The sequence below is a fragment of the Mesorhizobium sp. B263B2A genome, assembly GCF_020165775.1.
Lineage (GTDB): Bacteria > Pseudomonadota > Alphaproteobacteria > Rhizobiales > Rhizobiaceae > Mesorhizobium > Mesorhizobium opportunistum.
The window spans coordinates 1-913,737 of the sequence record NZ_JAIUIU010000001.1 but is presented as its reverse complement, the minus strand read 5'-3'; the positions used below and the strand labels follow the sequence as shown (position 1 = coordinate 913,737).

Below are 913,737 nucleotides of genomic sequence, written 5' to 3'. Positions count from 1 at the left end.
GGACCCTCCGGCCTGCTGCTTGGCCAGCTTCTGGCCGGCATCGGCGTCGATACGGTCATCCTTGAGCGATCCAGCCGTGAGCATGTGCTTGGCCGCGTGCGCGCCGGCGTGCTCGAACAGGGGACGGTCGAACTGCTGGAAGAGGCTGGTGCTGCTTCAAGACTGCATGCCGAAGGCTTGCCGCATTCCGGTATCTCGCTGGCTTTCGACGGACGCCTGCACCGCATCGACCTGTCGGCGCTGACTGGCGGCAAGAATGTCACGGTCTATGGTCAGACCGAAGTGACGCATGATCTGATGGACAAACGCGAGGCGGCCGGGCTCGTCACTGTCTATGAGGCCGCTGACGTCGCGCCGCACGATTTCGATGGCGCCGCACCTTTCGTCACTTATGACAGGGACGGCGTAAGCCATCGCATCGATTGCGACTTCATTGCCGGCTGCGATGGCTATCACGGCGTCAGCCGCAAATCGGTGCCTGAAAGCGCGCTGAAAATCTTCGAGCGGCACTATCCGTTCGGCTGGCTCGGCGTGCTGGCCGAAGTGCCGCCGGCCGATCATGAACTGGTCTATGCCAATCACGAGAGGGGTTTTGCACTGTGTTCGATGCGCTCGACGCACCGCAGCCGCTACTATGTGCAGTGCCCCGAGGGCGATCGCGTCGAGGCATGGTCGGACGACCGCTTCTGGGACGAGTTGCGCCGCCGTTTGCCGGAACGGACGGCGGCGAGCGTCGTTACCGGGCCATCCTTCGAAAAGTCGATCGCGCCGTTGCGCTCCTTCGTTGCCGAGCCGATGCGTTTCGGCCGGCTGTTCCTGGTCGGTGATGCCGCCCACATCGTACCGCCGACCGGCGCCAAGGGCCTCAACCTCGCCGCCAGCGACGTGTGCTATCTCTTTGCCGGCCTGCGCGATTTCTACGCCGGGAAATCAAGCGCAGGAATTGACGCCTATTCGCAAAAGGCGCTGGCGCGGGTCTGGAAGGCGGTGCGCTTTTCCTGGTGGATGACAACCATGCTGCATCGTTTTCCCGACACCGGCGACTTCGGCCAGCGCATCCAGGAGGCCGAGCTCGACTATCTCGTCCACTCGCGGGCGGCGTCGACGGCGCTTGCCGAGAACTATGTCGGGCTGCCCTATTGAAGGCTCTTTCTCCGGCGCAATCCCCGAGGGAAAATGCTGTGCGGTTTTTGCCGGGAAACCGCCCTGCTGCCCGCGCCTCCCATTCCGGTTGCTACCGTCCGAGCAGATTGCGCTCGACAGTCCGCAGATGCGCCAGCATGGCCTGGCTGGCGCTCTCGGGGTCACGGCGCAGCAGCGCATCGAGAACGGTCTGGTGCTCGCTGCAATAGATGCTGCGGCGTTCCTCCGAAAAGGACCGCTTCTTCATTTCGAACCACGGCGCCTGATTGCGCAGGATGCGCATCAGATTGTGGATCTCCTTGAGGAAGTCGTTGCGCGAGCACGCGAAGATGCGGTGGTGAAACTCCGCGTCCCAGTGCTCGAAGGTCGGCATGTCCTGCGATTCCGAAGCGATCTTGTGCGCCTCGCGCACCGCGTTGAGTTCCATGGCGCTGGCATTGGTGGCGGCGAACGCCGCCGCCGCCGGTTCCAGCAATTGTCGGATCTCCATCATGTCGGCGGGGCTGGTGCCTTCCATCCGGCCGACAACCGCCGCCATAGACGCCGGGTTGGTGGTGGTCAGGAACGTACCGCGCCCGACATGCCGCACCACCGTGCCGTCATCCTCGAGGAAGGAGACCGCGCGCCGCACCGTGTTGCGCGCGACGCCGAATTCGCTCGCCAGGTCGCGCTCCGGCGGCATGCGGCCATTCTCGATCCATTCGCCGGAAGAGATCCGTTTCTTCAGCGCCGTGGCGATATCGTTGGCGACGAGCTTTGGCATGTCTGGCAGCTTTTATCTGATCCAATATTGAACCATCGTTAGCAGTTTCCGATGCTGTCGTCCACCGTGGCGCGTCGTCGATATCCCAAAGGAGCCGGCCGCAACAGCCTCATTCCTTTTTGGAATGACCAGTCTAGATTCCGCTTGCGGCCTAAACCAATCGGCGATAGCGTGTAACAAAAGAGCGAAGAATTGGCTCAGTATTGGTTCAGGGAGGATGAGGATGCGGGTCGCGACTTTTTCGATCGCCGGCGAACGTCGCGTGGGTCTTGTCGACCTCGATGCTGAGACCATCGCGCCTTTCGATTTTTCGGTCGACCAGGCCAAATCCGGTATCCTGGCCCTGATCGAGCGCAATGGCGCCGGCATCCCTCGCACCCTGTCGCCGATCCCGTTGGCGCAGGTCGAGATCGAGGCGCCGATCCCGCAGCCGCGCCGCAACATCTTCTGCGTCGGCAAGAATTATCACGAGCATGCGCATGAGTTCGCCCGCAGCGGCTTCGATTCCAGCGCCGGTGCGGGCGCGATCCCGAAACACCCGATCATCTTTTCCAAAGTGCCTGAATCGGTCGTCGCCAACCATGCCAGCGTGCTGATCGATGCCTCCGTCTCGACGGCCATCGACTACGAGGCGGAGCTGGCCGTCATCATCGGCAAGGGCGGCCGCGGCATCTCCAGGGAAGACGCGCTCGACCATGTCTGGGGCTATACCATCGTCAACGACGTCACCGCGCGCGACCTGCAGGGCAAGTACAGCCAGTGGCTGATCGGCAAATCGCAGGACACATTCTGCCCGATGGGGCCATGGGCGGTGACCAGGGACGAGCTCGACCTGGCGACCGCCGGCATCCGTTGTTTCGTCAACGAAGACCTGCGCCAGGATTCCCGGATTTCGCTGCTTATCTTCGACATCCCGACCATCATCGCCACGCTGTCGCAAGGCATCACGCTGAGGCCCGGCGACATCATTGCCACCGGCACGCCGGTCGGTGTCGGCATTGGCTTCGATCCGCCGAAATACCTCAAGGCGGGCGACGTCGTGCGCATCGAGATCGACGGCATCGGCACGCTGGAAAACCGCTTTGCGGAGCATGTGCAATGACGACGGTGACGGTTGGCCAGGTCGTCGCGGAAGTCGTCGGCGAAGGCACTGCCGTGGTGATGATCCATGGTCTCGGCGGCACGTCCAACATGTTCCAGCCGCAGATGGCGGCACTTTCCGGCTATCGCGTCATCCGGCTCGACCTGCCGGGTTCCGGCCGTTCGCCGCGCCCGATCGAGCCGCTGACCATTGAAGGTATGAGCCAGGCGGTGGTCCGCGCCATGGCGGGCATGGGGGTCACATCAGCGCATTTCGTCGGCCATTCGATGGGCACCATCGTTTGCCAGCAGATTGCAGCAGCGCAGCCTTCACTGGTCGCCTCTCTGGCACTGTTCGGCGCCCTGGCGGAACCGACCGAGGCGACCAGGCAAGGGCTCGCCCACCGGGCCCGGTTGGCGCGCTCGGGCGGCATAGCCGAGATCGCCGACCAGATCGTCGCCAATGCCATTTCGGCGCACACCAGGGAAACCTCGCCGGCTGCCGTCGCCTTCGTGCGGGAGTCCATCACCCGCCAAGATCCGGAATCCTATGCCCGCACCTGCGAGGCGCTGGCCAAGGCAACCGCTGTCGATGCGAGAAGGATTTCGGCGCCGACGCTGCTCGTCACCGGCGATGCCGACACTGTCAATCCACCCGGCGTCGGGCAGGCGCTTGCCGACAAGATCAAGGGGGCCATATTCTCCTCGCTTGATCGGTGCGGGCACTGGGCCACGGTGGAAAGCCCGCGCGAAAGCAGCTCGAAGCTCGCCGATTTTTTGAGACGGGTTGATAGGTGAGGATTTCTGATCGGGCGTAGAACTACGCGCTCGGCAAGTTGGGAGGCTTGTTATGGCAGACGACAGCTGGAACGCAAACGGCTCGGGCAGCACGCTCTTCACCAATGTGCGCGTGCTCGACGCGACAGGTGAATATCCCTACACCGGCGAAGTGCTGGTGCAGGGCAACCGTATCAAGCAGATCACCAAGGGCTCATCGCGCTTCGGCGCGCCTTCATCTTCATCCTATGGAGGTGGGGCTACGGTGATCGACGGTATGGGCGCGACGCTGATGCCTGGCATGATCGACGCGCATCTGCATCTGTCCTGGAACAACGCACCTGGCATCGATCCCATCCAGATGATGGAGGTCGAGGAGCACATGCTGGTCACCATGGAGATGGCCAAGCTGGTGCTCGATGCCGGCTTCACCGCCGGCCGGGGTGCGGCCGCCGCCAAGCCGCGCCTCGATGTCGTGGCCAAGAAATTCATCAACCAGGGCCGCTTCCCCGGACCGCGCTATCTCGCGGCGGGTCCGGAGATCACCACGGTCGGCGGCCTCGGCGATTCCGCGCCGTCGCATATTCCGCATGAAGGCCTCAATCTCGGCCTCGTCGTCTCCGGCCCGGAGGAAATCCGCCGCACCGTGCGCCAGCTGATCAAATACGGCGTCGATTCCATCAAGTTGAACCTGTCGGGCGAGAGCATCACTGGCATGGGCGCCGAGGAGACGCCGATGTCGGAGGAAGAGGTTGCCATGGCCGCTTCCGAGGCACGCTGCCGCAACAAGGTGCTGTCGGCGCATGCGCGCTCGTCCGGCTCGGTCAAGCAATGCGTCCGCCACGGCATCCAGAACATCTACCACGCCTCCTTCGCCGACGAGGAAGCGCTCGACATGCTCGAATCGGTCAAGGACAAGCACTTCGTCGCGCCCGGCATCGCCTGGCTGATCAACACCGCGCGCCATGCCGAGCAATGGGGCATCAAGCCCGGCTCGCCGCTGTCGCTCGAATATGAGCGCGAACTCGAAATGTGCGTCGAGACGATGAAGAAGATGCACCGGCGCGGCATCCGCGTCTGCATCGGCGGCGACTACGGCTTTGCCTGGACGCCGCAGGGCACCAACGCCAAGGACATCCAGACCTTCGTCGAAATGCTCGGCTTCTCGCCGATGGAGGCGATCCAGGCCGGCACCAAATATGGCGGTCAGATCATGAACATGGGCGACGAGCTCGGCCTGATCAAGGAAGGCTATCTCGCCGACATCCTGCTGGTCGATGGCGACCCGATCTCGGATGTGCGCATCCTGCAGGACAAGAACCGCATCCTCGCCATCATGAAGGATGGCAAGTTCCACAAGGCGCCGCGCATGAACGAGCAGCGCCGGCGGCTGACTGCATGAGCCTGCTCGACCAGCCAACTTCGTCGTCGCTCTCAAGCGGCAGCGGCGGCATGACGCGCAAGCAGGCCTGGGGCCTCGTCGGCCTGCTTGCCGCGGCGATCGTCGCGTGGCTGGTCTTTGCCGTCTGGCCGGATTGGCTGAATGCGATCCTGATCTCGAAGAAGGCTTTCGTCAGCGCCATCCTCAACGGCATCACGCTGGCCGGTCTCTATTTCCTCGTCGCCAGCGGCTTTACGCTGATCTTCGGCCTGATGCGCAACGTCAATCTCGCGCATGGCTCGCTCTATCTGCTCGGCGCTTACATCGGCTACGAGGTTACCAACCGCACCGGCTACTGGCTGCTCGGCGTGGCCGCCGGTTTTGCCGTGCTGGCCATTGTCGGCGTCGTCATGCAGGTCTTCGTCTTCCGTCGCCTCGAAGGCGACGATCTTCGCCAGACCTTGGTCTCGATCGGCATTTCGATCGTCGCCGCCGATCTGATGCTCGCTGTGTGGGCCGGCGGCACGTACCAGATCACCACGCCGGAATGGCTCGACGGTGCCTTGACCTTGCCCGTCATCACCGCGGTGCGCTCCAACGGCGCCTCGGTCTTCCTCACCTATCCGCTCTACCGCGTCGTCGTGCTGGCCGCGGCGATCGTCATCGGCGTCGGCCTCTGGCTGATGCTGCACAAGACCCGCATCGGCATGATGATCCGCGCCGGCGTCGACGACCGCGCCATGCTGCAGGCATCCGGCGTCAATGTGCATGCGGTGTTCGCCATCGTCTTTGCCGTTGGCGCAGGCCTGGCCGGCTTTGCCGGCGTCGTCGGTGGCTCGGCGCTTTCGGTCGCGCCGGGCGAGGACGTACGTTATCTCCTGGCTTCGCTGGTCGTCGTCATCGTCGGCGGCATGGGTTCGATCACAGGCGCGGCCATCGGCGCGCTGCTCATCGGTCTCGCCGAGCAGATCGGCCTCGTCTACTTCCCGACCTACGGCATCGTGCTGACCTTCGTCATCATGGTGGTGACGCTGGCGGTCAGGCCACAGGGCATCATGGGGAAGGCGCGATGAGCCTGGCCATCGCCACCACCAGCGCAACGCAGCCGAACTGGCTGGAGAAGCTCGGCGCCGGCCACATCATCCTTGGTGTCGCACTGGTGCTCTATCCCCTGGTGGCATCCGATTTCTTCCTGACGCAAATCGGCGGCTATTCGCTGATCTTCGGCATGCTGGGCCTGTCGCTGATGCTGCTCGCCGGCTATGGCGGGATGGTCAGCCTGGCGCAGATCACGGTCGCCGGCATCTCCGCCTACGCCATCGCCATCCTGGGCAACAACAATTCCAGCATACTCGGCCTCGGCTGGCCGTGGTGGCTCGCGGTGCCGTTCGCGGTTCTGGCGGCGGCACTGGCATCGGCGCTGATCGGCTGGATCTCGGTGCGCACCGAGGGCATCTACACCATCATGATCACGCTGGCGATCGCCACCGCGACCTACTATTTCGCGCAGCAGAACTACGCCATCTTCAACGGTCATTCCGGCTATGCCGGTATCCGTGCGCCGGTGTTCTGGGGCATCGGCTGGCGTGACGCGAAACCATTCTACTACCTTTGCCTTGGCCTCGCGGTACTGTCCTATGCGGCGGTGCTCTACGGCTCGCGCTCGACCTTCGGCATGACCTTGCAGGCGATCCGCGACAACCCGCGCCGCATGCGCGCGCTTGGCTATCACGTCACCGCGCACAAGGTCGTCGCTTGGGCTTTGGCGGGCGTCATCGCAGGACTGGCGGGCGTGCTGCTGGTCTGGTTCAACGGCCGCGTCTCGCCCGGCACCATCGGTGTCGACGCGGCGATCGACGTGCTGATCATCGCCGTCATCGGCGGCCTGCGCCATCCGATCGGCCCGTTTCTCGGCGCGCTCGTCGTCGTCCTGATGCAGACCTTCGCCATCGACATCGTCGGCGCCGAGCGTTTCAACACGCTGATCGGCCTGGTGTTCCTGGTGATCGTCTTTGTCTCACCGGATGGAATTCTTGGGTTGTGGGGGAGGATCAAGCCACATCTTGCCCAGGAGTCCTTGCGTCCCGGCCCCTAGCAACCGGGATGGAATGAACCACTGCAAAACGAAATCAACGGGAGGAAAAATCATGAGGATGCATAGACGTACATTGCTCGCCTTGGCGGTGTTCACCGGGCTGACCGCGCCTTCGATGGCGCTGGCTGCCGACGACACCATCAAGATCGGCCTGCTCGCCACCTTCGAGGGACCGTTCACGGTGCTCGGCGAGGACGGCGAGCGCGGCGCCATGACCGCGATTGCGGAGATGAACGGCACCGTCGCCGGCAAGAAGATCGAGATCGTCAAGGGCTCGTCCGATGCTTCTCCCGACAGCGCCGTGCGCGCGGCACGCAAGCTGGTCGAGCAGGACGGCGTCAAGGTTCTGGTCGGCCCGCTCTCGGGCGACGAAGGCATTGCCGTCAAGGATTACGCCAAGACGCAGCCGAACGTGACCTTCATCAACGGCACCTCGGCCGCGCAGGACACGACATTGCGCGATCCGGCCGAGAATTTCTTCCGCTTCTCGACCGATGGCGCGCAGTGGATGGCCGGTCTCGGCACCTATGCCTTCAAGGACAAGGGCTACAAGAAGGTCGCCACCGTCGCCGAGGACTATTCCTTCCCCTACACGCAGGTGTTCGGCTTCATGGCCGAATTCTGCAAGGCCGGTGGCCACGTGCCGTCGAAATCCTGGGTGCCGATCGGCAACAAGGACTTCTCCTCGGTCATCGCCGCCATTCCGGAAGACGTCGATGCGATCTATGTCGCGCTCGGCGGCGCCGATGCGGTCAACTTCCTGACCCAGTACCAGCAGGGCGGCGGCACCGCGCCGCTGATCGGCGGCTCGATCACCGTCGACCAGACGGTGCTGACGTCGAAGGGCAAGTTGAAGGACGTGTTGAAGGGCACGCCGTCGGCCGGCCCGACCGCCGACACCAACGACGCACCGGCATGGAAGACGTTCGTCGAGGCCTACAAGAAGCAGCCGGGCGCGTTTCCCTCGCCCTCGCTCTTCGCCCATGGCTACTATGTCGACATGAAGGCGACGCTGCTTGGTCTCGACCAGGTCGGCGGCGACGTCTCCGACGGCGGCAAGAAGCTGCGCGAGGCGCTGTCGAAACTGTCCTTCGACACGCCGACCGGCAAGGTGTCGCTCGACAAGAACCGTAACGCCATCGCCGACATCTTCCTGACCGAGGTCACCGAAGGCGCCGACGGCAACCTCCTCAACAAGCTGGTCAAGGTCGTGCCGCAGGTCAACCAGACCCTCGGCATTCCCGAAGACGAGTTCATGAAGCTCGGCGCGGTCAACCGCGACAATCCGAGCTGCCCGTAACCGACGCAGAGTGCAGCCGCCAGTGACCGAAAGCTTCGCAGCAAACCGTCTTCAGAGCACCGGCGCCTATGCGCTGGAGCTCGATGGCGTGGCGCGGCACTTCGGGGCGCTGGTGGCGCTCTCGGGCATCACCATGAGGATCGCGGCCGGCGAGCGGCGCGCGGTCCTCGGCTCCAACGGCGCCGGCAAGACGACCCTGTTCAACGCCGTGACCGGCGATTTCCTGCCGACGGCGGGGCGCATCCGCTTCTTCGGCGAGGACATCACCGACCTGCCGCCGCATGAGCGCATCCGGCGCGGCTTGCGCCGCACCTATCAGATCTCGCAATTGTTCAAGGGCCTGTCGGTCCTCGATTCCATCTTTCTCGCTTGCCGCGGCGTCTCGCGTCGGCGATTTTCGCTGCTGCGCCCGGCAACGACTGACGTCAACATGGTGCAGGCGGAATCGATCCTCAACGCCGTCCATCTCGAGGCCCTCCGCGACACGCTGGTGGCGACGCTGAGCCACGGCCAGCAGCGCCAGCTGGAGATCGCGCTGGCGCTCGCCGGTGCGCCGCGTTTCATCCTGTTCGACGAGCCGGCGGCCGGTCTTTCCCCGACCGAACGCCGCGACCTCGTCGCCATCCTCAACGCACTGCCGAAGCATATCGGCTACATCATCATCGAGCATGATCTCGATGTCGCGCTGCGCGTCTCGGAATATGTCTCGATGATGCACAATGGCCGCCTGTTCAAGGAAGGCACGCCGCAGGAAATCGAAGCCGATCCCGAGGTGCAGGAGATCTATCTCGGGGGCAAGCATGGCTGAGCGCCCCGGCTCCTCCGGCAAGCCAACCAGGGCCATCCTCAGGATAGAAGACCTGCAGGTCTTCTACGGCGAGAGCCATGCGCTGCAGGGCGTCTCGCTGACGCTGGAAAGCGGCGTGCTGTCGGTCGTCGGCCGCAACGGCATGGGCAAGTCGACGCTTTGCAACACCATCGCCGGCCTGAAACGGGCCAAGTCCGGCTCGATCCGCGTCGATGGCCGCGAGATCACGTCACTCGAGCCGCACGAAATCCATCGCCTCGGTGTAGGCTATGTGCCGCAAGGCCGCCGCGTCTGGCCGAGCCTGACGGTCGACGAGCATCTGCGTCTCGCCGCTGGCAATCGGCGTGACGCCAGCTGGACCGTCGAGCGAGTCTACCAGACCTTTCCGCGCCTGGCCGAACGCCGCGGCAATGGCGGCTCGCAGCTGTCTGGCGGCGAACAGCAGATGCTGGCGATCTCGCGCGCGCTGCTCAGCGATCCGAAGCTGCTGGTCATGGACGAGCCGACCGAGGGCCTGGCGCCTGTCATCGTCGACCAGGTCGAACGCATGCTCGTCGATCTCGCCGCCGAAGGCGAGATGGCGGTACTGGTGATCGAGCAGAACATCGGCGTGGCGACCGCTGTGTCGAACCAGGTCGCCATCATGGTCAACGGCCGCATCAACAGGCTGATGGACGCCAAGGCGCTTGCGGCGGACCGCGAATTGCAGCAGCGCCTGCTCGGTGTCGGCCGCCATGCCGAGGAAGCACAGGTCACGCCGGCCGAAGCCGCGCAAGCCAAGGAGCAACTGGCGGAAGTCTATCGTGTCGACCGCACCGCCAACGGTTCGACCGAAGCGGTGTCACAGATTGGCGTCTATCGCCCTGTCACCGAACTGCCCAACCGCTGGAACGTGCCGGTCACCGAACTGCGCCAGGCGGCGGTCGACAAGGCAGCACCGCAGGACGATCTGAAGAAGGTCTTCGCCATCCCCTTTGCCGAGCGCATCGGCAGGACGGTGCTGGTCGCCGGCACCTTCGACACCAAGGGCAAGGAATTGCGCTTCGTCGCCGACCGGCTGAAGTCGCTCGGCCTGCCGGTACGCACCGTCGATCTGTCGACCTCGGGAAAACCGACCAGCGCCGATGTGCCGGCCATGCAGGTCGCCGGCATGCATCCAAGAGGATCATCCGCCGTCTTCACCAATGATCGCGGCGGCTCGGTCAGCGCCATGGCGGAAGCCTTCGCGCGCTGGATCGAACGCGAACCGGGCATCGGCGGCGTCATATCGGCCGGCGGCTCGGGCGGCACCACGCTGGCAACCTCCGGCATGCGCGTGCTTCCTGTCGGCATCCCCAAGCTGATGGTCTCGACGGTGGCGGCCGGCGATGTCGCCAAATATGTCGGTGGCGCCGACATCATGATGTTCCATTCGGTCGCCGATGTGCAGGGGCTGAACTCGATCACCGAACAGGTGCTCTCCAATGCCGCGCACGCCATGGCCGGCATGGTCGCGCAATTGCCCAACGCCGAGGCGTGGGAGACAAGACGCAAGCTGGCGCGGCCGGCCGTCGGCATCACCATGTTCGGCGTCACCACACCCCTGGTGCAAGCTGTCACGAAACGACTTGAAGCCGACTATGACTGCCTGGTCTTCCACGCCACCGGCATCGGCGGACGCGCCATGGAAAACCTCGGCGATTCCCGCCTGCTGTCGGCCTTTCTCGATCTCACCACCACGGAAGTGGCCGACATGATCGTCGGCGGCGTCTTCCCGGCGACCGAGGATCGTTTTGGTGCGGCGATCCGCACCGGACTGCCCTATGTCGGCTCGGCCGGCGCACTCGACATGGTCAATTTCGGTCCTCGCGACAGCGTGCCGGAGAAATTCAGCAGCCGCAAATTCGTCATCCATAATCCCAACGTCACGCTGATGCGCACCACGCGCGACGAGAACCGTGCCTTCGGCGAATGGATCGGCGCGCGGCTCAATGCCATGAACGGCCCGGTGCGCTTCCTGCTGCCGGAAGGCGGTGTCTCGATGCTCGACGCGCCCGGCCAGCCCTTTCACGACCCGGAAGCCGACAATGCTTTGTTCGAGGCGATCGAGAAGACCGCGCGCCAGACACCTTTGCGCCATGTCGGACGGGTGCGGGCCAACATCAACGACACGCCTTTCGTCGACGCGGCGGTCGCTGCCTTCCACGCGATCGCGCCGAAGCTGCAGAGGCGGGCATGAAGAATTGGACTTCGCCACCGTGCCGGTGGATGTTTGAAATCGGCCGCCTCGCGCCGGCCGCATCGTCTTGGGGAGGATAGATCATGGACGCGCAGACCTTTGGCGCTTTCCTGTTGTGGCTGATCGTTGCGGCGGTCGTCGTGGTGATCGCCGTCTACATCTTGCGGTGGCTCTATCGCCGCTCGACCAAGGAGACGGCGTTCGTGCGCACCGGCTTCATGGGCGAGAAGGTGGTGGTGAATGGCGGCGCTTTCGTCATCCCGGTGCTGCACGACATCACTCCGGTCAACATGAACGTCCTGCGCATCGAGGTGCGGCGCGAGGATGCTCTTGCGCTGATCACCCGCAACCGCATGCGCGTCGACCTGATCGCCGAGTTCTTCGTGCGCGTCGGCGCCAGCCGCGAACTGGTCGCCGCCGCCGCGCAGACGCTGGGCCGCCGCACGCTGCAGCCAGACAGCCTGCGCGAACTGCTCGAAGGCAAGTTCGCCGGCGCCCTGCGCACGGTCGCCGCCCAGATGACGCTGGAAGAGATGCATGAACTGCGTGGCGACTACGCCGCCAAGGTGCGCCGGCTGGCCGAGGAGTCGCTCGCCGCCAATGGGCTTGAACTGGAAAGCGTCGCCATCGTCGATCTCGACCAGACCAGCCTCGAATATTTCGATCCGTCCAACGCCTTCGACGCCGAAGGCCTGACGCAGCTGACGGAATCGATCGAGACGAGGCGCCGCATGCGCAACGAGATCGAGCAGCGCACGCTGGTCGATATCCGCAACCAGAATCTCGACACCCAGCGCAAGGTGCTGGAGATTGACCGCGACACCGAATATGCCCGCCTCGAACAGGAACGCGAGGTCGAGATCCGCCGCGCCGCGCAGCGGTCTGAACTCGCCATCGAGCGTGCGTTGCGCGACCAGGAATCCGAGCAGGCGCAGCTTTCGTCGCGTGAAGCCGTCGAGAAATCGCGGCTGAACCAGGAGCGCAACATCACCGAGGAGCGCATCAAGAGCGAGGAGGACACGCAGCGCCGCGAGATCGCGCGCCGCCGTTCGCTCGACGAGACCGAGATGAAGATGCGCGAGCTGACCGAGCGCGAGCAGATCGCGCTCGAACTGTCGCTGGAAAAGGCCCGCATCGAGCGCGAGGGCGCGCAAAGCAAGCTCGAGATCGAGCGCAAGAAACTGCTTGAGGTTGCCGAACTGGAACGCCAGATTACGCTGGCCGAAAAGGCACTGGAAGTGACCAAGGCCGAGGCCGAGAAGCGCCGCGCCGAGATCGTCGAGAACCAGGCGACCGAGACGGCGCGCATTGCGCAGGAACGCGTCGTCGACGAGGTCCGCATCGAACGCGAGCGTCATCTGGAGGCGCTGCAGATCGCCAAGCGCCAAGCCTTCGAGGAGGCCGAGATTTCGGCCAGCGAGGAGGTCGAGCGCGCCCGCATCACCACCGAGCGCGGCATCGAGGAAGCGCGGCTGATCAAGGAGCGTGACATCAGGCAGCTCGGCGTCGACCGCGACCAGAAGATCGAGATCGCCGAGATCCAGAAGGCGATCGACATCGCCAAGAAAACGCAGGAACGCTCTTCCGCCATCGCCGCTTCCGAAGCGGTTCGCGCCAAGGCCGTCCAGGCAGAGGAACAGGCCTTCACGGCCCGCGAACGCGAGATCGCCGAGCGCCGCAAGCTGACCGACCTGATCGGCGCGCAACGCGAGGCCGAGCGCGAGGCACTGCGCGTCGTCTCCGCCGCCGATGCCGAGATGAAGGCGGCGAAGAGCTTGGCCGAGGCGCAGAAGATCGCCGCCGTCGCTTCGGCGGAGGCCGAGAAGATCCACGCCCTTGCCGCCGCCCAGCGCTACGAGGTCGATGCCGCTGGCCATCGCCAGCTCAACGAGGCCGAGAACATCCTTTCCGAGGCTGCGCGGGCAGGGCGTCTGCGCGGCAAACTGCTCGACCACATGGAAGGCATCATCCGCGAGAGCGTCAAGCCGATGGAGAAGATCGACGGCATCAAGATCCTGCATGTCGACGGCATCAACGGTGGCGCCGGCGGCAACCGCAACGTCACCGACGAGGTGATCGATTCCGCACTGCGCTACCGGGTGCAGGCGCCGATGATCGACAATCTGATGAAGGAAATCGGCATCGAGGGCGGCTCGCTCGGCCGCATGACCGACGTGCTGCGCGACGCCAAGGACATTTCCAGCCTGACCCGCGACAAGAAGGGCAAGGGCAAGGCCGCCAAGGACGACGATGACGACCGCGATCACTGAGGTGAGGGCGGTGTTTCCTCGCGCTTCATTGGGCCGTGCGAGACGATGCCTTGCGCCTGATTGCCATGCTGCGTCGGTTCGCGATGATTGCCAAGTGGTCCCCCCACTCCGTCGCTGCTTCGCAGCGCCACCTCTCCCCCCTCCGGAGGGAGAGGAAGGGAGCCCGCCGTGGACGGTTCGCACCCTTCCTCTCCCCGGTCGATCGGGGGAGAGGTGTCGAGCAAAGCTCGACGGAGTGGGGGTCGATCTGGCGCGGCGCGAGACAATGCATACGCGGACTGCCATGCCCACCACCGGCCCGCAAGCATGACCAAGGTCTATGTCTCCTCTGTCATTCCCGCACCGACAGCGGAAGTCTGGAAACTCGTCCGCAACTTCAACGCATTGCCAAGCTGGGTGCCGTTCGTTGCCGACAGCCGCATCGAACAGAACGCGCAGCCCGACCAGATCGGCTGCATCAGAAGTTTCACGTTGAAGGACGGCGGGCGCATCCGCGAAAGACTGTTGGCGCTTTCCGACTACGATCTGTCCTGCAGCTACGCGATCCTGGAAAGTCCGATGGCGGTGGAGAACTATGTCGCCACGCTGTCGCTGACGCCGATCACCGACGGCAATTTGACGCTCGCCGAATGGCAGGCGGAGTTCGACTGCGCGCCGGATCGCGAGGCAGCCTTGATGCAGCAGATCGGCAATGGCGTGTTCCAGGCCGGCTTGACCGCGCTGAAGCACCGGTTCGGGCGCTGACGCCGGCCGATGGTCCAGGTCCGCCAGAGCACGATCATCGATGCGCCGGTCGACGAGGTCTGGGCGATCCTGCGCGATTTCAACGGCCATGACCGCTGGCATCCGGCGATCGCCTTCAGCGAAATCGAGGGCGGCGAGCCGGTCGATGCGGTCGGCTCCGTGCGCCACTTCAGGCTGAACGACGGCGGCGAGTTGCGCGAGCAATTGCTGGCGCTGTCCGACAGGGACCGGCGGCTGAGCTATTGCCTGCTCGAAGCGCCGCTGCCGCTGATGGGTTACGTCGCCTCGCTGCGGTTGAAGCCGGTGACCGACGGCAACGCCACCTTCTGGGAATGGAATTCCGAATTCCACCCGCCGGCGCATCGCCGCGACGAACTGGTCAAGCTGGTCACCGAAGGCATCTATCAGGCTGGCTTTACGGCGGTGCGCAATCTTCTGCGAAGCAGAAGCACAGGCTCGCCGGTCGAGACAAGGACGCTTCGGGTCGCGTCGCCACCATCCGTGGAGATGCCGCGTGCCGCCCCAATGCTCGCGCCGGGCCAGACCGCAACGACCCGTGCGATCGTGGTCGAGCGCTATGGCGGCCCGGAAGAATTGCAACTGCGGGAAATCGGCCTGCCACAACCCGCGCCGAACGAGGTGCGGCTCCGCCACACGGTGATCGGCGTCAATTTCATCGATGTCTATTGCCGCACCGGCTTTTTCGACCTGCTGCAGCCGCCTGGCGTGCCGGGCATGGAGGCCGCCGGCATCGTCGAGGCGGTTGGCTCGGTGGTGTCGGGTTTCTCCGCCGGCGACCGCATTGCCTATGCCTGTCCGCCGGTCGGCGCTTACAGTGAGCGGCGCAACATGGCGCCCGAACTGCTGGTTCATCTCTCCGACGATATCCCGGACGAGATCGCCGCCGCCGGCCTGCTCAAGGGCGTCAGCGCCAGTTTCCTGCTGCATGATGTACACGCCGTGCAGCCAGGCGACATCGTCCTCATCCATGCAGCGGCCGGTGGCATCGGCCAGCTGCTGGTGCAATGGGCGCGCCACCTCGGCGCGACTGTCATCGCCACCGTGTCGAGCGATGACAAGGCGCGGATCGTCGAGCGTCTCGGCGCGCACCATGTCATCGTCTACTCCCGTGAGAATTTCACCGAGGCCGTCATGCGACTGACAGGGGGCAAGGGCGCCGATGTCGCCTATGATGCGGTCGGCAATGACACATTCGGCGGCTCGCTCGCGGCCCTTGCCGTGCGCGGCCATCTCGTCAGCTTCGGCCAGGCTTCGGGGCCGGTCGGCAATTGGGATATCGGGCGCTTCGCGTCGAAGTCGCTGACCATTTCGCGGCCCAACTATGCCCACTACACCGACACGCCGGAAAAACTCGCGCCGCACGTCGCCAGGTTTTTCCAGGCGCTTCGGCAAGGCGTGGTCAGGGTCGAGGCGCCGACCCGCTACACCCTTGCCGACGCCGCCGATGCGCACCGCGATCTGGAAGCGCGGCGCACCACGGGTGCGCTAGTCTTGCTGCCGTAATCCCGCAGGTCAGCCGGTCGCGCTGGCGTAGATGTCGAGAACTTCCGTCACGCCAGCGATCAGCAAGTCCCCTGCTTTTGGCGCGACGGATCCATTCGCCACCGCGCTGTCGAGACGGCCAAGATACTGGCTGATGAGGGGAGAGGGGATGTCGCGATCGCCAAGCACCTGCATCAGCGCGCCCACGGCCTGTTGGGCGCCGGGCGCCGGCCAGTAGTAGCGGATACGATCGCTGTAGGAGAAATGCCGTTCGATCCGCTGCTCGGCCTCGGTGCCGTGATAGTAATTCTTCCAGTTGCCCGGCGCCGCCAGCATGACGCGCTCCATCGCCGCCGGCAGGCTTTCCCGCGAGGCGTCGGGAGCGAGAATGTCGGCGATGTGGCTCAGGCCATAGAGCGCCTCGCGCAGCGCGAAGGTCAGCCACGGCCCGACCTTGAGAATGGCGAAGCCGTCATCGACCAACGCGCTCAGTGCCGCCACCGGCTGGTAGTCGGTCGAATGGGCCTCGAAGACGAATTGCGGCAGGTCTCGGAGCGTGCCGGCGAGCGCCCGTGCGCGTTCCGGCTGATAGGCGATCACGTCGGCATTGCCGAATTCGACACCCGGCTGCACGACGACGCCGATCGCCCGCGAAAAAGCCCGGTCGAGGCCGCGCTGGGCGAAAGCATCGCGGTGGATGCGCACCGTCTCGCGTGCCGCCTCCGGTGTCGTCACCGCCAGATGGTCCATTGCCTCAAGAGCGCCACCAGGCACCGGCACCTCCGTGCCGATGACATAGACCGGCTTGGCACCTTTTCGTTCCGTGGCGGCCTCCGCCACCGCGGCCAGGTCGGCCGCACGCGCGGCAATCGTCGCGTCTGGCGGTGCGGCGCCTTCGCCGGCGCAGCCCATGCTGGTGTCCAAATGGATCTTGGTGAAGCCGGCCTCCGCATAGGCGTCGACCATGCGCGACGCTTTCGCCATGGCGTCGGCTGCCGGCAGGTGTTTCCACGGATTGGGACCGAGATGGTCGCCGCCGAGCACCAGCCGGTCCAGCGGGAAGCCGGCCTTTCCGGCGATCGCCTCGACGAAGCGGCGGAAATCCCCGGGTGTCATGCCGGTATAGCCGCCCTCGTGGTTCACCTGGTTGCAGGTGGCCTCGATCAGCACGTCGGCGCCGCGCGCCTTGCCATGGCGCAGCGCCGCCTCGATGACCAGCGGATGAGCAGAGCAGATCGAGGCAATGCCGCAGCGCTCACCGGCCGCGCGACGCGCCGCGATCGTCGCCAGCCTGTCCGTCGCCTGGCTCATGCCGGCGCTCCGGTCTTGGCGGTCTCGATGAAGGCTTCGACGGCGGCAAGTGAGGCGATGCCCTCCATCGGTCCCTTCTTCGTCACCGCCAGCGCGCCGCAGCCATTGGCGATGCTGAGCGCGTTTTCAGGTGTCGCTCCACGCAGCCAGAAGGAGACGAAGGCGGCGGCAAAACAGTCGCCGGCGCCGGTCGGATCGATTTCGTCTACAGCGAAGCCGGGCGACGCGGTGCGACCGGTCTGGTCATAGTGAACGGCACCGTCAGCGCCTTTCTTGACCACCACGGTGGAAATGCCGCGTCCCAGCATCTCGCGCACCGCGCCTTCTTCGTCGGTCGCCTTGGCGAAGATGAACAGTTCCGGCCCGCTCGGCAGGAACACGTCGGTCTTCGAGAGCACGAAGTGCAAGGCATCGCGCATGCCCGGCAGATCGAGCATCTCCTTGCGGATGTTGGGATCGAAGGAGACCGTGCCGCCGCGCGCCTTGACAGCCTCGATCCCGTTGCGCGCCACCTCGATCACCTCGGGCGAGAACAGCGAGGTGCCCATGACGTGAAAATGATCGGCGCCGGCCAGCAACGCGCGCGCCTCGGCGCCGATCTCGATCAGGCCGGCGGCACTTTGTTTGATGTTGTAGACGAAATGCCGGCTGCCATCCGCCTCGTAGGTAACGAAGGCGGTTCCGGTCGCCGCACCTTTATGGACCTTGATGGCCGAGATGTCGGCGCCGTCGGCACGCAGGCGCTCGATGTTCAAATGGCCGAAATCGTCATCGCCGACCGCGGCGATCAGCCCTGCCGGCTGACCGAGCCGCGCCGCCTGGTCGATGAAGATCGCCGGCGCGCCGGATGGAAACGGGCCAACCAACGGGCCGGGGGCAAGGAAGCTCTGGCCGATCCGCTCGGCCATGATCTCGACCAGGATCTCGCCGGCGCAAACCAGTTTCTTCATATCCTCACCATTCGCCGGCGGCGGGTCGCCACTGCCATCCCTATTGCCATGCACGCAAAACCTAGGTTGCCAATTTAAGAGCGTCAATAAATAATTTGACGCGCGCAATGGTTCTGCGTTGTACTGCAAACGCGAAAATTTGACTGAACAAATTCGGTCAAGCAATGCTGCCTCACGGCAACGGCCGCAAGACTGATTCTGGCCAGACCGGAAAAGGACTGGCGAGCAAGGACGAGGGGGCCTGGAATATCGATGGCGGAGAAGACCCACCGCACGATGGATGATTTCGCCAGGGCGTCCGGCGTATCACGGCCGACCCTGTCGAAATATTTCGACGATCCGGCGAGCGTGAAGCCGGCGACGCGGGCGCGCATCGAGGCGGCACTGCGGTCGTCGGACTATCAGCCCAACGTTTTCGCCCGCAACCTCAATCGTAAACGCACCCGCAATGTCGGCATCATCGTGCCGGCGCTCACCGATCCATTCTATGCCGAAATGGTTAGCCGCATCGAACTGCGCTGCCGCGACGAAGGTTTCTGGCCGATCGTCATCTCCTCGCACGGTTCGCCGAAACTGGAGGCGGAATCGGTCAGGACGCTGATGTCGCTGAAGGTCGCCGGCGCCATCGTCGCTCCCCTCGGATCGGTCTCCGAACCCGGCGTCTTCGAGCGGATGAGCAAGGACATCCCGATCGTCTATTTCGACACCTATATCGAGGGCGACACGCCCTTCGTCGGCAACGACAACCACCAGAGCACGTCGACCATCGTCGACTATCTCTGCCGATCCGGCGAACCGCCTGTTTATGTCGACATCCCGCACGTCAATCACAATTCTCGCGAGCGCCTGCAGAGCTATATCGATACCATGCGAGCCACTCGTCTGGAGCCGATCGTGCTCAAGGCGGCGGCCGACTACAGCTGGGATTTCGAGCGCATTGGCCATGAATGGATGGACAAGACGCTCGAGAATGGCGGCCTGCCGGCCCGCACGCTGCTCTGCGCCAATGACCGTCTCGCCTTCGGCGTCATGGCGGCCGCCTTTTCGCGCGGGCTGAAGATAGGTCGCCGACCCGATTGCGACTTCCGTGTCGCCGCCCATGACGACCATCCGCTGAGCCGCTACACCTGTCCGGCGCTGACCACGATGGCGCAGGATTTCGCCACCATGGCCGGCCGCAGCGTCGAGATCCTGCTTGCCCTGCTGGACGAGGCCGATCCGCCCGGACAAGGCCTGGCACGCAACGTCAAGCTCGGAGCGACCCTGGTGATGCGTCAATCGGCCTGATCGGGCATCTGCAACTGCAGCCATGCCGCCGCCTCGCTCACCGCTTGCCGCGCGGCTTTGATGTGGCGGCCCATCGAGACGAAGCCGTGGATCTGGCCCGGCCACTGCCGCAAGAGCAGCGGCACGCCGTGGGCCCGCAGGCGTTCGGCATAGGCCGTGGCTTCGTCGGCAAGGATGTCGTGGCCGGCGACGGCGACAAACGCCGGTGCCGCGCCGGCAAGGCTTGACGCGAGCAGTGGCGAAACCCGCCAGTCAACGATGTCATCGGGCGTTCGCACATAGTGGTCGCGGAACCAGGCCATGGTGGCGGCGGTGAGCCCGAAGCCGTCGCCGAAACGGCGGTAGCTGTCCGCCGTCTGGCGGGCATCGGTGTTGGGGTAGATCAGGATCTGGGCGGCGAGCGGTGGCGCCAGTCCGTCGCGGGCGAGCAGCGCCAGCACGGCCGCGAGGTTGCCGCCGGCGCTGTCGCCGGCCACAGTGATGCGGGCCGGGTCGATGCCAAGCTCCCCGGCATTCTGCTCCATGAAGCGAAGCGCTGCCGCGCAATCCTCGAGCGCTGCGGGAAACTTGTGTTCCGGCGCCAGCCGGTAATCGGGGCAGACCACGATGGCATTGCCCAGATTGGCGAGCCAGCGGCAGATATCGTCGTGCGAATCCAGATTGCCGATGACCCAGCCGCCGCCATGCAGATAAAGCACGGCGCGCGCTGCGGTTAGTGGCGCGCCGATGCCGCGGTGGATGCGGATCGTGACCGGGCCGTTCGGCCCGTCGACCGTCAGCTGCACGGTTGATGCGACTGGCTCGTGCTCGCCCTGCTGCGCCGGGAACGAAGCGTTGTAGGCTACCCGCGCGGCAGTCACGCTGCCATGCTCGAATGGTTCGCCGCCCGCTGCACGGCCGATTTCGAGGGCGCGCAAGGCATCGGGGTCGAGCGTCATCATTATCTCCGTGAAGCATTCCAGGAAAAGTGTGAAACGGTTTTCCGTCCGGATTTGCGTCAAAACAAGGATCATCGTTTCGGTGAGACGGTGATCCGAGTCTAGGCGAGCAGGCTGCTTGCTTCGTCTTCGGTCAGCAGCGCCGGCTGGGCGACATCGCCGGCAATAGCAACCGAGCTTTTCGTTTCGCCCGACAGCAGGACCGCCTCCATGATCTCCAGCACATGCAGCGCCAGATTGCCGGACGCGCGCGGCGTCGCACCAGTCGTGAGCGAGCGCACCAGATCGGCCACACCCAGCATGCGGTAATTGGCGCGGTCGGGCGCGGCGTAGGGCCAGTTGCGGGCGCCGTAGAGCTCGCCTTCGCTGGCGAAATCCCTCCACTCGGCGCCGCGTTCGGACAAGGAGACGGTGCCGCCGAACGTGTCGGGATCGGGCAGGCGCAGCGAACCTTCCGTGCCGTGCAATTCGATTGGGTGGTTGGAATGGCGGAAGACATCCCATGACGCGCCGAAGGTGACGGTGGCGCCCGAGCGGAATTCGAGCAGCGACAGCACGTTGGTCGGCGTGCCGACCTTGAACGTCGTGTTCTTGAACGGTCCTTCGGCTGATATCAGCCGTTCTTCCTGGCCCTTCGTCGCCATGGCCATGACATGCGCGACCGGGCCGAGCAGGTTGACCAGCATCGTCAGGTAATAAGGGCCCATATCGAACACCGGGCCGCCGCCTGGCTGGTAGTAGAACTGCGGGTTGGGGTGCCAGTGCTCCATGCCGCGTCCCATCATGAAGGCGGTGCCGGTAACCGGGCGGCCAATGGCGCCTTCATTCATCAGCCGGCGCGCGCGGCGCCCGGCCGCTCCGAGGAACGTGTCCGGCGCCGAGCCGAGCAGCAGGCCGCGTTTGGCCACCTCCGCCACCAGGCGGCGGCCGTCGCTGGCCGAAGTCGCCAGCGGCTTTTCGGTGAAGACATGTTTCCCCGCTGAGAGCGCCGAAAACGAAATGTCGAAATGTGCGGCGGGAATGGTCAGGTTGAGGACGAGATCGATCTCGGGATCGGCCAGCAGCGCATCGACGCCGAGTGCTCGGATGCCATATTCCTTGGCCCGCAACGCCGCCATGTCGGCCGAAATATCGGCGCAGGCGCGCAACTCGATGCCGCCGAAGAGGGCGGCATTGCGCAAATAGGTCATCGAGATGTTGCCGCATCCGATGACACCGATTCCGAGTTTTTCCCTTGATTTTGCCTGCATTTTAGATCGGTCCTCCCTATTGGCCATGCTCTGCCGGATCCGCTGCGCCGGCAACGCGTCGTGCCGGGAAAGCGCTATACAACGTTTTAAATATTGACGCGCGTAAATTTTTTATAGAACATGCGATAATGCTGGTGCGATATCGGGAGGCAGCCATCTGGGAGGAGAATATGACAGACCTGAAAAAACGGCCGACTGCCGATGCGGATCCCGTGGGCTTGCGCGCACAGATATTCCGTCGCGGCCAGGGACCGCGACAAGGTCAGGCATAGATCACCTTGGCTCCGGTCCTATCAAGCTGGCTGCGTATCGGGTCGGAAAGACCATCGTCGGTGATCACGACATCGACGCTCGACAGCGAAAATGCCTTGGAGGTTCCGCTGACGCCCCATTTGCTCGAATCCGCAAGCAGGACAACGCGCCGGGCCATGCGCACGAGGTTTCGCTTCGTTCGCGCCATGTCTTCGTTCACGTCGACCACATCCAGTGACGAGTCAATCGCATGCGCTCCAACAAGGACCTGATGCGCTACCAGGCCGCCGAGAGCGGTGTCGGCGTCGGTGATCAGCGTGCTCACCGTGTCCGGATAGACCCGGCCGCCGATCATGTGAACGTCGAGCCCGGGCCGATGCATCAGGTGCTGCACGATATTCATCGCCGTGGCCGCGACCACGACATTGCTGAGGGGCGGTAGCAGCATGGCAACCTGCATCAATGTCGAGCCGCCGTCGAAGATGACCGATTGGTTGTCCTCGAACAGGTCCACCGCTGCCCGGGCGATGCGTTTCTTTGCGTCGAGGTTCGTTTGCATCCGCCGGGCGAACGCGGCCGTGGTCGAATCCGTCGTACGGGTCACCGCCCCTCCACGGGTCTTGGTCAGCAGTCCCTTGCGGTCCAGTATCTCGAGGTCGGAGCGCACCGTGACTTCCGACACGCCAAATTCGTCCGACAGGTCCTTGATGCGAACCTGTCCGCTGCGTTGCACCTCACCCAGGATCGATTGGCGTCTCTGCTCCGACAACATTGCCTTGTCCTTGCCTCCATGCGCCAGGCGATCGCGCTGGCCTCGGTTCACTCTACCAAAAATACGCGAATTCGAAAGCTTTCGAAAGATTGCATTTGTCTTTTCTTTCGCAAACACTGGGTCCAGGATTTTGAAAACAATCGATTGGAGAATTTTAGACCCATGAGCCTCGGAACCAAGGTGCGCCTGGCGCGCCTCTTCTCGCATCCATCGGGCAATCTTTTTGGCGGCGCGGTCGACCACTTTGTCGGCTATGGCGACGTGCGCAAAGGAGGTCTTGCCGACCTGCCGGGCGCGCTTGCACGCGTCATGGTGGGCAAACCCGACTACGTCAGCATCCAGCCTGGCACCGCGCGCCATTTGTGGCCGCAATATGCGGGCAAGGCTTGCCTAGTGATCCAGGCCGGCTGCTTCACCCCAGACGATCGCATCAGTGAACTGATTGCAACGCCCGAGGATGCGGTGCGCGCCGGCGCCGATGCGTTGGCCGTGGCCATTCCGGTGCGCGGCGCGACCGAGGGCAAATACATACGCTGGCTGACCGATTCGGTGAATGCTGCGGCCCGCTACGGCATGCCGGTGGTGGCGCATATCTATCCTCGCGATTTTACCGACGGGGCAAAGATCGTCTTCACCCCCGACGAGATCGCCTATGCGGCACGCATCGGCTACGAGTCCGGCGTCGACGTGATCAAGATCGGTTACACGGGCGATTTCGAATCGTTTCGAGAGACCGTTCGGACCTGTCCGGTGCCGGTTGTGATCGCCGGTGGTCCGAAGACCGACACGCTGCTCGGCGCCCTTCAGCAGACGGCGGACGCCATCCGTGCCGGCGCGCGCGGTGCCGTGGTGGGCCGCAATCTCTGGGGGCATGGCGATCCGGAAAAGGCGGCGATCGCCTTTCGGGGCGTCATCCATGACGGCCTTTCGGCGCAAGACGCCCTGGCCAGGGCGGGTGCCTGAACGATGCCCGCCGTCCCTTCAATCCTCGGCTTCGGAGCTATTGCGATCGACGATATCGTCTATGTCGATCAGCCGTTGTCGGCGGGCAAGGGGAAGGTTCTACAAAGTGCCCGGGCTTTCGGGGGAAATGTCGCGACGGCACTTGCCGCCGTCGCGCGGCTTGGCGGCACCGCCGGGTTCGTCGGCTGGCTAAGCAATGCCGCCGACGACGCCGTGTTGTGCGACCTCGTTGCAAGCGGCGTTGAAACCGCGTTCGCGCCGCGCCACCCGCACGCGCGCCCGGTACGCTCGCGGATCACCGTCGGTTCGGATGGGGAGCGGTTCATCGCGTATGACGACGAAGCGATGCTGGGCACCGCGCCGGATTTTCCGGACGAGGTCCTCAGCCGCGCGACCGTCCTGATCGTCGATGGTTACGGGATCGGGTCGCTGGATGTCGTGGCTCGGGCTCGCGATCTCGGCCTTGCGATCCTCGGCGATATCGAATGGAGCCACGGCTCACCCACCGAGAAACTGATCGGGCTCTGCGACCATCTCATTCTTCCGCTCGGCTTTGCGCGGACCGCCACGGGCCGCCGGTCGCCGGCCGAGATACTCGATGCATTGTGGTTGCCGTCGCGATCCGCCGTGGTTCTGACGGATGGCGGCAGGGGTGTCTTTTATCGCGGACGCGAAGAGGCTGGGCTCTGGCACCTGCCGCCGCACCGGGTTGCAGTCGTCGATTCGACCGGTGCCGGCGACTGCTTTCATGGCGCCTATGCCCTTGCATTGACGCGCAGGGCCGACACCGCGGGCCGGGTCGCATTCGCGGCCGCGGCGGCAGCCCTTTCGATAACGGGGCGGGGCGGGCGCGAGGCGCTTCCGACCGGCGACCAGGTCACGGAACTCCTGGCATCGACGAACGCGCCGTCGGCGGTCGAACTGAACTATGCGCGGCTCGATACCGGAACATAGCCGGAGCTATCCAAGGAAATATCTCGCAGGTGAACATAAGCCGAGGAAAATCATAAAAATCAGTGGCTTGGACTTGTGGAGGAGGAATATGGCAGAAGTCGTTCTTGAGAATATCTGCAAGACCTACGGGAACAATTTTCATGCAATCGACCAACTGAACCTGTCGGTCGAGGACGGCGAGTTCTTGATTCTCGTCGGGCCGTCCGGCTGTGGCAAATCCACCGCCTTGCGGATGATCGCGGGGTTGGAGGACGTCACCAGCGGCAGCCTTCGGATCGGCGGAATAGACGTCGTCGACATGCCGCCCAAGGATCGCGACATCGCGATGGTCTTCCAGAGCTACGCCCTCTATCCGCATATGACGGTGTTCGAAAACATCGCCTTTTCGATGCGCCTGGCAGGCAAGCCGAAGGCCGAGCGCAAGAAGCGCGTGGACGAGATCGCCAAAACCCTTCAACTGACGTCTCTGCTGGACAGCAAACCCGCGAATCTTTCAGGCGGACAGCGTCAAAGGGTTGCCATGGGTCGCGCCATGGTGCGCGAGCCGGCAGCCTTTCTCATGGACGAACCTCTTTCCAATCTGGACGCGAAACTGCGTGTCCAGATGCGCGCCGAAATCACCAGTCTGCAAAAGCAGCTCGGCGTAACGACCATATATGTGACCCACGACCAGACCGAAGCCATGACGATGGGTGACAGGGTCGCGGTGTTGAAAGGCGGCGTGCTGCAGCAGGTCGACACACCCAAGGGGCTCTATGAATCGCCGGTGAACGCCTTCGTTGCCGGTTTCATCGGGTCCCCTTCGATGAACCTTTTCGAGGCGACACTGACGGGCGACGAACTGGTGTCCGGCGCCTTTGTCATCCGGCTGCAGGATGCAGCCTTCGTGCGCAGACCGGGCTTGAGGTCGTATGCGGGGCGCAAGGTCGTGTTCGGGATACGACCGGAGGATCTCTACGACAGCAGCCTCGAATCCGGCCGCAAGTATCAGACGATACCGGCAAGGGTGACCTCGATCGAAGAACTCGGATCCGAACATATCGTCCATCTCAACATCGACGCGGTTCGGGTGGACTCCGGCGACCCTGACGCGGTGCAGGATTTCGGCCTGGCGTCGAATGCGGTGGCGAGGTTCGAACCGGTCAGCACAGTCCGCTCCGGTTCGGAAATCAGGTTGGCCCTGGACGACGCCAAGCTCCATTTCTTCGATCCCGAGACGCATCTGGCGATCTGAATATACGCGACGAGACCCGCGGGTGAGGGTGAGGCACCCCGCATAAGGAGACTTCTGAATAACCAGACGATCGGGCGCATTGTGCGGTCGATCCTAAAGAAGGAGGAGAAAATGATGTTTCGTATAAAACCCGCGATGCTGAAAATGGCCGCGGCCGCATGGTTGCTTGGCGCAACCGGCGCCATGGCGGATACGACGCTGGAATTCACCCAATGGTGGGAGCCCGAATTGCCGGCTGGCTCGCTCAGGTCAATCATGGATGAGTTCGAGGCCGCAAACCCCGGCATCAAGGTGACGCTGGTCAGCGGGCCCTACGCGACCACGCGAGACCAGATCTCGGTTGGTGCTGCAACCGGAACGCTCAGCGACGTCGTCGGTCTCGACGGTGCCTGGGTGAACAATCTGAATGCGCAGGGCGCGCTCGCCGACATGAACCCGATGATGGAGGCGAGCAAGTTCGACAAAGCCCAAGTCGCGGACATCATCAAGGTGGACGGCAAGGCGGTGATGTTTCCCGTGGCTTCGTTCGTCTATCCGGTCTTCGTGAACTTGGACCTCGCCGCCAAGGCCGGCGTGACTAAGCTGCCGTCCACCCGCGCGGAGTTTCTCGAAGCCGCCAAGAAGATGACGCACGCCGACCAGAACCAGTATGGCTGGGTGCTGCCCCTGTCGCTGCAAACGCCATCCGGCGTCCAGAACGACATGATGTCGTGGGTTTGGGCTTCGGGTCAGTCGATGATGGCGAACGGCAAGCCGGACCTTGAAGGCAAGCCGGTGGTGGATATGCTCACCTTCGTCAAATCGCTCAACGACGCCGGCACCATCTCGCCCGGCATCGCCACCAAGACCGAGCAGGAAAAGGTCGAGGAGTTCGTCAACGACCGCGTCGGGATGATGATCGACTCGCTCGCGCATGTGAACCTCATCCGGAAGCGCAATCCCAAGCTGAACTTCGACCTCATCCCGGTCCCGGTCGTGGAAAACTATACCGGCAAGCGCGGCCTTCCCTATGCCTCCTGGGGCATCGGCATCTCTGCTGCGTCGAAACATCAGGAAGAGGCCTGGAAACTCGTCCAATATCTGATGAGTGAAAAGGTCAACGCCAAGCTCGTGTCGCTTGCAAACGCCTTCCCGGGCAACATCAACGCCAAGCCCGATTTCGTGACCTCGGACAAGGCTTTCGGCAAGGCTTTTGAAATCTTCAAGACCGGTTATCTCGCCAATGAGTTCACGGGCCTGCCGGTGGCTGAAGACCTGATGACCCAGTTCGACGTACAAGCCCAGAAGATGCTGGCCGGCGAACAGTCTCCCGAACAAGCCGCAGCCGCCGCTCAGAAGGGCTGGATGGCGAAATTCTGATCGGCCTGTTCCCGTTTGCTATCTTCGGGGGGGGGGGGGGGGGGGGGGGGGGGGGGGGCCGGGTGGCCTGACTTCGGGCAGGCCACCCGGCAACAACGGATCGGCAATTTGAGATGGACCTGTTTTCGAAGCTCACCTTCTCTTGAAGGCGTATCCCAAGGTTGGCACATGACCCGGCAAAAGCGATCCCACCACAAGCTGAAACGAGCGGTCGCACCCTACCTCTATCTGTCGCCCTCGCTGCTCATAATCGGGCTTCTGATGCTGCTGCCGATGGTGACGGTGATTGCCTACTCGTTCCAGAACAGCGCGGTGCTGCGTCGTGACCCGTCCTTTGCCGGACTGAAACACTACCAGGCGATCTTCGACGACCCCGTGTTCTGGGCCTCGCTGTGGCACACGCTCTACTTCACATGCATGAGTGTCATTTTCCACATGACCATCGGCATGGTCTTCGCGCTCATGCTGAACAGCGACCGCATCAATCCGACGCTGCGCAATATCCTGCGCGTGCTCTACATACTGCCCTGGCTGTTCACCGCGGTGATCATCGCCGTGATCTGGCGCCTCCTGCTCGAGCCGAACGGTGTCGTGAACAGCATTCTCATGCAACTCGGCATCATCGGCTCCAAGGTCGAATGGTTTTCCTCGCCCGAGACCGCGCTGCACGCCGTCACCTTCGCCAACATCTGGGCGGGCTATCCGCTCTTCATGGTCAGCCTGCTCGCGGGTTTGCAGGGCATTCCCAAGGATTTCTACGAGGCGGCCGATATCGACGGGGCGAAAGCCTACCAGAAGCTCATCTTCATCACCATCCCGCAGCTGATGCCGATCATCATCAGCATCTCGCTGCTCGACTTCATCTGGACCATGCAGGTCTTCCCGTTGATCTGGATAACGACGGGCGGTGGCCCGATCTACTCGACCGAGGTCCTCAGCACCTACACGTACAAGCTGGCGTTTTCGAGCTACAACCTGTCGCAGGCTTCGGCGAGCGCGGTAGTCATCTTGTTGATCTCTCTCGGCCTGACGCTGTTCTATATCCGCTATCAAAAGGCTCGGTAGTCACCATGAGGAAAAGGCATACGCCGAAAGACAGGCTGATCACCGTCGCGCTCCATGTGGCGCTTGCAGCGGGACTCTTTTTCGCGGCATTTCCGATCTACTGGATGCTGAGCAGTTCGTTCAAATCGAATACCGAAATCTTTGCCCTGCCGCCAACCATCCTGCCAAAGGCCTTCACGCTGGAAGCCTATGCTGCCATCCTTGGCGACCCGGTAAAGCTGCGCTTCTTCTTCAACAGCTATTTCGTGGCGGGAGCGGTGACCGTGCTGACGGTGCTGATCGCCTTGCTGGCCGCCTACGGGTTCAGCCGCTTCAACTTCCGAGGCAAGGGCAGCCTGAACACAATCATCATCAGCACGCAGACGATTCCGCCGATCACACTTTTAATCCCCTTCTTCGGGCTTGTCGTCTCATACGGTATTTTTGATACCTACGTCGCGCTGATCCTGACTTACCTGGTGTTTACGCTGCCGTACGCGATCCTGCTGATGACGGGATATCTGAACACCTTGCCCCGCGATCTCGATGAAGCCGTGGCTGTCGATGGCGGCACCAGTTGGACGGCGCTTTGGCGGGTGATCGTCCCGATTTCACTGCCTGGTATCGTGGCGACGTCGGTCTATACCTTCCTGTTGTGCTGGAACGAATTTCTCTTCGCGCTGACGCTGACGAAGTCGACGTCCATGCGCACTGTTCCGATCGGCATCCAGCTGTTGATGGGGCAGCACGCCTTCGAATGGAACCAGATGATGGCGATGAGCGTGCTCGGCTCGCTACCGCTCTTGCTCATCTACCTCGTTGCCCAGAGGTACTTCCTCGCCGGCATGACCGCAGGCTCGGTCAAGTAGGATGCCCCTCCCAAGGAGAAGGAGCGGGCCCTCGCTTATCAGCGCTACATCATCGAACGGCTGACGCAAGGCGCATCAAGGAATATCAAGGAATGAAAGGACGAACGTGAAAGACCTCAAAGTCGGCTGCCAGACCTTCACCTGGGAAATGCTGGGAGACCGGTTCACCGGCGGCCCCGACGATCTGCTGAAGGCGATCGCCGATGGCGGTTATGCCGGCATCGAGATCACCGATACCATGATCGGCCACTATGCCGGCAAGCCGTCGGAGTTCGCCGCCGCGCTGAGGTCGTCCGGGCTGACGCTGGTCTCCTTCGCCTTTGGCTCGGACAGTGGCTTTACACTGAAGGATGAGATCGGCTCCGATCTCGAAGCTGCCAAACGCTGGATCGACTTCGCCGCCGCCTTCCCCGGCGCGCTGGTGTCGATGGGGTCGGCGACCGTCGTGTCCGACGGTCCGCGTGGCGACAAGTTCGCCACCGCCGCCGAAGTCTACAACAAGGCCGGCGAACTGGGACGCAAGGCCGGCGTCCAGGTGGCGGTACATCCGAGCTCGCACCACAACACGCTGCTGTTCGATCGCGCCGACTACGACACGATCTTCGCGCTTCTCGACCCCGATCTGGTCGGCTGGGTGCCCGATACCGGCCACATCCTGCGTGGCCACAAGGACATGGCCGACACGCTGCGCACCTATCGCGACCGCATCCGCTACATCCATTTGAAGGACGTCGACGCCAACGGCACCTGGGCAATGCTCGGCAAGGGCGTCTGCGACACGCCTGTTGTCATCGAGATCGCCAACACGGCGCCGCGCTTCAACGGCTGGCTGGTGCTTGAAGAGGAATCCGACACCGCCGCCGCCGATCCCGCCGGCGCGGTCAAGACCAACCGACAGACAATGCGCGGCTACGGCGCCTGAAGAACGAGACGATGATCAAGAAACAAGACAGACGCCTCAGGGTTGGTGTGCTCGGCTGCGGGCCCATCGCGCAGTTCGCGCATCTGCAATCCTGCGTGAAGGCCGGGAACGCCGACCTTTACGCCATCTGCGACGCGGCCCCCGATCTGCTCGCCCGCATGGGCGCCACCTACGAGCCGCAAAAGATCTACGCCGACTACGACGCCATGCTCGCCGATCCCGAACTGGAAGCGGTGATCGTCGCCACCTCGGACGCCTATCACGTGCCGATGTCGATCAAGGCGCTCGACGCCGGCAAGCATGTTCTCTGCGAAAAGCCGATCGGTACCTCGGTCGAGGAAGGCGAGGCGCTGGCGCAGGCGGTCAGGCGCTCGGGCAAGGTGCTGCAGGTCGGGCACATGAAGCGCTTCGACCCGGCGCTGGAGGCCGCGCGCGACTTCGTCCGCGACGAGATGGGCGAGGTGCTGGCGCTGAAGGCCTGGTACTGCGATTCGACCCATCGCTACACCAACACCGACGCCATTCAGCCGCTGCCGGTCACCAGCAAGCTGGCGAAGAAGCCGGCGGGCAATCCAAAGGCTGATCTCAGGCAATATTTCATGCTGGCGCACGGCTCGCATCTCGTCGATACGGCACGTTTCCTTTGCGGCGAGATCACTGCCGTCCGCGCGCGCCTCAACGAGCGCTTCGGCGCCTATTGCTGGTTCGTCGAAACCGAATTCGCCAGCGGTGCGCTCGGCCATCTCGACCTCACCGTCGCCGTGCGCATGGACTGGCACGAAGGGTTCCAGCTCTATGGCGAGAACGGCTCCGTCATCGCCAAGACATTCAACCCTTGGTACTTCCGGGCCAGCGAGGTCGACATCTTCCATGAGAAGGACGCGACCTCGCGAAAACCGCTTGGCGCCGACGGCCATTTCTTCCGCCGCCAGCTGGAGGGTCTTGCCGACACGGTGCTCAACGGCACACCGATGCGCGGCGCCAATGTCGACGACGGCATTGCCTCGATCCGCGCCATGGTCGCCATTGCCCGCTCGGTGGAAACGGGCGAACGGGTCGAGCTCGCGTCGGTTTCGGGTGCGATCTGATGCATCTCGGCATTTTCGCCAAGACGTTTGCCGGCACCGAGCCGGCCGCCGTGCTAACGGCGGTGCGGCAAGCGGGCTATGAGACGACGCAGTTCAATCTCGCCTGCGCCGGCCTGCCGTCGATGCCCGATGCCGTGCCGGCGGATGCTGTTGCGAACATCCGGGTCGGCGCGCAAACGTCAGGCGTTTCGCTCGCTGCGCTCTCGGGCACCTACAACATGGCGCATCCCGACAAGGCCGTGCGCGACGACGGTCTTCGCCGTCTTGGTGTCGTCATCGAGACGGCGGCGGTCCTCGGCATTCCGCTGGTCACGCTCTGCACCGGCTCGCGCAACGCCGCCGATCAATGGGCCTATCACCCCGACAATGCGACACCGGCCGCCTGGTCCGACATGGCTGTCGAGATGGCGAAGGCGTTGGCGCTGGCCGAGACCGCCGGCGTCGATCTCGGCATCGAGCCCGAGCAGGCCAACATCGTCACCTCGGCCAAGGATGCAACACGGCTGATTGTCGACATGGGATCCAGGCACCTCAAGATCGTGCTCGATCCGGCGAACCTGTTCGAACACGCGAGCCCTGACGAAGCACGTGCCATCGTCGCCGCCGCGATCGATGAGGCGGCGGGCCACATCGCCATGGCGCACGCCAAGGACCGGCATGGTGACGGCCGCTTCGCCACGGCAGGGCAAGGCATCGTCGATTTCCCGGATTTCACCGCGCGTCTGAAGACCGTGGGCTTCGACGGGGCGCTCGTCACTCACGGGCTGTCTGCCGACGAGGCCCCCGGCGTCGCCACCTTCCTGCGCGGGCTGCTTTGATGGGCGCGGCGCCGACGATCATGCTTCGCGATGATGCTGCGCTTCGTGTCTTCGATACGGGGCAGGGCGGGCTTCCCGCTATCTTCCAGCATGGTCTCGGCGGCGATGCCAATCAGGTGGCACAGAATTTTCCTGACCAACCATCATACCGCCGGCTGACCGTCGAATGCCGTGCGCAGGGTGGCTCCGGCGCCGGCAGCAAGCGTCCATTCTCGATAGCGATGTTCGCGGGCGACGTATTGGCTGCCGCCGATGCCGCCGGCCTCGACCGTTTCGTCGCCGGCGGCATCTCGATGGGCGCGGCGATCGCGCTGCAGCTGGCCTCTCGCCACCCCGACCGTGTCGTTGGCTTAGTGCTGGTGCGGCCTGCCTGGGCCTTCGACGCGGCGCCACGGAACATGCGTCCTTACGTCGAAGTTGCGGAACTCATCAACCGGCTTCCATTGACTGAGGCGCGCGACGCCTTCGCAACCTCCGCGACTGCGGCTCGCTTTCGCAGCGAGGCGCCGGATAATCTCGCCTCGCTGCTCGGCTTCTTCGAGCGTGAAAACGCCACCGTCTTCGCCGAGGTGATGCAGGCGATCGCAGCCGACGGGCCCGGCGTCTCGCGGGCTGCCGCTAGCGCGCTTGCCGTCCCGACGCTCGTCATCGGCTGCGGCCTCGATCTCGTCCATTCCTTGGCGACCGCCCGCGAGCTCGCTGAGATCATCCCCAACGCGATCTTCGCCGAAGTGACACCAAAGGCGACCGACAAGGACCGCCATTTCGCTGAGATCCGTGCCGCCATCGGCGGCTTTCTCGACATGAATTTCAACAACCAGGACCCATCATGATCTCGAAACCACTCTCTGGCCCGGCCGCCATCGCCGCATTGCCGCGCGACCGCATGATCGCCGAATTCTCATCGTGGTCCGCCGACCTCGCCAATATCGAGAGCGATCTCAGGCGGATCGAGCCCTATGTCGACCTTCACCACGTCGATGTGGCGGATGGTCATTTCGCGCCATCCTTCCTGTTCTTTCCCGATCTGGTTTCCCGCATCGCCAAGCTGACGGCGAAACCCATCCATGTCCATCTGATGGTCGATGCCGGTATCGTCGAGGCGCAGACACGGCAGTTCATCGAGGCCGGCGCCGACATGATCAGCGTCCACGCCGAAAACGGCGAGGCGGGATTGCGCGCCGTGCGGTTGGCCCGTGAACTCGGTGCCGAAGCCGGCGTCGTGCTCAGGCTGGAGACACCGGTCGAGGCGGTGACGCCATTCGTCTCCGAGGTCGCCTTCGTCACGCTGCTCGGCACCGCTATCGGGGTCAAGGGTCAGGGCCTGTCTGAGAAAGCCTGCGACCGGCTGCGCGCTGCCCGTGCCATCCTGGCAGAGGCCGGCCGTGAGGCGGCCGTGGTTCTTGCCGCCGACGGTGGCATTCGCCACGAGACCGTGCCGCTGTTGCGCGCCGCGGGCGCCGAGACCGTGGTTCTGGGTTCGCTCGCCTTTGGTGACAAGGATCTGGCCGGCCGCATCGGCTGGCTGCATGGGCTGAAGGTTGCCGCATGACCACTGAAGCCGCCCTCGCGATCGATCTTGGCGGCACCGAGCTTCGTGCCGCGCTGGTCGACCGTGACGGCAAGATCCTGGCCTTCTCGGCCGTGCCGACGCAGGCGCAGGCCGGCCCCGACGTGGTGATCGGCCAGATCGAGGCGCTGGCCGCGACCGTTCACGCCGAGGCGCCTGGGCTCGCCATTGTCGGTGTCGGCGTCGGTGCGCCAGGGCCGCTCGATCCGCTGGCCGGCATCGCGGTCGGGCCGCCGACACTCGCCGGCTGGCAGGACGTGCCGCTGGCCGATATCCTCGAGCGCCGGCTCGGCCTGCCGGTGCGGCTCGAGAACGACGCCAACGCGGCAGCGCTCGGCGAATGGCGCTTCGGCGCCGGTCATGGCGCGCGCTCGCTGGTCTTCGTCACCGTTTCGACCGGCATCGGTGGTGGCGTCGTGGTCGACGGCCGCATCCTGCACGGCCGCCGTGGCCTTGCCGCCGAGATCGGCCACATGACCATCACCAATGAGGGCGAACGCTGCGTCTGCGGCGTCGTCGGCTGCTTCGAGGCTATCGCCTCGGGAACTGCGCTTGGCCGCCGCGCCAATGCCGCGACGGCTCCCTGGGACGGCTCGACGCTGCGCCGCCTCTCGGCCAACGCCGAGGTGACGGGCCGCCACGTGGTCGAGGCCGCGCGGCTGCAGGACGACCTCGCTGTGGCCTTGCTCGAGGAGGAGGCGCGCTGGCTCGGCGTCGGCTTCACCAATCTCCTGCATCTCTATTCGCCCGACGTGCTGGTTGTCGGCGGCGGCATCGCCAACGGCCTCGACCTGATGGCGCCCGTCATCGAAGCGACCATCCGGCAGCGTGCCATGCGCGCCTACCGTGACGTGCCGGTTGTCGAGGCCCAGCTCGGGCGCCACGCCGGTCTGGTTGGCGCGGCCAGCCTTGTCCTGTTCGATGATGGCAGCCTGGCGGCGCGCATGCCTGTCGGTCCAAGCACCTATCCGGACATCAGGAGGGACTTCAAGGGCTGAGCTCAAGCTGCGCGGCGCGCTCGCTCCGCATGGCAAAACCGCCTGACGTTGCCAGCGCATGAAAAAATGGCCGGAGGCAGCGATGCCCCCGGCCATTTGCATTGTGATGCACCGTTCGGATTACTCGGCGGGAACGATATCCGCCGGCAGGCTGTCGTCGGCCGTGCCCGCCAGCGCTCTCGCCAGCTTGGCCTCGTCGAGTTCGCCTTCCCAGCGCGCGACCACCAGCGTGGCGACGGCGTTGCCGACGAAGTTGGTCAACGCCCGGCACTCCGACATGAAACGGTCGACGCCAAGGATCAGCGCCATGCCGGCGACCGGCACCGAAGGCACCACCGAAAGCGTCGCGGCCAGCGTGATGAAGCCCGCCCCGGTGATGCCGGCGGCGCCCTTCGAGGAAAGCATCGCCACCAGCAGCAGCAGGATCTGGTCGCCGATCGACAAATGGATGTTCGTCGCCTGGGCGATGAACAGCGCCGCCAGCGTCATGTAGATGTTGGTGCCGTCGAGGTTGAAGGAATAGCCGGTCGGAATGACCAGCCCGACCACCGAGCGCTTGGCGCCGGCCTTTTCCATTTTCTCCATCAGCGAGGGGAGCGCGGCTTCCGAAGAGGAGGTCCCCAGAACCAAAAGCAGCTCTTCCTTGATGTAGCGGATCAAGGACAGGATGGAAAACCCGTTGTAGCGGCAGACGGCACCCAGCACGACGAACACGAACAGCAGCGACGTCGCGTAGAAGGTGCCGACCAGCATGGCGAGATTAATGACCGAGCCGATGCCATATTTGCCGATGGTGAAGGCCATTGCGCCGAACGCGCCGATGGGGGCGGCCTTCATCAGCACGCTGACCAGCTTGAACATCGGCGCCATCAACGCCTGAAGGAAGTTGAGCACCGGCGCGCCGCGGTCGCCAACCAGCGCCAATGCGATGCCGAACAGCACCGAGAAGAACAGCACCTGCAATATGTCGCCATCGGCAAAGGCGCCGACGATCGTGCCGGGAATGATGTTCATCAGGAAGCCGGTGACCGACTGGTCATGCGCCTTGGCGGCATAGGTGTTGACGGTCGAGGCATCGAGCGTCGCCGGATCGATGTTGAAGCCGGCGCCTGGCTGCACGACATTGGCCACGACAAGGCCGATGATCAGCGCCAGCGTCGAGAAGGTGAGGAAATAGAGCATCGCCTTGCCGGCGACGCGCCCGACCTTCTGCAGGTCGCTCATGCCGGCGATGCCGGTCGCCACCGTCAGGAAGATGACCGGGGCGATGATCATCTTGACCAGCTTGATGAAGGCGTCGCCGAGCGGCTTCATACTCTCGCCGATCGACGGATAATAGTGGCCGAGCAGGATGCCGACGGTGATCGCCACCAGAACCTGCACGTAGAGTTGGGCATAGAGGGGCTTGCGCTGCGCGGCAGGCGCGCCCGATTGATCTGCGATGTGCATCGAACTCTCCCTGGCCGGATGGACGGAACCCGCCCTGCGTGACTTCTCCCATCGCGGCGCTCCGGTCGCACGCCGCTGGAGAGAATTTTGCAAGCGCCGTGCCAGATCGCGGAAAGGCCGGAATCCCCGGATTTCGGGCGTTGTTCGCGCCCATTCGGCAAATACCCGTGCGGGTTTCCGCACAGGTGGCGTTTGCCTGGGCGGAATTTCGCATTACACTGGCGGCGAAGACCTGAGGACAAATGGACAAGCCAGCGCCGGAAGCAGGCACCGATAGCGGCAAGGTGGGGACCGTCGGCCGTGACTTGCTGCGCGAGGCGGTGGCCCGGCTACGCGATGGCCGCTGGCTTGTCGTCGTCATTGCCCTTGCGGTTCTGGCCGCCGCGATCGCCATTGCCGGGCGCATCGCCTCCGACCAGGCGGCCGACAATCTGCGCGACACAGCGCTTGCCGCCCTGCCGCTGGCGGCGGGCACGCTGACCGGGGAGATCGAGAAGCAGCGCCTGGTGCCGTTGGTGCTGGCACGTGACGATGCTGTGCGCGGAGCGCTGCGCCGGGCCGGAAAGATGCAGGAAGCGGCGCTCAACGACAAGCTCAAGGCGATCGCCCGCGATGCCTCGGCGTCCGCCATTTATGTCATCGATACGGCCGGCATCGCGATATCGGCCAGCAATGCCGGCGAGCCGGCGAGCTTTGTCGGCATCGACTACAATTTTCGGCACTATTTCCAGGAAGCGATGGCGAAGGGCGCCGCCAGCCAGTATGGCCTTGGCACGGTCAGCGGCAAGCCCGGTCTGTACCTGGCCAGCCGCGTCGACGACGGCGGCAAGCCGCTTGGCGTTGCGGTGCTCAAGGTCGAACTCGACGGCGTCGAAGCCAATTGGCGCTCCAGCGGCTTCCTTGTTTTCGTCACCGACGAACGCGGCGTCGTGCTGGCCACCAGCCAGCCCGAATGGCGCTTTCATGCGCTGGCGCCGCTCTCCACTGACGCCACGGCCGCCGCGCATGAGCAGCTTCAGCTGGCCGATGCGGCCTTCGAACCACTGCCGATACGGCGTGGTGCCGGTGACGGCCTGGCGACGATCGACGGCTCTGGAAAATCGCGCCAGTTCGTCGAAGTGGTGCAGGATCTGCCCGGTGCGGTCCCCGGCTGGCGCCTCTGGCTGCTGACGCCGGCCGATGCCGCCCTCTCGTCCGCCGCCAACACGGCGCGCCTGACGACGCTGCTGGGGCTGTTGCTGACAGGCTTGCTTGTCTACGTGCTCACCCGGCGCCGCCGTACGCGCCGGTTGCGGCAGGAGGCCTTGGCGCGCATGAATGCAGAGCTCGAAAGCCGGGTCAGCACCCGGACGGCCGAGCTGACGCGCTCCAACACGGCACTCGCCGAGGAAATCTCCGAGCGTGAGAGCGCCGAAGCCAAGGTCCGCCGGCTGCGCGACGATCTCGCCCAGGCCAACCGTCTTTCCATCCTCGGCCAGATAGCCGCCGGCGTGGCGCATGAGATCAACCAGCCGGTCGCCGCGATCCGTACCTATGCCGAGAATGCCGGCCGCTTTCTCGAAACCGGCAAAACAGAACCGGCGAGCGGCAATCTGACATTGATCGTCTCGATGACCGAACGCATCGGCGCCATCACCAACACACTGCGCACCTTCGCCCGCCGGCCCGGTGTCGCCGCCTCGCCCTTGCCGGTGCGCGAGGCGATCGACGGCGCGCTGTCGCTTCTGTCGGGCCGTATCCGCGATTCCGGCGTCACCATCGTCAAGCCGCTCGGCAACGCCTCGCCGATGGTCATGGCGAGTCGTATCCGGCTCGAGCAGATCCTGGTCAATTTGTTGCAGAATGCGCTGGACGCAATGAAGGATCGGCCCGATCCCCGCATCGAGATCGAACTCGCCGAGCGGGACGACCGGGTGTTGATTTCGGTGCGCGACAACGGTCCCGGCCTCGGTCCTGAAGCGGCCGGCAATCTGTTCATGCCGTTCCAGACCACCAAGGAGAAGGGGCTTGGGCTGGGGCTGGTGATCTCGCAGGAGATCGCCCAGGAGTTGGGCGGCACGCTGCGGCTCGATCGCGGCAGCGACAGCGGCCCCGGCAATGGCACCGGCGCATCCTTCACCATCGACTTGAGGCGGATCGAATGACGCAGAAACAAGGGTTGGTGGCGCTCGTCGACGACGATGCCGACCTGCTTCACGCCACCACGCAATTGCTCGATCTTGCCGGCTTCACGGTGGTCGCGCTCAAGGCGGCCGAGGCGGCGCTTGCTGTCGTCGACCGGGATTTCGACGGCGTGGTCGTCAGCGACATCCGCATGCCCGGCATGAACGGGCTGCAACTGTTCGATCGCATCAAGGCGATCGATCCCGACATACCGGTGATCCTGGTCACCGGGCATGGCGACGTCGATCTTGCGGTGGCCGCGCTCAAGGACGGTGTCTACGATTTCATCCCGAAGCCCTATGCCGGCGATCGTCTCGTCGAGGCGCTGAGACGAGCCTCGGAGAAGCGGCGGCTGGTGATCGAGAACCGTCGGCTGCGCGAAGCCGCGGCCCAGGCAGCCGACGGCCTGCCGCTGATCGGCGAAGCGCCAGCCATCAGCCGGCTGCGCGAAACCTTGCGCCAGATCGCCGACATGGATGTCGACGTGTTGGTGGAAGGGGAGACCGGAACCGGCAAGGAGGTGGTGGCGGACCTGTTGCACCGGTGGGGCCGGCGGCGCGCAAAACCCTTCGTGGCGCTGAACTGCGGTGCGCTTCCGGAGACCGTCATAGAAAGCGAGCTGTTCGGCCACGAGGCGGGCGCCTTCACCGGCGCGCAGCGGCGGCGCATCGGCCGTATCGAGCATTCCAGCGGCGGCACGCTGTTCCTCGACGAGATCGAATCCATGCCGCCGGCCCTGCAGGTCAAGCTGCTGCGGGTGCTCGAAACGCGCAGCCTCACCCCGCTCGGCTCGAATGATGTCCGGCGCATCGATTTGAGGGTCGTCGCGGCTACCAAGGTCGATCTCGCCCGGCCGGACCAGCGCGGCGATTTTCGCGAGGATCTCTATTTTCGCCTCAACGTGGTGACGCTGCGCATCCCGCCGCTGCGCGAGCGGCGCGGCGACATCCCGATGCTGTTCGGTCATTTCCTCGGCAAGGCCGCCGAACGGTTCGGCCGGCCGGTCGCCAGGGTGAATGCCGCGGTGAGCGATCATCTCCAGTCGCATGCCTGGCCCGGCAATGTCCGCGAACTCGCCCATTTCGCCGATCGCGTCGCGCTCGGTCTAGGCCCGGACGATGAGGCGAGGGCGGCTTCTCCGAGATCGCCGGAGCCGGCGGCCCCGTTGCCCGAACGCGTCGGCCACTACGAGGCGCAGCTCATCCGCGAAGCCCTGCGCGATCATGGCGGTGACGTGCGCGGCGCCATCGACGCGCTCGGCGTGCCGCGCAAGACTTTCTACGACAAGCTCAAGCGCTATGGCATCGCCGCGTCGGACTTCCGCAACGGCGGCGACCCGGATCAACACTCGGTTCGTGCACAGACGTAAATATTGCCCCGCCCTGGTAACGCTTCCTACCCAACGCCGCATTCGGACAGAGCCATGAACACGACACTTGAAACAACGGCCAAGCCCTTGCCGGAAGAACTCGCCTTTCTCGGCGAGCGCCTGGCTGCGTTCAACGACGGCGATGTCGGGGCTTCCGAAAGGAAAGCCCTGGCGGTGTTCGTGCGCGACGAGGACGGCGCGGTCGTCGCCGGCATCTCGGGCTACACGGCCTGGGGCTGGCTTTACGTGCAGTGGCTGTGGGTCGACGAAAGGCTGCGCGGCCAACATATGGCGGGCCAGATGCTGGACGCGGCCGAACAGGAAGCCGTTGCACGCGGCTGCAGGAACGCCTGGATCGATACCTTCAATCCGAACGCCGCCAAGGTTTATCAGCGCCAGGGCTACCAGCCCTTCGGAACGCTGGCCGATTTCCCGGTCGGCCGCAGCCGCATCTTCCTGCAGAAGAAACTGGCTTAACCGGCGAGCTTTCCGCCGCGCATCGGTTGCGGCGCGCCGGTGGTGCTCGGAAAACTGATCGGCAGGCCGCGCAGCACGCGCACCGCCAGGAAGGCGAAACACTCGGCCTCGACGGCGTCGCCGCTCCATCCCAGGCTTTCCGCTTGCACCACCTCGACGCCGGCGCGGCTGGCCAGCATCGCCATCATCGTCGGGTTGTGACGGCCGCCGCCGCTGACCACCAGCCTTTTCGGACGGCTCGGCAAAAGGTCGAGCGCCTTGCCGACGGCCGCCGCAGTGAAGGCGGTGAGCAGGGCTGCGCCGTCCTCGGCGTCCAGCCCGTCCGCCATCGCGGCGCCGAAGTCGAAACGGTCCAGCGATTTTGGATAGGGCTTGGTCAGATAAGGATGCTCCAGCAGCTTGGCGAGCCGGGCCTCGTCGACCTTGCCAGCACGGCCGAGCGCGCCGTCGCGGTCCATTTCGCCGAGCCCCTTCGACTTGATGAAATCGTTGAGCGGCGCGTTGGCGGGGCCGGTGTCGAAGGCGACGACATTGTCGGCGCCGTCCCACCAGGTGATGTTGGCGACGCCGCCGAGGTTGAGCACGGCCACCTCGCCGCTGGCGCCGGCGCTGCGCATCAGCGCGGTGTGATAGGCGGCGGCAAGGGGCGCGCCTTGCCCGCCGGCGCGCATGTCGGCCGAGCGGAAATCATAGGCAACCTTGGTGCCCAGCAAGGCGTGCATGAGTTCGCCGTCGCCCAGCTGCCGGGTCTGGCCGAGCCTTCCGGCCTGGGGCGCGCGATGCAGCACCGTCTGGCCGTGGAAGCCGACGACGCCGATATCGGCCATCGTCATGCCATAGCCTTCGACCAATTCCTTGACAGCCGCCGACTGGGCGCGCGTCAGCGCTTCCTCGGCCTCGCGGAAGATCGCCGGTTCCGGTCCGACAAAATTCCAGGCCCGCGCCGCCGTCAGCGTCTCTTCCAGCAGGGCGCGGATCGAGGCGGGATAGGGCATCAGCCGGTAGGTGCCGAAATCGTCGATGCGCTCGCCATCGGTCTTGATCAGCGCGACGTCGATGTTGCCGTCAAGCACGGTGCCGGTCATCAGGCCGACGGCCCAGATTGGTTCCATGGTCGCTTCCTTAGTCGCTGTTGATGAGATCGCCGACCGCTTGCCGAAGCGCAACGATTCCACTGTCGAAATGACGTGTCGGATGGATCCGGTTGGTGAGCAAGGTCCAGGCCTTGCCCTCGTCGAAATCGATCCACAGTCCCGTGCCGGTGAAGCCGGTATGGCCGATGGTCCCCGGGCTGCACGAGGCGCCGCCGGACCAGCCCTCATAGGGGCGTTCCCAGCCATGCGTGCGGGTGGCTGACAAGGGTGCGCGCATCAACGTGGTCGAAGGTTCGGAAGCGCCGGTCAGCAGCCCTTGCGCGAAATCGAGTATCGACGCCGCCGTTCCAAACAGGCCGGCATGCCCCGCGCCCTGCAGCGCCGAGCAATTGTCGTCGTGCACCTCGCCGGAGAGCATGCGATGACGCCAGGTGCAGTCCTCCGTCGCCGCTGACGCATCGGGTTCCGCGGACCAGGCAAATCCCGGGCCGGGATCCATGTCGCGGATGGTCTTGCCCGACAGCCGCTCGAGCGCGAAGCCGAGCAGGATGAAATTGATGTCCGAATAAACAGGATCACGAGCCCGCCATTCGCGCTGCAGGATGAAGGCGCGCAGCAGCTCCGGATCGCGTCCGTAAGTGTAGATCGGCTCGACCGCCGGAAACGGCGTCTGGTGGCCGAGGCACTGGCGAAACGTCACCTTCCGCTCCCAGGCCGTCGCGTCATACTGGCGAAGATCCGGCAAGATAGAGACCAGCGGCGCATCGAGGTCGATCACGCCGTCTTCCGCCAGCGCCAGGATGCGCGGCGTGGTGAAGATGATTTTGGTGAGTGATGCCAGGTCGAACCATGTTTCGACGGTCATCGGTCGCTGCTTCGGCACGAGCTGCGCGGCGCCGATTGCCCTGGTGATGCGGTGGCCATTTTTGTCGACGATGCCGAGCACGCCGCCGGGGATGCGACCCTCCGCTACTGCCGCTTCCAGTGGTTGGAATGCTCGGTCGAAGAGTAGGGCGAGGGGGCTCAATGCTGGCCTCCTGAAAGGCCGCGATCCGTCACACCCCCCTCTGTCCTGCCGGACATCTCCCCCGCAAGGGGGGAGATTGGCAGCTTTGATGTTGCGCCAACCTTCCAACGTTGAAGATTGGCGAAAGCCCATGCGACATCCAATCTCCCCCCTTGCGGGGGAGATGCCCGGCAGGGCAGAGGGGGGTGCTGTCCCGCCAACCTGAGATATCCGAGGGTCATCACCCTTCCACCCTCGCTCGATGATCCCCGCCAAATTCCTCCCACCGCGCCGGCGCCGGTTCGAACCCCTGCGGGCGCACCAGCGAGGGTACCTGGCGCGTATCGATCTCGAAATGCTCGCGCCGCCGCTCGATGGTCGGAACGGCGGCGATGAGCTTTTTCGTATAGGAATGCCGCGGCTTCGACAGCACCGAGGTCGCGTCGCCGATCTCGACGATCTGGCCGGCATAGATGACGGCGATGCGGTGGGCGATCCGCTCGACGACAGCCATGTCGTGCGAGATGAACAGATAGGCGAGCCCGAACTCGCGCTGCAGGTCGACCAGCAGCTCCAGCACCTTGGCCTGCACCGAAACGTCCAGCGCCGACACCGCTTCGTCGAGAACGACGACGGATGGGTTGAGCATCAGCGCGCGTGCTATGCACAGCCTTTGCCGCTGGCCGCCGGAGAATTCATGCGGATAGCGCCCCAGGCTGTTTTTTGGCAGGCCGACGCGTTCCAGCAGGTTCGCCATCCTGGTTCGGGCTTCGGCATTCGCGCGGCCGCTGGTGGCGATCACCGGCTCGGCCAGGATACTCTCGATGGTCAGCCTTGGGTTGAGCGAAGCGTAGGGGTTCTGGAACACCATCTGCACGGGCTTGGCGCTGTGCTCGGCCGAGGGCATTTGGGCGCGAACTGAGAAGCTGCCACGCGTGGAACGTACCAGCCCAAGGACCGCCTTTGCCGTGGTCGACTTGCCCGAGCCGCTCTCGCCGACAATCGCCAGCGTCTCGCCCGGCATCAGGTCGAAGTCGACGCCGTCGACGGCATGCACCGCGCCGGTGGCGCGGCTGAAGAAATTGCTCTTGAGCGGAAACCGCACGACGAGACCGTCGACCCTCAGGGCCGGTTCTGCGCTTGCATCCTCCTTGCGCCGTCCGTCCGCGCGTGTCGCCCTGCCGTTGGTGAAATGCGGCACGTCCTGCAGCAGATGCTGCGTGTAGGGATGCTGCGGCGTGTCGAGGATCTGGTTCAGCTCGCCCTGTTCGACGGCCTGTCCGTTCTGCATCACCATCACCTTGTCGGCAATGCCGGCAACCAGGCCGATGTCGTGGGTGATGAAGATCATCGACATGCCGGTCTCGCGCTTCAGCTCGGCCAGCAGCGCCATGATCTGCGCCTGCACGGTGACATCGAGCGCGGTCGTCGGCTCGTCGGCAATCAGCAGGCGCGGATTGCAGGCCAGCGCGATGGCGATCATCACCCGCTGCAGCATGCCGCCGGACAGCTGGTTGGGCGTGTATTTCAGCCGCCGTGCCGCATCGGGAATGCGCACCCGGTCGAGCGCGTCCCTGGCCGCGGCCGTGGCTTGCCGGCCGGTCAGGCCGCGGTGCAGGCGAAACGATTCCTCGATCTGCGAACCGATGGTCAGCACCGGATTGAGCGAGGTCATCGGCTCCTGGAAGATCATGCCGATCTCGGCGCCGCGAATGCGGGTCAGCTGCGGCTCGGTGGCGCCCATCAGGTTGAAGAGGCTGCCGCCGGCGCGCTTCAGCGTCATGCTGCCGCCAGTGATGCGGCCGCCGCCGAAATCGATGAGCCGGTTGATCGACAGCGCGGTGACGGATTTACCCGAGCCGCTTTCCCCGACAATGGCCAGCGTCTCGCCATCGGCGAGATCGAAGCTGACGCCGCGCACCACTTCATTGGCTTGCGGGTTGCGGCCGAAGCCGACGCGCAGGTCCGATACCGACAGCAAGAGGCTCATGCCGGCGCCCTCCGCATCTTCGGGTCGAGGATGTCGCGCAGCGCGTCGCCAAGCAGGTTGAAGCCGAGGATGCTGATCATGATGGTCAGGCCGGGGAAGATCATCAGCCAGGGCGCGGTTTCCATCAGGTTGCGGCTGTCGCTCAGCATCAGGCCGAGCGACGCGGCCGGGGGCTGCGTGCCGAGGCCGAGAAAGCTCAAACCGGCTTCCGTCAGCAATGCCCAGGCCAGCGCCAGCGTCACCTGCACGGTCAACGGCGCCACCAGGTTGAGCAAAAGGTGCCGCGTCACAATGTAGAACGAACTGCTGCCGAAGGTGCGCGCGGCGTCGACGAATTCGCGTGCCTTGAGCGACAGAGCAGGGCCGCGCACCACGCGCGTGAAGATCGGCGTGTAGACGATGCCGATGGCAACGACACTGGTCCAGGTGCCCGGCCCGGCAACGGTGACGATGAGCAGCGCCAGCAGGATCGCCGGAAAGGCCAGCAGCACATCCATGATCCGCATCACCACGCCGTCCCAGCGGCGGCCGAGCCAGGCGGCGGCCAGTCCGAGCACCGTACCGGCAAGGGTGGCGAAGGCGACCGAGAAGAAGGCGACCGTGAAGGACTGGCCAATGCCGGCCATCAGCCGGCTGGCCACGTCGCGGCCGAACAGATCGGTGCCCATCCAGTAGGCGGCGCCCGGCGCATGCAGCCGGTCGACGCGGAACTGCGTGATCGGGTTGTGCGGCGTCAGCCCGAGCAGGCCGAGGATAGCGAGCACAAGATAGACGCAGACGATGACGCCGCCGATGCGGCCGCTGCCGTGCCCGAAAATGGCGCGCGCGATGCGCATCATTGCTCTCCCAGCCGGATGCGCGGATCGAGCCCGACATAGGCGAGATCGACCAGGAGATTGACGATCATGAAGTTGAAGGCGATGAACAGCACGGCTCCCTGCACCAGCGCGTAGTCGCGCTGCAGGATCGCGTCGAGCACCATGCGGCCGAGGCCCGGCAGGGCGTAGATCTGCTCGACAATGACGGCGCCGCCTAGCAGGTAGCCGAATTCGATGCCACTTAGCGTCACCACCGGGATCAGCGCGTTGGGCAGCGCATGCCGCCAGATGACGCTGCGCGCCGATGCGCCCTTGCTGCGGGCAGTGCGCACATAGTCGTCGCTCAACACGTCGAGCATGGCCGAACGCGCGATGCGGGTGACCGACGCCGCGAAGGCGAAGCCGAGCGTGATGGCGGGCAGGATCAGCTGGCTGAGATTGCGCAGCGGATCCTGCCAGAGCGGCGCGAATTCGCCCATCGCTGGCAGCACGCCGAAGCCGGCCGATAGCGTATAGATGATCAGCAGGCCAAGCACGAAGCTCGGCGTCGACTGGCCGATCATGGCGACGATGCGCACCCCGAGATCGGACGGCTTTTCACTATGCGTGGCGGCGTAGATGCCCGCCGGCATGCCGGCCGCCAAGGCAATGATCATCGACAGCACGGCCAGTTCGAGTGTCAGCGGAAAGCGCTCGAGGATGACGTCGAGCACCGGCCTGCCATAGGTGACGGAGATGCCGAAATTGCCATGCAGGATGCCGCCTATCCAGCGCCAGTACTGGACGAACCAGGGCTGGTCGATGCCGAAATAGGCGGCGAGCGAATCCCGTTGCGCCGGCGTCAGCAGGCCAGCCTCGGTGCCCAGCATCGCCGTGATCGAATCGCCCGGCACCATCCGGATCGCGACGAAGACCAGGATGGACACGCCAAGCAGGACGAGAGGAAACGTCGCCAGTCGCCGCATCAGATAGTTCACGCGAAGGATACCTCTCGTCTAGAGCATGATGCCGAAAAGTGTGAAGCGGTTTTCGGCATCATGCTCTATCTACTGATCTGGAGGCGGCTACTGCTGGATGGTAACCTTGCTCAGGCTGAACAGTGTGCCCGTCGGGGTCGGCACGAAGCCGGAGACGGTCTTCTGCTGGGCCGTGTAGCTGTAGGACGTGTAGAGCCAGATCCACGGCGACATCTCGGCAAGGTGCTTCTCGAACGCGGCGAAGATCGCCTTGCGTTTGGCCGGATCGGTCTCGGCGCGGCCCTGCTGCATCTGGCTGTCCAGAGTGTCGTCGATGTAGTTCGCCACCTTCTGTAGATTGCCTGCCTTGGTCCAGTAGCGGTTGTACATCGTATAGGGGTCGGCGCGTCCGCCATTGAGCGCGACCGCCATGTCGAAATCGCCCTTCAGCCAGGCGTCGACATAGACGTTGAGCTCCATCATCTTGATGTCGAGCTTGACGCCGATTTCGGCGAGCTGCGACTGGATGACCTGGGCTTCCGCCGCCGCCGTCGGCGGCTCGCCGGTGGCGCCGATCACGGTCGCCGAAAAGCCATCGGCAAAGCCGGCCTCTTCCATCAGCTTCTTGGCCTTCTCGACGTCGCGCTTGTAGCAGAACAACTGGCTTGGATCGGTCGCGAGCGCGGGAATGGTCAGCGGGCCGGAGACCTTGCCTTCGCCGAGCGCGGCGGTGTCCAGCACCTCCTGCCGGTCGATGGCACAGGAGATCGCCTGGCGCACCTTGAGCTCGGTCATCGGCTTGCGCGACGGATTGAGCTGCAGCACGTTATAGGCGAGCACCGGCGCGCGGTTGAGCTGCAGGCTGGCCTCCTTCGGCACCAGCGTGGCGACCAGCGGGTCGTTGAGCAGCGCGAAATCGATCTGCTTGCTGCGCATGGCGGCCAGGATCGCTGCTTCGTCGGGCAGCACACTGATCTCGATGCCGTCGACGCCGGTCGAACCGCCCGCCCAGTCCTTGTTGGCGCTCAAGACTTCCTTGGCGTTGGGGTCCCATTTGTCGAGCTTGAACGGACCGGAGCCGAGCGCCTTGGTGCCGACAGAGCCGGCCTTGATCTCGCTGGCCGGGACGATGGCCGCGTTGACGTCGCTCATCGCCGTCAGGATCGGCGCGTCGGGTTGCGACAGATGGAACACGACGGTCGCCGCGTCGGGCGTGTCGATGCTGGCGATCGACAGGAAATTGGCGCGGGCGGCCGCCCCCGTCTTCTCGTCGAGGATGCGCTCGAACGATGCCTTGACGTCGGCCGAGGTGACGGCCGTGCCGTCCTGGAATTTCGCCTTGGGGTCGAGTTTGAACGTCAGTTCCTTGCCGTCTTGCGAAAACTGCCAGGACGTGGCGATGGCGGGGATGATCTGCAGGCTGGCATCGACCCGCACCAGCGGCTCATAAATCAGTTCCAGCAGCCGCAGCGACGAAAAGGCCGTCTGCTTGTGCGGATCAAGCCCGGTGGCGTCCTGCGACCAGGCCATGTGCAGCGTTGCCGCCTGGGCCGAGGCCGCAGCCACGCCGAGCATCGCCGCAACTGTGATTCCCGACAGCAGGGTTCTCGTGAAATGCCTTGTCATTTTCGTCTCCCATTATGATTTGCCTTGATGCCTTGCAGTTTCTGCCGCCGCTTCCAGACACACATGCTTCGGAGTATCGGCCCAGTCTACGCGGCTTCGCGCCGTCTTGTCTAAAGCGGCTTCATGCCTTCCCGTCGCTGATTGCCTTGCGCAGGAATCCTCCAGCCTTGCCGAGCGCCGTCCGCGCCTCCTCGACGCCCATGCCGGTGATCGTCACCAGGATCGCCAGCTTCACGTCATTGCCGGTCTGGGTGAGCGCCTGCCTGGCCTGCTGCGCCGGGCAGCCGGTCGTCTGCATGACGATCCTGATCGCCCTCGCCACCAGTTTCCTGTTGGACGGGTTGAGGTCGACCATCAGATTCTCATAGCTCTTGCCGATGCGGATCATCGAGGCCGTGGTCAGCATGTTGAGCACCAGCTTCTGCGCAGTTCCGGATTTCAGCCGGGTCGAGCCTGTCAGCACCTCCGGGCCGACGACAGGCGAGATCGCTATGTCGGCGATGCCGGCAATGGTCGATGCCGGATTGCAGGACAGGGCCACCGTGGTTGAGCCCACCTGCCTGGCATAGGTCAGCCCGCCGACGACGTAGGGCGTGCGCCCGCTGACCGCGATCCCGACCACCACATCGTGCGGGGTGAGTCCGATCTCCCGCAAGGCCTTGGCGCCCATTTTCGGGTCATCCTCGGCGCCTTCCAATGATCGCACCAGGGCGTCGAGGCCGCCGGCGATCAGACCGACGACCATGCCTTCGGGCACGCCGAAGGTGGGCGGGCATTCGGAGGCGTCGAGAACGCCAAGGCGCCCGCTGGTGCCGGCGCCCAAATAGATCAGGCGTGCGCCTTTCTGGAAGGCGAGCACGATACAATCGACCGCAGCGGCGATTTCCGGCAGCACCTTTTCGACAGCCGCCGGCACAACCTTGTCCTCGTCATTGATCTTGCGCAGCACGTCGATGGTCGGCAGCAGGTCGATATCGACAGTCCGAGGGTTTCGGCCTTCGGAAACAAGCCGGTCCAGCTCAGACATCAACGCTTGCTCGGTCATCCCGGTGCTTTCAAAAATCGTGCTACTTGACCGGCGTCGAGCATGGCTTCCCGCCCGGTACCCTGCGCACACGGACGCTCGATCCATCCGTCGTCGCCTTGTTCCTCTGTTAACTTTCTAGAATTGGATATTCGTATGGTCAACAGAGATTGGAATAATTTATTCTGCCTGGGTGAGGCGCTATCGTCCGCGGGCGGACCGCCTGGCCAGGATGATCGCGCCGGACACGGCATCGCCGTCGGCGGGCTTCAGCCGGCGCCGGACATCGGGAGCCAGCCATGGTTCGAGCGGGCTGGCGAGGCCGCCCAGCAAGGTCACGCGCGGCGCACCTTTCTCGAACAGCACCCGTACCAGCGTATCGATCTGCTCGGCCGCGCTCTGCACCATGCGCCGCCCTGCCGGGTCGCCCTGGTCGGCATGGCGCATCACCATCGGCGCCAGCACTGCGTAGTCCGTGGCGCTGGCGCGGTCCATCCAGGCGACCGCTTCCATCGGATCGTTTTCGAAACGCTGCATCACCTCCGCCAGCAGCGCCGTCCGCTCGTGCCGGCCGTCATGGGCGCGCAGCGCCAACTGCACGGCTTTCAGGCCAAGATCGGCGCCGCTGCCTTCGTCGGAGATCGGAAATCCATAGCCGCCGACGCGCAGGTCGCGGCCCTCGACGAAGCCGAGACCGATCGAGCCCGTGCCTGCAATGACGATGGCGCCGTCCTGGCCGGAATGCGCGCCGAGGCAGGCGCCGACGCCATCGCTGACGAAATCGATGCTGGCAAACGGATGCGCGATCGCCCGCAATGCCTCCAGCGCGCCCTTGCGGCCGATACCGGCAAGGCCGATGCCGGCGCTGACACGGGCGGTGTCGGCCGGCCCGAAACCGGCCTCCTCGACCGCCGCGTCAAATGCCCTGGCAATGGAGGCCCAGGCAGTATCGATGCCGAGCCGCGTCGTCGCCGGGCCGGACAGGCCCTGTCCCAGCACGGTTCCATCCGCGTCTTCGATGCGGGCCCGGCAGCCGGTGCCGCCACCATCGACGCCGAGGAAATAATCGGAGCGGCCGCTGCTCATGCGCTCAGCCGCTCGATGTCGGCGCCGCAAAGGCGCAGCTTGCGGTCCAGCTGCTCGTAGCCGCGATCGAGGTGATAGACGCGGTTGATGATGGTCTCGCCCTGGGAGACCAGCGCCGCCAGCACCAGCGACACCGAAGCGCGCAGGTCGGTGGCCATCACCTGCGCGCCGTGCAGTGTCTCGCCGCCGCGCACCAGCGCCATGGTTCCCTGCAGCTTGATGTTGGCGCCGAGGCGCATCAGCTCGGGCACATGCATGAAGCGGTTTTCGAAAATGGTCTCGCGCAGCAGCGACGCCCCCTCCGCACAGCACATCAGCGCCATGAACTGCGCCTGCAGGTCGGTCGGAAATCCCGGATAGGGTTCCGTCGCCAGGTCGACCGCCTTGAGCGGCCGCTCGCGCGATACGATCAGCCCGCGATCGCCCGGCCAGACGCTGACGCCGGTGGCCTCCAGCAATTGCACCACCGAAGCCATGTGTTCGAGCCGGGCATGGGTGAGCTCGAGCTGGCCGCCGGTGATCGCCGCGGCAATGGCATAGGTGCCGGCCTCGATCCGGTCCGGGATGATGTCGTGCCGGGCCGCTTGCCAGGAAGTGTCGCCGGCGATCAGGATGCGGTGCGTGCCGGCGCCCTCGACGCGCGCGCCCATGGCGTTGAGGCAAGCGGCGAGATCGGCCACCTCGGGCTCGCGCGCCGCGTTGAGGATCTCGGTTTCGCCCTTGGCCGTGGTTGCCGCCATCATGGCGGTTTCCGTTGCCCCGACCGACGGCGAACTGAGCACGATGCGCGTGCCGGTCAGTCCGTTCGGGGCCGAGGCGACGATCGAACCGTTTTCGATGGCGATCCTGGCGCCCAAGGCTGCTAGCGCCGAAACATGCATATCGACCGGCCGCGCGCCGATGGCGCAGCCGCCCGGCAGCGAAACCCGGGCGTGGCCGAAGCGCGCAAGCAGCGGTGCCAGCACCAGCACCGTCGCCCGCATCTTTCGGACCGTGTCGTAGGATGTCTCCTTCGAAACGGCGGCATTGGTGTCGATCGTCGCGGCATGCGCCGATCGTGTGACTTCGGCGCCGTGAAGCCTCACGACGCCGAGCATGTTCTCGACGTCGGTCACATCGGGCAGGTTGGTCAGTTCGAGCGGGTAGGGGCTGAGCAGGGCGGCCGCGATCTGCGGCAGAGCGGCGTTCTTGGCGCCGGATATGGTGACCGCGCCCTGCAGCCTGTGCCCGCCGACGATCCGCAATCTGTCCATGGCTGAAACCTTGTGCGACGAAAGCCGGGCGTTCAGGTCCGTTCAGAATCCGGATTTCGACCCGATCCAGTTCGAGAATTAATTCTGCGTTCTTGGCTGTCAATCGAAATTGGAATAATTTATTCCTTGGTTCCATAGGCTGCCAGCCACGAGCGATGACAACTGGCTGTCGGTGTGCGGGACCGAAAAGCGCGAGGGAATCCGTGTCCGTTCTGAACAGGATCAATGCGAAGCTCGACGGCATGGCGACCGGCGATCGCGAGATCGGCCGGTACATCGTCGACAATCCCGACCAGATGCTGCGCCTGTCGACGGCGGCCCTTGCGGCCGAGATCGGGCGCAGCCAGTCCAGCGTCGTCAAGTTCAGCCAGAAGCTCGGCTATGCCAGCTACCAGGAGCTCAAACTCGCCGTCAGTGAGGCCAAGGCGCAGGAATGGCAGGTGCCGGCCGGCTTCATCCACGGGCCGATCGAGGTCGGCGACGGCTACCAGGTCATCGTGAAGAAGCTGGTCGGCAGCAAGCTTCTGTCGATGCAGCAGACCGTCGCCGCCAATACAGAGCGTATCATCACCAGGACGCTGGAATTGCTGGACGGCGCGCGCCGCATCCATCTGGCCGGCGTCGGTGCCTCCTCGCTGGTGGCGCGCGATTTCTCCTACAAGCTGATGAAGCTCGGCCGCAATGTGCTGCATGACAGCGACAGCCACATCCAGATGGCCAATGCCGCGACGCTCGGGCCCGGCGACGTGCTGTTCGCGCTCTCCTATTCCGGCGCCAGCATCGAAACCCTGCGCATCGCCGAGCTTGCCTGCAAGCGCGGCACGATGGTGATCGCCGTCACCGGCCTGCACGACAATCCGCTGAGCCGCGTCGCCGACATCCGCCTCTACACCATCGCCGACGAGGAGCGTGCGCGCTCCTCGTCCATTACCGCGCGCGACGCGCAGCTGGCGCTGACCGACCTGTTGTTCATCCTTTTGGTGCAGAGGCAGCCCGACGCCAACGACTATGTCCACAACAGCGAGGCGGCGGTCTCGGTGCTGAAAGCCGAGCGATCCTCCTAGCAATCAACTCACCCTTGGTGCCGCACGCCCTTGGCCAGCAAGTAGACGAGGTACGGCCCGCCGAGCTTGATGGTGGTTGCCGTCTTCGAGCCGGTCATGGTCTTCTTGGCGACGACACCGTCGACCCGCCCGATGGCACCGCCTCCAGCCTCGCCCTCGACCACGACAGGCTCGAGTTGAGTGCTGGTTTGCACGGCCTGCGCGGAGACGGCCATCGGCGGGATCGTCGCGGCCGTGGCGAAACTGGCCGCCAGAAGCGCCTTCATCCGGTAAAGTCTGCTCATCAGGAAATTCCCACTTGCGTCGTTGAGATACTTGATCATTTACCCCAACTCCAACCGCCGGCGTGATGTTGTGCTGCTTTGCCCGTTATGTAGAAAGAGCACAATGTAAAATATACGCTTACTTAACCTCCGCATGCATACTGCGAACTGGGCAGACTTGCTTTCTTGCTCTCCCGCATGAATTGAGAATGCGCATGTCGGTTACGCGTCGTACGCTGCTTATGGCCGGAAGCGGTGGGTTGCTGATCTCGCAGGCTCAGGCGGCCAGCACTCAGGCGCAGAACGCCCCAAAGCCCGTCGCGAGCGGCGATGCGCTGCGTATCGCCATGCCGTCCTTCGCTTCCAATCCGTTCTTCCCGGCTGACGGGCAGGGCGACAATGGCATAGACATGGAACTGGCCCACGGCATCGCCGCGCAGCTTGGCGTGGAGCCGGTGTTCGACCGGTCGGCCGCAACGTTCGACGGCATGGTGAACCTGGTGAGTTCCGGCCAGGCGGACCTGGCGATCGGCAAGCTCAGCCGGACCCTTCTGCGCGGCCGGTCGATCGTCTATTCCCGGCCCTACGCCATGCTTCGCCAGGGGTTGATCGCCAACCGCCTCAACCTGGCACGAATTGCGCAAGGCAAGCCACCCGAGCAGATCGTCCGTGACTTCTCCGGCGATCTCGGCGTTATCGAGGGCTCCTCATTCGCCACCTATGCGCCGGCAACCTTCCCGCACGCACAAATCCGCCGCTTCGCGAGTTGGGATTTGATCATCGATGCGATCCGCAACGGGACGCTCGACATGGCCTATCGCGACGATTTCGAGATCAAGAAGCTGATGGTAGACGACCCGTCGATGACGGTCGTCGCACGCTCGATCACGCTGACGGACAAGGTCGACACCATTGCAGTCGGTGTGCGGCCGGACAATCCGCATCTCGCGGCCTTTGTCGACCTCTATCTCGATCTCGCCCGGGGCCAGCAGGTGCTCAACACCGACGAGATCATCGCCCGCTATCGCCAGGGGAGCAAAGCCTGACATGGCCATCTCCGACGTAGCCGGCTCCGTGCCCTTCGATTGGCGCCTCGCGGCAAGGCGCATATTGCGCTCGCCCGTGACGACGCTCGCGATGATCGGGGCAGGGATACTCTGCGGTCTCTATTATCCGGACTTTGCCCATGCGATCAGCCCGATCGCGCAGCTCTACCTGAATTTCCTCAAGATGGTCGTCCTGCCTTACCTGGTTTCGTCGGTCATCTTCTCCATCACGTCGATGGTCCAGGACCCCAAATCGGTTCGTTACCTGGGCAAGGTGGGTATGGCCGTGCTGGTCGTGTCGTTCCTGGGCGTGCTGGTAAGCGGCACCTTGTCGCTGATCCTCCAACCGGGCCAGATCGAGAACCCGCAGTCGCGCATCGAACTTGGCGAGTTCATCAATTCGCAGGGCAGCGTCTCCACCGATCTCGCCTTCCCGTTCCAGCCGCCATCCAATGAGGGCGCTGACGGCGGGCATTCGATCCTGCTCGATCTGGTGCCGAACAATGTCTTCAACGCGCTGGCCTCGGGCCAGACCATCCAAGTCCTGCTGTTCTGCCTGCTGTTCGGGCTCGCCATGGGAAAGATTCCCCAGCCCACGTCCATGAGTCTTTCTCAGGCGCTCAACGCGGTCTACCGGGCCTGTACGGTCCTCACCAACTGGTTCATCTGGGGATTGCCCTTCGCAACCTTCATCCTGATCGCGGACCAGACCGCGTCGACCGGAACCAAGCCGCTCATGCTGATGGGCGGTTACCTGCTGGTCATGGGGCTTTCCTGCCTCCTATTCGTCGCCGGCGCCTTTGCCATTATCGCCATCCGGTCGCGACGAAGCTACTGGACGACGATCAAGACCTGCCAGCCCCTGCTCATGGTGGCCATCACCACGCGTTCCACCGTCGCTTCGCTTCCCTGGGTCATCAACCTGTTGAGCGAGCGCCTGCGGTTCAGCCTGGTGGTCGTCGAACTGCTGGTGCCGCTGCAGGCGGCATTGCTGCGCACCGGCCCGGCGCTGCTCTACACCTCGGGCACCCTGTTCATCGCCCAGCTCTACGGCCATCCGCTCGGCGTGCCAGACCTCGTGCTCGTCGGCATTGCCTCCGCGCTTCTCGCGCTCACGACCGGCGGCATGGGCAGCCTGCTCATCCTGTCCCAGATGTCCATCGTCTGCGGCTACCTGAAGCTTCCCTTTGAAGCGGCGTTCGCCCTGTTCGTCGCGGTGGATGCGGCCGTGGACACGTTCATGACGCTGGCCAGCGTCTGCACCGTCGCGGCGAGCACGGCAATGATCGCTCCCAGCCACAGGGAGACGACGCAGCCGGTCGAAACCGTCTCGGGAGAGCTCGAAGCCGAGCCCGCCCGATGATCGACGACAGCATCCGTCCCCAGCTCGGCATCATCGGCGGTCTCGGGCCGCTAGCATCGGCCGACTTCTACTTCAAGCTGACCCGAATGACCCAGGCGGTCAGGGACAACGACCATGTGCCTGCCGTTATCCTCAGCGTACCCCAACTGCCCGACAGGACCGAAGCGATCCTCGGCAACCACGACGGACCGCTGGCGGCTCTGAACGCCGCGGTCTCGACGCTCAATGCGCTCGGCGTTAGCTGTATCGCGGTACCATGCAACACCGCCCATCATTGGTACGACCAACTGGCGGCGAATTCGCAAGCGCGGATCCTCCATATTGGCGACGCGGTGGTGGCGGAAACACGCCGTAGCTTGGACCGAGGCCGGGTTGCGATTCTCGCAACGCGGGGCACGCTGGTTTCCGGCTTCTACCAGGACAGGATGTCGGCGGCGGGGTTTGGGCTCTGCCTTCCCGCGAACACCGAGTTTCAGCAGTGCGTCGACAGCGCGATCAGCCTCGTCAAGGCCGGTTCGATCGCGGACGCGGCGATCGAGACCGAGCGCGCGCTCGATATCGCGCAAGCGGCCGGCGCCGATGCTGCCCTTCTCGGCTGCACCGAACTGTCGGTGGTGGCCGCCAGCCTCAACGATGTCAGCGGATTGGTCGTCATCGACAGCAACGCGGCCCTGGCGCGAGCCTGTCTGACACGGTTGGGCTTCGGTGCGCAGGACGCCCGGGGCCTGCCGACCGTATCGCGGCTGCCGGGACATGAACGATCCCTGCGCGCCAGTCCGGTCAGGCTGGCTCAGCCCTATGGATAGATGCCAGCCGATCGATATCGGCCGCGGCGAAATGGTGCTGGAACGTGCGCATAGAAATCGATGCCCGGTTCCGTGAAGGCGGAAATGTCACGGCTTGCCGGCGCTCTTCATCCCTGCGCCGGGCGTCACGCCGACCACCGCCTTGAAGACGTGCGTCAGATGCGCCTGGTCGAAGAAGCCGGTCGCCTCGGCGATGTCGCCGAGCGAGGCGGTCTCACGCGCCATCATCGCCTTGGCCCTGTCGATCCGCGCCTGCATCTGCCAGCGGTGCGGCGGCACGCCCGTTGCCGCCCTGGTTGACCACTGTATCGCAAGTCGCTGCTTGGCAGTCTGCCGGAAGGTCGCCCGGAACGGGTGCCGTAGCGGCCGGTCAGCGGGGCCTAGACGCTTTCGAGATAAGTCTCGATCTCGAAGTCGCTGACATTGAGGGCGAACGTGTTCAGCTCCTGGCGTTTGCAGGCGATGAAGGAGTCGCGCAGGATCGCCGGGAAGATCTCCGCAACATGCGTTCCACTTTCGAACGTCGCGATCGCCGACGCCCAGTCCGGCGGCAGCTTGGCTGGGACAACGCCTTGTCCATCGCTGCCTGTCGGCTCGCCCGGCGACATCTGTCTTTCGATGCCGACCAGTGCCGCGCCCAGTATGGCGGCCAGCACGAGATAGGGATTGGCGTCCGCTCCCGACACGCGATGCTCGATGCGGCGCGCGGCGGTCGGGCCGCCGGGAATGCGGATCGCGACCATGCGGTTCTCGTAACCCCAGGCGACAGCGGTCGGCGCATAGGAGCGCGGGCGAAGCCTGCGGTAGGAGTTGAAGTGCGGTGCGAACACCAGCGTGCTCTCGGCCATTGCCGCGAGCAGCCCACCGACCGCGTGGCGCATGGTTTCCGAACCCTGATCGGTGCCGTCGTCGAACACGTTGCGCCCTTCGGCGTCGACCACGCTGAAATGGACGTGAAAGCCGTTGCCGGCCCGGTCGCCATAGGGTTTTGCCATGAAGCAGGCGGCAAAGCCGTGCTTGCGGGCAATGCCCTTCACCGTGCGCTTGAACAGCACGGCGTCGTCGGCCGCCCGCAGCGCGTCCGCGACATGGTTCAGATTGATCTCGAACTGGCCGACGCCATTTTCGGCGATCGCCGTATCGACGGGGATGCCTTGCGCCCGGCAGGCCTCATAGACGTCGTGGATGAAGGCCTCGAAGTCGTCGATCTCGTCGATCGACAGCGCCGCGTCGGAATCGAGGCGCCGCCCGGTGACCGGCGAGACTGGCCCGACCGGCCGCTGCGATTGCGGATCGACCAGGTAGAACTCAAGTTCCGTTGCCGCGACCGGGGTCAGGCCGAGCGCCTTGTAGCGGTCGAGGATGCGGGCCAGCGCCCGCCGGGGATCGCCGAGATAGGGTGAACCGTTTTCGTCGGCGAGCCAGAGCGGGACGAGCGCCGTCGGATGCGCCGTCCATTCCACCGGCAGAATGCCGCGTCCCGTCCACTGGCAAAGTCCGTCCGCGTCGCCGGTCGAAAAAACCAGCGTGTTGCCCTCGATGTCCTCGCCCCAGATATCCAGCCCGATCAGCGAATAGGGCATGCGCAGCTTGCCCTCCAGCGCCTTGCGCGCCTGCTCGACGGGGATGCGTTTTCCGCGCATGACGCCGTTGAGGTCGCACACCGCCGCCCTCAGGCTCTGTATGTCGTTTCTGCTTTCAAGCCAGCTCAACACGTCCGCAATTGCATCGCTCAATTTCAAACCTCTGGTTTTCGAAGGTGCCCAAGCCCGGCTGGCTGCGCTAATCCCTGGTAAAAATGCTTATGAGTTTTTGGGAAGCATATCCGGCAGATGCCGGATAGTTTTCCTTATTTTATCAACTCATTAGCTGGGATGTCGGGAGGCATTTCAAAACCAATTGCGCGATCTGCGATCGCAACATAGAGGCAAGAAGGTGGAAAGCCAAGGGGCATTCGAGCTGTGGTGTCGGCCCGCAGTTCTTGGGCGGATGCTGGTCCTCCGGCAGGAAGTCTTGACGGATCCCCTTGCGTTGATGGACCGCATGCCTTGCGACTAGCGGAAACATCAATGATTTCGTCATCCACGGGCGGAGCAAGGAGCGAAACGACGCGGCGCAGACCCGAGGATCCATGCCGGGACTCACAAGCGTCACTGCGGTCGAGAATTCTGCTCCGCTGCACCTGTCAGCAACGTCACGGAATGGATCCTATGGTCTGCGCCGCGTCGCTCCTTGCTCCGCCATAGAATGACGAAGTTGGGAGACTTCAGCCAATCTCCAAGGTGAAAAGAACCATAGCCGCCTGTCGGAAGTCCCAATCCTAGCTCCTGGATTCCGGAAATCTGGCTTGCCGCAGGATGTGCGCGGCGCCTTCGTCGATGTCGCGAACGATGGCCGCGCGGGCGCGCGTCGCGTCCTGGGCCTCGATCGCCGCGACCACCTCCTCGTGATAGTCGATGTCGAGGATGGAGGAGAGATCGTCTTCGAAGCCCATGGCGAGGTTCCTCAGGAAGGGGCCAACCTGCATCCAGACGGTCTCGATCAGGAAGATCATCTGCTCGTTGCCGCAATGGCGATAGATCGAGAATTTGAAGTCGTGGTTCTTCCTGAGATAGTCGTCGATATCGCCTTCGCGCGCCGCGAGAGTGAGTTCATTGCAATGGCGTCGGATCGCGCGCAGATTGTTGCCGTTGATGCGTTTGGTCGCAAGTTCGGTCGCCGAGCCTTCGAGGATCGTGCGCACGGCGGTCAATTGCGAGAACCGTTCGGCCGAAATGACGGGCACCTCGACGCTGCCGTTCGGCATCGGGCTCAACGCCCGCAGTGCCTGCAGCCGCATGAAGGCGCTGCGGACCGGCATGTCGCTGGTGCCGAGCTCCTTGGCGAGCTTGCGCGAGGTCAGCCGCTGGCCGGGCGCGAACTGGCCGGACATCAGGGCTCGCACGAGCTCTAGATAGACCTTCTCATGCAAGGGGACGGTGTCGACGGCGGTCAACCCGAATTGTGTTCTGTCGGTCATTGGCGGGGGCGCTACTTCGCTCGTTCTGAAATCTGGCCTGACGACAACAGCCGCGGACGGGGCATGATAGACGCCTCGATCATCGACCGGCAAGCCAACGCGCGATGCTGCGGGCGGGTGAGGTCGCGGTTCTCGGCCGGCAGTGACGCGGTTCCGTGATGCCGCTCGCCGGCGCGAGAACGCTCATCGATCAGGGTTCGCCCGACCCTTTGTCGCCGCCAGATGCGTCAGCAAATTCTTCGTGATCCTGCCGACGTCGTTCATGGCGTCGCCGGCAGGCAATGCGCCGCACCAGGCGACCGAACTCGCGCAGAAAATCAGACCGCCCGAAGGCAGATGGCGCAGCGTCATCTCCGCGCAGCGCCGAGACGCGCGTTCGTCCGCGCCGCCCTCGTACCAGCGCGTCGCGTCGTGGACGAAGCTGTCGGGGAAGCCGGTCGCGCGGGCAATGACTATCGTATCGGGAGAGGTGCCAAGATGCGGGTCGGTGGCGTCGACCTCGTAGCCGGCAGCACCCCCAAGCACGATGCCCTCGTCGCCGAAGGTCTCGCTGGCGACGCCGTCGAACAGCCATGCCGCGGAAGCGTCATGGCTTTCCGGCGTGCGTGTAAAGGGCCGCGCGGCATCGAAACCCATCAGCGAAATGGCGACGCCGGTCAGCGAGAATTCGCCGCGCCCGCTGGCGCGGAGATAGCCGCCCGGCTGGTTGGTGATCGACAGCGATTGTTCGGCGATCGGCCCGTCCCAGGTCCGGGCCGCCTCGAGTGGCGAGCGGCGCAGTTCCATCAGATCGCCGTGGAACGCGACCTTGCCGGCAAAGCCATTGCCGCCGAGATAGGCGATGCTGCCGCCAGCCGCCGCGAACTGGCGCAGCGCATGCTCCATCGCGACCGACATGTATTCGGGATGGCTGCCGGTGATGACCGCCCGGTAGCCGTCAAGGCCAGCAACGCCCCGCTCATGCAGGTCGCGGTCGGTGATGAGATCGAAAGCGATGCCGTTGTTGTGGCAGAAGCGCAGAAAATGCAGGTCGACCGGCAGATTGTGGGGACAGCCGCACAGCGGATAATTGTAATCGTCGCGCAGCGTCGCCTTCGGCTTTTTGTAGGACGAGATCGACACGCCGCTGAGGTCGCTGTGATAGTCGTAGAGCGATTTCAGATTGTTATTGATGGCGAAGCGATGGCCGCGATCTTCGCACATCCATTCGTAGAGATACGCCGGCAGGAATTCATCGGCATAGGCGAGATAGGTGGCGGTCGGCACCAGGAACAGCAGCGGCGCCCGTTGTGCCGATGAGGGTGCCGACGAGGTGATGAAGAAGACGATGCGCTCCGATCCACCGCCATGCCCGACCTCGAAAGCATAAACGCCGGCAGACGCTTCCGCCGGAATCTGCAAATGGTATGAGGCGGGCCACTGCAGTGCGCCCATGTCGTCGTCATGGCAATGCACCGCGTCGTAATGCGACGGCACCAGCCTTGGATCGAAGCTCGATCCGTCCCAGCGGCGCGAGGTCATGCAGAACGCCGGCTGGTTGACCGTTTCCAGCAAGAGGGCGCTATCGCCGCCTGTCGAGGCGATCGGGCCGCTCGGCAGCAGGGTGGGGAAGGTCCAGACAATGCGCCTGGTTTCGCTTTGCAGCGCGATCGACGAGAATTTGGCGTTGAGCGACCTGACGTCGTTTGCCGCGCTGGCGCCGAAGACCATGTCACCGGACGCGGACCAGGGCCGATCGAATCGATGATGCAGGCGAAACGGCGACAGCAGGTCGTCCGAGCTTATCTGTAGTGCCGTCCCGCTGCCATCGAGCGAAATCTCGACCGTCAGCCAGGTGTTTGCCGGCAAGCTCTGCCCGGTTTCGAGCGGCTTGCCGTCAACGCCTGACGTCAGCCGCCCGTCCTGCAACCCTAGGCGCAAGTTTCCGCTTTCGAAGAGCACGCGGACACCGTCATTGCGGGTCAAATACACCTCGAAGGCGACACCGGTGATTTCCGCAGCCTTGGCCAGTTCCGACGCCGCGATCTTCAGGAAGGACCCCTGATCGAAGTCGCGATGCGACGGGGCATTCCCGGTCGGTTCGACATGCCAGTCCATGAACTCGGCTGTGTCGAGCCGCACGATCCGCACATCGCGCGCCGGCCGTGACGACGAGACATGGAGCGCGATAGGCGTCCCGGCCCCCGTGTGCCAGGGTACCGTGTAGCCTGAAACGGCCATGGCGCCATGATCGACGGGACGTTTCATTTCCGCGATCCCGGCCTGTGTACTTCCTCGGAGGGCATACTGGACAAATCGCTCGCATCCCTGCTTTTCGCAAGCAGCTTTTACGACAATGCGGCTTTCATCGCAGGCGGAATTGTTCGCGCTCATGTCGATCATGGAGGGGGCGACCCAGCCACGTTTCCGAGCGCAAGGCGTCCTGAAAAGCCACCGGACCGCGCCCGATCGCCGGGGCCGGACAGGTCGGTCGCGCGAGGTCGGCCCCTTCATCATAAATCTTGAGCTTGCGCGGTCTTGCACCTCTGGCCGCTCTCTGGCTTTTTGGGGTACCCACTTGGGCGGACTGATTCGCGTCGTGCCGCCCGGTTGCATTGCCCCCAAAGGACATGTGCGGGTGGGCCGTGAAGCGCGCGCAATTCATGAAGGAGAAAGCGGCATGGCAGAGTTCACAAAGCCCGAGATCTCCGAGATGAGACCGAAGATCACCGTCATCGGCGTCGGCGGCGGCGGCGGCAACGCCATCAACAACATGATCGCGGAGCAGCTTCAGGGAACCGAGTTCATTGCCGCCAACACCGATGCGCAGGCGTTGACCATGTCGAAGGCGACGCGGCTGATCCAGCTTGGCGCTCACGTCACCGAGGGGCTGGGCGCCGGATCGCTTCCCGAGATCGGCCGTGCCGCGGCCGAGGAGTCGCTCGACGAGATCATGGATCATCTGGCCGGCACGCATATGTGTTTCGTCACCGCCGGTATGGGCGGCGGCACCGGAACCGGCGCTGCGCCGATCATTGCGCAAGCGGCGCGCAAGGCCGGCATCCTGACCGTGGGCGTTGTCACCAAGCCCTTCACCTTCGAGGGCAGGCGCCGCATGCAGATGGCCGAAGAAGGCATCGAGCGGCTGCGCGAGGCCGCCGACACGGTGATCGTGATCCCCAACCAGAACCTGTTCCGGATCGCCGATGCCAAGACCACCTTCGCCGACGCCTTCGTCATTGCAGACCGGGTGCTCTATTCCGGGGTCAGCTGCATCACCGATCTCATCGTCAAGGAAGGCCTGATCAATCTCGACTTCGCCGACGTCAAATCGGTGATGCGCGGCATGGGCCGCGCCATGATGGGAACCGGCGAGGCGTCCGGCGAAAGCCGTGCCATGAAGGCGGCGGAAGCCGCGATCGCCAATCCGCTGCTCGACGAGGTGTCGATGAAGGGCGCCAAGGGCGTCCTGGTCTCGATATCGGGCGGCAGGGACATGACCCTGTTCGAGGTCGACGAGGCCGCCACCCGCATCCGCGAGGAAGTCTACGAGGACGCCGATATCATCGTCGGCGCCATCTTCGACAAGAGCATGGAAGGCCGCTTCCGGGTTTCGGTGGTGGCGACCGGTCTCGACCGCGCACTCGGTGTGGGCGATGCCGATGCCGGCATCGCGCATGACCATTCCATGCCGCCCGCCGCGCGGATCTTGCAGTAAGGCTCTGCTCGATTTCGATGGACCGGACGGCGGCTGCCCGCGGAGTAGAGCGGGCGCCAGTTTGCGTGCAGGGCGTGGCTTCCCCGGCGCGTAGGCGCGTCGGCCAGCAACGCTCGGCCAATCAGGAAGCCTTCTCGCCGATCAGTTCAAACCGCTCGACCTCGCATTGTCGGGCGACCAGCGCCAGGATTTCCGTCGACGGTTCGATCGCATCGGGCTGTTTCCACTCGATATTGAACGAGTACACGAAGCGGTCCCGGCCGGGATCGTGCTCCATCATGGCGAGGCGCGCGCCGTAGCCAAGCGGTCGCACCATCTCCTGAAGGTCGGGCGGGGATCCATCCGCCCAGGAGACCGACAGGATCGCACGGTGGTCGCGCGCAATCCTGAGGTCGACCCATTTCAGCGCCTGAAGCGTAAAAAGGGTCAGCAGGGTCGCAACTCCCGCAAGGCCGAACTGGCCGCCGCCAAACGCCAGTCCGATCATTGTCATGATCCACATCGTGGCGGCGGTGGTGACGCCGGTCACAAGATCGCCGCGGCGAAGGATGGCGCCGCCGCCGATGAAGCCGACGCCCGTCAGGACGCCGAGCGGAAACCGCAGCACATCCATGCGGGCGAAGAAGTCCGCTCCCTTGCCCGTCGTGTCGAGCAGCAGGTTGGCCTGGATCATGGCGATCGCGGCCGCAAGGCCGACAAGGATGGTCGTCCGAAGCCCGGCGGTGTGGCCGCGCGCTTCCCTGTTCAGGCCGATCAGGAAACCGGCGAGCATGGTGAGCAGCAGGCGTGCGGCGAGATCGGGCCAGGTCGGGTGAAGCGGCATATCGCAGCAAAACGGCTCGAACATCGTTGGTTCCTTGTGGGCGGGATGCTTCCCGCCCTCAGTCAACACCTCGCGCACCGGTCACCGGATGGCGAAAGTCAGCACCAATGCCAGCACGACGATACCGACCAGGCCGGCGATGAAGATGATGCGCTGCGTGCGCGTGCGCAGGATGATTTCGCCTTGCCGTGCATTTTTTCCGGAAAAAACCGGTCCTTCCCTGTCACGATCCTTGCTCATGACATGCTCCTTCCTGGCCCCGCGCCTTCTGGCCCGTGCCTTCCTGGCATGCCGCGACACCGGGATGTCGATCTAAAACCTTTTCTCGCTCCCGAAGTTCCGGCGGGACGCCCGGGCAGCTCCGCAAAACCACGCCGCCACGCGATTTGAACGGCGACGCTTGACTCTGGCGAAGCCTTGTGAAAAATTTTGCAGCAACTGATAAAAATATCATAGGGTGGAAATGGTAGGGTTCGGCAACGGTCTCCTGCGCGACGATGAAAGCAGCATGGCGGCGCGCGCCGCCTGGCTTCATTACGCCGGCGGCATGACCCAGTCCGAGGTTGCCAAGCGCCTGGGGCTGACCAGCCTCAAGGCCCATCGCCTCATCACCAAGGCCAACCAGGAAGGGCTGGTGAAGGTCTATATCGACGGCGAAGTTTCGGAATGCGTCGAACTTGAGGACGAACTGTCCCGCCGCTACGGCCTCGACTACTGCGAAGTCGTTCCTGATTTTGACGCCGAGGATCTGCCGCTCAAGGCGCTCGGCATCGCCGGCGCGCAGTTCCTCAAGCGCGAGATCGAACGCGGCGAGCAGGCGCTGATCGGCGTCGGTCATGGCCGTACGCTGGCCGCCTGCGTCGAATATCTGCCGCGCACCTCGACCGACCGGATCCGTTTCGTTTCGTTGCTTGGCGGCCTGACGCGGAAATTCTCGGCCAATCCGCATGATGTCATCCACCGCCTCGCCGAGCGCACCGGCGCCGAAGCCTATGTGATGCCGGTGCCGATGTTCGCCAACACAGCCGAAGATCGGACTGTCCTGCTCGGCCAGAAGGGCATCAGCGAGGTCTTCGACCTCGCCAGATCCGCCGATCTTTTGTTCGCCGGTATCGGCACCGCCGAACGTGAGGCGTCCCTGGTCGCCACCGGCATGATCGAGAAAGGCGAGATGGAGGAGATCCGCCGAAATGGCGGCGTCGGCGAATTGCTTGGCCATTTCTTCGACGGCGCCGGCAATGCGGTGGCGACGACGGTTTCCAACCGGGCGCTGGCTTTGGCGCGTGAGGACATTGCCAGCCGCCGGATCGTCGCCGTCGCCGGCGGCAAGATCAAGGTTCGTGCCATCAAGGCGGTGCTGGAAGGCCGCTATCTCAAGGGCCTGATAACCGACGAGCGGACGGCACGATCGCTCGTGGAAGAGACGCCGGTCGGGTAGCCGGCAACCGTTCAGTTGAAACTACCCTGTGGAGGAGAAAACGAAATGCATGAGAAAGAGAAAGACCTCATTGACGCCTTCCTGCGCGGACAAGTCGACCGTCGCGGACTGATCAAGGGCCTGGGTGCGATGGGCCTTGCCGCCGGCACCGCCGGCACGCTGCTCAATCTGGGGCAGACCCGAGCGCTCGCCGCCGACTTCGACTGGCAGGCGCACAAGGGCAAGACCATCAAGCTCCTGCTCAACAAGCATCCCTATGCCGATGCCATGATCGCCGATCTGGAGAACTTCAAGCAGCTGACCGGCATGAACGTCGTCTATGACGTGTTCCCCGAAGACGTCTATTTCGACAAGGTCACGGCGGCACTGTCGGCAAGCTCGCCCGAATATGATGCCTTCATGACCGGTGCCTACATGACCTGGACCTATGGTCCCGCTGGCTGGATCACCGACCTCAACGAATGGATCAAGGACCCGGCCAAGACCAACCCGAACTATGCCTGGGACGACTTCCTGCCCGGCGTCAGGAATTCCTGTGCCTGGAACGGCAAGCCGGGCGGCGCGCTGGGTTCGGAGGACGCCAAGCAGTGGTGCATTCCGTGGGGCTTCGAGCAGAACAACATCACCTATAACAAGGGAATGTTCGACAAGGCGGGCGTCAAGGTCCCCGGCAACATGGACGAGATGGTGGCCGCCGCGGCCAAGCTCACCAAGGATGTCGGCGGCGGCGTCTACGGCATCGGCGTGCGCGGCTCGCGCTCCTGGGCGACGATCCATCCGGGCTTCCTGTCGGCCTACGCCAACTTCGACCAGAAGGACTTGAATGTATCGGCCGACGGCAAATTGTCGGCCGCCATGAACACCGCGCAATCCAAGGCTTTCCACAAGCAGTGGGTTCAGATGATCCAGGAGAGCGGCCCCAAGGACTGGTCGACCTACACCTGGTATCAGGTCGGAACCGATCTCGGCGCCGGCGCCTCGGCCATGATCTTCGACGCCGACATCCTCGGCTACTTCATGAATGGCGGCGACAACAAGATGGCCGGCAAGCTTGCCTTCGCCTCCTTCAAGGCCAACCCGGATGCCAAGGCGCCGACGCCGAACATCTGGATCTGGTCGCTGTCGATGTCCAACTTCTCGAAGGACAAGGACGCTACCTGGTACTTCATGCAATGGGCCTCGGGGCCGGAGCATGGGCTGTTCGGCGCCACCAAGATGGACTTCGTCAATCCGGTCCGCCAGTCGGTCTGGAAGGACGAGATGTTCCGCGAGAAGCTGAACAAGAGCTATCCGGGCTACGTCGAGATGTTCGACGCCTCGGCGCCGGGCGCCAGCATCAAGTTCACCGCGCAGCCGCTGTTCTTCGACCTCACCACCGAATGGGCGGCAACGCTGCAGAAGATGGTGTCCAAGGAGGTGCCGGTCGACGAGGGCCTCGACAAGCTGGCCGAGAGCATCAACGGCCAGCTCAAGGAGGCCGGTCTCGGTTAAGTCGCAACGAGGACCGGCCTGCTTGGCGGGCCGGCCCTCGTCACACTTTTTCTTGTTTGCGATGCGGTGCCTTGAGCATCGGACCCAAAAGTGGAAACCGGTTTTGGGAAAATCCGATGCTCGAGAAAAAGCGAGCATCGGACCCGAAAGTGGAATCCGGTTTTGGGAAAATCCGATGCTCGAAAAAAGCCCGCCATTTCGCCCGACCGGTCGCCTTGCTCCCTTGGGCGGCCGGCAGGGGCGAAGCGACAGTAACAACGGAGCATCTCGATGACTGCGGTGGTATCGCAAAGGCACAAGCCATCCGGCTTCAGGATCAGCAAAAGGGTGCTGCCCTATGTGCTCAGCCTGCCGGCCTTGCTGGTCTGCATCGGCATCCTGATCCCGTTCTTGACCTCGGTGGTCTACTCGTTCCAGCGCTACCGGCTGAGCCAGCCCTGGGCGCGCCAGTTCAACTGGGGCGACAACTACATCTCCTTCTTCACCGACCCGAAGTTCTGGAACACGCTCAAGGTCTCGCTGCTCTATGCCGGCACCACCGTCGTGCTGGAACTGCTTCTGGGCCTCGCCATCGCCCTGCTGCTGCAGAAGCGCTCGACGCTGAACAATTTCATCTCGATCATGCTCCTGATGCCGCTGATGACGGCGCCCGCGCTTGCCGCGCTGATGTGGAAGCTGATGACCAATCCCGGCTTCGGCGTGCTGAGCTATCTCGCCAGCCTGATCGGCCTGCAGGATTTCCGCTGGGCCTCCTCGCCGTCGACGGCGCTGTTCACCGTCGTGCTCGTCGACATCTGGGTCTACACGCCCTTCATCATGATCCTGCTGCTTGCCGGCCTGCGCAGCCTGCCGACGCAGCCTTTCGAGGCAGCCGCGCTCGATGGCGTGCCGCGGAGCTTCGTCTTCTTCCGCATCACGCTGCCGATGCTGACGCCCTATATCCTGACCGCGACATTGTTCCGGCTGCTCGATTCCATCCAGCAGTTCGACATCATCTATGCCATGACGCAGGGCGGACCGGGCGACACGCTGACCGTCTTCCAGGTCGAGGCCTATCTCAATTTCTTCCAGTCGACCAATGTCGGCCGTTCGGCGGCGCTGATGATCATCCTGTGGGCGATCACCTATTTCCTCTCCAACATCTTCATCAAGAACTGGCTGCGGCTGCGCGAACGCGCCCGTGGGCAGGCATAGGAGGCGGCGATGGAACACACCTCGCTTCTCGAACGCATCCTGCGCGGCGTGGCGCTGACGCTGGTGGTGATCTTCTTCATGTTCCCGATCGTCTGGATCTTCATGATGTCGTTCCAGACCAACGAGACCATCCTGCGCATTCCCCCGCAGCTGATCTTCGAGCCGACGCTCGCCAACTATACCGCGCTGATCACCGGCAAGCTGATGACCGCCGCAGGCACGCTCGACATCGCCTTCATGCGCAATTTGTGGAATTCGGTATTCCTGTCGGTGACATCCGTCGCGGTCTCGCTGCTGCTCGGCGTGCCGGCGGCCTACGCCTTTGCGCGGCACAAATTCCGCGGCTCGGAGGACATCGCCTTCACGCTGCTGTCGTTCAAGTTCGCACCGGCGCTGCTGGTGCTCCTGCCGCTCACCCTCTATTTCCAGAAGCTCGGGCTCGCCAACACCTATATCGGGCTGATCTGGGTCTACCAGCTGATCTGCCTGCCGCTGATCCTGTGGATCGTACGCGGCTATTTCGAGGATATTCCGGCCGACATCGAATATGCCTATCGCATCGGCGGCCATTCCTGGTTCGCCACCTTCCGCAAGATCGCGCTGCCGCTCGCCGGCCCCGGCATCGCCGCTGCCGGCCTGCTCGCCTTCATCTTCGCCTGGAACAATTTCGTCTTCGCGCTGGTGCTGGCCTCGGCCGACAAGCAGCCGGTGACGGTCGGCGCGCTTGCCTTCATTACTTCCTCGGGCATCCAGTACGGCCAGATTTCGGCGGCCATCGTGCTCTCGATCACGCCGACCCTGGCGCTCGCGCTTTATGCGCAGCGCTATCTCGTCGAAGGCCTGTCGCTTGGCGCGGTGAAAGGATAGATATGGCCAGCCTCGAACTGAAAAATGTGGTCAAGCGCTACAAGAGCCAGACCGTCCTCGACAATCTGTCGCTGACGGTTGCCGACGGCGAAACCCTCGTCCTGTTCGGGCCCTCGGGTGCCGGCAAGACGGTGCTGCTGCGGCTGGTTGCCGGCGTCATCGACCCAGACGAGGGCAAGATATTCATCGGCGGCGACGACATGACCGATGTCGATGCGGAATTCCGCGGCGTCGGCATGGCGTTCCAGAATTTCGCCCTGTTTCCGCATATGACCGCCTTCGACAACATCGCCACGCCGCTCGCCGCCAAGCGTTCGTCGCAAGGCGCGATCAAGGCCGGCGTTGAGAGCGTCGCCAAGCTGCTGAAGATCGCCCATGTGCTCTCCCATAAGCCACGCGCGCTCTCCAATGGCCAGAAGCAGCGTACGGCTCTTGCCCGCGCCCTGGTCGGCTCCCCGCCGCTTCTGCTGCTCGACGATCCCTTGCGCAATGTCGATGCCAAGCTGCGTTTCGAGATGCGGCTCGAACTGCCGCGGCTGCTCGCCGATCGCGGTGCCACCGTCGTCTACGTCACCCAGGACTACAAGGAAGCCATGGCGCTCGGCGACCGCATCGCGGTGATGTCGCAAGGCGTCATCAGGCAACTCGGCACGCCCGAGCAGATCTATCGCGAGCCGGCCAATATCGAGATTGCGCGGCTGTTCGGCGATCCCACCATCAACCTGCTCGACGTCAAGCCCGCGCGCGACGCCAAGGGCATCTATGTCGGCCTGTCCAACGTTCAGGTCCATCTGGCCGGCGCCTACGAAACCGCAGTCGGCCGTGACTGCGTGATCGGCCTGCGGCCCGAAGCGCTCGGCTTCGTCGAGGAAAGCGTGCCCGGCGCCATTCCGGTGACGGTCGAGGCTGAGACGCCGCTCAACGAAAAGATCGTCACGCTGGTGCGCACCGTGCGCGGCCGCGAGGTCCTGGTCTCGCGTCCGGCCGGAACGCCGGGCCGCAGCGAAGGCAAGGCCCATATCGCCGTCGACGGCAAGAGCGCCTTGCTGTTCGATCAGGCGAGCGGCGATCGCATCGGCTCCAAGAACGTCCTCAATCTGCGCAGCGGAGAAGCGGCATGAGCCCGAGCGCACTCACCATTTCCGGTGTCGACAAGTTCTATGGTCCGATCGACCGGGGCGTTCATGCCGTCAAGAAGCTGACGATGGAAATCGGCAAGGGCGAGATCGTCGCCCTGCTTGGCTCGTCGGGCTGCGGCAAGACCTCGACGCTGCGCATGATCGCCGGCTTCGAGGAGGTGTCGCGCGGTGCGATCTCGGTCGGTGGCCGGCAGGTGCATACTCTGCCGCCGGTCAGGCGCAACGTGGCGATGGCCTTCGAGGGCTATTCGCTTTATCCGCCGCTGACCGTGCGCGAGAACATGGCCTTCGCGCTCAAGGCGGCGAGGCTGCCGAAGAGCGAGGTCGACGCCAAGGTGGCCAGCATCGCCAAGCTGCTCGAGATCGAGGACATACTGGAGCGCTATCCGAGCTCCATCTCCGGCGGCCAGCAGCAGCGCGCCAGTCTTGGCAGGGCGCTGATCCGCGAGGCCGACCTGCATCTGCTGGACGAGCCGATGGGTCAGCTCGAACCGCAGCTTCGCGCCGTGCTGCGCGGCCGCATCAAGCACTTCATCAAGGAGCGCGGCCTGACCGCGATCCTGGTCACCCACGACCAGACCGAGGCCAATGCGCTTGCCGACCGCATCGCGGTGATGGAGGGCGGCGTGCTGCAGCAGTTCGACACGCCGGACCAGATCAAGGAGCGTCCCGCGAACCTGTTCACCGGCACCTTCGTCGGCGAGCCGCCGATGAACGTCTTCGAGGCCTATGTCGGCGCCACTGCCGGCCGTATCAGCCTGCGGCTGCCGGACGGCCTGTCGCTCGACTACGACAAGGACGCCTTCAGCGCTCCGGTCCGCGATCAACTGCTGGGCCGCGAGCGGGTCGTCATAGGCATCAGGCCCTACGCCGTGCGGCGCTCGAAGGAGGGCGTTCCGGCCAGGGTCTCGGCCAACCAATGGCTCGGCGACCAGACCCATATAGCGGCGGACTTTGCTGGCGGTTCGCTGGTCCTCGTCGAACATGACCGCACGCGCTTGGATCTGGGTGCGCCGATCAACGTCAGCATCGATCCCGGGAACCTGCACGTCTTCGATCAGGCGAGCGGCGAGGCCATTTCGCACGGCATGGAGCTTGCTTGATGCGTGACATACTGATCGGCATCGATGCCGGCACGTCGATCATCAAGTCGATTGCCTTCGACACGGCAGGCCGGCAGATCGCCGCCGCCGCGCTGCCGAACCACTATGAGACATTGCCGGGCGGCGGCGCCGAACAGGATTTGGCGCGAACATGGAGCGATGCCGCCACGACCTTGCGCCAACTCGCCGACAAGGTGCCCGATCTCGCCAGCCGGACCGTGGCGATCGCGGTGACCGGGCAGGGCGACGGCACCTGGCTGATCGACGGCAAGGGCGAGCCGGTGGCGAAGGGCTGGCTCTGGCTCGACGCCCGCGCGGCGGCAATCGTCGAGGAAATCCGCGCGCGGCCGCAGGATCGGCTGCGCTTCGAAAAGACCGGCAGCGGGCTCGCCGCTTGCCAGCAGGGCTCGCAGTTCGTGTTCATGAAGCGCAACATGCCCGAAACGCTCGGCAAGGCGGCAACCGCGTTCCACTGCAAGGACTGGCTCTATTTCAAGCTCACCGGTGAGCGCGCCACCGACCCGTCCGAGGGAACCTTCACCTTCGGCGACTTCCACACCCGCGACTACAGCGACGAGGTGCTCGACGTGCTCGGCGTCGCCGATCTCAGGCATCTGCTGCCGCCGATCGTCGACGGCACAAGGCACAGCACCGGTCTGTCGCAGGCGGCGGCGGACGCCACCGGCATGCTGGCCGGCACGCCGGTGGTGCTCGGCTATGTCGACGTTGTCTGCACCGCGCTCGGCGCCGGCCTGCTCGACCGCGAGCGCAAGCCCGGCTGCTCGATCATCGGCTCCACCGGCATGCACATGCGGCTGGCCGAAACCCCCGACGACGTGCAGCTCAATCAGGCGGCAACTGGCTACACGATGGCGATGCCGGCCCCCGGCGTGTTCGCCCAGATGCAGTCGAACATGGCGGCGACGCTCAACATCGATTGGGTCCTCGGGCTTGCCTCGGGCATCCTCGCCTCGCAAGGCATTTCGCGCAGCAATGGCGAGATGATCGCGCTGGTCGATGCCTGGATCGCCGCCTCGCAGCCCGCCTCGCTGCTCTACCAGCCCTATGTGTCGGAAGCCGGCGAGCGCGGGCCGTTCGTCGATGCCAATGCCAGGGCAGGCTTCGTCGGCATTTCCTCGCGGCACGGCTATGCCGACCTCGTCCGCGCCGTCTTCGAGGGGTTGGCGTTCGCCGCGCGCGACTGCTACGCCGCCATGGGGCCGCTGCCGCGCGAAGTCCGCCTCACCGGCGGCGCCGCCAGAAGCCCGGCGTTGCGCAAGATCCTTGGTGCCGCGCTGGGCGCCGACATCCGCACCAGCGCGCGCGAGGAGGCGGGTGCCGCGGGCGCGGCGATGATCGCCGCTGTCTGCGTCGGCCTCTACCCGTCCATGGACGCGTGCGTCGGCGAATGGGTGACGCCGCTGCTCGGCGATGCCGAGCCGAGCGACCGCAGCCTCGCCGCGATCTACGACAAGATGACCCCATCCTACATGTTGGCGCACCAGGCGTTGCGGCCGGTCTGGCGCGCGATGGCTACAGTGCAGGCAAATTGAGAAGTCGAGTATGCCCAGGAAAATTGCGATCATTGGCGACAACTTCATGCTTCCGGACGTGTTTCGCGCCAAAATCGAGAAGGTCGCGAGTGGCGATCTCGATATCCGCACATTGCAGACGGCCTGGCCCGACGAGCCGATGGAGTTCGGCAATCCGGCGCTCGGCCTCGACAAGGTCAAGGAATATTTCGGCCATCCCGACGAGGTCGTCGATTTCATTGGCGATGCCGAGATCCTCGTCACCCAGCTCGCGCCCCTGTCGGAGGGGATGATGGGCCGCCTGCCGGCGCTCAAACTGGTCGCGGTATCGCGCGGCGGCCCGATCAACATCGACATGGCCGCGGCGAGGGATCACGGCATCACCGTGGTCAACGTGCCCGGCCGCAACGCCACTGCCGTGGCCGAGTTCACCATCGGCGCCATCCTGGCCGAGACGCGGCTGATCAGGGTCGGCCACGAGGCCTTGCGCAAGGGAGAATGGCGCGGCGATCTCTACCGCGCCGACCGCACCGGCCGAGAACTCGGCGAAATGACCGTCGGCGTCGTCGGCTATGGCAATATCGGCACCAAGGTGGTCCGGCTGCTGCGTGCCTTCGGCTGCCACGTCCTGGTCAGCGACCCCTATGTGCAATTGAGCGCGGAGGATCGCAATGCCGGCGTCGAATTGGTTAGGCTCGACGATCTCCTGTCCCGCTCCGACGTGGTCACGCTGCATTCCAGGGTGACCGAGGAGACGCGCGGCCTGATCGGCAAGGACACCATCGCGCGGATGAAGCCCGGCGTGATCTTCGTCAACACCGCGCGCGGGCCGCTGGTCGATTATGACGCACTCTACGAGGCGCTGGTTTCGGGGCAGATCGCCAGCGCCATGCTGGAGACGTTCGCGATCGAACCGGTGCCGTCGGATTGGCCTTTGCTGCAGCTCCCCAACGTGACGCTGACGCCGCATATCGCCGGCGCCTCGGTGCGCACCGTGACCTATGCCGCCGAGCAGGCCGCCGAAGAGGTGCGCCGCTACATCGCCGGCCTTCCTCCTGTCAATCCGTGCTGAGCGTGGCGGTCATGGCGTACCAATCCGGCATCGAGGCCAGAGCGGGATGAGCGGCGGCACCGAAATCGTCGACCTCTTCGTCGTCGGCGGCGGCGTCAATGGCGCCGGCATCGCGCGCGATGCCGCTGGTCGCGGCCTTTCCGTCATCCTGTGCGAAAAGGACGATCTTGCCGAAGGCACCAGCTCGCGCTCGGGCAAGCTCGTCCATGGCGGCCTGCGCTACCTCGAATACTATGAATTCCGCCTGGTGCGCGAGGCGCTGATCGAGCGCGAGGTGCTGCTGGAATCGGCGCCGCACATTATCTGGCCGATGCGCTTCGTGCTGCCGCACAGCCCGGACGATCGGCCGGCCTGGCTGGTGCGGCTCGGCCTGTTCCTCTACGACCATCTCGGCGGCCGCAAGCGGCTGCCGCCGACCCGCACGCTTGATCTGCGCACGGCGCCCGAGGGTGCGCCGATCAACGACAGCTTCAAGCGCGGCTTCGAATATTCCGACTGCTGGGTCGACGATGCCCGCCTCGTCGTCATCAACGCGCTCGACGCCGCCGAACGCGGCGCCAAGGTTTTCACCCGCACCGCCTGCACCGCCGCCCGCCGCGAGAACGGCCTGTGGGTCGTCGAGATGCGGGACGGCGGGACGGGCGCCAGGACGACGGTTCGCGCACGCGCCCTGATCAACGCCGCCGGCCCCTGGGTCAACGACATCGTCAACCGCGTGGCCGGTCAGAACTCGAAGCGCAACGTCAGACTGGTCAAGGGCAGCCATATCGTCGTGCCCAAATTCTGGGAGGGGCGGCACGCCTATCTCGTCCAGAACAGCGACAAGCGCGTGATCTTCATCAATCCCTATCAGAACGATCTCGCCTTGATCGGCACCACCGACATTCCCTACGAGGGACGGCCCGAGGACGTGACGGCGGATGAGAGCGAGATCGATTACCTGATCAGGGTGATCAACCGCTATTTCAAGCGCGGCCTTGCGCGCAGCGATGTCGTCTATTCGTTCTCGGGCGTCAGGCCGCTCTATGACGACAATGCCGACAACCCGAGCGCGGTCACCCGCGACTATATTTTCGAGCTCGATGCGCCCGACGCGCAGGCGCCGCTGCTTTCGGTCTTCGGTGGCAAGATCACCACCTTCCGCAAGCTGGCCGAACATGCGCTGGACAGGATCGCCCCGTTCTTTCCCCGGATGGGCAAGCCCTGGACGGCGAAGGTGCATTTGCCCGGCGGCGACATCGCCAACGCCGATTTCGAACAGTTCCTCGGCGACCTTGGACGTGAGTATCCGTGGATGCCGGCATCGCTGATCAAGCATTACGGGCGGCTTTACGGCACCAGGACCCGTCTTCTGGTCGGCGCCACGGGATCGCTCGCCGGATTGGGGCGATGCTTCGGCAAGGACTTCTTCGAGCGCGAGGCCAACTATCTCTTCGAACAGGAGTGGGCGGCGACTTCAGCCGACATCCTGGAACGGCGCACCAAGCATGGGCTGCATCTGTCTAACGAGGAAAGGGCGGCCTTCGAGCATTGGTGTGCGAACCGGCTGGCGAGGGCAGGCTGATGTCCGTCATCGCCAATGTCCCGCGACAGCGCTGAGAGGATCGCGGCCATGGCCTTCACGCTCTCTCTCAACACCAATCCGCTGGTCAACCGCTTCGCCGAGCCGGACGACCTGATCGACACGATTGCCTACGGCATCGGCATCAGGGACATTCAGCTCACGCATGAATTCGTCAATCCGGGCTGGCCGGCGGCGACGATTGTCAAATTCGTCCGGCTGTTTCGCAACGCGCTCTCCCGCACCGGCGTGCGCGTCACTTCGGGCATGACCGGCCCTTACGGCCGGCTCAACCATTTCGGCCATCCCGACGCGGATGTGCGCCGCTACTATGTCGACTGGTTCAAGACCTTCGCCGACATCTCCGCCGAGCTTGGCGCCAGCGGCATGGGCACGCAGTTCGCCATCTTCACCCATCGCGACTTCGACGACCCGGAGCGCCGCGCGCGGCTGTTCGACACCGCACTGGAATGCTGGCGCGAGGTGGCCGAACATGCCCGCGTGGCCGGGCTGAGCTATTTGTTCTGGGAGCCGATGTCGGTCGGCCGCGAATTCGGCCACACCATCGAGAGCTGCCGGCTGCTGCAAGGCGCGATCGACGCCGCCGGCATGGCCATTCCGCTGCAGATGATGATCGACATCGACCATGGCGACGTCACCTCCAGCAATCCGGCCGACATCGATCCCTATGCCTGGGCAGAAGCCTTTCCCAGGAAGTCGCCGATCATCCACATCAAGCAGTCGTCGATGAACAAGGGCGGCCACTGGCCGTTCACCGCGGCTTACAACAAGGACGGTCGCATCACGCCGGAAAAACTGCTGGAGACGGTGCGGCGTGGCGGCGGCACGGACAATGAGATTTGCCTCGAACTGTCGTTCCGTGAACGCGAGCCGGTCGATCACCAGGTCGTCGCCATGATCCGGGAATCGGTCGACTATTGGGCACCCTTCATCGAGACGGGCAGGTCCGATCTCGTGCCGAAGGCCGGATAGAAAAAACGGGCGGGAGCCGATAGGCGCCCGCCCGTTGAACCGGATCGTCCCGGTCGGATGTACTCAGCCGAATTTCGGATCGAGGCTGCCCGACTTGTAGCGCTTGGCCATTTCCGAGACCGGCAGCGGCTTGATCTTCGGTGCGTTGCCGGCGGTACCGAACTGCTCGAAGCGCTCCTTGCAAAGCTTGCGCATGGCAGCCATGGCCGGCGTCAAATATTTGCGCGGATCGAACTCGCTCGGGTTCTCGGTCAGCACCTTGCGGATGGCGCCGGTCAGCGCCATGCGGTTGTCGGTATCGATATTGATCTTGCGCACGCCGTGCTTGATGCCGCGCTGGATCTCTTCCACCGGCACGCCCCAGGTCGGCTTCATCTGGCCGCCATACTTGTTGATGATCTCCTGCAGGTCCTCCGGCACCGAGGACGAGCCGTGCATGACCAGATGCATGTTCGGCAGGCGGCGATGGATCTCTTCGATGACGTTCATCGCCAGCACCGCGCCATCGGGCTTGCGCGAGAATTTATAGGCGCCGTGGCTGGTGCCCATGGCCACCGCCAGCGCATCGACATGGGTGTCGCGCACGAACTGTTCGGCCTGCACCGGATCGGTCAACAGCTGGTCGTGGCTGATTGCGCCTTCGACGCCGTGGCCGTCTTCCTGCTCGCCGCCGCCGCTCTCGAGCGAGCCGAGCACGCCGATCTCGCCTTCGACGGAGACGCCGCCCCAATGCGCCATGTCGACGACGCGCTTGGTGATGCCGGAATTGTAGGCGTAGTCGGCCGGCGACTTGCCGTCTTCCTTCAGCGACCCGTCCATCATCACCGAGGTGAAGCCGTACTGGATCGCGGTGACGCAGGTGGCTTCGTTGTTGCCATGGTCGAGATGCATGCAGACCGGGATGTCGGGATGGATTTCGACCAGCGCATCGATCAGCTTGGCCAGCACCACGTCATTGGCATAAGCGCGTGCACCGCGGCTTGCCTGCAGGATGACAGGCGATTTGGTCTCTTCCGCCGCCTCCATGATGGCGAGGCCCTGTTCCATGTTGTTCATGTTGAAGGCCGGCACGCCATAGCCATATTCGGCGGCGTGATCGAGCAATTGTCTCAGTGTGATGCGAGCCAACGATTAGTCTCCCGTATCTGGTTTCGAACCTGTGGTTGCGGACTGTCCGCGCATCGTTCAGCCCATCGATGCTTCTGGCCGGATTTCGGCGCGACCGCAACCGCCAGAGATGGTCCCCGCTGCAATTCTTGTTACAGCGCCGTGATGAAAGCTGTGGGTATATCCCAGGAAAATATCTCATTATAACAAAAATCCTGATACTTTTGCGATGATATCTGTTATCTCTTGGGCTCGATCAAGGAGCGCCGTTCGGCGGTCGGCTGCGATGAAGAGCGATACCAGACGGCAAGGCATCATGGATTTCCTGATGGACGCCGGCGCGGCGAGCGTCGATGATCTCGCCTTGCGCTTTGGCATCTCGAAGATGACCGTGCATCGCGACCTCGACGAACTTGAGGAAAGCGGGTTCCTGCGCAAGGTGCGCGGCGGTGCCTCGATCCAGCCGAGCAGCCTCTTCGAAAGCGATTTCCGCTACCGGCAGAAGCAGGCGACCGAGGAAAAGCAGCGCCTGGCGGCAGCCGCGGTCGCCATGATCGAACCCGGCCAGACAGTGATCATCGACGACGGTTCGACCGCGGGCGGCATTGCGCGGCATCTCGCCGATTTGCGGCCGCTGACGGTGATCTCCAACAATCTGGCCGTCATCCAGGAACTGGCCGGCGCCGGAGGCATCAATCTCATCGCGCTCGGCGGCCAGTACAGCAAGAAGTTCCACGGCTTTTTCGGCCTGCTTGCCGAGGCCTCGCTCAAATCGCTGCGCGCCGACGTCGCCTTCCTGTCGTCATCGGCCATTCACGGCGCTTCCGCCTTCCATCAGGACCAGGAGGTGGTGCAATCCAAGCGGCTGATGATGGCGGCCGCCACCCGCAAATATCTGCTGGTCGATCACGGCAAGTTCGACCGCACGGCGCTGCATTTCCTGACGGATCTCAGCGCGTTCGACGCCGTCTTCACCGGACGCGAGCCGGGGTCTGGAATGCGCGAGGCATTGGCGGCCGGCGGCGTTTCGCTGACGGTGATCGACAAGGGACCATGATCCCGAAAGCGGAGCTCTCTTCGGGAGTTCGTGGTCAAACAGAAGGCAAGGAGCGGTAAGCGTGGTTTACTGGGTCGGTACAAGCTGGAAGATGAACAAGACGCTCACCGAGGCGATGGAATTCGCCGCGATCCTGGCCGGGTTCGTCCCTGGTTTCGATGACCGCCTCCAACCCTTCGTCATCCCGCCATTCACCGCAGTGCGCGAGGTCACGCAGGCGCTGTCCTCGACGCGGGTCAAGGTCGGCGCCCAGAACATGCATTGGGCCGATGCCGGCGCCTGGACCGGCGAGATTTCACCCGTGATGCTGACCGATTGCGGGCTCGATTTGGTCGAACTCGGCCACAGCGAACGGCGCGAGCATTTCGGCGAGACCGATCGCACCGTCGGCCTGAAGACGGCGGCGGCCGTGAAGCACGGATTGATACCGCTGATCTGCGTCGGCGAGACGCTGGCCGAGCGCGAAAGCGGCGAGGCCGATGCGGTGCTGGCCAGGCAGGTCGAGGGTGCGCTGCAATTCCTCGAAGAGGAAGTGAAGGGCGCAACAATCCTGTTCGCCTACGAGCCGGTCTGGGCGATCGGCGACAAGGGCATTCCGGCCAGTTCCGACTATGCCGACAAACAGCAGGGACTGATCAAGGCCGTGGCCGGTAGCCTGCTGCCGTCCGTCCCGTCGGTGCTCTATGGCGGCAGCGTCAACCCCGGCAATGCCGCCGAACTGATCGGTCAGCCCAATGTCGACGGTCTCTTCATCGGCCGCTCCGCCTGGCAGGCGCAAGGCTACATCGACATCCTCGGCCGCGCCTCGGCCGCGATCTGAAATCAAACGCATCCAGTCAAGAAAGGACACGATCATGAAAATAGCCATTGGGGCCGACAGCGCCGGCAAGCCGCTGCTCGATGTCATCGCCGCACATCTGGCGACCAAGCCCGGTCTCACCGTCAGCGATCTCAGCCAGGCCGGCTACTACGCCGACCTGTCGCAAAAGCTCGCCCAGACGATCGTCGACGGCGACAACGATCGCGGCATCCTGTTCTGCGGCACTGGCATCGGCGTCTCGATCTCGGCCAACAAGGTGCCGGGCATCCGCGCCGCGCTCACCCACGACACCTATTCAGCCGAACGCGCCGCCAAATCCAACAACGCGCAGATCATCACCATGGGCGCCCGCGTCATCGGCCCGGAACTGGCCAAGGCGATCGTCGACACGTGGCTCGCCTCCGAATTCGATGAGAAGGGGCCGTCTGCCGGCAATGTCCAAGCCATAAACAGGCTCGACGCCACGAAGGCTTAAGCCAGACTCTTGCGTATCGCGCCGATCACGGTGACCGCCGAGGCCGCGCCCGGGTCGATGTGCCCGAGCGAGCGTTCGCCGAGCCGGGCCGAGCGACCCTTGGCCGCGACCATGTCCTTGGTCGCTTCGGCACCAGACTCGGCGGCGGCAAGCGCGGCGGCCAGACTTTCGGACAGCGTCTTGCCGGCAGCATGCGCGGCCACGGCTGCTTCAGCCGCCGGCTGCCAGGCATCGATCATTGTCTTTTCGCCAGGTTCGGCCTTGCCGCGATCCTTGATGCCCTGCGCCATGGCCTGGAACAGGGCGATGAATTCCGCGTCCGTCAGCGTCGCCTTGCCCTTGACGGCGGCAGCCGCACGCATGAAGGCCGTCGCATAGAGCGGGCCTGAGGAAGCGCCGACCGCATTGAGGAAAGACTTCGCCGCGCCGTTGAGCAGCGCGGTCGGCTCGACAGCCGAGAGGTCGAGCGATGCCAGCGCATCGCGTACGGCGCCGAAACCAAGCGCCATGGCGATGCCATGGTCGGCGTCGCCGATGACACCGTCGAGCTGGCAGAGCCGGTCCTTGTCGGCCTCGATCGCCACGGCGATTTCATCGAACATTCTTTTCAGGTCGGCGGCATCGATGGTCACGGATCGCTCCTTCGTCAGCCGGCGCGGAACATGGTGCAGTCACAAGGGTGGTCGAGCATCGTCTGCAGTTCGCCGTCGAGATGCATCAAGGTCACAGATGCGCCGGCCATTTCCAGCGACGTGCAGTAGTTGCCGACCCAGGTCGCGTGGATGGAAACACCGATGTCGTCGAGCCTCTGCTTGACCCGGCGGTTCATGATGTAAAGCTCCATCAGGGGTGTCGAGCCGAGCGAGTTGACCAGCACCGCGACCTTGTCGCCGCGCGAAGGCGACATCTCGGCGAGGATCTTGTCCAGCATCTCGTCGGTGATCTCGTCGGCGGTCCCGAGCTTGCCGCGCGCGATGCCGGGTTCGCCATGGATGCCCATGCCGATCTCCATTTCGTCGGCGCCGATCTCGAAATTCGGCCGCCTTGTCTGCGGCAGCGAGCAGGGCGACAGCGCCACGCCCATGGTGAAGGTGTGGTCATTGGCCTTGCGCGCGATGCGCTCGCATTCATCGAAGGAGAGCATCCGGTCGCATGCGGCGCCGGCTGCCTTAAAGATGAAGAAATTGCCAGCGACGCCGCGGCGTTTGTCCCGCTGGTCGCGCGGTGCCGAAGCGACGTCGTCGGTGGTCAGCACGGTGCGCACCTCGATGTCGTCCATGCCGGCCATCTCGGCCGCCATGTCGAAGTTCATCACGTCGCCGGCATAGTTGCCGTACATGAACAGGACGCCGGCGCCGCCGCTCACCGCCTTGGCGCATTCCAGGATCGGATCGGGTGGTGGCGAGGCAAAGACATTGCCGATGGCCGCCGCGTCCGCCAGTCCCTTGCCGACAAAGCCGAGAAAGGTCGGCTCGTGGCCCGAGCCGCCGCCGATCACCAGCCCGACCTTGCCTGGCCGCGGCCCGTCGCGGGCGACGATCGAGCGCGGGCTGCCATCCGCGCTCCTGAGATGGCGAGGATGCGCGGCGAGGATCCCTTCGAGCATCTCGTCGACGGCGCGGTTGCCGTTATTGATGATCTTCTTGGTCTGCACCGGCATCCTCCCGAATTCGGCATTTCGCAAATACTACCGGGTGTTATCGCGATTTCCACCCGGCTGCGAACATTTCATGCCGCGATCTTTTCCCGAGCCGCCAGGATCTGAACACAGGCATTGGCCGCTTCCTTGCCCTTGACGGTGAAGTGCTCGAAGAAGAAGCGGTGATGCTCGGCGCTGCCGTGATAATTATGTGGCGTGAGCACCGCCGAAAGCACCGGCACGCCGGTCGACAGCTGCACATTCATCATGCCGTCGATGACGGCGCCGGCGACGAACTCATGCCGGTAGATGCCGCCATCGACGACGAACGCCGTGCCCAGGATCGCGGCATAGCGGCCGGTCTGGGCCAGGGTCTTGGCGTGCAATGGGATCTCGTAGGCACCAGGCACGTCGAAGACATCGACCGCAAAGCGTCCGTTGCCAAGCGCGGAAAGCTCTGCCTCGAAGGCCGCGACGCACTGGTCGACGATATCGGCATGCCAGCGCGCGCGAATGACGGCGATGCGAACAGTGTCATAGTCTTTGTGGGAATGCTGATTCATGGGTCCATCCTTCCGTTTCGAACCAGAATCAGGACGCACGATACAAAATCCGGCCCGCCGGGGCGGTCCGTCTTTCGTTCGTTCTCTTTCATCCGGACTATACCGTCGGCTCCGGAATCAGACCGGATCTGCTGACCTTTCCAATTTTATTGGAAAGCGCTCGCGGGCTCGGGTCGAAACCCCTACCGCCGGTGGGGACTTTCACCCCGCCCTGAGAACATTAACGGCTTTGTATGAAAGGGCAGGGCGCGGCTGTCAACCGCGCCAACGCCGCTGGCCCATCAGGTGCTGCTTGAGTGGCGCGTGCGCCATGCCGCCGCCGAGGCGGCAACCAGCATGAGCAAGGCCGCGATCATCGCGCAGGTGGCAAAGCCGAAGCTGGCATAGAGCGGGCCGAAGCCGGTGGTGCCGACAAAGACCGCCAGATAGGTCACCGCGCTATTCAGGCCCATGATCGTGCCGCGCCGCGAGGGATCGAGCGCGGAGAGGCGCATCACCAGGACATTCAGGCCGAAATGATTGGCAAGTCCCCACACCGCGACCATGGCTATGGTTAGCCCGAAACTGTCGCTCGTCGCGGCAATGGCGACGTAGACGATGGCGACAAGCAGATAGGCGAACGGCATGACGCGACGGGCGCCGAGGCGATCGATCACGCCGTCGAGGAGAGCAGCCATGCCGAAACCGATGCCGTAGGCGAGGGCGGCCCAACCGTTGGCGCTCACCGGCTTGCCCAGTCCGCTGTGAAGGTGGTCGCCGAGGTAGCCATAGACACCGTAGAAGGCGGTCATGAAGGCCGCGCAGGCGACGAGAAGCGGCACAATGCCGGGAATGCCGAGTGCGGCCAGCGGTGCTGGCGCCGGGCCGCTCTTCCTGATGTCGCTCAGCGACGTCATGGTGAGGCCGGCCAGTGCAAGCATCGCGAGGAGCGCGACGGCGGCAAAGACGGCGCGCCAATGCACGAGATCGGCAAGCACGGCCGACAGCGAAACGCCGGCCACCATGCTGAGCGTCCATCCGGTGAGCACGACGCCGATCGTCCCGCTTTCACGGCCGGGCGGCGCGATCGCCGCCGAACTGGCGTAGATCGCCGGCATGGCGACGCCGGCGGCGATGCCGGCAACCAGCTGTGCCGCGACCAGCATGATCACCGTTGGCGCCGCCGCGCTCGCGACAAGTGCCAGCGCCAGCAGCAGCAACGCCCCCTGCAGCATCCGGCGTGCGCCGAGCCGGTCGATATAGCGGGCCAGGAACAGGGCGCTTGCCGAGGTGCCCAGGCCAAACGCCGCCGCAGCAGCCATGACGGTCGGGACGCTGGTTGCGAACGACGCGGCCACCGCTGGTGCAATCGGGCCCAGCACCAGCGAGTTCGAGCCGATCACGGCGATGCACCCGGTCAAAAGATAGGCCAGCGCCGGGATCGGCGGCCTGGCGTCGGCTGCGAAGGTCGTGGCTTGATCACTGTTCGACATATCAACATAATGGCCGTATTAAATTCTGTAGCAATCGGGATTATCGATATGGATGAAGAAACAGATGGCATTCGGCGGAACAGGCCAGCACCCCGTGATGTCGACGCGATCGACCGAAAGATATTAGGCGTTCTCGTCGAGGACGCCACGGTCAGCTACGCCGAACTGGGTGACCGTGTCGGCCTTTCGCCGCCCGCCGCCCATGAGCGGGTCAAGCGCCTGCGGCGCAGCGGCGCCATACGCGGCACGGCTGTCATCATCGACCCCAATGCGGTGCGAAAGCCGCTGCTCGCTTTCGTGCATATCGACACCAAGGGCTGGGGCAAGACGCCGGAACTGATGGCGATCTCGCAATATCCGGAAGTCGAGGAGATCCACACCGTCGCGGGCGATACCTGCGTGCTGCTCAAGGTCCGCACCGAGGATCCGAGGGCGCTCGAAGGATTGCTGTCGCGTCTCTATGAAACGCCTGGCGTCACCTCGACACGCAGCTACGTGGTGCTGTCGACCTATCTCGAGCGGCCGGTGCAGCCCGGCGTCACCACGCAATGGCCAACGCCCCAACATATGAGCCGGCCGCTATACTGACCCAGCCGCAAGCCTGTCGCGACCAGGTCACGGGCGTGGTAGAGATAGGGGCTGAAGCAGGTCGGCTCCTTGCGATTGCGCCGCAGAGGGACAATCGCATGCCGGTCTCGCGAGGTTTCAAACCGACGGCGGGGGGATAGCAATGTTGGAAACGGATAAGGCCTTTACCGGTTCGATCCCGGAAAACTACGACCGCTATATGGTGCCGTTGATTTTCGAACCTTTCGCCGCCGATCTGGCACGGCGGGCAGCGTCCCTGTCGCCCGGCGCGGTCTTGGAAATCGCCGCGGGCACCGGGGTTGTCACGCGCGCATTGGCGCCAAAACTGTCCCATGACGCAAGCTATGTCGTGAGCGACCTAAACCAGCCCATGCTCGACTACGCCGCTTCGCGACAAGCTCCCGACAGCCGCATCACATGGCGCCAGGCGGATGCCATGGCGCTGCCGTTCGAGGATGCGGCCTTCGATGTCGTCTGTTGCCAATTCGGCGCGATGTTCTTTCCCAACCGCTCAGCCGCCTACCGCGAAGCGAAGCGGGTGCTGAAGCCCGGCGGACACTTCCTGTTCAACGTCTGGGATCGCATCGAGGAGAACGTGTTTGCCGATGATGTGACGAATGCTCTCGCAAGGATGTTTCCGGACGATCCGCCGCGCTTTCTGGCGCGCACGCCCCATGGCTACCACGACACGGCCCTGATCCGCCGCGACCTGGAAGACGCAGGGTTCTCCCATGTGGTGATCGAGACGAGAGCCGAACAGAGCCGTGCATCCTCGCCGCGCCTGCCGGCCGTTGCCTATTGCAAGGGTACGGTTCTTCGCAGCGAAATCGAGGCCAGGGACGCCGGAAAACTGGAAGCCGCTACCGACTATGCTGCGGCCGCGATCGCGGAAAGGCATGGCAGCGGCGAGGTCGCCGCCAAAATCCAGGCTCACGTGGTCGTGGCGCTGGCTTAGTCTGCCATCGAGCGTGTCCTAGCTTCCCAGCCGGATCGTCTCGAAATAGGCGTCGGTGCCGACCTGGCCGCCCTTCAGCGCGATTTCGAGCCCGTCGATCTCGCCGCCGCCGTGGGCGAGACAGAGCGGCGAGCCGGGCGATTGCGGCAACGGCATGCGCACCGTCAGCGCATCGATGGACAATTGTCCCAGCGCATGGCTCGACGTGTCGCCGCCGGCGATCACCGCGCGCTTGAGTTTCTCTGTTGCCACCAGCCGGCGCAGGATGGTTCCCAGCGCCCGTCCCAGCCTGTTGCGTGCGCCTTCGATATGATCGATCTCGGCGCTGCGATCGGCTTGGGGACCCAGTGCTGTGTAGAGGATCACGCTGCGCCCCGCCGCCAGGCTCGCCTGGCCGCTGGCGACGGCACGCTCGATCGCCTCGCCGGCGCCCTCCGAGACCAACTGCATGGCGTCCATCTGAATGCCGTCAAATCCGTGCGCAAGCGCAAAGCGGATCTGCTTCTCCGTGGTCGGCGACACACTGCCCGAGACCACGGCGAGCCGGTCCACCGGACCGGGCGGCGTGAAGGACGCGTGCCCCGTGGCGATGCCTTTGTCGGCCCATTCGGCAAGCAGGGCATATTCGACGCCCGAGGATCCGACGACGAAACCATGGCCTTGTTCGCACATGCGCCAGACCTGTTCGCCGACGCGCTTCTGCGTCTGGCGGCTCTCGACGTCGAACAGGACGATTGCCCTGTTTTGCAAGGCCTGGTCGACCCGTTGTGGAAGATCGTCGGCCTGCAATGCCGCCAGGTCGACAAGGCCGGAAGCGAGACCGGTCTGGTGAGACAGATGGAGGAGCAGATCGGCCTCGTTCATCGGCGTCACCGGATGCCGGCTCATGACGGGGTGCCGGTCGATGCGGAAATAGTCGCCGCGGAATGCAGCGAAGAGGTTCCCGAACGCTGTATAGCGCTTGAGCTGGGGCGCCCCGACAACCACCGGCACGGCCTTCTGGCCGAAGGCACGCCGGCCGATTTCTATGGCGCGGCCGATGCTGCCGATCGTCGGGCTGGAATCGAAGGTCGAGCAGATCTTGTAGTGGCAAACCGCCGCCTTGAGCCCCCTTAGCCACTCGAAGGCCGGCACCAGGTTTTCGTCCATCCATTGCGGCGTTTCGCTGCGGCTCGTGCCCGCCAGTCCCATGGCGCGGCAATGCGAAAATCGCTCCAGCAAGGGCTGGTCGGGCTGGCGCATGAACAGCACCGTCGGCACGCCGCCGAGTTCGAGTGCCTCCATGACGTCGGTCGAGCCGGTGAGATCGTCGCCATAGTAACTGAGCAGCAGCTTCTGCATGGCCTCGCTCACGCGGCCTTGCCGTCGCCGAACTTCTCGATCGAGCGCGCCAGTTCGACATGGCTGCTTGCGTAGTCCGCCAAGGAAATACCCTCGACGGCGGCCTGCCAGGCCTGCTGGACGGCGCGCACGCCGGCACCCGGGCCGTCCGGATGGCTGACGATGCCGCCGCCGCAGAGATAGAGCAGATCGACCGTGCGCCCGGTGCGCTCGTAGGTCTCGGGCGCCTGTCCGCCCCATTGGCCCGAACCGGCGACCGGCAGAGCGCAATCATCAGGTGAGAACAGCGGCGTCGTCACCGCCTCGAAGGAGGCGATGAAAGATGCGTCCGGCTCCCAGTATTTCGAGGCGATGCCGTTGATCTGGAACTGGTCGACGCCGAGCAGCCGCCAGAACTGCTGCCAGACCTTGAAGTCCATGCCGAGGCCGGGATGGCGGGTCAGGATGTCCCAGCCATTGCGGTGGGCATGCAGCACCAGGCCGGAGCGCTTTCTGAGGTAGGCCATGCCGCCGAAGCCGATGGAGTTGATGTTGATGACCGCGCAATTGCCGCCGGCCTTGAGCACCATATCGTGGTTGCGCATCACCTCGTCCGGGTCGGCATGCGAGATGCCGAAGGCATACATCACCTTCTTGCCGGTCTTCTGCTCGTGATCGAGGATCAGCGGCATGACCGCCTTCACCCGCTCCGCCAGTGGCGAGTAGGCCGGGCTCATCAGCTTCTCATCGTCCTTGATGAAATCGACGCCGGCCGCGATCAGTTCGCCGACCATGGCGGCCGTCTCATGCGGTCGCAGGCCCAGCGCCGGCTTGACGATGGTGCCGATGATCGGACGGCCCTCGACACCGGTCAGCCTGCGGCTGCCGGCAACGCCGAATTGCGGCCCCGGATGGGCGCCCTTGAATTCTTGCGGCAGCTTCATGTCGACGACGCGGATGCCCGACAGGCCCTTGATCGAATAGGTGCCACCGATGGCGATGGTCATCAGCGCCGAGAGGTCGGTGCCGATGGCATCGAACGGAAAGGCGATATCGACGTCGGCGCGCCTGAAAGGCCCGGTGCCGGCCTCGGGAATGGATGGCTGCTCTGCATCGGGCAGGTGCCGGATCGCCAGCACCCGTGCCGCCACGCGCGCCTTCAGCTCTTCGGTCTCGCCGGGCAGCGCAACGAAGGTGCCGGTCGACTGGTCGCTGGCGATCTTGGCCGCCAGGGCTTCTATGCTGCCTGAGGTTTCGATGCGATAGGTGAGGGTGATCATGATGGATTGGCCGGTCGAAAGGGTTCGAAAAAAGTTTCGTTGCGAATGAAATCTGGTATAATGAGTACATAAGTATTGCAAGCAAATATCCCGACTGCCGCGACGGGCGTCGGTTAAGGGCAGGCATTCCGATAGTCCTGCCCGGAATGCTACACAGGAATCGGGGCAAGGGAGTGATTCGCGGCGATGAACCGTTCGGAACCGATCGTCCGGCGCAAGCTTTCCGACGAAGTCTTTGCAAGGCTGAAGCGGCTGATCACCAGCGGCGAATTGCAGCCGGGCGATGACATGCCGTCGGAGCGCGAATTGATGGAGCGCTTCGAGGTCGGCCGGCCTGCGATCCGCGAGGCCATGCAGGCGCTGAGCAATATGGGCCTTGTCGCCATCTCGCATGGCGAGCGGGCCAAGGTGCTGCAGCTGACCGCCAAGTCGATCATCAGACAGGTCGACGGTGCGGCCAAGATCATCCTGTCTTCATCGAAGGACACGCTCGAGCATCTGAAGAGCGCGCGCATCTTCTTCGAGCGCGGCATGGTCAAGGAGGCCGCCGAAAGGGCCACCGCCGAGGATGTGCAGCAGCTCAAGGAAACCGTTGCCGAGCAGCGCGGCGCACGCGGCAATTCGGAAGCCTTCATTTCCGCCGACATGAAATTTCACAGCCGGATCGCGGCGATTTCGGGCAACCCGATCTATGTCGCCGTCAGCGAGGCGATGCTCGGCTGGCTGAAGGAATACCACACCGAGATGCTGATCTGGACCGGCAAGGAAAAGTACACGCTGACCGAGCACGAGGAGATCATCGACCGCATCGAGCACAAGGATGCCGACGGCGCCGAGAAGGCGATGATCAAGCATCTCGAGCGCTCGCGCGCGCTCTATGTGATGAATTCCGAGAAGTAGACTAGCCTAATCGATCCTGGCAATCGCGTAGGGCGACATGACGAGACGGCCCCCGCCAAGCGCGGAAGCATCGACCGGGACATCGTCCGCCGTCAGGTTGGCCAGCCATGCGATGGTCTCGCCCGAGGCGGAACGCCCGGCCAGCGCCAGCACCCGCGTCTCGTCGCTTGTTTTCGCGGCAACGTGCGCGAGCCCAGCCAATCCGCAAAGCGCGGAGATAGCCTGGAAGATCGGCCGCGGCGATCCCTCGGCGGCAGGTTCCCCGGATGCCGCCAGCACGCCGAACGGCCCGGTGAAGCCCGACAGCGTCAGCATCTCCAGTCCGGCCGGCGCGACGCGCGCGGCATAGCCGATCGTCCATGCGGCGGCGAACTGGGCGGCATGACGCGGATCGCGATTGGCCATGGCGATGCGCTGGCCGTCAAAATTGTCCTTGGTCGTGCCGCCATAGGGGTTCTGCCGCATGGCGATGGTCGACGGCCCGATCCGGTAGGGCTTGTCGCCGAAGATCGCCCGCACCGACCGGGTGATGAACGGCAATGCCTCCAGCGACTGCATGACGCTGAGGTCGTCGGCCGCATGCACGATCGGGCAGGTGCAGTGGGTGACGAAATCGAGCAGCCCGGCCGGAACGCGCTTGCGGTTGAGCTCGGTGAAATAGCTGAACATGCCGCCGCCGAGACGAATGTCGGGAAAGGCGCGGCGCGCGGCGGCGTAGACATCCTCGAGCGGCGGGCATTCCGGCCAGGCACTGCCCGGCGGCGTCGACTGCCGGTCGACCGAAGGCGATACCGCGACGGCGTCGAGCCGCAGGCCCGCCTGGCGCACCATGTCGGCGACCGTTGTGAGTTCGGCATCGAGATCGCCGGCGCCGGCGACAACGCATTCCAGCGTTGTTGCCGCAGGGCAAGCGGCGGCAAGCCGGGCATGGGCGCGCAAGGCTTCGAGCCCGTGGCCGCGCGTCGGGTCGAAGTGGAGCAAAAGTTGCTGCGGGCCGAGCTTCGCCAGCATCGGCAGGTTCGCGAGCGCTGCCTCCACTTCCCCGGGATAAATGACCACGCCGATATCGGGCAGCCTTGGTCCGGCTTCGCCAAGCTCGATGCGGACCGGCTCATTGCCCGAAGTTGCGACCGAAGGCTTGGCGTCGCCCGCAATGCGCAGGGTGATGGTCTGGCGCAAGGGTTCGCCGGCCGGCAGCACATAGGGCCAGGGCAGCGCCAACGGCCGCACATAGGTCTTGTAGGAGGCATCGGACCAGTTGCGCTGGTCCTCCATCTCGAATGTGTCGCCTTCCATCCGGCACTCGGCGGTGAGGCCGGGCCGCACCGCATGCGTGATGGCGCGCAAATCCTTGAAAGGCTGCCAGGGGTCGATCAGGTCGGGCAGTGTCGTATCCACCACGCTGCCGTCGGTATGCTCGACGGTCACCGGGCTGCCGGCAAGCCCCGCGATCGGATGCAGGATGCAGAAGCCGCAGCGGTTGGTCTCGAAATCGCTTTCGGGCAGCGCGCTGACGTCGAACACCAGCCGGCCGTCGGCCGCTCCCTTGATGGTGGCGCGGAAGGCGAGCCGGCTTTCGCCCGGTCCGGCGCAACTTGCCGTGTAGCCGACGCAGAAAGCATCGGCGCCCTGGTCGATGGTCAGGTCCGCCAGCACGGGTTCGTAGGTGCCCCAGTCGCGGTCGCGCACGATATAGGCGATGGCGCGCAGCACCTCGGTGCCGCCATGGCGGATGCTGCGCAAATTCCCGTTGACCAAATCGGCGCTGAGCGGGCCGGCGCTGAGCCGGACCGGTCTGGCTTCCGCCGCGCGTGTGCCGCAGAGGAGGAAGCCATCCACGCTCATTTCAGCAGCTCGTCCATCCGCACCGGTTCGCGGCTCGCGGCGCCGGCATAGGCAGCCTCGACCAGCGCGAACGTCTTGAGATTGTCGGCGCCCGAGGTCGCCGGCTCCTTGCCGCCGACAAGGCAGTCGACCCAGTGCCGCTGGATCGCCAGCACGCTTTCCTGGATGTTGTGCCATGGCCGCGATGCCCAGGGCAGTAGCGGCGGCGAAATGTCCTTGACCGTCGTGCCGCTCTTGCCGGTGACGGTGAGTTGGTAAGCCTGCGCCAGCCGGATCGTGCCGTCGCTGCCATCGATCTCGATCAGTGTTTCGGGAAACGGCTCGACGGCGAGCTTTGTCGCGTAGCTGCAATCCACAACCGAGGTGGCACCGCTTTCGTGGTCCATCAGCATCGTGGCGACATCCTCGCCGGCAATGGCGGGATTGATGCGCGCGATGCGGGCAGTGAGGCTCAATACGTCGCCGAGCAGGAAACGGGCGATGTCGAGAATGTGGATACCGAGATCCTCGATGATGAAGCGTTTTCCGGTTGCCAGGTAAGGCTGGCCGGAAAACACGTCATAGGCGGAGCGGAAGGAGATGCGTCCGAAGAAGGGTGTGCCGATCTCGCCGCTGTCGAGCACTGCGCGCACCGCCTGGATCGGCGATTGCCAGCGAAAGTTCTCGTGCACCATCAGCGGCACGCCGGCCGCGGCGCAGGCCGCGACCATCGCCTTGGCGTCGGTGAGCGTCGGCGCGAACGGTTTCTGGCAGATCACCGGAACGCGGTTGGCGGCCGCCATCTCGACCAGCGGCCGGTGGCTGCCGACGGTCGTGGCGATGTCGACGAAGTCGAGTGTCTCGCCTGCAAACATCGCCGCCGCATCGGTGTAGCGCCTGGAGATGCCGAACTGGTCGCCGACGATCCGGAGCCGTTCCGGATCGCGGTCGCAGATGGCGACGATCGATGCGCCCTCGATGTCGCGCCAGGCATGCATCTGGTTGACGGCGAAGAAGCCGCAGCCGATCAGCGCTCCACGCAATTCCGCCATGATCAGCCCGCCTTTGCCATCTGCATCAGCGTGACGCGCTGCTGAAGCCGGCGCTGCGCCTGGTCGACGACCACCGCGACGATGATGACGAGGCCCTTGATCACCATCTGCCAGAAGGAACTCACACCCATCATCACCAGCCCGTCCGACAGGATACCGATGACGAAGGCACCGACGATGGTGCCGCCGATGGTACCGCGGCCGCCCGACATCGAGGTGCCGCCAAGCACCGCCGCGGCGATGGCATTCAATTCGAAGCTTTCGCCGGTCGCCGGATGCGAGGCCATCAGCTCCGACGAGATGATCAGGCCGACGATCGCCGCGCAGAAACCGGAGAACATGTAGACGAACATCTTGACCATGTTGACGCGCACGCCCGAGATCCGCGCCGCGCGTTCGTTGCCGCCGACGGCGAAGATGTGGCGGCCGAGCGGGGTGTATCTGGCGAGATAGGCGGCACCCAGCGCCACCACGATCAGGATCCAGATCGACACCGGCAGGTCGACGAGCCGGCCGGCGCCGAGGAAGCCGAAGCCCGTGGTGCCGAGTTCCGGCTTGCCGACCAGATTGGGGAAGGTGCGGCCGTCCGAGGACAGCAGCGCCAGGCCGCGCGCCACGTAGAGCACGCCGAGCGTGGCGATGAAGGGCGCCACGTTCAATCTGGTGATCAGCAATCCGTTGACGGCGCCGATCAGGATGCCGACCGCCAGCGTGATCAGGGCGATCTCGAAAACGTTGAAATAGATGGTGTAGCCGATCTGCAGGTCAATGCCGTTGAGCACGAGATAGCCGGCCACCATGCCGCACAGGCCGACGATCGAGCCGACCGAAAGGTCGATGCCGCCGGTGATGATGACGAAGGTCATGCCCATCGCCAGGAACGCGTTCAGCGCCACGTGCTTGGCCATCAGGATCAGATTGGCCGCCGACAGGAAGTTCGGCGCCGCGATCGAGAAGAACACCAGCACGGCAATCAGCGCGATGAAGGTCCTGAGTTTCATCAGCGTTAGCAGTGCGGAACCGCTGGCGGCCGACGAATGAGCCGCCCTGGCCGGAATGTCAGTCATCAGCGTTGCTCTCCATGTATGGGGGCAAGATGTGCGGGGACAGGTCCGTGGCCGAGCGCCGACGCGGCGACGATCGCGGCTTCGGTCGCCTCGGCGCGCTCGAACATGCCGGTCAGCTTGCCATTGCTCATCACCGCGATCCGGTCGGAGAGCGCCATCACCTCGTCGAGGTCTGACGTGGCGAAGAGGATGCCGAGCCCATCGCGCGACAGTTTGCGCATGGTGCGAAAGACGTCGGCCTTGGCGCCGACATCGATGCCGCGGCTGGGCTCATCCATCAGAAGCACCTTGGGTCCGGTGAGCAGCGCCTTGCCGATCACCACCTTCTGCTGGTTGCCGCCGGACAGCGACGAAACCTCCTGCGCCGGATCGGCGACCTTGATCGCGAGTTCCCGCACCATCTGCAGCACGGCCTGCCGTTCGGCGGCGCCGCGGATGTGGAACAGGCGCACGAAGCGCGACAGACTTGCCAGCGTCAAATTGCTGGCGACGGAGAGGATCGACACCAGGCCCTCGCGCTGCCGGTCCTCCGGGATCAGCGCCAGACCCCGCCGGATGCGGCGCGTCGTGTCGCGTTCCCGGACCTGTTTTCCGTCGATGAAGATATTGCCGCTGGCATGGCCATGGCGGCCCATGATGCAGTCGAACAACTCGCTGCGCCCGGCGCCCATCAGCCCGTAGATGCCCAGGATCTCGCCGGCGCGCAGCGACAGCGAGACGTGGTCGACCGCCAGCCCGCCGGTGGCGCGCGGCAGGCAGATGTCCTCGGCGCGGAAGATTTCCTCGCCCGGCGCATGGTCGTCGGCCTTGGCGAAATCCTTGGCGTCCGAGCCGATCATCTGCCGCACGATCCACTGCGTGTCGACGTTTCTCATCTCCTCCTGGCCGGTGATGCGGCCGTCGCGCAGCACGGTGATGTAATCGCCGATGCGGATCAGTTCCTCCAGCCGGTGCGAGATATAGACGATCGCCACGCCGCGCGACTTGAGGTCGGCGATCACCTTGAACAGGATCTCGACTTCGGCGGCGCTCAGCGCCGAGGTCGGCTCGTCCATGATCAGGATGCGCGCGTCGAGCGAAACTGCCTTGGCGATCTCGACAAGCTGCTGCTGGCCGATGCGCAGATCCTCGACCAGCATATCCGGCCGTATCCCGGCCTCGAGCCGTTCGAGGAATGTGCCCGCGCGCCGTTCCTGCTCCTTGCGGTCGATCTTGCGAAACCGGTTGGTGATCTCTCGCGTGGCGAAAATGTTCTCGGCGACGGTCATGTTGCCGAACAGGTTCAGTTCCTGGAACACCATGCCGATGCCGCGGTTCACCGCGTCACCGGAGGACGAGAACGAGACTTCGTTGCCGTCGAGCAGGATGCGCCCGGCCGTCGGCTGCTCGACGCCGGCGATGATCTTCATCAATGTCGATTTGCCGGCGCCGTTTTCGCCGACCAGAACATTGACCGCACCCTTGCGCACCTCGAAATTGGCCTGCTTGACCGCGACGGTGCCGGCATAGACCTTCGAGACGTCTTCCAGCTTCAGGATGATTTCGTGACCGGCCGCCGTGCTCATGGCTTGGGTCCGATCTCGGCCTCCGCCGGAGTCACCAAGGGCAGGTCCTGGCCGCTCTCGATCGTATAGGCGCCGAGCACCTTGGCGGTACGGCCTTCCAGCGCCTCGCGCGGCAGCTTGGAAAGCACGGTCTTGTCGGCATGGGCGTTGAACGCCTTGCCGAATTGGGCGAAGTCGATCTGGTTGGTGAAATCGTTGAACTGGACGAAATCGAGGCTGTCGCGCAACGCCGTTCCGCGCATTGCCGGCCCGATCTGGACACGTGCATCCGCCTTGCCGTCGCCGTCGATGTCGATATCCATCGTGCCCGCGCGGGACTGCGTGTTGGCCGCGACGATCTTGCCTTCGACGCGGACCGCGAACGTCCATGGCGAATTCGCCTGCTTCCTGGGGTTGCCGTATTTGGCGCCGGCTGCCGCCTGATCCGTCTTCGCCAGCGCATGGACCTCGGCGAACGGCCCGGCTTTTTGGCTGAGATAAGGGATGACCTTCGAAGTCCAGATGTCGTCGACCATCTTGTCCGGGTTGAAGGCCGACGCGTTGGCGTCGCCTTGCGCCGACGGCGTCGGCAGGATCTTGCAGGCGCCGAGGCCAATGCTGGCGATCAGGGCAAGGATCGGCCAGATCGCCTTGACTGGCCAGGTCGGCTTGTTCAGCATCGCGGTCAAGCATCCCAGTGAAATGAAGGCGAGGGACGAACCTCAGGCTCGCCCCTCGCTGTTTGCGTTGCGCCGGCTCAGTTCTTCAGCGCGAAGGTCTCAAGCTTGGCGGCATTGTCGCCATTGACGAGAACGCAGTCCATCAGCTGCTTTTCCTTCTCGGGCGACTTCTTGTTCTTGATGAGGTCGTTGGCCTGCTCGACCGCCATCTGCGCCTGGGCGTAGGCCGGCTGCAGCACCGTGGCCTTGATGCCGCCGGAGGTGATGGAGTCGCGCACGTCGTTGGAGCCGTCGAAGCCGACGACGATGACATCCTTGCGGTTCGCCGCGGCAAGCGCCGCATAGGCACCCATCGCCATCGTGTCGTTGCCGGAGATGACGCCCTTGATGTCCGGATTGGCCTGCAGGATCGATTCCATCTTGGAATAGGCTTCCGTCTGGCTCCAGTTGGCCGACTGCTGCGCGACCATCTTCAGGTCCGGATAATCGTCGATGACGTCATGATAGCCCTTGGAGCGGATGCCGGCATTGGTGTCGGATTCCTTGCCGACCAGCTCGACGAAATTGCCCTTCTCGCCCATCAGCTTGACGAATTCCTGCGCGCCGAGCTGGGCACCCTGGTAGTTGTTGGAGACGATCTGCGCCACGGCGACGCCGGTGGCATTGATCTCGCGGTCGATTAGGAAGGAAGGAATGCCGGCGTCCTTCGCTTTCTGCACGGCGGCGACGGTGGCATCGGCGCCGGCATTGTCGAGGATGATCGCCTTGGCGCCACGGCCGATCGCTGTGTCGATCAGCTCGGACTGCTTGTTGGCGTCGTCATCATGGACCAGCACCAATGTGTCGTAGCCAAGCTCCTTGGCCTTTGCCTCGGCGCCGACGGCCTCCGCCTTGAAGAACGGATTGTCGTGCGAGGGGGTGATGATGGCGATCAGGTCGGCCGCAAAGGCCGGTGCCGCGGTGCCGAGTGCCAATACGCCGGCGAAAGCCGCAAGCGTCATTCTGCGTGTAAGTTTCATGAAGTCCTCCCGTTGAAAAACCGTGCCTCGATCGATCGAGGCCATCGTCTGCATTTGAATTCGTCTTGGCGATGCAGGCAGCGTGCCGCCCGGGCTCAAAGCCGTTTGCCGGCTGTCGTCCGAACTGCTCTCGCTCCCCGCCGTCCTCCACTCGCACCGGCTTCGAATTTTCAGCGAAGCATGATCGATGCGAGCCCACGAACAGCTAAAGCCAACTGGTATGATGAGTCAACCACTAATTCAGGTGATCTGTATCTAAGCGGTCGCCCTTTTTCCTTCTCCCCTTGTGGGAGAAGGTGGATCGGCGCGTAGCGGCGAGACGGTTGAGGGGTGTTCCAGCGAAGTGAGACGTAGCGTTCCTTGGAGCACCCCTCATCCGACCTCGCTTAGCGAGGCCACCTTCTCCCGCAAGGGGAGAAGGGAAGACAGCGCCCTCTCAGGTGATGCGCTGAATGCTGGCGGCGATCTCCTGCGGTTCGAAGACCCGCTTCCAGTCGTCTCGCATCAGCACCGGCTTGCCGAACTCGATCGCCTTGTTGCAGGCATCGGAGAACACGCCCTTGGTCTCGCCGAAGATGACCGCGCCGAGCACATTCATGTGGCCGAGCAGGAAATCGAGCGCCGCCTGCCGGTCGACACCGCGCGCCACGACCTCGTCGAGGGCTTCCTTCATGACAACGAGCAGCGAGGCGCACACCGTCTCCGAAAGGCCGGGCTCCAGCAGCGCCATCTGTTCGACCGTCACGCGGTGCGAGCGCATCACCGGTGCCCAGATGATCTGGGCGATCTTTTCGCCCTTGGCGTAGTCGGCCTCCGGCCCTTGCATCAGGGCGCTGACGAAATGCTGCTTGGCCTTGACGCCGCCGAAGAAGTCCTTCTTGGCGGCCATGTCGGTTTCGTCGTTGAAGATCGGCGGATGACAGGGATGGGTGACGAAATAGGTAAGATCGGCACGGTCAGGCAGGTGGCCGGCGAAGGGTGCCGCGGCATCGAGCACGATCACCATCGTGCCGGGGGCAAGCTTGCTTTCGATGCCGGTGGCGACCTTGCCGATATGCGTGTCCGGCACCGCCAGGATCACGACCTCGGCACCCTTGAGCGCCTCGTCGACGCTGACCGTGTCGATGCCCAGCCCGGTCTTCAGGCGCTCCTTGCCGGCCTCGCTGATCTCGACATGGCGGATCTTGTAGTCTGAACCGCGAAAATTGGTCGCCAGGCGGTAGCCCATTTTCCCGCCCGCACCGAACAGTGCAATCGTTGTCATCTGGCCCTTGCTCCTTGATCAAACAGGCGACCGTCGCGCGATCGTCATCTCACATACTGGTATGATCACTCTACCACAATTTGGCAAGTGGAATCATTGGTTGCTGTTGGTCACTTCGGCTGAGGTGTGGCCGCGCCTGGTGCTGTCTTTGCAGCCGCCTCGTCCGTGACATTGACGGAAGCGCGCCGCGCCAAGGCCTGTCGGCCAGCCAGCGCCAGCACGAAGATGACGACGATGCCCTGGACGATATCCTGGGCACCGGGAGGCAGCCCGATGATCTGCATGGTGGTGACGATCAGGATCAGCAGGATGCTGGCGAACAGGGTGCCGAGCGCGGTCGCCGAACCGCCGAAGATCAGCGTGCCGCCAAGCACGACAGCAGCGATCGACTGCAGCAGATAGGGCTGGCCCATTTCGAGGAAAGCGCCGCCGATATAGGCGCCGAGCAGCAGTCCATCGAGCGAGGCCAGCACCGACGAGATGATGAAGGCCGCCGCGATCACCCGGCCGTTCTTGATGGCAGCGAGCCGGGCGGCGGTCCGGTTCTGGCCGACCGCCGACAGGACCTGTCCGAACACTGTGTAGCGCAGCACGAAGGAGGCGGCCATCACGCCCAGGATGGCGATGATGGCCATGATCGGGATGCCCGAGATGCGGCCTGTCGCCAGGCTCTTCAGCGCTGGGCTGACGGCAAAGCCGGGGATAGCCTTGTTCGACAAGAGCGTCGCGGTCGCCAGCACATAGCCGGTCGCCAGCGTGGCGATGATGGCCGGAATGCCGAGGCCGACGACGAGCAGCGAATTGAGCAGCCCGACCGCCAGGCCGAGCAGGACGGCGGCGGCAACCCCAATGGCAAGGTTGGCATCCTGGCCCTTGATGGTCAACAGCGCGACGAAGGCGCTGAGCGTGATCACCGAGGCGACGGAAAGGTCGATGTTACCGCGTCCGGTGGTGACGACGAACATCTGGCCGATGCCGACGACCGTCAGGAACGATGCCGACAGAATGATGCCCGACAGGCTGGAGAGGCTGAACCGGTTGGTGACCACCGAGAGCACCAGCCACAGCAGCAGCACCCCGATCGCCGCCCAGATCCAGCGGTTCCTCTGCGCCCAGAAGGTGAAGGCGGACAGCGCGTTCATTGTTCGCTCCGGCGGTCCGCGGTCAGGCCACGCAGCGTCAACAGGGCGATCAGGATCAGCCCTTGCGTCGCCGCGTTGTAATCGCTGCTCACATTGAGCGTGCCGAGCAGCGCGCCGATCAGCGACAGCGTCACCGCGCCGGCGATGGCGCCGACCGGAGAGACGATGCCGCCGAGCAGCGAGCAGCCGCCCATTACCACGGCGGCGACGCTGAGCAGCGTGAAGGAATTGCCGGAATTGATGTCGCTCGCCGTGTTGATCGCCGTCAGCGACAGCCCTGCGGCGGCCGCGAACAACCCGGCGATGAGATAGCGCACCAGCGCGTAGCGCGTCGGCGACCAGCCCGATCGGATCATTGCCGTGGGATTGTTGCCGAAGCCGCGCAGCACCACGCCGAGCGGCAGCCGGTCGATCACCAAGACCACCAGGGCGACTGCGGCGATGAGGATGATGGACGTTGGCAAGAAGTCGAGAGACCAGCCGAACAGCGCCGTCAGCCATTCAGGACTGGCGCCGCCCGGCGTCGGCTGCAGCGCATAGCCCAGCCCCACCCAGATGAAGGAGGCGCCGAGCGTGACGACGATGGCCGGGATCTTGCGCGCCTGGATCAGTCCGCCGAGACCGGCATAGGCGGCGACCGCCGCCAAAAGCGCCAGCGCGCCGAGCCATGGCTGATCGTAGAGCAGCGTGGCGCTGAGCACGCTGACCAGGCCGGCGAAAGCGCCGACGCCGAGATCGATTTCGCTGCCGCCGACGATGAACATCTGTGCTGCCGTCACCAGCACCAGAGACAGCGCCGGCATCAGCAGCAGGTCGAGCCCGAATATCGAGGCAACCGCCGGGTTGGCCGAGATCATCACCGCTAGCACGGCGGCAAGACCGATAAAGGGGGCTGCGTTCACCAGCCTGCGGGCAAGCCCGGCCGCACCGGCACTGCTCTGCGCGGCGTCGGTGCGCTTGTCGGCTTGCTGGACGAAGGATGCCCCGACGATCGCGGCCTCCGTGATCGCCGCGCCGGTCAGTTCCTTGACGATCCGCCCGCCGGCAAAGACCAGCACGCGGTCGCAGGCCAACAGCTCGGCGTCCTCGGTCGTGTGCCAGACGAGGGTCCGTCCACTGCGCGCGATGTCGTTGCAGAGCCGGTAGAAATCCTGCTTGGTGGCGATGTCTACACCGCGTGTCGGATCGTCGAGCAGGATGATCGGCGTATCGGCGACGAGAGCGCGGGCCACCAGCGCCTTCTGCTGGTTGCCGCCGCTCAGCTCCAGTATGTTGGACCCGAAGCGGCTTTCGTCGAGCCGCAGCCGGCCGGCGGCGTCGGCCGCGCTTTCGCGGTTGAGCCGATCCGAGACCAGGCCCAGCGCCGACCGGCGCGCGAGGCTGCCGATGGAAATGTTGCCTAGCACACTCCAAAGCGGAAACACGCCTTCCTTCTGGCGGTCGCCGGCAATGAAGCCGGCTTCACCGGTCCTGGTGACGGCGCCATCCTTTCCAGGCTTGAAGATGGCATGCAGCAGCTCCTTCTGGCCGCTGCCCTCGAGCCCAGCCAGTCCGACGATTTCACCGCGCAAGATCTCGATGTCGCGGCCGAGCTCGGATGTCAGGTCTCCGGACAGGCGCACCAGCGCGCCCCCGCTGCCGACGGCGGCAGCGCCGTGCTGGTGGACCGGGTTGGCGTCGCCGCCCATGAGCTGCACCAGGCGGTCGATCGAAGTGTCCACCACGTCGCCGCGCCAGGCGGTGCGCCCATTGCGCAGCACCACCACCTGTGTGGCGATGTCGATGATTTCCTTCAGCTTGTGGCTGATGAAGATGAAGGCCAGCCCTGCCTTGGCCCGCTCGCGGATGAAAGCCCGCAACTGCTTGGAGCGATCGAGATCGAGCGAGGAGGTCGGTTCATCGAGAACGATGAGCCTGACGCCGGGAGTGGCGGCGGCGCGGGCGATCTCGACCATCTGCCGCTCGGCGATGGAGAGCTGGCCGATTTCGGCATCCACATCGATGCCGTTGCCGGGAAACACCGCATCCAGCGCCGAGCGCGCGCGGGCCCTGTAAAGCGTCCGCCAGCCTGGCCGGCTCGCCGCGTCCGCGGGTGTCTCCAGGAAGAAGTTCTCGGCCACGGAGAGGTTGGCGCACAGCGACAGTTCCTGGTGCACCATGCGGATGCCGCGCCGCTGCGCTTCCGCGGTGTCGTAGCCGGCGAAGCTCAGCGCCTGGCCGGCGAACGAGATCGAGCCCAGCGTCGGCCACATCGTGCCGCAAAGAATGCGCATCAGCGTCGACTTGCCGGCGCCGTTGCCGCCGACGAGGCCGATGATCTCGCCGGCCGAAATGGCGAGGTCGATCTCGGCATTCGCCAGCGTCGGCCCGAAACTCTTGGTGATCTGTGAAAGCGAGACGATTTCCTGCCGGATCGAGGCGGCGGGCGCCATGGCGGCACCCTTCTGATCGGCAACGGCAAGATGGGACATTCGTCCTCCGTTTCTTCACGGCCATGGACCGGGCGACCTTCGGCGCCCGATCCATTGTGCTGGTCGCGTTACTTGCTCAAGAGGTTCTGCTTGACCCAGTCGAGCGAATAGCTGGGGCTGATGATCTGGCCGCCCGGCAGCTTGGCATACTCCTTGAGATTGCTGGCGTCGACGGTCGCCACCGGCATGATCATCATCTTGGGTGCCTTGGCGCCCTTGAGCAGCGACAGTCCGAGCCAGAACGCGGCGCCACCGATGCCGGGCGTGGTGTTCATCGAGACCGTCTGGTAGCCATTCTTGGCATTCTCGTCGGCCCACCATTTGACGAAATCGGTGCCGCCGCCGCCTTCGATGATCGGCATCTTGCCGGCATAGTCGCCGCCGTATTGGACGAAGGCCTGGGCGATGCCGACATCGTCACTGCCGCCTTGGCCGAGCACTGCATCGACATGCGGCAGCGAGGGCAGCACATTGGCGATGGCCGCCTGCGCGACCGAGGCGGTTGCCTGACCATAGACAGTGGCGACGACCTTGATGTCGGGATATTTCGCCAGCACCGACTGCTGGGCGTTGAACATGTCGTTGTCGGGAGCCGAGCCCTTGACGCCGCGCACCTGGATGACGTTGCCCTTGCCGCCGAGCATCTTGAAGACGGCCTCGGCCTGGGTTGCCTTGTAGCCCTTGAAATCGAAGTTGAGCTGGTAGTTGCAGGGCGCCGAAGCGACGGAATCGAAGGACACGACGATGATGCCGGCCTTGCAGGCTTTCTCGATGATGCCGTTGACCGCGGTTTCCGAGGCGGCATCGACCGCAAGCACGTCGACCTTCTTCAGGATCAGTTCGGCGATCTGGCTGTTCTGCTGCGCCACCGAGCCGTCGCCATTCATGACGATGTAGTCGGAAATCTGTCCAGCGGCCTTTGCTTCCTTGGCCGAGGCCTCGAAAGCCTCCACCATCTGGTGCCGCCAGGTATTGCCGTAATAGGCGTTGGTCAGTGCGATCACCGGGGCGTCCGGAGACGCCATTGCCGGCAGTGCGAACACGCTCCCCAGCGCGGTGCTGGCAAGCGCCGCTACGATTGCAAACTTCATGATACTTCCTCCCAAAAACACCGGCCAGCATGGCCGGCTTGCATGCCATTCCGTAACGGCGTCCCACCCTCGGAGAGACACCATACCATCTACATGTTATACCAGCATACCAAATAGGCAAGCCGGTAGCGGGACTCATTTGATTGCGCTGACGAGAGCGAGAGCGGCCTGTCCGGTTCGTCTTTTTCTTGCCTTGGCCAATCAGGCCGGCTCGCTCCGGCAACTCTTTTGGCCGGTCGCTTGGCATATCGGCGCCGGTCAGGGTGGACGTTAGGTCATCATATATGTAATGTCAATCGATCGCTGGGCCTTGCCTCCCGGTGCGACTCGGGATCGATATGCCGGGGGAATGATCGCGGAGGGGATGCATGGAACCGGTCCAGAAGAAAAAGTTGTATGTGGAGGTGCTTGACCGGCTGATGGCGGCGATCTCGACATCCGAATTTCCGCCGGGCTCTCAATTGCCGTCGGAAAAGGAATTGATGACGATGATCGGCGTCGGGCGCCCGTCGATCCGCGAAGCCATGCTGACGCTGCAGCAGATGGGCCTTATCAAGATTTCCCACGGCGAACGTGCCCGCGTCATCAATCCGACGCCCGAGGTGATCGTCGATCAGGTTTCCGCGGCGATGGTCATGATGCTGGCGACGAACTCTCATGGTCTCGAAGAACTCAAGGAAGTCAGGCTCTTGCTGGAAACCGGCCTGGTGCGGATAGCCACGCGGCGCGCCACGGCCAAGAACCTGGAGCGACTTGCCGAGACCCTGCGCCACCTGCGCGATGCGAAGGGCGACCAGGCGCGATTTGTCGCCGCCGACATGGAATTCCACGCCGTGATTGCCGAGATGAGCGGCAATTCCATGATAGCCGCGGTGGCGAAGGGAATGCTCGAATGGCTGTCGCGGTTCAAGCGCGACCTGGTGGCGGTGAAAGGTGCCGAACGCCTGACGGTCGAGGAGCACGAACGCATCTACAAGGCGATCGCCAGCGGGGATCCGGAAGGCGCGAGCGTCGCCATGGCCGAGCATATCGGCCGCGCCAATGAGCTGTATTCGAAACTGACCGGCGGCGGGACTGGCTGAGTATCCGGATCGGTCAAAATTTTTTGAGCACCAAAGCTCATGTGATGACATGATATCTTTTTGGTGCTAACGCTCGCCTCCATGGATGTCCGTCCAGCGCGGACGCGGCATGGGCCGGTCGTATCTCCACAGCCTGCAAGATGGCTGCGGCAGGCGCCGCACATCCGGAGATCGAAGCTACGCAGGGTTTGGCTGAATCGGCGTGCTAGAGGCGCACAAGGCAATTGGGAGGGAAGCGAATGACGATATCCGTGGCGTTGCTTGGAGCGGGAGGCAAGATGGGCTTCCGTGTCGCGCGCAAGCTGATCGAAGCGGGCTACGATGTCCGTGCCGTGGAAGTCGGCGAGGCCGGCCGCAAGCGGCTATCGGAGGCCGGCATCAGCGCCGTCTCGATGGAAGAGGGCGTCCCCGGCGCCAAGGTCGTGGTCATGGCCCTGCCGGACAATATCATCGGCCAGGTCGCACGGCAGATATCGCCGATGCTCGCCAGCGGCGCGATGCTTCTCATTCTCGATGCCGCCGCGCCTTACGCCGGCGACCTGCCGAAGGATCGGCCCGATCTGACCTATTTTGTCGGCCATCCCTGTCATCCGCCCCTGTTCAACGAGGAGACGGAATGGGCTGCCCGCCGCGACTATCACGGCGGCATTGCCAGGCAGTCGATCGTCTGCGCCCTGATGCAGGGCCCCGAGGAGCACTATGCGCTTGGCGAAGAGGTGTGCAAGGCGATGTGGTCGCCGATCATCGACAGCCACCGTGTCACCGTCGAGCAACTGGCAATCCTCGAGCCAGGCCTTTCCGAAATGATCGCCATGCCCTTCGTCGACACCATGGTCGAGGCCGTCGAGGAATGCGAACGCAAATATGGCATTCCCAGAAAGGCCGCGCTCGACTTTCTGATTGGCCACCTCAATGTCGAGATCGCCATGTGGTTCGGCTTCTCTCCAAAGGTGCCGTCCGATGCGGCGCTGCGCCTGATGCGTTTCGCCAAGGGTGTCGTGGTCCGCGATGATTGGCGCGAGGCCTTGTCGCCGGCCAAGGTGAAGGAAGCGTCCGAGCTGATCGTCTACGGCAAGGGAGCCTGAGCGCTGCCTCCGACGCCGCGGATCACCTCGGTATCGACCGCGCTCTTCGATGGCTATTCCATGGAATTGGCCATCGAGGAGATCGCGGCTGCCGGCGCCAGCCATATCGAACCGGCCTTCATTCGCGGCTATGTCGATTTCGATGAAGGCATGTTTACCGACACCAAGGGCTCGAAGCTTCGCCAGACGGCTGGCAGTGCCGGGCTGGGCATCAACGCCGTCTCGGCTCATCTCGACTTGTCGGGACCTGATGCGGTGGATGCGCTGTTGCGGCGCGTCGCCTTTGCCGCCGGTCTCGGCGTATCGTTCCTGATCACCAATGCCGGCCCGATGTCGAACCGGGCGAGCATCCGCCGGACGATCGATGCTGTTCTGCCGGTACTGGAGCAGGCCGGTATCGTCCTGGCGCTCGAGAACCCCGGGCACGGCAAGGACGATTTGCTTGGCAACGCCCGATCCGGGGCGAGCTTCGTCCGCGAAATCGGATCGCGGCATGTCCGCCTGAACCACGACGCCGGAAACGTCTTCACCTACAGCAATGAGGCCACGCAGCCGGCGGAAGATATCGCGACGGCTCTCGAAGCCGTTGGCCATGCCCATTTGAAGGATATCGTCAGCACCGACGCGGGGTGGGCATTCTGTGCCGTCGGCGACGGCTCGGTCGACTACGAGCCGTACTGGGCGATGCTTACCCCGACGCTGCCGGTCAGCATCGAACTGCCCTTGCGCCTGGAGCGCCCGCAACGCCGCGATCCCCAGCGACGAAATGAACCTGTCGACATGGCAATCATTCGTCGCGCCCTGCAGCGCTCGCTGCATTTCGTGAACGCGCTGGAGATCGCGGGGAACAGCGCTTCCTGAACCGGGAAGTTTGGATTCCGCGCTTGCGCTATCCCCGTTCGGGGAACATCGCCTTCAGGCCGTCGCGCGATGCCTTGGCGACACCGCGTTCGGTGATCAGCCCGGTCACCAGTCGTGCCGGCGTCACGTCGAAGGCCGGGTTGGCCGCCGGCGTCGCCTCGGGCGAGATGCGCACCTGCGCGATCTCGCCGGCGGCGTTCTTGCCCCACACCAGCGACACCTCGTCGGACGAGCGCTGCTCGATCGGGATCTCGGCCAGCCCGTCATGCACCGTCCAGTCGATGGTCGGCGAGGGCAGGGCGACATAGAACGGCACGTCATTGTCGGCGGCGGCCAGCGCCTTGAGATATGTGCCGATCTTGTTGCAGACATCGCCATCGGCCGTGGTGCGGTCGGTGCCGACGATGACCATGTCGATTGCGCCGCGTTGCATCAGATGGCCGCCAGCATTGTCGACGATCAGCGTGTGCGGCACGCCGTGGCCGGCCATCTCCCACGCGGTCAACTGGGCGCCCTGGTTGCGCGGCCGCGTCTCGTCGACATAGACGTGAACTGGAATGCCGGCCTCGGTGGCAAGGTAGATCGGCGCGGTGGCGGTGCCATAATCGACGGTGGCCAGCCAGCCGGCATTGCAGTGGGTGAGGATGTTGACCGGCTCGCCCGGCTGTTTGCGCGCGGCGATCGCCTTGATGATGGCAAGTCCGTTCTCGCCGATGGCGCGGTTCAGCCCGACATCCTCGTCGGCGATTTCACCGGCGCGCCGATAGGCGGCAGTGGCACGTTGTTCTGTTGGCAGCGGTTTGAGGAAGCGCCGCATCTCGTCGAGTGCCCAGCGCAAATTGATCGCCGTCGGGCGCGTCTCGTGCAAGGTTTCCCAGACGGCATCGAGCGCTTGGTCGGATGCATCGTCAGCCATCTGCATGGCGACGCCATAGGCAGCGGTGACGCCGATCAGCGGCGCGCCGCGCACCCACATGTCGCGGATGGCGGTGGCGATGCCGGCGACGGTGTCGACTGTCTCGATGCGGAAATCATGCGGCAGCCAGCGCTGGTCGATGATTTCGACCGAACGCCCGTCGTCGCTCAGCCAGATAGTCCGATAGTGGCGACCGCCGACGTTCAAATTCCGTTCTCCTGTTCGATCAGCACGGCCAGCTTGTTGACCTCGTCGATGCTGTGGATCTGCCGCCGGTTGACGGCGATGTGGCGGCCGAATTTCAGTGCCTTCGCCTCACAACTGGCGCGCAGATCTTCATCGGCAATGGTCTCGAAATCGGCATTGTGGGCGAGGCCGAGGATGCGCCGGTGCACCTCGATGCCGGCAAAGCCGAGCAGATCGGTCCAGATCTGGTGCAGCACATGGTCGAGCGCCTGCTCGGCGGCGAGTATGTCGCCCTGATCCTCGAACAGGCTCTTTTGATAAAGCATGCCGGTGCGCTCGGTGCGCCACAGATGCGAGAATTCGGCACGGAACACGGCCCAGGTCTCCGTAGTGACCTCGAGCAGATAGGCGCGCATGGCATCGCGCTTGCCCTTCTGCTCCTGTCCGCGCTGCGAGAAGAACGACATCCAGAAATTGGCGAGCAGCATGCCGACATCGAACGCCATCGGACCGTAGAAGGCGAACTCCGGATCGATCATCCGTGTTTCCTGGTCGGTGACCATGATCGAGCCGGAATGCAGGTCGCCATGCAGCAGCGTCTCGGCATTGGCGGCGAAAATGTGCTTCAGCCGTTGCGCCTCGACCTTGAGGTCGCGGTCGGCGCGCAGTTCGGCGACGAGGGCGTCGAGCTGCGGCGAGGTATGCCGGTTCATCTTGGCGTCGAAATAGGGGTCGGAGAACACCAGGTTCTCGGTGATGTCGCAAAGCTCGACATTGTCGGCGAACAGCGCCAGGTCGGCCTTGCGGTCCTTGGTCGCCATCGACAGGTCGGAGCCGCGAAACAAAGTGCGAGCCATGAACAGGCCGATGTCCCTGGCGATGTTCGGCAATTGCCGGCCGTCGATCAGGGCGCGGCGCAGGATGATGTGCGGCGGTGCCAGATACTCCATGATGATCAGCGCCTGGCCTTCATCGAAATAGTAGATCGCCGGCACAGAGCCAGGCGCGCGCGCCTCTTGTCTCGTCAGCGCGTGGTATTCGAAGAAGGAACGCTTCAAGGGCAGCGGCCAGCTGTCGCCGACCAGGCGGACATAGGGCAGGGCCTGCTTGACGACGGCAGCGCCCGAGGCACCCTCGACGATGAACACCAGGTTGAGATTGCCGTCGCCGACCTCGCGGACCTTCCAGGCGCTGGTCTCGTTGCCGATCCTCGCGCACAGCGCCTCGTTCGTGCCGAGGCGCGTCGCGAGCGTCTCCACCGACAGTGCTTCGAACGGCAATTTCCCGGTCATTCTTCTCCCTCCCGCCTATCTGCTCCGATCATAGGGGAGCCTTAGCGGCTGGGCCAAGCTAGGAAGCTGTCTGGCAATTGTCAATCGTGTTGACAATTGCCGACGTAGACCATAGCGTCACGGTCAGGGAGGAACGCATGGTCGGCAGTGCCGTGTTCCGCGTAGAGGGACTGAGGAAATCCTTTGGCCGCAACGAGGTGCTTGGTGGCGTCTCGCTGGACCTGCATGCCGGTGAAGTGACCGTGCTGATGGGCGCCAACGGCGCCGGTAAATCAACCCTCGTCAAGATCGTCAGCGGTGTCTATGAAAATGGCGGCGGCACCATGACGCTGGCCGGCCAGGATTTCGCGCCGAACACGCCGGCCGAAGCGATCCGCGCCGGCGTCGTCACCGTGCACCAGAACATCAACGACGGCGTGGTCGCCGACCTTGATGTCGCCACCAACCTGACGCTCGACAGGCTGAGCGGCCGGGGCGTACCGACCCTGTTCAATCCGGTCCGCGTCCGCCGCGAGGCCAAGGCGGTTGCCGACCGCATGGGATTGGCCATCGATTTGAAGGCGCGGGTCAACGATCTTTCGCTGGCCGATCGCCAGATGGTGGCGATTGCGCGCGCCCTGGCGCACCAGCCGAAAGTGCTGATCCTCGACGAGCCGACCTCGTCGCTCTCCAGCGCCGAGGCCGACCGGCTGTTCGCGCTGGTCGACAGGCTGCGCGAGCAAGGCGTGGCGATCCTCTATATCTCGCACCGCATGTCGGACATCCGGCGGCTGGCCGACCGCATCGTCTCGATGCGCGATGGCATCGTCTCGGGCGCCTTCGACACCAAGCCGCTCGACTATGAAGGCGCCGTCAACGCCATGCTCGGCCGCAAGATCCGCCTCGACCAGATCGTTGCCAGGAGTTCAGCTAAGCCGGTTCTGACGGTCGAAAATCTTCGCATCGCGCACGGCGCCAGGCCAATCTCGCTGACGCTTGGCGATGGCGAGGTCGTTGCCATCACCGGTCTCGTCGGTGTCGGCAAGACGGCACTTGCCGAAACGCTGTTCGGTGTACGCAAGCTGCTCGCCGGCACCATGACGATGAACGGCAAGCCCTATATGCCGCGCTCGGCTGGCGAAGCGATTGCCGCTGGCGTGTTCCTCGTCGCCAAGGACCGCGCCACCAGCGGCATCGTCGGCGGCTTCAACATCGAGCGCAATATCAGCCTGCCGTTCCTGAAGCGCATGTCGAACTTCAGCGTGCTCAAGCGCCGCCGCGAACGCGCCACCGCGCGCCGGCAGATCGAGGAGCTGGGCATCGTCTGCCGCTCCGAGAAGGACGAGATGTCGGCACTGTCCGGCGGCAACCAGCAGAAGGTGATGGTCGCCCGCTGGATGGCGCAGGAAGCGACGCTGTTTATCCTCGATGAGCCGTTCCAAGGGGTCGACATTTCGGCCAGGCGCGATATCGCCGCCAAGCTGAGAGCCAGCGCCAATGGCCGCGCGACGCTTTTGTTCGTCACCGAAATCGACGAGGCGCTGGAGACTGCCGATCGCATCCTGGTGATGTCGGAGCACGCAATCGTCGGCGAACACCGCAACGCCGATGTCGATCTCGATCGCCTGCTGGCCGAGGTCGCCGGCGGGCCGCTGCACAGCGCGGCATGAATGTGGCGGCGAATGGGAATTGGAATGGAGAGACCATGAGTTCGAGTTGGGTGAAGATGGCCGCCGCGCGGGGAAGCGCTGAATGACGCTTCGCGACTCCGCCATCCGTTACGGATTCATCGTCCTCCTGTTCGGGCTGGTCGCCTATTTCGCGATCGCGGCCGACGGGTTCGTCTCACCGCAAAGTGCCGTCTTCATCTTCCAGTCGGTCGCTATCACTGGCGTGCTGGCGCTCGGCGTCACGGCCACGCTGGTCGTCGGCGGCTTTGATCTCTCGATCGGTTCGGTCGCCACGTCGGCCATGATGGCTGCCGCCTATGTCATGGTGGTGCTGGAGCAGAACGCGGTCGTCGCGGTCGTCGTCTGCCTGCTCATCGGCGCCATTGTCGGCCTGATCAATGGCTGGCTGATCGTCTATATGCGCGTGCCCGATCTGTTGGCGACGCTCGGCATGATGTTCCTGCTCGTCGGCCTGCAGCGCATCCCGACGGAGGGCCGCTCGATCGCCACCGGCATGACCATGCCCGATGGCTCGGTCGCCAACGGCAAATTCTCCGACGCCTTCCTGGCGCTCGGCCGCCACCGCTTCGATTTCTTCATCCCGAACCTCATTCCGGTGTCGGTGGTCGTGCTGCTGGTGCTCGCTGTGCTGATCTGGTTCTTCCTCGAATACACCCGTTTCGGCCGCATGATGTATGCGGTCGGCTCCAACGAGCGCGCCGCCGAACTCGCCGGCGCGCCTGTCAAGGCATACAAGATCTGGGCCTACGTTATTTCAGGAGTTTTTGCCTCGATCGGCGGCATTTTGCTCGCCGCCCGGCTTGGACGCGGCGACATCGCCTCGGGTAATAATCTGCTGCTCGATGCGGTTGCCGCGGCGCTGATCGGCTACGCGGTGCTCGGCGCCGCCAAGCCGAACGCCTTCGGCACTGCCGTGGGCGCGCTGTTCGTCGGCATCTTGCTGCAAGGCCTGACGATGATGAACGCGCCTTATTACACGCAGGATTTCGTCAAGGGCGTGGTTCTGGTCGTCGCCCTTGTCTTCACCTTTGCCCTGTCGGGCAGGGGCAGGGGGTAATTTTCGACCGGGCAGGATTTTGGGTTCAACAAGAGTGGAGGAAAACAAGGTGAACATCACAAGAAGACTTCTGGGGAAAATGGCGCTCGGGCTCGCCGGCGCAACCATGCTGATGCAGGTCCCGGCGCTGGCCGCGGACAAGCCGGCACCGTTCGACAAGCCCGGCGTCAAGATCGCGCTGGTGCGCTACCTCTCGACCGGCGACTTCTTCCAGGCCTATCTTTCGGGCGTCGAGGCACAGTCGAAGGCGCTCGGCATCGACCTGCGCGTCCTCGACAGCCGCCAGGATGCAGCGCTTCAATCGGATATGGTCGACCAGGCCATCGCGCTTGGCGTTCAGGGCATCATCATCCAGCACGGCCTGACGGAATCGATGAAGGACGCCGCGCAGCGTGCGGTTGACGCCGGCATCAAGGTGGTGGCCTTCGACGTCAATGTCGAAAACCCCAAGATCCCGCAGATCGAGCAGTCCGACAAGGATCTGGCGCGCCTGGCACTTGAACAGGCGGTCAAGGACAATGGCGAGAGCTGGAATGCCGGTTACGTCTATGTCGCCGGCATCGCGCCGCTAGACCGCCGCAACGAGACCTGGGTCGACGTCAAGAAGAAATATGCCGGCATAAAGGAAGTCGCGATGTTCGGCACGCTCGACAACCCGATCGCCAACTCCGTCGCCAACCAGGCGCGCTCGGTGCTGTCGGCTCACCCCGACATCAAGGTGATGTTCGCCCCCTATGACGAATTCGCCAAGGGCGTGAAAATCGCCGTCGACGAAGCCGGCCTGAACAAGGGCATCAAGATCTATTCGGCCGACATCTCGACCTCCGACATTGCAGCGATGCGCGAGCCCGACAGCGCCTGGGCGGCGACCGCCGCCACCAACCCGGCCGTCGTCGGCCAGGTTTCGGTGCGCGCGCTGGCGCAGCTGCTCGCCGGTGAGGATCCCGGCCACAACGTCATCGTGCCGCCGACGCTGATCACGCAGAAGGAGCTGGTCGACAAGGACATCAAGAACATGGAAGACCTGTCGGCCAAGCTGCCGCAGTTCGCCCATGCCGATGTCGCGATGCCCGCCTGGATGCCGAACCCCAACGCGAAGTAAGGTTCGTCACTTTACGGCTTGTAGGATGGTACGAGAGTCGCCCGCAGCAGATCGCTGTGGGCGGCATCCCGCAGAATTCACTCGTTGAATAGGTCGGAGTGCGAGCCGGTACGGGCAAGCTGCAATTCGTCGCCGACAACGCGGTAGATCAGGAGCCAGTCCGGTTCGATATGCGCGTCTCGAAAGCCTTTCCAGTCGCCTTTCAGAGGATGATCCTTATATGTCGCCGGCAGTTCATGCCCGGCGATCAGCAGGCCCAGCAGATCGCGCAATTTCCCAAGGTTCTTGCCACGCTTTTCCATACGCTTCACATCCCGGCGAAATTGCCCGGAGTGAATGGCCGCTGGCATGGTTAGATCCCCAGATCCTTGAACAATTCATCAGCCGAGGCGAAGCGCTTGCCCTTGCCTTTCTCCAACTCCGCCATAGCCTTCCGCGTGGTGGCGTTAGGCACTTTCACCGGGAAGGGAAATTCCTTGTCCGCGGCCACGCGCACCAGAAGCAGGCGAATGGCGTCGGAGACCGACAGGCCCATAGCCGCCAAAGCTTCCGTCGCCTGATCCTTGGTCGCGGTGTCGATCCGAGCGCGGACCACTGCATCTGTAGCCATATCGTGTCTCCGTTACCTTGAGCCACAATGTAGCTACAATGTGCAGTTGTTACAAGCCTACCGCATGGCCGCCGCTATGTTGCCGCCGTCGACGGTCGTCACGTCGGCGGTGGTGCGTTCGGCCAGCGCGTGGTGCAGGAAGGCTTGCGCCACGTCCTGCGCCGTCACTTCCTGGCCGAGCAAATTGCCGGACATGTATTCCTTCTCCGACACGCCGCGCGCGCCCGAGCGGCTGGCGATCATGGCATCGGTCAAAAGCCCCGAGCGGATGCGGTCGGCGTTGACGGCGTTCGAGCGGATGCCGTGGGCGCCGTAGTCGAGCGCATACTGCCTGGACAGGAACAACGTCGCTGCCTTCGGCACGCCATAGGCGCCGAACTTCGGGCCCGGATTGACCGCCTGCTTGGAAGTATTGAACAGAAGCACGCCGCCGGTGCCCTGTTCGAGCAGGATGCGCACGGCGTTCTGCGCCACCGACTGGTGGGCGAAGAAGTTCAGCTCGAAGCTTTTGCGCAACAGCGCATCGTCAAGCTCCCCGATCCGGCCTTCCCAGGCGGCGCCCGCATTGGAGACCAGGATGTCGACACCGCCGAACACCGCGACCGCCTTGTCGAAGGCGGCACGGACTTGGCTTGGGTCGGTGATATCGGCGGCCACACCGATCGAATTGTTACCGGCCTTCTTCGCCGCGTCGGCGGCCTTGTCGCCATCGAGATCGACGACGACGGCATGGGCGCCATTGTCGGCGAACAGTTTTGCCGTCGCCGCGCCGATCGCGCCGGCGCCGCCGGTGATCAGCACCACCTGGCCGGTCAGTGGCTTCGGCTTGTTGGAGGCGAGCTTGGCCTGTTCCAGCGACCAGTATTCGAGCGGGAACAGGTCGGCCTTGGACAGCGGATGGAAGCGGCCGACCGCTTCGGCGCCTCGCACCGCCTCGATCCACATCTCGCCGACGTCCGACGCAATCCTGGCATCCTTCAGCGTGCGGCCATGGCCGAACATGCCGAGCCCCGGCACCAGCGTCAGCCGCGGCATCGGGTCGAGCATGGTGCGCTTGACGTCGTCGAGCGCGTCATTGGTCTCGAAATAGGCGCGGTAACCCTTGGCGAAGGCGTCGACATGGCTCTTGATGACGGCCTTGTAGTCGTCGGCCTTGTCGGCATCGGGCGCCGGCACCGCCATCGGCCCGGTCTTGATGCGGATCGACAGATCGGGCGTCGACACGCCGCGTCCCGCATAGTCGGCGATCTCGGCCGAATTGATGAAATCGACGATCGCGTCCGATGTGCGGAAGTCGGAGATCATGCGGTCGAAGCGGCCTTCGCCGCGCGCAAACGCAACAGCGCCGCGCAGCATCGGCGCGATGGAAGCCGGCGTCGCGAGCCTTGCCGGCAGTGCGGCCTTTGCCGCCTTCGGCTTGGCGTGCTTGGCCACATAATCCTCTGCGACATTCACATAGTGGATCATCCGGTCGTAGGCCTGCTTGGCATCGTCGCCGAAGGTGAAGATGCCATGCTTGTCGAGGATCAGGCCCTCGACCGCCGGGTCGGCGTCGAAAACGTCGGCTGCCGCCTTGGCGAGATCGAAGCCGGGCATGATGTAGGGCACGTAGCCCATCTTGCTCCCGAACACCGTCTTCACCAGCGGCTTCGAGTCTTCCTGGTCGACGATGGCCAGGATGGCGGTCGAATGGGTGTGGTCGACGAATTTGTGCGGCAGGAAGGCATGCAGCAGCGTCTCGACCGATGGGTTGGGCGAGGCGGGGTCGATCAGGTTCGCCCGCTGCAGCGCGACCATGTTCTCGTCGGAGAGCTTTTCCAGTGCGCGGGCCTTGAGCAGGGCACCCATCTTGACCGCCGGCAGGCCCTGGGGCTCGATGACCGCCATGTCCCAGCCGCTGCCCTTGACGCACAGCACGTCCCATTCATCGCCGACGAGGTCCGTAGCCGTGGTCTTGCAGGAGGTGTTGCCGCCGCCATGCAGGACCAACTGCGGCACACCGCCCAAAAGCCGCGTCGTGTAGACGCGCAGTGCGAGGTCGCGGCCGACGCCCTTCTTGGCATAGTCGGCAACGAGTTTCTCGGCCGTGTCGTCGTTCCACAAATTCTTCATGTTCGGTTCGTCCAGTTGCTGTCTTTGGATGGTGAAACAGGAATGCCGCGACGCCCTGATGACAATGCGCCGGCGAAGGGTTGCTTTCTCAGGATGCTTTTTGTAGCGCCGCTCCGGCATGATCGAGAAGCCGCTGCGCCATATGAGCGCCGACCACCAGATGCGTGCAAAGCCCCCCGGTGATCGCCGCGAGCAGCGGTTCGAACTTGCTGTCCTCCTGCACCACCATCAGCCGCCTGGCGATGGCGCGCAGCGAGGCAAGTTCGGCCGAGATCACCCGGCGGTTATAGCTGCAGTCGAGCACCTTGCCTCCGGCGTCGATGATCTGTCCGGCAATGACCCCGGCTGCACCTTGGCCGCGCAGCTCCGCCATCTCGCCCGATGTCAGCGCGCCGCATTTGACCAGATGGCTGTCGGCATCGACCGCGCCGACCGAGTAGAGCGCCAGGTCGCAATCCCTGATTCCCGACAGTTGCTCACGGATCACCGGTTCGGCCCGCAGCGCGCGCGCCAGCTCTTCCGTCGACAGCACCAGCGGCGCGTAGAAATTGAGGCCCTTGGCGTTGAGCCGCCGCGCGATTTCCATCGTGCACTGGTCGGGCCGGTAGGAATAAGGCGCGCCGAGATTGCCGCAGAGCTGCACCACGGTGACGTCCTGCAGGTCGGCATAGGACATGATGTCGGCGATCGTGTAGACGGTGCGGCCCCAGGCGACACCGATGCGGTCGCCCTTCTTGACCAGTTCGAGAAAGACGCTCGCCGCCAGCACGGCGATGTCGGTCGAGGGGTCCGGGATATGGCCGTTCTCCGGCGCGATCCACACGGCATCGAGCCCCAGCGCATCCTCGAGCTTGCGCGCCATCACGTCGTCGGTGAACAACTGCGTCGAGGTCGAGATGTTGACGATGCCGGTCTCGCGCGCCTTGCGCAGGTACATGGCCACCGAGGCACGGGAAATGTTAAGCTGGCTCGCAACCTGGTCCTGTCGAAGGCCATGCGCATAGTAGAGCCAGGCGGCCTTATGAATGAGCTGTTCTGCCGGTCGGATTGCCATGCCGTCTCCTCGGCTGACATTATTCACGGCTCTCGACAAAAGTCAAACCAAAGCGAAGGTACAGGATACCTGCTCGGCCCCTGAATCTGGATGATCATTGTGCCAAATGGGCTCTAACGTGGCATCCTTGGTGGTGACGCGGGCCTAGCCTGTGGTTAGAAGTCTTCGATAAAAGGGGAGAACGGGATGGGCAATCCTTACGAACAGGATCTCGACAAGAACGCGGCCAACCATCAGCCATTGACGCCGCTCACCTATCTGGAGCGCGCGGCGAAAACCTATCCCGACCACATCGCCATCATCCATGGCCGCCAGCGCATCAGCTATCGCGATTTCTGGCGCCGCTCGCTGAAGCTCGCCTCGGCGCTGCAGAAGCGCGGCATCGGCAAGGGCGATACCGTCACCGTCATGCTGTCGAATACGCCGCCGATGCTGGAGGCGCATTTCGGCGTGCCGATGACCAAGGCGGTGCTGCATTCGCTGAACACGCGCCTTGATGCCGCTGTGATCGCCTTCCAGCTCGACCATGCCGAGACGAAGGTGCTCATCGTCGACCGCGAATTCTCTGGCGTCGTCAGGCAGGCCTTGGAACTGGCCAAGGTCAAGCCGCTGGTCATCGACTACGACGATCCCGATTATGCCGCCGACGCACCCTATCCGAAGGGCGAACGCATCGGCGCGCTCGACTACGAGGATCTTGTCGCTGGCGGTGATGGGGATTTCGCCTGGTCGATGCCCGATGATGAATGGGATGCCATCTCACTCAATTACACGTCCGGAACGACAGGCAATCCCAAGGGTGTCGTCTATCATCATCGCGGTGCCGCCCTGATGGCCTACACCAACACCATCCATGCCGGCATGGCCAAGCATGCCGTCTATCTCTGGACGCTGCCGATGTTCCACTGCAATGGCTGGTGCTTCCCCTGGACTCTGGCCGTGCAGGCCGGCACCCATGTCTGCCTGCGCTGGGTGCGGCCGAAGCCGATCTACGACGCCATCGCCGATCATGGCGTCACCCATCTCTGCGGCGCGCCGGTGGTCATGTCGGTACTGATCAATGCCCGCGACGAGGACAAGCGCACCTTCGCGCAGACCGTCACCTTCAACACCGCGGCCGCGCCGCCACCCGAAGCCGTGCTGTCGGGCATGGCCGATGCCGGCTTTGCCGTCACCCATCTCTACGGCCTGACCGAGACCTACGGCCCGGCGGTCGTCAATGAATGGCATGGCGAATGGGACGGTCTAGCAAGGGGCGAGCGCAGCGCCAAGAAGGCACGGCAGGGCGTGCGCTATGCAGCACTTGAGGGCCTGACCGTCATGGATCCCGAGACGATGCGGATGACGCCGGCCGACGGCGAAACCATCGGCGAGGTCATGTTCCGCGGCAACATCGTCATGAAGGGCTATTTGAAGAACCGCAAGGCGAGCGACGAAGCCTTCGCCGGCGGCTGGTTCCACTCCGGCGATCTCGGCGTCATGCATCCCGACGGCTATATCCAGCTCAAGGATCGCTCCAAGGACATCATCATCTCGGGCGGCGAGAACATTTCCTCGATCGAGGTCGAGGATGCGCTCTACAAGCATCCATCCGTTGCCTCGTGCGGCGTGGTGGCCAAGGCAGACGACAAATGGGGCGAGGTGCCCATCGCCTATGTCGAACTGAAACCGGGCAAGTCGGCGACAGAGGCCGAGATCATCGAGCATTGCCGAGGGCTGCTTGCCCGCTTCAAGGTGCCGAAGGCGGTGATCTTCGCGGAAATCCCCAAGACCTCGACCGGCAAGATCCAGAAATTCCGACTGCGGGAAATGGCTAAGATCGCCTGACGTCCAGAAGGACCTCCTCCAAAAATTATTTCGGGTGCCCGCATCCTTTGGCCGCCTCGTCGCGTCTGTTGGATGTCACCATCTGTCACTATTTTGTACGTGTACGTCGATTTCGTGTTGACACCTCCTTCTTTTCAATTTACGAGTGACGAAAATTGAAATTCATCACTCGTAAATCAACAGAGAGCCATGTCCGAAGCTGCCAACATCACGGCCGATGCCGCCAGACAGGAGAATGTGACGCGCATTCTCGACTGCGCCGAACGCCTGTTCCGGCACTATGGTTATGGCAAGACCAACGTCGCCGACATTGCTCGCGAACTCGGTATGTCGCCGGCCAACATCTATCGTTTCTTCGCCTCCAAGGTCGAAATCCACCAGGCCGTCTGCGGCCGCATGCTCGGCGCCAGCTACAAGATGGCTTACGAGATATGCCACCTGCCGATCAGCGCCGAGGAACGGCTGCGGCGTTATGTGCACGCACAGTACAAGATGACTATGGAAGTCATGCTCGACGACCAGAAGGTGCACGAGATGGTCATCGTCGCCCTCGAGCGCGACTGGGGTGTCATCGACAAGCACATCGACAGCATCCACGACCTGTTCGCGGAGGTGATCCGCGAGGGCATCGAAGCCGGCGAGTTCGCTAATCAGGATCCGGTGATCGCGTCGCGCTGCTTCGGCGCCGCCACGGTCATCCTGTGCCATCCGCAGATGGTGGCGCAGTGCCTTGCCAAGACCAACCGGGCGATGCCCGACGACCTTATCGATTACGCGATCAAAGCCTTGAAAAAATAGCCGCCGCCCGCCGGGCGCCGGTGTCGACCACTCATCTCCAGTCGGAGTTCCAAGATGTCGTTGTCCAGTTCCATCCTTCGCAAGCTGCCAGTTGCCGGCCTGATCGCCGCCACTCTCGGGCTCGCCGGCTGCTCGCAGGAGAAAGCCGAAGTCAAGGATATCATCCGCCCGGTCAAGGTCGTCGAGATCGCGCAGGCGCATGACACCCGCATGCTCTCCTATTCCGGCTCGGTGCGGGCCCGCACCGAGAGCGCCCTGGCTTTCCGGATCAACGGCAAGATCACTGAGCGTCTCGTCGACATCGGCCAGCATGTGGCGCCGGGCGATGTGCTCGCCCGCATCGATCCTTCCGACTACGACCTTTCGGTCAAGAGCGCGCAGGCCGCGCTCGATGCCGCCGAGCGGCAGGTCGAGACCGTCGACCTCGCCCGCAAGCGTGCCCAACAGCTTTTTACCAAGAACTTCGCGCCGAAGTCGCAGCTCGAACAGGCGACACTGACCTACGATCAAGCGGTCGCCACGCGTGACTCCGCGCGCTCGACGCTTGATCAGGCCAAGAACCAGGTCGGCTATACCGACCTCAAGGCCGACAGGGAGGGCATCGTCACATCGGTCAACGCCGATGTCGGCCAGGTGGTCGGTTCCGGCACGCCTGTCGTTACCGTCGCCGTTGACGGCGAGAAGGAAGTGCTGATTGCGGTGCCGGAAATGGAAATCGCCGAATTCAAGCCGGGCAAACCAGTCAAGGCCGGTTTCTGGTCCGACAATACGCTGGCGCTAGAGGGCAAGGTCCGCGAAGTCGCCGGCAGCGCCGACCCGCAGTCGCGTACCTTTGCCGTCCGCGTCAGCCTGCCCAACGACCCGCGCGTGCTTCTCGGCATGACCGCCAACATCGAGGCGTCGGCGGCCAACGAAAAGCAGCTCGTCTCGATCCCATTGAGCGCGCTGGCGCAGAAGGACAGCCAGTCGATCGTCTGGACCGTCGATCGTGGCGCCGACACCGTGCATGCCCGCTCGATCAAGGTTGCCGAGTTCGCCGCCGATGGCGTGCGTGTGGCGGAGGGACTGAAGCCTGGCGACGTCGTCGTTGCCGCCGGCACGCAGTTCATGACCGAGAACCTGAAGGTGAAACTTGCCGGCGGGGTGGCGCAGCAGTCCGCCTCCGCCGACGGTGATGACGCCAGTCGGCTGCGCTGACGACAAACAGATCGGCCGCGCGTTCCGCGGCCACAGGTTTCCGGGCGGCGTGCGCCCGAAGGTCGAGACGTCTAGGCCGATGTACCCCCGCATCGACCTTCGCGTCCCACCGCGATGAGTGTCTCTCCGCTCGGAAAGCCTCGCCGCCCGGAAGCCATTATCGAACGCAGATGATTTCGTTTTGTGTGCCGCGCTTTCGCGGCACCAGGCGCCAACCAAGCAAAGTGGACCAGCACCGATGACGACCTCCACTGAAGAAAAGCGGCCCTTCAACCTTTCGCGCTGGGCCATCGGCCATCCTTCGATCGCGCGGTTCCTGTTCGGCCTGATCATCATCGCCGGCGGGCTCGGCCTGATGCGCATGGGACAGAAGGAAGATCCCGACTTCACCTTCCGCGTCATGGTCGTGCAGGCGATCTGGCCGGGCTCCTCGATCCAGGAGATGGAAGACCAGGTCGTCAACAAGATCGAGCGTAAGCTGCAGGAGACGCCGCATCTCGACTTCGTCCGCTCCTTCACCCGCGCCGGCAGCGCCATCATCACGGTGCAGATCAAGGGCGACACAAATACCGCCGAGGTGACGGATGCCTTCTATCAGGTGCGCAAGAAGGTCGGCGACATATCAGGCGACCTTCCGCAGGGACTGCTCGGCCCCTATTTCAACGACGAGTTCGGTGACACCTTCATCACGCTGCATTCGATCAGCGGCGACGGGTTCTCCTATCCCGAGCTGAAGAAATTCGCCATCCAGGCGCGGGACATGCTTTTGACGACGCCCGGCGTCGAGAAGGCCGTCATCATCGGCGACCAGCCTGAAAAGCTCTACATCGACGTCTCGTCCAAGGCGCTGGCCGAACGCGGCCTGACGCTGACCGACCTGCAGAACGCGATCAAGGGCCAGAACAATGTCGATCCGGCCGGCTCCATCGACACCGGCGTCAATTCGGTGCGCATCTCGGTCGAAGGCGACGTCACCAAGGCCGCCGACATCCGCGAATTGCGCCTGCGCGCCGGTGGCCAGGTCACCCGGCTCGGCGACATCGCCAGCGTCACCTCGGGGCTCCAGGACCCGTACCAGCGCAAGTACCGCTTCAACGGTCACGACAGCGTGCAGCTTGGCGTCGTCATGGCCAAGGGCTTCAAGGTCACCGATGTCGGCAAGGACGTCGAGGCAACCTACAAGCGCTTCGAGGAAGCGCTGCCCTATGGCGTCTCGGTCGACCAGATTTCCGACCAGCCGGGCGTCGTCACGGATGCCGTCAGCGAGTTCATGCATGCGCTTGGCGAAGCGCTGCTGATCGTGCTTGTCGTCTCGTTCCTGTCGATCGGCTGGCGCTCAGGGCTGGTCATCGCGATTGCCATTCCGCTGGTTCTGGCCGCGACCTTCGCCATCATGTACGAGCTTGGCATCGACCTGCAGCGTATCTCGCTCGGCGCCCTGATCATTGCACTCGGCCTGCTGGTCGACGACGCCATGATCGTCGTCGAGATGATGGAGCGAAAGCTGGAGGAGGGGCTGGTCAAGATCGAGGCGGCGAGCTTCGCCTATTCCTCGACCGCATTCCCGATGCTGACCGGCACGCTGATCACCACCGCCGGCTTCATCCCGGTCGGTTTCGCTGCCTCCACTGCCGGCGAATATGTGCGCACCCTGTTCTATGTCGTCGGCATCGCACTGGTCGTGTCGTGGTTTGTCGCGGTCTATTTCACGCCGTGGCTCGGCTATATGATCCTCAAGCAGCGCCAGCATGCCGGCAGCCATCACGATGCCTTCGACACGCGCTTCTACCGCCGGCTTCGTTCGACCGTCGGCTGGGCGGTACGCCATCGCATCATCGTGCTTGTCATGACGCTGGTGACTTTCGCCACCAGCCTGTGGGCATTCCAGTTCATTCCGCAGAATTTCTTCCCGCAATCGTCGCGGCCGGAAATCCTCGTCGACCTGTGGTTGCCGGAAGGCACCAGCATCAAGGAGGTCGAGACGCAGGCCAAGGCGCTCGAGGCCAAGATGATGGACGACAAGGACAAGCGCTTCATCGCCACCTATATCGGCGAGGGCGCCCCGCGCTTCTTCCTGCCGCTCGACCAGCAGCTCAGCAATCCGAACTTCGCCCAGATGCTGGTGATGGCCAATGACGAGCCGGCGCGCGAGCGGCTGATCGTCAAGCTCCGCACCGTCCTGGCCCAGGACTTCCCCTCGATCCGCGCCAAGGTCGACCGCCTGTTCCTCGGCCCGCCGACCGGCTGGCCGGTGCAGATGCGCGTCATGGGTCCGGATCGACAGGAGGTGCGCCGCATCGCCGACCAGGTGAAGGCGAAATTCCAGGAGAACCCGCTGCTCGGCGCCGTTCATGACGATTGGCTCGAACCCGTGCCGGCCATGAAGCTGGTCATCGACCAGGATCGCGCCCGCGCGCTCGGTGTCACCTCGCAGCGCATCCGCCAGATGCTGCAGGCATCGATGTCCGGCGCGCCGCTCGACGACTTCCGTGACGGCGAGGAGACGGTGTCCATCGTGGCCCGCGAACCGGACGCGAGCCGCAGCCTGCTGTCCTCGGTCGATTCGGTCTACATCCCGACCGACTTCGGTGGCTTCGTGCCGCTGTCGCAGGTGGCCAAGGTGGTGCCGGTGCTGGAGCAAGGCATCGAATGGCGCCGCGACCGCTTGCCGACCATCAGCGTGCGCGCCACGTTGCCCGATGGCGTGCAGTCCAACGACGTCGTCACCAAGATGTACAATGACATGAAGGATCTGCGTGCGGGTCTGGCGCCCGGTTACAAGATCGAAATCCAGGGCGGTGCGGAGGATTCGGCGGAAAGCCAGGCTTCCATCGCCGCCAAGGCGCCGATCATGCTGGCCGTTATCGTCGTGCTGTTGATGATCCAGCTGCAGAACTTCGGCAAGGCGATGCTGGTGCTGGCCACAGGTCCGCTCGGCATCATCGGCGCTGCCGCGGCATTGCTGATCAGTGGCGCGCCGTTCGGCTTCGTCGCCATCCTGGGCGTCATCGCGCTGCTCGGCATCATCATGCGCAACTCGATCATCCTGGTCGACCAGATCGATCAGGACATCGCGAGGGGCATGGAACGCTCGGAGGCGATCATCGGCTCGGCCGTGCGCCGCTTCCGGCCGATCGTGCTGACGGCGATGACTGCGGTGCTGGCGCTGATCCCGATCTCGCGTGGCGTGTTCTGGGGCCCGCTCGCCTACGCCATGATGGGCGGCATCCTTGTTGCCACCGTGCTGACCATCCTGGTGCTGCCCGCGGGCTACGCCCTGTTCTTCGGCCGCGAGCCCAAGAAGCGTGATGTGGATGCCGCCGAAGCAGCCATGACGGAACAGCCGGAGAGGCCGCAACTCGCGCTGGCAGCCGAATAGAGCGGTCACATCGCATCATCCGTCATCGCATTGGCCGATGGCGGATGATCCGGCGTGACGGCTGGTCCGCCGCGCCGATCAAAAATGCTCTCCGGCAAGGGTTTCGCAAAACAGAATTCCTTCCCAGGGCCGTGAAGCGGTCCCATCCTGAGCGACACCGGAGCGGCAGCGCTCCTCATCATCAGGATGTCTTCCCATGGCGGAAAAACGGCAATTGCGGCTCGGCGCCTTCATGCGCCCTGTCAGTCTGCACACCGGCGCCTGGCGCTATCCGGGAGCCTATCCCGACGCCAATTTCAACTTCGCGCATCTGAAGCGCTTCGCGCAGACGCTGGAGGCGGCGAAGTTCGACGCCTTCTTCATGGCCGACCATCTGGCCGTGCTCAACATGCCGATAGAAGCGCTGCGGCGCAGCCACACGGTGACCTCATTCGAACCGTTCACGCTGCTGTCGGCGCTGGCCGCTGTCACCGACCATATCGGTCTGGTGGCCACGGCGTCGACCACCTTCGACGCGCCCTATCACATCGCCCGCCGCTTCGCCTCGCTGGACCACATCAGCGGCGGGCGCGCCGGCTGGAACATCGTCACCACGTCCAACCCCGATGCGGCGCTGAATTTCGGGCTGGACGACCACGTCGAGCATGACGAGCGCTATCACCGGGCACGGGAATTCTACGATGTCGTGACCGGCCTGTGGGACAGTTTTGCCGACGACGCTTTCATCCGCGACGCCGACAGCGGGCTCTATTTCGATCCGGCGCGGCTGCATGTGCTGGATCACAAGGGCGAACATCTTTCGGTGCGGGGGCCGCTCAACATAGCCCGCCCGGCGCAAGGCTGGCCGGTCATCGTGCAGGCCGGCGCGTCGGAAGCGGGGCGGCAGCTGGCCGCCGAGACGGCCGAGGTGATTTTCGCCGCGCATAGTGATCTCCCCACGGGGCAGCGCTTCTTTGCCGATGTCAAAAGCCGGGCGGAAAAACTCGGCCGCTCGCGCGACGACATCAAGATCCTGCCCGGCGCCTTCGTCATCGTTGGCGACAGCGTCGAGGAAGCGCGGGACAAGCGCGCCAAACTTGACAGTCTGGTCTATTACGAGAGCGGCATCGCCTCGCTGTCGATCGCTCTCGGGCATGATGCATCCGGCTTCGATCCCGACGCAGCCCTGCCCGAAATTCCCGAGACCAACGCGAGCAGAAGCGGTCGCGAACGCGTCATCGAGCTGGCACGCACGGAAAACCTGACCGTGCGGCAGCTTGCCCAAAGACTGGGTGGTTATTCCGGCCTTGCCTTCGTCGGCACGCCGCAAACCATTGCCGACGAGATGGAGGAATGGCTGGTCGCCGAGGGGTCGGACGGCTTCAACATCATGTTTCCCTATCTGCCCGCCGGGCTCGACGATTTCGTCGAGAAGGTGGTGCCCGAGTTGCAGCGGCGCGGCATTTTCAGGCGCGAGTATGAGGGATCGACGCTGCGCGAGAATCTCGGTTTGAAGCGGCCGTCCAACCAGTTCTTCGAGGGCACGAAAGCCGCGGTCCGCAGGGCCAGCTGACGTCAGCTGGGGGTCGAAATGAAATGGGCGCGCCGGAGCGCGCCCGTTTCACGTCAAGTCAGCGCGTCAGATGACGAACCACCAGTTGGCGAGAAGCATTACCACCACGCCTGCGACCAGCGTCAAATAGGGCAGCATGCCCGCTTTCCTGACCTTGAGATCGGCCGAACTCATGCCGAGATCGGCCAGCATGTGGTCGGGGAACTTGCCGCCGTCCTGGATGTAGTGGCGGAAGCAGAAAACCGGGATGATCAATGCCGCGGTGATCAGACCGGCCCACAGCGCCATCGGGTTCCACACCTTGGCGCCGGCGCCCATGAAGATCGCGTTGACGTAGGCGAAGATTGCCCCGATCCCCAGCAGCCAACTCGGCGCCTTCCAGGGGCGCGCGATATGGCCGTTGTCGATGCGGTGGATCCAGCCGGCATTGAGGTTGAGGAAGTTGAAGATGATGTAGCCGCAGTTCGACACGGCGAGGATGAAGAAGAAGCTCGTCGCGTCGGCCGAGGCGATCGCCAGCACGATCACGTTGAAGACGAGATCGGTCCACATGGCTCGCGTCGGCGCGCCGTGCTCGTTGACGTGGCTGAGATAGCGCGGCAGCCAGCCATCGACCGAGCCCTGGTAGAGCGTGCGCGAGGAGCCAGCCATCGCCGTCATGATGCACAGCACCAGCGCCAGGATCATCAGCATCACCAACAGGCTGTGGATCAGCGCGCCACCACCGACCATGCCGGCCAGCGCGTCGGCCACGCCGGAGCCGTCGACGATCGGCGTCGCCAGCATGCCGTTCAAGCCCAGCACGCCCTGGAAGGTGAATGGTACCAGGATGAACAGAAGCATGCACAAAAGGCCGGAATAGAAGATGGCCTTGAACGTGTCGGTGCCCGGGTTCTTGAACTCGGAAGTGTAGCAGACGGCGGTCTCGAAACCGTAGGTCGACCAGGCGGCGATGAACATGCCGCCCAGCACCAGCGTCCAGCCGGCGATATTCCACGCGCCGGGCTCGGGCGCGTAGGCGGCCGCCAGCGGCACCAGCGGCGAGAAGTTGGCCCAGTTGATCTGCCCGGTGAAGATCGGCACGACGCCGACGATGAGCATCGGGACGATGACCAGCAGGCCGATATACTTCTGCACATTGGCGGTACCCAGGATGCCGCGATGCTGGATCGAGAAGATGATCAGCATCAGCACCGCGCCGATAAAGAAGGTACCATTGAAGGTAAAGGAGACCGGGCCGAGCGTGTGGCTGTACAGCGTCCAGTTGCGAATTGCGGGCGTCGCGGCGGGGGGCACCGCGGTGACGGCGTCAGCGGGTGCCGTTCCGGCATGCGCTGCGATATAGGCGACGACTTCCGCCGAGGTCTCGGTGAACAGCGGCACCGGCGCCAGCGCGTTGAGGATATAGGCGGCGGCGATCGAGCAGCCGAGCGACAGCACCGGCGACCAGGCGAACCAGTTGCACCATACCGACAGCGGCGCGATGAACTTGGAATAGCGCAGCCAGGCCGTGGCGCCGTAGATCGAGGCGCCGCCCGACTTGTTCGGGAACAGGCCGGCAATCTCGGCATAGGTGAAGGATTGCAGGAAGCCCATGATCATGGACACCGTCCAGATCAGGAAGGCCAGCGTCCCGGTCGTGCCGGCGATGCCGCCGATCGAAAACAGGACCAGCGCCGGAACGCCGCTCGCCACCCAGAAGGCGCCGCGCCAGTCGATATGCCTGAGCAGCTTGCTTTCGGCAGGCTGGTCCAGGACCGTGCTTATGGTGCTCATGTCAGTGACTTCCCCTTTTTGTAAGTGTTCCCCGCCGGCGGTGCCTCGGCTTTGCGAAGCTTGCTCCCCCGGCACAATGTTTGCACGATTCCGGTGTTTCCACTCAGTCGTATTTTTTTCTTAAGAGTGAAGATTGATCCGGCGCGCTTTCACGTCAAGCGTTTTGTGAAGCCATGCACATCACGCTTGCGAAACAGGCCCTTGCCTTCTCCCACAAGGGGGAGAAGGCAAGGGTTGCAATGCTCAGGAGCGTGGTCTGGTCTTCTGCGGATCGTAATGGGCGAAGGCAACGACATGTGCCGGCAGCCTCTTGGCGTGACCGTCGAGCTTGCCGATCTCGACCTCCGTACCAACAGCGGCGTGGGTGACGTCGAGCCGCGCCAGCGCGATGTTCTTGTTCAGCACCGGCGAGCGCATGCCTGACGTGACGACGCCGATCTGGGCGCGTCCGACATGGACGCAGTCGCCATGGCCGACCGCGACATTGCTGTCGATGTCGAGCCCGACCAGTTTGTTCTGCGGGTTTTCCTTGCGCCGGATCAGCGCCTCGCGGCCGATGAAGTCGTCGGTCTTAGTCTTCAGCGGCACGGTAAAGCCGATGCCCGCCTCGAAGGGGTCTGTCTGGTCCGAGAATTCGTAACCGGCGAAGATCAGCCCGGCCTCGATGCGCACCATGTCAAGCGCCTGCAGCCCCATCGGTTTCAGCCCATGCGGCTGGCCGGCTTCCCAGATGGCGTCGAACACTTTCTCGGCGTCGCGCGGATGGCACCAGATCTCGTAGCCGAGTTCGCCGGTGTAGCCGGTGCGCGAGACGACGACCGGAATGCCGTTGCCGCCGCCGATGCGGGCGACAGCGAAGCGGAACCATTCCAGTTCGTCGATCGACGGCTGCAGCGGCGAGGTCCAGATCACCTCACGAAGGATGTCGCGGCTCTTCGGCCCTTGCACGGCGATATTGTGCATCTGGTCTGTCGACGAGCGCACCAGCACGTTGAGGCCGAGTTTTTTCGCCGTCTCGCGCAGCCATTCGCCGGACAGATCATCGCCCCCGACCCAGCGGAAATTGTCCTTGCCGAGCCTGAGCAGCGTGCCGTCGTCGATCATGCCGCCATGCTCGTAGCACATCGCCGAATAGACGACCTGGCCGACGCCGAGTTTCTTGACGTCGCGGGTCAGCGTGTATTGCAGCAGCGCTTCGGAGTCAGGGCCGGTGACCTCGAACTTGCGCAACGGCGACAGGTCCATGATCACCGCGTCCTGGCGGCAGGCCCAGTATTCGGCGATCGGCCCTTCCTTGGCGAAGGAATTGGCCAGCCAATAGCCCCTGTATTCTGAGAAGTCGCGGGTGTGCTTGGCGAAGCTCGAATGAAAGGCGGTCTCGCGGGTCATTTTGGGTTCCGAATCGGGCGTCATGCGTCTGGCGATCGCTCGCGAGAATTTGTGCTGGCCGGAATAGGTCCGCACGTGGATGTCGGTCGGGTCCCAGCCATTGGCCGGCGTCGTATCGTCAGGGCAGGCGGAGGAGACGCAGACGATGTCGGTCAACGCCCTGAGCAGGACATAATCGCCGGGCCGCGACCATGGCTCGTCGGACACCATGACGCCATGCGCGTCGATCGCCGTGTTGAAGAAGAAGTTGATCGCCATCCAGCCCGCGCGGGGATTGACGCCCTTGTCGGCCAGCGCGCGGTTGAAATTCTCGGAGCAGTTGGTGTGGCCGGGGTAGCCGATATCGTCGTAATATTTGGCCGCGCAAGCGAGCGCGAAGGCGTCGTGCCGGCCACAGGTGTCCTGCACCACTTCGACCAGCGGTTCCATGTCCTGGTCGTAGTATTTCGAATGCAGGCCGGGCATCGGATAGCTCGCGCCCATCAGCGTGCGGGTCGTCGTCACGTCGAGCGGATGGTCGAGACCCTTGTCCAGCTTGCGCGCCGAAAAGCACTGGAAGTCGGTGCACTGGCGCCCGTCGACATCGATGATCTGCAGATAGTCGCCGGCCTTGACGAAGTAGGATTCCGCCGTCGCCGAATGGACGCGAAGGTCAAGCACAGGCTCCGCGAGCGGATCGGCAAGCTGTGATCGGGCTGCGGGGCGGATGGTGGCGCGACGCACGATGACGGTGAGAGGTGTTGCCGTGTCGTGGCCATCGACCAGCATCGGCCCCCCGGGCGCGGCAATCAGCAACGCACCATCGCGGGCGACGGCAAAACCTTGCTCCGTACCTGCGGGTGTCGCGCCGCCGAACACGCGCACCGCCTTGGGCTGATCAATCTGCACCTGGCGGCGCTCGAGCCCGCGACGCAGGGAGGCGAGGCTGTCATCGCCCCCGGCCAGCAGTGCCTTGATGCCGGCGGCATTGCTGTTGGATTTTTCACCGAGGATACCAGCATCGGTCGCGCCGGTGCTGTCCCAGGCTAGCAGCTCGCAAGCCTGCCCGCCTTCGACATTGCGCACGCTGATCGTGTCGCCGGCCTCGATGTCGATGAGCACCGCGCCATTGCCCTGGATCGTATAGCGTTCCATGCCCGGCGGCAGAGCGATCTGGCCCGGCCTCAGGATCAGGCTGGGCCTGGGCGGTCCGGCGGCGATGGCGGGGTAGGGCGACTGGCTCATCTCAGCCTTGCGGTTCGAGAAACAAGTTTGCCTGTGTGTGAAATTATTTTAGCGGTAAGAATAGCAGGGGCGTCACGTTTGGCAAGGCGGAGCTGACGTAAAGCTCCCCCTTCTCCCCCTGCGGGAGAAGGTGTCGCCGAAGGCGACGGATGAGGGGTGTTCCAGCGGAGTGAGGCGTTGGCGTTCCCTGCAGCACCCCTCATCCGTCTCGGCGCTATCGCGCCGATCCACCTTCTCCCACAGGGGGAGAAGGAAGAGCCGCTCACAAACGCTGCGCTAGTTCCTCTGAATGCGCGATCGCCACGCCATATTCCGCAGCCGAATCCAGCATCGTGTACCAAAGGCTCTCGGCAAACGTCGCGAACACCAGAACGTTGAACACCGCCAGCCCGTCCGCCCGGTCTGCGCCGCGCCAAAACGTGACACTGGTGTGGTCCATCAAGGTCGCGGCTGCCGCACCAACTGGGAACGCGGTTGGGTGTAAATCGATCGACGAAAGTTTCGCCAGCATCATCCGCGCCTTGTCCCCAGAAATGCTGATCAACACCCGCGCATGCGATTGGTCCGACAGCGAGGCGGAGCCGGAGAATGCCGGCGCCAGCATCTGCGTCGTGTGCTTGCCGCCCTTTGACAGAACGAAGAACTGGTCCGGTCCCGACCAGATCAGCGTGGCGTCCGAGGCCTGGACAACCGTTGGCGCAGTCGGGGCCGCGACGCCAAAATGGGCCTTCGCATCCTTCGCCAGCTCCGCCGCCTTGCCGCGCCGCGCCATCACCTGGACCAAGTCGAAATTGCGGATCTCGGTCAGCGACACGCCGGCTTCGCCCTTCACGCCATACGGCCCGGCAACAAGCGCATGCTCCAGCGGGCTGCGGACCTCCCAGGAAAACTCAACCACGCTGGCGCCCTCCATCTGGATCGTAGAAGACGGGATTGCAGAGCTCGACATCATAGTCCTCGCCACGCAGCGGATCATGTGCGTGGACGATTTCGCCGATGCGTTCGCGGCCGCGTTCGACCAGGCCGAGCCCGATCCACTGGTCCAGTGTTGGCGAGAAGCAGACCGAAGTAACATAGCCCTGGTCGTTGCCGGGGCCCGGTGTCTGCCCATTCGGGATGATATGCGCGCCGGAGCGCAGCCGGCGTGCCTTGTCGGTCGGCTTGATCCCGACCACGACCTGCCGGTCCGGCGCCACCAGCGCCTCGCGGCCGGCCATCACCCTGCCGATGAAATCCTTCTTGGTCGACATCATCTTGCCCAATCCAAGATCGGCCGCGGTCGTCGTGCCGCTCAGCTCCGGTCCGGCGACATGGCCCTTTTCGACACGCATCACGCCAAGCGCTTCGGTGCCATAGGGCGTCACGCCAAACGGCTTTCCGGCCAGCATCAGATTGCGCGCCATGGCATCGCCAAAGCGCGCCGGCACCGAGATCTCGAATGCCATCTCGCCAGAGAACGAAATGCGGAACAGCCGCGCTTTGATGCCGCCGCGCAAGCGCACTTCGCGTGCGCCCATGAACGGAAAACCTTCGTTGGAAAGGTCTTCGGCCGGATCGACGATTTCCTTGAGCAGGTCCCGCGCTTTCGGTCCGGCAATCGAGAATTGCGCCCATTGATCGGACACCGACGTCAACTGGACGTCGAGTTCGGGAAACAGCACCTGTCGGCAGAATTCGAGATGCTGCATCACCAGCCCGGCCTTGGCCGTGGTTGTCGTCAGGAAATAATGATCCTCGGCCAGCCGCGACGTGGTGCCGTCGTCATAGACGATGCCGTCCTCGCGCAGCATCAGCCCGTAGCGCGCCCTGCCGACGGCGAGGTTGGAGAAGGTGTTGATGTAGACGCGGTCGAGGAAGGCGCCGGCATCCGGGCCATGCACGTCGATCTTGCCGAGCGTCGAGACATCACAGAAGCCGACGCCCGAGCGCACTGCCTTGACCTCGCGCGTCACCGATTCCAGCCAGTCCTTCTCGCCGGCGCGAGGGTACCATTGCGCGCGCTTCCAGAGGCCGGTGTCGACGAAGATGGCGCCCTGTTCGGCGGCCCAGTGATGCGACGGCGTCAGCCGCGTCGCATGGAAAGTCTCGTCGCGATGATGACCGGCGAAGGCGCCGATGGCGACGGGCACGTAAGGCGGCCTGTAGATCGTCGTGCCGGTCTCGGGAATGGATCGGCCGCTCACCGCCGCCATGATGGCAAGGCCGGCGACGTTGGAGGTCTTGCCCTGGTCGGTCGCCATGCCGAGCGTCGTGTAGCGCTTCAGGTGCTCGACAGATTCGAACCCTTCGCGCTGGGCGAGTTCGATGTCTGAGGCCGTGACATCGTGCTGCTGGTCGACGAACGCCTTGCCCTTGCCGTTAACGTGCCAGAGCGGTGTCAGCGAGAAAGCCTCGTCGTCGCCGATCGGCGCGGAGCCTGGCTTGCCGCTGCGCCCGGCATCGAACGCGGCCGTTGCGCCAGCGGCGAACCCTTCGGCCAGGCAGGCGCCGAGCCCGAAAGCGCCGGCAGCGGCGCCGGCGGCGACCATGCCGGGAGGCGCGCCGTCGGGTACGAAAGCTGCAATATCGTCCCGCCATTTCGGCCGGCCGCGATGATAGGAGGTCAGCCCGACCGCCGGGTTCCAGCCGCCGGAAACAGCGAGCCCGTCCGCCTCGACCTCGGCGCGCGCGCCGCCGGTCAGCGACACCGCGATTTTCCGCACGCCATCCTTGCCGCCGTCGATGCCGCTGACGGCGCCATGCAGCACCGGGAAGCCGCCCTTGGATGCCAACGAACGGTGGGCCGGAGATACATCGGCCCGCGCGTCGATCACCGCCGCGATCTGCAGTCCGGCGCCGAGAGCCGCCTCGACCGTGCGCCAGCCATCCTCATTGTTGGTGAACAGCGCGATGCGCTTTGCCGGTGCTGCCGCGTAGCGCGTGACATAGGTCCGCATCGCGGAGGCCATCATCACGCCCGGCGTGTCATTGCCGGCAAAGACGATCGGCCGTTCGATGGCGCCTGCGGCGACGACACAGCGCTTGGCCACGATCCGCCACAAGCGCTGGCGCACCTCATGCTGCGGCGGCGAGGGCAGATGATCGTTGACCCGCTCGATCGCGCCATAGGTGCCGCCGTCATAGACGCCGAACAGTGTCGTGCGGGTCATGATGCGGACGTCGGGCATGTCGGCCAATTCCGCCAGCGTCTTCGACAGCCACTCGGCCGCCGGCATGCCATCGATCGTGCCGCCATCCGACAGCAGGCGGCCGCCAGGGACGAAATCCTCTTCGCACAGGATGACGCGGGCACCAGCGCGGCCGGCAGCCAGTGCCGCCGCCAGGCCGGTCGGGCCGGAACCGGCGATCAGCACGTCGCAATGCGCCCAGGCCTTGTCGTAGTGGTCGGGATCGGCAACGCCAGCTGCACGTCCAAGGCCGGCGGCGCGGCGGATCGCTGGCTCGTAGATCGCTTCCCAGAACTTGGCCGGCCACATGAAGGTCTTGTAGTAGAAGCCGGCGACGAAGATCGGCGCGAACAATTGGTTCACCGACATCACATCATGGCGCAGCGACGGCCAGCGGTTCTGGCTGGCGGCCTCGAGCCCTTCATAGAGCTCGGCCGTCGTTGCCTTGGTGTTCGGCTCGCGGCGTGCGCCCGTGCGCAGTTCGACTAGTGCGTTGGGCTCTTCCGAACCTGCGGTCAGGATGCCGCGCGGGCGGTGATATTTGAACGAGCGGCCGACCAGCTTGACGCCATTGGCGACCAGCGCCGAGGCCAGCGTGTCGCCCTGGAAGCCGGAAAAGCTCTTGCCGTCGAAGCGGAAATTCAGCGACTGCGAGCGGTCGATGAGGCCGCCGGATGCGAGGCGATGCGATTGAGAGGTCACGATGTTCAGCCTCTCATCGATTTGATGTCATGGCGAAGGCCAGCGCTGCCCCCCATCGCCCTGCCGGGCACTTCTCCCCGTATAGGGACGGGCAGAAGGGGGCTGGCCGCTATGCCGGCTCCCTTCTTGTAACGCCGGTGATTGGCGAAAGCATTGGCGAGAGCGCCCCTCTCCCCGTCCTTGTACGGGGAGAGGATGCCGGCAAGCAGGTGAGGGGCAGCGCTGAAGTGGCGAGAATAGCTCATTTCCCAACCTGCCTCGCACCAACACCCGCCGCCGCCTCAACCGAAGAAATCTCGTGCGTCAGCGTGTTGCGGCTGATCTTTAGCCAGGCCCGGCAGCCGCCGCCATGATACCAGTGTTCACGGGTGTCACCGGCGATGTTGTCGCGCAGATAGACGTAGTCGAAGACCTCGTCTTCCGAAGCGCCGGCCACTGGGCGCACTGGCTTGGCATCGCCGAGATAAGTAAACTCGCCGAGTTCGCGTTCACCGCAGAAGGGACAGACAATACGCATGTGACCGTCCTCAGTGAAGGTTCGGTTGGGCGCCCTGGCCCTTTTCGTCTATCACGGCACCGGTCCGGAACCGGTCGAGGCGGAACCGTGCCGCCTCCTTGTGGGATTCTTCGCGAGCCAGGAGGTGTGCAAAGACGAAGCCCGAGCCGGGCGTCGCCTTGAAGCCGCCATAGCACCAGCCTGCATTGAGATAGAGCCCGTCCACCGGCGTCTTGTCGATGATCGGCGAACCGTCCATCGACATGTCCATGATGCCGCCCCACTGGCGCAGCAGGCGCACGCGGCCGATCATCGGCATCAGCGCCATGCCGCCCTCGCAGACATCCTCCATGACCGGCAGGTTGCCGCGCTGGGCGTAGGAATTATAGCCATCGATGTCGCCGCCGAAGACCAGCCCGCCCTTGTCCGACTGGCTGACATAGAAATGGCCGGCGCCGAAGGTCATGACACCCGGGATGAGCGGCTTGATCGCCTCGGAGACGAAGGCCTGCAGCACATGGCTTTCGATCGGCAGGCGCAAGCCGGCCATCGCCGCGACGCGCGAGGAGGAACCAGCCACCGCCATGCCGACCTTGCCGGCGCCGATCTTGCCGCGCGAGGTCTCGACGCCGGTCACCTTGCCGTTGGCGTCACGGACAAAGCCCGTCACCTCGCAGTTCTGGATGATATCGACGCCGAGCGCGCTTGCCGCATGGGCATAGCCCCAGACCACGGCATCGTGCCGTGCCGTGCCGCCGCGCCGCTGCAGCAATCCGCCCTGCACGGGAAAACGCGCATTGTCGTAGTTCAGGAACGGGATCATCTTCTTGACCGCGGCGAGGTCGAGCAGTTCGGCATCGATGCCGTTGATGCGCATGGTGTTGCCGCGCCGCGCATAGGCGTCGCGCTGTGCGTCGGAATGGTAGAGGTTGATGACGCCGCGCTGGCTGACCATCGTGTTGTAGTTGAGGTCCTGCTCCATCCGCTCCCACAGCTTCATCGACAATTCGTAGAAGCCGGTATTGCCGGGCAGGCCGTAATTGGAACGGATGATGGTGGTGTTGCGGCCGGCATTGCCGGAGCCGATCCAGCCCTTTTCGAGCACGGCGACATTCCTGATGCCGTATTCGCTGGCGAGGAACCATGCGGTGGCAAGGCCATGGCCGCCCCCACCGATGATCACCACGTCATAGCGGTCCTTCGGCGTGGCATCGCGCCAGGTGCGCTGCCAGTTCTTGTGGCCGGAGAGGGCAGCACGGGCGAGCGAGAAGATCGAGTATTTCATTGCGTCATTCCAAGGCCGCTCGCCCTACGCCGGATTCTTTTTTGACGCATCGGATTTACCCGAAAACCGCTTCACACTTTTCGGTCCGATGCTTCTAGATATCCAGCGTGTGGTCGCGCTCCCATTGCGTGAAGTGCGAAGCATAGGAATTCCATTCCTGATGCTTCAGCTTTAGGTATGCCGACGAAAATTCCTCACCCAGCGCCGCCTTGAGCGATTTGTCGTTGTCGAACTCGCGCAGCGCGTCGAGCAGGTTGAGCGGCAGCTTCGGTGCGTCCGTGACGGTATGGCCGAGCTGGTACATGTCGATGTCGTAGCGCTTGCCCGGATCGGCCTTGGAGCGGATGCCGTCGAGACCGGCGGCGATGATGACGGCTTGCAGCAAATAGGGGTTGGCCGCGCCGTCGGGCAGGCGCAGTTCGAAGCGGCCGGGTCCCGGCACGCGCACCATGTGGGTGCGGTTGTTGCCGGTCCAGGTCACCGTGTTCGGCGCCCAGGTCGCGCCCGAGATGGTGCGCGGCGCGTTGATGCGCTTATAGGAATTGACCGTCGGATTGGTGATCGCGGCAAGCGCCGAGGCGTGCTTCATGATGCCGCCGAGGAAGTTTTTGCCCTTGGCCGACAGGCCGAGTTCCATCGAGTTATCGGCGAACACATTGGTCTTGCCAGTCTCGTCCCACACCGAGATATGGGCATGGCAGCCATTGCCGGTCAGCCCCTGGAAAGGCTTTGGCATGAAGGTCGCGCGCAGGCCGTGCTTTTCCGCGATCGACTTGACCATGAACTTGAAGAAGGAGTGCTTGTCGGCGGTCGCCAGCGCATCGTCGAAGGCCCAATTCATCTCGAACTGGCCGTTGGCATCCTCGTGATCGTTTTGATAGGCGCCCCAGCCGAGCGCCAGCATGTGATCGCAGATCTCGGCGATGACATCGTAGCGCCGCATCACCGCTTGCTGGTCGTAGCAGGGTTTCGAGGCCGTGTCGTATTCGTCGGAAATCGTTTTGCCGTCGGGCGAGATCAGGAAGAACTCGGCCTCGACGCCGGTCTTCACATGCATGCCGTCGCTGGCGGCTTCCGTGATCAATCGCTTCAGTGTGTTGCGCGGCGCCTGGTCGACCTGCTTGTCGTCCATGATGCAGTTGGCGGCGACCCAGGCGACTTCGGGCTTCCACGGCAGCTGGATCACCGAGGCGGGATCGGGAACCGCCAGCATGTCGGGATGCGCCGGCGTCAGGTCGAGCCATGTGGCGAACCCGGCAAAGCCGGCGCCATCCTTCTGCATGTCGGCGATTGCCTGCGCCGGCACCAGCTTGGCGCGCTGCCCACTGAACAGGTCGGTGTAGGAAATCATGAAATATTTGACGTTTTTCGCCCTTGCGAATTCTGCAAGATCAGCTGTCACGGAAGTTCCCCATTTTGTCGATTGTTGGCCCTAGAGCATATGGCCTTCGGCCCTTCGTTGATTAGAAGCCGTTCTTCCCCGGTATCCAGTTGGTGCCGGCCAGCGGCACGCCGGCCATGGCGGCTGCCTCGATCGTCAGCGCAACGAGGTCCTCGGGTTCGAGATTGTGCAGGCTGTTCTTGCCGCAGGCACGGGCGATGGTCTGGGCCTCCAGCGTCATCACCTTGAGGTAGTTCGCCAGCCGGCGGCCGGCGGCGACCGGATCGACCCGCTTCATCAGTTCCGGGTCCTGCGTGGTGATGCCGGCCGGGTCGCGGCCCTCATGCCAGTCGTCATAGGCGCCGGCCGTCGTGCCGAGCTCGTTGTACTCCGCCTCCCAGCGCGGATCATTGTCGCCGAGCGCGACAAGTGCTGCCGTGCCGATCGAGACCGCATCGACGCCCAATGCGAGCGCCTTGGCGACATCGGCGCCGTTGCGGATGCCGCCCGAGACAATCAGCTGCACCTTGCGGTGCATGCCCAGATCCTGCAGCGCCTGCACCGCCGGCCTGATACAGGCAAGCGTCGGCTGGCCGACATTCTCGATAAACACTTCCTGCGTGGCGGCGGTGCCGCCCTGCATGCCGTCGACGACGACGACATCGGCGCCGGCCTTCACCGCAAGCGCTGTGTCGTAATAGGGCCGGGCGCCGCCGACCTTGACGTAGATCGGTTTTTCCCAGTCGGTGATTTCGCGCAATTCCAGGATCTTGATCTCGAGATCGTCGGGGCCGGTCCAGTCGGGGTGACGCGAGGCCGAGCGCTGGTCGATGCCTTTCGGCAGCGTGCGCATCTCGGCGACGCGGTCGGAAATCTTCTGGCCAAGCAGCATGCCGCCACCGCCTGGCTTGGCGCCCTGGCCGACGACGACTTCGATCGCGTCGGCGCGGCGCAGGTCACGCAGGTTCATGCCATAGCGGGACGGCAGATATTGATAGACCAGCTGCTTGGAATGGCCGCGTTCCTCCTCGGTCATGCCGCCGTCGCCTGTGGTGGTCGAGGTGCCGGACAGCGTCGCGCCGCGCCCAAGCGCTTCCTTGGCCGGACCGGAAAGCGAGCCGAAGCTCATGCCGGCGATGGTGATCGGGATTTTCAGCTCGATCGGCTTCTTGGCATGACGCGAACCCAGCACCACGCTGGTGTCGCAGCGTTCGCGATAGCCTTCGAGCGGATAGCGCGAGATCGAGGCGCCCAGGAACAGGAGGTCGTCGAAATGCGGCAGCTTGCGCTTGGCGCCGGCGCCACGGATATCATAGATGCCGGTCGCCGCGGCGCGGCGGATTTCGGAAAGCGTGTAGTCGTCGAAGGTCGCGGATTTGCGCGGCGTCGTCGGCGGGTTGCGATAGGTCATGCTGCCTCAATACGCGTCGGCGTTGTCGATATTGAAATTGTAGAGCGTGCGCGCCGAGCCATAGCGCTTGAACTCAGACGGCTTGACGCCGGTGACGCCGGCGCGGTCGAGCAGCCCCTGCAGCAATTGCAGATGTTCGGGCCGCATCTCCTTGGGGATGCAGTCGGCGCCCAGGCTGCCGACGTTGCCGCGCACGAACAGGCGCGCCTCGTAGATGGAATCGCCCAGCGCGTCGCCGGCATCGCCCAACACCACCAGATTGCCGGATTGTGCCATGAAGGCCGACATATGGCCGATATTGCCGTGCACGACGATGTCGATGCCCTTCATCGAGATGCCGCAGCGCGACGAAGCATTGCCCTCGATGACCAGCAGGCCACCCTTGCCGGTGGCGCCGGCATACTGGCTGGCATCTCCCTTGATGGTGATCGAGCCCGACATCATGTTCTCGCCGACGCCGGGGCCGGCCGAGCCATGCACGGTGATGGCGCTGCCGGAGTTCATACCGCCGCAATAGTAGCCGACGCTGCCGCGCACATCGATGGTGACAGGCTGGTCGACGCCTACGGCGACGGAATGGCTGCCTTTCGGGTTCAACACTTCCCACGCGGTCTCGTTCGAGCCGGGAGCCAGATTGTGCAGCGCCTGGTTGAGCTCGCGCAGTGACATCTGGTCGAGATCGAACACCCGAGAGGCGTGGTCGCTCGCCGCCGTCTTTGAAAGGTTAATTGCCGGCATGAATTCAATGCTCCCAGAAATAGACGGTTGCGGGTTCCGGTTCCCAGACCCTCGCATTGTCTATGCCGGGTAGTTTGGTCAGCGCGCGATATTCCGAACCGAAGGCCACGTACTGGTCGGTCTCGGCCATCACGGCGGGCTTGCAGGCGATCGGATCGCGCACCACGCCAAAGCCGTTCTTGGTGCCGACGACGAAGGTGAAGAAGCCGTCGAGGTCGGAGAGCGTACCCTCCAGCGCCTCGCCCAGGTTCTTGCCATGCGCCATCTGCGATGAGAGATAGGCGGCCGCCACCTCGGTATCGTTCTCGGTCTCGAATTTCATGCCTTCGCGGATCAACTCGCGGCGGACATTGTTGTGGTTGGACAGCGAGCCATTGTGCACCAGGCACTGGTCGGCACCGGTCGAGAACGGGTGCGCGCCCATCGTCGTCACCGCCGATTCCGTCGCCATGCGGGTGTGGCCGATGCCATGCGTGCCGGTCATCTTGCGGACGTCGAAGCGGTCGACGACCGCTTCCGGCAGGCCGACTTCCTTGTAGATCTCGACGACGTCGCCGGCGCCCATGATGCGAATATCTGGACGCAGGGCCTGGATGGCCTCGCGTGCTTGGTCGATCTTGGCGGGCTCGGTCCTGACGACGGCGTGAGTCGATTTCACGGCGATCTTCACCGGCGCGCCGATAGCCTTGGCAAGGTCGGCTTCAAGGCCGCAGAAATCATGTTCCGGCTTGGCTGACTGGATGGTGATCTTGGCCTCGTTGCCTGACGGCGCGCCATAGATTGCAATGCCTGCGCTGTCGGGGCCGCGATCGCTGAGCGATACCAGCATTTCCGACAGCATCGCGCCGAGCTTCGGCTCCAGCGCCTTGTCCTTCAAGAAAAGTCCGACGATTCCGCACATGTCAGCCTCCCGACGTTTGTGGCTCCGAAATGATGTATCGAATGAATGTCTCAAATTCAATCGTATGAAAAAAATTTTCCTCTAGTTACACATGCGGCGCAATGCCGCCTTGCGGGTCATCGCCTCTGTCGCGGGTCTTGTGAACCCAAAGCGCATGGCGGACCCGGGCGAGTTTGTAGGCGTCGAGGATGGACAGCGCGTAGATCAGGACGCCGCCGGCATGGCGGCCGATGAAGCTGGCGTCGGGCGGCGCGATCTTGGCGGTCACCCACGCCAGGATCACCATGAAGAAGAGAAACTGCAGGCCACGCACCGGCACGCCGAGAATGACATGTCCACTTGCCGGCAACAGGATTGCGGCGCCGAGAACAAGGTAGGGATTGGTCGGGGCGGAAATGGTGGTGGAGTCGGTCATGCGGCCTGCCGTTCATGTCTGTTGATGGCGTCGCGAAGCGCCGACATCGACACCAGCAGCCTTTCGATCAGCGCCGGATCGAGTGCCGTGCCGCCAAATTCGGCCTGCCGGAAAACACCGTAACGGGCGCGCTCGGCCTCGGCCAGCAGCCAGACGATGCGAACCCCGTTCGGCGTGATCAGCAATTCCTTGGCGCGTCCTTCGGTGAAGATCTCGATATGGCTGGCGATGAGGCTCTGCGGAAAACGCGCGCCTCTCTTGTCGGTGCGCAGGATTGCCTCGGCTGGAAATCCAGGAGCCTTGGGCAGCGTATGCTCGAGGTGATCGAAATTGGAGAACGTCGTCGGCGAGCCTGGCCGCATCATCATGTCGAAAGTGGCTGGGACCGCGACCTCTTCTGTGAGCGAGACGCTGAGCCAGCGCGCCGGCAGCTTTCTCGTCGCCAGCGTATCGACGATGGTGCGCAGCTGAACGCGCTGGCCGTTCCACGAGCCTTCCCAGGTGATGACGCCGACGGTGCCGTCCGAGACATTGGCCGCGTCGGCAATGACGGCGCGAACGCGGGCCTCTTCGCCGGCGAGCGCCGCCAAATCTCTCTTGCGGCTGCGGCGCGCCAGCCACGCAAGGTGAAGGACGAGAACCAGGACAATTACCCCGGCGAGCAGTGCTGACGTCACCTCGGACATGTTGTCATGCCAGGTCCGCCCGGGATCCGGACGGACCTTCTCCCATCAATAGCCCTGCGGTTTTGGCCACGGCATGGTGAACTGTTCGCCGCGCCGCACGAATTTGTAGCGGTAGAAATGGAACCACAGCGAGATCAGGAAGTAGAAGGCGACCATGGCGATCAGCTGCGAGCCGAAGCCGAGGAAGATGGCGAAGAAGGTCACCACGCACAGGCAGAACAGCACGATCGCCGGCAGCGGATGGAAGGGGTGGGTGTAGCCGCGGCGGATCGAGCCAAGCGGCCACTTCTTGCGGAACATCATGATGTTGATGCTCATGAAAGTGTATTGCAGCACGCCCGACAGGATCGAGAAGGTGATCGCCTGGTTGAGGTCGGCGATGAAGGCGAAGGCCAGCGCGATCGGCAGCAGGAACAGGATCGAACGGTAGGGTGTACGGTATTTCGGATGCACGGCCGAGAACCAGCTCGGCAGATAGCGGTCGCGGCCAAGCGAGAACCACGCGCGCGCCGCATCGTTGATGCAGCCATTGGCGGAGGCGAGTGCTGCAAGCAGCGTGGCGACGAACAACAGGTTTTCCAGCAGCGGGCTGCCGGTCAGCTTGCCCGCGTCCCATAGCGGGTAATAGGTGATGCCGAGATATTCCCAGGGCATCAGCGAGGCGCAGACATACCAGGTCATGGCGGCCGCGATCAGAAGCGTGATCATGCCGGCCATCGTTCCGTAGGGCAGCGAGCGGGCTGGCGAGCGCACTTCCTCGGCGGCCTGCGTCGTGCCTTCGATGCCGAGATAATACCAGATGCCGAACTGGAAGGCGGCGATGACGCCGATCCAGCCATAGGGCAGCGCATTGCCGGGCGTGACCAGCTCGTTGAGCTTCAGCACCGCCCCTTGAGTCCACGGGCTGACCGAGAAGAACAGGATGACGATCGAGATATAGGCGATCGCGGTGATGACGAAATTGACGTTGAGCGTCATCAGCACGCCGCGGTAGTTCAGCCATGCCAGCACCACGATGGTGGCGGCGATGAAGGAATTGTGGGTGAGCCCTTCGACGCCGGCCTTGGCGACGATGGTGTCGCCAAGCAGGATGGCATCGGACACTTCCAGCATCGTATAGGCAAAGACCAGGAACAGCGCGACGTTGAAGGCCATCAGCGGTCCGACGATGTGCTTGGCCTGCGCATACTGGCCGCCGGCGGCGGCGACCGTCGACGTCACCTCGGAATCGATCATGGCGACCGAGGTGTAGAGCAACCCGACCACCCAGCAGACGATCAAGGCTGCCAGCGCGCCGCCCTTGTCGGCGGAGAAGTTCCAGCCGGTGAATTCGCCGACCAGGACGATGCCGACGCCGAGCGCCCAGACATGGGCCGGGCCGAGTACCCTCAGCAGCGATACCCGGTCGCCGTGAATGGTGGTGGTGATGGTATTCTCAACCGCGGCGGTCATCGATCAATCCCCACTCAGATACGGTGTTTTTCGGAGACGGCTTCAAGCTCGCCTTCGCGCGACGAGGTCAGAACGTCCTCGGAGTAGGTCGTATCGACCTTGAACCAGTCGTAAAGCATCCACAGCGCGAGCACGATCGAGATGCCCCAGCATGCGTAAGAGAGTGCCACCCACATGATCGTGCCCCCAATTGCTCGTCGTCGAAACTTTTATTTGTCGTCGAACTTCTCGTTGATGACATCGCGATATTCGCGGTCGGATGCCCGGAACAAGAACACGAAATAGCCGATCAGGACCGCTGCCATGACGATCAGCGTCGGCCAGTCGATGATGTAGTGGAAGCGGTTCTGGATGATGTCGTGCGCGGTCTCCGGCGTATAGCCGAGCTTTTCCCAGATTGAAGCCATGGTCGGATTCTGGCCGAGCGCTTCCCATGTCTTGGCGTCGAGCGCGTCGATGGATTTCGCGGCACCGGCAAGGCCGAGCTTCAGCGGCAGCCACAAGGCCACGAAGATGGCGACCACAACGACGGCGATATCGAAGACTTGCCCGGCCTTGCTCTGCTCCGGCGGCGTGTAGCGCGGCATGTTCTTGATCCTCAGGAGTTGCTGTTGCGGGCCGCGTCGGCGTTCTTGATGTCGAGCCCGTAGATGAATTCCTTGTCTTCCTTGTAGTGTTTGACCATCGCCAGGATGGCGGCCGTGTTGAAGATCAGCACGGCGGCGGCGGCAATCGCGACGACGGCCTTGATGCCGCCGTGCGGAATGTATGGCCATGTCATGAAAAGGACGAAGAGGATCGTCGCCCATAGGCAGATGATCAGTAGCGCGGATCCGCGCAAGTCGGAACGATACAGCGCCTCGATGCGCGGCTGCAGGTCTGACATCGGTTTTCCCCTTTTTCCGGCGAACGGTCTCCAATTCCTCCGCGCGCCGCTCTCTTTCAAGAGAGTGAAATTTTTTTCATAAATTCAGGCCGATTTCCGCAATTGTCAAGACGAATTTACGCAGAGTTAACCGTTTGGTTGGGTCGGTCGATTTTGCCTGACAATGAAATTATTTGCATTCAGGGGATTGCGGCTCTCCCGCGTTTGCGGTCAATATTCAACCCAAAGCTCCGGCCTCCGCGCCAAGGAGCGGGGAACAATGGATTTTTGAACGGAGGACGAGCGGATGACGGCATCCTGGAGATTTTCGACCCTGGCGGATCGCCATCGCGTGCTGGGTTCGAAGCTCGAAGACTGGAGCGGCATGGGGACCGCCTGGACCTACGATAAGGACGCCGACGAGGAATACACCGCCATCCGCACCAAGGCTGGGCTGATGGATGTGTCGGGCCTCAAGAAGGTCCACATCACCGGGCCGCACGCCTCGCATCTCATCGATCTTGCCACCACGCGCGATGTCGAAAAGATCTATCCCGGCAAATCGGCCTATGCCTGCATGCTGAACGAGGCGGGAAAGTTTACCGACGACTGCATCCTCTACCGCACCGGACCGAACGCCTGGATGGTGGTGCACGGCTCGGGCACTGGCCATGAGGAATTGCAGCGCGCCGCGATGGGCAGGGACGTGTCGTTGCGCTTCGACGACAATCTGCATGATTTGTCGCTGCAGGGGCCGGCCGCGGTCGACTATCTCGCCAAGCATGTTCCGGGCATCCGTGATCTCAACTACTTCCATCACATGCAGACGCAGCTGTTCGGCTTTCCGGTGATGATTTCGCGCACCGGCTACACCGGCGAGCGTGGCTACGAGATCTTCTGCCGCGGCCAGGATGCAGGCACGATCTGGGACAGGATCCTCGAGGAGGGCAAGAGCGCCGGCATCATTCCCTGCCGCTTCACCACGCTCGACATGCTGCGGGTGGAAAGTTATCTGCTCTTCTACCCCTACGACAATTCGCAAAAATACCCGTTCGAGAACGAAGGCCCCGGCGACACGTTGTGGGAACTCGGCCTCGACTTCACCGTCAGCCCGGGCAAGACCGGTTTCCGCGGCGCCGAGGAGCACTATCGCCTGAAGGGCAAGCAGCGCTTCAAGATTTATGGCGTGCTGCTCGACGGCAAGGAGCCGGCGGACGAGGGCGCGCCGGTCTATCGCGACGGCAAAAAGGTCGGCGTGGTGACCTGCGCCATGTATTCGCCGCTGGTCGAGAAATCGATGGGCATCGCCCGCCTCGACGTCGACTGCGCCGTCAAGGACACCAGACTCGAGATCCGCAACAAGAGCGGATCGATCAAGGCGACGGCGCAGCCATTGCCGTTCGATGATCCCAAGAAGACCAAGCGCACGGCGAAAGGCTGAGGCACAATCAACAGCGAGGGATTCGAGGCACGAAGACGTAAATGGCAGCCAAAAGCATCATCAGCCGGCCGGTCTACGGAACGCTTTCTCCGCAGCCCGGCAAGCACCATCTTTTCATCGCCGATGCCGAAGGGGCGCTCGCTATTTCAGACATGGCCGCAAGAGCCCCGGCCGGGTTTTTCGACGATGCCGAGATCGTCTTCATCCCCGGTCCCGATGGCAAGCACGTCGCCGCCCTTGAGGCGCTGAAGCCGGCGCAGTTCCACCAGGCGCCGTCCTTCGCCAGCCTGCTGCCGAGGCTCAGGCATACCTTGGCCAACGCGCATATGGGCCTGCGCCTCTACCTCGCCGGCACCGAAGGCCTGATCGGCCAGGCGATGCAGGTGGCGCTGGAAGCCGGAATCGACCACACTTCGATGCAAACAGAACATCGCGGCTCGCTGGCACGGCGCATGCAGTGCGTCCATTGCAAGGGCATCACCGAGAACGTGACGACGCAGCCGGCGACCTGCGCGCATTGCGGCCTGCTGCTTCTGGTGCGCGATCATTATTCCCGGCGCCTCGCCGCCTTCCAGGGCGTCTGCATCAATGCCGAGGATCGCTCGGAAATTCCTCCAATGGAGGAGGCTTTCCCATGAGCACCGGCACCACCAAGCTCGATGTCGTGGTCAGCGATGTCGTCCCGGTCAACGACCTCGTCACCCGTTTCCATTTCCGGCGGCGCGACGGTGAATTGCTGCCGACCTTCTCCGGCGGCGCCCATGTCGTGGTCGAGATGCGCGATGGCGAGCGCACAAGGCTCAATCCCTATTCGTTGATGGGCTCGCCGCTCGACACACGCGAGTACACGATCTCGGTGCGCCGCGACGATGTCGGCCGTGGCGGCTCGCTGTTCATGCACCGCAATGTCAGGCCGGGCCTGGAGATGGTGATCAGCTATCCCGTCAATTTGTTCTCGCTCGACCTCAGGGCGAAGAAACATCTGATGCTGGCCGGCGGCATCGGCATCACGCCGTTCATGGCGCAGACCGCGCAGCTGGCGGGAGAGGGCGGCAATTTCGAACTGCACTACACCTGCCGCACCGCCTCGCTCGGCACCTATGCCGATGTCCTGCGGCAGCGCTACGGTCGCAGGGTCCAGCTCTATCACGACGACCGCGAGGAGCGCATCGATCTCGACCGGCTCTTGTCTTCGCAGCCGCTTGGCACGCATCTCTACGTCTGTGGCCCGGCCGGCATGATAAAGTGGGTGCGCGACCGCGCGGCAAGCCTGGGCTGGCCCTCGGAGACCGTGCATTTCGAGCATTTCGCGGCACCCCAGCCCGGCTTGCCCTTCGATGTGACTCTGGCCGTCAGCGGCAAGGCGATCCGGGTCGGCGAGCAGCAGAGCCTCTTGGAAGCAATCGAGGCGGCCGGCGTCGATCCGCCCTATCTCTGCCGCGGCGGCGTCTGCGGCCAGTGCGAGACCAATGTCATCTCATCCGACGGCAAGTTCATTCACAACGACCACTGGCTGAGCGAGGAAGACCACCGCTCCGGCTGCAAGATCATGCCGTGCGTCTCGCGCTTCGAGGGCCGGTCGCTGGTCTTGGAAAGATAGGAGGCGAAGATGGGCATCACCTTTCGCAAGGAAACGTTCCGCGACGACTTCACCTTCAAGAACAGCCCTGAGCACATCAGGCGGTTCCCATTTCCGTTCCACGAAGACAGCTACATGTACGCCGTCAACATCGAGCCGCATGTCGTGGGTCCGAAGGGCAGCGTGCTGGAGAACCTGATCGACGTCGACGAGCACTATGTCGCCGAGATGCAGGACCGCGCGCTGGTGCTGGCCGAGGATCCGCTGCGCTGCCAGTCGCTGCCGCACATGACGCTGGCCGGCTGGGACCTGCTGGAACTCCTGATGGAGCAGCAGGCGTTGGGCTATCCCGAACATTTCACCCTGACCCGCAACGGCGACCGCTGGCGCTGGATCAACCGGCCGCTCGGCATCGACGACACCTTCACCTTCGGCGACACCTCGACGCTGCCTTACGGGCCGATGGAATACATCACCCGCCAGAGCCAGGGCGATTTCTGCATCCTCGACCAGCGCGACGGCAATCTGTGGATGGATGCCGGCATGGTCACCACCCAGGCCGATTGGTCGCTCGACTTCGACATCGGCATGAATTTCTTCGAGTGGCACGCGCCGGTGCCGCTGGCGCACGAGAAAGGGATTTTCGTCAGGGCGCTGAAGTTTCTCACCAACATCCAGCAGGGCAAGCCGGCAAGGCGGCTGAACTGGACGATGACCATCAATCCGCGCCTCGACACCAGCCCGGAGAACTACCACAAATGGGGTCCGGACCGGGCGACGGTGACGCCGGAGAATGTCGGCGACAAGGTGCATCTGCGGGTTGAGTTGCAAAGCTTCTGGCGCCTGCCACGCTCGAACGGCATCGTCTTCCCGATCCGCTGCTATCTGATCAAGATGGACGAGTTGGTGACACAGCCGAAATGGGCACGCCGCCTGCACCGCGTCATCCGCGAGCTGCCCGATGAACTGGCCAACTACAAGGGCCTGACGCGGTATAGGCCGACGCTGGTGGAGTGGCTGTCAAAGCTGGATGATGGGAGCCCGACGAGCGCGGGGTTTGGCCCGGATTGAATAACTGATGTCGGCGCTGCCCCAAATCAGCCAATCTCCCCCCAAGAGGGGGAGATGCCCGGCAGGGCAGAGGGGGGGCGCCGTAGAGCGCCGGCCCTGCCCAATGTCCCGCTTCCGCGATGCTCACGACGCGTCGCTTAGCCCAGCCACAATCACGACGTGCTGGCAGACATTGTCGATATCGCGAATGACATCGTCGTTCCAGAAGCGCAGGACCGTCCAGCCAAGCGCTTCAAACTTGGCGGTTCTTACAGCGTCCGATTCCGACGTTTCCGCCTGGCCATGCTGGACCCATCAAGCTCGATGATCAGCTTTTTATCCGGGCATGCAAAATCGGCGATATGGCCAGCGATAGGCATCTGGCGCCGAAACCCCAGTCCCATCAGCCTGTGTGCCCTGATCGCGTTCCAAAGCTTGAGTTCGGCATCGGTCATCACCTTGCGCATCCTGCGTGAATTGCGGCGATTGTTGGCGGACACCAGATTATGCGTCATCGCGGTTCGCCCCCCTCTGTCCTGCCGGACATCTCCCCCTCAAGGGGGGAGATCGAATGTCACTTCGGCCTTCGCCAACCGTCAATGCTGCAAAAGAGACCGTCGCGAGCCGCCGATCCTCCCGGGACCATGGGAAGATCGAGCTCCGCTCAACCCGCGCTCTGTGGATAGCAAATAATCGACAGGTACCGCATCGGCAGCTTCGTCAGCTGCTCCGGCCCATGCGGCGCATCGGCGTCGAAGAACAGGCTGTCGCCGGGTTTCATCGGGTAGAGGTTGCTGCCGTGCCGGTACACGACTTCGCCCTCCAGCATGTAGAGGAACTCCATGCCCTCGTGCTGGAAGGTCGGGAACACATCGGAATCCTCGGTCAGCGTGATCAGATAGGGCTCGACGACGACGCCGCTGGTGTTGGAGCCGATATGGCCGAGCAGATTGTACTGGTGGCCGGCGCGGGTGCCGCGGCGCTCGACGTCCAACCCCTGGCCGGCCTTGACGAAGACCGCACTGCGCTCCTCCTCGAAGCGGCGGAAGAAGGCTGTCACCGGAACGCCGAGCGCGCGTGACAGCGCCTGCAAGGTGGTCAGTGACGGCGAGGTGATGCCGTTCTCGATCTTCGACAGCATGCCGAGCGAAATGTCGGTGGCGACCGCCAGATCGGCGACCGTGATGCCAAGCTTCTTGCGGAACGCCCGCACCTCGCGGCCGATCGCCACCTCCAGCACTTTCTCGCGGGTGTCGCGAATGGCATGCGGGTTTTGCGTCAGCGGCGCCCGGATGGTCTTGCCGTCCGCCGAAACCTTGGGCGACGGTTTTGCCTTTACGGGTCCTGGACCGGCCTTGGAATCGGAAATTGTCTTCGCCATCTCGCCCCCCGAACCAGAAGATTCATTTCACTCAAGGTGAACATGTCAGGTGCCGATACAGGAGCGCAACCGCGACGGCAAGCCATCTTATGTCGCACGCGCCAGTCCGGCGATCGCGGCCGCCGCAAGTTTTTCGCCAGGAATCCATTGTGCGCAAATGCAGTTCCCGCAGATGTCTGTTGACAGCACCGAAGCGCCAATTACTGTCCTGTCAGTGAAATTTGTTTCGCTGGGGAAATCAAGAAGAGGAGGCCCGGAATGAACACTCGCGTTGCCGTCATCGGAGCCGGCCCGTCCGGTCTGGCCCAGCTCAGGGCCTTCAAATCGGCTGAAGACAAGGGCGCCGACATTCCCGAGATCGTCTGCTTCGAAAAGCAGTCCGACTGGGGCGGCCTGTGGAACTACACTTGGCGCACCGGCCTCGACGAGCATGGCGATCCGGTGCACGGCTCGATGTACCGCTACCTCTGGTCGAACGGACCGAAGGAGTGCCTGGAGTTCGCCGACTACACTTTCGAGGAGCATTTCGGCCGGCCGATCGGCTCCTATCCGCCGCGCGCCGTGCTCTGGGACTACATCAAGGGCCGCGTCGAGAAGTCGGGCCTGCGCAAATGGGTGCGCTTCAACAGCCCGGTGCGCATGGTGACGTTCTCGGACGAGACCAAGAAATTCACCGTCACCGCGCATGACCGCACCAACGACGTCACCTATTCGGAAGAGTTCGACAATGTCGTCGTCGCCTCCGGGCATTTCTCGGTGCCCAATGTCCCGTATTTCGAAGGCTTCTCCACCTTCAACGGCCGCATCCTGCATAGCCACGATTTCCGCGACGCCATGGAATTCAAGGGCAAGGACATCCTGATCATCGGCCGCTCCTATTCGGCCGAGGACATCGGTTCGCAATGCTACAAATATGGCGCGAAATCGATTACCTCCAGCTACCGCTCCAAGCCGATGGGCTTCAAATGGCCGGAGAATTGGAAAGAAGTGCCGCTCTTACAGAAGGTCGTCGGCAAGACCGCACATTTCAAGGACGGCTCGACCAAGGATGTCGACGCCATCATTCTTTGCACCGGCTACCTGCATTCCTTCCCGTTCCTGACCGACGATCTGAAGCTCAAGACCGCCAACCGCATGTGGCCGCTCGACCTCTATGAAGGCGTCGTCTGGGAGAAGAACCCGCAACTCTCCTACATCGGCATGCAGGACCAGTTCTACACCTTCAACATGTTCGACGCGCAGGCCTGGTTCGCCCGCGACGTCATCATGGGCCGTATCAAGCTGCCGTCGGCCGAGGCGATGGCCGAGCACGGCGCCAAATGGCGGGCGCGAGAGGAGACGCTCGAAGACGCCGAGCAGATGATCTGGTTCCAGGGCGACTACACCAAGGAGCTGATGGACCAGACCGATTATCCGGGCTTCGATGTCGAGGCGGTCAACCAGACCTTCATGGAATGGGAGCACCACAAGGCGGAGAACATCATGGGCTTCCGCGACCACGCCTACCGCTCGCTGATGACCGGCACCATGGCACCGCTGCACCATACGCCTTGGCTGCAGGCGCTGGACGATTCGATGGAGAGCTATCTCGAGGTGAAAGGCGTCGCGGCCGAGTAGTGGCCCCAGGAGGCTTTGGCGTCAGCTTGGCACAATGACCCAGCCGTGGCGGCGCTTGTCGTAGACTGACTTTGTCGGCGCCGGGAAGGACGGATCGGCGAAACAGCCGACGGCCACGGCGACCGCCTCCGGTTTTCGTGACGGATACCAGAACACGGTAGACCCGCACGTTCCGCAGAAATGGAAGCTGATCGGGAAGCCGCTGTCGGAATCGCGTTGGAATGTCTTCGATTGGCCCCGGATCTCGGTCGCCGCGGCGTCGAAGAAGGCCGCGATGCCAAACGGGCTGCCGGTCCGCCGCTGACAGTCGAGGCAATGGCAAAGCGACACCAGGATCGGCTCTTGCGGGCAATGTATCTGCAATTGTCCGCAGGTGCAGCTGGCTACCCTGCTGGTCATTCTCTTCTCTCCTTTTGGCGGTATTGGCGGTTGAGTATTACCCCAGTCTCGCCCGTGCCTTCGCCGTCCAGGCATTGAACAGCCGGTCGGCGACGATGCCGATGAAGGCGATGGCGAGGCCGGCGACGATGCCGCGGCCGGAATCGGCCTTCGACAGCGCGATGAACACCTCCTGGCCGAGGTCGCGGGTGCCGACCATGGCGCAGATGATGATCATCGCCAGCGCCATCAGGATCGTCTGGTTGACGCCGAGCATGATTTCGGGAAGCGCGAGCGGCAATTGCACACGGAAAAACGTCTGGCGCGGCGTGCAGCCCGAAACCTTGGCCGCCTCGATCAGCGCCGGCGGCACTTGCCTGATGCCGTGATTGGTGTAGCGGATGGCCGGCACCACGGCGAAAGCGATCGTGGCGATCATCGCGGTGACGTCGCCGACGCGGAACAGCATCACCACCGGGATGATGAAGCAGAAGGACGGCAGCACCTGCAGCGTGTCGATGACGGGCGTGACGATCTTCTCGAAGCGGTCGCTGCGCGCGGCCATCAGGCCGATCGGAATGCCGATCAGGCAGGCGATGAAGGCCGAGATGCCGCAAAGATAGACCGTTGCCATGGTCTTCTCCCACAGGCCTGTGACCGCGCAGAAAGCGGTCAGCGCTGCGACCAGGGCAGCCAGCCTCAAACCTGAAAGCTGATAGCCGGCAAGGCCGAGCAGCAATACCGCACCCAGCCACGGAAAGCCTTCGCAGAAGGCGCGCACCGGGTTCAGCACATTGAGGATCAGCGCCACGCGAAACGCTTCGATCGTGTCGAAGAAGTTGATGGTGACCCAGTTCACCGCCGCCTTCCACAACGGCGCCGTGGTGAAGGTGATCGCCTTCGGCACCGCCGCGAAGGCCGGCACGAACAGGCCGATCAGCGTGGTGACGGCAAGGATGGCGATGGCCAGGGTCAGATTGGGATAGCGCCGCCAGAAGCTCGGGCCCGCCTGCTGATGGATATTGCCCTTTGCCTGCTTGTGGGCGATGGCCTGGCTCAGCCGGTCGAGCGCGATGGCCAGTGCGACGATCGCGAGGCCGGCTTCCATCGCCTCGCCGACCTTCAGGGCGCGCAACGCCAGGAGCACGTCGTAGCCGAGGCCGCCGGCGCCGATCATCGAGGCGATGATCACCATGTTGAGCGCCAGCATGATCACCTGATTGACGCCGACCATCAGCGTCGGCCGTGCCGAGGGCAACAGCACGCGCCACAGTTTCTGCCGCGCCGTGCAGCCGGCCATCTCGCTGAAATCGTCGATCTCGGACGGCACCCGCGACAGGCCCAGCATCGTCGCCCGCACCATCGGCGGCGTGGCGAAGATAGCGGTGGCGATCATCGCGGACACCGGGCTGTTGCCGAACAGTAGCAGCATCGGGATGAGGTAGGCGAAGGTCGGGATGGTCTGCATCAGGTCCAGGGCAGGGGAGACGATGAGCCTCTCGGCCCATGGCTTGCGCCACGCCCAGATGCCTGCGAACAGCCCGGTCACGATGCAGAACGGCACGGCGATGGAGATCAGCGCCAGCGTCAGCATGGCGCTGGTCCATTGGCCGAACAGCGCGATGTAAAGAAAGCAGCCGCCGACCAGCAGCCCGAGTTTTCTGCCGCCGGCGGCATGCCCGGCGATGAAGGCGGCAGCACACACGCCAATCCAGGACAGCCGCGGCAGCACAGAGACGTCCGCGCCATGGCCGATTTTGAAACTCTTGGCGAGGAGATTGAGCGCGAAGTCGAGCGGCACGCCGAGCACGGCGGTGATCGAGCGGGTCAGCCACGACAGGTTCGACTTGATCCAGCGCATCAGAGCGCTGACCCAGTCGGCGACCGGCACGATGGCGCTGGCCGGGTAATTCACAGCCCAGGGCAGGTTGTCCTGCAGCAGGAACAGCACCAGCACGGCGGCCAGCGCGAGCGCCCAGATCGCCAGCCACCGCTGAACGGGCAGCCTTGCCTCGCTGGCGCTTGCCGTGACGGTCATCCGCCGACCCCGGAACGCTCGATGCCGGCCAGCAGCTCGATCACCGCTTGCGGCGTCACTTCGCCGATCGGTTTGCCGGTGCCGTTGACCACCGCGAACGGCTTGCCGGAGGACACGATGTCGGCCGAGAAGCTGGCGATCTTGGCTTCCGGCGCAACCGTGCCGCCGTGCTCCGATCCATCGCAGGCGCGCATCAGGCCGCGGGCCGAAATCACCTTGGCACGGTCGACGTCGCGCGTGAACTCGGCGACGTAGTCGGTTGCCGGATTGACCACCAGCTCCTCCGGCGTGCCGATCTGGATAACCTCGCCGTCCTTCATGATGGCAATGCGGTCGGCCAGCCGGATGGCTTCATCGAAATCATGGGTGATAAATACGATGGTCTTATGCAGCATGGTCTGCAGCCGCATCAGCTCATCCTGCATCTCGCGGCGGATCAGCGGATCGAGTGCGGAGAACGGCTCGTCGAGGAACCAGATTTCCGGTTTTGTCGCGAGACTCCGGGCGATGCCGACACGCTGCTGCTGGCCGCCGGAAAGCTCGCGCGGATAGAAATGCTCGCGGCCGCGCAGACCGACGAGCTCGATCACCTCTCGGGCCCGCGCCTCGCGCGTCGCCCGATCCTGCCCCTGGATGCTCAAGGGAAAGGCGATGTTGTCGAGCACGTTGAGATGCGGCAGCAGCGCGAAATTCTGGAACACCATGCCCATGCGATGGCGCCTGAGCTCGATGAGGGCCGCGTCGGAAATCTTGAGCAGGTCCTTGCCCTCGAATTCGACCTTGCCATGGGTCGGCTCGACCAGCCTCGACATGCAGCGCACCAGCGTCGACTTGCCGGAGCCGGACAGGCCCATGATGATGAAGATCTCGCCTTGGCGGATCTCGAGATCGACGGCGCGCACCGCGCCGACCAGGCCGGCGGCAGTGACGTCGGCCATGCTGGCTTTGCCGTCGCGCTCGCGGATGAAATTGGCCGCGTTCGCCCCGAACAGTTTCCAGACATTGCGGCAGGCAAGTTTTACCGGGCGGCCATCCGTACCCGGTTGAACCGCCCCCTGTTCAGTCCCGTCCGTCATCCAATCGTCCTTCTGGAACATCGACCATGGAGGCCCGGCCGATCGGACGGCCAGGTCTCCTTCCAGTCGGAACGGTCACTGCGCCCAGGCTTTCCAATCCGCCTCATGGGCGGCGATCCAGGCGGCGGCGACATCTTCCGGCGTCTTGCCGTCGAGGTCGATCTCGCCGCTCATCTTGTTGAGTTCGTCGGTGTCGACCGTGTAGGCCTTGGCCACCTTGTAGGCGACCGGCCATTTGTCCTTCATGCCGGACCAGGAGTATTTCCAGATTTCGCCATGCGGCTTGCCGCAATCATATTTAGCGTCCGGGTTCACGCCCCATTTCGGGTCGTTGTAGCATTCGGGCGTGTATTCGGGGAATTGCACCCACTCGCCCTTGTACTTGGCCGGTGCCCAATGTGGCGAGTATATCCACAGCATGATCGGCGCCTTGCGCTGATAGGCTGAATCGAGTTCGGCGAACATCGCCGCATCGGTGCCGGCATGGATGACGGTGAAGGGCAGCTTCAGTGCTTCGACGCGTTCGTCGTCAAAGCCTTCCCAGGTCACCGGGCCGCCAAGATAACGGCCCTTCGGCGCGGTCTCTGCCGTCGAGAAGGCCTCGGCGCATTTCGGGTCCTTCAGCGCTTCCCAGTTGGGCAGGCCGGGGCATTTCTCCTTCATGTATTCGGGGAACCACCATTCTTCCTTGGCCTTCGGACCGAGCTTGCCGAGCCGTTCGGTCTGGCCGGTCGCATCGGAGGCCTTCATGGCCTCGCCGGCGGTCGTGTCCCAGAACTCCAGGCCGACATCGAGGTCGCCATTGGTGAGGCCGGTGGTCAGGCTGGAGAGGTAGTCGGCGGTCGGATATTCGACGGTGTAGCCGAGCTTTTCGAGAATGCCGCCAAGGATCTTGGCGTTGAGGTTGACGCTGGTCCAGTCGAACAGCGCGATCTTGATCGGGTCGTTGGATTCCGGTGCCGCGGCTTTGGCGGAAGGCGTCAGCAGGCTCAGCGTCGCCAGCGCCACGGCGCCCAGCGATAGTTTCGAAATTCTACTGCGAAGTGACATGCTTGTTCTCCTTCAAGCTGTGACGGTTATCGTTCGTTCCCTTCTTGCGTCTTTTTCTGCCGTTCTGGGTCTTTCCCTGATTGTGTTGGAAAGACCTGTCGTTGCGCAAGGCCGTTGCCGCTCTGACGCGGCCAAAGCCGGCGCAGGCGAGATTGTGCTGAATTGGGGGTGATGAAATATGCCGGGAGGGTCAGCGTCATGGCTGCCGACGGATCGCTGCGGGAGCGATCACCTGCGGATCAATTGCCACTCCTGCGGCGCCCTGCACGGTGCAAGCCATCAAGGTCCCATGATCTCGGCTGTCGGTGCGGCAAGCCCCTTCTTGCCACGGCCGTTTCATAGGATGAAATTATATATACCAACGTTCATCGCGCGCAACGACTAAGGCTTCGCGAGATGCATAAATTCAGACTGCTGGCGAAGACCGGCACCCGACCGCCGGCATTCCTACCAGCAGACGTAGCCGCCATCGACGATCAGGTCGAGGCCGGTGACGAAGCTCGATGCGCGACTGGCCAGGAACACCGTCGGCCCGACCATTTCCTCCGGTGTCGCCATTCGACCTATGGGCGTGTCCCGCTTGAAGATCTTGATCTCTTCAGCGACCTCCGGCCGTTTGTTCATGGGCGTCAGCGTGTAGCCCGGGCTGACGGCATTGACGCGCAGGCCGCGATCAGCCCACTCCATTGCGAGGCTCTTCGACATGTGGATGACGGCGGCTTTCGAGGAATTGTAATGCGCCTGCGTCAGCCCGCGATTGATGATGGTGCCCGACATCGAAGCGATGTTGATGATCGAGCCCTTGCGCCGCGTCAGCATCTTGCGCGCCTCGGCCTGGCAGGACAGGAACACGCCGGCGACATTCACCTCGTGCACCTTCCGCCACGTCTCCAGCGACAGTGTTTCGGCAGGTTCGGAACCGGCAATGCCGGCATTGTTGACCGCAACCGTCAGCGCACCGAGTTCAGCCTCGACACGATCAATCGCCACCGCGAGGTCGCTCTCCGAAGTCACCGTGCCGGTCAATACCAGCGCTCTGCGGCCAAGTGCGGTGATCCGCTGCGCTGTTTCGTCCAGCCCGCCCTTCGACGCGTGGCCGAAACAGGCGACGTCGGCGCCGGCTTCGGCCAGTCCGATCGCGATCGCCTGGCCTATGCCGCTGCCCGCGCCAGTAACCAGTGCGACATCGCCGTCCAGCTTGAAAAGATCCATCTTACCCTCCCTGCTCAGGGAAGGTATGCGTTGTACCATGCTTCGATCAAGCGTCCTGTGGGCCCAAGCGGATTGCCAGTTCGCAAGGCTCAGAAATATCCGTCCGAAGCAGCCGTGGCCTCCTTCGGGATTTCGACGCTGTCGACCAGGATCTTGTCGACCAGTTCGTGGTGGAAGCAGACCAGCCCCTTGATGCGCTCGGCCTCGTGCACCGGCTCCGGATAATACCAGACCATGTTCTCGTGCCGCTTCTTGCCGGTCGTCACGTGATAGTAGTTGGAGAGGCCCTTGTAGGGGCAGCGTGAGATGTAGCGGCTGGGCGCGAACATATCGAGCCGCGTGTCGGAGATCGGCAGGTAGTGGCGCACCGGATGGCCGGTCTCGAACAGGAACACGCCACGGCGTGAATCGGCGACCTGTTCGCCGTCGAGGATGACCTGCACCCGCCGTGAGGAGGGCAGGCAGTCGACGCGGCGGAACGGATCGCGGGCGTGCACGAAGATTTCTTCGTCCTCCTCATACCAATGCGTCATCTTGGGCCAGTAGAAGGACATGTAATCCGACAGCAGCGGCGATCCCTTGACCGGGTCGAGGTAACGCCAGGCGGCATCCTCGACCAGCGTGATGCCGGTGTTGAGCGAATAATGCGTGGCGACACCCTTGAACGGACTCTCGGTCGTCGTCGCGCTCGGCAGCAGGAACTCCTCGCGCACGTCGCTCAGCGGGAAGTAGTAGACCGGCAAATGATCGCTCTCGTAGAGCACCAGCGCCTTGGTCGTGTCGGCGACGATCATCGATCCGACCTGAACACGCAGCCGCTTCTGCATCGGCATGGTGAAGGCGACGTAGCCCGGCTCGAATTCATACTGCACGATCGTATCGAGCAAGGGGAAATGCGGTCCGCGACCGCGCAAATGAGGCTTGCGAATGGTAGTCTCCCGTTTTCTTGTCTTGGCGGCCGCGCGGTTGGACACGGGCGTCAGCCTATGGATACTCGATCGAGCAGCAGCCCGGCGGCGATCGGCGGCAGGCCGCTGACATTCTTGCGCACCGGCACCAGCAGGTCGGGGAAGTAGCTGAAGATCACCGGCGTCTCGTCGATCAGCAGTTTCTGGATGTCGGAAGCGGCCTTGCGCTGTGCGCCGATGTCGAGCGCCTTCAGGTAACTGGTGACCATGCCGTCATAGGCCGGGCTCTTGAAATGCGCCGCGTTCCACGGGCCGTCGCTGACCAGCGGGCTCTTGAGGAACACATTCGGCACGCTGCGATGCGCGTAGTCGGTGATCCCAAGCGGGCTGTCCAGCCAGTCCGACTGGCCGAACACCGCCTTGCCGTAATATTTGTCCTGGTCCTCGATGTTGAGCGCGATGCGGGCGCCGATCTCCTTGGCGAAGTTCTGGAACAGCTGCGCGTAGCCCGGAATGTCGGAATAGCGCAGCGTCGTCAGCGTCATGTCGAAACCGCCAGCGAGACCCGCTGCCTCGATCAGCTGCTTGGCCTTGGCGATGTCCTGGACACGCTGCGGCACAGATTTGTCTGTCGCGGGGAAGGCCGGCGCGAACGGGCTGTCGTTGCCGGTCGCCGCCATGCCGCGGCACAGGCCATCGACCAGCTTGGAACGGTCGATGCTGAGCGCCAGCGCCTGGCGCACGCGCTTGTCGGTGAACGGGCCGGTGTCGCAGCGCATGTGGAGCTGGCGATGCGCGGTCGAGGCGACACGCAGCACGGTGATGTCGGGACTGTTCAGCACGACCTGGCTGACATCGAGCGGCACCGCGTCGAGGATGTCGACCTCGCCGGCCTGAAGCGCCAGGATGCGCGGCTGCACGTCGCCGTAGAATTTGAACTCGAGCCGGTCGGGCAGAGCCTTCTCGCCCCAATAATCGGGGTTGCGCACGAATGTCGCGCCGACCTTCGGCGTGTAGCTCTCCAGCCGGAACGGGCCGGTGCCTTCAAAGGTCTTTTCGTAGTCGCCCTTGTAGCTCGCCGGCAAGATGACGGCGTTGTAATTGTCGATCGACACCGAATAGGGAAAGCTGCCGTTCGGTGCGTCGAGATGGAAAGCGACGGTGTGGTCGTCGACCTTCTGCGTGCCGCCCTTCGACAGCAGGCCCTTGAAAACCGAAAGCGCGTTCGAGGCACCATTGGGATCGGCCAGCCGGTCGAAGGTCGCGACGACGTCGTCGGCCTTGAAGTCCTCGCCATTGTGGAATTTCACGCCCTTGCGCAGCTTGAAGGTCCACACGCTGCCGTCTTCGTTCGGCGACCAGCTTTCCGCCAGCACCGGCTTCAGGGTGAGATCCGGTTGCGTGATGCAGAGAAATTCGGCGGTCTGGAAAACCAGCTGGTAGCTGCCGCTGTCATAGTAGGTGACGGGATCGATGGCGCCGCCGGGCGTGGCCACGCCGGCGCGCACCGTGCCGCCGGGCTTGCCCTCGGCGCGGGCTTTCTGCGTGCCGAGGCCGGCAGCGGCGGCAAGGCTGCCCAGGAACGGCAGGGAAAGGCCGAGAACGCTGCCATGGCGCAGGAAATCGCGCCGGTCGAGCCTGCCTGCCAGCAATTCGTCAACAGCGGAATTTTCGATTGCTGTCAGGTTTTTGCGAGTGGCGTCGATCGTCATGAAATGCTTCGGCATGGCTGCATTCCTCGCTTGCCCTTGGGGGATCGGGCCATTTAGGTCATTGTTGACCGCAGCCGGAAAGCGATATTTTTTGATGGGGTCCATCGAAATTTTCGATGCAGGAGCAAAGCCATGGATACCGAAAACCTGCGCAGTTTTCTGGAGGTTGCCGAACATGGCAGCTTCACCGTCGCCGCCAATCGGCTGAACCTCGCCCAGTCGACCGTCAGCGCGCGGATCAGAGGGCTGGAGGAGCAGTTGGGGCGCCGGCTTTTCGTGCGCGATCGCGATGGTGTCACGCTGACGCCCGCCGGCCGGCAGTTCCTGCCGCATGCTTCCTCGATCACCCGCACCTGGGAGCAATCGCGGCAGGACATCGCCGTTCCCGATGGTTATGAGACATTGCTGCGGCTGACCGCACCCGCCTATCTGTGGGATTTGATCACCTCGCCATGGGTCGAGTGGATGCGCGCCAAGCGGCCGAACGTGGCGCTGCGGCTCGAAGGCAGTTTCCCGGATCTGGCGATCGACCAGCTGGCGGAAGGCCTGCTCGACATCTGCATTCTCTACCTGCCGCGCCCGCATCCCGGCATCGTCTATGAAACGCTTGCCGTCGATCAGGTCGTGCTGGTCCAGCATGCCGCGCAGACGAAGCCGTGGACCGAGAACTACATCCTGATGGACTGGGGGCTCGAGTTCCGCATCGAGCACGACCGCGCCTTTGCCGGCATGGTCAAGCCCGCCATTTCCGCCGGGCTGGTCTTCATCGGGCTGCAGCATGTGCTGTCGCGGCAAGCGGCGGCCTATCTGCCGCTCAGTGCCGTCAGCGGCCATATCGAACGCGGCGAGATGCGGCGCATCGACAACACGCCGGTGTTCCAGCGGCCGATCTATCTTGCCTATCCCTCCAACCCGGTCTCCTCGGATGTCCTGGATGTCGCGTTGACCGGGCTGCGCTCGCTGGCCAGGGACTGGACCAGCGATCAGGGTTTCTCGGAAGGCGACCGCTCCTTCAGCATGGCCGGCCGGATGTGACCGGCCAGGCAATGCGATCACCCGCGCGATGCCTTGCTATGCCGGCTCGGTCACCGGCGCCTTCTGCAGCCTCGCCAGCTCCGCATAGGGAATGTGGCATCGGATGGAATGCCCGAGCTGTGCTTCGGCGAGCGGCGGCTCCTGCTCCTCGCAAATCGGGCCGATCTTGCGCGGGCAGCGCGTGTGGAAGACGCAGCCTGAGGGCGGATTGGTGGCGCTGGGGATTTCGCCGTCGAGGCGAATGCGTGCCGTCTCCGTCTGGTCCAGTCTTGGAACCGCCGACAGCAGCGCCTCGGTATAGGGATGGTGCGGCCCGGAGAACACTTCTTCCGATGGCCCGAGCTCCATGATGCGGCCGAGATAGAGGACCGCGATCTTGTCGGAGAGGTAACGCACCACGCCAAGGTCGTGCGAGATGAAGATGTAGCTGACGTCTTCCTTCGATTGCAGGTCGGCGAGCAGGTTGAGGATGGCGGCCTGCACGGAGACGTCGAGCGCCGAGGTCGGCTCGTCGCACACCACGATGCGTGGATCGCCGGCGAAGGCGCGCGCGATGGCGACGCGCTGCTTCAGGCCGCCCGAAAGCTGGCGCGGCTTGACCGCCAGATGCCGCTCGGTCAGCCGCACCGAACGGATGAGGTCGTTGAGACGGGCCTCCAGCGCCTTGCCGGAGAGGCCAGCCAGCCGCTTCAGCGCCCGGCCGATCAGGTGGCGGATCGAATGCGAGCGGTTGAGTGCCGAATCCGGATTCTGGAAGACGATCTGCATCGCCTTGACCTGGTCGTCGCCGCGGTTCTCCAGCCGTGGTGCCAGCGCCTTGCCCTCGAGCTCGATGGTACCGCCGTCATCGGGTGGCACAAGGCCAAGCAGCAGCCTGGCGAAGGTGGTCTTGCCGCTGCCGGATTCGCCGACCAGCCCGAGCGTTTCGCCCGGGCGAAGATCGAGCGAGACGTCCTTGACGGCGCGCAAGGCATGGCCATGGCTGGCATAGGTCTTGTTCAGCCCCGTGACGCGCAGCACGGGTGCTGCCGCCGGCTTTGGCACGGGCGCCACATCGCTCGGCGTGGCGCGCGGCAGCGATTGCGCCTTGTCGTGATGGAAGCAACGCGACAGCCGCTTGCCTCGCTCGTCGCTCAGATCATAGAGCGGCGGCAATTCGGTGCGGCAGCGGTCGTCCGCGAGCGCGCAGCGGTCGGCGAAGGCGCAGCCCTTGATGTCGGCGCCAATGCCCGGCAGGAAGCCCGGAATGGTGTCGAGCCGGCCCTGGTCCTTGCGTTGGCCGCCGCGCGGCAGGCAGCGCAAGAGCGCCACCGTATAGGGGTGGCGTGGATCGTTGAACACAACATCGGTCGGTCCTTCCTCCACCAGCATGCCGGCATAGAGAACGCCGACACGGTCGCACATGTTGGAGACGACGGCGAGGTTGTGGCTGATGAACAGGATCGACGCCGACAGCTCCTGCCGGAGCTGCGCGATCAGGTCGAGCACCTCGGCCTCGACCGTCGCATCGAGGCCGGTGGTCGGCTCATCGAGGATCAGCATCGAGGGGTCGTTGGCCAGCGCCATGGCGATCGCCACGCGCTGCTGCATGCCGCCGGACAGCTGGTGTGGGTAACGCTGCATGACGCTCGTCGGATCGGAGATGCGCACCCGGTTGAGCATGGCGACGGCGCGATCGGTGGCTGCCTGGCCCGTGATGCCGCCAAGCTCGAAAATCTCGGTCAATTGCCGGCCGACGCGGATCGAGGGGTTCAGCGCCTTGCCGGGATCCTGATAGACCATCGAGACGCTTTCGGCGCGAGCGCGCCGCAGGGCCTCGCCGTCGAGCTTCATCACATTCTGGCCGTCGAGCGAAATCGCGCCGCCTGTGATCGAACCATTCCTTGGCAAATAGCGCACGACGGTGAGCGCCACGGTGGATTTGCCGCAGCCGGATTCGCCGACCAGCCCATAGGCCTCGCCCTGGCCGATGTTGAGGCTGAGATTGCGCAGCACCGCCCGGTTGCGGCCGGCGACCCGGTAGGCGACCGATAGGTCGTGCAGTTCGAGGGCGTTCTCCGCCTTTGTGTATTGGACCGTGGCGGTGTCAGTCATTGAGCGCTCCGTGAACGCCATCGGCGGCCAGGTTGACGCCGATCACCAGCGAGGCGATGGCGAGCGCGTCGAACAGCACCGTCCACCAGAAGCCGCCGCCGATCATGCCGTAATTGCTGGAGATCGACAGCCCCCAGTCCGGCGACGGGGGCTGGATGCCGAAACCCATGAAGGAGAGTGTCGCGACCGCGAAGATGGCATAGCCGAGCCGCACAGTGGTCTCGACCAGGATCGGCGGGATGACGTTGGGCAGGATCTCGACGAACATCGTATGCAGCGCACTCTCGTGCCTGAGTTGGGCTGCGGCGACATAGTCGAGTTCGCGCTCCGCCAGCACCGCCGAGCGCACGGTGCGGGCAATGATCGGTGCGAAGCTGAGGCCAATGACGACGATGACCGTGGTCTTGGAGGTGCCGAGCGCGACGATGGCGAGCAGCGCCACGATGACCACGGGAATAGCCATGAAGGCTTCGAGGATGCGGCTGACGACATCGTCGACGAGCCCACGGAAATAGCCGGTGAGCAGGCCGAGCGCGGTGCCGGCGATCGTCGCCAGCAAGGTCGCCAGCGGAGCGACGGTGAGGATGTCGCGTGAGCCGACGATGACGCGCGAGAAGACATCGCGGCCGATCTGGTCGGTGCCGAACCAGTGTTCGGATGAAGGCGGCGCCAGCGCGTTGATGATGTCGTCGGCAAGCGGATCGTAGGGTGCGAAATGTTCGCCGAACAGCGCGCAGGCGACCCAGAACATGACGATGGCGAAACCGACGAGGAACGTCCGCGAGCGCAGCAGGGAGAAAAAGACCTCCGCCACCGCGCCGCGCCGGCGCGTATCGTCTTGTGCGGGTGAGGTGGTCTGGACGACGCTCATTGATCTGACCCCAGCCGGATGCGTGGATTGAGCACGGAATAGAGGAAGTCGGCGATCAATGTGGCCACCGCATAGACGATGCCGATGGTGAGGATGCCGGATTCCAGCATCGGGAAATCCTTGCCGCGCGCGGCGGTGAAGATCAGCGACCCGATGCCCTGGTAGCGAAACAGCGTCTCGATCACCACCAGGCCGCCGATGAGGTAGCCGGTTTGCGTTGCAATCACGGTGATGGTCGGCAGCAGCGCATTGCGCAGCACATGGCGCCAGATCACCGTGCGCCAGGGTAGGCCCTTGAGCACCGCCGTTCGCGTATAGTCGGAATCGAGCGCCTCGATCATGCCCGAGCGCGCCATGCGGGCGATATAGCCGAACAGCACCAGGAACAGCGGCAGCGAAGGCAGGATCAGATAATAGAGCTGGGTGAAGAAGCCGGCATCCTTCGGCCATGCCGCCGAGATCGGCAGCCAGCGCAGCCAGACGCCGAAGATCAGGATCAGGATGATGCCGGTGACGAACTCCGGCAGCACCGTCACCGAGAGGCCGCCAAGGCTGATGAGCCGGTCGAGCGGCCGGTTGAGGTTGAGCGCTGCAATGACGCCGCCGAAAATGCCGATCGGCACCACCAGCACGAAGGCGACGGCAGCCAGCTTCATCGAATTGCCCAGCGCATCGATGACGAACGGCGCCACTGGCGAGCGGAAGATGTAGGACGTGCCCATGTCGCCCCGGATAAAGTTCCAGATCCAGGTCGCATATTGGGTGAGCAGCGGGCGATCGACGCCAAGCGTGTGATTGAGCGCGTCGACCGCGCGCTGGTCGGCGAACGGCCCCAATATGGCGCGCCCGACATTGCCGGGCAGAACCTGGCCACCCAGGAACACCATGATGCTGAGCAGGAACAGCGTCACCAGCGACAGCGAGACACGCCGGGCAAAGAAGGAGAGAATGGCTATGACTCCTTGTGGAGCCAGCCCCCTTGCAGGAGCTGGCTGTCAGAGGATTGGCTTTCCCTTGCTGGTCAGGCTTTCGATGCCTTGTCGAGGAACAGCTGCGACATGGCGGTCGGCTGCACGCCGGCCACGCCCTTCGCCGTCGCCGTCAGGTAGTCGTAGAAATAGCCGAAGATGACCGGCGTTTCCTCGAGCAGCAGCTTCTGGATCTTGCCGGCGTCGGCCTTCTGCGCCTCCAGATCGAGCGCGGCGATATAGCTGGTCGCCAGCGCGTCGTAGTCCTTGTTCTTGAAATGCGCCGCGTTCCAGGTGCCGTCGCTCTTCAGCGGAGCGGCAAGATAGACATTGGGCACGCCGCGGTGGCCGTAATCGGTGATCCCCATGACCGAATCCAGCCAGTTCGATTTGCCGAACACCGCGTCGCCATAATAGCCGCTCTGGTCGAGGATGTTGAGCTCGAGCTCGATGCCGATCTCCTTGACCCAGTTCTGGATGAGCTGAGCATATTCGGGGATTTCGAGGTAGCGCTCGGTGGTCAGCGTGATCTTGAAGCCCTTGCCGGCACCGGCGGCTTCCATCAGCTGCTTGGCCTGCGCGATGTCCTGCTTGCGCTGCGGCACGCTCGTATCGGTTGACGGATAGACCGATGCGAACGGGCTGTCATTGCCAGCCACGGCGCGACCCTTCATCAGACCCGCGACCAACTTGTCGCGATCCATGCTGAGGGCGATGGCGCGGCGCACGCGGGCATCCTTCAGCGGGCCGTCGTCGCAGCGCAGATGCAGTTGCTGATGAGCCGAAGACTTCAGGCTGATGATGTCGATGCTCGGATCGTTGAGCAGGGCGACGCCGGCGAGCACCGGCATCTGGTTGATGATATCGACCTGGCCGCCTTGCAGCGCCAGGATCATCGGCTGCACGTCGGTGAAGAAGGTGAATTCGGTGCGCTCCGGCAGCGCCTTCTCGCCCCAGTAATTGTCGTTGCGGACAAAGGACGCGCCGACCTTCGGCGTATATTTCTCGACCTTGAATGGGCCGGTGCCGTCGAAGCTCTTCTCGTAATCGCCCTTGTAGTCAGCCGGAATGATGACGGCGTTGTAATTGTCGGACGACAGCATGTAGGGGAAGTTGCCGTTCGGCGCGTCGAGGTGGAATTCCACCGTGTAGTCGTCGACCTTCTTGCTGGCGCCCTTCGACAGGATGCCGGTGAACACCGACAGCGCGTTGGACGAATTGGCCGGATCGGCGAGGCGGTCGATGCTCGCCACCACGTCCTCGGCCTTCATCTCGCCGCCTGAGTGGAATTTTACGCCCTTGCGCAGCTTGAACGTCCACACCGAGCCGTTGTCGTTCGGCTTCCAGCTTTCGGCCAGTGCCGGCTTGAGCACGAGGTCGGGGCCGTCCACGCAGAGGAATTCGGCAACCTGCTGCATGATCAGCAGGCCGCCGGCGTCGGCGATGGTGACCGGGTCGATGGCCGCTGCCGGCACGCTGCTGGCGACGCGGATGGTGGCGCCGGGAGCGCCCTGGGCGCGGGCGAGCGACGGCATGCCACTGAGGCCGGCGGCCGTGGTGATGCCGCCCAGGAGCGGCAGCGACAGGCCGAGCAGGCTGCCATGGCGGATGAAGTCGCGGCGGCTGACGCGGCCGTCGACAAGACCGTCGATCAGGTGATTTTCAAGCGGCGAGCGGTTGCGCCGGATCAGGTCGAGAATGCGGTAGTTCTTGCTCATGGGTTTAACCCTTTCCCCTGTTTCTTATGGCTGAAGAATGCATTTCCAGTTGACGAAATTCCGTGGAGTTCTCCTGTCCAGGTCGTCAATGTTGTCGGTCGACGGAACTGTAGCACGCGGTTTTCCCCGGTCCATCCGATCCTCGCGGCGGGGGGGGCAGATTTTCTTGAGGCAACGCTTCCACCCGTCCGGTCTTGCCGTCACGACACGATCGCGGCGACGAACCGTTGTTCTTGAACACGCCTCCTTTTCGTCCTCATTCTCCTAGTTCAGCGGCAAACGGCGGTATGTCCCGGGCGCAGCCGGGTCGTGATATTTGTTGCAGGGGCCGTTCTCGGTGAAATCGCGATGGCAGGCCGCGAGGTTTTCCCGCGACAAGGTGATGCCGAGACCGGGGCCTTCCGGCACGCGCACGACATTATTCCTCGGCGAAAACGGCCCTTCCTCGGTGATATCGGTCGGCTGCATGCGAAACAGCGACTGGTTCGGCTCCCGGATCCAGCCCAGCGCCGCGCACAGATGCAGGTAGGCGGCGCTGCCGATGCCGCTGTCGCCGCTGTAGCACCAGAAGTCGATGCCGGCGTGCTCGCAGGCGCCGACGAAGCGCAGCATGCGGCCGATGCCGCCATGCACGGTCGGGTTGCCGACGAAGGCGTCAGGCACCTTGAGGTCCATGGCGCGCGCGATGTCGATGTTGTGGGTCGAGAACGGGATCGAGCAATGGCGCCGCAGCTCCCGCATCTCCTCGATCGTCGCCACCGGATCTTCCCAGTTGCGCACGCCGAGATCCTCCAGCGGTCGCGCTAGGCGCCGCGCGGTGCTGAGCGAATAGGCCTGGTTGGAATCGATGCGGATCATCGCGTCGTCGCCAAGCTTCCTGCGGATCAGCTCGACCATTCTCAGCGAGATTTTCGGATCCTGCGTCGAGAATTTGCCTTCGAAGAAGGTCGTTCCATAGGTCTCGTGCAACTCGACGCAATACTCGGCGACTTCCTCCGGCGTCGTTTCGCCTTTCACCTTCGGCCCGTCGCCGCGCAGCGAAAAATAGTCGGTGAACGGGATGTCCTTGCGCACGGCGCCGCCAAGCAACTGGTAGAGCGGCTGGTTCCACGCCTTGCCGCGCAGATCCCAGAACGCCATCTCGATGGCGCCGAACGCCATGATGCGGGTGCGGTCGTTGATCGACTGCACGCCGGTCCAGAAGGGAAGGCAGACATGCTCGGCGCCGGCGATGTCGAAGGCGTCGCGGCCGACCAGGCGTTGGGCCAGGACATCATTGACGATGGCGGCGGCCGCCGGCGTCGGCGCCTCGCCGACGCCGATCAGCCCGTCCTCGGTTTCGACTTCGACGATGGTCTGCGAAAATCCGTCGAGCTCGCCGAACACCCAGCCATAGGGCGCTTCGAGGCGCAGATTGATCGGCGTGGCCTTGACGCTGCGGATCTTCATCTCAGCGGCCGACTTCGAAGAACGGTGCGCCAAGCAGGTCGGGAACGACATCGATGCCGAGGCCCGGTCCGTCCGGAATGCCCATGCGGCTGCCCGTGACCGGCGGCATGTTCGAGGCCGTGCGCACCGTCACCCACTCATGGAAGGCGATAGCGTGCAGCCGGCGCTCTTCCGGCGTCGACAGCGACAGGTGCGCCATGGCGGCGGTGTCGATCTCGGCGCCGCCGGTGTCCTCGACCGTGATCATGAAGCCGAGGTCGACGGCAACGTCGCGGATCAGACGCGTCTTCGTCACGCCGCCGAGCCGCGAGATCTTCAGCGTCAGCCCATCGGCCGCACCCCGGCGATGGATCTCCAGCATTTCCTCGAGCGAGGTGACGGATTCGTCGAGCACCATCGGCTTGTCGAGCATACGGCGCACCGACATGTTCTCGTCGATCGTCGTGCAGGGCTGCTCGAACGTATAGTCGATGGCGCGCGTGGCATCGGCGAACTGGCGCGCCTGGTACGGCGTCCAGCCGGCATTGGCGTCACAGAAGATGATCGTGCCTTTCGGCACCGAGGCGGCGACCGCGGTGACGCGCTCGATGTCGTCATGGACATTGCCGCCGACCTTGACCTGCAGCCGGTGGAAGCCATCCTTGACGATCCGCTTGGCCAGTGCGGCCATGGCGTCGACGCTGCCATGGGTGACGACCTTGTAGAGTTCCGCCGTGTCGCTCTCCTTGCCGCCCAGCAGCGTGACCAGCGGCACGTCGGCGGCGCGCGCGGCGAGATCCCAGCAGGCCATGTCGAGCGCCGACTTGATGTAGGGATGGCCCTTGAACACCGTGTCCATCAGCCGGCCGATGCTGGCCAGCCCGCGCGGGTCGTGGCCGATGAGGTGCGGCGCGATTTCCGGCACGCCCGCGCGCACTCCCATCGGAAACGCGGGCGAGTAAAAATTGCCGAGCGGCGCCATCTCGCCCCAGCCGATCAGTCCGTTGTCAGCGATGATGGCGACAATCACCGCGTCGAAGGCGTCGGCCTCACGTCCCTTGGACATGCGGTAGGGCCCGTCCACGAAGGGCTGCACGACGTGATAGGCTCTGATGGTTTGGATCTGCACGTATCTGTCCGTTGGCTGGGATGTCTGGGTCAGGCGCCCGGGCGCTGTTCGAGGCCGCGCGCGTAAGAGAGCAGCTCTTCGAAGTCGAGGCTGATATGTTCGCGGGCATGACGCTGGGCAGCGCGCATGTCGGTGCCCTTCATCAGTTGCACGTAGGTCTCATGGACGTCTTCGGCCGGCACCGGCTCCTTGCGGGCCTGCTGATGCAGCGCGAAATACATCTGCAACCGGCTGATCAGCCGCTGCCAGGTTTCCAGCAGCACCGAATTGTCGGCCCACTCGTAGATCAGGCCATGCAGTTGCAGCGCCGTTTCGATCTGCCTTGTGGTGTCGAGGTCGCGTGTCGCCTGCTTCACCGCTTCATGGCGGCGGTCGAGCTCGTCGAAGAAACGCTGGTCGCGCTGTGGCCATGTCTGTTCGATCGCGAACTCGTCCAGCACCTTGTTGAGCGAATAGGCGTCGTCGATGTCCTTGGCGGTGACATCGATGACGAAGGTGCCGGCATAGGGAATGCTGGTCAGGATGCCTTCCTGCACCAGCTCGCGCATCGCCTCGCGTAATGGCGCGCGGCTGACCCGCATCTGTTCGGAGATCCTGAGCTCGTTGAGCTTTTGGCCGGGCTCCAACTGCCCGGTCAGGATCGCGCGCCTGAGCAGCGCCACGATTTCGGCGCGGCGCGTGGTGTCGGCGATCGGGCTAAAATCCATCTTCACCATCCGGCCCTCCAGCGAGAACAGAGGCAAGACAATCAGATTGTCGACAATCTAACAAGACGCCATTTTCGGATTTTTCATTTTCGCCATGGCGCAGGCCGATCTAGACGCAGGCCGCCCGATCGCGCTGTCGCCGGTCTCGGTGCGCCTCGGTCACCCCTATTGCGCTTTCATGCCACCGGCCAAGGCCGATCGCGCCGACGGGGCCGCTCTTGTCGGCCTGCTCGTGAAAGCGGCGCCCGCGACCTGAGAAAAGGTCGAGGGCGCCGCGCGGAAACCGGGCCTGCGGGGGTGTCAGGTAGCCGGTTTCTGTGGCAGTGGCGAGATCGGCATTCCAGGTCCGATCTTCTGCAGATTGCCTGTTATCACCTGGTCGCCTTCGGAGACGCCGCTCAGGATGGCCACCAGGTCGCCGCTGGTCGGGCCGAGCGAGACCAGCCGCTGGTCGACCGTGTTGCCCTTGCCGACGACGTAGAGATATTTGCCGAGCTGGCTCGAACCCAGCGCCGTCTGCGGCACCATCAGCGCATCGGGCTGCTGCTTGATGTGCAGCCGCACCCGGACATATTGGCCGGGCATGAGTGTGAACTTGGCGTTGCCGATCGTGGCGCGCGCGGTGATGGTGCCGGTCGAGTGGTCGACCGTGTTGTCGATGAAGGTGAGTTCGCCCTTCTGGCTGGTCTCGGTTTGACCCGGAAGCAGCACCTCGACTTCGACCGGGCCGGCAGCGCGGGCCTGTTCGATCTCGGTCAGGTCCGTCTCGCTCGGATTGAAGGTGACGTAGATCGGGTCGAGCTGCACCAGCGTGTTGAGCACCGTGCCGGCGACGCTGACCAGCGTCCCGACCGAGGCCTGATTGCGGCCTAGCCGCCCGTTGAACGGCGCATGGATTTGCGAGTAGCTCAGGTTGAGTTCCGCCGTGCGCACCGCCGCCTGATTGAGCGCCAGCGACGCTTGTGCCTCGCGCAAGGTACTGGTGCGCTGGTCGAAGCTGTCCTTGGCCAGATAGCCACTCTTGGCAAGTTCGCTACCACGTCCGAGATTGGACCGTGCATAGTCGAGCGTTGCCGTGTCGCGCTGGACCTGGGCTTGCGCCTGGTCGAGAGCGGCCTGGAAGTCGTCGGGCGAGATCTTGTAGAGAAGGTCGCCCTGCCGGACATCGGCGCCGTCTTGCGCTGTCTGTTCCTGCAGGTAGCCAGGCACGCGCGCCTGCAGCGTGATGCTGCGGATCGGTTCGATCCGCGCGGCATAGTCGAGGTAGATCGGGATCGTCTTCTTGACGACGCTTGCCACCGGTACCGGCATGACGAACGCCGCCGGGGCGGGCGCCGCTCCGGCCGTGCCGGCATTGAGGCTCAAATTACCCATGTCGAGCAGGTGAACGCTCGCCACCGAGATCGCGCCCAGCGCGACAGCCGTTCCCAAAGCGATTTTCCATTTACGCATGATCAGTCTCCAATCTTATTCGGCCGCTTCCGCCAGGGGAGGGAAGGCGGTTTCGGCAGTTGGTTCAGAATGTTGTGAGGCCGGCTCGCCGCTTTCGCGGCGTTCGCGCAGCTGTTCGATGACCGCGTAGAAGACCGGCACGAACACCAGCGACAGGATGGTCGCGGCGACCATGCCGCCAAACACGGTGGTGCCGATCGACTGGCGGCTCGACGCACCGGCGCCGGTCGCGAACATCAGCGGCAGCACGCCGAGGATGAAGGCGAAGGCCGTCATCAGGATCGGCCGCAGCCGCAGACGCGCGGCTTCCATCGCCGCCTCGACGATGCTCAAGCCCTCCTCGCGCCGCCGTCTGGCGAACTCGACGATCAGGATGGCATTCTTCGCCGCCAGTCCGATCAGCATGACGAAGCCGATCTGCGAATAGACGTCGATCTGCATGCCGCGCACCGAGAGCGCCGCGAAGGCGCCGAACAAGGCCAGCGGCACCGCCAGCAGCACCATGAACGGCATCGCCCAGCTCTCATACTGCGCCGCCAGGATCAGGAAGACGAAGACGATGGCGAGGCCGAAGACGACCGATGCGATCGATCCTGCCTTGAGTTCCTGGAAGGTGATGCCGGTCCATTCGAAACCGAAATCCCTTGGCAGAGCCGTTGCGGCGGCCCGTTCCATGGCGGCGACCGCCTGGCCCGAGGAGAAGCCCGGTGCGGCACCGCCGTTGATCGAGGCCGATGCATTGTTGTTGTAGTGCGGCACCGTTTCCGGTCCGACGAACGGCACCAACTTGCCCAGCGTCGAGAGCGGCACCATGCCGCCGGAAGCATTGCGCACATAGAGCCGAGAAATGTCGGCGGCACCCGCGCGTGCGTCCTTGTCGGCCTGGATGGTCACCCGGAAGGTGCGGCCAAACAGGTTGAAGTCGTTCACGTAGAGCGAGCCGAGATAGATCTGCAGCGTGTTGAACACGTCAGGCAGGTTGAGGCCGAGCAGCTTCGCCTTGGAGCGGTCGAGGTCGTAGTTGAACTGCGGCGTCGACGTCGAGAACGGCGAGAACAGCTGCTGCGGATTGATTTCCGGCTGCTTGCGCGCCTCGGCGATCACGGCTTGCGTCGCATCGTTGAGGGCTGTGCTGCCACGGCCGGTGAGATCCTCGACGACGAATTCGAAGCCGCCCGTGGTGCCGATACCAGGGATCGAAGGCGGATCGAAGCTCAGCGCGAAGGCCTCCGGAATCTGCATCAGCTTGCCGCGCACGTCGGCGACGAGCTTGGAGGCGCTCTGGTCGGGACCGCGCTCCTCCCAGGGTTTCAGGATGGCGAATTCGACCGCCGAGTTCGACTGCGCAGCACTGGTCAGGAAGTTCAGGCCGCTGATCGAACCGACGATGTCGACGCCGGGCGTCGCCTGCAGGATGTCGCGGGCCTTCTTGGCCACCGCGTCGGTGCGTTCCAGCGAGGCGCCGTCGGGCAGCTGGATGACGACGAAGAAGTAGCCCTGGTCCTCGACCGGAAGGAAGGTCGAGGGCAGTTTCTGCCAGACGAAGTAGGTGGCGACCAGTCCGGCCGCGAACAGGCCGAGCATGACCCAGCGCAGGCGGATGAGGAAGCGCACACCATGGGCGTAGGCATGCGACAGCTTGTCGAAGCCGCTGTTGAACCAGCGGAAGAGCACGAACTGCGTGCCCTGGCGATGACGCAGGAAAGCGGCACTGAGCGCCGGGCTGAGCGTCAGCGAATTGAAGGCGGAGATGCCGACCGAAATCGCCACTGTCAGCGCGAACTGGTTGTAAAGCCGGCCCGAGACGCCGGGGATGAAGGCGACCGGCACGAACACCGCCATCAGGACGGCGGTGGTGGCGATGATCGGGCCGGTGACTTCGGCCATGGCGGCCTTGGTCGCCGCCAGCGGTTTCAGCCCAGCCTCGAGCTGTCGTTCGACATTCTCGACCACCACGATGGCGTCGTCGACGACAAGCCCGATCGCCAGCACCATGCCAAGCAGCGAGAGCATGTTGAGCGAGAAGCCGAGCATCTCCATGACCACCAGCGTCGCCACCAGCGAAACCGGGATGGCGATGGTCGGGATGATGGTCGTGCGCCAGCTCTGAAGGAAGACGAACACCACGGCGACGACCAGCACCAGGGCTTCACCGAGCGTGATCAGCACGTCATGCATCGACGCCGAGACGAACCGCGTCGTGTCGTAGTGCATGGCGTAGGAAACGCCCTTGGGGAAACGGCCGGACAGCTCCTGCATCTTGTCCTTGACGCGCTGCTGCAGATCGAGCGCGTTGGAGCCGGGCATCTGGTAGACGGCGAGCACCACGGTCGGATCCTTGCCGAAGAAGGCCGACGATGAATATTGCAGTGCGCCGAGCTCGATGCGGGCAACGTCGCGCAGCCGCACCAGCGAGCCGGTGCCGGTGTTGGCGCGCACGACGATGTCGCCGAATTCCTTCGGGTCGCTCAGGCGCCCGACGGCGTTGACCTGCATCTCGAAGGCGGTGCCGGCCGGGGCCGGCGACTGGCCGATTTTGCCGGCCGCCACCTGGACGTTCTGTTCGGCGATGGCATTCTGGACGTCGACGGCGGTGATGCCGAGATTGGCGAGCTTGTCCGGGTCGAGCCAGACGCGCATCGAATAGCGCCGCTCGCCGAAGATCTGCACGTCGCCGACGCCTTGCAGCCGCTTCAGCGGATCGACGACCTGCAGATAGGCAAGGTTCGAGAGCGCCACAGGATCGACGGAACTGTCGGGCGAGGTGAGGTTGACGATCAGAACGAAATTCGGGTTCTGCTTCTTGATCGTCACGCCGCCCTGGTTGACGATCGCCGGCAGCGACGAGGCCGCCTGCGAGACGCGGTTCTGGACGTCGACGGCGGCAGTGCTCAAGGAATAGCCGACATCGAAGGTGATGGTGATGGTCGAGGAGCCGTCATTGGAGCTCGTCGACGACATGTAGGTCATGCCTTGCACGCCGTTGATCTGCTGTTCCAGCGGCGTCGTCACCGTATCGGCGACGACCTGCGCGCTGGCGCCGGGATAATGGGCGCTGACCACGACCTGCGGCGGTGTGATGTCGGGGAACTGCGAGACCGGCAGCAGAAAATAACAAATCGTCCCGGCGAGCACCATGATGATGGCGATCGCCGAGGCGAAGATCGGACGATGGATGAAAAAGTTTACCACGACACACATGCCTCGCCGGCTGCTCTTGCCCTGCCGAAGGCACTGGCAAGCCTGGACAATTTTTGGCCGCGCTCGTCGCTGGACGCTTCCAGCGAACGCAGCAGCGGCACCTTGCGACGCTGCCCATTGGCGAGCGAGCGAAGCATTGTCTCGAAGGCGCGGGGATCGACCCCATCTGCTTTCATGACCAGCCGGATCATCGGATCCCGGACGGCCTCATCTATGGTAAGATCGCGGCGCTGTGGCATTGGCCGGCTCCTTGTCTGTCGATTCGCAGCCCATGCTCGCGAACCGTTTTTTCATCTCTTCACCGGCCGAGGCCGCATGATTGGCAGTTTTTCCACCCCTCGATCTGGCAGGACCAGTTCACGGTCTTGTTATTGACGACGGGCGACATAGGTGTTACCAGTAAGTAACATTTGCATAGTTACAGACCGGTAACACCCTAGTCAAGAGGTGGCCGAGGGTTTTTAGGAAACGAAAGGAGATCATGATGACAGACGGCGTCGTGGAGCGCCCTCGTCCCCGGGATCGGATCCTGGAGACGGCGCGTGACATGTTCCACAAGCACGGCATCAAAGGCGTTGGCGTCGACGCCATCACCGAAGCTGCCGGCACGAACAAGATGACGCTTTATCGTCACTTCGAATCCAAGGACGATCTGATCGTCGAATGCCTGCGCGCCAATGCGTCCAAGGCCGGCGCGATGTGGGAAGCCTTCGAGGTCGAATTTCCGGGCGACAAGCTCGCGCAGCTTCACGCCTGGGTTCGCAAGGCGGCCGCCATGCTCAATGCCGATGGTCGCGGCTGCGACATGGCCAATGCCGCGGCCGAGCTGACCGAGCCCGACCATCCGGCCCGACGCGTGATCAAGGAACTCAAGGAAGCCCAGCGCGAACGTCTTGTGGCGCTGTGCCGGGATGCCGGCATCGGTCAGGCAGAACTGCTCGCCGATACGCTGTCGCTGCTGTTCGAGGGCGCGCGTGTCAGCGTGCAGACCGTGGGCGCCGAAGGGCCAAGCGCGCAGTTCGTGCGCATGGCCGAGGGGCTGATTGTTTCTTTCCGGGGCACTGCCGCCAGCTGAAGTGATCGGCCGCGCGTTCCATTCAAATTGTCGTGCGATCTAGGCGATGCCTGGTGCCCTTTGGCGCCGGGCAGCACTGCAATTCCTGCCAACGGAACGAAAAAAGCCCGCTGCCGGGAGGAGGTGGCAGCGGGCTCGATTTCGAATGTGGTGCGGGAGGAGGTGCACCCCACTCAGCGCCGGCATCGCATCTGGGAGGAGTAGATGGCCGACAACGAGAACCTACGAGTTGCCCAATGATTCGGCAACCATAAAAGTTGCATAGCAGGTGTGCAGAATTGCCGCAGCACCCGTCAATCCTCCTACAAATCCGAACAAAGCCGCCTTGCGCAGGCGCGCTAACCTATTGAACCGGAACGTTTTCCCTGAAGATCAGGCGCGGTTCGATGAATTTCCGGGTGAGATAAGGCGCCGATGAGGCAATCGAGCCAAGCAGGCGGATGACCGACTGTTCGGCGATCAGCCTGGCGTTCTGGTCGATGACGACATCGGCGAGGTCATCGACGAGATAGCCGCGTGTTTCCTTGGTCAGATCGTGGCAGATGAACACCGGCTTGCGATTTGGCCTGGCTTCCCGGATGGCTTTCGCGACGCCGGAGCGTCCGGCCCCGACACAATAGATGCCGAGCAGTTCCGGCTCGTTGCGCAGCGCCTTCATCGTCTCGGCATAGCTGACATCGGGCTCGTCATTGATCTCGACAGCGCTGCTGATGGTCAGGTTGGGAAACTCCTCGCCGAGCACGGAACGGAAGCCCATTTCGCGTTCCTCATGGCCGCGATAGGAGCGCGAGCCGACGACCATCGCCAGGCGGCCCTCACGGCCGCCGAGGAAACGTCCCATCAAAAGCGCCGCCGTCCGTCCCGCCACGCGGTTGTCGATACCGACATAGGCCGAGCGGGGAGCGGCCGGAATATCGGACACCAGCGTCACCAGGCGGATGCCGGTGTCGACGATGTCGCGCAGGATGTTGCGGGTTCTTGGATGGTCGATGGCGGTGACACCGACGCCATTGGCCCGCAGCGACAGGCTCTCGACGGCTGTCTGCAGCGCGTTCGGCGATATGCCGGCAAGGTTGTGGATCCGGCACGAAGCGACCAACGGCAGGCGCGACGCATAGTCTTCGATGTATCTTGCCAGATCCTGCATGAAGGCGTTGCTGCCGATCGGCAGGAAGAATTCGAGGTTTGCGGGCTTGGAGGGAAGCGTCACCTGGTCGGCGACCGGCAGATAGCCGAGCTGCTTGGCTGCCTCCATGACGCGCTGCCGGTTGGCGGCGCTGGCGCCCGGCCGATTGTTGAGCACCCTGTCGACCGTTGCCGTCGAGAGCCCGCAGGTCCTGGCGATATCGGAGACGGTGGCCTTCATGCCGCAACCCTATGCGCCGATGCCATGGCGCACCAGACCGATGATGTGGCAGGCGATGTCACGGGGGACGAGATCTGAGTGACAGGTGATCGCCACCCATCACCGCGATGTCCATTCGGCTGCTTCGGCAAGACGGCTTCCGCCCGTCCTCAGTGCGGCGGCTTGCCGTCGGCGACGGCGTCGCGGATTTCCTTGTCCGACATGCCGGTTATGATTCGTTCGACTTCCGCCACGGTTGTCGTCTTCGGGTCGATGTCGTCGGCGACCACCTTGCCCCTGCGCATGACGACGATGCGGTCGACCACCTGGAAGACGTGATGGATGTTGTGCGCAATGAAGATGCAGGAATGGCCGGAATCGCGCGCGCTGCGCACGAAGCTCAGAACACCCTGTGTTTCGGCGACGCCGAGATTGTTGGTCGGCTCGTCGAGGATGATGAGGTCGCTGTCGAAATGCATGGCGCGCGCGATCGCCACCGCCTGGCGCTCGCCGCCGGAGAGCGAGCCGATCGGCGTCGTCGGCGGGATGTTCTTCGAAATGCCGACCTGCTTGAGCAGGTCGCGGGCGACAGTGTTCATCGCCTCCTGGTCCATGCGGTTGAGGAAGCGCGGCGGCTTGATCGGCTCGCGCCCAAGAAACAGATTGCGCGCAATCGACAGCTGCGTGACCAGCGCCGAGTCCTGGTAGATGGTCTCGATGCCGTGGGCGATGGCGTCGCTTGTGCTGCGCAGGGCGACCTTCTTGCCGCGGATGAAGATGTCGCCGCTGGTCAGCGGCACGGCACCCGAGAGCACCTTGATCAGCGTCGACTTGCCGGCACCATTGTCGCCGAGCAGGCCGACGATCTCGCGTTCGTTGACATGGAAGTTGGCGTCCTCGAGCGCCTGCACGCGGCCATAGGACTTGCGGATGTTCTGCATGCGGATCAGTGGCTCGGCCATGGTTCAAGTCCCTGCCTGGTGCCGGCGTTCCAGCCATGAATGAAGCGCCATCATGCCAAGGATGATCGCACCGATGAAGATGTTGTAGGCAAGGCCGGGCACGCCGATCAGCACGATGCCGTTGCGCATCACGCGCAGGATCAGGATGCCGAGTACGGTGCCGATGATGGTGCCGCGCCCGCCGGTCAGCGCCGTGCCGCCGATCACCACCATGGCGATGACTTCGAGCTCGTAACCGGTGCCGCTGTTGGGGTTGGCGGCGGAGGTGCGCAGCGAGGAGATGACGCCGGCAAGCGAGGCCATGACCGATGACAGCACGAACAGGCCGATCTTGACGCGGTTGACGTTGACGCCGCGGGCGCGCGCCGCGTTGGGATTGCCGCCCGCCGCCTGGATCCAGTTTCCGGTTCGGCTTTGCGTCAGCACGTAGCCGAGCGCGATCGCCGCGGCGATAAACCAGAACAGCGACATGTAGATGCGGAACGGCCCGATGAAGAAGTCTCCGACCAGCGCTTCCGCCAGCCAGCTGCCCTCGGCGCTCCAGGTGCGCTGTGGGAAGCCGTCGGTGATGAAAAGGGCGCTGCCGCGCACCACCAGCAACATGCCGAGCGTGACCAGGAAGGACGGGATCTTGAGCTGCGTGACGAACCAGCCGTTGACCAGTCCGATCAAGGCTGCGACCACCAGCGCGACGACGAAGCCCATCTCCAGCGAGGTGACGCCGGCATTGAACAGCGTCCACATCAGCACCGGCGAGAAACCGAACAGGGACCCGACGGAGAGGTCGAATTCACCTGACGTCATCAGTAATGTCATCGCCAGCGCGATCAGGCCGAGCTCGACCGTGAAGGCCAGCGTGTTGGAGATGTTCTGCGGCGACAGGAAGTCGTGATTGAAGCTCCAGAAAACGCCGATTTCGACGACCAGGAGCACGAAGGGACCGAATTCCGGCCGCGCGATCAGGCGTTGGACGAGCGAATGATTTTCCACTGATAACCCGCGACATGATTGGAGAGGCGGAGCGCTGCACCGGAATCCAGCCAGGCTCGGCGAATGGACAGACAGTCGCGACCGCGGGTGCGATCGCGACTGTCTCGGTCTCGGATCTTATTTACCCGACAGGATCTTGTCGTAGACCTCGGCGGTGTCCTTTTCATAGAGCGCGCCGGTGATGACGTTGAAGCCCGGAGGAATGCCTGACGCGGCCATATTGGCGAGCGAGAGCGCGACATAGCTGGTTGCCTGCGGGTCCTGCCACTGGCCGGCATTGACATAGCCGTTCAGCACTTCCTGCGTTGTGTCGAGCGAGTTGCCCCAACCGACGACCGGAATTTCACCGGGCTTGACCCCGACCTGGTCGAATACCCGCTTGATCGAGCCGGTGACCAGATCGCCAAGGCCGATGATCGCCTTCACCTTGCCCTTGTGGGCGGTGAGGTAGTCGACCATGCGGTTGATCACCTCGGCCTGGTCGAGCGTCGCTTCGGTCACTTCATAGGTGATGCCGAGCGGTCCGAAGACGCTCTTGATACCTTCCTCTTCCTGGACGCCATAGGTGGCGCCGGGAATCTCGACTGGCATCCAGACGAAGTCGCCCTTCTTCACCAGGCCCTTGTCGACCAGATACTGCGCCCAATGCTTGCCGAAGGTGACGTTGTCGCCGCCGACATAGGCGTTGAAATTGGCCTTGGGATCGGGCGTGTTGAAGTTGATGATCGGGACGTTGGCCGCGCGGGCCTCTTTGACGATCTCGACAAGGCTGCCCGGATCGGGGCTGGTGGTGACGATGCCGTCGGCCTTGGCGGAGAGGGCGGCGCGAACCGCTTCCTGCTGCGAGGCGACGTCGCCATTGTGGAACGAGGTGTTGACGGTGTTGCCGGTGTCCTTGGCCCACTGCTTGGCGCCGGCCAGGAAGTAGGTCCAGACCGGATCGGCTGGGCCGCCATGTGAAATCCAGTAGAACGTCTTGGCCTGCGCCGCCGCCGGAACGAGCGTCAGCGCGACCAGCAGTCCGTAGAGCACAAGTCTCAGTCTTGTCAGCATTTGATTTCCTCCCGGTTGAAGATGATCCGTCCCTTGTTCCGGCTTCAGCCGGATTGCGTCTTTTGCCAGCGCCGCTCGGATGCCTCAGAGCATTCCCTTTTTCGACGGATGGCAAGCCTCCATCTGCAGATGTAGTTGCCGCCTGACGCGGCGCCATCAGCGGTCCCATCAGATTGCATCAGTTGGGATGATTTTTCCGGGCAGCCGGATGATTGGCGTCGAGGCTCAGCCGAGTGGGTGCCAAACGCGATCGCCGCTGCATGCCACAAGCGATAGCTGCCCTTCAGGACCGAACCGCTTGAAGAAACCGCTAGATCAGGCCGGCCTTGGCGAGGTCGCGCATCAAATGGCTGGCGCCGTAGGTCCAGTGCGGGCAATCGGGCGACAGCCGCACCCGGTTGACCAGCGCGCCGAATTTCTCCGACGAGATGGTGACGATGTCGCCGACCTTGTGGGTAAAACCCTTGCCCTTTTCGCCGCGGTCTTTCGAGGGCACGAACATGGTTCCGAGGTAAAGCGCCAGCCCGTCCGGATACTGGTGGTGCGGGCCCATGGCAGCGGCAACCAGTTCTTCCGGCGAGCGGCTGATCTCGGCCATCGAGCTCGCGCCCTCCAGCGAAAACCCGTCCTCGCCTTCGACCTTCAGGCGCACGACCGCGTTCTTCACGTCGGCGATCGAGAACGTTTCATCGAACAGGCGGATGAAGGGGCCGAGCGACGCGGAGGCGTTGTTGTCCTTGGCCTTGCCGAGCAGCAGCGCCGAACGCCCTTCGACGTCGCGCAGATTGACGTCGTTGCCGATGGTGGCGCCGACGATCCTGCCGCTCGAGGCGGCGATCATGGCGATCTCCGGCTCCGGATTGTTCCAGGTCGATACGGGGTGCAGCCCGACATCGGCGCCGAAGCCGACCGAGGCCATCGGCTGGCATTTGGTGAAGATTTCGGCATCGGGGCCGATGCCGACTTCCAGATATTGCGACCAGGCGCCGCGCGCGATGAGCTTGGCTTTGATCTCCATGGCCTCCGGCGAACCGGGCTTGAGCTTCGAAAGGTCGTGGCCGATCAGCCCGGCAATGTCGGCGCGGATGGCGTCGGCCTTTTCCGCCGAGCCGCGCGCCTGTTCTTCGATCACCCGTTCGAGCAGGCTGACGACAAAGGTCACGCCGGACGCCTTCACCGCCTGCAAGTCGGCGGGAGACAGCAAATACGGCTTGGCCGGGTCGCGCGCGGTCTCGAAACTATTGGCGGCGATGTCGTCGAGCGAGCCGATCGGCTTGCCCTTGGCCGAGCGCACGTGCTTTGCCGGGTCGGCCATTTCGCAGACATCGCGCACGGTCGGCGCCGTGCTTGACGTGATGTCGAAGACGGTGCCGTCACGCACCGTGACCACCATGGGATGCGAGGCATCGCGGCTGCCGGCGCGCCCGACGAACAGGCCTTCGGCCGGCAGATGTGTCAGGTTGGTCATGGCGTTGGGTCCTCCGAATGATCGAAAATGCGCTTGGCCGGATCGGCGCGGCACTTTCACCGGATTCCTCTCAAAGGTCTATCCCGTCATTGGCAATCAAGGGTGCCGCGTTCCCTTGTGAGACTCCACCTTCGCGGCATTCACGCTGCCGTGAAAACTGAAGCGCTTATTCAAGAATGTGAAATGCGCGCGGCCATGAAGGGTGGAAGTATTACCAAAAGCTCTCGCCGACAGGATTTCACTTGACAGTTTCATAAATATGAAAAAGTCTCAGTTAATTTCAAAAACCGAGCAGGTCGATGTCGACCCTTGTTGCAAACCAGATGCCAGAGGCCCGGTCTTCATCGGGCTTCAGCTTCGCCATGCTGTTGCCGGGCGCGGCCGTCACCTTCCTGCTGATCCTGTTTGCGCTTGGCCTCGTGCTTTTCCTCGCCTTCCGCAACAATGACGGCTCGCTGCTGGGCAGCGGTTTCAGCCTCGCCAACTTCGCCACAGTGGTCTCCGATCCGCTCTACTGGATGGTGACGCTGCGCTCGCTGGTGATTGCCGCGCTGGTCACGCTGGCCACGGTCGTCACTGCCTATCCCGTCGCCTACTATCTCGCCTTCCACGCCGGGCGGCGGCGCGGTCTCCTGCTGTTTCTGGTGACGCTGCCGTTCTGGACCAGCTATCTCCTGCGCGTCTTCGCCTGGAAGATCGTGCTCGCCTACAATGGCGTGTTGAACTCGGCGCTGATCGAAAGCGGCATCTGGTCCGAGCCGACGCTGGCCTTTCTCAACACGCCGGCCGCTGTCGTCGTCACGCTGGCCCACGCCTATGCGCCCTTCGCCATCCTGCCGATCTATGTGGCGCTGGACACCATCCCGAAATCCCTGCTCGAGGCTGCTTCCGATCTCGGTGCGCGGCCGTTCACCTCTTTCCGCCGGGTTGTGTTGCCCAATTCGATGCCGGGCGTGCTGGCTGCCGCGCTCGTCGTCTTCGTGCCGACGGTCGGCGACTATGTCACGCCGGCGCTCGTCGGCGGCCCGGCCTCCACGATGATCGGCACGCTGATCCAGGCTGAGTTCGGCAAGGCCAATGACTGGCCGTTTGGGGCAGCGCTCTCCGTAGCCGTCATGCTGGTGATCCTGGCCGTGGTGCTGGTCGCGCGCTTCACCGACCGCAGATTTGGCAGCCGCACATGAGCGCGCGCACGCAAGGTGGCGGCCGCTGGCTTGGCGTCTACGTCGTCGCCTATCTGGTTTTCCTCTATCTGCCGGTGCTGCTGATCCCGCTGTTTTCCATCAACGACTCGATCCAGGCGGCGTTTCCGCTGCAAGGCTTCACCTTGCAATGGTACGCGACTTTGTACGGCAATTCGGCGCTGTCCGGCGCGCTCGTCAACAGCCTCGTCATCGGCATCATTGCTGCCACGGGCGCCACGCTTTGCGGCATCACCGTGTCCTACATGGACCTCTATGGCCGCTCGCCGCTTGCCGCCACCATCAGCGCCATTGCCCGGCTCCCGATCCTGATCCCGGGCGTCATCGTCGGCATATCGCTGCTGATCCTGATCAACCTCATCGGCCTCGGGCCGTCGCGCATCGCCATCGTGCTCGGCCACATACTGGTGGCGCTGCCGACGACCGTGGTGATCATGCGCAGCCGCTTCGCCGCCATCCCGAAAACCATTCGCGAGGCCGCCCTCGACCTCGGCGCGTCCGACTGGATGACGTTCCGGCGGGTGATGCTGCCGCTCAGCCTGCCGGCCATCGTTTCGGCCTTCATGCTGGCCTTCCTGATCTCGTTCGACGAATTCATCGTCGTCTTCTTCCTAGCCGGCACCGAGCCGACGCTGCCGCTCTACATCTGGAGCCAGCTGCGGTTTCCGAAGTCGCTGCCGACGGTCATGGCGCTGGGCACATCGATTCTGGCGGTGTCCTTCGTCATCGCCGGCCTTGCCGAAATCCTGCGCCATCGCGGCCTGTCCGCGACAGCGCCAGGACCCGCGAATCCATCACAACCAAAACAAACCAAGAGAGGAGAACTGCAATGGCATTCGACCTGATATCCGGCGACCTGATATCCGGAAAGACGGCCCGGGCCGGCCTCGCCGCTTTGGCGTTGGCGCTGTCGTCGACCGTCGCTTTCGCCGGCGACAAGCTGCAATATTTCACCTGGTCGGGCTATGAACTGCCTGACTTCAACAAGAGCTTCCTCGCCGCGCACCCCGATGGCGTCGAGGCTTCCATATTCGGTGACGACGATGACGCCTTCACCAAGGTCAAGGCCGGCTTCCGTCCCGATATCGCGCATCCCTGCTATGACAAGGTGGCGCGCTGGAACAAGGAAGGCCTGCTGCAGCCGATCGACACCAAGCGCATCAAGAACTGGGATTCGATCTTCCCGGTGTTCAAGAACCTGCCCGATCTGCAGGCCGGCGACGGCAAGGTCTGGATGGTGCCGTGGGACTGGGGCAACACCTCGATCCTCTACCGCACCGATCTGGTGAAGAACCCGGAAGCGAGCTGGAACCTGCTGTGGGACAAGCAGTATGCCGGCCGCATGGCGACCATCGACGCCGTGCATGACACGCCGATCGTTGCCGCGCTTCTGGCCGGCGTCAATCCGTTCGACATGACGCCGGAGCAAATGGACAAGGTGGCGGCGAAACTGCGCGAGCAGCGTCCGCTGCTCTCCAATTACACAACCGACATGACCTCGGTCGAACAGGCCTTGGCCAGCGGCCAGCTGGTCGCCGCCATGACCTGGAATGCGTCGGCCACCTCGCTGAAGAAACAGGGCGTGCCGGTCGAGTTCATGAAACCGAAGGAAGGCATGCTGACCTGGGCCTGCGGCTTCGTCATGCTCAAGGACGCCAAGAATGTCGACCTCGCCTACGATTTCATCAACAGCCGGCTGGATGCCGAGTCCGGCAAATACCTGATCGAGTCTTATGGCTACGGCAGCTCGCTCTCGACCGCTTTCGCCGGCGTGACGAAGGAGGAGCTGGACAAGCTGCAGCTGCCGTCCGATCCGGAAGTGATGCTGAAAAGCACGATCTTCACCGGGCCGATGAAACAGAATGACGATATGGCCAAGATGTTCGAAAAGGTGAAGGCGGGCGGGTGAGGCTGGTTCTTCCTTCTCCCCTTGTGGGGTGAGCAGCCGTTCGCGTAAGCGAATTCATCGTGCCAGTGGCACGATGAAAGGCCGGCGAACGCTGGGACGCTGCGAAGCAGCGGGGACCCAGCAGGGTGGATCGGCTACCACGCCCGGCCCTTCGCAGGCTCAGGGCGTTCGAAGCTCGAAAAGCCAAGCAATTGGCTTTTCGTTCGCTGCGCGAACCGCTTCTCACCCCACAAGGGGAGAAGGGGGAGCCTAGCGGCGCTGCGCCACGTCGATTGAGAAGACTACGAGGACCCATACATGGACATGCTTGACGACGCCGCGGAAAAACCCAAGGACGATGCAGACGTCCGCGTTGGCCGGCGGGTGCGGGCGCTGCGGCTGGAGCGCGGCCTTTCGCTGGCCGAACTGGCGGCAAAAGCCGGAGTGTCGATCGGTGCGCTGAGCCAGATCGAGCGAGGCATGTCATCGCTGCGTGTCAAGGTGATCTGGCCGCTTGCGGCAGCACTCGACATCGAGCCGTCGGCGCTGATCGCCGACGGCAACGACGCAGTCAATGATCTCTATTGCGTGCGCGCCAACAGCCGCCGCGCGATTCCCGTCAAATCCGAAGGCATCGCCAAGGCGCTGCTGTCGCCGCCAGGCGCGACGCTGACCGGCATGCTGGTGACCGTGGAGGCCAATGGCGGCACGGCGGAAGCCTATGCGCATGCCGGCCATGAATTCGGCTACGTGCTGGCGGGCGAGGTCGAACTGGTGGTGGATTCGACAAAATACGTGCTGAAGGAGGGCGACAGCTTTGCCTTCAAGAGCACGCTCTTGCATGCCTTCCGCAATCCCGGCGCCGAGCAGTGCCAGATCCTCTGGGTCAACACCACGAAACCGTCCGAGGTTCGCGATGGCGCCTGATCGTCTTGTGCGGCTGCAGGCGATCTCGAAGATCTTTCCCGGCGGCATCGTCGGGCTCGACGCCGTCGATCTCGACATCGTCAGCGGCGAGTTCATTACGCTGCTCGGGCCATCGGGATGCGGCAAGACCACCAGCCTGCGCGTCATCGCCGGCTTCGAAAGCCCGTCGAGCGGCAAGGTGCTGCTTGACGGGCGCGACATCACGGCGCTTCGGCCCTTCGACCGGCCGGTCAACACCGTGTTCCAGGACTACGCGCTGTTTCCGCATATGAACGTCGCCGAGAATGTCGGCTTCGGCCTGTCGCTGCGCAAGCTCTCCGGCAGCGAGCAGGCAAAACGCGTCGGCGAAGCCCTGGGCATGGTCGGTCTCGCCGACAAGCTTCGTGCCCGGGTCTTGGAATTGTCGGGCGGCCAGCGCCAGCGCGTGGCACTTGCCCGAGCCATCGTCTGCGAGCCGCGCGTGCTGCTGCTCGACGAGCCGCTGTCGGCGCTCGATGCGCATCTGCGCGAACAGATGCAGGTGGAACTGAAGCGGCTGCAGTCGCGGCTCGGCACCACCTTCGTCATGGTCACCCACGACCAGACCGAGGCGCTGTCGATCTCCGATCGCATCGTCGTCATGAACAAGGGCCGCATCGAGCAGATCGCGCCGCCGGCGACACTCTATGATCGGCCCGCCACGAAGTTCGTGGCGAGCTTCATCGGCACCATGAATCTCCTGCAGTCGCGGTTTATCGGCCGCGACGGCGATCGCCTGCGTTTCACCGCCGGAACACTGGCGCTGGAAGCCATTTCTGAAACCGGCCAGTCACCCGGTGAAGGCGACGTGCGTACCATCGGCGTCCGTCCTGAGGATTTGCTGGCGACGACCGAAGTCTCGCCGGGCACGGCGCCGGCGCGCGTCAACAGCATCGTCTTTCACGGCCGCACGCTGCGCTTGCACGCCGAACTTGGGGAGGGAATGCCCGTGGTGATCGACGCACCGCGCCGGGCCGATGGCTTTCAATTCAACGTAGGCGACGTGGCGCATGTCAGCCTGCGCCGTGGCGCCAGCTGTCCCATGCTGCCAAGCTAATCTTTCTTGAGGTCAAGGGCAGGATTGCGGAGCGCGGGATTTGGATCAATCGACGCTTGACTCGAAAGGAATGTTCCTGTTTTGTTCCAGAACAGAGCAAAACAGGAGCGTTCCTTGCCGGGCGTATGCGTATGTATCTGCAAGGCGAATTCGACTTCGGAATTCCCGAGCCGCCATGGCGGCCAAAACGGCCGGATCGTGCCTTCTTCGGGTTATTCTTACAGCCCCGGTTCCATGCTCCCTTCGCCGATTTGCAGAACCAGCTTTGTCATCGGCATGGAATTGTTGGGAAGCGGTTATCGGTTGAGCGGTTTCACCTGAGCTTGCGGCATGCCGGCGACTACAGACGGCTGCGGTCCAAGGTCGTCTTTGCAGCGTCTCGATCGGGCCGGCATGTCCAAATGCCCGCCTTTGAGGTCACGTTTGGCCATGTCGGCAGTTTTCCGGGTCGCCCGGCGACCCGGGGCAGGTCGCCTCGCCACCCGTTTGTGCTTCTGGCCGATGATGGACCAGTTTTCGAACTCCACAAATTGCTTGGGGTCGAGATGCTGAAGAACGGGCTCAAGGCGCCGGATCATTTCGTTCCGCATCTGACACTCGCCTACGATCAAAAGTTTGTCCCTCGGCAGCCCATCGAACCGATCACGTTCGTTGCCAATGACTTCATCCTTGTTCACAGCCTGCGCGGTCTGACGAAATATCTCTTCCTGGACCGTTGGCCCTTGATGGAGGCATCGTAGTCGGCACCTGATCCGTCCTGACATGAAGTGTCAGCTATCGATCGGCTCGACAGTGGCAGGCGGGCAAGCTGTCCCCTACTTGCATTCATTGCGTCGGAACAGGAGGAACACAAATGACTATCGCGGAAATTGCCAAGGACTTCACCGAACGCCTCAAGCAGGGTGACAATGAGGGTGCTGCCGAAAAGTACAATGCCGACGACATCGCCAGTTACGAAGCCATCGAGGGACCGATGGCCGTCAGCCACGGCAAGGAGGCTCTCAGGCAGAAGAGCCAGTGGTGGCAGGAGAACAACGAAGTGCATGGCGGTTTGGTCGAGGGCCCCTATGTCAACGGCGACCAGTTCGCAGTGCGCTTCAAGTTCGACATAACGCCCAAGGCCACTGGCGAGCGTGTCACCATGGATGAGGTTGGTCTGTACACGGTCAAGAACGGCAAGATCACCGAAGAGCGTTTCTACTATTGACGCCGGAAACGGCTTCCGGGAGCCCGCTCTCTTCGCGGCAGGGTTAAGATAAATATGGCGGCCTGGACGACGCCCTGGCCGCCATGTGCATCCGTCCACACCAGGCGTTCGTCGAGATAGCAGCAATGGCGGTCGTTGACTTCTTTGCCGTCGGGTGACTGCATGCGCCGCGGGACGGATTCGGCGGTCAGCCCCTGGGAAGCACGCTTTGACGATCACCATGTACGGCATCACCAACTGCGACACGATCAAGAAGGCGCGCGTCTGGCTGGAAGGCCATGGTGTGCCTTACCGCTTCCACGACTACCGGGCGGAGGGTCTGGACGCCAGGCGGCTGAACGGCTGGGTCGGCAAGGTCGGCTGGGAAAAGCTGCTCAACAAGGGCAGCACGACGTTTCGCGAACTGCCGGATAAGGACAAGGAATCGCTCGACGAAAAGAAGGCCAAGGCGCTGATGCTGGCCAAGCCAACGATGATCAAGCGGCCGGTGCTTGAGGTGGGCGATCGGATTCTGGTCGGGTTCAAAGCTGATGTTTATGAGCAGGCGGTGAAGTAAGCAGCGAGACGGCAACGCTGCCAATCTCCCCCCTTGCGGGGGAGATGGCCGGCAGGCCAGGGGGGTGTGAAGGATCGCCAGCCCAACGAGTTTCGTTCTTACGAAAACCTATTCAGGTCGCTGCGATTGATTGATAGGCTGGAGGGACAGCACCCCCCTCTGCCCTGCCGGGCATCTCCCCCGCAAGGAGGGAGATCAGATGTCGCCTCGGCTTTCGTCAATCGCCAACGCTGCAAAACGAAGCCTCAACTCGCGCGCAAATACCCCGCCAGCGCCACGGCATTGTTATGCGCCTCATCATGCGCGCCGTAGAGCAGCGTCACCTTACCCTGGCCGAGCAAGCCGCGCAGTTGCGCCACCGCCTCGCCATTGCCGTCCAGCTCGGCACGATACCGCTTCTGAAACTCGGCCCAGCGAGCCGGCTCATGGCCGAACCATTTGCGCAACTCGTCACTCGGCGCGATGTCCTTCAGCCACTGCGTCAGCGCTGCGTCCTTCTTGCTGACGCCGCGCGGCCATACCCGGTCGACGAGAACCCGCTGCCCGTCATCGGAAGCGGGTGGTTCATAGATCCTCTTGACCTCCAGGTCGAAAGCCATCCGACCCTCCGTGCCGTCAGGCCCACTCGCCCTTGCGCATCACCGGCACGCGGGCGCCGTCCTTATGGACGCCATCGATGTCGATCTTGTCCGAACCGATCATCCAGTCGATGTGGATGAAGCTCTTGTTGCCGCCGCGCGCTGCAATCTCGTCCTGGCTGAGCGATGCGCCATCGACGAAGCACTTCGAATAGCACTGGCCGAGCGCGATGTGGCAGGCGGCGTTCTCGTCGAACAGCGTGTTGAAGAACAACAGGCCGCTGGCCGAGATCGGCGATGAATGCGGCACAAGCGCCACTTCGCCGAGGCGCCGCGCGCCTTCGTCGGTGTCGAGCACCTTCTTCAACACGTCCTCGCCCTTCGAGGCCTTGGCCTCGACGATCCGGCCTTCCTCGAAACGCACCGAGATATCGTCGATCAGCGTGCCCTGGTAGGACAGCGGCTTGGTCGACGAGACATGCCCCTCGACGCGCCTGGCATGCGGCGTGGTGAAGACTTCTTCGGTCGGGATGTTGGGATTGCAGGTGACGCCGTTCTTGGCGGTCGAGGCGCCGCCCATCCATTCGTGGCCGTCCGCCAGCCCGACAGTGAGGTCAGTGCCCGGTCCCGTGAAATGCAGCGCGTGAAAATTGTGGCCGTTGAGCCATTCGGTCCGGCCGCGCAGCGCTGCATTGTGCGCCTTCCAGTTGCCGATCGGATCCTCCACGTCTACCCGCGAGGCGGCGAATATGGCGTCGGCGAGCTTGGCCACCGCGACATCGTCGGCGTCGTCCGGAAACACCTGCTTGGCCCAGGCGAGGTCCGGATAGGCAACGATATTCCAGTTGATGTCGAAGCCGGTGATCTTTTCCAGCGCCGGCTGGTAGGCCATCGAGTTTGCTTTGTTGGCGCGCGCCACTTTTGCCGGGTCTTGCGCCGACAACAGCGAGGGATCCTCGCCACGCACGGCCAGCCGCGCCGCATTGTTGGAAAAGGCCTTCGCCATGCCTTCATAGAGCCAGCCGGCAGCGCGGTCGAAACCGGCATCGGCGCCGAAGCGGTAGCGCGCCAGGGTCATCTCGTCGTCGTTGAACATTGGCGTCACCAGTCCGGCGCCGGCCCTGTAGGCATGCTCGACGATGCGCCTGGTCAGCGGCAGGGCCGCGATCGATGAGGTCAGCACCAGATCCTGCCCGGGTTGCAGTTGCAATCCGACCTTGATGGCGACTTCCGCCAGCCTGTCGAGCTTCACCGGGTCGATCGATGCGGAAACGCCGCGCGAATGTGTGGTCATGATCCTGCCTGCCTTGATTGGATATCCGTTCCTACATAGACCGGCGCCACCGTGCTTTCCACCGCGATCGCGCCGGAGTGGCCCGTCTTCACGGATCCGAACTGCGCCATCGTCGCCGCGATCTCCTCCTTGATCCAGGCCTTGAAGTCGCGGACCTTGCGGCTCTCGGTCTTCTCCGCCGAAGTCACCAGCCAGTAGCCGAGCCCGCTCTGGGCGCGGATTCCGAATGGCGCCACCAGCCGCCCGTCGGCCAGCGCATCGGCAGCCAGCAACTGCCAGCCGAGCATCACGCCATGGCCGGCAATGGCCGATTCCAGGCACAGCATCGGATCGGTGAAGCGCGCGCCCTTCTGGAAGGTGACGGGCTGGGCGCCGGCCGCGGTGAACCAGCTTTCCCAGTTGATCATCGCCCGCTCGTCGGTGATGGCGCAGGTCTGGGCAAGGTCCTCGATCGCTCTCAATTTCCGGGCGATGTCAGGTGCGCAGACCGGGAAGACCTCCTGCGCCAAAAGCAGTTCTGCCCGGCCGCCCGGCCATTTGCCGTCGCCGAGCCGGATGGCGATATCGATGTCGGAGTGATCGAGATTGGCCAGCCGTACCGAGGCGTCGATGCGCAGCAGCACGTTGGGATGCCGGTCGAAGTGACGCGATAGCCTGGGCAGCAGCCATTTCGACGCGAAGGCCGGCGCCACCGAAACCACCAATGTGCATTGTGTCGCTTCATCGGCCAGCGCCACCGCCTGGGCCAGCTCGCGAAACCCCGCGCCGAGCCGGGTCGCGAACACAGTGCCGAATTCGGTCAGCACCAGGCCGCTCGTCGTGCGCTCGAATAGCGCCTGGCCGAGCTGCTTTTCGGTGCGGCTTATCTGCTGGCTGACGGCGCTGACGGAAACATTGAGTTCGCTCGCCGCCGCTGCGAGCGATCCGAGACGGGCGACGGTTTCGACGGCGCGAAGGCCGTTGAGGTGGATGCGGTTGAGCACGCTCATTTGAGATTTTCTAAACCGATCTGGCCGAAATCTCAATTGAAAGGCATATCGAAACGGCGGATTTTATCGACGGGAGACAGACCGGCGGAGCCGAAAATGCCAAGGATATTGTCATCGCTGAAGGTCTTGTTCGCCGCGGCCTCGCCGTACGAACCAGGCCGCGAGGGCGACACGCAGAGGTGGCTGACCGATCCGCTTTCGCATCCTGTGCTGAACACCATGTCGGAGCGCGAACTCGGCGATGTGCCGTTCAGGCTGACGGCACGGCGGACCGCGCATGAGACAGCTTCGTTGCGCGCCAGTTTCGGCGGGCGCTGCTGAGCGGAAGCGCCGCACGTTCCGGTTTCAGGACAGGTCGACCACGACGTGGCATTCCGCGGCCGCACTGGCCCAACGAATGGCGGATTGTTTCAGCAATCCCTGCATTTATTGTGCGCTGCAATGACATCAGCCAACTCGACAGCGCTACGCTATGCCTTCGCCGGCATGATCGCCATGGCCGTCGCCATGGGCATCGGCCGTTTCGTCTACACGCCGATCCTGCCCGGCATGATGGAAGAACTGCATCTGTCGCCGGCCAATGCCGGCTGGATCGCCTCGGCCAACTATCTTGGTTATCTCCTCGGCGCGCTTGCCGCGGCGGGCGGTTGGGCGCATGGGCGCGAGCGTCAGCTGATGTTGGTCGGCCTTGGCGCCAGCACCATCCTTGCTGCGGTAATGGGGTTGACCGACGCCATGGCCGCCTTTCTCGCCGTCCGCTTTCTGGCCGGCCTGGCCAGCGCCTTCGTCATGGTCTTCATGGCCAGCATCGTTTTCAGCCATATCGCGGCGGCCGGACGCAGCGACCTGCAGGCGTGGCATTTTGGCGGCGTTGGCTTGGGTATCGCGATCTCGGCGGCGATGATGGCGGTGCTGGTCGCCGAACATGCCGGCTGGGCGGCTGGCTGGTTGTGGTCGGCGGCAATTTCGGCCTGCGGTTTCGTGGTCGTCGCGCTGTTGGCGGACGAAGGCCCGCTCGCCGATGGCGAGGCCGCACGCGAGCCGGCGCTGCCGAAAGACCGATCGCTGATGAAGATCATCGTCGCCTACGGCCTGTTCGGGTTTGGCTATGTGGTGACCGCGACATTCCTGGTCGCCATCGTCCGGCAAGGCGGCGGCAGCCGTGTTTTCGAGGCCATGGTGTGGATGGTCGCTGGCCTTGCCGGCTTTCCCTCGATCTGGTTCTGGCAGAAGATCGCGGCCTGGACCGGGCTTCACGCCGCCTATGCGCTGGCCTGCTTCATTGAAGTGATCGGCGTCATCGCCAGCGTGGCACTTGGCGGATATTCCGGACCGCTGCTTGGCGGTCTGCTGCTCGGTGGCACCTTCATCGCCATCACGGCGTTTGGTCTGCAGGCCGCGCGCCAGCAGGCGCCGAGGGCACCCCGGCGTGTCTTTGCCTTGATGACGGCATCCTTCGGTCTCGGCCAGATCATTGGCCCGATCGCCGCCGGGTTGCTGGCCCAGGCATCGGGTAATTTCTTCCTCGCTTCGATCGTTGCCGCGGCCATGCTGCTGGTCTCCGGCGCCGTCACATGGTCGGCTGCGCCAAAATCGCCATGATTTGTGGTCTTGCTCTGCGCCGGGCATCGGGCAGGCATTTTCTTTCCCCCTAATGTGTGACCTTATGCCCGCTCAAACCCGCTGATTTGCGCATAGATCGAGGAATTCGCCACAGTGTTCGTATCTTTCTTCCCGCAGCCGAAGCTGTTCTTCACTTCGGCTGCCGTCTGGAGCCTTGCGGCGATCCTGTTCTGGTTTTTCGGAGGTGAGCAGCTGGGAGCCGTCATTGGCCTGCCGCCGGCCGCCGCCGACGCGCCGCCGATCATCGGCATCGCCGTACTGGTGTCCAAACCGTTCCTCTGGTTCTATATCTACTTCACGTTTTGCGTGGCCATCTTCTATGCCTTCTGGAGCTGGTATTCGCCGCATCCATGGCAGCGCTGGTCGATCCTGATGACGGCGGTCATCCTGTTCTTCATCTATTTCAACGTGCAGGTCAGCGTCGCCGTCAACGCCTGGTACGGCCCTTTCTTCGACTATGTGCAAGGGCTGATGTCGGGGACCGGAAAATCGACCAACGGAGAATTCTACACCGGATTGGCCGACTTTTCCTGGCTCGCTCTGGTCGGTATGAACGTGCAGGTGGTCAACGCCTTCATCGTCAGCCACTGGATCTTCCGCTGGCGCACGGCGATGAACAACTACTTCATCGAGAACTGGGCCAGGCTGCGCCACATCGAGGGCGCCTCGCAGCGTATCCAGGAAGACACGATGCGCTTCTCTCAGATCATGGAGGATCTTGGCTCCAGCTTCGTCCAGTCGATCATGACCTTGATTGCCTTCCTGCCGGTCATGATCCAGCTGCAGGCCCATATCAGCGAGTTGCCGATCATCGGCGCGATCCCCCAGCCATTGGTGGTTGCAGCACTTGCCTGGTGTCTGTTCGGTACGATCTCGGTGATGATTGCCGGCATGAAGCTTCCGGGGCTGCAGTTCCGCAACCAGCGCGTCGAAGCCGCTTACCGCAAGGAACTGGTCTATGGCGAGGATCATGCGGACAGGGCGCAACCCGCGACCACGTCCGAGCTGTTCGCGAATGTCCGCCACAACTATTTCAGGCTCTATTTCCACTACATCTATTTCAATGTCGTTCGCTACACCTACCTGCAGGCCGACAACATCTTCTCGCTGCTGATCCTGGGTCCGTCGCTGGTCGCGCACAAGATAACGTTCGGTGCCTTGAACCAGATCTCGAACGCATTCGGCAAGGTGACGGGTTCGCTGCAGTTTCTTCTCACTTCGTGGTCGACCATCGTCGAGCTCCAGTCGGTCCACAAACGCCTGCGCGCCTTCGAGGCGACGCTCCTCGGCGAGCCGCTGCCCGATATCGACCAGCGCTATCTGGCAAGGCAGGGTGCCGAGGATCCGGCTTAAGACGATTTCGGTTTGATGTGGAAACGGGTTGGCGGCTCAGCCGCCCCCCCACGCCTGCCTATCGGCGTCGCGTTGCCGCGAAACATAGTCGCGAAAGCTGATGCACTCGACGTCCGCTTTGACGCAGACCTCGCCGGCAAAGCGCTCCAGTGCGTTCCAGTAGGCGCCCTCATTCATCAGCGTGAAGTGGAAACCGAGTTCGAGCGGAATGCGCTTGCCCTGGTATTGTGCATCGAAGGCGGCGCGAAACGCCTGATAGGTCCGGTTGGCGAACTCGTCCGCCTTGCTTGGCCGCTCGAAGCCGCCGGAATGCCTGACATAGAGATTGTAATCCATGGCGATCACCGGCCGTGATTTCGGTCCCTCCGGAATCTGCGGCAGTGAAAAATGCATGATGCCGTTGCTGGCCGTCGGCAGGGCAGGGCCTTGCGAGACGCCGCTGGCGTCGAACTGGTAGCCGGCGGCGGGAAGTGCCTCGTAGAGCGCCTTGCTCGTCGACAGATAGGGCGCGCGGAAACCGGCAACCGCATGCCGCGCGAGCTCGCGCCAACCCGTGGGCTCGGGCGTGATGCCGTTGATCGCATAGGCGTTCTCGAGAATGTGCTCGAACGAGCCGAACTCCTTCAGCCAGTCGGCCTTGCTCCAATCCTTGCCGTCGAAATGGCCGCAGGCGTGGCTGGCGATGTCGTGGCCCTCATGAGCGGCGAGGCCGATCTGTTCCAGCCGCTCGGCCACTTCCTGTTTCGAAGCGGCAAAGCCGATGTTGGATTTGCCCGGTGTCTTGCCCGGCGCGGTGTATTCCTTGCGTGTCTCCGGCGACAGCAGGAAGACGCAGGAGAGAAAATAGGTGAAATGCGCGCCGGTGCGGTGTGCCAGTGCCCGGCTGCGCTTCCACTGCGAGATGTCGCGGGCGCTGTCGAAGGAGACGATGACGACCTGCCTCGGCTTTGCCGGCGTCGGCGGCGCGGGCGGATCGGCCAAAGCGACGCCGGCAGGCGCGAGCAAGGCAAGCGAGAACGCAACAATACGGGACGAGCGATACATAGGGCAGGGGATCCAGGCTTCGGGCGGTCAGCAAGCCGGCTATCGCCTAAATGTGGCGCCGGTGCGATTGGGCTTTTCGCCGGTTTACCCCCAGGGCAAACATCGGTTTGCCCTGGAGCAAACACCCGTTTGCCCAAGCCAAACATCCGATTGCCCTGGGGAATAGGCGATTTTCCGGCCGAACCCCTTCCATGCCGACAAAATTTCGCTAAAACGCGGGCTCATGAACCGCCCCGGCCCGGGGCAGGAATGGTTTTGATTGATGTCCGACGACAGTTTTATCCGTGAAGTCAACGACGAGATGCGCCGCGACCAGGCGCAGAAGCTGTGGGACCGTTTCGGCCCGGCGTTGCTTGTCGCTGCGATCCTCGTGGTGCTCGGCACCGCCGCCTTCGTCGGCTATCGCTACTGGGACGAGACGCGCGCCAACCGCTCCGGCGACGCTTTCTCGCAGGCGCTCAAGCTTGCCAATGACGGCAAGAACGACGAGGCGCTGGCCGCGCTCGATCAATTGGAGAAGGACGGCTACGGCGCCTATCCGCTGCTCGCCCGCATGCGCGCCGCGACCGTCAAGGCAAGCAAGGGCGACGTCGATGCCGCCGTCAAGGACTTCGACGAGGTCGCCGCCGACACCGCCATCCCCCAGGGCATTCGCGATATGGCGCGACTCAGGGCGGCGCTCCTGCTCGTCGACCACGGCTCCTTCGCCGACGTGTCCAGCCGCGTCGAGGCGCTGACCTCGGACACCAACACGCTGCGCCACACGGCGCGCGAGGCGCTCGGCCTTGCCGCCTGGAAGGAAGGCAAGACACAGGACGCTCTGAAGCTGTTCGATCAGATCGCCTCCGATGACGGCGCCCCGCGCAACACCCGCGAGCGGGCAACGCTGATGTCCGAGCTGATCCGTGGTTCGGGCAATGCGTCGTAAATGCATGTCGCCCAAAAGTGTGCAGCGGTTTTGGGACAACGACATGCATCATTGTAGGACCGTATGACCTTCAAAGTCGCCATCATCGGCAGACCTAACGTCGGCAAATCGACCCTTTTCAATCGGCTGGTGGGAAGGAAGCTGGCGCTTGTCGACGACACGCCGGGCGTCACCCGTGACCGTCGCGTCCATGCCGCCAAGCTCTACGACCTGCATTTCGACGTCATCGATACCGCCGGCTTCGAGGACGCGGCTGCCTCGACATTGCCGGGCCGCATGCGCGCGCAGACCGAGATCGCCATCCACGAAGCCGACCTGATCTTCTTCACCATCGATGCCAAATCCGGCCTGTTGCCCGACGACAGGACTTTTGCCGAGATCGTGCGAAAATCCGGCAAGCCGGTCGTGCTGGTCGCCAACAAGGCCGAGGCCAAGGGCGCGCAGGGCGGCATGCTGGAGGCATGGGAGCTCGGGCTGGGCGAGCCGATTCCGGTTTCGGCCGAACACGGCCAGGGCATGCCCGATCTGCGCGATGCGGTGATCGCGGCACTCGGCGAGGCACGCGTCTTCGGCGAGGACGAGGAAGACGACCAGGAGATCGCTACCGGCGAGGTGCTGATCGGCGAGGACATCGCCGATCCGGACGCCGAGCCTGCCTATGACGACACCAAGCCGATGCGCATCGCCGTCGTCGGCCGCCCGAACGCCGGCAAGTCAACGCTGATTAACGCGCTGATCGGCGAGGAGCGGCTTTTGACCGGACCGGAAGCCGGCATCACCCGTGATTCGATCTCGGTCGACTGGGATTGGCGCGGCCGCCGCATCAAGCTGTTCGATACGGCCGGCATGCGCCGCAAGGCCAGGATTCACGAGAAGCTGGAAGTGATGTCGGTGCAGGACGGCTTGCGCGCCATCCGCTTCGCCGAGATCGTCATCATCGTACTCGACGCCACCATTCCCTTCGAGAAGCAGGATCTGCAGATCGCCGACCTGATCATCCGCGAGGGCCGGGCGCCGGTGATCGCCTTCAACAAATGGGACTTGATCGATCATCCGCAGGAACTCCTGGCGGAACTGCGCGAGAAAACCGAACGGCTGTTGCCGCAGGCGCGCGGCATCCAGGCGGTGCCGGTCTCGGCCGAGACCGGTCGCGGCCTCGACAAGCTGATGGATGCGGTACTGAAGACGCACAAGGTGTGGAACAGCCGTGTTTCGACCGGCAAGCTCAACCGTTGGCTTGAAGCCATACTGGCGCATCATCCGCCGCCTGCCGTTGCAGGGCGCCGGCTGAAGGTCAAATATGTCACCCAGGCCAAGACGCGGCCGCCGGGCTTCGTGGTCCAGTGCTCGCGGCCGGATGCGATGCCGCAATCCTATGTCCGTTATCTCTCCAACAGCCTGCGCGAAGCCTTCGACATGCCGGGCGTGCCGATCCGCATCGCGCTGCGCACCTCGGACAATCCGTTCGCCGGCCGGGCCAAGAAACGCGGCTGAGCCTCGTTCAGGTAGGCTGCGCGTTTGCTCATTTTAGCGCTGGCGGTGTGCGGGAACTCGACGCCGGATGGCCATCGCGTCTAAGCAACGGCCCTTAGCCCCTCAGTCCCCCGCACGCCCTTAGGCAGCGCCTGCCGCGCCGCCTCCAGCAGGATGTCGCCGAGGCGAGCCGCCACCGGCTCGGGCTCGGCATCGCTGCGATGCAGCAACAGCGCCATCTTGGGCAGCGACGGCAGCCCGGCGATCTCCGGCGTCATCGCGCTGACGCTGGCCGGCAGGCCGATATCGGTGCGGATCGTCAGCCCCAGCCCCGCGGCGACCGCCGCCCAGATGCCGCCAATGCTCGGGCTGGAGAAGGCCATGCGCCAAGGCAGGCCGGCACGGTCGAGCGTTTCGGTCGCCACCGTGCGCAACAGGCAGGGTGCTTCGAGCGCCACCAGCGGCAGCGGCTCGCCGTCGCGCAGGCTGGTCTCGATGCGCTTTGCCGGACCGATCCAGCGCATTTGAACATCGGCGACGTGCTGGCTGTAAGGCAGCGTCTCACCGCTGTGCCAGGCCAGCGCGATGTCGAGATTGCCGGACATGATCCTCTCGGCGAGCTCGTGGCTGCGTGCGATCCTGGCTTCGATCTTCACTTTGGGGTGGGCGCGGGCGAAGCGGCCGAGCACTTCGGGCAGCACCGCCTCGCCGAAATCCTCCTGCAGGCCGAGCCGCACCCAGCCTTCCAGTTCGACGTCGTGGATAGCCGCAGCCGCTTCGTCATTCAATTCGAGCAGCCGGCGCGCATAGCCGAGCATGGTCTCGCCGGCCTCCGTCAAGGCGAGGCCGCGTCCCGACTTGCGGAAGATCGGCGTCGCCGCCTGCTCTTCCAGTTTCTTCAACTGGGCGCTGACCGCCGAGGTCGAGCGGCCAAGCCGGTCGGCCGCCTTGGCGAAGCTGCCCAGCTCCATGCCGGTGACGAAACTGCGGAGAACGTCGAGGTCGAATGTCACGCGTCGCATGCGATTGTCCCGAATTTTCGAACCGTGTGTCAAAAACTTCCTGATTTTAAGGACTGATCTATGGCGATAGATAGAACCCGTCAAGGCCGGCAGCGCTGGCCGCCACGGGAATAGAACCATGTCCGCCATCGTCGACTGCGCCGATCAACAGCCAGCACAAATCCTGAAAGACAGGGCCGCCGGTCCCGCGGGGAGGGTATTCGGTCCTGGTCATCGCTGGAAGGTTCTCGGCATCGGCGTCGCCGCGAATGCCAGTTTCTCGGCGACCTTCTCCGGCATACCTGCAACAGCCGTCGTGCTTCGCCAGGGCTATCACTTGAGCAATGCGCAACTCGGCGTGGCGCTCGGCCTTCTCGGGCTGGGCGTTGCACTCAGCGAGCTGCCATGGGGCCTGCTCACCGACCGCTGGGGCGATCGCCGCGTGCTTCTGATCGGGCTCGGCGCGACGGCGGCATGGTTGTTCGCCATGGCGATGCTCGTCGTGCCAACCAGGGCTGGCATCCCCGATGTCACGCTCCTGTCGGCGAGCCTGCTCTTCGCGGGACTGCTCGGCGGCAGCGTCAACGGTTCGAGCGGCCGCGCCATCATGGCCTGGTTCCGGGAAAGCGAACGCGGCTTTGCCATGAGCATAAGGCAGACGGCGGTGCCGCTTGGCGGCGGCCTCGGCGCACTTGTGTTGCCGTCGCTTGCGCTTACCTTCGGCTTTGCCGCCGTGTTCGGGCTGCTGGCGGCGGCATCCGCTCTTTCCGCCCTGTTCGCCTGGCGGTGGCTGCACGAGCCGCCGACAACGGATGCGGGCCACATCTCTTCATCGGCTGGGGCCGGACCGGCGCCATTGCGCAACATCGAGGTCTGGCGGATCGCCACCGCCATTGGCCTGCTCTGCTTCCCGCAGGTGGCGGTGCTCACATTCGCCTCGGTGTTCCTGCACGATTTCGCCAGGCTGGGAACGGCAGCGATCAGCGCCAGCCTCGCCGCGGTGCAGACGGGTGCCATGGTCATGCGCGTCTGGAGCGGCCGCTTCACCGACCGCCATGGCAACCGCCGCCAGTTTCTGCGCTCATGCAGTGCGCTCAGCGCACTCGCCTTCGCAATCCTCTGGGTGCTGGTCCTGGCCAGCCCCGCCATGCCGGGCGGCCAATCCTTCCTGATCGCTGCCCTTCCCCTGGTGCTGATTGTCGCGGGCATCTCGGTTTCGGCCTGGCATGGCGTCGCCTACACCGAGCTTGCCACGCTGGCGGGCGCCGGCCATGTCGGAACCGCGCTCAGCCTTGCCAACACATTTGTTTTCGTCGGCTTCTTCCTGGTGCCGGTGGCCATTCCCGGGCTGCTGCATCTCTGGTCTTGGTCCGGCGTCTGGCTGTCGGCCGCCATCTGCGCGCTGATCGCCTGGCCGATCTTCCTGCGGCAAGCCTGAGGAACACCTGCCGCAAAACCGCCCGACTTCGGCGCCACGACCCTGAGGAGACTGGGACAACCCGATCGATCCCGTTAACGTCCCATCAAGGTTAATGCATCATTTTGCTCTCCAGTGGGGTCAGTAGCGTTCCTGGAGAGAGTTCCGTGCATCGACGTCTGTTGAAGCGGCTGGCAGCCGTCGCCGGTGAGAGAAAACGCAGCCTCGTGTCTCCGTTCATCATCGGTCTCGGCATCTGGATCGGCTTCCCGACCCTCGCCGCCTACCAGGACATGACAAGCCTTGTGTCTGGCCTGGAAGCGCCCACCGCGCGCTGGAATTCCTACGTCGAAAAATCCGTCGCCGGCTCGGTTCACGCTGCCGAGATGCCATTCATCGATTCCGACGTCACCGGTTCGATCTCCGGATCTGGTATTCATCTGGCCGGCGTCGGCAACGTGTCGTTTCGCGGCAAGGGCGGCAAGGTCAGCGCCACGCCCGACGAGGATCGCGTCGTGCGCGCCGACAAGAAGGGCCGTATCGTCCAGGTCTCTCCCGTTGCCCCGCCGAAGAACTTCAACGCCGGATCGATCTTCCAGCGGACCTCGTCCTTGATGCGGCCCAGCATGGACAGCGACCTGAAGATGGCCTTCGCCAAGCCGCAGATCAAAGGCAAGGAGATCCAGATCGCCGCAGCGTTCCATGCGCGTGAGGACAAGAAGCCTGATCCCGGCGTGCCGGCCATGCTTGCCGCCCTGGTCAACAATGATCATCCGGATGTGCTGGCGACGGCCTATGCACAATCCGAGCCCGACTATGCCAAGGCCTCACCCTTCGAAGCCCTGCTGCAGGACGAGCAGCCCAACAGCGGCCGCTTCATTCCACCGATGGTCAAGGGTGACCACTCGTGGATCCAGAACCCGCTGCCTGAGAGCGTCTTTTCCAAGCCGGAGCAGAAATGCCTGGCCAACGGCATCTACTTCGAGGCGAGGAGCGAATCCGTGCGCGGCCAGGCTGCCGTCGCCCAGGTCATCCTCAACCGCGTCCGCAACCCGGCCTACCCCAATTCGATCTGCGGCGTCGTCTACCAGAATGACAGCTGGTTCAACCGTTGCCAGTTCTCCTTCGCGTGCGATGGCCGCAAGAAGCGCATCGACGATCCTGTCGCCTACAAGACTGCCCAGGATATCGCCATGGCCGTCACCGCCGGCAAGATATTCATCCCGGAGGTCGGATCGTCGACCCATTACTACGCCCAGTACGTCCATCCGGGCTGGGCGCGCACGATGCAGAAGATGACCAAGATCGGCCTGCATATCTTCTACCGCACCTATAGTGGCGGCTGGAGCTGAGTGGCGTCGGTCGCCGGTCTTTTTCGGGCGGCCGTGCGATCGACCAGGGAGCCATTGCCGGGGGGATTCGCGCAATGCATCCCCATCCTTGCGGCGGGCACGATGTCGCACCTCGCTAATCGATTGATTTTATTGGCTAAAATACATGGCAATGAACTTCCGCCCGTGGCTTGACGGGCGCAAACCCTCTAACTATGTTGCCGGCGACTTTACAAGCGGACGGACGGTGACGGTCTGACCGGGCAGGGGGGTTGCGATGGCCGAGAAAAGCAGGCCAGACGGAACCGGAGAAACCGGCCGCGGCAACCAGCATGAACCCGACATCCGTGACGACGATCTTGAGCGACGTCGGCGTGAACTTGAAGCATCGCTTGCGACAAGGCTGCCGAACCGGCTCGAGGGGAAAGACGACGCGAAAGCGGGCAGTGCGGCCGGATACGGCCAGGCGGTCAAACTCTCCAGTGAATTCATCGCTGGCGTGGTGGTGGGCGCCGGCATCGGCTGGATCATCGACCGTATGGCGGGGACATCGCCGTGGGGTTTGATCGTTTTCCTGCTGCTTGGGTTTGGCGCCGGCGTGCTCAATGTCATGCGTTCCGCGGGCGTTGTGGCAGAATTCGGACAGGGCAACAAATCGCGCCCTGACCACGACGACAGCAAATAGCCGCGCTCGCGCGGCAATGATAATTTGGCCGTACGCGGCATTGACGGGGTTAGAACGTGGCAGCTGACAAGGTCGATCCGATCCACCAGTTCCATATCATCAAGCTGGTTCCGATTAACATCGGCGGCTACGACCTGTCTTTCACGAATTCGGCACTGTTCATGGTCGCGACCGTGGTCGTTGCCGCGGCCTTCCTGCTGCTGACGACGTCGAGCCGCAGCCTGGTTCCCGGCCGGCTGCAGTCGATCTCCGAAATGGCCTATGAGTTCGTCGCCAACATGTTGCGCGACGCCGCCGGCACGCAAGGCATGAAGTTCTTCCCCTTCGTGTTCTCGCTGTTCATGTTCGTTCTGGTCGCCAACCTGCTCGGCCTGTTCCCCTATTTCTTCACCGTCACCAGCCACATCATCGTCACCTTCGGCTTGGCCATCCTGGTTATTGGCACCGTCATCGTCTACGGCTTCATGAAGCATGGCCTTGGCTTCCTGAAGTTGTTCGTGCCGAAAGGTGTGCCTCTCTTGATGATGGTGCTTGTCGTTCCGATCGAGGTGATTTCCTTCGTATCGCGCCCGGTCAGCCTCTCTGTTCGTCTGTTCGCCAACATGCTCGCCGGTCACATCACGCTGAAGGTTTTTTCGGGATTTGTCGTCAGCCTGAGTGCGCTGGGTACGCTTGGCATTGCGGGTTCGATCCTGCCGCTGGCCATGGCGGTGGCATTGACGGCGCTGGAACTGCTCGTGGCGCTCTTGCAGGCTTACGTCTTCGCGGTGCTGACCTGCATGTATCTCAACGACGCCCTGCATCCCTCGCACTAATTAGAGTTTCCGGCCCACCTGTTTCCAACACTGACGCCGGATGGAAATCGCAACGGAATTTCAGATCCAAAGGAGTTGAACAAATGGACGCAGAAGCAGCAAAGTACATCGGCGCCGGCATCGCTTGCCTGGGCATGGGTGGCGCGGGCATTGGCCTGGGCAACATCTTCGGCAGCTACCTCTCGGGCGCGCTGCGCAACCCGTCGGCTGCCGACGGCCAGTTCGGCCGCCTGATCTTCGGCTTCGCCGTCACCGAAGCTCTGGGCATTTTCTCGCTTCTCATCGCGCTTCTGGCCCTGTTCGGCTGAGAGCACTGGGAAGATTGGACAGGCCGGCCGCGCAAGCGGCGGGCCTGATATCTGGGGATAGTCCATGTTCGTGACATCTGCCTTCGCGCAAGAGTCCGCGCCATCAGCCGATACCAGCCACGCTGCGACGGAAGGCGACACGCATTCCGGCACCAGCGTGCCTGCGGAGGCGCACGGCACATTTCCGCCGTTCGATCCTGCGACCTTCCCGTCGCAGCTTCTGTGGCTGGCGATCACTTTTGGGCTGTTCTATCTCTTCCTGAAGCGGGTCGTGGTGCCGCGCGTCGGCGGCATCATCGATGTCCGCAACGACCGCATCAGCCAGGATCTCGACCAGGCCGCCAAGTTGAAGGGCGAGGCCGATGCCGCCGTTGCTGCTTACGAGCAGGAACTGGCGGAAGCCAAGAAGAACGCCAACTCGATCGGCCAGCAGGCCGCCGATGCGGCCAAGGCGGAAGCCGACACCGCGCGCAAGAAGATCGAGGCCGCGCTCGACGAGAAGCTCGGCGAGGCCGAGGCGCGCATTTCTTCCATCAAGGCCAACGCCATGAAGGAAGTCGGCAGCATCGCCGAGGATACCGCTTCGGCGATCGTCGAGGCACTGGTCGGCGGCAAGGCCAGCAAGGCCGAGATCGCGGCCGCGGTCAAATCCGTGGCCCGGTGAGGAGCGCATCATGGACGCCACATCTCTCGCGACGCTCTGGGCAACGATAGCCCTCGTCATCTTCCTGGCCATCGCCGTCTACATCAAGGTGCCCGGCCTGATCGCCAAGGCGCTCGATGCCCGCGCCACGCGCATCAGCAGCGAACTCGACGAGGCACGCAAGCTGCGCGAGGAGGCCCAGCAACTGCTTGGCCAGTATCAGCGCAAGCGCAAGGAAGCCGAGCAGGAGGCAGCCGACATCGTCGCGGCCGCCAAGCGCGAGGCCGATCTGCTCGCCGCCGAGGCGCACAAGAAGACCGAAGACTATGTTACCAGGCGCACCGCGCTGGCCGAGCAGAAGATCGGCCAGGCCGAGCGTGACGCCATCAGCGAAGTCCGCGCCAGCGCCGTCGACATTGCCGTCGAAGCCGCCCGCGCGCTGCTCGCCGCCAAGGTCGACGTCAAGGCCGGGGCCGATCTGTTCAAGGCTTCGCTCGCGGACGTGAAGGCAAAGCTCAACTGAGCTGACAGCGTTGGAAATCAAAAAGCCGCCCGGGCAACCTGGCGGCTTTTTTTGTTGTGCGGACATCGGATGGCGAAGGCGGCGAAGCGCTAATCTCCCTCCTTGAGGGGGAGATGGCCGGCAGGCCAGAGGGGGTCGCCTCACGTAATGCGCCGGCCTGATCTTTCATATGAAGGGGCGTCGCGCCCCGTCGAACCTATCCCCTCTGTCGCCTTCGGCGACATCTCCCCCTCGAGTGGGGAGATTAGGCGCTCAAGCTCAATCCAGGCCGGCCAAACTCTCTTCTTCAACCACCTCGGCGCCGCCAAGCCTGAACGGCGAGAACGACACGCGGTGCAGCCGCGCGACCGGGCCGTGCGCCTCGATCGCCGTGCGGTGCCGGGCCGTGGCGTAACCCATGTGCACCTCGAATCCGTAGCGGTCGTTATGGCTGCCGCAACCGCACATCATGCGGTCACGCATGACCTTGGCGACGATGGAGGCAGCGGCGATCGATTGCGAGCGCTGGTCACCCTTGATCAACGCGCGACCGTCGCATGGCAACCCCGGCGGCACGTCGCGTCCGTCGGCAAGCGCGAGCTTAGGCCGAACCGACAGCCCGACCAGCGCGCGTCGCATCGCCTCAAGGCTCGCCTTGAGGATATTACTGCCGTCGATGCCCTCGGCACTGATCGAGGCCATCGAGACCGCCTGCGCGGAGCCGAGAATGCGCAGGAACAATGCCTCGCGCTGCAAATGGCTGAGCCGTTTGGAATCGTCGAGGCCCTCGGGGATGTTGGCTGGGTCGAGCACCACTGCCGCAGCGACCACCGGCCCGGCCAGCGGGCCACGGCCAGCCTCATCCATCCCCGCCACGGGCCACAGGCCGTCGGCCATCGCCTTCGTCTCGAAGGAGAAATCGGGTTTCTCGACAATTTCGAAGAGAAGCGGAGAATCAGAACGCGCGCGAGCCATGTTGCGGCGAGGTTCGCATCGGTTCCGATTCTCCGCAAGTCCCTCCGGGTCGGGTGGGGCGCCGGACCGGGAGGGCACCGTCTGCTGGCCGGGGCAGGCCGGACGGGATTTCACAAGCGAAAAAGAAAGATCAAAGCAGCATCAGCTGCTCCTGGTCCTTTCCCGCGGCGACGAACTGGTCGGTTCTCAGCGTGCGCCGTTCGGCATTGAGGCCGAGCCGCTTGGCGGTGATCTCGAAGCGCCGGCCGATCTGCCAGGCATAGGGTCCGGCGCCCTTCATGCGCTTGCCCCATTCCGAATCGTAGTCCTTGCCGTCGCGCATCGAGCGGATCAGCGACATTACGTGGCGATAGCGGTCGGGATAGTGGCGCAGCAGCCAGTCCTTGAAGATCGGGCTGACCTCCAGCGGCAGTCGCAGCACGACATAACCCGCCTCGCGCGCGCCGGCAGCGCTCGCCGAATCGAGGATCCGTTCCATCTCCTGGTCGGTCAGGCCGGGGATGATCGGTGCCACCATGACCGAGGCCGGAATGCCGGCATCGGAAAGCTGCCTGATCGCCTCCAGCCGCTTGGTCGGCGTCGATGCGCGCGGCTCCATCGTGCGCGCCAGCATGCGGTCGAGCGTCGTCACCGACAGCGCCACCTTGGCGAGCCCGCGCTCGGCCATGCGCGACAGGATGTCGATGTCGCGCGTCACCAAAGCGGATTTGGTGACGATGCCGACCGGATGGCCGCGCGCCTCCAGCACTTCGAGGATCTCGCGCATGATCCGGTACTGCTTCTCGATCGGCTGGTAGGGATCGGTGTTGGTGCCGATGGCGATGGTGCGTGGCTGGTAGCCGTCCTTCGACAGTTCCTTGTCGAGCAGCCGCGCCGCATCCGGCTTGGCGAACAGCTTGGATTCGAAATCCAGGCCCGGCGACAGGCCCATGAACGAATGCGTCGGCCGCGCGAAGCAATAGACGCAGCCGTGTTCGCAGCCGCGATAGGGGTTGATCGAGCGGTCGAAGGAGATGTCTGGCGATTCGTTGCGGGTGATGATGGTGCGCGGCTTTTCCACCTGCACCTCGGTCTTGAACGGCGGCAGTTCCTCCAGCGAACTCCAGCCATCATCGAAGACATGCCGGGTGACCGGCTCGAACCGGCCGGACGGATTGATGCCCGCTGACCGGCCACGGTTGCGGTCCGGACGGATGCGCATGCCGCTCTGCTCGATCATCGCATTGGCCATCTCGGCTCGTCCTGCCCCGAAGGCTGCAATGTCGGCGCGCATGATCGGCTCCATCTTCGCCCGCTCCCAGGGACTGTCCACGTTGTGTCGAATCGCTCTGCTCATGAAATTATTCCTATTTCCTTGATGAGAACAAAGCAAGAACTTTCTATGGTGCACTGCAAGAACTGGCGTCGCGTCCACCTTTCCGCTATTCGGCTGATGATGCTCAGTGTTCTCATCGAAACCCGCAATGACGAGGAGGCTCTCGCCCGCACGCTCGGCTCGCTGATTGGCGGTGCCGTCGAGGGCGTGGTGCGCGAGGTCGTCGTCTGCGACATCGGCTCCACCGACCAGACGCATCATGTCGCCGAGCATGCCGGCTGCCACTATGTGGCGAGCGGCGGTGTCGCCGCCGGCATCCGGCAGGCCAAGGGCGACTGGCTGTTGCTGCTGGAACCGGGCGCCAGGCTGGTGGAGGGCTGGACCGAAGCGGTCGTCGCCCACACGGCCCGGCAAACCATGGCGGCGCGGTTCTCGCGTGCACGCGGCAGCCGAGTGCCGTTCCTGGCGCGGGTGTTTTCGGGAAACCGTGCCCTGGCCGACGGATTGGTGATCAGCAAGCGGCAGGCAGCGTCCTTGTCGAAGCACGCCGGCAGTGCCGAGGCGCTTGCACGCGGCCTGGCGACAAGGAAACTCGACGCCGAGATCTGGGTAGCGCCGGCGAAGCAGGAATCCCGCAAGTGATTTTGCAGCTGCTGTCTACGTCAGGGGCAGCCATAATCGCCGCGCCCTCAAGCATCAGCTAGCCCTACTGTCGGCCATCCCGCCAAGGAGGTACTGGACGCCTATGGCGAGCAGAGCCCGGTGACACTGACCGGCGAAGCTGGCCTCGGCTTCCACATGGGCACCGTGCCGGCGCGCGCGCCGCGGCTGATGATGGAAGTCGGCTTCGGCGTATCTGCGCCTTCGCGCCGGCGGTTTCACGGCGAACCGGTCATCCGCTGAAAGCGGACAGGATCTCCACAGGCATCCAGCGTGCCTGTCGCCGGGCAATGCGTTCTTGCCTGCTCTCGGCATCATAGTCCATGGCGGCTGGCTCGCGGCTGAACCGCAGCCGGTCGTCCAGGGTACTGACGATGACGATCGCCCTTGCATTCCCGCCATCGGTGGTGACCGCCGCGACATAGACGCCGCAGTCCCGGCAGATCAAGTAGTCGGCGGTGCGCAATCCGAACCGGTATCTGTGCAAACGGGCGTGGTCCTCGACCGAGACGATCAATTGTCCGAGCGGATCGGCAACGGCGCGCGAGCCGTGTTTGATGCAGAACGCGCATTGGCAGGCGCGGACTTCGATTTGCGAGGGGTCGAGGTCGGTTGAAAATCGAAGGCGTATGTTGCCGCAATGGCATCCGCCGGCATGCACAGTCATCGCTTCCGCCTCATCGTCAACGGCAAGGGCCGCCGCTACGAAAGGTACTTCCTCCGGCATCGCGTTTGGAATGGTCTTTCGAAGGCGAGGGCAGCGTTTTGCCCGGCAAACGCGACGTGAAACCGGCGCCTTGCCTCGGCTTTTACAGAGCCGATTTGCCGCGCCGCAGGTGCTCGTCCAGGCGCGGCATGATCTCGACGAAGTTGCAGGGCATATGCCGGTAGTCGAGCTGCGCCTTCAAGATGCCGTCCCATGCGTCCTTGCAGGCGCCGGGCGAACCTGGCAGCACGAAGACGAAAGTGGCATTGACGACGCCGCCGGTCGCCCGGCTCTGGATGGTCGAGGTGCCGATCTTGTCGTAGGAGATGCGGTGGAACACTTCCGAAAAGCCGTCCATGCGCTTTTCGAAGATCGGTTCCAGCGCCTCCGGGGTGACGTCGCGGCCGGTGAAACCGGTGCCGCCGGTGGTGATGACGACGTCGATCGCCGCGTCCTTCGACCAGTCAAGCACCGTGTCGCGGATCTTGTCGCGGTCATCGGTGACGATATCGCGGGCGGCCAGGATGTGGCCGGCCTCGGTGATGCGGTCGGCCAGCGTCTGTCCGGATTTGTCGTCGGCGAGGCTGCGCGTGTCGGAAACGGTCAGCACCGCAATACGCACCGGAATGAAGGAACGGCTTTCGTCAGTTCTGGCCATCTGCGCCCTCCGATGCGATGCTGCGCGTCGCCGCGACGAACCAGTCGGGCTGGCGGCCGCGGATCTCGGCCGCCGCGCGCTTGGCGACATTGCCGGTCTCGAACAGGCCGAAGCACGTCGCGCCCGATCCGGACATGCGTGAAAAACCCGATCCAGCCTTATCGAGCCATGAGAGCGCCCGGCCTATGGCGGGCTGTATCGCCAGCGCCGCCGGTTGGAGATCGTTGCGGGTGAGTTCCAGCCAGTTGCGCAGGCTGTGAAAATCGATGCCGCGCGGCAGCGGCGGCAACGGCTCGTTGTCGCGACGGGAAAGTGCTGCGAAGACATCCGCCGTCGAGACCGGCATGCCCGGGTTGACCAGCACCAGCCCCAGCGCCGAGACATCCGGCGCCATCGACAACTCGTCACCAATGCCGCGCGCGACCAGCGGCCTGGCCGCCAGGCACATCGGCACATCGGCGCCAAGCGAAAGCCCGATCCGCGCTAGCCCGGCGCCATCGATGTCCAGACCCCATGCCTGCACCAGACCGCGCAATACCGCCGCCGCGTCGCTGGATCCGCCGCCGACACCGGAGGCGACAGGCAGGTTCTTTTCAAGCTTGATGGCGACAGGCGGTGCCTTGTGCGGTCCGGCCGCTCTTCGCAGTGCATCGCGTGCCTTCAGCACCAGATTGCCGGCGTCGAGGGGGACCTCCGGCGCATAGCGCCCGGACACGGTGAAATCGTCGCTGTCGGCGAGCGCGACCTCGACCCGGTCGCCAAAACGCGTGAACACCGCCAGGCTTTCGATCAGGTGATAGCCGTCTGCGCGCCTTCCCGTGACATGCAGCGCCAGGTTGATCTTGGCGGGCGCATGCCAGGTACGCGAACCGATGTCGGTGTCCACGGCGTCAGTCGTTTGGGGGATGATGCTCAGTCCTTGGCCAGCCGGTATTCGCCGGTCTTGGGATCCTTGACCAGCGTTCCCATCGCGCCGTTGGCCGCCTGCTTTTCGGTGCGCCGCACCTTGGCCGTCACGCGCTCGGCTTCGCGCACGAATGTGCGGTAGCCGAAATAGGCGGCGACGCCAACGACGGTGAAGAAAATGATCTGCGGCATGTCAAAACTCCTCCCACGCTGGGCCGGCGAAGGCGGCCGGTCGGGTCGGTTAATGCATGTCGCCCAAAAATGTGTTCGGCTTTGGCAAAACGACAGGCACGAGACTTCAAGGCACCTATGCTAGACGGTTTTACGCGGTTTTCAAAGCCCGAACCGAGCCCACAACGCGCGCTCTTCCGCCGCATCGATCACCCCGCTGGCAGCGGCGGCGGCGATATCGGGCGCGGAAAAGCCCTGGCTCGAGCCGAACAGGCCGAAGCGGCCGAGGAAGCCGCGCGGCGCGGTGATCAGCCTGAGCTGGGTCTTCGCCCCGAACCGGGTCTTGAGCACCGTGCGCATGTCGCTGAGCGCGTCGACAAGGCCAAGCTCCAGGCCCTTCTTGCCGGTCCAGAACAGGCCGGTGAACAGGTCCGGATCGTCCTTCAGCTTGGTGCCTCGCCGCTCCTTGACCAGATCGATGAAGGTCTCGTGCACCTCGAGCTGCAGTGCCTTCAGCCGTTCGACGTCCTCCTTCTTCTCCGGCTTGAACGGATCGAGCACCGCCTTGTTCTGTCCGGCGGTGTGGACACGCCGCTCGACGCCGATCTTCTTCATCAGCTCCGGGAAACCGAAGGAGGCCGAGACCACGCCGATGGAACCGACGATCGAGGACGGATCGGCGAAGATTTCGTCACCGGCGACCGCGATCATGTAGCCGCCCGAAGCCGCGACATCCTCGACGAAGACCAGCACCTTTTTGTTCTTTTCGGTCGCCAGGTCGCGGATGCGCTTGAAGATCAGCCGCGACTGCACCGGTGAGCCGCCAGGCGAATTGATCGAGATGGCGACAGCGGGCGCTTCGAAGGAGAACGCCTTCTCGATCAGGCCGGCAGTGGAGGCAAGCGACAGGCTCGGCCGGAACGGACCGCCGCCGGCCATGATGGTGCCGTGCAGCCGGATGACCGGAATGGTGACGACGGTGGAGCGCCAGGATTTCGGCAGCAAGCGGTTGAAAAGACGTTTCACGTGGGTGGGCTCTCCGGTCGATGGGTTGCAGGCATGTAGGGATTCCCCGGCCAACGGCAATGTGGTAGCCAGGTATAGCTCAATCTCCGAACAGCGAGGCGAGACCGTTGGTGATCATTTCGCTGCGCTCGTCAGGACCATTGCCCGATAGCGCGTGAAGCATCAGCGGCGGGCGGATGGCAAGCTTTCCCCGCGCCCCGAGCGTCGCCCGCACGACGATGCGGATCGCCGCCGCGTCGGGGCGAGGATGGACAGCGAGCATCTCGGCATCGCCGAAACGGCCTGATATCGCATCGAGGATGGCACCGAGCTGCTCGGGCCGCGCAATGACCGCGAGCCCCCCGCGCGGCCTGACCACCGCCGCCGCACTTCTGATCCAGCTTTCGAACAGCCCGTCCTCCATGACATGGGCTTCCTTCCTCAGGGGGGCGGGTGTTGCCCGGTCCCGGGGGGCATTGAAGGGCGGGTTCATGATGACGAAGTCGAAATCATTGTCGGCGAGGCCGGACGCCGCCCGTGCCCGGCCCGACATCGTCACATCGGCGACAAGCACCGACGCGCGATCGCTGAGATGCGCATTGCCGGGATGGGCAAGGGTGGCCGCCGCGAAGGCCGCCATTTCCGGCGCGCGCTCGACAAGCACGGCCGCCGCACCCGGACAGCGCGACAGCACGGCGAGGCCCGCAGCTCCCGCTCCAGCGCCGAAATCGGCGAGGCGACCGCTAAAGGAGGATGGTACGGATGCCGCCAGTATCATCGCATCCATGCCGGCGCGATGGCCGCCATGCTTGGGCTGCACGAGCCAGAACCGGCCGCGATGGAAGGCGTCGACCGTATGGGCCGGTGTGTCCGGGCCAAGGGTGTCAAGGGCAGGGGCGGCTGGGGCTGCCGACATTATTTTCCGCGTATCTCGTTGGCGATGCCGGCATCGGTCAGGATGCGCCGCGCCGCGTCGGCCTTTTCGGCGTCGACCATGACGCGCCGTGGCAGGATGCCGAGCGAGCCGTCGAGCACGCTCATATTCTGGTCGGCGACGAAACAGCCGATGCCGGCATCGCGCATCAGCGATTCGACAAAGGAGATGATGACGGCGTCGTTGGTGCGGATCAGCTCTATCATCAGGCGAAACTCTCAGTTTGCGGCGCCGATGTAAACGGCCGCGCGGATTCGATGGCACACTCCCGCTCGGTGTCGGCCCGCCCGATGTAGGTCCGCTTGGTATCGGTTGACAGCTTGTCATCGACGCCGCGCCAATTCGCCACTTGCCGTGGCCGTATCCGCCGCCCTAGAGTCCATCCGGGACTAAGGGTGCCGTCGCACGCGTTATACCAAGACGGGAGTGATTGTCGTGGGTGTCGTTCTCAACATCGAAAATGGGAAGCGGGAACCCGCGTCCATCAAGGATCTCATCGACCTGACGACAGCCGACATGGGGCGCGTCAACGAATTGATCCTGTCCAAGGCCGGCTCCGACGTCGAGATGATCCCGGAGGTCGCCAACCATCTGATTTCGTCCGGCGGCAAGCGGCTGAGGCCGATGCTGACGCTCGCCGCCGCCCAGATGTTCGGCTATTCCGGCGAGGGCCACGTCAAGCTCGCCACCGCGGTCGAGTTCATGCATACGGCGACGCTTCTGCACGACGACGTTGTCGACGAGAGCGGCATGCGCCGCGGCAAGAAGACGGCCCGCATGATCTGGGGCAACCAGGCGAGCGTGCTGGTCGGCGATTTCCTGCTCGGCCAGGCCTTCCGCATGATGGTCGATGTCGGCTCGCTGGAAGCCCTCGACATCCTGTCCAGCGCGGCCTCGATCATCGCCGAGGGCGAGGTCATGCAGCTTGCCGCCGCCAAGAACCTCGAGACCACCGAGGATGAGCATTTCGCGGTCATCAAGGCCAAGACCGCGGCCCTGTTTTCGGCCGCTGCCGAGGTCGGTCCCGTCATCGCCCAGGCGACCCGCAACGACCGTGCGGCCCTGCGCTCCTATGGCATGAATCTCGGTCTTGCCTTCCAGCTGATCGACGATGCGCTCGATTATGGCGGCACCAGCAAGGATCTCGGCAAGAATGTCGGCGACGATTTTCGCGAGGGCAAGGTGACCCTGCCGGTCATCCTCGCCTACCGGCGCGGCAGCAAGGCCGAACGCACCTTCTGGAAGCGCGCCATCGAGGACAATGTCGTCGATGACGCTGGCCTGGAAAAGGCGATCGGCCTGATGACCCGCCACGGCGCCATTGCCGACACGATCGGACGCGCCCGCCATTTCGGCGAGATCGCCCGTGATGCGCTGGCGCCGCTGGAAGAGACGCCGCAGAAGTCGGCGCTGATCGACGTCATCGATTTCTGCATCAGCCGGGTGAATTGAGGGGCTGTCTTTCACGGAATTCCCTCTGGCTCGTGCCGGCGGGGGAGAATCTGTGAAAGCCGTTCCCGCCGTCTCGACAAACCGCCCCGTCGCAAATTATCTATAAAACATGGCAAAGGGCACGGACGACACCATCGCGGTGCGCATCGGCAAGGCGCTGGCGGACCGCATCATCTCCGGCGCGATCGAGCCGGGGGCAAGGCTTCGGCAGGATCATATCGCCGAGGAATTCAACACCAGCCATGTTCCGGTGCGCGAGGCTTTCCGCCGCCTGGAGGCGCAAGGGCTGGCCGTCAGCGAGCCGCGCCGAGGGGTGCGTGTCGCGGCTTTCGATCTCGGCGAAGTCAAGGAAGTCGCCGAAATGCGGGCCGCCCTCGAAGTGCTGGCGCTGCGCCATGCCGCGCCGCATTTGACATCAGCCATTCTCGATCTCGCCGAGGAAGCGACAAAGGCCGGCGACAAATCCCGCGACGTCAGGTCGTGGGAAGAAGCCAACCGCGCCTTTCACCGGCTGATCCTGGCGCCATGCGGCATGCCGCGCCTGCTCGCCACCATCGACGACCTGCATGCCGCCAGCGCCCGCTTCCTGTTCGCGGCATGGCGCTCGGAGTGGGAGACGCGGACCGATCAGGACCACAGGGCGATATTGGCCGCTTTGCGGCAGGGAAACACCGAATCCGCCGCCGCGACGCTCGGGCGGCATGTCCAATGGATTGGCCGCAAACCGGTCAGGACGGCCTCAGGGGCAACGCGCGAAGCCTTTGCCATCGTGGGCTGAAGCACGTCGTCCAACAGGCCCCGGTTTGGTGAACGACATGCATAAAACAAACAGGCCTGAAGCACGCCGCGACACGCTTTTGGCAGCTTTTGCGCAGTCAAGGCTTGCTATCTCCGGGGAAATGTGGATTCGATAATAGATCGAAAACAGAAATTATCTATAATTTGAATCGGTCGAAGGAATTCTCATGACAGACATCGCATTCGCGTCCCGCAAGCCGTCCTTCAGCCCGCTCCGGCTCCAGGATCGCTCGCTCGCCTGGCAAGTCGGAGCCGTCGTGCTCGGCACGCTGTTCCTGGCGATGTCCTCCTACATCGAAGTGCCGATGGTGCCTGTGCCGGTGACCATGCAGACCTTCGCCGTGACGCTTATCGGCGCGCTTTACGGCTGGCGGCTCGGTGCGGTCACCATTGCCGCCTGGCTGGTCGAAGGCGCTGTCGGCTTCCCGGTTCTGTCTGGAGGGGCAGCAGGCGCGTCGTATTTCGTCGGGCCAACGGGTGGTTATCTCTTTGCCTTCCCGGTTGTGGGCGCGCTTGTCGGCTGGCTGGCGCAACGTGGCTGGAACGGCAACAGGGTGGTGCTCGCCTTCGCCGCCATGCTGCTCGGCAACCTTGCCTGTCTGGTGCTCGGAACGGTATGGCTCGCTGTCATGATCGGCGCCGAACAGGCCATCACCTTCGGCTTCCTGCCGTTCATCGTCGGTGGCTTGCTCAAATCGGCGCTCGGTGCCGCGACGCTCACGGCGATTCGCGGCAAGACCAAGCCCGCCAATCCGCGACGATCAGCCAATCCGTGACGATAAGACTGCGCGCCCATCATCTCCTTTGCCTGCTCACCTATGTGGGCAAGGGATACAGCCCCGCCTTCACCGCCAACTATGACGGGATCGCGGAGCGCCTGAGCCGGGGCGAGGACATCCTCCTCGTCTCCGGACCGGACGACATCTGCGCCCCGTTGCTCGACGAGCCCGAGCCGCACTGCCTGCGCGACAGCGCGTCCGCACGCGACCAACTGGCCGCACGGGACGTTGAGGATCTGCTGGCCCGGCCGATCCACGCCGGCGCCCGTCTCGATCTCGACGCTGCCACGCTGGTACGGATGCGGCAGGCGTTTTCAACCGGCCTCGTGCGCAAGGCGTGCGAAGGCTGCGAATGGAGCGCGCTGTGCAGCACCGTTGCGGCCGGCAATTATCGCGATACCCGGCTGCAGCGGTCCGCCGAGACGGAAAACTGTCCTTTCTAGCCATGGTTTGTTAATCGGGTGACCCGATTGTGAATTTCAGGCGGATTGAAGCGCGACCCCAAAAAGGACATGCTTTGCCCGGAAAGATCGAGTCTACGCCGATTCCGCTGATGCGGTGACGGCGCGTGGCTGAAAGGGATACGATGCAGCAAGGACGTGCGCGCTGGCTGACAAGGCTGGCAATTGTGACGGGCATGGCGCTCTCGGCTTTGCCGGCCTATGCCAAGCAATCCACCGAGCCGGTCAAGATCTCGTCATTCTCTGGCGCCTATCTGGCGGCCCGGATCGCCGAAGGCGACAACGACCTCGACAGCGCCATCGCCTACTACAAGCAGGCCCTGGCCTTCAATCCAAGCGACACCGCGCTGCAGCAGAGCCTGATGCTGTCGCTGATCGCGCAAGGGCGCTTCGATGAATCGCTGGTCTATGCCGACAAGCTCAAGGAAGTGCCCGACGTCGAGCGTTTCTCGCGCCTGGCGCTGGCGGTCGATTCCTTCCACAAGAAGGATTTCACCAAGGCGCAGTACTGGCTCAAGCTGTCGCTGGAATCCGATCTTGATCGGCTGATCTCGGGCGTCATGTCCGGCTGGGCCGAACAAGGTGCGGGCCAGCCCGCCGACGCAATGGCCGCGATCGACAAATTGCAGGGGCCGGACTGGTTCGGCCTGTTCAAGTCCTTCCACCGCGCGCTGATCGCCGATGCCTCCAACATGCCCGAGAAGGCGGAGGCGATCTACGCCGCCACGATGCAGGATACGGCCGCCGGCGGCGCGGCTCCCGAAACCTGGATGCGCAACGCACAGGCCTATGCCTCATTCCTGGCCCGCAAGGGCGAGAAGGACAAGGCGATATCGGTGCTCGATCAGGCCGAGGCGTTCTCGCCCGGCAAGCTGGAAATCGTCACCTTGCGCGACAGGATCGCCAAGGGTGACAAGATTGAGCCCTTCGTTTCCGGCCCGTCCGACGGTGCTTCCGAAATCCTGCTCGATCTCGCCACCGCACTCAACCGTGGCGGCGGTGAGCCGTTCGTGCGCCTCTATTTGCAATATGCCCTGGCCCTGCGGCCTGACAGCGACGCGGCTCTCGTGCAGCTCGCCGCCGTCGCCGAACAGTTGAAGGACGGCGAGGGCGCCATCGCGCTCTATCGGCGCATCCCCGATTCTTCGCCGCTAAAGCAGCTTTCGGACCTGCAGCTTGGCCTCAACCTTGCCGATCTCGACCGTCATGACGAGGCGATCACGCATCTCAAGGCTTTCGTCGACGCCCATCCCAACGACATGCGCGCCTATCTGGCACTTGGCGGGGTCTATTCCTCGAAGGAGGATTTCCGCTCGGCCGCCAACATCTACGACAAGGCCGTCGACGCGCTGAAGACGCCGACCTCGGCCAACTGGAACATCTTCTACCAGCGCGGCATCGCCTATGAGCGCCTGAAGGAATGGCCGAAAGCCGAGCCGAACTTCCGCAAGGCGCTGGAATTGCAGCCGGACCAGCCGCAGGTTCTGAACTATCTCGGCTATTCCTGGGTCGACATGAACACCAACCTCAAGGAAGGCCTGGCGATGATCCAGAAGGCCGTCGATCTGAGGCCGAGTGACGGTTACATCGTCGATTCGCTAGGCTGGGCCTATTTCCGCCTCGGCAGGTTCGATGACGCGGTACGCGAAATGGAACGCGCCGTGTCGCTGAAGCCGGAAGACCCGGTTCTCAACGACCATTTGGGCGACGCCTACTGGCGCGTCGGCCGCAAGCTGGAAGCCACCTTCCAGTGGAACCAGGCCCGCGACCTGAAGCCGGACCCGGATGTGCTGGCCACCTTGCAGCAGAAGCTGATGAAGGGCCTGCCGCCGATCGAATCCAACACGGCGCAGGAAACCCCGAAGGTGAAGCCAGAGCCGGTTCCCGCCCCGAAGGGGTGATATCGGCTATCTTGATTGCGAGAGGGCTCCGATTTTGGAGCCCTTTCTCGTTTGCAGCGACGCGTTTTAGAACAGCTTCCGGTAGACGACGAAGCCGGAGCGCTCGCCAACCTTGTCGTAGAGCTTCATCGCCGTGTGGTTGGTCTCATGCGTCAGCCAGTATACCCGACCCGAGCCGGCGGCCTGGGCGCGCTCATAAACGCCTTCGATCAGGGCCCGGCCGATGCCTTTTCCCCGCGAGGCCTCCGTGGTGAAAAGATCCTGCAGATAGCAGTTCGGTGCGATCGCCGTCGTGCTGCGATGGAACAGATAATGCACCAAGCCGAGAAGCTGCCCGTCGCTTTCGGCAACCAGCGCATGGACCGGCTCATAGGCATCGAAGAAGCGCGACCATGTCATCGCTGTGATCTCGCCCGCTAGCGCTGTCTCACCCGCGCGGCCATAGAATGCGTTGTAGCCGTCCCAAAGCGGCAGCCATTGATCGTAGTCCTGTCGCGTGATCGGGCGGAGTATGATGGAACCGGGCATAGCTGGCACCTGTCGTTCATGTAAGGGTCGAACAGATCGCAGCTTCTCGAGGCCGACAATGGGCCAGCACCCGGCAAAGCTTTCAACATCGCGCGGAACGTCGAAGGCTGCCCAGCCTCGATGCGCCTTGCTTGACGCTTCGCCGCCGTGTCTCTAGGACGTGGCGCTAAGCTAGCCTTTGCTGTCGAGGCCACCCGTGACGATTGAAATGCCTGCCCATATGCATCCCAGCCGCTCTTTCCAGGGGCTGATCCTGACCTTGCACAATTACTGGGCGGCCTATGGTTGCGTCATCCTCCAGCCCTATGACATGGAGGTCGGCGCCGGTACGTTTCACCCGGCAACGACGCTGCGCGCGCTCGGCCCCCGGGGCTGGAATGCCGCCTACGTCCAGCCCTCGCGCCGTCCCAAGGATGGCCGCTATGGCGAGAACCCGAACCGGCTGCAGCATTATTACCAATATCAGGTTATCCTGAAGCCGAACCCGCCGAACCTGCAGGAGCTCTACCTCGGCTCGCTCGCCGCGATCGGCGTCGACCCGTTGCTACATGACATCCGCTTCGTCGAGGACGACTGGGAAAGCCCGACCCTGGGTGCCTGGGGGCTTGGCTGGGAATGCTGGTGCGATGGCATGGAGGTCTCGCAGTTCACCTATTTCCAGCAGGTCTGCGGCATCGAATGCGCGCCGGTGGCGGGCGAACTGACCTACGGGCTGGAACGGCTGGCCATGTATGTGCAGGGCGTGGACAACATCTACGACCTCAATTTCAACGGCCGTGAGGGCGCTGAAAAGGTTACCTATGGCGACGTCTTCCTGCAGGCCGAGCAGGAATATTCGCGTTACAATTTCGAATACGCCAACACGGCGATGCTGCTCAGGCATTTCGAGGACGCCGAGGCTGAGTGCAAGGCGTTGCTCGACGCCGGTGCGCCGGCATCGAACGACAATTTGCCGATGCACAGGATGGTCTTCCCCGCCTACGACCAGTGCATCAAGGCCAGCCATGTCTTCAACCTGCTCGACGCACGTGGCGTGATCTCCGTCACCGAGCGGCAGAGCTACATCCTGCGCGTGCGCAATCTGGCGAAGGCCTGCGGCGAGGCGTTTTTGAAGACGCAGGCGGGTGGATTGGCGGCCTAAAGAAAATTCCTGGAACCGCTCTGGTTTCAGACGCCTGTCATCATTTCGATCGGCAACAGGATTCTGGCTGCTGGCGCCAGCCATGGTCCGCAGCGCCTGCCGCACACCTGGCATCGAGAAGGCGCCGTGGGCCTGCGCGGTGAAGCAGGCGCTGAGCGCGAGGATCTGCAGAAGTCTGGATGCCGTTTTCATGGTCGTTCAGCCAATAGTTTCCTGCCTGAGCGTAGGTCGCTTCAGCGCTGCGTTCGGTTCATGGAGATCTTTGACCCAAGGACGAGTGGGGCCGCCTCGTCCCGACAGGACTGCCAAAATTTCCGGAAATCGGCCGAAGTCAGCGATAGCCGTGTTGAAAGGGTGACAGCAGGCAGCCGAGTTGCTATGCCCTTCCACCTCCCCCTTGATGGGTGAGGTCGCCGCGAAGCGGCGGGTGGGGGTGATAGCGCGATTTCTCATGCCGAAGCTCGATCGGTTCAAGCTGCAGTCCGCCCAACGGCTTCGTGCGGCAATGACCGACGAGGAGCGCATCTTGTGGCGGCATCTCTGGCGCATTCCAGTTGAAGGCACTCATTTCCGCAGGCAGGCGTCGGTCGGGATTTACTTCCCCGACTTCATCTCACACCGGCTGAAACTAATCATCGAGGTCGACGACGCTCACCACAGTTTCGACGGCCAACAGCGCCACGACGAACGTCGAACAAAATGGTTCGAGAGCGAGGGTTATCGCGTCGTCCGATTCTGGAACCATGAAATCAAAAACGAACTGGATTCCGTGCTCGATACGATCTATGCGGCGGTGGAAGAACGAAAATCACACCTTGGCCCGCGAGACGCCGAAGGCGCTCGATCCTGAGATGCCGCCACCCCACCCCGGCGCTGACGCGCCGACCCTCCCCATCGAGGGGAGGGTGAGGAGCCACCAATGCCTGACCTGCTTCTAGAACTTCGCTCCGAGGAAATCCCCGCCCAGCCGTGCGCCCGCAGCGCCGGAGGCGCGAGGACGCGCAAACAGGAAAATGGCATGCGGGCGGAGAAACTCTGATGCCGGATCTTTTGCTCGAACTTCGCTCCGAGGAAATCCCTGCCCGCATGCAGCGCAAGGCGGCGGGTGATCTGAAGAAAATGCTGACCGACGGTCTGGTCGAAGCGGGTCTGACCTACGAGGCGGCGCGCGAGTACTGGACGCCGCGGCGGCTGACGCTCGATGTCAGGGGGCTGACCGCGCGCTCGAAGGATATAAGCGAAGAGATCAAGGGTCCGTCCACGACGGCGCCGGAGCAGGCGGTCCAGGGTTTCCTGCGCAAGGCCGGGCTGTCTTCGATCGCCGAGGCGCATGTCCATTCCGACCCGAAGAAGGGCGACTTCTATGTCGCCCACATCTCAAAGCCTGGCCGGGCGGCCGAACAGATCATCGCCGACCTGGTGCCCGGCATCATCCGCAATTTCCCCTGGCCGAAATCGATGCGCTGGGGGCCGGCCTCCGCGAAACCGGGCTCATTGCGCTGGGTGCGGCCGCTGCAATCGATCCTGTGCACCTTCGGACCGGAAACCGAGGAGCCGGTGGTGGTCGATTTCGAGATCGACGGCATCCGCTCCGGCAACGTCACCTACGGGCACCGTTTTCTCGCGCCCGGCGAAATCACCGTGCGTCGCTTCGACGACTATGTGAGCAAGCTGGAGGCGGCAAAGGTCGTACTCGACGCCGATCGCCGCAAGGAGATCATTCTCGCCGATGCCCGCAACCTCGCTTTCGCCAACGGGCTCGACCTGGTCGAGGACGAGGGCTTGCTGGAAGAGGTCTCGGGGCTGGTCGAATGGCCGGTCGTGCTGATGGGCGAGTTCGAGCAGGCTTTCCTCGCCATCCCGGCCGAAGTCATCCGGCTGACCATCCGCGCCAACCAGAAGTGCTTTGTCACACGCCCGCAAGGCGAGGGCGAGGCACTTTCCAACCGCTTCATCCTTACCGCCAACATCGAGGCCACGGATGGCGGCAAGGAGATCGCCCACGGCAACGGCAAGGTGGTGCGCGCGCGCCTCTCCGACGCCCTCTATTTCTGGACGACCGATCAGGGCGATCTGCCTGATCTCGGCCAACTCGAGGCATCGGCGACAAAATTCGGCCTCGATCTCAAGAAGCCGCTCGACCAGCGCATGGCGCGCCTCGATCATCTCGATGTGACGTTCCACGCCAAGCTCGGCACGCAGGGCGAGCGCGTGGAGCGGATCAAGCGATTGGCTGAAGAATTGGCGCCGATCGTCGGCGCCGATGCCACGCTCGCCGCTCGCGCCGCCGTTCTCGCAAAGGCCGATCTCACCACCGAAGTCGTCGGTGAGTTTCCCGAACTCCAGGGCGCCATGGGTCGCAAATATGCGCTGCTCCAGGGCGAACATCCGTCCGTGGCGGCGGCCATCGAGGAACACTACAAGCCGCAGGGCCCGTCCGATTACGTGCCGAGCGATCCGGTGTCGGTCACCGTGGCACTTGCGGACAAGCTGGATACGCTCGTCGGCTTCTGGGCCATCGACGAAAAGCCGACAGGATCGAAGGATCCGTATGCGCTGCGTCGAGCGGCGCTGGGCATGGTCAGGGTCATATTGGAAAACAAGCTCAAGCTTTCGCTCGGCATCGCCATCGCGGCCGCAGTCTCTTCGGCCCTCGCCGTATATGAACAAAAAGGCAAGGGAGCAGAGAGCCGTGGCGTCGTCGCGATGCTCGATTCCAGCATTCGCGACTACAGGGGCACAAGCCAGCTGTTGTCGGAAGCAGGCTTGATTTCCAACTTGTTGAAAGGTGGGCTGGCCAAGGCAAGTTCGGAAACTTTTGGCTCCGCCGATCAGGAGCGGGAGTTCTTTGACGGCCAGCGTCTGATGGAGCTTGAAGCGTCGCTGTCGCCATTGATCGCCGATCTCTTGTCCTTCTTCCACGACCGCCTCAAGGTCTACCTCCGCGACCAGGGCGCACGCCACGATCTGATCGACGCCGTCATTACTCCACACTCCGACGACCTCCTGCAGATCGTGCGCCGGGTCGAAGCGCTGGGTTCCTTCCTGGACACCGAGGACGGCAGAAATCTGCTCGCCGGCACCAAGCGTGCGGCCAACATCCTGGCTGCCGAGGAGAAGAAGAAAACAGCGATCGCGCAAACCGTTGAGCCGGCCTTGTTCCGGCAGGATGCCGAGAAATCGCTGTTTGCGGCGGTGAATCAGGCCGAGAAGCAAGCCGGCGAAGCGATTCAAAACGAAGACTTTTCCGCCGCCATGCTGGCGCTTAGCGCGTTGCGTGAACCGGTTGATTCATTCTTCGAGCATGTTCTCGTGAATGATGAAGATCTGGCCGTGCGCGCCAACCGCCTGGCGCTGCTGGCTCGCATCCGTGCGGCCACCGGTCAGGTAGCGGATTTCGCGAAAATCGCTGGTTGATCGGCCCCGAAAATATCTTCCAACCCGCCGTTCGAGCCGGCTTACAGTCATACGGCGATGATCTCTCCGTGGCAAAAGGGACATGTTCCCCAACCCCACGGAGGCTTCCATGAATTCCGATCACGAAATCGAAGTGACAGAAGAAACCCCGGCCGCCGCCGAGGCGATCGAATCCGCTTCCGAAACCGCCCTCGATCATGCCGCCGCCGCCACGGTCGAGGCCGCCGATCACTCTGACGATGAGGACGGCGACGACGAAGGCGAAGAGGAAGATGAGGACGAAGACGACGCCGATGACAGCGTGAAGGCCAAAGTCGACGACGCTGAGGACGAATCAGAATCCGAAGACGGCGAGTCCGAAGAAGACGACGACGCCAAGGAAGAAGCGGCCTGAGATTTCAGTCCGGTTGTGTCGAGAAGAAAGGGCGGCGCATCAGCGTCGCCCTTGCTGTTCCCGGCAACTGACTTGTCAGTCCTCCAGGATGCTGACGCAGTCAGTCATCCAGGATGCTGACGCGTACGCTGTTTTCGTAGACGTCGACCTGGATCAGCGGCTCGCCATTGACGATAGCCCGCCTGGTTGAGGAACTCATCGCGCCCGGGCGCTCCAGCATGCGCTGCAGATCAGCGCGCTGGTCGTTGGTCCTGAACCAGCCGTCAGCCTCGTCGTCACGGTCGCGGCGATGGAACTTGTGCCAGTTGGCGCGATCCTGCCGCACCATCTGTGCCGCGCCGTCCAGCGCATAGCCATCGCTCGCCTGGTGGTCGCGGTCGGAGATACGCGCGACATAGGACCCCAGCATGTCATCGGCTTGCGCTGCATTGGCGCCGAGCAGCGACGCCAGCAGAAGCCCGGCCATGGTGACGGTTTTGGATTTTCTCATGATCAACCCCTTTGAACGATGAATCCCGCGCCGCTTGACTAAATTCATGCGGCAGCGTCGACCGGCGAAATATGCCAGGACGAATTCGCGCGGCGATGGTGCGCAGGGCGCCGGCGCGCCGTCAAGCTGCCGGTTGACTGGCGGGCGGCCGCTACTTGACCTTGCCTACCCCGGGGGCGGGCATCGATGCGGCTGCAGGCGCGGCGGGTTTCTTTTGCGTGTCCGGCGCGGGCGCGGCCGACGCGGTCGCGCTTGCAGGCGCAGCAGCAGGTGCGGTCGCCGCGGCCGGCGCCGTTGCTTGCACCGGTGCCGAGAAGGCGTCGCCGACGACGCCGCCACGAATGATCATCGGGTTCCGCATGAAACCATGCCGGGCTTCAGGCGCGTTCGGGATCGCGGCCACCTTTTCATAGGTGACATCGGGCTCGCCGAGCGCAACCACGGACACCACGTCGCTCGCCTTGGCGTCGGCTGCCATCATGATGACGGAGGGCGTCGAGGCCGGCGCGCCGGGAAAAACCAGCGAAGAGGCCTGAGCCCCGCATGTCAAAGCCGCCAGGGTGATCCCCAGTACGATACGCACAGACACTGATATCGCTTCCCTTTTGCCCTGGCCGCGATGATAGCGGACTGGAATTGATACCGGCTTTCGCGGAAACATAGCATTTTAGGGATTGATAAATCGCCAAGGCCGTTCTCGGCCCGGCTTGCTCAACAGCCGCCATCGTACTACGCAGCCGGCATCTGCGAGGTGACGAGAGTGGCTGAGATAGTTGGCGCCGGCGAGGCGTTGGAGCGGGCGCTGGCACTGCTCCAGGGCGGCGATGTCGTCGCCATCCCCACGGAAACGGTCTACGGGCTTGCTGGCGACGCCACGAACGGCATCGGCGTGGCGCGCATCTTCGAGGCCAAGGGACGGCCGCGTTTCAATCCGCTGATCGCCCATGTCGCCGACATGGCGATGGCCGAACGCATCGCCCTGTTCGATCCGCTGTCGAAGAAACTGGCGATTGCGTTCTGGCCGGGCCCGCTGACCCTGGTGTTGCCGCAGCGGCCCGGCAACGGCATTCATCCGCTGGTCACCGCCGGGCTCGATACGATCGCCCTGCGCATGCCTAGGGGCTTTGGCGGCGACCTCATCGCCCGTCTCGGCCGGCCGCTTGCCGCACCCAGCGCCAATTCATCCGGCAAGATCAGCGCGACGACGGCGCAAGCGGTGGCGGCCGATCTCGGCGCACGCATCAGGCTGGTGGTCGACGGCGGCGCGACGCCGGTCGGGCTGGAATCGACCATAGTCAAGGCCGAGGCGGGACGATTGCGGCTGCTCCGGCCCGGCGGCATTGCCGCCGAGGACATCGAGGCGGCCGTCGGCATGGAGCTGTTGCGCGGTGGCGGCGCCGGCGTCGAAGCGCCCGGCATGCTTGCCTCGCACTATGCGCCAGGGGCTGCGGTGCGGCTCGATGCCCGCACCGTCGCCGAGGGCGAAGCCCTGCTCGCCTTCGGCAACCTGCGGGCCGCGGGCTGGCAACGCGCCACCGCCTTCCGCAATTTGTCCGAAACGGGCGACCTGCGCGAAGCGGCGACCAATCTCTTCGCCTACATGCAGGATCTCGACCGCAGCGGCGCGCGGACCATCGCCGTCGAGCCGATACCCTTCGATGGGCTGGGCGAAGCCATCAACGATCGGCTTTCACGCGCCGCCGCCCCTCGTGACAACACACAGCCCACGACATAGTTTTCCCACATGACCGAAATTTCACAGACACTCGATCCCGCCCTCATCGATCGCTTCGCGGCGATCGTCGGTGAAAAATATGCGTTGCGCGACGCGCAGGACATCGCGCCTTTCCTCGTCGAACGGCGTGGGCTTTGGCACGGCGCGACGTCACTGGTGCTGCGGCCGGGCAGCGTCGACGAAGTCAGCCGGATCATGCGGCTGGCGACAGAGACGGGAACGCCGGTCGTGCCGCAGAGCGGCAACACCGGGCTTGTCGGCGCCCAGGTGCCGGACAGGTCCGGCCGCGAGATCATCCTGTCGCTGTCGCGGCTGAACCGCATTCGCGAGATCGACCTCCTGTCCAACACGGTGACGGTCGAGGCAGGCGTCATCCTGCAGACGCTGCAGGAAGCAGCCGACGCCGCCGGCCGGCTGTTTCCGTTGTCGCTGGCCGCGCAAGGCTCCTGCCAACTCGGCGGCAATCTCTCGTCCAATGCCGGCGGCACCGGGGTGCTTGCCTACGGCAATGCGCGCGAACTCTGTCTCGGCGTCGAAGTGGTGCTGCCGACCGGCGAGGTGTTCGACGATCTGCGCAAGCTGAAGAAGGACAACACCGGCTACGATTTGAAGGACCTGTTCGTCGGCGCCGAAGGCACGCTCGGTGTCATCACCGCCGCCGTGCTCAAGCTGTTCCCGAAGCCGAAGGGGCGGGAAGTGGCCTTTGCCGGCCTGTCGTCGCCAGAGGCGGCGCTCTCCCTGTTCGGCTTGGCCATGGACCGCGCCGGCGCTTCGCTCACCGCCTTCGAACTGATCGGCAAACGGCCGTACGACTTCACTTTGAAGCATGCGCAAGGCGTGACCCGGCCGCTGGCCGAGGACTGGCCCTGGTATGTGCTGATGCAGGTGTCCTCGGGCCGTTCGGAAGAAGACGGCAAGGCGCTTGTCGAGGAGGTGCTGTCAGCCGCTCTGGAGCAGGGCATCATTGGCGACGCGGTGATCGCGGCAAGCCTCGCCCAGGCCGATGCCTTCTGGAATTTCCGCGAGGTACTGCCCGAGAGCCAGAAGCCCGAAGGAGCCTCGATCAAGCACGACATTTCCGTGCCGATATCGTCGATCCCCGAATTCATCGGCAAAGCCGCCGGTGCTGTCGCTTCAGTCAGCCCCGCCGCGCGGGTCGTCTGTTTCGGCCACATGGGCGACGGCAATTTGCACTACAACATCTCGCGGCCGGAGGGCGCCGACGACGAGGCCTTCCTCGGCCTCTACCACGCCATGAACAAGGCCGTGCACGATGTCGTCCGCTCCTTCCATGGCTCGATCTCGGCCGAGCACGGCATCGGCCAGTTGAAGCGCGACGAACTGATCGCCACCGCGCCGCCGATGGCGATCGATCTGATGCGCCGAGTGAAGGCTGCCTTCGATCCGGCCGGCATCATGAATCCGGGTAAGGTTATCTGATCCTTTCTACATCTTCTGGCTGGTGGCATTCCGATAACCATCCCTGAGATCAGCAAAATTTAACCGACTTTCTTAAGCGCGGCGGTAAGGAGCCAGCGCTAATGTTTCCCCATAACGAGGCCGGGAAAACTGGCCCGGAGAGAACCGGACACCGGCTCTCAGGAGACAGACAGGAAGGCACTCTATGAACACCGGACTTAAGCCAGTCTGGGCGGGACGCAACATGCGCCTCGACCCATTCCGACTGCCCCAGATGGTCAGCTACGCCACGCGCGACGATTATGGCGACGTGACTTTCACCATCGACCATCGCGGCGCCGTGATCCGCCGCCTGCTCGAGATGAGCGGCGTGCCGGCGATCATCGCTCTGCCCGCCAATGCGTTCCGCGGCGTTGCCGCCCGCGCAATGGAGGATCCGGACGGCAATGTCACGGTGACCCTGGAACTCCTGCACAACGACCCCATGCTGTCGGTCCCGCTGCTGGTGGCCGACGATCTTGAAGATGTCGCCGCCGACTGGCGCGCCTGGGCCGACGCCTACCGCCTGCCGATGCTGTTGATCGAATCGGACGGCATCGCCCGCACTTTGGAAGAATCGCTCGGCGCCGCCATCAAGACGCTGCCGCCGCAGGATCGCCGCAAGGGCCGCGTTTCGACCATGCGCCGTCCGCGCTTCCTCGCCCGCCGCAGGGCCGGCGACCTCGGTCTCAGGCTGGTCATCGACGGCCAGGAGATCATTTCAAGGGAGTGAACAAGGCTTTTTCCTTCTCCCCTTGTGGGAGAAGGTGGCCTCACGAAGTGAGGTCGGATGAGGGGTGCTCCAGCTTGGCAATGACGGCGCTCCGTCACGCACCCCTCATCCGTCTCGGCGCTGCGCGCCGATCCACCTTCTCCCACAAGGGGAGAAGGGAAAAAATCCGCTAGACCAGCGGCTTCAGCGCCACCCATAGCGCGCCGCCGATCAAGCCGAGGAAGATCAGCCAGCCGACTTGGTTGTTCGACCGGAACAGCCGCAGGCATTGGTCGGGATTGTCGATGTCCAGAACCGTGATCTGCCGGGCCATATGCGCGCCGGCGGCGATCAATCCGGCCAACGCCACCACCGGGGCTTGCGCCGACGCGAAGGCGATCGCGAAGCAGATCAGCGTGCCGCCATAAAGTCCTGCCAGCCACGCCTTGGTGTTGTCGCCGAACAGCCGTGCCGTCGAGCGAACGCCGACAATGGCGTCGTCTTCCTTGTCCTGATGCGCATAGATCGTGTCGTAGCCTATCACCCACAGGATCGAGCCGATATAAAGCATGATGGCGGGGCCATCGAGATCGCCGAACTCGACCGCCCATCCCATCAGCGCGCCCCAGGAAAAGGCAAGGCCGAGAAACAGTTGCGGCCAGTTGGTAATCCGCTTCATGAATGGATAGACGGCAATGATCGCCAGCGAACAGATGCCGAGCAGAATGGCGAAGCTGTTGAACTGTACGAGCACCGCAAGGCCGGCCAAGGCTTGCAGTACGAGAAACAGCCAGGCCCGCCGGCGCGTCGTCTGGCCCGAGGGCAGCGGACGCGAGCGGGTGCGTTCGACCTGGTTGTCGATGCCCTCGTCGACAAGGTCGTTGTAGGTGCAGCCGGCGCCACGCATGGCGATGGCGCCGATGAGGAACAACACGAGATACAGGGGGGCCGGCAGAAGCGAGAGCAGCGGGTCGCCGGGGCGCGGATAGGCGCTCGCCGCAAGCGCTGCCGACCACCAGCATGGCCACAAAAGCAATTGCCAGCCGATCGGCCTGTCCCATCGTGCAAGCTGCGCATAGGGCCAGATCGAGCGCGGCAGCACGCGGTAGACCCAATGGCCGTTCGGCGCATCGGCGACACGGCCCTGGGCCACTTTCGACTGGATAGGTTCCATGCGCATGGAGTGGCAGCAGCCGTGGAAACCGTCAAGCGGCAAGCAGTCGGTCGGCGACGGTCCACCCGTCAGGCGGTGAAGATGTCGCGTGTGGAGAACCAGGCTTTCGCCACGTCGACGAATGCCAGCACTGCGTTCGAAACCCGCTGATGCGTGTCATAGGTGAGAATGATGCGCTGCATGGGCAGCGGATCCGACAATGGCCTGCAGACGAGAGGCAGCCCGTCATAGCTGCGGTCGCCATGCGGGCGAGTGTAGCTGACCGCGACGCCGAACCCGTTCGCCACCATGCTGCGCTGGAGTTCGAACGAACTCGTCGCCCTGTCGGCCACTGGCGAGAGACCCCGGCCGCGGAACAGATCGAGCATGTGCTGCCAGCTGTGCGGCTGATCCGTCGTGATCAGCGGGTAGGCGGCGAGATCCGCCAGGCTGACTGATGGTTGGTCCGCCAGGGCATGGCCCGCCGGCAACAGCGCGTGCGGGCGAAGTTCGTGCAGCAGGACGCGGGCGAAGTGGGTCGGCAGGCTCAGATCATAGGTGAGACCGAGATCGATGGCGGCGTCGCCGAGTCTCCGCCCCAGCGTCTCGAAGGTCTCGTCGCGAACGACGATTTTCACCGCCGGATGGCGTTCGGAAAAAGCACGGATCAGCGCTGGTGCGAAGAACGGCGCCAGATCCTCGAAACATCCAAGCACCAGTTCTCCGCCGACGGCCGAGTTGTCGGCGCCCAGGCTCATAAGTTCGTCTGTCTCGGCAAGGACCTGTTTTGCCTTGACCGCCACTGTGCGGCCGAAGGAGGTCAGCGAAACGCCACTTCCGCGCTGGCGCACGAACAGTTTCTGCCCGAAATCCTTTTCCACGGCGTCGATCGCGACCGAAATAGAGGGTTGCGAAATGTTCAGCGCTTTGGCCGCGCCTGTGACACTGCCGTGGCGGGCGACGGCGACCAGATAACGCAATTGCGTCAGGGTAGGACTCATAGTTCAGACCTATGTGTCAGATGAGAAGTTATTATTTTACTGAATGAAGGAGGGCTGCGATAGTCGTCTCGATCCTGAAAGGAGGACACCATGGCTTCCCAGACTGCCGCCCGCTCAATCGACACCGGCCTGATCGATGCGGAGACGATTGCCGACTATCAGCGTGACGGCGCGGTTTGCATCCGCGGCGCCTTCAAGGGCTGGGTCGATACGATTGCCGCCGGCATCGAGCGCAACATGGGGAACCGCAGCGCCACCGCGTCTGATATCGCCAATGGCCGCGGCAGTTTCTTCGACGATTATTGCAACTGGGAACGCATCCCCGAATTCGTCGAGGTGGTGCGGGAATCGCCGGCCGCCCAACTGGCGGCGGCGGTCATGCAATCGCGCACCGCGCAATTCTTCCATGACCATGTTCTGGTCAAGGAACCCGGCACGCAGAAGCCGACGCCCTGGCATCAGGACATCCCCTACTATTTCGTCGATGGCCAGCAGACGGTCAGCTTCTGGATACCTATCGACCCGGTGAAGGAGGCGACGCTGCGCCTGATCGCCGGCTCGCACAAATGGGACAAGATGATCCTGCCGGTGCGCTGGCTCGACGACAGCAATTTCTACGCCGGCGAGGGCGACTACCTGCCGGTGCCCGATCCCGACAAGGATCCGTCGATGAAGGTGCTCGAATGGGAGATGGAGCCGGGCGATGCCATCCTGTTCGACTTCCGGACCGCGCATGGCGCGCGCGGCAACCTGACCGCGGCACGGCGCCGGGCACTCTCGCTGCGCTGGGTCGGTGACGATGCCCATTATGTCGAGCGGCCGGGCCGCACCTCGCCGCCCTATCATGGCCATGGCATGCAGCCAGGCCAGAAATTGCGCGAAGACTGGTTTCCGGTCGTTTTCCCTGGCTGAGCGGGCCAGAATATGGGCGTCGGAATTCGGCGCCCATATTCGGCAGGGGATAACGTTCCCGTGCGCAAATCGGATCAAAATACCCTGATGCCTTGACCCGTAGCCCAGAGAGCAATAGCGGGTGCTCCAAGAGACTGTTTCGAAATTCGCTCTGGCGAGTCATATGGTGGTGGTTTCGAGAACCGTAGCGGAGCGGACATTTGGTCCGTGAGCAACGGAAGCGCAGAAAACGCCGCCAGGTGGCCGCCAGAGCAGAATTTCGGCATCAAGAGGTGGCCATGAACGTTCTTCTTCTGGGCTCCGGCGGCCGCGAACATGCGCTGGCCTGGAAGATCGCGGCGTCGCCGCTGCTGACCAAGCTCTATGCGGCCCCCGGCAATCCGGGCATCGGCAGCGAGGCCGAACTCGTTAAGCTTGACATCACCGATCATGCCGCCATCGCCGTCTTCTGTCGGGAGAAAAAAATCGACCTCGTCGTGGTCGGTCCGGAAGGGCCGCTCGTCGCCGGTATCGCGGACGACCTGCGCGCCGAAAACATCCGCGTCTTCGGGCCTTCCAAGGCTGCCGCGCGGCTGGAAGGCTCCAAGGGTTTCACCAAGGATCTCTGCGCCAGGTACAACATCCCGACCGCGGCCTACGGCCGCTTCGGCGATCTGGCCTCCGCGAAAGCCTATGTCGAGAAAACGGGCGCGCCGATCGTCATCAAGGCCGATGGGCTTGCCGCCGGCAAGGGTGTCACCGTCGCCATGACGCTGGACGAGGCACGGGCGGCACTCGATTCCTGCTTCGACGGTTCCTTCGGTGCCGCAGGCGCCGAAGTGGTGATCGAGGAATTCATGACCGGCGAGGAGGCGAGCTTCTTCTGCCTCTGCGACGGTACCACGGCACTGCCCTTCGGCACCGCGCAGGACCACAAGCGCGTCGGTGACGGCGACGTCGGCCCCAATACGGGCGGCATGGGGGCCTATTCGCCGGCGCCGGTGATGACGCCGGAGATGGTCGAGCGCACCATGCGCGAGATCATCCAGCCGACCATGCGCGGCATGGCCGATCTCGGCGCGCCCTTCGCCGGCATCCTCTTCGCCGGGCTAATGATCACGGACAACGGGCCGAAGCTGATCGAATACAACACCCGCTTCGGCGACCCGGAATGCCAGGTGCTGATGATGCGGCTGAAGGACGACCTGCTGGTGCTGCTCAACGCCGCAACCGACGGCCAGCTGGCACACACCTCCGTGCGCTGGCGCGACCAGGCGGCGCTCACCGTGGTGGTGGCCGCGCGGGGCTATCCTGGCACGCCGGAAAAAGGCTCGGTCATCCGCGGCGTCGAGGACGCGGCGGCTGACGGCGTCCAGATCTTCCATGCCGGCACCGCCATCAACGGCGGCGCACTGGTTGCCAATGGCGGCCGCGTGCTCAATGTCACGGCGACCGGCGCGACCGTCGGCGAGGCGCAGGCGCGGGCCTATGCCGCGCTCGACCGCATCGACTGGCCCGACGGATTCTGCCGCCGCGACATCGGCTGGCAGGCCGTGGCGCGCGAGCAGGCGCACTGAAGCTCGGATTGTGGACGGCAGCTACCGCTGGCCGCGATCGCTTTTGGTCGAAGCGGTGCTGACCGGGTCGGCCGCGGCGAAGGCGGCATCGAGTTGCGCGGGTGAACGCTGCTCGGTCCGCTTCCAGGCAACATATTGGACTATGCCGAAGCTCGGCTGTCGCGGCACGGTCTTCACGACAGGCATGCGAAAACCACCACGGAATCTTGACCAGCGCGTACCGAGCACCGCGACCAGTTCCTCGAACGTCGGCGGCGTCGCGACATCGGCATAGATGAGGGTGGTCTTGCCGGCCAACGCTGCTTCGCGCGACAGCGGCACCGGTACGCTGGCGAGATAGTCTGACGGCACGTCGATCAGCCCGCCAAAAGGCCATTGCTGGCGCAGCGTGGCGGCATCTGTCGGCGCGACGTTGACGTCGATATTGTCAGGCGTGCCGGCGACCCTGTAGGGGCAACGGAAATGGCCGCAATTGGCCTGCGCTGAAAATTGCCAGAGTGCATAGCCCTGCCAGTTGCCCATCGGAAAATGCACGTCGATATCAGGCTTGTAGCGCGCGTACCAGAGCGGCAGCCGCGACAAGAGCCGGTACTTGTAGCGGTTGTCGGCGATGAACTGTGCGGTCTTGCCGTTGGTGTAGAGCACCGGGAAACGGCCGATGCGCCTGTGTACCTGGCGCACGAACTCCTCGGCATCGTCGAGCGACATCCATTGCGAGGGATCGTTGCCCTCGATGTCGAGAGCCACGACATCGTCCGGCGCGGGGTCCGCGAAATCGAGGAAATTATTGGCCTGCTCGACCGGATTGCCGGGGCGGGCAAGATGATAGGCGCCCCATTTCAAGCCGAGCGCCTTGGCCACGACCCGGCGCGTCTGAAACAGCTCGCGCGTCACCGCATGGCGCTTCCACAACGCCTTGCAGAGCTTCACCTCGGTGTCGCTGCCAAAGCAGAAATAGGGCGGCGGCATGCCGTCCGACGCCTTGTTGATGAAGGCGACGACGCGTTTGTCGGTGGCAAGTTGCGCCCAGTCGATGGAATTGTATTCGTAGGCATCGACCACCAAAGCGCGGTCGGCATTCTTCCACGGCTCGGAAAAATCCGAGGCCCTTGCCGCCGCCGACAGCGTCATCGTCGCCGCAAGAGCGAGAAGCGCTGTGCGGCGAAGGAGGCGCACCGTCCTTTTCAAAACAGGGAATCCCCGTGGATCAAAGACAGATGCTGGACCGCTATGGTTAAGGAAATGCTTCTCTATGAAGATGCCGGCCAATGCCGGGAAGTCAGCGCCGGCTGAATGGCTGGAATTCAAAAGGATCCGGCGCCGGCGCCTGCTGCAGCGTACCTTCGGCGGTGCGTTTGCGGTGGTGGGCGAGCGAGCATTTCGGCGAGCACAATATGCCGCGATCCGACCAATAGGCGGCGCCGTTTTCCAAGTCGCCGTGATAGTAAGAGAACCCCGCCGCCCGGTAGGGCAGGCCACATTCGATACAACGGTAGGCGTCGGGTCTGGCGAGCATGGGATTGGTTCCAGTCGGCTGGTTCTGGTCTGTCGCCGGTCGAATTGATCCGGCTTCGATCGAATTTAATGCGTGCCGGGACGATTGCAAAATCCGCGTGACAAAATTTGACGTTTACGTAAAAAGGAAAGCGGAAGACCGCCCAAAGGCGGATGGTTTTGCGGCTCCGCGAGCCATAGGGTCCGTTGGCGGAAGGTGAGGAGGAAAGCGGCATGTATCGGGCACCCGTCGAGGATATCGCGTTCACGCTGAAGCACGTGGCCGGCATGAAGGCGGCGCTGGATGCCGGCACGTTCGGCGATCTCGGCGAGGATCTGGTAGACGCCGTTCTCGGCGAGGCAGGCCGTTTCGCCACCGAGGAGGTCGCTCCGCTTTACAAGATCGGCGACGAACACGGTGCGGTGTTGAAGGACGCTTCCGTCATCACCCCGCCCGGCTGGAAGGAACTCTATCGCCGCTGGATCGACGGTGGTTGGAACGCGCTGTCCGGGCCGGAAGCGTATGGCGGCCAGGCGCTGCCGACCATGCTTGGCGTCGCAGCGCTCGAAATGTGGAACTCCGCCGCCATGGCTTTCGGCATCGGCCCGACGCTGACCATGGGCGCGGTCGAAGCGCTCGACAAGCACGCCTCCGAAGACCTCAAGGCGAAATATCTGGAAAAGCTCGTCTCCGGCGAATGGATGGGCACGATGAACCTGACCGAGCCCCAGGCCGGCTCGGACCTCGCCGCCTTGCGCGCCCGCGCGGAGCCGGCCGGTGACGGCACATACCGCATCTTCGGCCAGAAGATCTTCATCACCTATGGCGAGCACGATTTCACCGACAACATCATTCATCTGGTGCTGGCGCGACTGCCGGACGCGCCTGCCGGAACGCGCGGCATCTCGCTGTTCCTGGTGCCGAAATTCCTGGTCGGCGACGACGGCTCGCTTGGCGCGCGCAACGACGTCTTCTGTTCCGGCCTCGAACACAAGCTCGGCATCCATGCCTCGCCGACCTGCACCATGATCTATGGCGACGGCTTCCAGGGCGCCAAGCCGGGTGCCATCGGCTGGCTGATCGGCGAGGAGAACAAGGGCCTCGCCTGCATGTTCACCATGATGAACAATGCGCGGCTTTGCGTCGGCATGCAGGGCGTGGCGGTCGCCGAAGCCGCGACCCAGAAGGCGATCGCCTATGCCAATGAGCGCCGCCAGGGCAAGGCGGCGGATTATGCCGGCGCCGGCATGGCGCCGATCGTCCATCACCCCGACGTGCAGCGCAATCTCCTGACCATGAAGGCGCTGACGCAGACTGCACGAGCGATCAGCTATTCCTGCGCGCACGCCATCGACATGGCGCGTGTATCGTCCGGCGACGAGGCGGCGCATTGGCGCGACCGTGCCAACCTTTTGACACCGCTGGCCAAGGCATTTTCGACCGATGTCGGCGTCGAAGTGGCCTCGCTCGGCCTCCAGGTGCATGGCGGCATGGGTTTCATCGAGGAGACTGGCGCGGCTGCCCTCTATCGCGACGCGCGCATAGCGCCGATCTATGAGGGCACCAACGGCATCCAGGCGATCGATCTGGTTGCCCGCAAGCTGCCGCTCGGCGGCGGCGAGCATGTCCATGGCTTCATCGGCGAACTGGCCGTGGTCGCCAGTGCCGTGCGCACCTCCAACCTGCAGGGGTTCGGCCGCACCGCCGATGCTCTCGACGCGGCACTCGACGACCTGACGCAAGCGACCCGCTTCCTGCAAGAACTGTCAGCGGACGGCCGGTCGGAGCAGGCGCTGGCGGGCGCCACGCCGTATCTCAGGCTGATCTCGTTGGCCGCCGGCGGCGCCTTCCTGGCGCGGGGCGCTCTTGCCGATCAGGGGCGCATCGCGCTTTGCCGCTTCTTCGCCGAAAATCTCCTTGGCGAGGCGCGCGCGCTGAAAGGGCGCGTTATCGACGGTGCCGAAAGTCTCGCCATTGCCGGCAAGGCGCTGATTTCCGCCTGACGTTCACAAGGCCTAGCAAGGAAAAACCGTGACAGACCAGATCCTCGTCGAGCGCCAGGGCGCTATCCAGATCATCCGCATGAACCGCCCGGACAAGAAGAACGCACTGACGCGCGCCATGTATGCCAAGATGTCGCAAACATTGGCCGAAGGCGATGCCGATCCGGCCATCCGCGTCCATGTGTTCCTCGGGGTGCCCGGCGCCTTTTCCTCCGGCAACGACCTTGCCGATTTCATGGCGGTGGCCACCGGCGGCGATGGCGGCACCGAAGTCTGGGATTTCCTGATAGCGCTGGCCAGGGTCGAAAAACCGATCGTCTCCGGTGTCGACGGCATCGCGGTCGGTATCGGCACGACGATCAACCTGCACTGCGACCTGACCTTCGCCACGCCGCGCACCGTGTTCAGGACGCCTTTCGTCGACCTCGGCCTGGTGCCGGAGGCGGGATCGAGCCTCTTGGCGCCGCGCGTGCTGGGACAGCAGGCCGCTTTCGCGTTGCTTGGCCTTGGCGAGGGCTTTTCGGCCGAGCGCGCCAAAGCCACCGGCCTGATCTACGAAATGGTCGAGGAAGGGGCGCTGGAGGCCTCGGTGCTGGCGGCAGCCGGCCAGATCGCGGCCAAGCCGCCGCAGGCGCTGAAGATCGCGCGCGACCTGATGCGCGGCTCGCGCGACGACCTGGTCACCCGGATAGGCGAAGAAAGCGAACATTTTCGCGAGCGGCTGAAATCGGATGAAGCGCGCGCTGCGCTCACGGCGTTCATGACCAGGAAGAAATAGCTCGGTCTTCTACCTCCCCTCGATGGGGAGGTCGGCCCGCAGGGCCGGGTGGGGTGAAGCGCGGACCTAACTCGTTCAGCTTCGTTGCCACCACGCAGCCTGCACCAGAACAGTAAAGACGTCGCCATTCCCAAACTCAGGGATAAAGCCGCGTCTTGTCCCAACCGCCCATGGCGTTGCGGGAAAAGACCACACGGTCATGCAGCCGGAACGGCCTGTCGTGCCAGAACTCGATCGTCTTCGGCACGATGCGGAACCCCGACCAGTGTTTGGGTCGCGGAATCTCGCCGATCGCGTAGCGGGCCGTGTATTCGGCGACAGCTTTTTCCAGCGCGAACCGGCTTTCCAGCGGCCGCGACTGTTTCGAGGCCCAGGCGCCGATACGGCTGCCGCGCGGCCGCGTCGCATAATAGGCGTCGGCTTCGGCCTCGCTGACGATCTCCACCGGACCGCGAATGCGCACCTGGCGGCGCAGCGATTTCCAGTGGAAGCACATCGCCGCCTTCATGCTGCCCAGAATCTCCTGGCCCTTGGCGCTCTCGAAATTCGTGTAGAACACAAAGCCGCCCTCATCGAACCCCTTCAGCAGCACCATCCGCACATCCGGCATGCCTTCGGCATCGACCGTCGCCAGCGCCACGCCGTTGGCGTCATTGATTTCGCTCTTCGTGGCGTCGTCCAGCCATGCGGCAAAGAGGCGAAACGGCTCGCCGGCCTCGGTAAAGTCACCGCTTGTTAACTCAGTGTCACTCATAGTTTTTCTCAAATTGTCACGGATCAGGGGAGGTTGCCGATTGTCGCGTATCGCGCAAGCTTTTGACAGCAGGCAATGGAGCGTTATCGCTTCGGCCAGCGCAAAAGCCGCGATCGTGGTCGTCAGCCTGCCACTGGCCGCCTGTGGAGCGGGTGGCTTCAGCCTGGAAAAGGCGGAGGTCGACCGCTCGATCCTGACCAGCAGCACGTCTGCTTCCACGGCGCCGGTCGATTCGGATCGAAACTCCGACCAGACGACGATCGGCAATGCGGTATCTTCCGCCGACATCGAGCAGCTCGGCGGGCAGGCGGTGCCATGGGCGAATGCCGGGACCGGATCGCGCGGCTCCATTACCGAGCTCGCCGAATTGAAGGACAGCGGCCAGACCTGCCGCCGCTTCAAGGCGTCGCGCGAAAGCTTTGACGGCGTTGCGATGTTCGAGGGTGAATTGTGCCTCGCCAGCGCCGGTGGCTGGCGCATGCAGGGCTTCAAGCCGCTCTAGCTTCCGCCCTCGATTTCCGCCCTTGATATGACGGTCCGGCACTGGAATTTCTTCCTATGCGAGCGCATATAGGAGGCAAGTATGGACTCAACTCATTTCCAGGGCAGGACGCATGCGCGACCCGTATGAGGTGCTGGGCGTTGCAAAGAACGCATCGGCCAAGGACATAAAATCGGCATACCGGAAGCTCGCCAAGAAACATCATCCGGACCAGAATCCGAATGATCCCAAGGCGAAGGATCGTTTTGCCGCGGCCAACCAGGCCTATGAGATCGTCGGCGACGAGAAAAACCGTGCCGCCTTCGATCGCGGCGAGATCGACGCCGACGGCAAGCCGCGCTTCCAGGGTTTCGAGGGCGCGGCCGGTGGCGATCCCTTTGGCGGGTTTCGTCGACAGCAGGGGGCCGGCGGCTCGCGATTCGAATTCCGGTCGGGGCGCCCCGGTGGCGATCCGTTCGACGGCAACAGCGATATTTTCAGCCAGATTTTCGGCGACGCCTTTTCGGGCGCGCGCGGCGCCGGCATGGGCGACCGCCGCCAGCCCGCGACCGCTGCCGATCTGAACGTGACGCTCGACATCACCATCGAGGAAGCGGCGAATGCCGAAAAGGTGACGGCGATGTTCCCGGATGGCCGCAAGGTGGCGGTCAAGCTGCCGGCCTATGTCGAGGACGGCCAGACCATCCGGCTGAAGGGGCAGGGCGAGCAGGGACCGGGCCAGCCCGGCGACGCGCTGGTCAAGATCCATATCCGCAGGCACCCGCGTTACCGGATAGAGGGTCGCGACCTGCACGCCGACCTGCCGGTGTCGCTGGCGGACGCGGCACTGGGCGCCAAGGTGCCGGTCGAGACGCCGACCGGCAGGCTCGCGGTCAACGTTCCTGCCTGGTCGAGCTCGGACAAGGTCCTGCGCCTCAAGGGCAGGGGCCTGCCGGAAAAAGCCGGCGGCCATGGCGATCTCTATGTCCATGTGCGCATCATGCTGCCGGAGAGCGGCGACAGCGCGCTCGAAGCGCTGCTGCGCGGCCAAAAAGGCTGATCGACGGCTTTTGTCCCCCGAACTGTCCGGTTTGAACGCTTGAAGGGGCTTTGTGCCTGTGCGATAGGCACTCCACAAAGCAGAAGATCTTGCGGAGAGCACGCACATGGCGGGTGGACAGGGCCTGATGGCCGGCAAACGCGGCCTTATTCTCGGCGTCGCGAACAACAGGTCGATCGCCTATGGCATCGCCAAGGCGTGCGTCGATCACGGCGCGGAAATCGCGCTGACCTATCAGGGCGAGGCCTTCAAGAAGCGTGTCGAGCCTTTGGCCACGGAACTGGGCGCTTTTGTCGCCGGCCATTGCGACGTCACCGATCCGGCGAGCCTCGACGAGGTTTTCGCCAATGTCGCCAAGCATTGGGGGGGCAAGCTCGATTTCCTCGTCCATGCCATCGCTTTTTCCGACAAGGACGAGCTGACCGGGCGCTATGTCGAGACGACGCGCGACAACTTCCTGCGCACCATGGACATTTCGGTCTATTCCTTCACCACCATCGCCAAGCGCGCCGAGGCGCTGATGACCGATGGCGGGTCGCTTTTGACGCTGACTTACTACGGCGCCGAGAAGGTGATGCCGCACTACAACGTCATGGGCGTTGCCAAGGCCGCGCTCGAAGCCAGCGTGCGCTACCTGGCCGTCGATCTCGGCTCCAAGAAGATCCGCGTCAACGCCATCTCCGCCGGCCCGATCAAGACGCTGGCCGCTTCCGGCATCGGCGACTTCCGCTACATCCTGAAGTGGAACGAATACAATTCGCCGCTGAAGCAGACGGTCACGCAGGAAGAGGTCGGCGATTCCGGCGTCTATTTCCTGTCAGACCTGTCGCGTGGCGTCACCGGCGAAGTGCACCACGTCGATTCCGGCTATCACGTTGTCGGCATGAAGGCGGTCGACGCGCCTGATATTTCGACGGTCAAGGACTAATCCCCTCCGCCCAGGCCCAGGCCCGACCACCGGAAGACCTGATGTACCCGCTGGTTTATATCGTGCGCCACGGCCAGACCGCGTGGAACGCCGAGTTCCGGCTGCAAGGGCAGGCCGATACAGATCTCAATGCCCTTGGCCGCGAACAGGCGACCGGAAACGGACTTCGGCTGGCCGAACTTGTCCATGATTCGGAGAATTTCGATTTCGTCGCCAGTCCGATGAAGCGGACGCGCGAAACGATGGAGCGTATCCGCGCCGCGATGCAACTCGATCCGGATGCCTATCGGACCGATCCCCGCCTCGTCGAAGTCAATTTCGGCGATTGGCAAGGATCCACCTTCGCCGAACTCGAGACCCGATATCCCGGCGCGAGCAGGACGCGCGCTTTGGACAAATGGAACTTTCAGCCGCCGGGCGAAGGCGCCGAGAGTTACCGGATGCTGCTCGAGCGGGTCAAACCCTGGTTCGATGCGCTGAACCGGCAAACCGTCTGCGTGACGCATGGCGGCGTCATGCGCACCTTGTTCCGTTTCGTGCTTGATATGGCCGAGGACGAGGCAGCGAACCTGGAGATACCGCAGGACCGCGTGCTCAAGCTCGAAGGCAAGAGCCTGGAGTGGCTTTAGGTCACCTGAACCCGTTCAAACGCGACGCGCTTAGTTCGTGTCGCTGTCCGGCAGCTGCATATCGGTTACGACGTTTTCGCCATTGGTCACGTCGTAGGCGATGACGATGTCCATGCCCGGCTTCAGCGCGTCGAGATCGGTCTCGGCGTTCAGCTTGTAGGATTTGCCGTCGTCCAGCGTCAGTGTCAGCGCGTCTTTGTCGATCTTCTTGATCAGGCCTTCGGTCTGGCCGGCGAAAGCGGCGGTGGAAAGCAGCAGCGTGGCGGCAACAGCGCCAATCAGGGTACGCATCATCGTCCTCTTTGGTCATTGCGCCGGCACGGTGGCGGCGGATCCTCAACGGCGAATGGAGCAGAGCAGAAACCAACCGAATGTGTCAAAACTAAATCCGCCGGATCACAGTTTGACCCCTGTGGAAAACGCCAATAGAACGCAGGCTTCAACCGGCTCGGCTGCCGATCAGGGCACTTTTCCATGTCTCACAACACGTTCGGCCATCTTTTCCGTGTCACCACCTGGGGTGAAAGCCATGGCGCCGCACTCGGCTGTGTGGTGGACGGCTGTCCGCCCGGCATCCGCTTCACCCGGCTGGAGATCCAGGCCGAACTCGACAAGCGCCGGCCGGGCCAGTCGCGCTTCGTCACCCAGCGCCGCGAACCCGACGAGGTCAAGGTGCTGTCGGGCTTCGTCCTCGACGAGGACGGCCAGACCATGATCACCACCGGCACGCCGGTCTCGATGTTGATCGAAAATGTCGACCAGCGTTCGAAGGACTATGGCGAAATCGCCCGCCAGTACCGGCCGGGTCATGCCGACTACACTTATGACGTCAAATACGGCATACGCGATTACCGTGGCGGCGGCCGCTCCTCGGCCCGCGAGACGGCCGCGCGCGTGGCGGCCGGCGCGCTCGCCCGCAAGGTGGTGCCCGGCATGGTGGTGCGCGGCGCGCTGGTGTCGATGGGCGAAAAGTCCATTGATCGCGCCAACTGGAACTGGAACTTCATCGGCGATGCGGAAAATCCGTTCTTCACGCCCGATCCGGCTTCCGTTCCCGTCTTCACTCAGTATCTCGACGGCATCCGCAAGGCCGGTTCCTCGGTCGGCGCGGTGATCGAGATCGTCGCCGACGGCGTTCCGCCAGGCCTTGGCGCGCCGATCTATGCCAAGCTCGACCAGGACATCGCGTCGGGCCTGATGTCGATCAACGCCGTCAAGGGCGTCGAGATCGGCAACGGCTTCGAGGCCGCCCGCATCACCGGCGAAAAGAATGCCGACGAGATGCGCATGGGCAATGACGGCAAGCCGGTGTTCCTGTCCAACAATGCCGGCGGTATCCTCGGCGGCATCTCGACCGGACAGGCGATCATTGCCCGCTTCGCCGTCAAGCCGACTTCGTCGATCCTGACGCCGCGAAAATCGATCGACAAGGACGGCAACGACGTCGAGGTGATGACCAAGGGCCGCCACGATCCCTGCGTCGGCATCCGCGCCGTGCCGATCGGCGAGGCGATGGTTGCCTGCGCCATCGCCGATCATTATCTGCGCCATCGGGGACAGACGGGGAGGGAGTAGGCAGTAGGGAATAGGCAGTAGGTCTTTTTTTCTTTCCCCTACTGCCCTATTGCCTACTCCCTATTCCCGCGAGCGAAGCGAGCACTCCATGCCTTACGACCAGAAGAAGATCGTCGAAGCCCTGCGTGCCTTCGAACGCGGCGAGATCGTCGTCGTCATGGACGATGACGGGCGCGAGAACGAGGGCGACCTGATCGTCGCCGCCGTTCATTGCACGCCGGAGAAGATGGCCTTCATCGTGCGCAACACCTCCGGCATCGTCTGCACGCCGATGCCACGCGAGGAGGCGAAGCGCCTCAATTTGCAGCCGATGGTCGCCGACAATGATTCGGCCCACACCACCGCCTTCACCGTCAGCGTCGATTTCAAGCACGGCACGACGACAGGCATTTCGGCCGACGACCGCACGCTGACCGTTCGCAACCTTGCCAACGGCAATGTCGGCGCTTCCGATTTCGTCCGCCCCGGCCACATCTTTCCGCTCATCGCGCGCGAGGGCGGCGTGCTGATGCGCTCCGGCCATACCGAAGCAGCGGTCGACCTGTGCAAGCTCGCCGGCCTGCCGCCGATCGGTGTGATCTCGGAACTGGTCAATGACGACGGTACCGTCAAGCGCGGCCCGCAGGTCGCGGCCTTTGCCGAGGAGCATGGCCTCAAGCAAGTGTCGGTCGCCGACCTCATCGCTTATCGGCAACGCAAGGAAACGCTGGTCGAACGCGTGGCATGCTCGGAGATCGATACGCTCGGCGGCAAGGCGCAGGTCTTCACCTACACGCTGCCCTGGGATTCCATGCACCACGTCGCAATCGTCTTCGGCGACATCCGCGATGGGGAAGAGGTGCCTGTGCGGCTGCATTCCGAGGATGTGGTGACCGACGTCTTCGGCACCAGCCACCGGCTGGACACCATCATGAAGGCGATGGGCGAGCGCAAGCGCGGCGTCATCGTCTATCTGCGGGAAGGCTCGGTCGGTGTCGCGCACCAGGAGCGCAAGCGCCCGGCGAGCGGCGAGCGCGAGGATCATGAGGAGGCCCGCCGGCGTGAGAATGAATGGCGCGAGATCGGCCTCGGCGCGCAAATCCTCAAAGATCTCGGCATTTCCTCGATCAATTTGATCGCCTCGCGGGAACGCCACTATGTCGGCCTCGAAGGCTTTGGCATCCATATCGCCAAAACCGAAATCATCTGAACTGCCGGTGATGATAGCGCCCGGTCCGTTCAAACCGGGCGCTTCGTGGATCATTCAGCAGGAACGACCGCCGCTTCGCATCCATCCAGTTCGCAATTCTGGATGGCCAGGCTGCTCTGCCCAAATAGCACCGTGACCAGCGCAATGGTGCCTGATACCACCGAAACCCAGAACCCGTTCTGGGCGCCGAACGCATCCACCACCGCGCCGGCGGCGAACGACCCCAGCGCCATGCCGATGCCGATGCCTGTCATCACCCAGGTGATGCCCTCGGTCAGCATCGCTTCCGGCACATGCCGTTCGATCAGGCCGAACGCCGTGATGAAGGTCGGCGAGATCGCGACGCCGCTGATGAAGACGGTCAGCGCCAGCAGCGGCACGCTGTCGGCGGTGAGCGGCAGCAGCGTGCCGAGCGCGACCAGGGCGACCGCGATGGCAAGTTGGCGCTGCAGCGGCGCCTTGAGGTTGAGCGCGCCGACGACGATGCCCAGCGCGAACGATCCCAGTGCGTAGACACCGATGACGAGGCTCGCGGCACCCGGCTGGCCGAGTTCCTTGGTGATCGCCACCGTGCTCACTTCCGTTGTCGCAAACGTCGCGCCGATGAAGATCAGGGCGAAGGTGATGATCCGCACCGGCCGCAGGCGGATAGCCGAGCCGTTCGAGCCATGGTCCACCGGTCGCACTTTCGGCTCGGTCGACCGCTGCAGGATGAAGGCCATCGATCCGACGGCGAGAAACAAGGTGCTCGCCAGCATGCCGGCCTCGGGGAACAGGCCGGCACTGAGGCCCACCGACAGCGACGCTCCGGCGATATAGACCAGTTCGTCCGCCGCCGATTCGAAGGCGAAGGCGGTGTTCATCTGAGGCCGGCCCCGGAAAATCTCGGTCCAGCGCGCCCGTACCATTGCCGGCATGCTGGGCATGGCTGCCGCCAGCAGCGCGGACACGAACAGCGTCCACATAGGCCAGTCCTGATTGGCCGCTGCAATCAGCATGAGGAAAGCAAGCACGGAGATGATGGTGGTGGGCAGGACAATTGGGGTCTGGCCAAAGCGGTCCACCAGCCTTGATATTTGCGGCGCCAGGAAAGCGTTGGCCAGCGCGAATGTCGCCGAAACGGCGCCCGCCAGCCAGTACTCGCCGTGTGTCTGCGACAGCATCGCCACGATGCCGATCGGAGCCATGGCGATCGGCAAGCGCGCCATGAAGCCGGCAATTGCAAAGCCCTTGGCGCCAGGGGCGCGAAAGATTTCCGAATAGGGGTTCTGCATGATGCTGTTCCTCGACAAAGGACAATTCGACAATTACATACGACGCGTATGAGTGTTAGATAGACCATACGCCGCGTATGTCAATTGGCATACGAGACGTATGTAAATAGGGCCAGCCGGAATGCACAAACCACGCAAGGAGATGATCGCGCAGACGCGCGCCAAGCTGATCGCCGCGGCCCGCCAGGCCTTCGGCACCATCGGCTACGCCGAGGCGTCCATGGATGATTTCACCGCCTCGGCCGGGCTGACGCGCGGCGCTCTCTATCATCACTTCGGAGACAAGAAGGGGTTGCTGGAGGCGGTCATCGCCGAAATCGACGCAGAGATGGCGGCACGGGTGAATGAGGTCGCATCGAGAGCGCCGAACCGCTGGCAACACTTCGTCGACGAGTGCACAACCTATATCGAAATGGCGCTGGAGCCGGAAATCCAGCGTATCATGTTCCGCGACGGTCCGGCCGTGCTGGGCGATCCGGCACAATGGTCGAATGCCAATGCCTGCGTCGGCTCAATGACCGATCATCTTGCCGCGCTGCAGGGGGAGGGGGTGGTCGTCCCGAGCGTCGACCCCGAGACCGCCGCACGGCTGATCAACGGCGCCAGCAGCCAGGCGGCGCAGCGGATCGCCAATTCGAACGATCCCGAAGCGACATCGAGGAAGGTGGTGGCGGCGTTCAAGCAACTGCTCGAAGGCCTGCTCAGGAAACCGGGTTCGCAGCCGAACTGAAATCCCGTCCGCGGTCCGGCGACCCACCCACGATTGACAATCTTCGGGCTGAGCGCATCCTTCCAGCCATCTCTGAGGGGATTCGGGGCATGTGGGATTTCGATATCGGCAGGTCGGTGTCCATCATGATGCGGACCTGGCCCTTCATTGTCTTTCGCATGATCGTCTATTTCGGCATCACGCTGGCCTACATCATGGCGACCGGCACCGGCGCCTCGGTCGGCTATGGCGTCGGCCATATCTCCACAGATCCCGACGGGCCGATGTCCTTTGCCCTATGGGGCAGCGTGGTCGGCTTCGGCATCGTCTCGATCGCCGTCTACTGGATCCGCGAATACATCCTCTATGTCGTCAAGGCCGGCCATATCGCCGTCATGGTCCATCTGATCGACGGTCAGGACGTCCCCGGCGGCCAGGACCAGATCGCCTATGCCAGGCAAGTCGTGACCGAGCGGTTCGCCGAGGCCAACATCCTTTTCGTCGTCGACCAATTGGTCAAGGGCGGCATCCGCGCCATCACCGGCCTGCTTGGCGGCATTGCCGCCTTCCTGCCGATTCCGGGCCTGAGCGGCCTGGTCTCCTTCATCAACACGGTGATCCGCCTATCGCTGACCTATGTCGACGAGATCATCCTCGGCTACAATATCCGCATCAATTCGTCCTCGCCCTTCGAGACAGCGCGCCAAGGCGTGGTGCTCTACGCCCAGAACGGCAAGACCATGGTCAAGAACGCCGTCTGGCTGGCAGTCATCATGTGGGGCGTCTCTTTCGTCATCTTCTTGGCTATGCTGGCTCCTGCCGCCGCAATTCTCTTCATCATGCCGGGGCAACTGGCTGGTTGGGCCTTCGTGCTCGCCATCGTCTTTGCCTGGGCGTTCAAGGCGGCTTTCATCGAGCCCTTCGCCATCGCTTGCCTGATGCAGGTCTATTTCAAGACCATTGAGGGCCAGGTGCCCGATCCCGCCTGGGACGCTCGGCTCTCCGAGGCATCGTCGAAATTCAGGGAACTCAAGGACAAGGCGCTGGCCTCCTTCGGCGGCTCGCGCTGGGATACGGCGGGCGCGACACGCTGATCGGCCGGGCTTGCCGGCGCGGCATTGACGGCGTTGAGGCGTGCCACCGTCGATTTGAGCCGCACCTCGCCCTGACCGCAAAAAGTCTCGCTCATGATCAGTTCGGGCAGCGGCAGGCGTCGGCCCCAGCCATGCGTTTCGAGGTCCGGTTTGGACGCGAATTCGGAGACCCGGCCGACGCAGAGATAGGCGACCGGCGTCACGTGATCGGGAATGGACAATAGGCCCTTCAGCGCTTGCGCCTCGATGATGCTGACCCAGCCGACGCCAACGCCTTCGGCACGCGCGGCCAGCCAGAAATTCTGCACCGCGCAGACCGTGCTGTAGAGGTCCATTTCCGGATTGTGCCAGCGTCCCAGCGGCGAACCCTTCGACCGCTGCCGGTCGCAGGTGATGCAGATGTTGAGCGCGCTTTCGCAGATGCCTTCCAGCTTGAGCTTGCGGTAGAGCGCCTGCCTTTCCTGTTCGATGGCCGGAAGTTCCTGTTCGCGCGCGGCGAGGAACAGGTCGCGCACTTCCGCGCGCCGTGCGGCATCGCGGATGACGATGAAGTTCCACGGCTGCATGAAGCCGACCGACGGCGCGTGGTGGGCGGCAAGCAGCAGCCGCGCCAGCACCTCGTCGTCGAGCGCGTCGGGCAGGAAATGGCTGCGCACGTCACGCCGCGTGAACATGGCGCGGTAGACCGCGTCTCGCGCCATCTGGTCAAATCCGTCGCTACCAGGAGCGGTCATGTGTTCCGGCATCGCTTGTCCCTTGCGATTGCTATCGATGCCAGCCGCCTGACCATGCGGATGACGATGTCTGCCAGGCCGGTCTTCTGGCTTGGGATCAACCCGCGTCCGATGCCTTCCCGTCATCGACAGTGGCATTTACCGGCGCGGTCCCCCTCACAGCGTTGGGCACGCCACGGAATTCAACCGTGTTCCCGATTCTCCCGCTTGCGGCGGGCACCAGGCAGTGCCGGCGACCTTACGCCGAACCGCCCGGGGCGCCAATCCCCGCAGCGACGCCAATGGGCGCAGGCGTGATTTTCCCCAGCGATCGAGCCGCGATGCATGGCCATCGCGGCGCCGGGGCACTAGATAGGGAGCATGGCCACTCGTCTCTACACGCATCCGATCTTCCTCGAACACATCACGCCGCCTGGCCACCCCGAGCGGCCGGACCGCTTGCGCGCCATCGAGCGGGTGCTCGACGACGAGGCCTTCGCCGCACTCGATCGTGTCAAGGCGCCGGAAGGTGACGAGGCCACCATCCTCTACGCGCATCCCGCCGATTTCGTCGCCCGCGTGCGCGCCGCCATCCCTGACCAAGGCATCGCCCGCATCGATGCCGACACCACCGCCAGCCCGAAGAGCTGGCAAGCGGCGATCGCGGCGATCGGCGCCGCCAATGCGGCCGTCGACGATGTCTTTGAGGGCCGCGCCGATAATGTGTTCGTCGCAGCGCGGCCCCCTGGCCACCATGCCGAAAAAACCACGGCCATGGGCTTCTGCCTCTTCAACACGGCGGCCATCGCCGCGCGTTATGCGCAGAAGAAGCATGGCGTCGAACGCGTCGCGGTCGTCGACTGGGACGTGCATCACGGCAACGGCACGCAGGACATTTTCTGGGACGATCCTTCGGTGCTCTATTGCTCCACGCATCAGATGCCGCTCTACCCCGGCACCGGCGCGAAGGACGAGACCGGCGCCGGCAACATCGTCAACGCGCCGCTTGCGCCGCAGACCGGCAGTGAGGTATTTCGCGACGCCTTCCTGTCGCGCGTGCTGCCGGCGCTCGACAATTTCGCGCCGGATTTGATCATCATTTCCGCGGGCTTCGATGCGCACCACCGCGACCCGCTGGCCGAGATCAACCTGACCGAGGACGATTTCGATTGGGCGACCGGCCAGCTGATGCAGCGCGCCGCGCGCCACAGCCGCAACCGGCTCGTCAGCCTGCTCGAGGGCGGCTACGATCTGCAGGGATTGGCATTTTCGGTCGCCGCCCATGTCGGGCGACTGATGAAAGGATGAATGATGGCTGGTGAGACCAACGAAGACGTCAAGGCGATGAGCTTCGAACAGGCACTCGACGCGCTGGAGAAGATCGTCGATGATCTGGAGCGCGGCGACGTACCGCTCGACCAGTCGATCAAGATCTATGAGCGCGGCGAGGCGTTGAAGGTGCATTGCGACCGGCTGCTGAAGGCCGCCGAGGACAAGGTCGAGAAGATCAGGCTGTCGCGCGACGGCAAGCCAGTCGGGACGGAGCCGCTCGACGCGGACTAGAGCAATTCCAGGAAAAGTGTGAGACGGTTTTCCGTCCGGAATTGCGTTAAAACAAAGAGATAGGGTGAACCGCTCTTGGAGCGCGGTCTCACCGGTTTTTGGACACGATCATGACTGAGGATAGAGTTCGTCCCGATTGAAACGGCTCCAGGACAAGAGGAGATACGGAAGCGATGTGCAGAAACATCAAGACCCTGTTCAATTTTGATCCGCCGGCAACCAACGACGAAGTCCGCGACGCGGCACTTCAGTTCGTCCGCAAGCTGAGCGGGACGACGCGGCCCTCGAAGCAGAACCAGCATGCGTTCGACCATGCGGTCGAAGCCATAGCGGCATCGGCGCGCGAGCTTCTCGATTCGCTCGAAACCAACCAGCATCCGCGCAATCGCGAAGAGGTTGCGGCCAAACTGCGGGCAAAGGCGGCGATCCGCTTCGCCTGATGTGGCCAAGGCGGTCCTTGGCCGCTGACAAGGAGAGTTCATGAGCTTCTTCCCAGGGAAAGACCCTGAAGCCGGCGACGCCTTTGCCAGCGACCAGATCGAGCTGATGGTCATCCCGAACGCCAAGGACATTGGCGGCTTTGAAGTACGCCGCGCCTTGCCGACCGCCAAGCGGCGGCTGGTTGGTCCGTTCATCTTCTTCGACCGCATGGGTCCCGCCATCCTGCGCGCCGGCCAGGCGCTCGACGTCCGTCCGCATCCGCATATCGGCCTGTCGACGGTGACCTATCTGTTCGACGGCAAGATCCGGCATCGCGATTCCCTCGGCACCGAAATGGTGATCCAGCCCGGCGACGTGAACCTTATGACCGCCGGCCGCGGCATCGTGCACTCCGAGCGCACGCCGGAAGAACTGCGCGGCGCGCCGATGTCGATCTCTGGCCTGCAGACATGGCTGGCGCTGCCCGACGACAAGGAAGAGGTGGCGCCGGTGTTCGAGAACACCGCTGTCTTGCGGCTTCCCGACATCGACGCCGAAGGTGTCAGCGGCCGCATTGTCATCGGCGACTTCCAGGGACTGCGCTCCCCGGTGCGGACCGACTCCGAGACGCTCTACGCCGATCTCAGGCTAGCGCCGGGCGCCAGCGTGAAAATCCCGGCCGATGCGGAAGAACGCGCCGTCTATACGCTTGAAGGCGAGGTCTCGATTTCAGGCGACGTCTTCCCGGCCGAACGGCTGCTGGTGTTCCGGCCCGGTGACGAGATCATCGTATCGTCCCAAACCGGTGCGCATTTCATGCTGTTCGGCGGCGCCTCGCTCGGTTCTAAGCGGTATATCTGGTGGAATTTCGTTTCGTCGTCCAAGGAGCGCATCGAACAGGCCAAGCAGGAATGGAAGACGGGCCGCTTCGATATCGTTCCAGGAGATGAGGAAGAGTTTATTCCGTTGCCGGAAGGCTGAAGAGGATCGGCGAGGGGCCTGATTGATCCGCGTCGCTGACACGCATTTACTTTCGCCGGCCGGCGGCCTATCCCGCCGTTGAACAGAAAGTCCGAGCACCCGTGAACGCAACGCCGCAGACGCCGCTTCTCGACAAGGTCCGCATTCCGGCGGATCTGCGCGCGCTTGCCGAGAGCGAGCTGCCTCAGCTTGCGTCCGAGCTTCGCCTCGAACTGATCGACGCCGTGTCTCGCACCGGCGGCCACCTGGGTGCCGGCCTCGGCGTGGTCGAACTGACGGTGGCGCTGCACTATGTCTTCGACACGCCGGATGACCGGCTGATCTGGGATGTCGGCCACCAGGCCTATCCGCACAAGATCCTGACCGGCCGCCGCGACCGTATCCGCACACTGCGCCAGGAAGGCGGCCTGTCCGGCTTCACCCGCCGCGCCGAGAGCGAATACGATCCCTTCGGCGCCGCCCACTCCTCGACATCGATATCGGCTGGCCTCGGCATGGCCGCCGCGCGCGACCTCTCCGGCGGCCGCAACAATGTCATCGCCGTCATCGGCGACGGCGCCATGTCGGCCGGCATGGCCTATGAGGCGATGAACAATGCCGGCGCGCTCGATGCCAGGCTCATCGTCATCCTCAACGACAACGACATGTCGATCGCCCCGCCGACCGGCGCCATGAGCGCCTATCTGGCGCGGCTTGCCTCGGGCAAGGCCTATGCCGGCCTGCGCGACTTCGGCAAGAAGCTGACCTCCTACCTTGGCAAGCGCGCCGACCGCGCGATCACACGGGCGGTCGAACATGCGCGCGGCTACGTCACCGGCGGCACGCTGTTCGAGGAGCTCGGCTTCTATCACATCGGCCCGATCGACGGGCACAATCTGGAGCATCTGATCCCGGTCCTGAAGAACGTCCGCGACAATGGCGAAGGCCCGGTGCTGATCCATGTCGTCACCCAGAAGGGCAAGGGCTATGCGCCGGCCGAAGCCGCCGCCGACAAATATCACGGCGTCAACAAGTTCGACGTCATCACCGGCACGCAGGCCAAGGCGCCGGCCAACGCGCCGGCCTACACCAAGGTGTTCGCCGAAAGCCTGATCCAGGAGGCCCGCGAGGACGACCGCATCGTCGCCGTCACCGCCGCCATGCCGGGCGGCACCGGCCTCGACCTGTTCGGCGAGGCGTTCCCGGCCAGGACCTTCGATGTCGGCATTGCCGAGCAGCATGCGGTCACCTTCGCGGCCGGCCTCGCCACCGAAGGCTACAAGCCGTTCGCGGCGATCTATTCGACCTTCCTGCAGCGCGCCTACGACCAGGTCGTCCACGACGTCGCGATCCAGAAATTGCCGGTGCGTTTCCCCATCGACCGCGCCGGCTTCGTCGGCGCCGACGGCGCCACCCATTGCGGCGCTTTCGACACCACCTTCCTGGCAAGCCTGCCGGGTTTCGTCGTGATGGCGGCGGCCGACGAAGCGGAGCTGCGCCACATGGTCCGCACCGCGGCGAGCTATGATGATGGCCCGATCGCCTTCCGCTATCCGCGCGGCAACGGCGTCGGCGTCGATATGCCAGAGCGCGGCTCGGTTCTTGAGATCGGCAAGGGCCGCATTGTCAGGGAAGGCACCAAGGTCGCCCTGCTGTCCTTCGGCACGCGTTTGCAGGATTGCCTGATCGCCGCGGAGGAACTCGGGGCGGCGGGGCTTTCCACCACCGTTGCCGACGCCCGTTTCGCCAAGCCGCTCGACCAGAATCTGATCCGGCGGCTCGCCCGCTCGCACGAGGTTCTGGTGACGGTGGAGGAGGGAGCAGTGGGCGGCTTCGCCAGCCACGTGCTGCAGTTCCTCGCCCATGAAGGATTGCTGGAAAGCGGCCTCAAGGTGCGCCCGCTGGTGCTGCCCGACGCCTTCACCGACCACGCCAAGCCGGAAAAGATGTATGCTGACGCCGGCCTTGACGCCGACGGCATCGTGCGCACCGTGTTCACTGCGCTCGGCCATACAGCCCACGCCCAGCGCGCCTGAATCAAAACCTCAAGCGCTTGAATCGGTTTGCCGGCCTGATTTCATAACCCATTGTTAACACTGTCGTTTGGCGTTTTGCTTACCGTGTCTCCTAGCCGTTTTTCAACGGCGCCCTGCTACATCGGATCCAGGCAGGGAGACAATGGGAATGAAGACGCTTCTGTGTGGCGCGGCTTTTCTGGCCGTCATCGCGGCACCCGCGGCGGCCGAGACAAGCTATGACCGCAATCTCGAAAAGGCGGCGGTGGGCATTGTCGCCGGCAAGATGGGCGATATCAGGGGCGGCTTTTCCTACAGGCAGGTGCCGCAATTGGTGGTCGTGCCGGACCCCGCGCCTGCGCCCCCGGCTGAGCATCCGCGTGAACAAGCTTCAGGGGGGCGGGGCGACGGCCTGTCTCCAGCTGTCGACCGGCAAGTGCCCCGCACCATATTCTAGAACCACATATCGCGTACGCAGCGGCCGTCTCGCGGCAGGTCCTCAAAAGTGTCGAGGCCGTCGAAATGGTCGATCGGCAAGTCGGCGACTGCCTCTGGCGGCGCCAGCCGCACATTGACTGCGATGCGCATTCGCCCGGAGGCACCCGCGCGCAGTCCGCGCCAGGCCAGCACGCAGGCGCAGGTCGGGCAGAACAGGATTTCGAGCGATGGCGTGTTCTTTCCGGCGCGCGTATAGCTGCCCGCCGGTCCCGATACGCGGATACGTTCGTCGACATAGTCATAGGCCCAAAGCACGCCGTAGCGACGGCAAAGCGTGCAGTTGCAGGCCGTGATCGGTCCGGGATCGCCTTCCAGGGTCCAGTGAGTTGCGCCACAGTGGCAAGTTCCTGTCAGCATTCGTTCTCCCCCGGGATGTTTCGACGACAGCTCTCCTCGACCACCATTTTGCCGGACCTGATGCGATGCATGCAAGCCGCGACGTGGCGCGATGCGTTCACCGCACTTCCTTGTCCAATGTCCTTGCCTTCGCTGCCGGCTTTCGCCATGAAGGCCAATGAATTCGCCTCTGCCAGCCAGCGCCCGCCAGCGGCTCGACGACCTGCTCGTCCAGCGCGGGCTGTTTGCCAGCCGTTCGCGTGCCCGTGATGCGGTCGAGCGCGGCACGGTGACGGTCGACGGTGTTGTCGCACGCAAGCCCGGTCAGAACGTTTCGCTGCAATCTCTTGTGACCATCGATGATCCGGCGCAAGGCTATGTGTCGCGCGCGGCGCTGAAGTTGCTCGGCGGGCTTGACCATTTCGGCCTCGACCCCGCTGGAAGCGAGGCGCTGGACGTCGGCGCCTCGACCGGCGGCTTCACCCAGGTGCTGCTCGAGCGCGGCGCATCCCATGTCACGGCGATCGACGTCGGTCACGGCCAGATGCATCCCGATATCGCCGGGGATTCGCGCGTCACGGTCGTCGAGGGGCTGAACGCCCGCGATCTCACCATCGCCGATCTTGCCGGCAGGATTCCGGATTTCATCGTCTCCGATGTCAGCTTCATCTCGCTGAAACTCGCACTGCCCCCGGCACTTGCCATTGCGAAACCCGGTGCCAGGGCGATCTTTTTGGTCAAGCCGCAATTCGAGGCGGGTCGCGAGGCGATCGGTAAGGGCGGCCTGTTGAAAGATCCCTTCGACGCTGCCCGTGTCGCCGGCCTGCTGCAGGATTGGCTCGACGCCGTTCCCGGCTGGCGCTCGCTCGGCCTGCATCTGTCGCCGATCGAAGGCGGCGACGGCAACCGCGAATTCCTGCTCGGTGGGGTCAAGGATCGATGAGCGCGCGCTTCACCATCAAAAAGCTTGGCGCCCAGGGCGACGGCATCGCCGAAACCGAAAGCGGCGATCTGTTCATTCCCTTCACGCTGCCCGGTGAAACCGTCACCGCCGCGCGCGAAAGGGATCGCGCCATGCTGATGGCGGTGCTGGAGGTCTCGCCGCTGCGCATCGATCCCGCCTGCCGCCATTTCACCGAATGCGGCGGTTGCGCCCTTCAGCATTTCGAGGCCGCGGCCTATCGCCAATGGAAACGCGACAAGGTGGTCCACGCCCTGAAGGGCATCGATTGCGACATCGGCGAACTGGTCGCCTGCGCGCCGCACACGCGCCGTCGTGTGGTGCTTGCCGCCCGGCGCACCGAGACAGGCATGCTGCTCGGCTTCAATCGCCATCTGTCGCCGGAAATCATTTCCATATCCGAATGTCCGATTTCGCTGCCCGAGATCGTCGGCGCGCTCGACCGGCTTAAGGCGCTCGCCGACTTGATCTGCGCCACCACGAAATCGTTCCGGATGGCGGTGACCGTGACCGGTTCCGGCCTCGACGTCGCCGCGCATGAATCCGGCAAGCTCGGCGAGAACCAGCGCCGCATCGCCTCCAATTTCGTCATGGCGCAAGGCTTTGCCAGACTGTCCATCGATGACGAGATCATCATCGAACCGCGGAAGCCCGTGGTCATGTTCGGCAGCGTCGCGGTTGCCGTGCCGCCCGGCGCCTTCCTGCAGGCTACCGAGGCAGCCGAACAGACCATGGCCGATATTGTCGGCGCCCATCTGAAGCGTGCCAAGAAGGTCGCCGATCTTTTCGCCGGCTGCGGCAGCTTTGCGCTCAGGCTGGCCGCGAAGTCGGAAGTCCATGCCGTGGAAGGCGATGCGGCGGCCCTTTCTGCGCTCGACCGCGGATCGCGTTTCGCGACCGGTCTGAAGCGGGTGACGGGCGAGCGCCGCGACCTGTTCCGCCGGCCGCTGACATTCAAGGAGCTGAACGCCTTCGACGGCCTCGTGTTCGATCCGCCCCGCGCGGGCGCCGAGGACCAGTCGAAGCAGATCGCCCGCTCGGATGTTGCCTACGTCGCCGCGGTGTCCTGCAACCCGGTGACGCTGGCGCGCGACCTGCGCATCCTCATCGATGGCGGCTACGCCGTGAAAAGCGTGACGCCGATCGACCAGTTCCTGTGGTCGCCGCATGTCGAGGCGGTTGCCTTGCTGGAGAAACCGAGGCGACGCCGGTAGTCCGATGCCGCTGGCTCGCGGAAATTTGTGAAGCCTGTGCTCTTTCGACGAAATTGCGCCCCAAAGCCGCCGCGTTGCGTCTCTCTATTTTCGCCCGGTTCGGGAAACATTGCGACCCCTCCGGCGTTGTCAGGCTGAAGGGACGACGGATAGCGGATTGCGGATTGCAATGCGGACGCTTCAGAAATTCCTTGGTCTCGTCGTCGTTCTCATTTTTTTCGCGGTCACCGCCGCAACCGGGGCGCTGGCGCAAGGTGAAAAGCGGCTGGCCTTCGTCATCGGCAATGGCGCCTACAAGACCGGAGAGCTCGCGACGGCCGCCAATGACGCCGGCCTGATCGCGCAGACATTGCAGGCCGCTGGGTTCGACGTGGTCGGCGCGCGTGACGTGGATCAGGACTCGCTACGCGGCGCGTTCCGGGATTTCATGGGCAAGGTGTCCGCCGCCGGTCCCGACGCCGTCGTTTTCGTTTATCTCGCGGGCCATGGCGTGCAGTTCGAGGGCGAGAACTACTTCCTGCCGGTCGATGCTCAGATCGCCAATCCAAACGATATCCCGCTTCAGGCGATGCGGATTTCCGATATCACCAGGCCGTTGTCCGGGTTGCCGGCCAAGGTCAATATCGTCGTGCTCGACGCGGCGCGGCCAAACCCCTTCCCGAAGTGGAAGGAGCCGCTGGCCGGTGGCCTTGCCTTGGTCGATCCCGATCCGAACATGCTGATCGCCTTCAACGCCGCTCCGGGAACCGTCGCGCCGGAGGGCAAAGGACCCTACGGAGCCTACGCCAAGGCGCTTGCCGAGATGATGCGCGAAGGCGGCCTGTCGCTACGGGACGTGTTCGACCGCACGCGCCTGCGCGTCAGCGAGGTCACGCAAGGCGGGGAACTGCCATGGAGCGCTTCGAAGATCACGGCGCCTTTCGTTTTCTTCGAACGCAGCGCGGATGCTCCTCCGCCCAAGGTTTCGGCCGCGGAGACCCGGGCGGCGCGAACCAGGCCGATCCGCGATTTCGACGCGCATGACGCCTATGTTGCCGCCCTCGAGCGCGACACGATGCGCGGCTACGAGGATTTCCTCGACGCCTATCCGCATGATCCGATGGCCAAGCGCGTGCGCGCCATCATTGCGGCCCGGCGTGAGGCGATCACCTGGCGCGAGACCTGGATGACGGATACGCCTGAAGCCTACTGGTCCTATCTGGAGCGTTACGCGCGCGGTCCGCATGCCTGGGACGCGCGCCGCCGGCTGGAGCATTTCGACGCCGAGTTGGAACCGCCGGAGAACTTCACCGTCATCATCTACGACGTGGCGCCACCACCGCCCGAGGAAATTATCTATGTCGACCGTCCAGTAATCTTTTTCGACGATTTCGATTTCGCGCCGCCACCGCCGATCACGGTGATCTTCCTGCCGCCGCCGCCGCCGGATTTCGTCGTGCTCGAGCCACCGCCGCCGCCGGTCGATGTCTTCGTCCTGCCGACGCCCGTATTCGTGCCGATACCTGTGTTCATCAACCCGCCGCGCCACATCGTGCCGCCACCGAACGACATCATCTTCAACAACATCCACAACACGACCGTCATCAACAACATCAACACGACGATCAAAAACGAAACCATCGATCAGGCCGCGCAGCCAAGCGCTGGTGTTCAGGGTGGCCGCACCACGGGCCGGCAGACGACCGGAGGCGCCGTTGGTGCCCGCGCGGATGCGCTAGCGGCTAGGGTCGCGCTGCCTCCACCGCTGCAGAAGAAGGCGGCCATGTCCCGTCAGACCACCAATCAGCAACTGGGCGGCCAGGAACAGGGCGGCGAAAAACAGGGCGGCGAAAAACAGGGCGGCTTGCCGCCGAAGCCCGGCCAGCGCGTCATCGAGGGCCAGCAGTCCGGCACTGCTACGCAGTCGGAGACCCGGTCCGCGACGGGCAAGCTTTCGCGCGACCATGCCCTGCCTGGAGCGAACGGCAAAAGGCTGCCGCTCGTCAGCGGCAAGCCGGCGCTCGACGGTCGGAACTTGCCTAGTGACCAGAACTTGCCTGGCGACCAGAACCTGCCTGGCGACAAGTCAGGGAAGCGTTTGAGCGGGCGGGGCGCGGCGGGTGGCAACAACCAGCAGGCCACTGGAAACGCCGGCGCCGCCGCTACCGGCCAGGGCAACGAACAGACCAGAGCCGGCAATGCCCAGGGCAAGAATCGCAAGCTCCGCAAGCTGCCGACCGTCAATGGCATGCCGGACGAGAACCAGCCGAGCGCGCGGGAGAAGTTCCGGAAGAACAATCCGAACGCCTTCTCCGATGAGAGCAGCGGCAGGCCGAAGAAGCTGAGGCGCAAGGACCTGTCCGCCGGCCGCTCTGTTTTCGAATCGGGTGATCAGGGCTCGAGCGCAACCAAAAAGGGCAGGAAATTCCGCAAACTGCCGACCGTCAACGGTATGCCGGCCGAGAACCGGCCGCGCGTTGAGGAGCGGTTCAGGAACAACAATCCGGACGTGTTCTCCGAGCGGAACAACGGCAGGCCGAGGAAGCTGATGCGCAGGGATCTGTCTCCCGGCCAGTCCATCGTCGAACCGGGCGATCAAGGTTTGGCCAACAGGAGCGACAGGGGCAGGAAGTTCCGCGGGCTGCAGAACGAAGAAGGGTCCGCCGGTGGCGAGGTCGACGTCCAGCGCAACTTCAAGGTCAACAGGCCGGACGAGAACGCGCAGCGCCGGTTCAGTCCGGAAAGGCCGAACGAGCAGGTGCTGCGGCCGCAAAGACAGGAACCGAGGCCGGAATTCCGAGAGCAGCCGAAACCTCAGATGCAGGAGCAGCGCCTGCCGCAGCCGCAGGAGTCCAAGAAGAAGCTATCTTGCGGGCAAGAGGGCGAGCCGTCCTGCAACCAGTAGGCTGGTCGCAGCGGAAGCATTTCCAGGAAAACGCGCATAGTTCGGCTGCTCGGTCTGAGAGCCTGGCGACACGTCAGGTTTTCGGAGTGCCGCCGCGCTGGTTGATCGACATCCAGATGTTCGGGTTCTGCTGCGACTGGCGTTTCAGGAAATAATAGCCGGTCGCGTTCCAGGGCCGGATTTCATCGGCCAAATTGTCCAGGACGAGATCGCCCCTGTCGGTTTTCACCGTCAGGATAGTGTGGCCTTCATTGTGCAGGTCGCGCACCACCGTCATCAGCAGCGCCTGCCGGGGAAATCCCGCTTCCATGAGAAGCTTGCGCTTGTAGAGGGCGTAGATCTTGCAGTCGCCCTTGCCGTCCACCGGATAATCCCAGTGGTCCATCATCGTGCCCCAGTGTTCGTAGTTGCTGACTGGCTTGATGGCGCGGTTCGCCTTTTGGTTTATCCGCTTGAGGATACGCAGGTTCTGCGCGGTCAGCTTGACGCTCGTGGCCGGCAGGGCGGGCACCTTGCATTCTTTCGGTCTGCGATGGCAGAAATCGACCCAGCCGTAGGGAACGCTGGTGCGTCCTCCAACGGCGGCGGAGCGCAGGTCGATCGCGATCGGCTTCGCCTTCATGGCCGGAACCGACGGCCGCTTGAACAATGTCGACTGCGCCGCGGAGGGGTCGACAGATAGCGATGTCGCACCGATCAACGAAGCAAGGCCCAGAAGGAAGGAAGAGGTCAGGATGCCAGGGGAACGCAGCACTGCCAACACCACCGCAACGAGAAGATTGGCGACGAGTTAATGCGGAAACGCCGGCCAAGGCAATTGAACAATTAATAATTTGCTAACACGATCGTGTTCGGAGGCCGCCAGAGCAATTCCAGGAAAAGTGTGAAACGGTTTTCCGTCCGGAATTGCGCCAAAACAAAGAGTTAGAGCGGTTCGACGTCTCCGTGAAACGGTGAACCGCTCTACGCCTCTTGCACGCCGCCATGCCCTGCAGCCCGAGCAGACTTGACGAGTTTGCGGTCGAAGGTGGCAAATCCCGAGCAATGCGCCGACTTGCCGAGATGCAGTGCATCCGCGAAATCTATCCCCGTCTCGGCCAGATCGAGGGCGGATGAGACGGTCATGGCATCCTCCATCTCGACAGTTGGGAGCCCGCCGAACGCCCGCAGAGCCCGCACGACTTCGGCCTGTCCGAAACCATAGGCACTGCGCAGCACCCATTCGACTTCCAGGATCACCGTGATGGTGACAAAGACCGACTGACCGTCGATCAGCTCTCGGGCGCGCGGCGATTGCTGCGGATGGTCGCTCGTCAGGTAACGAACGATGACATTGGTATCAATCGCGAGCATGGCGTCGCCGCGCCTCGGCAAGCACGCCCGCGTCCATTTCTTCCAGCGTCTTCGGTTTGCCGCTGTGGGGCAGGGAACCAAACACGTCTTCTGGGCGCGTCTCGGCAAAAGCTGGCGCAGGCTTCAAAAGGACACCCTCCGGTGTGTCCTCGACCTGCAGGCGCGTTCCGGCACCCCAATCCCTCCGCTTCCGGATTGCACTGGGCAGGATGACTTGTCCCTTGGTCGAGACAGTCGTTGTGAGTTTTTCGGAAGCGGCCATTGTGGCTCACCTTGTAAGGCAAAGGTAAGATAGATCGCGACCGAGCCGAATTCAAGCCCTGAAAGCCCATCGGGATCGTGAAACGGCGCCCGCCCTCAAACCCGGGTGCCGCCGACCGTCATCTGGTTCATCCTGAGATGCGGCTGGCCGACGCCGACCGGCACGCCTTGTCCGGCCTTGCCGCACATGCCGATGCCATTGTCAAGCTTCATGTCGTTGCCCACCATCGAGACGCGGTGCATGGCGTCGGGCCCGTTGCCGATCAGCATCGCCCCCTTGATCGGCTGCGTTACCTTGCCGTTTTCGATCAGGTAGGCCTCGGTGCAGCCGAACACGAATTTCCCGGACGTGATGTCGACCTGGCCGCCGCCGAACGAGACGGCGTAGATGCCGTTCTTGACCGAGGCGATGATCTCGTCGGGCTCCATGTCGCCCGCGGTCATGTAGGTGTTGGTCATGCGCGGCATCGGCTGGTGCGCGTAGCCTTCGCGCCGGCCGTTGCCGGTTGCCTTCATGCCCATCAGCCGGGCGTTCTGGCGATCCTGCATGTAGCCGACCAGTCTGCCGTCCTCGATCAGCACGTTGCGGGCCGAAGGCGTGCCTTCGTCGTCGACGGTGAGCGAGCCGCGGCGTTCGGGGATCGTGCCGTCATCGACGACGGTGACGCCCTTGGCGGCGACCTGCTGGCCCAACAGGCCGGCGAAGGCCGAGGTCTTCTTGCGGTTGAAGTCGCCTTCAAGGCCATGGCCGACGGCTTCGTGCAGCATGACACCCGGCCAGCCGCTGGAGAGCACGATGTCGAAGGTGCCGGCCGGGGCGGGGATCGCCTCGAGGTTGACCAGCGCTTGCCTCAGCGCCTCTTTTGCAGCGTGTTTCCAGCTGTCCTCGATCAGGAATTCGCCGAACGCCTTGCGCCCGCCCATACCGTAGGAGCCACTCTCCTGGCGGTCGCCATCGCCGACCACGACCGAGACGTTGATGCGGACCAGCGGCCGGATGTCGCGCGCCATCTGGCCGTCGGCGCGCACGATCTCGACATGCTGCCAGGAGGCGGCGAGCGAGGCGGTCACCTGGCGCACGCGCGGATCCTCGGCCCGCAGCCAGGCGTCGATTTCCTGCAGCAGCTTTGCCTTGGCCTCGAAGGAAGGCGAGGGGATCGGGTTCTCCTCGCCATAAAGATGGCGGTTGGTGCGGGCGGGTGCGGCGGCAAGCGTGCCGGAATAGCCGCCCTTGACGGTCGAGACGGCATCCGCCGCACGCAGCAGCGAGGCCTCGGACAGGTCGCTCGAATGGGCATAGCCGCTGGCTTCACCCGCGACCGCGCGCAGGCCAAAGCCCTGGTCGGTGTTGAAATTGGCCGTTTTCAGCCGGCCATTGTCGAACATCAGCGCTTCGCTCTCGCTGTATTCGAGGAACAGTTCGCCGTCATCGGCGCCGTTGATGGTCTCGGCGACGATCTGCTTGATGCGATCGTCTGAAATGTCGAATTGGCCGATCAGGCTGTTCATGGCGCGTCCATTCGTGGGAAGATTGCTGCTTCCCCCCGATGTAGGCGTGAAGCTGCGCCGAGACAATCGGCAATGGAGATCCACGTCGCCGAATGACAGCGTCCGCTCGATGCGGGCGCCGCTTTCTGGTCATGAAAACCGCGTCACACTCACGGTTCTGTGCAAGGGGCCGGGATCAGGGCAGCGCGGCAAAACCGTCGGCGAAACCCTTGAGGTCTACCGGGATGCCGATGCCTTCCTCAGGCGTCTGGAAGACGATGAACGTCGCCGATGTGCCGGTCTTCAGCGTATCGAGCAGCGGCTTTTCGAGGATGACCTCGGCATAGCATCCGTCCTGGAAACAGCGCACGAAATAGGCGCGCCCGATATCCTTGCCGTCGACATTGAGGCCGAGCCCGTTCGGCAAAAGCACGCCAAGCGGCGCCAGCACACGCAGGATCTCGGCCTTGTTGTCGGCGGTGCGCAACACGACGACCGACAGGCCCATTTCCGGACGATCCTCGGCGACGACGTTTTGCATCATCACGCATTGTTCCGAGGTGGCGCCGGCCGGCGTGTCGCAGATGATCGACCAGGCGCCATGCGTCGAGCGAACCGTGCCGCTCGGCTGGGCGGCATTGGCCTGACCGGTGACGAACAGACCGGCCGCCGACAGGGCAGCGACAAGCATGGCCTTGACCGAGGTGCTCGAAAGCGCCGGTCTCGTATGCCCCAGTCTTGAAAGCCAAGAGTTCATGACGGCTCCATTGCGAATCACGGCACTTTAAGCCGCGCCAATGCCAAGTAAAGGACGAGACCGCACGCGAACTGTCCCGAAACAGGCGATGCAGCGCTTTTCCCCGCCAATTTCGCCTGAATTACGACGCTCCCCGCGTCCTGCCGACATGAAGCGGGTGGCCTGCCGAACATACGCGTTTCGTCGTCGCGGCCGCTGCCCCGGAAGAGCCATGCCAGCCTGCGCGCAAAAATGCCGCACGGTTTCGGCCGCTCCTTTCTTGCGGAGGGAAAAAGAGTATGGTTTGAACCAGCTTGAGACTGTCGGGATTCCCGTCCCGGCATTGTTCGTTATTCTCGTTGGCACCGCCGCGAGGAACTGGGAGACGAAGAGGGCGATGAGAAATTTCCTAGCTAGCGCCAGGTTTCCAGCAAGTGCCAGGTTTCTGAGTGCTTATGCCGCTGCCACGATTTTTGCCGGCACATCCGCCCGGGCCGATCAGCCGGTGGAATGGGAGACGACCTTCCAGGCGCCGGCGACCGACATGATGCGGCAGATCGAATGGTTCGGAAACTACACGATGTGGTTCATCGCCCCGATCACCATTCTGGTGCTGCTCCTCCTCGCCTATTGCATCGTGAAATTCCGCGCGAGTGTGAACCCGGTCCCCTCCAAGACCAGCCACAACACGCTGATCGAAGTGGTATGGACCGTCGGCCCGGTCGTGGTCCTGCTTTGCCTCGCCATTCCCTCGTTCCAGCTCCTGACCGCGCAGTACACCCCGCCGGAAGACGCTAAGCTGACCGTCAAGGCCACTGGCAACCAGTGGAACTGGGATTACGAGTACCAGACCGACAACACGCTCTCCTTCAATTCGGCCATCCTCCAGGATGGCGATCGCGCCAAGGCAGGCAAGGAGGATCGCAAGGTCTATCCGCGTCTGCTCGCCGTCGACAACGAACTGGTGGTGCCGGTCAACACGATGACCCGAGTGCTTGTCACCGCGACCGACGTGATCCACTCCTTCGCCATGCCGTCGTTCGGCATCAAGATCGACGCCATTCCGGGACGCACCAATGAGACCTGGTTCAAGGCGGAGAAGGAAGGCCTTTATTATGGCCAGTGCTCGCAGCTTTGCGGCAAGGACCATGCCTTCATGCCGATCGCCATCCGTGTCGTCTCGGATGCGCAGTTCAAGACCTGGCTGGCGGCAGCCAAGACCGATCTGCCCGGCGCCAACAAGACGCTGATGGCCGAGGTCGACGGCCAGAACAAGGTAGCGGCCGCCGGCAATTGATGCCGCGGGTTAGCAAGATTTAGGGAACGGAGCCGAACATGGCAGACGCTGCAGCTCACGACGGGCACGACCACAAGCCTTATCACGGCTGGGTGCGCTGGGTTTATTCGACCAACCACAAGGACATCGGTACGCTCTACCTGATCTTCGCGATCATGGCTGGCATCATCGGCGGCGCGCTGTCGGTTGCGATCCGCATGGAGCTGCAGGAGCCTGGCATCCAGATCTTCAGCGGGCTGGCGCAGATGGTCTACGGCATGAACGGTGACGCCGCGGTCGACGGCGGCAAGAGCATGTACAACGCCTTTGCCACCGCGCACGCGCTGATCATGATCTTCTTCATGGTCATGCCCGCCCTCATCGGCGGTTTCGCCAACTGGATGGTGCCGATCATGATCGGCGCTCCCGACATGGCGTTCCCGCGCATGAACAACATCTCCTTCTGGCTGCTGCCGCCGGCCTTCATCCTGCTGCTCACCTCGATGTTCGTGCCGAGCGCGCCGGGTGCCTATGGCGTCGGCGGCGGCTGGACGCTTTATCCGCCGCTGTCGACCTCGGGCCAGCCGGGGCCGGCCATGGATCTGGCGATCCTGTCGATCCACATCGCCGGTGCCTCGTCGATCCTCGGCGCCATCAACTTCATCACCACCATCTTCAACATGCGCGCTCCCGGCATGACGTTGCACAAGATGCCGCTGTTCGCGTGGTCGGTGCTTGTCACCGCCTTCCTGCTGCTGTTGTCCCTGCCGGTCCTGGCTGGCGGCATCACCATGCTGCTCACCGACCGCAATTTCGGCACGGCTTTCTTCGCGCCGGACAATGGCGGCGATCCGCTGCTGTTCCAGCACCTGTTCTGGTTCTTCGGTCATCCGGAAGTCTACATTCTGATCCTGCCGGGCTTCGGCATCATCAGCCATATCGTCTCGACCTTCTCGAAGAAGCCGGTGTTCGGCTATCTCGGCATGGCGTACGCCATGGTGGCGATCGGCGCCGTCGGCTTCATCGTCTGGGCCCACCATATGTATACGACCGGCCTGTCGCTCGACACGCAGCGCTATTTCGTCTTCGCCACCATGGTCATCGCGGTGCCGACTGGCGTGAAGATCTTCTCCTGGATCGCTACGATGTGGGGCGGTTCGATCTCGTTCAAGACGCCGATGCTGTGGGCGCTGGGCTTCATCTTCCTGTTCACCATCGGTGGCGTCACCGGCGTCCAGCTGGCCAATGCCGGCCTCGATCGCTCGCTGCATGACACCTATTTCGTGATCGCCCACTTCCACTACGTTCTGTCGCTGGGCGCGGTGTTCGCCATCTTCGCCGGCTGGTACTACTGGTTCCCGAAGATGACCGGCTACATGTACTCGCCGGTGATCGCCAACACCCACTTCTGGGTCACGTTCGTCGGCGTCAACCTGATCTTCTTCCCGCAGCATTTCCTCGGCCTCGCCGGCATGCCGCGCCGCACCATCGACTATCCCGATGCGTTTGCCGGCTGGAACTACGTGTCGTCGATCGGGTCCTATATCTCGGCCGTCGGCGTGGTGATTTTCCTCTACGGCGTGTTCGAAGCCTTCCAGAAGAAGCGGATCGCCGGCGCCAATCCGTGGGGCGAGGGTGCAACGACGCTGGAATGGCAGCTGCCTTCGCCGCCGCCTTTCCACCAGTGGGAACAGCTGCCGAAGATCAAGTAAGGCGGCTGCCTGCTCGAATACGAAACCGCCGGCCCGCCGGCGGTTTTGGCCAACGGAATAATGGACTTGAGTACGCATGGCCCTAGTCGACGAAACCAGCATTGACGAAGCCAGCTTCCGCATGTCGGAAGCGACGGCGGGCGATTTCTTCGCCCTGCTGAAGCCGCGCGTCATGTCCCTGGTGGTGTTCACGGCTTTTGTCGGCCTGGTCGCGGCACCTGTGACCATCAACCCGTTGCTGGCGGTGATCGCCATCCTGGCTATTGCCATCGGCGCCGGTGCCTCGGGCGCGCTCAACATGTGGTACGACGCCGACATCGATGCGGTGATGACCAGGACGGCCAGCCGTCCGGTGCCATCCGGCCGCATCCAGCCGCACGAGGCGCTGACCTTTGGGCTGGTGCTGTCGGCGCTGTCGGTGATGACGCTCGGCGTGCTCGCCAACTGGCTGGCGGCGACGCTGCTGGCTTTCACCATCTTCTTCTATGCCGTCGTCTACACGATGTGGCTGAAGCGCTGGACACCGCAGAACATCGTCATCGGTGGCGCGGCCGGTGCGATCCCGCCGGTCATCGGCTGGGCCGCGGTGACCGGGTCGGTCAGCATCGAAAGCATCGTCCTGTTCCTGATCATCTTCCTGTGGACGCCGCCGCATTTCTGGGCCTTGGCGCTGTTCAAGTCCGAGGACTATGAACGCGCCGGCATCCCGATGATGCCGAATGTCGCTGGCCACGCCTCCACCCGCCGTCAGATATTCGCCTATGCGCTGGTGCTTGCGCCGGTTGGTGTGTCGCCGTGGCTGCTCGGCTACACCACGCCGATCTATGGCGTTGCCGCCGCGCTGCTCGGGGCTGGCTTTGTCTGGTATGCGTGGAAGGTGCTCGGCATGGCCGACGACGACCGCGCCATGAAGCCGGCCAAGGCTTTGTTCGCTTATTCGCTTCTCTATCTCTTCGCCATCTTCGCCGCCTATCTGGCCGATAGCGTGGTCGAACGCGCGCTTGCCATGGGTGGGGCATGACCATGATCGAGGAAAAGCTCGAGACGGTCACCTTGACCGAGCGCCAGAAGAAGGCGCGGCGCAGCCGTTCCGTCGCCATTGGCCTGGCGCTGGCGGTGCTGGTCGTCATTTTCTATATCGCGACGATCATCAAGTTCGGCCACAATTTGGGCACGATGTGATGAGCGCCGGGACATCCAGGAAGCCGGCCGGCAGGAACAGCAACCGCATCGTTGCGGCTGTCTGCCTCGCCTTCTTCACCGGCATGATCGGCATGGCCTATGCCGCCGTGCCGCTCTACAAGATGTTCTGCCAGGCGACCGGCTATGGCGGCACGACGCAACGCGTCGAAAAGCAGTATGCCGGCCGTGTGCTCGACCGCGAAATCACCGTCCGCTTCGACGCCAATATCGCGGGCGTGCCATGGGAGTTCCAGCCGGTCCAGCGCTCGATGACGATGAAGATCGGCGAGACGGTGCAGGCGCATTACCAGGCGACCAACAAGTTCGACCGCCCCGTTACTGGCCGCGCCACCTTCAACGTGCAGCCGGAACTGGCTGGCCCGTACTTCAACAAGGTCGAGTGTTTCTGCTTCACCGATACGACGCTGAAGCCCGGCGAGACGCTGGACATGCCGGTCGTCTTCTATGTGGACCCCGACATTGTGAACGTACCGGAACTGAAGGATATGAAGACGATCACTCTGTCCTATACGATGTTCCCGATCGAGAAGAACAAGCCGGTCGCCTCCTCGGAGTCGGCAAAGGGCAGTAGCAAGACAATTTCAAATACCGAAAATCTCGGGGGTTGATATGGCAGACGCGCACGCACAACATCACGACTATCATCTCGTCGATCCGAGCCCGTGGCCCTTCCTGGGATCCGTAGGGGCGCTCGTCACCGCTTTCGGCGGTGTTTGCCTCATGGAATATTTGAAGGGCGGCTCCTTCCCGATCTTCGGCTTCAACATTGCCAATCCGTGGCTGTTCTTCATCGGCATCGCGATCGTCCTCTACACCATGTTTGCCTGGTGGTCGGACACCATCAAGGAAGCGCATGAGGGCCACCACACGCGGGTCGTGTCGCTGCACCTGCGCTACGGCATGATCATGTTCATCGCCTCGGAGGTGATGTTCTTCGTTGCCTGGTTCTGGGCCTATTTCGACGCCAGCCTTTTTGCCGGCGAGGCACAGAACTACGCGCGCCACGCATTTACCGGTGGCGTTTGGCCGCCGAAGGGCATGGAGGTTCTCGATCCCTTCCACCTGCCGCTCTACAACACCGTCATCCTGCTTCTGTCGGGCACCACGGTCACCTGGGCGCACCATTCGCTCATCCATGGCGATCGCAAGGGGCTGATCAACGGCCTGGTGCTGACCGTCGGCCTCGGCATGCTCTTCACCATGGTCCAGGCCTACGAGTACATGCACGCTCCGTTCGGCTTCAAAGATTCCATCTACGGCGCCACCTTCTTCATGGCGACCGGCTTCCATGGCTTCCATGTCATCATCGGCACCATCTTCCTGCTGGTCTGCCTGATCCGTGCGATGAAGGGCGACTTCACCCCCAAGCAGCATTTCGGCTTCGAGGCAGCCGCCTGGTACTGGCACTTCGTCGACGTGGTCTGGCTGTTCCTGTTCGCCTCGATCTATGTCTGGGGATCGGTCGGCGCGGTCATCGAAGGCCACTGACCCAGTCTTTAGCATTTCGATTTCGGGAAGGCGGCCGCGGCGACGCTCCCCCCTTCTTCTTTTCGGCGCCTTCTTGTTTTCGGCGCAATGATCGCCGATCGATTGCCGATGCGGCGGACGGTTTCCTGGGCGATTTGCGCATTCATCCTCCTGGCATTCCCGGCCCCTGCCGCCGAGAAGGTCGATCTGGTGCGTGTCCACAAGGCGGAACGGCGGCTTGAACTGATCGGCGACGGCAAGGTGGTGCGCAGCTACGGCATCGCGCTCGGTGGCGCTCCGGTCGGCCACAAGCACCAGGAGGGCGATCAGCGCACGCCCGAGGGGCGCTATATCCTCGACTGGCGCAACCCGAACAGCATCGCCTACAAGTCGATCCACGTCTCCTATCCCAATGCCGACGATCTGGCGGCGGCGAAGGCGCGCAATGTCGACGCCGGTGGCATGATCATGATCCACGGCCAGCCAAACGGTTTCGGCTGGTGGGGCTGGCTGCTTCAATTGGTCGACTGGACCGACGGCTGCATTGCCGTTACGGACTCGGACATGGACGAAATCTGGGCAAAGGTGGCCGATGGGACACCCATCGAGATCGGGCAATAGGCATGAGTGACGGGCCATCCATGACTGAAGACAAGGCGATCTGGCCTCCCATCGAGCCGATTTCGGCCGGCCTGCATGGCCGCTGCCCGCGCTGCGGCGAGGGGCGGCTGTTTTCCGGCTTCCTCACCGTCGGCAAGCGCTGCGTCAATTGCGGACTCGACTATTCCTTCGCCGATGCCGGCGACGGGCCGGCGGTCTTCGTCATCCTGATCATCGGCTTCATCATTGTCGGCCTGGCGCTCTGGGTCGAAGTGACGCTGAGCCCGCCGCTCTGGCTGCACCTGCTGGTCTGGATTCCGATGGCCCTGGTGCTGTGCCTGACCGCGCTGCGGCTGATCAAGGGCGTGCTGCTGACGCTGCAATACGCCAACAAGGCGGCCGAGGGCCGGCTGGATCGCGGCGAATGAACGAGGCCTCGGTCAAAGGCAGTGGCCGCTCGCGGCCACGATCTCTATTGCTACTCGGCCTTGGCCTTGTGCTGCTGTTGATCCTGCTGGCGCTCGGCACCTGGCAAGTCCAGCGCCTGCACTGGAAGGAAGGCCTTCTGCAGACCATCGACCAGCGCACCCATGCGGCGCCACGGCCGCTTGCCGAGGTGGAAAAGGAATTCGCCTCCACCGGGGATGTCGACTACACGCCGGTCACCGTCAGCGGAACCTTCCTGCACTCGGGCGAGCGGCATTTCTATGCAACCTGGGAAGGCGAGGCCGGCTTCAACGTCTACACGCCGCTGGCGCTGGACGATGGCCGCTTTGTCCTGGTCAATCGCGGCTTCGTCCCCTATGACCTCAAGGATGCCGCCAAGCGCGCCAATGGACAGGTGACTGGCAAGGTCACGATCACCGGGCTTGCCCGCAATCCGCTGCCGGCAAAGCCGTCGATGATGCTTCCCGACAACGACGTGGCGAAAAACATCTTCTATTGGAAGGACCGCGACGTGATGGCGGCGAGCGCCGGCCTGCCGGCGGGGTACACCCTGGTGCCGATCTTCATCGATGCCGACAAGACGCCGAATCCGGGCGGTCTGCCGGTCGGAGGCGTCACCATCATCGACCTTCCGAACAGCCATCTGCAATATGCTGTCACCTGGTATGGGCTTGCCGCGGCATTGGCCGCCGTGCTCGTCCTGCGGCTTCGCCGTCCCGCGAAAGAGGATTGAAGGTGACCGAACCCCTTCTACCAATATCCCCTTTCTACCATTGCCCTTGACAGGGCAGGGGTAGCCACCTCATTTCGGCGCTGACGAACCGGCCAGGATTTAATGCTTCAGACAACCACCAAGCCTCCGCTGACGATCCGGCTCTGCCAGCCGCGCGGCTTTTGCGCCGGCGTCGACCGTGCCATCCAGATCGTCGTGCTGGCGCTGAAGAAATATGGCGCGCCGGTCTATGTCCGCCACGAGATCGTGCACAACCGTTATGTCGTCGAGGGACTGCAAAGCCTTGGCGCAGTCTTTATCGAGGAGCTTTCCGAGATTCCGGCCGAACACCGGCAGTCGCCGGTCGTCTTCTCCGCGCATGGCGTGCCGAAGTCGGTGCCGGCGGATGCCAAGGCGCGCAACCTGTTCTATCTCGACGCCACCTGTCCGCTGGTCTCCAAGGTCCACAAGCAGGCGATGCGCCATCAGCGGCTCGGCCGGCATGTCCTCTTGATCGGGCATGCCGGGCATCCCGAGGTGATCGGCACCATGGGGCAACTGCCGGAGGGTGCCGTGACGCTGGTCGAGACCGAGGTCGATGCCGCCAGGCTTGCGCCCGCCGACCCCAAGGCGCTTGGCTTCGTCACCCAGACCACCCTGTCGGTCGAGGATACTGCCGGTATCATCCGGGCGCTGCAGGAGCGCTTTCCCGACCTGCAGGCGCCGGCGGCGGAATCGATCTGCTATGCCACCACCAACCGCCAGGAAGCGGTCAAGGATACCGCGCCGGGTGCTGACCTCTATTTGATCGTCGGCGCCCCCAATTCCTCCAATTCGCGCCGCCTTGTCGAAGTGGCGGAGCGTGCCGGCGCCACGATGTCGCTTCTCGTGCAGCGCGCCGCCGAGATTCCATGGAATGACATCGGCAACATCTCGACGCTTGGCCTGTCCGCTGGGGCGTCGGCACCGGAGATCATCGTCGACGAAATCATCGACGCGTTCCGCCAGCGCTTCGATGTGACCATCGACCTGGCCATCACGGCCACCGAAACGGAGGATTTCCCGGTCATGCGGGTATTGCGCGATGTCGAATTGACGCCGGCCGACATGGCCTTCGTCAACGGGGCTGCGTAAGATACATGGCTGTCTATACCGATGTTGCGGAAGGCGAACTCGGCGCTTTCCTGAAGCACTACCCGGTCGGCGATCTCCTGTCCTACAAGGGCATCGCGGAAGGCACCGAGAATTCGAACTTCCTGCTGCACACGTCCAGCGGCTCCTACATCCTGACGCTTTACGAAAAGCGCGTCGAGAAGGCGGATCTGCCGTTTTTCCTCGGCCTGATGAGGCATCTCGCCAACAAGGGCGTGTCCTGCCCGCTGCCGGTGACCGCGCATGACGGGAGCGTCATCGGTACGCTGGCCGGCCGGCCTGCGGTCATCATCACCTTCCTCGAAGGGCTTTCGCTGCGGCGTCCGGCGGCAACGCATTGCGCCGAGGTCGGCAAGGCGCTGGCGGCCCTCCATTTGGCCGGTGCCGATTTTTCGATGACCCGCCCCAACGCGCTCGCGATCGACGGTTGGCGCAAGCTGTGGGACGCGTCCCGCGCCCGCGCCGACGAGGTCGAGCCGGGCCTAGCGGCCGAGGTCGACGCCGACTTCGCCGATTTCGAGCGCAACTGGCCGAAGGACCTACCCCAAGGCATCATCCACGCCGATCTGTTCCCGGACAATGTGTTCTTCCTCGGCGAGAAGCTCTCCGGCCTGATCGACTTCTATTTCGCTTGCGACGACCTCTACGCCTACGACGTTGCCACCTGCCTCAACGCCTGGTGCTTCGAGAAGGACTTTTCCTTCAACCTCACCAAGGGCAAGGCACTGCTCGAGGGCTATCAGAGCGTGCGCCCCCTGAGCGACCGGGAAAAGGCGGCGCTGCCGATGCTGGCGCGCGGTTCTGCGCTGCGTTTCATGTTGACCCGGCTCTACGACTGGCTCACCGTTCCCGATGGCGGCCTGGTCATGAAACGCGACCCGACCGAATACATCAGACGGATGCGGTTCCATCGGGCGATCAAATCTGCTTCGGAATATGGGCTGGCATGAGCAAGAACGTTGAAATCTTCACCGACGGCGCCTGTTCGGGCAATCCGGGTCCCGGCGGCTGGGGCGCGATCCTGCGCTTCAACGGCGCCACCAAGGAGCTTTCCGGCGGCGAGGCGGAGACGACCAACAACCGCATGGAGTTGCTGGCGGCCATCTCGGCGCTGAATGCGCTGAAGGAACCCTGCACGGTCGAGCTTCATACCGACAGCAAATATGTCATGGACGGCATTTCCAAATGGATCCATGGCTGGAAGAAGAACGGCTGGAAGACCGCCGACAAGAAGCCGGTCAAGAACGGTGAACTCTGGCAGGCGCTGGACGAGGCCAACCGTCGCCATAAGGTCACCTGGAACTGGGTCAAGGGCCATGACGGCCATGTCGAGAACGAACGCGCCGACGAATTGGCGCGGCAAGGCATGGCGCCGTTCAAGAAAGGCCCGTTCAAACCTGCAGCGCCGGCGAAGCCTTCAGCGCCGGCAAAGCAGCCGGCGGCAACCAAGGCGCGGCGCTCCACCCAGAGTTACTGAACGCCGGGCGATCCGCTCGCGGGCAGGAGCTTTTACCGTGTCGACCTTGGTCTACATCACGCATCCCCAGGTTCAGGTCGATGCCAGTGTTCCGGTGCCGGAATGGAGCCTGTCCGACATCGGGCGAGCGCGAGCCATTGCCATGCTCGATCAGCCATGGGTCGGGCCGATCCGGCGTGTCGTCTCGTCGGCTGAGCGCAAGGCGGTGGAAACCGCCGAGATCCTGGCAAGGCATCTGCGCCTTTCAGTCGAGGTGAGGCAGCCGATGCATGAGAACGACCGGTCGGCGACAGGTTTCCTGCCGCCGCCGGAGTTCGAAGCGGTCGCGGACCAGTTCTTCGCCAACCCACACCGCAGCATTCGCGGATGGGAACGGGCCATCGATGCCCAGCATCGCATCGTGAGCGAGGTCGACGCCGTGCTGGCCACCAGGCAGGCCGGCGATATTGCCGTCGTCGGCCATGGCGGCGTCGGCACGCTCCTGCTGCTGTCTCTCAGCGGACAGTCGATCAGCCGCGAAGCGGACCAGCCACCGGGCGGCGGCAACTATTTCGCTTACGATATCGGCGCGCGCCAAGTCATCCACGGATGGCGGCCGATCGACAGATAGTCTTGACCCGCACCCGTTCAGCCGGCGTAAGCATATGGTCGGCAAGCTCTCTTGGTGGCGTTGGAGTTGCTCAAGGGTGTGGATAGGAGTAATATTTCCTACCATCGAGCAATAGGAAGCAACATGGCAAACGTGGAAAAAATGAGCGTGGCCGTGACCCCGCAACAGGCCGCAGTGATGCGAGAGGCGGTGGAAGGGGGCGAGTATGCCACCGCAAGCGAGATTGTGCGCGAAGCGGTGCGGGATTGGCTGGCCAAGCGCGAACTGCGGCATGACGATATCCGCCGGCTGAGGCAGCTCTGGGATGAAGGCAAAGCAAGCGGGAGACCGGAGCCCGTGGATTTCGACGCGTTGCGAAAGGAAGCTCGGCAAAAGCTGACGGAAGTCCCGCCGAATGGCCGTTAGGCTTGTCTGTCACCCACAGCCAAGGCGGATCTCATCGACATCTACGTGATGATAGGCAGCGAAAACATACGGGCGGCCGACCGCTACTACGATCAGTTGGAAGCGAGGGCCTTACAGCTGGCAGACCAGCCGCGCATGGGTGTCAGGCGACTGGATATCAGGCCTTCCGCACGAATGCTGGTGGAGTCGCCGTTTGTACTGCTCTACGAAACGGTACCGGACACCGACGATGGCCCTGTTGAGTGGGTTGAAATCGTTCGTGTGGTGGATGGGCGGCGGGATCTGAACCGTCTGTTCTAGTTCTCTAGCGGATCAGCAGCGCAGTGCCCCAAAGCCCAATCGCGAACACGATGTGCGACACCAGGTTGAGTGCCCGGATCTGCATCGGGTTGGGCCGCTTCGACGCCGCCCATCCGGCACCCATCCCAGGCGCCAGCAGGAACCAGCCGGCGCCGACGGTGACGATGCCCAGGATGAAAGCCGGCAGGAAGGTCGGCGCCGCAAGCCAGGCGGCTCCTGCCACCACGACCAGGATGATGCCGTAGACGATGCCGACGAAATAATGAAACGCCCAGCCCAGCGCCACTTCATTCGCGTAGGGCGCGGCATCGCCGATATCGTCATGGAAGACCTTGTCGCGCAAGTGCCAGACCCAGCGGCCGACAGGCCCCCAATTCGGCCGCGGCTGGCCGAATGCGGTGTGGAGGAAGAAGGCCCAGATATCCATCAGCACCGTGGCGCCGATGCCGATCGCGACAGCGCGCCAGAAGACGTCAAACATCGTTGGAATCCCCCCAAATTGTCACTTCTGGACTACAAACTCGATCGTCGGGCGAGAGCGGTCGCTGTGGCCTCGCCCGCCCGACGCCATCGTTGAGCTCAGAGCTGTCCGAGAATATGAGCCGCACCGGACTCGTCGACGCCGGGCTTGGTCTCGACATTGATCGCTGTGACCTTGCCGTCGTCGATGATCATCGAAAACCGCCTAGAGCGCAGGCCCATGCCGCCCGCGGAAAGGTCGTTATCGAGGCCGACCGCCTTGGCGAAATCGCCATTGCCGTCGGCAAGGAACAGGATCTTGCCCTCGCCGCCGGTGAAGCGCGCCCAGGCGCCCATGACGTGGACGTCGTTGACCGAGACGACGGCGATGGTGTCGACGCCGCGCGCCAGGATGGCATCGTGGTTCTCGATATAGCCGGGCAGGTGGTTGTTGCTGCAGGTCGGCGTGAAGGCGCCGGGAACGCCGAACAGCACGACCTTCTTGCCGGAGAAAATCTCGGCTGACGTGATCGCCTTGGCGCCGTCGGCGGTCATCGTCTTGAAGGTCGCCTCAGGCAGCTTGTCGCCAACGGAAATGGTCATGAGTTCCTCGCTTGGGAATGGGAAGGATGCGTGCCTGCGTAGCGAACTCGGCGGCTTCCTGCAACTCTAGAGGCAGGACATCACGGGAAAGGCAGAAGCCCTTCGACCGCGCCCGCCGAACTCGTCAGTGTGTAGTGAAGCCCGCCATCGGTTGGTGTCGTCGAAGGGCGGTCGAGGATCGGTACGGTGAAGATCAGCTTGCCGTCCTTTTCGCTGCGCGAAGGGGGGCCGAACATGTAGTCCCGCTCGCCGGCGACGAAGAAATCCGCCGCCTCCGGATCGCCAGGAAAACTCGCCTCGACAACCAGCGTCTCATGATCGCCGGGCAGGACATTGATGCCGAAATCGGACCTTGCCGGTGCAGGCAACGCCGCGAAGCTCGCCTTCACCAGTGCCGCATCCTCGGCATTGTCCGGGTCGGAAGCGGGGTCGACGGTCAGCCGCGTCTGCACGGGGATGCAGATGGTTTCGCAGATGCCGAGAAAGACGTCGGCGTCGATGACGGCCTGATCCTTCATCGCCGACAGCGTGAACACCACCGGCAGCGACACCGGATAATCGTAACCTGCCCATTTGCCATAACCGTCGTCATGACGCTGCGGCGCCGGAAAGGACAGCTTGGCATCCGTGATGTTGGTGCTGGCGGAAACATCGAGTTGCGGCGGCACGCCCGCGTCGCCCGGATCACGCCAGTAGGTCTTCCAGCCCGGCTTGAGCGCAATGTCGAGAACGCCCTGGATGCGGCCGGCATCGTCCGGCTTGCCTGATGTCACCAGCCGCACCTTGCCGCCTTCGCTGCTGTACCAGCCTGACGAAGAGGCTATGGCGGGAACGATGCTTGCCGATGCGATGGCGGCGCCGAGCAACAGGATTTTCAAGCTTTGCATGGCGGTGATTTGATCGTCCGTTCGTGGCGGTGCAATGATTTCATGGCCTTGCCGATATCATATTTGCGTGACCCTTGCGGACAAACTATGCCGGGCTGGCGGCATGGCTTTGGTCGAATCCACTGCTGCGCATCTTTTCGGCGCCGGGGAAACGCGTTACCCTCGCCGTCATGGATTTGTTGCGCCACAAGAAGACAGCCGCTGGACGCGGCTTTCTCGACGATCAGTTCCTGATTGCCATGCCCGGCATGAAGGACGACCGTTTCACGCGCTCGGTCATCTATGTCTGCGCGCACAGCGATGAAGGCGCGATGGGCCTGATCATCAACCAGACCCAGCAGATGCTGTTTCCGGACCTGTTGGTGCAGCTCGGCATCATGAACGAGCAGGAGGCGATCCGCTTGCCCGCGCAGGCGCGCGATTTCGTCGTGCGCAATGGCGGGCCAGTCGATCGCAGCCGGGGTTTCGTTCTGCATTCCGGCGACTACCGGGTGGAATCGTCGCTGTCCGTTTCCGATGACATCTGCCTGACCGCGACCGTCGACATATTGCGCGCCATTTCGTCCGGTCGCGGGCCTCGCCGCGCGCTGATGGCGCTGGGCTATTCCGGCTGGGGCGCCGGCCAGCTGGAAACCGAGATCGCCGAGAATGGCTGGCTGACCTGCCCGGCCAGTCCCGAACTTCTGTTCGACGCCGACATCGAGCGCAAATACGATCGCATCCTCGCCTCGATCGGCATCGATCTCGCCCATCTCAGCCTCGCCGCTGGACACGCCTGACCCATCAGGCCGACCGACGCGCTCCACCTTCGTCATCCTGCACCACGAAGGGACGGCCGCGACGCGTCTGAACCCCATCACGCTTGCGTCAGCGGATATTGCTCCTTCAGCGTCTTCAGCACCTGGTCGCCCGGCATCGGCGCGCCGAACATGAAGCTCTGCACATATTCGCAGCCCATCTGGCGCAGTTCCAGCGCATCGCGTTCGTCCGAAATACCCTCGGCCACCACCGACAGGCCGAGCTCATGCGCCATGTTGACCATGGATTTGAGCAGCACGGCGCGCTTGGGTGTGCTGTCGTCGACAAAACTCTTGTCGATCTTGATGGTGTCGAAGGGGAAACGCGTCAGATAGGCGAGCGAGGAATAGCCGGTGCCGAAATCGTCCAGCGACAGGCCGATGCCGAGCTGCTTCAGCTTCGTCAGCACGTGGGCGGTCTGTTCCGGATTGTCCATCACCAGGGATTCGGTGAGTTCGAGCCGGAAGCAGCGCGGCTTCAGGTTGGCCCGTGCGATGACGGAGCGGACGTCGCTGACCAGATCGCGGCGGATGAGCTGGCGGCTGGAGAGGTTGACCGAGACCGACAGCGGCGCGTCGCCGATCTGCTTTTGCCACCCGGCGAGATCCTCGGCGGCCTGCTGCATGGCGAACAGCCCAAGCTGGACGATCAGCCCACAGCTTTCGGCGACTGGGATGAAATCGGCAGGCGGGATCATGCCGCGGCGCGGATGGTCCCAGCGCAGCAGAGCCTCGAAGCCGGCGACGCTGCCGTCTTCCAACCGTACGATCGGCTGGTAGGCAAGCGTGAATTCGCGCCGCTCGATGGCGCGCCGCAGGTCGGATTCGAACTGCAGCCGGTCGGTACCGACGGTGCGGAAAGCCGGGCGGAACGGCTCGATCCTGTCGCCGCCGAAACGCTTGGCCTGATGCATGGCAAGCTCGGCGTCCTTGACCATGTCCTCGGCCGAGGTTTGCGCCGAGGTCCAGGTGATCAGGCCGATCGAGGCGGTCAGCACGATCTCGCGCTTGGCGAAGGTGATCGGATTGTTGATCGCATGCTTGATGGCATCGGCCACGCCGGCGATGCGGGCAGGGTCCTGTTCGGAAAGCAGCATCAGGGCGAATTGGTCGCCGGCGAAGCGCGACAGTGAATCCTTCGGCTTCAAGAGCCGATGCAGCCGGCGCGCGATGGTGAGCAGGATGGTGTCGCCGGCCGAGATGCCGAGCCCGTCATTGACCTGCTTGAAGCGGTCGATGTCGATGACGAATACGGTCGGCCGGACTTTCTCCTCGGTGCGGGCGATCGAGATGATCGCCTCCAGCCGGTTCATGAACAGTTCGCGGTTCGGCAGGCCGGTCAAATTGTCGTGTACGGCGTCGTGCAGCAGCCGTTCCTCGGATTTCTTCTGCTCTGTGACGTCGACCATGGTGCCGACGCAGCGGATGACCTCGCCGTCCGATCCGATGACCGGGCGGGCGCGCAAGGCAAACCAATGATAATGCCCGTCGGCGCCGCGCAGGCGGAAGTTCTGCGACACCCGTCCGCGGCGGTGCTCCAGCACCACGTCGAGCGTCGTGCGGAACGTGTCGCGGTCGTCGGCATGCAGCACCGGCAGCCAGTTGCGCGCCGCACCCCCCAGGCTGTTGGGGGCCAGGCCGAGCTGGATGCTAACATCGGGTTTGGTGACGACGCGGTCGCGCAGCACGTCCCAGTCCCACACCGTATCGCCCGATCCGGCCACCGCCAGCGCCTGCCGCTCGAGGTCGGAGAACAGCCCTTGGTGCAGTGCACCGCCGGCAAAGGCGTGCTGCATGACGGTGAAGCCGATCAACAGGATGATCAGGATCAAGCCGCCGCCGAGCGCCGGCTGGGCGATGTCGTTGTCGAGCATGCCGGTGATCGCCATCCACGATCCGCATAGCCACAACAGCACCATGACCCAACTGGGCACCAGCATGATGGCGCGGTCGTAGCCGCGTATACCGAGGAAGATGATCAGGCCGAGCCCGGTCAGCGCCGTGGCGGCGAAGGATATCCTGGCGATGCCGGCGGCAACCGCCGGATCGACGATGGCGACACCGGCGATCAGCACAAGCCCGAGGATCCAGACCAGCGCGCCATAGCTGAAATGGCCGTGCCATCGGTTGAGGTTGAGATAGGCGAACAGGAAGACCACGAAGGTCGCCGCGAGCGCCACCTCCGTTCCCGCTCGCCACATCTGCTCGTTGCCGGGCGATATCTCTATGATCTTGTTGAGGAAACCGAAATCGACGCAGATATAGGCGAGCACCGCCCAGGCGAGTGCCGCGGTCGCCGGGAACATCGAGGTTCCCTTGACCACGAAAAGGATGGTCAGGAACAGGGCCAGAAGGCCGGCAATGCCGATGACGATGCCGCGAAACAGCGTGTAGGAATTGACCGAGTCCTTGTAGGATTCCGGATCCCACAGATAGACCTGCGGCAGCTTCGGCGAGGCGAGCTCGGCGATGAAGGTGATCACCGTGCCGGGGTTAAGCGTCACCCGAAACACGTCGGCGTCCGGGCTGGTCTGGCGGTCGAGCGCGAAGCCTTCGCTGGGCGTGATGGCGGCGATGCGGGTCGAGCCGAGGTCGGGCCAGAAGATGCCGGAATTCACCAGCCTGAAATGCGGCGCGACGATCAGCCGGTCGAGCTGCTGGTCGGTGGTGTTGGCGAGTGCGAACACCGCCCAGTCGCCGGTCGAGCGTGCATCGTTGGCCTCGACCTCGATGCGCCGCACGATGCCGTCCGGCCCGGGCGCGGTCGACACCTGGAAATTCTCGCCCTGGTTGCGGTAGATCTCGACGGCGCCCGAAAGGTCGAGAGCGACGTCGTCGCGGGCAATCTTGATCGGCTCGACGGCGAAGGCCGACGAAGCCGCGCACAGCGTCAGGATCGTCGCGATGATAGAGGCGAACAGCGGCCCGTTTCGCAGGAAATTCGTCAAAATCAGTCCTTCGTTCCAGCGCCCGGCGGATCGTCCGCGATCCGGGCGTAGAGGTAGTGGTCCTGCCAGATGCCGTTGATCCTGAGATAGGATCGAAGAAGTCCTTCGCGCCGGAATCCGGCTTTTTCAAGCACGCGGATCGACCGGATATTGTCGGGGATACAGGCCGCTTCGATCCGGTGCAACCTCAGCGTATCGAAGGCGAAGCGGGCCACCAGCTTGACCGCGTCGGTCATCAGGCCACGGCCGCCGAAGCGCTCGCCGATCCAGTAGCCGATATGGCCGCTTTGCGAGACACCGTGGCGAATGTTGCCGAGCGTGATTCCGCCCGCCAGCTTGCCACTCGACTTCTCGAAGATGAAGAAGGCGATCGCTGTTCCTTGTGCATAGTCCTCGCGGTAACGGCTGATGCGCAGCCGCCATGCCGTGCGGTCGAGCTCATCGGGCGTCCAGCGCGGCTCCCACGGTTCCAGGAAGGCGCGGCTTTCGCCGCCCACCGCGGACCACTCGCGATAGTCGTTGGTCAGCGGCACGCGCAACGTCACGCGTTCGCCCTTCAGTGCCGGCAGGTCACGGCGAAAGAAAGGGAGCGCGAACACGACGCTTTGGGGGCTTAGACGGCGAGCCTGCGGGCCGTGGTCTGCGTACCCGGAAGCGAATCGAGGATCGCCTCATATGGTGCCAGCGTACCCACAGGCCCGACAGCGGTAAGCGTCGGCTTGGTCGAGAACATCCGCGACGACAGGTCGGTCAGCCGTTCGATGGTCAGCGCCGACAGGCGCTCCATCAGCTCTTCCTTGGCGATCGGGCGGCCGAACAGAAGCAGTTGCCGCGCGATCTGCGAGGCACGGCTGGCCGGGCTTTCGGCGGACATGATCAGCCCGGCCCGATATTGGGCGCGCGCCCGGTCGAGTTCTTCCTGCAGGATGCTCTCGCCGGCCTTCTGCAGCTCGTCGATGATGACGGGCACGAGCTCCGCGATGTCGCTCTGCCCGGTCGCGGCATGGACGCCGAAGATGCCGGTGTCGGAAAAGCCCCAGTGGAAGGCATAGACCGAATAGCACAGGCCGCGCTTCTCGCGGACTTCCTGGAACAGGCGCGATGACATGCCGCCGCCAAGGATCATCGACAGCACCTGCGAGGCGTAGAAGTCGCGCACATGGTAGGCGCGGCCTTCGAAGCCCAGCACGATCTGCGCGTCCATCAGGTCGCGATCCTCGCGGAAATCGCCGCCGACATATTGCGCGTATTGCGGAATGGTGCTGTCGGCCTTGCTGCGGAAGCCGCCGAGCTGCTTTTCGACCTCGCGCACGAAATTGTCATGCTTGATGTCGCCGGCAGCCACGATCACCATCCGCTCGGCGCCATACTGGCGTTCGATGAAATCGTGCAACTGCTTGGAGGTGAAGGATTTGACGGTCTCCGGCGTGCCCAGGATCGAGCGGCCGATGGTCTGGTGGCGAAAGGCCGTCTCGGTGAAACGATCGAAGACGATATCGTCGGGCGTATCGTGCGCGGCGCCGATCTCCTGCAGGATGACGTGCTGCTCGCGCTCGAGTTCCTGCGGGTCGAATTCGGACTCCTGCAGGATGTCGGACAGGATATCGACGGCCAGCGGCACGTCGTCGGACAGCACCCTCGCATAGTAGGACGTCGTCTCGACACTGGTGGCGGCGTTGATCTCGCCGCCGACGTCCTCGATTTCCGAGGCTATTTCGAAAGCGCTTCGCCGCTTTGTACCCTTGAACGCCATGTGCTCGAGCAGATGGGCCATGCCATGCTCGTCGTCACGCTCGTTGCGCGCACCGGACTTGACCCAGGCACCAAGGGCAACCGATTCGATACTTGGAAGGGTTTCGGTGGCGACTGTCAGGCCGTTCGACAGACGGCTTACCTCAACACCCATATGGCTCTTACTCCCTAACGCGCCGCTCGCGCGCGGCGGCTGACGTAATCTTCCACCATTTTCAGGTCGGATGGAAGTACCGTGTATTTTTCCTCCGCTTTCATCAACCCGCCTAGCCATGCGGGCAGGGCGGGGTGGATACCGCTGGCGGCCTTGACCGCGGCTGGAAACTTTGCCGGATGAGCCGTACCCAGCACCACCATCGGCACGGCACCGGCGGGCCTGCCTGCGGCGACGTGGACCGCTGCCGCCGTATGCGGATCGAGCAGGTAATTGCTCGCTGCAAGCGTAGAGCGGATGGTGGCCGCGACTTCGTCCATATCGGCGCGGCCGGCGTCGAATTCGGATCGCATCCCGGTGATTTCCTGGGTTTCGATGGTGAAAGCACCCGACTGCTTGAGCCCGGCCATGTAACGCCGCACGGTCGAGGCATTGCGGCCGGAGGCCTCGAACAGCAGGCGCTCGAAATTCGACGACACCTGGATGTCCATCGACGGCGAGGTGGTCGCGAAGACGCCCTTTGTGCGGTATTCGCCGGTCTCGAAGGTGCGCGCCAATATGTCGTTGTCGTTGGTGGCGATGACCAGCCTTTCGATCGGCAGGCCCATCTTCTTGGCCGCGTAGCCGGCGAAGATATCGCCGAAATTGCCGGTCGGCACGGTGAAGGATACGGGCCTGTCCGGCGCTCCGAGCGACAAGGCCGAGGAGAAATAATAGACGATCTGGGCCATGATGCGGGCCCAGTTGATCGAGTTGACCCCTGAAAGCGCCACCCGGTCGCGAAAGCCGTGATCGTTGAACATGTCCTTGAGCAGGCCCTGGCAATCGTCGAAATTGCCATCGATGGCAAGCGCGTGAACGTTCTGCGCGGTCGATGTCGTCATCTGCCGCTGCTGCACGGGCGAGACGCGGCCATGCGGGAAGAGGATGAAGATGTCGGTGCGGCTGCGCCCGGCAAAGGCGTCGATGGCCGCCCCGCCGGTATCGCCCGACGTGGCGCCGACGATGGTGGCATGCTGGTCGCGCTCGGCGAGCACATGGTCCATCAGCCGGGCGAGCAACTGCATCGCCACGTCCTTGAAAGCCAGCGTCGGGCCATGGAAGAGTTCGAGGACGAAGGTGTTGGGAGCGATCTGCACCAGCGGGCAGACGGCCTCGTGGCGGAAGGTGGCATAGGCTTCACGCACCAGGCGCTCGAAGACCGGCGCCGGGATTTCGCCGCCAAGGAAGGGCGACAGCACACGGATCGCAAGGTCGGGATAGGCAAGGCCGCGCATGGCGCGGATCTCGGACGGCGAAAACTGCGGCCACTCGCGCGGCACATAGAGCCCGCCATCGCGCGCCAGGCCCGCCAGCACGGCGTCGGAAAATCCAAGCGCGGGCGCTTCCCCACGGGTACTCACATATTGCATGTCACAGATCCATTTGCCGTGTGGCTTTCCGTTCACCACAAGGTGGTTAATTTCTGCGCTGGCTCAGTCGCATTTTTGCCGCGCCGTTGATATACGTCACCAGCTTTGCGAGAGGGAAGTGGGAGTTTCATGGCGTTTCATACATTCAGCGGTCGCTTTGTGGCGGGTCTGGCGCTTACTGGCTTTATGCTCGCCGCCGCCGGTTGCCAATCGGGCGACAACGGTATCCTGAACCTCGGTTTCGGCAAGAAGGACCCGACCGCGCCGCCACCGCCGCAGGACCCCAAGATTCTGGCCAGCCAGTTGAACGCCTATTGTCCGAGAGTGACGGTGCGTGACGGCACGGCCTTCTTCAACACCTATGCCAACGAAGCTCGGAAGCCCAAGCCGAAGCTCAAGAAGACCGGCGACGCCGAGGCCGACGCTGCCGCCCAGGCTGCGGCCGACGCCGCCGCAGCCACTCCGCCGGACGATTCGGCGAGGATCATCTATCAGGCGTCGATCGCCGACGTGACGCGCGATTGCAGCCGTGCCGACGGGCAGCTGACGATGAAGATCGCGGTCGCCGGCAAGATCGTGCCGGGGCCGAAGTTCTCGCCCGGAACCATCACCATGCCGATCCGCACCGCGGTGATGCACGGCACCGACGTGCTCTACTCGCAGATTCACCAATATCAGGTCCAGGTCACCGATCCCTCGGTCGCCACCCAGTTCGTCTTCACCGATTCCAATGTGGTGGTGCCGGCGCCGACCGCCCAGGACTATCAGGCCTATGCCGGTTATGACGAAACCGCGCCCAAGACGACGACGGACAAGCCGAAGAAGACCCACAGGAAGCGGGCGGCAGCGACCAACTGAGCGGCCTTTAGACCCGCATGCATCGGGCTGGACGCTTGTCAGGCGTCCGCCGACCACTCCGACAGCGCGGCGATCACGCTTTTCAGTTCCGCCCAGCGACGGATCACTGTCTCGGCGCCGGCTTCCGTCAACGCATCGGCATGGCCGGGGTAGCTGTGGCTGGCGCCGGTGAAGCCGATCACGCGCATGCCGGCGGCCCTGGCGCCATGGACGCCGTGCACGGAATCCTCGATGACGAAAGTGTTCGCCGGCTTGGCGTTGAGTTTCTCCGCCGCCAACAGGAAGACGTCTGGAGCCGGCTTGGTTTTGCCGGTGGGCGTTTCCAGCGCCGAGAAGATGCGGCCGGCGAAAAACGGCAGCAGGTGCACCTTCTCCAGCATGAATTCTATTCGCTCCGAGCGTGAATTGGAGCAGATGCAGCGTTGCGTCGTGACCGATGCAACCGCCTCGCGCACGCCTTCGATGGCACGCACGTCGCTGCGCAGCTTCCGGTCGACCAGTTCTTCGGCGCGATCGATCAGCGACACCTGGAACGGGATTTTGGACTTCTCCTCGATCCGCATCAAAATGTCCTTGAAGGTCAGGCCGGCATAGGTCTCGGCGATTTCCTCGGCCGAGACCTCGTATCCGGCCAGGGTTATCAGCTCGGCCTCGACCCGCGCGGCGATGATTTCGGAATCGACGAGCACGCCGTCGCAATCGAAGATGACAAGATCTGGCTGGGGCATGAGGATCCGGGACAAGGAGGATGGAGGGATGGCCGCTACGGGCTCAGGCGGCGCGGCATACACCAATGGCACCGCCTTCGCAAACCCGGCAGGTCGTTGCGTCGGCCTTCACCGAATATTTACGCTGATCGGTAACCATAACAGACAGTAAAAACAGTAACGTGTGCCTGGGGTGTAAAAATGTCTGCAGTGCGTCTTCTCGACGAGCTTTCGCTTGCTCCCCAGCAATCCGAATGGCTGGACACGATCCTCAAGGGCGACTGCGTCGCGGCCCTCGACCGCCTGCCCGAGAAGTCGATCGACGTCATCTTCGCCGATCCACCCTACAATCTGCAGCTCGACGGCGACCTGCACCGCCCCGACCAGTCCAAGGTCGACGCGGTCGACGACGACTGGGACCAGTTCGAGAGCTTCGAGGCCTACGACGCCTTCACCCGCGCCTGGCTGCTGGCGGCGCGCCGCGTGCTGAAGCCGAATGGCACGATCTGGGTCATCGGCTCCTATCACAACATCTTTCGGGTCGGCGCCAAGATGCAGGACCTGGGCTTCTGGATCCTCAACGACGTCGTTTGGCGCAAGACCAATCCGATGCCGAATTTTCGCGGGCGCCGCTTCCAGAACGCGCATGAGACCATGATCTGGGCCTCGCGCGACCAGAAGGGCAAGGGCTATACGTTCAATTACGAGGCGCTCAAGGCGTCGAATGACGACATCCAGATGCGTTCCGACTGGCTGTTCCCGATCTGCACCGGTGGCGAGCGGCTGAAGAACGACAATGGCGACAAATTGCATCCGACGCAGAAGCCGGAGGCGCTGCTGGCTCGCATCATGATGGCCTCGACCAAGCCGGGCGACATCGTGCTCGACCCCTTCTTCGGCTCCGGCACGACCGGTGCCGTGGCCAAGCGTCTTGGCCGCCATTTCGTCGGCATCGAGCGCGAGCAGGCCTATATCGATGCCGCCAACGAGCGCATCGACGCCGTGCGGCCGCTGGAAGATGCCGACCTGACAGTGCTGACCGGCAAGCGCGCCGAGCCCCGCGTCGCCTTCGTCAGCCTGATTGACACCGGGCTGATGGTTCCGGGTGCGACGCTCTACGACGCCAAGAAGCGTTGGGCGGCCAAGGTGCGCGCCGACGGCACGGTGGCGATCGGCGACAGTGCCGGCTCGATCCACAAGATCGGAGCCGAAGTGCAGGGGTTGGACGCCTGCAACGGCTGGACCTTCTGGCACTATGAGCGCAGCGGCGGTTTGACCCCGATCGACGAACTTCGCCGCATCGCCAGGCTGGGCATGGAGCGGGCAGGGGGCTGAACCCCTGCCGCCCGTGCAATTTTGCGTTGATTCAAAATCTCAGCGGATTGCCGGAAGCGATTCAGATCACGCCTTGATTCCGAAGCGCTCAAGGTCTGCTTGAAGCGTCCTGGCGTCGGTGAACAGCACCGCTTGCCAGCCCGCCGCCCTGGCGCCGTCGACATTCTTCTGGCTGTCGTCGATGAACAGCGACGCCGACGGTTCGAGGCCGAATGAGGCGACGTGATGATCGTAGATCCTGCGATCGGGCTTGATCAGGCCGATCTCGGCGGACACCGTTATGCCGCGTGGGCGATCGAGGAATGGAAAACGGCCCCGTGCCTCGACGAACGTATCGGCGGCCCAATTGGTCAGCAGCGTCACGTCGTGGCCGGTGTCGATAAGCCTCTCCAGGATGGCGACACTGTCGTCGTAGGCATGCGGTGCCATTTCGTGCCAGTGGCGACGGAAATTGCGGATGTTTTCCGCGTGATCCGGATGTTCCGCGATGGCAAGCGCCTCTGCCTCTTCCCAGGTGCGGCCGCGGTCCTGCTCGATGTTCCAGTCATGCGTGCAGACATTGTCGAAGAACCATTTCCGCTCCGTCTCGTCGGGAATCAGCCGGCTGAACGGAATGTTGGGATCGTAATGGACCAGCACCTTGCCGATGTCGAAAACGATGTGGCGGATTTCAGTCATGGAGCCCCTTTCAATGCGGGCGTGGCTTTTTCGTCGCGCCGGGTATCGCCGCTTCGATTGCCTTTTTCATGACAGTGGGCAGCGCCTCCCCGGAAATTTCATGGGCCAGCGACCAGAAATGCCCCGCTGGCGCGGCACTGTCCACCTCGGCACGAAAGACATCGAGTTCGAGCGCGAAGTGGGTGAAGACATGCGCGATCTGACCGGCATGCCGCCAGTTGGCGGGGAAAGGCGCCGCCGCCTCGGTGATTGCGCCGTCGATCCGCGCGGTCCATGCGGTCGTCGGCACCTCGGTCATGCCGCCGAGCAGGCCCTTGTCCGGCCGCTTGCGCAGAAGAATGGCGCCGTCATCGCGCATGGCCACGAAAGCCGCGCCGCGCCGCCGAGGCTTGTCGGCTTTCGGCAGGCGTACCGGAAAATGCTCGGGGTCGCCTGAAACGACGGCGCTGCAGTCCTCGCGCAGTGGGCACAGCATGCAGCGTGGCCGGCGCGGGGTGCAGATCGTGGCGCCGAGATCCATCATCGCCTGGGCGAAGTCGCCCGGCCTTGTCGCCGGCACCATGCGTTCGACATGGGCGCGGATTTCGCCCTTGGCTTCGCTCAGCGGCGTCGTGATCGAAAACAGCCGGGAGATGACGCGCTCGACATTGCCGTCGACAACGGCGGCGGGGCGGTCGAAGGCGATCGCCGTGATGGCCGCCGACGTATAGGCGCCGATGCCGGGCAGGTCTCGCAAGGCGGCCTCCGTGTCGGGAAACCGGCCGCCGCGGGCGGCGACCAGATCGGCGCAGGCCTTGAGATTGCGGGCGCGGGAATAGTAGCCGAGCCCCGCCCAGGCCTTCATCACGTCCTCGGTCGGTGCCGCGGCCAGCGCCTCGACATCGGGCCACTTCTCGACAAAAGCGCGGAAATAGGATTTCACCGCCTCGACGGTGGTCTGCTGCAGCATGACTTCGGACAGCCAGATGCGGTAGGGGTCTGGCCTCGCGCCGCGCGCGTGCTCGCGCGGGGTCACGCGCCATGGCAATTCGCGGTGGTGCACGTCGTACCAGGCGAGCAGGCGCGACGCGGTATCGTCCGACATCGTCGTGTGGCTCTGGGCCTTGCGGGTCTGGTCTGCTGGTGCCATTGATCTGTATGGGCCTGGCCGGTATCTGCTGGGGTGATGGCTGGAGAACGTACATGGCAGGGAGAACGCCCTACGGCAATCCCGTCCCGGTGAGCGATCTTGCGACCAAAATCCTCGATCCGGTGCTACGCAAGCGGGCCGGCATCTCGATTGGCCTCGTCCAGTCCTGGGAAGAGATCGCGGGCCCGCGCCTCGCCAGCCGCTCGCGGCCTGAAAAGATCCAGTGGCCGCGCCGCCTGCATGAGGACGATCCATTCGAGCCGGCCGTGCTGGTCATCGCCTGCGAAGGCATGGCCGCACTTCATCTGCAGCACGAGACCGGCGAGATCATCAACAGAGTGAATGCCTTTCTTGGCTTCAACGCCATCGGCCGCATCAGGATCGTGCAAAAGCCGGTGACAACGGATAAGGCACGGCCCAAGCCGACCTTCAGGCCCCTGACGGCGGCGGAGCAGACGAAATTGTCCGGCACAGTCGAATTGATCGAGGATGAAGGACTGCGCGCCTCGCTGGAAAGGCTTGGCGCGACCATTCTTGGTGAAAAAAAGTCGAAAACCCCTTGAAGGCAGTCATGGATTTGTCGTCAACATCTCGCATTCGTGATCGCCTTTGTCAGGTTTCGCGATTGGATTGGGGACGGAGATGCCTTAATTCGCGCCAACTCTCGCCTTTTCGTGCCTTTGCATCGCAAAATTCAACCCTTGTCAGGTGATTCGTATGAACCGTCCCTCGTTCGGCAAAAGTCTGTCTCGCAGAAACGTCCTGTCTTCGCTGGCCGCCATTCCGGCGGTCGCCCTGCTCGCCGCCTGCAGTGACTCCGGCGAACAGGCCAAGGCGGCGGATGTGAAGCCTGCTGACCCGGCCACTCCGGCAAAGCCGGCCACGCCGGCGGCGGTCCAGGTGCCGGAAGCGCAGGGAACCGTCGACATGGCGGAACTGTTGAAGCCGGGCGCGCTGCCCGACAAGCAGCTCGGCAAGGACGACGCCAAGGTCACCATCGTCGAATACGCCTCGATGACCTGCCCGCATTGCGCACATTTCGCCGAGACCACCTTCCCGGAACTGAAGACGAAGTACATCGATACCGGCAAGGCCCGCTACATCCTGCGCGAATTTCCGTTCGATCCGAGCGCGGAAGCCGGTTTCATGCTGGCGCGCTGCGCCAAGGATAACTATTTTCCGATGGTCGACGTGCTGTTTCGGCAGCAAGCGAACTGGGTTGGCGTCCAGAACACCAAGGATGCGCTGCTGCAAATCTCGAAGCTTGCCGGTTTTACACAGGAGTCCTTCGAGGCCTGCTTGACGGACCAGAAACTTCTGGACGATGTGAGATCGGTCCAGAAGCGCGGCGCCAATGAATTCAAGGTCGACTCGACACCGACCTTCTTCATCAACGGTAAGACCTACAAAGGGGCGATGTCGATTGAGGAAATATCGGCCATCATCGACCCTCTGCTCTGACATCGGCTCAGCGCTGAAGCGGCAGCGCTCCGGCGCTGCCCGCTCTAGCGTTTTGACGCGGTTTCTTGTCGCAAAACCGCGGAACACTTTCGCGGAACCCGCCTGTGAGGCGCGTGAATGAAGTTTTCGCGCCTCCGCCTTCTCGGCTTCAAGTCGTTCGTCGAGCCCGGCGAGTTCGTCATCGAACGCGGCCTGACGGGCATTGTCGGGCCGAACGGCTGCGGCAAGTCGAACCTGGTCGAGGCGCTGCGCTGGGTGATGGGCGAAAGCTCCTACAAGAACATGCGCGCGTCCGGCATGGACGACGTGATCTTTTCCGGTTCGGGCACCCGGCCCGCGCGCAACACCGCCGAGGTCACGCTTTTCCTCGACAACAGCGACCGTTCCGCGCCCGCCGCCTTCAACGATGCCGACGAATTGCAGGTATCGCGACGCATCGAGCGCGAGGCCGGTTCGCTCTACCGCATCAACGGCAAGGAAGCGCGTGCCAAGGACGTGCAGCTTCTGTTCGCCGACCAGTCGACCGGCGCGCGCTCGCCGTCGATGGTAGGCCAGGGCCGTATCGGCGAACTGATCCAGGCCAAGCCGCAGGCGCGTCGCGCGCTGCTCGAAGAGGCGGCCGGCATTTCCGGCCTGCACACACGCCGCCACGAAGCCGAACTGCGGCTGAAGGCGGCCGAACAAAACCTCGAACGCCTGGACGATGTCGTCGGCGAGCTCGAAAGCCAGATCGAAAGCCTGAAACGCCAGGCGCGCCAAGCATCCCGTTTCAAGAACCTGTCGGCCGACATCCGCAAGGCCGAAGCGACATTGCTGCACCTGCGCTGGACGCTGGCCAAGACACAGGAAGGCGAGGCGCGCTCGGCGCTGGCTGTCGCCACGGCACTGGTCGGCGACCGCGCCGCCGCGCAGATGAACGCGGCCAAGGAGCAGGGCATCGCTGCCCATCGCTTGCCCGACCTGCGCGACGCTGAAGCCGCCGCCGCCGCTGCTTTCCAGCGCCTGTCGATCGCCAGGTCGCAGATCGAGGAAGAGGCGGGCCGCATCCGCGCCCGCCAGGCCGAACTCGAGCGGCGTTTGCAGCAGCTCGACGGCGACATCGCCCGCGAGGAGCGGATGGTGCGCGACAATGCCGACGTTCTCGAGCGCCTGCGCACCGAGGAAGCCACGCTGAATTCCGAGAATGCCGGCGCCGCCGAGCGCGAGGCCACCACCCGCGCGGCATTCGAGCAGGCTGCATCGATGCTTGCCGGCAGCGAAGCCAAACTGGCCACGCTGACCGCCGAACGGGCCGAGGCCGCCGCCTCGCGCCATCAGATCGAACGGACTTTGCGCGAGACCGCCGAGCGCCGCGACCGCTTCGCCCGCCAGCTCGCCGAGGTCGACCGCGAATTGTCGGACATCCTCTCCAAGGTGGCCGGCCTGCCGGATCCGGCCGAAAAGCGCGTGCTGGTCGAACAGGCCATGGCGCTGCTGGAGGAGGCCGAAGCCGCCGTGGCGCAAGCCGAACAGTCGGTCATCGATGCCCGCGCCGCGGAAAGCACCGCCCGGCCGCCGCTTCAGGACGCCAGGGCCGAACTGGCGCGGATCGAGACCGAAGCGCGCACGCTGGCCAAGATCCTGAACGCCGCCAGCGGCGATCTTTTCCCCTCCGTGCTGGAACAGATCAGCGTCGAACGCGGTTTCGAAACGGCGCTGGGCGCCGCCCTTGGCGAAGACCTCGACGTTCCGCTCGACCGCAGCGCACCGGTGCACTGGGGTGAAAGCGCGATCCAGCCCGGCGACGCGCCCCTGCCCGAAGGCATCAAAAACCTTGCCAGCGTGGTTCGCGCCCCGGCGCAGCTTGCCCGCCGCCTGGCGCAGATCGGCATTGTCGAAGCCGCGGACGGCCGCCGGCTGCAGGCACTGCTCGCGCCCGGCCAGAGGCTGGTCAGCCGCGAGGGCGCGCTCTGGCGCTGGGACGGACTTGCCGCCAGCGCCGATGCGCCGACCGCCGCGGCGCAACGCCTGGCGCAGAAGAACCGGCTTGCGGAGCTCGATGCGGAGGCGGTGCAGGCGACGCTCGTCCTGCGTCACGCCGAGGAGAATTTGGCTGAGGCCGAACAGGCGCTTCGCTTGGCCAGTGAGGCCGAGCGCAACACACGCCAGGCCGGACGCGACGCCCAGCATCGGCTGGATGCCGCCCGCAACGCGTTGGCCGAGGCCGAGAAAGCCGGCGGCGAATTGTCGAGCCGGCGCGCGGCACTCGATGAGGCGCGTGCCCGTATCGTCGACAGCCATGAGGAGACGTCGGCTGCCTTCGTCGAGGCCGAGATGCTGCTGCAGGACGCGCCTGATCTCGGCGACCTGCAATTGCAGCTCGAACAGTCCTCGGCCAATGTCGCCCGCGACCGCGCCACCCTTGCCGACGCCCGTGCCGTCCATGAGGGGCTGCGGCGCGAAGCCGAGGCGCGCGCACGCCGGCTCGATGCCATCGGCGCCGAACGCAGCAATTGGCTGGTACGCGCCGAAAATGCCTCGACGCAGATCGCATCGCTCAGCGAGCGCAAGGCCGAGGCCGAGGCGGAGCGCGAGCGGCTGGCCGACGCCCCCGACGAAATCGATGCCAAACGGCGCGCGCTGCTGTCGCAACTCACCGAGGCCGAAACCTTGCGCAAGGCGGCCGCCGACCGCCTGCAGGAAGCGGAAAGCAGGCAGGCCGAATTGGACAAGGCGGCCACCGGCGCCATCCAGTCGCTGGCCGAGGCCCGCGAGACCCGCGTCCGCGCCGAGGAACGGCTGACCGCGGCCGACGAGCGCCGGCTGGAGATCGAGGCGCGCATCCAGGAAACGCTGAACACGCCGCCGCATCTGGTGATCCGCCATACCGGCCTGGAAGCCGACGATCCGATGCCTGAAATGGGCGAGATCGAACGCCAGCTCGACCGGCTGAAGATCGAACGCGAACGGCTCGGCGCCGTCAATTTGCGCGCCGAGGAAGAACAGAAGGAGCTGTCCGACCGACTGGAGGCAATCGTCTCCGAGCGCGAGGACATCATCGAGGCGATCCGCAAGCTCAGGCAAGCGATCCAGAGCCTCAACCGCGAAGGCCGCGAGCGGCTGCTGGCCGCCTTCGATGTCGTCAACAGCCACTTCCAGCGGTTGTTCTCGCATCTGTTCGGTGGCGGGACGGCGGAATTGCAGCTGATCGAATCCGAGGATCCGCTCGAGGCGGGGCTCGAAATCCTGGCCCGCCCGCCTGGCAAGAAGCCGCAGACCATGACACTGCTGTCGGGCGGCGAGCAGGCGCTGACGGCGATGTCGCTGATCTTCGCCGTGTTCCTGACCAACCCTGCGCCGATCTGCGTGCTCGACGAAGTCGACGCGCCGCTCGACGACCACAATGTCGAACGCTTCTGCAACCTCATGGATGAGATGGCCAAAACCACCGAGACGCGGTTCGTCATCATCACCCACAACCCGATCACCATGGCGCGCATGGACCGGCTGTTCGGCGTGACCATGGCCGAGCAGGGCGTCAGCCAGCTCGTTTCGGTCGACCTGCAGGCCGCCGAGGCCATGCGCGAGGCGAGCTGAGCCCGTCTAGAAATAGGTTCTCGGCGCGACAAGGTCGTTTTGCTGGCGAAGGTAGAAGCAATAGAAGCCGAACGCGGCGGCGAACCACATGAATCCCTCGCCCATCGACAGCCGGTTGTTCGAATTGCTAAGGATGCTGATGGCGAAGAAGACCAGCGTCGAGAGGTAGCAAGGCCATACGGCCGGAGCGATCAACCTGGCCCGCACGGCCAGCAGAACCTGCCTGGACGACCAGATGTAGAGAAACGCGAAGAACGCCAGCCCGACCACACCATAGCGCACACCTATTTCCAGATAGCCGTTGTGGAAAACGTTGAAGATCATCGGATGATAGGTTCTGTTCTGCCATTCGGTGAGCCAGCTGGAACTGGCTCCGAAGATCGGGTGGCGTTTCCAGATATCGAGCGCGTCGGCCCACAGCATCAGCCGTTCCTTGGCCGCAAGCGGAACCGTGTTGCTGGCGATGGCGCGGTCGAAGGCTGGCAGTACGCCATGGCTCAAGACGTCCGAAACCAGGCTTCTGACGAAGATCATGGTGTCGCCGGCAGTGGACCAGAAGATGCCTTGCGCGGCGACAACGCCGGCCGCCACTATTCCCAGCACGCCGCCCCCGACCATCAGTTCGCGGCGATGGCCTCTCGCCAGGATCATGACTGCCAACAAGACGAGCACGAGCGCCAGCGCGAGCCAGACACCCTTTGACCGCAGCGCGATGATGTTGACGAGGGCGAACAGCAGTACGGCTGCCGACAGCGCCCAGTACATGCTCCTGGTTGTGGTGCTCAGGTCCGTTCTCTGAGCGGTGTGGGCGATGAACTGCAGCGTGCAGAGGAAGATGAAACCAGCCGCCAACGATGCATGAATGGGATTGTTGAAAAGCCACGGCACTGGCCTGGTGCCATGAAGGATGTCCGAATAGCCTGTATCCGCCGCCAGGAAGACAAGGCTGAGGATCATGAACCACAGGACGAGCCGCTCGGGCCGCCTGACGAACAGCAGAAACGCGAAGCCTGTCGTCGCATAAAACAGCGGAAACAGGTAGATGCCTTCGGCGCCGCCCAATTGGTGGCTGTCGAAATAGACGATCGCCAGCCGGATGAAGACATACAGCGACCAACCCACGCACAGGCCGCCGACCCATCCGATCAGCGGCTTGCTGTAGGTCCACAGATCCACCCTGAGCCAGCGGATCGCGGCGACCACGGCAAGCGCCATCCCCGCAAAGCGGTAGGTGTCGGCCTCGCGCCAGACTGCAGAGGCAAGCGCGAGAATGGCGAATGCCGCAAGGAACTGCAGCAAGGTGCTGCGCGGCACGTCGTCCCTCGCGTAGTCCGGGATTTCCTTCGGCAAGGGCGGCCGCAAAAACACGTGATGCAGGCGGCGCAGCTCGTCCCAGGCTCGTGACATGCCGGCGCTCAGCCGGCTCCACCCGCCAAGCCTTGCGGATTTGTAGCTGCCCGAGGGGCCGGCTATGCCTGATATTGCACTGCTCTTGGCAAAGCCAAGCAGGTTTTGGCGGACCGAATAGACTTTCAGGCCGGTATCCCAAAAGCGTTCGAGCGCGACGTCCCACGGCATTTTCATTACCGCGAGCGCCGACAATAGCCCCTTCGCGCCCTCCCGCGTCACCAGATAGGCGGCGGCCGACCCCTGCGGGCCATGCAGGGCGCGACCGATCTCGTCACCTTGCGTCGTCTTCACGGCGCGCATGAAGAAGCTCATGCGATGGTTAGTCAGCTTGATAACGTCGAAATCCGGCACCGCGGCGATGATGGCCTCGACGCGTCGTATGGTATCTTCGCCGAACAGGACGTCGTCCTCGACTATTAGGCCATGGGCGCTGCCACCGGCTAGGAACGTTTCCAGCGCCTGGATATGGCTGCGGTAACAGGCATATTCGCCGGGCAGGATGTCGCGCCCGCTCAGCTTTTTCGCGGTTGGAAGATCGATCTCCGTCCAGTCCTCCTTGGGCAGTGTGCGGCCGTCGACGGCGGCAATGCGCTGCAAGGTCAGGCCGGCCGCCTCGGCGCTGGCCAGCAATCCGCTCCAGCGGCAGGTCTCCCGATCGAGGTTGATGGCGAAGATAGGAAGGTTCATTGAAGTTCCGTTTCGGATCGTCATCCCACTTGGTCGAATCCCTGACGACCTAGTGTGGACGGCCAACTTCTCTTTTGTGTCTCACTGCGACATTCTGCAAGAGACCCAAGAAATAGCGGACGGCAAGTGACTGATCGGAGCTCCCCGCCGCAGCGTATCGTCTACCAACCCTTCAACCGCTCATGCCGGAATTCGGATCGGTCTTGAAGCCTTGGATTTTGAGTCCTTGGATCAGGCAAAATTGATTCTAAAGGCCTGACGCCATGCAGATCATCAGCGTGTTTTGTAACACTCGGCTTTTTCAGCACTCTCTAAGAGAATGGCTGGGGCGCCAGGATTCGAACCTGGGAATGTCGGTACCAAAAACCGATGCCTTACCACTTGGCGACGCCCCAATAGCCGTCAGAGTCGCTTGTGCGGCGCGTTATTAGCAGAGCAGCCGAAAAGCACAATGCTTATAAGCGATGCCGAGAACGCCCTGCACGGCATGGTGCTGCCGACCATGTGAAGCGCTATTCGCTCCACACTGCCAACTCGTTGCCGGCCGGATCGACAAAGTGGAAACGCCGGCCGCCGGGGAATGAGAAGATCGGCTTGACGATCGTGCCGCCGGCACTTTCCACGGCGCGCAGGGTTTTCTCCAGATCCCTGCTGTAGAGCACGGGCAGGGGCTTGGCCGGTGCTTCCTCGGCCTCGGCCTGAAAACCTCCGTCCCACCCTTCAGCAAAGGCCGAATAAGTCGCCCCGTAGTCGGTGAACGACCAGGCGAAGGCGGAACTGTAGAAACCCTTCAGCCGGTCCAGCGTCCCGCCGGTCGCCGGCATTTCCAGATAGTCGAGTTTTCCATCCTGTTTCATGGGATACCCCTTTGTTCCCTTTATGTTCTAGTGGGGGCGTAGTGAGGTGGCAAGTCTTTTTTGCCGCACCCTTGGACATCGCTTTTTCTTAATCGATTGTAGGCGTCGGACGACTTTGCCGGCACCTTGCCTTTCGCACTGCAGCATCATATCGCTCCAAGGTCGGACGCGGCGGAACCATTGGTTTCGTCAACCTTTCCAATCTCCCGCAACCGGAGAGCAAGCATGACCAAATGGGTTTTCACCTTTGGCGATGGTGCGGCGGAAGGCCGTGCCAGCGACAGGAATCTGCTGGGCGGCAAGGGCGCCAATCTGGCCGAAATGTGCAGCCTTGGCTTGCCGGTGCCGCCGGGCTTCACCATCACCACCGAGGTCTGCAACGCCTACTATGCGAACGCCCGCGCCTACCCGGCGGGCCTGGAAGCCGATGTCGCGGTCGCGCTCGACCACATTGGCCAGCTGACCGGCCGCCGGTTCGGCGACCCGTCGAAGCTGCTGCTGGTGTCGGTGCGTTCCGGGGCCCGCGCCTCGATGCCTGGCATGATGGATACCGTGCTCAATCTCGGCTTGAACGACGAGACCGTCGAGGCGCTGGCCGGCGATTCCGGCGATGCGCGCTTTGCCTATGACAGCTATCGCCGCTTCATCCAGATGTATTCCGATGTGGTCATGGGTCTCGATCACGAAGTGTTCGAGGAAATCCTGGAAGACCAGAAGGCGAGCCTCGGCCACGAACTCGACACCGAACTGACGGCCATCGAATGGCAAGGCGTGATCGCACTCTACAAGGCCAAGGTCGAGGAGGAGCTCGGCAAACCCTTCCCGCAGGATCCGCATGAGCAGCTCTGGGGAGCCATTGGCGCCGTGTTTTCGAGCTGGATGAACAACCGCGCCATCACCTACCGGCGCCTGCACGACATCCCCGAAAGCTGGGGTACGGCGGTCAATGTCCAGGCCATGGTGTTCGGCAACATGGGCGAGACCTCGGCCACCGGCGTCGCCTTCACCCGCAATCCGTCGACCGGCGAAAAGCAGCTCTATGGCGAGTTCCTGGTCAATGCGCAGGGCGAGGATGTCGTCGCCGGCATCCGCACGCCGCAGAACATCACCGAGGCGGCACGCATAGCCGCCGGCTCCGACAAGCCGTCCTTGCAGAAGCTGATGCCCGACGCCTTCCAGTCCTTCGTGACGATCTCCGACAGCCTGGAAAAGCACTACCGCGACATGCAGGACCTCGAATTCACCATCGAGCGCGGCAAGTTGTGGATGCTGCAGACCCGGTCCGGCAAGCGCACCGCCAAGGCGGCGCTGAAGATCGCCGTCGAAATGGCCAGGGACGGCCTGATCACAAAGGAGGAAGCAGTCGCCCGCATCGATCCAGCCTCGCTCGACCAATTGCTGCACCCGACCATCGACCCGAAGGCCGCGCGAGACGTCATCGGCGTCGGCCTGCCGGCATCTCCAGGCGCTGCCACCGGCGAGATCGTCTTTTCCTCCGGCGATGCCGAGGATCTGAAGGCGCAAGGGCGCAAGGCGATCCTTGTGCGCATCGAGACCAGCCCCGAGGACATACATGGCATGCATGCGGCGGAAGGCATCCTGACCACGCGCGGCGGCATGACCAGCCATGCCGCCGTCGTCGCACGCGGCATGGGCAAGCCCTGCGTCTCCGGCGCCGGCTCGCTGCGCGTCGACTACAAGGCCGGCACGCTGCTCTCGATGGGGCAGACTTTCCGCAAGGGCGACATCATCACCATCGATGGCGGCAACGGCCAGGTGCTGAAGGGCGCCGTGGCGATGCTGCAGCCCGAACTCTCAGGCGATTTCGCCGCCATCATGGAATGGGCGGACGCGGTGCGGCGCATGAAGGTGCGCACCAATGCCGAAACGCCGCTCGATGCCCGCATGGCGCGCTCCTTCGGCGCGGAGGGCATCGGACTTTGCCGCACCGAGCACATGTTCTTCGACGGCGCTCGCATCGTCGCCATGCGCGAGATGATCCTGGCCGACACCGAGAAGGACCGCCGCACCGCCCTTGCCAAGCTTCTGCCGATGCAGCGCTCGGATTTTCTGGAACTCTTCGAGATCATGGCCGGCCTGCCGGTGACGATCCGCCTGCTCGACCCGCCGCTGCACGAATTCCTGCCCAAGACCGAGGAGGAGGTGGCCGAAGTCGCCGCCGCCATGAACGTGTCGCCGGACAAGCTCCGGCAGCGCACCGACGCCCTGCATGAATTCAACCCGATGCTCGGCCATCGCGGCTGCCGGCTGGCCGTCTCTTATCCCGAGATCGCCGAGATGCAGGCGCGCGCCATCTTCGAGGCCGCCGTCGAGGCCGGCAAGAAGGCCGGCGCGCTGGTGGTTCCCGAGATCATGGTGCCGCTGGTCGGCCTGGTGAAGGAACTCGATTACGTGAAGGCGCGCATCGACGCGGTCGCCAAGAGCGTCATGGACGAGACCGGCGTCAAAATCGACTATCTGACTGGAACCATGATTGAGCTCCCCCGCGCGGCGATCCGGGCCCATGTCATCGCCGCTACAGCCGAGTTCTTCTCCTTCGGCACCAACGACCTTACCCAGACCACTTTCGGCATTTCGCGTGACGATGCTGCCTCTTTCCTGGAGACCTACCGCCAGAAGGGCATCATCGAGCAGGATCCGTTCGTCTCGCTCGACATCGATGGTGTCGGCGAACTGGTGCGCATGGCTGCGCAAAAGGGCAGGGCGACGCGGCCCGACATCAAGCTCGGCATCTGCGGCGAACATGGCGGCGACCCGGCATCGATCCGGTTTTGCGAGGAGGTCGGGCTCGACTATGTGTCGTGCTCGCCCTATCGCGTGCCGATCGCCAGGCTGGCGGCCGCGCAGGCAGCTGTGCAGATGGCGAAGACCGGGCGCGGATAGGACGCCAGCCCGGATCGAAGCTTACGGTTTTGTATGAAAGCTCACGCGAACGTGCTGATGGCATTGCGTAATCCCGACATTGTTCCTGCCCAATTTGCGGACGGCCCGCCAATTGTCTCCGGAATCAAATGTTGCAGATATCACCCGCGCCGTTCCGCTCGATCCTGGTCATTCAGACGAAGTTCATCGGCGACATCGTTCTCGCCTCGACGCTCGCCAGGAACCTGCAACTCGAATTTCCCGGCGCCAGGATCGTGTTCCTCTGCGAGGCTCAGTTCGAGAGCTTCGTGACTGCGCATGGCATCGCCGCCGAGGTGGTCACGTTCAGGCGCGCCCGCATGCGGGGCACCCCGCTGGAGCGTGGAAAAGAGCTCTATGCGATGGTGCGGGCGCTGCGTCGGTTCCGCTTCGACCTGACGATCGACCTGACCGATTCAAAGACCTCGCGCATCGTGAGTGGGTTCGTCAACGCAAAGACGCGCGTCGGCTACAATCCTCCCGAAAGGCCCCTGAAGCTGCTGGAGCGGCAGCCCGCCAATCTGTATGCCAAGCCGTACGGGTTTGGCGGCCATCATTTCGTCTATCGCTATCTCTCGCCCCTTGAAGCGCTTGGCGTCGATCTGCGCGTCACCGTGCCAAGCTTTCAGCCGTCGCTGTTCGAGACGGCGAAAGCCCTGGCGCTTCTGGGCAAGCATCGTCTGCGACCGAACGCCTTCGTCGCCGTGCATGCGGGCGCGAGTTTCAAGGGCCGGCAATGGCAGCCGGAACGGTTTGCCGAGGCGATCGACGAAATTGCAACGGGTACCGGACTGGGCCTCGTCCTGGTGGGAGGGCCGAGCGAACGCCAGGCGACCGCACCGATCCTCGCCAGGACGGCGACGCCGGTCGTCGACCTAGTCGGTAGGCTGTCGCTCGAGAGCCTTCTGGCTGTCCTGAAACAGGCCCGGCTGTTTCTCGGCAACGAGAGCGGCCCGATGCACATGGCCGCCGCCGCGGGTACGCCGGTTGTCGGGCTGTTCGGCCTGACGCATCCGTCGCGCTGGGGGCCTGTTGGCGTGCCCAGCATCGCGCTTCGGCCGCCGATGCCATGCGACTGCGTGGCCAAGGATCTGTGCCGCTGGCCCGACCCCAGCAAGGCGTGCTGCGTGTGGCGCCTGGAGGTGAAACCCGTCGTCGATGCGGTGCGCGAGGTGCTCGCGCGCACCGAGATGAAGCGCGAGCGCGCTGTCTGATGCATGTCGGGCTGACGCGCTTCAACGGCGGCAAGGCCGCCGTCGAAGGGTTCGTTCACCAACTGGTCGGTCAAATTGCCGCGTCAGGCATCTTTCTGCTATTCATCGTCCCGATTTCCGCCTTGATACGGGCCTTGGGATAGCGGCTTGAAATCGCCTATCAGGAATTGGTTTGATGCGTCTGCTGCAAAAACATCTCTGCATGATCGCCATGTCGCTGGCGGTGGTGTCCAGCGCTCACGCCGTGCCGCTGGTCGAGCCCACGCTGCATATAAAGCCTGCCGAAAGCGGGGCCGGCCGGGTCGCGCTGACGCTCGATGCCTGCGGCGGACAAACCGACACACGGATCCTTTCGGCGCTGGTGGAAAACAAGATCCCCGCCACCATTTTCGTCACCGGCATCTGGCTGAAGCGCAATGCCGCGGCCGTCGCGATCATGCACGCGCATCCCGACCTGTTCGAACTGGAAAATCACGGCGGCCACCATATTCCGGCGGTCGACACGCCGCAGAAGATTTATGGCATACGCAGCGCCGGCAGCCCCGAAGCGGTGCTGGCCGAGGTCGAATCGGGTGCCGCCGCATTGGCCAAGACGGGTGAACCGGCTCCGAAATGGTTCCGGGGCGCAACGGCCGAGTACAGTCCCTCGGCCATCGCGATGATCCGCAAGCTTGGCTTCAAGATCGCCGGCTTCTCGATCAATGGCGATGGCGGCTCATTGCTGGGTGCCAAGGAAACCGCCAGGCGCATCGCCGCGGCCAAGGATGGCGACGTCATCATCTCGCACATCAATCAGCCGACCCATGCCGCCGGCGAAGGCGTGGTGCAGGGCCTGTTGGCGCTCAAGGGCAAAGGCATGACCTTCGTACGTCTCGACGATGCCGATGGCATGGGCAACAACGGCACCACCGACTGAGGGTGCGTCGATATTGGGTGGTGATCGGCCCGCCCTCAAATCTCAACGCACCCTGAGTGCCTCAGCCAGGCTTGGCTTCGATGGTGACCTTGCTGGCGTAGAACGCCCCGTGGTCGCGGATATCGGTCATTTCGTCGAACGGATGCCGATAGGCCCACATCGCGTCCTTGCCCGCCTCGCCGGCCGGCAGCACGCTCCAATAGCTGGCATCGCCCTTGTAGGGACAATGGGTGGAGTGCTCCGTGCCGGTGAGCTTGTCGAAATCGATGTCGGCGAACGGAATGTAGAAGGCTGCGGGGTAGGGGGCCTCGGTCAGCACCTTGGCCCTCGTGGACGATGCGATGACCGTATCGCCGGCGCGGACGGTAACGGTGCCGGCATAGGGCTCGATGGTGATGACCTTGTCGGGATTGCGCTGGAAGCCGGGTGCCGGGTTGGCGATCTTGTCCATGCTGGTTCTCCTTGCCTGGCTCCCTAAAATGTGGCGGGCACAGCCATTGCGCAAGGTCCATTCGCATCACGAAAACAGGCGCCAATCGCCGAGGCGTGGCGCTATAGCGCTTTCGAGTGTCAGCCGAGGCTTCAGGCGGCGGTTTTGAATGCGTCCATCAGTCCAGCATAGGCGGCTGCGATGCCCGCCACCGGGTTGCTGCTTCTCGAAACGGTCTCGACCTTCAGCGAGCCGCCGCCGGTCGGCAGGGTGAGCAGCAGGAACTGGCGATTGCCGCCGTCGCCGACGGATGCCGCCGCGACATGCTGGCCTTCGCCTCCGCTCTCGACACACATCTTGAACAGCAGCGTGCCGCCGACCGCTTCGAGCGCGCCGCCGACAACTTCAACAAATTCGTCCTCGGAAACAGTCTTCTCGTCCGGCACCAAATCGGCCAGGCTTTCGGCAAGTGTGCTCTCCAGAGCCTTGTCCTCGAGTTGCGCGTCCATGCGAACCTCTTTCAGTCGCCAATCGCACCCCTTTGCCCGTTAACGAAACTTAACGCCGACGATGGCCGGATTGTGGCGGATTTCCCTGTGATTTCGGAGGTAGGAGACTGCCGTCACGGCGGTGATTTGGACCCTCCTGCCATCTCGGTGGCATGAGGGATCAGCAGGCCGAAATCCAAAACATGCCGGAATTCAACCGCTTGCCGTAACGGCACGGACACCGAAATTCGTTAGCCGCGCAAGCGGGTGACTGGACAATCCGCCGGTTCGCTTCACAATGCGCCAAAGTTACGACGCAAAATGCGCGAGGGAGGAGGAACGGATGCTGGGGCTGATGCAGGAATGGCCGCTGCTGTGCCACAAGCTGATCGACAACGCCGAACGGCAACATGGGGTGCGCGAGATCGTGTCGCGCTCGATCGAGGGACCGATCGTGCGCACCACCTATGCCGACATCCACCGTCGTTCCCTCAAGGTTGCCCAGCGGCTGGAACGCGACGGGTACGGGATGGGCGACCGCATCGCCACGCTGGCCTGGAACACCGCGCGCCACATCGAGGCCTGGTACGGCATCATGGGCATTGGCGCGATCTATCATACGCTCAATCCGCGCCTGTTTCCCGAGCAGATCGTCTGGATCATGAACCACGCCGAGGACAAGGCCATCTTCGTCGATCTCACCTTCCTGCCGTTGCTCGAAAAGATCGCCATTGCCGTCAAATCGCTGAAACAGGTGATCGTGCTGACCGACAAGGCGCACATGCGGCAAACCACCTTGCCCAATGCGGTCGCCTACGAGGACTGGCTTGACGGGGTCGATGGCGATTTCGCCTGGAAGACCTTCGACGAAGGCACTGCCGCCGGCATGTGCTATACGTCGGGCACGACAGGCGATCCCAAAGGCGTCGTCTACAGCCACCGCTCGAACGTGCTGCACGCCATGATTGCCGCCATGCCCGATGCGATGGGTCTGTCGGCGCGCGACACGATCCTGCCGGTGGTGCCGATGTTCCACGCCAATGCCTGGGGCCTTGGCCAGAGTGCACCGATGATCGGCGCCAAGCTGGTCATGCCCGGCTGCAAGATGGACGGCGCCTCGATCTACGAGTTGCTCGACACCGAGAAGGTGACCTTCAGCGCCGCCGTGCCGACCGTCTGGATGATGCTGCTGCAATATCTGGAGGAGACCGGCAAGACGCTTCCCCATCTGAACAAGGTCGTCATCGGCGGCTCGTCCTGCCCGCGTGCGATCATGACGAAATTCCAGGACAATTACGGTGTCCAGGTCATCCATGCCTGGGGCATGACCGAAATGTCGCCGCTAGGAACGCTATGCACCCTGAAGCCCGAATATGCCGGCCTCGAGGGCGAGGCCCGGCTCGACGTCCAGAGCAAACAGGGCTACCCGCCCTTCGGCGTCGAGATGAAGGTGACCGATGACGACAACAAGGCGCAACCGTGGGACGGCAGGACATTTGGCCGGCTGAAGGTGCGCGGCCCCGCGGTTGCCCGCGCTTACTATGGCGGTGTGGGCGCCGAGCAGTTCGACGAGGACGGCTGGTTCGATACCGGAGACGTCGCCCACATCGATGCCGGCGGCTACATGCAGATCACCGATCGCGCCAAGGACGTCATCAAGTCCGGCGGCGAGTGGATTTCGACCATCGACCTGGAGAATCTGGCTGTCGGTCACCCGGATGTGGCGGAAGCGGCGGCCATCGGCGTCCACCATTCGAAATGGGGCGAGCGGCCGTTGCTGGTCGTCGTCGCCAAGCCCGGCAAGGAGCCGACCAAGGCTGGTATTCTCGACTTCATGGACGGCAAGGTGGCCAAGTGGTGGATGCCCGACGATGTCGCTTTCGTCGGCGAGATACCGCATACCGCCACCGGCAAGATCCAGAAGATCACCTTGCGCCAGCAATTCAAGGACTACCGCTTGCCGACGGATTGACGGGGATGTTGCATGTTTCGGCTTCAAGCCGCCGCGAAAAGGCACTAGACCTCGGTCCGGGTTGGGGCAGCGCAGAAGACAATGGTTAGCATTCCCGAACGGCAAACGTCGAAGGCAGCCGGTTGGTCGCGGCGCACGGCCGCATTTTCGGCGGTGCTTTTGCTGACCGACTATGTCGGCCATCGCTTCGGTCTTGTCGAAACGCCGGTGTTCCTGTGGGTGCTGGGCATTGTCGCGCTGCTGGCGGCGCTGGCGCTATTGTTCGCCGCCTTTGCCTTTTCGAGGCTGTGGAATTTCGGTGACCGCGGCGGCCGCGACCTGACCGTCGGCGTCGTGCTGGCCCTGTTGGTGCTGGTCCCCTACGGCGTTGCCGTGTACTGGGCCACGATCTATCCGCCGCTCAGGGATATCTCGACCGATTTCGAGGAACCGCCGGCGCTCGACATCAGCGACCGAACGAAGGACATGAACGTGCTCTCCCCGCCGACGTCGGGCGAACAGCGGCTGCAGACCGACAGCTATCCGCTTGTCACCGCGCGCAGCTACGACCTGCCCTTCGAGACCATCGTCAACGCCGTCGAAACCGTGCTCGACAGGCGCGGCTGGGACCTTTCCCAGCCATACCCCGACCTCGCCGGGCAGAGCGAGGTTACCATCACAGCCGTTGCCTCGAGCTTCGTGCTCGGCCTTCCGGCCGACGTGGCGATCCGCGTGACGGATGACGGGGACACGATCATCGTCGACATGCGGTCGGCGTCGCGTTACGGCCGCTACGACCTTGGCGACAATGCCGCGCGCGTCACCGATTTCCTGGCGGAACTCGATCAGGAAGTCGCCGGCCAGGTCGGCGCGGCTCCGGCCGAATAGTCGGTTTCCCGCGGATAGTGCGTTTGCGTCCGGGGAAGCCTATCAGGCAGGCGCGAAAATACCGTCGATGGCGGGGGCTGCGTCGGTCGACACCATGCCGCGTGCCACCAGGTCCTCGAGATGGGCAAGCACCGATAGCCCGGCAGCGCCGTGCAGCCGTGGATCGGTATCCCTGTAGATTGCCTTGACCATGTCGGGGATCGTCCGGTCACCGGCCCTGACCCGCTCCAGTATGGCTCGTTCGCGCATCTTGCGATGCGTCTTCAGCCCGCGCATGAAATTGCGCGGCGCCGTCACTGGTCCGCCATGGCCAGGCAGCAGCAAGCGATCGCCGCGCTCGATCAGCCGGTCCAGCGACGCCATGTAATCGGCCATTGCCCCGTCCGGCGGCGCGACGATGGACGTCGCCCATGCCATGACATGATCGGCCGAGAACAGGATGCCAGTTCCCTCCAGTGCGAATGCGGCGTGATTGGCGGTGTGGCCGGGGGTCAGAACCGTCCGGATCGCCCAGCCGTCGCCGGCGACCAACGCCCCGTCAGGCAGCGCGATGTCGGGAACGAAAGCAGTGTCGGCGCTGGCATCGAGCGCATTGGTTTCGCCGGTGTGCAGCGGCCTTGCCGGCCGATGCGGGCCCTCCGCCAGCACGGCGGCGCCGGTGCGCTCTTTCAGCCGCATTGCCAGCGGTGAATGGTCACGATGCGTATGGCTGACGAAGATATGGCTGACCGGCCTGCCGGCGATCACGTCGAGCAAGGTCCGCAGATGCGCCTCGTCATCCGGCCCGGGGTCGATGACCGCCAGCGTCTCGCGCCCGACGATGTAGGAGTTTGTGCCGTGAAAGGTAAACGGGCTCGGATTTCGGGCCGTGATGCGCCGCACGTCTGCTGCCACGTCTATCCCGTGACCGTAGCCGGGATCGAAACTGGTATCGAATTTGAGAGCCATGTCTTTTCGAACCATGTCTTTTCGAAGCAAGCCTTTTCGACCATGCCTTTTCGACCATGTCGGCACATTGTTTCCTGGAACAATGTAGGCACATTGTTCCAGGAACGGCAAAACCGATTGCCGCATAGCACGCAAGCCAATATAGGAAAACGCTGAGACCGCGATTGCTGGATCGCGACAAATCGGATTGGGGAAGACCATGGCAACTGCAACGACGATGCGCCCGCTTGTTTCTCTGGCTCTGCCGCAAGAAGGCGCGGCGCGACTGGTAACGCAGCTTCTCCTGGCGATTGCCGGAACGCTGCTGCTGACGCTGTCCGCCAAGACCAGGGTGGTCCTGGGTCCTGTCGATATCTCGATGCAGACGCTTGCCGTCTTCCTGATCGCCGCCGCCTTCGGCATGCGTCTCGGCGTTGCCACCCTGCTGCTCTATATGGCGGAGGGCGCGATGGGCTTCCCGGTCTTCCAGGGCACGCCGGAGAAGGGTATCGGCATTGCCTATATGGTCGGGCCGACCGGCGGCTATCTCGCTGGCTTCGTCGTCATGGCCGCTATTGTCGGCTGGGCCGCCGATCGCGGCTGGGATCGCCATCCGATCAAGCTTGTCAATGCGATGCTGGTTGCCGAAGTCGTAATGATGGCAATGGGCTTCGCCTGGCTGGCGATGCTCATCGGTCCGGAGAAGTCCTGGCAGTTCGGCGTCGTGCCGTTTATCGTCGGCGACCTGATCAAGGTTGCGCTCGCGGCGAGCCTGGTGCCGGCCGTCTGGTCGCTGCTGAAGCGCTCCTGAGCCCCGCAGCAAGCCGGGCTGCCATAGACGTCAGGGGTCCACTCCCGGAGACGGTCGCTTCTGATGAAGGTTCTGGTCACCGGCGCCGCCGGCTTCATAGGCTATCATGTCGCCAGGCGGCTCCTGGAGCGCGGCGACGAGGTCGTCGGCGTCGACAGCATCAACGACTATTACGATCCGCGCCTCAAGCAGGCGCGGCTGCGGCTTCTGGCCGAGGCGAGCCGAAGCACCAATGCCGGCTATCATTTCATCCACGGCAATCTCGCCGACAGGACCGTGGTTGACGGCTGCTTTGCCGACCACGCCTTCGACCGGGTAATCCATCTCGCCGCCCAGGCCGGGGTGCGCTACAGCCTGGAAAATCCGCGCGCCTACGTCGAAAGCAACATCGTCGCTTTCACCAACATGCTGGAGGCCTGCCGCCGCAGCCGTGTCGGGCACCTGACCTATGCCAGCACCTCGAGCGTTTACGGCGCCAACACCGACATGCCGTTTTCCGAGCATCGCCCGGCCGACCACCCGCTGCAGTTCTACGCCGCGACCAAGCGCGCCAACGAGCTGATGGCGCACAGCTACAGCCACCTGTTCGGGCTGCCGACCACTGGTTTGCGCTTTTTCACCGTATACGGTCCCTGGGGCCGTCCCGACATGGCGCTGTTCCTGTTCACCAGGAGCATACTGGCCGGCGAGCCGGTCAAGCTGTTCAACAACGGCAATCACACGCGCGACTTCACCTATGTCGAGGACATTGCCGAAGGCGTGGTCCGCGCCAGCGACAGCCCCGCCGCGGCCAACCCTGCCTGGGATTCCGGCCATCCGGACCCGGCGACGAGCAGCGCGCCCTGGCGCATCTTCAACATCGGCAACAACAACCCGGTGAAGCTGGCCGCCTATGTCGAGGCGCTGGAGAACGCGCTTGGCCGCAAGGCCATCATTGAACTCCTGCCGCTGCAGGCAGGCGACGTGCCCGACACTTTTGCCGACACGTCCGCACTGCAAGCGGCGGTCGGCTACCGCCCCGGCACGTCCGTTTCCGAAGGAGTAGGGCGGTTCGTGGACTGGTACCAGGCGTATTTTGGACGGGGATAGCGAGGTCAGCCCTTTGCACGAAATAGTCCGCCCGATTGCGGGACGCCGCATTGACAAGCCATTGCATGAAACCTAAGCACAGGCACTCAAGGCCGGGGGGCTTTGGCATGTCGAGGAGAGCTTCTTGAAAGGAATTATCCTTGCTGGAGGCAGTGGAACGCGTCTTTATCCACTAACATTAGCAGTCTCTAAGCAGATCCTCCCGATCTACGACAAGCCGATGATTTATTATCCGCTGAGCGTGCTGATGCTCGCGGGGATCCGCGAAATTTTGATTATTTCGACGCCGCGTGATCTGCCGGCTTTCCGTGAGTTGCTGGGCGACGGATCGGAGTTCGGTCTGGCGCTGTCCTATGCCGAGCAGCCTCAGCCCAATGGCCTCGCGGAAGCCTTCATCATTGGCCGGGATTTCATCGGCAAGGACAGCGTCTCGATGATCCTTGGGGACAACATCTATTTTGGCGACGGGCTGTCGCAGCTTTGCCGCACCGCAGCATCGCGCGATACGGGTGCTTCGGTGTTCGCTTACCATGTCGAGGATCCCGAACGCTATGGCGTGGTGTCCTTCGACAAGGCAACCGGAACCGCGCTGACCATCGAGGAGAAGCCACAAAGGCCGAAATCCAACTGGGCTGTCACGGGTCTCTATTTCTACGACAATCAGGTCGTCGATATCGCCCCGATGATCCGGCCCTCGGCGCGCGGCGAACTCGAGATCACGGCGGTCAACAACGTCTATCTCGAGCGCGGCCTGCTCCATGTGCACCGGTTGGGGCGTGGCTACGCCTGGCTCGACACGGGTACGCATGACAGCCTGCACGAAGCCTCTTCCTTCGTGCGCACGATCGAGCACCGCCAGGGCATCAAGGTCGCCTGTCCGGAGGAAATCGCCTTCGAACAGGGCTGGCTGACGGCGGACAAGGTGCTGGAGCGCGCGACCCGCCTGGGAAAGAACGAATACGCGGCCTATCTGCGCCGGCGTGTCGCCGATCTTTCGGAGGGGTAGATGCTGGAGGTGAGACCGCTTGGCATCGACGGGGTGCTGGAAATCGTTCCGAAGCGGCACGGCGATGCGCGTGGCTTCTTTATGGAAACCTACAATGCCGAGCGCTTTGCGCAGGCCGGCATCGACCTCGTTTTCGTGCAGGACAACCATTCCTATTCCGCCGCGGCGGGCGTGCTGCGCGGATTGCACTACCAGCTTGCGCCGCGCGCCCAGGACAAGCTGCTGCGCGTCATCCGTGGCAGCGTCTTAGACGTAGCGGTCGATATTCGCCGCGGTTCGAAGACCTTTGGAAAATGGGTCGCTCTCGAAGTGTCGGCTGAGAAGGGCAACCAGATCCTGGTGCCGAAGGGCTTTGCGCATGGCTTTGTGACGCTCGTGCCTGACACCGAGGTCCTGTATAAGGTGACCGACACCTATTCGCCCGAGCATGACCGCTCGATCCGTTTCGATGATCCGGCCATCGGCATGGAATGGCCGTCGCTGGCCGGCGGGTTCCAGCTTTCGGACAAGGATCTCAGGGCGCCGCTGCTCGCCGCCGCCGAGGTGTTTGCCTGATGTTGCCAAAGGTGCGTGAGGACAGCAGCATGAATTTTCTGGTGACGGGCGGAGCCGGCTTCATCGGTTCGGCGGTGTGCCGGCATCTGTGCGCCAATCCGGCCTACCGGGTGACCAATCTCGACAAGCTGACCTACGCGGGCAATCTGGCCTCGCTGCGGCCGATCGAGAATGCCCACAATTACAGCTTCGCCCATGCCGATATCTGTGACGAGCGGGCGGTGCTGGACATATTGCGCCGCAACGATATCGACATCGTCATGAACCTCGCCGCCGAGAGCCATGTCGACCGCTCGATCGACGGACCTGGCGCCTTCATCGAGACCAACATCGTCGGCACCTACAAGATACTCAATGCCGCGCTGGAATACTGGCGTGGCCTTTCCGACGAAAGGAAAGGCCGCTTCCGCTTCCATCACGTCTCGACCGACGAAGTGTTCGGTGACCTGCCTTTCGATGGCGGCATGTTCGTCGAGGAGACCCCCTACGCGCCGTCGTCGCCCTATTCGGCCTCGAAGGCGGCCTCGGACCATCTCGTGCGTGCCTGGCACGAGACCTATGGCCTGCCGGTGGTTCTTTCCAACTGTTCGAACAATTACGGCCCCTATCATTTCCCCGAAAAACTGATCCCGCTCGTCATCCTCAACGCGCTCGATGAAAAGCCGCTGCCTGTCTACGGCGCCGGCGCCAATGTGCGCGACTGGCTGTTCGTCGAGGATCACGCGCGGGCCCTGGAGCTCGTTGCCACCAAGGGCACGCCGGGCGAGAGCTACAATGTCGGCGGCAATTCGGAACGCACGAACCTCGCCGTCGTCGAGACGATCTGCGACCTGCTCGACATCAGGCGTCCCCGCGCCGATGGCAAGCGCTATCGCGACCTGATCGCCTTCGTCACCGACCGGCCCGGGCACGACCGCCGCTATGCCATCGACGCCTCCAAGATCGGCCGCGAGCTCGGCTGGACGCCAAGCGAGAATTTCGACAGCGGCCTGGCACGGACGGTGGACTGGTTCCTGGACAACAAATGGTGGTGGGGGCCGATCCGCGAGCAGCGCTATGCCGGCGAAAGGCTGGGCGAAGCACGCAAGGAAAGCGCGTGAGGATCGTCGTCACCGGACGCGACGGCCAGGTCGCGGCGAGTTTGCTGGAGGCTGGCCAGAGCCGCGCCGATGTGGACGTCGTCGCCATCGGCCGGCCGGAGTTCGACCTGGCAAGACCCGACACCATCATCGAGGTCATCGCCGAGACAGAACCGGATATCGTCGTGTCGGCTGCCGCCTACACCGCCGTGGATCAGGCCGAGGACGAGCCTGATATGGCCTTTGCCGTCAACGCGACCGGCGCCGGCAAGGTGGCCGAAGCGGCAGCACGGCTCGGCGTTCCCGTCATCCATCTTTCGACCGACTATGTCTTCGACGGCAGCGCTCCCGGCGCCTATGTCGAGACCGATGCGACCGCGCCCCTCGGCGTCTACGGCGCCTCCAAGCTCGCCGGCGAACAGGCGGTTGCCGCCGCCGGCCCGCGCCACCTGATCCTGCGCACCGCCTGGGTCTACAGCCCGTTCGGCCGGAATTTCGTGAAAACCATGCTGCGGCTGGCCGCCGACCGCGACGAGATCGCGGTGGTGGCCGATCAATGGGGAAACCCGACCTCGGCGCTTGATATCGCCGACGCGATCCTGCATGCGGCCGCCAGGCTACCGCGCAACAAGGAACTCGCAGCGTTCGGCACCTATCATCTAGCCGGCACGGGCGAGACCAACTGGAGCGGCTTTGCCCGTCATATACTGGACACAAGCCTGGCGTTTGGTGGTCCTTGGGCGCGGGTACGGGACATTGCAACGATGGACTATCCGACCAAGGCGCGCCGCCCCGCCAATTCCCGGCTATCGAGCGCGAAATTCGCTTCCGTATTTGGATGGAACGCGCCGGACTGGCGGCTTTCGACGGAAGCGGTGGTGCGACGGCTTCTGACAGGTGAGACGAAACAGGCATTGACTGCATGAACAAGCACCCCTCGGCAGAAAATCTGCAGGATGCGGCGCCCGTCGGCGAGCCGAAAACCCGCAAGGCAAAGCCGAAAGCGGCCAAGCGCACCTGCATCATGGTGCTCGGCATGCACCGCTCGGGCACCAGCGCGCTGACGCGAGCAATCAGTCTGCTCGGCGCGGAATTGCCGAAAAATCTGCTGGGTGCAAATTCCTCCAATCCAACGGGTCACTGGGAGCCGGAGCGTCTCATCGCACTGCACGATCAGATGCTGGCCGAGGCAGGAAGCAGCTGGGATGATTGGCGAGCATTTGATTCCAACGACCTCGGCTCGCCGCGTCTACGCTTCTACAAAGCTGAAATCGCGCGGCTGATCGACGAGGAATACGGCAGCGCGCCGCTATTTGTCCTCAAGGAGCCGCGCATATCGCGCTTCGTGCCGCTGTATGCGGAAATCCTAAAGCGCATGCGCATCGATGTTCGATATGTGCTGATAGAGCGCAATCCGTTGGCTGTGATCGCTTCCTTGGCGAATCGGAATGGTTTCACGATGAACTTCAGTTCGCTTCTTTGGCTTCGCCATGAATTGGAAGCCGAGCGCGCAACTCGGGGTCGACCACGTGTCGTATTGTCTTACGAGAGTCTGCTTGATGATTGGCGGTATAGTATTGACAGGATCACGGACGCTTTCGGGCTCAGCTGGCCAAGACCTGAAGGAGAATGGCAGTTCCTGTTATCCAAGCATTTCTCTACCGACAATCAGCACTTTACCGCCAGCACCGAGTTGCTCGACGCTGATCCGCGTATCATTGACTGGATTAAGGATGCATACGCAGCCCTGACAATGCTCAGGTCCGATGATGTTGATGCGGGTGCAATGGCAGAACTTGATCGGATCAAGGCAGAGTTCGATTCCGTTGCTAAAATTTTCGGTGACGCTTTTTTCCCCGAACTTGATAGCCGTCTCCGAGTGCTTCATCAGCAGAAGCTTGAGCAGCAGCAACTGGCCAAACAGCGCAACGACGAGATCGAAAGATCGGCGCCCGAGCATGCTCACAAGGTTTCGGAAGGGCAAGCTGAGACAGCGCGACTCAAAGCAGAGCTTGCTGAACAACAGCATCTCTTGGAAGAATCCGCATCTCTGGCGGGCGAGATCAAAAGATCTCAGGACCTGATTGCAGACCTAAACCGTCAAATACAGGCCTTTCAAGCGGAAAGATTGACGCTGGAAATTCAATTGAAAGACGAGCCGCCAAGTCCGTCAATTGGCATCGGCGTCCATTCACCTACATTTACGGCTCTTTCAAAGATTCCGGAGGATCAGGAAGAAATCGATATATCCGTCGATGAGACAAAGCTTGTCGCCTTTTACCTTCCGCAGTTTCATAGAATAGATGAAAATTCAGAATGGTGGGGGCCGGGATTTACGGAATGGACAAATGTCGCACGGGCAACTCCTAATTTTCATGGTCACAATCAGCCACGGATACCTCGTGAGCTAGGATACTATGATCTGACGCACCCTCAGATAATGCGGGAGCAGATCGAAATGGCGAAGCTTTACGGTCTGCATGGTTTCTGTTTTTATCATTATTGGTTCAGCGGGAAGAGAGTATTAGAAAAGCCGGTAGATCTTTTTATAAATTCCGATATAGATTTCAAATTTTGTTTGTGCTGGGCCAACGAAAACTGGACCCGCGCTTGGGATGGCGATACGAAAAATATTCTGCTGGAACAGAAGTATGCTGAGGAGGATGCTGAGGCCTTCATCCACACGATGCTCGGCTACTTCAATGACCAAAGATATATAAAAATTGGCGGCATGCCGCTATTGGTGGTCTACCGGGCGAAGGATATCCCGGACCCGCGGCGCTGGTTTTCTCTATGGCGAGATCGCGTGGTTGCCGATGGGTTTCCGGGCCTTCACATTAGTGTGGTTGATTTCTATGACATATCCACGCCGGATGAGGTGGGTGCCGACTCTCTGGTTGAATTTCCTCCACATAAGTTCAATGGACCTCAGAATCACCCCTCGGAATTTCCGACTTTCACAAATCCGAATTTCTCAGGCGGCATCGTTGACTATCGGAAGATGATTGCTCAAAGCGCCAATCGCCCGAAGCCGTCCTTTAACATGTTCAGAGGCATTATTCCTGGATGGGATAACACTGCCCGGCGACAAAACAACCCGACAGTTGTGGTCAATTCAACGCCCGAACTATATGGCGGGTGGCTTCGTTTTCTACGCTTTCAGGCTAGGCAGGACCATCCTGACCCAGAGAGTCGCCTCGTATTTATCAATGCATGGAATGAATGGGGTGAGGGATGCTATCTTGAACCCGATCAGCGATGGGGGCTTTCTTACCTTGAGGAAACGCTTCGCAGCAAATTCTTCGACGCAGCGAAGGAGCCGGTCGGTACAAATGGCGCGCGGGCGCGTTTGTTCGACAGGCTAGTAGCTCCGACAGAGAACGTAGAACTTCCGGGCGCGCAAATACCTATTGAGACTTTGGCAGCCATCGTACCCCCTAGCCCGATAGCAGTGAAGGCGTCAAAGCTGCTGCGAAGAGTGCCGCCGCTGCATTTCATGGCCAGCTATTTCTACAAGCGTTTGCGGTTAGCGAAGTAGGGCAAACGATGGACAACGTCGCTATTGTGGCTCATTTCGACGCAAATGATCATGTCGAGGCTAATTTTGTCGAACTACTGGCTTGCCTGTCGAGGAGATTTGATCGCGTTATTCTGGTAACGACGAGCAGGATAGAGCAGGATATCGCAAAAAATTTTCCAGAAATTGTAATTATAAGAAGGCCGAATTTTGGATATGATTTTTTCAGCTATAGAGTTGGCCTGATTTACGCAAAGGAAAACTTCCAAGTAGAAAGCGCGTTGCTGGTAAATTCCAGCTTTGCTCTTCTGTCATCAGAAGTATTTGATAAAACTTTGTCAAAGATGCTGAAGATGGGAAGTGAGTATGATGTAGTTGGTTCAACTGAGTCGTATCAATTCTCATGGCATTTGCAGTCGTATTTGATTTTGTTGGGATCGTTGGTTTTAACGTCGCCCTGGTTTTTTGATTTTCTTGACGGTGTTGAGCCGACCAGTTCAAAATTGGAAACTATAACCAGATTTGAGATTGGCCTATCTTCCGCATTTCGAAGCAATAACGTTAGGGTTGCGGCACTCCTCCAACCGTCACCCGAGCAGCTTGAGCGTGCTAGCCAGCGCTGGGGCGCTGGTGACAGGCAATACACTTGGGGCCTAACGTTTCTTCCAAGCCCTACGTCGCCGGCGCGGCGGTTCAATCCTGTTCACCACCTTGCCGAGCTTGTTGCCCGCGAGCTGGGTTATATCAAGCTTGAGGTTCTAAGGGATAATCCCCATCAGGTCGATCTGGCTTTTGTAGATGACGTTTGCGAGCAGGGGCGCCTTCGCGAAATACAAGAGATGCTTAGCCATAGCCGATCTAACTATTCGCGCGGAAGTGATAACCTTTCTACTCTCAAGATAGAGACTAGGGGGGTTCCTGCGATGAAGCTTGCTCGATGGCGGAGAACGAACGTGGGGCAGATTGAAGTCGCGGTTATAGTCCATATACACTATATCGATATGATTGCTAGTATTTGTAATTTGCTAAAAAATATTGTGGTTCCGTTTGATATTCATGTTACGACGACATCCGAAGGATTTTTCAGTAGAATTTTTGATGAATTCTCTGGTTTGGCGCAAAGCATTTCCGTATACTCTTCGGAAAACAGGGGACGGGATATAGGTCCATTTGTCTCCGTCTACCGTAGCGGCGCGCTCGATCAATATCAGGCTGTTCTGAAAATTCATTCGAAGAAAAGCACTTACAGCGCCAACGGGGTTCTCTGGAGGGACAAGCTGTACGGCTCAGTCGCCGGTGATTCACTAACTGTGTTGAGGTCGATCGAACTGATCAAATCGGGCGACGTCGGCATCGTTGGCCCGCACCGCTACTATCTGACCAACGATCGTTTTTGGGGCGCGAACCGCGAAACGGTCCGTCGGCTGTTGGAAGAGATGACGGCATTCCCTGCGGAGGAGAATCTAGAACTGGGCTTTTTCGCTGGCTCGATGTTCTGGTTTGCACCAAAGGCACTGGCGCCGTTAAAGATTGTTCCTGAAGACAGTCTCATTTTTGAGTCCGAGAACGGTCAACAGGACGGGACACTCGCGCACGCGATCGAAAGAGTGTTTTGCCCTCTCGTGCGCAGTCAAGGTTTCGCGGCCTCTAGTGTCCTTCTGCGGGGGGCGGATATTCAAGGATATTCGTCACTCGAGAATGACGTGCCGGTATTGTAACGCAATCGTTGAGGTACCAGAGAATGATTGAAACCTCCCTTCCGGCTACATTTGAGAATTTCGATGAGGAGGGCTATCTGCAGGCCAATCCAGACGTTGCGGCTGCGATTAGGGAAGGACGTCTAGTCAGTGGACGATACCACTTCGAGATCATCGGCCATACGGAAAATCGTCGGATCGTTCGAGTAAATGCTATCGTTGAAGCGAGAGAATCGAAGCTCTCACGTATCGTTGCCCTGCTTCAGGGAAGCGAGATGCCATCAAGGCTTTCGAGCGGTGGTTATAATTGTTTGCCAGATGATCTCGCAAAGATTGCCGGAGTCGTGCCAACGGATTCGATATCTCAGCATGATTATATAGATTCCATAAAAGGCAAGATAGAAAACAACGAGGAAAAATTATTTCTTGATGCTGGTGCGGGTTTTAGGCCGGTATATTACAGGAATGTGGTAAATCTGGAAATTGTTCCATATGTTACAACCGATGTTTTGGCCGTTCTGGAGAAGATGCCATTTAAGGACGAGTCCTTCGACTATGTGATCTCTAATGCTGTATTAGAACATGTGCGAGACCCGTTCGCTGCAGCTCGCGAAATGGTGCGCGTGCTTAAGCCTGGCGGCGAGATGTTCGTCCATGTTCCATTCTTGCAGCCGTATCATGGGTATCCGCATCATTACTATAATATGACAAAGGACGGGCTTAGAAGTCTTTTTGATCGTGACATGGAAGTTCTGAGTCACACAGTGCCATTTTATTTTCACCCTGTTTGGGTTGCAAGTTGGTTCTTTAACTCCTGGGCAAATGGGTTGTCGCCCGGAACAAGAGAATCTTTTGAGAAATTAACTGTGAAAGAATTGATGAATTTCGCGGTGGTGGACATGGAGAAGCCATTTGTTCGTGAACTAAGTGAGGGCAAACAATTTGAATTGGCCTCGGGGACATTTCTAGTTGCCAGGAAGAAATGACGTAGTGCCATGACGCTGATTTTGTCTCTTACGCGCCGCGAGATAGCGGGCCGCTACCGTGGCTCGGCACTCGGCTTGCTGTGGTCACTTCTCAATCCGCTATTTATGTTAGCTGTCTATACCTTCGTGTTCGGCGTGGTGATGAAATCGCGCTGGACGACTCCTAACCAGCAGAGCGTCACAGATTCGACAGGCGAGTTTGCGGTCGTGCTGTTCTGTGGATTGATCGTCTTTCAGTTTTTTGCCGAGGTGGTATCGCTGGCGCCTGCGTTGATCGTCGCTAACGCCAACTATGTTAAAAAGATCGTGTTTCCGATCCAGATACTGCCCGTGGTTTCCGCTGGCGCGGCATTGTTTCATGCCGCTGTCAGTCTATTGGTGCTGCTGATCTTCGCCTACATCGTTTTTGGGCATATTCCGCTCACGGCCGTTCTGGCGCCGTTGGTGTTCGCGCCGCTCATTGTTCTGGTGCTCGGCATTGCCTGGATATTGGCGTCGATCGGTGTCTATTTTCGCGATATGAGCCAGATCGTGGCGCCGCTGGTGACGGCAACCATGTTCCTCTCTCCAGTTTTCTTCCAGAGGACGTCGCTGCCAACCTGGCTACAACCTTGGCTTTCGCTCAATCCGCTCGCGATTCCCGTTGAGAGCTTCCGCGACGTGGTTCTTTTCGGTGTGCAGCCAAATTGGGCCGCCCTTGGCAACTACTCCATGGTGGCGATTGCAGTTGCACTTCTCGGCTATCAATTCTTCCAGAAAACCCGAAGAGGATTTGCAGATGTCCTCTGACAGGCCAGGCAACCGCGCTTCCGACATAGCAATTCGCGTCCGCGATGTGTCCAAGCACTATGTCATGTTCGAGCGGCCAGAAGACCGCTTCAAGCAGATGATAGTCCCGCGGTTGGACCGGCTGATCGGTCGCCCGCCGCGTCGTTATTTCCGCGACTTCGCGGCCCTGTCTGACATTTCCTTCGAAGTAGGTCGCGGCGAAACAGTCGGTATAATCGGCCGTAACGGTTCTGGTAAATCGACTCTGCTGCAGATCGTCTGCGGCACACTGCAGCCGACGAGCGGTTCGGTCGAAGTGAACGGCCGCATCGCCGCGCTGCTTGAACTCGGTGCTGGGTTTAACCCCGAATTCACCGGACGCGAAAACGTCTTCCTCAATGCCTCGATCTTGGGCGTGCCGCGCAACGAGATGGAGTGGCGTTTCGACGACATCGCCCGCTTCGCCGATATCGGCCCCTTCATCGACCAGCCGGTGAAGACCTATTCGTCGGGCATGTATGTGCGGCTCGCCTTCGCCACCGCGATCAACGTCGATCCCGACATCTTGGTGGTGGATGAAGCGTTGTCGGTTGGTGACGAGGCCTTTCAGCGGAAATGCTTTGCCCGTATCGAAGATATCAAGGACAAAGGTGGCACTATCCTTTTTGTCAGTCACGGTGCGTCGACGATCGTGCAACTGTGCACGCGCGCGATGCTCGTGGACGCCGGCGAACTCATTCTGCAGGGTCGCCCTAAAGCGGTGGTGGCGCAATATCAGCGGTTGATCAATGCCAGCGCGGAAGCGGCGAAAGAAATCCGCACCCGGATTATGGCGGCTGGTATTGAGCTGCCTTTCAGGCCGGCAATGACGGGCAATTTCGAAGACGAGGCCGGCGGTCAAAGCCAGGGCGCCACCGTAAACCCTCCCATAGCAGAACCCTCCGATGAGACGGTCGTGTCCCCTGTTGAGGCGGAATCGAACGAGATAGCTGGTCAGTACGCAGATTACTACGACACCAACCTCAAATCCAAGTCCGCGATCAATCTCGAAGAACGAGGTGCGCGTATTCGAGACCTTCGCGTTCTGACGCTCAATGGCGACAAGGTGAATGTGCTGCAAATGGGGAAGCGGTATATTTTGGAATATATGGTAGACTTTTCTTCGGATGCCAGGGAGGTCGGCTTCGAGTTTTTGTTCAAAAACGTGACAGGTTTGGTGTTGGCGGGTTCAGATACGCACAGGGTAAAAGGCGAAAGAACTCGACTGGCCAAATCTGGTTCGGCACTGAAAATAAATTTTACCTTTAGCTGTGTCATGTTGCCGGGGGTATATCTTGTAAGCGCCGGCGTGCGAGGTTTGGTAAGCGAGCAGCTGTGTATGCTTCATAAGATTATTGAAGGCGTTCTCATCCGGGTCGCCAGCGAGCCAGAACTTGCCGCAATCGGCTACGTAAACCTGGACGCAACGCCGCAGGTGACCTTGTCTTCAGCACAGCCTCTAGAGCATTGAGTGTCTCGGCAGCCCTGGATTTGGTGCGTCCGACAATTTCCAGTAGCAGGTCCCGTTTGCTTCCCCCTACGAGATCCAGGGCGGCGCGGGTTACTTCATCCTTCCTTGCGTCCTCGATCCGATAAACGAACGGCCACCCAGAGACGGAAAGTAGAGACGTTAGTTTTCCACCTCCTCGAATTTGATCTATCGCGATAAATGGAACCTCATTGCGCATCGCCAGAACCGCACCATGAAAGCGAGATGTGAGCACGAGATCACAAGAAAGGTACAGCGCTTCAATTTCGGCGGGTGCGCGGCCTGAACGCGTCAAGTGATGTTCGATCTCCACCGTCTTCACTTGATAATTTGCAGCTAGGCCCTCGATTACATGCGCCGTGAGCGCGCTAGTGCGATCGTGAAGTGAGTTTTCGGGTCCATACTCGCCCTGCTCACCGCGAAGCACCAATCCGACGACAAGCTGTTCATTTGGTCCCCGCATGCGCTTTGGGGTAACTCGCGAAGGTGCGAGAATGGCGACGTCCTCAAAGCGCTGTCCGCCCCCTTCTCGAGCCAAGACAACGTCAAACGGCTGGACATAGTTGATATGGTTTCGGTCAAACAAGCTAACGCTGACCCCGATTTTTCTGACCGACGGAAATCGACGAATTACCGTCTCAACAATCGGATGATCCTTGATCACCGGACCACATACGAAAACCAACGTCGCATAGTCACAGTAATCGAGTTCCTCCAGCGCAACCCGTTCGCCGGAAATTTCAAACGCGGCGCTAGCTGTTAAGTGCCTAAAATTGAATCCCGAGGCTTTCATACGAGCGGCAACACTCTGCACTGCGTATAGATCTCCAATAGTTCCATTGTCCTTCAGCGATCCGTACCAGCACAAAAGAATCGGTCGCGCCTTGGCTTCTGTGTCAGCGAGCCCGGTATATCGATTGTGTGGCCGTTGGATGTTTTTAGCAGATGAACGCTCGCCGAAGTTGCAAAGGAATTGGTAAACGCTTCCTTCGATAACTGCGCCGTGATCGACTTTGTGCGTGAGCTTTAAGACTGGAAGTTTGGCAAGAGACACAATATCTCGGTCTTCGTCTGAAATCGCGCCAAGAAATCGCGTCTCATAAGGCGCGAATATATGCGCGCCCTCAGCCGATATCTTCGGAACTCGATCCCACAATGCGCGAAATTTCTTGTCCTCTTGATAAGCTTCGCCAAATAGATGGTGGAACCAGAAATAGTCTGGATCATCTGCTCTGTTCTGCCAATGTTGGTGGACCAACCGACGCCACTGATGAGTTAAGTAAGAAGACTGGACGGCTGCCAAGAACCACGAAGATAGCATTCGGGTAGGGGCGGGCCGCTCGAAGGCAAAGAAGCCTTCTGACATTAAATCATAAAGCCATTCATCGAGAGGCTTCAGACAATAGCAAGTGGCGTCGACCCAAACTCCCCCATATCTGCATAGCAATTCGATGCGCAGTATGTCGCTATAAGTTGCGTCTGAAAGCGACATGGAAAGTACTGAATTGGGGTCGTCTACGTCAGGCAAAAAGCCAACGAGATTCGTCCTGGCAAGGATTTGAACCGTCCAATTGGGGTTCATTCTCCGCCAAGAAGCCACGCAGGCCTTCACGATTTGGGGCGCAGAATCGATGCCCTGCAACCACAATATCCAGATAGTTTTAGGGGCATTGTTCGTCTCGTTGCGAATTGACATCTATCTCCCAACTCCTCGAGCATGGCTGAGTTACGACCTTGCTCAATCACGCCAATCGGTCGCCCCGCATTAACCGTCCGCTTTTGATCCGCCCTTAGCAGCGGAGATCCCACTCCTCAACCCCAGCCGCTCAACGGTTCGTTGCCACACCCATACGATGACTTGCACGGGAGCGCGACAAGCAAAAAAACATCTAGCTATACCTCCCGACCCGCAGTATGCGATACAAGACGGCGGGGGCCGGGGATGGCACTTTGAGGGAGTGATCGGTCACGAATAATTTTCGTGTTCGCACTCTGTCGGTGCCCATGTCCGAGAGCCTGGAGTCTAGTGCCGCCCAATGAATTCTCCCCTTGTATTCGGACTCAGGCCCGAAATGCGGCGTGGCTTCATCATGGTCCAGGACGTGGTCATGGTCCTGGTCGCGGTGGCGCTCAGCCTCGTCCTTTCGCGGTCGAATCTCTCGTTCGAGGCGCTGTCCCTTCAGGGCCTTGTCACCTGGGTGAGCATCGTTCTCATCAGCCACCTGCTGTTCAGGTCCTGCGGCCTCTACACCACGGTGTGGCGCTTCGCCTCGACGCCTGACTTCTTCAACATCCTGAAGAGCTGCGCGATTCTGACGTGCGCGCTTTATGCCGTTTCGCTGGTGGTTCGTTTCTTCGAGCCCGTGGCGGGCCTCAATGAGCGCCAGTTCATCGTCTTCTTCCTGGTCTCCTTCACCATCATCTCGGCGCCCCGGCTGTTCTACCGCTTCCTGCGCGATGGCGCGAGCTGGGGGATCTTGAACCGCAAGACCGACAGGGAGCGGACCAAGCAGGCGTTGTTCGTCGGTCGGCTTGGGGAAGCCGACCTGATCATTCGCTTCACGCGCACGGCCGAGCCCGCCGACCATTCCATCGCCGGCATCATGGCGACCGAGCGTGACGCGCCCTTGGGCACGCGCATTCAAGGTGTGCCGGTGGTGGCGACTCGGCCGCGCCTCATCGAGGTCCTGGAGGATTACACGAGCGGCACCCAGAGCCTCGATCTGCTGATCTTCGGCAGCGGCGCCGAGCACGAGATCGAGGAGTATTCCGAGCTTGTTCGCGTCGCCCGGCACGGTGACATAGCGGTCGTCCAGTTCTCGGGGCTTTCGCAACTGGGCCAGGAAGGCAAGCTCGTTCTCGATGCCGTCGAGATGGAAACGATCCTGCGCCGTCCGACGGTGCCGTCCGATATCGAGCGCATCGGCGCTTTCGTCGGCGGCAAGCGCGTCCTGGTTACCGGAGGCGCCGGCTCCATCGGCCGCACGCTGGTCAAACGATCGCTGGAACTGGGGGCCGAGGCAGTTCTGGTCGCCGACAATTCCGAGTTTGGCATCTTCCAGTTGAGCCAGTACGTCAACGAGAAGGACCATGACCGTCTCAAGGTCCGCATCGTCGACGTCGCGGACCGGCGCCAGATGACGCGCGTCGTCACCGAATTCAAGCCGGACATCATCTTCCACGCCGCGGCGTTGAAGCACGTCCCGCTGCTCGAGGAAAACTGGGAATCGGCCATCCAGACCAACGTTTTCGGCACGCTTGTCTGTGCCGAGGTCGCCGCCAAATGCGGTGTGGCGCAATTTGTCCTAGTGTCGAGCGACAAGGCAGTCGATCCGACATCCGTGCTTGGCATGACGAAGCGGGCCGCCGAACAGATCGTCAGCGGCTTGCATGGAATGCCGGCCGGCGAAGCGGGCGGGCGCCGCGCCGCCACCAAATTCATAGCCGTCCGGTTCGGCAACGTCTTTGGCAGCAATGGTTCGGTGGCGACCATATTCCAGGCCCAGATCGAGGCCGGCGGGCCGGTCACCATAACGGACCGGCGCATGACGCGCTATTTCATGACTGTCGCCGAAGCCGTCGATCTCGTCATCATGTCGGGGGCCGATGCCGCGGCGCGGCCGGCCGGCCAGGACTACGCCGTCTACATGCTCGACATGGGCAAACCCGTGCCCATCCTCGAAGTTGCCGAAACGATGATCCGCATGTCCGGAAAGAGCCCCTACACCGACATTCCAATCCGCTTCACCGGCATCCGGCCGGGGGAAAAGCTCCACGAAACGCTGCACGGTGAAGACGAGGAATTGGTCGAACTCAGCATTTCGAAGATTTTTGGCCTCAGCACCGACGTCGTGCAATGGTCGGATGTCCACGCCGCGCTTGCCGCCCTGCAGCAATCGATGAAGAGCCAGGACAAGGCAGCCTCGCTCGCCGTGCTTGCGGATCTCGACCGTGCGACGAAGGCAAGGACGAACGTATCCCAGGACGTGATCCCGAAGGCGGCCGGGCAGGCGAGCTAGGCCGGATCCGCTTCCGGCAGCGATCATGATTCGTCGCCGTGAAAATCTCGGACAGATGCAAGGTGTTTGACATCAGTGAGTAAAGCAGATCTGCGCATCGCGGTCCTGATGGGCACGAAGGATGGCGCCGCCTTCATCGATGAGCAATTGCAGTCCTTGCTTGTGCAGTCGCACCCTCTCATCGATCTTTGGGTATCCGATGACGGCTCGGTCGATGGCACGATCGCCATCATCGAGGCCTGGAAACCCCGCTGGGCCAAGGGGCGAGTGACATTGCTGGATGGGCCGCGGCAAGGCTTCGCCGCCAATTTCCGATCGATGATTCGCGACCGGCGCATCGACGCGGATTGCTATGCCTTCAGCGACCAGGACGATATCTGGGAACCGGACAGGCTGGAAAGCGCCGTCCGCTGGATGCAGGGGTTCGACGCGGGAAGCCCGCTGATGTTCTGTTCGCGAACCGCGACCATGACCGAAACGGGAAGCCTGGTCGGCCGTTCGCCGCTGTTCAGCCGGCCGCCGTCCTTCCGCAACGCACTCGTCCAGAGCATCGCTGGCGGCAACACCATCCTGCTCAATCGCGCGGCGCGCGATCTGCTGGCAAGGGCTTGCGCGCGGACCGGCTTCGTCAGCCACGACTGGTGGGCCTATCTGATTGTCACCGGCGCCGGCGGTGTCGTCCACTATGATCCGCGGCCCCTGGTGCGCTACCGGCAGCATGCGGCAAACCTGGTTGGCGCCAATGTGTCGTGGCAGGCACGGGTCTCGCGGCTTGGCCGCCTGTTCAAGGGCGAGTTTGCCGGCTGGACCGATCTCAATCTTGCCGGCCTCGCCGTCAACCGCGACCTCCTGACCCCCGATGCGGCGACGTGCCTCGACCTGTTCGCAAGCGCTCGCCGAGGCAACCTTTTCCAGCGCCTGCGCGCTCTGCGCAAAAGCGGCGTCTATCGACAGACTTTCGCCGGGACACTCGGGCTCTACCTCGCATTCGTCCTGGGTCGCATCTGAACATCGAATGGCTGCGTGGTACGCTTGGTCGAGAGGCGACCTCATGCTACGTCGGCCGGATGACGGGCTGCGCTTGGGCACGCCCAGGATAGCTTTGGCAGAGAGTATGATCGGCCGTTCATGAAGGCAGCCAAGAAAATCCTCGATCTCGCCGGTGCGGCTTTGCTGTCGATTGTCACCCTTCCTGTGCTGTTGCTCGCTGTCCTTGCCGTCCGGCTATCGTCGCCCGGCCCGGCGATTTTCTCGCAGACGCGCGTCGGTCGCGGCGGCGTCCCGTTCCGCTGCCACAAATTGAGGACGATGTACCAGGGAACGCCGTCCTTGCCCTCGCACGAGGCGCCCGCGGGCGCCGTGACATCGGTCGGCAGGGTCCTGCGGAAATTCAAGCTCGATGAGCTGCCGCAGTTCTGGAACGTTCTGCAGGGCGAGATGAGCCTGGTCGGGCCGCGTCCCTGTCTGCCGACCCAGACCGAACTGATCGAGTGCCGCAGACGGCTGGGCGTTTTGGAGGCGCTTCCAGGCATAACCGGCCTTGCCCAAATCCGGGGCATCGACATGTCCAACCCGCACCTCCTGGCCGAAACCGACGCTGCCTATCTCAGGACCGCGTCGCTCTGGCTCGACCTTCGGATCCTGTTTGGAACACTCTATCGCAACGCAGGCGATTGAGCGTTTCCAAGCCGCGCTATCGCGGCCAACTGCTCCAGCGTGCCGGTTTCCGGCAGCCAGCCTTCGGATGCGAGCAACGAAGGATCGCATATCTGCGTCGCGGTCATGCTGTCCCAAAACACGCGCTTGCCAAGCATGACCGCGGCCGCCCGCATCGGTCCGGCCGGCACGGCCATCAGGCGCGCCGGTCTTCCGAACCCCCTGCGAAAGGCGCCGACGATGGCCGCCACCGAAACCGGCGCCATATCGCTCGCACCATAGATCGGGCGAAGCGGTTGCGAATGGCTCAGCAGATGCCAAACCGCTCCCGCCGCCGATGGCAATGACAGCAGCGAGCGGTTTCCCCTCAGGGCGCCTGTCGGCAGCGGCAGGGCGGTATCCGCCAGCCGCATCAGCGTCGCCAGGTTTCCCTTCATGCCTGGGCCGTAGACCGGAGGCAGCCGCAACGCGGCGGCGTCGGAACGGCCGTGCGACACATAGGCGTCGCGCACCCTGATCTCGGCTTCGCGCTTCGAACGCCCATAGGCGCATTGCGGGTCGGGGATGGTGTCCTCGTCGATCGTTGCGCTGACACGGGCGCCGATCACGGCCCGGATCGAGGATAGGTGGATGAAGCGTCCGCTTGCCTGTTCGGCGCAGGCTTGCGCCAGCCGTGCGCTCAATTCCGCATTGGCCGCCAGGAAATCGGCCTCGCTGGCGTTGCCCTGATCGTTGTTCAGGCCCGCGCAATGGACGACGTCCGTAACATGCCTGGTCAGCGCCCGAAAAGCCGCGGCCGGCGCATCGAAACTGGGCATCGGCACGGCTTCGGACCCTGGATCAAGGCTCTCCGGGTGGCGGGAGGCGAGGCGAAGCTCGACGCCGGCCTCGCGAAGCCGATGGACCACCTGACGGCCGATGAAGCCTGTCGCGCCTGTGACCAGGACTTTCATTGCCTTTGCCCGGAACGATTAATGATTGGCGGATGGAAGCGCCGGATCTCCCATCCCTGGCGAAAGCACTTCTTTCGCCACTGGCTGAAGGGTTTTTCCCGGCGCGGGTGGAAGCCCTTGGTTCTCCACCATGGGCTCAAATGCCTGGTCTTGCGGCAATGGCGCCTGGCTGCCTGAGGCGAGATATGTTCCCGACACCAGGAAGACCATCAGCACCGAATCCAGAATATCATGGCCGATCAGGATGCCGGTCATTCCGGCGCAGAGATAGGTGATCACCGCGATGACAATCATGGTGGCGCCGAACCGCTCGATCGGATCGCTGCTGTTCCGCAGCACCAGGGCGGCATTCCTGGCGGCAACCACAAAGATCGCCGCCAGCGCCACGGCGCCTAGGATGCCTGCCTGCACCAGGGCGGTCAGGAAGCCGTTGTGGAAATGATTGAAGCCCAGCGGCAACGCGAACTGGTTCTGGAAGCCCTGGCTTATCAAGAGCTGCGTCGCACCGACCCCATGCCCGAACAAGGGCATCTCGCGGAATGCGTTCAGGCCGATCTGCCAAAGGGCGACACGTATTCCCACCGAAGTGTTGTAGTCGCCGTGGCTGCCAAGCGCGCTCAAGTCGGAGCGGAGGAAGTCGAGGCGCCCGGATATTGTCTGGAAGCCGAAAGCGGCGATGACGATGCCGACCGCCACCACCAGCAGCAGCAGGCGAACGACATTGCGCCCTCTCACCCTATGCTGGTTGATCAGCAGAACGGCGATGCCGGCGATCAGCAGCGCCAGCCAGATGATGCGGGTGCCGGAGTAGACGATGGCGATCGTTCCGCCAAGCGCCGCGCATATGAGGGCGATCCTGTGCCTCTCGGCCCCCGACAGGGCGCCGGCCACACAGACCATAACCGCAAGGCACAGGACCTCTGCAAACACGATTGCATTTCCGGCCCCGCCCTCGGCACGCATGCCAAACCAATATTGCTGGAAGATCGCCAGCAGCAGCGCGGCAAAGCAGGCCGCCATGCTGCAGAGCACGATGACGCGGACGAGCGTTGTTTTCTGCGTGATGCTCCAGGTCGAATAGGAAATGGGGAAAAACAGGAAGGTGATGAGCGGGATCAGATGCGATGCATCCCGGACGATCGCGTTGTTGACGATGGAAGCCGCGAGATTGGCCGCGCAATAGGCATAGAACGCAGCCGTTAGCGCCATCATCGCCGGGTCGACATTGAAGCGTCTTTTCTTCAGGGCGATCAACAGGACGGACGACAGGCCGCCACCATTGAACACGAAGCTGACCACCGATCCCAGAACGGGTGGAAAAAAGAAACAAAGAATGGAGAAGTAGATATTGATCTGCGAAGGCGTGAATTGCCTTTTTATGGACGAAAGCGCGTTCAATTTTGGGCTCGCTGTTTTCGAGAAGCTTTATGCGGCACATCTTGTCTGGTGGAACCGAATGTGCGCGCCTCGAAATTGCCCATGCTTCAAGACGCATCTTGCCGCTTCCGGTGGTGGTATAGCGGCTGGGCGCCTTTTTCGATAGTATGCCTGGTCGATTGCCACTGAAAATCGGCAACCGCCGGGATCGATGGGAGGGGTCCGGAGCGTCGACCCGCCAGCTTTCTCCAGGCAATATTTTTCCTGCGTTTCCTCAGCCGGGGAGATGGCAAGCAGAAATTTCCGAATTCTGGCGGAACCATGGAAAATTCATTCTCGAACCGACAGCTGCCCGGCTCGTCTTGCATTGTTCTGGGCCGCGCCGATCTGCTAGAACGCCCGCACGAAACACTTTGTCCAGAAGCGAAGCTTGAACCGGGCGCAAAAACCCGATGATTTGACGCAAGATCTTCTGTCGGAAGCACGAGAGAACGCTCACAGTCCATGACAATAGCGCTTACGCATCTGCAGCGGCTTGAAGCCGAGTCCATTCACATATTCCGCGAGGTTGCGGCCGTCTTCACCAAGCCGGTCATGCTCTATTCGGTCGGCAAGGATTCATCCGTGCTGATGCACCTGGCGATGAAGGCGTTTTATCCGGCCAAGCCGCCATTCCCGTTTCTCCATGTCGACACCACCTGGAAGTTCCGCGAGATGATCGCCTTTCGCGATCAGATGGCGCAGAAGCTCGGCTTCGATCTCCTGGTCCATGTCAACGAAGATGGCGTGCGCGACAACATCAATCCGTTCGATCATGGGTCCAACACCCATACCCATGTGATGAAGACCGTGGCGCTGCGCCAGGCACTCGACAAATACGGCTTCGATGCCGCTTTCGGCGGCGCCCGTCGCGACGAGGAGAAGTCACGCGCCAAGGAGCGCATTTTCTCCTTCCGCAACGCCCAGCATGTGTGGGATCCGAAGAACCAGCGGCCCGAAATGTGGAAGATATTCAACACCCGCATCGCTTCGGGGGAATCGATCCGCGTCTTTCCGTTGTCGAACTGGACCGAGCTCGACATCTGGCAGTACATCCTGCAGGAGAATATCCCCATCGTGCCGCTCTATTTCGCCAAGCAGCGGCCGGTCGTGGAACGCGACGGTATGCTGATCCTCAAAGACGACGAGCGCATGAAACTGCGCCCCGGCGAGGTCGTGGAGGACCGGCTGGTGCGTTTCCGCACGCTGGGCTGCTATCCGCTGACCGGCGCCATCGAGTCTGATGCCGACACGCTCGAGGCCATCGTCGGCGAGATGCTGACGGCACGTACCTCCGAACGGCAAGGTCGCCTGATCGACCGTGATGAAGCCGGGTCGATGGAAAAGAAGAAGCGCGAGGGGTATTTCTGACCATGCGCCACATCATGGCAAAGAGCCTCGCCCCGACCGACGGCGTCCGCGACTATCTGGCCGCGCAGGAGAAGAAGTCGCTGCTGCGCTTCCTGACCTGCGGTTCGGTCGATGACGGCAAGTCGACGCTGATCGGCCGCCTGCTGTCCGACACCAAGCAGATCTTCGAGGACCAGCTCGCCGCGCTGGAACGCGATTCGCGCAAGCATGGCACGACCGGTGACGACATCGATTTCGCCCTGCTGGTCGACGGCCTCGAGGCCGAGCGCGAGCAAGGCATCACCATCGACGTCGCCTACCGCTTCTTTGCCACGCCGAAGCGCAAATTCATCGTCGCCGACACGCCCGGCCACGAACAATATACCCGCAACATGGCGACCGGCGCCTCGACCGCCGACCTGGCGATCGTGCTGATCGATGCCCGGCAGGGTGTGCTGCGCCAGACCAGGCGCCATTCGATCATCGCCTCGCTGCTCGGCATCCGCCACATCGTGCTGGCGGTCAACAAGATCGATCTTGTCGATTTCGACCACGCGGTCTTCGACCGGACCGTCGAAGACTACCGGCAATTTTCGCGCGATCTCGGCTTTCAGACCATCGAGCCGATCCCGATGTCGGCTCGCTATGGCGACAACGTCAGCCGCCGCTCCGAGAACATGCAATGGTATTCCGGCCCGACGCTGATCGAGCATCTTGAGACCGTCTCGGTCGAAGAGGCGGCCGTCGAATTGCCGTTCCGTTTTCCTGTGCAGTATGTCAATCGCCCCAATCTCGACTTTCGCGGCTTTGCCGGCACGATCGCGTCCGGCGCCATTGCGCAGGGCGACGAAGTCGTCGTCGCCAAATCCGGCAAGTCGTCGCATGTCAAACGCATCGTCGCTTACGGCGGGGATCTCCAACAGGCGGTGGCCGGCCAGGCCGTCACGCTCGTCCTCGACGACGAGGTCGAGGTCTCCAGAGGCAATATGCTGGTTTCACCGGCCACCCGGCCGCAGGTCGCCGATCAGTTCGCCGCCAACATCGTCTGGTTCGACGAGCATGCCCTGCTGCCGGGCCGCTCCTATATCCTGCGCACCGAAACCGACCAGACCAGCGCCACCGTTACCGATCTCAAATACCGCATCAACGTCAACGACTTCGCCCATGAGGCTGCCAAGTCGCTTGAAATGAACGAAGTCGGTATCTGCAACATCTCGACGCGGGCGCCGATCGCCTTCGACCCTTTTGCCGAGAACCGCACTACCGGCGCCTTCATCCTGATCGACCGGATCAGCAATGCGACGGTTGGCGCCGGCATGATCGTGCACTCGCTGCGCCGGGCCGAAAATATCCATTGGCAGTCGCTCGATGTCGGCAAGCGCGTGCGCGCCGACATGAAGAACCAGCGGCCGGCTGTGTTCTGGTTCACCGGGCTTTCGGGTTCCGGCAAGTCGACCATCGCCAACCTGTTCGAGAAGAAGTTGTTCGCCACCGGCCGCCACACCTATATCCTGGACGGCGACAATGTCCGTCACGGTCTCAACCGCGATCTCGGTTTTACCGACGCCGACCGCGTCGAGAACATCCGGCGCGTCGCCGAGGTGGCCAAGCTCATGGCTGACGCCGGTTTGATCGTCATCGTGTCCTTCATTTCGCCGTTCAGCGCCGAGCGGCGCATGGCGAGGGAGCTGATGGCCGACGGTGAGTTCATCGAGGTATTTGTCGACACACCTTTCGAGGAATGCGCCCGGCGTGATCCGAAGGGCCTCTATGCTCGCGCGCTGAATGGCGAGATCAAGAACTTCACCGGTGTCGATTCGCCTTATGAAGCGCCGGAGAAACCGGAAATCCATCTGAAGACGCTCGGCAAATCGGCTGAAGCGATGGTAGATACACTGGAACACTGGCTGAACGAGCGTGACATTGCCGAAGACCAATATGACAGCGGCGGCGGCATCTGACGACAGGCTGATGCTCGAGACCTTCGAACGGCTGGCCCTGGCGGCCGGGCGCGAGGTTATGCGCGTGTTCCACGCCGGCTGTGCGGTCGACCAGAAATCCGACGCCTCGCCGGTAACCGAGGCGGACCGCGAGAGCGAGAAGATCATTCTCGCCGGCCTGCGCAGCGCATTTCCCGACATTCCCTGTGTGGCCGAGGAGGAAGCAGCGGCTGGCGTCATGCCGGCCGAACTTGGCGATGCCTTCTTCCTCATCGATCCGCTCGACGGCACCAAGGAATTCGTCAACCGCCGCACCGATTTCACCGTCAACATCGCGCTTGTGCGCCATGGCGTGCCGGAAGTCGGCGTCGTCTTCGCGCCTTGCTCCGCCCGCTTCTTTTCCGGCTTGCCGGGCAGGGCGGAAGCTCTCGAAGTCGACGGCGATTACCAGATCGTCGCGCGCCGGCCGATCTCGGTGAGGACGGCGGCGGTACCGCTGGCCGTGGTTGCCAGCCGCTCCCACAACACGCCGGAAACCGAGGCCTATATTCGCGACCTCGGGGCCGCCGAGATCGTCTCGGTCGGATCGTCCCTGAAATTCTGCCTTCTCGCCAGCGCCGAGGCGGATGTCTATCCGCGTTTCGGCCGCACCATGGAATGGGACACCGCGGCCGGCGATGCGGTGCTGCGGGCTGCCGGCGGCACGACGCGCACGCTGGACGGAAAGCCTTTGGCCTATGGCAAGCGCAATCAAGCCGATGACGCGGATTTCGCCAATCCGCATTTCATCGCCAGCGGCAGGGCAGGGGCGAGCCCCGCCTGAGAACTGCCGATTAGCCGAGACTTGCAGCTTACTCGGCTGCGGCCTGCGCCGAGTTGGAGCCGATATAGTTGCGGATCGTCTCGATGATCCGGTCCTGGTCGGCTTCGCTGAGATAGGGGTGCATCGGCAGGCACAGGATTCGCTTTGGCAGGTCCTCCGAGACGGCAAGACCGGTTGGCGTGCGCGGGTAGTGGCGATAGGCGACCTGGTCGTGCAGCGGCTTGACGTAGTAGATGACCGACGGAATGCCCTTTTCACTCAGATGCGCCCTCAGGCCGTCGCGCTTGGGCGTCTCGATCGCGTATTGCGCCCAGGCCGAACGGCTGCCGTCCAGGTTGCGGGCGGCCGTGACGATATCGCCAAGCCCTTCGGCGTAGCGCTTTGCCACCGCCTGGCGGGCAACCATCTCGTCTTCCAGGATGGCGAGCTTTTCGATCAGGATCGCCGCCTGCAGCGTGTCGAGCCGCGAATTGATGCCGACGCGGATGTTGTCATATTGCGTCTCGCCCTTGCCGTGGAAGGCGAAGGAACGCAGCTTGTCGGCCAACGCATCGTCGTTGGTGAACATGGCGCCGCCGTCACCGTAGCAGCCAAGCGGCTTGGCCGGATAGAAGCTGGTCGAGCCGACATGGCCGAAGGCACCGCACATCTTGTCGCCAAGCGATCCGCCCATCGACTGGGCGGCGTCCTCGATCACCAACAGCCCTTCGCGGTTGGCGATCGCCATGATGGCATCGTAATCGGCGGCAAGGCCGAACAGGTCGACAGGGATGATCGCCTTCGGCTTCAGCCGATCTTCCTTCTTGATCATGGCGATGGCCGCCTCGAGGCTGGCGATATCGATATTGTAGGTTGCCGGATCGACATCGACGAAGACGGGCTCCGCCTTGGCCAGCGCCACCACTTCGGCGGTGGCGGCGAAAGTGAAGCTCGGCACGAACACCGCGTCACCCGGGCCGATGCCGGCGGCAAACAGCGGCAGCAGCAGCGCGTCGGTGCCGTTAGCGCAGGCCACGACATGCTTGGTGCCGACGTAGGCGGCAAGCTTGTTTTCGAATTCGGTGACCTGCGGCCCCAGTATATAGCGGCCCTCGTCGACGACACGGTCGATGGCGACCCTCAGCCGGTCGCGGATTCGTTCGCGCTGCGCGCCAAGATCGATGAACTGCATGTCGGCCTCAAAAACGGTTTAGCCAGGCGATTTAGCCAGATAACGGGCCGCTGGTACCAGAGTTGCGCCTGTCGAGAAAGCCGGGCAGGCGGAGCCGTAAATTTCGGAGTTGTCGCAGTCCGTTACCTGTATTCCCGGCCTATGTCAGCCAGATGCCGGGAATCCGGGCTTTGTCGGGCGCTATTGCGCCTTTATAGCCCCATGGTTCGATCCTGCGAAACATAAAGTGATCGACCGGTTCAATCTGAGCGGTGCTCAGGCGATCTCATGCCGCCAGGGCGGGTTGGCGCCAGCGCGCGACACGGTCACCGCCGCCGCCTTGGCGCCGAGCGCCAGCGCCTTACGGATGGCGTCCTGCGACAGTCCGGCGATTGCCGCCTTCGTCAGCAGGCCTTGTTCGTGCAGGGAGGCGAGGATGCCGGCGTTGAACGTGTCGCCCGCACCGACCGTGTCGACCACCTCGACCTTCTCCGGCATCACGGTGACGGCGTGGTCCTTGGTGTAGCCGACGGCGCCTTCGCTGCCATGGGTGACGACGATCAGCTTCGGGCCGCGGTCGAGCCAGTTGCGCACGACATCCTCGTGCGAACCCGCTTCGCCAAACCAGTTCAGGTCCTCGTCCGAGAGTTTCACGATGTCGGCCATCGCCATCATGGCGCGGATGCGCCGGAGATGCTTTGCCTTGTCCGGAATGAAGTTCGGCCGGATGTTGGGATCGAGCATCATGACGCGGCTCTCATGCTCGCGCTTCATGAACGCCTCATAGGCGCTGCCGGCGGGCTCCGAAATCAGGCTGATGGCGCCGAACAGCATGGCCTCGATCTCGCTGCCCAGCGTCGGCAGGTCGTCGATGGTCAGCATGCGCCCAGCGGTGTTCTCGTCGTAGAATGTGTAGGTCGCCTGGCCATTGTCCAGCCGCACGAAGGCAAGCGTGGTCGGGCGAGGGGAGGTGTGCGCATAGGTGGAACTAACCTTGCTCGCCCCCAGCGCGTCGCGGAACTGGCCGCCGAAAAGATCCGACGACAGGCCCGAAAAGAAGCCTGCCGGCGCGCCGAGGCGGCCAAGCGCGATCGCCGAATTGAACACGGCGCCGCCGACATAGGGCGCAAAGGCCGGCTCACCCTGCGTAGTGGTGCGCGGCAGCATGTCGATCAGGGCTTCGCCGCAGCAGAGGATCATGGCTTCCTGGTCTCCGGCGGATAGATCACGCCCTTGCGGATGATGATGTTGGCGTAAAGCCGCGGCTCGCTTGTAGCGACGATGGCATGCGCCGATTTGACCCGTGCATAGAAGTCGGCGCCGGCCAGCGCAACCACCTTGCGGCCCGGCGCGCGCCTGGCACAGATCGCCTCGATCTCGTGATGGACGGGGTCGGCAAGCGACGGATCGCCCTTCACGGAGGCGCGAAACAGCGCCTCAGCTACTGCGTCGTCGACCGGAAGGATACTGAGGATGGCATCGAGCACCGGGATGAGCGGATGGCCATCGGCCCGGATGAGGCGTCTTGCGTGCTCTTCGGCCGGATAATTTCCGTCGACAAGGGCGATCTCGTCGCCGTGGCCCATGGCGCGCAATGTCGACAAAAGGTCTGGACCGAGCAGCGCCGGGATCCCGATCAGCATTCAGGCGCTCCTGGAAATCGTCGTCGAGCCGATCAGGAAACGTTCGGAAAGCGGCAGGCTGGCGCCGCCGAGCGCGCGGGCATGGATGCCGACGGTTCCTTCGCGAACGGCGGGAAGTTTCAGGCCTTCGCCATCGATTGCCGCAACGGCGTCGACGACGGCATCGACCAGCCGGCGGCGCACCGCCTTCGGCATCCAGCCGTCGATCACCGCCGCCTCGAAATCGATGACAGAGGATGCAGCCACGATAGCATAGGCAAGCGCCCGCGCGGCGCTGGCGATCCAGTCGTCGAGCTCGCCGCCGATCTCGCCCCAGTCCTCGGGCGAGGTCCACAGATGCGAGGCCTCGACGCCACGATCATTGAGCGCCTTTTCCAGCATGGCGATCGAAGCCACGTCGATCAACTGGGTCGGCATTCCGTCCGGGCCCGGCACAGGCATGGAGCCGAGCGCGCCGGCGTTGCCGGTCGGGCCGCCGAACAGCCGGCCGTTGAGGACGATGCCGCCGCCGGCGAAGGCGCCGATGTAGAAATAGACGAAATCACGCGCTCCGCCCGCCTGGCCGAAAACGAGTTCGGCGCCGCAGGCCGAGGTGGCGTCGTTCTGCAGATAGACCGGAAAATCGCACTGCGCCTGGATGTCGGCCTTGATGTCGCGGTGGCGCCATTCGTCCATGACGTCGCGCGGCGCGCCGGCGGTGTCGGCCCAGTTCCAGAGTTCGAACGGCATGGCGATGCCGAGCCCGGCAATGCGCTTGTCCTGCTCGGGTTTCAATTCGCCGCGCATCTTCTTCATGCCTGATGTGACGAACTCGACCGTCTCGCGCGGCGCGGGATAGCGATAGGAGTGCTGTAGCATCGAGCGCACATGCCCAAGAAAATCGATCAGCACGAGTTCGGCGCTGCGGCGGCCGATCTTGAGGCCGATGAAGAAGGCACCTTCGGGATTGAGCGCCATGGGGATGGAGGGCTGGCCGATCTTGCCGCGCAACGGCGCCTGGCGGACGAGCAGGCCTTCTTCCTCGAGTTCGCGCATGATGACCGAAACCGTCTGCGCCGAAAGTCCGGTCATGCGGGCGATGTCGGACTTCGCCAGGCTGCCATGCTGCCGCACCAGCGAGAGCACCAGCCGCTCGTTGTGGTCGCGCATGCCGCTCTGGTTGGTGCCGCGGTGAATAAGGCTGTCATTCGCATCGGGCGAACCATGCCTCGCAGTGGCGGTCTCCACCCTGTTCCTCCCGTCGTTTCCCCGCGATGCTTTTGGGCTAGAATGAGCGAGCGGCGCAACCCTGTCAATAATAAATAAGAGTGATTTAATTATTGACAGGGGCCTCGGTCTGGTGTCTGTTTGAGACAGCGTCCACGCTGGGAGAAATTCGTTGGATGCGCTGTTGGTGCCGGTTGGCCGGCACCCGGATGGTTCCACTGGGAGGAAGATCGTGAACAATACAAAACTGTTGAAATCGACCGTGTTTGCCGCCGCGGCTCTTGGTCTGATGGCATTTGCGCCGGCTGCGTCGGCCGCTGGCGTCAGCGCCTGCCTGATCACCAAGACCGACACCAACCCCTTCTTCGTCAAGATGAAGGAAGGCGCCAGCGCGAAGGCCAAGGAAATCGGCGTTGATCTCAAGTCCTATGCCGGCAAGGCGGAGGGCGACAATGAAGGCCAGGTTGCGGCGATCGAATCCTGTATCGCCGACGGCGCCAAGGGCATTCTGATCACCGCCACCGACACAGCCGCAATCGTGCCGGCGGTGAAAAAGGCGCGTGATGCCGGGGTGCTGGTAATCGCGCTGGATACCCAGCTCGAGCCGGCCGACGCAGCCGACGCGACATTCGCAACCGACAATTTCAAGGCCGGCGAGCTTATCGGCTCCTGGGCAAAGGCCACTTTGGGCGACAAGGCGAAGGACGCCCATATCGCCTATATGGATCTGATCGCCAGCCAGCCATCGGTCGACGTGCAGCGCGACCAGGGTTTCATGAAGGGCTTCGGCATCGATCTCGGTGACCCCAAGAAAATTGGTGACGAGACCGATGCACGCAATGTCTGCCATGATCTGTCGAGCGGCAACGAGGATGGCGGTCACACCGCCATGGAGAACTGCCTGCAGAAGGATCCGGACATCAACGTCGTCTATACCATCAACGAACCGGCCGCGGCCGGCGCCTATCAGGCTTTGAAAGCGGTCGGCAAGGAGAAGGACGTGTTGATCGTTTCCGTCGATGGCGGCTGCCCCGGCGTCAAGAACGTTGCCGAGGGTGTGATCGGAGCCACCTCCCAGCAATATCCGCTGCTGATGGCTTCGCTCGGCATCGAGGCGATCAAGGCCTTCGCCGACAGCGGCAAGAAGCCCGAGCCGTCGCCCGGCCTGAATTTCTACAACACCGGCGTGACGCTGATCACCGACAAGCCTGCGGCCGGCATCGACTCCATTGATACCAAGGCAGGCCTCGCCAAGTGTTGGGGTTGATTTGACCTTCCGATCGGCTCAATCTTGAGACAACGATAAGAAGAATTGCGCGGGGCGGCCACGGCCGCCTCGCGCAAAAGGAGGGGAGGCCGTTTTGAGCGTTGAAACCACCAAGGCCAGCGGACCACAGGAGTTCGAGAAGACTTTGGCCGCGAGCGACACCAGCGTCGCTTCCTTCGATACCCATTCGCGCACGCCGCTGGAGAGCATCCAGCACCGGCTGCACAAAAGCCCGGCCATGGTGCCGCTGATCATCCTGCTCCTGTCGGTGATCCTGTTCGCCATCGTCGTCGGCGGGCGGTTCTTTTCGCCGTTCACGCTGACGCTCATCCTCCAGCAGGTGGCGATCACCGGCATGGTTGGCATTGCCCAGACTCTCGTCGTGCTGACCGCCGGCATCGACCTGTCCGTGGGCGCCATCATGGTGCTGAGTTCGGTCGTCATGGGTCAGTTCGCCATGCATTACGGCGTCCCAGCCCCGGTCGCGGTCGCCGTCGGGCTTCTTGTCGGAGCGGTGTGCGGCTTCATCAATGGCATCCTCATCGCCAGGGTGAAATTGCCGCCCTTCATTGTCACACTCGGCACCTGGTCGATCTATGCGGCCATCAACTTCATCTATTCGGGCAACGAGACCATCCGCAGCCAGGATCTCGAAACAAACGCACCGCTGCTGCAGTTCTTCGGCAATTCGTTCAAGATCGGCGGCGCCGTGTTTACCTATGGCGTGCTCTTGATGCTGATCATGGCGGCGATCGCCTGGTACGTGCTCAATCACACCGCCTGGGGACGGCATGTCTATGCGGTTGGTGACGACCCGGAAGCGGCCGAATTGTCGGGCGTTCGTGTCGACCGGATGTTGCTCGCTGTCTATACGCTGACGGGCATCATCTGCGCCATTGCCGGCTGGGCCCTGATTGGCCGTATCGGATCGGTTTCGCCGCAAGCAGGCCAGTTCGAGAACATCAACTCGATCACCGCCGTGGTGATCGGCGGCACATCTCTGTTCGGTGGACGCGGTTCCATTCTCGGGACCATTTTCGGCGCGCTCATCGTCGGTGTGTTTGCACTCGGTCTGAGGCTCTGGGGCACGGACCCGCAATGGACACAGTTGTCCGTCGGCGCCCTTATCATCGTGGCGGTTGGCATCGACCAGTGGATCAGGAAGATCTCGGCATGACCCAGGCTCAGGAACCCATTCTCACCGCGCGCGGGCTCGTCAAACGCTACGGCCGCGTCACCGCCTTGGACAATGCCGACTTCGACCTCTATCCGGGCGAAATTCTTGCGGTCATCGGCGACAACGGCGCCGGAAAATCGTCGCTGATCAAGGCGATTTCCGGCGCGGTCACGCCCGATGAAGGCGAAATCCGCCTCGATGGCAAACCTATTGCCTTCAAGTCGCCGATGGAGGCTCGCGAAGCAGGCATCGAAACCGTCTACCAGAATCTGGCGCTGTCGCCGGCACTGTCCATCGCAGACAACATGTTCCTCGGCCGTGAGATCCGCAAACCCGGCTTCCTGGGAGAATGGCTGCGCATGCTGGACCGTCCGGCGATGGAAAAGCGTGCCCGCGACAAGCTCACCGAGCTGGGTCTGATGACCATCCAGAACATCAGCCAGGCGGTGGAAACGCTGTCGGGCGGCCAGCGCCAGGGCGTGGCGGTGGCGCGCGCCGCCGCCTTCGGCTCGAAGATGGTGATCATGGACGAACCGACGGCAGCCCTTGGCGTCAAGGAAAGCCGCCGCGTGCTCGAACTGATCCTCGACGTCAAGAAGCGCGGCCTGCCGATCGTGCTGATCTCCCACAACATGCCGCATGTCTTCGAGGTGGCGGACCGCATCCACATCCATCGCCTCGGCCGTCGCCTCGCCGTCATCGATCCCAAGCAATACACGATGTCGGATGCCGTCGCTTTCATGACCGGCGCGAAGGCACCTCCAGAGGCCGCGCTGGCGGCCTGACTGTCAAATTGCCGCAGGGTAAGCCGGCGGCGGCGCATCTAAATCGATTGAATGTATGTTGCAATGCGGTAACATGGGCTGGGATGAATGGTGAAAGCCGGTATGATCGTGGCAACCGCACGAGAGGCAGCATGACGCGCGCGATGACATCCGAACCCCTTCCGCCACTGCTCGAAAATCCTGATCCGAAGACGCTCGCAAGGGAAGTCTTGATGGCCCTCAAATACAGGGTCGGCAAGGACACCACCGTCGCGACGCAATATGATTGGCTCACCGCCTCGATAAAGGTCGTGCGCGACCGCATCGTCGATCACTGGATGCAGGCCACCAAAGAGGCCTACGACCAGCAGGAAAAGCGTGTCTATTACCTGTCGCTGGAGTTCCTCATCGGCCGCCTGATGCGCGACGCCTTTTCCAATCTCGGCCTGATGGACAATATGCGCGAAGCGCTGTCGTCGCTCGGCGTCGACCTCGATCTCATCGCGGCGCTCGAACCCGATGCCGCGCTCGGCAATGGCGGCCTTGGCCGGCTCGCCGCCTGCTTCATGGAAAGCATGGCGACCGTCGACATTCCGGCGCACGGCTACGGCATCCGCTATGCCAATGGCATGTTCCGCCAGGAGATCCACGACGGCTGGCAGGTCGAACTGCCCGAGACCTGGCTCGATCACGGCAACCCCTGGGAATTCGAGCGCCGCGAACGCGCCTTCGAGGTCGGCTTCGGCGGCTCGGTGGAATCGATCACCTCGAAGGACGGACGGCTGGAGCGCCATGTCTGGAAGCCGACCGAACATGTCCTGGCGGTCGCCTACGACACGCCGGTCGTCGGCTGGCGGGCAAACCGTGTCAACACGCTGCGGCTCTGGTCGGGCATGCCGATCGACCCGATCCTGCTCAACAAGTTCAATGCCGGCGATCACATCGGCGCGCTGGCCGAAAGCAACAAGGCGGACGCGCTGTCGCGCGTGCTCTATCCGGCCGATTCCCACATGGCCGGGCAGGAGCTCAGGCTGCGCCAGGAATATTTCTTCTCCACCGCCTCGCTGCAGGACATCGTCCAGCGCCATCTCAGCCAGTATGGCGACCTGAAGTCGCTGCCCGACAAGGCGGCGATCCACTTGAACGACACCCATCCGGCAATCGCCGTTCCCGAGCTGATGCGGCTGTTGATGGACGTCCACGGCATGGACTTCGACCTTGCCTGGGACATCACCAAGCGCACCTTCGGCTACACCAACCACACGCTTCTTCCCGAGGCGCTGGAAAGCTGGTCGGTGCCGCTGTTCGAGCGGCTGTTGCCGCGCCACATGCAGATCGTCTACGCTATCAACGCGCAGGTTCTGCTCGAAGCCCGCGCGACCGACCAGTTCTCGGACGAGCAGATCAGCCGTATCTCGCTGATCCAGGAAAATGGCGACCGCCGCGTGCGTATGGGCAATCTTGCCTTTGTCGGCTCGCACTCGATCAACGGCGTCTCGGCGCTGCATACCGAGCTGATGAAGGAAACGGTGTTCGCCGATCTGCACAGGCTCTATCCCGATCGCATCAACAACAAGACCAACGGCATCACGCCGCGGCGCTGGCTGATCCAGTGCAATCCCGGGCTGACGTCGCTCGCCCGCGAGGCGATCGGCGACCGTTTTCTCGATGACATCGACGCCATCAAGGGGCTCGATGCCTTCGCCGACGATGCCGCCTTTCGTGACAAGTTCGCCGCCGTCAAGCGACAGAACAAGGCGCGGCTGGCCAATCTCGTCGCCGATCGGCTCGGCATCAAGGTCGACCCGTCGGCGCTGTTCGACATCCAGATCAAGCGCATCCACGAATACAAGCGCCAGCTCCTGAACATCCTCGAGGCGGTGGCGCTTTACGACCAGATCCGCTCGCATCCGGAGCGGGACTGGATGCCGCGCGTGAAATTCTTCGGCGGCAAGGCGGCGCCCAGCTATCACAACGCCAAGCTAATCATCAAACTCGCCAACGACGTCGCCAGGGTCATCAACCGCGATCCGGCCGTTCGCGGCCTGCTGAAAGTGGTGTTCGTGCCGAACTACAATGTCAGCCTGGCCGAAATCATGATGCCCGCCGCCGACCTGTCCGAGCAGATCTCGACCGCCGGCATGGAAGCGTCCGGTACCGGCAACATGAAGTTCGCGCTGAACGGCGCATTGACCATCGGCACGCTCGATGGTGCCAATGTCGAGATCAAGGAGTGCGTCGGCGACGACAACATCTTCATCTTCGGGCTCACCACCGCCGAAGTCGCCGAGCGGCGCAACAATGGCTACAATCCACGCGGCGTCATCGAAGCATCGCCGGAACTGGCGCAGGCCGTGGCCGCTGTCTCGTCGGGCGTCTTCTCGCCCGATGATCCCGACCGCTACCGCGACCTCATCAACGGCCTCTATGACAGCGACTGGTTCATGGTCGCCGCCGATTTCGACGCCTACGCCGCCACCCAGCGTGAGGTCGACGCCGTCTGGCGCAACAGCCCGGATTGGTATGCCAAGGCGATCCGCAACGTCGCGCGCGTCGGCTGGTTCTCGTCCGATCGCACGATCCGTCAATACGCGAAAGAAATCTGGAACGTGCCTGCCTGATGTGATTGCATGAGGCCACGAGCAATGTGGTCCCGGTGATGCGGGTTGAAAGTCGGTTCGCATCACCAGAAACAAAACACCTGGTGCCCTGGGAGGGACACTGCCTGATGAGGAAGCCGCGCGCGACCGCTGCGACAAGCGGGCCGGACGGACTGGCGCCAGCCAGCGATGTTGCGGCGATTGTTGCCGGCACGCACGGAGATCCGTTCGCTGTCCTCGGTGTCCATGAGGTCGGCAAAGGCCTGTTTGCCCGTTGCTTCGTTCCGAATGCTGAATTCGTCACCGCCTACACGCTGACCGGCATCGAGGCCGGCGAGCTGACCAGGCGGGACGATGCCGGTTTCTTCGAAGGCAAGCTGTCGATCAAGAAGCGCCAGCCGCTGCGCTACCGCGCGCGCAATGCCGGCGGCGACTGGTGGCTGACCGACCCCTATTCGTTCGGACCGGTGCTCGGCCCGATGGATGATTACTATATCGCTGAGGGTTCGCATCTCCGGCTGTTCGACAAGCTCGGCGCCCATGTCATCGAGCATGAGGGCGCCACCGGCGTGCATTTCGCCGTCTGGGCTCCAAATGCTCGGCGCGTCTCGGTGGTCGGCGATTTCAACGATTGGGACGGCCGCCGCCACTCGATGCGCGATCGCCGCGATACCGGGATATGGGAGGTGTTCATTCCCGATATCGGCGCTGGCCGGCCCTACAAATACGAGATCATCGGCCCCGACGGCGTCAGGCTGCCGCTGAAGGCCGATCCTTTCGCCTTCAAGTCCGAACTGCGTCCGGCCACCGCTTCGGTCGTCGCCGTGCCGCCCGCCCATCATTGGGGCGACGAGGCGCATCGCACGTTCTGGCGCAACGCCGATCCCCGGCGCGAGGCCATCTCCATCTACGAGGTCCACGCCGGCTCCTGGCAGCTTCGCGACGACGGCACGTTCCTGTCATGGGACGAACTGGCCGATCGGCTGATCCCCTATGCCGTCGAGACCGGCTTCACCCACATCGAGTTCCTGCCGATCTCCGAACATCCCTATGATCCGTCCTGGGGTTACCAGACGACAGGCCTCTACGCGCCATCGGCCCGCTTTGGCGACCCGGACGGCTTTGCCCGCTTTGTCGACGGCGCCCACCGTGCCGGCATCGGCGTCATCCTCGACTGGGTGCCGGCGCATTTCCCGGTCGACGAGCACGGTCTGGTCCATTTCGACGGCACCGCACTCTATGAGCATGCCGATCCGCGCAAGGGGTTTCACCCCGACTGGAACACCGCGATCTACAATTTCGGCCGCCGCGAGGTGGTGTCGTTCCTGGTCAACAACGCGCTGTTCTGGGCCGAAAAATACCATGTCGACGGGCTGCGCGTCGATGCGGTCGCCTCGATGCTCTACCTCGACTATTCACGCAAGCAGGGTGAGTGGATCCCCAACGAGAAGGGCGGCCGCGAGAACCTGGAAGCGGTCTCCTTCCTGCAGAAAATGAACAAGGAGGTCTACGGCCACCATCCAGGCGTCATGACCATCGCCGAGGAATCGACCTCATGGCCGAAGGTCTCGGCGCCCGTGCATGAAGGCGGGCTTGGCTTCGGCTTCAAGTGGAACATGGGCTTCATGCATGACACGCTGGAGTATTTCGCCAAGGAGCCGATCTTCCGCAAGCATCATCACAACGACCTGACCTTCGGCTTGACCTATGCCTTCTCGGAGAATTTCGTGCTGCCGCTCTCGCATGACGAGGTTGTGCACGGCAAAGGCACGCTGCTCGGCAAGATGGCCGGCGACGACTGGCAGAAATTCGCGACATTGCGTGCCTATTACGGCTTCATGTGGGGTTATCCCGGCAAGAAGCTGTTGTTCATGGGACAGGAATTCGCGCAGCGCCGCGAATGGAGCGAGGCGCGCGCTCTGGATTGGAACCTGCTCGATTTCCGGCCGCATCGCGGCGTCTGGCAAACGGTGCGCGATCTCAACTATCTCTACCGTTCGCGCCCGGCACTGCACGGCCGTGACTGCGAGCCGGAAGGCTTCTCCTGGCTGATCGTCGATGACAGCCAGAATTCGGTTTTTGCCTGGGTACGCAACGCGCCGGGCGGCAGCCCGGTGGCCGTCATCTCCAATTTCACGCCGGTGCCGCGCGACAATTATCGCGTGCCGTTGCCGAAGGCCGGCAAGTGGCGCGAGATCATCAACACCGACGCGTCCGAATATGGCGGCTCCGGCATGGGCAATGGCGGCCTGGTCGAGGCAAGGGCGGAGGGCCAAAGCATCTCGGCAACGATGCTCTTGCCGCCGCTGTCGACGATCATGCTTGAACTCGTAGTCGACTGAGCCCGTCAAGACTGGCAACAGGGCGAGACTGAGTAACTTGGGAGGGTAGAAATGGCAGACTTGAAACGGACCCAGCCGCTGGCGCGCGATGCCATGGCCTACGTATTGGCAGGCGGCCGCGGCAGCCGCCTCAAGGAACTGACCGACCGGCGCGCCAAGCCGGCCGTCTATTTCGGCGGCAAGACGCGCATCATCGATTTCGCGCTCTCCAATGCGCTCAATTCCGGCATCCGCCGCCTTGGCGTCGCCACCCAATACAAGGCGCATTCGCTGATCCGCCATTTGCAGCGCGGCTGGAACTTCCTGCGGCCCGAACGAAACGAAAGCTTCGACATCCTGCCGGCCAGCCAGCGCGTGTCGGAAACGCAGTGGTATGAAGGCACTGCCGACGCCGTCTACCAGAACATCGACATCATCGAGGCCTACGGCCCCGAATACATGGTCATCCTCGCCGGCGACCACATCTACAAGATGGACTATGAGCTGATGCTGCGCCAGCATGTCGACGCCGGCGCCGATGTCACCGTCGGCTGCCTTGAAGTGCCGCGCATGGAAGCGACCGGGTTCGGCGTCATGCATGTCGATGCCAAGGACAACATCATCGCCTTCGTCGAAAAGCCCGCCGACCCGCCCGGCATTCCCGACAAGCCCGAGTTTGCCCTGGCCTCGATGGGCATCTACGTGTTCAAGACCAAGTTCCTGATGGAACAACTGCGCCGCGACGCCGCCGAGCCCGGCTCGAGCCGCGACTTCGGCAAGGACATCATCCCCTATATCGTCCAGCACGGTAAGGCGATCGCCCACCGCTTCGCCAAGTCCTGCGTGCGCTCGACCGCCGAGAACGAGGCCTACTGGCGCGATGTCGGCACGGTGGATGCCTATTGGGAAGCCAATATCGATCTGACCGACGTGACGCCCGAACTCGACCTCTACGACCGCGACTGGCCGATCTGGACCTATGCCGAGTTGAAGCCGCCGGCAAAGTTCGTGCATGACGAGGACGGCCGCCGCGGCTCGGCCGTGTCCTCGCTGGTCTCGGGCGACTGCATCGTCTCCGGCGCCTCGCTGAAAAGAAGCCTGATCTTCACCGGCGCGCGCATCAATTCCTATTCGACGCTGGAGGAAGTCGTCATGCTGCCCGACGTTCATGTCGGCCGGAACGCAAAGTTGAAGCGCGTGGTCATCGACCATGGTGTTAGGATACCGGAAGGGCTGGTGGTGGGCGAAGACCCAGCTCTCGACGCCAAGCGTTTTCGGGTCTCGGAAAAAGGCATCTGCCTGGTCACGCAGGACATGATCGACAAGCTGAAGCTTTAGGAGCAATTCCGGGAAAAGTGTGAGACGGTTTTCCCGGGAAAAGCGCGCTTTCCCAAGGGAATTGCTTAGAAACAAAGAATTAGACAGGATCGGACCATAAACGCATGCAGGTTCTGTCGGTCACGCCAGAGATCTTCCCGCTGATCAAGACCGGCGGACTTGCCGACGTGACCGGGGCGCTTCCCATCGCGCTGGCGGCCAAGGGCGTGAGCATGCGCACGCTCATGCCGGGCTTTCCGAGCGTGATGGCCGCCTTCAAGAAAAAAAAGGCTGTCCTGCAATACCCCTTGCTGCAAGGCGGTAAGGCCTCCGTCCATTCCGTCCAGCTTGCCGGCCTCGACCTGTTCGTGCTCGACGCGCCGCATTTGTTCGATCGCCCCGGCGGCCCCTATGGCGATGCCAGCGGTGGCGACTGGCCGGACAATTGGCGGCGCTTCGCGGCATTGAGCCAGGTTGGCGGCGACATCGCTGGTGGCGCCATCTCCGGCTACCAACCCGATATCGTCCACGCCCATGACTGGCAGTCGGCGATGACGCTGGCCTATATGCGCTACGGCAAGGCGGTCGGCGTGCCGTCGATGATGACCGTCCACAACCTCGCCTTCCAGGGCCAGTTCGGCGCCGGCATCTTCGGCGAGCTTGGCTTGCCGGCGGCGGCTATGGCGCTCGATGGCGTCGAATATTATGGCGGCGTCGGCTTCCTCAAGGCCGGCCTGCAGGCCGCCTGGGCGATCACCACGGTCAGCCCGACCTATGCGCAGGAAATCCGCTCGCCGGAATTCGGCATGGGCCTCGATGGCCTGATCAACATGCGCTCCAGCGATCTCTATGGCATCGTCAACGGCATCGACATCGGCATCTGGGATCCGGAAACCGACAAGCATCTGGTGTCGAACTACACCGCCGGAACACTCGATGCGCGCGCGCCCAACCGGGCGGCGGTCGAGGCGCGCTTCAGTCTGGAGCCCGACGGCAGCCCGATCGTCTGCGTCGTCAGCCGCCTGACCTGGCAAAAGGGCATGGATATCTTGGCAACGGCGGTCGACGGCATCGTTACGACCGGGGCGCGCCTGGCCATACTGGGCTCGGGCGATGCCGGTCTCGAAGGTGCGCTGCTCGCCGCCGCCGCACGCCACCGTGGCCGTATCGGAGTCGTCGTCGGCTATGACGAGGCGCTGTCCCACATCATGCAGGGCGGTTGCGACGCCATCATCATTCCCTCGCGCTTCGAACCCTGCGGGCTGACGCAGCTTTACGGCCTGCGCTATGGCTGCGTGCCGGTGGTCGCCCGCACCGGCGGCCTGGCGGACACGGTCATCGATGCCAACGAGGCCGCCGTGTCGGCCGGCGTCGCCACCGGCTTCCAGTTCGCTCCCAACAATGGCGGCGCCTTGCTGCACGCCATGCGCCGTCTCGTCGATGCACATGCCGATCCGGCGATCTGGAAATCGCTGCAGCGCCAGGGCATGAAGGCCGATGTGTCGTGGGACAAGAGCGCGGAAAAATACATTGAACTCTATCGCTCGCTGCTTTCGAAAAGGGTTGCCTGAAGCATGATCCGTACCGTCCCCACCAAACCCTATCTAGACCAGAAGCCCGGCACGTCGGGCCTGCGCAAGAAGGTGCCCGTCTTCCAGCAGGAGCACTATGCCGAGAATTTCATCCAGTCGATCTTCGATGCGCTCGACGGGTTCAAGGACAAGACCCTGGTGATTGGCGGCGACGGCCGCTTCTACAACCGCGAGGTCATCCAGAAGGCCATCGCCATGGCAGCCGCCAACGGCTTCGGCAAGGTGATGGTCGGGCAGGGCGGTATCCTGTCGACGCCCGCCGCCTCGCATGTCATCCGCAAATACAAGACTTTCGGCGGCATCATCCTGTCGGCCAGCCACAATCCCGGCGGTCCGCACGAGGATTTCGGCATCAAGTACAATGCCGGCAATGGCGGCCCGGCGCCTGAAAAACTGACCGATGCGATCTTCGCCAAGACCAAGGCGATTTCGAGCTTCAAGACCGCCGATATCGACCCGATCGACATCGACACGATAGGCACGGTCAAGGCCGCCGGCATGACGGTCGAGATCATCGATCCGGTCGCCGACTATGCCGAACTGATGGAAAGCCTGTTCGACTTCGACGCGTTGCGCAAACTGTTCAAGTCGGGTTTCCGCATGCGCTTCGACGCCATGCATGCGGTGACCGGCCCCTACGCCAAGGAAATCCTTGAAAACCGGCTCGGCGCTCCGAACGGCACCTGCCGCAACTTCAAGCCGCTGCCCGATTTCGGCGGCCATCATCCGGACCCGAACCTGGTCCATGCCAAGCACCTCTATGACGAGATGATGGGCGCCGACGCACCGGATTTCGGTGCCGCTTCCGACGGCGACGGCGACCGCAATTTGATCATCGGCAAGGGCATTTTCGTCACCCCGTCGGATTCGGTGGCGATGCTCGCCGCCAATGCCCGCCTGGCGCCCGGATACAAGGACGGGCTCAAGGGCATCGCCCGCTCGATGCCGACCAGCGGTGCCGCCGACCGCGTCGCCGAAAAACTCGGCATCGGCATCTACGAGACGCCGACCGGCTGGAAGTTCTTCGGCAATCTGCTGGATGCCGGCATGGCGACGATCTGCGGCGAGGAGAGCGCAGGCACCGGCTCCAACCACGTCCGCGAAAAGGACGGCCTGTGGGCGGTGCTGTTGTGGCTCAACATCCTCGCCGCGCGCGGCGAAAGCTGCAAGCAGGTGGTCACCGAACACTGGGCGGCCTATGGGCGCAACTACTATTCGCGCCACGACTATGAGGAGGTCGAGAGCGATCGCGCCAATGCGCTGGTCGACGAACTCCGCGCCAAGCTCGGCTCGCTGCCCGGCACCAGCGTGCGCGGTCTGAAGATCGCCAATGCCGACGACTTCGCCTATCACGATCCGGTAGACGGCTCTACCAGCGAGCATCAGGGCATCAGGGTGCTGTTCGAAGGCGGCTCGCGCGTCGTCTTCCGGCTCTCCGGCACCGGGACCTCGGGCGCGACCTTGCGCGTCTATATCGAGCGCTACGAGCCGGACAAGGCGAGGCACGATCTCGACACGCAGGAAGCGCTCGCCGACCTGATCGCCGCGGCTGACGACATAGCCGGCATCAAGAGCCACACCGGCCGCAACAAGCCGAGCGTGATTACTTGAGGGTGGCGCTGCCCGTTTTCCTTCCTCCCCTGTGGGAGAAGGGGGAGCCTGCATGACCCAGCTCGGCGCCACCGTCGCCAGCGATGGCATCCGCTTCGCCGTCTGGTCGTCGTCGGCCCGTCGCCTCTGGGTGTCGATCTTTGATCGTGCCGGCTACCACGAGACCGACCGGCTTGAACTCCAGCGGGAATGCGAGGGTGTCCACGCACTCTTCGTGCCAGGCCTCGCCGCCGGCACGCGCTACGGCTTTCGCGCCGACGGCGATTATGCGCCCGAGCAAGGGAGGTGGTTCGACCCCGACAAGCTGTTGACCGATCCCTATGCCGTCGAAATCGACCGCCCCTATGCCTATCACTGGCGGCTTGCCGCGCGGCGCAACGAAGGTGCCGACACGGCATCATTGATGCCGAAAACCGTGGCACTCGCGCCGCCCAAGCCGATGCCGGCCCGGGCGCCTGTCTTTTCGCCCGGTGGCCTGATCTATGAACTGAACGTTCGCTCGTTCACCAAGCTGCATCCGGACATTCCGGAAGAGCAGCGCGGTACGATCGCGGCACTTGCTCATCCTGTCATCATCGAGCATCTCAAAAAGCTCGGCGTCTCCGCTATCGAACTGATGCCAGTGACGGCGTCGATCGACGAGCGGCATCTGCCGCCGCTGGGGTTGAGCAATGCCTGGGGCTATAATCCCGTCACCTTCATGACGCTCGACCCGCGCCTCGCGCCCGGCGGCCTGGCGGAATTGCGCGACGCGGTTGCGGTGCTGCGTGATGCGGGTATAGGCACCATCCTCGACCTCGTCTTCAATCATACGGGTGAAAGCGATCGGCTGGGGCCGACCCTGTCGCTGCGCGGCCTCGACAATCAAGCCTACTACCGGCACCAGCCGGATGGCAGGCTGGTCAATGACACCGGCACCGGCAACACGGTCGCCTGCGATCACCCGGTGGTGCGGGAAATGGTGCTCGACACGCTTCGCCATTTCGTCGGCCATGCCGGCGTCGATGGTTTCCGCTTCGATCTGGCGCCGGTGCTGGGCCGCGTCGACGGCGCATTCGATCCTGCCGCGCCGTTGCTCGAGGCGATCGCCGGCGATCCCGTCCTTGCCGATCGCGTGCTGGTCGCCGAACCCTGGGACATCGGTCCCGACGGCTATCAGCTCGGCAATTTCCGGCCGCCTTTCCTTGAATGGAACGATCGCTATCGCGACGACGCCAGACGCTTCTGGCGCGGCGATGCCGGCATGATCGGTGGGCTGGCGACGCGGCTTGCCGGCTCGTCCGATATTTTCGGCAAGGACGGCCAGCCGACCAGCCGCAGCGTCAATTTCATCGCCGCGCATGACGGCATGACGCTGGCCGATATCGTTGCCTATGAGCGCAAGCATAACGCGGCCAATGGCGAGCAGAACCGCGACGGCCACAACGACAATTTGTCGTGGAACAATAGCGCCGAGGGCGAGACGGACGACACGTCGATCGCCAGGGCGCGCTTCGACGACCAGTGCGCGCTGCTTGCGACGCTTTTCGCCTCGCGCGGAACGATAATGCTGACCGCTGGCGACGAATTCGGCCGCACACAGAAGGGCAACAACAACGCCTACGCGCAGGACAACGCGATCACCTGGCTCGACTGGGCAGGCCGCGACCAGGCGCTGGAGCGATACACCTCGGCGCTTGCAGTACTTCGCCGCGCCGTTTCTGCCTTGTCGGAGACGCATTTGCTGACGGGTGAGGTGGCCGAATCTTCAGGCATCCCCGACGTCGCCTGGCTGGCCGAAACCGGCGCGCCACTTGCCGAGGCGGACTGGAATGATCCCGCCCGGCATCGCCTCGTCATGCTGCTGGGCGATGCCGGGGGCGGCCGCCTTGCCGTCATGGTCAACGGCGATCGCCGCCAATGCGTCTTCACTCTGCCAGTACGGGAAGGGTTCCGATGGCAGCCAGCGATCGAAACGCAGCCGGTCGATCTTGCGCGGCCGTTGCCTGGTCGCAGCGTCAGTTTCATGACAGAGCATCGGATCGAAAAGTGGCAACCGCGCCGGGCCGGAGCGGCCCGCAGCGGGAAGGGTTCGTGATGGCCGACAACAATTCCGGGCAGGGCGCCGAATGGTGGCGCGGCTGCATTATCTATCAAGTCTATCCGCGCTCCTTCCAGGACACGACAGGCGACGGCAGCGGCGATCTCGGGGGCATCACGGCAAGGCTGGCGCACATCGCCTCGCTTGGCGTCGACGCCGTCTGGCTGTCACCCTTCTTCAAGTCGCCGATGGCCGATATGGGCTACGACGTCTCGGATTATCGTGCCGTCGATCCGATGTTCGGCACAATGGAGGATTTTGACGCGCTGGTCGCCGAGGCGCATCGGCTGGGTCTGAGGATCATCATCGACCAGGTGCTGTCGCATTCTTCCGACAAGCATGAATGGTTCATCGAAAGCCGTTCAAGCCGCGACAATCCCAAGGCCGACTGGTACGTCTGGGCCGATACGAAACCCGATGGCAACGCACCCAACAACTGGCTGTCCGTCTTCGGTGGCCCGGCCTGGGAATGGGACTCGACCCGCCGGCAATATTACATGCACAATTTCCTCGCCTCGCAGCCTGACCTGAATTTCCATAACCCGGAGGTCCAGGACGCGCTTCTGGACACCGTGCGGTTTTGGCTGGAGCGTGGGGTCGATGGTTTCCGGCTCGACACGGTCAATTACTATGTCCACGACCGCTGGCTGCGCAGCAATCCGCCTTTGGCGTCGAGCGTCGCCGGCACCAATGGCGAGACCAACACCTATCTTTACCAGGAGCATCTGTTCGACAAGACGCAACCGGAAAACCTTGCCTTCCTCAGGCGTTTCCGGGCGCTGCTGGACGAATATGAGGGCCGCGCCGCGGTCGGTGAGATCGGCGATGAAGGCCGTTCCTTGCAGACGCTCGCCGCCTACACCTCCGGCGGCGACATGCTGCAGATGTGCTACACGTTCGACTTGCTCGGTTCGCAGTTTTCAGCGGCGCATGTGCGCGGCTGCGTCGCTGCCTTTGAAAATGCGGTGGCCGATGGCTGGGTCTGCTGGGCGTTCTCCAACCATGACGTGGTGCGCCACGTCAGCCGCTGGACGCCGCCGGACGGCGACGCCGATGCGGTGGCCAGATTCTCGATCATACTGCTCTCCTGCCTGCGCGGCTCGATCTGCCTCTACCAGGGCGAGGAACTCGGCCTGGAGGAGGCCGAGCTTGCCTATGAGGATTTGCGCGATCCCGTCGGCATCCGTTTCTGGCCGGGTGTGAAGGGCAGGGATGGCTGCCGCACGCCGATGGTCTGGGAGGCTGGCGCCGACAATGCCGGCTTTTCCACCGGCAGGCCGTGGCTGCCGGTGCCGGCGAGCCATCGTGCCCGTGCGGTCGATGTGCAGAACGGCGAGGAGCAATCGGTGCTGTCAGCCTATCGCTCGGCGCTCGCCTTGCGCAAACGGCATCCGGCGCTGGTCCACGGTTCGATCCGCTTTCTCGACGCCGAGGGCGACGTGCTCGCCTTCATCCGCGAAGCAGGCGGGGAAAGACTGCTCTGCGTCTTCAATTTCGCCGGGGAGGCGACGGATTGGCCGCTGCCGCCGGACATTGGTGCGGTCGCCGCTGTCTTGGATGGCACTGCCGCAGTCGAGGCAGAAGCGCTCTCGCTGCCGTCTCTCGGTCGCTTCCTCGGTCGGCTCGACTGATTGGCGGTCTTGGGCCAGGCGATCCGCTTGGCCGCAAATGCCTTACTGAACGAGCACCGCGCGTCCGCAGATCGCGCCGGTGACACGCACGTCGGCCTGGCCGACTCCGACACCCAGCGCCGAAAGCACATTGTAAAGCAGGTCGTCGACCGGCGCCGTAACAGTGTTAAGCAGGGTCACCACCGCCGGCTTCACCGTTCCAAGCAGCGCGGTCAGATCGATGCCGAGACCAAGCGCATTGACCGAAAGCGACAGGTTGTTGACCAGCGACGTGGTCAGCGACTGCGAGATATTTCGCGTCGAAACGGTTTTGATCGTCTTGTTGGCGATGTCGGTCGCGTTGAACGTCAAGGTTTGCGGGCTGTTGTTGGTGATCGCGGTTGCGGCCGAACCCATCACCTTGATCAGCGGGATGTTGATCAGCAGGAGCTTGAAGCTCACATTCGCGATCTCGGCGTCGGTGAAGGTCTGTGGCTGGCTGAAATCGGCGAAGCCGGAGGGATTGTTGCTGTTGGCCAGGTTAAGCTGGGCAATACCGGGGTGTGCGGCAATGGAAACATTGATGCTGGACGGTCCTGTCGGACAAGTGATGTCGGTCAGCTTGGCTTCGGCATAGGCGACTTCGACATTGAGCGGCAGGTTGACGGCCAGCAGGCTGACGCCGCCGCCGAGACCTGGTGTGCCGACACCGACGGACGCCGTCAGTTTGATGCGCGTCTGCGCCGTTCGAACGACAGTACCGATGCCGCCGACCGCGAGCCATGGCGAGGATTGCGCCGGCTCGCCAATGGCGATGCTGAGCTTGGTGGAGAGCAATCCCGGGATGGTGGCGCCGAGATCGATGTCGGCCTGGTTGGTGCCGTTCGCGAGCACTGCGGCGGCGGTCAGCATCCCAATCGCGCTTGCGTCCACGCCAAGGCCGGACGGCTGTTGCCCGAGCCCCAGGCTGCCGACGGAACCAAGGTCGACAAGACTGCTGAGCGGGATCTTGACCGTGCTCGTCGACTTGGATGCAATGCTCTGCAGGGCGATCTTTGCCGTGTTGCCGAGACCGGGGACGTTGGCCATTGCGGTGGCGATCTGGCCCACCGTCGCCTTCGAGGCCAGGACGTTCGAATAGGTACCGCCGGTCACGTTCAATTGTGTGGCGAGGGCACTGATGAAGGAAAGCACGCTGACATCGGCCGAGATCAGCCCGTTATAGTCCATGACGCTGAGCGAGATGTTGCCGCCGAGAAGTCCGCTCAGAAGCGCGTTGAGGATGCCGCCATTGACGCCGAGCAGCCTCGACCCGACCGAGAATGTGGCCTGCGGCGTCATGCTGGCCGTGGCTTGGGTGCCGATCACCGGTGTGGGGATGAGCGAGCTCGCGAAATAGCGGGCGGGGATTTTCGCTAGCGTCACACGCACTGCATTGTAGGGGGTCACCCCCGCCTGGAAGCGCTGGGTGACAGTGGCGGTCGATGAGGCATATCGGCCTTGCGTGACCGTCACTACCGTCTTGCCGATGGCCGGGGCAATGGTCTGGCCGGAAGCTTGAACGACGACGCCGGGCATGCCGTTGTCGGTGAGCGTGGTGACGACTGCGGTGTTGACATTGTTGATGTTCGAGGCCGCGGTGATCGCCGCAAGGTCGACCATCGCCTGGGCTTCCCGGCGCTCGGTGTAGATCGAGGCCTCGTCGATCGCCACCGCCGCCAGCGCCAACGCGACCGGAGCGATCAGTGCCGTCATCACGGCGAAGTTCGCCTTGATGTCTCCCACCATCGACCGTGCAAGCCGGCCGATGCCCTTGCCCGCTCGCATCAGCATTTTCAGATCCCCCCGACCCTGATCGTCGACTGGCGTTTGATCGTGGTCCCGGGCATCGCTATGCCCGGGAAGAGATTCCAGATCGGCAGGTTGCGCGCATCGTACGAGACGGACACCACGAACTGGCTGCCGTCGGCCACGCTGTCATTGGCCTGGTAGGACAGTTTGCTGGCGTCCACGAAGGGGTAGCCGCCGGCATTGTTGGTGAGGAATGCGGCCACGAGTGTCTGGCGCTCGGTCTGGTTCAATCCGGCGATGGCCGTCCGGGCGGCGTCGGCCGCAATCTGCTGAATAGAGCTGGCAGCTCCGAAATAGATGCCGTATGCAACCATTCCGAGCAAGAGGAGGATGAACAGCGGTGACAACAGAGCGAACTCGACCGCTGAAGTTCCCGAAGTGTCCGCTCGGAACGCACGCCTTCGGACTTTGGAAATGAGGTTCTGAGCCATGGTGCCAGCATGCCAAAGTTCGCATGCAGAAAGCGAAAACCCTCGGTGCAATCAGGGAGTGCATGCGATTGAAAAAGGCGCTCTAAATTAGCCGTTGCTTCTTCGATCCTAGGGATTGACTTAGGGTCAATCAGTACTCGGTTGAAAAGAGCTTACCTCCTGTCTAGTCTCCTGCCACCAGCTGCCGGGGGGAACCGGCGGCGCGCTCGAAGGGGCCAGCCATCGGCTCCGGGGCGTCAACACTTAGAGGCGCGCCGACGGCAGCGCCGACAGGGAGAAACTTCATGCTGAAAAACATGCTGAAGGCGACGGTTTTCGCCACGACCATGGCAGTGACCGCCGGCGCTTTCTACACGCCGGCCTTCGCCGAAATTGTCTACAACCGAGGCACCGCTGCAGAATCAGAATCCGTCGACCCGCACAAGACCTCGACGGTTTACGAAGCCAATGTCCTGCGCGACCTGTTCCAGGGCCTCGTCATGCAGGACGAGAAGGCGAACCTCATTCCAGGCGCCGCCGAGAGCTGGACGGTATCGGACGACGGCACCGTCTACACCTTCAAGCTGCGCAAGGACGGCATGTGGTCGGACGGCAGCCCGGTGACGGCGGACGACTTCGTCTACGCGTTCCATCGGCTGGAAGACCCGGCGACGGGCGCCGAATACGCCTCGATGCTTTATCCGGTAAAGGGTGCGGAGGACGTCAACACCAAGAAGGGCAAGCCTGAGGACATGGGCGTCAAGGCGATCGACGCCAACACCCTGGAGGTGACGCTGAAGGCGCCGACGCCTTACTTCCTGGAGATGCTGACCCACCAGGCGACCTATCCGGTCAGCAAGGCCTCCATCGAAAAGCTCGGCGCCGATTGGATCAAGCCCGGCAATCTGGTCTCGAACGGCGCCTATACGCTGGCCGAATGGGTTCCCAACGACCACATGAAACTGGTCAAGAATCCGAAATTCTGGGACGCCGCGACCGTCAAGTTCGACGTGGTCAACTACATCCCGACCGAAGACCGCTCATCGGCGATGAAGCGCTTCGAGGCCGGCGAACTCGACAGCTATGACGACCTGCCGACCGAACAGCTCGCCGATCTCAAGACCAAGTTCGGCGACCAGATCCATGTCGGGCCATATCTCGGCACCTACTATTACGCGATCAAGACCGACAAGGCGCCTTGGAACAATCCCGAGCTGCGCAACGCCATCTCGATGGCGATCGACCGCGACTTCCTGGCCGAAAAAGTCTGGCAGAATTCGATGCTGCCTGGCTATTCGATGGTGCCTCCGGGCATCGAGGGCTATACGCCGGCAGTGGCCAAATATGCCGACATGCCGCAGATCGACCGCGAGGACGCAGCCAAGAAAATCCTCGAGAAGCTCGGCTACACGCCGGAACATCCGCTGAAGATGGAAATCCGCTACAACACCTCGGAGAACCACAAGAACACCGCGGTCGCCATCCAGGAACAGCTGAAGCCGCTCGGCGTCGACGTCACCTTGCTCAACACCGACACCAAGACCCACTATTCCTTCCTCGAGCAGAAGGGCGACTATGACGTGGCCCGTGCCGCCTGGATCGCCGACTACAAGGATCCCGAAACCTTCCTCGGCATCTCGCGCAAGGCGAGCGGCAACAACTACTCGAACTACGACAGCCCAGCCTACGAGGCGGCCATGGACAAGGCCGCGGCTGCTGGCGGCAAGCCCGAAGAGCGCATGAAGGAGCTCTCCGAGGCCGAGCGCATCCTGGTCGACGATGTCGGCCAGATTCCGCTTCTCTACTACAGCTACCACGACATCGTTTCCTCGAAGCTGCATGGCTTCGTCGACAACGTGATGGATGTGCATCCCTCGCGCTTCGTCAGCAAGGACTGATCCCTGGCGAGCACCGCCGCGCACTCGAGTGCGCGGCGGGGCTGGTTTGCCATCGCATCGGTCCGGAAAGCGGAATCGATTTTCGGGGAATCCGGTGCGAAGATTGAAGGCTGGAGCGCAATCGTCCGACTGGACGCGCGAGCTCCGGATCAAGCGGGGCACCGATGCTGCGATACGTATTCCGGCGGCTTTTGACCGCCATTCCGACGCTGTTCGTCATCGTGACGATGGCGTTTTTCCTGATGCGCGTCGCGCCGGGCGGCCCATTCAACCAAGAGCGCGGGCTGAGCCCCGAGATCAAGGCCAACCTTGAAGCCCAATTCGGCCTCAACGACCCGCTCTGGCTGCAATATGTCCACTATCTCGGCAATCTCCTGCGCGGCAATTTCGGCCCGAGCTACAACATGCCGGATTTCACCGTCACCGAACTGTTTGCCAAGGGCCTGCCCATTTCCATCCAGCTCGGCGCCTCGGCGCTGATCCTGGCGCTGCTGCTCGGCAGTGTGCTCGGCACCGTCGCCGCGCTCAACCAGAACAAGCTTGGCGATTACGCGGTGATTGCGCTGGCGACCGCCGGCAGCACCATCCCGACCTTCGTTATCGCGCCAGTGATCCAGCTTCTGTTCGGGCTGACCTGGAAGCTGTTGCCGATCGGCGGGTGGGGCGATGGCGCCTTCATCAACAAGATCGGCCCGGTGCTCACCCTCGCCTTGCCGCAGATCGCCATCGTTGCCCGCCTGATGCGCGGCTCGATGATCGAATCGCTGCGCTCCCACCATATCCGCACCGCACGTGCCCTCGGCCTCTCCGACTGGTCGGTGGTGGTCAAGCACGCGCTGCGCGGCGCCATCTTGCCGATCGTCTCGTTCACCGGCCCGGCGGCGGCGGCGCTGTTGACCGGTTCGGTCATCGTCGAGACGATCTTTTCCATTCCAGGCGTCGGCCGCTATTTCGTCGATGCCGCCCTCAACCGCGACTACACGCTGGTGATGGGAACGGTGGTGGTGATCGCCATCTTCACCATCGTCTTCAACCTGATCGTCGACGTCATGTACGCGGTCGTCGACCCGAGGGTGCGCTATGACTGATATCGCAGCCTCGGCCCCCGTCATCGTCGGCCGCTCGCTCTGGGGCGACGCCTGGGCGCGTCTCAAGGCCAATCGCGCCGCCATGTTCAGCCTTTATTACCTGGCCTTTGTCGCGATCATTAGCGTGTTCGGCCCTTGGTTCGTGCCGCACCAGTACACGACCATCTATGCCGACTATGTGCGCACGCCGCCGAGCTTCACGGCCTATCCCAAGGCCGATATGATCGAGACGGCCCTCGATGACGCGATCAAGCGCATGCGGGTCGACATCAAGGAATGGAAGCAGGAGGGCGAGCGCGTCACGGTCACCGTCACCTCGACGAAGCCGATCGACGATCGCAACATCCGCTACCTCGACCGGTCCGACACCTTCGACAACACCAAGATCGAGAGCAAGTCGCCCGACGGCCTCGAAGTGACGATGAGCACGTCGGTCAAGCAGCAGTATTTCCTGTTCGGCACCGACAACACCGGGCGCGATCTTCTCTCGCGCACACTGATGGCCGGGCGGATATCGCTAGCCATCGGCCTGCTTGCCGGTGTCGTGGCGGTGGTGATCGGGGTGATCTACGGGGCCACGGCCGGCTTCGCCGGCGGCAAGGTGGACGAAGTGATGATGCGCATCGTCGACGTGCTCTATTCCTTGCCGTTCATCTTCTTCGTCATCATGCTGGTGGTGTTCTTCGGCCGCAACTTCGTGCTGATGTTCCTGGCGGTCGGCGCGGTGCTGTGGCTCGACATGGCGCGCATCGTGCGTGGCCAGGCGCTGTCGATCCGTCGCCAGGAATATGTCCAGGCGGCCGAAGCCATGGGCGTCGGCCAGCGCGGCATCCTGCTGCGCCATGTCATCCCCAACCTGCTTGGCCCCGTTGTGATCTATATGACGCTGCTGGTGCCGCAGGTCATTATCCTGGAGAGCTTCCTGTCGTTCCTGGGGCTTGGCATCCAGGAGCCGATGACCAGCTGGGGCGTGCTGATCTCGGTCGGCGCCAAGAACATCGGCACGGCCAACTGGCTGCTCTTGTTTCCCGCCTTCTTCCTCGTCTCGACGCTGTTTGCCCTGAATTTCGTCGGCGACGGCCTGCGCGACGCGCTTGATCCAAGAGATCGATAGATGGGGACCGTTGACATGGCTGCTGCCGAAACCATCCTCAGCGTCAAGGACCTGCGCGTCCGTTTCCGCACGCTCGACGGCGCCGTCGAAGCGGTGAAGGGCATCAACATCCACGTCAATGCGGGCGAGACCGTTGCCGTGGTCGGCGAATCCGGCTCCGGCAAGAGCCAGACGATGATGGCGGCGATGAGCCTGCTGGCCTCCAACGGCGAAGCATCGGGCAGTGTCGATTATCGCGGCCGCAACCTCCTGGCACTGAGCAAGTCCGAGCTGAACAAGGTCCGCGGCCGCAAGATCAGCATGATCTTCCAGGAGCCGATGACCTCGCTCGATCCGCTTTATTCGATCGGCAACCAGCTGATCGAACCGATCCGCCGGCATCGCGGATTGAATGCCGCCGAGGCGCATGAGGAGGCGCTCAAGCTGCTGCGGCTGGTGCATATTCCGGATCCGGAGCGGCGGATGAAATCCTATCCGCACGAAATGTCCGGCGGCCAGCGCCAGCGCGTGATGATCGCCATGGCGCTCGCCAATGACCCCGACATCCTGATCGCCGACGAGCCGACGACGGCGCTCGACGTGACCATCCAGGCGCAGATCCTGATGCTTCTGGCCGAGCTGCAGCGCAAGCTCGGCATGGCGATCGTCTTCATCACCCACGATCTTGGCATCGTCCGGCGCTTCGCCGACCGGGTCTATGTCATGCGCCGGGGCGAGGTCGTCGAAGAGGGTGAGGCGGAAGCGATCTTCGTCGACCCGCAGCACGCCTATACCAAGATGCTGCTGGCGGCCGAGCCGACCGGAACCAAGGCGCCACCGCCCGCCAAGGCGCCCGTGGTGCTCGAAGGCAGGAATGTCGAAGTCACGTTCAGGATCGGCGGCGGCTTCCTCGCCGGCGAACCGTTGATGCTGCGCGCCGTCGACGACATTTCGATACGGCTGCAGCGCAACCAGACAATCGGCATTGTTGGCGAATCCGGCTCGGGAAAATCCACGCTCGGCCGCGCTTTGCTGCGGCTGTTGCCGAGCGACGGGCTCATTCGTTTCGGCGATCGCGACATTTCCACCGCCGACCGGCAGGCGATGCGGCCGCTGCGGCGCCAGATGCAACTGGTCTTCCAGGATCCGTTCGGCTCGCTGTCGCCGCGCATGACCGTCGGCCAGGTCATCACCGAAGGGCTGCTGGTGCATGAGCCTGATCTTTCGGGCAAGCAGCGCGACCAGCGCGCGGTCGAAGCCCTGCGCGAAGTCGGCCTCGATCCAAACGCGCGCAATCGCTACCCGCATGAATTCTCCGGTGGGCAACGGCAGCGCATCGCCATTGCCCGCGCCATGATCCTGAAACCCAAGATGGTCGTGCTCGACGAGCCGACCTCGGCGCTCGACCGCTCGGTGCAAAAACAAATCGTCGAACTGTTGCGCAAGCTGCAGGCCGACCACGAACTGTCCTACCTGTTCATCAGCCACGACCTTGCCGTTGTGCGCGCCATGGCCGACTACATCATCGTCATGAAGCAGGGCAAGATCGTCGAGGAAGGGCCGACCGAGGCGATCTTCAGCAATCCGCAGGCTGCCTATACCCAAACGCTGATGAATGCGGCAATCGATGTCACGCGGTTCCGGTTGAGCGCCTGAAACGTCGCTTCAGGTGAAGACAGTCGTCGGGGCGGCGCCTGTTTGCTCAGCTCGCCGACCTCTGGCACCTGTGCGCCCGCGCGGCGACAATGGCATCGTGCCGTTGCTTCAATTGGTCGATCCTCGCCGTCTCGCGGTTTGCGACCGCCGTCTTGACCCGCGAACCACCCAGCAGCCAGCGCGGCACGCTGGTGTTGGCGACCTTGCCGCGCGTGATCGCGATCTGCGAGATTTCGCGGGCGTTTTCGCCAAGTGCGCTGTTGAGTTCGGGGCAGCTCATTTTGTCGTATTTCGCCGCGTCCACCGTCCTGCCGATCGATGAGCAACCGGCCAAGAGGAAGCCGGCCACGAGAAGCAGTGCAATCAAAACAACCGGTGCCGGCTTTTCCTTTGAAATCAAATTCATGTCCGCATCCGGCTCGCCGTCTACCGGCCCCTCATACCATCGGCTACCTAGGGTCGATGCCCATTTCGTCAAAGTTTTGCGCCTGCTGTCGAGCACGCAGTCCGTGTTCACGCTGCTTTGGCGACGTATCCGGTTCCGGAGGCTCCACCGCCGAGCACTGCCTGGGCGACGTCGGTCTCGTTTTCATCGACATGGGCCGTCACCAGAACGATCCCCTCGGCGACGCTCCGATCATCCGGCACGACGGTGGTCGTAACGAACGTCCTGAGCAGTGCGCCGGCACCGCCGCCGCAGATCGCGCCGATCAACGCCGCTGCCGGCAGTCCGGCAGGCAGAGGATTGATGCCTAGGACTGCGACAGCGCCCAGGCAGGCCGCCGCCCCAGCGACGGCGCCAAGCAGGACCGAGGGTGTCTTCAAGACTCCGACTTCGTCATGGTAGGGCCCGATGACGGCAATCTGTACGCGGGGAACTCCGGCTGCCACCAAGGCGCCTGTGACCCTGGCTGCTTCGGCATGGGAATAAAAAAGTCTGCTAATTGTCGGCATGGTCACTCAGGGCGCGTTTTTGTCCAGCACCGTGTCGGCAACGAAGGATGCGGCGATCAGATCGTCGCCATCGATTTGGCCCTGGCCGTCCTCCATCACGGCCGCGACCCTTTGGAAGGTCTTCATTTCGTCCTCGGTGATCCGAGCCTCCTGCATCTTGGTCCTGAGGTCATGCACGCGTGTGCTTAAGGCATGGGATCTTGCGGTCTCACGATTCGACATGCTCTTCATTTCCGCTTTATTCGACTGTCTTCCCGCCCAATCAACCAAATTAGGATCGTGTACAACCGTTCCAAGTTGGGCTTCGGTCGGATGGGGTGCCGGACCTAGGTCTGATCGCAAAGGGCAATGGTCTTGCCGGGGACGCCGCGCGGAACAGCAGCTGTTTGCCGCCGTTGTCCGCTGCAAGATCGTGGGAGGAAGCTGATGGAAAAGAGTGTTGGCCAGGCGCGTTGGTTGCTCGCACCGGTCTTCGCCGCGGCCATCACCTTGATGGCTATCGGAATAGCCCTCGGCTGAGCACCCAGGAGAATCGGCCAAGAAGGAGAACCGGCCAAGGTTTTGCAATTGGCGCAGCCACGTCCCTTCCTGCGCCGATAGGGTTCGCTCGCCGCTCTCATGTGATGAGTGATGTGGCGAGCGAACCCTCGATTTCTGGTGGGCGCCGCAACCCGCGGTACATTGGGGGCAGCAAGTCGGATTCTGCAGGTTCAAAGTTGAATGACGGCTTTTGCGGCGTGGCGCCGCATGAGAGCCGTCGGTCGAGCTTGTGCGCGGGACGCCGCGGTAGGGCGTCTGGCTGGCCCGGCTCGATCGGCGAGCGGGGCCAGGCGGACGGTGATCAGTATCCGCCGTTGTCGATCACTACGGGGTGACGGTGATGGTGACGGTAGGTCGAGACGGAGCCCGTGACAATCACGGTGTCCCGACGATGATGCCGGCGGCCATGGTCGTAGAACGCAACTGTACCGTGGCGGCGATGATGCAGGCGCTGGCCGTACTCGTTGATGATCTTGACGTTGTTGTGGTGTCGATGGTGGGTCCTGATAACGACGTCGGCCTCGGCTGCCGAAGCCACTGCCGGCAATCCGATGCAAAGCGCCAAAGCGCACATGGCCATTGTTTTCATTGCAATTTCTCCATTGCCTTGATTAGCCCTTCCTTGGATAACCGCTGGTGGTCCGCTTTGGTTCCGGTTTCAGGGCTGGATGAGGACGGCAGGGTTGATGGACGGGCGTTCACATCGTCAATGGCCTGGACGAGGCTGCGTCTCGGCCATGATAGTCGGGAAACCCTGGTGTCCGCGCCGTCCGCGGCCAAAGCAGACGAAATGCGACAGAAGTGCTGCCATTGCCGCTTGCAGGAACGAGGCGTGGCGGCTATAAGCCCGCGGTCTGGTCACGGAGTGTAGCGCAGCCTGGTAGCGCACCTCGTTCGGGACGAGGGGGTCGCAGGTTCAAATCCTGCCACTCCGACCAGAAAAAACAACGTATTGGCGCATCCCGACTTTGGCGCCCTTGACGATACCCACCTGAAAACAAGGCAAGACGTATCACCTCAAACGCCACGCGTTTTAGGGGTAAACACGGCTTGAAGCCTATGGTAGCCACGACCCTCGATAATTTGTGTTCCCAGCCATTTGGAGTTTTCCAGTCTTGACCCCCAGGATCGTCGGCGAGGCCTTGCCCAACAGCTTCGAATTCGAAACCGCGGCGCTGATAAAGCCGTCCGGCTTCCGCGAATATGACGCGCGCTGGTGGTTTGGCCACCCCGGTTCGGCTGTGCCGCCGGAGCTCAACTTGATCGGTGTCCAGGCGCTCGGCATGGGGCTTGGCACGCTGATCCGCCGTCTCGGAGCCGGCCCCGACATCGTCACCGGGCATGATTTCCGTTCCTATTCGCTGTCGATCAAGCTGGCGCTGGTGTCCGGATTGATGGCCGCTGGCGCACGGGTGAGGGATATCGGCCTGGCGCTGTCGCCGATGGCCTATTTCGCCCAGTTCGCGCTGGAAACCCAATCGGTGGCCATGGTCACCGCCTCGCACAACGAAAATGGCTGGACCGGCGTCAAGATGGGAGCGGCGCGGCCACTGACCTTCGGACCCGAGGAGATGAGCGCGCTGAAGGCGATCGTGCAGGCCGGAGATTTCGACCTTGTCGGCGGTGGTTCCTATGATTTCATCCGCGATTTTCGCGCCACCTATCTCGACGACCTGACCAGGGACAAGCGTATCGCGCGAAAGCTGAAAGTGGTCGCCGCCTGCGGCAACGGCACCTCCGGCGCCTTTGCCCCGGAAGCGTTGCAGCGCATCGGCTGCGAGGTGATCCCGCTCGATACCGAACTCGACCACACCTTCCCGCGCTACAACCCCAATCCCGAAGACATGCAGATGCTGCATGCCATAAGGGACAAGGTTTTGGAGACCGGCGCCGATGTCGGGCTGGGTTTTGACGGCGACGGCGACCGCTGCGGCGTCGTCGACAATGAAGGCAACGAGATTTTTGCCGACAAGGTCGGCGTGATGCTCGCGCGCGACATCTCCGGCCAGCACCCGGGTTCGACCTTCGTGGTCGACGTCAAGTCGACCGGACTGTTCAACACCGACAGCGTGCTTAAGGCCAATGGCGCCGTCACCGACTACTGGAAGACCGGCCACTCCTACCTCAAGCGGCGTGTCGCCGAACTCGGCGCCGTCGCCGGCTTCGAGAAATCGGGACATTTCTTCTTCAACCCGCCGATCGGGCGCGGCTATGACGATGGGCTGGTCACGGCCATCGCCATCTGCCAGATGCTCGACCGCAACCCGGACAGCTCGATGGCCGACCTCTATCGTGCGCTGCCACTGACCTTCGGCACGCCGACCATGTCGCCGCACTGCGCGGACGACGTGAAGTATGGCGTGGTCGAGCGGGTGGTCTCCGACTTTCAGGCGATGATGCGCGACGGCGCCGCTTTCGCCGGCCAGAAGATATCGGCCCTGATCACCGTCAACGGCGTGCGTGTCGTCGCCGAGGATGGCACCTGGGGGCTGGTGCGGGCGTCTTCGAACAAGCCTGAGCTCGTCGTGGTCGTCGAAAGCCCGGTGTCGTCGCAGCGTCGCCGCCAGATGTTCGAGGCCGTCGACGCCGTGCTGCGCCGCAGCCCCGAAGTCGGTGCCTACAACCAGACTTTCTGAGGCTTAGCCGGCCTGATCTTGATCTTGGCGCGGGAGCGGTGAATCCTGGCGGAAATGTCGCCGAACTGATCGCTGTCGACATCCCGAACCGGTGCGTTGCCGGATTTCCAATCGGACAAACACGGGTTAAAGGCTTGAGTGCTGGGCAATCGCCAATCGCAGCCTTTTGAGTACGAGACCTGAATGGCCGATCGAATCGTCAGTTTTGTCATGAGCGGCGGTGTTGGCTCGCGGCTCTGGCCGCTGTCACGCGAGGACAATCCCAAGCAGTTCCATGACCTGTCGGGCGATGGCTCGATGCTGGCCAAGACCTTGCGCCGGCTGGCGGCAAGATCCGGCGGCGAAACGCCGATCTTCCTGATCGCGTCGGAGCGCCATGCGGAACGTGTTCATGCCGATCTTGCCGGCCTGGATCTCGCCGGCGGCGGTCCGCTGTTCGAGCCCACGGGGCGAAACACCGCTGCCGCCGTCGCGCTGGCGACGCTGCGCACTTTGTCCGAGTTCGGCGACAGCCTGGTCCTAGTGGTGCCGTCGGACCACGAAATATCGACGGTAAGGCAATTCTGGCAGAGCATAGAGGCGGGTGCCGAGGCGGCACGCGCAGGCCGACTTGTGGTGTTCGGCATAAAGCCGGCGCAACCCGAAACCGGCTATGGCTATATCGAGGTCGCGGCCGAAAGTGGCGGCATCTTCGACGTCTCACGCTTCGTCGAAAAGCCGGACCTTGCGACTGCGCAAGGCTATCTCAAAGCCGGAAATTTCTACTGGAACACCGGCATCTTCCTGTTTCGCGCCAGCGCGATGCGAGATGCATTCGCCGCCTTCCAGCCGGACGTCTGGCAGACGACAGAAGCGGCCTACAGGGCGGCGACATCGGATCTGTCCGGCCTCTATATGCCGCTGGAGCTCTACGCGGCCATCCCGTCCAATTCGATCGACTACGCCATCATGGAGCGGGCGAAGGACATCGCGATGGTGCCGGCCGATTTCCGGTGGAACGATCTTGGCTCCTGGCAATCGCTGCTCGATGTCGGCCCGTCCGACAGCAGGGGCAATGTCATTGTCGGCGATGTCGTCGCCATTGATTGCGAAAATTCGTACATCCGCGGCGACGGTCGCCTCTTGTCCGCCATCGGCATGAAGGACGTTGCCATCGTTTCGACCGCTGACGCCACTTTCGTCGCTCCTGTCAGCCACAGCCAGCACGTCAAGAAAGTCGTCGAGCAGTTGGAGAGGTCGGGCCGGCTCGAAACACGGTTTACGCCTGCCCATGATCGCGTCATTGAAAGCGGCGCCTGGCGGCGGCGCGTGCATCACTGGCTGTTTCAGGAAACCTTACCATTGTGGTCGACATCAGGTGTCGACGAGCGCCACGGCGGCTTCCACGAAGCGCTTGGCTTTGACGGCTCCCCGTTGATCAAGCCCAAACGCATGCGCACGCAGGCTCGCCAGGTCTATGCCTTCGCCGTCGCCAGCGCTCGCGGTTGGGATGGTCCTGCCGACCGGCTGATCGCACATGGCATCGACTTCATGGCAGGGAAGGGGCGCACCGACCGCGGCGGTTGGGTGCGCACGCTGAATGTCGACGGCTCCGTTGCCGATGCCACCGAGGATGCCTACGACCATTCCTGCGTTTTGCTGGCGCTGGCGCATGCACACATGTCGGGCAATCCGGATGCCCTTCGGCTCGGCGAGGAAACCTTCGCTTTTCTCGATGCCCATCTCGAGGACAGCCGCATGACCGGATTCCTCGAGACATCGGACGGGGAGGGCGAGCGGCGCTCCAACCCGCACATGCATCTGCTCGAGGCTTTCCTGGCTTGGCATCAGGCCACCGGAGAGCGTGCCCATCTGCGCCGTGCCGCACGCATCATCGACCTTTTCCGCAGTCATTTCTTCGATCCTGAAAGCTGGACGCTCGGCGAATATTTCGACGCCGAATGGAAGCCGGCCGCTGGTGACAAGGGGCTCTGGACCGAGCCTGGCCATCACTTCGAGTGGGCTTCGCTGCTGGTCGATTTTGCCGAGCGCAGCGGCCAGGCCGAATTGCGCGGCTTCGCCAGGAAACTCTACGCCTCGGCAATCGCCAGCGGTCTCAACCGCGCCACAGGCCTTGCCTATGGCGCGGTCTCGCGGCAAGGCCTGCCTCTCGACCTGGCGTCACGCAGTTGGCCGCAGGCTGAAGCGGTCAAGGCGGCAATTGCGCTGAATGGCTCAGGCGGTCCCGATCTCAAGCCGGAGATAGAGGCGCGCGTCGGCCGGCTGTTCCGCTGGCACATCGATCCGGCGCCGCTGGGGCTGTGGATCGACCGCATCGACGAGCGCGGCCGCTCCTTGGCATCCGACGTTCCAGCCAGCATTTTCTATCACCTGGTCTGCGCGCTGACGCAGTATCTGGACGGGACGGCGGAGAGAAGCTAGTTGACGACCGCCTCATCCCTTCACGCCCCCCTCTGTCCTGCCGGACAGAGGGGGGCGCTGTCCCGCCGACCTCTCAATAAGGCGCCGCCACGTCCCCCGTCTCGACATAGACCGATTTCAGCTGCGAGTAGAGTGCCAGCGCCGCCAGCGAATTTTCCCGCCCTATGCCGGACTGCTTGAAGCCGCCGAACGGGATTTCGACTGGCGTCAGATTGTAGGCATTGATCCAGCAGGTGCCCGCCTGCAGCTCGGAGATGACGCGGTGGGCGCGCGGCAGGTCGCGGGTGAACACGCCGGCGGCAAGGCCGAATTCGGTATCGTTGGCGCGGTCGATCACCTCGTCCTCGCCGTCGAACTTCAGCACGCTCATGACAGGTCCGAAAATCTCCTCCCGGGCGATGCGCATGGTGTCGGTGACGCCGGTGAACACGGTCGGCTCGACGAAGAAGCCGCCATCGAAACCTTGCAGCGAAGGCACGTTGCCGCCGCAAGCCAGCGTGGCGCCATCCTGCTTGCCGGTGCCGATATAGCCGACAACCTTCTCATGCTGCGCTTTCGAGACCAGCGGCCCCATCTGGGTCTCGGGATCGAGTGGATCGCCGATACGGATTTTCTTGGTCCGCTCGACCAGCCTTTCGACAAAGCGGTCGTGAATGCCGCTCTGCACGAAGACGCGCGTGCCGTTGGAGCAGATCTGGCCGGTGGAATAGAAATTGCCGAGCATGGCACCGCCAACGGCGTTTTCGATGTCGGCGTCGTCGAAGACGATCAGCGGCGACTTGCCGCCGAGCTCCATCGTCGCGTGCTTCATCTTGGAGCCGGCAAGCGCCAGCACCTTGCGGCCGGTCGGCACCGAGCCGGTCACCGAAACCTTGGCGACGACATCGTGGCCGACGAGGCCTGCGCCGACATCGCCATAACCCTGCACGACGTTGAACAGCCCGTCGGGCAGGCCGGCCTCGCTGTAGATCTCGGCCAGCGCCAGCGCCGACAGCGGTGTGTTTTCCGATGGCTTGAACACCATGGCATTGCCCATGGCGAGTGCGGGCGCGGACTTCCAGCCGGCGATCTGGATCGGATAATTCCAGGCGCCGATGCCGACGCAGACGCCGAGGGCCTCGCGCCGCGTATAGGCGAAGGGGCCGCCGAGGTCAACGGATTCGCCATTGTAGGCGGCGACCGCGCTGCCGAAATATTCAAGGCAATCGGCTGCTGAAGGCGCGTCCGCTACCAGCGTTTCCTGGATCGCCTTGCCGGTGTCGAGCGTCTCGATGCGGGCAAGGTCGGCGTTGCGGGCGCGCAAAATGTCGGCGGCGCGGCGCAGGATGCGGCCGCGCTCGACCGGCTTCAGCCGTGCCCAGGCGGGTTGTGCTGCCCGTGCGGCCTCGATGGCCAACTCAAGCACGTTAGGCGTCGCCGCGCGCAGCATGGCAATGGTCTCACCGGTGGCCGGATAGATGACCGGCAGTGGCGCGCCTTGCTCGTCGTCAACGTAGCGTCCGTTGACATAGTGCGATGCCGTGGGCTGGGCGCGCATGGGAAGTCTCCAAATTCTATTCGCCTGGGCCGGACGTTCACCGGATCATGCTCTATCTGTCCGACGCCTGCCAGCGCGGATTGATCCATGGTTCCTGGTTGGACGGCGCCAGCGGCGTGCGGCCAAGGATGTGGTCGGATGCCTTTTCGCCGGTCATGATCGACGGTGCATTGAGATTGCCGTTGGTGACGCGCGGGAAGATCGAGGAGTCCGCGACCCGCAATCCTTCGACGCCGATGACCCGACACTCCGGATCGACGACGCTCATCGCATCGTCGGCGCGTCCCATCTTGCAGGTGCCGCAGGGATGGTAGGCGCTTTCGGCGTGATCCCTGATGAAGACATCGAGATCGTCGTCCGACTGCACATGGCTTCCCGGCGAAATTTCCTGGCCGCGATAGGCATCGAATGCCTTCTGGCCGAAGATTTCGCGGGTCAGGCGGATGCAATGGCGGAACTCCGCCCAGTCGTCCGGATGCGACATGTAGTTGAAGCGGATCACTGGCTTCGATTTCGGATCCGGCGACCGCAGCGTCACCGAGCCGCGCGACTTCGAGCGCATCGGCCCGACATGCGCCTGGAAACCATGCGACTTGGCCGCCGCCTTGCCGTCATAGCGAACCGCCGCCGGGATAAAGTGGTACTGGATATCGGGATAGTCGATGCCGGCGCGCGAGCGCACGAAGGCGGCTGCCTCGAAATGGTTGGTGGCGCCGAGCCCAGACTTGAAGAACAGCCACTGCGCGCCGATGAGCGCCTTCGAGAACGGGTTCAGCACCGAATTAAGCGTGATCGGCTTGGTCGATTCCTGCTGGATGTAGAGCTCCATGTGATCCTGCAGATTGCGGCCGACGCCGGGCCTGTCGGCGAGCACGGCAATGCCGTTTTCGCGCAAATGCTCCGCCGGGCCGATGCCGGACAGCATCAGGATCTTGGGCGAATTGATCGACGAGGCGGCGACGATCACCTCGCGTCGCGCCTTAACGACCTGAATCTGTTTGTGAGCTTCGATCTCAACGCCGATGGCGCGTTGATTCTCGATGATCACCCGGCGGGCAAAGCCCTTGACCAGGCTAACGTTTTTGCGCCTGAGCGCCGGCCTCAGATAGGCTGATGCCGCCGACCAGCGGCGGCCGCCCTGGATGGTCTGCTCCATCGGCCCGAAGCCTTCCTGCTTCGATCCGTTGTAGTCGTCGGTCAATTCGAACCCGGCCTGGCGGCCCGCGTCGACGAAAGCGCCATAAAGTGGATTGCGCCGTGAGCCGCGCTGCACGTGCAGCGGCCCGCCGCGACCACGCCAGCCATCCTCGCCGCCATCAGAATCTTCCATGCGCTTGAAGTAGGGAAGGACGTCGGCAAAGCCCCAGCCGGCCGCTCCCTGTTCGGCCCAATGGTCGAAGTCACGGGCGTGGCCGCGCACATAGACCATGCCGTTGATCGAGGATGAACCGCCGATCACCTTGCCGCGCGGCGTCGCCAGCACGCGGCCACCCAGATGCGGCTCCGGCTCGCTGGCAAAGCCCCAGTCGTAGAGGCTCATGTTGAGCGGGATCGACAGCGCCGACGGCATCTGGATCAGCGGGCCGATATCCGAGCCGCCGAACTCGATGACGATCACAGAATGCTTGCCGTCCTCCGACAGCCTGTAGGCCATGGCCGAGCCGGCCGAGCCGGAGCCGATGATGACGAAATCCGCTTCAAGCATGGTTCATATGCGCCATAAAATCGGCGAGCGAGACGTTGCCGCCAGTTGCCACCACGAGCACGGTCTTGCCCCGCACATCCACCTTGCCGCCGAGCAACGCCGCCAGCGACGCAGCGCCCGACGGTTCGAGCACCAGCTTCATCCGCTCGAAGGCGATCCGCATGGCGCGCCGCACCGATTGATCGTCGACCGTGATGCCGCGCACGCCGGCGGTCTTGACCGCCGCGAAGGGCGCGTCGCCAGGCCGCCGCGACATCAATCCGTCGCAGATCGACTTCGGGCCGATCGGCATGGTCTCGATGCTGCCATGCGCCAGCGATGAACCCATGCCATTGAAACCTTCGGGCTCGACGCCGATGATCTCGGTTGCCGGCGACAGATAATGGAATGCGAGCGACACGCCGCCGATCAGTCCGCCTCCGCCGACCGAGCAGAACAACAGGTCGGCGCTGGCGTCCTTGGCCGAGAGCTGGTCGAGCGCCTCGAGGCCGGCGCCCGCCTGGCCGGCGACGATCTCCGGATCGTCGAACGGATGCAGCAGGGCCAGGCCTTCCGCCTCGGCGATCTCGCGCGCCTTGGCGGCGGCAACCTCTTCGCGCGCGCGCTCGCCATGATCGGTCAGCACGACGCGTGCGCCGTAGCCGGCCGTGGCGTCGCGCTTGGCGGCCGGCGCATCGATCGGCATGACGATGGTGACCGGAATGCCGAGCGCCTGGCCGGCGGCCGCCAGCCCTTGCGCGAAATTGCCGGAGGAATAGGCGACGACGCCCTTCTTCGCCTCGTCGGCGGAAAGCCGCTTCAGCCGCCAATAGGCGCCGCGTATCTTGAACGAGCCAGCCCATTGCAGCGATTCCGGCTTGATGAAGACGCGGGCCGCACCGGTCTCGCGGGCAAGGGCGGCCGATTCCAGCAGCGGCGTGATCTGCGTCGCCCTGGATGTGACCGCATAAGCCTGCTTGAGGTGGTCGAGGGAGGGGACAGGACTTGTCATCATTCGCCTCGTGGATACCTTTTGCTCTCCTCGAGATTGTCGAGGTTCATGTGGTTGCGCATGTAGCGCTCGGATGCCTTCTGCAGCGGCTGGAAATCCCAAGGGTAATAGGCGCCGTTGCGCAGCGCCGGATAGACGACCCAGCGCCTCGCCTGGCTTTCGCGCACGGCGGCGTCGAATTTGGTCATGTCCCAGCGCGCCCGGACCTTGTCCATGAAGGCCGACACCAACACCGCCTTGGCCGGTTCGTCGGCCAGATTGACCCGCTCCAGCGGATCGGCTTCGAGATCGAACAGCTGCGGCGGGTCGAGCTCGCAGTGGATGAACTTGTATCTGCCGTCGCGGATCGCCACCAGCGGCGCGTAGGAGCCTTCGGCGGCATATTCGATCAACACAGGGCCGCTGCGTTGCCCACCCTTGGTGAGCGGCAGCAGCGACTGGCCGTCGGTCCACGGCGCGATTGCATCGATGTCGATGCCGGCGAGGTCACAGAGCGTCGGCGTCACGTCGAGATTGGAGACCGGCGCCTCGATCAGCCCGGCCGGCACGCCTTTGCCGGCGATCATCAGCGGCACCCGCGCCGAGCCCTCGAAGAAGCTCATCTTGAACCACAGGCCGCGCTCGCCAAGCATGTCGCCATGGTCCGAGCAGAACAGGATGATGGTGTCGTCGAGCATGCGCGTGCGCTTGAGGACGTCCAGAACCACTCCGAGCTTGTCGTCGACATAGGAGATGTTGGCGAAATAACCGCGCCGCGAGCGACGCACCTGCTCGGGCGTGATCTCGAAGGACGGATAATCGCTGGCGAGGTACAGCCGCTGCGAATGCGTGTCCTGTTCGTCCTGCGCGATAAAACCCGTTTCCGGGTCGAGCGCCTGGCAATGCTCGTAGAGATCCCAATACTGCTTGCGCGCGACATAGGGGTCGTGAGGGTGCGACAGCGAAACGGTGAGGCACCAGGGCCGATGGTTCGCATCGTCCTGTTCGCGCGAAAGCTGGTAGAGCTTCTGCGTGGCCAGGAACACGACCTCATCGTCATATTCCATCTGGTTGGTGGTCTCGGCGACGCCGGCGCCGGTGACCGAACCCAGATTGTGATACCACCATTCGATGCGTTCGCCGGGTTTGCGGTAGTCCGGCGTCCAGCCGAAGTCAGCCGGATAGATGTCGGTGGTCAAGCGCTCCTCGAACCCATGCATCTGGTCCGGCCCGACGAAATGCATCTTGCCAGAGAGGCAGGTGTAATAGCCGGCGGCGCGCAGATGGTGGGCGAAGGTCGGGATCGATGAGGCGAATTCGGCCGCATTGTCATAGACTCCCGTGCGCGACGGCAACTGACCGCTCATGAACGAGGCACGGCCCGGCGCGCAGAGCGGCGAGGCGGTGTAATTGTTGGCAAAGCGTGCCGAGCGGGCAGCGAGCGCCCTGAGATGCGGCACGTGCAGGAAGTCCGCCGGCCCGTCCGGAAACAAGGTTCCGTTGAGCTGATCGACCATGACGATCAGGAAATTGGGTCGCTTCGCTGTCACTGCTTCCGCCGCTCGCCGAGTTTGATTTCGAGATAGTCTTCGACGAGCGCGATCGCGGTCGCGGCGTCGGGCACGCCCTCCTTCAACGCCCGCCTGATATAGAGCCCGTCGATCATCGCCGCGGTCGCCTCGGCGGCGCGGTCGGCCTCGGCCCTGGGCAGGATGCCGATAAGCCCGCTCATCAGGTTCGAGTGCAGCCGCCGCGCATAGACCCTGAGCAGGCGGCGCAGCGCGGACGACTTCTGTGCCTCGACGTAGAAGGCGAGCCATGCGGCGATGGTTTGCGGCTGGAACTGGATGTCGGAGAAGTTGACGGCCACCACCGCCGAAACGCGTTCACGCGGGGAAGCGGCGGATTGAAGAGCGCGCCGCATGTCGATGGTCAGTTCGGCCAGGATGTGCCGCATCGTCGCCAGCAGCAATTCGTCCTTGGCGCCGAAATAGTGATGGGCAAGCGCCGAGGACACGCCGGCCCGCCCGGCGATCTCGGACATAGTCACGTCGAGCGACCCGCGCTCGCCGATCGCCGAGATCGTCGCGTCGATGAGCGCCTTGCGACGCAGTGGCTCCATTCCGATTTTCGGCATGCTGTTCCCGGCTTTTGCGGGGCAGATTATTTTTTATTGACGCGTCAATCAACAAAAAATCGACGCTGGCGCGACCTGCACCAAGCGATTGTCTGGTTCCGGCCCTTCACGGGCGAGGCAAGAATGTTTATATTTGAACAATAAAGGCGACGTGAGCCGTAAGCCTGTGCCAGGCTGGCGCCAAGGATGGAGAACGCCATGACCGCATGCATCGTCGGATGGGCGCATTCGCGCTTTGGCAAGCTCGAAGGCGAAACGCTCGAAAACCTGATCGTCAAGGTGGCGACCGACGCACTCGACCATGCCGGCATCGGTCCGGACGAGGTCGACGAGATCGTGCTCGGTCACTTCAATGCCGGCTTTTCGGCGCAGGATTTCACCGCCAGCCTGGTGCTCCAGGCCGACGACCGGCTGCGCTTCAAGCCGGCGACACGCGTCGAGAACGCTTGCGCCACCGGGTCGGCGGCGGTCAGACAAGGCATCCGCGCCATCGACGCCAATGCTGCTCGCATTGTGCTAGTGGTCGGCGCCGAGCAGATGACGACGACGCCCGGCCCCGAAATCGGCAAGAACCTGTTGAAGGCCTCCTATCTGCCCGAGGACGGCGAGACGCCAGCCGGTTTCGCCGGCGTCTTCGGCAAGATCGCGCAAGCCTATTTCCAGCGCTATGGAGACCAGTCGGATGCGCTCGCCATGATCGCCGCCAAGAACCACAAGAACGGCGTCGACAATCCCTATGCGCAGATGCGCAAGGATTTCGGCTACGAGTTCTGCCGTCAGGAAAGCGAGAAGAACCCCTTTGTCGCCGGTCCCCTCAAGCGTACCGACTGTTCGCTGGTTTCGGACGGCGCCGCCGCACTTGTCCTTGCCGACACGGCAACGGCACTGAAGATGCGCCGTGCGGTTGCCTTCCGCGCGAACGAACATGTGCAGGACTTCCTGCCGATGTCGAAGCGCGATATCCTGTCGTTCGAAGGCTGCGAGCAGGCTTGGACCCGTGCATTGAAGAACGCCGGCGTCACGCTCGACGATCTCTCTTTCGTCGAGACGCATGACTGCTTCACCATTGCCGAGTTGATCGAGTATGAAGCGATGGGCCTCGCCAGGCCGGGCGAGGGCGCCAAGCTGGCGCTGGATGGCACAACGGCCAAGGACGGCCGACTGCCGGTCAACCCGTCCGGTGGATTGAAGGCTAAGGGCCACCCGATCGGCGCCACCGGTGTCTCCATGCACGTGCTGACCGCCATGCAGCTTGTCGGCGAGGCTGGCGGCATCCAGGTGCCCGGCGCGAAGCTCGGCGGCATCTTCAACATGGGCGGTGCGGCGGTCGCCAACTACGTTTCCATTCTCGACCGGATCAGATAAACCGCCCGCATCTACGGGAGGTGGCATGACAAATCCGGTTCTGATCGAAGTCTTGCGCGGCGCGATCGTCGAGAGCGTGCATCGCGGGGCTGTCGCTGTCTTCGATGCCGACGGCAAGCCGGTCCTGGAGATCGGCGACACCTCCAAACCGGTGTTTCCACGCTCCGCGGTCAAAGCAATCCAAGCCTTGCCGCTGGTCGAAAGCGGCGCAGCGGACGCCTACGGCTTCGGTGACCGCGAGCTGGCGCTCGCCTGTGCGTCCCATTCGGGCGAGCCGGCGCATGTCGAGCTGGCACGTTCGATGTTGGCCAGGGCCGGGCTGGATGGCTCAGCGCTCGAATGCGGCGCGCATTGGCCCTCGAACCACGACGCGGAGATTGCGCTCGCCCGCGCCGGCGGCTCGCCCAACGCACTGCACAACAACTGCTCCGGCAAGCACTCCGGCTTCCTCTGCACCTGCGTACACACAGGCATCGCGCATGGCGGCTACGTCAAGGCGGGACACGCTCTGCAGGAGATGGTGCGCGACGCCATGCAGGCCGTTACCGGCGCTGTGCACGGCGCGGATGAGCGGGCGACCGATGGCTGTTCGATCCCGACCTATGCCGTGCCGCTCAGGAGTTTCGCGCTCGGCTTTGCCCGCATGGCCACCGCACGCCGCTTTGGCCCAGAGCGGGCGAACGCCGCAAAGCGGCTGCTGTCGGCCTGCATGGCGGAACCCTTCTTCGTCGCCGGCACCGGCCGTGCCGATGTCGCTTTGATGGAAGCCGCGCCCGGACGGATTTTTGCAAAAGGCGGCGCCGAAGGTGTCCATTGTAGCGCGATACCCGAGCTTGGCCTCGGCATAGCGATCAAATGCGACGATGGTGCCGGCCGCGCCGGCGAGGCCATCGCTGCCGCCGTCCTTGCCAAGCTGCTGCATGCGGACGAGGCCCTGTCGGCGAAGCTGGCCGCATTGGCAAATGCCCCGATCGAAAGCCGGATCGGCGCCAAGGTCGGAGCGCTGAGGCCGACCGCAGCCCTCAATTGAGGATGGTTTTCAGCTGACGTGATTGCGCTCGACGGTCAGATGGGCATAGCCGGTATTGTCGGATGACGTCAGGTCGCCTGTCGCAGGATCGGCCCAACGCTGGCCAACGATGGCGCCCTTCAGCGCGCCGTCGATGACGTTATCGGAGATGATGGCCGTACCGGCGCCCTCGACCACACTGACGACGATGCCGGTTCCAGCCTTGCGGATGATGTTGCCGGTGGCAACGACATTACGCAGGTACGGCCCCCAGCCGATCTGCATGCCGTAGAGCGGTGCGTTCTCGATGACGTTGTTGGAAACGGTGGTGTCGGCCTCGACCCCGATGCCGACGCCGAACCCCGGCGCATCGGCGGGGTAGGGGCCGCTGGTCGACAGATTGCGCACGATGTTGCCCGAGCAGACACCCATGCGGCCGCCTTCGTTGAAGTTGACGATCGAGATGCCGTTGGCCGCGCCGTCGACGATGTTGTTGCTGATGACGGCGCCCTCGAAGGAGAATTCGGAATAGACGGCCGTTTCGCCCGAGCGCGAGCAGGTGTTGCCTGACACCTGCAGGTTGCTGGAACTGTTGGCGCGGATCGCCGAAAAAGCGCAGTCGGAGACGACATTTCCCGAGATGATGACATTTCCGGCCCGGAAGGCGTTGATGCCGTTGCCGTTCTGGCCGGTTCCGCCGCTGCGCGCGCCGATGCGTTCGACGCGGTTGCCGGTGACCATGGTGCCGTCTTCCGCCGCCTGCCAGCGGTGCAAGAGGATGCCGCCATTGGCACAGTCGGAGACGGTGTTGGCGGTGATCGACAGGCCGGCGGCTTCGACCGAATAGATGCCGGCATCGGCGGCGCCCGATATGTCCGAGCGTTCGATGCGGCCCGCGGCGTGTTCCAGCGCAAGCCCGTTCTTGCCACTGCCGGTTACCTGGCAATTGTCGACGACCAGATGCGCGACCCGGCGCAGATCGAGCAGTCCTTGCGCATAATCGCCCATCGAGCGGTTCGAACCATCGAAGACCAGCCCGCTCAGTTCGATATGGTCGGCCTGTTCGGCCATGAACAGATGGCCGTCGCCGCCATAGACGATCCGCGTTGCACCCGGCACGCCCGAAAGACGCACGCGGCTGGGCAGCGAAAGATTGGATACCACATAGGTGCCGGCCGGCAGGAACACCGGCATATCGCGGCTGTTTGCGTCGCGCAGCAGCTTGGCAAAGGCTTTGCTCTGGTCGTCGAAAGTGCCGGGCTGCACGCCGAGTTCGGTGGCATTGATCGAGCCGCGCATCGAGGCTTTCTCGATGCCGGCAAGGCTGGCGGCCGCCGCCTTGCCAAGCGAGAGGCCGATGACGGCAAAGCCGGCGGTCTGCGTCAGCAGCGTTCGTCTGTTCAACATCGGCACAGGTCCTGGTGTTCAACCCCGGCAGCGCAGGAATCGTGCCAGACCCTCTGTTCCTCTTGGCGAGGGTATCGGCCATGGCTTGTCGAACGGCCGGCCGGCGCCTAAGTTCACATAATGAGCAGAGCTTTTACACGCGAGGAAGATAGCGAAAACGCCATCGCCGGCGTCGGCGAGCGGCCTATCAGCACGCACCGCAATCTGGTGACGGAGCGTGGTTTGGCGCAGATCGAGGACAATCTGAGCGATTTGCGCGACATCTTGGCGAAAGCCGAACGAAAAGGCGACCGCGAGCGCATCGCGGTCGTGTCGCGCGACCTTCGCTACTGGAACGCGAGGCGTGAAAGTGCCGAATTGTCCGTGCCCGAGCCGGGCAGCGACCTCGTTCGCTTCGGCATGGGCGTCACGCTCGAGGGCGATGACGGCAGGAAAGTGCACTGGAAGATCGTCGGCGAGGATGAAGCAAACCCTTCGAAGGGTTCAATTTCGCATGTTTCGCCGATGGCCGTGGCTCTGTTCGGCAAGAAGGTCGGCGAGGTCGTCACGGTCAACGGCAAGGAATGGGAGATCGTCAAGCTCTCGGATGGCTAATCCTTGAGCTTGACAACATGATCGCGGAAGAACGCCACCGCTCCTGTTTCGTCAATTTCCCCGGATGCGACAGCCATGACGAATTCGTAAAGCGTGCCGTTGTCGGCTGCCAAGGCATGGCCGTTCACGATTAAAAATGCGCCAGCGGCCACGATGGCAGTCCGCTTATTGCCGTCAACAAAGGCATGGTTCCTGGCAATGCCGAAGACGTAGGCGGCTGCAAGATCCTCGACTGTTGGATCTCCGTAATTGGCCTTGTTCTCGGCGCGGGCAAGCGCCGATTCAAGAGCATTTTCATCTCTCAAACCTTGCACCCCGCCATGCCTGCGCAATTGCTCTGCATGCATCGCTTCGACCGCGCGCCGGGTCAGGAACTCCCAGCTCATTCGGCGAGCTTCTGAAGCGCGACCTTGTATTTGTCCATGACCTTGCGAGCAGCTTCCATCTGCCGCTCGAAACTGTCGTCCACCGGCTCAAGGGTAATGCCCTTGTCCGTTTCGATGATCTGAAGCTGATCACCTGTCTTCATATTCAGTCGGCCGAGCAGCTCCTTCGGCAGGATCACGCCTTCGGAATTGCCGATCTTGCGAATGATCGTATTCATGACGGATTATCCTGTTGCAATATCGATTATAACTCGATCGTCGCTTTGTTGCAACAGATATTATAACAAACCTGCTACGCCGACAGCAACCGATCCATTAACCGATCTGCCGCTTCCGGAATAACCGTGCCCGGCGGGAAGATCTCGGCAGCGCCAGCCCGCAGCACCGCCTCATAGTCCTGTGGCGGGATGACGCCGCCGGCCACGATCAGCATGTCGCCTTGGCCGAGCTTTTTCAGCGCGTCACGCAATTCGGGGATCAGTGTCAGGTGCCCGGCCGCCAGCGATGAGGCGCCGATAATATGGACGTCATGCTCGACCGCCAGTTTCGCGATCTCTTCCGGTGTCTGGAACATCGCGCCGACCGTGACGTCGAAGCCGAGATCGGCGAAGGCCGTGGCGATCACCTTCTGCCCGCGGTCGTGCCCGTCCTGTCCCATCTTGGCCACCAGGATGCGCGGTTTGCCGCCAAATTTCTTCTCGAAGGCATCGAGCTTGTCCTGCAGCCCGTCGACCACCGGATTGTCGCCAAGCGCCTTGCGATAGACGCCGGAAATGGTCTGCACCGTAGCAATGTGCCGGCCGAAGACTTTCTCAAGGGCAAACGAGATTTCGCCGACCGTGGCATTGGCGCGCGCGGCGCGGATGGCGAATTCCAGCAGGTTTTCATTGCCCTGCGCGGCACGGGTCAGCGCGTCGAGCGCGCTTTCGACGGCGGCGACGTCGCGTGTGCCCTTCAGCCGCTGCAGCTTCGATAATTGCCGGGCCCTGACCTCGGCATTGTCGATCTTGAGCACGTCGACCGCGATGTCGTTCTCCGGCCGATGCGCATTGACCCCGACCAGCATCTGCTCGCCGGAATCGATGCGTGCCTGCGTGCGCGCCGCCGCTTCCTCGATGCGCAGCTTCGGAATGCCCTGCTCGGTCGCCGCGGCTATGCCACCAAGCGTCTCGACCTCCTCGATATGGGTCAGCGCGCGCGCCGCCAGGTCGTGCGTCAGCCGTTCGAGGTAAGCCGACCCGCCCCACGGATCGATGATGCGGGTGGTGCCGGATTCCTTCTGCAGGATGAGCTGCGTGTTGCGGGCGATGCGCGCCGAATGGTCGGTCGGCAGCGCCATCGCCTCGTCGAAGGAGTTGGTGTGCAGCGACTGGGTGTGGCCCTGCGTGGCCGCCATCGCCTCGATCATGGTGCGGATGATGTTGTTGTAGGGGTCCTGCGCCGTCAGCGACCAGCCGGACGTCTGGCAATGGGTGCGCAGCGATAGCGAGCGCTCGTCCTTTGGCGCAAAATTCTTCTTCATCAGGGTCGCCCACAGCAGGCGCGCGGCCCTGAGCTTGGCGACTTCCATGAAGAAGTTCATGCCGATCGCCCAGAAGAAGGACAGGCGCGGCGCGAAGCGGTCGATATCGAGGCCCGCCGCAACACCGGCACGGGCATATTCGATGCCGTCAGCGATCGTATAGGCAAGCTCCAGGTCGGCCGTCGCACCCGCTTCCTGCATGTGGTAGCCGGAGATCGATATCGAATTGAACTTCGGCATGTTCTTCGACGTGTAGGAGAAGATGTCCGAAACGATCCGCATCGATGGTTTTGGCGGGTAGATGTAAGTGTTGCGGACCATGAACTCCTTCAGAATGTCGTTCTGAATGGTGCCCGCCAGATCCTTTTGCGCGACGCCCTGTTCTTCCGCGGCGACGATGTAAAGCGCCATGATCGGCAGCACCGCGCCATTCATCGTCATCGACACAGTCATCTCGCCGAGCGGAATCCCGTCGAAGAGTTGCCGCATGTCGAGCATGGAATCGATGGCGACGCCCGCCATGCCGACATCGCCGGCGACGCGCGGATGGTCGCTGTCATAGCCGCGATGGGTGGCGAGATCGAAGGCGACCGACAGGCCTTTCTGGCCGGCGGCCAGATTGCGCCGGTAGAAGGCGTTGGACTCCTCGGCCGTCGAGAAGCCGGCATATTGCCGGATCGTCCACGGCTGCTGGACATACATGGTCGGGTAGGGGCCCCGCACGAAGGGCGGCAGGCCCGGATAGGTATCGAGAAATGGCAGGCCCTTGAGGTCGGCCTGACTGTACAGATGCTTGACGGCGAGACCTTCCGGCGTCGTCCGCTGCCCCTTGACCTCGGCGGGTGCCCGCCGTGGCGGCGTCCAGCCGATCTGACTGAAATCCGGAATCAAGAAGCAACCCCGATGGATTGGTCGATGCGTACGGGAAACAGCGGTTCGCACAGGACGATGCCTTCGGTGAAGGCTGGCCGGTGCTGCGCGTCCAGCGTCTCGACCGGACGTTCGCCCTGCTGCGGATAGAGCGTGGTGCCGATCAGGGCTCGCTCGCCTGTCTTGAAGGCGGCGTCGCGCCGCGCGGCGGCAGCACGGACGCGGCGCTGGATGTGCCCGCCCTGAAGGCTGGACAGCACACCTCCTTCAGCCTCGATTGCCTGCAACTCCGCCCACGCCGCCTCGCAGAGATCGGTGGTCAAGGCTTCGACCGCGCCTGAACCAAAGGCAGGATCGGCGACATGATCGACATGGCTTTCATTGGCCATGATCAACTGCGCGTTGCGTGCGACGCGGCGGGCAAAAGCTGCCGGCAGGCCGTGCGCGATCGTATGCGGCAGGATGGAGATCGAATCGGCGCCCCCCGCGGCAGCGGCGAAGCAGCCGATCGTCGTGCGCAGTATGTTGGTTTCCGGGTCCAGCGCGGTCATCATGCGAAACGATGTCTCGGCATGGATGTTGGCCGTGGAATTGGGGATCGAGCAGGCCTCCTGCACCCGCGCCCACAACCTGCGCAGTGCCCGGACCTTGGCCATCGAGAGAAACTGGTCCTGGTCGACGCTGAGCGCGAAGCCGATATGGGGTGCTGCATAGACGAGCGGCTGCCGCGCCTTCTCGAACATTCTCAGATACGAGACCGCCGAAGCGAGCATGATGCCGAGCTCCTGCGCTTCCGTTGCGCCGGCATTATGAAAGACGCGTCCATCCGCCTCGAGCAGCACGCCCGGAACGCCCATCGAGAAGAAATGCGCCAGCGATTGCGGCATCGATTCCTGCAGCGCCTCGATCGACATGCGCAGCCGGCCGGTTCCGGCAAGGATTGCCGCCGGGTCGATGCCGAAAGACAAATTGAGCTTTGACGGATCGGAGCGGCGCTTGCTCAGGAACGCCACCAGCCAGTCGGCCATCGGGCGGCTCCAGGGATGGGTGTCGATTCGGATCTGGACGCGGTTGAGGGGCACGCCGTCCAGCACCGTCTCCAGTGCCTGCGCCGTCCTCGGCAGGCCGTAGCCGAATGCGTTCGGAGCCCCTTCGAAGACCAGCGACAGTCCGGTCGCGCCCTGTGCGATGTCTTCCTGGGCCTGGGCCTTAGCGCGATCGATATCGGGGTCGTCGACGCGCTGGCTGACGATCCAGGGCGATCGGGGATTGGTGCGCACGATCGACTCGGTTCCGGTCGCGCGGTCGTAGAGCGGCTCGATGCGGATGTTGTCGTCGGTGTGCGAGACCAGCTTTTCCTCGAAGGACGCACCGGCCAACGCCTTTTCCGCCAAGGCCAGCCATCGCTGGCGCTCGGCATCCGCTGGTTCTACATCCCTGGTCAAGGCTCCGGCGCCCATCCATTTTCCTCGCTTTACGTGGCCGCACCAGCCCGGGTCACTTCAGTCTACGGTCCCCGGTCGGTTATCGCAATGCAATGTGCTTCCAGGTCTCGAATTCGATCCCTTCAGATATAGGTTCGCCTGCGTGGACGAACCATGAACGATTGCCAAACACCAGCAAAATCCGCAAGTTCCAAAAATCCGATTTCGGCGATTGGTCCGATTTGGACGATTGGCCCGGACGTTTGGCCCGGACATTTGGCCCGGACATTTGGCATTGTCGCTGCGCGGCAGCCTGACTATACCTGCGGCTTGGCCATTGGCTTTAGACACACCCGTTTGCGGAGACCGGATACATGGCTGACGACACCAGTATTTTCATCGGCGCCAGCCGCAAGCTGGACGACAGCTATCAGCGTCCCGAGCAGTTGCTGCTGCAATATGGAAACCGCCACGGCTTGGTCACCGGCGCCACCGGTACCGGCAAGACCGTCACCTTGCAGATCTTGGCCGAAGGTTTTTCCAATGCCGGCGTGCCGGTATTCTGCGCCGACATCAAGGGCGACCTGTCCGGCATCGCCATGATCGGCTCGGCCCAGGATTTCCTGGTCAAGCGAGCCGAACAGGTCAAGCTCGACCCTTATGACTTCCAGGAATTTCCGGTCATCTTCTGGGATCTGTTCGGCGAGCAGGGGCATCCGATCCGCGCCACCGTCTCGGAAATGGGGCCGCTGCTTCTGTCGCGCCTGATGAACCTCACCGAGGCGCAGGAAGGCATCATGAACATCGCCTTCCGCCTGGCCGACGAGGAAGGCCTGCTGCTGCTCGACATGAAGGACCTGCAGGCGCTGCTCGCCAACATCGCCGAGCGCGCCGACGAGATCGGATCGCGCTACGGCAATGTGACGAAGCCTTCCGTGGGGGCCATCCAGCGCACGCTGCTGGTGCTGGAGCAGCAAGGGGCGGCAAACTTCTTCGGTGAGCCGGCCTTGCGGATCTCCGACATCATGCGCACCACCCGCGACGGGCGCGGCGCCATCAGCGTGCTTGCCGCCGATAAGCTGATGATGAACCCGCGGCTCTACGCCACCTTCCTGTTGTGGCTGATGTCGGAACTGTTCGAGGTGCTGCCCGAAGTCGGCGACCCCGACAAGCCGAAGCTGGTGTTCTTCTTCGACGAGGCGCACCTGCTGTTCGACGAAGCGCCGAAGGTGCTGATCGACCGCGTCGAACAGGTTGTCCGCTTGATCCGCTCCAAAGGTGTCGGTGTCTATTTCGTCACGCAGAACCCCCTGGATATTCCGGAGAAGGTCCTGGCCCAGCTCGGTAATCGGGTCCAGCACGCGCTGCGCGCCTATACGCCGCGTGAGCAGCAGGCGGTGAGGACGGCGGCCGAGACGTTCCGGCCGAACCCCGATTTCGACTGCGCCACAACCATCACCCAACTCGCCACCGGCGAGGCGCTGGTCTCGACGCTGGAGGCCAAGGGCGTGCCGTCCATGGTGCAACGCACTTTGATTCGCCCACCCTCGTCGCGGCTTGGGCCCATAACCCCGGCCGAGCGGCAAAAGCTGATCGCTGAAAGCCCGGTCGTCGGTCAGTATGATGAGGTCATCGATCGCGAATCGGCTTTCGAGATGCTGCAGAAGAAAGCCAAGGAGGCGCAGGACGCCGAACAGCAGGCGCAGCAGGCTGGCACAGGCGGCTCGCGCTGGACTATCCCGGGCTTCGGCAATGACGATCCGCCGCAATCCGGCGGCAGGCGGGCACCCGCGCCGCGCCCCTCCAACCGCCAGACCGTGGCCGAGGCCGCGATTAAGTCGGTCGTGCGTTCGGTCGGCTCATCTGTCGGACGCGCGATCGTGCGCGGGATCTTGGGGAGCCTGTCGAGGGGACGCTGAACTTCCGGCCGGGGAGGGCGCCAAGGCCCTACTGCGTACAGCGCCGCGCGTCCGCTGGACACATGGCGCCGTAGCCCTCCATAGATGTTGTCGACTCAGAAAATCGAATCCGTGATCGCCTTGACCGGCCCGAGCAGTACCGATCCGTCCGGCACGCCGGCGTCGATCGGAATGGCCTTGTGGTTTGCCGTCGCCGCCGCAACCATCGGCTGCCTGGCATCGCTGGTCACGATGACCGGTGACTTCGACGGCACGCGGTCGTAGAGATCGATGATGTCCTGGTTCATCAAGCGCACGCAGCCCGACGAAACCGACTTGCCGATCGAGCGCCACTCCGGCGAGCCGTGCAAGCGGTAGAGCGTGTCCACATTGCCCTGGAAGAGATAGAGCGCGCGCGCGCCGAGCGGGTTTTTCAGCCCGCCGGGCATGCCGCCATTGTCGGCGCTGTACTGTTTCAATTCAGGCTGCCGGGCGATCATTTCGTCCGGCGGTGTCCATTTCGGCCATTTCTGCTTCCACTGGACGACGGCGTCGCCCGACCATTCGAAGCCGGCACGGCCGAGACCGACGCCATAGCGGATGGCCTGGCCGCCCGGACGGACCAGATAGAGGAAATGGCCTGTCGTATCGACGACGATGGTTCCCGGCTTCTGTCCGGTCGGGTCGGGAACGATCTGGCGCAGGAACTGCGGATCGATCCTGTCGACGGGGATGGCCGGCAGATCGAAGCCGCCATCGCTGACGGCCGCATACATCGAGGCATAATCGGCAAGCGGCGGCTCGACATAGGTGGGCGGCGGCGGTTCCACCGGGCCTGGCCCGGTGGTGGCGCATGCGGAAACCGCGATCGAGGCGGCGCCCAGGGCGGCGGCGTTGAGGAAGCCGCGACGGCTCAGGCGAAAGTATTCGATTTCGGTTATGGACATAGTTGCCTTCTTTAGGACTCAAATTCCAACAAAGCGTGAATACACCGACCGCTGTTGCGGGTGCCTGACAACACCTGGCGCGATAGGCGGTTCCGAATCTGGCCCGAACGTGGACAAACAAAGGCGAAGCTGTGACCGCGTCGTCACTGTGGCGCCATGGCCACAGCCTGTGGCCGGCAACAGCCTGTTGCCTAGCCGCCGGATACCAGGGCTTCGAGGCTCGGCAGGATCAAGGCCGGCGGAAAGTCCCGGTATTCCTCGGGCTGGTTGGAACGGTTGATCCACACCGTGCGGAAGCCGAATTTGGTGGCGCCTGCGATGTCCCAGCGATTGGAGGACTGGAAGGAAACCGCGCCGGGATAGAGGCGCCAGCCGGTGGCGACCATGTCGTAGACCGCCGGATCGGTCTTGAAGCGCCGCACCGCATCTACGGAATAGACATCGTCCAGAACCTGGTCGAGCGCGGCGGACTTGACCGCGGCCTGCAGCATTTCGGGCGAGCCGTTGGAGAGGATCGCCAGCCGGGCGCCCGAAGCCTTGAGCGCTTTCAGCACCGCCGGTACTTCGGGATAGCAATCCAGCCGCCAGTAGGCTTCCAGCAGGTTCGCCTTGAGCCCTGGATCGGCCGAGGGCACTTTGCGCAGGGCGAAATCGAGCGCCTGCTCGGTCAACTGCCAGAAATCGGCATAGGCGCCCATCAATGTTCGCACCCAGGAATATTCGAGCTGCTTGGCGCGCCAGATTTCGGACAGCAACTGGCCGTCCGGCCCGATCTGGTCGGCATGGCGGCGCACCGCGGCATGCACGTCGAACAGCGTGCCGTAGGCGTCGAAAACATAGGCCGCGTATTGCATGGAACAGTTTTGGGGCGAGGCGGGGCAAGGTGCAAGTCCCGATTGCATCGCCCCTGCCGCTGGCCTCAACAAAACTCCCCCATGCCGGTTGACGGCGCCGGCCAAAGCATCATCCAATGCTACAATGCGATTGATCGGAACGGGAAAAACGCGATGACATTGGCGGCCGCAGCGCAATCCGCGACATGGACTTTCGTCGATGGCGACTGGTACGAGGGCAACGTCGCCATCCTGGGGCCGCGCAGCCACGCCATGTGGCTTGGCACCAGCGTGTTCGACGGCGGCCGCTGGTTCGAAGGCGTGGCGCCCGACCTCGACCTTCATGCCAAGAGAGTGAACGCCTCGGCGATCGCGCTCGGCCTCAAGCCGAACATGACGCCGGAGCAGATCGTCGGGTTGACCTGGGACGGCTTGAAGAAATTCGACGGCAAGACGGCTGTCTACATCAGGCCGATGTACTGGGCCGAGCATGGCGGCTACATGGGCGTGCCGGCCGATCCTGCCTCGACCCGTTTCTGCCTTTGCCTCTACGAATCGCCGATGATCCCGCCGTCCGGTTTTTCGGTGACCGTGTCGCCGTTCCGGCGCCCGACCATCGAAACCATGCCGACCAATGCCAAGGCCGGTTGCCTTTACCCCAACAATGGCCGTGCCATTCTCGAGGCCAAGATGCGCGGCTTCGACAACGCGATGGTGCTCGATATGCTGGGCAACGTCGCCGAGACGGGCACCTCGAATATCTTCCTGGTCAAGGACGGTCATGTCTTTACACCGGCGCCGAACGGCACCTTCCTGTCCGGCATCACTCGCTCGCGCACGATAAATTTGCTTGGCGAGTATGGCTTCAAAACCACCGAAAAGACGTTGTGCGTGCGCGATTTCCTGGAGGCGGACGAGATCTTCTCCACCGGAAACCATTCTAAGGTGGTGCCGATCACCCGCATCGAGGACCGCGACCTGCAACCCGGGCCGGTGGCCAAGAAGGCGCGCGAGCTCTATTGGGACTGGGCGCATTCGGCGACAACCGGCTGAGGCGCCGGTCCGGTCGTTTTGTCGCTGCCCGGTTCGCCGCGGGAAAACCGTGTGACAGTTTTCCGGAACCCGCCTAGAAAGGGAACTGGCGCTTCATTCCGGAGTTGTTCCAGCTCAACCCAGACCTATCTTACTCCGGTACGGACACCGGATTTTTCCACGAGGGAGTACCATCCATGGCTTTCGAATTGCCCGCTCTGCCCTATGACTACGAGGCCTTGCAGCCTTACATGTCGAAGGAGACGCTGGAATATCATCACGACAAGCACCACAAGGCCTACGTCGATAACGGCAACAAGCTGGCCGCCGAGGCCGGCTTGGGCGATCTGTCGGTCGAAGAGGTGGTCAAGCAGTCGTTCGGCAAGAATGCCGGTCTCTTCAACAATGCCGCGCAACACTACAACCACATCCATTTCTGGAAGTGGATGAAGAAGGGCGGCGGCGGCAACAAGCTGCCCGGCGCACTGCAGAAGGCGGTCGACAGCGACCTCGGCGGTTACGACAAGTTCAAGGCCGACTTCATCGCCGCCGGCACGACGCAGTTCGGTTCGGGCTGGGCCTGGGTCTCGGTCAAGGACGGCAAGCTGGCGATCTCGAAGACCCCGAACGGTGAAAATCCGCTCGTCCACGGCGCATCGCCGATCCTCGGCGTCGACGTCTGGGAACATTCCTATTACATCGACTATCGCAACGCCCGGCCGAAATATCTCGAGGCGTTCGTCGACAGCCTCATCAACTGGGACCACGTCCTGGAGATGTACGAAAAGGCGAAGTGATCTATCGTCAGAGAAGCCCCGGCACCCCGGGGCTTTTCTTTTTCTGCGCCGAAATCCAACAGCAAAAATCATCCAGGCGAAGGGGAATATTCCACCCGTCGCATCCGTTAACGCTTCGTCCCGAAACGCCTTCATCATGGAGCCAAATGAATGAGAAAGCTTGTCATCGCCATCTCAATGCTCGCCTTCGCCGGTTCGGCCGCCTTTGCCGATCCGATCCTCGACCGGCAGGCCCTGATGAAGGAGCGCGGAAAGATCGTCGGCGGCTTGGCGAAAGTGGCCAAGGGCGACGAGCCCTTTGATGCCGCGGCCGTGCTGACGCAACTTCAGGCGCTGCAGGCAAATGCCGAGAAGTTCGACGCCGATGCCATGTTCCCGAAAGGCAGCGATACCGGCGACACGACGGCGGCGCCAAAAATCTGGGAAGACATGGCCGGCTTCAAGGCCACCGAAGACAAGTATCTTGCCGACGTCAAGGCGGCGGTCGCGGCGGCTCCCGCCGACGTCGACGCGCTGAAAGCGCAAGTCGGCGCCATCGGCTCGGATTGCGGCACCTGCCACCAGACCTATCGCGTGAAGAAGGGCTGATAGCGGGCAATGTCCCGGCTGAAAAAACTCGTCGGCGCCCTCATCATCTTGGGTGGCGTCGGCGCGGTTGCAGGCTGGATCCTGTCGGCGCCGACGACGCTGGACACGCAGGCCCTGGCCAAGCTTGGGCCAGGTGACGCAGCCAAGGGCAAGCGCATTTTCTACGCCGGCGGCTGCACCTCCTGCCATGCAAAACCGGGCTCGCAAGGCGATGCCCGGCTTCAGTTGGTCGGTGGCCTCGAACTCAAGACGCCGTTCGGCACCTTCGTTCCCCCCAACATTTCGCAAGATCCCAAGGACGGCATCGGCGCATGGTCGCTCCAGGATCTCGCCAACGCCATGCTGAAGGGCGTGTCGCCCTCGGGTCGGCATTTCTATCCGGCATTCCCCTACGCTTCCTACGCGCGCATGAATCCGGCCGACATTGCCGACCTCTATGCTTTCCTGAAGACGCTGCCCGCGGTCGCTGGCAAGGCGCCGGACAACTCGCTGGCATTCCCATTCAACATCCGACGTGGCATCGGCCTGTGGAAGCGCCTCTATCTCAGCGATCAGCCGGTCATTCCTCTACCCGATGGCACGCCTGAACCGGTGATGGCTGGCCGCTATCTGGTCGAGGGGCCCGGCCATTGCGGCGAATGCCATACGTCGCGTGACCTTGCCGGCGGCACCAGGAAAAGTGAATGGCTGGCCGGCGCCGTCGCCGCCGAAGGCAAGGGCGTCGTGCCGAACATCACGTCGGGCGAGGGCGGCATCGGCAACTGGTCCGAATCCGACATCGCCAACTACCTCGAGACCGGCTTCACGCCGGATTTCGATTCCGTCGGCGGCGCCATGGTCGACGTGCAGCGCAACATGGCCGAGCTGACGCCGCAGGATCGGGCGGCCATCGCCGCTTACCTCAAGGCTGTACCGCCACATCCAAACGGCTATCCGGCGCGCAAGCCGGCTGCGAATTGATCTACGTCCGCCCCAGGCGGCTTCAGGCGTCGGATCACAGGTGCCGGTCGCCGAGGAAATCAAAACCCGTTTCGAAGAAAAGATTGTAGTTGCAGGTCAACTCTTCGCCCGCTGCGATGTCGCGCAAGGCATAGGTTTCCTCAGGCGAGGAGACGTCGCAATTCGGTTCGTCGTCATGGTTCATGTAGCGGGCATCGTCCGCTTCGAAGACGATATAGGCCGGATCGCGCCTGTCGGGGTAGGAATAGCGGTCCAGATAGTTCTTCACCGGCCCCGTCTCGCCCTCATAGGTTTCCACGTCGATGATCCGGTCGAACCGGGGGTCGAGCTTCCAGATCAGTGTGCCCTTGGGGATGTGGTTCTTGGCAAAGACGCCGATACCCTGGATCGGCGATTTGTCGAGATAGACGTCGACGAGCAGCATAGTGGACCCTTGTGCGAATGTGGGCCTCATCGCCCGGGGAAATCGTGCTTTGGGTAGCGCGCGACCGTCGCAATTGCGAGCGGAAATCAGCAGCGCGGAATTCAAAAGATCATGATCGTCGCGCCTGGCGGGAGAGCGCCCGCCGTCAGCGCTGTTGCAGGGCCAGGCGGACACCCAAGGCGCAGTAGATGCCGCCGACAACCTTGCCCTGCCATTTCAGCACCGTCGGGTTTCGGCGCAGGAAGGTACCGAGCCGCCCGGCGCTCACCGCAAAAACGACCGTGCTGAAAAGGCCCAGCAGAACGAAGATCACCCCGAGTGTCATCAACTGGAGCATCACCAACCCGTTTTCAGGCCGCACGAACTGAGGCAGGAAGGCGAGAAAGAAAAGCGCGGTCTTGGGATTGAGCACTTCGGTCAGGATAGCTTGCCCGAATGCCTTGCCGGCCGAGATCGCAAGCTTGCCGGCGGTCGGATCGGCGGGCGTCTTTTCGATGATCGCGCGGATGCCGAGATAAACGAGGTAGGCCGCGCCGATATACTTCACGACGCTGAACAGCGTCGCGGAGGTGGCGATGACGGCCGAGATGCCGACCATCGCCATGGCTGTGTGAAACATGTCGCCGGCCGCGATCCCGGCACCCGTTGCGATCCCGACCTTCGTGCCCGAACTCGTTGCCCGGGCAATCGTCAGCAGGGTGGCCGGGCCCGGAATAAAGACAAAGCCGAACACAACGGCGACATAGGCGATCAATGTGGACAGATCGATCATCGGCGGGTCTCCTAGGCAAGCTGGGCCTTGCCCGTCACCTTCAGCGTGAAGGCATAGGTATAGGCTATCTCCTCCAGGCGTGAAAACCGGCCCGAAGCACCGGCGTGGCCGGAATCCATGTTGATCTTGAACAGCACTGGATTGTCGCCGCTCTTGCGGTCGCGCAGCCGCGCCACCCATTTTGCCGGCTCCCAGTAGGTGACGCGCGGATCGGTGAGGCCGGCGAGCGCCAGGATCGGCGGGTAGTCGAGCGCCGCGACATTGTCGTAGGGCGAATAGGCGGCGATCGTCCGGTAGTCGTCGGCTGACGCGATCGGATTGCCCCATTCCGGCCATTCAGGCGGGGTCAGCGGCAGGGTCGCGTCGAGCATGGTGGTGAGCACGTCGACGAACGGAACCTCTGCGACGATGCCGCCGAAACAGTCCGGCGCCATGTTGGCTATGGCGCCCATCAGCATGCCGCCGGCCGAGCCGCCTTGCGCGACGATGCGGTCATGCGCCGTATAGCGCTCGGCAACGAGGTGGCGCGCACAGGCGATGAAGTCGGTGAACGTGTTCATCTTGTGCTCGCGCTTGCCGTCATCGTACCAGCCGTAGCCCTTGTCCTTGCCGCCACGGACATGAGCGATGGCAAAGACAATGCCGCGATCGACCAGCGAGAACCAGTTGGTGTTGAAGGCGGCCGGCACGGCGATGCCGTAGGAACCATAGCCATACAGCAGGCAAGGTGCGGATCCATCCAGCGGTGTGTCGCGATGGTGCAGAAGCGAGATCGGCACCAGTTCGCCATCGGCGGCGGGCGCCATCAAGCGCCTCGTGACATAGTGGTCCGGGTCGTGGCCGGAAGGCACTTCCTGGGTCTTGAGCAGCACCCGCTCGCGCGTGCGCATGTTGTAGTCGAACACCTGCGACGGCGTCGTCATCGACGAATAGGAAAAGCGCATGGTCTCGGTGTCGTATTCGTACGACCCTGAAAGGCCGAGCGAAAAGGCTTCTTCATCAAAAGAAATCAGGTGCTCCTCGCCATTTGCGCGATCGCGCACGACGATGCGCGGCAGGCCCTCCTTGCGCTCGAGCCGGACCATATGGTCTTTGAAGCCGATCACCGACAGGATCAGCCGGCCCGGCTCGTGCGGCACCAGCTCCTGCCAGTTGGCGCGCACCGGATCGCTTGCCGGCGCCGTCATGATCTTGAAGTCCTTCGCCCCGTCCGCATTGGTCAGGATGAAGAAAATGTCGCCGCCTTCCTCCAGCTCATATTGAAGGCCGGTCTCGCGCGCCGAAACAAGCTTGGGTTCGGCAAAAGGATCGCTTGCGCTCAACAGCCGGTATTCCGAGGTCTCGTGATCGTTGATGCCGATCATGATCCATTCGTTGTTGCGGGTGCCGTCGACATTCATGAAGAAACCGGGGTCGGTCTCCTCATAGATCAGGCGGTCGTCTTCAGGGTTCTGTCCCAATGCATGGAACAGCACCTTCGACGGCCGGTGGTTGGGATCGAGACGGGTGTAGAAGAACCCGTCATTGCCGGCATCCCACACACCAGATCCGCCTGTGGCTTGTATCTGGTCCGCCAGGTCCTTGCCATCGGCAAGGTCGCGCACGCGCAGCGTGTAGAATTCGGAGCCCTTGTCGTCGAAGGCCCACAGCAGCTTGGCGTGGTCGGCTGAATGATCGACGCCGCCGAGCCGGAAATAGGCCTTGCCCTCCGCCTCCGCGTCGCCGTCGAGCAGGATCCGCTCGGTGCCGCCGTCGCGCGGCATGCGGAAGTAACGCGGCTGCTCGCCGCCAAGCTTGAAGGAAGAACCATAGGCATAAGGCCCGTCCTTCATGGGGACGGAAGAATCATCCTCCTTGATGCGGCCCTTCATCTCCTTGAAGAGCTGCTTCCTAAGGCCTGTCGTATCGGCCATCAGCTTCGACTGGTAGGCGTTCTCGGCTTCGAGTTCGGCGCGTATCCCCGCATCGAGCAGGGAAGGATCCCGGAACATCTCCTGCCAATTGTCGGCTCGAAGCCAGGCATACTCATCCGTTCGCGTGATGCCGTGATGCGTGTCGGTAAACGGCCGCTTCTCGGGCGCCGGCGGGCTGACGGATGGAAATGCGGAAGTCTTGGTCATTGCGTCTCGCTCTGCCCGTGTCTCTGGTCTTTGCCGGCCAGTCTCATGCGACCGTATTCACGGCTTGGCAAGTGGCCAATCGAGGCGGCCGGCCGGCGGACATCTCGCCTGGTTGCCCTACGCGAAAAAGACGATCAGCAACCTGTGGTTTCGTGGACAGATGTGAACAACCAAGCTTGCAAACGCGATAACCAAGCAAAGCCGAGCATTCAAACCCGTTTCGTGAGTTATCGCGAATGTAATGGCGAGCTGACGCGACGTCAGCCTTTGCCCGTTTGGCCGAAAAAATATCGAAAAATTACATGATGCACGAAAGATTGAAGCTGAACGACGAATAGTTGATCAACATTCGTAGATATAATGCAGTGAGTGAATTGACTTACTTGATCCATGGCCGCATTGATGTGCCCGCGACACGAATCGCAGAAGCTCTACCTGCACAAAATTCGTGCAATGCCCTGCCTGCAAAAATGGGCACAATCGACGTCACTCTTGTTGGGGCCTGAAGACCATGGATATTGTCGAATCACCTTCCCGAAACAATGAAGCGCTGATCGAGCTCACCGCCGATGTGGTGGCTGCCTATGTCAGCAACAATCCGGTGCCGGTTGGCGAACTGCCGAACCTGATATCCGATGTCCACGCTGCCCTCGGGCGTGTGGGCGGAACCGCCGAGCAGCCCCCTGCCGACAAGCAGAAGCCGGCTGTAAACCCGAAGCGCTCCGTCCATGACGACTACATCGTCTGTCTCGAGGACGGCAAGAAGTTCAAGTCGCTCAAGCGTCACCTGATGACCCACTATGATCTGACGCCGGAGCAGTATCGCGAAAAGTGGAACCTCGACCCGAGCTATCCGATGGTTGCCCCGAACTACGCGGCGGCTCGTTCACAGCTCGCCAAGAAGATGGGCCTCGGCCGCAAGCGCAAGGCGCGGTAGTCGCTCCTCGTCAGGCTTAACCGACATCAACGGCGCTTTCGGGCGCCGTTTGATTTTGCGGCTTGATAGACGGGCAGGTGATCTAGACGGACAGGGGACTTAGGCGGTCTGTTCGAGCGCCATCTCGGCATCGCGCTTGATGCGCTTGACCATCGAGCGGAGGCCATTGGCGCGCTGGGGCGACAGGTGTTCGTCCAGGCCGAGCGCCTTCAGCGTCGCTTCGGCATCGGTCTTCTGGATTTCGCTGGCGGTCCGTCCCGAAAACAGCGCCAAGACGATCGCGACCAGTCCGCGCACGATATGGGCATCGGAATCGCCCCTGAACGCAATGACCGGATCGGGGCCCGGTCCCCGTTCGGTGGTCAGCCAAACCTGGCTGACGCAGCCGGGCACCTTGTTGGCGGCGTTGCGTTCCTCATCGGGAAATGGAGGCAATGCTTCGCCGAGTTCTATGACATAGCGATAGCGGTCCTCCCATTCGTCAAGGAAGGAGAAGTCGTCGCGGATCGTCTGGATCGAGGCCGTCATGACCCGGATATAGTGACCCGGCGGCGCCGCGTCACGGAAAAAACCCCGGCGGCGCCGCGTCACGGAAAAAACCCCAGCGGCGTCGCGTCACGGAAAAAACCCCAGCGGCGTCGCGTCACGGAAAAAACCCCAGCGGCGTCGCGTCACGGAAAAAACAAGGACACCGCGGACGTCGAGAGGGCAGACGGCCCGCGGTGCGCCGTCGAGACGGCTTAATTCTTTACCGGCAGGTTGACTGTCTCGGGCAGCACGATGTTCTCGGCCACGCTGCCGGTCATTGTCGAAGTGTCGGGGCCGGCGGACTTGTCGTCCAGCATCGCCGCCGCGATCTTGGCGGTCTCCTTGGCGCGTGCCGTGATGGTATGCATGGCGGACTTGCCGGTTTCGCAGACATCGGGCTTGCGCTCGCAAATGCCGGCAATGTCACCGACTGCGTCGCGTGCCGCGAACAAGGCCTGGATCGGCCCGACGCTTTCCTGCCCGGGTTCGTCCGAACCGGCAGTCAGGGGCAGCGCCAGCAGCACCAGTGAAAACCAGAAAGCCATTCTTATCAGGAAGAACATGCCTTGCCTCTCGTCGTGACCGGATCATGCATCACATGGCATGACCTCTTTTATGGCAGGATGTTGGCACACAGGCACGAAGGACGGCTTGCGGGTCATCCGACAATTTTCCTCAAATTTTAGACAAATTCGAAACCAAGCATTTTGCGATGGATTTGTCTCATATCGGGACGATTTTCGTTACCGACCAATAACCATTTATCTGGCTGTTTCCACTGCGCTTTTCTAGAACTCGAGCGTTTTCGTGCCCACCCCTGGTCCACTGTGGGCGGGCGTTCCCGGATAACCCTCCATTTACTATGGCGGCATTTGCCCGGGTTTTCGACGGCAAGCATCCCGATATTTGACACAGGCCGGGCTTTGGTCGGGCCTGCCCTTATCCATTCCTTAAACGCTGGATGAGAGTTTCAGAGCCAATCAAAACAATCTGCGGAAGCAGAGCTGTTCACGACGAGTGCGAGTGCGTTGAGTTGATGCCGATCAAGGCCAGATACGCTGAATTGCCTGGCGCGATTGCCGCCGGTTGCGAACGTATGGTCCATCCCTCCATTCTCGGTCAGGGCGACCGCGAGCGCCAGCGCCGCTTCATCGGCGTCATGCTGGCGGCGCCGTTCTTCGCAGCCGGTGCCGCGGTCACACTGGTCACGTCAGGCATGGGCGCCGCGGTGACCATGGCGGCCATCTTCGCGGCCTTCGGTCTGTGCTGGTTCATAGCCTTGCTGGCGGCGGCGACCGGCAAGATGGCCGTGGCGGCACGGATCGCACTGGCGATGGCGGCTGTTGCGCTTGGCGGCCTTATCGGTGCCGCCGGCGGCTTGAGCTCTCCTGTCGCCATGCTTGTCGTGGCGCTGCCGTTCGAAGCCTTGTGGATCGGCGCCTCGCGACGTGCGGCGCTATGGGGCGCTGCCTCGGCCGTCGTCGCCATTGCCCTTCAGCCGCTGTCCGCGGCCTTCCTTCCATTCGCGGGCGCGCAGATCGCCGCCTGGCATTGGCTGGTGCCGCTGGCCTGGGCGCTCACGGTCGTGCCGCGCATATCGGCGTTTCGCGATACCGCCGGTGCGGCCGATAGGGCGGATACCGGCGACCGGCTGGAAGACATCATCGATGCGGTGGTCCTGCGCGTCGCTCGCCATGGCGAAGTCCTGGACGCCTCGGCCAGGGCACGTACGCTTTTGAAATTGCCGCCGGAGCTGCTTTCGGGAACAGGTTTCTTCGATCGCGTCCATCTGTCCGACCGTGTCGCCTATCTCAGCGCCTTGGCCGACATGCGCGATGGCGCCCTGTCGCGCCGCCTCGAACTGCGCATCAGGCTGCCGCAGAACGGGAATGGCCAAGGTGACAATCGCCTGATGGCTGACAATTATCGGCCGTTCGCGCTCGAACTGGTGCGCGGTGAGGAGCAGGGCGATGTCTTCACGCTGGTCCTGCGCGAGAATGACGAGACCGCCCGGCTGCGCCAAGAACTGGCGCAGGCCAATGAGGCGGCGGCCGCCGCCGAAGTGGCCAAGGGCCGGTTCCTGGCGGTGGTGAGCCATGAACTGCGCACGCCGTTGAATGCCATCATCGGCTTCTCGGACATGCTGCTGCACGAGATGTTCGGCGCCTTCAAGGACCCGCGCCAGAAGGAATATGTCGGCCTGGTGCGCGATTCCGGCCAACATCTGCTGGCCGTCGTGACATCCATACTCGACGTATCGAGGATCGAATCGGGCGCCTACGCAACGGAACCGGAGCCGTTCCGGTTCATGGAAGCCGTGGACATGTGCCAGTCGATGATGCGGCTGCAGGCGCAAGCCAAGAACATCGACCTGCAGACGCAGGTCGCGCCGGACGCCGGCGACATCAACGCCGATCGCCGGGCGGTGCAGCAGATACTCATCAACCTCGTTTCCAATGCGGTCAAGTTCACGCCTGACGGCGGCAATGTCGTCGTCGGCGCCAAGCGGATCGGCTCGCGTCTGCATTTCTGGGTCAGGGACACCGGCATCGGCATCGCCGAGGAGGATTTCGCCAATCTCGGCAAGCCCTTCATGCAGATCCAGAATGACTACACCCGCCGTTTCGAGGGCACCGGTCTTGGTCTTTCCCTGGTGAAGGGCCTGGTGGCGCTGCACGAAGGCACGATGTCGATCGAAAGCATGCCGGGCGAGGGCACCACGGTGACTATCAGCCTGCCGGTCAACGGGCCGAAGGGGCGCCCAGTCAATCAGACCGGAGTGCTGACGATGCCGGCGATGAGGGCGAAAGGGGACAGGGATGGCTCGCTCCGCAAGACGGCCTAAGGCGGTCAAACGCCGCAGCAATGCCTTCCAGGACGGCGCCATTGCCGTCGGCGGCATGATTTCGCGCAATCCTGTCCTGGTGGGCGGGTCGACGGCATTCCTGGTGACGCTGTTCTATGTCTCGGCGAATGCGCTGTGGTATCAGCCTTTCCCGCACGCCGGGGCGTTTTTCGCCACCCGCAGCTTTCAGGGATTTCCACATACGGCCACCGACGAGCCCGAGACCACGATCAACATCGTGCGGCCGAATGCGGCGCCCGCTCCGATCAAGGGCGATCCGGTGGTCGAGCAGGTGCAGGGCATATTGAAGGACCTCGACTTCTATTCCGGCACGGTCGACGGCATTTCCGGCCCCAATACGCGCAAGGCCATAGAAGCCTACCAGCAGAAGGTCGGGCTCAACGCCTCCGGCGAGATCGACGCGATGCTGCTGGATCAACTGGGCGCGACGCCGAAGACCGCCGCCGTGCCGAAACCGCAGCCGCGTCCGGACACGTCGGCCGCCGTTCCGGTGTCTTTGCAGACAGGTTCTGGGCAGACAAGTTCTGGGCAGGCAGATTCCGGACAGAATGACGTGGAGACGAATGCAGCGTTGCAGGGGCCTGATCCTCGCATCGTCAAGATCCAGGCCGGACTGAAGGCGTTCGGCAATGACGACATGCAACTGGATGGGGTCGTAGGCGCCCGTACCAAGGCGGCGATCAAGGAATTCCAGTCGCTGTTCGGGCTGCCTCAGACCGGCGAACCCGATGAGATCGTCTACGTCAAGATGCGCGAGATCGGCCTGACCAACTAACGGCAAAATGACGGCTCGCCGAGCCGCGGAAACAGCGATACATAGCCCCGCACGCTTTGCGGAGTTTTCATGCGCGTCACATCGGATCTCTGGGTTTCGGCCCTGTTGCGCAGGATTTTCAGCGCCGGCGGATTTGCCGCCGTGGTCAAGCGCGGCGCGACCGAGGCCGGTGCCGTTTTCGTGCTGGCGCGGGGCAGGCTGGGTGAAATGGCCCTCTATGGACCGGCGCCGCAGACAAGTTACGATTCGGCCAGGCCCGACGACCGCTTCTTCACCTTGCTTGCCGCCGGCGACGATGCCGCCGTGCTCGACGCGCGCCTCGAAAGGGAAAAGAAGTTCGATCCCGAGATTTGGGTGGTCGAAATCGAGGCCGGCGCCATCTCCGTCGAGGAGCTTATTTCCGTGAAGATGCCCTGAGGCCGGAGGGCGTCACGGCATCGTCGCTGTTCGATGCCGTGCGGCTGTCGCCGTTTGCAGGCGCGGCCTCGCGAACCGCTTTATGCAGCGTTTCGGCCTTCCAGCCCCGCACCCTGTCCAGCGCCACGTCGCGATGCAGCAGCCGGTAGCGGTCGAGGTAGGTGCGGATCGCCTGCGGATGCGGGAACAGGCCGGGATAGACGGCGACCGTGATCAGGAATGCCCGGTCCTCGCTGAAATCGAGCGAGCGCAGTGCCGCAAGCAGCGGCGCATAATTCTGGTTGGCGGTCAGCGATCGTGCGGTCGAGAAATCGATGTCGAGGGCATCCGCAAGCGCGGTCTGGAAGAAGGCGGCGTTTCCCGTCAGTGCCGTCTCGCGCAGTTTGACATAGGTATCCGAGCCAGGGAACGCATCGACCTGTGCCGCCAGGGCCTCGTCGCCGGTGCGCATCATGGAGCGCAGCCTGCGCCGTGCATTCTCGGCGGCAATGCCGGAGGCCTGTTGTGCTGCCGCACTGTCTTGCGCCACGTCCGTGGTGACGGCGGCCACGATCGGTGCCGTCGGCGCCGTTGAAGCTTGCGCCTCTGGATCGCGCATGCGCACCAGGGTCGGTCTTTCCAGCGCCCTGATCAGGTCGGCGATGGTCGGGTTCAGATCCTTGCGCCGCGCGATGGCGCGTGCGTGCGGCAGCCCATGCCGGCCGATCAGCGCGATGAGGTCGATGTCACTGACCGCGCGGGAGCGGATGAGCAGCGGCGCGGCGACATCGACCGGCTCCTCGCATAGGCGACGCACCAGCGCGGCGGGCGCATATTCGCATTCGGAAAGGGCGGCTGCCACGTAGCGTCGCGATTCAAGGGACACATCGTCGAACAGCGGCAGCGTCAGGTCCTCGAGCTGGCCGATCTCGCGGCGGGACGGGCGTGTCAGCGAGCAGAATGCCGACACAGCGGCGCGGAACAGCCTTTCGGCCCTTCCCGATTCCGTTCGAACAGCGATTTGCCTGAAGTCCGAAGATGACACGAAGGATACGCCCGATACTCGATACACACTTGGCCACGCTCACCGGGCTGTGCCGGTTTCGCGATTGCCTCGGTCAGAACGTGCTGACCTCGGAACAAAGATCAAGTTAGCGATGATCCGTTAGCGCTCCGTTAACCCTCTGCCGGCCTTAATAACATTTGGAGGCGTTGCGTTGTGCTCCGGGGAAACCGAGAGGAATGCGCGAATCATGGGCATGGTACTGTCTTTCGTGCCGCGAACGGCACCGACCAATCGAGTAAAGCAAGCCACCGAAATACCGGCGGCGGTGATCATCTTTCCCGGCATCCGCTACGAGCGGCCCCAGGCCGGCGAGGTGCGGCCTGTAGATCCGGACACGCCGGGATCATCGCGGACGAAGCCTGTTCCGCACCATTGAAGCGCGGTGCTTAAACGGATCTAGGCGGCGCTAGAAGTCCTGCAGCTCGCAGGAACTCTGATCGAGAAAGCGCGACACGATGGGCTTCCAGCTGTCGTCCGGCACGAAGCTGCGGATGACGAAAATGCCCTCGTTGATCGGCGCCTCGACGAAGATCGCTCCCTGCATATCCTCGGGAAGATCCTTGCGCACGTCGATCATCTGCGCCGATGTCAGCACCACGGCATCCAGTTTGCCGCCTGTCGCGGTATGATCGTTGAAGGAATAGATGTTGTGGCCGCTGCGGTCATAGACCGACACCGACCAGAAGGGCACGTTTCCCGGCGCCCTGATCCGGACAATTCCCTCGTCAAGGTCGAAACGGCAGGCCGTGGCATAAAACAGCGGGTCGACCGATTTCACCACCGGCGCGCCGCCGGCCTCGGCATCGAGCCGGTTCATCCTGTAGAGATCCGAGGCCATGGAAAGACGCGACCAGGCGTCACGTTCCGAGAATTCCGGCACCAGAAGCAAGACGACGATGTGCACGATGCCGGCGCCGACGAGGCCGAGCAGGACAGCGTAAAAGAGCCTGCGCATCGCGGCATAAACACTACGCATCGCAGCCCACCTTCACGATCCTGGGCAGCGAGACGTCGGACAGGCCGGTGCTGCTGGCGATCGGCGTGTCGTAGAAAGTGAGGACGAAATACATCCGCCCAGAACCGTCGGTCAGAAGCCAGTTGCCGGGCATTGGGCGATGGCCGGCGGAAATGATCACCGAATTGTCGGGCTGGCGAACCACCTCGTAGGACTGAAGTGCCGCAAGTCGCGGTTTGCCGGTTTCGACGACGCCGAGCGATTGATCGGCGGCATAAAGCGTCCAGAAGCGGGCGGTCGGGAACCCTCCCTCTATCGTGTAGGTGCATTGCCGCTTGAGCTGGTCGCCGGTAGCATCATTTTCCGCGACGAAGGACAAGCCTTCCGCGCGGCCGAGCGCTAGCACACCCTCGCGTGCCACGCGCGCCTTGGAATAGGGGTCCGCGGCCGGCGTGCCGATGTCGGGAAAAGCGGTCCATTGGCCGATCCTGATCGCGCCGACACCGTCCTGGATCTTCAGCGCATACCAGACGCTGGCGCCGCCGCCGCCAATGGCTATGGCAAGCGAAAGCAGCATCAGGAAGGCATTTTTGAGCATGAAGGGCCGGGTTCACAGAGGATTGCCGCTCGGGGATATCGCGGCGCGGGGCCTCGTGGCAAGCCGGCGAGATGGATTTGCCTGTAGGCCCGGTTCGCGCCGTGGCGGTGTTACAATGCCGAAAGCGTTTCGGGCGTGGTGGAGGTGTCGAGCCTGGGGGCCGTCTGGAACAGTTGGGTCATGTCCCTCAGCGTCTGCGTGGTTCGGCTGGACAGCACCGGCGGGCGTTCGGCGGCGGCTTCGGCTGCCGCCTGGTCCTCGCTCTTCTTCTGGGCTTCCGCGGCCTTGGCCGCGATCTCCTCGTCGACGAACGGCTTGTCGATGCCGGGGATCGGCTTCAAATCGATGTTCTGATGCGCGTAGACCATCAGCCGCTGCCACACCATCGCCGGCAGCGAGCCGCCGGTCATGTTCTTGGTGGGGGTGAAGTCATCGTTGCCCAGCCACACGGCCGCCGTGTAGTTGCCGGTGAAGCCGACAAACCAGGCGTCGCGGTAGGATTGCGTCGTGCCGGTCTTGCCGGCGACGACGATATTGGGGATCTGTGCGCGCCGCGCCGTGCCTATCACCGGTACGGCCGTCAGCATGGTGTTCATGGATTTCAACGCCTGCTCGGAGAGCACCCGATGCGGCGGCGGCGCGTCCTTGGTCCAGTCATACACCACGTCGCCAGTACGGGTGACGAGCTGCGTGATGCCATGCCTGGAGCCGACGAAGCCGTTCTGGGCAAACACGCTGTAGCCGGTCGCCTGGTCCATCACGGTCATGCCCGAAGTGCCGAGCACCATCGTCTTGTGTCCCTCGAGCGGCGATTCCACGCCAAACGCTTCCGCCATCGCCTTGATGGGAGCGATGCCGAGATGGTCCTTGGCCAGTCGCACCGGCACCGTATTGATCGACTTCGCCATCGCCATCAGCAACGTGATGTTGCCAGCCGACTCGCCGCTGTAATTGTGCGGCGACCAGTTGCCCCAGCTGATCGGCCCGCCCGAGATGATCGAGTTCGGCGTAAAACCGTGTTCCATCGCCGTGGCGTAGACATAGGGCTTGAACGACGAGCCGGTTTGGCGCAGCGCCTTGGTGGCGCGGTTGAACTGGCTGGCGCCGTAGTCGCGGCCGCCGACGATCGCCCGCACCGCGCCGTTGGTCTCGATGACCACCACGGCACCTTCGGTGACGTTGTACTCCTTGCCGAACTGGCGCAGGTGGAACTCGACGGACTCCTCCGCCGCCTTCTGGATGTTGGCGTCGAAGGTGGTGTGGGCAACCAGCGAATGCTGGCCGGGCTTGGCGATCTTCTTGACCTCGTCGAACGCCCAGTCGAGGTAGTAATCCGGGCTCTTCTGTTCGCCGCGATCGACGACGTCGGCGGGATGCAGCCTGGCCTGCAGCACCTGGCCCTCGGTCATGAAGCCGGAATCGACAAGGTTGGACAGCACCACATTGGCGCGCGCCCGCGCCGCCGGCAGGTTGATGTGCGGCGCGTATTTGGTCGGCGCCTTGAACAGGCCGGCCAGCATGGCGGCCTCGGCGAGGTTCAGGTCCTTGACGCTCTTGCCGAAATAGAAATCCGCCGCCGCCTCGATGCCGAACGTGCCGCCGCCCATATAGGCGCGGTCGAGATAGAGCTGCAGGATTTCCTTCTTCGACAGATTGGCCTCGAGCCACAGCGACAGGAAGGCTTCCTTGATCTTGCGCTCGAAGGTCCGCTCATTGGTCAGGAACAGGTTCTTGGCCAGCTGCTGGGTGATGCTGGAGCCGCCCTGGACGACCGAATTCGCCCGCACATTCTCGAAGATGGCCCTGGAAAGGCCGAGCACGTCGATGCCGTAATGGTCGAAAAAGCGGCGATCCTCCGTGGCGAGCACCGCCTTGATGACATGATCGGGCATCTCGTCGACCGGCACGGAATCGCGCTGGATGATGCCGCGCTGGCCGATCTCGTTGCCGTAACGGTCGAGGAAGGTGACGGCGAAGTCGCCCTGCGCCCGCCAGTCGCCCGAGGTGTCCTGGAAGGCCGGAATGGCCAGCGCCAGCATGACGACGATGCCGCCGGCACCGAGCGTAAAGCCTTCGCTCAAAAGTTCGACGATGCCGCGGCGCCAGCCCTTGAGCCGGAAACGCCGCGAGAAGATCGTCGCGGCTTCCCAGAACTGGCGCGCCTTGAACCCGATCTCGTAGAGCGAGGAATCGAGCCAAGCGTCCAGCGCCAGCAGCCGGGCGGCGAGCGGACCTCTTCTCTTGCGTGGCTCAGGATCGACCATTCAAAAACCCGGCTCGGCTGTGACGCAACCTGAAAACCGCAAGCAGGCAATTTCAGGGCCGCGCCCTGTCCTGACTATTCATCCATTTTGCCGGCGCTCACAAGGGCGGCGAGGACACAGCCGCAAGCTTTGTTGGAAATGATTATCGCCGCAGTTCGAGCGACGAAGCCGCCGCGATGGCGGCTTGCAACAGGACCCGCGCGCCGGTGATCGCGTGCGCGGGTTCCACATATTCCGCCTCATTGTGGCTGAGCCCGTCGCGGCACGGCACGAAGATCATCGCGGCGGGCGCCACGCGGGCGATGAACAGCGCGTCATGGAAGGCGCCCGATATCATCTGCTTGTGCGACAGCCCCTGCGACCTGACGGCGTCTTCGATGATCTCGATCATATCGGCGGAGAAAGCCGCGCCGGGCATGTCGAAGGATCGTTTGATCGTTGCCGTGCAGCCCTGTGCCTCCGCCTCCGCCGCGCAGGCCTGACGCGCCTCGGCCTCGATGGCATCAAGCCGCTCAGGCCGCGGATGCCTGAGGTCGACGGTGAAGGTCACCGACTGCGGTATGGCGTTGATCGATCCTGGTTGCGCGGCGATCCGGCCTACGGTCAGCCGCGCGCTGCTGTCGAGCGGCATGATCGTCGTCTGCAGCCTGTGTATCGCGGCAATCGCGGCGACCATCGGATCCCTGCGGTAGGCAAGGCCGGTGGTGCCGGCGTGACCGGCGGTGCCCTCGATGGAAACCTCCAGCCAGCGCGTGCCCTGGACGGCGGTCACGACACCGATAGGCAACTGCTCCTTTTCCAGGGAAGGCCCCTGTTCGATATGCAGCTCGATGTAACCTGATATCGGCATGCCGATCGGACGCAGGGCAGCCTCCGGCAAGGCTGCGATCGTCGCGTCGAGTTCCTTTGCGAGGGAGGCACCGTCGCTGCCGACGATCGATTTCCATGCGGCGGTGTCGGCGCCGGTGAACGCCATGGAGCCCATCACGCCCGGGGCAAAGCGGCTGCCCTCTTCATTGGCCCAGGCGACGACCTCGATCGGCATACGGGTCTCAGCCTTCACGTCCTCGAGAGCTTCGAGCACCTCGAAGGCGGAAAGCGTGCCGAGCGCGCCATCGAAGCGGCCGCCCGTAGGCTGGCTGTCGAGATGGCTGCCGATCAGGAGCGGCGGCAGTGCTGCGTCCGCGCCCTCGCGACGGATGAAGAGGTTCGCGATCCCGTCCTGGAAAACCGTGAATCCGCGCTCCAGCGCCAGCTCCGCCAGCAGGCGCCGGGCGCCCCGATCCTCGACGCTGAACGCCTGCCGGTTGACGCCTCCGGCCGGCGTCGCGCCGATCCGGGCAAATGCGTCGAGCCGTCGCAGCAGTCTTTCGCCGTCGATCTGCGGCGCAAGCCTCATCGCTTGAGACCACGGATGAAGGCGCTCACCCGTTGCGGATCGACCTGGTTCCACCAAACCCCGTCATGCTTCAGTGAACTGGCGACGATAACGCCGTCGACGATGTCGAGGATGTCGTTGGCGTTGTCCGGCGTCACCCCGCTGCCGACAAGCGTCGGCAATCCGGCCGCGTCCTTGATCATCCTGATATAGCCGAGGTCGGCGGCATGGCCAGTGCGCTGTCCAGTGGCGATGACCGCATCGGCATCGAAGAACACCAGGTCCTTGACCTGTTCCTCGACCGGCCGGTCGCCGACGATCGCATGGGCGCCATGCTTGACATGCGCGTCGGCGAAGATGCGGATGCCGTTGGCCCGAAGCCTGGCGCGGAACCGCATGGCGCGCGCCGCTTCGCCTTCGATAAAGCCCTCATTGGCGACATAGGCGTTGGCCCATTGATTGACGCGCACGAAGGAAGAACCGGAGGCACTGGCGATCGACAGCGCGGGAATGGCGGCATTGGCGAGCACGTTGATGCCGACCGGCCGGCCAAGCTCGCGGCGGATACGGTCGGCGACGACGGACATGTAGGCGGAGGTTTCGGGGCCGATGTCATCTGGCTTGGCGAATGGCACGTCGCCGTGGTTCTCGACGATCACGCCGTCGCAACCGCCATCGAGATAGGCTTTGGCATCGTCGAGGCCGCGTTGGTAGATGGCCTCGACCGCCTCGCCATCATAGCGCGGCGCGCCCGGCAGGGGTGCGAGATGAACGACGCCGATCACCACCTTGCTTCTGCCGAAGATCGATCGCAGCGCGTCGTTCTCGCCCTGCTTGGAGCCGATGGATTTGGGGGATTTTGTCATGCGATTTCCGCTTCCGTCGTTTCCATGAGCGTTTTCATCTCCTGCCTGTCGGGGCAGGAGCCGAGCGTTCCGGCGCGTCCGACCGAGATGGCTGCGGCGCGAACCGCAATCCTGGCCGCTGCGGTGATATCCATGTCGGTGGCAAGGCAGCCGGCGAGGCAACCGCAAAACACGTCACCCGCGCCGCTGGTGTCCGTCGCAGCCACCTTGGGCGCCATGATCCGCTCGATCCGTCCTTCACCATCGGCGACGAGGCAGCCAAGCGCGCCAAGCGTCACGATAGCGGTGCCTGCGCCTCGACGGATCAGCTCGCGGGCTGCCGCGTCAGGATCGCCTTTTCCGGTCAGTTGCGCCGCTTCGCCCGCATTGGCGATGACGAGGCTGACGTCGCTCAAATGCGGCGTCGTGCCAGTTGCGAGCGGGCTCGGATTGAAGATGGTCATGGCGCCAGCGCCATGCGCCGCCCGCAGACAGGCAGTCGTTGCATTCGGATGGAGATTGCCCTGCATCACGAAGACGTCGCCGCGTTCGATCGAGGCCGCGAAACCACTCTCTGCCATGGGATCGAAGGCAGTGGCGCAACTGGCACCGGTGACGATGAGGTTCTCGCCCCGCGCATCGACCATGATCGTCGAACGGTCGCTCTCCTTGGGCAGCATCGTCAGATGGCTGGTGTCGAGGTCGCGGCGCAATTGTTCCCTTATCCATGCCCCGGCGGCATCATTGCCGATCGCCGTCCAGAACCGGACGTCGGCTCCGGTGCGCGCGGCGGCCACCGCCTGGTTCGCACCCTTGCCGCCAAGCCCGTCGGCATGCTCCGATGCGTTCAGCGTCTCGCCTGGCCGCGGGAACCGGTCCAGCCGAAACGTCGTATCGACGCAGACATTGCCGACGACATGGACGCGCATGGCTAATCCCTTGCTAGTCCTTGGCCGTTGCCCAGCCCAGCATCTGTTCGAACAGGGTCTTGTAGCCGCTCCACGCGATGAAGCCCGGAGGCAGCCAGTGTGGACCGACATCCGAGGTCCAGGCGACGGTCCGGCCCTTGCCATATTTGCCGGTTACCAGCAGCGGCAGCGAACGGTAGTCGGAAGATACGGTGGCCAGAACCTCCGCACCATCCTTGACCGTGACCTCGTTGAAGCCGAGCAGGATCGGCCAATCCTTGCCCAAGCCCTTGAGAATTGGATGGTCCTGCGGGCCGACGACGGCCGGCGCATAGCCCTCCGGAACCTCGACACGGTCGTCGATGGGCAGGCACGTGACCGGCAGGACGTCCTCGACCGGCGTCTTGTGATAGCGCGCGCCGCCGTTGATGCCCTGGAAGCTGTAATAGCCGCCGAACATCAGCAGGCCGCCGCCATTGCCGACATACTCGCGCAGCAGGCGCAGCCGGTTCGGCGTCGGCTTGGAATGGATCCAGGTGTCGGGGTGAAGCAACAGCGTGTTGGCGCCGAGATCGGAAAGCACGACCGCGTCATAGGCCGAAAGCGCGTCCATGGTTTGCGGGAAATTCCGCTGCGCCTCATGCGCCGGCATGAAGGTGACGTCGAACGGACCGTCCTTCAGTGCGGCCAGTAGTTCATCGGCGCCGGTGTGATAGGTCACGGTCGGAAACTGGTCGAAGCCCTTGATATGAGTCGCGGTCGAGACCCAGGACTCGCCTGCGAGAAGAACTTTCTTCCTGGACATGTATACTCCCTTGATTGTGTTGATCCGCGGGCTCAGGGGCCTTCGGCGAACACGGTCTTTGGATTGTCGATGAGCATGCGGTCGATGGCCGACTGGTCGACGCCATGGCGTTTCAGTCTCGGCACGAAATGCTTGAGGAGGAAGCCGTAGCCGAAGCCGCCAAAGCGCGTCAGCATGATCTTCAAAAACACGTCCTGCGACAGAAGAAGCCGGTCGACCAGGCCCATGTCGATCAGCGAGCGGATTGCCTGCGCATTCTGCTCATCCGAAGGCGACTGCGCATCCTGGTCCGCATAATAGAAATCCATGCCGATCATGTCGTATTCCAGGAAGGCGCCGCGCGCGGCAAGGCTTCTCTGGTAGGCGAGATCGTCGTGGCTCGGATTCATATGGCAAAGCACCGTGTGCCTGAGATCGGCGCCTTCCGCCTCGACGACGTCGAGCACGTCATGCGCCAGCCGTTCCCAGCCGGGCAGGTGGATGGTCAGCGGCACGCCGGTTATCCTGGCCGCGCGCGCCGAAGCCCGCAGCGACTTGCGTTCCTCGTCGGTGAAATCCTTGCTGACGCCGACCTCGCCGATGGTACCGGCCATGATCTCGGGCTGCACCGCCCCGCCGCCGACGTCGTTGACGAGGAATTCGGTGACATCGTCGACGTCCATCGCCTTCAGCCAGTCGGGGTGGGTGTGCTGCAGGTAGAAACCCGTGCCCATGACGATCCGCAATCCGGAACTGCGGGCGATGCGCGCCAGCTTCACCGGATCGCGGCCGATGCCGATATTGGTCGCATCGACGACGGTATGGCCGCCGAGCGCCCTGTACTTGGCCAGTTCCGAAAGCGCCAGGTCGCTGTCGTCGAGCGAGACATTGTCGCGGTTCATGTAGGGGTTCATCCGCAGCTCGCCGATGATCTCCATGCTGACCGGCTGCTCGGCGATCTTCTTCTCGTCGGGATGACAAGGGCATTTCCAGGATGTCGAGCCATCGAGCAGGATATGCTCATGCATCAGCGTCACGCCCATGTCGGCGATCGCGACCGGGCCGGTAACGGTCATCACGGTGCCGGAGCGAACACCGATCGGCGCCCTTTGCCTTGGCGTGTCGTCGAACAGATGATCCATGTCAGCGGCTCCGCGTTGCGCCCTTGAACAGCCGGAAATTCAGCCAGATGGCAACGAGAATGATTGTGCCGGTAACGATCGGCGTCAGGAACGGCGACATGTGTGCCAGGATCAGGCCGTTGCCGATGACCGCGACGGTCAGCGCGCCGAGTATGGTGCCGATGATCGTGCCGCGCCCGCCGAACAGGCTGGTGCCGCCAAGCACCACGGCGGCGATGACATCGAGCTCGAAACCCTGGCCGGAATTCGATGAGCCGGAGCCGAGCCGGGCCGCCAGGATGACACCGGCGACCGCCGCCGCCATGCCTGACAGAATGTAGACGAAGAGCGTGATGAAGCGCGTGTCGACACCGGCGCGGCGCACGGCTTCGGCATTGGCCCCGATGCCGGTGACATAGCGGCCGAACGGCGTCTGGTTGAAGGCGAGATAGGCGACGATCAGGACGAGAAGGGCGAGCAGCGCCGGCACCGGCACGCCGAGAAACCAGGCCCTGCCGATGTTGACGAAGAAACTGCTCGGTTCGACCGGGATCGAGTAGCCGCCGGTGATCAGCAGCGCCACGCCACGGATGACGGAAAGCCCGGCAAGCGTGACGATGAAGGCCGGTATGCGCTCATAGGCGATGAAGAAGCCTTGCAGGGCGCCGATCGCCGCTCCAAGCGCCAGCATGGCGACGACCACCAGCGGCCACGGCAGGCCAGCTTGGAGGGCAACGGCCGAGAGCGTTGCCGTCAGCGCCAGCACCGAACCGACCGAGAGATCGATGCCACCGGTGGTTATGACGAAGGTCATCGCCGCCGCGACGATCAGCAGCGGTGCCGACTGGCGCACGATGTTGAGCAGATTGGGCGTCGTCAGGAAGGAACCGGTGACCAGCGAGAAGATCACGCAGACGACGATGAAGAACAGCGCGATGGAGACGACGCTGCCATTGGCTATCGCCACATCCTTCCATGTACCCTTGTGGGCGCGCTTGGGCGGCGAAACGCCAATCTCGGCGGACGGCGAGGTGGCGTTCATGGCTGTACCCCCTCATCGCGGCTGGCACGCGCCGACCGCGCACTGAATTTCCGGCCGACGATCAGGTTGACGACCTCCTCGATGCTGGTGTCGCCGATCTTGCGTTCGGCGACATTGCGGCCCTCGTACATGACCTGGATGCGGTCGCAGACCAGGAACAGATCCTGCAGCCGATGGGTGATGAGGATGACGCTGACGCCACGGGCGCTGACGGCGCGGATGAGTTCCAGGACCGCCTCGACTTCCGCCACCGCGAGGGCCGCAGTCGGTTCGTCCATGATCAGCACCGACGGGTCGAAGGAGGCGGCACGGCCGATGGCGATCGACTGCCGCTGGCCGCCGGAGAGGTTTTCGACCTTGAGCCTGGTATCGGCGATGACGATGCCGAGCCGGTCGAGCATCTCGCGCGTCTCGCCATGCATGCGCCTGTTGTCGAGAAAGGGGACGCCAAGAACGTGGCGGCGCGGTTCGCGGCCGAGAAAGAGATTGCCCGCCACATCCACCGTGTCGCAGAGCGAAAGGTCCTGGTAGACCATCTCCACCCGAGCGGCGCGGGCATCGGCCGGCGAGGAAAAGGACACGGCCTTGCCATCGATCTCGATGCTGCCGGAATCCGGAATGACCGCGCCGGACAAAACCTTGCTCAGCGTGGATTTGCCGGCGCCGTTGTCGCCGACCAGGCCGAGCACCTCGCCGGGTTTCAAGGTTAGTGAAACATCATCCAGCGTCTGGATGGGGCCGTATCGTTTGGAAATACCGGTCATCCTGACGCGGTAGGTCTCGCCATCGCTCATCATGGTTCCAGTTCTCAAAGCGCGACATGTTCAATCGGTCGCGGGGCCGCGCAGGCAACCATCAGGTCGATGCGCGGCCCGGTGGTCCGGGGAGGATACTACTTGAACATGTCCTTGAACTGGCCGACATTTTCCTTGGTCACGATGGTGATCGGAACATTGATGATCGGATCGATCTTCTCGCCCTTCTTGAGCTTGCCGAAGGCCTCGATGGCGGCCTTGCCTTCACCAGCCGGGTCCTGCTGGACGACAGCGACCACCCAGCCTTCCTCGAGACCTTGCACCGCCGATTTGGTCAGGTCCCATCCGAACACCTTGACGTCGCCGGTGCGGCCCTGGCTGGTGACGGCGGAAACCGCACCGAGCAGTGCCGGCTCGCCGGTCGCATAAAGCGTCGTCATGTCTGCATTGGCGGTCATCAGGTTTTCAGAGGCGGAAAGGGCCACGTCCTGCACGTTCTGGCCGTCGACCGTATCGAGGAAGGTGACCTTCTGGCCGCTATCGGCGACGGCCTTCTTGAAACCGTCGAGGCGCTGGTTCTGGATGAAGGAATTGAGCGCGCCGACAACGCCGATCTTGGCGGTGCCATTCATCTTGGTCTTGACGTAGTCGGCGTAGAATTTGCCGATATCCTCGCCCGCCTTGGTGTTGTCGACGCCGACGAAGGCGACATTATCGCCATTCGGGATCTGCGCGTCGATGGCAATGACCGGAATGCCGGCGGCCTTGGCCGCGGTGATCGCCGGTTTCACACCGTTGACATCGATTGCGACGAGAATGATGCCGTCGACCTTCTGGGTGATGTAGTTCTCGATCGCATCGTTCTGCGCGCTCGGCACGTTGTTAGCGTTGAAGATGACGAGGTCGACGCCGGCGGCCTTCGCCGCGGCTGTCGCACCGTCATTGATCTGGTTGAAGAAAAGAGCCTGCTGGTTGATGGTGACGAGCGCATAGGTCTCGGCCATGGCGGAGCCAGAACCAAGCGCGAAGGTCATGGCGATGGCCGCGGCGCAGCCTAAAAGGATCTTTGTAAGACGCATTCCGGTTCCCCTTGGTTTTGCGAAAAGGCCCTTGATCGGGCTCACATGGCGCCTGAGCGCATGGGCATAATTCAAGATACTTGATTTCTTGTCAAGTAACTTGAATTAGCGTCGGCGAAGGGAGACCACCTGTCAGAATGTCGCGGGCGTGTTCACCCAGAAAATGCTGGCGCGTTCGTCGCCGACATTGCGGTACCAATGGGGGAGTTCCGAATTGAAGACGAAGGAATCTCCGGCGGACAGGCGAAACGTCTTCTCACCAACCATCAGTTCGATGGCGCCTTCCAGGAGATAGCCGACTTCCTCGCCGGCATGCTGGATCGGGCCGGCGCTTTCACCGCCCGCCTCGATATGATGGATGTTGCACTGCAGGAGATGGCCCGGCGAATAGGGGATGACACGCTCGAGCGAAATGCCTTCGCCGCGCCGGAGCGGATCGAGCGCGATCAACGGCCGCGCTCCAGCTCGAAAGACGATGCCTTCCTCGCCATCGGACTCCTCGAACATCCAGCCAATGTTCGTGCCGAGCACCTCGACAAGCCGGTGAAGCATGGGAAGCGAGGGCGAGACCTTGCCGTTCTCGACCTTGGAAAGCAGGCTCTCGGAGCAGTTGGCGGCGGTGGCGAGCGCCTTCAGGGTCAGGCCCCGTGTCTGCCGGGAGAGCTTCAGCCTCGTGCCAAGCCGCAGGAGGCTGGTGGCTGTCGAGCGCTCGTCACTGCCCTTGCTGTTGTGGGTATCGATCTTGTTCATTGGGGGAGGCGAACATCTCCGCTGGTTGGGCCGACTCGTAAAACTGATCCGAAGCGTTGTCCATCCTGTGATCATGGACAACGCGTCGGATCGGCATCACGGACCCGTCCAGGGCAAACGAAGCGCCCGCTTTCCCGATACTGGCGAGCGCGCGGTCTCAGGCCGCTTCGCGTTTCAGCGCCTGCGCCATGCAGTGGATGCCGCCGCCGGTCTTGGAGATCTCGCTCATGTCGACAGCCGCGACCTCGAAACCGCGCGCCTTGAGCTGCCCGATCAGCGTTTGGCTGGAGGTCGGCGCGATGACCCGGTCCTTGCCGAGCGACATGAAGTTGCAGCCGAGTGCCATCGTGTCCTGGAACGGCACGTCGATGATCTCGTGGCCCTTGCCTTTCAGCCAGTCGACGATGCCGGGCTCGGTGCAGGCGAGGCAGACGGCAGTGAGCTTCTCGGCGATAGGCACCACCATCAGGTCGATATGGACATAATACTCGTCGATGAAGGCGATGCGTGTCTCCCAGCCTTCCTTTTCGAACCAGGCCTGCACCTGGCGCGCGCCTTCCTCCTGCGTGCGGGCGGCGCCGCAGCCGATCAGCACCACGCCGTCCTCGATGACGTTGAAGTCGCCGCCCTCGAACGTGCCCGCCGTGACCATGTCGTAGATCGGGATGCCGAGTTTCTCGTAGGTGCGGATGGCGGCGTAGTTCTCGCCGCGCCGCCACCAGTTGGCCATGGCGGTGATGATGGCGCCATAAGGCGTCATCACGCTGGAATCGCGCGAATAGACCTGCATCGGCAGTTCCGGCGTCGGCTCGTGCCAATGGATGTTGACGCCGAAATGCTCATAGGCGGCGACCAGGTCCTTGTGCTGCGCCTGCGCGATCTGGACGTTGCAGGGCGCCTCGCGCAGATGCTTGCGCGACAGCGAACTGGTCGACAGATGGCGCAGGAAATTGGGCGAGCCGAGCAGGACGTCGGTCAAGACATCGGTTTCGTTGGCGAAGCCCCAGACGGTCAGCGGCTTGGTGCCGCCGGCCGGGTTGCGGCGCTGCAGCGAGAACGGTTCGGCGACGATGCGATCATGGACTGTCATGGGGTTCTCCTCGTGCTTTGATCATGCGGTTTGGTTGGGTTGACCGCTCGGTATCCACCAGTCGCGGCCGCGCGCGGTGGTGACATATTCGGGCCAGCGGAAATGGATCGGCGGGTCGTAGTCGCAGAGCGGCGCGATCCAGTTCGTACCGCCGATGCCGCCGCCGGTGCGGGTGACGAACTCGTCCATCGCCGCATCGCGGGCGGTTTTGTCCTCCAGCAAGCGCAGCGCCGCCAGCGCGACCGTCTTGGCCGCACAGATGACCATCGGATCGATCGTCGCGGCAATGCCGCCAAGCGCGTTCATCACCCAGGCCGGGTAGGGCTGGCCGCTTGCCGAACGCAACGCCGGACGGGCGACATAGAACCTCGCCGTCGGCGCATGCCAGCTCATGTCGGTGTAGTCGTCGGAGGTCGAATTCAGCTGCGACGGCGGCAGGTCACGGCGCAGGATTTCCTCGGCCTGCCTGGGGTCGATCAGTCGTTCCAGCTCGTCGATGAACGGGTTCTCGGTCGCGGTACCCCCGGCATTGACCTGGATTTCGCGCCCGACCGCCTTGGCGGCTTCGTCCCAGGGCGGTGGCCCGACCGTCGACAGCGCCGCATAGGCGATCTCGGCCATGGCGTGGTTGGCAAGCCCCGGCCGCGATTTCGATACCCAGTGACGCTCGAATCGACAGCCGCTGATCGCGGCGGCGGCCGTGGCATTGCGATCGAGCACGGCAGTGACCTGTTCGGCCATGCGAAGCGTAGGCACGCGGATCATGTACTGGATCTCGGCCAGCCCCGCCGGCAGATTGTCGGCGGTGGCCTGGCCGGCGGTCAGGATCGCCTCGCTGATCGACCAGCCGCCCTGGTGCGGCAGCATGGAATCGCGCAGCGCCTTGGATGTCATGTACATCGTCATCAGCGCGTCGTTGGCGCCGGGCGCCCGCACCGCCGAATGCGCCTGCGGGATCGGTGCACCATCGCCTGCGCGAACCCAATTTTCGGGTTCGTCGCAGACGAAGCGGTAGATCATCGAATAGGCCGCACCGCAATGCGTGTCCCAGCGCGCCGTGTTGCAGAGCGGCAGCATGTAGAAGGGATGGAACGAAATCATGCCGGCAAGGCCATCATAATAGCCCTTGGCCGCGTGGATCGGCTTCGAGCCGCGCACCTTTTCTGCAGGTTCGCCGGTGAAGCGCAACGTGCCCGCGATGCCATGCCGCTGCATGGCCGCCTTGACCGCAAGCAGGCCGCCGAGGCTCGCCATGCCGAGCCCTGAATGCGGATCGGTGTGGCCCCCGGCCTCGAAGCCCAGGCCGGGCCGCGGCTGCTTCACCGTCACCGCGTCCTGGCAGTTGCCGGGCACCGCGTCATATTCGGCATAGAGGCCGATCGTCGGCCCGGCGCCATTCGTCCAGTGGGCGCAGAACGCGGTCGGCATGCCGCCCGAGCCTTCCTCGACGGAGAAGCCCTCATGCTTCAGCCGCGCGACATACCAGGCGGCCGACTGGTATTCGCGCCATGCGGTCTCGCCGAAATCGAAGATGGTGCGCGTCCACTGCGACAGCGACGGCTGGATGCCGTCGAGGCAGGCAAGCGCGGTCTCCTGCGCTGATGTCGTCACCGGTTTGACCATGCGTCAAAGAAAGCAGTGAAGCGGCTCGCCAAAAAGTGATATGTTTTCCCGGTTCGTGCAAATTCGGTTCACCTCTTGAGAATTCCCTCCACACAGGCGCTGCGCGCCCTCGACAGCTTCGCCCGTCATGGCAGCGTCTGGCGCGCTGCCGACGAATTGCACCTCACCCGCAGCGCGGTAAGCCATCAACTGCGTCTGCTGGAGCGCGATCTCGGCTTCGACCTGCTTGAGCGCATCGGCAAGGGCGTGGCGCTGACGCCGCGCGGCCAGCGCTATGCCAGCGACGTGCGCAAGGCGCTGACAGTGCTTGGCGATGCGGTGACGCGCGATGCCGGCACGGGCGTCGGCGGCTCGTTCGCCGTCTCCTGCACGCCGGGCTTCGCCTCGTTGTTTTTATGCACCCATATCGGCGAGTTCCGGCAGATGTACCCTGACGTGGCGCTGCGCATCCTGACCCCCAGGCGGCTCGACGACGTCAGCAATGCCGACGCCGATGCCTTCATCGCTTTCGGTGTCGGCAACTGGCCGAACCGAGCCGTCGAGCCGCTCTGTGAAATCTCGTTCACGCCACTCTGCAGTCCGACGCTGCTCAACAAGGTCGGCGGCTTTTCTCGGCCCGCGGACGTGCTGCGCGCCAACCTGCTTCACCTTGACGACACCGAGGACTGGGCGCGCTGGCTGGCGCTGTCCAAGGTGGAAAACCCCGACACCGAGGGCGGCATCTTCTTTTCGGACATGAACCTCGTCTTCTCGGCGGCGATCGCCGGCCAGGGCATTGCCATGGGTGACGAACTGACGAGCCGGCGCGCCTTGAGCGAAGGCCGGCTGGTCAGGCCGTTCGACATCGCGATCAAGTCGCCGCGTTCCTATTACCTCGTCTCCGAGCACGCAAAAACCAGCCATCCGGTGCTGGAGGCGTTCGGGGGCTGGCTGAGATCGAAGCTCTCGGAGAACCCGGTCAGGCCATATTGACCGACCATAGATGAATCAAATTTGCCGATCAGGCGAAAACTATTCGGTTGCGGTGAGCCGCCGGCCTGCCTACGATTTCCTCTTGGGACTGAGGAAGAAGGCAGGATGCAGCAACCCGGCCGGGCCGCAGAGATCAAGGCAATCGGGATCGGCAAGAGCTTCGGCTCGTTCCGTGCGTTGGACGATCTGACGCTCAATATCGGCCGCGGCGAGTTCCTGACCCTGCTTGGCCCCTCCGGTTCGGGCAAGACCACCTTCCTGATGATCCTCGCCGGCTTCGTGCAGCCGACCGAGGGCCGCCTCCTGAGCGATGGCACCGACATCACCGACCGTCCGGCCGAGCAGCGCGCCGCCGGCATGGTGTTCCAGGGCTATGCGTTGTTCCCGCATATGAGCGTCGAGGCCAACATCGCTTTCCCGCTCAAGGTCCGCAAGAAATCGGCCTCCGAGATCAAGCGTCGTGTCGGCGAGATGATCGAACGTGTCGGCCTGGTTGGCCACGAGAAGAAACTGCCGTCGCAGCTCTCCGGCGGCCAGCAGCAGCGCGTGGCGCTGGCTCGCGCACTGGTGTTCGAACCAGGCGTGCTCCTGCTCGACGAGCCGTTCTCGGCGCTGGACAAGAGCCTGCGCGGACAGATGCAGGCCGAGATGAAGCGCCTGCATCTGGAAACCGGCACCACTTTCGTCTTCGTCACCCACGACCAGAGCGAGGCGCTGGCGCTGTCGTCGCGCGTCGCCATCTTCAACCACGGCAAATTGCTGCAGGTCGGCGCGCCGGACGAGGTCTACGACCGGCCGGACAACCGCTTCGTCGCCGAGTTCCTCGGGGAGATCAACATGCTGCCGCTGAAAGGGGTCAAGCCCGCCGGCAATGGCTCGACGGGCGTTTGCGAGGATCGCGCGGTCAGCATGCATTGCAAGGCCGAGAAAGTCCGTGGCGATGCAATCCTGGCAATCCGCCCCGAGTATATGTCGATCGCTGGCGAGGCCGCCGCCGGCGAGAACGGCATTGCCGCGACCGCCACCGCCTCGACCTATCTGGGTGCGGCGACCAAGCTCGATCTCACGACGCGGCAGGGCGCCAGGGTGACCGTCTCGGTGCCCAACGAGGTCGCGGCCGCGGCGCTGAGCAAAGGCAATTCCGTCTGGCTGACCTGGCCTGCGGAAAAGGGTTTCCTCCTTCCGGAAGGAGGACAATGACCGCCGGCGTGGACCGATGGGACACGCAGGCTTCCGGGAATGACCAACGACAAAAAAGGGGAACTGACATGACAAACGATACCAAGAAACAAGCCATCGAGACCCTGTCCGCCAGGGCAGGTCGCGGCGAGATTTCGCGCCGCCAGTTCACGCAGCTGGCAGCACTCGTGCTCGCCGGCACGCCGATGCTTTTGCGTTCGACCGGTGCCTTTGCACAGGCCAAGGAACTGGTTCTGGTGAACTGGGGTGGCGACGCCATCACGGCTTACGACGCCGCCTACGGCCAGGCTTTCACCAAGGACACCGGCATCACCGTCAAGATGGACGGCTCCGGCCCGACCGAAGGCGCGATCGCCGCGCAGGCCAAGAGCGGCGCCCCGACCTGGGACCTCGTCGACGTCGATCCGTTCTCGGCCATCACGCTCGGCGCCCAGGGCGCGCTGGAGCCGATCGACTACAACGTCGTCGACAAGAAGAAGATGCGGCCGGGCTTCGGCTGGGAGTATGCCGCCTCGACCTATTTCTTCTCCTACGTCATCGCCTATGATTCCGAGAAATACGGCAAGGACGCACCGACCGGCATGGCCGACTTCTTCGATGTGAAGAAGTTCCCCGGCAAGCGCTCGCTCTACAAATGGGGCGTTTCGAGCTGGGAAGCCGCACTGCTGGCGGACGGCATCGCGCCGGCCTCGCTCTACCCGCTCGACCTCAAGCGCGCGCATGACAAGATCGCCGCCTTCAAGGAGAACGTCGTCGCCTATTGGGGCGGCGGCGCCGAGAGCCAGAGCGTGCTGCTCAACGGCGAGGCCTCGATGGCCATCGTCTGGTCGACCCGCGCCTCGCTGATCGAGCAGGACTCGGGCGGCAAGATCAAGTTCATCTGGGACCAGGGCCTGATCTCGCCCGGTGCCCTTGCCGTGCTCAAGAACAACCCCGGCGGCAAGGACGCGGCGATGAAGTTCATCGCCAGCGCGCAGGATCCGCAAAAGCAGCTCGTCATGTTCGACAAGCTGGGGCAGGGCCCGGCCAATCCGGCCGCCGACGCGCTGATCCCCGCCGACAAGAAGCGCATCAACCCGGTCGACCCGGAGAACATGAAGAAGCAGATCGCGCTCGACATGGACTGGTACGCCAAGAACTACGGGCCGGCGCTCGACGAATACACCAAGATCATCTCGGCTTGATCAGGGCCGGGATCATCGGGTCCAGATGAGAGCATATCTCTCCGACAGGATGGGCGCGGCGCTGTTGATGGCGCCGCTGCTCCTGTTTCTTGTCCTCGCCTATGCCTGGCCGTTCCTCGGTGTCGTGAAGTGGAGCTTCACGCTGCCGACGCCGGGGCTCGGCCAGTACGAGGCACTGCTCACCGACGATCTGGTGCAGTCGGTGTTCATCCGCACATTGCGCATCGCGGCCATCGTCACGGTCGTCTCGGTTGCCGCCGCCTACGCCATCACCGTCGTCTGGGTGCGCGGCACGCCGGCGCAGCGCCTTGTCGCCGAATTCTGCATCCTGGTGCCGTTCTGGATCTCGGTTTTGACGCGCGCCTTCGGCTGGGTGGCGCTGCTGTCCAATCGCGGTCTGATCAACACCTGGCTGCAGGCGATCGGCTTCATCTCCGAACCGCTGACCCTGGTGCGCAACGAGTTCGGCGTCATCGTCGGCATGACGCATTTCCTCATTCCGTTCGCCGTCTTTCCGCTCGCCTCGGCCATGCGCAGCCTCGACGACCGGGTGCTGCTGGCGGCACGCGGGCTCGGCTCCAGCCGCATGCGCACTTTCTGGACTGTGTTCGTGCCGATGACCCGCTCCGGCATCATCGGCTCGGCGATGATCGTGTTCGTCTTCTCGCTTGGCTTCTTCGTCACGCCGGCGATCCTCGGCGGCGGCCGCAGCGTGATGATCGCCGAGCTGATCTATCTCCGCATCTTCCAGAGCCCGGATTGGGGGCTGGGTGCGGCGATCAGCGTCGTGCTGGTGCTGTTCGTCGGCGCGCTGATGGCGCTTCTTTTCCGTTATGTCAGACCAAAGCAGTTGATCTGATGCCGACCTATCGCCCCGGACCCGTCTCGCTGATCCTGGCCGTGCTGGTGGCGCTGTTCCTGCTTTTGCCGCTGCTCGCCGTCATCCCGGTGTCACTGACGCCGAGCCGCATGCTGGCGATGCCGTCGGGCGAACTGTCGCTGCGCCACTATCGTTCGCTGATCGAGGATCCGCGCTGGCTTCAGTCGATCCTGCTGTCGATCAGGATCGGCATCGTCAGCAGCGCGATTTCCACGGTGCTGGCGCTCTGCTTCAGCCTCGGCGTGTGGATGTTCCAGCCGCGTTTCACCGCGGCCCTCGTCGGCTTCGTGCTGCTGCCGATGGTGGTGCCGCCGGTGGTCTCGGCGGTGACGCTCTATTTCCTGCTCACCTCGATCTCCGGCGTCAGCTCCTTCTTCGGATACGATACCTGGCTTGGCGTCGCCATGGCGCATTCGGTAATGACGGTGCCTTTCGCCACGGTGCTGATCCTGGTCTCGCTCAGCCAGCTCGACCGGCGCATCGACCTTGCCGCGCGCGGCCTCGGCGCCTCGGTGTGGGAGCGCGCCACCCGCGTCATCATGCCAAACATCAAGTTCGGCATCGTCACCGCGGCACTGCTGTCCTTCGTGCTGTCCTGGGAAGAGATCGGCGTCACGCTGTTCATCACCTCGGTCAACGCCATCACCCTGCCAAGGCTGATGTGGATGGGCCTGCGCGACAACATCGATCCAGCCATCGCCGCCCTCTCGGTGATCCTGATCATCATCACTGTGCTGGTGCTGGCGGTGCGCAGCTTCGTGGTCCGGTTGCGCGGCAGGCCTTGACCACGGTCGGTGGTCATCCTTCAAGAGCTTCGGGCTGGCTACCCCATCGCGCGGCGGATTGTGCTGGACAGGCTGGTAAGGAATCTCGGCCGGGACGATGCGTCGAGCTTCCACGACAGCACCGCCATGGCCATTTGCCGCGGCAGCATGCCGACCGACAGGAACCAGCCGGCAAGCACGGCGCGGCGCCGCAGGGACGCCGACATTTCGAGGCTGGCGACAGCCCCCGCCGCCGCGAGCGCCAGCCGGGAATCATCGGCGACGGGGTGCCGGTGCCTATCCGCGCAGAGTGACGCCAGCCGTTCTTCCAGATGGACCGGATCATGGCGAACAACGTCTGCCGGCACGACGGTCAGGCCTACCTGCGATGCTTGGTCCGACAGCGCCTCCATGCGGTGGAAATCGTGCTCCACCCGCCAGCGCGCCCGCTCGGCGAGCTTTTCACCGAAAACCGAATGGTTGGCGCCGTGGATACGGTAAGCCCCGACACATTCATCGATGGACTGGACGTGGCCATGGAGTGGCGCCAGCGTCGCAAGATAGCCGTCGGCGCCCTGACGGAAATCCGGTTCCGGAATCGGCATGATCGATTCCAGGGTCGTCCGGTCGAAGGCCAGCCCGCTGGTCACGGTCGTCTGGTAGCGCCCCTTGTGCAGCAGTTTCGGCACGACATCACCGCTGTCGAAGGGCAGTTCCGGCGGCGGAAAGACGTCCTTGATGTGTTGCCGCTCATCGACAATGTGCAGTCTGGATTGCACCTGGGCAGTTGCCGCGTCCCAGGTGTCGACGATCCTGGAGACGGCCCCCGGATAAAGATAATCATCGGCGTCGAGGAAGAGGATGATTCTGCCCGAACTGGCGGCAAAGCCGGTATTGAAGGCAGCCGCATGCCCGCCATTCTTTCGTCTCGGACAAGCAAGGATCCTGTCGCCGTAGGATTCCATGATGGCCGTGGAATTGTCCTGCGATGCATCGTCGACGACGATGACTTCGACGTCGTCGTGGTCCTGCTCCAGGGCGCTGTCGATGCTACGTTCAAGGAAATGCGCGTAATTGTAGTTCGGGATAATAATGGATACCGGGATTTTGTGGGCGGTGGACTGCATGCATTCGACCTCGCGTCTTAGGTTGATTTTGGCAAAACCCGCCCGTGGGCTGGCTCCTCTTCAAGCTCGCGCCGATCCGTCGGGAGACGGATCACGTCTCTCTTTTGCGACTTCATGCAAAGCCGCTATCGCCTTCGAGGATCGCGGTGGCCGACCGGGTCAAGAGTGTGGCCGGCTAGCAAAGCATCGACGCTCCGGTCATAGACCAAGCTCGACGAAAATGGCGTCGCGTTCGATCGCGGTGGACCGAAGCGGACGCCTTGAAGGCACGGCCGATGCTGGCCTTCAAATGCGGCTGGAACAAGCCCGTTGTCTGAAAACTGGCATGCGGATGTTTGCGCTTGGCTATTTCATCGTTAGGTTGCGCGACGTCGGCCGAACGGGGTATCGGCAGGTCGTATTTTCGAGATCATCGGCGTTCATCATTCTGATGACGAATCGCCATCGTCTTCGCGTCGCGAACGTTTATATCTGGCAGAACATGCAGACGGACAGGCTTGCGAAAGCCGATGTCGGTGGCGCAAGGCTTGAGGAAAAGGACGATGACCGCGCCCGGCGATTTGCAGCAGGCACTTTTTTTGAGACTGAAGGGCGACGCATCCCTGTCGGCGTTGCTGGGCGGTGCCGGGCTGCTGGAACGGGCGGCCGACAATGCCGCTTTTCCCTACGTGACCTGCGGTCAGACCAGTGCCTTCGACTGGGATACGGGCGTCGAGAACAACGACGATCAGCTGATCACGCTGCACGTCTGGTCGAAAGCCCAGGGCGAAGCCGAAACGCTTGCAATCATGGACGCCATCAAGGCACGCCTTGACGACGCGGTGCTGGTCATCGGTCCTCGCGGCCAGACGCGGCTGTCGCTCGAGTTCACCGAAGCCCGCTACGATGAGGAGCTCCTGGTGCATCACGGGCTGCTGCGGTTTCGCGCCCTGACGCAGGAAAATGCCTGACGCGCTTTCAATATGACCGAAACGGAGTCTAGACTGCCATTTCCCGGATTTCGTCGGGTTGGGGCGTCGAAATCACGATTGGTCATCTGTGTTTTCAGGGGTGTAGCGGACATGTTTTTTGCGTCGATCACCGTTCATTTCACGTTCAGCACCGATGCGTTACAACGCCGGTCATGAAAACGCTCCGCTCCCATTTCCGAACCGCGACACTGGCGCTATGTGCTGCCGGGCTGTTTGCGTCGCAGGCGGTGGCGATGCCGGTCATTGCCCCCGACCAGGCCAGCCCGATCGTTCTGGCCGCGTCCGACTGCTATGCGATCGGCCAGCAGGTTGCCCAGCAGAATGGCGGAACGCTGGCCAAGGCCTCGCAGTCGACGCGCGGCGGCCAGCCGGTCTGCGTCATCGTCGTGCTGGTGCCCGGCAAGGACGGGCAGCGTCCGCGCCGTTCCGAGATCGTCGTGCCGCAGAACTGACCGGATCCTTTCACCTTAGAGGCCTCGTTTCCCAGGCCGCCGGAATCGGCCTATATCTGACCCCAACCTTCAATCCGACCCCAACCCTTCGATCTGACCAAGTCTTCAGTCCAAAAAAGCTCTTCAACAGGTATCGATCTCCGCATGCGCGTACTCGTCGTCGAGGATGACAAGGATCTCAACCGCCAGATAGCCGACGCGCTGGTCGATGCCGGCTATGTCGTCGACCGTGCCTTCGACGGCGAGGAAGGCCATTTCCTCGGCGACACCGAGCCTTACGACGCCGTCGTGCTCGACATCGGCCTGCCGCAGATGGACGGCATCAGCGTGGTCGAGCGCTGGCGCCGCGGCGGCCGCAAGATGCCGGTGCTGATCCTGACGGCGCGCGACCGCTGGAGCGACAAGGTTTCCGGCATCGATGCCGGCGCCGACGACTATGTCACCAAGCCGTTCCATATCGAGGAAGTGCTTGCCAGGGTCAGGGCGCTTATCCGCCGGGCCGCCGGCCACGCTTCGTCCGAACTCACCTGCGGGCCGCTGCGTCTCGACACCAAGGCGTCGAAGGCCGATGTCGACGGTGTGCCACTGAAGCTGACCTCGCACGAATTCCGCCTGCTCGCCTACCTGATGCACCACATGGGTGATGTGGTCTCGCGGACCGAACTGGTCGAGCATCTCTACGACCAGGATTTCGACCGCGATTCCAACACCATCGAGGTCTTTGTCGGGCGGCTGCGCAAGAAGATGGGCATCGACATGATCGAAACCGTGCGCGGCATGGGCTACCGCATGCGTGAGCCGGAGGCGTAACTCGGAACCGCTCAAACCAATCGCAAGGACGCCGCTTGCGCTGCGTTTGTGGCCGCGCTCGCTGACGTTCCGCGTCATCGCCTTCTCCACGGTCTGGGCGATCCTGACCCTGGTCGTCATCTTCACCCTGATCACCACGCTGTACCGTCAGGCCAGCGAACGCGGCTTCGACAGCCTGCTTTCGGCGCATCTGTTCAATCTGATCGGCTCCATCGGCATTTCCGATACCGGAGCGCTCACCGGCGCCCCCGACCTCGGCGACCTCCGCTTCTCCGAGCCCAATTCGGGCTGGTACTGGTCGGTGGAACCGGCCTCGGAAGGCGTGCATGGCGACCTCCACTCCTCTTCGATGACCAGGACCATCCCGTCGCCAAGCGTCGCTGAAGTGCCTTTCAATGCCAGCTTCCAGCGCAGCTATTCGGCCGAGGGTATCGACGGCGAGCAACTCGAAGTGTTCGAGAGCGAATTCGTCCTCGACGCCAAGAACCGTGCCGCGCGTTTCCGCGTCATGGGCAACCAGAGCGAACTCGAACAGGAAATCGGAACCTTCCAGCGCCGCCTGCTGACCTATCTCGGCCTGTTCGGCATCGGCATGATCGCCATCAACGCTATCGCTATCCTGCTTGGCCTGCAGCCGCTGCGCCGGGTCAGGAACGCGCTCGCCATGGTGCGCGAGGGCACCGCGCAGCGGCTCGACGGCCGCTTTCCAGCCGAGATCGAACCGTTAGCCAACGAAACCAACGCATTGATCGAAAACAACAAACGCATCGTCGAGCGGTCGCGAACCCAGGTCGGCAATCTCGCCCATTCGCTGAAAACGCCGCTCGCGGTGCTGCTCAACGAGGGCCGCGCGCTCGGCGGCCCAAAGGGGCAGTTGATCGCCGAACAGGCTGCCTCCATGCAGAAGCAGGTCGATCACTACCTGCAGCGTGCTCGCGTCGCGGCGCAGCGCGACAGCGTCGTCTACCGTACACCGGTGGCGCCGCTGGCCCAGCGCATGGTGCGGGTCTTGCAGAAGCTCAATCCGCAGACAAGCCTGTCGCTGACGCTGCCGGCATCCGAGATCGTTTTTGCCGGCGAGCGCGAGGATCTCGAGGAACTGCTCGGCAATCTTCTTGAAAATGCGATGAAATGGGCAAGGAGCGCGGTGTCGGTCTCGGTCGCACCCTTGGTCGGCAAGGATGATCATCTGTTCGAGATCAGCATCGACGATGACGGCCCCGGCATTCCCGAGGACAGAGCGCGCGACGCGCTGAAGCGCGGAAGACGCCTGGACGAGACGAAACCGGGCACAGGTCTGGGGCTTGCCATTGTCGCCGACCTCGTCAACGAGTATGGAGGCGTTCTCGCGCTCGAACGGTCCGGCATGGGCGGATTGAAGGCGGTGGTGCGGTTGCGGAGCCTTCAGTGACGTTTCCCAGCGCCAATCGACACCGATGGACGGCACATGTTATGGCGGCATATCGATTGGTCCCGGAGCGGCCGGCAATGGCCAAATTTCCGACAAATATCAATACTATGGCGACGCCCACTTCTCCGATGACGCGGCCCCAGGCGCATCCATGGCAGGCTCCAACTCAAGAAAACCGGTTGTTGGCATGAAGATTCGCGTCGCGTTTGTTTCCGCATTGCTGGCCGTCTCCGGCTGCACTACCTTGAGCGGCAAGGGCTCCACCGTCGCGCCGACACCGGCCTCGACGCCTCCTTCGGGCGGCAAGGTCACCACCTCGATCATATCCGCGATGGGCGGTGGCCTGATTGGCGGTTCGATCGGCAGCAGCCTCAGCGCAACGGAGAAGCGCAGCGCGCTCGAGGCCGAATACAAGGCGCTCGAATATACGACAAGCGGCCAGAAGGTGACGTGGAAAGGCGACCAGGCCTCGCGCTATGGCGAGGTGGTGCCGGCCCAGCCCTATCGCGTCGGTTCACAGGACTGCCGCCAGTACACGCAGACAGTGTTCACCGGCGGAGCCGGCGTCACCGCCCGCGGAACCGCTTGCCGCAACACCGACGGCAGCTGGACGCCGCTGACCTGATATCCCGGTTGGGAACTGGTCGCTTGACGTCGATCAAGGACGTCAGGCGCGTCCGCCGTCAAAGCGTCGCAGGATGGACATGTTGGCAGGGCAAGTCTCTGCCTTTATTGGAAGAGCCATGCTGTTCTGGGTCATAGCCGCAATCCTGACGCTGGGCGCGAGCCTGGCGGTGCTGTTGCCGTTGGCTGCCGGCTCGAAAGGTGCCGCATCGAGCGGCGACCACGATCTGGAAGTCTATCGCGATCAATTGTCCGAGCTTGACCGCGACGCCGCACGGGGCCTGATCCAGCCGGCGGAGGCAGCCGAGGCACGCGCCGAGATCGCCCGCCGCATCCTGCGCCTCGACAATGCGGATCCAGCTGGCAAGGCATCGGCCAGGCCGGCGTCGGCCACGTCAAGAGTTGTCGCGACCGTCGCGGTGCTGGCGGTGCCGTTGGTCAGCTGGGGGCTTTACAGCCAGCTCGGTTCGCCCGACCTGCCGTCACAGCCGCTCAGCGAGCGGTTGGCCAAGAACCCGGCCGATAGCTCGGTCGACGAGTTGGTCGCGCGGGCGGAAGCTCACCTTGCCGCCAATCCTTCCGATGGCCGGGGGTGGGATGTGCTGGCCCCGGTCTATCTGCGCATGCAGCGCTTTTCCGACGCGGCCGCCGCCTACCGCAACGCCATTCGCCTCGACGGCGACAGTGCCGTCCGTCAGGCCGGCCTTGGCGAGGCGATCGCCGGTGCGGCGGGCGGCATTGTTTCGGCCGACGCCCAGGATGCCTTCGAGGCGGCGCTGAAACTCGATCCGGCCAATGCGAAAGCCAGTTTCTATGTGGCGGTGGCCTTGGCGCAGGAGGGGCGAACCAAGGAAGCGGTTGCCTCTTGGCAGGCAATGCTCGCCACGCTGCCGTCGGATTCGCCGTGGCGCGGCGCCGTCGAGCAAGCATTGGCCAAATCCGGCAACCCTGAAGTCGCTTCCGGCGCGGCCGCGAAAGGTCCCGATGCCGCCGATGTCGACGCCGCGTCCTCCATGTCGCCGCAGGACCGCGAAGCCATGATCAACACCATGGTCGCGGGTCTCGACGACAAACTGCGGCAAAATCCGCGTGACGCGGAAGGATGGATGCGGCTCGTTCGTTCCTACGTCGTGCTGGGCAAGGCCGATGAGGCGCGCGATGCTCTTCATCGCGCCATTGCCGTTTTTGGGGCCGACAGTGACGAAGCCAAGAAATTCACCACCTTTGCCGCCTCGCTCGGCCTGGCGGCGACGGAGTAGAGCATGACGCGCAAGCAGAAACGATTGTCGGTCATCGTGGGCGGACTGGCTTTCCTGGGCGCCGCCACCGGACTGACCTTCTACGCGCTCGGCCAGAAGGCGTCCTATTTCTACATGCCGGCCGATCTTGCCACAGCCAGCGTCCAGCCGGGACAGCGCATCAGGCTGGGAGGGCTGGTCGAGAAGGGCACCATCGAGCGCGGGCAGGGCGCGACCGTCGCCTTTTCGGTCACCGATACACACAAGTCGGTCAAGGTCACTTACACCGGCATCCTGCCGGACCTTTTCCGCGAAGAACAGGGCGTCATCACCGAGGGCACCTTCGGCCCGGACGGCGTCTTTGTCGCCGACAGCGTGCTGGCCAAGCACGACGAGCGCTATATGCCCAAGGAAGTGGCCGATGGCCTGAAGGCCAAGGGCGTCTGGCAGGAGAGCAAGAGTGAATAGCTCTGGCAGGAGAGCAACGGTGAATTACAGGTACAGTCATGGTTGAGACCGGACATTTCGCCCTGGTCCTGGCATTCGCGCTTTCGCTGGTGCAGACGATCGTGCCGCTGTTTGGCGCGCGCCTGAACAACCAGCGCCTGATGGCTGTCGGCGGCCCGGTCGCGGTGACCGGTTTTGCGTTGACGGCACTGTCTTTCGTCGCGCTGGCCAGCGCTTATGCGAATTCCGACTTCTCGGTGGCGAGCGTCTGGGAAAACTCGCATTCGTTGCAGCCGCTGATCTACAAGATCACCGGAACCTGGGGCAACCACGAAGGCTCGATGCTGCTCTGGGTGCTGATCCTGACCTTTTTCGGCGCGCTTGTCGCCGCTTTCGGCTCCAACCTGCCGGCAACGCTGCGGGCCAATGTCCTGGCCGTGCAGGGCGCCATCGGCGCTACCTTCTTCCTGTTCATCCTGGCGACGTCCAATCCGTTCATCCGGCTCAATCCGGCGCCGATCGAGGGCCGCGATCTCAACCCGGTCCTGCAGGATCTCGGCCTCGCCATTCACCCGCCGCTGCTCTATCTCGGTTACGTCGGTTTCTCGATCTGCTTTTCCTTCTCGGTCGCGGCCCTCATCGAAGGTCGTATCGATGCCTCCTGGGCGCGCTGGGTGCGGCCATGGACGCTGGTCGCCTGGATGTTCCTGACTGGCGGCATCGCCATGGGATCGTACTGGGCCTACTACGAACTCGGCTGGGGCGGCTTCTGGTTCTGGGATCCGGTCGAGAACGCCTCCTTCATGCCGTGGCTGGCAGGCACCGCGCTGCTCCATTCGGCCATCGTCATGGAAAAGCGTTCGGCCTTGAAGATCTGGACGCTGCTGCTTGCCATCCTCACCTTCTCGCTGTCGCTGCTCGGCACCTTCCTGGTGCGCTCGGGCGTCCTGACCTCCGTCCATGCCTTCGCCACCGATCCGACGCGCGGCATCTTCATCCTGTGCATATTGACGCTGTTCATCGGCGGCTCGCTGTCGCTGTTTGCGTTGCGCGCCTCGAAGCTGACGGCCGGCGGCCTGTTCCATCCGATTTCGCGCGAAGGCGCGCTCGTCCTCAACAATCTGTTCCTGACGACGGCGACCGCCACCGTGCTCGTTGGCACGCTTTATCCGCTGGTGGTCGAGGCCTTTTCCTCGGACAAGATTTCGGTCGGAGCACCATTCTTCAACCTGACCTTCGCGCCACTGATGGTACCCCTGCTGGTGATGGTTCCCTTTGGGCCGCTGCTGGCCTGGAAACGCGGCGATGTCTTCGCCGTCGCGCAGCGCCTGATGGTGGCATTCGCGGGTGCCCTCCTGACGGCACTGGTCACCACCCTGTTCATCGACGGCGCTTCGGTATTGGCGGCCGTTGGCGTCGGACTTGCCGCCTGGCTGATCCTTGGTGCGCTCACCGACATCGCCATCAAGGCGGGGTTCGGCAATGTCACGACGGGGAACATGGTCCGGCGCCTGCTTGGCTTGCCGCGCTCGGTCTTCGGCACGGCTTTCGCCCATCTCGGCCTTGGCCTGACCACGCTGGGCATTGTCGGCACGCTTTGCTTCGGGACCGAGAAAATCCTGTCGATGCATGCCGGCGAGACGGTGGAATTGTCCGGCCACACGCTGCGTTTCGTCGGGCTCTATCCGGCCCAGGGCCCCAACTACAGCGAAGATCGCGGCCGCTTCGAGCTGATCGGTGTCAGCGGCAGTCCCATCGGCGAAATCAGCTCGGCCAAGCGCTTCTTTCCGGTGCGGCAGACGACGACGACGGAATCCGGCATCAAAACCCTTGGTCTTTCCCAGCTCTACATTTCGCTCGGTGACGAAGGCAAGGATGGCTCCGTCGTGGTGCGCTTGTGGTGGAAGCCGCTGGTGACGCTGATCTGGGGCGGTGGCCTGATGATGATGGCGGGCGCTGCCATGTCGCTGATGGACAGGCGCTTGCGGGTCGGAGCACCCTCGCGGCGCCGCAAGACGGCGGTGGCGCCAGCGGGCCTGCCATGAAGACAAGGTTCTCGCTGACGTCGATTGTCTTGCTGCTGGCGCTGCTCTTCGCCGGTGCGGCGCAAGCGGTGAAGCCTGACGAGATGCTGGCCGATCCGGCGCTGGAGGCGCGAGCCCGGGCGCTGTCGGAAGGCCTGCGCTGCATGGTCTGCCAGAACCAGTCGATCGACGAATCCGATGCCGATCTGGCCCGCGACCTGCGCATCCTGGTGCGCCAGCGCCTCGTCGCCGGCGATACCGACCAGCAGGTGATGGACTATGTGGTTTCGCGCTATGGCGAGTTCGTGCTTTTGAAGCCGCGCTTCGACCTGCGCAACGCGCTGCTTTGGGGCACGCCCGTCATTCTGCTTCTGGCAGGCGGCATCTTTATCGCCTTCAACGCCCGTTCTCGCCGGCAACTGGCGACGAAATCCCTCTCCGCCGACGAACAGGCGGCGCTGGACGCGATCCTGCGCCAGGACTGACTGCGAAATGGCGTGAAGGGTGAGACCGCCCGACAGGCAGGTCGGCCACCAACATTACCAAAGTTTCATGCGTCGGAAATGGCGTTGTAATGTGCGCCGTTCTAATTCTCCTTTTCTGAGGACGCCTATCAGGGCGTGTCCCTTCGAAAAGAGGATCAGAGACCCATGAATATTGCCCCCAATTCATATTCCCGCACCCGCAAGCGTCTCCTGGCTGCCGTCGCATCCGTCGCGGTTGCCGGTGCGATCGGCGTTGGCGCGCTGACCAGCGGAACCAGCCCCGTCCTGGCCGACGCGGTGCGTGTCGAGGCGCCGCAGGTTCCCAGCTTCGCCGACGTCGTCGAGCGCGTTTCCCCGGCCGTGGTCAGCGTCAAGGTCAAGGCCAAGATCCAGCCGACCGCAGATGACGGCTCCGACGATCAGGACGGTCTCGACAATCTTCCCAACAATCCGCAGCTGCGCCGCTTCTTCAAGGAATTCCGAGGCTTTGGCGACCAGGGCGGGCAAAACGACGAAGGTCACCGTCGCTTCGGTCACCGCGACCGCAACAACGGCCAGCCGCGCCCAGTGGCGCAGGGTTCCGGCTTCTTCATTTCCGAAGACGGCTACCTCGTCACCAACAATCACGTCGTCGAAGAGGGCACCGCCTTCACGGTTGTGACCAATGACGGCAAGGAGCTCGACGCCAAGCTGGTCGGCACCGATCCGCGCACCGATCTCGCCGTGCTCAAGGTCGACGGTGGCGGCAAGTTCACCTATGTCGATTTCGCCGATGATTCTAAGGTTCGCGTCGGCGACTGGGTCGTGGCCGTCGGCAATCCGTTCGGTCTCGGTGGCACCGTCACCGCCGGCATCGTGTCGGCGCGCGGCCGTGATATCGGCGCTGGCCCCTATGACGATTTCCTTCAGATCGATGCCTCGGTCAACCGCGGCAATTCGGGTGGCCCGACCTTCAATCTCAACGGTCAGGTGGTCGGCATCAACACGGCGATCTTCTCGCCTTCGGGCGGCAGCGTCGGCATCGCCTTCGACATCCCGGCCTCGACCGCCAGGCAGGTTGTTGGCGACCTGATGAAGAACGGTGCGGTGCAGCGCGGCTGGCTCGGTGTCGAAATCCAGCCGGTCACGTCGGACATCGCCGAATCGCTCGGTCTGAAGTCCAACAATGGGGCCTTGGTGTCCAGCGCCCAGGACGACGGACCCGGCAAGAAGGCCGGCATCACCGCTGGCGACGTGATCACCCAGGTCGACGGCAAGGACGTTGCGTCGCCAAAGGAACTCGCCCGCCTGATCGGCGCCTATTCGCCGGGCAAGCCGGTCGACGTCACCGTCTGGCGCGATGGCAAGAGCCAGACGGTCAAGGTCGATCTCGGCAAGCTGCCCGCCAGCGACAAGCAGGCCTCGAACGACCAGCAGCAGCAGCCCGCCGCTCCGGCAAAGCCTGACACGCTTGCCGATCTCGGCCTCACCGTCACCAAGTCCGAAAACGGCAAGGGTCTCGTGGTGACCGACGTCGATCCCGACAGTGATGCCGCCGATCGCGGCATCCAGCCGGGCGACATCATCACCGCGGTCAACTCGACCGAAGTCAACGGCACCGAGGACGTCACCAAGGCGATGACCGAAGCGGTGAAGTCCGGACGCAAGGCCGTGCTGATGCAGATCACGCGTGACGACAACAACCGCTTTGTCGCCTTGCCGGTCGCCAAGGGCTGAAACGACTTTTCCGATGCGGCGGTGTCAAACACCCCCGAACCGCCGCATGGGGAAGCATGGAGCCGGGTACGTTAGTCAGTCATCGTGCTCTCCTCCAGCGGCAGCGGGCCTCCCATCGCCCGCTGCCGCACATCTTACAGGCTGTCCAGAAGCGCTCCCTGCGGCCCGGTGCGGGGACATGCCGTGACCGCGGTATAGCGACATGCGCTAAAACAGGCATGTCCACGATGAAGACACCAGGGAACAAGATTTTATCGCGCACGCTCGGGATCATCTTGATCGCGATGCGCTTTGGCAAAGGCTAGAATGCAGATGCCTGCTACTCAACCTTCCAGCGAAATCGCGTATAACGGGCCTATGAAGATTCTCGTCATAGAAGATGATCGCGAGGCCGCGGATTATCTGCAGAAAGCCTTCAACGAGGCTGGTCATACCGCGCATGTCGCTGGTGACGGCGAGACCGGCTTCGCGCTTGCCGATGCCGGCGACTACGACGTGATGGTTATCGACCGGATGATGCCGCGCCGTGACGGCCTGTCGGTGATTGCCGGCCTTCGCTCGAGGGGCAACACCACGCCCGTGCTGATCCTGTCGGCGTTGGGTGAGGTCGACGACCGGGTCACCGGTCTGCGCGCCGGCGGCGACGATTATCTGACCAAGCCTTATGCCTTCTCCGAACTTCTGGCCCGCGTCGAGGTGTTGAATCGCCGGGCCAGCGCCAAGGAGGCCGAAACCGTCTACCGGGTGGGCGACCTCGAGCTCGACAGGCTGTCGCATTCGGTCCGCCGGGCGGCGCGCGAGATCACCCTGCAGCCGCGCGAATTCCGGCTGCTCGAATATCTGATGCGCCATGCCGGCCAGGTGGTGACGCGCACCATGCTGCTCGAAAACGTCTGGGATTATCATTTCGATCCGCAGACCAATGTCATCGACGTCCACGTCTCGCGGCTGCGCGGCAAGATCGAGAAGGGCTTCGACAAGCCCATCCTGCATACGGTTCGTGGCGCAGGCTATATGCTGAAGAGCGGCTAGAGTATGATCCCGAAAAGTGGATACCGGTTTTCTCGGACAAACGGTTTCCGTTTGTCCAGAGATCATGCTCCAACAAAGAGCTGGATCAGCATGACGATTCTACCAAACGTCATGCTGATCTAGGCGGCGGCATGGCCTTATCCGTGCCAGCCACCATGAGGACGACGGCAGCGCGGCTTTCGGCGCTCTACCTTCTTTTGTTCGCGATCTGCGCCGTGTCGCTCGTCTTCTACATGACATCGCTGTCGGCACGCATGCTGACCGCGCAGACACAGGAAACCATCAACGACGAAGTGCTCGGTCTCGCCCGTGCCTATCAGCGTGGTGGTCTGCCGGTGCTGGTCCGTGTGGTCGAGGCGCGCTCGCGCCAGCCTGGCGCCAATCTCTACCTGATCGCCGATGCCAACGGCCAGATCCTGACCGGCAATGTGCAGAGCCTGGAGCCGGGCGTGATCGAGGCCGAGGGCTGGACGACCGAGCCGTTCTCCTACAAGCGCTTCGGCGAAGGCGAGCTTGATCGCCTGCGCAGCGGAACGTCCGACCAGACGCCATCACCTTCAACCGGCGAGAACGCGGCGCAGGCCGAGGGCGAGAAGGGCCACAACGCCATCGCGCTGGTGCTGCGGCTGCCGAACCAGATGATCATGCTGGTCGGCCGCGATCTTGGCGAGCCGGAGCGCTTTCGCGCCGTCATCCGCCGTGCCCTGACGCTGGCGCTCGGCATGATGGGCCTGGGCGGCATCCTGATCTGGTTCTTTGTCGGCCGCGCGGCGCTGAAGCGCATCGACGGCGTTTCGGAAGCGAGCCGTCGCATCATGGGCGGTGATCTTTCCGGCCGGCTGCCGGTGACCGGCGCCGGAGACGAGTTCGACCGGCTTTCGGAAAACCTCAACGCCATGCTGGCCAGGATCGCAACGCTCAACGAAGGCCTGAAGCAGGTTTCCGACAACATCGCGCATGATTTGAAGACGCCGCTGACCCGACTGCGCAACCGGGCCGAGGCGATACTTTCCGGCAAGCACACGACATCCGATTACCGCCAGGCTCTCGAAGGCACCATTGCCGAGTCCGACCAACTGATAAAGACCTTCAACGCCATACTGATGATCTCGCGGCTGGAGGCCGGATATTCGTCTGAGCATACCGCTCGGGTCGATCTGGCGGCAGCCGTGCGCGACGTGGTCGAACTCTACGAGCCGGTGGCGGAAGAGGCTGGCGTCTCGCTGGAAGCCAAGGTCAACGGCGCTTTTATCGTCGACGGCAACCGCGAGCTGATCGGCCAGGCGCTGTCCAACATCGTCGACAATGCGATCAAGTATTCGACGGACTCCACGTCCAAGCCAGCGGTCCGTGTGACGCTCGCGCGCACGCATGGCGAGATCAGGCTCTCCGTCACCGACAACGGCCAGGGCATCCCGGACGATGCCGATCGTGCCCGGGCGACCGAACGTTTCGTGCGGCTGGAGAAGAGCCGTTCGCAGCCTGGTTCCGGCCTTGGCCTCAGCCTCGCCAAGGCGGTCATGACTTTCCACTACGGTCGGCTTGACCTGTTGCCCGGCAATCCGGGACTATCCGTGGTCATGAGTTTCCCCACACGCGAGGATCACTGATGGCGGCCGTTGCCAAGCGCAGCAAGACCGACTGGCCGCTGAGGCCCGAGGTCGCGCTTGTTCCCCTTGATGCAAGCCGGGCGCGGCAGGAACTGGCCGAGATTCAGGCAGCGGCACGCGAGGAAGGCCTGACACGGTTGGCCAAGTTCCTGGCCGGCAAGGGGAGGGGCCAGGATTTCCTGGCCGCCGTCTTCGACCTCTCGCCATTCCTGCGCGATACGGCGCGGCGCCGGCCCCGGATCCTGGACAGTCTTTTCGACCAGCCGGTGGAGGCTCGTCTGAAAGCGATCACCGCTGCGATCGACAAGGCGCCACTAGCGGAGGCGATCTCGGAATCCGGCCTGATGATGGGGTTGCGCCAGTGCAAGGCCGAAGCGCATTTCCTGATCGCGCTCGCCGATCTCGCCGGCGAGGCCGAAACGTCGCTGACGGTGCGGCGGCTGAGCGACCTTGCCGATGCCTGCACCCGTGCGGCGGTCTACTTCCTGCTGCGTGACGCCCATGGCCAGGGCAAGCTCAGGCTGCCGGACCTCGACAACCCGTCGCGGCAGTCGGGCTGGATCCTGCTCGGCATGGGCAAGCTCGGCGCGCACGAGTTGAATTTCTCTTCCGACATCGACCTCGTCGTGTTCTTCGATCCGGAAGTCCCTGCCGTCGTCGATCCCCTCGACGCCACCGAACTGTTTTCGCGTCTCACGCGCCGGCTGGTGCGCATCTTGCAGGACCGCACCGAGCACGGTTATGTCTTCCGAACCGATCTGAGGTTGCGCCCCGATCCCGGTTCGACGCCGCTGGCGATCCCGGTCGAAGCCGCACTGCGCTACTATGAAGCGCGCGGCCAGAACTGGGAGCGTGCCGCCATGATCAAGGCGCGTCCGGTGGCCGGCGATCTGGCCGCGGGCGCCGCCTTCCTCAAGGAGCTCCAGCCCTATATCTGGCGCAAATACATGGACTACGCCGCGATTGCCGATGTGCATTCGATCAAGCGCCAGATCCACGCCCATAAGGGACATGGCGAGATCGCCGTGAAGGGCCACAACGTCAAGCTCGGCCGCGGCGGCATCCGTGAGATCGAGTTCTTCGTCCAAACACAGCAGCTGATCGCCGGCGGCCGCTTTCCGGAACTGCGCGGCCGCGAGACCGTACCGATGCTCGGCCAGCTCGCGGCGCGCGGCTGGATCACCTCCGAGGCGCGCGACGCGCTTGCCCGGCAGTACTGGTTCCTGCGCCGGGTCGAACACGCCATCCAGATGGTGGCCGACGAGCAGACGCACACATTGCCTGAAGACGATGAGGGGCTGGAGCGCATTGCCCGGATGCTGGGCTTTGCCGATGCGGCAACCTTCGCCGGGGCGTTTCGTGCCTCGCTGCAACAGGTCGAGCGCCACTATGCGGCGCTGTTTGAAGCGGCACCCGAGCTTTCGGCGGGCATCGGCAATCTGGTCTTCACCGGCGACGTCGACGACCCAGACACATTGCAGACCTTGCATGGTCTCGGCTTCCAGCGGCCGAGCGACATTTGCCGTGTCATTCGTGGCTGGCATTTCGGCCGCTATCGCGTCACCCAGTCGGCGGAGGCGCGCGAGCGCCTGACGGAGTTGACGCCGGCCCTGCTCAAGGCGTTCGGCCAGACACGGCGGGCGGACGAAGCCTTGATCCGTTTCGATGAATTCCTTGCCGGACTGCCGGCCGGCATCCAGCTGTTCTCCCTGTTGCAGTCGAACCCGGCGCTGCTCAAGCTGATGGCCACGATCATGGGCGCCGCACCCCGGCTGGCCGCTATCATCACGCGCCGGCCCCATGTCTTCGACGGCCTGCTTGATCCAGCCCTTCTCAACGAATTGCCGGACCGTGCCTATCTCTCAGGCCGGCTGTCGGCCTTTATCGAAGGCGACAGGGCCTACGAGGACGTGCTCGACCGCTTGCGCATCTTCGCCTCGGAGCAGAAATTCCTGATCGGCGTGCGCCTGCTCGCCGGTTCGATCGATCCGGCTCGCGCCGGCCGCGCCTTTTCCGACCTGGCCGACCTCACCATCGAGGCCGCGCTACGGGCGGTGATGGCCGAATTCGCAGGGCGTCACGGCATGATTGCCGGCGGCGTGGTTTCGCTGCTGGGCATGGGCAAGCTTGGCAGCCGCGAATTGACGGCCGGGTCGGATGTCGACCTCATCCTGCTCTACGACCACGATGCGGACGCCGAGGATTCCGACGGGGAAAAGCCGCTGGCGCCTTCGCATTATTACACCCGCATGACGCAGCGGCTGATTTCGGCCGTATCGGCGCCGACGGCGGAAGGCGTGCTCTACGAACTCGACCTGCGCTTGCGCCCGTCCGGCAACAAGGGACCGGTGGCCACCCATATCGACGCCTTCAAGAAGTACCAGCGACAGGAGGCCTGGACCTGGGAGCACATGGCACTGGCGCGGGCCCGTGCCATCGCCGGCGATGCCGGCCTGTGCTCTGAAGTCGAAGCGGAAGTTGCCGCGGTGCTGGGCCAGCCGCGCGATGCGGCAAAGGCGAAGGCCGAGGCCTCGGACATGCGGGCCATGATCGAGAAGGAAAAGCCGCCGCGCGACCTGTGGGACATCAAGCTTATTCCCGGAGGACTGATCGATCTCGAATTCATCGCCCAGGTGGCAGTCATTACGAGGCAGGTCGAGACCGGGCCGCGTGTGACTGGTACGGCCGAGATACTGTCCCGCCTGGCCCCTCGCTTTGCCGATTCCGGGGTGAGGCAGGAGCTTTGCGAAGCCTACGGCCTCTATCTGGCGCTGACCCAAATGACGCGGCTGTGCCTCACCGGAGCCTTTGAGCGCGACGACGTTCCGCCGGGGCTTTCGGATCTGCTTCTGGCGGTCACCGATCTGCCGGATTTCAGTGTGCTGGAGGCACATCTCAAGGAGACATCGCAGAAGGTCAGGCGGGACTTTGACCTTTTGCTTCGTGCCGGGCGACCATGAAATAGCCGGCCGCATCGGGGGTGACGATGCAACAGGAGAAGACCCATGAGAAAGTCAACCAAGCTTGCCCTTGCCTTCGCAGCGCTCGCCGGCGCCACCGCATACGCTGAAAACATCGCCAGCGCAAAAGTGCGCGAGGACACGATGATGCGCCTCGACAAGGCGATGGGCGATTCGGGCGGGGCTATCACCTTCGACCAGTTTTCCGACGCCATGAACGCGCGGCTGAAGAAGCTGGTTGCCGACAATGGCGGCACGCTGACCGTCGCCCAGCTCGCCGACGCGCTGGAGAAGGCGCGCTTCCAGCGGATGGCCAAGCGCATCATCGCCCGCTACGACAGCAAGGGCGACGGCACGCTAACATCCGACGATATCGCCAGCCGTGAGAAGAAGGTCTGCGCCATGCTCGGGTCACTTTGGCCGCGACCGTCAGTGGGATGACGACAGTGGCATGCAGTAGTGATGTGCGCGAGTGGTGGCGTCTCTCTGGCGGCGCAACCCGCCAGAGAGACCGGAAATCGAAAACGGCCTGCAGTTTACTCCGTTCGCTGTATCCGGTTGAGGGTGCGGCTCTTGTGGGCCGCCAAAATCCGGTCGCGCAAGTAGGCGTAGAAACGTGGCGGCAGCATGCCGTCGTCGAAGCGGGATGGCTTGCTTCGCGGGATCGGCCTGAGATCGGGACCGGGCCAGAGGAAATCATTGGTTTCGGTCACGACGATCCATGACGGTGCATCATCAAGTCCAAGATGAGTTTTGAGCGTCGCCGGTATCTCTACTGCATCGGCAGAATCAAATGGCGGCGAGTGCGTGATCGGAACCACCGTTACAACCTCGCGCCCCTCCACGACCTGGCGGGCGGCGACGATTGCGCAGGGTCGGCCCTTGCGGCCTTCTTCGGCTCCCGTTTCATGTTCCTTTGCCCAAAGGTATGAATAGCAAATCACCAAACCCGGTATAGGCTTTGGCAGGCTCACGGTGTCCAGTCTTTGAGCATTGCGTCGAGCCCGGCATATTGGTTCGGGACGGCGCTTTCGGCGATGGCGTTCAGCGTCTCATCGTCCAGTTCCTCGATTGGACGGGCGACCCGTCCCTTGACCAGAACCTCGAACATCGCTGCCGACAGAAGCACCGTGTGGGTGCGGCCATTCTTGGTGATCGCGACCGGCGCACGCTGGGCGGCGTCCTGGAAACGTCCGACATTCTGTTGGAATTCCGTTGAAGTCACTCGCACGACAAATCCTCTATTTCTTATCTAAAGTAGATAAAATAGATAATTTGTCAAGGATTTCCGCTCTCGCCTGCGGGCATCGAGGCGAGGGCCGGGATCGGCTTGGGAGGTAGCGAAATCTTCAAGCGGCGACCTTGACCGCCGGCGTCGCCTTCTTCACCGGTATGCGCACCGACACGATCGTGCCGACACCTTCGGTCGAACGGATTTTCAGTGCGCCGCCCTGGAGCTCGGCCAGCGAACGCGAGATGGCGAGGCCGAGGCCGGATCCGGCATGGTTCTTGGAGAACTGGTTCTGCACCTGTTCGAAGGGCCGCCCGAGCTTGCCGAGCGCCTCCTTCGGGATGCCGCAGCCATTGTCCTCGATCGTCAGCACCAGGGCGCCCGATGTGTTGCGGGCCCTGACCGATATGTGACCGCCCTGGCCGGTGAATTTCACCGCGTTGGACAGCAGGTTGATGACGATCTGCTTGATCGCCCGGCGATCGGCGAACAACGTGAGCGCGTCGGCGATGCGTGTTTCCACGGTGATCGCCTTTTGTGCGGCCTGCAGCGAGACGACGCGCACCGTCTCGCTGATCAGCGGGCCAAGGTCGATCTGCTCCTGGTCCAGCGAGAACTGGCCGGCCTCGATCTTGGACATGTCGAGAATATCGTTGATGACGCCCAGCAGGTATTTGCCGCTGCTGTTGATGTCGGTGGCATATTCCTCATAGCGCGACGAACCCAGCGGGCCGAACAGTCCTTGTTCCATCAGTTCGGAGAAGCCGATGATGGCGTTCAGCGGTGTGCGCAGTTCGTGCGACATGTTGGCCAGGAACTCGGATTTGGCCCGGTTCGCCGCTTCGGCGCGCTCGGTTTCCTTCATGTATTTGCGGTTGAGGTCGACCAGTTCGCGCGACCGCTCTTCTTCGGCCCGGCGGGCGAGGCTCAAATCATGGATGGTCGCCATCAGCCGGCGCTCGCTGTCGACCAGCTTCTCCTGGTGCAACTTGATCTGGGTGATGTCCGAGCCGACAGAGACGATGCCGCCATCCCTTGTCTTCAGCTCGTTGACCTGCAGCCAGCGGCCGTCGGACAGCTGCCGCTCGAAAGTGGCGCCGCCTTGAAGACCATTGGTGTTGGCGAGCCGGCGCTCTGACGCAAAGGCCAGCATGCGCTCTTCCAGCGAAACCCGCGTCACACCTGGCATCACGTCGCGATCCGAGAGCCCGTTGTCCTGCTGGTATTTGGAGTTGCACATGATCAGGCGCTGGGCCGAATCCCACAGCACGAAGGACTCGTTGATGTTCTCGATCGCGGTCCTCAGGCGAAGATCGGCTGCCTCCGAACGCAGCGCCAGATGGCGCTGCTCGGTGACGTCGACGGCGATGCCGATCAGCTGGATCTCCGGCGCTTCCGGGTCCATGACTTGTGCGCGGGCGCGCATCCACACCCATTGGCCGTCGGCATGCCGCATCCGGAACACCTGGTCGATGTGGTCGATTTCACGCGCGACAATTCTGTTGGCGAGCTCGAACAGGTCTCCGTCCTCGGGATGGATGATCTCGTCGACCTCGCCGAAGGACAGCATCGTCTCGCAAGGCTCGTAGCCGAGCATGTCGTACATCGAACGTGACCAGTACATCTTGCCGCGCACCATGTCCCAGTCCCACAGGCCGCAGCGGCCGCGCACCAGCGCCATGTCGATGCGCTGATGCGCTTCGAGGTAGATGCGGTCGGCTGCCTGAGCGCGCGCCGCCTGCCCGAAATAGGCATAGAGGATGATGATCAGCACGCCGGCGGTCAGCACGAACAGGGTGACGTTCAGCGAGACTGTCTTGCGCCAGGTGTCGAAGACGGCTTCCTGCGGCACCAATGCCGCCGCGGCTCCTTTCCCGTCCTTGGCCACGCTTACCGCCGCGTACCAGTCTTGCCCGCCGATGCTGACCTCCATGACTCCGGCGCGGTCGCCGAACATGAACAGCGGCTGGCCGCCCTCGACGAGGCCGTCGAGCGAGTGGCCCTGCCAGGGCGTCGAGCGTGGCGTTACCGCGGTGATCCTGAAGGCGCCGTCGGTGATGACGAGCACATGGCTGCGGCCCATCGCGCCCTGGCGGCTGGTGGTCTCCAGCAGGTCCTGGATGGCGCCTGGCGGGGTGTCGGTGACGGTGGCGAGCGAACTGGCCAGTTGGCCGGCCGCCAGTGTGAGAATCGCCTTGGCGTCGCGCTCCACATCGTCGCGTTCGTTCATCAGCGACAGCACGCGCAGCGCCGCGATGACGATCAGGAAGATGACGATGAGGGCCGGTATCGACCGGCGCAGCAACGGTTCGGCAGCCAGAAGCCGCTTGTAGGCTGGTTCGGCGATGAGCCGCGTATTCCCGGCAAGGCCGTCGCTTCGCGTCTCGCGACGCGCAAAAGCCATCCCTCCGGGCGCGCCCCACGCGTCCGCCTTCGCCATAAATGGCACTCCCCGATTTCAGTATACCCGACTCTACAGGCTTGACGATCCGGCAACGCCGCACTTCCGAATCGCCATTAAAGAATCAAAGGTGATTCGCCTTGTCCAGTGCTCCGGCGAAAAAGATTAAAAATCGACTAAAATAGTGCCGAAGCGGCCGATCTCCCCACGAGCGGGAGATCAGACACCTAAGCAAGCGTCCGCTCGACAATGTCCCTTAAGTCCGCCGACAGGTTTTCGGCATTGGCGATCGAAAGCAGCGCCTCCCGGGCCTTGGCCTGGCGGCCCGGCTCGAGCGAACGCCATGACCTGAGCGCCGTTGCCAGCCTTGCCGCCACTTGCGGGTTGCGCTTTTCGACCTCGAGCACAGTCTGCGCGAAAAAGCGGTAGCCCTCGCCGTCGGGGCGATGGAAGCCGGTCTGGTTGGCGCTGGAGAATGTGCCGATCAGCGAGCGCACCCGGTTTGGATTGCCCATCGAGAAGGCCGGATGAGCGGTTAACGCCCGGACCGTGTCCACCGCCTGCGGCCCCGGCACGCTGGCCTGGATCTGGAACCATTTGTCCATGATCAGCGGGTCGGACGCATACTTCGTTTCGAATGCCGCCAGCGCCTTTTTTGCCCCCGGCGAACCATGGTGTCGATGCGCAAGCACGCCAAGGGCTGCCGCGCGGTCGGTCATGTTGGTCGCCGACTGGAAATGCCCGGCGGCCAATGCCGCGCCGCCAGGCAGCAGCGAGAGATAATCCAGCAAAGTGTTGCGCAGGGCGCGTCGTCCAGCGCTCGCTGCGTCGGGGCTGAACGCGGTCCTGTCGGCAAGGCTGTCGTAGAGGCCGGAAAACGCCGCGCCATTGGCGGTGCCGATGGCGAGCGCAAGGGCTAGTCGGGCCGTGTGGATGGCGTCGGGATCGATGTTCCTGCCGATGTCGCGGGCGATGTCGGCATCGCCGGGCAGCGCCAGTGCCAGCGCCCGGTAGGCCGGCTCCAGCGTCTCGTCGGCGGCAATGCTGCCGGCGAGCTCGGTCAGCCGTTTCGCGAAGACCGGTTGCTTGCCGCCGAGGATCTCGCGGAAGGCTGAAATCAGCGTATCGGTGAGCAGCGTGTTGAATGCCTGCCAGCGCGAGAAGGCGTCGCTGTCATGGCGGGCAAGGAAGAACTGGTCGTCAGCCTTCTGCTCGACCGACAGCGTCACCGGTGCCGAGAAGCCGCGGTTGAGCGACACCGCCGGGCGCTCCGCCACGCCAGAGAAACGCACCATGTGCCGGCGCTTGCGGACATGGATGACGCCATCGTCGACACTGGCGCCCTCGACGCCGCTGTACGACACCGGCTTGCCGCCGGCGCCGATCAGGCCGAAGGCGAGCGGGATGTGCATCAGCCGCTTGCGGCTTTCGGAGGGTGTCGGCGGCACCGACTGTTCGATCTCGAGCGTGAATTCCTGCAAAGCCGGATTGTGCGTCGAACTGACCGTCAGATTGGGCGTGCCGGCCTGATGATACCAGAGCGCGAACTGCGACAGGTCGCGGCCGGACGCATCCTCGAACACCTTGATGAAATCCTCGATCGTCGCAGCTTCACCGTCATGCCGCTCGAAATAGAGGTCCATGCCGGCACGAAAGGCATCCGGGCCGAGAATGGTGCGGATCATGCGCACCACTTCGGAGCCCTTCTCGTAGACTGTCGCCGTGTAGAAATTGTTGATCTCGCGGTAACGGCGCGGCCGCACCGGATGCGCCAGCGGACCCTGGTCCTCGGGGAACTGGTGCGCGCGCAGCGTGCGCACCTCGGCGATGCGCTTGACCGCGCGCGAGCGCTGGTCGGCGGAGAATTCGTGATCGCGGAAGACCGTCAGTCCTTCCTTCAGGCAAAGCTGGAACCAGTCGCGGCAAGTGATTCTGTTGCCTGTCCAATTGTGGAAATATTCATGCGCGATGATCGCCTCGATATTGGCGAAATCGGCATCCGTCGCGGTCTCCTGGTCGGCCAGCACGTATTTGTCGTTGAAGATGTTGAGGCCCTTGTTCTCCATAGCGCCCATGTTGAAGTCGGACACGGCGACGATGTTGAAGACGTCGAGGTCGTATTCCCGGCCAAACGCCTGCTCGTCCCATTGCATCGATCGCTTCAGCGCATCCATGGCGTAGCCGGCGAGCTTCTCCTTGCCGGGCTCGACATAGATGCCGAGCTCGACCGTGCGGCCCGACATCGTGACGAAACTGTCGGCGACCTGGCCGAGATTGCCGGCCACAAGCGCGAACAGATAGGACGGCTTGGGGAAGGGATCGTGCCACACGGCGTAGTGCCGGCCATCGCCGAGGTCGCCCTTGTCGACCGGGTTGCCGTTGGACAGAAGCAGCGGCGCCTCGTCACGCAAGGCCTCGATCCGCACGGTATAGACGGACAGGATATCGGGGCGGTCGAGGAAATAGGTGATGCGGCGAAAGCCCTCGGCCTCGCACTGCGTGCAATAGACATTGCTCGAGCGATAGAGGCCCATCAAGGCTTCATTGTTCGCCGGTGCCAGCTCGGTTTCGATGCGCAACTGGAAACGGCTCGCTGCCGGCGGCTTGAGAATGGTCAGTTGGTCGGGGCTGGCCACCAGGTCGGCGGGTTTCACTTTCTTGCCGTCGATCTCGATGCGCTTGAGCACCAGCCCATCGCCATCGAGCACCAGCGGAGCCGACACCGAAACGCCGTCGCGACGCTCGATCGTCACTGCTGCGGTGACGATCGTTGCCTGTGGCGAGAGACGGAATTCAAGGTTCGTTTCCGGAATGAGGTAGTCGCTGGGGCGATAGTCTTCGAGTTTGAAGACCTGGCCTGTGTCGGTGCGCATTCCGGGTTTTTTCCTGTCGATTGCGTTGGAGGCGGATTGTTTCCGCTGATCCAAGAAATTTGAAGTCCGCGCTCTTTACACGAAACGGCCCCTCGACAAAACTGCGACAGGGCCTATTTCAGGCCTTCCTTTCCAGCATCGCGAGGCAGTCATGACCATCGTCACACCGAAGTTCGGGATGGGCGCTTCCGTGTTGCGGCGCGAGGATGCTGCTTTCATCCAGGGGCAGGGCCGCTATACCGATGACATCCAGCCGGCCGGCGTGCTGCACGGCTATGTCTTGCGCTCGCCGGTGGCCAAGGCCAGCTTCACCGTCGGCTCGACCGATGCGGCGAAGAAGGCTCCAGGCGTCCATCTGGTGCTGACGGGCAAGGACCTGGCCCATCTCGGCGATCTCAAATCCGGCGTCATGCAGGAACAACCCGACGGCACCAAGGCGCCGACCCGCGACATTCCGGTCCTGTGCCGTGATCGCGTCAATTATGTCGGCGATGCCGTTGCCTTTGTTGTCGCCGACAGCCGTGCCCTGGCGCAGGATGCCGCCGAACTGATCGATGTCGATTATGACAGCGAGGATGCCGCGTCTGGCACGGCGACCGCGCTTGCCGAAGGCACGCCGCTGGTGTGGCCCGAGCTCGGCTCCAACCGCGCCTTCACCTACCACATGGGCGACAAGGCCAAGACGGCGGCGGCTTTCGCCAGGGCGGCTCATGTCACCCGCATCGAGTTCGTCAACAACCGGCTGGTCTGCAATTACATGGAGCCGCGCTCTGCGATCGGCGAATGGAACGCCGGCGAGAACCGTTTCGTGCTGACCACCGGGTCGCAAGGCGTGCATTCCATGCAGTACATCCTGGCCAGCGTGTTCAAGATCAAGAAGAACCAGCTGCGCGTCATCACGCCGGATGTCGGCGGTGGTTTCGGGCCGAAGAGCTTCGTCTACCGCGAATATCCGCTGGTGCTGGAGGCAGCGAAGCGGCTTGGCCGTCCGGTGAAATGGGCCGGCGACCGCACGGAACATTTCCTCACCGACGCGCAAGGCCGCGACAATGCCGTGACGGCCGAGATGGCCCTCGACAAGGATGGCCGCTTCCTCGGCATGCGGGTCGATCTGCTGGCCAATATGGGCGCCTATGTCTCGCAATACGGTCCGTTCATTCCCTATATCGGCGTCACCATGTCGACCGGCGTCTATGACATAAGGGCGCTGGATGTCACGGTGACCGGCCTTTACACCAACACATGTCCCGTCGATGCCTATCGTGGCGCCGGCCGGCCGGAAGCGGCATTCCTGCTGGAAAAGCTGGTCGATGCCTGCGCCCATGATCTCGGCCTGTCCGTCGACGAGATCCGCCGCCGCAATTTCATCCGGCCGGAACAGTTTCCCTATCGCACGCAGACCGGCCGCCTCTACGACAACGGCGAATTCGAGGGCCACATGGAGCGTGCCATCGAACGGTCTGAGTGGAAGGCGTTTCCGCAACGGCTCGAACAGTCGAAAGCCGGCGGCAAGATCCGCGGCATCGGCATGGCGACTTACATCGAGGCCTGCGCCTTCCCGGGCTCCGAGCCGGCATTCGTCGAGCTCAATGGCGACGGCACGGTGACGCTCAAGATCGGCACCCAGACCAACGGACAGGGCCATGCCACCGCCTATGCGCAGTTCCTGTCGGAAAAGCTCAATCTCGACATCGACAAGATCCATGTCCGCCAGGGCGATACCGACGAATTGAAGGCCGGCGGCGGCACCGGCGGCTCGCGCTCGATTCCGCTCGGGGGTGTATCCGCTTCCCGTGCGGGCGAGGATCTGGCCAACAAGATCAAGCGCATCGCCGCCGACGAGCTGGAGGCTTCCGCCGGCGACATCGAGCTGTCCGATGGTGTTGCCCGCATCGTCGGCACCGACCGCACGATCGATTTTTCCACCATCGCCAAGGCCGCGAAAAACCCCGATGACCTCAAGGGGTTCGGCGAGTTCGTCCAGGACGAATGCACCTATCCGAACGGCACCCACATCTGCGAGGTCGAGATCGATCCCGACACCGGCACGACCGAGATCGTGCGCTACACCATCGTCGACGATTTCGGTGTCACGGTGAACCCGATCCTGCTCGCCGGCCAGGTTCATGGCGGCGTCGTGCAAGGCGTCGGCCAGGCGCTGACCGAAAACACCGTCCATGGCGAGGATGGGCAATTGCTGACGGCGAGCTTCATGGACTATGCCATGCCGCGCGCCGACAATTTCCCGTTCTTCCATTTCGAGACCCGGAACGTGCCGTCGACCACCAATGCGCTGGGCATCAAGGGCGCGGGCGAGGCCGGCACGATCGGCTCGACACCGGCGGCACTCAACGCGGTCACCGATGCGCTGTGGCGCGCCTATGGTGTCAGGCATATCGAGATGCCGGCGACACCAGCGCGCATCTGGGCGACCATCCAGGAAGCATCGCCAAGGTGACATCAGGGGCGGGGGCGGCACCAGAAACGGCGGGCGGCCACGACACGCTGAGGGGCATTGCCCTGAAGATCGTGTCCGTCGCGGTTTTTGTCGGAATGCAAACCTGCATCAAGGCGGCCGGCGAGGTGCCGGCCGGGCAGATCGTCTTCTTCCGCTCGTTTTTTGCCATCTTCCCGATCATTGCCTTTCTGGCATTTAAGGGACAGTTGCCGACGGCATTCGTCACCAAACGTCCCTTCAACCACGTCGCGCGCGGTATTGTCGGCGTCGGCGCCATGGGGCTTGGCTTCTTCGCGCTCACCAGGCTGCCGCTGCCGGAGGCAATCACCCTGAACTATGCACAGCCGCTGTTGGTCGTGGTGTTCTCCTCCGTTTTCCTTGGCGAGACGATCCGCGTCTACCGCTGGAGCGCGGTGGCAGTCGGTCTGGTCGGCGTGCTCATTATTTCCTGGCCGGAGCTCACTCTGCTCAATTCGGATGAAGCGCTCGACGATCAGGAGGTTCTCGGCGTCATGGCGGCGCTGGTGGCGGCGGCGATCTCGGCCGTCGCCATGCTGCTTGTGCGCAACCTCGTGCAGACGGAGAGGACGGCGACCATCGTGTTATGGTTCTCGTCGACAGCGAGTGTGCTCTCGCTGCTGACGCTGCCTTTCGGCTGGCAATCGCTGACGCCTGTGCAAGCCGCGCTGCTCATCATGGCCGGCTTTTGCGGTGGCCTCGGCCAGATCCTGATGACCTCGGCCTATCGCCATGCAGAAGCCTCGGTGGTGGCGCCGTTCGAATACACCTCGATGATCCTCGGCGTGGTCGTCGGCTACTTTGTCTTCGGCGACGTGACGTCGCTGAGCACGCTGGTCGGCGGTGCGATCGTCGTTGCCGCCGGCATCTTCATCATCTGGCGCGAGCGGCAGCTGGGGCTGGAGCGCACCCGCACCCGCAAGGCGGCACTGCCACAGGGGTAGTCAGGCCCGTTCCCTTGCCAGCCGTACCAGCACCGCCCGTGTCTGTTCATCCGCCGGGAAGAACGATTCGATCGCCAGTTCCGACAGCGTCACGTCGAGCGGCGTGCCGAACACGGTGATGGTGCTGATGAACGACAGAACCTGGTCGCCATGCGCAAGCCTGAGCGGATGCACGATCGCATTCGGCTCGACAGGCGCGGGCCGGCTGCCCGTCAAGCCGGACGGATAGCCGCGCAGCTCGCGCTCCAGGTCGATCAGTACGGGGTCGCCGGTGGCGTCATTCTGGTGCTTGAGGCGTTCGAGCAGGTGCGTGCGCCATTCCTGGAGGTTGACGATGCGCGGCGCGATGCCGCCCGGGTGCAGGCTGAGGCGAAGCACGTTGACCGGCGCCGCCAGCAAGGAAGCCTCGCTGACATCGGCGAGGAACGGACTAATCGCCGCGTTCGCCGAAACCAGGTTCCAGTGCCGGTCGACGGCCAGCGCCGGAAACGGCTCATGCCCCTTGAGCACGGTCTCGACGGTGGCAAGCGCCGGCGCCAGCGTGGCATCGGTGAGCGGCCTTTCGCCGAAGCTCGGCGCAAAGCCCGCGGCCAGCAGCAACTGGTTGCGCTGCCTGAGCGGGATCGAAAGCTGCTCGGCCAGATGCAGCACCATGTCGCGCGAGGGCGCGGCACGCCCGCTTTCGACGAAGGAGAGATGGCGCTGCGAGATCTCGGCTTCCATGGCGAGTTCGAGCTGGCTCATGCGGCGGCGCGTGCGCCATTCGCGGATCAGGCTGCCGGCGGAGGTTTGGGCTGTCGTCATGAGGAAGGACTAAGGCCGCGGAGGAGGGATTTCAATTACCTTGGAGGTTATCGCTACAGTATCTATTCCGAGATCGGCGAAAGCGGAGATGACGGCCAATCTCCCCCTTGCGATCCTTCGCGCCCCCCTCTGTCCTGCCGGACATCTCCCCCACGAGGGGGGAGATCGGCTAATCACCCTAGCGCTCGCAGTTTTGCCTTCACTTCGAGAAAATCCCGCCATGCTAGTTTTTTGTGCGCCGGCGTCCGCAAGAGATAGGCCGGATGCAGCGTCGGCATCGCTGGAATGGTCACGCCCGACGCCGTCGTGTGGGCATGCCAGTTGCCGCGCAGTCTGAGGATGCCTTCCGAGGTGTTGAGCAGCGTCTTGGCGGAAGGCCCGCCGAGATTGACCAGCACCTTGGGATTGACCAGTTCGATCTGCCGCTCGATGAACGGCCGGCAGATCTCGGTCTCGTGCGGCGTTGGCGTGCGGTTTCCCGGCGGCCGCCATGGAATGACGTTTGCGATGTAGACCGAAGAACGGTCGAGCCCGATCGCAGCCAGCATGCGGTCGAGCAGCCGGCCGGAGCGGCCGACGAAGGGCAGGCCCTCTATGTCCTCGTCGCGACCGGGCGCCTCGCCGACCAGCATGACCGCGGCTTCCGGGTTGCCGTCGGCGAAGACGAGGCTCTTGGCGGTGGCCTTGAGATTGCAGCCGTCGAAGGCAGCCATGTGCTGGCGAAGCTCATCGAGTGTGGAGGCGCTTGTCGCCATTTGCCGGGCGAGGGCGGCCTGCGCCTCGTCGGGGACGGCGGCGGTGGCGGACACGGTGCGCACCGGCGCATCCGGCACCTTGCTTGCATCCAACCCGGGCGATGCTGCTGGCCGCTCCGGCGTCTTGTCTTCGCGAGGCGGCGGCAAGGGCGCCGGCGCGCGCTCGACAGGCCTCGGCGCCGCCTCGGCGAAGCGGTTCACCGGAGCGTCTTCCAGCGCCTCATCGACGCCGGCGCTGGCATAGAAGGCCAGGATGTCGGCGATTTCGGTCGGGCTATTGGGGGCGGCAGTCATGGCGCGCACATTCATCCGCATGGCCGAAATTTGCAAGGCCGGCGGCTTGCCCTATCCCGTCGGTATGCGCGGGTCCTGCACCAGGTAGAAAGTCCATCGCGGCGTGTAGTCGGTCACCAGGAATTCGAAACTGGCGGTTTTCAGCGGGTCGACCTTGCCGTTCTTGAACAGCAGTCGGTCATAGGGTTCGAAGTCGCGGTCGAAATCGGCGAAATTGCTCGACGAGATATTGTCAGGCGTCTTGTTGCGTTGGTCGAACGAAAGCCCGTCGCCGAACACGCTCGGCTGGTTCAGCGTCTCCTGAAGCTCGAACTGGAATTCGATCCAGGCCTGGCCGCTGTTGTTGAGCACGTCGATGCGCATATACATGATGCCATTGGCGAACTCGCCCGCCTTGCCGAATGTCTGGATCGGCTTCGTGGTGCGGATGGTCAGCGTCACCGGTGTCGCCGAATTCAGCTCTTCGGTGATGACCAGCGGATCGTCCTTGGTTCCGATGCCGGAGGCCCCGGTGATGCGGAAGCCGCCAAGTTCGTCGGAGAAGGAATAGGCGCCTGTCGCCCAGACCTTCACCCCGTCCGCGGCGGCGTGACCAGGTGCCAACATCAGAAGTGCCAGAAGAACCGCCCGGCAGGCCCGGCTGGGCGGGAAAAGAAAGCGCGTTGAAGAAAAGCCGGCTGGGCCAGGAATGCGCATGCCGGGAAGTATGGCCGATAAGCAAGCCGTCGAACAAACAAAAAAACGCCGGCGCGGCGGATCTCATCGGACAGCAACGGCGGCCAGGCCGCAAGATGCGCGACTTTTTGGCCAAATCCGCCCAAATCCGCCCAAAACCGCATTGTCACGTATGCGCCGGTTTCCTGTCGTCAATTGATGCGCTATGCAGCGCAAGAGCCAGCAAGATAGGCAACAGCGGCAAGCCAGTGCGGAGGGGTTGATGAGCGATATCGAACGCGAAAGCATGGAATTCGACGTGGTCATCGTCGGTGCCGGACCGGCCGGCCTTGCCGCGGCCATCCGTCTCAAGCAGGTCAATCCCGAGCTTTCCGTCGTCGTGCTGGAAAAGGGCGGCGAGGTCGGCGCCCATATCCTTTCGGGCGCCGTGGTCGATCCGATCGGCATCGACCGGCTGCTGCCGGGCTGGCGCGAGGAGGACGGCCATCCTTTCAAGACGCCGGTCACGGCGGACCATTTCCTGGTGCTCGGGCCCGCCGGCTCCTTCCGCCTGCCCAACATCCTGATGCCGCCGCTGATGAACAATCACGGCAATTACATCGTCTCGCTCGGCAATGTCTGCCGCTGGCTGGCCGGCAAGGCCGAGGCGCTTGGTGTCGAGATCTATCCGGGCTTTGCCGCCACCGGCCTGCTCTACAATGACGAAGGCGCCGTCACCGGCGTCGTCACCGGCGACATGGGCGTCGAGAAGGACGGCACGCACGGTCCGGGCTTTGCGCCGGGCATGGCGCTGATGGGCAAGTATGTGCTGATCGGCGAAGGCGCGCGCGGCTCGCTCGCCAAGCAACTGATCGCCAGATACAAGCTTTCCGACGGCCGCGAGCCCGGCAAATATGGCATCGGCCTCAAGGAACTCTGGCAGGTCAAGCCGGAGAACCACCGGCCGGGTCTCGTCCAGCATTCCTTCGGCTGGCCGCTCGACATGAAGACCGGCGGCGGCTCGTTCCTCTACCATCTGGAGGACAACCAGGTGGCGGTCGGCTTCGTTCTCCACCTCAACTACAAGAACCCCTATCTGTCGCCTTTCGAGGAATTCCAGCGCTTCAAGACCCATCCGGCGATCGCGGCTACGTTCGAAGGCGGCAAGCGGCTGGGCTATGGCGCGCGCGCCATCACCGAGGGCGGCTGGCAGTCGGTGCCGAAACTGTCCTTCCCCGGCGGCGCGCTGATGGGCTGCGCCGCGGGCTTCGTCAACGTGCCGCGCATCAAGGGCTCCCACAATGCCGTGCTGTCGGGAATGCTGGCGGCCGAGCATGTCAGCGAAGCAATTGCCGCTGGCCGCGCCAATGACGAGCTCACCTCCTACGAGGAAGCCTGGCGCGCGACCGACATCGGCAAGGATTTGAAGAAGGTGCGCAACGTCAAGCCGCTCTGGTCGCGCTTCGGCACCATCGTCGGCGTCAGCCTCGGCGGCCTCGATATGTGGTTGAACACGCTGTTCGGCATCTCGCCCTTCGGCACGCTGAAGCATGGCAAGGCCGACTATGCGACGCTCGAGCCTGCCGCCCAGCACAAGAAGATCGCCTATCCCAAGCCCGACGGCGTACTGACCTTCGACCGCCTGTCCTCCGTGTTCCTGTCCAACACCAATCACGAGGAAAACGAGCCGGTGCATTTGCTTGTCGGCGACATGGAGTTGCAAAAGCGCTCCGAGCACGATGTCTTTGCCGGGCCATCGACCCGCTATTGCCCGGCCGGCGTCTACGAATGGGTCGACAAGGACGGGAATGCCGCGGCCGACCCATCGGCGAAGGATGTGCGCTTCGTCATCAACGCGCAGAACTGCGTCCACTGCAAGACCTGCGATATCAAGGACCCGAACCAGAACATCAACTGGGTACCGCCCCAGGGCGGCGAAGGCCCTGTTTACCAGGGTATGTGACCTCGCGCCGCCGCTGGTTTGGAGCGGCGGCAGCAAAAAACGTGGGTCGCGGCTGGCCGCAAGGGGTGTCCAGGCCAGCAGGGACGTTGAAACGGCCACCGGTCTATGGTTCTTTCTCCAGGGATAAGGAGAAAGGCCGATGCGCCGGACCGTTCTGACATGCCTCGTTGCTATCGGGACGCTATGCGCTCCAGAAGCCTTTGCCGGCACAAGGGCAGTTATCCAGACGCGGACCTACGACGTCACCGGAAGCTCGGGCGCGGCCTTCATCGACGCGATGGACAGCAAAGGCCCCAGGCACGGCTTCATGACGCATGCCATCGCCACGACTGCCTATACCGTCGACTGGGATCTCGGCGGAGGTCAGGAGAACGGCTTCTGCCGGCTGCGGCGGGTCAACGGCACGCTTAATCTGTTCTACACCTTCCCTCGCATTGCCTCGCCCATGACGCCGGCGCTGAAGCGGCGCTGGAGCCGGTTTTTCGCCGGCGTTCGCGGCCATGAGGAAACGCATGGGCGCATCGCCAGGGAGATGATGCGCACCACCGAAAGGTCGATCACCGGCCTGCGGGTCGCCAACGACCCGTCTTGCTACAAGACGCGCCGCGAGGCCCGGCGTCGCATCCAGGCCGTCTATGCCGAATATGAGGCCAGACAAAACGCCTTCGATCGGCGCGAGCATAGCCGCGGCGGCCACGTCGAGCATCTGATCGCGGCCTTGATCCGAAAACCATGAACGAGCGAGTGCTTGGCTCGGTTGAAGCGTCAGCCTTGCGGCTTGGCTGGCAAGGCGCTCGCCGCGAGTGCCGTGGCGTGCCCATCCTCAGGCTGCTTCTCATCGGAGCGAACCGAGAACTCGACCAGCACGGGCAGATGGTCCGAACCGGTATCTTCCAGCCGCGTCGCGGAATGAACTGTCACCCCGCCCTTGCTGAACACCTGGTCGATCGGCAGTCCCGCAAAGCGCCGCAGCACGTCCGGCAGCTTGATGTAGAGCCACGTCGGTCCCGCTGACGGCATGACGGTCAGCCCGCCGAGGGCGGCGACCCGCCGCACCGCCGCACTCCACGGCACGGCGTTGCAATCGCCGGCCATGATGGCGGTTTCGCCGAGCGAGGAAATCGAATTCGAGAGCTCACCGATCTGCCAGTTCTGCTCGCGCGGCCATGGCCAACTGAGGTGGATGGCTGCGACGTTGACGGCGGTGCCGCCGAAATCGACCGCCGCGATCGCCATCGCGCCCCGCGGCTCGCAATGCGGCGCGCTGTCGGCGGCAAAGGGCCCCCGCGACAGCAACGCCACCCCGAACACGCCATTGGGGTAGGGGCAGAGGATCCGGTATGGGTAGGCGCTGGTGATGTAACCGAGCTCGGTCTCCCACATCGCCGACACCTCATTGAGCGTGATCACGTCGGGGTTGGTTCGGCCAATCAGCGAAAGAACCTTTTTCGGCGTCGGATTGTCGTAGCGCAAATTCATCTGCAGCAGGTGGTAGACGATCTGATCGACGGGCTTGGCGACCGCTTGCACAGGCCAAAGGCGCGGCAGCGTACTCATCGTCGTGGCGACGCTGGCGATCGCAAAGAGCAGCGCCACGGCCGCTTGCAGCCGAAACGAGCTGGCAAGCAGCGGCAACGCCAGAAGCGCGATCAGCAGGCACAGGTGAAGGCGAAAATGCGAGAAGGAATCGAAGGCCGGATGCAGCGTGCCGAGGAATCCGGCCAACAAGGCGAGCGACAATGCCGTCATCGCCAGGAATGCCACCCCAGCTATCATATTCGAGCGCGCGCCGCCTGTTGTCATTGAGGCCGTGTCTGTCGAGTGTCGCCTGACGATCCGTTCGATCTGCTTATCGATCAAATTGCGGCCTGAGCAAGACGAAGAATTGCCTCGCCGGGACTTCGAGACCGCCTACTGGAACGCGGTCTCCGAAAAGCTTCTGAGCTTGCGCGAATGCAGCCGCTCCATCGGCATTTCCGCCAGCTTTTCCATTGCCCTGATGCCGATGGTCAGGTGCTGCGCCACCTGGCGCTTGTAGAACTCGGTCGCCATGCCGGGCAGCTTCAACTCGCCGTGCAGCGGCTTGTCGGAAACGCATAGCAGCGTGCCGTACGGCACGCGGAAGCGGAAACCATTGGCCGCGATCGTCGCCGATTCCATGTCGAGCGCGATGGCGCGCGATTGCGACAGGCGCTGCACCGGTCCGCGCTGGTCGCGCAATTCCCAGTTGCGGTTGTCGATGGTGGCGACCGTGCCGGTGCGCATGATGCGCTTCAGATCGTAGCCCGACAGGCCCGTGACTTCGGCAACCGCTTCCTGCAGCGCGACCTGGATCTCGGCCAGCGGCGGGATCGGCACCCAGACTGGAAGATCGTCGTCGAGGACGTGGTCCTCGCGCACATAGGCGTGCGCCAGCACATAGTCGCCCAGCGCCTGCGTGTTCCGCAGCCCGGCGCAGTGGCCAAGCATCACCCAGGCATGCGGCCTCAGCACCGCGATATGGTCGGTGATCGTCTTGGCGTTGGAAGGCCCAACCCCGATATTGACCATGGTGATGCCGCCATGGTTCGGCTTCTTCAGGTGGTAGGCCGGCATTTGCGGCAGGCGGGCGGGCGGGGTGCCCTCGCTTGCCGCGCTGGCGCCGGCGCGGGTCACGACATTGCCCGGCTCGACGAATTCCACATAACCGCCGCCGCCATTCTCCATCAGGCCACGCGCACGGGCGACGAACTCGTCGATGTAGAACTGGTAGTTGGTGAACAGCACGAAGTTCTGGAAATGCTGCGGGCTGGTGGCCGTATAATGGGTCATGCGGTGCAGCGAATAGTCGATGCGTTGCGCCGTGAACGGTGCCAGCGGCCTTGGTTCGCCGAAGGCCACTTCGAACGTGCCGTTGGCGATCTGGTCGTCGGTGCCGTCCAGGTCCGGAACGTCGAACAGGTCGCGGATCGGCCGCTTGATGCGTTCGGCGGCGGCCCCGTCGACATAGGTGCCTTCCAGGAAGGCGAAATGCAGCGGGATCGGCGTGGTCGATTCCGAGACCGTCACCGACACGCCATGATTGCGCATGATCAGGCGAAGCTGCTCGACCAGGTAATTCTCGAACAGTTGCGGCTGGGTAATCGTGGTGGCGAAATGGCCAGGTGTCGGCATATGGCCGTAGGCTTGGCGTGAATCGACCTGGGTAAACGAATTCGTGGTGACGCCGATCTCCGGGTAGAAGGCCCGGTAGCGCTTGCTGCCGTCGGCGCCGGCGGCCAGTGCCGCGAAGGAGTCGCGCAGGAACTTGGTATTGCGATCGTAAAGCGCCTGCAGCGCCGCGACGGCTTTCTCGGCCCTGTCAAAGCTTTGCCGGCCAAAAGGCTCCGGCATCACGACTGATTCTATGGCTTGGGGGTAGATTCGCTTTTCCATAGCTCAATATAGAGACTTGGATGGGCGGTTGGGAGGGGTGTCGCTGTCGAAGGCGCCCAAAGCGCGATTTTTTCTTCACCCACGCTGCAGGCTGACCAGCAGCACGAAGCCGACACCTGACTTCCTCAGCGCCGGAGCCTCGATGGTCGAGCCGGCATCGGCGCGCATCATCGGCACGGCCAGGACCGGGGCGGCCAGGAGCACCAGGATAAGCGCCGCCCGCGGCAAAAGCCGGAGGGTCTTGAGGGCGTTGGCGGCGATGCGGTTCATGATGTCTGTGCTTTTCTTTTCGAGGTTTTCTGGTTTCAGTGGCGAAGGTTGGTCGGGCAGGCGAGACCGCAAAGTCTGGTGGCTTCGTCCCAGGAGCGGGCCGGACGGCCTGCTTCGGCGACGAGAATGGCGAAGAACATTCCAAACAGGCTCATCAGCAGGCAGACGATGGTGAAGCGGCGAGCAAGCATCGGTGGTGTCTCCTTCAACACGCCGGAGAATGCCCTGACGCCTGTGAACCGGCTCTGAGACCGGCGTTCATCTGCGGTTCAAATTGATTGACGGGATCTGACTGGCCCGAGGACGGCCAACAGCGGCAAGGCATGGAGCGCCGGCGCCCGGCGTGTCGATGAAACGAAAACGGGGCCCGTCAGGGCCCCGTGGTCATGTCGCAAGGCTGCAGCCGATCAGAGCTTATGCCAGGTCTGGCTCTTGCAGATCAGTCCGCCTAGCACGCAGCCGCTCATCTTGAGCGAGGTGCCCGAAAGCGTCGCCTTGCCGGAATAGGTCTTGTCGTTCGCCGGATCGGTGATGTTGCCGGTGTACTTGTTGTCGCCGGCCGCCTTGAGCGAGCCGATGGTCTTGCCGGCATATTTGCCGGATTTGAGCGTGATGGAGAACGAGCCGCCGCCGGATATGGCCGCGGTGTCGCCGGCCTGCGTTTTCCAGTTGCCCTCGATCGGATCGGCCCACGCCGCGCCCGCCATGATCAATGTGGCTGCAAGGGCCAGGCTCACTTTTCGAAACATGTTCTTCCTCCCTTTGGATAGCCGGCCGGATGCTCCGCCTCGCCGGTCTGCCGCTTACGCAAACGTAAGCTAATCCAGCTCCCATCAAAACAAAAGCGGTGCCGTTGCGGAAGAGTTTCCGATTTTGAAGGCGCCTGAAAGCGCGCCTTCGGCGAGAAAATGAAACGATCGCCGGATTGGCTTTGTCTCCCGTGGTTAGCGGAGTGTTGATTCCCACCCTGAAAATTTTCGTCAAATTTTGCGAAAACCGGCCGAATTGCTGGCTTCGTATCCTTAACGAATTTTTGTGTTTACCTCTTGTTTTAGCTTTGTTTTCCTCAAATTAAGCACGCCATTTAACGGCGGATTCAAGCCTGCGCGGCATTCTCGAAAGCATCGAAAGAGCGGCCCGGACAAGACAAACGGAGGCAGCTCTCGGGAGCCAGACAGGGGACTAAAATGGCACGTTTTGAAATGCTTGAAGCAGGTTTCGGCACCATGGGGGCAACTGCCCAGGCCGACATCCTTTTCGAACTGGGCATGATGTATGCAACCGGCCGCGATTGCGAGACCGACGTCGTCGCCGCCCACAAATGGTTCAACATCGCCGCCATCAAGGGCTCGGCCCGCGCCGCGGAATTGCGCTCGGAACTGTCGGCGGCCATGTCGAAGGTCGAGATCGCCAAGGCGCTGCGCGAAGCCCGCGAATGGATGACCATGCACTGAGTTCCACCAGACGGGCACGCTCCGGCCAAGACCGCGGAGACGGTCGGGCCACGACAGGGACAAGGCTGCGCAGACAGCCAGGCTACAGGCCATCAACGACAAGAATGCGGCAGGCCAGACAGGTCCAAGCCGTGCGAAAGACCATGATCCCGAAATGGGAATCCGGTTTTCAGGCCGAGATCATGGGCTTGGAAAAGACAGGGAAGGCGCGTTGGGCTCGGGGTGCGGGGGCGCTTGCGGAACAGCCCGACGAGCGAAAAGCCACGACCAGCCGAAACAAGGCTGGCGTGGCTTTTTTGCGTGGATGAGGGACCCCAGGCCCAATCGAGCGGCGCCAATGCGCCTAGACAGGCCCAATGAAGGATGAAATTGTCCGGCCTCTCTGGAAGAAGCGCGGCCGGGCGGCCGTGCGTGAGTGGAGGAGTTCTATCACCATGAAAAAAATGAGTATTTTGAGCGCGGCCATTTTCGGCCTGATGATGAGCGCGCCGGTCGCGTTCGCCGACGACATCACCGTTTCGGTGGTCGGCCCGATGACCGGTCAGCTCGCCACCATCGGCGATCAGTTCAAGCAGGGCGCACAGGCCGCCGCCGATGCCATCAACGCCGCGGGCGGTGTCAACGGCTCGATGATCAAGCTCGACATCGAGGACGACCAATGCGATCCCAAGCAGGCCGTGTCGGTCGCCAACCGCATCGTGGCCAATGGCGTCAAGTTCATCGATGGCCATGCCTGCTCGGGCTCGAGCATTCCGGCCTCGGCCGTCTATGCCGAAGCCGGCTTTCTGATGATGAGCCCGGCCTCCTCGAACCCGGTGTTGACCGACGCCGCGGCCAAGGCCGGCTGGCCGACGATCATGCGCCTCTATACGCGTGACGACGCGCAGGGCGCCTTCATTGGCCCATGGATCGCCAAGAAGTATGCCGGCAAGAACGTCGTCATCCTGCACGACAAGAGCGCTTATGGCCAGGGCGTGGCCGACGCCGTCAGGGCAACCATGAACACCGGTGGCCTGAAGGAAGTCTATTATGACGCCATCAATCCCGGTGAGAAGGACTATTCGGCCCTTGTCACCAAACTCAAGGATCTGAAGGCCGACGTCGTCTATTTCGGCGGCTATCATCCTGAAGCCGGCCTGATCCTGCGTCAGTCGGCCGAACAGAACCTGAAGTTCCAGCTGATCATGCCGGACTCCATTGCCTCGCCGGAATTCTGGCAGGTTGCCGGCCCGGCCGGCGAGGGCACCATGTTCGTGTTCCCGTCGGATCCGCAGGCAAAGCCGGAAGCCAAGGCAGCGGTCGAGAAGATCAAGGCCGGCGGTTTCGTGCCCGAGGGCTTCACGCTGTTCTCATACGCCGTGGTCCAGGCGTTCGCCGAAGGCATCAAGCGCGCCGGCAGCGACGATCCGGCCAAGGTTGCCGAAGCCCTGAAGAACGGCACGCCGATCAGCACCGTTGTCGGCGATGTCACCTTCGACGAGAAGGGCGACCTCAAGAATGCCAGCTACGACATCAACCAGTGGCACGACGGCAAGTACGCGCCAATCGCGCAGTAATCGCTGCCTATTTCGCTGTTGGAAATGGCCGGGCTTGCCCGGCCATTTTCGTTTTGGTCGGCACTCTATGGCGGCCCCCTCTGTCCTGCCGACATAGCTATTTTAGTCAACCAGCAACCAGGCGTTCAGCCATGGCTGTCCTCGGCGAACCGGACCAGCACGGTCCCGTCGGTGACCTGCGACCCTTCGGTGGCGATCTCCGCGATCAGCCCGTCATGCGGCGCGGCGATGGTGTGCTCCATCTTCATCGCTTCGAGGATCAGCAGCGGCTGGCCCTTGATCACCGCATCGCCCTTCGCCACGCGCACAAGCTTCACCAGCCCCGGCATCGGCGCGCGCAGGCTGCCGGAGGCGGCAGCCGCCTCATCCGCCCTTGCTAGCGGGTCCGGAACCGCGAATGTATAGCCAACGGCGCCTTCGAACACGGTGACGTGGCCGGGCCAGCGGGCGAGGCGCGGAACGGCGCGGAAATCATGCGAATTGGTGCTGTCATAGGGTGCGTCGAGCGCGACCTGGAAGCGCCCGTCCGGCCGCACCGAAACCTTTGCCACAATGTCGTCCTCGCCGAACTTCAGCCGCGTACGCCGCGCCACGCCGTGGAAATGCGCATAGCCGGCAAGCGACGACCATGGGTCGTCCGAACCCGGCGATGCCTCCGCGCCGGAGGCGGCGAGGGCGGCTGCCGAGATGACCTCGCCGCTCGGCGGCGCGACCTCGGTCAGCACCACTTGATGTCTGCCGATCAAGCTCGTGTCGACGTCTCCGGCGCAAAAATCCGGATCGGCCGCCAGAGCTGCAAGAAAGGCGGTGTTGACGGTGGAGCCGGCAATCTCGGTTTGCGACAACGCCGTACGGAGCGCCTCCAGCGCTGCCTGCCTGTCCTTCGCATGGACGACAAGCTTGGCGATCATCGGATCGTAATAGGGCGAGATGGCATCGCCGGCCCGCACGCCGGTCTCGATACGCATCGTGGCCCCTTCGGCGGCTGCTTCAGGAAATTTCAGATGATGCAGCATGCCGGTTGCCGGCAGGAATCCCTTGGCCGCATCCTCCGCATAGATGCGCGCTTCGAAAGCATGGCCGGCAAGCGCGATCTCGCTCTGCGTCTTCGGCAGCTTTTCGCCGCTGGCGACGCGCAGCTGCCATTCGACCAGATCGGTGCCCGTGACCATCTCGGTGACTGGATGCTCGACCTGCAGGCGCGTGTTCATTTCCATGAACCAGAAGCGGTCGGCTTGCAGGCCTTGCGAGGCGTCGACGATGAATTCGATGGTGCCGGCGCCGGAATAGCTGATCGCCTTGGCGGCCTTTACAGCGGCGTCGGTCATGGCCTTGCGCAATGCCGGCGTCATGCCGGGGGCAGGGGCTTCCTCGATCACTTTCTGGTGGCGGCGCTGCGCCGAGCAGTCGCGTTCGTAAAGATGCACGGCGTTGCCGAAATTGTCGCCGAACACCTGCACTTCGATGTGCCGTGGCTTGTCGACATATTTCTCGACCAGCACGCGGTCGTCGCCGAAAGCGGCCTTTGCCTCGCGCCGGGCGCTGGATAGAGCCTCGGAGAAATCATCTGGATGTTCGACCCGGCGCATGCCCTTGCCACCACCGCCGGCGCGCGCCTTGATCAGCACGGGATAGCCGATTTCGCGTGCCTTGGAGGCGAGCAGCACGATCTCCTGTGCCTCGCCATGGTAGCCCGGAACGACCGGAACGCCGGCCTTCTCCATCAGCCGCTTGGCGGCGTCCTTGAGCCCCATGGCACGGATCGAGGCGGCCGACGGGCCGATGAAGATGAGCCCTGCCGCCACCACCTGGTCGACGAAATCAGGGTTTTCCGACAGGAAACCATAGCCGGGATGGATGGCCTGTGCCCCTGTGGCCAGGGCCGCCGCGACGATCCGGTCGCCGCGCAGATAGCTCTCGCCGACCGGCGAGGAGCCGATATGCACCGCCTCGTCGGCCATCTCGACATGCAGCGACTTCGCGTCGGCATCCGAATAGACGGCAACAGTGTGCACGCCCAGCTTGCGCGCCGTGCGGATGACGCGGCAGGCGATCTCGCCCCGATTGGCGATCAGGATCTTGGCGAACATGGAGCCTCCCGGTTTTGCCTCGGGCGGCGCTGGTTCGGCAGATGCCCGGCTATTTCGAAGCAGCGATCTCGCAGGCGCCGCCCGTCGTCACCCTGTGGCGGGCGACCGTACCCTCGCAGGATTTCATCGCCAGATCCTCGGCCACTTTCTGAGAGGGAGCGTTCAGCTTTGCGCCGCAGATGATATACAGCGATCTCACCCGTGTATAAGGCGTGGTGGCGTAGGCCGAATGGCCGCCCGCCGCAATATAGGCCTTGTAAGCCTTGGTGCATGGTGCCTTCTGCGTGTAGGGCAGAGTTGGCGGAAAACGCTTGTCTCCTTCGCTTCCCGAAAGCGACACGGCGATACTCCCGCTGGATGCCGCGAGCAAAAGAATTACTGAAAGTATTGATGCGGATGCATTCTGTAGGTATTTCGGTTTCATTTTTAGCCCATTCCCATTGCGTAGTGCAGCGCAAGCACAAGCAATAGCGAATATTTCCTGCCATCACTAGCTCTGCGGCGAAGGCTCGCAATTTCGTGATGGGATGGATGACCACGCCGATATCGTTCATCTCACATCCTGAACACGCCGAAGCGGGTTTCCTCGATCTCCGCATTGAGTGCCGCGGACAGGCTGAGCGCCAGCACCTCGCGCGTCTTTGCCGGGTCGATGATGCCGTCATCCCAGAGCCGCGCGGACGAGTAGAGCGGGTGCCCCTCATGCTCGTATTTCATCAGGATCGGCTTCTTGAACTTCGCCTCCTCCTCGGCGCTCCACTCGCCGCCCTTGCGTTCGATGCCTTCGCGCTTGACCATGGCAAGCACCGTTGCCGCCTGTTCGCCGCCCATCACCGAGATGCGGGCATTCGGCCACATCCACAGGAAGCGTGGCGAATAGGCGCGACCGCACATGCCGTAATTGCCGGCGCCGAACGAGCCGCCGATGATCATGGTCACCTTCGGCACCTTGGCGGTGGCAACCGCCATCACCAGCTTGGCGCCGTCCTTGGCGATGCCGCCGGCCTCGTATTTTCGCCCGACCATGAAGCCGGTGATGTTCTGCAGGAAAACCAGGGGTATCCCGCGCTGGCAGCACAGCTCGATGAAGTGCGCGCCCTTCAGCGCGCTCTCGGAAAACAGCACGCCATTGTTGGCGATGATGCCGACCGGCATGCCATGGAGATGGGCAAAGCCGGTGACAAGCGTGGTGCCGTAATTCTGTTTGAACTCATCGAATTCGGAGCCGTCGACGATGCGCGCGATCACCTCGCGCACATCATAGGGCTGGCGCAGATCGGTCGGTACGATGCCGTAGAGTTCATCCGCCGGATGAAGCGGCGGATGAGCTTTCCTAGAGGTCAGGCTTACAGTCTTGTTTCGATTCAGGTTCTTGACGATGCGCCGGCAAATGGCCAGGGCATGCTCGTCGTCCATCGCATAATGGTCGGCGACGCCGGAAAGCCGCGTGTGCACGTCCGCGCCGCCCAGATCTTCGGCACTGACGTCCTCGCCGGTGGCCGCCTTCACCAGCGGCGGGCCGCCGAGGAAGATGGTCGCCTGGTTGCGCACCATGATCGTCTCGTCCGACATCGCCGGCACATAGGCACCGCCCGCCGTGCAGGAACCCATGACGCAGGCTATCTGCGGAATGCCGGCCGCCGACATGTTGGCCTGGTTGTAGAAGATGCGGCCGAAATGTTCCCGGTCGGGAAACACCTCGTCCTGGTTGGGCAGGTTGGCGCCGCCGCTGTCGACCAGATAGACGCAAGGCAGATTGTTCTGCAGCGCGATCTCCTGCGCGCGCAGATGCTTCTTCACCGTCAGCGGGTAGTAGGTGCCGCCTTTCACGGTGGCATCGTTGACGACGACCATGACCTCGGTGCCTTCGACGCGGCCGACGCCGGCGATCAAGCCGGCCGCCGAAATCTCCTCGCCATACATCGACCACGCCGCGAACTGGCCGATCTCGAGGAAGGGCGAGCCGAAATCCAGCAATTGCGCGAGGCGCTCGCGCGGCAACAGCTTGCCACGCGAGACGTGGCGTTCACGGGCCTCCTCGGAGCCGCCGCGCTCGACGCTAGCCGCCTTCTCCGCAATGTCGGCGACCAGCGCCCGCATGCGCTCGGCATTGGCACGGAAGGTCTCGGAGGAGGGGGAGATCTGGGTTCGGAGAACGGCCATGCTACACCCCCTCGGCCATGATCTCGCGGCCGATCAGCCAGCGGCGGATTTCGCTGGTGCCGGCGCCGATCTCGTAGAGCTTGGCATCGCGCAGCAGACGCCCAGTCGGATAGTCGTTGATATAGCCGTTGCCGCCAAGCAGCTGCAGCGCATCGAGCGCCATCTGCGTCGCCTTCTCGGCGGCGAACAGCACGCAGCCGGCGGCATCCTTGCGCGTCGTCTGGCCGCGATCGCAAGCGGCGGCGACGGCATAGACGTAGGCGCGCGCGGCATTCATCGTCGTGTACATGTCGGCCAACTTGCCTTGCACCAGCTGGAATTCGCCGATCGCCTGGCCGAACTGCTTGCGCTCGTGCACATAGGGGATCGCCACGTCGAGGCATGCCGCCATCAGGCCGATCGGACCGCCGGCGAGCACGGTACGCTCATAGTCGAGGCCCGACATCAGCACCTCGACGCCGCGCCCTTCTTCGTGCAGCACATTGTCGAAGGGCACTTCGACATTCTCGAACACCAGCTCGCCAGTATTGGAACCGCGCATGCCGAGCTTGTCGAGCTTTTGCGCCACGGAGAACCCGGCCATCGCCTTCTCGACGATGAAGGCGGTGATGCCGCGCGATTTCCGCTCCGGATCGGTCTTGGCATAGACGACCAGCGTTTCGGCATCCGGCCCGTTGGTGATCCACATCTTGGTGCCGTTGAGCACATAGCGGTCGTTGCGCTTTTCGGCGCGCAGCTTGAGCGAGACGACGTCGGAGCCTGCGCCGGATTCCGACATGGCGAGCGCGCCGACACGCTCGCCCGAGCACAGCGGCGGCAGGAATCTTTCCTTCTGCGCCTGTGTTGCCCAGCGGTTGATCTGGTTGACGCAAAGATTGGAATGAGCGCCGTAGGAGAGGCCGACCGAGGCGGAAGCGCGCGAAATCTCCTCCACCGCGATGACGTGGGCCAGATAACCCATGCCGCTGCCGCCGAAATCCGGATCGGCCGTTATGCCGAGCAGGCCGAGCGCGCCGAACTCGCGCCACAGATGTGCCGGAAATTCGTTCTGGCGATCGATGTCGCCGGCGATCGGCGCGATCTTGTCCTGGGCGAAGCGCCGCACCAGGTCGCGCAATGCCTCGATGTCTTCGTCATGCCCGAAGCTGAGCGTGTTCGTATACATGCCGTTCCTCCCCGGTAGTTGTCGCGCCAACCAGCCGCATTGTCATCGAAAGATATGTCGCCGTCACTTCAGCGATCGACAGCCGCTCGCCCGGGCGAAACCAGACGATGACGCCGGTCATCATCTGGATCAGCGCCATCGCCGTCAGTCCGGTGTCATCGATGCTGAAGGCGCCTGCCTCCGCGCCATCGCGCAGGATCGAGCGCAGTTCCTTTTCATAGGCCGTGCGCATGCGCAGAATCTGCGTCAGCCTGTCGGGCGAAAGGCTGCGCAGTTCCATGTTCGATACATGCGTGGCGTGCCGTCGCTCGATATGGAATGCGATATGGTTGCGCACATAGGCCGCAAGCTGCTCCGCTGGATCGGCGCCGACTGGCCTGGCCTGTTCCCAGGCCCCGCGAAGCCCTTCCATGTGCTCGCGCATCAGCGTGAACAGCAGGTCTTCCTTGGTCGGGAAATAGCGGTAGAGCGCTGCGGCCTGCACGCCGACTTCCGCCGCCAACTGGCGCATGGACATCGCCTCGTAGCCATAGCGCGCAATCAGGCTGACCGCTGCCTGGCGGACAGCCGCCTCGGTCTTTTCGCCATCGGATCCTGTGGTGCGCGCCATGGTCGCCTCATTGAAGCGGCATTAATAAAACGAACGTTCAATTAATTCAAGTGCTCTGGATACGTTGTTCCTCGCCCCGCTGCCTTGGGGGCGAGGAATGGCGCTAAGCGATAATCCTGAGTCTGCCGGCGCGTCGTCCGTCGCCTCCTCGACCTCGACCGCCGAGACCAGCGCGCCCCGCGGCCCTTGCCAAAGCCGCTCTATCATGGGGTCGACCGCGGCATCGGCACCGGCAATCAGCGCGGTGACCGAGCCGTCGCGCTCGTTGCGCACCCAGCCCGTCAGCCCAAGACACATTCCCAAGCGGCTGGTCTTTGGCGATAGCTTGCATGGCAGCTTGGCGCATGCATTGTCTAACGTAGCGCTGGTCGACCCCCACTCCGTCTCGGCTTCGCCGAGCCACCTCTCCCCCGATCGACGGGGTAGAGGAAAGGCGCCAGGCTTTTTGCCGTCAACGCTCGTCCAGCAACGCTCCCTTCCTTTCCCTCCGGAGGGGGGAAAGGTGGCGCTGCGAAGCAGCGACGGATTGGGGGAACCACGTGGCAGTCAAGCCTCGGGCCGATCGGTCACGCCAGTCACAGAAGGTATGTGCATTGGCTTCAAACCCCGTAACGCGCCGCCGGCTTGTCGGCGTGCAGGCTGCCGTAGAAGGCTTGCCGGGCGGCGAGGAACGTGTCGAGCTTGGCGGTATCGGCAAGTGCGGGCACGGTGACGGCTTCGCCCCTGGCCAGGCCGACAAGGGCGGCATTGACCATGTCGTCGGCGGTCATGATGATCTCCTTCGGAACATTGTCGATATCGGTGCCGGCAAGTTCCCAGAAATCGGTCCGGGTCGCGCCCGGCAGCACCACCTGCACCTTCACATTGGTGCCCGCGACCTCACGGTGCAGGGCTTCGGTGAAGTTGACGACATAGGCTTTGGTGCCGCTGTAGATGCCGCCGAAGGAGGTGTCGAAGGCGAGCACCGAGGCGATGTTGACGATGCCGCCGCGGTTGCGTGCCAAAAGCCCCGGCAGCACGGCGCGGGTTAGGCGCGTCAAGGCGATGGTGTTGACCTTGATCATGCGCTCGGCCGCGTCGACGTCGGCGGTGGCCACGACGGCCTGACCGCCGATGCCGGCATTGTTGACCAGCAGTGTGATGCTCTCGTCGGCTGTTACAGCTTGCTCGACGCGACGCACATCATCGTCGTTTGCAAGATCGGCGCTGATCACGCTGACCTTGCGATCGTAGGTATGGCGCAGCTTTTCAGCCAGTTCTGCCAGCCGGTCGGCGCGTCGCGCCACCAGCACAAGATCGTAGCCCTGGCCGGCGAGCCGGTCGGCATAGACGGCGCCGATGCCTGACGAGGCGCCGGTGACGACCGCCGTGCCCTTGTTGTTTTCTGCACTCATTATCCTGCTCCTTGTTTCGACCAATTGGTTCGTTTCGACCCGTGTTGCCGGGCTCCGTGGGCAATCGCCCTCGCCTTCACCAAAGTCGCTCAACTCAATAGTGGTATATGCCACTATCAACGAAGTAGGCATATGCCACTATCTTGTCAATGATCTCAACGGGGATTATTTGTCAGGCTGCGACGGACATCATGTCTCTGCCGCGAGGACCTATCATGCCGAAAGACGCCCTGCCCGGCCTTAACCTTTGCAACAACGCCATGCTGCGGCGTGCAACGCGCAAGCTCGGCCAATTCTATGATGATGTGCTGGCCCCGTCGGGGCTCAAGGCAACACAGCAGGGCCTGCTCTACCAGATCCATGTCGGCAACGAGCCGGCAATGGGCGCCCTTGCCGCTGCCCTTGTCATGGATCTGTCGGCGCTCGGTCATACGCTGAAGCCGCTGATCCGCGACGGCTTCCTCGAAACCTTCGCCGACAAGGATGACCGCCGCATCAAGCGCGTCCGGCTGACGCCGTTGGGCCTTGTCAAGCTCGATGAGGCCGTGAAGCTTTGGGAAGTCGCCCAGCGGCGATTCGAGGATCTGGTCGGCAAGGAACAGGCGGCGAAGCTGCGCGCGGTGCTGGATGACATCGCCGCGTTGGATTTCGATCTGCCGTCGGCCACCTGAAGCAGCCGACGGCTTTTCGCAGACCTTATTCCGCCGGCATCGCCACTGGCCTGGCCAGCATCCGGCCGGCCACCACGATACCAAGCCCGACGATCGGGAAGGCAGCCGCGACCAGGCCGAGGTCGGCCGGCACGCCATAGCGCAGCACGGCGCCGCCGACCACGGCGCCCAGCGCCACGCCGAGATAGAGCGCCGAGGCATTGAGCGACAGCACGATCGGGGCAGCATCTGGCGCCAGCTTGATGATGCGGCTGGCCTGCGCCGGCGGGAACGCCCAGCCGACAATGCCCCACGGCACCATCATGCCCATCAGCGCCGGTCCGGCAATGTTGTGCGGCAGGAAGGTCGGGATCAGCGAGAAGGTGACCAGCATCGCCGCGCTCAGTGCCAACGACCAGGCAACGGTGCGCGTCGCGCCGAAGCGGTCGGCGGCCTGGCCGCCGGCGACGTTGCCGATGACGGCGCCGACGCCGAAGGCGAGCAGCATGCCGGGCAGCGCCAGCGGGCTGAGCCCACCGCCTTCGATAGCCAGGGGCGCGATGAATGCGAAGACGGTGAAGGCGCCGATCAGGGCGAAGACCGTCGTCAGCAGGATCGGCATGACGCCGGGACGCAGTGCCGCCGCCAGCCGCCGCCTGAGCGGCAGCTTGGTGCCGACGATCCCGCGCGGCAGCCGATACCACAGGATCGCGCCGGCCAGCGCGCCGAGCCCGGCGATGGCAAAGAAGGTGCCGCGCCAGCCCGCGACCGTGGCCACCAGCGCACCGAGCGGCGCGCCGAGCGCAACGGCCACCGTGGTGCCGCCGACGACGACGGCAATGGCGCGGGCGCGGTGGTGGTCATCGACCAGTGCCACCGCCGTACCTTGCGCGGTCGCCGCGAACAGGCCCGACGACAGCGCCATGATGATGCGCGCGATGAGCAGCACTTCGAAGGACGAGCTCAAGGCGGCGGTGATGTTGCCGACGACGAAGAACACCAGCGTCCACAGAATGACGCGGCGCCGGTCCCATTCGCCGGTGAGCGTCGCCAGGATCGGCGTGCCGATCGCATAGGCGAGCGCGAAGGCAGTGATCAGCGTGCCCGCCAACGGAATGGAAATGCCGGCATCCCCAGCGATGTCGGGCAGAAGGCTGGAAATGACGAAGCCCTCGGTCGAGATCGTGAACGATCCGAGCGCGAGCCAGAAGAGACGCTTGTCCATGGGGAAGTGTCCTTAGTTCAAAAGTTATTGAACAATTGGACATAACAGGGCATGATGTCAATGAAGCCAACGGAAAATAGCTGAACTATCCTGACAGCCCTGTGTCAGCACAAAAGGTCAGCACGGGGCGAAACGGGAGAAACAGTGTGTACGGGCAGGCGAGGACGGATGCGTTGAAATCGGCCCGAACTGCGCTTAGGTTTCCAGCCATGACGCTGCCTCACCCCAATACGGACCAGATCAGCCTGCCCATCGTGCTCGGCGTGCTCGGCGACCCGACGCGGCTTGCCATCGTGCGCTATCTCGCCAGCAAGGAAGGCGTACCGCTGAACTGCAGCCGGTTCCTCGATCTCGGTTCGAAGACGAATTTGAGCTATCACCTCGCCAAATTGCGCGAGGCCGGCGTCACCCGCACCGAAGTGGTCGGCACCAACCGGATGATCACGCTGCGCCGCGCCGACCTCGACGCCCGCTTCCCCGGCCTGCTCGACAGTGTCATCGCCGCGGCTGGCGACTCTGCCCTTCCGGCGGTCGGCGGCCCCGACATCGAAGTGCCGGCGTAGACCGCAGGTTCCGAAGCAAAATTCAGCCCCCCTAGCGCTGCCAAAAACCGATATGCGGCGCGAGAAGCTCCTCCTCCATCTCTGGGAAGGGGCCGTGGACCTCGACCGGCTTCTGCCCGGAGGCGAGGACCGTGCGCGACGCGAGGTTCATCGTCGGGTTGTCGGCATGGTCGCCAGTCAGCTCCAGAAGCTTGGTCTCCTCGAAGCCGTAGACCAGCCGGCCGATATTCGCCCAGTAAAGCGTTCCGGTGCACATCGCGCAGGGCTCGCCGGTCGAGACCAGCGTGCAGGACCAGAGGAATTCCGGCGGATAGGCGTCCGCGGCACGCCGAGCGAGTTCGGTTTCGGCGTGGCGCACGGTGCTGATGTTGCCTTGCCGCATGAGGATGCGATCGTCGGGGCCAACGAGCACACAGCCGAAAGGATGGTGACCGTGCGCGGCGGCGTCGCGCGCGACGTCATTGGCAGCGCGCAGGTGGGCGAACATCCGGTCGCGGGTCATCGCCTGGTGCCTTTCGAGGCTGTCTAAGCGGATATTCCCATATGAACTTCGGGACGGCGTGGACGCTAGCAAATGCAGTGCTTCCGCGATAGCCACGGCTGGGCTGCCCAGTGGTCCCGTCCCGAACGATCTCAAGAGCCTGATGACAACGACGGGGGCTTGATAACGAAGGCGGGGGCTTGATAACGAAGACGGGGGCTTGATATCGAAGAAGGGCCGGAAAGGCCTCCAACGGGCCGTGCCAAGGGAGCCCACCGCATGCGCATAGCCGTCCTCGCCGATATCCACGGCAACATACTGGCGCTGGATGCCGTGCTGGAGGATTTGGCGCGGCGTGGCGGCGCCGATCTCACCGTCAATCTTGGCGACAGCGTTTCCGGCCCGCTCTGGCCGCGCGAGACGTTTGCAAGGCTGCAGGCGCTGAACCTGCCGACGGTGCGCGGCAACCATGATCGCCGCGTCGCGGCCGACCCCGCCAATGACGAGATGTGGCCCTCGGACGTCTACGCGCAGGAGCGGCTGACGCAGGCGCAGCGCGCGGTGCTTCTCGCGCAACCCCTCACCCTGGAGATCGCACCCGGCGTCATCGCCTTCCACGCCCGTCCCGACCATGACGAGAAATATCTCACCGACGCGATCGTCGATGGCCAGTTGGTGCGCGCGCCGCTGGCGGCGATCCGGCGCCGGCTGAAGGCGCTCGCCCCGGCCTGCCGCATTGCGCTGTGCGGCCACAGCCACCGCGCCGAGCTGGTCCGTGTTCCCGATGGCCCGGTCATCTTCAACCCCGGCAGCATCGGCTGCCCCGCCTATGACGATTCAACGCCGCCGGCACATGTCTCCGAGCAGGGCTCGCCGCACGCCCGCTACGGCATCGTCACCTTGGGCGGCGCCGGCCTGCCTGACCGTTTCGAGGCCATCGCCGTCGGCTACGACCACGAGGCGGCCGCACGGCAGGCCGAGCAGGCGGGACGGCCGGAATGGGCCCACGGCTTGCGCACCGGCTTCATGCCGTAAACCGCGCGGCCGGCTTCCCAGCGATCGACCGGCACCAGCTTTGCCACAATTTTCGGACTTACATGGCGGCCCGTCGTCCCCTATAAAACCGGCCGGGCATGCGGCGGGACTGCCGCGGCATGGTGTTTTGAATATCGGCGCACGGCCAAATGATGAGGCGTACAGTTACGCTCCGAACAAGTTTGCAGGCGCTGATTGCCGTTCCGCTGCTGATCGCGGCCTGGCCGGCCGTTGTCCCTGCCCATGCCGAAGACTTCATTTCGGTCGTCACCGGGCTTGCCCCCGACGACCTGCTCAATATCCGAGCCAAGCCATCGGCGATCGGCAAGACCGAGGCCCGCCTGGCCGGCGGCGCAAGCGTACGCAACCTTGGCTGCAACGACATTGACGGGCACCCCTGGTGCAAGGTCGAGTCCGACAATCCCAAGGCCACCGGCTGGGCCCCCGCGCGCTACCTCGTGCCTCTCAATCCGGCGACCGTATCCGATCTGGACCAGGCGGCGGACGCGCCTGCCGGTGATGCCGCCGCCCCTCCGCCAACGCCTGATCTGACGGCACGGCTGGGCGAGGCGGCCGACGCCGCCGAACCGCCGGTGAAATCCGTTGCCGAGACCGCCATGCGGGATGCCTATGGCCTGGCTCTGGCGGCTGAGACCCCGCCGGCCGGGGCGGTTGCCGATCCCGCCGCGGCTGCACCCGTCGATAAGCAGACCGTCGCGGAACTCCCGCCCCAGCCCGACGCTCTTGCCTCTGGCGGCGGCATCGAGATTCCCTGCGCCCGCAAGGTCGGCCAGCCGATGACGCGCTGCGCGGCAATCGTCGTGCACAAGGGCACCGACAAGGCCGAAGTGACCGTGACCTGGCCCGATGGCGGCACGCGCGTCATCGCCTTCGACGCCGGCCGGCCGGCCGGCTCGGACGCCGACGGCAATTTCCGCTTCACCCGCGAGGGCAGCCTCAACATGATCCGCATCGGCGAGGCCGAGCGTTTCGAGATCACGGATGCCATTGCGTTTGGGGATTAGGGGTTAGGCGGTAGGCAGTAGGGACTAGATGGGAAGAAAAGCGTTCAGCAGCGCTTCCTATGGCCTACTGCCCAATCCCTACTCCCTAATCCCTCCCCTCATTTTCGGGGTTACATCCGACAAAACTCTTCCCTATAAGGCCCTCCTAGCCTGATACCAGAATCGCAAGCACAACCGGCCGGGTCTTCCCGTCCCGGTTTTTCGTGTAAGCCGCTCGCCGAACGGAATCCGAACCCATGCCAAGACGCACCGACATCAAGTCGATCCTGATCATCGGGGCCGGCCCCATCGTCATCGGCCAGGCCTGCGAGTTCGATTATTCCGGCACCCAGGCCTGCAAGGCGCTCAAGGAAGAGGGCTTTCGCGTCATCCTGGTCAATTCCAACCCGGCCACCATCATGACCGACCCGGAACTGGCCGACGCCACCTATATCGAGCCGATCACGCCTGAAGTCGTCGCCAAGATCATCGCCAAGGAGCGGCCCGACGCGCTGCTGCCGACCATGGGCGGCCAGACCGCGCTCAACACCGCTCTGTCGCTGCGCCGCATGGGCGTGCTCGAGCGCTACAATGTCGAGATGATCGGCGCCGACGCCATGGCCATCGACAAGGCCGAGGATCGCGCGCTGTTTCGCGAGGCGATGAGCAAGATCGGCCTGGAAACGCCGAAGTCGATGCTGGCCAACGCCACCGACGTCAAGAACGCCGACCGCAAGACGCATGAGGCAGAGCGCGCCGCGCTGAAGGCCGAGAAGCCGGCCGATCTCGATACCGCGCTCGATGCGCTGGAGACACGCTGGAACCTCGGCGAAGGCGACCGCAAGCAGCGCTATATCAGCCACGCCATGGCGATCGCCGCCCAGGCGCTCGACCATGTCGGCCTGCCGGCCATCATCCGCCCCTCCTTCACCATGGGCGGCACAGGCGGCGGCATCGCCTACAACCGCGCCGAATTCTACGACATCGTCCAGTCCGGCCTCGACGCCTCGCCGACCACCGAGGTGCTGATCGAGGAAAGCGTGCTCGGCTGGAAGGAGTATGAGATGGAGGTCGTCCGCGACAAGGCGGACAACTGCATCATCGTCTGCTCGATCGAGAACATCGACCCGATGGGCGTGCACACGGGCGATTCGATCACCGTCGCCCCGGCGCTGACCTTGACCGACAAGGAATACCAGATGATGCGCAACGCCTCGCTCGCGGTGCTGCGCGAGATCGGCGTCGAGACCGGCGGCTCCAACGTGCAGTTCGCCGTCAACCCGGCCGACGGCCGCCTGGTGGTGATCGAGATGAACCCGCGCGTCTCGCGCTCCTCCGCGCTCGCCTCCAAGGCGACTGGTTTCCCGATCGCCAAGATCGCCGCGAAACTTGCCGTCGGCTACACGCTGGACGAGCTGGAGAACGACATCACCGGCGGCGCTACCCCCGCCTCGTTCGAGCCGTCGATCGATTACGTGGTGACCAAGATCCCGCGCTTTGCCTTCGAGAAATTCCCCGGCGCCGAGCCGGTGCTGACCACCGCCATGAAGTCGGTCGGCGAAGTCATGGCCATCGGCCGCACCTTCCAGGAATCGCTGCAGAAGGCGCTGCGCGGACTGGAAACCGGCCTCACCGGCCTCGACGAGATCGAGATCCCCGGCCTCGGCCATGGGGCGGCAGTTGCCAGCCATGTCGACGACCGCAACGCCATCCGCGCCGCCTTGGGCACCCCGACCCCCGACCGGCTGCGCATGGTGGCGCAGGCGATCCGCATGGGCACCTCGCTGGAAGACGTCCACGCCATGTGCAAGATCGACCCGTGGTTCCTCGAACAGATCGCCGGCATCCTGGCCATGGAAGCCCGCATCCGCGAGCACGGCATCCCGCAGGACGCCGTCAATCTGCGCATGCTGAAGGCGATGGGCTTCTCCGACGCCCGCCTCGCGTCGCTGACGAAGACCGACGCCGAAGTGATTCAGAAGATTCGCGAAAAGCTCGACGTTCATCCAGTTTATAAACGCATCGACACTTGCGCCGCCGAGTTCGCCTCGCCGACCGCCTACATGTACTCCACTTATGAAGTGCCGTTCGCAGGCAGCCTCGCCAACGAGGCCCAGGTCTCGTCGCGCAAGAAGGTCGTCATCCTCGGCGGCGGGCCGAACCGCATCGGCCAGGGCATCGAGTTCGACTATTGCTGCTGCCACGCGGCGTTCGCGCTGCGCGACGCCGGCTATGAAGCGATCATGATCAACTGCAACCCCGAGACCGTCTCGACCGACTACGACACCTCGGACCGGCTCTACTTCGAACCGCTGACGGCGGAGGACGTGCTGGAGATCCTGCGCGCCGAACAGGCCTCGGGAGAGCTGGTCGGGGTCATCGTCCAGTTCGGCGGCCAGACGCCGCTGAAGCTCGCCGACGCGCTGGAGAAGGCCGGCATCCCGATCCTCGGCACCTCGCCCGACATGATCGATCTCGCCGAAGACCGCGACCGCTTCCAGAAGCTCCTGCACAAGCTCAACCTCAGCCAGCCGAAGAACGGCATCGCCTATTCGGTCGAGCAGGCCCGCCTCGTCGCCGGCGAACTCGGCTTCCCGCTGGTGGTGCGCCCGTCCTATGTGCTGGGCGGCCGCGCCATGCAGATCATCCATGACGAGAGCATGCTGCAATCCTACCTGCTCGACACCGTGCCCGGCCTGGTGCCGGAGGACATCAAGCAGAAATACCCCAACGACAAGACCGGCCAGATCAACACGCTGCTGGGCAAGAACCCGCTGCTGTTCGACACCTATCTCTCGGGCGCCATCGAGGTCGATGTCGACTGCCTCTGCGACGGCAAGGCGACCTTCGTCTCCGGCATTCTCGAACACATCGAGGAGGCCGGCATCCATTCGGGCGACAGTGCCTGCTCGCTCCCCGTCCACTCGCTGCCTTCCGAACTCGTCGACGAGCTGGAGCGCCAGACGGCAGCCCTTGCCCGTGCGCTCAATGTCGGCGGCCTGATGAACGTGCAGTATGCGATCAAGGACGGCACGGTTTATGTGCTGGAGGTCAACCCGCGCGCGTCACGCACCGTGCCCTTCGTCGCCAAGACCATCGGCCGGCCCATAGCCAAAATCGCCGCCCGCATCATGGCCGGCGAGAGCCTGGAAGACGCCTTCGCCCATTATGGCGCGATGCCTGACCCCAGGAACCCCGGCCACATCGCTGTCAAGGAAGCCGTCTTCCCCTTCGCCCGCTTCCCCGGCGTCGACATATTGCTCGGGCCGGAAATGCGCTCGACCGGCGAGGTCATGGGCCTCGACCGCGATTTCGCGCTGGCCTTCGCCAAGAGCCAGTTAGGGGCCGGCGTCGACCTGCCCCGCTCCGGCACCCTCTTCGTCTCGGTGCGCGACGAGGACAAGAAAGGCATCCTGCCGGCGGTCAAGCGCCTCGCCGGCCTCGGCTTCAAGGTGCTGGCCACCTCGGGCACGCAGCGCTTCCTCGCCGAAAACGGCGTGGTAGCCGAAAAGATCAACAAGGTGCTGGAAGGCCGCCCCCACATCGAAGACGCCATCCGCAACCGCCAGGTCCAGATCGTCTTCAACACTACGGACGGCCAGAAAGCGGTGTCGGACTCCAAGTCGTTGCGCCGGGCGACGCTGATGCAGAAGGTACCGTATTATACGACGCTGTCGGGTGCAGCGGCGGTGGCCGAGGCGATTGCGGCGCTGAAGGCGGGGAGCCTGGAGGTTCGGCCGCTGCAGGAGTATTTTGCGTGATATATCAACCGGATAGCTGCAATAATACAAGAACACGTTTAGCAATTCTATACAAACCCAGATACCTCTTCGTCTATTAAATCGCTTGAAACAAGATAAATTTCATTTGTCTCGAATTTTCTAAGTGACGACAATATATCTAGAGCCATGTTCGATCTTGCTTGCTTTGACAGCTCCCTATCAGATAATTTAGATTGGGTTCTTAGTATTCCAATCTGCGCAGAATAAAGACGGTCAAAACTAAAGCTTAATACCTTTAGAAATTGTTTTTTTTCGATAGCCACTCCAAAATCTAGGAATTGCCCGTCATCAACTTGAATGTACTCCTCTGGGCAGTACCTGTAAATTTTGTTAACTCTTCGAAGAAACGAAACCCTCAACTTATAGTCAGAATTCGCATTGATTATTTCACGTATATCGTCGACGTGTTTGGAAAAAAACTGAGACCTTATCAGTTGTGACATCAAAGAGATCGAAAGCCCGTACTCTGCCGTACGAGCGTAGGCCAATATCGTTCTGAATAGGAAGTGATCGCTGTTAATTATTCGAGAGGCAGCCTGAATTGCCGCCCTCATAGCACGAACGTCATTGGATTGTCGTAGTATTATATTCACAAGAAATTTTCGATAGTCTTCAATATTAACAAATATATTTTTCATTCGAAGAAGTATATCTGTCTTCACTGTAAGGTCTTTTGTATCAAAAAACAAGCGAATCGCCATTGCGCGATCGTTTTCACGAGCATCCCTGCCAATACTGCGCGCAATCCAATCACAAATAGCTCCCCAGTAATTTGCGCGAAGTCTAAGATACTCCTTCTCCGCAAATTCATCGCTAAATATTGACACCTCTTTGAAATAGTAAAATAAAGAACCCTCAACCAGCGCGCCGGTAAAATTCGTGGTCTCATCGAACAGAACGTTTGATCCATAAGCACCACGCAGGTCGCAATTGGTGAAATTGTAGCCACTCAGGTCGCAGTCAGAAAAATTTACTCCGCTCAGGTCTGTTCCAACAAGATCGGTAGCAGGGTCAATACCTGCAGCAACAGCCAATATCACAAAATTCTTGCTGCTCTCATTTAGCAAACGAAGAGCGTTAGTTGAAAAATCAGCAGAAACCGGAACTGAACGTATATATCTATAGCTCATGGTTACCTATAACTGAAATCTCAATGTAGCCAGATTTTTTTTCATAGCTCTCGTTACCAACTGACTTTGCAAGCAAGGCAGAAAAAACACGATCGAGATTCGTATTTCCCCTGCTCAACTTAGATAGAATTCCAGATCCACTATCCGGCGGTGAGAAATAGATATGGTTTTTTCTAGATAGCAAAACAATCTTTGCGCCCCGTCTATTAGATTTTTCTAAAGGTCGTACTTTACACAGCAAACTGCCTGAAAGATATGTATTTACCAGAGGGCCACCCTTTGGTCCTTCCAGAAACCACAGACCATTGGGGCGAGCGCTGATGCGATATTCAGTTCTAGTGAGGTCGCGAGCGACAGCATGTTCCATGTTTGAAGCGCCGGACTCTTCATGCGAAGCGCTGGCTAGAAGCGCCGTTGGGTCAAGAGTGAACCCTGCCTTCGTAGCCGTAGCCTTCGACGCCGACAACTTCGTTGATTCTTTAAGCGTATCTGTAATGACTGCCTCTACCTGATGGTCTCCAAACCGGCTACCGGGAGTTATCTCCACACCATCCAGGATCAGATAGAGCTCGGCACACTTGAAACCGATATCTATCTCTTGCCCATTGATATCTATTGTACCCAAGCCAAATCGCAGATCGAGAATAATATCGGTCTCTTCAGAGATGGACGCTTCAACGACTTTTCTGTCGATATTTAGCTCTGCCAAATCGATCAGCTTGTTAGAAACGATCCATTCGGGGTTCGAACTCACCGTCTCGTTCGTTGGGTCGGATGGCCTAATTTTCACGTCTGGTTCAAACCCCATTTTGCTTCGACAAAAGAGACTTCGAAAAACACCTCCACATGTTGAGGTAAATACATGTGTGGTGACAAGCGATTTCAGCAGCTAGTTTCGTTGGAAGCGACCCTCACGCCACCGCCACACACTCGATCTCGATATCAAACTCCATCGGCCAAGACGCCACCGGCACGAAGCTCCGCGCCGGCGGGTTGACGTTGAAGTACCTCGCGTAAACCCGGTTGATCGCGTTGTAGAAGCCGGAATTGACGGCGTAGATGCGCACCATCACCACATTGTCCAGCGAGGTGCCGGCCGCTTCCAGGCAGTGTTTCAGCGCCTTCAGCGACGCCTCGGTCTGCACCTCGATGTCGCCGCGCACCATCTCGCCGGTCACCATGTCCACCGGCGGCGTCGCCGAGATGAACACGAAGCCGTTGGCCTTGACCGCTGTCGAGCAGGGCAGGCCGAGCGAGCGAACCTTGTCCGACATGACGGGTACTTCGATGACTTCTTTTTTCATGGTGATGCTCCCTGGGTTGGCGGAAGCTTATCGCGCCAGCCGCCGAACGCCAGCGCAGTTCTTCCTTCTCCCCCTGTGGGAGAAGGTGGCACGGCGCGTCAGCGCCGGGTCGGATGAGGGGTGTTCCAGCTTGGCGATACCGTCAAACAATTACGAGATCGAACCAGAAAACACCAACGCCTCACTCCGCTGGAGCACCCCTCATCCGTCTTGCCGCTTCGCGGCAATCCACCTTCTCCCACAGGGGGAGAAGGAAAGGCCGGCACCTCGCTCACCCCTGCCCCGGATACGGCGTCCCATCCTTGTGCAGGAACCGTCCGTCGGAACTCGGGCTCATCATGTCGATGTCGGAGCAGGTGATGACGTCGTCCGGATTGCGCGAGCCGACCTCGAGGTAAACAGCCGTCGTCGCCGAGCGGTTGATCATATGGTGGCCGTTGCCGCTGTTCTTGGCGAAGGCAGCACTATCGCCCGCTTTGAGCAGCGTCTCGCCGCCATCCTCGACCAGCGTCAGTTCGCCTTCCAGCACATAGACGAGTTCGTCCTCATGGCTGTGCCAGTGGCGCTGGCTCGACCAGCCGCCGGGCGGGAGCGTCATCAAATTGACGCCGAAATCGGTGAGCCCGCCGGCATCGCCCAGGCGCCGGCGCGTGCGGGTGGCGCAGGGCGCGTCGAAGGGTGCGGGGTAGCCGGAGCCTTGGCGGATGGGCACGGTGGCGAGGTCGATCTTGGGCATGGGTGCTTCCTCGGGTGATGGCCACAGTTTAATTCGCGACGGGCGCGGAGCCAACTTGCGGCACCGGGTTCGCAACTGGCGAAGCATCCGCCGTCACGCCCTACGGCGCCCCCTCTGTCCTGCCGGACATCTCCCCCTCTAGGGGGGAGATTGGCCGTCACGTCGGCTTTCGGCAATTTTCAATGTTGCGAGAAGAGAGCCGGCGCCAAAGCTGCCAATCTCCCCCATTGAGGGGGAGATGTCCGGCAGGACAGAGGGGGGCGCCGTAGAGCGCCGACTTTGACCGCCTCGCTCTCGCCCCCTAATGCGCCGCCGCCAGGTTCTTCACATGCTTCTCGTGCATCTGCAGCGTCGGCAGCGTCTTCTTGGCGAACTCCTTCAGCGCCGGGTCGTCGCCGGACTGGACGTAGGTCGAAAACATTGCCACCGCCTGCTTGTGCGCCTCCGCCTGCAAGGCGATGTACCTGGCCTGGAAGGCGTCGCCGTCCAGCGCCTTGAGCTGGTCGAGCATCGCCTGGTCCTTGGGCAGCAGTGGCGGGCCTTCCGGCGTGACCGATGCCGTGGTCTGGCTGTTTTCCCGGGCTGCCTTGAAATCCTCGCCGGCCTTGGTGTGGTCCTTGATCATCAGTTCGGCGAAATCCTTCACATCGGCCGCGACACCCTTGGTCTCGGCCAGCTTGCTGCTCTCGATCTCGAAGCGGTTGGCGCTGACCAGCGTTTTGGAGAATGTGTCGGTGTCGATCTTGTTTTCCGACACCGGCGGTACGTCGGCAGGCGCCGCCTGCTGCGCGAAAGCCGCGGACGCGCCGGCCAGAAGGGCAAGCGTCGCAAGAGTGAGATGCGGTCTCATCTGGTTTCTCCCGTGTTCGAATCCTCGAAGGTCCAACGCGGCAGAAGCGGTGAAGTTGCGCTTGGGCGTCGCTCAGTGGCAGCACGCCTCACCATATTGCAGCTGCTCGTGCCAGTTTGGCCGGCCCTCGGGCGTGAAATCCATCAGGTTCCACAGGATCTCGCAGGTGCCGATGGCACGCGGGTCCTGGCCGGGTTCGGGCGGCGCGAAGCCGAGCTCCGACGACCAGAAATGGCGGATGCCGTCATTATCGCGGTGGAACACCGAGAGCAGCGGGATCTGCGCGCCGTCGGCATCCTCGGCGTTGTAGTCGCGCTTGAAGCTGTTGGACGCCGACGACACCAGCCGCATGTTCCTCCAGCCGCGGTCGCGGCCGAGCGTAGTGAGGTTTTCGAGCCCGGTCTTGGCCACCACGGCGAAATTGAAGCCGGCGGCCTGGAGGTGCCCGACCGCGCCGTCGAACTGGTCGAGCAGCGCCGTGCAGGACGGGCATGGCTGGTCCGGCCGGGCGAGCTTGGCCGTGCCGCCGCTGGTCGCCACATCGCGCGTTTCCTGCGGATGGCGGGGAAACATCATCTGATAGAGGATGAGAGTGTCCTTGCCCGGCGCGAACAGCTCCGACAGTTTGACCTTGGCCGGCTTGCCATCGGCGCCCATTGCATCGAAGACATAGTCCTGGCGGATCGGCCCGCCCGGCGGCAGCGCGCGGCGCGCCTCGGCCACCGCTTCCATGGCGCGGCGCAGCTCGATTTCCTTCGTCAGCAGCTTTTCGCGGGCGGTGCGGTATCTGGCGGATTCATTGGGAAAGGTGATCATGATCGGCTCCTTGCGTCGTCGCGCCGGCATCCCGGCGCGGTTGCTCTACGACCCAAGGACGTTTCGTCGCGATCGGTTCCGACATTTTTGCGCGCTGCGTGGCGACGACGGACCACCTCTCCCGCAAGGGCGGACGAACGCTACTGCGCCGTCGGCACCGGGCAATTGATCTCGCCTTCGGGACAGTTGAGATAGGTCTTGAAATCGCTCAATCGGTCGTTGGTGAGCGACGTCTGGCAATTGGCGACCACCATTGGGTAGATGGTTCCCGCCTGGTCGATCGGACCGCCCTGGAACTTGCATTCGGCATCGCGGAAGGCGACCCAGGCGCGCTGCGCGTCGACCAGCAATTTCTTCGACGCCGCATTGTCCTTCAGCCGGCCCTCGATCTGCCTGTAGGCGTCGTTGAGCTTCTTGTCGGCGGCGACGAAATCCTTGCCGGCGCATTCGTTCATGGTGGTCTGGTCCTGCGCGTTGGCACAGTCGGCGGCGGCACGAGCCGGGCCGGAAGTGAGCGGAGCGGCAAGGATCAAGGTGGCGAAGGTCAGGGGGGTAAGGGTGGTAGGGCTGGAGAGCAGAAGCCGCATCATTTTTCCTCCGGTTTCAGCCATGCCCGCCGGCTCAAGCTTAGCAACCGGATGCATGCAGGCAAGATGTCGACTGGCAGCTTGGTGGACAGTTCCTTTCCGGATCCTCACCCCTTGACCCCGCCGGCGGTGAGGCCGGAGACGATCTTGCGTTGGAAGATCAGCACCAGCACCACCAGCGGCACGGTGACGATCACCGACGCGGCCATGATGTTGCCCCACGGTATCTCGAACTGCGAATTGCCCGACAGCAGCGCGATCGCCACCGGCACGGTGCGCTGTGCGTTGTTGGAGGTGAAGGTCAGCGCAAACAGGAATTCGTTCCACGCGCCGATGAAGGCGAGCAGCCCCGTGGTCGCCAGCGCGGGCCACATCAGCGGCAGGAAGATCCGGGTGATGATGATCCACGGCGTCGCGCCGTCGAGGATCGCCGCCTCCTCGACCTCGACCGGCAGGTCGCGCACGAAGGCGGTCAGCACCCAGACGGTGAACGGCAGCGTGAAGATCATGTAGGAGAAGATCAGCGCGAACAGCGAATTGTAGAGGCCGAACAGACGCACCAGTTCGAACAGCCCGGCCAGCACCGCCACCTGCGGAAACATCGACACCGACAGGATGGCGAACAGCAGCGCCGAGCGGCCACGGAAGCGGACGCGCGCTAGCGCGTAAGCCGCGGTAACGCCCAGGAACAGGGAGAGTGCCACGACCGCGCCCGAAACGACCAGCGAATTCATCAAATTGCGGGCGAAGCTGCCTTCGGTCAGCACGTTGCGGTAGTTGGCCAGGCTGAACGTCTTTGGCCAGAGATCGGCCTGGAACAGCGCGGTTCCGGATTTCAGGCTGGTGACGATGGCGTAGTAGAACGGGAACACCGCGACGAAGACGATTCCCGCGACCAGCAGGTAAAAAGCCGTGCGCTTCAGGAGCCACATCTCAGCGGCCTCCATCCAGGCTGACACGGCCGATCCGGATGGCGGCGATGGTGAGCAGGGCCAGGATCAGGAAGAGCAGCGTCGAGGCGGCCGAGCCATAGGCGAACTTGTCGAACTCGAACAGGTTCTCGCGGGCGAACACCGACATCGACTTGGTGTGCACATTGTTGGGCGTCAGCACATAGATCAGGTCGAAGATGCGCAGCGCATCGAGCGCGCGGAAAATGACGGCCACCATCACCGCTGGACGGATCAGCGGCAAGGTCACCCGCCAGAAGATCTGCCATGGATTGGCGCCGTCGAGCTTCGCCACCTCGATGATCTCGCGCGGCAGCATCTGCAGCGCGGCCAGGATAAGCAGCGTCATGAATGGCGTCGACTTCCAGATGTCGACGATCAGCACCGCCGCCATTGCCGTTTCGGCACTGGCCGTCCAGGCGATCTTGCCGTCGATCAGGCCGAAATTGATGAGCACGACATTGATGATGCCGAACTGGTCGTTCAGCATCCACTGCCACATCTTGGCCGAGACGATGGTCGGGATCGCCCAGGGGATCAGGATCGCCGCCCTGACGATGCCGCGGCCAGGGAATTCGGCATTGAGCACCAGCGCTACGATCATGCCGAGGATCGTCTCGCAGCTCACCGAAATCGCCGCGAAGCGCACCGTGTTCCAGACGGCGCGCCACCACACCGGATCGACCAGCAGGCCGTCATGTAGGACGCGGCCGCTCGGCATTGTGAACACCGAGAAATAATTGGCAAAGCCGACCCACTGGCGCGCGTCGAGATCGGCCAGCGAGGCGTCGGTGAAGCTGAAATAGACCGTGCGGGCAAGCGGCCAGCCGGCCGCGGCGGCCAGCACCAGCAGCATCGGCGCCAGGAAAAGCCACGCCGAGCGAACGCGCTGTGCCATCAGCCGCGGGCGCGGGCGCCCGGCCTGGCTGGCGCCGGCCGGCTCCGCGCTCACCAGCCGCGGCCCTTCAGCCTGGTCAGCGTCGCTTCGAGATCGGCCAGATTGTCAGCGGCGGCGCCGTCGCCCGACAGCGTGTTGTGAACGGCATTCCAGAACTGGCTCGATGCCTCGTTGTACTTGATCCCTGTCGCGGACGAGGGACGCGGCACCGCATTGAGAAATATCTGCTTCCAGTGCGGAACGATCGGCTGTTCCCTGGCGATGTCGGCATCGTCATACAGCGCCTGGATGGTCGGCAGGTTGGATGTCTTCAGCGTGCGGTATTTCTGCATCGCCGGCGAGGCGATGAACTTGACCAGCTCGATCGCCGCGTCCGGATGCTTCGAATATTTGGAGACGGCAAGGTTCCAGCCGCCGAGCGTCGCGACCGGCCGGGCGCCCTCGCCCGTGCCCCCCGGCAGCGGTGCCACGTCGAACTTGCCCTTGATCGGCGACCCCTGGCCGTTGCCAAGCGCATAGGCATAGGGCCAGTTGCGCATGAAGACGGCGTTGCCTGTCTGCCAGACGCCGCGCGATTCCTCTTCCTGGTAGGCAAGCACGCCGGGCGGCGAGATGGTCCCGATCCAGCCCTTGGCCATGTCGAGCGCCGCCGCCGCTTGTCGGTTGTTGATGGAGACGGTGCCGTCGGGCTCGATGATCTGGCCGCCGCCATTCGACATCACCCATTCGAGCGCGTTGCAGGTCAGCCCCTCATAGGCATTGCCCTGGAAGACGAAACCCCAGATATCGCGATTGCCGGCGGCACGTTCCTTGTCCATCACCAGCTTCGCGGTATCGCCCAGCTCCTTCCAGGTGGCCGGCACCTTGGCGCCGTATTTGTCGAGGAGATCCTTGCGGTAGTAGAGCGCCGGGGCATCGGTGAAGATCGGCAGGGCGACGAGCTTGCCGTTGACGGTCTGCGACTGGATGATCGAGGGGAAATGCGCACCCACGACATCGCGCGTCGCCGCGGTCAAATCCACGAGCTGGCTGGCGAGCTGCGGCGCCCAGATGACATCGGTCTGGTAGATGTCGATGTCGCTGTTTCCAGCGGCAAGCCACAGCCGGTACTGGCCGAACTGGTCGGTCCCGGACGACGGCATGACGACGATCGAGACCTTGTTGCCGCTTTCTTTCTCGTAGCGGTCGAGGATCTCGCGCAGCACCTTGATGCCGTTGCCGGTGTCGCCCGAAACGATCGACAATTCGACGGCACGCACTGGGACCGTTCCCAGCATGACGGTGACCGCCAACGCCAGAAATGCATGGAAAAGCTTCACGATGGCGGATCTCCATGCTGAGGGCGACGCGGACACGCCGGCAGTTCGTCAGGCCCCACCGTTCAATGAATGCAAAGCGACGCTTTGGGTTCCCTGGCCATCGCGGCCAACCAGCGATCGGGCCGATCGGAAGCTAGCCCTCCCAGGCGATGGGCATCATCCCCAGCCGCTCATAGAGCCGCACGGCGGCGGCGTTCTCGACCGTGTTGGTCTTGAGGTCGACATGGTCGGCGCCGCGATCGCGAAAGGCGGAGAAGACGTGCCACATCAGGGCCTCGCCGACGCCGTTGCCGCGCGCCTCGGGATGGACGGCGAGATCCTTGACGAAAGCGCGCGTCCAGCAAAGCGCCGCCGCCGCCAGCCGGCCCTTGGCGTCGATGACGAGGAAACAAAGCGCGGGGTCGAATTCGGGATCACCGGATATGCGCGGCCACCATTCGTCGAACGGGCCGTCGGCGCCGTCGTCGAATACGTCGCCGAGCAGCGCATGCAGGGGCAGCGCGTCACCGGGCTCAAACGAGCGCATGGTGAAACCCTGCGGCCAGTGCGGTGCAACGAGCGTCTCGTCGAGGATCTTGCGCAGCCGGATGTCGTTCGGGTCCGGCGGGCGCGGTTCAGGCATGGCGCTCAGGCGTCGGGCTGCAGGCGCTGCCGCTTGCGGTCGACACCGAGGCCTGTCGCCTCGAGCAGGCCCTTGCGCTTGGCGTCGAAATAATAGCCGGTCTGGTAGAGCCAGTCGGCCTTCTTGGCGTTGCCGTCCGACACCAGCCAGGCGCCACGCAGATATTTGACCGCGTATTTGAGATTGGTCTCGGCATCGAACAGGCCCTTGGCCGGTCCGTCATAGCCCATGCCGCGGGCCGTCGCGTGCTTGATCTGCATCAGGCCCCAATGGCCGTTGTTGTAGGCCTTGGGATTGAAGGTGCTTTCGCGGTTGACGACGTGGCGCACCAGATCCACCGGCACCTGGTAAAGGGCGGCGTATTTGACGATCAGCCGGTCGACGTCACCGCGCATGCCTGTGTGCTCTTCCTGCGCCGGAGCGGCCGGATCGACCGGCGCGGACGGGAACTGCACCAGGGCAGCCGGATTCTGCGGCACGACATAGGCCACCTGCTGCACGCCGGGCATGGTTTTCAGGCCACCCTTGGCGACTGCGGGCACGATGAGCCCTGCGGTCGTGTATGTCTCCGCCGCCTTGGCCGCTTGACCGGCCTTGGTGGGCGGCGGCGCCTGCCAGGCATTGGCGGTCATCACTGCGGGTATGGCCGGCGCGGTTGGCGTCGCTCCGGCAAAGGCAGCGGTCGCCGCAGCCGGCTGGGCAGCGGGATCGAGACCCGGCGCGGCCGGGTCAGGCGTCAGTTCGGCTGCCTGAACGGGCGCGATGCCAGAGGATTGCGGCAGCACCGAAACCTTATCCGGCAACGGTACCGTGAAGCCTGCATCGCTGCCGGCAACTTCAGCGGTTTCGGTCAGGGATGGCGCCGCCTTCATCTGCGAGGTCGACGTGCAGCCGCTAAGGCCGGCAGCGGCGACGATCACGCCGATCGCGATAAGGTTCAGTTTTGCTGGCAAGCCGCGCTCGGGTCCGGTTCGTCGGGTGTTAAGAAATCCCTTACACCAGCGATTCAGCACCGGCAATCAGGGCGATCAGGTGGTTTTCGGGTGGCGAGGCGCAGGCGGTGATGCCATATTGTTCCTGATATGTACTGGCAGGAATCCCGGATTTCGCCGCTTTGCGGAAAGGAGCGCATCATGGAAACGCCATCTTCGATCACAGCCGGCCACGCAGTGTTAGAAACAGTGATCGGTTTCATGGGCATCGCCTGGAGCGAAAAGGGCCTGATCCGGCTCTGCCTGCCCGAACGCAGCCGCGAAGCGGTGGAGCGGCGGCTGATGCGCCATCCCGGCGTTTCCGCCTCCACGGCCCAGCCACCATGGGTGGTCGACCTGATCGCTTCGATCAAGGCATATACCACAGGCGAGGACGTCGATTTCACCGGCGTACCCGTCGATCTCGACGGCGTCGACGATTTCCGCCTCGCCATCTACGACGCGGCGCGAAAGCTCAGCTATGGGCAAACCACCACCTATGGCGAACTCGCCAAGCGCGCCGGCCATGCCGGCCTGCCGCGCGAAACGGGTGCCGCCCTTGGCGCCAATCCGGTGCCGCTGGTCATCCCCTGCCACCGCATCCTGGCCGCCGGCGGCAAGATCGGCGGCTTCTCGGCACCCGGCGGCTCGATCACCAAGGAAAGGATGCTGGCCATGGAAGGCGTGCGCGTCGGCCCGCCGCCACCGGCGCAGGTCTCGTTCGGGTTCTGAACCGGCGGCCAAGGCAGCACGCAAGGGGCTGGATCAGTACATTGGTCGCTTGTTCGTCGGATTGGCCGGCACCGGCTGCATCACGTCCCAATGCTCGGCGATCTTGCCATCCTCGACGCGGAAAATATCCACGATGACAGTCTCCGCCATGTCGCCCGTCTTCGGCTGGACGACCTCCGTCATGACAAGGTCGCCTTCGGCGATCACCCGCTTGAAGTCCACCTTTTGTTTTGGCCAATTCGCAACACCCATGCTTTCGAGAAGCTTTTTGACTGAGTCTCGGCCGTCGGTCATCGTCGGGTTGTGCTGGATATACTTGTCCGCCCAATAGCGATCGAGCGCGCTGAGGTCATGGTCGCCGAACAGCGCTTGATAGGCCTTCAGGACAAGCGCCCTGTTTTCCTGGATCAGTTGATGTTGCCGAACCGCCTCCTTGGCCGGCTTGGCGTTTCCCGCATGTGCGGCGACGGTGAGGACCACGACGGCGAAAGCGGCCGCCGCGAAGGATCTAAGGCGCAACATGTATGGCTCCTTGGATTGTGTGGATTTCAGATGAGGCGGAGCATTGGGCATTCCAATGATCCCGCCGTCCCGCAATTTGTAGGTGAGCGAAGGGCACCTCGACGACGGCACGGGCCAGCATAGGGGGATGCCTCCCCTCCGCTTCGGTTCATTCGATGTCGGGGAAAGAACGGCCGCAAGATCGCCGCCGTTCTCCTCGGAAGTTCCCTCGATAGTCCGGCGGATCAGATCGAGGGTCGGTGCCATGTCAGCCCCACTTCATCTCGCCCTTGGCGACCTTGGATCCGATATCGAGGGCAACGCCCATGCCGAGACCTGGAAAGCGGGCCTCCATGGCTGCCTTTAGCGCTGCGCTGTCGGCCGCCTTGTTCAGCTCGCCCTCGAAGGCGAGGAGATAAGATTTGGTGAATTCCACCGCCGAAGGACCGGTCGCGGCATCGGGGGTCATATGGCCCGGCACCACGACGGCGGGGTAGCGCGCTGCAACCGCATCCAGCGTCTTGACCCAGGCGGCACGGCTTTCCTTGGTCTGCGTGTCGGCGGTCCAGACATGAACACCCGCGAAGATCATCACGCCGCCGAACACGGCATTGAGCGACGGCACGAACAGGTACCGGCGATTGGCTAGTCCTTCTTCGGCATTGACGATCTCGATCGTCTCGCCGTCGATCGTGAGCGTTGGGCCGTCGAAAGCCTCGGGCAAGACGATGTCGGTCAGCGCCTGAGGGCCATTTTCCTTCAATTGCGGGCCCCAGACCGCGAGCTTCTTCTCCACGCTGTCCTTGATGGCTTCGAGCGTGGCTGAAGCAGCGATCACCTTTGCCTCCGGGAAGGCTTCCCGCACCGGCTTCAGGCCGAAGTAATAATCGGGATCGGACTGGCTGACATAGATGGTGGTCAGCTTCTTGCCGGTGGCCTTGATGGCCTCGGCGAGCGCTTTGCCGTCCGGATAGGTGAAGCCGCCATCGATCAACAGGGCCTCGCTCGGTCCAGACAGCAGCACCGGCGCGCGGAAGAAGCCGTTCGGACCCGCCGGGAAATGTTTCCAGTCGAGCTTGCTGCCGGCGGCCTGGCCGCGCCCCGCGGATGCCAAGACGGCGGTTGCGCCGAGGGCCAATGACGTCTTCATGATCTGTCTCCTCGTAAACATGGAATAGCTCCTTTGAATGGAATGGGATCGGGTGGCGGTGGCATCCGCCGCTGATTGAGAGAACAGCTCGGAACGTAGCCCAGTTGGATTAATTGATAAATTCTCTATAATAGTACAAACTGTATGCCATAAGCTTACAATAAATCGAAGGCGTTCCCATGGAACCGATCAACCTCAACCGCCTCGCCTATTTTGCCACCGTCATCGACGCGGGCTCGTTTACCCGGGCAGCCGAGCGGCTTGGCATCACGAAGGCCGTCGTCAGCCAACAGGTCGCCCGCCTTGAAGCCGAACTGCAGACCACGCTTCTCGTGCGCACGACGCGAAGGCTCGAGCCGACCGAAGCAGGCCGCCTTCTGCATGCACGTTGCGTCACGATCCTGCGGGACGTTGAAGAGGCAGTCGTCGAGGTCGGCGAGGGCAACACCGAAGTCGCCGGCGTGCTGCGCGTTTCCGCGTCCAATGATTATGGCGCGATCGTGCTGGCCCCGATCGCCGCCCGCTTTCGACAGCAATTTCCAGCCTGCGGCGTCGAACTGTTCATTTCCGATGCCATAATTGATTTGATCGGCAGCAAGATGGACCTGTCCATCCGGGTCGGCTGGCTGGAAGATTCCAGCCTGCAGGCGCGCCGCATCGGCACCTTCCGGCAGATCCTCGTCGCTTCACGGGATTTTGCCGCCAAGGTCACGGTGGACGAACCGGAAGATCTCGCTTCCCTGCCGCTCGTTGCCAATTCCGTCCTTCGCAAGCCGTTCACCTGGAGCTTCAGCCGAGGCGATGTCGAGCGGCGGACCGTCACCATGCACGAGACGTTCTCCATCAACTCGACACCGGCCGTCCTGGAAGCGACGCTCGCCGGCGGCGGGCTGGCGGTTCTGCCGGACTATCTGATCACCGACTATCTATCGCAGGGTCGTCTCGTCCATGTGCTGTCTGACTGGGCGCTGCCCTCCGGCGGCATTCACGTGGTCTACCCGGCCGCGCGCTTTCGCCCGCAAAAGGTGACGCGGTTCGTGTCGATGCTCATGGAACATATCCGCGAATGAAAGCGCATGCCGCCGAGAGGCGCAGTTGAACAACTGCGCGAACGCCTCCGCTGTAGTCGATGAGTGGCCTAGTTGTTGTGGAAGAATCGCCGTCGAAAATGCTCATTGTCCGGCCGCTTGCAGTTGTAGACCAGACAGGACTTGGTGTCGGCGCTCGGCACATAGGCGCGCGCCCTCACCTCGCCCATGGTGCAGAACTGCTGGCTTTGCACATAGCGGTCGTAGAGCGGCAGCCCCGGCACGCGTGCCGACTGGTAGCGCAGGATGACGGCGCCCTGCCGCGCGATCGTCGACTGGACCTTGCCGCAGCTCATATGCGTCGGGTCGTAGCGCGAGATCGCCTGCGCCTCGGCGGCCACCAGCGTCAGGCAGGCGGCAAGCAGAATGGTTTTCATGGTCCTCTCCCCCGATCCGCCATCCTCCGACAGCGCGATCTTCCGCAACGGTTTCACCAGATTGGGGCGGCCGTTGGGCGGCCCCTCGATCACGGCTTTTTCACGCAGTCTTGTTTTTCGTCGGAAAGCAGCCTATATCAGGCCCATTGATATTTCGGCCGATCGATCCGGGCCTCGCGATCTTCGCGTTTGCTGACGTCTATCTCCAAAATCTCGATGCACACCGGCTGGACCTCGGTCTGGTCAAACCAAAGCAAATGCAAGGACTATTTTTATGGCAACTGGAACGGTCAAGTGGTTCAACGCCACCAAGGGCTTCGGCTTCATCCAGCCTGACGCGGGCGGCGCGGACGTTTTCGTCCACATCTCCGCAGTCGAGCGTGCTGGCCTGTCGACCCTGGTCGAAGGCCAGAAGATCAACTTCGAGATCGAGCAGGACCGCCGCACTGGCAAGTCGTCCGCTGGATCTCTGAGCAAGGCAGCCTGATTTTGCGAATGGCGCGCGCCGGGCGAGAGCTCGGGGCGCGCGGCAAGTCACGGATGTACTGACGGTCGCGCGAGAAGCGCGCCGGAGCGGAAAGACCCGACAGACTGGATCAGCAGATAGCTGCCAGCCCGGACTGGACGCTCCCAATCAGGCTACCAAGCACGGAAGGCGGGATTTATCCCGCCTTTTTGCTGTCTGGGGTTGGGTGCCGCAGCCGGCGCAATAGTCCCACCGGTGGTACTTTTGGCCCACTAGTGGTATCATTCGGCCATGACCAAACTTGAGCAGATCGAAAAATCCGTCGCCGAACTGAGCCCCGAGGAACTGAAGGCGTTTGCCGCCTGGTTCGAGGCGCTCCAGGCGGATATGTGGGACCGGCAAATGGAAGCCGACGCGAAGGCGGGCCGTTTGGACAGGCTTGCCGAACAGGCGCTGGCTGACCATCGCGCTGGTCGGACGCGGCCTCTGTGAACCACGTCGCCTCTCCATCGTTCTGGGAGGCTTATGAAAACTGCCATCGTCAATCAGAGCAAAGGCGGACAGGCGTTTTGCCCAACTGCGTTCCGATCCTTTTCATCCCTCACTGCATTTCAAACAGGTCGGTCGCTATTGGTCGGCGCGAGTTGACGAAAACTACCGGGCTGTTGCCATACGCAACAATGAAGATGTGATCTGGTTCTGGATCGGCACCCACGCCGATTACGACCATCTGTTGAAATAGCCCCTCCTTCAGGAGGAGAAGGCTACCCCACCCACCCGACCGGCACGTGCCCCGGATCTGCTTCCACCCGCCTCAGCCAGGCTGCTACGGCTGGATAGGTGTCGAGCTGGAAGCCGCCCTGCTCCGCCGTGTGCGTGTAGGCATAGAGCGCGATGTCGGCGACGCTGAAGGCGCTGCCGGCGAAGAAGGCGTTGTTGTCCAGATGTCTGTTCATCACGCCAAGCGCCTTGTTGCCGCGCTCCAGTGTCACCGCCAGCCGTTCGGGCGTGGCATCCGCGGCCCTTTCGGGAAAGGTCAACAGCGCTTTGCGCACGGCGATGCAGGGCTCGTGGCTGTATTGCTCGAAGAACAGCCACTGATAGGCGAGCCCGCGCTCATACTTGTCCGCCGGCAGGAAACGCGTGCCTTCGGCGAGATAGAGCAGGATGGCGTTGGACTCGGCCAGCCGCCGGCCATCGTCGAGTTCGAGCAGCGGCACCATGGCGTTCGGATTCTTGGCGACGAAATCGGCTTTTCGCGTGTCGCCCGTATGCGAACTCACCTCGACCGTGGTGAAGCCGAGGCCGAGCTTGGCCATCAGCAGGCGCGGCTTGTAGCAGTTGCCGCTGTCGATCATGCTGTAAAGTATCATTGCCGTTCCCCGAGCGCTGCCTTGCAGAGGCGATTATCGCAGCGGCGGCGTCCTCAACCAATGATTTGTTTTGGCGCGACCATCAGCGCCGCTGATGCAAGGTCCTGGCAAAGAGCGGCACGATCTTGTTGTCGAGGCCCAGCAGCGCGTCGATCACGAGCGGCGCTTCCTCGAAGACAGTGCCGGCCAGCGCCGGCCGGGCCAGAAGAAAGCCCTGCAGCAGATCGACGCCGGCTTCGAGCGCGACGCGCAGATGGATGGATTGCTCGATGCCTTCGACCAGGACCTTGGCGCCGCGGTCGTGCAGGCTGGATACCAGCGGGCGGAAGAAGCGTTCGGCGGCGGCATGGCGGCAGAACTGCGCGAACCAGCCGCCGTCGATCTTGACGATGTCGGGCTTGAGCAGGCTCACCCGCTCCTCGGTCGAGTGGCCGGTGCCGAAATCGTCGATGGCGATGCGAATGCCGTCGCGCCGCATCTCGCGCGCCAGCCGGGCAAGCAGCGCATCGTCCGCCGCCTGTTCGGTGATTTCGCAGACCAGCATGCGAGGAGCGAGGCCGAGTTCGCCCAGATGCCTGCTCATCAGCCGGATCTCGGCCAGCGCCCGCCCGGCATGATCGTTGACCAGCGGATTGTAGTTGAAGAACAGATCGAGCCGGTCGACCCCGATATTGTGAAAATTCCGAAGATGCAGCACCCGGCACATGGTCTCGACAAACAGCCGGTCCGGTGCGGCAACGCCTTCAAAGAACACCCGTGGCGACCCTGGCCGGCCGGCGCGGTGCGGCTCGATCAGGCCTTCGACCGCCACCGGGTGCAGGGTGTCGCCGCGCGGGGCGAAAATCGGCTGATAGGCGCTGCGCAGACGAAAGTCGCCATAAACGCCGAATTCGATGCCGACCTCGTCGACGAAGATCGCATCGCCGACATTGCGGCGCCGTTCGGGCCTCATGGCGCGACCCTGCGCCCGAAGGCTTTGACCGGTCGCGCCGTTTGCCGAACGGGCGACGCGACAGGCACGGTCTCGGCGGCGGAGACGGGTTCCGGCGGGACTTTGCCGAAGACGCGAAAGCTGGTCGGTGCCAGCTCGGGCCGTGCCAGCACATAGCCCTGGATCATCGACGCTCCCGACTTCTCGGCAAGCTCCAGCTGCCATCTTTCCTCGATGCCCTCGAACACGGTGCGGATGCCTTGCTCTTCGAAGCTTTTCACCATCGTGGTCAGCAGCGCGAAGCCTGCACTGGACTCCATCAGCTGCGTGATCCACTGCGCATCGAACTTGACGATGTCGGGCTTCAATTCCTTGATCCGGCCGATGTCGGACTCATCAGCGCCATAATCGTCCACCGCAATGCGAAAGCCGTTGCCCTTGAGCGCCGCCACGAAGCTGTGCAGGGTCTCCTGCGACGCCGACCTCTGTTCCGTCACCTCGCAAACGACGCGGCCCGGGTCGATGCCGGCCTCGTGCAGCACCAGCCGCATTTCGCGCAAGGCATTGTCGGCGATCGCCCGCTCGGTGAACACCGACGGGTCGAAATTGATGAAGATCGATGCCTCCTGCGGCAGGCAGGCGCCGGCGTTCAGGAGATGCAGCGTCCTGGTAAGCGCTTCGACATGCAGGCGGTCGGCGGCCGGACAAGTCGAAAAGAAGCTCATCGGCGATTGCGGCTCGCCATCGCGAAACGGCCGGATCAGCCCCTCGAAGGCGGTGACCGACAGCTTGCCCTCCTTGAAGGCGAAGATCGGCTGGAAGGCACTTTGCAGCGTATAAATGCCCCAGACACCGGTAGAGGTGCCGTCATCATGACGGATGATATGGGCAAGCCCGACGCTGCGCGACACGGTTCCTCGCTCCGCAATTGGATTGCGATCCTGTCACGCAAGCCTCTACCGCCCGTTAATAAATTTATTGTTGCCGATCACGGCGCCCGATCATGGCTCCCAATCACAGCTCATTGACCGCGCGACCCACCTGGCACAGCCAAGAAAGCTTGCACTGCGCGGAATGATGCGACATGAGAAGCGCCGCGGCCGCTCCTGGCCGCGCCGATCCTCTCAGGAGAGACAAAAGGTCATGGCCTTTCTTGCCGACACCCTTTCCCGCGTGAAGCCTTCCGCCACCATCGCAGTGACGCAGAAAGCCCGCGAGCTGAAAAATGCCGGCCGTGACATCATCGGCCTCGGCGCCGGCGAACCGGATTTCGACACGCCCGACAACATCAAGAATGCGGCGATCGAGGCGATCCGGCGTGGCGAGACCAAGTATCCGCCGGTTTCGGGCATCGTGCCGCTGCGCGAGGCGATCGCGAAAAAGTTCAAGCGCGAGAACAATCTCGACTACAAGCCCGAGCAGACCATCGTCGGCACCGGCGGCAAGCAAATCCTGTTCAACGCTTTCATGGCGACGCTGAACCCCGGCGACGAAGTCATCATCCCGCGCCCCTACTGGGTCAGCTACCCGGAAATGGTGGCGATCTGCGGCGGCACGTCGGTGTTTGCCGACACCTCGATCGAAAACGGCTTCAAGCTGACCCCGCAAGTGCTGGAGAAGGCGATCACGCCGAAGACCAAATGGCTGTTGATGAACTCGCCGTCGAACCCGTCGGGCGCGGCCTACACCGAAGCGGAACTGCGCGCGCTGGCCGACGTGCTGCTCGAGCACCCGCATGTCTGGACGCTGACCGACGACATGTACGAGCACCTGACCTATGGCGACTTCGTCTTCAAGACCCTCGCCGAGGTCGAGCCGAAGCTCTATGAGCGCACGCTGACCATGAACGGCGTATCGAAAGCCTATGCCATGACCGGCTGGCGCATCGGCTACGCGGCCGGCCCAATCCAGCTGATAAAGGCGATGGACATGATCCAGGGCCAGCAGACATCGGGCGCCTGCACCATCGCGCAATGGGCCTCGGTCGAAGCGCTCAACGGCCCGCAGGACTTCATCGCCAAAAACAAGGCGATCTTCCAGGGCAGGCGCGATCTTGTCGTCTCGATGCTCAACCAGGCACGCGGCATTTCTTGCCCATCCCCGGAAGGCGCTTTCTACGTCTATCCGTCCTGCGCGCAGCTGATCGGCAAGAAGACCAAGGCCGGCAAGGTGATCGACACCGACGAAGCCTTCTGCTCGGAACTGCTCGAGGCCGAGGGCGTGGCGGTGGTGTTCGGCTCGGCCTTCGGCCTCGGCCCGAACTTCCGCATCTCCTACGCCACCTCGGATGCCCTCCTGGAGGAAGCCTGCACGCGCATCCAGCGCTTCACGGCATCGCTGACCTGATCGGACGCATCATCGCAGCCACCCGGGTTTTTTTGAACCCCGGCTCCGGACTCAGCCGCCATACTGCTCGGCGGTCACCGCCTCCAGCCAGTCGGCGTGGACGCCATCGAGCGCTTCCTGCATGGCGATATGCGTCATCGCCGATTTCGGCGCCGCGCCGTGCCAATGCTTCTCGCCGGGCGCGAACGAGATGACGTCGCCTGCCCTGAACTCCTGGACCGGTCCGCCCCAAGTCTGGGCAAGGCCGGCACCCGAGGTGACGTAGAGCGTCTGGCCGAGCGGATGTGTGTGCCAGTATGTGCGCGCACCCGGCTCGAAGCTGACCAGTGTCGCCCTCAGCCGCGCCGGTTCCTCCTTCTCGATGATCGGCGTCTGCAGAACCCGGCCGGTGAAGTACTTTTCGGGTGCGATGATGGTGGGTACGCTGCCGCAAGTAATGATCTTCATCGTCTAATCCCAGGACCGGTGGTGAAGCGACAGACGGCAAACGCCGTCTCTCATTCGAGGCGGGTGCATTCTCGGCTGATATCTTCCGAGGCGCAACCGGCCGTTTGCCGCGCCGCCGCAAGGACGCCTGACGCAGCGGCGGATGCCTATTTTTCTTGCCCTGCCGGCAAACAAGTGGGACGATGCTTTCGGGCAGGTGGTGAAACCAAAAGAACCCCGCCCGCGACGGTCGAACAGGCCGGCCGCCGCTCAGGACCGATTGACCACGCCTGAACCATGCATGCCAGTCGGTCCTACGGGAAACGCCTGAGTGGAGGTCAGTCATGGGTACTCGCGCCGGAGGACGACGCACGGGACCGAAATGCATTGCCATAGTCGGTCCCTTCGCAAGCGGTAAGACGACACTTCTCGAAGCCATATTGGCCCGTACGGGCGCCATTCCCCGACAAAATCCCGTTTCTTCCGGCAACACCGTTTCCGACCATTCGCCGGAGGCGCGTGCCCACGCCATGAGCGTCGAGGCGACGATCGCCACCACCGAATTCATGGGCGAGCAGATCACCTTCGTCGACTGCCCCGGCTCGATCGAATTCTCCTTCGAGGCCGAACCGGTGCTGGCCGCCTGCGACCTCGCCGTGGTCGTGGCCGAGGCCGATGAAAAGAAGATACCCGCCTTGCAATTGATCATGCGCAAGCTCGACGATCTCGGCGTGCCGCGCCTCCTGTTCCTCAACAAGGTCGACAAGGCGATATCGGGCGTGCGCGACACGCTGAAGATGTTGCAGCCGGCCAGCTCGGTACCGCTCCTGCTGCGCCAGATTCCGCTGCGCAAGGACGGCGTCGTCATCGGCTCGATCGACCTGGCGCTGGAGCGCGCCTACATCTACCGCGAATATGCCGAGAGCGAGGTGGCCGAGATACCAGGCGACGACAAGGCGCGCGAATTGGAAGCGCGCTTCTCCATGCTGGAGACTCTCGCCGACCATGACGACCAGTTGATGGAACAGCTGCTCGAGGAGATCGAGCCGCCGAAGGATGCGATCTTCGACGACCTCTCGGCCGATCTGCGCGCCGGCGCGGTGACGCCGGTGCTGATCGGCACCGCCGAGAAGGGCAATGGCGTGCTGCGCCTGCTGAAGACGATCCGCCACGATGCGCCCGACATCGAGGCGACCCGCAAGCGGCTCGGCGCACCGGATGGCAACGCCATCGTGGCCCAGGTGATGAAGACCATCCACACGCCGCATGGCGGCAAGCTGTCGGTGTCGCGCATCCTGTCAGGCCAGGTTGCCGACGGCTCCGAACTCTGGCTGCCCGGCGGCGGCACCGCCAAGGTCTCCGGTATCTACCGGATGCTCGGCAAGGACCAATTCAAGCTCACCGCCGCCAGGGCCGGCGACACGGTCGCGCTCGGCAAGCTGGACGAGGTCAAGACCGGCCAGACGCTGACCTCGGCCAAGGGCGGCATCAAGCAGCTGTTCGATGTCGAACCGCCGCAACCGGTCTTCGCCTTCGCGCTGCGCCCCAAGGAGCGCAAGGACGAGGTGAAGATGTCGGCGGCCATCCAGCGCCTGGCCGAGGAGGATCCCTCGCTCAACCTGCGCCACAACCAGGACTCGGCCGAGACGGTACTATCGGGCCATGGCGAGATGCATCTGCGCGTCGTGCGCGAGCGGCTCGAGGGCAAGAACCAGATTCCGGTCGAAGGCCACGCGCCGGCGGTGCCCTATCGCGAGACCATCCGCAAATCTGTGCAGCAGCGCGGCCGCCACAAGAAGCAGTCGGGCGGCCACGGCCAGTTCGGCGATGTGGTGATCGAGATCAAGCCGCTGCCGCGCGGCTCGGGCTTCCAGTTCACCGACACCATCACCGGCGGCGTGGTGCCGAAGACCTACATCCAATCGGTGGAGACCGGTGTGCGCGACTACCTGAAGTCCGGCCCGCTCGGCTTCCCCGTCGTCGACGTTGCCGTCAACCTGTCGGACGGCTCCTACCATGCGGTCGATTCCTCCGACATGGCCTTCCAGATGGCGGCGAAGCTGGCGATGAAGGAAGGCATGGCCGCCTGCTCGCCGGTGCTTCTGGAACCGGTGATGAAGGTCGAGATCGTCACGCCGTCCGACGCGACGTCGAAGATCATCGCGCTGATCCCGCAACGCCGCGGCCAGATCCTCGGTTATGACGCGCGGCCCGACTGGCCGGGATGGGATGTCGTCGAGGCGACCATGCCGCAGGCCGAGATCGGCGACCTGATCATCGAGTTGCGCTCGGCAACCGCGGGCGTTGCCAGCTATCGCGCCGTCTTCGACCACATGGCCGACCTCACCGGCCGCCTCGCGGACGAGGCGATGAATGCCAACGGCAAGGCCGCGTGATTTCCATCCTGATATAACGCCCCCTCGAAATTCGAGGGGGCGGAAATAAAAACGACGCCCGGGGAGCCGGACGCCGTTTTGTTCTGCGGACCGTTTTCTTGGGAGGAGAAACGGCAGGTCCGCCGCATATGCAGTCGCCGAGCTTCGGCAAAAAGGTTCGGACGCGGTAGCCGCCTGAGCCCGGGTCGTTCGAGTGATGCCCCCATCTCCCGTCCGAACCACACCGCGTCCTATGATCTACATAGCAGATGGAGGATGCCCTTGTCATGTTACCAGAGGTTACATGACACTGTTACGCGGCAATTCAGGTGAAATTCTCAGCCGCCCTGGGGGGCATGCGGGCAACAAAAAAGCCGGATCAATGAAGATCCGGCTGAGTTTGATGGAAGTGCCTGTTAAGGCTAACCTCCAGAGGGGAACACTCGAGGGCGCTAATGGGAGGAGAACGCGCCCAGGAGATGATCTATATATGTGCTCATCATGCCCAAGAAACAAGCATCTATTTTGCAACACACGCATGCAAAAAGACGCAGGCTGTGGTCTAACCCGCTCCCGACGCCAATAGGACCAGTGGAATCGTCGAATTGCAGCGCGCGATCGGGCCATTGTCACACCGGAATCGCGAATAGCGATCGGTTTTCGCCGCGAAATGCCAAAACCGCGCAATGACGTGGAAGTGAGCAGCAGGCGTTCATTTCTAAGGCAATCGGAAGGAGCCAGCCAATGCGTACGTTCACGGCGATTGCCGGCAGCGCTATTCTCCTGATTGCGGCACCTGGCGTGGTCGCCGGTCTGATCCCGTGGCTGCTCAGCGATCGCTGGGGCCTGCCTTGGTCAGCGATGCCGGGCTTTGTGCTTGCCGGCTGGGGTCCTGATCCTCGCCGCGCTGGAGGCTGGGGACACCAGCACCGGTCGCGCCGACCGAGAAGCTGGTGATCGGCGGCATCTACTGTCACGTCCGCAACCCGATGTATGTCGCGGTGCTGTCGATCATCCTCGGCCAGGCGCTGCTGTTCTCGAGCTGGACGCTTGTCGCCTATGCCGCCGTCGGCGCGGTCGCCATGGGAGCCTTCGTCAGGCTCTACGAGGAGCCGACGCTCAGCCGTCGTTATGGCGAAGAATACGATACCTACCGCCGCAACATGCCCGGCTGGCTGCCCCGCCTGACGCCCTGGCGGGGGTGAGCCGGCTTACGGACGCAGCGCCGCAGAGGATATGTCGAGATTCAGGTCAGGCCGGGCCGAGAACGGGAGCTTCCGAGAACCGGAACGGAGCGGACTTTCCGTCCGTGAGTACCGGAAGCGCAGGAAGCTCTCGTTCGCAGGCCGGCCTCACCTGAATATCGGCATATCCTAAAAAGACCAGCTTCTGGCCTTGGCGATGATGAAATCCCGGAACACGTGCAGCTTGGCCTGGTTCTTCATCGCGTCTGGATAGGCGAAATAGGTGTCGAAGGACGGCACCTCGGTCTCCGGCAGCAATTGCACCAAGCCGGAGTCCTTGCTGATCACATAGTCCGGCAGCATGGCGATGCCAGCACCGCCCTGCACGGCCCGCTTGATCGACAGGATGTCGTTGATCTGCAGCGAGGGTACACGCTGGCCGCCCTCGAAATCGCCCACCGTCTCCAGCCAGTTCAGCTCCGACAGATGCGAAGGCACCGGCAGGCCGAAGGTGACGATGCGATGGGTCCTGAGCTCCGCGACCGAGGCTGGCTTGCCATGCTTGGCGACATAGGAAGGGGCGGCGTAGAGGTGGAAATGCACGGTGAACAGGCGGCGCTGGATCAGATCCGGCTGCTGCGGCTGACGCAGCCGGATGGCGCAGTCGGCCTGGCGCATGGTGAGATCGAGCTCCTCGTTGGCGAGGATCAGCTGCAGGCTGATTTCGGGATAGAGCTCGATGAATTCCTGCACCCGCTCGGTCAGCCAGCCGGCGCCGAGGCCAACGGTCGTTGTCACCCTGAGCACGCCGGAAGGACGGTCCTTGGTCTCGGTCAGCCGCGACTTGATGGTCTCGAGCTTCATCAGCACGTCATGCGCCGTGCGGAACAGCATCTCGCCTTGCTCGGTCAGCACCAGGCCGCGTGCATGGCGGTTGAACAGCGGCACGCCGACATCATGCTCGAGCGCGCTGACCTGCCGCGAGATCGCCGATTGCGACAGGTGCAATGTCTCGGCCGCGTGCGTAAACGACCCCGCTTCCGCCGCTGCGTGAAACACGCGTAGCTTGTCCCAGTCCAACGCCATGATACCCCTCGTTCTGTTTGGCGTCTGAATGAAAAATCAGGCTTTTGCACGGCGTTTCCAAGCCGCTTTTTTAACAGTTTTACAGCGACCCCTATTCCGCTGCTTCGCGATGCACCTCGATACCGGCCAGATACTTTTCCGCCTCGAGCGCCGCCATGCAGCCGAGGCCCGCCGCCGTCACCGCCTGGCGATAGATATCGTCGGTCACGTCGCCGGCCGCGAACACGCCGGGCACGTCGGTGCGGGTCGAATCCGGCGCGGTCCACAGATAACCGTTCGGCTTCTGCTTCAGCTTGCCGGCGAACAGTTCGACCGCCGGTGCGTGGCCGATCGCCACGAACACGCCATCGACCTTGAGGTGCGTTTCGGCACCGGTCACCGCATGCTTGAGCTTCAGCCCTTCGACCGACGGCGGCAGCGGCGTCTTGCCCGGGCGGCCGGTGACCTCGTCGACGATCGTGTCCCAGATGACGCGGACATTGTCCTTCTTCAGCAGCCGCTCGCGCAGGATGCGCTCGGCGCGGAAGTCGCTGCGCCTGTGGATGACCGTCACGCTCTTGGCGAGGTTCGACAGATAGAGCGCCTCCTCCACCGCCGAATTGCCGCCGCCGACCACGGCGACATCCTTGCCGCGATAGAAGAAGCCGTCGCAGGTGGCACAGGCCGAGACGCCGAAGCCCATGAAATCCTGCTCGCTCGGAATGCCCAGCCACTTGGCTTGCGCACCGGTGGCGATGATCAGCGCGTCGGCCGTGTAGGTCGTGCCGGAATCGCCCTTGGCGCGGAACGGCCGCACGTTGAGGTCGACCTCGGTGATGATATCGTTGATGATGTCGGTGCCGACATGCTCGGCCTGCTTGAGCATCTGCTCCATCAGCCACGGCCCCTGGATAGGGTCGGCGAAGCCCGGATAATTCTCGACATCGGTGGTGATCATCAGCTGGCCGCCCTGCTGCAGGCCGGCGACAAGCATCGGCTTCAGCATGGCGCGTGCGGCATAGACCGCCGCCGTATAGCCGGCCGGGCCGGAACCGATGATGAGAACGGGCGCATGCTTGGTGGTCATTTGAAGCCTCTGCGGGGCAGACAATGGAGTGTTGCCTTGGAAAAAGACGTGGAATGTCGCGCTTAATGTAAGGGTTGCCAACCACGCCAGCAAGGCGAACGGGCCGTCGTCCCCGGAAAGCTTCGGCCTATGTGGATATTCGCGCGATGACCGCTTTTCGTTGCCGTTCCAAAATCGCGTTGATGAGGGCTGGCGTCGACACAAAAGTCGTTTAATTACAAAATCGCGAAAGATTCTTGCGCCACTCTGATCATCGAGACCTCCAATGCCGCTCAAGGCCGACCTCGACGCCATCGACTGGAAGATCCTGCGCGAATTGCAGGACGACGGCCGCATGACCAACGTCGAACTGTCGAACCGCGTCGGCATTTCGGCGCCGCCTTGCCTGCGCCGGGTCAAGCGGTTGGAGGAAGCCGGCATCATCCGAGGCTACCGCGCTCTGCTCAACGCCCCGGCGCTCGGCCTCGACGTGGTCGCCTTCTGCCTGGTCGGGCTGCATCACCAGGCCGATGCTGAACTGCGCATCTTTGCCGAGCGCACGCGCGGCTGGCCGATCGTGCGCGACGCCTGGATGGTCTCGGGCGAATCCGACTTCCTGCTGCATTGCGTGGCAAGCGACCTCGGCGCCTTCCAGACTTTCGTCATCGAGGAACTGACCTCGACGCCGAATGTCGACACGGTGCGCACCGCCCTCACCATCCGCCGGGTCAAGGATGAGGGCTTGGTCTCGTTCGAGCGCCCCTGAGGCCGGGCGAAGGCCTGTCCGCCGGCAAATTCCTTACCTTCGCCACACCGGCGCCCCGTTGGTATCAGACAGACGCTGATGTACAAGGCTGGACGGCTTGCCGGACTTCGCCGCTCGACTGACGCTCGAACAGAGCGCAAGCAGTGTTGTTCCGGGGACGGCCCGCCATGGGAAGGGGACCATGACTCGATTTGCAAGCCCGGTCTCGGCGCTTATCATCTGCGTGAACGAGGCCGATATGATCGGCCCGTGCCTGGAAAGCATCGATTTCTGCGCCGAGATCATCATCGTCGATTCCGGCTCGACCGATGGCACCGTCGAATGCGTGGAAAGCTATATCGTCAAGGGTTACCCGATAACGCTGCTGCACAATGACTGGCCGGGCTTTCCCCGACAGCGGCAATTCGCGCTCGACCATGCCAACCAGCCCTGGTGTCTTTCGATCGACCCGGACGAGCGCGTCGACGACCGGCTGCGGCAGTCGATCGTGGCCGCCACGCAGGCTGCCGACACCAAGATCGGCGGCTGGTACATCCGCCGCCGCGATTGGCTGAAGGGCTACGGCTATGCGCATCGCTGGGTGCTGCACAACAGGCTGCTGCGGCTCTTCCGGCGCGAGGGCGCCACCATGGACCTCTCCGCGCGAGTGCATGAATCCTTCCGTGTGCCCGGCGAAACCGGCACCATCGAAAACGGCGTGCTGCTGCATCGCCGCGAGATCTCGGTCGAGGAAGATCTTGCCCGGGCCAACAGCTACTCCGGCCTCAAGGCCAAAACGCTGGTCGAGAAGGGCAAGAAGCCCGGCCTGGTGCGGCTGGTGCTGTCGCCGTTCGGCAACTTCCTGAAGTTCTATCTCGCCAAGCGCTACTTCCTGTGCGGCCGGCACGGCTTCGTCTACTCGATGTCGGTGATGATCTATTCCTTCGCCACCGAGGCCAAGCTTTACGAAGCCTCGGAGCGCGACGATCAGACGTGAGCGGTCAGGCCTGGATCAGGACCCCTTGTCCCGGCCGAGCGTTTCAATGGCAGCGAGCAGACCGCCGAGGTCATCGCCGCCATGCAGGCGCCTGATGGCGAAGCCGGGCAAAGCCGCCGCCTCTCCGTCCACCAGCCATCCCTGCGCCAGGCCGGCGCGCCATCCGGCCTGCATGTCGCCCAGCCTGTCGCCGACGATAAGGGAGCGCTGGAGATCGAGATCGAGACGTTTACCCGCCTCGGCCAGCATGCCCGGATTGGGCTTGCGCATCGGATGATCCGATACGGCGAGCGGCCCGACGCCCGCCTCGTGGTAGGCGCAGGCAAGCACCATGTCGACGAATACGCCCCGCTCGCCCAACAGGTCGAGCACGCGACCGTTCACCGCCGCAAAGACGCTCCAGTCGAAATAGCCGCGCGCGATGCCCGACTGGTTGGTGACCACGACGACCGGAATCCCGTTGCGGTTGGCGGCCGCGATCGCCGGCACGATATCGTCGCGCAGCACGATCTCCGCCGGATCGCTGGGGTAATCGGTATCGACGTTGATGGTGCCGTCGCGGTCCAGGAACAGCGCCGGCGGGCGTCCCGGGAAAACCCGGTCGCCGATGCGCTCGACCCACAAGCCCGGTTCGGTCAGCGGATACGCTACCGCGTCAGCCATTGTGCAGGCGTGCTTCCACCACCTCGCACAGATGGTGGTAGAGGCACAGGTGTCCCTGCTGGATGATCGGCGTCGAGGTCGAGGGCACGTTGAGCAGGATGTCGCACAGCGGCTTCAACTTGCCGCCGGTGTCGCCGGTCAGGCCGATCACCGTCATGTCCATCATCCGCGCCTGTTCTGCGGCGGCGAGGATGCTCGGCGAATTGCCGCTGGTCGAGATCGCGAGCAGCACGCCGCCCGCCGCGCCATGCGCCTCGACCTGGCGCGAAAACACCGTGTCGAAACCGTAGTCATTGCCCCAGGCGGTCAGCACCGCGGCGTTGGCCGGCAATGCGATGACATTGTAGGCCTTGCGCTCCTTGAGGAAGCGGCCGACCAGTTCGCCGGCGATGTGGATGGCATCGCTGGCCGAGCCGCCATTGCCGGCGATCAGGAAGGCCTTGCCTGCTGAAAGCGCGGTCACCACGGCGCTCGCCGCGCGCTCCATCTCGCCGGTCAGGTCGCGCTCGACCATCGCCGTGATCGCAGCCGCCGAGCGGACCAGGTAGTCGTTCAGTTCAGACATGGAACCCTCAGTTCGTGGTGGCGCCAGCACGCAGCTTGCCGATGGTGCCGGTGGTGCTCTTGCCGGCGACGAGATCGACCAGCACCACGCGTCCGCCGGCCTTCTGCACCACATCGGCGCCGACCACGGTGTCGATCGTATAATCCGCGCCCTTGACCAGGATGTCGGGCAGAAGCGCCTCGATCAGCGCCAGCGGCGTGTCCTCCTCGAACACCACGACGGCATCGACCGAGGCAAGGGCCGCGAGCACGCAGGCGCGGTCATGCTGGTCGTTGACCGGGCGCCCCGGCCCTTTTAGCCGCCGCACCGAGGCATCGCTGTTGAGGCCGAGCACCAACCGGTCGCACTGGCTGCGCGCGGCATGCAAGAGGCTGACGTGGCCGGCATGCAGGATGTCGAAGCAGCCATTGGTGAAGCCGACGCTCAGTCCCTCCGCCTTCCAGGCCGCGACCATGCGCGCCGCCGATGCGGCATCGAGGATGGCGTCCTTGTGGGCGGTCGGTCCATGCGAGCGGAACAGCGCGCCGGCGAGTTCCTCGACCGTCAGCCGCGCGGTGCCGCGCTTGCCCACCACGACGCCGCCGGCGGCATTGGCGATCGAGGCCGCCGCGACCGGATCGGCACCGGCGGCCAGCGCCAGCGCGAAGGTCGCGATCACGGTATCGCCGGCGCCCGAGACGTCGAACACTTCGCGCGCCTGGGTGGCGATGTGGTGCGCCTCGTCGGGGCCGACCACGCTCATGCCCTTTTCGCTGCGGGTGGCGACAACGAAATCGAAGCCGTGCGCGGAAATCAGTTCACGTGCGGCCGCGACGATCTCGTCATCGGCGAACACCGCATGGCCGGCGGCCTCGCCAAGCTCCTTGCGGTTAGGGGTGATGGCGGTCGCGCCGGCATAGCGGGCATAGTCGCGGCCCTTCGGGTCGACCAGCACCGGCTTTCCCGCCTCACGGCAGATGGCGATCAGTTCTCCGGCGACGCCGTCGAGCAGGATGCCCTTGCCGTAGTCGGACAGGATAACGATATCGGCCTGCTTGAGCGCATCCCGGAAATGACCGACCAGACCAGCCCGCTCGTCGTCGCCGAGCGGCTTGATTTCTTCTTCGTCGAAACGCAGCACCTGCTGGTTGAGCGCGCTGAAGCGGCTCTTCGACGAGGTCATGCGGCCGCGCTGCTGCGAAAGCCCCACCGTTTCGGCGCCAAGCTCGCTGAGCATCCGCACCAGGCTGTCGCCGGCCGCATCGGTACCGATCACCGAAACCGGGATGGCCCGCGCGCCGAGCGAGACGATGTTGGCCACGACATTGCCGGCACCGCCCATGGCCAAGACCTCGCCGCGCCCATGCAGCACCGGGATCGGCGCCTCCGGCGAGATCCGCTCGATGACGCCGTTGACGAAGCGGTCGAGGATGAGGTCGCCGACCACCAGAACGGTCACGTCGCCGAAACGCGCGATCGCGCGGTGCAAAGGTTCGGGAGAAGGCGGATTGTGCTTGATCATGTCACTGGCAACGCGCGGGAAAGGCCGATCTCTGTCGTGCTGAAAATTGTCAATTTACGGGCCGGATCGTTCATGCCTGCCGATATACCGCAAATCCATGCAGCGCAACGGCAGGACATAGTCCGGCGGTCAGCTCTTCTGCAGGGCAACGTGGACGCCCAGTCCGACCAGCACGGCCCCGCCTGCGCGCTGCATGAGGCGCTGTGCACGGCTCGAACGCCGCAGCCGGCCGATGACGAGACCGGCCAGGAAGACGCAGACGATGTCGGCCGAGGAGAACATCAAATTGACGATGGTGCCGAGCACGACGAATTGCAGCCAGACCGGGAACGCCGCCGAGGCATCGATGAACTGCGGCAGGAAGGCCATGAAGAAGATCGCGGTCTTCGGGTTGAGCACCTCGACGGTGATGCTTTCGAAAAAGGCACGCCGCGCCGATTTCCGCTCGATGACGGGCAGCGTCGTGTCACCGTCCGCGCGCTTGCGGAACAGCGAAATGCCGAGCCAGATCAGATAGAGCGCGCCGACAAGCTTGACCGCCATGTAGAGCGGCGGCACCGCGTGGAACAGCACCGAGAGCCCGGCGGCAGCGGCAAAGACATGCACATACCCGCCGAGATGGATGCCGAGTGCCGCCGTCAGCCCAGACCAGCGCCCACGCGCCATCGTCTGCGCCGCGGCATAAAGCATGGCCGGACCAGGGATGTAGGCGAAAATCGCCGTGGTGGCGAAAAACGCAATGAGCAGTTCCGTCGACGGCATTCGTTTGTTCCTTCGTGATCCAGTCCGGCAGGCGAACCAACAGAAGCGGCAGCTTTGCGGCCCCACCGTGACGTCAACCCGCCTCGCCTGCCGTCGCCCTGCACCTGCTTTGTCGACAGCCCGGCTGGCCTCCCTTATAAGGACCGGAATCGCAAGCAACCAGAGGCCTTCATGATCATCGTCACGGGCGGCGCCGGCATGATCGGCTCCAACATCGTCGCCGCGCTCAATGCCGAGGGACATGACGACATCCTTGTCGTCGACGACCTCACCGACGGCCACAAGATCTCCAACCTCGCCGATCTTGGCATTGCCGATTATCTCGACAAGGACGATTTCCTGCCCCGCATCGAGGCGGGCTCGCTCGGCCGTATCGAGGCCGTGTTCCACCAAGGCGCCTGCTCGACCACCACCGAGTGGAACGGCAAGTTCATGATGGAGGTGAATTTTGCTTATTCGAAGCGGCTGCTGCATGCCTGCCAAGCCCTGCGCGTGCCCTTCCTCTATGCCTCTTCTGCGTCCGTATATGGCGGCGGCGCCGAGTTCCGCGAGGATCCGACGCTCGAACGGCCGCTCAACGTCTACGCCTATTCCAAGAAACTCTTCGACGACTATGTCAGGCGCACCGTCTTTGACAGTGACCACTCGCAGGTCGCGGGCCTGCGCTACTTCAATGTCTACGGACCGCGCGAGGCGCACAAGGGCGCCATGGCCTCGGTCGCCTTCCATCTCTTCAACCAGGTCGAGCAAGGCCAGAACCCGAAGCTCTTCGGCGCCTATGGCGGTTTCGGCCCTGGCGAACAGAGCCGCGACTTCATCCATGTCGGCGACGTCGCCGACGTCAATCTGTGGCTGTGGAAGCGCGGCGCGAGCGGCATCTTCAACTGCGGCACCGGCCGCGCCCAGCCGTTCCGCGCCATTGCCGAAACGGTGATCGATACATTGGGCAAAGGCGAGATCGAGTTCATCGAATTTCCCGACCATCTCAAGGGCAGCTACCAGAGCTTCACGCAAGCTGATATGTCCCGTTTGCGCGCGGCCGGTTACAATGGCCAGTTCCGGAGCGTCGAAACTGGCGTCAGAGACTATGTCGAATGGCTGAAAGCCCAACGATCCTCGTGATCGGCCCACGCTGGGTGGGCGATATGGTGATGGCGCAGTGCCTGTTCTCGGCGCTGAAGGAGCTGCACCCCAACGCCGCGATCGACGTGCTGGCGCCGGCCTGGGCCGCCCCGCTGGTCAAGCGCATGCCCGAAATCCGCCAGCAGATCGACTTTCCGCTGAAGCCCGGCGCGCTCGAATTCACCCATCGCCGCCGCTTCGGCCGCCTGCTGCGCGACCGCTACGACATGGCCTATATCCTGCCGGGCAGCTGGAAGTCGGCGCTGATCCCCTTCTTTGCCCGCATCCCGCGCCGGTTCGGCCATCTCAGGGAGATGCGCTATGGCCTTTTGACCGACATCGTGCCGCTGCCCGAGGCCGCGAAACGGCGCACCGCGCAGGCCTATTTCGGCCTCGCCCAGGGTGGCACCTTCCGCGCCCCTCACCTGACCGTCGACGCCGGCAACCAGGCCGCCCTGCTCGATCGTTTCGGGCTCGCGCCACAGCAATTCGTGGCCCTGATGCCCGGCGCCGAGTTCGGACCGGCCAAGCGCTGGCCGAGCGAAAGCTATGCCGGCCTGGCCCGCGACTTGATGGGCAAGGGTCTCAAGGTCGCCCTGTTCGGCTCGAAGAACGACCGCGACGTGACGGCGGAGATCGCAAGCCTCGCCCCCGGCGTCGTCGACCTCGCCGGCCAGACGCGGCTGGAAGACGCCATCGACCTGATAGCGGCGGCAAGGCTGGCGGTGTCCAACGACAGCGGGCTGATGCATGTCGCGGCGGGGGTCGGCACGCCGATCGTCGCCGTCTATGGCTCGACCTCGCCGCAAAATACGCCGCCGCTGGCGGAGCGCCGCGAACTGGTCTGGCTCGGCCTGTCCTGCTCGCCCTGCCACCAGAAGATCTGCCCCCTCGGCCATCTCAACTGCCTGAAGACATTGGAAGTCGGGCAAGTCGCGGCAGCGGCGGAACGCCTGCTGGAACTTCCGGCGGCGGCATGAAGGTGCTGATCGTCAAGACATCGTCGATGGGCGATGTCATTCACACCTTCCCGGCCGTCGAGGACGCCAGCCTCGCCAGGCCGGACGTGTCCTTCGACTGGTGCGTCGAAGAGGCGTTTGCCGGCATCGTGGCGTTGCACCCGGCGATCGGCAGGATCCACACGGTCGCCATCCGGCGCTGGCGCAAGGCGCTGCTCGACAGCGCCACCTGGCGCGAGGCGGCCGCGCTGCGCCGCACCTTGCGCGAACGCCGATACGACCTCGTCATCGATGCACAGGGCCTGTTGAAGTCGGCCCTTGTGGCCCGGCAGGCGGGCGCACCGATTGCCGGCTTCGACCGGTCCAGCGCGCGCGAACCTTCGGCAACGCTGTTCTATGACGTCACCTACGGCGTGCCGCGCAACCTGCATGCCATAGAGCGGACGCGGCGGCTGTTCGGGCAGGCGCTCGGCTATCAGCCGGATCTTTCGACACTCAACTCCGGCATCGTTCCATCGCCGGTCACCCCAGCCAACATCGGCGCAAACACCGCCTTCCTGCTGCACGGCACCAGCCGTGAGGACAAGAAATGGCCGGCCGGAGACTGGATCGGGACGGCCCGCCTGCTGGTCGAGCGGGGCATGACACCGGTCACCACCTGGTCGAACGAGCGCGAGAAAGCCGTGGCCGAAGCGATCGCCAGGGCGGTGCCCTCCACGGTCGTGGTACCGAAATCGCCGCTCGCCGACATCGCCGCCATCCTCGGCCGCTCGACGCTGGTCATCGGCGCCGACACCGGCCTGACCCATCTCGCCAGCGCCTTCGGCCTGCCGACGGTCGCGGTTTTTTTGGCCACCGAGCCTGGTTTGACAGGCCCTCGCGGGCCATATGCGTCGACGCTATTGGCGCCGCCAGGTGGGCGTTTGACGCCGAGCGAGGTGGTGGCGGAGGCGGAGAGGCTTTTGGCGCGTAGGGGCGCTGCTCTGGCTGGTAAGAATTGATTTTTTCAAATCAATTCAATTGAAAAGGCCAGCGCCGCCCCTCATCTGCCTGCCGGCATCTTCTCCCCGTATAGTGACGGGGAGAAGGGGCTGGCCGCAACGGAGCAGCCTATTCTTCAACGTCGAAAATTAGCGAAATCACACGTGACAGCGTCTTTCTCCCCGTCACTATACGGGGAGAAATGCCCGGCAGGGCAATGAGGGGCAGCGCAAACCTCAGCTTGAATAGGTCAGCGGCGCCCCTAAACCGCTAGATGAACTGCACCTGGACGATCTCATAGCCCCTTGCACCACCAGGGGCATTGACCTCGATGGCGTCGCCGACTTCCTTGCCGATCAGCGCGCGCGCGATCGGCGAGGAGATCGAGATGCGGCCGGACTTCACGTCGGCTTCCTGGTCGCCAACGATCTGATAAGTCTTCTTTTCCTCGGTGTCCTCGTCGACCAGCACGACGGTGGCGCCGAACTTGACTTTTTCGCCGCTGAGCTTGGTGACGTCGATCACCTCGGCCCGCGCGATATAATCCTCGAGCTCGTTAACGCGGCCCTCATTGAGGCTCTGTGCCTCTTTTGCGGCATGATATTCGGCATTTTCGGACAGGTCGCCATGCGAGCGCGCTTCGGAGATCGCCTCGATGATGCGCGGCCGCTCTTCCTGCTGGCGCCAACGCAGTTCTTCCTTCAATGACGCGAACCCCTCGCCTGTCATCGGGACCTTGTTCATCATGCCTCACCTTTCCTGCCACCACCCCCGCGTTTCGGGGGAAGCCTTGTCGTTGGGTACAAAAAGAAAACGGTCCGGCAGCCTCGGGCTAACGGAACCGTCTCACCGCAATTTGCCCTAATATAGCAATGTCAGCGGGTTTTTCACGCCCAAAAAATGGGTTTTTCAAAAATCGTCGCGGCTTTCATCCAACCGAGGCGGCCGAGGCAATTCCAGGAACTGTTCTAACGAGACAGGGTGAACAAAAAAGCGGCCGCGATGGTTCGCGGCCGCTTCGAGGAATGCCTGGAGCGTGGTCAGCTCCGCATGAAATGGTCGATCTGCTCGGCCAGCATGCCGTATTCGCGTGAGCCCTTGCCGGTGCGTTTCTCGATCTCCGCCAGCTGCTGCTGGGCGCCGGCCAGGTCGCCGATCTGCAGATGCGCCTCGCCGAGATATTCGCGCACCAGCGTGTAGTTCGGGTCGATGCGCAGCGCTTCCTCGTAGTAGCCGAGGCCGACAGTGACGCGTCCGGAATGGCGGTGCGAATAGCCGAGATAGTTGAGGATGCGCGGATCCTGCTTGTTGGCGGCGAGGCTGAGCACGGCGATCGCCTCGTCATAACGTCCGGCCATCGCGAGATCATGACCGGCATCATAGATGCTGTCGTCGTCGAGCATGCCTTCCTGGGGTGCGACGCACTTTTTCTTCTTCTTGTCCCAGACTTCGCCTTTCTTGCACTGGGTAGTGGTCTCGGTGCTACCGCCACTGCCCGCCGCGAACACCGGGACGGCGAAGAACTGCAGCGCGACAAGGGCAGTCGCCGCCTGGATCAGCATTCTTTTATGCATCGAAGCCTCCTTGAGGGGTGAGAATACAACACTAACGCCAAGCGCTCCGCGTTTCATCCCGGAAAAGCATGCGTGGAGAAGATGAGGTGACGGAGGCCGTAAATCCGCTATCATCCGGCAAACGACTGACGGAGACGGCCCGTGCAGCGGCGGCTTGAAAAGGACTGGGACCTTACGATCGGCCCCGACACCGTGCGCCTGTTCATCCTCAAAGCCAAGGCGCTGAGCGCGGCCGTCAACGAGGATTACGCCGACGGCGCCGAGCACGAGATCGAGTTCGACGGCGGCACCCACGACAATCATCATCATGACGGCCTCGCCGAGGAAAGTTCGGAGAACCTGACCGAAGAGGAATTTCGCGAGCTGATCAACGACCTCAATGTCGACGAGGCGGCCGAACTGATCGCACTGGCCTGGGTCGGCCGCGGCGACTATGACGCGGCGGAATGGTCCGATGCCGTGACGGCGGCGCGCGAACGCGCCAACAGGCGCACGGCGAAATACCTGCTCGGCATGCCGCTGCTCGCCGATTGGCTGGAGGAAGGCCTCGAAGCAATTGGCGCGTAACGGCGCGGTTACCGATTGTGATCGGGGGAAAGCGCCTTCCAGGCAACTTCGGCATGCCGGCGCCGTTTCGAAGCGATGGCAACGCTGAGCTTTTCCCTGTTTCGCAGACTGGCGTTGCCGTTGATGGCCGCCACCTTGCTGGTGACCCCGGCCGACGCCAAGCATCGTCACAGGCATCACGGACGACCGGCGCCACGGGTGGAGCAGCCGCTGACACCGCGTGCCGACCAACCGCTGGCACCCCGGGCAAGGCAGCGCCTGAAATCACGGGGCAAGCGGCACATCACCCCGGACCATATCACTCCGGACAAGGCACAACGGAAGACGCAGGACCGGCAGGCCTCGCCTGCCGATGTTCCAGTGCCTGAACCGCGTCCCGCGGACGCGCCGAAGACCGATGCCGCGACGACGGAGGAACAAAAGGCGGACGTGCCAAAGACCGCCGGGGCGGCCGGTCGGTTCAATGAAGACAAGTCCCGTCAGGAAAAGCAGGCGCACCCCGGACCGCCAGCCTCGGAGCCATCCGCCGATACGGAAAACGAGCCGGAGCCGCCGGCCGAAGTCCCGGTCCCGACACAAAGGCCCGACACCGCCGAACCAGGGGCTCAGCCGCCTGATGTCGCGCCGACGCCGCCTGAAAAACCAGCGGATGCCGGCGACGAGAAGATGCTCCCCGACCCGCGCTCTGCCGATCTGCCCGACGCGAAAATGCCGGCGGAGGAAGTCGCTTGCCGCGAGCGGTTGAAGGCGCTCGGCGTCGAATTCGAGGAGCACAAGGCTGAAAGCAATCCCGAAATCGGCTGCTCGATCCCCTATCCGCTGGTGCTGAAGAGCCTGGGCAAGTCGATTGCGATTGCCCCCAGCACCGAGCTCAACTGCCCGATGGCCGAGGCAGCCGCCCGGTTTGCCGCGGACGTCGTGCAGCCGGCTGCAAAGGCCGAATTCGGCGCCGACTTAAAATCGATCAGCCAGGCGTCGGCCTTTGTCTGCCGTCCCCGCAACGGCACCAGGAAACTCTCGGAGCACGCTTTCGGCAACGCCCTCGACATCGCTAGCTTCACCTTATCGGACGGCAAGAAGATCGAGGTCGGGCCGGCGCCGCCGGAAAAGGACGCAAAATTCCTCGACGCCGTGCGCAAGGCCGCCTGCGGTCCGTTCAAGACCGTGCTCGGACCTGGCGCCGATGCCGACCACGCCTTGCATTTCCATCTCGATCTCGAACCGCGCCGCCATGGCGGCACTTTCTGCCAGTAAACGCGGCTGTTGCAGGATCGCCGCCGCAATTCGGCCGCAGGCATGAACGCGGTCGCTGAGTTTTCCTTTACCCTTGATCGTTAAAATGCCGGATATCCAGAAGTGGGATCCTGCAAATGGCCGGCAAATTTCGCGCCGTGTTTTTCGCCACCGCACGCCGATCGAAACCCGTGATGCTGCTGGCCACCGGCCTCACCCTTGCGGCCGTTTCGGCCTGCAACACCGGCAGCGTGCTGTCGCTGCAGCCGGCCGTCGATGTCGGCTCGCAGACGGCGGCCGTGCCGCAATACACAGGCATGCAGAAGCTTGTCCCGTCCAATCCCTACATGACGCAGGCCGCCTATCCGCGCATGGACGAGCCGATGTCGCCGGTCGAGCAGGTTCCGACCAGCGAGATCGATTGCCGCCGAGAGCTGAAGCGCCTCGATGTCGCCTACACCGACCTGGCACCGATCCACGAAGGCCAGTGCGGCATCGATTACCCGGTCAAGGTTACGGCCATCGGCAGCATCCAGATGAAACCCGCCGCAACGCTGACCTGCGACATGGCCGCCACCTTTGCCGCCTGGACGAAGAACGAACTCGTTCCTTCCGCGCGCTGGCGCTACTTCTCCGGCGTCAGGACCATCCACCAGGGCTCCAGCTATTCCTGCCGCAACATCGCCGGCGAAGGCGTGCTGTCCGAGCACGGCAAGGGCAACGCGCTCGACGTCATGAGCATCGAGCTCAACAATGGCGACGACATCGACGTGCGCAAGCCCGGCCTGTTCGCCTTCCGCACCCGCGGCTTCCTCAACAATGTGCGCGCCGACGGCTGCCAGTATTTCACCACCGTGCTCGGCCCCGGCTACAATTACGACCACCGCAACCATTTCCATTTCGACATCAAGAACCGCAAGAACGGTTATCGCGCCTGCCGCTAGGAAAAGCTCAAGCGTCACCGGTGGATGCGATAATTTGCCGTGCCACCAGATCCTGGATGCGCCAGAGATTCCTGTCGCGAATACCGCTTTCCTCCAGCTTGCTGACAGTCCGGAACAGATACTGCGCCGACGAGCCCCAATGTCCGGCGGCTCGCGCCAGCGTGTCCGCGACCTGCTCCAACGGCAACCGTCCGGCATAGGCCTTGCCATCCGGCGCGGCGACGAAAGCCAGAGCACGCAGCGGACCCTCCTTGGTCTTGACCTTGATCCAGCAAGGCACGTTGGTTGGCGGATTGGCATCGATCTCGCGGCGCATAAGCTGGCCGAGTTGCCCGAAATGATCTTCCGCGGGCAGTCTATAGACAATGCCATTGCAGCTGCCGCCGCGATCGAGCGCCAACATCAGGGCTGGCAATTGGCGTGTTCCGCGCCAGCGGGTTAACTTCAGGCAGAACGAGCGGTGCCATCCAGGCGCTGTCGCCGGGCGCTGCTCGACAGGAACGAATTCGGGATTCCAGATCAACGAACCATAGGCAAAGACCCACAGCGTTTCGGGTCGATATTCGGCAAGCAGTCGCTCGACCAACTCATCGAACTCCGCATCGGTGTGCTCGGTTGTTCCAGGCTCAGGGCCGGGATCCGGTTCGATGCGCTCGACCCTGACGACAAGATCGGCGGTCAACGCCATCGATCTCCGGCGCGTCGGCTTCAGCTTCATTCCAGCCCCCTGAAAAATGATGGCTGACGATAGACCGGCTGCTCATCTGTGGCCATTGATTTCCAAAGGACCGTCAGGCAACAGATACCCCCACGGATCGAGCCTCCTTCATGAGCCAACGAAGCCTCCAGCGACGCATTACGACCTGGGTGGCTACCCTGCTGGCCGCCTGGCTGGCGCTCGCTTATGTCGCCGCACCGGAATTCTGGACATTTTGGGATCGCGGTTTTCGCGACCAGCGCTTCGAAATGGTGACGCACACGCCGCAAGGCATTCCCGGCGACCCGATCAATATCGGTCTCGTCGGTACTGAAAAAGAGGTGGTCCACGCCTTCGCGGTCGCCGGCTGGGACACCGCCGATGCCGTCACCTTGAGGACCGCCATCGACATCGGCGAAAGTGTCCTGTTTTCCCGCCCCTATCCCGATGCGCCGATGAGCCGGTTGCTGTTCGAAGGCCGCACCCAGGATCTCGCTTTCGAAAAGCCGGTCGGAGACAGCGCCGACCGGCGCCACCATGTCCGTTTCTGGCAGACGGATACGGTCGGCGACGATGGCCGTCCGCTTTGGCTGGGCTCCGCGAGCTTCGATCGCGGCGTGGGGCTGAGCCACGACACCGGCGCCATCACCCACCATATCGGCCCCGACATCGACGCCGAGCGCGATTTTCTGATCGGCGACCTGCGCGCCGCTGGCGAGTTGATCTCGACCAGCGAGCTGGCCGGCATCGGCGCCACCAAAACCGGCCGCAATGGCGGCGGCGACCCCTATTTCACCGACGGCAAGGCGATCATCGGCGTGCTGAAGCAGCCGCAGTGAAATCATGCGCACGTAGACCGGTCGGCCCGGGATCGGATTGAAAATCGCGGCGTGTTCTTCGATGTTGCCGCCGGATGTCGCCCAAGAGCCGCGACCGTCATCTTCCAAAAATCATGAAGGACTATTTTCGAGCGGCCCGCCGCAATGCTATTGAGCCCTCATGCTATACGTTGAAATTGCTATCGTGGTCGTCCTCATCTGCGTGAACGGCCTTTTGTCGATGTCCGAACTCGCCATCGTTTCATCCCGCCCCGCCCGGCTGAAGACGATGATCGACCGTGAGGTCAAAGGCGCCGGCCGCGCCCTGGCGCTCGGCTCCAATCCCGGCAAGTTCCTGTCTTCGGTGCAGATCGGCATCACCTTGGTCGGCGTGCTGTCGGGCGCGTTTTCCGGCGCCACGCTGGGCGAACGGCTGGCGCAGTTCCTGGCCTCGACCGGCATGAGGGAGACCGTCGCCGATCCGCTCGGCGTCGGCATCGTGGTTGCAATCATCACCTATTTCTCGCTGATCGTCGGCGAACTGGTGCCCAAGCAGATCGCGCTGCGCGACCCCGAGCGGGTTGCGGCCAGGGTGGCGCCGGCGATGACCATCCTTGCCACCGTCTCGGCGCCGTTGGTCTTCCTGCTCGACATTTCCGGCCGCGCCATCCTGTGGCTGCTCGGCCAGCGTGGCGAAAGCGAGGAGAAGGTCACCGACGAGGAGATCAAGATGCTGGTCGCCGAGGCCGAGCACCACGGCACCATCGAATCCGACGAGCGGCGCATGATCGCCGGCGTCATGCGGCTTGGCGACCGCGCCGTGCGCGCGGTGATGACGCCGCGCACCGAGGTCGACTGGATCAATCTGCAATCCGATGAGGCGGCCATCCGCAGGCTGTTGGTCGAGACCCAGCATTCGCGCCTGCCGGCGGGCGACGGCGGCGTCGATGTCATGGTCGGCGTCGTCCAGACGCGTGACGTGCTCGCCGCGATCCTGGCCGGCCGCACGCTCGACCCGCGCAAGCATGTGCGCGCGGCGCCAATCGTCTACGATCAGGCCGATGCGCTTGACGTGCTGCAGAAGCTGAAGGAATCCGACGTGCCGATGGCGCTGGTGCATGACGAATACGGCCATTTCGAAGGCATCGTCACCCCTGCCGATATCCTGGAGGCCATCACCGGCGTGTTCCGCGCGGACCTCGATGCCGGCGACGAGGAGAACGCCGTCAAGCGCGAGGACGGTTCATGGCTGCTTGCCGGCTATATGCAGGCCGACGAGATGGCCGAGGTTCTCGGCATCGACCTGCCCGAAAACCGAGACTACGAGACCGTCGCCGGCTATGTCCTGTCGCACATGCATCATTTGCCGGCGACCGGCGAATGCGTCGACGCTCAGGGGTGGCGCTTCGAAGTGGTCGACCTCGACGGCCGCCGCATCGACAAGCTGATCGCCACCCGCCTGCCCGGCGCCCACCGCGAAGCGGTGCGCTGACAGTCAGCGCTCCGCGAAGGCGCGAGCAAAGGAATCGAGCATCGGCCGCGCCAGATACTGGAAAAATGTCCGGTCGCCCGTGTTGATGAACGCCTCGACCGGCGTCCCGGGATAAAGCTGCTCGGGCTTCACGCCGGATGGCAATGCGGCGGCAATCTTCAGCCTGGCGCGGAAATAGGGCTCGTGCGTAGCCTGATCGATGAGCCGGTCCGCGGAAATTTGTGTCACGGTGGCTGAAACCTCCGGGGTAAGCCGCGTGTTCAAGGCGGACAATCGCAGCTTCGCCGGCTGGCCGACACGGACCTGATCGATGTCGTTGGGCCGCAGCCTTGCATCGACGACCAAGCCCGGTGCCGTGGGCAGAATCTCCATGATCTTTTCGCCGGGGGCAACCACGCTGCCCTTGGAGTTGTAGGTTGACGAGACCACGATGCCCGCCGCCGGTGCCTTGATCGTCGTTCGCCGCAGCACCGCCTCGGCCGCCCTGATCTGTTCCTCGATGTCGGCCAGGTTGGAGCGAACGTCGTCCAGCTTCGTCAGCGCCTCCTCCACGCGCTGCGTGGCGAGGTGCTCGGTCTGTTCCTGGGCCTCGACGATCTGGGTGTTGGCCGTCGCAAGATAGGCCTCCAGCGCCCCGGCTTGCCCGACAAGGTCGGCTTCGCTGCGCAAAAGCTGGGAGTATTCGCTACGATTGGTGAGGCCTCTGTCCAGCAGGCCGGTCTTGATGCCGAGTTCCTTCTTCACAACGTCGGCCTGTTGCTGAATTGCCTGTTTCTGCGCCTGCAATCCCACGACCGACTGGCGATGCATGGCCACCCGTTGGACAAGGATCGATTGTTCGGATCGAAACCGGGCGAGCCTGGCGTCGAATTCCTTCTGCTGTTCTTCAACCAGCGTCTCGAAATCGCGCTGGAACGGTGCTGGCGCCGTTTCGGTGATTGGCGCCAGCCGGTCCAATCCGTCGCGTTCCGCCTCCAGCCGCGCCGCGCTCGCCCTGAGCGCGATCGACTGTCGCGTCAACCGGTTGAGCTCGGCCCGCGCGGCTGTTGGATCCAGCACGATCAGATCCTGGGCCTGTTGCACGCGATCGCCTTCATGGACCAGCAATTCCTGGATGATGCCGCCCTCGGGATGCTGGATCAGGATGTTTCCGCCTGTCGCCGAGATCGTTCCTTGCGTGATCACCGCTCCAGACAACGGCGCCGTGACGGCCCAATAGCCAAAGCAACCCACCAATAGCGCTATTGCCGCGTATCCGGCGGATGCCACACGCCTTATGTCGGTGCGCGGACTGCCTTCCCGGGCGAGGCTCTGCACCGCCATGGTCTATGATCCAAAGCGGGTGTTATGCATGCGGACCGTCGTGGCGAACGAGCCCGTCACCACGGGATTCTGCCGGGGAATGCCCTTGCCGGCGCCCGTGCTGGCCCCAGACTGCCGCAACACCTCGCCGCTTGGGCCGAAGGCTTCGATCACGCCGCCGCGCAAAAGCATCACGCGGTCGCAGGACGCGGCGATCGAAGGACGGTGCGTGATCACGATTGTCGTGACGCCGGCCGCTTTCACAGCGGCAAGCACCGCTTCGAGCGCGGCTTCGCCCGCGCCGTCGAGATGGGCGCTGGGCTCGTCCAACACGAGGATCTTGGGCTTGCCGTAAAAGGCGCGCGCAAGCCCGATCCGCTGGCGCTCGCCACCCGACAGCGTCCTGTCCGACGGGCCTATCAATGTCTGGTAGCCGTCCCGCTGCGCCAGGATCAGTTCATGCGCCTCGGCCCGCCTTGCTGCCTCGATGATCGAGGCGTCATCCGCATCGGGGTCGAAGCGGGCGACGTTTTGCGCGATCGACCCTGGAAAGAGCTCCACCTCCTGGGCCAGGTAGCCGAGATGCTTTCCGAGCAGGCTTTCGTCCCAGGTCCTGAGGTCGGCGCCGTCGATCCTGACCGCGCCGCCGGTCGGCTGGGCGGCGCCCACAAGCAACCGCGCCAGCGTCGATTTGCCGGCGCCGCTCGGGCCGACGATGGCCAACGCTTCGCCGGCGCCGATCTGGAAGTTCAGGCGCTTGAGGATGGGTTCGGTGCCAGGCTGGGCATTCGGCGCCATGAAGAAAACGTCCTGCACGGAAATCGCGCCGGTAGGATTGGGCAGGATCAGCTTGCGCGCTTCAGCCGGACGCGCCGCAAGCGCCGTCTCCAGCCGTTTCCACGCTCGCCGGGCATCGGCGATCTGCCGCCAGGCGCCGATCAACTGGTCGAGCGGCTGCAGTGCCCGCGACGATACCAGCGAGGACGCGAAGATCATGCCTGCCGTCATCTGCCCCCTGAGCACCAGCCATGCGCCGGTGCCGAGGATCGCCAGCTGCAGCATCATGCGCAGCGCCCGCGAGGCGCCGCTGAAGATTGCATTGGCACTCGAGGAACGGTCATGGAAGGTGAGTGCAGCCGCGACGTACCCTCCCCAGACCCGCGCGGCGTTCTCCACCATGCCCATGGCGCGCAGCGTCTCGGCATTGCGGGCAAAAGCCTGTTCCGCCTGGCTGGCCAAAGCCGAACGCTCGGCCGAGAAAGCATCGTTCCTGCCGATGGCAAGCTGATTGGCCACGACCAGGAAAAGCAGAAGCGCCGCGCCGGCGACCGTCACCCAGAACAGCACCGGATGGATGAGATAGAGCAGTGCGAAGAAGACAGGAGCGAAGGGCAGGTCGAACACCACCGCCACGCCGCGCGACCTGATGAAGGCGCAGACCGAGGCAAGGTCGCGCAGCGGCGACAGGCCGCCGGCATATCTTGCGCCAAGCGAAACCGCGAATGTGCCAGCGCCCAGCTTCCGGTCGACGGTCGCCGAGACGCGCTGCGTGTAAACGGCACGGATCGCGTCCAGCAGCCCGAGGAAAGCGAGCGCAAGAACCGCGATGGCCGAGAGATAGACAAGCGTCTCGACGCTCGAGGACGGCAGCACGCGGTCATAGACCTGCAGCAGGTAGAGCGGGATCACCAACAGCAGGATGTTGATCAACAAAGAGAAGACGCCGACATCGGCGATGGCGCGCATGAAAACCGGACGCAGGCCGGACGGTCCAGTCATTTCGGCATTCCCCGGCTGCATGATCCCGAGACCTCAGGCGTGGCCTCCAAACTCGGAACCGCCATGCAGTGTGCTGCTGGCGATGCTGTGCGTGGCGGTGCTGCTGTTCAGCGCGTTCGCCGGCGCATTGTCCAGCGTATAGGCGCGGATGTAGTCGATCTTCATCTCGGCCGGCGTGGCCAGGTGATCCGGAGGGGTGCCGGCAAAGCCGCCGACCGCGAGATCGGCCAGCATGTACATCGGTTTGTTCATGTCCGACGGTGTCGCGGCTTCGGCGACCTGCACACCGTCATAGGTCCAGACGAGCTTGTCCGGCGTCCACAGCAGGCCATAGGTGTGGAAGCCGGCGGTATCCGAGACACTCACCGTCGAGGAGACCTTGACGTGCGTACCGGTTTCATTCGTGTGCGCCGTCATGATCAACGAGTTCGGGGCTTGGCCGGCAGTCTCCACGACATCGAGTTCCGGCGGCCACGAACCGTCTTCCGGCAGCAGCCAGAAGGCCGGCCAGGCGCCGGCGTGCTCGGGCAGGTCAGCCCGCATTTCGAAATAGCCATAGGTCTGCGAGAAGGTGTCGTGGGTCGTCAGGATGCCGGAGGTGTATTCGTAATTGTTGATCAGCGGCTTGATATCCGCCGGCGCCTGCGCCGCGGTGATGGTGAGCACGCCGTTTTCAACGCTGAACGGGTGGACGGAACTCGTCGGTGCGTAATTGGCGTCGATGTACCACTGCAGTTCGCCATTGCTGGTCAAGGTGCTGCCGTTGGGTGCCCCCCAGGAGAAGTTGGTGTCCCAGGTGCCGCCCTGGCTATTGTGAAGGTTCAACGTGTTGAAATCGTCGCTGAAGGACAGGCTCATTCCGGACTTGTCGATCGGCAATTCGAACTGGCTGGGCTGCAGCTTGTCAATGGTCGTGTCCTTGAACTCGAGGATCTCGCCGGATCCGAGGTTCAACAGCACGTTCGATCCCGCCTGGATCATGTTTGAGTGGATGGCGTCGAACGATGTGAACCCGTAGCCGTTGAGGCGCACGGTGTCGGTGGCGGCGAAATTCGCGATCAGGTCGCTTCCATTGCCTTTCGAGACGATGAAAGTGTCGTAGCCGCCGCCGCCGTCGATCAGCACATCGTTTCCCGCGCCGCCGTCCAGCGTCTGGTGTCCGGCCGTGGCGGTGATGATGTTGTCCAGCCCATTTCCGAAAGCAAAGTTATTGGCGTGTGTGACGATGAGGTTCTCGACATTGTCGGGGAGCTTGTAGCTCATCCATGTGCTGATCGTGTCGATGCCGGCCCCAACGCCCTCGGCCACCTTGTTGCCCGCCGCATAGAGGTAATAGATGTCGTCGCCCGTGCCGCCGTGCATGGTGACGTTGACACCGGATGCTCCGTAGATGGAGTCGTTTCCGGAGCTGCCGTACAAGTCCGGTCCGGACCCTGCCGCCGAGAACCAGTGGTTGGAAGCGCCGCTGTAGGGAAGAGGAACGCCCATGGCGTTGACAAAGAAGCTCATCGGACAAATCCTCCTCGTGATGCCAGGCCTGCTTGAACCGCTCGACACGGGTTCGAGGCGGGTGCATCCGGACCAACGTTGCCACGCACGATATCGTTCCGGGAACTTGCCACATAGATCAACATTAGATCGACTGTTCAGTGAGGTTTTCTGGACTGAAAGCACAACGATCCGGGAAATGGTCTACGGACAGTAATTCGTCCGGCGAAATATTTATTAAAAATTTCGCAACGCGCGCCGATCTGCCTGCGACCATGCTTGATTCCAGGTCACCCGAACGCTCCCCTGCTTTTTGACGGGGCGTGCAATTGCCACTTAGGAAATAGTGCGTCAAAGCGCCCGACCGGCGCCGCATCGAAGATGCCGATCGCAACCCGCCCGGCAGTCACGGCCAACTGGTACGCCGTGCCTCGTTCCCGGATGCCGCCGCGATAATTCTTGTGGTGAGGATTATAAGGTCACGCCTATGGTCACGCCTTGGCACACCGGCATATGCCCGGCGCCGGACGGACCGCAGATCCAATACGGGACGGGGTGAAGGGTGATCATGATGACTGCAAGGATCAGGTTCACGCAACGTCCTCCAAGGTATCATCGCTTCAGTATCGCGACCACGAACGCCAAGTGCGGCGTCTTGCGAAACCTGATCCGGAAGTTGAACCAAGAAATTTGGAAATTATCAACCTCACAATGACTGTCATCACAGCGGATACACTCTTGTCAATTTAAAAATCTGCTGCGCAGCCATGTTCATTTTTGGTTGGCGCGCCACCGCTGCATCCAAATTTAACATTAGAAACATCTAATGCTTGTGCAAATCGAACCGATCGCTGTAACGGGTCCTGCTGCCCGCCCGTGTCGGCGACAAGGGCAGCAGCGCCCGAAGCGTGTCGCGGGGACCCTCAAACCGCGGCTTCGATCGGCTCGGCAAGCCGGGGATTGGAGCGTGAGGCGATCAGGCAGCTTGCCACGATAAGGCCGGCTCCCGTCAGCGTGCTCCAGGTCGCCGCCTCGTTGAAGAAGAACCAGCCGATCGCGACCGCCCAGATGAAGGCCGAATATTCCGTCGGGATCAGATATTGCGCTTCGGCGCGCGCATAGGCCCAGCTCATCAGGAACTGGCCGGCGAGCGACAGCGCCGTCACCCCGGCCAGCGGAAGCCAGAGATTGCCCGGCAGGGCGACGGCGAGCCAGGGCGCGGCAAAGCCAAGCGTGATCGCGACGCAAAGGTTCTGGAACAGCATGATCTCGATCGGCTTGGCCACCTGGGCCTGCCGTCGCGCAAGGATCAGATTGTAGGCGTAGAACACCGTCGATGCGAGCACCGCCGCTGTGCCGAGCAGCGCATCCTTGGGATAGCTTGCCTGCCCGAACTGCCCGGCCATGATGATTATGACGCCGGCGATGCCTGCCAGCGAGGCCCAGATCGCCTGGCGCTGTATGCGTTCGCCCAAGAGCATCGCCGCCAGCAGGAGCGCAAACAGAGGCGCGACGAAGCTGAGCCCGATCGCTTCGGCCAGCGGCAGCCTGGCAAGCCCCCAGAAGAAGGACAACAAAACGATGCCGACGACCACGGCGCGCAGCGCATGCAGCCTCAGCACGGAAAGCGTGGGCCACGAGCGCGTCCCTGCCGACCAGCCCGCGCCGGCGACCACCGTCGCCAGCATGCTGCGCCACAGCACCGTGTTGTAGACGCCCACGGCGATGACCAGGACCTTCATCGCCGCATCCATCGCCGACAGGAGGAAGATACCGAGCGCGCAGACGAGCACCGGGATCATGGGGGAAACGACGCCTGCCAGGCTGGATGACTTCACTGGGTTGCTCATGTGATGGATCGCAACCTGACATATCAGGGCGCAAAGGCGGGACCAGATGGCAGCCCCGCTGATGTGAGGGTCCAACCCGCAATCGATGATGTATCCCTCAGTGTGCGTCCGGGGGCGGCGGCTTTGGCGCGACGTTGCGCAGGAACGGAACCAGTGCGGTCACGATGACGAACGCGACCATGATCACCAGGAACGCATCGGCGTAGGCCGTGGTGGAGGCCTCGCGATAGGCGAGCGCCCAGGTCCAGCTCATCGAAGACCTCGGTTTTGGCACGCTCGTTCAATCGCGAAAGGTCGCGGCAGCGGCCCAATGAATGATGCAGGCCGGCACCAATGCCGGCCTGCATTGGATTCAGCCGCAAGCAGCCTTCCATCGCAGAACCCGCCAGGCGCCGCGCTAATCAAGCACGACCACGGCCTCCACCTCGAACAGCATGGGGTCGATGGCAAGCTTGGGAACAGGCACGAGGGTCTGCGCCGGCAGCGCCTCGCCGAACATGGCCTTGACGTTCTTCGTCAGCACCTCGAGCTTGGACATATCATGATCGACCACGAAGATCGTGAGCTTGGCGACCTGATCCGGCCTGGCTCCGATCCCCTCGAGCGCGCTGCGAAGGTTCGCATAGGCCTGCTTCACCTGGACAGCGAAATCGGGCGACAGGGCGCCCATGCTGTCCTGGCCGCCCTGGCCGGAGATGTAGGCCAACCGGGCCCCGCGGGGCGTGATCACCGCCGTACTGTAGCCGTTTGGCGACGGGTCGTAGAGGGTCTGCGGATTGACGATGGTCGGCTTGAGATCGCTCTCATTCGCTGTTGCCGCTGTGGTCATGATGATTAGCCCTCCGATAAGCAGATGCTTGATTGCACGTGACATGATTTTCTCTCGGCTCCACGGACCGCGATCAATGTCCTCGCGGCCGGAATAATTGAACTCGCTGATAGCTCTAGTACAATGTACCATATTGTGTACGAGGCATCGTATAGTACACGGCACGAGTCAATCGCTCGACATCGACATTCCTGACGTTGCCTGCCAAAATCGAGGTTCCGACCAGTGAGGAAGACGGATGGCAGCCAAGCGTAGCGGCGCGCGGAGCAAACGATCTCAACGGGCACGGGAGCCGCTTCAGCCCGTGCAGGAGCCGAGCAGTGAGCCGCCGCTCTCGCGGGAGCGCATCGTGGCGACCGCAGTAGAATTGTTGGACGCTCAAGGGCTCGACGGATTGACGATGCGTCGGCTGGCCGATCGCCTCGGCTCGGGCGTGATGAGCCTGTATTGGCATGTGGACAACAAAGACGACGTCTTCGATCTGGCGCTCGACTCGGTGCTCGAATATCACGGACCGCTGGCAACGATTGTGTCTCAAGACTGGCGCGCAGAAGTCGTTCATATGCTCGAGGACTGGCGCATCGGCATGCTGCGCCATCCCTGGTCGGCATCGCTGTTGCCGCGCCGGGCGCTTGGCCCGAACGTCCTCGGCCGCCTGGAACTGCTGAGCAGAACCTTGTCTGGAGCCGGTGTCACGGATGCCAATGTGAATGCCGCGATATGGTCGCTTTGGAACTATGTGATGGGCGCCACCATTACACGGGCGAGCTTCGACTTCTCGGACAACGACAGGGCCGCGGCACAGCAGCGCCTTACACATCTCGGCGAACGCTACCCGGCAATCGAACGCTCTCGCCTGCTGTTGGACAATGATTGGGATGGCGCTTTCCGCAAAGGCCTCGACTTCCTGCTCGATGGCCTCTCCCGGAGAAAATGAGCGCTTCTTTCGTCTCTCACGCCGTTGGGTGGCAACGCCGCTAGGGCACCAGCACCACCTTGCCCGTCGAGCGCCGCTCGTCCAGCAGCCGGTGCGCCTCGCCGGCCTGATCGAGCGGGAAACGGCCGCCGATCGCGACCCGTAGCCGGCCGCTCGCCGCCAACTGGAACAGCTCGGACAGGCCGGCTCTCAGCACGTCCGGAGACAGCAACGGCAGCAGCGCGAACCCTCTGAGCGACTGGTTGCGGCCGATCATCGCCTCGACCTCCGAAGCGCCAAGCGCGAACCGGCCGAGCGCCGCGAACACCAGTTCACCGTTGAGCGCCAGGGCCAGCAGGGAAGCTGCCGTCAGCGCACCGCCGACAATATCATAGATCATGTCGGCGCCCTCCCCGTCGGTGACGTCGCGGATGCGCACGGGCCAATCCGGATTGGTGTAATCCACGGCGATATCGGCGCCGAGCGATAAAGCGAAATCGAGCTTGGCCTTGCCGCCGCCGGCGGCGATCACCTGGCGAGCACCCTTCAGCCTGGCAAGCTGGACCAGCAACGATCCCACACCGCCCGACGCCGCAGGCACCAGCACGGACTTGCCTTCGGGCTGGCTTTGCCGCGGCAGGTGAAGCGCCGTCAGCCCTTGCACCATAAGGGCTGTCGCCTCGTCGAACGAAATTGCATCCGGCAGCGGAACGACGAGACCCGCGTCGATCGTCACCAGCTCCGCATAGCCGCCATAAGGACGTTGCGAGGCAAATAGCGGCGCCGCCACGCGCGTCCTGAGCAGCGCCGGATCCACCCCTTGGCCAATGGCCTCCACCACACCCGCCACTTCCACGCCGGGAAACATCGGCAGTTGCGGCGTCACCGCGTAACGGTCGGCGCGCATCAGCACCTCGAAGAAGTTTATTCCCGCCGCCCGAACCCGAACCAGCACCTCGCCTGCCTGCGGCACAGGCGCCGGCAAGTCGACCAGCTCCAGCACGTCGGGACCACCGAAACGGCTGAGTTGAATGGCTTTCATGGCAACCTCCGATCGCACTGGCATCGGCTGCGGTTTGCCACTATCTGCGGGGCCGCGACTACACACTCTTTTGTCCCCTGCTGACCAGGAGGTGACCATGGCCAGCCCAGCCAGGAAAATGCCAATCAAGAGACTGCCGATGCTGCCGGCGGAGCGGGCGCTCAAGGTGATCGCCGGGCGCTGGAAGGCGGTCATCCTCTATCACCTGTTCGATGGGCCACGACGACTCACCGCGCTGAAGGCAATGATGCCCGGCATCACCCAGAAAGTGTTGATCCAGCAGCTGCGCGAAATGGAGGAGCACGGCCTCGTCAGCCGCGAGATCTTCGCCGAGGTCCCCGCACGCGTCGAATATTCGGCGACCAGCCTCGGCCTCAGCCTCGAACCCATCCTGCTGGCGCTCTGCCAATGGGGCCAGCATCACGCCGACGAGCTGAACGAAACGCACCGCCTCGCCGACTGCATCATCCGGCCACGGCAGGCGCGGCACGCATACATGGCATAGATCGAATCGACAGGGCGGGTTGCCGACGCTGGCTGCCCATCGCAGACTGACTGACATCTTCAGAACGGATCGGCAAAAAATGCACCGCATGGCTTCGGGCGAACTTCATTCGACCTACACTCTGGGTGACCTGCGCATCACCGCCCTGCGCGATGGCTATGTCGACATGCCGATCAGGCGGCTTCGGCAAAACGGCGACGAGCCATTTGGCGACGAATTGCCGGAACAAGTCACGCTGGTCGGTGGTCAACTCAGGCTTTCCGTCAATGCCTTCGCGATCGACGATGGACATGAGATCATATTGATCGACACTGGCGCTTCGAACGCATGGTACCCCACCATGGGCCGGCTTCCCCAGGCGCTGGACGAGGCCGGCATCGATGTCGGACGAATCCGCGCCGTCTGCTTCACCCACACGCATCTCGACCACATCCATGGCCTTGTGCTTGCGGACGGCCGGGATGCTTTCCCACACTTGGCGCGCCTGCTCGTTCCGAGGCAGGAACTCGGCCTGTTTCGCGCCGAAGCGAGGCTCGAACGGTTTCATGGCATGGCGGAACCATTCGAAGCCGGAGACCGCCTCGATACCCATGTTGAAATTATCGGCGCGCATGGCCACGAGGTCGGTCACAGCTGCTTTCGCGTTTCGAGCGGCGGCGAGCGCATTTTGATCTGGGGCGATACCGTTCACGTCCCATCGCTTCAGTTCGGTCGGCCTGAGGTGACGTGGGAGTTCGACGACGATCAGGACCAGGCGCGCGAGAGCCGGTTGCGGCTGCTGGCGCTTGCGGCGGACGATCATTGTTTCGTTGCGGGCGCGCATCTGGACTCGCCCGGCATAGGCCGTGTCACCCGATCTGGCGGCAGCTTTCGATTTGAGCCGCTATAATTGAAAAGGGCGGCGCAAGCGCCGCCCCGTATCCCTGGGAGGATAATTCGACCGGCGATCAGGCCGCCTTGATTTCCTCGTCGACCACGTCGGCATCGCGTGCCTTCTTCAGCGCCTTCGCCCACCAGGCGACATCATTGACCAGGGCGGTGGCCGCTTGGTTCAGGTGCTCAAGCTCCTCGAGCTTCTTCTCGCCCTGGCGAACGGCGAGGAAATCGGCCCAGACGATGTGGACGGCGGACTTGACCGGCGCCATCTGCAATTCGACGGCGTGCATGCGCAGCTGCTCGACGGCGCGGGCGCCGCCAACGCCACCGTAGCCGACGAAGCCAGCCGGCTTCTTGTTCCATTCGTTGGCAGCGTAGTCGATGGCGTTCTTCAGCACGGCCGTCGGGCCGTGATTGTATTCGGCCGCGGTGAAGATGAAGCCGTCATATTCGGCGACCTTCTTCTGCCAGCGCTGCGCCACCTCGTTGGTCGACGGCACCCAGGCGGACGAAGCGACCTCGTCGAAGAAGGGCAGCGGGAAGTCGCGCAGGTCGACGATTTCGACATCGATGTCGGCATGCGATTTGGCGATCTTGGCGATCCATTGAGTGGGCACATCGGCGAAGCGCGCGGCGCGCGTCGAACCGATGACGATGGCGATTTTCGGCTTTGACATGAGGGGCTCTCCATTCCAGTAAAGCTGGTATCATTTAGATACCGGCGCTATATGAGATACTGTCAGCTGGTGACGCAAGGAGGCACCGTTTTGTTACTAAGGCACCCACACAACACCGAGGACTGCCGCGCCGTTTCGGAAATCCTGCAACGCGTCGGCGACAAATGGACGGTGCTCGTGGTCGGCAAGCTTGGCGGCGGACCGCTGCGTTTCAACGAGTTGCGCGCCGCCGTCGGCGGCATCTCGCAGAAGATGCTGACCACCACCTTGCGCGGCCTGGAACGCGACGGCTTCGTCACCCGCACCGTGTTCCCGACCATTCCACCGCGGGTCGATTACGAACTGACCGAACTCGGTCACGAATTGTTGATCCCGGTCAGCGCGCTTGGCGAATGGGCACGCAGGAACACGCAGCGCGTCAGGGCCGCGCGCGAAAAATTCGACGGTATGGATGGCTGAGACCCTTGCATGGCAAGGAGTGCGGAGTTTCGTCGTAAGCGCCCTCGCCTGACGACAAGCGAACTGGCGCTTCCTTAAACCAGGTCTCGCAACTTTGGCTTATGGCGCCTCAGACCACCCAAGCTGGCGCGGCCTTGCCGACGGCAACCGCAATGACAAAGTAATCATTCAGGATCTTGGCGCCATGCCTTCGCAATGCGCCGGCCCGCAGATCGCGCATGTCGTGGCCGACGCCCTGACGTCGACATTGCCTTGCAGGCAGGCGATGCGCGGAGGGGCTTGCTTGACTTCGGCATAGGCCGTTGCGCCGAGCAGGCAGGTCAGCGCGAGAAGGGCTGCCGCGAGCCAGCCGTTCAGCATGTGTTGACGCATTGTCTCTCCTCCAACGCCTGCAGTATCGGGCGTGAAGGCAACCATCGGATGTCGCGCGGCGCATCGCCTGCACGAGCGATGTTACAATTGCCCGGAGTGGGCAAACGGGTTTTCGTCAGCTCTCGGCCGGAACGGCCTTCGGCTTGCCCTCGCCGTCCAGCGCCACCATCACGAAATCGGCGTGCGTCACCTTCTCCATCAGGTCAGAGAGATAGCGCTGTGCCCAGGCCTCGACCTTGAGCGTCATCGAGGTGCGGCCGACGCGCTCGACATGGGTGTAGATGCACAGCGTGTCGCCGATCTTCATCGGCTTGGCGAAGGACATCTCCTTGACCGCCGCCGTCACCACGCGGCCCCTGGCGCGCTCGGCGGCGCGGATGCCGCAGGCAAGGTCCATCTGCGCCATCACCCAGCCGCCGAAAATGTCGCCGGCGGCATTGGCGTCCGAAGGCATGGCCAGCGTGCGCAGCGTCAGGTCTCCGATCGGCCGTCCGTCCGCGTACTGCACCATGCGAGACAACTCCTTGCCAATCTGGGCCAACCTGGTGAGATTGCCTACCGGTCGCACGACGAATGGTCAACGCGCAACGGCCGCGATGGAGAGTTCAGGTGGCACGCCGTATCCTCATCGATTTCGAGACGACACCAGACGATCTTGATCTCAATTTCAAAATCTGGATATTCGCCGAGGACCTTTATCGCGCCTTGCGATCGAACGAGCTTGCATCGCTTTCGCTTGATGACGTCGACCGTGTTGCATCCCGACTCGTCATCCCGGTTCGCTCGAAGAGAAAAGTGCGCCGCACCGCCACTGTCATCGAAAAGTTGCTTGACGCTCATTTCCTCGCGAATTGCGCCACATTGTCCGTCACCGACGAAAGCGGCCAGCTTGTTGATTGAACGGCGAGCCCGGTGTCGCGGCTATGGTTGGAAAACTCATGCCCGTCCCGCGAAAGGCTCGCGCCGCCATCAAAAGTAGCGGCGAAGGTTCGAGCGGATGCGGTCCAGCACCGTATCCCCGGACACATCGGGCAAGAACTCCTTGCCGGTGATCGCCTGGTAAGCCTGCGCATAGACCTTGGAGGCCTGCTCGACGATCTCGTCCGGTATTTTGGGAACAGTATCCTTGTAGGGATCGCAGCGCGCCGCCACCCATGAGCGGATGAAATCCTTGTCGAAACTCTCCGGCCGCGTGCCATTGGCAAGCGCCTGTTCGTAACTTCCGGCGATCCAGTACCGGCTGCTGTCGGGGGTATGGATTTCGTCGGCCAGGATGATCGTCCCGTTCTTGTCGGTGCCGAATTCGTACTTTGTGTCGGCGAGGATGAGCCCACGTTCGGCGGCGCGTGCCTGGCCGCGGGCAAACAGCTTCAAGGCGTAGCCCGAAACCGTGTCCCATTGCGCCTCGGTGAGCAGCCCCTGATCGAGGATTTCCGCCCTGGACAGCGGCTCGTCATGGCCGCCATCCGCAGCCTTGCTCGTCGGCGTGATGACCGGCTCGGCCAGCTTCTCATTGTCGCGCAGGCCGTCCGGGAGCCGCATGCCGTACATGTCCCGTTCGCCGCGCTTGTAGCGGGTCAGGATCGAGGTGCTGGTGGTCCCCGCCAGATAGCCGCGCACGACGATCTCGACCGGCAGGATGTCGAGCCTTGTGCCGACGACGACGTTGGGATCTGGATATTCCAGAACATGGTTCGGGCAGATATCGGCGGTTTCCTCGAACCAGTACCGCGCCGTCTGCGTCAGGATCTCGCCCTTGAACGGGATCGAGGTCAGGATGATGTCGAAGGCGCTGAGACGGTCGGTGGCGATGATGATGCGCCGCCCATCGGCCAAATCGTAATTTTCGCGGACCTTGCCCTTGTAATGGCCAGGCAATTCGGGAATGAAGGCATCCGACAGGACACGCATATGATTTCCTGCCTCCGCAGATTGGTCGATGCAATCGCATAATCTGTCGACCCATGCCTATCAAGCGCGATTGTCGGGATTCCCCACAACGCGACCTGGCATCACGGTCGCTTTTTTCACAACGCATGCCGGAAGGCACTGCGACGCGGCGAACCCACCGCGTCTAGGCTGCGGCCTGTTTTTCAGAGCCGGCAATATCCACCATGCAGATTTATGACTTCATCATCGTCGGCTCCGGCTCGGCCGGTTCGGTGCTTGCCGACAAACTGTCGGCATCGGGCCGCTTCTCGGTGCTGGTGCTCGAAGCGGGCGGCACCGACCGCCGCTTCTACGTGCAGATGCCGCTCGGCTACGGCAAGACTTTCTTCGATCCGGCGGTCAACTGGAACTACAAGGCAGAGCCGGATCCCGGCCTCGCCGGCAATGCCGACCACTGGCCGCGCGGCAAGCTGCTTGGCGGCTCAAGCTCAATCAACGCCATGGTCTGGATCCGGGGTGCGCGCGAAGATTTCGACGATTGGCGTGCCGCCGGCAATCCCGGCTGGGGCTATGACGACCTGCTGCCGGCCTTCAAGGCGCTCGAGGACAACGAGGCCGGCGCCGACAAATGGCGTGGCGCCGGCGGGCCGCTGCATATCACCGACTGTTCAAACACCGTCCATCCGCTGACCAAGCGCTATCTCGCGGCCGGCCAGCAGGCCGGCCTGCCGCTCAATCCCGATTTCAACGGCGCTGCCCAGGAAGGCGTCGGCATCTACCAGATCTCGACCAGGAACGGCCGCCGCATGTCTGCGGCGCGCGCTTTCCTGCGCCCGGCGATGAAACGCGCAAATGTCCGCGTCGAGACCAACGCGCTGGCAAGCCGCATCCTGTTCGAAGGCAAGCGCGCGGTCGGCGTCGAGTATCTCCAGAACGGCCGCACGAATACCGCCCGTGCCGGTCGCGAGGTGATCCTGTCCGCGGGCTCGATCAATTCGCCGCAACTCCTGCAGCTCTCCGGTATCGGTCCATCGGCGCTGCTCAAGGGGTTGGGCATCCCGCTCGTCCGCGCCAACGAGAATGTCGGTGCGCATCTGCAGGACCATGTCGGCATCAACTACACGTTCAAGGGCAAGGTGCCGACGCTCAACCAGATCCTGCGCCCCTGGTGGGGCAAGCTCCTGGTCGGCATGCAATATATCCTGACGCGGTCGGGCCCGCTGTCGCTGTCGATGAACCATGCCGGCGGTTTCTTCCGCACCGACCCGGTGTTTTCGCGCCCCAACATGCAGCTCTATTTCCAGGCTTTCTCGACCGTCATCCCGAAAGGCGGCGAGCGTCCGATCCTGACGCCCGATCCCTGGCCGGGCTTCTCCATCGGCCTGTCCAACTGCCGCCCGTCGAGCCGGGGCGAGATCATGATCCGGTCCAGCAACCCGCTGGATTATCCAAAGATCGTCGCCAACGCCTATTCGACCAACGCCGACGTCGACGAAATGCTGGCGGCGGTGAAGTTCGTGCGCAAGATCGCCGCGATGCCGGCCATGGCCGAGATCATCGCCGAGGAGGTTCTGCCAGGCCCGTCGATCCAGTCGGACGCCGACCTGATCACGGATTTCAGGAAGCGTTCGGGCACCGTCTATCACCCGGTTTCGACCTGCCGCATGGGGTCCGATCCCGCGCGCGCCGTCGTCGATCCGCGCCTGAGGGTGCACGGCATCGAAGGCTTGCGCGTCATCGACGCCTCGATCTTTCCCGATAACATCACCGGCAACACCAATGCAGCCTCCATCGTGACCGGATGGAAGGGCGCAGAACTGGTTCTGGAGGACCACAAATGAAGATCACCGACGTCAAGACCTGGGTTGTCGGCAATCCGCCGCCCGGCATCGGCGGCAAGTACTTCATCTTCGTCAAGCTCACCACCGATGGCGGCGTGGTCGGTTATGGCGAGGCCTACAACGCCACCTTCTCCGCCCATGTCACGGCGAGGATGGTCGAAGACATGGCCGAACGCTACCTCGTTGGCCGCGATCCGCATGATATCGAGAATTTCTTCCGCCGCGCCTATTCCTCCGGCTTCACCCAGCGCCCCGACGTGTCCGGCATGGGCTGCTTCTCGGCGCTGGAAATGGCCTGCTGGGACATTATCGGCAAGGAGGCCAACAAGCCGGTCTACAAATTGCTCGGCGGCCAGGTGCACGAGACGCTGCGCTCCTACACCTATCTCTACCCGCACACCGGCAGTGTCCATTCCGAGGACGCGCCGGACGGCAAGAACGTCTATAACGACCCCGACCTGGCCGCGGCCTGCGCGCTCGAATATGTCGAGCAGGGCTTCAATGCGGTCAAGCTTGACCCGGCCGGCCCCTACACCGCCTTCGACGGCCACCAGCCGCGCCTCATCGACATCGATGTCTCCACCCGCATGATCAAGGCGATCCGCGAGGCGGTCGGCAACCGCGCCGACATCTTGTTCGGCACGCATGGCCAGTTCACCGCCTCCGGTGCGCTGCGCATGGCCCGCGCCATCGAACCCTATGATCCCCTATGGTTCGAGGAGCCGGTGCCGCCCGACATGCCCGAGGTGATGGCGCAGGTGGCCCGCGCGACCTCGATCCCGATCGCCACCGGCGAACGGCTGACGACCAAGTTCGAGTTCGCCCGTGTTATCGAAAACCGCGCCGCGACCATCCTGCAGCCGGACCTCGGCCGCTCCGGCGGTATTTTGGAGACAAAGAAGATCGCCGCCATGGCCGAGGCCTATCACATCCAGATCGCGCCGCATTGCTATTGCGGCCCGATCGTCGGTGCCGCCAACATCCAGCTGGCCGTGACGCTGCCCAACTTCCTGATCCTGGAATCGCTGAAGCAATGGGACGGTTTTCATGCCACGCTGCTCAAGAAGAAGATCGAGTGGCAGGACGGCAATGTCATCCCCTCGAAGGAGCCCGGCCTCGGCGTCGAGCTCGACGAGGCGGTCTGCGACGCGCACCCCTACACCGGCAAGGACCTGCATCTGCAGATGATGCAGACGCCGCTGATGCCGTGAGCGAACGCTACGCCTTCATCGGCCTCGGTCATCTCGGTGGCAATCTTGCTGCCAGCCTGATCCGCAACGGTTTTGCCGTCATCGTGTTCGACCGCGATCCCGTCGCCGTCGAGCGTCTTGTCGCGCTCGGTGCCACCGCCGCCAGCAGCCCGGCCGAAGCAGCGGCACGGGCCGGCAATGCCATAACCTGCCTGCCCTCGCCCAAGGTCAGCGAAGCGGTGCTGGCCGGGCCCGGTGGGTTATTGGAAGGTCTGCCCAGGGGTGGCACCTGGATCGAGATGTCGACCAATGGCCGCGACGAGATTCTGCGCCTTGCCGCCCTCGCCTCGGCCAAGGGCATCGAGACATTGGAGTGCCCGGTCACCGGCGGCGTTCATCTGGCGGCGGCCGGCAAGATCACCGCGCTGGTCGGTGGCGACGCCGCACTCTATGAGCGCCATCGACCGGCGATCGAGGCAATGTGCGCGAAATCGTTCCTGATGGGGCCGATCGGCTCGGCGGCGGTAATCAAGGTGATCACCAACATGCTGGCGTTCATCCATCTCGTCGCCGCCGGCGAGGCACTGATGCTGGCCAAACAAGGCGGCCTCGACCTCGCCCAGAGCTACCATGCCATCGTTGCATCCTCCGGCAACAGCTTCGTCCATGAGACCGAAAGCCAGCTCATCCTGAACGGCTCCTACGACATCGGCTTCACCATGGACCTGGCGCTGAAGGATCTCGGCTTCGCGCTGGGCATGGGCAGGGATTTCGGCGTCCCGCTCGACCTCGCCACGCGCGTCAACGCGATTTTTGAGCAAGGTAAGGGCGCCTATGGCGGCGGCGCCTGGTCGACCCAGATCGTCAAACTGCTCGAGGATGCCGTCGGCACCGACCTGCGCGCGCCCGGTTTTCCGGCCAGACTGGAGCTTTGACCTGGAGGCCAAAACCAAAGCAATTTCATGAGCTTGAGTTGATCGCCGGATTCATTCTCGAAAGGAGTTGAATCAAACCCGCAGCGCCTTGATTCAATATCTGAGCGTCAGCGCGCCCGGCAGCATCTCGAAAGTCGCCGGTATGCGCCCGGGCGACTCGCCGTCTATGTCGACCAGCGCGTTGTTTTCTGTCCCATCGCCGAGCGGTTCGACAACCACTTTCTTGCCGCGCAGGATGGTGATGGCCGGATGGTTGCGGTGCCTGCCGCCATAGAGCAGGCGGATGTCCCAGATCAGCTTTAGCTTGCCCGCCGCGCGCAGGATGACGATGTCGAACTGGCCATCGGTCAGTTCGGCATCCGGCGCGATCATCATGCCGCCGCCGAAGAATCTGCCGTTGGCCACCGCCACCAGCGCCATGTGCGCCTCGACCGGCGCGGCGTCGTCGACGGTGATCCTGACATCCTGGAAGCGGTAGCGGATGAACTCGACCACGGTGCGCCACAGGAACAGCGCCTTGGCCGACATCTTGCCCTTGCGCTTGTCGGCATTGACGGCGCGATCGGTGACGCCGGACAGGCCAAGACTGGCGATGTTGATGAAATGGCGGCTGGCCAGCGCGCCATGGTCGTCGACATAGCCGATACGCCCTGCATCGACCTTGCGCCCCTTCACTTCGGCGATCCGCTTCAGCGCCGCATCCACTTGCTTCGGCAGGCCGAGCCCGCGCGCGAAATCGATGCCGGTGCCGCATGGCAGCAGACCAAGCTCGGTTGTGCGGCCGCCTTCCTCGGCCGCCTGCAGCAGGCCATCGGCCACCTCGCTCGCCGTACCGTCGCCACCGGCTGCGATCACCAGGTCGAAACCGCTGGCGGCAAGGTCGATTGCCAAGCGTTCGGCGTCGCCCTCGGCCTGCGTCTCGCGCAGTTCGAAATCGCCGAAGTGCTTCTTCAGCGAGGCGGCGACTTGAGGCCAATGCCGTTTCAGCCGGCCGCCGCCGGCAATCGGATTGAGCACCACCCCGACTTTCAAATACTCGCCCTCCCCGTCGCCGGGCCTGTGTCCCCGATCCTTTGCCGACATTGAAGCCCGCGCGCGCCGGCAGAGCAAGGGGCGCTCGGCTACGGCTTCCGAAAAGCGCGGGGCAGGCTGTCTAAGGCGTTGGAGCTTGAAACTCCTGGGCTTTTGGCGTCGGTCCCCGATAATCCCGCTATCCACAGGTCCATGGCCATTCCCCAAAACCCTTACCCGGCGTAAGTTTAACCCATCTCAGGCGGCTACCGATCATCAAGCCGAAAGGCGAAAGTGAAAGGCGGATTTCCTGAGGCCCGTACGGCCCGGACCGAGAACAGGCTTGCCTGTGCGAGGGACGGAAGCCGAGACCTACGGGGCCGCGGAAAGCGTGCCAACGCCGACGGCGGACCGATGCTGCCATGAAGGACGGCAAAAACCTTCGATGGCACGCAGGGCAAAGCTCGCAAGGGTGGAGACCGGCGTGGTCTGGAACGGATGCTGCCTCTGGGTGGCTTCTGGCAGGACCGTCAAAATCAAGACCGGCATGGCGCGACGACTTTACGGAAGTTGCTGCCGCGACCGTGTTCTGATCTGACAGGGAGGCGCTGGGAGAAATCCCGGCGCCGACTGTCTTTTCGCCTCTTCGACATCCTTTGCCGATGATCTTGCGGGCGCCGCTTCACCGCGCGCTAAAATCGGTTAGTATCCCAGCGTCGGAGTCCATCTGCAAAATGGACTCGCAGAAGTGGGGATACTTCATGACGCTGATCCAGAAGCTTGCCGTTGCCTATGCTTTCCTGTTCTTCGGCGTCGTCGCCATCGGCTACATACCGGCCTTCAACGATGCAAACGGCAATCTGTTCGGCCTGTTCTCGCTGCAATGGTACGACGACCTGCTGCACGCCTTCTCCGGCGTCTGGGCGCTGGCCGCCGCCTTCATCTCGCACCGCCAGGCGGTGTTCTATTTCAGGCTGTTCGGCTCGGTCTATCTGTTCGACGGTGTGCTCGGGCTGATCACCGGCTCCGGCTGCCTCGATGCCGGCATCTTCATCAACGGTTTCCGCTCCCTCAACGACATCGAATTCCCCGCCCGCTTCTTCGCCAACCTGCCACACCTCGTCATTGGCGGCTTCGCCGTCTATGTCGGCTTCTGGCTGTCGAAGCGCATTTACGACCACTTCGCCACGGCCTGACCAGCCATGTTCCTGTTCCGCTGGCTGAAGCGCATCGTCAAGACGATCCTCTGGCTGGTCGTCATCGTCATCCTGATCCCGATCGTCGGGCTGGCCTATGGCTTCCTGACGACGCCATCACTCGACAAGACGCCATTGCCCGGTATCGCCGACGGTGCACCGCCCAAGGCGCTGGCCGACAAGGTCCGCACTGAGATCCCAGGCTACCAGCGGCCGGAGGAATCGACCTTCCTCACCTACCCGGAATGGGCGATCGTCTATGCCGCGCGCGAATATGCCGGCTTCGTCGCCAAGGACCAGCCGAGCGGCTTCCCCTACTGGTCTTATGTCGGCCGCTTCTGGCAGGACTACGCCATGGTGATCCGCGCCGGTTCTGCCTACAAGTTCAACTATGCCAACCACCAGATGCTGGTCATCATCGGCACCAGCCACTCGATCGAGCACATTTTGCAATGGGCCTATGAGAACACGGTCGGCCGCATCACAGAGGCGACGACGGCCAAGCGCACCGCCGCCGACATCTACCAGGCCAAGGTGGCGGCCGAGTACGCCGCTTTCCTCGACCAGGTGCCGTGGTACCGGTTCCCCTATGCGCAGAAGCGCGCCGGCCTGTTTGCCGTGCAGCCGGCACCGGGCGACAGTTCTATCCGCACCAGCGAACGCAAGCTCGCCTTCGGTCTCGCCGACACCATCAAGCAGGGCTATGCCGACCTGATCACCAAGGCGCTTGCCGCGACCTCCGATCCGGCCTTGCTCGACATCCACGTCTGGGCCAAGGGGCCGGTCGGCGAAGCGACACGCAATGAGCCAGACACCTTGCTGGAACGTGACTACGGCATTGACGGCACCGTCTTCGTCACCAAGCGCTATCAGGTGTTCACCGATATGATCCCGCGCCTGATCGACAAGGGCGTCTCCTTCGTCGAGATCGGCGGCAATGACGAGATCATGGTCACCACGCTGTCGACGGATGCGATCGCCGTTCCCGAAGGCATGCGCATCCTGTTCAGCTACCCGCTGCCGGCCGATCCCTCGACGCGCCGCACCGGCATGGTCGTCGCCGTGCGCAAGCTGCACCTTGTGCTGCCGTCACTGATCAAGGCCGGCGCGAAACTCGAACACGTCTACGACTACTGACAGGGGACGGCGGCCGGGGCGACGGGAACCGCATCGATGTTGCAGAATCGACACCCGGTTGATCTTTCGGACACCACGCCACGCTCAATCCACAATCGCGGCCAAATCCCGCCTTGTTCGCGCGCGATGGAACGCTTCCATGTTGCCCAAAGCGGAAACCGGTTTGGGACCGTGACATGCACCTGAACCGGCTGCCGGGGGGCATCTCGAAGGGACAAGACCGTGATCAAGACCGCCCTTGTCGCCATGACCATCGTCGGCTGCGACTGCGACGCCAAGCTGTGCGAATATATCGGCGAGACGCCGGCCAAGTGGTCAACCATCGCCGAGTGCGAATCCGCGATGAAGAGCCAGATCCTGCATGAGCGCAATTTCAACTATCCGCTCGTCTCCGGCATCTGCCGCACGAAGGGTTCGTCGTCCTCCTCGCAACTGGCAGCCACCGCCTCCCGCCCGGAACTGAAGCCCGCCAGCAGGATCGTCAAAACCCAAAGCCCGCTGCCGCCCGAGCTCAGCCATCGGCCGAGCGTTCCGGTCGGCTCGCCGACGACGGCCCTGGAAGCGGCCGCCGCCCGGCCTGTCGCCTATGAGCAGGTGGTCGATGGCGGCACCGGCGTGCTCTACCGCACCAAGAGCGGCTACGCCGTGGTCAAGACCGACCTCGGCCGCGCCGCCTCTGCGACCGCCGACGCGGCCAAACGCTCGGTCAACTGGCTGACGGGCCTGATGCCGACGGGGCTGTAGGCTCGAACGCCGCGCTCTCCGGCGCCTTCAAGAAATTCTACCCGGCCTACGCCACCCCGCTCAGCGCCTTGATGGCGCGGTAGAAGGTCGAGGAAAACAGTTCCGCCGGGTCATATTGCCGCTTTGCCGCCAGGAAGGCCGGCAGCTCGGGGTACGACGCCAGCAACTCCCTGGCCGTGTAGTGCAGCTGGTAGGGCAGGAAGAACCGCCCGCCATGCCGGATCGTCACGTCGATAAGCGCCCGCGTCAGCGCCCGCATTCTCGCGTTGCCGTCCGCATCGGTCGGCTGGTTGATGTAGAGCACCAGCGAATAGGCCGGCTCCGGTGCATAGGTCAGCGCCAAATCCTCCTTGTGGACGATGCGCACCGACGCGTTGAGCACAGGCAGGTTCTGGTTGCGCAGGATCTCGCGGGCCTCGGCGATGAATGGATTATACGCCGCGCGTGGAATAAAATATTCGTGCAGGATGTCGGTCTCATCCATCAAATCGTTGAAGAGATAGGGCACCGAATCGTGCATCGGGTTGTTGCGGGTGACGAGGCAGGCCTCGCCCTGCGCCATCGCAGCCGTGCGCGCCACCGTGCAGCTCTCGAATTTCGGCTCCAGCGTCTTTTCGGTGAACCATTTCAGCTCCTGGAACAGGCTGCCCTTCTTGGCCAGGTTCATGATCACCCGCTTCAGCCCGACACCCTCCGGCTCGCCGATCTCGGGCTGGCCGGCCGGCGGCTGCTCGGCCACCTTGTCGTAGCGATAGACGATCATGTCCTCGAGGAAATTGCCCGGCGCCGTCGACAGATGGCCGTAAAACAGGCCGATCCCCCTGTTCGGCTCCAGCACCTCGGCAAAGAATTTCGGAAAGTCGTCGGATTTGATGATTTCGCGCGAGGTCCGGTAGACGGCGTTGTCGACGATATCGAGCGTCGCCTCCAGCACCACGCCGAACAGACCGTAACCGCCGACGACATGGCGGAACAGCCCGGTGTTCTCGCTCGGAGAGCAGGTGGTCACGGACCCGTCGGCCAGCATCACCCGCATCGAGCGGATCGAACCGGCAACCGAGCCCGCCTGGTGGTCCATGCCATGCGCGTTGACGGACAGCGAACCGCCGACGGAGAAGATGTCGGTCGACTGCATAGACTTCACCGCGAAGCGCGGATGCAGCATGTTCTGGATATCGTGCCAGCACGCGCCCGGCTGCACCGTCATGGTCTTGGCCGCCGCGTCGACGGTCACCTTGTTGAAATTTCTGAGGTCGAGCACCAGCGCGTTGTCGTCGAAGGCATGGCCGCCCATCGAGTGACGGATTGCGGCCAGCGAGACTTTCAGGCCGTTGGCGCGGGCGAAGGCCAACGCCCTGGCGATGTGGTCCTCCTCGCCGACCTCGACCACGCCATAAACGGGCGTCCTCGACAGGCCGCTGGCATCGTTGATGTCGCCGCCCTTGGCCGACCAGGGCAGCGCGGGATCGAAGACCGGTGCGTTCCCGAGCGGCTTCAGCGGCAGGGCAATGCCGTCGACATCGGCGATGCGGCCGGCATTCTTCGGCCCGGAGGGCCCGCGCGCAAGCCGCGCCATGGTGGTTCCGCCCCACAGCACCGCGCCGCCGACCACCGCCGCACCCAGCAGCAGCCGCCGCGACAGGCGAAACCCTTTTTGGTGCTCGGCCATGAATATCCCCCGTTGGCCAAGGGATAGCGCGGCTGTTCGGCAAAAACCATAGCGGCGACACCGGGGATACGCGCTATGGTTGCAAATTCGAAACGAATGCACGAGAGTATAGGCAGCCAGAGGGGGACGTCATTCCATGAAGTTTGTATTCCGGACCATAATATCGCTGATGCTGGCGCTTGGGCCTGGATCCGCCTGTGCGCAGGATGTGGACCCGGGTGACGACAAGACGATTATCTTTACCAAGGACGATCCCGAAATGGCCGCCGCGACCGCGCAGGCGCTCACCAGCCTCGATGAATTCCTGGCCTTGGCCGAGGCTCCTCCCTCCGGCACGGAGAGGTTCAAATTGAAGGTCAAGGTGCGCGACGGCAACGTCACCGAGCACTTCTCGGTCATCCCGTTCCGGCGCACCGAAACCGGCTTTGTCGGCATATTGGCGAACCAGCCGGAACAAGTGCGCAACGTCGTCCTCGGCCAGAACATCGAATTCACCCGGGACGATATTTCAGATTGGGGCTATACCCGCGATGGACGGCAGGTCGGCAGCTTCACCGTCTGCGTGATGTTCAAGAAGATGTCGAAGGAAGAGGTGGACACCATGCGCGACAAATACGGCTTCGATTGCTGACGGCCAAGCTCGGCTAACCCGCCGCGTCCTTTGCGCCGATCTTGCGCACCAGCGCTGCCGTGGCCAGCATGGCGCCCATGTCTGATATCATCGGCGCGACGTGCCTGGTGTAATCGAGCGGCACCGAAATGTCCGGCAGCTCGAAGAAGTTCTTCGCTTGCGGCAACAGCAGGAAACCGTCGCCGCCATTGAGCGCGACGCGGGCCGGATCGTCCGGCCAGGTTTCGCCGAGCCATTTCAGCGCCTGCGCCAGCCGGCCGGTCACCAGCGGCCGCGCCGCCTCGACATTGTCGGTGCGGAATTCGTAAGCCGCGTCAAGCAGGGGCTCACCCGACGACAGCTCCTGCATCCTGGCCGTGAACATGCCGCGGAAGAAGCCGATGACCGCATTGGTGCGCCGCGTCGCCACCAGGATTCCCGGGAACGGCTCGATGGCCTCGAAGGCGACGATGACGCCCTTGAAGGCCGTCGATGAGCCCTTGCCCGTCCCTTCCCGCAATTCCGCTTCGTAGAGCTCGAACGGAAACTCCTCGTAGCGGCCCGAAATGACATCGTCGAACGCTTGCCGGTTGAACGGCCCGACCGCCTCGCGCGGCAGCCGGTCGAAGGAATTCGGCCTGCCGCCATGCTGGTAGCGCACATCGCGGATGAAGCCGAAGATGATGGGCAGCAGCGTTTGGCGGAACGATTGCTGCAGCCGGGCGGCGGGCTTCATGGCCTGGAAGTAGAGCAGGATCGAAGCCGCGAATCCGACGGCATAGAGGAACACATGCGGCGGCGAGAACCACTGCTCGTTTGGGTCGGCGACCTTGTTGAACAGCCAGGTGAGCACCACCACGGCGACCACCACCAGGCCGACGAACACCGGCACCCGCCAGCGCACCTGCCGCGCCACCGAGGCCCGCGCCGCCTCATAGCTCTCGATGTCTTTCCAGATGGCGGCGGTGGCCGCCTCACCAGGCATGAAATCCGCTGTTTCCATCGCCAACCCCGCAAGCTATGCTGGCATGATAGCTGGTTTTGTTGGAGCGACGCCAGACGGATGGCACTTCTCCTTCTCCCCTTGTGGGAGAAGGTGGATCGGCGCGTCAGCGCCGAGACGGTTGAGGGGTGTTCCAGCGGAATGAGACGCTGGCGTTCCCTGGAACACCCCTCATCCGTCGCCTTCGGCGACACCTTCTCCCACAAAGGGGAGAAGGGAAGCAGCCGCTCTACCTCACGTCGACCCAGCGCTTTTCCTCGAAGGAACATGCCATTGCATGCACGGTGCGTTCGATCTCCAGCCCTTCACCGAACTCGATGAGCCGCGCCGGCTTGCCGGCAAGCCGCGTCAACAGTTCGTGGCACTCGATGATCTTGAGATCGTTGAAGCCCAGGCTGTGGCCGGGCGCCGGCACGAAAAGATCGTAGGGCTTGTGCTGCGGCGCCACCAGGATGGTCCGATAGCCCTGTTCGGTCGGGCGATCGGACGTGAGATAGAGCTGGAACTCGTTCATCCGCTCCTGGTCGAACAGGATCGACCCTTTCGAGCCGAATATCTGGATGGCGATGCGGCCCTTGCGGCCCCAGGCCGAGCGGTTGACCAGCAGCGTGCCGGCAATGCCGTTTTCCAGATGCATCAAGACGCTGGCGATATCATAGGTCTCGACCGGGCGGCGTCCGCCCGCCGCCAGCTTGCGGTCGGCATAGGGCTTGGCCATGTCGCAGATGACGCTGGCGACGCGGCCGAACAGCGCCGAGACCAGCGACAGCGGATGCACGGCGAAATCGTCGAGCGCGCCATAGCCGGAAGCGGCCTCGTGCTTCCAGAAGAACAGCGCTTCCGGGTCGGCCATGAAATCCTCGTCCATCTCGATGCGCAGATGGTTGACCTCGCCGATGATCTTCTCGTCGAGCAGCGCGCCGATGTGACGGATGGCCGGGCTCTGGATGTAGTTGTAGCCAAGCGCGGCGACCTTGCCTGACTTCTTCGCCGCTTCCGCCATCGCCTCGGCCTCGGCGAAGCTTGGCGCCATCGGCTTTTCGCACCACAGATGTTTGCCGGCCTGAAGAACCGCGATGGCCATTTCCGGATGGAACTGGTTGGGCGTGGTCAGCGAGACGATATCGACCTCCGGATCGTTGACGACGGCGCGCCAGTCGCCGGACGCCTTCTCGAAGCCGAATTCGCCGGCCTTGCGCCGGGCCAAGTCCTCATTGACCTCGCCGAGATGGACGAGCCGTGGCTTGGCCACGCCCGGAAAGACGGCACCGACGGCGCTCCACGCGATGGCGTGGCATTTGCCCATGAAACCCGTGCCGATAAGACCTACGCCGACCATCTTTCCTTGTTCCTCCACTGACCACAAAGGTTGAGTGGATGAATTAGTCCATTTTTATCGGGAATGGAATGTCTGCCTCATTTTTTATGGTGTTCTTGCGCAGGCTCGCTATGATGGGGCAGAGAGGATGCTTCCAGTGCATGTCGCCCAAAGTGCGCAGTGGTTTGGGACAGCGACATGCATGGAATCAAACGGCCTAAAGCGCGCCGACTGAAACCGCTTCGACGTGACGCGCTTTGGACAAGCTTGGACGGGCCGACGATGGACGAACGGGTACCTCGCGACTTCGAGACGCTGCGCGCCACGATCCTCGATCGGCGCGAAAGCCTGCCCAAGCGTATCGCGCAGATCGCCGCCTATGCGCTCGACAATCCCGACGACATCGCCTTCGGCACGGCGGCCAGCATCGCCGCCTCGGCCGGGGTGCAGCCCTCCACCCTCATCCGCTTTGCCCAGCAGCTTGGCTTCGATGGCTTCACCAGCTTGCAGCAGGTGTTTCGCGAGCGGCTGCGCGAGCGCAACTCGTCCTATGACGAGCGGTTGCAGGCGCTGCGCGCCAAGGCCGATGCCGGCGCCGGCCACCGGGCGATCTTCGACGGTTTCATTGCCGCCGCCAGCACCTCGCTCAACGACATTTCGCGCACGCTTGACGACGCGCACCTTGAAGATGCGATTTCGCTGCTGGCGAAGGCGCAGACCATCTATGTGCTGGCCAAGCGGCGCTCCTACCCGGTGGCGAGCTACATCGCCTATGCTTTGGGCAAGTTGAAGATCCGCAACCAGCTGATCGAATCGGCAGCCGGCCTGAACGCCGAGATGGTCAGCTTCGCCACGCCGGCGGACGCCGTCATCGCCATCAGCTTCTCGCCCTACGCGCCGGCCACCATCGAGGAAGCCCGCGCCATTTCCGAGCAGGGCGTGCCGATCGTGGCCATCACCGACAGTTCGTTTTCGCCGCTTGCCCAGTTCGCCAGCGTGTGGTTCGAGGTTGCCGAGGCGGATTTCGCCGGCTTCCGTTCGCTGTCGGCAACGATGGCGCTGGCCATGGCGCTGACCGTCGGCGTCGGCGAGAAACGGCGCGACGTCAGCCGCAAGCGCAAGGCCTGAGCCTGTCCTGACGCGACGCGGCCGGCCAGAAACCGGACCCAGCCGATCGCTTGCCGCGGCTTCGGTCGGGGATCATGCTCCCGTACTTTTCAGCCTGGGAATGCTCATTCCATATTGACTATGGATTGGAATTATTATTTCATATTGCCGGCGCCACGCTGCCGCTCGCGCGTGTTACCCAAACAATGTTGTTCATGACAACAAGACCGACGGGAGGTTCCAATGAGCGAAGCCGTGGACGCAAGACAGGCGCCGCTCGACGTCATCACCATCGGTCGTGCCTCGGTCGACCTCTATGGCCAGCAGATCGGCTCGCGGCTGGAGGACATCACCTCCTTCGCCAAGTCGGTCGGCGGCTGCCCGGCCAACATCTCGGTCGGCACGGCCAGGCTCGGCCTGCGCTCGGCGCTGCTGACGCGCGTCGGGGACGAGCAGATGGGCCGCTTCATCCGCGAGCAGTTGAAGCGCGAAGGCGTCAACACCGACGGGTTGAAGACCGACAAGGAACGGCTGACCGCGCTGGTGCTGCTTTCGGTCGAGGATGAGGGCGTTTCGCCGATGATCTTCTACCGCTCGGACTGCGCCGACATGGCGCTGGCCGAGGAGGATATCGACGAAGCGTTCATCTCCTCGGCGCGCGCGATCGTCGTCACCGGCACGCATTTTTCGCGCCCCAACAGCGATGCCGCCCAGCGCAAGGCGATCCGCATCATGAAAGCCAAGGGCGGCAAGGTGGTCTTCGACATCGACTACCGGCCGAACCTGTGGGGCCTCGCCGGCCATGCCGAGGGCTTCGAGCGCTATGTGAAGTCCGATCGGGTCTCGGCCCAGTTGAAGACGGTGCTGCCCGATTGCGATCTCATCGTCGGCACCGAGGAAGAGATTATGATCGCGTCCGGCGCCGACGACTGCCTGAGCGCGCTGAAGACGATCCGCGCGCTGTCTTCGGCGACCATCGTGCTCAAGCGCGGCGCCATGGGCTGCATCGTCTATGACGGGCCGATCAGCGACGATCTGGAAGACGGCATCGTCGGCAAGGGTTTTCCGATCGAGATCTACAATGTGCTCGGCGCCGGCGACGCGTTCATGTCCGGCTTCCTGCGCGGCTGGCTCGGCGGCGAAGACCATGCGACGGCGGCGACCTGGGCCAATGCCTGCGGCGCCTTCGCCGTCTCGCGGCTGCTGTGCGCGCCGGAATATCCGACCTTCGAGGAGCTGCAGTTCTTCCTCAAGAACGGCAGCAAGCATCGGGCGCTGCGCAAGGACGAGGCGATCAACCACATTCATTGGGCGACAACCCGCCGGCGCGACGTTCCCTCGCTGATGGCGCTCGCCTGCGATCATCGCATCCAGCTCGAGGATGTCGCCGCGAAGGCCGGCGCCGATCCGGCACGCATTCGCGATTTCAAGGTGCTGGCGGTCAAGGCGGCGGCCAAGGTCGCCGCCGGGCGCGACGGCTACGGCATGCTGATCGATGAGAAACATGGCCGCGAGGCGATGTTCGAATTCGCCCGCCATCCCTTCGCCTGGCTCGGCCGGCCGGTGGAACTTCCGGGCTCGCGGCCGCTGCGCTTCGAATTCTCGCAGGACATCGGCTCGCAATTGGTGGAATGGCCGGTCGATCACTGCATCAAGTGCCTGTGCTTCTACCACCCGGACGATCCGGCGGCGCTCAAGGAAGAGCAGCAGCAGAAGCTGCGCGCGCTGTTCGAAGCCGCACGGAAAGTCGGCCGGGAGCTTCTCATCGAGATCATCGCCGGCAAGCACGGCAAGCTCGACGACACAACGATCCCGCGCGCGCTGGAGGAACTCTATGCGCTCGGCATCAAACCGGACTGGTGGAAGCTCGAACCGCAGGCGTCGAGCGGCGCGTGGGCCAGGATCGAAGCCGTCATCCTGAAACACGATCCATGGTGCCGGGGCATCGTGTTGCTTGGGCTGGAAGCGCCGCAGGACGAGCTGGAAGCGGCCTTCGCCGCCACCGCCAAGGCACCGATCGTGAAAGGCTTTGCCGTCGGCCGGACCATCTTCGTCCATGCGGCCGAACAATGGCTGGCCGGCAAGATGTCGGATGACGAAGCCATCGCCGACATGGCGTCGCGCTTCGAGCAGTTGACCAAAGCGTGGCTTGCCGCGCGCGGCCGCAAAGCAGCATAAGAAGAGCGCAGCATAACAAGACGCGACGCAGGACCGCGGAGGAAAACACCATGAGCAAGACAATCCGCCTGACGATGGCGCAGGCGCTGACCCGCTTCCTCAGCCGCCAGTTGACCGAGATCGACGGCAAGACGGTTCCGATTTTCGGCGGCGTCTGGGCGATCTTCGGCCATGGCAATGTCGCCGGCATCGGCGAGGCGCTGTACCAGGTTCGCGACGAACTGCCGACTTTTCGGGCCCATAATGAACAGGCGATGGCGCATGCGGCGATCGCCTATGGCAAGGCCAATTTCCGCCGCCGCTTCATGGCCGCGACCTCGTCGATCGGCCCGGGCGCGCTCAACATGGTGACGGCTGCGGCACTGGCGCACGTAAACAGGTTGCCCGTCCTGTTTCTGCCAGGCGATGTCTTCGCCAACCGCATTCCCGATCCGGTGCTGCAGCAGGCCGAGGACTTTTCCGATGGCACGGCGACGGTCAATGACTGTTTCCGCCCGGTGTCGCGCTATTTCGACCGCATCATCCGGCCGGAGCAGATCATCCCGGCGCTGAGCCGCGCCATGGCCGTGCTGACCGATCCGGCCGAATGCGGCCCGGTGACGCTTTCGCTCTGCCAGGACGTTCAGGCGGAGGCCTACGACTATCCCGAGAGCTTTTTCGCCGAGCGAGTCTGGCACCAGCGCCGGCCGCGTCCGGATCGCGGCGAACTGGCAGCGGCGGTGGCGGCGCTCAAGGGCGCGAAGAAGCCGCTGATCATCGCCGGCGGCGGCGTGCTTTATTCGCAGGCTTCCGATGAACTGGCGAAATTCGTGGAAGGTGCCGGCATTCCTGTGTGCGAGACGCAAGGCGGCAAATCCTCGCTGCCGGACAATCATCCGCTCAACATGGCGGCGGTCGGCGTCACCGGCACGTCTGCCGCCAACCGGCTGGCCGAAGAGGCCGATGTGGTGCTGGCCATCGGCACGCGCCTGCAGGATTTCACCACCGGCTCGTGGGCGCTGTTCAAGAATTCCGGCAAGACCATCATCGGGCTCAACGTGCAGCCTTTCGATGCCGGCAAGCACCGCGCGCTGCCGCTGGTCGCCGACGCGGCCGAAGGACTGGCCGAACTGGGTGCCGCGCTGGGCGGCTGGAAAGCACCTGCCTCCTGGACTGACAATTCCGCTGCCGGCAAGAAGGCCTGGCAGGTTGACGCCTCCAAGGTGACGGCCTCGACCAACGCTGCCTTCCCCTCGGATGCGCAGGTGATCGGCGCCGTGCAGCGTGCAATGGGGTCAGGCGTGATTTTGCTGAACGCGTCGGGCGGCCTGCCGGGTGAACTGCATAAACTCTGGCAGGCGGGAGCGCCGGGCTCGTACCATGGCGAATATGGCTTCTCGACCATGGGCTACGAGATTGCCGGCGGGCTCGGCGCCAAGATGGCCAAGCCCGACCGGGAGATCGTCGTCATGGTCGGCGACGGCTCCTACCTCATGATGAATTCCGAAATCGCCACATCGGTGATGCTCGGCCTGAAGCTCACCATCGTGGTGCTCGACAATAGAGGTTATGGCTGCATCAACCGGCTGCAGATGGCCACCGGCGGCGCCAACTTCAACAACCTCCTGAAGGACTCGCGCCACGAGATCCTGCCCGACATCGACTTCGCCGCGCCCGCGGCGAGCCTGGGCGCGATCGCCGAAAAAGTGCCGTCGATCGCCGGGCTGGAAAATGCGCTGCAAAAGGCCAAGGCAAACGACCGCACCACGGTGCTGGTCATCGACACCGACCCGCTGGCCTCCACCGATGCCGGCGGCCATTGGTGGGATGTGGCGGTGCCGGAAGTGTCGGCGCGACCACAGGTCAATGCGGCACGCAAGGCCTATGACGAAAAGCGGCAGATGCAGAGCGTTGGCGATTGATATCGGCGCTGACCCCCACCCCGCTGCTGCGCAGCGACCCTCCCCACAAGGGGGAGGGTGAACAAGAAACCGGAGCTAAAACTTGAAAGCCAAACTGGGCATGTCCCCCATTGCATGGTGGAACGACGATCTTGCCGAACTCAGCGATGACGTGTCGCTGGAAGAATGCCTGCGCCAGTCGCGTTCGGCCGGCTTCACCGGCATGGAGATGGGCCGGCGTTTTCCCAACGACCCCGCTGTCATGCTGCCGATCCTGAAGAAGGCTGACGTGACGCTGTGCGGCGGCTGGTTTTCCGGCACGCTGGTCGACGAGGAGATGGCGAAGAACCAGGATCGTATCCAGCCGATGATCGACCTGTTCAAGGCGGTCAACGCGCCCTGCATCGTCTATGGCGAGGTCGGCCGCTCGATTCAGGGCGACCGCTCCAAGCCGCTGGCCACCAAGCCGAAACTCTCGGACGATGAGATGAAGGCCTATGCCAAGCGCGTGACCGCTTTCGGCGAATGGTGTGCCGGGCAAGGCATGCCGCTGTCCTATCACCACCACATGGCCGCCGTGGTCGAGACCGAGCCGGAGCTCAATGCCTTCATGCGCCATTCCGGCGAAGGCATTCCGCTGCTGCTCGACGCCGGACATCTGGCCTTCGCCGGCGGCGATGTGCTGCGCGCCATCGACAACCACCACAAGCGGATCAGCCATGTGCATGTGAAGGATGTGCGCATGGATGTGATCGACCGGCTCGACCGCACCAAGCAGTCCTTCCTCGACGCGGTGGCGCTCGGCGCCTTCACGGTGCCGGGCGACGGCTCGCTGGATTTCGGCGCCATCGTGCAGCGCTTCGCCGACCATGGCTATGAGGGCTGGTTCGTGGTCGAGGCCGAGCAGGACCCGAAGAAGAACCCGCCGCTGAAGATGGCGCAGCTTGGCCACAAGGAGCTGATGCGAGTGATGACCGCCGCCGGCTATACGGTCGAAACCCAGGGTTTTCCGAATGCCTGACGCGATGGGTTCACGGCGAAGCAGGTTGCTGTAGATTGGCGCGATGAAAGATTCCGAGCACCCCTTCTTCCGCCCGCTTTGGCGGCGTGTCGCCGTCGTCGCGGTCTGCGTCATCTGGTCGATCATCGAGTTCGCCACCGGCACCCCGTTCTGGGGCGTCATCGCGCTCGGCTTCGCCGGCTACGGCGTTTGGCAGTTTTTCTACCTCTACAAGCCGGTCGATGAGAGCAAGGCGCCGGCCGAGGCCGAACCGAAGGAATAGAGGGGCCGTTGGGCGCGGAACGGGTCGCGTGCGTTGGAGATTGCCTGAAACGCCTCCCGCCTCGTCATCCTGGGGCGGAGCAAGGAGCGACGCGGCGCGGCGCAGACCCTAGGATGACGAAGGCGGGGGCCTCGGCGCACCTCGAATATCTGCGATAGGAGACAAAAAATGTCGAAGCTGCTCGTCAAAGCCGGCAAAGGCCATGGCCGCGTCGCTCATGTGACGCCGAAAAACGCCGGCTGGACCTATGTCGGTTTCGACCTGCATCGGCTGAAGCCGGGCGAAACGGCTTCCGGAAAGATGGACGACCGCGAAATCTGCCTGGTGTTCGTCACCGGCAAGGGCAAGGCGAAAGCCGGCGGCAAGGACCTCGGCCTGCTCGGCGAACGTATGTCGCCCTTCGAGGGCAAGCCATGGTCGGTCTATGTGCCGCAGGGATCGGACTGGTCGGTGACGGCGGACACCGAACTGGAACTCGCCGTCTGTTCGGCACCGGGCCTCGGCGGCGGGCTGCCGGTTCGGGTGATTGGACCCGACGATCTCGGTCAGGAGGTGCGCGGCAAGGGCACCAACACGCGCTATGTCACCAACATCCTGCCGGAAGGCCAGCCAGCGGACTCGCTGCTGGTGGTCGAGGTGATCACGCCGGGCGGCCACACGTCGAGCTATCCGCCGCACAAGCATGACCAGGACAATCTGCCTGCCGAATCCTATCTCGAGGAAACCTATTATCATCGCCTCAACCCGCCGCAGGGCTTTGCCTTCCAGCGCGTCTATACCGACGCCGACAAGAGCGGCCATCGCGCGCTCGACGAGGCGATGGCGATCGAGGACGGCGATATCGTGCTGGTGCCCGAGGGCTACCATCCCTGCGCCGCCTGCCATGGCTATGACCTCTATTATCTCAACGTCATGGCCGGACCGAAGCGGACGTGGAAATTCCACAATGCGCCCGAGCACGAATGGTTGATGAAGGCCTGACCGTTCCGGGTTTTCGGCCGAAGCCACTGGTCCAGCTCGGAAAAATCGTCGGCTAAGGACCGACAGGGGTCGATTTGCCATCGAAAACCCTTCAAAGCTTCGTCAATCCGTCATGGAAATCACCTATGGCAGCGAGACTGACGAGGATTTTTCATGCGTTATGCCATTTATTTCACCCCCCGGCAGGACGAACCGCTGGCGCGGATCGCCGCCAACTGGCTAGGCCGCGACCCGTTCGGCGCCGCGACGAAGCCAGTCGAGGCGGTGGCGGATTTGTCGGCGGCGGAAGTCGCCTTCCACACTGCTTCGGCGCGCCGCTACGGCTTTCACGCGACGCTGAAGGCGCCCTTCCGCCTGGCGGCCAACGAGACCGAGGCCTCGCTGCGCGCGGCACTCGACCATTTTGCCGAAGCAACGCCGGTGGTGACGATCCCGCGTCTCGTCGTCAGCCAGATCGACAGTTTTTTCGCGCTCGTGCCGGAAGGGCCGCTGCCGCCGCTCAACCGTTTCGCCGATGACGTGGTGCGCGATTTCGACCGCTTTCGTGCGCCGCTGACCGAGGCCGAGATCGAGCGGCGCAGCCCGGATTCGCTGAAGCCGGCCGAGTTTCGCAACCTCTGCCAGTGGGGCTACCCTTATGTCTTCGAGACTTTTCGCTTCCACATGACGCTGTCCGGCCGGGCCGGGCCACAGGAAAGCCCACGTCTGCGCGCAGCAATCGACAGCCTGTTCGCGGAGGTGCTTTCGCAGCCGGTGCTGGTGGACGCGCTGACGCTGTTCGTCGAACTCGAACCGGGGGCACCGTTCATGGTGCTTTCCCATCACGCGCTTGGGCGCCGCCCGGCCAGAAAGACCGCCTGAGCCGGAACAGTTCCGACCGGAAGAACCAAGGATTGCCTGAAATGACCGCCGAGACCGTTCTTTCCAATGCCCGCATCGTGCTTGCCGACGAGATCGTCGAGGGTTCGCTGGTGCTGCGCGACGGGCTTATCGCCGGCATCGATGCGGGTGCCAGGCAAACCGGCGGGAATATGGCAGGCGAGGACATGGGCGGCGATTACATCATTCCCGGGCTGGTCGAACTCCATACCGACCATCTCGAGGGCCACTACGCGCCGCGCCCGAAGGTGCGCTGGAACCCGATCGCCGCCGTGCTTGCCCATGACGCGCAAGTGGCGACCGCCGGCATCACCACCGTGCTCGACGCCCTGCGCGTCGGCATGGACGAGGACGCCGATCTCACCTCCACCGACATCCGCAAGCTGGCCGATGCCATCGAGGACAGTGTGCAGCAGGACCGGCTGCGGGCCGACCACTTCATCCACCTGCGCTGCGAGGTTTCGGCGCCGGACTGCCTCAAGGCTTTCGCCAATTTCGACGGCGACGAGCGGGTCAAGCTGGCATCGCTGATGGACCATGCCCCGGGACAGCGCCAGTTCGTCAATCTGGAAACCTATGCCTATTACTACCAGCGCAAGCTGAAGCTGACGGATCGCGACTTCCAGAAATTCTGCGAGAAGCGGATGGGCGAGTCGGCGCTCAATTCGAGGCCGAACCGGGTGCATATCGCCGCCGCCTGCCAGGAACGCGGCATCGTGCTGGCCAGCCATGACGATGCAACCATCGGCCATGTCGGCGAGGCGATCGAACAGGGCGTGCGCGTTGCCGAGTTCCCGACCACGCAAGAAGCCGCGCGCGCTTCGAAAGAAGCCGGGCTCGGCGTGCTGATGGGCGCACCCAACGTCATGCGCGGCGCCTCGCATTCGGGCAATGTCTCGGCCCGCACGCTGGCGAGCGACGGCCTGCTCGACATCTTGTCGTCAGACTATATTCCCTTCAGCCTGATCCAGTCCGCCTTCTTCCTCGGCGACGTGGTCGAAGGCATCTCGCTGCCGCAGGCGGTCGCCATGGTTTCGAAGAACCCGGCCGAAGCGGTTGGCCTCAATGACCGCGGCATCATCCAGCAGGGCCGCCGCGCCGACCTGGTGCGCGTGCGCGTCGACGACCATGTCCCGGTGGTGCGCACCGTCTGGCGGCAGGGACTGCGGGTTGCATGATGGTGTCGGCCTTGATCGAGCGTGAACTGTCCGCCGAAACGTTTCCGATCCGCCATGGCGTTTTCGTCGCTATCGTCGGCCCAAGCGGCGCCGGCAAGGACACGGTGATCGGCTACGCCCGCGCGCTGTTCACCGATGAGACCCGGCTGGAGTTCGTCCGCCGCGTCATCACCAGGCCGTGCGATGCGGCGAGCGAGGATCACGACACGCTGGCCGACGCCGCCTTCGTCGAGGCCGAGGCCGACGGCGCCTTCGCCATCTCCTGGGAGGCGCATGGCCTGCGCTATGGCCTGCCCGCCGATGTCGACTGGTCGGTGGCCAACGGCCGTGTCGCGGTGGCCAACGTGTCGCGCGCGGTCATTCCGGTGTTGCGCGAACGCTACGCCAACCTGGCCATAGTCGAGATCACCGCCTCGCCGGATGTGCTGGCCGAGCGGCTGGCGATGCGCGGCCGCGAGTCGCGCGGCGAAGTGCTGGCGCGGCTGGCACGCAGCGCCAATGTCACCCTGTCCGGTCCTGGCGTCACCTCGATCGACAACAGCGGCGCGCGCGAAGTGGCCGGCGAACGCTTCGCCGAGCTGTTGCGCAAGGCCGTGGCCTTTTCCGACATGTCGGGCCTGATCTAGTTTCATCGCTTCCAACATGGCTGACGGCCGTGCAGACCTTCCTATGAGGCTCATGAGAGATTGACTGGACGTATAAATGCAATGCAATATGGTACCGTTACCATCTGTCAACTCGAAGTCGGCTGAAGCGCTCATGGACAGGTCCTAAATATTATAATAGCATACCATTATATCTGCGGAGGAGCGCTGCGCCCCGGTTTTGCAAGGGGATGTCAGCGAGCAAAAATTTACGTCGTCGCGCGGCCTGCGCCCCGCATGAGCGATGCCGACACGAGGCGCTCAAAAAATGCATGGGAGGAAAACATGCGGACTTTCCTGGGAGGGGCCGGCGCCTTGCTGGCCGGCTTGGCGCTTTTGGCGCTGCCGTCGATCGCTTCGGCGCAGTCGGTCGAGGATATCATCTCGCGCGGCAAGCTGGTCGTCGCCATCGACACCACGACGCCGCCCTACGGCTTTCTCGACGCCAATCTGAAGCCGACCGGCTTCGACATCGAGGTCGCCAACAAGATGGGCGAAGCGCTCGGCGTGCCCGTCGAATTCGTCACCGTCACCTCGCCCGGCCGCATCCCGGCGCTGCTGACCAAGCAGGTCGACGCGGTGATATCGATCTTCTCGATCACCCCGGCGCGGGCCATCCAGATCGACTATTCGATCCCCTATGCCGGACAGTCGGCGGTGGTGATCGCGCCGAAGAGCACCAGCATCCAGGGCGTCGCCGACCTGGTCGGCAAGAAGGTCGGCCTGACGCGCGGCACCGGCGAGGACGGGCTGCTGACCAAGGCCGCCGAGACCAATCCGGGCATCGAGATCCTGCGCTTCGACGACTATTCCTCGCTGCTGCAGGCGATGGTATCGGGCCAGATCGACGCCATGGGCGGCGGCGACTATGGCGAGATCTATCTGAAGAAGGCGCAGAACGGCGACGCGTTCGAACAGAAATACGTGCTGAAGACCTTCTACTTCGGCATTGGCGTCGCCAAGGGCAATGACAATCTGCGGCAGTGGATCAACACCTGGCTGTTCACCATGAAGACCGACGGCACGCTGGATGCGCTGTCGATGAAGTACCGCAACCAGCCGCTGCCGGTGCTGCCGGTTTTCTGATCGCGCTTCCATGAAGCAGCGGGGCCTTTCTGGGCCCCGCTTTTCGTGACGGGATGCCCATGCAAACCGCCCTGCAATTCGGCCCGATCCTGATCCATCTCGACCTGTTGCTGCGCGGCCTGGAGAAGACCATCCAGCTGGCGGCGCTGTCGATCCTGTTCGGTACCGCCATCGGCATCCTCGGCGCTGTCGGCCGCAGCTTCGGGCCGCGTTTCCTGTCGTGGGCGGTCGCCGCCTATGTCGAACTGATCCGCAACACGCCATTGCTGATCCAGCTCTATTTCGTGTTCTTCTCGCTGCCGCTGTTCGGCTTCAAGCTGTCGAGCAACATGGCGGCCGTCGTCGCGCTGTCGATCCACCTCGGCGCCTATGCGACCGAGATCCTGCGCGCCGGCATCGAAGCCATCCCGGAGGGACAGATCGAGGCGGCAAAATCGCTTGGCCTTAGCCGCTACCGCATCATCCGCCATGTCGTGCTGGTGCCGGCGGCGCGCGCGGTCTACCCGTCGCTGTCGGCGCAGTTCATCCTGCAGATCATGGGCACCTCGATCGTCGGCGCGATCGCGGCGGAAGAGCTGACGGCGGTCGCCAACAATCTGGTCATGCAGACCTTCAGGAGCTTCGAGGTCTACATCGTCATCGCCATCATCTATTTCGTGCTGGTGCAGGCCGCCAGCCTACTCTTCGCCGGCCTCGGCAAACTGATGTTCCGCTGGAAGGTCTGAGCCATGAGCCTGCGCGACTTCGGCCCCAACGAACTGATGTTCCTGCTCATGGCGACGCGCTGGACGATCCTGCTGGCGCTGATCGCCTTTGCCGGCGGCGGCCTGATCGGCCTCATCGTGGCCGCGATCCGGGTGGCGCCAGCCCGGCCATTGCGCTGGCTTGCCGCCGGCTACATCCAGTTCTTCATGGGCACGCCGATCCTGATCCAGCTGTTCATGGCCTATTACGGATCTTCGTTCCTCGGCTATCGACCGGATCCGTGGGTGGCGGCCGCCGTGACGTTCTCGCTCAATGGCGGCGCCTTCTTCGGCGAGATATTCCGCGGCGCCATCGAGGCGATCCCCAAGGGGCAATGGGAGGCGGCCACCGCGCTCGGCTTCCGTTTCGTCAGGACGCTGCGGCTGGTGATCATCCCGCAAGCGGTGCGGCTGATGCTGCCGCCGACCGTCGGCTTCATGGTGCAGATCGTCAAGACGACGTCGATCGCCTCGCTGATCGGGCTGACCGAGCTTGCCCGCGCCGCCACACAGGTCAACACCGTGACCTTCCAGCCGGTGATGGTGTTCGGCACGGTGTCGATCATCTACTTCGCGCTGTGCTGGCCGCTGTCGCTCTATGCCGGCTATCTCGAGCGTCGTTTCGCTACCGGAACGGTCCGCAAGGTCGAGACGCCGCTGGTCATGTCGGCCGTTTAACCGGTCAGCCCTTGAACGCCGGCAAGGTCAGGCCCTTGACGCCGACATCGAGCGCGAACAGTCCGCCCGGATTCTTCTGGCCGACGAAATGACCGGCCGGGCGCCTGAGCACCGCCGAAGTGACATAGAGGATGTCGAGATCCTTGCCGCCGAATTCGCAGCAGGTCGGCAGGTCGGTCGGCAACAGCACGGTCTGCATCAGGCGGCCGTCCGGGTCGTAGCGGCAGACCTTGCCGGTAACCGGGATGGTGACCCAGTAGCAGCCCTCGGCGTCCACCGTGGCGCCATCGGCGACACCGCCAGTCACCGTCATGTCGATGAAGGTGCGGCGGTTTTCGATGTCGCCGGTGGCGGGATCGAAATCATAGGCCCAGACCGCGCCGGCGTGGCTGTCGGAGAAATACATGGTTTTCGAATCCGGGCTCCAGGCCAGCCCGTTGGAGCAACCGATGCCGTCGATCATCTTGTGGACGGAAAGGTCGGGATCGAGCCTATAGAGCGCGCCGATGAATTCGATCGGCTTGCCCGGCACCTCGAACATGGTGCCCGACCAGAAGCGGCCCTGGCGGTCCGGCTTGCCGTCGTTGAAGCGGGTCTTCGGTATATGCGCTTCCGGATCGACGATCGCCTCGAATTTGCCGGTGACGGGATCGAAGAAATGGAAGCCGTCGGTCATGGTCAGCACCAGGCCGCCCTTCGCGCGCAGGCCGAGGCAACCGAGATATTCCGGTGTCTCGAAGACCTCGTCCTTGCCGGTCGCGGGATCGTAGCGATGGATCAGCTTCTTCCAGATGTCGATCCACCAGAGAACACCGGCCTTGGGATCCCAGAGCGTGCCTTCGCCGAGTTCGGCCCCGGCATCGACGACACAGATGATTTCGACCATGGTCAGCCCTCTTTTCCGCGCAGCTTGCCGCCGAGGCCGGCGAAGGTTTCGCTGCCGATCGACACGGTGAGCAGGATCACCGCGCCATAGACGATGAGCAGCGCCCCACTCGAAAGGTTCAGCGCCGGCAAAAGACCGGTGAGGATGGTCAGCACCATGGCGCCGGCGACGGTGCCGAGATAATGGCCGCTGCCGCCGAGGATCGAGGCGCCGCCGATGGCGACCGCGGCGATCGAGGTGAACAGATAGGCGTCGCCCATGCCGAGATAGGCCTGGCCGGAATAGCCGGTCAAAAGCATGCCGGCGAAGGCTGCCGTGAGGCCGGAGATGACATAGGTCAGGATGGTGGTGCGCGCCGTCGGCACGCCGGAGAATTCGGCCACCATGGCGCTGGTGCCGAGCGCATAAAGATGGCGGCCAAAGGCGGCCTTGGAGAGCAAGAGCGTCGCCACCAGCGTCAGCCCGAGCCAGATCAGCGCGATGACCGGGAAGCCGCCGAGGCGGCCGACCGACAGGAACTGGATCAAGGCCGGCGCCGAAGGGGTGGGCGAGCCGCCGGTCAGCACCAGGATCAGGCCTTGCAGGATGACGTTGGTGGCCAACGTCATGATGATCGGCGGCACGCCGAACTGAGCGACGCCGACGCCGTTGACCAGCCCGATGAAGGCGCCGCCGGTGAGCAGCAGCGGCATCACCCAGACCAGCGGCAGGTCCTGGCCGCCGCACAGCAGCGCCATGACGATGGCGGCCGAATTCAGCACCCACGGCACCGACAGGTCGATGCCGCCGCCGATGATGACGAAGGTCTGGCCGAGCGCGACGATGCCGACGAAGGCCGCCAGCACGACGGTCGAGCGCATGTTGGAGACCGAAAGGAAACCCGGCGAAAACAGCGCCGTGACCAGGAGCAGCACGACCATGCCGGCATAGGCAAGCACGATAAGGCGGTTGCGGGCGAGGAAGGCGCTCATTGGACACGGTTCCTTGCGGCCTTCTCGGCGACGGAACTGGCGAGCACAGCGAGCAGCAGGATGACGCCGGAAGCGACCGGCTGCCAATAGCTCGACACATGCAGGACGAAGACGAGATTGCCGATCAGCGTCAACACGAAGGCGCCGATCAGCGTGCCGGCGAGATGGCCACGGCCGCCGAACAGGCTGACGCCGCCGATGACCGCCGCCGCCACCGAAGGCAGGATATAGTCCTTGCCGATGGTCGGCGAGCCGGCACCGGTCTGCGTCACCAGGAACAGTGCGGCGCCGGCCGCGAACAGGCCTGAGAGACCATAGGTGACGAGGTTGACGCGGGTGATCGAAACACCCGACAGGAAGGCCGATTTTTCGTTGGAGCCGGTCGCCTGGATGGCTATGCCGACACGCGTGGCGCGGAACCACCACCAGAACACGAGCAGCGCCAGCAGCATCCAGACCGGGCTGGTCAGGCTGAACATCTGTGCCGAGGCGAAGCCGACCCACCAGGGGGGAACGCTGCCGCCATCGGTCGGCAGGATGATCATGGCGACGCCGTTGAGGATCGACCAGGTGGCGAGGGTGACGAGGAAGGGCTGTAGTTTGAGCACCGAGATCAGCAGGCCGTTGAGCGCGCCGACGGCGAAGCCGAGCGCCAGGATGATCAACGCCCAAAGTGCGGTGGTCGACGGATCGTCGGTGAAGCGCGTCGCGGCGATCACCGTGCCGAGGCTGATCATGCCGCCGATCGACAGGTCGATGCCGCCACGCACCAGCACGATGGTCTGGCCGGTCGCCGCCAGCATCAGCGTCATCGCCGCCGCCGTGTCGAGGTTGATCTCGTCCAGCGTGAAGACGCCGGACTGCAGGCTGCCATAGACGGCAACGATCAACGCCAGCATCAGGCAGGCGACCAGGAACGGCGCGCGGTCGAGTGCGCGGCCGCGCCAGTCGATGGCTGGTGTGCCTGATTTCATCTTGGCCGGCATCTGTGCCATTTCAACAGCTTGCTCCACGGACATGCCTCAAGCCGCCTCGCTTTCAAGCATGGCGGCGCGCAAGATGCCCGCCTCCGAGATACGGTCGCCTTCGAGCGTCGCGGCGATGCGGCCATTGCGCATGACCAGCACGCGGTCGGCGACATGGACGAGTTCCGGCATGTCGCTGGAATGGAACAGGATCGCGTAGCCTTTGGCGGCGAGGTCGCGCATCAGCTGAAAAATCTCGCCCTTGGTGCCGACATCGACACCGCGCGTCGGATCGTAGAGCAACAGCACGCGCGCCTCGGTCAACAGCATCTTGCCGAAGATCACCTTCTGCTGGTTGCCGCCGGACAGCGTGCCGGCAAGCTGTTCCGGCGTGCCGGCCTTGATGCGCAGGAAATCGACCATCTCCTTGACCAGCGCCGCCTCCTTTTGCCGGCTCAGCAAGCCGTTTTCGGTAAAGCGCTTGATGACCGACAGGGTCAGGTTCTCGCGCACGCTTTTGGTCAGGAGCAGGCCCTGCCCGCGCCGGTCTTCCGGCACCAGGGCTATGCCATCCTTGCCGATCAGCGCCTGGCGCGGATTGCCGATCGAAACCGGCTTGCCCCAGAGTTCGATCGCGCCGCTGGCCCTGGTGGCGCCGAACAGCGCCTGGAACAGTTCGCGCTGGCCGTGGCCCTGCAGGCCGCCGACGCCGAGCACCTCGCCTTCGCGCAGCGCGAAGTCGACGCCGGAGAGCCGGCTGCCGCTGGAAAACCCCTTGACCCTGAGTGCGATGCGATCGGTCGCGGTGGCAATGCGCTCGGGATAGAGCCGGTCGAGATGCCGGCCGATCATCTGGGTGACGATCTCGCTGTCGGAGACGGTATTGGCCTCATGCGCGGCGACCGTACTGCCATTGCGGAAGATGGTCAGCCGGTCGGCGATGGCACGCACTTCCGCCATGCGGTGCGAGATGAAGATGACCAGCCGCCCTTCAGCCGCCAGTTGCCGGGTAAGCTTGAGCAGCCATTCGGCTTCACGCGCGGGCAGTGCCGAGGTCGCTTCGTCGAGGATCAGGATGCGCGGATCCTTGGCCAGGCCCTTGGCGATCTCGACGACCTGCCGTTCGGCCAGTGTCAGCCGTCGCAATTCCTGGTCGGGGCGCAGTGGCGGGAAATTGTACTTTTCGAGCAGCGCCAGCGTCTTGCGGCGCATCTCCGCGCGGTTGACGGTGCGCAGCAATGTTCGTGGTTCGTGGCGGAACCAGATGTTCTGTTCGACGCTGAGATCGGGGATCAGCGACAGCTCCTGGAAGACGGCGGCGATGCCGCGCGCCTGGGCCGCATCCGGATTGGCCGGGCGATAGTCCTGCCCGTCGACCAGGATCGAGCCGCCATCGTGACGCACCGCCCCCGACAGGACCTGGATGAAGGTGCTCTTGCCCGCACCGTTCTCGCCGAGCAGCGCATGCACTTCGCCGGCGCGGGCACTGAATGTCGCCTCGCTCAGCGCGACGATGCCGCCATAGCGTTTGGACAAGCCTTTGACGGTGACGAGGTCCATGAATGCGCTTTCGAAAAGCTCTCCCGACATCTTGCGATGCCGGGAGACAGGGTCGTGGTTCCCGATCTTACTTGCTGCCGGCGGCTTCCGCAGCGGTGATCTCGACCCAGTCGGGCGTGATCGGCAGCGTCAGGCCGGGCGCCTGGTCGGGGAAGGCATTTTCGCCGACCGCGATCTTGATCATCTTGGTGCCCGGGTAGAGCTTGGACTCGAAGGGATCGGTGGTGACGAAGTCACCCTTGACCGAAACGGAACGCTCGGCCGGCTTCTTGCCGGTGTCGAGGATGTCGACCGCCAGCTTGATCGCTTCGGAAGAAAGATAAGCGGGGTTGGAGCCGAGGATGCACTTGGCGCCTTGCGTCTGCGCGCAGGTGACGGCGGCTACATTGTAGGAGAAGCCAACGACCGGAACGATCGGCCGGCCGGCGTCCTTCAGCGCCTGGATGGCGCCCGAGCCATAGCCTTGCGTCATGATGCCGTCGATCTGCGGATTGGCGGCAAGCAGTGCCGCGACGCCGGATTGTTCCGGACCGAGCGCGTAGTTGCCGTTGTAGTAGCCGACGACCTTGATGTCGGGATATTTGGCCAGCACCTTCTCATAGCCTTGCTGGAGCTGCGCCGAGATCGGCGCGCCGGCAAGGCCACGGTCGAGGATGATGTTGCCCTTGCCGCCAAGCTGCGTGGCCATCCACTCGGCCATCACCGAGGGGATGCGATCCCAGTCGGAGGCGACGGCGAACGCACAGGGCTCGGTCACCACCTGGTCGAAAGAGATGACCACGATGCCGGCATCACAGGCTTTCTTGATGGTCGGGTTGAGCGCCGAATCCGAACCGGCATCGACCAGGATGGCGTCCGGCTTCTGGCGGATGATGTTGTTCAGCGAATTGATCTGCGCCTGGACGGTGTTCTCGACGTTCTCGATCTTGAGGTCGACGCGGCCTTTCAGCGGCCCCTTGTTCACCGACACCGTGGCGACACGCTCCATCTGCTGGCGCCAGTCATTGCCGACGAAATTGTTCGAGAGATAGATGGTGTAGGGCTTCTTGTCCTCGGCATGGCTCGGCGCTGTGCCCACCGCGATTGCGGACATGGCAAGAGCTGCCAATCCACCGCAAACTGTCTTCAGTTTCATGGTCTCTCCTCCTTGGTGTTTCCTGCATCAGCCGGTGACGGACTTCGCCATCTTTGTGGGTGCTGCACGCAAATTGATACCGGTACCAATGCGCCTTGTCAATTTAAGCCAAGGCGCATCGGGGCGGCCCTCGCCGCGATTTGCAGACGTCGCTCATTTCGAACCAGCGGCCTCGGCAGGGGTAATCTCAACCCAGTCCGGGCTGGCCGGAAGGAACAGACCGGGAGCCATGTCCGGAAAGGCATTCGTGCCGACCTCTATCTTCTGCATGGCCGCATCGGGATAGAGTTCCGACGGAACCGGATCGGTGGTGAGGAAGGCATTGCGCAGCAGGATCTTCTTCTGCGCCGGCTTCTTGCCGTCGAGTATCTCGACTGCAAGCTTCAAGGCCTCGGCCGACAGATAGGCGGGGTTGGGTGCAAGGATGCACTGGGCGCCTTTCGTCTGGGCACAGGTCGTCGTCGTCAGGTTGAAGGGGCTGCCGGTGATGGGGACGATCGGACGACCGGCATCCTGCAGCGCCTTGATTGCTCCGGCGCCGTAACCCTGAACGAAGATCGCGTCGACTTGCGGGTGGGCCGCCAGCAGGCTGGCGACGCCGGCCTGTTCCGGCCCGAGCGCATAGTCGCCATTGAAATAGCCGACCACCTCGATGCCGGGAGATTTCTTGATGACTTCCTCGAACCCACCCTGCAGCTGGGCGGAGATCGGAGCGCCGGCAAGTCCGCGGTCGACCAGGATCTTGCCCTTGCCGCCGAGCTTCTTGACCAGCCACTCGGCCTCCACGCGCGGCGCCCGGCCCCAGTCGGACTCCATCGTATAAGCGCATGGCGCGCTGACGATCTGATCGAAGGCGATGACCACGATGCCTGCCTTGCAGGCCTTCTCGATCGTTGGGTTAAGGGCCTCGCCGGAGCCAGCATCGATCACGATGGCGTCGGGCTTGTTGCGGATGATGTTGTTGAGGGAATTGATCTGGGCCTGGACCGTGGTCTCGACCACCTCGACCTTGAGGTCGACCCGGCCGGCAAGCGGCGGTTTCTTCACCGCGATATCGGCGCTGCGCAGCATCTGCTGGCGCCAGTCGTTGCCGACGAAATTGTTCGAGAGATAAATGGTGTATGGCTTCTTGTCCTGTGCATTGGCCGGCACGGTGTCGACCGACAGCAACGTCGCCGCGATCACCGCAAGGCCGGCGAAAAATACGCCCGCTTTCATGACTTTCTCCTCCCGTGTTTGTTGTCAGCCGCGCGAACGCCGCCGCCCCATCTACGCCTTCGAGGCACAGCCCCCTTATGGACAGACTTTGTTGTTGTGCATGCCGTTACCCCAGAACCGCCGCGCATCTTGGGTGACATGCCGGTTGAGTGACATGGACCGGGCAAATGCTCAGCGTCGGAAGTGGCTTTGCGCCCACGTGCGACCGTGGTCCTCCGCGCAGCCTTCATCCTAGCTATGATGCTATTATAATTTTATAAGGCTGTCCATGACCGAGACCAGGAAATCGGCGCGCCAATGCCGCCGATCTGGTTCAAGACAGATCGTTGGGCGCGTCGTAGGTGATGCTGAAAATATCGGCTGGATGGCGGGCGACGGAGAATTCGATGCTGCGCTGGTCCGCCGACTGATAGAGCATCTCCACCGTCAGCACCGGACTGCCCAGCGCAATGCCGAGGTCGCCGGCAACCGCCTCGTCGGCGATTTCGGCGCGCACCGTGACATGCGCCACGTCGAGCCGCAGGCCGAGATGTTTCTGCACTGAACGGAAGATCAGCACGTCGGAAAAGTCCTCGCGCTTCATGCGGGCGCCGATGTCGGGCGGAAAGTAGGTGGTGATCTGCGCCTTGCGCTGTTCGCCGATCGACAGCACGCTGCGCAGGCAATAGCCGGCCTCGTCCTTGGCCATGCCGAAATGGCGCTGGAGCACTGGCGAGACTTCCTTGCGGTAGGACTTCACCGTCAGCTCGGCGTCCTTGGTGAAGGCCGCCATGTCGGCGAAATTCTTAAACTTCCAGCTCAGATTGACCGAGGGGCTGCGCGCCGCGACCACGGCGGGCTTGGCCGAGCGCTTCCTGATCAGGCCGTCGGCCTCGAGATCGCGCAAGGCCTGGCGTACGGTGATCAGGCTGACGCCGAAATGCTCGGCGATGGTCGCTTCCTTCGGCAGTTCGCCGCCGACGGGAAAGGTGCCGTTGCCGATCGGCTCGCGCAATATGTCGGCGAGCTGGCGGTAAAGCGGGCCGTTGGCGCGGCCGAGCGTGCGCCTGGGAAGACTGTCGATGGTGGGATGATCCATGTGCCTCGTCGCGCCTGTGTCGAAGCTTTTATAATAGCTTCCTTCGCAAGAGGCTATCGCATGTCGCCCAAAAGTGGATCCGGTCTTGGGATAACGACATGCCTAAACCAAAAATCAAGGCCGGCGATCACCAACCGCTCAGACGAAGAGCCGAAGTGGGTTTTCGATCGCCGATTTCAGGGCCGAAAGCCATGCGGACGCGATCACCTCATCGACGTTGTTCGCATCGGCCGTCAGCAGGCATTCGGCCTGGCCGCCTGCGCTGTTGAGCGAGACCGTCAGGCGCATGGCGCGGCCGGGCAGGAGCGGCATCATCACCGGCCTGATGTCGCTGGCCGGCAGCAGCCGCAGCGACAGCATCGCCGGTTTGTCAGCGTCGTCATGATTGTCGGCCAACGCCGCCAGCCGCAAGGCGCGAAGCGATGTCAGTGACATTTCCGGGCTTGCCGCGAACACGGCTTGTCGGCTCGTCAGTTCCAACGCCACGGCCACGTCGGCGCCTTTGACGATTTCAGGAGCCTCCGCGAATGCACGACCGGCAGCGCGCAGCAGCAGGTCGTCGATATCGAATACAGTTCCTGAATTCGCCAGCGCGGCTAGCAGGTCTCTCAAGCCCTCCAGTGCGATCGAGGTAGCAAAGGCGGCGATGCGGGACGCGCCAATGGAGGGCGCTGCCGCCGGGGCCACGACATCGGGGAAATTGACGGGCACGCCAAGCGGGACGAAACCGATGACATCGGCGGCCAGGATGCGGCCGCCCGGGCCGCTGCCGCGAAGCGTTTCGAGCGGCAGCGCGCGCTCGCGCGCCAGGCGGCGGGCATATGGGGAGACCGCCAGCCGCGGAGCCTGCGTCGCGGCCATGTTCATTTCAGATGCTCTGAATTGACGCAGTTGGTCAGCCGGCCCTCGGCGAGATAGGCGTGCACGACCTCAATCGATTTCAGCCTGAGGTCGCGCATCGATGCCGGGCTGTAGAAGGCGGCGTGCGGGGTGACGATCAGTCGATTGGCGATCCATGGCTCGCGTCGCCGCCATGCCGCCAGCAGCGGATGGTCGAGGTCTCCGGGCTCGTTCGGCAGCACGTCGAGCCCGGCGCCGGCAATGGTGCCGTTGCGCATCGCGGATTCGAGCGCGTCGAGATCAACGATCGGGCCGCGCGCGGTGTTGACCAGCACAAGGCCGGGCCTGGCGGCGGCGAAAGCGGCCGCGCCGAGCAGCGTGCGGGTTTCCTCGCTCAGCGGCGCGTGGACGCTGACGACATCCGCCCGTCCCATCAATTCACCCAGCGAATGAACGCGTTCATAGCCGGTCGACAGGTCGACGCCGGACAGAAGATGCGGGTCGTAGAACACCACCTTCATGTCGAAGGCGGCGGCGCGGCGTGCGGTCGCCAGTCCGATGCGGCCGAGCCCGACAATGCCGAAGGTGGCGCCCTTGTGCCGGCGCACCAGCGACGCCCTAGAGAAATGCCAGCCCTCGGCGCCATGACCGGAAAGCTCGGCGCCATAGGCGGAGGTGCCACGCGTCAGCGCCAGCATCAGGCCGATGGCATGGTCGGCGACCTCGGTGGTGCCATAGTCCGGAACGTTGCAGGCCGGGATCTTGCGCGCTCCCCAGCCCGCCGTGTCGATATTGTCGAAGCCGACACCGGAGCGCACCGCGATCCTCGCCTTGGGAAAGGACGCCGGTGCGGCCGCGACATTGTGGGTGGGCGAATAGTTGATGACGGCGTCGACCGCCTCACAGACAGCCGGATCGAGCTCGGCGGCCTTGTCGTTGGTGGAGCGGGCGAGGATGAACTCGATGTCGGGGTAATGCTGCCGTTCGAGTTCGGCCTCGTCGGCGGCTTGCCAGTTGGCGCACAGGATCTTCATGCCAGTCCTTCGGGTCTCTCGGATACGGTGATTATTTCTTGATACCGCCGATGCGGCCGCCCATCGGTACGACGCTGCCGACCGGCTGATCGATCGCGCCCAGCGTGCCGCCGATCGGCGCCTCGATCTCGACCACGGCCTTGTCGGTTTCGATCTCGGCGATCAGTTCGCCCTCGTTCACCGCGTCACCGACCGCCTTCAGCCATTTTATGACCGTGCCTTCGCTAACAGTGAGATCGCCGAACGGCATCGTGATCGGCTCGTCGTCGCCCGCGGCTGGAGCGACAACCGCTGGTGCGGCGGGTTGCAGCTTGACCGCGGCAGGAACTGGATTGGCCGGCGCAGCACTTTTCAGGCCGACCGTGTACCAATGGTCCGGCACCGGCGGTTTGCCAGCGATGACGTCGCGCACGCCCTGGACGATGCGTGCGGCGTCGACCAGCATGGCGCGCTCCAGCACAGGCGCGAAAGGATGCGAGGTCGGCGCGGTGTGCAGCCGGCCGGGCGGGGCGTCGAGTTCATCGAAGGCGAGCTCATTGATGGCCTGGGCGATCTCTCCGCCCAGGCCGCACATCGCCCAGGCTTCGTCGACGACGAGCAGGCGGTGGGTTTTCCTCACGCTGGCGACGATCGTCTCGATGTCGAGCGGCATGATGGTGCGCGGGTCGATCACCTCGGCCTCGATTCCTTCGGCTGCCAGCGCTTCCGCAGCCTCCAGCGCGCGCTGCACCATCTGGCCAGCGGCAACGATGGTGATGTCGGTTCCCGCCCTTGCGATCCGCGCGACGCCGAACGGCACATAATGTTCGCCCGTGGGCACCTCGCCCTTGGAGGCGAACAGCGCCTTGGGCTCGAGCATGATGACCGGATCGCCGGCCCGCAGCGCCGTCTTCATCAGCCCCTTGGCATCGGCCGGGGTCGAGGGCACGCAGACGATCAGCCCCGGCATGTGGGCGAAGACCGGATGGTAAATGCCGCTGTGGTGCGGGCCGGAACTGCGCAGCGCGCCGGCGCCGACGCGCACCACCATCGGCGCGCTCATCAGGCCGCTGGTCATGTAGCGCAGCTTTGCCGCTTGCAGGAAGATCTGTCCGGCGGTTTCGAACGCGAAGTCGGCGAACATCAGGTCCGAAACGGTGCGCGCGCCGGTGGCAGAGGCGCCGACGGCGGCAGCGGTGAAGCCCTGTTCGGAGATCGGCGTGTCGACCATGCGCTCGGCGCCGAACTCCTGCCAGAGATTCTTGGTGTGGGCGAAGCTGCCGCCGCGCTCGCCGGTGCCCTCGCCGAAATAGAGGATCGCCGGGTTGGCCCGCATCTCCTCGGCAATGCCGTCGCGCACCGCTTCCAACCAGCCTTGCGTGCGCGTCTCACCGAGGGCGCGTAGCTGCAGCGCGGCTGGCGGATTGATCGGATCGGCGAAGACGTGCAGGCGCACCGATGCCGGATCGGGCTCGGGTGAATTGCGGGCGAAAGCCAGCGCCTCATCGACCACCTTCTCGATCCGCGACTCTATCGCCGCGAGCGCTTCGGCATCGGCGATACCGTAATCCTCGACCAGCTTCTTTCGGAACATGTCGATCGGATCGCGCTTGATCCAGGCATCGAGTTCCTCCTGCGTGCGGTAGGTGCCGATGACCGGATCGCCCTCGTGGTGACCGACGGTGCGGTAGGTCTTGGCCTCGATCAGCGTCGGCCCCTTGCCGGAACGGGCGCGCTCGGTGGCTTCCTTCATCGCCAGCCAGACGGCGAAGACGTCGTTGCCGTCCACCGCCACGCCGGGCATGCCATAGGACGCCGCTTTGGTGGCAATCTCGGGATTGAGTGTGATCGATTTCAGCGGCGTCGCGGTGGCGTAGAGGTTGTTCTCGCAGATGAAGACGGCCGGCGCGCGCTGCACGGCGGCGAAATTGAGCGCCTCGTGGAAGCCGCCATGGTTGGCGGCGCCGTCGCCGAAGAAGGCGACGCCGATGTCGTCGCGGCCCTGCTGGCGCGCGCTCATGCCGATGCCGACGGCATGGCCGATGCCGGCGGCGACGATGCCGTTGGTGCCGAACAGGCCGACCGAGCGGTCGTAGAGATGCATGGTGCCGCCACGGCCGCCGCAGATGCCGTCGGCCTTGCCGAACAGCTCGGCCATCACCTGGCCCGGATTGGCGCCCTTGGCCAGAGCGTGGCCATGGCCGCGATGGGTCGATGTCACCCAGTCGGTCGGCCGCAGATGGGCGCAGACGCCGACGCCCGTTGCCTCCTCGCCGATATAGAGATGCAGGAAGCCAGGTGTTTCGCCCTTGCGGCAAGCGATCTGGGCGATGCTTTCGAAGCGGCGCAGCAGCACCATGCGCTCGAATAGGTCGAGCAGGACCTGCTTGTCGGGCAGGTTTGGAGCGCTCTTGAAATCGTCGCGCGCCCGCGCCGCGGAAATTGCCACCGAAGCCTCCCTGAATCCGTCTGGCGCCAAGCGGCAGAGCGCCGGCGGCGAGCTTGTTGGCCGCTCGCTTCGGCGCATCATAGATTATAATAGCATAATGTCTACTGGCTCTGAGAGGAGCCAATGCGACGGCTAAATTTTGGTGATGCGCACCGTGGCGTCGGGCCGCTGGAACAGCTCCGGCCGCAGGCTGAGGCCCAGCCCGGGGCCTTCGAGCGGCGCGACATGGCCATCCTTGACCTGCGGAATGTCGGCGGCGATTTCGGTGTACCAGCCGGTGAAATAGGCGCGCACCGCTTCCTGGTAGTTGACATTCGGCAAGGTCGCCGACAGCGCGCAGCTGGCGGCATAGACGATCGGCCCGGTGCAGTCGTGCAAGGTGACGGGCAATTCGCTGGCCTCCGCCATGTTGGCGATCTTGCGCGCTTCCGAAAGCCCGCCGCACCAGGCGAGGTCGATCATGATCACCGAAGCGGCGCGCTTGGCGATCAACTGCTTGAACATCTGCCGCGAGGCCAGCCGCTCGCTGGCGGCGATCGGTATCGACGTATGGCGGGCAAGCTCGGCCATGGCGTCGAGCTCGTTGTAGCGGACCGGCTCCTCCAGCCAGGCGACGTCATAAGATTTCAGCGCCTCGGCAATGCGCAGCACCGGCGGCAAGGTCCACAGGCCATGCAGCTCGACCATGATCTCCATGTCGCGACCGACGGCGTCGCGGATCTTGCCGAACGGCTCCAGCGCCTTGTCGAGGTCGGCAAGCGAGATGCGGGTGCCGTTCGACGCCTCGGCGGCGATGTCGAACGGCCAGATCTTCATGGCACCGATGCCTTCCGACTTCAGGCTTTTTGCGAGGTCGCCGGCATTGTAGCGCCAGGCGAGCAGATCCTCATACGGACCTTCGTTCGAATCGCCTGCCTCGAGCGACCAATCCTCGCCGCGCTCGAACAGCGCGTTCTTCTTCGTGGCGCGGACATGCTTGTAGCCGGCGCAAGTGTTGTAGATCGGCACGCTCTGCTGGGTGCGCCCGCCGAGCAGGCGCCAGACCGGCTCGCCGAGCGCCTGGCCGTAGATGTCCCACAGTGCGATGTTGACGGCGGAATTGCCGCGCACCTCGGCGCCGGAATCGCGCGCGCCGACATAGACGCTACCGAGCGTGCGGTCATGCAGCTCGATGTCGCGGGGATCCCTGCCCAGCAGGTAGGCGGCGACATTGTCATGGACATAGGAAGCGACCGGCCCCGGTGCCCAGAAGGTCTCGCCCGTGCCGACGATGCCGGCATCGGTGTGAACGCGCAGCCAGAACAGGAACGGAAACTCCGCCAGCTGCAGCGTTTCGAGCGCGACGATCTTCATTTCTTCCTCCCGGCTGCGGCGATCACTTGGCCAACTGACAATAGCACATCGTCGTTGACAGCCATTTATGGTACCGGTATCAATCGCGTCAAGATGGCCACCGGGAGGGTGCTCGCTTGACTGCCGAAAATCAGAACGCAGCGCCGGGGAGAGCCCTGGTCACGGGTGCGGCCGGCGGGCTCGGCCGCGAGGTGGCGATCCAGCTGGCCCGGCGCGGTTGTGTCGTCGCGATCACCGACATCAACGGCGAAGGATTGGCCGAAACGGCCCGGCAAATCGGCGCCGGCGCGGCAACCGAAATCATGACAAGCGATTTCACCCTGGAGGGCGCGCCGGAGGCGGCGGTGGGGAAAGTGGTCGCGCGCTGGGGTGGCATCGACATTCTGGTCAACAATGCCGGCTATGGTGTGATCGAGCCGTTCCTCGACGCCAGCTACAAGGCCTGGACGCGCACGCTGGCGCTCAACGTCACTGCCCTTGCCATGGCCTGCAAGGCGGCGGGACGGGTGATGCGCGAGCAGCGCTCCGGGCGCATCGTCAACATCACCTCGCCCGGTTCGCGCATGGCGCTGCCCGATTACACCGCCTACACGGCGAGCAAGGCCGGGGTCGATTCCATCACCCGCGCCGCGGCCGTTGCGCTGGCGCCCTATGGCGTGCTGGTCAACAGCCTGGCGCCCGGCATGATGGACACCGAGATGCAACGTTCCACCGAGGCCGATCTTGCCCGCGCCAATGGCCGCAACGATTTGCAGGCCTTCCTCGACGAGCGCACGCGCCGCATTCCGCTCGGCCGCCGCGCCGAGATTTCCGAGGTTGCCGAGGCGGTCGTCTGGCTCTGCCTCGATTCGCCCAAATACATGACAGCCGAGCGGCTCAACATGTCGGGCGGGCTCGACAAGGACTGATCCAATGCTGCGAAATTCTCCTCCCGGCAGCGCCGATATCGACGCGCTCGAACGCAAGGCAAAGCTGCTGCGCCGCCATATGCTGACCATGGCGCGCGGTCAGGGCCAAGGCTATATCGGCCAGGGCCTCGGCATCGCCGACGCGCTGGCGGCGCTCTATTTCCACGAGCTGCGCTACGATCCGCACAATCTCGACTGGCCCGATCGCGATCGTTTCCTGCTCTCGACAGGACATTATTCGATCGCGCTGTGGGCGGCTTTTGCCGAGGCCGGCATCCTTCCGGTCGAGGAACTCGCCACCTACGGCGCCGACAACAGCCGGCTGGAGATGTCGACGCTCGACACCACGCCCGGCGTCGAGATGATCGGCGGCTCGCTCGGCCATGGTCTGGGACAGGGCGTCGGCCAGGCGCTGGGCTTGCGCGTCGACCGCTCCGATGCGCGCGTCTTCGTCGAACTGTCGGATGGCGAAATGCAGGAAGGCTCGACCTGGGAAGCTGCGATGTCGGCTAGCCATTTCAAGCTCGACGGGCTGGTGGCGCTGATCGACTGCAACGGCATCCAGGCCGATGGGCCCGTGGTGCTCGACATGGAACCGGTGGCCGACAAATGGCGCGCCTTCGGCTGGCAGACATCCGAGATCGACGGTAACGACATGGCGGCGATAGTCGGCGCGCTGGCCGATGCCCGTCGGCGTAACGGGAAGCCGAAGGCGATCGTGCTGCGCACGCTGCCCGGCAAGGGCGTGCCGCGCATCGAGACCTCCGAGAAATCGCACTTCTTCCGCATCGACGTGGCGCAATGGGACGGCATCATCGCCGAGTTCGACAAGGGCACGGGAGCAGTCCGATGAGCGGCGCTGCGAAGGAGGCCGGGCGCACGCTGGCCATGGGCCAGGACGAAGCGGCTGGCGGCGGCCGGCAAAGTGTCGAAGCGCCCTTCGGCCGGGCGCTGGCCAGGCTTGGCCAGAGCCGGCCCGACATCGTCGGTCTGACCGCCGACCTCGGCAAATACACCGACATATTGCCGTTCCGCGATGCCTTCCCGGACCGCTTCTTCAATGTCGGCATGGCCGAGCAGAACCTGATCGCCGTCGCCGCCGGACTGGCACGCACCGGCAAGGTGCCGTTCGCCACCACCTATGGCGTTTTCGCGACGCGGCGCGCTTTTGATTTCGTCGCCATCGCGCTTGCCCACTCCAACCTCGACGTCAAGATCGTCGCCGGCCTGCCCGGGCTGACGACCGGCTATGGCGGCACCCATCAGGCGATCGAAGATCTTGCGCTGATGCGCATGATTCCGGGTCTCACCATCATCGACCCCTGCGACGCGACCGAGATCGAGGCGGCGACGGCGGCGATCGCCGAGCATAAGGGGCCGGTCTACATGCGGCTGCTGCGCGGCAGCGTGCCTGTCGTGTTCGAACCCGGCTATCGTTTCGAGATCGGCAAGGCGCGGCGCCTGCGCGAAGGGTCCGACGTCGGCATCATCTCGACCGGCTTCATGACCGAACGGGCGCTGGACGCAGCCGATGCCTTGCAAAGACAGGGCATCTCCGCCGGTGTGCTGCATGTGCCGACGATCAAACCGTTCGATGCCGGGGCGGTTGCCGAATTTGCCGGCTCAGTCGATCGTGTTGTCACGGCGGAAAACCATGTCGTGGTCGGCGGGCTGGCAAGCCTTGTCGTCGAGACCCTGTTCGATGCCGGCATTGCGAAAAGGGTGACGCGCATCGGCCTGCCCGACCGCTATATCGAATGCGGCGCCGTGCCGACCTTGCAGGCGAAGTATGGCCTGACCACCGAGGCCATCATCGCGACAATCACTGCGCTACCATGATCCCGAAAAGTGGGAGCCGGTTTTAGGATAAGATCATGGTCAAAACAAAAGATAGCTAGAGTTTCGCGATGAAAATCACCGAGATCGAGACCTTCGCGGTCGGCGCCGGCTGGAAAAACTGGCTTTTCGTCAAAGTCCATACCGACAAGGGCGTCCACGGGATCGGGGAAGGCACGCTGAACGGTTTCATCAAGACCACCGAAGCCGGCGTGCACGAGCTCAAGCATCTCGCCATCGGCCAGGATCCGCGCCGCATCAATGCACTGGCCAAGCGCATGCTGGACAGTGTCTCGCTCGACGGCGGCCATATCCACCGCACGGTGATCGCGGCGATCGAGGTCGCCTGCTGGGACATTCTGGGCAAAAGCCTCGGCGTGCCGATCCATCAACTGCTTGGCGGCCAGGTGCGTGACAGCGTGCTTGGCTACGCCAATGGCTGGTACCGGACCGAGCGCTCGCCCGAAGCTTTTCTCGAAGCTGCGAAGGCGGTGCTGGCGAAAGGCTTCAAGGCGTTCAAGCTCGATCCGTTCGGCACCGCGCAAGGCTTTATCTCACGCGAGGAACTGGATCTCTCCTACGCGATCTGCCGGACGCTGCGCGACAAGCTGCCCAAGGACACGCTGATCCTGATCGACGTCCATGCGCGCTTCACCGAGATCGCCGCGCTGCAGGCGGCGCAGAGGTTCGCCGATCTCGACATCTACTGGTGGGAGGAGCCGACCTCGCGCGACCGGCAGGAGACGGTGCACGAAGTGGCGCATCGCTCGCCGATCCCGGTGGCGACCGGCGAGATGTACGACACGGTCGGGCAGTTCTACATGCTGGCCGCCGGCGGCGGCGTCAACATCTTCCAGCCCGAGCCGATGTCGCTCGGCGGCATCGGGCCGTCGATGCAGGTGGCCAATTTGGCGCTCGCCCATGGCAGCCATATCGCCCCGCACCAGAGCGGCGGCCCGGTGGCGACGGCGGTGTGCCTGCAGCTTGCGGCGGCGGTGCCGAACTTCCTCATCCAGGAACATTTCGACGCCTTCAACGACCCTTGGACGCGCGACCTCGTGACCTGGCATCCAACCGTCAATCCGGACAATGGCCACCTTTCGCTGCCTGACGCTCCGGGGCTCGGCATCGATCTCAACATCGAGGCGATCAAGGATCATCCCTACGATCCCGACGCCTATCTCAACGTCCATGCCGAAGGCTGGGAGAAACGGCTTGGGCGGCGGGAAGAGAAGCCCTGATCAAGCACTCTCGCGGTCGACGATCTCGAAGCCGAGGCTGGTGATGGTCGGCACCTTGGTGTCGCCGCCGAGCCTTGCCAGTAATTGCCGCACGGCGCGGCGGCCCATCTCGTAGCGATTGACCTTGACCGTTGTCAGCGGCGGATAGAGCTGGGCCGCCAGATCCATGTCGCCGTAGCCGGCAATCGCGATCTTGCCCGGCACTGCCCAGCGTCGCCGGTGGCATTCCTGCACGGCGCCGACCGCCAGCGTGTCACTGGAAAAGAAGATGGCGTCGATATCCCTGTGGCGGGAGGTCAATGTGATCAAGGCCTCGGCGCCGCCCTGCGCGGTGATCGGCACCTCGACCTCCATGTCGGCATGGTTCTTGAAACCAAGCTCGGTGAGTGCCGCATGGTAGCCGGTGCGGCGCTGCTGCAGCCGGTCGTTGCCATGGATCGGCGTCGAGACGAAGCCGATGCGCTTGTAGCCCTTGGCGGCCAAATGCATGGTCATGGCGTAGGCGGTCTCGAAATTGGAGACGCCGACCACCATGTCGATCGGCTTGCGGCCCTTGATCTCGGAGATTTCGACCACCGGGGCGCCGCTGGTCTTCAGCAATGCGCGGGCAGCCTCGCTCTGCACGAAGCTTTGCAGGATCATGCCGACCGGGCGCCAGCCAAGCAGATTGCGGATCGATTTCTCCTCGGCTTCCTGCGTGAACTCGCCCTGGACCAGGAGCATAGAATAGCCGCTCTCGTGGCATTCGTCGGACATGCCTTGCACCTGTTCGGCGATACCCGAATTGATCAGCGGCGGCACTACGGTGCCGATCATGCGGCCATTCCCGCGCATGCTGGAGGCCAGCCGGTTGGGCACGAAACCGGCCTCCTCGATGGCCTCGAGAACCTTGGCGCGCGTCTCCGGCGAGACCATGTCGGGATTGGACAGCGCGCGCGATACCGTCATCGGTGCCACGCCGACGCGCTTGGCGATCTCGCGGACGCCGAGGCGCTGCGGCTTCTTTTCGCCCGCCGGCGGTCTATCGGTCATCACCGTGCTCCAAGAGGGCGCGACCCGGCAAGACAATGTCCCAACGGTGGCGCGGCATCGGCCCATTCATAGCGGTTGCGGCGGCTGCTTTCCAGCGACGGGCAGCGCTATCCCCGCGATCCAAAACTTCGACGTTGACAAGTTATAATATTATAATCTTAATGGCCAAGAGGAGAGCGTCGGCAACGGCGAGGGTGAGTGGAGCCGGCCGAGAGAGCCGGCAACAAGCGCCGCGAGGGAGGTCAGGATGAACAGCGCGGCTGACGTGAGCTCGCCGCCCCGGGATGCGCAATCATTCAGGCGGCGATTGATCGGCTTCATTGCCGTCGGCGAGGTCGGCGTGCTGGCGGCGATGGCGTTGCTGATCGCGTTCTTCTGGCTGCTGGAACCGGCTTTCCTGTCCGAGCGCAACATCCGCGCTATTCTCAACGTCGTGTCGTTCGTCGGCATCATCGCCATCGGCCAGACCATTCTGCTGGTCGCCGGCGAGTTCGACCTGTCCGTCGGTTCGGTGGCCGGGCTGTCCGCAGTGGTCGCCGCCAAGCTGATGACCGCGGCCGCCCTGCCGGTAACCGTCGGCATCCTCGGCGGCATCGCTGTCGGCGCGCTGATCGGCCTTCTCAATGGCCTGATCGTCGTCAGGCTCGGCATCCCCGCCTTCATCCAGACGCTCGGCATGCTGTTCATCGGCCAGGGCCTGATCCAGGTGGTGACCGGCGGCTATCCGGTCTACCCGCTGCCGGAAGCGATCAACACGATCGGCGGCACCGATCTCGCCTTCGGGCTCGGCTGGAGCTTTGCCTTCTTCATCATCGCCGCCATCGCCGCCGACTTCGTGCTGCGGCGCACCGTGCTCGGGCGCAACATGTATGCCACCGGCGGCAACAAGGAAGTGGCGCATCTCGTTGGCATCAACACCAATGCCTACAAGATCGGCGCCTTCATCACGGTCGGCGCGCTGTCGGCGATCGCCGGCATGTTCGTCATGGCCGACCTCGGCAGCGGCGGCACCTCGATCGGCAGCGGCTGGGAACTGACCGTCATCGCCGGCGTCGTGGTCGGCGGCGTCAGCCTGTTCGGCGGGGCCGGCACGGTGGCCGGCGGCGTCGTCGGCATCCTGATGCTGAAGGTGGTGCAGAGCGGCCTCGTCGTCATCGGCGTCAACTCCAACTGGCAGCAGATCGCGGTCGGCGTGATCATGGTCATGGCCGTCGGCCTCGACATCGTGCGCCGCCGCTATTTCATTGCCGGCGCCTGAAGGCCGCAAGAGAAAGCAGACATATTGCGCCGGCAAAAAACGCCGGCCGACGAAGGGAGGAAGGACATGAAAATCGACTTGAAAAAAGGGCTGGTCGGCGCCGCATTGGTGGCGGCGGCCGTTGCCACGTCGCTGGGCTCAGCGGGCCTGGCCCGGGCGGCGGACGTCCACCTGCTCTGGGTGCAGGCGATGAAGGATCATCCCGTACACCGGCTGATGCAGGCGGGCTTCCTGAATAGGTGCAAGGAACTCGGCTACACCTGCGAGGTGGTCGGTGATCCGAGCGCCACCAACTGGGACATTCCAGCGACCTTGCCGCTTGCCGAAGCCGCCCTGGCCCGCACCAAATACGATGCCATCGGCGTCTACGGCCCGGATCCGGCAATCTATTCCTACATCTCCAAACTTGCCAAGGAAGGGTTCCCGATCGTCACCTGGCATGTCCTGCCGCCGGAAGGCACCGTCAACGGCCTGAAGGCGGCAACCGGCGAGAACATCGCCGAGGCCGGGACCAATGCCGCGATCGCCATCGGCGACAAGCTCGGCGGCAAAGGCACCGTGGCGCTGACGCAGGGCGCTTCCAACGACACCGAGAACGCCATGTCGGATGCCTTCCGCAAGACCATCGCGGCGAAGTATCCCGGCATCAAGGTCCTGGACACCCAGATGGAGGGTTTCGAGCCCTCGGCGGCGGAGGCCAAGGCCGTTGCGATCCTGCAAGGCAATCCTGACGTGACCGCCGCCTTCGGCACCACCGGCAACAGCATCCAGACCTGGTCGGGTGCCGCCCGCAAGGCCGGGCGCGACGTCGTCATCATCGGCATGGATTACATCAGGCAGAACCTCGATCTGGTGAAGTCGGGCGCCGCCTACGGCATTGTCGCGCAGCCGCTCTACGAAGAAAGCGCCAAGGTCGCCGAGCTGCTCGGCGACCTCGCCCAGGGCAAGACCGTACCCTACAGCAATCCGTTGCCGGCGAAGGTGATCACATCAGGCGACCTCGAACCCTATTACAAGATGCTGGACAGCGCCGGCCAGTAACGCCTGCCGCCGGGCCTGCCCTGCGGGCCCGGCACCTTCCAGGGGGATCGTCATTGTCCGACGCCAGCCAAGAGCCGCTGTTTTCAGCCACCGCGATCGCCAAGAATTTTGGCGGCGTGCAGGCGTTGCGCGGCGTCGATTTCGATGTCGTCCCGGGCGAGATTCATGCCTTGCTTGGCCAGAACGGCGCTGGCAAGTCGACGCTGGTCAAGATCCTCAATGGCGTGCATCCGGCCGGCTCCTACTCAGGCACTATCAAGCTCGACGGCCAGGCGGTCAGTTTTGCCTCGCCCGCCGATGCGCGGTCGAACGGCGTCGGCTACGTGCCGCAGGAGATCGAGGTGCTCGAACAGCTTTCGGTGGCAGAGAATGTCTTTGCCGGCCGCACCGGGCTCGGCGACGGCGTGCTGGTCCACCAGCGCAAGCTCGAACAGCGCGCCGGCGAAATCTTTGCCGAGCTTGGCATCGCCATCAATCCCACGGCCTATGTCGCGTCTCTGACCTCGGCGCAGCGCCATCTGGTGATGATCGCGCGCGCCATCGTACTGAAGCCGCGCGTGCTGATGCTGGACGAACCGACCGCCTCGCTGTCGGGCACCGAAGTCGATGCACTGTTCAGCGTGCTGCGGCGCCTGAAAGCGCAAGGCGTGGCGATGATCTACATCACCCATCGCCTGCCGGAGGTGCTCGCCATCTGCGATCGCGCCACCGTGCTGCGCGACGGGCAAGTGGCGGTGCGGATCGCAAGAGACGATTTTGATGCCGAGACTTTCATCTTCTCGATGTCGGGCCAGCGGCTGCAGCGGCTGTTTCCAGAGCACGCGGCGCCCGTGGGCGCGCCGACCGTGCTGGAGGTTCGCAGTCTTACCGTCGCCGGTCACAGCGGCGCCGTCCACGGCGCGAGGGATATCGCCCTCTCGGTGGCCGCCGGCGAGATCGTCGGGCTGGCGGGGCTGCTTGGTTCCGGCCGCAGCGAGATCCTGCATGGCATCTACGGCCGCGTGCCCGCCGAGGGCGAAATCCGCGTCGCCGGACAAGCCGTATCGATCAGGTCGCCAAGCGACGCCCGCGCGGTTGGCATCGCGCTGCTGACCGAAGACCGCAAGCGTGACGGCCTGCTGTTCAACCTGCCGGTCGGCGCCAACATCACCATCGGCAACCTTGCGCCCCTGTCGCGGCACGGCATGGTGCGCGGCGGGCTCGAGCGCGGTTCGATCCTCGCCGCCATGCGCGCGCTCAACGTCAAGGCATCATCGCCCCAGGCTGCGGTCACCCATCTGTCGGGCGGCAACCAGCAGAAGCTGCTGTTTGCCCGCGTTTTGATGCGGGCGCCGAAAGTGCTGCTGCTCGATGAGCCGACCAAGGGCGTCGACGCCGCAACCCGGCACGAAATCTACAAGCTCGTGGTCGAGCTGGCCGAGAAGGGAGTCGCCCTCATCATCGTTGCGTCGGAACTCGAAGAGCTGATCGGCCTTTGCGACCGCTGCTTGGTCGTCGCCGACGGCAGCATCGTCGACGAATTCAGCCGCGGTGAAGGCGGCGAGGACCGCGTGCTGCGCGCGGTGACGGCAGCGCAAGCGGAACGCCACGCCATGGCCGCACGGGGCTCACCATGATGTTTGCCGGCAAACGCGTTTTCGTCACCGGTGCGGCGACCGGGATCGGCCGGGCGACGGCGGAGTATCTTGCCGCTGAAGGCGCCAAGGTGTTCGGCGCCGGGCTGGACGGCGAAGAGGGAAAGGCGCTTGCCGCCCGTCACGCCGAAAGCCAATTGAGCTTCCGCGAGAGCGACCTCACCCGCGAGGACGATGTCCAGGCGGCCGTTTCGGCGGCGAAAGAGCGGTTTGGCGGGCTCGACGCGGTCGTCAATTGCGCCGGCATCTACCCCACCGGCAAGCGGCTCGAAGAACTTTCCGACGAGGACTGGGACAGGACCATCGCCGTCAACCTGACGGCCATTTTTCGCGTCTGCCGGGCAAGCTTGCCGCTGCTGCGGGCGGCCGGCGGCGGCTCGATCGTCAACATCGCCTCGGTGCATGCCGACGCCACGGTTCCCGGCGTGCCCGCCTATGCCGCAACGAAGGCGGCGGTGGTCGGCCTGTCGCGGCAGATGGCGCTCGACTATGCCGTCGACCGCATCCGCGTCAACGCCGTGCTGGTCGGTTCCGTCGCCACGAGGATGACGCTGGACGGGCTCGAGGCGGCCGGCGGCGCGGAAGCGCTGGGCCTGTCCTTCGAGCCCAACCGGATCGCCCGCATTGCCAACCCGGCCGAGATCGCGACGGCGATCGGCTTCCTGATCTCCGACGCCGCTTCCTTCGTCACCGGCAGCGCCATGCAAGTGGATGGCGGCCTGCTGGCGCGGCTGCTTTAGGGTGAAAGCGCGAAGGGCATGAACGAAACGGCGCCGGCGGCACTTTCGCCCGGAGCCAGCACGACCACGCCCTCTTCCGGATCGTCCCACCGACCCCGGTTGAACGCACCCGAAGCGTTGGTTTGCGGCTCGACGCAGAAATAGGGTTTGGCCGGATCGGCATAGAGCATCAAATGCTTGAAGACCGGGTCGGCCTTGATGCACAGTCCCGCGCCGCGCGATGGAAAGCGGATCGTCGCCTCGCCGCCCCAACCGCCATAGTCGTTGTTGCGCCAGCCGCCCGGCAAGGGCCGCGCCTCGGCGAAGTCGAGTTCGGGCGGCAGCGTGACCGGGTCGCCTGAAATGCCGTCTGGCTCTTCAAGGTAGAAGCGCTTGCCCTCGAATTGCAATGTTACGTCCGGATCGCGATCGAACCAGGGATGCAGACCAAAGCCGAACGGCAGGGGAACCAGTCCGGTGTTGGTCATTGTCATGGTCACGCCGAGGCCTTCCCCGGAAACCGAGAATGCCTGCGTCGCGCGGTAGGAATAGGGGTCGGCTCCAGCGGCGATGTCCAGCGACAGGGTGGCGTCGGCGGTCCCCGCCTCGGTGACCGTCCAGGCATGTTGCCAGCCGCTGCCATGGACGTTGAATTTTTCGGGCGGATTGTTGGGCAGGACCTGCCAGCGTTTTCCGCCGAATTCGAATGCGTTTCCGGCGATGCGATTGGCGTAGGGCGTCATCGGAAACATGGCGACGCCAAGCACGTTGCCGGCATCGAGATCGGCATCCGATAGAAGGCGCATGAGATCGATGCCGCCCCAGCGTAGCGCACTCACGGAGCCGCCGATATGCGGCACGAGCCCGACCTCGAGCGCCCCGGCTTTCAGCGTCAGCGGTTCAGAAATTGCGCCCATAGCCTGCCATCCATCCACCATCGACACCCAGCATCTGGCCCGTCGTATAGGTGTTCATTGGATCGCAGAAGAACAGCACGGCGGCAACCGCTTCCTCGATGCTGCCGGCGCGGCCGACCGGGGTGTGGCTGAGCATCGCCTTGTCGCCGGAGATGATGGTGGTGTCCTCGATGGCGCCGAAACCGACGGCGTTGACCAGCACCTTCGGCCCGAACTCCATGGCCAGAGTGCGCATGCCTGCCAGGATAGAGGCATTTTCCATGGAAAAACGCGGATGGCGGCGCATCGGCATGCCGGCGACCGCGGAGACCAGGAAGACGATGCGGCCGCCGCGCTCGGCCATGGCCACCGCCGCCTTGCGCGCATCGGCATGCAGGAAGCGCGGATCCTGGGCCGTCGTTCCCGGACGCAGCGGATTGGAGATCAGCAGGATGTCGGCGGGTTGCGTCGCTTCGACGATGGTGCCGTCACACGCGCGCAACGCGGCGAGCACCGCATCGACGATGGGGTTGGTTTCACCATCGAGCGCGACAGTGGCGCCCGCGAGTTCGATGTCCATGGCGCCGCTCACATCATGTATCCCGCCGTCCAGCCGCCATCGACGGCCAGCACCTGGCCGTTGACGTAACTGGCGGCCGGCGAGGCCAGGAACAGCACCGCCTCGGCGATCTCCCGCGGCTCGGCGGGCCGGCCGAGCGGCACATGGGCGAGGAATTCCTGCGTGCGGCCGGCGAACTTGCCGTCGTCGCCGTAGAACAGTTTTGCCGTCAGCGCCGTCATCACAGAGCCCGGGGCAACGGCGTTGGTCAGGATGCCCTTGGCGCCCAACTCGATCGCCATCGAGCGCGTCAAATGGATGATGGCGGCCTTGGCGGCGACGAACGGGCTCTGCAGCCGCATGGCGGCGAGGCCGACGACCGAGGCGATGTTGACGATGCGCCCGCCCCTGCCGGCGGCAAGCATGGGCGCCAATGCCGCCCGGCTCATGATGTAGAGGCCGTCGAGGTCGATGCCGGTGATGCGATCCCATTCCTGCGATGGAAATTCATCCAATGTGACGCGGTGCGCCAGCGTGTTGACACCGGCATTGTTGACGAGGATGTCGAGACGGCCGTGCCGCTCCATGATCGCGGCGATCGCGCCGTCGACCGAGGCGATGTCACGGATGTCGGTGGTGCAGGCCATCGCATTGTTCAAACCGGCCGCGACCTGGCTTGCGCCCTCGCCGTCGATGTCGGCGACGACGACCGCGGCGCCATTGTCGGACAGTCGTTTGGCGATGGAGCTGCCGATCGCCCCTGCCGCCCCTGTCACCAGCGCTACCTTGCCTCGCAAATCGCAGCGCATGCCCCGCCCGCCCTCAAGTCTCTTCGGGTTATGCTATTATAATATCTTCAAGGGCCGGGCAAGCAGCGGTATCGCTCCGCGTGCTTATTCCGCCGGCGCGCCGGCGACGTTCTTGCGGGCGGCCTCGACCATCAGCCGCCGTGCCCTGAACACGCCCCATTGCTGATCGACCAGCACGCCGATGAGGATGACGCCGCCCATCACCGCGAAGTTGAGGGAGGACGGAATGCCGAGCAGGTTGACGAGGTTCTGCAGCTCCTGCAGCAGCACGGTGCCGAGAACGACGCCGATCAGCGAGCCTTCGCCGCCGCGCAGCGAAAAGCCGCCCAGCACTGCCGCCGCGATGGCGTAGAGCTCGTAGAACTGGCCGTGGCTGGCGGGCGAGATCGAGCGCGTGTACATGGCGAAATAGATCGCCGACAAGGCTGTCAGCACGCCGCAGATAACATAGGCGGCCATGACGATGCGGCCGGTGCGGATGCCTGAATATTTCGCCGCCTCCTCATTCTTGCCGATGGCGTAGAGATAGCGGCCGAACACCGAGCGGTGCAGCACCACCCACATGACGATGGCGATGACGATCAGCGCGATGAAGGAGTTCGGCACGCCCCAGGAGCGGCCGGCGGTGAGGAATTCCAGCTCGGGGAAATTCTGGCCGAAGGCGAAGCCGGCGGTGCCGTCGGCGGTGTAGAAGCGGGCGACGCCGCGATAGATCAGAAGGCCGCACAAGGTCACCACGAAGGGCTGCAGCTTGAGCCGCGTGATCAGCCAGCCATGCACCAGGCCGATGATGGCGCCGAGCGCGATGATCAGCACGAAGGCCAGCGGCCAGTCCAGATCGCGCACGGCGATGAAGTCGATGAACAGCGTTCCCAGCAACGCGACCACCGAGCCGACCGACAGTTCGATGCCGCCGGTGATGATGACGAAGGCCTGGCCGATCGACAGGATGCCGAACAGGCCAATCAGGTTCGAGGTGTTGGCAAGGTTGATCGGCAAGAGGAAGCGCGGATTGATGATGGCGACGATCGCCCCGACCACCAGGATCAGGATCAGCAGGCCGAGATCTTTCTTGCTCATCGTCTTCTCCCCAATGCCTGCCCGCGCGCTCTACTGGCGACGCCGCGGCAAAAACTATTTCGGCTGCTTGCCCACCGCCAGCAGCAGCACGTTTTCCTGGCTGAACTGGTCCTTGTCGAGAATGCCGGATATCTGGCCCTCATGCATGACGGCGATGCGATCGGACACGCCGATCACCTCCTCCATGTCGCTGGAGATCATCAGCACGGCGACGCCGGCATCGGCAAGCGCGCGCATCAGCCCGTAGATCTCGGCCTTGGCGCCGATGTCGATGCCGCGCGTCGGCTCGTCGAGAATCATCACCTTGGGGTTCATGGCCAGCCATTTGCCGAGCACCACCTTCTGCTGGTTGCCGCCCGACAGCGTGCCGGTGCGCGTCTGCACCGAAGGCGCCTTGATGCCGAGGTCTTTCTTCTGCTTCTCGGCGGTGGCGGTTTCCGCACTTGCCGAGACCAGGGAACGCTTCGCATGCCCCGGCAGATTGGGCAGCGAAATGTTCTGCGCGATCGACAGGTCGAGCAGGATGCCGGTCAGCTTGCGGTCTTCCGGGACCAGGAAGATGCCGTGCGCGACGGCGTCGGCAGCCGAGCCCAGCACAAGCGGTTTGCCGTCGAGTTCGAGCGTGCCGCCAAGGCTGCCTTCGATGCCGAAGAACACCCGCGCCAGTTCGGTGCGGCCGGAGCCGACAAGACCGGCAAGGCCAAGGATTTCACCGCGCCTGACGTCGAGGTCGACAGGCCGGCCGGGATAGGTGGGGGTGCGCACCGCCTTGGCCGCGAGGGCGACAGCGCCGGGCGCTCGGGCTGCTTCGGAGGCCTTTTCGCGTTCCTTCAGCATGCGGCCGATCATCAGCTTGACCATCTGGTCGTGGTTGATATCGCGTTTCTGAAGCGTGCCGGCCAGCATGCCGTCGCGCAGCACGACGACACGGTCGGCGACGCGCTCGATCTCGTGCAGGCGGTGCGAAATGAAGATGACGCTGATGCCGTCGGCCTTCAGCGCCTTGATGACGTCGAGCAATTTGTCGGTCTCGGCGATCGGCAGGCTCGATGTCGGCTCGTCGAGGATGACCAGCCGCGCCTTGATCGACAGCGCCTTGGCGATCTCGACCATCTGCTGCTGGGCGAGCGACAGGTCGGCGACCTGCATGTCGGCGGAGAAATTGGCGCCGACGCGCTTGAGCAGCGGCGCCACCATGGCGCGCAGCCGGGCGCGGTCGACGAGCCTGAGCGGCCCGGCGCGCAGCGGCTCGCGGCCGAAGAAGATGTTGGCGGCGACATCGAGATTGTCGAACAAATTGAGTTCCTGGTGGACGAAGGCGATGCCCGAACCGAGGCTGCCTTCGACGGTCAGGCTGTTGTGGGCGGTGCCGTCGACGGTGATGGTACCGGTGTCCGGCGTGGTGACGCCGCCGAGGATCTTCATCAAGGTGGATTTGCCGGCGCCGTTCTCGCCGACGAGGCCGATGACCTCGCCCGGCCTCACCTCCATGGAAAAACCATCGAGCGCGACGACGCCCGGATAGGTCTTGCGCACGTTCTCGAGGCTGAGAAACGGGGTGCTCGCGGCGATGGATGTGTCGGAATAATTCATCATGCCTGACAGCAGTTGGCGGGCCGGCCTCCCGGCAGACTGACGGTCCTCGAAGGGTTCGTCAATGCGAACAGCCGGCTCAAGCGACTTGAGCCGGCTGAACTGCCTTGGGCTTAGTTTCCAGACATCGCCTTCAGATTGGCGGCGTATGCGTCGACATCATCCTTGCCGATGATCTTGGTCGGGATGATGATCAAATTGCCCTCCGGGATGCCCGACTTGTCGCCCTTGAGATAGGCGGCCATCAGCTTCATGCCCTGATAGGCCCATTCGAACGGCTGCTGCACGACGGTGGCGGCAATGGTGCCTTCCTTGACGCCGCCCAGCGTGATCGGATCGTCGTCGAAACCGACGACGGTGATCGAGCCGAGCTTGCCGGCGTCGCGCAGCGCTTCATAGATGCGCGGCGTGTTGTAGGAATAGAAGCCGACCATGCAGGTGACGTCGGGGCTGGCGACCAGCGCGTCCTCGACATTCTTCTTGGCGCGCGCCTGATCGATGTCGTCGCCGCGCACGTCGACGAGCTCGATCTTGGTGCCGGCCAGACCATCCTTCATGCCCTGGATACGCTCCTTGGCATTGTCGGCGCCGAGCAGGCCGACGAAGCCCAAGCACTTGCCGCCATTGGGCATCGCCTTCTTGGCGATCTCGGCAGCCTGCTTGCCGGCATCGACGTTGGACGAGCCGATATAGGCGACGCGCTTGGTCTGCGGGGCGTCACTGTCGGTGGTGAACAGCGCCGTCTCCGAGGCGATCTTGTTCAGGCCGTCGGTCGAGGTCTTGGGATCGACGGCCGAGACCATGATGCCCTTGACGCCGGCCGTCACCAGATCGTCCATCAGCCGCTGCTGGATGGCGACCGAGGACTGTTCCGGATATTTGAGCTCGAGCGTGTAGTCGGGCAGTTCGCCCTGCGCCTTCTTGACGCCGGCTTCGGCCGCCTTCCAGAAATCGGAAGCGCCGTTGACGACGAAGGCCAGCGTCGGCTTGTCGTCGGCGCGCGCGATGGCTGTCGCCGTAAGGCCAAGCAGCAGCGCTGCGGTGGCCACGGATGCATTGCGTATCAAGGATTTCATGTTCAACCTCCCGTTTTGGTGCAGCCATTCGGCTGACCGGTCTTAGTCACTAGAATTGCTTGCTCACCTGAATATGCCGCTTGCGGCTTGGACGCCCCTCCTCCTCAAGGGTACCCGGCACTGAAAGAATGGCGTCGTTCCAGCCACGAGCACGGACTTTAGAGACTCATCCCTCATTCGTAAATAGTCCGATTTGTCTGACATATCACATGTCCGAGACAAAGCTTCGCGGGGGGGCACTATCCGCTCGCCATCGGGCCGTTCACATGCACCTCCCGCCGCTCCGGATCCAACCGGATCTGGACGCGACCGATCGACGTTACAGCGCATTTTTGTATTAGTAAACAGTATTAGTTTGACCTTGCTGGGGCACCCATCGTTGCGACATCGCGGCTGCTTTGCCGACAAACCGCTGTGTTGGCGCGCGGGCGCTTACGCCTTTCTGTTCCTGTCGTTCCGGGATGCACATCGTCACATGGCGATGGACGGACAGTCTACTAATAGATATAAACGCAGTGACGGTTCTATAAGCCGTCGACGCTGCGCCATCTTGCCGGACGGCAAGGCCGCCGCTAGGACAGGCCGGGGATCTGGGGACACGAATGCAATGAGCGAGACGACGGACGGCCCTATCGAAACGGCGCGGCGCCGCAAGGCGGCGGCGAAGCCAAAGGGCCGGGTCACCATGACCGACATCGCCAGGGCCGCCGGCTGTTCGCAAGCGACGGTTTCCTTCGTGCTCAACAATTCGCCGGGGATAAAACTGTCGCAGCAAACGCGCGAACGGGTGATCGAGGCCGCCCGCGCGCTCGGCTACAGCGCGCCCGCCTTCTCGGCGCTGAAGACGCCGATTGCCGCCTTCGAGGGGCCAGTCTTCGAAGGACCGGTCTTCGATGGACTTGACGGGGTGATCGGCTTTGCCGTCGACCAGTTGGCGACCAGCCCGGAAGCGGTGGTCGCCATCGAGGGCGCCCGCCAGGCCTCGTGGAACGCCGGCAACGTGCTTCTGGTGGCGCAGACCATGGGCGACGCGGTGATGGAACCGCGCGCCATCCAGGCGCTGACCAGGCGGGGCATTTCGGCACTGATCTACATGACCATCTTCACACGCGAGATCACCGCGCCAGACTATCTCTATGGCCTCGACATCCCGGTGATCCTGCTCAACTGCTACACGGCGGACTATGCTTTCCCGGCTGTGGTGCCCTCCGAGATCGCCGGCGGCCAGAGTTCCACCCGCCACCTGATCAGCCACGGCCACCGCCGCATCGCCACCATCACCGGCGAACCCTGGATGCAGGCCGCGCAGGACCGGCTGAAAGGCTATCGCCGCGCGCTCGCCACCGCCGACATCCCGTTCGATGCCGAACTGGTAGTCGAGGGCGACTGGTCGGCCAGCGCCGGCTATGCCGCAACCGTCAAACTGCTCGCGCTAAAAGACCGCCCGACCGCCATCTTCTGCCAGAACGACCGCACCGCGATCGGCTGCTACGAAGCGCTGAAGGAGGCCGGCCTGCACATTCCGCAGGACATTTCCGTTGTCGGCTACGACGACGAGGAAATCGCCCGCCACCTGTTCCCGCCGCTGACCACCTCGATCCTGCCGCACATGGCGATGGGCCAGTGGGCGATCGAACAGCTGGAGGCACCGCCGGCGCCTGGACGGGGACGCTACCCCATCACCAAGCTGGAGTGCCCGCTGGTGGAACGGGAGAGCGTGAGGGCGGCGGCGGGGGGCTGAGCGGCTGGCTTCTCCCCGCAAGGATTTGGCCGTCCAGGCCTCAGAAGGGGATTTCAGCGCCCGCCTGTTCGTCGAACAGAACCGAGCACCCCCGCGCAAGCGCCACCTTCGAAAGCGCATTTGCCACCGCGTGGTCCGATGACACGAAATCGCCGGTCAGCACCCGCAACTCTTCCACCCCTTCGGCCATCGAGACGAAATTCCCAACCGCGTGATCGCGCTTGCACGCCTCGACCACGCAAAGCAGATCGATCATTTCGAAGCTGTGCATCGTCAGCCTCCGGAAAAAATCCGTCCCTTGCAGGATCATGAACGCATCCGTGGGAGATAATGTTCCCGGTTGGCCCTTCAAGCTGGAGTCCCGCTGGTGGAGCGGGAGCGTGTGAGGGCGGCGAATGCCGGCTGACGGCGACTTGATTGGTGAACGGGCACCGATCCGGGCGCCATGGACTGGATAAAAGGCGGGTTTGGAATATTTCATTCCTCGACAGGCTACTCAAATATGATTGACCAGCCGGGATGATTGCCCAGCCGGTTTTCGGAAAGGTCCCTGACATGGTACTCAACGGTCCCCGCCCGACCTGGCTTACCTTCGACTGCTACGGAACGCTGATCCAGTGGGATGAAGGGCTGATGGCGGCGATGGAGACGATCCTGTGGCGCAAGGGCCGCAAGATCGAGGCGGAAGAATTCATTCCCGTCTACGACCGGCACGAACACCAGCTGGAGCATACCAAGCCGCATCTCTCCTTCGCCGAGGTGACCACAAAAGCGCTGCAGCTGGCGATGCGCGATTTCTCACTGGATGCGGATGCCGGCGACGCTGAATTGCTGACGTCTTCGATCGGGCGGATGCCGCCTTTCCCGGAAGTTGTCGCGACGTTGCGCCGGCTGAAGCAAGCCGGCTTCAAGCTGGCGATCATCTCGAACACCGACGATGCGATCATCGCCGGCAATGTCGCGCAGTTGGGCGGCGCAATAGACCGGGTCATCACGGCGCAACAGGCGCAAGCCTACAAGCCGTCGCGACAGATTTTCGAACATGCCTGGCGGACCCTTGGCGTGACCAGGGAAGAGCTGGTGCACATCTGCGCCAGCCCGCATCTCGACCTGACCGCCGCGCGCGACCTCGGCTTTCGCGCGGTATGGGTCGATCGCGGCACAGGGCGCCGGCCGCCGGCGGACTATCAGCCGGACGCGATTGCGCATGGGCTGGATGACGTGCCGGGGTTTTTCCAGAAGGCTGGGTGGGTTTAGCGGATGGTTCGGGAAATCGGCGGCCTGCTCATTTCTCCGCAGACGTCCACACATGGGCGAACGAGACACCGCGAAGACCGGCGTTCCGGACCTTCTCAACGAAACTGCCGGTGACATAGACGGCCGAGGCCCGCATCGGCAGTTTGAAGAGCTCTGCAGCTCCAATCTTCTCTGTCCTGAAGACATGACGCTCGATGTCGAGGATGTCGCCATTGTCGAAATAGGCGATGCGCGACCGCTCATGATCGAGGGCGTCGAGGACGGTCGTGGTGTTGAAAAGCCAGACTGCTTCCCCCTCTAGGGGCAGAAGCTGCCCGTGCCCACCAAGAGTCGGCGCCAGTGCTTGGACGGCGGGCTTTTTCAAGATCGGCGCGTGTTCGCCCAGCCACGGGAAATCGGAGTAGGTCCGGCCTGCCGTATCCAGTTTCATGACAGGAGCGACCCAATCCTGAATGACGCGGCCGTCCAGCGCAAAGAAGGTCTCATAATCGTCGTCATCAGCCGGGAATATCCATTCCTGATCTTCGACGACTTGGAACTTGTGTACGGTCAGTGGCATCGCGCGTTTTTCTCCCCGGCGATCAATTGTCAAAATTCCGCATGCATTTCGCGAAACAGGCGCGGCGAGACGCCGAAGCGGCGCTCGAAGGCTTCGGAGAAGCGCGTCGCCGGGGACAAGCCGACTTCGGCCGCGACCGACTTCAGCGAAAGCCCGCGGCACAGCAGCATGCGGGCGGCATCGAGGCGCGCTGTCTCGACAAACCGGGCCGGCGTTTCGCCGGTGGCCGCGACGAACTTGCGATGAAACGTCCGCTCGCTGAGGCCGGCGCGATCGGCCAGCACAGGAACTTCCAGCGATGCGCCGAGGTTCGCCAGTATCCAGGCGATCAGCTCGGCGAAAGGACTATCGGCCTTCACTTGCGCCTGAAGCAACGGGCTGAACTGGGACTGGTAGCCGGGGCGTCGCGCATAAAGCACGAGCCGTTTGGCGACCTCGCCGGCAATCTCGGCGGACAGATCGTGCGCGACCATGGCGAGCGCCATGTCGATGCCGGTGGTAACCCCGGCTGAGGTCCACAGCCGCCCATCGACCACGTAGAGCGAATCCGGGTCGACAGTGACGGATGGAAAGGCGGCGCCAAGCGGCGCGCAGGCATCCCAGTGTGTGGCGACACGATGCCCGTCGAGCAGTCCGAGCCTTGCGAGGATGATCGCGCCTGAACAGACGGAGCCAAGCCGTTGCGCCTTGCCCGCCAGCGTCCGGAGCGATGCTGCCCAGGCGGAATGCGCAAGGGCCGGCAGCAGGTGCTCGCGCTCCGCGCCGGCGACAAGGAGCGTGTCGACCGCCTTGCGGGCGCGTTCTTCCAGGCTTTGCGTCTCGACGGCGATGCCGCTGCTGCTCGTCACCGGCCCGCCCGCGGCCGAGACGAGGTCGACAGCGTAGAACGGTGGTTTTTCACGCAACCCCAGAGATCGATTGGCACTGGTGAAGACCGAGATCGGCCCAGACGTGTCGAGAAGCTCGAAGCCGGGATAGACGGCGAAGGTGACATGGTGCATTGGCAGAAAATGCCATGTTTATGTCATTCCCGCCAGAGGGTGCGCTCGATACCGTGACGAGGGGAGCTACGCTCGATCGGGGATGCCCATGCGCAATCTCATCAGGGCTGGATTGGCCCTCATCGCCTTGCCGGCGGCAAGCCTCGGCCTTTGGCTGAGGACGCTGCCCGAATACCCGCAATACGGAGCGGGACCATGAAGGCGCTGATCGCCGGCGCCGGCATCGGTGGGCTAACGACCGCGCTCTTCCTGCACCGGGCCGGCATCGAGGTGGAGATCTTCGAACGCGCCGAGGCGGTGCGTGAACTCGGCGTCGGCATCAACATGCTGCCGCACGCTGTCGGCCTGCTGGCCGAACTCGGGCTGATGGAGGCACTCGACGCGGCCGCAATCCGCACGCGCGAACTGATCTATGCGAACCGGTTCGGCCAGATCGTCTGGCGGGAGCTGCGCGGCATCGAGGCAGGCCATGCCGTGCCGCAGTTCAGCATCCATCGCGGCACGCTGCTGGGCTTGATTCATCGGACTGTGATCGACCGGTTGGGGCCGGGCGCCATCCGCACGAATTGCGCCGTGACCGGCTTCGAACAGGAGGGGCGCCGGGCCACGGTTTACCTCTCGGAAGCCGGGAAGTCCTTGCAGGCGAGCGGCGATCTGCTGGTCGGCGCCGATGGGATTCACTCCACCGTGCGCGCAAAACTCTATCCGGACGAGGGGCCGCCGATCTGGAACGGCGTCATGCTCTGGCGCGGCGCCACGTGGTGGCCGAAATGGCAGGACGGCCGCACCATGGCGATCGCTGGCGGCAACCACGCCAAGTTCGTGTTCTATCCGATCGGAAAGGATCCCGACAATCCGGGCATGCGCCTGACCAACTGGGCCGTGATGGCCAGAAGTCGCCAAGCAACCAGCCGAAAGCTCACCCTTGGCGACTGGAGCCGGCCCGGCAAGCTCGACGAGGTCTTGCCGTTCGTGCGCGACCGCTTCCACCTGGATTACGTCGATCCGTCGGAGATCATCCGCGCCACCGGTGCGTTTCATGAATATCCCAACTGCGACCGCGAACCGCTGCCGCGCTGGTCGTTCGGACGCGTCGCGCTGTTGGGCGACGCCGCCCACCCCATGTATCCCCTCGGCTCAAACGGAGCGAGCCAGGCCATCCTCGATGCCAGCTCCCTGGCGGAACATCTGCGGACCCAGGGATCGGTGGAGGCCGCGCTCGCGGCATACGACGCGGAACGCCGTCCCAACACGGCGCAAATCGTCCATTCCAACCGCAAGGGCGGGCCGGAAGGCGTGATCGATCTCGTGGAAAGCCGAGCACCCGACGGCTTCGACGACATTGAGACCGTCGCATCCTACGAGGAACGCCAGCGGGTCGTGCGTGGCTATGCAAGCCTGGCCGGATTTGCCGCGGACAATCCGCAAGGGACGGTCAAGCAGGCGAAAGGTAGGTTAAGGCCATGACGCCAATGTTCGACCTTTGCGCTCTCGGCTTTTTTGCAGCTTCTCATGACAGCCGCTAAGAGGCGAAGCCGGTGTCCATTCAAGTTGGACTCAATCCTACAAAAGGGGCGCTCGGCAAGGCGGAAGTTGGCGAAAAGGCCGCTTCACCCTTTCCGATGAACGTGCTTGGTGGGTTTAGAGCGCGACGCGCAACGGATCAGGCGATATGGCACCGATCGCCACGATTTCTGCGAGAGCGACAAACCGCGATCGACTGCCGCAACGCGCTGAAGTAGCCGACCTGCTGCCGGATGTTTCCTTGTCTGCCTCTTCCCAGCGCTAACGACATCGACCCATATGGCGACCGGCCGATGGGCCGGCGCTGTCCCAAACCACCCGCCAGAAAGCCGGCCAGAAAGGATGACACGGCATTCTGAGGTTTGGCCCACATAGACACCGGCAAACCAGCTTGCCAATCCCCCCATTTGGCAAGGATAGGATCTATATCTGATGCCACGATACCTCGATCGAATTGCGCTGGCAAAATATTTTTCTACAATGTATTCTCGTTGTTTAAGCATACAGTCCATGCCATCAGGTATCCACCTCGCGCAATTGCTCTCCTGACACAGCGTGGAGGCAATAAATCGTACGTCTCGGTGTCGATTCTTGATGAATTTGGTGGAGAGCATTCGGCCTAGTCCTTTTTGGAGGACGGCGGGTAGCGGCATAGGGAGATAAGTCAGTGGCCGACAAGAAGTCGTTCATGAAAATTGCGCTTACGCCGACTCGTGATATTATATCGCCCCCGGTGCCTATAGTGCCCTTCGCTGATTGGGACTATTATTACACGACCAAGTCACTTGAATGGCGCGCAGATAAAGGCATCGCGATGGAACCGGTCGCGGTCAGCGTTCCCGCCGGCTTTGTTACAGATCTTGCCAGCATTCCGCCGGAATTCTGGAGCGGATTACCTCCTGCGGCGCGCTATTCTTATCCGGCGATCGTCCACGATTATTTGTATTGGTTCCAGCCATGCAAGCGAGAAGAGGCCGACGGAGTCCTTAAGGCAGCTATGGCAGATATGAAAGTGTCCTCGGCCACGGCTTTCATCATCTATCAAGCAGTGCGGTTGGGCGGCGGAAGAGCTTGGGACGCTAACGCAACTATGCGCGACGCCGGTGAACGCAGGGTTCTCTGCAAATATCCCTCTGATGTCGCGACGACATGGAACCAATGGAAGCAGCAGCCGAACGTTTTCACTCCTGAATAGTGCTCTATGCGTCCAGTTCGTTTTGGAGGATGCCGATGATCGCGATGAGCCAGGCACTGGTGATTGGCAACGGCGCATATGCGCCCAATCTTAAGCTTGCTTGCCCACCGAATGATGCGACCGAGGTCGGTCGTACGCTTGGCGAGCTCGGCTTCCAAGTGACGCTTGGTATTAATCTGAGTTTTGAAACGACACTGGCCCAGATCGAAAAGTTCGTAGCACTGGTAAATGAGCCTACCACGACCGTTTCTCTGCTTTATTATTCTGGCCATGGCCTTCAGATCGACGATCAGAACTACATGGTACCAATTGATTTCGATCAATTCGCAGAACAGAAAATCGCACAACTCGTCAGCGTGCAATCGATCGTTGAGAAAATGACGAGCAAAACAGCCGTACGCATCGTATTGCTAGATGCTTGCCGCAACAACACAGATGCTCGTGTTTTTGTTGGCGGCAAGGGCATCAAGGTTGGCAAAGAAATACTCATCGACAACCAGCCCATACCGGCGACCGGGCTTGCTTCGATGCAAGCCGCAACCAACACGTTCATCGCTTTCGCAGCCGCGCCAGGGCAGGTAGCCTATGATGGATCGCCCGGCGACCTCCTTAGTCCGTTCTCGGCGAGTTTCGTCAGGTATCTCGATGCGGTTGACCTTCCGATCTCCAACCTGACGAGTCGAATTCGTCAGGATGTCCTCAATCACACCGGCGGGAACCAGCGCACGTGGGACCAGTCGTCGCTGATGGCACCTTTCTATTTCAATCCGGGCAGCCTCCTCCTTTTCACAGGCAACCTAATGGCTCTCGTCGGTCTATTTCTTTCACTCATCCCTTACTCGCTCATTCTGGCCTGGCCGAACCGCACATGGCCATGGCTGATGATCGCGTCCGCTCTTCCTATGATATCCTTGGGCATCTTGCTCTTCGGTGCACAGACAGTCTATTCGCGGTTGCGAGGACGTTTTGAAGGCGATTCCAATGCGCCTCATACCATCGTGGAGCATCTCAGGACCGCTGCCCAGAAGGGTTTGCTCGGCGGCTATCTCGGCTCATCCGCCGCATCACTACTCCTAAGCCTGCTCTATTATCGAGGCTGGGATAGGCCTACGGAACCGTTTGGAGCGTTGTTGCTCGAAATTACCATTGCTACGGCATTGACGGCTTGCCTGCTCGGTGCGCTTGGCCTTTTTTTCGCACGTGCCTCGATAGGTTGGAGTGGTTTCTATGTGACAGATGACCGCTCGCCGCGCCGTATGGTAATCGGCGCCACTTGCGGCGGAGCACTGGCTGGGGTGATCGCCGCACCACTGATAACGATGTATTTTGGCAAGATTCACGATCGGCCGGAAATGACGCCAGGCCTTTTGCTTCCCGGATCGATCCTCGGAGCTTCGATCATCATTTTTTCGATCGTGAATTTTGACTTTGAGCGGCTGAGCGCGCGCCGCGTGCGAACTAGCGCAGGCGCGGCAGTCGCGGCGCTCGCCTTGGGCGGGGTCGCTGCCTGCATTGTTTTCGGACCATTATATATGTTTGGCGTGGTTGATGCAGTTAAACTCTATCTCGAAATCAACGCGAACAACCTGCTTGGGCTAGCCAGCGGCGGCGCCGTATATGGCCTTCCTGTTGGTGTTGTCCTCGGTGTTGTCATCGGCTCCGCTATCGTTTTGACGGAGAAATGGTCGCGCAAGCCAGTGCTTGAGTGACTAAAGTTAACCAACTGATTTCTTCACTTGCCCCCGAGAGATGGGTGACATTTCAGTCTGGATAGATGGGTTACACTTTCGGCCCTTTGCAGGGAGAGCAAGGTGCCTTGGAAGGAGTGTAGCGTCATGGAGGAGCGGCTGAAGTTCGTCGTCCGGCTGCTGGCGATGGAAGATGGTGGCGCTGGGCCGAGGGTTCGATATCGCGCAGGACTGGTTACAAGATCCTCGCGCTACAAAGCGTTACCCTCCGGTATAAACCGTAACTCATGTCTCCGGGCCGTGCAGGCAAATATTGGCGCACCCGACAGGATTCGAACCTGTGACCTCTGCCTTCGGAGGGCAGCGCTCTATCCAGCTGAGCTACGGGTGCTTCCCGGGAACCCGGAAAACGAACCAGCCGGCGAACCGGCAAGTCACGGCTTCTTAGCGGAAGCCGGGGCGGGCTTCAACGGGCAATTGGCGATTGGCTGTGCGGCCTGCCCTTCGCAGGCTCCCTGCCCTTCGGGCGTTCAACCCCTTCAAAAGGTCCACTGGACCTTTTGATCCGCCCGAAGGCGGACCGGGTCTTCACCGTTCGTCGTTCGAAAAGCCAAGCAATTGGCTTTTCGTCCGCTTCGCGGATCACGCCTCACCCTCCCCCTTCACCGTCCGCCGCCCGCGCACGGCCCGCTTCGCCTTCTTGGCACCCGTCAGCTCATGCATGGCATCGAGCTGCATCTGCTGCATCTCCGCCAGGCGCGTCCATTGGCGCGAGATGAGGTAGTCCAGCTTTTCGTGCAGATGGCGCACTTCGAGCTCGGCTTTGAGGTTGACGCGGTAGTCGTTGAAGGAGCGCAGGCGGTCCTTGGTCTCCTGGCGCTTCTGGCTCATCATGATGATCGGCGCCTGGACGGCGGCGATGCAGGAGAGCAGGAGGTTCAGGAGGATGAAGGGGTAGGGGTCGAAGGCGCTGCTCATGCCGGCGATCAGGTTGATGCCGATCCAGATCAAAAGCACGCTGCCAAACGAGATCAGGAACCACCAGCTGCCGCCGAAGGCGGCCATGTTGTCGGAGACACGGTCGGCGAAGGAGCGGTGCTCCTCGAATTCTTCTTCCGAGTTTTCGGAAATCGTGTCCTGCCGGGCGATCGATTCCACCACCTGGCGGTCGAGTTCGGAGAATTCGCCGTGCTCCTGCTGCAGCAGCTCCTCCATGTAGCGCATGCGGTAGCGGCCGAGCTCCTCGCGGCTGATGCGGGCGCCCTTGGGCAGGTCCGGATGATCAGCATGGATGCGGTCGGCGAGGCTCGGGCGCAGCGTGTCGATGCGCACTAGGTCACGCTTGCGGAATTTGCGGCCCGAGATCGCCGACGGTTTTTTCTTCGGCTTGAACCGCGATGCGCCAGGGCCTGATGGTTCGGAGTCCGGAACCTCGGGCGTGTCGAAATGCTCGTCGGAAACCCCGTGCAGGTCTTCTTCGATGGTCGGCGCCTCGAAATATTCGCCGCCGCTGTCGTTCTCATTGTCCGCCGCCTTCTGCTCGGATGCCTTGGGAACGGTGCTCATAGTGCTGGCTCCTGCTATGGCGCTGGTGGTCGAGGATACGCCGAGGCGACGGGGCATGGCCACCGCCGGATTCCGCAGCCTATGCCACGGCTTCCGCACGATTGTGTGACATTCGTGAAACGATAGCCGGCTGTGGGTGTTTTTGTGGTTGAGGGGGGTCGGATGGCCATAAGAGGCGAGGCCTCCCCAACGTCGTCATCCACGGGCGGAGCAGGAGCGAAGCTCCGTCGCGCAGACCCGACGATGACGAAGGTAGGCTCGGCTCTTAATTACTGCTGTTCGATTACTGCTGTTCGGCGAACATCAGCCTGGTCTTGGTGTCGGCGACCATGGGCGAGAGGCTGCGCTGGATCAGCGCCTCGACATGGTCGTTGCGCTGGCGGGCCGAGTCGGCGCCCATCACCACCACGATCAGCTGGCGGCCGTCGGCATTGTAGGAGGTGACGATGTTGAAGCCGGAGGCCCTGATGTAGCCGGTCTTGATGCCGTCAACGCCGCGCACGCGGCCGAGCATGTCGTTGTGGCCGCGCACCAGCCGGCCACGGAACATGAAATCGCTCTCGGAGAAATAGTGGAAATGCTGGGGAAAGCGGGAATGCAGCGCCATGCCGAGCACCGCCATGTCGCGCGCCGTCGTCATCTGGCTGTCGTCTGGCAGGCCGGATGCGTTGCGGAAGGTGGTGCTGGTCATGCCGAGCTGGCGCGCCTTGGAGGTCATCATGGCGGCGAACTGATCCTCCGAGCCGCCGAGGTATTCGCCGACCGCCACCGCCACGTCATTGGCCGACTTGACGATGATGGCGCGGATGGCGGAATCGACGTCGATCGCTTCGCCGCGCCGGAAGCGCATCTTGGTCGGCGGCTGCGAGGCGGCGTGGTCGGAGACCGGGATCTGCGTTTCCTTGGTGACGCGGCCGGAGTCCATCGCCTCGAACAGCAGATAGAGCGTCATCATCTTGGTCAGCGAGGCCGGGTAGCGCTGCGCGGTCGAGTTGACCTCGAACAGCTGCTTGCCGGTCCCGGTGTCAACGACAATCGCCGCATATTTCTGCGGCGGCGCGGGCACGGCCAGCACACTGTCCGGCGGTGTCGTCGCACAGCCGGACAGCAGCACCAGCAAGGCAAATGCCGCGAGAATTTTGTGGACGAACGAAAGGGGATGCAGGTGGGACAAGGGCAGGTCTGTTCTTGGTAAGCCGTTGCGAGAGATGCGGCGAAGCTAACGTAACGCGAGTGGTGCGTCCATTTGGTTAATGGCGGTTATCCCAGGATTGTGGAGCCGGCCGATTTTGCCCTCCCCCTTGTGGGGAGGGTGAGCAGCGTGATGCGAAATGCCCGACATCGCGCTTGCGCAAGCCGCACCGAACGGGTTCTGGTTGCGGCTTCAGAATCGGGTGAGAGCGCAATGGACATCAGCACGATCAAGGCCAGGGGCATTTCGGTTTCGCTCGATCTCACCGTCGGCCACATCGCCGACATGACCGTCGACGGCGACGGACGCCGGTTGAAGCCGCTGCATCGCGCGCCCTGGGTCGACGCGGGCGAGACCTTGCCGAACGACCTGCCGCAAGGCACGGTTCGCCTGTCGGGGGATTTCCTCTGCGCGCCGTTTTCGCGCAGCGATGTCGAGGATGCGCCGCTGCATGGCTGGCCGGCCAACAGCGCCTGGGACATCACCGAAAGCAGCGCCACGGACGGTGGCTGGCGCGCGGTTTTGCGGCTGCGGCACAAGGTCATGGGCGCCAGCGTCGACAAGATCTTGACCCTCATCGACGGCCATCCCTTCCTCTACCAGGAGCACGTTTTTTCCGGCGGCCACGGCGCGATTTCCGTCGCCCACCACCCGATGACGGCGATGAAGGGCGGCGGCCGGCTGGCCTTTTCGCCGAAGCGCTTTGCCGCGACGCCGGCCGACCCGCTGGAGCCCGATCCCGCACGCGGCCGCGTCATGCTCGCCTATCCGGCGCGGTCGGCCGACCTCGGCCATTTTCCCGCCGCCGCCGGAGGCACGCGCGACCTGACGGACTATCGCATGGATGACCGGCGCGAGGATTTCGTCACCCTGATCGAGGCCGACCATGGCGGACCGGGCTGGACGGCGCTGGCCCGCAAGGCCGAGGGCGACCTGGTGCTGGTGTTGAAGAACCCGGCCGAACTGCCTGTTACCATGCTGTGGCTGAGCAATGGCGGCCGCGACTACGCGCCGTGGAGCGGCCGCCACCTGGGCGTGCTCGGCATCGAGGATGGGCGCGCCGCCGTCGGCCACGCCGCCTCGATCGGCGACAACTGGCTGAAACGAGAGGGCGTGGCGACCGCCTTTGCGCTCGGCGACAGCTTCTCGTTTCGCCATGTCATCGGCGCCATGCCGCTGCCGGGTGGCGAACCGCCGCAGGAGGTTGTCACGGCGGATGGCCGCATGCGGCTGTCGGCCGGCGGCTCGACATGGGACGTGCCGTTCGACAGCGATTTCCTGCGCATCGGCCAGCCTGCGGTTGCGTGAGTGGATTGACCCTAATGTTGGCAGTTCGGCGGCCACCCTCAAACCCAACAAGTCCCAATTTGAAATTTCGCCCGACTGCCGCCAAAATGCGACGGAGATATCGTGCCTATCATCAGGGCAAGTGAGGCTCCCATGTCCGAAATCGCTCACCTCGCCGCCACCATCTTCAAGCGCGCCGGCAAGGCAAAGCGCTTCATCGTCGCCATTGCGGGGCCGCCGGGAGCAGGCAAGTCGACATTGTCGGCGAGCCTGCACGACCTTTTGCCGGAAGGAGCCGTGGAAGTCGTGCCGATGGACGGCTTCCATTATGACGACATCGTGCTCAACGCGCGCGGCCTGCGCGCGCGCAAGGGCGCGCCGGAAACCTTCGACTTCGCCGGTTTCGAAACCCTGCTGAAGCGCATCCGGGCCGGCGAGGCCGAGATCGCGATTCCCGTCTTCGACCGCGGCTTGGAGCTGTCGCGCGCCGCCGCGGCGATCGTCGGCACCGAGACCAAGTTCATCCTGGTCGAAGGCAATTACCTGCTGCTCGACGAGGAGCCGTGGTCGCGGCTGGCGCCGCTGTTCGATTATTCGATTTTCGTCGACGTGCCGCGCAACGAGCTCGAGCGCCGCCTGATGGAGCGCTGGCACGAGCATGGCCGTTCCGACGCCGATGCGCGCGCCTGGATCGCCTCCAACGACATGCCGAACATCGAACGCGTGCTGGCACGGCGCCGGGCGGCCGACCTGGTCATTGGTTAACCTGCTTAATTTTCGGTATTCTTGGACGGGAACCTTAAGAGTTTCGCGCCGTTATGCCTCAGAACCAGTTTGTGTGGCGTGAGGGATTTTGCATGGCAACCAAGGCTAGAAAACCCGCAAAGACGAAACCCGCGAAGGCAACGCAAGCGAAAGCCGGTGCTGGCGCTGCGGTAGCCGAACGCTCAAAAGACGCCAAAGGCGCTTTCGGCAAGGCGGCACCTAGAAAAGTGGTCCCGGCCGCCAAGGCGGCCAGCCCGCGCAAAGCGACGCCGAACAAAGCCGGTGCCGTTCGAACCGCGGCGAACGTCGCCGCAGGTGCGGTGGTTGCAACCGCCCGCGGGGCCGCCTCGCTTGCCGCCTCCGTGATCGGCAAGGGCAGTTCGAAGGCGAAAGCGAAGTAGCAGGCAGCAGGGCGGCAGTCCGCCTCAAGCCTTTGCCGGAATGGTCAGGCCCTTTTGCACCGCCGGCCGTGCCAGGCCGCGCTCCAGCCATGCCGCCACATTAGCGAAATCATCGAAACCGACGAGGTCGCGGGCTTCATAGAAGCCGATCAGGTTGCGCACCCAGCCGAGCAGCGAGATGTCAGCGATGGTGTAGTCGTTGGCCATGATCCATTTGCGGCCCTTCAGCCTGGCGTCGAGCACACCGAGCAGCCGCCGCGATTCGTCACGATAGCGCTCCAGCGGGCGCTTGTCGGCGATCTCGCGGCCGGCGAATTTGTGGAAGAAGCCGACCTGGCCGAACATCGGCCCAACCGAAGCCATCTGGAAGAACACCCACTGGATCGTTTCGTAGCGGCGCGCGGCGTACACGGGCATGAGCAGGCCGGTCTTTTCGGCGAGATAAAGCAAGATGGCGCCGGATTCGAACAGGCCGATCGGCTTGCCGTCCGGGCCGTTGGGATCGATGATCGCCGGTATCTTGCCGTTGGGGTTGAGCGCCAGGAATTCCGGCGTCCAGCTTTCGTTCTGGCCGATATTGATCCAATGCGGTTCGTAGGGCAGGCCGATCTCTTCCAGGGCGATCGATATCTTCACTCCATTCGGCGTCGTTGCCGAATAGAGCTGGATCTGGTCCGGGTGCTTGGCCGGCCAGCGCGCGGTGATTGGAAAGGCGGACAGGTCGGCCATCGTGAACTCCTGAATGGGGATGCGCAAAAGCGCGGTGCTGGCGGGTCCGCAAAGAATTAGGCGCGCGGCCGGGTGTGATCAATATGGCGGCGACGGTTTCGCCATGACGGACCGTCAACCAGACCGGACGGAGCGCCACCGCCGGTGGCATTCCGAATCATCGGCAGTCGTGACCGCAGGGATGCGGTGGTGACCGCAGGGGTCAAACAGCCTTGAAGGCCAGCACCGCGTTGGTGCCGCCAAAGGCAAAGCCGTTGCTGATCGCGGCGCGCACCTTGCGTTCGCGGGCCACATTCGGCGTCACGTCGAGGTCGCAATCGGGATCGGCCTCGCGGAAATTCGCCGTCGGCGGCACGACGCCTTCGCGGATCGCCATGACGCAGGCGATCATTTCCAGTCCGCCAGAGGCGCCTAGGCAATGGGCGTGCATCGACTTGGTCGAGGAGACCGACAGCTTGTAGGCGTGCTCGCCGAAGACGCGCTTGATGGCGGTGGTCTCGATCTGGTCGTTGGCCTTGGTGCCGGTGCCATGCGCGTTGAGATAGTCGATGTCCTCGGGATTGAGCCCGGCATCGGCCAGGCAGAAGCGCATCGCGGCTTCCGGGCCCTCGATGGTCGGCGCGACGATGTCGGACGCGTCGGCCGACAGGCCGGTGCCGGCGATTTCGGCGAGGATGGTGGCGCCGCGCGCCGTCGCATGTTCATAGCGTTCCAGGACAGCCATGCCGGCACCCTCGCCCAGCACCAGCCCTTGGCGATCGGCCGAGAACGGCCGGCACGTATCGGGCGACAGCACGCGCAATGCCTCCCAGCCCTTCAGCACGCCCCAGACCAGCGGCGCATCGGTACCGCCGGCCACCATGACATCGGCGCGGCCGAGCCTGATCTGGTCGACCGCCGAGGCGATGGCGTGGTTGGCCGACGAGCAGGCCGAAGTGACGCCGAACACAGGCCCACGCAGGCCAAGGTGCATGCTGACCTGGCCGGCGGCGGCACCCGGCATGACCCTGGGCACGGTGAAGATGCCGGCGCGATTCTTGCCCTCGACCAGGATGGCGCGATAGTTCTCCTCGACGGTCTCGAACCCGCAGACGCCGACGCCGACAATGGTTCCCATGCGATAGGTATTGTCGGCGTGGGGGGCCAATCCGGACTGTTGCAGGGCTTCGCGCGCCGCGATCACCGCCAGCAGGCTGAAACGGTCCATCGACACCAGTTGCTTGCGCTCGATGCCGTGATCGGGCAGCGCCTTGACCTCGCAGCCCGTCCTGACCTTCAGGTCGTGCAGGGAATGATTTTCGATCGGGCCTATCGCCGAGCGGCCGGCGCGCATCTCGCCCCAGATTGCCGGCGCATTGGTGCCGAGCCCGCATATGCCGCCAAGGCCGGTGATGACGACGCGTTTCAGCATTCGGTCAGGCTTTTTTCGCGATCAGCGCGCGAACGGCCTCGACCATGTCGCCAACGTTCTTCAGATTGCTCCAGGCGTCGACCGTGTTCATCTCGATCTCGATGCCATATTGCTCCTCGAGATCGAAGATGATCTCCGTCAGCTCCAGGGAATGGATGCCGAGCGCCGTCAATTCGGTGGCGGTGGTGATTTCCTCACCGCCCGGCTCGGCATGGGCCTTGATCTTTTCGATGATTTCCGTTGCCAGTTGGTCGGCCATTCGGTTTCTTCCCCACTTTTTCGTTTCCCGACGCCAACTGAACAGCGCCTTTTTGTCCTCGATATCAGGCCGCGATTGTCGCCTTCTACCCCCGCCAAGCATCGCATGACCGCACCAAGTGGCTCCCTCTATAGAAACGGAAACGCTATCAAGCAACAAGCTATATGTCGACAAAACCGCCGCAGTGCTTAACCTGACGGCGTGGACACGATCGAATATACGAAGTTTTCAGGCCAACCGGCCCAGCGCGCCGCCGGCCTGGCCCAGCTTGGCTGCGCCAGTATCGACGGCCGCACGCGGCTGCGCCGCCTCTATCAGGACGGCTCCGCCAAGATAAGGCTGCCGGCGGTTTCGGCCGGACCGCTGGAAGCAGTGCTGATCAACACCGCCGGCGGGCTGACCGGCGGCGACCGCCTCGGATGGGACGTGGATGTCGGCGCAAATGCCAGCGCTGCGATAACCACCCAGGCCTGCGAGAAGGTCTATCGCGCTGCGTCCGACCGCGCCGAGGTGTCGATAAAGCTGACCGTCGGCGAAAACGGCCGTATTGCATGGTTGCCCCAGGAAACCATCGTCTTCGACCGGGCGGCCTTTGCCAGGACATTGGATGTCGAACTTGCCGCAGGGGCCGAGGCGCTGCTGGTTGAGGCGACGGTCTTTGGCCGCCTGGCAATGGGCGAACGTGCCGCGCACGGCAATTTCCACGACCGCTGGCGCGTCCGTGGCAATGGGTCCCTCATCCATGCCGAGGATTTCCGCATCGGACCCGACATCGCCGCGATCCTGGGCCGTCCGGCCGTCGCCGGCGGCGCGATCGCGGTGGCAACGCTGCTGCTGGTGTCGCCACGGGCAGAGGCGCTGCTCGATCCGGTCCGGGAGATCATCGGCGATCAGGGTGGCGCCAGCATCTGGAGCGTAGGGACATCTGGCAAGCTTCTTGCGAGGCTTTACGCCGAGGACGGCTACCAGTTGCGCCAGCGGCTGGTTCCGCTCGTCGGATTGCTCAATGGAGAGGCGGGACTGCCCAAATTATGGTCATTGTGATTCTGTTCGCATCATTTCAGGCAAACGCATGAACCTGACGCCAAGGGAAAAGGACAAGCTGCTGATCGCCATGGCGGCAATCGTGGCACGCAAGCGGCTGGAGCGCGGCGTCAGGCTCAACCATCCGGAAGCAATCGCGCTGATCACCGATTTCGTCGTCGAAGGCGCCCGTGACGGCCGCCCGGTCGCCGAGCTGATGGAGGCGGGGGCGCATGTCGTCAGCCGCGCCCAGGTCATGGAAGGCATCGCCGAGATGATCCATGACGTGCAGGTGGAGGCGACCTTCCCCGACGGCACGAAACTGGTGACCGTGCACGAACCCATCAGGTGAGGAGACCGGAATGCTGGATCTGCGTCCAAACTGCGAATGCTGCGACAAGGACCTTCCGCCGGAGGCGACGGACGCGTTGATCTGCACCTTCGAGTGCACCTTCTGCGCCGACTGCGCGGAAGGCGTGCTGGGTGGCGTCTGCCCGAACTGCGGCGGCAATTTTTCGGCCCGGCCGATCCGTCCCGCCGCGATGCTGAAGAAATACCCGGCTTCGACCAAGCGCATCCTCAAGGCCGAGGGATGCGGCCCGCGCAAGGCCGCGTGACCCCTGCGACACCGCAAACGAAAGGCAAGTAGAATGATCCCCGCCAAACGCCTGTGCCTCTCGGCGATCCTGCTCCTGGCCGCCGCCATGCCGGCCTATGCCCATGTCGGCATCGGCACGACATCCTCCTTCACCGCCGGCTTCATGCATCCGCTCTCCGGCCTTGATCACATGACGGTGATGATCGCGGTCGGACTATGGGCGGCACTCAAGGGCGGCAAGGCGATCTGGGCCTGGCCGGCGGCTTTTGCCGGCGTCATGCTGGTGGGCGGCGCACTCGGCATGCTGCACATGCCGCTGCCGTTCGTCGAGCCGGGCATATTGGCGTCGGTCGTGGCGCTCGGGCTGCTGGTGGCGCTGGCGATCGATCTCCCGGTGTCCACTGGCGCCGCCATCATCGCCCTGTTCGCGCTGTTTCACGGCCATGCCCATGGCACCGAAGTGCCGGAGAATGCCGGCGGGCTCGAATACATGGCAGGCTTTGCCGTCGCCACCGTGCTGCTCCATGCCACCGGCATTGCCGCCGGCCTCAGCCTCGGCCAGAGGTTGCGCGGCCTGGCCCGTATCGCGGGCGCGGCCTGCGCGGCGATCGGCGTCGGCCTTGCCTTCGGCGTGGTGTGAGGTCCAATGATCCCCGGCGAAATCATCCCCGCACCAGGCGACATCGAACTCAACAAGGGCCTGCCGACCGTCACCCTGAAAGTCGCCAACAGCGGCGACCGGCCAGTCCAGGTCGGCAGCCACTATCATTTCTTCGAAACCAATGAAGGGCTGAAGTTCGACCGCGAACGGGCACGCGGCATGCGCCTCGACATCGCCGCCGGCACCGCCATGCGCTTCGAACCGGGCCAGGAACGCGACGTCACGCTGGTGCCGCTCGGCGGCAAGCGCGAGATCTATGGATTCCAGCAGAAGGTGATGGGCAAGCTGTGAGATCGGTGGGATCTCATGCGTGGTGCGCCAAGATGGCGACAGGCTTCGGGGCAAGCGTGAGAGCACACGGTGCTTTCAGCTCAGCCGGGCGGTTTGGCGGCCGCGTAGATGACGATCTTTCCGGGATCGTCGAACTCGACGGCAAGGACGTCCTCGGCCAGCACGCGCCGCGAATCGATGGCATTGAAGAGCAGGGCGTTGGCCTCGATCTCCTTGCGCAGCTCCGCCACATCGTCCTGATGCTGCCGAACCTTGTTCTCGATGACCGGCGGCGGGCCGCCTTCGCTGCGTGCCGCATCGGTGAGGAAGACGATGTCGACCTTGTCGAGCTTGGACGTCTTGCGCACGGTGCTGATGTTCTCACGCGTGCGGTCGATCGCCGAACTGACTTTTCCAATTTCCGCGGTGGCCTTGGCCTCTTCCTGATTGACCTGCGACCCGACGATCCTGTCGACGGTCTCCGGGCTTTCGAGGCCCTGCGCGTTGAGCACCGCCTGCGGGATGCTTGCCGCGAGAAAAGCCACCGCCGCAAAGGCATGCGGCCATCTGGCATCGGGCAGTATCGTGACGGTCATCGCTCGCTTTCGTGGTTCGTTCCAACCTCTAGGAAACGAAACGCTTCCAGCCTTGCCACGGTTCCCTTCACGGTTCCCTTCACGATGCGCCCGGCGGACCGGATGCCGGCCCGCCAGGCCGGATCGTCAGCTGGCTTTCTTGGTGATCAGGGTCAGCGCGCCATTGGGCTCCATACTGGCCGCGACCACTTGCGCCGAGGTCATCCCCTTGGCCTCCAGCGCGGATTTGACCTTGGGCGTGGCATCGATCGAGCTGCGCAGTTTCTTCAGGCCGTCATCGCCGCGCTGGGCGATCACCTGGTTGACCTGCGTCTGGGTGTCCTTCGGCAGCTCGGTGATGTCGACGATGTTGACGCTCTGGATCGCCGGCGCGGCCTGCTGACCGCCAGGAGCCGGCGCGGCCGGCGCCTGGGCGGGCTGTTGCGCAGGTTGCTGCTGGGCACTGGCGGCGCCCGCCAGCGTCAGGGTGGCGGCGGCTGCAAGAACTATCGCTTTGCGCATGGATCTTCCTTCCATCGATTTGGCAAACGGTCGTTTTGGGGTGACCCCCCAACCTCAACCGCCAAATGGGATCAGAAGGTGTCGCCCAGCGGGTCATTGCATGACCATTGGATGGCGACAATGTGCAAGCCGGCTTCAACCGCACCGCAATTCGGGAGCAATCGCTGATGGCCAGAATCACCCGTGCCGCCTATGCGCAGATGTATGGCCCGACCGTCGGCGACCGGGTGCGGCTTGCCGACACCGAACTCTTCATCGAGGTCGAGAAGGATTTCACCATCCATGGCGAGGAGGTGAAATTCGGCGGCGGCAAGGTCATCCGCGACGGCATGGGCCAGAGCCAGGTTTCCCGCGCCCAGGGCGCGGTCGACACGGTCGTCACCAACGCGCTGGTGATCGACGCCAGCGCCGGCATCTTCAAGGCCGATATCGGCCTCCGGGATGGCCGCATCGCCGCGATCGGCAAGGCCGGCAATCCCGACACGCAAGATGGGGTCACCATCATCATCGGCCCCGGCACCGAAATCATCGCCGGCGAGGGCAAGATCCTGACCGCCGGCGGCTTCGACGCGCATATCCATTTCATCTGCCCGCAGCAGATCGAGGAAGCGCTGATGTCAGGCATCACCACGATGCTGGGCGGCGGCACCGGCCCCGCGCACGGCACGCTGGCCACCACCTGCACGCCGGGACCATGGCACATGGCCCGCATGATCCAGTCCTTCGACGCCTTTCCGATGAATATCGGCCTGTCGGGCAAGGGCAACGCCTCGCTGCCGGCGGCATTGGAAGAAATGGTGCTGGGCGGGGCCTGCTCGCTGAAGCTGCATGAGGACTGGGGCACGACGCCGGCGGCCATCGACTGCTGCCTGTCGGTGGCCGATGATCATGACGTGCAGGTGATGATCCACACCGACACACTGAACGAATCCGGCTTTGTCGAAAACACCGTGGCGGCGATCAAGGGCCGCACCATCCACGCCTTCCACACCGAAGGTGCGGGCGGCGGCCACGCACCCGACATCATCAAGGTCTGCGGTCTGCCCAACGTCATCCCGTCCTCGACCAATCCGACGCGGCCCTATACGGTCAACACGCTGGCCGAGCATCTCGACATGCTGATGGTCTGCCACCATCTGTCGCCGTCGATCCCCGAGGACATCGCCTTTGCCGAAAGCCGCATCCGCAAGGAGACGATCGCCGCCGAGGACATCCTGCACGATATCGGCGCCTTCTCGATCATATCGTCCGACAGCCAGGCCATGGGCCGCGTCGGCGAAGTGGCGATCCGCACCTGGCAGACTGCCGACAAGATGAAGCGCCAGCGCGGTTCACTGCCGCAGGAGACCGGCAACAACGACAATTTCCGCGTCCGCCGCTACATCGCCAAATACACGATCAACCCGGCCATCGCGCATGGCCTGTCGAAAGAGATCGGCTCGATCACGGTCGGCAAGCGCGCCGACCTGGTGCTGTGGAACCCGGCATTCTTCGGAGTGAAGCCGGATATGGTGCTGATCGGCGGGATGATTGCCGCCGCCCCGATGGGCGACCCCAATGCCTCGATCCCAACGCCGCAGCCTATGCATTACCGGCCGATGTTCGGCGCCTATGGCAAGGCCAGGACCAACTCGTCGGTGACCTTCGTTTCCAAGGCAGCGCTCGGGTCGGGCCTGCATGGCCGGCTCGGCGTCGACAAGCAGTTCGTCGCGGTGGAAAACACCCGCGGCGGCATCGGCAAGCATTCGATGGTGCTCAACGACGCCACGCCGCATGTCGAGGTCGATCCCGAAACCTACGAGGTCCGGGCCGATGGTGAATTGCTCACCTGCGAACCGGCGACGGTGCTGCCGATGGCGCAGCGGTATTTTCTGTTTTGATGTCTCCCCAGGTCATTACTGGTTCATGAATTCGGCTAGATGCGTCTGACTGAAGATGCGCGCATTGCGTCAATCGCTAGCGCAAAAACCGTACACGGTTGGTCAACCTCGACGCCGACAAAGTTTTCGCTGGATCGCCTTATCGCCCCTATCCTTTGCTTCCAACTTGGAAATTCGGGGCCATTGGAGCAATATAGGCTGCATGAACAAGATTTTTCGCAAACAGCAATTGACGCCCTACGAGGCGGACTATGCTCAGTGGTGCGCCGAGCAAGGCGCGCTGTTGCGCGAAGATCGTCTGTCCGATCTTGATCGCGAGAATCTCGCCGAGGAGATCGAGAGCTTGGGGCGGAGCGACAAAAGGGAAATTGCGAGCAGGCTTGGCACCTTGATCCTGCATTTGCTCAAATGGGAGTTTCAGCCCGAGCAGCGCAAAACCGGATGGCTGCTCACAATCCGTGAACAGCGATATCGGATTGAAAATCTGCTCGATGAAAGTCCGAGCCTGAAAGCGTATCCGGCGCAGATGCTCGGACGAGAGTTCAAGATAGCAAGGTTAAAGGCGCTGGACGAAACCGGCTTGAGCGATCGCGATTTTCCTGTTGATTGCCCATTTACAATCAGGGAAATTCTGGACCATGGCTATTTTCCAGGCACGCCGTGGTCTTCGGATAAACTTATTCGCGAGTAGCCGCGAAGTGGCCCGTCGCAAATATTTCATCCCGTCGTGAGCATTGTTATTATCCGCCGATGGCCACCGAAATAGCCTCTCCCCACGACATCTTCCCGCATATCCGCATCGTCATGGGCATGGTGATCGGGCTTGGCGTCGCCCGCCTGCTGTCAGGGGTGGCGCGCATCGTCCAGCATCCGGGCCAATACCGGCTCTATCCCGTGCATCTGGCCTGGGTCGCTTCGGTGCTGTTGATGCTGGTGCATTTCTGGTGGTGGGAGTTCGGCCTCTACGCCATCGAAACGTGGACCTTCGGCAAATACCTGTTCATCATCTTCTACGCGATCACGCTGTTCCTGCTGTGCGCGCTGCTGTTTCCGGATTCGATGCTGGACTACACCAGTTACGAGGATTTCTTCTATTCGCGCCGCGCCTGGTTCTTCGGCCTGCTGGCGGCGACCTATCTGCTCGACGTGATCGATACGCTGCTGAAGGGACCGGAGCATTTCGCCCGCTTCGGCAACGAATATCTGTTCCGCACGCCGGTCTTCGTCGCGTTTTGCATCGCCGCGATCCTGGTGCGCGATCGCCGCTTTCACATCGCCTTTGTCACGGCGGCGCTGATCTATCAGATATCGTTCATCCTGCGGCTCTTCGACACGATCGTATGACCAAGGCGCATGGTCTAGAGTTCAGAGGAAAGGCAGAGTCCAACCATGTACAAGGCCGTCGGATCGCGCGGATCCCGGGTCAGCCGCGTCCTCTGGATGCTGGAGGAGCTCGGGGAGCCCTATGAATTCGTCGCGGTTCATCTGCGCTCGCCGGAAGCCTATGCACTCAACCCCTCGGGCAAGGTGCCGATCCTGATCGATGGCGAATTGACGGTGACGGATTCGGCCGCGATCTGCGTCTATCTGGCCGACAAACACGCGGACAAGGGCATGGGCGCCAATCCGGGCATTGCCGGCCGTGCCGAAATGGATTCCTGGATGCATTTCGCGCAGAGCGAGTTCGAGGCGCCGCTGTGGAACAAGCTGCGCCATCGCTTCCTGCTGCCGAAGGAAGTTCGGGTCGATGTCGGTCCCGCCGCGACCTATGATTTCATCTCGGAGCTTCAGGCGCTGGATCGCCGGCTTGGCGACAAGCCCTTCGCGCTCGGCGACCGGTTTTCCGCCGTCGACGTGATGTTGGGCGATATGGGCGGCTGGGCCCGCGCCGGAAAATTCCCGATCGAATCCGAGCGCGTCAACGCCTATTTCGACCGTGTCTTGGCGCGCCCTGCCCGTGCAAAGGCGCAAGCTAACGGAGGCTCCATGAAATGAAGCTCAATCTCAACACCGACTTCACCAAATTCCCGCGTGCCGTCTCGGTGCTGCTTGCCGGCATGGCCGGAACCACTGCACCATCGGGCCGTGCGGTTCTAGCCCATGACGAGCGTCATCTGCGCCGCCGCGCCATCGAACTTGCCGACGGCAGCAAGGTGCTGGTGGACCTGCCCGAGCCTGTCGCTCTCAACGACGGCGACCGGCTGGTGCTGGAGGATGGCGGCCATATCGAGATCGTCGCGGCGCCGGAGGACGTCTATGACATCCGCGCCCGCGACGCCGTGCATCTGACAGAACTTGCCTGGCATATCGGCAACCGTCACCTCGCGGCGGGCATCGAGGCGGACCGCATCGTCATCCTTCGCGATCACGTCATCAAGGCGATGCTGGAGGGGCTCGGCGCCACGGTGCGCGAGGTCTCCGAGCCATTCAAGCCGGTGCGCGGCGCCTATTCAGCGCACAGTGGTGCCCATGGTCACGATCACGGCCATCACGCGGAGGCGCATGCTCACAGCCACTCGGAAGCGCATTCGCACGCACATGGCGAACAGCATTCCCATTCGCACAGCCATTCCCACGACCATCACCACCACGACCATGACTGACCAGCCCTCCAACATCGCCCTGCTGCGGCTGATGGCGTGGCTGTCGCCGGCCTTTCCGATCGGTGGCTTTGCCTATAGCCACGGTCTGGAGCGCGCGGTGCATGACGGGCTGGTGGCCGATGCCGCAAGCCTCGCCGGATGGCTGGAAACGCTGGTCGAGATGGGTTCGGGCTGGAACGATGCCGTGCTGTTCGCCGAGAGCTGGCGCCGCGCCCACGACGCCGGCGATCTCGTCGAAGTGGCCGCGCTCGCCGAGGCGCTCGCCGGTTCGCGCGAACGCCACACCGAGACCATGCTGCAAGGTACCGCCTTCATCAAGGCCGCATCGGCCTGGCCCAATCCCGCGCTGGAGCGCTTGCCGGCCGAATGCGCCTATTGCATCGCTGTCGGGACCATCGCCGGCGGCAATGGGATTGCGCTGCGGGACGCGCTGTCCGCCTTCCTGCAAGCCTTCTTCTCCAACCTTGTCCAGGCGGCGATCAGGTTGGGTGTCGTTGGCCAGTCGGAAGCAACAGTGCTGCTTGCCGGCTTCGAGCCGCTGGCCCTGGCAACCGCTGCCCGCGCCGCCAGTTCCTCGCTCGACGATCTCGGCGGCTGTGCCTTCGTCTCCGATGTCATGGCGATGAAGCACGAAACCCAATATTCGCGGCTGTTCCGCTCATGATCGTTCTCGCCTTCGTCCTTTCATTCGTCCTGCTGCTGATCACGGCGCTGCATGTCTATTGGGGCATTGGCGGCATCTGGCCGGGCAGGGATGCCAGGTCATGCGCGCATGCCGTCGTCGGTTTTCGCGGCGTCGATGAGATGCCGACGCCGTTTGCCAGCTTCGCCGTTGCCGCCTGTCTCGCCCTGGCAACGTTGTGGCCGCTGGCGCTGATTGGCTTTTTCGCATCGCCCTTCCCAAGGGAAGGCCTCGCCGCCACCGCGCTGCTCATCGGGCTGGTGTTTGTCGGGCGCGGCATTGCCGGCTTCACGCCCTGGTGGCGCCGGCTGACCCCCGAGCAGCCCTTCGCGCGGCTCGATACCAGCTACTATTCGCCGCTGTGCCTGTTGATCGGGCTCGGCTTCGCAGTCCTTGCCATCACGGAGTTCCCGACATGACCCAGGCTAACGGTCCCCTTCGCATCGGTATTGGCGGCCCCGTCGGCTCGGGCAAGACGACGCTCACCGAAAAACTCTGCAAGGCGCTGCGCGATGAATTCTCCATCGCGGTCGTCACCAACGACATCTACACCAGGGAAGACGCCATGATGCTGGCGCGGCTGCAGGCGCTGCCGGAGGACCGCATCGTCGGTGTCGAGACTGGCGGCTGCCCGCACACCGCCATCCGCGAGGATGCCTCGATCAATCTGCAGGCGATCGCCGAGCTCAACCGGAAGTTCCCCGATCTCGACATCATCTTCATCGAATCGGGCGGCGACAACCTTGCCGCGACCTTCTCGCCGGACCTTGCCGACCTGACGCTCTACGTCATCTCGGTCTGCCAGGGCGAAGAGATCCCGCGGAAAGGCGGACCGGCGATCACCCGCTCGGACTTCTTGATCATCAACAAGAGCGACCTGGCGCCCTATGTGAACGTCAACCTCGACGTGATGGAGAGCGACGCCGGCCGCATGCGCGGCAAGCGCCCGTTCGGCTTCACCGACCTGTCGCGTGGCAAGGGGCTGCAGGAGGTCATCGATTTCATCGTCGAGCATGGCGGGCTGAGGGCCGGCACTGCCGCCAGTACGGCGGCCTGACCGGCAGCCGCCTCTTCCTGCACCAACCGAAACCCGTTGCGGGCGGACGTGGGTCGCGGCATTCTTGCCAAAACCGGAGGATTTTCGATGAGCATCGCCCGCCTGCAGAAGGAAACGCTGACCAACCTGCCGTTCTACGAAGAGCGCGTCGATCTTGCCTGCGCCTTCCGCTGGACGGCGCGGCTCAACATGCATGAGGCGGTGGCCAACCATTTCTCGCTGGCGGTCGACGAGGACGGCACGCAATTCCTGATGAACCCCAACCAGGTGCATTTCTCGCGTATCAAGGCGAGCGACCTTTTGATGATCGACGCTAACGATCCCGACACGCTCACGGGGCCGAACGCGCCCGACCCGACCGCCTGGGGACTGCACGGCGCCATCCATCGCAATGTCCGCCACGCGCGCTGCGTCATGCATGTCCATTCGATCCACGCCACGGTGCTGGCCTCGCTCGCCGATTCCCGCCTGCCGCCGATCGACCAGAATTCGGCGATGTTCTTCAACCGCCATGTCGTCGACGCCCATTATGGCGGACTGGCCTTCGAGGAAGAGGGCGAACGCTGCTCGCAGCTTCTGACCGACCCCAAGGTCAAGGTGATGGTGATGGGCAATCACGGTGTGCTGGTCATCGGCGATACCGTGGCCGATGCCTTCAACCGCATGTTCTATTTCGAGCGCGCCGCCGAAACCTACATCAAGGCACTTTGGACCGGCCGGCCGCTGCGCACGCTGTCCGACGCGATTGCCGAGAAGACGGCGAGCGAAATGGACGACTATCCCGGCCAGGCCGAGCGCCATCTCAGCGAACTGAAGGCGATCCTCGACGAGCAGGAACCGGTCTACCGGAACTGAGCTTCCGGGAAATCAGAGCCCAAGCTCTCTGCGCAACTCCTCGGCGCTGTTGATGACCGTGGCGCCGGGCGGTCCTTCCATCGGCTTCTCCGGCCAGAAGATCGTCTTCATGCCCGCCGCCAGCCCCGCCAGGGCGCCGGGCCAGCTGTCGTCGATCGCCACGGCGTGCGCGGGATCGACATCGGCGAGATAGGCGGCGCGCATGAAGGGTTCGGCGTGCGGCTTGCCTTCGCGCACGTCGTTGCGGCTGATCGTCTTCATGCCCGGATAGGTCAGCCCGACCATGCGCAGATTGGCATCGACGATCATCCGGTCCGAATTGGACACCACGGCCTGCGCCACGCCCTTTGCCCGCAACTCGTTGAAAACCTCGATCGCGCCGGGGCGCGGCTGCAAGCTTTCGACAAGCGGCAGATAGTGTTCGTATTTGTGGACGATCCATTCGTCGAAGGGAAGGTCCAGGCCGAACTCGTCGCGCATCATCTCGTAGACCGGCCAGGCGGCAACGCCGAGCACCCGCTCATGCAAATCATCAGGCGGTATGAGACCGGCATTGCGCATCGCCGCCACGAGGGCTGCCTCATGCAGCGGTTCGCTGTCGACCAGCGTGCCGTCCATGTCCCAGAAAACCGCTTTCGGTGTCATGCAGCGCTCCTTTTTTCGATCCCTTAAAGGGTTTGCGCCGGGAGATAAACCTTCGCGACCGCAGAACGCGGCTCCGGTCGGCAACCGACGCCGCATTGCTTCTCCGACCAGACATTGGTGGATGCAAAATCCGGGTTGGACAGACGCAAGCATTTGCCCTTGAGATTGACAATTGCACAGCAGGCAGTTCCCTGCGAAACTAGGCATGGACCGCCTCGATGACCGGCGGCCCCGGGAGGCAGGACGTGAATACGCGGCAGGATGGCGGCAACAACAGGCTGGACGACGCGGCGCGCGCCGGGTGGCTTTACTATGTTGCCGGCAACACACAGGACCAGATCGCCGCGACGCTCGGCATATCGCGGCAGACCGCGCAGCGGCTGGTGTCTCTGGCGGTGTCGGAAGGGCTGATCAAGGTGCGCGTCGACCATCCGATCGCCAACTGCCTGGACCTCGCGGCCCGGCTCAAGTCGCGTTTCGCGCTCGACCTGGTCGAGGTGGTGCCGAGTGACCCGAATTCATCCTCCACGACCATCGGTATCGCCGAGGCGGCCGCCGCCGAGATCGAGCGCCGGCTGCGGTCATCGACGCCGATCGTCATGGGGATCGGCACCGGGCGCACGCTGAAGGCGGCAATCGAACAGCTGCCGCCGATGGAATGCCCGCAGCACAAGGTGGTGTCGTTGACCGGCAACATCTCGCCGGACGGCTCGGCCGCTTTCTACAACGTCATCTTCACCATGGCCGACCGGGTCAAGGCGCGCTCCTTTCCGATGCCGCTGCCGGTCATCGCCTCCTCGCCGCAGGAGCGCGAGATGCTGCTCAACCAGCCGATGATCCAGCCGACGCTGGCGCTGGCGGCAGAGGCCGACGTCACCTTCATCGGCATCGGCGACCTCGGCCCGAAGGCGCCGCTCTACGAGGACGGCTTCATTTCAGAAAGCGAGCTGAAAGCCCTGCAGAAGGCGGGAGGCATCGCCGAGATCGTCGGCTGGGTGTTCGATCGCGAAGGCCGCATGATCGAGGGCATCACCAATGACCGGGTGTCGTCGGCATCGCTGCCGTCGCGCGAGAAATCGCTGGTCATTGCGCTGGCCATGGGCGAGCGCAAGCTGCCGGGTATCCTGGCGGCCGTGAACCGCCGGCTGGTCAACGGGCTCATCACCGACGAGCGGACGGCAGCCGCGCTGCTGGCCAGCATCTGACTGGAACCCGCCGCGAGCGATTTGCGATAAAGAGAGCAATGCTATCCGTGCCGCCCGAAAGGGTCGTTGCCGTCAAGGAAACCGAGGTCGCGCTGCAGATGCGGCGACAGGTCCCTGATGTCGAGATGTGCCTTTTTTCGGCTCGCAAACCAGCCGAATCCGTCCGCGAGCCACGAAATCCAGCGATGATCGGGGGCGGGAGTGCATTTTTGCTGTGCCATGGTCATGATCGTCAACCTTCGCTATCCTGGACCCGAATGACGGGTTGACGCTGAATGTCGGTCTTGCCGGCCGCCTTTGCCAATCGAACGTCGATAAGGACCCATAAGGAGGCTTTATGCCGGACCTCAGCTCGCGGCAGGTTTCGCAGCTTCCGCCGTTGCAGGCGATCCGGGTGTTCGAAGCGGTGGCGCGGCACCTTTCCTTCACCAAGGCGGCCGAGGAGCTCGCCATGACGCAAGCGGCGGTCAGCTATCAGATCAAGGTGCTGGAGGAACGGGTCGGCGCGCCGCTTTTCCTGCGGCGGCCGCGCCAGATCGCACTCACCGAGGCCGGACAGCGCCTCGCGCCGGCGGTCAGCGAGGCCTTCGCCATTCTTGGCCAGGCCTATGCCGCGGCGCGCGGCGGCGCGGATGGCGTGCTGTGCGTCACCACCGTGCTGACCTTCGCCTCGAACTGGCTGGCGCACCATCTGGGCTCGTTCCAGATCGCTCATCCTTCGCTCGCCGTGCGGCTCGAAACGTCGAGCCGGCTGACGGATTTCGCCCGCGAGGATGTCGACCTCGCCATCCGGTCGGGCGGCGGCAAATGGCCGGGGCTGGAAGCCTACAAGCTGCTCGATGCCGATTTCACGCCGATGCTGAGCCCGAAGCTCGCGGCAAGCATCGGCGGCGTCAGGGAACCGGCGGACCTGTTGCGGCTGCCGATCCTCGATCCCGGCGACATCTGGTGGACGCAATGGTTCGAGGCTGCCGGCGTGCACTCGCACGATCTCGCCAAGCGGCCCGGCAGCAGCATGGGCGCACAGGCCTATGAGGCCAATGCCGCGATCGCCGGTCATGGCGTGGCGATCCTGACCCGGGCGCTGTTCAAGGCGGAACTCGCCGACGGCCGCCTGATCCAACCCTTCGACCTCGTCGGCGACGATGGCCACGCCTACTGGCTGGTCTATCCGGAGGCACGGCGCAACGTGCCGAAGATCCGCGCCTTCCGCGACTGGCTGCTGGCCGAAATAGCCTGCTGACTGGCAAGGTGCATCGCTTCGAAGCGAAGTTCCGCGACGCGTCTTCATGCATGCCGTTCAAAATGCCGGTCGTTTTGGCCTCCGGATCCGATCGGGCTGCGCGACCTCTGAATTATGAGAGGCAGCAGGCAGCCTGCCCGGCTATTTCCTCCACTCCATATCCGGCCAGCGTCGTCGAGTGCTGCGCTGCAGCATCGAATCTGGCTTGACATAATATGGAACTTAATGAGTAATTGCTCACAGCCAAGGCAAATGCTCATCTTGGTCCATGGGAGGAATTTGATGAAACTTCGTACGCTCATCCTGGGCTTGTGCTCGACCAGCGCGCTGGCGTTCGCTGCGCACGCCGAATCCATCACCATCGCCACCGTCAACAATGGCGATATGGTCCGCATGCAGAAGCTGACCGACGACTTCACCAAGGCAAACCCCGACATCCAGCTCAACTGGGTGACGCTCGAGGAAAACGTGCTGCGCGAGCGCGTCACCACAGACATCGCCACCAAGGGCGGCCAGTACGACGTGATGACGATCGGCACCTACGAGGTTCCGATCTGGGCCAAGCAGAGCTGGCTGTTGCCGCTCGACAAGCTCGGCGACGACTACGACGCCAAGGACATCATCCCGGCCATCGCCGGCGGCCTGTCGGTCGACGGCAAGCTCTATGCCGCGCCCTTCTACGGCGAAAGCTCCTTCGTCATGTACCGCAAGGACCTGATGGACAAGGCCGGGCTGAAGATGCCCGACGCGCCGACCTGGGACTTCATCAAGCAGGCCGCCGACAAGATGACCGACCGCGCCAATGGCGTGAACGGCGTGTGCCTGCGCGGCAAGGCCGGCTGGGGCGAGAACATGGCCTTCCTGACCGCCATGTCGAACTCCTTCGGCGCCCGCTGGTTCGACGAGAACTGGAAGCCGCAATTCGATCAGCCCGAATGGAAGAACACGCTGCAGTTCTATGTCGACCTGATGAAGGCCGACGGCCCCGAGGGCGCGTCCTCCAACGGCTTCAACGAAAATCTGGCGCTGTTCCAGCAGGGCAAGTGCGGCATGTGGATCGACGCCACGGTCGCCGCGTCCTTCGTCTCCGATCCAAAGGCCTCGCAGGTCGCCGACAAGGTCGGCTATGCGCTGGCCCCGGACAATGGGCTGGGCAAGCGCGGCAACTGGCTGTGGGCCTGGTCGCTGGCCATTCCCGCCGGTACGCAGAAGGCTGACGCCGCCGAGAAGTTCGTCTCCTGGGCGACCAGCAAGCACTATGCCGAGCTCGTCGCATCGAAGGAAGGCTGGGCCAATGCTCCTCCCGGAACGCGCTCGTCGCTCTATGCCAACGCCGACTACCAGAAAGCGGCTCCGTTCGCCAAGATGACGCTGGACTCGATCAACGCGGCCGACCCGACGCATCCGACCGTCAAGCCGGTGCCCTATGTCGGCGTGCAGTTCGTCGCCATCCCTGAATTCCAGGGCCTTGGCACCACTGTCGGCCAGCTGTTCTCGGCGGCTCTCGCCGGCCAGTCGAGCGTCGACGATGCCCTGAAGCAGGCCCAGGACGCCGCCACGGCGACAATGACCGAAGGCGGTTATATCAAGTAGGCTCCTCCCGGTGCCGAATGCCGGTCGCGCATCATGACCGGCAATGGCCGCCCGAGTCCCAGTTCGGGCGGCCATCTTCAAAATCCTGGAATTTCTGGCGCAACTCTAAAATCCAGCTGACCTTTGGAGGGTGACCGTCATGGCTACTCAGCAGACCCGTTCGCTTGCCCGTTTCATGATGGCGCCATCTGTCGTCCTGCTCCTGGTCTGGATGGTTGTCCCACTGGCGCTCACGCTGTGGTTCTCCTTCCAGCAGTACAATCCGCTCAATCCGATCCGCGACGGGTTCGTCGGTGTCTCCAACTACGCGCTGTTCTATTCCAATCCAGCCTTCCTACAGTCGATCCTCAACACGCTCGTCCTGGTGATCAGCGTGCTGCTGATCACGGTGATCGGCGGCATCCTTTTGGCGCTGCTGATCGACCAGCCGATGTGGGGGCAAGGGATTGTGCGCATCCTCGTCATCTCGCCGTTCTTCGTCATGCCGCCGGTGGCCGCATTGGTCTGGAAGAATATGATCATGCATCCGCAATACGGGGTGTTCGCCGATATAGCGCGATTCTTCGGGGCTCAGCCGATCGACTGGTTCGGGCAGCATCCGATGACGGCGATCATCATCATTGTTGCCTGGCAATGGCTGCCTTTCGCGACGCTGATCTTGCTGACCGCCCTGCAGTCGCTCGACGGCGAGCAGAAGGAAGCCGCCGAGATGGACGGCGCCGGCTTCATCAGCCGCTTCATCTATCTGACGCTGCCGCACATGTCGCGCGCGATCACCGTCGTCATCCTGATCCAAACGATCTTCCTTTTGTCGGTCTATGCCGAGATCCTGGTCACCACCAATGGCGGCCCGGGGTACGCCTCCACCAACCTGCCCTTCCTGGTCTACCAGAAGGCGTTGCTGGAATTCAAAATCGGCCAGGCATCCGCGGGCGGTGTGATCGCCGTCATTCTCGCCAACATCGTTGCCTTCTTCGCCATGCGCGCCGTCGGCAAGAACCTGGACAAGTAAGGGAGGATACGATGGCACGCTCAGTCACCACCCAGCACAAGACGATCGCGACCGTTGCGGCCTGGATTGTCGCCCTGCTGATCTTCTTCCCGATCCTCTATACGATCATCACCTCGTTCAAGTCGGAACAGGAGGCGATCCAGGGCTTCAACCTGATCCCGTCAGGAACATTCGAGAGCTATACCGAGGTCCAGGCGCAGAGCGGCTACTTCAAATTCTTCTTCAATTCGGTGCTGCTCTCGGTCGGCTCGACCATCCTGGCCTTGCTGGTCGCCATTCCGGCGGCATGGTCGATGGCTTTCTCGCCGACCAAGCGGACCAAGGACATCCTGATGTGGATGCTGTCCACCAAGATGATGCCGGCGGTCGCCGTGCTGTTCCCGATCTACCTGATCTTCCGCAATCTCGGACTGCTCGACAGCCGCATCGGCCTGATGGTCATGCTGATGCTGATCAACCTGCCGATCGTGGTGTGGATGCTCTACACCTACTTCCGCGAAATCCCGGGCGAGATCCTGGAAGCGGCACGCATGGACGGCGCATCGCTGTGGAACGAGATCGTCTATGTGCTGACCCCGATGGCGGTGCCCGGCATTGCCTCGACCATGCTGCTCAACATCATCCTGGCCTGGAACGAGGCGTTCTGGACAATCCGGCTGACCACCACGGACGCTGCTCCGCTGACCGCCTTCATCAGTTCGTTCTCCAGTCCGCAAGGCCTGTTCTGGGCCAAGCTTTCGGCGGCCTCGACACTGGCCATCGCGCCGATCCTGATCATGGGCTGGTTCAGCCAGAAGCAGCTGGTGCGCGGCCTGACATTTGGCGCCGTCAAATAATGGCGATGCGGTGAAATAACCGGATTTGCCCGAAGCAATCGGCAGGAAAATAACCCCTCGGGGAGGAAACCATGGGAAACATCACGCTCAAGAACGTCTCCAAATCCTTCGGATCGACGTCCATCATCCCCGGTCTCGACCTGGTCATCGAGAATGGCGAGTTCGTCGTCTTCGTCGGCCCGTCCGGTTGCGGCAAGTCCACGCTGCTGCGGCTGATCGCCGGACTGGAGGACACCAGCGGCGGTACCATCAACATCGATGGCCGTGATGTCACCGGCGAGGCGCCGGCCAAGCGCAAGCTCGCCATGGTGTTCCAGTCCTACGCGCTCTACCCGCATATGACGGTGGCCAAGAACATCGCCTTCCCGCTGAAGATGGCGGGCGAGGACCAGGCCACCATCGACAAGAAGGTGAAGGACGCGGCGCGCGTGCTCAACCTCACCAACTATCTCGAACGCAGGCCCGGCCAGCTCTCGGGCGGCCAGCGCCAGCGCGTCGCCATCGGCCGCGCCATCGTGCGCCAGCCGTCGGCCTTCCTGTTCGACGAACCGCTGTCCAACCTCGACGCGGCACTGCGCGGCACGATGCGGCTGGAGATCAGCGAACTGCATCATCAGCTCAAGACCACGATGATCTATGTCACCCACGACCAGGTCGAAGCCATGACCATGGCCGACAAGATCGTCGTGCTCAACGCCGGCAACATCGAGCAGGTCGGCTCGCCGATGGAGCTCTACAAGACGCCGCGCAACCTTTTCGTCGCCGGCTTCATCGGCTCGCCGAAGATGAACCTCATCGAAGGCGCACCGGCGGCCAAACATGGCGCCAAGACCGTCGGCATCCGTCCCGAGCACATGGAAATCTCGACCACGGCCGGCGAATGGAAGGCGACCGTCGGTGTCGCCGAGCATCTTGGATCGGACACGTTCCTGCATGTCCAGGCCGATGGCGTAGGGCCGCTGACGGTGCGCGCCGACGGCGAGCTGGCGGTTCATCACGGCGACACCATCTATCTCACCCCCGACAAGGCCAAGCTGCATCGCTTCGGCGCCGACGGAAAGGCAATGGTGCAGTGAGGTTGAAGGGCAAATCGGCGCTGATCACGGGTTCGGCCCGTGGCATCGGCAGGGCCTTCGCCGAAGCCTACGCGCGCGAAGGCGCTGCCGTGGCGATTGCCGACATCAACCTGGAAGCTGCGCAGAAGACAGCCGCCGAGATCGGTGCCAAAGCCTACGCCGTGAAACTCGATGTCACGGACCAGCCCTCCATCGACGCGGCGGTGAAGGCTGTCGAGACCAGGACTGGCGGCCTCGATATCCTGATCAACAATGCCGCCTTGTTCGACCTTGCGCCGATCGTCGAGATATCGCGGACAAGCTACGAGAAACTGTTCTCCGTCAATGTCGCCGGCACGCTGTTCATGCTGCAGGCGGCCGCCCGCTCGATGATCGCGCGGGGCAAGGGCGGCAGGATCATCAACATGGCGAGCCAGGCCGGTCGGCGCGGCGAGGCCCTTGTCGGCGTCTATTGCGCCACCAAGGCCGCCGTCATCTCGCTAACCCAGTCGGCGGGGCTCGACCTGATCAAGCACCGCATCAACGTCAACGGCATCGCGCCCGGCGTCGTCGACAGCGATATGTGGGATCAGGTCGATGCGCTGTTCGCCAAATACGAGAACCGGCCCAAGGGCGAGAAGAAGAGACTGGTCGGCGAAGGCGTGCCTTACGGCCGCATGGGCAGACCGGAGGATCTCGCCGGCATGGCCGTGTTCCTGGCCAGCGACGACGCCGAATACATCGTCGCCCAGACCTACAATGTCGATGGCGGCCAGTGGATGAGTTGAGGGGGGACGGCCTCTTCTTCCCGTACCTCCGCGGGGAGAGGAGGCCGACAGTCCGGTGAGAGGCGAGCCTTTATCCGATGGTGCGCCGCCCTCGCCTTTGCCCTCCCCGTAGAAGACGGGGAGAGGAGCGTAACGAAGGCCGGAGCCCGGCCAAAGGGTAAAGCAGATGACCGTGAAACTCTCTTCCTCCAATCTCGCCAGGCTTCCGGCCAACGTCGCCGGACCGAAATACGACCGTTCGAAGCTCAAGGCCGGCATCGTGCATTTCGGCGTCGGCAATTTCCATCGCTCGCATCAGGCCGTCTACCTCGACGATTTGTTCAATGCGGGCATCGGCCATGACTGGGCGCTGGTCGGCGCCGGCGTGTTCGACGGCGAGAAAATCGGCCGCGGCAAGCTGGAAGAGCAGGACTGGCTGACCACGGTGGTCGAGCAGGATGAAGGTCACATGAGCGCCCGCGTCACCGGAGCCATGATCGACTTCCTGATGCCGGGCGATGCGGCCGGCATCATCGAGAAGCTGGCCGACCCGGCGATCAAGATCGTTTCGCTGACCATCACCGAAGGCGGCTATTTCATCGACCCGGCGTCCGGCGTCTTCAACCCGGCCCATCCCGACATCGTTGCCGACGCGCAACCGGGCGCCACGCCGAAGACCGTGTTCGGCATCATCCTTGCCGGCCTGATGCGCCGCCGCGAGGACGGTATCGTGCCGTTCACCGTGATGTCCTGCGACAACATCCCCCACAATGGCCACGTCGCCTCCGATGGCGTCATTGGCCTGGCCCGCCTGATCGACGAGGATCTGGCGGCCTGGGTCAGCGAGCATGTCGCCTTCCCGAACGGCATGGTCGATCGCATCACGCCAGCCACCACCGATCGCGAGCGCGGCATCCTGGCCAAGGATTTTGGCGTCGAGGACAGCTGGCCGGTGTTCTGCGAGCCGTTCCGGCAGTGGGTGCTGGAAGACCATTTCACCGATGGCCGCCCGCCGCTGGAAAAGGTCGGCGTGCAGTTCGTCAGGGATGTCGCGCCCTACGAGTTGATGAAGATCCGCATCCTCAATGGCGGCCACGCCACCATCGCCTATCCGGCCGGGTTGATGGACATCCATTTCGTCCATGAGGCGATGCAGGAGCCGCTGGTGCGCGGCTTTCTCGACAAGCTCGAGCATGACGAGATCATTCCGACCGTGCCGCCGGTCCCGGACACGGTGCTGGAGGACTATTACCAGCTCATCGAGAAGCGCTTCTCCAACCCGAAGATCGGCGACACGGTGCGCAGGCTCTGCCTCGATGGCTCCAACCGCCAGCCGAAATTCATCATCCCGACCATCGCCGACCGGCTGAAGGCCGGAAAGGGCGTCGCGGGTCTCGCGCTGGAATCGGCGCTATGGTGCCGCTACTGCTTCGGCACGTCGGACAGCGGCGCCGCCATCGAGCCCAACGACCCGAGCTGGGACCGGATGCAGGCAACCGCCAAGGCGGCAAAGGACGCGCCCGCCGCCTGGCTTGCCATGGAGGACATCTATGGCGATGTCGGGCGCGCGACGGCGTTCGTCGAGGCCTTTGCCCATGCGCTCAACGTGCTATGGGCGAATGGCGCGCGCGCCACGCTGACACGCTACATCGCCGGCAAGCTCTGAGAACCATTCGACGCCATGACGCCTGAATTGGTCATTTTCGACTGCGATGGCGTGCTGGTCGACAGCGAGGCACTCTCCGTTTCGGCGCTGCTCGGCATGATCGCACTGGCCGGCGGCAATGTCGGCGAGGACGCCGCCTACGAGCATTTCCTGGGCAAGAGCATGAAAAGCGTGCGCGAGATCCTCGGCCGCGACTTCGGCCTGGAGATCAGCGACCAGCACCTCACCGCCATGCGCGTCGACCTGATGCGAAAATTCCGTGAGGAGCTGAAGCCGATCCCCGGCATCAGCGAGGTGCTGCCGAAGCTCGGCCAGCCGTTCTGCGTCGCCTCCTCGGGCACGCTGGAACGCATCCGCTACGCGCTCGACGTCACCGGGCTGCTCGGGCTGTTGGAGCCGCATCTGTTCAGCGCCGCCATGGTGGCCAAGGGAAAGCCGGCGCCCGACCTTTTCCTGCATGCCGCCGCCAGCATGCGGGCGCATCCGCGCAAATGCCTGGTCATCGAGGACAGTCCGGCGGGCATCGCGGCAGCGCGGGCGGCGGGCATGCGCGTGTTTGCCTTCACCGGCGGCTCGCATGCCGGCAACCCCGCACTGAAAGCGCGGCTTGCGTCGAGTGAACCGGACTTTATATTCGCTGACATGCTGCAATTGCCCGATCTGATTGCAGGCCTGGGAGCGAGAGTTAGAGCATCTTGACGAAACAGTTTGTTTGCGCGGTCGATGTCGGCACCGGGAGCGCCCGCGCGGGCATTCTCGACACCAGTGGCACCTTGCTCGGCCGCGCCGAGCGACCGATCGCCATGCACCAGCCGAAGGCCGATCACGCCGGGCACGATTCGCGCGATATCTGGTCGGCCGTCTGCGCCGCCGTGCGTGCGGCGCGCGAAAAGGCCGGCGTCGCCGCTGAGGATATTGTCGGCATCTCCTTTGACGCCACTTGTTCGCTGGTGGTGCGCGACCGGCAGGGCGGTCAGCTCAGCGTTTCGACCACCGGCGACAAGCGTTGGGACACCATCGTCTGGCTCGACCACCGCGCCATCGCCGAAGCCGACGAATGCACGGCGAGCGGCCACGCCGTGCTCAACTATATCGGCGGCGTCATGTCGCCGGAAATGGCAACCCCGAAGCTTATGTGGCTGAAGCGCAACCTGCCGAGGACATGGAATGAAGCCGGCTATCTATTCGACCTCACTGACTTCCTGACCTGGCAAGCGACGGGATCCCTGGCCCGATCGCAATGCACGCTGACGGCCAAGTGGACTTATCTGGCACATGAGGAAGCAGGCTGGCAGCGCGATTTCTTTGCGCTCGTTGGTCTCGATGACCTATTCGAGCACGGCAATCTACCCGAGCGGGCGAACCCCGTCGGCGGCTACATCGGCTCGTTGACGGCACAAGCCGCGGACGAGCTCGGCCTCACCGAAAAATGCCGGGTCGGCGCCGGGGTCATCGATGCCTATGCCGGCGCGCTTGGCGTGCTCGGCGGCTTTGCCGGCGACGAGCACAATATCGGCCGGCATCTGGCGCTGATCGCCGGCACATCCTCCTGCGTCATGGCGATGTCGCCCGACCCGCAGCCTTTCGCCGGCGTCTGGGGGCCTTACTACGGCGCGGCGCTGCCGAAGCTGTGGCTGTCGGAAGGCGGCCAGTCGGCCACCGGCGCCCTGCTCGATCACATCATCCGCTGGCATGGCGCCGGCGGCGAACCGGATGCGGCCATGCATGCCAGGATCGCCGAGCGTGTCGCAGAACTGCGCGCCGCCGAAGGTGACAATCTTGCCGCGCGGCTGCATGTGCTGCCGGACTTTCACGGCAACCGTTCGCCGCTTGCAGATCCGCACGCCGTTGGCGTGGTCAGCGGGCTGACACTGGATTCCTCCTTCGACAGCCTGTGCAAGCTCTACTGGCGCACCGCCGTCGGCATCGCGCTCGGCGTGCGCCATGTGCTGGAGGCGCTGAACGAGAACGGCTATCTGATCGACACGCTGCATGTCACCGGCGGCCACACCAAGAACCCGCTCCTGATGGAGCTCTATGCCGACGCCACCGGCTGCACGGTGGTCGAGCCGCTGGCCGACGAGGCGGTGCTGCTCGGCACCGGCATGGTGGCGGCGACCGCCGCCGGGCTTTTCCCCGACCTCAACGCCGCCTGCCTCGCCATGCAGCAAGGCGGCAAGATGCGTGCCGCCAACCCGGCCGCCGGCGCCCGTTTCGATCGCGACTACCGGATTTTCCTCGAGATGCACCGGCAGCGGCAGGCGCTCGACGCGATCCGGTAGAACGCGCCCTACCGTGCCAGCAAGGACAGGCCGGATTTGGCATCGAACAGATGCATGTTCGATTCGTCGAACGTATAGCGGACACCGCTGCGGACAACGGGACAGGCGCGGCTTGATACAAGCGCGCTGATCTCCTTGCCGCCGAGAGCGAATGTCACCAGCGCATCATTGCCGTGGAATTCGATGAGATCGGCGGTTCCCGCCAGGACATTTTCGGAGCGGTCGGCTGCCGCGATCCTCAGATCTGGAGGCCTGATCCCAAGCACCGCCTGCTCACCATGCTGAAGCTTGAAGCGCGAGCCATCGACGGTGAAGACAGTCGCGCCATTGGTCAGCGTCCAGCCATTGCCTTTCCGGCCCACCGTCACATCGATGAAATTCATGTTCGGCGTTCCGATGAAGCCGGCAACGAACAGATTGCCCGGCCGCTCGTAAATTTCCGCCGGCGAGCCGATCTGCTCGATCCTGCCGTCGCGCAGCAGCACGATGCGGTCGGCGAGCGTCATTGCCTCCAGCTGGTCATGGGTGACGTAGACGGTGGTGGTGTTCAACGACTGGTGCAGCCGGGCGATCTCGACGCGCATGTGGTTGCGCAGCTTGGCATCGAGATTGGACAGCGGCTCGTCGAACAGGAACACCTTCGGCGTCTTGATCATGGCACGGGCGATGGCGACGCGCTGCTGCTGGCCGCCGGACAGTTCGGCGGGCTTGCGGCCGAGATAGGGGTCGAGACCCAGGGTCTTCGAGACCGCCTCGACGCGCTTCTGTATCTCGGCCTTCGGCACCTTCTGCCGCTTCAGGCCGAAGGCGATGTTGTCGAAGATCGTCATGTGCGGGTAGAGCGCGTAGTTCTGGAACACCATGGCGATGCCGCGATCGCCGGGATCGAGGTCGTTGACCACCTTGCCGCCGATCGAGACCTCGCCGCCGCTGATGTCCTCCAGCCCCGCCAGCATCCTGAGCAAGGTCGACTTGCCGCAGCCGGATGGGCCGAGGAAGACGACGAACTCGTGATCCTCGATGGCGAGGTTCAGGTCACGGATGACTGACGTGGCGCCGTAGGATTTGTCGACATGGGAACAGACGATCGCGGACATGGTCTGGTCAGGCCTTCTCGCTCGAAATCAGGATCTGCAGCTTGACGTCTTCCGGCTTGCCCGCCGCTGCCCGCTCGAACGCCGCGATGCTGTCGGAGAAATCATAGGTGCCAGTGATCAGCGGATTGAGGTCGACCTTGCCCGATGCGATGAGCTGCAAGGCGCGGTCGAAGATATTGGCGTAGCGGAACACCGTCTCGATGCGCACTTCCTTCGATATGGCCGCCGGCACGTTGAGCAACACAGGCTCCACCGGCAGCCCGACCAGCACCACCGCGCCGCCGGGGCGCACGACGTCGAACAGATTGGTGAACGCCTTTGGGCTGCCGCTGGCCTCGAAGACGATATCGGCTCCCCAATTGTCGGTCGCTGCCGCCACCGCATCGGCCAGCGACCGTTCGCCGATATTGACCGGGACGATACCGGGATAGCGCCCCGCGATTTCGAGCTTGGGGGCGGAGAAGTCGGAAATCAGCACTTTCGAGCAACCGCCGGCGAGAGCCGCCAACGCGATCATGATGCCGATCGGGCCGCAGCCGACGACGACGGCGACGTCGCCCGGAACGATGCGCGCGCGGGCGGCCGCCTGCATGCCGATGGCGAAAGGTTCGACCATCGCGCCTTCGGCGAAGGAGACATTGTCCGGCAGCCTGTAGGTGAACGCCGCCGGATGGACGGCTTCAGGCGCGAGAATGCCATGCACCGGCGGCGTCGCCCAGAAAGTCACGTCCGGGTCGACATTGTAGATGCCGAGCTTTGTCGCGCGCGACGACAGGTTCGGCACGCCCGGCTCCATGCAGACGCGGTCGCCGACCTTCAGCGTCCTGACATTGGCGCCGATTTCGATAATCGTTCCGGACGCTTCGTGGCCGAGCACCATCGGCGCGCGCACGACATAGCTGCCGATGGCGCCATGGGTGTAGTAATGCACGTCGCTGCCGCAGACACCGACCGTGTGGATGGCGATCCTGACGTCGTCCGGCCCGACATCGAGCGGCAAAGCGATCTCGCGCAAGGCCAGCTCACCCTTCTTCTCAAGCACCAGTGCCCGCATCGTATCGTCCTCGCTTCAAGTCTTTTTTTGCCGGAAAACGGAATTCAGGAAGCCGCTGAGCACGCCGAGAAACAAAAGCGGCGGCAGCGACAAAAGCACGACCGAGGCGTTGAGTATGCCCCACGGCACGTTCATGCCTTGCTGGGACAGTTCCGAAGCGACGATCGGCAAGGTCTTGGCGTTGGAGCTGGACAGCATCAGCGCGATCAAGAACTCGTTCCAGACCAGCACGAAGCTGAAGGCGACCGCACCGATCAGGGAGCGGGCAGCCACGGGCAGCGCGATCCGCCAGAACACCGAATAGGCGCCGTAGCCATCGACGAAGGCGGCTTCCTCGACCTCCTTCGGCACGGCCTGGAAGGCGGGGATGGCAAGCCACATGATCACCGAGATGGTGAGCAGCGAATAGGTAACGATCAGCGCCGCCAGCGTGTCGTAAAGCCCGAGCTGAAGCCAGATCACCATCAGCGGGATGGCGACCGCCACCGGCGGCAGGAAGCGCAGCGACAGCACGAAGAACTGGATGTCGCCGGCCCAGCGGTTGGGGTAGCGCGCGACGGCGTAGGCGGCCGGCAGGCCGAGCACCACGCCGATCAGCACCGCGACCCCGCAGGCGATGACGGAGTTGTAGAGACCGGTCATGACGCTGTCGCGGCCGATGATGTAGCTGATGTTGGCAAGGGTCGGCGTGAACACCAGGCGCGGCACGCGGGTGATGATGTCGACATTGTTCTTCAGCGAATTGAGCGCTGTCCACAGCAGCGGAAACACGGCCATGAAGCCGGCAAATGCCAGCACGGCCTTGCCTATGAGCCTACCCGGCCTCATGCCTGCACCCGCTTCCACAGCATGGTGAAGGTGATCACGGTGGCGATCATCATCAGCACGGCCATCGCCGAGGCGTAGGACACCTTGCCGGATTCGATGAAGCCTTGCGAGAAGGCGTACATGTCGAGCGTTTCGGTGGCCACGCCCGGGCCGCCGCGGGTCATGACATAGATCAGGTCGAAGGAGCGCAGCGACTCGATCATCTTGACGAACATCAGGCTGATCAGCGGCGCCTTGAGCATCGGCAAGGTCACGTAGGCGTGGATCTCCCAGCGCCTGGCATGGTCGAGCCGCGCTGCCTCGATCGGCTGCGGCGGCAGCGTTTCCAGGAGCTTCAGGACGATGACGGCGAAGAACAGGCCCCATTGCCAGACATCGACCGACGCGACGGCGAACAGCGCCGTCGCCGGCTTGGACAGTGGGTCGAAGATCAGCCCGCCGGTCAGCAGGCGATAGGGGTAGGTGGCGATGCCGTAGAGCGGGTGATAGGCGAACTTCCAGACGAAGGCGGCCGAAACGCGCGGCAGCAGCACCGGGATGATGAACAGCAGGCAGTAGACGTTGCGCAGGCGTGGGCTGGCGACCTCGAACATCAGGACGCCCAGCCCGATCGCCACAACCATCGTCGCGACAACGGTGACGAACTCCCATTTCACCGACACCCAGACGGCGTTGAGAAAACGCCGGTCGGCGAACAGGTCGGCGAAATTCGAGAGCCAGACATAGGAATAGGCTGTCGAAGAGAGCTCGCGGTTCTGCAGGGCGATGACAATGGCATAGAGTGTCGGCACCATCGACAGGATCAAGAGAATGACGAGCGTCGGCACCACAAACGTGACCGGCAAGGAAGAGCGTCGTGGCATCTGTCTATCCCTGGCTGCGTCTCGAGCGATTGAGCATGGCTGGACCTTTTCGCGATGGCTGGCTCGAACGGCAATGATGGGAACCCGCGGCGCACAGGTCCCGACATCCGCTTGAATGCCGTGGACCGTGCGCCGCGGGGGGAGGATGGCTTATTTCTTCACCAGATCGTTGGCATAGGCCTCGAGCTCGTTGAGGCCGCCCTTGATGTCGGTACGGGTGCCGGTGACCAGTTCCTCGAGGATGATGCCCCAGCGGTCGCCGAGATCCGGCCAGCGCGGATCCTGCCAGAAGTTGACCGCCGTGACCTTGCCGGTTTCGGCAAGCGCCTGCCCGAGATCGGCGCCGTAGATATCGGCGAATTCCTTGCTGGACAGGACGCTGGTGCGGTTCAGTTCACCGAACTGGTGGGCATCGAGCCGGCGCTTCTCGTTTTCCTTCGAAGTCGCCCAGGCGATGAACAGGCCGGCGCATTTCTTCGAGGCATCGTCGGCATTGGCCTTCGCGGCGATGGCGAGGCCATGGCCATAGCCGCCGCCGGTGAGCGGCGAGGGCGGCGGCAGGAAGCCGATCTTGCCGACCACTTGCGAGGTCTTCGGGTCGACCGCCATGCCAGACAGCGGCGTCGATTCGACGAGGATCGCGACCTGGCCCGACAGGAAGGCGCCGGTCGATTCATCCCAGCTGCCGGTCTGCGTGCCGGGTGCCGAATCCTTGAACAGTTTCAGATAGGTCTCTGTTGCCTTGACCGCGGCATCCGAATTGAAGGCTGGCTTGTCGCCGTCGAACCACTGGCCGCCATAGGCCTTGAAGAACGGCATCCAGCGCCAGACATTGGCGCCCGAGCCGCGTGCGCCGCGCAGCGCGATGCCATACATGCCCTTGTCCGGATTGGTCAGCTTCGGCACATCGGCGATCAGCTCGTCCAGCGTCTTCGGCGGCTGGATGCCGGCGGCTTCAAGCACGTCCTTGCGGTAGACCATCAGGTCGCCGCCGCCGGTCAGCGGCGCAAACCACACCTTGCCGTCATAGGTCGCGACCTTCTGGCGGCCAGGATCGAAGTCGGCGTAATCATAGTCCGCGGGATAGTAATCGGTCAGCGGCACGATCCATTTCGAGGAGGCAAACAACGCGACGTTGGCTTCGTCGACATAATAGACATTGTAGTTGCCGACGGTGGACGCATCGGCGCGCGATTTGGCCCGGCGGTCGTTCTCGTTCAGATAATCGATCTGGAAACCGGCGCCGGCAAGCTTCTCGAACTCGGCCTTGGAGTCCTCCAGAAGGGTCAGGCCATCGCGTGGCTGAGCCAGCACCTTGACCGGCGCCGAGCAGACTGGTGCCTGCGCGAGCGCAAGGGTGGAAACGGTAGCGGAAAGCAAAAAAGCTGCGCCAAGGCTGGCAGCGAGCCGAACTGGTCTCATGGTCTTTCTCCTCCAGGTACACTTCGCAGGAAGCGCAAAGTCCTCGGTTCAGCGATCCTCACCATCGCCCGAGCGACATGCCACCCATCGCCAAAATGCGGAGTTGCGGCGGCTCGTGCTAGAAGCTCCGTTGCAGCAGACCTGTACTTTTATGCATTGTGCAGCGCAAAAAAGGGCGCCCATCCGGGGCGCCATTCACGTGAGTACCGATTGCACCTGAAATGGCGATTTATGCGCGCATCGTCAGCCGCTGCCGCGACAGCTTGCGATAGGACGACGGTGTCATCTTGTGCTTGCGCATGAACGCACGATTGAAGTTCGAGATGTTCATGTAGCCGACCTGGAAACAGATGTCGGTGATCGGAATATCGGTGTCGGACAACAGCTTGCAGGCCTGCCAGAGCCTGAGCTTGGCGAGGTGGTCGCTGAAGGAGTTGCCGGTGTTCTTCTGGAAGAAGCGCGAGAACGTGCTCTCGGTCATCCCCGCGAGTTCCGCCACTTCCGGCAGCTTCAGGTCCTCGGCGAAATGCTGGAAGAGATAGATCAGTGCCCGCTGGATGATGTCCAGCGAGGCGGCATCCAGGACCGGCGAGAAATCCGGCGACGAGAGCAGTTCGTATTCGTCGGTCCTGGCGAGGAGATCTACCAGTTCGAGGAACAGGCAGAGGCGGGCGAGCCCATGCACGGTTCCCATCCGCTCCATAAGCGCGGCGCCTTCCAGCGCGGTGCGGCCGTGAAAGACCATGCCGCGCGCCGACCGCTCCAGGAATGGTTCCAGTTCGCGCAATTCAGGCAACAGGCCGGCCGAGCCGCGCAGCCTCTGCGCATCGAACTGCAGGACGATGTCGCGGCCCTCGATCAGTTCGCCCGGCTGCACCGCCGTCACCCAATCGTGCGGCAGCCCGCCGCCGACGATGGTCAGGTAACCCGGCCCGAACTCGCCGATATGATCGCCGACCAGGACCACGCCGGAGGATTTCCGCAACAGATGGATTTCGTATTCCGGATGGAAGTTCCAGACATTGCGCTCCCACGGATAGTCGTCGAGCCGCCACAGGAAACTGTCGCTCGCCTCGGTGACGATATGTTCGAAGGCCGGCGCCGTGCGCAGCGTCGCAACCGGGTTTTTTCGCTGTCTGAACGCCATCCGTTCCTCCCGGCGGGTTCGCCGGCTGCCTATCTCCGAGGCAATCCGTAACAGCCCGTGGCCGGCAAGGGAACGAGGCAACGCTACCCCTGGAACAGTGCTGGCTCAATCTGTTCCTGCCCCTCCTCCCTTGCCTTCATGTCGCGTTTCGTCCAAATGCTGACGCAAACGCCGCGAAACCGAAGGTTTTGCCGTTTGATATGCGGCTTCCGGCTTTAATGCCGACGTGCCGTATCTGGAAAGAGCGGAACAATGTCTGCGATCGAAGCCGGCGCTCGCGCGCCGGAAAACCTTTGGCGTCAGGAAATCAGGGCGACGCTGGCGCTCGCCTGGCCGATGGTGCTGACCAATCTGGGCCAGACGGCGATGACGGCGACCGACGTCATGATGATGGGGCGTCTGGGGCCGGACACGCTGGCCAGCGGCGCGCTTGGCGCCAACCTCTATTTCATGCCGCTGATCTTCGGCCTTGGCCTGATGCTGGCGACCTCGCCGATGATCGCGACCGAACTTGGCCGTCGCCGCCATTCGGTGCGCGACCTGCGCCGCACGGTGCGCCAGGGCCTGTGGCTGGCGATCCTGATCTCGATCCCGATCTGGCTGGTGCTTTGGCATGGCGAGGCCATCCTTTTGGCCATGGGCCAGGAACCGGCCCTGGCGCATCAGGCCGGCATTTACCTGCGCTGGCTCGAATGGGCGGTGCTGCCCTTCTATGGCTATATCGTGTTGCGCTCGTTCATCTCGGCGCTGGAGCGGCCGGGCTGGGCGCTGGTCATCGTCTTCGTCGCCGTCGCCTGCAACGCCTTCTTCAACTGGGTGTTCATGTTCGGCAATCTCGGCGTGCCGTCGATGGGCATTGCCGGCTCGGGCCTTGCCACCTCGCTGTCCTCGACGCTGATGTTCACCGGCATGGCCGTGGTGGTGATGCTGGAGAAGAAGTTCCGGCGCTACCGACTGTTCGGCCGCTTCTGGCGGTCCGACTGGCCGCGCTTCAAGGGCCTGCTGCGGCTCGGCCTGCCGATCGCCGGCATCCTTGCCTTCGAGGTGACGATCTTCAATGCGGCAGCGCTGCTGATGGGCCTGATCGACGCGGACTCGCTTGCCGCGCACGCCATCGCCATCCAGATCGCCTCGATCTCCTTCATGGTGCCGCTTGGCCTCAACCAGGCGGTGACGGTGCGCGTTGGTCTTGCCCATGGCGCCGGCAATCCGGAAGGCGTGTCGCGCGCCGGTTGGACCGCCTTCGTCATCGGCGTCTCGTTCATGGCTCTGATGGGATTGGTGATGGTGTTGTGGCCGCACCTTTTGATCAGCGCCTTCATCGACCTCGCCAACCCGGCCAATGCCAGGGTGATCGCGCTTGCCGTGTCGTTCCTGGTATTTGCTGCCCTGTTCCAAGTGTTCGACGGCGCGCAAGCCGTTGCCGCCGGCATGCTGCGCGGCCTGCACGACACCAAGGTGCCGATGATCTATGCAGCGATCGGCTATTGGGGCGTCGGCCTGCCGCTCGGCGTGCTGCTCGCCTTCCATTTCGGCTTCCACGGCGTCGGCATCTGGATCGGGCTGTCGTCGGGGCTGGCCGTGGTGGCGGCGCTGCTTCTGGCGCGCTGGCTGCGGCGCGACAGGATCGCACCGCCGCTGGCGTTCGGGCATTGAAACAGACCATTGCCGGTTGCCCGCCACCGAACTTTCAGCCGTGATTATCCCGTTGACGCCGGAACTACGCCGCCTGAACGATCTCGACCAGTTCAACGTCGAACACCAGGTCCTTTCCGGCCAACGGATGATTGCCGTCGAGCTTGACGCTGGCGTCGTTCACGCCGACGACCGTTACCGGCATGGCTCCCCCTTCGCGGGTTCTGACCTGCAATCGAGTCCCGATATCGACATTGATGTTATCCGGCACGCGGGCGCGGTCGATGGTCATGACCGCTTCGGGGCGGTGGGGGCCATAGGCGGCTTCAGCGGGAACGGTGACGCTGCTTTTCGCGCCGACCTCCATGCCCTCGACATGGGTTTCAAGACCGGCGATCACCTGCCCTTCACCCAGGGTGAATTGCAACGGTTCGCCGCCGGAAGCGTCGAATTGAGTGCCGTCGGCCAGACGTCCAGTATAATTGATGCGCACGGTGTCGCCATTCTTGGCCTGTGTCATGGCAGTCATCCTTTTGGGAGCTTTTGAGGGGCCGGCCAGAGGTCACGGTCCCGTTTTCGATCATCCACGCACTGAGGTGCACGGCGCGAAACTCTAAAACTAGGTGCCAGGCCGCAAATGTAAAGCGCTGCTGCCAACCGGCTTCCCGTGTGGCCGCCTTCACCACCGAAATCACTCAATGTAGCCGCCGTCGATGCCGGTCAACACAACGTGCTCGTGGCTCAGTGCGCCGACGCGTGCTTCTCCAGACGGCGGGCGTACTGCGTCAGCGGAAAGCACATGACGAAGAAGATCAGCGCCACCAGGCCGTAGACCTTGAACGGTTCGAAGGTCGCGTTGTTGATGGCGTTGGATGTCCTGACCAGCTCCTCGAAGCCGATGATCGAGGTCAGCGCCGTCGATTTGATCAGCTGCACCAGGAAGCCGACCGTCGGCGCGCGGGTGATCGAGAACGCCTGCGGCAGGATGATCAGCCTGAGCTCCTGTAGATAGTGCAGGCCGAGACTGGCACCGGCGTCCCATTGGCCCAACGGCAGCGCGTCGACACCGGAGCGCCAGATCTCGGCGAGATAGGCGCTGGCGAAGAAGGTCAGCCCGAGCACGGCGGCCGTCCAGGGTTCGATACGCAGACCGAGCATCGGCAGGCCGAAGAACATGAGGAAGAGCTGCATCAGCAGCGGCGTTCCCTGGAAGAGCGCGATGTAGCCCGAGGCGATGCGCCGGCTCCATGTGTTCTTGGATATCCTGAAGAACAGCACAATCATGCCGACAATCGCGCCGCCGATGAAGGCGGCCAGCGACAACAACACCGTCCAGCGGGCGGCGAGCAGAAGGTTGCGAATGATGTCCCAAAGCGTGAACTCGATCATGACACGCCAGCCCCCAGAACCTGGCGCCCGCCTGTGACCAGGAGCCGGCGTAAGGCCATCGACAGGAGGAGATAGACCAGCGTCACGACGAAATAGGTCTCGAAGGAGCGGAAGGTGCGCGCCTGCAGCATGTCGGCCTCATAGGTCAGCTCGCGCACCGCGATCTGCGACACCACGGCCGACTCCAGCATCATGATGACGATCTGGCTGGTGAGTGCCGGATAGATGATCTTGAGCGCCTGCGGCAGCACGATCTTGATGAACACCTGGCGCGGCCGCAGCCCGAGCGCAAGGGCTGCTTCCGTCTGCCCGCCCGGCACGGCATCGAGACCGGCGCCGACGATCTCGATGGTGTAAGCCGCCATGTTGAGCGTCATCGCCAGCATGGCGGCCAGGATCGGATCGAGCCTGATGCCGAGGCTCGGCAGGCCGAAGAAGATGAAGAACAGCTGCACCAGGAACGGCGTGTTGCGCATCACCTCGACATAGCAGGCGATGGCCCGTTTGAGCGGCACGGGACCGTTCCGCCGCCCCGCAGCGCCAAGGATGCTGAGCAGCGTTCCGGCCAGCGTTGTGACGGCGATCAATAGGATCGTCGTGGCGGCGGCGTGGGCAATGTCGCCCACGGCACCTGGGAGCCAGCCGAAGGCCACGGAAACTCAATCCTTGAGGTTGTCGGGGTTGAGCGGCGTCTTCAGCCAGGCTTTCGAGCTTTCGTCGAGCTTGCCGTCAGCCAGCATCTTGGTGATGGCATCGTTGACCGCCTTCTTCAGTCCGTCCTCATTCTTGTTGAGGCCGATATGCGAGGGCGAGGTGAGAAGCTGGAATTTCTGCTCCGGCTTCAGCGCGTCCTGCTTGGCCAGCACCTGGGCGCCGACATCGTTGCCGACGACCATCAGCTGGGTCTGGCCGGAGATGAAGGCCTGGATCACCGAATTGTAATTGTCGAAACGCTTGATATCGGCCGAGGCGGGCGCGGCTTCGGTGAGCGAGGTGTCTTCGAGCGTGCCGCGGTTGACGGCGATCGACTTGTCGGCAAGGTCTTCCTTGCCTTTGACCGCCATCGCGGCCGGCCCGATCACCGCAATGTAATAGGGCGCGTAGGCGGCGGCGAAGTCGATGACCTGCTCACGCTCCTTCGAATAGCCGACGCTCATCAGGATATCGACGCGATGATCGTTCAGATAGGGGATGCGGTTCTGGCCGGTGACGGCGACCGGATTGAGCTTCACCTTAAGCGTGTCGGCGATGTATTGCGCGACGTCCATGTCGTAGCCCTTGAGGCTCATGTCGGCGCTGGCCGAGGAGAAGGGCGGGAAGTCGGCGAAGACGCCGACATTGATGCTGCCGGCCTTGGTGATATCGGCCAGCGCGTCGGCGTTGGCGGCCTGCGTGGCGGAGCCCATACCGGCGGCGCCGAGCACCAGGACGGCGGCGATGGATGATCTGAGTGTCGTGCGGATTGTCATTGTCATTCCCCTGTCTGGAAGCTTTTGATTGTTGGGTCGGCCGCCGGCTCCAGCGCGGCGGCCGCCTTTGCTTTTTCGAACGTCAGGCACCCTTGCCAGTAATTGCGGGGCTGAACACCATCAGACTCAATATCTCGAACAGCACTTGGGCGGCGGCATGGGCGGTGTTGGTGGTGGCGTCATATTGCGGCGCCACCTCGACGACGTCGCCGCCGACAATGTTGAGCCCTTTGAGGCCGCGCAGCAGTTCAAGCACTTCGCGCGTCGTCAGACCGCCGACTTCCGGCGTGCCGGTGCCCGGCGCGAAGGCCGGATCGACGCTGTCGATATCGAAGGACACATAGGTTGGACCGTCGCCGACGATCTTGCGCGCTTTCTCGATGATGGCCGGGAGGCCGAGCCCGGTCACCTCCTCGGCATGAACGACCGTCATGCCGGACTCGTAGGTGAACTCCCACAGATACTCGGCCGAGCCGCGGATGCCTATCTGGATGGTGCGGGTCGGGTCGAGCACGCCGTCGAGCACCGCGTTGCGGAACGGCCCGCCGTGGTGGAACTTGGTCATGTCGAACAGGCCGCTGGTGTCGCAATGGGCATCGATGTGGATCAGGCCGACCGGCGCTTTCTTGCCGACGGCTTTCAGGATCGGATGGCTGATCGAATGGTCGCCGCCGACCGACAAGGGAATGACGCCGGCATCGACGATCTGGTTGGTGCGGCGTTCGATGTCCTCATGGCTGGTCTCGAGCCGATAACGGCTGCGGAAGGGCGTATCGCCGATGTCGGCGACCCTGAGTTCATGCGTCGGCGCGCATTCCAGCACGTGATTGTAGGGGCCGATGCGTTCGATGGCGCGCAGCGCCCTCGGCCCGAAGCGCGAGCCCGGCCGGTTGGTGACGCCGAGGTCCATCGGCACGCCGATCATCGCCACCTGCAAATCGCCGAAATCCGGATTCTCCGCCGCTATCTCGCGGTAGGGCGCAGCGAGGAAGGTCGGGATGCCGGCATAGGGCGCAAGCCGCGTGCCGCTCTTGGAAAAGATCTTGTCGGCGACCTTGCGGAATTTCGGGTCGAACATCTCGCCGCCATGGCTCTCGCCATATTTGCGACGCAGCGCGTCGAGCTTGCCGCGATCGTAACCCATATCCGCTCCTCCTGGGCTGATGCAGTGCGGCCCGTCGACGATCCGATGCGAACTGACCGTCGTCCGGCCGGGTCGCTGTCCCGCTGGCTGCCTGCAGATTTGATGTCTTGGTGCTATTCCGTGCCAAAGTGTCCGGCAGCCGCCTTGAAAAAGCAATTGATATTGTTAGGGTCTTTTCTGTGAGAAAAACTCACAAACAACGAGTTCCATGATGGCCAAGCGCCTGCCGCCCCTGAACCCGCTGCGCGCCTTCGAGGCAACGGCGCGCCATGGCTCGCTGACCAAGGCGGCGAGTGAGCTCAATGTCACGCATGGCGCCGTCAGCCACCAGATCAAGGCGCTGGAGCAATCGCTCGGCGTCAAGCTGTTCGAGCGGGTCGGCCAGCGGGTCAAGCTGACGCCGCATGGTGCGGAACTCCTGCCGGCGGTATCGACCGCTTTCGACGGCATCGCCGCCGCCACGCAGCGGCTGACGCGGCCGGCAAGCAGCGGCGCGCTGTCGGTGTCCTGCGTGCCGGCACTGCTGCTTTTGTGGATGACGCCGAGGCTGGGCAGCTTCACCGCGCAATATCCCGACATCCAGCTGACGCTCATCCCCTCCAACGACGCCAGGGATATCCGTGCGCCGCATATCGATGTCTGCGTGCACTATGGCAACGGAACCTGGACGGATTGCTGGATGCGCAAATGGTCGGGCCTCGAACTGTTCCCGGTGGTCAGTCCGACCTTGATCAACAACCGTCCGATCCGCAGCGTCAGGGACCTCGCCGATCATGTCTTCCTGCATGGCGACGACGGCCGCGAGTGGCACACCTGGCTGGCCGCCGCCGACGCATTGGACCTCGAACGTGGCCGCCGCCATCATCTCGGCGATGCCCGCATGGCGACCGAGGCCGCGGTGCACGGCCATGGCGTGGCGCTGGGCGATTCCGTCACGGCAAGCGCGCTGCTGGCCAGGGGCATGCTGGTCGCGCCGTTCAGCCTGTCGGTACCGGCGGTCGATGATTTCTATGTCGTCTGCCGCAATGAAATGCGGGCGACGCCGATCGTGCAGGTGTTCATCGACTGGCTGTTCGCCGAGAAGGCCGGAGATGACGGCCGCGCCGACGCCCCGGTCGCCGGCCGTATCATCAGCCGCCGCAAGCGCCCGGCGCTCAAGGTCATCGGCGCAAAGACCGCGGGTTGAGCCGGCTGCGGATGGCCATACGCAGGCCGTTCTTTTTGTCGGGCCAGCCTGAAAGCGGGCAGCGTTTTGGCCAATTCGATGCTATGAGGCCTGTCGCGATTGTGGATGGCAGGCAGCGAAGGCGGCAGCGAGCATGGCAAAAACCGATATAGCGCGGCGCGTCTACAACCACACCTGGAAGCTCGATCCGATCGTGCGCAGCCTGCTCGACACGGATTTCTACAAGCTTTTGATGCTGCAGATGATCTGGGGCATGTACCCCAAGGTCGACACTACCTTCTCGCTGATCAATCGTACGACTTCGGTGCGGCTCGCCGACGAGATCGACGAAGGCGAGCTGCGCGAACAGCTCGACCATGCCCGTACCTTGCGCTTCTCCAAGAAGGAGATGATCTGGCTCGGCGGCAACACTTTCTACGGCCGCAAGCAGATCTTCGAGCCGGAGTTCCTTGCCTGGCTGGAAGGTTTCCGGCTGCCCGACTACGAGCTGTCGAAGCGTGATGGCCAGTATGAGCTGACCTTCAGCGGGCCATGGATGTACACCACGCTGTGGGAGATCCCGGCGCTCGCCATCATCAACGAGCTTCGGTCTCGCGCCGCCATGCGGGCCTTCGGCCCCTTCGCGCTCGATGTGCTCTATGCCCGCGCCAAGGCCAAGATGTGGGCCAAGACCGAGCGGCTGAAGGCGCTGCCCGGCATCCGCATTTCCGACTTCGGCACGCGCCGGCGGCATTCCTTCCTGTGGCAGCGCTGGTGCGTCGAAGCGTTGAAGGAAGGCATCGGCGAGGCCTTCACCGGTACCTCCAACGTGCTGCTCGCCATGGACAACGATCTCGAGGCGCTCGGCACCAACGCGCATGAGCTGCCTATGGTGTTTGCCGCCCTTGCCAACTCGGAAAAAGAGCTGAGAGTGTCGCCCTACAAGGTGCTGCAGGACTGGCAGCGCTACTATGGCGGCAATTTGCTGATCGTGCTGCCCGATGCCTTCGGCACCGCCTCGTTCCTGCGCGATGCGCCGGACTGGGTCGCAGACTGGACCGGCTTCCGCCCCGACAGCGCGCCGCCGATCGAGGGCGGCGAGAAGATCCTGTCCTGGTGGCGCGAGAAGGGCAAGGATCCCAAGCAGAAGCTTTTGATCTTCTCCGACGGGCTCGAGGTCGAGACCATCGAGGAGACCTACCGCCACTTCAAGGGCAAGGTGCGCATGTCCTTCGGCTGGGGCACCAACCTGACCAATGATTTCGAGGACTGCGCACCGATCGAAACCAACAGGCTGGACGCCATATCGCTGGTCTGCAAGGTCACCGAGGCCAATGGCAGGCCCGCGGTGAAGCTTTCCGACAACCCGGCCAAGGCGACCGGCGACGAGAAAGAGATCGAGCGCTATATCAGGATTTTTGGCGAGAAGGATCGCGTGGAGCAGCTGGTCAAGGTGTGAAGGGGTGGCTACGCCAGCCAAGATCGCAATCTTGGATAGGCCGGGTTCCTTGGCGCCCCCCTCTGTCCTGCCGGACATCTCCCCCTCAAGGGGGGAGATTGGACTTGGTCTCTGCTTTCGCCAATCTCCAACGCTTGAAGAATGGCGCCAACAGACCGTTCAGCCGATCTCTTCCCTTGAGGGGGAGATGTCCGGGAGGACAGAGGGGGGCGCCGTAGAGCGCTACTATCTGCTGTTGGCGTTATTATCTGCGGCGCTGCTGGCCCTCCTCCCCACCCAAGCCTTCGCCCACGCCTCCGACCGCGGCCACGTCCTGCTCTTGCCGACCGGCTATTATCTCGCCGGCGGCGCTTTCGCAGTGGCCGTCAGCTTCCTCGTGCTGGCCCTGCTGCCGCCCGTGGCTCTCGACAAATTCTGGCGTCGGCGCTTGCAATTCTTCACCGTCAGCGACGGCGCGCGCACCGCCGTCAGCCTGACATCCTTTGCCGGCTTTGCAATTCTCATTGCCGCTGGCCTGTTCGGCAGCCGCGACCCGCTCTCCAATCCGCTGCCGCTGCTGATCTGGACGCTGATGTGGGCCGGCCTCACGCTGCTGCAGGGCGTCTTCGGCGACCTCTGGTCATGGCTCAATCCCTGGTACGGGCCCTGGCGTCTGATCTCACGTCTCTTGCGCGCGGGCGATGAAGGGATACTGCTGCTTCCCCGATGGCTCGGCTGCTGGCCAGCCGTCATCCTGTTTTTCGCCTTTGCCTGGTTCGAACTCATCGATCCGGCTCCCGACGATCCCGCACGGCTTGCCGTTGCCGCCGGTGTCTATTGGCTGCTCACCTTCCTGGCCATGCTGGCATTCGGCTATCGCGGCTGGAGCCGCGGCGGAGAATTCCTGACGGTCTTCTTCTCGATGGTGGCGCGTTTCGCGCCCGTCGAGCGCAACGACGCCGGCCGGCTTGCGCTCTGCTGGCCGGGCGCCAAGCTGCTCGCCGCCGAGCCGTTGCCGCCCAGCGGCATCGCCTTCTTGCTGCTTGCGCTGTCGTCAGTGTCCTTCGACGGCCTGTCGAAAACCTTCTTCTGGCTCGGCCTGTTCGGCATCAATCCGCTCGAATTCCCGGGCCGCACCGCAGTGATCGGCAGCGGCACTTTCGGGCTCGTCCTGACATTCCTGCTGCTGGCGGTGGTTTTCCTGTTTGCCGTCTGGCTCGGCCAACGCGTTGCCGGCAGCGATCAGCCTCTTCGTCACGCCGCGGGACTGCTGGTCTGGTCGATCGTGCCGATCGCGCTCGCCTATCATGTCGCACACTACCTGACGGCGCTGCTGGTCGACGGCCAGTATACGTTGGCCTCCCTGTCCGACCCGTTCGCACTGGGCTGGAACCTGTTCGGCACAGCCGACATGCAGATCGAGGCCGGCATCGTTGCCGGAGCCGGCTCGGCCTGGTGGCTGTGGAACATCCAGGCCGGCGCCATCATCCTTGGCCATGTGCTCGCCGTCCTCGTCGCCCACGGGCTTGCCTGGCGCCTGCATCCGCAGCCTGGCCGCGCCGCGCTCAGCCAGTTTCCGCTCACGCTGCTGATGATCGCCTACACCGTCTTCGGCCTCTGGCTGCTTGCCACGCCGACAGTTGGATGAGCCGTCTGCACTGGAAAATAAACCGGGATTCGCCTAGGGAACCAGCATTGCCGTGTCCCGACTTTGGTGATTTAGTTTGTACACATGCAATTTCGGCCCTCCGATAGGGCGGCCCGCCGCGCTACAGCCATTGGTCAAAACTCAAAAAACAGGGGAACTGCCGTGACTGACAAGAATGGGTTTTTCGATCTCTCCAAAACCACGCTCTCTCGCCGCACGGCGCTGAAGGGCCTCGCCGCCGGCGCCGGCTTGACGCTCGCTCCCGGCTTCGTCCGCTACTCCCAGGCGCAGAGCTCTGCGCCGATCAAGATCGGCTTCCAGTCGCACCGCACCGGCATCGGTGCCGCCTATGGCCGCTGGTACGAGAAGACCACGGCCGCCGCTATCAAGGCGATCAACGCCGCCGGCGGCATCAACGGCCGCCAGGTCGAGGTGATCATCGAGGATGACGGCACCGATCCCGGCCGTGGTGCGGAAGTGGTCGGCAAATTCGCCACCCAGCACAAGACCGACATCGTCTTCGGCACGCTGTTCTCGCATGTCGTCATCGGCTCGGCGCCCGCCGCCGGCGAAAACAAGATGCCCTATTTCGTGGTCAGCGAAGGCCACCACGTCGCCTCGACCAAGCTCAACCGCTATGTCTTCCAGCCCGGCATCACCGACGTGAAGAGCCAGATCCAGTCGATGGCGCCTTGGATCGCGGCCAATGCCGGCAAGAAGGTGACGCAGATATTCCCCGATTTCGCCTTCGGCTACGATCATCGCGACTACCTGCCGCCGGCGCTGAAGGCGCAAGGCGCCGAGGTCATCGCGCAGATCGCCATCCCGCCGACGGAATCGTCCTTCACCAAATATTTCCCGCAGATCCCGGCCGAGACCGAAGTGATCTACCACGTCATGGTCGGCCCGGCGGTGCTCACCTTCGTCAAGGAACTCGGCGAATTCTACGGCTCCAACCGGCCGCAGCTGTTCGGCTTCATCGATTCGCTCGAGGCCACCGACATCAACAGCCCCGGCCTGGAATTCCTCGACGGCAGCCATTTCTGGGAAGGGTCGCCACGCTACGCGCAGCCCGATGACAGCGAAGCGCAGAAGGCCTATCGCGCCGCTGTCGGCATCGACGACAATGGGGCGGCCGTCGGCGACCCCAAGGACGTCTCCACCGCCGCGCACATGTTCGGCTGCTGGGAAACGCTCTATGTCGTCAAGAAGGCGATGGAAGACGCCGGCTACAAGGGACCGGAGGACCGCGCCAAGCTGGTCGAGGCAACCGAGGCGCTGACCGCCTTCGCCGAAGGCCCGGAGCACCCGCAGGGGCCGAAAACCTTCAACGGCAAGATCCACCAGTGTTTCGGCATCCAGAACATCTCCAAGGTCGAGGGCGGCAAGCTGAAGGTCGTCCACAAGACCAAGATCGAGGACGGGCTTTACGAGGCCGAGGGGGATTATACGACGCAGGCGCTGTAGGCTGCTTTAGCCAGCGTGAGTGCCAAGGCACCCCCCTCTGTCCTGCCGGACATCTCCCCCGCAAGGGGGGAGATCGGCAGCTTATGCGGCGGCGCCTATCTGCCGGCCTTGATAATTGGCGAAACCATCGACGACATCCAATCTCCCCCCTTGCGGGGGAGATGCCCGGCAGGGCAGAGGGGGGTGCCTCGCGCATCCGCTGGTGTCTAGCCGATGCACTTCGGACCTCATCTCCTCCTCGCCGCCCTCGAAGGCCTCGTCACCTCCGCCGTGCTGGCGCTGACCGCGCTTGGGCTGTCGCTGGTGTTCGGCGTCATGCGTGTCGTCAATGTCGCGCATGGCGAGTTCTTCATGCTCGGCGCGGTGCTCGCCTGGGCGATCTCGACAGCGGTCGGCAGCCATCCGGCGCTTGGCTTCCTGGCGGCACTGGTGATCGCGCCGCTGATCGTCGGTGCCATTGCGCTCATCGCCGAGCGGCTGGTGCTGCGCCGGCTCAACTACAATCCGGAAGCCACGATCGTTGCCACCATCGGCATGCTCTACATCATCCAGCAGCTGGCACTGACCTTCTACGGTCCGGAGGCGCGGCCGGTGGAGCCGCCCTTCAACCACCGCATCCTTTTGCCGTGGTTTGGCTATTCAGGCTACAAGCTGTCTGTCGTCGCTGCTTCCGCGCTCTTGCTGATCGCGACCTGGCTGGTGCTGACGCGCACCAAGGCCGGCCTCGTCATGCGCGCCACGCAGTATGACAGCGAGACGGCGCAAGCCTTCGGCATTCCTGTCGGCCGCGTCTATGGCGGCGTCTTCGCGCTCGGCGCCATGCTGGCGGCCATCGCCGCGGTGTTGATCGTGCCGATCAGCCAGGCGCATTACCTGATGGGACAGGATCCGCTGCTGTTGTCCTTCATCGTCGTCATCATCGGCGGCCTCGGCTCGTTGCGCGGCACGGTCGTCGCCGCCGTGCTGATCGGCATGTCGGACGGCATCATCTCGATGTTCTTCTCGCCGACGCTGGCCAAGATCATCGCCACGCTTCTGGTCGCCATGGTGCTGGTGTTCCGGCCGCAGGGCTTGTTCGGGACGGCCTCGCGATGAGTGAAGCTTCGCCGGCAAAAGCCTACGCGCTCCACCTCGGCGTCATCGCACTTCTGTTCATGCTGAGCTTCGTGCTGCCCGACTACTATCACGGCCTGCTCGCCCGCATCCTGGTGCTGGCGGTGTTCGCCATGGGCTACAATTTGCTGTTCGGCTATGTCGGCCTGCTCAGCCTCGGCCATGCGATGTTCTTCAGCGCCGGTCTCTATGGCGCCGGCCTGGCCGTCATCCAGCTCGGCTGGAACGTGCCGCTGGCCTTCGCCGCCGGAATTGCCTGCGGCGCCGTGCTGGCGCTGGCGATCGGCCTCCTGGCGCTGCGCACCACCGGCGTCGCCTTCATGATCGTCACCATGATGTTCGCGCAGGTGTTTTATCTGCTCATCCTCTACTTCGCCGTGTGGACCGGGGGCGACCAGGGCCAGGTCGTGCCGCAGCCGGCACGCGTGCTCGATCTCGGTGCGACCTCGCTCGACCTCACCAATCCGACGGTGCGCTACATGAGTGCGCTGACGCTGTTCTCGCTTGTGCTCATGATCACGCTGGCCATCGTCGGATCCCGCCATGGCCGCGTGCTGGTCGCCATCCGCGAGAACGAGGAGCGGACGAAGATGCTGGGCTACGACACCTTCTCCAACAAGCTTGCCGCCGTCGTCGTCTCCGGCGCGATCTGTGCGGCGTCGGGCGCCGCCTACGCGCTGCTGTTCGGCTATATCGGCTCGAGCTTCGCCTCGGTACAGTATTCGATCCTGCCGCTGCTGTGGGTGCTGCTCGGCGGCGCCGCCACGACGCTTGGACCGCTGATCGGCACGCTGTTCATGTACTACGTCATCGACATCACCAGCGGCTACACCTCGGCCTATCTGCTGATCGTCGGCATCGCGCTGATCCTGCTGGTGCTGTTCTTCCCGAAGGGCATTCTGGGCAGCATCCGCCAGCGCTGGCTCGGATGGCTGCCATGACGCCGCTTCTGACGACGAAAGGCCTGTCGCGCAGTTTTGGCGGTCTGCGTGCGGTCGACGGTGTCGATTTCACGTTGATGCCGGGCGAAATCCGCGCCGTGATCGGCCCCAACGGAGCTGGGAAAACCACCTTCGTCAGCCTGGTCAGCGGCCGCATCCAGCCCACTTCGGGAGCGATCGTCTTCGATGGCGCCGACATCACCGGCCTGCCGGCCTATGTCCGGGTCCGCCAGGGCATCGCCTACACGTTCCAGATCACCAGCGTGTTTGCCAACCTCACCGCCTACGACAATGTCGCCCTGCCGGTGCAGCGCACGCTGAGCGACGGCCGCTCGAAGGGTGCCGTGCGTGCCGGCGTCATGTCGGCGCTGGAACGCACCGGGCTGGCCGACCGCGCCCACATGCCGGCCGGGCAATTGTCCTACGGCCACCAGCGCCTGCTGGAAGTAGCGATGGGCCTGGCGCTGAAACCACGCCTGCTGATCCTTGACGAGCCGACGCAGGGGCTGGCCGACAGCGAGATCGACAATTTTATCGCGCTTGTGCGCGACATAGCCAACGGCGCCACCGTGCTCCTGATCGAGCACAACATGCCGGTCGTCATGCAGCTGGCGGTCCGCATCACCGTCTTCAATGCCGGCAAGATCCTGGCCGAGGGTACCCCCGAGGCGATCCGCGAAAACGCGGCGGTGCAGGAAGCCTATCTGGGGACGGCCCCATGATCAGAACAAAGATGACGCAGACGGGCAAGACGGAAGCGTTGCGGATCTCGGGACTGGACTGTTTCTACGGCGAGGTCCAGGTGCTCTACGGTCTCGACGTCGTGCTGAACAAGGGCGAGGTGTTGTGCCTGTTCGGCCGCAACGGCGCCGGCAAGACGACGACGCTGAAGGCGATCATGGGCCTTGTGCCAGCCGGCGCCGGCTCGATCAAGCTCGGTGGCCAGGAATTGACCGGCCTGCCGGCGCATGAGGTGCCGAAGGCCGGCGTCGCCTATGTGCCGCAGGGACGGCGGCTGTTCGCCGAGATGACGGTGGCCGAAAACATCGAGATCGGGCTGATGGCGCGCGGCAAGGGCAAGGACGTGCGGGAAAATGTCCTCGATCTTTTTCCATTGCTGCGCCAGCGGCTGCGGCAGCGCTCGGGCACCCTGTCGGGCGGCGAACAGCAGATGCTGGCCATGGCGCGCGCGCTTTGCCTCGAACCGCAGGTGCTTTTGCTCGACGAGCCGACCGAAGGGCTGATGCCGTCGATGATCGCCAAGATCCGCGAGACGGTGGCCAAGCTGCGCGACATGGGCGTCTCGACCATCCTTGTCGAGCAACGGGTCGACGCGGTGCTGTCGGTCGCCGATCGGGTCTCGTTCATCGAGAACGGGCGCAACCGCGAGACGGTCGATGTCGAGGACCTGCGCGCCGACCCTTCGGCGGTCAGGCGCTACGTGGGCGTCGGTTGATCAGCCGAAGAACAGAAAGCCCGCGACCAGAAACGTCGGGATCAGCACCAGGCCGGACCACGCCATGTAGCCGAAAAAGCCCGGCATCCTGACGCCGCGATGCCGGGCAATGGCATAGACCATGAAGTTGGGCGCGTTGCCGATATAGGTGTTGGCGCCCATGAACACGGCGCCCGCCGAGATCGCGGCAAGCGTCGAGGCGAACTCCGTCATCAGATGCTGGGGGTCGCCGCCGGCGAGTTCGAAGAACACCAGATAGGTCGGCGCATTGTCGAGGAAGGACGACAGCGCTCCGGTCAGCCAGAAATAGGCGAGGTCGTTGGGCTGGCCTGAAGGAGAACTGACCAGCGACACCAGCGGCGCCAAGGCCCCCTCATGGCTTGCCCTGAGGATGGCGATGACCGGCACGATGCAGATGAAGATGCCGGCAAACAATTTCGCCACCTCCGCGATCGGCCCCCAGTTGAAGCCGTTCGCTTCGCGGTGGCTTTTGTAGGAGAGGGGGAGCGACAGCAGGGCCAGCGCCAGGATGATGGCGTCGCGCACCAGGTTCTGCAACTCGAGACCGACGCCGAACACGGAGAAGCTGACGCCTGGCTTCCAGGCCGCCGACAAAAGGATCGCAGCGATGACGCCGGCCAGCAGCGGAAGGTTGGCCAGGCCGCGCAGGCGCACCTTCGTATCCGGCGTCGGATCCTTGATCTTGGGCGCGCCGGCCTCGCGCCTGTGCAGGGTGATGTCGATAACTAGGAACACCGCCAGCACGACGAGACCGACGAAAAGCGTCTCCCGGTAGAGATTGGCGGTGGTCCAGAAGAAATCGACACCGCGCAGGAAGCCGACGAACAGAGGCGGGTCGCCGAGCGGCGTCAGCGAGCCGCCGATGTTGGAAACCAGGAAAATGAAGAAGATGACGACATGGGCGTTGAACGGCCTGTTGTCGTTGGCGCGCAGGATCGGCCGGATCAGGATCATCGAGGCGCCGGTGGTGCCTATCACCGAAGCCAGGATCGCGCCGGCAAGCAGCAGTCCGGCATTGACCAGCGGCGTGCCGTGAATGTTGCCGGCAAGCAGGATGCCGCCCGAAATGGTGTAGAGCGCGAACAGAAGGATGATGAACGACATGTATTCGGTGAGCAGCGCATGCAGCACCGCTTCGGTCGCCGAGGGGATGCCGAAGGCCAACGCCAACGGCACGATCACCAGCGCCGCCCATAGGGCTGTGATCTTGCCGTAGTGATGCTCCCATGCATGGTGGAACAGCAGCGGACCGGTGGCGATCGACAGCAGCAGCCCGGCGAACGGCAGCGCCCACCACAGCGACATCGCGGCGCCGGGCAGGCCGTGTTCTTCTGCCGCGAAAGCCACGCCTGGAAACAGGAGCGCGACAGCGATCGCCGCACCTGCCATCTTGCCTATGGTGATCCGCAAAAAGCCCCCCCGCTGCCCCACCGTTCAGTCCGACAACTGGTCTTCAAGCGTCACGCCGGCGTCGCGCATGCGCTGCAGCATGGCATCAAGCGATCCGTTGAGATCGATGCCGCGGCAGGCGTCGAGCCGGACCGTGGTCTTGAAGCCATGGCTGACAGCGTCGAGCGCCGAAAAGCCGACGCAGAAATCGGTCGCCAGCCCGACCAGGGTCAGCGTGTCGATGCCGCGTTCCCTGAGATAGCCGGCGAGGCCGGTCGGCGTCGCATGATCGTTCTCGAAGAAGGCCGAGTAGCTGTCGATGGCGGGGCGGAACCCCTTGCGGATGACGAGCTCGGCCTTGGTCCAGGCGAGGCCGGAGTGAAAATCCGAGCCGAGGCTGCCCTGGATGCAATGGTCCGGCCACAAGGTCTGCTGGCCGTAGGGCATCTCGATCATGGTGAAAGGCTGCGCGCCCGGATGGCTGGAGGCAAAGCTCGAATGACCGGCGGGATGCCAGTCCTGCGTCAGCACGACATGGTCGGCATGGCGGATCATATCGTTGACCAGCGGCACGATCTCGTCGCCGCCGGCGACCGCCAGCGCGCCGCCGGGGCAAAAGTCGTTCTGCAGGTCGATGACAACAAGCGCTTCGTCGGCCATGGGGCTTTCCTCTTCCGTATGCAGGCTCCAGTGGAAAATGCCGCTGACGCGACCGGACGCAGAAACTTGACCAGATGGCAGCCTGCGTCAACCTCTGGAAGCATAACAAATGCGTGGAGGCGGAGCTGCCGCAAACTCCGGCTTTGACAATTCCTGCCGGCTTGATATCATTTGCATACGAATGAATTTCCCGGCCCCTGCGCTGGAAGGATCTTTCGAAGTACCAGCTCTGGAAGGCCTCTTTTCGGGAAGGCAAAGCGTGATCCGTTACGCGAAACCCACCACGGTCGACGAGGCGCTCGCTTTGCTTGGCGAGGGCGCCTGGCGCATTCTGGCCGGCGGCACGGATTTCTATCCGGCACAGGGCAGCAAGCCGTTCCGCGACAATGTCCTCGATATCAATGGCCTGACGACGCTGCGCGGCATCGCCGAGACCGATGGCCACTTTGTTATCGGCGCGCGCACGACATGGACCGACATCATCCGCCATCCCTTGCCGCCAGCCTTCGATGCACTGAAACAGGCAGCGCGCGAGGTCGGTTCGGCGCAGATCCAGAACGTCGCCTCGGTCGCCGGTAATCTCTGCAACGCCTCGCCGGCCGCCGACGGCGTGCCGGGCCTGCTTATCCTCGATGCCGAGGTCGAGCTGCGCTCGGCGGCAGCGACGCGCCATCTGCCCTTGCCGGATTTCATTCTCGGCAACCGCCGCATAGCCCTGCAGCCTGGCGAAATGGTCACGGCCATCCGCATGCCGAAGCCTGCGGGCACGTCCGCCTTCGTTAAGCTCGGCGCACGGCGTTACCTCGTCATTTCCATCGCCATGGTTGCGGCGCGCCTGGTCGTTGAGGGCGGAACGGTCACGGACGCAGCGATAGCCGTCGGCTCGTGTTCGGCCGTCGCCAAGCGGCTCGCCGGTGTCGAGGGGGCGTTGCGTGGGCTGGCAGCGGATGGCGGGCTCGCCGATGCGGTCCAATCCGCGCCGATGGCCGAGCTGTCGCCGATCGCCGATGTGCGCGGCAGCGCCGAGTACCGGCTCGATGCGGCGCGCGAGATCGTTGCCCGCGCCGTGCTGACGGCCGCCGGACCGATGAACGACCACATGGTGGCGGCATGAGCCAGGTTCTGCCTGAAATGAGTGAAGCTCTGCCCGATCTGGGTGGCGTTCCGCTTGGCCTCGAACGTGCCGACATCGCCTTCGCGGTCAACGGCGTCGCCGTCTCGGTCAACGTGCCGCCGCTGCGCCGGCTGTCGCAGGTTTTGCGCGACGAATTGCAGCTGACCGGCACCAAGGTCGGCTGCGACGCCGGCGACTGCGGCGCCTGCACGGTGCTGGTCGACGGCGATCCCGTCTGCGCCTGCCTGATGCCGGCGGCCTCCGCCGCCGGCGCATCGGTGACAACGGTCGAAGGCCTCGCCAATGGCCGGCTGTCGGCGTTGCAGGCCTCTTTCCTCGCCCACGGCGCCGCGCAATGCGGCATCTGCACGCCCGCCCTGCTGGTCGCGGCGATGGCGCTGCTGGAGAAGAAGACGAGCCCGACCGAGATCGAGGTGCAGGACGCGCTCGGCGGCATTCTGTGCCGCTGCACCGGCTACCGGAAGATCATCGCGGCGGTGATGGATGCCTCCTTGCAGACAGCAAGCCTCGATTTCCGCTTGCCTCAAGTCGGCCAAGCGATTGGCTCCTCCCCCATCCGGCTCGATGGCGTGCCGAAAGTCACCGGGGCTGAGAAATTCGGTGGCGATGCCTTCCCCGCCGATGCGCTTGCCGTGCTGGTGGTCCGCTCGCCGCATTATCACGCCAGTTTTGCCTTCGGCGATCTCGACAGTTGGGCAAAGGCGCATCCCGGCATCGTCGGCGTGTTCACGGCGGCGGATATTCCGGGAAAGAACTGTTTCGGCGTTATCGGCCCGTTCGCCGACCAGCCGGCGCTGGCCGAAGGGTTTACGCGGCTCCGCGGCGAGGCGGTGGCGCTGGTCGCCGGCGAGCGCGAGGCGATGCTCGATCTCGATTTGTCGGATTTTCCAGTCCGCTGGACCGAATTGCCGCATTTTCTGCAGCCTGGCGAGGCGCAGGCCGACGGTGCTGCGCTGATCCATCAGGCGCGCCCGGCCAACCTATTGACCAAGGGCTTCGTCGAACGCGGCGATCCCGAGGCAGCGCTTGCCAATGCCGCCGTCACGGTTTCCGGCGCGATCGACACCTCCTATGTCGAGCACGCCTATATCGAGCCGGAGGCCGGCCATGCCTATACGGAGGGCGACACGCTGGTCGTCGTCGCCTGCACCCAGGCGCCATATATGGACCGCGACGAGACGGCGAAGGTGCTCGGCCTTGCCGTCGACAAGGTGCGGATCGTGCCGACGGCGACCGGCGGCGGCTTCGGGTCGAAGCTCGACGTCTCGCTGCAGCCGCTGATCGGCCTGGTGGCGCTGAAGACCGGCCGACCGGCGGCGCTGGCTTACACACGCAACGAATCGATGATTTCGACCACCAAGCGTCATCCCGCGCAGATGAAGGCGACCATCGGCGCCGATGCCAACGGCCATGTCACGGGCATGATCTTCGATGGGGATTTCAACACCGGCGCCTATGCAAGCTGGGGACCGACGGTGGCCAACCGCGTGCCGGTGCATGCCTCCGGCCCCTATGCGACGCCGAACTACCGCGCCGAGGGCCGAGCCGTGCATACGCATGGACCGATTTCCGGTGCTTTCCGCGGCTTCGGCGTGCCGCAGGCGACCATCATGCAGGAGACGCTCTATGACGAGCTGGCCGGCAAGCTCGGTATCGACCGGCTCGATTTTCGCTTGAAAAACTGCCTCCGGAACGGCTCCGAAACGGTTACAGGACAGAGGCTGGAGTCGGGCGTCGGCATTGCCGAGTGCCTGGAGTCGCTCCGTCCGCATTGGGCACGTGCGACGGCGGACGCGGATGCCTTCAACAGCGCCAGCGTGGACAGAAAACGCGGTGTTGGCGTGGCTTCGTGCTGGTATGGCTGCGGCAACACGTCATTGCCCAATCCGTCGACCATCCGGGTCGGCATCTCGCCATCGGGCGAAGTCATCTTGCACCAGGGCGCCGTCGATATCGGCCAGGGTTCCAACACCGTCATCGCCCAGATCTGCGCCGATGCGCTTGGCCTGCCACTGGACAAATTCCGGCTGAAGAGCGCCGATACGGCGATCAGCCCGGACGCCGGCAAGACCTCGGCGTCGCGCCAGACTTTCGTCACCGGCAAGGCGGCCGAGAAGGCGGGGCGGGCCTTGCGCGAAAAGATCCTGCGTTTTGCCAATGTTTCCGAAAAAGCCTCCATGCAGCTCGATGGCTCGGCAATCGTCATCGGCGAGGGCGAGGCCACACGCCGCATCGATCTCGCCTCGCTCGACGCGAATGCCGACGGTTTGGTCTTCCGCGCCGAGGAGACTTATGATCCGCCGACGCTGCCGCTCGATGCCAAGGGCCAGGGCAAGCCCTATGCCGTCTACGGCTATGGGGCGCAGATCGCCGAGTTGGAAGTCGATCTCAAGCTAGGCACCGTGAAGCTGATCAAGATCACCGCCGCGCACGATGTCGGCAAGGCGATCAACCCGCTGCTGGTCGAGGGCCAGATCGAAGGTGGTATCGCGCAAGGGATCGGCATGGCGCTGATGGAAGAATACATTCCGGGCCGCACCGAAAACCTGCACGACTATCTGATCCCGACCATTGGCGACGTGCCGCCTATCGAGACCATACTGGTCGAAGTTCCCGATCCCGAAGGGCCGTTCGGCGCCAAGGGCCTGGGCGAGCATGTGCTGATCCCGACGGCGCCGGCGATCCTCAACGCCATCCGCCACGCCACCGGCGTCCTGGTCACCAAGGTCCCGGCGACGCCGACGCGTATCCGCGCGGGCATCCGCGAAAAAGATGGCATCCGCGAAAAGGAGGCACGCCCATGAGCGAGCTTGCCGAGCGCTTCGAGACCCATGATCCCGGCGAGAAGCTGGTGGCAGAGAAGATCCGCTGCGATGCCTGCCCGGTGATGTGCTACATCGCCGACGGCCGCACCGGCGCCTGCGACCGCTACGGCAATGTCGGCGGCCGTATCGTGCGCATGGACCCGCTGACCATCCTCGACCACGCGGCGGAGACCGGCGCCACGATGGTGCCTTTCGTCGCCGAGGGCGAAGCGTGGGATGGCGAGCTGGTCAACACCGGCCGCCGCTTCGTCACGGCAATTGGCGCCGGCACCACCTATCCCGACTACAAGCCGGCCCCGTTCATCGTCAGCCAGGAGGTCGAGGGCGTCGATCTGGTGACCGTGGTCACCGAAGGCATTTTCTCCTACTGCGGCGTGAAGGTGAAGATCGACACCGACCGTCATATCGGGCCCGAAACGGCTGTCGTGCGCTCGCAAGGCGAGGCGATCGGCCATGTCACGACCGGCGAATATGGCTCGCAGATGCTGTCGCTGGGCGGCGTGCATCATTTGACCGGCGGTTCGAAGGCGGAGGGCCGCGCCACCTGCGATGCGCTGCTCGACCTGTGCAACCGCAAGCCGGTGGAACTCGGCATTGACGGCGGCGCCACCATTGTCGTCGAAGCCGGCAAACCGCCTGTCATCGACGGCAAGCAGGAGCATCGCATGCGCGTCGGCTGCGGTTCGGCGACCATCGGCATGTTCGCCACCCAATGGCGCGGGCTGGTCGATGAGGTGGTGGTGGTCGACGACCACATCACCGGCGTCGTCTCCGAGCATCAGGCCGGCAAGGTGCTGGGCTGGCAGGATACGGGCATCAAGATCATCGGCCGGCGTTCGACGCCGGGCCGCTATTTCAAGGTCTCCGAACCCGGCCTCGGCTGGGGCGGCACCTCGATTTCCGATCCGCTGTCGATCCTTGGCGAATGGAACGCCAAGAAGGGCGCGCGGCCCGGCCTGTCGCTGCTGATGGTTTCGACCACCGGCGAACAGTTCGCCTATTACGAGCTCGATGACGAATTGAAGCCGGTCGAAAAGCCATTTCCGGAGCGGCTGCAGAAGTCGGTCGGTCTGATCGAGGACAATTGCGAGCCGGCTTTGTGCACCGTGCTGTTCATCGGCGGCGCCGGCGGCTCGCTGCGCGCCGGCGTCACAGAAAACCCGGTCAATCTCACACGCTCCGTGCAAGGCCTGAAGACCTATGTCACGGTCGGCGGCGCGCCGGTCTATGTCTGGCCGGGAGGCGGCATCACGCTGATGGTCGATGTCACGCGGGTGCCCGAAGGCGCCTTCGGCTATGTGCCGACGCCGGCGCTGGTGGCGCCGATCGAATTCACCTTGCGCCGCGACGACTACATCAGGCTGGGCGGCTACGAGGCCGAAATCCGCAGTGTCCACGACATCGTTGCCAAGGGCGGCGAATACCTCAATGCGCGCCGCGGCACCGGTGCGCCGGGCGGCAATCCGTGGCCGCCGCTGGCGCAATTGCACCGTGTGCCCGCGAACGGGGCCGGATGATGCAAGGCCCGCAGGTCCATTGGCTGCAGGACGGCAAGCGGCTGCACCTCAGCCACGGGCCGATCGACCTGATCGTCGAAGCCTTTGGCGAGGCGGATGAGTGCCGTGACGCCTACGAACAAGCCGTCGCGCGCTTCCAGACGATCCTGATCGAGTTGGTCAAGGAGCTTCCCGAATTGCGGCTGCCGGCATTCTTCCTGGCGCCGCGCGCATTTGACGGCCCGACGGCGCGTCGCATGGAGGCGGCCGTCATCCCGTTGGCGGAATGCTTCATCACGCCGATGGCCGCCGTTGCCGGGTCGGTAGCCGACGAAATGCTCACCGCGCTGCTTACCGGTCGCAAGCTCGACCGCGCCTATGTCAACAATGGCGGCGACAGCGCACTCCATATCGGCAACGGCCTTTCGATGAACCTGGCGATCGCCGGCACGGGCCACGACATGGCCGACCGGATCATGATCCGCGCGCAGGATGGCGTGCGTGGCGTTGCAACCAGCGGCTGGCGCGGCCGCTCCTTCTCGCTCGGCATTGCCGACGCCGTCACCGTGCTCGCGCGGACAGGCGCCGAGGCCGACGCGGCGGCGACACTCATCGCCAACGCGGTGGACCTGCCCGGCAATCCAGCCATCAAGCGCATTCCCGCAAGCGAATTGTCCCCCGACAGCGATCTCGGCCCGCGGCTGGTGACACAAAGCGTCGGCACGCTTGCGCCTGGCGAAGTGGCGCGGGCGCTGGACAACGGCCTTGCTGTCGCCGAAGATTTTCGCCGGCGCGGCCTGATTGCCGGATCGGCGCTGTTTCTAGGCGGTGAGGCCCGCATCAGTGGCTCCGTTGCGCTTGCGGCGCCCAACAAAAATTCGAGGGAGGAAGTTGCGCATGCCTGAGTTTCCGATCCGCAAGATCGCTGTCCTGAACGAGGAGATCTTTCACGAGGGTGGACCGGCGGCCAAGGTGCCGCGCCGGCGCGCAGCCGCCATGGCGCTGGTGAGAAATCCGTTCGCCGGGCGCTATGCCGAGGAGCTGCAGAGCGCCATGGACGATCTGAAACCGCTCGGCCTGCTGCTCGCCGACCGGCTGATCGCGGCACTCGGTGGCGACGTCAAACAGATCGACGGCTACGGCAAGGGCGCCATTGTTGGCATAGCGGGCGAGCTCGAGCATGGCGCGCTCTGGCATGTGCCGGGCGGCTATGCCATGCGCGAGCGGCTCGGCGACGCCAAGGCGATCGTGCCGTCGGCCAAGAAGGTCGGCGCTTTCGGCTCGAAGCTCGACGTGCCGCTCGGCCACATCAACGCAGCCTATGTGCGCAGCCATTTCGACGCCATGGAGGTCGGCATCAGCGACGGCCCGCGCCCCGACGAGATCCTCTTCTGCCTGGCCATGACCTGCGGTCCGCGCATCCACAATCGCATGGGCGGGTTGGCGGCCGACGACATCAAGGCATGGGACGGCTTGCGGTGAGCGGCGAGGACAATCTGCTCAAGCTGGTCGAGGTCGAGGGGCCGGACGATCAGGATTACCTCCTGCAGGAGCAGGTCGGCTTCATACTGCGCAAGGCGCACCAGCGCCATGTCTCGATCTTCGCCGCGCATATCGGCGACCTGACGCCGCCGCAATTCGCCGCCCTCGCCAAACTGCGCGATGTCGGCGAAACCTCGCAGAACCAGCTCGGCACGCTGATCGCCATGGATGCGGCGACGGTGAAGGGCGTCATCGACCGGCTGAAGGCGCGCGGCCTTGTCGAGCTTTCCAAGCATGAGGTCGACAAAAGGCGGCTGCTGGTCAACCTGACCGCCGAAGGGCGCGAAGCGATCGAACGCCTGATCCCGCTGGCGCGCGAAATCACCGCGGAAACGCTGACGCCACTGTCGGCCAAGGAGGCCGCCACCTTCATGAGGCTGCTGGCCAAGCTGGCGTAAGGCTGCGCTGTCCCGTTTCTTTCGGACGATCCCGTGCCATGCCGCCTCAGGCCGCCTGCGACAGCGATTTGTGGGCCTCCGCCAAAATCTCGAACGATCGCACCCGGGCGGCATGATCCGATATCTGCGCGGTGACCATCAGTTCGTCGGCGCCGGTGCGGCGCACGAAGGCATCGATGCCCTGGCGAACCGTTTCGGGAGAGCCGACGACGGCGCAGGACAGCGCCTGGCCCAGCATGGTCCTGGCCATCGGGTCGAGATCGCGATCATAATTCTCGACCGGCGGCGGCAATCTGCCGGGGCGGCCGGTGCGCAGGTTGACGAAGGCCTGCTGCAGCGAGGTGAACAGCAATCGCGCCTCGGCATCGGTGGGTGCGGCAAAGACATTGAGGCCGAGCATGACATGCGGCTTGTCGAGCTGTTCCGACGGCTGGAAGCGCGAACGGTAGATGTCCAGCGCGTGGTCGAGCTCGGCCGGCGCGAAATGCGAGGCGAAGGCATAGGGCAGGCCGAGCATGGCGGCGAGCTGCGCGCCATAGAGGCTGGAGCCGAGGATCCAGATCGGCACGGTCTGGCCTTCGCCGGGCACGGCGCGCAGGCGCTGGCCCTCCTCGGCCGGCAGGAAATAGCCCATCAGCTCGACGACATCCTGCGGGAAATTGTCGACGCCGGCTTCGAGGTTGCGGCGCAAGGCGCGCGCGGTGTTCATGTCGGTGCCGGGCGCGCGGCCGAGGCCGAGATCGATGCGGCCGGGAAACAGGGCGGCCAGCGTGCCGAACTGCTCGGCAATCACCAGCGGCGCATGGTTGGGCAGCATGATGCCGCCGGCGCCGACGCGAATGGTCCTGGTGCCGCCGGCGACATGGGCGATGACCACGGCCGTCGCCGCGCTAGCGATGCCCGGCATGTTGTGATGCTCGGCCAGCCAGTAGCGCTTGTAGCCCAACCGCTCGGCATGGCGGGCGAGATCGAGCGAATTGGCCAGCGACTGCGAGGCATCGCTGCCTTCGACGATCGGCGACAGGTCGAGAACGGACAATTCGGTCATGCGTTGGTCTCCACGATCTTCTTCTCGCGCACCCTGGCCTCGAAGCCGGCACGGTCTGGGATGATGATGCCGAACTGGCCTTCCAGCGTGTCGGCGAGTTCGGCGGCATTGGCTATGTCCTTCTGCTCGGTGCGGCCGCCGATGTGGTGGATCGACAGGCGATTGCCGCGCAACGCGTAACGCCGATCGGGCGCGGCGCGCGCCGCAAGGACGGAGGTGAGGAAATGCGACATCGGGTTGGTCGACAGGAAGTAGCTGGCGATGGAATAGTCGACCTCGTATTGCGGCTGCAGGTCGAAGCGGTAAAGCGAGCGCCAACCGCCGCCGATGGCGGCCTGCAGGCGGAAATGATCGTCAGCCGCGACGATGCGGAAGGTCTCGTGCGGGGTTTTCTGTTCCGTGCCGGGTTCCAGCAGCAGCGGAGCGGTCAGGGTCAGGCCGCCGAAGCCGACATCGGCGATGTAGGTCCGGCCTTCGAGTTCGACGCGCAGCAGCATGTGGCTGCGCGCCGTGATGGCATCTTCTGCCTGGCCCCAAAGCACGCGCGCGGCGAGGCCGCCGACCTCGAAGCCAAGCGCTTTCAGCACATGCATGAAAAGAAGGTTGTGCTCGAAGCAATAACCGCCGCGCCCGTCAGCGACGATCTTGTCCTGCAGCGCGGCAAGGTCGAGCCTGACCGGGCGGCCGAGAAACGGGTCGACGTTCTCGAAGGGGATTGCCTGCGGATGCAGGAAATGAAGCGTCTTCAGCGTATCCAGCGAAGCATCCCTGGAACCGGCATAGCCGATGCGGGCGAAATAGGCGTCGAGGTCGAAGGGAGCATCGCTCATCGGGAAGGGCACCGGGCATTGATCGGCCGGATATAGGCATTCGATCCCGGCGCCGCAAACACGGCCAGCCGGTCACGCCGAAGCCTTGCCGTTCTCCTCGGCTGGTTCCTCTTCCACCACGGCGGTGTGCTGCGCGGCGAGAAAATTGCCGACATGGCTGAGCCCGTCGAAATGGTCGCAGAACACCTTGATGACGACCAGCAACGGCACCGCCATCAGGGCGCCGACGAAACCCCACAGCCACGACCAGAAGGCGATGGCGATGAAGATCGCCACGGCGTTGATCTCGAGGCGCCGACCAACCACCATCGGCGTCACGAACTGGCCTTCGACGACGTCGCACAAAAGCACGAAGGCGGGTGCCAACAGCGCGTAGGAAATGGTGTCGAAGCTGATCAGCGCAATCACCGCGACCAGCACGATGGTCAAGAGCGCCCCGACATAGGGCAGGAAGTTGAACAGGGCGGCGGCCACGCCCCAGACCAGCGGGTTGGGCACGCCGAGCGCCCACAGGCCAAGGCCGATGACCGTACCGAGGCCGGCATTGATGATGGTGACGGTAAGCAGATAGTGCGAGATTTCGCGCTCGACGTCATAGACTACGCGCAGCGCCCGCTTCTTCTCGCTGAGGCTGGCGAAGGACTGGATGATCTTCTCATAGAACATCGTCCCCGAGGCAAGCAGGAACAGCGACAGCACGAAGATGATAGTGAGGCTTGTTCCCGCCGACAGGATGTTGCTGGCGGCCGCCGACAGGATGCCGGACTGCGCCACCGCGACTTTTTGGATGCCGGGCTCCTGCGAGGTCTCGGTCAGCTGTTCGATCTGATGCGAAATCTGCATGATCTTTTCCAGCGGACGCCGCAGTTGCGCCAGCCGCTCGGTAAGCTGTTGGCCGATCGACGAGGAGTTGTTGATGAGGTCGAAGACCGGGCTGGAGAGCAGGTAGCCGGCGCTGGCGAAGACGCAGATAGACAGCAGCACCAGAAGGGTCGCAGAGGCCACTTCGGGAATGCCGCGCTTGCGCAGTATCCGCACGATCGGGGTGAGCGTCAGGGCGAGCAGAAAAGCCAGGATGACCGGCATGAAGAAGGCGCGTGCGAAGTAGAGCGCGTAGATGGCCATGAACAGGAAAATGCCGACCAGCAGCAACCGCATCAGATGCGTGTCGGCACGCGCCTCAACGCGCGGATCCGGCTCGTCGGCGGCGCCTGCGCCCAAGGCAGCGGGTTCGGTTTTCATGGTCACCCTCGAACCGTCCGCCTCTCCGCGGCCGGCAATTGCCTGCAGGAAACGCGAAGTTCAGGCTGTAGGTTCCATGAGCCGGCTTTGCGAGAGGGCGCGGCTGGCGAGCCCGCTCGCCGCTTAGGCGGCGGGTGTTGCCAGCGCCGGCGCGGACTTCGCGGTTTCCTTGCGCACGATCGGGGCCACCCTGGTGCCGTAGAGTTCGATCGCATTCATGATCTTGGCGTGCGGCATGGTGCCGATCGCCATTTGCAGCAGGAAGCGGTCATTGTTGAAGATCTTGTGCTGGGCGACGATCTTTTCGGCGACCTGCTCGGGATTGCCGACGAACAGGGCGCCATTCGGGCCGCGCGACTGGTCGAAATGCGCCCGCGATGTCGGGCCCCAGCCGCGCTCGCGGCCGATGCGGTTCATCACCTCGGCTTGCGGGCCATAAAAGTCATCGGCGGCCTGTTCGGTCGTCCCGGCGATGAAGCCGTGCACGTTGATGCTGGTGGCGAGACCCGTCGGGTCGCTGCCGGCGCGCTTGGCCGCCTCGCGGTAGAGGTCGAACAGCGGCGCGAAGCGTGCCGGCTCGCCGCCGATGATGGCAAGCGCCAGCGGCAGGCCGAGCGCGCCCGCGCGCGCCGCCGATTGTGGCGTGCCGCCAATAGCGATCCAGACCGGCAACCTGTCCTGGAACGGCCGGGGATAGACGCCGCGATCGTTGATCGGCGCGCGCAGATTGCCGGACCAGGTGACTTTCACCTGGTCGCGGATGGCAAGCAGCAGATCGAGCTTTTCGGCGAAGAGTTCGTCATAATCCTCCAGATTGTAGCCGAACAGCGGAAAGGACTCGATGAACGAGCCGCGTCCAGCCATGATCTCGGCACGACCGCCCGAGAGAAGGTCGAGCGTGGCGAACTGCTGGAAGACGCGAACCGGATCGTCGGAGGAGAGGACGGTGACCGCGCTGGTCAGCCTGATGCGCTTGGAGCGCTCGGCGGCCGCCGCTAGCGCCACGACCGGTGCCGAGGCCGCATAGTCGGGCCGGTGGTGCTCGCCGAGACCAAAGACGTCGAGACCGACCTGATCGGCCAGTTCGACCTCCTCGATCAGGTTGCGCAATCGCTCATGCGGGCCGATGGCGCCCGGGCCGGGCTGCGGGCTGACGTCGGCAAAGGTGTAGAGACCGAGTTCCATCTGATGTCATCCTGATGTTGGGTTTTGCGGCTAAAGCAAATTCCAGGGAAAGTGTGAAACGGTTTTCCGTCCGGAATTGCGTCAAAACAAAAGAGAAAGAGCGGTTCACCGAAACGGTGAACCGCTCTGGAAGTAGCGACCAACATGCCTCGCCACCAGAGAGCCGGACGGTGAACAGTGCATGTCGGTTTGGATGAGAAAGGCGTCTCCCGTGGGCAACAGCACAGAATTTCATGGCTGGCATACCGTTTTGGCGCTTGAACTCTCGCTATTCGCGCGTATGTAAGCCTCGCGAATTGACTTCAGGGAAGTGGACTTGGCTATCTACAGGGAAAAAGACATTTTCGAGCGGCGCAATGCCGCGAACGAGGCAAAGAAAGCGCTTTTGGAGCGCTTCAAGTCAAAGCCGGCGGCGGATGATCCTGCAGTGCTGGCGCGACAGGCCGAACGCAAGGCAATCCTCGAGGCTCGCGAGATACGCGAAGCTGAGAAGGCCAGGCTGAAGCAGGAAAAGCTGGCACGCGAAGCGGTCGAGAAGGCCGAGCGCGAGGCAGCGGCCGAAGCGGCGCGTGTCGCGGCCGAAGAGGCGGCACAGGCTGAAGCGAAGATCAAGGAAGCCGAAGAGAACGAGCGCATCGCCCGTTTGCTGGCCGACGAAGCCGAACGCAAGGCGAAACGCGACGCACGCTATGCGGCACGCAAGCAGCGTACCGGCAGAACGCCTCCAGGCTTCTCGGCTCGCTAACGGCCTTCGCGGTCAAGCTTCGAATTCAGTATCAGGGTCGCCTCGCAGCGGCCCTGAACGCGTTTTCGTGAAGCGACGCTTTAGAGCGCCTTAGGGCAGGACATCCCAACGGCTGTCTTCCTCAGGAGGTCTCTCCCTCGGATCAAGCCGAGGGAAGCGCTTGGACTCGATCAGGCCGCGAACTTCAGCCCCATGATGCCGCAGACGATCAACGCGATGCAGGCGAGCCTGATCGCCGTGGCGGGCTCGCCGAACAGCCAGATGCCGAGCAATGCCGTGCCGACGGTGCCGATGCCGGTCCACACCGCATAGGCTGTGCCGACGGGCAGCGCCTTCAGCGCCAGGCCGAGCAGGGTAAGGCTGACGACCATCGACGCGACCGTCAGCACCGTCGGAACAAGCCTGGTGAATCCATCGGTGTATTTGAGGCCTATCGCCCAGCCGATTTCGAAAAGGCCGGCAAAAAATAGAAAAATCCACGACATCGCAACGCTCCATCCAGCATCGGGCCGGAACGGAATCCGCTCCCGAGATGCTCGATAAATGATGGGCGGGTCGTCCCGACCGGATTTTGGGGGAGGCGCGGGGTCGTCCCCGCACCAGCAATATAAGGTCGTCCAAACGTCCGATCAACGCTCGCCGGCGGCATTGTCCGACGCCGCCGGTCAAATCCCGCCGAGCGGGATGTGCCGAAGCCTACTTTTCCTTGATGCGCATCGCCTTGACCGGCGGCGCCTTCAGGGCGGGCGCGGGCGCGGGCTTCTTGGCGTCCTTCTTCGGTTTGCGGGCTTCCTTGCCTGCCTTCATCGCACCTTTAGCCATGATTCGTTCCTCCAATTGCGGGAAGCCAAGTGAAACAAGAGAAACGCTTTGCCGCAAGGGCCTTGAGTCGGCCGCAGCCGCCGGCTGGCCGCTTTCAACCGCTTTCTAATTTGCTCGTAAACCATGGCGGTCCGTGCCATGGTCATCTTCGCACTGCAGCATCGATCCGCGCTTTCGCTGGATGATTGCCAGGCAGGCCGGTCAGGACGACGATGCGAATCCACATCGGCTGCGAGATGAGCTTCGACTTTCCGCAGGAAACGCCGCTCATCGCGATGCTCAATGTCCACTACTCCCGTGCCTCCGATCTCGAGCGGCCTGACTTTTTGACCTCGAACCCGCCGGTGCCGATCGAGAGCTATCGCGACAGTTTCGGCAATTGGTGCAACCGCTTCGTCGCGCCGCCCGGGCGTTTTACCTTCGGTACCGATGCGGTAATCCGCGATCCCGGTACATTCGAGATGAGCGAGCTGATGGCCTGGCAGCACGAGGTGCGCGACCTGCCGGCGGAGACGCTGCTGTTCCTGCTGCCCAGCCGGTTTTGCGAGAGCGACCTTTTGGCAAGCGAAGCGTGGCGGCTGTTCGGCCATACGCCACCAGGCATCCCGCGCGTGCAGGCGGTGTGCGATTTCGTCCACAATCACATCGTCTTCAACTATGGCAATGCACGGCCGACGCGCACCGCCGCCGAAGCCTATCGCGAGCAGAGCGGCGTGTGCCGCGACTTCGCGCATCTTGCCGTCACCTTCTGCCGGGCGCTCAACATCCCGACGCGCTATTGCACCGGCTACATCAGCGACATCGGCATGCCGAAGCCTTGGGCGAGCATGGATTTCTGCGCCTGGATGGAGGTCTACCTCGGCGGTCGCTGGCATGCTTTCGATCCGCGAAACAATGCGCCGCGCATCGGCCGCATCCTGATCGCCTCCGGCCGCGACGCGGCGGACGTGCCGCTGACCCATATTTTCGGACCGGGCACGCTTGCCGGCTTCAAGGTGTGGACCGACGAGATCGTCGAATAGAAGGTTCCAGCCCTGGAGCCTTCAACGACCTGAACGATCGGGACGGTTCGTGCGTTGTGCTGCCTGTGGAGCTTCGGCGGCGGGGCAGCTACGATGGGTATCCTGAAGGAGACAGCATTGCATGGCCGGGCATGGCGGCTCGAAAACGGTTATCTATGCGGCGCTGGCGGGCAATCTCGCCATCGCGCTGACCAAATTCGCCGCCGCCTTCTTCACCGGCAGTTCGGCGATGCTGTCGGAGGGCGTGCACTCGCTGGTCGACACCGGCAATGGCAGCCTGCTGCTCTATGGCATGCATCGTGCCGCGCGTCCGGCCGACCGCACGCATCCGCTGGGCCACGGCCGCGAACTCTATTTCTGGAGCTTCATCGTCGCTCTCCTGGTCTTCGCTCTGGGTGCCGGCGTGTCGTTCTATGAGGGCATCATCCATATTATGGCGCCAGAACCGGTTGCCAACGTCAAGGTGAACTACATCGTCCTTGGCCTGTCCTTCCTGTTCGAAGGCAGCTCCTGGCTGGTGGCGCTGAAGGAGTTCCGCCGGCAGAAGGGCAGGCAGGAAGGCTGGCTGCAAGCCGTGCAATCGAGCAAGGACCCGAGCGTCTACACCGTGCTGTTCGAGGACAGCGCCGCCCTGCTCGGCCTGATCGTCGCCTTTGCCGGCATCCTGGCGGCGGAATTGCTCGATATGCCGGAACTCGACGGTGCCGCTTCCATCGGCATCGCCCTCATCCTCGGCGCGACGGCGGTCTTCCTGGCTCGCGAAAGCAAGGGCCTGCTCATCGGCGAGCCGGCTTCACCCGAGGTGCAGAAAAGGGTGCTGGCGATCGTCCAGCAGGATTCAGCGGTACAGCGGGCGAACGGCGTTCTGACCGTCCATATGGGACCGGCAGAGATCGTCGCCGCCCTGAGCATCGAGTTCGAGGATCATCTGGCGGCGCCGGAGATCGAGGCGTGCGTGGAGCGCATCGAGAAACGACTGAATACAGAGATGCCGGAGATCACGCGGCTGTTCGTCAAGCCGCAGACCACTGGCACCTGGGAGCAGCGGCGCAAGCTGATCGGTGCCATGTCCGACCCGGCCTTGGACTAGCAAAGCGAAGTTGCCTCGCGGGCTTGCCCCGCTAAGATTGGTCCGAATTGCAGGAGGAACGACGATGAAGATAGACGGCGGATGCCACTGTGGCGCCATCACCTATGAAGCGGAGGTCGACCCGGAAAAGACCTCTATCTGCCATTGCACGGATTGCCAGCAGCTGACCGGCACCGCCTTTCGCGTGACGGTTCCGGCGCCGGAAAACAACTACCGGATCACGCGGGGCACCCCGAAAATCTACATCAAGACCGTGGCGAGCGGCGCCAAGCGCGTCCAGGCCTTTTGCGCAGACTGCGGCTCGCACCTTTACGCCACGTCGGTCGGCGATGGTCCGAAGGTCTATGGAATTCGGGCGGGGACCGCGCGGCAACGTCAGGATCTGGTTCCGACACTGCAGAAATGGCACCGCTCGGCGCTGCACTGGCTGCCTGAATTTCAGGGCATGACCACGGTGGAGGAGCAGTAGCGCCGGGTCCGGCGCTGCGCCTCAATCGTCGCCTTCGACGACCCTCAGCCTGAGCTGCCCGGTCTTCGAATCGGCGACGCGGGGGCCTGCATCGGCCTTCGCGGCCGGTGCGCGTGAGGCTCCGTCCGGGCCGGCATCGCCGTCTGGCTGCGCGCCGAATTCCAGCGCCTCGATCTTCTGGCCGCGCTTGGTGACCTTCGATGTCGAGACCAGGATATCGTCGATGTCCTTGGCCGACTGGCCGAAATGGACCTGCAATTTGCGCACCCGCTCGTCGACCCGCGCGACATCCTCCATCAGCCGGATCACCTCGCCCTGGATCAGATGCGCCTGTTCGCGCATGCGGGCGTCCTTGAGGATGGCCTGGATGACCTGGATCGACAGCATCAGCAGCGACGGCGAAACGATAACGACGCGCGCCCGATGCGCCTTGTGGACAATCGCCTCGAAATTCTCGTGGATCTCGGCGAACACCGATTCCGACGGCACGAACATGAAGGCGGTGTCCTGCGTCTCGCCCTGGATCAGGTATTTTTCCGAGATGTCGCGGACATGGATCTCGATGTCGCGGCGGAAGGCCTGGGCGGCGACCTTCTGCAGGTCGGCGCCATCGGCGGCACGGATGGCGTTCCATGCCTCCAGCGGAAACTTGGCGTCGATCGCCAGCGACGGCGCGCCATTCGGCATTTTCACCAGGCAATCGGGCCGGCTGCCGTTCGACAGCGTTGCCTGGAACTCGTAAGCGCCATGCGGCAGGCCGTCGGCGACGATGGCCTCCATGCGCGACTGGCCGAAGGCGCCGCGCGTCTGCTTGTTGGAGAGGATCGCCTGCAACTGCACGACCTGGCCGGCGAGCGACTGGATGTTGCCCTGCGCGGTGTCGATGACCGCCAGCCGCTCCTGCAGCTTCGCCAGGCTCTCATGCGTGGATTTGGTCTGTTCGGTCATGGTCTGGCCGATGCGGCCGGTCATGGCGTCGAGGCGCTGGCCGATCGATTGCGTCAGCTCTGCCTGGCGCGCGCCGAACACTTCGGCGATGGCGCCCATGCGGCCCTGCATCTCGGCCTGGGATTGCAGAATGCCGGCCATCCGCGCTTCGGCGTCGCGAGCATGGTCGGCGGCTTCGGCAGCCGCCACGGCGCGCGCCTTGGCCGACCGCCACAGCGCGACGACAAGCGCCACGAACAGGCCAAGAAACAGCAATGCGCCGAAAGCCAGCGCGTGGCCAAGCGTGATCGTGGAGGCGCCAAGCCGTGCCACGGGCTCCGAAAGGATGGTGCTCAGGTCATTCATGTGGACAGCATAGCCGATTCGGCCCGACGACACAGATCAAAACGTGAACGAGGCTCAGACGCCCCGGTTGACGCTCTTCGCTGGACGTCTTACGTGGAACGCCATGCCGATCAAGCCGCTCATCATCCTTCCCGACCCCATCCTGCGCCAGGTTTCCAAGCCGGTGGAACGCGTCGACGCGCCGTTGCGCGGATTAGCCGACGACATGCTGGCCACCATGTATGACGCGCCAGGCATCGGGCTGGCCGCGATCCAGATCGGCGAACCCCTGCGCATGCTGGTGATCGATCTCGCCAAGGAAGACGAGACGCCGGCGCCGCATGTCTTCATCAATCCGGAAATCCTGGAAAGCGCCGACGCCCGCTCGGTCTACGAGGAAGGCTGCCTATCCATCCCCGACTATTACGCCGAAGTCGAACGCCCCGCTTCGGTGCGCGTAAAATACCTCGATCGCGACGGCAAGCTGCAGGAGATGGAGGCCGAGGGGCTGATGGCGACCTGCCTGCAGCACGAGATCGACCACCTCAACGGCGTGCTGTTCATCGACCACATCTCGAAGCTGAAGCGCGACATGGTGGTGAAGAAGTTCAAGAAGCTCGCCAAGGACAAGGCGCCGGGCAAACTGGTGGGATAGGGAATGCCCCTTCGCGTCATCTTCATGGGCACGCCTGAGTTTTCGGTGCCGACGTTGCGCGCGCTTGCCGAAGCGGGACACCAGATTGCAGCCGTCTATACCCAGCCGCCGCGCGCCGCCGGACGGCGCGGGCTGGAACTGACGCCGTCGCCGGTGCAGCGCGAGGCTGAGCGGCTGGGCGTCGAGGTGCGCATGCCCGTATCGCTGAAAGGCGAAGCCGAGCAGGCCGCTTTGCATGCCCTGGGGGCGGATATCGCGGTGGTCGTCGCCTATGGGTTGCTACTGCCGAAGGCGGTCCTCGACGCGCCCCGGCTCGGCTGCATCAACGGCCATGCGTCACTGTTGCCGCGGTGGCGGGGCGCGGCTCCCATCCAGCGCGCCATCATGGCGGGCGACCTGGAAACCGGCATGATGGTGATGCGCATGGAAGAGGGCCTGGACACCGGGCCGGTGGGACTGGTTGAAAAATGCGCCATCGAACCCGATATGACGGCCGGCGATCTGCATGATCGGTTGATGAGCATCGGTGCTGCCCTGATGGTGGAAGCGCTGGCGCGGCTGGAAGAGAGCACCCTGAGATTTACCACACAGGCCGTGGATGGGGTGACTTACGCCAGAAAAATCGATAAATCCGAGACGCATGTGGACTGGACGCGGCCGGCGGCCGAGGTCCACAACACCATTCGCGGCCTGTCGCCCTTTCCCGGCGCCTGGTCCGAGATTGACATTGGCGGCCGCCCGGAGCGGCTGAAACTGCTTCGCTCGACGCTGTCCGAAGGCCTGCCGCTTTCGGATGATTTGGGCGAGTCGGGAGGCATTCTCGATGACCGGCTGACGGTAGCCTGCGGAACAGGCGCGGTCAGGCTGGTCGAAGTTCAACGCGCGGGCGGAAGGCCTGCTGCCGCGCCGGAATTCCTGCGCGGGGCCAAGATCGAAAAAGGAATGAAGTTCTCATGAGCATGATGTCGATACGCGCGGCGACGCCGCGGGATCGCGAGGCCATTCGCGACGTCGAGGAACACGCTTTCGGCCAGCAGGCGGAAGCCGGGCTGGTCGATGCGCTGGTGACCGGCGGCGATGCCGTCGTCGAACTGGTGGCGGAGGAAGATGGGCAAGTGGTCGGCCACATCCTGTTTTCCCGGCTGTTCGTCCAAAATGGCGGCAAGAGCTTCGCCGCCGTGGCGCTCGCGCCGCTGGCGGTGGAGCCCTCCTTCCATGGCAGCGGCATTGGCGGCGCGCTGATCCGCGAGGCGCATATCCGCCTCAAGGATACCGGCGAGACGCTGGCCGTGGTGCTGGGCGATCCGGCCTATTACGGCCGTTTCGGCTATAGCCATACGCGGGCCGAAAAGTTCGAGAGCGAATACCAGGGCGAAGCGCTGCAGGCGCTGGCCTGGGGCGACGCTCCGGAAACCGGCAGTCTGATCTATGCTTCCGCCTTCACCGCTCTCGCCGCCTAGGCGAAAGCGTATAGCTGCCCGGCATGCCGCGTTTTCGCCTCGACATCGAATATGACGGCAGCCTTTTCGCCGGCTGGCAGCACCAGGCCGATCAGCCTTCGGTGCAGCAGGCGATCGAAGAGGCGATCGAAAAATTCTGCGGCGAGGCGGTGCGACTGCGCGCCGCCGGCCGCACCGATGCGGGCGTGCACGCCACGGCTCAGGTCGCACATGTCGACCTCGTCAAGGCATGGCCTGGCGACAAGGTGCGCGATGCCGTCAACGCCCATCTGCAGGCGGCGGGCGCACGCGTTGTCATCCTCAAGGCAGGCGTCGTCCCCGACGATTTCGACGCCCGATTCTCGGCCACCGGCCGCCACTATCTCTACCGCATCCTCAACCGACGCGCGCCCTCGGCGCTGGAGAAGGGCAAGGTGTGGTGGGTGCCGAAGCGGCTCGACGCCGGCGCCATGCACGAAGCGGCGAAGATCCTGCTAGGGCGGCACGACTTCACCACCTTCCGCTCGACGCAGTGCCAGGCCAACAGCCCGGTCCGGACGCTGGAGCAGCTCGACGTGAGCAGACAGGGCGACATGATCGAGGTGCGGGCTTCGGCGCGCTCCTTCCTGCACAACCAGGTGCGATCCATGGTCGGTTCGCTCAAGCGCGTCGGCGACGGTAGCTGGAGCGCCGGTGACCTCAAGGCGGCGCTCGAAGCGCGCGACCGCGCCGCTTGCGGCCAGGTGGCGCCGCCCGACGGGCTTTTTCTCATTGGCGTCGATTATCCCGAATAGAGGCGGGACGCTCTATCCGGGATAGGGACGGGGCTCTATCCGGGATAGAGCCCGGAAAGGCTCTGAGCCCCGACATCGTCCGGCACGGCGATGCCGAGCAGCATCTGCAGCCCGAACAGCACCAGCAGCGACGCGATGAACATGCCGACGAAGACGGCGGTGCCGACCGCCGCTCCCTTGCCGATCGTGGCGTTCGTCATGCGCCAGGTCAGCACCATCGACAGGGCAAACAACAGCAGCGATACGAGGCTCGAGACCTGGCTTGCCGACGACAGGAAGAGCCTGATCAGCGCCGACGGCAGCATCAGCCAGGCGGTGATCGCCGAGGCCCAGTTGCTGGCAACGACATAGTGGACGAAACGGCCACCGATACCAGCGCGCGGCGCCACCAGGGCGAGCGCGACCAGCGGCAGCACCCAGGAGCCGATATCGACGGTCGCCAACCGCAGCAGCATGCTGAAGCGACCCGCGAAGGCGTCGGGATCGCCGATCTCGTTGGCGATCCCGACCCAGCCGACGATCAGCGCCGGCGCCGCAACGATGATGGCGAAGAAGGAATTCCAGAACCCGTCGGCCGACAGGTCGAGCAGGCGCAGGCCGTCGACCTTGCCGAGCATCAGCCGCCAGGCGCCAGTCAGCGAAGCTTGGGTTTCGTCCGCCGAAAGCATGCCGCTCAGCCCTGCCCGAACCAGTCTTCGATGAAGCGCTGGTAGATCCGCGTCAGTGTTTCGAGATCGGCAATGGCGACGCGCTCATCGACCATGTGCATGGTCTTGCCGACCAGGCCGAACTCGACCACCGGACAATAGTCCTTGATGAAGCGCGCGTCCGACGTGCCGCCCGAGGTCGACAGCGTCGGCTCCTTGCCAACCGCCGACTTGATCGAGCCGGCAAGCGTTTCGACCAGCCGGTCGTCACGGGTCAGGAAGACGTGGCTCGGACGGTCGCGCCAGACGAGATCGTAGTCGACCGGCGTCTTCTTGCCCGGCCGATATTTCTTGCGGCCGGCCGCCTGGTCGAGGCGGTTGTGGATTTCGGCCTGAAGGGTTTCGGCCGTCCAGGTGTCGTTAAAGCGGATGTTGAAGACAGCGACCGCCTTCGCCGGGATGACGTTGGTGACCGGGTTGCCGACATCTATTGAGGTGACTTCCAGATTGGTCGGCTGGAAATCCCTGGTTCCCTTGTCGAAGACGGGATGCAGCAAGGCGTCGACCAGGCTCATCAGCCCGCGCACCGGATTGTCGGCAAGCTGCGGATAGGCGGCATGGCCCTGGCGGCCATTGACGGTGACGGCGCCCGACATCGAGCCGCGCCGGCCGATCTTGATCATGTCGCCGAGCGCATCCGGGTTGGTCGGCTCGCCGACGATCGAGGCATCCCACTTCTCGCCCCGGGACGCCGCCCATTCGAGCAGCTTGACCGTGCCGTTGATGGCGGGTCCTTCCTCGTCACCGGTGATCAGCAGCGAGACCGAGCCTTTCGGGCCGCCATTTGCCTCGACATGGCGCGCCACGGCGGCGATGAAGCAGGCAATGCCGCCCTTCATGTCGACGGCGCCACGTCCATACATCTCGCCATTGGCGATTTCGGCGGCGAAAGGCGGATGCGTCCAAGCGGCTTCGTCGCCGACCGGCACGACATCGGTATGACCCGCAAACATCAGATGCGGGCCGTTGCCGGAGCGCCTTGCATAGAGGTTCTCGATGTCGGGCGTACCATCCTCGGAAAACACGGGCCGCTCGACCAGGAAGCCGAGCGGTTTCAGCATCGTTTCCAGCGCGCCGAGCGCGCCGCCTTCGGCTGGTGTCACCGAAGCGCAACGGATAAGGGTGGCGAGGTTTGCGGCGGGGTCGGTCGGCAGCGTCATGGCAAAACCGATAGTCGAAAGCTGAGGGCCTGTCACGGCCAGACATAGGGGCCAGCCCAATGGCCTGACAAAGCGCCGACATTATGGTTTTCATGTCGTATAGTCGCGGCCGCGGCGGAACGAAAGAATGACAAACGGCGGGAAGAAGATCGTCATTGCCGGTGCCGGCAGCATCGGCTGCTACGCCGGCGGCTGCCTGGCTCTTGCCGGACGCCAGGTGATCCTGCTGGCCCGGCCGCGCATAGAGACGGCACTGCGCCAGGTCGGATTGCGCGTCAGCGACCTCGAAGGCCGTGATCGCCTGGTCAAGCCGGAGGCGCTCGAGGTCACCGCGGATCCCGCCACCGCCTTACGGCAAGCGGACGTGATCCTGGTGACGGTCAAGAGCGGCGCGACGCAGGAGATGGCCGCCCTCATCAAGGCCCATGCCCGCCCCGATGCCGTCGCGGTCAGCCTGCAGAACGGCGTCGACAACGCCGACAGGCTGCGCGCCGGACTTGACGGACGAACGGTGCTGGCCGGCATGGTGCCGTTCAATGTCGTGCAGTCGCCGGACGGCGAATTGCCGCTGCGCGTCCACCGCGCCAGCGACGGCAAGGTGATGATCGAGGACGGTCTTGCCGGCCTCCTCGATGTCGCCAGTTTTCTGAATGTCGAAGGGCTGGCGGTCGAAACCCATGGCGACATGAAGGCGGTGCTGTGGGGCAAGCTGTTGATGAATTTGAACAACGCGTTGGTGGCGCTTTCCGACCTGCCGCTGGCGCGCGAACTCGCCGATCGCCGCTGGCGGCTGATCCTGGCCGGCCAGATCGACGAAGCGCTGCGGGCGATGAAAGCCTCCGGCATCGAGCCCGCTCGTATCGCCGGCTTGCGGCCGGCGCTGCTGCCGAAGGTGCTCAGGCTGCCGGACTGGCTGTTCAAGCTTTTGGCGCGACGCATGCTGGCGATCGACCCCGAGGCCCGCTCGTCGATGTGGGACGATCTGCGGCGCGGCCGGCCGACGGAGATCGGCGAGCTGCAAGGTGCGGTGCTCGGCCTCGCAGAAAAAACAGGCACACCGGCGCCGCTCTTGAAAAGCGTTACCGCTTTGGTGCGCGCGGCCGAAGCGGCGCGGCTTGGATCGCCGGGCCTGACGCCGGAACAGGTTCTGGCGCCGGGTGGCCCTCGATCAGCGTGATCTTCTGCCAGATCTTGCGTGACAGGTTGGAGCTCAGATTCTCGATGTCGTTGACGCCGTCGATGACCACGGCGTCATTGACCGACTGGGCGAACAGCGCGGCGATCTTGCCGGTGATCGACAGCATTTCCGAGCAATAGTCGAGATAACGTGCCAGATCCGCGGCATTGGTGATGCGGGCTGGCGAGTGCAGGGTGGGCTTGAAATTGGCCGACAGCGCCGCCGGATCCTTGGTCAGCTGATGCATGTCGATGACGTGGATCAGCGAGCGCAGGCCGTGCAGCTGACGAAACACCTGCTTGCGCTTGATGCGTTCCTCGGTGCGGATCAGGGCCAGGAAGCCGAGCACGGCGAGGATCATCATGTTGATCGTGGCTTCGATGCCTTGCACCGACTGCACTGCGTCGTCGGCCTGGGAAATGTGAATGAGTGGCAGGATGGTGCCGACGAACAGGAAGACCAGCGCGCCGGCGACGACGGCGGCGACGATGATGCCGCGCAGCCACCAGATCGGCGCCTCGAGCGCCTTGGCGGCCTTTGCCAGGTCGCGCGACAACGACACCAGTTCGGCGGCGACGCCGCGCAGTCCCGCATCGGGAAAACGGTCGGCGATGCGGCCCTCCAGCCGCTCGGCGGTCTCGACGATCAGTTTCGGATCAAGCGTACGGTAGCGCATGCCCGATCGATCCTCAGGGTTGTTCCGGCTCGTTGGTGCGCCGGCCATAGCGGTTGGGTCCAGGCTGCCCTGGAAACAGGCACAACACAAGGAAGGCGACGATCGAGACGACCGGCACGAACAGGATCAGCGCGGCAATGCCCGGTTTGTCGAGGTCGTGCAGCCGCTTCACCGCCAGCACGATGTTCGACCACAGTGAGGCGATGAAGGCGACGAAGAAGATGAACGACCACATGTTGCTCTCGGCCGAGCCCTCCGGCACCAGCGTGAAACGGTACAGCGGAAACGCCTGGATGATGGCGACGAGCAGCCCGCCAAGAAAATAGGCCGCGCGGCTGACGCGGCCCGATGTCTTGAAGAAAAGCCAGGTGAGATTTGAACTTTCAGGCAAGCGGGTCCGGTCCGTATTGATTGGCACCCTTGGTGCCTTCGAGAATGCCGCACTCCACCAGAAACCAGATCGCGCCGATGAACGGCACCAGGATGATCAGGCTCCACCAACCGGACTTGCCACGATCATGCCAGCGTTTGGCGTAGAAGGCGAAGACCGAATAGAGCATGGCAAGCGAGTAGAGCAAATAGATAAAGCCGTAAGGCATCTGGTTGAACGTCGTGCCCAGTATGTTGTCGAGGATCATCGCGATTACCGCGCCGACGAAAATGATGCCGACGCTGGCCCAGAACTTCGCGCGGTTGATGCGACCCTCATAGCTGGTCAGCAGATATTTCCAGTCCATGTCACCCCTCCATGTCGAACCAGCGCGACCGATTGCCGCGCCGGCGGAAGGTGCGCCCACCCGGCGGAAAGATCAATCGCGCAGCAACTCGTTGATCGAGGTCTTGGACCGGGTCTTGGCGTCGACACGCTTGACGATGACGGCGCAGTAGAGGCTGGGGCCGGGCTCGTTGTTCGGCAACGGCTTGCCGGGCATCGAGCCGGCGACGACGACGGAATTTGGCGGCACCTCGCCGTAGAAGACCTCGCCGGTGGCGCGGTCGACGATCTTGGTCGACTGGCCGATGAAGACGCCCATGCCGAGCACCGAGCCTTCGCGCACGATGCAGCCCTCGACCACTTCCGAGCGCGCGCCGATAAAGCAATTGTCCTCGATGATGGTGGGACCGGCCTGCATCGGCTCCAGCACGCCGCCGATGCCGACGCCGCCGGAAAGATGCACATTCTTGCCGATCTGGGCGCAAGAGCCGACCCCGACCCAGGTATCGACCATCGTGCCGGTATCGATATAGGCGCCGACATTGACGAAGGACGGCATCAGCACCGCGCCCGGGGCGACATAGGCGGAGCGGCGCACGATCGATCCCGGCACGGCGCGGAAGCCCGCCTTCTCGAAGTCGACGGCGCTCCAGCCGTCGAACTTGGACGCCACCTTGTCCCACCACACAGCCTGGCCCGGGCCGCCCTTGATGATTTCCATCGGGTTGAGCCGGAAGGAGAGCAGCACCGCCTTCTTCAGCCACTGGTTGACGTGCCACTTGCCGTCGTCCTGCCGCTCGGCGACGCGCACCGTGCCGCGGTCGAGCAGGTCGAGCGCCGACTGGATGGCATCGCGCGTCTCGCCACGGGTCGCGGTCGAAATCGTGTCGCGCTCCTCGAAGGCCTTCTCGATGGTCTTTTCGAGGCTTGCCAGATCGGGCTTCGACATGATTTCGCTCCATTACCAAGCTGTTAAGGGCCTGAGCCTTAACCTGTTTAAAAGTCGCGCGGACCCTATGTTAAGGCTGTATGAGGGTCAATCGCGTGTGCGTCACGGGACGGCGCAGTTAAGGGAATTGGACGGTGGATTCGATGACTCCCATGGAAAAGGCGGGATGGACGCCGCTGCCGCATTCGGACGAGGATCTGGAGCGGTCGAGAAGCGTGCCGGACACGCCGCAGACGCGGGCCGAGACCTACCGGCTGGCCTGGAACGATCCCGAGTTCATGACGCGGCGCGAATTGCGCGCGGTCCGGCTGCAGCTTGAACTCCTGAAGCCGGAAATGATCCTGGCCGAGCGCGGTATCCATTCCACGGTGATCCTGTTCGGCGGCGCGCGTTTGCCCGAGCCCGGCGGCGAAGCCTGGGCGGCCAAGAACGAGACGCAGAAAAAGAACCTCGAGGAAAACAGCAAATATTACGAGGAGGCGCGCAAGTTCGCCCGTCTCTGCTCGCAGCAGTCGGCGACTTCATACTACCGCGAATATGTCGTGGTGACCGGCGGCGGACCAGGTGTGATGGAAGCCGGCAACCGCGGCGCCGACGATGTCGGCGCGCCGTCGATCGGGCTCAACATCGTCTTGCCGCATGAGCAGGCGCCGAACGCCTATGTGACGCCGGAGCTGTGCTTCAACTTCCATTATTTCGCCATCCGCAAGATGCACTTCGTCATGCGCGCCAAGGCGGTGGCGGTGTTTCCCGGCGGCTTCGGCACGATGGACGAATTCTTCGAAACGCTGACCCTGATCCAGACCGGACGCATGGAACGCGTGCCGGTGATCCTGTTCGGCAAGTCGTTCTGGAAAAGGGCGATCGATCTCGATTTCCTCGCCGAACAGGGCACGATCAGCCCCGGCGACCAGGACATCATCGATTTCGTCGACACCGCCGACGAGGCGTGGGGGATTATCAGCCGGTTCTACAAGCTGGGGGAGTAGGCTGGGAATTGGGGAACTGAAGAACTGAAGGAAAAAAGGGAGCCGGATCGTTCCCCAGTTCTTCAATTCCCCAGTTCTTCAACTCCTCAGTTCTTCAACTCCTCTACCCCTTCCACAATCGCCGTGAGAAACGTCGCCAGATCGTCGGTGACGAAGTCGACGTCGTCCTCTTGCGCGGGGTCGCGCTCCCATATTTCGGAGAAGGTCGGCTCGAAATTGCGCGGCACCACCAGGACGGTGGTCATGCCCAGTGATTTCGGCACGGAAAGGTTGCGGGCGAGATCCTCGAACATCACCGCATTGTGGCCGGTGACGGCGTGCAGTTCGGCGAACTTCTCGTAGGTCTGGCGCGCCGGCTTGGGATTGAGGTCGGCGGCGATGATATCGAAGATGTCGTCGAAATGGTCGAGGATGCCGAGTTGGCGCGCGGTGCGCTCGGCGTGCCTGCGGTCGCCATTGGTGAAGATGAATTTGCGGCCGGGAAGCTGCCGGATGGCGGTGCCGAGAACGGGGTCGGGCACCAGCCACGAATAGTCGATGTCGTGGACCTTCTCGAGGAAATCGTCGGGGTCGATGCGGTGGCGCGTCATCAGTCCGTTCAGCGTCGTGCCATATTCGAGATAAAGCTCCTTCTGCAGCTTGCGTGCCTCGTCGCGCGGCAGCGCCAGCAACTCGCCGATATAGGCGGTCATCTTGACGTCGATCTGCGAGAACAGATTCGAATGGTGCGGATAGAGCGTGTTGTCGAGATCGAACACCCAGTCGGTGACATGAGCGAAGCGGGCGGGATCGGGGAGCGTGGTCATGTGCCCCTTATGGCATGAAACGCGGATTCCGAAAGGCACTTTATCCACAACTTCCGCGCGACCAAAGTGGCAAAAATGGGCTCACGATTCAAATTTTAAGCATCCGGGAAAGGTGGCCTTCAGGGCTTGCTGGCACAGAGACAGTCCTGTGGGAGCCAGCGATGAACACCATAATTCTGAAGTCCGCCGCTATCGCTTTCGCCTCCGTCGCCATCTCTCTCCTGCTGACCCTGATCATCGTTCCGGCCATGGGATTTCCGATGAGCCGGACGATCTGGCTGACCTCGACTGTTTGTCCGCTGGTACTCGCCTGGGTTGCTTGTGCCAGCACCTTCTGGCAGAGCGACAGGCTGAAAAACGCGCATCGCGAACTTGCCCGGGCGCACGCCCAGCTCGCCGCCGCTCATCGCCGCCTGGCGGAAAAGGCAAGCCGCGACGACATGACCGGCATGCTCAACCGGGAGAGCTTCTTCGCCGCGCTGGATGGCTCCCGACGCAAGTCCGATCGCGGCGCGCTGCTGATCATCGACGCCGACCATTTCAAGAAGATCAACGACAGTTTCGGTCACCTGACCGGTGACGATGCGCTGCTGCTGATCGCCAGCGCGATCGAACGGGGCGTGCGCCACGGCGACGTGCTCGGCCGCATCGGCGGCGAGGAGTTCGGCGCGTTCCTGGTCGGAGCCACCGAGCAGGAGGCCAAGCGCGTCGCCGAGCGCATTCGCCGCGAGGTCGAGCTGATCCGCTTCCGGCCCGTCGACGAACGGACCATTCCGCTGACCGTCAGCATCGGCGGCACCGTCTGCGGCGAGGAAGCCAATGTATCGGAGCTGATGCGCGCCGCCGACCGGCGCCTCTATCAAGCCAAGCACGCGGGCCGCAACCTGTCGGTCCTCGATACGGATATCTCTGCCGCCGCATAAGCCGCCGGCGAATGGCCGGGAGACCGGGCCCATGGGCCACTCAAGCCAGCGCCGCCGTTAAGAGATTTCTAACTTTGTTTGCAGCCGGCCGCACCATTATCCGGTTTGAAACGGCTTCACGGTTAGGTTTGGCACGAAACAAGCTTCTTCCCCGATGCATGTCCCGTTCCGGGAACGCCATGCGCAGCCGAGGCTCCCATCGAGAGACCAGTCATGAGTTTCTTCAAAGAAATGTCGCGCCGCACGATCATGCAGGCGCTGATCGCAATGCCTGCCCTGTCCCTGTTCCGCAAATCGCCTGACGCCGACGCCGCCAATCCCGGTGCATCCCGGGTCGATGCACTGGCTGACCCGAACGAAATCGTCGAGGCCAATGGCTGGATCCTGAAGCGGAGCGATCTGGCATGATCTTCGACAGTTACGAGGCGTATCGCGCCGCCAATTTCAAACCCAAGGTCTGCATCCTCGGTTCCGGCCCTGCCGGCACCACCATTGCCCGCAAGCTCGGTGCCGCCGGCATTCCGGTCGTGGTGCTGGAAGCCGGCGCGCGGGATTTCAGCGACGAATCCCAGGATTTCTACCGCGGCACCACCGTCGGCGATTTCTATTTCGACCTCGACATCACCCGGCTGCGGTTCATGGGCGGCAGCTCCAACCACTGGGCCGGATGGTGCCGTGTGCTCGACAAGCAGGATTTCGAGCCGAAAGCCTGGGCACCCGACACCGGCTGGCCGATCCGCCGCGCCGATATCGAGCCCTACCTGAACGAGGTGCACGACATCCTTGACCTTCCCGATTTCCGGCCGGATGTGCCGATATCGGACGACATTCGCTGGGTACAGCTGATCAAGAGCCCGGCGGTGCGTTTCGCCGAGAAATTCGGCGACGAACTCGACAAGAGCGGCAACATCGCCATCGTGCTCAACACCTATGCCACCGAACTTGCCGGCGACGGCAAACGGGTGACCGGTGCCAGGCTGTGGTCCGACGGCCAGGATGCCGGCTTCTTCAGCGCTGATTATTTCATTGTCTGCACCGGCGGGCTGGAGAATTCACGGCTGCTTTTGTGGTCGAACCGGCGCTCGAACGGCGGCGTGGTGCCGAATGCGGCGGCGCTCGGCCGTTACTGGATGGAGCACCCGACCTTCGAGGGCGGCAATGCCATCCTGGCCGACTACGGCGCGTTCGAGGTCGATGCCGTCAACGAGGCCTTCTTCTCGCCGACGCTCGCCGCGATGGAGCGCCTGCAGATCATGAATTTCGGCATCCGGCTGATCGAGACGCCGTATCCGGGGGTCAAGAGCCTGATCGCCGATCTTGCCTGCACGGCGCCCAACATGGCGGAATGGATGTCCTCCAAGCTGAGCCAGAACCTGCGCTGCGCGGCCCAGCTCTATGTCGCCTGGGAACAGGCGCCGCGGGCCTCCAACCAGATCGAACTGTCGAAGACCGATGTCGACCACGCCGGCGTGCCGCGCATCGAACTGCACTGGAAGAAATCGGACCTGGAACGCCGTACCCTTCTCGAGGGGCTTAGGCTGTTCGGCACCACGCTGATCGAGAAGAATCTCGGCCGGGTGCGCATCGCCGACTGGATCGCCAATGGTCAGGACTATCCGACCAACGACGAGACGGCAGGCCACCACCATATGGGCGGCACGCGCATGGGCACCGACGTCACCAAGAGCGTGGTCGACGCCAACTGCAAGGTGCATGGCATGGACAATCTCTATGTCGGCGGCTCTTCGGTGTTCTGCACGTCGGGGCAAGCCAACCCGACAACGACGATCACCGCGCTGGCCTGCCGGCTGGGTGAGCATTTGGCCAAGGTGGTTGCCGTCTGAGCTCCCTTGCAATCTCTGCCGGCGCTGAAGACGGCGCCGGCAAAGCTTGGTATCGGCTCAAAAACCGTAGATGGCGATGCGCACCAGCACCGCTGCGGCGGCCAGGGATACGAGCAGAATGCCGAGGCCGATGGGAGAGCCCCAGCCATACCATTCCATTGCAAGCTTGGCGTATTTGAACTCCTCATCATGAGAGAGAGGCGCGCGCTGTTGAATCAAGCTCATTTTTCACTCCTTGTCGGCGGCAGGCTCTTGCCATGTCTTCGGCGCAGCCGCATATTGCTGCGATAGTCTAAATGTTAGACAGATTGATAGTTAGATGGTCGAAATAAATTCGTCAAGTGGAAATCGCAAGGCAATGACGGCCGAGATCGGCCTTGCCATCATGCAGTGGCAGGACGCGACGCAGGCTTATGACGAAGCGGTCGGGGTAAAGCTCGGGCTGAACATGGCCGAGCGCCATTGCCTCGGACTGCTTTACGGCGGACCGCAATCGGCCGGCGCGATCGCAACCGCGACCGGGCTCACCCCGGCCGCGGTGACGGCGCTGATCGACCGGCTGGAAGCGCGTGGCCTGCTGACACGCACGCGCAGCCTCGAGGACAGGCGCAAGGTGGTGGTCGAGGCAACCGAGGCGACGCGGGATCTGTCGGCACGCTATTACGGCGCCATCGCGCGGGAAGGCGAAAAGGTCATAGCCGCCTTCAGCGACGCCGAACTTGCCACAATATCGCGCTTCGTCAACGCCGCGCTCGACCTGCAGCGCGACCAGCTTGCGCGGCTGAAGGCCGAGGGGCCGGTCATTCCCAGGCGATAGGGGCCATGTGTTCGCCGGCGTTACCGCGAACGCCGGCAGGGAGCCGGACTATTTCGGCTGGACCCCATAGGCGACAAGAAACGCCTCCACCGAGGCATCCGCGTGCCGTTCAAGTTCGGCCTTGGAGCGCGGATTGCTTCCCGTGAACATAGCTTCATTCATGGGAATCCAAAGAAGCATTCCAAACAAATGGCTGGCTGCCAGACGGGGATCACTGGTTTGCATCAGTCCTCGATCGGTGAGTTTTTGAAAGCAGGACGCCGTTGAGGCAAGCATGCGCTCAAAACCTTTTTCGTACCAGCTGCGGCCAAGTTGCGGCATTCGATCCGCGTTGGCGATAATCAGGCGCCGCAGCTTCAACAACTCTTCATCCAGGAGCATCGTTACCAAACGTCGAGCAAGCTGCTGCAGGCCGCCCTCCATGAATTTCGCCTCGGAAAGCAGTGTCGTCACGGACTCTATGACATCGTTGACCTGGGTAGCGGTTGATAGGACGACTTCGCCGAAAAGCGTCTCTTTGTCCGTGAAATGCTTGTAGATGGTCTGCTTGGAAGCTCCCGCCCTTGTGGCGATTTCCTCCATGCTGGTTCCATCATAGCCCTTGCCGATGAACGCCGCCGTGGCCGCCTGGATGATTTCACGATCCTTGCGTGCCGATCTGGTCTCACCTTCGATTTCCATTGGCGCCTCTCGACCGGTACTAGACGGTACCGTTCCCGTATGATAGCTCTGAAACGGTACTGGACTGACTAGTACCCTGTCAACGAAGGCGAGCCTAGACCGATGACCAAGATGATCTTCCTTAATCTGCCGGTGCGCGACCTGCAGGCAGCGACAAACTTTTATCTCGCGATCGGGGGCACGCTTAATCCGCAGTTCTCGAACGACCAGGCCAGCTCGATCATGTTCTCGGACTCCATTGGTGTCATGTTGCTCACGCACCAGCATTACAGCCAGTTCACAGCGCGGCAGATCGGCGATCCCAAGCGTGACAGCCAGATGCTGATCGCGCTCACCACCGACAGCAGGGACGAGGTCAATGCCATAATCGAGAAGGGCGTGGCGGCAGGCGGCCGCGCCGATCCCAATCCAGCGCAGGATCTCGGTTTCATGTTCAACCGTCACATCGAAGACCCAGACGGAAACGTCTGGGAGTTCCTGTGGATGAACCCGTCTGCCATGCAATAGCCTGGCGAGATCAAAGCGCCCAAGGCGCGTCGCGTCGAAATGGATCCACGCGACGCGCCTTAAACACGGGAGCCGGATCCACTAGACCGTCGCCGGGTCGAGTGCTGGCTGGCCCTTGCGGCGGGTGACGATCGCCTCGAAATCGGCGGTCCGGAAGGCATCGCGCAGGGCGTCGAAGGACGGCAGCACGAAATAGGCGCGCTGGAACTTGTCGATCTCGTAGCCGGTGCGCATCACTGTTTCGAGGTCGAAGGGCACGTGATGGGCGTCCTTGCTCTCGACGGCGAACTGCAATTCGGTAAAGGACGACATCAGGCCGGCGCCAAAGGCCTTTAGCGGCTGGCCTGCCTCCTGCATCAAGCCGTATTCGGCCGTATACCAGTAGAGCCGGGTGATCATCTCGTCGCCGCCGAGCGCTATGATGTCGCCGGCCTTCTTGCCATACATCTGCATGAAGTCGGCGAACACCGGCTGCGACAGCACCGGCACGTGGCCGAAGAAATCGTGGAACATGTCCGGCTCGACGATGTAGTCGAGTTCCTGCCTGGTGCGCAGCCAGTTGGTGACCGGGAAGCGGCGGTTGGCGAGATGATCGAAGAAGGGGGCGGCCGGTATGAGACCCGGCACGGCGACGATCTCCCAGCCGGTCAGCTTGCGCAGCTTGGCGCTGACGTCCTCGAAATCGGGGATGCGGTCGAGCAGGCCGAGCTTCTCGACACCGTCGAGATAGGAATGATGGGCGAGCTTGCGCGTCAGCTTGGTCTGGCGGTCGCACAATGTGCGCCACACCGCCTGTTCCTCGGCGCTGTAGTCATAGCCCTGCGGCACGGTGAAATCGGCACGGCAGACCGAATAGTCGCCACGCAACCCTTGCGCCGCGCAGTCGCGGGCATATTCGGCAACGCTCATCGTCGTCATGGCTTTTCTCCCTGCAAATCATGATGGTGACCTGCCGAAAGGCTAACCGGATTTGCCGGGGCAAATCGGCTTTTGTGGTAGCTCGAATGCGATATCGTGGATAATATTCACTCACAATCTGCGCTATAGGAGTGAAAATGCCTCAGTTCGATGATTTCGAGATCAAGATGCTCGATGTCCTGCAGCGCGACGGCCGCAAGCCAGTATCGGAGCTGGCGCAGGAGATCGGCCTTTCGACGACGCCGTGCGCGCGGCGCTTCGAGGCACTGCAGGATGCCGGCATCATCAAGGGCTTTGCCGCGGTGATCAGCCGCCGCGCGGTCGGCCTGATGGTCGAGGTTTTCATCCAGGTGCGCCTGGTCAGCCACAGCGACGGCTCGCCCGAAAGCTTCATTGCCGCGGTGCAGCGCATGGACGAGGTGTCATCATGTTGGACGATGACCGGCGACCACGATTTCCTGCTGCATGTCATGGTGCCGTCGGTCGACGAACTCAACGCCTTCGTCATGCACCGGCTGATGCGGCTCGACGGCGTGCGCGACGTGCACACCCAGCTGGTGCTGCAGAACATCAAGGGGCCCGGCCACGTGCCGCTCGCGCACCTGAAGCGATGACATCGCCCATCCTTCCGCATTCCTGCGGAGAAGCTGCACGCAAACTGCTGAAACCGGCCAAGCCGGGGTCCACATCGCCGGCCAGCATGCGCGGATCATCCCTCCAGGAGGTCCGCCATGAAAATCGTCCTGATCAATCCGCCGCACACCGCTATCGGCAGCCGCGTGCCGGACGATCATCTGCCGCCGCTTGGCCTGCTGGCGGTGGGCGGCCCGCTGCTCGATGCCGGCCACGAGGTGCGGCTGGTCGATGCCGAATTCGGGCCGATGCCGCTCGACATTGTGGTGCGCAGCGCACTCGACGATCGACCGGACTTCGTCCTGATCGGCCATTCCGGCTCGACCTCGGCGCACCCGACCGCCCTTTTGATCGCCGGGATGATCAAGGCACGCGAGCCGGCGACCATCGTCATCTATGGTGGTGTCTTCCCGACCTATCACTGGCGTGACATCCTCGGGGCGACCGATGTCTTCGACTTCATCGTGCGCGGCGAGGGCGAGGCGACCGTCGTGGCGCTGGTCGAGGCGCTTGAAATGCACCAGCCGCCGGCAAGCGTGGCCGGCATCGCCTTTCGCGACGATTTGCGCCGTCCCTTCGCGACGCAGCCGGCGATGACCATCACCGAGCTCGACGCCTACCGCGTCGGCTGGGAACTGATCGACCACAGCCGCTACAGCTATTGGGGCGGCAAGCGCGCCGTGGTCATGCAGTTTTCGCGCGGCTGCCCACATCTGTGCAACTATTGCGGCCAGCGCGGCTTCTGGACCCGCTGGCGGCACCGCGATCCCAAAAAATTCGCGCGGGAAATCGCCTGGCTGCACCGCGAGCACGGCGTCGAACTGATCAATCTCGCCGACGAGAACCCGACCGTATCGAAGAAGGCCTGGCGCGCCTTTCTCGACGCCCTGATCGCCGAGAACGTGCCGGTGCTGATCGTCGGCTCGACGCGGGCCGACGACATCGTGCGCGACGCAGATATCCTGCATCTCTACCGCAAGGCCGGTGTCATCCGCTGGCTGCTCGGCATGGAGAACACCGACGAGCAGACACTCCAATTGATCCGCAAGGGTGGCAGCATTTCATCCGACCGCGAGGCGATCCGGCTGCTGCGAAAGCATGGCATCCTGTCGATGGCGACCTGGGTGGCCGGTTTCGAGGATGAGGGGTTTCGCGACCTCTGGCGCGGCTTTCGCCAGCTCATCGCCTACGACCCCGACCAGATCCAGGCGCTTTACGTGACGCCGCATCGCTGGACGCCGTTCTTCAGGATTGCCCGCGACCGCAAGGTGATCCAGCAGGACGCCCGGCTGTGGGACTACAAGCATCAGGTGCTGCACATGACCCGGCTGAAGCCGTGGATGCTGTTCTTCTTGGTCAAGCTGATCGAACTCGCCGTGCAGTCGCGGCCAAAGGCTCTGGCGCGCATCCTGTTCCACCCCGATCCCGAGCAGCGGCATTCGATGCGCTGGTATACGCGGATGGGCCGCCGTGTCTGGTTCCGCGAAGTCTGGGGTTTTCTGGCGCGCGACATCAGGGTGAAAGACGGGCCGACGCTCGCCGAATTCTGGGGCGCGCCGCAGGATGCCGAGGAAGAAGCGATGATCTTCCAGCGTCCAGCCCGAAAACCGGCCGCGTCCGCCGTCGCGCAATCGCGCTCCGCCTGAGTGGCGCTTCCTCCAGGTGTCGCTGCCGCGAGGCTGGCCCTGGCGGCCGGCGGGCAGTGCGCTAATTTTCTGCAATCGAACCGTTGGTTACCGGCAGGAGGAAGCGATGAACCTTGTCACGCATAAGAAGATGAAAGGTGACCGGCTGATGCCCTGGGGGAAAGGCACTGTCGTGACGGGAGCCAGGGGGTTCGTCTTCCTTGCCGGAAATACGGGCACCGCCGAGAACTACGATCCGTCGAGTGGCAAGGGAGGTGCCGTTGGTGACGCGGCGACGCAATGGCGCTCCATCCTGACGAACATCAAATCGGATTTGGAGGAACTCGGCAGTTCGCTCGAGCATCTCGTCAAGATCACCCAGTACGTCAAGGGACCGTTTCCGGACGGCGGGGCCTTGAGCTCGCCAAATTTCCGGTTGGACGTGATGGATGAATTCTTTGCCGAGCATTGCCCAAAGCATTGCAGCTACAACAATCCGCCGCCATCGGAGGTGATCGGAGTGGTCGCACTTGCCCATCCCGATCTGGTCATCGAGATCGTGGCGGTGGCGGCACTGCCTGATTAGCGCGTACCGCCCAACCGCGCGCCGCCCAGGCGGCACAGCCGCGGACCGTCAGGGCACGATCAGCGTGCCGGCGCCGTGTTCTGTGAACAGCTCGAGCAGCACCGAATGCGGCGTCTTGCCGTTGAGGATGACGACGCCTTCGACCCCGCGTTCGATCGCCTCGATGCAGGTCTCGACCTTGGGGATCATGCCACCCGAGACCGTGCCGTCCTTGATCAGCGCCTTTGCCTCGGCGACCGTCAATTCGTCGATCAGCTTCTTGTTCTTGTCGAGCACGCCGGGCACGTCCGTCAGGAACAGCAGGCGCGTGGCCTTGCAGGCGCCGGCAATGGCGCCGGCGAAGGTATCGGCATTGATGTTGTAGGTGTGGCCGTCGCGGCCGGGCGCCACAGGCGCCAGCACCGGGATCATTTCGGAGCGCGCCAGAAGATCGAGCAGCGTGCGGTCGACCTCGACCGGCTCGCCGACGAAGCCGAGATCGAGCACGCGCTCGATGTTGGAGTCCGGGTCGATCATGGTCTTGCGCGCCTTTTCGGCGAAGACCATGTTGCCGTCCTTGCCGCACAGGCCGATCGCCCATTCGCCCTCGGCGTTGATCAGGGCGACGATCTCCTTGTTGATCGAGCCGGCGAGCACCATTTCGACGATCTCGACCGTCTTCTGGTCGGTGACGCGCAGGCCGCCCTCGAACTTGGATTCAATGCCCATCTTGGCCAGCATGGCGCCGATCTGCGGCCCGCCGCCATGGACGACAATCGGATTGACCCCGGACTGTTTCAACAGCGCGATGTCGCGCGCGAAAGCCTTGCCGAGCTCGATATCGCCCATGGCGTGGCCGCCATATTTCACCACGACCGTCTTGTGCTCGTAGCGCTGCATGTAGGGCAGCGCCCGCGACAGCAGGGCTGCCTGCATTTCGGCGGTGGCGGTTATCTCCGTCATCGGCATGGTTCCCTGGCTTTGATTTTATGGCGACATGCACCGTTGAGACCGGCGGCGTCTTAGCGGGAATTGGTTCTGCCCGCAAATGTCATTGTTGTCATATTCGCCGGGTTCACGGCCTCGTCACTATCAGGGCATCATCAGCGGCGCCCGCCGCTTCAGCCAGCCCGAAAGCTTTTCCATTTGCGCGGCAAAGGACAACAGCGTCTCCTCGTCGCCCGGGCGGCCGGCGGCCTGGATGCCGAGCGGCAGGCCGGCATCGGTGACATGGACGGGCAGCGCAATCGACGGCTGGCCGCTGACATTGTGGATCGCCGGCCAGTGGGTGAACCACAGGCTCTTGTCCATCAGCTGGCCGAACACGGACTTCACCTTAAGCAAGGGCGTGAGGTGAAGCTTGTCGAGCAGGTTCTCGACCAGCTCGTCGGCGCCTCTCGGATCCATGGCGCCACAGGCGAGCGGCGGGTGGGCGATGATGGGCAACAGCACGGCATCATAGCGCGCGGTCTCCGTAATCAGCTGTCGCGAAGCAGCGTGGAGCCGCTGCAGGGCGGCATAGGTCTCGCCGGCCGAAACCATCTCGCCCAGCCGGCCGAGCACCCGCGTGGCACGCTCAATGTCGCCGGTAACGGCACGGCCGACGCGCAGTGCTTCCGCCCGCAGCGTGCCGGCGACGGCGGAGGCAACCGTCCTGCAGAAGTCTGCGAAGAAATCGCGCCCTATGAACGGCAGGTCGATGTCCTCGACGGTGTGGCCGCCTTCGCGGGTAAGCGCCACCGCGATGTCCAGCGCTTTCATCGTCTCGGCCGAAATCGGCAGGCCGAGCGGCGATTTGCGGTAGACGGCCAGGCTGAGCCTGCCGGGATCGCGCGCGGCGGCAGCGGCGAATGTGCCCTTCGGCGGCGGCGCGGCATAGGGCGACAGCGAGTCGGGACCGTGGGTGAGGTCGAGCAGCAGCGCGCAATCGCGCACCGAGCGGGTGACAGCATGGTCGACCACCATGCCGTACCAGCTTTCGCTCACCAGCGGCGTCAGCGGGATGCGGCCGCGCGAGGTCTTGAGGCCGACCAGCCCGGTGCAGGCGGACGGCACACGGATCGAGCCGCCGCCATCCGAGGCATGCGCCACCGGCACGACGCCGGCGGCGACCAGGGCTGCCGCACCGCCGGACGAGCCGCCGGTGGTGTGTCCGGTGTTCCAGGGATTGCGGGTGATGCCGAAGGCCTTGGATTCGGTCATCAGCCGCAGCCCATGTTCCGGCGATGTCGAGGTGACGATCGGGACCAGTCCGGCGGCGAGGTAGCGCTCGGTCATCACCGAATTGACATCGGGCAGCCAGGCGGGAATGCGGCTGCCGCCATGCGACGGTACGCCCTTGATGGCGATGCCGAGATCCTTGATGGCAAAGGGCACGCCGGCCAGCGGCAACGAACGGTCCATGGTTTTCGCCCGCGCCCGTGCGGCCTCATAGAGCGGCTCGGCCGTGGCATTGATTTCAGGCCTAGTGGCCTCGGCGCGTGCGATCGCCGCCTCGGTCAGCTCGATCGCGGACAGCTCGCCCTTGCGCACCAGGCCGGCAAGGCCGGTTGCGTCTTCTTCCCACAGGATCCGTTCGACCGACATGTGCGTCCCCCCATTGCCGCCAAGCTAGCCAGCGGCGATTCCCTTGGCAATCGAAGCCTGCGTCCGGACGCCGGAACTTTAGGTGCATCGAATATTTCCGTCGTTGCAAATACAACGCAATTGCCTAATTTGGCTCGGCATGACGCCGCAGGACATCACCAAGCTGATCGTCCGGACTTCGATGAAGGATCGGGCCGCGTTCGATCTGCTCTACCGGCAGACCAGCGCGAAACTTTTCGGCGTATGCCTTCGTGTATTGAACGACCGGGGAGATGCTGAAGAAGCGCTGCAGGAAGTCTTCGTCAAGATATGGACGAAGGCGGACCGTTTTGCTGTCTCCGATCTGAGCCCGATCTCCTGGCTGGTGGCGATCGCGCGCAATCATGCGATCGATCGCATCCGGGCGCGGCGCAGGCCTGCCGCCGATATCGATGCCGCGCTCGACGTGGCCGATCCGGCGCCGGGACCTGAAGCGATGGCGATGGCGGGCGACGAGACCGAACGCGTCCATCATTGCCTCGACGAGCTGGAGAAGGACCGGGCGGCGGCCGTCCGGGGCGCTTATCTCAAGGGCGAAAGCTATGCCGAACTGGCGGAACGCCACGGCGTGCCGTTGAACACGATGCGTACCTGGCTGCGCCGCAGCCTGATGAAACTCAGAGAATGCCTGGAGAGATGACGCTCGCAGAGGACAATGGACCGGAACGTGGGGGCGACGACATGTTCGCCGCCGAATACGTTCTCGGCGTGCTGCCCGCGGACGAGCGGCAGATCGCGTCCAGGCGCATCGATTCCGAGACCGATTTCGCGCGGCTTGTCGACGCCTGGGAGGTTCATCTTTCGGCCCTGGCTGCCGCTTATCCGGAAATCGAGCCACCGGCATCGGTAAAGGCGGCTGTCGATCGACGCCTGTTTGCATCGACCCCGGCCGCACCCGCCGAACCCCGTGCCGGCCTGTGGTCCAGCCTCGCCTTCTGGCGCGGCCTCGCGGTGGCGGCGGTTGCCGCGCTCGCGCTCTACATTGCCGTGCCCTACGTCAATCCGGTGGCCGTCCAGCCGCAGACGCGGCTAGTCGCCTCGCTGGCCGCCGACGGCAGCGACGTCAAATACCTCGCCGTCTACGATGCCGCGCACCATGAAGTCAGCCTGTCGCATGTCTCCGGCGAGCGCGCTTCCGGCAAGGACTTCGAACTGTGGATGATCGAAGGCAAGAACGCGCCGGTCTCGATGGGTGTCATCCCGAGCGGAGCGACCGCGCATATCGTCGTCTCGCCGTCGGCGCAGCAGAAGCTGGCGCAAGGCGCGGTGTTGGCCGTCAGCCTCGAACCATCAGGCGGTTCGCCAACTGGGCAGCCGACCGGACCGGTGGTTGCCGCGGGCGATTTGAAGAGCATCTAACCCGACCGTTCGCGCTTGTAACCATGATTTAGGCGATAGCAAGTCTATCCTTCATCACGCACGTCTAAAGTGCCGCCAAGCCGGCAAACTACCGAGCCTGGACAATTTCTTTCCGCGATCGGATAAATTCAAAAACGAAAAATACACTGAAACTCCGGCGTTTGTGTTCCGTATCTCCTCGCGTCCCCAAAAATGGGAAGAGAAAACCCGAGGAGTTCTACATCATGCGTAAATTCGCCACCCTTTTGCTTGCCGGTACGATCGCCGTTTCCGCGCTTGCCACCGCCGCCTATGCCGAAAACCCGATGGTCGGCGGCGCCGCCATGTTTGCCAACAAGACCATCGTCGAAAACGCCGTCAATTCGAAGGACCACACGACGCTGGTCGCGGCCGTCAAGGCTGCCGGCCTGGTCGAAACCCTGCAGGGCGCCGGTCCGTTCACCGTTTTCGCGCCGACCAACGAAGCCTTTGCCGCCCTGCCGGCCGGCACGGTCGACACGCTGCTCAAGCCCGAGAACAAGGACAAGCTCGCCAAGATCCTGACCTGCCATGTCATCGGCGCCAAGGCGATGGGCGCCGACGTGGCCGCGATGGCCAAGGCCGACGGCGGCACCCACAAGGTCAAGACCGCCGGCGGCTGCGAGCTGTCGCTCAAGGCCGATGGCGGCAAGGTCACCGTCACCGACGAGAACGGCAATGTCGCCAATGTGACGATCGCCGATGTCGAGCAGTCCAACGGCGTCATCCACGTCATCGACAAGGTCCTGCTCCCGAAGATGTGATCGGCCCGAAAATGTAACAAAGGGCTTGCCGCGGCGAACCTGCAGCAAGAGCCCTCCGTCGATTGCATCGTCTCGCTCCCGGACCTGCAAGCGACACGCGTGCTCCGCGCCGCCCACGGATCCACCCGTGGAAGGGCGCGGAGTTCGTCGAGGGCAACCGTCACCGGCTTTTGACTTTCGCGTGGCGGCATAGTTTGGCAAAATAGACAATCGGAGGAACTGGTCATGAACCGTCGCGACTTTCTTTTGAGCGGCGTCGCTGCCGTTGGTGTCGTCGGGGCCGCAGCCACCTTGCTGCGCATGGGCAGCCCGCAGGCAGCTCAAGCCGCCGAGAAGTTCGAGGTCACCAAGACCGACGACGAATGGAAGGCCATCCTGTCGCCGGCCGCCTTCGACGTGCTGCGCAAGGAAGGCACCGAATATCCGGGCACCAGCCCGCTGCTCAACGAGCACCGCAAGGGCATTTTCGCCTGTGCCGGCTGCGACCTGCCGGTCTATCCCTCGGAGACGAAATTCGATTCCGGTACCGGCTGGCCGAGCTTCTGGCAGGAGATCGCCAATGGTATCGGCAAGACCGAGGACCGGTCGCTGGGCATGACCCGCACCGAGGTGCATTGCCGCCGCTGCGGCGGCCATCTCGGCCATGTCTTCGACGATGGCCCAGCGCCGACCGGCCTGCGCCATTGCATCAACGGCGTGGCGCTAAGCTTCAAGCCCGCCACGGCCTGACGAACTCTGCTTAATGAAAAACTCCGGGCTTTGCGGCCCGGAGTTTTTCGCGCGGTCAGAGACTTTCGGGCGTGGACTGGAGGAGCTTCCCGAAACCGCTGCCCACGTAGGGTATTTTTGTTTAGTGCCCGCCGCCTCCGCCGCCACCGGGCGCGGCAGGCTTGTTGATCAGCATGGTGAACAGGCCAAGCGTCGCGAACAGCACCGTCAGCATGTAGAACACGTCCATGAAGGACAGCAGCGCCGCCTGCTGCTGGACCATGCCCGACAGCTTGGAGATCGCGGCACTCGCCGCATCGAGACCGGTGGTCTGCTCGAAATTGAGCGTCATGTTTTGCAGCTTCTGCTGGGCCGCCGCACTGCCCCACTGCACGTGCTCCGAAAGCCGGGCGTAGTGGAAGGCGTTGCGATCGATCAGCACGGTGTTGATGAGAGCAAGGCCGACGGCACCACCGAGGTTGCGCGTCAGGTTGAACAGGCCGGACGCATTCTTCAGCCGGTCGGGCGGCAAGGTGCCGAGCGCGATGTTGTTGATCGGCACCATGCACAGCATCATCGAACAGCCGCGCAGGATCTGCGGGATAAGCAGCTCATAGAAATCCCAGTCGGCGGTCAGGTGCGTCATCCACCACGTGCCGGTGGCGAAGCCGAAGAAGCCGATCATCATCATCAGCCGCAAATCCATCTTGCTCGACAGGATGCCGGAGATCGGCGCGGTGACGAACATGGCCAGGCCGCTGACGAACAGCGCCTCACCGATCATCATCGAATCGTAGCCGCGGATGCGGCCGAGGAAGACCGGATAGAGATAGGTCAGGCCGTAGAGGCCGATGCCGATGACGAACGAGAACAGCGAGCCGAAGGCGAAGTTGATGTTGCTGAAGGCCCTGAGGTCGACGATCGGCTCCTCGGCGGTGAAGACGCGCCAGAAGAAGACCACCGCGCCGATGGTCATGATTATGGCGCAGATGAACACGGCATGATCCTGCAGCCAGTCATTGTTGGGGCCTTCCTCAAGTACATATTCCATGCAGCCGAGGAACGCCGCCATGCCGGCAAGACCCCACCAGTCGAACTTGCTGAACAGCTTGAGATTGGGCTTGTCGAAGTCGATCAGCGACCAGGCGGCGGTCGCCACCAGAATGCCGGGCACGACATTGACCAGGAACAGCCAGTGCCATGAAAAGGCATGGCTGATATAGCCGCCGACGGTCGGGCCGATGGTCGGCGCCAGCGTCGCCACCAGGCCGATCATCGGCGAGACGATGGCGCGGCGCGAGGGCGGGAAGATGGTGAAGGCCGCGGCAAAGACACTCGGGATCATGCCACCGCCGATGAAACCCTGCACGGCGCGGTAGACGATCATCTGGTCGATGTTGGTGGCGGTCGCGGCGAGCGCGCTGGCGGCGGTGAAGCCGGCCGCCGCGATGGTGAACAGCACGCGCGTCGAGAGCATGCGGCTGAGGAAGCCCGACAGCGGGATCATGACCACCTCGGCGATCAGATAGGCCGTCTGCACCCACGGAATCTCATCGGAGCTGGCGCTCAAGCCCGCCTGGATCTCGGCCAGCGAGGCGGAGACGATCTGGATGTCCAGGATCGCCATGAACATGCCGAACACCATCGCCAGGAAGGCAATGATGCGGCGTGTGGAAATGGTGTCAGGGACGGACGGCCGTGCCGGCGGCGATCCTGCGGTGATTGTTGCGGTTGCCATTGCATGGGCCTCCTTGAGGCAGGCCGGGCGGCTCAGTGCTTAATCAGCCCCCGAGCCGCCCTCCGAAAAGCGCCTAGTTGGTCGTCGCGGCAGGTGCGGTGCGGCTGTCGACGTTGACGACAACGCTCAAGCCAGCGCGCAGCTTGCCGGTCTTCAGGGCATCGGCCGGGACGTCGATGCGGACCGGGACGCGCTGCACGACCTTGGTGAAGTTGCCGGTGGCATTTTCCGGCGGCAACAGCGAGAAGACCGCGCCTGAGGCCGGAGCGAGCGACGAAACGGTTCCCTGGATGGGCTGGCCGTCGATGGCGTCGACCGAGATGTTGACCTTTTCGCCGGGAACCAGCCGGGCAAGCTGGGTCTCCTTGAAGTTGGCGACGATGTAAAGCTTGTCCATCGGCACGACGACGGCAAGCTTCTGGCCGGGGCTGACGAGGTCGCCCTGCTCGACGGAACGGTTGCCGACGACGCCGTCATAGGGCGCCTTGAGCACGGTGAAGGAAAGATCGCGCGCGGCCTTGTCGCGGCTGAGCTGCAAGGAGGCGAGCGTGCTCGCCGACTCGGCGCGCTGCGCCTCGAGCACACCGATATTGGCCTGTGCGGCTGCAATCTGCGCGTCGGCACCGACCAGCGCGGCATTGGCCTGGTCGAGCGCGGTCTGGGCGTCGTCCAATTGCGCCTGCGTGCCGACATGGGTCTTGACCAGCTGCGCGGCGCGCTGCTGGGCACGGGCGGCATTGCTGGCTGCGGCCTGGTCGGCGACCTTCTGCGCCTGCGCCTGCTGCAGGGAAGCCTGCGCGGCCTTGGTCTGCGCGTCGATACGGTCGAGCGTCTTCGACAGCGTGGCGATCTGCGCGTCAGCCTGGGCGACAGCTATTTTGTAGTCGCCGTCATCGATCGTCAGCAGCGGGTCGCCGGCCTTGACCAGCTGGTTCTCGCTCACCTTGACCTGATCGACATAGCCGGAAATCTTCGGCGAGACGAACGCCATGTCGGCCTGGACGTAAGCGTCGTCGGTCGAGATCATGAAACGGCCGGTCATCCAATAGTCATAGCCATACCAGGCGCCGGCGCCGAGCAGGGCAACGCCGATAATCGGCAGCAGGAAGGAGCGCGCCGAACGCTTCTTCTTTGCGGGGGCTTCCGCCGGCGGCGGCGCGGCGGCCGGCTGGACAGGAATTTCCGGTGCTTCCGTCGCCGGCGCAACCTTGGCGCTGGGGAACGGACGGACTTCGGCGGTGGATGGCGCGTTTGAGGACATGACATCTCTCTAGGAAAGATTATAATAGACTGAACCGTTCGGTTCGATGGACGTTGACATAGCGCGTAAAGAGGACCATATCAAGAGGCAATCGAACCGCTTGGTTCGAATTATTTTCGAGGTGTGACTTTTATGGCCGACACAACGCCCGACGCCGAAAACGACAAATGCGAGGATCTGCTGGACAGCCTGCGCCGCGGCCGCCCGGCCGCCGGACAGGACCCGGTCAAGCGCAGCCAGATCATCGACGGCGCCCGCCGCGTTTTCATCGACAAGGGCTTCGAGGCCGCCTCGATGAACGACATCACGCGCGAAGCCGGCGTGTCGAAGGGCACCATCTATGTATACTTCGCCAATAAGGAAGAGCTGTTCGAGGCGCTGATCGAGGAAGAGCGCGGCAGCATATTCAAGAACATGTACGACCTGCTCGACCGTTCCGACGATCTGCGCCAGACGCTGGTGAAGTTCGGCAAGGTGCTGTCGATGAAGATCACCTCGGCCAGGGTCATCCAGGCGCAGCGCACCGTGATCGGCGCCTCCGACAGGATACCCGACATGGGCGCGCGGTTTTACGAGCGCGGCCCCAAACGCGGCCATGACAGGATGGTGGCCTTCTTGAACGCCGCCATCGAGCGCGGCCTGCTGCGCATCGACGACGTCGACCTTGCCGCCTATCAGTTCACCGATCTTTGCCTTGCCGGTCTTTTCCGGCAATGCATCTTCGCCTACCGCGTCAAGGCGCCGAGCCAGGAGGAGATCGAGCACATCGTCCGGTCGGGCGTCGATATGTTCCTGAAGGCCTATGGCACCGCAAGCCTGGCCGAGGAAGAACGCCACCAGATGATTGCCCTCGAGGCAAAGTCCTGACGGGAAACCCCGTCACCCGCCATTGGCGGCAAGCACGATGGCGGCCTGCAATTCCTCGAGACCCTCACCCTTTTCCGATGACGTCGCCAGGACGAATGGAAACGCCGCCGGACGCTTCTTGATCTTGGCCAGCGTCTCCTCGATCAGCCGCGGCACGCCCGCGACCTTGATCTTGTCGGTCTTGGTCAGCACGATCTGATAGGACACCGCAGCCTTGTCGAGCAGCGACAGCACTTCGTCGTCCTTGGCCTTGATGCCGTGGCGGGCGTCGATCAGCACATAGACGCGCTTCAGCGTGACGCGGCCCTTGAGATAGTCGAAGACCAGCTTGGTCCACTCGTCGACCTTCTCCTTCGGCGCGGTGGCGTAGCCGTAGCCCGGCATGTCGACCAGCGCCATTGGCGGCAGGTCGGCGCCCTCGCCCGAAAATCCATCCGGCACGAAATAGTTGAGTTCCTGCGTGCGCCCCGGCGTGTTGGAGGTGCGAGCCAGCCCCTTCTGGTTGACCAGCGCGTTGATCAGCGACGACTTGCCGACGTTGGAGCGGCCGGCAAAGGCGATTTCCGGCGGCCCTTCCGGCGGCAGGAACTTCATGGCCGGCACGCCGCGGATGAAGATCCAGCCGCGCGTGAAAAGGTCGGTGCCGATCGTGGTGCTGTTCAAAGCGTTCAAGCTGCTGCCTCCAGAAGAGAAATATCGGCGCCCCTGATGGCGTCGAGGTTGCGGCCGATCTTGTCGACCGGCCAGTCCCACCATGCCACCGCCAGCAGCCGCCGGATCGTCCTGTCGTCGAACCGCATCTTCACCACCTTGGCCGCGTTGCCAGCGACGATGGCGTAGGGCGGCACATCGTGCGTCACCACGGACTTCGCCGCAATGATGGCGCCATGGCCGACTTGCACGCCCGGCAGGATCACCGCCTCCATGCCGATCCAGACGTCGCTGCCGACCACGGTGTCGCCGCGCACTTCCTTCGACCATGTCGCCGGATCAAAACCGTTTTCCCAGCCATGGCCGAAGATGTTGAACGGATAGGTCGAAAAGCCGGACATGGCATGGTTGGCGCCGTTCATGATGAAGCGCGCGCCTTCGGCGATGGCGCAGAACTTGCCAATGATCAGCTTGTCGCCAATGAAAGGATAGTGGTGCAGCACGCACTTGTCGGCGAATTTGTCCGGGCCGTCAGGGTCGTCATAGTAGGTGAAGTCGCCGATCTCGATGTTCGGCGCGCTCACCAGCGGCTTCAGGAAGCCGACGCGCGTATGCATCGGGATCGGGTGCTTGATGCCGGGGTTGGGTCCGTCCATGTCGAGATCCGTCGAGGAAGTGATTGGTCGGCGCATCCGGGCTGCGGGGTGCGCCTGGTCAAAATAACGTGATCCGCCCTATAGCATCAATCGGCCGAGAGCGAGCTTTCCTTGTCATGGAGTTCATTTGTTGCCGCGGCAGATCACGATCGGATTGGACAGCGCGCTGTCGAAACCGCTGCCCTGATAGACGGTGATATTCGATGCTCCCGGCGGCAGCAGAAATGTACCTTCGACGACTTTCTGATCGCCCGCCACCGTGTGGAGAGCCCAGCTGAACGTGCAGAATTGCGGCGGTGCCTTGGGTTCGACATGGCTGCAATTCAACTGCGCGCCGCCCAGCATGGCGGCGCCGCCGCAGCTCACCGCTTCCTTTGCAACTGCGATGCCGGGGCACACCAGGAGGCCCGCGACAGCCGCGATCTTGATCCAATTCATTCGTCAAATCCTTGCCGGCAAATTCCCACCGCCAAGCGCCTCCTCGCTGTCGTGGCCCATGCAATTTTTCCTTTTCGCGGCTTAACCCGTCTTGTGCATCGGGTCCAGCAGGATTATGTGCATGATGATAATAAGCATGCTCACGAAAAGTTGCTCGCAGACCCGAATTCCTCCCCATGCCAATCTCGCCCAATATCAGCTTCGTGCTGCACGATGTTGCGCGCCCGCTTCGAAAGCGGTTCGAGCAGCGTTCGCGGACGTCGGGGCTGACCCGGGCGCAATGGCAGGTGCTGGCTTATCTGTCGCTGCATGAAGGCATTCACCAGAACAGGCTCGCCGACCTCATCGAGATCGTGCCGATCACGCTTGCCCGGCTGCTCGACAAGATGGAGGCGCGCGGTTTCATCGAGCGCCGGCCCAACCCCGCCGACCGCCGGGCATGGCTGCTCTATCTGACCCCTCTGGCCCATCCGCTGCTCAAGATCATGCGCGCCAATGGCCAGAAGACGCGTGACGAGGCCTTCGACGGGCTTTCGTCGGATGCACAGCAGCAACTGCTGCAAACCCTAAGCTTGATCAAATCCAATCTGCTCGCGGCTTGCACCCAGCCTGCCGTCGACCGGGAGAAAATACATGGCTGAAAAATACATGGCTGAATCGACCGCACCCAAGAAGCCTGCCGAAGGCGAGCCTTCCACCGATCGCTCACGCGACCAGATCATCCAGCTGGACAGCGAGCGCGAGCAGAGGCGAGCCAATGTCGTCATCGAGAATGACGAGCGGGAAGTGTCCGTGGCTCCGGAACCGGCAACCCTGGAGGCTCCGGCCAAGGAGCCGCAACCCCGGCAAGCGCCCGCCGCCGTGGCGCCACCGGCCCCGACAAAGCCCAAGCGCGGCCTGACGCGGCCGATCCTGTTTGGCCTGCTTCCCGTCGCGCTGGTCGTCGGCGGCTATTACTACGTCACCGGCGGCCAGGTGATGACGACCGACAACGCCTACATCCAGGCCCAGTCGCTTGGCGTGTCCACCGACGTCTCCGGCACGGTGCAGGAGATCGATGTGCACGAGAACCAGACGGTGAAGAAGGGCGATGTGCTGTTCCGCCTAAGGCCGGCCTCCTTCGAGACCGCCCTCGCCGCCGCCCAGGCTCAGCTCGGTACCGTGCGCAACCAGGTGCTGACCCTGCAGGCCAGCTACCAGCAATCGCTGTCGCAGATCGAGCAGGCGCAGGCCGACATTCCCTATTACGAGTCCGCCTTCCAGCGCCAGCAGGACCTGCTCAAGACCTCGACCGCCTCCAAGGCGAGTTTCGACAGCGCCCAGCACGACCTCGTCGCCGCCCGTCAGAAGGTGGCTGTGGCCAAGGCGCAGGCACAGGCGACGCTTGCCCAGCTTGGCGGCGACGCCAACCAGCCCGTGGAGAAGAACCCCTTCTATCTGCAGGCCCAGTCGGGCGTGGACGACGCCGAGCGCAATCTCGCCGATTCCATCGTCAAGGCGCCGTTCGACGGTGTCGTCACCAATGTCGACGCGCTGCAGGTCGGCAAGTACCTGCCGGTTTCGCAGCCGGCCTTCAGCCTGATTTCGCAGACGGATCTGTGGATCGAGGCGGAGCCGAAGGAGACCGAGCTGACCTATGTGCGGCCGGGACAGACGGCGACGATCAGCGTCGATACCTATCCGGGCGCCGTATGGCACGGCACAGTGGCCTCGATCAGCCCCGCCTCGTCGTCGAGCTTCTCGCTGCTGCCGGCGCAGAACACCACCGGCAACTGGGTCAAGGTCGTGCAGCGCATCCCGATGCGCGTGACGGTGGACGATCCCCACGGCAAGCCGCCGCTGCGTGGCGGAATGAGCGTCGTGGTCGGCATCGACACAGGCCATGCGCGCGGGCTGCCGGACTTCGTCACCGACCTCATCGGCCGGTTCGGACAAAAGTCATGACCAGCGCGTCCGCGACAGGTGCCACAGCGGTGGTCGCCAATCGCGGCGCCATCACCGCCTGCGTGATCCTGGCCGTCATCATGCAGGCGCTGGACACGACCATCGCCAACGTCGCGCTGCCCTATATACAGGGCAGCGTTTCGGCGAGCGCCGACCAGATCAACTGGGTGCTGACCTCCTACATCGTGGCGGCCGCCGTGATGACGCCGCCCTCGGGCTACCTTGCCAACCGCTTCGGCCGCAAGCGCATCCTTTTGACCTCGATCACCGGCTTCGTGGTCGCCTCGGTGCTGTGCGGCTTCGCGCAGTCGCTGCCCCAGATCGTCGGCTTCCGCCTGCTGCAGGGCCTGTTCGGCGCGGCGCTGGTGCCGCTGTCGCAGAGCATCCTGCTCGACATCTACAGCGTCGAGGAGCGCGGCTCGGCGATGGCGCTGTTCGGCGTCTCGGTGATGGTCGGGCCAGTGCTTGGACCGGTCATCGGCGGCTGGCTGACCGAGAATGTCTCCTGGCGCTGGGTGTTCTACATCAATGTGCCGATCGGTGCGCTGGCCTTCGCCGGCGTGTCGATGTTCGTCCAGGAAACCAAGCTGGACATCAAGGCCAGGCTGGACTGGCTGGGCTTCGGCATGCTCAGCGTAACCATTGCCGCGCTGCAGATGTTTCTCGATCGCGGCGAGCAGCTCAACTGGTTCTCGTCATCCGAGATCATCGTCGAGGCGTTGATCTGCGCGTCGGCCTTCTACATCTTCCTCGTCCACACCTTCACCGCCAAAAACACCTTCGTGAACCCGCGGCTATTCCTCGACAGGAATTTCGCCGTCGGCATGATCTTCATCTTCATCATCGGCATCACCTACCTGGCCTCGCTGGCGCTGATGACGCCCTATCTGCAGACGCTGATGGGCTATCCGGTGGTGACCGCCGGCATCGTCATGGGGCCGCGTGGCCTCGGCACCATGGCGTGCATGTTCCTGGTCGGCAAACTGATTGGCAAGGTCGATACGCGCTGGCTGCTGCTGATCGGCCTGCTGATCACCGCCTGGGCGATGTACGACATGACCGGCTGGACGCCCGACGTCTCGCAATGGACAATCGTCAGCACCGGGTTCGTCCAGGGCGCCGGGCTTGGCTTCCTGTTCGTGCCGCTGACCACCATCACCTTTGCCACGCTGGCGCCGGAGCGGCGCGCGGAAGGCACGGGCTTGTACAATTTGTCGCGAAACATCGGTTCCAGCGTCGGCATCTCGGTGGTCACCGCGCTCTTGACGCAGAACGTGCAGATCAACCACGCCAACATCGCCACCTATGTGACGCCCTTCAACCAGGCGTTCGGCAATCCGGCGATCTTCCAGGCGATGAACCCCTACAGCGCGGCTGGCCGCGCGGCGCTGGACGGCGTGGTGACGCTGCAGGCGACTATCATCAGCTATATGAACGACTTCAAGCTGATGATGATCCTGTCTCTTGCCGCCATCCCGCTGGTTCTCCTGCTGCGCAAGCCCGCGACACCGGCCAAGGTCGACCACAGCGCCGTCATGGAGTGATCTTTTTTGCGGCGGAGGATTCCGGGAGAAGCCGGACCGGATAGCTGCCCGACGCGCGCTAGAGCATTTCACCGTTTCACGGAAACGGCGAACCGCTCTATCTCTTTGTTTTTACGCAATTCCCAAGGGAAAGCGCTACGCGCTTTTCCCGGGAAAACCGTGTCACACTTTTCCTGGAATTGCTCTTAAAAGAAACCGGGGCCCTGCGAGGGACTGCAGGACCCCGGCCCATTGCCGATACGGCTTCCCAGGAAATATGGACCTCGTCACGAGGTGGAGACGACAGGTCCGAGAAAGCCCCAACGGACCTGCCTGATCCCCTTTGCCGGAAGCCGTTACTTCGGCAACAGCACCTTGTTGACGACATCAATGACGCCGTTCGACTGGTTGACGTCGGCGATCGTCACCTTGGCCTCGCCGCCGGACTCGTCGATGATGTAGAGCTTGCCCTTCTTGACCTCGGTGGTGAGCGTGTCGCCGGAAACGGTCTTCATCTCATATTTGCCGCCCATTGCCTTGGCCTTGGCCATCATGTCCTTGCCGGAGATCTTGCCGGCCACGACGTGCGCGGTCAGCACCTTGGTGAGCTGGTCCTTGTTCTCGGGCTTGAGCAGCGTTTCGACCGTGCCGGCCGGCAGCGCGGCGAAGGCTTCGTTGGTGGGCGCGAAGACAGTGAACGGGCCGGCGCCCTGCAGCGTATCGACAAGGCCGGCTGCCTTGACGGCGGCGACCAGCGTCGTGTGGTCCTTCGAGTTGACGGCGTTCTCGACGATGTTCTTGGTGGCGTACATCGGCGCGCCGCCGACTGTCGGGTTCTTGGCATAGGCCGGGGCGGCAATTGCCGCGCCAGCGAGGAGTGCGGAAAGGGCGATGATCCTGAATGACGGCAAGCGCATGTGGTCTTCCTCCGGGTGAGGGCTGATCGGAATTGATAGCCTTTGGAAATGCACACGCAGTCACGCCCCGCGACCGCTTGCAGTTTCGCCGATCACAGGAACGTGAACAGATATTCACCCAAAGAAAAAGCCCGGACGAACCGGGCTTTTCGAGAAGAGATCTTCTATTCAGCCTTTTGTAGGAAGAAGGCCGGCTACTCAGCCGGGGACGGTTTCTTCCGGAACAGCGCGACCAGATTGTCCCACAGCTCGATCTTGGCACCCTGGCGCTTCATGATCAGGCCCTGCTGGAGGATCGACAGCGTGTTGTTCCAGGCCCAGTAGATGACTAGGCCGGCCGGGAAACCCGCCATCATGAAGGTGAAGATGACCGGCATCCAGGTGAAGATCGCGGCCTGCGTCGGATCCGGCGGCGTCGGGTTCATGCGCATCTGCAGGAACATGGTGACGCCCATGATCAGCGGCCAGACGCCGATCATCAGCATGTGCGGCAGCGTGACCGGCACGAGGCCGAACAGGTTGAAGATCGAGGTCGGATCGGGTGCGGCCAAATCCTGGATCCAGCCGAAGAACGGCGCGTGGCGCATCTCGATGGTGATGTAGAGCACCTTGTAGAGCGAGAAGAAGACCGGGATCTGCAGCGCCACCGGCCAGCAGCCGGCGAGCGGATTGATCTTCTCGGTCTTGTACAGCTCCATCATAGCCTGCTGCTGCTTCATCTTGTCGTCCGCGTATTTCTCGCGGATCTCGAGCATCTTGGGCTGCACCTTCTTCATGTTCGCCATCGATGCGTAGGACTTGTTGGCGAGCGGGAAAAACAGCGCCTTGACGATGACGGTGGTGGCGAGGATCGCCAGGCCGAAATTGCCGAAGAATTTGTAGAGCGTGTCGATCAGCCAGAACATCGGCTTGGTGATGAAATAGAACCAGCCCCAGTCGATCACCAGGTTGAACTGGCGAATGTGACGGTCCGCCTCGTAGGCGTTGATCTTGGCCACTTCCTTGGCGCCGGCGAAGATCTCCGTCTCGACCGTCGCGGACTGGCCGGCATCGACATTGATTGCATCGGTGAGGAAGTCGGACTGGTAGCGGTGCCGGCCATCCTCGAAAAAGGCATAGCGCGGCTGGAACGGCTGCTTCTCGGTCGGCACCAGCGTGACGGCCCAGTATTTGTCGGTGATGCCGAGCCAGCCATCGGTCGACTTGCCCGGAGTGACCTGCTTTTCGGATTCGATCTTGGCGTATTTGTATTCGGCCAGGCCCTCGGTGCCGGTAACGCCGATCAGGCCTTCATGCAGCACGTAGGTGCTGGCGACGGCCGGCTTGTCGTAGCGCGTGACGCGGCCGTAATTGAACAGCGAAACCGCGCTGGCGCCGGAATTCTGCACCGTATCCGTGACCGTGAACATGTAGTTGGCGTCGACGGAGAAGACGCGCTTGAAGGTCAGGCCCTTGTCGTTGGTGTAGGTAAGCGTCACCGGCGTCGACGGGCTCAGCGTCGGATTGCCTTCCACGCTCCACACCGTGTCCGAACCCGGCACCGCGCCGGTCTTGTCGTTGCCGACGAAGCCTATCTCGGCGAAGTAGCCGGTCGGCAGCGCCTGCGGGTTGAGCAGTTCGATCTCGGGCGAATTCTTGTCGACGGTCTCGGTGTAGTGCTTGAGCTTGAGGTCGTCGAGGCGTGCGCCGGTCAGGTTGATCGAGCCCTCGAGGCTCGGCGTATCGATCTTGACGCGCTTCGAAGCGGCCAGCGCCTGATCACGGCCGGCCGCGGTGACGGCGTCACCGCCGGGCGCGTTGGGAATGGTGCCCGGCGCCGGCGCCGGTGTCGCAGCGCCTGGATTGGCGGCCTCGGCCGCCTTCTTCTGCTCCTCGACGCGCTGCTGCTCGATCTTGGCCGCCTCGCGCTGCTGCTCGACGCGCGGGTTCATGTAGAAAACCTGCCACAAAGTCAGGATCAGCACCGACAGCGCGATGGTGATGAAGAAGTTCCGGTTGTTTTCCATCGAGAGCCCTTGGCCTATCGTGTTCCGCGAAGTCGGCGGGAGAGTTCAGCCTTCAACTGGCCGAACGGGGCGCGCAGCGCATCGTCGCGCCCGACGATGACATAATCATTGCCGGGCATCATGTCATCTGCGGCATGGACGCGGACGGCTTCTTTCAGCCGCCGCCTGACGCGGTTGCGCACAACAGCGTTGCCGACCTTCTTGGTGACGGTGAAGCCGACACGCGGCACGCCGCCGTCGCCGCGGTCGAGGACCTCGACGAGGAAAAACCGCCCGCGGCGCTTTTCACCACGGCGGACGGCCAGGAATTCCGCGCGTTTCAGAAGCCGCTTGGGATCAACCCCCACTGGCTTGCCGGTTGCGGGCAACGATCTCGTCTCGCTTAGGCGCTGAGCCGCTTGCGGCCGCGGTTGCGGCGAGCTGCGACGACGCCACGACCACCCTTGGTGGCCATGCGGGCACGAAAGCCGTGCCGACGTTTGCGGACGAGTTTGGACGGTTGGTAGGTACGCTTCATTTGTTTTAATACCGCGGGGTGCGGCCCTTCTTGATTCTGTCACTCTGTAACAGGAGCTTTGCCGGGCCGGCTTTGGCGCGATCGAAACCGCGCCGGGACGAATGGCCCGAGCGTGAGCGGGCTTATAGAAAGAAGGGTTTTGGAAGTCAATCCAGGTCGCCGCGCCAAGGACGCGAGCTTTATGACGGCGATTTAATGTTCCGACCAAAGGATAAAATTGGCAAAAATGCCTTAATCGCCTAATCTTGGCCGATCAAGTGATTGTGAAGACAGGGTTACATGAGCGAAGCCACGCAAGCGGGAGAAGGGACCGGAACAGCGCCAGCCGCCGTCCGCACGGTTCCTTTGTCGCGCGGCCTGTCGACGAAACTGCTGCTTTTGACCATCGTTTTCGTGCTGCTGGCCGAAGTGCTCATCTTCCTGCCCTGGATCGCCAGCTACCGGCTGAACTGGCTCAAGGAGCGGCTGAGCACGGCCGCGGCCGTCTCGATCGTGCTGGTGCAGGGCGAGTCGACCTCGCTGTCGCGTACGGCCCAGAACGACGTGCTGATGGCGATCGGCGCCAAGGCGATCGCGGTGCGCGATGGCGGCGTCTCGCGGCTCCTGGTGGTGGCCGACATGCCGCCGCAGGTGGACGAGCACATCGACCTCGCCAGCGTCGGCATGGTCAAGGGTATGACCGGCGCGCTGGACACGCTGTTCTTCGGCGGCGACCGAATGCTTCGCGTTTTCGGACCGGTCGGCGACAGCGACAAGGAATTCGAGCTGATCATGCCGGACTACAGCCTGCGCCACGCGATGCTGAGATATTCGCGCAATGTCGCCTTCGTCTCGCTGCTGATCTCGCTGTTCACGGCCATGCTGGTCTACGCCGCCATCGACCTGATCATGATCGGGCCGATCCGCACCATGACGCGCTCGATGCTGTCCTTCTCCGAGGCTCCGGACGATCCCGGGCGCATCATCCGCCCCGCCGCCCGCGCCGATGAGATCGGCGTTGCCGAACGCGAACTGTCGCAGATGCAGGAGCGGCTGCAAAAGATGCTCTCCGAGCAGAAGCACCTTGCCGATCTCGGCCTTGCCGTGTCGAAGATCAACCATGACATGCGCAACATCCTGGCTTCGGCGCAGCTGATGTCGGATCGCCTGCGCCAGGTCAGGGACCCGACCGTGCAGGCCTTCGCGCCGAAGCTTTTGCGCGCGCTCGACCGTGCCGTCTCCTATTCCGAAGGCGTTCTGGCCTATGGCCGCACGCAGGAGCCGCCGCCTTCGCGGCGCAGGGTGCGGCTGTACCAGCTGGTCGAGGACGTGCACGGCCTGCTCGACATCGGACAGGGCATCGAGTTCATCAACGCCGTCGAGACGGCGTTCGAGGTGGATGCCGATTCCGACCAGTTGTTCCGGGTGCTCACCAATCTTTGCCGCAACTCGGTGCAGGCGATGGCGGCGGACACCGAGAGCGCGGTGGTGCGCCGGCTGGCGGTCTCGGCCGAACGGATGGGCAGCGTCAGCCGCATCGTCGTCACCGACACCGGCCCCGGCCTGCCGGCTAAGGCGCGCGAGAACCTGTTCGCGGCGTTCCGCGGCTCGGCGCGCAGCGGCGGCACCGGGCTCGGCCTGGCCATCGCGCACGAACTGATCCGTGCGCATGGCGGCACGGTGGAACTGGTGGAGTCGATCGGCGGACGCACGACATTCTCGGTCACCATCCCCGACCAGCCGGTGCGGCTCGACCAGGCCCGCGGCAGCCTGCGCCGCCCGGCCTGAGGTCTCCGCACTGCTTCCTCGGGGGGCGCTTGCCTTTCGGCCTTTCCCTGATCTTCCCCGAGACTTTCCGTCCAGCCTGGAATCGCGCCGGCTTCGCGGCTGCCTCGAGCGTCTGGATCCGAGCCGCCATCGCCAGATGACATGCCTGCGACAAAACTTTTGCCGGATCGACTTGCTTTTCGTAAATTCAGTCGCTAGGGAACTGCACACATTCGCGGCCGGTCCTCAGGATCGGATCGCTGGGTCGTTGAAAACACGGCCTGATGCGCGCCCGTAGCTCAGCTGGATAGAGCACCAGACTACGAATCTGGGGGTCAGGAGTTCGAATCTCTTCGGGCGCGCCATTCCAAACAGCTGAATTCATTCAGTCGACTATCAGGTGTGCGGTTACCGGCTTGATTTCAGATTCAGCCGGTTTTGAACCGACGGCGGTTTCGCTGTCCAAAAAAAAACGGCATGGCCGAGGCGATCTGTGACTTACGGTTAGCCCCCGTCAGCTCACCTCGATGACGGTCATCAGTCCGCCGCCGCCCTTGTCCTCGACATTGTTGTTCGTCGTGTGGTGCGGGATATGGCAATGGATCAGCCACTTGCCGGGGCGCTGTGCCTTCCAGACCACGTCATAGCGCTGGCCGGGCCCGACATTGATGGTATCGGCAAGGAAGCGTGCGGCGGGAGGGATAGTCTCGCCGTCCCGGGCGACCACCTCGAACGGTCCACCATGGATGTGCATGGGGTGGATGAAGCCGTTGTTGGTGCCGATGAAACGCACCTTGAGCGTCTCGCCGACCTTCATGCGGACCGTGTCGGTCGCAGGGTACGCCTTGCCGTTGATGGTGAAGAAATTGGGCATGCCGCCATCCATCGGCATCGACGGATAGGTCAGCCCCTCCCGCACCAGCCACTCTTGGAGCTCGATGACATAGTCGTGGTCCGCCGCCACTTCGTCGCCGGGGTTGGCGGGATCGATGATCAGCGCGCCATAGAGGCCGAGCGCCTGGGTCCGGTCTGGCTTGGCATGCGGATGGTAGAAGTAGGTGCCATGCTGGGTGGCCGTGAACTCGTAGGAATAGCTCTGTCCGGGCTCGATCGGCTTTTGCGTGATCTCGGCCGGCCCGTCCATCTGGTTAGGCAGGATCAGCCCGTGCCAATGCACCGTGGTTTCCTCCGGCAGGCCGTTGGTGACGTTGATGCGGACGCGGTCACCCTGGCGAAGATGGATGCGCGGCCCCGGGATCTGACCGTTATAGGCATAGGCGTCGACCGCGACGTCCGGCAGGATCTGCCAGCGCACCACCGAGGGCCTGAGTTCGAACACTTTGACGCCGTTTTCCATGCGGAACGGCAGATCCTGGTCGCCCCTGGCAGCCAAGCCGTAGGAAGCGGTGACGAGCCGCGGCGAGGTCGCCGCCATATCGCGCATGGCGTCCGCCGGCGTGTCGCGATCCATGATCATGCCTTGCGGCATGATCACACCGCCGACATCGCGGGCCGATAATGTCAGGTTCAGCCAGTTCGCCGGCGCGGCCATGCCAAGCGCCAACGCGATCGCCGACACCACGCCGAGCGCGGCAATTTGCGGAGTGGTGGCGTCCGAGCGCATGCCATGGCCGGCGCTGCCCTTGCCGGAAGCCGATTTGTGTCCCTTCTGGTGATGCTCGTGCCCGCCAGCCGCGCCCTGATCCGGGCGCTCGGTCATCAGGCCATGCTTCAGGCCGCGCGCGACCAGCCAGACATTGGCGGGATAGGCAAGCGCGAAGCCGGCGATGACGCCGATCGACATCACGCCCCAAAACAGCAGCTCCGTTGGCTCCATGGCGCGCATGTCACGGCCCATCATGAGGAAGCTCATGACCGGAGCCATGCCGGCCATCATGAAATTCATCGAGATGAATTCCGGCAGGAAGCTCTTCCTCACATTCTCCCAATAGCTGCCGCCCATCATCGACTTCATGAACAGCGACTGGAAGATGAACAGGCCGAAGGCAAAGCCGGCGAGATATTCGACGATGAGATCGAGCCACATCGGCAGGCCGAGTGCCGCCGTGATGACAGCGGCCAGGATGATGCCCGTGGCATCGCCGGCGACACAATGGATGGTCGAGCCGACACCCTGCTTCCAAAGCGTGCGGGTGAAGGCCTCGTGCTCGCCGGGTCGCGGCTCCTTGTCGGCAAGCACATAAAGCAGCAGGCCGAGCGGACCCATATAGAGCGTCACCAGGATGAAGCCCCATTTCATCACCACCGGCTCGGGATTGTTGCGGTACTGGTCGAAGCCGACATAGAGGGTCGAAGCCAGGGCGAGCGTGAACCAGGCGACAAGAAAATAGTCGATCGGTTGGATGAGCATGGTCGGGCTTCTCGCACTGGTCGATGAAACGGCTGGTTGTACCAGCCATTGGGGTGAACGCGGCCGAAGCCATTGCGATCCATCGGCTGGAAATTCCAGCGCCGAAGCGTCGATCGCGCTTGACCTTCCCGCCACTGGAAGGTTTAGCGTCGGCAAGATCGTATGGTGAGGCCCTTTCCCTCGACATAGAGGAGCGAAAATGCATCGACGCGGTTTTCTGGCGGCAGGCCTGGCAACGGTCCTGGCGAGCCCGCGCGCGCTGGCGCAGATGAAAATGGACGACATGTCCACCATGCCCGGCATGGAGATGAGCGGCCACAAGATGGACGCGGTGACGCAAGGCGCCACCATGCTGCCGGAGGGCGAAGCGTTGCGTGCGCTGCCGCTGCTTGCAAACGAGGCGGCCCGGCCCAGCGTGTTCAAGGCGAAGCTGACGGCGGAGGCCACTATTGCGCGCTTCGCCGAGGGGCTGGAAACGCCCATCCTCGCTTATAACGGGATGAGCCCGGGGCCGCTGATCGAGGCTTTCGAGGGCGACCGGGTCGAGGTCAGCTTCGCCAACCGAATCAACAGCGAGGCAAGCACCGTCCACTGGCACGGCATGCCCGTGCCGGCCGACCAGGACGGCAATCCTATGGACCCGGTGGCCGCGGGCGCCGATCGCGTCTACGCCTTCGACCTGCCGGAAGGCAGCGCCGGCTCCTACTGGTATCACCCCCATCCGCACGGCAGGACGGCCGAACAGGTCTACCGCGGCCTGGCCGGCGCCTTCGTGGTCAAATCGAAAGCCGACCCTGTTCCGGCCGAATATGGCGACACGGTGCTGATGTTGACCGATCTGCGGCTGGCCGCCGACGGCTCGATACCCGGCAACACCATGACCGACCTGATGAACGGCCGCGTCGGCGACCAGGTGCTGGTCAATGGCCAGAGGAACCCGAGGCTTGCCGTTGCAAAGGGCGACAGGCGGCGCCTGCGCCTCTACAACGCCACCAATGCGCGCTTCCTGAAGCTCGCCTTCGAAGGCGCGGCGATGACAATCGTGGGAACGGATGGCGGGCTCATCGAGGCGCCGGTGGCGGTGGACGAGATCCTGCTCAGCCCGGGCGAGCGGATCGAGCTGGTCGTCGCCTTCGACAGGCCTGGTCCCGCTACCCTGGGCACGTTGGACTATGATCGCGGCTGGATGGGCGCGGGCCGCCCGGCCGATGCTGGTCTGATGCTGCTGACGGTCGATGTCTCGGAAATGCCGGGAGCAGCGATGCCGCCGCTGCCCGCGCGATTGCGGCCGATCGCTCCGCTTTCCGCCCCTGCTGTCAGCCGGCGTCTCGTCTTCACCGAAATCATGGCGATGAACGCGACCGGCATGGAGATGGGCTTCCTGATCAACGGCAAGACCTTCGACATGGCGCGCATCGATATCGTCGCAAAAGCCGGCGAGACGGAGCTGTGGGAAATCGTCAATCAGGCCGACATGGACCATCCGTTCCATGTCCACGGCACGCAGTTCCAGGTGATCGAGCATGAGCGCGACGGCAAGGTCTCCAAGCCACCCTTCGTTGCGTGGAAAGACACCGTCAACGTGGCGCGTGGCGAGACGGTGCGGCTTCTGTTGCGCCAGGAGCAGCCCGGCCGGCGCATGTATCACTGCCACATCCTCGAGCACGAGCAACTCGGCATGATGGGCGTGCTCGACGTGCGGGCATGAAGACCCGCATACCGGCCGGAGCCGCGACGCTGGCGCTTGCCGGCTGGATGGTTCTCTGCTCATCCATGGCGCCGGCCTCGAGCGATGCGACCGTGGCCGCCCGCCAGGCCTCCATGAAGGCGATGGCGGGGGCGGCAAGAACCATCGCCGAGATGTTCGACGGCAAGCGCGAGTATAATGCCGGCGGGTTCAAGGCGGCGGCCGATGCGCTCAGCGCCCACACCAGCCCTGCCCTGTTCGCCGAATTCCCGGCCGGCACGCTGGGCGCGCCGTCTGGCGCCAGGGTGGAGATCGACCAGGCGAGGCCGGAATTCGAAGCGCTCGCCCGCCACATCGGCAAGCTCGCCTCGGCACTCGCCGCCAAGGCCGACAAAGCCCCGGCCGAAATCAGTGATGACATGCGGATGGGAGCGGGTCTGCCGATGGATGGCGGCAGCCTGCTCGGCAAGCGGCCAGACACCGCGCAGGCCGATCCGGCCAAGCTGCCGGCGGAACATTTGCTGCATCTCATCCTGCAGGATTGTTCGGGTTGTCATTCGAAATTCCGGCAGAAGAAATGAGAGTTGGCTCGATCCTCACCGCTCGGGGCGCCAAATCTTTTTCCATGGACTATATGGTTCGGCGATCGCGGCCACTGCTGTCCAGCTGTGCGCGACGGAAACCAGCGGAGCTGATTGAGCCATGACGTCCGCCAGCATCAAGCGCGCTTTAATCACCGGCGCCGGAGCCGCCGACGGCATCGGCTTTGCCATCGCCCGGCAGCTCGGCCATGCGGGACATGCCGTGTTCTTGACCGGCGCCAGTGCACGCGTGCTCGATCGCGCGGCGGAGCTCCGCACCGAGGGCATCGATGCCAATGCGGCGGTCGCCGACCTCACCAGCGCAGCGGAGGTCGAGCGACTGCGGGCAACCGCCGGCGCGGTCGACATCCTGGTCAACAATGCCGGCATGGGCTCATTGGCATCGCCGTCGATCGACAAAGCGTTTCTCGCCATGACCGAAGCGGACTGGGACCGAGGCCTCGACATCAGCCTGAAGACCGCCTTCCTGGTCACCCGCGCATTTCTGCCGGCGATGATCGAGGCGGGCTACGGGCGCATCGTCAATGTGGCGTCGGTCACCGGGCCGGTGGTGTCGTTCGAGGGCACATCTGCCTATTCCGCCGCCAAGGCCGGCATGGTCGGCCTGATGCGCACGCTAGCGCTCGAAGTGGCGAAGAGCGGCGTGACCGTCAATGCCGTGGCTCCCGGCTGGATCGAAACCGGCGCGTCGAGCGAGATGGAGCGGATGGCGGCCCTGCAAACGCCGCCGGCGCGGGCCGGAAGGCCGGATGAGGTCGCCGCGGCGGTCGCGTTCCTGGCATCGGAAGGCGCCAGCTATGTCAACGGCGCCCTGCTGGTGGTCGACGGCGGCAACAGCCTGCAGGAGCGCAAGGGCTGAAGCCGTCCAACGCGTCGGGTGCGAGAATTCAGCCTTTGCCTGAGCTTTTGCCTGCCCCCGGCGCTTCCGGCCTGAGATAGACGGCCAAGCAGCAGCAACAGATCGCCAAGCCCGCGACTGGATATTTCAGGGCGACCAGCCCCGCCAGCGCGAATAGGCAGAGCGTCGCGAGCGACCGGATGCGCATGCGCTTGCGCACCGCGAGCGGAACCGCGTTCTCCGGCATCGGGTCGATGAGTTCGCGGATCAGAAGAATGTAGGTCAGGTTCACCAGGAAGAAGACGGCGGCATAGAAGGCGACCGGCTGCGGCGCCAGCTCGCTGACCGCCATCCACGCGGTCGCCAGCGGCAGCAGCGAAACCGAGAACAGATGCGCGAAATTGTACCACATCAGGCTGGCTGTCGCCTCCCTGGCGTGGCGTAACAGATGATGATGGTTCGCCCAGACGATGGCGATGAAGAGATAGCTGACGCTGTAGCTCAGCCATGTCGGCCAGAGCTCCAGAAGCGCCTTGAACCTCGGCAACTCCGGCGGGCGCAAGTCGAGGACCAGCACCGTGATGAGGACGGCGAACACGCCATCCGAAAATGCGCTCAACCGATCGAGCCCTGTCGAGGGAAGCACTGGACCGTCCTCGTCGCAGTTCGTGAGACATATAGTAGTGCCGTCGATAGCAATATCCATGGCCGCTCGGACCATCTGACGCCGCCACCAGCGCCACTCAGGACGCCTTGGCCAGAAAACTCTGGTAGTCCGATTTCGCCTGCAGCAGGCGCAGCACATTGTCGCGCGAGCCCCTTACGTGGGCGCGGGCCAGCGTGCCGGCTCGGGCGGCATCGCCGGCGCAGATCGCCTCGACGATCTCGGCATGCTCGTCGCGGGCGATCTTCCATTCGTCGAGCCACAACAGCTCGGTCCAGACATAGTGCTGGCACTTGTCGAGGATGCCGCACAGCATGCCGTGCAGCATCGCATTGCCGCTGATTTCGGCGATGACGCGGTGCAGGTCGATGCCGACTTCGAGCTCTTGTTCCGTCCTGAACGTCGTCACAGGCTATTGACGATGCAATAAAATGCGGATTTTATGATACGTGGATACAAAAATACTTTCTAGGTGCTCCCATGCCAGCAGCCTTTTCGGCAGAGCCACAGATGCCCGCCACCGCGGAGGAAGAGGCGTACAGGCACGTTCAGAGAGCCCTTCGCCTCGGCCGCTACAAACCGGGCGACAGGCTTATTCCGGAGGAGATTGCCGCCGAGATCGGCATGAGTCGAATGCCGGTGCGGGAAGCCTTTCGGCGCCTGGCCTCCGACGGGCTGGTGGTTTTGCGGCCCAATCGGGGATGCGTGGTCGCAGGCCTGACGGTCGATGAGCTTTACGAGATTTTCGAAATTCGGTCGGTTCTGGAGGGACTGGCCGTAAGGCTGGCGATGCCCCGGATCGATGAGGAGGAGTTCGAGGAACTCGAGCGCCTGCTCGAGCGCATGGAACGCGCGGGCCAGAGCGGAAGCAGCGACTGGGTGGTCCGCCACCAGGAATTCCATGGCCGTATCTGTGCGCTAAGCCGGAGGCCCAAGCTTATCCACCAGATAGCGGCGCTGCATGTGGTGATAGAGCCCTACATGCGCATCTGGTTCGACGACTGTGACAAGCCGCATTCTGCGCGCGAGGAGCATGCCGCCGTGATCGCGGCCTTGCGTTCAGGCGACGAACTTCAAGCGGAAAAGGTGATGCAGGATCACATTCTCAGCACAGCACCGATGCTGGCCGAGTTCGTGAGTCCGAGCCGGTGACGAACGCCGGCCGGACAGGAATGGCCTCGAACCGGCAATGCGGCCGGACGTAGGAACAGCTCGATCAGCCTATCAAAAAAGGGGAACCACATGAAAGTTTGTCGTTTGGCCGCAGTTGCGGCCGCACTCAGCATGTTCGGCTTCATGCACACCGCATTGGCCGAGGACGCGCCCAAGGCCATAACCATCGCCACGGAGGGTGCCTACGCTCCGTGGAACTTCACCAACGCGGACGGCAAGCTCGACGGACTGGAGATCGAACTCGCCAACAATCTTTGCGAGCGGATGAAGGTCAAATGCACCATCATCGCTCAGGACTGGGACGGACTTATTCCTTCGCTGAAGGTCGGCAAGTTCGATGTGATCATGGCCAGCATGTTCATCACGCCGAAACGCCTCGAGACCATCGACTTCACCCAGCCTTATGCGATCGACCCGGGCGGGTTCGCAGCCGCCAAGGATAGCGATCTGGGGAAGCTCGGCGCTTCGACCGAGAAATTCAAACTGGACGACGAGGCTGCTTCCCAGGCCGCGGTCGACAAGTTGAAGCCCCTGCTGAAGGGCAAGGTGGTCGGTGTCCAGGCGGCCACCGCCATGCTCGAATTCGTCAAGAAATACTTCGGCGACACGGTGGAGATCCGCGAGTACAAGACGACCGAGCAGCACGATCTCGATCTGGCCGCGGGCCGCATCGATGCAATATTCGCTCAGAAGACAGCACTCGCCGCGACGCTCGCAAAACCCGAATTCTCGGGCTTCACGGTTGCAGGGCCGGGCTTTGTCGGCGGCTTGTTCGGCGCCGGAACGGGTGCGGGACTCAGGAAGGAAGACGCCAAGCTCAAGGAAATGCTGAACGACGCGATCAGCGCCGCCATTGCCGACGGGACCATCAAACGCATCTCGGAAAAATGGGTGAAAACGGACGTGACGCCGGTCAAGTAGCCACGTGTATTCTGTCCGGCCGGTTGGTATCAACCGATCGGCCGGATGCCGTGCTGAACGATCAGGTTTCACATGACGGACACACTCCATATCCTTTCCTTGGGCAAGGGCGGCTGGGGCGGAGCCTTGCTGCTGGCAGCCGGCGTGACATTTGCGCTGTCAGTCCTCGGCTTCCTGCTCGGCGCTCTCTTCGGCGCGATTGCAGCAGGAGGCCGGCTCTCCACGAGAGCTTTGCCGTCATGGGTCGCCAAGGGCTATGGCACGGTGTTCAGGGGTGTGCCCGATCTGTTGACGATCTACCTGCTCTACTACGGCGGCAGCATAGCATTGACTGAGATCGGCAAATTCTTCGGCAGCGCAGGCTTCGTCGGGCTGCCGACATTTGCGACCGGCGTCCTGGCGATCGGTATCATTTCGGGCGCCTATCAAGCCGAGGTCTATCGCGGAGCATATCTCGCCGTCGATCTCGGCCAGTTTGAGGCTAGCAAGGCGCTCGGCCTGTCCCGGTTCCAATCGCTGCGTCTCGTCATCGTGCCTCAACTGATGCGGCACGCCCTGCCGGGTCTCGGAAATGTCTGGCAGCTCGTGCTCAAGGATTCGGCCTTGATCTCCGTGATCGGCTTGGTGGAATTGATGCGGCAATCTCAGATCGGCGCGGGATCGATGCGGGAGCCCTTCGTCTTCTACGTAGCAGCCGCGACGCTGTATTTCCTCATCGCTGCCGTGACCGGATCGGTCTTCCGCTACGGCGAGGCACGGGCGTGGCGAGGCATGGTCCACGCATGATCGACTTGACCTTCTTTGTAGAGATCATTCCCACCCTTCTCTCCGGCTTGCCGTTGACCTTGCAACTTGCGGGGTTGTCGATCGGAATAGGCTTTGCCTTGGCTCTGTTGCTCGCACTGGCGCAGCAGGGAAACCATCGGATGCTGGTCTGGCCCATACGCTCCTTCGTTGCCGTCTTTCGCGGCACGCCATTGCTCGTCCAGATATTCCTCATCTATTACGGCCTCGGCCAGTTCCGCCCCACACTTCAGGCAGTTGGGCTCTGGTGGCTGTTTCGCGAGCCCTATTGGTGCGCCATCATAGCGCTCAGTCTCAATACCGCCGCCTATGGCAGCGAAATCCTACGGGGTGCGATACAGGGTGTGCCGCGCGGCCTTGTCGAGGCGGCCTCTGCCTTCGGCATGACACGGCTCCAGACCCTGCGCCTCGTCGTTCTGCCTTTGGCGCTGCGCCAAGCCATACCGAGCTACAGCAACGAGATCATCCTCATGGTGAAGGGTACGTCGCTTGCATCGATCGTCACCCTGATGGAAGTAACCGGCATCGCCCAGGGGCTTATTTCTCAGACTTATCGCGCCATAGAGGTTTTCGTGGCCGCGGGCGCAATCTATCTCACCATCAATTTCACGATCATCTCTGCACTGAACGCGCTGGAAACCTGGCTCACGCCTTATCGGGTCCGACCCTGATACGCGTCTGGCGCAACGAGGAGAATTGGCGAAATGCGCAGTGTCGAGAAGCCGAAGCGATCCGTTGCGCTGTCGTGTTACGCCATGGCGGCAGCGTCGCATCCATCAGACCAGGGGATACAAAGAAAGAATGCGTGATTTCCAGTTTCCCGGCCGCTCGCCGGTTCGTGCCACCCAAGCGGTTGCCGCGACATCGCATCCGCTTGCGACCCTTGCCGCGATCGACATGCTGCGCGCCGGCGGCAATGCCATGGACGCCGCCGTCTGCGCCGCCGCCGTGCAGGGCGTGGTCGAGCCGCAGTCGACCGGCATTGGCGGCGATTGCTTTGTGCTCTACTGCCCGAAGGGGCAAGGCGACGTGCTGGCCTTCAACGGTTCGGGCCGTGCACCTGCGGGCGCCACCGTCGATTGGTATCTTGACAAGGGCTTCGACGAGCTTCCGAAGCAGGGACCACACGCGGTGACCGTGCCGGGCGCCGTCGATGCCTGGAGCCGGCTCCTGGAAGACCATGGCCGCAAAAGCCTGGCCGAGGCGCTGGCGCCGGCCATCCACTATGCCGAAAACGGCTATGTCGTGCATGATCGCGTCGCCTTCGACTGGGCCGAGCCGGAGATCGACCTGTCGGCCGACGAGCATGCCGCGCGCATCTTCCTGCCGGCCGGCAAGGCGCCGAAGGCCGGCGACATCCACCGCCAGCCGGAACTCGCCGCCACCTTGCGGACAATCGCCAAACAGGGCCGCGCCGGCTTCTACGAAGGCGCGGTCGCCGACGACATGGTGCGCCGGCTCAATGAACTGGGCGGGCTGCATTCGCACGAGGATTTCGCGGCGACCAGCGGCGACTATGTGGCGCCGGTCAGCACCGCCTATGGCGGCTACGATATCCACCAGATGCCGCCGAACAACCAGGGGCTGACGGCTCTGCTTATGCTGAACGTGCTGTCGGGCTTCAAGCTCGGCGGGCTCGATCCCAACGGCGCCGAGCGGCTGCATCTGGAAATCGAGGCCGGACGCCTGGCCTACCAGGATCGCGACCGCTACGTCAGCGACCAGGATTTTGTCCCAGTGCCCGTGAAACAACTTTTGTCCGGCGCCTATGCCGACCGGCTGCGCGCCGAGATCGACCGGGACCGCGCCATGACGCATCTGCCGCGCTTGGACCTGCCGGGCAGCGACACGGTCTACATCTCGATCGTCGACCGCGACCGCAACGCCGTCTCCTTCATCAACTCGACCTATTGTTCGTTCGGCAGCGGCGTCGTCGGTCCGAAGAGCGGGGTCGTGCTGCAGAACCGTGGCTCGAGCTTCCGCCTCGACCCGGCGCATCCGAACGCCATCGCGCCCGGCAAGCGGCCGATGCACACGATCATGCCCGGCATGGCGACCAGGAACGGCCGCGTGGTGATGCCGTTCGGCGTCATGGGCGGCGGCTACCAGCCATTCGGGCATGTGCATCTTTTGACCAACATGATCGATTTCGGCATGGACCCGCAGCAGGCGCTCGACGCGCCAAGGGTGTTCTATAATGACGGCATGGTGGAGGCTGAACGCAACGTTCCGGCCGAGGCGCTCGAAGGTTTGCGCCGGCGCGGCCATCGCTTAGCCGAGCCGCAGCATCCGCTTGGCGGCGGACAGGCGGTGCTGATTGACTGGGAGAAAGGCACGCTCACCGGCGCCTCCGATCCGCGTAAGGATGGGATGGCGCTTGGATATTGAGGTGGAGAATCACATTCCAAGAGTTGGCGCTGCCCCCCACCTGCCTGCCGGCATCCTCTCCCGTATAGTGACGGGGAGAGGGGCGCTGTTGTCGATGGTTTCGCCAATCGCCAAGGTTGAAAAGAAAGACCGGCGTTGCGGCCAGCCCTTTCTCCCCGTCGCGGCGCCACCGTCTGTTGGGCTTCCATCACCAGTCGTTTGAAACATAGTTGGTGACCATGAGCACGAATTCAAAAGACCTTTCCCGCCGCCTCGTCGCCGGCACCGATGATGCTCCGGCAATCCTGGCGCCGGACAGGGCTACACTCACCCATGGCGAGCTGCGCAGCCTGATCAAGGCCACGGCCGAGCGGCTGCATGCGCTCGGCATCGGGCGCGGCGACAGGGTGGCGATCGTGCTGCCGAATGGGCCGGAGATGGCCACCGCCTTCGTCGCCGTGGCCGCCACCGCCTCGACGGCGCCGCTCAATCCCGCCTATCGCGCGGACGAGCTCGATTTTTATCTCACCGACATCGGCGCCAGGGCGATCCTTGTTGCGGAGAACGAAACCGGCCCGGCGGTTGCGGTGGCCGAGCGGCTCGGCATCGGCGTGCTCAGGCTTGTCGTTTCGCCGGCTGCCGGCAGTTTCACCATCGAGGGCCCGGCTATCGGTCCGCAGGTGACGCCCGACATGGCGGGGGATGGCGACATCGCGCTTCTGCTGCACACGTCGGGCACGACATCGCGTCCAAAGCTGGTGCCGCTCAGCCATGCCAACATCGCCGCCTCGGCAGCCCATATCGGGGCGACGCTTGGCCTGACGGCCGATGACCGCTGCCTCAACATCATGCCGCTGTTCCACATCCATGGGCTGATCGCGGCCGTGCTGTCGTCGCTGGCATCGGGCGGCAGCATCTACTGCACGCCGGGCTTCAATGCACTGCGCTTCTTCCAGTGGCTGGGCGAGGCGCGGCCAAGCTGGTACACGGCGGTGCCGACCATGCACCAGGCGATCCTGGCCCGGGCGGCGCGCAACACCGAGGCGCTGGCGGGCGCGCGCCTGCGCTTCATCCGCTCGTCCTCGGCATCGCTGCCGGCGCAAGTGATGGCCGAACTGGAAGCGACCTTCGGCTGTCCGGTGATCGAATCCTACGGGATGACCGAAGCCGCGCACCAGATGGCGTCGAACCGCCTGCCGCCGGGCCTGCGCAAGCCGGGCAGCGTCGGCGCCGGCGCCGGTCCGGAAGTGGCGGTGATGGCGCCAGACGGCCGGCTGCTCGAGGCCGGCGAGACCGGCGAGATCGTCATTCGCGGACCCAATGTGACGGCGGGCTATGAGAAGAACCCAGACGCCAATGCCACGGCCTTCGCGCATGGCTGGTTTCACACCGGCGACCAGGGCGTGCTCGATGGAGACGGTTATCTCCGGGTCACCGGCCGGCTTAAGGAAATCATCAACCGCGGCGGCGAGAAAATCTCGCCGCTCGAGGTCGACGACGTGCTGATGGATCATCCGGCGGTGGCGCAGGTGGTCACCTTCGCCATGCCGCATGACAAGCTTGGCGAGGAGGTGGCCGCGGCCGTGGTGCTGCGCGAAGGCATGGGCGCCACCGAAAACGATATCCGCACCTATGCCGCGACACGGCTCGCCGACTTCAAGGTGCCGCGCAAGGTCGTGATCCTGGACGAGATCCCCAAGGGCGCGACCGGCAAGCTGCAGCGCATCGGCCTCGCCGCCAAGCTCGGGCTTTGACGATGAAGATCACCATCTTCGGCGCCGGCGCGATCGGCGGCTATCTCGCCGCCAAGCTGGCGATCGCCGGCCGCACCGATCTGTCGATCGTCGCGCGCGGCGCCCATCTCGAAGCGATCAAGGCAGATGGCCTGCGCCTGATCGAGGATGGCCAAGAAACGCTAGCGCCTGTCCGGGCCGCCGCCAAGGCCGAGGAGCTCGGCGTGCAGGATACTGTGGTGCTGGCCTTGAAGGCCCATTCGCTGACCCCTGCCCTGGACCAGATCGCGCCGCTGCTTGGGCCGAAAACATCGGTCGTCACCATGCAGAACGGCGTGCCGTGGTGGTACTTCCATGGGGTGAGGGGGCCGCTCGAGGGCACCAGGCTGAACGCGGTCGATCCCGGCGGTGCGATCTGGCAGCGGATTGGGCCGCAGCGCGTCATCGGCGCGGTCGTCTATCCTGCCGTCGAGGTCGACGCGCCCGGTCTCATCCGCCATGTCGAGGGCAAGCGCTTCTCGCTCGGCGAGCCCTCCGGCGAGCGCAGCGAACGAGTGACGCTGCTGGCCGAGGAAATGGTCAAGGCCGGGCTGCAGGCGCCGGTGCGCGACGACATCCGCGGCGAAATCTGGGTGAAGCTGTGGGGCAACCTCTCCTTCAACCCGATCTCGGCGCTGACCGGCAGCACGCTGGCCGCGATCGTCGCCGACGAGGGCACCCGCGCGCTTGCCCGCACCATGATGCTGGAGGCGCAGGCGATCGGCGAAAGCCTCGGCGTGCGCTTTCCGATCGGGGTCGACCGCCGCATCAAGGGTGCGGGCGATGTCGGCGACCACAAGACGTCGATGCTGCAGGATCTGGAGCGCGGCCGCCCGATGGAGATCGACGCGCTGGTAAGCGCGGTGCAGGAGCTTGGCCGGCTAACGGACAAGCCGACACCGACCGTCGACGCGGTGCTGGCGCTGGTGCGGCGGCTGGCGTTGGAGCGCGGGTGTTATGGGTGACGGCTTTTGCGAGTTGAGCATTGGCGCGACGGGTCTGACGATGATGCACGGTGGCCGCTTCGGTGATGGCATCAGCCGCCACGTCTTGAACTCAAAACCGACCTCCACTGTTGAGACTGTGAGCAGCGATCAAAGCTAGTGATGAGACAGCTGGCCAGGGGATAGATCGAGCCGCAACCTATGGTGGCGGCGTCGGTGTCGGAGTTGGTGTCAGCGTTGGCGTTGGCGTTGGCGTCGGTGTCGGAGTTGGCGTCGGTGTCGGAGTTGGAGTTGGAGTTGGTGTCGGCGTTGGTGTCGGTGTTGGCGTCGGCGTTGGTGTTGGTGTCGGTGTTGATGTCGGAGCTGGAGTTGGAGTCAGGCTTGGAGGCGTCGTTCCATGGGAACGTGACAAAGCAGTCGCCGCCGCCAAATGGTGCGGCAAAATATGTGACTTAGCTAGCGTGGGCCGGGCATAGGTGCGTTTCACGTGGCGTCCCCAAATATCGGCGGTGATGATAGCACCGCCCCATCCTATCGCAATGTACCATTAATTCTCAGTCCATCCTGTCCGTCGACTTCCCATTTGGGCAGGTTGATGCGTCGAAACGAACCAGGATCGAAGGTCCGCTATTAACAATGACAGTTCCCAGCCCTCGAAAGAGGCTTTCATCTAATGCTGCATATTTCTCCCGTTCCACCGTGCCGATGGCGATGTGAGTGATACCGTATTTTGTCAAGATTCTGCAGGCATTGGCGGGCGTTTTCGACGAGTAGAAGCTTGCAACGTCCTCGGCTCGAATGACCGTCGCACCATAGTCGCCGCGCCAGAGCCATTCGTGATTTTGCCAACCCATAACAGTGGGCACACCACTCATAGCCGAGAGCCTGCCAGCGTCGGTGTAGCTATCGCCCGAAGCTTCAACAAGCAGGATCCGCTGACCGGCTCCCTGAGCTCTCAGCCAATCCAGCAATGGCCGATCGGCGGCACGATCTCGATATATGGAGCCAAGGCCGTCCAGTGTCAGCGCATTTGAGGCTAGAGCCTTGCCGATACCAGCATGGGTAGCCCAGAAGTAGGACAATGTCGCGAATAGCGGAATGGCCAGGACCGCTGCCGAGGCCCCCATCTTGAGGCCACCCCTGCTCAGCAGAAGTCCGATGAAAAGCACGCTTGCCAGCATCGCCACTGGTTGGGCGGCGAAGCTGAACTTGAACATGGTGTTTGCGCGAACATATTCGCCGCCATAAATGTCCTCGACGTAGACTAGCTCAGGCAAGGCGACCAGCAGCAACGCCAGGGCGGCCAACATTGCGGCACTTTTCCAAGCCGCATCATCACGCGCCCAAAGGAATAGCCCGATCAGAAGTACCAGGCAGGGGACGGCCACGTGGCCGTAGACGATCGCGAGTTGCCAAATCGGTGTATGTGCTTTGGCGAGCCTAAGGTTGGAGGCGAACGGCTTGAAGGCGGCGAGAAAGGGACTTGCCAATAGGCAAGCAATGGCAATCACCGCGACGCCTCGCAACACCAACCAGGTCAAACTTTTTGCGTCGATCTGGCTCGGCTGCAGCCATATGAACAAACCAGCGAGCCCCATCAGCATGCCATATGAGACCGCGTCCCAACTATTTGTCATGGCGCTGACCGCGAACAGGAAACCGAGAGCCAATATCTCGGCTGGACTGGCACCTGCAGAGGATCGGTCAGCGAGGCGTCGCCCGACAAGGCGAAAAAGTATCAAGAGAATAAGCAAGCCGGCAGGCAGGTTCAGCAAATGCGCATGCAGGTCGCCCACGGTAAAACCGTAGGCGGGCATTTCCGTAAACACCTTATCGGTCGTTGGAGGGTCGAAACCCACATAGCGCGTCGAATCGGGGAAGCGAAATTCCCTGCCTAGTGTCGTCGGGGAGAGCCCGCGGAGTGGACCATAAAGAACGCTGTGGAAGTTTCCCCCAAGGGTGACAAGCGCTGCTGCGGAAACAGCTAATGCCATGGAGATTGCCGGCTTGGCCGGCCGCAGCCCGTCCCGAACGATGCAAAACGCCATGATTGCAGTGAAGGCGAAAAGCACGCCGATCATGAGGTTGTAGCCGTGGTCGGATGGTACCCCGGAAAGTTTTGTCAGCCAGGCTGCCGCGACATGGCCGAAGTAGTAGTAATTGATCGGCTCGCCCGCCCACCATGGGTCGGGCGGAGGCATATAGTCGGCTCGCAATGCGGCGTTGACGAAGCCGAAGTCCATGAACTTTTCCAGGTTCCTGATATCGGGATTCTCTGCACGCAGCGTGACGCCGGCAAAATAAACAAGAAAGAAAACCATCTCCCATCGCAGGACGTCGCGTAGCCTTGGCATCGTCTTGCTCCCAAGGGAACAGAGAGCGGAAATTGCCGCCAAGGAAGCCAGGCCGACAACGACGCCGGAGCGCTCAAACGAGATCAGCTTGAAGGCGCTGAGGAGCCAGGCCATGTACGTGCAGATCAACCAACCGAGAATCTTGCCCGTGAAGTAGTGCGTTGCGGTCTCGCCGGGAAAAAGTCGCCCTGTAATCGGCACAGCGAGTAAACCGGTGACCAAAATGGCGAGCCACATTGCGACAAGGGATTCCAAGCTCGCTGGATCAAGCATGGCCGCGTGAGCTGGTTCGGAAAAAGAAAATGTCAGCGACGGCTTTGGCACAGAGGCTCGCAAGGCGCCTCAAGTTCAACGAGGACGGCCCATGGGGACGGTCGCGGTACGCTACACTCACTTGCAGGACACGAATATCAGTTCGCTGCAGCGCACGAGCGGCCAACAATGCCGACGGAATAACGGATCCGGTGCGCATCCTATCGAAAGCCTCGTGCCAAACCTGACGTCCGAGAAGCTTATAAGGGGCATTCGCATCCTTCGCAGCCAATCCGAACTTGGCAGCCAGCAGCAACCGCAACGAGTTCGATACGATCATGCGATGCAGCGGATCTGCTCGCGGCCATCGGCATCCAAGGAGCACGTCGCAATCCGCCATCATCCGCCAGTGTACTGCGAAATCCTCCAGCGACACCTGTCGATCGCTGTCGAGCAGGAGAAGGTAGCCTCCGGTTGCCTTTCTCACGCCATTACTCAGGGCTTGGCCATGACCGGCGTTGGCTTGGTGCACAGCAACAACCTCCGGGTGCCGAGACGCCAAAGCTGCCAGGATCGTCTGGGTTTGATCAGTGCTCCCGTCGTTGACGACGATGATTTCCAGATCGGGCACGACAGACGCCACGTGCTTCAGAACCTCGTCGACGGCGTCGGCGAGGTTACTTTGCTCGTTGTAGGCGGGAAGAACGACCGAGAGGGCGGGCATGTTTTGTGGGGACCAGTTCTGTCCCACCACTACACTGTGTTAGCCTTGAGCGGCAATTGCCCTTTGTCCCGCAATCGCAACGCCCCTTCCTTGGGGTGGACTAATCAACCAGTTGGAGTGTCGTGAACTTTCCAGCGATGGTTTGGAACACATTCGGCAATTTGCTGGGATCGTTGACAGCATAGTAGTCAGCCGGATTTGTCGCGCATTTGCCGTAAAGTGTCCGGTTCGCGGCCGTGTCGGATTGCAGGGTAATGGTGTAGATCTGAACCTGCTGCGCCTTCAATTTATCGCAAACGTCGAGCGTCCATCGATCCACGGAGCGTGCGGCGTCTGTCTGGTTACTCGTCCCGAATCGGCCAGACGAAAGGTAGCCATAGGAAGTGTAATCCGACTTTTCCGGTTCGGCGCTCGCTCCGTAAACGACATTCTCGCCGTCGGTGAGCAGAACGACGATTTTGCTCGTATTCGGAGTCTTCCAGGGCGCGCCGTCGGTGTACGGTGGGGCCGGTGAAAGCACCCGCATACCCCAAGAGAGCCCCTCGGAGACATTGGTGCCGGATCCGTTCCACTCTTGCATCTGGGCAGCAGCCGTCCGCAACTTGTCCAGGTCAGCGGTCAACGGCACGACCGGAGTCGGGCAGGCCCGGTTGGGGCCGACTGTCAGAGGGGCATATTTGTCGTTGATCTTTTTCGCCTTGGGGTTTTCATACTTGGCGATCTTTTTATCTTTTCCCTTGGTGTCCGTGCCGTCCTGAACGTCATCGGAAAGATAGGAGTTGTTGTAGACCTTGGCGTCGTTGCCATAGCTCGCCGATGGACCGGTTGCATCACCGGGGTCATCTGGAGCGAAATAGGGCACGAACAAGGTGTTGGCGTCAGCTTGATCCGGCGCTACGTCAGAAATGGCAGCGCTTCCAGGGCGCGCCTCGACGCAGCCCTTCCATCCCGTCCCTTGCCAACCGGTTCCCTGTGCCAGGTCCCTGAACAGGTCCATGTGATTTACACGCTTGCCGTCGGGCAGCAGGGGAAAATTCGCGCCGTTGTTGGGCGATTTGCCTGCCATGTCGATCCATGACGGGTCAAATTTGTCGCCATTTACGTTGACAGCGGTAACGAAGGGCACAATCGCGGCGGTCACCTTCCGATCAGGTGACTTTGCTCCATCCAGATTATCAAGAAGTACCTTGGTAGCGTCCCTGAGAGCCTTGATTTTGGCACCGGCCATCGAGCCCGTATTGTCCAGCACGAGCACGACTTCGAGGTTGTTCGTCGCTTCTACACCACCGGCATCCACTTCGATGTGCTGGTTGTCGCCGAACAGGAAAGCAAAATAGAGGTTTACGTCCGCGGAAGCGATGGCCTTGGTCTTGACGTAGTTGAAACCCTTGTCGACCGACAGGGTCAATTTCGCGTTGGTGAGTTCCGGGTGATTTGCGACGTTGGCCTGGAAATAGCCATCAAATGCAAGTCTGCGGGCCGCTTCGTCGTCCGACAGGTGCGACGAGGATAGGGTCGCGGCGTCCAAAGAGTTCTGCAGGTTGACCTTTGCCCGCATGACGCTGGATACGTCTGCTGCAAAACCGACGGCCGCCAGGATCGCAGGCGCCGCCAACGCAAACAGCAACGCGAAATTGCCGCTTTCCGACCGCCAGAACTTATTGATGACCATGACCCGCCCCTCGACTGATACGGCATATGATCGAGTGTTGGTTTACGGGCGGTTGATTTATCAGCACTCGCGCATGTGACGATAGACTTGGTAAATTAAGTTCTGAGGAGACCGAACGTCTTTTCGACGCGGAATGGACGGATGTGCCGTGGCGAGCGCAGCTGCTCGGACCGTTCAATCGCGCGCGGTCGATCTGGTGCCCTTCAGCCCTTCCCGGTCCGCCCGAGCCCCCGCGCATAGAGCTCTCCCACAATACCACGCCGAAAAATCAGCACGCAGACCATGAAGATCAGCCCGGTGGCGATGGTCACCGGGAAGCCGGAGGTGGCAAGCGTGTTTTCCAGTCCGACCACAAGGCTGGCGCCGATGACCGGCCCAACCATCGTGCCGATGCCGCCCAGAAGCGTCATCAGGATCACCTCGCCCGACATCTGCCAGGTGACGTCGGTAAGCGTGGCGAACTGGAAGACGATGGCCTTGAGGGAGCCCGCCAGCCCGGCCAGCGCCGCAGACATGACGAAAGCGGCGAGTTTGTACTTGGCGACGGAATAGCCCAGCGAAATGGCGCGGCCCTCGTTTTCGCGAATCGAGCGCAGGATCATGCCGAAGGGCGAATTGACGATGCGCCAAACGGAGAAGACGCCGACCAGAAACACCGCCAGCACGAAGTAATACATGTTCAGCGAGACGTTCAGATCGAGGACGCCGAGCAGCACGCCGCGCGGCACGCCCTGAATGCCGTCCTCACCTTCGGTGAAGGGCGCCTGCACGCAGAAGAAGAAGAACATCTGCGACAGCGCCAGCGTGATCATGGCGAAATAGATGCCTTGCCTTCGAATGGCGAAGAACCCCATGACGAGGCCAAGCAGCGCCGCGCCTGCCATACCGAGCAGGATGCCCGCCTCCGGCGGCCAGCCCCAGACCTTGACGGCGTGGGCGGTGAAGTAGGCGGCGCCGCCAAAGAAGGTGGCGTGGCCGAACGACAGCAGGCCGGTGTAGCCGAGCAGCAGATTGAACGCGCAGGCAAACAGCGCGAAGCAGAGCATCTTCATCAGGAAGACCGGGTAGACGAGGAAGGGCGCCACCAGCAGCCCCAGTATGCCGAGCCCGACCAGCGTCCATTCGAGCCATGCCGGGGTTTTTCCGGCCGATGTCTCGCGAAGCGTCAGTTCGGCCATCTCGGATGTCCCTTCCACATGTCAGGCGTCCTTTCCGAACAGGCCGGCCGGTCGGACCAGAAGCACGATCGCCATGATGACGAAGACCACGAGGTTGGAGGCCTCGGGGTAGAAAACCTTGGTCAGCCCCTCGGCAAGGCCAAGCATGTAACCGGTGACGATCGCGCCGAGGATCGATCCCATGCCGCCGACCACGACCACAGCGAAGACGACGATGATGAGATCCGAGCCCATCAGCGGGCTCACCTGATAGATCGGTGCGGCTAGAATTCCGGCAAGCCCGGCAAGGGCGGAGCCGAGGCCATAGGTAAGGGTCAGCAGCAGCGGCACGTTGACGCCGAAGGCCTGGACGAGACGGGGATTCTCGGTCGCCGCGCGCAGATAGGAGCCGAGCCTTGTCTTCTCGATCAGCGCCCAGGTTCCGAAGCAGACGATCAGCGAGGCGACGACCACCCAGCCGCGATAGTTGGGCAGGAACATGAAACCGAGATTGGTGCCTCCCGAAAGCAGTGGCGGCACGGCGTAAGCATTTCCCGACACGCCGTAATAGTAGCGGAATATGCCTTCGAGCACGAGCGCGAGGCCGAAGGTGAAGAGCAGGCCGTAGAGCGGATCGGTGTCGTAAAGCCGCGACAGCGCCAGGCGCTCGACGACGACGCCGAAGACGCCGACGATAAGCGGTGCAAGGACCAGCGCCGGCCAGTAGCCGATGCCGAGATAGGTGAGCAGCAGATAGCCGACGAAGGCGCCCAGCATGTACTGGGCGCCATGGGCGAAATTGATGACGCGCAGCAGGCCGAAAATGACAGCCAGCCCCAGGCTCAGCATGGCGTAGAAGGAGCCGTTGATCAGCCCGACCAGCAATTGGCCGAGGAATGCCTGGACGGGAATTCCGAAGATCATCGTCATGGCGTCCTCATACACCCAGAACGTCGTGGAGCAGGCTCATGCGGTCCGCCAGCTCGCCGGTCGGGAACCCGGCGACGATCTTGCCGTGCTCCATCAGGTAGAAACGATCCGCGACACGGCTGGCGAAGCGGAAATTCTGCTCGACCAGCAGGATCGTCATGCCGCGCTTTTTCAACGTCGCCAGCAGCTCGCCGATGCGCTGCACGATGACGGGAGCAAGGCCCTCGGTCGGCTCGTCGAGAAGCAGCATCTTCACGCCGGTTCGCAGCATGCGCGCGATCGCCAGCATCTGCTGTTCGCCACCCGACAGCCGCGTGCCGGGGCTGTTGCGCCGCTCCTTCAGATTGGGGAAGAGATCGAATATCTCCTCGACGCTCATGCCGCCCTTGGCAACGACCGGCGGCAGCACCAGGTTCTCGTCGACCGTCAGCGTGGCGAAGATGCCACGCTCCTCCGGCACGAAGCCGATGCCCTGATGCGCGGTCTTGTGGAGCGGCAGCCGCATCAGGTCCGCGCCGTCGAAAACGACCTTGCCGGTTCGCTTGCGGATCAGCCCCATGATGGCGCGCAGCGTCGTCGTCTTGCCGACGCCGTTGCGGCCGAGCAGCGTGACCGTCTCGCCGGCAAATACTTCCAGATCGACGCCGTGCAGCGCATGGCCCTCGCCGTACCAGGCGTTGAGGCCGCGGACCGCAAGCAGGGGTGCGGCACTAGTCATCGGCGGTGCCCATATAGGCGACCTTCACCCGCTCGTCGCGGCTGACGGTGGCGTAGTCGCCGGCCGCAAGCACCTCGCCGCGCTGCATGACGGTTATCCAGTCGCAGAGATCGGCCACGACCGTCAGATTGTGCTCGACCATCAGCACAGCGCGGTCGCTCGCCACCGAACGGATGAGGTCGGAAACCGTGGCCACGTCCTCATGCCCCATGCCGGCCATCGGCTCGTCCAGCAGCAGCACTTTCGGATCGAGCGCCAGCGTCGTGGCGATCTCGAGCACGCGTTTCCTGCCATAGGAGAGATCGCCGGCCAGTCTGTTCTTGGCATCGTCGAGACCGACGGAGCGCAACAGCTCCATCGCACGCGGCGTCAACCGGTCGAGTGCCGCCAGCGAGCGCCAGAACTGGACGCCAAGCCCACCCGGTCGCTGCAGCGCGACGCGCACATTGTCGAGCACGCTGAGATGCGGAAAGATCGCCGATATCTGGAACGAGCGCACCAGCCCCATCCGCGCCACTTTCGCCGGCGAGGTGCGGGTGATGTCGTGGCCGAGCAGTTCGATCCTGCCGCTGGTCGGCGCCAGGAACTTGGTCAGCAGGTTGAAAACGGTGGTCTTGCCGGCGCCGTTGGGTCCGATCAGGGCGTGGATGTTGCCATGGCGGACATCGAGGTCGACGTTCTTGACGGCGACGAAGCCGGCGAAATCGCGCCGCAGCCCGCGAGCGGAAAGCACGACAGGCGGCTCGTTTCCGTTGGGGTCGGGCGGCGCCATGGCCGCGCCGATCACTGGGCCGCCGTTGGACAGCCGCTTTCCTTCTCGCTCAGGAAGGCCTCCTTGCCGGGGATGGTGGCGAGGTATTTGTAATAGTCCCAGTCCTTGCTGCTCTCGCTGGGCGCCTTGACCTGGTACAGATACATGTCATGGACCATGTTGCCGTCCGCCTGCACCTTGCCATTGGTCATCACGGCGTCGTCCACCGGCAGCGAATGCAATTGCTTGGCGACGGCCTCGGTCTCGTCGGTGCCGGCCTTGTCGATCGCCTTCAGATACTGCGTCACCGCCGAGTAGGTCGCGGCCTGGATCATGTTCGGCATGCGGTTGGTGCGCTTGAAGAAGCGCTGCCCGAACGCGCGGCTCTTGTCGTCGCGATCCCAGTAGTAGCCCTCGGTCAGCACGACGCCCTGCGCGGCCTGGAGACCCAGCCCATGCACCTCGGCCAGCGTGAACAGAAGGGCCGCAAGGCGCTGGCCGCCCTGGACGATGCCGAATTCGGCCGCCTGCTTGATGGAATTGGAGGTGTCGAGGCCGGCATTCGCCAGTCCGATGACCTTGGCGCCCGAAGACTGCGCCTGCAGCAGGAAGGATGAATAGTCGGTCGCCCCCAGGGGATAGCGCACTTCGCCCAACACCTTGCCGCCATGGGCTTCGACGAACTTGGCGGTCTGCTCCTTGAGCGAATAGCCGAAGGCATAATCGACGGTGACGAAGAACCAGCTGTCGCCGCCCTGCTGCACCAGAGAGCCGCCGGTTCCCACCGCCTGCGAATGGGTGTCGTAGGCCCAGTGGAAACCGTAGGGCGAGCACTGCTTGCCGGTGAGTTCGGTGGTCGCCGCGCCGGTGACGATGTCGATCTTCTTCTTTTCCTTGGAAATGCCCTGGACGGCGAGCGCGACCGAAGAGGTCGTCAGCTCCATGATGGCATCGACCTGTTCGGTGTCATACCACTGCCGCGCGATGTTGGAGGCGATGTCCGGCTTGTTCTGGTGATCGGCGCTGATGATCTCGATCGGTGCGCCCTGCACCTTGCCGCCGAAATCCTCGACCGCCATCTTGGCGGCCTCGACCGACCACTTGCCGCCGAAATCGGCATAGACGCCGGACTGGTCGTTGAGGATGCCGATCTTGACCTTGCCATCGGAAATTTCGGCGGCCGAGGCCGGGATCGCCGATGCGGCGAGAAATGCGGCAGAAACGAAATAGCATGCCTTCATGGTATTTCCTCCCATTACGATGAATCCGGCCGCCCCCTACGATCGATCATCTTCAAAGCAATAAACATGAGGAAAATGGGATGATCGGCAAGGGGCCGTTGCCGATTTCATGTCCGAAGCGGCGCACTTCGGTGGCAAAAAGCCACCCATGAGCGCGCCGGAGATGGAACACAACCGTGTGAACCGCCTGGCAGTTTGCCGGAGCCCCGGTCGGCCATGGGTGTCCGCCGCCGGATCGGCAAACGCCTCAGTCCTCGGCGACGACGCGATGGCCCGTTGCCGAGATCGGCTTCACTCCGTCGTGTGCTGTGCTTCACATACATCTGGCTCGAATCCACGGATTACTGAGGCGGAGTTGAGAACCGTGGAGCAGTAGCCACGCCCCAGATGCGAGCGAGGGGGCAAGAGGAGCAGCTATGACAGCAATTCAAACATTTGAGGCGGCCCAGGCAAGCCTGTGTGCTTTTGATATCGATCCTGACAGCCCACCCGCCTTCGTTGCGGCGGATATCGAGATCGCGATTATCGATGATCGATCGCTGATGTGCGACTGCCTGGCAAGAGGTCTTGCGGAAATCGAACCGGCATTTCGTTTCCAGCACTTCTCGAGCATCGAAACCTTCGACGCGGCAGACCTGGAGGAGACCCAACGCATCTCGACGGTGCTGATGTGCGCCGTGTGGTCAAACTCCGAGGCAGACCACCATCTTGCCCGGATCGCCCACCTCAAGGTTACCAGACCCTGGGTGAGCACCATCATCCTGGCCGATATCGAAAATTTCGACGATGTTCACAAAGCGATCGACAATGGCGCATGCGGCTATGTTCCGACGAGCGTCAGCCTGCAAATCGCAGCCAAGGCAATTCATCTCGTCGCGGCAGGGGGAATTTTCATCCCGCCAAGTGTGCTTTTCCAATCGGCGAAAAACGCCAGGGACGGCCACCAGGCCACCAAATCGCAGGCGCAAGAAGACAATTTTTTCACGTCGCGCCAGATTTCGGTCATCGAAGCGCTGCGTCGCGGGAAAGCGAACAAGATCATCGCCTATGAACTCAACATGTGCGAGAGCACGGTCAAGGTGCATGTTCGCAATATCATGAAAAAACTTCGCGCCCGGAACCGGACAGAGGTGGCCTATATCCTGAATACGCCGCCCTATGAGGGTCTCGTCAAGAATTGACCGGCGAGGACAATTTCACTCACCGATCCGAACTTCCGGCGGCAACAAGATGTCCGCCACCGACGTCGCTCAGGATCAGTTTTCGTGGCGCCTCGCCGATCTTGCGGGTCGCGCTCGGGATTTCCTGGTCGAGGCGGGCGAAGCGGCTTCTGCGCTGCGCCGGGTCGGGCACCGGCACGGCTTCGATCAGCCGTTTCGTGTAGGGGTGGCGCGGGTTGGAAAAGACCTGGTCGCGCGTACCCATTTCGACGATCTGGCCGAGATACATGACGGCGACGCGGTCGGAGATATTCTCGACCACCGCCATGTCGTGCGAGATGAAGAGATAGGCGACGCCGAATTCGCGCTGCAACTCCTTCAACAAGTCGAGCACACGCGCCTGCACCGAGACGTCGAGCGCCGAGACGCTTTCGTCGGCGACGATCAGTTTCGGTCGCAAGGCGAGCGCCCGGGCAATGCAGACACGCTGGCGCTGGCCGCCCGAGAATTCATGCGGGTAGAGCTCCATCTGATCTGATGACAGGCCGACGCGCTCGAACAGCGCCGCCACACGGTCCAGGCGTTCTTCCTTCGAAGCTATGCCGTGGATGACAAGAGGCTCGGCGACGAGATCGCCGACACGCATGCGCGGATCGAGCGAGGCGAAGGGATCCTGGAAGATCATCTGCACGTCGCGGCGCACCGCCTTGCGCTCGTCGCGGCCTAAGCCCGACAGATTGCGCCCGCCAATGACGATGTCGCCGCTGTACGGCACCAGCCCGGCCAGCGCCTTGGCGGTGGTCGACTTGCCGCAGCCGGATTCGCCGACCAGCGCCAGCGTCTCGTTGGGCGCGATCGAGAAGCTGACGCCCTCGACGGCATGAACGCGACGGGTGACCTGGCCGAAGAACCCGCCGCGCAAATCGAAGCGGACATGCAGGTCGTTGACCACAGCGACGTCGGCCGGCTTCGCCACCTCGACATCCCTGGATTGCTGGCGGCCGATACCGCTGCCGATGCGCGGCACGGCGGCGAGCAGCTCGCGCGTGTAGTCGGCTTGCGGGCGGGCGAAGATGTCCGATGTCTTGCCCTCCTCGACCATGCGGCCATGCCGCATGATGATGACGCGGTCGGCCATTTCGGCGACCACGCCCATGTCGTGGGTGATCAGGATGACGCTGGTGCCATGCTGTCGCTGCAGGTCGCGCAGCAGTTCCAGCACCTCGCCCTGCACGGTGACGTCGAGTGCCGTCGTCGGCTCGTCGGCGATAAGCACGTCGGGCTCGAGCGCCAGCGCCATGGCGATCATCACCCGCTGCCGCATGCCGCCGGAGAGCTCGTGCGGAAATTGCTTTAGCCGGCTTTCGGCTTCCGAAATGCGCACCGCCTTCAGCGCCTCGACGGCGCGCTGGCGGGCCTCGGCCTGCGACAGGCTGGTGTGCGCCTCGATGGATTCGGTGAGCTGCCGGCCGATCGACAGCACCGGGTTGAGCGAGGTCATCGGCTCCTGGAAAATCATGGCGATGCGGTCGCCACGAATGCGGCGCATCTGGCGCTCGTCGAGGGTTGCAAGATCGGTGTCGCCCATATCCCCTCCACGAAGCCGGATTTTGCCTGACGCTATGCGCGCGGCAGGCTGTGGCAAAAGCTGCATGATCGCCAGCGCGGTCATCGATTTGCCGGAGCCGGATTCGCCGGCAATGCACAGCGTCTCGCCCCGCGAAAGCGTCAGCGACAGGTTGGAGACGACGTCGCGCTCGCCATCCTCGCCGCGCACGCTGACCGAGAGATTGGCGATGTCGAGGATTATTTCGGGGTTTGAGGTCATTGGGAGTGTAGCCCGGGGAGGAATTTACTCCGGCACACCCCCCTCTGGCCTGCCGGCCATCTCCCCCGCAAGGGGGGAGATCGATGATCACTCCGGCTTTCGCCAATCACCACCGCTTGAGAAGAGGCGCAGCGGACAAACCGCCAATCTCCCCCCTTGCGGGGGAGATGTCCGGCAGGACAGAGGGGGGTGCCTTGGCGCCGACGTAGCGTCATTCAAACACGCAGCGCGGGAAGTAGAACGATACCACCCAGTTCGGCATGTCGACGATCTCGCTGATGCGGAGATCGCCGCAGACGGAGGCCAGCATGTAGGCCTCGACGGGGTCTATTCTGTAGCGGCCGGCGAGCAGGTCGACCATCTGGGCGACCGCCTCCCTGGCACCCGCCATCAGGTCCGGCCCAACGCCGGTCGTCACCTCATAGCCCTTGGCGTCGAGATGCCGCGTCACCGGGCCCGGCGTGGTGAAGCGCGGCGTCTTCAGCCTGGCGTCCTTGACCAGGTCGAGCTTGAGCACGACATCCATCGGGCTTTCGATCGCAGTGCCGCAGACCTCGCCGTCGCCTTGCGCGGCATGCGTGTCGCCGACCGAGAACAGCGCGCCCGCCACCTCCACCGGCAGATAGAGCGTGGTGCCGGCGGCGAGGTCGCGGATATCGAGATTGCCGCCGACGCGCCGTGGCGGCACCACCGAGTGCAGGCCTTTCTCGGCTGGCGCGTTGCCTATTGTGCCGGCGAACGGCTTCAGCGGCACGCGCGCGTTTTTGCCGAACAGCGCCGGCTCCAGCGAGGCGGCATCGTATTTCCAGATGTTGAGCGCCGGCTCCTTGAAATCGTCGGCGAGCAGGCCGAAACCCGGAATGTTGGCCGTCCAGCCGAAGCCGGACGGTTTGAACAGCTCGATCGTCACCTTCAGCGCGTCGCCCGGTTCGGCTCCCTCGACGAAGATCGGCCCGGTCACCGGATTGACCCTGGCGAAGTCCATCCTGGCGACATCGGCGACGGTGCTGTCGGCCTGCAACTGACCGCCGCCGGCATCAAGGCACTGGAACTCGATGGTCGAGCCGGGCGCCACCCGCTCGGCCGGGACAAAGGAATTGTCCCAGCCGAAATGATGATGGCGCCCGTGGATGGTGTAGTCGCAGTTATTGCACATCTTTTACATACACATTGTCGTAGTTGATCGGGATATGGACCGGGTCGACATAGAGGTTGTCGGCGCCGCCCATGCGGGCTGATTTCATGGTGAAGCGCTGCTCGTTGAAGACCGGCGCCCAGGGTGCGTCCTCCATCACCTTGTCGTAGATGGCGCTCCACATCTTATCGCGCTCGGCAGCCTTGGCGGGATCGACCACCGAGTCGGCCTCGGCCGCCTTGGCGTCGAGATCCTTGTTGCAATACCACGACCAGTTCCAGCCGCCCGGCACGGCGCCGGCACAGCCGAGGATCGGGCCGTAGAAGTTGGAGGGATCCGGGAAGTCGGCGATCCAGGCCATGCCGCCGGACCAGATCATCGGCGCGCCTGCCTTGTCGCCGCCGGCGGCGATGACATTGGCCTGCGCCAGCGACTGGATCCCGGCCTTGATGCCGATCGCCGCCAGGTCCTGCTGGATCGCCTGGGCGATGCGCGGGTTGGGATCGGTGTTCATGGCGAAGAGCTGCGTCTCGAACCCGTCGGGATGGCCGGCCTCGGCGAGCAGCGCCTTGGCCTTGGCGACGTCATAGGGATAGCCCTTGTATTCCTTGTCGTAGCCCGGCATCGACGGCGGCAGCGGCTGGTTGGCCGGCACGGCGCGGCCGTTGATGATCTGGATGATGCGCGCCTTGTTGATCGCCATGTTGACGGCCTGGCGCACCTTCACATTGTCGAACGGCGCCATGGTGGTGTTCATGGTGATATAGCCGGTGTGCAGCTGGCCGCCTTCGACGACGCGGGCCTTCTGCTCGGGATCGGCCATCACCTCCTGGAACTTGGCCGGCGGAATGCCGTCGCCGGGCACGTCGATCTCGCCCTTCTGCAGGCGCAGCAGCGCCACGATCGGCTCCTGGCCGATCTCGAAGGTGATCTTGTCCAGATGCGGCAGGCCCTTGTGCCAATAATCCGCATTGCGTTCGAAGACGATGCGCTGGCCGAGCGTCCATTCGGCCAGCTTGAAGGCGCCGGTGCCGACCGGATGCTTGCCGAAATCGGCGCCGTATTTCTCGACCTCTTCCTTCGGCACGACATGGGAGAAGTTGATGGCCATGACATGCAGGAAGGTGGCGTCGGGCCGGGTCAGCTCGAACTTGACGGTATAGGGATCGACCACGGTGATACCGGAGAGGCTTGTCGCCTTGCCGGCGGCGACATCGTCATAGCCCTTGATCGAGCCGAAGAAGCCGGCGCCGGGGCTCTGCGTCTTCGGATTGGTGACGCGGTCGAGCGAATATTTCACGTCGTCGGCCGTCATCTCGCGGCCATTGTGGAATTTCACGCCGTGGCGCAGCTTGAAGGTGAAGGTCTTGCCGTCGGGCGAAATCTCGTAGCTCTCGGCCAGGTCGGGCTTGAGGTTGGTGGTGCCGGGCTCATAGTCCATCAGCCCGTCGAACAGGCTCTTGATCATCGACCAGTTCTGCCAGTCGTAGCCGATCGCCGGATCGAGGGTGGCGACGTCGTCCTTGTAGGTGATGGTGATGGCGCCGCCCTGCTTGGCGTTGGGATCGACAGCGTCCTCGGCGCGGACGCTGGTCATGCCGAGCATCAGCGCCAAGGCCGATGCCGCTACCGTGGATGCGAGAAACTTTTTCATTGTTATGTTCCCTTTCTCTGTTTGTTTTCGGTCATATCCTGATTGTCATCTGAGCTTGATGCGGGGGTCGATGAAGGGCGCGATGATGTCGGCCAGGAGATTGCCGAGCACGATGGCGAAGGCCGACACCAGCGTGACGCCCATGATGATCGGAATGTCGACGCGCTGGATGGCCTGCCATGCCAATTGGCCGATGCCGGGCCAGCCGAACACGCTTTCGACGACGACGATGCCGCCCATGAAGATGCCGATGTCGATGCCGATCATGGCGATGACCGGCAGAATGGCGTTGGGCAGTGCATGGCGGAAGATGATGGCGCTGCGGGCCAGGCCCTTGGCACGCGCGGTGCGCACATAATCCTGGCGCAGCACGTCGATCATCGACGAGCGCATCATGCGGGCGTACCAGCCGGCGCCGAGGATGCCCATGGTCAGCGACGGCAGCACGAGATGGCGCCAGGTGCCGTAGCCGCCGATCGGAAACCAGCTTAGCCGCACGGCAAAGACGTAGAGCAGCAAAAGCCCGACGACGAATTGCGGCGCCGAGACGCCGACGAAGGAAGCGACCATCAAGGTCTGGTCGGCGGCGGTGCCGCGCTTGACGGCGGCGATCAGGCCCATGGAGAGCCCGATCAGCAGCTCGCACAGGATGGCGCCGACCATCAAAAGCAGGCTCGCCGGCAGCCGCGAGACGATCAGCTCGGTGACCTCGGAGCGCTGGATGTAGGAACGGCCGAGATCGCCGCTGGCGAGCTTCGTGAGATAGCGCCAGTACTGGACGACGAAGGGCTGGTCGAGGCCGAGCTGCTGGCGGATGTTCTCGACCGTCTGCGGCGTGGCGCTGCGGCCGGCGATCTGGCGCACCGGATCGGCCGGCAGGAGATAGAGCAATGCGAAGGTGATCAGCGAGACGCCGAGCAGGATGAGTAGCGACTGGATCAGGCGGCGGCCGAGATAGGCGATCATGCCCGGCCTCTTTGCGTCGGATCGAGGATGTCGCGCAGCGCGTCACCGATCAGGTTGAAGGCGAGCGCCAGCGCCAGAATCGCCGCACCGGGGAAGAACACCAGCCAGGGCGCCGCCTGGAAGTAGGTCTGGTTCTCGAAAATGATGTTGCCCCAGGACGCGGTCGGCGGCTGCACACCGATGCCGAGGAAGGAGAGCGTCGCCTCGAGCAGCACCGTGGTGGAGATGCCGAGCGTGCCCCAGACGATAATGGTCGGCAGCAGATGCGGCAGGATGTGGCGGAACAGGATGCGCGGCGCGCCGGCGCCGATGGTGCGTTCGGCATCGATGAACTCGCGCTCGGCGAGCGAGGAGGTTTCGGTGTAGATGACGCGCGCGGTCTGCACCCAGTTGACCAGGGCGATGACCATGGCGACGATCCACAGGCTGGGCTGGAACACCGCCGCCAGGCAAATGGCGAGCAGCAGTGCCGGAAAGGCCATCATCAGGTCGGTGAAGCGCATCAGCGCGCCGCCGATCCAGCCGCGGAAATAGCCCGCGGTGACGCCAACCAGCGTGCCGATGAAAAGCGCCACGCCATTGGCGACGATGCCGATGATCAGCGAGGTGCGGGCGCCATAGAGGATGCGGGTCAACAGATCGCGGCCGAGCAGGTCGGTTCCCAGCCAGAATTTGGCATCCGGCGGCAAGGGCGAGCCTTCGATGGTCAGGCCGTCGAACATCTGTTCGTTGGGATCGTAGCCGGTCAACCAGGGCGCCAGCACGGCGCCGGCAACAACGACGGCAACGATGACCAGGCCGAGCAGCGCCAGGCGGCGTTTGACCAGCCGGCGCCAGACGCCGGGACGCGGCTTGGCCGGCATGCGCGACGGGGCCGCAAGATCAGGCGCGATGGGACTGGTCATCGCCGCCTTCCTCGCCCGTTACGTCCTCACCCGTTACTTCGGCACTTGTCATCGCCACGATCCGGCGCGCGGCATCCTCGACGCTGATCTGCCAGCTCATCGCCAGCGACCGCAGCTGCGCATAGGCGCGCTCGTCGTCGCTGCCTTTCGACAGCGCCGCCACCGCGCGCACGATGGTCTGGCGCTCGGCGACACGCTGGCGGAGCGAGGCAATCTCGCTGGCCAGGTGTTTGCGCGCCTCGAAACTCTGGCGGGCGATCAGCAGCGCGCTGTAGACGCCGGCATTGCCGACCGGCTTCAAGAGCTGCGCGTCGGCCTTGTGCGACAAAGCCCATTCGATGCGGCCCGGCGCCTCCGAGCCGATCAGCGCCACCAGCGGCATCGGCGCTTCGCCCGGCTTCCACGGGAATTGCTCGTCGAAGCCGAGATCGGCGTCGAAGAAGACAAAATCGGCGGCCAGCACCTCGGGCGGCGGTTCGGGCCAGCAGTCCAGCGTGACCAGGCCGATTGCCGACAACTGCCTGGTGATCGCCTGCACCGTCGGATGCGGGCGATGCAGGATGAAAGCGCTGGCGCCGCCGAGATTGGGGATGCGGGAGATTCTCGTCACGACACCACCCTCAGGCGCGGGCGGCCGAACGTTTTTGCCGGGTCGTAGCGCGACAGATAGGGGTCCGGCGCGACCTCGTCCTCGCGGCTGACGACCTCGAAGAAGCCGTCCGCGATCCGCCCGATGATCACCGGCAGTGTCGCGTGCTGGGAATGGGCGTCGATGGCAATCGGCCCGAGCCGGGTGGAGAAGCGGCGTTCGGCGAAGGCCTTGGAAAATTCCGCCGGACCGGCGTCGGGATCGCGCGAGAGCACGTCGGCCATCACCTGCACGGAGGCATAGGCGGAGGCCTCGAAGGACGAGGCGAAGGCGGCCGGCCGTGGCGCGAAATAGGGCCCGACCGACAGATGCCCCTTACCGGATTCGCCGATCGCCGGCAGCTCGCCCTCGGTGAGGTTGCAGGAGATGACGGGGCAGGTTTCCGGACTGAAGGCGGAATCGTCCCTGCCCAAGTCGCGATAGGCGGCCAGGAAGGCGTAGGATGAGGTGCCGATCAGGTTGTTGAGGATGAAGCTCGGCCGCGTCGCCCGGATTTCCGCGATCAGGCGCGACACGTCGGTCTCGCCGATGCGCAGATAGCGCTCGCCCAGCACCTTGCCGCCGGCATCCGCGATCAGGTCGCGAGCGACGCGGTTCATCTCCCAGCCCCAGATGTAGTTCGAGCCGAGCAGGAAGCCGTTGGCGCCGAAGCGCGGCGCGACATGGGCCATCAGCGGCACCAAATGCTGGTTGGGGCAAGCGTGCATGTAGACGACATGCTCGCTGGCCTCGAACCCTTCATAGGGGCAGGCGTACCAGAGCATGCCGCCGGCCTTCTCGAGCACCGGGATCGTCTCCTTGCGGCTCCAGGAGGTGACGCAGCCGACGACATGGCGGGCGCTGCTGGTCTTGAAGATGTCCTCGCACAGGGTCGCGTAGCGATCCGCATTGCTTTGCGGATCGCGCTCGACCGGCACCAGCTCGATACCATGGCCGCGATCCGCATTGATGTCGGCTATGGCGCGCATGGCGCCCAAGCGGCACGCATCGGAGACGAGCTGGTAGCTCCCCGAACGGGAATAGAGAATGCCGATCTCGATGCGCCGTTTCAAACAGGACCCCAGAAATGACAATGCCCCGCAGCCTGCGCCCGGAAGGGCGAGGCATACGAGGCATGTTTGCCGCCCGGCGATCAGGGCCGGTATTTCGCCTTAGCGTATTCCGTCCGGCGGGTCAGTCAAGCCCTTACCGGCGTCGACACGCAACGCCACGGCTCGCCAATCGGCCGTGACGGCTATCTGGCTGTCGCTCTTTGGCTGTGTTGGCGGGCATAGGACACACAGGCGTCCACCGTGCTGACACAGAGCGCGTCGCGACTGTTCGGCAAATTGTTGTCGCCGGCATAGGCGACTTCGGCGACGCGGCCGTCGACCATGCGTATTTGCGTGTCGCAATAGCCGCCGGGAGCGACATTGACGGAGCCGCCGACCGTCGGGATCGCACCCAGCGCCAGTGTTGGGACGACAATGTTGAGATTGCCGCGCTGAACGACGCGCTTGTAGGTCCAGATCTGGCCAGACCCGCCAGCGTCGGCGGTGGCGGTCGGAAAGCCCGCGCACATTCGAACATCGGCTTCGCTGAGGCCGACCATCTCCTTGCGAGCCGCCGCCGTCGTGGGATCAACCTTGGCGATGCGCGATGTATCGTCGGGAATGACGCAGGATGACTGGACGCCGACGACAAGAATAGGAAGGGCAAGCTTTCTAATACAGGAAAATGTCATACCGATTTTCGGATTTGCCCTGTTGTGGGATTTTGCGTGGCGCCCGGCCGCTCCCTCTACCTAGGCAAGCAGGCGAGCGGATCAACCCGTGCAGCTTCACGAAAAAGTGGCCGACAACATAAAGGTCTGCGCGTCACGAGACGTGGCGCCGCACCAAATCAATGCCCCTGCAACTGCCGCCGCCGCCAGGCGGCAGGCGCTTCGCCGACCCGTTCGCGGAAGAAGCGTGAGAAGTAGGCCGGATCGTCGAAGCCGATCTCGTAGGCGATGTCCTCGACGGTGCGGACGGTGAACAGAAGCAGCCGCTTGGCCTCCAGCAGCCGCCGCTCGCCGACGACGCGCTTGACGCCGCTGCCCAGCAGCACGCGGCTGGCCTTGTCGAGAAGATGCGGCGTCGTGGCCAGCGCTTCGACGTAGCGGTCAACCGGCCAGTTGTCGCGGAAATGGGCATCGACGAGACGGCGCAGGCCCTGCGCCAGCGAGGCTTCGGATGAGCCTGCGGCGTCCTTCACCTCGGGGCCGAGACGCGCGATTTGGGAGAGCGCGACGGCGATCAGCGACGGCAGGGTCTTGTCGTTGCCGGCCTGCGCTTCGGTGTATTCGGCGGCGATCATGTCCAGCACCGCCGCCAACCGTTTCCAGGCGGCGTGATGCGGCAGGCCGTCGGCGAAGACCGGCCTGTCCAGCGGCAGCAGGCTGTGCGCTTCTATTGCCGCGAGCGCATCGTCGGCGACTGAAACGACGATCGCGTCGGTGCCGGGGCCGATCGAGAAGCCATGCACGACATTGCTCGGTACGAAGCTGACGGCTGGCGCCGAAAAGTCCCAGGACTGGTCCTCCATGCGATAGGTGCCGGAGCCGCTGGTCCAGTAGGTGATCTGACCCATCTGCGGATGCTTGTGCGCGGCGACCTGGCCGAGATGGATATTGCTGCGCGCAAGCACTGTCTCGACATGCAGGAAACCGACATCGAGCGGCCGCACGGGCTCGCCATAGACGAAGAAATCGGGGATGGAGTTCTGGCTCATGGCGCCGGAAAAAGTCCAATCGGTTTTGCGGTTCCGTCCATAGCTGATCCTCGGCCCCGACGCTAGGATCGCATACCAAGTGGAGGAACATCATGCGGTCAGAAGATTTCCGTGCCGACAGAGCGCGCCCGTTCACGGGCGCCGAATATCTGGAGAGCCTGCGCGACGGCCGTGAGGTCTTTATCAACGGCGAACGCATCGCCGACGTCACCACGCATCCGGCGATGCGCAACTCGGCGCGGTCGCTGGCACGCCTCTACGACGCGTTGCATGACCCCAGGCGGCGCGAGACGCTGACCTCGGCCACCGACACCGGATCGGGCGGCTACACCCACAAATATTTCCGTGTCGCCAAATCCTCCGGCGAACTCGTCGCCCAACAGACGGCGATCGCCGAGTGGTCGCGCATGTCCTATGGCTGGATGGGCCGCACACCCGACTACAAGGCGGCGCTGATGAACACGCTCGGCGCCAATGCCGACTGGTACGGACCGTTCAAGAACAATGCGCTCGCCTGGCACAGCAGAGCCCAGGAAGCCGTGCTGTTCATGAACCACGCCATCGTCAACCCGCCGATCGACCGCCACAAGCCGGCAGAGCAGGTGAAGGACGTTTTCGTCCACATCACCAAGGAGACCGATGCCGGCATCTACGTCTCCGGCGCCAAGGTGGTGGCGACGTCCTCGGCACTGACGCACTACAATTTCCTGGCGCAGAGCTCGGCGACCGTCACCGAGGATCCATCGCTGTCGGTGATGTTCATCGTGCCGATGAACGCGCCGGGCATAAAGATGTTCTGCCGCGTCTCCTATGAACAGACGGCCAACACGGTGGCGGCACCGTTCGACTATCCGCTGTCGTCGCGCTTCGACGAGAACGACGCGATCCTGGTGCTCGACAATGTCTTCATCCCCTGGGAGGACGTTCTGGTGCTGCGTGACGCGCAGAAGATCCTGTCGTTCCATCCGGCGTCGGGCTTCATGCATGGCTACTGCTTTCAGGGCTGCACGCGCTTTGCCGTCAAGCTCGACTTCCTCGCCGGCCTGCTGGCCAAGGCGCTGCGCGCCACCGGCGGCGATGCCTTCCGCGGCAACCAGGCGGCACTGGGCGAGGTGATCGCGCTCCGGCACATGTTCTGGAGCTTTTCCAACGCGATGGCTTACAACCCCATCCCGTGGGCGGATGGCGCGGTGCTGCCCAATCTGGAAGCCGCATTGGCCTACCGCACCTTCATGTCGGAAGCCTATCCGCGCGTCATCGACACCGTGCGCCGGGTGATCGCGTCCGGGCTGATCTACCTGCCGTCGTCGGTGCGCGACTTCAACAATCCCGAGATCGACAAATATCTGGCGCAATATGTGCGTGGCTCCAACGACATGGGCCATGTCGAGCGCATCAAGATCATGAAGCTGCTGTGGGACGCGACCGGCACCGAATTCGGCGGCCGCCACGCGCTCTATGAGCTGAACTATGCCGGCGCGCCGGAAGAGGTGCGGCTGCAGGTTCTGAAGGGCGCCGAACGCGGAGGCCGGCTGAAGGCGATGGAGGAACTGGTCGACACCTGCATGGCCGACTATGACGAGAATGGCTGGACGGGCGATACCTGGCTCAATCCGCTTCCCGCCTCGGCCGGGTGAACGCCGATGGCCACGCAGATTTCGAAGGCCGATTTCCGCGACGCCATGGCAAGGGTCTGCGCTCCGGTCAACATCGTCACCACCGATGGCCCGGCGGGGCGCGGCGGCTTCACCGCCACCGCCATGTGCAGCGTCTCAGACGAGCCGCCGACGCTGCTGGTGTGTATGAACGGACGTTCGGCGCAGGCCGCCATGTTCCTCGCCAACCGGCGCTTCTGCGTCAACGTGCTGACGCATGACCATATGCATCTGGCGGGAAAGTTCGCCGGCGCGACCCGGGACATGGAAGCGCGCTATTCGGCGGCGCGCTGGCAGACGCTGACGTCGGGCACGCCGGCGCTGTCGGACGCGATCGTCAATTTCGACTGCGAGATCGAGGACGTGCATATCGTCGGCACGCACAATGTCATGATCGGCCGCGTCATCGACGTCAGGCACGGCAGCGGCGGCTCGGCGCTGCTCTATGTCGACCGGAATTACACGCAGCCGACGCGGTTGGGCAGTTTTGGCGGGTGAGCCTCAGCTCTCGCCGTCGATCAGGGTTTCCAGGAGATCGAGCAGTTGCTCCAGCCGTTCATGGCCAAAGCGGCGTTCGATGTCGTCGTAAATGACGCGGCGTTCGGGCGAGAGGGCATCGATCAGGGCGGAACCCGCCGGGGCGATGGTCAGGACGACGCGGCGGCCGTCGCCTTCGGCCTTGTTGCGGGTGATGAATTTGCGTCCCTCGAGCGCCTTGATGATGCGTGTCAGGCTGGGCGGCAGCACCGAGGCGCGGTCGGCAAGCTCCGTCGCCTCGACCGGGCCGGCTTCGCTCAGCACGCGCAGCACGCGCCATTGCTGTTCGGTTACGTCATGGGCGGCAAGCATGGGACGAAACCGCGCCATCACCACTTCACGGGCGTGAAGCAATGCCATCGGCAGGGAGCGACGAGTATTTTCCGGCAGCAAGTGAAATTCTCTCCAACGCTGGCTTGCGATTGCGGTGGCGGGCTTTGCCCAGCAGCGCTGGCCCTCAGTGCCGTCACCGTCATCCCGTATCGTCGTGCCAAGCCCGATGCAAGACTTGACTTCGGCGGGATCGCATGTAATTAACGCGTTAATTATAACAAAGCAATGTGCCAGGGAACGAGACGCGGTGCCTCACTTCTCCATCGAGTATTCGGCCAATCTCGATGCCAAGGTCGATATGGGCGAATTATGCGCCCTGGTGTTGCGCACGGTGCTGGACACCGGGCTGTTCGAGACCGGCGCCGTGAGGGTGCGGGCCTTTCGCGCCGACGCGTATGCCATTGCCGACAGGCTGCCGGAAAACGCCTTCCTCGACATGTCGTTTCGCATCGGCACCGGCCGGAGCGCCGAGGACAAGAAACGGACAGGAGAAGCTATCTTCGCGGCCGTAAGCGAATATCTGGCAGCGCTGTTCGAGACGCCGCATTTCGCCTTGTCGCTGGAGATCAGGGAAATCGACCCAGTGCTGAGCTGGAAGAAAAACGCAATCCACCCGCGGCTGCGCGGCAAGTGACGGAAGCTGATATGTCCGATCTCGAAGGCAATCTGAAAAAAGCCGAGGCCTATCTGGCCCGCTTCAAGCGCGACGGCGTGCTGAACCAGATCGGCGGCGAGGCGGTGCCGGCCGCCGACGGCTCGACCTTCGAGACCATGTCGCCGGTCGATTTGAAGCCGCTGGCCAAGGTCGCGCGCGGGGGCGCCACCGATATCGACCGCGCCGCCAAGGCGGCGAAGGCTGCGTTCCCGGCCTGGGCTGCCATGCCCGGCGAAGCGCGCAAGAAGCTGCTGCACAAAATCGCCGACGCCATCGAGGCACGGGCCGAGGAGATCGCCTTCATCGAATGCATGGATACCGGCCAGGCGCTGAAGTTCATGGCCAAGGCGGCGTTGCGCGGTGCGGAGAACTTCCGCTTCTTCGCCGATCGTGCGCCGGAAGCGCGTGACGGCGAGACGCTGCGGACGACAGGCCAGGTCAACATCACCACGCGCGTGCCGATCGGCCCGGTCGGCGTCATCACGCCGTGGAACACGCCGTTCATGCTGTCGACCTGGAAGATCGCGCCGGCGCTGGCCGCCGGCTGCACCGTGGTTCATAAGCCGGCTGAGTTCTCGCCGCTGACCGCACGACTGCTGGTCGAGATCGCCGAGGAGGCGGGCTTGCCGAAGGGCGTGTGGAACCTGGTCAACGGCCTCGGCGAGCATGCCGGCAAGGCGCTGACCGAGCATCCCGACATCAAGGCGATCGGCTTCGTCGGCGAAAGCCGCACCGGCTCGATGATCATGAAACAGGGCGCCGACACACTGAAGCGCGTGCATTTCGAACTTGGCGGCAAGAACCCGGTGATCGTGTTCGCCGACGCCGACCTCGAACGTGCGGCGGATGCGGCGGTGTTCATGATCTACTCGCTCAACGGCGAGCGCTGCACCTCGTCGTCGCGGCTGCTGGTCGAAGCCTCGGTCTACGACAGGTTCACCAATCTGGTGGCGGAAAAGGCAAAGCGCATCACAATAGGCCATCCGCTCGACCCCAAGACCGTTGTCGGACCGCTGATCCATCCGGTGCACGAGGAAAAGGTGCTGTCCTATATCGAGATCGGCAAATCGGAGGGCGCGGTGGTCGCCGCCGGCGGCGGCAAGTTCGCCGGACCGGGTGGCGGCTGCTATGTCAGCCCGACGCTGTTTACCGGCGCCACCAACACAATGCGCATCGCCCAGGAGGAGATTTTCGGGCCGGTGCTGACGGCAATCGCCTTCAAGGACGAGGCGGAGGCGCTGGCGCTCGCCAACGACACGCAGTACGGCCTGACCGGCTATCTCTGGACCTCGGACGTGACCCGCGCCTTCCGCTTCACCGATGCGCTGGACGCGGGCATGATCTGGGTCAATTCGGAGAATGTGCGGCATCTGCCGACACCGTTCGGCGGCGTCAAGAACTCCGGCATCGGCCGCGACGGTGGCGACCATTCCTTCGATTTCTACATGGAGACGAAGAACATCGCCTTCGCCACTTCAGCGCACGCGATCCAGAAACTCGGCGGCTGACGGAGGAAATCAGATGCCCTTGCCCAAGCCCAACCTCTATCCCGCCTTCAACATCGTGCGCCTCAGCCATGTCGAGTTGGCCGTCACCGATCTCGCCAAGTCCCGCGCGTTCTATGTCGACACGCTCGGCCTGCAGGTCACCGACGAGACGTCAGGCGCCATCTACCTGCGCGCCATGGAGGAACGTGGCCATCATTGCATCGTGCTTCGCAAGGCGACGACGCCGGAAGCGCGCGACCTCGGCTTCAAGGTTTTTTCGGACGAGGACCTCGACAAGGCCGTACATTTCTTCAAGGGCAAGAGCCTGCCGGTGGAATGGGTCGAGCGGCCTTATCAGTCGCGCACCTTCCGCACCCGCGACCCGCACGGCATTCCGCTGGAGTTCTATGCCCAGATGGAAAGGCTGCCGCCGATCCACCAGAAATATGCGCTCTACAAAGGCGTCAAGCCGCTGCGCATCGACCACTTCAACTGCTTCTCGCCCAATGTCGACGAGTCCGTCGCCTTCTACAACGAGCTCGGCTTCCGGGTCACCGAATACACCGAGGATGCGGCAACCGGGAAGCTGTGGGCGGCCTGGACGCACCGCAAGGGCGGCGTCCACGACATCGCCTTCACCAACGGCGTCGGCCCGCGCCTGCATCATGTCGCCTTCTGGGTGCCGACGCCGCTCAACATCATCGACCTGCTCGACCTCATGGCGACGACCGGCTATCTGCCGAACATCGAGCGCGGCCCCGGCCGCCACGGCATATCCAACGCGTTCTTCCTCTATGTCCGCGACCCGGACAACCACCGCATCGAGATCTACTGTTCGGACTACCAGACGGTCGATCCCGACCTCGAGCCGATCAAGTGGGACCTCAAGGACCCGCAGCGCCAGACGCTGTGGGGCGCACCAGCGCCGAAAAGCTGGTTCGAGGAGGGCAGCACCTTCGCCGGCGCGGCGGCACGCCAGCCGGATTTGACGGCGTCGCCGATCATCGCGCCGTAGGCGGGTTTTGAGTTGATGTCAGCATTCCTTGTCGCCCCCCTCTGTCCTGCCGGACATCTCCCCCTCAAGGGGGGAGATTGGCTGGCCTCACGGCCCACGCCCTCCTTGCAACGCTGGAAATTGGCGAAAGCAGAGACAAAATCCAATCTCCCCCCAAGAGGGGGAGATGTCCGGCAGGACAGAGGGGGGCGCCGTAGAGCTCCTGCCTCGCCTATGTTCAACACCACCACCGGAGCCGCAGCATGACCCCGCCCCGGCTCGCCACCTTCACCGCCGGCGGCAAGACGCGCTATGGCGCGGTCACCGGCCAGGGCGTCGTCGACCTGGCGGCTCGCTACAGCCAGTGGCCGACATTGCGCGAAGTGATCGAGGCTGGCGCCTTGCGGCGGCTGGCGGAAGAGGCCGAAGCGTTCGCCGCCGATTTCCCGCTCGATGCCGTCGCCTACGACATTCCTATCCCCTCGCCGGAGAAGATCATCTGCGTCGGCGTCAACTATCCGGATCGCAACGAGGAGTACAAGGACGGCCAGGCGGCGCCTTCGAACCCCTCGCTGTTCATCCGCTTTCCGCGCTCCTTCGTCGGCCATGACGCGCCACTGGTACGGCCGCCGGAATCGCCGCAACTCGACTATGAGGGCGAGATCGTCATCGTGATCGGCAAGGGCGGCCGGCGCATCGCCGAGACCGATGCGCTCGGCCACATTGCGGCGCTGTCGCTGTGCAATGAAGGCACCATCCGCGACTGGGTGCGGCATGCCAAGTTCAACGTCACGCAAGGCAAGAATTTCGACCGCACGGGCTCGATCGGCCCATGGCTGGTGCCGTTCACGGATGAGGCGCAGATCGCCGATATCGCGCTCTCCACCCGCGTCAATGGCGAGATCCGCCAGCAGGATCGAACCAGCCGGATGATCTTTCCCTTCCGCAAGATCATCAACTACATCTCGACCTTCACCGCGCTGGTGCCGGGCGATATCATCGTCACCGGTACGCCGACCGGCGCCGGCGCCCGTTTCGATCCGCCGATCTGGCTGAAGCCGGGCGATGTGATCGAGGTCGAGGCCGACGGTATCGGCCTGCTTCGCAACGGTGTCGTCGACGAGGCAAGCGTATGACCCCCGAGCAAGTCGAAGACGCCGCGGCGCGGCTGTTCGAGGCCGAGCGGTCGCGCCGGCAGATCCGGCTGCTCAGCCTCGATTTTCCCGAGGCAACGATGGAGGACGCCTACCGCGTCCAGGCGGCGCTCGTGGCGCGCAAGATCGGCGCCGGGCTGAAGCCGAAGGGCTGGAAGATCGGCCTGACCTCCAAGGCGATGCAATATGCGCTGGCCATCGACACGCCGGATTCGGGCGTGCTGTTCGACGATATGTTCTTCAGCGACGGCGCTGCGGTTCCGGCCGGCCGTTTCATCCAGCCGCGCGTCGAGGCCGAGATCGCCTTCGTCATGAAGGCGCCGCTGAAGGGGCCCGGCGTGACCCTCTTCGACGTACTCAACGCCACCGACTACATCACGCCGGCGCTCGAAATCCTCGACACGCGCATCGAGCGTGTCAATGCCGAGACCAAGAAGGTACGCACCTTCTTCGACACGATTTCCGACAATGCCGCCAATGCCGGCATCGTCATCGGCGGCCGGCCGCAGCGGCCTGATGAAGCCGACATGCGCTGGATCGGCGCCATCGTCTCGCGCAATGCCGTGGTCGAGGAGACCGGGCTTGGCGCCGGCGTGCTCAACCATCCGGCGATGGGCATCGCCTGGCTGGCGGACCGGCTCGCCCGCTACGGCATGTCGATCGCCGCTGGCGAGGTGGTGCTGTCGGGCTCGTTCGTGCGCCCGGTGGAGGCGCGGCCCGGCGACACCATCGTTGCCGATTTCGGCAGTTCGGGAACGGTCAGCATCCATTTCGCGAAGAGCTGACGGCGCGGTCGCCAGCAGCCCTCACGTGCCACGCAGGTAAGCCGCCACCACGTCGGCGGCGATGGTCGAGATGCGCATGCCGGCATTCCTGTTGACGTCACCCTCGACGCGGCTCTGCACCCAGCCGAGGAAAGCAAAGGCGCGTAGCGCTGAAAACAGTGGCAAGGACGCGATGTCCTCTGGCGTCAGGTCTCGCTCCTGGCGGTAGCCATCGAGCAGCGACGCCTCGATCAGCGGATAGATCGCTTCGTCGCGGTTCTGGTAGAGTGCCACGGCAAGATCGTAGACGTGCCAGCCATGGCCGCAATCGTCGAAGTCGATGATCTGGATGGCGTCGCCGTCGAGCAGAACGTTCTCGCGCACCAGATCGGCATGGATCAAGCCGAAATTGCGCGCGCTACGCTCATGCCGCGACAGCACAACGACCGCCTTCTCGTGGGCACGGAACACCAGTTCGCGGCTGGTATCGTCGAGAAACGGGCAGGTTTCGAAACGGCCCCATATGGGGGTCGCACCGAAAAAGCCTTCGAAATCCCAGCTGTGACGGGCAAAGCCCGGCGGCGTCGCCCAGCCGGCGGCGGCATTGTGCATGCGGGCGATGGTTCGCCCGATGGCCGTGAATACCCGCCTTGCCTGTTCGGGCGCATAGCCGAGCGGCACGCCGCGCGCGCCGACAGCGCGGCCTTCCAGCCAGCTCAGACAATCGACCTGACGCGGCGCCGCTGTGCCGGTGCCGACCGGCACGAACAGATCGCCGTTCAACGCCGGCACCGGGGATGGCGTGGCGACCCCGGCCGATTGCAGGAAGCCCATCCACTGCAATTCCGAAGACAGCGCGGCATCCGAGTGATAGCCCGGCCTGTGGATGCGCATGGCGGCCGGCTGGCCATCGGGCAGGCGAATGCGGAAGACCGCATTTTCGCGATATTTCAGCAGTTCCGGTTCACTGTCGCGAACGCCCCAATGTTCGAGCGCACGCCTGGCAAGCGCGGTGACATCCGCTTCCGTCTCGGGCTCCGATTGCGCGAAAACAGCGCTCACGCCGTAACCCCGCCGACTTCTTCAAGCACTTCGTCCAGGGTTGCGATCAAGAGATCGGCATTGTCGCGCGAAAACGGCATTGGCGGGCGTATCTTCAGCACATTGCCATGAATGCCGGTCTTGCCCATCAGCACGCCGCGATGGCGCATCGCGTTGATGACACGCCCGGCGATGTCAGGCGCAGGCTCGCGGGTCTCACGGTCATGGACCAGCTCGGCGCCGAAGAACAAGCCCGCGCCCCTGACCTCGCCGATGCATTCGTGGCGGTCCGCCAGCGGGCGCAGCAGCCCGAGTGCATGGGCACCGACGTCGCGCGCATTGCCGACGAGGTTCTCCTGCTCGATGACATCGAGCACCGCGCTGGCCACGGCGCAGGAAACCGGGTTGCCGCCAAAAGTGTTGAAGTAACGGAAGGCGTTGCGGAAGGTCGCCAGGATCTCCCTGGTGGTGACGACGGCGGCGACCGGATGGCCGTTGCCCATCGGCTTGCCCATGGTGACGATGTCGGGGGTGAAGCCGGCGCGCTGATGGCCCCAGAAATGGCTGCCGGTGCGGCCGAAGCCGGGCTGTACTTCGTCGGCGATGACCAGGCCGCCGGCGTCGCGCACCGCCGCCACGGCATCATCGAAAAAGCCGCTGGGCAGTGTCGGGAAGCCTTCATTGGCGAGCAGCGGACACAGGATCATGCCGGACAGGCCAATGCCGTCCTTCGCCAGCGAGGCAATGGCCTCGCGCACCGCGTCGCCAAAGGCCTTGCCGTTAGCCATCGTATCGGGATGGCGATAGCTGTCGGGTGCCGGCACCAGCCTGACATGACGGGCGCGGCCGCCGACCGGCGGCATGCGGGTCGAGAGCTGCGAAACCGCGGTGGTGTTGCCATGATAGGTAGCGTCGGTGGCGATGATGCCCATCTGGCCCGATGCCGCCTGCGCCATGCGCAGCGCGATGTCGTTGGCCTCGCTGCCGGTGCAGGTCAGGATGGCGGTGGACAGGCCGGCATCGAAGGTCGCGGTCAGCCGCTCGACATAATCGAGGATGGCGGTGTGCAGATAGCGGGTGTGGGTGTTGAGCAGACTCGCCTGCCGGCACAGCGCCTCGACCACATGCGGGTGGCAGTGGCCGACATGGGCGACATTGTTGTAGGCGTCGAGATATTTGCGGCCGTCGGCGTCGTAGAGCCAGACGCCTTCGCCGCGCACGAGATGCACGGGCTCGTCGTAGAACAATTGCGACTTGGCGCCGAGCAGGCGGCCGCGCCGGCCAACCAAGGTTTCCTCGGCGATCTTCTTCTGCGGTTGAGTCATCTGTCGGTCCCAAAGCCTCGTTGTATTCAATTGTCCGTCAGAGCTTCGACAGGCCTACGCCGATTGCCTCGCCGATTTTGGCGACGTCGGCGGCGCTGATGATCAGCGGCGGCGACAGGATGACGTTGTTGCCGGACACGCGCAGCATGACGCCGGCCTCATAGGCTGCCTCCGAGACCACGGCCATGGTCTTCTTGTCGGCGGATTTTTTGGTGGCGCGATCGGAGACCAGCTCCAGCGCCGCCATCAAGCCTTTGTGCCTGACATCGCCTACGATCTCGTGCTTCGCCTTCAGGCCCTCAAGCACGGCCGCAAGTTCGACACCGCGCGCTGCGGCGTTCTCGTTCAGGCGAAGCCGTTTGGTTTCGGCAAGCGCCGCCAGTCCCGCGGCGCAGCCGACAGGATGGCCGGAATAGGTGTAGCCGTGGCCGATCGCGCCGAAGCTGGTCTTGTCGGCCTCGAAGACATCGGCGACCTTGCCACCGATCAGCGTGGCACCGAGCGGGAAATAGCCTGAGGTGATCGCCTTGGCGATGGTCATGAAATCCGGCTTCACGCCCGACAGCCGCGAGCCCGCCCAGGCGCCGGTGCGGCCGAAGCCGGTGACCACCTCGTCGGCGATCAGCAGGATTTCGTGGCGATCGCAGATCTCGCGCACCAGCGGCATGAAGCTCTCATGCGGGACGATGACGCCGCCGGCGCCGAGCACAGGCTCCATGATGAAAGCGGCGATGGTGTCGCCGCCCTGGAAAGCGATTTCGTCTTCCAGCGCCTTGGCGCACAGTTTCGCCAGCCGAGCCGGATCGGTCTCGTCGAACGGGTTGCGGAAGGTCCAGGGTGCGGGAATGTGGAAGACGCCGGGCAGCAGCGGCTCGTAGTTGCGGCGGAAATTGGCATTGCCGTTGACCGAGGCGGCACCGAAATGCGTGCCGTGATAGCCCTTCTTCAGGGCAAGGAATTTCGTGCGGTCGCCCTGACCGCGGATCTTCCAGTATTGCCGGGCGAGCCGCAGCGCCGTCTCGACCGAATCCGAACCGCCCGAGGTGAAGAAGGTCCGCACCATGCCTTCCGGCGCGAACCATTCAGAGAGTTCGTAGGCGAGCTCGATAGACGGTCCGGTCGAGGTGCCGCGAAAGCCCGAATAGTAGGGCAGCGCGCCGAGCTGGTCGGCGATCGCCTTCTTGATGGGATCGCAGCTGTAGCCGAGGTTGACGTTCCACAGACCACCGACGGCATCGAGCACGCTGTTGCCGTCGATGTCGGTGACGGTGACGCCCTCGCCCTTCATGATCACCTTTGGCGGATTGGCCCGCATCTCGGCCGGGTGCGCCATCGGATGCCAGATCGGCTTGGCGTTCGTCTCGGTGAGGAAATTGATGTCGCGCATGACAGGCTCCGAAAATGGTTCTCAGACGGCGGGGACGAGGTCGAAATGGCCGAGTGCCTCGGCGTAGGAAAATGCCGGCCGGGCAACGTCGAAATGAACGGTGCGCATGCCGGCGGCACGGCCGCCATCGACATTGCGCTGCTGGTCGTCGACGAACACGCAGGCGCCGGCGGGCAGGCCGAGCGCTTCGGTGACGAAGGCATAGGCGCGCGGGTCGGGCTTGAGGATGCCGGTATGGGTGGCATCGACGATCACATCGAACAGGCCGAGCAGCGGCAGTCTTTGACGGAAGCCGGCGCCATAGAACAGGTCGAGCTCGTTGGACAGGATCGCGAGGCGAAAGCCGGCCGCATGGACGGCGCGGATGGCACTGTCGGCCTCGGGCCGTACCACCTTTTCCGGCTCGGCTCCGCGGGCGCGCTGGACGAAGGTTTCCATCGCCTGCCAGTCCTCGCCGACGAGCCGGCCGACCTCGCTGGTGCGGGTGCGCCAATAATCGCGCTCGCTGATCTCGTCGGCCTGCATGGCCCGCCACAGCGGATCGCTGGCCGGATCGAACGGCCCGCGCCATTGCAGCGTTCCGGGCTTCAGGCCGAGCGCCTGCTCGGTCAAGGCATGGGTTTCGAACAGCGTTCGCGTGACAACGCCGCCGAAATCAAGGACAAGCGCCTTTGCCAGGACAGCGCTCACGCGGCCACTCCCTTGGCAGGGGTACCGCGCGGGACAACGCCTTCCTCGACCCAGCGGTCGAATATCTCGAGCGCCTTGCCGACGAAGGTGTCGCTGTTGATGTGGGCGTCGATCTCGTGGAACTCGACCCCGGCGGGTATAGCCTTGCGCATTTCATCGACGAAGGCGGCAAGCGCTTGCGGCTCGTAGAGCGGCTCGCCCTGCATGTCCCATTCCTGGATGCCGCCCGAAGGCAGGATGAAGGCTGAGCGGCCCTTCGACGCGCCGAGCTTGGCGGCGATGGTCCTGGCGACCTGGCGGCGATCATCGGCATCGACGGTGACAGAGGCAATCAGCCTGTTATGGGCGTGAAACGGCCGCCGCGAAAACTTAGCCGGCAAATCCTGCCAGGTCGGCAGGTCGACCATGTCAACGGCGCCTGGTGCCGCGATCTGCGGGATGCCACGGGCGCCGGCGTTCTCGAGCCGGTCGGCGCCGGAGCTGACGACGGAGCCGGCAAGATGGTTGGTGATTTCCTGCAGGCTGAAGTCGAACACCGCGCAGAAATGACCCTGGCCGGCAATCGATTCGAAGGCTCTGCCGCCCATTCCAGTGGTATGGAAGACGGCGACGTCATAGCCGCGCCGTTCCAGCGCCGGCTTCAGCGTCTTCATGTAGCGCAGGCAACTGCCGCCAAGCGAGGTCATGCCGATGGTCGGCCCGAGGGCCGGCGCCGACGCGCGTGACGCAAGCACGATCCTGGCCGCGCCGACGACCGCGCCGCAGGCCTGCGACAGGACCAGCTTGCAGATGTTGTTGAGGCCGTAGAGCCCTCCCGCCCAGAGGATCATCATCAGGTCGGGCGCGACGCGCTCGGGCGGTATCAGGTGCGAATAGGCGATGGTCGAGACGACGAATTTCGGCACGCCGAGCGGCAGGCTGAGCGCGACGTCGAGCGCCAGATCGGTGCCCATCGAACCGCCGATGGCGATGAAGGCGTCGATCTCGCCGCGCTGATGGAGTTGGCGCACCAGTTGCACCGCGCCGCCGGCCATCAGCGTCATGGCGGTGTTTTCGTCACCGCTGGACACGATCTCGGCGATCGTCACATCGACAGCGCGGGCCACGGCATGCTTGTCGTGATCGGGGCTGTAGGGCGGATCGCCGAGCACGCTGACATCCATCATGACGGCGCGGCCGCCCGATGCCTCGATGCAGGCTTTCATGAACAGCAGCTCATCGGCCTTGGTGTCGCCGGTGCCGATGACCAGGATGCGGGGCGCGGGATCCACGGGCATCAGGCCTGCCTCCTCAGGGTTTGCAGATTCTCGCCATTGAGACGCATCGAAATTTCCCGCGCCGCGGCGACGGCCGCAAGCCCTCGTGCCGCGATGTCGGCTGCCGTCGTCCTGGCCTTCGGCGCGGCCACCGCGATGGTGCCGAGCGCGAAGCCGTCCGCAGCGAGGATTGCCGCCGCCACGCCGATGACGCCTTCTTCCAGGCCCTGATCGCAGATCGAGTAGCCGCGCCCGCGCGCCTCATCCAGGGAGCGGGAGATGGCGGCCGGCTCGATCAGCGTGTGCGCGGTGAACGCCTCGAGGGGACCCGCCAGGCATGCCTTGACGGTCTCCTCCCTGGCGAAGGCCAGATAGGCGATGCCGGAGGCGGTCGAATGAAGCGGCAGGAGCTGGCCGATATCGACGTTGACCCGGTTTGCCCGCGTGGGATGCTCGACATGGACGGTGACCAGCCTGTCGATGCCGAATTCCGACAGATGCACCGTCTCCGCCGTGGCACTTGCCAGATCCCGCACCAGCGGCACAGCCGTCTGGAGGAAGGGGAAGCGGGCCTCGCGGATGCGCGCCAGCCGCGACAGGCCGGCGCCGAGGCGGTAGTGCCGCGTACCGCCATCCTGCTCGACGAAGCCATGGGCGGTCAGCGCAACCAGCAGCCGCCGCGTCGTCGCCTTGTCGAAGCCCGACCGGCGCGCCAGATCGGACAGGCCGAGTTCGGGCTCCGCCACGGTGAACAGCTCCAGAAGCGAGATCGCTTTTCCAACCGTACCCAAATTTACCTCCCGGCATTGCCATCCATTCAGAGGCAATCATTTAACGTGTGAATTAACTTGACAGGAAGCCGGTTTGTTTGCAAGTCTATATTCAAAATAATGGTTCAAATAATGAACCGAACCGCCAGAGCGATATGGGACAGGCCGTGCGGCCAGCAAACCGATCTTGGTTTGCAAACAGGAGGGACCAATGACAGCAGTTTTGGAACAGGCGCCAGCCAACAGGCTGCGCAAGAACAGCCTTGGCGTGGGCGCCATCACCTTCATGGTGATTTCGGCGGCGGCTCCGCTCACGGCGGTGGCCGGCGGCACGCCGCTCGGCATGCTAATGGGCAATGGCGCCGGCTTTGCCGGCACCTACCTCATCGTGACGGTGCTGCTGTTGTTGTTCGCGGTCGGCTATGTCGCCATGTCGCGGCATGTCGGCAATGCCGGCGCCTTTTATGCCTACGCCGCGCGCGGGCTCGGCGGGCTTGCCGGCGGCGCCACGGCGCTGATCGCGATCCTGTCCTACAACGCCATGCAGATCGGCGTCATGGGCCTTTTGGGTGCCGCTACCGCCGGACTGTTCGCCGGCTGGGGCATCAACCTGCCTTGGTGGGTGTGGAGCTTCATCGCCATCGCGCTCGTCGCCGTGCTCGGTTACCGCCAGGTCGACCTATCGGCCAAGATCCTGACGGTGCTGGTTCTCTGCGAATACGCCGTGGTGCTGATCCTCGACATCGCTATCCTCAAGACCGGCGGCGACAGCGGACTGTCGGCCGCACCCTTCAGCTGGAGTCAGATCACCAGCGGTGCGCCAGCGATCGCCATCCTGTTCTGCTTCGCGGCGTTCATCGGCTTCGAGGCAACGACGATCTATGCCGAGGAGGCACGCGATCCCAAGGTCACGATACCGCGCGCCACCTATATCTCCGTGGTGTTGATCGGCGTCTTCTACATGGTGACCGCCTGGCTGATGGCGGTCGGCGCCGGTGTCGACAAATTGCTGCCGGCACTGCAGGGCTTGCAGGATCCGACGACGTTCCTGTTCGGCCTGTCCGACCGCTACGCAGGCACGATGCTGTCGCAGGCGATGAGCATCCTGTTCGTGTCGAGCCTGTTCGCCGGCGTGCTGGCGTTCCATAATGCGGTCGCCCGCTACATCTATGTCTCGGGCCGTGAGAAGCTTTTGCCGCAGTCGATCGGCGTGACGCATTCGGCGCACCAGAGCCCGCATGTCGCCTCGGTGATCCAGAGCGTGCTGGCGGCCGTCGTCGTCGGTCTGTTCGCCGTGCTCGGCCTCGATCCGGTGCTGGCACTGTTTTCCTGGCTGACCAATGTCGCGACGCTCGGTGTCATCGTCATGATGGCGGTGGCCTCGCTCGCCGTGGTCATGTACTTCCGCGCCAACCCATCGGCGCAGGAAAATGCCGTGAAGACGACCATCCTGCCTGGGCTGACCTTCATCGCCTTCGTCGTCATCATCTATCTGATCGTCATCAATTTCGGCAGCCTGTCGGGGGCCGGCGGCTTCCTCGGCGTGTTCCTGCCGGGGCTGGTGCTGATCGCCGCGGTGGTCGGCCTGCTGCTGGCCGGCGCCTTGAAGAGCCGCGATCCGGTGGCCTTCGAAAGCCTCGGTCTGCCCCTGAAGGATTGAGCGAAACACCGGATCGAGAGACCTAGCGGGGCGGCGTGACGCCGCCCCTTCCACCACAAAGGGAGTGGCGGCCTTGAGCTTTGCCGAAAACATCACCGTCGAGGCGCTGGAGGCCGATCCCTATCCGATCTATGCCGAACTCAGGCGCAGCGCGCCGGTCGCCTTCGTGCCCTCGGTCAATCTCTGGTTCGTCACCCGCTGGAAGGATGTCGAACTGGTGGCGAAGTCGCCCGACATCTTCTCCGCAATCGTCAAGGCCGGCGTATCGCCGGTCGAGCGCTCCTTCGGCAAGCCGACGATCCTGACCAGCGACGGCGAGGTCCACAAGCACCTTCGCCAGGGCGTCGACCCGAAATACCGGCCACGCACCGTCGCCTCCTATGCCGGGGATCTCGTGCGCTCGATCGCCGAGCCTTATCTCGACCGGATCGCCAGCCAAGGTTCGGCCGAACTGATGGCCGATTATTTCGAGCCTGTGTCGACGCTCTGCCTGGCACGCTCGCTCGGCCTTGCCGACATCGACATGCCGACCCTGCGCCGCTGGTTCTATGGCCTTGCCCAAGGCGCCATCAATTTCGAGAAGGACCCTAAGCGGCAGGAAATCGCCGACGCGATCGGCGCCGAGGTCGGCGATGCGGTGACGCCGACGCTGGAAAGGCTGGTCCGTGAGCCCGACGATTCGGCGTTGTCGCATATGCTGCATGACGGTATGCCGGAAGGCAAAACGCGACCGATCGACTTCCTGATGCCGACCGTCAAAGTGATCCTGCTCGGCGGCATGCAGGAGCCGGGCCACGGCGCCGGCTCGATCCTTGTCGGCCTGCTGAGGAGCCCCGACCAGTTGCGCAAGGTGCTCGACGATCCCGAGACCTTCGTGCCCAAGGCGGTCGACGAGGGCCTGCGCTGGGTGGCGCCGATCGGCACGCAGACACGCGAAACGACCCGCGCGGTCGAGATCGGCGGAGCCACCATCCCCGCCGGCGCACCAGTGGCGGCACTTGTCTCCTCGGCCAGCCGCGACGAGAGCCGATTTGCCGACCCCGACCGCTTCGACATCGATCGCGACGAAGGCAACCACGCCGCCTTCGGCTTCGGCCATCATTTCTGCTCCGGCCGGTTTTTCGCGCGCGAGCAGATGTGCCTCGCGGTGAGGCTGCTGCTCGAGCGCTTTCCCGATCTCAGACTGGTGCCCGGCAAGGAGCCGGTGTTCCGCGGCTGGGAATTCCGGGCGCCCACCACATTGCATGTCAGTTGCGGAGCCGGTCCCAAATGATCACCCAGAATGCCATCGATATCCTGCGCAAGGCCGAGATCGGCGCGCGTGGCCTGTTCATCGATGGCGCGCAGGCCGAGGCGACAGGCGGCGCGACGCTGCCGGTGGTTTCGCCGATCGACGGCCGGCCTTTTGCCAGCATCGCCGACGGCAATGCCGCCGATGTCGACCGCGCGGTCCAGGCGGCGCGCAAAACATTCGAGAAGGGCTCGTGGTCGCGCGCGGCACCCGCTTTTCGCAAGAAAGTGCTGACAAGGCTCGCCGAGCTGGTCGAAAAGCATGTCGATGAACTGGCCGTGCTCGGCGTGCGCGACAATGGCACCGAAATCGGCATGGCCTACAAGGCCGAGCCGCTGTCGGCGGCCGGCACCATCCGCTACTACGCCGAGGCGATCGACAAGGTCTATGGCGAGATCGCGCCGACGGCCGAGAACGTGCTGGGGCTGATCCACAAGGAGCCGCTCGGCGTCGTCGGTGTCATCGTGCCGTGGAATTTCCCGCTGATGATCGGCGCCTGGAAGATCGCCCCGGCACTTGCCGCCGGCAATTGCGTGGTGGTCAAGCCGCCGGAGATCGCGTCGCTGACGCTGCTGCGGCTGGCGGAACTGGCCAGCGAGGCCGGCTTGCCCGCCGGTGTGCTCAACGTCGTCACCGGCCGCGGCGCGGTCGCCGGCGAGGCGCTCGGGCTGCATATGGATGTCGACGCCATCGCCTTCACCGGCTCCGGGCCGGTCGGCCGGCGGCTGCTCGACTATTCCGCCCGTTCCAACCTGAAGCGTGTCTTCCTCGAACTCGGCGGCAAGTCGCCCAACATCGTCTTTGCCGATGCTCCAGACCTGAAGCAGGCGGCGGTCGTCTCGGCCAACGGCATCTTCCGCAATTCCGGCCAGGTGTGCGTCGCCGGCTCGCGTCTGCTCGTCCAATCGTCGGTCTATGACCGCTTCATGGACGAACTTCTCTCGGCAACCACGCGGCTTAGGGTCGGCGATCCGCTCGATCTCGCGAGCGACGTCGGCGCGGTATCGAGCGCCGAGCAATTGGACAAGAACCTCGGCTTCGTCGCCAAGGCCGCCGAAGAAGGCGCAAGGCTGGTCACCGGCGGCGAGCGCATACTCACCGAGACCCGCGGCAGCTACATGGCGCCGACGATCTTCGAGAATGTCACACAGGACATGCAGCTTGCCCGCGAGGAGGTGTTCGGACCGGTGCTCGGCGTGATGCGCTTCGAGACCGAGGAGGAGGCGGTGCGGCTTGCCAATTCGACCGTCTACGGGCTTGCCTCGGCGGTGTGGACATCAAATCTTTCCACCGCGCATCGCATGGTGCGCGCCATCAATGCCGGCGTCGTCCACGTCAACACCTATGGCGGCGCCGACATCACCGTACCGCTCGGCGGCGTCAAGCAATCCGGCTTCGGCCGCGACAAGTCGCTGCACGCGCTGGAGAAATATCTCGACCTGAAGACTGCCTGGATCGCGCTTTGAGATCCCTCGGCTCTCCTTGAGAATCTGAGCGCCTGCAGCGGCGCCCAGGGTCGCATCGCGGTTCCCTGCGGCCGGCCGGCGGTGCCTTGTGCTCGCTACCTCAGGATTTTTGAGAGAATATTCCCGGCTTCGGCGAGATCGGCGAAACACGTTCGTTGATAAGATCGATAGAATTTATGACGATGTGACCAAGCCTAGGCAATCCGCCCTTGCTGCCATGACTTCACAACCGCAGAGATCAATCATGTCCGACGTCAACAACACTTCGCCAGCTTCCCCTTGGTCAACCCTCAACCGGCGCAATGGCCTTGCTCTGCTGTTCGCATCGGCGGTGGCGATCGGCGGCCTGATGGCTCCCCATGCCTCCTTCGCCGAAGACAAGAAGGCGATCAAGGTCGGCATCATCAGCGGCGAGGACGAGGATGTCTGGCGCGTCGTCGTCGCCCAGGCCGCCGAAAAGGGCCTCACCATCGAGACCGTGGTGTTCAACGACTATACCCAGCCCAACGAGGCGCTGGAGCGCGGCGAGATCGACGCCAACGCCTTCCAGCACCAGCCCTATCTCGACAACCAGATCAAGACCCAGGGCTACCATATCGTGCGCGTCGGCTATACCGGCGTCTGGCCGATCGGCCTTTATTCCAAGAAGTACAAAGCGGTCGCCGACCTGCCCGAAGGCGCGGTCATCGGCGTGCCGAACGACCCGTCCAATGAAGGCCGCGCGCTGCGGGTGCTGCAGAACGAGGGCGTGATCAAGCTGAAGGACGGCACCGGCATTCTCGCCACCACCGCCGACATCGCGGAAAACCCCAAGAAGGTCGAGATCAAGGAGCTTGACGCCGGCATCGTCGGCCGCTCGGTCGAGGATCTCGACGCGGCCGTGGTCAACACCGACTGGGCGCTGAAAAGCGGCCTGACGCCGGAAAACCGCATTGCGCAGGAGCCGATCGCCGACAATCCGTACCGTAACTTCATCGCGGTCAAGGTCGGCAATGAGAACGAGGCCTGGGTGAAGACGCTGGTCGCCTCCTACCAGAACGAGGCCGTGAAAGCCGAGTTCGACAAGGTCTACAAGGGCACCGGCCTCAGCGCCTATTGACACCATCGGGCACTGACTTGCCTGCTCCGACAGGAAGGCGGTCCGCGCATTGCGCGGGCCGCAATCGTATTTTCAGGATCCGCGTATGAACCAGCATTTCACCGAAACCACCGAGGCCATGGATCGACCTGGCGCACCGCCGCAGGACGTGGTGCGTCTTGTCGACCTGAAGCGCCGTTTCGGTGCCACGGCGGCGCTCGACGGCATCTCGCTGACGGTACGCAAGGGCGAGATCCTCGGCATCATCGGCCGCAGCGGCGCCGGCAAATCGACACTGATCCGCTGCCTGAACGGTCTGGAGCGGCCCGATTCCGGTCAAGTGTTCATCGAAGGCCGCGAGATCAGCCGGCTCGGCGAGCGCGACCTGCAGCCGCTGCGCCGGCGTATCGGCATGATCTTCCAGCATTTCAACCTTTTGTCGGCCAAGACCGTCGAGGACAATGTCGCGCTGCCGCTGAAGATCGAGGGCCGCTCGAAAGCGGAACGGCTCGCGCGAGCGGCCGAACTGCTCGATCTCGTCGGCCTGTCGGAAAAGGCCAAAGCCTATCCGGCGTCGCTGTCGGGCGGACAGAAGCAGCGCGTCGGCATCGCCCGGGCGCTGGCCGCACGGCCGGCGCTGCTGTTGTCGGACGAAGCCACCTCGGCGCTCGACCCGGAAACGACACGCTCCATTCTCGCGCTGCTCAAGGACATCAACCGGCAGCTTGGCCTGACCATCCTTTTGATCACCCATGAGATGGAGGTGATCCGCTCGATCGCCGACCGCGTGGCGGTGATCGACACCGGGCGCATCGTCGAGGAAGGGCCGGTCTGGTCGGTGTTCGCCGATCCGCGCTCGGACATCACAAGAAGCCTGCTTGGCGCGATCCGGCCGCAATTGCCGGCCGAATTCGCAGCGCGACTGCTGCCGTCAGCCGGCGCCGACACCATCCTGCGCGTCGATGTCGCCGGCGACGCCGCACGCGGGCCGTTGCTGTCCGATCTCGCGGCAACGGTGCCAGGTGCGTTCCGTCTTGTCCATGGCGGCATCGACCATGTCCAGCAGCAGCCCGTCGGCACGCTGTTCCTTTCCGTCCCCGGCAAGGATGCAAGCCATCTCGCCGAGGTGATCACATTCCTCAAATCCCGCCAGGCGCGGGTGGAGGTGCTTGGCCATGTCGCCGATCCTGTTTGAGCTTCTGCTGCGTTCGATCTGGGAGACGGTGCTGATGACGGCCGCCTCGGGCCTCATCTCGCTGGTGTTCGGCCTGCCGCTGGGGCTGGCCTTGATCGCCACCGAACGTGGCGGCATCGCCGAAAGCCTGTGGGTCAACCGCGTGCTCGGCGCCGTCATCAACGGTTTCCGCTCGGTGCCGTTCATCATCCTTCTGGTGGCGCTGATCCCGCTGACCCGGCTGATCGTCGGCACCTCGATCGGCACATGGGCGGCCATCGTGCCGCTATCGATCGCGGCCACGCCCTATTATGCGCGCATCGCCGAAGTGTCGCTGCGCGAGGTCGACCATGGCCTGATCGAGGCGGCCCGCGCCATGGGCGGCAACCGCTGGACGATCATCCGCGAGGTGCTGGTGCCCGAAGCCCTGCCCGGCATCGTCGCCGGTTTCACGGTGACCTTGGTGACGCTAATCGGCGCCTCGGCGATGGCCGGAGCCATCGGTGCCGGCGGCCTCGGCGACCTCGCTATCCGCTACGGCTACCAGCGGTTCGAGACTTCGGTGATGATCGCCGTGGTCATCGTGCTGATCATCCTGGTCTGCGGCATCCAGTGGGCGGGCGATCGGCTGGTGGCGAGGCTGGATCGGCGGGGATGAGACCGGCTGACGAACTAGGCGATGATGTCTTCTATCAGTGCTTGCAAGGGCGCTTCGGAACCGCTGAAACTGTCGATCATGGCTTGAATGATGCGATCCCGTTCAAGGATGTCTGCATTGAATGTCAGGCCCGCGTGCTCGGCGAGCATCGCGAGGAAGGTGAGTTGGGATCGGCCGTTGCCTTCGAAACGGATGCACGGCATTGATCTCCGCGACGATGTGGGCGGCGTGCCCGGAAAAGCCGACGCTGTCTAGGTCGGCTAAACGGTCGGGATTGCCGAGTTCGCCGAACACCCGCGCCATCTCAGTCGCGATGTGCTCGGGATAACAGAACCAGCTGCCGCCCTTTCCGATGCGGATGGTGCGCGGCTGACCGGCCCAGGCATACACGTCCTGGAACAGATGCCGGTGCAGACTGCGATAATGAGGATAGTCCAGTTCGCCTGCCGGAAGAGGTTCGTCAGCGCGTGTCAAGAACAGAGCGAGCTCGACCTCATCGAGTTCGGTCTGGTCACGAATGTCCAGCAAATTGATGAGCACCGTCGTGCCGGGGTAGCAGAGCGGATCGAACTCGGCGACGTAGGCCAACGTCTATTTCTTTTTGCGGATTTCTTCCTTGATGAGCGAACGCCGCTCATCACCGGACAGTCCGTGCCGCGCACTGTGGCTTAGTACCTTAGCCATGCGGGGCGACAGCTTCATGCCTTCGACGGCGCTAATTTTCTCGCCGCGCCCGCTCGTCAGAACGAACTGGCCGGTCTTGGCCGAACGGATGGTTCTTGAACTGGGAGACTTCATTTCGAGATCGTATCACAACCTTGGGAAGGGGGCCAAAGCGATTTCCGTGGCAAGTTGGACTAGCCCCTCAGCCTCGCCCCTTCCGGATCGAAGAAAGGCATCGGCGCCACCACCGCGCGCGTCGGCTTGCCCTCTATCTCGATGCTCAGCTCAGTGCCGATGGCGGTGAAGGGCAGCCGCAGATGCGCCGTCGCCAGTACCTTGCCGAGGGAATAGCCATGATCGCTGTAGGTGACGATGCCGGCGTCCTCGCCATCGGCCATCACCCTGGCATCCGTCGTGGCTGGCTTATCGCCATCGAGGACCAATCCGGTCCAGCGTTCGTCGAGGCCCTTGTCGCGGACCTTGAGCAGGGCCTCGCGGCCGATGAAATCGCCCTTGTCGAACTTGATCCAGCGGTCGAGGCCGACATGGAACGGCGTGCGGCTCTCATCCATGTCGATGCCATGCGCCGGATAGGCCTTTTCCAGACCGAGCGTGAACATCACCAGCACGCCATAGGGTTTCAGGCCGAAGTCCCGCCCGGCCTGCATCAGCCTTTCCCAGACCGAGGCCGCCTCGTCGGCCGGCACGAAAAGTTCGAAGCCGAGTTCGCCGGTGACGCCGGTGCGCGAGATCAGCACCTTCGTCTCCCCGACGCGCCCCGAGGTGAACGCCCAACGCTTCAGCCCGTCCAGATCGGCATCCCTGACCAGCGCCTTCAACAGGTCGCGCGAGCGTGGGCCCTGGATGGTCGGGAAGGCGACCGCTGCGGTGATATCGGTGACATAGGCCTTGCGTCCTTCGGCATGATGCAGCAGCCAGGGGAGCATCTTCAACCGGTTGACCGAGCCGGTCACCAGCATGAAATGCTCGGTCCCCAGTCGGAACACGGTGAGGTCGTCCAGGATGCCGCCATCCTCGCGGCAGACCGTGGAGTAGCGCACCTGGCCCGGCTTCATGGCCGCGGCATCGTTGACGATGACATGGTTGACCAGCGCCTCGGCGTCCGGCCCCTTGATGTCCATCTTGCCCATGGTGCTGAGATCCTGCACGCCGACATTCTTGCGTGTGTTCAGGTGCTCGTCGGCGATGCCGGAATAATATTTGGCCGAGATGAAATCGCCACCGACCCGACCCATAGTCGCGCCCAATCCGACGATGCTGCTGTAGAAGGGGGAGCGCCGCTCAGCCAAGAAAGTCTCCATTCATGAAAACGGCAGCGCCAAGTGGCGCTGCCGGAACGCATTTGGTGTCAGCCTCAATTCCCGTAGACGTCGAACGAAAAGTACTTGTCGTTGATTTCCTTGTACTTTCCGGCGGCGCGCAGCGCGTCGATGGCCGCATTGAACTTGTCGGCCAATTCCTTGTTGCCCTTCTGCAGCGCGATGCCGACGCCGGGTCCGTGAATGGCCGGATCGGCCGTCAGCGTGCCGAGCAGCTTGCAGCAGGCGCCGTCGGGCTTCTTCAGCCATTCGGTCAGGATGATCGAGCCATCCATCATCGCGTCGAGCCGGCCGTTGGCCATGTCGGTGCGGGCGTCGTCACCTGTCGGATAGGCCTTGACGGTCGAGCCTACGTATTTCTGCTCGGCGAATTTCTGATGGATGGTGGCGGTCTGGACGCCGAGCGCCTTGCCTTTCAAATCCTCGGGCGACGTGCCCGCGATGGGCGAATCCTTCGGCACCGCGATGGCCGGCGGCGTCTGGTAGTATTTGCGGGTGAACTCGACCTTCTCGGCCCGCCCGGGCGTGATGGTGATGTTGATGATGGCGTCGAACTTGCCGGCCTGGAGCGCGGGAATCGAGCCGTCGAAATCCTGCACGATGAATTCGCACTCGGCCTTCATCTCGGCGCACAGCGCCTTGCCGAGGTCGATGTCGAAGCCGCCGAGCGTACCGTCGGCATTGGCATAGTTGAAGGGCGGATAGGCGCCCTCGGTGCCGATCCTGAGTTTGTTGTCCTGGGCGGAAGCGGCGCCCGTGGCGAGGGTGAAAGCGACGGAAGCGGCAAGCACGAAACGACCGAAAAGATGCATGGTCCAGATCCCCGTTGACTGGCGAAGTCTACGGGCTTTCATGCGCGCGGCGGAGACGGAAACGACATGTGCTGCGGCGATCACGGCGCGGCAGGCTGCCCTCGTGAGAACGGAAGGCTTTGGGCTAGCTGACGCGCCGCGCTTCCGTCGCCTTGCGGTCAACGGAAAGGTCGCCCGCCGACAAGACCACGCCGAATTTTTCGCTGGCTTCCTTCGGTGTATAATATCCCAGCGCCACATCGCGCCGCACCTGATCGGCGTCGCGCTGGAATGGATCGCCATAGCCGCCACCGCCCGGAGTGCCGACGCGCACGCGGTCACCGGCCTTCAGCGGGATGTCCTGCTCCTTGGACAAATGCGGCGGCACATGTTCTTCGCCATTGCGGAACACGGTTACCGTGTTGGGCTCGCCGTCCCTGCCGCCGAGCGCGCCTTGCGGGCCGAAACGGCCGTGATCCATGACGAAGGACGCGCGCGCGTCGCCGCGCAGGATCTCGACCTCATAGGCGAGGCCGAAACCGCCGCGATGCTTGCCGGCGCCGCCCGAGCCTTCACGCAAGGCATAGTGGCGGTAGAGCACCGGAAAGGCCTGTTCCATGATCTCGACCGGGGGCGACTTGGAAATGCCGATGGTCGAGCAGCCATTGGTCAGGCCGTCATGGCCTGAATTGCCGCCATAGCCGCCGCCGGAGATCTGGTACATGACGTAATCGCGGCCGCGCGCCGGATCGTTGCCGCCGAGCGCGAAATTGCCGCTCGAGCCGGCGGGAGCCGCCGTCACCTTGTCCGGCAGCGCCTGCACCATGGCGGCGAACACCGCCTCGGCGATACGCTGCGACACTTCGGCCGCACAGCCCGACACGGGGCGCGGATATCTGGCGTCGAGGAAGGTGCCTTCCGGCCGCTTGACGATCAGCGGCTCGAAGGCGCCGGCACTGATCGGCACGTCGGGGAAAATGTGGCGCATGGCGAGATAGACCGAGGACAACGTCGTCGCCAGAACGCTGTTCATCGGCCCGGCGCACGGCTGTGACGAGCCGGCGAAATCGAAGGTCAGCGTATCGCCCTTCTTCTCGACCGCGAGCGCGATGGTCAGCGGTTCGTTGACCACCCCATCAGAATCAACGAAGGCCCTGGAGCGGTAGGTACCGTCGGGAATGGCCGCTATGTTGGCGCGCATCTGTTCAGCGGCACGGCGGCGCAGCTCGGCTATCGCCTCGACAACGGTTTCGTCTCCGTAACGATCCAGGATTTCGTTGAGCCGGTCCTGGCCGATTAGCAATGCCGCGGCCTGGGCCCGGATGTCGCCGATGCGCTGGTCCGCGACGCGGATGTTGGAGCAGATGATGGCGTAGATCTCGGGGTCGAGCACGCCTTTCTTGAACAGTTTTACGGGCGGCAGCCGCAGGCCTTCCTGTTCGACCGCCGTGGCGGAAGCCGAGAAGCCGCCGGGTACGGAGCCGCCAATGTCGGGCCAATGACCGGTGTTGGAGAGCCAGCAGAAGATTTTTCCCGCCCGGTAGACAGGCATGACGAAGCGCACATCCATCAGATGGGTGCCGCCGAGATAGGGATCGTTGACGATGTAGATGTCGCCCGGCTCCGGGGCCAGGCAGCGGCCGTCGGCGATCATCTCGATCACCGTCCTGGTCGAATATTGCATGACGCCGACGAACACCGGCAGGCCCTGGCTGCCTTGTGCGATCAGCGAACCGTCGATAGCCGAATAGATGCCGTCGGAGCGATCGTTGGCCTCGGCGATGACAGGCGAGAAGGCGGCGCGGGAGAAGGTCAGGTCCATCTCGTCGCAGACCTGCTGCAAGGCGGCCTGCAAAACCGAGAGCGTGATGGCGTCGAGCTTTGCCATATCCATATTGGGCATCTCAGGCCTCGCCGATGTCGATGATGATGTTGCCGTCGGCATCCGAGCGCGCGCGGTCGCCGGGTTCGAGCACTGTGGTCGCATCCATCTGTTCGAGGATCGCCGGCCCTTCGATGATGGCGTCGAGCGGCAGTTTTTCGCGTACGTAGACTGGCGTGTCGTGCCAGCGGCCGCTGTACCAGACCGGCCGGATCTCGCGCCGCGCCTCGTCGAGCGTTTTTGCCCGCCCGGCCGGATCGATCAGCCGCGACAGATCGATCGCCGGCCGCACCCCGGTGACGGAGGTGTTGAGGTTGACGAGGTTGGCGCGGATTTCCGGCAACTCGACCTTGAAGCGGGAGAAATAGGCTTTTTCGAACAGTGCCTGCAGTTCGTTCCGGGTCACCGACGAGGACGGCAGAGGCACGTTGATGATGTGGGTCTGGCCGACGAACTGCATATCGGCGGAGTGGGTGACCCGGATCGTCTCCGGCTTCACCGCTTCCTTGCCGATCAGCTCCTCGCCTTCGTTTCGGTGCCGTTCCAATAGGTCGTGGAGTTGGGTTTCATCGAGAATGGCGACCGGCTGGTTGACGGTGTTGACGAAGTCGTGGCGCAGGTCGGCGACGACGCAGCCGAGCGCATTGGTGATGCCGGGCCGAGCCGGCACCAGCACCTTGGGCAGGCCGAGCTCGCGCGCCAATGCGGTGGCATGCAGCGGCCCGGCGCCACCGAAGGCGAACAGCGCGAAATCGCGGGGGTCATGGCCGCGTGACACCGAAACCATGCGGATGGCGCCGGCCATCTTCATGTTGCCGAGCCTGAGCACCGCACCCGCCGCCTCGACGCCGGAGAGGCCGGTGGCCTTGCCGATCCTGTCCGTGAAGATGCCGGTGACACGCTCTGACGTGACCGGATTCTCGACCGCCAGGAGCTTCTTCGGTGCCAGCCGGCCGAGCACCAGATTGGCGTCGGTGATGGTCGGCTCCAGGCCGCCGCGGCCGTAGCAGATCGGGCCGGGATTGGCGCCGGCACTTTCCGGTCCGATCTGGATCAGGCCGGCCGCATCGACGCGGGCGATCGAGCCACCGCCGGCGCCGACCGTGTGCACGGCCACCATCGGCACATGGATGGGCATCGCATATTCGATCTCGATCTCGTTCGAGACAGCCGGCTCGGCGTTGCGGATCAGCGCCACGTCGGTGGAGGTGCCGCCCATGTCGTAGGTGACGAGGTCCTCGAAGCCGGCGCGCTTGCCCGTATAGGCGGCGGCGATGACGCCGGAGGCCGGGCCGGACATCACGGTCTTGGCCGATTCACGTGTGACGAAGCGGGCCGAGATCATGCCGCCATTGCCGTTCATGATCAGGAAGTCACGGGCATAGCCCTTGTCCGCCAATTCCTTGCGCAGCCGCTCGACATAGCGCTCAAGGATCGGCTGCACGGAAGCGTTGACCGAGGCGGTGACGCCGCGCTCGAATTCGCGCGCTTCCGACAGCAGCGCGTGGCCCGTGGTGATGTAGCCGTTCGGCCAGAGCTCGGCGGCGATCTCGGCGGCGCGCCGCTCGTGCAAAGGGTTGGCGTAGGAGTGCAGGAAGTGGATGACCAGGGATTCGCAGCCGGCGTCGATCAGCGCCTTCACCGCCGCGCGCATCTCGGCCTCGTCGAGCGGCGTGCGCACCGTGCCCGACGCCTCGACGCGCTCCGACACTTCGAGCCTGAGATTGCGGGGAATGACGGGCACGAAGGTGCCGGTCATGCCATAGGCTTGTGGCCGCGTGCGCCGGCCAAGCTCGATCACGTCGCGAAAGCCGCGCGTGGTGATCATGCCGGTCCTGGCCAGCCGGCGTTCCAGCACCGCGTTGGTGGTAGTGGTCGTGCCATGCACGATGAGGTCGATGCCGTCGATCGGAAAGCCGGTGGCGCCGAGTGCCGAAACGACGCCGAAGGCCTGGTTGTCGACCGTGGTCGGGGTCTTGGCGATATGCACCTTGCCGCCGTCCTTGCCGTCGATCAGAAGCAGGTCGGTGAAGGTTCCGCCGACGTCGATGCCGGCAACCACGCTGCCCAGCGAATCCGGCTGCTGCACCGAAAAATTCTCTTTCATAGTCGAAACCCGAAATGCTGGGACTACGGATATGTCACAGTTTGGAAAGGTGTTTCGCGGCACCATCTTGACGCAAATATCGTTTGTATACTAATAAATTCCGGACACAAGAGCTTACCAACTCGGAGTGTGCGAGCAGCACGCCGGGACCTGAACGGTCCGGCGCGTAGCAAAAGATTTGGCGCCCGCGTCCGTGAGTTGGGCCAGAAAGTTGGATTTGATGAACACCACATCCGCGTTCAGCACCGACGGCGCCCGCCCGCTGCAGTTTCCGATACCGGCCAATGTCTATGCCGAAACCGTCGTCTCGGTGAAGCACTACACCGACCGGCTGTTCTCGTTCCGCATCACCCGTCCGCAGTCGCTGCGCTTCCGCTCCGGCGAGTTCGTCATGATCGGCCTGCCCAATGCCGAGAAGCCGGTATACCGCGCCTATTCGGTGGCGAGCCCGGCCTGGGACGAAGAGCTGGAATTCTTCTCGATCAAGGTGCCGGACGGCCCTCTGACCTCGGAACTGCAGAAGATCCAGGTGGGCGACACCGTCATCATGCGCCAGAAGTCGACCGGCACGCTGGTGGTCGACGCGCTGACGCCAGCCAAGCGGCTGTTCATGATTTCGACCGGCACCGGCATCGCGCCCTTCGCCAGCCAGCTGCGCGACCCCGACACCTACGAGAAATTCGACCAGCTGATCCTGACCCACACCTGCCGCGACATTGCCGAATTGACCTATGGTCAGGAACTGGTGGCGGCGCTGGAGAGCGATCCGCTGATCGGCGAACTGACCACTGGGCGCGTCACGCTCTACAATTCGACGACCCGCGAGGAGTCTGCCTGCATGGGCCGCATCACCGCGCTGATCGGCTCGGGCAAGTTCTACAGCGATCTCGGCATCGAAAAGCTCAATCCGGAGACCGACCGCATCATGATCTGCGGCTCGATGCACATGCTCAAGGACGTCAAGGAGCTGGCCGAGAGCCTCGGTTTCCAGGAAGGCTCGCTCAGCCATCCGGCGACATTCGTGGTCGAGCGCGCCTTCGTCGGCTGAGACCGCGCTTCTGCTAAAAATCGGGCTTCAAGAATCGAGTTTTGACCTTCCGGTCAAAAACTAGCTGCTTTCGCGGCCTTTTTCGACTATCCCTTGCTTGAGGACTCGTGAAGCATGGCTTCGCGGGCTATCTTCGTGCGTGTCGCCCTAACGGTCGAGCGGTTTGGGCGACGATAGACAATACGCACCAAGACATAAGCGTGCGTCGCTGAATGAAAGGGCAGGAGATGAGCAGCACAATCCGCGAAGCCGACCTTGGCACCAAGGTGACGCCGCTGCCCGCGCGTGCCGCCGCCAATAGCGCCGTCCCGCTGGACCATCGTATCGCGCGCAATCCCGGCATGAAGCTCGATCTCGGCTTCATGGAATCGGTGCGCAGCGTCAACCGTTCGGCGCTGGAACGGCGCGTCGCCAGCCTGACCAAGCGGCGCTCGATCAAGGCCGACAACCAGGCGGCCTGGCTGCTGCGCGCGGTGGCCTGCATGGATCTGACGACGCTGAATTCCAACGACACCGAGGAACGCGTGCGCCGGCTCTGCGCCAAGGCGATCAACCCGTTCCGGCGCGACATCGTCGAGGGGCTCGGCATTGCGGGTGAACCCATCCGGCCGGCCGCGGTCTGCGTCTATCATCCTTTCGTCGCCACGGCAGTGGATGCCGTGCGCGGCACCGGTATCCATGTCGCCGCCGTCTCCACCGCCTTTCCGCACGGGCTTGCGCCGCTGTCGACCCGGCTGCAGGAAATCGAGGCCTCGGTGCGCGACGGCGCCGACGAGATCGATGTCGTCATTCCGCGCGGGCTGGTGTTCGGCGCCAAATGGCGGGAGCTTTACAACGAGATCGTCTCGATGCGCGCCGCCTGCGGCGATGCGCATCTGAAGGTCATTCTCGGCACCGGCGACCTCGCCACGCTGCGCAATGTCATGCTGGCCTCGATGGTGGCGATGATGGCGGGTGCCGACTTCATCAAGACCTCGACCGGCAAGGAGAGTGTCAACGCCACGCTGCCGGTTGGGTTGGCCATGGTCCGCGCCATCAGGGCCTATTTCGAGGAGACCGGCCACCTTATCGGCTTCAAGCCGGCCGGCGGCATTTCCACGGCAAAGGCCTCGCTCGACTGGCTGGTGCTGATGAAGGAAGAGCTCGGCCGGCCGTGGCTGGAGCCCGAGCTGTTCCGCTTCGGCGCTTCGAGCCTGCTCACCGACATCGAGCGCCAGCTCGAGCATCACCTGACCGGCCACTATTCGGCCAATCACCGCCACGCAATGGCTTGAGGATCGGATAGGTTTTTGAACGTGGAGCTCTACGGCGCCCCCCTCTGTCCTGCCGGACATCTCCCCCACTTGTGGGGAGATTGGCTGGCATCGGCGATTTCGCCAATCGCCAACGCTGCAAAATGGCGGCTGACAGACGTAAAGTCCGATCTCCCCCCTTGTGGGGGAGATGTCCGGCAGGACAGAGGGGGGCGCGAAAGAACGCCTCCTGAGACAATTATCTGGAGCCATCCATGAACATTCTCGAACGCTACCACGCCATGGAATACGGACCGGCGCCGGAAGCGCGCAACGAGGCCGATGCATGGCTTGCCGGGCGCGATTTTTCCAAGGCGCTGTTCATCGACGGTGCCTGGAGGGCAGCAAGCGGCGGCAAGACCTTCGAGACCAGCGAGCCGTCTTCCGGCAAGCTGCTGGCCAAGGTGTCGGATGCCGGTGCCGCCGATATGGACGCGGCGGTTGCCGCCGCCGCCAAGGCGCTGCCGAAATGGTCGGCATCCTCGGGCTACCAGCGCGCAAAAGTACTTTATGCCATCGGCCGTGCCATGCAGCGGCATCAGCGCCTGTTCGCGGTGCTTGAGACAATCGACAATGGCAAGCCGATCCGCGAAAGCCGCGACATCGACGTGCCCTTGGCGATCCGCCACTTCATCCATCACGCCGGCTGGGCGCAGGCGCTGGACAAGGATTTCCCCGGCCACAAGGGCGTCGGCGTCGTCGGCCAGATCATCCCATGGAATTTTCCGCTGCTGATGCTGGCCTGGAAGATCGCGCCCGCGCTCGCCGCCGGCTGCACGGTGGTGCTGAAGCCGGCCGAGTTCACGCCGCTGACGTCAATCCTGTTCGCCGAGATCTGCGAGCGCGCCGGCGTGCCGAAGGGCGTCGTCAACATCGTCCAGGGCGGCCCGGAAGCGGGCGGAGCCATCGTCAACCACCCCGGTATCCAGAAGATCGCCTTCACCGGCTCTTCGGAAGTCGGCAAGATCATCCGCAAGGCAACCGCCGGCTCGGGCAAGAAACTATCGCTGGAGCTTGGCGGCAAGTCGGCCTTCATCGTTTTCGAGGATGCCGATCTCGACAGCGCCGTCGAAGGCCTGGTCGATGGCATCTGGTTCAACCAGGGCCAGGTCTGCTGCGCCGGCTCGCGGCTCCTGGTGCAGGAAGGCATCGCCGAGGCCTTGATCGCCAAGGTCAAGACGCGGATGAGCCGGCTGCGCGTCGGCAGCCCGCTCGACAAGAACACCGATATCGGCCCGCTGGTCGACGCCACGCAGCTCGACCGGGTCAAGGGACTGGTCGCCGAAGGCGCCAGACAAGGCGCCGTCTGCTGGCAGCCGGACGCGGCGCTGCCGTCCTCGGGTTACTATCACCTGCCAACACTTGCCACCGGTGTTTCGCCGGCTAACATTCTTGCCCAGGAAGAGGTGTTCGGTCCGGTGCTGGCGACCATGACCTTCCGCAACACCGAGGAAGCGATCGAGCTTGCCAACAACACGCGCTATGGGCTGGCGGCGAGCGTGTGGAGCGAGAACGTCAACCTGGCTTTGCATGTCGCGCCGCAATTGAAGGCCGGCGTCGTCTGGGTCAACGGCACCAACATGTTCGACGCCGCCTGCGGCTTCGGAGGCTACCGCGAGAGCGGCTTCGGCCGCGAGGGTGGGCGCGAGGGCATGTTCGAGTATCTCGCGGCAAAACTGCCGCTCGGTCCGGCCATCAAGCCGGCGACGATCTCGGCGCAACCGGTCGAGCAGGCCGATGGCTCGGCCATCGACCGCACGGCCAAGCTGTTCATCGGCGGCAAACAGGTACGCCCGGACGGCAATTATTCGTTGGCCGTCGCCACCGCCAAGGGCAAGCTCGCCGGCGAAGTCGGTTTTGGCAACCGCAAGGATATCCGCGATGCCGTGTCGGCTGCGCGCGCGTGCAAGGCATGGCCGGAGGCGACCGCCTACAACCGCTCCCAGGTGCTCTATTATCTGGCCGAAAACCTTTCCGGCCGCGCTGGCGAATTCGCGGCTCGTCTGACCGAATTGACCGGCGCAACGCCCAAGGCCGCGCGGGAAGAAGTCGACCAGTCGATCGAACGCCTGTTCCTCTATGCCGGCCTCGCCGACAAGTTCGAAGGCCGCGTGCACCAGCCGCCGGCGCGTGCCGTCACCCTGGCGCTGCACGAGCCGATCGGCGTCGTCGGCATCGTCGCGCCTAATACCTCGCCGCTGCTTGGCCTGATCTCGCTCATCGCGCCGGCGCTAGCCATGGGCAACACCGTGGTTGCCGTGCCGTCCGAACGCTACCCGCTGCTCGCCACCGATCTCTATCAAGTGATCGAATATTCCGACGTTCCGGCCGGCGCCATCAACATCGTCACCGGCCGCACGGCGGAACTTGCCGGGGTGCTCGCCAAGCATGACGATGTCGATGGGCTCTGGGTGTTCGCCGATGCCGAGACCTGCGCCAAGGCGGAAGCCTCGTCCATCGGCAACCTCAAGCGCGTCTGGAGCGGCAATGGCCGCAGCCTGGACTGGGCGTCCGACGAGGCGGCCGGCGATGCCTTGCTGCGCCGCGCCATCGAGGTGAAGAATGTCTGGGTGCCCTACGGCGACTGAGCCTTTGGACAGCCACAATGGTGATCGTGTCCGGGCTTGACGCCCGGACCCATGTTCTTTAACGAGAAAAAACATTTTTATCTGTGAACCGACACGGCGCAGGCCGCACGATGGCTCATGACTGGCACATGACGCGTTGGCCGGCTGCCGATAAAGGCGGATGATCCTAGCGGACGAGGAGAAGAGCATGGCGGATCTGGCAGGCAAGGTCGTTGTCGTCACGGCGGCGGCGCAGGGCATCGGCAAGGCGAGCGCACTAGCCTTCGCCAAGGCTGGAGCCACGGTCTACGCCACCGACATCAACGAGACGCTCCTCGCCGAACTCGCCAAGACGGCGGGGATCAAGGCCCGCAAGCTGGACGTCCTCAACGACGAGGCGGTCAACACCGCCTTTGCCGAGATCGGCCGCGTCGACGTGCTGTTCAACTGCGCCGGTTTCGTCCATTCCGGCTCGATCCTTGAGATGAAGGATAGCGATCTCGATTTCGCCTTCAATCTCAACGTGCGCGCCATGATCCGCACCATCCGCGCCGTGCTGCCCGGCATGCTGGAGCGCGGCGACGGGTCGATCATCAACATGGCCTCGCTGGCCAGTTCCACCAAGGGCGTGCCGAACCGTTTCGCCTATGGCGTCACCAAGGCCGCCGTGATCGGCCTGACCAAGGCGGTCGCCGCCGACTATGTCGGCAAGGGCATACGCTGCAACGCCATCTGCCCCGGCACGGTCGAGAGCCCGTCGCTGCAGGACCGCATGCATGCGCAAGGCGACTACGAAGCGGCGCGGGCCGCCTTCATCGCCCGCCAGCCGATGGGCCGGCTCGGCACGCCGGAGGAAATCGCCGATCTCGCCGTCTACCTGGCCGGCGCCACCTACACGTCCGGACAGGCCTATAATATCGACGGCGGCTGGTCGATCTGAAGCTCTGAAATCGGGACAGACGGGAAGATCGGGATTCTTGGCCGCGTTTGTCGGGAGATCGTGAAGTCTGAAAATCCGGCGCGCCGGCTTGCCCGGGACGAGTCTCGCGCTTGCCCGGAACCAGGCCGATCAGTAGGGTCCGCCGTCGCCTCGGCGGAGAATTTGCAAAGGGCCATGCGGCCGCAATCAGGAGAAGGGTTTAAATGAAACTGCTGCGCTATGGCGAGGTTGGGAGCGAACGTCCCGGCCTGCTCGATGCGGATGGAACGATCCGCGATCTCTCCGCCCATGTCGCCGACATTGCCGGCACCACGCTTCATCCGGCCTCGCTGGACATGCTGGCCAAGCTCGATGCGAAGTCGCTGCCGGCGGTTTCCGGCAAGCCGCGGCTCGGCGCCTGCGTCGCCGGCACCGGCAAGTTCATCTGCATCGGCCTCAACTATTCCGACCACGCCGCCGAGACCGGTGCCACCGTGCCGCCGGAGCCGATCATCTTCATGAAGGCAAGCTCGGCCATTGTCGGGCCTGACGACGACGTGCTGATCCCGCGCGGCTCCGAGAAGACCGACTGGGAAGTCGAGCTCGGCGTGGTCATCGGCAAAACCGCGAAATATGTCAGCGAAACCGATGCGCTCGACTATGTCGCCGGCTATTGCGTCTCGCACGACGTGTCCGAACGCGCCTTCCAGGCCGAGCGGCAGGGCCAGTGGACCAAGGGCAAGAGCTGCGACACGTTCGGCCCGACCGGCCCATGGCTGGTGACCAAGGACGAAGTGGCCGACCCGCAGAACCTCAAAATGTGGCTGACCGTCAACGGCAAGACGATGCAGAACGGCTCGACCAGGACCATGGTCTATGGCGTCGCCTACCTCGTCGCCTATCTCAGCCAGTTCATGTCGCTGCACCCCGGCGACATTATTTCGACAGGCACCCCGCCCGGCGTCGGGCTGGGCATGAAGCCGCCGGTGTTCCTGAAGGCTGGTGACGTGGTGGAACTGGGCATCGAGGGGCTCGGCCAGCAGAAGCAGACGTTCAAGGCGGACGAGTAGGCCGCCGACTTTTCCGTCCTCTTCTTATGGTCGTTCGGAAGGAGGAGACGGTTTCGCGCCTTTCCTCTCCCCCGTCGATCGGGGGAGAGGTGGGGGGGGGGGGGGCCTGCTTTTCGGCGACGGCGCTGGGGGCACGGGCTTCCCCCACTCCGTCGCCGCTGCGCGGCGCCACCTCTCCCCCCTCCGGAGGGAGAGGAAAGGAGCGTCGGTGCCGCGCTACTTCAGCACTTTCCCATCGGCGCCAAACCGATAGGTCTTCGCCGGATCCGGCGTCGCGTAAAGCGTCGCACCCGGCTCGGCGTCATACACGCCGAAAATGCGCACCGTGATCAGCCCCGCTTTCTCGCAGTCGAGATAGAGGTTAGTGTCGGCGCCGAGATGCTCGGCATGCACGACCGTGCCCTTCCAGCTGCCGGACTTTGGGTCGACCGTCAGATGCTCCGGCCGCACGCCGATGGTCTTGGCCGTCTCGCCCAGTCTCGCCCCGTCGATGAAGTTCATCTTCGGTGAGCCGATGAAGCCGGCGACGAACTCGTTGGCCGGCGAATTGTAAAGCTCCATCGGGCCGCCGATCTGTTCGATCCTGCCGGCGTTCAGCACCACAATCTTGTCGGCCAGCGTCATCGCCTCGACCTGGTCGTGGGTGACGTAGATCATCGTCGCCTTCAGACGGCGATGCAGCTGCGCGATCTCCAGCCGCGTGTTGACGCGCAGCGCCGCGTCGAGGTTCGACAGCGGCTCATCGAACAGGAACAGTTTTGGCTCGCGGACCACGGCGCGGCCGATGGCGACACGCTGGCGCTGGCCGCCGGAGAGTTCGGCCGGCCGCCTTTCAAGATAGGGCTCCAGCGACAGCATCGAGGACGCAATGCCGATGCGGCGGTCGATCTCGGCCGTCGGCGTGCCGGCTTGCTTCAGGCCAAGACCCATATTGTTCTTCACCGTCAGATGCGGGTAGAGCGCATAGGTCTGGAACACCATGGCAATGCCGCGCTTGGCCGGTGGCGTGGCGGAAACATCCGCACCATCGATGACCACGCGGCCCGAGGTCGAATCCTCCAGCCCGGCGATGACCCGCAGCAAGGTTGACTTGCCGCAGCCCGATGGGCCGACGAAGACGACGAATTCGCCATCGGTCACTTCGAGGTCGATGCCCTTCAGCACCTCGACCGGCCCGAAGGCCTTCTTTACATTCTCGATCTTCAGCGAGCCCACGGCGATCCTCCAAATTGATGAGTGGGCGCCAGCGCCACCCCCGACGACAATGCCCTTGTCACAATCGCACCGCCTTTCCGCTGCGCACGCTCTCGTCGGCGGCGAGACAGACGGCGAGCGATTTCACTGCGTCGTCCATATGTTTGGTGAGATCCAGATCCTCGCGGATCGCTCTGAGCACGAAGGCCTGCTCGAGATCGCAGAGGTCCTGATGGCCGGGTTCGCCTTCCATCGACAGCATTTCGTCAGGCTTGGCGAACTTGCCGTCAGCGCCGGTCGCCGCACTGTGCAGGCGGATGGTCGAGGTCTTGGTGTGGGTGTCGATGTCGTCGGACCTGACACCTTCCTTCATGACGATCGACACGCAGCCGTTGGGCGAGATGACGTCCTTCACGAAGAAAGCGGTCTCGGAAATCATCGGCCCCCAGCCGGCTTCGTACCAGCCGACCGAACCGTCATCGAACAGCACCTGCAGGTGCCCGTAATTGTACATGGACGGCGCCACCTCCTCAGTCAGCCGCACGCCCATGCCACGCACTTCGACCGGCCTGGCATCGGTGATCTGCAGCATGACGTCGAGATAGTGCACGCCGCAATCGACGATCGGCGAGGTCGTCTGCATCAATTGCTTGTGCGTCTCCCAGGTATGGCCGGAAGATTGCTGGTTGAGGTTCATGCGGAACACGTAGGGGCCGCCGAGCTTGCGCGCCTCGGCGATCAGCCTGATCCAGGACGGATGATGACGCAGGATGTAGCCGATCACCAGTTTCCTGCCATTGGCCTTGGCGGCCGCGACGACGCGCTTGGCATCGGCCACCGTCGTTGCCAGTGGCTTCTCGACGAAGACATGGCAGCCGGCCTCGAACGCCCTGACCGCATAGTCGGCATGGCTGTCGGAATAGGTGGCGATGCAGGCGACATCGGGTTTTTCGTCGCGCAGCGCCTCGTCGAAGGAACGCCTGATGCCGTAGCCCGTCAGTCCGTCAGGTAGCGGCACGTCGGAGCGATTGACCAGGGCCGCGATCTGGAAACCCGGATTGGTATGATAGGCCAGCGCATGGCTGCGGCCCATATTGCCAAGGCCGGCAACGACGACGCGAAGGGGTGGCTTAGAGTTCACCTAATCAACTCCAAATGTTTTGGTTGCTCTCGCGGAGAGGGTGTCACCCCACCCGGCGCTGCGCGCCGACCTCCCCATCGAGGGGAGGTGGGCGTTGGCGTGAACTTCCCGCTGTCGGCGCAGCTGCTCCGAATTGAACCTCCGACCCATCGAATGAAACGGCGCCCTTCTACCTCCCCTTGATGGGGAGGTCGGCGCGGAGCGCCGGGTGGGGTGATGGCGCCGGCGGAGAATTGCAGGGCTCCGCTCACTTGACGGCTCCCGACGTGATGCCGCGGATCAGCTGCCGCGAGAAGATGACGTAGAGGATCAGCACCGGCATGATCGCCAGCGAGAGGGCTGCCAGGATGGCGTTCCAGTTGGTGACGAACTGGCCGAGGAAGAGCTGGGCACCGAGCGTCACCGTCTTGGTCTCTTCCGACGGCGCCAGGATCAGCGGGAACCACAGATCGTTCCAGATCGGGATCATGGTAAAGACGGCGACCGTGGCCATCGATGGCCTGACCAGCGGCAGCACCAGGCGGAAGAAGATGGTGTATTCGGACAGGCCGTCGATGCGGCCGGCGTTCTTCAGATCGTCGGATACCTGCTTCATGAATTCCGACAGGATGAAGACGGCGAGCGGCAGGCCCTGCGCGGTGTAGACCAGGATCAGCGCCGTCAGCGTGTTGACCAGCCCGCTCGCCACCATCAATTGCAGGATGGCGACCGTGCCGAGCCGGATCGGGATCATGATGCCGAGCGCGAGATAAAGCCCCATCATCGAATTGCCGCGGAAGCGGTATTCCGACAGCGCAAACGCCGCCATGGCGCCGAACAGAAGCACGAAGAACAGCGAGGCGACGGTGACGACGAGGCTGTTCTGGAAATAGTGGATGAAATCGCCCTGGCCGATGACCGTGGTGTAGCCGATCAGGTCGAAGGTTTTCGGCGTCGGCGGTGTCAGCGGCGCGCCGAAGATGCCGGCGCGGGATTTGAACGAATTCATGATGACCAGGATCACCGGAAACAGCGCGATCGCCGTGTAGGTCAACAGGATCGCGTGAGCGCCGATGGTGCGGGGGAGTGATCGGGTGGCGGTGCTCATTGGGAGGTCTCCTGACGCACACTTCCAAACAATGGCGCCCAGGCACCCCCCTCTGGCCTGCCGGCCATCTCCCCCGCAAGGGGGGAGATTGGCAGCTTCGGGCTCGGCGCTTCTCCTGCGACGTGGAAGATTGGCGAAAGCCTTCGTGACATCCGATCTCCCCCCTTGCGGGGGAGATGGCCGGCAGGCCAGAGGGGGGTGTTTAGCCGTAACATATCCACCCCTCAGAACTGATAGCGACGCAGGCGCGTCTGGACGAGGAAGAGGTAGACGCAGACGCCGCCGAGGATGATCAGGAACATCATCGTGGCGATCGCCGCGCCCATGTTGGGGTCGCCGACTTGCAGCTGGAAGCCGAAGAAGGCGCGGTAGAGGAAGGTGCCGAGAATGTCGGTCGAATAGTTCGGCCCAGCGAGCGCCCCTTGCGCGGTGTAGATCAGGTCGAAGGCGTTGAAATTGCCGACGAAGGTGAGGATCGAGATGATGCCGATCGACGGCAGGATCAGCGGCAGCTTGATCTTCCAGAACTGCGACAGGCCGGTGATGCCGTCGCATTCGGCGGCTTCGATCACTTCCTCAGGGATCGACAGCAATGCGGCATAGATCAGCATCATCGGGATGCCGACGAACTGCCATACCGAAATCAGGCTAAGCGCGGTCAGCGCGTATTGTTCCTTGCCGAGCCAGGGCGTGAACAGGCTTTTCAGACCGACCAGGTCCATCATGTGCGGCGCCACGCCCCACAACGGCGATAGGATGAGCTTCCAGGCGAAGCCGACGATGACAAAGGACAGGATGGTCGGCACGAAGATCGCCGTGCGGTAGAAGGCGGCAAATCTCAGTCGCGGGCTGGACAGCAATGCCGCCAGCATGACGCCGATCGGGTTCTGCACCAGCATGTGGATGATGAAGAACCAGGTGTTGTTCCTGAGTGCGTTCCAGAAACCCACCGACCAGTTGGGATCGCCGAACAGGGTGCGGAAATTCTCCAACCCGACAAAGACCTGGGACTCGCTGACGTTGCGGAACAGCGACAGCTGCAAGGTGCCGGCGAGCGGCAGGATCATGATCGCCGTGTAGACGAGCACCGCCGGCGCCAGGAAGATGCCGATGTGCCAGCGAACAGGTCTTTTGGGTCGTATTTCTGCGGCCATGAGTTCGGTCCCCGCCGTCTCTCGGTTCCAGACGAATATTGATGCCAGATGATGCCTCGATGCACGGCCCGAACATCCTTGCCCGATGCGGCAAGGACAAAGGCCTGCGACTGGTCAGCTAGCCTTTCCCAAGACCAGCAAGGGTAAGGCCACGAGGTGGTGCCGACAATCGCTATCTCTGCGGATGCAGAGTATCCGGAACCGGCCAGGCTTGCGCCCGGCCGGCTCCGTTGCCTGAGCTCTTACTTCGCCGGCTTGTACCAGCTGTCGAGGCCGGTCTGCAGCTTCTTGGCCGCTGCTTCGGGCGTATCGGTGCCGTTGATGACGTTGGCCGATTCAACCCAGGTCTCGTTCTCGAGGTTCGGCGTGCCGCGCGACAGGATCTGGTAGGTCGAGCGGATCGTCGACTTGCACTTGCCGCGCCAGGAGACGAATTCCTGCGCCAGCGGGTCTTCCATCTTCACCGGCGCGGAGTTCAGGCTGAAGAAGCCCGGCAGCGCGTTGGCGTAGATGGTGGCGAAGTCGGGCGATGCGACCCAGGACAGGAACGTCTTGGCCGCATCGGCATTCTTCGACGCTGCGTTCAGGCCCATGCCGATATCGGTATGGTCCGAGATGTAGCAGGTGTCGCCGGCCTTCTCGACCGGCGGCGGGAAGGCACCCATCTTGAACTGGGCCTGGGTGTTGAACAGGCCGATTTCCCACGAGCCGGCCGGGTAGATGGCGGCGCGGCCGAGCGTGAACAGGTTCTGGCTGTCCGGATAGGTCTGTGCTTCAAAACCGTCGCCGAGATACGGCTTCCACTTGGCCAGTTCCTCATACGGCGCGACCCAGTCCTTGTCGGTCAGCTTCTGGTCACCCTTGATCAGCGCCGCACGGCCATCTTCGCCCTTCCAGTAGTTGGGTCCGATGTTCTGGTAGCCCATGGTCGCGGCTTCCCAGAGGTCCTTGGTGCCCATCGCCATCGGGATGTAGGTGCCGTCGGCCTTGATCTTGTCAAGTGCTGCAAAGAACTCGTCGCGGGTCTGCGGCACCTTGATGCCGAGCTTGTCGAAGGCGTCCTTGTTGTAGATGAAGCCGTGGATAACCGAGGCCATCGGCACGCAGAAGCTCGCCTTGCCGTCGTCGGTCTGCCAGGCGGACTTGGCCACCGGCGAGAAATTCTCCATGCCGGGCAGCGCGGAGAGGTCGGCGAGGTTGCCCTTCTTGAACAGTTCGAGCGACTTGTCGAACGGGCGGCAAGTGATCAGGTCGCCCGCCGAGCCGGCGGCGAGCTTGGCGCCGAGCGCGGCGTCATATTCGGTCGGAGCCGATGGCGCGAACACCACCTTGATGCCTGGGTTCTTGGCTTCGAAGGCCGGGATCAGCTTGTCCTTCCAGATGGCAAGGTCGTCGCCGCGCCAGCTTTCGATGTTGAGGGTTACGTCAGCGGCGTGAGCCAACCCGGCCGAGCCGAGAATGCTGGTGCCCAGAAGCAGTGCCGTCAGTAGTTTCGTTGTCATGCTCAGTCTCCCTGTTGACCTTTTTCAGGTTCGGTTTTGATGAGAACAGGGGCTTTTGACCCCTTGCTCCCCTCGCAAGCCCGTTTCACCCCGATGGAAATCGGGATGAAACAGGCCTATTTCTTTGTTCGAGCACGATCTTTTCCGAAAAGTGGGTTCCACTTTTCGGGATTATGCTCCAGCGCGGAAAGGGCTGGCCGCAGCTTCTGGCCGGTCCCCTCCAGTATCTTCCGCGCCGCATCGGCATTGTCGGCGCCGGCGGCTAGCAGAATGGCGGTCTTGACCGCGCCGCCGCTCTTATCGAGCAGTTGGGCGGCTTCGTCCCTGCCGCGCCCGCTGACGGCGGCGACGATGCGCGCGGCGCGGTCGCGCAGCTTGATGTTGTCGGCCATGAGGTTGACCATGTAGCCGTCATGCACGTGGCCGAGATGGACGGCGGTCAAGGTCGACAGCATGTTGAGCGCGATCTTCTGGGCGGTGCCGGCGCCCATGCGCGTCGAGCCGGCGATCACTTCCGGTGGCGTTTCGAGCAGGATGGCGGTTCCAGCCTGCTGGAGCAGGGCCGAATCCCGGTTGTTGGCGATGCCGATGGTGGCCGCCCCGCGGCGGGCCGCTTCCTGGAGGGCGTGCACGGCATAAGGTGTCGTGCCGCTGGCCGAAACGGCGATCAGGCAGTCGCCCTTGCCGATGCCCGCACTGGCGACCGCCGCAGCGGCCTCCTCCGTGTCGTCCTCGGGTCCACCGGCCAGCGTGTGGAAAGCCTCGTCTCCGCCGGCGATCAGGATGGCGATACGGTCGCGTTCTATGCCGAAGGTGCCGGGCAATTCCAACGCATCGGCCAGCGCCATCAGGCCGGAACTGCCGGCCGCGGCATAGGCAAGCCTGCCGCCGCCATTCAGCCTGTCGGCGATGATCTCGGCTGCCTTGGCGATGGACGGAATGGCGTTGCGGACGGCCTTGGCGGCCTCGACCTGCGCATCGGCCAGCGAAGCAAGGATGGCTTCCGGGGCCTGGATATCCAGCCCCTCGGCATTCCTGTGAAGCGCTTCGGTGCGCGTTTCGGCCATCCCTGGTCCTCCAATACCAGAACAATACCAAAAAAATACCACTTGTCCACAAGCATTAACGAATTCGCGGCCTGGAAATCGCTGAGCCGGCGAAATGCCCAGGATTTTCAATGAAATACGCCTTAATCTTTTTGAAACGGAAATTAACCCTTGGCTATTGGTATTTTATTGGTATTATCCGGCCGGAGGAGAAATCACGTGAATTTCGTGCTCGGCATCGATGGCGGCGGCACCAGCTGCAGGGCCGCCCTGGCAAATGCAGACGGCATGGTCCTCGGCCGTGCCAAAAGCGGCGCCGCCAACATCCGCACCGATCTTACCGGCGCCCGGTCGAACATCGTCGAGGCGGCGCGGCAGGCGTTCATCGCCGCCGGGCAGGACCCGGAGTTGATCCCGCAGACACCGGCCATTCTGGGCCTTGCCGGCGCCAATGTCGGCACCTACCGGCAGCAGCTCGAAGCGGTTCTGCCGTTCAGCGTCAGCCGCGTCGAGACCGATGCCGAGATCGCGCTGGAAGGCGCCGTCGGATCAGGCGACGGCGCCATGGCGATCCTCGGCACCGGCACCGCCTACATGGCGCGCAAACAAGGCAAGTCGCGCGCCATCGGCGGCTGGGGATTCCAGGTCGGCGACCAGGGCAGCGGCGCGCGCATCGGCCGCGACCTGCTCGAACAGACATTGCTCGCCTATGACGGCGTGCGCGAGGGGTCGCCGCTGACCGACAGCATGATGGCCGTTTTCCGCAACAATCCGGAGGACGTGGTCGAGTTCACCACCAATGCCAAGCCCGGCGATTTCGGCGGTTTCGCGCCCAAGGTGTTCGAACACGCCGAAAAAGGCGACAGCGTCGCCAATTGGATCCTGAACAGGGTGGTCGCCGATGTCGAAGCCTCGCTTGGCGCGCTCGATCTCGCCGAAGGCGCGCCGCTCTGCCTGCTCGGCGGTCTAGCGCCGCTTTACGCGCCGCGCCTGTCGGCGCGTTACCGGGCGCTCCTGAAGCCGCCGCTCGACGACGCGCTGGGCGGCGCCGTGCAGATGGCGGTGCGGCTTTTCGCAGGGCATGCGGGGCCGGCTCGATGAGCGACGCCGCCGACCAGATCTTCGCCACGCTGAAACAGTCGGCGCAGAGCGGCGCGCCGCTCTATCTGCAGCTTCGCAAGAGCATCGAGGACGCCGTCAACCGCGGCCTGATCGGGCCGGGCGACGCGCTGCCTTCCGAGCGCGACATCGCCACCAAGGCCGACATTTCGCGGGTCACCGTGCGCAAAGCGGTGCAGGACCTGGTCAAGGGCGGCATCCTGGTGCAGCGCCATGGCTCCGGGACCTTCGTGGCGCCGCGCATGGAGCGAGTCGAGCAGTCGCTGTCGCGTCTCACCTCGTTCACCGAGGACATGGCGCGGCGCGGCATGGCGGTGCGTTCGGCCTGGCTCGACCGCGGCCTCTACGCGCCCTCGCCCGACGAGATGATGGTGCTTGGCCTGTCGTCGAGCGAACTGGTGGCGCGCGTGGCGCGCCTGCGCATCGCCAACGACACGCCGCTGGCGATCGAACGCGCATCGCTGTCGGCCAGCGTGCTGCCCGATCCGGCTGCCATAGGCTCCTCGCTCTACGCCGCCCTGGAGATGACGGGCAACCGGCCGGTGCGGGCGGTGCAGCGCATTTCGGCCGCCAATCTCGGCGACAGCGACGCGCGCCTGCTCGAAGTGCCGCCGGGCATTGCCGGCCTGCACATCGAACGTATTTCCTATCTGGCGAGCGGCAAGGTGATCGAATTCACCCGCTCGATCTACCGGGGCGACGCCTACGACTTCGTCGCCGAACTGCGGCTGACAGGGCCGAGCGAAGAGGGCCGACCATGACTGAAATCACCCATATGCGGCGCGAGATCGAGGAGATCCCGCAGGCCGTCGCCCGCCTGCTCGACGGCTCCGGCACCGTGCTCTCCGAGGCCGGGCATGGCATCCGGGAACGCGACCCGCATTTCGTCGTCACCGTGGCGCGCGGCTCGTCCGACCATGCCGCCACCTTCATGAAATATGCCGTCGAGCTGACCGCGGGCCTTGCCGTCGCCTCGGTCGGCCCTTCCATCGCTTCGATCTATGGCCGCAAGCTCCGGCTCGCCGGATCGGCGTGCCTGGCGATCTCGCAGTCGGGCAAGAGCCCGGACATCGTCGCCATGGCCGAAACCGCAAGGGCCGGCGGCGCGCTGACCATTGCCGTTACCAACACCGCCGATTCGCCGCTGGCGCGCGCCTCGGACTATGCGATCGACATCCTGGCCGGGCCCGAGCGCAGCGTCGCGGCGACCAAGACCTTCATCAATTCCGCAGTCGCCGGCCTCGCCTTGATGGCGCATTCCACCGGCGACGCCGCGCTGCTTGCCGCACTTGCCCGCCTGCCCGAACATTTCGGCAAGGCGATCGCCTGCGACTGGATGAGCGTGCTGGCCGAAACGATCGAAAAGCAGAAGTCGCTGTTCATCCTCGGCCGCGGGCCGTCCGCGGCGATGGCCAACGAGGCGGCGCTGAAGTTCAAGGAGACCTGCGGCATGCATGCCGAGGCCTACAGCGCGGCCGAAGTCATGCACGGCCCGCTGGCGCTGATCGGTCCGGATTTTCCGGTGCTGGCGCTGGCCGCGCGCGATGCGTCCGAACCGTCGGTCGCCGAAGCCGCCGACAGCCTGGCGGCCAAGGGCGCGCCGGTGTTCGTCACCTCCGCGCTTGCCAACCGTGCCACGCGCCTGCCGCATGTCGCCACCGGCCACCCGCTGACCGACCCGCTGACGCTGATCGTCTCCTTCTACATGTTCGTCGAGGCCTTCGCGCGCCATCGCGGCCTCGATCCGGACACGCCGCGCAACCTTCGCAAGGTGACGGAGACCGTATGAGCGATCGTTTTGCCCTGACTGGCGCCCGGATTTTCGACGGCGACGACTGGCATGAAGGCGCGGCGCTCGTCGTGCGCGACGGCCTCGTCGAGGCTATTTTGCCCACCGGCGCCATCCCTTCGGACGTCCGCGTCGTCGAGACCGGCGGCGGCATGCTGGTGCCGGGCTTCGTCGACATCCAGGTCAATGGCGGCGGCGGCGTCATGCTCAACGACCACCCCGACGTCGCCTCGATCGAGACCATATGCCGGGCGCACGCGCCGTTCGGCACGACCGCGCTGCTGCCGACGCTGATCACCGACACGCCTGACATCACCGCCGCAGCGATTGCCGCCGGCGAAGCAGCGACGCTGCGGAAGGTGCCAGGCTTCCTCGGCCTGCATCTCGAAGGGCCGCATCTGTCGATCGCGCGCAAGGGTGCGCATGATCCGGCGCTGATCCGGCCGATGACGGACGCCGACCAGGCGATGCTGATCGCGGCGCGGCGGAAGCTGCCGGTGCTGCTCACCACGATAGCGCCCGAATCCGTCGAGCCGGCCCGCGTCACGGCATTGACCAGGGCCGGCACCATCGTCAGCCTCGGCCATTCGGACACCGGCTATGCCACGGCGAAAACCTTCGCCGAGGCGGGCGCCAGCGTGGTCACCCATCTGTTCAACGCGATGAGCCAGATCGGCAACCGCGAGCCGGGGCTGGCGGGCACGGCGATCGACATCGGCACCTTGTCCGCCGGGCTGATCGCCGACGGCATCCACGTCCATCCGGCAACCATCAGGATCGCACTCGAGGCCAAGCAGGGGCCTGGCAAGATCGTGCTCGTCACCGACGCGATGGCGACGATCGGCACCGACATGACCTCGTTCACGCTCAACGGCCGCACCATCTACCGCAAGGACGGGAGCCTCAGGCTTGCCGACGGGACGCTGGCCGGCGCCGACCTCGACATGATCTCGGCCATCCGGTTCATGCACCGCGTCGTCGGGCTCGACCTTTCCGAAGCCTTGCGTATGGCCTCGCTCTATCCGGCGCAGGCGATCGGCCAGTCGCACCGGCTTGGCCGCCTTGCCAACGGCACGGCGGCGGATATCGTTGCGCTGTCGGACGATCTCGGCATAGGAAGCGTCTGGATCGGCGGCGACAAGGTTTTTTCAGCCGGCGCGTAATCCTGGAAGCGGGCCCATGCAGGCAATCGACTGTGTTGTCGCCGGAGCAGGCGTCGTCGGGCTTGCCGTCGCCAGGGCGCTTGCCTTGTCGGGCCGCGAGGTGGTGGTCATCGAGCAGGCCGATGCGATCGGCACCGTCACCAGTTCGCGCAATTCCGAAGTCATCCATGCCGGGCTCCATTATGCGCCGGGCAGCCTGAAGGCCCGGCTCTGCGTCGAAGGCCGCGGGCTCCTCTACGCCTACTGCGCCGAGCACGGCGTCGCCCATGCACGGACCGGCAAGCTGATCGTCGCCAGCGAGCCAGGGCAGATGGACGGGTTGCGGACGATCCAGGCCAATGCACACCGTTGCGGGGTCGAGGACCTCGAGCTTTTGACGCGCGGCGAAGCCGAAAGCCTGGAGCCGGCGCTGACATGCGCCGGCGCGCTGCTGTCGCCGTCGACCGGCATCGTCGACAGCCATGCCTTGATGCTGTCGCTGCGCGGCGACGCCGAGGCGGCCGGCACGGCCTTCGCTTTCCTGACCTGCGTGGCCGGCGCGGCGATCGACGCCGACGGGATCCGTGTCGACACGCGCGATGCCGATGGCGAGACCTTCGCTTTGGAGGCCCGCGCCTTCGTCAACGCCGCGGGCCTCGACGCGCAGGCCATGGCCGGCCGGATCGAGGGGTTCCCGCAAAGCCTCATCCCCCGGCAGTGGCTGGCGCGCGGAAATTATTTCGCGCTTCCAGGCCGGTCGCCGTTTTCGCGGCTGATCTACCCGGTTCCGGTCGAAGGCGGCCTCGGTGTCCACCTGACGCACGATCTCAGCGGCAGCGCGCGCTTTGGGCCTGATGTCGAATGGATCGACCATGTGGATTACACGGTCGATCCAGGCCGGAGCGCCGTCTTCTACGAAGCGATCCGCCGTTATTGGCCCGACCTTGGCGATGGCGCCCTGCAACCGGCCTATGCCGGCATCAGGCCGAAACTGTCGGGTCCCGGCCAGCCGGCGGCCGACTTCATGATCCAGGGTCCGGGCGATCATGGCCTCGGCCGGATCGTCAACCTGTTCGGCATAGAGAGCCCCGGCCTGACGGCAAGCCTGGCGATCGCCGATCATGTCGTCGCGCTGCTGTACCCGGAATGACCGGTGCCGTTGGGAGTTTGCCGTCCCGAACAGACGTCATGAAACCTTTTGATTTTGAGTCCGTTGTCGCAGCGTATGTCCGAGGCGAAACCCAAATCGACACCGGCCGACGGCATCAGACCGCGCGGCAACCCGAAGCCGCGTCGAGGAAAGTCGCGACGGCAAGGGCCGCGTGACCAGACGTCAGGCGAGCCGGGCGAAGAAAAGCCAACGCCCGCCGACGCAGCGCCGGAGGTCGACGGCCAGGCGGGGCCGCCACCGGAAGCTATCGAACCCGATCCGCAGCTGACGCCCGAGGAGGCCGAGCAGGCGCGCAAGAAATACCTGCTGCGGCGTTTCTGGATCAGTGGGCGCGGCTATTGGGGGCGGCAGGGCGACAAGCTCGCCTGGCCGCTTACAGTCGGGCTGTTGACCCTGATCGTCGTCAATGTCGGCTTCCAGTACGGGATCAACGTCTGGAACCGCGCGTTCTTCGACGCTATCGAGCAGCGCAACGTCCACACCGTCTATGTGCTCAGCGCCATATTCCTGCCGCTCGTCGCCGGAAGCGTGAGCCTTGTTATCGCGCAGGTCTATCTGCGCATGACGATGCAGCGCCGCTGGCGGTCCTGGCTCACCACGTCGGTGATAGCGCGCTGGCTCGCCAATGGCCGCTACTACCAGTTGAACCTCGTCGCGGGCGACCATTCGAACCCCGAAGCCCGCCTCACCGAGGATCTGCGGATCGCCACCGAGTCGCCCGTCGATTTCATCTCCGGCGTGATCATCGCCACACTGTCGGCCTCGACCTTCATCGTAGTGCTGTGGACGATCGGCGGAGCCTTGAGCTTCACATTGGGAGGCTCGACCTTCACCGTGCCCGGTTTCCTCGTCATCACGGCCGTGATCTATGCCGCGATCACCTCCACCTCGATGGTCATCATCGGCCGCGATTTCGTCCGGCTGTCCGAGGAAAAGAACCAGTCGGAAGCCGAGTTCCGCTACGTGCTGACCCGCGTGCGCGAAAACGGCGAGAGCATTGCCTTGCTCGGAGGTGAGGAGGAGGAGCGCAGCGGCATCGACAGAACCTTTGCCGGCGTGCTGAAGCGATGGGCACAACTGACCGGACAGCATATGCGCACGGCACTGGTCTCGCAGGGATCGAGCCTGTTCGCGCCGGTCGTGCCGGTGCTGCTGTGCGCGCCAAAATTCCTCGAAGGCTCGATGTCGCTCGGCCAGGTCATGCAGGCGGCCTCGGCCTTCGCCATCGTGCAGGGCGCCTTCGGATGGCTGGTCGACAATTATCCACGTCTTGCCGACTGGAACGCCTCCGCACGCCGCATCGCCTCGCTGATGATGTCGCTCGACGGGCTGGAGCGCGCCGAGCAGAGCGACGAGCTGGGACGCATCAAGCATGGCGAGACCGAAGACGGCGCGATGCTCAGCCTCGACAATCTTTCCGTGACGCTCGACGACGGCTCCTCGGTGGTCAAGGAAACAAAGGTCGAAATCGAACCGGGAGAGCGGGTGCTGGTGGCCGGCGAATCCGGTTCGGGCAAGTCGACCTTGGTGCGGGCCGTTGCGGGCCTGTGGCCATGGGGCGGCGGCAACGTCAATTTCCACGCCGGCAGGCGCCTGTTCATGCTGCCGCAACGCCCCTACATCCCCACCGGCACGCTTCGCCGCGCGGTCGCCTATCCCGCGGCGGCGGACAAGTGGACGATCAAGCAGATCAAGGCTGCCCTCGACAAGGTGGGGCTCGGCTATCTCACCGACAGGATCAAGGAAGAAGCACCATGGGACCAGACTCTGTCGGGCGGCGAAAAGCAACGCTTGGCCTTCGCGCGCCTGCTGCTGCATCGCCCCGATATCGTGGTGCTGGATGAAGCGACCTCGGCGCTCGACGAGAAGAGCCAGGACACGATGATGATGACGGTGATCCGCGAACTGCCTGATGTCACCATCATCAGCGTGGCGCATCGCGCGGAGCTCGAAGCCTTCCACAGCCGCAAGATCACCCTGGAAAGGCGTGAGGGCGGTGCCAAGCTCGTCAGCGATATCGACCTCGTGCCGCGCAAGCGCAAACGCAGCTTGCTGAAGCGTGCCTTGTGGGGCTCCGGCTCCGGCGCTTCCAATCGTGGTTAGAGCGGTTCACCCTGTTTCCGAAAAAGGCCTGGCCTGATCAGGATGCGTAGAGATCCTTATAGGCATCGCGCAAAAGATTCTTCTGGACCTTGCCCATCGTGTTGCGCGGCAGTTCGTCGACGAAGATCACCTGCTTCGGATGCTTGTACTTCGCCACGCGCCCGGCGATGGCGCCGAGGATTTCGGCACCGGTGATCCGCGATGCCGGCGCCCGCACGACGACCGCGGTGACGCCTTCGCCGAAGTCCGGATGAGCAACGCCGATGATGGCGCTTTCCAAGACCCCGTCGAGCGCGTCGATCTCGCTTTCGAGTTCCTTCGGATAGATGTTGTAGCCGCCTGAAATGATCAGGTCCTTGCCGCGGCCGACAATGTGGACATAACCGTCGGCGTCGATCACGCCGAGATCGCCGGTGATGAAGAAGCCGTCGGCACGGAATTCCGCCTTGGTCTTTTCCGGCATGCGCCAGTAGCCGCCGAACACGTTTGGACCCTTCACCTCGATCATGCCGACCTCGCCTTGGGCCAGCGTCCTGCCGCTGTCGGGATCGGCGATGCGCAGCGACACGCCGGGCAAGGGGAAACCGACCGTGCCGGCGCGCCGTTCGCCCTCATACGGGTTCGACGTGTTCATGTTGGTTTCGGTCATGCCGTAGCGTTCGAGGATGGCGTGACCGGTGCGCTCGCGCCAGGCCCTGTGCGTCTCGGCCAGCAGCGGCGCCGAGCCCGACACGAACAGGCGGATCGTCTTCGCCGCCTCGCGGTCCAGGGCGTCCTGCTGCAGCAGGCGTACGTAGAAGGTTGGCACACCCATCAGCACTGTTGCGCGCGGCAGCAGCGAGACGATGCGGCCCGCGTCGAATTTCTGTTCGAACAGCATCGAGGCGCCTGCCATCAGGATGACGTTGGTGGCGACGAACAGGCCATGAGTGTGGAAGATCGGCAGCGCGTGGATCAGCACATCGTCCGCCGTGAAGCGCCATTGATCGACCAGCACCCGAGCGTTCGAGGCCAGATTCTCGTGGCTGAGCATGGCGCCTTTCGAGCGGCCGGTCGTCCCCGACGTGTAGAGGATCGCGGCAAGATCGTCCCCGCCCCGCTCGACATCATGGAAATCGGACGTTTGCCGCGATGCCTGGTCCGCCAGCGATCCCTGGCCGTTGCGGTCGAGCGTGACCACGACGGCACCGGATGGCTCGACTATCGCGGCGACATCCGCAGCCCTTGCCGGATCGCAGACGATGACCCGAGGTGCAGCATCGTCGAAGAAATATCCAAGTTCGGTCAGCGTATAGGCGGTGTTGAGCGGCAGGAAGACGGCACCGGCGCGCACGCAGGCGAGATAGAGCAGGACCGCCTCCGGGCTCTTCTCGACCTGCACGGCAACCCGGTCGCCGGGCTCGACACCCAATTGCAGCAGCGCATGCGCGAGCTGTCCCGAACGCGCCAGCATGTCGCCATAGGTGAGCGAGCGGCCATCGTCGGTTTCCATCAACAGACGCCCCGGCGCCGGCATCCGGGACCGGAACGCATCGAACAGATGATTGCTCATGAAGTCTTCCTGCGGTGACGGCAATGGCGGTGTCGGGCATGCGCTTCTGGCCGCATGATGCTACGTCTTGAGCAATCCGAACGCTTCGAGACCGAATTCACCGGTCTTTTCGTTTAGGTGTGTTACTTTGACCTGCATTTTGGTCGGAGCGCATTCCGCAATCGATCTGGGCTTAGCAGACTTATCTTTTGCGATCGCAATGATCACCTTCAGCCAACCGTCGCAATGGTCGATCGCCCAACGTAGATTCTGCATCATCTCGTTGTGCCCAGGACTCGCTCTGCTGGCGGACCAAATTGGCCCACGTTCATAGGTGAACCTCCCGTCGTTTCGCTTAAATTCATCCTGCCAAAGGGTGACTACGACGGTCTTTGTAGCTTCATTTCTAGCTGACCAACTCCACTGCACATTCGTCGGTGTGGTGCCAAAATACGCAAAGCATGCTGTATGAGACATCTTAGCCAAGGATTGCCACCCCATTGCAAACCAAACTTATAGGCAATCACCAATGGCACCGACAAGTGATGTCCTCGCCATCTCAATTAGACGGATCTCGGTGCCATCCCTAGACGGCATGCATCAACGTCGGGCGCGTTCGGCCGGGGCGGCGGCCGTTTCGTTCTGCTTGAAGCGCTCCATGCACATGGAAGCGGTCAGCTGGTAGTGATCGATCAGTGCCTGGACGGCACCGTCGGCATTGCCATCCAGCGCGCATTCGGCGATCAGCCGGTGTTCGGCGAAACCGTCGCGCTGGATGCCTTCGCCGTCATTGGCCATTTGCCGGTAGCGGTAGGCGTGATCGGAAAGCTGATCGCAGAAACCCACCAGCCAGTGCGACCGGCAGGCCGAGATCAGCACCCGATGGAAGGTGCGGTGCAATTTCTCCCAATCCGGATTGATCGACGGGAGATCATGCCGTGACGCGCGCCCCAGGCGATGCAGCGCCAGCACCAGCTGTTCTTCCCATTCGGCGGTGCGGTGGGCAATGGATTCGCGAAGGGCGCGTTCCTCGAGCCAGCAGCGGGTGCGCGTCAGCTCCTCGAGCTCCGTCGCGGTGACCGGCATGATGAAGAAGCCGCGCTGGTCGTGGCGGCCAAGAAGCCCTTCGGAGGCAAGGCGGTTGAGGGCTTCCCGAACCGGAGAGGCGCCGGCGCCATACTTGGAAACAACCCACTCGACCCGCAGCTTGCTTTCAGTTTCGAGAGCGCCGCCGAGAAGATCATCGCGCAGCTGATGATAGACCGTACTGGCAAGCGTGCTTTTGGATCCTGTGCCGTCGTCGTTCAGATTGGCAGCTCCGTAGGTCAAAAGACGACTCCTTTGTCCCCAATTCTGAATTTGGGCAATTCGAGTCCGGAAACAGTCCCTCTCCGTACGTGTACCCTATAACGCCTGCCTTTGGACGCTCAAGCAGAAGATCGCGTTATTGTACTTTAGAACAAAGAAATATACGCCAATCCGCCGCCGGATCGTGCAGATTTCACGCGGCTACAACCAGTGGAAGCTTAACATGTTTTGTATGCACGCAGGATCATCTATTCCTGCGTGCTTGTGCGAGCATCTTTTCTGTCGCGCGCAAAGACAACGAGGCGCGCGCAGCTATCGGGCGGCCTTGGCGAAACTGATTCGGCCGGGCCGGACCCGGAGGGCGTCCGCACGCTCCTTAGCCGGCCTTTTGCAATTGAAATGGATGATCGCGCCGCATTTAGCCGGCGGCCTTGTCGGCCGCCGTCCGGATCGCCTCGATGTTGGCCCGGTAGGCCTCGACGCTGCCGCCCTTGAAGATGGCGGCGCCGGCGACCAGCACGTCGGCGCCGGCAGCGGTGACCAGGGGCGCTGTTTCAGCCGAAATGCCACCGTCGATCTCGATGCGGATCGGCCGATCGCCGATCAGTGCCTTGACCCGTCTCACCTTGTCGACGATCCCTGGGATGAAGGCCTGACCGCCGAAACCCGGATTGACGGTCATGATCAGGATCAGGTCAAGACGGTCGAGCACGTATTCGACAGCGCTTTCCGACGTCGCCGGGTTGAGCGAGACGCCGGCTTTCTTGCCGAGATTCCTGATGGTCTGCAGCGAGCGGTCGAGATGCGGCCCGGCCTCGGCGTGCACCGTCATGCCGTCACAGCCGGCGTCGGCGAAGGCGGCGAGATAGGAATCGGCCGGCGCGATCATCAGATGGCAGTCGAAGAAGGCCTTGGTGCGGTTGCGGATCGCCTTGATGACCGGCGGGCCGAAGGTGATGTTGGGGACGAAATGGCCATCCATGACATCGAGATGTATCCAGTCGGCGCCAGCGGCCGCGACGGCCTCGACTTCGTCGCCAAGCCTGGAAAAGTCCGAAGCCAGCACCGAAGGTGCGATCAAGGTCTTTTTGCTCATCTCGCGGCCTTTCCGGGCGCCTTTTTTCATGCCGGTCACCCTGGATCGACTGCCTAATGCGCGGCGGACGACTTGTCGAGGGTGCCGGCACGGCGGCTCCACAGGCTCGGGTGGCGTTACGGCTAATTTCCGCTGCCCGGCGCCGTGACGAAAAACCCGCCGGATCGCTCCGGCGGGTTTCTGGTCTGGCATCGAGCAGATGGTTATTGCTGCTGGAGTTTCAGGATCCTGTTTGCAGCCGGATCCTGCTGCTGTTCGGCCTGCGGCCTGAGCCGTGGCAGTACCTGCTGCAGGAGAAGTCCAGGGTTGAGCTCCAGCGACGGCTGCCCGCGTATCGGCCGGCAGTTCGGATACCGCCCGATCGTGCCTTCCGGGCAGCGCCGCCTGATGATCGGCTGGCACTGGCCATCGATCATCTGCGAGCCCGGAGCGCATTCCGTCTGTTGCCTGGGCTTGCGGCATGCACCGTCGATCACCTCGGTCCCTCGCGGACAGACGCACTCGCCGCGCTTGTTGTGGACCTGGCCGCGGATGTCGCACTGCTCCAGCTGCGGCTGCTTGCGCCGGCAGGCATTGCCTTGCACCTCGGTACCCCGCGGGCAGACGCAATTGCCGTCGGCGTCGTGGACCTGGCCACGGATGGTGCACTGCTCGGGCTCCGGCCGGACCGGACGGCAGGCACCGTTGCGCACTTCGGTTCCTCTCGGGCAGACGCAGTCGCCATTGGCGTCGTGAACCTGGCCACGGATGGTGCACTGCTCGGGCTTCGGCCGGATCGGACGGCAGGCATTGTCCCTGACTTCCGCACCCCTGGGGCAAACACAATCGCCGTCCGCGTCGTGGACCTGGCCACGAATAGTGCACTGCTCGGGCTTGTCGGTCCTGACGCATTTTCCGTTCTCGAGCGCCGTGCCGCGCGGGCAGACGCAACGCCCGTCCTCGGTGCGGATCTGGCCTTCGAGCAGCACGCAGCGCTTCGGCGGAGGTGGCGTCGGCAGAACGTTGGTACCGCCGCCGGTGCACTGGCCGTTGCGGAAGGTGGTGCCTTCCGGGCAGACGCAGCGGCCCGCATCGTTCATGACGAAGCCCGGCGAGCACTCCTTCTTCACCTCATGCGTGATGATGAAGGGGTGGCACGCATAGGCCTTGCCGCGATCGCCCTGCACATTGGCCGCATCCTTGGACAAGACGTCGCCGCCGCCTTCAACCCGCGTGTCGGGAGAGAGCACGCCGACGCAGTTCTGGCCGTTGACGTCGCCTTGCAGGTTGGCCAGGCCGTCGTCGGGAATGACCACGGTGACATGGTGCGACTGGCTTTCACCGGCGCCGAGCGACAGGTTGGCGATGCAGGACAGCGGCAAGGTTGCCGGCTCGGGCGAACAGCCGAAAGGCGGATCGATCGAGGTGATCGCAACGCCGTCCAGCCGGCCGAGCCCTTCCACGCCGATCGCATCACCGATGCGGACCGGGCCGGAGAACGGGCTCGTCCCATCATTTGATATGGTGATGTCGAACGAGCAGGGCTGGCCGGGCCTGCATTCGCGGTCGCCGGTCTTTTCGACGCGGATTGTCGAAGAGCCGCCGCCCTTGGCGCAGGCTTGGCCGATCGGATAAACGACGTCGTCGCCGGGCGCCGGCCCATAGGAGCCGCGCGCGCAGTTCTCGAACTCGCCATTCGCCGAGACCGTCACGTCGAAGTGCCTGGATGTTCCGGGTGTCATGACGGCACCTGGAATCTTGCAGGACAGCGCATTGGCAGGCACCGGTCCGCATGCCCATTCCGCGCCGTCGGGAGTGACGCTCTGGATCTGGACGGGGGCGCCGCCGGCCACCAGCGTGGCGGCATCGTTGACCCGCACCGGACCGGTGGGGGCAGCGGTGCCAAGGCTGATGACGGTGATGCGGCACGAGACGAGCGCGGCACCGGCGAGCGAGCCATTGCAGACCTTGGTGATGCGCAGGGTCGGCTTGCCGCCATTGGGATGACGGAAGCGTTCCTTTGCGCAGGCCCTGTTGTTGGTGAGGTCGACCTCACCGGGGATGGGCTTTACCGCCGCGCAGTTCTCGACCGTGTCCGACTGGTAGCCGGCCGGCATCACCGCCTTGACGACGATCGGCGTCGAGGCACCCGGAGGCAGCGAGATGCCTGCATTGTCGCAGCGGAACTGGCCAGGACCGTTCGGTCCGCATGTCCAGGGCGGGCTCGGCCCGAAGGTCGAGGAGGCCGGCGCGCCGCCCGGGTAGTTGTCGATGACCGTCAGCGGTCCATTGTAGGTGGCGCTGCCGTTGTTGATGACGTCGATCACGAAGTAGCAGATGCCGTCGGCCGTGCAGACCGGGACGCGGGCTCGCTTCTTCAGGATCAGGTCGACCTTCTTCTCCACCGGCGGCTGGCAGTCGCGGTCGCGATCGCCACGGCGGCAGATCGGGATCGAGGCGCAGCCACGGTCGTTCGACTGGCTGCCGAACAGCGGCTTGCCGCTGGCGTCATAATTGTAGGTGGCGCAGTTGCGCAAGCTGCTGCCTTGCCAGCCTCCGGCCGGCTTGAAGCCGAGCTTGAGGTCGACGGAGGCGCCCGGATTGAGCGTGGTCACCGGATGGGTGCAGATCATCGGGGTGGTGCCGGGTACGCAAACCCAGGGCGGATTGGGCCCTGAACTCAGCGTCGAACCGGCCGGCAGCGTCACCTCGTCGAGCACGATCTTGCCGTTATAGGGCGCGGTGCCGACATTGGTGACCCTGATGGTGAAGTCGCAGCCGCCACCCATCGTGCAACGCGTCACGTCGGCGCGTTTCTCGACCTTGAGGTCCGGCTCCTTGTCCCTGGGCGGGCACTTCTGGTCACGCGGGATGACGATGTCGATGGTCTGCGTGCAGCACAACCCCCAGCCTTCCTTCGGGCCGGCATAGGTTTCGATGCCGGTGACGATGAGGTGGATGACGTCGCCGGGCGATGCGCCGACGATCTTCCAGTTGAGCACCCCGCCCCCCGCCGGAACCAGTTGCGTATCGGGGATGATGGTGATGCCGGGCGTGGCCGTCGAGACCTGCACCCATTTGCCGCCCATCTCCGAGCCTACCGGCATGTGGTAGATGAAGGCGCCGCCGCCGGGCACGCAATCGACCGTGCCGCGCTCCACCTTGAAGCATTCCTTGCCGGGAGGCGGCGGTGGCGGGTTGCATTTGGTGAGATCGATCTTGATCGACGTCTTGGCGCCGGTCCTGTAGTCGCCATCGTCGGGTTTGCCCGGATCCTGCGACGGGATGAGGGTCCCGGTGCCGGTTCCGTTGGTCACCTTGATCAGGCCCTGGTTGTCGACGATGGTCGGCGAGGGAAACGCCGCATGGTCGATCTTGGCCGTGATCTTGAAGGTGATGACACGTTCATTCGGCGCGCCCGAGCCGTCGAGGTCGGAGGCGGAAATCCGGAAATCGGAAACCGTCGCCGTGTCGTTGGGACCCGCCGAATTGCTGATCGTGGCGCCCGGCAGCGGTCCGCCGGAGGAATCCGTGCCGTCGCCGAACACGTTGACGTTGACGATGGCAAGACCGTGCGGGAGCTGGTCCTTGAACTCGATCTTGAGCTTTTTCAGCAAGGCCGCGAGACCTGGATCGGCAAAGCCCTGCGGATCGCCGCGCAGGCCGAAGCTCAGCGAATAGACGACATAGTCGCAGCCTCTTTGCGTGCCGGTCTTGGTGAAGAAGGGCACGATCCGGTCCGGCCGCGGGTTGATGATGCGCGAATTGTCGAGGTCGAGCCTCAACTCCGGGGTGATCGGAGCGGAGTCTTCCGCAAGGCTGGGCAGCGGGGTCAGGGTGGCGACCGCGATACCGGCCGCCATCAGCCAGCGCGCGCCGCGCCTGGCGTATGACAGGGGTTTCATGATCGTCTCCATGACGGTTGAGTTGACGGTTGAGTTGTTTTCCGCAAGCGGGAAGAGTGCGAGATTTTTCATCTTCCCCTCCTCAACGTTCGCAGCTGACGGCTGGGGTTCTGAGCGGCAAGGTCATCTTGCAACAAGGGTAGTAGCCACCCTTGTCCTTGTCGGATTGCCTGTAGAAGCAAAGCCCGACATCCACTCTGTCGCCCGGATAATGGCCGGTGATGTCGATCGTGTACGGCTTGCCCGGCGCATGCGACTGGGGTGATGTCACCCCGACGCCGGGCGTCCTGGATTGGGCCTTGATCGAATCGCCGCCGAAGCCGGCATGGTCATGGAGATAGAGATCGGCCTCGAGCCCGCGCGGCGTGCAGAAATACTGCACGTCCTCGACATCGATACAGGGAGGCAGATTGCCGGGCGGTGGGAAGTCCGGCGGATAGAAGGGGGGCAGGTAGCCGCCCGGGATTTCCTCATAATAGCCGGCGCGACCCTCGCAGGGGTGCCAGACGGCGACATCGCCTACATGGCCTTCCACTTCGGGATCCTCGAAATAGCCGTCGAAGTCGACGAACCAGGAGCCGAAGGGCGGCACATTGGCCGGCTTGACCTGTTCCTTGGGTGTGATCTGCACGCCGTGCACGGCGAGCGGTCCGCCGGCGGCGAGTTTCTCGGCAAGGGCCGGATTATCGCGCAATTTGTCGCCTGTGTTGACCAGCGTCTGGGTGCAGACCGAAGTGTCGAGATTGCCGTCCGCGTCATAGCCATATTGCAGGTCGACGCCGCCGGCCGACTGCCGGTTGGCCTGCGGGAAACCCACCGCATATTCCTGCGGCGCTTCCACCCAGACCGATTCCGTCTCCGGATCGTCGGGATTTTCGCGCCAGTAGCGGATGACCTCGCCCTTGCCGGAATCGGCGAGCTGGCTGTAATCGTAGCGGTTTTCGACCGGGCCGCGCTGGGCCAGGTACATGAAGCCGCTGTTGTCGAAGGCGATGTCGGTGACAGCGTAGTCCTTGTCGGCCTTGGCCGTCAGTTCCCAACGCGGGTCGCCGGCGAAGCTGCCGTCGCGGGCAATGCCCACCGACCAGATTTCGGCCTTTTCGCCAACCGAGTAATAGAGCCGGCCGCCATGATAGGAGACGGCCCAGACGCGGCGTTCGTCCTGCGTGTAGCCCCAGGTTTCAGGGTCTTCGCTGTCGAAGGCGGCACCTTGTATGTCCATTACCGCGCCATCGTCGGCGACGGGAGCCAGCCCGTGCGCCGGGCGCCCTGCAACACCATGGTCGAAGGTGTCGATCAGCCTGCCACCGGCGTCGATGCGATGGACGAGGCCGGTATCGAGGTCGGAGGCGAAGAACTGGCGGTGAATCGGATCGAAGGTGAGATTGCCGATGCCGGGACCGCTGTTGGTGTCGATGTCGGCGAATTTGGCGACCTGGCCGGTGATGCCGTCGATCTTCCAGATGGTGCCTGGCCCGCCGCCGTTCTCGGTGCCGAACTGGCCCTCCATGAAGGTGGCGCCCGCCATGCCGCGGCGCTGCCGCTCCGGCCTGCCGTCCTCGTCGGTATCGGGCGTGACGATGCGGATGCCGTGCAGCGAACTGGCGCCGGCATAGAGGTTCGGTATGCCCGACGGGACGCCATCGCGCACGCCGTCATCATAGGTGAGGCCGAACACCTGGCCGATCTGGCCTGATGTCACCTCGAAAGGCGGCGGCGTGAAGACGAGCTGGCCCGAAGCCGGCCCGCCGAGATGCGAAACGTCGAACACGCGCAAGGTGGCGCGCGTGGTGTCTATGAAGGTTTCATCGACGGGATCGACGCCGGGCGGCAGGCCCCCTTTTTCGGAATCAGGGGGGTCGAAATTGGGAATGACGGTGCCGGAAAATCCGGTAACCGCCATCGAACCGGGATAGATGATCTGGGTTTCCTGCGCTTTTGCGGCACCGCCAAACCATAGGCCCGCACCGAGCGCCAGCGCCAGCAAGCCGCCTGCGTGGATGGCGCGGCGCAAACGGCCCTCAAGAGAATATGTCAAAGGAGAATACATCAAAGAAGACACGCGCGTGCCGCGGACGCGAGACATGAAGCTACCCCCGTTAGCCACGGGAGAAACATCCGGCGTTGCCGCGCAAATCAGGGCAAGGCGCGGTGGTCCGGCACGTTCTTCCCTGATCGAATTGTCTGCTTTCCTCACGGTTACGTTACTACCGCTCTTACGCAGGGTCAACGGAATCAGCGGGAAGCCCAGCGCATCGACCCCATCCCGAAGGCGGTGGTCGCGCCGAGCTCCTGTTGTTCCCGTGGACCTCGGAGCCTCGGGGTTGCTGGTCATGGCGGCTTCCTTTCCGGGGCCGCACCATGCGGCGCCTGGACATCAGTCGCGGGCGGAAGCGGAAAGGTTCATCGTCGGCGGGCCGGCTTACCGGCGCTGCCGTCTTCTGATAGCATCGCCCAGGCCTTTGGGCATGCCTTGGGGGGCATCATGACAAGCAAGCGCTCTGTTCTGCTCCTGGCGACGCTTTCTCTTTTCGCGTTGCCAGTTCATGATTCCATGGCCAAGACCTTGGTCTATTGCACGGAGGCCAGTCCGGACACGTTCGACCCGGCTCTCGCTTCCGGCACCCGTGACGCCTCCGCCACGGCGCTCTACAACCGTATTGTCGAGTTCGAACCCGGCACCACCAAGGTGCGTCCCGGCCTGGCCGAGAAATGGGAGATTTCGGACGACAGCCTCACCTATACCTTCCACCTCAGGCACGGCGTGAAGTTTCACACCGTCGATGGCTTTACGCCAAGCCGCGATTTCAATGCCGACGACGTGCTGTTCACCTTCGAGCGCCAGGCAGACGCGCAGAACCCGTTCCACAACTATGCCAGCCGCCCCTATGGCTATTTCGACGGCATGGGCATGCCACGCCTCGTCGCCAGTTGGCGCAAGCTCGACAACTACACCGTCGTCATGACGCTCAAGGCGCCTCATGCGCCGATGCTTGCCAATCTGGCGATGGACTTTGCCTCTGTTGTTTCCAGGGAATATGCCGACAGGCTGCTGGCTGAAAAGCGGCCGCTCGACCTGGCGACGAAACCGGTCGGCACGGGTCCGTTCCAGCTTGTCGACTACCAGCAGGATGCGGTCATCCGCTACAAGGCCAATCCCGATTATTGGCGCGGCCGGCCGAGGATCGACGACCTCATCTTCGCCATCACCACCGATGCCAGCGTCCGGCTGGAGAAGCTGCGCGCCGGCGAGTGCGATGTCATGCCCTATCCCAATCCGGCCGATCTGGCGGCGATCAAGACGGCGCCCGGCATCAAGGTCATGCAGCAGGAAGGCCTCAACACCGGATACCTCGCCTTCAACACGTTGCAGAAGCCGTTCAACGATCCCAGGGTCAGAAAGGCGATCGACATGGCCATCGACAGGAAGGCGCTTGTCGACGTCATCTTCCGGGGCACCGGTGAGATCGCGCGCAATCCGCTGCCGCCGACCTCCTGGGCCTATGACAAGACCACGCCCGACCCTGTTTTCGATCCCGATGCCGCCAGGCAGGCATTGACTGATGCCGGCATCAAGGATCTGCACATGAAGGTCTGGGCGATGCCGGTGCAGCGCCCGTACAATCCCAATGCCCAGCGCATGGCGGAGATGATCCAGTCGGACCTGGCGCGGATCGGCGTCACCGTGGATATCGTGACCTATGAATGGGCCGAATATCTTGCCCGCTCCAAACCGGTCGACCGCGATGGCGCCATGCTGTTCGGTTTCACCGGCGACAATGGCGACCCCGACAATTTCCTCTCGGTGCCGCTCGGCTGCGCCGGTGTCGGCGCCACCAACCGCGCCAACTGGTGTTTTCCTGCCTTCGACGATCTGCTTCGGCAGGCTGCCGGGATCGTCGACCTCGATGCCCGCATGAAGCTCTATGCGCAGGCACAGGGGATCTTCCGGGAACAGACGCCATGGGTGGTCATTGCCCATTCCGTGGTGTCGATACCGATGCGCGAACGGGTCCAGGGTTACGTCATGGACCCGTTCGACCATCACGACTTCTCGAATGTCGACATCAGCGAATAGCGGCGCAGCCATGCGAGCCGGTCTCGATGTCGCCGATCTCGATGTCTATGTGGAGAGCCTGGGCAATTTTCGTTCGGGAGAGGAGTATTCCATCCAGTCGCTGCTGCCGCGCCTGGAGCAGGCAGGGATGACGGTGCGCGTGCTCGATCGTCCGGCGCGGGAGCATCTGGCGCCGGCGGCTCTGCTGCACATCGACCTGACCGATGTGCCACGCCTTTATCACGACATCGCCCGGCGCTACGCGCGCAGCATCAACGGCCATGCGCTGTCCATCCACCGGCAGCTCTATTCATCGCTCAGGATCGGTGCCGGCGACGGCCATTCCGGTCCGGTCATCGTCAAGACCGTTCTCAACAGCAGGGGCCGGCCCGAACTGCGCTGGCGGCAGTATCGCAACGGATGGACGCGGGCGATGCATTTCGTCCGCAAAACCGCCGATCCCGGCTACAAGGAACGGCTGTGCCCGCGCTACCGCGTCTACGACACTTTGGCGCAGGTTCCGCCCGAGGCCTGGGGGGACGACCGCCTGATGGTCGAGAAATTCGCCTTCGACAGCCTCGACCTGCCGATCGTCAAGCACCGCTACATGTTCCTGCTCGGTGCCGAAGTGAACATGCGGCAGACCTATAACGACGTTCTCTGCAAGGGATCGGAGATCATCAGCAATGAGGTCGGCGGCGCCGTTCCGCCCGAGGTGAGGGCGGTCAGGGAGCGGCTGCGTCTCGATTTCGGCGCGATCGACTATTTCATTGTCGACGGCAAGGGCATCGTCGTCGACGCCAACAAGACGGTCGGCTCCAACCCGGAATGGCTGAAGAAGAACCGATTCCGCCAGGAATTCAACGACCGCATGGTCGAAGCGCTGATTGAATTCGTGCGCGGTTGAACCCCGCGGCAATCGGGGAGCCCGGCTCGGCCGGGGTTGATCGGCGGTTGGGCGCGACCTCGGCCCGGCGGCCTTCGACAGGGCGGCGCGCCCGTGTCCGCTCCCGGCCGGCCGCGGCGATCGTTTTGCCTCCGGCTGCGACGATCGTGGAAGCGTTGCGCAGAATGCTTGCGCGCGATGCTGCCTGTTCTTATATACGCGCCAAGCCGTTCGGCGCCGGAATGCCGGTTGCCGGAACGGGATTTCTTGTGAACAGGGGCTTTCGTCGGAACGCCTTACCGGGTCCTGAGAGCCTGCTTAGCGGAGAGACTAGAAAAATGGCAAAAGTAATCGGTATCGATCTCGGCACCACCAACTCCTGCATCGCCATCATGGATGGCAAGGAGCCGAAGGTTATCGAGAATGCGGAAGGCGCGCGCACCACGCCCTCCATCGTCGCCATCTCGGGCGACGGCGAACGTCTGGTCGGCCAGCCGGCCAAGCGCCAGGCGGTCACCAATCCAGAAAACACCATCTTCGCGGTCAAGCGCCTGATCGGCCGCCGCTATGACGATCCGGTGACGGAGAAGGACAAGAAGCTTGTCCCCTACAAGATCGTCAAGGGCGACAATGGCGATGCCTGGGTCGAGGCCGGCGGCAAGAAGCAGTCGCCCAGCCAGATCTCGGCCATGATCCTGCAGAAGATGAAGGAAACGGCGGAAGCCTATCTCGGCGAGAAGGTCGAGAAGGCGGTCATCACCGTTCCGGCCTATTTCAACGACGCCCAGCGCCAGGCCACCAAGGACGCCGGCAAGATCGCCGGCCTCGAAGTGCTGCGCATCATCAACGAGCCTACGGCCGCGGCACTTGCCTACGGCCTCGACAAGAAGGAAGGCAAGACCATTGCCGTCTATGACCTTGGCGGCGGCACGTTCGACATTTCGGTGCTCGAGATCGGCGACGGCGTGTTCGAGGTGAAGTCGACCAACGGCGACACCTTCCTCGGCGGCGAGGACTTCGACATGCGGCTGGTCGAATATCTGGCGGCCGAGTTCAAGAAGGAACAGGGCATCGACCTGAAGAACGACAAGCTTGCCCTGCAGCGCCTCAAGGAGGCGGCTGAAAAGGCCAAGATCGAGTTGTCGTCGACGACGCAGACCGAAATCAACCTGCCCTTCATCACCGCCGACGCGACCGGCCCGAAGCACCTGACGCTGAAGCTGACCCGCGCCAAGTTCGAAAGCCTGGTCGAGGATCTCGTCCAGCGCACCATCGAGCCCTGCAAGGCGGCGCTCAAGGATGCCGGCCTGAAGGCTGGCGAGATCGACGAAGTGGTCCTGGTCGGCGGCATGACCCGCATGCCCAAGATCCAGGAGATCGTGAAGCAGTTCTTCGGCAAGGAGCCGCACAAGGGCGTCAACCCGGACGAGGTCGTCGCCTTGGGCGCCGCCATCCAGGCCGGCGTGCTGCAGGGTGACGTCAAGGACGTGCTCTTGCTCGACGTGACACCGCTGTCGCTCGGCATCGAGACGCTGGGTGGCGTGTTCACGCGGCTGATCGAACGCAACACGACGATCCCGACCAAGAAGAGCCAGGTGTTCTCGACCGCCGAGGATTCGCAGTCGGCCGTGACCATCCGCGTCTTCCAGGGCGAGCGTGAAATGGCCGCCGACAACAAGCCGCTCGGCCAATTCGACCTGGTCGGCATTCCGCCGGCCCCGCGCGGCGTGCCGCAGATCGAGGTCACCTTCGACATCGACGCCAACGGCATCGTCAACGTTTCGGCCAAGGACAAGGGCACCGGCAAGGAGCACCAGATCCGCATCCAGGCCTCGGGTGGCCTTTCGGACGCCGACATCGAGAAGATGGTGAAGGACGCCGAGGCCAATGCCGATGCCGACAAGAAGCGTCGCGCCGTGGTCGAGGCCCGCAACCAGGCCGAGGCGCTGGTGCATTCTTCCGAGAAGTCGCTGAAGGAATATGGCGACAAGGTCTCGGAAGCCGAGCGCACGGCGATATCGGATGCAATCGCGGCGCTGAAGACCGCTGCCGAGGGCGACGACGCGGCCGACATCGAGGCCAAGAGTCAGGTGCTCGCCGAGGCTTCGATGAAGCTTGGCCAAGCCATGTACGAGGCTTCGCAGAAGGAAGCCGCGGAAGCCGACGCCAAGGCGGATGCCGCCAAGGACAGTGACGTGGTCGATGCCGATTTCGAGGAAATCGACGAAGACGACGACAAGAAGAAGTCGGCCTAGTAGCAAGTTGACGAATCTGATAGAGCGTTTGGGCTTACCAAACGCTCTTTTTTCTTAGGTGGCCGATGTTTGTCAGCTTCAACAATGATGAGGTTAATTTAGATAACGTCAAATTTATAAGAAAACGCTATTTTGATAAGAAATTTTATTTTGATATCGATTTCATTGATGGAGCATCTCGAACTTTTGAATCGCATCATGATATCGATCTTGGCGACGAAGTTATCATACCCGCACCTCCTGGATTTTTGATTATCGGATTCGATTTAGACGGCTCGAAGACGAGTTCAGAAGTCATTGCATTCAAAATCCCCAAGGGCGATAGTCACGGAATATCCCCTAAGCCTGTAACTTTCGACGGAATTACCGGAACTCAGTATGATTCCGTTCTTCAATCTCCAAGTGGGAAGCTTTTTTCACAAGATAGCTGGTACGACAGCATCGAAAGATTTGAAGAACATCTTAAAAACCTAAATCAGTAGTTTGGTATATATATCAGCCAGTTGATCTTGATGACACCCCGTGCATCTCGCAATTCCGGCATTTGAGATCGGTGGGCATTGCTGTGTAGCGTGGTCTGCCACGCGGATGCCGGCTTTTATGCAACCTCAGCCGAAAAAATGTAACGAACCGGGCGCTTGGACTGGCATCCCGTGCGCTTCGTCACTAAATCGGGAACCAGTCTTAGAAAACGGCTGGCTGTAACAATGTGCCAAGACGTTGAATATCCGGACTGCGGGAAAAAATGAAAGCTGATTTCTACGAAACGCTGGGCGTCCAGAAAGGCGCCGACGAGAAGGAGCTCAAGAGCGCTTTTCGCAAGCTCGCCATGCAGTTCCACCCCGACCGCAATCCAGGCGATCATTCCTGCGAGCACAAGTTCAAGGAAATCAACGAAGCCTACGAGACGCTGAAGGATCCGCAGAAGCGCGCGGCCTACGACCGCTTCGGCCACGCCGCCTTCGAACAGGGCGGCATGAATGGCGGGGCGCAAGGCTTTGGCGCCGGCGGTTTCGCCGATATCTTCGAAGACATTTTCGGCGACATGATGGGCGGGCGCCAGCGCCGCTCGTCGGGCGGCCGCGAGCGCGGCGCCGACCTGCGCTACAACATGGAAATCTCGCTGGAAGAAGCCTTCGCGGGAAAGACGGCGCAGATTCGCGTGCCGGCCTCGATCTCGTGTTCGGAATGCTCCGGCAGCGGCGCCAAGCCGGGCACCCAGCCCGTCACCTGCTCGATGTGCAACGGCCACGGCAAGGTGCGCGCCACGCAAGGCTTCTTCTCGATCGAACGCACCTGCCCGCAATGCCAGGGCCGCGGCCAGACGATCAAGGATCCGTGCCCGAAATGCGCCGGCCAGGGCCGCGTCACCGAAGAACGGTCGCTGTCGGTCAACATCCCGGCCGGCATCGAGGACGGCACCCGTATCCGCCTTGCCAATGAAGGCGAGGCCGGCCTGCGCGGCGGGCCGTCCGGCGACCTCTATATCTTCCTGGCGGTGAAGCCGCACGAGTTCTTCCAGCGCGACGGCGCCGATCTCTACTGCAAGGTGCCGATCTCGATGACGACGGCCGCCCTTGGCGGTTCCTTCGAAGTGACGACGCTGGACGGCACGCAGACCAAGGTGAAGGTGCCGGAAGGCACCCAGAACGGACGTCAGTTCCGCCTCAAGGGCAAGGGCATGCCAGTGCTGCGCCAGCCCAATGTCGGCGACCTCTACATCCAGACCGCGGTCGAGACGCCGCAGAACCTGTCGCGCCGCCAGCGCGAACTGCTGGAGGAGTTCGAACAACTCTCCTCGCAAGACAATTCGCCCCAATCGAGCGGCTTTTTTGCCCGCATGAAGGATTTCTTCGAGTCTTTCGGCGAGCGTTGATAGGCGACAAAAGCTATCTTATCCACGCCATGCGTGCTGCGGCGCCTTGCCTTGCGCCGCTCAGGTGTTAAGTAGCTTGCGAGGGAAGCGCTGAGGAGAGCTTGCATGACACGTGGTCCCGGACTGCGGAAGGCGCTGGCCGAAAAGTTCGACGACGAGCTCAAATTCTTCAAGGGCTGGATCGACAAGCCGAAGACGGTCGGCTCGATCGTTCCGACCAGTTCGATCACCGCCCGCAAGATGGCCTCTATCGTCAATCCCAAGTCCGGCCTGCCGGTGCTCGAGGTCGGCCCAGGCACCGGCGTCATCACCCGCGCCATCCTCGCCCAGGGCGTGCGTCCCGAAAACCTCTACGCGGTCGAATATTCCACCGATTTCGTGCGCCATTTGCGCCAGCTCTATCCCGGGGTCAACGTCATCGAGGGTGACGCCTTCAACCTCAACGCCACGCTTGGCGAGAGGAGCGGGATGATCTTCGATTCCGTCGTTTCCGGCGTGCCGTTGCTCAACTTCCCGGTCGCCCAGCGCATCGCCTATATCGAGAGCCTGCTCGACCGCATTCCGGCGGGCCGCCCGATCGTGCAGCTGACCTACGGCCCGATGTCGCCGATCCCGGCCGGGCGCGGCGACTACACGGTCAAGCATTTCGATTTCATCTTCCGCAACATCCCGCCGACGCAGCTGTGGATTTACCGAAGGGAAGGATAGAGGAATAGGCAGTAGGGAATAGTCAGGAATTGCTCATCTCCTACTGCCTATTCCCCACTGCCCACTCCCTTTGCGAGGCAATGGCAGTGATCCCGAAAATCCTCGTCTTCGCCGGCTCGGTGCGCGGCGGCGCCTATAGCGGCAGGACCGCCGACGTGGCGCAGAAGGAACTTGCGGTGCAGGGCGCCGAAGTGACGCGCATTTCACTCGGCGACTATCCCCTGCCGATCCTCGACGAAGATCTGGAGAAGGAAAAGGGCGTTCCCGAAAATGCCGTCAGACTCGGTCGCCTGATCATCGCGCATGACGGCCTGCTGATCGCCACGCCGGAATATAACGGCTCCATCCCGCCGCTGCTCAAGAACACGATCGACTGGGTGAGCCGCGTGCGCAGGGACAATAACCGGCCGGTCAGGCCGCTTGCCGGCAAGGTTGTCGGCCTATGCTCGTCGTCCAACGGGCATTTTGCCGGCATCCGCTGCATCAACCATCTGCGCGCCGTACTGGTGCGCTGCCAGATGGAGGTGGTGACGCCGGAATGCTCGGTGCCGGAGGGCGGCGACGCCTTCGGCGAGGACGGCCATTTCCGTGACGAAAGACTGCACACATCGATGGAGCATCTATGCCGCACGCTGATCGAAACCTCGCGCATGCTGTCCACCCGGATCGAAGCGTGACCGTATCCATGCCGGCTCAAACCATGCAGCCCAAGTCTATTCAGGAGAGACTGATCGTCGGCCTCGACGTGCCGACGGTGAGGGAAGCCGAACAGGCGGTGCGCGAGCTGGACGGCGTCGTCTCCTTCTACAAGATCGGCTATCAGCTGGCCTTCGCCGGCGGGCTCGACTTCGCCAGGGAGCTGGCCAGCGGCGGGGCAAAAGTCTTCCTCGACATGAAGCTGCTCGACATCGACCACACGGTGGCCAAGGGTGTCGAGAACATCGTCAAGATGGGCATGACCATGCTGACCATCCACGCCTATCCCAAGGCGATGCAGGCGGCAGTGGAAGCGGCACGCGGCAGTGACCTTTGCCTGCTCGCCGTCAGCGTGCTGACCTCGATGGACGAGCAGGACGTGATCGACGCCGGCTATGAATACGACCCGCACACACTGGTGCTCAGGCGCGCCGAACAGGCGCTGCATGCCGGCATGGGCGGCGTCGTCTGCTCGGCCGAAGAGGCTGAAGCGGTGCGCCGCATCGTCGGGCCCAACATGGCGGTGGTGACGCCGGGAATACGGCCGGCGGGCAGTGAACATGGCGATCAGAAGCGCGTCGTGACGCCGGCGCAGGCGATCCGCAATGGCTCCAGCCATCTCGTCGTCGGCAGGCCAATCGTCGCGGCAAGCGACAGGCGCGCGGCGGCGGAAGCCATTCTGGAAGAGATGCGCTCGGCCTAGAGCAATTCCAGGAAAAGTGTGACACGGTTTTCCAGGGAAAAGCGCGTAGCGCTTTCCCTTGGGAATTGCGTAAAAACAAAGAGATGGAGCGGTTCGCCGTTTCCGTTAGACGGTGAAATGCTCTAGGCCAAGAAGCAGGGAGTAGAAGAATGCCCAAGGGATATTGGATCGCCCGCGTCGATGTGCGCGACGCCGAAGGCTACAAGGACTATGTCGCCGCCGCCAAACCCGCCTTCGAGCGGTTCGGGGCGAAATTCCTGGCGCGTGGCGGGGCGCATGAGCTTGCCGAAGGGCCGGGCCGCGCTCGCAACGTCATCATCGAGTTCGAATCGCTGGCGGCCGCGCACGACTGCTATCACTCGCCGGAATACCAGCGCGCGGTCGCCATCCGCCAGAAGGTCGCCGACGGCGAGATCGTGCTGGTCGAAGGGGCCTGAGAGCGTCGCGAAGCAGAAGCTGACGCTTTCTCAGACGAAGTCCTGCAGGTTCGCTTCCCGCAGCTTCGACCCGCCGAGCAAGGCCCCGATCAGCTGGTGCTTGAGGGCGAGGCAGTGCGAACGGGCAAGCTTGGCGATGCCCGGAACGTCGCTCTTCTCGCAAGCCTGCAGCAACCGTTTCTGCTGTTCGATGATCAGCGGCATGAAATCGCGCGACTTGAAGCCGAGATGGAGCGCTCGTTCCGACTGGTCGAGAATCTGGCTAAGCAGCTGCGCCAGCCGCAAATTGCCCGACAGTTCGGCGATCGCCAGGCGAAAGGCGCGGTCGGCGGCGAGGAAGGCAACCGGGCTGCGCAGCGTCTCGGGCTTCAGCACTTTTCTGGCCGCCAGCCGGATCTCGTCCAGCCCGCGCTCGGTGATCCCCGTGGTGGCGACCCTGAACACTTCCGGTTCGATCAGGCCGCGGACGTCGAAGATCTCATTGACGTCGCGCAAGGTCAGCGTCGTGATGACATAGCCACGGCGCGGCTCGCTCCTGACCAAGCCTTCCTGCATGAGGCGGGCGAGTGCCGAGCGGATCGTCGCCTTCTTGATCCCGTAGCGGGCCTCGATCTGTTTCTCGGTCAGCGCTTCGCCGGGCGACAGGACGCAAGCGACGATGTCGCTCTTCAACTGCTCGTAGGCCTGCTCGCTGCGCAGCAAATCCGCCGTCGACGGCGCAGTTGCCCTGCTTGGCGGTGAGATCGATTTCGGTGGCTTGGCTTTGGTCGGCTTCATGCTTTTCTCGCGTCGCGTCGGCATTGACTCGGATTGACCATCTTAGCTATTGTTTCTGAGCATCTCAGACAGGAGCTGTGGAATGCCTCTATCCGCCGACTCTCCTCTCTACCCCGCCATCAGCGATATCGTCAACGCGGCGGCAGGTGCCGATGCCCTCGGTCAGGTCAAGGCCGTGCTCGGCGACTACACCAAGCGCTTCCACGCGCTCGGCGGGCTCGTTCACGAAGAGGACGACGACGAGCTGTTGCTGCACGCGAGCCCGAAGCTGACGATCTACCACATCACGCTTTCGCCCGGCGTGCAGTATCCGCCGCACAATCATTTGATGGATGCGCTGGTCGGCATCTATTGGGGTGGCGAGACCAACTTCATCTACCCGCTCGCCGGCGACCGGGTCGATGAGCCCGAACGGCAGGATTTTTCGGCGCCGGCGCTGGTGCACATGTCTTCCAGCACCATTCACTCGGTCGCCAATACAGGCAGCACCCGCTCCGGAGCCCTACACGTCTATCTGGGCGATCTGCCGGGCACCAGCCGGCAGCTGTGGAGCCTTGCCGACAAGCGGCCGGAGCCGTTCGACAACATCCGCTACATGGCCGGCGCGCGGCCTATCGAGCAATCGACGTCCGAGCCCAAGTAAACCACCAGCGCCGCACAGGAGGAGCCTGTCGGCGGCAAGACTTCTTCGGTCTTTTCAGCGGTTTAATCACTACATTCGATATTGGCCGAAGCCTCTAAACTTCGTTATCCCTGGGCGAAGCAGGAGCAAAGCTCCGTCGCGGAAACCCTGGTATCCATGCCGGAACCTTAGCTAGCCGTGAAGCGCTACGGAGCAGAATTCTGCACCGCGGTGGCGCCTTGAAGTCGCGGCATGGATCCTCGGGTCTGCACTGCGTCCCTTCGCTCCTTGCTCCGCCCGTGGATGACGAAGCGATGGATGTTTCTGCCAATCGCCAATGCACGAGATCTGTCAATCCAAGCGATCGTCAAACTCATGCGCCGAGATACTAACTGGCCAGCCGGCTGGCGGCGGTTTCGGCCATGGCATCGGCAAGACCCAGGCCCCATTGCGACCGGCAATAGGCGCGGAAATCGAAGCAGGGCAGGCCGGGGCAGACCTCGAATTCGATCAGGTGGAGCGTGTCGTCGGCCTCGACCCGCAGGTCGATGGAAAAGACGTCGCGCAGGCCGAGCCCGCTCATCAGCCGCGCGGCGATCGCACGGATCCCGGCGTCGGCAGCCGGCTGGACGTCGGCAACGGCGACGAGTTCCGGTTCGGCATAGAGCCCCGCCGCCTTCGCCGCCGCGCCGGTTTCGCCGTAAAGCGCAAGGCTGTCCGCCATGGTCTGGAAATCGGCGCCTGAATCGACAAAGACAATGCCGAGCGCCTCGACGCCAACTTCCGGCGCCAGCCCGAGGAAGGAGGCGCGCACGTTGCGGCCGGCGACATAGGGCTGGACCACGACATCGTCGCGATAGGCGGCGAAAACACGCCGGCTAAGCTCCAGCGCATGGCCGAGATCGCCGCTGCGCGAATCCGGCCAGATGCCGATCTTGGCGCCGAGCCGATTGGGCTTGACGAACCAGCCGGCGGCGGAAGCCGGCGGCTCGACCAGCCATTGGCCGTTGCGCGCGAGACCGGCCTGCGGCACCGGCAGGCCCAGCGCGCCAAGCACGGCGCCGGAGCGGAACTTGTCCTGGCAGAGCGCGAACAGGGCATCGTCGGCGCCGATCGTCTTGAACCCGCCCAGCCTCGCCAAAGCGGGGGCGGCACCGCCACGAAAATAGGCGATGCCGTCGGTCAGCGTCCAGACCAGCGTCGTGGCGGGATCCTCGCCGGCAAGCACATGCGCGGCATTGTCGAGCAGCACCGGCGCGAAGGACAGGCCGTGCGTCCGGCAGGCCCCGTCCAGCGTATCGAATTCCTGGCCAAGGTCCGTCGACTGCGCCAGGTAGGAAGCGATCTCAGCGGCGCGCTCGCGCGCATGGCCATCGGCGACAAGGCGGTCGAAGCAGGCCTCTTCCGGCTCGTGGACAAGGATCAGCTTGGGCTTGGTGCTCGACATAGGATGGACGCTTCCCGGCGGTAGGATCGCCCACCATCGCACTTCGGCCGCAAACGGCTTTCGCGAAACCGACCCGGGCCGGACGCCTGGGTGACAGTGGAAATTAAACGCCCGATCGCCGGGGCTTGCTCAGGCGATCAGAACGCGCGGCTCGAAACGGCCGTTGACGGGAATGTCGAGCAGGAAGGTCATGCCGCCCTGCAGGTCCAGCAGCCGCTGCTTCTCGCTCTTGCCCGACCAGGCGGAGGTGACCGCGAGCCGGTCGGCGTTCTTGCCGACGAAGGCCGGGCAGGAGGGCTGGGTCACCGGCATGGCGACCGTGCGGACAAGCTTGCCGTCGGGACCATAGGCCTCGACGACGCTGCCGCCCCAGCAGGCGTTCCACAGGATGCCGTCGCGATCGAGCACCGACCCGTCGATATAGCCCTTGGCCGAGCGGTGATCGACGAAGATCTTCGGTTCGCCGGCAGGCAGGCCGGTGGCCGGGTCGCAGGCGACCCGCATCAGCAATCCGGTCGAGGTGTCGGTGTAATAGGCGAGCGCGCCATCTTGCGAAAAACAGATCGAATTGGTGACGGTGATGTCCGAGAACAGGCGGCGCAGCTCGCCCTTGAAAAACCAGTAGATGGAGCCGGCACCCTTTTCCTCGCCCTTGCCCATCGTGCCCATCCACAAGGCGCCGCAGGGATGGACGCGCGAATCGTTCGAGCGGGTGACCGGATTGTCGGCCTCGACAGGCGTGTGCAGCGTCAGCTTGCCGGTCGCGACGTCCCGGACATGAAGGCCGGTCTCGGTGGCGATCAGCTGGCGCTTGTCGTCGATGATGGCGATGGCGCTGGCCATCTGTCCAAGCTGGTGGACGATGGTCGCGCCGCCGGACAGGCGCTTTTCCAGCAATTGTCCGTTGACGATGTCGAACCAGAACAGCGTGTCGGTGGCGGGATCGTAGCTCGGGCCTTCGCCGAGCTGGCAGACGTGATCGGAAAAAACCGAAACGATCGCTTCGCTCATCATGCGTCTCCGAACACCGCGTCCCAGGCCGCGACCGCGGCATGCGCACGCACCGCCACCTCGTCGACGCTCATGCCCGGCTTGAACAGGCTGGAGCCGAGGCCGAAGACCGTCACGCCGACAGCCTTGTAGCCGGCAAAGTCCTTTTCCGAAACGCCGCCGACGGCACCGACCAGCGTCTGCGCCGGCAACACCGCCCGGATCGCGGAAATGCCTGATGCACCCAGCACGCTCGCCGGGAAGAATTTCAACGCCGAAGCCCCCAGCCGGATCGCCTGGAAGGCCTCGGTGGGCGTGAAGACGCCGGGCATGGTGACCATGCCGTAATGCATCGCGCGCGCCATCACCTCGGCATCGATGTTGGGGCTGACCAGCAGCCGCCCGCCGGCCTTGTGCAGCCCGTCGACATCGGCCGGCGTCAGCACCGTGCCGGCGCCGACCAGGGCCGTTTTCGGCAGCACCTGGACAATCCTGGCGATCGACGAGAATGGCTGCGGCGAATTGAGCGGCACCTCGATCGCCTCGATGCCGGCGTCGAACAGGGCTTGGCCCATGGCGATGGCTTCAGCCGGTTTCAGGCCGCGCAGGATGGCGACCAGACCGCGCTTGAGTTTTGGAAAGGCTGCGGTCTCGGTCATGCCAAGGCTCCGGTTCTGGCGATGATGCCGTTTTCGCGCGCGGCTTCGATGAGGCCGGCGCGCACGGCTTCGTCGGCGTCGACGGCGCGCACCTCGAGCCCGGCAAGGCCAAGTGCTGCCTGGTAGAGCACGGCAAGCGCGCCCGAGGCAATCAGCACGACGGGCGCACCGCCGGCGCCATAGCGTCGCTTCGCCGAGGCGACCTCGCCGCCGATCAAAAGCCCGGACAGGCAGGCCGCCGCATCCTCCGACTTCAGGTCCTGCAGGAGCCCGGCGGCGCGGATGGCAAACAGCTTCGAAGTGACATCGCCGCCCTCGCCAAGTGCCCGTTCGCACCATTGCCGGAAGAACGGACTGTCCACCGCCACCGGAGCCGGATGCTCGCCCAGCGAATGCTTGAGGATCGAATGCGCGGCCAGCACCGAGAACAATTCGCCGGTCGGCCATGTGCCGAAGCCGGCAACGGCGCCATCCTCGACCACGACCCATTTCGAGTGCGTGCCCGGCATGCAGGCGAGATGCCGCCCCTTTGTCGGAAAACCAGCGCCGGCAAGCTGTGTTTCCTCGCCGCGCATGACATCCGGCGCGTCGGGCAGGCGCTGGGCAAGGCCCGGCACGATGCGGATGTCGCGGCGCTCGCCCTCGATGCGCGCCGCGCCGCGCAGGATGGCGCCGATCGGCGCCGGCACGCTCACATAGGGCGCTTCGATCCAGCCCTGGCGAGAGCCGGCCATGCCGCAGATGATGACGGGCAGCGCGTCGGGTGCGCCCATGGCGGCCATGTGGCCTTCCAGCACGTTCGAAAACCCTTTTTCGCGCGCCGTGATCAGCCCGTCGTCGCCGCGGCGTTCGGCAAGCACCTTGCCGCTGCCGTCGATCAGCCATGCCCGAAGCCGGGTCGTGCCCCAATCGATCGCCGCTACCGCCGGCGCGTTGCCGACAAACCCCGGGCTCACAGGAAACCTCCATCGACGATCAGCATTTGCGCGGTCAGCATGCGCGAGGCATCCGAGGCCAGGAACAGCACGATGCCGACCATGTCGTCCGGCCGCATGACATCCTTGATGCACTGTTTGGCGACATGGGCGGCAAGCGCCTCTTCGGTCACCCAGCGCTGCTGCTGTCGCTCGGTGATGACCCAACCGGGCGCGACGGCGTTGACGCGGATGCGGTCGGGCCCAAGCTTGCCGGCCAGGCCCTTGGTGAGACCGAGGATGCCCGCCTTGGCGGCTGTGTAGGCCGGCATGTCGGGATGGTTGATCAGATAGGATGTCGAGGTGAAGTTGATGATCGAGCCGCCGCCGGCCCGCTTCATGCCCGGCGCCACGGCCTGCGCGGTGAAGAAATGCGGCCTGAGATTGATAGCCTGGTTGTTGTCCCAGAACTCCACCGTCACGTCTTCGACGGCGTGGCGTTCGTCCCACGCGGCATTGTTGATGAGCACGGTGACATCGCCATGCGCGTCGGCGACCTTCGCAGCCGAGGCCCGCAGCGCCTCGACATCGCGCAGGTCGGTCTTGAGATAGAGCGGCCGCCGGCCGAAATCCCTCTCGATGCGGTCCGCAAGCGCGATGCTGGGCTCATCGGCGATGTCGATGAAGGCGACATTGGCACCCTGGCGCACGAAACCCTCGGTCAGTGCCGCACCGATCCCGGAACCGCCGCCGGTTATCAGCACCGAGGCGCCCTTGAGGTCGGCAAAATCCGCCGATGGCATCATGTCTTTTCTCTCCGCGCTCAATCGGCGCGCATCCTAGCCAGAGACGTCGCGTGGGCAAGGGCGAAAAGGCGGATTTTAGGGCTTATGTCGGACAAAAAGGCGACGGGACCGCGAAGCGGCATCGTCGCATGGCGGGGAATGCCGCTAGCGCCGGTCAGATCGCCTTGGCGCGCAAGGCGCCACGGAAGGAATCGCGGAGATAGCCGAGCGTGGCATCGGCGTCGACCGGCTTGCCGAACAGATAGCCCTGCCCGCCGGCGCAGCCGAACTGCACCAGGCGGTCGGCCTGCGCCTCCTCTTCGATACCCTCGGCGACCACATCCATGCCGAGCCCCTCGCACATGGCGAGAATGGCGCGGATGATGTGTTCGGACGGCCGGTCGTCGAGAATGGAGGAGACAAAGGCGCGGTCGATCTTGAGCTTGTCGAAATGGAATTCGCGCAGACGTCCGAGCGAGGACTGGCCGGTGCCGAAATCGTCGAGCGAGACGCGGATGCCGACGCGGCGCAGGTCCTCGACGATCTGCGCGGCCGAAGCCGGGTCGTTCATCAGGCCGGTCTCGGTGATCTCGATCTCCAGCCGGCGCGGGTCGAAGCCGGTGCGGTCGAGGATCGCCAATATGTGCAGGCCGGTGTTCTGGTCGACGAGCTGCGAAGGCGACAGGTTGAACGACAGGAACAGGTCCTTCGGCCAGCTGCGGGCGGCCTCGGTCGCCTTGCGCAGCACCAGCTGCGACAGCGGGCCGATGATGCCGCGCTCCTCGGCGATGGGAATGAAGACGGTCGGCGGCACCGCGCCGAGGTCGCGATCGGTCCAGCGCGCCAGTGTCTCGAAGCCGATGGTCTGGCGCGTGTTGAGATCGACGATGGGCTGGAAATGTGGCTCCACCTCGCCGGCCGAGACGGCACGGCGCAGCGCCTGCTCGATGCGGGTGACGCGCTTGGCCGCCTCTTCCATCTCGCGGGTGTAGACGACGACCCGGCCACGGCCGGACCGTTTGGCGTGGTAGAGCGCCGTTTCGGCCTTGTTGATCAGGATCTCGGTGGTCTCGTCGCCCGAATAGAACAGCGAGCAGCCGACCGAGGCCGACAGCCTGGCGGTGCGTTCGCCGACATCGTAGGGCGCCGACAGGATCTCGATCAGCATGCGGGATTTTTCGGCCGCTGCTTCCTCTGAGAACACCAGCGGATAGAGGAAGGCGAATTCATCGGCACCGATGCGGCAGACCGTCGAGTGGTCGTCCATCGAGGCGCGCAGCCGCATCGCGACCTGGATCAGGATGTCGTCACCGGCCTTGTGGCCGAACAAATCGTTGATCGGCTTGAAGCCGTCAAGGTCGAGGATGCCGACAGTGAAGGGCGCGGGATCGTCGGCACGATCGCTGATCAGGCGATCGACCTTGTCGAAGAAGCGGCGATGGTTGCCAAGCCCGGTCAACGGATCTGTAAATGCCAGATCCGTGCTCTCCCTGTTTGCCTGACCGGTGCCAAACGGAGTTTGCATCGGTGTCCCTGTTTTCTCGACGTCGGAATTTATGTTCGAGACTGGCAGGAAACCCTTTAGGAAACGTATCCCGAAAATCGATTTTCGCGGCTAAAATGCATTGCCTCCGCGAAGGTGTCCGTGGCGCGTGAAAAGGCCTTTTCTTCACGCCGATTTCAACCGGTTCTTCACGCCGATTTTCAACCGGCTCAACCGGTGGGACGGACGCGATAGAGCTCCAGCGGGGCGCCACGGGTCTCCGCCACCGGCTCCAGCCAATCCGGCACGCCGCCGCGCATCAGCCCGGCGAGAAAGCCGTCCGGCGCCGTGGCCGCGAACAGCTGGCTTTCCGGATTGCCACGGCAGAGCGCGACAAGGCCGACATGCCGGCTTTGGAGGATGGCGTTCGCTTCGGCCGCCGATCCCAGCAAGGCGTCCAATGCGAGCACGTTGCCGGCGACGTTGCGATGATAGAGCCCGGCGAGCGCGCGATGGCCCGTGAAGGCAAGGATCGGCGAGCCGAGATTGGAGATACTGAGAACCGTGGTCGCCGGCATGCGGCCGAGCGCAGCGAACGACGCCTTGCCATGGCAAAGCGCATCGCTGCCGGCGTCCTTGGCCGCCGCCCCGGTTTCGAAGGCGCTCGCCGCCGCCCCGGCCACGCCCGACCAGACCGCGTTGACCGAGACCAGCCAGGCCGCGGCCATCCTGAGCACGGAGTTGCGCGACGGGCTAGCTTCGGCCCGTTGCCGCCACTTGGCGATCCAGGCACAAAGCGGGATCACCGCCAGGGCAATGGAGAAGGTCGAGCCGCGCACTTCCCAGGCACTGACCAGGACCGCCACAACCAGCAGCGCGCCGACGAGGCTGTCCTGCCGCCGCCAGCCGCCATGGCTGAAGTGAAGCGCCATCAGCACGATCGCCACAAGCGGCGTAGCAAAACGCGCCACCACCATGGCCGGATCATCCAAGACAAGCTGGATGATCGATTGCGCCTCTTCGATATGGCCGAGCCAAATTTGGCTCAGGCGCGGGTCGATCTCGGCATAGGGCGCAGCCAGGCATTGCGGGAACAAGAACACCATGACAGCCGCCAGTACGAGCGCAAGCAGGCCGAGCGCCATCAGGCGCCGGCCGAGCGTGGAGTTGGCCATGTCGAGCGAGGCCGCGGCGGCGAGGCCGCATCCGGCGAGAGCGGCCACCACGAACTGCACGGTCGAAAAGGCATCGCATTGCGGCTGGCCCCAGGCCGATGGGGCGATGGTTGTGAGGAAGACCAGCGCTGAAACGCCGGCAAAGCCGAGGCCGAAATCCCTGGCGATCCGTCGCTCGCCGCTGGGGTCGGCGACAAACAGCAGAGAGACGCAGACGCCGATGGTGGCGACATAGGGCGCCGTTTCCATGCCGACCGCCAGCGTCAGCGCCGCGCACAGGCCCGCAAGCAGGGCGGCCCATCGCCGCACGGGCGCCTCGAGCAGCAGGCTCAAGCTGGCCATGGTCAGCGTCAGCTGGACATTGTGGTGATCGAGCGCGCCGGGCGAAAAGATGCCGATGAAGTGCAACGCCGCGGCACCGATGACGGCAGCCGGCAGCACAGCGCCCGCGCCGGCAAAACTGCGCGCCGCGCGGACGGTAAAGAGCAGAGCCAGGCAAAAGAGCAGCGCCGGCCAGAGCACCTCGGCGACGGTCTCGGCCATGGCCATGCTGCCGGTCAGTGCCGAGGCCACGAGGATGATGGCGGCGAGCGGCGCGTCGACCAGTCGCGACCAGTGCATGACGAAGCCGCCTTCAACGCCCATCCGGTACTGATGCAGGTCGAACCAGCCCTGGCCTGCCAGCATATCCCGAACCTCGACCAGACGCAGCAGACTGTCATTGTCGCCGCCGGTATCGGTCAAGCCTGGGAAACCGCCGAGCGCGTTGACGGCAACCATCGCCAGCGTGGCAATCAACGCAACCGCGAGGTCGTTGCGCCGTGACGCAGGCTGCGCGGCCTTGACGGAAATCGTGGTGTCGGCGGGAGTCACGGGACGGCCTCTGGCGCTCTCTTTGGCGAAGGAAACCTATCGCGAACTCACTGCGCAAACCTTAAACCGGTGTTGCACCGGCAACCCGATGTCGCGAAACGCTTTGTTTGTTATTCGCAAATATGGTCCCGGACCAGGGAATGAATGGGCAATTCGGTCTGGACCTTGGGCATGAGCGTTGTGGCGATCGAAAAAAAGATACTGAATGCCGCCCACGGCCGGGCGGTGTTTCAACGCCGCATCCGGGTCCTCTCCGACCATATCGGCGCCGCGCTGGGCGCCGACGGCACCGTTCTCGACCTCGGCTGCGGCGATGGCTCGCTCGCCAAGGCGGTGATGGAACGGAAACCGGGGCTGACGTTTCGCGGGATCGATGTTTTTGTCCGGCCGCGCACGGCCATTCCCGTAGAGATCTTCGACGGTGTTACGATTCCGGCCGCGTCCAAATCGTTCGACTGGGTGACCATAGTCGACGTCCTCCACCACACGGACAATCCCGGCCATCTTGTCGCCGAAGCCGCAAGGGTCGCCCGCAAGGGCGTTGTCATCAAGGATCACCTGCGCGACGGGCTCTTCGCCTACGGCTCGCTCCGGTTCATGGACTGGGTGGGAAACAAGGGCCACGATGTGAGATTGCCCTACAACTATCTGTCCAGGCAGGAATGGGACGCGATTTTCGACGGGATCGGGCTCAGAGCCCAAAGCTGGCGAGGAGACCTGTCGCTGTATCCGTTTCCGGCAAATCTGCTGTTCGACAGGGGCTTGCACTTCGTAGCGTCGCTTCGCTAGAGCGGTTCACCGTTTCACGGAAACGTCGAACCGCTCTAACTCTTTGTTTTGGCGCAATTCCCAAGGGAAAGCGCTAGGCGCTTTTCCCGGGAAAACCGTTTCACCCTTTTTCCTGGAATTGCTCTAACGCGCGGACCGCGATCGAACACTCTCACGCGGCTCTTTGGTCGTCGCGAAAAACCCAAACCGATGACAGCACATAGCTCGCCGCGCCCGCAGCGACCGTGATGACGGCCGACATCACCAGCGGCGACGCGGAAAATACCGACACCGCGACATGGGCGGACAGGCCTGCAAACACGGCGCAGGCCAACTGGCTGACGAGGTAACGTGGCAATGCACGGCGATGGTCGTGCTGTCCCTCGAACGTCCAGCCACGCTGTGCCGAATAGGCCACGACAAAGGCCAGCATATAGGCGATCACGCTGCCGACAAACGGCGGCAAGCCGGCCGACACCAGGGCCCACGACAGCACGAAGAACAGCAGCGCGGCGCCAATGCCGACGACGGCGAAGCGGATAAGCCGCACCGTGGCGAATTTTCGCATGAGTTGGTTCATTTTTCAGCAGTCGCGACGGATTCGCCCGATCCGGTGGGTTGGCCGGCTTTCAGCCGCTTGACCGGGATCTCCAGGACACCGAGCAGGAATGCCGAAAAGAAGGCCTGGAACGAAATGACGATCAGGCTCAAGCCCAGCACGACGATGCGCGGGATTTCGGAATCGTTCAGCGGGCCGAAGCCAAGATGTGCCCAACGCAGCACGGCATAGCCGACGAACAGCACGCCACCGGCGAAGCAGATGCCGGCATTGGCGGCAAGACGATCGGTGCTGATGGTCCTGGTCAGCCAATCGGAGCCGCGGCTGCGCGGCAGGATGCCGGTGATCTCGGCATAGTATCGCGATATGGCGCCGAAGGTGATGAGCTGGATACCGGTGATGATCATGAAGCAGGCGGCGACGAAGGTGTTGAGGTCGAGCGAGAGATTGTCGATCACCCGCAACGGCCCGAACACCAGCAGAGCCGCAAACAACAGCCCAAGGCTTGCGAGCACCGTGCCCGGTATGAAGAACATCCAGCGCGGATTGTAGACCAGCAGGAATTTGAGATGCCGCCAGCCGTCACGCCAGGTCCTCAGGTGCGGCGGCCGGCTGCGGCCGTCGGGCTTGAGCGTGGTCGGCACTTCCTCGATGCGCAGGCCGGCAAGCGCGCTGCGCACCACCATTTCGCTGGCGAATTCCATGCCCGTGGTCTGCAGGTCGAGCTTGCGGATGCTGTCGGCGTTGAAACCGCGCAGGCCGCAGTGGAAGTCACCGGTCCTGATGCGGAAAAACAGGCGGCCGACGAAGCTCAGCACCGGATTGCCGAGATAACGATGCAGCGGCGGCATGGCGCCGGTTTCGATGCCGCCCTGGAAGCGATTGCCCATCACCAGGTCGGCGCCGTCGCGCAAGCGCGCCACGAAGGCATCCAGCGCACCGAAATCGTAGCTGTCGTCGGCATCGCCCATGATGATGAAGCGGCCCCTGGCGGCGCCGATGCCGCCCAGAAGCGCGGCGCCATAGCCCTTCTGCGTCACCGGGACGACACGGGCGCCGCCTTGGGCAGCGATCTCCTGCGAACCATCGGTGCTGCCATTGTCGGCTATCAGCACCTCACCCAGGATCCCGGCCTTGTCGAGGAAGGCCCTGGCCTTCCCGATGCAGACAGCCAATGTCTCGGCCTCGTTGAGGCACGGCATCAGGATGGTGAGTTCAAGCTGTTTGGTCGAGGCGGCGCGGATGGCGGTGAGCGCGTTCATGGTCGTTGTTCCATCGGGAATCCCCGTCCGGCGCCTGCCGTTGGGATATTCGAGGCCTATTCTTGTATGGGAAGGCTTAAGAAAACGATGACGCAGGCACTTGCCTTGTCGCGATCCCTGTCGCGGTCCTTGTCGCGATCGGGCGTGCTGGGTTTGCGTCTTGCTGTTGCCGATCTTCCGGATGTGACGATTGGCAGAAGGCGCCGGGACCCTTATATCGCTCTCGTCGACTGTGTTGGGGACTTGCCATGAAGCTGAAAATCGCCGTCCAGATGGACCACATCTCCACCGTGTCGATCGCCGGCGACACCTCGTTCGCGCTGTCGCTGGAGGCGCAGCGGCGCGGGCACCGGTTGTTCCACTACACGCCCGACCGGCTGTCGATGCGCGACGGCAAGGTGTTTGCCCGCATCGAGGAGATGCAGGTGCGCGACGAGAAGGGCAACCACTATTCGCTGGGCGAGAAGGTGCGCACCGACCTCTCGGAGATGGATGTGATCCTGCTGCGCCAGGATCCGCCCTTCGACATGAATTACATCACCACCACGCACATCCTTGAACGCATCCACCCCGGGACGCTGGTCGTCAACGATCCGGCCTGGGTGCGCAACAGTCCGGAAAAGATCTTCGTCACCGAGTTTCCCGACCTGATGCCGGACACGCTGATCACCAAGGATCCGCTCGAAGTCGCCGCCTTCCGCAAGGAGTTCGGCGACATCATCATCAAGCCGCTGTACGGCAATGGCGGCGCCGGCATCTTCCACATGCTGGAGGCTGACCGCAACCTCGCCTCGCTGCTCGAAATGTTCGGCCAGATGTTCCGCGAACCCTATATCGTGCAGCGCTACCTGAAGGACGTGCGCAAGGGCGACAAGCGCATCATCCTGATCGACGGCGAGCCGGTCGGCGCCATCAACCGCGTGCCGGCGGAACACGATTCCCGCTCCAACATGCATGTCGGCGGCCGCGCCGAAAAGACCGAACTGACCGAACGCGAGCGCGAGATCTGCGCCCGCATCGGGCCTTCGCTGAAAGAACGCGGCTTCATCCTGGTCGGCATCGACGTCATCGGCGACTACATGACCGAGATCAACGTCACCTCGCCGACCGGCGTGCGCGAAGTCCAGCGCTTCGGCGGCGCCGACATCGCCAGCCTGTTCTGGGATGCCGTCGAGGGGAAGCGGCTGAAGTCGGCCGCGTAATCGCCGCATGTTGACTCTACAGCACGGGTATCGCCATCCTACCGGATTCGAGATTGTCGGAGCTATGTTGCGCCATCGCCGCAACCTCCGGAAAGGGCATCCTTCCGCGAAGGCGCAACCTGCTCTTCAGGCAAGCTTGCTGTCGGACGATCCGTTCATATCCTATTCGGGAATGTCCGGTACGCCCCTCGGATTGGCAAGTCATATGCCTCATCTTCCACGCAGCCATCGCGCCTGGTTTCTCGTCTCGCCAACCTGGTCCATCGAAAACAGTTCCAGCGTCAAAGCCATCCGGACCTATGCCGTTCTGCATAGACTTAGGAATCCCCGTCACTCGCTGATCTTCCTGTGCAACACACAAGCCGAGGTGGATCTGTTGAATCAGTCCGGTGAGGCCGCTTTCCTGCACAACAAGACTTCGACGACCTCCGAATACATATTCAGGCCGCTCGACGACATCGCTGTGGAATTTGATGCAATCTACAATGCGCAACTGGCTTCGTGGAAACGCCACGACTTGTCGCTTGGCATCCAGAGTTGCGCATTTGTCTTTTATCGCGATTCAATCGAGTCATCCACGGCGGAGTCGGAAAGAGCACGAATAAATCGGCACAGGGAGCTCGCGCCGGGCCACGTGTTTGTCAATGAGTTCGACAGCACCGGCAAGCCCGTCCGATTGGCGCCGGCTCAAGTGAACATGCATCTAAACCGTGCAGCCGTGGGAATTTGTCTCTCCGAAGTGGAGGGGCCAATGTTCGCCAGCACGGAATATCTTCTCGCGGGGCTTCCTGTGGTCACGACGCCGAACCATGGTGGCCGAGACCTTTATCTGGATGACGACTATTGCCTTACGGTTCCACCCGATCCTCGATCCATCGCGGAGGCTGTCTTGGCGCTGAAGGAGCGGCGAATCCCCCGGACCTATATTCGTTCGCAAACTTTGAAACGAGTTGAACGGGACCGCGGGCGGTTCATAGACCTTGTAAATGAGATTTTTCTGGAAAGCGGCTCTTTGCGCCGGATCGCCATGCCTTGGCCTTTCCGATATCCTGTCATGGAGTGGCTTCCACCCCAGATCGCAATCGATCGATCGCTTTCAGGTGCGGTCGATGCCTTCATCACCGCTTAGACGGCAAGCTGAAGCGGCCGTTTTCATTTTGTCTTAACCATGTTCCGCTTTTGCAGCCAGGCACAATCCGCCTGCAACCATAGCGTTTGCCTGTTCTCGTAATGTTCTTGATATGGCCGAAGAATTGTGATTGTCTCCGCGAGGGGTCATTCTTGGCCAATCGCAGGGGTTACGGCCCGGGGGCTTGAAAATGGTGGCGCGGGTTCGCACGGTCGCTTTCCAGGGCATCGAGGCCGTGCCGGTCGACGTGCAGGTGATGATCGCGCCTGGCAAGGTCAACATGCACATCGTCGGTCTGCCCGACAAGGCGGTGGCCGAAAGCCGCGAGCGGGTGCAGGCGGCGCTGCATGCGTCGGGCCTGTCGATGCCGTCGAAGAAGGTGACCATCAACCTGGCGCCCGCCGACCTGCCGAAAGAGGGCAGCCATTATGATCTGCCGATCGCGCTCGGCCTGATGGCCGCCCTTGGCGCTATTCCCGGCGACATGCTGGCCGGCTATGTCGTGCTCGGCGAGCTCTCGCTCGACGGCACGATCACCGCCGTGGCCGGTGCGTTGCCGGCGGCGATCGGCGCCAATGCCGAGGGCAAGGGGCTGATCTGCCCGTTCGCCTGCGGACCGGAAGCCGCCTGGGCGGGGCGGGAATTCGACATTCTGGCGCCGCGCAGCCTGATTGCCATCGCCAACCATTTCCGTGGCACGCAGGTGCTGTCGCGGCCGGAGGCCGGCATCCACGCCTCGGCGCTGGACCTGCCCGACCTCGCCGACATCAAGGGCCAGGAGACCGCCAAGCGGGCGCTGGAGGTGGCGGCCGCCGGCGGACACAATCTGCTGATGGTGTGAACAGAAGACCCTATCGAGGGGCGTCCGAAATAAAGGGGACGCGGTCACCCGCGCCCCCTTCCGTGGCTACCCATCCGATCAGGCGTGACGAGTGGGCAGTCCGAGCTTGTACCGGATCATGTCGGCGATGATGGGGTAGACGTCGTTGTGCTTGACCGAGAAGGTGAAGCGGCTGTTCTGGAAAGTGCCGATGTCACGGTCAGTCACATTGCCGTTCTCGTCCTTGGGCAGATACGGTTCGATCCCCTTGATCGCATTGATCTGCTTCGCCCCAGGCTTCCGCTGATCGTCCGAAAGCGTGTAGTAACGCCACATGGGGTTGTCGTGACTGAAGTTGACGTCGTTGAGGTTGTTCAACAACGTCTGCAGGTGCTCGGCATCCTCCGGCGCGGCCGAACGCGAGAACCCGAGGTCGTACACCAGCTTCGCGATCGCCTTTTGAACAACGATCTGGCTGATCACGCTGCTTTCGGCGTCGCCGAAGCCGTCAACCTCCTTGATTGCCTCCCACATCGATTTCACCGTCGCTTTCCGCTCGGCCACCAGCGTCGGAACCGCTCCGCGCACGTTGGTCTTGTTCTGAAATGCAATGGCGTTGACGCTGGCAAGTTCAGTGAGCGAGAGCGCCCCGTCCTCTTCGGCTCCGATCAGGTCCGACAGATCGTCCTGGATGAAGACGACGATCGCGTTGGCCCTATCGAACTGATACGACAAGTCCGTCGCGACTTTGCGCGTCTTGTTGTTGAGGTCAGCAAACGTCTGCCGCTCCTCCGCGACGTTGAGCCCGATGTGAAGATCGATCGTGACAGTCATCCTGGCCAGAGCTTCGCGGGTGTACACCCAGAACTGCCGCATCGACTTCGGAACTTCACCCTTGAGGCCGAAGAATGAACGCCGGCCCTTGCCGGAAGGGTAGGTGCCGGCAGACGCGACGAAGTCCAGGAAAGCCCGAGCCCGGTCGAAACCGGCTTTCCGGTGCTGGCCATCGAGCAGGGACCAGCTAACCGAGCTGCGAAGCCAGACCCGCACCACGTTCACGCCGTTCACCTTGGCGACGAGCTCATGACGGATCGAGTTCGGATCATTCCGATCCACACCGCGAAGGTTGGCCGTCCACGGGGCAAGCGCAAAGACCTCCTGCGGTCCCATGAGAGCGAGGACGTTCCGCCACTCCTGCAGAACAGGCCGCCCAAGCCGCTCGCATTCGGCGATGCCGGCGACGGCAGCGGCGTGGAGCGTATACGACGCGAGGCCATTTGCATGAGCCTCATTCAGCTCACGCTGCGCGGCCTCGTCGCTGTTCTCCGGATCGTTGTAGACCGTGGTCGTCTCCGCCGCCTCCAAGGCGGGCATGCTGACCGCAAGCACGGCGTGCCCGGCATTGCTGCCGAGGATGGCGAGGTGTTCCCGAAACTGCGTCTCGGTCCCCGCCAACAGATCTTCGAAAGTGGCCATTTTGTCCTCTTCGGTGTCGTCGAAATTGAGCATGGAAAGCTCCTTGAGCCCAGTGATCGCCTGATGCCTTCGATTTAGGCGATGATTTCACCGGCGTCAACCACCCCAGGGGAGTTTTTTTTGACAATCGAGGCGCGATTGATCTCCCCTGGAGCGTTTAAACGAGAATTGCGAACGATCCAGGGGGATCGAGCTTCGCCACCAGGCTGGTTCCGAACGGCCAGGATCAAAGCTCGATAATCTGGAAGTGTTTGATTTCGGTCGCCGTTGGCTTTCCGAGCTGGGATGCCTATTCTCGGCTTGCATCAGAAACGAGAACGGGACGGCCCGTTGGATCGAATTGGACCACACGAGCGATCCGCCATTATGGCGAAGGTCGCGAGCAAGAACACCCGCCCCGAGCTTCTGGTGCGTTCGATGTTGTTCCGCGCCGGACTACGGTTCCGTCTTCATGCGCGCGAACTCCCAGGGTCTCCCGACGTCGTGCTGCCGAAGCATCGCACGATAGTGTTCGTGCATGGCTGCTTCTGGCATGGGCACGATTGCCGAAGTGGGCGGAACCGGCCGAAATCCAACGCCGGGTATTGGGAGGCAAAACTCGACCGCAACATCAGCCGCGACAGAGATGCGCGCCTACGGTTGGAGGAACAGGGATGGACAGTTCATGTAATCTGGACTTGCCAGCTCGAACATGACACCCAGCGCCTCATAGAGGCACTTCATCCTGGATCTGCTCGCGCTTAGGGCTCGTCGAACTCTATTCGCAGGCTCGGGTCGGCTTCACAGTGTGCGACGATTTTGTTGTAGCGGCGGATCAATTCCCCGACGGTCGTTGGCCTGCTGTCGCGATCGAACTTGCTCCATTCGTAGACATTCATAGAAATGAACTGCTCGATCTCGATGACGTCCACGCGATCTTCGATCCCCGCCAACGTCGCCGACGCCTTCGCCCCGCCCAGGCCGTTCTCCGTGGTGATGATCACCGGCCTCAGACCTGCTTCCAGGTTTTGTACCACCTTTCGCATCAGCCCTTCGGATGGTGCGGCGCTGACATGAATGGCGACGTCGCCCAGAAGGAAATCCCCAGCGCGATTGGTTGGAGCGTCCGCCACAGATGCGCCGTGATGCGTGATTTCGCCCTCCTTCACGAGGTCGAGCTTGGCTCCAACGAGGTGCTGCATCACGGTGCCCGCGTACATCTTACCACCAGCCGCCTGCTGGCGGGACACGGCTTGGGAGATCAAGTGCCTGATGGATGACCGTAGCGATTTGGAGGGGTCGAGCTTGAACGTGAACGGCTGTTGAGCCCAATACGTCAAGACCTGCTGGACCCAGTATGCCTCAGCATCATCGAGGTCCAACTTACCTGCGCTCCACAGCGAGTTCATAGCGTCGACGTAGGCTTCCAGCCGCCCCAGATTGCCACGGCTCGTCCTGCCGCCCTCGGAGGCTAACCTGCGCGTGATCCCATGATCCTTCAGGATGCTGTCGGTGGCCGCACCCCCCAGTCCCTTCACTTGACCTCCCTGCGCGGTCTTGAGGCTGCTGGCGTTCACGGGGAAGGTCATGCTCTTGAGGCTTCGCGTGACGACCAGCACAAACGCCAGGGTGCCATTGGAAGGGCCGACATGCTCTGTATTGAAGGCGGTCAAGGCCCGCTGCTGTTCTGGGCTCATTGTGCCGCAACTCGCGCGGCGTGAAGGTCCGCCTGCGCTGCAGTCATCGGTTCGAGCAGCGTCTTGGCTATGTGTCGAACCACTGGAACCACCACACCGTCGCCTACGAGCTGATAGGCTTGGTTGTAGTTTCCCGGCAGCCTGTAGCTATCCGGCAGACCCATCAACCGTGCAGCCTCTCGGGGCGACAACAACCTGCTGCGGACTTGCCGTGGCCCCACAACAATGATCGCTTGACGTGATGACCCTCCGGCAGGGGTCCGGAGGCAGCCAGCCAAACCGTCGAACCTGACTTCAGCTCTTTGCCTACCTTCGCGTGTCCTGCGATAGACCCCACCGACAACGCTATGGCCCGTCTCACGGGCGCGGACCTGTGCGGATCGAACCTTTCCGGCATGGAGAGGGTTCATTAGGCTTAGAAGGTACTGGGTCTGAGCGGTGCTGTTCCACGAGACCCCGGAAGGCTCGTCTTCAATGAGGTCTTCGAAGGTGTCGTTGCGGGGCTTCGGTAACGGTGGCGACCACCACAGCCATGCCTGCCGCGAAGCCTCGGGCAGCCCCGCGTAGGCCGCCTGAACCGCTTTGGTGTGCCAAGGCTCGACTGGCTCTCCGCTCGTCAAGCCCGGCGGGACGAACACATCCTCTCGCACGCCAATGATGAACAGTCGTGGGCGCGACTGAGGCACAAACAAGCGCGCGTCGATGATCATCGCTCCAAAGCGATACTTTGCCTTGGCGAACGCACCTGCGATCTGTCGAAAGTCCTCACCACTGTGAGAGGTCAGCGCACCGAAGACGTTCTCAAGCACGATCATGCGGGGCGAACGCCCCTCCGCTCGCAACTGAAGCATCAACTGCCAGAAAGGCCAGAAGGTACCCGAACGCGCGCCGGCCAGCCCTTTGTATGCGCCGGCCAAAGAGAGGTCCTGACATGGGAACGATGCCCAAGCCAAATCTGGCGAGCCGGGAAGCCGGGCCGCAGAGACCCGACCTACGTCTGCGAGTTCAAATTCATCGGCGACCCAGTTCTCGCGATAGCTCGATGCCTTGTCAGCGTCGATGTCGTTCGCGAAGAGGCACTCCCAGCCTGAGCCAAGGCCAGCGCGCGCCATCCCGCCTCCTGCGAAGAACTCATAGAACGTTCCGGCCAAGTGGCCTCCCCAGCGTGCCGAACCAGTTGGCGTCCTGTGTGCCATGATTTGCGGGTTTGGCAAAGCCGCCTCCGCTCACCTGCTGACAAAGAGCTGTTGACGAACACCGACGGAACAGCGCGGCATCCTGTAACCGCACGCGGTCCTCACGACGCGTTCGCGTTCGCTCTTGAGGTCCTCACGAGACCGACATCGGTGGAAGCCTTGCGCTGCAAGGGTTTGAACCCGACTTCGCCGCTACCGTTGTCTCCCTGAAACCACGAACCCGGTGCGGACTGGGGATTTCCCCACTTAGAAGTCATCCGTCATCACCGGCAACCGCTTCGTGATTTCCTTCTCGACGTCGTTGAGCTCGGTCAGGATGGCCTGTAGGTCGTCCCTCCCCTTGACCGCGCGGGCTCTCAATGCGGCCTCTTGAAGGTAAGCAATCGCGGCGTCACGGTGCCTCGCATCAGGATTGTAGAGGCCGTCGAAGGGTTCATCGGGTACTTCAGTAAATTCCTCTGTTCGCTCTCTCTGAAGCTGCTGATAGGTCATTGGCGCGTCCGCCTTCAGCCACTTCAGGACTGTTTTGTGAGCGATCCCGCCGAGGTCGATGGCCATCTCTCTGGCCGACTTGATCTTACCGTTCGCTCTGCCTCCTCGCGGGCCGGGATGGCGGTGCTGTTTGGCCTTCAGGTAGTTGCGGAACGCCATCCGCTTCTCTTTGTTCGAGAGCTTCTCGCCGTGCAGAAGGTTGGCCCGTGAAGCCAGCCATAGGAGTTCCTCTGTCCCCGACACCGTGATGATCTCGGCCTCGATCAACTCCTTGCCCAGTTCCAGAGCGGCGGTCGCGCGATGCCACCCGTCAATGATGGCGTAGACCTTCTTTGCGCCCTTCGCCTGCGCCTCGCTGACCTGAATTGCCGGGAAGCCCACGACCGTGTTTCCGCCGGGGTCGTACTCGGCCATCGCCTGGCGATACCGGCGCACCAAGTCCGGTTTCGTCTTCTCCCTTATCTGGGTTTCGGCGTCGAACATGATGTCCTCGACGCGGATGTGCTTGGTGTTCAAGTCAGGTCAGTCCTTCCGTTTGGCTTGGGGCAAACTGGTCGCCCGGTGTTGGATTAGGAGCTCGGTGGCTTGCTCCAGCGCCTCGCCAATGTGTCTCAGAACCCGACCACGCGGTCTCGGGTAGACATGCAACTCGGTCGCAGCCGGACCCTCGCCCCACCTCTTGTGCGTGCCAGAGGCCATCCGATGGACGAGTTTGGCGGCCTGAACCTGTTTAAACTCTGCCTTGCGCTCCGCCTTCGGGTCGTCCCTAATGATCATCTCGACGGCCAGCCATGCGGCGACCACACGGCGGGGGTCGATGCCGGCCTTCCGCAGCCTCGCCCAAGCGGCCTTGGCGCGCTCCTGTGGTGCCAACCCGCGCAACCGAAACGCCTCTACATGAGGCCCTGCGGTCCGCATTAGGGTCGCCACCCGGTCGACCGCATTGGCCACATAGTTGTCGCTCTGGTTCAGCTCAAGCCATGCCAGCGCGGTGGCCCGGTAAGGGTTGATCTCTCGGGCTCCATAGGAGGCTCTGTAGGGGCTGCCGTGGCGAGCGTAGTGGTCCGCGTGTGAACGACAGAACCGTGTGTCCAGACCGTCCCCAGTGCCTGCACGGGCCGGCCTGCTGCACCCGAGCACTCGGCAACGGGAGAACATCGCGCTGGGCTCGTTCGCCCGGCCCTTCACTTCGGCTTTCCGCTCGCGCTTGGCCGTCCAGTTCGTCGACATCACGTTCCTTCGAAATCGCCACCCCGCACCAGCGGACGGGCATGCGTCTACAGCAGGGCAAACGACCGGGACAACGAGAATGCGTCCCGGCCTCGGTTACTCAACGTCAGCGGCTGATCGAAGGTTCAGGAGCAGGTGCAAGACGCTTCGCCAGCTTCGCCAGCGTCGACCGTGAGCAGTTGGTGGCCCGAACGATGGTGTTCCAGCTCTGCCCCCTCCGCAGCATCTCTAAGATGGCCTCGTTGCGCTCTGCGTCCTCAGGTCGACCCTTCATCCTCCCCTCGGCCTTCGCCTTGGCGATGCCCTGAGCCTGCCTACGGCGTCGGTCGTCATAGTCCTTTCGAGCGATGGCCGCGAGCATGTCGAGCAGCATCCCGTTGATCGCGTCGAACATCCGCCCGGTGAAGGCGTCCTCGGTCTTCAGCATCATGTGCGAGGTCGGCAAGTCCAGCGCCACGACCTTGACCTCTCGGTCCTTGATCTCGCGCTTTAGCTGATCCCAATCCTTGTCCGACAGACGGCTCAGGCGGTCGACCTGTTCGGTGAGCAAGATGTCGCCCGGCTTGCTATCCCTGAGCAGCCGGAACAGCTCCGGCCTGTGCAGCGTTGCCCCGCTCTCGTTCTCCTCATAGGTCGCCGCGATGGTCAGCCCCCGCTCCTTGCAGAACGCTTCGAGGTCGGCCCGTGCCCGTCCTGCGTCCTGCTCCTTGGTCGAAGCCCTGAGGTAGGCTCGGATGAATGTCATGGTGCCCTCCAGTTCGATTTGACTGGTTCGCTAATAGATGGTTCGATTTGGGTATGTCAAGGGAATTTATCGAACCAACCGCAGCCCGGTTCGGAAAGGGCACACCTTTTCAGACCAACGTCGTTCGCTTCGATCTCGGCCAGGGCCCCGGGTACGGGGGTAACCGCACGTGGCTCCATGTCCCATGGGTCGCTCCAACGTTTTTCCCAAAAAATTCTCCCCCACCAGAGCGAGCTCTCATCGTTCTTCGCCAGGAGCTCCTCGATCGTGTCACCTCAGCTCGTAAATAAAGTTGCTACAGCTCGTTGACACGCTTTGGCGAGCTGTGACATAGGTGGCGTAGAGCTCCTGACAGGAAATGAGCGAGTGGTCGCTCTACGTCGAAGCGAGCTCGCTATGGAGAAGTGAAATGGAAGTTCATGTGTCTGCCATGCGGGGCAAGATGGGTTCCCGCACCTACTACGCCTGCCTCATGCCGATGACGGCCGTCCCGCAGTTCTTCAAGTTCACGGAATGGAACGGCATCAGCGCGGAGGATCGTGAACAGCGCGTGTTGAACGCGAAGCGGGTTCCCGACATCGCCCGTTACATTAACGAGAACGAGGACGATTACCTGTTCTCGTCGATCACCGCGTCTTACAAGTCGCCGCCGAAGTTCAGCCCGTTTGACGGCAATCCCGAGACCAACATCGGCACTTTGAAGCTGCAGCTCGGCGATGAGCTGATCATCAACGACGGCCAGCACCGTTGCGCCGGCATTGTGAAGGCCCTCGCCGAGGGCAGCCCATCGGTGAAGACAGACACGCTCTCGGTCCTTCTCTTCCCCTGGGAGACCACCGACCGGGTCCAGCAGATGTTCTCTGATCTCAACCGGACCGTTGTGAAGACCTCGAAGTCGCTCGACATCCTGTACGACAAACGGGACGATTTGGCCGCCGCCACGCTGGCAATGGTTGAGCAGGTGCCTGTCTTCAAGGACTTGACCGAGAAGGAGGACATGGCTTTGAAGGCCAAGTCGACTAAGCTGTTCACGCTCGCTGCGCTCTACGACGCATGCTCTGAGGTGCTCAAGGGTCACGACAAGTCGGAGATCATGGCCAACGCCGCCCTGCTGGCCGACTACTGGTCGACAGTGGCGACCCACATGCCGGACTGGACGAAGGCGCAATCCGGCTTCAAGTTGCCGTTGGAAATCCGGCAGGAGCGCATCTCCACGCACTCCACCGTGCTCCGTGCGCTCGGGGGGCTCGGTTCGGACCTCATGTCCACCCCGGATTGGCGAGACCGGCTGAACTTGCTGGACCACGTCGACTGGTCGAAGAAGAACCCCGAGTGGCAGGACGTCTGTATCTCTGCCAACTCGGTCGTGTCCAACCGTCAGGCGCGCTTTGCAACCAAGGCATTCCTGAAGAAAAAGCTCGAGCTTCCTCTGACGGACGCTGAACTTCGGTCGGTCACGCCGCTTCATGAGCTGTTTGCGCCGCTTCCTGCGGCACTCAGGGGGTGAGAACGATGGGGCACAGAGCCTTTCCGAGCGGCGTCACCCTGACGCGAGCGGACGCCGCCCAGATCAAGGGGATGCTCGCACGCGGTGACCGCCAGCACGACATCGCAAGCTGGTTTGGTGTCAACGGTGGCCGTATCGCCGAGATCGCCACAAGGCATCGCTTCAGAGACGTTCCCGCCGCTTCGGGTGATAGGTTGCCGCCGAGCGGCCCCTATCCGCACGCGCGCGACGCCGTCGCTGCAATCGAAGCCTTAGCTGCCGCGAAGGCGGCCTTGGCGGTCGCCGAAGAATGTGTCCGGGGACGGCTCGCGTAACGGGCGCTTCAGCACAACAAGAGGGGGCTTCGGCCCCCTTTTTTGCACCTATACCTCCTTCGGCCACGCATAGGTAACGCTGGTCACCTCTCCAGGCGCGTGCTTCCAGTGAAACACAAGGTGACCGATGGACCAGTCCACCTCGACCTTGGTGAAGAGCTGGCGGAGGGTCGCGTTGATCAGCGCCACGTCGCGCGGTTCCTCCGCCTCAGACGCGTCAACAAAATGCGCCGCCGTCACCTGAACGCGGTTTGTGAGGGCCTCCGCAATGCGCTCCTCGAGGACCGCGATGGTGCGCCGGAGGTCGTCCCTCGCCGCCTCGTTCTGATGAAGCCTATCGAGTAACGCGCGTGACGACCGCTCCCCGAGCTTCGTGATGGCTCCAACAACCCGTTCAATCTCATCGTTCACCGCCTCGTCAGCGGCGACCGCCCGCTCATACTCGTTCTGCAACGCTTCGTCGGTCGCGGGCAGCGAAGCATTCAGCCACCCGGCGTTCTTGACAATCGCATGTTCAACGTCTTCAACCTTGGCCTGTCGGTACTCACAGCCGGCCCCGACTTTGGCCGTGGTACAGACCAAGTACGGCTTGCCGCCCTTCTTGCCACCCTTGTTCACGCGGGTCATAGTCGACCCACACTTCGGGCACTTGGCGAGCCCCGCCAGAATGTTGGCCATGCCAGTGCCGCTTTCTCTAACGCTCCGACCGCTGGAAAGAGCGTTGACCCTGTCGAACACCTCGCGGTCGATCACTGTCGGGAAATAGCCCTCCACGGTCTCGGTCGGGATGCGCCGCTTCTTTCCGCCCACGGTCTCAACGCGGTGAGGTGTGAACGCTCCAGTGGTGGACGGGTCGGCAAGCATCTTCTTGATGTAGGTCCGGTGCCATCTGTCGGCGGGTCTCGGTTTCAGTTTGGCTCGGCGCTCCTCAGGGGTTCGCCGCTTGATGCCGAACGGTGCGACACCTTCCCGGTTCAGGGTCTCGGCAATCGCATGCTGACCCTTGCCCGCCAGCGTCATGTCGAACACGCGCCGCACGACCTCGGCCCGATCCGGTATCAAATCAAATCCGGTACGATCTTGCCTGAGACGCAACCATCCGGGGCACAGCGCGGACAGCGGCTTGGTGGCAGCGTTGCGTCGCTTATTGGCCCACGCCTCTCCGACCCGCCGACCCTTCTTGGCGCTCTCCTCGTTCGCCCTGGCTGCCACCAGAAGCGCGACCATGAGGGCCGTAGGGTCATCATCCAGAAGTTCCTCGGTGTAGACCCGCCCGTCATCCAACGTGACCACTGTGATGCCAGCTTCGCAAATCCGCTCCAGAACCTTCACCGCCTTGCGGGGCTTCTGTCGGCTCAGTCGGTCGAGGCTCTCGACGAGGAGGTAGCTCCCCGCCTTGATGTCCTCAAACTCCACCGCAGCGAGGAACTCACCAAGCCGCCCAGCCTCGTTCGCACCCTTGTAGGCCGAGACGCCACGGTCTTCGAAAGTGAGCTTGTCGTCGAGGTCGAGCCCATGCAGTACCGCGTACCGCTCAGCCGCTTCGGTCTGTCGGCGGAGGCTATCACCGCGCTCCTGCTCCGGTGTCGAGAAGCGGATGTAGGAGTACGCTTTGGGACGATTGGTGAGTGCGGCGCGGGGCGTGTGTTTGGTCATGGATGCGGGCCATACAAGAGCGTGGGTCTTCTGTCCATAACATGCTGATGGTCGGGCCGCCGGGATCGGGCAAATCGATGCTGGCGCAGCGGCTGCCGTCGATCCTGCCGCCGCTGGCGCCGAAGGAATTGCTCGAAGTCTCGATGATCGCCTCGGTGGCGGGCGAACTCGGCGAAGGCAAGCTGACCGACCGGCGGCCGTTCCGCGCGCCGCATCATTCGGCCTCGATGGCGGCGATGGTCGGCGGCGGCATGCGCGCACGGCCGGGCGAAGTATCGCTGGCCCATCATGGCGTGCTGTTCCTCGACGAGTTTCCGGAATTCACGCCGCAGACGCTCGATGCGCTGCGCCAGCCACTGGAGACCGGCGACTGCATGATCGCGCGCGCCAACCATCGCGTCACCTATCCGGCGCGCATCCAGTTGGTGGCGGCGATGAACCCGTGCCGCTGCGGCATGGCCGGCGAGCCGGGCTATCGCTGCCTGCGCGGCGAACGCTGCCGCACCGACTACCAGGCGCGCATTTCGGGCCCGCTGCTCGACCGCATCGATCTCAGGATCGAAGTGCCGGCGGTCTCGGCGAGCGACCTGATCCGGCCAGACCGGGCGGAAAAAAGCGCGGCGGTCGCACTGCGCGTTGCCCGGGCGCGCACCATCCAGCGCGAACGCTTCGAACGGCTCGGCGCCACCCGCGCCACCACCAACGCACATTGCGCGCCGGCGATGATCGAGGAGATCGCCATGCCGGATGCCGCCGGTCTGTCACTGCTCAAGGACGCCAGCGAAAAGCTCGCCTTTTCCGCGCGCGCCTACCACCGGGTGCTGAAAGTGGCGCGCACACTCGCCGACCTCGACGCCAGCGAGACGGTCGGCCGCATCCACCTAGCCGAAGCGATTTCCTATCGCATGAGTTCGGAGCGGATGGCGCAGGCGGCGTAGAGCAATTCCAGGAAAAGTGTGGAACGGTTTTCCCGGGAAAAGCGCATATAGCGCTTTCCCTTGGGAATTGCGTTAGAACAAGGAGATAGAGCGGTTCGCCGTTCCGTGAAACGATGCGTTTTTCAGGCCGTCGCTTTTGCCTTCAGCTCTAGCCGCCGCGCGTGCAGCACCGGCTCGGTGTAGCCGTTGGGTTGGCTGGTGCCCTTGAACACCAGGTCGCAGGCGGCCTGGAAGGCGATCGAGCCGTCGAAATCGGGCGCCATCGGCCGGTAGAGCGGGTCGCCTACATTCTGGCGGTCGACGATGGCCGCCATGCGTTGCAGCGAATCCCGCACCTGGATTTGCGAGCACACCTTGTGGCGCAGCCAGTTGGCGATGTGCTGCGAGGAGATGCGCAGCGTGGCGCGGTCTTCCATCAGGCCGACATCGTTGATGTCGGGCACTTTGGAGCAGCCGACGCCCTGGTCGATCCAGCGCACGACATAGCCCAGAATCCCCTGCGCGTTGTTGTCGAGCTCGCGCTGGATCTCGTCGGGCGTCCAGTTCGGCCGCACGGCGACCGGCACCGAGAGGACGTCGTCGAGTTTTGCCTTCGGACGGCTCTTCAGCGCCGCCTGCACCGCGTGGACATCGACCTTGTGGTAATGCGTGGCATGCAGCGTCGCCGCCGTCGGCGACGGCACCCAGGCGGTGTTGGCGCCGGCCTTGGGGTGAGCGATCTTCTCGACCAGCATCGCCGCCATCAGATCGGGCATCGCCCACATGCCCTTGCCGATCTGGGCATGGCCGGCGAGCCCGCATTCGAGCCCGGTGTCGACATTCCACGCCTCATAGGCGGAAATCCAGGCGGCCTGCTTCATGTCGCCCTTGCGGATCATCGGGCCGGCTTCCATCGAGGTGTGGATCTCGTCGCCGGTGCGGTCGAGGAAGCCGGTGTTGATGAACACCACCCGATCTTTCGCGGCGCGGATCGCTTCCCTGAGGTTGACGGTGGTGCGCCGCTCCTCGTCCATGATGCCCATCTTGATGGTATTCCCGGGCATGCCGAGCAGGGCTTCGACGCGGTCGAAAATCTCGACGGCGAAGGCGACTTCCTCCGGCCCGTGCATCTTGGGCTTCACCACATACATCGAGCCCGCGCGCGAATTCATCCGCCGCCCGTTCGGCCCGACATCGTGCAGCGCGATCAGTGCCGTCATCGCGGCGTCCATGATGCCTTCCGGCACTTCGTTGCCGTCGCGGTCCAGGATCGCCGGGTTGGTCATCAGGTGACCTACGTTGCGCACCAGCATCAGCGAACGGCCGGGCACGGTCAGCGTGCCGCCGACGGGTGCGGTGTAAGAGCGATCCGGATTGAGTTTGCGGACAAAGCTCTTGCCGCCCTTGGTGATCTCTTCGGCCAGATCGCCTTTCATCAGGCCGAGCCAGTTGCGGTAGACCACGACCTTGTCCTGGGCATCCACCGCGGCGACCGAATCCTCGCAATCCTGGATGGTGGTCAGCGCCGATTCCAGGATGACATCGGCAATGCCAGCCGGATCGGTGCGGCCGATCTGGTTGTCGCGGTCGATCACGATCTCGACATGCAGGCCATTTTTCACCAGCAGCACGGCTTGCGGGTTGGCGGCGTCGCCGCGATAGCCGACGAATTGCTTGGGATCGGCGAGCGTGGTGACGCCGGCGCCCTCACCCAGTTTCAGCGCGCCGTGCGCCACCGAGAGGCCGTTGACGCCGGCCCACTTTCCCGTGGTCAGCGGCACCGACCGGTCGAGGAAGACCTTGGCCCAGGCAATCACCTTGGCGCCGCGCGCGGGGTTGAAGCCCTTGCCCTTCGCGGCGCCGTCGGTCTCGGGGATGGCATCGGTGCCGTAGAGCGCATCGTAGAGCGAGCCCCAGCGCGCATTGGCGGCGTTGAGCGCATAGCGGGCATTCATCACCGGCACGACCAGCTGCGGACCGGCGACGACAGCAATCTCGGGGTCGACATTGTCCGTCGACACGCTGAAGGCCGGCCCCTCGGGCACGATGTAGCCGATCTCCTTGAGGAAGCCCTTGTAGGCCTCCATGTCGATGGGGGCACCATTGTCCCGATACCAGCCGTCGAGCTTCTCCTGCATGGCGTCGCGTTTTGCCAGCAGCGCCCGGTTCTTCGGCGCGAGGTCATGGACGATGGCAGAAAAACCGTTCCAGAAGGCCGCCGCCTCGATGCCGGTGCCGGGCAGCGCCTCGGCGGCCACAAAATCATGCAGCTCGCGGGCAATCCGCAATCCGGCGATTTCGACGCGATCGGTCATCAGGCTGCTCCAGATGAAAGGCTTTGCGGGGCGTTTGACATGTTGGGGTTGCAGGGTCAATTCAGCTTAGGTTGAAGGCGAGCGTTTTGGCGAGCGGTGACGCTGCCGATCTCCCTCCTTGAGGGGGAGATGGCCGGCAGGCCAGAGGGGGTCGGTTCGACTGGATGCGACCTCCTGCTTTGAACAGAAGAGGCTAGCGCCTTATGTCCGGCGACCCCCTCTGTCGCCTTCGGCGACATCTCCCCCTCAAGGGGGGAGATCGCCCTCACACCGCGATCCTTGGCCGTCCCGAGGCTACCGCGACCACATGCGCCTCGATGAACATGCGCTGGGCTTCGACCGTGGAAACCTTGAACTCGGTCGCGACGTCGATCTCGGCGCTGTCGGTGCCGGCATCCCTGGCGCGCTGGGCGACGATGGCGCGCACATCGGCCTCGGCGGCCGCGAGCGCCGCTGCCTCGTCGAGGAAATCGCGCACGGTTTCGCCCGAGGCAAGGCGAAACAGCCCTTCCTTGGGCTGGCTGACCCGCGCCTCGGCCGAGACCCTGACTTGACCGACGACGGCGCCGAGCGCGTTGGCGACATCGGTATCATCGGGCACAACGCACTCATTGCCGACCAGGGGCGCCAGGCCGGCATAGTGCAGCGGCGCCGAGGCGCCGAGGCCGATGACCGGACGGTCGAGCGCGACGCTGAGGCGGGCGATGCCGGGATGCGCGTCGACGGCACGCTGCACCAGCGCGTGCGCGACCGTGGCGGCGCCGTCGAGCCCGTCCTCGGCAAAGGCGGTTTCGAGGATGTATTCTGCCGACCAGCGCGTCAGCGTCACCAGCACCCGCTCCGAGATCACCTCGGGCGATGCAGCGATGGGCTGGCCACGGCCGTCGCGCTTGCGGGCAAACAGCTCGGCGCCGAGGCGGGCGGTGGCGGCATCCCAGTTTGACTGCTTGCCCTGCACATGCGCCGCGTCCGAGGGGGTGAAGCCGCAAATGTGCACCAGCCCGCGCGAGACCAGCCGGTTCAAGGTGGCGTTCTGGGCATTCGATGTCAGCAGCCTGTCGAGGGCAAGCGGGGTCGCGCCGATCGCCTCGTAAAGCCGCGCCTCCGGAGCTGTCAGCCCGGCGGCGAGCCTGTCCGGCACGCCGGTGCGCACCGCGAAACGGCCATCCATGCGGCCGGTATTGGGTGCCCGCAGCTGGCGTTCGAGTTCCGATCTCACGGCGTCACCATGCGCCATGCCAGCCAGTGCCAGCGGCACCAGGCGGCGCGGCCCAAGCAGGATCCTTGGGTTAAGCGCGCCATCTTCCAGCGCCACTTCGGAATCGCCGCCAAGGCCGAAGGTGCGCATGGCGACGGCCTCGACCATGGTGCGGAAGCCGCCGACGGTGGCGCCTTCCGGATCGAGGCGTGGACGACCTCCGTCGAGCACGGCAACGTCGGTCGTAGTGCCGCCGATGTCGGAGACCACGGCGTTGTCGAGCCCGGTCATGTGGTGGGCGCCGACCAGGCTGGCGGCAGGCCCGGAGAGGATCGTCTCGATCGGCCGCTGGCGGGCGAACGCCGCCGAGACCAGCGCGCCGTCGCCGCGCACCACCATCAAGGGGGCGGCGATGTTGCGCTCCGCGAGAAAGCCCTCGGTCGCCGCCACCAGCCGGTCGATCATCGAGATCAGCCTGGCATTGAGCAAGGTGGTCAGCGCCCGGCGCGGGCCGCCGAGCTTGGCCGACAGCTCGTGGCTCGATGTGACCGGCAGGCCGGTTTTTTCCCGGATCAGCTCGCGGGCAGCGACCTCATGCGCCGGATTGCGGGTGGCGAAATAGGCGCAGACGGCAAAGCCGGACACCGAGGCGCCGAGTTCCGGCAAGGCGGCCTCAAGCCCGGAAAGATCGAGCTTGGCGGCATTGCCGTGGACATCGTGGCCGCCCGGACAAAACACCACCGGATCGGTGCCGAGCGCGGCCTTCAGCCCGTCGCGGGCAAGATCTGCCTCGGAAAAGCCGATCATGACCAGCGCCACCCGGCCGCCCTGCCCCTCGACCAGCGCGTTGGTGGCGAGCGTCGTCGACATCGAGACCAGTTTGATCGCAGCCGGATCGGTGCCGGCCTTGTGTAGCACCGCATCGACGGCGCCTGAAATGCCGACGGCAAGATCGTGCCGCGTGGTCAGCGCCTTGGCCTTGGCCAGCACCTTGCCCTTGTTCGGCCCCTGCTGCGGGCCTTCGGTCTCGGACCACAGCACGGCATCGGTATAAGTGCCGCCGGTATCGATCCCGAGGAACAGCGGTCTTGGCTTGGTCTTGGCGGTCATTTTTGGTGGCGGTCCGATGGCAGAATTTATTTGCCCTGCCCTTAGCCGATAGTGGACGGCCGATAAAGCCGCGAGCGCTGGGCCAAGGAAGAGAGATTGTTGTTGGCGAACAAGCAACGTCGGCGGGCCAGCACCCCCCTCTGTCCTGCCGGACATCTCCCCCGCAAGGGGGGAGATCAGATGTCACCCACGCTGTCGCAAACCTTCAGCGCCGCAGAGAGGGTGCCGCCAGAGATGCTGCCAATCTCCCCCTTGCGGGGGAGATGTCCGGCAGGACAGAGGGGGGTGCTGTCCCGCCGACCAAACGGCTACCCCACAAACCCAACCCTCTTATGCGACCCATCGCAAAACGGCTTGTTGGCGGAATGGCCGCAGCGGCAGAGGAAGGTGCGTTGCGTGCGGTCGACGGTATGACCGGTGCCGGTGACGATCTCGAGATTGCCCTCGAGCTTGAGCGGGCCGTTCGTCGTCGGGGTCACCGTCAGCGGGCCATTCCTCGCGTCGAGCGCCGGCGTGTCCTTCAACGCCGGTTCGCCGGTGGCGGTGAAACCGGCCTTGGTGTGGCTGCCGTCGCAAAACGGCTTGTTTTGCGACGCGCCGCAACGGCAGAGCGTGGCGCGGTGGAAGGTCTCGCCGGCGAGCACGATCTCGGCGTGCACGGCAAGCGGGCCGTTTTCGCGCAGCCGAACGGTGTTGACCACCGGCGGCTGTTCCTGCGGCCCGCCATCCTTCCTGGTGTAGGTGATGGCGCCGGACGGGCAGCTTTCGGCGATGGCGACGATCTTCTCGACGCTGGCCGCCTCGGGATGGATCCATTGGCCCGGCGCGTTGGGCACGAAGACATGCGGATCGCCGAGCACGCAGTTGCGTGAGTGGATGCAGCGCTTGCCGGAGAACCCGACGTCGATCTTCTCGCCCTCGACCGTCCCCGCCATTGCCGTGCTCCTGCTGCCTGGAGCACGCCGCATCTCAAAAGGGAGCTGTATGGCGCGCTCTGGGTGATCGTCTCGACGCAGGCTAGGGCGTCGGCGGGAAAAACGTCAAGCTGGCAAGCCGGTCAGGGGACCAGATTGATCTCCTCGGTCTCGCCGCCGCTGCAGGTGTAGCAGCAATCCTCGCATTTTTCCTTGTTGCCGGGGCCAACGCCCCAGTAGGTCTCCTCGTCGCCATCGACCCAGGCGCCGTAACAGATCGATTCGCCCTCGTTGCAGGAGATCGGCAGCTGCTTGGTCTCGCCATCGTCGAGATAGAAGTCCTTGCCACCGCCGGGCCAGATATAGTCGCGGTCCTGGCTGTAGAGCTCGACGCGCATGGCGTTGGGATGGCTGTTCTTGATGGCAAAGGTGACGTCGCCGGCATGGGCGGCTGGTGCGACAAGGACGGCAAGCGAAAACGCGGCGGCGAACCGGCGCGCGAAAGTGAAAGACATGAAAACCCCCGATGAAGAATCGGCCCCACGGCCGACCCCGGGATCATGGCATGATGCGGGCGATCGCTAAAGGGACGACGGCGACAATCCCTTCAATAATCCGACCCCGGACCTCAAGGATCCCTCATGCTTTCAGCTATCATCGTTGCCAGAAGGGCAGCTTGGCGATCTCCGCCTCGGCTTGCCGTTTCGTCAGGCCGATGTCGTCGATCAAATGGGGATTGGCCAGCGACATCTGCTTGAGCTCCCAGCGAAAGCGGGCCCGGTTCCGCCAGGCCGCGATCGCGCCGCGCAGGGCCGCCAGGCTGTAATGCCGGCGCGACGTCCGCCCGGCCGGCCGCGCTGCCTGATGCCGGACCGATGCAAGGGTATTGTTCATGACAACCTCCATGGAGTTCCAAGGGTTGGGGGTTCCAGGGTTGGGAGACCCTCGACCTGAATGAATGAGGTTGAATTCTGCCGGATACGGACGGCGCCGTAATTAAAGCGTCCCAAATAGTTCTCAAAAGTTCCAAACGGGCTCTAACTCCTTGTTTTCGATGCAACTCTCCCTGAGAAAGCGCGCCCCGCTTCCGCCCGGAAAAGCGCTTCGTACTTTTCCCGAAATTGCTCTATAGATGCGCTCCATGCAGGGATCGCGCTTTGCCTTCGGTCCGTTCGTGCTTGATCCGGACGCAGGGACGCTGCTTCGGAACGACGAGCCCGTTGCAGTCGGCTACCGCGGGCTGAAGCTGCTTGCGGCGTTTGTCGAACGGCCGGGCGAAATCCTGGCAAAGGCGGCGTTGATGGATGCGGCGTGGCCGGGCACCGCCGTCGAGGAAGGCAACCTCACCGTCCAGATCGCGCAGCTGCGCAAGCTGCTTGGTCCGGCCATCGATGGCGGTGAATGGATCACCACGGTTCCGCGCGTCGGCTACCGCTTTACCGGGGCCATCGAACAGCTCGCCGGCGCGAAGCGAAAAACCTTGCCGCTGCCCGACAAACCATCGATCGCCGTCCTGCCATTCGTCAATCTCAGCAACGATCCCGGGCAGGAAGCCTTCGCGGACGGGTTGACCGAAGACCTGATCACCGACCTGTCGCGGGCTTCCGGCCTGTTCGTCATCGCGCGCAACTCGACCTTTGCCTACAAGGGAAAGGCGATGGACGTGCGCGAGATCGCCAGGGAGCTTGGCGTGCGCTATTTGCTGGAAGGCAGCGCACGGCGCGCCGCGGACCGCGTGCGGATCAATGCCCAGCTGGTCGACGCGATGAGCGGCGAACACCTGTGGGCGGAACGCTTCGATCGCCGGTTGGACGATATCTTTGCCGTACAGGACGAGGTGATCGCCAAGATCGTCGAGGCGCTGCTCGGCCGGCTGCGCGCGCCGCCGCCGCGCAACCGGCCCAGCAGTCTCGAGGCCTACGATCTCTGCGTGCGGGCGCGCAAGCTGATCGACGATACGCCGCAGACGGCACGGGAAGCGCATCTGATGCTGACGCGCGCGATTGCGCTCGATCCGGACTATGCCGAAGCCTACCGCTGGCTGGCCATGAACCACTGGATGGGGTGGGTGCATTGGGGCGAACCCGTCGAGCCCAACCGCCGCGTCGCCCTGGATCTGGCGCGCAAGGCCGTGGCGATCGATCCCAACGATGCCGGCTGCCGCTGGGTGCTCGGCAATCTGCTTGCCTATGAGCGCAGTTTCGCCGAGTCGGAGGCGGAGTTCGCCAAGACGTTCGAACTCGACCCGAACGAGGCAGACGCCTGGGCAACACTGGCCGACATCGCTACACTGGCTGGGCGGGTCGAGGAGGGCCTCGAGCATATCCGCAAGGCGTTCCGGCTGAACCCGTTTCCGGCAAACTGGTACTATCTCACCCTCGGCCAGGCGCAATATGCGGCGCGCGATTACGAAGCCGCGGTCGAGACCCTGCGCCGGGACGAGACCTATCGCACGAGTTCACGCCGTTTCCTGGCGGCAAGCCTGGCCCAGCTCGGCCGGCTCGACGAGGCGCGCGCCGAGGTCGAACTGTTCCTCGTCAGCAATCCGCATTTCACGACCAGCCACTGGGTCTGGACCGAGCCTTTCCGCGACGACGCGATGCTCGAGCATTTCGTCGACGGCTTCCGCAAGGCCGGCCTTCCGGATTGATCCGCCGGCGCGATCTCCCGTGCAGGTTCAGAAGCGCCGGTCACGGCACCAGATCGATCGTTTCGGTCGAGTGTTCCACGCAGATGAAGCAGCAATTGTCGCAAGGTTGGTCGTTATCAGGTCCGACGCCGGCGGAGATCTGATCATTGCCGTCGACCCAGGCGCCGTAGCAGATGTGCTCACCCTGATTGCAGGTGAGCGGCACCGATTTCTGCGAGCCCGGATCGATCAGGAACACCTTGTCGTTGCCCGGCCAGACCGTCTCGCGGTCGCGGCTGAACAGCTCGACTGCAACCGCTTCCTTGCGCAGGTTCTTGACGAAGAAGGCCATGTCGGCGGCCTGCGCCGAAGTGGCGAAGACCAATGCCGCAAATGCTGCCATGCGAAACAGCGTCACCGCCGGACCTCCCCGAATCATCGCGGCAGAATCGCATGCCTGCCAGGAACTAGGAAGACGCTGAACCCGCGATCTCCCGTCCCACCCGTATTGTTTCCCGCACCAGAAGGTCGAGGTCGTCGCGCCTTGTGCGATGGTTGGCGATCGCCACGCGCAGCCAGTGCTCGCCATGCACCGTGGTGTCGGAGAGGGTGGCAATGCCCTGCTCCTGCAGCCGCAGCATGATCTCGGTGTTGAGCGCCTTCAACGCCTCGCCGCTGACGCCGGGCTGGTAACGGAAGCAGACGATGTTGATGGTGGGCGCCATGGCCAGTTGCAGCGACGGCTCGGCCTCGACCAGCCCGGCGAGATAGGAGGCCTGTGCGATGTTCTGGTCGATCAGGCGGCCGAACTTGTCGATGCCGTGCTGTTTCAGCGCCATCCATACTTTCAGCGCGCGAAAGCCACGCGAGGTCTGCAGGCCGTAATCGTGGAGCCAGTCGCCCGAGGCAAGGCCGCGCGGCGTCGATTCCAGATATTCCGGCGTCACCGCGAAAGTCCGGCGATGCGCGATGGCATCCCTGACCAAGGCACAGCCGGCCTCGAACGGCGCATGCAGCCATTTGTGCGGGTCGAGCGCGATCGAATCCGCCCATTCGATGCCGGCAACGCGATGCGCATTGTCCGGCGCAATCGCAATCAGCGCGCCGATGCAGCCATCGACATGGAACCAGAGGTCTTCCTCATGCGCGAGTTTGGCAAGTGCCCGCAGGTCATCGATCGCGCCGGTGTTCACCGTGCCGGCATTGCCGATCACGCAGGCCGGTTTGAAGCCGGCCGTGCGGTCTTCCGATATCGCTGCCCGCAAGGCCGATATGTCGATGCGCAGCCCGGCGTCGGACGGGATCCGTCGCAGCGCGCGATTGCCGAGGCCAAGCGCTTCCATCGCCTTGCGGTGGCAGGAATGGATCTGGTCCGAGCCATAGAAGCGCAGCGGCTTTTCAATGGCGGCGACGCCGTGTTCGCGCACGTCGATGCCGGCCTTGGTGTTGCGCGCCACCGTCAGCCCGACGATGTTGGCCATCGAGCCACCGCTGACCAGCGTGCCGGAGGCGGAAGCCGGGAAGCCCAGCATCTCCTTGCACCAGTTGACCACCTGGTTATCCATCAGCCCGGCGGCATGGTTGCCGCCGCCAAGATTGGAGCCCTGAATCGCCGCCAGGAAATCGCCAAGCGCGCCGGTGAAATTGCTCGACCCCATGTACCAGGCCCAGAAGCGCGGATGGACGTTGCCCATCGGATAGGACATCACCGTGCGGGAGACCTCGCCATAGACCGCGTCCAGCGGCACCGGCGATCGCGGCAGGGGTGCCGCGAAAGCCTCTCTCATATCAGCCGGCATCTCCCGCCAGACCGGGCGGCCGCGCACGTCGCGCAGATAGTCGACGGCCTCGTCGATGACCCGATGCGACAGGGCCTGGACGTCGGCCCAGTCCAAGGGGTCAAGCGTTTCCTCGGCGACCATGCCGAGGGTTTCCGGTGCGACGTCCATGACAGCCTCCTCCCGTCAAGCCACGGGGAATTGGCAGCCCGGCGTCGAATGCGACAGCGCCGTCTCGCCGGCGTCCATCTCGGCCTCGATGCCGTCGAAGAGCGGCGTCGACATGTAGCGTTCGCCGGTGTCGGGCAGCATGCACAGGATCACTGCGCCGGCCGCCGCATTCTCCGCGACCTGACGCGCCACGGCGAAGGTGGCGCCGCCGGAAATGCCGGTGAAGATGCCTTCCTGGCGTGCCAGCGCCTTGGCCCATTTGATGCCCTCGGGCCCGGCGATCGGCATCACCTCGTCATAGAGGCTGGTGTCGATCGCCTCCTGCAGGACATTGGGGATGAAGTCCGGCGTCCAGCCTTGCACCGGATGCGGCTCGAAGGCCGGATGGCTGGCGGCGGGCGCGCCGTCGGCACCGCGCTGCTGCGCCTTGCCGCTGCCGATGAGCTGCGCGTTGGCCGGTTCGGCGAGCACGATGCGGGTGTCCGGCCGCTCGCGGCGCAGCACGCGCGCCACGCCGACGACGGTGCCGCCGGTGCCATAGCCGGTGACGAAGCCGTCGAGCCGCGAGCCGGCGAAATCGTTGATGATCTCGCGCGCGGTGGTCGCCTCGTGGATGGCGGCGTTGGCCGCCGTCTCGAACTGGCGGGCGAGGAACCAGCCATTGGCCTCGGCCAGTTCCACCGCCTTCTTGTACATGCCGAAGCCTTTTTCGGCGCGCGGCGTCAGCACCACCTTGGCGCCCAGCATGCGCATCAGCTTGCGGCGCTCGACGGAAAAGCTATCGGCCATGGTGACGACCAGCGGATAGCCTTTCTGCGCACAGACCATGGCGAGCCCGATGCCGGTGTTGCCGCTCGTCGCCTCGACCACCGTCTGGCCGGGCTTCAGTGAGCCGCTGCGTTCGCCTTCCTCGATGATGTTGAGCGCCAGGCGGTCCTTCACCGAGGCGCCCGGGTTGAAGAACTCGGCCTTGACGTAGATGGTCGCATGAGCCGGTCCGAGATTGTTGATGCGCACCGCCGGCGTGTCGCCGACGGTATCCAGAATGCTGTCGAACAGGCGGCCGCGCCCGGCGGTGGTCCTGATCTTTTGTTTGTTCAACATCCTTGTTCTCCTCGATCGTTGTGTCTCGTCGTCGTGTCTGTCTTCACAGGCTGGTTACAAACCGGCGGTTTGGGCGGCGAGGTTTGGAGACCTTGCCGCGCTAGGACTGACCTGACGGCACTGCGGCAATGCCGCAGCCGGCGCGAAAACGCGCTGCCGGATGCCGTATCGTGTTTGATGATACAGCAGGGGCCGACAGGCCAGCGTGGGAGCAGGCGTGGGAAGAGCCGTGGAATCCGCACCATCGAGACTGGATCGCGCCATGCCGATCCTCTCCGTGCGCACGCTCGGATCGCTGGCGGTCGTGCGCGATGGCGTGCCGGTGGTGCTGCCGGCGTCGCGCAAGGTGCGCGCATTGCTTGCCTATCTGGCACTGGCGCCGCATCCGGTCGGGCGCGGTCGCCTGTGCGAAATGCTGTGGGATGTGCCGAACGACCCGCGTGGCGAATTGCGCTGGTGCCTCAGCAAGCTGCGCGGCGTGCTCGACACGCCGGACCGGCGCCGGGTCCTGACGCAGGGCGACACGGTCGCACTCGATCTCGACGATTGTCCTGTCGACGCGCTGGAGGTGAACCACGCCGCGACACAGGGGATCGAAACGCTTGAATTGGAGCCGTTGCGAACGCTGGCCGGGCTGTTCGCCGGCGCGTTCCTCGACGGGCTGGAGCTCGAGCGCAGCCCGCTTTTCGACAGTTGGCTGATCGCCCAGCGGCGCCGCCTCGGCGCTTGCCATGCGGCGGTGCTGGAGCAGCTTGTCGAAAAATTGCCTGCGGATTGCGACGAGGCAATCGGCCATCTCGACAAATGGGTGGAGCTGGCGCCGTTCGACGGGCGCGCGCACGCCGCGCTGCTGGCGAGCATGGTCCGGCGCGGCGAGGTCGGCGCGGCCGAGCGGCATCTGGCGGCGGCGCAACAGTTGTTCCAGTCGGAGGATCTGGATTTCGCACCGCTTCGCGCCGCCTGGCGGACGATCCGCGATCAGGCGCCGGCGGTCTCGCTTCGGGCGCCGCCGGTGTCCGCGCTGTCGCAGCCGGTGGCGCCATCGGGCGATGCCGGCGCGGTCGAACCAAGCCACGCTTCGCTGGCGGTGATGCCGTTTATCGAGGAAGCCGGCGGCACGCGCGGTGGGCTTGCCGATGGTTTCACCCACGACATCATCACCCGCCTCGCCAAGCTCAGGGATTTCTTCGTCATCGCGCGCGGATCGGTGTTCGCGCTGGCGCAGATGAACATCGCGCCGGACGAAGCCGGCAGAAAACTGAATGTCGACTATGTCGCCACCGGTACGGTGCGCAGCCCGGCCGGCCGCCTGATCGTCAGCGTCGAGCTCATCGAGGTGCGCACGGCCAGGATCGTCTGGGCCGAGACGTTCGAACGCCGGCCCGACGACATTTTCGCCGTGCTCGACGATATCGGCGACAGCATCGTCTCGTCGATCTCGGCCGAGATCGAAACCGTCGAGCGCAACCGCGCCATGCTGAAGGCGCCCAATTCGCTCAATGCCTGGGAGGCCTATCATCGCGGCCTCTGGCACATGTACCGTTTCACGCAGGCGGAAAACGAGCAGGCGCGGAACTTCTTTGCCACGGCCGTCGAACTCGACCCGACCTTTGCCCGCGCCCATGCCGGCCTTTCCTTCACCCATTGGCAGGCCGCCTTCCAGCGCTGGGGCGACCGCGACCGCGAAAGCGCTCTGGCCTTCGAAAGCGCCGGCCAGAGCGTGCTGGTCGACGACCACAATCCCGCCGCGCACTGGGCGATGGGACGGGCGCTGTGGCTGCGCGGCGAGCAGGACGGATCGCTCTCCGAACTCGAACGCGCGGTCGACCTCAGCCCGAATTTCGCGCTCGGCCACTACGCGCTGTCCTTCGTGCATTCCCAGTCGGGCGACCCGCAGGCAGCGATAAGTTCGTCCGACCATTCGCGGCATCTCAGCCCCTTCGACCCGCTGCTTTTCGGCATGCTGGGCGCGCGGGCGATGTCGCATGTCCGGCTCGGCCAGTTCAAGGAGGCGGCCGAATGGGCGCTGAAGGCGGCAGCACGGCCCAACGCCCATGCCATCATCCTGGCGATCGCCGCGCATTGCCTGGCGCTGGCCGGACGGCTCGACGAGGCGCACGGTTTCGCCGCCGCCATCCGCAAGACAATGCCCGATTACCGCGCCGACGATTTCATCGGCACCTTCCGCTTCGAGCCGGATGCCGAGGCGCTGTTCCGGCAAGGCGCCAGGCGGATCGGCCTGAACTGAAAGCCGTGCGCGCCGCCACCGGTTAACGAAGCCGGAAGGAGTTGTTTAACCGTTCACCTCTATGTGACGCCCAGGGGGGTCCATGGCAAAGTGAGTATGATGAGCGACAGCCCCGACAAGCGCAGCGAATGGCGCGCCATTCTTTATGTACAGGCCCGCGTCGCCATCCTGTTCGTTCCGGTGGTTGCCAGCCTGCTGGCCATCGCCGCCCTTGCCGGCAACGACCGCAAATCCGTTCCCGATGTCGACCGGACGGTCACCGGGTCGGTGCGATAGGTCCGGCCGAACCGCCGCCGCCGAGGCCGGCTCAATAAAATCGCGGGATCGGTCCCTTCTGCGGCGTCGTGCGGTCGCCGAGGTCGAGAAAGACCTCGTCGACATAGCACCATCCCCAGCCCTCCGGCGGATCGTAGCCCTCGATGACCGGGTGGCTGGTGGCATGAAAATGTTTTGTCGCATGGCGGTTGGGCGAGTCGTCGCAGCAGCCGACATGGCCGCAGGTGCGGCAGAGCCGCAGATGCACCCACCACGAGCCGCTCTTCAAGCACTCCTCGCAGCCGAGTGCGCTCGGGGTCACGTCCTTGATCCCGGCTGCATGCTTGCATTCATCCGCCATCACACTCTCCCTGCCAGTTGAGGCTCAACTCTTCGTTTGCGCAAGATAGGCATGCAATGCGGCGACGACCTGGGCACCCTCGCCAACGGCCGCCGCGACGCGCTTGACCGAGCCGCAGCGCACGTCGCCGATGGCAAACACGCCGCCGAGGCTGGTCTCCATCAGGCCGTGCGCCGGTCCCAGCTCCGATCCGGTACGGATGAACCCCTTGGCGTCCAGCGTCACGTTGCACTGCGCGAGCCAGTCGGTGTTGGGGTCGGCGCCGATGAACAGGAAGAGATGGCGGATCGGGCGCGCCGTCTCCTCGCCGCTGACGCGGTTGCGCCAGCGCACGGTGGCAAGATTGCCCGCCTCGCCCTCCAGCGCTTCGATTTCGGTCCCGGTCAGCACTTCGATGTTCGGCTGCGCCCTGATGCGCTCGACCAGATAGCGCGACATCGAGGCTTCGAGGCTGCCACCACGCGCCAAAAGCACCACCTTGTGCGCATGGCTGGCGAGGTAGACCGCGGCTTGGCCCGCCGAATTGCCGGCGCCGACCAGCGCCACTTCCTGGCCTGCGCAAAGCCGCCCTTCGATGGGCGAGGCCCAATAATGCACCGAGGTGCCCTCGAACTGCGCCAGATTGGCGACATCGAGGCGGCGATAGCGCGCGCCGCTGGCGATGACCACGCTGCGCGTGCGCACCATCTCGCCGTCGCCGACATCGAGCAAATAGCGGGCGCCTGAATTGTCGGTCGCGGCGCTCAACAGCTTGGCCTCGTCGGGAATCACCATTTCGACGCCGAATTTCTGCGCCTGGTTGTAGGCGCGCGCCATCAGCGCCATGCCGGTAATGCCTGTCGGGAAACCGAGATAGTTCTCGATGCGCGAGGAGGCGCCGGCCTGGCCGCCGAAGGCCCGGCAGTCGAGCACGATGGTCGACAGCCCTTCGGACGCCGCATAGACCGCGGCCGCCAGCCCGGCCGGTCCGGCGCCGACAATGGCGACGTCATACAGCGTATCGGCATCGATCGGCCTGAGCAGGCCGATGCAGCGGGCAAGGTCCTTCTCGGTGGGGTTGCGCAACAGCCTGCCGTTCGGACACAGCACGACCGGCAGATGGTGGGGATCGACGTCGAAGCGCTCGACCAGGGTTTTGGCGCAGGGGTCGCTGGCGGAATCGAGCACGCGGTGCGGCTGGCCGCTGCGGGCCAGGAAGCCCTGCAGCCGCAATACGTCGGCGTTGTCTGATGGTCCGATGATGATCGGCCCGCTGGTGGCGCTTTCCAGGAGCCCGACACGGCGCAGGATCAGCGCCCGCATGATGCGCTCGCCGAGATTGGCCTCCTGCACCATCAGGTCGCGCACACGCTGCGAGGGGATGACGAACGCCTCGACCGGTTCGGCGGCCTCGGCATTGACCAGCGAGGGGCGGGCCGAAAGCTGCGCCAGTTCGCCGACGAAGCTGCCGGGACCATGGGTGACGATCGTCTCGCGCCGGCCGAGCCCGCCATCCTGTGTGATATCGACCTTGCCCGACAGTACGAGGATCAGGCCTGGCGCCACATCGCCGGCCTTGATGATGTGCTCGCCGGCGGCATAGGCGGCGGCCTCGCCGAACCGGCGCATCCGATCGATGTCCACCTCGGCCAGCGTCGGAAAGGCCTGGTCGCGACGGGCGCCGAAGATCGCGGTGCTGGATTGGGACATGCTGGATTGAGACATGGTCTTGAGCGTAGCGAAGCGGGCGCCGGGTTTGAAGCGGTTTGTTCGGTGCCTAGCCGGGAGGCGAGGCCGGCGAAACGAGGTGCCGAGAGACGGCGTCGGGCGCAGATGTTCAGCGCGCGCTACCCGATCAGCCCGCTCAAAGGCCTGACGGCGATGCTGGACGGGAATACACGCTGCGACAAAGCGAGCTCCGAGATGCCGAGATGGTCGCGCAAAAGGCCCTTCAGCACCGCCCGAAGATCGGTGGTCGGCATCAGGTCCCGGCCTTGATACAATTGGGAGGTTCCAAGTCCCGGCCAGTCCGCCACCACCCGTCCGCCCTTGACGGCGCCACCCATCAGGAAGGCCGTCGTGGCGGTACCATGATCGGTCCCCTCATTGCCGTTGATCCGCGCCGTGCGCCCGAACTCGGTGATGACCACGATCACGGTATCGTGCCAAACGGACTTCAGGCCGCTGACCAAACCCTCCAAAGCGCCGTCCAGGGCCGCCAACAGCCTTGCCAGCTTGCCATCCTTGGCGCCCTCTTTCGCGTGCGTGTCCCAGCCATCGAAGCTGAGTGCGGCAATGCGCGGGCCGGACTCGGCCGCAAGCAATTTCGCCGCGCCCTCCGCAGCCTCGCGAAAGGAAGGCCCCGCCATCTTGGTGCGCGGCACCGGATCGTCGCCGTGACCGGACAGGCCGTCTATCTCGCGGCCCTCGATAAAGGCACGCAACAGCGCCGGATCGATTTCGCCGTAAAGCCCCATGAGCCGATCTTGCGTGTCCGGGGAGGCCGACCGGAAATTTGGCGGCGTCCATGTCAATGTCGGTGCGGCACCGCGGAAAATCAGCGGGACAGTGGGACTGACGGCCAGCCCGACCGGTCGGGCGACCTCGATCCGGTCGCCGACCGGAAGTTCCAGCACCGCACGATTGAGCCAGCCGGATGCTGTATCTCTCGGTCCGGGCATGCCGCTTTCCAGGACGTCCTGGCCGTCGAAATGGGATCGATCCCTGTAGGGCGTGGCGGCGGCATGGACGATCAGGGTGTCGCCGGCGACGTAGTGGTCGTGCAATGTCCGCATCGCATCATGCAAGCCGAAAAACCCGTCCAATGACAGGACTCGGCCGATGCCGGCCACGCCAATCGCAAGCTCGCCCCGCAACCGCGCGTAGTCCGGGTCCCCGATGGGTGGCGCAACGGCCAGGCCATCCAAGGCTCCGCGCAGGATCACGACCACCATCCGTGGATCGCGCGGCGCCGCGTGGGCCATGCGTGGCATTCTCGACCAGGCGACGAAACTGCCGTTTGAGGCAGGCATGGGGGGCGTCCCCGTCATCTGCGTTGGAACTCCGGGCTCATGAGCAGCAAAGCCAGCGCCTGGGATCTGCTTCGGGCGTGCGCGATATGCTCCCGCGTGGTTGCGGAACAGGCCGTGCCCAGCACCGCATCGACGAGGGCCAGCGGATCCAGGTCGACACGGGCGCGCGCCGCCAGCTCTTCGGCGAAATCGAGGCGATCGGTCATCGCATTGCCCGCCAGCCAGCTATCGGCGTGATCAGGAAAGCCATTGGGGGCGTTCGGATTCCACAATGGCTGCCCAAGCGCACTCAACACGCGCGCGACCTGCGCGACATCGATGCGCAGGTCCAGTGCCCTGAGAGCCGACCACAGGAATTCGCTGGGGCTCTTGATCTTCACCGCCGGCCCCCACGCCTTGTCGTGGAGAAGCAGCATTCGTACGCACGCTTTGAGATCCCCGGCACTCTCCAGGAAGATTGCCGCGATCGTTTCGGCAATGTCGGGCGCGGGGTCATCGTTGATGAAGTGACGGACGAGCTTCCAGGCGATCCGCCTTGCTGTTGCTTCATGGCCCGCCAGGGCGGACAGAACCGCCTCGCCCTGATCCACGCCGGTTTGCGGATAGTCGACATCCATGACCACCTGGCCGCCAGGCTCGTGTGCATCCGCGGTGAAATAAAAGCGGCCATAATCATCGGCGAGTTCATCGTCCTCGCTGGCGCCCCTGTAACTCCAGCCGGTCAGCACTTTCGACAGCGCGCTGACATCTGCCTGCGAATAGCCCGCCTCGACCCCGACCGTGTGCAATTCCAGCAACTCGCGCGCGTGGTTTTCATTGCAGCCGCGCCCGGACCGGCGCCCGATCACCGAATTCGGCCCGACCGAATTGGCGCTGTTGAAGTAGGAAAGCATCGCCGGGTGCCGGGTTACAGCGACAAGCATGTCTTCGAACCGCCCGAGCACGAAAGGCCGGATGGCTTCCCGCTCGAATGCCGCCGCGGTGCGCCGGACAGTGCCATTGGCACTGGTTTCGACGACGAAATGGTTCATCCAGAATGTCACCAGCCGCTCGACGAGCCCTGTCCTGGCAATCAGGGCGCGGTCTATCCGGGCCCTGACTTCCGCTTCGAGCACCCGGCGATCGATCGGCACGAAGAAGGTGAGGCGGCGGATCGCCGCCGCGAGATAGCCGCGCGGAAGCCGGTCCTGGCGATGTCGTTGCGTGATGATTTCGGCGGCGGACAGGAGATCTCCGCCAGTAAGGAGGGCTATGTCCGGTTCATCCAGCTCATTGAGAAGAACAGTGCGTGGATCGCCATCCAATAGAGACAGATCGCGGGATCGCGGCCCGAGTCCGAAACGATGATAACCAATCGATGCGGATGCGAAAACCACTCATTCCCACCCTGTCCATGGACTCAATATTGAACGTGCTGAGCAACATACGTTGCCGACCAGCAAAAAAAAGCGGCCGGTGAAGGTATGCTATCGTGCAATAGTGGTACACGACCGGTATATCCGATTTAGACTAGGATGGTACGATGGTTCGGACAGGTCGGGAGGAGTTGCGTTTAAAAGCGAGCAGGGCGGCGACCAGTAGGACATTGACAAGGGCGAGCCCAAGCAGCACCGACAGCAAGCCCGACGCGCCGACATGCTCCAGCAAGAGAGCGCCGAGCGAAGGCGCGGCAGCCTGGGCAATCAAGCTTGGCATGGCAAGCCGACCCATCAGTTTCGCGTAACCGGGAGCGCCGAACAGCGCCAGAGGCAACGTGCCGCGCGCGATGGATTCCAGACCGATGCCGGCGCCGTAGAGCGCAAGGGCGACGGGCAGCATCGGCAGTCCGGTCCACAGCGCGGCAACGCCGAAGACGACAAATGCCACCGACGCCAGCTTGGTCCATATCGGATGATGATAGCGGGCGATGGCCATCTCGACGGCCCGGGCACCGACCTGGGAAGGGCCGACCAGTGCGCCAAGGCCAACCGCGGCGCCGAGTGCAAGCCCAGTCGATTGCAACACGGTCAGCAGATGCACCGACAATGTCGACGATATGACCGCCGACAGTGTGATGCTTGCCGCCAGCGTGGCCATCAGGGGCGGGCTGCGCGGCGCCAGGCCGGCTTCCGGGCCGGTGGCCGCCGCGACCGGGGGTTCGGCGGGAACGCCACGCGGCAGCACGAGCAGATAGGCGGGCAACGCCACCAGGAGCTGGATTGCCGCGTACACCAAGCACACGCCGCGCCAGCCGAACGCATCGAGCAGAAGCGCCGAAATCGGCCAGCACACCGTGCTGGCGAAGCCGCCAAACAGCGTCAGGCTGGTGATCGTCGAACGGGCGCCGCGCCCATACAGCCGTCCGAGCGTGCCGAAGGCCGCATCGTAAAGGCCGGCGCCCATTCCGAAACCCATGATGAGCCAGCCGGTGACGAAGACGGGCAGGTTCGGCGAAGCGGCAAGCACCGCCTGGCCGATGCCGAGGCAAACGGCGCTGAAAGCGAGCGTCATGCGGCCGCCATGGCGTTCGATTACCGCGCCGACATGCGGCGATATCAGGCCCGCGACCAGCAGCCCGAGCGACAGGCTGCCGATCACCCAGGGAAACGGCCAACCGGTTCGAGCCGACACGGCAGGGCCAATGACGGCCGGCAGGTAGTAGGAAGAGCCCCACGCCATGATTTGCGTGAGCCCGAGCGCCGTGACGATGACGCGACGGTCCGGCATTGGGTGGTCGCGGCTCATCAACGGGCCGGATAGGTCACCACTTCACCATCCTCCTTGGTGAAGCGGCCCACAGGGTGGTCGAGCAAGTCCAGCACCAGTTCCGACGGCCGGCAAAGCCGCGTGCCGCGCGGTGTCTCGACAATCGGCCGGTTGATAAGAATTGGATGGGCGAGCATCTGGTCGATCAACTCGTCCTCGCTCCATTTTGCGTCGGCGAGGCCCAACTCGGCATAGGGCGTGCCCTTCTCACGCAGCAGCGCCCGCGCGGGCATGTTCATGGCCTTGAGCAGGCCGACAAGGCGAGAGCGCGAGGGTGGATTTTTCAGATACTCGATGATTTCGGGCGTTTCGCCGCTCGCTTCGATGAGAGCCAGCGTGTTGCGTGACGTGCCGCAAGCCGGGTTGTGATAGATGGTGACAGTCATGGCGCTGCCCTTTCGGTGTGTGCGACGGTCGAGGCTGGCGAAAGCAGCCAGCTCATTGTACCGGCGGCGATGAGTGCGCCGGCCAGTTCGGCGACGATGAACCCAGGAAGGTCGGCAGGCCGAATGCCGGAAAAGCTGTTGGACAGCGAACGCGCCACGGCAACCGCGGGGTTGGCGAACGACGTCGATGCCGTGAACCAGTAAGCGGCGGTGATGTAGAGACCGACCAGCCAGGGAACGGCTTTCCGCTCGAACCGCACGCCCGCCAGGATGACGGCGACCAGGCCGAAGGTCGCGACACCTTCAGACAGCCATTGAGCGCCGCCGGTGCGTATGTGCGTTGAGGCCTGCACGAACGGCTGGCCGAACATTGCGTGCGCCGTCATTGTGCCGGCAATGCCGCCGAGGGTCTGGGCCACGATGTACAGTCCAGCCAAGCGCATCGGCAGCTGCCGCAGGACCGTGAAGACCAGCGTGACCGCCGGATTGAAATGCGCTCCGCAGATGGGCGCCAGGATGGTGATGAGGACCACAAGAATGGCGCCTGTCGGCAGCGTATTGCCGAGCAACGCAACAGCTTTGTCCGGCGTCAGCGTCTCGGCCATGATGCCGGAGCCGACCACCGTGGCGACGAGGAAAGCAGTACCGAGCGCCTCGGCCGCGACACGGCGCGGCACGCTGTATTCAAGCATCGGCATGGCTTCCATCGTTCGGGACGCAGCATGTCGGGTTGAGCGCCGGCGAACAGATTTCCGGCCGGCCGGAGCAGCAATCCTCCATCAAAAACCGGATAAGGCCGGTCAGCGCGTCATACTCGGCGCTATAAACGATCGACCTGGAATCTCGCCGCGCGGCAACCAGGCCGGCGCGTTCAAGTTCCTTCAGGTGAAAGCTGACATTGGAGGGCGAGACCTCCATCTGCTCTGCCAGGACGCCGGCGGCGATGCCCTCTGGTCCCGCAATGACCAGCCGCCGCAACAGCTTCAGCCGCGTTTCCTGGGACAGCGCCCCGAATGCGGAAAGGGCTTGACGTTCATCCATATTTCAATAATCCTAAAAATATCAAAATAAGGATTACCGCAGATGCTCGCTTCTGACAACACTGAATTTGGCAACACCGAATTTGACCATGTCCTGCCGACCGGCTCGGTCGACATCACCATAGACGACTTGCTTGGGTTCCTGTCCGCCCATGCGGAAAAGGCCCTGGTGTTTGTCTATGACGGACGCGCGGTGCGATCTGGCTACCACGTGACCGAGGTGAAGGCCGGCCAGTTCGCCGCCCTCGATTGCGGTGCCAATCCCGAATCCTGGTCGGAGATCTTTGTGCAGCTTTTGGATGTGGATGAGGCCGAGCGCACGCATATGCAGGCGGCCAGGTTCTCGGCCATTATCCGCAAGGTAACCGAGCATGTCGGGCTCGACCATTCGGCCAAGCTGACCTTCGAGGTCAGCGACGGCGTGCGGCCCATGCAACTCTACAGCGCGGCCGTGCCCGAACTAGTCGCGGGCACCGTGCGTGTCGACTTGTCACCGCGACCAGCGAGCTGCAAGCCGCGCGACCGATGGCTCGAGGAGCAACAGAAGGCCAACGCCTCATGTTGTGCACCGGCAATTGATGGAAAAACGTGCTGCAGCTGACATTTGGCTGGCCGCCGAGCAGAGAGCCCACGCGGATTGGACACTTCACCCCAGGGCCAAAGGGCTGTGTCCATTGGCTCCGATCAGCCAAAGTTTCGACGACCCGGCATTCAGCCACCCGGCCGCAGGCGCAGTCATCGACCATGGTGCCAAGAACAGGGCTTGAAGTGCATTGTTACCCATTCTGCGGCCGCAATGCCGTCACCATAGGTCATTTCGATAACTTCCGCGTCGTTCAGCAGTTGGCAAATGGAACCGAATACAGCGGCACTCAACTGACGACTGCCACTGATTGCCTCCTGTAAGAGAGCAAGCAGCCCCGTCATTTTGGGTAAGGTTGAGATCTGGAGAGAACTCCCGCCAGAAAACTGCGGAAAGATGATGGCGGAGACTTTATCGGCCGTTTCGCAGTGGCGAAATGGCTTCAGATATTTAACCGTGCGGCCGTCCGGACGCCGGAATTCAGGCAACTGATCCAGGGACGGAACCGATGACCGCAGCCGATCCCAGCTCCCTGGTTTCACGGCAAAACTGAAGGGCATACCCCATATGCGCGGCCGCCGCGAAGACACCAAGGTGACATCGTCAGAGAAGGCCGACATCCCTAACGCGTTTAGCAGCGCAGCCAAGGTCGTCTTGCCACGGCCGGAAGCGCCGGCCAGCAGAACCGCCCCTGCATCCGCACGGAGCGCAGCCGAATGCAGCGCGATCCAATACGGCTGTCGATCAAGTACGACGTGCATCACGGCTTCCTTCAGTCCAACAGCCACCGCCGCAGGATCGGCATATTCAGTAAAGTCACTTGATAGGCCTCGTATCCTGTAGCCGCCTCGGTACTGGTCGACCGATAGATTGGCCTCCACGACTTGCGTTTTGGACGAACCGGCCGCTTGTTTTTGGAGATGACCCGCGAGCGCTTCCCAGGCTTTTTTTGATCGCGCATCGGCAAAGGAAATCGCAATCCGAGCACCTGCGATGCTGTAAATATCCCCTGCCTTTGCTGCGCTGGTTTGCCTGAGGGGCAGGACGGATGGAAGCGACCCTTGTTGTGGCCAGTGGCACAAGAAGCCCATAGCTAGCCATTGCGCCACGCAATTCGAGACATAGCCGCTCGCCTCGTCAGGCGCACATTTAACCCGCCTCGCAAAATTTTGTGTCACCGTGTCGGGCTGGGTTCCAGCAACAATGTCAAACCAGACGGATCCGGAGTCTTTGTCCAGGCGGTATATACGCTGCTGCGACTCCGAAAACATGACAACATCGGAATCGAGCTTATGGGCCACGGCGCCAAACGCCGGAGTAATGGGCACGGTCCCCACCCACGGACCGAGCGCCCGCCGTGAGGTCAAGCGCGTTCCCACCGCCGCTGAACCTTGTGAAGCCTTATAATCCTCCAAGCACTTCGAGCTACAGAAAGTCCGAGCCGATCCAATCGTCGATATGACACGTTGTGCTTGATCGCGATCTGACGGCGATAAAGAATTCGCGGTAAGATGCCACTGACGTGCCCCTCGATCTTCACATCGATTAGGCGTTGTAGGTTCAACATGAAAACTTCACGGCCAAGTGCTAGCCGCCCTGAGGGCAGTCTTCGACAAACGGCACTCCAATCGATATCGTAACCGAGAGCCAGGAGTTCACGGCAGTCGAGCAACCGCCTCAAATCGACTTCACCCGTGCGTAACCTTCGGTCTTGAATCATGTCGTGCACAATAAGGTGCGTCACCCATTCCTCCGGGCTAGGCAGCCTCAACCGCGCCCCGGCCACTTCAACGACCCGGCTGCGGACGGCTCCATCTGTAGAAAAGAGCGCCACAGGCCCCGGCGGTCGTAGATGCAGGTCCAAGGATCCTGCATCGGATGGTCGATAGAATTTCCCGTAGGCATGGACACCAGGGTCACCCGCAAGCGGCCTGTAACCGAGGTTGACAAGCTGGGCTACGCAAGTCTCGATAACCTCATTGTCAACCACGACGTCCAGGTCACTGACCATCCTTGCACCTAAGCGGCTCTCCGGGAGCGCCAGAAGAAGCGCTGCTCCCTTGATCAGAAGTGGCTCGATGCCGACGCTATTCAGCGCCTTGACCAATTCCAAGACTTGTTGCCGCAAGCGAAGGTTTCGCAACTCGTTCAGGTGGTGGATAAAACCGAGATACTTCTCCACGTCGGTCGGAGCAAAACGGAGGAGATCGCGATCCCGCAAGAAAACATATAAAGCTGGAAGTATGAGGTGCCGGTTCGCTTCCACGATAACCGCATCCCACTGGAGCGGATGCACCATGCCGACCGTGAGAGCGGCGCAAACAAGTTGAAAACTGGATCCCGATCGTAAGGTCTCGAAAACTGGGCCGACATCCGCGGTGGGTGCATCAATGTTTTGGATTTCGGTCAACACGGATGCTCTTTCTATCGGTGCCGGCCCCCGGGTGGTTGTGGGGTGTCGATGCCGAAGCGAAGTTTTTTGGACCCGGGCTAGCCGCCCCTCCCGGCCTTGCCCCCAGTTTCAGCGGGCTTGCCACCCGAGAGACCTCCCGACGCCGCCACGGCTTGGGAATTCATGCTCACATCCAGCAGCAAGGTCACTGCTGGAGGTGTCAGAACCGAAAATTTCCCGACTCCTTTGATGAAATCACGTCGTGCCAACTGCGAATGCGCATTCGGGTCTTCTTTGCCGTCGTTCCCGTCCATCTGAAAACCTCCTTTGCCGCGCTTGTGTCTGTCACCACATCAGTCTGATAGATCCTAGTAGAAGAAGGCGAGCGTATATTGCGGGGCACTGCCTGACCACATATCCAGTGGCATCTCCTATCTCCTATATTGGCTTAGGGGCATCGTCCGTTTGTCGGCGATCGTCGGGTTTTGGATATCGAAAGGAGTAGCGATCCGCGTGGGGACCGACCAGGTCGCGACAACTTCACCGCCCGACAGCTTGCTGCCGCGGAATAACAAAAAGCCCGGACGAACCGGGCTTTTTGTCTAAACGTCTGAACCATACAAAACGGTTCGAAACGGGAATTTGGTGCCCAGAAGAGGACTCGAACCTCCACTCCTTGCGGAACACGGACCTGAACCGTGCGCGTCTACCAATTCCGCCATCTGGGCTGGTGCGGGCTCATGTAAGCGGGCAAGTGATTGCTGTCAACGCGCTTTTTTCAAAGCGGTTCGCTGCTTGCCGGCTCAGCCCTCCAGGACTTCCTTCGACGCGACGGTGGAATCGGCGTTGAGCTGGTAGATGACAGGCACGCCGGTGCCGAGCTCCAGCTTGACGATCTCCTCGCCCGACTTGCCGTCCAGCGCCATGATCAGCGCGCGCAGCGAGTTGCCGTGGGCGGCAACCAGCACGGTGCCGCCGCGCAGCACGTGCGACTGCATGTCATGCAGGTAATAGGGCCAGACGCGCGCGCCGGTGTCCTTCAGGCTTTCGCCGCCGGGCGGCGGCACGTCGTAGGAGCGGCGCCAGACATGCACCTGGTCCTCGCCCCACTTCTTGCGGGCATCGTCCTTGTTGAGGCCGGAAAGGTCGCCATAGTCGCGCTCGTTCAGCGCCTGGTCGCGAATGGTCTCGAGGTCGCTCTGGCCGACGGCGTCGAGAATGTGCTGGCAGGTCTTCTGCGCCCGGACCAGGGCGGAGGTGAAGGCGATGTCGAACTTCAGGCCGCGCGCCTTGAGTTTTTGCCCGGCGGTCTTGGCCTCGGCATGGCCCTGCTCGGTCAGGTCGACGTCGCGCCAGCCGGTGAATAGGTTTTTCAAATTCCATTCGCTCTGGCCGTGGCGCACGAGCACGAGGGTTCTCGACATGTTTGCTCCTACAATCCCTACTAGATGTGACGGTCCGGCTCAGCTTAAGCCGAGCACGTCCCGCATCGAATACAGCCCCGGCTTCTTGCCACGTGCCCAAAGCGCCGCCTTGACGGCGCCGCGGGCGAAGATGGCACGGTCCTCGGCATGGTGGGACAGCGTGATGCGCTCGCCGGTGCCGGCCAGGATCACGCTGTGGTCGCCGACGACAGAGCCGCCGCGCAGCGTGGCAAAGCCGATCGAGCCGGTTTTTCGCACGCCTGTGTGGCCGTCGCGTGAACGCACGTCATTGCCGGCCAACGCGATATCGCGTCCGGCGGCGGCGGCCTCGCCGAGCAGCAACGCGGTGCCGGACGGCGCGTCGACCTTGTGCCTGTGGTGCATTTCGAGGATCTCGATGTCGAAATCGTCGGCATCGAGCGCGCGCGCCGCCTGTTCGACCAGCACCGCCAGGAGGTTGACGCCGAGGCTCATATTGCCCGACTTGACGATCGTCGCGTGGCGCGCGGCGGCAGCGATTTTCGCATTGTCTTGCGCCGAGCAGCCGGTGGTGCCGATAACATGGACGATGCGCGCCTGCGCCGCGTAGCCGGCGAATTCGACCGTCGAGGCCGGCGTGGTGAAATCGAGCACGCCGTCGGCCTTGGCGAAGGCCGGCAGCGGATCGTCTGATATCGGCACATTGATGATGCCGATGCCTGCCAGCTCGCCGGCATCCTTGCCCAGATGCGGCGAATCCGCCCGCTCGACGGCGCCGATGACGCGCGCGCCCGGAATGGTATGGATGGCGCGGATCAGCGTCTGGCCCATGCGGCCGGCCGCACCCACCACCACGAGGCCCATATCGCTCGTAGGCTTGCCATCGCTTGCAGGCTTGCCGGTCGTTGCCGATGTCTCGCTCATGCGGTGCTCCCGGCGATGTTTTGCGTCTCTAGGTCTCGACCCGAAGTTTGGATCGACGCGCTGTCGTCGACAAGCCCCAGGCCCTTGACGCCCTGTATGCGGTGGAAGCGGGCATAGATGCTGTCCGGGTCGGCCATCAGCGTCGCGTGCGTGCCTTCCTCGACCAGCCGTCCCTCTTCCAGCACGATGATGTGGTCGGCATTGATCACCGTCGACAGCCGGTGCGCGATGACGATCGTCGTGCGCCCTTGCATGACATGGGTCAGCGCCTCCTGGACGCGCGCCTCGGCCTCGTTGTCGAGGGCCGAGGTCGCCTCGTCGAGCAGCAGGATCGGTGCCTGGCGCACGATGGCGCGGGCGATCGAGACGCGCTGGCGCTGGCCGCCGGAAAGGGTCGAGCCGCCTTCGCCGACCGGCGTGTCGTAACCTTGCGGCTGCTGGCGGATGAACTCGTCGGCCGCCGCCTGTTTCGCCGCCTGCTCGATCTCGGCGTCGGTGGCCGACAGACGACCATAGCGGATGTTGTCGCGGATCGTGCCCTCGAACAGATAGGGCGCCTGCGCCACATAGGCGATCGACTGCCGCAGCGAATGCTTGGTCACTTTCGAGATGTCCTGGCCATCGACCTCGATGTTGCCCTGGTCGACGTCGTAGAAGCGCTGCAGGAGCGCCACCAGCGTCGATTTGCCGGCGCCCGACGCACCGACGATCGCCGTCACCTTGCCGGCGGCGGCGGTAAAGCTCAGATCCCTCAACACCGGCAGGTCGGCGCTGTAGCCGAACGTCACATTGTCGAAGCGCACCTCGCCGGTGGTGACCCTGGCCTCGACGGCATCGGGCGCGTCGCCCTGTTTCGGCTCCAGGTCCAGCAGCTCGTAAATCATGCGCGCGTTGACCAGCGCACGTTCCATGCCCACCTGTGTGCGCGCCAGGCGTCTTGCCGGGTCGTAGGCCATGATCAGCGCGGTGATGAAGGAAAACACCGCGCCCGGCGGTTGCCCCAGCACCAGCGCCCGGTAGCCGGAATAGGCAAGCACGGAGGTAATGGCGAGGCCGCCCAGAATCTCGGAAATCGGCGACAGCCGCTCCGAGACGCGGGCGATCTTGTTGTTACGCTGCTCGGCCGTATCGGCCATGATGCCGATGCGGCGCGCCAGCTCCTCCTCCAGGGTGAAGGCCTTGACGATGGCGATGCCCTGCGTGGCCTCCTGCACGGAACCGTTCAGCCGCGAATTGATCAGCACGGATTCCCGGTTGATACGCCGCAGCCGGCGGGTGATGTAGACGACGGCCCAGATCAGCGGCGGGCCGATCAGCAGCGAGCTGAGCGACAACACCGGATCCTGGTAGATCATGACGCCGACGAGAGCGACCAGCGTGACCGCGTCGCGGCTGATGGAGGTCAGTGTCAGCGACAGCAGATCGCGAACGCCGCCGACATTCTCGTTGACCTGTGCCGCCAGCCGACCGGAACGCGTATCGTTGAAGAAGTCGACGCCGAGCTTCATCAGATGGTCGAAGCTGCGCTTCTGGTAACGCGCGACCAGATTGTTGCCGATCTTGGCCAGCGCGACGGCCTGACCATAGCCGGCGAAGCCGCGCAGCACGGAGGCGCCCATGAAACCGGCGCAGATCCAGACGATCATATCGCCGCGCCGTTCGTAGAAGATCTGGTTGATCATCGGGGCCATGATCCACGCCGTGAAGGCAGTGGTGCCGGAAACAATCAGCAGGCAGGTGACGGCAACGACATAGGTCCAGCGATACTCATTGCCGTTTTCAGCGAGTATGCGGCGGAGCACCGCGGTGACCTCGCTGGGCCGGACTTTCTGTTTGTGTGGGGCTTGAAGGGTCAAATCGGGAGCGCTTCGTGGTTTTCCGCCTCGTAGGACCGGGCTGCAAATTCGGCACCCCTCTTAGCGCCATGCGGCCGGCTTGCCTATGGCCGCGGCTGATTAACTTCGTCGCGGGCGCCCAAGCGGATCGCGGCCCCTGAGCTTCAGGCCTGCCAGCGCCGGCCTGCCGTCTGGACGCCGAACAGCGAGGGGTTCCTGGCATAGGCGGCAAGGCCCAGAAGTGCGGCCAGCGGATGGGTGATGACATAGACCGGCATGGTGCGCATCAGCGCACTGTGCGGCGCCTTGTCCTCGAAGGCAGCGCGGAAATTGCCTTGCTTCAGCGCCGGCACGATCTTCTGCGCGATGCCGCCGGTGAGGAACACACCGCCACGGCTCATGAACACAAGGGCAAGGTCGCCGGCGGTGCGCCCGAGGCAGGTGACGAAGGTTTCCAGCGCTTCCTGCGCCACCGGATCGGTCTTGGCCAATGCCGCGCCGGTGACCTCGGCCGGCGTGGTGAACGGCGCGGGCTTGCCGTCGGCCTTGGCCACCGCCCGGTAGACGTTGACGAGACCGCGTCCGCACAGAATCTGTTCGCCCGAAATGCGGCCCTCGAGCTTCTCGATATGCGGGAAAACCTCGAAATCGCGTGGCGTGCGTGGGCCTATGTCCATATGGCCGCCCTCGCCGGGCACCGGGATCCAGTGGCGCAGCGCATGGACCAGCCCGGCAACGCCGAGGCCGGTCCCGGGTCCGAGCACCACACGCCCGGCATTGGGCTCCGGCGTGCCGCCGCCGATCTTTTCCATGTGCTCTTCGCCGAGCGCGACGACGGCCAGCGCCTGCGCCTCGAAATCGTTGAGCACGACGATGTCGCTCAGGCCGAGATTGGCGAACATCTGCTTGGGCTTGACCACCCAGGGGCAGTTGGTGAGTTCGATCTCGTCGCCATCGACTGGCCCGGCCACCGCCAGCACCGCCGAATTGGGCCGCACCGACGAGCGGTCGAGCACGGCCGCCTGGATCGCCTCGTCGATGGTGTTGTAGTTGGCGGTCTGGACGATTTGCGGCTCGGTAGGTTCGGAATTGGCGTCGAGCACGATCGAAAAGCGCGCATTGGTGCCGCCAATGTCGCCGATCAGGATCGGAAACCGCAGCAAAGTGTCGTCATCGCCTGCCATGCTCTTCGTCCGCCTCGTTCTCGGCAGCTTCTCACCGCCTCGTCGTTGACTAGCGCATGGTCCCGCAAAGGGAAAGCCGCTTCAGTGCCAGTTTTCAAGCGCTGACGCCGCCCCTCACCTGCCTGCCGGCATCCTCTCCCCGTAAACGGGGCGAGGGACGCTGTCATTGTGCGCGGCAGTCAGTTCGCCGGTGGTCGTGGCCGCGGCACTGGAGCGCCCATCCTGGGGGTGGCCGCGAACGCATTGGCAGCGCTTGGCAAATCGCCAGCGCCGCTGACGGTGGTGACGGGCTGTGCCGGCGCTTCCGGTTCGGGCGCGACGACCGCGACAGGCACGGCGCCGCCATGATAGGTCGCGGCCGCGGCCGCGGCCGGCCCCGGCGCGTCGAGCACGGCGCGGCATTCGCCGGGCAGGTTCGCCATCGTCATCACGTCACGGGCTTTCGGCGCATCGGGGTTCTTGTTGGGCCGCCACGGCTCCTGCGTGAACCACCAGGCCAACGGCTTGCCGCAGCCGTCATCATCCGGCGTCGCCTCCTGCGCCTTGCAGTTGGGCGAACCCGGCTGGCAGCCGATGCGCATGTGGAAATGATAGTCGTGGCCCCAGAACGGCCTGACCTTGCGCAGCCAGGCGCGGTCGCCCTTGACGGTGTCGCAGAGCTTTTTCTTGATGCCCGGATTGACCAGGATGCGCTCGACTTGCGGATAGCTCGCCGCCCGTTTCAGAAGCGCCGTATGCTGCGGCGTCCACAATGCGTCCTTCACCAGATGGGTCTTCTCGTCGACCATCAAGGTGGCGCTCATCGATTCGCGCTGCGCCGCCGACAGCGGCCGGCTGGGCATCGGCGTCAGCCAGATATCGGCGTCGAGGCCGATCTGGTGCGAGGCATGCCCGGTCATCATCGGGCCGCCGCGCGGCTGCGAAATGTCGCCGATCAAAAGGCCGGGCCAGCCATCGGCGGCAGCGTCGCGCGACAATTTTTCGATCACCGCGATCATCGCCGGATGGCCCCAGCGGCGGTTGCGCGAGGGGCGCATCACCTCCCAGGTCGGGCCGTCCATTGGAATGGCGACGCCGCCGGCAAAGCAGCCCTTGGAGTAGAAGCCGATCGACTGCGCCGCGGTCGCCGCCGGCAGTTTCTTGGCGCCGAACAAGTCCTTGGCCCGCTCCTCGGCCATTGCTGGCTGCGCGACGAGAGCGAGCAAGCCAAGTGCTGCCGCCAGCAGTGATTTCTTGCCCAGCCGCATCGCCATGTTCATGAAACCGGATCCCCAACGCAATCCCAAGACCGAATCATAGCACGCAACAGTCAGCGCTTCATCGGGCTGCGCGCCTCGCCGTCGCGCCAGTTGCCGTCAGCCCACATATGGTCGAAGGCGGTGCGGTAATCCGGGAAGCGAAAGCGATAACCCGTTGCCTTGATCGCTGCGTTGGCGACCCGTTTGTTCTCGCCATAGAAAGACCGCGCCATGGGCGAAAGTTGGGCGGTGTCGAAAGGAATTTCGGGCGGCGGCTCGACGCCCATCAGCGACGCGGCATAGGCGACGACATCCTGCGGCGGCGCCGGCTCATCGTCGGTGACGTTGAAGATGCCGCCTTTGTTGCTCCCGATGAGCTGCCAGAGCGCACCGGCAATGTCGTCGCAATGGATGCGGTTGAACACCTGGTCCGGCTTGACCAGCCGCCTTGCCGTGCCGTTTTCCAGATTGACCAAAGCGTTGCGGCCCGGACCGTAAATGCCGGATAGCCGCAGGATCGCCACCGGCCGGTCGATGTCCCTGCCGAGCTTCAGCCAATCCTGTTCCGCCGCGACCCGCATCACCGAGCGCTTCGACACCGGCCGGCATTCGGCTGTTTCATCGACCCAGGCGCCGCCATAGTCGCCATAGACGCCGACGGTGGAGAGATAGCCGATCCATTCCAGCGCCGGCATGCGAGCGATCGTCGCGCGGGCGGCATTCAGCACGGGATCGCCGGCGTCGTCCGGGGCGACCGAGACCACCAGATGCGTCGTTTTCTTCAGCGCCTCGCCGACTTCAGCGGTCAGCGCGCCGTCGAACAACAGCGGTTCAATGCCGGCCTGGCGCAGCGCCTCGAATTTTTCTTCAGAGCGGGTGGTGCCGACGATCGTGGCGGCACCCGGATTGGCCCGGGCAAAAGCCTTGCCCGAGTAGCCGGCGCCGAAGATGAAGACCTGTTTTTCGCTCATGCCTGTGCCCTGTTTGGCCGCGCCAGGCGCCATTCCTCGCGCACCGCCGCATCGTTCTCGGTTGCCAGGCCGATGGCGGCCCGTTCGGCATATTCGGTCTCAGGCACAAGCCGCGCCAGCGCCCATATTGCCGCGCCCCGCACCAGCGGCGAGGTATCTCCCAGCAGTCCGCGCACGGTGCCGGCGAGCGCGGCATCACCGGAATTGCCGGCTGCGATCAAAACGTTGCGGAGGAAGCGGTCGCGGCCGATGCGCTTTATCGGCGAGCCCGAGAAGAAGGCACGGAAGGCTGCATCATCCAGTTCGAGCAGGTCGGCGATTGCCGGCTCACGCAGATCGTCGCGCGCGACGAGTTTTGCCTCGGAAGCCGCCCTGGCGAACTTGTTCCAGGGGCAGGCCGCGAGACAATCGTCGCAGCCATAGATGCGGTTGCCGATCTTTTCGCGGAATTCATGCGGGATCGGCCCCTTGTTCTCGATGGTGAGGTAGGAAATGCAGCGCCGCGCATCGAGCCTATAGGGCGCCGGGAAGGCATCGGTCGGGCACGCATCAAGGCAGGCGCGGCAAGAGCCGCAATGGTCGATCTCGGCGCTGTCGGGGACAAGCTCCGCAGTGGTGAAGATGGTGCCGAGGAACAGCCAGGAACCGTGTTCGCGGCTGACCAGATTGGTGTGCTTTCCCTGCCAGCCCAGGCCCGCGGCTTCCGCCAGCGGCTTTTCCATGACCGGTGCTGTGTCGACGAAGACTTTGACGTCGCCGCCGGCGCGCGCGACGATCTTGCCGGCGATCTCCTTCAGCCGCCCCTTCATCACCTCGTGATAGTCGCGGTTTTGCGCATAGACCGAGATCGCGCCCCGGTCGCGCCTGGCCAGCAGGTCGCGCGGATCGTGGTCCGGTCCGTAGTTCATCGCCAGCACGATGATAGAGCGCACTTCAGGCCAGAGCGTGGAAGGCTCACTGCGCCGCGCAAGCGTCTCGGCGATCCAGTCCATCGAGCCGTGAAAACCATCGGCGACGAATTCGGCCAGCCGCGCCGGTGCCAACGGGATCGCATCGGGAGAGGTGACGGCGACGGCGTCGAAGCCGGCGCGACGCGCCTCCGCGTCGATCAGCGCGCGCAGTTTCGCGGCGTCAGAAGTCGAGGTCCGCATAATGCGACACCGGCGACAGGCCGCGCACTCGGTCGGTCAAAAGCGGCCGGAAGGAGGGCCGCGACTTCACCCGCGTGTACCACTCGCGCGCAGCAGTATGTTCGCGCCAGTCGATCTCGCCGAGATAGTCGAGCACCGACAGCGTCGCGGCGGCGGCGAGATCGGCATAGGTGACCCTGGAGCCGGCCAGCCAATGGCGGGTGCCGGCCAGCCAGTTGGTGTATTTCATATGCTGGCGGATGTTGGCGCGCGCGGCACGGATCGCGCCTGAATCGGGTGAGCCGCCGCCCGCCGTTTCCGGCATGATCGGCTTCAGCACGCGCTCGCGCACCAGATGCCTTGTGACCTCGCTTTCGGCCTTGTTGAGATACCAGTCGATCAGCCGGCGGATTTCGGCGCGCTGCATCGGATCCTCGGCGAACAGCCGCTTGTCGCGCTTCAAGACCCCGCGCGTCTCATCGAGATATTCCGAGATGACCGTTGCGCCGACGATCGGTACGTCGCCTTCGGCCAAAAGGATCGGCAGCGTGCCGGCCGGGTTCAGCGCCAGGAACTCCTTGCGCCGGGTCCACGGCTTCTCCTCGATCAGCGCCAGCTCCTCGCCATACTCGCCAAAGGCGAGGCGGACAAAGCGGCAGGTGGCGAACATGGGATGGTGGAAAAGCGTCAGCATGGTTCCGCGATGATAAAGCGCACTGGTGTGGTTCGGATTTGAAGTTCCTGTCCCCTCAACGGCATCCGCGTTCAGGAACTTCAAATCCAAACCACACCAGAACTTAAGTTGGCAGTGTGGCTCAGAATCCGGAATTCGCGCATCGCGCTCGTCCCAGCTGTGGCGAATTCCGGATTGCCACACTGGCGAATCGCAGGGCGCACCGGTAAGTCTTGGCCGCCCGGTTAGCGGGCCGTCAGGGTGTTGCGACCTATAGGGGGACTTGCAAGCCATGACAAGCAAGCCGTTCTGTCAGCCATCACGCAAATGCCGAGGTAGCCATGGAAAGCCAGACCTTCGTCGAAGCCCTGCTGCTCGGCCTGCTGGAGGGGCTGACCGAGTTCATACCGGTGTCCTCGACCGGCCATATCCTGCTCGCCGGCCATTTCCTCGGCTTCCACTCGACCGGCAAGGCCTTCGAGATCCTGATCCAGCTCGGCGCTATCCTGGCGATCCTCAGCGTTTATTTCCGCCGCCTCTGGAAAATGCTGCTCGAACTGCCGCACGACCGACTGACCAGGCATTTCGTCATCGGCATCCTCATCGCCTTCCTGCCGGCGGCGATCATCGGCGCGCTGGCGCATGATTTCATCAAGACGGTGCTGTTCGAATCGCCAAGGCTGATCTGCATCATGCTGATCATCGGCGGCATCGTGCTGCTGGCGGTGGACCGCATGAACCTCAAGCCGGTCTATCGCGACGTCGAGCGGTTTCCGACCCGGCTTTACCTGCAGATCGGCCTGTTCCAGTGCCTGTCGCTGATCCCCGGCACCTCGCGCTCGGGCTCGACCATCGTCGGCGCGCTGCTTTTGGGCGTCGACAAGCGGGCGGCGGCGGAATTTTCGTTCTTCCTCGCCATCCCGACCATGGTCGGCGCCTTCGCCTTCGACCTGTTCAAGAACCGCAACGTGCTGAGCAGTGCCGACCTGCCGATCATCGCCATCGGCTTCGTCGCCGCCTTCGTCACGGCGCTCATCGTGGTGCGCTTCCTGCTCGATTACGTCTCACGCAACGGCTACTCGCTGTTCGGCTGGTGGCGGCTGGTGGTCGGCGGCGTCGGGCTGGTGGCGTTGATGATCTGGGGGTGAGGAGTGGTCCGCGTAGCGGACGGAAAGCCAATTGCTTGGCTTTCCGAACGACGAACGCCCTGAGCCCGCGAAGGGCGAGCAACGCCGGCAAGTAACCCTCTAACTCCTCCCATAAAACACGTTCTCGACATGCACCGGCCAGCGCCAAGGCAGCACGGCGACCATGTCAAACCGCATCGACAGCTTGCCATAATCCGCCTGCCGCGACAGCCAGATGTCGGCCGCCCCCTCGATGCGGCGCTCCGATTCGTGGCCGATAGCCTCCATAGCCTCCATCAGCGTGCGGCGCGCCTTGACCTCGACGAACAGCACGAGGTCGCCGCGCCGCGCGATGAGGTCGATCTCGCCGAAGCGGGTGCGGTGGCGGCGCGCCAGGATCCGGTAGCCCTTCAGCATCAGCGCCACTGCGGCCAGCCATTCGCCGCGATGGCCGCGCCGATAGGCTTTTTGGCGACTGGCGCTCGGACGCTCAGCCACCGTCGCCTTCTCCAGAGGCATCCTTGAGTTCGAGCAGCCGCCGGTAAAGCGTCTGCTTCTGACCGCCAGTCATTTTCGCGGCCTCCGCCGCTGCCTTGGAGGCCGGCATTTCAGCGGCGAGCGACAACAGCAGACGGTCGATATCCTTGGGCTCGTCCGCCTTGGCTTCGGCGGGGCCGATACAGACGACGATCTCGCCCTTCGGCGTATCGGCAGCCGCATAGTAATCGGCCAGCGCTTGCAGCGTGCCGGTGCGCATCTCCTCGAACGTCTTGGTCAATTCGCGGCCGATAGCGGCCTTGCGTTCGCCGCCGAGGGCTTCAACCATGGCGCCGAGCGACTCAGCCAGCCGGCGCGGCGATTCAAAGAAGATCAACGTTGCCGGCACCGCTTTCAAGGCTTCCAACCGTGTCAGCCGCTGGCCTGATTTGACCGGCAAAAAGCCCGCGAACAAAAAGGCGTCCGACGGCAGGCCCGATGCCGTCAGCGCGGCAAGCGGTGCCGACGGACCGGGGATCGGCACGACGCGGATGCCCTGGTCGAGCGCCTCGCCGACCAGCCGGTAGCCTGGATCGGACACCAGTGGCGTGCCGGCATCGGAAATCAGCGCCACGCTCTGCCCGGCCTGAAGCGCCGATATCAGCTTCGGCCCGGCCTCGCCGGCATTGTGCTCATGATAGGCCGTGGTGCGGCGGCGGATGCCGTAGCGGTCGAGCAGCACGCGCGACACCCGCGTGTCCTCGCAGGCGACGATGTCGGCGGCGGCCAGCGTCTCCAGCGCGCGCAGCGTGACGTCGGCGAGATTGCCGATGGGCGTCGCCACCAGATAGAGCGCCGGCTCCAGCGGCCGGGCCGCGATCTCGGCCTGCCCGACCACATAGCTGCGCTTGCCCGTCTCACCGGTCACAGATCAACTCTCCGTTCGGCCCTGTTTGGCCTGCCAAATCCTTGTTTGGCATGGCTGGCGCGGGCTTGCAAAACTCACGTCGATGTAAGGCAATCGCCATTCCTTTGCCACAGTAGGGAACGAAACCGGGTTTGGCAGATTTAGTCCCTAATTCCCCGGGAGGAGATGATGGACAGCCTTAAGATACAGGATGCTTTCGAGCCCTACTATGCCGGCCGCAACTGCGTGGCCAAGGACAAGCGGCTGCCTGCCGAGACCGACGCCAGCCTGACCAAGCGGCCCGCACGCGGCTTGCCGATGAGCACCGTGCCGACAACCATCAGGCATTCCGACACCGAACCCCACAGCACGACGGAGCACTGACCGGACGATGCCCAATCGCTTCGATATCTTCATCACCCGTCTTGAAACGAAGAGCGCACGCCATGGCGTGCCGCTACCCCCGATAGGCGACCAGCACAGCACCCGCCGCGATAAGGGCGACGCCAAGCCAGTTCGCTCCGGAGAGGCGCTCGCCGAGAAAGATCGCGCCAAACACCGCCACAAGCACGACGCTTAGCTTGTCGATGGGCGCCACCTGCGCCGCATTGCCGATCTTCAGCGCGCGGAAATAGCAGAGCCAGGAGGCCCCGGTCGCCAGACCGGAGAGGCCGAGGAACAGCCAGGTCTTTGCCGAGATCGTGGCCGGAGATTGGAACTGGCCGCTGGCCAGCAGGATCGCCCCGAGCACGGCCAGGATGATGACCGTGCGGATGAAGGTGGCGAAGTCGGAACTGATGTTCTCGATGCCGACCTTGGCGAAGATCGCCGTCAGCGCCGCGAAAGCCGCGGACAGCAGCGCCCATAATTGCCAGGAGGAGAAGGTCAGGTTCATTTGGGCGGCCTCGCGCGTGAGGGTTTCAACCGAGATAGCGTGAAACGCGCGCCTTAAGAAGCTCGATCAACTCCAGATCCATGAACTCGTAGTTATCGGGTATATCGAGGCAGATGACCCGAGCCTTCGTCAGGCTGGCCTTGAATTTCTTCTGCAGCTTGGTGCGGTGCATGTCGGCCCAGGCGACCAGCTCATGCGTCAGCGGCGTATCGACGTCGTGGTTGGTTCCCGCCGACGCGACTTCGATATCCTGGCGCTTGGAAAACACCCGTTCGGCCGTGGGACTGCGCAAGCGGTTCTGGCTGCAGACGAAGAGGACGTTTTTCAAAGTTAGCGCGCCAAATCCGCCACCACGGCGTCGAGCACGATCATGCCGGCCGGTGTGGCGCGCAGCCGCGTATTGCCGATCGGCGCCACCAGTCCTTCGCCCTGCAACACCGACAGCCGCGCGCTCGACAGGCCGCGGCCGGAAAACGCCTCGTAGCGCGACAGGTCGATGCCTTCGGCCAGCCTCAGCCCCATCAGCAGGAACTCGTCGGCCTCCTCCGAGCGCGTCAGGATCTCGCCGCCGGTGATGCCGTGGCCCTTGGCCTCGACCAGATTGGCCCAGGTCTCCGGCATCCGCTCGGCGATCGTCACCGTGCGGCGGCCATGCTCGACGAAGCGGCCATGCGCGCCGGGACCGACACCGACATATTCGCCGTAGCGCCAGTAGGTCAAATTGTGGCGGCTTTCGGCGCCCGGCCGGGCGTGGTTGGAAATCTCATAAGCCGGCAAACCATGCGCCGTGGTGATCTCCTGTGTCAACGCATAGAGGTCGGCGGCGTGGTCGTTGTCGGGGATGATGAATTTCTTCGCCGCGTGCAGCGCGTGGAAGGGCGTGCCTTCCTCGATCGTCAGCTGGTAGAGCGACAGATGGTCGGCAGCATGGCCGATCGCCTGTTCGAGCTCGGATGCCCAGGCCTCCGGCGTCTGGCCGGGCCGGGCGTAAATGAGATCGAAGGAGAGCCTTGGGAATATTTCCCGCGCCAGCCCGATGGCGTGCAAGGCTTCCTCGACATTGTGCAGGCGTCCGAGGAGGCGCAAATCCTTGTCGTTCAGCGCCTGCACGCCGAGCGAGACGCGGTTGACGCCGGCCGTCCGGTAGCCGCGAAACCGTTCGGCCTCGACCGAGGACGGATTGGCCTCCAGCGTCACCTCGATGCCGTCAGGCACGGTCCAGTTCCTGGCCACGGCGTCCAGAACCCTGGCCACGGTTTCCGGCTTCATCAACGAGGGCGTGCCGCCGCCGAAAAAGATGCTTGTCACCTCACGCGGGCCGGTGCGCTGGCGCATCGTCGCCAGTTCCGCCTCGAAGGCGGCGGCAAAGCGCTCCTGGTCGACCGGCTGGTGGCGAACATGGCTGTTGAAGTCGCAATAAGGGCATTTGGCCGCGCAGAACGGCCAATGAATGTAGACGCCGAAGCCGGGGGCCCGGTCGAGCAGCATGCTCATGCCTCGCCCAATCTCGCCAGATCCAATCGTGCCTGGGCGAATTTCTGGAAGGCACGGGCGCGGTGCGACAGCGCGGTCGCCTGGCCAGGCTTCCAGCCATGCTTTTCCGCGGCGCTCATCTCGCCGAAGGTCTTGTCGAACCCATCCGGCAGAAACACCGGGTCGTAGCCGAAGCCGAGCTCGCCGCGCGGCGGCCAGACCAGCGTGCCTTCGGCCTCGCCGCGATAATATTCGGCCTCGCCGTCGGGGAAGGCGAGGCAGATGACGGCGACAAAGCGGCCCTTGCGCTGCTCCGGCAAAGCGGCTCCCACTTCCTGCAACGCCACTTCGGTGCGCTGCATGGCCATGGCGAAATCCCTGCCGCCGTCGGGGGTTTCAGCCCAGTTGGCGGTGTAGACGCCGGGCGCGCCGTCGAGCGCGTCGACGCACAGGCCGGAATCGTCCGACAGCGCCGGCAGGCCGGTCGCCTTTGCGGCGGCCAGCGCCTTGATGTAGGCGTTTTCCTCGAAAGTGGTGCCGGTTTCGTCGGGTTCCGGCAGGCCATAGTCCTTGGCCGACTTCGCCTCGAAGCCGAACGGCCGCATCAGGTCGGCGAACTCGCGCAGCTTGCCGGCATTGTGGCTGGCAACGACGATCTTCTTGCCGTCAAGTGAGTGAACAGTTGGCGAATGCATCAAAGGCCCCAGATTCTTGGCTCGGCAAACTCGATCGAATTGCCCGAGGGGTCGCGTATATAGATCGAACGGCCGCCTTGCGGCCATTCGAATTCGCTTTCGATGGCGACGTTCTTCGTCTTGAGATGGGCCTTCCAGGCCGCGATTTCCACGGCGGTCGCCGCAAAGCAGAGATGGCCTTCGCCGACCGTGCCATGCGGCGGCACTTTCAGCTTGGCATCGGGCGCGGGTGGGATCTTGGTTGCCTCGGCGTTGAAGATGAGCAGCACACCGGGTCCGCAACGGAAGAACAGGTGGCGGCCTTCGACCTTGCCGAGGAGGTGAAGGCCGAGGGTGTCGCGATAGAATTGTTCGGCTGCGTGCAAGTCTGTGACGTAGAGCGCTGACTCAAGAATGGCAGAGGGAGTCACGAGGCACCCCCCTCTGCCCTGCCGGGCATCTCCCCCGCAAGGGGGGAGATTGGCAGCGTCAAAGCCGGTTCATAATTTGCACCGTCGGTGGTTGGCGAAATCCGCGACCACAGCCGATCTCCCCCCTTGCGGGGGAGATGGCCGGCAGGCCAGAGGGGGGTGTTCAAGCTCGACATTTAAAACCTAAGCCACCGCCATTTGACCCTAAGCCACCGCCATCTGCTGCAAACTCACCAGGCGCTGGATGCCTTTCTTGGCCAGGCCCATCAAGTCCGCGAACTGCCCTTCGGAGAACGGCTCGCCCTCGGCGGTTCCCTGGATCTCGACGATGCCGCCCTTGCCGGTCATGACGAAATTGGCGTCGGTGCCGGCCGAGGAATCCTCGATGTAATCGAGGTCGATGACCGGCTGGCCGTCATGGATACCGCAGGAAATCGCCGCGACATGGTCCTTCAGCACCTTGGAAACGCTGGTCATCTGCCGCGCTTCCATCCAGCGCAGGCAGTCGTACAGCGCCACCCAGCCGCCGGTGATCGAGGCGGTACGGGTGCCGCCATCGGCCTGGATGACGTCGCAGTCGACGGTAATCTGCTGTTCGCCCAGCGCCTGCAAGTCGACCACGGCGCGCAGAGAACGGCCGATGAGGCGCTGGATTTCCAGCGTGCGGCCGCCCTGCTTGCCGGCGGATGCCTCGCGGCGCATGCGCTCGCCAGTCGAGCGCGGCAGCATGCCATATTCGGCCGTCACCCAGCCCTTGCCGGAATTGCGCATCCAGCCCGGCACCTTCTCCTCGAGGCTCGCCGTGCACAGGACGTGGGTGTCGCCGAACTTCACCAGGCACGAGCCTTCGGCGTGCTTGGAGACGCCGCGCTCGAAGGAGATGGCACGCATTTCGTCGAATTGGCGTTTGGAGGGGCGCATTCAGGCTTCTTTCTTGTCATTTTCGGAATCTTGGCCGGCTTGTAGCCTCACCAAGCTTAGGGCGCAAAGGAAAATGGCCGGCTGAGCGCAAACGCGGCACCGAGCAATCTGACACAGACGCCGGGCGATCTGATGCAGACACCGGGTTGCGCCCACCGTGCCGAAGTCTATATCCTGAACAAGGAGGTTTTTGGCCGTATGACCAAGGCAATCGATCCCGGTTCGCAGTCGCTTGCACTTCAATCACTCGACATGCGCTCACGCGACATCTTCCGGCGCATCGTCGATTCCTATCTCAGGGATGGCGAGCCCGTGGGCTCGCGCAGCCTGTCGCGCATCCTGCCCTCCTCACTGTCGCCGGCCACCATCCGCAATGTGATGAGCGACCTGGAACATCTCGGGCTGATCTATGCGCCGCATATCTCGGCCGGCCGGCTGCCGACGCAGGCGGGCCTGCGTTTCTTCGTCGATGCCTTCATGGAACTTGGCGATCTCTCCGACGAGGAGCGCCGCACCATCGAAGCACAGGTGCGGGCCTCGGGCTCGGGCGCGACGCTGGAGCATATGCTGACCGAGGCCAGCCAGATGCTGTCGGGCATGTCTCGCGGCGCCGGCCTGGTGCTGGCCGCCAAGAACGAGGTGGCGCTGAAGCACATCGAATTCATCCAGCTGGAGCCGACCAAGGCACTTGCCGTGCTGGTGTCGCAGAATGGCGACGTCGAAAACCGCGTCGTCGAGCTGCCCGCCGGCATCACCGTCTCGCAGCTGCACGAGGCCTCGAATTTCCTCAACGCGCATATTCGAGGCCGCACGCTGGCCGAGGCGCGGACCGAGATCGCCCGCATCAAGGAAGAGACAAGGGCAGCGCTGGACACGCTGTCGCAGGATCTCGTCGAGAAGGGGCTGGCGGTATGGGCGGGCGCCGAAAGCGGCCTGCCGGCGCGGCTCATCGTGCGCGGCCGGGCCAATCTGCTCGAAAACGTCACCGCGCAGGCGGACATCGAACTGCTGCGGCACCTGTTCGAGGACATGGAGACGCAGGACGGGCTGATCCAGCTGCTTGATCTGGCCGAGCAGGGATCAGGCGTGCGCATCTTCATCGGCTCCGAAAACAAGCTGTTCTCGCTGTCGGGCTCGTCGCTGGTGGTCGCGCCCTATCGCGACAAGGATGCCCGCGTCGTCGGCGCGCTCGGCGTCATCGGCCCGACCCGGCTGAATTACGCGCGCATCGTGCCGATGGTGGATTACACGGCGCAGCTGATATCGCGCATGCTGCGCTAGGTGTATTGATATTCAGCCGGCCTGCGAGCGGCGACTTCCTGCGCTTCCTGGCCGCCAAGGAGAAAAAGAATGGCGCTCGAAGAGTTCAAGGCCCGGATCAGCCTGCTGCTGGAGGAAATGGTCAACCAGCCGGAAGACCAGCACGAAATCCAGGAACAGCTGCGCGAGAAGCTGCGCGAAATGCGCGCCATGGGCTTGCCGCTGCCGGCGGATCTCGTCGCCTTGGAAAAGCGCCTCGACGACGATTTTTACGCCGCCGGGACCTGAACCCGGAAGCAAGACGGAACCCAGGGACAAACCGGCCGTTGGTTTCCTTCGCGACCAGGTGGAGGAAGACAATGGCCCGAATAGCTGGGACCCGAATGGCTGGGACCCGAATGGCTGGAATCCGAATGGCCGGCCTTTCCGCACTACTCCTCACGACCGCGGCATTCGCCCAGCAGGCCGACCAGCCGGTGCTGAGGGGTCCGGCCGCCTTTGGCGACTGGCGCGCCGACAAGCCCGGGGTGCGCCGCCTGATCAAGCCGGAAGACCTGCCGAAGCCCAATGTCGCCAAGTCGGCCTCGAACAGCGCTGGCCTTGCCGAAAGGCCGGCGGACGCCAAACCGCAACTGCCGGAAGGCTTTTCAGCCGAGCTGATCGCGTCGGGCATCGACAATCCGCGCGTGGTGCGCACAGCCCCCAATGGCGACCTGTTCGTCGCCGACAGCGAAGCCAACCAGATCCGCGTCTATCGTTTGACCGAGGGCAGCGCCAAACCCGCCGAGAAAAGCATCTTCGCCGGCGATCTCAACCAGCCCTACGGCATTGCCTTCTATCCGCCGGGCAGCGATCCGCAATGGGTCTATGTCGCCAACAGCGACAGCATCGTGCGCTTTGCCTACCGCAATGGCGATCTCAAGGCATCCGCCGACCCGGAAACCATCGTCGACGACATTCCATCGAACCATCACTGGACGCGCGACATCGCCTTTTCGCCTGACGGCAAGACGCTCTATCTCTCGGTCGGCTCGGGCTCGAACGCCGCCGGGGACATGGGCAAGAGGCCGAGGGGCGGGCTCGAGGCATGGGTCAAGTCAAAGCCGCTCGGCGCCGCCTGGGGCTCCGAAGAGGGACGCGCCGACGTGCAGGCCTTCGACCCCGACGGCAAGAACGGCCGCACCGTCGCCACCGGCCTGCGCAACTGCTCGGGCATGACCGTCCAGCCGGCGACCGGCGCGCTGTGGTGCGTCGTCAACGAGCGCGATGCGCTGGGCGACAACACGCCAGCCGAATACGCCACATCGGTCAGGGAAGGCGCCTTCTACGGCTGGCCCTGGTACTATATCGGCAACAACGAAGACCCCCGCCACAAGGGCGAGCGCCCCGACCTTGCCGGCAAGGTCGATATTCCCGATGTGCTGATGCAGGCGCATTCGGCGCCGCTCAACATCGCCTTCTACGACGGCAAGGACCTGCCCGCGAACGCGGGATTTCCCAGGGAATACCGCGGCGATGCCTTCGTCGCCCTCCACGGTTCGTGGAACCGTGGCAACCGGACCGGCTACAAGGTCGTGCGCCTGCTGTTCAGGGATGGCAAGCCGACCGGTGAATACGAGGATTTCATGACCGGCTTCGTCGTCTCCAACGGCGAGGTATGGGGCCGGCCGGTCGGCGTGACGGTGGCCAAGGATGGCGCGCTGATCGTGACCGAAGACGGCAACGGCACCATCTGGCGCGTGACCTATGGCGACGGCCGTTCCTGATCCTGCAGCGCCGGCGCAGGCCCCGTCACCCGGATGAGCGGGCCAGCGCGACGTATCTCGGATGTCTGGTGCAATGGATTCCGTCCCCAGAGAATTCAATTCTGGTCCGTTCCATGCGACAAGGCAGGCCAATCTGGGACCACCAGCCATGACCCTCACCGGCTTTCTCGCCTACAGTGCCGCCCTTGGCATAGCCGCTGCCATTCCAGGTCCCGGCGTCACCGCGCTTGTCGCGCGGGCGCTCGGCTCCGGCTTCCGCTCATCGCTGGCCATGTCCTTTGGCCTGATGCTCGGCGACCTCACCTACCTGACCGCCGTGGTGCTCGGCCTCGCCTTCGTCGCGCAGACTTTCGGCATGGTGTTCCTGGCGATCAAATGGGCCGGCGTCGCGTATCTGGCATTTCTCGGCTGGCGCTTCTGGACCGCCGGCATCACACCCGAAACCGTCGAAGCCCGGAAGGGCAAGGGTGGACTGGCGTCGAGTTTCCTCGCCGGGCTGACCGTCACGCTCGGCAATCCGAAAACGATGATCTTCTACCTGGCGATCACGCCGACCATCGTCGACCTGAAGACCATCACGCTGGCCGACTACGGCATTCTCGTCGCGCTGACGATCGTCGTGCTGTTCGTCGTGCTGGTGCCCTACCTTGCGCTGGCCGCCAAGGCGCGCTGGTTCCTGAAATCGCCGCGTGCGCTAAGGGTGCTGAACCGCACCGCCGCCGGCTTCATGGTCGGCGCCGCGGCGGCGATCGCTGCCCGCCAATAGCCCCTGCTCGGCCAAAATATTCCAGATATCGGCCTTTTCGGAAAACGCTTTTCCGAGACGCAGGCGCTTTAGAGATGCGCCCCACTCGGATATTCTTCGCTGACGGTCTATCTTGCGCGACCGAAGGCCCTTTGCCGCCAATTGCCTGAAATTACTTGCCTGACTCCTGGGAGCGAAACCAATGAACAAGCCCGTCACCTCCGCCCGCGCCCCCGGCCGCGGCCGCATCTACAATTCCATCACCGACACGATCGGCGACACGCCCCTGGTGCGGCTCGACAAATTCGCCAAGGAGAAGGGCATCGTAGCCAAGCTCGTCGCCAAGCTCGAATTCTTCAACCCGATCGCTTCGGTCAAGGACCGCATCGGCGTGGCGATGATCGAGGCGCTGGAGGCGGCCGGCAAGATTTCTCCCGGCAAGACCACGCTGATCGAACCGACCTCGGGCAACACCGGCATCGCGCTCGCCTTCGCCGCCGCCGCCAAGGGCTACAAGCTGATCCTGACCATGCCGGAGACGATGTCGGTCGAGCGCCGCAAGATGCTTGCGCTGCTCGGTGCCGAACTGGTGCTGACCGAGGGCCCGAAAGGCATGAAGGGCGCCATCGCCAAGGCCGACGAGCTGGCCGCGACCATCCCCAACGCGATCATCCCGCAGCAGTTCGAAAACCCGGCCAACCCGGAGATCCACCGCAAGACGACGGCCGAGGAGATCTGGAACGACACGCATGGCGAGGTCGACATCTTCGTCGCCGGCATCGGCACCGGCGGCACGATCACCGGCGTCGGCCAGGTGCTGAAAAAGCACAAGCCCTCGCTGCATGTCGTCGCCGTCGAGCCGGAGGCATCGCCGGTGCTGTCGGGCGGCCAGCCCGGCCCGCACAAGATCCAGGGCATCGGCGCCGGCTTCGCGCCGAAAATCCTCGACACCACGATCTATGACGAGATCGTCAAGGTCTCGAACGAGGACTCCGTCGCCAATGCCCGTCTTGTCGCCCGCCTCGAGGGCGTGCCGGTCGGCATTTCTTCGGGTGCCGCCTTGCAGGCGGCAATCGTCGTCGGCTCGCGGCCGGAAAACAAGGACAAGACCCTGGTCGTGGTCATCCCCGACTTCGCCGAACGCTATCTGTCGACGATCCTGTTTGAAGGTCTCGGGGCGTAGTTTCACAGCCGTTCGCGCCGCGTTCGAAAAGCATAATCTCCCCCCTTGAGGGGAAGATGGCCGGCAGGCCAGAGGGGGTCGGTTCGACCGGATGCGATCTCCTTGCGAGAGATGAAAGTTGGCGCTCTATGTGAGGCGACCCCCTCTGTCGCCTTCGGCGACATCTCCCCCTCGAGGGGGAGATTACGCGCCTCACTGCTTTCGCCAATTTTCAAGGTTGCATAGCAATCCTGGCCCGCTGAAAAAACCAGCCGTGGCGACCGCCACCCGCTTGAGCCCCACCCTGCTTCCGGTTCATATCGCCCCCGGTCCGTCTTCTTTCGGGCCGGGGGAGAATCCAATGTACAAGCTCTACACACGTCCCGGCAGCGGCGGCTTCGTCGTCGAGGCGGCGCTGGCGCTGGCGAACGCTCCGTTCGAGCAGATCGACGTGCCGAAGACCGACCGGCCGGATCCCGCCTTTCTCGACATCAGCCCGCTGAACCAGGTGCCGGTGCTGATCTTGCCGGACGGGCGGTCGATGACCGAATCGGCGGCGATCTGCATCCTGCTGGCCGAGCGCCATCCCGAGGCCGGCCTGGCGCCGGCGATCGGCGCGCCGGCTCGCGTCGATTTCCTGCGCTGGATGGCCTTCATGTCTTCGGTGCTCTATCCGGCGGTGCTGCGTTTCTACTACGCGCCTCGCTACACGTCCGATGCCGACGGCACGAAGGCCGTCAAGCAGGCCGCGGTCGCCGAGATGGATCGTGGCTTCGCCGTTCTCGACAACGCGCTCAAAGGCCGTGACTGGCTGGTCGGCGACGGCCTGTCGCTGGCCGACATCTATCTCATCATGCTGGTGGCCTGGCATCCAGACATCGAGAGCGCGCGGATGGCATGGCCGAACATCGAACGCTTATGGGCGCGACTGCGCGGCCATCCGCTGATGAAGACGCTCAACACCTCGCACGAGATGTGGCCGGGCTGAAGGTCAATTTCGCAGCGCTGCCCGTTTGCCTTGCAGGAAGCGTCGTACCGCCGGGTCGCGCTCGAGGCCGATCGCTCGATCATAGGCTTCGCTCGCCTGCGGCACTTGCCCGAGCCTGGCCAGAAGCCCGGCGCGCGCGGCCCAATAAGGCTGATAGTCGTCAAGCCGCTTGTCGTCACCCAGCACGTAAAGGGCCGCCAGTCCCGCCACGGCGCCCTCGGCCTCGGCGATCGCCACCGCACGGTTGATCGCCACGACGGGCGATCCGGCGATCGAAAACAGCGCGTCATAGAGCTCGCGGATCGCCACCCAGTCGGTGCGACCGGTCAGCCGTCGCGCCGCGTGCGCCGACTGGACTGCGGCCTCGAGCTGGTAACGGCCGATGACGCCACTCTGCGCGGCGCGGGACAGCAGCGCCTCCGCCTCATTGATGAGGGCACGGTCCCACAGCTCGCAATCCTGTTGCGCCAACGGCACGAAGTCGCCTTCGTCATCGCGCCGGGCAGCCCGGCGGGCCTCGGCAAACAGCATCAGCGCAAGCAGACCCAGCGCCTCCGGCTCATCCGGCATCAGCGAGGCCACCAGCCGGCCGAGCCAGATGCCTTCGGTCGCCAGGTTGCGGCGTTGTGTTTCGGTGCCGGCCGGGTCCGACCAGCCTTCGGCAAAGGCGGCGTAGATGGCTTCCAGCACCGCGTCCAGCCGCTCGCCGAGTTCGGCCCGCTCCGGAACGCGGAACGGAATGCCGGTTTCGCGGATACGGGTCTTGGCACGAACCAGGCGCTGGCCCATCGTCGCCGGCGAGACCAGGAAGGCAGAGGCGATGGCCGCGGCATCGAAACCCAGAATGGTCTGGAGGATCAGCGGCGCACGCACGCTCGATTCGATCGCCGGATGGGCGCAGGCGAACATCAGCCGCAAGCGTTCGTCGGGCATGTCTTCGTTGGGCAAGTCTTCGTCGGTCATGCGCGCCTCCGCTTCCTCGGCGATCAGCCTGAGATGCTCGCGGCCGGCTTCGCTGGTCAGCCGCCGCCGCACCGCATCGACACGCCGCCGGCGCGCCACCGCCAGCAGCCAGGCTTCCGGCTTGTCGGGCACGCCGGTGCGCGGCCAGCGTTCGAGCGCCGCGGCAAAGGCATCGGCCAGCGCGTCCTCGGCGGCGGCTACGTCGCGCGTGCGCGCCGACAGCCAGGCGACCAGCTTGCCATAGCTTTGCCGGGCGGCGGCCTCGGCGGCCGCCCGGACGATCTCCGGACGACTGTCCATCACATCGCTATTTCCCGGCACATCGTCATTTCTTGGGCATGTAGTCGGCCATTTCCCAGATCGGCCGCAACTCGACCGTGCCGGTGCTGGCCGCCGGACAGCGCGCCGCCCATTCGATGGCGGTATCGATGTCGGCCGCCTCGATCATGTAGAAGCCGGCAAGCTGCTCCTTGGTGTCGGCATAGGGGCCGTCGATGACGTTGGTCTTGCCGTCGGCGATCCGCACCGAGGTGGTTGCCTGGGTCGGACGCAACCTTTCGCCGGCCAGCCACGCACCGGACTTCTTCAACGCTTCGGTGTAGGCGGCATAGGCCGCGCTCATCTGTTGGGCCTTCTCGACCGGCGTGTTCGCCAGCGCGGCTTCGTCATTGTTGATCAAAAGCATGTATCGCATGGGTTTTCTCCCGTGGTTTGGAAGGCCGCGTCTTGCGGGGCCAGACGTATGTCGTGCGGTGTCGGCCGATTTCGACAGGTGCCGTGAAAATCTTTCGGCCGTGGCCGCGCCTAGTGCAAGCCGGAAGGTGTCACGCATCCACTCAACCGTTCGTCTAATGGGTAGAATTGCGGGTTGGCATTTGCGGCTCGCTGTCTAAACTTGGCCCGGTTCGCACCGAGGAGGTGGTGCGGTCGATATTTTCAGGGAGGAGACCCGGATGTTCCATTTCAGGACGAAGTTCGTTGCGGCCGGCGCCATGGCGCTGTCGCTTGGCCTCGGCATTGCCGCGGCCAAGGCACAGGAATTCATCAATGTGCTGACCGGCGGCACGTCGGGCGTCTACTACCCGCTCGGCGTGGCGCTGTCGGAAATCTACAGCAAGGGCATCGAGGGCGCGCGCACGCAGGTGCAGGCGACGAAGGCCTCGGTCGAGAACCTCAACCTGCTGCAGCAGGGCAAGGGCGAGATCGCGTTTGCCCTCGGCGATTCCGTCAAGCTCGCCGCCGAAGGCAATGCCGAGGCCGGTTTCCCCGGCAAGCTCGACAAATTGCGCGGCATCGCCGCCATCTATCCCAACTACATCCAGATCGTCGCCAGCCAGGAGTCCGGCATCAAGACGCTTGCCGACCTCAAGGGGAAAAGCCTGTCGGTCGGCGCGCCGGCCTCCGGCACCGAACTCAACGCGCGCGCCATCTTCGCCGCCGCCGGGTTGAAATACGAGGATCTCGGCCGGGTCGAATATTTGCCCTTCGCCGAATCCGTCGAACTGATCAAGAACCGCCAGCTCGACGCCACGCTGCAGTCGGCGGGACTCGGCGTCGCCTCGATCCGCGACCTCGCCACCTCGGTGCCGATCAACGTCGTTGCCGTGCCGGCCGAGGACGTCGCCAAGATCGGCGCGCCCTATCTGTCGGTGGTCATTCCCAAGGGCACTTATGAAGGCCAGAGCGAGGACGTCGCCACCGCCGCCGTCGGCAATTTCCTCATCACCCGCGCCGACGTCTCCGACGAGACCGCCTACCAGATGACCAAGCAGATGTTCGATCATCTCGACCAGCTTGCCGCCGCGCACGCCGCCGCCAAGGGCATCGATCCGGCCAAGGCGCTCGACGGCATGCCGGTGCCGCTGCATCCGGGCGCGGAGCGGTATTACAAGGAGAAGGGGCTGGTGAAGTAGCAGGTTCGCTCGGCTTATCTGAGATGTCTTCGCTAAGCGCCCCCCTCTGCCCTGCCGGGCATCTCCCCCTCAAGGGGGGAGATTGGCCGTTGTTATGTTCTTCGCCAAACCTTGCAAAACCTCCGCCGACATCGATGCCGCCGATCTCCCCCCTCGAGGGGGAGATGCCCGGCAGGGCAGAGGGGGGCGCCTCGCGCTGCAGTTCGCTTGCTTGGGAGTGCGTCGGATGAGCGAACCAGCCGACAGCAAATCCGCCAGTACTTTCCACCTTCCTGTCGCCGAAGAACAAGTCGAAGGCCTGCCGCCGGGGTTCGGCGACGGCATCGCCGGCAAGGCGGCCTTTGTCATCGCCGTCGCCTTTTCCGTCTTCCAGATCTACATCGCCGCCTATGGCAGCCTTCCGAGTCAGGTGGTGCGGGCCATGCATGTCGGCTTCCTGCTGCTGCTCGGCTTTGCCCTGATCGCCAATCTGCGCGCCAAAAGCATGGCCGCCAAAACAATGTTCTGGACGCTCGGCGCGCTCGGCTTCGGCACCGGCCTCTACAACTGGGTGTTCTATACCGACCTCATCCGGCGCTCCGGCTTCCTGACCACGCCGGACCTGATTGTCGGCGCGGTGCTGGTGGTGCTGGTCTTCGAGGCGGCCAGGCGGCTGATGGGACTGCCGCTCGCAACAATCGCCTTCATCTTCCTTGCTTATTGTTTCTTCGGCAACCATTTGCCGGCGCCCTTCATCCATCGCGGCTACGACTTCGCCCAGATCGTCGACACCTTCGCCTACGGCACGGAAGGCATCTACGGCACGCCGATCTACGTTTCGGCGGCCTATATCTTCATCTTCGTGGTCTTTGCCGCCTTTCTCGAACGCGCCGGCATGATCGCGCTGTTCAACGATTTCGCGCTTGGCCTGGTCGGTTCTTGGCGCGGCGGCCCGGCGCAGGTCTGCGTTTTGTCGTCGGCGCTGATGGGCACGATTTCCGGCTCCGGCGTCGCCAATGTGGTGGCGAGCGGCCAATTCACCATTCCGCTGATGAAGCGGTTCGGCTTCCGCCCGGCCTTTGCCGGCGCGGTCGAGGCGACCTCTTCGATGGGCGGCCAGATCATGCCGCCGGTGATGGGCGCGGTTGCCTTCATCATGGCCGAGACGCTGAACATTCCCTATGCCGACGTGGTCAAGGCGGCGATCATCCCGGCGCTGCTCTATTTCGGCGCCTGCTTCTGGCAGGTGCATCTGGAGGCCGGCAAGGCCGGCCTGCGCGGCATGGCCAAGGCGGACCTGCCCAACCCGTGGGACGCGGTGCGGCAGCACTGGCCACTGGTGCTGCCGCTGGCCGCGCTGATCTATCTGTTGTTCGCCGGCTACACGCCGGTCTTTGCCGGCACGATGGGCCTGGCGCTGACCATCGTGCTCATCCTCGGCACGCCATTGGCGGCGGCGATCGGGCCGCTCGCCTTCCGCATCGTCTTCTGGCTGGTGCTCGGGCTTGCCGCCGCCTCGTTCATGAAGTTCGGCGTCAACGTGCTGGGCCTGGTCATCGCCGCCCTGATCATCGCCTGCGCCACATTCAAGGGTGGGCGCGAGACGCTGCGGATCTGCGTCGATTCGCTTGCCGAAGGGGCGAAAAACGCACTGCCGGTGGGCATTGCCTGCGCCATCGTCGGCATCGTCATCGGCACGCTGACACTGACCGGCATCGCCTCGACCTTCATCGGCTGGATCATCTCGATCGGCGAGAACAACCTGTTCCTGTCGCTGGTGCTGACGATGCTGACCTGCCTGGTGCTGGGCATGGGCATCCCGACCATCCCCAACTATATCATCACCTCGTCGCTGGCCGGCCCGGCGCTGCTGTCGCTCGGCGTGCCGCTGGTGGTCAGCCACATGTTCGTCTTCTATTTCGGCATCATGGCCGATTTGACGCCGCCGGTGGCGCTGGCCGCCTTCGCGGCGGCACCGATGGCCAAGGAGAGCGGCCTCAAGATCGGCATCCAGGCGACCAAGCTCGCCATCGCCGGCTTCGTGGTGCCGTTCATGGCTGTCTACACGCCGGCGCTTATGCTGCAGGACGCCGGGCCGATCGCCGCCCAGTTCGGCTATCCCATCGAGGTCGCCTATATCGTCGTCAAGGCGTGCATGGGCATCGTGCTGTGGGGCGCGGCCGCCGTCGGCTTCCTCGCCACGCGCATGGCGTGGTGGGAACGGCTTGTCGCCTTCGCCGCCGGCGTGCTTCTAGTCGCGGCTGTGCCGCTTACGGACGAAACCGGCTGGGCGCTGTCGCTTGCCTGGATCGGCTGGCACTGCTGGCGGGCACGGCGGGCCAGAGCATGATCCCGAAAAGTGGGGTCCGGTTTTCGGAAGAGATCATGCTCAAGCAAAGAAATAGCAGCGCATGAGCCTTTGCATCCTTGCCGCCGGCAAGACGGTGACGCTGGCGGTCGCCGCCTTCACGCTGTCCTGGACGCATTCGGTGGAACGGACGCGATGGGAGGAGGACTGGAAGGTGACGCCGTCCGGGCTGCAAGTGGTCGAGGCGCGCATCAAGGGTTCGGGCGCCGGCATGGAACCGCCGGAGGGCGCGGTGCTGAAAGACGGCTGGTGGGTCTATGTCCCGAAGGTTGGGCCGCAGCGTCACGTCTCTCTCGCCGCCTCCGGCGCAACCGGCGGCGGCTGGACACTATGCACGGTTCAGCGCTGCCGGGAACTCGGCAAGGAGGCCGGCGGCTCCATCGCGCTGGAGCCATGCGGGTCGGATGGCACGAGCCAGCCGCGATAGCGCACCAACGCCACTTGCGCGGCGAGATCGCCATCTAGCCAAGGAACCGCCCGCGCAGTTCGGCCGACGGAATGTCGCAGCTGTCCTTCCTGCCGAACAGAGCATAGCGATTCTTGGCGACACGCTCGTAAAGCCAGTCGCGCAGCGGGCGCGGCAGCAGCAACAGCGCCTTGGCCGCACGCCACGGCCAGCCGAGTTCCGCCATGACGGCGACAAAACTGTCGAGCCGCGTGAAGGCGGCACCGTCGACAAGGACGAGATTGGTTTCGTAAGCGTCGGTGCGCAGCCCGTGCTTCCTGAACAGCGCTTCGCCGAAAGGCGACTGGGCTGTGGCGAAGCGGAAGCGACTTTTGCGGTCCAGCTTGACCACCATGCGCACGAAGCCGGAGCAGAGTACGCAGACGCCATCGAAGACGATCAGCGTGTGGCTTGTACCTGACGGCTCAGAGGGACTTGATTGGGGCAGATTTGATTGGGGAAGGTCGGTCACGCGGGCCTCGGCTGCTCGTGTCCCAGGACACTAAGCCAGCCGCAGGCGGGGTTAAAGACGTGGCGATGCCGCACGCCGCCCGTCACCGAGGACCCGGTCACCCAGAACGGGACGCTCGGCGCGATAGGTGGTGGCACGCGCGTTGGCACCGGGCCTGCAGATGCGGCTGTTGTGGCGGCTCTCGAACATCATGGTCAGTGCGCGCCCAGCGACGTGCCGCGACGGGCGCAAGCCGGACCGGGACCGCGCATGTAGTAGCGCTCGGGCCGATAGGTCGGCGCGACGAATTCGCGGATGGCGGCAGCATAGCCGATGAGGTGCGTGAGGAAGTTCATTTACCCTGTCCCTGTCCCGATTTTCGGATGTCCCTTCCGAATTGCGAGAATGATAGCATCGAGGCGTGAATAGTCGGTGAACGTGATGTTAATTTCTGGTCGAAAACCCGTCGCTTCGTGGCCGGAATGCGGCTGATTCGGGGTGTTTCGGTGCCTTTTGTCGCCATTTCGCCCAGTGTGACTTTTGCATCACATATGTTTCGTTTGAATGTCGCCCGCGCGCGGTTCTGTTTCAATTTCTGCCGCGCCTGTGAAATTTCCGTTCTGGACGCTTCGATGCGGGCCTGACTTCAAGGTGCTCGAACATCAAGCGATCAGGAAACTGGCAAGGAACTGGAGCGCGCGCCATCCGTTCTCACCTTCATCGCGTTCCTGAAGGGAGTTGTCATGGCGCCGCGTCCTGCCTGGAGGGGCTATCTGAAGCTGTCGCTGGTCACCTGCGCCGTCGAACTGACCAATGTCGTCACCCACACCGAAAGGGTGTCTTTCCGCATCCTCAACCGCAAGACCGGCAATACGGTGAAGCGCATTTATGTCGACGCCGAGACCGGCGAGCCGCTTGGCGACGATGACGAGATCAAGGGCTATGAACTCGACGACGGCGATTTCATCCATATCGAGGAAGACGAGATCGAGGCGGTGCAGATCGAATCCTCGCACACGATGAGCCTCGACGGTTTCGTCGACAAGGCCTCGATCCAGCAGGTCTATCTCGATACGCCCTATTATGTCACGCCGGGCGACAAGGTGTCGGAAGAAGCGTTTGCCGTCATTCGCAACGCCATGGCGGGCAAGAAGATGGCCGGGCTGGCGCGCATCGTGCTCTATCGACGCGAACGGCCCGTGGTTATCGAGCCGCTCGGCAAAGGCATGGTGCTGACCACGCTGCGGTATGACAACACGGTGCGCCAGCCTGATACCGTGTTCGGCGAGATCGAGGCGGTGAAGACCGACCAGGAGATGACCGATCTTGCCGAACTCATCATCGACAAGAAGAAGACGAAGTTCGACCCGTCGAAATTCGACGACAAATACGAGGACGCGCTGCTCGAGCTGATCCGCGCCAAGAAGGCCGGCCACAAGGCGCCGAAGGCAAAGGCCGCGCCAAAACCTTCCAATGTCATCAACCTGTTCGACGCGTTGAAAAAGAGCCTGTCGGACTCCGGGTCATCGAAAGCGTCTTCGTCGGCGAAACCCAGGCCGGCAGCCAAACGCGCCAAGCCGAAAACGGCCGCGCCCAAACGCAAATCGGCCTGAGGACCAGGGAAGCTTGAGAACCAGAAAACAATGGCCGGACTCGAACAGTATCATTCCAAGCGCGACTTCAAGAAGACGTCCGAACCGGCCGGCAAGGTCGCGCGCGGCAAGAAGGGCGAGGTTGGTGGCGGTCTCTTCGTCATCCAGAAGCATGCCGCGACCAGACTGCACTACGACTTCCGCCTCGAGCATGACGGCGTGCTGTGGAGCTGGGCGGTGACGCGCGGCCCGAGCCTCGACCCGCATGAAAAGCGGCTCGCCGTTCATGTCGAGGACCACCCGATCGACTATGCCGGGTTCGAAGGCACCATTCCCAAGGGTGAATATGGCGGCGGCTCCGTCATCGTCTGGGACGAGGGGACATGGGTTCCCGAGACCGACCCGGCCAAGGCGATGAAGAAGGGCCATATCAACTTCGAGCTCAAGGGCCACAAGTTGCATGGCTCATGGCATCTGGTGCGGCTGAGGCCGCGCCCAGGGGAGAAGCGCGACAACTGGCTGCTGATCAAGTCGGACGATGCGGCGGCGCGTCCGGGCGAGGATATCCTCGAAGAGGCACCACAATCGGTGAAGTCGGGCCTGACGATCGAGGAGGTGGGCGCGGGCAAGGCCGCCAGGGGCGAGAAACCGAAAGTCTGGCATTCCAACAGGCCGGCCGCCAGCAAGGCGAAGGCCGCGGGCCGGAAACTCGACTTTGTCGAACCGCAGCTTGCCACGCTGGAACGGGAGGCTCCGTCGGGCGAGGACTGGCTGCACGAGGTGAAGTTCGACGGCTATCGCATGCAGGCACAGATCGCCGGCACGGAGGTGCGGCTCTTGACCCGCGCCGGCCTCGACTGGACGGAGAAATTCGGTGGCGAGATCGTTGCCGAACTCGCTCGCCTGAAGTGCAGCGACGCCATCCTCGACGGCGAGGTCGTCGTGCTGGCCGACAGCGGCGTCTCGTCCTTCGCATTGCTGCAGCAGGATCTGTCGGCGAAACGGACAAACCGCTTCATCTACTATGTCTTCGACCTGATGCGCCTCGACGGCAAGGATTTGCGCCGCGAGCCGCTGGTCGAGCGCAAGCAGGCCCTGCAGGAACTGCTCGGCAAGCCATCCGAGAACGCAGCGGTGCGTTTTTCCGACCATTTCACCGAGCCCGGCAAGATCATGCTGGAACATGCCTGCCGCATGGGGCTGGAGGGCGTCGTCTCCAAACGCGCCGATGCGCCCTATCGCAGCGGGCGCGGCCCTAGCTGGGTGAAGTCGAAATGCACGGCGCGGCAGGAATTCGTCATCGGCGGCTATTTGCCGTCGGACAAGACCGGGCGCGGGCTGCGCTCGCTGCTGGTCGGTTATTACGACGGCGGCAGCCTGCACTATGCCGGCCGCGTCGGCACCGGCTTCTCCACCAGGGGTGCCAACGATCTGAAGAAGAAACTCGACGAGCTGAAGGCGAATACCTCGCCGTTCGACGCAGCCGTGCCCAAGGGCAAGGGGCTGGTCTGGGTCAAACCCGAGCTTGTCGGCGAAGTGGAGTTCCGCAGCTGGACATCGGACCGTATAATACGCCATGCCTCGTTCCAGGGGCTGCGCGAGGACAAGCCGGCGGAGGAAGTCGTGCAGGAAAAGCCCAGGGCGGCGACACCCAAGGAACCAGGGGGCAAGACATCAGGGGGCAAGGAACCAGGAGGCAAGAGCTCAGCCAAGACGAAATCCGCGCCAAGCGGCGCTGGCAAACCTGCCGGGGCGATGACAACCACGGTAAAACTCTCCCATCCCGACAAGCTGCTGTGGCCCGACGAAAAAATCTCCAAGCAGGGCCTGCTTGATCACTACGCGCAGGTTTGGCCGCGCATGGAGCGCTTCGTGATCAACCGGCCGCTCAGCCTGGTGCGGGCGCCCGATGGCGTCGGCGGCCAGCGCTTCTTCCAGAAGCACGCCTCGGCCGGGATGAGCGACAAGATAGCCCGGATGAAGGACCCGACGGACGGCGAGGAGATCCTGTTCATCCGGGATTTCGACGGCATCGCCGCGTTGGTCCAGTACGGCGTCGTCGAAGTTCATATCTGGGGCTCTACCGTCGACGAGATCGAAAAGCCCGACCAGATCATCTTCGATCTCGATCCCGACGAAGGTGTCGACGTGAAGAAGGTGCGCGAGGCGGCTCTCGACATCAGGGGCAAGCTCGACGAGCTGTCGCTGCCGAACTTCGTCAAGACATCGGGCGGCAAGGGCTATCATGTGCTGGTGCCGCTGAAGCCCTCGGCGGACTGGGACGAGGTCAAGAATTTCGCCCATGATTTCGCCAGGGCGCTCGAGCAGGCCGCCCCCGACCGTTATACGGCGACACTGTCGAAAAAGGCGCGCACCGGGAAAATCTTCGTCGACTATCTGCGCAATGGCAGGGGCGCCACAACAGTCGCGCCCTATTCCTCGCGCGCCAAGAAGGGCGCCACCGTGTCGATGCCGGTGACCTGGGCCGAAATCGAGGCCGGACTGGCGCCCAACGCCTTCCCGATCGGCGACAAGACGACGGCGAAGCAGTTGAAGGAAGCCGACCCGTGGAAGGAATTTTTCAAGGTGGCGAAGGTGTTGAAGCGGGGATAGGTCCGAGACGAAGCCGAGACCTTCCGATGCAAGTGCAACATCAGCAGAATGGCTGACGTAGCGTTCCGTCACACCCCCCTCTGTCCTGCCGGACATCTCCCCCGCAAGGGGGGAGATCGGCTGTCTCGAAGTGTCGCTCATTCCTGCAACGTTGGAGATTGGCGAAAGTGGAGGAGCGCCTAATCTCCCTCCTTGCGGGGGAGATGGCCGGCAGGCCAGAGGGGGGTGCTGTCCCGCCAACGACTGCCGGAGTAGCGCCGCTGAGCCATCAGCTCAAAAACACCTTCTCGAACGCCTGCTTGCCCGGCGGCGAAAACACCACCGCGCGGCTGTCCTTCTCGCGTCGGGCCCACTTCTCGGCAAGGATCTTGTCGAGGATCGCGGCACCCAGCGTGCCGGCGAGGTGGGAACGGCGCACGCTCCAGTCGAGGCAGGCGCGGCAGACCGGGCGGCGTGGCTTGGCGCCGACATCGATGCCTATTGCCGCGAAATGCGATGCGGCCGAAGGCCCGAGCCTGATTTCCTTATCGTCGCGGATCAGGATGTCTTTTTCGACCAGTCGGTCGAGCATCGCCACGGCCTGCTCGCCGGCGAGGTGATCGTAGCAGACGCGGGCCACGCGCATGGCGCCGTCGCGCGGGCCCGGCCGCACGCGCTTCGGGCCGACGGCTTCGGCGACCCCGGTAATGGCTTCGATCATGCCTGCCACCTGCGGCCCGGCGAGGCCGTAATAGCGATGGCGGCCTTGGCTGGCCAGGGTCAGCAGGCCGCCCTCCATCAGTTTCGACAGATGCGAGGAAGCGGTCGGCAGCGAGACACCGGCTTCCAGCGCCAGTTCGCTCGCCGTCAACGCGGTGCCGCCCATCAGCGCGTTCAGCATGTTGGCGCGGGCCGGATCGCCGACCAGGCTGGCGATGCGGGCGATGTCGGGTCCTTCACGCATAGTTCGTTCCTCGTCGAAGCATTCTTGTCAGATAAGCATTATTCTCCGATCGGCTCAAGGAGGCGACGAAGCACACCACGACGGCTCCTGACACGAAACTGCCTAGCACACACAGGCGCGCGACATTTCGACCGCGCTCGAACCATTGATGCAACGATCCGAGGAGACGATTATGACCATCACCTGCTTCATCCGCTATGAGATCGACCCATTCGGCAAGGCTGCCTTCGAGGAATATGCCCGCAACTGGGGCCAGGCCATTCCACGCTGCGGCGCCGACCTGATCGGCTATTTCGCGCCGCATGAGGGCTCGGCCACGACGGCGTACGCCGCGTACAATATCGACAGCCTGGCGGCCTACGAAGCCTATCGCGCCCGGCTTGCGGCCGATCCCGCCGGCAAGGCAAACTACGCGTTCGCCAAGCGTGAACGATTCATCCTCAAGGAGGACCGCATGTTCCTGAAACTGGCATCCGGCCCGCACGCGCCAAGGCTTGATCCTGAAAAGTTGCAGACTTTTCAGACCAGGATCATGCCAAGGGAAAAGGTGTTGCCGTGATCGCGGTCATCTTCGAGGTCGAGCCGGCGAAGGGCAAACGCGATGCCTATCTCGGCATCGCCGCCAAGCTGCGTCCGCTGCTCGATGGCATCGATGGGTTCATCTCGATCGAGCGCTTCCAGAGTTTGGCCGACCCCGACCGCATCCTGTCGCTGTCGTTCTGGCGCGACGAGGAAGCGGTCAAGGCCTGGCGCAATACGGAAGAACACCGGCAGGCCCAGAAGGCTGGCCGAGGCGGCATCTTTGCCGGCTATCGGCTGCGCATCGCGCATGTGGTGCGGGACTATGGGCTGACGGAAAGGGACGAGGCGCCGGTCGATAGCCGGGCGGTCAATGGGTGAGGGAGAGGCGCGGTTCTTCCTTCCCCCTTGTGGGTGAAGGGAGAAAGTCGCTCAGGCATTCCCGATCAGCACGCCCGCGGCGAACACCAGCGCGCCGCCCAGCACCACCTGGAAGGCGGCGCGCAGGAAGGGCGTCTGCATGTAGCGGTTCTGGACGAAAGCGATGGCCCATAGCTCGAAGAACACCACCACGGCGGCAACGCCGGTCGCGGTCCAGAAATGTGGGATGAGATAGGGCAGCGCGTGGCCGAGGCCGCCTGCGGCCGTCATGACGCCGGTCGTGACGCCGCGCTTTATCGGTGAGCCGCGTCCCGAGAGCTTGCCGTCGTCGGAGGCGACTTCGGTGAAACCCATGGAGATGCCAGCGCCGATCGAGGCCGCAAGTCCGACCAGGAAGGTCTGCCAGGTGTCATGCGTGGCAAAAGCCGCGGCGAAGATCGGCGCCAGCGTCGACACAGAGCCGTCCATCAGGCCGGCAAGGCCCGGCTGCACATAGGTGAGGATGAATTGGCGCTGCTCGGCCGCCGCTTCTTCGTCCTTCACCTCGCCAGGCACGTGCTTCTGCTCCAATTGCTGAGCCAGCGTCTCGTGGCCTTGCTCGACCGCCGCCAGATGGTCGAGCAGTTTGCGCGTCGAAGCGTCGGTGGTGCGCTTTGCCGCCTCGACATAAAACAGGTAGGCTTGCCGCTCCATCACCTCGGCCTGGCTGCGCACATTTTCGATCCCGAGCGGCCGGACAAGCCAGTCGGGCTTGCGCTCGTAATAGCCTTTCACATGCTCGCGCCGGATCAGCGGAATGCGCTCGCCGAAACGCTTGCGATGGAGCTCGATCAGCGCATCGCGATGGCCGTCCTCCTCATGCGCCATCTCCTCGAACATCTTCGCCGATTGCGGATACCTATCCGCCAACCCGTCTGCATAGGCCCGGTAGATGCGCCCGTCATCTTCCTCGGATGAAATGGCCAGCGCCAGGATCTCCTGTTCGGACAGCGATTCGAAGGGGCGGCGGCCGAAGCCGAAAACGCGGGAAAGCATGAGCAAATCACCCTAGTTTAGAATTGTTCTAAACTAGGGTTTGACGGACCCCGGGTCAATCGCGCGCTTGCTCACGGCTCAAGAATTGTTGAAGCCGGCGCCGGAGCGAACCCTTCATTATTGGCAAAGGTTAACCTATATAGTCGAATCCAAGACAAGGATGAGGATCAACGCATGACGAAGCCGCACGCAGAGCATTTCGACCCAAAGCCCGTTCTCGATCTCATTGCCAGCATCGAGGCCGACCTGCAGCGCCTGAAGGGCCTGGTCGAGCAGCAGGTCGAGAAGTTCGACCCCGCCAATCCGCACAACAAAGCCCCGGACGGCAAGCTGACCGAGGAAGGCGTCGAGTGCTGCTACCGCATGTTCGACGAGGGCAAGTCGCGCTATTCGGTCGCCCAGCAGATGAAGATCTCCTTCGCCGCCGCCACCCACCGCTTCAACAACTGGCGCAAGCTGGGCGGGACCAAGAGGCAGCGGACGCTGTTGGGGTGAGAACCCGGTTCGCCGCAGGCAGCGGGACTCCGGCTGCATGCTCTGCGATTGGAAGACAATCAGATATGTCGGCGGGCCAGCACCCCCCTCTGGCCTGCCGGCCATCTCCCCCGCAAGGAGGGAGATCAGACTTCATCTTTGCCTTCGCCAATCTCACACGCCGCAAGGAAGCGGCGGCCTCTAAACTGCCAATCTCCCCCCTTGCGGGGGAGATGTCCGGCAGGACAGAGGGGGGTGTGCCGGGCCGCAACGCTGGCGACATTTTGTACCTCGTCATAATCGCCAAATTTTGTAGCGGTTACATCTTTTCGTTGGCGTCGCGCGGGCCTTTGCGTGCACCATGACGGGCCACATCTCGCAGGATCCGCCATGACAACCCCTCCCGGCATCGCCGACATCCACGCCGCCGCGGCCCGGCTCTCCGGCCTGATCGTCGAAACGCCATTGATCGAATCGGCCGAGTTCAACAAGCGCTTCGGCGCGCGCATCCTGTTCAAGCCGGAGACGCTGCAGCGCACCGGCTCGTTCAAGTTCCGCGGCGCCTACAACAAGCTGTCGTCGCTGAGCGAGGCGGAACGCGGCCGGGGCGTCGTGGCCTTCTCCTCGGGCAACCATGCGCAAGGCGTCGCCGCCTCGGCCGCCATGTTCGGTGTCAAGGCGGTCATCGCCATGCCCGCCGACGCGCCGGCGATGAAGGTCGGCAATGTCCGCAAGATGGGCGCGGAGGTGGTGCCTTTCGACCGTTTTCGCGACGACCGCATGGCCGTGATCCGCCCTTACATCGAGAAGGGCATGGTGCTGGTGCCGCCCTTCGACGATCCGGCCATCATCGCCGGCCAGGGTACGATCGGCCTCGAACTGATGCGCCAGGCGAGAGCGCTTGGCGTCGGCCTCGACGCGGTGATCGTTCCCTGCGGCGGCGGCGGCCTGTCGAGCGGCATCTCCGTTGCCGTCAAGGATGCTTCGCCCGGCACCGCCGTCTGGGCGGTCGAGCCCGAGCATTTCGACGACACGCGCCGCTCGCTCGCGGCAGGCGCCAGGGTCTCGAACGAGCCGGGCCATGATTCCATCTGCGACGCGCTGCTGACCGCCGAGCCCGGCGTGATCACCTTCGAGATCAACCGCCGGAACCTCACTGGAGCCATCGCCGTCTCGGACCAGGCGGCGGCGCAGGCGATGCGCGACGCCATGGCCTATCTCAAGCTGGTGGTCGAACCCGGCGGCTGCGTCGCGCTGGCGGCGCTGTCGTCGGGCGAGATTGAGCTGTCAGGCAAAAATGTTGCCGTGGTGTTGTCCGGCGGCAATGTCGATTTCGGGACGTATGCCGGGATCATGGCGGCGGCGTAGGGTGGCGGCGCTCCAAGCGGAGGCGTCGCGCTTGAGCACCCCCCTCTGTCCTACCGGACATCTCCCCCGCAAGGGGGGAGATCAGGTGTCACCCCGGCTTTCGCTAATCTCCAAAGTTCACCAGAGAGGCGGAGCGCCAAAGCTGCCGATCTCCCTCCTTGCGGGGGAGATGGCCGGCAGGCCAGAGGGGGGTGCTGTCCCGCCGACATGAAAAGGTTCCGCACCGCAAAACGCTCAATCCAGCGTGCGCCTGAATCGCACCAGTGCGACGCCGGCAAACAGCACGACAAACACCACCAGCCAGCCAATCTCGGTTGCCACGGCCGGCAGTTCGGCGCCCTTCAGCATCACCGCGCGGGTGATGCGCAGGAAATGCGTCAGCGGGAAGATCTCGCCGAAGGTCTGCGCCCAATCCGGCATGCCGCGATAGGGGAACATGAAGCCGGACAGCATGATCGACGGCAGGAAGAAGAAGAAGGTGAGCTGCAGGGCCTGCATCTGCGTGCGCGCGATGGTCGAGATCGTATAGCCGAGCAGCACCAGCGACAGCACGAACACCAGCACCGCCGACAAAAGCAGCGACATCGACCCGGTGAAGGGGATGGCGAACAGAAGCTTCGCCGCCGCCAGCACCACCACCACTTGCACGGCGCCGACCGCCAGATAGGGCAGCACCTTGCCCATCATGATCTCGAGCGGGCTCGACGGCATGGCGAGCAGGTTTTCCATCGTGCCGCGCTCGGTCTCGCGCGTCAGCGCGATCGAGGTCATCATCACCATGGTCATCTGCAGGATGACGCCGAGCAGGCCGGGCACGATGTTGTATTGCGAGATGCCTTCGGGATTGTAGCGCCGGTGCACCACGACATCGAGCTGTCCCCTGGCGGCCTCGGCGGCGGCTTCCTGCATGTCCTGGGCCCTGAGCAGGGCCTGGCTGGCGACGGTGCCGAGCGTGGAGATGGCGCCGCTGGCGACGGCAGGATCGGTGGCGTCGGCCTCGATCAGGATCTGCGGGTTGTCGCCGCGCTCGACCCGCTTGGCGAAGTCGGCCGGTATGGTGACGACGAAGGCGACGTCGCCGCGCGCCATCAGGAACTCGGCCCCCTCGGCGCTTTGCGCGACATGGTCGAAGCGGTAATAACCGGTGGTCTGCAGCGCCGCGACGATGGCGCGCGTGTAGGGGTCGCTGCTGGTCGCCACCAGTGCGGCAGGCAGGCTCTTCGGATCGTTGTTGATGGCGTAGCCGAACAGCACGAGCTGTATCAGCGGCACGCCCAGCATCATGGCGAAGGTGATGCGGTCGCGCCGCATCTGGATGAATTCCTTGATCAGCAGCGCGCCGAGCCTGGCGAAGGAGAAGATGCCGTTCATGCCATGTTGTCCTTCGACCCCGACATGAACTGGATGAAGACATCCTCCAGGCTGGTTTCACCCGGCGCCACCGTCACGCCCTTGTACTCTTTCTCGACATCGGCAAGTGCTGCTTCGAGCTTCTTCCGGTCGGAGCCGACGACATGCAGCGTGGCGCCGAACGGCGCCACCTGGTCGACCCCAGGGCGGCCTTGCAGCGCTTCAGCCACCTGATCGAGCCGCGGACCCTGCAGCACGAAGGTGGTCAGCCCGGCATTCCTGACCACCTCGGCCACGGTGCCGGTGGCCAGCATCTTGCCGTAGGAGATGTAGCTGATGCGGTGACAGCGCTCGGCCTCGTCCATGTAGTGGGTGGAGACCAGCACGGTCAGCCCGCCGCTGGCGAGGCGGTGGATCTCGTCCCAGAATTCGCGCCGCGCCTTCGGATCGACGCCGGCCGTCGGCTCGTCGAGCAGCAGCAGTTTCGGCTTGTGCATGATGCAGGCGGCCAGCGCCAGACGCTGCTTCCAGCCGCCCGACAAGGTGCCGGCCAGCTGGTTGCGGCGCGTGGTGAGGCCGAGCTCTTCCAGCGTCCTGGCGACATGCTCCTCGACCGGCTTCAGCCGGTAGAGCCGCGCCACGAATTCGAGATTCTCGCCGATCGTCAAATCCTCGTAGAACGAGAATTTCTGCGTCATGTAGCCGACTTCGCGTTTGATCCTGAGCGAGTCGGTGCGGATGTTGAAACCCAGCACCGTGCCTTCGCCCTCGTCCGGCGTCAGCAGACCGCACATGATGCGGATGGTGGTGGTCTTGCCCGACCCGTTGGGACCGAGGAAGCCGACGATCTCGCCTTCGGCGACCGACATCGTCACGTGGTCGACGACGGTCTTGTCGCCGAAGCGCTTGACCAGGCCATGAACGTCGATGACATTCATTTTGCCGTTTCCGCAAGATCGACATCGACGATCTGGCCGGGCTGCAGCGGACCCGCGTCGCCCTCCGGCCGCGCCTCGACGAGGTAGACCAGCTTCTGCCGGTTCTCCAGCGAATAGATCACCGGCGGGGTGAATTCGGGATCGGGCGAAACGTAGCTGACGCGCGCCTTGACGTCCGCACCGCAGCCGTCGCAATGCACGCTGAGCAGGCTGCCGACCTTGACCGAGGAGAAGGCGGCCTCCGGTATATAGACGCTGAGCTTCACCGCGCCGTCGGGCAGCACCGAAATCACGGGCGCGGTCGGACCCGCCGTGTCGCCGGGATTGCGGATGACGTCGTTGACGCGGCCGGGCGAGGGCGCCGCCAATATGCGCTTGGACAACCGCCACTCGGCCTGGTCGAGCGCGGCCTGCGCTTGCTTAACCTGATTGTCGGCGGCCTTGATCGTCTCGGCGCGCGCCGGCAAGCCGCCGACGGCGAGATTGGCCTCAGCCTGGCCAACCTGCGCGTTGGCGGTCTCCAGCGTCGCCGAAGCGGTGTCGTAGTCGGCCTGCGTGCCGGTACCGCGCTTGAACAGGTCGGCGGCGCGGTCGTATTTGCGCTTGGCGTCGTCGGCCTGCGCCTTGGCCATGTCGACCTGGGCCTTGAGCGCGGCGATTTCTTCCGGCCGCTTGCCGACCTGAAGGTCGGCAAGCTGTGCCTGCGCCTGCGCCAGGCTCGCCCGCGCCTGCGCCACCGCGATCTTGGCATCGGCGCTTTCCAGCGTCACCACCGTCGCGCCTGACGTGACGCGGTCGCCGCGCTTGACCGTGACGGTCTCGACCTGCGCCACCTCGATCGGCGCCAGCAGCACATAGTCGCCTTCGACATAGCCGACGGTCAGCGGCGGCGCCGGGGCGCAGGCACCGAAAAGCTGCACGGCGAGCGGCAGCGAACATAGAAAACTCATGGTCTTTGCCCCTTCATTTCTGCTTCTTCCTGGCGGCCAGTATGGCGCTGAGATTGTCGGCCGTGACCGCCACGACCTTTGCCGCCTCGGCGCTGCCGATGTCATGCCAGCCCATGCGGCGCATCACCGCCTCGCGGCCGATGCGGAAATAGATGACCTGGCCGATCAGCGTGAACACGGTGAGCCGGGTCCGTTCGCTTTCGGCCGGCTCGCCGGTCGCCTGCTCCCAGATCAGGCACAGCCGGCGATGCGTCGGCTCGAACACGCCATCATAGATGCGGTCGAGCGCAGCCGTGGGATGCGACAGCTCGCGCAGCACGAACTGCACGATCTCGCCGGCCTCCGGCTGCGCCACGATGAAGCCGACCATCCGCTCCAGCGCCGCGAAGAGCTGCGCCCTCGCCGCCTCGGGATCGGTTGGAGCCGCCGCCTGGCTGTTGCCCAGCGCCTGGCCGGCGACGGTCTGGATGGTCTCGACGATGAAGTCGGCGGCGGCGGCGCGAAGGCCTTCCTTGCCGCCGAAATGGTAGGCGATCGAACCGATATTGGCTCGCGCCTCCGCCGCGATCTCGCGGGTCGAGGTGCCGTCGAAGCCCTGCCGTCCGAACAGTTTCAGCGCGGCGCGGACGAGCGCGGCCCGCGTCAACTCCGCCGGGGGCGTGTCGCGGCGTGCATTCTTGGCGTCGGGCGATTTGATCATAGCCCAACTTTAATCAATCGATTGATTAAAGTCAACTTGTGTGCGGGGCTGTCTTGCCATCGTCTGCGGCAAACGCTTTAGTGCGCGGCCATGGGCAAGGAAGTCGAGCGCAAGTTCCTGGTCTCCAGCACCGCATGGCGGAACCTGGTCGAGGCGGATATCCGCATTCGCCAGTTCTATCTTGCCGCCGCGCCCGGCCGGACGGTGCGGATCCGCATCAGCGACGGCGTGTCCGCCAAGCTGACGCTCAAATTCGGCAGCAAGGCGCGCGAGCGCGACGAATACGAGTATCCGGTGCCTCTAGCCGAGGCCGAGGAGATGCTGGCCTTCGCTCTTGGACGTGTCATAGAGAAGACACGCCACCATGTTAGGCATCGCGGCTATCTCTACGAAGTCGACGTCTTTGGCGGCGCGCTGGCAGGACTTGTGGTGGCCGAACTCGAGACGCCGGAAGACGTGCCGGACGAAATGCTGCCAGACTGGCTCGGCCGTGAAGTCACCGGCGAGCAGAAATTCTACAACGCGTCGCTCGCCCTCGGGGGGATTCCGGAGATCGCCGCATGAGTTTTCGCATCGACCCGCGCCTGCCGCTGACCGGTGAGGTCAGACGCATCCTTGCCGAGGAGATTGGCAAGGCACTGCTGCATCTGGACGCGGCGCAGAACCGGCCGGAACAGGGACTGCACAAATGCCGCAAGCGGCTGAAGGGCGCACGTGCCTTGCTGCGCCTGGTTCGTTCCGGAGACGAAACTTTCTGCACGACCGAGAACCAGTGCTATCGCAATGTGGCGGCGCTGCTTGCAGGCCCGCGTGAAGCCACGGCGCTGATCGAAACCATCGACCGGCTGGCGGCTAGTTTTCCCAAGGAGAGCGCCGATGGCGGGCTCGATGCCGTGCGCGACAGGCTGGTCGCCCGCCAGCATGATCTGCACGAAGGCGCCGGCCTCCAGGCGGCAATCGGCGCGGCGATCGCCGCTTGCAAGGACGGCATCGAGCGGATCGAAAGCCTTGCCTTACCCGATCAGCCGGAGCAGGCCGCCGACGTGCTCGCCGAAGGCGCCCGCGTCACCCTGCGCCGTGCCAGGAAGGCGCTCGACAAGGCCGGCGCGCGCGGCGAAGCCGACGATTTCCACGATTTGCGCAAGGCGGCCAAGACGCACGGCATGCACCTGTCGCTGCTGGGCCGGCTTTGGCCGACGCCGATCAAGGCGCGGCGCAAGGCCGTCGACGAGCTGGGCGAGCGGCTGGGCGAACTGCATGATGTGTTCGTCATGCGCACGCTGCTCGAGGCCGACGACCAGCCGCTTGGGCCGCGCGAGGATACCAAGCTTCTCGGCAAGCTGCTGAAGCGCTCGGAAAAGAGCCTGAGGAAATCCTGCCTTGCCGAGGCTGCCGACCTGTTCGGCGACAGCCCCAGGCACGCGACGAAAAGACTGGCCCGCAAGGCGCGCGACGATCTGGCCGGCCCGCAGGAAGACGCCAGCGCATCGGCCGGCTAACCGCGGCTGGTATCCGCACGCCAGCCTGTGTTAATCACGCTCTGCTATGACCGCGCCGGCCGACACGCTTCTCGACCGCCTTGGCCGCTGGCTTGCCGGCCGGCTGCAGGAAGAATCCTCGGGCTATGAGCCCTACACGCCATCCGATGCCGAAACGCTGCGCCGCACGCTGGAGCCCGGCGACATCCTGCTGGTCGAGGGCAACCAGAGGATCTCGGCGGCGATCAAGTACCTTACCCAGTCGACATGGTCGCATGCGGCCTTTTATGTCGGCGATGCCTTCCCCAAGCCGGAAGACGGAGCGGAGCGGCCCCGGCTGATCGAGGTCACCATGGGCGAAGGCTGCGTCGCCGTGCCATTGTCGCGCTACCGCACCTACAACACCCGCATCTGCCGGGCGAGCGGCCTGGCACCGGAGGACCGCGACATGGTCGTCGCCTTCATGGTCGGCAAGCTTGGCTTGAAATACGACCTCAAGAACATCTTCGACATGCTGCGCTTTTTCCTGCCGACGCCGCCGGTGCCGGTGCGCTGGCGCCGCCGCATGCTGGCCTTCGGCTCCGGCGACCCGACACGCGCCATCTGCTCGACGCTGATTGCCGAGGCCTATGGCCAGATCCGCTATCCGATCCTGCCCGAGATCACCCGTGCGCCCGGCCGCGCCTCGGCGCAGTCGAGCTATTCGCGCAAGGAAATCCTGCACATCCGCCACCACTCGCTGTATACGCCGCGCGACTTCGACCTGTCGCCCTATTTCCGCATCGTCAAGCCGACCCTGGAATATGGCTTCGACTACCGGGCCGTGACCTGGGACGACAAGGCTGCGGACGCGGAGACGAAGGCCGCCGAATAGTCCTTTCACGCCGGAAGCGGGCGCCGTCCTTTTGCGGCGGACTGCTCGGCCGGCCGCGCGCCGGCATCGCGCGGGTGCGGGCCGATCGGCATGATCGCCGGAAACGGCGTCGCGCCGAAGGCAAACGTCCATTTGTAGCCGGTGAGACCGTCCTCGGGCGTGGTGTGCTGGTCGTGATGGGCGAGCAGCCTGGCGCGATCGGCCAATTCCTCCGCCTCGCGCCGCACCATCTCCGCCGTCTCCGGCCGCATGCGCCTGGAGAAGCTGACGAAGGTCGCCTCCTTCTCGATGTGCGTGATGGCCCAGCCGATAAAGTTCTTGTTGGTCATCTCGAACAGCGGCCTGAGCGGGCCCTCGAAATTCCATTGGATCGGCGTCTCGACCAGCAGCCTCGCCGTGAGTCCCCGCCCGAGCGCGACAAGGCCGAGTTCCTCGAGGTCGCGCAGATAGAGGAACATCGAGGCCTCGCTCAGGCCTTGCGAGCGCATGATGCCTTGCGGCGTGAATTTCTCCGACAGCATGACGAAGATGAACAGCAGCGCCGGCCGGCCGGCCAGCCTGCGCTCGATCTCGGGCGCGATGTGGTTGACCGGCCCCGGCCCCCGGTTCATCGAGCCGAGCACGTTTTCCAGCTCGACGCCGGCGGCCGCGCAAATCTCGACCAGCCGGTCGAGCTTGCAGTTCTTCTCATGGAAGATGCGCTTCACCGTCGGCTCGGAAACACCCATGCGCTCGGCAAGCTCGCGATAGGTGACACCCTTCGCCTTCAGCGTCCGCTTCAGCGCCTCGAAGATCAGACCGCTCACGGGATGCACCTCTTGCCGGGAGTTTCGTATCGATATTCGATACTAACAGCAATCAGGCTTCCCGAGAAGTATCGAAAATCATAGCTGTCCGCCATCATCACAGGAGACCAGCCATGAACCGCCTCAGCATTTCCGCCCGCCTCATCTTCTCCGCCTTTGCCGCCACCATCGGCATCGCCGCCACACCGGTCGCCCAGGCCGGCGAACTCTGGCGCGCCACGGGGCTCGAACAGCCGGAATCGGCGCTGTTCGACGCCGCCAACAACCGCATCATCGTTTCCAACATCGTCGGCAATCCCGGCGATGCCGACGGCAACGGCTATCTCAGTGTGCTGTCCCCGGAGGGCAAGACGGTGACCCAGCACTGGACCGAGGGCATGGACGCGCCCAAGGGCATGGCGATATCGGGCGGCAAGCTCTATGTCGCCGACATCACCAAAATTCGCGTCGTCGACCTCGCCAGCGGCAGGCTGGTCGCCAGCATCACCGTGCCGAATGCCGTCTTCCTCAACGACATGACATCGGATCGTACAGGCAAGGTCTATGTCACCGACATGCTGGCCGACACGATCTACCGCATCGACGGCGACAAGCCCGAGCTGTTCGCTGGGGATCCGATGCTGGCTTCGCCCAATGGCGTCTTCGCCGATGGCGACCGGCTGATCGTGGCCTCCTGGGGCAAGGGCATCAAACCCGACTTCAGCACGGTGGAGCCCGGTGGGCTGCTGGCCGTCGACCTCGCCAGCAAAATGGTCTCGCCATTGCTTGGCGCGCGGGAATTCGCCGACCTCGACGGCGTCGTCGCCATCGGCGACACCGTCTATGCCACCGCCTACATGACCGGCACGCTCTATCGATACAAGGCCGGCGGCGCGCCGGAAGCGGTGGCGCATTTCAAGCCGGGCAGCGCCGACATCGGCACCGACGGCAAGTCGATCCTCTATGTGCCGCTGATGAACGAAGGCGAGGTGGTGGCATTGAAGCTCGATTGAGAACCGGCGCTTCGGGGCTATCCCGCGCCATCCCGGGCGACCATCGCTAACAGCCGTGAGGTGGGCCGTGGTAGGACGGTCCATCGACAACAACGGCCAGGGAGGTTTGGCATGGATGGACCCCTGAGAACCCGGCCGCCATGACGATGACCTCCTACCGCCCGATCGCCCGTTCGGAATTGCCTGACGATACAGCCGCTCTCGCCCGTTATCTTATCGGCAAGCTGGTGGTGCGCGACTTGCCCGAAGGCATGGCCAGCGGCCGCATCGTCGAGACCGAGGCGTATGTCGTCGGCGATGCCGCCGGGCACGGCTACCGGGGGATGACCCCGCGCAACCGTTCGCTGTTCCTCGAGCCGGGGCACGCCTATGTCTATCTCGCCTATGGCGTCTCATACATGCTGAACGTCTCGAGCGAGATGGAAGGCACCGGCACCGGCGTTCTGATCAGGGCTCTCGAGCCGCTCGAAGGCATCGCGATCATGCGGCGGAACCGCAGTGTCGAGCGCCTGCGCGATTTGGCGCGCGGACCGGGACGGCTGGCGATGGCGTTGCGGATCGATCGTTCGCTCGACGGGCTCGATCTTTGCCGGAAGGGCCCGCTATGGCTCGCGGAAGATGACCACGCACCCGGCGAAATCGGGCAAGGCATCAGGATCGGCATTTCGAAGGACGCGGACCGGCCGCTGCGCTTTCATGTCAGGGGCAGCCCATTCGTCAGCGGTCCAAGGTCGCTCAACCGATAAGGACGCGGCCGCCCTCCTCTTCCTGATGGAAGCCGGACGCGAAGAGACTTCCCCGCCAATTGCGCTCGGCGCGTCGCGGATGATCGGAAGCAAAACGCCGGCGCGCTCGGCGCGTGTCTTCTGGTCGATACCGGCCAGGCCCATGCGGCAGCGATCATCGGCCAGATCCCGTGTTCATTTTTCTCGTACGCCGGGAATTGCAGGATAGGGTGTTTCTATCGGGGCTAGGGGGCAACGCAGTTGAAAATTTTCAGGACCTTGACGACGTCGGCATGCCTGCTCTCGACAATTTTCATGCTGACGGGCTGCGGGCACCTGATCAACAGATTGATCTGACGACGGGCCTGAGGGGCACCAGGCGCCCCATCAGGCATCGTCGCTCACCACCTTGCGCCGCTGCAGAAGCCGCGCCACCAACCAGCACAGCATCGCCCAGGCGAAGCCCGCGCACCAGCCCGCCAGCACGTCCGACGGCCAGTGGACGCCGAGATAGATGCGGCTGACGCCGACCAGAACCGCCGTCAGCACGGCGAGCGACAGGACGTAGATCTTGGTCGCCCGGCCATGCAGGAAGCGCGCCGCCAGCGAACCGAGCGTGAGGTAGGTCACCGCCGACAGCATCGCATGGCCGCTCGGGAAAGAGAGCGACGTCTCGTTGACCAGATGCGAAACGAGTTCGGGCCGGGGCCGGTCGACGCCAACTTTCAACAGGCTCGACAGAAGCTGGCCGCCGGCCACGGCGACGAAGATGAGAAGTGCGGTTCCCGGCCTGCGGATCAACAGCAGATAGACGATCGTCGCCGCCGTGATCAGCACCAGCACGCTGGTGCTGCCGAGGCTGGTGATGTCGCGCATCGCCCCTTCCAGCCATGGCGGGCCGAGCGGCACGCCGGGCTGCCCCGCCTGGCGGAAGGCAAGCAGGATCTCGGTGTCGAAGCCATGCGGCTCGGTTGTCCGCGCCAGTTCCATCAGTTCCACGAAGCCCCATAGCCCGCCGGCGATGACCAGGCCGGCCAGCAGGACCGGGAATTCGATCCGGTTGAGCAAGGTGGTGGCGGTGTCTTTCATCGGATCGGTATCGCAGCCGTCATCTCGGGTCATCGTCCTTGCAGATAGGGCCCGAGCGTGATCAGCGCCACCGCGGCGATCGCCAGCAGGATGCCGCTCGCCTGCAGCGCGTTGACGCGCTCGCCGAAGAACACCAGCGCCACGACGTTGACCGAGACCAGCTGGATGACCGCCGAGAGGCTGAACGACACCGACATGCCGAATTCGCGGATCAGCCGCAGCATGATCAGATTGCCCAGCGAGTAGAGCGCGAGCGTCAAAAGGATCTTGCCCAGGCTCGGCGCCAATCCCCATTGCTTGGCCGCGGTCGCCGCCAAAAGGAAGATGACCGTCGAAAAGCCAAGCTGCAGCAATCCCGAAAAACTCAACGTCCCGTCCCTCCTCGAAGCGGCTGCCGCCGCCTGTGCCGCGGCCCTTGTTTCCGAAGCGCGCCGGGACGTCAAGCGACCTCGTTCAAACGAAGGTCTTGGCAACGGCAAGACAGAGGCTCAATGTATCGACGCCGCCCAGCCTATCGATCGAAGGGCGGTCAGGGGCTCATGATACGCATCTTTCAGAACTTGGCGCGGCGCTGGAGCGAGCTTTCGCTCGCTGTGCAATTCCTCGTTGCCGGCGGTTTTGGCCTTCTGGTGGTTATGCTGCTGGTGGGTGCCTGGGTGACGACGCAGATCCGGGACGGCGTCACCCGCAATTCGGCCGCCACGACGGCGCTTTATGTCGACAGCGTGATCGCGCCGCTGCTGCCCGACCTGCGCAAGAGCGAGGAACTCAGCGAATCCGTCAAGCAGGCGCTCGACGAAACGCTCGGACAGGGCGCGCTCGGCAAGCGCCTGGTGTCGTTCAGGCTCTGGCGCCGCGACGGCACCGTGCTCTATTCGAAAGACTCCTCCCTGATCGGCCGCCGCTTCGATCTGAACGACCACCTGCGTTCCGCCTTCCAGGGCAACGTCGCTGCCCAGTTCGACACGTATGACGACAACGAAGAGAAAGAGCGGGCTTCGGGTGAGCCGTTGCTGGAGATCTACAATCCCGTGCGCGAACCCTGGTCCGGCGATGTGGTGGCGGTCACCGAATTCTACGAAATCGCCACCGATTTCAAAGCCACGCTGGCCTCCGCCCTGCTGTCGAGTTGGCTGATCGTGGCCGGCACCACCTTGACGGCATTCCTGCTCCTGTCGGGCATCGTGCTGCGCGGCAGCCGCACCATCGACGACCAGCGCGGAGCGCTGCGCCGCCAGGTGTCGGAGCTGCAGGACCTGGTGACGCAAAACAGCGCCTTGCGGCAGCGCGTACAGCGGGCGTCCCGCCGCGCCACCGCGCTCAATGAAAGATATTTGCGCCGTATCGGCGCCGACCTGCATGACGGGCCGGCCCAACTCGTGGCCCTGGCGGCGCTACGCATGGACAGCCCGGTGTTTACCGGCGATGACCATTGGGAGGGGAACCGCGCGACCGAGGTGGCGATGATCCGCAAGACGCTCGAGGATGCGATGCGAGAGATACGCGGCATCTGCAACGGCCTTGTCCTGCCGCAGATAGAGACGGCCGCGGCAACGGAAATATTGCGGCTGGCCGTCAAAGAGCACGAGCGCCGAACCGGAACGTCGGTGGCGCTCACGCTGCCAGGACAGTTGCCCGAACCCGGCGCTTCGGAGAAGATCAGCATCTATCGTTTCGTACAGGAAGGGCTGAACAATGCCTATCGCCACGGCCGCGGCAAGGATCAGGCGGTGGCTGCCGGAATGAAAGGCGGCCGGCTCTTCGTCGAAGTATCGGACGGCGGACCAGGCTTCGACCCGGCGGCACGGGTCGAGGGATTGGGGCTCGCCGGCCTCAGGGAGCGGGTCGAAAGCATTGGCGGCCAGTTCGAAGCCTTGACCGGACCGCAAGGCACGCGCTTGGTGATCAGTTTATCGGTTGAGGAGCAAGCATGACCGAAGCCATTCGTATCGCCATCATCGACGATCACCCGCTCTTTCGTGAAGGCGTGACGCGCAGCCTGTCGGAGATCGGCGGCTTCGAGATGGTCGGCGAAGGCGCGACCGCGCAGGATGCCGAACGCATCGCGTCGACGGCGCGGCCCGACATTCTGCTGCTCGACATCTCCATGCCGGGCGGCGGCCTGACCGCGGTTGCAGGCATCCTTGCCAACCATCCCGCCCAGAAGATCGTCATGCTGACGGTTTCGGAGGCCAATGCCGACGTGACCAAGGCCCTGAACGCCGGGGTACACGGCTATGTCCTCAAAGGTGTCGGGTCGCGTGCGCTCGCCGACATCCTGCGCAACGTGGTGGCAGGCGAGAGCTATCTTTCGCCGATGCTGTCGGCGCGGCTGCTTTCCGATCTCCAGTCCCAGCAGCCTGCCGACGGCATGGCGGACCGGCTGCGGCAACTCACGGAACGGCAGAGCGAGATCCTGCGGCTGGTGGCGGAGGGGCTCAGCAACAAGGAAGTTGCCCTGCGGCTGGATCTGCAGGAGAAGACCGTCAAGCACCATATGACCGGGGTGCTGTCGAAACTCAACGCGCGAAACCGCACCGAGGCGGCCCTGATGATGCGTGAGTTTCGTGACCGCGACCGGAACCGCGCATAGACGCCATCGCTATGCCGGCGCCATGGGGGAAACCGCGCGAGGATCGATAAAAACGAGGTCACCTCCGCCGGGGGCGGCGGAGGTGACATGCGAAGCCGGCCGTTGCCTGTTGACCAGCTTCACAAGGCCCGGATTCACAAAGCCTTAAGACGTTTGACATCGGCCGACGTGGCCGGGCGGTCGACGATCGTTCGGTCGAGCGCATCCTGCATTCTGAAACGGCCGTTCTCGATCTTTTCCGTCAAGCCGTCCGGGTGCTCGACCGTGATCGTGCTGCCATTGATGTCGACCTTGTCGCCGGTCGCGGCGTTGACATGGCTGCCGCTCTGGCCCTTGCCGGAGGCGGCGCCGCCTTTTCCGGAATTGCCGCCGCTATTGCCATTGCCGTTCCCGCTGTTGCCGCCACCACTGTTGCCGCCGCTATTTCCACCACCGTTGCCGCCGCCATTACCACCGCCGTTGCCACCGCCGTTGCCACCGCCATTACCACCGCCGTTGCCACCGCCATTACCGCCGCCATGGCCACCGCTGGCGGCCTGTGCGCTGGCGGCGTCGATTCCAAGGGCGGAGCCGTGAAAGGCAATCTGATAGGGGGCAAGAGTCAGCGCCAGGAAAGCCGCCGATCCGAGCGTCAGCCGTCGGCAACGGGCCGTGATCGATCCGTACATCCTGATCTCCGTCGATTGAGCCGGCGTGCCCATCCCAACGTTGCAGTGCAACCAACATCGCCGAAAGACGTGGTGACCGGAAGCGACCTCCGACCGTTGCGTTTGTCACCCAAGACCTTTGCAAGCGCAAGCTTGGACTAAAGTCCCATATCGCATGCCTGAGAACCCGCCTCGCGGGCAATGGAGCGGCCGCGCCGCGCATCACCGCCGACGGGGAGACAACAGCCGTCGAGCCTGAAGGTCACCTCGAGCGGGAGTGGCGGCGGTGACGGAGAGGACCCCCTTGCCTGGCCGGTTCAAGAACCCATTTCGCGGCTCCCCGGCAGATGCGGACACGGCCGCCTTGCCGGCCTTCGTGGAATGTCGTTAAAAGCGACTTGCCGTGTCACGAAAATGTGACCGGCCGACTGTAAGGGGTCGAAAGACACAAGCTCCAGCCACTCCAAAGCCAGAGGCCCCAATGACCGAACACCGCGCCCCCAACGCCAAATTCCGCACCAGCCTGCTCGAGGAAAACGACGGACCGGCCATCAATCCCACCGACAACCGCACCATGGGCGAGATCATCGCCGCGCGGTTTTCGCGCCGGGGTTTCCTGAAGGGATCGCTCGCCGTCTCGGCGATTGCCGCCACCGTCAGCCCGCTGGCACTTGTCAGCGCCGACGAAGCCCGTGCCGCGGACGGCTCCGCCTTCAAATTCGACGAACTCGAGGCCGGCATCGACGACAAGCACCATGTCGCGCCGGGCTATGACGCCGACGTGCTGTTGCGCTGGGGCGATCCGCTGTTTGCCGATTCGCCGGAGTTCGATCCGGCCAAACAGTCGGCCGAAGCCCAGGCGAGGCAGTTCGGCTACAACAACGACTATGTCGGCTATATCCCGATCGACGGTTCCGCCGAGCATGGCCTGCTGGTGGTCAACCACGAATACACCAATCCGCATCTGATGTTCCCCGGCATCGTCAAGATCGTCGACAAGGACGGCAAGAAGGCGGCCGAAGTGGCGCCGCTCAGCAAGGAGCAAGTCGATGTCGAGATGGCCGCGCATGGCGGCACCATCGTCGAGATCCGCAAGGTCTCGGGAAAATGGCAAGTGGTGCGCGACGGCAAGCTCAACCGCCGCATCACCTCGAACACCGAAATGACCCTGTCGGGCCCGGTCGCCGGCCATGACCGCGTCAAGACCAATGCCGATCCATCGGGCACCAAGGTCATCGGCACCATCAACAACTGCGCGGGCGGCGTCACGCCCTGGGGCACCTATGTGATGTCCGAGGAGAACATCCACGGCTATTTCTCCGGTGAACTGCCGGAGGGCCACAAGGAGGCCGCCAACTACAAGCGCCTCGGCATCCCTGAAGGCGCTTACGAATGGGGCGCGCATTACGACCGCTTCAACCTGGCCAAGGAGCCTAACGAGGCCAACCGCTACGGCTGGATCGTCGAGGTCGACGTCAACGATCCGACCTCGACGCCGAGGAAGCGCACAGCCATGGGCCGCTTCAAGCACGAGGGCGCCGAATCGATCGTCGCCAGGGATGGCCGCGTCGTCTTCTATCTCGGCGACGACGAGCGCTTCGACTATGTCTACAAGTTCGTCACCAAGGGTACCTTCAATGCCAATGACCGCGCCGCCAACAAGGACCTGCTGGACGACGGCACGCTGCATGTCGCCAAGTTCGCCGAGGACGGTTCGGTGGAATGGCTGCCGATCGTCTTCGGCCAGGGGCCGCTGACGGCCGAAAACGGCTTCACCGGCCAGGCCGACGTGCTGATCGAGACGCGCCGCGCCGCCGACCTGCTCGGCGCCACCAAGATGGACCGCCCGGAGGACATCCAGCCCAATGCCGTCAACGGCAAGGTCTATGTCATGCTGACCAACAATTCCAAGCGCAAGGCCGACCAGGTCGACGCCGCCAACCCGCGCGCCGAAAATGCCTTCGGCCACATCATCGAAATATCGGAAGAGGGCGGCGATTTTGCCGCTGCCAAAGGCAGGTGGGAAGTGCTGCTGAAATGCGGCGATCCCTCGGTGGCCGATGTCGGCGCCACCTTCTCGACGGCGACGACGGCCAATGGCTGGTTCGGTATGCCCGACAATTGCGCGGTCGATTCGGCCGGGCGCCTGTGGGTCGCCACCGACGGCCAAGGTCCGAAGGCCACCGGCCGCACCGATGGCCTGTGGGCGGTCGACACGGAGGGATCGGCGCGGGCGACCTCGAAACTGTTCTTCCGCGTGCCGATCGGCGCCGAGATGTGCGGCCCGCTGTTTGCGCCCGACGACCAGACCGCCTTCGTCGCCGTCCAGCATCCGGGCGACGGCGGCGAGGACTGGGACGCGTTTGGCCGCCCATCCTATTATGAGGATCCCTCGACCCGTTGGCCCGACTTCAAGCCCGACATGCCTGTACGGCCGGCGGTTGTCGCGATTACGAAACAGGGCGGCGGCAAGATCGCCGTCTGATATCAGGCGCCGGTTTGCAATTGCGGGATGGGCCTTGGCGATCCGGGGCCCATCCGGCCTGAACCGTTCAAGCCTCGGGAAAGATTGGCAATTTAGGAATGGCGCCCTAACTCTTCCTTCAGGAGACCGCCATGCCTAAGTCCGTTTATGACCGTGGCCTGCTCAAACCCGATGATATCGCCAGGCTGCAACGCGTGTTCGACGAGGCCTGCCGACGGCGCGAAGCGCATCCCGAATCCACCGAGGCGCGCGAGTTGGCTCTCACCCTGCTTGCGCTCCACAATGCCGGCATGGTCGACGAGGATATGCTGATGGAAGCCGTCGGTTTCCGGCGGCTGGAACCGAAATCGGCGTGAACGCCAGGGGCCAGGAGCTCTCCTACCCTTAGCGCTGAACGACCGCCACATTGATCGTGCTTCTCGGTTTGAAACCGATGGACTCGTAGAGCTTTATCGCGCCGGCATTGGTGACGTAGGCGTGGAGGTAAGGTATCTCGCCACGCGCAAAAATCCGGTTGGCCACGAACACGGACAATAACCGGCCGAGGCCGGCGCCGCGAAATTCCGGATGCGAACACACGCCGCTGAGTTCGCTGTAGCCAGGCTGCTTCATGCGCTCGCCGGCCATCGCCACCAGCCTGCCCTCAACCTTCACGCCCCAGAAGTCGCCGAGGCTCAGTGCCCCTGACGTGAACGGGCCGGGCTTGGTGAGCGTGGCCAGTGCCAGCATCTCGGCCACATCATCGTGCGTCAGGCGCTGCACGCGCTCATCAGACACGGCCTGCACCGGCGCGTCGGCAAGCATCTGAACGGCGGTCGCCGACAGTGTTGCCGAGAGGCCGGTCGGAAGGACAATCGCGTCGGTCTGTAGCATGATCACGCTTTCGCTTGAATCGACAAGGTCCGCCAATGACTGCAGGCTTTCGGCATCGTCCGCTGCGGTGGCGGCGAAGAGGGCGATCGACGGCGAGTAGCGCCTGGCGAGCTTGCCGCCTTGCGCGAAAGCCCGATGCCGCGTCTCCAGCGCGCTCCAGACGGGCCGGTCGAGAACATGTTTCATTGCGCTGCGCCTTTTTTCACGCGCCGATCGAGCGGGGCCATGGCCAGGCCGTCCTCGATGGCGGCGAGTTGATCGAGAAGCGGCCCCGAAAGATCCCGGCACAGATCCGCGACGGCGCGCTCGATGCGCGGCCAGACGTCCTGCTTCGCAACGTCGACCAGGCGCTGGCCCTTCCTGGTCAGCGAGACCATCTTGCGCCGCTGGTCGCCGTCCGACTGGGTGGCTTCGACCAGGCCCAACTCGGCCAGAAGCGACACGCTTCGCGTCACGCCGGGCTGCGTGAGCCCGAGCGACTGCGCCAGTTCGCCGACAGCCAATGGCCCCAGCCTGTCGAGCGCGGCCAGCAGCGGGTACTGGCTCGACTGAAGCGGAACCTCCAGGCCATCGAGCACGCGCTGCGCATCGGCCTGCAATTGCTCGCCTATGCGCTTCAGCCGGCTGCCCAGGCAGAGATATCCAAGGGATTGCAGAACATCTTCCATGATCAATCCGTTCGATGCATAACCATAACATGTTATATAACATAGCAAGTAAATAAGTCAAGGCGATGGCGGACAGACGAATATCCGACGTTTTTCCGTCGCCTCGACCTGAATCAGCCCGATGCGCCGGATACGAGGGAGGAGCCGGCAATTCGCCTGGCGATCGCCTTGGCCAGTATGGCGGCATTGGCGAAACAGCCGCGAATGCTCGGCCGCATGCCGGTGAACCAGAGGCCCGGCAGTTTCGGATCGGCCTCGCCGCCGTTGAAGAGCGGAACGCCCTTGTTGTCGAGCACGCCGAGATTGCCGACCATGCTCTCCAGCCCGGTGCGGTAGCCCGTCGCGGCAATGACGATGTCGGGATGGACCAGGCTGCCATTGGCGAGGATCACGCCGTCGCGGGTGAACTCCCGTATCGCCGGCACCACGACGATCTTGCCCGATTTGATGGCGTCGACGGCGCCGTCATCGGCGGCGATCGCGGTGTAGTCCGAGGTCAGGCGGCTGACGCCGCCCGACGGCGCGGGCGGCATGCCGAATTTGGTGAGGTCCCCGAAAACCAGGCGCTGTGTCGCCGCGATCACCGCATCGGCTACGCGCAGCGGCAAGCGCGCCATGAGCGGCGAAAGCCGGTGCACGGCAATCTTGCCGATCCGCTTGGGCAAAAGGGCGGGGCCGTTGCGGGCCGACAGCCAGATCGCGGACGTATCCACGTCGGCCAGATGATTGAGCGCGTCGAAGCCCGAATTGCCGGCGCCGACGACCAGCACCTTCTTGCCGGCATAGGTCGTCGCGTCGCCAAAATCCGCCGAATGGACGATCCGGCCGGCGAAGGCCTGCATGCCCTTCCACTGCGGCGTGAAAGGCTGCCTGTCGCGGCCGGTGGCGACAACGACATGACGCGCCAGGCGCGAGCCGGCGCTGGTGCGTACGGCCCAATGATCGCCCCTGAACACGATGGTCTCGACGGCAACGCCAAACTCCACCGGGAGGCGGTTCGCCTCCCTGAAATCGTTCATGTGGCGGATGACGACGTCCCTCGGCGGAAAGGCGGGCGTATCCGTGGGATAGGCAAGGCCGGGCAGGGCGGAGAGATCGCGGTGGGTGTTGAGACGCAGCTGCCGGTGCCGCCGATGCCAGGGCTCGGCCAGCCGGCTCTCCTTTTCCAGGATCGACGTCGGCACGCCGGCCTTCATCAAAGCCTGTGCGACAGCCAGTCCGGCGGCGCCGGCGCCAATGACGATTGCCGGCTCGACCGCCGCCACCTGTTCCATCATCTGTCTGGTTGTCGTATCAGCCATTCATTCTTCGGTCCCATTCAACCACTATAGCATCCCCGTAACGCTCGCAGGGCGCTGTAACCGTCTGATCGCGGGCAGGATCCCCCGATACAGCGGATCGGCAGCGATTTTCGAGGCCCGCGCCAAGCCGCAGCTACGCTCCGGAGCTTTCCACCGCCACGCCGGCCGGAGCCGATTGCCGGCTTCTGTCCCAATACATCGCGCCCTATATGGCATATCGGCGGCATCGGCGATAATCAGGTCGCGGCAATGTGATTGATTCGAGGTCCGGGGGCGGATCCCGTTACCGACGCAGGAATACGAAACCGGCAACCGATTTCGGCTTCCCGCGAAAAAACAAGGCGCCGTGGCGCGTCCTGCGTGTCGACAGACACGTCGCGCCACAGACGGCACGCGGAAATCTCGACCATGCCCTCCTTGCGGATCTATTTCGACAAAATCCTCGAGGGTGCCTCGCCCAAGGTCGAGCGCCAGGAACTGACGCATGTCGAACGCCTGGCGATCGTGCGCCGCCACGGCGACTTCTCGCTCGCCTATTCCACCGCCGTGCAAGCGAAGCTCTCCTATTTTGGCGACGCCGACGGCTACATCGCCTTCGGCACCAAGATGAAGCATCATTTCGCGCTTGGCGACCCGGTGGCGGCGCCGGCCCGGCGGCCCGACTACATCAGGCGCTTCGTCGAGACCGCCGGCGACCCGTGGTTCGTGCAGATCGGCGAAGAGACCGCACGCGTGCTGGCCGGGCTCGGCTACAAGGTCAACCGGCTGGGCATCGACACTCGCCTTGTCCTGCCCGAACATGATTTTTCCGGCAAGCGCAATGAGACCGTGCGCTATTCCGAACGCTGGCTTTTAAAAAAGGGCTTTTCGTTCGACGAGGACAAACGCACGATCCATCTCGACGAGATACAGCGGCTCTCCGACAATTGGCGCGGCGACCGCATCGTCAAGCGCTGGGAAATGGGGTTCCTCAACCGTCCGTTTTACGATCAGCTCGGCACCGACATGCGCCGCTTCGTCCTGCATGGCCCGGACGGCGACCTTATTGCGTTGCTCGATTTCGATCCGATATGTCGCGACGGCAAGGTCATCGGCTACACCACAGCCTTCAAGCGCAAGCATATCGATGCCTCGCCGCACGCCGAGATCGGCCTGACCAAATTCGCGGTCGACCGTTTTCGCGAGGAAGGCATCTCAGTGGTCACGCTTGGCCTGTCGCCGCTTGTCGACGTGATCCCGAGCGGGTTTGCCGAAAGCGATTTCTGGCGCAACACCTTCCAGCGCGCCTATTCGTCGCCATGGGTCAACCGCCGCAGGTTCAACCTGCAGGGCCAGGCGGCCTTCAAGCGCCGTTTCCATGGCGTCGAAGAGCCGGTCTATGTCGCCTTCCGCAAGGGGACCTATATCGAGATGCTGGGGCTGCTGCGGCTGGTCAAGGCCATTTGAACTCTACAGGGCTTGGGTTCCTCGCCCTCACTTCGGTCTACGCTATGCACACATCTTCTGTAATTGGCGTGGCTGATCGGGCCGAGGCTTGATTGCCATGTGGTTCCCCCAATCCGTCGCTGCTTCGCAGCGCCACCTTTCCCCCCTCCGGAGGGAAAGGAAGGGAGCTTCGCTGGACGAGCGTTGACAGCAAAAAGCTTGGCGTCCTTCCTCTCCCCCGTCGATCGGGGGAGAGGTGGCTCGGCGAAGCCGAGACGGAGTGGGGGTCGACCAGCGCAGCATAAGACAATGCATTCGCCAGGCCGCCATGCACGCTATCGCCAAACACCAGCCGCCTCAGTTCCTGAGCCGATAACCCGTCCGGAAGATCCAGGCGACGATCGCTATGCAGACGGCCAGGAACACCAGCGTCATGCCGAGGCTGACGCCGACCGAGACGTCGGCCTTGCCGTAAAAACTCCAGCGGAACCCGCTGATCAGATACACCACCGGGTTGAACAGCGTGATCGTCTTCCAGATGCCGGGCAGCATGTGGATCGAATAGAAGCTGCCGCCGAGGAAGGTCAGCGGGGTGACGATCAGCAGCGGCACCAGCTGCAGCTGCTCGAAGCTTTTAGCCCAGATGCCGATGATGAAGCCGAACAGGCTGAACGTCACCGCCGTCAGGATCAGGAAGGCGAGCATCCAGAACGGGTGTTCGATGTGCAGCGGCACGAACAGCGAGGCGGTGGCCAGGATAATCAGGCCGAGGATGATCGATTTGGTGGCCGCGCCGCCGACATAGGCGATGACGATCTCCAGATAGGAGACCGGCGCCGACAGAAGCTCGTAGATCGAGCCGACGAATTTGGGGAAGTAGATGGCGAAGGAGGCGTTGGAGATCGACTGCGTCAGAAGCGACAGCATGATCAGGCCCGGCACGATGAAGGCGCCATAGCTGATGCCGTCGATTTCGGTGATGCGCGAGCCGATGGCCGAGCCGAAGACGACGAAATAGAGCGATGTCGAGATGACCGGCGAGACGATGCTCTGCAGCACGGTGCGAAAGGCACGTGCCATTTCCATCCGGTAGATCGCCCATACCGCGCGGAGGTTCATGCCTCCCTCCTCACCAGATTGACGAAGATCTCCTCGAGCGAAGAGTTTTGCGTGTCGATGTCGCGGAACTGGATGCCGCCAGCCTCGAGGTCGCGGATCAGCGAGGCGACGCCCGGCCGCTCGGCCTGGTTGTCATAGGTGTAGGTCAATTGCGCGCCATCCGGCGACAGCTCCAGCGCATAGTGCGAGAAGGCTTCCGGGATCGTCGCCAGCGGATTGCGCAGTTCCATCACCAGCCGCTTGCGGCCGAGCTTGCGCATCAGTTCGGCCTTGTTTTCGACCAGGATGATCTCGCCGCGGTTGATGACGCCGACACGGTCGGCCATCGCCTCGGCCTCCTCGATGTAGTGGGTGGTGAGGATGATGGTGACGCCGTCCTCGCGCAGGCGGCGCACCATCGCCCACATGTCCTGGCGCAATTCGACATCGACGCCGGCGGTCGGCTCGTCGAGGAACAGGATGCGCGGCTCATGCGACAGCGCCTTGGCGATCATCAATCGCCGCTTCATGCCGCCCGAGAGCGTGATCGCCTTGGCGTCCTTCTTGTCCCACAGCGACAGGTCCCGCAGCACCTTCTCGACAAAGGCGTGGTTTGCCGGCTTGCCGAACAGGCCGCGGCTGTAATTGACCGTCGCCCAGACGCTCTCGAAGGCGTCGATGGTCAGTTCCTGCGGCACAAGGCCGATCAGGCGGCGCGCGGCGCGGTAGTCCTTGCCGATGTCGTGGCCGTCGACGGTGACCGTGCCGGTCGAGCGGTTGACGATGCCGCAGACGATCGAGATCAGCGTCGTCTTGCCGGCGCCATTGGGACCGAGCAGCGCGAAGATCTCGCCGCGCTGGATGTCGAGATTGACTTCCTTAAGCGCCGTGAAGCCGGTGGCGTAGGTCTTGGAGACCCCGGAAATGGACAGGATGGAGGGCATGGGTGAAAAAGGCTGCTTGAAAGAGGTTCCCTGATATAGGCCGAATGTCGTTGCGTGCAACCGGAAGTCAATGGCGCTGCTGACAGTTCTGGACAAAGACGCGCCGTCGCATTGGCCTCCCCTTTGTTTTTCTGCACGTCGTTCTCCCAAACCGAGACCGTTTTGGGGCGGCATGCATTGGCAAGACAGTGCCGGCCCGGGCGAGCCAGCAGTGGATGCGGCTGGACAGTGCCTGTTCGTGCGAAAGGAGCTTCCGGTCCAACACTCGCTGGCTGTTCTTGACGTAGAATTTGCCGTCAGCCGCCAGCTTGCCAAGCGCCGCCGATCGGCGTGTGCGCGAAGCCGTGATCAGTCTGAAGATGCGCAAGTTCGCGCACGCGCCTGGCGAGGTACCGGAAACGATGGCGTAGAGCCGCATGCGTCATATTGGCGGGGCGCTGCGGCGTTCCGCCTCGCGGCGGGACGCCGCTTTGACCGACCGGCGCGACGGGCCTATCCTTCGCGAATATTGGAAGCAGCCGGAGCCTGCCATGGACCCGCTCATACTGTCGCGCATGCAGTTCGGCGCGAATATTTCGTTCCACATATTGTTTCCCGCGATCACCATTGCGCTTGGCTGGGTGCTGCTGTTCTTCAAGCTGCGCTACAACGCGACCAATGATTCCGCCTGGATGCGGGCCTATTTCACCTGGGTGAAGGTGTTCGCGCTGTCCTTCGCCATGGGCGTGGTCTCGGGCGTCACCATGAGCTTCCAGTTCGGCACCAACTGGCCGGGCTACATGGAAACGGTCGGCAACATCGCCGGGCCGCTGCTGGCTTACGAGATCCTCACCGCCTTCTTCCTGGAGGCGGCCTTCCTCGGCATCATGCTGTTCGGCTTCCGCCGCGTGTCGAACCGCATCCACACGCTGGCGACGGTGCTGGTGGCCGGCGGCACCACCGTCTCCGCCTTCTGGATCATCGCGCTCAATTCCTGGATGCAGACGCCGACCGGCTTCGAGATGATCGACGGAAAGGCGCACGCCGTCGACTGGTGGGCGATTGTCTTCAATCCGTCGATGCCATACCGGCTGGTGCACATGCTGCTGGCGTCTGGCCTGACAGTGTCGTTCCTGATCGCCGGCCTGTCGGCGCTGCGTTACCTCTACGGCGATCGTTCGGAATCGATGTGGAAGGCGTTGCGCACCGGCGTCTTCACCGCCGCGATCCTGATCCCGATCCAGATCCTTGCCGGCGACCAGCATGGGCTGAACACGCTGGAACACCAGCCGCAGAAGATCGCCGCGATGGAGGCCAACTGGAACACCGGGCCCAACGTGCCGCTGGTCCTGTTCGCACTCCCCGACGAGACGGCAAAGGAGAACAAATTCGAGATCACGATTCCGGATGGGGCGAGTCTGATCTTGCGGCACTCGACCAGCGGCGTGGTGCCGGGGCTGAACGACTATCCCGGCAATCATCCGCCGGTCTTTCCGATCTTCTGGAGCTTCCGCATCATGGTCGGCACCGGCATTTTGATGCTTGTCGTCTCGTGGTCGGCCGCCTTTTTCCTCAAGCGCCGCCACAGCCTGCCGAAACCGCTCGCCTTGCTGATGGTGCCGATGGCGCTGTCGGGCTGGCTGGCGACGCTGGCCGGCTGGTACACCACAGAGATCGGCCGCCAGCCCTGGCTGGTGACGGGCGTGCTGAAAACCGCCGATGCCGTCGGTCCGGTCGCCGGCAGCCATGTCGCGCTGACGCTCGCCATCTATCTCATTCTCTACGTGCTTTTGCTGATCGCCTATCTCGGCGTGCTGGTGCATCTGGCGCTGAAGGCGGCAAAGGACGGCGATAGATCGCCGCTGCCGGGCGTGCTCAACGCACCGATGTCGCAGCCGGCGGCGGGGGAGTAAGAAAATGACCTACGACTGGCCAACCCTGCTTCCCCTGATCTTCGCCGGCCTGATGGGCCTCGCCATCCTGATCTACGTCATCCTCGACGGTTTCGATCTCGGCATCGGCATCCTGTTCGCAGCCGCCGAGGATGCCGAGCAGGACACGATGATCGCCGCGATCGGTCCGTTCTGGGACGCCAACGAGACCTGGCTGGTGCTGGCCGTCGGCCTGCTGCTGGTCGCCTTTCCGATGGCGCATGGCGTCATCCTGACCGCGCTCTACATCCCGGTGTTCGTGCTTCTGGTCGGGCTGATCCTGCGCGGCGTAGCCTTCGATTTCCGCGCCAAGGTGCCGACCGAGCGCAAGCACCGCTGGAACCGTATTTTCTTCCTGGGATCCATCATCGCCTCCCTGGCTCAAGGCTATATGCTGGGCGTCTATGTGCTCGGCCTCGATGTCGGCCTGGGCGGCATGGCGTTCGGCGTGCTGGTGGCTTTCTGCCTGGCCGCCGCCTACGCGGCGATGGGCGCGGCCTGGGTGATCTACAAGACCGAAGGCGAGCTGCAGAGGAAGGCGGTGCGCTGGCTGCGCACCGCGCTGGTGCTGACCGCGCTCGGCATGGTGGCGGTGTCGCTGGCGACGCCGTTTGCCAGCCCGCGCATCTTCGACAAATGGTTCGTCTGGCCGCAGATGCTGTATCTCTCGCCGCTGCCTATCCTGTCGGCGCTGCTGTTCCTGTGGCTGTGGCGGCAGACCTTCCATCTGCCCAAGCCCGACGACCGCCATGCGCTGACGCCGTTCCTGACCTTGGCCGCGATCTTCATGCTCGGCTTTGCCGGCCTTGCCTGGTCGTTCTATCCGTTCGTGGTGCCCGACAAACTGACCATCTGGCAGGCGGCCTCGGCGCCGGAAAGCCTGGCCATCATCCTGGCCGGCACCGTGGTGGTGCTGCCGATCATCATCTTCTATTCCTTCTATGCCTACCGCGTGTTCGGCGGCAAGGCGACGGATTTGACCTACGACTGAGGCACCGTTGCCGGTTGCCACAGTTTCAGATCAGTCCGGAATCGCGTGCCGCCGCCGTCGCCTCGCCACGGGAAATGGCGTCCAGTTTTCCCAGAACCGCCGAGACATGGTGATCGACCGTCTTCGGCGAAATGGCGAGGTGCTCGGCAATCCGCTTGTTGGAGAGGCCGCGCTCGATCAGTTGCAGCACTTCCATCTGGCGCTGCGTCAGGCCGGCGCTGTTGGCGCGCGTGGTCTGGCGCGGACCGCGCGCGATGTTGTTGACGCCGTTGCGCCGCATGATCTCGCGTACCTTGTGGGCCACCGCCCCGGCGCCGAGGCGCTCGAAAATCTCCAACGCCGACCGCTGCGCCGGCTCGTCGCCCTGCATAAGCGCGAGCCCGCGCTCGAAGGAAGCGCCCATTCCGGCCCACAGATCCGCCGCCCCCTTCCAGTCGCCGCCCAGCAGCATCCGGTAGGGCTCGGCCATGCCCGTGGTGTCGCCGGGGTCGCAATCCGGCGCCAGCACCTGCCGCCAGCAGGCCAGTTCGGCGAACACGGCCCGCGTCGGCGACAGGCTCTCGGCCGCGTCGATCAGGTCCAGCGCCTCATCCGTGTCGGCTTGCCCGAGCCATGCCCGCTCGGCCATCAGCAACGCATAGGGCGCCAGCCTTTGCAGTTCCCCGCCCCTTTCCAGGAAGCGCATCATCTCCTCGAAGAGCGGCCCGGTGCCGGGGTCGCCGCGCCGGACCCGCAGCTTGGCCAGCGCCACCACGGCGGGATAGCGCACAAGAGCCGTCGCCTGGTCATTGGCAAGCAGGTCGAGCGCCTCGGCCTCCGCCAAATCCCATTGTCCCTGACGCAGCCGCAGCTGGGCCAGCACGCCGCGCATGTAATCGCGCCAGGTGACGAGGTCGTTTTCGACGCAGTAGTTGATGCCGCGCTCGAGCAGGGATCGCGCCTCGCTATAGCCGAGCTGGTTCATCTCGACACAGGCGCTGTTGGTGAAGGCGCGCGCCGCGTGCTCCTGAAAATTCTGCTCGATGGCGATTTCGAGGCTTTGGGCGAGGCGCTGGCGGCCGCTGGCCAGATCCAGCCATTGCTCGGCGGAGCCGACATTGTTGAGGGCGTGGCAGAAGATGTCGGGCCGGTCCAGCAGCCCGGCCAGCTTGATCGCCTTGTCTCCCAGCGACAATGCCTCGTCGAGCCTTTCGGACAGCATCGCCAGCTGCGAGAGATTGGAATAGGCCATCGCCAGTTCCGGGCCGGCGGGCGCGGTCTCCAGCAACGCGACCGCCTGGGCGCCTAGCAGATCCGCGGTCTTCCGATCCCCGAGCAGATAGGCGAAGCGCGACAGGCATCTGAGGCTGTTGCCTTCCTTCAGCACGTTGCCCAGGTCGCGCTGCAGCTTGCGCGCGTGTTCCTGCGCCGCGATGGCGTCGTCGATGCGGCCGATCAAGTGGCATTCGAAGGCATATTGCTCGTAGAGCGCGGCACGCTCTTCGGCTGGCAGGCCGTCGGCCTGGCGCAAGGCGACTTCATAGTAGCCGGCGGCGTCGCGATGGGCGCCAACCCTCGACGCCTCGCGCGCGGCGAGCGGCGCCAGCTCCCGCACCACTTCGAAATTGCTTGCCTCGACCGCGTGATGCACCAGACGCGCAGTGGCGATGTCTCCCCTTTCGAGCAGCGCCGACAGAGCCCGCTGGTTGAACTGCCGCCTGTGGCTGGTCGTCAGCGTCATCTCGATGGCGCGGCGGGCGATCTCATGGCGGAAAGCATAGGCATCGCCCAGATCGTCCAGCAGCCCGTTCGACACGCATTCGGCCAGCTGGCCGGCGCTGGCGACGCCGCACAGGCCCTGCAGGGCCCACGCGTCGGCACGGCGCGGAAACACCGACACCGCGTCCAGCATCGAACGCGCGCCGGCGGACAGGCGCTCGGCGCGCGCCAGCACGGCGTCGCGCACACTGGCGGGCGGCATCGTCTCGTTGTCGGCGCACAAAAGCTCGGTGACGAAAAAGGCGTTGCCGGCGGTGGCCCGATAGATGGCCTCGCCATCGCGCCCGGCGCTCGCGGCCAGCGACCGCACCGCGGCCTCGCTCAGCAACGGCACCTCGATGCGGGTAATGCTACCCGCCGGAATTTCGCCCAGCGCCCGGCGTACGCGCATCTGGCCTTCGCTGCGGTCGGTGCGCGCCGTCAAGAGCAGCAGGACGTGGGTGTTGGCAATCCGCCGGCCGAGGAACCTGATGAAATCGAGGGTCGCGTCGTCGGCCCAGTGCAGGTCCTCGATCACCAGCAATGTCGGCCGGCCCTTGCTCTCGAACACTGCGAGGGCGTCGGAAAACAGGGGCAGTCTTTGGCCCTGCCGGGCGTCGATCGCCTGCGGCAGCGGCCATTGCGCCTCGCGCGCCAGATCGTAGAGCGGGCCAAGCGGATCGGGGATCGACAGGTCCTCGCACGCGGAGCGCAAGATGCGCGCCCGCTCGCCGGCCTCGGCGATAAAGGCCTCGACAAGCGCCGATTTGCCGGCGCCCGCCTCGCCCGACAAGACCGCTACGTGGCCGTGGCCGCGCATGGCTTCCGCCAACAGGCCGTCCAGGTGCTCCAGCTGTGTCTGCCGTTCCAGAAGCATCATCATCCGCTCGATTGTGGCCTGATTTGCCGTCGTGTCGCGTTCAGCCGCCACTATAGGTGGGTTCGGTATCCGCTGTGTGGCTCCGACAACCAACGTTGCAAACATGGGGAATCGTCCCGGCAAATATGGGGAATGGTTCCGATGCGCGGGTTTGGCGAGCGTGATCAAAGGCCCCAGCGCTCGAAACCGAGTGTCAAATCCATGAAAAAGGGAAACCCGATATGCCTCGCTATGTTGTTGAACGTAATTTTCCGGATGGTCTCAACGTGCCGATGAATGAAGCCGGCGCCGATGCGATGGGCGGCGTCATCATGCGCAACGCCGAGAAGGGCGTCACCTGGGTGCAGTCCTTCGTTTCGGCCGACAAGAAGCAGAGTTTCTGCGTCTATGACGCGCCCTCCCCGGAGGCGATCCGCGCCACCGCCCAGAAGAACATGCTGCCGGTCGACAAGATCACGGAGGTGCGGGTTCTTGACCCTTACTTTTACCGTTGATCCCGACAATGAGCATCCAACTGCCCTTCGCGGTTATGGCGGCTTGCCTGACCACGCGTCCAGAGAGGTGTGGGCGGCCTCGAGGCCGGTCGGACGCGGCCCATTACTGGGC

The 913,737-nt window shown here is 63.7% G+C and carries 860 protein-coding genes, 5 tRNA genes, 7 pseudogenes and 2 riboswitches (1 of these 874 only partly in view); of the genes and pseudogenes, 440 read left to right on the top strand and 432 right to left on the bottom strand.

Features of this window, described 5'->3' with window-relative positions; all coding sequences use genetic code 11:
• Positions 1-1,143: the 3' portion of a 4-hydroxybenzoate 3-monooxygenase gene (pobA, locus tag LB568_RS04365; protein ID WP_224729275.1), read on the top strand. The gene continues 30 nt to the left of window position 1, outside the view; 1,143 of the gene's 1,173 nt are visible here — the last part of the coding sequence; its start codon lies beyond the left edge, outside the window; its stop codon occupies positions 1,141-1,143.
• A 91-nt stretch (positions 1,144-1,234) separates the two neighbouring features.
• Here pobA and LB568_RS04360 read toward each other — a convergent pair whose 3' ends face one another.
• Positions 1,235-1,906 (bottom strand): FadR/GntR family transcriptional regulator, encoded by a 672-nt coding sequence (locus tag LB568_RS04360; RefSeq protein ID WP_013896893.1) that lies wholly within the window; start codon positions 1,904-1,906, stop codon positions 1,235-1,237.
• A 223-nt stretch (positions 1,907-2,129) separates the two neighbouring features.
• Between LB568_RS04360 and LB568_RS04355 the strand changes: the two genes are divergently transcribed.
• From LB568_RS04355 to LB568_RS04305, 11 genes are all read left to right on the top strand, one after another.
• Positions 2,130-3,008 carry a fumarylacetoacetate hydrolase family protein gene (locus LB568_RS04355; protein WP_224729274.1) on the top strand — a complete coding sequence of 293 codons (879 nt, stop codon included), beginning with the start codon at positions 2,130-2,132 and terminating at the stop codon, positions 3,006-3,008.
• Entirely contained in the window at positions 3,005-3,784 is a 780-nt protein-coding gene (locus LB568_RS04350) for an alpha/beta fold hydrolase (RefSeq protein ID WP_224729272.1), read from the top strand. The genes LB568_RS04355 and LB568_RS04350 overlap by 4 nt, the downstream gene beginning before the upstream one ends.
• Before the next feature lie 52 nt (positions 3,785-3,836).
• A complete protein-coding gene (locus LB568_RS04345) occupies positions 3,837-5,165 on the top strand; it encodes a metal-dependent hydrolase family protein (protein WP_140780707.1) in 1,329 nt (442 codons plus the stop codon).
• Positions 5,162-6,217, top strand: a complete 1,056-nt coding sequence (locus LB568_RS04340) for a branched-chain amino acid ABC transporter permease (protein WP_140780708.1) — start codon at positions 5,162-5,164, stop codon at positions 6,215-6,217. The genes LB568_RS04345 and LB568_RS04340 overlap by 4 nt, the downstream gene beginning before the upstream one ends.
• Positions 6,214-7,239, top strand: coding sequence for a branched-chain amino acid ABC transporter permease (locus tag LB568_RS04335; RefSeq protein ID WP_140572776.1), 1,026 nt, complete (start codon positions 6,214-6,216; stop codon positions 7,237-7,239). Before LB568_RS04340 ends, LB568_RS04335 begins: the two co-directional genes overlap by 4 nt.
• A gap of 52 nt (positions 7,240-7,291) precedes the next feature.
• Positions 7,292-8,539, top strand: coding sequence for an ABC transporter substrate-binding protein (locus LB568_RS04330; protein ID WP_023777065.1), 1,248 nt, complete (start codon positions 7,292-7,294; stop codon positions 8,537-8,539).
• A 22-nt stretch (positions 8,540-8,561) separates the two neighbouring features.
• A complete protein-coding gene (locus LB568_RS04325) occupies positions 8,562-9,347 on the top strand; it encodes an ABC transporter ATP-binding protein (RefSeq protein WP_013896886.1) in 786 nt (261 codons plus the stop codon).
• A complete protein-coding gene (locus LB568_RS04320; RefSeq protein ID WP_224729270.1) occupies positions 9,340-11,565 on the top strand; it encodes an ABC transporter permease in 2,226 nt (741 codons plus the stop codon). The genes LB568_RS04325 and LB568_RS04320 overlap by 8 nt, the downstream gene beginning before the upstream one ends.
• A gap of 83 nt (positions 11,566-11,648) precedes the next feature.
• Complete coding sequence (locus LB568_RS04315) at positions 11,649-13,835, top strand: flotillin domain-containing protein (protein WP_224729268.1); 2,187 nt, start codon at positions 11,649-11,651, stop codon at positions 13,833-13,835.
• A 306-nt stretch (positions 13,836-14,141) separates the two neighbouring features.
• Entirely contained in the window at positions 14,142-14,579 is a 438-nt protein-coding gene (locus tag LB568_RS04310) for an SRPBCC family protein (protein WP_140780712.1), read from the top strand.
• 9 nt (positions 14,580-14,588) lie between these two features.
• Positions 14,589-16,103: a zinc-binding dehydrogenase gene (locus LB568_RS04305; RefSeq protein WP_224729267.1), complete on the top strand. Its 1,515-nt coding sequence runs from the start codon at positions 14,589-14,591 to the stop codon at positions 16,101-16,103.
• Between the two features lie 9 nt (positions 16,104-16,112).
• On the opposite strand, the gene LB568_RS04300 is transcribed toward LB568_RS04305, so the two are convergent.
• Together LB568_RS04300 and LB568_RS04295 are read right to left on the bottom strand one after the other, a co-directional pair.
• Positions 16,113-17,393, bottom strand: a complete 1,281-nt coding sequence (locus tag LB568_RS04300) for a D-tagatose-bisphosphate aldolase, class II, non-catalytic subunit (protein ID WP_224729265.1) — start codon at positions 17,391-17,393, stop codon at positions 16,113-16,115.
• Positions 17,390-18,343: a sugar kinase gene (locus LB568_RS04295; protein ID WP_224729255.1), complete on the bottom strand. Its 954-nt coding sequence runs from the start codon at positions 18,341-18,343 to the stop codon at positions 17,390-17,392. The genes LB568_RS04300 and LB568_RS04295 overlap by 4 nt, the downstream gene beginning before the upstream one ends.
• Positions 18,344-18,595: 252 nt before the next feature.
• Here LB568_RS04295 and LB568_RS04290 point away from each other — a divergent pair, with 252 nt between their 5' ends.
• The gene (locus tag LB568_RS04290) at positions 18,596-19,630 is read left to right on the top strand and encodes a LacI family DNA-binding transcriptional regulator (protein ID WP_013896879.1); all 1,035 of its coding nucleotides are present in this window, start codon (positions 18,596-18,598) and stop codon (positions 19,628-19,630) included.
• Here LB568_RS04290 and LB568_RS04285 read toward each other — a convergent pair.
• The 3 genes from LB568_RS04285 to LB568_RS04275 all read right to left on the bottom strand — a co-directional run bounded on the left by LB568_RS04285 (position 19,618) and on the right by LB568_RS04275 (position 22,842).
• Complete coding sequence (locus LB568_RS04285) at positions 19,618-20,568, bottom strand: alpha/beta hydrolase (protein ID WP_013896878.1); 951 nt, start codon at positions 20,566-20,568, stop codon at positions 19,618-19,620. The two genes, LB568_RS04290 and LB568_RS04285, sit on opposite strands and share 13 nt — an antisense overlap.
• Positions 20,569-20,669: 101 nt before the next feature.
• Entirely contained in the window at positions 20,670-21,818 is a 1,149-nt protein-coding gene (locus tag LB568_RS04280) for a Gfo/Idh/MocA family protein (protein WP_224729253.1), read from the bottom strand.
• 262 nt (positions 21,819-22,080) lie between these two features.
• On the bottom strand, positions 22,081-22,842 hold the full coding sequence (locus LB568_RS04275; protein ID WP_023764767.1) for a DeoR/GlpR family DNA-binding transcription regulator: 762 nt from the start codon (positions 22,840-22,842) through the stop codon (positions 22,081-22,083).
• A 162-nt stretch (positions 22,843-23,004) separates the two neighbouring features.
• Here LB568_RS04275 and LB568_RS04270 point away from each other — a divergent pair, with 162 nt between their 5' ends.
• From LB568_RS04270 to LB568_RS04215, 12 genes are all read left to right on the top strand, one after another.
• Complete coding sequence (locus LB568_RS04270; protein ID WP_224729251.1) at positions 23,005-23,805, top strand: class I fructose-bisphosphate aldolase; 801 nt, start codon at positions 23,005-23,007, stop codon at positions 23,803-23,805.
• A 3-nt stretch (positions 23,806-23,808) separates the two neighbouring features.
• Positions 23,809-24,759 (top strand): PfkB family carbohydrate kinase, encoded by a 951-nt coding sequence (locus tag LB568_RS04265; RefSeq protein WP_224729249.1) that lies wholly within the window; start codon positions 23,809-23,811, stop codon positions 24,757-24,759.
• 88 nt (positions 24,760-24,847) lie between these two features.
• Positions 24,848-25,993 carry an ABC transporter ATP-binding protein gene (locus LB568_RS04260; RefSeq protein WP_224729498.1) on the top strand — a complete coding sequence of 382 codons (1,146 nt, stop codon included), beginning with the start codon at positions 24,848-24,850 and terminating at the stop codon, positions 25,991-25,993.
• A 111-nt stretch (positions 25,994-26,104) separates the two neighbouring features.
• Positions 26,105-27,352, top strand: coding sequence for an ABC transporter substrate-binding protein (locus tag LB568_RS04255; protein WP_224729248.1), 1,248 nt, complete (start codon positions 26,105-26,107; stop codon positions 27,350-27,352).
• Between the two features lie 168 nt (positions 27,353-27,520).
• Positions 27,521-28,417: a carbohydrate ABC transporter permease gene (locus tag LB568_RS04250; protein WP_013896871.1), complete on the top strand. Its 897-nt coding sequence runs from the start codon at positions 27,521-27,523 to the stop codon at positions 28,415-28,417.
• Positions 28,418-28,422: 5 nt separating this feature from the next.
• Positions 28,423-29,265, top strand: coding sequence for a carbohydrate ABC transporter permease (locus LB568_RS04245; protein ID WP_023808790.1), 843 nt, complete (start codon positions 28,423-28,425; stop codon positions 29,263-29,265).
• A gap of 148 nt (positions 29,266-29,413) precedes the next feature.
• Entirely contained in the window at positions 29,414-30,187 is a 774-nt protein-coding gene (locus LB568_RS04240) for a sugar phosphate isomerase/epimerase family protein (RefSeq protein ID WP_224729497.1), read from the top strand.
• Between the two features lie 11 nt (positions 30,188-30,198).
• Positions 30,199-31,275, top strand: coding sequence for a Gfo/Idh/MocA family protein (locus tag LB568_RS04235; protein ID WP_224729247.1), 1,077 nt, complete (start codon positions 30,199-30,201; stop codon positions 31,273-31,275).
• Positions 31,275-32,093, top strand: coding sequence for a sugar phosphate isomerase/epimerase family protein (locus tag LB568_RS04230; protein WP_224729246.1), 819 nt, complete (start codon positions 31,275-31,277; stop codon positions 32,091-32,093). The genes LB568_RS04235 and LB568_RS04230 overlap by 1 nt, the downstream gene beginning before the upstream one ends.
• Positions 32,093-32,926: an alpha/beta fold hydrolase gene (locus LB568_RS04225; RefSeq protein ID WP_224729240.1), complete on the top strand. Its 834-nt coding sequence runs from the start codon at positions 32,093-32,095 to the stop codon at positions 32,924-32,926. The genes LB568_RS04230 and LB568_RS04225 overlap by 1 nt, the downstream gene beginning before the upstream one ends.
• Positions 32,923-33,645, top strand: coding sequence for a ribulose-phosphate 3-epimerase (locus LB568_RS04220; protein WP_224729239.1), 723 nt, complete (start codon positions 32,923-32,925; stop codon positions 33,643-33,645). Before LB568_RS04225 ends, LB568_RS04220 begins: the two co-directional genes overlap by 4 nt.
• Positions 33,642-34,661 (top strand): ROK family protein, encoded by a 1,020-nt coding sequence (locus tag LB568_RS04215; RefSeq protein WP_224729238.1) that lies wholly within the window; start codon positions 33,642-33,644, stop codon positions 34,659-34,661. The genes LB568_RS04220 and LB568_RS04215 overlap by 4 nt, the downstream gene beginning before the upstream one ends.
• Before the next feature lie 120 nt (positions 34,662-34,781).
• Here LB568_RS04215 and LB568_RS04210 read toward each other — a convergent pair whose 3' ends face one another.
• Positions 34,782-36,110, bottom strand: coding sequence for a dicarboxylate/amino acid:cation symporter (locus LB568_RS04210; RefSeq protein ID WP_224689976.1), 1,329 nt, complete (start codon positions 36,108-36,110; stop codon positions 34,782-34,784).
• A gap of 242 nt (positions 36,111-36,352) precedes the next feature.
• Here LB568_RS04210 and LB568_RS04205 point away from each other — a divergent pair, with 242 nt between their 5' ends.
• Genes LB568_RS04205 through LB568_RS04195 form a run of 3 tightly spaced genes read left to right on the top strand, consistent with a single transcriptional unit; the run spans position 36,353 to position 40,119 of the window.
• Positions 36,353-38,254: a sensor histidine kinase gene (locus LB568_RS04205; protein WP_224729236.1), complete on the top strand. Its 1,902-nt coding sequence runs from the start codon at positions 36,353-36,355 to the stop codon at positions 38,252-38,254.
• Complete coding sequence (locus tag LB568_RS04200) at positions 38,251-39,642, top strand: sigma-54-dependent transcriptional regulator (RefSeq protein WP_224729234.1); 1,392 nt, start codon at positions 38,251-38,253, stop codon at positions 39,640-39,642. The genes LB568_RS04205 and LB568_RS04200 overlap by 4 nt, the downstream gene beginning before the upstream one ends.
• Positions 39,643-39,696: 54 nt before the next feature.
• On the top strand, positions 39,697-40,119 hold the full coding sequence (locus tag LB568_RS04195) for a GNAT family N-acetyltransferase (protein ID WP_224729232.1): 423 nt from the start codon (positions 39,697-39,699) through the stop codon (positions 40,117-40,119).
• On the opposite strand, the gene LB568_RS04190 is transcribed toward LB568_RS04195, so the two are convergent.
• From LB568_RS04190 to murA, 9 genes are all read right to left on the bottom strand, one after another.
• Positions 40,116-41,231: an anhydro-N-acetylmuramic acid kinase gene (locus tag LB568_RS04190; RefSeq protein WP_224729231.1), complete on the bottom strand. Its 1,116-nt coding sequence runs from the start codon at positions 41,229-41,231 to the stop codon at positions 40,116-40,118. The two genes, LB568_RS04195 and LB568_RS04190, sit on opposite strands and share 4 nt — an antisense overlap.
• 10 nt (positions 41,232-41,241) lie before the next feature.
• Positions 41,242-42,240 (bottom strand): serine hydrolase domain-containing protein, encoded by a 999-nt coding sequence (locus LB568_RS04185; RefSeq protein WP_224729230.1) that lies wholly within the window; start codon positions 42,238-42,240, stop codon positions 41,242-41,244.
• Between the two features lie 220 nt (positions 42,241-42,460).
• Positions 42,461-44,209, bottom strand: coding sequence for an ABC transporter ATP-binding protein (locus tag LB568_RS04180; protein WP_224729228.1), 1,749 nt, complete (start codon positions 44,207-44,209; stop codon positions 42,461-42,463).
• Positions 44,206-45,045, bottom strand: a complete 840-nt coding sequence (locus LB568_RS04175) for an ABC transporter permease (RefSeq protein WP_224729226.1) — start codon at positions 45,043-45,045, stop codon at positions 44,206-44,208. Before LB568_RS04175 ends, LB568_RS04180 begins: the two co-directional genes overlap by 4 nt.
• The gene (locus LB568_RS04170) at positions 45,045-46,004 is read right to left on the bottom strand and encodes an ABC transporter permease (protein ID WP_224729225.1); all 960 of its coding nucleotides are present in this window, start codon (positions 46,002-46,004) and stop codon (positions 45,045-45,047) included. The genes LB568_RS04175 and LB568_RS04170 overlap by 1 nt, the downstream gene beginning before the upstream one ends.
• A gap of 87 nt (positions 46,005-46,091) precedes the next feature.
• The gene (locus LB568_RS04165) at positions 46,092-47,609 is read right to left on the bottom strand and encodes an ABC transporter substrate-binding protein (RefSeq protein WP_224729224.1); all 1,518 of its coding nucleotides are present in this window, start codon (positions 47,607-47,609) and stop codon (positions 46,092-46,094) included.
• Between the two features lie 121 nt (positions 47,610-47,730).
• Positions 47,731-48,654 (bottom strand): N-acetylmuramic acid 6-phosphate etherase, encoded by a 924-nt coding sequence (gene murQ / locus LB568_RS04160; protein WP_224729222.1) that lies wholly within the window; start codon positions 48,652-48,654, stop codon positions 47,731-47,733.
• Between the two features lie 180 nt (positions 48,655-48,834).
• Complete coding sequence (locus LB568_RS04155; protein WP_224729220.1) at positions 48,835-49,719, bottom strand: N-acetylglucosamine kinase; 885 nt, start codon at positions 49,717-49,719, stop codon at positions 48,835-48,837.
• Positions 49,716-50,972, bottom strand: a complete 1,257-nt coding sequence (gene murA, locus LB568_RS04150) for a UDP-N-acetylglucosamine 1-carboxyvinyltransferase (RefSeq protein WP_224729219.1) — start codon at positions 50,970-50,972, stop codon at positions 49,716-49,718. Before murA ends, LB568_RS04155 begins: the two co-directional genes overlap by 4 nt.
• Before the next feature lie 203 nt (positions 50,973-51,175).
• On the opposite strand from murA, the gene LB568_RS04145 reads away from it, so the two are divergent.
• Entirely contained in the window at positions 51,176-52,036 is an 861-nt protein-coding gene (locus tag LB568_RS04145) for a MurR/RpiR family transcriptional regulator (protein WP_013896850.1), read from the top strand.
• An 8-nt stretch (positions 52,037-52,044) separates the two neighbouring features.
• Here LB568_RS04145 and LB568_RS04140 read toward each other — a convergent pair whose 3' ends face one another.
• Entirely contained in the window at positions 52,045-52,359 is a 315-nt protein-coding gene (locus LB568_RS04140) for a hypothetical protein (RefSeq protein WP_224729509.1), read from the bottom strand.
• A 155-nt stretch (positions 52,360-52,514) separates the two neighbouring features.
• On the opposite strand from LB568_RS04140, the gene LB568_RS04135 reads away from it, so the two are divergent.
• The 3 genes from LB568_RS04135 to LB568_RS04125 are packed head-to-tail and all read left to right on the top strand — an operon-like array spanning position 52,515 to position 55,514.
• The gene (locus tag LB568_RS04135) at positions 52,515-53,345 is read left to right on the top strand and encodes a substrate-binding periplasmic protein (protein WP_224729217.1); all 831 of its coding nucleotides are present in this window, start codon (positions 52,515-52,517) and stop codon (positions 53,343-53,345) included.
• Between the two features lies 1 nt (position 53,346).
• Positions 53,347-54,708 carry a dicarboxylate/amino acid:cation symporter gene (locus LB568_RS04130; protein WP_224729215.1) on the top strand — a complete coding sequence of 454 codons (1,362 nt, stop codon included), beginning with the start codon at positions 53,347-53,349 and terminating at the stop codon, positions 54,706-54,708.
• Positions 54,705-55,514 carry an aspartate/glutamate racemase family protein gene (locus LB568_RS04125; protein WP_224729213.1) on the top strand — a complete coding sequence of 270 codons (810 nt, stop codon included), beginning with the start codon at positions 54,705-54,707 and terminating at the stop codon, positions 55,512-55,514. Before LB568_RS04130 ends, LB568_RS04125 begins: the two co-directional genes overlap by 4 nt.
• Before the next feature lie 87 nt (positions 55,515-55,601).
• Here the strand turns inward: LB568_RS04125 and LB568_RS33645 are convergent, their stop codons facing one another.
• The 4 genes from LB568_RS33645 to LB568_RS04105 all read right to left on the bottom strand — a co-directional run bounded on the left by LB568_RS33645 (position 55,602) and on the right by LB568_RS04105 (position 60,780).
• Positions 55,602-55,823 (bottom strand): helix-turn-helix domain-containing protein, encoded by a 222-nt coding sequence (locus tag LB568_RS33645; RefSeq protein ID WP_224729496.1) that lies wholly within the window; start codon positions 55,821-55,823, stop codon positions 55,602-55,604.
• A gap of 71 nt (positions 55,824-55,894) precedes the next feature.
• Positions 55,895-57,250, bottom strand: coding sequence for a glutamine synthetase family protein (locus LB568_RS04115; protein ID WP_013896845.1), 1,356 nt, complete (start codon positions 57,248-57,250; stop codon positions 55,895-55,897).
• A 584-nt stretch (positions 57,251-57,834) separates the two neighbouring features.
• On the bottom strand, positions 57,835-58,533 hold the full coding sequence (locus LB568_RS04110) for a GntR family transcriptional regulator (RefSeq protein WP_013896844.1): 699 nt from the start codon (positions 58,531-58,533) through the stop codon (positions 57,835-57,837).
• A gap of 183 nt (positions 58,534-58,716) precedes the next feature.
• On the bottom strand, positions 58,717-60,780 hold the full coding sequence (locus LB568_RS04105; RefSeq protein WP_224729211.1) for a N,N-dimethylformamidase beta subunit family domain-containing protein: 2,064 nt from the start codon (positions 60,778-60,780) through the stop codon (positions 58,717-58,719).
• Between the two features lie 412 nt (positions 60,781-61,192).
• Here LB568_RS04105 and ftsZ point away from each other — a divergent pair, with 412 nt between their 5' ends.
• The gene (gene ftsZ / locus LB568_RS04100) at positions 61,193-62,230 is read left to right on the top strand and encodes a cell division protein FtsZ (protein WP_013896842.1); all 1,038 of its coding nucleotides are present in this window, start codon (positions 61,193-61,195) and stop codon (positions 62,228-62,230) included.
• A gap of 121 nt (positions 62,231-62,351) precedes the next feature.
• Here ftsZ and LB568_RS04095 read toward each other — a convergent pair whose 3' ends face one another.
• Positions 62,352-63,077 (bottom strand): MgtC/SapB family protein, encoded by a 726-nt coding sequence (locus tag LB568_RS04095; RefSeq protein WP_224729209.1) that lies wholly within the window; start codon positions 63,075-63,077, stop codon positions 62,352-62,354.
• 57 nt (positions 63,078-63,134) lie between these two features.
• Positions 63,135-63,293: a hypothetical protein gene (locus LB568_RS04090; protein ID WP_013896840.1), complete on the bottom strand. Its 159-nt coding sequence runs from the start codon at positions 63,291-63,293 to the stop codon at positions 63,135-63,137.
• Positions 63,294-63,516: 223 nt separating this feature from the next.
• Between LB568_RS04090 and LB568_RS04085 the strand changes: the two genes are divergently transcribed.
• The 10 genes from LB568_RS04085 to LB568_RS04040 all read left to right on the top strand — a co-directional run bounded on the left by LB568_RS04085 (position 63,517) and on the right by LB568_RS04040 (position 75,443).
• Positions 63,517-64,491: a sugar-binding transcriptional regulator gene (locus LB568_RS04085; protein ID WP_224729495.1), complete on the top strand. Its 975-nt coding sequence runs from the start codon at positions 63,517-63,519 to the stop codon at positions 64,489-64,491.
• 45 nt (positions 64,492-64,536) lie between these two features.
• Entirely contained in the window at positions 64,537-65,982 is a 1,446-nt protein-coding gene (locus LB568_RS04080; RefSeq protein WP_013896838.1) for an ABC transporter substrate-binding protein, read from the top strand.
• 270 nt (positions 65,983-66,252) lie between these two features.
• Positions 66,253-67,176, top strand: coding sequence for a carbohydrate ABC transporter permease (locus tag LB568_RS04075; RefSeq protein ID WP_023764804.1), 924 nt, complete (start codon positions 66,253-66,255; stop codon positions 67,174-67,176).
• Between the two features lie 9 nt (positions 67,177-67,185).
• Entirely contained in the window at positions 67,186-68,043 is an 858-nt protein-coding gene (locus LB568_RS04070; protein WP_013896836.1) for a carbohydrate ABC transporter permease, read from the top strand.
• Positions 68,044-68,045: 2 nt separating this feature from the next.
• A complete protein-coding gene (locus LB568_RS04065) occupies positions 68,046-69,164 on the top strand; it encodes an ABC transporter ATP-binding protein (RefSeq protein ID WP_224729207.1) in 1,119 nt (372 codons plus the stop codon).
• Positions 69,161-70,285 carry an ABC transporter ATP-binding protein gene (locus LB568_RS04060; protein ID WP_224729206.1) on the top strand — a complete coding sequence of 375 codons (1,125 nt, stop codon included), beginning with the start codon at positions 69,161-69,163 and terminating at the stop codon, positions 70,283-70,285. The genes LB568_RS04065 and LB568_RS04060 overlap by 4 nt, the downstream gene beginning before the upstream one ends.
• Complete coding sequence (locus LB568_RS04055) at positions 70,285-71,838, top strand: FGGY-family carbohydrate kinase (protein WP_224729204.1); 1,554 nt, start codon at positions 70,285-70,287, stop codon at positions 71,836-71,838. Before LB568_RS04060 ends, LB568_RS04055 begins: the two co-directional genes overlap by 1 nt.
• 10 nt (positions 71,839-71,848) lie before the next feature.
• Positions 71,849-72,889 (top strand): 2-hydroxyacid dehydrogenase, encoded by a 1,041-nt coding sequence (locus tag LB568_RS04050; protein ID WP_224729202.1) that lies wholly within the window; start codon positions 71,849-71,851, stop codon positions 72,887-72,889.
• 46 nt (positions 72,890-72,935) lie between these two features.
• Positions 72,936-74,453: a glycerol-3-phosphate dehydrogenase gene (locus LB568_RS04045; RefSeq protein WP_224729201.1), complete on the top strand. Its 1,518-nt coding sequence runs from the start codon at positions 72,936-72,938 to the stop codon at positions 74,451-74,453.
• A gap of 48 nt (positions 74,454-74,501) precedes the next feature.
• The gene (locus tag LB568_RS04040) at positions 74,502-75,443 is read left to right on the top strand and encodes a sugar phosphate isomerase/epimerase family protein (RefSeq protein ID WP_224729199.1); all 942 of its coding nucleotides are present in this window, start codon (positions 74,502-74,504) and stop codon (positions 75,441-75,443) included.
• Positions 75,444-75,506: 63 nt separating this feature from the next.
• Here the strand turns inward: LB568_RS04040 and fba are convergent, their stop codons facing one another.
• Positions 75,507-76,571, bottom strand: a complete 1,065-nt coding sequence (gene fba, locus LB568_RS04035; RefSeq protein WP_095771163.1) for a class II fructose-bisphosphate aldolase — start codon at positions 76,569-76,571, stop codon at positions 75,507-75,509.
• A 265-nt stretch (positions 76,572-76,836) separates the two neighbouring features.
• Here fba and LB568_RS04030 point away from each other — a divergent pair, with 265 nt between their 5' ends.
• From LB568_RS04030 to LB568_RS04020, 3 genes are all read left to right on the top strand, one after another.
• Positions 76,837-77,607, top strand: coding sequence for a DeoR/GlpR family DNA-binding transcription regulator (locus LB568_RS04030; protein WP_224729197.1), 771 nt, complete (start codon positions 76,837-76,839; stop codon positions 77,605-77,607).
• A gap of 61 nt (positions 77,608-77,668) precedes the next feature.
• Positions 77,669-78,427: a triose-phosphate isomerase gene (locus LB568_RS04025; RefSeq protein ID WP_224729196.1), complete on the top strand. Its 759-nt coding sequence runs from the start codon at positions 77,669-77,671 to the stop codon at positions 78,425-78,427.
• Between the two features lie 34 nt (positions 78,428-78,461).
• Positions 78,462-78,902: an RpiB/LacA/LacB family sugar-phosphate isomerase gene (locus LB568_RS04020; RefSeq protein ID WP_140572736.1), complete on the top strand. Its 441-nt coding sequence runs from the start codon at positions 78,462-78,464 to the stop codon at positions 78,900-78,902.
• Here LB568_RS04020 and dhaL read toward each other — a convergent pair.
• From dhaL to LB568_RS04000, 4 genes are all read right to left on the bottom strand, one after another.
• The gene (gene dhaL / locus LB568_RS04015; protein ID WP_224729194.1) at positions 78,899-79,534 is read right to left on the bottom strand and encodes a dihydroxyacetone kinase subunit DhaL; all 636 of its coding nucleotides are present in this window, start codon (positions 79,532-79,534) and stop codon (positions 78,899-78,901) included. The genes LB568_RS04020 and dhaL overlap by 4 nt on opposite strands.
• A gap of 14 nt (positions 79,535-79,548) precedes the next feature.
• Positions 79,549-80,562 carry a dihydroxyacetone kinase subunit DhaK gene (locus LB568_RS04010; protein ID WP_224729193.1) on the bottom strand — a complete coding sequence of 338 codons (1,014 nt, stop codon included), beginning with the start codon at positions 80,560-80,562 and terminating at the stop codon, positions 79,549-79,551.
• Positions 80,563-80,630: 68 nt separating this feature from the next.
• The gene (locus LB568_RS04005; protein WP_013896824.1) at positions 80,631-81,104 is read right to left on the bottom strand and encodes a 6,7-dimethyl-8-ribityllumazine synthase; all 474 of its coding nucleotides are present in this window, start codon (positions 81,102-81,104) and stop codon (positions 80,631-80,633) included.
• A 76-nt stretch (positions 81,105-81,180) separates the two neighbouring features.
• Positions 81,181-81,327, bottom strand: a riboswitch (FMN riboswitch).
• Positions 81,328-81,385: 58 nt separating this feature from the next.
• Positions 81,386-82,576, bottom strand: coding sequence for an MFS transporter (locus LB568_RS04000; protein WP_224729192.1), 1,191 nt, complete (start codon positions 82,574-82,576; stop codon positions 81,386-81,388).
• Positions 82,577-82,624: 48 nt separating this feature from the next.
• Here LB568_RS04000 and LB568_RS03995 point away from each other — a divergent pair, with 48 nt between their 5' ends.
• Positions 82,625-83,164, top strand: coding sequence for an Lrp/AsnC family transcriptional regulator (locus tag LB568_RS03995; protein WP_224687501.1), 540 nt, complete (start codon positions 82,625-82,627; stop codon positions 83,162-83,164).
• A gap of 142 nt (positions 83,165-83,306) precedes the next feature.
• Positions 83,307-84,119 (top strand): class I SAM-dependent methyltransferase, encoded by an 813-nt coding sequence (locus LB568_RS03990; protein WP_224729191.1) that lies wholly within the window; start codon positions 83,307-83,309, stop codon positions 84,117-84,119.
• Between the two features lie 18 nt (positions 84,120-84,137).
• Here LB568_RS03990 and LB568_RS03985 read toward each other — a convergent pair whose 3' ends face one another.
• Positions 84,138-85,460 carry a four-carbon acid sugar kinase family protein gene (locus LB568_RS03985; RefSeq protein ID WP_224729190.1) on the bottom strand — a complete coding sequence of 441 codons (1,323 nt, stop codon included), beginning with the start codon at positions 85,458-85,460 and terminating at the stop codon, positions 84,138-84,140.
• 8 nt (positions 85,461-85,468) lie between these two features.
• Entirely contained in the window at positions 85,469-86,719 is a 1,251-nt protein-coding gene (gene oiaX, locus LB568_RS03980; RefSeq protein WP_224729189.1) for a 3-oxo-isoapionate-4-phosphate decarboxylase OiaX, read from the bottom strand.
• Positions 86,720-86,905: 186 nt separating this feature from the next.
• Between oiaX and LB568_RS03975 the strand changes: the two genes are divergently transcribed.
• Positions 86,906-87,619 (top strand): transcriptional regulator NanR, encoded by a 714-nt coding sequence (locus LB568_RS03975; protein WP_013896818.1) that lies wholly within the window; start codon positions 86,906-86,908, stop codon positions 87,617-87,619.
• A 6-nt stretch (positions 87,620-87,625) separates the two neighbouring features.
• Here LB568_RS03975 and LB568_RS03970 read toward each other — a convergent pair whose 3' ends face one another.
• The 10 genes from LB568_RS03970 to LB568_RS03925 all read right to left on the bottom strand — a co-directional run bounded on the left by LB568_RS03970 (position 87,626) and on the right by LB568_RS03925 (position 100,773).
• Positions 87,626-89,464, bottom strand: coding sequence for a hypothetical protein (locus LB568_RS03970; protein ID WP_224729188.1), 1,839 nt, complete (start codon positions 89,462-89,464; stop codon positions 87,626-87,628).
• Positions 89,461-90,495, bottom strand: coding sequence for a Gfo/Idh/MocA family protein (locus tag LB568_RS03965; protein WP_224729187.1), 1,035 nt, complete (start codon positions 90,493-90,495; stop codon positions 89,461-89,463). The genes LB568_RS03970 and LB568_RS03965 overlap by 4 nt, the downstream gene beginning before the upstream one ends.
• Positions 90,496-90,497: 2 nt before the next feature.
• Complete coding sequence (locus LB568_RS03960) at positions 90,498-91,562, bottom strand: ABC transporter permease (RefSeq protein WP_224729186.1); 1,065 nt, start codon at positions 91,560-91,562, stop codon at positions 90,498-90,500.
• Positions 91,562-93,127 carry a sugar ABC transporter ATP-binding protein gene (locus LB568_RS03955; RefSeq protein ID WP_224729183.1) on the bottom strand — a complete coding sequence of 522 codons (1,566 nt, stop codon included), beginning with the start codon at positions 93,125-93,127 and terminating at the stop codon, positions 91,562-91,564. Before LB568_RS03955 ends, LB568_RS03960 begins: the two co-directional genes overlap by 1 nt.
• Positions 93,124-93,786 carry a DUF2291 family protein gene (locus tag LB568_RS03950; protein ID WP_224729180.1) on the bottom strand — a complete coding sequence of 221 codons (663 nt, stop codon included), beginning with the start codon at positions 93,784-93,786 and terminating at the stop codon, positions 93,124-93,126. Before LB568_RS03950 ends, LB568_RS03955 begins: the two co-directional genes overlap by 4 nt.
• Positions 93,787-93,863: 77 nt before the next feature.
• Positions 93,864-94,805: a D-ribose ABC transporter substrate-binding protein gene (locus LB568_RS03945; RefSeq protein ID WP_013896812.1), complete on the bottom strand. Its 942-nt coding sequence runs from the start codon at positions 94,803-94,805 to the stop codon at positions 93,864-93,866.
• 436 nt (positions 94,806-95,241) lie between these two features.
• Positions 95,242-96,069 carry a phosphogluconate dehydrogenase C-terminal domain-containing protein gene (locus LB568_RS03940; RefSeq protein ID WP_224729178.1) on the bottom strand — a complete coding sequence of 276 codons (828 nt, stop codon included), beginning with the start codon at positions 96,067-96,069 and terminating at the stop codon, positions 95,242-95,244.
• A 110-nt stretch (positions 96,070-96,179) separates the two neighbouring features.
• Positions 96,180-97,211, bottom strand: a complete 1,032-nt coding sequence (locus LB568_RS03935) for an ABC transporter permease (RefSeq protein ID WP_224729177.1) — start codon at positions 97,209-97,211, stop codon at positions 96,180-96,182.
• Complete coding sequence (locus tag LB568_RS03930) at positions 97,208-99,682, bottom strand: ATP-binding cassette domain-containing protein (RefSeq protein ID WP_224729175.1); 2,475 nt, start codon at positions 99,680-99,682, stop codon at positions 97,208-97,210. Before LB568_RS03930 ends, LB568_RS03935 begins: the two co-directional genes overlap by 4 nt.
• 68 nt (positions 99,683-99,750) lie before the next feature.
• On the bottom strand, positions 99,751-100,773 hold the full coding sequence (locus LB568_RS03925; protein WP_140572724.1) for an ABC transporter substrate-binding protein: 1,023 nt from the start codon (positions 100,771-100,773) through the stop codon (positions 99,751-99,753).
• A gap of 368 nt (positions 100,774-101,141) precedes the next feature.
• Between LB568_RS03925 and nanR the strand changes: the two genes are divergently transcribed.
• The 3 genes from nanR to LB568_RS03910 all read left to right on the top strand — a co-directional run bounded on the left by nanR (position 101,142) and on the right by LB568_RS03910 (position 103,801).
• Complete coding sequence (gene nanR / locus LB568_RS03920) at positions 101,142-101,855, top strand: transcriptional regulator NanR (protein ID WP_224729173.1); 714 nt, start codon at positions 101,142-101,144, stop codon at positions 101,853-101,855.
• A 239-nt stretch (positions 101,856-102,094) separates the two neighbouring features.
• Positions 102,095-102,940 carry a phosphogluconate dehydrogenase C-terminal domain-containing protein gene (locus tag LB568_RS03915; RefSeq protein WP_013896806.1) on the top strand — a complete coding sequence of 282 codons (846 nt, stop codon included), beginning with the start codon at positions 102,095-102,097 and terminating at the stop codon, positions 102,938-102,940.
• Positions 102,941-103,000: 60 nt separating this feature from the next.
• Positions 103,001-103,801: a sugar phosphate isomerase/epimerase family protein gene (locus LB568_RS03910; protein WP_224729171.1), complete on the top strand. Its 801-nt coding sequence runs from the start codon at positions 103,001-103,003 to the stop codon at positions 103,799-103,801.
• Between the two features lie 28 nt (positions 103,802-103,829).
• Here LB568_RS03910 and mtnA read toward each other — a convergent pair whose 3' ends face one another.
• Both mtnA and mtnK read right to left on the bottom strand, forming a co-directional pair.
• Positions 103,830-104,924 carry an S-methyl-5-thioribose-1-phosphate isomerase gene (gene mtnA / locus LB568_RS03905; protein ID WP_224729170.1) on the bottom strand — a complete coding sequence of 365 codons (1,095 nt, stop codon included), beginning with the start codon at positions 104,922-104,924 and terminating at the stop codon, positions 103,830-103,832.
• A complete protein-coding gene (gene mtnK / locus LB568_RS03900) occupies positions 104,921-106,195 on the bottom strand; it encodes an S-methyl-5-thioribose kinase (RefSeq protein WP_224729168.1) in 1,275 nt (424 codons plus the stop codon). The genes mtnA and mtnK overlap by 4 nt, the downstream gene beginning before the upstream one ends.
• A 137-nt stretch (positions 106,196-106,332) precedes the next feature.
• On the opposite strand from mtnK, the gene LB568_RS03895 reads away from it, so the two are divergent.
• The 3 genes from LB568_RS03895 (at position 106,333) to LB568_RS03885 (ending at position 110,024) form a co-directional block, all read left to right on the top strand.
• On the top strand, positions 106,333-107,844 hold the full coding sequence (locus LB568_RS03895; RefSeq protein ID WP_224729164.1) for a sugar ABC transporter ATP-binding protein: 1,512 nt from the start codon (positions 106,333-106,335) through the stop codon (positions 107,842-107,844).
• Between the two features lie 82 nt (positions 107,845-107,926).
• Positions 107,927-108,922, top strand: a complete 996-nt coding sequence (locus LB568_RS03890) for an ABC transporter permease (protein ID WP_140572718.1) — start codon at positions 107,927-107,929, stop codon at positions 108,920-108,922.
• Positions 108,923-108,971: 49 nt separating this feature from the next.
• Positions 108,972-110,024 (top strand): substrate-binding domain-containing protein, encoded by a 1,053-nt coding sequence (locus LB568_RS03885; RefSeq protein ID WP_224729162.1) that lies wholly within the window; start codon positions 108,972-108,974, stop codon positions 110,022-110,024.
• A gap of 77 nt (positions 110,025-110,101) precedes the next feature.
• On the opposite strand, the gene LB568_RS03880 is transcribed toward LB568_RS03885, so the two are convergent.
• The 4 genes from LB568_RS03880 to LB568_RS03865 all read right to left on the bottom strand — a co-directional run bounded on the left by LB568_RS03880 (position 110,102) and on the right by LB568_RS03865 (position 113,800).
• Entirely contained in the window at positions 110,102-110,374 is a 273-nt protein-coding gene (locus LB568_RS03880) for a type II toxin-antitoxin system YafQ family toxin (protein ID WP_224729160.1), read from the bottom strand.
• Positions 110,375-110,376: 2 nt separating this feature from the next.
• Positions 110,377-110,634, bottom strand: coding sequence for a type II toxin-antitoxin system RelB/DinJ family antitoxin (locus LB568_RS03875; RefSeq protein WP_224729158.1), 258 nt, complete (start codon positions 110,632-110,634; stop codon positions 110,377-110,379).
• 57 nt (positions 110,635-110,691) lie between these two features.
• Positions 110,692-112,746, bottom strand: coding sequence for a bifunctional aldolase/short-chain dehydrogenase (locus LB568_RS03870; RefSeq protein WP_224729157.1), 2,055 nt, complete (start codon positions 112,744-112,746; stop codon positions 110,692-110,694).
• A gap of 88 nt (positions 112,747-112,834) precedes the next feature.
• Complete coding sequence (locus tag LB568_RS03865; RefSeq protein ID WP_013896796.1) at positions 112,835-113,800, bottom strand: sugar-binding transcriptional regulator; 966 nt, start codon at positions 113,798-113,800, stop codon at positions 112,835-112,837.
• Positions 113,801-113,986: 186 nt separating this feature from the next.
• Here LB568_RS03865 and LB568_RS03860 point away from each other — a divergent pair, with 186 nt between their 5' ends.
• From LB568_RS03860 to LB568_RS03840, 5 genes are all read left to right on the top strand, one after another.
• Complete coding sequence (locus LB568_RS03860; protein ID WP_224729155.1) at positions 113,987-115,627, top strand: acyl-CoA synthetase; 1,641 nt, start codon at positions 113,987-113,989, stop codon at positions 115,625-115,627.
• A gap of 189 nt (positions 115,628-115,816) precedes the next feature.
• Complete coding sequence (locus tag LB568_RS03855) at positions 115,817-116,425, top strand: TetR family transcriptional regulator (protein WP_224729154.1); 609 nt, start codon at positions 115,817-115,819, stop codon at positions 116,423-116,425.
• A 54-nt stretch (positions 116,426-116,479) separates the two neighbouring features.
• Positions 116,480-117,622, top strand: coding sequence for an efflux RND transporter periplasmic adaptor subunit (locus tag LB568_RS03850; RefSeq protein WP_023764616.1), 1,143 nt, complete (start codon positions 116,480-116,482; stop codon positions 117,620-117,622).
• Positions 117,623-117,860: 238 nt separating this feature from the next.
• Positions 117,861-121,001 (top strand): efflux RND transporter permease subunit, encoded by a 3,141-nt coding sequence (locus LB568_RS03845; protein WP_224729153.1) that lies wholly within the window; start codon positions 117,861-117,863, stop codon positions 120,999-121,001.
• 196 nt (positions 121,002-121,197) lie between these two features.
• On the top strand, positions 121,198-122,553 hold the full coding sequence (locus tag LB568_RS03840) for an LLM class flavin-dependent oxidoreductase (protein ID WP_224729151.1): 1,356 nt from the start codon (positions 121,198-121,200) through the stop codon (positions 122,551-122,553).
• Between the two features lie 66 nt (positions 122,554-122,619).
• On the opposite strand, the gene LB568_RS03835 is transcribed toward LB568_RS03840, so the two are convergent.
• The 16 genes from LB568_RS03835 to LB568_RS03760 form a co-directional block, all read right to left on the bottom strand.
• A complete protein-coding gene (locus LB568_RS03835) occupies positions 122,620-124,329 on the bottom strand; it encodes an APC family permease (RefSeq protein ID WP_224729146.1) in 1,710 nt (569 codons plus the stop codon).
• A gap of 243 nt (positions 124,330-124,572) precedes the next feature.
• Positions 124,573-126,942: a DUF1989 domain-containing protein gene (locus tag LB568_RS03830; protein ID WP_224729144.1), complete on the bottom strand. Its 2,370-nt coding sequence runs from the start codon at positions 126,940-126,942 to the stop codon at positions 124,573-124,575.
• 262 nt (positions 126,943-127,204) lie between these two features.
• Complete coding sequence (locus tag LB568_RS03825; protein WP_224729494.1) at positions 127,205-127,840, bottom strand: sarcosine oxidase subunit gamma; 636 nt, start codon at positions 127,838-127,840, stop codon at positions 127,205-127,207.
• Complete coding sequence (locus tag LB568_RS03820) at positions 127,833-130,811, bottom strand: sarcosine oxidase subunit alpha (RefSeq protein ID WP_412033891.1); 2,979 nt, start codon at positions 130,809-130,811, stop codon at positions 127,833-127,835. The genes LB568_RS03825 and LB568_RS03820 overlap by 8 nt, the downstream gene beginning before the upstream one ends.
• 241 nt (positions 130,812-131,052) lie before the next feature.
• A complete protein-coding gene (locus tag LB568_RS03815) occupies positions 131,053-131,328 on the bottom strand; it encodes a sarcosine oxidase subunit delta (protein ID WP_224729143.1) in 276 nt (91 codons plus the stop codon).
• 10 nt (positions 131,329-131,338) lie between these two features.
• Positions 131,339-132,592: a sarcosine oxidase subunit beta family protein gene (locus tag LB568_RS03810; protein WP_013896784.1), complete on the bottom strand. Its 1,254-nt coding sequence runs from the start codon at positions 132,590-132,592 to the stop codon at positions 131,339-131,341.
• A gap of 94 nt (positions 132,593-132,686) precedes the next feature.
• Positions 132,687-133,994 (bottom strand): type III glutamate--ammonia ligase, encoded by a 1,308-nt coding sequence (gene glnT, locus LB568_RS03805; protein WP_224729142.1) that lies wholly within the window; start codon positions 133,992-133,994, stop codon positions 132,687-132,689.
• A 61-nt stretch (positions 133,995-134,055) separates the two neighbouring features.
• Positions 134,056-135,384, bottom strand: a complete 1,329-nt coding sequence (locus LB568_RS03800) for an FMN-binding glutamate synthase family protein (protein ID WP_010914750.1) — start codon at positions 135,382-135,384, stop codon at positions 134,056-134,058.
• 6 nt (positions 135,385-135,390) lie between these two features.
• Positions 135,391-136,122, bottom strand: a complete 732-nt coding sequence (locus tag LB568_RS03795) for a GXGXG domain-containing protein (protein WP_023764604.1) — start codon at positions 136,120-136,122, stop codon at positions 135,391-135,393.
• 4 nt (positions 136,123-136,126) lie between these two features.
• On the bottom strand, positions 136,127-137,023 hold the full coding sequence (locus LB568_RS03790) for a class II glutamine amidotransferase (protein WP_224729141.1): 897 nt from the start codon (positions 137,021-137,023) through the stop codon (positions 136,127-136,129).
• Between the two features lie 85 nt (positions 137,024-137,108).
• Complete coding sequence (locus LB568_RS03785) at positions 137,109-137,438, bottom strand: hypothetical protein (protein ID WP_224729140.1); 330 nt, start codon at positions 137,436-137,438, stop codon at positions 137,109-137,111.
• Positions 137,435-138,124 (bottom strand): hypothetical protein, encoded by a 690-nt coding sequence (locus tag LB568_RS03780; RefSeq protein WP_224729139.1) that lies wholly within the window; start codon positions 138,122-138,124, stop codon positions 137,435-137,437. The genes LB568_RS03785 and LB568_RS03780 overlap by 4 nt, the downstream gene beginning before the upstream one ends.
• Before the next feature lie 45 nt (positions 138,125-138,169).
• The gene (locus LB568_RS03775) at positions 138,170-139,576 is read right to left on the bottom strand and encodes an APC family permease (RefSeq protein ID WP_013896778.1); all 1,407 of its coding nucleotides are present in this window, start codon (positions 139,574-139,576) and stop codon (positions 138,170-138,172) included.
• 14 nt (positions 139,577-139,590) lie between these two features.
• Positions 139,591-139,752, bottom strand: a complete 162-nt coding sequence (locus LB568_RS03770) for a hypothetical protein (RefSeq protein WP_013896777.1) — start codon at positions 139,750-139,752, stop codon at positions 139,591-139,593.
• A 33-nt stretch (positions 139,753-139,785) separates the two neighbouring features.
• On the bottom strand, positions 139,786-140,163 hold the full coding sequence (locus LB568_RS03765) for a hypothetical protein (RefSeq protein WP_013896776.1): 378 nt from the start codon (positions 140,161-140,163) through the stop codon (positions 139,786-139,788).
• An 11-nt stretch (positions 140,164-140,174) separates the two neighbouring features.
• Positions 140,175-140,462: a hypothetical protein gene (locus LB568_RS03760; RefSeq protein ID WP_013896775.1), complete on the bottom strand. Its 288-nt coding sequence runs from the start codon at positions 140,460-140,462 to the stop codon at positions 140,175-140,177.
• Positions 140,463-140,748: 286 nt separating this feature from the next.
• On the opposite strand from LB568_RS03760, the gene LB568_RS03755 reads away from it, so the two are divergent.
• Genes LB568_RS03755 through LB568_RS03740 form a run of 4 tightly spaced genes read left to right on the top strand, consistent with a single transcriptional unit; the run spans position 140,749 to position 144,532 of the window.
• Positions 140,749-141,882, top strand: coding sequence for an aminomethyltransferase family protein (locus LB568_RS03755; RefSeq protein WP_224729138.1), 1,134 nt, complete (start codon positions 140,749-140,751; stop codon positions 141,880-141,882).
• Positions 141,883-141,923: 41 nt separating this feature from the next.
• A complete protein-coding gene (locus tag LB568_RS03750; protein WP_224729137.1) occupies positions 141,924-142,520 on the top strand; it encodes a dimethylamine monooxygenase subunit DmmA family protein in 597 nt (198 codons plus the stop codon).
• The gene (locus LB568_RS03745) at positions 142,517-143,482 is read left to right on the top strand and encodes a PDR/VanB family oxidoreductase (RefSeq protein ID WP_224729136.1); all 966 of its coding nucleotides are present in this window, start codon (positions 142,517-142,519) and stop codon (positions 143,480-143,482) included. The genes LB568_RS03750 and LB568_RS03745 overlap by 4 nt, the downstream gene beginning before the upstream one ends.
• A gap of 9 nt (positions 143,483-143,491) precedes the next feature.
• Positions 143,492-144,532: a heme-dependent oxidative N-demethylase family protein gene (locus tag LB568_RS03740; RefSeq protein ID WP_224729135.1), complete on the top strand. Its 1,041-nt coding sequence runs from the start codon at positions 143,492-143,494 to the stop codon at positions 144,530-144,532.
• Between the two features lie 123 nt (positions 144,533-144,655).
• On the opposite strand, the pseudogene LB568_RS03735 reads toward LB568_RS03740, so the two are convergent.
• A pseudogene (locus LB568_RS03735) lies at positions 144,656-145,026 on the bottom strand (endonuclease domain-containing protein).
• Positions 145,027-145,175: 149 nt separating this feature from the next.
• Positions 145,176-145,892 carry a helix-turn-helix domain-containing protein gene (locus LB568_RS03730; protein ID WP_013896770.1) on the bottom strand — a complete coding sequence of 239 codons (717 nt, stop codon included), beginning with the start codon at positions 145,890-145,892 and terminating at the stop codon, positions 145,176-145,178.
• 258 nt (positions 145,893-146,150) lie between these two features.
• Here LB568_RS03730 and LB568_RS03725 point away from each other — a divergent pair, with 258 nt between their 5' ends.
• Positions 146,151-147,509 carry an NAD(P)-binding domain-containing protein gene (locus tag LB568_RS03725; protein WP_013896769.1) on the top strand — a complete coding sequence of 453 codons (1,359 nt, stop codon included), beginning with the start codon at positions 146,151-146,153 and terminating at the stop codon, positions 147,507-147,509.
• Positions 147,510-147,530: 21 nt separating this feature from the next.
• Here the strand turns inward: LB568_RS03725 and LB568_RS03720 are convergent, their stop codons facing one another.
• The 7 genes from LB568_RS03720 to LB568_RS03690 all read right to left on the bottom strand — a co-directional run bounded on the left by LB568_RS03720 (position 147,531) and on the right by LB568_RS03690 (position 155,898).
• Complete coding sequence (locus LB568_RS03720; RefSeq protein ID WP_013896768.1) at positions 147,531-147,908, bottom strand: GFA family protein; 378 nt, start codon at positions 147,906-147,908, stop codon at positions 147,531-147,533.
• Positions 147,909-147,945: 37 nt separating this feature from the next.
• Positions 147,946-149,925 carry an ABC transporter permease gene (locus LB568_RS03715; RefSeq protein WP_013896767.1) on the bottom strand — a complete coding sequence of 660 codons (1,980 nt, stop codon included), beginning with the start codon at positions 149,923-149,925 and terminating at the stop codon, positions 147,946-147,948.
• Positions 149,922-151,001, bottom strand: coding sequence for a quaternary amine ABC transporter ATP-binding protein (locus LB568_RS03710; RefSeq protein ID WP_013896766.1), 1,080 nt, complete (start codon positions 150,999-151,001; stop codon positions 149,922-149,924). Before LB568_RS03710 ends, LB568_RS03715 begins: the two co-directional genes overlap by 4 nt.
• Positions 151,002-151,076: 75 nt before the next feature.
• Positions 151,077-152,051: an ABC transporter substrate-binding protein gene (locus LB568_RS03705; RefSeq protein WP_140574477.1), complete on the bottom strand. Its 975-nt coding sequence runs from the start codon at positions 152,049-152,051 to the stop codon at positions 151,077-151,079.
• Positions 152,052-152,498: 447 nt separating this feature from the next.
• Positions 152,499-153,263, bottom strand: coding sequence for an SDR family oxidoreductase (locus LB568_RS03700; protein WP_224729134.1), 765 nt, complete (start codon positions 153,261-153,263; stop codon positions 152,499-152,501).
• An 89-nt stretch (positions 153,264-153,352) separates the two neighbouring features.
• Complete coding sequence (locus LB568_RS03695) at positions 153,353-154,150, bottom strand: DUF427 domain-containing protein (protein ID WP_224729133.1); 798 nt, start codon at positions 154,148-154,150, stop codon at positions 153,353-153,355.
• Positions 154,151-154,242: 92 nt separating this feature from the next.
• Complete coding sequence (locus LB568_RS03690; protein ID WP_224729131.1) at positions 154,243-155,898, bottom strand: ABC transporter substrate-binding protein; 1,656 nt, start codon at positions 155,896-155,898, stop codon at positions 154,243-154,245.
• Positions 155,899-156,015: 117 nt separating this feature from the next.
• Here LB568_RS03690 and LB568_RS03685 point away from each other — a divergent pair, with 117 nt between their 5' ends.
• Entirely contained in the window at positions 156,016-156,918 is a 903-nt protein-coding gene (locus LB568_RS03685; RefSeq protein ID WP_224729129.1) for a LysR family transcriptional regulator, read from the top strand.
• A 36-nt stretch (positions 156,919-156,954) separates the two neighbouring features.
• On the opposite strand, the gene LB568_RS03680 is transcribed toward LB568_RS03685, so the two are convergent.
• The 7 genes from LB568_RS03680 to LB568_RS03650 form a co-directional block, all read right to left on the bottom strand.
• A complete protein-coding gene (locus tag LB568_RS03680; protein ID WP_224729128.1) occupies positions 156,955-159,012 on the bottom strand; it encodes an ABC transporter ATP-binding protein in 2,058 nt (685 codons plus the stop codon).
• Complete coding sequence (locus LB568_RS03675; RefSeq protein ID WP_013896759.1) at positions 159,005-159,883, bottom strand: ABC transporter permease; 879 nt, start codon at positions 159,881-159,883, stop codon at positions 159,005-159,007. The genes LB568_RS03680 and LB568_RS03675 overlap by 8 nt, the downstream gene beginning before the upstream one ends.
• Complete coding sequence (locus LB568_RS03670; protein WP_224729492.1) at positions 159,880-160,833, bottom strand: ABC transporter permease; 954 nt, start codon at positions 160,831-160,833, stop codon at positions 159,880-159,882. The genes LB568_RS03675 and LB568_RS03670 overlap by 4 nt, the downstream gene beginning before the upstream one ends.
• A 71-nt stretch (positions 160,834-160,904) precedes the next feature.
• Positions 160,905-162,569, bottom strand: a complete 1,665-nt coding sequence (locus LB568_RS03665) for an ABC transporter substrate-binding protein (protein WP_224729126.1) — start codon at positions 162,567-162,569, stop codon at positions 160,905-160,907.
• Positions 162,570-162,833: 264 nt separating this feature from the next.
• Positions 162,834-164,018 carry a mandelate racemase/muconate lactonizing enzyme family protein gene (locus tag LB568_RS03660; protein ID WP_224729122.1) on the bottom strand — a complete coding sequence of 395 codons (1,185 nt, stop codon included), beginning with the start codon at positions 164,016-164,018 and terminating at the stop codon, positions 162,834-162,836.
• 1 nt (position 164,019) lies between these two features.
• Positions 164,020-165,126, bottom strand: a complete 1,107-nt coding sequence (locus LB568_RS03655) for a mandelate racemase/muconate lactonizing enzyme family protein (protein ID WP_224729120.1) — start codon at positions 165,124-165,126, stop codon at positions 164,020-164,022.
• 29 nt (positions 165,127-165,155) lie between these two features.
• Complete coding sequence (locus tag LB568_RS03650; protein ID WP_224729118.1) at positions 165,156-165,842, bottom strand: GntR family transcriptional regulator; 687 nt, start codon at positions 165,840-165,842, stop codon at positions 165,156-165,158.
• An 85-nt stretch (positions 165,843-165,927) separates the two neighbouring features.
• Between LB568_RS03650 and LB568_RS03645 the strand changes: the two genes are divergently transcribed.
• Positions 165,928-166,089 (top strand): hypothetical protein, encoded by a 162-nt coding sequence (locus LB568_RS03645; protein WP_224729116.1) that lies wholly within the window; start codon positions 165,928-165,930, stop codon positions 166,087-166,089.
• Between the two features lie 44 nt (positions 166,090-166,133).
• On the opposite strand, the gene LB568_RS03640 is transcribed toward LB568_RS03645, so the two are convergent.
• The 3 genes from LB568_RS03640 to LB568_RS03630 are packed head-to-tail and all read right to left on the bottom strand — an operon-like array spanning position 166,134 to position 170,725.
• On the bottom strand, positions 166,134-167,285 hold the full coding sequence (locus LB568_RS03640) for an efflux RND transporter periplasmic adaptor subunit (RefSeq protein WP_224729115.1): 1,152 nt from the start codon (positions 167,283-167,285) through the stop codon (positions 166,134-166,136).
• A gap of 15 nt (positions 167,286-167,300) precedes the next feature.
• Positions 167,301-170,486 carry an efflux RND transporter permease subunit gene (locus LB568_RS03635; protein ID WP_224729114.1) on the bottom strand — a complete coding sequence of 1,062 codons (3,186 nt, stop codon included), beginning with the start codon at positions 170,484-170,486 and terminating at the stop codon, positions 167,301-167,303.
• On the bottom strand, positions 170,471-170,725 hold the full coding sequence (locus tag LB568_RS03630) for a hypothetical protein (RefSeq protein ID WP_013896751.1): 255 nt from the start codon (positions 170,723-170,725) through the stop codon (positions 170,471-170,473). The genes LB568_RS03635 and LB568_RS03630 overlap by 16 nt, the downstream gene beginning before the upstream one ends.
• 245 nt (positions 170,726-170,970) lie before the next feature.
• On the opposite strand from LB568_RS03630, the gene LB568_RS03625 reads away from it, so the two are divergent.
• Positions 170,971-171,561 (top strand): TetR/AcrR family transcriptional regulator, encoded by a 591-nt coding sequence (locus tag LB568_RS03625; RefSeq protein ID WP_224729113.1) that lies wholly within the window; start codon positions 170,971-170,973, stop codon positions 171,559-171,561.
• Between the two features lie 343 nt (positions 171,562-171,904).
• On the opposite strand, the gene LB568_RS03620 is transcribed toward LB568_RS03625, so the two are convergent.
• The 5 genes from LB568_RS03620 to LB568_RS03600 all read right to left on the bottom strand — a co-directional run bounded on the left by LB568_RS03620 (position 171,905) and on the right by LB568_RS03600 (position 177,379).
• Positions 171,905-172,927 (bottom strand): LacI family DNA-binding transcriptional regulator, encoded by a 1,023-nt coding sequence (locus tag LB568_RS03620; protein WP_224729112.1) that lies wholly within the window; start codon positions 172,925-172,927, stop codon positions 171,905-171,907.
• Between the two features lie 149 nt (positions 172,928-173,076).
• The gene (locus LB568_RS03615) at positions 173,077-173,868 is read right to left on the bottom strand and encodes an ATP-binding cassette domain-containing protein (RefSeq protein ID WP_013896748.1); all 792 of its coding nucleotides are present in this window, start codon (positions 173,866-173,868) and stop codon (positions 173,077-173,079) included.
• A 3-nt stretch (positions 173,869-173,871) separates the two neighbouring features.
• Positions 173,872-174,858 carry an ABC transporter permease gene (locus tag LB568_RS03610; protein ID WP_013896747.1) on the bottom strand — a complete coding sequence of 329 codons (987 nt, stop codon included), beginning with the start codon at positions 174,856-174,858 and terminating at the stop codon, positions 173,872-173,874.
• Positions 174,859-174,975: 117 nt separating this feature from the next.
• Entirely contained in the window at positions 174,976-175,911 is a 936-nt protein-coding gene (locus LB568_RS03605; RefSeq protein ID WP_013896746.1) for a substrate-binding domain-containing protein, read from the bottom strand.
• Between the two features lie 310 nt (positions 175,912-176,221).
• The gene (locus LB568_RS03600) at positions 176,222-177,379 is read right to left on the bottom strand and encodes a fumarylacetoacetate hydrolase family protein (protein WP_224729110.1); all 1,158 of its coding nucleotides are present in this window, start codon (positions 177,377-177,379) and stop codon (positions 176,222-176,224) included.
• 299 nt (positions 177,380-177,678) lie between these two features.
• On the opposite strand from LB568_RS03600, the gene LB568_RS03595 reads away from it, so the two are divergent.
• The 8 genes from LB568_RS03595 (at position 177,679) to LB568_RS03560 (ending at position 184,234) form a co-directional block, all read left to right on the top strand.
• Positions 177,679-178,563, top strand: a complete 885-nt coding sequence (locus LB568_RS03595; RefSeq protein WP_224729109.1) for an ABC transporter permease — start codon at positions 177,679-177,681, stop codon at positions 178,561-178,563.
• On the top strand, positions 178,560-179,426 hold the full coding sequence (locus tag LB568_RS03590; RefSeq protein WP_224729107.1) for an ABC transporter permease: 867 nt from the start codon (positions 178,560-178,562) through the stop codon (positions 179,424-179,426). Before LB568_RS03595 ends, LB568_RS03590 begins: the two co-directional genes overlap by 4 nt.
• Positions 179,411-180,490, top strand: coding sequence for an ABC transporter substrate-binding protein (locus LB568_RS03585; RefSeq protein ID WP_023778625.1), 1,080 nt, complete (start codon positions 179,411-179,413; stop codon positions 180,488-180,490). Before LB568_RS03590 ends, LB568_RS03585 begins: the two co-directional genes overlap by 16 nt.
• A 297-nt stretch (positions 180,491-180,787) precedes the next feature.
• On the top strand, positions 180,788-181,396 hold the full coding sequence (locus LB568_RS03580) for a cupin domain-containing protein (protein ID WP_013896741.1): 609 nt from the start codon (positions 180,788-180,790) through the stop codon (positions 181,394-181,396).
• Positions 181,386-182,471, top strand: coding sequence for an ABC transporter ATP-binding protein (locus tag LB568_RS03575; RefSeq protein WP_224729105.1), 1,086 nt, complete (start codon positions 181,386-181,388; stop codon positions 182,469-182,471). Before LB568_RS03580 ends, LB568_RS03575 begins: the two co-directional genes overlap by 11 nt.
• Positions 182,472-182,602: 131 nt before the next feature.
• Positions 182,603-183,211, top strand: a complete 609-nt coding sequence (locus LB568_RS03570) for a 2'-5' RNA ligase family protein (RefSeq protein ID WP_224729103.1) — start codon at positions 182,603-182,605, stop codon at positions 183,209-183,211.
• A gap of 113 nt (positions 183,212-183,324) precedes the next feature.
• Positions 183,325-183,678, top strand: a complete 354-nt coding sequence (locus tag LB568_RS03565) for a SnoaL-like domain-containing protein (RefSeq protein WP_224729101.1) — start codon at positions 183,325-183,327, stop codon at positions 183,676-183,678.
• Positions 183,679-183,886: 208 nt separating this feature from the next.
• Positions 183,887-184,234 (top strand): ArsC family reductase, encoded by a 348-nt coding sequence (locus LB568_RS03560; RefSeq protein WP_224729099.1) that lies wholly within the window; start codon positions 183,887-183,889, stop codon positions 184,232-184,234.
• A gap of 245 nt (positions 184,235-184,479) precedes the next feature.
• Here the strand turns inward: LB568_RS03560 and LB568_RS03555 are convergent, their stop codons facing one another.
• Genes LB568_RS03555 through LB568_RS03545 form a run of 3 tightly spaced genes read right to left on the bottom strand, consistent with a single transcriptional unit; the run spans position 184,480 to position 187,095 of the window.
• The gene (locus LB568_RS03555; RefSeq protein ID WP_224729097.1) at positions 184,480-184,833 is read right to left on the bottom strand and encodes a DUF488 domain-containing protein; all 354 of its coding nucleotides are present in this window, start codon (positions 184,831-184,833) and stop codon (positions 184,480-184,482) included.
• A gap of 16 nt (positions 184,834-184,849) precedes the next feature.
• Positions 184,850-186,106, bottom strand: a complete 1,257-nt coding sequence (locus LB568_RS03550) for an aminopeptidase (protein ID WP_224729095.1) — start codon at positions 186,104-186,106, stop codon at positions 184,850-184,852.
• Positions 186,103-187,095 (bottom strand): LysR substrate-binding domain-containing protein, encoded by a 993-nt coding sequence (locus LB568_RS03545; RefSeq protein WP_224729094.1) that lies wholly within the window; start codon positions 187,093-187,095, stop codon positions 186,103-186,105. Before LB568_RS03545 ends, LB568_RS03550 begins: the two co-directional genes overlap by 4 nt.
• A gap of 96 nt (positions 187,096-187,191) precedes the next feature.
• Here LB568_RS03545 and LB568_RS03540 point away from each other — a divergent pair, with 96 nt between their 5' ends.
• The 3 genes from LB568_RS03540 (at position 187,192) to sbmA (ending at position 190,071) form a co-directional block, all read left to right on the top strand.
• Positions 187,192-187,416 carry a hypothetical protein gene (locus tag LB568_RS03540; RefSeq protein ID WP_013896733.1) on the top strand — a complete coding sequence of 75 codons (225 nt, stop codon included), beginning with the start codon at positions 187,192-187,194 and terminating at the stop codon, positions 187,414-187,416.
• Positions 187,417-187,536: 120 nt separating this feature from the next.
• Positions 187,537-188,697, top strand: a complete 1,161-nt coding sequence (locus LB568_RS03535) for a YbfB/YjiJ family MFS transporter (protein WP_224729092.1) — start codon at positions 187,537-187,539, stop codon at positions 188,695-188,697.
• A gap of 114 nt (positions 188,698-188,811) precedes the next feature.
• Entirely contained in the window at positions 188,812-190,071 is a 1,260-nt protein-coding gene (sbmA, locus tag LB568_RS03530; protein ID WP_140574413.1) for a peptide antibiotic transporter SbmA, read from the top strand.
• Between the two features lie 36 nt (positions 190,072-190,107).
• On the opposite strand, the gene LB568_RS03525 is transcribed toward sbmA, so the two are convergent.
• Positions 190,108-191,115, bottom strand: coding sequence for a polysaccharide deacetylase family protein (locus LB568_RS03525; RefSeq protein ID WP_224729091.1), 1,008 nt, complete (start codon positions 191,113-191,115; stop codon positions 190,108-190,110).
• A 262-nt stretch (positions 191,116-191,377) separates the two neighbouring features.
• On the opposite strand from LB568_RS03525, the gene LB568_RS03520 reads away from it, so the two are divergent.
• Both LB568_RS03520 and der read left to right on the top strand, forming a co-directional pair.
• Complete coding sequence (locus LB568_RS03520) at positions 191,378-192,043, top strand: tetratricopeptide repeat protein (protein WP_013896729.1); 666 nt, start codon at positions 191,378-191,380, stop codon at positions 192,041-192,043.
• Between the two features lie 63 nt (positions 192,044-192,106).
• The gene (gene der / locus LB568_RS03515) at positions 192,107-193,537 is read left to right on the top strand and encodes a ribosome biogenesis GTPase Der (protein ID WP_224729089.1); all 1,431 of its coding nucleotides are present in this window, start codon (positions 192,107-192,109) and stop codon (positions 193,535-193,537) included.
• An 80-nt stretch (positions 193,538-193,617) separates the two neighbouring features.
• Here der and LB568_RS03510 read toward each other — a convergent pair whose 3' ends face one another.
• Positions 193,618-194,538 (bottom strand): LysR substrate-binding domain-containing protein, encoded by a 921-nt coding sequence (locus tag LB568_RS03510; protein WP_224729088.1) that lies wholly within the window; start codon positions 194,536-194,538, stop codon positions 193,618-193,620.
• Positions 194,539-194,656: 118 nt separating this feature from the next.
• Between LB568_RS03510 and LB568_RS03505 the strand changes: the two genes are divergently transcribed.
• From LB568_RS03505 to LB568_RS03475, 7 genes are all read left to right on the top strand, one after another.
• Complete coding sequence (locus tag LB568_RS03505; RefSeq protein ID WP_224729087.1) at positions 194,657-195,955, top strand: MFS transporter; 1,299 nt, start codon at positions 194,657-194,659, stop codon at positions 195,953-195,955.
• 146 nt (positions 195,956-196,101) lie between these two features.
• A complete protein-coding gene (locus LB568_RS03500; protein ID WP_224729086.1) occupies positions 196,102-197,286 on the top strand; it encodes a cell wall hydrolase in 1,185 nt (394 codons plus the stop codon).
• 256 nt (positions 197,287-197,542) lie between these two features.
• Entirely contained in the window at positions 197,543-197,950 is a 408-nt protein-coding gene (locus tag LB568_RS03495; RefSeq protein ID WP_224729085.1) for an AtpZ/AtpI family protein, read from the top strand.
• A gap of 56 nt (positions 197,951-198,006) precedes the next feature.
• On the top strand, positions 198,007-198,765 hold the full coding sequence (locus tag LB568_RS03490) for a F0F1 ATP synthase subunit A (RefSeq protein ID WP_224729084.1): 759 nt from the start codon (positions 198,007-198,009) through the stop codon (positions 198,763-198,765).
• Positions 198,766-198,848: 83 nt separating this feature from the next.
• Positions 198,849-199,073 (top strand): F0F1 ATP synthase subunit C, encoded by a 225-nt coding sequence (locus LB568_RS03485; RefSeq protein ID WP_013896722.1) that lies wholly within the window; start codon positions 198,849-198,851, stop codon positions 199,071-199,073.
• Between the two features lie 64 nt (positions 199,074-199,137).
• Positions 199,138-199,737 (top strand): F0F1 ATP synthase subunit B, encoded by a 600-nt coding sequence (locus LB568_RS03480; RefSeq protein ID WP_013896721.1) that lies wholly within the window; start codon positions 199,138-199,140, stop codon positions 199,735-199,737.
• 10 nt (positions 199,738-199,747) lie between these two features.
• A complete protein-coding gene (locus LB568_RS03475; RefSeq protein WP_224729083.1) occupies positions 199,748-200,239 on the top strand; it encodes a F0F1 ATP synthase subunit B in 492 nt (163 codons plus the stop codon).
• Positions 200,240-200,497: 258 nt separating this feature from the next.
• Here the strand turns inward: LB568_RS03475 and LB568_RS03470 are convergent, their stop codons facing one another.
• Both LB568_RS03470 and LB568_RS03465 read right to left on the bottom strand, forming a co-directional pair.
• Positions 200,498-201,193, bottom strand: a complete 696-nt coding sequence (locus LB568_RS03470; protein WP_224729082.1) for a ribonuclease HII — start codon at positions 201,191-201,193, stop codon at positions 200,498-200,500.
• A 130-nt stretch (positions 201,194-201,323) separates the two neighbouring features.
• Positions 201,324-202,478 (bottom strand): PA0069 family radical SAM protein, encoded by a 1,155-nt coding sequence (locus tag LB568_RS03465; RefSeq protein ID WP_023778642.1) that lies wholly within the window; start codon positions 202,476-202,478, stop codon positions 201,324-201,326.
• A 150-nt stretch (positions 202,479-202,628) separates the two neighbouring features.
• Between LB568_RS03465 and LB568_RS03460 the strand changes: the two genes are divergently transcribed.
• Together LB568_RS03460 and LB568_RS03455 are read left to right on the top strand one after the other, a co-directional pair.
• Complete coding sequence (locus LB568_RS03460) at positions 202,629-203,150, top strand: glycosyltransferase (RefSeq protein ID WP_224729491.1); 522 nt, start codon at positions 202,629-202,631, stop codon at positions 203,148-203,150.
• 13 nt (positions 203,151-203,163) lie between these two features.
• Positions 203,164-203,411, top strand: a pseudogene (locus tag LB568_RS03455) (hypothetical protein); the annotation flags it as partial.
• On the opposite strand, the gene LB568_RS03450 reads toward LB568_RS03455, so the two are convergent.
• The 7 genes from LB568_RS03450 to LB568_RS03420 form a co-directional block, all read right to left on the bottom strand.
• Positions 203,401-203,835, bottom strand: coding sequence for a GFA family protein (locus LB568_RS03450; protein ID WP_224729080.1), 435 nt, complete (start codon positions 203,833-203,835; stop codon positions 203,401-203,403). The pseudogene LB568_RS03455 and the gene LB568_RS03450 overlap by 11 nt on opposite strands.
• 142 nt (positions 203,836-203,977) lie before the next feature.
• Positions 203,978-204,532 carry a molybdenum cofactor biosynthesis protein B gene (moaB, locus tag LB568_RS03445; RefSeq protein WP_224729079.1) on the bottom strand — a complete coding sequence of 185 codons (555 nt, stop codon included), beginning with the start codon at positions 204,530-204,532 and terminating at the stop codon, positions 203,978-203,980.
• Complete coding sequence (locus LB568_RS03440; protein ID WP_224729077.1) at positions 204,519-205,418, bottom strand: 4-(cytidine 5'-diphospho)-2-C-methyl-D-erythritol kinase; 900 nt, start codon at positions 205,416-205,418, stop codon at positions 204,519-204,521. The genes moaB and LB568_RS03440 overlap by 14 nt, the downstream gene beginning before the upstream one ends.
• A gap of 26 nt (positions 205,419-205,444) precedes the next feature.
• Positions 205,445-205,630 (bottom strand): membrane protein, encoded by a 186-nt coding sequence (locus LB568_RS03435; protein ID WP_013896713.1) that lies wholly within the window; start codon positions 205,628-205,630, stop codon positions 205,445-205,447.
• A gap of 141 nt (positions 205,631-205,771) precedes the next feature.
• Positions 205,772-206,635 (bottom strand): S49 family peptidase, encoded by an 864-nt coding sequence (locus LB568_RS03430; RefSeq protein ID WP_013896712.1) that lies wholly within the window; start codon positions 206,633-206,635, stop codon positions 205,772-205,774.
• Between the two features lie 79 nt (positions 206,636-206,714).
• Positions 206,715-207,530 carry a tRNA1(Val) (adenine(37)-N6)-methyltransferase gene (locus tag LB568_RS03425; RefSeq protein ID WP_224729075.1) on the bottom strand — a complete coding sequence of 272 codons (816 nt, stop codon included), beginning with the start codon at positions 207,528-207,530 and terminating at the stop codon, positions 206,715-206,717.
• Positions 207,530-207,754, bottom strand: coding sequence for a DUF2007 domain-containing protein (locus LB568_RS03420; RefSeq protein ID WP_013896710.1), 225 nt, complete (start codon positions 207,752-207,754; stop codon positions 207,530-207,532). The genes LB568_RS03425 and LB568_RS03420 overlap by 1 nt, the downstream gene beginning before the upstream one ends.
• A gap of 229 nt (positions 207,755-207,983) precedes the next feature.
• Here LB568_RS03420 and LB568_RS03415 point away from each other — a divergent pair, with 229 nt between their 5' ends.
• From LB568_RS03415 to LB568_RS03395, 5 genes are all read left to right on the top strand, one after another.
• Positions 207,984-209,000, top strand: coding sequence for a polyprenyl synthetase family protein (locus tag LB568_RS03415; protein WP_224729070.1), 1,017 nt, complete (start codon positions 207,984-207,986; stop codon positions 208,998-209,000).
• Positions 209,001-209,109: 109 nt separating this feature from the next.
• A complete protein-coding gene (locus tag LB568_RS03410) occupies positions 209,110-209,778 on the top strand; it encodes a GntR family transcriptional regulator (protein ID WP_013896708.1) in 669 nt (222 codons plus the stop codon).
• Between the two features lie 187 nt (positions 209,779-209,965).
• Entirely contained in the window at positions 209,966-210,574 is a 609-nt protein-coding gene (locus tag LB568_RS03405) for a biotin transporter BioY (RefSeq protein WP_224729068.1), read from the top strand.
• Positions 210,571-211,020, top strand: a complete 450-nt coding sequence (locus LB568_RS03400) for a DUF1284 domain-containing protein (RefSeq protein WP_224729067.1) — start codon at positions 210,571-210,573, stop codon at positions 211,018-211,020. Before LB568_RS03405 ends, LB568_RS03400 begins: the two co-directional genes overlap by 4 nt.
• Positions 211,021-211,163: 143 nt before the next feature.
• Positions 211,164-212,939, top strand: coding sequence for a tetratricopeptide repeat protein (locus LB568_RS03395; RefSeq protein ID WP_224729490.1), 1,776 nt, complete (start codon positions 211,164-211,166; stop codon positions 212,937-212,939).
• A 66-nt stretch (positions 212,940-213,005) separates the two neighbouring features.
• On the opposite strand, the gene LB568_RS03390 is transcribed toward LB568_RS03395, so the two are convergent.
• Positions 213,006-213,467, bottom strand: a complete 462-nt coding sequence (locus LB568_RS03390) for a GNAT family N-acetyltransferase (RefSeq protein ID WP_224729066.1) — start codon at positions 213,465-213,467, stop codon at positions 213,006-213,008.
• A 208-nt stretch (positions 213,468-213,675) separates the two neighbouring features.
• On the opposite strand from LB568_RS03390, the gene LB568_RS03385 reads away from it, so the two are divergent.
• From LB568_RS03385 to LB568_RS03370, 4 genes are all read left to right on the top strand, one after another.
• Complete coding sequence (locus LB568_RS03385; protein WP_031250199.1) at positions 213,676-214,608, top strand: glycine--tRNA ligase subunit alpha; 933 nt, start codon at positions 213,676-213,678, stop codon at positions 214,606-214,608.
• Between the two features lie 451 nt (positions 214,609-215,059).
• On the top strand, positions 215,060-215,458 hold the full coding sequence (locus LB568_RS03380) for an endonuclease domain-containing protein (RefSeq protein WP_224729065.1): 399 nt from the start codon (positions 215,060-215,062) through the stop codon (positions 215,456-215,458).
• Positions 215,459-215,646: 188 nt separating this feature from the next.
• A complete protein-coding gene (gene glyS / locus LB568_RS03375) occupies positions 215,647-218,025 on the top strand; it encodes a glycine--tRNA ligase subunit beta (protein WP_224729064.1) in 2,379 nt (792 codons plus the stop codon).
• A 109-nt stretch (positions 218,026-218,134) separates the two neighbouring features.
• Complete coding sequence (locus tag LB568_RS03370; protein ID WP_224729062.1) at positions 218,135-218,419, top strand: ATPase; 285 nt, start codon at positions 218,135-218,137, stop codon at positions 218,417-218,419.
• Positions 218,420-218,519: 100 nt separating this feature from the next.
• Here the strand turns inward: LB568_RS03370 and LB568_RS03365 are convergent, their stop codons facing one another.
• Together LB568_RS03365 and LB568_RS03360 are read right to left on the bottom strand one after the other, a co-directional pair.
• Positions 218,520-218,909: a hypothetical protein gene (locus tag LB568_RS03365; protein WP_224729061.1), complete on the bottom strand. Its 390-nt coding sequence runs from the start codon at positions 218,907-218,909 to the stop codon at positions 218,520-218,522.
• 151 nt (positions 218,910-219,060) lie between these two features.
• Complete coding sequence (locus LB568_RS03360) at positions 219,061-219,498, bottom strand: hypothetical protein (protein WP_224729060.1); 438 nt, start codon at positions 219,496-219,498, stop codon at positions 219,061-219,063.
• Positions 219,499-219,669: 171 nt separating this feature from the next.
• Between LB568_RS03360 and LB568_RS03355 the strand changes: the two genes are divergently transcribed.
• The 3 genes from LB568_RS03355 (at position 219,670) to LB568_RS03345 (ending at position 222,835) form a co-directional block, all read left to right on the top strand.
• Positions 219,670-220,644 (top strand): L-threonylcarbamoyladenylate synthase, encoded by a 975-nt coding sequence (locus LB568_RS03355; RefSeq protein WP_224729059.1) that lies wholly within the window; start codon positions 219,670-219,672, stop codon positions 220,642-220,644.
• Positions 220,645-220,653: 9 nt separating this feature from the next.
• Positions 220,654-222,084, top strand: a complete 1,431-nt coding sequence (locus tag LB568_RS03350; RefSeq protein ID WP_224729058.1) for an FAD-binding oxidoreductase — start codon at positions 220,654-220,656, stop codon at positions 222,082-222,084.
• Between the two features lie 184 nt (positions 222,085-222,268).
• On the top strand, positions 222,269-222,835 hold the full coding sequence (locus tag LB568_RS03345; protein WP_224687048.1) for a DUF6101 family protein: 567 nt from the start codon (positions 222,269-222,271) through the stop codon (positions 222,833-222,835).
• Between the two features lie 169 nt (positions 222,836-223,004).
• Here LB568_RS03345 and ubiA read toward each other — a convergent pair whose 3' ends face one another.
• Positions 223,005-223,988 (bottom strand): 4-hydroxybenzoate octaprenyltransferase, encoded by a 984-nt coding sequence (ubiA, locus tag LB568_RS03340; RefSeq protein ID WP_224729489.1) that lies wholly within the window; start codon positions 223,986-223,988, stop codon positions 223,005-223,007.
• Positions 223,989-224,056: 68 nt separating this feature from the next.
• The gene (locus tag LB568_RS03335) at positions 224,057-224,968 is read right to left on the bottom strand and encodes a LysR family transcriptional regulator (protein ID WP_224729057.1); all 912 of its coding nucleotides are present in this window, start codon (positions 224,966-224,968) and stop codon (positions 224,057-224,059) included.
• A gap of 90 nt (positions 224,969-225,058) precedes the next feature.
• Here LB568_RS03335 and LB568_RS03330 point away from each other — a divergent pair, with 90 nt between their 5' ends.
• Both LB568_RS03330 and purD read left to right on the top strand, forming a co-directional pair.
• Positions 225,059-225,880 (top strand): phytanoyl-CoA dioxygenase family protein, encoded by an 822-nt coding sequence (locus LB568_RS03330; RefSeq protein ID WP_224729056.1) that lies wholly within the window; start codon positions 225,059-225,061, stop codon positions 225,878-225,880.
• Between the two features lie 278 nt (positions 225,881-226,158).
• A complete protein-coding gene (gene purD / locus LB568_RS03325) occupies positions 226,159-227,436 on the top strand; it encodes a phosphoribosylamine--glycine ligase (RefSeq protein WP_224729055.1) in 1,278 nt (425 codons plus the stop codon).
• Positions 227,437-227,457: 21 nt separating this feature from the next.
• Here purD and LB568_RS03320 read toward each other — a convergent pair whose 3' ends face one another.
• Positions 227,458-228,567 carry a glycoside hydrolase family 25 protein gene (locus LB568_RS03320; RefSeq protein ID WP_224729488.1) on the bottom strand — a complete coding sequence of 370 codons (1,110 nt, stop codon included), beginning with the start codon at positions 228,565-228,567 and terminating at the stop codon, positions 227,458-227,460.
• A gap of 148 nt (positions 228,568-228,715) precedes the next feature.
• Entirely contained in the window at positions 228,716-228,952 is a 237-nt protein-coding gene (locus LB568_RS03315) for a hypothetical protein (RefSeq protein WP_224729054.1), read from the bottom strand.
• Positions 228,953-229,164: 212 nt separating this feature from the next.
• On the opposite strand from LB568_RS03315, the gene LB568_RS03310 reads away from it, so the two are divergent.
• Entirely contained in the window at positions 229,165-230,934 is a 1,770-nt protein-coding gene (locus LB568_RS03310; RefSeq protein WP_224729053.1) for an acyl-CoA dehydrogenase, read from the top strand.
• Positions 230,935-230,962: 28 nt separating this feature from the next.
• Positions 230,963-231,712 (top strand): crotonase/enoyl-CoA hydratase family protein, encoded by a 750-nt coding sequence (locus tag LB568_RS03305; RefSeq protein ID WP_224729052.1) that lies wholly within the window; start codon positions 230,963-230,965, stop codon positions 231,710-231,712.
• Between the two features lie 136 nt (positions 231,713-231,848).
• Here the strand turns inward: LB568_RS03305 and pdxH are convergent, their stop codons facing one another.
• Positions 231,849-232,466: a pyridoxamine 5'-phosphate oxidase gene (gene pdxH, locus LB568_RS03300; RefSeq protein WP_224729051.1), complete on the bottom strand. Its 618-nt coding sequence runs from the start codon at positions 232,464-232,466 to the stop codon at positions 231,849-231,851.
• A gap of 40 nt (positions 232,467-232,506) precedes the next feature.
• Here pdxH and LB568_RS03295 point away from each other — a divergent pair, with 40 nt between their 5' ends.
• The 4 genes from LB568_RS03295 to LB568_RS03280 all read left to right on the top strand — a co-directional run bounded on the left by LB568_RS03295 (position 232,507) and on the right by LB568_RS03280 (position 235,564).
• Positions 232,507-232,968, top strand: coding sequence for an RT0821/Lpp0805 family surface protein (locus tag LB568_RS03295; RefSeq protein WP_140574383.1), 462 nt, complete (start codon positions 232,507-232,509; stop codon positions 232,966-232,968).
• Between the two features lie 112 nt (positions 232,969-233,080).
• On the top strand, positions 233,081-234,007 hold the full coding sequence (locus LB568_RS03290) for a DnaJ C-terminal domain-containing protein (protein WP_140574381.1): 927 nt from the start codon (positions 233,081-233,083) through the stop codon (positions 234,005-234,007).
• A gap of 106 nt (positions 234,008-234,113) precedes the next feature.
• Entirely contained in the window at positions 234,114-234,935 is an 822-nt protein-coding gene (fabI, locus tag LB568_RS03285; RefSeq protein ID WP_013896683.1) for an enoyl-ACP reductase FabI, read from the top strand.
• A gap of 41 nt (positions 234,936-234,976) precedes the next feature.
• Positions 234,977-235,564 carry a histidine phosphatase family protein gene (locus LB568_RS03280; RefSeq protein ID WP_224729049.1) on the top strand — a complete coding sequence of 196 codons (588 nt, stop codon included), beginning with the start codon at positions 234,977-234,979 and terminating at the stop codon, positions 235,562-235,564.
• A 30-nt stretch (positions 235,565-235,594) separates the two neighbouring features.
• On the opposite strand, the gene LB568_RS03275 is transcribed toward LB568_RS03280, so the two are convergent.
• Complete coding sequence (locus LB568_RS03275) at positions 235,595-235,855, bottom strand: DUF1344 domain-containing protein (protein WP_013896681.1); 261 nt, start codon at positions 235,853-235,855, stop codon at positions 235,595-235,597.
• 183 nt (positions 235,856-236,038) lie between these two features.
• Between LB568_RS03275 and aroC the strand changes: the two genes are divergently transcribed.
• On the top strand, positions 236,039-237,139 hold the full coding sequence (gene aroC / locus LB568_RS03270) for a chorismate synthase (protein ID WP_224729047.1): 1,101 nt from the start codon (positions 236,039-236,041) through the stop codon (positions 237,137-237,139).
• Positions 237,140-237,227: 88 nt separating this feature from the next.
• A complete protein-coding gene (ribB, locus tag LB568_RS03265) occupies positions 237,228-238,328 on the top strand; it encodes a 3,4-dihydroxy-2-butanone-4-phosphate synthase (RefSeq protein WP_224729045.1) in 1,101 nt (366 codons plus the stop codon).
• Between the two features lie 50 nt (positions 238,329-238,378).
• Here the strand turns inward: ribB and LB568_RS03260 are convergent, their stop codons facing one another.
• The gene (locus LB568_RS03260) at positions 238,379-239,602 is read right to left on the bottom strand and encodes an MFS transporter (protein WP_224729044.1); all 1,224 of its coding nucleotides are present in this window, start codon (positions 239,600-239,602) and stop codon (positions 238,379-238,381) included.
• A gap of 121 nt (positions 239,603-239,723) precedes the next feature.
• On the opposite strand from LB568_RS03260, the gene LB568_RS03255 reads away from it, so the two are divergent.
• Entirely contained in the window at positions 239,724-240,332 is a 609-nt protein-coding gene (locus LB568_RS03255) for a TetR/AcrR family transcriptional regulator (RefSeq protein ID WP_224729043.1), read from the top strand.
• A gap of 89 nt (positions 240,333-240,421) precedes the next feature.
• Positions 240,422-241,405 (top strand): hypothetical protein, encoded by a 984-nt coding sequence (locus LB568_RS03250; RefSeq protein WP_224729042.1) that lies wholly within the window; start codon positions 240,422-240,424, stop codon positions 241,403-241,405.
• 86 nt (positions 241,406-241,491) lie between these two features.
• On the opposite strand, the pseudogene bluB reads toward LB568_RS03250, so the two are convergent.
• Positions 241,492-242,151: pseudogene (bluB, locus tag LB568_RS03245) on the bottom strand (5,6-dimethylbenzimidazole synthase); the annotation flags it as partial.
• Between the two features lie 46 nt (positions 242,152-242,197).
• A riboswitch (cobalamin riboswitch) is annotated at positions 242,198-242,378 on the bottom strand.
• Between the two features lie 121 nt (positions 242,379-242,499).
• On the opposite strand from bluB, the gene LB568_RS03240 reads away from it, so the two are divergent.
• From LB568_RS03240 to LB568_RS03215, 6 genes are all read left to right on the top strand, one after another.
• Positions 242,500-243,426, top strand: coding sequence for a histone deacetylase family protein (locus LB568_RS03240; RefSeq protein ID WP_013896674.1), 927 nt, complete (start codon positions 242,500-242,502; stop codon positions 243,424-243,426).
• 3 nt (positions 243,427-243,429) lie between these two features.
• Positions 243,430-243,681: an exodeoxyribonuclease VII small subunit gene (locus tag LB568_RS03235; RefSeq protein ID WP_013896673.1), complete on the top strand. Its 252-nt coding sequence runs from the start codon at positions 243,430-243,432 to the stop codon at positions 243,679-243,681.
• A gap of 173 nt (positions 243,682-243,854) precedes the next feature.
• Entirely contained in the window at positions 243,855-244,121 is a 267-nt protein-coding gene (locus tag LB568_RS03230; protein WP_010914875.1) for a DUF2277 domain-containing protein, read from the top strand.
• A gap of 40 nt (positions 244,122-244,161) precedes the next feature.
• Positions 244,162-245,082, top strand: coding sequence for a pirin family protein (locus LB568_RS03225; RefSeq protein ID WP_224729041.1), 921 nt, complete (start codon positions 244,162-244,164; stop codon positions 245,080-245,082).
• Between the two features lie 101 nt (positions 245,083-245,183).
• Entirely contained in the window at positions 245,184-247,097 is a 1,914-nt protein-coding gene (gene dxs / locus LB568_RS03220; RefSeq protein WP_224729040.1) for a 1-deoxy-D-xylulose-5-phosphate synthase, read from the top strand.
• A gap of 148 nt (positions 247,098-247,245) precedes the next feature.
• Positions 247,246-247,533, top strand: coding sequence for a hypothetical protein (locus LB568_RS03215; RefSeq protein ID WP_224729039.1), 288 nt, complete (start codon positions 247,246-247,248; stop codon positions 247,531-247,533).
• Here the strand turns inward: LB568_RS03215 and LB568_RS03210 are convergent.
• Entirely contained in the window at positions 247,530-247,931 is a 402-nt protein-coding gene (locus LB568_RS03210) for a GFA family protein (RefSeq protein WP_224729038.1), read from the bottom strand. The genes LB568_RS03215 and LB568_RS03210 overlap by 4 nt on opposite strands.
• Before the next feature lie 157 nt (positions 247,932-248,088).
• On the opposite strand from LB568_RS03210, the gene LB568_RS03205 reads away from it, so the two are divergent.
• From LB568_RS03205 to LB568_RS03195, 3 genes are all read left to right on the top strand, one after another.
• Positions 248,089-248,853, top strand: coding sequence for a TlyA family RNA methyltransferase (locus tag LB568_RS03205; protein WP_224729037.1), 765 nt, complete (start codon positions 248,089-248,091; stop codon positions 248,851-248,853).
• On the top strand, positions 248,850-250,085 hold the full coding sequence (locus LB568_RS03200; RefSeq protein WP_224729036.1) for a class I SAM-dependent RNA methyltransferase: 1,236 nt from the start codon (positions 248,850-248,852) through the stop codon (positions 250,083-250,085). Before LB568_RS03205 ends, LB568_RS03200 begins: the two co-directional genes overlap by 4 nt.
• 169 nt (positions 250,086-250,254) lie before the next feature.
• Complete coding sequence (locus LB568_RS03195; RefSeq protein WP_224729035.1) at positions 250,255-252,969, top strand: caspase family protein; 2,715 nt, start codon at positions 250,255-250,257, stop codon at positions 252,967-252,969.
• A 73-nt stretch (positions 252,970-253,042) separates the two neighbouring features.
• On the opposite strand, the gene LB568_RS03190 is transcribed toward LB568_RS03195, so the two are convergent.
• From LB568_RS03190 to LB568_RS03170, 5 genes are all read right to left on the bottom strand, one after another.
• Positions 253,043-253,723, bottom strand: coding sequence for a transglutaminase-like cysteine peptidase (locus LB568_RS03190; protein ID WP_224729034.1), 681 nt, complete (start codon positions 253,721-253,723; stop codon positions 253,043-253,045).
• Positions 253,724-253,932: 209 nt separating this feature from the next.
• Positions 253,933-254,322, bottom strand: coding sequence for a type II toxin-antitoxin system VapC family toxin (locus LB568_RS03185; RefSeq protein WP_224729033.1), 390 nt, complete (start codon positions 254,320-254,322; stop codon positions 253,933-253,935).
• Complete coding sequence (locus LB568_RS03180) at positions 254,309-254,584, bottom strand: AbrB/MazE/SpoVT family DNA-binding domain-containing protein (protein WP_013896663.1); 276 nt, start codon at positions 254,582-254,584, stop codon at positions 254,309-254,311. The genes LB568_RS03185 and LB568_RS03180 overlap by 14 nt, the downstream gene beginning before the upstream one ends.
• Before the next feature lie 95 nt (positions 254,585-254,679).
• A complete protein-coding gene (gene tldD, locus LB568_RS03175; protein WP_224729032.1) occupies positions 254,680-256,092 on the bottom strand; it encodes a metalloprotease TldD in 1,413 nt (470 codons plus the stop codon).
• 175 nt (positions 256,093-256,267) lie between these two features.
• On the bottom strand, positions 256,268-256,828 hold the full coding sequence (locus LB568_RS03170; RefSeq protein WP_224729031.1) for an invasion associated locus B family protein: 561 nt from the start codon (positions 256,826-256,828) through the stop codon (positions 256,268-256,270).
• 376 nt (positions 256,829-257,204) lie between these two features.
• On the opposite strand from LB568_RS03170, the gene coxB reads away from it, so the two are divergent.
• From coxB to LB568_RS03095, 15 genes are all read left to right on the top strand, one after another.
• A complete protein-coding gene (gene coxB / locus LB568_RS03165) occupies positions 257,205-258,104 on the top strand; it encodes a cytochrome c oxidase subunit II (RefSeq protein ID WP_083833404.1) in 900 nt (299 codons plus the stop codon).
• 38 nt (positions 258,105-258,142) lie between these two features.
• Positions 258,143-259,795: a cytochrome c oxidase subunit I gene (ctaD, locus tag LB568_RS03160; RefSeq protein ID WP_013896659.1), complete on the top strand. Its 1,653-nt coding sequence runs from the start codon at positions 258,143-258,145 to the stop codon at positions 259,793-259,795.
• 76 nt (positions 259,796-259,871) lie between these two features.
• Complete coding sequence (locus tag LB568_RS03155) at positions 259,872-260,816, top strand: heme o synthase (RefSeq protein WP_224729030.1); 945 nt, start codon at positions 259,872-259,874, stop codon at positions 260,814-260,816.
• Positions 260,813-260,977 (top strand): hypothetical protein, encoded by a 165-nt coding sequence (locus tag LB568_RS03150; RefSeq protein ID WP_013896657.1) that lies wholly within the window; start codon positions 260,813-260,815, stop codon positions 260,975-260,977. Before LB568_RS03155 ends, LB568_RS03150 begins: the two co-directional genes overlap by 4 nt.
• On the top strand, positions 260,977-261,606 hold the full coding sequence (locus tag LB568_RS03145; protein ID WP_013896656.1) for a cytochrome c oxidase assembly protein: 630 nt from the start codon (positions 260,977-260,979) through the stop codon (positions 261,604-261,606). Before LB568_RS03150 ends, LB568_RS03145 begins: the two co-directional genes overlap by 1 nt.
• A gap of 1 nt (position 261,607) precedes the next feature.
• Complete coding sequence (locus LB568_RS03140; RefSeq protein ID WP_013896655.1) at positions 261,608-262,486, top strand: cytochrome c oxidase subunit 3; 879 nt, start codon at positions 261,608-261,610, stop codon at positions 262,484-262,486.
• A 108-nt stretch (positions 262,487-262,594) separates the two neighbouring features.
• Positions 262,595-263,086 (top strand): L,D-transpeptidase family protein, encoded by a 492-nt coding sequence (locus LB568_RS03135; protein WP_224729029.1) that lies wholly within the window; start codon positions 262,595-262,597, stop codon positions 263,084-263,086.
• A gap of 20 nt (positions 263,087-263,106) precedes the next feature.
• Positions 263,107-263,493: a DUF983 domain-containing protein gene (locus LB568_RS03130; RefSeq protein WP_224687077.1), complete on the top strand. Its 387-nt coding sequence runs from the start codon at positions 263,107-263,109 to the stop codon at positions 263,491-263,493.
• Complete coding sequence (locus LB568_RS03125) at positions 263,490-264,245, top strand: SURF1 family protein (protein WP_224729028.1); 756 nt, start codon at positions 263,490-263,492, stop codon at positions 264,243-264,245. The genes LB568_RS03130 and LB568_RS03125 overlap by 4 nt, the downstream gene beginning before the upstream one ends.
• Positions 264,246-264,347: 102 nt before the next feature.
• Positions 264,348-265,358 carry a 4-hydroxy-3-methylbut-2-enyl diphosphate reductase gene (ispH, locus tag LB568_RS03120; protein ID WP_224729027.1) on the top strand — a complete coding sequence of 337 codons (1,011 nt, stop codon included), beginning with the start codon at positions 264,348-264,350 and terminating at the stop codon, positions 265,356-265,358.
• 5 nt (positions 265,359-265,363) lie between these two features.
• Positions 265,364-266,326 carry a homoserine kinase gene (locus tag LB568_RS03115; protein ID WP_140574353.1) on the top strand — a complete coding sequence of 321 codons (963 nt, stop codon included), beginning with the start codon at positions 265,364-265,366 and terminating at the stop codon, positions 266,324-266,326.
• On the top strand, positions 266,323-266,853 hold the full coding sequence (gene rnhA, locus LB568_RS03110; protein WP_013896649.1) for a ribonuclease HI: 531 nt from the start codon (positions 266,323-266,325) through the stop codon (positions 266,851-266,853). The genes LB568_RS03115 and rnhA overlap by 4 nt, the downstream gene beginning before the upstream one ends.
• A 37-nt stretch (positions 266,854-266,890) precedes the next feature.
• Positions 266,891-267,463, top strand: a complete 573-nt coding sequence (locus LB568_RS03105; protein ID WP_140574351.1) for a histidine phosphatase family protein — start codon at positions 266,891-266,893, stop codon at positions 267,461-267,463.
• A 123-nt stretch (positions 267,464-267,586) separates the two neighbouring features.
• Positions 267,587-267,868, top strand: a complete 282-nt coding sequence (locus LB568_RS03100; RefSeq protein ID WP_224729026.1) for a type II toxin-antitoxin system ParD family antitoxin — start codon at positions 267,587-267,589, stop codon at positions 267,866-267,868.
• A 48-nt stretch (positions 267,869-267,916) separates the two neighbouring features.
• Entirely contained in the window at positions 267,917-268,168 is a 252-nt protein-coding gene (locus LB568_RS03095; RefSeq protein ID WP_318013231.1) for a type II toxin-antitoxin system RelE/ParE family toxin, read from the top strand.
• Positions 268,169-268,172: 4 nt separating this feature from the next.
• Here LB568_RS03095 and LB568_RS03090 read toward each other — a convergent pair whose 3' ends face one another.
• The 3 genes from LB568_RS03090 to LB568_RS03080 form a co-directional block, all read right to left on the bottom strand.
• Positions 268,173-268,649: a DUF2938 domain-containing protein gene (locus tag LB568_RS03090; RefSeq protein ID WP_140574347.1), complete on the bottom strand. Its 477-nt coding sequence runs from the start codon at positions 268,647-268,649 to the stop codon at positions 268,173-268,175.
• 98 nt (positions 268,650-268,747) lie between these two features.
• Positions 268,748-269,230 (bottom strand): peroxiredoxin, encoded by a 483-nt coding sequence (locus LB568_RS03085; RefSeq protein WP_224729025.1) that lies wholly within the window; start codon positions 269,228-269,230, stop codon positions 268,748-268,750.
• An 80-nt stretch (positions 269,231-269,310) separates the two neighbouring features.
• Positions 269,311-270,117: a protein-disulfide reductase DsbD domain-containing protein gene (locus LB568_RS03080; protein WP_224729024.1), complete on the bottom strand. Its 807-nt coding sequence runs from the start codon at positions 270,115-270,117 to the stop codon at positions 269,311-269,313.
• Between the two features lie 170 nt (positions 270,118-270,287).
• On the opposite strand from LB568_RS03080, the gene LB568_RS03075 reads away from it, so the two are divergent.
• On the top strand, positions 270,288-270,896 hold the full coding sequence (locus tag LB568_RS03075) for a YqgE/AlgH family protein (RefSeq protein WP_013896642.1): 609 nt from the start codon (positions 270,288-270,290) through the stop codon (positions 270,894-270,896).
• A 77-nt stretch (positions 270,897-270,973) separates the two neighbouring features.
• On the opposite strand, the gene LB568_RS03070 is transcribed toward LB568_RS03075, so the two are convergent.
• Genes LB568_RS03070 through thrC form a run of 4 tightly spaced genes read right to left on the bottom strand, consistent with a single transcriptional unit; the run spans position 270,974 to position 277,180 of the window.
• Positions 270,974-273,862 (bottom strand): EAL domain-containing protein, encoded by a 2,889-nt coding sequence (locus tag LB568_RS03070; RefSeq protein WP_224729023.1) that lies wholly within the window; start codon positions 273,860-273,862, stop codon positions 270,974-270,976.
• A gap of 2 nt (positions 273,863-273,864) precedes the next feature.
• Positions 273,865-274,461, bottom strand: a complete 597-nt coding sequence (locus tag LB568_RS03065) for a GNAT family N-acetyltransferase (RefSeq protein ID WP_224729022.1) — start codon at positions 274,459-274,461, stop codon at positions 273,865-273,867.
• Between the two features lie 14 nt (positions 274,462-274,475).
• Positions 274,476-275,768: a M16 family metallopeptidase gene (locus tag LB568_RS03060; RefSeq protein ID WP_013896639.1), complete on the bottom strand. Its 1,293-nt coding sequence runs from the start codon at positions 275,766-275,768 to the stop codon at positions 274,476-274,478.
• 14 nt (positions 275,769-275,782) lie between these two features.
• Positions 275,783-277,180 (bottom strand): threonine synthase, encoded by a 1,398-nt coding sequence (gene thrC / locus LB568_RS03055; RefSeq protein ID WP_224729021.1) that lies wholly within the window; start codon positions 277,178-277,180, stop codon positions 275,783-275,785.
• A 129-nt stretch (positions 277,181-277,309) separates the two neighbouring features.
• Between thrC and LB568_RS03050 the strand changes: the two genes are divergently transcribed.
• Positions 277,310-278,038 (top strand): hypothetical protein, encoded by a 729-nt coding sequence (locus LB568_RS03050; protein WP_140574337.1) that lies wholly within the window; start codon positions 277,310-277,312, stop codon positions 278,036-278,038.
• A gap of 38 nt (positions 278,039-278,076) precedes the next feature.
• On the opposite strand, the gene LB568_RS03045 is transcribed toward LB568_RS03050, so the two are convergent.
• A complete protein-coding gene (locus tag LB568_RS03045; protein WP_013896636.1) occupies positions 278,077-278,766 on the bottom strand; it encodes an HAD family hydrolase in 690 nt (229 codons plus the stop codon).
• 180 nt (positions 278,767-278,946) lie between these two features.
• Between LB568_RS03045 and LB568_RS03040 the strand changes: the two genes are divergently transcribed.
• Entirely contained in the window at positions 278,947-280,080 is a 1,134-nt protein-coding gene (locus LB568_RS03040; protein ID WP_023764471.1) for a site-specific DNA-methyltransferase, read from the top strand.
• A 66-nt stretch (positions 280,081-280,146) separates the two neighbouring features.
• Here the strand turns inward: LB568_RS03040 and LB568_RS03035 are convergent, their stop codons facing one another.
• Both LB568_RS03035 and mutY read right to left on the bottom strand, forming a co-directional pair.
• Positions 280,147-280,758: an HAD family hydrolase gene (locus LB568_RS03035; protein ID WP_224729020.1), complete on the bottom strand. Its 612-nt coding sequence runs from the start codon at positions 280,756-280,758 to the stop codon at positions 280,147-280,149.
• A gap of 10 nt (positions 280,759-280,768) precedes the next feature.
• A complete protein-coding gene (gene mutY, locus LB568_RS03030; RefSeq protein WP_041164369.1) occupies positions 280,769-281,887 on the bottom strand; it encodes an A/G-specific adenine glycosylase in 1,119 nt (372 codons plus the stop codon).
• 53 nt (positions 281,888-281,940) lie between these two features.
• Here mutY and LB568_RS03025 point away from each other — a divergent pair, with 53 nt between their 5' ends.
• The 3 genes from LB568_RS03025 to smc all read left to right on the top strand — a co-directional run bounded on the left by LB568_RS03025 (position 281,941) and on the right by smc (position 286,924).
• Complete coding sequence (locus LB568_RS03025; RefSeq protein ID WP_013896632.1) at positions 281,941-282,450, top strand: DUF721 domain-containing protein; 510 nt, start codon at positions 281,941-281,943, stop codon at positions 282,448-282,450.
• Positions 282,451-282,604: 154 nt separating this feature from the next.
• Entirely contained in the window at positions 282,605-283,348 is a 744-nt protein-coding gene (locus tag LB568_RS03020) for a DsbA family protein (RefSeq protein WP_013896631.1), read from the top strand.
• Positions 283,349-283,465: 117 nt separating this feature from the next.
• Positions 283,466-286,924, top strand: a complete 3,459-nt coding sequence (smc, locus tag LB568_RS03015; RefSeq protein WP_224729019.1) for a chromosome segregation protein SMC — start codon at positions 283,466-283,468, stop codon at positions 286,922-286,924.
• A 6-nt stretch (positions 286,925-286,930) separates the two neighbouring features.
• Here the strand turns inward: smc and LB568_RS03010 are convergent, their stop codons facing one another.
• The 3 genes from LB568_RS03010 to LB568_RS03000 form a co-directional block, all read right to left on the bottom strand.
• Entirely contained in the window at positions 286,931-289,021 is a 2,091-nt protein-coding gene (locus LB568_RS03010; protein ID WP_224729018.1) for an O-antigen ligase family protein, read from the bottom strand.
• Between the two features lie 320 nt (positions 289,022-289,341).
• A tRNA-Gln gene (locus tag LB568_RS03005) sits at positions 289,342-289,416 on the bottom strand.
• Positions 289,417-289,533: 117 nt separating this feature from the next.
• Positions 289,534-289,878 carry a VOC family protein gene (locus tag LB568_RS03000; RefSeq protein ID WP_224729017.1) on the bottom strand — a complete coding sequence of 115 codons (345 nt, stop codon included), beginning with the start codon at positions 289,876-289,878 and terminating at the stop codon, positions 289,534-289,536.
• A gap of 225 nt (positions 289,879-290,103) precedes the next feature.
• On the opposite strand from LB568_RS03000, the gene ppdK reads away from it, so the two are divergent.
• From ppdK to LB568_RS02980, 4 genes are all read left to right on the top strand, one after another.
• Positions 290,104-292,782 carry a pyruvate, phosphate dikinase gene (gene ppdK, locus LB568_RS02995; protein ID WP_224729016.1) on the top strand — a complete coding sequence of 893 codons (2,679 nt, stop codon included), beginning with the start codon at positions 290,104-290,106 and terminating at the stop codon, positions 292,780-292,782.
• A gap of 128 nt (positions 292,783-292,910) precedes the next feature.
• Entirely contained in the window at positions 292,911-294,014 is a 1,104-nt protein-coding gene (locus tag LB568_RS02990) for a glycosyltransferase family 9 protein (RefSeq protein WP_224729015.1), read from the top strand.
• Positions 294,014-294,157, top strand: a complete 144-nt coding sequence (locus tag LB568_RS02985; RefSeq protein WP_224729014.1) for a hypothetical protein — start codon at positions 294,014-294,016, stop codon at positions 294,155-294,157. Before LB568_RS02990 ends, LB568_RS02985 begins: the two co-directional genes overlap by 1 nt.
• A 32-nt stretch (positions 294,158-294,189) precedes the next feature.
• Positions 294,190-294,930, top strand: a complete 741-nt coding sequence (locus LB568_RS02980; protein ID WP_224729013.1) for a polysaccharide deacetylase family protein — start codon at positions 294,190-294,192, stop codon at positions 294,928-294,930.
• Positions 294,931-294,991: 61 nt separating this feature from the next.
• Here the strand turns inward: LB568_RS02980 and LB568_RS02975 are convergent, their stop codons facing one another.
• Together LB568_RS02975 and LB568_RS02970 are read right to left on the bottom strand one after the other, a co-directional pair.
• On the bottom strand, positions 294,992-295,381 hold the full coding sequence (locus LB568_RS02975) for a DUF427 domain-containing protein (protein WP_224729012.1): 390 nt from the start codon (positions 295,379-295,381) through the stop codon (positions 294,992-294,994).
• 131 nt (positions 295,382-295,512) lie between these two features.
• Entirely contained in the window at positions 295,513-295,869 is a 357-nt protein-coding gene (locus LB568_RS02970; protein WP_224729011.1) for a hypothetical protein, read from the bottom strand.
• Positions 295,870-296,191: 322 nt separating this feature from the next.
• Between LB568_RS02970 and LB568_RS02965 the strand changes: the two genes are divergently transcribed.
• Positions 296,192-297,820, top strand: coding sequence for a fatty-acid--CoA ligase (locus tag LB568_RS02965; protein WP_224729010.1), 1,629 nt, complete (start codon positions 296,192-296,194; stop codon positions 297,818-297,820).
• 81 nt (positions 297,821-297,901) lie between these two features.
• A complete protein-coding gene (locus LB568_RS02960) occupies positions 297,902-298,687 on the top strand; it encodes a DUF1499 domain-containing protein (RefSeq protein ID WP_224729009.1) in 786 nt (261 codons plus the stop codon).
• Positions 298,688-298,729: 42 nt separating this feature from the next.
• Here LB568_RS02960 and LB568_RS02955 read toward each other — a convergent pair whose 3' ends face one another.
• Complete coding sequence (locus tag LB568_RS02955) at positions 298,730-299,635, bottom strand: MBL fold metallo-hydrolase (protein ID WP_224729008.1); 906 nt, start codon at positions 299,633-299,635, stop codon at positions 298,730-298,732.
• A 199-nt stretch (positions 299,636-299,834) separates the two neighbouring features.
• Here LB568_RS02955 and LB568_RS02950 point away from each other — a divergent pair, with 199 nt between their 5' ends.
• From LB568_RS02950 to LB568_RS02900, 11 genes are all read left to right on the top strand, one after another.
• A complete protein-coding gene (locus LB568_RS02950) occupies positions 299,835-300,425 on the top strand; it encodes a biotin transporter BioY (RefSeq protein ID WP_224729007.1) in 591 nt (196 codons plus the stop codon).
• 63 nt (positions 300,426-300,488) lie between these two features.
• Positions 300,489-301,514 carry an NAD-dependent epimerase gene (locus LB568_RS02945; protein ID WP_224729006.1) on the top strand — a complete coding sequence of 342 codons (1,026 nt, stop codon included), beginning with the start codon at positions 300,489-300,491 and terminating at the stop codon, positions 301,512-301,514.
• A 124-nt stretch (positions 301,515-301,638) separates the two neighbouring features.
• Positions 301,639-302,520 (top strand): glucose-1-phosphate thymidylyltransferase RfbA, encoded by an 882-nt coding sequence (gene rfbA, locus LB568_RS02940; protein WP_224729005.1) that lies wholly within the window; start codon positions 301,639-301,641, stop codon positions 302,518-302,520.
• Positions 302,521-303,075: a dTDP-4-dehydrorhamnose 3,5-epimerase gene (rfbC, locus tag LB568_RS02935; RefSeq protein ID WP_224729004.1), complete on the top strand. Its 555-nt coding sequence runs from the start codon at positions 302,521-302,523 to the stop codon at positions 303,073-303,075.
• Positions 303,076-303,104: 29 nt separating this feature from the next.
• On the top strand, positions 303,105-304,175 hold the full coding sequence (gene rfbB, locus LB568_RS02930) for a dTDP-glucose 4,6-dehydratase (protein ID WP_224729003.1): 1,071 nt from the start codon (positions 303,105-303,107) through the stop codon (positions 304,173-304,175).
• Entirely contained in the window at positions 304,172-305,080 is a 909-nt protein-coding gene (rfbD, locus tag LB568_RS02925) for a dTDP-4-dehydrorhamnose reductase (RefSeq protein WP_224729002.1), read from the top strand. The genes rfbB and rfbD overlap by 4 nt, the downstream gene beginning before the upstream one ends.
• Complete coding sequence (locus tag LB568_RS02920; RefSeq protein WP_224729001.1) at positions 305,077-307,692, top strand: glycoside hydrolase family 99-like domain-containing protein; 2,616 nt, start codon at positions 305,077-305,079, stop codon at positions 307,690-307,692. The genes rfbD and LB568_RS02920 overlap by 4 nt, the downstream gene beginning before the upstream one ends.
• Positions 307,693-307,700: 8 nt before the next feature.
• Positions 307,701-309,389 (top strand): rhamnan synthesis F family protein, encoded by a 1,689-nt coding sequence (locus LB568_RS02915; protein ID WP_224729000.1) that lies wholly within the window; start codon positions 307,701-307,703, stop codon positions 309,387-309,389.
• Between the two features lie 23 nt (positions 309,390-309,412).
• A complete protein-coding gene (locus tag LB568_RS02910) occupies positions 309,413-310,354 on the top strand; it encodes a methyltransferase domain-containing protein (protein WP_224728999.1) in 942 nt (313 codons plus the stop codon).
• Positions 310,355-310,363: 9 nt separating this feature from the next.
• Complete coding sequence (locus tag LB568_RS02905; protein ID WP_224728998.1) at positions 310,364-311,143, top strand: ABC transporter permease; 780 nt, start codon at positions 310,364-310,366, stop codon at positions 311,141-311,143.
• On the top strand, positions 311,133-312,632 hold the full coding sequence (locus LB568_RS02900; protein WP_224728997.1) for an ABC transporter ATP-binding protein: 1,500 nt from the start codon (positions 311,133-311,135) through the stop codon (positions 312,630-312,632). The genes LB568_RS02905 and LB568_RS02900 overlap by 11 nt, the downstream gene beginning before the upstream one ends.
• Here LB568_RS02900 and LB568_RS02895 read toward each other — a convergent pair.
• Positions 312,529-314,346 (bottom strand): capsular polysaccharide synthesis protein, encoded by a 1,818-nt coding sequence (locus LB568_RS02895; protein WP_224728996.1) that lies wholly within the window; start codon positions 314,344-314,346, stop codon positions 312,529-312,531. The two genes, LB568_RS02900 and LB568_RS02895, sit on opposite strands and share 104 nt — an antisense overlap.
• A 376-nt stretch (positions 314,347-314,722) precedes the next feature.
• On the opposite strand from LB568_RS02895, the gene LB568_RS02890 reads away from it, so the two are divergent.
• The 3 genes from LB568_RS02890 (at position 314,723) to LB568_RS02880 (ending at position 318,346) form a co-directional block, all read left to right on the top strand.
• The gene (locus LB568_RS02890) at positions 314,723-316,669 is read left to right on the top strand and encodes a UDP-N-acetylglucosamine 4,6-dehydratase (protein WP_224728995.1); all 1,947 of its coding nucleotides are present in this window, start codon (positions 314,723-314,725) and stop codon (positions 316,667-316,669) included.
• A gap of 75 nt (positions 316,670-316,744) precedes the next feature.
• Positions 316,745-317,677, top strand: coding sequence for a glycosyltransferase family 2 protein (locus tag LB568_RS02885; RefSeq protein ID WP_224728994.1), 933 nt, complete (start codon positions 316,745-316,747; stop codon positions 317,675-317,677).
• A gap of 120 nt (positions 317,678-317,797) precedes the next feature.
• Complete coding sequence (locus LB568_RS02880; RefSeq protein WP_224728993.1) at positions 317,798-318,346, top strand: sugar transferase; 549 nt, start codon at positions 317,798-317,800, stop codon at positions 318,344-318,346.
• Here the strand turns inward: LB568_RS02880 and LB568_RS02875 are convergent.
• Positions 318,325-319,278 carry an NAD-dependent epimerase/dehydratase family protein gene (locus tag LB568_RS02875; protein WP_224728992.1) on the bottom strand — a complete coding sequence of 318 codons (954 nt, stop codon included), beginning with the start codon at positions 319,276-319,278 and terminating at the stop codon, positions 318,325-318,327. The genes LB568_RS02880 and LB568_RS02875 overlap by 22 nt on opposite strands.
• 18 nt (positions 319,279-319,296) lie before the next feature.
• Entirely contained in the window at positions 319,297-320,577 is a 1,281-nt protein-coding gene (locus LB568_RS02870) for an O-antigen ligase family protein (protein WP_224728991.1), read from the bottom strand.
• A 582-nt stretch (positions 320,578-321,159) separates the two neighbouring features.
• On the opposite strand from LB568_RS02870, the gene cysD reads away from it, so the two are divergent.
• From cysD to cysQ, 3 genes are read left to right on the top strand one after another with little or no spacing between them, the layout of a single operon-like run.
• Positions 321,160-322,065, top strand: a complete 906-nt coding sequence (gene cysD, locus LB568_RS02865; protein WP_224728990.1) for a sulfate adenylyltransferase subunit CysD — start codon at positions 321,160-321,162, stop codon at positions 322,063-322,065.
• Positions 322,066-322,067: 2 nt separating this feature from the next.
• A complete protein-coding gene (gene cysN / locus LB568_RS02860) occupies positions 322,068-324,005 on the top strand; it encodes a sulfate adenylyltransferase subunit CysN (protein WP_224728989.1) in 1,938 nt (645 codons plus the stop codon).
• A 10-nt stretch (positions 324,006-324,015) separates the two neighbouring features.
• A complete protein-coding gene (cysQ, locus tag LB568_RS02855) occupies positions 324,016-324,807 on the top strand; it encodes a 3'(2'),5'-bisphosphate nucleotidase CysQ (RefSeq protein ID WP_224729487.1) in 792 nt (263 codons plus the stop codon).
• Positions 324,808-324,835: 28 nt separating this feature from the next.
• Here the strand turns inward: cysQ and LB568_RS02850 are convergent, their stop codons facing one another.
• The 4 genes from LB568_RS02850 to LB568_RS02835 all read right to left on the bottom strand — a co-directional run bounded on the left by LB568_RS02850 (position 324,836) and on the right by LB568_RS02835 (position 328,827).
• Positions 324,836-325,978: a DegT/DnrJ/EryC1/StrS family aminotransferase gene (locus tag LB568_RS02850; protein WP_224728988.1), complete on the bottom strand. Its 1,143-nt coding sequence runs from the start codon at positions 325,976-325,978 to the stop codon at positions 324,836-324,838.
• A gap of 255 nt (positions 325,979-326,233) precedes the next feature.
• The gene (locus tag LB568_RS02845) at positions 326,234-327,157 is read right to left on the bottom strand and encodes a carbohydrate kinase family protein (RefSeq protein WP_224728987.1); all 924 of its coding nucleotides are present in this window, start codon (positions 327,155-327,157) and stop codon (positions 326,234-326,236) included.
• Complete coding sequence (locus LB568_RS02840; protein ID WP_023777260.1) at positions 327,154-327,600, bottom strand: RbsD/FucU family protein; 447 nt, start codon at positions 327,598-327,600, stop codon at positions 327,154-327,156. The genes LB568_RS02845 and LB568_RS02840 overlap by 4 nt, the downstream gene beginning before the upstream one ends.
• Positions 327,601-328,827 carry an ROK family transcriptional regulator gene (locus LB568_RS02835; RefSeq protein ID WP_013896511.1) on the bottom strand — a complete coding sequence of 409 codons (1,227 nt, stop codon included), beginning with the start codon at positions 328,825-328,827 and terminating at the stop codon, positions 327,601-327,603.
• Between the two features lie 268 nt (positions 328,828-329,095).
• Between LB568_RS02835 and LB568_RS02830 the strand changes: the two genes are divergently transcribed.
• The 10 genes from LB568_RS02830 to LB568_RS02785 all read left to right on the top strand — a co-directional run bounded on the left by LB568_RS02830 (position 329,096) and on the right by LB568_RS02785 (position 345,166).
• Positions 329,096-330,073 (top strand): sugar ABC transporter substrate-binding protein, encoded by a 978-nt coding sequence (locus LB568_RS02830; RefSeq protein WP_224729486.1) that lies wholly within the window; start codon positions 329,096-329,098, stop codon positions 330,071-330,073.
• Between the two features lie 94 nt (positions 330,074-330,167).
• Positions 330,168-331,250: an ABC transporter permease gene (locus LB568_RS02825; protein ID WP_224728986.1), complete on the top strand. Its 1,083-nt coding sequence runs from the start codon at positions 330,168-330,170 to the stop codon at positions 331,248-331,250.
• Positions 331,247-332,035: an ATP-binding cassette domain-containing protein gene (locus LB568_RS02820; RefSeq protein WP_224728985.1), complete on the top strand. Its 789-nt coding sequence runs from the start codon at positions 331,247-331,249 to the stop codon at positions 332,033-332,035. Before LB568_RS02825 ends, LB568_RS02820 begins: the two co-directional genes overlap by 4 nt.
• A 131-nt stretch (positions 332,036-332,166) precedes the next feature.
• Entirely contained in the window at positions 332,167-334,635 is a 2,469-nt protein-coding gene (locus LB568_RS02815; protein WP_013896507.1) for a glycogen/starch/alpha-glucan phosphorylase, read from the top strand.
• Between the two features lie 107 nt (positions 334,636-334,742).
• Positions 334,743-336,956: a 1,4-alpha-glucan branching protein GlgB gene (glgB, locus tag LB568_RS02810; RefSeq protein WP_224728984.1), complete on the top strand. Its 2,214-nt coding sequence runs from the start codon at positions 334,743-334,745 to the stop codon at positions 336,954-336,956.
• A gap of 51 nt (positions 336,957-337,007) precedes the next feature.
• Entirely contained in the window at positions 337,008-338,273 is a 1,266-nt protein-coding gene (gene glgC, locus LB568_RS02805; protein WP_013896505.1) for a glucose-1-phosphate adenylyltransferase, read from the top strand.
• Between the two features lie 104 nt (positions 338,274-338,377).
• Positions 338,378-339,823 (top strand): glycogen synthase GlgA, encoded by a 1,446-nt coding sequence (gene glgA / locus LB568_RS02800; protein ID WP_224728983.1) that lies wholly within the window; start codon positions 338,378-338,380, stop codon positions 339,821-339,823.
• Positions 339,824-339,826: 3 nt separating this feature from the next.
• Entirely contained in the window at positions 339,827-341,455 is a 1,629-nt protein-coding gene (locus LB568_RS02795) for an alpha-D-glucose phosphate-specific phosphoglucomutase (protein ID WP_224728982.1), read from the top strand.
• A gap of 52 nt (positions 341,456-341,507) precedes the next feature.
• The gene (gene glgX / locus LB568_RS02790) at positions 341,508-343,532 is read left to right on the top strand and encodes a glycogen debranching protein GlgX (RefSeq protein WP_224728981.1); all 2,025 of its coding nucleotides are present in this window, start codon (positions 341,508-341,510) and stop codon (positions 343,530-343,532) included.
• Complete coding sequence (locus LB568_RS02785; protein WP_224728980.1) at positions 343,532-345,166, top strand: alpha-glucosidase family protein; 1,635 nt, start codon at positions 343,532-343,534, stop codon at positions 345,164-345,166. Before glgX ends, LB568_RS02785 begins: the two co-directional genes overlap by 1 nt.
• A gap of 42 nt (positions 345,167-345,208) precedes the next feature.
• Here LB568_RS02785 and LB568_RS02780 read toward each other — a convergent pair whose 3' ends face one another.
• Entirely contained in the window at positions 345,209-346,978 is a 1,770-nt protein-coding gene (locus LB568_RS02780) for a TadG family pilus assembly protein (protein WP_224728979.1), read from the bottom strand.
• Between the two features lie 2 nt (positions 346,979-346,980).
• A complete protein-coding gene (locus LB568_RS02775; RefSeq protein ID WP_140574316.1) occupies positions 346,981-347,427 on the bottom strand; it encodes a TadE/TadG family type IV pilus assembly protein in 447 nt (148 codons plus the stop codon).
• A gap of 284 nt (positions 347,428-347,711) precedes the next feature.
• Here LB568_RS02775 and LB568_RS02770 point away from each other — a divergent pair, with 284 nt between their 5' ends.
• From LB568_RS02770 to LB568_RS02755, 4 genes are all read left to right on the top strand, one after another.
• Positions 347,712-349,304, top strand: coding sequence for a peptide ABC transporter substrate-binding protein (locus LB568_RS02770; protein ID WP_013896498.1), 1,593 nt, complete (start codon positions 347,712-347,714; stop codon positions 349,302-349,304).
• A gap of 164 nt (positions 349,305-349,468) precedes the next feature.
• Positions 349,469-350,392 carry an ABC transporter permease subunit gene (locus LB568_RS02765; RefSeq protein WP_013896497.1) on the top strand — a complete coding sequence of 308 codons (924 nt, stop codon included), beginning with the start codon at positions 349,469-349,471 and terminating at the stop codon, positions 350,390-350,392.
• Complete coding sequence (locus LB568_RS02760) at positions 350,385-351,506, top strand: ABC transporter permease (protein ID WP_224728978.1); 1,122 nt, start codon at positions 350,385-350,387, stop codon at positions 351,504-351,506. The genes LB568_RS02765 and LB568_RS02760 overlap by 8 nt, the downstream gene beginning before the upstream one ends.
• Positions 351,507-351,521: 15 nt before the next feature.
• Positions 351,522-353,141: an ABC transporter ATP-binding protein gene (locus LB568_RS02755; RefSeq protein WP_013896495.1), complete on the top strand. Its 1,620-nt coding sequence runs from the start codon at positions 351,522-351,524 to the stop codon at positions 353,139-353,141.
• Positions 353,142-353,187: 46 nt separating this feature from the next.
• Here LB568_RS02755 and LB568_RS02750 read toward each other — a convergent pair whose 3' ends face one another.
• The 4 genes from LB568_RS02750 to LB568_RS02735 all read right to left on the bottom strand — a co-directional run bounded on the left by LB568_RS02750 (position 353,188) and on the right by LB568_RS02735 (position 355,224).
• The gene (locus tag LB568_RS02750) at positions 353,188-353,547 is read right to left on the bottom strand and encodes a hypothetical protein (protein WP_013896494.1); all 360 of its coding nucleotides are present in this window, start codon (positions 353,545-353,547) and stop codon (positions 353,188-353,190) included.
• 107 nt (positions 353,548-353,654) lie between these two features.
• Positions 353,655-353,966, bottom strand: coding sequence for a hypothetical protein (locus LB568_RS02745; protein ID WP_224728977.1), 312 nt, complete (start codon positions 353,964-353,966; stop codon positions 353,655-353,657).
• Positions 353,967-354,101: 135 nt separating this feature from the next.
• A complete protein-coding gene (locus LB568_RS02740; protein WP_013896492.1) occupies positions 354,102-354,317 on the bottom strand; it encodes a hypothetical protein in 216 nt (71 codons plus the stop codon).
• Positions 354,318-354,936: 619 nt separating this feature from the next.
• The gene (locus LB568_RS02735; RefSeq protein WP_013896490.1) at positions 354,937-355,224 is read right to left on the bottom strand and encodes a hypothetical protein; all 288 of its coding nucleotides are present in this window, start codon (positions 355,222-355,224) and stop codon (positions 354,937-354,939) included.
• A gap of 272 nt (positions 355,225-355,496) precedes the next feature.
• Between LB568_RS02735 and LB568_RS02730 the strand changes: the two genes are divergently transcribed.
• The 3 genes from LB568_RS02730 to LB568_RS02720 all read left to right on the top strand — a co-directional run bounded on the left by LB568_RS02730 (position 355,497) and on the right by LB568_RS02720 (position 359,692).
• A tRNA-Pro gene (locus tag LB568_RS02730) sits at positions 355,497-355,573 on the top strand.
• A gap of 177 nt (positions 355,574-355,750) precedes the next feature.
• Positions 355,751-357,271, top strand: coding sequence for a phosphomannomutase/phosphoglucomutase (locus LB568_RS02725; protein ID WP_224728976.1), 1,521 nt, complete (start codon positions 355,751-355,753; stop codon positions 357,269-357,271).
• A 183-nt stretch (positions 357,272-357,454) separates the two neighbouring features.
• Complete coding sequence (locus LB568_RS02720; RefSeq protein WP_224728975.1) at positions 357,455-359,692, top strand: mannose-1-phosphate guanylyltransferase/mannose-6-phosphate isomerase; 2,238 nt, start codon at positions 357,455-357,457, stop codon at positions 359,690-359,692.
• A 73-nt stretch (positions 359,693-359,765) separates the two neighbouring features.
• On the opposite strand, the gene betB is transcribed toward LB568_RS02720, so the two are convergent.
• Genes betB through betI form a run of 5 tightly spaced genes read right to left on the bottom strand, consistent with a single transcriptional unit; the run spans position 359,766 to position 366,041 of the window.
• Complete coding sequence (gene betB / locus LB568_RS02715; RefSeq protein ID WP_013896487.1) at positions 359,766-361,229, bottom strand: betaine-aldehyde dehydrogenase; 1,464 nt, start codon at positions 361,227-361,229, stop codon at positions 359,766-359,768.
• A gap of 52 nt (positions 361,230-361,281) precedes the next feature.
• Positions 361,282-362,934 (bottom strand): choline dehydrogenase, encoded by a 1,653-nt coding sequence (betA, locus tag LB568_RS02710; RefSeq protein ID WP_224728974.1) that lies wholly within the window; start codon positions 362,932-362,934, stop codon positions 361,282-361,284.
• Positions 362,927-363,928 (bottom strand): threonine/serine dehydratase, encoded by a 1,002-nt coding sequence (locus LB568_RS02705; protein ID WP_224728973.1) that lies wholly within the window; start codon positions 363,926-363,928, stop codon positions 362,927-362,929. The genes betA and LB568_RS02705 overlap by 8 nt, the downstream gene beginning before the upstream one ends.
• Positions 363,925-365,454 carry a choline-sulfatase gene (betC, locus tag LB568_RS02700; RefSeq protein ID WP_224728972.1) on the bottom strand — a complete coding sequence of 510 codons (1,530 nt, stop codon included), beginning with the start codon at positions 365,452-365,454 and terminating at the stop codon, positions 363,925-363,927. Before betC ends, LB568_RS02705 begins: the two co-directional genes overlap by 4 nt.
• Positions 365,451-366,041: a choline-responsive transcriptional repressor BetI gene (betI, locus tag LB568_RS02695; RefSeq protein ID WP_224728971.1), complete on the bottom strand. Its 591-nt coding sequence runs from the start codon at positions 366,039-366,041 to the stop codon at positions 365,451-365,453. The genes betC and betI overlap by 4 nt, the downstream gene beginning before the upstream one ends.
• A 198-nt stretch (positions 366,042-366,239) precedes the next feature.
• On the opposite strand from betI, the gene LB568_RS02690 reads away from it, so the two are divergent.
• Both LB568_RS02690 and LB568_RS02685 read left to right on the top strand, forming a co-directional pair.
• Positions 366,240-367,406, top strand: coding sequence for an acetyl-CoA acetyltransferase (locus LB568_RS02690; protein WP_013896482.1), 1,167 nt, complete (start codon positions 366,240-366,242; stop codon positions 367,404-367,406).
• Positions 367,407-367,431: 25 nt separating this feature from the next.
• On the top strand, positions 367,432-368,436 hold the full coding sequence (locus LB568_RS02685; protein WP_013896481.1) for an asparaginase: 1,005 nt from the start codon (positions 367,432-367,434) through the stop codon (positions 368,434-368,436).
• 9 nt (positions 368,437-368,445) lie between these two features.
• Here the strand turns inward: LB568_RS02685 and LB568_RS02680 are convergent, their stop codons facing one another.
• On the bottom strand, positions 368,446-369,822 hold the full coding sequence (locus tag LB568_RS02680) for a TIGR03808 family TAT-translocated repetitive protein (RefSeq protein ID WP_013896480.1): 1,377 nt from the start codon (positions 369,820-369,822) through the stop codon (positions 368,446-368,448).
• Between the two features lie 120 nt (positions 369,823-369,942).
• On the opposite strand from LB568_RS02680, the gene greA (LB568_RS02675) reads away from it, so the two are divergent.
• Positions 369,943-370,416 carry a transcription elongation factor GreA gene (greA, locus tag LB568_RS02675; RefSeq protein ID WP_013896479.1) on the top strand — a complete coding sequence of 158 codons (474 nt, stop codon included), beginning with the start codon at positions 369,943-369,945 and terminating at the stop codon, positions 370,414-370,416.
• On the opposite strand, the gene LB568_RS02670 is transcribed toward greA (LB568_RS02675), so the two are convergent.
• From LB568_RS02670 to LB568_RS02655, 4 genes are all read right to left on the bottom strand, one after another.
• Positions 370,413-370,802, bottom strand: a complete 390-nt coding sequence (locus LB568_RS02670; protein ID WP_013896478.1) for a type II toxin-antitoxin system death-on-curing family toxin — start codon at positions 370,800-370,802, stop codon at positions 370,413-370,415. The genes greA (LB568_RS02675) and LB568_RS02670 overlap by 4 nt on opposite strands.
• Complete coding sequence (locus LB568_RS02665; protein WP_013896477.1) at positions 370,799-371,020, bottom strand: AbrB/MazE/SpoVT family DNA-binding domain-containing protein; 222 nt, start codon at positions 371,018-371,020, stop codon at positions 370,799-370,801. Before LB568_RS02665 ends, LB568_RS02670 begins: the two co-directional genes overlap by 4 nt.
• A 74-nt stretch (positions 371,021-371,094) precedes the next feature.
• Positions 371,095-373,215 (bottom strand): methylmalonyl-CoA mutase, encoded by a 2,121-nt coding sequence (gene scpA / locus LB568_RS02660; protein WP_224728970.1) that lies wholly within the window; start codon positions 373,213-373,215, stop codon positions 371,095-371,097.
• Positions 373,212-374,654 carry a methylmalonyl-CoA mutase subunit beta gene (locus LB568_RS02655; protein WP_224728969.1) on the bottom strand — a complete coding sequence of 481 codons (1,443 nt, stop codon included), beginning with the start codon at positions 374,652-374,654 and terminating at the stop codon, positions 373,212-373,214. Before LB568_RS02655 ends, scpA begins: the two co-directional genes overlap by 4 nt.
• Before the next feature lie 338 nt (positions 374,655-374,992).
• On the opposite strand from LB568_RS02655, the gene LB568_RS02650 reads away from it, so the two are divergent.
• The gene (locus LB568_RS02650) at positions 374,993-376,537 is read left to right on the top strand and encodes a helicase HerA-like C-terminal domain-containing protein (RefSeq protein WP_224728968.1); all 1,545 of its coding nucleotides are present in this window, start codon (positions 374,993-374,995) and stop codon (positions 376,535-376,537) included.
• 95 nt (positions 376,538-376,632) lie between these two features.
• On the opposite strand, the gene LB568_RS02645 is transcribed toward LB568_RS02650, so the two are convergent.
• Together LB568_RS02645 and LB568_RS02640 are read right to left on the bottom strand one after the other, a co-directional pair.
• Positions 376,633-377,463: a L,D-transpeptidase gene (locus LB568_RS02645; RefSeq protein WP_224728967.1), complete on the bottom strand. Its 831-nt coding sequence runs from the start codon at positions 377,461-377,463 to the stop codon at positions 376,633-376,635.
• Between the two features lie 191 nt (positions 377,464-377,654).
• The gene (locus LB568_RS02640; RefSeq protein WP_224728966.1) at positions 377,655-378,317 is read right to left on the bottom strand and encodes a haloacid dehalogenase type II; all 663 of its coding nucleotides are present in this window, start codon (positions 378,315-378,317) and stop codon (positions 377,655-377,657) included.
• Between the two features lie 153 nt (positions 378,318-378,470).
• On the opposite strand from LB568_RS02640, the gene LB568_RS02635 reads away from it, so the two are divergent.
• The 4 genes from LB568_RS02635 (at position 378,471) to LB568_RS02620 (ending at position 381,673) form a co-directional block, all read left to right on the top strand.
• The gene (locus LB568_RS02635; RefSeq protein WP_013896471.1) at positions 378,471-379,349 is read left to right on the top strand and encodes a branched-chain amino acid aminotransferase; all 879 of its coding nucleotides are present in this window, start codon (positions 378,471-378,473) and stop codon (positions 379,347-379,349) included.
• A gap of 176 nt (positions 379,350-379,525) precedes the next feature.
• Positions 379,526-380,125, top strand: a complete 600-nt coding sequence (locus LB568_RS02630; RefSeq protein WP_013896470.1) for a superoxide dismutase — start codon at positions 379,526-379,528, stop codon at positions 380,123-380,125.
• Between the two features lie 150 nt (positions 380,126-380,275).
• Positions 380,276-380,713 (top strand): c-type cytochrome, encoded by a 438-nt coding sequence (locus LB568_RS02625; protein WP_013896469.1) that lies wholly within the window; start codon positions 380,276-380,278, stop codon positions 380,711-380,713.
• A gap of 9 nt (positions 380,714-380,722) precedes the next feature.
• Positions 380,723-381,673 (top strand): cytochrome c, encoded by a 951-nt coding sequence (locus tag LB568_RS02620; RefSeq protein WP_013896468.1) that lies wholly within the window; start codon positions 380,723-380,725, stop codon positions 381,671-381,673.
• A 34-nt stretch (positions 381,674-381,707) separates the two neighbouring features.
• On the opposite strand, the gene LB568_RS02615 is transcribed toward LB568_RS02620, so the two are convergent.
• The 3 genes from LB568_RS02615 to LB568_RS02605 form a co-directional block, all read right to left on the bottom strand.
• Positions 381,708-382,097 (bottom strand): SET domain-containing protein, encoded by a 390-nt coding sequence (locus LB568_RS02615; protein WP_013896467.1) that lies wholly within the window; start codon positions 382,095-382,097, stop codon positions 381,708-381,710.
• 145 nt (positions 382,098-382,242) lie between these two features.
• Positions 382,243-382,869 (bottom strand): LysE family translocator, encoded by a 627-nt coding sequence (locus LB568_RS02610; protein ID WP_013896466.1) that lies wholly within the window; start codon positions 382,867-382,869, stop codon positions 382,243-382,245.
• Between the two features lie 11 nt (positions 382,870-382,880).
• On the bottom strand, positions 382,881-384,989 hold the full coding sequence (locus tag LB568_RS02605; protein WP_013896465.1) for a S9 family peptidase: 2,109 nt from the start codon (positions 384,987-384,989) through the stop codon (positions 382,881-382,883).
• Positions 384,990-385,500: 511 nt separating this feature from the next.
• Here LB568_RS02605 and LB568_RS02600 point away from each other — a divergent pair.
• Positions 385,501-385,926, top strand: a complete 426-nt coding sequence (locus tag LB568_RS02600) for a MucR family transcriptional regulator (RefSeq protein ID WP_013896464.1) — start codon at positions 385,501-385,503, stop codon at positions 385,924-385,926.
• 99 nt (positions 385,927-386,025) lie between these two features.
• Here the strand turns inward: LB568_RS02600 and LB568_RS02595 are convergent, their stop codons facing one another.
• Together LB568_RS02595 and LB568_RS02590 are read right to left on the bottom strand one after the other, a co-directional pair.
• The gene (locus LB568_RS02595) at positions 386,026-386,454 is read right to left on the bottom strand and encodes a SufE family protein (protein WP_013896463.1); all 429 of its coding nucleotides are present in this window, start codon (positions 386,452-386,454) and stop codon (positions 386,026-386,028) included.
• Positions 386,455-386,666: 212 nt separating this feature from the next.
• Positions 386,667-387,017, bottom strand: coding sequence for a DUF5330 domain-containing protein (locus tag LB568_RS02590; protein ID WP_023764389.1), 351 nt, complete (start codon positions 387,015-387,017; stop codon positions 386,667-386,669).
• 533 nt (positions 387,018-387,550) lie between these two features.
• On the opposite strand from LB568_RS02590, the gene LB568_RS02585 reads away from it, so the two are divergent.
• From LB568_RS02585 to LB568_RS02575, 3 genes are all read left to right on the top strand, one after another.
• Positions 387,551-389,299, top strand: coding sequence for a sensor histidine kinase (locus tag LB568_RS02585; RefSeq protein ID WP_224729485.1), 1,749 nt, complete (start codon positions 387,551-387,553; stop codon positions 389,297-389,299).
• On the top strand, positions 389,274-390,095 hold the full coding sequence (locus LB568_RS02580; protein WP_224728965.1) for a peptidoglycan-binding protein: 822 nt from the start codon (positions 389,274-389,276) through the stop codon (positions 390,093-390,095). Before LB568_RS02585 ends, LB568_RS02580 begins: the two co-directional genes overlap by 26 nt.
• Before the next feature lie 69 nt (positions 390,096-390,164).
• Positions 390,165-390,512 carry a DUF1491 family protein gene (locus tag LB568_RS02575; protein ID WP_224728964.1) on the top strand — a complete coding sequence of 116 codons (348 nt, stop codon included), beginning with the start codon at positions 390,165-390,167 and terminating at the stop codon, positions 390,510-390,512.
• Here LB568_RS02575 and LB568_RS02570 read toward each other — a convergent pair.
• Entirely contained in the window at positions 390,490-391,536 is a 1,047-nt protein-coding gene (locus LB568_RS02570; protein ID WP_224728963.1) for a hypothetical protein, read from the bottom strand. The genes LB568_RS02575 and LB568_RS02570 overlap by 23 nt on opposite strands.
• 208 nt (positions 391,537-391,744) lie before the next feature.
• On the opposite strand from LB568_RS02570, the gene LB568_RS02565 reads away from it, so the two are divergent.
• Entirely contained in the window at positions 391,745-391,933 is a 189-nt protein-coding gene (locus LB568_RS02565; RefSeq protein WP_140575776.1) for a hypothetical protein, read from the top strand.
• A gap of 30 nt (positions 391,934-391,963) precedes the next feature.
• Here LB568_RS02565 and LB568_RS02560 read toward each other — a convergent pair whose 3' ends face one another.
• The 14 genes from LB568_RS02560 to LB568_RS02495 form a co-directional block, all read right to left on the bottom strand.
• Positions 391,964-392,533 (bottom strand): DUF1254 domain-containing protein, encoded by a 570-nt coding sequence (locus LB568_RS02560; protein ID WP_224728962.1) that lies wholly within the window; start codon positions 392,531-392,533, stop codon positions 391,964-391,966.
• Positions 392,526-393,110, bottom strand: a complete 585-nt coding sequence (locus LB568_RS02555; protein WP_224728961.1) for a DUF1214 domain-containing protein — start codon at positions 393,108-393,110, stop codon at positions 392,526-392,528. The genes LB568_RS02560 and LB568_RS02555 overlap by 8 nt, the downstream gene beginning before the upstream one ends.
• Before the next feature lie 110 nt (positions 393,111-393,220).
• Complete coding sequence (locus LB568_RS02550; protein WP_140575779.1) at positions 393,221-395,374, bottom strand: transglycosylase domain-containing protein; 2,154 nt, start codon at positions 395,372-395,374, stop codon at positions 393,221-393,223.
• A gap of 142 nt (positions 395,375-395,516) precedes the next feature.
• The gene (locus tag LB568_RS02545) at positions 395,517-396,773 is read right to left on the bottom strand and encodes a Zn-dependent hydrolase (protein ID WP_224728960.1); all 1,257 of its coding nucleotides are present in this window, start codon (positions 396,771-396,773) and stop codon (positions 395,517-395,519) included.
• Positions 396,770-397,618: a BtpA/SgcQ family protein gene (locus LB568_RS02540; RefSeq protein ID WP_224728959.1), complete on the bottom strand. Its 849-nt coding sequence runs from the start codon at positions 397,616-397,618 to the stop codon at positions 396,770-396,772. The genes LB568_RS02545 and LB568_RS02540 overlap by 4 nt, the downstream gene beginning before the upstream one ends.
• Entirely contained in the window at positions 397,615-398,526 is a 912-nt protein-coding gene (locus LB568_RS02535) for a ribokinase (RefSeq protein ID WP_224728958.1), read from the bottom strand. Before LB568_RS02535 ends, LB568_RS02540 begins: the two co-directional genes overlap by 4 nt.
• A 13-nt stretch (positions 398,527-398,539) precedes the next feature.
• Positions 398,540-399,310 (bottom strand): glutamine amidotransferase, encoded by a 771-nt coding sequence (locus tag LB568_RS02530; protein ID WP_224728957.1) that lies wholly within the window; start codon positions 399,308-399,310, stop codon positions 398,540-398,542.
• Between the two features lie 32 nt (positions 399,311-399,342).
• Positions 399,343-400,431 carry a phosphotriesterase gene (locus LB568_RS02525; protein ID WP_224728956.1) on the bottom strand — a complete coding sequence of 363 codons (1,089 nt, stop codon included), beginning with the start codon at positions 400,429-400,431 and terminating at the stop codon, positions 399,343-399,345.
• A 1-nt stretch (position 400,432) separates the two neighbouring features.
• A complete protein-coding gene (locus LB568_RS02520; RefSeq protein WP_224728955.1) occupies positions 400,433-401,452 on the bottom strand; it encodes an ABC transporter permease in 1,020 nt (339 codons plus the stop codon).
• Positions 401,449-402,249 (bottom strand): ATP-binding cassette domain-containing protein, encoded by an 801-nt coding sequence (locus LB568_RS02515; protein ID WP_412033890.1) that lies wholly within the window; start codon positions 402,247-402,249, stop codon positions 401,449-401,451. Before LB568_RS02515 ends, LB568_RS02520 begins: the two co-directional genes overlap by 4 nt.
• 95 nt (positions 402,250-402,344) lie before the next feature.
• Positions 402,345-403,286, bottom strand: a complete 942-nt coding sequence (locus tag LB568_RS02510) for a substrate-binding domain-containing protein (RefSeq protein WP_224728953.1) — start codon at positions 403,284-403,286, stop codon at positions 402,345-402,347.
• A gap of 132 nt (positions 403,287-403,418) precedes the next feature.
• Positions 403,419-404,036, bottom strand: a complete 618-nt coding sequence (locus LB568_RS02505) for a cupin domain-containing protein (RefSeq protein ID WP_023764373.1) — start codon at positions 404,034-404,036, stop codon at positions 403,419-403,421.
• Positions 404,037-404,193: 157 nt separating this feature from the next.
• Positions 404,194-405,126 carry a dimethylarginine dimethylaminohydrolase family protein gene (locus LB568_RS02500; protein WP_224728952.1) on the bottom strand — a complete coding sequence of 311 codons (933 nt, stop codon included), beginning with the start codon at positions 405,124-405,126 and terminating at the stop codon, positions 404,194-404,196.
• 21 nt (positions 405,127-405,147) lie between these two features.
• Positions 405,148-406,749: an amidohydrolase gene (locus tag LB568_RS02495; protein ID WP_224728951.1), complete on the bottom strand. Its 1,602-nt coding sequence runs from the start codon at positions 406,747-406,749 to the stop codon at positions 405,148-405,150.
• Between the two features lie 75 nt (positions 406,750-406,824).
• Between LB568_RS02495 and LB568_RS02490 the strand changes: the two genes are divergently transcribed.
• From LB568_RS02490 to LB568_RS02470, 5 genes are all read left to right on the top strand, one after another.
• A complete protein-coding gene (locus LB568_RS02490) occupies positions 406,825-407,721 on the top strand; it encodes a LysR substrate-binding domain-containing protein (protein WP_013896442.1) in 897 nt (298 codons plus the stop codon).
• 105 nt (positions 407,722-407,826) lie between these two features.
• Positions 407,827-408,921 (top strand): ABC transporter ATP-binding protein, encoded by a 1,095-nt coding sequence (locus LB568_RS02485; protein WP_013896441.1) that lies wholly within the window; start codon positions 407,827-407,829, stop codon positions 408,919-408,921.
• A gap of 68 nt (positions 408,922-408,989) precedes the next feature.
• Positions 408,990-410,105 (top strand): ABC transporter substrate-binding protein, encoded by a 1,116-nt coding sequence (locus LB568_RS02480; RefSeq protein WP_224728950.1) that lies wholly within the window; start codon positions 408,990-408,992, stop codon positions 410,103-410,105.
• Positions 410,106-410,130: 25 nt separating this feature from the next.
• Entirely contained in the window at positions 410,131-410,964 is an 834-nt protein-coding gene (locus tag LB568_RS02475; RefSeq protein ID WP_023764368.1) for an ABC transporter permease, read from the top strand.
• A complete protein-coding gene (locus LB568_RS02470; RefSeq protein ID WP_140575799.1) occupies positions 410,964-411,770 on the top strand; it encodes an ABC transporter permease in 807 nt (268 codons plus the stop codon). Before LB568_RS02475 ends, LB568_RS02470 begins: the two co-directional genes overlap by 1 nt.
• A 38-nt stretch (positions 411,771-411,808) precedes the next feature.
• Here LB568_RS02470 and LB568_RS02465 read toward each other — a convergent pair whose 3' ends face one another.
• Positions 411,809-412,876: a glycosyltransferase family 2 protein gene (locus LB568_RS02465; protein ID WP_224728949.1), complete on the bottom strand. Its 1,068-nt coding sequence runs from the start codon at positions 412,874-412,876 to the stop codon at positions 411,809-411,811.
• Positions 412,877-413,418: 542 nt separating this feature from the next.
• On the opposite strand from LB568_RS02465, the gene LB568_RS02460 reads away from it, so the two are divergent.
• The 14 genes from LB568_RS02460 (at position 413,419) to LB568_RS02395 (ending at position 429,097) form a co-directional block, all read left to right on the top strand.
• Positions 413,419-413,826, top strand: a complete 408-nt coding sequence (locus tag LB568_RS02460; RefSeq protein ID WP_013896435.1) for a DUF3168 domain-containing protein — start codon at positions 413,419-413,421, stop codon at positions 413,824-413,826.
• A gap of 173 nt (positions 413,827-413,999) precedes the next feature.
• On the top strand, positions 414,000-414,299 hold the full coding sequence (locus LB568_RS02455) for a hypothetical protein (protein WP_023764362.1): 300 nt from the start codon (positions 414,000-414,002) through the stop codon (positions 414,297-414,299).
• A 144-nt stretch (positions 414,300-414,443) separates the two neighbouring features.
• Positions 414,444-415,109, top strand: coding sequence for a response regulator transcription factor (locus LB568_RS02450; RefSeq protein WP_013896433.1), 666 nt, complete (start codon positions 414,444-414,446; stop codon positions 415,107-415,109).
• On the top strand, positions 415,093-416,520 hold the full coding sequence (locus LB568_RS02445; RefSeq protein WP_013896432.1) for an ATP-binding protein: 1,428 nt from the start codon (positions 415,093-415,095) through the stop codon (positions 416,518-416,520). The genes LB568_RS02450 and LB568_RS02445 overlap by 17 nt, the downstream gene beginning before the upstream one ends.
• A gap of 187 nt (positions 416,521-416,707) precedes the next feature.
• On the top strand, positions 416,708-417,145 hold the full coding sequence (locus LB568_RS02440) for a hypothetical protein (protein WP_140575803.1): 438 nt from the start codon (positions 416,708-416,710) through the stop codon (positions 417,143-417,145).
• Between the two features lie 118 nt (positions 417,146-417,263).
• On the top strand, positions 417,264-418,403 hold the full coding sequence (gene ccmI, locus LB568_RS02435) for a c-type cytochrome biogenesis protein CcmI (protein WP_224728948.1): 1,140 nt from the start codon (positions 417,264-417,266) through the stop codon (positions 418,401-418,403).
• A 3-nt stretch (positions 418,404-418,406) separates the two neighbouring features.
• Entirely contained in the window at positions 418,407-418,850 is a 444-nt protein-coding gene (gene ccmE, locus LB568_RS02430; RefSeq protein WP_013896429.1) for a cytochrome c maturation protein CcmE, read from the top strand.
• 38 nt (positions 418,851-418,888) lie between these two features.
• Entirely contained in the window at positions 418,889-420,874 is a 1,986-nt protein-coding gene (locus LB568_RS02425) for a heme lyase CcmF/NrfE family subunit (RefSeq protein ID WP_224728947.1), read from the top strand.
• Positions 420,871-421,338: a cytochrome c-type biogenesis protein gene (locus tag LB568_RS02420; RefSeq protein ID WP_224728946.1), complete on the top strand. Its 468-nt coding sequence runs from the start codon at positions 420,871-420,873 to the stop codon at positions 421,336-421,338. The genes LB568_RS02425 and LB568_RS02420 overlap by 4 nt, the downstream gene beginning before the upstream one ends.
• A gap of 165 nt (positions 421,339-421,503) precedes the next feature.
• Complete coding sequence (locus tag LB568_RS02415) at positions 421,504-423,054, top strand: Do family serine endopeptidase (RefSeq protein WP_224728945.1); 1,551 nt, start codon at positions 421,504-421,506, stop codon at positions 423,052-423,054.
• Between the two features lie 357 nt (positions 423,055-423,411).
• The gene (locus LB568_RS02410; protein WP_023764356.1) at positions 423,412-424,086 is read left to right on the top strand and encodes a response regulator transcription factor; all 675 of its coding nucleotides are present in this window, start codon (positions 423,412-423,414) and stop codon (positions 424,084-424,086) included.
• A 131-nt stretch (positions 424,087-424,217) separates the two neighbouring features.
• A complete protein-coding gene (locus tag LB568_RS02405) occupies positions 424,218-425,696 on the top strand; it encodes an ATP-binding protein (RefSeq protein WP_224728944.1) in 1,479 nt (492 codons plus the stop codon).
• Positions 425,696-428,656, top strand: coding sequence for a bifunctional [glutamine synthetase] adenylyltransferase/[glutamine synthetase]-adenylyl-L-tyrosine phosphorylase (locus LB568_RS02400; protein WP_224728943.1), 2,961 nt, complete (start codon positions 425,696-425,698; stop codon positions 428,654-428,656). The genes LB568_RS02405 and LB568_RS02400 overlap by 1 nt, the downstream gene beginning before the upstream one ends.
• 45 nt (positions 428,657-428,701) lie before the next feature.
• Entirely contained in the window at positions 428,702-429,097 is a 396-nt protein-coding gene (locus LB568_RS02395) for a hypothetical protein (protein WP_224728942.1), read from the top strand.
• A gap of 95 nt (positions 429,098-429,192) precedes the next feature.
• Here LB568_RS02395 and LB568_RS02390 read toward each other — a convergent pair whose 3' ends face one another.
• The 4 genes from LB568_RS02390 to pepN form a co-directional block, all read right to left on the bottom strand.
• Positions 429,193-429,630, bottom strand: coding sequence for a type II toxin-antitoxin system PemK/MazF family toxin (locus LB568_RS02390; RefSeq protein WP_224728941.1), 438 nt, complete (start codon positions 429,628-429,630; stop codon positions 429,193-429,195).
• The gene (locus tag LB568_RS02385) at positions 429,627-429,881 is read right to left on the bottom strand and encodes a type II toxin-antitoxin system Phd/YefM family antitoxin (RefSeq protein WP_224728940.1); all 255 of its coding nucleotides are present in this window, start codon (positions 429,879-429,881) and stop codon (positions 429,627-429,629) included. The genes LB568_RS02390 and LB568_RS02385 overlap by 4 nt, the downstream gene beginning before the upstream one ends.
• A gap of 124 nt (positions 429,882-430,005) precedes the next feature.
• A complete protein-coding gene (locus tag LB568_RS02380; RefSeq protein ID WP_224728939.1) occupies positions 430,006-432,327 on the bottom strand; it encodes a PAS domain-containing sensor histidine kinase in 2,322 nt (773 codons plus the stop codon).
• A 188-nt stretch (positions 432,328-432,515) separates the two neighbouring features.
• Positions 432,516-435,161 carry an aminopeptidase N gene (gene pepN / locus LB568_RS02375; RefSeq protein ID WP_224728938.1) on the bottom strand — a complete coding sequence of 882 codons (2,646 nt, stop codon included), beginning with the start codon at positions 435,159-435,161 and terminating at the stop codon, positions 432,516-432,518.
• 151 nt (positions 435,162-435,312) lie between these two features.
• Between pepN and LB568_RS02370 the strand changes: the two genes are divergently transcribed.
• A complete protein-coding gene (locus LB568_RS02370) occupies positions 435,313-437,619 on the top strand; it encodes a xanthine dehydrogenase family protein molybdopterin-binding subunit (RefSeq protein WP_224728937.1) in 2,307 nt (768 codons plus the stop codon).
• Positions 437,616-438,581: a DMT family transporter gene (locus LB568_RS02365; RefSeq protein ID WP_224728936.1), complete on the top strand. Its 966-nt coding sequence runs from the start codon at positions 437,616-437,618 to the stop codon at positions 438,579-438,581. The genes LB568_RS02370 and LB568_RS02365 overlap by 4 nt, the downstream gene beginning before the upstream one ends.
• Here LB568_RS02365 and LB568_RS02360 read toward each other — a convergent pair whose 3' ends face one another.
• The 3 genes from LB568_RS02360 to LB568_RS02350 all read right to left on the bottom strand — a co-directional run bounded on the left by LB568_RS02360 (position 438,582) and on the right by LB568_RS02350 (position 441,130).
• The gene (locus LB568_RS02360; protein ID WP_224728935.1) at positions 438,582-439,385 is read right to left on the bottom strand and encodes a helix-turn-helix domain-containing protein; all 804 of its coding nucleotides are present in this window, start codon (positions 439,383-439,385) and stop codon (positions 438,582-438,584) included.
• A 173-nt stretch (positions 439,386-439,558) separates the two neighbouring features.
• The gene (locus tag LB568_RS02355; protein WP_224728934.1) at positions 439,559-440,434 is read right to left on the bottom strand and encodes a uracil-DNA glycosylase; all 876 of its coding nucleotides are present in this window, start codon (positions 440,432-440,434) and stop codon (positions 439,559-439,561) included.
• A 51-nt stretch (positions 440,435-440,485) separates the two neighbouring features.
• Positions 440,486-441,130, bottom strand: a complete 645-nt coding sequence (locus LB568_RS02350; RefSeq protein WP_224728933.1) for a hypothetical protein — start codon at positions 441,128-441,130, stop codon at positions 440,486-440,488.
• 241 nt (positions 441,131-441,371) lie between these two features.
• Between LB568_RS02350 and LB568_RS02345 the strand changes: the two genes are divergently transcribed.
• Together LB568_RS02345 and LB568_RS02340 are read left to right on the top strand one after the other, a co-directional pair.
• Complete coding sequence (locus LB568_RS02345; RefSeq protein ID WP_224728932.1) at positions 441,372-443,051, top strand: electron transfer flavoprotein-ubiquinone oxidoreductase; 1,680 nt, start codon at positions 441,372-441,374, stop codon at positions 443,049-443,051.
• A 139-nt stretch (positions 443,052-443,190) separates the two neighbouring features.
• On the top strand, positions 443,191-443,787 hold the full coding sequence (locus tag LB568_RS02340; RefSeq protein ID WP_224728931.1) for a DUF922 domain-containing Zn-dependent protease: 597 nt from the start codon (positions 443,191-443,193) through the stop codon (positions 443,785-443,787).
• A 29-nt stretch (positions 443,788-443,816) separates the two neighbouring features.
• Here the strand turns inward: LB568_RS02340 and LB568_RS02335 are convergent, their stop codons facing one another.
• The 5 genes from LB568_RS02335 to LB568_RS02315 all read right to left on the bottom strand — a co-directional run bounded on the left by LB568_RS02335 (position 443,817) and on the right by LB568_RS02315 (position 447,484).
• Positions 443,817-444,827 carry an endonuclease/exonuclease/phosphatase family protein gene (locus tag LB568_RS02335; RefSeq protein ID WP_224728930.1) on the bottom strand — a complete coding sequence of 337 codons (1,011 nt, stop codon included), beginning with the start codon at positions 444,825-444,827 and terminating at the stop codon, positions 443,817-443,819.
• 135 nt (positions 444,828-444,962) lie between these two features.
• Complete coding sequence (locus tag LB568_RS02330; RefSeq protein ID WP_224728929.1) at positions 444,963-446,423, bottom strand: AMP nucleosidase; 1,461 nt, start codon at positions 446,421-446,423, stop codon at positions 444,963-444,965.
• A gap of 117 nt (positions 446,424-446,540) precedes the next feature.
• Entirely contained in the window at positions 446,541-446,735 is a 195-nt protein-coding gene (locus LB568_RS02325) for a hypothetical protein (RefSeq protein ID WP_023764342.1), read from the bottom strand.
• A 35-nt stretch (positions 446,736-446,770) separates the two neighbouring features.
• Positions 446,771-446,926 carry a hypothetical protein gene (locus LB568_RS02320; RefSeq protein ID WP_013896407.1) on the bottom strand — a complete coding sequence of 52 codons (156 nt, stop codon included), beginning with the start codon at positions 446,924-446,926 and terminating at the stop codon, positions 446,771-446,773.
• Between the two features lie 216 nt (positions 446,927-447,142).
• On the bottom strand, positions 447,143-447,484 hold the full coding sequence (locus tag LB568_RS02315; RefSeq protein WP_013896406.1) for a DUF2147 domain-containing protein: 342 nt from the start codon (positions 447,482-447,484) through the stop codon (positions 447,143-447,145).
• 438 nt (positions 447,485-447,922) lie between these two features.
• Between LB568_RS02315 and LB568_RS02310 the strand changes: the two genes are divergently transcribed.
• Together LB568_RS02310 and LB568_RS02305 are read left to right on the top strand one after the other, a co-directional pair.
• Entirely contained in the window at positions 447,923-448,189 is a 267-nt protein-coding gene (locus LB568_RS02310; RefSeq protein ID WP_224728928.1) for a sel1 repeat family protein, read from the top strand.
• Positions 448,190-448,623: 434 nt separating this feature from the next.
• Positions 448,624-449,745, top strand: coding sequence for a branched-chain amino acid ABC transporter substrate-binding protein (locus LB568_RS02305; protein WP_013896405.1), 1,122 nt, complete (start codon positions 448,624-448,626; stop codon positions 449,743-449,745).
• A gap of 125 nt (positions 449,746-449,870) precedes the next feature.
• Here LB568_RS02305 and LB568_RS02300 read toward each other — a convergent pair whose 3' ends face one another.
• The 7 genes from LB568_RS02300 to LB568_RS02270 all read right to left on the bottom strand — a co-directional run bounded on the left by LB568_RS02300 (position 449,871) and on the right by LB568_RS02270 (position 457,167).
• Positions 449,871-451,835, bottom strand: a complete 1,965-nt coding sequence (locus LB568_RS02300) for an acetyl/propionyl/methylcrotonyl-CoA carboxylase subunit alpha (protein ID WP_224728927.1) — start codon at positions 451,833-451,835, stop codon at positions 449,871-449,873.
• Positions 451,836-451,884: 49 nt separating this feature from the next.
• Positions 451,885-452,259, bottom strand: a complete 375-nt coding sequence (locus tag LB568_RS02295; protein ID WP_224728926.1) for a hypothetical protein — start codon at positions 452,257-452,259, stop codon at positions 451,885-451,887.
• Positions 452,260-452,390: 131 nt separating this feature from the next.
• Complete coding sequence (locus LB568_RS02290) at positions 452,391-453,998, bottom strand: carboxyl transferase domain-containing protein (protein ID WP_013896402.1); 1,608 nt, start codon at positions 453,996-453,998, stop codon at positions 452,391-452,393.
• Between the two features lies 1 nt (position 453,999).
• Entirely contained in the window at positions 454,000-455,163 is a 1,164-nt protein-coding gene (locus tag LB568_RS02285; protein ID WP_224728925.1) for an isovaleryl-CoA dehydrogenase, read from the bottom strand.
• Positions 455,132-455,773 (bottom strand): TetR/AcrR family transcriptional regulator, encoded by a 642-nt coding sequence (locus LB568_RS02280; RefSeq protein WP_140575841.1) that lies wholly within the window; start codon positions 455,771-455,773, stop codon positions 455,132-455,134. Before LB568_RS02280 ends, LB568_RS02285 begins: the two co-directional genes overlap by 32 nt.
• Before the next feature lie 21 nt (positions 455,774-455,794).
• Entirely contained in the window at positions 455,795-456,076 is a 282-nt protein-coding gene (locus tag LB568_RS33765) for an acylphosphatase (RefSeq protein ID WP_412033889.1), read from the bottom strand.
• Between the two features lie 296 nt (positions 456,077-456,372).
• Positions 456,373-457,167, bottom strand: a complete 795-nt coding sequence (locus tag LB568_RS02270) for an SDR family NAD(P)-dependent oxidoreductase (RefSeq protein WP_224728924.1) — start codon at positions 457,165-457,167, stop codon at positions 456,373-456,375.
• 215 nt (positions 457,168-457,382) lie between these two features.
• On the opposite strand from LB568_RS02270, the gene LB568_RS02265 reads away from it, so the two are divergent.
• Positions 457,383-457,838, top strand: a complete 456-nt coding sequence (locus LB568_RS02265) for a MarR family winged helix-turn-helix transcriptional regulator (RefSeq protein ID WP_224728923.1) — start codon at positions 457,383-457,385, stop codon at positions 457,836-457,838.
• A 25-nt stretch (positions 457,839-457,863) separates the two neighbouring features.
• Here LB568_RS02265 and LB568_RS02260 read toward each other — a convergent pair whose 3' ends face one another.
• A complete protein-coding gene (locus tag LB568_RS02260; protein WP_224728922.1) occupies positions 457,864-459,042 on the bottom strand; it encodes an MFS transporter in 1,179 nt (392 codons plus the stop codon).
• Positions 459,043-459,251: 209 nt separating this feature from the next.
• On the opposite strand from LB568_RS02260, the gene LB568_RS02255 reads away from it, so the two are divergent.
• Positions 459,252-459,605 carry an ArsR/SmtB family transcription factor gene (locus LB568_RS02255; protein WP_224728921.1) on the top strand — a complete coding sequence of 118 codons (354 nt, stop codon included), beginning with the start codon at positions 459,252-459,254 and terminating at the stop codon, positions 459,603-459,605.
• Between the two features lie 31 nt (positions 459,606-459,636).
• Here LB568_RS02255 and LB568_RS02250 read toward each other — a convergent pair whose 3' ends face one another.
• Positions 459,637-460,107, bottom strand: a complete 471-nt coding sequence (locus LB568_RS02250; RefSeq protein ID WP_224728920.1) for a nucleoside deaminase — start codon at positions 460,105-460,107, stop codon at positions 459,637-459,639.
• Between the two features lie 258 nt (positions 460,108-460,365).
• Here LB568_RS02250 and LB568_RS02245 point away from each other — a divergent pair, with 258 nt between their 5' ends.
• The 3 genes from LB568_RS02245 to carB all read left to right on the top strand — a co-directional run bounded on the left by LB568_RS02245 (position 460,366) and on the right by carB (position 465,886).
• The gene (locus LB568_RS02245; protein ID WP_041164632.1) at positions 460,366-461,121 is read left to right on the top strand and encodes a metallophosphoesterase family protein; all 756 of its coding nucleotides are present in this window, start codon (positions 460,366-460,368) and stop codon (positions 461,119-461,121) included.
• A gap of 149 nt (positions 461,122-461,270) precedes the next feature.
• Positions 461,271-462,146, top strand: a complete 876-nt coding sequence (locus LB568_RS02240) for an SH3 domain-containing protein (RefSeq protein ID WP_224728919.1) — start codon at positions 461,271-461,273, stop codon at positions 462,144-462,146.
• Positions 462,147-462,382: 236 nt separating this feature from the next.
• On the top strand, positions 462,383-465,886 hold the full coding sequence (gene carB / locus LB568_RS02235; protein WP_140572014.1) for a carbamoyl-phosphate synthase large subunit: 3,504 nt from the start codon (positions 462,383-462,385) through the stop codon (positions 465,884-465,886).
• A 47-nt stretch (positions 465,887-465,933) separates the two neighbouring features.
• On the opposite strand, the gene LB568_RS02230 is transcribed toward carB, so the two are convergent.
• The 12 genes from LB568_RS02230 to LB568_RS02175 form a co-directional block, all read right to left on the bottom strand.
• Positions 465,934-467,037, bottom strand: coding sequence for a pentapeptide repeat-containing protein (locus LB568_RS02230; RefSeq protein WP_224728918.1), 1,104 nt, complete (start codon positions 467,035-467,037; stop codon positions 465,934-465,936).
• Complete coding sequence (locus LB568_RS02225; RefSeq protein WP_224728917.1) at positions 467,027-467,791, bottom strand: hypothetical protein; 765 nt, start codon at positions 467,789-467,791, stop codon at positions 467,027-467,029. The genes LB568_RS02230 and LB568_RS02225 overlap by 11 nt, the downstream gene beginning before the upstream one ends.
• A gap of 157 nt (positions 467,792-467,948) precedes the next feature.
• Positions 467,949-468,341 (bottom strand): Rid family hydrolase, encoded by a 393-nt coding sequence (locus LB568_RS02220; RefSeq protein WP_224728916.1) that lies wholly within the window; start codon positions 468,339-468,341, stop codon positions 467,949-467,951.
• A 271-nt stretch (positions 468,342-468,612) separates the two neighbouring features.
• A complete protein-coding gene (locus tag LB568_RS02215; RefSeq protein WP_224728915.1) occupies positions 468,613-469,077 on the bottom strand; it encodes a cupin domain-containing protein in 465 nt (154 codons plus the stop codon).
• 301 nt (positions 469,078-469,378) lie between these two features.
• Positions 469,379-469,927: a DUF4142 domain-containing protein gene (locus LB568_RS02210; RefSeq protein ID WP_013893599.1), complete on the bottom strand. Its 549-nt coding sequence runs from the start codon at positions 469,925-469,927 to the stop codon at positions 469,379-469,381.
• Between the two features lie 72 nt (positions 469,928-469,999).
• Positions 470,000-470,743, bottom strand: coding sequence for a DUF899 family protein (locus LB568_RS02205; RefSeq protein ID WP_224728914.1), 744 nt, complete (start codon positions 470,741-470,743; stop codon positions 470,000-470,002).
• A 140-nt stretch (positions 470,744-470,883) separates the two neighbouring features.
• On the bottom strand, positions 470,884-471,333 hold the full coding sequence (locus tag LB568_RS02200; RefSeq protein ID WP_224728913.1) for a lysozyme inhibitor LprI family protein: 450 nt from the start codon (positions 471,331-471,333) through the stop codon (positions 470,884-470,886).
• 104 nt (positions 471,334-471,437) lie between these two features.
• Complete coding sequence (locus tag LB568_RS02195; protein WP_224728912.1) at positions 471,438-472,262, bottom strand: carbohydrate ABC transporter permease; 825 nt, start codon at positions 472,260-472,262, stop codon at positions 471,438-471,440.
• Between the two features lies 1 nt (position 472,263).
• Positions 472,264-473,232, bottom strand: a complete 969-nt coding sequence (locus LB568_RS02190) for a carbohydrate ABC transporter permease (protein ID WP_412033888.1) — start codon at positions 473,230-473,232, stop codon at positions 472,264-472,266.
• A complete protein-coding gene (locus LB568_RS02185; RefSeq protein WP_224728911.1) occupies positions 473,229-474,497 on the bottom strand; it encodes an ABC transporter substrate-binding protein in 1,269 nt (422 codons plus the stop codon). The genes LB568_RS02190 and LB568_RS02185 overlap by 4 nt, the downstream gene beginning before the upstream one ends.
• A 133-nt stretch (positions 474,498-474,630) precedes the next feature.
• Complete coding sequence (locus tag LB568_RS02180) at positions 474,631-475,119, bottom strand: GNAT family N-acetyltransferase (RefSeq protein ID WP_224728910.1); 489 nt, start codon at positions 475,117-475,119, stop codon at positions 474,631-474,633.
• A 5-nt stretch (positions 475,120-475,124) separates the two neighbouring features.
• Positions 475,125-476,072, bottom strand: a complete 948-nt coding sequence (locus LB568_RS02175) for a lytic transglycosylase domain-containing protein (RefSeq protein WP_224728909.1) — start codon at positions 476,070-476,072, stop codon at positions 475,125-475,127.
• 180 nt (positions 476,073-476,252) lie between these two features.
• Between LB568_RS02175 and LB568_RS02170 the strand changes: the two genes are divergently transcribed.
• Positions 476,253-476,822, top strand: a complete 570-nt coding sequence (locus LB568_RS02170) for a methylated-DNA--[protein]-cysteine S-methyltransferase (RefSeq protein WP_013893590.1) — start codon at positions 476,253-476,255, stop codon at positions 476,820-476,822.
• 33 nt (positions 476,823-476,855) lie between these two features.
• Here the strand turns inward: LB568_RS02170 and LB568_RS02165 are convergent, their stop codons facing one another.
• Both LB568_RS02165 and LB568_RS02160 read right to left on the bottom strand, forming a co-directional pair.
• Positions 476,856-477,590: a nuclear transport factor 2 family protein gene (locus LB568_RS02165; RefSeq protein ID WP_224728908.1), complete on the bottom strand. Its 735-nt coding sequence runs from the start codon at positions 477,588-477,590 to the stop codon at positions 476,856-476,858.
• 1 nt (position 477,591) lies between these two features.
• The gene (locus tag LB568_RS02160; RefSeq protein WP_224728907.1) at positions 477,592-478,494 is read right to left on the bottom strand and encodes an MBL fold metallo-hydrolase; all 903 of its coding nucleotides are present in this window, start codon (positions 478,492-478,494) and stop codon (positions 477,592-477,594) included.
• A gap of 158 nt (positions 478,495-478,652) precedes the next feature.
• Between LB568_RS02160 and LB568_RS02155 the strand changes: the two genes are divergently transcribed.
• Entirely contained in the window at positions 478,653-479,543 is an 891-nt protein-coding gene (locus tag LB568_RS02155) for a LysR family transcriptional regulator (protein ID WP_224728906.1), read from the top strand.
• 68 nt (positions 479,544-479,611) lie between these two features.
• On the opposite strand, the gene LB568_RS02150 is transcribed toward LB568_RS02155, so the two are convergent.
• Positions 479,612-479,938, bottom strand: a complete 327-nt coding sequence (locus LB568_RS02150; protein ID WP_224728905.1) for a hypothetical protein — start codon at positions 479,936-479,938, stop codon at positions 479,612-479,614.
• 274 nt (positions 479,939-480,212) lie between these two features.
• Here LB568_RS02150 and LB568_RS02145 point away from each other — a divergent pair, with 274 nt between their 5' ends.
• From LB568_RS02145 to LB568_RS02135, 3 genes and pseudogenes are all read left to right on the top strand, one after another.
• Complete coding sequence (locus tag LB568_RS02145; protein WP_010910991.1) at positions 480,213-480,425, top strand: cold-shock protein; 213 nt, start codon at positions 480,213-480,215, stop codon at positions 480,423-480,425.
• Positions 480,426-480,695: 270 nt separating this feature from the next.
• Positions 480,696-480,896, top strand: a complete 201-nt coding sequence (locus LB568_RS02140) for a hypothetical protein (protein ID WP_013530089.1) — start codon at positions 480,696-480,698, stop codon at positions 480,894-480,896.
• Positions 480,893-481,146: pseudogene (locus tag LB568_RS02135) on the top strand (type II toxin-antitoxin system RelE family toxin). The gene LB568_RS02140 and the pseudogene LB568_RS02135 overlap by 4 nt, the downstream one beginning before the upstream one ends.
• 22 nt (positions 481,147-481,168) lie before the next feature.
• Here the strand turns inward: LB568_RS02135 and LB568_RS02130 are convergent.
• From LB568_RS02130 to LB568_RS02120, 3 genes are all read right to left on the bottom strand, one after another.
• Positions 481,169-481,777 (bottom strand): glutathione S-transferase family protein, encoded by a 609-nt coding sequence (locus LB568_RS02130; RefSeq protein ID WP_224728904.1) that lies wholly within the window; start codon positions 481,775-481,777, stop codon positions 481,169-481,171.
• A gap of 82 nt (positions 481,778-481,859) precedes the next feature.
• Positions 481,860-482,729, bottom strand: a complete 870-nt coding sequence (locus LB568_RS02125; RefSeq protein WP_224728903.1) for an EAL domain-containing protein — start codon at positions 482,727-482,729, stop codon at positions 481,860-481,862.
• Positions 482,726-483,619 (bottom strand): EAL domain-containing protein, encoded by an 894-nt coding sequence (locus LB568_RS02120; protein WP_224728902.1) that lies wholly within the window; start codon positions 483,617-483,619, stop codon positions 482,726-482,728. Before LB568_RS02120 ends, LB568_RS02125 begins: the two co-directional genes overlap by 4 nt.
• 232 nt (positions 483,620-483,851) lie before the next feature.
• Here LB568_RS02120 and LB568_RS02115 point away from each other — a divergent pair, with 232 nt between their 5' ends.
• Positions 483,852-485,054, top strand: a complete 1,203-nt coding sequence (locus tag LB568_RS02115) for a pyridoxal phosphate-dependent aminotransferase (protein ID WP_013893581.1) — start codon at positions 483,852-483,854, stop codon at positions 485,052-485,054.
• Positions 485,055-485,105: 51 nt separating this feature from the next.
• Here LB568_RS02115 and LB568_RS02110 read toward each other — a convergent pair whose 3' ends face one another.
• Entirely contained in the window at positions 485,106-485,501 is a 396-nt protein-coding gene (locus LB568_RS02110) for a cupin domain-containing protein (RefSeq protein WP_224728901.1), read from the bottom strand.
• 323 nt (positions 485,502-485,824) lie between these two features.
• On the opposite strand from LB568_RS02110, the gene LB568_RS02105 reads away from it, so the two are divergent.
• The gene (locus LB568_RS02105) at positions 485,825-487,876 is read left to right on the top strand and encodes an elongation factor G (protein ID WP_224728900.1); all 2,052 of its coding nucleotides are present in this window, start codon (positions 485,825-485,827) and stop codon (positions 487,874-487,876) included.
• Between the two features lie 723 nt (positions 487,877-488,599).
• Positions 488,600-489,060 (top strand): annotated as a pseudogene (locus LB568_RS33760) (methyltransferase family protein).
• 168 nt (positions 489,061-489,228) lie between these two features.
• Here the strand turns inward: LB568_RS33760 and LB568_RS02090 are convergent.
• A complete protein-coding gene (locus LB568_RS02090) occupies positions 489,229-490,125 on the bottom strand; it encodes a LysR family transcriptional regulator (RefSeq protein ID WP_013893578.1) in 897 nt (298 codons plus the stop codon).
• 91 nt (positions 490,126-490,216) lie between these two features.
• Complete coding sequence (trxB, locus tag LB568_RS02085) at positions 490,217-491,191, bottom strand: thioredoxin-disulfide reductase (protein ID WP_013893577.1); 975 nt, start codon at positions 491,189-491,191, stop codon at positions 490,217-490,219.
• 265 nt (positions 491,192-491,456) lie between these two features.
• Here trxB and LB568_RS02080 point away from each other — a divergent pair, with 265 nt between their 5' ends.
• On the top strand, positions 491,457-491,936 hold the full coding sequence (locus tag LB568_RS02080; RefSeq protein WP_013893576.1) for an Lrp/AsnC family transcriptional regulator: 480 nt from the start codon (positions 491,457-491,459) through the stop codon (positions 491,934-491,936).
• 181 nt (positions 491,937-492,117) lie between these two features.
• Positions 492,118-492,912, top strand: a complete 795-nt coding sequence (locus LB568_RS02075) for a glycosyltransferase family 2 protein (protein ID WP_013893575.1) — start codon at positions 492,118-492,120, stop codon at positions 492,910-492,912.
• A 15-nt stretch (positions 492,913-492,927) separates the two neighbouring features.
• Here LB568_RS02075 and gmhB read toward each other — a convergent pair whose 3' ends face one another.
• The 4 genes from gmhB to LB568_RS02055 form a co-directional block, all read right to left on the bottom strand.
• Positions 492,928-493,575 (bottom strand): D-glycero-beta-D-manno-heptose 1,7-bisphosphate 7-phosphatase, encoded by a 648-nt coding sequence (gene gmhB, locus LB568_RS02070; RefSeq protein WP_013893574.1) that lies wholly within the window; start codon positions 493,573-493,575, stop codon positions 492,928-492,930.
• Complete coding sequence (locus LB568_RS02065) at positions 493,568-494,140, bottom strand: SIS domain-containing protein (protein WP_013893573.1); 573 nt, start codon at positions 494,138-494,140, stop codon at positions 493,568-493,570. The genes gmhB and LB568_RS02065 overlap by 8 nt, the downstream gene beginning before the upstream one ends.
• Positions 494,141-494,147: 7 nt before the next feature.
• Positions 494,148-495,641, bottom strand: a complete 1,494-nt coding sequence (rfaE1, locus tag LB568_RS02060) for a D-glycero-beta-D-manno-heptose-7-phosphate kinase (RefSeq protein WP_224728898.1) — start codon at positions 495,639-495,641, stop codon at positions 494,148-494,150.
• Positions 495,642-495,770: 129 nt separating this feature from the next.
• Complete coding sequence (locus tag LB568_RS02055; RefSeq protein WP_013893571.1) at positions 495,771-496,403, bottom strand: LysE family translocator; 633 nt, start codon at positions 496,401-496,403, stop codon at positions 495,771-495,773.
• A gap of 171 nt (positions 496,404-496,574) precedes the next feature.
• On the opposite strand from LB568_RS02055, the gene rfaD reads away from it, so the two are divergent.
• Genes rfaD through waaC form a run of 3 tightly spaced genes read left to right on the top strand, consistent with a single transcriptional unit; the run spans position 496,575 to position 499,485 of the window.
• Positions 496,575-497,525 carry an ADP-glyceromanno-heptose 6-epimerase gene (rfaD, locus tag LB568_RS02050; protein WP_224728897.1) on the top strand — a complete coding sequence of 317 codons (951 nt, stop codon included), beginning with the start codon at positions 496,575-496,577 and terminating at the stop codon, positions 497,523-497,525.
• Complete coding sequence (waaF, locus tag LB568_RS02045) at positions 497,498-498,505, top strand: lipopolysaccharide heptosyltransferase II (protein WP_224728896.1); 1,008 nt, start codon at positions 497,498-497,500, stop codon at positions 498,503-498,505. Before rfaD ends, waaF begins: the two co-directional genes overlap by 28 nt.
• Positions 498,502-499,485 carry a lipopolysaccharide heptosyltransferase I gene (waaC, locus tag LB568_RS02040; RefSeq protein ID WP_224728895.1) on the top strand — a complete coding sequence of 328 codons (984 nt, stop codon included), beginning with the start codon at positions 498,502-498,504 and terminating at the stop codon, positions 499,483-499,485. The genes waaF and waaC overlap by 4 nt, the downstream gene beginning before the upstream one ends.
• Positions 499,486-499,735: 250 nt before the next feature.
• On the opposite strand, the gene greA (LB568_RS02035) is transcribed toward waaC, so the two are convergent.
• Together greA (LB568_RS02035) and LB568_RS02030 are read right to left on the bottom strand one after the other, a co-directional pair.
• The gene (gene greA, locus LB568_RS02035) at positions 499,736-500,209 is read right to left on the bottom strand and encodes a transcription elongation factor GreA (RefSeq protein ID WP_023767588.1); all 474 of its coding nucleotides are present in this window, start codon (positions 500,207-500,209) and stop codon (positions 499,736-499,738) included.
• Between the two features lie 296 nt (positions 500,210-500,505).
• Positions 500,506-501,039 carry a tetratricopeptide repeat protein gene (locus LB568_RS02030; RefSeq protein ID WP_224728894.1) on the bottom strand — a complete coding sequence of 178 codons (534 nt, stop codon included), beginning with the start codon at positions 501,037-501,039 and terminating at the stop codon, positions 500,506-500,508.
• 141 nt (positions 501,040-501,180) lie between these two features.
• On the opposite strand from LB568_RS02030, the gene LB568_RS02025 reads away from it, so the two are divergent.
• The 3 genes from LB568_RS02025 to LB568_RS02015 all read left to right on the top strand — a co-directional run bounded on the left by LB568_RS02025 (position 501,181) and on the right by LB568_RS02015 (position 503,783).
• Complete coding sequence (locus LB568_RS02025; RefSeq protein WP_023779878.1) at positions 501,181-501,606, top strand: DUF3775 domain-containing protein; 426 nt, start codon at positions 501,181-501,183, stop codon at positions 501,604-501,606.
• 198 nt (positions 501,607-501,804) lie between these two features.
• Positions 501,805-502,860 carry an extensin family protein gene (locus tag LB568_RS02020; protein ID WP_181176771.1) on the top strand — a complete coding sequence of 352 codons (1,056 nt, stop codon included), beginning with the start codon at positions 501,805-501,807 and terminating at the stop codon, positions 502,858-502,860.
• Between the two features lie 116 nt (positions 502,861-502,976).
• Positions 502,977-503,783 (top strand): extensin family protein, encoded by an 807-nt coding sequence (locus LB568_RS02015; RefSeq protein WP_224728893.1) that lies wholly within the window; start codon positions 502,977-502,979, stop codon positions 503,781-503,783.
• 7 nt (positions 503,784-503,790) lie between these two features.
• On the opposite strand, the gene LB568_RS02010 is transcribed toward LB568_RS02015, so the two are convergent.
• On the bottom strand, positions 503,791-504,501 hold the full coding sequence (locus LB568_RS02010) for a gamma-glutamylcyclotransferase (protein ID WP_013893562.1): 711 nt from the start codon (positions 504,499-504,501) through the stop codon (positions 503,791-503,793).
• A 110-nt stretch (positions 504,502-504,611) separates the two neighbouring features.
• Here LB568_RS02010 and LB568_RS02005 point away from each other — a divergent pair, with 110 nt between their 5' ends.
• Complete coding sequence (locus tag LB568_RS02005; protein ID WP_224728892.1) at positions 504,612-505,319, top strand: LssY C-terminal domain-containing protein; 708 nt, start codon at positions 504,612-504,614, stop codon at positions 505,317-505,319.
• A 160-nt stretch (positions 505,320-505,479) separates the two neighbouring features.
• Complete coding sequence (locus tag LB568_RS02000; RefSeq protein WP_224728891.1) at positions 505,480-506,790, top strand: hemolysin family protein; 1,311 nt, start codon at positions 505,480-505,482, stop codon at positions 506,788-506,790.
• A gap of 3 nt (positions 506,791-506,793) precedes the next feature.
• On the opposite strand, the gene LB568_RS01995 is transcribed toward LB568_RS02000, so the two are convergent.
• The 6 genes from LB568_RS01995 to LB568_RS01970 form a co-directional block, all read right to left on the bottom strand.
• Positions 506,794-508,113: an HlyD family type I secretion periplasmic adaptor subunit gene (locus LB568_RS01995; protein ID WP_013893559.1), complete on the bottom strand. Its 1,320-nt coding sequence runs from the start codon at positions 508,111-508,113 to the stop codon at positions 506,794-506,796.
• 3 nt (positions 508,114-508,116) lie between these two features.
• Positions 508,117-509,871, bottom strand: coding sequence for a type I secretion system permease/ATPase (locus LB568_RS01990; protein ID WP_224728890.1), 1,755 nt, complete (start codon positions 509,869-509,871; stop codon positions 508,117-508,119).
• 33 nt (positions 509,872-509,904) lie between these two features.
• Positions 509,905-511,380 (bottom strand): family 16 glycosylhydrolase, encoded by a 1,476-nt coding sequence (locus tag LB568_RS01985; RefSeq protein ID WP_224728889.1) that lies wholly within the window; start codon positions 511,378-511,380, stop codon positions 509,905-509,907.
• A 902-nt stretch (positions 511,381-512,282) separates the two neighbouring features.
• Entirely contained in the window at positions 512,283-513,209 is a 927-nt protein-coding gene (locus LB568_RS01980) for a DMT family transporter (protein WP_140571970.1), read from the bottom strand.
• Positions 513,210-513,306: 97 nt separating this feature from the next.
• Positions 513,307-513,462 (bottom strand): hypothetical protein, encoded by a 156-nt coding sequence (locus tag LB568_RS01975; RefSeq protein ID WP_224728888.1) that lies wholly within the window; start codon positions 513,460-513,462, stop codon positions 513,307-513,309.
• A 144-nt stretch (positions 513,463-513,606) separates the two neighbouring features.
• Positions 513,607-514,083, bottom strand: a complete 477-nt coding sequence (locus tag LB568_RS01970) for a RidA family protein (protein WP_140571968.1) — start codon at positions 514,081-514,083, stop codon at positions 513,607-513,609.
• Between the two features lie 193 nt (positions 514,084-514,276).
• Here LB568_RS01970 and LB568_RS01965 point away from each other — a divergent pair, with 193 nt between their 5' ends.
• Positions 514,277-514,975, top strand: coding sequence for a TetR/AcrR family transcriptional regulator C-terminal domain-containing protein (locus tag LB568_RS01965; protein ID WP_224728887.1), 699 nt, complete (start codon positions 514,277-514,279; stop codon positions 514,973-514,975).
• A gap of 40 nt (positions 514,976-515,015) precedes the next feature.
• Here LB568_RS01965 and LB568_RS01960 read toward each other — a convergent pair whose 3' ends face one another.
• A complete protein-coding gene (locus LB568_RS01960; RefSeq protein WP_224728886.1) occupies positions 515,016-515,996 on the bottom strand; it encodes a quinone oxidoreductase family protein in 981 nt (326 codons plus the stop codon).
• A gap of 97 nt (positions 515,997-516,093) precedes the next feature.
• Between LB568_RS01960 and LB568_RS01955 the strand changes: the two genes are divergently transcribed.
• Together LB568_RS01955 and LB568_RS01950 are read left to right on the top strand one after the other, a co-directional pair.
• A complete protein-coding gene (locus LB568_RS01955; protein ID WP_031258120.1) occupies positions 516,094-516,501 on the top strand; it encodes a winged helix-turn-helix transcriptional regulator in 408 nt (135 codons plus the stop codon).
• A gap of 79 nt (positions 516,502-516,580) precedes the next feature.
• Positions 516,581-517,390 carry an MBL fold metallo-hydrolase gene (locus LB568_RS01950; RefSeq protein WP_318013229.1) on the top strand — a complete coding sequence of 270 codons (810 nt, stop codon included), beginning with the start codon at positions 516,581-516,583 and terminating at the stop codon, positions 517,388-517,390.
• Between the two features lie 58 nt (positions 517,391-517,448).
• Here LB568_RS01950 and LB568_RS01945 read toward each other — a convergent pair whose 3' ends face one another.
• A complete protein-coding gene (locus tag LB568_RS01945; protein ID WP_013893547.1) occupies positions 517,449-518,054 on the bottom strand; it encodes an NADPH-dependent FMN reductase in 606 nt (201 codons plus the stop codon).
• Between the two features lie 90 nt (positions 518,055-518,144).
• Between LB568_RS01945 and LB568_RS01940 the strand changes: the two genes are divergently transcribed.
• Positions 518,145-518,513 (top strand): winged helix-turn-helix transcriptional regulator, encoded by a 369-nt coding sequence (locus LB568_RS01940; RefSeq protein WP_013893546.1) that lies wholly within the window; start codon positions 518,145-518,147, stop codon positions 518,511-518,513.
• Between the two features lie 168 nt (positions 518,514-518,681).
• Here the strand turns inward: LB568_RS01940 and LB568_RS01935 are convergent, their stop codons facing one another.
• The gene (locus LB568_RS01935; protein ID WP_013893545.1) at positions 518,682-518,885 is read right to left on the bottom strand and encodes a hypothetical protein; all 204 of its coding nucleotides are present in this window, start codon (positions 518,883-518,885) and stop codon (positions 518,682-518,684) included.
• Between the two features lie 115 nt (positions 518,886-519,000).
• Entirely contained in the window at positions 519,001-519,396 is a 396-nt protein-coding gene (locus LB568_RS01930) for an acyl-CoA thioesterase (protein ID WP_013893544.1), read from the bottom strand.
• Between the two features lie 98 nt (positions 519,397-519,494).
• On the opposite strand from LB568_RS01930, the gene LB568_RS01925 reads away from it, so the two are divergent.
• Entirely contained in the window at positions 519,495-519,785 is a 291-nt protein-coding gene (locus LB568_RS01925; RefSeq protein ID WP_224728885.1) for a hypothetical protein, read from the top strand.
• A 69-nt stretch (positions 519,786-519,854) separates the two neighbouring features.
• Here LB568_RS01925 and LB568_RS01920 read toward each other — a convergent pair whose 3' ends face one another.
• Positions 519,855-520,796, bottom strand: a complete 942-nt coding sequence (locus tag LB568_RS01920; protein ID WP_224728884.1) for a phosphoribosylaminoimidazolesuccinocarboxamide synthase — start codon at positions 520,794-520,796, stop codon at positions 519,855-519,857.
• A gap of 203 nt (positions 520,797-520,999) precedes the next feature.
• On the opposite strand from LB568_RS01920, the gene LB568_RS01915 reads away from it, so the two are divergent.
• Genes LB568_RS01915 through LB568_RS01905 form a run of 3 tightly spaced genes read left to right on the top strand, consistent with a single transcriptional unit; the run spans position 521,000 to position 524,741 of the window.
• Positions 521,000-522,616, top strand: coding sequence for a GMC family oxidoreductase (locus LB568_RS01915; RefSeq protein ID WP_224728883.1), 1,617 nt, complete (start codon positions 521,000-521,002; stop codon positions 522,614-522,616).
• On the top strand, positions 522,613-523,827 hold the full coding sequence (locus LB568_RS01910) for a mandelate racemase/muconate lactonizing enzyme family protein (RefSeq protein ID WP_013893541.1): 1,215 nt from the start codon (positions 522,613-522,615) through the stop codon (positions 523,825-523,827). The genes LB568_RS01915 and LB568_RS01910 overlap by 4 nt, the downstream gene beginning before the upstream one ends.
• The gene (locus LB568_RS01905) at positions 523,824-524,741 is read left to right on the top strand and encodes an NAD(P)-dependent oxidoreductase (protein ID WP_013893540.1); all 918 of its coding nucleotides are present in this window, start codon (positions 523,824-523,826) and stop codon (positions 524,739-524,741) included. The genes LB568_RS01910 and LB568_RS01905 overlap by 4 nt, the downstream gene beginning before the upstream one ends.
• 93 nt (positions 524,742-524,834) lie before the next feature.
• On the opposite strand, the gene LB568_RS01900 is transcribed toward LB568_RS01905, so the two are convergent.
• Positions 524,835-525,773 (bottom strand): diacylglycerol/lipid kinase family protein, encoded by a 939-nt coding sequence (locus LB568_RS01900; protein WP_013893539.1) that lies wholly within the window; start codon positions 525,771-525,773, stop codon positions 524,835-524,837.
• Positions 525,774-526,513: 740 nt separating this feature from the next.
• Between LB568_RS01900 and LB568_RS01895 the strand changes: the two genes are divergently transcribed.
• From LB568_RS01895 to LB568_RS01885, 3 genes are all read left to right on the top strand, one after another.
• Complete coding sequence (locus tag LB568_RS01895; RefSeq protein ID WP_041164627.1) at positions 526,514-526,948, top strand: DUF4383 domain-containing protein; 435 nt, start codon at positions 526,514-526,516, stop codon at positions 526,946-526,948.
• Positions 526,949-526,954: 6 nt separating this feature from the next.
• Complete coding sequence (locus tag LB568_RS01890) at positions 526,955-528,085, top strand: hypothetical protein (protein ID WP_013893537.1); 1,131 nt, start codon at positions 526,955-526,957, stop codon at positions 528,083-528,085.
• 222 nt (positions 528,086-528,307) lie between these two features.
• Positions 528,308-528,829, top strand: coding sequence for a hypothetical protein (locus LB568_RS01885; protein WP_224728882.1), 522 nt, complete (start codon positions 528,308-528,310; stop codon positions 528,827-528,829).
• Between the two features lie 46 nt (positions 528,830-528,875).
• Here the strand turns inward: LB568_RS01885 and LB568_RS01880 are convergent, their stop codons facing one another.
• Complete coding sequence (locus LB568_RS01880) at positions 528,876-530,498, bottom strand: FAD-binding oxidoreductase (RefSeq protein ID WP_224728881.1); 1,623 nt, start codon at positions 530,496-530,498, stop codon at positions 528,876-528,878.
• 136 nt (positions 530,499-530,634) lie between these two features.
• Between LB568_RS01880 and LB568_RS01875 the strand changes: the two genes are divergently transcribed.
• Complete coding sequence (locus LB568_RS01875) at positions 530,635-531,129, top strand: YegJ family protein (RefSeq protein ID WP_224728880.1); 495 nt, start codon at positions 530,635-530,637, stop codon at positions 531,127-531,129.
• Positions 531,130-531,142: 13 nt separating this feature from the next.
• Here the strand turns inward: LB568_RS01875 and LB568_RS01870 are convergent, their stop codons facing one another.
• Positions 531,143-532,111 carry a hypothetical protein gene (locus tag LB568_RS01870; protein ID WP_224728879.1) on the bottom strand — a complete coding sequence of 323 codons (969 nt, stop codon included), beginning with the start codon at positions 532,109-532,111 and terminating at the stop codon, positions 531,143-531,145.
• A gap of 229 nt (positions 532,112-532,340) precedes the next feature.
• Positions 532,341-533,450 (bottom strand): Gfo/Idh/MocA family protein, encoded by a 1,110-nt coding sequence (locus tag LB568_RS01865; RefSeq protein WP_224728878.1) that lies wholly within the window; start codon positions 533,448-533,450, stop codon positions 532,341-532,343.
• A gap of 261 nt (positions 533,451-533,711) precedes the next feature.
• Between LB568_RS01865 and LB568_RS01860 the strand changes: the two genes are divergently transcribed.
• The 12 genes from LB568_RS01860 to LB568_RS01805 all read left to right on the top strand — a co-directional run bounded on the left by LB568_RS01860 (position 533,712) and on the right by LB568_RS01805 (position 546,066).
• Positions 533,712-534,557, top strand: coding sequence for a MurR/RpiR family transcriptional regulator (locus LB568_RS01860; protein ID WP_013891724.1), 846 nt, complete (start codon positions 533,712-533,714; stop codon positions 534,555-534,557).
• A gap of 222 nt (positions 534,558-534,779) precedes the next feature.
• Entirely contained in the window at positions 534,780-536,714 is a 1,935-nt protein-coding gene (locus LB568_RS01855; RefSeq protein ID WP_224728877.1) for a bifunctional 5-dehydro-2-deoxygluconokinase/5-dehydro-2-deoxyphosphogluconate aldolase, read from the top strand.
• 50 nt (positions 536,715-536,764) lie between these two features.
• Complete coding sequence (gene iolD / locus LB568_RS01850; RefSeq protein WP_224728876.1) at positions 536,765-538,615, top strand: 3D-(3,5/4)-trihydroxycyclohexane-1,2-dione acylhydrolase (decyclizing); 1,851 nt, start codon at positions 536,765-536,767, stop codon at positions 538,613-538,615.
• 82 nt (positions 538,616-538,697) lie between these two features.
• The gene (iolE, locus tag LB568_RS01845; RefSeq protein ID WP_224728875.1) at positions 538,698-539,615 is read left to right on the top strand and encodes a myo-inosose-2 dehydratase; all 918 of its coding nucleotides are present in this window, start codon (positions 538,698-538,700) and stop codon (positions 539,613-539,615) included.
• 43 nt (positions 539,616-539,658) lie between these two features.
• On the top strand, positions 539,659-539,877 hold the full coding sequence (locus tag LB568_RS01840; protein ID WP_013891728.1) for a hypothetical protein: 219 nt from the start codon (positions 539,659-539,661) through the stop codon (positions 539,875-539,877).
• 168 nt (positions 539,878-540,045) lie between these two features.
• Positions 540,046-540,858: a 5-deoxy-glucuronate isomerase gene (iolB, locus tag LB568_RS01835; protein ID WP_224728874.1), complete on the top strand. Its 813-nt coding sequence runs from the start codon at positions 540,046-540,048 to the stop codon at positions 540,856-540,858.
• Between the two features lie 153 nt (positions 540,859-541,011).
• Positions 541,012-541,719 carry a DUF1045 domain-containing protein gene (locus LB568_RS01830; RefSeq protein ID WP_013891730.1) on the top strand — a complete coding sequence of 236 codons (708 nt, stop codon included), beginning with the start codon at positions 541,012-541,014 and terminating at the stop codon, positions 541,717-541,719.
• 41 nt (positions 541,720-541,760) lie between these two features.
• Positions 541,761-542,915 (top strand): alpha-D-ribose 1-methylphosphonate 5-triphosphate diphosphatase, encoded by a 1,155-nt coding sequence (locus LB568_RS01825; RefSeq protein WP_224728873.1) that lies wholly within the window; start codon positions 541,761-541,763, stop codon positions 542,913-542,915.
• On the top strand, positions 542,912-543,541 hold the full coding sequence (gene phnN, locus LB568_RS01820; protein ID WP_224728872.1) for a phosphonate metabolism protein/1,5-bisphosphokinase (PRPP-forming) PhnN: 630 nt from the start codon (positions 542,912-542,914) through the stop codon (positions 543,539-543,541). Before LB568_RS01825 ends, phnN begins: the two co-directional genes overlap by 4 nt.
• A gap of 303 nt (positions 543,542-543,844) precedes the next feature.
• A complete protein-coding gene (locus LB568_RS01815; protein ID WP_224728871.1) occupies positions 543,845-544,645 on the top strand; it encodes a transporter substrate-binding domain-containing protein in 801 nt (266 codons plus the stop codon).
• A 59-nt stretch (positions 544,646-544,704) separates the two neighbouring features.
• Positions 544,705-545,370 carry an amino acid ABC transporter permease gene (locus tag LB568_RS01810; protein WP_224728870.1) on the top strand — a complete coding sequence of 222 codons (666 nt, stop codon included), beginning with the start codon at positions 544,705-544,707 and terminating at the stop codon, positions 545,368-545,370.
• 3 nt (positions 545,371-545,373) lie between these two features.
• Positions 545,374-546,066, top strand: coding sequence for an amino acid ABC transporter permease (locus LB568_RS01805; protein WP_224728869.1), 693 nt, complete (start codon positions 545,374-545,376; stop codon positions 546,064-546,066).
• Between the two features lie 4 nt (positions 546,067-546,070).
• On the opposite strand, the gene LB568_RS01800 is transcribed toward LB568_RS01805, so the two are convergent.
• From LB568_RS01800 to LB568_RS01750, 11 genes are all read right to left on the bottom strand, one after another.
• Positions 546,071-546,952 (bottom strand): SMP-30/gluconolactonase/LRE family protein, encoded by an 882-nt coding sequence (locus tag LB568_RS01800; RefSeq protein ID WP_224728868.1) that lies wholly within the window; start codon positions 546,950-546,952, stop codon positions 546,071-546,073.
• Between the two features lie 2 nt (positions 546,953-546,954).
• Positions 546,955-547,923 (bottom strand): ABC transporter permease, encoded by a 969-nt coding sequence (locus tag LB568_RS01795; RefSeq protein ID WP_224728867.1) that lies wholly within the window; start codon positions 547,921-547,923, stop codon positions 546,955-546,957.
• On the bottom strand, positions 547,920-548,918 hold the full coding sequence (locus LB568_RS01790; RefSeq protein WP_224728866.1) for an ABC transporter permease: 999 nt from the start codon (positions 548,916-548,918) through the stop codon (positions 547,920-547,922). The genes LB568_RS01795 and LB568_RS01790 overlap by 4 nt, the downstream gene beginning before the upstream one ends.
• 27 nt (positions 548,919-548,945) lie before the next feature.
• A complete protein-coding gene (locus tag LB568_RS01785) occupies positions 548,946-550,448 on the bottom strand; it encodes a sugar ABC transporter ATP-binding protein (protein WP_224728865.1) in 1,503 nt (500 codons plus the stop codon).
• Positions 550,449-550,515: 67 nt separating this feature from the next.
• Positions 550,516-551,583: a substrate-binding domain-containing protein gene (locus tag LB568_RS01780; protein WP_013891740.1), complete on the bottom strand. Its 1,068-nt coding sequence runs from the start codon at positions 551,581-551,583 to the stop codon at positions 550,516-550,518.
• 153 nt (positions 551,584-551,736) lie between these two features.
• Positions 551,737-552,801, bottom strand: coding sequence for a sugar ABC transporter substrate-binding protein (locus tag LB568_RS01775; protein WP_013891741.1), 1,065 nt, complete (start codon positions 552,799-552,801; stop codon positions 551,737-551,739).
• 313 nt (positions 552,802-553,114) lie between these two features.
• Positions 553,115-553,879 (bottom strand): GntR family transcriptional regulator, encoded by a 765-nt coding sequence (locus LB568_RS01770; protein WP_013891742.1) that lies wholly within the window; start codon positions 553,877-553,879, stop codon positions 553,115-553,117.
• A gap of 138 nt (positions 553,880-554,017) precedes the next feature.
• Complete coding sequence (locus LB568_RS01765) at positions 554,018-554,746, bottom strand: E3 binding domain-containing protein (protein WP_224728864.1); 729 nt, start codon at positions 554,744-554,746, stop codon at positions 554,018-554,020.
• The gene (locus LB568_RS01760; RefSeq protein WP_224728863.1) at positions 554,743-555,753 is read right to left on the bottom strand and encodes a C-terminal binding protein; all 1,011 of its coding nucleotides are present in this window, start codon (positions 555,751-555,753) and stop codon (positions 554,743-554,745) included. Before LB568_RS01760 ends, LB568_RS01765 begins: the two co-directional genes overlap by 4 nt.
• Positions 555,754-555,784: 31 nt before the next feature.
• Positions 555,785-558,181, bottom strand: coding sequence for a thiamine pyrophosphate-dependent enzyme (locus LB568_RS01755; protein ID WP_224728862.1), 2,397 nt, complete (start codon positions 558,179-558,181; stop codon positions 555,785-555,787).
• Positions 558,182-558,313: 132 nt separating this feature from the next.
• Positions 558,314-559,534 (bottom strand): mandelate racemase/muconate lactonizing enzyme family protein, encoded by a 1,221-nt coding sequence (locus tag LB568_RS01750; RefSeq protein ID WP_224728861.1) that lies wholly within the window; start codon positions 559,532-559,534, stop codon positions 558,314-558,316.
• A 116-nt stretch (positions 559,535-559,650) separates the two neighbouring features.
• Between LB568_RS01750 and LB568_RS01745 the strand changes: the two genes are divergently transcribed.
• From LB568_RS01745 to LB568_RS01730, 4 genes are all read left to right on the top strand, one after another.
• Entirely contained in the window at positions 559,651-560,442 is a 792-nt protein-coding gene (locus tag LB568_RS01745; protein WP_224728860.1) for an SDR family NAD(P)-dependent oxidoreductase, read from the top strand.
• A gap of 4 nt (positions 560,443-560,446) precedes the next feature.
• Positions 560,447-561,295: a transketolase gene (locus LB568_RS01740; protein WP_224728859.1), complete on the top strand. Its 849-nt coding sequence runs from the start codon at positions 560,447-560,449 to the stop codon at positions 561,293-561,295.
• Entirely contained in the window at positions 561,292-562,281 is a 990-nt protein-coding gene (locus tag LB568_RS01735) for a transketolase family protein (protein ID WP_224728858.1), read from the top strand. Before LB568_RS01740 ends, LB568_RS01735 begins: the two co-directional genes overlap by 4 nt.
• 68 nt (positions 562,282-562,349) lie before the next feature.
• Positions 562,350-563,519, top strand: coding sequence for a mandelate racemase/muconate lactonizing enzyme family protein (locus LB568_RS01730; protein ID WP_224728857.1), 1,170 nt, complete (start codon positions 562,350-562,352; stop codon positions 563,517-563,519).
• Here the strand turns inward: LB568_RS01730 and LB568_RS01725 are convergent, their stop codons facing one another.
• Positions 563,520-564,551, bottom strand: coding sequence for a LacI family DNA-binding transcriptional regulator (locus LB568_RS01725; protein WP_013891751.1), 1,032 nt, complete (start codon positions 564,549-564,551; stop codon positions 563,520-563,522).
• Positions 564,552-564,798: 247 nt separating this feature from the next.
• On the opposite strand from LB568_RS01725, the gene LB568_RS01720 reads away from it, so the two are divergent.
• The 4 genes from LB568_RS01720 to LB568_RS01705 all read left to right on the top strand — a co-directional run bounded on the left by LB568_RS01720 (position 564,799) and on the right by LB568_RS01705 (position 569,224).
• Positions 564,799-565,809 (top strand): ABC transporter permease, encoded by a 1,011-nt coding sequence (locus LB568_RS01720; RefSeq protein ID WP_224728856.1) that lies wholly within the window; start codon positions 564,799-564,801, stop codon positions 565,807-565,809.
• Between the two features lie 66 nt (positions 565,810-565,875).
• Complete coding sequence (locus tag LB568_RS01715) at positions 565,876-566,850, top strand: sugar ABC transporter substrate-binding protein (protein WP_224728855.1); 975 nt, start codon at positions 565,876-565,878, stop codon at positions 566,848-566,850.
• Positions 566,851-566,903: 53 nt separating this feature from the next.
• On the top strand, positions 566,904-568,466 hold the full coding sequence (locus LB568_RS01710; protein ID WP_224728854.1) for a sugar ABC transporter ATP-binding protein: 1,563 nt from the start codon (positions 566,904-566,906) through the stop codon (positions 568,464-568,466).
• Positions 568,463-569,224 carry an SDR family NAD(P)-dependent oxidoreductase gene (locus LB568_RS01705; RefSeq protein WP_224728853.1) on the top strand — a complete coding sequence of 254 codons (762 nt, stop codon included), beginning with the start codon at positions 568,463-568,465 and terminating at the stop codon, positions 569,222-569,224. Before LB568_RS01710 ends, LB568_RS01705 begins: the two co-directional genes overlap by 4 nt.
• Here LB568_RS01705 and LB568_RS01700 read toward each other — a convergent pair.
• The 6 genes from LB568_RS01700 to LB568_RS01675 form a co-directional block, all read right to left on the bottom strand.
• Positions 569,221-570,120: an aldose 1-epimerase gene (locus LB568_RS01700; protein WP_224728852.1), complete on the bottom strand. Its 900-nt coding sequence runs from the start codon at positions 570,118-570,120 to the stop codon at positions 569,221-569,223. The two genes, LB568_RS01705 and LB568_RS01700, sit on opposite strands and share 4 nt — an antisense overlap.
• Positions 570,104-570,679, bottom strand: coding sequence for an SDR family oxidoreductase (locus tag LB568_RS01695; protein WP_224728851.1), 576 nt, complete (start codon positions 570,677-570,679; stop codon positions 570,104-570,106). The genes LB568_RS01700 and LB568_RS01695 overlap by 17 nt, the downstream gene beginning before the upstream one ends.
• Before the next feature lie 8 nt (positions 570,680-570,687).
• A complete protein-coding gene (locus LB568_RS01690) occupies positions 570,688-571,467 on the bottom strand; it encodes an SDR family NAD(P)-dependent oxidoreductase (RefSeq protein WP_224728850.1) in 780 nt (259 codons plus the stop codon).
• 84 nt (positions 571,468-571,551) lie between these two features.
• Positions 571,552-572,547 carry an ABC transporter permease gene (locus tag LB568_RS01685; protein WP_023769271.1) on the bottom strand — a complete coding sequence of 332 codons (996 nt, stop codon included), beginning with the start codon at positions 572,545-572,547 and terminating at the stop codon, positions 571,552-571,554.
• A 54-nt stretch (positions 572,548-572,601) separates the two neighbouring features.
• Positions 572,602-574,140 (bottom strand): sugar ABC transporter ATP-binding protein, encoded by a 1,539-nt coding sequence (locus LB568_RS01680; protein WP_224729480.1) that lies wholly within the window; start codon positions 574,138-574,140, stop codon positions 572,602-572,604.
• A gap of 113 nt (positions 574,141-574,253) precedes the next feature.
• On the bottom strand, positions 574,254-575,216 hold the full coding sequence (locus LB568_RS01675) for a sugar-binding protein (protein ID WP_013891761.1): 963 nt from the start codon (positions 575,214-575,216) through the stop codon (positions 574,254-574,256).
• A gap of 607 nt (positions 575,217-575,823) precedes the next feature.
• Between LB568_RS01675 and LB568_RS01670 the strand changes: the two genes are divergently transcribed.
• Positions 575,824-576,957, top strand: a complete 1,134-nt coding sequence (locus LB568_RS01670) for a LacI family DNA-binding transcriptional regulator (RefSeq protein ID WP_224728849.1) — start codon at positions 575,824-575,826, stop codon at positions 576,955-576,957.
• A gap of 40 nt (positions 576,958-576,997) precedes the next feature.
• Here the strand turns inward: LB568_RS01670 and LB568_RS01665 are convergent, their stop codons facing one another.
• Positions 576,998-577,438 (bottom strand): hypothetical protein, encoded by a 441-nt coding sequence (locus LB568_RS01665; protein WP_224728848.1) that lies wholly within the window; start codon positions 577,436-577,438, stop codon positions 576,998-577,000.
• A gap of 74 nt (positions 577,439-577,512) precedes the next feature.
• Here LB568_RS01665 and LB568_RS01660 point away from each other — a divergent pair, with 74 nt between their 5' ends.
• Positions 577,513-578,214, top strand: a complete 702-nt coding sequence (locus LB568_RS01660; protein WP_224728847.1) for a haloacid dehalogenase type II — start codon at positions 577,513-577,515, stop codon at positions 578,212-578,214.
• Positions 578,215-578,242: 28 nt separating this feature from the next.
• Here LB568_RS01660 and LB568_RS01655 read toward each other — a convergent pair whose 3' ends face one another.
• Together LB568_RS01655 and LB568_RS01650 are read right to left on the bottom strand one after the other, a co-directional pair.
• Positions 578,243-578,773: an imm11 family protein gene (locus LB568_RS01655; RefSeq protein WP_224728846.1), complete on the bottom strand. Its 531-nt coding sequence runs from the start codon at positions 578,771-578,773 to the stop codon at positions 578,243-578,245.
• Positions 578,774-578,802: 29 nt separating this feature from the next.
• Positions 578,803-579,774: a GlxA family transcriptional regulator gene (locus tag LB568_RS01650; protein WP_224728845.1), complete on the bottom strand. Its 972-nt coding sequence runs from the start codon at positions 579,772-579,774 to the stop codon at positions 578,803-578,805.
• A 195-nt stretch (positions 579,775-579,969) separates the two neighbouring features.
• Here LB568_RS01650 and LB568_RS01645 point away from each other — a divergent pair, with 195 nt between their 5' ends.
• From LB568_RS01645 to LB568_RS01635, 3 genes are all read left to right on the top strand, one after another.
• Complete coding sequence (locus LB568_RS01645) at positions 579,970-581,241, top strand: flavin-dependent oxidoreductase (protein WP_224728844.1); 1,272 nt, start codon at positions 579,970-579,972, stop codon at positions 581,239-581,241.
• Between the two features lie 724 nt (positions 581,242-581,965).
• Positions 581,966-582,493, top strand: a complete 528-nt coding sequence (locus LB568_RS01640) for a DUF1353 domain-containing protein (protein ID WP_013891769.1) — start codon at positions 581,966-581,968, stop codon at positions 582,491-582,493.
• Between the two features lie 35 nt (positions 582,494-582,528).
• A complete protein-coding gene (locus tag LB568_RS01635; protein ID WP_224728843.1) occupies positions 582,529-584,202 on the top strand; it encodes a caspase family protein in 1,674 nt (557 codons plus the stop codon).
• A 293-nt stretch (positions 584,203-584,495) separates the two neighbouring features.
• Here the strand turns inward: LB568_RS01635 and LB568_RS01630 are convergent.
• The 3 genes from LB568_RS01630 to LB568_RS01620 form a co-directional block, all read right to left on the bottom strand.
• A tRNA-Arg gene (locus LB568_RS01630) sits at positions 584,496-584,572 on the bottom strand.
• 251 nt (positions 584,573-584,823) lie between these two features.
• Complete coding sequence (locus LB568_RS01625) at positions 584,824-585,747, bottom strand: DUF1003 domain-containing protein (protein WP_140574223.1); 924 nt, start codon at positions 585,745-585,747, stop codon at positions 584,824-584,826.
• A 283-nt stretch (positions 585,748-586,030) separates the two neighbouring features.
• On the bottom strand, positions 586,031-586,921 hold the full coding sequence (locus tag LB568_RS01620; RefSeq protein WP_224728842.1) for a D-alanyl-D-alanine carboxypeptidase family protein: 891 nt from the start codon (positions 586,919-586,921) through the stop codon (positions 586,031-586,033).
• 231 nt (positions 586,922-587,152) lie between these two features.
• On the opposite strand from LB568_RS01620, the gene LB568_RS01615 reads away from it, so the two are divergent.
• The 3 genes from LB568_RS01615 (at position 587,153) to LB568_RS01605 (ending at position 589,392) form a co-directional block, all read left to right on the top strand.
• Positions 587,153-588,247, top strand: a complete 1,095-nt coding sequence (locus tag LB568_RS01615; protein ID WP_224728841.1) for a hypothetical protein — start codon at positions 587,153-587,155, stop codon at positions 588,245-588,247.
• Between the two features lie 132 nt (positions 588,248-588,379).
• Positions 588,380-588,991 (top strand): nucleoside triphosphate hydrolase, encoded by a 612-nt coding sequence (locus LB568_RS01610; RefSeq protein ID WP_023765536.1) that lies wholly within the window; start codon positions 588,380-588,382, stop codon positions 588,989-588,991.
• Positions 588,992-589,083: 92 nt separating this feature from the next.
• Positions 589,084-589,392 (top strand): hypothetical protein, encoded by a 309-nt coding sequence (locus LB568_RS01605; protein ID WP_224728840.1) that lies wholly within the window; start codon positions 589,084-589,086, stop codon positions 589,390-589,392.
• A 24-nt stretch (positions 589,393-589,416) separates the two neighbouring features.
• Here the strand turns inward: LB568_RS01605 and LB568_RS01600 are convergent, their stop codons facing one another.
• The 3 genes from LB568_RS01600 to LB568_RS01590 form a co-directional block, all read right to left on the bottom strand.
• Positions 589,417-590,121, bottom strand: a complete 705-nt coding sequence (locus tag LB568_RS01600; protein ID WP_224728839.1) for a glutathione S-transferase family protein — start codon at positions 590,119-590,121, stop codon at positions 589,417-589,419.
• Between the two features lie 202 nt (positions 590,122-590,323).
• Positions 590,324-591,532, bottom strand: a complete 1,209-nt coding sequence (locus tag LB568_RS01595; RefSeq protein ID WP_224728838.1) for a beta-ketoacyl-[acyl-carrier-protein] synthase family protein — start codon at positions 591,530-591,532, stop codon at positions 590,324-590,326.
• A gap of 4 nt (positions 591,533-591,536) precedes the next feature.
• Positions 591,537-591,791 carry an acyl carrier protein gene (locus tag LB568_RS01590; RefSeq protein WP_013891779.1) on the bottom strand — a complete coding sequence of 85 codons (255 nt, stop codon included), beginning with the start codon at positions 591,789-591,791 and terminating at the stop codon, positions 591,537-591,539.
• Positions 591,792-591,992: 201 nt separating this feature from the next.
• Here LB568_RS01590 and LB568_RS01585 point away from each other — a divergent pair, with 201 nt between their 5' ends.
• The 5 genes from LB568_RS01585 to LB568_RS01565 are packed head-to-tail and all read left to right on the top strand — an operon-like array spanning position 591,993 to position 594,364.
• Positions 591,993-592,835, top strand: a complete 843-nt coding sequence (locus tag LB568_RS01585) for an urease accessory protein UreD (RefSeq protein ID WP_412033887.1) — start codon at positions 591,993-591,995, stop codon at positions 592,833-592,835.
• A gap of 28 nt (positions 592,836-592,863) precedes the next feature.
• A complete protein-coding gene (locus tag LB568_RS01580) occupies positions 592,864-593,166 on the top strand; it encodes an urease subunit gamma (RefSeq protein ID WP_013891781.1) in 303 nt (100 codons plus the stop codon).
• Between the two features lie 10 nt (positions 593,167-593,176).
• Positions 593,177-593,431, top strand: a complete 255-nt coding sequence (locus tag LB568_RS01575) for a DUF1272 domain-containing protein (RefSeq protein WP_023765531.1) — start codon at positions 593,177-593,179, stop codon at positions 593,429-593,431.
• 33 nt (positions 593,432-593,464) lie between these two features.
• Positions 593,465-594,052 carry a HupE/UreJ family protein gene (locus LB568_RS01570; RefSeq protein ID WP_224728837.1) on the top strand — a complete coding sequence of 196 codons (588 nt, stop codon included), beginning with the start codon at positions 593,465-593,467 and terminating at the stop codon, positions 594,050-594,052.
• A gap of 6 nt (positions 594,053-594,058) precedes the next feature.
• Complete coding sequence (locus LB568_RS01565; protein ID WP_224728836.1) at positions 594,059-594,364, top strand: urease subunit beta; 306 nt, start codon at positions 594,059-594,061, stop codon at positions 594,362-594,364.
• Positions 594,365-594,444: 80 nt separating this feature from the next.
• On the opposite strand, the gene LB568_RS01560 is transcribed toward LB568_RS01565, so the two are convergent.
• Positions 594,445-594,939 carry a hypothetical protein gene (locus LB568_RS01560; protein WP_224728835.1) on the bottom strand — a complete coding sequence of 165 codons (495 nt, stop codon included), beginning with the start codon at positions 594,937-594,939 and terminating at the stop codon, positions 594,445-594,447.
• 126 nt (positions 594,940-595,065) lie between these two features.
• Positions 595,066-595,440 (bottom strand): hypothetical protein, encoded by a 375-nt coding sequence (locus LB568_RS01555; protein ID WP_013891786.1) that lies wholly within the window; start codon positions 595,438-595,440, stop codon positions 595,066-595,068.
• A gap of 167 nt (positions 595,441-595,607) precedes the next feature.
• Here LB568_RS01555 and ureC point away from each other — a divergent pair, with 167 nt between their 5' ends.
• The 9 genes from ureC (at position 595,608) to LB568_RS01510 (ending at position 602,517) form a co-directional block, all read left to right on the top strand.
• The gene (ureC, locus tag LB568_RS01550) at positions 595,608-597,320 is read left to right on the top strand and encodes an urease subunit alpha (protein WP_412033886.1); all 1,713 of its coding nucleotides are present in this window, start codon (positions 595,608-595,610) and stop codon (positions 597,318-597,320) included.
• 202 nt (positions 597,321-597,522) lie between these two features.
• Positions 597,523-598,011, top strand: a complete 489-nt coding sequence (locus LB568_RS01545; protein ID WP_224728834.1) for a DUF29 domain-containing protein — start codon at positions 597,523-597,525, stop codon at positions 598,009-598,011.
• A gap of 59 nt (positions 598,012-598,070) precedes the next feature.
• Complete coding sequence (locus LB568_RS01540; RefSeq protein ID WP_013891789.1) at positions 598,071-598,664, top strand: hypothetical protein; 594 nt, start codon at positions 598,071-598,073, stop codon at positions 598,662-598,664.
• 45 nt (positions 598,665-598,709) lie between these two features.
• Entirely contained in the window at positions 598,710-599,315 is a 606-nt protein-coding gene (locus LB568_RS01535) for a glutathione S-transferase family protein (RefSeq protein ID WP_013891790.1), read from the top strand.
• Positions 599,312-599,923, top strand: coding sequence for an urease accessory protein UreE (locus LB568_RS01530; protein WP_224728833.1), 612 nt, complete (start codon positions 599,312-599,314; stop codon positions 599,921-599,923). The genes LB568_RS01535 and LB568_RS01530 overlap by 4 nt, the downstream gene beginning before the upstream one ends.
• Positions 599,916-600,587: an urease accessory protein UreF gene (locus LB568_RS01525; RefSeq protein WP_224728832.1), complete on the top strand. Its 672-nt coding sequence runs from the start codon at positions 599,916-599,918 to the stop codon at positions 600,585-600,587. The genes LB568_RS01530 and LB568_RS01525 overlap by 8 nt, the downstream gene beginning before the upstream one ends.
• Positions 600,584-601,024 carry a DUF3995 domain-containing protein gene (locus tag LB568_RS01520; protein WP_224728831.1) on the top strand — a complete coding sequence of 147 codons (441 nt, stop codon included), beginning with the start codon at positions 600,584-600,586 and terminating at the stop codon, positions 601,022-601,024. The genes LB568_RS01525 and LB568_RS01520 overlap by 4 nt, the downstream gene beginning before the upstream one ends.
• Complete coding sequence (gene ureG / locus LB568_RS01515) at positions 601,021-601,662, top strand: urease accessory protein UreG (RefSeq protein ID WP_140574249.1); 642 nt, start codon at positions 601,021-601,023, stop codon at positions 601,660-601,662. The genes LB568_RS01520 and ureG overlap by 4 nt, the downstream gene beginning before the upstream one ends.
• Before the next feature lie 87 nt (positions 601,663-601,749).
• The gene (locus LB568_RS01510) at positions 601,750-602,517 is read left to right on the top strand and encodes a class II aldolase and adducin N-terminal domain-containing protein (protein WP_224728830.1); all 768 of its coding nucleotides are present in this window, start codon (positions 601,750-601,752) and stop codon (positions 602,515-602,517) included.
• A 12-nt stretch (positions 602,518-602,529) separates the two neighbouring features.
• Here the strand turns inward: LB568_RS01510 and LB568_RS01505 are convergent, their stop codons facing one another.
• Positions 602,530-603,162, bottom strand: a complete 633-nt coding sequence (locus LB568_RS01505) for an HAD family hydrolase (RefSeq protein WP_224728829.1) — start codon at positions 603,160-603,162, stop codon at positions 602,530-602,532.
• Between the two features lie 245 nt (positions 603,163-603,407).
• Between LB568_RS01505 and LB568_RS01500 the strand changes: the two genes are divergently transcribed.
• The gene (locus tag LB568_RS01500; RefSeq protein ID WP_224728828.1) at positions 603,408-604,367 is read left to right on the top strand and encodes a sugar-binding transcriptional regulator; all 960 of its coding nucleotides are present in this window, start codon (positions 603,408-603,410) and stop codon (positions 604,365-604,367) included.
• Between the two features lie 41 nt (positions 604,368-604,408).
• Here the strand turns inward: LB568_RS01500 and LB568_RS01495 are convergent, their stop codons facing one another.
• Positions 604,409-604,594: a hypothetical protein gene (locus LB568_RS01495; protein ID WP_013891798.1), complete on the bottom strand. Its 186-nt coding sequence runs from the start codon at positions 604,592-604,594 to the stop codon at positions 604,409-604,411.
• 110 nt (positions 604,595-604,704) lie between these two features.
• On the opposite strand from LB568_RS01495, the gene gcvA (LB568_RS01490) reads away from it, so the two are divergent.
• The 9 genes from gcvA (LB568_RS01490) (at position 604,705) to LB568_RS01450 (ending at position 614,821) form a co-directional block, all read left to right on the top strand.
• Positions 604,705-605,610, top strand: coding sequence for a transcriptional regulator GcvA (gene gcvA, locus LB568_RS01490; protein ID WP_013891799.1), 906 nt, complete (start codon positions 604,705-604,707; stop codon positions 605,608-605,610).
• 282 nt (positions 605,611-605,892) lie between these two features.
• On the top strand, positions 605,893-607,203 hold the full coding sequence (locus LB568_RS01485) for an ABC transporter substrate-binding protein (RefSeq protein ID WP_013891800.1): 1,311 nt from the start codon (positions 605,893-605,895) through the stop codon (positions 607,201-607,203).
• A 139-nt stretch (positions 607,204-607,342) separates the two neighbouring features.
• Positions 607,343-608,215, top strand: a complete 873-nt coding sequence (locus LB568_RS01480) for a carbohydrate ABC transporter permease (RefSeq protein WP_013891801.1) — start codon at positions 607,343-607,345, stop codon at positions 608,213-608,215.
• Between the two features lie 11 nt (positions 608,216-608,226).
• Complete coding sequence (locus LB568_RS01475; RefSeq protein ID WP_013891802.1) at positions 608,227-609,051, top strand: carbohydrate ABC transporter permease; 825 nt, start codon at positions 608,227-608,229, stop codon at positions 609,049-609,051.
• A 71-nt stretch (positions 609,052-609,122) separates the two neighbouring features.
• Positions 609,123-610,127 (top strand): ABC transporter ATP-binding protein, encoded by a 1,005-nt coding sequence (locus LB568_RS01470; protein WP_023765515.1) that lies wholly within the window; start codon positions 609,123-609,125, stop codon positions 610,125-610,127.
• Positions 610,124-610,894, top strand: coding sequence for an L-iditol 2-dehydrogenase (locus LB568_RS01465; protein ID WP_224728827.1), 771 nt, complete (start codon positions 610,124-610,126; stop codon positions 610,892-610,894). The genes LB568_RS01470 and LB568_RS01465 overlap by 4 nt, the downstream gene beginning before the upstream one ends.
• Positions 610,895-611,060: 166 nt before the next feature.
• Positions 611,061-612,539: a mannitol dehydrogenase family protein gene (locus LB568_RS01460; RefSeq protein ID WP_224728826.1), complete on the top strand. Its 1,479-nt coding sequence runs from the start codon at positions 611,061-611,063 to the stop codon at positions 612,537-612,539.
• Positions 612,540-612,554: 15 nt separating this feature from the next.
• The gene (locus LB568_RS01455) at positions 612,555-613,238 is read left to right on the top strand and encodes an HAD family hydrolase (RefSeq protein WP_224728825.1); all 684 of its coding nucleotides are present in this window, start codon (positions 612,555-612,557) and stop codon (positions 613,236-613,238) included.
• Positions 613,235-614,821: an FGGY-family carbohydrate kinase gene (locus tag LB568_RS01450; RefSeq protein ID WP_224728824.1), complete on the top strand. Its 1,587-nt coding sequence runs from the start codon at positions 613,235-613,237 to the stop codon at positions 614,819-614,821. The genes LB568_RS01455 and LB568_RS01450 overlap by 4 nt, the downstream gene beginning before the upstream one ends.
• Positions 614,822-614,829: 8 nt before the next feature.
• On the opposite strand, the gene LB568_RS01445 is transcribed toward LB568_RS01450, so the two are convergent.
• From LB568_RS01445 to LB568_RS01420, 6 genes are all read right to left on the bottom strand, one after another.
• Positions 614,830-615,918 carry an ABC transporter ATP-binding protein gene (locus tag LB568_RS01445; RefSeq protein ID WP_224728823.1) on the bottom strand — a complete coding sequence of 363 codons (1,089 nt, stop codon included), beginning with the start codon at positions 615,916-615,918 and terminating at the stop codon, positions 614,830-614,832.
• Between the two features lie 7 nt (positions 615,919-615,925).
• The gene (locus tag LB568_RS01440) at positions 615,926-616,972 is read right to left on the bottom strand and encodes an NAD(P)-dependent alcohol dehydrogenase (RefSeq protein ID WP_224728822.1); all 1,047 of its coding nucleotides are present in this window, start codon (positions 616,970-616,972) and stop codon (positions 615,926-615,928) included.
• A 15-nt stretch (positions 616,973-616,987) separates the two neighbouring features.
• On the bottom strand, positions 616,988-617,800 hold the full coding sequence (locus tag LB568_RS01435) for a carbohydrate ABC transporter permease (protein ID WP_140574265.1): 813 nt from the start codon (positions 617,798-617,800) through the stop codon (positions 616,988-616,990).
• Complete coding sequence (locus LB568_RS01430; protein ID WP_224728821.1) at positions 617,797-618,663, bottom strand: carbohydrate ABC transporter permease; 867 nt, start codon at positions 618,661-618,663, stop codon at positions 617,797-617,799. The genes LB568_RS01435 and LB568_RS01430 overlap by 4 nt, the downstream gene beginning before the upstream one ends.
• A 150-nt stretch (positions 618,664-618,813) precedes the next feature.
• Positions 618,814-620,085 (bottom strand): ABC transporter substrate-binding protein, encoded by a 1,272-nt coding sequence (locus LB568_RS01425; RefSeq protein ID WP_013891812.1) that lies wholly within the window; start codon positions 620,083-620,085, stop codon positions 618,814-618,816.
• A 229-nt stretch (positions 620,086-620,314) separates the two neighbouring features.
• On the bottom strand, positions 620,315-621,232 hold the full coding sequence (locus tag LB568_RS01420) for an AraC family transcriptional regulator (protein WP_224728820.1): 918 nt from the start codon (positions 621,230-621,232) through the stop codon (positions 620,315-620,317).
• Positions 621,233-621,484: 252 nt separating this feature from the next.
• Here LB568_RS01420 and LB568_RS01415 point away from each other — a divergent pair, with 252 nt between their 5' ends.
• Complete coding sequence (locus LB568_RS01415; protein ID WP_224728819.1) at positions 621,485-622,888, top strand: MATE family efflux transporter; 1,404 nt, start codon at positions 621,485-621,487, stop codon at positions 622,886-622,888.
• Between the two features lie 64 nt (positions 622,889-622,952).
• Here LB568_RS01415 and LB568_RS01410 read toward each other — a convergent pair whose 3' ends face one another.
• The 5 genes from LB568_RS01410 to speB form a co-directional block, all read right to left on the bottom strand.
• Positions 622,953-623,387 (bottom strand): FKBP-type peptidyl-prolyl cis-trans isomerase, encoded by a 435-nt coding sequence (locus LB568_RS01410; RefSeq protein WP_140574275.1) that lies wholly within the window; start codon positions 623,385-623,387, stop codon positions 622,953-622,955.
• 221 nt (positions 623,388-623,608) lie between these two features.
• Positions 623,609-624,256, bottom strand: a complete 648-nt coding sequence (locus tag LB568_RS01405) for an amino acid ABC transporter permease (protein WP_224728818.1) — start codon at positions 624,254-624,256, stop codon at positions 623,609-623,611.
• Complete coding sequence (locus LB568_RS01400; protein ID WP_224728817.1) at positions 624,253-624,909, bottom strand: amino acid ABC transporter permease; 657 nt, start codon at positions 624,907-624,909, stop codon at positions 624,253-624,255. Before LB568_RS01400 ends, LB568_RS01405 begins: the two co-directional genes overlap by 4 nt.
• A 6-nt stretch (positions 624,910-624,915) precedes the next feature.
• Positions 624,916-625,725: a transporter substrate-binding domain-containing protein gene (locus LB568_RS01395; RefSeq protein WP_224728816.1), complete on the bottom strand. Its 810-nt coding sequence runs from the start codon at positions 625,723-625,725 to the stop codon at positions 624,916-624,918.
• Positions 625,726-625,807: 82 nt separating this feature from the next.
• Positions 625,808-626,869, bottom strand: coding sequence for an agmatinase (gene speB, locus LB568_RS01390; protein ID WP_013891819.1), 1,062 nt, complete (start codon positions 626,867-626,869; stop codon positions 625,808-625,810).
• A 211-nt stretch (positions 626,870-627,080) separates the two neighbouring features.
• Here speB and gcvA (LB568_RS01385) point away from each other — a divergent pair, with 211 nt between their 5' ends.
• The 8 genes from gcvA (LB568_RS01385) to LB568_RS01350 all read left to right on the top strand — a co-directional run bounded on the left by gcvA (LB568_RS01385) (position 627,081) and on the right by LB568_RS01350 (position 636,097).
• Complete coding sequence (gene gcvA, locus LB568_RS01385) at positions 627,081-628,055, top strand: transcriptional regulator GcvA (protein ID WP_013891820.1); 975 nt, start codon at positions 627,081-627,083, stop codon at positions 628,053-628,055.
• Positions 628,056-628,188: 133 nt separating this feature from the next.
• On the top strand, positions 628,189-629,493 hold the full coding sequence (gene pncB / locus LB568_RS01380) for a nicotinate phosphoribosyltransferase (RefSeq protein ID WP_013891821.1): 1,305 nt from the start codon (positions 628,189-628,191) through the stop codon (positions 629,491-629,493).
• A 187-nt stretch (positions 629,494-629,680) separates the two neighbouring features.
• Positions 629,681-631,120: a hypothetical protein gene (locus LB568_RS01375; protein ID WP_013891822.1), complete on the top strand. Its 1,440-nt coding sequence runs from the start codon at positions 629,681-629,683 to the stop codon at positions 631,118-631,120.
• Positions 631,121-631,282: 162 nt separating this feature from the next.
• On the top strand, positions 631,283-632,587 hold the full coding sequence (locus LB568_RS01370; RefSeq protein WP_013891823.1) for an ABC transporter substrate-binding protein: 1,305 nt from the start codon (positions 631,283-631,285) through the stop codon (positions 632,585-632,587).
• 213 nt (positions 632,588-632,800) lie between these two features.
• Positions 632,801-633,682, top strand: coding sequence for a branched-chain amino acid ABC transporter permease (locus LB568_RS01365; RefSeq protein WP_013891824.1), 882 nt, complete (start codon positions 632,801-632,803; stop codon positions 633,680-633,682).
• Positions 633,679-634,641 carry a branched-chain amino acid ABC transporter permease gene (locus LB568_RS01360; RefSeq protein WP_224728815.1) on the top strand — a complete coding sequence of 321 codons (963 nt, stop codon included), beginning with the start codon at positions 633,679-633,681 and terminating at the stop codon, positions 634,639-634,641. The genes LB568_RS01365 and LB568_RS01360 overlap by 4 nt, the downstream gene beginning before the upstream one ends.
• Positions 634,638-635,363 (top strand): ABC transporter ATP-binding protein, encoded by a 726-nt coding sequence (locus tag LB568_RS01355; protein WP_224728814.1) that lies wholly within the window; start codon positions 634,638-634,640, stop codon positions 635,361-635,363. Before LB568_RS01360 ends, LB568_RS01355 begins: the two co-directional genes overlap by 4 nt.
• 11 nt (positions 635,364-635,374) lie before the next feature.
• Positions 635,375-636,097 (top strand): ABC transporter ATP-binding protein, encoded by a 723-nt coding sequence (locus LB568_RS01350; protein WP_224729477.1) that lies wholly within the window; start codon positions 635,375-635,377, stop codon positions 636,095-636,097.
• On the opposite strand, the gene LB568_RS01345 is transcribed toward LB568_RS01350, so the two are convergent.
• A complete protein-coding gene (locus LB568_RS01345) occupies positions 636,098-637,507 on the bottom strand; it encodes a sodium:proton antiporter (RefSeq protein WP_224729476.1) in 1,410 nt (469 codons plus the stop codon).
• 45 nt (positions 637,508-637,552) lie between these two features.
• Positions 637,553-638,167, bottom strand: coding sequence for a bifunctional nicotinamidase/pyrazinamidase (gene pncA / locus LB568_RS01340; protein WP_013891829.1), 615 nt, complete (start codon positions 638,165-638,167; stop codon positions 637,553-637,555).
• A gap of 259 nt (positions 638,168-638,426) precedes the next feature.
• Here pncA and LB568_RS01335 point away from each other — a divergent pair, with 259 nt between their 5' ends.
• From LB568_RS01335 to LB568_RS01310, 6 genes are read left to right on the top strand one after another with little or no spacing between them, the layout of a single operon-like run.
• Positions 638,427-639,281 (top strand): FAD binding domain-containing protein, encoded by an 855-nt coding sequence (locus tag LB568_RS01335; protein ID WP_224728813.1) that lies wholly within the window; start codon positions 638,427-638,429, stop codon positions 639,279-639,281.
• A gap of 17 nt (positions 639,282-639,298) precedes the next feature.
• Entirely contained in the window at positions 639,299-642,106 is a 2,808-nt protein-coding gene (locus LB568_RS01330) for a molybdopterin-dependent oxidoreductase (protein ID WP_224728812.1), read from the top strand.
• The gene (locus LB568_RS01325; RefSeq protein ID WP_013891832.1) at positions 642,103-643,644 is read left to right on the top strand and encodes a hypothetical protein; all 1,542 of its coding nucleotides are present in this window, start codon (positions 642,103-642,105) and stop codon (positions 643,642-643,644) included. The genes LB568_RS01330 and LB568_RS01325 overlap by 4 nt, the downstream gene beginning before the upstream one ends.
• Positions 643,644-644,528, top strand: a complete 885-nt coding sequence (locus LB568_RS01320; protein ID WP_224728811.1) for a UPF0280 family protein — start codon at positions 643,644-643,646, stop codon at positions 644,526-644,528. The genes LB568_RS01325 and LB568_RS01320 overlap by 1 nt, the downstream gene beginning before the upstream one ends.
• On the top strand, positions 644,521-645,105 hold the full coding sequence (locus tag LB568_RS01315; protein ID WP_224728810.1) for an amino acid synthesis family protein: 585 nt from the start codon (positions 644,521-644,523) through the stop codon (positions 645,103-645,105). The genes LB568_RS01320 and LB568_RS01315 overlap by 8 nt, the downstream gene beginning before the upstream one ends.
• The gene (locus tag LB568_RS01310; RefSeq protein ID WP_224729475.1) at positions 645,102-645,563 is read left to right on the top strand and encodes a MarR family winged helix-turn-helix transcriptional regulator; all 462 of its coding nucleotides are present in this window, start codon (positions 645,102-645,104) and stop codon (positions 645,561-645,563) included. Before LB568_RS01315 ends, LB568_RS01310 begins: the two co-directional genes overlap by 4 nt.
• A 46-nt stretch (positions 645,564-645,609) precedes the next feature.
• On the opposite strand, the gene LB568_RS01305 is transcribed toward LB568_RS01310, so the two are convergent.
• The 4 genes from LB568_RS01305 to LB568_RS01290 all read right to left on the bottom strand — a co-directional run bounded on the left by LB568_RS01305 (position 645,610) and on the right by LB568_RS01290 (position 649,868).
• Positions 645,610-646,611 carry an LLM class flavin-dependent oxidoreductase gene (locus LB568_RS01305; protein ID WP_140575233.1) on the bottom strand — a complete coding sequence of 334 codons (1,002 nt, stop codon included), beginning with the start codon at positions 646,609-646,611 and terminating at the stop codon, positions 645,610-645,612.
• On the bottom strand, positions 646,608-647,441 hold the full coding sequence (locus tag LB568_RS01300; protein ID WP_224728809.1) for an arylamine N-acetyltransferase family protein: 834 nt from the start codon (positions 647,439-647,441) through the stop codon (positions 646,608-646,610). Before LB568_RS01300 ends, LB568_RS01305 begins: the two co-directional genes overlap by 4 nt.
• A gap of 72 nt (positions 647,442-647,513) precedes the next feature.
• A complete protein-coding gene (locus LB568_RS01295) occupies positions 647,514-648,683 on the bottom strand; it encodes an AI-2E family transporter (RefSeq protein ID WP_224728808.1) in 1,170 nt (389 codons plus the stop codon).
• Between the two features lie 123 nt (positions 648,684-648,806).
• Positions 648,807-649,868, bottom strand: coding sequence for an LLM class flavin-dependent oxidoreductase (locus tag LB568_RS01290; RefSeq protein ID WP_013891839.1), 1,062 nt, complete (start codon positions 649,866-649,868; stop codon positions 648,807-648,809).
• 316 nt (positions 649,869-650,184) lie between these two features.
• Between LB568_RS01290 and LB568_RS01285 the strand changes: the two genes are divergently transcribed.
• Positions 650,185-650,613 (top strand): DUF6481 family protein, encoded by a 429-nt coding sequence (locus LB568_RS01285; RefSeq protein WP_013891840.1) that lies wholly within the window; start codon positions 650,185-650,187, stop codon positions 650,611-650,613.
• Between the two features lie 170 nt (positions 650,614-650,783).
• Here the strand turns inward: LB568_RS01285 and sugE are convergent, their stop codons facing one another.
• Together sugE and LB568_RS33425 are read right to left on the bottom strand one after the other, a co-directional pair.
• Positions 650,784-651,098, bottom strand: coding sequence for a quaternary ammonium compound efflux SMR transporter SugE (sugE, locus tag LB568_RS01280; RefSeq protein ID WP_013891841.1), 315 nt, complete (start codon positions 651,096-651,098; stop codon positions 650,784-650,786).
• Between the two features lie 211 nt (positions 651,099-651,309).
• A complete protein-coding gene (locus LB568_RS33425; RefSeq protein ID WP_013891842.1) occupies positions 651,310-651,435 on the bottom strand; it encodes a hypothetical protein in 126 nt (41 codons plus the stop codon).
• Positions 651,436-651,647: 212 nt separating this feature from the next.
• On the opposite strand from LB568_RS33425, the gene LB568_RS01275 reads away from it, so the two are divergent.
• The 3 genes from LB568_RS01275 (at position 651,648) to LB568_RS01265 (ending at position 654,016) form a co-directional block, all read left to right on the top strand.
• The gene (locus LB568_RS01275) at positions 651,648-652,457 is read left to right on the top strand and encodes a transglutaminase-like domain-containing protein (protein ID WP_224728807.1); all 810 of its coding nucleotides are present in this window, start codon (positions 651,648-651,650) and stop codon (positions 652,455-652,457) included.
• Between the two features lie 121 nt (positions 652,458-652,578).
• Positions 652,579-653,547 carry a cation diffusion facilitator family transporter gene (locus LB568_RS01270; protein ID WP_013891844.1) on the top strand — a complete coding sequence of 323 codons (969 nt, stop codon included), beginning with the start codon at positions 652,579-652,581 and terminating at the stop codon, positions 653,545-653,547.
• Between the two features lie 64 nt (positions 653,548-653,611).
• Positions 653,612-654,016: a GFA family protein gene (locus tag LB568_RS01265; protein ID WP_013891845.1), complete on the top strand. Its 405-nt coding sequence runs from the start codon at positions 653,612-653,614 to the stop codon at positions 654,014-654,016.
• A 21-nt stretch (positions 654,017-654,037) separates the two neighbouring features.
• Here LB568_RS01265 and LB568_RS01260 read toward each other — a convergent pair whose 3' ends face one another.
• The gene (locus LB568_RS01260) at positions 654,038-655,309 is read right to left on the bottom strand and encodes a DNA recombination protein RmuC (protein ID WP_013891846.1); all 1,272 of its coding nucleotides are present in this window, start codon (positions 655,307-655,309) and stop codon (positions 654,038-654,040) included.
• A 103-nt stretch (positions 655,310-655,412) separates the two neighbouring features.
• Here LB568_RS01260 and def point away from each other — a divergent pair, with 103 nt between their 5' ends.
• Genes def through truA form a run of 4 tightly spaced genes read left to right on the top strand, consistent with a single transcriptional unit; the run spans position 655,413 to position 658,176 of the window.
• Positions 655,413-655,943 (top strand): peptide deformylase, encoded by a 531-nt coding sequence (gene def, locus LB568_RS01255; protein ID WP_013891847.1) that lies wholly within the window; start codon positions 655,413-655,415, stop codon positions 655,941-655,943.
• A 3-nt stretch (positions 655,944-655,946) separates the two neighbouring features.
• A complete protein-coding gene (gene fmt / locus LB568_RS01250) occupies positions 655,947-656,900 on the top strand; it encodes a methionyl-tRNA formyltransferase (RefSeq protein ID WP_013891848.1) in 954 nt (317 codons plus the stop codon).
• Positions 656,897-657,403 carry a GNAT family N-acetyltransferase gene (locus LB568_RS01245; protein WP_013891849.1) on the top strand — a complete coding sequence of 169 codons (507 nt, stop codon included), beginning with the start codon at positions 656,897-656,899 and terminating at the stop codon, positions 657,401-657,403. The genes fmt and LB568_RS01245 overlap by 4 nt, the downstream gene beginning before the upstream one ends.
• Before the next feature lie 23 nt (positions 657,404-657,426).
• Positions 657,427-658,176 carry a tRNA pseudouridine(38-40) synthase TruA gene (gene truA, locus LB568_RS01240; protein ID WP_224728806.1) on the top strand — a complete coding sequence of 250 codons (750 nt, stop codon included), beginning with the start codon at positions 657,427-657,429 and terminating at the stop codon, positions 658,174-658,176.
• Between the two features lie 35 nt (positions 658,177-658,211).
• Here truA and LB568_RS01235 read toward each other — a convergent pair whose 3' ends face one another.
• Both LB568_RS01235 and dapE read right to left on the bottom strand, forming a co-directional pair.
• Positions 658,212-658,844, bottom strand: a complete 633-nt coding sequence (locus LB568_RS01235) for a hypothetical protein (protein WP_013891851.1) — start codon at positions 658,842-658,844, stop codon at positions 658,212-658,214.
• Positions 658,845-658,849: 5 nt separating this feature from the next.
• Positions 658,850-660,043, bottom strand: a complete 1,194-nt coding sequence (gene dapE / locus LB568_RS01230) for a succinyl-diaminopimelate desuccinylase (RefSeq protein WP_224728805.1) — start codon at positions 660,041-660,043, stop codon at positions 658,850-658,852.
• Between the two features lie 127 nt (positions 660,044-660,170).
• Here dapE and LB568_RS01225 point away from each other — a divergent pair, with 127 nt between their 5' ends.
• Positions 660,171-661,220 (top strand): 2-dehydropantoate 2-reductase, encoded by a 1,050-nt coding sequence (locus LB568_RS01225; RefSeq protein WP_224728804.1) that lies wholly within the window; start codon positions 660,171-660,173, stop codon positions 661,218-661,220.
• Here the strand turns inward: LB568_RS01225 and LB568_RS01220 are convergent.
• From LB568_RS01220 to dapD, 4 genes are all read right to left on the bottom strand, one after another.
• Positions 661,123-661,896 carry a hypothetical protein gene (locus LB568_RS01220; RefSeq protein WP_140575271.1) on the bottom strand — a complete coding sequence of 258 codons (774 nt, stop codon included), beginning with the start codon at positions 661,894-661,896 and terminating at the stop codon, positions 661,123-661,125. The two genes, LB568_RS01225 and LB568_RS01220, sit on opposite strands and share 98 nt — an antisense overlap.
• Positions 661,897-661,909: 13 nt before the next feature.
• Positions 661,910-662,287 (bottom strand): DUF805 domain-containing protein, encoded by a 378-nt coding sequence (locus tag LB568_RS01215; RefSeq protein ID WP_013891855.1) that lies wholly within the window; start codon positions 662,285-662,287, stop codon positions 661,910-661,912.
• On the bottom strand, positions 662,280-662,633 hold the full coding sequence (locus tag LB568_RS01210) for a DUF805 domain-containing protein (RefSeq protein WP_140780654.1): 354 nt from the start codon (positions 662,631-662,633) through the stop codon (positions 662,280-662,282). The genes LB568_RS01215 and LB568_RS01210 overlap by 8 nt, the downstream gene beginning before the upstream one ends.
• Before the next feature lie 72 nt (positions 662,634-662,705).
• Positions 662,706-663,560: a 2,3,4,5-tetrahydropyridine-2,6-dicarboxylate N-succinyltransferase gene (gene dapD, locus LB568_RS01205; protein WP_013891857.1), complete on the bottom strand. Its 855-nt coding sequence runs from the start codon at positions 663,558-663,560 to the stop codon at positions 662,706-662,708.
• 143 nt (positions 663,561-663,703) lie between these two features.
• Between dapD and LB568_RS01200 the strand changes: the two genes are divergently transcribed.
• Positions 663,704-664,549 (top strand): LOG family protein, encoded by an 846-nt coding sequence (locus tag LB568_RS01200; RefSeq protein ID WP_013891858.1) that lies wholly within the window; start codon positions 663,704-663,706, stop codon positions 664,547-664,549.
• Between the two features lie 86 nt (positions 664,550-664,635).
• Here LB568_RS01200 and LB568_RS01195 read toward each other — a convergent pair whose 3' ends face one another.
• Positions 664,636-665,355: a pyrimidine 5'-nucleotidase gene (locus LB568_RS01195; RefSeq protein ID WP_224728803.1), complete on the bottom strand. Its 720-nt coding sequence runs from the start codon at positions 665,353-665,355 to the stop codon at positions 664,636-664,638.
• Positions 665,356-665,516: 161 nt separating this feature from the next.
• Here LB568_RS01195 and LB568_RS01190 point away from each other — a divergent pair, with 161 nt between their 5' ends.
• The 3 genes from LB568_RS01190 (at position 665,517) to LB568_RS01180 (ending at position 668,122) form a co-directional block, all read left to right on the top strand.
• The gene (locus LB568_RS01190; RefSeq protein WP_023765460.1) at positions 665,517-666,278 is read left to right on the top strand and encodes a GGDEF domain-containing protein; all 762 of its coding nucleotides are present in this window, start codon (positions 665,517-665,519) and stop codon (positions 666,276-666,278) included.
• Positions 666,279-666,491: 213 nt separating this feature from the next.
• Positions 666,492-666,686, top strand: a complete 195-nt coding sequence (locus tag LB568_RS01185; protein ID WP_224728802.1) for a hypothetical protein — start codon at positions 666,492-666,494, stop codon at positions 666,684-666,686.
• Positions 666,683-668,122, top strand: coding sequence for a GMC oxidoreductase (locus LB568_RS01180; protein ID WP_224728801.1), 1,440 nt, complete (start codon positions 666,683-666,685; stop codon positions 668,120-668,122). Before LB568_RS01185 ends, LB568_RS01180 begins: the two co-directional genes overlap by 4 nt.
• Before the next feature lie 57 nt (positions 668,123-668,179).
• Here the strand turns inward: LB568_RS01180 and LB568_RS01175 are convergent, their stop codons facing one another.
• On the bottom strand, positions 668,180-668,347 hold the full coding sequence (locus tag LB568_RS01175) for a hypothetical protein (RefSeq protein ID WP_013891863.1): 168 nt from the start codon (positions 668,345-668,347) through the stop codon (positions 668,180-668,182).
• A 94-nt stretch (positions 668,348-668,441) separates the two neighbouring features.
• Between LB568_RS01175 and LB568_RS01170 the strand changes: the two genes are divergently transcribed.
• Positions 668,442-668,939 carry a MarR family winged helix-turn-helix transcriptional regulator gene (locus LB568_RS01170; RefSeq protein WP_224728800.1) on the top strand — a complete coding sequence of 166 codons (498 nt, stop codon included), beginning with the start codon at positions 668,442-668,444 and terminating at the stop codon, positions 668,937-668,939.
• A 48-nt stretch (positions 668,940-668,987) separates the two neighbouring features.
• On the opposite strand, the gene LB568_RS01165 is transcribed toward LB568_RS01170, so the two are convergent.
• Entirely contained in the window at positions 668,988-669,620 is a 633-nt protein-coding gene (locus tag LB568_RS01165) for a TetR/AcrR family transcriptional regulator (RefSeq protein WP_013891865.1), read from the bottom strand.
• A gap of 102 nt (positions 669,621-669,722) precedes the next feature.
• On the opposite strand from LB568_RS01165, the gene LB568_RS01160 reads away from it, so the two are divergent.
• The gene (locus tag LB568_RS01160; protein WP_140575282.1) at positions 669,723-670,127 is read left to right on the top strand and encodes a VOC family protein; all 405 of its coding nucleotides are present in this window, start codon (positions 669,723-669,725) and stop codon (positions 670,125-670,127) included.
• An 81-nt stretch (positions 670,128-670,208) separates the two neighbouring features.
• On the opposite strand, the gene phhA is transcribed toward LB568_RS01160, so the two are convergent.
• Complete coding sequence (gene phhA, locus LB568_RS01155) at positions 670,209-671,045, bottom strand: phenylalanine 4-monooxygenase (protein ID WP_224728799.1); 837 nt, start codon at positions 671,043-671,045, stop codon at positions 670,209-670,211.
• Between the two features lie 137 nt (positions 671,046-671,182).
• Here phhA and LB568_RS01150 point away from each other — a divergent pair, with 137 nt between their 5' ends.
• From LB568_RS01150 to LB568_RS01140, 3 genes are all read left to right on the top strand, one after another.
• A complete protein-coding gene (locus LB568_RS01150; protein WP_013891868.1) occupies positions 671,183-671,659 on the top strand; it encodes an Lrp/AsnC family transcriptional regulator in 477 nt (158 codons plus the stop codon).
• A gap of 117 nt (positions 671,660-671,776) precedes the next feature.
• Entirely contained in the window at positions 671,777-673,324 is a 1,548-nt protein-coding gene (bchE, locus tag LB568_RS01145) for a magnesium-protoporphyrin IX monomethyl ester anaerobic oxidative cyclase (protein ID WP_224728798.1), read from the top strand.
• A gap of 106 nt (positions 673,325-673,430) precedes the next feature.
• Positions 673,431-673,889: a RidA family protein gene (locus tag LB568_RS01140; protein ID WP_140575292.1), complete on the top strand. Its 459-nt coding sequence runs from the start codon at positions 673,431-673,433 to the stop codon at positions 673,887-673,889.
• 48 nt (positions 673,890-673,937) lie between these two features.
• On the opposite strand, the gene argB is transcribed toward LB568_RS01140, so the two are convergent.
• Both argB and LB568_RS01130 read right to left on the bottom strand, forming a co-directional pair.
• Positions 673,938-674,831, bottom strand: coding sequence for an acetylglutamate kinase (gene argB, locus LB568_RS01135; protein WP_023777817.1), 894 nt, complete (start codon positions 674,829-674,831; stop codon positions 673,938-673,940).
• Between the two features lie 129 nt (positions 674,832-674,960).
• Positions 674,961-676,454 carry an amidase gene (locus tag LB568_RS01130; protein ID WP_224728797.1) on the bottom strand — a complete coding sequence of 498 codons (1,494 nt, stop codon included), beginning with the start codon at positions 676,452-676,454 and terminating at the stop codon, positions 674,961-674,963.
• A 139-nt stretch (positions 676,455-676,593) separates the two neighbouring features.
• Here LB568_RS01130 and LB568_RS01125 point away from each other — a divergent pair, with 139 nt between their 5' ends.
• From LB568_RS01125 to msrB, 4 genes are all read left to right on the top strand, one after another.
• On the top strand, positions 676,594-677,133 hold the full coding sequence (locus tag LB568_RS01125) for a sigma-70 family RNA polymerase sigma factor (RefSeq protein ID WP_224728796.1): 540 nt from the start codon (positions 676,594-676,596) through the stop codon (positions 677,131-677,133).
• Positions 677,130-677,852 (top strand): anti-sigma factor domain-containing protein, encoded by a 723-nt coding sequence (locus LB568_RS01120; RefSeq protein WP_224728795.1) that lies wholly within the window; start codon positions 677,130-677,132, stop codon positions 677,850-677,852. The genes LB568_RS01125 and LB568_RS01120 overlap by 4 nt, the downstream gene beginning before the upstream one ends.
• A 224-nt stretch (positions 677,853-678,076) precedes the next feature.
• Complete coding sequence (locus LB568_RS01115; RefSeq protein WP_013891875.1) at positions 678,077-678,634, top strand: fasciclin domain-containing protein; 558 nt, start codon at positions 678,077-678,079, stop codon at positions 678,632-678,634.
• A gap of 225 nt (positions 678,635-678,859) precedes the next feature.
• A complete protein-coding gene (gene msrB, locus LB568_RS01110) occupies positions 678,860-679,363 on the top strand; it encodes a peptide-methionine (R)-S-oxide reductase MsrB (protein WP_140575313.1) in 504 nt (167 codons plus the stop codon).
• Between the two features lie 121 nt (positions 679,364-679,484).
• On the opposite strand, the gene LB568_RS01105 is transcribed toward msrB, so the two are convergent.
• Both LB568_RS01105 and LB568_RS01100 read right to left on the bottom strand, forming a co-directional pair.
• Positions 679,485-681,080, bottom strand: coding sequence for a DHA2 family efflux MFS transporter permease subunit (locus LB568_RS01105; RefSeq protein WP_140575317.1), 1,596 nt, complete (start codon positions 681,078-681,080; stop codon positions 679,485-679,487).
• Positions 681,081-681,153: 73 nt separating this feature from the next.
• A complete protein-coding gene (locus tag LB568_RS01100) occupies positions 681,154-682,341 on the bottom strand; it encodes an HlyD family secretion protein (RefSeq protein ID WP_224728794.1) in 1,188 nt (395 codons plus the stop codon).
• Between the two features lie 132 nt (positions 682,342-682,473).
• Between LB568_RS01100 and LB568_RS01095 the strand changes: the two genes are divergently transcribed.
• Complete coding sequence (locus tag LB568_RS01095) at positions 682,474-683,208, top strand: TetR/AcrR family transcriptional regulator (protein WP_013891879.1); 735 nt, start codon at positions 682,474-682,476, stop codon at positions 683,206-683,208.
• Positions 683,209-683,220: 12 nt separating this feature from the next.
• Here LB568_RS01095 and yihA read toward each other — a convergent pair whose 3' ends face one another.
• The 3 genes from yihA to LB568_RS01080 all read right to left on the bottom strand — a co-directional run bounded on the left by yihA (position 683,221) and on the right by LB568_RS01080 (position 684,953).
• On the bottom strand, positions 683,221-683,880 hold the full coding sequence (gene yihA, locus LB568_RS01090; protein ID WP_013891880.1) for a ribosome biogenesis GTP-binding protein YihA/YsxC: 660 nt from the start codon (positions 683,878-683,880) through the stop codon (positions 683,221-683,223).
• A complete protein-coding gene (locus LB568_RS01085) occupies positions 683,877-684,515 on the bottom strand; it encodes a CatB-related O-acetyltransferase (RefSeq protein WP_224728793.1) in 639 nt (212 codons plus the stop codon). The genes yihA and LB568_RS01085 overlap by 4 nt, the downstream gene beginning before the upstream one ends.
• A gap of 123 nt (positions 684,516-684,638) precedes the next feature.
• On the bottom strand, positions 684,639-684,953 hold the full coding sequence (locus tag LB568_RS01080) for a hypothetical protein (RefSeq protein ID WP_224728792.1): 315 nt from the start codon (positions 684,951-684,953) through the stop codon (positions 684,639-684,641).
• 176 nt (positions 684,954-685,129) lie between these two features.
• Between LB568_RS01080 and LB568_RS01075 the strand changes: the two genes are divergently transcribed.
• Genes LB568_RS01075 through LB568_RS01065 form a run of 3 tightly spaced genes read left to right on the top strand, consistent with a single transcriptional unit; the run spans position 685,130 to position 688,441 of the window.
• Positions 685,130-685,594, top strand: coding sequence for a MarR family winged helix-turn-helix transcriptional regulator (locus LB568_RS01075; protein WP_224728791.1), 465 nt, complete (start codon positions 685,130-685,132; stop codon positions 685,592-685,594).
• Between the two features lie 7 nt (positions 685,595-685,601).
• A complete protein-coding gene (locus LB568_RS01070) occupies positions 685,602-686,897 on the top strand; it encodes an HlyD family secretion protein (protein ID WP_224729474.1) in 1,296 nt (431 codons plus the stop codon).
• On the top strand, positions 686,894-688,441 hold the full coding sequence (locus LB568_RS01065; RefSeq protein ID WP_140575333.1) for a DHA2 family efflux MFS transporter permease subunit: 1,548 nt from the start codon (positions 686,894-686,896) through the stop codon (positions 688,439-688,441). The genes LB568_RS01070 and LB568_RS01065 overlap by 4 nt, the downstream gene beginning before the upstream one ends.
• Before the next feature lie 335 nt (positions 688,442-688,776).
• On the opposite strand, the gene LB568_RS01060 is transcribed toward LB568_RS01065, so the two are convergent.
• The 4 genes from LB568_RS01060 to rpmH all read right to left on the bottom strand — a co-directional run bounded on the left by LB568_RS01060 (position 688,777) and on the right by rpmH (position 691,860).
• Positions 688,777-689,337: a fasciclin domain-containing protein gene (locus LB568_RS01060; RefSeq protein ID WP_224728790.1), complete on the bottom strand. Its 561-nt coding sequence runs from the start codon at positions 689,335-689,337 to the stop codon at positions 688,777-688,779.
• Between the two features lie 194 nt (positions 689,338-689,531).
• Positions 689,532-691,343, bottom strand: a complete 1,812-nt coding sequence (gene yidC / locus LB568_RS01055) for a membrane protein insertase YidC (RefSeq protein ID WP_140575338.1) — start codon at positions 691,341-691,343, stop codon at positions 689,532-689,534.
• Between the two features lie 14 nt (positions 691,344-691,357).
• A complete protein-coding gene (gene rnpA, locus LB568_RS01050; RefSeq protein WP_224728789.1) occupies positions 691,358-691,711 on the bottom strand; it encodes a ribonuclease P protein component in 354 nt (117 codons plus the stop codon).
• Positions 691,712-691,725: 14 nt separating this feature from the next.
• Positions 691,726-691,860, bottom strand: coding sequence for a 50S ribosomal protein L34 (rpmH, locus tag LB568_RS01045; protein ID WP_008833937.1), 135 nt, complete (start codon positions 691,858-691,860; stop codon positions 691,726-691,728).
• A gap of 279 nt (positions 691,861-692,139) precedes the next feature.
• Here rpmH and LB568_RS01040 point away from each other — a divergent pair, with 279 nt between their 5' ends.
• Together LB568_RS01040 and LB568_RS01035 are read left to right on the top strand one after the other, a co-directional pair.
• Complete coding sequence (locus LB568_RS01040) at positions 692,140-693,627, top strand: ATP-binding protein (RefSeq protein WP_140575345.1); 1,488 nt, start codon at positions 692,140-692,142, stop codon at positions 693,625-693,627.
• A 267-nt stretch (positions 693,628-693,894) separates the two neighbouring features.
• A tRNA-Arg gene (locus LB568_RS01035) sits at positions 693,895-693,971 on the top strand.
• Positions 693,972-694,120: 149 nt separating this feature from the next.
• Here the strand turns inward: LB568_RS01035 and LB568_RS01030 are convergent.
• The gene (locus LB568_RS01030) at positions 694,121-695,977 is read right to left on the bottom strand and encodes a DUF4396 domain-containing protein (RefSeq protein ID WP_224728788.1); all 1,857 of its coding nucleotides are present in this window, start codon (positions 695,975-695,977) and stop codon (positions 694,121-694,123) included.
• Positions 695,978-696,176: 199 nt separating this feature from the next.
• On the opposite strand from LB568_RS01030, the gene LB568_RS01025 reads away from it, so the two are divergent.
• From LB568_RS01025 to LB568_RS01015, 3 genes are all read left to right on the top strand, one after another.
• Positions 696,177-697,685, top strand: coding sequence for a multicopper oxidase family protein (locus LB568_RS01025; protein ID WP_224728787.1), 1,509 nt, complete (start codon positions 696,177-696,179; stop codon positions 697,683-697,685).
• Entirely contained in the window at positions 697,682-698,245 is a 564-nt protein-coding gene (locus tag LB568_RS01020; protein WP_013891895.1) for a cytochrome c, read from the top strand. The genes LB568_RS01025 and LB568_RS01020 overlap by 4 nt, the downstream gene beginning before the upstream one ends.
• A gap of 121 nt (positions 698,246-698,366) precedes the next feature.
• Positions 698,367-699,125, top strand: a complete 759-nt coding sequence (locus tag LB568_RS01015) for an SDR family oxidoreductase (protein ID WP_224728786.1) — start codon at positions 698,367-698,369, stop codon at positions 699,123-699,125.
• Positions 699,126-699,153: 28 nt separating this feature from the next.
• Here the strand turns inward: LB568_RS01015 and LB568_RS01010 are convergent, their stop codons facing one another.
• Positions 699,154-699,723, bottom strand: coding sequence for a TMEM175 family protein (locus LB568_RS01010; RefSeq protein ID WP_263496809.1), 570 nt, complete (start codon positions 699,721-699,723; stop codon positions 699,154-699,156).
• Positions 699,724-699,847: 124 nt separating this feature from the next.
• Positions 699,848-700,177, bottom strand: coding sequence for a FadR/GntR family transcriptional regulator (locus LB568_RS01005; protein WP_224728784.1), 330 nt, complete (start codon positions 700,175-700,177; stop codon positions 699,848-699,850).
• Positions 700,178-700,278: 101 nt separating this feature from the next.
• Here LB568_RS01005 and LB568_RS01000 point away from each other — a divergent pair, with 101 nt between their 5' ends.
• From LB568_RS01000 to LB568_RS00965, 8 genes are all read left to right on the top strand, one after another.
• Positions 700,279-700,920 carry a GntR family transcriptional regulator gene (locus LB568_RS01000; RefSeq protein WP_224728783.1) on the top strand — a complete coding sequence of 214 codons (642 nt, stop codon included), beginning with the start codon at positions 700,279-700,281 and terminating at the stop codon, positions 700,918-700,920.
• Between the two features lie 90 nt (positions 700,921-701,010).
• Positions 701,011-701,862, top strand: a complete 852-nt coding sequence (locus LB568_RS00995) for a transporter substrate-binding domain-containing protein (RefSeq protein WP_013891900.1) — start codon at positions 701,011-701,013, stop codon at positions 701,860-701,862.
• A 72-nt stretch (positions 701,863-701,934) separates the two neighbouring features.
• Positions 701,935-702,648, top strand: a complete 714-nt coding sequence (locus tag LB568_RS00990) for an ABC transporter permease (protein ID WP_140575365.1) — start codon at positions 701,935-701,937, stop codon at positions 702,646-702,648.
• On the top strand, positions 702,645-703,337 hold the full coding sequence (locus LB568_RS00985) for an ABC transporter permease (protein ID WP_224728782.1): 693 nt from the start codon (positions 702,645-702,647) through the stop codon (positions 703,335-703,337). Before LB568_RS00990 ends, LB568_RS00985 begins: the two co-directional genes overlap by 4 nt.
• 130 nt (positions 703,338-703,467) lie before the next feature.
• Positions 703,468-705,054: a gamma-glutamyltransferase gene (gene ggt / locus LB568_RS00980; protein ID WP_224728781.1), complete on the top strand. Its 1,587-nt coding sequence runs from the start codon at positions 703,468-703,470 to the stop codon at positions 705,052-705,054.
• Positions 705,055-705,272: 218 nt separating this feature from the next.
• Complete coding sequence (locus LB568_RS00975) at positions 705,273-706,787, top strand: acyl--CoA ligase (protein WP_224728780.1); 1,515 nt, start codon at positions 705,273-705,275, stop codon at positions 706,785-706,787.
• 2 nt (positions 706,788-706,789) lie between these two features.
• Positions 706,790-707,770 carry a 2-dehydropantoate 2-reductase gene (locus LB568_RS00970; protein ID WP_224728779.1) on the top strand — a complete coding sequence of 327 codons (981 nt, stop codon included), beginning with the start codon at positions 706,790-706,792 and terminating at the stop codon, positions 707,768-707,770.
• Between the two features lie 180 nt (positions 707,771-707,950).
• Entirely contained in the window at positions 707,951-708,205 is a 255-nt protein-coding gene (locus LB568_RS00965; protein WP_224728778.1) for a hypothetical protein, read from the top strand.
• Positions 708,206-708,303: 98 nt separating this feature from the next.
• Here the strand turns inward: LB568_RS00965 and LB568_RS00960 are convergent, their stop codons facing one another.
• The 8 genes from LB568_RS00960 to LB568_RS00925 all read right to left on the bottom strand — a co-directional run bounded on the left by LB568_RS00960 (position 708,304) and on the right by LB568_RS00925 (position 717,548).
• A complete protein-coding gene (locus LB568_RS00960; protein WP_224728777.1) occupies positions 708,304-710,340 on the bottom strand; it encodes a DUF2298 domain-containing protein in 2,037 nt (678 codons plus the stop codon).
• Positions 710,341-710,368: 28 nt separating this feature from the next.
• A complete protein-coding gene (locus LB568_RS00955; RefSeq protein ID WP_140575384.1) occupies positions 710,369-711,079 on the bottom strand; it encodes a glycosyltransferase family 2 protein in 711 nt (236 codons plus the stop codon).
• A 100-nt stretch (positions 711,080-711,179) separates the two neighbouring features.
• Positions 711,180-712,751 (bottom strand): pilus assembly protein, encoded by a 1,572-nt coding sequence (locus LB568_RS00950; RefSeq protein WP_224728776.1) that lies wholly within the window; start codon positions 712,749-712,751, stop codon positions 711,180-711,182.
• 203 nt (positions 712,752-712,954) lie between these two features.
• Positions 712,955-713,929: a branched-chain amino acid ABC transporter permease gene (locus LB568_RS00945; protein WP_013891910.1), complete on the bottom strand. Its 975-nt coding sequence runs from the start codon at positions 713,927-713,929 to the stop codon at positions 712,955-712,957.
• A gap of 21 nt (positions 713,930-713,950) precedes the next feature.
• The gene (locus LB568_RS00940; RefSeq protein ID WP_224728775.1) at positions 713,951-714,838 is read right to left on the bottom strand and encodes a branched-chain amino acid ABC transporter permease; all 888 of its coding nucleotides are present in this window, start codon (positions 714,836-714,838) and stop codon (positions 713,951-713,953) included.
• A 7-nt stretch (positions 714,839-714,845) separates the two neighbouring features.
• Positions 714,846-715,556 carry an ABC transporter ATP-binding protein gene (locus LB568_RS00935; RefSeq protein ID WP_013891912.1) on the bottom strand — a complete coding sequence of 237 codons (711 nt, stop codon included), beginning with the start codon at positions 715,554-715,556 and terminating at the stop codon, positions 714,846-714,848.
• Positions 715,549-716,328: an ABC transporter ATP-binding protein gene (locus tag LB568_RS00930; protein WP_224728774.1), complete on the bottom strand. Its 780-nt coding sequence runs from the start codon at positions 716,326-716,328 to the stop codon at positions 715,549-715,551. The genes LB568_RS00935 and LB568_RS00930 overlap by 8 nt, the downstream gene beginning before the upstream one ends.
• Positions 716,329-716,339: 11 nt before the next feature.
• Entirely contained in the window at positions 716,340-717,548 is a 1,209-nt protein-coding gene (locus tag LB568_RS00925; protein WP_013891914.1) for an ABC transporter substrate-binding protein, read from the bottom strand.
• 416 nt (positions 717,549-717,964) lie between these two features.
• On the opposite strand from LB568_RS00925, the gene LB568_RS00920 reads away from it, so the two are divergent.
• Positions 717,965-718,729, top strand: a complete 765-nt coding sequence (locus LB568_RS00920) for a LuxR C-terminal-related transcriptional regulator (RefSeq protein WP_013891915.1) — start codon at positions 717,965-717,967, stop codon at positions 718,727-718,729.
• 19 nt (positions 718,730-718,748) lie between these two features.
• Here LB568_RS00920 and LB568_RS00915 read toward each other — a convergent pair whose 3' ends face one another.
• The 9 genes from LB568_RS00915 to LB568_RS00875 form a co-directional block, all read right to left on the bottom strand.
• Positions 718,749-720,536, bottom strand: a complete 1,788-nt coding sequence (locus tag LB568_RS00915) for an ABC transporter ATP-binding protein (RefSeq protein WP_013891916.1) — start codon at positions 720,534-720,536, stop codon at positions 718,749-718,751.
• Positions 720,537-720,747: 211 nt separating this feature from the next.
• Positions 720,748-721,692: an acetamidase/formamidase family protein gene (locus LB568_RS00910; protein WP_224728773.1), complete on the bottom strand. Its 945-nt coding sequence runs from the start codon at positions 721,690-721,692 to the stop codon at positions 720,748-720,750.
• On the bottom strand, positions 721,682-723,325 hold the full coding sequence (locus tag LB568_RS00905) for an ABC transporter substrate-binding protein (protein WP_140575412.1): 1,644 nt from the start codon (positions 723,323-723,325) through the stop codon (positions 721,682-721,684). Before LB568_RS00905 ends, LB568_RS00910 begins: the two co-directional genes overlap by 11 nt.
• Positions 723,326-723,370: 45 nt before the next feature.
• Positions 723,371-724,291 (bottom strand): ABC transporter permease, encoded by a 921-nt coding sequence (locus tag LB568_RS00900; protein WP_140575415.1) that lies wholly within the window; start codon positions 724,289-724,291, stop codon positions 723,371-723,373.
• Positions 724,288-725,196, bottom strand: a complete 909-nt coding sequence (locus tag LB568_RS00895) for an ABC transporter permease (protein WP_224728772.1) — start codon at positions 725,194-725,196, stop codon at positions 724,288-724,290. Before LB568_RS00895 ends, LB568_RS00900 begins: the two co-directional genes overlap by 4 nt.
• The gene (locus LB568_RS00890; RefSeq protein WP_224728771.1) at positions 725,174-725,806 is read right to left on the bottom strand and encodes an ANTAR domain-containing response regulator; all 633 of its coding nucleotides are present in this window, start codon (positions 725,804-725,806) and stop codon (positions 725,174-725,176) included. Before LB568_RS00890 ends, LB568_RS00895 begins: the two co-directional genes overlap by 23 nt.
• The gene (locus tag LB568_RS00885; protein ID WP_224728770.1) at positions 725,803-726,897 is read right to left on the bottom strand and encodes a transporter substrate-binding protein; all 1,095 of its coding nucleotides are present in this window, start codon (positions 726,895-726,897) and stop codon (positions 725,803-725,805) included. Before LB568_RS00885 ends, LB568_RS00890 begins: the two co-directional genes overlap by 4 nt.
• 182 nt (positions 726,898-727,079) lie before the next feature.
• Positions 727,080-727,568: a hypothetical protein gene (locus tag LB568_RS00880; RefSeq protein WP_224728769.1), complete on the bottom strand. Its 489-nt coding sequence runs from the start codon at positions 727,566-727,568 to the stop codon at positions 727,080-727,082.
• A 158-nt stretch (positions 727,569-727,726) separates the two neighbouring features.
• Positions 727,727-728,596 (bottom strand): helix-turn-helix domain-containing protein, encoded by an 870-nt coding sequence (locus tag LB568_RS00875; protein ID WP_224728768.1) that lies wholly within the window; start codon positions 728,594-728,596, stop codon positions 727,727-727,729.
• 92 nt (positions 728,597-728,688) lie between these two features.
• Between LB568_RS00875 and LB568_RS00870 the strand changes: the two genes are divergently transcribed.
• Positions 728,689-730,233, top strand: coding sequence for a 4-hydroxyphenylacetate 3-hydroxylase N-terminal domain-containing protein (locus tag LB568_RS00870; protein ID WP_224728767.1), 1,545 nt, complete (start codon positions 728,689-728,691; stop codon positions 730,231-730,233).
• 6 nt (positions 730,234-730,239) lie between these two features.
• Positions 730,240-730,749: a flavin reductase gene (locus LB568_RS00865; RefSeq protein ID WP_023682716.1), complete on the top strand. Its 510-nt coding sequence runs from the start codon at positions 730,240-730,242 to the stop codon at positions 730,747-730,749.
• 3 nt (positions 730,750-730,752) lie between these two features.
• Here the strand turns inward: LB568_RS00865 and hpaR are convergent, their stop codons facing one another.
• The gene (hpaR, locus tag LB568_RS00860) at positions 730,753-731,148 is read right to left on the bottom strand and encodes a homoprotocatechuate degradation operon regulator HpaR (RefSeq protein ID WP_224728766.1); all 396 of its coding nucleotides are present in this window, start codon (positions 731,146-731,148) and stop codon (positions 730,753-730,755) included.
• 220 nt (positions 731,149-731,368) lie between these two features.
• Here hpaR and LB568_RS00855 point away from each other — a divergent pair, with 220 nt between their 5' ends.
• The 5 genes from LB568_RS00855 (at position 731,369) to hpaH (ending at position 736,196) form a co-directional block, all read left to right on the top strand.
• Positions 731,369-731,755 carry a 5-carboxymethyl-2-hydroxymuconate Delta-isomerase gene (locus LB568_RS00855; RefSeq protein ID WP_140780657.1) on the top strand — a complete coding sequence of 129 codons (387 nt, stop codon included), beginning with the start codon at positions 731,369-731,371 and terminating at the stop codon, positions 731,753-731,755.
• A gap of 11 nt (positions 731,756-731,766) precedes the next feature.
• Entirely contained in the window at positions 731,767-733,284 is a 1,518-nt protein-coding gene (hpaE, locus tag LB568_RS00850) for a 5-carboxymethyl-2-hydroxymuconate semialdehyde dehydrogenase (RefSeq protein WP_224728765.1), read from the top strand.
• 13 nt (positions 733,285-733,297) lie between these two features.
• Complete coding sequence (hpaD, locus tag LB568_RS00845) at positions 733,298-734,278, top strand: 3,4-dihydroxyphenylacetate 2,3-dioxygenase (protein WP_224728764.1); 981 nt, start codon at positions 733,298-733,300, stop codon at positions 734,276-734,278.
• A gap of 242 nt (positions 734,279-734,520) precedes the next feature.
• Positions 734,521-735,393, top strand: coding sequence for a fumarylacetoacetate hydrolase family protein (locus LB568_RS00840; RefSeq protein ID WP_224728763.1), 873 nt, complete (start codon positions 734,521-734,523; stop codon positions 735,391-735,393).
• A complete protein-coding gene (gene hpaH, locus LB568_RS00835; protein WP_224728762.1) occupies positions 735,390-736,196 on the top strand; it encodes a 2-oxo-hept-4-ene-1,7-dioate hydratase in 807 nt (268 codons plus the stop codon). Before LB568_RS00840 ends, hpaH begins: the two co-directional genes overlap by 4 nt.
• Before the next feature lie 21 nt (positions 736,197-736,217).
• Here the strand turns inward: hpaH and LB568_RS00830 are convergent, their stop codons facing one another.
• Genes LB568_RS00830 through LB568_RS00805 form a run of 6 tightly spaced genes read right to left on the bottom strand, consistent with a single transcriptional unit; the run spans position 736,218 to position 742,665 of the window.
• Positions 736,218-737,237 (bottom strand): phosphotransferase enzyme family protein, encoded by a 1,020-nt coding sequence (locus LB568_RS00830; protein ID WP_224728761.1) that lies wholly within the window; start codon positions 737,235-737,237, stop codon positions 736,218-736,220.
• Positions 737,234-738,541, bottom strand: coding sequence for an aminotransferase class III-fold pyridoxal phosphate-dependent enzyme (locus LB568_RS00825; protein ID WP_224728760.1), 1,308 nt, complete (start codon positions 738,539-738,541; stop codon positions 737,234-737,236). The genes LB568_RS00830 and LB568_RS00825 overlap by 4 nt, the downstream gene beginning before the upstream one ends.
• A 37-nt stretch (positions 738,542-738,578) precedes the next feature.
• On the bottom strand, positions 738,579-739,928 hold the full coding sequence (locus LB568_RS00820; protein ID WP_224728759.1) for an aminotransferase class III-fold pyridoxal phosphate-dependent enzyme: 1,350 nt from the start codon (positions 739,926-739,928) through the stop codon (positions 738,579-738,581).
• A 21-nt stretch (positions 739,929-739,949) separates the two neighbouring features.
• Positions 739,950-740,606 carry an HAD family hydrolase gene (locus LB568_RS00815; protein ID WP_224729473.1) on the bottom strand — a complete coding sequence of 219 codons (657 nt, stop codon included), beginning with the start codon at positions 740,604-740,606 and terminating at the stop codon, positions 739,950-739,952.
• Between the two features lie 8 nt (positions 740,607-740,614).
• Entirely contained in the window at positions 740,615-741,895 is a 1,281-nt protein-coding gene (locus tag LB568_RS00810; RefSeq protein ID WP_224728758.1) for a Tm-1-like ATP-binding domain-containing protein, read from the bottom strand.
• Complete coding sequence (locus LB568_RS00805) at positions 741,895-742,665, bottom strand: IclR family transcriptional regulator (RefSeq protein ID WP_224728757.1); 771 nt, start codon at positions 742,663-742,665, stop codon at positions 741,895-741,897. Before LB568_RS00805 ends, LB568_RS00810 begins: the two co-directional genes overlap by 1 nt.
• A gap of 190 nt (positions 742,666-742,855) precedes the next feature.
• Between LB568_RS00805 and LB568_RS00800 the strand changes: the two genes are divergently transcribed.
• From LB568_RS00800 to LB568_RS00775, 6 genes are all read left to right on the top strand, one after another.
• Positions 742,856-744,304, top strand: a complete 1,449-nt coding sequence (locus LB568_RS00800) for an APC family permease (protein WP_224728756.1) — start codon at positions 742,856-742,858, stop codon at positions 744,302-744,304.
• Between the two features lie 73 nt (positions 744,305-744,377).
• Positions 744,378-745,577, top strand: coding sequence for a cytochrome P450 (locus LB568_RS00795; protein WP_224728755.1), 1,200 nt, complete (start codon positions 744,378-744,380; stop codon positions 745,575-745,577).
• Positions 745,574-747,061: an aldehyde dehydrogenase gene (locus LB568_RS00790; RefSeq protein WP_224728754.1), complete on the top strand. Its 1,488-nt coding sequence runs from the start codon at positions 745,574-745,576 to the stop codon at positions 747,059-747,061. Before LB568_RS00795 ends, LB568_RS00790 begins: the two co-directional genes overlap by 4 nt.
• Before the next feature lie 244 nt (positions 747,062-747,305).
• Positions 747,306-748,160 carry a MetQ/NlpA family lipoprotein gene (locus LB568_RS00785; RefSeq protein ID WP_140575466.1) on the top strand — a complete coding sequence of 285 codons (855 nt, stop codon included), beginning with the start codon at positions 747,306-747,308 and terminating at the stop codon, positions 748,158-748,160.
• 85 nt (positions 748,161-748,245) lie between these two features.
• Entirely contained in the window at positions 748,246-749,334 is a 1,089-nt protein-coding gene (locus LB568_RS00780) for a methionine ABC transporter ATP-binding protein (RefSeq protein WP_224728753.1), read from the top strand.
• Complete coding sequence (locus LB568_RS00775; RefSeq protein WP_202325122.1) at positions 749,315-749,971, top strand: methionine ABC transporter permease; 657 nt, start codon at positions 749,315-749,317, stop codon at positions 749,969-749,971. Before LB568_RS00780 ends, LB568_RS00775 begins: the two co-directional genes overlap by 20 nt.
• A 102-nt stretch (positions 749,972-750,073) precedes the next feature.
• Here LB568_RS00775 and LB568_RS00770 read toward each other — a convergent pair whose 3' ends face one another.
• The 6 genes from LB568_RS00770 to LB568_RS00745 all read right to left on the bottom strand — a co-directional run bounded on the left by LB568_RS00770 (position 750,074) and on the right by LB568_RS00745 (position 756,754).
• The gene (locus LB568_RS00770; protein WP_318013228.1) at positions 750,074-750,559 is read right to left on the bottom strand and encodes a Fic/DOC family protein; all 486 of its coding nucleotides are present in this window, start codon (positions 750,557-750,559) and stop codon (positions 750,074-750,076) included.
• 3 nt (positions 750,560-750,562) lie between these two features.
• Complete coding sequence (locus LB568_RS00765; protein ID WP_140575476.1) at positions 750,563-750,769, bottom strand: hypothetical protein; 207 nt, start codon at positions 750,767-750,769, stop codon at positions 750,563-750,565.
• 59 nt (positions 750,770-750,828) lie between these two features.
• Positions 750,829-751,944, bottom strand: coding sequence for an aminomethyltransferase family protein (locus tag LB568_RS00760; RefSeq protein WP_224728752.1), 1,116 nt, complete (start codon positions 751,942-751,944; stop codon positions 750,829-750,831).
• 65 nt (positions 751,945-752,009) lie between these two features.
• Positions 752,010-752,786: an ABC transporter substrate-binding protein gene (locus LB568_RS00755; protein WP_224728751.1), complete on the bottom strand. Its 777-nt coding sequence runs from the start codon at positions 752,784-752,786 to the stop codon at positions 752,010-752,012.
• A gap of 124 nt (positions 752,787-752,910) precedes the next feature.
• Positions 752,911-754,653: a hydantoinase B/oxoprolinase family protein gene (locus tag LB568_RS00750; protein ID WP_224729472.1), complete on the bottom strand. Its 1,743-nt coding sequence runs from the start codon at positions 754,651-754,653 to the stop codon at positions 752,911-752,913.
• A gap of 16 nt (positions 754,654-754,669) precedes the next feature.
• On the bottom strand, positions 754,670-756,754 hold the full coding sequence (locus LB568_RS00745; RefSeq protein ID WP_224728750.1) for a hydantoinase/oxoprolinase family protein: 2,085 nt from the start codon (positions 756,752-756,754) through the stop codon (positions 754,670-754,672).
• Between the two features lie 220 nt (positions 756,755-756,974).
• Between LB568_RS00745 and LB568_RS00740 the strand changes: the two genes are divergently transcribed.
• The 5 genes from LB568_RS00740 to LB568_RS00715 all read left to right on the top strand — a co-directional run bounded on the left by LB568_RS00740 (position 756,975) and on the right by LB568_RS00715 (position 763,650).
• Positions 756,975-757,802: a ferredoxin--NADP reductase gene (locus tag LB568_RS00740; RefSeq protein WP_224728749.1), complete on the top strand. Its 828-nt coding sequence runs from the start codon at positions 756,975-756,977 to the stop codon at positions 757,800-757,802.
• 227 nt (positions 757,803-758,029) lie between these two features.
• The gene (gene deoC / locus LB568_RS00735) at positions 758,030-759,076 is read left to right on the top strand and encodes a deoxyribose-phosphate aldolase (RefSeq protein ID WP_031250011.1); all 1,047 of its coding nucleotides are present in this window, start codon (positions 758,030-758,032) and stop codon (positions 759,074-759,076) included.
• Positions 759,077-759,309: 233 nt separating this feature from the next.
• On the top strand, positions 759,310-761,682 hold the full coding sequence (locus tag LB568_RS00725; RefSeq protein ID WP_224728748.1) for an aldehyde dehydrogenase family protein: 2,373 nt from the start codon (positions 759,310-759,312) through the stop codon (positions 761,680-761,682).
• 187 nt (positions 761,683-761,869) lie between these two features.
• The gene (locus tag LB568_RS00720) at positions 761,870-762,601 is read left to right on the top strand and encodes an SDR family oxidoreductase (RefSeq protein ID WP_140572415.1); all 732 of its coding nucleotides are present in this window, start codon (positions 761,870-761,872) and stop codon (positions 762,599-762,601) included.
• Positions 762,602-762,804: 203 nt separating this feature from the next.
• Positions 762,805-763,650 (top strand): fumarylacetoacetate hydrolase family protein, encoded by an 846-nt coding sequence (locus LB568_RS00715; protein WP_140572414.1) that lies wholly within the window; start codon positions 762,805-762,807, stop codon positions 763,648-763,650.
• A gap of 216 nt (positions 763,651-763,866) precedes the next feature.
• On the opposite strand, the gene LB568_RS00710 is transcribed toward LB568_RS00715, so the two are convergent.
• From LB568_RS00710 to LB568_RS00685, 6 genes are all read right to left on the bottom strand, one after another.
• Positions 763,867-764,865, bottom strand: a complete 999-nt coding sequence (locus LB568_RS00710) for an ABC transporter ATP-binding protein (protein ID WP_224728747.1) — start codon at positions 764,863-764,865, stop codon at positions 763,867-763,869.
• A gap of 58 nt (positions 764,866-764,923) precedes the next feature.
• On the bottom strand, positions 764,924-765,985 hold the full coding sequence (locus LB568_RS00705; protein WP_140572412.1) for a Gfo/Idh/MocA family protein: 1,062 nt from the start codon (positions 765,983-765,985) through the stop codon (positions 764,924-764,926).
• Positions 765,986-766,232: 247 nt separating this feature from the next.
• Positions 766,233-767,072: a carbohydrate ABC transporter permease gene (locus tag LB568_RS00700; RefSeq protein ID WP_023765384.1), complete on the bottom strand. Its 840-nt coding sequence runs from the start codon at positions 767,070-767,072 to the stop codon at positions 766,233-766,235.
• Positions 767,073-767,296: 224 nt separating this feature from the next.
• Complete coding sequence (locus LB568_RS00695; RefSeq protein WP_013891957.1) at positions 767,297-768,226, bottom strand: carbohydrate ABC transporter permease; 930 nt, start codon at positions 768,224-768,226, stop codon at positions 767,297-767,299.
• Positions 768,227-768,468: 242 nt separating this feature from the next.
• On the bottom strand, positions 768,469-769,728 hold the full coding sequence (locus LB568_RS00690; RefSeq protein WP_013891958.1) for an ABC transporter substrate-binding protein: 1,260 nt from the start codon (positions 769,726-769,728) through the stop codon (positions 768,469-768,471).
• A 116-nt stretch (positions 769,729-769,844) separates the two neighbouring features.
• On the bottom strand, positions 769,845-770,795 hold the full coding sequence (locus tag LB568_RS00685) for an N-acetylmuramic acid 6-phosphate etherase (RefSeq protein WP_224728746.1): 951 nt from the start codon (positions 770,793-770,795) through the stop codon (positions 769,845-769,847).
• A 198-nt stretch (positions 770,796-770,993) separates the two neighbouring features.
• Here LB568_RS00685 and LB568_RS00680 point away from each other — a divergent pair, with 198 nt between their 5' ends.
• The 6 genes from LB568_RS00680 (at position 770,994) to LB568_RS00655 (ending at position 778,098) form a co-directional block, all read left to right on the top strand.
• Complete coding sequence (locus LB568_RS00680; protein WP_224686399.1) at positions 770,994-771,875, top strand: N-acetylglucosamine kinase; 882 nt, start codon at positions 770,994-770,996, stop codon at positions 771,873-771,875.
• The gene (locus tag LB568_RS00675) at positions 771,872-772,654 is read left to right on the top strand and encodes a GntR family transcriptional regulator (protein WP_224686398.1); all 783 of its coding nucleotides are present in this window, start codon (positions 771,872-771,874) and stop codon (positions 772,652-772,654) included. The genes LB568_RS00680 and LB568_RS00675 overlap by 4 nt, the downstream gene beginning before the upstream one ends.
• Positions 772,651-773,682, top strand: a complete 1,032-nt coding sequence (locus LB568_RS00670) for an SIS domain-containing protein (protein WP_224728745.1) — start codon at positions 772,651-772,653, stop codon at positions 773,680-773,682. Before LB568_RS00675 ends, LB568_RS00670 begins: the two co-directional genes overlap by 4 nt.
• A complete protein-coding gene (gene nagA, locus LB568_RS00665) occupies positions 773,679-774,845 on the top strand; it encodes an N-acetylglucosamine-6-phosphate deacetylase (protein ID WP_224728744.1) in 1,167 nt (388 codons plus the stop codon). Before LB568_RS00670 ends, nagA begins: the two co-directional genes overlap by 4 nt.
• A gap of 16 nt (positions 774,846-774,861) precedes the next feature.
• Positions 774,862-775,974, top strand: a complete 1,113-nt coding sequence (locus LB568_RS00660; protein WP_224728743.1) for an NAD(P)/FAD-dependent oxidoreductase — start codon at positions 774,862-774,864, stop codon at positions 775,972-775,974.
• A 75-nt stretch (positions 775,975-776,049) separates the two neighbouring features.
• Positions 776,050-778,098 (top strand): ABC transporter ATP-binding protein/permease, encoded by a 2,049-nt coding sequence (locus LB568_RS00655; RefSeq protein ID WP_224728742.1) that lies wholly within the window; start codon positions 776,050-776,052, stop codon positions 778,096-778,098.
• Between the two features lie 37 nt (positions 778,099-778,135).
• Here the strand turns inward: LB568_RS00655 and LB568_RS00650 are convergent, their stop codons facing one another.
• The 5 genes from LB568_RS00650 to LB568_RS00630 all read right to left on the bottom strand — a co-directional run bounded on the left by LB568_RS00650 (position 778,136) and on the right by LB568_RS00630 (position 788,252).
• Entirely contained in the window at positions 778,136-779,650 is a 1,515-nt protein-coding gene (locus LB568_RS00650) for a malonate--CoA ligase (protein WP_224728741.1), read from the bottom strand.
• Between the two features lie 579 nt (positions 779,651-780,229).
• Positions 780,230-780,958: a GntR family transcriptional regulator gene (locus LB568_RS00645; protein ID WP_013891967.1), complete on the bottom strand. Its 729-nt coding sequence runs from the start codon at positions 780,956-780,958 to the stop codon at positions 780,230-780,232.
• A 397-nt stretch (positions 780,959-781,355) separates the two neighbouring features.
• A complete protein-coding gene (gene rpe, locus LB568_RS00640; RefSeq protein WP_224728740.1) occupies positions 781,356-782,033 on the bottom strand; it encodes a ribulose-phosphate 3-epimerase in 678 nt (225 codons plus the stop codon).
• A 203-nt stretch (positions 782,034-782,236) separates the two neighbouring features.
• Positions 782,237-785,989, bottom strand: coding sequence for a DUF11 domain-containing protein (locus LB568_RS00635; RefSeq protein ID WP_224728739.1), 3,753 nt, complete (start codon positions 785,987-785,989; stop codon positions 782,237-782,239).
• 10 nt (positions 785,990-785,999) lie between these two features.
• A complete protein-coding gene (locus LB568_RS00630; protein WP_181176895.1) occupies positions 786,000-788,252 on the bottom strand; it encodes a hypothetical protein in 2,253 nt (750 codons plus the stop codon).
• A 150-nt stretch (positions 788,253-788,402) separates the two neighbouring features.
• Between LB568_RS00630 and LB568_RS00625 the strand changes: the two genes are divergently transcribed.
• The 9 genes from LB568_RS00625 (at position 788,403) to LB568_RS00585 (ending at position 797,535) form a co-directional block, all read left to right on the top strand.
• Positions 788,403-789,995: an ABC transporter substrate-binding protein gene (locus LB568_RS00625; protein WP_224728738.1), complete on the top strand. Its 1,593-nt coding sequence runs from the start codon at positions 788,403-788,405 to the stop codon at positions 789,993-789,995.
• A complete protein-coding gene (locus LB568_RS00620) occupies positions 789,976-790,881 on the top strand; it encodes a hypothetical protein (RefSeq protein WP_224728737.1) in 906 nt (301 codons plus the stop codon). Before LB568_RS00625 ends, LB568_RS00620 begins: the two co-directional genes overlap by 20 nt.
• 317 nt (positions 790,882-791,198) lie before the next feature.
• Complete coding sequence (gene dnaK / locus LB568_RS00615) at positions 791,199-793,115, top strand: molecular chaperone DnaK (RefSeq protein WP_013891973.1); 1,917 nt, start codon at positions 791,199-791,201, stop codon at positions 793,113-793,115.
• Between the two features lie 65 nt (positions 793,116-793,180).
• Positions 793,181-793,597 carry a hypothetical protein gene (locus LB568_RS00610; RefSeq protein WP_224728736.1) on the top strand — a complete coding sequence of 139 codons (417 nt, stop codon included), beginning with the start codon at positions 793,181-793,183 and terminating at the stop codon, positions 793,595-793,597.
• A 263-nt stretch (positions 793,598-793,860) separates the two neighbouring features.
• On the top strand, positions 793,861-794,991 hold the full coding sequence (gene dnaJ, locus LB568_RS00605) for a molecular chaperone DnaJ (protein WP_023765366.1): 1,131 nt from the start codon (positions 793,861-793,863) through the stop codon (positions 794,989-794,991).
• A gap of 105 nt (positions 794,992-795,096) precedes the next feature.
• Complete coding sequence (gene pmtA / locus LB568_RS00600) at positions 795,097-795,699, top strand: phospholipid N-methyltransferase PmtA (RefSeq protein WP_013891975.1); 603 nt, start codon at positions 795,097-795,099, stop codon at positions 795,697-795,699.
• An 80-nt stretch (positions 795,700-795,779) separates the two neighbouring features.
• Complete coding sequence (locus LB568_RS00595; RefSeq protein ID WP_224728735.1) at positions 795,780-796,376, top strand: NADPH-dependent FMN reductase; 597 nt, start codon at positions 795,780-795,782, stop codon at positions 796,374-796,376.
• An 8-nt stretch (positions 796,377-796,384) separates the two neighbouring features.
• A complete protein-coding gene (gene pyrF / locus LB568_RS00590; RefSeq protein WP_224729471.1) occupies positions 796,385-797,098 on the top strand; it encodes an orotidine-5'-phosphate decarboxylase in 714 nt (237 codons plus the stop codon).
• Between the two features lie 149 nt (positions 797,099-797,247).
• Positions 797,248-797,535: a DUF1330 domain-containing protein gene (locus LB568_RS00585; RefSeq protein WP_013891978.1), complete on the top strand. Its 288-nt coding sequence runs from the start codon at positions 797,248-797,250 to the stop codon at positions 797,533-797,535.
• Between the two features lie 30 nt (positions 797,536-797,565).
• On the opposite strand, the gene LB568_RS00580 is transcribed toward LB568_RS00585, so the two are convergent.
• Entirely contained in the window at positions 797,566-798,312 is a 747-nt protein-coding gene (locus LB568_RS00580; RefSeq protein ID WP_224728734.1) for a GntR family transcriptional regulator, read from the bottom strand.
• Between the two features lie 82 nt (positions 798,313-798,394).
• Between LB568_RS00580 and LB568_RS00575 the strand changes: the two genes are divergently transcribed.
• Positions 798,395-798,955, top strand: coding sequence for an autotransporter (locus LB568_RS00575; protein ID WP_224728733.1), 561 nt, complete (start codon positions 798,395-798,397; stop codon positions 798,953-798,955).
• A gap of 367 nt (positions 798,956-799,322) precedes the next feature.
• Here LB568_RS00575 and LB568_RS00570 read toward each other — a convergent pair whose 3' ends face one another.
• From LB568_RS00570 to LB568_RS00540, 7 genes are all read right to left on the bottom strand, one after another.
• Positions 799,323-800,381: a D-alanine:D-lactate ligase-like protein gene (locus LB568_RS00570; protein WP_224728732.1), complete on the bottom strand. Its 1,059-nt coding sequence runs from the start codon at positions 800,379-800,381 to the stop codon at positions 799,323-799,325.
• A gap of 129 nt (positions 800,382-800,510) precedes the next feature.
• Complete coding sequence (locus tag LB568_RS00565; RefSeq protein WP_224728731.1) at positions 800,511-801,392, bottom strand: SMP-30/gluconolactonase/LRE family protein; 882 nt, start codon at positions 801,390-801,392, stop codon at positions 800,511-800,513.
• Positions 801,392-802,030, bottom strand: coding sequence for a 2-dehydro-3-deoxy-6-phosphogalactonate aldolase (locus LB568_RS00560; protein ID WP_023765359.1), 639 nt, complete (start codon positions 802,028-802,030; stop codon positions 801,392-801,394). The genes LB568_RS00565 and LB568_RS00560 overlap by 1 nt, the downstream gene beginning before the upstream one ends.
• Positions 802,027-802,986, bottom strand: coding sequence for a 2-dehydro-3-deoxygalactonokinase (locus LB568_RS00555; protein ID WP_224728730.1), 960 nt, complete (start codon positions 802,984-802,986; stop codon positions 802,027-802,029). The genes LB568_RS00560 and LB568_RS00555 overlap by 4 nt, the downstream gene beginning before the upstream one ends.
• Positions 802,983-803,750, bottom strand: a complete 768-nt coding sequence (locus LB568_RS00550; protein WP_224728729.1) for an SDR family NAD(P)-dependent oxidoreductase — start codon at positions 803,748-803,750, stop codon at positions 802,983-802,985. The genes LB568_RS00555 and LB568_RS00550 overlap by 4 nt, the downstream gene beginning before the upstream one ends.
• A 154-nt stretch (positions 803,751-803,904) precedes the next feature.
• The gene (locus LB568_RS00545) at positions 803,905-805,254 is read right to left on the bottom strand and encodes a putative bifunctional diguanylate cyclase/phosphodiesterase (protein ID WP_013891986.1); all 1,350 of its coding nucleotides are present in this window, start codon (positions 805,252-805,254) and stop codon (positions 803,905-803,907) included.
• A 188-nt stretch (positions 805,255-805,442) separates the two neighbouring features.
• On the bottom strand, positions 805,443-807,260 hold the full coding sequence (locus LB568_RS00540) for a GtrA family protein (RefSeq protein ID WP_224728728.1): 1,818 nt from the start codon (positions 807,258-807,260) through the stop codon (positions 805,443-805,445).
• A gap of 144 nt (positions 807,261-807,404) precedes the next feature.
• Here LB568_RS00540 and LB568_RS00535 point away from each other — a divergent pair, with 144 nt between their 5' ends.
• The gene (locus tag LB568_RS00535) at positions 807,405-808,049 is read left to right on the top strand and encodes a class I SAM-dependent methyltransferase (RefSeq protein WP_224728727.1); all 645 of its coding nucleotides are present in this window, start codon (positions 807,405-807,407) and stop codon (positions 808,047-808,049) included.
• A gap of 151 nt (positions 808,050-808,200) precedes the next feature.
• Here the strand turns inward: LB568_RS00535 and LB568_RS00530 are convergent, their stop codons facing one another.
• Positions 808,201-808,596, bottom strand: a complete 396-nt coding sequence (locus LB568_RS00530; protein ID WP_224728726.1) for a GtrA family protein — start codon at positions 808,594-808,596, stop codon at positions 808,201-808,203.
• An 8-nt stretch (positions 808,597-808,604) separates the two neighbouring features.
• Positions 808,605-809,849 (bottom strand): glycosyltransferase family 2 protein, encoded by a 1,245-nt coding sequence (locus LB568_RS00525; RefSeq protein WP_224728725.1) that lies wholly within the window; start codon positions 809,847-809,849, stop codon positions 808,605-808,607.
• 248 nt (positions 809,850-810,097) lie between these two features.
• Between LB568_RS00525 and gshB the strand changes: the two genes are divergently transcribed.
• The 3 genes and pseudogenes from gshB to LB568_RS00510 form a co-directional block, all read left to right on the top strand.
• On the top strand, positions 810,098-811,051 hold the full coding sequence (gshB, locus tag LB568_RS00520) for a glutathione synthase (protein WP_224728724.1): 954 nt from the start codon (positions 810,098-810,100) through the stop codon (positions 811,049-811,051).
• A 64-nt stretch (positions 811,052-811,115) separates the two neighbouring features.
• Complete coding sequence (locus tag LB568_RS00515; protein WP_224728723.1) at positions 811,116-812,180, top strand: glycosyltransferase; 1,065 nt, start codon at positions 811,116-811,118, stop codon at positions 812,178-812,180.
• Positions 812,181-812,370: 190 nt separating this feature from the next.
• Positions 812,371-813,018: pseudogene (locus tag LB568_RS00510) on the top strand (magnesium chelatase domain-containing protein); the annotation flags it as partial.
• Positions 813,019-813,099: 81 nt separating this feature from the next.
• Here the strand turns inward: LB568_RS00510 and LB568_RS00505 are convergent.
• Positions 813,100-814,509 carry a DNA sulfur modification protein DndB gene (locus LB568_RS00505; protein ID WP_224728722.1) on the bottom strand — a complete coding sequence of 470 codons (1,410 nt, stop codon included), beginning with the start codon at positions 814,507-814,509 and terminating at the stop codon, positions 813,100-813,102.
• 252 nt (positions 814,510-814,761) lie between these two features.
• On the opposite strand from LB568_RS00505, the gene LB568_RS00500 reads away from it, so the two are divergent.
• Positions 814,762-815,220, top strand: a complete 459-nt coding sequence (locus tag LB568_RS00500) for a very short patch repair endonuclease (protein ID WP_224728721.1) — start codon at positions 814,762-814,764, stop codon at positions 815,218-815,220.
• Here the strand turns inward: LB568_RS00500 and LB568_RS00495 are convergent.
• From LB568_RS00495 to LB568_RS00475, 5 genes are all read right to left on the bottom strand, one after another.
• A complete protein-coding gene (locus LB568_RS00495; RefSeq protein ID WP_224728720.1) occupies positions 815,217-816,128 on the bottom strand; it encodes a DUF4928 family protein in 912 nt (303 codons plus the stop codon). The genes LB568_RS00500 and LB568_RS00495 overlap by 4 nt on opposite strands.
• A 20-nt stretch (positions 816,129-816,148) precedes the next feature.
• A complete protein-coding gene (locus tag LB568_RS00490) occupies positions 816,149-817,303 on the bottom strand; it encodes a DNA cytosine methyltransferase (RefSeq protein ID WP_224728719.1) in 1,155 nt (384 codons plus the stop codon).
• 291 nt (positions 817,304-817,594) lie between these two features.
• Positions 817,595-818,356: a hypothetical protein gene (locus LB568_RS00485; protein WP_224728718.1), complete on the bottom strand. Its 762-nt coding sequence runs from the start codon at positions 818,354-818,356 to the stop codon at positions 817,595-817,597.
• 6 nt (positions 818,357-818,362) lie between these two features.
• The gene (locus LB568_RS00480) at positions 818,363-819,070 is read right to left on the bottom strand and encodes a hypothetical protein (RefSeq protein ID WP_224728717.1); all 708 of its coding nucleotides are present in this window, start codon (positions 819,068-819,070) and stop codon (positions 818,363-818,365) included.
• A 106-nt stretch (positions 819,071-819,176) separates the two neighbouring features.
• A complete protein-coding gene (locus LB568_RS00475) occupies positions 819,177-819,815 on the bottom strand; it encodes a recombinase family protein (protein ID WP_224728716.1) in 639 nt (212 codons plus the stop codon).
• A 409-nt stretch (positions 819,816-820,224) separates the two neighbouring features.
• On the opposite strand from LB568_RS00475, the gene LB568_RS00470 reads away from it, so the two are divergent.
• On the top strand, positions 820,225-821,322 hold the full coding sequence (locus LB568_RS00470; RefSeq protein ID WP_224728715.1) for a DNA sulfur modification protein DndB: 1,098 nt from the start codon (positions 820,225-820,227) through the stop codon (positions 821,320-821,322).
• Between the two features lie 5 nt (positions 821,323-821,327).
• Positions 821,328-821,636, top strand: a complete 309-nt coding sequence (locus LB568_RS00465) for a hypothetical protein (protein WP_224728714.1) — start codon at positions 821,328-821,330, stop codon at positions 821,634-821,636.
• Between the two features lie 48 nt (positions 821,637-821,684).
• Here the strand turns inward: LB568_RS00465 and LB568_RS00460 are convergent, their stop codons facing one another.
• Positions 821,685-823,292: a recombinase family protein gene (locus tag LB568_RS00460; protein ID WP_224728713.1), complete on the bottom strand. Its 1,608-nt coding sequence runs from the start codon at positions 823,290-823,292 to the stop codon at positions 821,685-821,687.
• 5 nt (positions 823,293-823,297) lie between these two features.
• Between LB568_RS00460 and LB568_RS00455 the strand changes: the two are divergent.
• Positions 823,298-824,230 (top strand): annotated as a pseudogene (locus LB568_RS00455) (YifB family Mg chelatase-like AAA ATPase); the annotation flags it as partial.
• A gap of 122 nt (positions 824,231-824,352) precedes the next feature.
• Here LB568_RS00455 and LB568_RS00450 read toward each other — a convergent pair.
• The 5 genes from LB568_RS00450 to LB568_RS00430 form a co-directional block, all read right to left on the bottom strand.
• Positions 824,353-826,524 carry a malate synthase G gene (locus LB568_RS00450; protein ID WP_224728712.1) on the bottom strand — a complete coding sequence of 724 codons (2,172 nt, stop codon included), beginning with the start codon at positions 826,522-826,524 and terminating at the stop codon, positions 824,353-824,355.
• Between the two features lie 265 nt (positions 826,525-826,789).
• Positions 826,790-828,832, bottom strand: coding sequence for a hydantoinase/oxoprolinase family protein (locus tag LB568_RS00445; RefSeq protein WP_224728711.1), 2,043 nt, complete (start codon positions 828,830-828,832; stop codon positions 826,790-826,792).
• Between the two features lie 308 nt (positions 828,833-829,140).
• On the bottom strand, positions 829,141-829,767 hold the full coding sequence (locus LB568_RS00440; RefSeq protein ID WP_224728710.1) for a CDGSH iron-sulfur domain-containing protein: 627 nt from the start codon (positions 829,765-829,767) through the stop codon (positions 829,141-829,143).
• A 122-nt stretch (positions 829,768-829,889) separates the two neighbouring features.
• Positions 829,890-830,261 (bottom strand): hypothetical protein, encoded by a 372-nt coding sequence (locus LB568_RS00435; RefSeq protein ID WP_013891997.1) that lies wholly within the window; start codon positions 830,259-830,261, stop codon positions 829,890-829,892.
• 139 nt (positions 830,262-830,400) lie between these two features.
• Entirely contained in the window at positions 830,401-830,640 is a 240-nt protein-coding gene (locus LB568_RS00430) for a DUF1127 domain-containing protein (protein WP_224686368.1), read from the bottom strand.
• 247 nt (positions 830,641-830,887) lie between these two features.
• Between LB568_RS00430 and LB568_RS00425 the strand changes: the two genes are divergently transcribed.
• Entirely contained in the window at positions 830,888-832,396 is a 1,509-nt protein-coding gene (locus tag LB568_RS00425) for a winged helix-turn-helix domain-containing tetratricopeptide repeat protein (protein ID WP_224728709.1), read from the top strand.
• A gap of 40 nt (positions 832,397-832,436) precedes the next feature.
• On the opposite strand, the gene LB568_RS00420 is transcribed toward LB568_RS00425, so the two are convergent.
• From LB568_RS00420 to LB568_RS00410, 3 genes are read right to left on the bottom strand one after another with little or no spacing between them, the layout of a single operon-like run.
• Positions 832,437-832,793: a hypothetical protein gene (locus LB568_RS00420; protein WP_013892000.1), complete on the bottom strand. Its 357-nt coding sequence runs from the start codon at positions 832,791-832,793 to the stop codon at positions 832,437-832,439.
• A 49-nt stretch (positions 832,794-832,842) separates the two neighbouring features.
• Positions 832,843-834,324, bottom strand: a complete 1,482-nt coding sequence (locus LB568_RS00415) for a pyridoxal phosphate-dependent decarboxylase family protein (RefSeq protein WP_013892001.1) — start codon at positions 834,322-834,324, stop codon at positions 832,843-832,845.
• Positions 834,325-834,339: 15 nt separating this feature from the next.
• Positions 834,340-835,428, bottom strand: coding sequence for a PLP-dependent cysteine synthase family protein (locus tag LB568_RS00410; RefSeq protein ID WP_013892002.1), 1,089 nt, complete (start codon positions 835,426-835,428; stop codon positions 834,340-834,342).
• Positions 835,429-835,690: 262 nt separating this feature from the next.
• Here LB568_RS00410 and LB568_RS00405 point away from each other — a divergent pair, with 262 nt between their 5' ends.
• Together LB568_RS00405 and LB568_RS00400 are read left to right on the top strand one after the other, a co-directional pair.
• Positions 835,691-837,676: a BTAD domain-containing putative transcriptional regulator gene (locus LB568_RS00405; RefSeq protein ID WP_224728708.1), complete on the top strand. Its 1,986-nt coding sequence runs from the start codon at positions 835,691-835,693 to the stop codon at positions 837,674-837,676.
• A 99-nt stretch (positions 837,677-837,775) separates the two neighbouring features.
• Positions 837,776-837,952, top strand: coding sequence for a hypothetical protein (locus LB568_RS00400; protein ID WP_013892004.1), 177 nt, complete (start codon positions 837,776-837,778; stop codon positions 837,950-837,952).
• A gap of 31 nt (positions 837,953-837,983) precedes the next feature.
• Here LB568_RS00400 and LB568_RS00395 read toward each other — a convergent pair whose 3' ends face one another.
• From LB568_RS00395 to LB568_RS00360, 8 genes are all read right to left on the bottom strand, one after another.
• Positions 837,984-838,292 carry a UBP-type zinc finger domain-containing protein gene (locus LB568_RS00395; protein WP_013892005.1) on the bottom strand — a complete coding sequence of 103 codons (309 nt, stop codon included), beginning with the start codon at positions 838,290-838,292 and terminating at the stop codon, positions 837,984-837,986.
• 24 nt (positions 838,293-838,316) lie between these two features.
• On the bottom strand, positions 838,317-839,981 hold the full coding sequence (locus LB568_RS00390; RefSeq protein ID WP_224728707.1) for an FAD-dependent oxidoreductase: 1,665 nt from the start codon (positions 839,979-839,981) through the stop codon (positions 838,317-838,319).
• 137 nt (positions 839,982-840,118) lie between these two features.
• Positions 840,119-841,303 carry a DUF1501 domain-containing protein gene (locus LB568_RS00385; RefSeq protein WP_412033885.1) on the bottom strand — a complete coding sequence of 395 codons (1,185 nt, stop codon included), beginning with the start codon at positions 841,301-841,303 and terminating at the stop codon, positions 840,119-840,121.
• Between the two features lie 14 nt (positions 841,304-841,317).
• Entirely contained in the window at positions 841,318-842,679 is a 1,362-nt protein-coding gene (locus LB568_RS00380) for a DUF1800 domain-containing protein (protein ID WP_224728705.1), read from the bottom strand.
• A 133-nt stretch (positions 842,680-842,812) separates the two neighbouring features.
• Positions 842,813-844,027 (bottom strand): MFS transporter, encoded by a 1,215-nt coding sequence (locus tag LB568_RS00375; protein WP_412033884.1) that lies wholly within the window; start codon positions 844,025-844,027, stop codon positions 842,813-842,815.
• Positions 844,027-844,434, bottom strand: coding sequence for an arsenate reductase (glutaredoxin) (gene arsC, locus LB568_RS00370; protein WP_224728703.1), 408 nt, complete (start codon positions 844,432-844,434; stop codon positions 844,027-844,029). The genes LB568_RS00375 and arsC overlap by 1 nt, the downstream gene beginning before the upstream one ends.
• Positions 844,431-845,126, bottom strand: coding sequence for an aquaporin (locus tag LB568_RS00365; RefSeq protein WP_224729470.1), 696 nt, complete (start codon positions 845,124-845,126; stop codon positions 844,431-844,433). The genes arsC and LB568_RS00365 overlap by 4 nt, the downstream gene beginning before the upstream one ends.
• A complete protein-coding gene (locus LB568_RS00360) occupies positions 845,119-845,475 on the bottom strand; it encodes an ArsR/SmtB family transcription factor (protein WP_224728702.1) in 357 nt (118 codons plus the stop codon). Before LB568_RS00360 ends, LB568_RS00365 begins: the two co-directional genes overlap by 8 nt.
• Positions 845,476-845,517: 42 nt before the next feature.
• Here LB568_RS00360 and LB568_RS00355 point away from each other — a divergent pair, with 42 nt between their 5' ends.
• A complete protein-coding gene (locus LB568_RS00355) occupies positions 845,518-846,075 on the top strand; it encodes a DUF6428 family protein (RefSeq protein WP_224728701.1) in 558 nt (185 codons plus the stop codon).
• Between the two features lie 134 nt (positions 846,076-846,209).
• On the opposite strand, the gene LB568_RS00350 is transcribed toward LB568_RS00355, so the two are convergent.
• From LB568_RS00350 to LB568_RS00295, 12 genes are all read right to left on the bottom strand, one after another.
• Positions 846,210-847,385: a hypothetical protein gene (locus LB568_RS00350; protein WP_224728700.1), complete on the bottom strand. Its 1,176-nt coding sequence runs from the start codon at positions 847,383-847,385 to the stop codon at positions 846,210-846,212.
• 35 nt (positions 847,386-847,420) lie between these two features.
• Entirely contained in the window at positions 847,421-848,467 is a 1,047-nt protein-coding gene (locus tag LB568_RS00345; protein WP_140572366.1) for a nucleotidyltransferase family protein, read from the bottom strand.
• 80 nt (positions 848,468-848,547) lie between these two features.
• Positions 848,548-848,763 carry a hypothetical protein gene (locus tag LB568_RS00340; RefSeq protein ID WP_013892016.1) on the bottom strand — a complete coding sequence of 72 codons (216 nt, stop codon included), beginning with the start codon at positions 848,761-848,763 and terminating at the stop codon, positions 848,548-848,550.
• A gap of 329 nt (positions 848,764-849,092) precedes the next feature.
• Positions 849,093-849,177, bottom strand: a tRNA-Leu gene (locus tag LB568_RS00335).
• A 75-nt stretch (positions 849,178-849,252) separates the two neighbouring features.
• Entirely contained in the window at positions 849,253-849,873 is a 621-nt protein-coding gene (locus LB568_RS00330) for a 2,3-bisphosphoglycerate-dependent phosphoglycerate mutase (protein ID WP_224728699.1), read from the bottom strand.
• A gap of 39 nt (positions 849,874-849,912) precedes the next feature.
• Positions 849,913-850,776: a 4-hydroxy-tetrahydrodipicolinate reductase gene (gene dapB / locus LB568_RS00325; RefSeq protein WP_224728698.1), complete on the bottom strand. Its 864-nt coding sequence runs from the start codon at positions 850,774-850,776 to the stop codon at positions 849,913-849,915.
• On the bottom strand, positions 850,773-852,632 hold the full coding sequence (locus tag LB568_RS00320) for an ABC transporter ATP-binding protein (RefSeq protein WP_224728697.1): 1,860 nt from the start codon (positions 852,630-852,632) through the stop codon (positions 850,773-850,775). The genes dapB and LB568_RS00320 overlap by 4 nt, the downstream gene beginning before the upstream one ends.
• A 143-nt stretch (positions 852,633-852,775) precedes the next feature.
• Positions 852,776-853,795, bottom strand: a complete 1,020-nt coding sequence (locus tag LB568_RS00315; RefSeq protein ID WP_013892020.1) for a glucokinase — start codon at positions 853,793-853,795, stop codon at positions 852,776-852,778.
• Positions 853,796-853,974: 179 nt separating this feature from the next.
• Entirely contained in the window at positions 853,975-855,054 is a 1,080-nt protein-coding gene (gene mepA, locus LB568_RS00310) for a penicillin-insensitive murein endopeptidase (protein WP_224728696.1), read from the bottom strand.
• Between the two features lie 50 nt (positions 855,055-855,104).
• The gene (locus LB568_RS00305; protein WP_224728695.1) at positions 855,105-856,004 is read right to left on the bottom strand and encodes an SDR family oxidoreductase; all 900 of its coding nucleotides are present in this window, start codon (positions 856,002-856,004) and stop codon (positions 855,105-855,107) included.
• A complete protein-coding gene (gene queG, locus LB568_RS00300) occupies positions 856,001-857,155 on the bottom strand; it encodes a tRNA epoxyqueuosine(34) reductase QueG (protein ID WP_224728694.1) in 1,155 nt (384 codons plus the stop codon). The genes LB568_RS00305 and queG overlap by 4 nt, the downstream gene beginning before the upstream one ends.
• Positions 857,136-857,828, bottom strand: a complete 693-nt coding sequence (locus tag LB568_RS00295) for a glutathione S-transferase family protein (protein ID WP_013892024.1) — start codon at positions 857,826-857,828, stop codon at positions 857,136-857,138. The genes queG and LB568_RS00295 overlap by 20 nt, the downstream gene beginning before the upstream one ends.
• Before the next feature lie 320 nt (positions 857,829-858,148).
• Between LB568_RS00295 and LB568_RS00290 the strand changes: the two genes are divergently transcribed.
• Complete coding sequence (locus LB568_RS00290; RefSeq protein WP_013892025.1) at positions 858,149-858,955, top strand: undecaprenyl-diphosphate phosphatase; 807 nt, start codon at positions 858,149-858,151, stop codon at positions 858,953-858,955.
• Between the two features lie 99 nt (positions 858,956-859,054).
• Here LB568_RS00290 and LB568_RS00285 read toward each other — a convergent pair whose 3' ends face one another.
• Both LB568_RS00285 and rsmI read right to left on the bottom strand, forming a co-directional pair.
• Positions 859,055-859,432, bottom strand: a complete 378-nt coding sequence (locus LB568_RS00285) for a YraN family protein (RefSeq protein ID WP_013892026.1) — start codon at positions 859,430-859,432, stop codon at positions 859,055-859,057.
• Positions 859,425-860,339 (bottom strand): 16S rRNA (cytidine(1402)-2'-O)-methyltransferase, encoded by a 915-nt coding sequence (gene rsmI, locus LB568_RS00280; protein ID WP_013892027.1) that lies wholly within the window; start codon positions 860,337-860,339, stop codon positions 859,425-859,427. Before rsmI ends, LB568_RS00285 begins: the two co-directional genes overlap by 8 nt.
• Positions 860,340-860,507: 168 nt before the next feature.
• On the opposite strand from rsmI, the gene LB568_RS00275 reads away from it, so the two are divergent.
• A complete protein-coding gene (locus tag LB568_RS00275) occupies positions 860,508-860,702 on the top strand; it encodes a hypothetical protein (RefSeq protein WP_013892028.1) in 195 nt (64 codons plus the stop codon).
• 73 nt (positions 860,703-860,775) lie between these two features.
• Here the strand turns inward: LB568_RS00275 and LB568_RS00270 are convergent, their stop codons facing one another.
• The 6 genes from LB568_RS00270 to rph all read right to left on the bottom strand — a co-directional run bounded on the left by LB568_RS00270 (position 860,776) and on the right by rph (position 864,712).
• Complete coding sequence (locus tag LB568_RS00270) at positions 860,776-861,213, bottom strand: EamA family transporter (protein WP_013892029.1); 438 nt, start codon at positions 861,211-861,213, stop codon at positions 860,776-860,778.
• A gap of 25 nt (positions 861,214-861,238) precedes the next feature.
• Complete coding sequence (locus LB568_RS00265) at positions 861,239-861,541, bottom strand: low molecular weight protein tyrosine phosphatase family protein (RefSeq protein WP_224728693.1); 303 nt, start codon at positions 861,539-861,541, stop codon at positions 861,239-861,241.
• 2 nt (positions 861,542-861,543) lie between these two features.
• Complete coding sequence (gene hemW / locus LB568_RS00260) at positions 861,544-862,707, bottom strand: radical SAM family heme chaperone HemW (protein ID WP_224728692.1); 1,164 nt, start codon at positions 862,705-862,707, stop codon at positions 861,544-861,546.
• Positions 862,704-863,381 carry an RdgB/HAM1 family non-canonical purine NTP pyrophosphatase gene (rdgB, locus tag LB568_RS00255; protein WP_013892032.1) on the bottom strand — a complete coding sequence of 226 codons (678 nt, stop codon included), beginning with the start codon at positions 863,379-863,381 and terminating at the stop codon, positions 862,704-862,706. The genes hemW and rdgB overlap by 4 nt, the downstream gene beginning before the upstream one ends.
• Positions 863,381-863,791, bottom strand: coding sequence for a VOC family protein (locus LB568_RS00250; RefSeq protein WP_140572351.1), 411 nt, complete (start codon positions 863,789-863,791; stop codon positions 863,381-863,383). The genes rdgB and LB568_RS00250 overlap by 1 nt, the downstream gene beginning before the upstream one ends.
• A 204-nt stretch (positions 863,792-863,995) precedes the next feature.
• A complete protein-coding gene (gene rph, locus LB568_RS00245; RefSeq protein ID WP_013892034.1) occupies positions 863,996-864,712 on the bottom strand; it encodes a ribonuclease PH in 717 nt (238 codons plus the stop codon).
• Between the two features lie 198 nt (positions 864,713-864,910).
• Here rph and hrcA point away from each other — a divergent pair, with 198 nt between their 5' ends.
• From hrcA to LB568_RS00215, 6 genes are all read left to right on the top strand, one after another.
• On the top strand, positions 864,911-865,993 hold the full coding sequence (gene hrcA, locus LB568_RS00240; RefSeq protein WP_041164512.1) for a heat-inducible transcriptional repressor HrcA: 1,083 nt from the start codon (positions 864,911-864,913) through the stop codon (positions 865,991-865,993).
• A 69-nt stretch (positions 865,994-866,062) separates the two neighbouring features.
• The gene (locus LB568_RS00235) at positions 866,063-866,260 is read left to right on the top strand and encodes a hypothetical protein (protein ID WP_013892036.1); all 198 of its coding nucleotides are present in this window, start codon (positions 866,063-866,065) and stop codon (positions 866,258-866,260) included.
• A 125-nt stretch (positions 866,261-866,385) separates the two neighbouring features.
• Positions 866,386-867,738, top strand: coding sequence for a PQQ-dependent sugar dehydrogenase (locus LB568_RS00230; RefSeq protein ID WP_224728691.1), 1,353 nt, complete (start codon positions 866,386-866,388; stop codon positions 867,736-867,738).
• 148 nt (positions 867,739-867,886) lie between these two features.
• Entirely contained in the window at positions 867,887-868,504 is a 618-nt protein-coding gene (locus LB568_RS00225) for a LysE family translocator (protein WP_013892038.1), read from the top strand.
• 181 nt (positions 868,505-868,685) lie between these two features.
• The gene (cysK, locus tag LB568_RS00220; protein ID WP_013892039.1) at positions 868,686-869,666 is read left to right on the top strand and encodes a cysteine synthase A; all 981 of its coding nucleotides are present in this window, start codon (positions 868,686-868,688) and stop codon (positions 869,664-869,666) included.
• Between the two features lie 340 nt (positions 869,667-870,006).
• Positions 870,007-870,633 carry a glutathione S-transferase family protein gene (locus LB568_RS00215; protein ID WP_013892040.1) on the top strand — a complete coding sequence of 209 codons (627 nt, stop codon included), beginning with the start codon at positions 870,007-870,009 and terminating at the stop codon, positions 870,631-870,633.
• Positions 870,634-870,636: 3 nt separating this feature from the next.
• Here the strand turns inward: LB568_RS00215 and LB568_RS00210 are convergent, their stop codons facing one another.
• Complete coding sequence (locus tag LB568_RS00210; protein ID WP_224728690.1) at positions 870,637-871,896, bottom strand: RNA polymerase sigma factor; 1,260 nt, start codon at positions 871,894-871,896, stop codon at positions 870,637-870,639.
• A 25-nt stretch (positions 871,897-871,921) separates the two neighbouring features.
• A complete protein-coding gene (locus tag LB568_RS00205) occupies positions 871,922-872,290 on the bottom strand; it encodes a YciI family protein (RefSeq protein ID WP_013892042.1) in 369 nt (122 codons plus the stop codon).
• 259 nt (positions 872,291-872,549) lie between these two features.
• Between LB568_RS00205 and LB568_RS00200 the strand changes: the two genes are divergently transcribed.
• The 3 genes from LB568_RS00200 (at position 872,550) to LB568_RS00190 (ending at position 876,283) form a co-directional block, all read left to right on the top strand.
• Positions 872,550-873,509 carry a TAXI family TRAP transporter solute-binding subunit gene (locus LB568_RS00200; protein WP_013892043.1) on the top strand — a complete coding sequence of 320 codons (960 nt, stop codon included), beginning with the start codon at positions 872,550-872,552 and terminating at the stop codon, positions 873,507-873,509.
• Positions 873,510-873,735: 226 nt separating this feature from the next.
• Positions 873,736-875,838: a TRAP transporter permease gene (locus tag LB568_RS00195; RefSeq protein WP_224728689.1), complete on the top strand. Its 2,103-nt coding sequence runs from the start codon at positions 873,736-873,738 to the stop codon at positions 875,836-875,838.
• A gap of 61 nt (positions 875,839-875,899) precedes the next feature.
• Positions 875,900-876,283: a DUF1850 domain-containing protein gene (locus LB568_RS00190; RefSeq protein ID WP_224728688.1), complete on the top strand. Its 384-nt coding sequence runs from the start codon at positions 875,900-875,902 to the stop codon at positions 876,281-876,283.
• Positions 876,284-876,317: 34 nt separating this feature from the next.
• On the opposite strand, the gene LB568_RS00185 is transcribed toward LB568_RS00190, so the two are convergent.
• Positions 876,318-876,773, bottom strand: coding sequence for a thiol-disulfide oxidoreductase DCC family protein (locus LB568_RS00185; protein WP_224728687.1), 456 nt, complete (start codon positions 876,771-876,773; stop codon positions 876,318-876,320).
• A 194-nt stretch (positions 876,774-876,967) separates the two neighbouring features.
• Positions 876,968-877,108, bottom strand: a complete 141-nt coding sequence (locus LB568_RS00180) for a hypothetical protein (RefSeq protein ID WP_013892047.1) — start codon at positions 877,106-877,108, stop codon at positions 876,968-876,970.
• A gap of 387 nt (positions 877,109-877,495) precedes the next feature.
• Between LB568_RS00180 and LB568_RS00175 the strand changes: the two genes are divergently transcribed.
• Entirely contained in the window at positions 877,496-878,365 is an 870-nt protein-coding gene (locus LB568_RS00175; protein WP_224728686.1) for a Ku protein, read from the top strand.
• A 30-nt stretch (positions 878,366-878,395) separates the two neighbouring features.
• Positions 878,396-880,957 (top strand): DNA ligase D, encoded by a 2,562-nt coding sequence (gene ligD, locus LB568_RS00170; protein WP_224728685.1) that lies wholly within the window; start codon positions 878,396-878,398, stop codon positions 880,955-880,957.
• A gap of 268 nt (positions 880,958-881,225) precedes the next feature.
• On the opposite strand, the gene LB568_RS00165 is transcribed toward ligD, so the two are convergent.
• Positions 881,226-881,900 carry an ArsR/SmtB family transcription factor gene (locus tag LB568_RS00165; RefSeq protein WP_224728684.1) on the bottom strand — a complete coding sequence of 225 codons (675 nt, stop codon included), beginning with the start codon at positions 881,898-881,900 and terminating at the stop codon, positions 881,226-881,228.
• Between the two features lie 172 nt (positions 881,901-882,072).
• Here LB568_RS00165 and LB568_RS00160 point away from each other — a divergent pair, with 172 nt between their 5' ends.
• The gene (locus tag LB568_RS00160) at positions 882,073-882,459 is read left to right on the top strand and encodes an NIPSNAP family protein (protein ID WP_224728683.1); all 387 of its coding nucleotides are present in this window, start codon (positions 882,073-882,075) and stop codon (positions 882,457-882,459) included.
• Entirely contained in the window at positions 882,456-882,800 is a 345-nt protein-coding gene (locus LB568_RS00155; protein ID WP_224728682.1) for an antibiotic biosynthesis monooxygenase family protein, read from the top strand. The genes LB568_RS00160 and LB568_RS00155 overlap by 4 nt, the downstream gene beginning before the upstream one ends.
• A 51-nt stretch (positions 882,801-882,851) precedes the next feature.
• Here LB568_RS00155 and mbfA read toward each other — a convergent pair whose 3' ends face one another.
• Positions 882,852-883,835 carry an iron exporter MbfA gene (mbfA, locus tag LB568_RS00150; protein WP_013892053.1) on the bottom strand — a complete coding sequence of 328 codons (984 nt, stop codon included), beginning with the start codon at positions 883,833-883,835 and terminating at the stop codon, positions 882,852-882,854.
• Between the two features lie 174 nt (positions 883,836-884,009).
• Between mbfA and LB568_RS00145 the strand changes: the two genes are divergently transcribed.
• Positions 884,010-884,330, top strand: a complete 321-nt coding sequence (locus LB568_RS00145; protein ID WP_013892054.1) for a hypothetical protein — start codon at positions 884,010-884,012, stop codon at positions 884,328-884,330.
• A gap of 369 nt (positions 884,331-884,699) precedes the next feature.
• Positions 884,700-885,677: a threonine/serine dehydratase gene (locus LB568_RS00140; protein ID WP_224728681.1), complete on the top strand. Its 978-nt coding sequence runs from the start codon at positions 884,700-884,702 to the stop codon at positions 885,675-885,677.
• A 234-nt stretch (positions 885,678-885,911) separates the two neighbouring features.
• On the opposite strand, the gene LB568_RS00135 is transcribed toward LB568_RS00140, so the two are convergent.
• From LB568_RS00135 to LB568_RS00120, 4 genes are read right to left on the bottom strand one after another with little or no spacing between them, the layout of a single operon-like run.
• Positions 885,912-887,048, bottom strand: a complete 1,137-nt coding sequence (locus tag LB568_RS00135) for an ABC transporter permease (protein ID WP_224728680.1) — start codon at positions 887,046-887,048, stop codon at positions 885,912-885,914.
• Complete coding sequence (locus tag LB568_RS00130) at positions 887,045-887,965, bottom strand: ABC transporter ATP-binding protein (RefSeq protein ID WP_013892057.1); 921 nt, start codon at positions 887,963-887,965, stop codon at positions 887,045-887,047. The genes LB568_RS00135 and LB568_RS00130 overlap by 4 nt, the downstream gene beginning before the upstream one ends.
• Entirely contained in the window at positions 887,962-888,915 is a 954-nt protein-coding gene (locus LB568_RS00125; RefSeq protein WP_224728679.1) for an HlyD family secretion protein, read from the bottom strand. The genes LB568_RS00130 and LB568_RS00125 overlap by 4 nt, the downstream gene beginning before the upstream one ends.
• Positions 888,916-888,928: 13 nt before the next feature.
• Positions 888,929-889,615, bottom strand: a complete 687-nt coding sequence (locus tag LB568_RS00120) for a CerR family C-terminal domain-containing protein (RefSeq protein WP_013892059.1) — start codon at positions 889,613-889,615, stop codon at positions 888,929-888,931.
• A gap of 90 nt (positions 889,616-889,705) precedes the next feature.
• On the opposite strand from LB568_RS00120, the gene LB568_RS00115 reads away from it, so the two are divergent.
• The 3 genes from LB568_RS00115 to LB568_RS00105 are packed head-to-tail and all read left to right on the top strand — an operon-like array spanning position 889,706 to position 891,967.
• Positions 889,706-890,179: a CYTH domain-containing protein gene (locus LB568_RS00115; protein ID WP_013892060.1), complete on the top strand. Its 474-nt coding sequence runs from the start codon at positions 889,706-889,708 to the stop codon at positions 890,177-890,179.
• Positions 890,176-891,114 carry a CHAD domain-containing protein gene (locus tag LB568_RS00110; RefSeq protein ID WP_224728678.1) on the top strand — a complete coding sequence of 313 codons (939 nt, stop codon included), beginning with the start codon at positions 890,176-890,178 and terminating at the stop codon, positions 891,112-891,114. The genes LB568_RS00115 and LB568_RS00110 overlap by 4 nt, the downstream gene beginning before the upstream one ends.
• Positions 891,115-891,160: 46 nt before the next feature.
• The gene (locus LB568_RS00105) at positions 891,161-891,967 is read left to right on the top strand and encodes a lipo-like protein (RefSeq protein ID WP_224728677.1); all 807 of its coding nucleotides are present in this window, start codon (positions 891,161-891,163) and stop codon (positions 891,965-891,967) included.
• 5 nt (positions 891,968-891,972) lie between these two features.
• Here the strand turns inward: LB568_RS00105 and LB568_RS00100 are convergent, their stop codons facing one another.
• Complete coding sequence (locus LB568_RS00100; protein WP_224728676.1) at positions 891,973-892,773, bottom strand: helix-turn-helix domain-containing protein; 801 nt, start codon at positions 892,771-892,773, stop codon at positions 891,973-891,975.
• A 113-nt stretch (positions 892,774-892,886) separates the two neighbouring features.
• Between LB568_RS00100 and LB568_RS00095 the strand changes: the two genes are divergently transcribed.
• Both LB568_RS00095 and LB568_RS00090 read left to right on the top strand, forming a co-directional pair.
• The gene (locus LB568_RS00095) at positions 892,887-893,765 is read left to right on the top strand and encodes an SMP-30/gluconolactonase/LRE family protein (RefSeq protein ID WP_224728675.1); all 879 of its coding nucleotides are present in this window, start codon (positions 892,887-892,889) and stop codon (positions 893,763-893,765) included.
• Positions 893,766-893,905: 140 nt separating this feature from the next.
• Entirely contained in the window at positions 893,906-894,511 is a 606-nt protein-coding gene (locus LB568_RS00090; RefSeq protein ID WP_224728674.1) for a DNA-3-methyladenine glycosylase, read from the top strand.
• 366 nt (positions 894,512-894,877) lie between these two features.
• Here LB568_RS00090 and LB568_RS00085 read toward each other — a convergent pair whose 3' ends face one another.
• Together LB568_RS00085 and LB568_RS00080 are read right to left on the bottom strand one after the other, a co-directional pair.
• Complete coding sequence (locus LB568_RS00085) at positions 894,878-895,579, bottom strand: phosphatase PAP2 family protein (protein ID WP_140572429.1); 702 nt, start codon at positions 895,577-895,579, stop codon at positions 894,878-894,880.
• Between the two features lie 29 nt (positions 895,580-895,608).
• A complete protein-coding gene (locus LB568_RS00080; RefSeq protein WP_224728673.1) occupies positions 895,609-895,947 on the bottom strand; it encodes a hypothetical protein in 339 nt (112 codons plus the stop codon).
• A 171-nt stretch (positions 895,948-896,118) separates the two neighbouring features.
• Between LB568_RS00080 and LB568_RS00075 the strand changes: the two genes are divergently transcribed.
• Positions 896,119-897,513 carry a sensor histidine kinase gene (locus LB568_RS00075; protein WP_013892068.1) on the top strand — a complete coding sequence of 465 codons (1,395 nt, stop codon included), beginning with the start codon at positions 896,119-896,121 and terminating at the stop codon, positions 897,511-897,513.
• Positions 897,510-898,172 (top strand): response regulator, encoded by a 663-nt coding sequence (locus LB568_RS00070; RefSeq protein WP_013892069.1) that lies wholly within the window; start codon positions 897,510-897,512, stop codon positions 898,170-898,172. Before LB568_RS00075 ends, LB568_RS00070 begins: the two co-directional genes overlap by 4 nt.
• A 134-nt stretch (positions 898,173-898,306) precedes the next feature.
• On the opposite strand, the gene LB568_RS00065 is transcribed toward LB568_RS00070, so the two are convergent.
• On the bottom strand, positions 898,307-898,840 hold the full coding sequence (locus LB568_RS00065) for a hypothetical protein (protein ID WP_224728672.1): 534 nt from the start codon (positions 898,838-898,840) through the stop codon (positions 898,307-898,309).
• Positions 898,841-899,300: 460 nt separating this feature from the next.
• On the opposite strand from LB568_RS00065, the gene LB568_RS00060 reads away from it, so the two are divergent.
• Positions 899,301-901,304, top strand: a complete 2,004-nt coding sequence (locus tag LB568_RS00060; protein ID WP_224728671.1) for a PhoX family protein — start codon at positions 899,301-899,303, stop codon at positions 901,302-901,304.
• 131 nt (positions 901,305-901,435) lie between these two features.
• Entirely contained in the window at positions 901,436-901,660 is a 225-nt protein-coding gene (locus tag LB568_RS00055) for a hypothetical protein (RefSeq protein WP_023779944.1), read from the top strand.
• 28 nt (positions 901,661-901,688) lie between these two features.
• Here LB568_RS00055 and LB568_RS00050 read toward each other — a convergent pair whose 3' ends face one another.
• The 3 genes from LB568_RS00050 to LB568_RS00040 all read right to left on the bottom strand — a co-directional run bounded on the left by LB568_RS00050 (position 901,689) and on the right by LB568_RS00040 (position 904,146).
• Complete coding sequence (locus LB568_RS00050) at positions 901,689-902,363, bottom strand: GNAT family N-acetyltransferase (protein ID WP_224728670.1); 675 nt, start codon at positions 902,361-902,363, stop codon at positions 901,689-901,691.
• On the bottom strand, positions 902,360-902,845 hold the full coding sequence (locus LB568_RS00045; RefSeq protein ID WP_013892074.1) for a MarR family winged helix-turn-helix transcriptional regulator: 486 nt from the start codon (positions 902,843-902,845) through the stop codon (positions 902,360-902,362). Before LB568_RS00045 ends, LB568_RS00050 begins: the two co-directional genes overlap by 4 nt.
• A 113-nt stretch (positions 902,846-902,958) precedes the next feature.
• Entirely contained in the window at positions 902,959-904,146 is a 1,188-nt protein-coding gene (locus LB568_RS00040; protein ID WP_224728669.1) for a flavin-containing monooxygenase, read from the bottom strand.
• Between the two features lie 408 nt (positions 904,147-904,554).
• Between LB568_RS00040 and LB568_RS00035 the strand changes: the two genes are divergently transcribed.
• Positions 904,555-905,592, top strand: coding sequence for a phosphatidylglycerol lysyltransferase domain-containing protein (locus tag LB568_RS00035; protein ID WP_224728668.1), 1,038 nt, complete (start codon positions 904,555-904,557; stop codon positions 905,590-905,592).
• A gap of 336 nt (positions 905,593-905,928) precedes the next feature.
• Here the strand turns inward: LB568_RS00035 and LB568_RS00030 are convergent, their stop codons facing one another.
• Positions 905,929-906,690, bottom strand: a complete 762-nt coding sequence (locus tag LB568_RS00030; protein WP_013892077.1) for an ABC transporter permease — start codon at positions 906,688-906,690, stop codon at positions 905,929-905,931.
• A complete protein-coding gene (locus tag LB568_RS00025; protein ID WP_224728667.1) occupies positions 906,687-907,613 on the bottom strand; it encodes an ABC transporter ATP-binding protein in 927 nt (308 codons plus the stop codon). The genes LB568_RS00030 and LB568_RS00025 overlap by 4 nt, the downstream gene beginning before the upstream one ends.
• A 530-nt stretch (positions 907,614-908,143) precedes the next feature.
• Between LB568_RS00025 and LB568_RS00020 the strand changes: the two genes are divergently transcribed.
• On the top strand, positions 908,144-909,505 hold the full coding sequence (locus LB568_RS00020) for a cytochrome ubiquinol oxidase subunit I (protein ID WP_224728666.1): 1,362 nt from the start codon (positions 908,144-908,146) through the stop codon (positions 909,503-909,505).
• A gap of 4 nt (positions 909,506-909,509) precedes the next feature.
• Positions 909,510-910,514 (top strand): cytochrome d ubiquinol oxidase subunit II, encoded by a 1,005-nt coding sequence (locus LB568_RS00015; protein WP_224728665.1) that lies wholly within the window; start codon positions 909,510-909,512, stop codon positions 910,512-910,514.
• A gap of 25 nt (positions 910,515-910,539) precedes the next feature.
• On the opposite strand, the gene LB568_RS00010 is transcribed toward LB568_RS00015, so the two are convergent.
• Complete coding sequence (locus LB568_RS00010; protein ID WP_224729469.1) at positions 910,540-913,128, bottom strand: helix-turn-helix transcriptional regulator; 2,589 nt, start codon at positions 913,126-913,128, stop codon at positions 910,540-910,542.
• 224 nt (positions 913,129-913,352) lie between these two features.
• Here LB568_RS00010 and LB568_RS00005 point away from each other — a divergent pair, with 224 nt between their 5' ends.
• The gene (locus LB568_RS00005) at positions 913,353-913,625 is read left to right on the top strand and encodes a DUF4242 domain-containing protein (RefSeq protein ID WP_224728664.1); all 273 of its coding nucleotides are present in this window, start codon (positions 913,353-913,355) and stop codon (positions 913,623-913,625) included.
• The last annotated feature ends 112 nt before the right edge of the window (positions 913,626-913,737 follow it).

Bases quoted from the DNA above. Each gene is read 5' to 3' on its own strand.
- LB568_RS03580 (WP_013896741.1), top strand. From the start codon at position 180,788: ATGGACATGCTTGACGACGCCGCGGAAAAACCCAAGGACGATGCAGAC.
- LB568_RS02970 (WP_224729011.1), bottom strand. From the start codon at position 295,869: ATGGACGCGCAACTCGAGGACAAGGCTCTGGAGAGCACACTTGCCGAA.
- LB568_RS03675 (WP_013896759.1), bottom strand. From the start codon at position 159,883: ATGAGCGTCGTCCAGACCACCTCACCCGCACAAGACGATACGCGCCGG.
- LB568_RS03495 (WP_224729085.1), top strand. From the start codon at position 197,543: ATGGCCGAGAAAAGCAGGCCAGACGGAACCGGAGAAACCGGCCGCGGC.
- LB568_RS03460 (WP_224729491.1), top strand. From the start codon at position 202,629: ATGCTCAGTGTTCTCATCGAAACCCGCAATGACGAGGAGGCTCTCGCC.
- rfaE1 (WP_224728898.1), bottom strand. From the start codon at position 495,641: ATGATCAAGCACAATCCGCCTTCTCCCGAACCTTTGCACCGCGCGATC.
- LB568_RS03940 (WP_224729178.1), bottom strand. From the start codon at position 96,069: ATGACAACGATTGCACTGTTCGGTGCGGGCGGGAAAATGGGCTACCGC.
- LB568_RS03785 (WP_224729140.1), bottom strand. From the start codon at position 137,438: ATGACCGACTCCACCACCATTTCCGCCCCGACCAATCCCTACCTTGTT.
- iolB (WP_224728874.1), top strand. From the start codon at position 540,046: ATGTCGAAGCTGCTCGTCAAAGCCGGCAAAGGCCATGGCCGCGTCGCT.
- ispH (WP_224729027.1), top strand. From the start codon at position 264,348: ATGCTTCAGACAACCACCAAGCCTCCGCTGACGATCCGGCTCTGCCAG.
- LB568_RS01830 (WP_013891730.1), top strand. From the start codon at position 541,012: ATGCGTTATGCCATTTATTTCACCCCCCGGCAGGACGAACCGCTGGCG.
- LB568_RS02815 (WP_013896507.1), top strand. From the start codon at position 332,167: ATGACGCGCGCGATGACATCCGAACCCCTTCCGCCACTGCTCGAAAAT.
- LB568_RS00990 (WP_140575365.1), top strand. From the start codon at position 701,935: ATGACGGACACACTCCATATCCTTTCCTTGGGCAAGGGCGGCTGGGGC.
- LB568_RS01020 (WP_013891895.1), top strand. From the start codon at position 697,682: ATGAAGACCCGCATACCGGCCGGAGCCGCGACGCTGGCGCTTGCCGGC.
- dnaJ (WP_023765366.1), top strand. From the start codon at position 793,861: ATGAAAGCTGATTTCTACGAAACGCTGGGCGTCCAGAAAGGCGCCGAC.
- LB568_RS04175 (WP_224729226.1), bottom strand. From the start codon at position 45,045: ATGCGCATCGCGCGCGCCATTTTCGGGCACGGCAGCGGCCGCATCGGC.
- LB568_RS00465 (WP_224728714.1), top strand. From the start codon at position 821,328: ATGGGGCACAGAGCCTTTCCGAGCGGCGTCACCCTGACGCGAGCGGAC.
- LB568_RS02540 (WP_224728959.1), bottom strand. From the start codon at position 397,618: ATGACAAAATCCCCCAAATCCATCGGCTCCAAGCAGGGCGAGAACGAC.
- sugE (WP_013891841.1), bottom strand. From the start codon at position 651,098: ATGTCGTGGATTTTTCTATTTTTTGCCGGCCTTTTCGAAATCGGCTGG.
- LB568_RS02905 (WP_224728998.1), top strand. From the start codon at position 310,364: ATGACGCTGATTTTGTCTCTTACGCGCCGCGAGATAGCGGGCCGCTAC.
- LB568_RS00960 (WP_224728777.1), bottom strand. From the start codon at position 710,340: ATGTGGCTCGCCATTTTGGTCACCGGTTTACTCGCTGTGCCGATTACA.
- LB568_RS02280 (WP_140575841.1), bottom strand. From the start codon at position 455,773: ATGGCGCGCACCACAGGATCCGATGGCGAAAAGACCGAGGCGGCTGTC.
- LB568_RS02355 (WP_224728934.1), bottom strand. From the start codon at position 440,434: ATGACTGCCGCCCCCAATAGCCCGACCGAAATCGCCGACATCCTGGCC.
- LB568_RS00045 (WP_013892074.1), bottom strand. From the start codon at position 902,845: ATGGAAGATGTTCTGCAATCCCTTGGATATCTCTGCCTGGGCAGCCGG.
- LB568_RS02455 (WP_023764362.1), top strand. From the start codon at position 414,000: ATGAAAACGCTCCGCTCCCATTTCCGAACCGCGACACTGGCGCTATGT.
- dapD (WP_013891857.1), bottom strand. From the start codon at position 663,560: ATGTCGAAGCCCGATCTGGCAAGCCTCGAAAAGACCATCGAGAAGGCC.
- LB568_RS00875 (WP_224728768.1), bottom strand. From the start codon at position 728,596: ATGAGCCAGAACTCCATCCCCGATTTCTTCGTCTATGGCGAGCCCGTG.
- LB568_RS02255 (WP_224728921.1), top strand. From the start codon at position 459,252: ATGACGCTGCCTCACCCCAATACGGACCAGATCAGCCTGCCCATCGTG.
- phhA (WP_224728799.1), bottom strand. From the start codon at position 671,045: ATGACGACGATGAGCGTTGCCGAATATGCCCGCGACTGCGCGGCGCAA.
- LB568_RS01695 (WP_224728851.1), bottom strand. From the start codon at position 570,679: ATGGACATCGAACTCGCGGGCGCCACTGTCGCGCTCGATGGTGAAACC.
- rph (WP_013892034.1), bottom strand. From the start codon at position 864,712: ATGCGCCCCTCCAAACGCCAATTCGACGAAATGCGTGCCATCTCCTTC.
- waaC (WP_224728895.1), top strand. From the start codon at position 498,502: ATGAAGGTGCTGATCGTCAAGACATCGTCGATGGGCGATGTCATTCAC.
- LB568_RS01070 (WP_224729474.1), top strand. From the start codon at position 685,602: ATGGCTGAATCGACCGCACCCAAGAAGCCTGCCGAAGGCGAGCCTTCC.
- LB568_RS04110 (WP_013896844.1), bottom strand. From the start codon at position 58,533: ATGACCGACAGAACACAATTCGGGTTGACCGCCGTCGACACCGTCCCC.
- LB568_RS01930 (WP_013893544.1), bottom strand. From the start codon at position 519,396: ATGGTGCAGTACGCGGACGGACGGCCGATCGGAGACCTGACGCTGCGC.
- LB568_RS03520 (WP_013896729.1), top strand. From the start codon at position 191,378: ATGTCCGACGACAGTTTTATCCGTGAAGTCAACGACGAGATGCGCCGC.
- LB568_RS02270 (WP_224728924.1), bottom strand. From the start codon at position 457,167: ATGAGTGCAGAAAACAACAAGGGCACGGCGGTCGTCACCGGCGCCTCG.
- LB568_RS01415 (WP_224728819.1), top strand. From the start codon at position 621,485: ATGTCTGCGATCGAAGCCGGCGCTCGCGCGCCGGAAAACCTTTGGCGT.
- moaB (WP_224729079.1), bottom strand. From the start codon at position 204,532: ATGGCCAGAACTGACGAAAGCCGTTCCTTCATTCCGGTGCGTATTGCG.
- LB568_RS03715 (WP_013896767.1), bottom strand. From the start codon at position 149,925: ATGACCGTCACGGCAAGCGCCAGCGAGGCAAGGCTGCCCGTTCAGCGG.
- LB568_RS03510 (WP_224729088.1), bottom strand. From the start codon at position 194,538: ATGCGACGCGTGACATTCGACCTCGACGTTCTCCGCAGTTTCGTCACC.
- LB568_RS01315 (WP_224728810.1), top strand. From the start codon at position 644,521: ATGCCTGAGTTTCCGATCCGCAAGATCGCTGTCCTGAACGAGGAGATC.
- LB568_RS03230 (WP_010914875.1), top strand. From the start codon at position 243,855: ATGTGCAGAAACATCAAGACCCTGTTCAATTTTGATCCGCCGGCAACC.
- LB568_RS04075 (WP_023764804.1), top strand. From the start codon at position 66,253: ATGACTGCGGTGGTATCGCAAAGGCACAAGCCATCCGGCTTCAGGATC.
- LB568_RS00295 (WP_013892024.1), bottom strand. From the start codon at position 857,828: ATGCTGACGCTTTTCCACCATCCCATGTTCGCCACCTGCCGCTTTGTC.
- LB568_RS01970 (WP_140571968.1), bottom strand. From the start codon at position 514,083: ATGTCACGTGCAATCAAGCATCTGCTTATCGGAGGGCTAATCATCATG.
- LB568_RS01800 (WP_224728868.1), bottom strand. From the start codon at position 546,952: ATGGTCGAAATCATCTGTGTCGTCGATGCCGGGGCCGAACTCGGCGAA.
- LB568_RS02220 (WP_224728916.1), bottom strand. From the start codon at position 468,341: ATGAAAAAAGAAGTCATCGAAGTACCCGTCATGTCGGACAAGGTTCGC.
- LB568_RS04140 (WP_224729509.1), bottom strand. From the start codon at position 52,359: ATGATCAAGTATCTCAACGACGCAAGTGGGAATTTCCTGATGAGCAGA.
- LB568_RS00545 (WP_013891986.1), bottom strand. From the start codon at position 805,254: ATGCAAACTCCGTTTGGCACCGGTCAGGCAAACAGGGAGAGCACGGAT.
- LB568_RS02285 (WP_224728925.1), bottom strand. From the start codon at position 455,163: ATGTATACGAACACGCTCAGCTTCGGGCATGACGAAGACATCGAGGCA.
- LB568_RS01485 (WP_013891800.1), top strand. From the start codon at position 605,893: ATGAAACTTCGTACGCTCATCCTGGGCTTGTGCTCGACCAGCGCGCTG.
- LB568_RS02605 (WP_013896465.1), bottom strand. From the start codon at position 384,989: ATGACCAAGACTTCCGCATTTCCATCCGTCAGCCCGCCGGCGCCCGAG.
- purD (WP_224729055.1), top strand. From the start codon at position 226,159: ATGAACGTTCTTCTTCTGGGCTCCGGCGGCCGCGAACATGCGCTGGCC.
- LB568_RS01675 (WP_013891761.1), bottom strand. From the start codon at position 575,216: ATGAAATCCTTGATACGCAATGCATCCGTGGCCACCGCAGCGCTGCTG.
- betA (WP_224728974.1), bottom strand. From the start codon at position 362,934: ATGCTTGAAGCGGATTTCGTCATCATCGGCTCCGGCTCGGCCGGCTCG.
- LB568_RS00900 (WP_140575415.1), bottom strand. From the start codon at position 724,291: ATGATCGCCTATCTCGGCCGCCGCCTGATCCAGTCGCTACTCATCCTG.
- LB568_RS03890 (WP_140572718.1), top strand. From the start codon at position 107,927: ATGACGCTTCGCGACTCCGCCATCCGTTACGGATTCATCGTCCTCCTG.
- LB568_RS03050 (WP_140574337.1), top strand. From the start codon at position 277,310: ATGGCGTTTCATACATTCAGCGGTCGCTTTGTGGCGGGTCTGGCGCTT.
- smc (WP_224729019.1), top strand. From the start codon at position 283,466: ATGAAGTTTTCGCGCCTCCGCCTTCTCGGCTTCAAGTCGTTCGTCGAG.
- LB568_RS03780 (WP_224729139.1), bottom strand. From the start codon at position 138,124: ATGTCCGAGGTGACGTCAGCACTGCTCGCCGGGGTAATTGTCCTGGTT.
- LB568_RS02165 (WP_224728908.1), bottom strand. From the start codon at position 477,590: ATGGCACCGACCCTCGATCTGATCCGCCGGACTATCGAGGGAACTTCC.
- LB568_RS00395 (WP_013892005.1), bottom strand. From the start codon at position 838,292: ATGGCGGATGAATGCAAGCATGCAGCCGGGATCAAGGACGTGACCCCG.
- LB568_RS02845 (WP_224728987.1), bottom strand. From the start codon at position 327,157: ATGATCCTCTGCTGCGGCGAAGCCCTGATCGACATGCTGCCGCGCACC.
- pncB (WP_013891821.1), top strand. From the start codon at position 628,189: ATGGCAAAAACCGATATAGCGCGGCGCGTCTACAACCACACCTGGAAG.
- LB568_RS02980 (WP_224729013.1), top strand. From the start codon at position 294,190: ATGCGTCTGCTGCAAAAACATCTCTGCATGATCGCCATGTCGCTGGCG.
- LB568_RS00930 (WP_224728774.1), bottom strand. From the start codon at position 716,328: ATGGCGCCGCCCGACCCCAACGGAAACGAGCCGCCTGTCGTGCTTTCC.
- LB568_RS03290 (WP_140574381.1), top strand. From the start codon at position 233,081: ATGCGCGACCCGTATGAGGTGCTGGGCGTTGCAAAGAACGCATCGGCC.
- LB568_RS02015 (WP_224728893.1), top strand. From the start codon at position 502,977: ATGGCCGGCAAATTTCGCGCCGTGTTTTTCGCCACCGCACGCCGATCG.
- betI (WP_224728971.1), bottom strand. From the start codon at position 366,041: ATGCCGAAAATCGGAATGGAGCCACTGCGTCGCAAGGCGCTCATCGAC.
- LB568_RS02520 (WP_224728955.1), bottom strand. From the start codon at position 401,452: ATGAACGCCACCTCGCCGTCCGCCGAGATTGGCGTTTCGCCGCCCAAG.
- LB568_RS03665 (WP_224729126.1), bottom strand. From the start codon at position 162,569: ATGAGCAAGAACTACCGCATTCTCGACCTGATCCGGCGCAACCGCTCG.
- LB568_RS03425 (WP_224729075.1), bottom strand. From the start codon at position 207,530: ATGTCGGCAGCCCCAGCCGCCCCTGCCCTTGACACCCTTGGCCCGGAC.
- LB568_RS01980 (WP_140571970.1), bottom strand. From the start codon at position 513,209: ATGAGCAACCCAGTGAAGTCATCCAGCCTGGCAGGCGTCGTTTCCCCC.
- LB568_RS03955 (WP_224729183.1), bottom strand. From the start codon at position 93,127: ATGAGCACGGCGGCCGGTCACGAAATCATCCTGAAGCTGGAAGACGTC.
- LB568_RS03745 (WP_224729136.1), top strand. From the start codon at position 142,517: ATGAGCACCGGCACCACCAAGCTCGATGTCGTGGTCAGCGATGTCGTC.
- LB568_RS04355 (WP_224729274.1), top strand. From the start codon at position 2,130: ATGCGGGTCGCGACTTTTTCGATCGCCGGCGAACGTCGCGTGGGTCTT.
- LB568_RS03150 (WP_013896657.1), top strand. From the start codon at position 260,813: ATGACCATGATCGAGGAAAAGCTCGAGACGGTCACCTTGACCGAGCGC.
- LB568_RS02850 (WP_224728988.1), bottom strand. From the start codon at position 325,978: ATGCAGTTCATCGATCTTGGCGCGCAGCGCGAACGAATCCGCGACCGG.
- LB568_RS03470 (WP_224729082.1), bottom strand. From the start codon at position 201,193: ATGGCTCGCGCGCGTTCTGATTCTCCGCTTCTCTTCGAAATTGTCGAG.
- LB568_RS02440 (WP_140575803.1), top strand. From the start codon at position 416,708: ATGAAGATTCGCGTCGCGTTTGTTTCCGCATTGCTGGCCGTCTCCGGC.
- LB568_RS00340 (WP_013892016.1), bottom strand. From the start codon at position 848,763: ATGGACGGGAACGACGGCAAAGAAGACCCGAATGCGCATTCGCAGTTG.
- LB568_RS01260 (WP_013891846.1), bottom strand. From the start codon at position 655,309: ATGAATGACCTGAGCACCATCCTTTCGGAGCCCGTGGCACGGCTTGGC.
- LB568_RS02115 (WP_013893581.1), top strand. From the start codon at position 483,852: ATGGCCTTTCTTGCCGACACCCTTTCCCGCGTGAAGCCTTCCGCCACC.
- mbfA (WP_013892053.1), bottom strand. From the start codon at position 883,835: ATGCTTTCCCGCGTTTTCGGCTTCGGCCGCCGCCCCTTCGAATCGCTG.
- LB568_RS01410 (WP_140574275.1), bottom strand. From the start codon at position 623,387: ATGACACAGGCCAAGAATGGCGACACCGTGCGCATCAATTATACTGGA.
- glgX (WP_224728981.1), top strand. From the start codon at position 341,508: ATGACCCAGCTCGGCGCCACCGTCGCCAGCGATGGCATCCGCTTCGCC.
- LB568_RS03370 (WP_224729062.1), top strand. From the start codon at position 218,135: ATGAATTCCGATCACGAAATCGAAGTGACAGAAGAAACCCCGGCCGCC.
- LB568_RS00750 (WP_224729472.1), bottom strand. From the start codon at position 754,653: ATGGCAAAGCTCGACGCCATCACGCTCTCGGTTTTGCAGGCCGCCTTG.
- LB568_RS00460 (WP_224728713.1), bottom strand. From the start codon at position 823,292: ATGACCAAACACACGCCCCGCGCCGCACTCACCAATCGTCCCAAAGCG.
- LB568_RS02160 (WP_224728907.1), bottom strand. From the start codon at position 478,494: ATGTTTACGAGGAGACAGATCATGAAGACGTCATTGGCCCTCGGCGCA.
- LB568_RS01655 (WP_224728846.1), bottom strand. From the start codon at position 578,773: ATGCCACTGACCGTACACAAGTTCCAAGTCGTCGAAGATCAGGAATGG.
- LB568_RS04045 (WP_224729201.1), top strand. From the start codon at position 72,936: ATGAGCGGCGGCACCGAAATCGTCGACCTCTTCGTCGTCGGCGGCGGC.
- LB568_RS00625 (WP_224728738.1), top strand. From the start codon at position 788,403: ATGACAAGCAAGCGCTCTGTTCTGCTCCTGGCGACGCTTTCTCTTTTC.
- LB568_RS03860 (WP_224729155.1), top strand. From the start codon at position 113,987: ATGGGCAATCCTTACGAACAGGATCTCGACAAGAACGCGGCCAACCAT.
- LB568_RS04000 (WP_224729192.1), bottom strand. From the start codon at position 82,576: ATGTCGAACAGTGATCAAGCCACGACCTTCGCAGCCGACGCCAGGCCG.
- LB568_RS02155 (WP_224728906.1), top strand. From the start codon at position 478,653: ATGGAACCGATCAACCTCAACCGCCTCGCCTATTTTGCCACCGTCATC.
- msrB (WP_140575313.1), top strand. From the start codon at position 678,860: ATGAACCGTCGCGACTTTCTTTTGAGCGGCGTCGCTGCCGTTGGTGTC.
- LB568_RS02250 (WP_224728920.1), bottom strand. From the start codon at position 460,107: ATGACCCGCGACCGGATGTTCGCCCACCTGCGCGCTGCCAATGACGTC.
- LB568_RS00525 (WP_224728725.1), bottom strand. From the start codon at position 809,849: ATGAACGCGCTCACCGCCATCCGCGCCGCCTCGACCAAACAGCTTGAA.
- LB568_RS03145 (WP_013896656.1), top strand. From the start codon at position 260,977: ATGAGCGCCGGGACATCCAGGAAGCCGGCCGGCAGGAACAGCAACCGC.
- LB568_RS01160 (WP_140575282.1), top strand. From the start codon at position 669,723: ATGACCAAGATGATCTTCCTTAATCTGCCGGTGCGCGACCTGCAGGCA.
- LB568_RS02500 (WP_224728952.1), bottom strand. From the start codon at position 405,126: ATGACAGTCCATGATCGCATCGTCGCCGAACCGTTCTCGCTGCAGCGC.
- LB568_RS02720 (WP_224728975.1), top strand. From the start codon at position 357,455: ATGGCCGATCGAATCGTCAGTTTTGTCATGAGCGGCGGTGTTGGCTCG.
- LB568_RS03880 (WP_224729160.1), bottom strand. From the start codon at position 110,374: ATGCCAGCGGCCATTCACTCCGGGCAATTTCGCCGGGATGTGAAGCGT.
- LB568_RS03755 (WP_224729138.1), top strand. From the start codon at position 140,749: ATGACGGCATCCTGGAGATTTTCGACCCTGGCGGATCGCCATCGCGTG.
- LB568_RS00945 (WP_013891910.1), bottom strand. From the start codon at position 713,929: ATGGCCGAACTGACGCTTCGCGAGACATCGGCCGGAAAAACCCCGGCA.
- LB568_RS00470 (WP_224728715.1), top strand. From the start codon at position 820,225: ATGGAAGTTCATGTGTCTGCCATGCGGGGCAAGATGGGTTCCCGCACC.
- LB568_RS02370 (WP_224728937.1), top strand. From the start codon at position 435,313: ATGACCATCGTCACACCGAAGTTCGGGATGGGCGCTTCCGTGTTGCGG.
- LB568_RS00895 (WP_224728772.1), bottom strand. From the start codon at position 725,196: ATGACCAGTCCCATCGCGCCTGATCTTGCGGCCCCGTCGCGCATGCCG.
- ccmI (WP_224728948.1), top strand. From the start codon at position 417,264: ATGCTGTTCTGGGTCATAGCCGCAATCCTGACGCTGGGCGCGAGCCTG.
- LB568_RS04010 (WP_224729193.1), bottom strand. From the start codon at position 80,562: ATGCCGGTGCAGACCAAGAAGATCATCAATAACGGCAACCGCGCCGTC.
- LB568_RS03090 (WP_140574347.1), bottom strand. From the start codon at position 268,649: ATGTTTGACGTCTTCTGGCGCGCTGTCGCGATCGGCATCGGCGCCACG.
- LB568_RS02630 (WP_013896470.1), top strand. From the start codon at position 379,526: ATGGCTTTCGAATTGCCCGCTCTGCCCTATGACTACGAGGCCTTGCAG.
- ureG (WP_140574249.1), top strand. From the start codon at position 601,021: ATGACCCAGGCTAACGGTCCCCTTCGCATCGGTATTGGCGGCCCCGTC.
- LB568_RS04330 (WP_023777065.1), top strand. From the start codon at position 7,292: ATGAGGATGCATAGACGTACATTGCTCGCCTTGGCGGTGTTCACCGGG.
- LB568_RS02655 (WP_224728969.1), bottom strand. From the start codon at position 374,654: ATGGGCGCCGGAGCCTTGACCAGGGATGTAGAACCAGCGGATGCCGAG.
- LB568_RS00270 (WP_013892029.1), bottom strand. From the start codon at position 861,213: ATGAACCTGACCTTCTCCTCCTGGCAATTATGGGCGCTGCTGTCCGCG.
- gshB (WP_224728724.1), top strand. From the start codon at position 810,098: ATGAAGCTGAAAATCGCCGTCCAGATGGACCACATCTCCACCGTGTCG.
- LB568_RS02640 (WP_224728966.1), bottom strand. From the start codon at position 378,317: ATGCAATACGCGGCCTATGTTTTCGACGCCTACGGCACGCTGTTCGAC.
- LB568_RS01615 (WP_224728841.1), top strand. From the start codon at position 587,153: ATGGACATCAGCACGATCAAGGCCAGGGGCATTTCGGTTTCGCTCGAT.
- LB568_RS03240 (WP_013896674.1), top strand. From the start codon at position 242,500: ATGGCCACTCGTCTCTACACGCATCCGATCTTCCTCGAACACATCACG.
- LB568_RS03605 (WP_013896746.1), bottom strand. From the start codon at position 175,911: ATGCTGACAAGACTGAGACTTGTGCTCTACGGACTGCTGGTCGCGCTG.
- LB568_RS04135 (WP_224729217.1), top strand. From the start codon at position 52,515: ATGTCGGTTACGCGTCGTACGCTGCTTATGGCCGGAAGCGGTGGGTTG.
- LB568_RS01165 (WP_013891865.1), bottom strand. From the start codon at position 669,620: ATGGAAATCGAAGGTGAGACCAGATCGGCACGCAAGGATCGTGAAATC.
- LB568_RS00070 (WP_013892069.1), top strand. From the start codon at position 897,510: ATGACCGAAGCCATTCGTATCGCCATCATCGACGATCACCCGCTCTTT.
- LB568_RS02530 (WP_224728957.1), bottom strand. From the start codon at position 399,310: ATGTCCAGGAAGAAAGTTCTTCTCGCAGGCGAGTCCTGGGTCTCGACC.
- coxB (WP_083833404.1), top strand. From the start codon at position 257,205: ATGAGAAATTTCCTAGCTAGCGCCAGGTTTCCAGCAAGTGCCAGGTTT.
- LB568_RS04085 (WP_224729495.1), top strand. From the start codon at position 63,517: ATGGTAGGGTTCGGCAACGGTCTCCTGCGCGACGATGAAAGCAGCATG.
- LB568_RS00880 (WP_224728769.1), bottom strand. From the start codon at position 727,568: ATGACATTTTCCTGTATTAGAAAGCTTGCCCTTCCTATTCTTGTCGTC.
- hpaE (WP_224728765.1), top strand. From the start codon at position 731,767: ATGTCCGATCTCGAAGGCAATCTGAAAAAAGCCGAGGCCTATCTGGCC.
- LB568_RS04055 (WP_224729204.1), top strand. From the start codon at position 70,285: ATGCGTGACATACTGATCGGCATCGATGCCGGCACGTCGATCATCAAG.
- LB568_RS02345 (WP_224728932.1), top strand. From the start codon at position 441,372: ATGAGCGATATCGAACGCGAAAGCATGGAATTCGACGTGGTCATCGTC.
- LB568_RS00075 (WP_013892068.1), top strand. From the start codon at position 896,119: ATGATACGCATCTTTCAGAACTTGGCGCGGCGCTGGAGCGAGCTTTCG.
- LB568_RS02125 (WP_224728903.1), bottom strand. From the start codon at position 482,729: ATGAGGCCCGAACGGCGCCGCAATGTCGGCGATGCGATCTTCGTCGAC.
- LB568_RS01950 (WP_318013229.1), top strand. From the start codon at position 516,581: ATGCACCGCATGGCTTCGGGCGAACTTCATTCGACCTACACTCTGGGT.
- LB568_RS04340 (WP_140780708.1), top strand. From the start codon at position 5,162: ATGAGCCTGCTCGACCAGCCAACTTCGTCGTCGCTCTCAAGCGGCAGC.
- LB568_RS00825 (WP_224728760.1), bottom strand. From the start codon at position 738,541: ATGACTCAACCGCAGAAGAAGATCGCCGAGGAAACCTTGGTTGGCCGG.
- LB568_RS00230 (WP_224728691.1), top strand. From the start codon at position 866,386: ATGGCCGGCCTTTCCGCACTACTCCTCACGACCGCGGCATTCGCCCAG.
- LB568_RS03130 (WP_224687077.1), top strand. From the start codon at position 263,107: ATGACTGAAGACAAGGCGATCTGGCCTCCCATCGAGCCGATTTCGGCC.
- LB568_RS03385 (WP_031250199.1), top strand. From the start codon at position 213,676: ATGCCTGCCCATATGCATCCCAGCCGCTCTTTCCAGGGGCTGATCCTG.
- LB568_RS02330 (WP_224728929.1), bottom strand. From the start codon at position 446,423: ATGCCGGAGCCTTTTGGCCGGCAAAGCTTTGACAGGGCCGAGAAAGCC.
- LB568_RS00580 (WP_224728734.1), bottom strand. From the start codon at position 798,312: ATGAAGCCGACCAAAGCCAAGCCACCGAAATCGATCTCACCGCCAAGC.
- LB568_RS02180 (WP_224728910.1), bottom strand. From the start codon at position 475,119: ATGCCTGAACCGCGCCCGCCGGACCCGAACGACATCCGGCTGCGCAAG.
- LB568_RS00330 (WP_224728699.1), bottom strand. From the start codon at position 849,873: ATGTCGAGAACCCTCGTGCTCGTGCGCCACGGCCAGAGCGAATGGAAT.
- LB568_RS01920 (WP_224728884.1), bottom strand. From the start codon at position 520,796: ATGCGTGTCCTGTCGGATGCCTTCATTCCCGAATTGCCTGGCCATTAC.
- LB568_RS02590 (WP_023764389.1), bottom strand. From the start codon at position 387,017: ATGTTCTTCCTGATAAGAATGGCTTTCTGGTTTTCACTGGTGCTGCTG.
- LB568_RS00275 (WP_013892028.1), top strand. From the start codon at position 860,508: ATGGACAGCCTTAAGATACAGGATGCTTTCGAGCCCTACTATGCCGGC.
- LB568_RS01295 (WP_224728808.1), bottom strand. From the start codon at position 648,683: ATGAAAACCGAACCCGCTGCCTTGGGCGCAGGCGCCGCCGACGAGCCG.
- trxB (WP_013893577.1), bottom strand. From the start codon at position 491,191: ATGACCACCAAGCATGCGCCCGTTCTCATCATCGGTTCCGGCCCGGCC.
- LB568_RS00410 (WP_013892002.1), bottom strand. From the start codon at position 835,428: ATGTTGAACAAACAAAAGATCAGGACCACCGCCGGGCGCGGCCGCCTG.
- LB568_RS02300 (WP_224728927.1), bottom strand. From the start codon at position 451,835: ATGTTCGCCAAGATCCTGATCGCCAATCGGGGCGAGATCGCCTGCCGC.
- LB568_RS00360 (WP_224728702.1), bottom strand. From the start codon at position 845,475: ATGGATGAACGTCAAGCCCTTTCCGCATTCGGGGCGCTGTCCCAGGAA.
- LB568_RS01910 (WP_013893541.1), top strand. From the start codon at position 522,613: ATGAAGATCACCGACGTCAAGACCTGGGTTGTCGGCAATCCGCCGCCC.
- LB568_RS01975 (WP_224728888.1), bottom strand. From the start codon at position 513,462: ATGAGCTGGACCTGGGCGCTCGCCTATCGCGAGGCCTCCACCACGGCC.
- LB568_RS01890 (WP_013893537.1), top strand. From the start codon at position 526,955: ATGTTCCTGTTCCGCTGGCTGAAGCGCATCGTCAAGACGATCCTCTGG.
- LB568_RS02450 (WP_013896433.1), top strand. From the start codon at position 414,444: ATGCGCGTACTCGTCGTCGAGGATGACAAGGATCTCAACCGCCAGATA.
- LB568_RS00660 (WP_224728743.1), top strand. From the start codon at position 774,862: ATGCAGGCAATCGACTGTGTTGTCGCCGGAGCAGGCGTCGTCGGGCTT.
- LB568_RS01720 (WP_224728856.1), top strand. From the start codon at position 564,799: ATGAACAGCGCGGCTGACGTGAGCTCGCCGCCCCGGGATGCGCAATCA.
- LB568_RS01680 (WP_224729480.1), bottom strand. From the start codon at position 574,140: ATGAATTATTCCGACACATCCATCGCCGCGAGCACCCCGTTTCTCAGC.
- LB568_RS01700 (WP_224728852.1), bottom strand. From the start codon at position 570,120: ATGGGCGCAATTTCTGAACCGCTGACGCTGAAAGCCGGGGCGCTCGAG.
- LB568_RS01475 (WP_013891802.1), top strand. From the start codon at position 608,227: ATGGCACGCTCAGTCACCACCCAGCACAAGACGATCGCGACCGTTGCG.
- queG (WP_224728694.1), bottom strand. From the start codon at position 857,155: ATGCGGACCTCGACTTCTGACGCCGCGAAACTGCGCGCGCTGATCGAC.
- LB568_RS03615 (WP_013896748.1), bottom strand. From the start codon at position 173,868: ATGGCCGAGCCACTGATCCGCATGCAGAACATCCGCAAGTCCTATGGC.
- LB568_RS01330 (WP_224728812.1), top strand. From the start codon at position 639,299: ATGAGTGAAGCTCTGCCCGATCTGGGTGGCGTTCCGCTTGGCCTCGAA.
- LB568_RS00205 (WP_013892042.1), bottom strand. From the start codon at position 872,290: ATGCGATACATGCTTTTGATCAACAATGACGAAGCCGCGCTGGCGAAC.
- LB568_RS00970 (WP_224728779.1), top strand. From the start codon at position 706,790: ATGAAGATCACCATCTTCGGCGCCGGCGCGATCGGCGGCTATCTCGCC.
- LB568_RS03125 (WP_224729028.1), top strand. From the start codon at position 263,490: ATGAACGAGGCCTCGGTCAAAGGCAGTGGCCGCTCGCGGCCACGATCT.
- LB568_RS00685 (WP_224728746.1), bottom strand. From the start codon at position 770,795: ATGGCCGAAACGCGCACCGAAGCGCTTCACAGGAATGCCGAGGGGCTG.
- LB568_RS01305 (WP_140575233.1), bottom strand. From the start codon at position 646,611: ATGACCGAATTGTCCGTTCTCGACCTGTCGCCGATCGTCGAAGGCAGC.
- LB568_RS00570 (WP_224728732.1), bottom strand. From the start codon at position 800,381: ATGTCGAGCACCAAGCCCAAGCTGATCCTTGTCCACGAGCCGGAAGAG.
- LB568_RS03390 (WP_224729066.1), bottom strand. From the start codon at position 213,467: ATGCCCGGTTCCATCATACTCCGCCCGATCACGCGACAGGACTACGAT.
- LB568_RS00790 (WP_224728754.1), top strand. From the start codon at position 745,574: ATGATCACCCAGAATGCCATCGATATCCTGCGCAAGGCCGAGATCGGC.
- hrcA (WP_041164512.1), top strand. From the start codon at position 864,911: ATGACCAAGGCAATCGATCCCGGTTCGCAGTCGCTTGCACTTCAATCA.
- LB568_RS03545 (WP_224729094.1), bottom strand. From the start codon at position 187,095: ATGAGCGTGCTCAACCGCATCCACCTCAACGGCCTTCGCGCCGTCGAA.
- LB568_RS03225 (WP_224729041.1), top strand. From the start codon at position 244,162: ATGAGCTTCTTCCCAGGGAAAGACCCTGAAGCCGGCGACGCCTTTGCC.
- rpmH (WP_008833937.1), bottom strand. From the start codon at position 691,860: ATGAAGCGTACCTACCAACCGTCCAAACTCGTCCGCAAACGTCGGCAC.
- LB568_RS00110 (WP_224728678.1), top strand. From the start codon at position 890,176: ATGAGTTTTCGCATCGACCCGCGCCTGCCGCTGACCGGTGAGGTCAGA.
- LB568_RS04260 (WP_224729498.1), top strand. From the start codon at position 24,848: ATGGCAGAAGTCGTTCTTGAGAATATCTGCAAGACCTACGGGAACAAT.
- LB568_RS02680 (WP_013896480.1), bottom strand. From the start codon at position 369,822: ATGTTGAACAGACGAACGCTGCTGACGCAGACCGCCGGCTTTGCCGTC.
- LB568_RS03330 (WP_224729056.1), top strand. From the start codon at position 225,059: ATGGCTTCCCAGACTGCCGCCCGCTCAATCGACACCGGCCTGATCGAT.
- LB568_RS01065 (WP_140575333.1), top strand. From the start codon at position 686,894: ATGACCAGCGCGTCCGCGACAGGTGCCACAGCGGTGGTCGCCAATCGC.
- LB568_RS04125 (WP_224729213.1), top strand. From the start codon at position 54,705: ATGATCGACGACAGCATCCGTCCCCAGCTCGGCATCATCGGCGGTCTC.
- LB568_RS00820 (WP_224728759.1), bottom strand. From the start codon at position 739,928: ATGCGCGACATCAATTTCCTCACCGAGACGAACGCCAAGCCGATCTGG.
- LB568_RS01650 (WP_224728845.1), bottom strand. From the start codon at position 579,774: ATGCACCATGTCACCTTCGCCGTCTATCCCGGCTTCGAGCTTCTCGAC.
- rpe (WP_224728740.1), bottom strand. From the start codon at position 782,033: ATGAGCAAAAAGACCTTGATCGCACCTTCGGTGCTGGCTTCGGACTTT.
- LB568_RS02350 (WP_224728933.1), bottom strand. From the start codon at position 441,130: ATGCGCATTCCTGGCCCAGCCGGCTTTTCTTCAACGCGCTTTCTTTTC.
- gmhB (WP_013893574.1), bottom strand. From the start codon at position 493,575: ATGGCTGACGCGGTAGCGTATCCGCTGACCGAACCGGGCTTGTGGGTC.
- LB568_RS33425 (WP_013891842.1), bottom strand. From the start codon at position 651,435: ATGGCTAAAGGTGCGATGAAGGCAGGCAAGGAAGCCCGCAAACCGAAG.
- LB568_RS02140 (WP_013530089.1), top strand. From the start codon at position 480,696: ATGACCAAACTTGAGCAGATCGAAAAATCCGTCGCCGAACTGAGCCCC.
- LB568_RS00975 (WP_224728780.1), top strand. From the start codon at position 705,273: ATGAGCACGAATTCAAAAGACCTTTCCCGCCGCCTCGTCGCCGGCACC.
- LB568_RS02920 (WP_224729001.1), top strand. From the start codon at position 305,077: ATGAACAAGCACCCCTCGGCAGAAAATCTGCAGGATGCGGCGCCCGTC.
- LB568_RS03100 (WP_224729026.1), top strand. From the start codon at position 267,587: ATGGCAAACGTGGAAAAAATGAGCGTGGCCGTGACCCCGCAACAGGCC.
- LB568_RS03730 (WP_013896770.1), bottom strand. From the start codon at position 145,892: ATGGCGAAGACAATTTCCGATTCCAAGGCCGGTCCAGGACCCGTAAAG.
- gcvA (WP_013891799.1), top strand. From the start codon at position 604,705: ATGCCGGACCTCAGCTCGCGGCAGGTTTCGCAGCTTCCGCCGTTGCAG.
- LB568_RS00755 (WP_224728751.1), bottom strand. From the start codon at position 752,786: ATGCATCTTTTCGGTCGTTTCGTGCTTGCCGCTTCCGTCGCTTTCACC.
- LB568_RS03250 (WP_224729042.1), top strand. From the start codon at position 240,422: ATGTGGGATTTCGATATCGGCAGGTCGGTGTCCATCATGATGCGGACC.
- LB568_RS02955 (WP_224729008.1), bottom strand. From the start codon at position 299,635: ATGGCTCTCAAATTCGATACCAGTTTCGATCCCGGCTACGGTCACGGG.
- LB568_RS00445 (WP_224728711.1), bottom strand. From the start codon at position 828,832: ATGACCGCCAAGACCAAGCCAAGACCGCTGTTCCTCGGGATCGATACC.
- LB568_RS04210 (WP_224689976.1), bottom strand. From the start codon at position 36,110: ATGCACATCGCAGATCAATCGGGCGCGCCTGCCGCGCAGCGCAAGCCC.
- LB568_RS03705 (WP_140574477.1), bottom strand. From the start codon at position 152,051: ATGTCACTTCGCAGTAGAATTTCGAAACTATCGCTGGGCGCCGTGGCG.
- LB568_RS02305 (WP_013896405.1), top strand. From the start codon at position 448,624: ATGAAAAAAATGAGTATTTTGAGCGCGGCCATTTTCGGCCTGATGATG.
- LB568_RS03925 (WP_140572724.1), bottom strand. From the start codon at position 100,773: ATGAAGTTTGCAATCGTAGCGGCGCTTGCCAGCACCGCGCTGGGGAGC.
- LB568_RS00235 (WP_013892036.1), top strand. From the start codon at position 866,063: ATGGCGCTCGAAGAGTTCAAGGCCCGGATCAGCCTGCTGCTGGAGGAA.
- def (WP_013891847.1), top strand. From the start codon at position 655,413: ATGCCGATCAAGCCGCTCATCATCCTTCCCGACCCCATCCTGCGCCAG.
- LB568_RS03830 (WP_224729144.1), bottom strand. From the start codon at position 126,942: ATGAGCCAGTCGCCCTACCCCGCCATCGCCGCCGGACCGCCCAGGCCC.
- LB568_RS01965 (WP_224728887.1), top strand. From the start codon at position 514,277: ATGGCAGCCAAGCGTAGCGGCGCGCGGAGCAAACGATCTCAACGGGCA.
- pmtA (WP_013891975.1), top strand. From the start codon at position 795,097: ATGACACGTGGTCCCGGACTGCGGAAGGCGCTGGCCGAAAAGTTCGAC.
- LB568_RS00015 (WP_224728665.1), top strand. From the start codon at position 909,510: ATGACCTACGACTGGCCAACCCTGCTTCCCCTGATCTTCGCCGGCCTG.
- LB568_RS02470 (WP_140575799.1), top strand. From the start codon at position 410,964: ATGCCGACCTATCGCCCCGGACCCGTCTCGCTGATCCTGGCCGTGCTG.
- LB568_RS03450 (WP_224729080.1), bottom strand. From the start codon at position 203,835: ATGACTGTGCATGCCGGCGGATGCCATTGCGGCAACATACGCCTTCGA.
- LB568_RS01435 (WP_140574265.1), bottom strand. From the start codon at position 617,800: ATGAGGCCGGGTAGGCTCATAGGCAAGGCCGTGCTGGCATTTGCCGGC.
- LB568_RS00550 (WP_224728729.1), bottom strand. From the start codon at position 803,750: ATGATGCCATCGGCGGATTTTGCCGACCTCAAGGGCGCCTCGGTGCTG.
- LB568_RS00905 (WP_140575412.1), bottom strand. From the start codon at position 723,325: ATGAAAAAGTTTCTCGCATCCACGGTAGCGGCATCGGCCTTGGCGCTG.
- LB568_RS04165 (WP_224729224.1), bottom strand. From the start codon at position 47,609: ATGACAAGGCATTTCACGAGAACCCTGCTGTCGGGAATCACAGTTGCG.
- LB568_RS01935 (WP_013893545.1), bottom strand. From the start codon at position 518,885: ATGCGTCAACACATGCTGAACGGCTGGCTCGCGGCAGCCCTTCTCGCG.
- ggt (WP_224728781.1), top strand. From the start codon at position 703,468: ATGCGTGATTTCCAGTTTCCCGGCCGCTCGCCGGTTCGTGCCACCCAA.
- LB568_RS00655 (WP_224728742.1), top strand. From the start codon at position 776,050: ATGTCCGAGGCGAAACCCAAATCGACACCGGCCGACGGCATCAGACCG.
- LB568_RS03845 (WP_224729153.1), top strand. From the start codon at position 117,861: ATGACGACCTCCACTGAAGAAAAGCGGCCCTTCAACCTTTCGCGCTGG.
- LB568_RS00870 (WP_224728767.1), top strand. From the start codon at position 728,689: ATGCGGTCAGAAGATTTCCGTGCCGACAGAGCGCGCCCGTTCACGGGC.
- LB568_RS04360 (WP_013896893.1), bottom strand. From the start codon at position 1,906: ATGCCAAAGCTCGTCGCCAACGATATCGCCACGGCGCTGAAGAAACGG.
- LB568_RS03810 (WP_013896784.1), bottom strand. From the start codon at position 132,592: ATGAAATACTCGATCTTCTCGCTCGCCCGTGCTGCCCTCTCCGGCCAC.
- LB568_RS02075 (WP_013893575.1), top strand. From the start codon at position 492,118: ATGACTCGATTTGCAAGCCCGGTCTCGGCGCTTATCATCTGCGTGAAC.
- mepA (WP_224728696.1), bottom strand. From the start codon at position 855,054: ATGAACATGGCGATGCGGCTGGGCAAGAAATCACTGCTGGCGGCAGCA.
- LB568_RS04265 (WP_224729249.1), top strand. From the start codon at position 23,809: ATGCCCGCCGTCCCTTCAATCCTCGGCTTCGGAGCTATTGCGATCGAC.
- LB568_RS00715 (WP_140572414.1), top strand. From the start codon at position 762,805: ATGAAACTGCTGCGCTATGGCGAGGTTGGGAGCGAACGTCCCGGCCTG.
- LB568_RS01645 (WP_224728844.1), top strand. From the start codon at position 579,970: ATGAAGGCGCTGATCGCCGGCGCCGGCATCGGTGGGCTAACGACCGCG.
- LB568_RS03935 (WP_224729177.1), bottom strand. From the start codon at position 97,211: ATGAACGCGCTGTCCGCCTTCACCTTCTGGGCGCAGAGGAACCGCTGG.
- LB568_RS01355 (WP_224728814.1), top strand. From the start codon at position 634,638: ATGACGCCGCTTCTGACGACGAAAGGCCTGTCGCGCAGTTTTGGCGGT.
- argB (WP_023777817.1), bottom strand. From the start codon at position 674,831: ATGACGGAGATAACCGCCACCGCCGAAATGCAGGCAGCCCTGCTGTCG.
- LB568_RS02465 (WP_224728949.1), bottom strand. From the start codon at position 412,876: ATGCAGTCCACCGCCCACAAAATCCCGGTATCCATTATTATCCCGAAC.
- LB568_RS02475 (WP_023764368.1), top strand. From the start codon at position 410,131: ATGAGAGCATATCTCTCCGACAGGATGGGCGCGGCGCTGTTGATGGCG.
- LB568_RS03010 (WP_224729018.1), bottom strand. From the start codon at position 289,021: ATGAACCTTCCTATCTTCGCCATCAACCTCGATCGGGAGACCTGCCGC.
- LB568_RS03855 (WP_224729154.1), top strand. From the start codon at position 115,817: ATGTCCGAAGCTGCCAACATCACGGCCGATGCCGCCAGACAGGAGAAT.
- LB568_RS01175 (WP_013891863.1), bottom strand. From the start codon at position 668,347: ATGAGCTTGATTCAACAGCGCGCGCCTCTCTCTCATGATGAGGAGTTC.
- LB568_RS02610 (WP_013896466.1), bottom strand. From the start codon at position 382,869: ATGATCGATCTGTCCACATTGATCGCCTATGTCGCCGTTGTGTTCGGC.
- iolD (WP_224728876.1), top strand. From the start codon at position 536,765: ATGAGCAAGACAATCCGCCTGACGATGGCGCAGGCGCTGACCCGCTTC.
- LB568_RS03075 (WP_013896642.1), top strand. From the start codon at position 270,288: ATGGATTTGTTGCGCCACAAGAAGACAGCCGCTGGACGCGGCTTTCTC.
- LB568_RS03170 (WP_224729031.1), bottom strand. From the start codon at position 256,828: ATGAACTCTTGGCTTTCAAGACTGGGGCATACGAGACCGGCGCTTTCG.
- LB568_RS02650 (WP_224728968.1), top strand. From the start codon at position 374,993: ATGGCTGACGACACCAGTATTTTCATCGGCGCCAGCCGCAAGCTGGAC.
- LB568_RS01605 (WP_224728840.1), top strand. From the start codon at position 589,084: ATGGCAACCAAGGCTAGAAAACCCGCAAAGACGAAACCCGCGAAGGCA.
- deoC (WP_031250011.1), top strand. From the start codon at position 758,030: ATGAGCAGCACAATCCGCGAAGCCGACCTTGGCACCAAGGTGACGCCG.
- LB568_RS01015 (WP_224728786.1), top strand. From the start codon at position 698,367: ATGACGTCCGCCAGCATCAAGCGCGCTTTAATCACCGGCGCCGGAGCC.
- LB568_RS03235 (WP_013896673.1), top strand. From the start codon at position 243,430: ATGGCTGGTGAGACCAACGAAGACGTCAAGGCGATGAGCTTCGAACAG.
- LB568_RS00740 (WP_224728749.1), top strand. From the start codon at position 756,975: ATGAACACCACATCCGCGTTCAGCACCGACGGCGCCCGCCCGCTGCAG.
- hpaR (WP_224728766.1), bottom strand. From the start codon at position 731,148: ATGGCATTGCTTCACGCCCGTGAAGTGGTGATGGCGCGGTTTCGTCCC.
- LB568_RS03095 (WP_318013231.1), top strand. From the start codon at position 267,917: ATGATAGGCAGCGAAAACATACGGGCGGCCGACCGCTACTACGATCAG.
- LB568_RS03115 (WP_140574353.1), top strand. From the start codon at position 265,364: ATGGCTGTCTATACCGATGTTGCGGAAGGCGAACTCGGCGCTTTCCTG.
- LB568_RS02820 (WP_224728985.1), top strand. From the start codon at position 331,247: ATGACCCAGGCTCAGGAACCCATTCTCACCGCGCGCGGGCTCGTCAAA.
- LB568_RS01625 (WP_140574223.1), bottom strand. From the start codon at position 585,747: ATGAGCACCGTTCCCAAGGCATCCGAGCAGAAGGCGGCGGACAATGAG.
- LB568_RS01100 (WP_224728794.1), bottom strand. From the start codon at position 682,341: ATGTCCTCAAACGCGCCATCCACCGCCGAAGTCCGTCCGTTCCCCAGC.
- LB568_RS03660 (WP_224729122.1), bottom strand. From the start codon at position 164,018: ATGAAGATCCGCAGCGTCAAGGCCACGCCGATCAATCTGCGCCTCGAA.
- LB568_RS01325 (WP_013891832.1), top strand. From the start codon at position 642,103: ATGAGCGAGCTTGCCGAGCGCTTCGAGACCCATGATCCCGGCGAGAAG.
- LB568_RS02415 (WP_224728945.1), top strand. From the start codon at position 421,504: ATGAATATTGCCCCCAATTCATATTCCCGCACCCGCAAGCGTCTCCTG.
- LB568_RS02990 (WP_224729015.1), top strand. From the start codon at position 292,911: ATGTTGCAGATATCACCCGCGCCGTTCCGCTCGATCCTGGTCATTCAG.
- LB568_RS03600 (WP_224729110.1), bottom strand. From the start codon at position 177,379: ATGACCAACCTGACACATCTGCCGGCCGAAGGCCTGTTCGTCGGGCGC.
- LB568_RS00955 (WP_140575384.1), bottom strand. From the start codon at position 711,079: ATGCCCGCCCTCTCGGTCGTTCTTCCCGCCTACAACGAGCAAAGTAAC.
- LB568_RS02480 (WP_224728950.1), top strand. From the start codon at position 408,990: ATGACAAACGATACCAAGAAACAAGCCATCGAGACCCTGTCCGCCAGG.
- LB568_RS04005 (WP_013896824.1), bottom strand. From the start codon at position 81,104: ATGAATCAGCATTCCCACAAAGACTATGACACTGTTCGCATCGCCGTC.
- LB568_RS03775 (WP_013896778.1), bottom strand. From the start codon at position 139,576: ATGACCGCCGCGGTTGAGAATACCATCACCACCACCATTCACGGCGAC.
- LB568_RS00765 (WP_140575476.1), bottom strand. From the start codon at position 750,769: ATGAAGTCTCCCAGTTCAAGAACCATCCGTTCGGCCAAGACCGGCCAG.
- LB568_RS03680 (WP_224729128.1), bottom strand. From the start codon at position 159,012: ATGACTGACACCGCCACGGTCCAATACACAAAGGCGGAGAACGCCCTC.
- LB568_RS02785 (WP_224728980.1), top strand. From the start codon at position 343,532: ATGGCCGACAACAATTCCGGGCAGGGCGCCGAATGGTGGCGCGGCTGC.
- LB568_RS04180 (WP_224729228.1), bottom strand. From the start codon at position 44,209: ATGAGCCTCTTGCTGTCGGTATCGGACCTGCGCGTCGGCTTCGGCCGC.
- LB568_RS01880 (WP_224728881.1), bottom strand. From the start codon at position 530,498: ATGGCCGAGCACCAAAAAGGGTTTCGCCTGTCGCGGCGGCTGCTGCTG.
- LB568_RS04240 (WP_224729497.1), top strand. From the start codon at position 29,414: ATGCTGGGAGACCGGTTCACCGGCGGCCCCGACGATCTGCTGAAGGCG.
- LB568_RS02985 (WP_224729014.1), top strand. From the start codon at position 294,014: ATGCATGTCGGGCTGACGCGCTTCAACGGCGGCAAGGCCGCCGTCGAA.
- LB568_RS02460 (WP_013896435.1), top strand. From the start codon at position 413,419: ATGACCGCGCCCGGCGATTTGCAGCAGGCACTTTTTTTGAGACTGAAG.
- LB568_RS01180 (WP_224728801.1), top strand. From the start codon at position 666,683: ATGATCTTCGACAGTTACGAGGCGTATCGCGCCGCCAATTTCAAACCC.
- LB568_RS02335 (WP_224728930.1), bottom strand. From the start codon at position 444,827: ATGATAGCTGGGGTGGCATTCCTGGCGATGACGGCATTGTCGCTCGCC.
- LB568_RS03080 (WP_224729024.1), bottom strand. From the start codon at position 270,117: ATGCAAAGCTTGAAAATCCTGTTGCTCGGCGCCGCCATCGCATCGGCA.
- LB568_RS00620 (WP_224728737.1), top strand. From the start codon at position 789,976: ATGTCGACATCAGCGAATAGCGGCGCAGCCATGCGAGCCGGTCTCGAT.
- LB568_RS03555 (WP_224729097.1), bottom strand. From the start codon at position 184,833: ATGGCTTTCGACCTGGAGGTCAAGAGGATCTATGAACCACCCGCTTCC.
- pepN (WP_224728938.1), bottom strand. From the start codon at position 435,161: ATGCGCACCGACACAGGCCAGGTCTTCAAACTCGAAGACTATCGCCCC.
- LB568_RS03540 (WP_013896733.1), top strand. From the start codon at position 187,192: ATGCCAAGGATATTGTCATCGCTGAAGGTCTTGTTCGCCGCGGCCTCG.
- LB568_RS02580 (WP_224728965.1), top strand. From the start codon at position 389,274: ATGGCTCGCTCCGCAAGACGGCCTAAGGCGGTCAAACGCCGCAGCAAT.
- LB568_RS00160 (WP_224728683.1), top strand. From the start codon at position 882,073: ATGACCATCACCTGCTTCATCCGCTATGAGATCGACCCATTCGGCAAG.
- LB568_RS00305 (WP_224728695.1), bottom strand. From the start codon at position 856,004: ATGAGCGAAAAACAGGTCTTCATCTTCGGCGCCGGCTACTCGGGCAAG.
- LB568_RS00780 (WP_224728753.1), top strand. From the start codon at position 748,246: ATGAACCAGCATTTCACCGAAACCACCGAGGCCATGGATCGACCTGGC.
- LB568_RS02550 (WP_140575779.1), bottom strand. From the start codon at position 395,374: ATGGTCGATCCTGAGCCACGCAAGAGAAGAGGTCCGCTCGCCGCCCGG.
- LB568_RS01085 (WP_224728793.1), bottom strand. From the start codon at position 684,515: ATGGACGGACCCAACCCCGGCATCAAGCACCCGATCCCGATGCATACG.
- LB568_RS01150 (WP_013891868.1), top strand. From the start codon at position 671,183: ATGCCTCAGTTCGATGATTTCGAGATCAAGATGCTCGATGTCCTGCAG.
- LB568_RS03895 (WP_224729164.1), top strand. From the start codon at position 106,333: ATGGTCGGCAGTGCCGTGTTCCGCGTAGAGGGACTGAGGAAATCCTTT.
- LB568_RS01300 (WP_224728809.1), bottom strand. From the start codon at position 647,441: ATGAGCGATGCTCCCTTCGACCTCGACGCCTATTTCGCCCGCATCGGC.
- LB568_RS03410 (WP_013896708.1), top strand. From the start codon at position 209,110: ATGGCAAAGGGCACGGACGACACCATCGCGGTGCGCATCGGCAAGGCG.
- LB568_RS03420 (WP_013896710.1), bottom strand. From the start codon at position 207,754: ATGATAGAGCTGATCCGCACCAACGACGCCGTCATCATCTCCTTTGTC.
- yidC (WP_140575338.1), bottom strand. From the start codon at position 691,343: ATGGAAAACAACCGGAACTTCTTCATCACCATCGCGCTGTCGGTGCTG.
- LB568_RS01245 (WP_013891849.1), top strand. From the start codon at position 656,897: ATGAGCATGATGTCGATACGCGCGGCGACGCCGCGGGATCGCGAGGCC.
- LB568_RS02265 (WP_224728923.1), top strand. From the start codon at position 457,383: ATGCCGAAAGACGCCCTGCCCGGCCTTAACCTTTGCAACAACGCCATG.
- LB568_RS01125 (WP_224728796.1), top strand. From the start codon at position 676,594: ATGACGCCGCAGGACATCACCAAGCTGATCGTCCGGACTTCGATGAAG.
- LB568_RS03685 (WP_224729129.1), top strand. From the start codon at position 156,016: ATGGATACCGAAAACCTGCGCAGTTTTCTGGAGGTTGCCGAACATGGC.
- LB568_RS03525 (WP_224729091.1), bottom strand. From the start codon at position 191,115: ATGTATCGCTCGTCCCGTATTGTTGCGTTCTCGCTTGCCTTGCTCGCG.
- LB568_RS03985 (WP_224729190.1), bottom strand. From the start codon at position 85,460: ATGCAGAAGCTGCTGCTCAGTTACTATGGCGACGATCTCACCGGCTCG.
- LB568_RS01265 (WP_013891845.1), top strand. From the start codon at position 653,612: ATGAAGATAGACGGCGGATGCCACTGTGGCGCCATCACCTATGAAGCG.
- LB568_RS04220 (WP_224729239.1), top strand. From the start codon at position 32,923: ATGATCTCGAAACCACTCTCTGGCCCGGCCGCCATCGCCGCATTGCCG.
- LB568_RS01565 (WP_224728836.1), top strand. From the start codon at position 594,059: ATGATCCCCGGCGAAATCATCCCCGCACCAGGCGACATCGAACTCAAC.
- LB568_RS03565 (WP_224729101.1), top strand. From the start codon at position 183,325: ATGACTATCGCGGAAATTGCCAAGGACTTCACCGAACGCCTCAAGCAG.
- LB568_RS01575 (WP_023765531.1), top strand. From the start codon at position 593,177: ATGCTGGATCTGCGTCCAAACTGCGAATGCTGCGACAAGGACCTTCCG.
- LB568_RS02690 (WP_013896482.1), top strand. From the start codon at position 366,240: ATGACCGCATGCATCGTCGGATGGGCGCATTCGCGCTTTGGCAAGCTC.
- LB568_RS02315 (WP_013896406.1), bottom strand. From the start codon at position 447,484: ATGTTTCGAAAAGTGAGCCTGGCCCTTGCAGCCACATTGATCATGGCG.
- LB568_RS03480 (WP_013896721.1), top strand. From the start codon at position 199,138: ATGTTCGTGACATCTGCCTTCGCGCAAGAGTCCGCGCCATCAGCCGAT.
- LB568_RS04040 (WP_224729199.1), top strand. From the start codon at position 74,502: ATGGCCTTCACGCTCTCTCTCAACACCAATCCGCTGGTCAACCGCTTC.
- LB568_RS01495 (WP_013891798.1), bottom strand. From the start codon at position 604,594: ATGACCATGGCACAGCAAAAATGCACTCCCGCCCCCGATCATCGCTGG.
- pncA (WP_013891829.1), bottom strand. From the start codon at position 638,167: ATGGCCGACGAAGCGCTTGTTGTCATCGACCTGCAGAACGACTTTTGC.
- ubiA (WP_224729489.1), bottom strand. From the start codon at position 223,988: ATGGAACCTATCCAGTCGAAAGTGGCCCAGGGCCGTGTCGCCGATGCG.
- LB568_RS00215 (WP_013892040.1), top strand. From the start codon at position 870,007: ATGTACAAGCTCTACACACGTCCCGGCAGCGGCGGCTTCGTCGTCGAG.
- LB568_RS03575 (WP_224729105.1), top strand. From the start codon at position 181,386: ATGGCGCCTGATCGTCTTGTGCGGCTGCAGGCGATCTCGAAGATCTTT.
- LB568_RS02325 (WP_023764342.1), bottom strand. From the start codon at position 446,735: ATGAACCGCATCGCCGCCAACGCCCTCAAGACCCTCCGGCTTTTGCCG.
- phnN (WP_224728872.1), top strand. From the start codon at position 542,912: ATGATGGTGTCGGCCTTGATCGAGCGTGAACTGTCCGCCGAAACGTTT.
- LB568_RS01740 (WP_224728859.1), top strand. From the start codon at position 560,447: ATGCTGCGAAATTCTCCTCCCGGCAGCGCCGATATCGACGCGCTCGAA.
- LB568_RS00745 (WP_224728750.1), bottom strand. From the start codon at position 756,754: ATGAAAGAGAATTTTTCGGTGCAGCAGCCGGATTCGCTGGGCAGCGTG.
- LB568_RS02685 (WP_013896481.1), top strand. From the start codon at position 367,432: ATGACAAATCCGGTTCTGATCGAAGTCTTGCGCGGCGCGATCGTCGAG.
- LB568_RS03260 (WP_224729044.1), bottom strand. From the start codon at position 239,602: ATGCAGAACCCCTATTCGGAAATCTTTCGCGCCCCTGGCGCCAAGGGC.
- LB568_RS04215 (WP_224729238.1), top strand. From the start codon at position 33,642: ATGACCACTGAAGCCGCCCTCGCGATCGATCTTGGCGGCACCGAGCTT.
- LB568_RS02320 (WP_013896407.1), bottom strand. From the start codon at position 446,926: ATGCTTGCTCGCCGCTTCACCATCGTCTGCCTGCTGATGAGCCTGTTT.
- LB568_RS00985 (WP_224728782.1), top strand. From the start codon at position 702,645: ATGATCGACTTGACCTTCTTTGTAGAGATCATTCCCACCCTTCTCTCC.
- LB568_RS01915 (WP_224728883.1), top strand. From the start codon at position 521,000: ATGCAGATTTATGACTTCATCATCGTCGGCTCCGGCTCGGCCGGTTCG.
- LB568_RS00210 (WP_224728690.1), bottom strand. From the start codon at position 871,896: ATGGACAGTCGTCCGGAGATCGTCCGGGCGGCCGCCGAGGCCGCCGCC.
- LB568_RS00480 (WP_224728717.1), bottom strand. From the start codon at position 819,070: ATGTCGACGAACTGGACGGCCAAGCGCGAGCGGAAAGCCGAAGTGAAG.
- LB568_RS03635 (WP_224729114.1), bottom strand. From the start codon at position 170,486: ATGTGTGTCGTGGTAAACTTTTTCATCCATCGTCCGATCTTCGCCTCG.
- LB568_RS01480 (WP_013891801.1), top strand. From the start codon at position 607,343: ATGGCTACTCAGCAGACCCGTTCGCTTGCCCGTTTCATGATGGCGCCA.
- LB568_RS03435 (WP_013896713.1), bottom strand. From the start codon at position 205,630: ATGCCGCAGATCATTTTCTTCACCGTCGTTGGCGTCGCCGCCTATTTC.
- LB568_RS03205 (WP_224729037.1), top strand. From the start codon at position 248,089: ATGAATTCGCCTCTGCCAGCCAGCGCCCGCCAGCGGCTCGACGACCTG.
- LB568_RS03485 (WP_013896722.1), top strand. From the start codon at position 198,849: ATGGACGCAGAAGCAGCAAAGTACATCGGCGCCGGCATCGCTTGCCTG.
- LB568_RS00775 (WP_202325122.1), top strand. From the start codon at position 749,315: ATGTCGCCGATCCTGTTTGAGCTTCTGCTGCGTTCGATCTGGGAGACG.
- LB568_RS01170 (WP_224728800.1), top strand. From the start codon at position 668,442: ATGGTCGAAATAAATTCGTCAAGTGGAAATCGCAAGGCAATGACGGCC.
- LB568_RS01780 (WP_013891740.1), bottom strand. From the start codon at position 551,583: ATGAAACTGAAGACAGTTTGCGGTGGATTGGCAGCTCTTGCCATGTCC.
- LB568_RS04295 (WP_224729255.1), bottom strand. From the start codon at position 18,343: ATGAAGAAACTGGTTTGCGCCGGCGAGATCCTGGTCGAGATCATGGCC.
- LB568_RS02000 (WP_224728891.1), top strand. From the start codon at position 505,480: ATGCTATACGTTGAAATTGCTATCGTGGTCGTCCTCATCTGCGTGAAC.
- LB568_RS02555 (WP_224728961.1), bottom strand. From the start codon at position 393,110: ATGCTCAAAAATGCCTTCCTGATGCTGCTTTCGCTTGCCATAGCCATT.
- LB568_RS00040 (WP_224728669.1), bottom strand. From the start codon at position 904,146: ATGGCTGATACGACAACCAGACAGATGATGGAACAGGTGGCGGCGGTC.
- LB568_RS02230 (WP_224728918.1), bottom strand. From the start codon at position 467,037: ATGAGCTATAGATATATACGTTCAGTTCCGGTTTCTGCTGATTTTTCA.
- LB568_RS01770 (WP_013891742.1), bottom strand. From the start codon at position 553,879: ATGGATCATCCCACCATCGACAGTCTTCCCAGGCGCACGCTCGGCCGC.
- LB568_RS01790 (WP_224728866.1), bottom strand. From the start codon at position 548,918: ATGGCACAGATGCCGGCCAAGATGAAATCAGGCACACCAGCCATCGAC.
- LB568_RS00105 (WP_224728677.1), top strand. From the start codon at position 891,161: ATGACCGCGCCGGCCGACACGCTTCTCGACCGCCTTGGCCGCTGGCTT.
- LB568_RS04345 (WP_140780707.1), top strand. From the start codon at position 3,837: ATGGCAGACGACAGCTGGAACGCAAACGGCTCGGGCAGCACGCTCTTC.
- LB568_RS03060 (WP_013896639.1), bottom strand. From the start codon at position 275,768: ATGGGTGTTGAGGTAAGCCGTCTGTCGAACGGCCTGACAGTCGCCACC.
- LB568_RS00415 (WP_013892001.1), bottom strand. From the start codon at position 834,324: ATGGACGTCGCACCGGAAACCCTCGGCATGGTCGCCGAGGAAACGCTT.
- LB568_RS03915 (WP_013896806.1), top strand. From the start codon at position 102,095: ATGACGATATCCGTGGCGTTGCTTGGAGCGGGAGGCAAGATGGGCTTC.
- LB568_RS01420 (WP_224728820.1), bottom strand. From the start codon at position 621,232: ATGGCGTTCAGACAGCGAAAAAACCCGGTTGCGACGCTGCGCACGGCG.
- gcvA (WP_013891820.1), top strand. From the start codon at position 627,081: ATGGCCAAGCGCCTGCCGCCCCTGAACCCGCTGCGCGCCTTCGAGGCA.
- LB568_RS04130 (WP_224729215.1), top strand. From the start codon at position 53,347: ATGGCCATCTCCGACGTAGCCGGCTCCGTGCCCTTCGATTGGCGCCTC.
- LB568_RS02495 (WP_224728951.1), bottom strand. From the start codon at position 406,749: ATGGTCAAACCGGTGACGACATCAGCGCAGGAGACCGCGCTTGCCTGC.
- LB568_RS01220 (WP_140575271.1), bottom strand. From the start codon at position 661,896: ATGCGCTACCGTACGCTTGATCCGAAACTGATCGTCGAGACCGCCGAG.
- LB568_RS01025 (WP_224728787.1), top strand. From the start codon at position 696,177: ATGCATCGACGCGGTTTTCTGGCGGCAGGCCTGGCAACGGTCCTGGCG.
- LB568_RS01140 (WP_140575292.1), top strand. From the start codon at position 673,431: ATGAACCTTGTCACGCATAAGAAGATGAAAGGTGACCGGCTGATGCCC.
- LB568_RS03760 (WP_013896775.1), bottom strand. From the start codon at position 140,462: ATGTCAGACCTGCAGCCGCGCATCGAGGCGCTGTATCGTTCCGACTTG.
- LB568_RS03180 (WP_013896663.1), bottom strand. From the start codon at position 254,584: ATGGCCGCTTCCGAAAAACTCACAACGACTGTCTCGACCAAGGGACAA.
- LB568_RS04050 (WP_224729202.1), top strand. From the start codon at position 71,849: ATGCCCAGGAAAATTGCGATCATTGGCGACAACTTCATGCTTCCGGAC.
- cysK (WP_013892039.1), top strand. From the start codon at position 868,686: ATGAACAAGCCCGTCACCTCCGCCCGCGCCCCCGGCCGCGGCCGCATC.
- LB568_RS03740 (WP_224729135.1), top strand. From the start codon at position 143,492: ATGGGCATCACCTTTCGCAAGGAAACGTTCCGCGACGACTTCACCTTC.
- LB568_RS01460 (WP_224728826.1), top strand. From the start codon at position 611,061: ATGACCGTGAAACTCTCTTCCTCCAATCTCGCCAGGCTTCCGGCCAAC.
- LB568_RS03865 (WP_013896796.1), bottom strand. From the start codon at position 113,800: ATGGCAATCCGACCGGCAGAACAGCTCATTCATAAGGCCGCCTGGCTC.
- LB568_RS02740 (WP_013896492.1), bottom strand. From the start codon at position 354,317: ATGTCGAATCGTGAGACCGCAAGATCCCATGCCTTAAGCACACGCGTG.
- LB568_RS03310 (WP_224729053.1), top strand. From the start codon at position 229,165: ATGTATCGGGCACCCGTCGAGGATATCGCGTTCACGCTGAAGCACGTG.
- LB568_RS02395 (WP_224728942.1), top strand. From the start codon at position 428,702: ATGAGAAAGTCAACCAAGCTTGCCCTTGCCTTCGCAGCGCTCGCCGGC.
- LB568_RS01560 (WP_224728835.1), bottom strand. From the start codon at position 594,939: ATGACCGTCACGATACTGCCCGATGCCAGATGGCCGCATGCCTTTGCG.
- LB568_RS01595 (WP_224728838.1), bottom strand. From the start codon at position 591,532: ATGCTGAAACGCGTCGTCATCACCGGCCTTGGCGGCATATGCGGGCTC.
- greA (WP_023767588.1), bottom strand. From the start codon at position 500,209: ATGAACAAGGTCCCGATGACAGGCGAGGGGTTCGCGTCATTGAAGGAA.
- LB568_RS00135 (WP_224728680.1), bottom strand. From the start codon at position 887,048: ATGAACGGCATCTTCTCCTTCGCCAGGCTCGGCGCGCTGCTGATCAAG.
- LB568_RS00670 (WP_224728745.1), top strand. From the start codon at position 772,651: ATGACTGAAATCACCCATATGCGGCGCGAGATCGAGGAGATCCCGCAG.
- LB568_RS00385 (WP_412033885.1), bottom strand. From the start codon at position 841,303: ATGCCTGCCTCAAACGGCAGTTTCGTCGCCTGGTCGAGAATGCCACGC.
- LB568_RS04195 (WP_224729232.1), top strand. From the start codon at position 39,697: ATGAACACGACACTTGAAACAACGGCCAAGCCCTTGCCGGAAGAACTC.
- LB568_RS03850 (WP_023764616.1), top strand. From the start codon at position 116,480: ATGTCGTTGTCCAGTTCCATCCTTCGCAAGCTGCCAGTTGCCGGCCTG.
- LB568_RS04225 (WP_224729240.1), top strand. From the start codon at position 32,093: ATGGGCGCGGCGCCGACGATCATGCTTCGCGATGATGCTGCGCTTCGT.
- LB568_RS01365 (WP_013891824.1), top strand. From the start codon at position 632,801: ATGCACTTCGGACCTCATCTCCTCCTCGCCGCCCTCGAAGGCCTCGTC.
- LB568_RS01865 (WP_224728878.1), bottom strand. From the start codon at position 533,450: ATGGTCGGCGTAGGTCTTATCGGCACGGGTTTCATGGGCAAATGCCAC.
- LB568_RS01870 (WP_224728879.1), bottom strand. From the start codon at position 532,111: ATGGAAACAGCGGATTTCATGCCTGGTGAGGCGGCCACCGCCGCCATC.
- LB568_RS00005 (WP_224728664.1), top strand. From the start codon at position 913,353: ATGCCTCGCTATGTTGTTGAACGTAATTTTCCGGATGGTCTCAACGTG.
- LB568_RS01725 (WP_013891751.1), bottom strand. From the start codon at position 564,551: ATGACCGATAGACCGCCGGCGGGCGAAAAGAAGCCGCAGCGCCTCGGC.
- LB568_RS00840 (WP_224728763.1), top strand. From the start codon at position 734,521: ATGACCCCGCCCCGGCTCGCCACCTTCACCGCCGGCGGCAAGACGCGC.
- LB568_RS01505 (WP_224728829.1), bottom strand. From the start codon at position 603,162: ATGACACCGAAAGCGGTTTTCTGGGACATGGACGGCACGCTGGTCGAC.
- LB568_RS00450 (WP_224728712.1), bottom strand. From the start codon at position 826,524: ATGACCGATCGCGTCGAAATCGCCGGATTGCGGATTGCCCGCGAGCTG.
- LB568_RS01665 (WP_224728848.1), bottom strand. From the start codon at position 577,438: ATGAAATATTCCAAACCCGCCTTTTATCCAGTCCATGGCGCCCGGATC.
- der (WP_224729089.1), top strand. From the start codon at position 192,107: ATGACCTTCAAAGTCGCCATCATCGGCAGACCTAACGTCGGCAAATCG.
- LB568_RS00940 (WP_224728775.1), bottom strand. From the start codon at position 714,838: ATGACGATGATCTTCGGAATTCCCGTCCAGGCATTCCTCGGCCAATTG.
- LB568_RS02535 (WP_224728958.1), bottom strand. From the start codon at position 398,526: ATGCGCGTCCATGTCGTCGGCAATGTCTGCGTCGATACGACGTTTCGG.
- LB568_RS02760 (WP_224728978.1), top strand. From the start codon at position 350,385: ATGACTGATATCGCAGCCTCGGCCCCCGTCATCGTCGGCCGCTCGCTC.
- LB568_RS04230 (WP_224729246.1), top strand. From the start codon at position 31,275: ATGCATCTCGGCATTTTCGCCAAGACGTTTGCCGGCACCGAGCCGGCC.
- LB568_RS01105 (WP_140575317.1), bottom strand. From the start codon at position 681,080: ATGGCAACCGCAACAATCACCGCAGGATCGCCGCCGGCACGGCCGTCC.
- LB568_RS01685 (WP_023769271.1), bottom strand. From the start codon at position 572,547: ATGAGCAAGAAAGATCTCGGCCTGCTGATCCTGATCCTGGTGGTCGGG.
- LB568_RS01765 (WP_224728864.1), bottom strand. From the start codon at position 554,746: ATGAACATGGCCGCGACGCAGGCTCCGCGGCTGGCGGTCTCCCCATAT.
- LB568_RS00440 (WP_224728710.1), bottom strand. From the start codon at position 829,767: ATGGCGGGGACGGTCGAGGGCGAGAAGATCGACGTCGGGTTCTCCGGC.
- LB568_RS02545 (WP_224728960.1), bottom strand. From the start codon at position 396,773: ATGAGGCTTGCGCCGCAGATCGACGGCGAAAGACTGCTGCGACGGCTC.
- LB568_RS00060 (WP_224728671.1), top strand. From the start codon at position 899,301: ATGACCGAACACCGCGCCCCCAACGCCAAATTCCGCACCAGCCTGCTC.
- LB568_RS04310 (WP_140780712.1), top strand. From the start codon at position 14,142: ATGACCAAGGTCTATGTCTCCTCTGTCATTCCCGCACCGACAGCGGAA.
- LB568_RS03035 (WP_224729020.1), bottom strand. From the start codon at position 280,758: ATGACTGAAATCCGCCACATCGTTTTCGACATCGGCAAGGTGCTGGTC.
- LB568_RS01690 (WP_224728850.1), bottom strand. From the start codon at position 571,467: ATGCGCTGCGATTTGCGAGGCAAGGTAGCGCTGGTGACAGGGGCGGCA.
- LB568_RS03700 (WP_224729134.1), bottom strand. From the start codon at position 153,263: ATGGATCTTTTCAAGCTGGACGGCGATGTCGCACTGGTTACTGGCGCG.
- LB568_RS01290 (WP_013891839.1), bottom strand. From the start codon at position 649,868: ATGGAACTCGGTCTCTACACCTTTGCCGACGTCAGCCCGCAGCCCGGC.
- glgC (WP_013896505.1), top strand. From the start codon at position 337,008: ATGGCAGACTTGAAACGGACCCAGCCGCTGGCGCGCGATGCCATGGCC.
- LB568_RS03475 (WP_224729083.1), top strand. From the start codon at position 199,748: ATGGACGCCACATCTCTCGCGACGCTCTGGGCAACGATAGCCCTCGTC.
- LB568_RS02210 (WP_013893599.1), bottom strand. From the start codon at position 469,927: ATGAGACCGCATCTCACTCTTGCGACGCTTGCCCTTCTGGCCGGCGCG.
- LB568_RS03255 (WP_224729043.1), top strand. From the start codon at position 239,724: ATGCACAAACCACGCAAGGAGATGATCGCGCAGACGCGCGCCAAGCTG.
- LB568_RS00225 (WP_013892038.1), top strand. From the start codon at position 867,887: ATGACCCTCACCGGCTTTCTCGCCTACAGTGCCGCCCTTGGCATAGCC.
- LB568_RS00925 (WP_013891914.1), bottom strand. From the start codon at position 717,548: ATGAAGGCATGCTATTTCGTTTCTGCCGCATTTCTCGCCGCATCGGCG.
- LB568_RS02965 (WP_224729010.1), top strand. From the start codon at position 296,192: ATGCTGGGGCTGATGCAGGAATGGCCGCTGCTGTGCCACAAGCTGATC.
- LB568_RS02575 (WP_224728964.1), top strand. From the start codon at position 390,165: ATGCGCGTCACATCGGATCTCTGGGTTTCGGCCCTGTTGCGCAGGATT.
- LB568_RS01660 (WP_224728847.1), top strand. From the start codon at position 577,513: ATGGTACTCAACGGTCCCCGCCCGACCTGGCTTACCTTCGACTGCTAC.
- hpaH (WP_224728762.1), top strand. From the start codon at position 735,390: ATGACCCCCGAGCAAGTCGAAGACGCCGCGGCGCGGCTGTTCGAGGCC.
- LB568_RS00785 (WP_140575466.1), top strand. From the start codon at position 747,306: ATGTCCGACGTCAACAACACTTCGCCAGCTTCCCCTTGGTCAACCCTC.
- rfbC (WP_224729004.1), top strand. From the start codon at position 302,521: ATGCTGGAGGTGAGACCGCTTGGCATCGACGGGGTGCTGGAAATCGTT.
- speB (WP_013891819.1), bottom strand. From the start codon at position 626,869: ATGGGTTACGATCGCGGCAAGCTCGACGCGCTGCGTCGCAAATATGGC.
- LB568_RS02360 (WP_224728935.1), bottom strand. From the start codon at position 439,385: ATGACGACAGCCCAAACCTCCGCCGGCAGCCTGATCCGCGAATGGCGC.
- rnhA (WP_013896649.1), top strand. From the start codon at position 266,323: ATGAGCAAGAACGTTGAAATCTTCACCGACGGCGCCTGTTCGGGCAAT.
- LB568_RS02205 (WP_224728914.1), bottom strand. From the start codon at position 470,743: ATGATCACCTTTCCCAATGAATCCGCCAGATACCGCACCGCCCGCGAA.
- LB568_RS01995 (WP_013893559.1), bottom strand. From the start codon at position 508,113: ATGGCGGTGCAGAGCCTCGCCCGGGAAGGCAGTCCGCGCACCGACATA.
- truA (WP_224728806.1), top strand. From the start codon at position 657,427: ATGCCGCGTTTTCGCCTCGACATCGAATATGACGGCAGCCTTTTCGCC.
- LB568_RS01455 (WP_224728825.1), top strand. From the start codon at position 612,555: ATGACGCCTGAATTGGTCATTTTCGACTGCGATGGCGTGCTGGTCGAC.
- LB568_RS01190 (WP_023765460.1), top strand. From the start codon at position 665,517: ATGAACACCATAATTCTGAAGTCCGCCGCTATCGCTTTCGCCTCCGTC.
- LB568_RS00365 (WP_224729470.1), bottom strand. From the start codon at position 845,126: ATGCTTGAATACAGCGTGCCGCGCCGTGTCGCGGCCGAGGCGCTCGGT.
- LB568_RS01200 (WP_013891858.1), top strand. From the start codon at position 663,704: ATGACTCCCATGGAAAAGGCGGGATGGACGCCGCTGCCGCATTCGGAC.
- LB568_RS01610 (WP_023765536.1), top strand. From the start codon at position 588,380: ATGTCCGAAATCGCTCACCTCGCCGCCACCATCTTCAAGCGCGCCGGC.
- LB568_RS04320 (WP_224729270.1), top strand. From the start codon at position 9,340: ATGGCTGAGCGCCCCGGCTCCTCCGGCAAGCCAACCAGGGCCATCCTC.
- LB568_RS01945 (WP_013893547.1), bottom strand. From the start codon at position 518,054: ATGTCAAAGCCGAAAATCGCCATCGTCATCGGTTCGACGCGCGCCGCG.
- LB568_RS01075 (WP_224728791.1), top strand. From the start codon at position 685,130: ATGCCAATCTCGCCCAATATCAGCTTCGTGCTGCACGATGTTGCGCGC.
- LB568_RS00650 (WP_224728741.1), bottom strand. From the start codon at position 779,650: ATGAGCAATCATCTGTTCGATGCGTTCCGGTCCCGGATGCCGGCGCCG.
- LB568_RS01525 (WP_224728832.1), top strand. From the start codon at position 599,916: ATGACTGACCAGCCCTCCAACATCGCCCTGCTGCGGCTGATGGCGTGG.
- ureC (WP_412033886.1), top strand. From the start codon at position 595,608: ATGGCCAGAATCACCCGTGCCGCCTATGCGCAGATGTATGGCCCGACC.
- LB568_RS02775 (WP_140574316.1), bottom strand. From the start codon at position 347,427: ATGGCTCAGAACCTCATTTCCAAAGTCCGAAGGCGTGCGTTCCGAGCG.
- LB568_RS00535 (WP_224728727.1), top strand. From the start codon at position 807,405: ATGGGCAATTCGGTCTGGACCTTGGGCATGAGCGTTGTGGCGATCGAA.
- LB568_RS02290 (WP_013896402.1), bottom strand. From the start codon at position 453,998: ATGGCCGTTCTCCGAACCCAGATCTCCCCCTCCTCCGAGACCTTCCGT.
- LB568_RS01960 (WP_224728886.1), bottom strand. From the start codon at position 515,996: ATGAAAGCCATTCAACTCAGCCGTTTCGGTGGTCCCGACGTGCTGGAG.
- LB568_RS02585 (WP_224729485.1), top strand. From the start codon at position 387,551: ATGGTCCATCCCTCCATTCTCGGTCAGGGCGACCGCGAGCGCCAGCGC.
- LB568_RS00120 (WP_013892059.1), bottom strand. From the start codon at position 889,615: ATGATCAAATCGCCCGACGCCAAGAATGCACGCCGCGACACGCCCCCG.
- LB568_RS03465 (WP_023778642.1), bottom strand. From the start codon at position 202,478: ATGGAGCCGATCATGCGCGCCGACATTGCAGCCTTCGGGGCAGGACGA.
- LB568_RS00175 (WP_224728686.1), top strand. From the start codon at position 877,496: ATGGCGCCGCGTCCTGCCTGGAGGGGCTATCTGAAGCTGTCGCTGGTC.
- LB568_RS00515 (WP_224728723.1), top strand. From the start codon at position 811,116: ATGTTGCGCCATCGCCGCAACCTCCGGAAAGGGCATCCTTCCGCGAAG.
- LB568_RS02215 (WP_224728915.1), bottom strand. From the start codon at position 469,077: ATGCCCAAGATCGACCTCGCCACCGTGCCCATCCGCCAAGGCTCCGGC.
- LB568_RS00315 (WP_013892020.1), bottom strand. From the start codon at position 853,795: ATGGCAGGCGATGACGACACTTTGCTGCGGTTTCCGATCCTGATCGGC.
- LB568_RS03765 (WP_013896776.1), bottom strand. From the start codon at position 140,163: ATGCCGCGCTACACGCCGCCGGAGCAGAGCAAGGCCGGGCAAGTCTTC.
- LB568_RS02595 (WP_013896463.1), bottom strand. From the start codon at position 386,454: ATGACGGCCTCGATCCAGACGATCCGCGACGACTTCTCCTTCCTTGAC.
- LB568_RS00915 (WP_013891916.1), bottom strand. From the start codon at position 720,536: ATGACCTCAAACCCCGAAATAATCCTCGACATCGCCAATCTCTCGGTC.
- LB568_RS00500 (WP_224728721.1), top strand. From the start codon at position 814,762: ATGCCTATTCTCGGCTTGCATCAGAAACGAGAACGGGACGGCCCGTTG.
- LB568_RS01405 (WP_224728818.1), bottom strand. From the start codon at position 624,256: ATGATCGAGTTCACGCTTTGGGACATCATTCGCAACCTTCTGCTCGCC.
- dapB (WP_224728698.1), bottom strand. From the start codon at position 850,776: ATGAGCGAGACATCGGCAACGACCGGCAAGCCTGCAAGCGATGGCAAG.
- oiaX (WP_224729189.1), bottom strand. From the start codon at position 86,719: ATGATCACCCTCACCTATCGCATCGAAACCTCAGGCAGCATAGAAGCC.
- glgA (WP_224728983.1), top strand. From the start codon at position 338,378: ATGCAGGTTCTGTCGGTCACGCCAGAGATCTTCCCGCTGATCAAGACC.
- LB568_RS03870 (WP_224729157.1), bottom strand. From the start codon at position 112,746: ATGAAGAATTTGTGGAACGACGACACGGCCGAGAAACTCGTTGCCGAC.
- arsC (WP_224728703.1), bottom strand. From the start codon at position 844,434: ATGACTGTCACCATCTATCACAACCCGGCTTGCGGCACGTCACGCAAC.
- LB568_RS01470 (WP_023765515.1), top strand. From the start codon at position 609,123: ATGGGAAACATCACGCTCAAGAACGTCTCCAAATCCTTCGGATCGACG.
- LB568_RS03835 (WP_224729146.1), bottom strand. From the start codon at position 124,329: ATGAGCACCATAAGCACGGTCCTGGACCAGCCTGCCGAAAGCAAGCTG.
- LB568_RS00035 (WP_224728668.1), top strand. From the start codon at position 904,555: ATGCCCTCCTTGCGGATCTATTTCGACAAAATCCTCGAGGGTGCCTCG.
- LB568_RS00610 (WP_224728736.1), top strand. From the start codon at position 793,181: ATGTTTGTCAGCTTCAACAATGATGAGGTTAATTTAGATAACGTCAAA.
- LB568_RS03155 (WP_224729030.1), top strand. From the start codon at position 259,872: ATGGCCCTAGTCGACGAAACCAGCATTGACGAAGCCAGCTTCCGCATG.
- LB568_RS03950 (WP_224729180.1), bottom strand. From the start codon at position 93,786: ATGCTGAACAAGCCGACCTGGCCAGTCAAGGCGATCTGGCCGATCCTT.
- LB568_RS00675 (WP_224686398.1), top strand. From the start codon at position 771,872: ATGAGCGACGCCGCCGACCAGATCTTCGCCACGCTGAAACAGTCGGCG.
- LB568_RS00935 (WP_013891912.1), bottom strand. From the start codon at position 715,556: ATGACTAGTGCCGCACCCCTGCTTGCGGTCCGCGGCCTCAACGCCTGG.
- waaF (WP_224728896.1), top strand. From the start codon at position 497,498: ATGGCTGAAAGCCCAACGATCCTCGTGATCGGCCCACGCTGGGTGGGC.
- ftsZ (WP_013896842.1), top strand. From the start codon at position 61,193: ATGGCAGAGTTCACAAAGCCCGAGATCTCCGAGATGAGACCGAAGATC.
- LB568_RS03040 (WP_023764471.1), top strand. From the start codon at position 278,947: ATGTCTGCAGTGCGTCTTCTCGACGAGCTTTCGCTTGCTCCCCAGCAA.
- LB568_RS02635 (WP_013896471.1), top strand. From the start codon at position 378,471: ATGACATTGGCGGCCGCAGCGCAATCCGCGACATGGACTTTCGTCGAT.
- LB568_RS03185 (WP_224729033.1), bottom strand. From the start codon at position 254,322: ATGCTCGCGATTGATACCAATGTCATCGTTCGTTACCTGACGAGCGAC.
- LB568_RS01000 (WP_224728783.1), top strand. From the start codon at position 700,279: ATGCCCGCCACCGCGGAGGAAGAGGCGTACAGGCACGTTCAGAGAGCC.
- ccmE (WP_013896429.1), top strand. From the start codon at position 418,407: ATGACGCGCAAGCAGAAACGATTGTCGGTCATCGTGGGCGGACTGGCT.
- LB568_RS04305 (WP_224729267.1), top strand. From the start codon at position 14,589: ATGGTCCAGGTCCGCCAGAGCACGATCATCGATGCGCCGGTCGACGAG.
- LB568_RS00390 (WP_224728707.1), bottom strand. From the start codon at position 839,981: ATGTCCCAATCCAGCACCGCGATCTTCGGCGCCCGTCGCGACCAGGCC.
- LB568_RS03215 (WP_224729039.1), top strand. From the start codon at position 247,246: ATGAAGACGCTTCTGTGTGGCGCGGCTTTTCTGGCCGTCATCGCGGCA.
- LB568_RS01730 (WP_224728857.1), top strand. From the start codon at position 562,350: ATGAAAATCACCGAGATCGAGACCTTCGCGGTCGGCGCCGGCTGGAAA.
- LB568_RS02615 (WP_013896467.1), bottom strand. From the start codon at position 382,097: ATGCTGCTCGTCGACGTCTATCTCGACAAATCGCCGATCCAGGGTATC.
- LB568_RS01570 (WP_224728837.1), top strand. From the start codon at position 593,465: ATGATCCCCGCCAAACGCCTGTGCCTCTCGGCGATCCTGCTCCTGGCC.
- LB568_RS02425 (WP_224728947.1), top strand. From the start codon at position 418,889: ATGGTTGAGACCGGACATTTCGCCCTGGTCCTGGCATTCGCGCTTTCG.
- LB568_RS04070 (WP_013896836.1), top strand. From the start codon at position 67,186: ATGGAACACACCTCGCTTCTCGAACGCATCCTGCGCGGCGTGGCGCTG.
- ppdK (WP_224729016.1), top strand. From the start codon at position 290,104: ATGACCAAATGGGTTTTCACCTTTGGCGATGGTGCGGCGGAAGGCCGT.
- LB568_RS02600 (WP_013896464.1), top strand. From the start codon at position 385,501: ATGGATATTGTCGAATCACCTTCCCGAAACAATGAAGCGCTGATCGAG.
- LB568_RS01225 (WP_224728804.1), top strand. From the start codon at position 660,171: ATGACAAACGGCGGGAAGAAGATCGTCATTGCCGGTGCCGGCAGCATC.
- LB568_RS02770 (WP_013896498.1), top strand. From the start codon at position 347,712: ATGCTGAAAAACATGCTGAAGGCGACGGTTTTCGCCACGACCATGGCA.
- glgB (WP_224728984.1), top strand. From the start codon at position 334,743: ATGAGGAAGCCGCGCGCGACCGCTGCGACAAGCGGGCCGGACGGACTG.
- LB568_RS00800 (WP_224728756.1), top strand. From the start codon at position 742,856: ATGACAGCAGTTTTGGAACAGGCGCCAGCCAACAGGCTGCGCAAGAAC.
- LB568_RS02010 (WP_013893562.1), bottom strand. From the start codon at position 504,501: ATGAAGCTGAAGCCGACGCGCCGGAGATCGATGGCGTTGACCGCCGAT.
- LB568_RS04105 (WP_224729211.1), bottom strand. From the start codon at position 60,780: ATGAAACGTCCCGTCGATCATGGCGCCATGGCCGTTTCAGGCTACACG.
- LB568_RS01395 (WP_224728816.1), bottom strand. From the start codon at position 625,725: ATGACAATCCGCACGACACTCAGATCATCCATCGCCGCCGTCCTGGTG.
- LB568_RS03570 (WP_224729103.1), top strand. From the start codon at position 182,603: ATGTATCTGCAAGGCGAATTCGACTTCGGAATTCCCGAGCCGCCATGG.
- LB568_RS01795 (WP_224728867.1), bottom strand. From the start codon at position 547,923: ATGAGCGCCTTCCTCGCCCGCAACCGCCTTATCGTGCTTGCCTATGCC.
- LB568_RS01115 (WP_013891875.1), top strand. From the start codon at position 678,077: ATGCGTAAATTCGCCACCCTTTTGCTTGCCGGTACGATCGCCGTTTCC.
- rdgB (WP_013892032.1), bottom strand. From the start codon at position 863,381: ATGCATTCGCCAACTGTTCACTCACTTGACGGCAAGAAGATCGTCGTT.
- LB568_RS04245 (WP_023808790.1), top strand. From the start codon at position 28,423: ATGAGGAAAAGGCATACGCCGAAAGACAGGCTGATCACCGTCGCGCTC.
- dapE (WP_224728805.1), bottom strand. From the start codon at position 660,043: ATGACGCTGCCGACCGACCCCGCCGCAAACCTCGCCACCCTTATCCGT.
- LB568_RS03975 (WP_013896818.1), top strand. From the start codon at position 86,906: ATGAACCGTTCGGAACCGATCGTCCGGCGCAAGCTTTCCGACGAAGTC.
- LB568_RS00585 (WP_013891978.1), top strand. From the start codon at position 797,248: ATGCCCAAGGGATATTGGATCGCCCGCGTCGATGTGCGCGACGCCGAA.
- LB568_RS01670 (WP_224728849.1), top strand. From the start codon at position 575,824: ATGAGCGAGACGACGGACGGCCCTATCGAAACGGCGCGGCGCCGCAAG.
- LB568_RS00065 (WP_224728672.1), bottom strand. From the start codon at position 898,840: ATGTACGGATCGATCACGGCCCGTTGCCGACGGCTGACGCTCGGATCG.
- LB568_RS00700 (WP_023765384.1), bottom strand. From the start codon at position 767,072: ATGAGCACCGCCACCCGATCACTCCCCCGCACCATCGGCGCTCACGCG.
- dnaK (WP_013891973.1), top strand. From the start codon at position 791,199: ATGGCAAAAGTAATCGGTATCGATCTCGGCACCACCAACTCCTGCATC.
- LB568_RS01760 (WP_224728863.1), bottom strand. From the start codon at position 555,753: ATGAAGATCCTGTGCGCCAACTGGCAAGCCGCCGACGAGGCCGAACTC.
- LB568_RS03380 (WP_224729065.1), top strand. From the start codon at position 215,060: ATGCCGAAGCTCGATCGGTTCAAGCTGCAGTCCGCCCAACGGCTTCGT.
- LB568_RS02795 (WP_224728982.1), top strand. From the start codon at position 339,827: ATGATCCGTACCGTCCCCACCAAACCCTATCTAGACCAGAAGCCCGGC.
- LB568_RS02975 (WP_224729012.1), bottom strand. From the start codon at position 295,381: ATGGACAAGATCGCCAACCCGGCACCCGGCTTCCAGCGCAATCCCGAC.
- mutY (WP_041164369.1), bottom strand. From the start codon at position 281,887: ATGGCACCAGCAGACCAGACCCGCAAGGCCCAGAGCCACACGACGATG.
- LB568_RS04300 (WP_224729265.1), bottom strand. From the start codon at position 17,393: ATGAGCCAGGCGACGGACAGGCTGGCGACGATCGCGGCGCGTCGCGCG.
- LB568_RS03345 (WP_224687048.1), top strand. From the start codon at position 222,269: ATGAACACCGGACTTAAGCCAGTCTGGGCGGGACGCAACATGCGCCTC.
- LB568_RS03365 (WP_224729061.1), bottom strand. From the start codon at position 218,909: ATGAGAAAATCCAAAACCGTCACCATGGCCGGGCTTCTGCTGGCGTCG.
- LB568_RS00435 (WP_013891997.1), bottom strand. From the start codon at position 830,261: ATGTCTTTCACTTTCGCGCGCCGGTTCGCCGCCGCGTTTTCGCTTGCC.
- LB568_RS02195 (WP_224728912.1), bottom strand. From the start codon at position 472,262: ATGTGGCTCCTGAAGCGCACGGCTTTTTACCTGCTGGTCGCGGGAATC.
- LB568_RS01095 (WP_013891879.1), top strand. From the start codon at position 682,474: ATGGCCGACACAACGCCCGACGCCGAAAACGACAAATGCGAGGATCTG.
- LB568_RS04350 (WP_224729272.1), top strand. From the start codon at position 3,005: ATGACGACGGTGACGGTTGGCCAGGTCGTCGCGGAAGTCGTCGGCGAA.
- LB568_RS02515 (WP_412033890.1), bottom strand. From the start codon at position 402,249: ATGATGAGCGATGGCGAGACCTACCGCGTCAGGATGACCGGTATTTCC.
- LB568_RS03960 (WP_224729186.1), bottom strand. From the start codon at position 91,562: ATGACTGACATTCCGGCCAGGGCGGCTCATTCGTCGGCCGCCAGCGGT.
- LB568_RS03770 (WP_013896777.1), bottom strand. From the start codon at position 139,752: ATGTGGGTGGCACTCTCTTACGCATGCTGGGGCATCTCGATCGTGCTC.
- bchE (WP_224728798.1), top strand. From the start codon at position 671,777: ATGAAAATCGTCCTGATCAATCCGCCGCACACCGCTATCGGCAGCCGC.
- LB568_RS00355 (WP_224728701.1), top strand. From the start codon at position 845,518: ATGCTCGCTTCTGACAACACTGAATTTGGCAACACCGAATTTGACCAT.
- LB568_RS00085 (WP_140572429.1), bottom strand. From the start codon at position 895,579: ATGAAAGACACCGCCACCACCTTGCTCAACCGGATCGAATTCCCGGTC.
- LB568_RS03930 (WP_224729175.1), bottom strand. From the start codon at position 99,682: ATGTCCCATCTTGCCGTTGCCGATCAGAAGGGTGCCGCCATGGCGCCC.
- LB568_RS00950 (WP_224728776.1), bottom strand. From the start codon at position 712,751: ATGGTCATCAATAAGTTCTGGCGGTCGGAAAGCGGCAATTTCGCGTTG.
- LB568_RS00050 (WP_224728670.1), bottom strand. From the start codon at position 902,363: ATGAAACATGTTCTCGACCGGCCCGTCTGGAGCGCGCTGGAGACGCGG.
- LB568_RS01875 (WP_224728880.1), top strand. From the start codon at position 530,635: ATGAAGTTTGTATTCCGGACCATAATATCGCTGATGCTGGCGCTTGGG.
- LB568_RS03750 (WP_224729137.1), top strand. From the start codon at position 141,924: ATGGCAGCCAAAAGCATCATCAGCCGGCCGGTCTACGGAACGCTTTCT.
- LB568_RS04280 (WP_224729253.1), bottom strand. From the start codon at position 21,818: ATGCAGGCAAAATCAAGGGAAAAACTCGGAATCGGTGTCATCGGATGC.
- LB568_RS02510 (WP_224728953.1), bottom strand. From the start codon at position 403,286: ATGCGTCTTACAAAGATCCTTTTAGGCTGCGCCGCGGCCATCGCCATG.
- LB568_RS01635 (WP_224728843.1), top strand. From the start codon at position 582,529: ATGATCGCGATGAGCCAGGCACTGGTGATTGGCAACGGCGCATATGCG.
- LB568_RS02765 (WP_013896497.1), top strand. From the start codon at position 349,469: ATGCTGCGATACGTATTCCGGCGGCTTTTGACCGCCATTCCGACGCTG.
- LB568_RS00720 (WP_140572415.1), top strand. From the start codon at position 761,870: ATGGCGGATCTGGCAGGCAAGGTCGTTGTCGTCACGGCGGCGGCGCAG.
- LB568_RS01425 (WP_013891812.1), bottom strand. From the start codon at position 620,085: ATGAGACCAGTTCGGCTCGCTGCCAGCCTTGGCGCAGCTTTTTTGCTT.
- LB568_RS00125 (WP_224728679.1), bottom strand. From the start codon at position 888,915: ATGAGTTTTCTATGTTCGCTGCCGCTCGCCGTGCAGCTTTTCGGTGCC.
- LB568_RS01520 (WP_224728831.1), top strand. From the start codon at position 600,584: ATGATCGTTCTCGCCTTCGTCCTTTCATTCGTCCTGCTGCTGATCACG.
- LB568_RS02380 (WP_224728939.1), bottom strand. From the start codon at position 432,327: ATGGCGAAGGCGGACGCGTGGGGCGCGCCCGGAGGGATGGCTTTTGCG.
- LB568_RS02065 (WP_013893573.1), bottom strand. From the start codon at position 494,140: ATGTCTGAACTGAACGACTACCTGGTCCGCTCGGCGGCTGCGATCACG.
- LB568_RS01705 (WP_224728853.1), top strand. From the start codon at position 568,463: ATGATGTTTGCCGGCAAACGCGTTTTCGTCACCGGTGCGGCGACCGGG.
- pyrF (WP_224729471.1), top strand. From the start codon at position 796,385: ATGCCGGCTCAAACCATGCAGCCCAAGTCTATTCAGGAGAGACTGATC.
- LB568_RS03640 (WP_224729115.1), bottom strand. From the start codon at position 167,285: ATGCGTAAATGGAAAATCGCTTTGGGAACGGCTGTCGCGCTGGGCGCG.
- LB568_RS02665 (WP_013896477.1), bottom strand. From the start codon at position 371,020: ATGAATACGATCATTCGCAAGATCGGCAATTCCGAAGGCGTGATCCTG.
- LB568_RS00095 (WP_224728675.1), top strand. From the start codon at position 892,887: ATGAACCGCCTCAGCATTTCCGCCCGCCTCATCTTCTCCGCCTTTGCC.
- LB568_RS00400 (WP_013892004.1), top strand. From the start codon at position 837,776: ATGAGCGACAGCCCCGACAAGCGCAGCGAATGGCGCGCCATTCTTTAT.
- glyS (WP_224729064.1), top strand. From the start codon at position 215,647: ATGCCGGATCTTTTGCTCGAACTTCGCTCCGAGGAAATCCCTGCCCGC.
- LB568_RS04155 (WP_224729220.1), bottom strand. From the start codon at position 49,719: ATGAGCAGCGGCCGCTCCGATTATTTCCTCGGCGTCGATGGTGGCGGC.
- LB568_RS03210 (WP_224729038.1), bottom strand. From the start codon at position 247,931: ATGCTGACAGGAACTTGCCACTGTGGCGCAACTCACTGGACCCTGGAA.
- LB568_RS01270 (WP_013891844.1), top strand. From the start codon at position 652,579: ATGGCCGGGCATGGCGGCTCGAAAACGGTTATCTATGCGGCGCTGGCG.
- LB568_RS00565 (WP_224728731.1), bottom strand. From the start codon at position 801,392: ATGAGCGAAGCGATCGTTTCGGTTTTTTCCGATCACGTCTGCCAGCTC.
- LB568_RS00115 (WP_013892060.1), top strand. From the start codon at position 889,706: ATGGGCAAGGAAGTCGAGCGCAAGTTCCTGGTCTCCAGCACCGCATGG.
- murQ (WP_224729222.1), bottom strand. From the start codon at position 48,654: ATGACCGAGCAAGCGTTGATGTCTGAGCTGGACCGGCTTGTTTCCGAA.
- LB568_RS04275 (WP_023764767.1), bottom strand. From the start codon at position 22,842: ATGTTGTCGGAGCAGAGACGCCAATCGATCCTGGGTGAGGTGCAACGC.
- LB568_RS02910 (WP_224728999.1), top strand. From the start codon at position 309,413: ATGATTGAAACCTCCCTTCCGGCTACATTTGAGAATTTCGATGAGGAG.
- LB568_RS01895 (WP_041164627.1), top strand. From the start codon at position 526,514: ATGACGCTGATCCAGAAGCTTGCCGTTGCCTATGCTTTCCTGTTCTTC.
- LB568_RS00025 (WP_224728667.1), bottom strand. From the start codon at position 907,613: ATGCCCTCCATCCTGTCCATTTCCGGGGTCTCCAAGACCTACGCCACC.
- mtnK (WP_224729168.1), bottom strand. From the start codon at position 106,195: ATGACCGGGAAATTGCCGTTCGAAGCACTGTCGGTGGAGACGCTCGCG.
- LB568_RS03025 (WP_013896632.1), top strand. From the start codon at position 281,941: ATGGCAGGGAGAACGCCCTACGGCAATCCCGTCCCGGTGAGCGATCTT.
- LB568_RS00375 (WP_412033884.1), bottom strand. From the start codon at position 844,027: ATGAGCCGCGACCACCCAATGCCGGACCGTCGCGTCATCGTCACGGCG.
- LB568_RS00695 (WP_013891957.1), bottom strand. From the start codon at position 768,226: ATGGCCGCAGAAATACGACCCAAAAGACCTGTTCGCTGGCACATCGGC.
- LB568_RS01445 (WP_224728823.1), bottom strand. From the start codon at position 615,918: ATGTCCGCGATCGTCTGTTCCCATGTCGACAAATCCTACGGCGCCACG.
- LB568_RS02485 (WP_013896441.1), top strand. From the start codon at position 407,827: ATGCAGCAACCCGGCCGGGCCGCAGAGATCAAGGCAATCGGGATCGGC.
- LB568_RS02260 (WP_224728922.1), bottom strand. From the start codon at position 459,042: ATGGACAAGCGTCTCTTCTGGCTCGCGCTCGGATCGTTCACGATCTCG.
- LB568_RS03045 (WP_013896636.1), bottom strand. From the start codon at position 278,766: ATGCCCCAGCCAGATCTTGTCATCTTCGATTGCGACGGCGTGCTCGTC.
- LB568_RS00430 (WP_224686368.1), bottom strand. From the start codon at position 830,640: ATGAACAATACCCTTGCATCGGTCCGGCATCAGGCAGCGCGGCCGGCC.
- LB568_RS01440 (WP_224728822.1), bottom strand. From the start codon at position 616,972: ATGCGGGCACTGGTGCTTGAGAAGAAGGGTGAGCTGGCCTTGCGCGAG.
- LB568_RS02830 (WP_224729486.1), top strand. From the start codon at position 329,096: ATGGCATTTGCGCCGGCTGCGTCGGCCGCTGGCGTCAGCGCCTGCCTG.
- LB568_RS01590 (WP_013891779.1), bottom strand. From the start codon at position 591,791: ATGGCCGACCAACTGGCAACGGAAATCATCGAAAAGATCAAGGCCCAT.
- LB568_RS00180 (WP_013892047.1), bottom strand. From the start codon at position 877,108: ATGAACTTCCTCACGCACCTCATCGGCTATGCTGCCGCCATCCGCGAA.
- LB568_RS01860 (WP_013891724.1), top strand. From the start codon at position 533,712: ATGGACGAACGGGTACCTCGCGACTTCGAGACGCTGCGCGCCACGATC.
- LB568_RS03395 (WP_224729490.1), top strand. From the start codon at position 211,164: ATGCAGCAAGGACGTGCGCGCTGGCTGACAAGGCTGGCAATTGTGACG.
- LB568_RS04190 (WP_224729231.1), bottom strand. From the start codon at position 41,231: ATGGAACCAATCTGGGCCGTCGGCCTGATGACCGGCACCGTGCTTGAC.
- LB568_RS01750 (WP_224728861.1), bottom strand. From the start codon at position 559,534: ATGAAGATCGTCGCGCTCGAAACGCTGCAGCTGGCGGAGTTTCCGTTC.
- LB568_RS02170 (WP_013893590.1), top strand. From the start codon at position 476,253: ATGGAAACGCCATCTTCGATCACAGCCGGCCACGCAGTGTTAGAAACA.
- LB568_RS03995 (WP_224687501.1), top strand. From the start codon at position 82,625: ATGGATGAAGAAACAGATGGCATTCGGCGGAACAGGCCAGCACCCCGT.
- cysN (WP_224728989.1), top strand. From the start codon at position 322,068: ATGCGCCACATCATGGCAAAGAGCCTCGCCCCGACCGACGGCGTCCGC.
- LB568_RS00810 (WP_224728758.1), bottom strand. From the start codon at position 741,895: ATGCCCGTGGATCCCGCGCCCCGCATCCTGGTCATCGGCACCGGCGAC.
- LB568_RS03625 (WP_224729113.1), top strand. From the start codon at position 170,971: ATGACAGACGGCGTCGTGGAGCGCCCTCGTCCCCGGGATCGGATCCTG.
- LB568_RS03315 (WP_224729054.1), bottom strand. From the start codon at position 228,952: ATGCTCGCCAGACCCGACGCCTACCGTTGTATCGAATGTGGCCTGCCC.
- LB568_RS01555 (WP_013891786.1), bottom strand. From the start codon at position 595,440: ATGCGCAAAGCGATAGTTCTTGCAGCCGCCGCCACCCTGACGCTGGCG.
- LB568_RS01540 (WP_013891789.1), top strand. From the start codon at position 598,071: ATGGCCACCGAAATAGCCTCTCCCCACGACATCTTCCCGCATATCCGC.
- LB568_RS01775 (WP_013891741.1), bottom strand. From the start codon at position 552,801: ATGAAAGCGGGCGTATTTTTCGCCGGCCTTGCGGTGATCGCGGCGACG.
- LB568_RS04255 (WP_224729248.1), top strand. From the start codon at position 26,105: ATGATGTTTCGTATAAAACCCGCGATGCTGAAAATGGCCGCGGCCGCA.
- LB568_RS01545 (WP_224728834.1), top strand. From the start codon at position 597,523: ATGAACAAGATTTTTCGCAAACAGCAATTGACGCCCTACGAGGCGGAC.
- LB568_RS00145 (WP_013892054.1), top strand. From the start codon at position 884,010: ATGACGAAGCCGCACGCAGAGCATTTCGACCCAAAGCCCGTTCTCGAT.
- ligD (WP_224728685.1), top strand. From the start codon at position 878,396: ATGGCCGGACTCGAACAGTATCATTCCAAGCGCGACTTCAAGAAGACG.
- LB568_RS00140 (WP_224728681.1), top strand. From the start codon at position 884,700: ATGACAACCCCTCCCGGCATCGCCGACATCCACGCCGCCGCGGCCCGG.
- LB568_RS03135 (WP_224729029.1), top strand. From the start codon at position 262,595: ATGCGGCGGACGGTTTCCTGGGCGATTTGCGCATTCATCCTCCTGGCA.
- LB568_RS04095 (WP_224729209.1), bottom strand. From the start codon at position 63,077: ATGTTCGAGCCGTTTTGCTGCGATATGCCGCTTCACCCGACCTGGCCC.
- betB (WP_013896487.1), bottom strand. From the start codon at position 361,229: ATGCGCGCCCAGCCCACGGCATCGCACTATGTCAACGGACGCTACGTT.
- LB568_RS00020 (WP_224728666.1), top strand. From the start codon at position 908,144: ATGGACCCGCTCATACTGTCGCGCATGCAGTTCGGCGCGAATATTTCG.
- LB568_RS00165 (WP_224728684.1), bottom strand. From the start codon at position 881,900: ATGCGTGAAGGACCCGACATCGCCCGCATCGCCAGCCTGGTCGGCGAT.
- LB568_RS01825 (WP_224728873.1), top strand. From the start codon at position 541,761: ATGACCGCCGAGACCGTTCTTTCCAATGCCCGCATCGTGCTTGCCGAC.
- aroC (WP_224729047.1), top strand. From the start codon at position 236,039: ATGTCTCACAACACGTTCGGCCATCTTTTCCGTGTCACCACCTGGGGT.
- LB568_RS02090 (WP_013893578.1), bottom strand. From the start codon at position 490,125: ATGGCGTTGGACTGGGACAAGCTACGCGTGTTTCACGCAGCGGCGGAA.
- pdxH (WP_224729051.1), bottom strand. From the start codon at position 232,466: ATGAGTGACACTGAGTTAACAAGCGGTGACTTTACCGAGGCCGGCGAG.
- LB568_RS00200 (WP_013892043.1), top strand. From the start codon at position 872,550: ATGTTCCATTTCAGGACGAAGTTCGTTGCGGCCGGCGCCATGGCGCTG.
- LB568_RS02625 (WP_013896469.1), top strand. From the start codon at position 380,276: ATGAGAAAGCTTGTCATCGCCATCTCAATGCTCGCCTTCGCCGGTTCG.
- LB568_RS01715 (WP_224728855.1), top strand. From the start codon at position 565,876: ATGAAAATCGACTTGAAAAAAGGGCTGGTCGGCGCCGCATTGGTGGCG.
- LB568_RS04090 (WP_013896840.1), bottom strand. From the start codon at position 63,293: ATGAGCAAGGATCGTGACAGGGAAGGACCGGTTTTTTCCGGAAAAAAT.
- nanR (WP_224729173.1), top strand. From the start codon at position 101,142: ATGGAACCGGTCCAGAAGAAAAAGTTGTATGTGGAGGTGCTTGACCGG.
- LB568_RS04250 (WP_013896871.1), top strand. From the start codon at position 27,521: ATGACCCGGCAAAAGCGATCCCACCACAAGCTGAAACGAGCGGTCGCA.
- LB568_RS02150 (WP_224728905.1), bottom strand. From the start codon at position 479,938: ATGAAAACCATTCTGCTTGCCGCCTGCCTGACGCTGGTGGCCGCCGAG.
- LB568_RS01120 (WP_224728795.1), top strand. From the start codon at position 677,130: ATGACGCTCGCAGAGGACAATGGACCGGAACGTGGGGGCGACGACATG.
- LB568_RS04270 (WP_224729251.1), top strand. From the start codon at position 23,005: ATGAGCCTCGGAACCAAGGTGCGCCTGGCGCGCCTCTTCTCGCATCCA.
- LB568_RS03195 (WP_224729035.1), top strand. From the start codon at position 250,255: ATGCGGACGCTTCAGAAATTCCTTGGTCTCGTCGTCGTTCTCATTTTT.
- LB568_RS04335 (WP_140572776.1), top strand. From the start codon at position 6,214: ATGAGCCTGGCCATCGCCACCACCAGCGCAACGCAGCCGAACTGGCTG.
- LB568_RS01360 (WP_224728815.1), top strand. From the start codon at position 633,679: ATGAGTGAAGCTTCGCCGGCAAAAGCCTACGCGCTCCACCTCGGCGTC.
- LB568_RS01805 (WP_224728869.1), top strand. From the start codon at position 545,374: ATGAGCCTGCGCGACTTCGGCCCCAACGAACTGATGTTCCTGCTCATG.
- cysQ (WP_224729487.1), top strand. From the start codon at position 324,016: ATGCTCGAGACCTTCGAACGGCTGGCCCTGGCGGCCGGGCGCGAGGTT.
- LB568_RS02200 (WP_224728913.1), bottom strand. From the start codon at position 471,333: ATGATGCGGCTTCTGCTCTCCAGCCCTACCACCCTTACCCCCCTGACC.
- LB568_RS02840 (WP_023777260.1), bottom strand. From the start codon at position 327,600: ATGCTGATCGGGATCCCGGCGCTGCTCGGTCCAGACCTTTTGTCGACA.
- LB568_RS01275 (WP_224728807.1), top strand. From the start codon at position 651,648: ATGCGAATCCACATCGGCTGCGAGATGAGCTTCGACTTTCCGCAGGAA.
- LB568_RS02750 (WP_013896494.1), bottom strand. From the start codon at position 353,547: ATGAATTTGATTTCAAAGGAAAAGCCGGCACCGGTTGTTTTGATTGCA.
- LB568_RS03815 (WP_224729143.1), bottom strand. From the start codon at position 131,328: ATGCGTATTGTCTGTCCCTTCTGCGGTGAACGCGAACTCGGCGAGTTT.
- LB568_RS03630 (WP_013896751.1), bottom strand. From the start codon at position 170,725: ATGCCACAGCGCCGCGATCTTACCATAGATGAGGCCGTCCGGGATCCG.
- LB568_RS00425 (WP_224728709.1), top strand. From the start codon at position 830,888: ATGCAGGGATCGCGCTTTGCCTTCGGTCCGTTCGTGCTTGATCCGGAC.
- LB568_RS00530 (WP_224728726.1), bottom strand. From the start codon at position 808,596: ATGCGAAAATTCGCCACGGTGCGGCTTATCCGCTTCGCCGTCGTCGGC.
- LB568_RS04030 (WP_224729197.1), top strand. From the start codon at position 76,837: ATGAAGAGCGATACCAGACGGCAAGGCATCATGGATTTCCTGATGGAC.
- LB568_RS04060 (WP_224729206.1), top strand. From the start codon at position 69,161: ATGAGCCCGAGCGCACTCACCATTTCCGGTGTCGACAAGTTCTATGGT.
- LB568_RS01345 (WP_224729476.1), bottom strand. From the start codon at position 637,507: ATGGCAGGTGCGGCGATCGCTGTCGCGCTCCTGTTTCCAGGCGTGGCT.
- ribB (WP_224729045.1), top strand. From the start codon at position 237,228: ATGCCTTACGACCAGAAGAAGATCGTCGAAGCCCTGCGTGCCTTCGAA.
- LB568_RS03535 (WP_224729092.1), top strand. From the start codon at position 187,537: ATGACATCAGCCAACTCGACAGCGCTACGCTATGCCTTCGCCGGCATG.
- LB568_RS03140 (WP_013896655.1), top strand. From the start codon at position 261,608: ATGGCAGACGCGCACGCACAACATCACGACTATCATCTCGTCGATCCG.
- LB568_RS02295 (WP_224728926.1), bottom strand. From the start codon at position 452,259: ATGAAACCGAAATACCTACAGAATGCATCCGCATCAATACTTTCAGTA.
- LB568_RS00475 (WP_224728716.1), bottom strand. From the start codon at position 819,815: ATGACATTCATCCGAGCCTACCTCAGGGCTTCGACCAAGGAGCAGGAC.
- LB568_RS02620 (WP_013896468.1), top strand. From the start codon at position 380,723: ATGTCCCGGCTGAAAAAACTCGTCGGCGCCCTCATCATCTTGGGTGGC.
- LB568_RS02560 (WP_224728962.1), bottom strand. From the start codon at position 392,533: ATGCGTAGTGTTTATGCCGCGATGCGCAGGCTCTTTTACGCTGTCCTG.
- LB568_RS01810 (WP_224728870.1), top strand. From the start codon at position 544,705: ATGCAAACCGCCCTGCAATTCGGCCCGATCCTGATCCATCTCGACCTG.
- LB568_RS01375 (WP_013891822.1), top strand. From the start codon at position 629,681: ATGTCCGGGAGGACAGAGGGGGGCGCCGTAGAGCGCTACTATCTGCTG.
- LB568_RS01855 (WP_224728877.1), top strand. From the start codon at position 534,780: ATGAGCGAAGCCGTGGACGCAAGACAGGCGCCGCTCGACGTCATCACC.
- LB568_RS03710 (WP_013896766.1), bottom strand. From the start codon at position 151,001: ATGACGGACGGGACTGAACAGGGGGCGGTTCAACCGGGTACGGATGGC.
- LB568_RS02890 (WP_224728995.1), top strand. From the start codon at position 314,723: ATGCGGCGTGGCTTCATCATGGTCCAGGACGTGGTCATGGTCCTGGTC.
- LB568_RS04285 (WP_013896878.1), bottom strand. From the start codon at position 20,568: ATGACGCTCGACCCCGATGCCTTGCGCGCCCTCGAAATCGGCCGTGCA.
- LB568_RS04235 (WP_224729247.1), top strand. From the start codon at position 30,199: ATGATCAAGAAACAAGACAGACGCCTCAGGGTTGGTGTGCTCGGCTGC.
- hemW (WP_224728692.1), bottom strand. From the start codon at position 862,707: ATGAGCATGCTGCTCGACCGGGCCCCCGGCTTCGGCGTCTACATTCAT.
- LB568_RS02780 (WP_224728979.1), bottom strand. From the start codon at position 346,978: ATGCTGATGCGAGCGGGCAAGGGCATCGGCCGGCTTGCACGGTCGATG.
- LB568_RS03970 (WP_224729188.1), bottom strand. From the start codon at position 89,464: ATGAGCGTGGATGGCTTCCTCCTCTGCGGCACACGCGCGGCGGAAGCC.
- LB568_RS03200 (WP_224729036.1), top strand. From the start codon at position 248,850: ATGAGCGCGCGCTTCACCATCAAAAAGCTTGGCGCCCAGGGCGACGGC.
- LB568_RS02145 (WP_010910991.1), top strand. From the start codon at position 480,213: ATGGCAACTGGAACGGTCAAGTGGTTCAACGCCACCAAGGGCTTCGGC.
- LB568_RS01185 (WP_224728802.1), top strand. From the start codon at position 666,492: ATGAGTTTCTTCAAAGAAATGTCGCGCCGCACGATCATGCAGGCGCTG.
- LB568_RS02405 (WP_224728944.1), top strand. From the start codon at position 424,218: ATGGCCTTATCCGTGCCAGCCACCATGAGGACGACGGCAGCGCGGCTT.
- LB568_RS03840 (WP_224729151.1), top strand. From the start codon at position 121,198: ATGGCGGAAAAACGGCAATTGCGGCTCGGCGCCTTCATGCGCCCTGTC.
- LB568_RS04020 (WP_140572736.1), top strand. From the start codon at position 78,462: ATGAAAATAGCCATTGGGGCCGACAGCGCCGGCAAGCCGCTGCTCGAT.
- fabI (WP_013896683.1), top strand. From the start codon at position 234,114: ATGGCGGGTGGACAGGGCCTGATGGCCGGCAAACGCGGCCTTATTCTC.
- LB568_RS03350 (WP_224729058.1), top strand. From the start codon at position 220,654: ATGACCGAAATTTCACAGACACTCGATCCCGCCCTCATCGATCGCTTC.
- LB568_RS03965 (WP_224729187.1), bottom strand. From the start codon at position 90,495: ATGGCGGAATTGCGTGGAGCGCTGATCGGCTGCGGCTTCTTCGCCGTC.
- LB568_RS02420 (WP_224728946.1), top strand. From the start codon at position 420,871: ATGAAGACAAGGTTCTCGCTGACGTCGATTGTCTTGCTGCTGGCGCTG.
- LB568_RS00405 (WP_224728708.1), top strand. From the start codon at position 835,691: ATGCCGATCCTCTCCGTGCGCACGCTCGGATCGCTGGCGGTCGTGCGC.
- rfaD (WP_224728897.1), top strand. From the start codon at position 496,575: ATGATCATCGTCACGGGCGGCGCCGGCATGATCGGCTCCAACATCGTC.
- LB568_RS00690 (WP_013891958.1), bottom strand. From the start codon at position 769,728: ATGACAACGAAACTACTGACGGCACTGCTTCTGGGCACCAGCATTCTC.
- LB568_RS00630 (WP_181176895.1), bottom strand. From the start codon at position 788,252: ATGACCAGCAACCCCGAGGCTCCGAGGTCCACGGGAACAACAGGAGCT.
- LB568_RS00575 (WP_224728733.1), top strand. From the start codon at position 798,395: ATGCCTCTATCCGCCGACTCTCCTCTCTACCCCGCCATCAGCGATATC.
- LB568_RS02670 (WP_013896478.1), bottom strand. From the start codon at position 370,802: ATGAGCTGGGAGTTCCTGACCCGGCGCGCGGTCGAAGCGATGCATGCA.
- LB568_RS02005 (WP_224728892.1), top strand. From the start codon at position 504,612: ATGAGCCAACGAAGCCTCCAGCGACGCATTACGACCTGGGTGGCTACC.
- LB568_RS03795 (WP_023764604.1), bottom strand. From the start codon at position 136,122: ATGCCGGCAATTAACCTTTCAAAGACGGCGGCGAGCGACCACGCCTCT.
- LB568_RS01955 (WP_031258120.1), top strand. From the start codon at position 516,094: ATGGCCAGCCCAGCCAGGAAAATGCCAATCAAGAGACTGCCGATGCTG.
- LB568_RS02880 (WP_224728993.1), top strand. From the start codon at position 317,798: ATGAAGGCAGCCAAGAAAATCCTCGATCTCGCCGGTGCGGCTTTGCTG.
- tldD (WP_224729032.1), bottom strand. From the start codon at position 256,092: ATGAACAGCCTGATCGGCCAATTCGACATTTCAGACGATCGCATCAAG.
- LB568_RS00910 (WP_224728773.1), bottom strand. From the start codon at position 721,692: ATGTGCAATAACTGCGACTACACCATCCACGGGCGCCATCATCATTTC.
- LB568_RS00560 (WP_023765359.1), bottom strand. From the start codon at position 802,030: ATGACCGAGACCGCAGCCTTTCCAAAACTCAAGCGCGGTCTGGTCGCC.
- LB568_RS02705 (WP_224728973.1), bottom strand. From the start codon at position 363,928: ATGATGACAAGTCCTGTCCCCTCCCTCGACCACCTCAAGCAGGCTTAT.
- LB568_RS02945 (WP_224729006.1), top strand. From the start codon at position 300,489: ATGAAGGTTCTGGTCACCGGCGCCGCCGGCTTCATAGGCTATCATGTC.
- LB568_RS03335 (WP_224729057.1), bottom strand. From the start codon at position 224,968: ATGAGTCCTACCCTGACGCAATTGCGTTATCTGGTCGCCGTCGCCCGC.
- LB568_RS03690 (WP_224729131.1), bottom strand. From the start codon at position 155,898: ATGCCGAAGCATTTCATGACGATCGACGCCACTCGCAAAAACCTGACA.
- LB568_RS01580 (WP_013891781.1), top strand. From the start codon at position 592,864: ATGAACCTGACGCCAAGGGAAAAGGACAAGCTGCTGATCGCCATGGCG.
- LB568_RS01985 (WP_224728889.1), bottom strand. From the start codon at position 511,380: ATGAGCTTCTTTGTCAACGCCATGGGCGTTCCTCTTCCCTACAGCGGC.
- LB568_RS03645 (WP_224729116.1), top strand. From the start codon at position 165,928: ATGGCGCAGGCCGATCTAGACGCAGGCCGCCCGATCGCGCTGTCGCCG.
- LB568_RS02030 (WP_224728894.1), bottom strand. From the start codon at position 501,039: ATGCATAAAAGAATGCTGATCCAGGCGGCGACTGCCCTTGTCGCGCTG.
- LB568_RS02340 (WP_224728931.1), top strand. From the start codon at position 443,191: ATGCGCCGGACCGTTCTGACATGCCTCGTTGCTATCGGGACGCTATGC.
- LB568_RS01195 (WP_224728803.1), bottom strand. From the start codon at position 665,355: ATGACCACGCTCCCCGATCCCGCCCGCTTCGCTCATGTCACCGACTGG.
- murA (WP_224729219.1), bottom strand. From the start codon at position 50,972: ATGGACAGATTGCGGATCGTCGGCGGGCACAGGCTGCAGGGCGCGGTC.
- LB568_RS01430 (WP_224728821.1), bottom strand. From the start codon at position 618,663: ATGCCACGACGCTCTTCCTTGCCGGTCACGTTTGTGGTGCCGACGCTC.
- LB568_RS02105 (WP_224728900.1), top strand. From the start codon at position 485,825: ATGGGTACTCGCGCCGGAGGACGACGCACGGGACCGAAATGCATTGCC.
- LB568_RS03320 (WP_224729488.1), bottom strand. From the start codon at position 228,567: ATGACGCTGTCGGCGGCGGCAAGGGCCTCGGATTTTTCCGAGCCGTGG.
- LB568_RS02900 (WP_224728997.1), top strand. From the start codon at position 311,133: ATGTCCTCTGACAGGCCAGGCAACCGCGCTTCCGACATAGCAATTCGC.
- LB568_RS01535 (WP_013891790.1), top strand. From the start codon at position 598,710: ATGTACAAGGCCGTCGGATCGCGCGGATCCCGGGTCAGCCGCGTCCTC.
- LB568_RS02400 (WP_224728943.1), top strand. From the start codon at position 425,696: ATGGCGGCCGTTGCCAAGCGCAGCAAGACCGACTGGCCGCTGAGGCCC.
- LB568_RS01600 (WP_224728839.1), bottom strand. From the start codon at position 590,121: ATGGCCGACCTGTCCGCCTTTCCAATCACCGCGCGCTGGCCGGCCAAG.
- LB568_RS04290 (WP_013896879.1), top strand. From the start codon at position 18,596: ATGGCGGAGAAGACCCACCGCACGATGGATGATTTCGCCAGGGCGTCC.
- LB568_RS03720 (WP_013896768.1), bottom strand. From the start codon at position 147,908: ATGACCAGCAGGGTAGCCAGCTGCACCTGCGGACAATTGCAGATACAT.
- LB568_RS01080 (WP_224728792.1), bottom strand. From the start codon at position 684,953: ATGAATTGGATCAAGATCGCGGCTGTCGCGGGCCTCCTGGTGTGCCCC.
- LB568_RS03585 (WP_023778625.1), top strand. From the start codon at position 179,411: ATGGCATTCGACCTGATATCCGGCGACCTGATATCCGGAAAGACGGCC.
- LB568_RS00190 (WP_224728688.1), top strand. From the start codon at position 875,900: ATGAGCCTTTGCATCCTTGCCGCCGGCAAGACGGTGACGCTGGCGGTC.
- rfbB (WP_224729003.1), top strand. From the start codon at position 303,105: ATGAATTTTCTGGTGACGGGCGGAGCCGGCTTCATCGGTTCGGCGGTG.
- LB568_RS04080 (WP_013896838.1), top strand. From the start codon at position 64,537: ATGCATGAGAAAGAGAAAGACCTCATTGACGCCTTCCTGCGCGGACAA.
- LB568_RS03550 (WP_224729095.1), bottom strand. From the start codon at position 186,106: ATGACCACACATTCGCGCGGCGTTTCCGCATCGATCGACCCGGTGAAG.
- LB568_RS01735 (WP_224728858.1), top strand. From the start codon at position 561,292: ATGAGCGGCGCTGCGAAGGAGGCCGGGCGCACGCTGGCCATGGGCCAG.
- hpaD (WP_224728764.1), top strand. From the start codon at position 733,298: ATGCCCTTGCCCAAGCCCAACCTCTATCCCGCCTTCAACATCGTGCGC.
- LB568_RS01785 (WP_224728865.1), bottom strand. From the start codon at position 550,448: ATGGACCTCGTCACCGTCAAAGGCTTGTCCAAACGCTATGGCGGCATC.
- LB568_RS03000 (WP_224729017.1), bottom strand. From the start codon at position 289,878: ATGAAACAGGATGGAAAACTCGACTATCTGGAAATGCCGGCGACCGGC.
- LB568_RS00505 (WP_224728722.1), bottom strand. From the start codon at position 814,509: ATGCTCAATTTCGACGACACCGAAGAGGACAAAATGGCCACTTTCGAA.
- LB568_RS01815 (WP_224728871.1), top strand. From the start codon at position 543,845: ATGCGGACTTTCCTGGGAGGGGCCGGCGCCTTGCTGGCCGGCTTGGCG.
- LB568_RS02080 (WP_013893576.1), top strand. From the start codon at position 491,457: ATGCCGCTCAAGGCCGACCTCGACGCCATCGACTGGAAGATCCTGCGC.
- LB568_RS02310 (WP_224728928.1), top strand. From the start codon at position 447,923: ATGGCACGTTTTGAAATGCTTGAAGCAGGTTTCGGCACCATGGGGGCA.
- LB568_RS00010 (WP_224729469.1), bottom strand. From the start codon at position 913,128: ATGCTTCTGGAACGGCAGACACAGCTGGAGCACCTGGACGGCCTGTTG.
- LB568_RS03910 (WP_224729171.1), top strand. From the start codon at position 103,001: ATGGAATTGGCCATCGAGGAGATCGCGGCTGCCGGCGCCAGCCATATC.
- LB568_RS01320 (WP_224728811.1), top strand. From the start codon at position 643,644: ATGCAAGGCCCGCAGGTCCATTGGCTGCAGGACGGCAAGCGGCTGCAC.
- LB568_RS03650 (WP_224729118.1), bottom strand. From the start codon at position 165,842: ATGGTGAAGATGGATTTTAGCCCGATCGCCGACACCACGCGCCGCGCC.
- LB568_RS02110 (WP_224728901.1), bottom strand. From the start codon at position 485,501: ATGAAGATCATTACTTGCGGCAGCGTACCCACCATCATCGCACCCGAA.
- ctaD (WP_013896659.1), top strand. From the start codon at position 258,143: ATGGCAGACGCTGCAGCTCACGACGGGCACGACCACAAGCCTTATCAC.
- LB568_RS04200 (WP_224729234.1), top strand. From the start codon at position 38,251: ATGACGCAGAAACAAGGGTTGGTGGCGCTCGTCGACGACGATGCCGAC.
- LB568_RS02130 (WP_224728904.1), bottom strand. From the start codon at position 481,777: ATGATACTTTACAGCATGATCGACAGCGGCAACTGCTACAAGCCGCGC.
- LB568_RS01510 (WP_224728830.1), top strand. From the start codon at position 601,750: ATGAGCATCGCCCGCCTGCAGAAGGAAACGCTGACCAACCTGCCGTTC.
- LB568_RS02950 (WP_224729007.1), top strand. From the start codon at position 299,835: ATGGCAACTGCAACGACGATGCGCCCGCTTGTTTCTCTGGCTCTGCCG.
- LB568_RS02525 (WP_224728956.1), bottom strand. From the start codon at position 400,431: ATGGATCATCTGTTCGACGACACGCCAAGGCAAAGGGCGCCGATCGGT.
- LB568_RS01210 (WP_140780654.1), bottom strand. From the start codon at position 662,633: ATGGACTGGAAATATCTGCTGACCAGCTATGAGGGTCGCATCAACCGC.
- LB568_RS04205 (WP_224729236.1), top strand. From the start codon at position 36,353: ATGGACAAGCCAGCGCCGGAAGCAGGCACCGATAGCGGCAAGGTGGGG.
- LB568_RS01060 (WP_224728790.1), bottom strand. From the start codon at position 689,337: ATGCGCTTGCCGTCATTCAGGATCATCGCCCTTTCCGCACTCCTCGCT.
- LB568_RS01840 (WP_013891728.1), top strand. From the start codon at position 539,659: ATGAAAGATTCCGAGCACCCCTTCTTCCGCCCGCTTTGGCGGCGTGTC.
- LB568_RS03595 (WP_224729109.1), top strand. From the start codon at position 177,679: ATGTCGACCCTTGTTGCAAACCAGATGCCAGAGGCCCGGTCTTCATCG.
- LB568_RS00030 (WP_013892077.1), bottom strand. From the start codon at position 906,690: ATGAACCTCCGCGCGGTATGGGCGATCTACCGGATGGAAATGGCACGT.
- thrC (WP_224729021.1), bottom strand. From the start codon at position 277,180: ATGCAATATGTGAGTACCCGTGGGGAAGCGCCCGCGCTTGGATTTTCC.
- LB568_RS01350 (WP_224729477.1), top strand. From the start codon at position 635,375: ATGACGCAGACGGGCAAGACGGAAGCGTTGCGGATCTCGGGACTGGAC.
- LB568_RS03275 (WP_013896681.1), bottom strand. From the start codon at position 235,855: ATGCGTACCCTGATTGGCGCTGTTGCCGCCACGCTGCTGCTTTCCACC.
- LB568_RS02735 (WP_013896490.1), bottom strand. From the start codon at position 355,224: ATGAAAACAATGGCCATGTGCGCTTTGGCGCTTTGCATCGGATTGCCG.
- LB568_RS00090 (WP_224728674.1), top strand. From the start codon at position 893,906: ATGACGATGACCTCCTACCGCCCGATCGCCCGTTCGGAATTGCCTGAC.
- LB568_RS02565 (WP_140575776.1), top strand. From the start codon at position 391,745: ATGGGCATGGTACTGTCTTTCGTGCCGCGAACGGCACCGACCAATCGA.
- LB568_RS02245 (WP_041164632.1), top strand. From the start codon at position 460,366: ATGCGCATAGCCGTCCTCGCCGATATCCACGGCAACATACTGGCGCTG.
- nagA (WP_224728744.1), top strand. From the start codon at position 773,679: ATGAGCGATCGTTTTGCCCTGACTGGCGCCCGGATTTTCGACGGCGAC.
- LB568_RS00130 (WP_013892057.1), bottom strand. From the start codon at position 887,965: ATGAATGTCATCGACGTTCATGGCCTGGTCAAGCGCTTCGGCGACAAG.
- LB568_RS03085 (WP_224729025.1), bottom strand. From the start codon at position 269,230: ATGACCATTTCCGTTGGCGACAAGCTGCCTGAGGCGACCTTCAAGACG.
- LB568_RS01990 (WP_224728890.1), bottom strand. From the start codon at position 509,871: ATGACTGGACCGTCCGGCCTGCGTCCGGTTTTCATGCGCGCCATCGCC.
- LB568_RS00865 (WP_023682716.1), top strand. From the start codon at position 730,240: ATGGCCACGCAGATTTCGAAGGCCGATTTCCGCGACGCCATGGCAAGG.
- LB568_RS03725 (WP_013896769.1), top strand. From the start codon at position 146,151: ATGAACACTCGCGTTGCCGTCATCGGAGCCGGCCCGTCCGGTCTGGCC.
- LB568_RS04065 (WP_224729207.1), top strand. From the start codon at position 68,046: ATGGCCAGCCTCGAACTGAAAAATGTGGTCAAGCGCTACAAGAGCCAG.
- LB568_RS03875 (WP_224729158.1), bottom strand. From the start codon at position 110,634: ATGGCTACAGATGCAGTGGTCCGCGCTCGGATCGACACCGCGACCAAG.
- LB568_RS03990 (WP_224729191.1), top strand. From the start codon at position 83,307: ATGTTGGAAACGGATAAGGCCTTTACCGGTTCGATCCCGGAAAACTAC.
- LB568_RS02055 (WP_013893571.1), bottom strand. From the start codon at position 496,403: ATGCCGTCGACGGAACTGCTCATTGCGTTTTTCGCCACCACGGCGATT.
- carB (WP_140572014.1), top strand. From the start codon at position 462,383: ATGCCAAGACGCACCGACATCAAGTCGATCCTGATCATCGGGGCCGGC.
- LB568_RS00725 (WP_224728748.1), top strand. From the start codon at position 759,310: ATGAACATTCTCGAACGCTACCACGCCATGGAATACGGACCGGCGCCG.
- LB568_RS02895 (WP_224728996.1), bottom strand. From the start codon at position 314,346: ATGTCAATTCGCAACGAGACGAACAATGCCCCTAAAACTATCTGGATA.
- LB568_RS02645 (WP_224728967.1), bottom strand. From the start codon at position 377,463: ATGTCCATAACCGAAATCGAATACTTTCGCCTGAGCCGTCGCGGCTTC.
- LB568_RS02960 (WP_224729009.1), top strand. From the start codon at position 297,902: ATGGTTAGCATTCCCGAACGGCAAACGTCGAAGGCAGCCGGTTGGTCG.
- LB568_RS00635 (WP_224728739.1), bottom strand. From the start codon at position 785,989: ATGAAAAATCTCGCACTCTTCCCGCTTGCGGAAAACAACTCAACCGTC.
- LB568_RS02755 (WP_013896495.1), top strand. From the start codon at position 351,522: ATGGCTGCTGCCGAAACCATCCTCAGCGTCAAGGACCTGCGCGTCCGT.
- LB568_RS01130 (WP_224728797.1), bottom strand. From the start codon at position 676,454: ATGTCGGTCGAACGGATCCTGTGGGAAGAAGACGCAACCGGCCTTGCC.
- LB568_RS01040 (WP_140575345.1), top strand. From the start codon at position 692,140: ATGAGCGAAGCCACGCAAGCGGGAGAAGGGACCGGAACAGCGCCAGCC.
- LB568_RS02240 (WP_224728919.1), top strand. From the start codon at position 461,271: ATGATGAGGCGTACAGTTACGCTCCGAACAAGTTTGCAGGCGCTGATT.
- LB568_RS00965 (WP_224728778.1), top strand. From the start codon at position 707,951: ATGGTGGCGGCGTCGGTGTCGGAGTTGGTGTCAGCGTTGGCGTTGGCG.
- LB568_RS02410 (WP_023764356.1), top strand. From the start codon at position 423,412: ATGAAGATTCTCGTCATAGAAGATGATCGCGAGGCCGCGGATTATCTG.
- fmt (WP_013891848.1), top strand. From the start codon at position 655,947: ATGCCCCTTCGCGTCATCTTCATGGGCACGCCTGAGTTTTCGGTGCCG.
- LB568_RS03405 (WP_224729068.1), top strand. From the start codon at position 209,966: ATGACAGACATCGCATTCGCGTCCCGCAAGCCGTCCTTCAGCCCGCTC.
- LB568_RS03505 (WP_224729087.1), top strand. From the start codon at position 194,657: ATGTCCGCCATCGTCGACTGCGCCGATCAACAGCCAGCACAAATCCTG.
- LB568_RS00195 (WP_224728689.1), top strand. From the start codon at position 873,736: ATGAGCGAACCAGCCGACAGCAAATCCGCCAGTACTTTCCACCTTCCT.
- LB568_RS00055 (WP_023779944.1), top strand. From the start codon at position 901,436: ATGCCTAAGTCCGTTTATGACCGTGGCCTGCTCAAACCCGATGATATC.
- LB568_RS03800 (WP_010914750.1), bottom strand. From the start codon at position 135,384: ATGACCTATCGCAACCCGCCGACGACGCCGCGCAAATCCGCGACCTTC.
- LB568_RS01030 (WP_224728788.1), bottom strand. From the start codon at position 695,977: ATGCTCATCCAACCGATCGACTATTTTCTTGTCGCCTGGTTCACGCTC.
- LB568_RS03620 (WP_224729112.1), bottom strand. From the start codon at position 172,927: ATGAAGGCCACCGTCTCCGATATCGCCAGGACCTGCGGGCTCTCGACG.
- LB568_RS00920 (WP_013891915.1), top strand. From the start codon at position 717,965: ATGACAGCAATTCAAACATTTGAGGCGGCCCAGGCAAGCCTGTGTGCT.
- cysD (WP_224728990.1), top strand. From the start codon at position 321,160: ATGACAATAGCGCTTACGCATCTGCAGCGGCTTGAAGCCGAGTCCATT.
- LB568_RS02505 (WP_023764373.1), bottom strand. From the start codon at position 404,036: ATGAACAAGATCGATACCCACAACAGCAAGGGCAGTGACGAGCGCTCG.
- LB568_RS03590 (WP_224729107.1), top strand. From the start codon at position 178,560: ATGAGCGCGCGCACGCAAGGTGGCGGCCGCTGGCTTGGCGTCTACGTC.
- LB568_RS03945 (WP_013896812.1), bottom strand. From the start codon at position 94,805: ATGAAACTTACACGCAGAATGACGCTTGCGGCTTTCGCCGGCGTATTG.
- LB568_RS02875 (WP_224728992.1), bottom strand. From the start codon at position 319,278: ATGAAAGTCCTGGTCACAGGCGCGACAGGCTTCATCGGCCGTCAGGTG.
- LB568_RS01530 (WP_224728833.1), top strand. From the start codon at position 599,312: ATGAAGCTCAATCTCAACACCGACTTCACCAAATTCCCGCGTGCCGTC.
- LB568_RS00595 (WP_224728735.1), top strand. From the start codon at position 795,780: ATGGCAGTGATCCCGAAAATCCTCGTCTTCGCCGGCTCGGTGCGCGGC.
- greA (WP_013896479.1), top strand. From the start codon at position 369,943: ATGAGCAGAGCTTTTACACGCGAGGAAGATAGCGAAAACGCCATCGCC.
- LB568_RS03790 (WP_224729141.1), bottom strand. From the start codon at position 137,023: ATGTGCGGAATCGTCGGACTTTTCTTGAAGGACAAGGCGCTGGAGCCG.
- LB568_RS00290 (WP_013892025.1), top strand. From the start codon at position 858,149: ATGGAAAGCCAGACCTTCGTCGAAGCCCTGCTGCTCGGCCTGCTGGAG.
- LB568_RS03280 (WP_224729049.1), top strand. From the start codon at position 234,977: ATGTACCCGCTGGTTTATATCGTGCGCCACGGCCAGACCGCGTGGAAC.
- LB568_RS03020 (WP_013896631.1), top strand. From the start codon at position 282,605: ATGAACCGTCCCTCGTTCGGCAAAAGTCTGTCTCGCAGAAACGTCCTG.
- LB568_RS04315 (WP_224729268.1), top strand. From the start codon at position 11,649: ATGGACGCGCAGACCTTTGGCGCTTTCCTGTTGTGGCTGATCGTTGCG.
- LB568_RS01235 (WP_013891851.1), bottom strand. From the start codon at position 658,844: ATGCTTTCGGCGGACGAAACCCAAGCTTCGCTGACTGGCGCCTGGCGG.
- LB568_RS00995 (WP_013891900.1), top strand. From the start codon at position 701,011: ATGAAAGTTTGTCGTTTGGCCGCAGTTGCGGCCGCACTCAGCATGTTC.
- LB568_RS02915 (WP_224729000.1), top strand. From the start codon at position 307,701: ATGGACAACGTCGCTATTGTGGCTCATTTCGACGCAAATGATCATGTC.